Origin of the sequence: Mesorhizobium sp. M0028 (genome assembly GCF_040323855.1) — a bacterium.
Taxonomy (GTDB): Bacteria; Pseudomonadota; Alphaproteobacteria; order Rhizobiales; family Rhizobiaceae; genus Mesorhizobium.
Genome location: NZ_JAMYVG010000001.1, coordinates 1 through 885,094, shown reverse-complemented (window position 1 = coordinate 885,094; position 885,094 = coordinate 1). Strand labels below are relative to the sequence as shown.

Sequence of the window (885,094 nt, the reverse complement as noted above, 5' to 3'; positions counted from 1 at the left end):
TTTACCCTGGAAGCACCGCGCGAGCTTGCCAAATTCATCGCCCCCAAGGGTTCCGTCGCGCTCGACGGCACTTCGCTCACCGTCAACAAGGTCGAAGGCACCCGCTTCGACGTGCTATTGATCCACCACTCGCTGACGGTCACCACCTGGGGCGAACGCCAGGTCGGCGACCGCGTCAACCTCGAGATCGACACCATGGCCCGCTACGCGGCGCGACTGGTGGAGGCGGCCAAAGAGGGACTTTGAGGCGATCGCCCATAAAGTCCATTCCCTGATGCGGCCGCCACCGGGTTGGCCTTGAACGTTCCTTCAGCAATCTTCCGCTTGCGATCAAACCGGCTTCGGCCTAAGTCACCGGCGATCCCCGGAGACATCTATGGCTGGCACATCCCAACACGGCAAAGCGTTCATCCGTCCGAAGAAGAAGGCCCACCTTCTTGTCATCGAGGCGCGCTTTCACGACGACCTTGCGGACGCGTTGCTCGAAGGCGCGACCAGCGCGCTCGACGAAGCGGGCGCGACATACGATGTCGTCACCGTTCCGGGCTCGCTCGAAATCCCGGCGGTGATTTCCTTCGCGCTCGACGGTGCTTCCGAAGGCGGGACGAGCTATGACGGTTTCGTCGCCCTCGGCACGGTGGTCCGCGGCGACACCTATCATTTCGATATCGTCGCCAATGAATCCAGCCGTGCCCTGATGGACCTGTCCGTGCAGGATTCAGTCTGCATCGGCAATGGCATCCTGACCACCGAAAACGACGAACAGGCCTGGACACGGGCCAGGCGCTCCGAAGGCGACAAGGGCGGCTTTGCGGCGCGTGCGGCGCTGACTATGATCGCCCTAAAGGAACAACTGGGAGAGCGAACGTGAGCGAACCCGCTTCGCCCGGCCAGCCTGCGGTTCGCCATGCCAACAAGCGCGGTGCTGCCCGCCTGGCGGCTGTGCAGGCGCTCTACCAGATGGATGTCGCCGGCAGCGGCGTGTTTGAGATCACCGCCGAATACGAGGCGTTCAGGCTCGGCAAGGAAGTCGACGGCGCGCTCTATCGCGAGGCCGATGCGCAATGGTTTCGCGCCATTCTTGCCGGCGTTGTCGAGCACCAGAAGACCATCGATCCGATTATCCGCCAGGCGCTGACCGAGGACTGGCCGCTGTCGAGGCTCGATTCGACGTTGCGCGCCATATTGCGTGCCGGCGTCTACGAATTGATGAAACGCGAGGACGTGCCGGTGGCGGTCATCGTCTCCGAATATGTCGACATCGCCAAGGCATTTTACGAAGAAGACGAGCCGAAACTGGTCAATGCGGTGCTTGATCGCGTGTCGCGCCGCGTGCGTGGCGAGGGCCGCGGCAAGGACGCCTCATGACTGCTATCGTCGTCGTTGGGGCCGGCAAGGAAGCGCGTCGCACCGCTTTCATCCTCGCAGCCTCGCAGGCGATCATCGGTTCGGCGGCACCCATCGCCATTTCCATGGGCGGACTGGCCGGGCAGTACCTCCTCGAAGCCGACAAGTCGCTGGCAACCGCGCCGATCACCGGCTTCAATGTCGGCGTGGCGCTCGGTTCCCTGCCGGCCGCGGCGATCATCCGCCGGCTCGGCCAGCGCGACGGCTTCATGACCGGCACTGCGGTCACAGCGCTTGGCGGGCTGGTCGCTACGTTGGCGCTGTTTCATGCCAGCTTCTGGCTGTTCGCTTTCGGCCTTGCCGTGATCGGGATCGGCGGTGCCTTTGTCCAGCAATTCCGCTTTGCCGCCGCCGACAATGCTCCGCCTGAATTCAAGGCGCGCGCCATCTCCTTCGTGCTGGCCGGCGGCATCGTCACCGCCATACTTGGGCCGCAGATCGTCATTTTCACCGGCGACCTGTTCTCGCCGGTGAAGTTTGCCGGCTCGTTTGCGTCCATCCTGGTGCTGGCGGCGGTTGGCGCCGCCATCCTCTCTTTATTGCGCATCCCAGCCAAGGCAACCGAGAAGGTGGAAATCGCCGACAGCGACGCCCGGCCGCTCTTAGAAATCGTCACCAGGCCGCGCTTCGTCGCGGCGCTGTTTTGCGCCATCGGCAGCTACGCGCTGATGAGCTTCGTCATGACCGGCGCGCCACTGGCCATGGTCGGCTGCGGCCTTTCGACCGACGACGCCACGCTCGGCATTTCCTGGCATGTGATGGCGATGTTCGCGCCGAGCTTCTTCACGGGGTCGCTGATTTATCGTTTTGGCGCGGAGCGGATCGTGGCCATCGGCCTGGTGCTGCTCATTGGCTGCGGTATAGTCGCGCTGTCGGGGTTGGCACTGTGGCAGTTCTGGACAACGCTGATCCTGCTCGGCCTCGGCTGGAACTTCAGCTTCATCGGCGCCACCGCCATGGTGGCTGACAGCTACCAGCCATCCGAAAAAGGCAAGGTCCAGGGGTTCCACGATTTCGTCCTGTTCGGCTCCGTCGCCTTCGCCTCGCTGATGTCGGGCGCAGTCTACAATGCCTGGGGCTGGGAGATGCTGAACTGGATGATTTTTCCGGTCGTCGCGCTGTGCTTCGTGGCACTGGGCGTGTTGAAGATGACGGGCTTGCGTGCGGCCAGCTGACGCCACGCTGTCGGGACGAGACAACAGCGGATTCACCCAAATCCGAACAAAATTATTCCGTCCATCACCCTTCTTATGAAACCGTGTACCCCGACGGGGCATCGAAGCCATGCTCATATGCGGCAGCCATATTCCGGTTCACAGCAAGGGATTTGTGAGATGTTTTCAATCAAGGTTCTGGCCGGCACCGTGCTGGCGCTCGGCATCACGGTGGCCTCGGCGAGTGCCCAGGTGGTGGTGTCGTCGAAGATCGACACCGAGGGCGGCGTGCTCGGCAACATCATCCAGCTGGTGCTGAACGCCAATAATATCCAGACCACCGACCGCATCCAACTCGGCGGCACGCCTGTGGTACGCAAGGCAATTACGGCCGGCGAGATCGACATCTATCCGGAATACACCGGCAACGCCGCATTCTTCTTCGAGAAGGCCGACGATCCGGTGTGGAAGGATGCCGCTAAGGCCTACGAGACTGCCAAGAAGCTCGATTACGACGCCAACAAGATCGTCTGGCTGTCCCCGTCACCGGCTAACAACACCTGGGCGATCGCCCTGCGTAAGGAGGTCGCCGATACCAACAAGCTCGTCACCCTTTCCGACTTCGGCAAATATGTCTCGGGCGGCGGCAAGGTGGTGCTGGCGGCGTCCGCCGAGTTCGTCAATTCGGCGGCCGCGCTGCCCGCTTTCCAGAAGACCTATGGCTTTACGCTGAAGCCGGACCAGTTGATCACGCTGTCGGGCGGCGATACGGCGGCGACGATTGCCGCTGCGGCCAACCAGACCAACGGCGCCAACGCGGCCATGGTCTACGGCACCGACGGCGGCATCGCGCCCTCCGGCCTCGTCGTGCTTGAGGACGACAAGGGTGTGCAGCCGGTCTACCAGCCGGCGCCGATCATCCGCGAGGCGGTGCTGAAGGAGCACCCGGAAATCGAGACGCTGCTGAAGCCGGTCTTCGCCAAGCTCGATCTCGTCACGCTGCAGGAGTTGAATGGCCGCGTCCAGGTTGGCGGCGAACCGGTCAAGGGCGTCGCCGAAGGCTTTTTGAAAAAGAACGGCTTCCTCAAGTAAGGCGATTCCGGCGCGCCGCTTTCGAGGTGCGCGGATCGGCCGATGGGGGAGGGCGTGCGCATCCGGTTTGACAAGCTCGGCGTGGTTATTGCGGCGATATCAGCCTATGCGGCTTTTGCGGCACCATTCGCCACGTTCCGCGCCAATCGCATCGTACCCGGCGAGGCGCGCTCGATCCTCGAATCTTTGCCTGCGGCGGTCGGTCCGCTATTGATGGCGATTGTTGTCGCAGCGGCGCTCATTGCATTGCTGAAAACGCCGCTTGCTCTGCGCCTCGCCGCCAGTGTGGTTCCACTTGCAGCGCTGGCGCTGCTGATCGGCGTTGCCGGCAGCTTCCTGACGCCCGCCGGCAACACCTTCGCCCGTATCTCGCCGGCTTCGGGCTTCTGGCTGTTTATCTTCGCCTTCACGCTTCTGCTCGCCGACGTGCTTACAAGGCTGAACCTGTCGCCGCAGGCACGGGTCGGCGTGCTTGTTGTCGCCGCAGCGGCGATCGGCCTGCTGCTGGTCTCGGGGAGCTGGAACAGCCTGTCGATCCTCAAGGAATATTTCAATCGCGCCGATAGTTTTTGGGCGGAAGGCTCCAAGCACGTGACGCTGGCGCTGGGTTCGCTGGCGGCAGCAGTGATTATCGGCCTGCCGCTCGGCATCCTCTGCCACCGCGTCGAGAAATTGCGGGCCGGCGTGCTCAACGTGCTGAACATCATTCAGACCATTCCTTCGATCGCGCTGTTCGGCCTCTTGATAGCACCGCTCGGCTGGGTCGCTTCGCATGTGCCGGGTGCTGCCGCGCTCGGCATTCGCGGCATCGGCACGGCGCCGGCTTTCGTCGCCCTGTTCCTCTATTCACTGCTGCCGGTGGTGGCCAACACCGTGGTCGGCCTTGCCGGTGTGCCGCGTGCCGCCAACGACGCAGCGCGCGGCATGGGCATGACCGACCGCCAGCGGCTGTTCGGCGTCGAGTTTCCGCTGGCTTTCCCGGTGATCCTCACCGGCATTCGCATCGTGCTGGTGCAGAATATCGGCCTCGCCACCATTGCCGCGCTGATCGGCGGCGGCGGCTTTGGCGTATTCGTATTCCAGGGAGTCGGCCAGACGGCGATGGACCTGGTGCTGCTCGGTGCCGTGCCGACGGTGGCGCTGGCCTTCGCCGCCGCCATCATCCTCGATGGAGTGATCGAAATGAGCGCCAGCAAGCGCAGGGTTTAAACGGCATGATCGAGATCGAAGGCATCACCAAGCGCTACGGCGAGACGACAGTGGTCGACGACGTGTCGATAGTAATCGAGCCGCGCAGCATCGCCGTCATCGTCGGCACCTCCGGCTCCGGCAAGACGACGCTGCTTCGCATGATCAACCGGCTGGTCGAGCCGACATCGGGCGTGATCAAGCTCGACGGCGTCGACAACCGCTCGGTGCCTGATTATGAGCTGCGTCGCAGCATCGGCTATGCCATCCAGGGCCACGGTCTGTTTCCGCATCGCACGGTGGCACAGAACATCGCCACTGTGCCGGTATTGCTCGGCTGGGACGCCAACCGCATCAAAGCCCGCGTCGACGAGCTGATGACGCTATATCAGCTCGACCCGCAAGCCTACGGGCCACGCTATCCGCATGAGCTTTCCGGCGGCCAGCAGCAGCGCGTCGGCGTCGCCCGAGCGCTTGCCGCGGAACCCAACGTGCTGTTGATGGATGAGCCGTTCGGCGCGCTCGATCCAATCATCCGCAACAAGGCGCAGGAGGATCTGCTGGCGATCCAGAAGCGCTTCGGCACCACCATCATCCTAGTCACCCATGACATGGAAGAGGCCGTTCACATGGGCGACAAGATCGCGGTGATGGACGGCGGCAAAGTAGTGCAATATGCCGCGCCGGCCGAGATACTGGCGAAACCGGCCAGCGCGTTTGTCGAGACCCTGGTTGGCGCCAGCGAAAAACCGTTCCGGCTGTTATCGCTTGGCCGGGTGCGCGACGCGGTGGAAAAAGGCACGGCCGAAGGCGAGGCGATCCCCGGTGATGCCAGCCAACGCGACGCGTTGGCCGAACTCCTGTGGTCGGGCCGCCCGGCACTGCCGGTGAAAGATACTGATGGCAAATCGCTTGGCCGCGTCACTGTGGATGGACTGGTTAAACGCGCGGCGAGGCCGGCATGAAAGCCTGGCTTCCATCACTGCTCAGGCTTGCCCTGGTGGTGCTGCTTATTGCCTTCGTCACCAATCCCGGCTGGTTCGAACCGCTGCTGAAGCCGCTGACAGAGAACAACGCGCCGGTAATCTACAATCAGGGCAGCCTTTTGACGTTGACGCTGCTGCATCTGCAGACCGTCCTGATCGCAACGGTTGCCGCGACGATCGTTGCGGTCGCGCTCGCCATTCTGGTCACCAGGCCAGCCGGCGCCGAATTCCTGCCGCTGTCGCGCAGCCTGGTCAATATCGGCCAGACCTTTCCGCCGGTGGCGGTGCTGGCGCTTGCCGTGCCGGCCGTCGGCTTCGGCGAAAAGCCGACGCTGATTGCGTTGTTTCTCTATGGCCTGCTGCCGATCTTCGAGAACGCGCTGACCGGCCTGACGACGCTGCCGGCCAATGTCGTCGAGGCGGCGCGTGGCGCCGGCATGACCGGCTGGCAAAGGCTGGTCAAGGTCGAACTGCCGCTCAGCGCGCCGATCATCCTCGGCGGTATCCGGCTGTCGGTGGTGATCAGCCTCGCCACCGCGACCATCGGCTCGACAGTGGCGGCGAGGACATTGGGCGAGGTGATCATCGCCGGCCTGCTGTCGAACAACCTCGCCTTCATCCTGCAGGGCGGCCTGATCGTCGCCGCCCTTGCCGTGCTGATCTATGACGGGCTGTCGGCGATCGAGCGCTACACGGGCCGGCGCATGGGGCGCGAGGTGGAGTAGCCCCTCGGGGCAAAGTTCGCTTCTTTCAAAGGCCACTCGAACGCGCCGGATGATCGAGCGTCAGTTCGAGCGTGGTGCCCGTCTCGCTGGCGATCCAGCGGCGGCGGATGATGGCGAAATCGTGCTGTGTGCCGGCTCTAACCACAGAGACTAAGTCGCCCACCGCGCAATAGCTGTCGAGATCGAGGGTTTCGAGAATCGCGGCAATGTCTTGCTTCCCGGCATAATGTCTCGCGACAGTCGTGAGCACTATGATCACTGGTCCCCCCGTTGCGCGATCTTCGGGACTCGGCGATTGATGAGTGCGATGCCCCGATCTTTCAGCAGGAGTTCTTGCCATGACCGCGCGTTTCTCCAAGATCGTCATGTGTTTGTGTCTGGCGGCTTTCGCCTTCCTTGTCGCCTTCGGCAACATCACCGATTACGGCTCAAACTTCGCCTTTGTCCAGCATGTGCTGAGCATGGACACGACCTTTCCTGGCAACGCCCTGATGTACCGCTCGATCACCAACCCGTCGCTGTGGACGGCGGGCTACTGGCTGATCATCATTGGCGAGGCGCTGACCTGCTTGCTCTACCTAGTCGCCGCCTGGCGACTCTGGCAGGCGCGCAACGCCAGCGGACAGGCATTCAACGATGCCAAGAAGTTCGCCATCATAGCCGCCACCATGGGTTTCCTCGTTTGGTATTTCGGCTTCATGGTCGTTGGCGGCGAGTGGTTTGCCATGTGGCAGTCTTCGACATGGAATGGTCAGGAGGCGGCGTTCAAATTCTACATGACAATGCTGGTGGTGCTGATCTTCGTCGTCCAGCCGGACGGCGACCCGCGCAAAGTTTGACGGCCGTTCGCCGATTTCAATCGATCTAATCGGATGGCAGTGTCGACAGGCGCGCTGCCGTCCAGCCTTTTGGATGAAACCCGGGATCTTTTGAGCGAAAACCGGACAAAAACCGAACAATATCTTGACGTTCCGAGCCCTGTTTCGCATAAGCCGCTGCGAAGGGACGGATTCCGGTTGCGGAAAATTCGTCCCCTGTCTCAACGGCCCGGGGAGGGGTTCTTTTGGGCCACCAATCGAGGAAAATTCGGCAATGACCATACTTTCAGCTGTCATCGCCTGCGGTCTGCTTTCAGTCCTTTACGCCATCTGGGCGACACGTTCGGTCCTCGCGGCCGATCAGGGCAATGCACGCATGCAGGAAATTTCCGCGGCCATCCGCGAAGGCGCGCAAGCCTATCTGGCGCGCCAGTACACCACAATCGCCATCGTCGGCGTCGTGGTCCTGCTGCTCGCCTGGTGGCTGCTTTCGATCACCGCCGCCATCGGCTTCCTGATCGGCGCCGTTCTATCGGGCGCCGCTGGCTTCATCGGCATGCACGTCTCGGTGCGCGCCAATGTGCGCACCGCGCAGGCGGCTTCCAACAGCCTCGCTGCCGGCCTCGAGATCGCCTTCAAGTCTGGGGCTATCACTGGCATGCTGGTTGCTGGCCTGGCCCTGCTTGGCGTCTCGATCTATTACCTGATCCTGACCCAGTTCATGGGCCTTCAGCCCGATGACCGTGTCGTCATCGACTCGTTGGTTTCGCTTGGCTTCGGCGCCTCGCTGATTTCGATCTTCGCTCGTCTCGGCGGCGGCATCTTCACCAAGGGCGCCGACGTCGGCGGCGATCTCGTCGGCAAGGTTGAAGCCGGCATTCCCGAAGACGATCCACGCAATCCGGCCACCATCGCCGACAATGTCGGCGACAATGTCGGCGATTGCGCCGGCATGGCCGCCGATCTGTTCGAGACCTATGCGGTGACCGTGGTCGCCACCATGGTCCTTGCCGCCATCTTTTTCGGTGGCACCGCCGTTCTCGGCGCGACCATGCTCTATCCGCTGGCCATCTGCGGCGCCTGCATTCTCACCTCGATCGCCGGCACCTTCTTCGTCAAGCTCGGTTCCAGCGGCTCGATCATGGGCGCTCTCTACAAGGGCCTGATCGTCACCGGCCTGCTGTCAATTGTCGGCCTTGCCGTCGCCACTTCGGCATGCATCGGCTGGGGTGAGATCGGCACCGTCGCCGGCATGGCCATCACCGGCACGAACCTGTTCATCTGCGGCCTGGTCGGCCTTGTGGTGACAGGCCTCATCGTGGTGATCACCGAATATTATACCGGCACCAACAAGCGTCCGGTGAACTCCATCGCCCAGGCCTCGGTCACCGGTCACGGCACCAACGTCATCCAGGGCCTGGCGGTCTCGCTCGAAGCGACGGCGTTGCCGGCGATCGTCATCGTCGGCGGCATCATCTCGACATACCAGCTCGCCGGCCTCTACGGCACGGCGATCGCGGTGACGACGATGCTTGGCCTCGCCGGCATGATCGTCGCGCTCGATGCCTTCGGCCCAGTCACCGACAATGCCGGCGGCATTGCCGAAATGGCCGGCCTGCCCAAGGAAGTGCGCCAGTCCACCGACGCGCTCGACGCTGTCGGCAACACCACCAAAGCGGTAACCAAGGGCTACGCCATCGGGTCGGCCGGCCTCGGCGCGCTGGTGCTGTTTGCGGCCTACTCTAACGACCTGAAGTTCTTTGCCGCCAATAGCGACAAATACCCCTACTTCCAGGGCATGGGCGACGTCTCCTTCGACCTCTCCAATCCTTATGTCGTCGCCGGCCTGATCTTCGGCGGCCTGATCCCGTATCTGTTCGGCGGCATCGCCATGACCGCCGTCGGCCGCGCCGCCGGTGCTATCGTCGAGGAGGTGCGCAAGCAGTTCCGCGAGGATCCGGGCATCATGGCCGGCACCTCGAAGCCGAACTATGCGCGCGCCGTCGACCTTCTGACCAAGGCAGCGATCCGGGAGATGATCGTTCCATCACTGCTGCCGGTGCTGGCGCCGCTGGTGGTCTATTTCGGTGTCCTCCTGATCTCCGGTTCGAAGGCATCCGCCTTTGCCGCGCTCGGCGCCTCGCTGCTCGGCGTCATCGTCAACGGCCTTTTCGTTGCCATCTCGATGACCTCCGGCGGCGGTGCCTGGGACAACGCCAAGAAGTCGTTCGAAGATGGTTTCGTCGACAAGGACGGCCTCAAGCACCTCAAGGGCTCCGAAGCACACAAGGCCTCTGTGACCGGCGACACGGTCGGCGATCCCTATAAGGATACTGCTGGGCCGGCGGTCAACCCGGCGATCAAGATCACGAACATCGTCGCGCTGCTGCTATTGGCCGTGCTCGCGCACGGCTAAGCTCGGTCGCCACGGCTCAAGACAAAAACCCGCGGGATCGCTCCCGCGGGTTTTCATTGCCTGAGATGTGCCGCCGCTTACAGGGAAGCGAAAAGAAAAGAAGCCGACACCGTCGAGTGGATCAGGTGCCGCCGAGCGTACTGCCGCCGCTGGCGCCCGGAACACCAGGCGTCAGCTTGCTGGCGCCACTGATGATCTGGCTGAGGAAGTTCTGGTCCTTGCCGCCGGTCGGCGTGGTGCGCGAGATGAAGTCGAACACCTTGCCGTCCTTCAGGCCGTAATTGGCGATCTGGGTGACGCGCCCGTCATCGCCAAAATAGACCGCCAGCACATGCTGGTCGACTAGCCGCGGCTTGTCGAAGGCGACATAGCGCTTGCGCGTCTGCGAAATGTAATAAAAGGCCTCGTTGTCGAAGGTCGCCTTCGTCGAGGGAGTGCCGAGCGCCAGCAGCACCTGTTCGCGGCTCGAGCCGACCGGCACCAGGTCGATCGCCTGCTGGTCGATGACGTAGCCCTGCGTCAGCGTCTCGCTCGGATTGAGATCGCCGATCATCTTGGACGAATTGCAGGCGGAAAGCGCCGCAGCGATCACCAGCAGCGAAACCGCACCGGCGGGCCTAGGCAGGAAAGTCGACTTGAATTTCAGCGCGCGCAACTACAACTCCATAAGCTGGCCGCAACTTGCGCTGGGCCGCAAAACCGGTAAACCAGCTTGCTTGCCGATGCAACAAGGCCACTTCAACAAACGGTCCCGGGAGACCACCCTCAAATGTTCCAGCGCCTCTTTGGCCGCGAACGTCACGCCAACCGCGCCATCACCGAGGCGCTTTACGCACAAATCGTGGCGGCGGCGCGGCAACCGGTGTTTTATTCCGCCTGGAACGTGCCGGACACGCCGCTCGGCCGCTTCGAGATGCTGTCGTTGCACATGTTCCTGTTCCAGCACCGGTTGCGCGGCGAGGGCGGTGCTGCGGCAGAGGTTGCGCAGGTGCTGATCGACGAGTTCTTCATGGATGTCGAACATTCGTTGCGGGAATTGGGCATTGGCGACGTCGGCGTGCCGAAGCGAATGCGGAAACTGGCGAAGATGTTCTATGGCCGTACCGCCGCCTATGACGATGCGCTGAAACGAAATGACCATGATGCGCTTGCCGCCGCCCTTTCCCGCAATGTCAGGCCGGATGCCGGCGCCTGGCCGCAAGCGTCGCAACTGGCACTCTATGCCGCCGATGCATCAAGGCAACTCACGCAACAGCCGACCGAATCGATCGTTTCCGGCACGGTGGCATTTCCAGTGGCCAACTCTGAGCGAAGGCAGGCCGAATGAAGGCGGCGAAGTGGAGGCGAAGATGAAACATCCTGATACCCACAGCCCAGTGTCATTCCTGGCAAATGTCGCCCGGATGCCGCAAAAAGGGCTGCCGGTGGTGATCGATGCCGACGCCGGGCAGCGCGCCATACTGGCCGTCGAGCATGAGCTGCTTTCGGTCGAGAACTATCGCGCCGAACTTCTGATCGAGCCGTGGAAGCGCAATGGGGTGAAAGTCAGCGGCCATGTCGAGGCCGATATAACGCAGGCCTGCATCGTCACTCTCGACCCGGTCGAGGCGCATATTGACGAGCCGGTCGAGGCGCTGTTCCTGCCGGAACAATCCAAGCTCGGGCGGCAAGGTTTCGACGGTGGCGGTGAGATCCTGCTCGACGCCGAAGGGCCGGACAGCCCGGAAACCTTTTCCGGCGACGCGATCGACGTCGGGGCGCTTGCCGAACAGTTCTTTGGCTTGGCGATCGATCCCTATCCGCGCAAGCCGGGTGTGTCGCTGGAGGCCGCCGGCGATGCCGAGCCTGTGGAGAATGAATTCCAGCAAAAGCTCAGATCACTGCTGGGAAAATCCTGATGGCTGACCCAATTTGAGAAAAGTTGGTTGTGCGGCAGCCCAAAACCGTTATTTTCGCCGAACCTTCGCGAGCCCCGTACCTTGGCAAGCCCGCTGGCCAAGCAACCGTGAGATGAACACCGCGTGATCAGGATTTCCATCGATGCCATGGGCGGCGATCACGGGCCAAGCGTGGTCATCCCGGCGCTCATGACTGTCGCCACCCGCCGTCCGGACATACGCTTCGTCATCTATGGGCGCGAAGAAGCGGTAAGGCCTGAACTCGCCAAATTCCCCAAGCTAGCGGAGGTGAGCGAGTTCATCCACTGCGAGATCGCAGTCCGGATGGACGACAAGCCGAGCCAGGCACTGCGCCATGGCCGCTGGAAGTCATCGATGTGGAAAGCCGTCGAAGCGGTCAAGGCAGGCACGGCGGACGCCTGCATCTCGGCTGGCAATACCGGCGCACTGATGGCGATGTCCAGATTCTGCCTTCGCACCATGGCGACCATCGACCGCCCGGCGATTGCGGCGCTCTGGCCGACATTGCGCGGCGAAAGCGTGGTGCTGGACGTCGGCGCAACCATCGGTGCGGATGCGCATCAACTGGTTGATTTTGCCATTCTGGGTACCGGCATGGCGCGCTCGGTTTTCGGCATCGAACGGCCGAGCGTCGGCCTGCTCAATGTCGGCGTCGAGGAGATCAAGGGTCAGGAGGAGGTCAAGGAAGCAGGCCGTATGCTGCGCGAGGCCAACATGGCCTCGATGAACTACCATGGCTTTGTCGAGGGTGACGACATCGGCAAGGGCAGTGTCGACGTCGTCGTTACCGAAGGATTTGCCGGCAATATCGCGCTCAAGACGGCGGAAGGCACGGTCAGGCAGATCGCCGGCTACCTGCGCGCCGCGATGAACCGGACACTGATGGCCAGGATCGGCTATATCTTCGCCAAGACCGCCTTCGATCGCCTGCGCGAGAAGATGGATGTCGGCCGCTCCAATGGCGGCGTCTTCCTGGGATTGAACGGCATCGTGGTGAAAAGCCATGGCGGGGCTGATTCGGATGGCTTCGCTGCGGCGATCGAGCTCGGCTACGACATGGTGCGCAACAATCTGCTTGACCGCATCGAGGCCGATCTCGACCTGTTCCATGCCCGCAATCCGAATGCCCAGACAATCCGGAAATCCGACGTCGTCATCGACGCAAAGGAATAGGAAAGAGCATTGATCAGATCAGTCGTGCGCGGCACGGGCGCCGCGCTGCCCCGCCGCATTATGAAGAATGCCGATTTTGAAGGCATGGTCGAGACCTCGGACGAATGGATCGTCCAGCGTACCGGTATTCGCCAGCGCCACATTGCGGCCGACGACGAGACGACGGCCTCTCTGGGTGAGGCGGCAGCGCGCGCAGCCCTCGACAGCGCCGGCCTGACGGCTGACGACATCGACCTGATCGTGCTGGCGACCTCGACGCCCAACAACACCTTTCCCGCGACCGCAGTCGAGATCCAGAACCGGCTCGGCATGCACCACGGTTTTGCCTTCGACCTGCAGGCGGTCTGCTCGGGTTTTGTCTATGCGGTGACGACCGCCGACCTCTATATCCGCGGCGGCTTGGCCAGACGGGTGCTGGTGATCGGCTCGGAAACGTTTTCGCGCATTCTCGACTGGAACGACCGCTCGACCTGCGTTTTGTTCGGCGACGGCGCCGGCGCGATAGTGCTGGAAGCAGGCACGGGGGCAGGCGGCATCGCCGACCGAGGCGTTCTGGCGGCCAGCCTGCGCTCCGACGGCATCCACAAGGACAAGCTTTTTGTCGACGGTGGGCCGTCGACTACCGGAACGGTCGGGCACCTCAGGATGGAAGGCCGCGAAGTGTTCAAGCATGCGGTCGGCATGATCACCGACGTCATCGAGGCGACGTTCGCACAGGCCGGCATCAGCGCCGCTGATCTCGACTGGTTCGTGCCGCATCAAGCCAATAAACGAATTATTGATGCTTCGGCCAAAAAGCTCGGGATAGAGGAGCGGAAGGTGGTGGTGACCGTCGATTTGCACGGTAACACATCGGCTGCTTCCGTGCCGCTGGCACTATCCGCGGCCGTCGCCGACGGCCGCATCAAAAAGGGTGACCTGGTGCTGCTTGAGGCGATGGGCGGCGGCTTCACCTGGGGCGCCGTCCTGCTGCGTTGGTAAGTGCCGAACTAACGGGTTCGGGTCCTTGACCTTGACGGATCAATTACTTAGGTTCTGCCGTTGCTTGTATCGATTTTATTTTTTGAGCTGATGGGACGGTTCGTATGGGGGGAAAGACACTTACGCGCGCCGACCTCGCCGAAGCCGTTTACCGCAAGGTTGGGCTGTCGCGTACTGAATCGGCCGAGCTTGTCGAGGCGGTGCTGAATGAGATCTGCGAGGCGATCGTTCGCGGTGAGACGGTGAAACTGTCGTCCTTCGCGACCTTCCATGTCCGTTCCAAGAACGAACGCATCGGGCGCAATCCCAAGACCGGTGAGGAAGTGCCGATCCTGCCGCGCCGGGTGATGACCTTCAAGTCATCGAACGTGCTGAAGAACCGCATCCTGCGCTCCCATCAAAACAGCAAGGCCAAGGGCAGCAAGTAGATTCCCGATCTCCCTTGCCGAGAATCCATGCTTCAGGCTTCGGTTGAAAAACGAAGCCTGCTTTTACGCCGGGCTTGAATATTGTTTCATAAACCGCTGAAATAAGATGCGATTCGGCAGGCCGGATCGGTATTTGGGTGTGATCCGCCCCGGTGGACGGAAAAGCTGCTCTCTTTGTTTTACCGTGATGTTGCCCAAAAACCGGTCCCCGCCTTTCGCGATCATGCTCTAGCGTGAGGATTCGCCCATGGACAAGAGCCCCGATGCTTTCCGCACCATCAGCGAGGTCGCGGAGGATCTGGATTTGCCGCAGCACGTGCTGCGCTTCTGGGAGACGCGTTTCAACCAGATCAAGCCGATGAAGCGCGGCGGCGGCCGCCGCTACTACCGGCCGCAGGACGTCGATCTGATCAAGGGCATTCGCCACATGCTCTACGATCAGGGCTATACGATCAAGGGCGTACAGAAGCTGTTGCGCGAGAACGGCAACCAGTTTTTGATCGCCGTCGGCAATGGCGACATGGCGGCGGTCGAGGCGATCTCGCAGCGCCGGCAGGCTGACGCGGTACCGCTGACGCAAGCGGCGCAGCCGCGCGGCCCGGACGACGAGATGCTGGTCGGCCAACCGAGGGTGAAACCCAGCCGTCGTTTTTTCGGCATCGGCAAGAGCGACGAGGAAGGCCCGGTTCCGCCGGACACGTCAAAACTTTCCCGTGATAATCGCGCATTGCTGCAGGAGGCGCTGTTCGACCTGCTCGAATGCAAGCGCCTGCTCGATCAGGTTCGCTAAAGCCCGCCGGGGCTGACCGGAACGGTCTTCGGGGTCATGCGTTAGGCTTCCTTCTGCAGATGAAGGAACCACGTCATGGCATCGCTTTCGAGCATCTCCGACACCGATCTGAACAAGCAGGTCGCGGCCCTGACCAGGGAACTGGCCACTTTGAAGAAAGCCGTGTTGAAGCGGGGCGGCGCCTATTACGAAGACGGTCGCGATACCGCGTCGGACTATTATTCGGATATCGCCGAGCGTCTCGGCGACACCTTGCCGGCAATCAGAAGGCAAGGCCGGGCGATCGAGAAGACTGCCCGTGATCACCCGGCGACGGCGGCCGCTGTCGGGCTGGTTCTGGTCGGGCTGGTCGCCAGTCTGTTTCTCGGTGGCCGGCAGCAAAAAGCGCCGCGAGCGCGTTCAAGGTAGGGGAAATGCGGTGGTCAGCGGGACCGCCGCCATTTCGTCGACGCGGCAAACCCCGGCAAGCTGGCCGCTCTTGATCAGAGGCCAAGAACGCCTGCTTGCCGGTTGTCTGTCCCAGGGTGTTTTCAGTACGTCTTCGCCACAACCTTCTTGTGATGATGGCGATGGTGGTGGACGCGGTGATGGTAGTGATGACGGTGATGCTTCTTGACGGTGGTGTGCATCGTCGCTGCATTCGCGCTGCTCGCGCCGATGATCGGCATCGAGAGGGCAAGTGCGATTGCAAGTCCAAGGGCGGAGAGAAGAGACTTCTTCATGACATCGTTTCCTTTTTGCGCAGGGCGAATTTGAGCGTCACCGATTCAGGTCGGTGACTCGAGCACTGCGGTCGGGACTATCGCCTTGGAGTTTTTCGGCAGTTTTTCCGGCCTGTAGAATTTTGTTTCCGAACTGTGTCCGCCGACGATCCGGCCAGATGTGAGCGCCCCGGCATCCACATTCATTCCGGCGTCGGTTCACGATGCCGTGACGCTATCTTTGATGCTTGGCAAATCACCGGGGAGCGGGCATTCTCCCGATCGTCTCAGGCAACAACATGATTTGATCTAACTCTTTCATCCCACGGAGTTGCCAATGCCCCAAATAGCAAAACGCGAACCTTACTCCGAACTGGCGGCGAGCGCGGTTACGCCTGAACGCAGTGCCGTCCGAACCGCCCGGGAAGCCCGTGGATACAGTATCGAAGAGCTGTCCCTGGCGTGCGGGCTGGCAGCCTATGAGATTGCCGACATCGAAAGCGGCAACGATGCCGATCCTTCGAAACGTCGGCGTATTGCCTCCGCGCTTCAACTTCCGGAAAGCGCTCTGTTCGACGAAGCCGTGTTGCCTGCGAAAAGGCGGTCCGTGTCGTAGCGGCGTGCCATGCGTTTATTCGACGAGCTCGCCATGGGTTGCCCTGGCGGGCTTCGTTTTTCCGGCCACGTAGCGGACTTGCCGGCCGCCACGGCGACGCGAGACGGAAATCGCCGGAGATGAGCCTCGAATCCGTTCGCGCTTTCTTCGTCGCCCACGCGCCCGAAATCGACGTCATCGTTACGCAAGCCAGCTCGGCGACGGTGCCTCTGGCTGCCGAAGCGCATGGCGTAGCGCCGGCGCAGATTGCCAAGACGATCTGCCTGCGCGCCGGCGACCAGACGATGCTGATCGTGGCCAGCGGCATCTCCAGGCTGGACAATCGCAAATTCAAGGACCGGTTCGGCGGCAAGGCGCGAATGCTGGATGCCGAGCAGGTGCTCGCCGCGACCGGTCATCCCGTCGGTGGGGTGTGCCCGTTCGGCCTACCGGCACCGCTCCCGGTGTACTGCGACGTCTCGCTGCGCGCCTTTGACGAGGTCGTCCCCGCCGCAGGCGCGACGAACGCCGCCGTCCGGCTCAGCCCGCAACGCATGGCCGAACTCGTCGACGCCGAGTGGGTGGATGTCTGCCAGTAGCCCTTTATCCGGGTCGTGGGATCCGGTGAGCGTTACCGCTATTCGGTCTTCTGTGGCTCTTCTTTCTTGATCGTCTGAGCGTCCGCGGCTGTCGACATATCGGCCTTCTCGACGCTCGCTGTCCTCGTCTGCGTGTCGACCGACGCCTGGACCTTTGAATGCGCGGGGCAATCCGCAGAGGCAGCGGATATGGACAGGGTCAGTGCGGCGGCTGTTGCGAGGAATGTCTTCATGATCATTCTCCTCTTTCATTGGATATTCGTTGGGAAGATTAGCCCGTCTGGCACCGACCGCAAAATCACATTTGTTCACGCGCGCCCTTGCGTGCACGGAAGCCTACGCTGGACCAATAATTCAAATGGTTGCGCGGATAGCCGCTTGCCGTATCAAAACCCACTGCCTCCGGCCGGAGGATTTTTGGCGTAAAAAATCTCGCCGCTCAGAGCCAGTCTCAAATCTTCGGCGCTGAGCTGACCACTTTCGAACAAATCCATCACCCTGCGGCCGAGCACTTCTCTGCCTGGATCGCCGTCAGCGAGGCCTAGTTCACGGCATCGGGCATCAAGTGCTTTGGCCAACATGGTCAGCTCGGCAGGACAGGTAGCTCCTTGAAGCGACATTGCATCTCTCCCGAAAAGGCCGAAAGGGCGTGTCATCTTCGAAGCGTCCGCTCGCCCTTACAACTGCGGACGACGGCAATTCAACTAGAGCCAACCTTTTTCGAACTCAACATTCGAACGTATTAAAAACGCCGCCCGCGCTCCAATGGGAGGATCCTGCTACAATACGGTATGGCCGTCCGTATAGCGGTTGTCCTAATGCTTCTTTTCGCCTTCGCCTACGGTTTCGCAAAACTCGTGGAACATTATGGCAGCGTTGGCGACAGGCCCTCTCCGTGTGAAGAATTGCCCTATCCTGATTGTCCTGACCCAAAAGCTCCTCCCCGGGAAGAAACTAAGCCTTGAGCAGGTGCTTGTTTGTAGGCGGCCTCATGGCCATGGCACCGGAGTTCGCCCACCGCCAGCGGAACAACAAGTCTTTCGGCTCGTTTAGGTAAGTAGCCCCGCACGGAAGCATCAAGCACCGTAGCGGAAGGTTGCCTCGCTGGAGGATTGCTATATGGGAAAGCAACTTTTATCTGCTGCGACAGGAATCTTTCTTTTCGTAGGTATCGGAACCGCCGCTGCTCAGGACGTCATCATTCAGCCTGAGCAAGACACGGTGATCCGGGAGTATGTAAAGAAGAAGCCGGTAGCATCCCTGAGCCTTCCCGGTGTTGAGCTCAACATTGGCACCGCTCTGCCCGACACAGTCGAGCTTTACGAAGTGCCGGACGTTCAGTACCGCTATGTAGTCGTCGAGGGACGAACCGTCCTGGTTGATCCAGGTACCCGCAAAATTGTTAAGATCTACGATTGATTTTCTGCCTGAAGCCCGCCGTGCCGAAAAAGCGGCGGGCTTGTTTGCGTTCAGCCGCCAATCGCGGTAGCGGACGATGCGCTCGCGTCCTCACGGAAACCGGCGGGGTGAGCTGCCACGTTTCGTTCCCAGGCCGCCAGCATCCAGGTTGGGTTCTTCATGCTTGCTGCCATTGATCCTTCCGGCATTCCCGCAAGCAACGAGGGCCGGGCACGTTGCGCTTGCTCGACTTTCCTGACCCCGTCGCTGCCGCCCTGAAAAAGTTTCAGGCCAAGCCGGCCGCCGGCGTTGAACCAGTTCGTTCCAACCGCCGGTTGGTGGACGCGCTACCGCTCATGCGCCTAATGTCGACTTGATCCGCGCGCACCTGGCAAGCCCGCCCACCCGAGTCCCCCGCCTGGTGCAACAGCGCTTGATCGGCCCCGCCGTACTTCATGTGCGGCGGGTTTTTATTTACTCGATGGAACAACCCGGCCGGCGCGACGGTTCGTCTCAACGCAGCAAGTCCCTCCTCATAAGAATTGCTGCCAGATCGGGTTGCACCGATCTGCCCGCGTCCTTCTCCCGGAAGGCGCGAGCTTTTTGCATGCTGGTTTGGGCTATTCCACATTGACCTGGCGAGCGAAGCCCTTGGTCGAAATCGTGTTGCGCTGGCTGCAATGCGGCTATTCTGTATGGCCAGTTGGGGGAACTGGCTAAGCCTTTGGATTTAATGGTCGGAGTGGCCGGATTCGAACCGACGACCCCTTGACCCCCAGTCAAGTGCGCTACCGGGCTGCGCTACACTCCGGACCGGTCGCGATGTATCGTGATAGACTGGGTCCGGTCAACCGAATTCGGCTGCTGTCCGGCCTGAAGCAACAGCAACGGAGGTTGCGGGCGCCGCGCCGCCCGCAACTGCCACTGATGGCGGTATTCCAGCGCGATGGCGCCCCAGATCAGGCCGAGCAGCAGGTAGACATGCCGCCAGTGGTCGATGTCGATGAAGGTGCCGAGCCCGATATTGCCGATGAAGGCGACATAGGCGCATAGTAGATAAGGCTGCCAGGGCCGGTCGCGCAGCAGAATGCGGAAGCCGGCGGCGATCGTCCAGCACGTCAGCGTCAGGAACGACACGAAGCCGAGCCACCCGTAATCCATCAGCATCTTCAGCCAGATGTCGTGCGTGTCCTCGCCGAACATCTTGCCGAATACGAGCGGGCCGATGCCGAACGGATGCTCCAGCGCCATCTGAAAGCCGATCGTGTAGCGGGCGAAGCGGCCGAGGCGGGCGGTGTCGTAGCTTTGTTCGAGTTGCGCGCGATTCGAGAACATCTCCGCCACGCCAGGCAGTTGCAGGATGACGATCATCGCAATGACCAGCAGTCCGACGGCGGCGATGGTCATGACGACGACGCGCAGCCGGAATTTGCCGCTGGCGCTCTGCAGGAACAAGGCCCCGGTCAGCAGGATCGCCGAAACGGCGAACATGCCCCAGGCGCCGCGCGAAAAAGAAAAGAAGATGCCGGCGGTGATGATCAGCAGCGGCACCGCCAATAGAGGCATGCGCGCGATCGAGCCGGTAAGCAGCAGATAGAGCAGGTAGATGCCCGGCAGCACCAGGAACGGCCCGAACACGTTCGGGTCCTGGAAGGCGCCGGCGGCACGGTCGTATTTGGTGAAGATCTCCGCTCCTGGAAAGGCATGGAAATAGCCGGCTATGCCGACCAGCGAAGTCAGCACTGCCGACACGACATAAGCGACGAAGATCACGCGGTAGAGACTGGGCTGGACGGCCGTTACGGAAGCGAAGAAAACCGCAGTGAGGGTCAGGAACAGCGAGACGGCGAGATAGAGCGGCGTGGCGGCGAGGTCCGGCATCTGCGTCATCGAGATCATTCCGCCGATGTTCATGATCATCAGCAGCACCAGAAGTGGCACCGCCGCGCGCTGTATGCGCATGCCGAACAAGGGCCACACCACGATCAGCCCGATCATATAGAGGTCGTATGGCGCCGGCTCGGCAATAACGAAACCGGACAGGAAGACGCCGAGGAAAACTGCCCCTGACGCAATCAGCGCAATGAGCTTGGCGTTGACCGCCGCCGCCGGCAATTCGTAGGCCGTCGCGCTCAATACGCATTTTCCGTGTTGAGCAGGCGGATCGGCGTCAGGAACAGGATTCTCAGGTCGAACAACAGCGACCAGTTCTCGATGTAATAGAGGTCGTATTCCGTGCGCATGCGGATCTTCTCGTTGGTGTCCATCTCGCCGCGCCAGCCATTGATCTGAGCCCAGCCGGTCACGCCGGGCTTGACCTTGTGTCGGGCGAAATAGCCGTCGACCACCTCATTGTAGAGAAGGTTGTGCGACTGCGCGGCAATGGCGTGCGGGCGCGGCCCGACCAGCGACAGCGAACCGAACAGCGAATTGAAGAACTGCGGCAATTCGTCGATCGAGGTCTTGCGGATGAAGCGGCCGACGCGGGTGACGCGCGGATCGTTCTTGGTCACGGTCTGCTTCGCCGTCGGGTCCGCCTTGTCGGTGTACATCGAACGGAACTTATAGACGTCGATGATTTCGTTGTTGAAGCCGTGCCGCTTCTGGTGGAACAGCACCGGGCCCTTGCTGTCGAGTTTGATCGCGATCGCGGTCGCCAGCATCACCGGCGAGAACACGATGATGCCGATGATCGAAAAGACGATGTCAAAGGCGCGTTTCGCGACCGAATCCCAGTCGTTGATAGGCTTGTCGAAGATATCGAGCATCGGCACCGAGCCGATGTAGGAATAGGCGCGCGGCCTGAACTGCAGCGCATTCGAATGCGCCGACAGCCGGATGTCGACCGGCAGCACCCACAGCTTCTTCAACAGTTGCAGCACGCGCGATTCGGCGGTCAGCGGCAGCGAAACGATCAGCATGTCGATGCGTGCGATGCGGGCAAATTCAATGAGCTCGGAAATCGTGCCGAGCTTGGGATAGCCGGCGACAACCGGCGGCGAACGCTTGTCACCACGATCGTCGAAGATGCCGCAGATGCGGATGTCGTTGTAGGGCTGCTTTTCGACCGAGCGGATCAGCACCTCCGCCGCCTTGCCGCCGCCGACGATGACGGCGCGGCGCTCCATCCGCCCGTCGCGCGCCCAGCGCCGGATCAGCTTCGACATCACCAGCCGGAGACCCAGGATCAGCACGAAGCCAATAACGAACCACGTGCCGAAGAGCAGGCGCGAATAGTCTTCCGACATTTTCATGGTGAAGGCGGTGAGCGCCATCAAGGCGAAGGTTCCAGCCCAGACCAGTAGGAGGCGGCCGAAATTGGCGATCGGCCGCATCAGCGCGACGATCTGGTAGCAGTCGGTGACGTCGAGCAAAACGACCGCGAGGAACGAGGTGGCGGCGATCGTCAGCGAGTATTGCCAGGCAAGATAGCTGAAAAAGCCGACATAGTAGAAATAGACGGCAAGACCCGACACCAACAGCAGCGCGAATTCCGCCATGCGCAGGACGCCGCTGACCATGATCGGCGACATCGTATCGCGCCGGTATTGCGAGGCGACCTGGCGGGCAACGTCGTTCATGCCGCCGGCCGTGTTGTTCTCGGCAGGGGCGTCGAATTTGCGCACCGCGTCTAGCGAAAAACGGCGCGCGGGGTCGATTTCGTTCATGGGGCGTCCGTAGGTTTCCCTCAGGTGAATAGCAAAAGAGAGCTAAGAAACCCTTGAAACAACAGATGGCTTTGGAGACGCTTTCACCGGGGGCCTTTTGCAGCCGAGTGGATATCAGTTGCTCTACTGTTTGAGCGCGGCGAAATAGGCCTTTTCGATTTCGGCGGCCATTACATCCGCGCCGAACCGTGCCTTGAGGTCGGCGGCACCGGGCATCAGGCCTTTGTAGGCGTCGAGATCGGCCAGAGCGGCGCTTATCTTGTCGCCAAGTTCGCGCGGGTCGGGCCGGATCAGGGCAGGGGAGCCGGTGTCGAAGATTTCCGGTATGCCCCCGACCGACGTCGCGATTAGCGGCTTGCCGGCGGCAAGCGTTTCCAGAACGATATAAGGCATGGCTTCCGCGCGCGAGGGAACGACGACCAGCTTGGCCAGCGTGAAGGCGAGCCTGGCTGGCATCGGCGGCAGGAAGCTGACCTCGAGGCCGAGCTGATCTACCTGGGCGCGATAGCGCGGCAGGTCGTCGCCGTCGCCGACCATCAGCGCTTTCAATGGGCGACCGAGCCGTGTTGCGGCTCGCCCCAGTGCATCGATGAAGATGTCCGGGCCCTTGAGGTCGCGCATCATGCCGATATAGAGGAGGTCGACGGCATTGTGCTCGGTCTGCACCGGCTCGAACTCGGCGGCGCGCAGGCCGTTGTGGACGAGAGCGTTCGGAATGGGCGGCTCGCCGACCTTCCTGCGATAAGTCCGCCGCTCATAATCGGAAACAAACAGCAGGCAATCGGTGAAGCGAGCCATGAAGCGCTCGAGCGCGAAGAACAGCTTCCCCATCGCGGTGGTTTCGTCATAGTGGAGCGAGCCGCCATGCGGCGAATAAAGGCGGGCTACGCGAGACCTGGATACCCGCAACAACGAGCCGAACAGACGGGCATAGGCGCCACCTTTGGCGCCATGCCCGTGCAGCACGTCCGGCCGCAATTCTTTTATGATCCTATAGGTGCGTCGGGCCGAAGCGAGATCGCCTGGCCCGACATGCCGCTGCATCGGTGTGCGATGAATGCCGAGCGCCAGGCTGCCTTTCATCTGTTCGAACAGCCGTTCCTCGAAATCGCCGCCAGTCGTCGAATCGCAGACGATGCCGACGGCATGGCCGGCGGCGACCTGAGCCTCGGTCAGGTCGCGCACATGCCGGAAGATGCCTCCGACGGGTGAGCGAAAGCAGTGGACGATCCTGAGTGTGTCCGCCACTTGGTCAGCACATCAAAACAGGCGTTCGCGAACATAGACTGTGTCGCCGGGCAACAGCGGGTCGGAGGTCACCACGCGTCCGGTTATAACCTTGCCGTTGATGTCGCGGGTAATGTCGACGCTTTCCTGGTTGGCGCGTGGCGTGAAGCCGCCGGCGATGGCGATGGCTTTCTGCACGGTCAGGCCCGGAACGTAGGAATATTGGCCCGCCGCGCCCACTTCACCCATGACGAAGATCGGCCGGTAGCGATCGATTTCGACCGAAACGTCAGGATCGCGCAAATAGCCCTGGCGCAGTTTCTCGGCGATCTCGCCCTCGAGTTGCTGGGCGGTGTGGCCGCGCGCCGGCACGTTGCCGACGAGCGGCAGCGAGAGATAGCCGGATTGGTCGACGCTGTAGGTGTTGGTCAATCCTTCCTGCTCGAACACGGTGACGCGGACGCGGTCGCCGGCACCGAGGCGATAGGGCTGGTCGAGCACTTCATGGAAGGCGGCCGGCGTCGGCCGGTAGCTTGAGCAGCCCGAAAGCATCGATACGGCAAGCAGCGCGCGGAAAAGGGGAGCAGTGCTTTTCATGAGCGGACACGTACCTTTGAATAGCCGGCGACTCTGCGGCAAACCTTAACGATCGAGCTCGGTTATCATCCTGTTAGGGTTAATGGCCGGTAAAGGCGCGCGGCCGATGCGGGCCCGATCGACAAATGCAGATGGTTTTCAGCCTCTTGTTTGCGGCTTGTTAGCAGAGCCTAACAGGTGCTTACCGCGTTATTAACGGCTGAGTTACCATAGTTGTTTACGGTGCATGCTGACTCAGTACCGGAGCAGGGATGCATGTCCGTTCAATCCGCGGCCGCAGATGTCGACGTCGATCTCAGGCAGCTTTTCGCCAGCCTGGCGCGAAACTGGCTGCGCATCCTTGTCGTCGCGCTGGCTGTAACCGGCCTGGCCTTTGCGCTCGCCTGGCTTGCAACGCCCGAATACAAGGCGGCAGCCAAGCTGGAGATCGGGCCTCGAGAATCGGAGTTCACGCGGCCAGCCGGTGCCAACGGCAACGAGCGGTCGATTCCCGACGAAGAGGCTGTGGCCACCGAGGTCCAGATCATTTCGTCCCCTGACATCCTCAAACAGGTGGCGGCGAAGCTCAACCTCGCGAAATTGCCCGAATTCGACGAGGCGCTGAAGATGTCGGCGCTGAGCCGCACCCTTGTCCTCGTTGGCTTGAAAAGCGATCCCTTCGAGATTCCGCTGGAAGAGCGCGTGCTGGACGCAATGCATGACAAGCTCAACGTCTATGGCGTTGAAAAAACCCGCGCGATCGCTATCGAGTTCTCGTCAGAGGATCCACAGCTTGCCGCCGCAATCCCGAACGCCATCGCAAACGCCTATATCGCCTCCAAGGGCAACGCCAAGCTCGAATCGAATTCCGCCGCCACCGACTTTCTGGCGCCGGAAATCGCGGACCTGCAGAACCGGGTGAAGGAGGCGGAGGCCAAGGTTGCCGCATTCCGTGCGCAGTCCGATCTTTTGATGGGCGGCAACAATTCGGTGCTTGCCACCCAGCAGCTGTCCGAATTGTCGAGCGAACTGTCACGGGTACGCGCCAACCGCGCTTCGGCGGAAGCGACCGCCGACAGTGTGCGCAGGGCGTTGCGCAATGGCGGCTCGCTGGATGCCGTTCCAGAGGTGTTGTCTTCCGACCTGATCCAGCGCCTGCGCGAGCGGCAAGTCGAACTCAAGAACAACATCGCCGACCTTTCCACCACCTTGCTCGACAATCATCCGCGCATCCGTGCGCTGAAGTCGCAGCTCGCCGATCTCGACCGCCAGATCCGCAACGAAGCGGAAAAGATCATGAAGGGTCTGATGGCGCAGGCCGAGACGGCGAAGGCACGAGAGGCTCAACTCGTGGCCGACGTCAACACCCTGAAGGCGGCGTCCGCCCGCGCCGGCGAAGAGCAGGTGGAACTCGATGCCCTGCAGCGCGATGCCGCGACCAAGCGCCAGCAACTCGATCTCTACTCGTCCAGCTATCTCCAGGCGGCCGCACGCAAGGATCGTAACTACCTGCCTGTCGACGCTCGCCTATTTTCGGAGGCCCGGGCGCCGACCGAACCCTATTTCCCCAAGATTGGTCCGATTGTCGGTGCGGCCTTTGTCGGCTCGTTGCTCCTCATGGCGATCGTCACGTTGCTGCAGGAACTGTTTTCCGGCCGCGCCATGCGTCCGGCCGCCGGTGCCCATTTCGAACGCATCGAGCAGGTTGCGATGCCGGCTGTCCAGGCCGAACGCGTAGTGGCCGAGCCCGGCCCGCCGGTTGCCCGGCCCGAACCGGCAGTCGCCGTGATCGACCAGCTCGGTGAGTCCGACAACAGTGTCACTGAAACCAAACTGGAGCCGGAACCCGTCGCGGTGGCGGAAGCGGCTGCCGAGAAAATCGAACCGGAGTACTCTGAGATGGCTGCTGCAGACATTGAACCGGCACGTTCCACCCTCGGTGAGGTCGACATCGACAAGGCCGCGGAAAAACTGATCGCCACCGGTGCCGCCCGCGCCATATTCGTGTCGCCGGAAGGCGACGAGGCGGCTGCCTCGGCGGTGCTGGTGGCGCGCGCAGTCTCTGACGCCGGGCTACGCGTGCTGCTGCTTGATCTCACCGCTTCGGGTGCTGCCTCGCGGCCGATGCTGGACAGCGGGCTGTTTCCGGGCATCACCGATCTGCTCGCCTCGCAAGCGCAGTTCAGCGATGTGATCCACCCCGATCTCTATTCGGACTGCCACGTGATTCCCGTCGGCACAGCCGATCCGGTCCGTGCCATGCGCGCCGCCGACCGGCTGCCGATCATCATGCAGTCGCTGACCACCGCCTATGACCTGGTCGTTGTCGAATGCGGGCCAGCGGACGCGCAAGGCATCAGCCGCCTAGTGGGCGAGGGCACCGAGGTGCTGCTCTCCATGCTGGAGCCGGACGACGAGGTGACGCAAGCCGCAGTCGCGCTCATCGAGAGCGGCTATCCCGACCTGACGCTGGTCACGCCAATCGGCCATGTGGCGCCGGGGCCAATGCCGGGGCGGCGCTCGGCCGCCTGAGGCAGTTTTCTCAAATCGAAATCAGCTGTCGTCTTCGCCTGCGGCCGGTGCTGTCTGTCCCACAGCCTTGCGGCGCAGCAGCTTGGTCAGCTTCCAGACCATTGGGCTGTGCTTGATGAATGCTTTCAGGCTTGCGCCGTGCCTGAGCGCAAGCGCCAGCGCGCGGCCCTTCAGCGTCAGCGGAACCAGCACCTCGAAATGCTGCGTTTCGACATCGCACCACAATCGCTTATAGGGTTCGTCGCCGACTGAGAAATCATAGATTTCAAAACCCGTCTCGCAGGCTTCCTGGATGTTCTCGAAGAACAGGAAGTCGCCGGGGCTGGTGTGTGCGAGGTCGTCCTCGGCGATCGCCCCGAATTCGCAGATCAGCCGCTTGCCCGAGCGGCTCGACCCGGTGACCGCACGAAGCTTGCCGGCGACTTCCAGCCCATGCAGCACGAAGCACGGGTTTTCCTCTTGAAGCGCTTCGGCAAACAGCGAGCGGAAAAAAGCGCGCACCTCCGCTTCACCGAAAACATTGACGATGCCCATCTTGCGGAAGCGGAATTCCTTCATCTCGAAAAAGGCGTCGAGCAGCCTGTTCACCTCGTCCGCAGTCCTCGCCTCGATGCGACGATAGCTGCCGACGGCCTCGAACTTGCGCGCCTGCGAGCGATGCTTCTTGCGCCTGCGCTTGCCGCTCACGCGGGTGAGCAGTGCATCAAACCCTCCGACAAGACCGGCGGCCAGCGACAGATTGGGGCTCGAAAAATGCGGCAAGGCGGAGAGCGGGTTGGCAACGCCGTCGAGATCAGGCAGCAGCCGCTCTAGCGCGACAAGATCGATGTCGCGCCGCGCCTTGGCAATCGCGGCCAGCATCGAACGGATCGCCGCGATATCGGCATTCGCCAGCCATTGCAGGTCGGCAGCGGCAAAATTGCCGTTGGCATGGCGCCCGCCCATGAAGCGCGCAACGCGGAATGCTCCGCTGCGGGTGACCTCCAGCGCCAGCGAGAAAACCGGCCTGTCGTCGGCGCGCAGCGTCGCAACGACAACGTCGGCGCCGGTATGTGCGGCCCAGTTCAGGATCCAGCCTGCGCTCTGCGCCGGGGCAAAAAGCGCCGAACGGCAGAATTCGGCGTACGCCGCCAGCGCCGCACTATCGGCAACCGAGGTCGACAGGCCGGCTTTGCCGGCCGGCAAGGCACACGGCGACGCCTCGCTGCTTGCCAGCCGATTGCCGTCAAATGACGCGGTGGCGTCAACCATACCTCAATCCTTAGGGCGTATTCGTCGCGATTGGGGGTCCGCGCAGGCGCATTCCATGCTTGATGAGCTTAGGCGCAAAAGGTGAATGAATGATCGACGGGGGCGAGGCAATCCGCAAACTGGCGCTCAATCTCGCCCGCTATTCCGGTCTTGCGCCGCTGGCCAAGCCGTTCATCGGCGGCCTTGGCGCCATCCTGATGCTGCATCGGGTCACCGCGACGCCGGAAAAGCCGAACGGCGTCAACCGCCACTTGAACATCGCGCCTGGGTTCCTCGACATCGTGATCGCCGACATGAAGGCGAACGGCTACACGTTCGTTACTCTGGACGAGGCAATCGAGCGCATCAAGGCTGGCGACAAGGACGGCCAGTTCGCGACGATCACCGCCGACGACGCCTATCGAGACAACATGACCGAGGCGCTGCCCGTGCTGGAGAAGCACGGCGCGCCGATCACCATCTACGTCGCGCCGGGACTGATTGATGGCGCTGCCGATTTGTGGTGGGACGTGGTCGAGGACATCGTCAATGCGCGCGATCGCCTGACGCTGACGACGCCGGACGGCCCGGTGACGATCGATTGCTCGAACCCAGGAAAAAAGGTCCAGGCCAATGCGCGCCTGCACGCTCATCTGACGCTGAAGGTGCGCGAGCAGGACCAGCGTGCGGTATTGCGCGATCTGGCGCGTTCGAACGGCATCGAGTTGGGCGGTTCGCGCCCGAACACGCTGATGAACTGGGACGAGCTCCGCACCATGGCCGCGCACCCGCTGGTGACGATCGGAGCGCATAGCGTCAATCATTGCAATCTGAAGCGGCTTTCCGAGAGCGACGCGCGGCATGAGATCGGCGACGTCAAGCGCATATTGCAGGCCAAACTCGGCGAGGAGCCGCGCCATTTCGCCTATCCCTACGGTTATGCCAGCGCCGTCGGCCGTCGCGAAGTGGGCCTTGTCCGCGATGCCGGCTATGCCTCGGCCGTGACGACCCGCCACGGCATACTCCGCGCCGAGCATGCCGGGTTCCTGCATGCCCTGCCGCGCATTTCGGTCAATGGCCGCTATCAGAGCGTCGCCCACATCCGAACAATGTTGTCGGGCGTGACGACGCCGCTGGCCAATGCCGGCAAGACGGTGGTGACGATCTAACTGTTGCCTCGGCCCTTCGGCCGCGGCTCCAGGATCAGCCATTTGATGATGCCCATCGCCGGCAGCACCCACAAAAGCCCGCTCAGCAGGAAGAAGATGAAGTGCGCCAGCGGCCCGGACTGTGACAATTGGGCGACTGCCACGATCGAGGCGACCATCGCATAGACGACGACCAGCAGTACCAGCAGGAAGCTTCCGATCAGCTTTTTCAGGCGAATGGGCATAACGCGATCTCGTTGATCGCTATCGCTTAAGCCGAACAGCCAATACGCGCAACCCGCCAGAAACGGCGCGACGGCGTGCCGCGCTGTCCGGTCTTGCAAGCCGGGTTGCGATGGTTCACCAATCCGCGACTTCAACTGCCGGGACAAAGCCATGGCTGCTGCCATATCCGATGCTGTGCCTTTCGCAGCCCGCGATCGCGACCTTCGCAACCGCGCGCTGGTACGTGGTTGGCTCTATGTCGTGCTCCTCGTGCTGTTTGCGCTGGTGGTGGTCGGCGGCGCTACGAGGCTCACCGATTCGGGCCTGTCGATCACCGAATGGCAGCCGATTCACGGCGTCATCCCGCCACTCAATGATGCCGAGTGGCAGGAGGAGTTCCTGCGCTACCAGCAGATCCCGCAATATGCCGAACTCAACAAGGGCATGAGCATCGAGGCGTTCAAGTCGATCTTCTGGTGGGAGTGGGTGCACCGCATCCTGGCGCGTAGTGTCGGCGTGGTCTTCGCCCTGCCGTTGCTGTTCTTCTGGGCGACGCGCCGCATCGAGCGCGGCCTCGGCACGAAATTGTCGGGCATCCTCCTTCTCGGCGCCCTGCAGGGCGCGATAGGCTGGTGGATGGTGGCGTCCGGGTTGGCCGACCGGGTTTCGGTCAGCCAATACCGGCTGGCGACGCATCTGACGCTGGCGGCGCTGATCTTCACGGCGACCATGGTGGTCGCGCGCGGACTGGCCCCACACTCCGAACCGGCCGCCGACCGATCGACGCAACGTCTGGCCGGCTTTCTGGTGCTGCTGGCGCTGGTCCAGATCTATCTCGGCGGGCTGGTCGCAGGGCTCGATGCCGGCTTGAGCTACAACACCTGGCCGCTGATGGACGGCAAACTGGTCCCCGGCGACCTGCTGCTGCTCGAGCCGGCATGGCGCAATTTCTTCGAAAACCCGAAGACGGTGCAGTTCATCCACCGGGTCGGCGCCTACACGATCTTCGCGGTCGCGCTCTGGCACATGATTGCGACACGCCGGCGTCTGCCGGGCACGACGCATGCCCGACGCGCGACGCTGCTGTTCCTGATTGTCGTGGTGCAGGCGTCGATCGGCATCGGCACCCTATTGATGCATGTGCCGCTGCACATGGCCCTGACGCATCAGGCATTCGCGCTGTTCCTGCTGGGTTTTGCCGCCGCGCACTGGCGCGGCACCAAGGGCGCTTATCCGCTGCCCCACGAGATTGCTCTCAGAGGCTGAGCCGCACCGTCCGGATCGCCATGGCGATCGCCAGCTCGCGGTCCTCGTCGACCGCATTGCGATCTTCATGATGCCATGCAGCCGACAGGCAGCCATAGGCGATGGCGTGGTCCAGTATCGCGGGCGGCGACTGGCCGAGCGTTGCGGCAAAGACTTGCGCCATATGGCCGATCCGCCGCGTATCGAGGCAAAGATCGTCTCGGTCGAGTGGGTTGTAGAACATGTTGGCCGCGTCGAAGCCGGGGTCGCCGAGAACGCCCTTCGGGTCGATCGCCAGCCAGCCGCGCGGACCGTGCATGACGTTGTCGTGGTGCAGGTCGCCATGCAGCGGCCGCACGTCATGCGGATTGGACAGCAGCCGTTCCGCGATTTCGGCTGCTTCGACATACAGGCTCTTTTCGCCGGCGGCGCGATCGGCCTTGGCCTTTTTGAACAGGCTGGAGAACCGGGTCCGCAACGGCTGGAGATCCGGCGGGGCAGGGTGCTTCGACGGCGAGACCAGTCTTGCCATTACCTCGGCCGCGATCGCGGTGGCGGCATTGTCGCCTTGTTCGGCAAGATGGTGTGACAGCATCCTGTCGCCGGCGTATTCGAGCAGCATGCGGTGGCCGTCGCGGCCGAGCAGCCGCACCGCGCCTTCGCCGCGTCGCCAGGCGAGGAAATGCTCGCCACGCAACTCGTCCTCGACATCGTCGAAAGGCTTTAGATCCTTGACGATTGCCGGTGAGTCGTCCTCGCGAGCAACCTTCCAGATGCGGCTGCTGAACGTTTCGGCGATGAGTTCGGGCGCGCCGACCTTCCAGCGCTTCGGAAATGCCGGCGCATCCATTCAGAGGCCGAGCATCAGATCCATGTTCTGCACGGCTGCACCCGAGGCACCCTTGCCGAGATTGTCGTAGACGGCAAGCAGCAGCGCCTGCGCCCTGTCGTCATTGGCAAAGACATAGAGCTTCATCCGGTTGGTGCCGTTGTAGATCTCCGGATCGATGTCAGGCATGCGTTCCTGATGCAGATACGGCGCCACCTCGACCACGCCACGATCAATGGAAGCAAAATGGTCGGCGATCGCCGCGTGAAGCTCAGCGCCGGTCGGTACATGGTCGAGACCGCCGAGTTGCAGCGGCACTACCGTGATCATGCCTTGCGCGAAATTGCCGACTGCCGGCTGCATGATCGGATCGTGCGAAAGCCTGGCATAGGTCCTGAGCTCCGGCACGTGCTTGTGCTGCAGCGTCAGCCCGTAGGGCAGGAATTCCGACGCATCCTCGCCCTTGGCGACATAATCCTCGATCATCGGCCGGCCGCCGCCGGAATAGCCAGAAATGCCGTTGACGGTGACCGGAAAATCGGCTGGCAACAGCCCCGCCGCAACCAGCGGCCGCAGCGTCGCGATCGGTCCTTGCGGCCAGCAGCCCGGATTGGCGACGCGCTTCGCCGAAGCGATCTTCTTCGCCTGGTCCTTGTCCATTTCGGCGAAACCATATTCCCAGCCCTCGGCGACGCGATGTGCCGTCGAGGCGTCGATCACCTTGGTGGTGTCATTGGCGATCAGCGAAACGCTTTCCTTAGCTGCCGCGTCCGGTAGGCAGAGGATCGCGACATCGGCGGCATTGAGGAACTCGGCGCGCGCTGCCGTTTCCTTGCGGCGCTCAGTCGGGATGGAGATGATTTCCAGGTCGCCGCGCTCGGCAAGCAGCGCCCTGATCTGCAGACCGGTGGTGCCGTGCTCGCCGTCGATGAAGATTTTCGGTTTCATTGCCTGCCAAAATTCCTGTTAGCTATATGCCGCTTGCCTGATTCAATCCGGCAACGCTGTGATTGCCCTGGTTCATTTCCTCGAGCCGGGCCTTTCGTTCCGCCAGCAGCCCGAGATAGTGCATGGCCACCATCGAGCCGGCAATTGCCGTTATATCGGCGTGATCATAGGCTGGCGCAACCTCGACGACGTCGGCGCCGACGATATCGACCTGGTTGATCTGGCGCAGCACCGACAGGATCTTTGCCGAAGACGGGCCTCCCGCTACCGGCGTTCCGGTGCCGGGCGCAAAAGCCGGATCCAGGCAATCGATGTCGAAAGTGACGTAGGTCTTCTTGCCGCCCGTACGGTCGACGATGGCATAGGCGATGTCGGACGCCCGCATTTCCTCCACTTCATGGCCATACAGGATCTTGATGCCGAACGTATCGGGCGCGTGGGTGCGGATGCCGATCTGGATCGACCGGTCGGGGTCGATGATGCCCTCCTTGACCGCACGGCCGACGAAGGAGCCGTGATCGATGCGCTTGCCGTCGTCGGGCCAGGTGTCCTGATGAGCGTCGAACTGCACCAGGGCCAGCGGGCCGTAGATGGCGGCATGCGCCTTGAGCAGCGGCCAGGTGACGAAATGGTCACCGCCGAGCGATAGCAGAAAGGCGCCGGATTTCAGGATCCTCGCCGCTTCGCGTTCGATCGTGGCAGGGGTCTTCTGGTGATTGCCGCTGTCGAGCAGGCAATCGCCAAAATCGACCACGGCAAGCTGTTCGAACAGGTCGCGCGAAAACGGATATTGCGGATCGTTGTCGAGGATGGCCGACGCGCGGCGAATCGCCTGCGGTCCGAAACGCGCGCCCGGCCGATTGGTGACCGCCGCGTCGAAGGGAATGCCCCACACCACCGCATCGGCGCCCTTCACGTCCTTCGAATATTTGCGCCGCATGAACGACAGCGCGCCGGCATAGGTCGGCTCGAACGACGCGCCCGTCCTGGAGCGGGTGGTGAAGGCGTGATCGATGGTCCTTGGCGGCATGAAGCGATCTCCTGTGCGTCGACGCGCAACCTTATTGGCCATAATTCTCAGAATTGCGACCCCTTCGGAAGAACATGGCTATTCGGCCCGGTCACAAATCCTTGCTTGCCAGGAGAGCCCGCATGGCTGGCCCGGAGATTGCCTAGTTAGCAACCGAAAGTAGCCGCTACGGCCGTTTCGGCCGGCATTAACCTGATTTTCCAGCGTTTGCGAAGCCGGCTTCGTTCACTAGGCTGTCACGAGCGTCGCTTAACCGGGTGTCGATCCGGTACGGAGCGATTCTCATGCGAACGACCTGTCTCATGCGAACGACTTGGCTGAGCCTTCTGCTTTCCGCGGCGCTGGCGGCCTCCCTTGGCCATGCATCGGCAGGCGAAACGCGCGCCAGGCAGATTCTCGACCGGTTCGAGCACGCCAACCAATGGCGCGACCATGTGATGGTGGCCGCGCACCGCGCCGGCGGCATGCAGGCCGGCAAGACGCTCTATCCCGAAAATTCGATCGCCGCCGTCGAGGCGTCGATTGCAATGGGCGCCGAAATCGTCGAGGTCGATATCAGGCGCTCGAAGGACGGACAGTTCGTCGTCATGCATGACAGCTGGCTCGACCGCACCACGAACTGCAAGGGCGAGGTGGTCAAGCGCACGCTGGCCGAACTCAAGACGTGCCGGTTGGTGATCGAAGGCACCGGCGCCTTTACGGGCGAGACAGTCTCGACGTTGCGCGAAATGTTGATGGCGACCAGGGACAGGATCCTCATCAATCTCGACAATAAGCTCGATACCGAAAGCCTCGCCGGCATGGTCGCGGTCGCGCGCGACCTCGGCATGGCCGAACAGGTGATTGTCAAGGAGAACCTGTGGGATGCGGAGAGGATCGCCACGGTTGCGGCCGCCATGGACGCGATCGACGGCGGCTTCCAGTTCATGCCGATCATTGCCGACGATGCGGTTCACGACGCCATGTTTGCCGAAAAAGTCAGCCGGGCGTTCCCGGTGCGGGCGATCGAACTGATCAATTGGCGGGCTGGCGCCGAGACACTGACCGAGACCGGCGGCCCGCTGTTCAGCCCGCGCATGCGCGCGCTGGCGGTGAGGGGTGACTGGCACATCTGGGCCGACACCTATGCCATCGTCAACAAGCCGGGTGGCTTCCTCGCCGGTGGCCGCGGCGACGAGCTGGCGGTCGCGGCCAGCCTGCCGCGCGAGACTTATGGCTTCTGGGTCGAGCGCGGCGCCACCATCATCCAGACCGACGAACCGAAGGCCGCCATCGATTGGCTGGCGGCGAACGGTTTTCGCGTGCCCTATGCCGGCCCGGCCGAGCCGGCGAATACGGCCAGCATTAACTAGGAGCGGCGGTCGCGCTGCCAATCTCCCCCCTTGTGGGGGAGATGCCCGGCAGGGCAGAGGGGGGCGCTGTCCGTCCAGCCTATCGGGTCGATTGAGATTGCAATTGGCGTCAATTGTCACGCAGGGTTCAACAAGAGGCAGGCGATCCTTCGCGCCCCCCTCTGTCCTGCCGGACATCTCCCCCACGAGGGGGGAGATTGGCTCATCACCGCCTTCGCTAGTCTCCAACACCGGCTGGCGGCACCTCGCGCCTCGTGCGCAGGTCAAGCGGCCATCGCCACGCCCTCTAGCGCCTCGAGCGCATCCTCCGGCAGCGCGAGATCACCTGCGGCGAGGTTCTCCCTGAGATGCGCAACTGAAGACGTGCCGGGGATCAGAAGAATGTTGGGCGCGCGGCGAAGCAGCCAGGCGAGCGCGACCTGCATGCGCGTGGCGCCGAGGCGTGCGGTGACCTTGGACAAGGTCGACGACTGCAGCGGGTTGAAGCCGCCAAGCGGGAAGAACGGCACATAGGCGATGCCGCCGTGGGCCAGATCGTCGATCAACGCATCGTCGCCCCGATGCGCCAGATTGTACTGGTTCTGCACGCAGACGATCTTGCAAATCCTGCGGCCTTCGGCGATTTGTGCAGCGGTGACGTTGCTCAGCCCGATGTGACGCACAAGGCCCTGTCGCTGAAGCTCGGTAAGCGTTGCAAGCGGGGCCTCGATCGACCCTTCGGCGGGGCCATGCGCGTCGAACATGACTCGAAGGTTGACCACCTCCAGCACGTCGAGCCCGAGATTGCGCAGATTGTCGTGCACCGCCTTGGTCAGCTCGTCGGCCGAGAAGGCCGGCAGCCATGCTCCGTCCCGGCCGCGCCGGGCGCCGATCTTGGTGACGATAACGAGGTCGTCGCGATAGGGTGCGAGCGCTTCGCGGATCAACAAATTGGTGACGTGTGGGCCATAGAAGTCGCTGGTGTCGATGTGATTGACGCCCTGCGCAACGGCTTCGCGCAGCACGGCCAATGCCGCATTGTGGTCCTTTGGTGGGCCGAAGACGCCGGACCCTGCGAGCTGCATGGCGCCGTAGCCGAGCCGTCTGACTTTGCGGTCGCCGAGGATGAATGTGCCGGACTGGTCGACGCTGGACATAGTCTTTCTCCTTCAGGGAATGGTGCACAGATAGACGGTGTCCGATCTCGCGATAATTGGGTACAATTCGCACGGGCTGTGCGGAATGACGAACAATGCAGATTGATCTCGGGGATCTGAACGCCTTCGTGGCCGTGGCGCGCGCCAAAGGTTTTCGGGATGCGGCACGCGCCAGCGGCGGCAGTGCGTCCGGCTTGAGCGAGGCGGTGCGCCGCCTGGAGACGCAGCTCGGTGTCAGGCTGCTCAACCGGACGACGCGCAGCGTCGTCCTGACGGAGGCCGGCCAAGGCTTGCTGGCGCGGCTCGGTCCAGCCTTGACCGAGGTGGAGTCGGCGCTGGACGTGGTGAACGGCTTTCGCGACAGGCCGGCCGGCTCGCTGCGCCTCAATGTGCCGGTCAGCGCGGCGCGACTGGTCCTGCCCAGCATCGTGCCGCGGTTCCTTGCCGCCTATCCCGGTATCCGGCTGGAGGTGATCGCCGAGGAGAGCTTTGTCGACGTGCTGGCGGCCGGCTGCGATGCCGGCATCCGTTACGACGAGCGGCTGGAACAGGACATGATCGCCGTGCCGATCGGGCCGCGCGTGCAGCGCTTCGCCACCGCCGCCAGCCCGGCCTACCTGGATCGTCATGGCCGGCCGCAACACCCGCGCGACCTGCTCGGCCACGCCTGCCTGCGCGGCCGCTTTCCCAGCGGTGCGATAACGCCATGGGAGTTCGAGCGCGACGACGAGGTGGTGCGGGTCGATCCGACGGGGCCACTGATTGTGGGGATCGGCGGAGCAGCCGATTTAGCCGTTGATGCAGCGATCGCCGGCACCGGAATCGTGAAGCTGTTCGAGGACTGGCTTCGCCCGCATTTCGAGAGCGGCGCACTCGAACCCGTCCTCGAACCCTGGTGGCAGAGCTTCTCCGGGCCGTTCCTCTACTATCCCGGCCGGCGCCTCGTACCGGCGCCGCTGCGGGCGTTCGTCGACTTCATCAAGGCATTGCCGATGAACTCTGACATCACGGGCACGGCACAAAGAAAAAGGCCACCCGAAGGCGGCCTTTGAACTCTGTGTAGCTTCGCAGCGCTTAGCGCTTGGAGAACTGGAAGCTCCGGCGGGCCTTCGCCTTGCCGTACTTCTTGCGCTCGACCACGCGGCTGTCACGGGTCAGGAAGCCGCCCTTCTTGAGCACGGCGCGCAGCGCCGGCTCGTAATAGGTCAGCGCCTTGGAGATGCCGTGGCGCACGGCACCGGCCTGGCCGGAGAGGCCGCCGCCGATGACGGTGGCAACGATGTCGTACTGGCCGGCGCGGTTGGCAGCGATGATCGGCTGGTTGAGGATCATCTGCAGAACCGGGCGCGCGAAATATTCGGCGAACACCTTGTCGTTGACGACGATCTTGCCGGAGCCGGGCTTCACCCAGACGCGCGCGATGGCGTTCTTGCGCTTGCCGGTGGCATAGGCGCGGCCCGATTTGTCGAGCTTCTGGACATGGACGGGTGCTGCCGGCTGGGTGTTGGTGTTGCCGGTGGCAGTTCCGAGTTCTGCGAGCGAGGAAAGCTCAGCCATCTTACGAAACCTTCTTGTTCTTGGCGTTCAGCTTGGCCACGTCGAGGACGACGGGCTGCTGGGCGACATGCGGATGTTCCGTGCCTGCATAGACGCGGAGATTCTTCATCTGGCGACGGCCGAGCGGGCCGCGCGGGATCATGCGTTCGACGGCCTTCTCAACGACACGCTCGGGAAAGCGGCCCTCGAGCAGCTGCCGCGCGGTGCGTTCCTTGACGCCGCCGGGGTGACCGGTGTGCCAGTAATAGACCTTGTCGGTGAACTTCTTGCCGGTGAACACCACCTTGTCGGCATTGATGACGATGACATTGTCGCCGTCGTCAACATGCGGGGTGAAAGTGGGCTTGTGCTTGCCGCGAAGATGATTGGCGATGACAGTGGCGAGACGGCCGACGACGAGACCCTCGGCGTCGATCAGCACCCACTTCTTCACCACATCCGCAGGCTTCTGCGAAAAGGTTGCCATGGATTGTTGCTTTCGGTTCGGACCTTCAAAAGAAGGCGTTTCTTGTTGCTTGGATTGGCGAAAGGCACTTGCCCCCCGCCAATAACAAAACGGCGGCCTTTGCGGGCCGCTGTTCCGTGAGGGCTTATAGGAGAGAGCGGCGACTACGTCAAGGCGCGTGAAAAGCCATCTCTGGGGTAAAATCAAGCAAAAACAATGATTTGAGCACAAGGTATTATTTTACCACATCTCCAATCCGCTTTGGCGGGATCGAATAGGTGCCCGTTGCGTGCGCTACCGTGTGTCCCTCCGGGCCGGCGACGATGTCGATATCGAACACCATCAGGCTCTTGCCGAGCTTGAGGATGCGGCAATGGCCGTCGATCGGCCCGGCCTCGGCCTTGCGGACAAAATTGATGTTGAGACTGGTGGTGACCGAAAGTGCATCCGGTCCGGCATGCGAGAGCACGCAGACATAACCGCCTATGTCGGCCAGCGTGAACAGCGCCGAACCCGAGACGGTGCCGCCGGGACGCAAATGGCGCTCGTCGGCGTTGAGCCGCACGATGCAGCCGCCTGGAAACACCTCCAACGCCTCATAGAAGGTGAACTGGTCGTTGAGTTGCGGGAAAACGGTCGCCACAAGCGCGTTGACGTCAGCAGCCGTCAGCACCGGCTTGAGATTGCTTTGAGCAGGCATGGCGGTCTCTCGTTGTGCCTGCCTGTTTGAGCGCAGCGTGCCGTTTCTGGCAACAGCCATTCATTATGGCAGAAGCGGGGTGTTGGACGAAGCGAGACCCGCATACTAGATTAGTCCATCACCGATCCGGAATCGCGGAGGAATGACCATGGCCGAAATCGTCGCCATCAAGCCTGCCGTTGCCGAAGGGCCGGTCGCCGCCCGGCTGGATAAGGGCGTGCTGCGCCTGACGCTCGCCAATCCGCCGGCCAATGCTCTTTCGCTTTCAGTGATGGCGGCGCTGATGGCGGAACTCGACCGCGCCAAGGCCGACAAGTCCGTCCGCGTCATCGTCCTTGGGGCGGCCGGCAAAGTGTTCTGCGCCGGGCACGACCTCAAGGAGTTAAGCACGCACCGCGCCGATGCCGATCACGGCAGGGCCTTCTTCGAAAAGACGTTTTCCGCCTGCGCTTCACTGATGCAGGCGATCGTTCGCCATCCCAAGCCGGTGATCGCCGAAGTCGACGGCCTGGCGACGGCGGCCGGATTGCAGCTGGTCGCCAGCTGCGATCTCGCCATCGCTTCGCACGAGGCGACCTTCTGCACGCCGGGCGTCAATATTGGACTGTTCTGCTCGACGCCGATGGTGGCGCTGTCGCGCAATGTCTCGCGCAAGCACGCCATGGAGATGCTTTTGACCGGCGAAACGATCGAAGCGGCAACCGCCAAGGAATTCGGCTTGGTCAACCGCGTCGTGCCGCGCGAATATCTGAATCAGATTGTTACCAAATACGCGCAAACCATTGCTGCCAAATCCTCCCTGGTCGTCAAGATCGGCAAGGAAGCCTTTTATGAGCAGGCGGAAATGGGGCTGGCCGAGGCCTATGATTACACCGGGCGCGTCATGGTCGAGAACATGCTGGCGCGCGATGCGGAAGAGGGCATTGGCGCCTTCATTGGCAAACGCAAGCCGGAATGGCCGGAGGAATAGGAGGCGGATATGGAACCGCGCATCTCCATCATCACCATCGCCACCGACGATCTCGACCGCGCCACGCGCTTTTATGAGGCGATGGGCCTGACCCGCCATGCCGGGATCACCGAGGGCGTTGCTTTCTTCCAGATGGGTGGCGCCATCCTTGCCCTGTTTCCGCGCCCAAGCGCCGAGGAGGATTCAGGCGTGACCTTCGGCAACGCGCCGTCGGCCGTCTACCTCGCCTACAACACCCGCTCCGAAGCCGAGGTCGATGCAGTGTTGGCGCTGGCCAAGAAGGCCGGCGGCCGTATCGTCAAGCCGGCGCAACGGGCCTTCTGGGGTGGCTGGTACGGCTATTTCGCCGATGCGGACGGGCATGTCTGGGAAGTGGCGCACAATCCGGCTTTTCCGATCGCGGAAGACGGATCGATTTCGCTGCCGGCCTGACGAGGTTCCCCTCTGGCTCATCGCAAGCAACTGACGCGGCTGAAGGCGCCCTATCTGAAGCGTATCCTGATCGAGCCCAGCCGGGTCGTCGATTGGGAAAAATATCCCTGGAACCTGCCGATCTTTCACCGCCATGAATTCGAGCTCGAATTCACCACGCCGATCACCATCATCGTCGGCGAGAACGGCACCGGTAAATCGACGCTGCTCGAAGCGATCGGCGCGCTGGCAGGCTACGATGAAGCCGGCGGCGGCAAGGGCTACATGCCGGTCGATCACTCCCGCGCCGTCGACAAGAGCGGCGCAGCGCTGGCGGCGACGTTGCGCGGCCACTGGCTGCCGAAGGTCACCGCCGGCTGGTTCTTTCGCGCCGAATCCTTCTATTCGGTTGCCCGCTATCTAGATCAGGCTGCCATCGACGCCCATGAGGCGCCGCCCGACTTCCTTTCCTGGTCGCATGGCGAGGGTTTCATCAGATTCTTCGAGGAGCGCTGCCGCCGGCAAGGCATTTACATCCTCGACGAGCCCGAAAGCGCCTTGTCGCCGACGCGCCAGATCGAACTTCTCAAGATGCTGCGGCGGATGGACCAGTCCGGCACGGCGCAAGTGATCATGGCGACACATTCGCCGCTGCTGATGGCCTGTCCCGGCGCGCGGCTGTTCCGCATCAGCCGGTCCGGGCTCGACCCGACCGATTTTCACGACACCCATCATTTCCGCATGATGCGCAATTTTTGCAACGATCCAGATGGTTTTCTCGCCGAAGCGCTGTATGAGGACGAGGCATGAACCACGACGCTTACGACAACGCCTATATCGCCGGCATCCTCAATTCGGTGAAGACCATCGCCATGGTCGGCGCGTCGGCTAATGACGTGCGGCCGAGCTATTTCGTGCTGAAATATCTGCTCGGCAAGGGCTTTTCGGTGTTCCCGATCAATCCCGGCCAGGCCGGCAAGGAGATCCTAGGCCAGATGACCTTTGCCAGGCTCGCCGACGTTCCGGGACCTGTCGACATGGTCGACGTGTTTCGCGCGTCCGCTGCCGTGCCGGGCATTGTCGACGAGGTGCTGCGGCTCGATCCGCTGCCGAAGGTCATCTGGATGCAGCTTGGCATACGCCATGACGAGGCGGCCACACGCGCCGAAGCCGCCGGCATCAAGGTGGTGATGAACCGTTGCCCCAAGATCGAATATGGCAAGCTGTCGGGCGAGATCGGCTGGACCGGCGTCAATTCCGGCGTGCTGTCGTCGAAGAAGCCGCTTATGCGGCCGGGATTCCAGAGTTTCGGCGTTCGCCAGAAGTAGGTTCCCGCATCCCCATCTGGGAGAGCGGGAACCTCATCGTGCCGCCCGCCGATCGCTAGTACCGGGTCCACTGTCCGCCTTCGTACCAGAAGGCGGCCGAGATCCGTCCGCCGCCGTCGACCCACCACAGCTCCATGCTACTCGGGATACGGGAGACCGCGGCAATACCGCCATTGGTCGCGGCGCTGCCGTCCGGCGCGAGCTGATAACGGGTCCACTGTCCGCCCTCGTACCAGAACGCGGCCTCCATCGACCCATTCGGCCCCGTCCACCACACTTCCATACTGCCAGGGATGCGGGAAACTGCGGCAATGCCGCCATTGATCGCGGCGCTGCCGTTCGGCGCGAGCTGATAGCGGGTGGGCTGGCCGCCTTCATACCAGAAGTTGGCTTCGACCGATCCGTGCGGCCCGATCCACCAGAGCTCGAGGCTGTTCGGGATGCGCGACAGCGTGGCGATGGTGCCGCCGACGGCGGCGCTGCCGTCCGGTGAAAGCTGATACCGCGTCCATTGGCCGCCCTCATACCAGAAGGCGACTTCGATCGAGCCGTTGGGCCCGATCCACCAGACCTCCATGCTGTTCGGGATGCGCGAGACGGCTGCGATACTGCCGCCGCGCGCCGCGCTGCCGTCCGGTGCCAGCTGATAACGTGTCCACTGGCCCCCTTCGTACCAGAAGGCCGCCTCGATCGAGCCGTTGGGACCGATCCACCAGACCTCCATGCTGTTCGGGATGCGCGATACCGCTACGATGCCGCCATCGGGAGCGGCGCTGCCGTTCGGCGCCAGCTGATAGCGGGTCGGCTGGCCCCCCTCGTACCAGAAGTTGGCTTCGACCGATCCAGCTGGGCCGATCCACCATTCCTCCATGCTTTGCGGGATACGTGAGACGGCGGCGATGGCGGTGCCAGGCGCGGCACTTCCGTCCGGTGCCAGGCGATAGCGGTTCCAACGGCCACCGTCGTACCAGAAGCCGACCTCGATCGACCCGCTGGGGCTGGCCCACCAGATTTCCATGCTTCCCGGAATGCGGGCCAGCGATGCGATGCCCTTGACGCCGGGCACGTCGCGCAACGTCCCGACGAAGGTGATCCGGAAGATCAGCTCGTAGGTTCCGCCGTCGCCTTCGATGATCATGCGCCGGTCCCTGACGCCGAAATCTATCAGGTCTGCCCCCTCCAGCCTGAGCTCCTGCGTGCCGAGATGGTCGTCGTCGAGCGCGAAGGGGATCGGCAGGTCGATGCCGTTCAACACGCTGCCGATGTCGCTGGTTAGCCGCGCCGCGCGATTGCGCGGGTCGGGGTCACCGAGCGACGCCGTAAGCGAGGCCGCCCCCCTGATGCTCACCAGGTTCCGGTATTGATTTGGCGAGCCGTTGTCCTGCTCCATCAGCGAGACGACAATTGCCACGTCGGCCGGATTCTGGATGGGCTGAGGGGTTCCGTTCGTGCCCCAGAACGGTTGCCCGTTCACGGTGACGGGATGCTCGTCATCGTCGTCCATGTCCTCGAAGATGCCGAAGCTGAAGACCTGGAGGTCCGGCACGGCGGGCAGTCCCGGCGCGGTGGGGCGCATGTTCGCCACGCTCACCAGGACGTAGACTTCGTCGGAAGCCGAAAGCTCGTTGGTCTCGTTGAGGCACTTGATGCTTTGCAGATTGATCAGCAGCGTCATTGAGATACTCCTTGAATAATCGCGTTTGTCCATCAGCGGATGCTTGGGAGTCCCATGGTTGTTGCCATGGTCGGAGGCAGTAAATTGCTGCCGACGCGCAGGCTGACAGAGCCGGACTTACGGATGGCTTATGGAAGAAGGCGGCGGCTTCGCGGGGTGGCGAGCCGGCGAAGCAGGCTTGTGGCGGGGAGCCACGCCGGCCCAATCTTTTGCGAGGCGCAAATCCATTCTCCTCAGCCCGCGATGCCCGAGCCGGTTGCACCGAAGGAACAAGTCGGCTGGAATTTTTCTCCTTTGCATTCGCGCCAATGATCGGCCAACAATGCCGGCCGTATCAGTGGGCAGGAGAGGAATATCGACATGGTTCAGCGCACGCCCGGGTTCAACACGCTCGCCGTCCATGCCGGCGCCAAGCCGGATCCGGCGACTGGGGCGCGAGCGACGCCGATCTACCAGACGACCTCCTTCGTCTTCGACGATGCCGACCATGCCGCCTCGCTGTTCGGGCTGAAGGCGTTCGGCAACATCTACACCCGCATCATGAACCCGACCCAGGCAGTGCTGGAAGAGCGCATCGCGGCACTCGAAGGCGGCACGGCAGGCCTTGCGGTCGCCTCCGGCCATGCCGCGCAGGTGCTGGTCTTCCACAATCTGATGCAGCCCGGCGACAATTTCGTTTCGGCGACAAAGCTTTACGGCGGCTCGATCAACCAGTTCGGCCATGCCTTCAAGAATTTCGGTTGGCAGGTGCGCTGGGCCGACACCAACGACATCTCGACCTTCGAGAGCCAGATCGACGACAGGACCAAGGCGATCTTCATCGAAAGCCTGGCCAATCCGGGCGGCGTCTTCGTCGACATCGAGAAGATCGGCGACATTGCCCGCAAGCACGGCCTGCCGTTGATCGTCGACAACACACTGGCCTCGCCCTATCTGCTGCGGCCGATCGAACATGGCGCCGACATCGTCGTGCATTCGCTGACCAAGTTCATCGGCGGTCACGGCAATTCCATCGGCGGCGCCATCGTCGATGGCGGCACCTTCGATTGGTCGAAGTCGGGCAAGTATCCGATGCTGTCGGAGCCGCGCCCCGAATATGGCGGCCTCGTCCTCCACGAAACCTTCGGCAATTTCGCCTTTGCCATCGCCGCGCGCGTGCTCGGCCTGCGCGACATCGGCGCGGCGATTTCGCCGTTCAATGCATTCCTTATCCTGACCGGTCTGGAAACCTTGCCGCTCAGGATGCAGCGCCACTGCGACAATGCGGTGGCGGTCGCCGGGTGGCTCTCCAACCACCCCAAGGTTGCTTGGGTGTCCTATCCCGGCCTGCCCGACGACAAGAACAATGCGTTGCAGAAGAAGTACTCGCCGCTCGGCGCCGGCGCGGTGTTCACCTTCGGGTTGAAGGGCGGCTACGCGGCGGGCATCAAGTTCGTCGAAGCGCTCGAACTGTTCTCGCACCTGGCCAATGTCGGCGACACCAAGTCGCTGGTCATCCACCCAGCGTCGACCACGCATCGCCAGCTTTCCGACGAGCAGAAGATCAACGCGGGAGCAGGGCCGGACACGGTCAGGCTTTCGGTCGGCATCGAGGACGTCAACGACATCGTCGCCGATCTGGAACAGGCTCTCGCCAAGGTCTGATCGCCATGACCACGCCGAGATTTCTTTCCGTCGGCGTCGACACCGTCGCACCGGAACTTGGCGCACCGGCGCCGGATCGCCTGATTTCGGGCGATCCGAAATTCCGCACCTGGAATGTCGAGGAACAGGACGGCGGCCTCTATGCCGGCATTTGGGAAGCGACGCCAGGCAAATGGCGCATCGAATATGATGAATGGGAGTTCTGCCACATCCTGTCAGGGGTCTCGGTGATCGCCGAAGACGGCGGCGATGCGCGCACTGTCGGGGCCGGCGATAGTTTCGTGCTGAGGCCGGGCTTTAAGGGCAGCTGGGAAGTGCTTGAAACGACTCGCAAGGAGTATGTGATCAAGCTTTGATCACCCTTGCGGCTGAGCCTGCCGGACCGAATGCTCAAAAGCGCACGGCGAGCGTTTCCAGCCCATGGAAATGATAGCTGTCTTGGAAGCGCGGCTGTTCGGCAAGATGCAACCGCGGCAAGCGCTCGAACAAGGTTTTCAGCGACACCTGCAATTCGAGCCGGGCGAGCGGCGCGCCGATGCAGAAATGGATGCCGGCGCCGAACGATACGTTCTTCTGGTCGGCGCGGTCCGGCCTGAAGGCGAAGGGCTCGGCAAAGGCCACCGGGTCGTGATTGGCCATGCCGAGCAGCAGACCGATTGTCTCGCCCGGCTGAACGATGATCCCAGGCCCGGCCTCGACCTCCTGATAGGCGTAGCGCGTGAACATGTGCAGTGGCGCGTCGTACCGCAGGCACTCTTCGACTGTCGCGGCTGTTGCTTCCGGCGAGGCGAAGAAGCGGCGTGGGTCGCCGCCTTGCGCAAGGATCGAGTGCACCGCATTGCCGGTTTGGTGGACAGTTGCCTCATGGCCGGCATTGAGCAAAAGGATTGCTGAGGACACCAGTTCGTCCTCCGACAGTTTCTGGCCATCCTCCTGTGCCGCAATCAGCAGCGACAGAAGATCCTCGCCCGGCCTCTTTCGCCGCTCGGCGACGTAGCCGCGCAAAAAATTCGAAAAGTCGCGCGCGGCGCGATTGGCCGTGTCCTCCGTCTCGCGGGTGCGGCCATGCATGTACATGGCGACCATCCGATGCGACCAGTCGAGCAGCTGCGGACCCATGTCGACCCGTACGCCGAGCATCTCGGCAATGATGGTGATCGGCAAGGGAGCTGCGAACGCCGGCAGCAGGTCGACTTCCCCTGGTTCGAAACGGTCGATCAGTTCGTTGGCCAGCGCCTCGACGCGCGGCCTGAGCCGCTCGACCTGGCGCGAGACGAAGGCCCGGTTGACCAGCGTTCTGAGCCGTGTGTGGACGGGCGGTTCCAGCTCCAGCATCGAATTGGCCTCGATGCCGTCGAAGGCGCTGAGATGCGTGCGATCCTGGCCGATGCCCCGGCTGTCCGGAATGCCGGCCGGGTTCTGCCGGCCGAAGCGGCGATCGCGCAGCAGACGGTTGACGTCGTCGAAGCCGCCAAAGCACCAGAAACCAAATTCTTCCCAGAAGATGGCGCTCGATGCACCGTGCAGGTAAGCGTAGGCTTCGTAAGGGTCCTGAAAAAAAGCCGGCTCGTGCGGATCGAGCCGCAGTCGGCGGGTGGCTGGATCAAAGGCAAGGTAGGGCGGCTTCAATTCGGTCATGCCAGACCATTAGCGCATGACCCCGAAAACCGGAATCGGTTTTCGGAAAGGATCATGCGCAGATTCAAAGTGTTGGAGCGTCCTTTGCGCGTCGAAGGACGCGCGGCGCTCCAAGGCTTGCCAGTCTGGTGCCAGACCGTATGTTGGCCCTCCCGTGAGGTGAGCCACCAAAGCGGTTGTGGAAGGACGGTTTTCATGAATGTGATCGTGGTCGGTGCAGGCATTGCCGGGCTTTCCACGGCGTGGTCGCTGGTCAAGGCCGGTCACCTCGTCTCGATCGTCGAGCAGGGACCGATCCCCAATCCGCTCGCCGCCTCCGGCGACCACCATCGCATCATTCGCCGCGCCTATCGGGCCAGGACGGGCTACGGCCGGCTGATCACCAACGCCTATGAAGCCTGGGACGAAATGTGGGCCGATCTCGGCGAAAGCCATCTCGATCCGCGCGGCTTCATCTGTATTTCGCGCGAGCCGGGAGATGAGGCCGAGGAATACCGCGAAGGCATGGAAGCCGGGAACTACCCGTTCGAATTGTTCGAACCGGACGCCGCGGTCGACCGCTGGCCGTTCCTAGAACCCGGTTCATTCCGCTATGCATATTTTTCACCGGACGGTGGCGCCTTGCACTGCCGCAAGATCGCCTCGGGCCTCACCAGATGGCTGCGCGCGAACGGCGCCAATGTCTACGAAAACAGCAAGGTGGTCGAGATCGACGCCGACGCCGGACATGTCGTGCTTGCGAGGGGCGAAACGATGCAGGCCGACCGGATCGTCGTCGCTGCCGGCGCCTGGGTGCTAAAACTGTTCCCGGAGCTGGATGGCGAGCTGAAAACCTGGCGCACCGCGCTCGCCTATGTCGAGCCGCCGGTGGACCTGAAGGCAGCCTGGCAGGCAGCACCGGTTGTGCTCGACGTCGGTGGCTCCGTCGACGGCTACGTGATCCCGCCCTCCGGCGGCGCCGGCATGAAGTTCGGCTCAGGCCTGCACCGAGTACCGACCAGCGATGCCGACTGGAACCGTCAACCGGTACCGGGCGAGGGTGAGGCGATCCGCAACCTGTTTTCGCCGCCGATTGCCCGTATCGCGGAGTACAAGGTCACCGAGGTGGTCACCTGCGCCTACACCTTCACCGCCGACCAGAAATTTCTGGCCCACCAAAAGGGCAGATGCCTGGTCGTCTCGGCCTGCTCCGGCCACGGCTACAAGTTCGGCGCGGCAGTTGGCAGAAGGGTTGCGGCCTGCGTCGGCAATGGCGATGTCGACGGCCTGAAGAAATGGCTCAGGGCCGAGGCGGCCTGAGCGCCTAGTATCGGCAATGCCTCGGAATATGCACGCGCCGCCAGCTGGATGAGCCCTCCCTGACCACCACGCGGCGCGCCACTGTCTGATAAGACGCTGGAATGTCGATGATGCGCCGTTGCTCCGGCCGCACCTGCACCTCTTCGGCGACGCTCTCGTATTCGGCGGGGAGGACAACGCGCCGCCGGCGTTCCGGCTCAACCACGACGATCTCGGCCACACGTTCATAGCGCGCCTTGTGCCTGACCTTGCACAGGACCTTGCGACCATTGATGATGCGCCATTCCCAGGAATAGCCGCCGTCGTCGACCCTCACGGACCGGTAGATGGTGCGGGTGATGGCCGGCGCGATCTCGTAGCTGACGCGCGCCGGCGCGATCTGTACTACGCGCTCGCGCGTCCCGTAGATTGGCGCCTCGTATTCCACCTGCTGGCCGGCCGGACTGACGAGCACGTCCTCATAGACCGTGTCGTAGACGGCCGGCCGGTTGACCTTCTCGTAGCATTCAACCGCGCGTCCGCTGGCAGCCGTTTCGGATGCCATGCCGAGTACGGCGATGCCGGTAAGAGCCAAGGAAGCAGTTTTCCTGATCATCGCACTCCCCCTGTTTGAACTGCGTGAAGCGGGTTCAACGTTGGATTGTAGGGCAAGCCGCGGCTGGAAAAAGCGGTTTCACCGCTTTTCGTTAAGCGATGCGGTTAAGAAACTGCTAAACAACGGCCAAGCATGAGCGTCCCTTCCGGCGGCAGGAGAGGGCTGCCGGCACGGCGACGGGCGAAACTTGGTTTGGAAACCTTGATTCGACTTAACCGGATGGCTAGGAGAGGCGGCCTTGCGCTAGGGTGAGCCGGCATCCTATTTACACAATAACGATCCAGAACCGATTCTGCCCGATTGCAAATCTCCGGCGCCGGAATCCCATCCTCAAAAAGGGATAGTCCATGAAGAACCCCGTCGAAACCTACATGAACCTCGTTCCGATGGTGGTCGAACAGACCAATCGCGGCGAGCGGGCCTATGACATTTTCTCGCGGCTCCTCAAGGAGCGCATCATTTTCATCACCGGCCCGGTCGAGGACGGCATGGCGACGCTGGTCTGCGCGCAGCTGCTGTTCCTCGAGGCGGAGAATCCGAAGAAGGAAATCAACCTTTATATCAACTCGCCCGGCGGCGTCGTCACCTCCGGCATGGCGATCTACGACACCATGCAGTTCATCAAGCCCGCCGTGTCGACGCTCTGCATCGGCCAGGCCGCATCGATGGGATCGCTGCTCTTGACGGCGGGCCACAAGGACATGCGCTTTGCCACGCCGAACGCCCGCATCATGGTCCACCAGCCGTCCGGCGGCTTCCAGGGCCAGGCCTCCGACATCGAGCGCCATGCCCAGGACATCATCAAGCTGAAGCGCCGCCTCAACGAGGTTTACGTCAAGCACACCGGCAAGAGCTACGATGAGATTGAAAAAACGCTCGACCGTGACCATTTCATGACTGCCGACGAGGCCAGGGATTTCGGCCTTATCGACAAGGTCATTTCGTCACGTGAGCCGGTCGAAGGTATTGCCTTATAGGCACGCGGTGGCCCCGCGGTGGCAGTGAGTGGCGGGATCACACGCTTTTGGCGCAGCTTGCGGCATTTCGGCCACAATTGGCTGTTCCCTCGACGGGTGCAATTGCCTACGTTAAGGCTATGTTGATTTTCGACGGCTTAGCTTTGCGTGGGGTTGTTCGAATCATTGCCCCGTTTTCCGATTTGTGTTTCGTACGGAATGCGTTGCGGGAGCCGGGGCACTGGCGGCGGCGGATTCCCGCGATAGATTGAATATGCGCCCTTTCAACCAGACCATCGGCGGGCGGCCATGAAAGGACATGAAAATGAGCAAGGTCGGCAACAACAGCGGTGATTCCAAGAACACGCTTTATTGCTCGTTTTGCGGCAAAAGCCAGCACGAAGTGCGCAAGCTGATCGCCGGGCCGACGGTGTTCATCTGCGACGAATGCGTCGAGCTGTGCATGGACATCATCCGCGAGGAGAACAAGACCTCGATGGTGAAGTCGCGCGAGGGCGTGCCGACCCCGCAGGAAATCCTCAAGGTTCTCGACGACTACGTCATCGGCCAGCCCTACGCCAAGCGCGTGCTGTCGGTGGCCGTCCACAACCACTACAAGCGCCTCGCCCATGCCGGCAAGAACAACGACGTCGAGCTGGCGAAGTCGAACATCCTGCTGATCGGCCCGACCGGTTGCGGCAAGACGTTGCTGGCGCAGACGCTGGCCCGCATCATCGACGTTCCCTTCACCATGGCCGACGCGACGACGCTGACCGAGGCCGGCTATGTCGGCGAGGACGTCGAGAACATCATCCTGAAGCTGTTGCAGTCGGCCGACTACAATGTCGAGCGCGCCCAGCGCGGCATTGTCTATATCGACGAGATCGACAAGATCTCGCGCAAGTCGGACAACCCGTCGATCACCCGCGACGTCTCGGGCGAGGGCGTGCAGCAGGCACTTTTGAAGATCATGGAAGGCACCGTTGCCTCCGTGCCGCCGCAGGGCGGCAGGAAGCATCCGCAGCAGGAATTCCTGCAGGTCGACACCGCCAACATCCTGTTCATCTGCGGCGGCGCTTTTGCCGGCCTGGACAAGATCATCTCGGATCGCGGCAGGAAGACCTCGATCGGTTTCGGCGCCATCGTCGCTTCGCCCGAGGATCGCCGCACCGGCGATGTTTTCCGCCTGGTCGAGCCTGAGGATCTGTTGAAGTTCGGCCTCATTCCCGAGTTCGTAGGCCGTCTGCCTGTCTTGGCGACGCTGGAGGATCTCGACGAGCCGGCACTGATCCAGATCCTGACCGAACCGAAGAACGCGCTGGTCAAGCAGTATCAGCGACTGTTCGAGATGGAGAATGTTGACCTGACCTTCCACGAGAACGCGCTGTCGGCGATCGCCAAGCGCGCCATCGAGCGCAAGACCGGCGCGCGCGGCCTGCGTTCGATCATGGAAGCGATTCTGCTCGACACCATGTTCGAGCTGCCGGCGCTCGAAGGCGTGCGCGAAGTGGTTATTTCGGAAGAGGTGGTGTCAGGCAACGCCAGGCCGCTCTACATCTATTCCGAGCAGAAGGAAAAGAAGGGCAACGTCAGCGCCTGACGTGAGCCGGCAATGGATTTTTCTGAAACGGCGCCGCGGGGCGCCGTTTTGCTGTCGCACACCGCGTACGGCGCCGCGTAATGGCTGCGGATTGGAGGGACGGACCGTGTTGACCCTTGATCTTTACCCGCCGTGCCTCCAACTAAAGGCAGAAGGCCGTGGTGCCGAATTCTGTGCTGTAAAACTCCCGTCACAAACGGTGGTAGGCGGAACGATCCCCGGTCGTTAATATGAGATTCGCGGTTGGCCGATTGGCGGCCGCGACATGAAAGGTTGGACAATGGCCAAATTATCCAAGGCTCCCAGCGACGGCGTCTTCGCAGTCCTCCCACTGCGCGACATCGTGGTGTTCCCGCACATGATCGTTCCGCTCTTCGTCGGGCGTGAAAAGTCGATCAAGGCGCTGGAAGAAGTGATGGGTCAGGAAAAGCAGATCCTGCTTGCGACCCAGATGAATGCCGCCGACGACGATCCGGAGCCCGATGCCATCTTTGACATCGGCACGCTCGCCAATGTGCTGCAATTGCTGAAACTGCCAGACGGCACCGTGAAGGTGCTGGTCGAAGGCGCCTCGCGCGCGAAAATCGTTGCGTTCACCGACCGTCCCGACTTCCATGAAGCCCGTGCTGCGGCGCTGGTCGAACCGGAGGAGGAAGAGGTCGAGGTCGAGGCGCTGGCCCGTTCCGTCGTCACCGACTTCGAGAACTACGTCAAGCTGAACAAGAAGATCTCGCCCGAAGTGGTGGGTGCCGCCAGCCAGATCGACGACTATTCCAAGCTCGCCGACACGGTCGCTTCGCATCTTGCCATCAAGATCCCCGAGAAGCAGGAGATGCTCGCCACGCTTTCCGTCAAGGAACGGCTGGAGAAGGCGATGGGCTTCATGGAAGCCGAAATCTCGGTGCTCCAGGTCGAGAAGCGCATCCGCTCGCGCGTCAAGCGCCAGATGGAGAAGACGCAGCGCGAATACTACCTCAACGAGCAGATGAAGGCGATCCAGAAGGAGCTCGGCGAAGGCGAGGACGGCCGCGACGAGGCCGCCGAGATCGAGGCGCGCATCAAGAAGACCAAGCTCTCCAAGGAGGCCCGCGAAAAGGCGGAAGCCGAACTGAAGAAGCTGCGGACGATGTCGCCGATGTCGGCTGAATCGACCGTCGTGCGCAACTATCTCGACTGGCTGCTGTCGATCCCGTGGGGCAGGAACTCCAAGGTCAAGCAGGATCTGGCCTTTGCCCAGAACGTGCTCGATACGGATCATTTCGGCCTCGACAAGGTCAAGGACCGCATCGTCGAATACCTCGCCGTGCAGAGCCGCCAGAAGAAGCTGAAGGGGCCGATCCTGTGCCTCGTCGGACCTCCCGGCGTCGGCAAGACCTCGCTCGGCAAGTCGATCGCCAAGGCGACCGGTCGTGAGTTCATCCGCATGGCGCTGGGCGGCGTGCGCGACGAGGCCGAGATCCGTGGTCACCGCCGCACCTATATCGGCTCGATGCCCGGCAAGGTCATCCAGTCGATGAAGAAGGCGAAGAAATCCAACCCGCTCTTCCTGCTCGACGAGATCGACAAGATGGGCCAGGATTTCCGCGGCGATCCGTCATCGGCTTTGCTCGAGGTGCTCGATCCCGAGCAGAACTCGACGTTCATGGACCATTACCTCGAGGTCGAATACGACCTGTCGAGCGTGATGTTCGTGACGACGGCGAACACGCTGAACATCCCTGCGCCCTTGATGGACCGCATGGAGATCATCCGTATCGCCGGTTACACCGAGGACGAGAAGATCGAAATCGCCAAGCGTCACCTGATGCCCAAGGTGATCCGCGATCACGCGTTGCAGCCGAAGGAGTTCTCCGTCGGCGAGGACGCGATCCGCGGCATCATCCAGACCTACACCCGTGAAGCGGGCGTCAGGAGCCTGGAGCGCGAGCTGATGAAGCTCGGGCGCAAGGCGGTGACCGAGATCCTGAAGACGAAGAAGAAGACGATCAACATCACGGCGGACAATCTTGCCGATTACCTTGGTGTTCCGCGCTTTCGCTTCGGCCAGGTCGAGAGCGACGATCAGGTCGGCGTGGTCACCGGGCTCGCCTGGACGGAAGTCGGCGGCGAGCTGTTGACGGTGGAAGGCGTCATGATGCCCGGCAAGGGCCGCATGACGGTGACCGGCAATCTGCGCGACGTGATGAAGGAATCGATCTCGGCGGCGGCCTCTTACGTCCGCTCGCGGGCCATCGATTTCGGCGTCGAGCCGCCGCTGTTCGACAAGCGCGATATCCACGTGCACGTGCCAGAAGGCGCAACGCCTAAGGACGGACCGTCGGCTGGCGTGGCGATGGCGACGGCGATCGTCTCGGTGTTGACCGGTATCCCGGTCAAGGCCGATGTGGCGATGACCGGCGAGATCACGCTGCGCGGCAGGGTGCTGCCGATCGGCGGCCTTAAGGAAAAGCTGCTTGCCGCACTGCGCGGCGGCATCAAGAAGGTGCTGATCCCGGAAGAGAACGCCAAGGATCTGGCGGAGATTCCGGAGAACGTGAAGAGCGGCATGGAGATCATTCCGGTCTCACGCGTTGGCGAAGTGTTGCGCCATGCGCTGGTGCGCATGCCGGAACCGATCCAGTGGGTCGAACCCGTCAATGCGCCGGCCGTGGTCGATGTCGGAGACGAGGCTGGTAAATCGCTGGCGCATTAGTTCTTGCTAAAGTTGCAATGCACAAAGAGAGAGCCGGGCCTTGAGCCCGGCTTTTTCATGTGAAGAACCCCGGATTTCCGGGCTTTTTTCGACTTTCTTGGCGCTTTTCGACTTGGTTGGCGGAGCGCTTCTTTCTAAAGTCCGTTTCCTGCCGGATGAGTCGAGTGTTCCGGTTTTCTCATGGAAGGGAATTTTTATGAACAAGAACGAACTGGTGTCCGCTGTCGCCGATGCCGCGAGTATTTCGAAGGGTGACGCGCAGTCGGCGGTTGATGCGGTGTTTTCCGTCATCACCGGCGAACTGAAAAAGGGCGGCGATGTCCGGCTTGTCGGCTTCGGAAATTTCACCGTGTCAAAACGCGCCGCGTCGACCGGCCGCAATCCGCAGACCGGTGCGGAAGTGAAGATCCCGGCGCGCACCGTGCCGAAGTTCTCGGCCGGCAAGGGCCTCAAGGACGCGGTCAACTAAGCGCCCTCCTAAAGTCTTTCAGAGAAAAGAAAAGCCGGCATATCCGGTTTTTCTTTTCTGTGCCCGCAGGTCGTTGGAAAGGCGGCGCTATGCCGTCGGCGCATCCGTGCGCATCAAGCCTTCTTTCTTGAGATCGGCCCACAGCGCCGATGGCAGTTTTGTGTCGAGCAGCGAGCGATTGCTTTCGACTTCGCCCGGCCGCTGGCCGCCCGGGACTACCGACACGACCGAAGGATGCAGCAGCGGGAACTGCAGTGCCGCCTCGATCAGGCGCACGCCGTGGCGCTTGCAGACGGCCTCGATGCGGGTGACGCGGTCGATGATATCCTGCGGCGCCTCCGAATAATTGTAGTAGGCGCCGGGCTTCGGCCCGGTTGCCAGGATGCCGGAATTGTACGGCCCGCCGAGAACGATGCCGATGCCGCGTTGCTGGCATAGAGGCAGGAAAGACTGCAGCGCCTCCTGCTCCAGCAGCGTATAGCGCCCGGCAAGCAGGAACAGGTCGAAATCGCCGCGCTCGGCCAGCGTCTGGGCAACCGGCCACTCATTGATGCCGCCGCCGAACGCCTTGATCACGCCCTGGTCGCGCAGTGCCAGCAATCCATAGTAGCCCGAGCTCATGAATTCCTGGATGCGCTGGTCCGAGGCTTCCTTGCTGCCATGGGTGAAGATGTCGACATCGTGCACGAAGAGGATGTCGATGCGGTCGACGCCGAGCCGTTCCAGCGAGGCTTCGAACGAGCGCATGACGCCGTCATAGCTGTAGTCGTAGACCTCGCGGCGCGACGGCGTGTCGAAGAACTTGCCGATGCCGGTGCGCTGTTCCGGCGGGCAGGCGCGCATGATGCGCCCGACCTTGCTCGACAGCACGTAGTCGTCGCGCCTCTTCGAACGCAGGAACGGATTAAGCCGCGTTTCTGCGAGGCCGAGCCCATAGAGCGGTGCTGTGTCGTAGTAGCGGCAGCCGACCCGCCATGCCGCCTCCAGCGTGGCATTGGCATCCTCGTCGGACACGGCGCGATAGAGATTGCCGAGCGGCGCGGTGCCGAAGCCGAGCTCGGTGAAGTTGATGCCGCCATTGCCGATGCGGTCGAAATGCCGTGTCTTCATATGCTGTCGTTTCCTCATTTACGATTTGCCGTGACACTATCACGGCTGTAGCGCATCAAAAGCACTGCGTGTCGTTGGACACCAATTTTCGCGGTGATAGCATGAATGAAAACAAGCTGTTCGGGGCAAATGTGACTGAGATGTTCATGTGGTTCTCCGGTACCTGCAAGCTGGTGCAAATGTCATGACGGACGACGGCGAAAACCTGTTTGGGATTGCGCTGAGCGAACTTGGCACCGTGCTGGAGCGTATCAACGAAAGCCGCATTGACGCGGCTTGCGCCATCTTGGCCGGCGCGAAAAAGATCGTCACCTATGGCTGCGGCCGCGAGGCGCTGCAGGTCCAGGGTTTTGCCATGCGGCTCTACCATCTCGGTCTGCCGGTGTCGGTCGTCGGCGACATGACCACGCCGCCGCTGGGCGCGGGCGATGTCTTCCTCGCCAGCTCCGGCCCGGGCGAGACATCGACGGTGCTGACCTTGATGCGGGTCGCGCGCGAGGCCGGTGCCGTCGTCCTGCTGCTCACCGCGCAAGCCGACAGCACTGCCGCGAAGCTGGCCGACTTCACGCTGCTTATCCCGGCTCAGACCATGGCCGACGACCAGGGTCCGGAAAAGACATCCGTCCTGCCGATGGGCTCGGTGTTCGAAGGCGCGCTGTTCGTCCTCTTCGAAGTGATGGTGCTGAAGCTCAGGGATCTGACCGGCGTCTCGCCGGAAGCGATGCGCGCCCGCCACACCAATATGGAGTAGGTGTCATGCGCTACGAACTGATGCTGCCGCACCAGATCCGCAAGGCGATCGCCGAGAACCGGCCGGTCGTGTTGCCGCTCGGTGTGCTCGAATATCACGGCGAGCACATGGCCGTCGGCATGGACACGCTGGCCGTGGTCAAGAGCCTGGAACTGTTCGAAACGGAGGCCGAAATCGTCATTCTGCCGCCCTTCTATTACGGCGCGGCAAGCTATGCCGTTGCGGCGCCGGAAGGCAGCGGCTCGGTGCAGGTCGGCGGCAATGTGCTGGCGCCATTTGCGGAAGAATTGTTCTACAGCTTGCTGCGCATTGGCTTCCGCAACATCCACGCCATCATTCACCACCAAACCGAGAATTTTGCTGCCGGCATGCCAACCGATCTCGCCTTCAAGGCCGCCGGCCGACAAGCGATCTTCCGCTTCCTGGAGAAAGAACGCGGCGAAGGCTGGTGGGGCTCTGCGGCGATGGCTGACTATTATGCCGAGCACGCCGAGGGCAGCAATTTCTTCAACTGGGTACAGGTGCATCCGCTGATGCCGGCTTCAATGCACAGCCAGTACCCGTTCGACCATGCCGGCACCGGCGAGACGTCACTGATGCTGGCGCTGTGCCCGGAAGCGGTGGATGCCGGCCGCTTCGCCGACAACACCGGCTGGTACACGGCAAGTGCGCCCGAAGCCTCGGCGGAACTGGGGCAAAAAGGGGTTGCCATGATCCTCGATCATTTGCGGGCAACACTTTTGGGTTAGGTGCTGTCTAGATCCCGGACGACCGGGCTCTTAGCCTTCCGCCTGATAGTCGGCCATGGTCTTTTCGGGATCGACCTTGGTCGCCGCAGCCCAGATGAACGTGCCGGCGCCGCAGATAGCCAGCAGGACGTAAATCACGATGCCGAGTGCCATCAGGTTCGCGTAGAGGCCGAGAAGCAGCATGATCAAGCCGCCGGCAATCATCGCCATCACAAAACCGGCGACTACGGCCCGGCCTTCCCAACTGATCGGCATCACGCCTTTGGCGTAGCCGCTGCCGCGCCTGTTGCGTGCGAACCAGTATTTGTTGGCCATCGCCTATTTCACCGCGCCCGCCGTCATGCCCATGATCAGGTAACGCTCGAGCGCAATGCCGATGACGGCGAGCGGTGTGATGGCCGCGGTGGCAAGCGCTGCCATCGACCACCAGTTGATGCCTTGTGAGCCGGTCTGGCTCGCCACCATGACAGGAATGGTCTTGGCATCGGTCGAGGTCAAAAGCGCGGCGAAGAAATACTCGTTCCAGCACAGCACCATCGCCAGGATGAAGGCCGCGACCATGCCCGGCAGCGCGATCGGCATGACGATGCGCAAGAAGGCACCCCAGATCGACAGGCCATCGACGAGTGCTGCCTCCTCCAGCTCGACAGGGATCGAATTGAACTGGTCGCGCATGATCCAGATGACGATCGGCAGTACCATCAGCGTGTAGAGCAGGATCAGCCCGACGCGCGTGTCGAGCAGGCCGACTTCCCGGTAGAGCACGAGGAAGGGCAGGGCCAATACCACCGGCGGCAGGATCAACTGCGACAGGAAGAAGAAGGAAATGTCCTCGTTCCTGAACCAGGCGAACTTGTAACGATAGCGGGTCAGCCCATAGGCGGCGAGGCTGCCGATGACGATGGCGAGGGTCGACGCGCCGACCGAAGTGATGACCGAATTCATGAAGCGCTTGATGAATTCGTCGCGCACCGTCGACGTCCGAAAGATCGAGTCCGGCGACAGGCCAAGCGAACGCCAGCCCTTCCAGTCGGGTTTGAAATCGACGAACGGGATCAGATGGCCCTGGGTGACGTCGACCGCGGTCTTGAACGAGGTGGTTATCGTCCAATAGATTGGGAACAGGCAGATGAAGGCCCAGAAGATGAGGGCACCGTAGATGAAGACGCGGTTGGCGAAGAACGCCGCCGGCGAGCGGATTTCGGAGGCGGCAAAGTCGGTGGTTTGAACGCTCATCTTGCCGGCCCGATCAGTTGACGTTGCGCACGAAGCGGCTGGCGAATTTCAGTAGCCAGGTCACAAACACGATGATGATGATCAAATAGGCCATCGCCAGCATCGTGCCGTAGCCGACATTCGAACGGTCGCGATATTCGCGGTAGATGAAGCTCGACACCGAATCAGTCGCGCCGCCCGGGCCGCCGGAGGTAACGGTGATGATGATATCGGCGAGCTTCAGCTTGAAGATGATGCGCAGGATGACCGCCGTCACCGAGACCGGCAGCATCAGCGGGAAGGTGACCTGCCAGAAGGTCTGCCAGGCGGTGGCGCCATCGACACGCGCTGCCTCGAGCACCTCGCGCGACATCGCCTGCAGGCCGGCAAGCAGCATGATCATCATGAACGGGATGAACGTCCAGGCATCGAGCACCATGATCGAGATGCGGGCGGTGATCGGATTGGAGAAGAAGGCCGGGTTTTCCCAGCCGAGATGCCGCGCCAGCGTTGCGGCCGGCCCGAAGCGGTATTCCATCAGCGACTTGCCGATCATCCACGACACAGCCACCGGCGACAGCATCAGGGGCATGAGAAAGACGACGCGGAAGAATTTTCGCGCCCGGATCTGCGCGTTGAGCAGCAGCGCCAGGCCAAAGGCGATGACATATTCGACGAACACGGCCAGCACGTAGAGCACCATGTTGAACAGGGCGTTGCGATAATAGGCGTCGTTCAGCATCTGCCAGAAATTGTCGAGCCCGTTGAACTGCCGGCCGCTGAAGGAACTGAGGTTCCAGTCGGTCAGCGCGATGTAGAAGCCGAACAATGTCGGGAAGATCACCATGGCAATGGTGAACAGCAGCGCCGGCAGCAGGAACAACGCGCGCTGGCCATCCTCGCCGCGCGTCAGCACCTGGCCGATGCCGAGCGCGACACCCCACAGCACATAGGCGTAGACCACCGGCCGCCACGTCTCGAAGCCGATAGTGTCGACATCGCTCTTGTAAAGGATCTGCAGCGCAATCACCGCCAGAAGGCCTAGCGTTGCAGCAGCCATCAGCGCCCAGCCAAGCCGTTTGCGGCTCCGCGGTATCAGGTCGGATGGCACGGCGCCTGCCGGCCATTCACTTGTCGACAGAGTCTGGTCAGCCAGGGTCCGGTCAGCCACGCGTCTTGCCCGTTCACAGGAGGCTCGATGACCGGCCGAGCCGGTCGAGGCCAAGTCGGTCAAGGGGAGGTCCGGCGGCTGTACGCCGCCGGACCAAGTTTCACTATCTCAACCTACATGCCGAGTGAGGCCTTGTAGAGCTTGATCTGGTTGTCGCGGCCGATCTGGTCGGTCAGCTTCTCCCAGGCGGCTGCGATGGCGTCGGCGCCTTCCTGCGCCTTCATCTTGCCGGCAAAGGTGTTGGCCAAAATGTCCTCGGCGGCGCTGTAATACTGGAAGATGCCGGGGATACGCGGCTCGATCGCCGCGTTCGGATGGTTGTAGCTGTCGGCTTCCGACTTCAGATACGAGGTGATGAACGCCTCGTCGTAGCCCGCCGCCACCCATTCCGGAATGTTGAAATGCGAGTTGCGATAGGGCTGGAAACCCGACGGATAGGCCGCGCACCAGAGCGACAGGTCCTTGCCGCCGAGATGGGCGGCGGCAGACCAGGCCGCCTTCTTCTTCTTTTCGTCGCCGTCGACGCGGGCCATGACATAGACGCCCCAGCCGAGATAGGCGCAGTTCGGCGCATGGTTCGGCCCGCTGGCGAGCTTGTCCCACTGGCCGGTCTTGGAGTTGTAGACATCGTCCGAGCCCGGCAGGATCGAGAAGCCGGTGATGTCGCCGACGACCGAGGAATCGTTGGTCTTGACGTTCGAACCGACGTCGCCCCACCAGGTGACCATCGAACCGGTGCCTGCCAGGAATTGCTGGAAGGCGGTGGTATTCGGGTCGGCGTTGATCTGGTCGGCAGGTTCGGAGGGCAGGGCATCGATGACGTCCTGGATCGCCCGCACCCATGCCGGATTGTTGACGCGCGGCTTCATCGTGTCGGCATCGAACAGCCATGCCTTGTCATCGGGATGCTTGGCGTAGGCGCTGGCGCGGCTGCCGAGGAAATAGAAGCCGAAACCGCCCCAGGGCTTGGGCGCATCGAGGTAGCCAAAGACATCCTGGCCGTTTACCTGCTTGCCCTTGAGGAATTTCGTCACCGCCTGCACCTGCTGCCAGGTCTTCGGCACGCCCCATTCGCCTTCTCCGCCGCCGTCCTTCCAGGCCTTGGCGAGGTCGGCATCGGCGAACACGTCGGTGCGGTAGTTGAAGTTATGCGCGTCGCCGTCAACGGTGACGCGATATTGCTTGCCGTCCCAGGTGCCGACCGGCGGCTGCAGATAGGCCACGACGTCCTTCATGTCGATCTGGTCCTTGACCCAGTCCGGCATCTCGGAGGTGAGACCCTTGCCGCAGACGTCGCCTTCGAACGGTGCTCCCATTTCGATGATGTCGAAATCGACGGTGCCGGTCGCAATCGACTGCTGCAGGCGGGCGTTGTAGTCAGCCTGCGCCAGGTCGATCCAGTTGATCTTGGCGCCGGTATAGGTCTCCCACGGCTTCAGGAAGCCGCGAAACAGCACATTGTGCAGGTTCTGATTGTTGAGGCCCATGAAGGTGAGTTCGACACCGGCGAATTCGCCTTCCTTGACATTGGCCTTGGTGGCGCCCAGGCAAAGCTCGCCGACCTGCTGGAAATCGGCATCGGTCGGCTGACCCTTGCCGACGCCCGGGATCTGCAGGATCTGCGCGCGCAGGTCATCGGCGGCCGCAGCCGGGCGCGTCAGGGCACCAAGTCCGGCGCTTGAGGCCGCGGCGAGGGCGGCCATGCTGGCCGCTCCCTTCAGCACGTCGCGGCGGGTGGCCCCGGCGCGGACAAGTTGGTTATAAAGGCTGACTTTCATCTCGTTCCTCCCAGAAGATCAATCGTGAATTGGTTCAGATGGTGGAGCGCCGATTATGTTCCCCAACGACAGCGACTCCCGTAAATAGCGGCCCGAATTCTCCCTCCCGCGACGCCTCGCATTGAGTGCCGGACAAGCGTACCGGTGCGCCCGGAACAGGGTCATAAGCCGGGCACTGTCACTATTCGCACAACGAAGTGCGGTGTCAACGTGAATGGGTTTTTTATCTATAAGAGACCGACTTGCTCTCGCCGTTTGCGTTGTTTAGCTTCACGGCAACTGAAGGGGGAATGATGGCTCAAGTCGCGATCCGCAATGTGGCCAAGGCGTTCGGAACCGTCAAGGTTCTGCACGATGTCAGCGTCGACATCGCCGACGGACAGTTCGTGGTGCTGGTCGGGCCTTCCGGCTGCGGCAAGTCCACGCTGCTGAGGATGGTGGCCGGGCTGGAAACGGTTTCCGGCGGCACCATCGCCATCGGCGAGCGCGTCGTCAACCATTTGCCGCCGGCCAAGCGCGACATCGCCATGGTGTTCCAGAACTACGCGCTCTATCCGCACAAGACGGTCGAGCAGAACATGGCCTTTGCTCTCAAGCTGCGCAAAACTGATCCGGCGGTGGTCACTGAGCGGGTCAAGCGCGCCGCCGACATCCTCGACCTCAACCCCTACCTCAAGCGCTATCCGCGCCAGCTCTCGGGCGGCCAGCGCCAGCGCGTCGCCATGGGTCGCGCCATCGTGCGCAACCCGCAGGTGTTCCTGTTCGACGAGCCGCTCTCCAATCTCGATGCCAAGCTGCGTGTCCAGATGCGCACCGAGATCAAGGAACTGCACCAACGACTGAAGACCACCACCATCTACGTCACCCACGACCAGATCGAGGCCATGACCATGGCCGACAAGATCGTGGTGATGCGCGACGGTCGCATCGAACAGGTCGGCGCGCCGCTGGAATTGTTCGACCGGCCGGCCAATCTGTTTGTCGCCGGCTTCATCGGCTCGCCCTCGATGAACCTGCTCAAGGGCGTCGTGCGCAAGGGCGACAAGCCCGTCGTCGAGATCGCCGGGACGCCGTTCCCGATCGCATCGAGCAATACCGTGGAAGATGGCCGCAATGTCGTCTACGGCGTGCGGCCCGAGCATCTCGAAATCCATCCAGATGGTGTCCCAGCGAAGATTTCGGTGGTCGAGCCGACCGGTTCCGAGACTTTGGTGTTCCTGCGCTTCGGCGAGGGCGAGATGGTGGCGCTGTTCCGTGAGCGCCACGACTTCAAGCCGGGCGACACACTGCACCTGAAACCGCGGCTCGACCAGGTGCATCTCTTCGACGCAGAGACCGGCAAGCGTCTCTGATTTCGCCCCAGCAAACTTCGCGAGGAATACCATGCTCAAAGGAATCAATCCGCTGCTCAATGCCGATGTGCTGCAGGCGCTGCGGGCGATGGGCCACGGTGACGATCTGATTATCGCCGACACCAATTTCCCGTCCGATTCGGTGGCGCGCCAGACCGTGCTTGGCCGGCTGCTGCGCATCGATGCGTCGGCGGCCGACGTGGTCAAAGCGGTACTGTCGCTCTATCCGCTGGACACCTTCGTCGACGACGCGGCCGCGCGCATGGAGATCGTCGGCAAGCCGGACGACATTCCCGCCGTGCAGCAGGAAGTGCAAAAAGAGATCGATGCCGCCGAGAGCAAGGCCTGGCCGATGATCTCGGTCGAGCGCTACGCCTTCTACGAACGCGCCAAGAAGGCCTATTGCGTCATCCAGACCGGCGAGCGCCGCTTCTATGGCTGTTTTGCGTTCCGCAAGGGCGTCGTGCCGCCGGATGCGGAGTAGCGGCATGCCGGCGAAACCGATCGTCATGAAGCCGGTTGTCATATTGGGCGTCTTCGTCGCCGATACGGCCTACCGCGCCGCCCGCCAGCCGCGCATGGGCGAGACGATCCTGGGCACGTCCTTCACGCTCGGCCCAGGCGGCAAGGGCTCGAACCAGGCGGTGGCAGCCGGCCGGCTCGGCGCCGATGTCACCTTCCTTACCCGCCTCGGCGTCGATCCCTTTGCCGATATGGCGAGACAGACCTGGTCGCACGCCGGCGTGAAGAGCGCCGTCATCGACACGCCGGAAAGCTACACCGGTGCCGCCTATATCTTCATCGAGGAGACGAGCGGCAACAACGCGATCATCGTCAGCCCTGGTGCGGCGATGCTGATCTCGCCCGCCGATATCGAGGCAAATGCCGGCCTGATCCGCGCGGCCGGCGTTTTCGTCACCCAGCTCGAACAGCCGATCGAGGCGGCGCTGGGGGCGCTGGAGATCGCGCGCGGGGCAGGGGTGACCACCATCCTCAACCCGGCGCCGGCGGCCAGGCTTCCGGACCGTATCTACACGCTTTGCGACTATGTCACGCCGAACGAGACTGAGGCCGAGGAACTGACCGGCATCAAGGTATCCTCCATCGACGATGCCCGCCGTGCCGCCGACAGCCTGCTCGAGAAGGGCGTGGGCGCTGTCATCGTGACGCTCGGCGAAAAGGGCGCGCTGCTGCACACGGCCGACCGTTCCGAGCATGTCGCAGCGGTCGCCGCCGGCCCGGTCATCGAGACCACGGGTGCGGGCGACGCCTTCAATGGCGGCCTGGCTGCGGCGCTGTCGAGGGCGATGGAACCCCTGCAGGCGGTGCGCTTCGCCTGCGCCGTCGCCGGCATCTCGGTGACGCGCCGGGGCACCGCGCCGTCCATGCCAACGCTGCAGGAGGTCGAGGCGCTGCTGGCGAGAGGTTGAAGTTCGATTCGTCAGTGCCGAAGCTCATACGGCTAGAACCTGCGATCTCCCGCGTGACAGGCTATGCAAAGCCGGGTTGGAATTTCCTCCTACTTCAAACAGATGCGGACAAGCCGAAAGAACTTTGAACTGGTCAGTAAGCACTTGACCCTGTTCACAAGTGATCGCCCGTCGTGATATTGCGGAATGATGGGTGGGTTTTGGAAGGACGGGACTTGGGCAGTCGCCGTGGCGATTGCGATGTTTGCCGCAATCCTACTGGCGATGTGGTTCACGTACCACTGGGATTTCGCAGATCTCTGCGGCGCCGACGAAACGGCTGGCGAGTGTTTCCGCGAATGGTATGGATCTTCGGCGGGGTATTTGGCTGTTCTGGTAGGCGCGCTCACAATTTATCCGCTTTACCGGCAGATTGAAGAGCAAAGGAAACAGACTGAGTTTCAGCTCGGCGACGCATCCCCTACCATGGATATCACGCTGGATCTTGAGGACCATGAGCAGATTGTAGTTCGCATCGTGAATTGGAATAGACGCGGACTGGTAATCTGGGACCTCGAAATTCAGGGGATCGACGGTTCGACAACAGGAGTAATGGAATACAAAATCGATGGGAACGTGATCGAGAACCCTAGTGAATACTACCTGCGAGGATGGGAAGACAGAAGTCGAGGACCTAGAGTCGCACAATTCAAGCTTGCCGCTTCGGCTGGAGACGAAATCGTAAGCTCTTTTCCTATGACCACCCAGGTAGCTGTGCTCGTTCAGCTTTTTGGCGAAAGCCACAAACAGGTGTTGTTGCGTGCGAAACTCTTCCCGCAGGAAGAAGGGTTTGAAATCATAGGTGGATAGGAACCGACGCGTCGACAGAAGCCTAGCGACAATTAAGAGCGGCGACGACAGAGGCCTAGCGAGAATTAAGGGCGACGACGTCTCGGAAAGATTCACTGGTTCGATTTCGCAGCTGCCCCTGACGACAGAATTGGGATATGGATCCCGTAGAACAGAACGTTGCAAACGCTTGGGGGAGCTTGCGTGTTTTCTGATGTCGCAGCCTTGCAGGCTGCCTTACTTAATAAAGAGCCGAAGTCGTTCGTCTCGCACCACATTTTCGAACCAATCCCTTTTGCTTTCAAAGATGACCTCGCCCTGTGGATTGAATGGAAACGCAAACTTGCGGACGCACTTGACGTCGATCCGCAAGATATCGTGATGACGGGAAGCGCGGCAGTTGGTTACAGCCTGAACCCGCACAACGATTTCAAGGCATTTGATAACGGTTCAGATTTTGATTGCGGTGTAGTTAGCAGCTACTACTTTGATATAGCCTGGCGGTATTTGAGGCAGTTGAGAGTCTCATGGCTTTCGCTCCCGCAGCCGACTAGAAATGCAATTACAAGCCATCGTAAGACTTACGTGTTTGCAGGGACCATTGCTGCCGATAAGATGCTTGGAATACTTCCGTTTGGCCAGACGTGGCAGGCGGCGCTTGATACAATGAGTCAGATCGATCCGACAAAAGGGCGAGACGTCAAGCTGCGTCTCTATAAGGACTTTGATTCTTTGCGATACTACCAAGCTAGCAATGTTGAGCGTTTGCGAGATTCGCTCGGCGGGCAGGCTGAGTCCGAACCAATCGGAAATAACGACAGCGACGACATATTGATTGAGGACGGCGAATGACCCAGCCTGATAACTTTCTCCATACGACACATCGAACAATTACGTGGTTTAAAAAGGCGTTCGCGAACAATGAGCTTGTTCTTGCCGCCCCTTTCCAACGGAATCCGGTTTGGACGAACCTTCAGAAATCATATTTGCTTGACACTGTTCTGAACGGGTTGCCGATACCTGAGCTTTATATGCAGGATCTTGTAAATGAGACCGGCGAAGAGAAGCATATCGTCGTCGATGGGCAGCAGCGTATACGAGCGGTCCTTGAGTATGTTCTAGCCACATTCTCGCTCGAGGGGAACGATGTTGCCAAAAATTGGCGCGGCTTAAAATTTGACGACCTGTCTGTCGACGACAAAAAAACTATCTTTAACTATAAGTTTGTCGTTCGTATTTTGCCACCGGAACTAAAAGAGGAGGACATCCGCCGGATTTTCGCAAGGTTGAATAAGAATGTTGTTGCACTGACGGACCAAGAGCTTCGGAACGCGACCTATTGGGGGCCGTTCATCAAGGCAATACAACATATGGCTGATGAGGATTCGTTCTGGGCCGACTGTGGAATTTTCTCCGCAAACGATCACCGACGTATGAACGATCACGAGTATATTAGCGAATTGGCTATTGCATATTTACATGGTCCTCAAAACAAAAAAGATCGGCTCGACCATTATTATCAGCTCTATGAAGAGCAGTTTGAAGATCGAGATAACCTTGTAAAATCTTTTAGCGCGGTCACGTCTGAAGTGGGGAGAATAATACCCAAATTAGCAGGGACTCGATGGAAGAAAAAATCGGACTTTTACACGATGTTTTTGGAATTGGCCGGACGAAAAGATAGGATTCCGTTCAATGAGGACAAGTTGCTGGAAATCTCAAACAACCTCATCACCTTCGGTCATAGAGTTGATAGTCTGCTCCGATTGGAAGAAAAGGATTGGGGTTCTCAGGACGCCAATGTGATTTCTTATGCGAGGAATGTCGCCCGAGCAGCCTCTGATCGCGCAAATCGCATCGCTCGCTCGGCGGCGTTCTCGCACTTCGTGTTTAAGGAAGAGCCAGTTCACACTCTGCCGGAGGCAAGCGAGGCGTCTGACGCAGTAGAGATTTTCATAGGCCTTAGCCCGCCAGAGGATCAAGATGGAGACTATGAGGTAGAGGGCACCACATCTTCTGAAGCCTCTGGATCGTCAGAAGCCTCTGGCCGATAGGAATGGGATCGCAGACTCTTTGACGTTTTCTCAAGTCAGGAAGGCGGTTCGCTGGACCGAATCCGTGAAAAGTCTGAATTGCCGGTTTGGCATTCAGACTACTGGCCACTTCTCAATCAGCAATTGACTGAGAAATGGCGCGAGTGACGGGGCTCGAACCCGCGACCTCCGGCGTGACAGGCCGGCACTCTAACCAACTGAGCTACACCCGCGCATGGACGAGCACGTGTCAGCCGTGTTCGTCGTTGGGGCGGTGGATAAGGGGTAACCCACCGGGTGTCAAGCGGACCCGGACAGCATAACAGCAAACAGGAGAAGGTTTTTTGACAAGCCGAACTTTGTTGCCGAAAGGCTCCCGGCCAAGCCACTCGCCGCTCATTTGGCCTTGCGAAGCCGGCCCTAACTGCTTAAAGGTCCGGCCCGGGGCGGGCGATTAGCTCAGTTGGTAGAGCGCTTCGTTTACACCGAAGATGTCGGCGGTTCGAGCCCGTCATCGCCCACCATTTTCCTCGATGTGTTCAGTTTGGGCTACACCGCTCAAGCTGATCGCCCAGGTGAGACGCGTCCGACCACTGTGCTACTCGGACTTTGGTCTGATTCAAACTGTCTTTCCGCAGGGACTTAAGTCTGATCTGCTTGCCTCTCATGAGGGAAACGATTGCCGAAAGCTACAACTTGCAGTATCTCAATTGCGTATGGGCATGGGCGGGAGCGAAAATATTCCTGGATGGCTTGCGAGTCATCTTCCGGACGATCCCGTGATCGCAGGAGATCTCGCGGATAAGATATCGAAGGAAGCTGAAAAAAACCGGCTTCCAGGCGAACGGGTTGTGAAGACAACCCGTAACGAAGAAGACACCTTCAAGAAAGAACAAGTCGAAGCTTATCCCGACGCCGCGGTTGCAGGAGTCTTTGCCAGCGGTTCATTCCTCGCCCTGTTGGTATTAGCCATTTATCTGCTTTATGTGCTCTCGATTGTGGCCGGGGGAACGGTCGTGGATGTTCCCTTGCCGCCCATACTGAACTAGTAGACGCTCCGCCAACACTCGGATTAGCCCCGCACCGTGTTGATGCTGGTGACTTTCGTGTCTGCGGTGGAGCACGCGACGAAGGTTTCGTTCCCGCGGCAAAGGTGTTCACGCGGGCAACTGGCTGCTGCAGAACGGCAGCATTGTACTTCCATAGGCCTCCCGGTTCTTTGCAACTTGGGCGATTGGCTTGTCGCAGATCAGCCTGCAATCGCCGGAGCGTGAGCAATCCGTTTCGCCACATAAACACAACGCTTTGATGAATCAGCGTCCTGCACCACCTCAAATCCAATCGCCTTGTAGAACCTTAGCGCGCCATCGTTCTCCGGCATGACTTCGAGGTGGATGCCGGTCGAGCCGCTCGCGGCAAGCCCCTGCTCGAGGAAGGCCATCGCGCGCCGGCCGATGCCTTTCCCGCGCGCCTGCGGCAACAGGTCGATATGGCCATGCGACGGATAGGCGGTCAGCGCAGGCGGAACAGCGAAATCGGGATGATGGACCCGATGCCGCGCCCAGTCGCTGCCGCGCCAGCGCGAGCTGTCGGGTCCGGGGTCTGCCACGCGCCGCTGAAGGTCGGGATACCAGTCTGATGCCAGGCTGGCATTGAAAGCGCCCGTATCGGCCGCGCCAAGCAGGTAGCCGGCCGCACCTGCGGGACTATCGATAATGAAGGCCAGCTCGGGTTCGAGCACCTGGTAGGGAATGGTGTAGAGGAGGCCGAGCAGGTCCGGGTCGTCCTCGCGGCCGCTGGCGTCCTTGCCGGCATCGCCGGTCTTGAGACAGATCATCGCAAGCGCTGCATGATCGGCGGTGGTCGCCCGGCGCAGGAAGAAACCGCCGCCGAAATCGACGATCATGGCGGCAGCAGCCGGAAATCCTTGCCCTCGGGCAAAAGCTGCCCGCCGTCGACGATAATGGTCGTGCCGGTGATGTAGCTGGCGTCGTCGGAGGCCAGGAACAGGAAGGCATTGGCCACGTCGCGCGGGCTGCCGAGGCGGCCGAGCGGGATGGCGTCTTCCATGTTCTTGATGAAGGCCGCACCGCGATGCTGCTCTATGCCTTCGGTGAGGATGTTGCCGGGCTCGACGCCGTTGACGGTGATGCCGTAGCCGGAGAATTCGAGCGCAGCCGAACGGATCAGCCCGTTGATGCCGGCCTTGGTCGCCGAATAATGGCCGTGGCCGGGACTGGTGACATGCGGGCCGGTGATCGAGGAGGTGAACAGCATGCGGCCAAAACGCTGTGCCTTCATCGGCACCAGCGCCGCGCGTGCGGCGACAAAGCTGCCGCGCAAATTCACCGCCATGACCCGGTCCCAATCGTCGGGACTGGTGTTTTCCAGCAATTGCCAGGGATAGATGCCGGCATTCTGGACCATGATGTCGAGCCGGCCGTGATGCGCTAGCGCCAGCGCCACGGCGGCTTGCGCATCGGCCATCTGTGAAATGTCGGTGTGTATGAAGGCGGCGCCGAGCTCGTCCGCAGTCGCTTGCCCGGCCTCAACCTCGGTATCGGCCAGGACAAGCGTCGCGCCCTCTTCGGCAAAGCGTTGTGCGATGCCCTTGCCGATGCCGCGCGCACTTCCGACGATCAGCGCGACCTTACCTTCCAGACGGCCGGTCATGCGAGCCTCTGGCGGATGGTTTGCTTGAAGGCGTCGAGCAGCACGGCGGCGAGGACGAGCAGGCCGTGGATCACCTGGGTGAAGTTGGCCGGCAGGCCCATCAAATTAATCGCCGTATTGATGGCGGAGAGCAGCAGCACGCCGGCATAGACACCGGGCAAGGTGCCGACGCCGCCCTTCAGGCTGACGCCACCGATGACGACCGCGGCGAAGGCGTTGAACAACAGGCCGACGCCCAGATTGGCGGTGGCGCCGGAGGTACGGATTGCCAGCAGCCAGCCGGCAAGGCCGGCGATGGCACCGGCGAGAACAAAGGCTATGACCAGGTTGCGATTGACGCGGATGCCGGCGCGGAACGTCGCCGTCTCGTTGCCGCCGATCATGACCAGGTGCCTGCCAAAGGGCGTCTTGGCCATGATCAGCGAGAACACCACGAAGCACGCAATGGCGATCCAGGCCGTCAACGGCAGGCCGCCCAGGCGCTGGATGCCGAACCAGCGGATTGCCGGCGCAAGGTCTTGTGCCGAGCGGCCACCGGAGATGACCAGCACCAGGCCGCGTACCCAGATGTAGGAGGCCAGCGTGATGATGAAGGCGCTCATCTTCACCCTGACCACCAGATAGCCGTTGAAAGCGCCGATGAGGGCGCCGACGGCAAGCGCGATGAGCAGCGAAACCGGAACCATCAGCCATTGCGGCTGCAACTGGATGCCAAGGCCGATGCCCGACGAGCAGAACAGGATGCCGACCGCCATGGCGCTGAGCGCCGCCACCGATTCGACCGACAGGTCCATATGGCCGGCGATGATGACCAGCGCCAAGCCGATCGACATGACGCCGAGCACGCTCGAGGCCTCGATGATGTTGGCGAAGATGCCGAGCTGAAAATAGTTCGGGATGAGGATGGAAAAGACCACCAGCACGAAGACCAGCATGAACCAGACAAGATTGTCGAGGATGAACTCGAGGGTTTGGCGCGTGCGAGGGTTCATCTGCGGATCCGGTTGGCGCATGACCCGAAGAACCACTCGGTCGTCGGAAAGATCAGGCGCGGTTGAAAATTGCTGCAGCATTCCCGTGCGCGTCCGTTTGAACGCACCGGGCTGCAGGGCTGGGCTCCGGGCCTGCGTGGCCCGGAGCTTCTGGCGAGTTCGCTATTCGACCGGCTTTATGGTTTCGGCCGGCGGCTTCATGTTGCCCCAGAAGGCTGGGTTATCGACATTTTCCTTGGTGATCGCAGCGCCGGGGATCTTGATGTTCGGCCCCCACGCTTCCTTGGTCAGGGTCGATTTCAGGCCAAGCACATCATATTCGCCGGGCTTGATCTCCTGCTTGTTGACCACCTTGTCCATGAACATGGCGACCGCCGCGGCCTGGGCGTAGAGCGGCTGCTCGACTTCGACATTGAGCCAGCCCTTGCGGATCAGGTCGAGGCCGACCGGAGCGCCGTTCGAACTCATCAGCATGACGTCGCCCGGTTTCTTGCCGGCGGCCTCGAGCGAGGCGACGGCAGCGACCGAAAGATGCGCGGCGTGGCTGAAGATCAGGTCGATGTCGGGGTTGGCGAGCAGCTGGTCGTTGACGATGGTCCCGGCTGCATCCGCCGCCCATTGCATGGCCGGCAGCGAGATGATCTTGACGTCCGGGAACGCCTTCATCTTCTCCTCGAAACCCTTCTGGATATCGAGCGTATAGGGATCGCCCGGATCGCCGAGCACCTGCAGGATCTTGCCTTTCACCGAGCCGTTCTTCGCGGTCAGGAGTTTTTGCGCCTGGTCGGCGGCGACGTAGCCGATCTCGACGGTTCCGGCCACCGAGGTGAAGTCGGACGGCGTCGAGGTGATCTGGCGGTCGAACTCGACGACCGGGATGCCGGCGGCACGGGCGGCCTCGATCGACGGTTTCAGCGCATTGAAATCGACGGCGGCAAGGATGATCGCCGCCGGCTTGAGCGCGATGACGTCGTTCATCTGCGATTGCTGAGCGTCGGTCTTATTGTCGGCGTTCAGCGTCTTCATCTCGTAGCCGACCTGCTTCAGGAACAATTCCAGCGCGCTCACCGAGCCGGTCTGGAACTCATCGAGCAGTGTCGGCACCATGTAGTAGACGGTGCCCTTGGACTGAGCGAATGCCGGCGTGAGCGTGGCAAAGGCCAGTGCCAGGATACCGAAGACGGAAAGAAGTATTTTCTTCATGTCGTTCGCTCCTCTTGCGCCGGACCCCTCATTTGTCCCTCAGCTCGCCGGTCCGGCACCGGCAAGCGTCTCTCCGGTGATCATGTTGATCACCGCGTCGGGACTTGTTTTGTTGCGTGCGACATCGCCAGCCACGACGCCTTGCCGGATCACCACGATCCGGTCGGCGACCTGGAAGGCCTGTTGCATGATATGGGTGATGATGACGACGCCGATACCCTGGCTCGCCACCTGGCGGATCATGTCGAGGCCGCGCCGCGTCTGCTCGACGCCGAGCGCTGCGAACGGCTCGTCGAGAAGCACCAACTTGCCGCCAAAATGCACGAACCGGTTGAGCTCGATGGCCTGCCGCTGACCGCCGGAGAGGTGCTCGACATTGGTGCGAAGCGAGGGAATGCGGGTGCCGGCGCTGGCCAACGCCTTTTGCACCACCTGCTCCATGGCGCGCTCGTCGAGCACCGGAATGCCGAGAACCTTCCTGGTGATCTCGCGGCCCATGAAGAAATTGGCGACCACGTCGACATTGGTGCAAAGCGACAGGTCCTGGTAGACGGTCTCGATCCCCGCGGCCTTGGCCTCGGCGGGGGATTTGGCGAGGAATTCCTTGCCTTCGAACAGCATGCGGCCGGAGGTCGGCTCGAGCCCGCCGGCAATGATCTTGACCAGCGTCGATTTGCCGGCGCCGTTGTCGCCGAGCAGCGCCACCACTTCGCCCTTGCCGATAGAAAAGCTGATGCCTTTCAGTGCTTCGATGGCACCGTAATTCTTGGCAACGTTATCGAGCACCAGCAGCGGTTCGCTCATGCCGCGATCCCCTTGTTATGCAAGAGATCCCGCCCGCGTTCGCGTTCGGCGGTGAAGATCTGGCCGAAGCGTGGCGAAAGCACCCCTGAGACGGCAAGCGCTGCGGCGCCGCGCAACACCGCATGCTGGCCGCCGCGCGCGACGCTGACGCGGGGCGTCGTGCGGTCGCTTCGCGCCGAGACCGAGTTGGGCAGGTGCGCAGCTGCGCCGGCCAGTCTTTCGAGCAGGTCGGTGGACGCCAGCCCGCCAAGGATGATGGTTTCGGGGTCGAACAGGTTTTCGATGATGGTGATGGCGTTGCGGAAGATCGGCGCGATCTCGCTCACCCAGTCGGCGTCGGCGACGTTGCGGCGCCGCAGCGCCTCGAGCGAAAGATACCGTTCGAGGCAGCCGCGATTGCCGCACGGGCAGGGCTCGCCGCCCGGCACCACGGGAATGTGGCCGATTTCGCCGGCATTGCCCCAGGCGCCGCGCAATGCGGCTCCGTCATGCACCATGACGCCGCCGAGGCCGACACCGAAATAGAGATAGTAATATTCGGAATAGGCCGTGCCGAGGCCATAGAGGCGCTCGCCGATGGCAGCCGCCGCCATGTCGGTTTCGAAAAAGGCCGGCAGCCCGGTCGAGGCGGCCAGCCGCTCGCGCAGCGCCACATCCTTCCAGCCGGTCATGGTGGTCGGACCGACAAAGCTCATGGACTCCACGCCAAACGGCCCGGGCAACGCCATGCCGATGCCGAGGACGCGGCCACCGGGCCGCAGTGCTGTCAATTCGAGTACCATGGCGCCGATCAGCTCGAAGGCGTGGTCGGGCGTTGCATTTGGGGCCTCGCGGTAGCTGCTCTCGATGACATCGCCGCTGAGGTTGATCAGCGCGGCATTGATGCCCAGCGGGGTGACGTGAATGCCGACGGCATAGCCGCCTTCCGGATTGATCCGCAGCGTTGCCGGGGGCAGGCCGCGCCCCTTGGGCTCTTCGCGCAACGACAGCACGTAACCGTGCTCTTCCAGCTCGCGAACGATGGTCGACACCGTCTGCACGGTGAGCCCGACCCGCCTGGCAATGTCGCCGCGGGCGATCGGCCCGTGAAGGCGGATGGATTCGAGCACGATGCGCCGATTATACGGCCGCCCGAACTCCTGATTGGTTCCCCGCAGTGCCATGCCTTGTGCCCTCGAGAGAGGCCAGACTGGCACTGAAGATTTATTCAGTCAAATGGAATTCAAAAATAAATTTACAGCCCGCGCCTGGCGGATGGCCGCTCGACGGAATGGTCAATAGCGGATGGCACGGCGCTCCAGCAGAACCACGATTGCGAACATCGCGATCGACAAGGACGACGACAGCACGATCGCCGCATAGAGCCGGTCCGACTGATAGTTGAAGGTCGCCTGGATGATGAGCGCGCCGAGGCCCTTATCCGACCCGATCCACTCGCCGACAATGGCGCCGATCACGGCCGTGGCCGAAGCGATTCTCAGCGAGGAGAACAGCATCGGCAATGCTCTTGGCAGGCGCAGGCTCCAGAAGATCTCCCAGCGCGTAGCCGATAGCACCCGGAACAGTTCGTGCTCGTTGTCGCTGGCCGAGTCCAGCCCGCGAATCATGTTGACCAGCGTCGGGAAGAAGCAGATCACCGCCGCGATCACGATCTTCGGCGTCATGCCGAGCCCGAAGATCAGGATGATGATCGGCGACAGCGCCAGGATGGGAATGGTGTTGAAGAACAGCACGATCGGAAAATAGGCGGCCTGCAGGATGCGGCTGTGCACGAACAGCACCGCCAGCAGCACACCGGCAAAATTGCCGATGACAAATCCCGCCAGCGCCTCGATCAGCGTCGGCCAGAGATTGCTGAGTAGCAAAGCAAGACTCTTCCGGAACACGCCTGATATGGCCGTCGGCGTCGGTACGATATAGGCCGGCACGCCGAGCCATGGCAACAGGAACTGCCAGGCGAGCAGGATCGAGGCCGCGCCAAAAACGGGCAGGGCGACGGCCAGCGCCGATGGCAAGGGCGCCTGCCTCATGAGGCCTGTTCCAGCGCGCCGCGCAGTTCGGCCATCGCGGCAACGATCGCCGGATCCTCGCGCGAACAGCGGTTGCCTGCCTGCTTGAACGGCCGCATGTCGAGGTCTCTGGCCAGGCGGCCCGGATTGGCGGCGAGAACGATGACCCGTTCTCCGAGATAGGCGGCTTCGGCGATCGAATGAGTAACGAAAAGGATGGTCGCGCCGGTGCGCCGCCACAACGACAAAAGCTCGTCGTTGAGGCGGTCGCGGGTGATCTCGTCCAGCGCACCGAAGGGCTCGTCCATCAAAAGCAGCCTGGGTTGCCCGAGCAGTGACCGGGCGATCGCCACGCGCTGGCGCTGGCCGCCGGACAATTGGTGCGGCAGACGCTCACCGAACCCGGCAAGCCCCATCAGATCAAGCAGCTCGTCGGTTCGATCGTCTATTGTCCGGGTAAGCCGGCCTTGTCCGACATCGAGCGGCAGGCGGACGTTGTCGCGCACGGTGCGCCAGGGCAGCAGGGTCGAGTCCTGGAAGACGAAACCGACATCGCGCCGCGAACGGACAGCATGCGGTGTGTCGCCAAGCACGCTGATCGAGCCGCCGAGCGGATCGAGCAAGTCGGCCACCACCCTGAGGAACGTCGACTTGCCGCATCCCGAAGGTCCAAGGATCGACAGGAAGGAGCCGGCCTCGACCGACAGGTCGAGACCGGAGAGCACTTTCACCACCGGCTGCCGGCCGCTATAGCCGACATCCAGCCTGCGGGCCTCGATCGCGTTCGCCATCAAGCCGCGGGCGCGTCGAGCTTGGGTCGGTCGGCGGCCGACAATTCGAGTATCTTGGTGGTGTAGACATCGGCTGCCGCGGGCCGGCCGTTCGGGTATTGGCCGACCTTGTCCAGCAGCGCCAGCTGCTCCTCGATCGAGGCGGGATCGAAGGTTCCCCATCCGTCCTTGGCGGTTGCACCGTCAAAGGAGAGTTTCAGCACCAGATTGATCGTCTTCTGCTCCCAGCCAAGGTCCATTTCCGGATAGGCTTCGACCATCTTCTTGACTGCTTCCTGCGGATTGGCGTGCACCCAGCCCCAGCCCTTGGCGACGGCGCCGATGAATTTCGCCAGCATTTCCGCATCCTGTTCGATCGCTGTGTCGGTAGCGAAATAGACGTCGGCATAGGAGTTCAGCCCGAGATCGCGCACCAGAAGATCGATCCGGTCGTCGCCGACGACGCTCAGCGCCTGGGTGTTGGTGATCCATCCGCCAATCGCGTCGACGTCGCCGCGCACCAGCGGCGCCTTGTCGAAGCCGACATTGACGACGGTGACCTCGGACGGATCAATACCGTTCTTGGCCAGGATCTCATCGATGACGAAGCGCGCCGTCGGCTGGATGCCGATCTTCTTTCCCTTGAGATCGGCCACGCCGCGGATCGGCTTGGCAGGCTTCGAAGTGAAGGCATAGGGACCGGTGCGGAAGCCGCAGGCGATGATCTTCACGGGCACGCCGCTGGCACGCGCCGCGTAGAGCTGCGGCGTTTCGGAAAACTGGCCGAGTTGTGCGGCGCCCGAAATCACCGGCGGCACCGTCGCCGCATTGGGACCGCCCGGGCTGAATTCCACCTCGAGGCCCACCTCCTTGAAATAGCCGTTGGCGACGGCTGCGATGTCGCCGATCTGTCCGTTGGACATCAGCCAATCATACTGGATGACGACCTTTCCGGCAGCCTTGGCGCCCGGCGTCAGCACGAGCTGCATACCGGCCGAAGCTGCCGCGACGGCGGCGAAGCCGGCTTTCACGAAGCTGCGGCGGTTCATGTCGTAGTCTCTGTTCCCACTCATTTTTCGCTCCTGTTGCAAGACGTTCTCGTCTCTTCATTGCGCGCCGTTCCCGTGGCGCGGCGTCGTCTACGGCTGTTCGTCGTGATAGTCGCCGGGGCCGCCGTCGAGCCAGGCGTATAGTTCCCAAAGCGTGTCGTCGGGATCGGTGAAATATGCGCAGCGCGCGTTCCAGACATAATCCTCCGGCGGGCCGTAGAAGGGCACGCCCTTGGCTGCCAGTTCGCCATGGAGCCGGTCGATCTCGCCGGGCGCGTCTAGCCTGACCGCCACGCAGACCTTGTGCGCCTGGCGCGGCGACCTCAACTTCGAGACGCCGGTGTGCCGGTTGATGTGATCGATCTCCCACGCCGCCAGCGTGACGCCCTCGCCATGAAAGTCGGCAAAGCCCTCGGCGCGACGCCGCAGGCGGAAGCCGAGTTTTTCGACATAGAATTCAACCGTCCGCTCGATATTTTCGACGAGCAGGCAGACGTCCGAAATCGCATATGCGCTTCCGACCGGCATGGCTACCTCCCTGTGCTGTGCGCGGCGCGCGATGCTGGCAGTTTGACGCCGACGCGGTCGGCGGCGCCGACGATGTGGGCGCGCATCGCCGCCTCGGCGGCCGTGGGATCGCCCGCGACCAGCGCCTCGTAGATGCGCACATGCTCCCCGACATTGACTTCGACCAGGTCGTGCAGCGGATTGGTGAGGCGCGCGTAGTGGATCGAGCGGCGGATCTGCTCGCAAACGAAGGAGATAAAGGTGTGGATGTAATTGTTGCCGGTCGCCCGTGCGATCTCGCGATGGAACAAAAGGTCGGCGTCGATGCTGCCTTCTTCCCAGCGCTCCTCGCCGCTCATCCGGTCTAGCGCCGCCTTGATTGCGTCGAGGTGCTCCTGCCCGCGCCGTTCGGCGGCGAGCGCAGCTGACTCGGCTTCCAGTATGCAACGCAGCTCGAACAGCCGCTCCATATTCCCGGTCGCTTTCAGCGCCTCGCCATCGATCCGGATCGAGGCGCGCTGCTCCGGCGCCAGCACGAAGGCGCCGACGCCTTGCCGGGCTTCGATCATGCCATCGGCCCTGAGTTGAGCGATCGCCTCGCGCACCACATTGCGACTGACGCCGAATTTTTCCGAGAGCTGCTGCTCGGTCGGCAGCCGCGTGCCCGGATTGAGGTCGCCGGATTCGATCTCGCGGCTGAGGAATGCGGCGACGCGATGCGGCAGCGCCTCCACCGTGCCGATAGCGGCCAGTCTTTGCTTCATGGAAAGGTCTCCGTCGATGGCAGAAGGCAGCCGGGATTCATCAATCCCTGAGGGTCGATCGTTGTTTTGAGGGCCGTGACGAGCCGGCGATGGGCAGGCGCCAGGCCGGCCCAGAAAGTGCGATGACGGGTGCGGCCGATACCGTGCTCGGCGCTGATCGAGCCGCCAAGCGCGCCGACGATCTGGTAGAGTCCGGCGGTGATCTCCGCGCCCTGGGCACGAGCTTCACCCTCGGCGAGCCCAAGCGGTGGCAGCACGTTGAAATGGATGTTGCCGTCGCCGGCATGACCATAGGCCTGCGGCAGCCAACCAGGATGTTCCAGCGCCACCAATTGGCGGGCCTGATCGATGAGGGCAGGGATGTCCGATATCCTGACCGCAAGGTCGGTGCGCACATGGTAGCCGCGTCTTGCCTGGCCCTCGACCAGCCCTTCGCGGATCGCCCAGAAGGCCCTGGCCTGTGCGACGCTTTCAGCAAGGACGGCCTCGGCAACCAGACCGCTCTCAATGGCTCCGGCCAGGAAATCGACCAGCATGGAGCGCAGATCGACCGTAGCACTTGCGGAGAGTTCGATCAGCACGTGGACGGGAGCTTCGACCGGCGAAACGATGTTGGCATCGATCAAGCGCGCGAGCGCGATGCACTCCGATCCAATGATCTCGAAGGCCGAAATCAGATCGGATGAGGCCCGGCGAGCCTGCCGGAACAGGGTGATGGCCGCTTCGAACGAAACGAGACCGACATAAGCGGTCTCGACCCGGGCCGGTTTCGGAAACAGCTTGAGCTCGACGCCGGTGATGATGCCGAGCGTTCCTTCGCTGCCGATGAAGAGCTGCTTCAGGTCGTAGCCTCGATTGTCCTTGCGCAGGCCGGAAAAGCCGCTCCACAACTCGCCATCGGGCAGGACGACTTCGAGGCCGAGGATGATATCGCGCGCCATGCCATAGCGCAGCACGTTGGTGCCGCCGGCATTGCTGGCCGCATTGCCGCCGATCTGGCAGCTTCCCTGCGCGCCGAGCGCCAGCGGAAACAGGCAATCCTCTGCTTCTGCCGCATCCTTGATGTGCTGCAGGATGCAGCCGGCATCGACCTGCAGGACGAAATTGTCGGCGTCGACGAGACGGATGCCGTTCAACCGCTCCAGACTGACGACCACCGCGCCCCGGGAGTCGATGTCGATTGCACCCGCCACCAGCCCCGTGTTCCCGCCCTGTGGGATGATTCCGAGCCCGAGCGTGCCGCAGAGCCGCGCCACAGCCTGGACTTCGCTGACGGAAGCAGGCTTCAGCACCGCAAGGGCTCCGCCGCGATGATCCCCGGACCAGTCCAAAAGGTATTTCGCCATGCCGGCAGCGTCGGCGGTCACGCCGCTTTGTCCGACAGCGCCCTCCAGAGCATTCAGAATTTCAGGCGGGATACCATGAACGGTCATTACAAGCCTGCTGGACTGAGGCATAGGCTTATACATATCATCCTACAACTGCGTCGGAGTCAACGCTGTGGGGCAGAGGCCCTCAAGGGCTGGAGCCGAATGTTTGCTGGGGAGAATAGAGCGAAGGGCGATCGCCCGAGGATACTTAGGTGAGGCCGCCTTGGCCTGGCTGCGCCGGCCCGATGCCGCTCAATTGCTGGGTTGTCTGAGGAGCAGCCCGGCTCCTAGAGATACCGCTCGACCTTCTTGCCGACGGCCAAAAACCGCAGCGGGTCGATCGCCTCGCCATTGTGGCGAACCTCGTAGTGCAGATGCGGGCCGGTCGAGCGGCCGCTGTTGCCGGTCTTGCCGATGATGTCCCCGGCATCGAGCTTCTGGCCGACGGCGACGTCGATTTTGCTGAGATGTCCGTAACGCGTCACAAAACCGTTGCCGTGGTCGACCTCGACCATGCGGCCGTAGCCGCCGTTCCAGCCGGCCTTGACGACGACGCCGGCTGCCGTGACCTTGGCCGGCATGCCGACCGGCGCCCTGAAATCCATGCCGGAATGCAAGGCGGCCGTGCCGAGGATGGGGTCGGTGCGCACGCCGAACGGGCTGGTGACGCTATGGCCGGGGGCGGGGTTGGCGAGCGGCAGCCGGCGCGCCTCCTTTTTCAGATGATCCAGCGCGTCAAGCGCCTCGTCCAACTCCTTGACCTTGCTGTCAAAGACCAACGAACTGTCGAGCGGTATCAGCGGGCCGCCGACATCGCTCTTTTCGAATTCGCTGTCGACCGGCAGGCCGGCGGCCTCGAGCGCCTGCGAGATCGCGTCGGCGCTCTTGTAGGCATTGTCGGCAAGTGCCGCGATGCGGGTGAGCTGCTGGCTCTCGATGGTCTTCAGCGAGTTGTTGATCGAAACGAAGAGCTTGTCTGCCCGGTCGGCCGCGCTTTCACTCGGCAGCGGATTGGCGCGGGTCGACCACAGCGAGAACGGCCTCGTGTCGTCGCTGGCAAGGGGGGCAGCAATGCTGGCGACGGAGTAGGCCATCGGCTGGGCGATGCTGCCGGTCGCGTCGGCGTGTTCGTCCGGCTTTGCCGTCGGCACGGGCGGCGTTGCGACCTCATTTTCGGCTCGTTCGAGGATCGGGCCGAGGCGGCCGTGACGCAGGCTGAGCTGGCTCTGCCGTTCCAGCAACTCGCTGACCTTGGTTTCCATCAGCTGCTGATCAAGAAGCTGGCGGCTGGTGATGCGGTCGACCTGGCCGCGCAATGCCGAGATGCGGTCTTCATAGGCCTGCTGCATGCGCGCCTGCCGCGCCGTCGTGGCGCCGATCAGGCCGTCGCGCAGCACCAGATAAGAGGTCGCCAGCAGGTAGCCAATGACGATCGCCGCCAGCGCCGAGCCGCAAAATGCGGCCAGCCACGGACGTATGGTGAAATGCCTTATCTGGTCACCCCGGGCGATGATGACGGTGTGGGGCTCTCTGCGTCTGCCGAAGACCGCTGACTGACTGGCTACGTTCACGGGACCAAGCTTTCGTTACGACACCAACGACGAGCCTGATTACACATTATTAGGGTTAACAAAGTTTTGCCGGACCGAACGACGGGCAAAGGTATTCGCGCAAAACGGGCATCGAATTGTAGCGGCGTGCCGCAGCTCTCAAAGGGCGCGAACCGCCTCCAGCACCGCTTCGGCGTGGCCTTTGACGCGGACGTTACGCCAGATCCTGGCGATGCGTCCGTCCCGGCCGACCAGGAACGTCGCCCGCTCGACGCCCATATAAATGCGGCCGTAGAGCTTCTTTTCGACCCACAAATGGTAGGCCTCGATCACCTTGCGCTCTTCGTCGGCGACCAGGTCGATGCTCAGATCGTATTTCGCCTTGAACTTGTCGTGCTTCTTGACGCTGTCCGGCGACAGCCCGATGACGACAGCGCCGGCCTTTTCGAATTCCGGCTTCAACTGCGAAAAGCCGATCGCCTCGCTGGTGCAGCTTGTGGTGTCGTCCTGTGGGTAGAAATAGAGTACGATGGGTTTTCCCAGCAATGCGGCGAGGCTGAGTGAACCGCCGCCGTCGCGCGGAAGATCGAATTGCGGCGCAACATCGCCCACGTCGAGGTCAGCCATACCGATGCCCTTGTTTGAGGTTACGCGCCAGGCTGCATCGATATAATGTCGAGCGGGGATTCGTCCACGATCGAATTCGTTTCAACGGAAGATTGCGTGGATCAGGAGCTACCGCAGCACGAGAAGATCAGGTTCAGGCGTGACGAGATCACCGACCTGGGAACCTTTCCGTCCGCGTGCCGCGTCCCGCCGCTCGGCCAGGCGTCGATCGGTCGCGGCGTTCGTTTGATGGCGCGGCTGTTTGCCGGCCTCGTCGCCCTTGTGCTGCTGGCTGCGGCCGGTGTCTATGCGATCGGCGTGTCCGGTTTCGGCTCGGAGCGGCTTCGCGCGGAAGCCGAGACGGCAATCGAGAAATTGGCCGGCTTCGATGTCGATGTTGCCGTCGGGCCGGCCCGGCTGACGCTTGACGGGTCGAGCTTCATTGCGCTGCAGGTCAGCGACGTCAGCCTCAAGACCGCCGACGGCAAACCGATGGCCGATGCCGGCCGGGTCCGCTTCGGCATCCGGTTCATCCCGCTGCTTTCGGGCGAGGTGCGGCTCACCAGCGCCCGGATTTCCGACGCGCACATCGTCATGGCGGCAATGCCGTCCGGCGGCGACTGGACGGCCGGGCTGCGCAACCAGGACGGTCTCATCGATCCGGAAAAACTTTCCGTCGCCGTCTTCGCCAACGTCAACCGCGCGCTCGATGCGGTGCGCGAGGATTCGGTGCGCCAGATCGATCTGCGCAACGTCGAGCTGGCACTGCCCGAGACCGGATCGGTCAAGTCGGTCACCATCGCCGACGCCTCCGTGTCGCAGTCGGGACCGGGAAGCATGGAGTTTTCATCCGACGCGGATGTCGACGGCAGGGCGCTCACCATCGCCGCTTCCGCCACCCGCGATCCGGCGACGCGACGCATCACCACGCTGGACGCCAGCATCCAGGCGGCCGACGCCGACACTGCGGCTGCAGGTGGCAAATTGGGCGCAATCGCCTTGAAGCTGGCGGGGTCGGAAGCGGCCGGCGACAACGGCTCGCGGCTGACCGCTGCCCTGTCGCTGACCGGATCGGTGCTCGATCTCGGTTCGCGCGGCCTGCTTCCGGCCGACGTCGATCTCGATGCAACGCTCGTCGCCGGTTCGAACAAGATCCAGGTCGACGGATTGCTGGTGAAGACCGGCCGCTCGACCTTCGATTTTGCCGGTTCGATCGGGCCGAAGCCGGCGACCGGCACAGCGGGCGAGGAGCCATCCTATCGCTACGACCTGACCAGCGACGGTTCGACCTTGGCGCCGTCGGATTCGCCGGAACCGGCGCTCAGCTTCATTGCCCGTATTGCCGGCATCTACCAGCCGACGAGCCAAAAGCTGGTCGCCGAGCAGATCGGCGTCCGGTCCGGACCGGGCAGCGAAGTGCTGGGCACGGCTTCGGTTTCATTCGTCGCCAACCAGGCGCCGGGCATTTCGGTGGCGCTCAATGTCCACGACATGCCGGTCTCGCACGTCAAGCAATTATGGCCGTGGTTTTCGGCGCGCAATGCCAGGCTGTGGGTGCTTAAGAACCTGTTCGGCGGCCGCGTCGTCGATGGCAGCCTGCAATTCCAGGTCGTACCCGGACGGCTCGGCAACGGCGTGCCGCTTTCCGCCGATGAAGTCTTCGGCCGATTCCAGGTTGAAGGATCGCGCTTCGACACGGCCGGCCGTATTCCGCCGATCCGCGATGCCGTCGGCGTCGTCGGCTTCCACGGCAACGACGTCGACGTCGCGCTGTCCTCGGGCAGCGTCTATATGCCGAGCGGCCGTACCGTGGCGGCAAGCAACGGCACGCTCACCGTCAAGGCGGCGAACCATCCGCCGGTGATCGGCGCGCTCGACATCGATGTCGCCGGCGAGGCGCCGGCGATCGCCGAACTGGCATCTTATGACCCGATCAACGCCATGCGCCATGTCGGCCTGCTGCCGGACGACCTGTCCGGCACGGTGACCGGCCACGTCAAGGCCGATATTCCGCTGCAGTCCGGCGTCGACTCCTCCAAACTCGATTGGCTGGTGGCGCTCGACTACAAGGACCTGTCGCTGGCCAAGCCGTTCGAGGGCCAGACGGTCAGCCATGCCGACGGCTCGATCACCGTCGCACCCGACCGGGCGGTGATCTCGGCCAAGGCGCTGCTCAACGGCATTCCGGCCGAGCTCGACCTGATCGAGCCGCTCAGGGATGGCGGCCCGCCGCGCAGTCGTAAAGTAGCGCTGGTGCTCGACGACAAGACCCGCGCCACCGCCATGCCTGGCCTGTCGACGCTGCTTTCCGGAACCATCAAGGTGGCGATCGACAAGAGCGGCACCGGCAACCAGAACGTGTCGGCCGACCTGACCAATGCCAGGCTGGACATTCCCTGGGCCGGCTGGAGCAAGGGCCCCGGCATCCCCGCCAAGGTCACCTTCGCCATGGCGAAGACCGGCGACACCACGACGCTGTCCAATTTCGAACTCGACGGCAAGACCTTCTCCATCGACGGCAGCGCGGTGCTGGTCAACGGCGCCTTGTCCTCGGCCCGGTTCAGCAAGGTCACGTTGAACAGGGGCGACGACGTCGCCGTCTCGGTGAAGCGGTCGGGCAAGGCCTATGCGGTCGAGGTTAGCGGCAGCGCGCTGGACGCACGCTCGCTGATCAAGCAATTCACGTCCGACGTCGACACCGCCACCAAGACCACCGGCGTCGATACGATCTCGGTCAGCGCCGACGTCAGTTCCCTGACCGGCTTCCATGACGAGGTGCTATCGAATCTGAAGCTCGACTACAGCGCCGCCGGCTCCAGGGTGAACGGGCTCAAGGTGAGCGCCACGGCAGATTCGGGAGCCGCTATCACCATCAGCAATACGACCGGCGGCGGCCTGCGCGCGCTCAACATGAAGTCGGCCGATGCCGGTGCCATACTGCGCTTCCTCAACATCTACGAGCACATGGAAGGCGGCTCGATCACGCTGGCACTCACCGGGGCCGGCGACGGGCCGATGAAAGGCCAGGTCGACGCCAAGAACTTCTTTATCGTCAACGAGCCGAAGCTCGCCTCGATCGTGTCGACGACGCCGGCTGGCGACAGCCGTAGCCTCAACGAGGCGGTCAAAGGCAATCTCGACACGTCGAGGGTGAAGTTCGAGCGCGGTTTCAGCGAAATCGAGAAGGGCAGCGGCTATCTGAAGCTGCGCAACGGCGTGCTGCGCGGCTCGCGCATCGGCACCACCTTCCAGGGCACGCTCTACGACCAGAACAACAATATGGACATCACCGGCACGTTCATGCCGGCCTACGGCGTAAACCGCATCTTCGGCGAACTGCCGCTGATCGGCGCGCTGCTCGGCAACGGCCGCGACCGCGGCCTGATCGGCGTCACCTACAGGCTCAAGGGCAACGCCAACAAGCCCAACCTGGAGGTCAATCCGCTATCGGTGATCGCGCCCGGGATATTCCGGTCGATCTTCGAGTATCGGTGAGGCGGCCAGGGTAGGCGGGCAGGGTAGGCGGGTGGACACCGACGCTCTGTAGTGATCCTTCGCGCCCCCTCTGTCCTGCCGGACATCTCCCAACAAGTGGGGAGATTGGCAGCTTCCACGCTGCGCTCTTCCTGCAACGTTGTAGATTGGCGAAAGCCGGCGCGAAAGCCGATCTCCCCCCTTGTGGGGGAGATGTCCGGCAGGACAGAGGGGGGCGCTGTCCCGCCGGCACCAACGGTTGCGCGTCAAACCGGCCGCACCAGAACGTGCTTCTTCTTGCCGAGCGACAGCTTTGCGACATTTTCCAGGCCCATATCCTGCAGCGTCACCATCCTGCGATCGTCGGCAACGAGCTGGTCGTTGAGGCGCACGGCGCCGCCCTGGATATGCCGCCGCGCCTCGCCGTTTGACCCAGCCAGCCCGGCGGTGACGAACAGCGACAATATTCCGACGCCGGCTTCGAGCTCGGCCCTGCCCACCTCGACGGTCGGCAGTGTTTCGGCGAGCGCGCCTTCCTCAAATGTCTTGCGCGCCGTTTCGCTGGCCTCCTCCGCCGCCTCGCGGCCATGCAGCATGGCGGTGATTTCGGTGGCGAGGATCTTCTTGGCCTCGTTGATCTCCGAGCCGCCGAGCCGTTCGAGGCGCGCGACCTCGGCGAGCGGCAAGGTCGTGTAGAGCTTCAGGAAACGGCCGACATCGGCATCCTCGGTATTGCGCCAATATTGCCAGAACTCGTACGGGCTCAACATCTCCGCATCGAGCCAGACCGCGCCCGAGGCCGACTTGCCCATCTTGGCGCCGGACGAAGTGGTGAGCAGCGGCGTCGTCAGCGCATAAAGCTGCGCGCCTTCCATGCGGTGGCCGAGATCGATGCCGTTGACGATGTTGCCCCACTGGTCGGAGCCGCCCATCTGCAGCCGGCAGCCGAGGCGCTTGTAGAGCTCCACGAAGTCGTAGGCCTGCAAGATCATGTAGTTGAATTCGAGGAACGACAGCGACTGCTCGCGGTCCAGCCGGAGCTTGACCGAATCGAAGGCCAGCATGCGGTTGACCGAAAAATGCCTGCCGACATCGCGCAGGAAATTGACGTAGTTGATATCCATCAGCCAGTCGGCATTGTTGATCATGACGGCGTCGTTGGGGCCGCTGCCGAATTTGAGGTAGGGAATGAAGTTGCGGCGGATGCCGGCCAGATTGTTCTCGATGTCCTGCGGCGTCAAAAGCTTGCGCGCCTCGTCCTTGAACGACGGATCGCCGATCATCGAGGTGCCGCCGCCCATCAGCGCGATCGGCCGGTGGCCGGTCTGCTGCAACCAGTAAAGCATCATGATCTGGATCAGCGACCCGGCATGCAGGCTCCTGGCGGTCGCGTCGAAGCCGATATAGGCGCTCACCGTTTCCGTGGCGAAAAGCTGGTCGAGGGCGGCATCGTCCGAGGTCTGGTGGATGAAACCGCGCTCGCTCATCGTGCGCAGGAAATCGGATTTGAAGGCGGACATTTTTCTTTCCTGAAAGGCTTCCGGCCGAACGTGGCTCGGCTATGCATGAAGGCGGGCGTTTAGCACTCAAGCGCGATCAGCAAAAGTGGAATCCGGTTTTAGCGCGCCCTCTTCCCTTCTCCCCTGTGGGAGAAGGTGGACTGGCGCGCAGCGCCAAGACGGTTGAGGGGTGCTGGACAGAGCGCGGTTGGTGCCAAGCTGGAGCACCCCTCATCCGTCGCCTTCGGCGACACCTTCTCCCACAAGGGAGAAGGGAGAGCCGCGCGTCGCGAGACAAGCGGCTCTCCCCGGAACGGGTAACGTGAGAGGCCATCCAAACCTGAAGCGATCATCCTTCACTTCCGGCGCGCCTGCTTGCGTCCTCGTTTCGGCTGGCGTAATGAGGCGCCGCACCAGCGGGCCTCATCCGCTGGACCGCGCGGCATCGATCGAATGCCATATCCTGTGACAGAGTCGAGATGCCGGAGATATCCATCGTCATTCCTTGCCGGAACGAGGCGGCGAACCTGCCGCTTCTGCTCGACGAGATCGGCGCTGCCATGGCTGGGCGCGACTTCGAGGTCATCGTCGTCGACGATGGCTCGACCGACGACACGCCTTCGGTCCTTGCCGCTCAGGCGGCGCTTCGCGCGTTTCCGCTGCGCCACCTCAGGCATGCGAAATCCGCCGGCCAGTCGCTCTCGGTACGCTCGGGCGCCTGGGCAGCGCGCGGCGATATCATCGCCACCATCGACGGCGACGGCCAGAACGATCCCGGCTATATCCCAGTGTTGATCGACGCGCTCCGGCAGGCTGGTCCCGACGTCGGGGCTGCGCAGGGACAGCGTCTGAAGCGCCGCGACAGCAAGATCAAGCAGCTGGCGTCGCGTTTCGCCAACGGGCTGAGAAAGGCCATCTTGCATGACGAGACGCGGGATACCGGCTGCGGCCTCAAGGCGATCCATACCGATATTTTGAGGAAATTGCCGTTCTTCGACGGCACCCACCGCTTTGTTCCGGCGCTGGTCATCCAGGAGGGCTACCGCGTCGTCCATTGCGACGTCGTCGACCGCTCCCGCCGCCACGGCAAATCGAATTACGGCATCTTCGATCGCGGCCTGCAGGGCGTGCTCGATCTTGCCGGCGTCTGGTGGCTGCGCCGCAGGCGCCGCAGAATGCCCAAAGTAGAGGAAATCAGGCATGGGTAACGTGCTTCAGGAATTGGCGACCTGGCTTCACGATGTTTTCGTCAAGCAATTCGATGCCTGGGTCCTGCTCGGCTTCGTCGCCCAGTTCTTCTTCACCATGCGCTTTCTGGTGCAGTGGGTGGCGTCGGAAAAGGCCAAGCGCAGTGTCGTGCCGATCGCCTTCTGGTTTTTTTCGCTGTTCGGCGGCGGCCTGCTGCTGATCTACGCCATCCAGCGTCAGGATCCGGTGTTCATCGCCGGCCAGGCCATGGGCCTGTTGATCTATATCCGCAATCTCTGGCTGATCGCCAACGAGCGCAAGGCGGCGATGACCAAGGTCGATTGAGCCCGCAACCGGCCTAAGCCGATCGAGATTACTTGCCGTCCAGCCCGCCGTAGGACCTTACCAGTTCGATCATATCGGCCGAGTTGACGGTCTCGCTCTCGAGCCCCTCGGCGACGCCGACGCGGTCGGCGGCCGGCCGGTTCTGGCTGACTTTCCATTTGCCGCTGATTTCGGTGATCGCGATCTCCAGGCCGACAATGCCCTTGATCTGGGACTGGATGAAGGGGGCCGGCGCATCGGTCACCGCCCACGGCGCCGCGCGATTGCCCTCCTGCGACATCGTCAGATCGGAAATCTGCTCGGCCAACCAATCCTGGTCTTCGATCACCTTGACGATGCCGCGCACCTGGACGATGGCGTAGTTCCAGGTCGGTACCACCTTGCCGGTTTCACGCTTGGTCTCATACCAGGACGGCGTCACATAGGCATCGGCGCCCTGGAAGACGACCAGCACCGGCGCCAGGGGATTGTCGGCCAAAAGCCGCCATTGCGGATTGGCCTTGGCCAAATGGGCGCGCAGCCTGCCGTTCGGCGGCACATCGGCGTCTAGAAGAAAGGGAATTGCGTTGGCGACCGGCCCCTCGGTGCCGTTCGACACCAGCAGGCCAAGCGGATGCGCCCGGATCAGCCCGTGCAGGACGTCCGGCCGTGTTTCCTGGAAGTGAGGCGGTTGGTACATCGCCGACTATCTCAGCCGCTTCGGCCGTGGGTCGGACAGCTCCCCGGCCAGCCGGCGATCGAGATAGTCCGCGCATTCCTCGATCAAAAGCTCCGCATGGTTGGCAAAGAAATGGTTGGCGCCGGGCAAGGTCTTCTGGGTGATGGTGATGCCCTTTTGCGTGTGCAGTTTGTCGACCAGGCCCTGCACGTCCTTTGGCGGCGCGACCTTGTCGGCGTCGCCATGGATGATCAGGCCGGACGACGGGCATGGCGCCAGGAACGAGAAATCATAGGTATTGGGCTGCGGCGCGATCGAGATGAAGCCTTCGATCTCGGGCCGGCGCATCAAGAGCTGCATGCCGATCCACGAGCCGAACGAATAGCCGGCGACCCAGCAGCTCTTGGAATCTGGATGCAGCGACTGCACCCAGTCGAGCGCCGCGGCGGCGTCAGACAACTCGCCGGTGCCGTGGTCGAATTCGCCCTGACTGCGGCCGATACCGCGAAAATTGAAGCGCAGCGTGGTGAAATTGCGCTTCTGGAACATGTAGAAGAGGTCGTAGACGATCTTGTTGTTCATCGTGCCGCCGAACTGGGGGTGCGGGTGCAGGACGATGGCAATCGGCGCGCTCTTTTCCTTCGAGGGCTGATAACGACCCTCCAGGCGGCCGGCCGGACCGGTGAAAATGACCTCAGGCATGAAATACTCCACTTGGCATAAATTGCGCGGCGCCCGGAACAACTTTTCCTCTGGCCTTGACGCAGGGCGAGCGTCTTTCTAGAAGCTAGTTTAGAATTGTTCAAAACTGGGCGGCCAAAAACTGTGGCTCGGCCACCCGCGCCGCAAGCCGCGTAAATAGGACGTCTTGCCTTGCAATTTCAAGGAAATAACGCGCTATCTTCGCGAAACGGCTTTTGAAGGGACCAGTTGGACGGAAATGGCCGGAGCACGCGCATATCTCGACTACAACGCCAGCGCGCCGCTGCTTGCCTCGGCGCGCGCGGCCGTGGTCGCTGCGCTCGACGTCGCCGCCAACCCGTCCTCGGTCCATGCCGAGGGCCGCGCTGCACGGCGGCTGATCGAGGATGCCAGGCGCGAGGTGGCGCGACTGGTCAGCGCCAAAGCCGAGCATGTCGTGTTCACCTCTGGCGCTACGGAAGCGGCCTCGACGCTGCTGACGCCGGACTGGCAGATGGGGCGCGGCGCCATCCGCATGAGCCGGCTTTACGTGTCCGAGGCCGATCATCCTTGCCTGCTGAATGGCGGGCGCTTCCCGGCCGCGCAGCTGACGCGGATCGGCGTCGACGCCGATGGCATCGTCAGGTTCGACGCCTTGGCGGCAGCGCTCGGTGCGCATGACAAGGCCGACGGCTTGCCGCTGGTAGCCATCCACGCCGCCAACAACGAGACCGGCGTGATCCAGCCGGTTGGCCGCATTGCTGAAATCGTCAAGGCGGCGGGTGGCATCCTGGTGGTCGATGCCGTGCAGGCGGCCGGCCGCATTCCGCTCGATATGTCAACGGGTTACGCCGATTATCTGATTCTCTCCTTGCACAAGATCGGCGGCCCCAAGGGCGTCGGCGCCATTGTCGCGGCGTCGGACTTGATGATGCCGAAGCCGCTGGTCAGCGGCGGCGGCCAGGAAAAGGGCCATCGCGGCGGCACCGAAAACCTGGCGGCGATTGCCGGGTTTGGCGCGGCGGCGCGTGAGGCGCTTGCCGGCTTGCAAACGATCGATGCGGTGCGGCAACGTCGCGACGAAATCGAGGCGATCGTGAAAACGCTGGTTCCGGATGCCGAATTCTTCGGGACCGGCGCGCCAAGGCTTGCCAACACCACATTCTTCGCTATTGCCGGCATCAAGGCCGAGACGGCGCAGATCGCCTTCGACCTGGCCGGTGTGGCGCTGTCGGCCGGATCGGCCTGTTCATCGGGCAAGGTCGGGCCTAGTCACGTGCTGAAGGCCATGGGTTATGGCGACAGCCTTGGCGCGTTGCGTGTGTCGATCGGTCACGCGACCGGCGCTGAAGACATCGAGCTGTTCCGTTCGGCGCTGGCGACGATCGTCGCGCGGCGGGCAAACAGGGAAAAGGCCGCCTGAGCGCGGCAACGTGACATTTGGGCCTTACGGCCTGGTAGAGCCGTGCGTTCGCATTTGGCCGGGTGAATTTCCGGCATGAACGCACTATATGAAACTTACGCCACTTCGGGTGCCCAGGGGTGCTCGCTTGCGGTGCCATAGTTTGAAAACTGCCGGGCCTTGACCCCGGCGTGGATGGAGAACGCTGATGCCTGCTGTGCAGGAGACGATCGATCGAGTTCGAAAGATCGATGTCGACCAGTATAAATACGGATTCCAGACCGAAATCGCGATGGACAAGGCCCCCAAGGGCCTGAGCGAAGACATTATCCGCTTCATTTCGGCGAAGAAGGACGAGCCGTCCTGGATGCTGGAATGGCGCCTGGAAGCCTATCGCCGCTGGCTGACGCTGGACGAGCCGAAATGGGCGCGCGTCCACTATCCCAAGATCGATTTTCAGGACCTCTACTATTACGCGGCGCCCAAGAGCACGCCCGGACCGACCTCGCTCAGCGACGTCGATCCCGAACTGCTGAAGGTCTACGAGAAGCTCGGCATTCCGCTCAGGGAACAGGAGATCCTCGCCGGCGTGCAGAAGACCGATGCCTCGGAGCTCGAAGAAGCCAGCGACAATGTCTACAAGTCGGGCCGTGTCGCTGTCGACGCGGTGTTCGATTCGGTCTCCGTCGTCACCACCTTCAAGAAGGAGCTGGCGCAGGCCGGCGTCATCTTCTGCTCGATCTCGGAAGCGATCCGCGAGCATCCGGAGCTGGTGAAGAAATATCTCGGCTCGGTCGTGCCGACCTCCGACAATTTCTACGCAACGTTGAATTCGGCGGTGTTCACCGACGGCTCCTTCGTCTTCGTCCCCAAGGGCGTGCGCTGCCCGATGGAACTGTCGACCTATTTCCGCATGAACGAGAAGAACACCGGCCAGTTCGAGCGCACGCTGATCATCGCCGAGGAGGGGGCTTACGTCTCCTATCTCGAAGGCTGCACAGCGCCGCAGCGCGACGAGAACCAGCTTCACGCCGCGGTGGTCGAGCTGATCGCACTCGACGATGCCGAGATCAAATATTCGACGGTGCAGAACTGGTATCCCGGCGACGCCGAGGGCAAGGGCGGCATCTACAATTTCGTCACCAAGCGCGGCGACTGCCGCGGCCATCGCTCGAAGATTTCGTGGACGCAGGTCGAGACCGGCTCCGCCATCACCTGGAAATATCCGAGTTGCATCCTGCGCGGCGACGATTCCAGCGGCGAGTTCTATTCGATCGCCGTGTCGAACGGCTACCAGCAGGTCGACAGCGGCACCAAGATGATCCATCTCGGCAAGAACACGTCCAGCCGCATCATCTCCAAGGGCATTGCCGCCGGCTTTTCGCAGAACACCTATCGCGGCCAGGTCTCGGCCCACCGCAAGGCGACCAACGCCCGCAACTTCACCAACTGCGATTCACTGCTGATCGGCGACCAGTGCGGCGCGCACACCGTGCCCTACATGGAAGCCAAGAATTCGACGGCGCAGTTCGAGCATGAGGCGACCACCTCGAAGATTTCCGACGACCAGAAGTTCTACGTCATGCAGCGCGGCATCCCGGAAGAAGAGGCGATCGCGCTGATCGTCAACGGCTTCGTCAAGGACGTCATCCAGCAGCTGCCGATGGAATTCGCGGTCGAGGCGCAGAAGCTGATCGGCATCAGCCTCGAGGGCTCGGTCGGCTGACCGGATAAGAATTTTCAGGAAAAAGAAAAAATGCTTGAGATAAAAAACCTGCACGCCCGCATCGTCGATGACGGCACCGAGATCATCCGCGGCCTGAACCTGACGGTCAGGGCCGGCGAGGTTGCCGCTATCATGGGTCCCAACGGCTCGGGAAAGTCGACGCTGTCCTACATCCTCGCCGGCCGCGAGGACTATGAGGTCACCGAAGGCGACATCCTCTACAACGGCCAGTCGATCCTCGAAATGGATCCGGCCGAGCGCGCTACTGCCGGCATCTTCCTCGCCTTCCAGTATCCAATGGAGATACCGGGCGTGGCGACCATGGAATTCCTGAAAGTGGCGATGAACGAGCAGCGCAAGGCGCGCGGCGAGGAACCGCTGAAGATCCCGGAATTCCTCAAGCGCGTGAAGGAAGCGGCCGCCTCGCTCAACATGGATATGGCGATGCTGAAGCGGCCGCTCAATGTCGGTTTTTCCGGCGGCGAGAAGAAGCGCGCCGAGATCCTGCAGATGAAGCTGCTCGAGCCGAAACTGTGCGTCCTCGACGAGACCGATTCCGGCCTCGACATCGATGCGCTGAAGATCGTCGCGGACGGCGTCAACACGCTGCGCTCGCCGGACCGGGCCATCGTCGTCATCACCCACTACCAGCGCCTGCTCCAATACATCGTGCCGGATACGGTGCACGTGCTCTACAGAGGCCAGGTGATCAAGTCGGGCGACAAGTCGCTGGCGCTCGACCTCGAGGCCAATGGCTATGCCGGCGTGATCGGGCAAGCCGCGTGAGATGCCAGCAGGCCCGGAAGGCAAGCCAAACAAGGCGATACTGATGAACATGCACACGACACCCCAGCGAACATTGGCCGAAACGGCGCTGATCGACGCCTTTGGCGAGCGGCTGTCGCTGCTGCCCGGCGACGGCGCGGTGATGCTGAAGCGCGACGACGCCATCGAGGCGATCAAGGGCGGCCTGCCGACGCGGCGCATCGAATCCTGGCATTATACGGACCTGCGCCGGCTGCTGACCTCGGTGCCGGACTTCGATCCGGCAGCGGTCGCGAAAGCCATTGCGCCGATCGTCGAAGACTCCTCGGTTTTGCCGGTCCTGAACGGGGTTTCGAGCGCGAAACTGCCCGATATCGAAGGCGTCGCCGTACAGCGCCTGTCGGAGAAGCTGACCGACGGCAGCATCGCGCCGGGGTTGGATCCCTATGGCACCGATGACGCGATCGGCGCGCTGAACACCGCCTTTGTCGCCGACGGCTATTTCGTCGACATCGCCGACGGTGCCGAACTGGAAAAGCCGCTTGAGCTGCAGAATTTGCAGGCCGGTGGACAGACGCATGTACGCCTGGCCGTCCGCGTCGGTGCCGGCGCCAAGGCTGTCATCGTCGAGCGCCAGGCGGGCGAGGGGGCGGCGCTGGTCAGCTCGGTCAGCCAGCTTGTGCTTGGCGAGGGCGCCGAAGTGACATGGCTCATCGTGCAGGAGCAGCCGGATACGGCAACACATCTCGCCCAGTTCAAGGCGCATCTCGGCAAGAATTCGAAACTGACGCTGTTCGTCATGAATGCCGGCGGCAAGCTGGTGCGCCAGGAGGTCGTCGTGAGGACGACCGGCGAGGGCGCCGACTTCACGCTGCGCGGCATCAATCTTTTGGCCGGCGACACCCATACCGACGTCACCATGGTGCTCGACCATGCCGTGCCGCACACCGCCTCGACCGAAGTCATCCGCAACGTGGTGACCGGCAAGGCGCGCGGCGTCTTCCAGGGTCGTATCAACGTCCACCAATATGCGCAGAAGACCAACGCCAAGATGGCCTGCAACACGCTGCTGTTGTCGGACGACGGTGAGTTTTCGACCAAGCCGGAGCTTGAAATCTTCGCCGACGACGTCGTTTGCGGCCATGGCGCGACCGTCACCGAGATCGACCACAGCCATCTGTTCTACCTGATGGCGCGCGGCATCGACGAGAAGACCGCGCGCGGCCTGCTGGTCAAGGCCTTCGTCGCCGAAGTGATCGAGGAACTGGACGACGAGGCCATCGTCGAGGCGCTGGAACGACGGCTCGACGATTGGTTTTTGACGCACGGGTAGAATTGGCCGAGGGGTGCTGGACGGAATGAGGCGATGCCTCGAGAGAGCTTGTGATGGACCAGAAAGTCGAAAACATTCCCTACGACGTCGAGGCGATCCGCCGCGACTTCCCGATCCTGTCGCGGCAAGTCTACGGCAAACCGCTGGTCTATCTCGACAATGGCGCCTCGGCGCAGAAGCCGCAGGCTGTGCTCGACGCCATCCAGCACGCCTATTCCCAGGAATACGCCAACGTCCATCGCGGCCTGCATTTCCTGTCGAACGCCGCGACCGACGCCTATGAGAACGCGCGCAAGATAGTACAGAGATTTCTCAACGCGCCGAGCACCGACAACATCGTCTTCACCTCGAACACCACGGCGGCGATCAACACCGTCGCCTATGGCTTCGGCATGCCCAATATCGGCGAAGGCGACGAGATCGTGCTGTCGATCATGGAGCACCACTCCAACATCGTGCCGTGGCATTTCATCCGCGAGCGGCAGGGCGCAAAACTGGTTTGGGTGCCGGTCGACGATCTCGGCGTCTTCCACATCGAGGAATTCGAAAAACGGCTGACCGACCGCACCAAGCTGGTTGCCATTACCCATATGTCAAATGCGCTGGGCACGGTCACGCCGATCAAGGAGATCGTGCGCATTGCGCACGCCCGCGGCATTCCGGTGCTGGTCGACGGCAGCCAGAGCGCCGTGCATATGCCGATCGACGTGCAGGATCTCGACTGCGATTTCTTCGTCTTCACCGGCCACAAGGTCTATGGCCCGTCGGGCATCGGCGTGCTCTACGGCAAGAAGGATATTCTGGAGCGGATGCGCCCGTTCATGGGCGGCGGCGAAATGATCGAGGAGGTGACGCAAGACATCGTCACCTACAACGACCCGCCGCACCGTTTCGAGGCCGGCACGCCGCCGATCGTCCAGGCGATCGGGCTGGGTGCGGCGCTGGAATACATGGAAAAGATCGGACGCGAGCGCATCGCCGCCCATGAGGCCGATCTGAAGGACTATGCGCATGAAAAACTGCGCGCCATCAACTCGCTGCGCATCTTCGGCGATGCGCCTGGCAAGGGCGCCATCATCTCGTTCGAGCTGCAGGGCATCCACGCGCATGATGTGTCGATGGTCATCGACCGGCAAGGCGTGGCCGTCCGCGCCGGCACGCATTGCGCCCAGCCGCTGTTGAAACGCTTCGGCGTAACATCCACATGCAGGGCATCGTTCGGCATGTACAATACCAGGGCCGAAGTCGATGCTTTGGCCGATGCGCTGGAAAAGGCGCGAAAGTTCTTCGGTGACGACCATGGATGATGCCAGCCACACCGCCGAGACCAATTCGGAAACGACGACCAATGCGGCGGTTTCCGGATCGACAATCCCCGCCGACGAATTGGCGCGGCTGACAGACGACATCGTCTCGGCGCTGAAGACGGTCTATGACCCCGAAATCCCGGCCGACATCTACGAGCTTGGCCTCGTCTACAAGATCGACATCGAGGACGACCGCTCGGTCAAGATCGACATGACGCTGACCGCGCCGGGCTGCCCGGTGGCCGGTGAAATGCCGGGCTGGGTCGAAAACGCCGTCGGCGCCGTCGAAGGCGTTTCCGGCGTCGAGGTCAACATGACCTTCGACCCGCCTTGGTCGCCCGACCGCATGTCGGAAGAGGCACAGGTAGCGGTGGGGTGGTACTAGCATCCGACCAGCCAAAGGCTGGCGCACTTGCGCCGGGTACAAAACTTCACCATTTTAGGTGAGGAATCATTCGGCAGACCTTGAACCTGCGCGCAATGGAGAAGGAAAGAATGGGACGCTTTGCCGTCATCACGATGACCGAAAAGGCTGCCGACCGGGTGCGCGAGATCGTCGCGACCCGTGAGAATGCGCATGGCATTCGCCTCGGCATCAAGAAGGGCGGCTGCGCCGGCATGGAATATACGGTCGACCTGGTGACCGAGCCCAACACTAAGGACGATCATATCGAGCGCGACGGCGCCCACGTCTATGTCGTGCCTGAGGCAGCGCTTTTCCTGTTCGGCACCGAGATGGATTTCGAGCAGACGACGCTGCGCACCGGCTTCACCTTCCGCAACCCGAACCAGAGCTCGGCCTGCGGCTGCGGCGAATCGGTCGAATTGAAGCCCGCCGATCTGAAGGCACTGGCCGAGGCGCGCGCTTCGGCCTAAGGCTTTTCCTTCGCCGTTCCCGGCGGCAATCGCATACGGGGAGGCCCCCTCATCCGGCCCTTCGGGCCACCTTCTCCCCGATGGGGAGAAGAGGCTGGCGCCAGCGCTGGCGACTTCTTCTCCCCTCGGGGAGAGGTCGGATTGCCCCGGATTGCCCTTCGCAATTCGGTTGGCAATCCGGGTGAGGGGGCGCTTGCCCATACGCGATAGCGAACGGGGAGAAGAAACGCTAATCCACCCACATCCCGGTTCGTTTGTGCCAGTCGGCGATCGACTCTTCCGGGTAGACATCGAAGACCTTGTCGCCCTTGCCGATATCGGGCTCGACCCAGTTCGCCTTGTATTTCAGCATCAGATGCACCTTCTCCGGCGGCTTCGGCAGGTTTGTGTCGATTGCCGAGGCAAACGGATGCACCAGCTCCGGCCAGGTTGGATCGTAGAGCCAGAGTGCCGTCCCGCATTTCGTGCAGAAGTTCCGTTCGCCCGTCGAGATCTCGCGTTGCGGGTGCTCGTCGTCCTCGATCTCGGCCCGGTAGACGCCGAGATGGCGCTTGCCCTCGATTTTCAGCGTCTCGTAATCGGCGCCGAGATTGATGGCGAAACCGCCGCCGCCCTGCTGCTTGCGGCAGATCGAGCAGTAGCACAGCATGAACGGCACCGGCGTGTGGCTTTCCACCTCGAAACGCACGGCATTGCACCGGCAGGACCCTTGGAGCAGAAGCGGCATGAAAAACTCCGATGAAACTGATTCTGAACTTGTCAGGATGGTGCCGGTAGCGGCGATGACAAGGGGAAATCCCGGTGACATGATCGCGCCATGGACAACGAGCGCATAGAAGAGCTTTTCGAAGGCCTCGGCCCGGTCAGCATCCGCAAGCTGTTCGGCGGCAAGGGCATCTATTTCGATGGCGTCATCGTCGCCATTGTCATCCGTGGCGAATTGATGCTGAAGGCCGACGCCGAAAGCGCCCCGGATTTCGAAGCGGCCGGCTGCCGGCAATGGACCTATACCGGCTCGCGCCACGGAAAGCTGGTGTCGATGCCCTATTGGAGCGTTCCCGACAGCGCGTTCGACGATCCCGACGAGATGGCGATCTGGGCGCGCCGCGCCTACGAGGCAGGACGGCGCGCCGGCAAATAGGCTGCACCATGCTTCGGCAATTCTGGGCCGCATTTCACGCCAGGTTCCGCGCCTCGGGCACGAGCGCCAGCGCTTCGGCAAAGCCGGCGCTGGTGAAAGCGGCGCTCTCGACGGTGAGCATAGCTGCGGCAACGCCTTCGCACAGTGCCGCGCGCAGCGTCAGGCCGCGCAGCCGGGCGGCGATCGTGGCACCTGCCAGCGCGTCGCCGGCGCCGCTCATATCCGCCCGCTTGTGTATCGGCGGTGGCAGGATCGAAAATGCGCCGGTTTCGTCGAAACCGAGCACTGGATCATCGCCGGCGGTCACCACGCCGCTTTTCAGACCGGCGCGTCTCAGGCCGTCGACGATGCCTTGATCATCAGCATCGATGTCGACGCCGGCGAGCACGCCGGCCTCGTGCCGGTTCATGAAGGCGAGTGCCAGAAGGTTAAGCACCGGCGTCAGCCGCGCCGCTTTGCTGGGCGAGACGGCAAGCGCAAACACCGGCTTGCCGGCGGCGAGAGCAGCCAGCCGCGCCACTGCGGAAGACGGCAGGTTGGCGTCGCACAACACCGCGTCGGCTGAATCGATCGCTTCGCGCACCTTGGCGCGGCGGATCTGCTTGGGAAGCGCCAGCTCGTAGAGCACCATGTCGGCAAGGCCGGCGATCAGCCCGCCGTCGCTATCGACCAGCATCGTATGGCTTGGCGTCGCGCGGTCGAGGAACACCGCCGACAAATCGGCAATGCCGGCGTCGGTGACGGCGCGTAAAACCGTGTCGCCCAGGGCATCGCCGCCGCGCACCGAAAGCAGCGAGGCCGAGACGCCGCGCCGCACCGCACAGCGCAAGGCGTTGAAGGCGGCGCCGCCGACATGCTCGCGCATCGTGCCGGGGTTGGAAGCGGCCGGCACGAAGGCGCCGGCAACCCGGCCGCGCCGCTCGATATAGGCGCCACCCACGGCCAGGATCGTCGGGGATTTCATCATGCCGGCAAAATGCCCTTTGCTGTTGCCCGGGAGGAGACTAGGTCGCCGGGCGGAACCCTGCAATCGCGGGTGCGATTCGGATGGTGACGGCAACGGCGCCGCATGCGAGGCGGGATACGTCCGGAAGCAAAATTGTGAAACAAAAATAGAACAAATATGGATATCCGTTATTTTTCAAACCCTTGGGGCTCATTGACAAATGAGAACAAACGAGGTACATTCTTTTAAGGATTGCGGGATTGTCCGGCCTCCATTGACGACCACGGGGTGATGTATCATGGCTCAGAATTCTTTGCGGCTTGTAGAGGACAAAGCGGTGGACAAATCAAAGGCTCTGGATGCGGCGCTGTCGCAAATCGAGCGTGCCTTCGGCAAGGGTTCGATCATGCGGCTCGGCGCGAACGAGCAGGTCGTCGAGATCGAAACGGTGCCGACCGGCTCGCTTGGGTTGGACATCGCGCTTGGCGTCGGCGGCCTGCCGCGCGGCCGCATCGTCGAGATCTACGGACCGGAAAGCTCGGGCAAGACGACGCTGGCGCTGCACACGGTGGCCGAAGCCCAGAAGAAGGGCGGCATCTGCGCCTTTGTCGATGCCGAGCATGCGCTCGATCCGGTCTATGCCCGCAAGCTCGGCGTCGATCTCGAAAACCTGCTGATCTCGCAGCCCGATACCGGCGAACAGGCGCTGGAGATCTGCGACACGCTGGTGCGCTCCGGCGCCATCGACGTGCTGGTGGTCGATTCGGTGGCGGCGCTGACGCCGCGGGCCGAAATCGAAGGCGAGATGGGCGATTCGCTGCCCGGCCTGCAGGCCCGCCTGATGAGCCAGGCACTGCGCAAGCTCACCGCCTCGATCTCGCGCTCCAACACCATGGTCATCTTCATCAACCAGATCCGCATGAAGATCGGCGTGATGTTTGGTTCGCCCGAGACGACGACCGGCGGCAACGCGCTGAAATTCTATGCCTCGGTCCGCCTCGACATCCGCCGCATCGGCTCGGTCAAGGATCGCGACGAGGTCGTCGGCAACCAGACCCGCGTCAAGGTCGTCAAGAACAAGCTGGCGCCGCCCTTCAAGGTGGTCGAGTTCGACATCATGTATGGCGAGGGCGTCTCCAAGACCGGCGAGCTGGTCGATCTCGGCGTCAAGGCTGGCGTGGTCGAAAAGTCGGGCGCCTGGTTCTCCTATAATTCGCAGCGTCTCGGCCAGGGCCGCGAAAACGCAAAACTGTTCCTGCGCGACAATCCCGACACGGCGCGCGAGATCGAATTGGCGCTGAGGCAGAATGCCGGATTGATCGCCGAGAAATTCCTTGAGAACGGCGGCTCCGAAAGCAGCGACGACGGTTTCGAGGACGACGCCGGGGCGATGTAGGAAAAGCGACGCCTCCCGGAGCGTCAGCCAGGTTCGGATTTGATGTTTTGATTTTGAGTTTGCGTAATCGGTACATTTGAACCGCCGGCCCCGTGCCGGCGGTTGGCGTTTGACGGCGAGTCAGACGCATTTCAAAGCGCCGGTGAAAGCCGGGATTTGAGCCCATTTGGTGTTTCTGGACAGGCTGCGGTGCGACCGCTAAAAGGCCATGTCTATTTTCCGCCGGCAGCCGGCGGTTCTCTCGAAAAGGCAGTATTCATGAGTGGCGTCAACGAGATCCGGTCGGCATTTCTCGACTATTTTCGCAAGGAAGGTCACGAGGTCGTCGCGTCGAGCCCGCTGGTGCCGCGCAACGACCCGACGCTGATGTTCACCAATGCCGGCATGGTGCAGTTCAAGAACGTTTTCACCGGTCTGGAGAAGCGGCCCTATTCGCGTGCGACGACTGCCCAGAAGAGTGTTCGTGCCGGCGGCAAGCACAACGACCTCGACAATGTCGGCTACACCGCGCGACACCTGACCTTCTTCGAGATGCTCGGCAATTTCTCCTTCGGCGATTATTTCAAGGAGCGCGCCATAGAGCTTGCCTGGAACCTGATCACCAGGGAGTTCGGGCTGAAGAAGGACAAGCTGCTGGTCACCGTCTATCACAACGACGACGAGGCCGCCTCCTACTGGAAGAAGATCGCCGGTCTTTCCGACGATCGCATCATCCGCATCGCGACCTCGGACAATTTCTGGGCAATGGGCGACACCGGACCTTGCGGGCCGTGTTCGGAGATATTCATCGACCGTGGCGAGCACATCTGGGGTGGCCCTCCCGGCAGTCCCGAGGAGGATGGCGACCGTTTCCTCGAATTCTGGAACCTGGTGTTCATGCAGTATGAACAGGTGACGAAGGACGAGCGCGTCGACCTGCCGCGTCCGTCGATCGACACGGGCATGGGCCTCGAGCGCATGGCCTCCATCCTGCAAGGGGTTGAAAGCGTCTTCGAGACCGACCTGTTCCGCCACCTGATCGACGCTGCGTCGTCGGCGCTTGGCCGCGGTCCGGATGCGGACACCGTCGCATCGTTCCGCGTCATCGCCGACCACTTGCGTTCGTCCTGCTTCCTGGTCGCCGACGGTGTGCTGCCGTCCAACGAAGGGCGGGGCTACGTGCTTCGTCGCATCATGCGCCGCGCCATGCGCCACGCGCAGTTGCTCGGCTCGAATGAGCCGCTGATGTGGAAGCTGGTGCCGGCGCTGGTCCGCGAGATGAGCCAAGCCTACCCGGAACTGGTGCGCGGCGAGCAGATGATCACCGAGACGCTGAAGCTTGAGGAAACTCGTTTCCGCAAGACGCTGGTGCGAGGCTTGGGCTTGCTTTCGGAGGCGACGGAAAAGTTGGTCTCCGGCGACATGCTGGATGGCGAGACAGCGTTCAAGCTCTACGACACCTATGGCTTTCCGCTCGATCTGACGCAGGACGCGCTGCGCCAGCGCAACATCTCGGTCAACCTTGCCGGCTTCACCGAGGCGATGGAGCGGCAGAAGGCGGAGGCGCGCAAAAGCTGGGCTGGTTCCGGTGAGGCCGCAACCGAAACGGTATGGTTCGCGGTGCGTGAGGAGAACGGCGCCACCGAATTCCTGGGCTATGAGACCGAGCAGGCGGAAGGCCTCGTCCAGGCGCTGGTCAGGGACGGCAAGACCGTCGACAGTGCCGGCAAAGGCGACGCCGTTGCCGTGGTTGTCAACCAGACGCCGTTCTATGGCGAGTCCGGTGGCCAGATGGGCGATACCGGCGTCATTTCAGGCGACGGGTTCTCGATCGAGATATCCGATACGCAGAAGAAGGCCGATGGGCTTTTCGTCCATGTCGGCAAGGTGGCCAACGGCACGGTCAAGACGGGCGCGACCGTCGAGCTGAGGGTGGACCACGCGCGCCGCTCCAGGCTGCGCGCGAACCATTCCGCCACGCATCTGATCCATGAGGCGCTGCGCGAGGTGCTGGGTACCCATGTGGCGCAGAAGGGCTCACTGGTCGCGCCCGAGCGTCTGCGCTTCGACATCTCCCACAACAAGCCGATCTCGCCGGACGAGCTCGAAGAGGTCGAGCGCATGGCAAACGAAATCGTCGTTCAGAATAGCGCTGTAACCACGCGCCTGATGTCGGTCGACGACGCCATTGCCGAAGGCGCCATGGCGCTGTTTGGCGAGAAATATGGCGATGAGGTGCGCGTCGTTTCGATGGGCACAGGCCTGCATGGCGCCAAGGCCAACCGGCCCTATTCGGTCGAGCTGTGCGGCGGCACCCATGTTAGGGCGACCGGCGATATCGGCCTGGTGCGCATCGTGTCCGACAGCGCGGTCGCTGCCGGCGTGCGCCGCATCGAGGCGTTGACCGGCGAGGCGGCCAGAAAGCATCTCGACGAGCAGGACAAGCGGCTGAAGGCGGCCGCCGCCGCGCTGAAGATTTCGCCGGCCGATGTGCCGGCCCGCGTCGAGGCACTGCTCGACGAGCGCAAGAAGCTCGAAAAGGAGCTGACCGAGGCGCGCAAGAAACTGGCGCTCGGCGATCGCTCGCCAGCCGGTGTGCCTGCGGAAAACGAAACGATTGCCGGTGTCGGTTTTCTCGGCAAGGCGGTATCGGGCGTCTCGCCAAAGGATTTGAAGCCGCTGGCCGATGCCGGCAAGAAGTCGCTCGGCTCCGGCGTCGTCGTCTTTGTCGGCGCCGGCGAGGACAACAAGGCGAGCGTCGTCGTCGCGGTCACCGATGATCTGACCGGCCGCTTCAGCGCAATCGATCTGGTGCGCGTCGCGTCCGCGGCCTTGGGCGGGCAGGGCGGCGGCGGTCGACCCGATATGGCCCAGGCCGGCGGCCCGGACGGCTCGAAGGCCGAAGACGCGATCGCTGCGGTGAAAGCGGCTCTCGAGGCGGCGTGAACCTGCACCGGGGGCGGGCACGGCCGAAATGGCGCGCCGCCCAGCGGACATCCTTGAGGGCCTGATATGCCGACGCTGACGATGTATCAGGTCGACGCCTTTGCCGAACAGGCCTTCCAGGGCAACCCTGCCGCCGTTCTCCTTTTGGAGGAGTGGCTGCCGGAGCAGGTAATGCAGGCCATCGCCAACGAAAACAATCTTGCCGAAACGGCGTTTGTGCGGGCGAATGGCAAAGGTTGGGATTTGCGCTGGTTCACGCCGGTCCATGAAGTCGACTTCTGCGGCCATGCCACTCTTGCGGCCGCCCATGTGCTGACCACGGAATACAGTGGTCAGGGCGAAATGGCCTTCGCCACCCGGGTGGGCGAGTTGCGGGTTTCCCAGCGGGAAGGGGCCTATCAGCTCGATCTGCCGTGTTTTCCGCCGCAGCCCGTCGAGGAAGAGCTGAAGTCGGCGCTGCAAGCGATATTGTCTCAGCGGACGGTTGCGGGCTTCCGCAATTTCGAGAACCTGTTTGTCGAGCTTGCCGACGAGACAAGCGTGCGATCTTTCGTTCCCGATCTGCTCAGGATCGGACGTTTTCATCCTCTCGGCTTGGTCATTACCGCGCCTGGGCAGGCCCATGATTTCGTCTCGCGTTATTTCGTGCCCGGAGCAGGCATTCCCGAGGATCCGGTAACCGGCTCCATTCATGCGACGCTGGTGCCTTACTGGGCTGAAAAACTCGGCAAGACGCATCTGTCGGCATTCCAATGCTCGCAACGCGGCGGGCACTTGCTATGCGAGCTGGCCGGAGATCGCGTGCTGATCACAGGCCGTGCGAAGACCTTTATGAAGGCGGAGATCTACCTTCCCGATTGAGCGGTATTTCGCAGTGGGTCGCCTTCGGCGAAGCTGCCGATCTCCCCCCTTGCGGGGGAGATGCCCGGCAGGGCAGAGGGGGTGCTGTCCCTCCGACTGCCAGCCCAATCGGAGCCACGTTCTCAGGCCGTTCCCAATTGGAAAGGATCAGTCGAAGGTTAGCGATCCTTCACACCCCCCTCTGTCCTGCCGGACATCTCCCCCTTGAGGTCCCCACAAGGGGGGAGATTGGGCTTTCGCGCCGGCTTTCGCTAATCACCAGAAGGCCTATTGCCGAATGCTTGTCTCCTCACTCTGCCTTTTCGGTCTTCGCAAAACCCGCACGCGCCGCGATGCGCACATACCAATCCTGGATGTCGGCAAACTCCGCCAGCAGTTTTCGCCCCTCGGCGACCTTGACGAAATAGCCGATGATCGGTGCGGCGTGCAGGTCGGCCAGCGTCAGTTCCGTCCCCAACAGCCAAGGCCCTTCGGCTTTCAGCGAAGACAGCGCCTGCAATGCCGTTCTCGCCTGCCTCAACCCGTTGGCGATCACGGCTTCGTCGGGCGGCGTTTTTTCCAGCCGCTCGACGGCGACATCCCAGACCATGGCCCTGTAGGCGTAGGCGTCGAGCAGGCCGGTGATCTGGTTCATGCGTGATCGAGGCCGGGCTTCGACCGGTTGCAGCGCCGGGCCGTCAAAGGCTTCGTCGACATAACGGGCAATCGCGCCGGTCTCGTAAAGGCGAAAGCCGTCATGCTCGAAGGCTGGGATGCGGCCGAACGGCTGGTGCTCGAAGTACCAGCCGGGAATGCCGTCCGCCGCAAAGATGTCGACGGGCACCAGCTCGTAGCCGACGCCCTTTTCCTCGAGCACCAGCCGCACGATGCGCACATAGACGCTGTAGTCCGCGCCGTAGACGACGGGCTTGTCCATGTCGGAGGAGCTCAGGCCATCGCCTTCTGCAAATTCTCGTCGATCTTGTCGAGGAAGCCGGTGGTCGAAAGCCATGGCTGGTCGGGACCGATCAGCAGCGACAGGTCCTTGGTCATGAAGCCGGACTCGACCGTCTGGATGCAGACCCGTTCCAGAGTCTCGGCAAAACGCTTCAGTTCGGCATTGTCGTCGAGCTTGGCGCGGTGGGCGAGGCCGCGCGTCCAGGCAAAGATCGAGGCGATCGAATTGGTCGAGGTCTCCTCGCCCTTCTGGTGCTGGCGATAGTGGCGGGTGACGGTGCCGTGCGCGGCCTCCGCCTCGACGGTCTTGCCGTCCGGCGTCATCAGCACCGAGGTCATCAGGCCGAGCGAGCCGAAGCCTTGCGCCACCGTGTCCGACTGCACGTCGCCATCATAATTCTTGCAAGCCCAGACATAGCCGCCCGACCATTTCAGGCTGGAGGCCACCATGTCGTCGATCAGCCGGTGCTCGTACCAGAGTTTCTTGGCCTTGAACTCGGCTTCGAACTCCGCCTCGTAGACCTCCTGGAAGATATCCTTGAAGCGGCCGTCATAGGCCTTGAGGATGGTGTTCTTGGTCGACAGGTAGACGGGGTAATTGCGCAGCAGGCCGTAATTCAGCGAGGCGCGGGCGAATTCGCGGATCGACTCGTCGAGATTGTACATGGCCATGGCGACACCGGCGCCGGGTGCGTCGAAGACGTCGTGCTCGATCACCTGGCCGTCCTCGCCGACGAACTTGATCGTCAGCTTGCCCTTACCGGGAAAGCGGAAGTCGGTGGCGCGGTACTGGTCGCCGAAGGCGTGGCGGCCGACGATGATCGGCTTGGTCCAGCCGGGCACCAGCCGCGGCACGTTCTTCATAATGATCGGCTCGCGAAAGATGGTGCCGCCGAGGATGTTGCGGATGGTGCCGTTCGGCGACTTCCACATCTTCTTCAGCTTGAATTCCTCGACGCGCTGCTCGTCGGGCGTGATCGTCGCGCATTTCACGCCGACGCCGTATTTCTTGATGGCATTGGCCGAATCGATGGTCACCTGGTCGTTGGTGGCGTCGCGGTGCTCGATACCGAGATCGTAATATTCGAGCTTGAGGTCGAGATAAGGGTGGATCAGCTTGTCCTTGATGAACTGCCAGATGATGCGGGTCATCTCGTCGCCGTCGAGTTCGACGACCGGGTTCGCCACCTTGATCTTCGCCATGGAAAGAATGCCTCGCTTTTGGGGAACGGAACGGCCTTGCCCGCACGGCTGCCGGCCCTGGGATGCGGCCCGTATATCAAAGGCTTTTTGGCCGCGCAAACGGCGAACCGCGCCGTAGTGCCGGCATTCTTTGCGAAAGCTTCATTTTCGCCGCCAAATGTGGCAGGGGACTGCGAAATGCCGCAAACAGCAGTTCATTGACAACCATGACCGCCACCCAGGATCCCGACAACCCTCTTGCCTCCGGAACGCCTGCGTCCGGACCGGCGATCATCCTGGTCGAGCCACAGCTCGGCGAGAACATCGGCATGGTTGCACGCGCCATGGCCAATTTCGGCCTTGCCGAACTGCGCCTCGTCAATCCGCGTGACGGCTGGCCGAGCGAGAAGGCGCGTGCCGCGGCAAGCCGCGCCGACCATGTCATCGATGCCGTCGAGGTGTTCGACGACCTGGCCTCGGCAGTCGCCGACTTGAACTTCGTCTTCGCCACCACGGCGCGCGCGCGCGACAATTTCAAACCGGTGCGCGGCCCGGTCGAGGCGGGCAGGGCGCTGCGCGCGCGGCAGCGGGCCGGCCAGCGCACCGGCATCCTGTTCGGCCGCGAGCGCTTCGGCCTCTATAATGACGAGGTCGGCCTTGCCGACGAGATCGTCACCTTCCCCGTCGATCCAGCCTTCTCCTCGCTCAACATCGCCCAGGCGGCCCTGCTGATGTCCTATGAATGGATGAAGTCCGGCCTGGAAGACGAGACCAGGACCAACTTCTCCGGTCCCGAAATGCCGCCAGCTGCCAAGGAAGAATTGCACGCCCTGTTTGCGTATCTGGAAGGTGCACTGGAGGCGCGCGGCTATTTCCGCCCGGCACCGAAGAAGCCGAAGATGGTCGACAATTTGCGCGCAGTGCTGACCCGCCCCGGTTTTGCCGAGCCGGAGCTCAAGGTGCTACGCGGTATTATATCATCGCTGGACAGGTTCTCGCCGGCCATGCCACGCGGCGACGGATCGCCCGGCGACGATCCAAGGCGGCTCCCGGCGGCCGCGGCACGCGCCGGAAAGGCGAAGGACAAAGACTAGCCTTCGAGTTACCCATATCTCACCAGTAACCGAATGTTATTTGATGTGATCCATTGTCTGGAAAACGATGGATCCTCGGATGTTTAGCTCGGATATCGGTCGTCCTCGCTTTTTCTTCTATTCGGCGGCCTTGCTGGTTGCGGAAATCGTGACCTTTGTGCTGTGCGTCGTGCTGACCATCGGCATCGAGGGTTTGGCCAATTCGAAGCCCGGACCTTCCAGGGAAGGGCTGGCCGCGGCCGTTCTCGTCGCCTCGCTGGTGATTGTTCTGTTCCGCGCGAATTTCGCCTGGCGTCGAAGCCGCGATGCGCAAGGGTCCGGTTGGATCCTTTGGTCGTATATCGTGTTCTCGACCCTGTTTGCGATTCTGCAGGCCGGCACTGTTCTTGTCGTAAAGTTCGACGGCGACGAGTCGCATTCCGGCCTTAACCTGCTGGGATTAGCTCTCGTCGGGCTGTGGGCGGTCATCTTGGCGGCCAAGCCGGCGGGCGGTAGCTCTTCGGATATGGCGTCATCCCTGAGTTTCGACGATTTCGACCCGCCCGGGCCGCTGCGCGGCGCCGCGGCGCCCCATTCAGAGTCGGCCGCCGGCGTGGCGGCCCTGGCTCCGGCCTATGCCATGCGGGCCGCACCGGTGCCGTCGAACCACCCTGCATCTCACCCTGCATCTCCGGCGAACGGCCGGCCGCGGGCCGGCGGCTTCGGCAAGCGGGGCCTTGTGTGACCGTCTCGCCGCATCAAGGCCATGATGGTTCCAGATAGAAGCGGCCGGGATAAAGCATCATTGGCCGGAGCAAAAAGCATGGGCCGAACCTTCTCTCGTGATCTCGTTTGTGATTCCCAGCCCTTAGTGACTCAATGATAATGACCAGTCCATCGAGCGCCCGTCCGATCCTGATGTTCGATTCCGGCATTGGCGGCCTCACTGTGCTGCGTGAGGCGCGCGTCCTGATCCCTGACCGCCGCTTCATCTATGTCGCCGACGACGCGGCGTTCCCCTTCGGCGCCTGGGAGGAGCCGGCGCTGAGAACACACATCCTGGAGTTGTTCGCCAGGCTGCTCGAACGGTTTTCGCCGGCTATTTCGGTCATCGCCTGCAACACCGCCTCGACGCTGGTCATCGATGCGTTGCGCGAGAGGTTTCCCGGCCACCCTTTCGTCGGCACCGTGCCGGCCATCAAGCCAGCGGCGGAACGCACGCGCTCAGGCCTGGTTTCGGTGCTGGCTACGCCCGGCACCGTCAAGCGCCAGTACACGCGCGACCTGATCAGCAAATGGGCGCAGAAATGCCATGTCCGCCTGGTCGGCAGCGACAAGCTGGCGGGATTGGCCGAAGCCTATATGCGCGATGGTTTTGTCGACGAGGACGCCGTGCGCGCCGAGATCGCGCCGTGCTTCGTCGAGCATGACGGGTTACGCACCGACATCGTCGTGCTTGCCTGCACCCATTATCCGTTTTTGGCCAACCGCATGCGCAAGACAGCACCTTGGCCGGTCGACTGGCTCGACCCGGCCGAGGCGATCGCACGCCGCGCGCTGTCGCTGCTCGCCGATACCGAGGCCCGTTATCGCAGAGAGGTACTGCCGGAAGGCGCCGATTTTGCCGTCTTCACCTCGAACGAGGCCGATTTTCCGACGCGCCGGCTGATGCAGGGATTTGGCCTGGCGGTATCCTGACCCCAGGCACTTTGGTGCTCCGGGAACATCAGCCCAGGGCGATGCGTTCTTTTCTCATTGAGGAACAGGAGAAACGATCATGCCAGCCACCTCGAAAGCCCAGCAGAAAGCCGCCGGTGCTGCACTGTCCGCCAAGCGTGGCGAGACCAAGAAGAGCGAGCTCAAAGGCGCGTCGAAGGGAATGTATAAATCCATGAGCGAAAAACAGCTCGAGGAATTCGCCGAGACCAAGCGCAAGGGCCTGCCGGAAAAGAAATCGAAACACTGATCGACTGACCATTCTGGCGGCGGATGCCGGTCGATAAAAAGCCCGCGGCTGAGCCGCGGGCCCTGAAGTCTCAACGGGCGAGGGCGAAAATTACCAGTTCCATCCCCAACCGCAGCGCCGCACTTTGTAGCGGATGACCTTGCGATGACCGTGCCGCCACACCACCTTCTTCTTGACCACGATGCGGCAGACCTGGTGATGCCTGTGGCCGTGCCAATGCCGGGCCTGCGCCGGCTCGGGCGCGACCGCCATCGTGCCGGCCATCACCGCGGCTCCTACCAACGTAAGGAAGAACTTCTTCATGCGAATTCCAGCTCCTCTGACTTCAGTCCCTTCCTGATGCCACTGGCGCAACCTCCCGCCACATCCGGCACGTTCTACAACCGCAACACTATCCGGTTCGGCGATTCGCGCCAGCTGGAAGCTTGACAGCGGTTAAATCTCCGTTTAACCAGCCCACCAACACCGGGCCGCAATGCCCGGTGGTTTTCTTTATGTGTGCAAGACGTTTGGAAGCCGGTTTTAATTTCCTGATGTCCTGTTTGAAATGACGTGTCCCGTGGGTTTTCCGTCGCGTTGCGTGGAAAACCCTGTCAGGTCTCGAAAACGGGGGCCAGAGGAGGGCGCGTTTCCTTCACCCGGACCATGAGGTTCCGGGTGTGTTGTTTTGAAAGGGAATGCGATGAGCAAGCGCGAATCCGCGAAGTACAAGATCGACCGCCGTCTTGGCGAAAACATCTGGGGCCGCCCGAAGTCCCCGGTCAACAAGCGTGAATACGGCCCCGGCCAGCATGGCCAGCGCCGCAAGGGCAAGCTTTCCGATTTCGGCCTGCAGCTGCGCGCCAAGCAGAAGCTGAAGGGCCACTATGGCGACGTTTCGGAAAAGCAGTTCCGCAAGGTCTATGAAGAGGCGGACCGCCGCAAGGGCGACACCTCGGAGAACCTGATCGGCCTGCTCGAATCGCGCCTCGACGCAGTCGTCTACCGCGCCAAGTTCGTACCGACCATCTTTGCGGCGCGCCAGTTCGTCAATCACGGCCACGTCAACGTCAACGGCAAGCGCGTCAACATCGGCTCGTACCGCTGCAAGCCGGGCGACGTCATCGAAGTGCGCGAGAAGTCGAAGCAGCTGGTCATCGTGCTGGAATCGGTGGGCCTGGCCGAGCGCGACGTGCCCGATTACATCGAGGCCGACCACAACAAGATGACCGCCGCCTTCACGCGCATCCCCGGCCTGGCCGACGTTCCGTTTGCCGTGCAGATGGAACCGAATCTGGTCGTCGAATTCTATTCGCGCTGATCGGCGCGTTCGTACGCGATACAAGCGAAGGCCGCCCTATCGGGGCGGCCTTTTCTTTTTCGTTCCTTTTTCGCGGCGTGATTCCGAAATCGATTTCGATTTTCGGTTCGATGCGCTACTGCGGGCGGCAACAGGACTTTAGGGCCGACGCGCCGTGAACATGCAGCCAGACGCCGAAACGCTCGAACCGGTCGCCGACGCCGAAGGCGGCTTTCATCCGCTGTTTGCCGATGTGCCGTCCTCCGTCGAGTTCAACAAGCTGCGCAAGCGGCTGCTGCGGCTTGCCCGCCAGGCGATCGACGATTTCTCAATGGTGAGGCCCGGCGACCGCTGGCTGGTCGCTCTGTCGGGCGGCAAGGATTCCTACGGCCTGCTTGCCGTGCTGCTCGATCTCAAATGGCGCGGGCTGCTGCCGATCGAGCTGTTGGCCTGCAATCTCGACCAGGGCCAGCCGAACTTTCCCAAGCACATATTGCCCGACTATCTCGACAGCCATGCCATTCCGCATCGCATCGAATATCAGGACACCTATTCTGTGGTCATCGACAAGCTGGCCGAGGGCAGCACCTATTGCTCGCTGTGTTCGCGGCTGCGGCGCGGCCATCTCTATCGCATTGCCCGCGAGGAGGGCTGCTCGGCGCTGGTGCTCGGCCATCACCGCGAAGACATTCTGGAAACCTTCTTCATGAACCTGTTCCATGGCGGACGCCTCGCCGCCATGCCGCCGAAGCTGCTCAACGAGGAAGGCGACGTCATGGTGCTGCGGCCGCTCGCCTATTGTGCGGAAGCCGATCTCGAGAAATTCGCCGGCGCCATGAAATTCCCGATAATTCCGTGCGATCTGTGCGGTAGCCAGGAAGGCCTGCAGCGCAACGCCATGAAAGCGATGCTCGACGACATCGAGAAGCGCATGCCCGGCCGCAAGGACACCATGATCCGTGCCATGGCCAATGTGCGGCGCTCGCATCTGCTCGACAGGACGCTGTTCGATTTCGCCGCCCTCAACGATGCTCTTAACGCAAAGCAAGACGGTCCCCATGACATTTGACGACAGCGCGATCGACTGGCTTGCCGACCTTCTGTCGGACGCTGCCGTCGCCGAGATCATGCCGCGCTTTCGCCGGTTGAGTGAGGGCGACGTGCGTCGCAAGACCTCGGCCGCCGATCTTGTGACCGAGGCCGACGTGAATGCCGAGCGGCTCATCACCGCCAGGCTGCTTCAGCGTTATCCCAAGGCGATGATCGTCGGCGAGGAGGCCTGCTCCGACGACCCGACGCTGCTCGACGGTCTCGGCGATGCCGAACTCGCCTTCGTCGTCGATCCGGTCGACGGCACCTTCAACTTCGCCTCCGGCGTGCCGCTGTTCGGCGTCATGCTTGGCGTCGTGGTCAAGGGCGAGACGGTCGCCGGCATCATCCACGATCCCGTCGGCAAGGACTGGTTGGTCGGCGTCAGCGGCGCCGGCAGTCATATTCGGCACGCGCATGGCAATTTCGAAAAAGTCCATGTCGCCAAACCGGCGCCGATATCGGAAATGACTGGAGCGGTCTCGTGGCACTATCTACCCGAGCCGGACCGCTCACGCCTGGCGCGCAATCAGACCAAGTCGCTGTCGCAGTTCAACTATCGCTGCGCAGCCCACGAATACCGCCTGCTGGCCAGCGGCCACGGCCATTTCGTCGTCTATAACAAGCTGATGCCGTGGGACCATCTGGCCGGCGTACTGATCCATGCCGAGGCCGGTGGTTATGCCGCGCGCTTCGACGGCAGCGCCTATCTGCCGTCACATGTCGGAGGTGGCCTGCTGGTCGCGCCGGACAGGGAAAGCTGGCGGGAGCTGCGCCGCGAGCTTTGGGCGGAATAGTTTTATCCGCCAGCGCGTAAAACTAGACCGGCGGGTTTTGCGGCTGGAACAGCCTGCCGCGCTCGGCGATGAGAATCATCAGCAGCGCCGCCACCGACACGCTGCAGAACCCGGCGGCCAGCGGCGTTACCGTACCGTTGAAGGCCTGGCCGATCAGCGTGCCGAGGATGCCGCCAAGAAATGTCTGCATGAACCCGAGAATCGACGAGGCGGTGCCGGCCAGGTGACCGAGCGGCTCCATGGCGAGCGCGTTGAAGTTCGCGCCGAGCGCGCCGAACGGTACCATGGCGCAGGCAAAGAAAGTAATGAAGAGCCAGAGCGGCATCTTCATTTCGATGGAAACGACCAGCCAGGCAAGGCTGATGGCCAGAAACAGCAGCAGCGCGCTTTGCGACAGACGGCGCATGCCGATGCGGCCGACGAGGCGCGAGTTGAGGTAGTTCGAAAAAGCAAGCACGCCGGCAACCCCCGCGAAGATGACCGGGAACATCTCGCCGACATCGAACACGCTGACATAGATCTGCTGGGCCGAGGCGATGAAGCCGAACATGGCGCCGAAGATGAAGGTGCTGGCGAAGGCGTAGCAGAGCGCGATGCGGTTGGTGAGAACGATGCGGAAGCCGCCGATGATGGAGGACAGCGTCAGCGGCCGGCGATATTCTGGATGTAGTGTCTCGGGCAGGCGCAACAGCGACCAGGCGGACACGATCAGCGCGCCGGCCGCCATGGTGACGAAGATCACGTGCCAGGTCGCAAACAGCATGATGAATTGGCCGATACCGGGTGCCACCACCGGAATTGCCATGAACACCATGAAGATCAAGGACATGACTTCGGCCATGCGCCTTCCGTCGAACGTATCGCGCACGATCGAGACGGCAATGACGCGCGTCGCCGCCGCGCCGATGCCTTGCACGGCCCGGCATAGCAGAAGCGTGGCGAATGACGGGGCGACTGCAGCAGCGCCCGCCGCCGCAACATAGATCACCAGCCCGGCAACCAGCGGAGCGCGGCGCCCGAAGCGGTCCGAGACGGGCCCGAAGAACAGTTGCCCACCGCCGAAGCCCAGTATGTAGGCGGTGATCACATATTGCCGGTGGTTTTCATTTTCGACGCCGAGCGAGGCGCCGATCTGCTGCAGCGCCGGCAACATGATGTCGATGGCCAGCGAATTGAGCGCCATCAGCGCCGCGCATAGCGCGATGAATTCCCAGCGCGGAATAGGCAAGGTGCTTGCCTTTTGCTGCGCTTGTGCTTGCTGATCCACGGCCAGTCCGATCCTCAAACGAAAATGCGCCGGCGTGCCGACGCATCCATTCGTTCATTGCCCCGATAGCGGGCACAACTTTTTGCCAAGGTGCCCCGGCGCTAAGCGCATGACCCCGACAATCGCAGTCGATCTTCGGAGAGCCATACGCAAAACAGAAGTCAGGCGGCGCCTTTGACGCTGACGCCCTTTTCGACGAGGAAGGTCTGCAATTCGCCCGCCTGGAACATCTCGCGGATGATGTCGCAGCCGCCGACGAATTCGCCCTTGACGTAGAGCTGCGGGATGGTCGGCCAGTTGGAATAGTCCTTGATGCCTTGCCGTAGCTCGGCCGACGTCAGCACGTCGACACCCTTATAGTCGGCTCCGATATAGTCGAGGATCTGCACGACCTGACCGGAAAATCCGCATTGCGGGAAGCCGGGCGTGCCTTTCATGAAGAGAACAACGTCGTTGCCCTTCACTTCATTATCGATGTAGTCGTTGATGCCGCTCATGGAATACCCTTTCATGCCTGTGGGAGTCAGGCTCGAACATTACCCTTCAAATAAACCCATGGGTTGCGCGAAACAAGATGTTTGCCGCCTTGCCATGCAAATGGCGCAAAGGAACGTCTGATCTTGTGCCAAGCCGTTGGCCACCATCTTTCCCGAGGCGCGATGAAAAGACGATATCTCGCCGGGTTCCTCCTCGCCGTTCTGCTCGCCGCACTGGCCTTGATTTGGTGGGCCAGGTCGCCGAGACAGCCACCCCTCGTCGTCGGCGGTGAATTGCCGGCGCCGTGCCGCGACGCGAGCTTCGAGGCGGCCGCCTACGTCGTCTGCGAAATCGATCTGCGCCGCTATGACATCGGTGTGTTCCACGTAGGCCTCGACGGCAAGGCCTTCGGTTCCCTGGACAAATTCGACAAGGCGATGGCGGATCAGGGCCGGCCGGTGCTGCTCGCCATGAACGCCGGCATGTATCACCAAGATCTGACCCCAGTCGGCCTTCTCGTCGAAGACGGCCGGGAGAAGGCGCCGCTCAACGTCGCCGACAGCGAAGGCAATTTCTTCCTGAAACCGAATGGCGTATTCGTGGTCCGCAAGGACGGCAAGGCGGCGGTCATGGAGACAAGTGCCTATGCCGCGGCCGGGCCGGACGTGATGGTCGCCACGCAATCCGGCCCGATGCTGGTGATCGACGGCCGGCTTCATCCCCGTTTCGAGCAGGACGGCACATCGCGCTATATCCGCAACGGCGTCGGCGTGCTTGACGAAAACACCGTCGTGCTGGCGATCTCGCGCTCTCAAGTCAGCCTCGGCAGCTTCGCACGGCTGTTTCGAGATGCGCTCAATTGCCCCAATGCGCTTTTCTTCGACGGGGTCGTGTCGGCGCTGTCGAATGGCGAGCGGATGATTGTTGGTGGAAACTATCCGGCCGGGCCGATCATTGCCGTGACCGGCAAGGCGCTTGCGAGCCGGTAACTGGACGGGAGTTTAGTCCGGCACGCTGGTCTGCAGGGCAAGCGCGTGCAGCACGCCGCCCATGTTGCCCTTCAGCGCGTCATAGACCATCTGGTGCTGCTGGACGCGGCTTTTGCCGCGAAAGCTTTCGGCCACCACCTCCGCCGCATAATGGTCGCCATCGCCGGCCAGGTCGCGAATCGTCACCTTGGCGTCCGGAATGCCTTCCTTGATCAGCCGTTCGATGTCGTGGGCGTCCATTGCCATGCGAGGATTCCTTGTTCAGGTCGTGAACTCATAGATATGGTCGAAACGGCGGATGAACCACAGTGAAACGGCTCCACTCGATCACATCACGGGTCCACGACCTCATTTGCCATGAAGCGAGGGAACCAGGATTCGTGGGCAGCGGTCAATTCACTGACCGGTATCGCACGTGCCTCGCCCAGCTTCAGTTCGCTGCCGCCGGTCGAGCCGATCCACGGTGCAAAAATGCCGAGCTTGCTTTGCTGTTCGCGAATGGCATCCCACGCCTCGCTCTGCGGGTCGATCGACAGCGTCAGCAGATAGCGGCCCTGATCCTCGCCGAACCAGACCGGGATCGGATCGGTGCCGATCAGGCCGGGGATGGTCGCGCCGATGCCGGAGGCCATCGCCATCTCGGCCAACGCCACCGCGATGCCGCCATCGGAAACGTCATGCGCCGCGGTAACGACGCCCGACGCAATCAGCGCCCGCACATGGTCACCGACGCGCTTTTCGTGATCGAGATCGACGGGCGGCGGCGGGCCGTCGGCACGGCCATGGATGTCGCGCATATAGACCGATTGGCCAAGATGCGTGCCCCACATGGTCGGTGCGCCGACCAGCACGATCATCTGGCCTTCGGCGGCAAAGCCGATCCGCACCATTTTCGACCAATCGGCAATCAGCCCGACGCCGCCGATGGTTGGTGTCGGCAGTATGCCTTGGCCGTTGGTCTCATTGTAGAGCGAGACGTTGCCGGAGACGATCGGGAAGCCCAGCGCCCTGCAGGCATCGCCAATACCTTTCACCGCGCCGACCAACTGACCCATGATCTCCGGCCGTTCCGGATTGCCGAAATTAAGGTTGTCGGTGGCCGCGAGCGGCAAGGCACCGGTGGCGGTAAGATTGCGCCAGCATTCGGCCACCGCCTGCTTGCCTCCCTCGTAGGGGTCGGCCTCGCAATAGCGCGGCGTCACGTCGGAGGAGAAGGCGAGCGCCTTGGTCGGATGACCGTCGATCCGCACGACGCCGGCATCGCCGCCGGGAAGCTGCAACGAATTGCCTTGGATCAGCGTGTCGTACTGCTCCCACACCCAGCGGCGCGAGGACAGGTCCGGCCCGCCAAGCAGCTTCAGCAAAGCCTCGGCCACATCGGTTTGCGGTGCATCGCCGGCGCCCAATGGCGCCGGCTTCTTCGGCTCGACCCAGGGACGGTCATATTCCGGCGCCTGGTCGCCGAGATCCTTGATCGGCAGGTTGGCGACCTCGTCGCCCTGGTGCAGCACGCGGAAGCGCAGATCGTCGGTGGTCTTGCCGACGATGGCAAAGTCGAGGCCCCATTTGTGGAAGATCGCCTCGGCCTGTTTTTCCTTTTCGGGGCGCAGCACCATCAGCATGCGCTCCTGGCTCTCCGAAAGCATCATCTCATAAGCGCTCATGCGCTCTTCACGCACCGGCACCTTGTCGAGATCGAGCTCAATGCCGAGGTCGCCCTTGGCGCCCATTTCGACCGCCGAGCAGGTGAGACCAGCGGCACCCATGTCCTGGATGGCAATAACGGCGCCGGACGCCATCAGTTCGAGGCAGGCTTCGAGCAGGCATTTTTCGGTGAAGGGATCGCCAACCTGGACCGTGGGCCGCTTCTCGTCGATCTTGTCGTCGAATTCGGCCGAGGCCATGGTGGCGCCGCCGACGCCGTCGCGACCGGTCTTGGCGCCGAGATAGACGACCGGCAGGCCGACGCCCTTGGCCTCGGACAAAAAGATTGCGTCCGTCTTCGCGAGGCCCGCGGCAAACGCATTGACCAGGATATTGCCATTGTAGCGGGCGTCGAAATTGACCTCGCCGCCGACCGTCGGCACGCCGAAGGAATTGCCATAGCCACCGACGCCGGAAACGACGCCGGCAACGAGGTGCCTGGTTTTGGGATGATCCGGCGCACCGAAGCGCAGCGCGTTCATCGCCGCGATCGGCCGCGCGCCCATGGTGAAGACATCGCGCAGGATGCCGCCGACGCCGGTCGCCGCTCCCTGATAAGGCTCGATATAGGAGGGATGGTTATGGCTCTCCATCTTGAAGACGACGCAGTCGCCGTCGCCGATGTCGACCACGCCGGCATTCTCGCCCGGGCCCTGGATGACTTGCGGCCCGGTGGTCGGCAGCGTACGAAGCCATTTTTTCGAGGATTTGTAGGAACAATGCTCGTTCCACATCGCGGAAAAAATACCGAGTTCGGTAAAGCTCGGCTCGCGCCCGACCAGGTCGAGGATGCGTTGGTACTCGTCGGGCTTCAGCCCGTGCGCGGCAATGAGTTCCGGAGTGATCGGCACGGAATTGGAAATGGTCATGATCGGCAATTTGTGTCCTTGGGATCGAGTCCCGTCTTATCGCAAGCTTTGCAGCCGATACACCCCGTCGGATGACTAAAACGACGGAAAGCAACAGCTTGCCGCAAGTAGCGGAAGATCGCCACTCGACCCGCCGGTTTCAAGCCGGTTCAGGAAAAGCTGTCGTAGCCGGCGCGGCCTTCGTCCAGAAGCCGCCGGATCACAGCGACGCCGTGCGCAATATCGTCCCGCTGTCGCGGCTGCGAGATGCCAAACCGCACGCCGTGAAAGGCCTGTTCGGAACGCCCCGCCTTGAACTCGTCCTCGTCGTCGATGAGCACGCCATGTTCGAGGCAAGCCTGTTTGAAAGTGCCGGAAAGCCATGGGTCCGGCAAAGTGAGCCAGACGAACGGCACATTATCCAGCGCCTTGAAGTCGAAGCCGTCGAGTGTCTCGCGCACGATCGCGATGCGCGCACCGATCTCGGCAATGCTGCGCTTGCGCATCTCGGCGGCCTGACCGGACAACACCAGCCGGCTGCCCACCTCCGCCAGCAGAAAGGGCAGGCCGCCCGTCATCATCTTATGGGCAACCCGGATGCGGTGACGATAGGCCGGCGGGCAAGCGAGCCAACCGCCGCGAACACCCGCCGCGACCGATTTCGACAGGCCGCCGGCAACGATGGTCCGTTCGGGAGCATATTCGGCCAGTAAAGGCGTCGGGTCGTCGGTCAGTCCGCCATAGAGATCGTCCTCGATCAAGACGACGTTATATTGACGGGCGACATGCGCGATTGCCTCGCGGCGCGATGCCGACAGCGTTGTCAGCGTCGGGTTCTTGGCCGTCGGCATCAAAAACATCATCTTCGGGTGCTTTTGTGCGCAGACGCGCTCGAAATCCTGGGGATCGATGCCCTCGTCGTCAGCCGCCACCAGTGCGGTCCGGCGACCGATCAGGCCGGCGCTGCGGGAGATCTGCGAATAGGTGAGGTGCTCGAAGACGACATAGTCGCCGGGGGCGGTGAGCCCCGCAATTGTTGCCATCACCGCGGCGTGGGTGCCGAGCGTGGGGACAATGGCATCCGCCGCCGGGCGATAGGAATTGCGCGACAGCCAGCGCCTGCCGGCCTCGAACCAGCGGTCCGGGAAATCACGCGTGTAGCTTGAAATCTCATGCGGATGGTCTTGCGCCGTGCGTGTCAACACATCGGCGACGATGGCACCCTGGCCGACATCCGGTGCGGCGGTGCTATCGAAGCGCATCTTGTCGCCGGGCGCATCCATATAGCGCGTGCCTTGTTCGACCGGCTCCAGGAAATCCGGCTTTGCGCTTTCCGACTGCTGAGCGAGAACATAGGTTCCGCGGCCCACCTCGCCGCTGACCAATCCCCGCTCGCGCAGCAATTGATAGGCCCTGCCGACCGTGCCGACGGTCGTGCCGATGTCGTATGCCAGATCGCGCTGCGGCGGCAGCTTTGCCCCTGCACCGATCAGGCCGCGGTCGATGTCCGTCTCGATGGAATCGGCAAGCCGCTGATAGAGCGGGCCGGTACCCGCGGTAAGATCTGGCAGCCAAGTTGTCATGGTGACAATTTTTTACATTGCACCAGGATGTGAGTCAATACATATCAGATCGGCGGCGAGAAGGGTACAATCCGAAGTTTTGGCAGAAAAAAAATGGCTACAATAGAGACAATCCGCTCCGTTAGGGCTGAATTGCAGATGCAGGTGGCGCCTCCGTTAGGCCGGCCAACCTATGTTAGTCGGCTGGTGCGTACGCTCGGATCCTTCGCGAGATGGATTGGCAGGCTAATGGATCGTCGGCGCAGCCGGCTGGTCCTGCTCGAGATGACCGACGACCAGCTCAAGGACATAGGCATTACGCGTTGTGATGCCCATCGTGAGGGCCTCAGGCCGTTCTGGGACTGAGGGTTGAGGCACCGCACTTTAGCGGACGCCCGCCGCCCTGAGCCTCGATACGCCGTGGTCCACAAGCACGGCCACGATACACAGAACCAGAAAATGCCCGGTGATGGCCAGAGCCGAGACGGCGACGCTGGCCGCCCCGTGTTTGGAGACGTCGAGGAATGGATAGGGTACTTCGCCGACGATCGGCGCCCGCAGCAGCGCGTAGGCCAGATAGGCGATCGGATAGATCATCCACCACGAGATGTCACGCCATCGCGTCGAGCCGTCGGCGCCCGCCACAAGCCACCACAGCACGAACACCACCGGCGTCACATAGTGCAGGAGCACGTCGCAGAGCAGGAACAGCCCTTGCGGCTGCCAAAGCTGCGCCAGGACCGTGGCATAGATAATGAGGACCAGGCTTATGGCGACGGCTACGCCCGCCCGTATCCGTGGCCCGGCAAAGGCCGGAAACCAGGCATAACCCGTCGACGACAGCAACGAGGCATGGACGAGCACCGCGCCGATGTTGGTCAGGATGGTGAAGAAGCTGAAATAGAAGACCAGCGAGCCGACAAAGCCGCGGCCGGCTTCCATTGATGCCGGGACGGTGATGCAGAGCTGCAGGACGAGCCCGGCCAGGCCGACGACCAGACCGGTGATCTGCAGCAAGCGACCCATTGCGCTAGGCAGCAGCGCCACAGGCCGGATTGCCCGCCTGCCAGCGGGCAATGTCCGAGCCGATGCGGCCGCCGAGCGGTTCCGCCATCAATGGGCCGAACACGTCGACGCGGCTCGAATTGCCTTGCGCCTGCACGACCAGCAACGGCTTTCCGCCATAATGTTTGGCCGGCACCAGCAGGAAGCGCGGCGTGCCGCTGAACGAATTCAGCTCGTTGGCCATCTGATAGGACTTGAAGGCAGGGTCCTTGCTGGCGATCCAGCATTTGTGGGCAGCTATTGCCACCTGCTCCATGGCAAGCAGTGACGCGCTCTTGCCCGCCGGCGCCGGCGTGCTCTTCGGGCTTGACTGGCATGAGGCGAGTACAAGCCCGGCGGCAGTAGCGACGGCGAGGCGGGCGAGTGTCAATCGCATGGTCAAGCGGCGCCCATCTCGAGTTCGGACAGAAAGATCTTCAGACCGTCTGTCATCTCACCCCAGACGCGCGACAGCGCCGGATGCTGCAAGGCGATTTGCTCATAGGCATCGAATTTCGGATGGGCGTCAAGCAGGTCGGGGCGGCCGATCGTCGCCCTGAAATTGTTGAAGACGAAGCGGGTCGGCGTCAGCCACGCATCGGCGAAGGAGATGTCGTCGCCGAGCGCGAACGGGCCATGCGCCATGCGGGCCTCGATTGCCGCAAGCCCGTGATGCAATCGGGCGAACTGTGCCTTGATGTCCGCCTCGTTGCGCTGCGGCACGAAATAGAGCTCGAACAGCTTCATCGTTGGGGCGAGCACGTCAAGGTCGGTGATGCGGGCGAACATGCGCACCAACGCCCGGTCTTTCGAATCCTTGGGCAGCAGCGCTGGCTCGGGAAAGCGCTCCTCCAGATATTCGGCAATGACCACGGATTCGACGATCGTTTCGCCCGAGCCGGTGATCAGCACTGGAATCCGGTTGAGCGGGGAGATGGCACGGAATGCCTCGGGAATGGGAAACCCAGGCGGCGGTGCAATGACCTTGAGCGGCACGTTCTTGATGTAGGCCAGCGCCCGCACGATCGACGAATAGGGCGACAGCGGTCGCGAATAGAGTTTCATGACCGTCGCTCCAGGAGGAAAATTGAATGCATCAAGCGGCGATGCCCAGCGCGCTTTCGAACAGCGCCCGGCCGTCGCTGCCGCCATGCGCCGCTTCAATCAGGTTCTCGGGATGCGGCATCAGGCCGAGCACATTGCCACGGCCGTTGACAATGCCGGCAATGTCGTTGATCGAGCCGTTGGGATTGGTGCCTTCGGCATATCGGAACACCACCTGGCCTTCGCCTTCGAGGCGGGCCAGCGTTTCGGCATCAGCAAAATAATTGCCGTCATGATGCGCCACCGGCGCGCGGATGACCTGGCCCGGCTGATAGCGGCGGGTGAACATCGTGTTGGCATTGGCGATCTGCAGCTTGACTTGCCGGCAGACGAATTTCAGCGAGGTGTTGCGCATCAATGCACCCGGCAACAGGCCGGCCTCGACCAGGATCTGGAAGCCGTTGCAGACGCCGATGACCGTGACGCCCTTGGCCGCCTTTTCGGCCACAGCCCGCATCACCGGCATGCGCGCGGCAATAGCGCCGCAGCGCAGATAATCGCCAAAGGAAAAGCCGCCGGGAATGGCGATCAGGTCGACATCGGGAATTTCAGTGTCGGTCTGCCAGACGGTGACCGGCGGCGTGCCGGAAATCTTGGTCAGCGCCGCGATCATGTCACGGTCGCGATTAAGGCCGGGGAGCAGGACGACGGCTGATTTCATGAGAATTCATGCTCGTTGAGTTGGAACAGATATCGCGGCAAAACATGGCTGGTCAGCCAGACGCCATTTTCGGAAAGAAAAAATAAGGCGCCGTTTTTGGCCATGTTTTCCGAGTCGATCCGCAGGATAACACTTCTCCCCTTGCGGCGCTGTGCGACGATCACAGCTGTTTCAATGTCTTTTGACAAATGAACGTGCTGCCGAGACTGGCTGATTAAGCCTTCTCGTAAGATGCTGGGGAGAAACTCTTCCTTGGTGCCGTGATATAAAACTGTTGGAGGAATTGATGGCGACAGGCCGAGATCAATCTCGACACTGTGGCCTTGAACCGCACGGACACGATCACCGTCGATTGCAAAGCGCTTTTTCGGGTTCTCGTCGATGATCCGAACAACCTCGGCGGCGGATGTGCCGAACTTCGCCTGAATCGCCGCGCAAAGTTTGTTGAAATCAGTCCAACCGTTCTCATCCAAAGTCAGCCCCGCTTCATGGGGAGCATGGCGTAAAACAAGACTCATGAACTTCGATATCTGGATGTCTTTCGACAAGCTCAGCCGATCTCCACCGCGTAATTCTCAATCACCGTATTCGCCAGAAGCTTGTCGCACATAGCTTTCAGATCGGCCTCGGCCTTGGCCTTGTCGCCCTCGGCAAGCTCGATATCGAAAACCTTGCCTTGCCGCACCTGGCCGACGCCGCCGAAACCCATTCCGGAAAGCGCATGCTCGATTGCCTTGCCTTGTGGGTCGAGCACGCCGTTCTTGAGGGTTACGGTAATGCGGGCCTTGATCACGCTGGACATGCTCCTGTTCACCTGTTGAGCGGGCAAGCCGTCAGTGCGGCTTGCCTTTGACACCGTCGGTCGATGCGACGAGCACCGGTCCGGCAGGGCGCGGCGGTTCGTTCTCGTTCATGATGCCGAGGCGGCGGGCAACTTCCTGATAGGCTTCGACGAGCCCGCCCATGTCGCGGCGGAAGCGGTCCTTGTCGAGCTTGTCCTGGGTCGCCACGTCCCACAGCCGGCAGGAATCCGGCGAGATCTCGTCGGCGACGACGATGCGCATCATATCGCCTTCGAACAGGCGGCCGCATTCGATTTTGAAATCGACGAGCTGGATCCCGACGCCCATGAACAGGCCGGAAAGGAAGTCGTTGACGCGAATGGCCAGCGCCATGACGTCGTCGATCTCCTGCGGGCTCGCCCAGCCGAAGGCGGTGATGTGCTCTTCCGATACCATCGGATCGTCGAGCGCATCGGCCTTGTAATAGAATTCGATGATCGAGCGCGGCAGCACGGTGCCTTCCTCGATGCCCAAGCGCTTGGCCAGCGAGCCGGCGGCGACGTTGCGCACCACCACTTCGAGCGGGATGATCTCGACTTCCTTGATCAGCTGCTCGCGCATGTTGAGCCGGCGGATGAAGTGGGTCGGAATGCCCATCCGGTTGAGATGATTGAAGATGTGCTCGGAAATGCGGTTGTTGAGCACGCCTTTGCCATCGACGATTTCATGCTTCTTCTTGTTGAAAGCGGTGGCGTCGTCCTTGAAGAACTGGATCAGCGTGCCAGGCTCCGGTCCCTCATAAAGGATCTTGGCCTTGCCTTCATAAATGCGGCGGCGATTTTTCATCTGATTTTTCTCTGGATTTGCGGGCAGGCGGCAAGCGACCAGTTCCTGTCCGTCTGCCTGAAATAAGATGGCGACGGTGGGGTTCAATGCCGGTGTCTATCCCAATCGCACTGTTTGCTCAATCGGCAAATCCTTTCAATCAACCGCTTTCGGGGACCGAAATGCCGCAGCGCAGCAGGCAATGTAGCATATTGACCGGCCGGCGCCCTTTTGGTTTGTGCTCCGGCAACACATATTGGCACAACGAATCGGATTTCACGGAGGGATGCCATGAGCAGCATGAAAGACCGCGAAGAGGGCTTTGAGCGCAAATTCGCATTCGACGAGGAACTTCGATTCAAGGCTGCGGCACGCCGCAACAGAGCGCTCGGCCTGTGGGCTGCCGAAAAGCTCGGCAAGTCAGGCGCCGAGGCCGACGCCTATGCCAGGGAAGTGGTCGTCAGCGACATCGAGGAAGCCGGCGATCACGACGTTTTCCGCAAGATACGCAAGGATTTCGATGCAGCCGGCATCGACCAGTCGGACCATCAGATCCGCCGCACCATGGATGAATTGATGGCGCAGGCGATCGAGCAGATCAAGAACACCTGATCCTTCCGCCGGTATCGATCGAATGCTGGACCAATCGACCGCCCGGCCTAACCGGGCGGTTTTTCTTTGCCTTTACGGTCATTTCCGGCTGAATTGCTGCAGCCAAAGAGGAAATCACCAATGTCCCTGAAGTCACGCCTTGCGGCCGACGAGACGCTGTTCACTGCATGGTCCGGCGTGCCGGATGCCTTGACGGTCGAGATACTGGCCAGACAAGGGTTCGACGCGGTTACGCTCGACATGCAGCATGGTGGCCATCACGAGGACAGCGTGCTGCGCGGGCTTGTGCCGGTGCTGGCCGTCAACAAGCCGGCTTTGGTGCGCATCCCGGTCGGCCGCTTCGACATGGCCAGCCGCGCGCTCGACTTCGGCGCCGAGGCTGTGATCGCCCCGATGGTGAATTCGGTGGCGGACGCAAAGCTGTTTGCCGTCGCCATGAAATACCCGCCACTCGGCGAGCGCTCCTGGGGCCCGACCTATGCTTTTCCGCGCCATGGGAAGGGCGACTATGCCGACTGGCTGCGCGACAGCAACCAGCGCACCATGGCGTTCGCCATGGTCGAAACGCGGGCCGCGCTTGATGCACTCGACGGCATCCTCGACACGCCGGGCATCGACGGTATATTCCTTGGCCCGTCGGATTTCTCGATCGCCTGGTCGAAGGGCACCACCGTCAGTTCGACGCTGGAGAGCATGATGGAGACCGTCGCCTCGATCGCCGAGCGCACCCGCAAAGCCGGCAAGCATGCGGCGATCTATGTGATGGAACCGGCCATCGCCGGTCGCGTGGTGTCGATGGGTTACCGGCTGCTGGCGATGGGTTCCGAGCATTCGCTGATTTCGCTTGGGGCAAAGACCCTGCTGAGCAGCGTCAGGGGTTCAATCGCTTCCTAGAGATCCGTCAGGAATTTCGCGAACGTCATCGACCCTTCGGGCCAGGGGCCAAAGCCGGAATCCGCGTTGAGATGGCCGGCATCGCCGGCGTCGATGAACAGCGAGCCCCAAGCCGCGGCAATGTCCTCGGCGACGCCGAAGGCGCAGAACGGGTCGTTGCGGCTGGCGATCACCACCGACGGAAACGGCAGCGGGTCACGCGGATAGGGACCGAAGGTCATCAGGTGCCTCGGCTTTATCTTTGGATTGGCGACATCGGGCGGCGCCACGAAAAAAGCGCCGGCGACCGGCCGCTCGAACCGGGACAAGGCCTGGATGACCGCGGCGACGCCAAGCGAATGGGCGACGATGACGACCGGCCGCTCGGCCTCGTTAACCGCCTTGGCGACACCCGCCGTCCAATCCTCGCGCACCGGCTTCGACCATTCCGCCTGTTCGACGCGGCGCGCCGTCGATAGTTTCGACTGCCAGCGGCTCTGCCAATGATCGGGGCCGGAATTGGTGTAGCCCGGCACGATGAGAATATCTGCTTCCCTGACTTTCATGGCGCGCATGTAGCGAGAGGCGCTGTCGGGTGCAACCAGGTATGAACTCAACAGCCACACGCAAACGGCCTCTCACGAGCCCGGTTCTGCTCGCTATTGTGAACACCATGTTCGCTTCTTGCGCTCTTGTGTGAACGACCGCGATGGACGATCTGTCGCCAGGAAAGAATGGCTGTTCCGAGATTTTGGCACGGACACGGCTTAGAATGATTGATGGCGCCGGGTTCCTCTGACGGAAGCTTGTCGAGCGCCGCCTGAACGGAGCACTTTGATGAGCGAACTGCCTTTTGCCGCGACGACCCCGGTCAGCGTTGCCCGCGTCGGCTTGCGGGCGCGGGATGCAGAAAATCTCGCTGCTTACTATCGCAAGGTCGTCGGCCTGCAGGAACTGAGCCGCGCCGGCGGCACGATCACGCTCGGCGCAGTCAATCGTCCTTTGCTAGACATCGAAGCGGATCCGGCTGCGAAACCCGATGACCCGCGCAGCGCCGGTCTTTTCCACACCGCCTTCCTGCTGCCCAGCCGGGCCGATCTCGGCCGCTGGATCAATCACGCCATCGCCGGCAAGATTGGCATCGAGGGCGCGTCCGATCATCTGGTCAGCGAGGCGCTTTATCTGACCGACCCGGAAGGCAACGGCATCGAGATCTATGCCGACCGCCGTCCGCAGGACTGGAAATGGAACGGCGACAAGATCGCGATGGCGACGGAGCGGCTGAACATCCCTTCGGTGGTTGCCGAAGTGCCGGCCGGCGACACCGGCTGGCAGGGCGCGCCGGAAAACAGCATTATCGGCCACGTCCATTTGCGGGTCGGCAGGCCGGAAGAAGCCGAAGCATGGTGGCACCAGGAGTTCGGTTTCGACACGGTGGCAAAATATGGTGGCGCGGCGGTGTTCCTGTCGTCCGGCGGCTATCATCACCACATTGGCGCAAATGCGTGGCAGAGCCCGGGTGCCGGTCGCCGAGATCCCTCCCGCTCCGGCCTGGCCTGGGTCGAGATGCGTTCGGACAATGCCGCGAGCGACACTACCCGCGAGGATCCGTGGGGCACAGTGATAAGGACGGTTCCCGGTAAGGCGTAGGCTAGAGGTTAGCCTTCTCGAGTAAGCGTCCTAGCATCAGCAGGCCCGCTGGCCATACGCCCAGGCGGGCCTCGTTTCCCATATGGCCGAGATCGCCGGCATCGGCGATATCCGCGCCCCAGGCTGCGGCAAAAGCGGTCGCCTTGTCGAAGGTGACGCGCGGGTCGCTGCGGCTCGCCACCACCAATGCCGGGAAGGGTAGGCGCTTCAGCGGCATCGGCGCGAACGGGCGCACCGCGTCGAATGAGGGATCGGTATCCTCGACATTGGTCGCGGCGACCAGGAACGCCGCCGCGACCTTGTCGAGCTGGCTTTGACTGGCCCCGGAAGCCCACTTCACCGCCGTCGCCACTGCCAGCGAATGTGCAAGCAGCACGATGCGGCGCGGTGCGGCGGCCATCGCAGCATCCACCTGGCCGATCCAGTCTTCAGGCTTCGGCCGGTCCCACTCTGCCTGCAGCACGCGGCTCGAATTGGGGAGCACCCTGCACCAATGCGACATCCAATGATCCGGTCCGGAATTGCCGCGGCCGGGCAGGGCAAGAAAATCGAAATCTCCGGCCGCCGAAATCATCAGGCTTCTCCGAACACTCGGCTGAAGATCGTGTCGACATGCTTGGTATGATAGCCCAAGTCGAATTTCTCGCGGATCTCGGCCTCAGGCAGGGCTGCAACAACGTCCTTGTCGGCCAAAAGTTCCTCAAGGAAATCAGCGCCTTGCTCCCACACCTTCATGGCATTGCGCTGCACCAGCCGGTAGGCTTCCTCACGCGAAATGCCGGCTTGCGTCAGCGCCAGCAGCACGCGCTGCGAATGCACGAGGCCGCGGAACTTGTTCATGTTCTTCAGCATGTTGTCGGGGTAGACCAGCAGTTTGTCGATGACGCTGGTCAGCCGTGACAGCGCGAAATCGAGCGTCACCGTCGCGTCGGGCCCGATCATGCGCTCGACCGACGAGTGCGAGATGTCGCGCTCGTGCCACAGCGCCACATTCTCCATTGCCGGCAGCGCGAAGGAGCGCACCATGCGAGCAAGGCCGGTGAGGTTCTCGGTCAGCACCGGGTTGCGCTTGTGCGGCATCGCCGACGAGCCCTTTTGTCCGGGCGAAAAATACTCCTCCGCCTCCAGTACCTCGGTGCGCTGCAGATGGCGCATCTCGATCGCCAGCCGCTCGATCGACGAGGCGATGACGCCGAGCGTGGCGAAGAACATCGCATGGCGGTCGCGCGGGATCACCTGCGTCGACACCGGCTCGGGCTTCAGCCCAAGTTTCTTGGCCACGTATTCTTCGACATAGGGGTCGATATTGGCGAAGGTGCCGACCGCACCCGAGATGGCGCAGGTGGCGATGTCCTCGCGTGCGTGCACCAGCCTCTCGCGGCAGCGCGAGAATTCGGCATAGGCCTGCGCCAGCTTGACGCCGAAAGTGGTCGGCTCGGCATGGATGCCGTGGCTGCGGCCGATGGTAATCGTATCCTTGTGCTCGAAGGCGCGGCGCTTGAGCGCCGCAAGCAGCCCGTCAATGTCGGCCAGGAGGATGTCGCTGGCCCGGGTGAGCTGCACGGCAAAACAGGTGTCGAGAACGTCGGAGGATGTCATGCCCTGATGGATGAAGCGGGCATCCGGCCCGACGAATTCGGCAAGATGGGTGAGAAAGGCGATGACGTCGTGCTTGGTGACGCGTTCGATCTCGTCGATGGCTTCGACATCGAATTTCGCCGCCCCGCCTTTCTCCCAAATGGTCTTGGCGGCCTCCTTCGGGATGACGCCGAGCTCGCCCAATGCGTCGCAGGCGTAGGCCTCGATCTCGAACCAGATGCGGAACCGGGTTTCGGGCGACCAGATGGCCACCATTTCCGGCCGGGAGTAGCGAGGGATCATCAGTCGGTCCTGACTTGCAAGAGCATTTGCCCGCGTCCTAACAGAGGCAAGCAAAATGCTCAACGTTGCTGGCGCGCAAACCAGACACTGGCGACAGCCAGCGCAATGAAACCGAGCGGAAAATACAGCCGGATGCCGAGGACGACGAACTGGTAGAGCGCCGTCAACATCGTGAACACGAACTGGAAAACCCAGGTGATGGTGAGCGCGGGCGCATGCCATTGGACATAGTAGGAGCGGTATTGCAGCCCAAAGAGGCCGCCGGTGAAGGCGATAGTCACGGTGAGAAGGCAGACGAAGGCGGCAGCGAGGGCGATCTCCCAGTTGCGTCCGAGGGAGACGAGTCGCGCCAGAAACAGCCCAACCGGGAAGGCCAGCGCGCCGCCGGCAGCATAAAGCAGCGAGACGAAGCGGACCTTCGCCGGGGTCTCCCAATCGTACAGCTGCAGATTGAGCAGCGCGCTGGCGCCCATCGCCATGGCCCACAACAAGGCACCGACAAAAGCGGTGCGCAGCGGCGGCAAGGAGCGGCGGAGACGGCGCAGAGCGCGATAGCGCATGGCGGGGAACGTCACAGGCGACCGGTTACCGCGATCCAGCGATAGTCCGGCCCTTCGAAGCCGTATTGGCGCACCGCGATCAGCACGGCATAGGCGCTGAGGCTATCCAGCGAAAATGTCTGGACCGCGCCGATCTGGTACCCATTCGGACAGCCTCTGCTTTGCGGGATCGATTTGTCCTCGTGAATAATCCTCGTCAGGCTGCCGTCTCTCGCTTCGATGCGCAGCAGGCGAAAGCCATTGATCTCGCCCTGGCTCTGGCAGCGTTCGGTGTCGTTCATGCCGATCTGGTCGAGCCGGAACTCGAGCGGTTCGTCGACCGGCGAAAAGATCGGGCGCGGATTGACCACCATGCGGAAGGGGTCGGCAGAAAGCTCGGTCACCGGGTTGAAGCCGGCGGTGATGCCGCGATTTGCCGTGAGTTCCGCCTGACTGACGATCGCTTCGCCCTTTTGCCGGGCCTGCAGCCGCGCTGCGTCCACGGTGGCATTCTCGTGGTCGAGCCGGATACGGATCGGCGAGCCCTTGAGAAAATTGTCGTCGGCCGTGTTGATGTAATAGCGGTTGGCATACGGGAATCCCGATCCGTCCTGGACGCCATATTCTTCGAAGGCGAAGATGCCGCCGTCACTGCTGAAGCCGAGGATCTCAAGCTCGGCGACATCGCCTGCGTAGGCGGCGACCAAAGTTGCAAGCTGGGCGAACAGGCAGACGGCAAACAGGGCAAGATTTCGCATGGGGCTTTCCGTTCAGGCAGTCGACGTCGTTAAATTCCCTATCACGATGCTGTCAAAAGATCGTGCTAACTGAAACACGAAGTCGATGCATCCAATCCGGCTGTCTTTTGTTATTGTCGGCATCTTCATCCCATCGTGCCTTCCCAAAATCAGAATCTATTTCCGGAAGGCACGATGCATTGATTCAAAATGTTTAGAGCATCCTTTGCGCGTCCAAAGGACGCGCGGCGCCCTAAGGGAGACCCCCATGACCGATGCAGCCAAGATCCGCGAACGTATGGAAGTGATCGGCGCCGACGGCGTCCATGTCGGCACCGTCGACAAGGTCGACGGGGATCGCATCAAGCTGACCAAGCGCGACAGCGGCGAGGGCGCTCACAGGGGCCATCACCACTTCATTCCTCTCAGCCTCGTCGCCGAGGTCGAGGGCCAGAAGGTGCGCCTGTCGGCAAACTCGGATGTTGCGGTCACGTTCGAGGAAGAAAAATCCGACCCCACCTGATCGGTCGCCCGACCACAGCGTTGGCGCGTTCAGCGCGACGACCAGACCGGGAAGAGATCGCCCTCGGCCGGCGTCGCGGCAAAGACGCCGCGGCTGATGGCGCGCGCCATCGTCGCGCCGGCAGCTGCGTAGAGATCGATTGCATCGTTGGGCCCGAGCTCGATGCCGCTCTTGCCCGTTGCCAGCGCGAAGACCAGATCGCCGTCGGCGGGCGTGTGCGTCGGCCAAATGGCACGGACAAAGCCGTCATGCGCTGATATCGCCAGGCGTTTGGCGGCGGCCTTGGTGAGGACCGCATCAGTGGCGATCACGGCGATGGTCGTGTTGGCGCCGGTTTCCGCCTGCTCTGCGGCATGCTTGTCACGGAACTTCAGCAGGATCTTTCTGGCACCGTCAGGCATCGGGTGGGGATAGCCTAAGCCGCCGAACTCGTCGCCGATCTCGAACGGTGCCGCCCAGAAATGGCGGGTCCCGGCGACCGTCACCGAGCCGGTCGGGTTGACGGCGGCGAGCGCGCCGATGGTGACGCCGCTGTCCAGCATTGTCGAGGCCGAGCCGAGCCCGCCCTTCAGACCGGAGCTCAGCGCGCCGGCACCCGCGCCGGCGGTGCCGAGCGCAAAGTCTATCGCGGCGGCTTGCGCGGCTTCGTAGCCGAGGTCGCGGTAAGGCGGATACCGGCCCCAATCCTTGTCGCCGCCATTGCGCAGGTCGAACAGGATCGCCGCCGGCACGATCGGCACGCGAAAGCCGCCGACCTCGACGCCGATGCCTCTTTCGCGCAATGCCGCCTGTACCCCCGACGCGGCGTCGAGGCCAAAGGCCGAACCGCCCGAAAGCACCACGGCGTGGATGGCATGGATTGAATTGTGCGGCTCGAGCAGGTCGGTTTCGCGGGTGCCCGGCGCACCGCCCAGGATTTGCACGCCGGCCACGGCCGGTTCGTCGCAGATGACAGTGGTCACACCGGATTTCAGCTTGGCATTCGCCGCATTGCCAACCCGCAAGCCGGCAACGTCGGTGATGAGATTGCGCGGACCGGTATGGAACATTATTGGCTCTCCGCCCGCACGAAACGGCCGCCGTCGAAACGGTAGGCGCGATAAGGATTTTGCGTCAGGTCGCCTTTCTCGTCAAAGCGGATCGGCCCGATCGCCGTAGTGAAGTCATGTCCAGTAAGCAGGTCAGCCAGGCTTTTGCCGGAGGTTTCGGAAGCCGCAAAGGCCTCGCGGGCGATCTCGACCGCGGCATAGGCGGGAAGCGTATAACCATCCGGCACGATGTTTTGTGCGACAAAGCTTTGCAGCACCTTGGGGTCGGCGACGTCAACCCATTCGGGCGGCGCGATCATTAGCGTGCCGACGGCGTAAGGCACGTCGCCGAGCGGCGCGCGCAGCGCTTCACCGCCGGCAAACACCATGCCGGTATCGAGCTGGCCGGCGTCGCGGCCCATAATGGCGACATCATCGCCGTCACCACCGGCAAAGACATGCGTTGCGCCGGCTTTCTTCAGTCGGCCGATCAGGCCGATCTGGTTGTCGAGCTGCGGCCGGAACGTGTCGACGAACACTGGCTTCAATGCCGCCTGCTCGGCGGCAGACCGAAACGTCTCGGCCATTTCGCGGCCATAGATCGTGCCATCGTCGACGATAGCGAACAGCTCGTTCTGCCATAGGCGGGTGAGGGTGGCGGCGACGGCATTGCGCTCGTCGTCGCCGCGCGGCCCGAGACGATAGATCGGCCATCCCGTCTTGGCGCGCCGGTCGGTCAGGCTTTCCGTGCGCACGCCGACGGTGATCACCGGGATGTCGGCATCCTTGAGGATCGGCAGAGCCGCCTCGATTGCGTCGGTGCACAGAAAACCGATGACGACCTTGACCTTGGCCGCGGCGAATTCCCGCGCGGCGGCAACGCCGCCAGCGGCCGTGCAGGCGTCATCGATCGTCCTGATCTCGGTATCACTCGCTTCAGCCGCCATTGTCGCGCCTGCCTCGATCTGTTTGCCGAGGATCGCCGACGGCCCCGACAAAGGCGCCGCGACGCCGATCAGCAGCGTCTCGGCACTCGCACTACCGGCGAGCGAGAGCCAGGCCAGCACCGCTATCGTGGTTGTCCAAGGTCGCATGCGAGCGAAGAATTCCTCCGCGCCGATCGCGTGTTTTGCCGGCGCCAATGCCGTCAAGACCTAAAGGCTGGCCAGCTTTGGCGCAACACGCGAATTCGGGATATAGCTCAAGCACTTCGCTTGTGGCATGCAATATGCGGTCATATATAACGGCTGGTTCTGACTAACGGAAAATCATCGGTGCTGAAGAAGAATGAAATCGGGCCGCAGGCCTACCGCGACGCTATGGCCCATTTTGCCGGCCATGTGCATGTGGTCACCACTGATGGCCCGGCCGGCAAGCGTGGCGCGACGGTGATCGCGGCCTGCTCGGTGTCGGACACACCGCCGACCATCCTGGTCTGCCTCAATCGTGAAAATCCCAAGAACGAGCCGTTTGTGAAAAACGGCAAATTTGCCCTGAACACGCTGGCTTCGGATCAGGAGCCGCTGTCGATCGGCTTTTCCGGCATCACCGGCCTGCCGGTCGAGGAGCGTTTCGCATTGGCCGAATGGGACGTCATCTCGACCGGTGCGCCGACGTTGAAGGGCGCGCTCGCCGTCTTCGACTGCGAGCTGATCGACACCAAGGATCTGGCCACACATCGTGTGCTTTTTGGCAAGGTGACAGGCCTGCGCATCGGCGATAATTTGCGGCCGCTGATCTATCACGACCGCAGCTACCACGCTCTGTAGAGGCTTTGATGGCCGCGTCCACGGAGATCAAATGACCGAGCTGAAATCGCGCCCCGTGCCGCGGACCATCGACGAGACGCTCGATCTGTTGACCGGTGCGGATTATGTGGCGGACCGGTCGCTGGCGACTGTGCTGTTTTTGTCGCTGCGCATGAAGCGTCCGCTTTTCCTTGAGGGCGAGGCCGGCGTCGGCAAGACCGAGATCGCCAAGGTGCTGGCCGAGGCGCTCGGCCGTAGGCTGATCCGCCTGCAATGCTATGAAGGGCTCGATGTTTCGTCTGCCGTCTACGAGTGGAACTACGCCGCGCAGATGATCGAAATCCGCATGGAGGAGGCGGCCGGCAAGGTCGACCGCTCCGACATGGAACGCAACGTCTTTTCCGAAAAGTATCTGATCCGCTGCCCGGTGCTCGATGCGCTGACTGGCAAGGCGGGCGCCGCGCCGGTGTTCCTGATCGACGAACTCGACCGCACCGACGAGGCCTTCGAGGCATTCCTGCTCGAAATCCTCTCCGATTTCCAGGTGACGGTGCCCGAACTCGGCACCATCAAGGCGGAGGAGCCGCCGATCGTCATCATCACCACCAACCGCACGCGCGAGATCCACGACGCGCTGAAGCGGCGCTGCCTTTATCACTGGGTCGATTATCCCAATGCCGAGCGCGAGCTTGAGATCGTGCGCCGAAAGGTGCCGCAGGCCAACAGCCGGCTTTCGGCCGAGGTCGTTTCATTCATCCAGAAGCTGCGTCAGATCGAGCTGTTCAAGGTGCCCGGCGTCGCCGAGACCATTGACTGGGCCGGCGCGCTGACCGAACTCGACAAGGTGGCGTTGGACCCTGAGACGGTTTCCGACACGATTGGCGTGCTGCTGAAATACCAGGACGATATTGCCCGCATCGGTGAGGGCGAAGGCCGGCGCATCCTCAACGAGGTCAAGGCCGAGCTGTCGGCGGCGGAGTAGGGCGATGCCGCGTGCGGAACCCAAAGAGGCAACGGCGGACGGGCGGATCGCCGACAACGTCGTCTATTTCTCCCGCACCTTGCGCAAGGCCGGTATGCGTGTCGGACCGGCCTCGGTCAAAGACGCCATCGAGGCAGTGCTCGCTGCCGGCATCGGCTCGCGTGACGATTTCTACTGGACGCTGCACGCCGTGCTGGTCTCGAGGCACGAAGATCACGCCACCTTCGACGAGACCTTCCGGCTGTTCTGGAAGTCGCACGAGCTGATCGAAAAGATGCTGGCGATCTTTTCGCCGATCGCTCCCGACAACAAAGGGAAGCAAAAACCCCGCGCGGCCGAGAACCGCGTCAGCCAGGCGATGTTCGAGGGTCACCAGAAGAACCAGCCGGCGCAGGAAGTTCCCGAGATCGAGGTCGACGCGCGCTTCACCTTCTCCGGCAACGAGGTGCTGAGAGGCAAGGATTTTGCCCAGATGAACGCCGCCGAGATGGCCGACGCCAAGATAGCGATCGCCCAGTTGCGGCTGCCCTTCGACATGGTTCGGACGCGGCGTTTCAAAGCCGATGCGCATGGCCGCCGTATCGATCCGCGCGCCATGATGCGCTCGGCTGCGCGCACCGGCGGCGAGTTGATCCTGCCTAAATTCCGCTCGCCCCGCGAAGTCCATCCGCCGCTGGTGGTGCTTGCCGACATTTCCGGTTCTATGAGCCAGTACACGCGGATCTTCCTGCATTTCCTGCATGCGCTGACGGAAAAGCGCCGGCGCGTGCACGCCTTCGTCTTCGGCACCAGGCTTACCAATCTGACCCGTCAGATGCGGCATCGCGATCCCGATGCCGCACTCGCCGACTGTTCTGCCGCGGTAAAGGACTGGTCGGGCGGCACGCGCATCGGCGATACGCTGGCAGAATTCAACCGTTTTTGGTCGCGCCGCGTGCTGGGGCAAGGCGCGGTGGTACTGCTGATCACCGATGGGCTGGAGCGCGACGAGGTCGCCGGCCTGTCGGAGGAAATGGAACGGCTGCATAAATCCTGCCGGCGGCTGATCTGGCTGAACCCGCTGCTGCGCTTCGACGGCTTCGAGGCGCGCGCCCGCGGCGTCAGGGCGATGCTGCCGCATGTCGACGAATTCCGTTCGGTGCACAATCTCGACGCGCTCGCCGATCTCTGTGCGTCGCTGGACAAGAATTCGGTGCGTTCGGTCGACCCGCGCCGGTGGATCCAGGCTGGCGCGAAGCGCGTCGCATAACCACATGTCTCCCAGGGAGAAAATCATGGAACACAGTGTCTATCTCGATGAAGCCCGCGACCCGCTGATCATCGCGGAGGGCTGGATGAAGGACGGCAAGGACGTCGCCATTGCCACCGTGGTCGAAACCTGGGGTTCGGCACCGCGGCCGGTCGGTAGCCATCTGGTCATCGACACCGAAGGCAATTTCCATGGCTCCGTTTCGGGCGGCTGCGTCGAAGGCGCAGTGGTGACCGAAGCAATCGACGTCATCGATAGCGGCAAGGCGAAGATGCTGGAGTTCGGGGTCGCCGATGAGACTGCGTGGCAGGTCGGCCTGTCCTGTGGCGGCCGCATCAAGGTCTATGTCGAAAGATTGGGCTGATTGTCGATGGATCCTTACGCGCTGAAGACACTCAACGCCGAACGTCGTGCCCGCCGCGCGGCGATTTTGGTAACCGATCTTGGTGACGGCCGGGACCGTATCGTGCGCGAGGGCGACCAGGTTGCCGGCGAACTCGGGGCAGCCATCGCCAAGGCATTCCGCACCGGCAATTCCGGGTCGGTCGAAGCTGAGGGACGGGCCTTCTTCCTCAACGCACATCTGCCGCAGCCACGCCTGGTGGTGATCGGCGCCGTCCACATCAGCCAGGCGCTTGCACCGATGGCCAGGATCGCCGGCTATCCCGTCGAGATCATCGATCCCCGCACGGCGTTTGCCACGTCCGACCGCTTTCCCGACATCGCGCTGCATGCCGAATGGCCGGAGGATGTCCTGAAGCGTCAGCCGCTCGACGGCTATACCGCGCTGGCTGCCCTCACTCATGATCCGAAGATCGACGATTTCGCGCTGAAGGCGGCGCTCGACGCCAACTGCTTCTATGTCGGGGCGCTTGGCAGTCGCAAGACCCATGCGAAACGCGTCGAACGCTTGCTGGCTTTGGGCGCGACCGCCGACCAGATCGCCCGCATTCATGCACCGATCGGCCTCGACATTGGGGCTGCCAGCCCGGCCGAGATCGCCGTCGCGGTGTTGGCGCAAGCGATCCACGCCTTTCGCTCTCGCGGCCTCGAATCCAAAGGCGCGGTCGCGTGAAATTTGGTCCCGTTCCGATCGATGCGGCCGAAGGGGCAGTGCTGGCGCACGCCACCACAGCCGGAGAGCGCCGCTTCCGCAAGGCGCACAGGCTAAGCGCCGAGGATGTGTCCCTGTTGAAGGCCTCCGGGATTTCCGAGGTCGTCGCGGCGGTGTTGGCGCCCGATGATCTCAGCGAGGATGCCGCGGCCGAAAAGCTCGCCGCATATATGATCCATCGCAACATCGAGGCGAAGCGCGCTGCGACCGGCAGGGTCAACCTCCACGCGCAGGCTGCCGGCATATTCACCGTCGACGCGGCGATGATCGACGCCATCAATGCCGTCGATCCGACGATTACCATCGCCACGCTGGCGCAGCATGCGCCGGTCGAAAAAGGTCAGATGGTTGCGACGGTGAAAATCATTCCGTTTGCGGTCGCCTTCGCTTTGGTCGATGCGGTGGCAAGGATCTGCGCCGAGGGCGAGATTTTTGCGGTCAACGCCTATCAGCCGGTGCGCGTCGGCCTCATCCAGACGGTGCTGCCCGGCATCAAGCCGAGCGTGCTCGACAAGACGCTGCGCGTCACCGAAGCGCGCCTGGCGCGTTCGGGCAGCCGGCTGACGACGGAGCGTCGAACCCCGCATGAGGTCAGCCCCGTCGCCGAGGCTGCCGCCTCGCTGATCCGCGACAACGATATGGTGGTGATCTTCGGCGCCTCGGCGATGGCCGATTTCGGCGACGTCGTGCCCGCCGCCATCGAAAGGGCAAGCGGCACCGTCATTCGCGCCGGCATGCCGGTCGATCCTGGCAATCTGCTGGTGCTCGGCAATCTAGGCGGCAAGCGCATCATCGGTGCGCCCGGTTGCGCCCGTAGCCCCAAGGAGAACGGCTTCGACTGGGTGCTCGACCGGCTGATTGCTGGTCTCGACGTGACCGCCAGGGATATTGCCGGCATGGGCGTTGGCGGGCTGCTGATGGAAATTCCGACGCGGCCGCAGCCGCGCGAGCCGCTGCCGGCCAAAGCAGAACCAAGGGTCGAGACGGTGCTTCTGGCGGCCGGCCGCTCCAGCCGCATGAGCGGGCCGAACAAGCTTTTGGCGCTGTTCGACGGCAAGCCCCTGGTCCGCCGCACCGCCGAACGCGCGGTCGGTTCGAAAGCCGCGGCCACCATCGTCGTCACCGGCCACGAGCGCGAGCGCGTGCGCAGCGCACTGTCGGGCATGGATGTGACCTTCGCCGACAATCCGGATTTCGCCGAGGGTCTGTCTTCGTCGCTGAAGGCAGGCATCGCCAAGGTTTCTGGCGACGCCGCCGGCGCCCTGATCGTCCTCGGCGATATGCCGGGCGTCGCCTCGGCCGACCTCGACAGGCTGATCGAGGCGTTCCGCAAGTCCGAAGGGCGATCGGTGGTGCGCGCCTCTCATAATGGCCGGCGCGGCAACCCGGTGCTGCTGCCGCGCTCGCTGTTCGCCGCCATCGCTCACCTCGAAGGCGATACCGGTGCCCGTCATCTGGTCGAGGCCGAAGGGCTCGACGTCATCGATGTCGAGATCGGCGAAGGGGCGGCCGTCGATGTCGACACGCGCGAGGCGCTGGAAAGCGCCGGCGGCGTGCTGCAGGATTGACAAACCGAAGCCGAAAAACGCATGGCTGCGGGATGGCCTTTCGTTCTTGCTTCCGGTTCCGCTTGCCCCCCTCTGGCCTCCCGGCCCTGCTGATCGCGATTTTTTTGTCGCTCTCTTGTGCCGCCTACGCCAACGCTCTCGAACTCAAACCCTTCAAGGATGATCTGTTCGCCTATCCGGCGACGCTCTCATCCGAAAACAACGGCGCCTATACGGTCATCGACTATCGTGAGTTGCGCGACATCAACGCCCGTGACGAAGTGCCTGAGCGTCGTGTGCACGCGCAATACACCGATACCGGCGTGCGCAAGGTGCAGCAGGATCTGTTGCTGAAGACCGACGCTGGAGATGTCCGCCACATTGCCGTCGGCAAAGTCGGGGGCGCCAGCATCATCGTGCTTTACCTGCACGGGCAGGGCGGCAGCCGTAAGCAGGGCACCGACGACATCACCTTTGGCGGCAATTTCAACCGCATCAAGAACCTGATGGCCGGCAATGGCGGCCTCTATCTGTCGCCGGATTTTTCCGACTTCGGCGACACCGGTGCCGCCCAGATCGCTGCGTTGATCGGCCACTATGCCGAGCAGTCGCCGGGCGCAAAAATCTTCGTCGCCTGTGGCTCGATGGGCGGTTCGTTATGCTGGAAGCTGGCCGATCGCAAGGACACCGGCGGGCGCATCGACGGGCTGCTGCTGCTCGGCTCGCTGTGGGATGAGAGTTTCTTCTCAAGCCCCGCATTCAAGCGTCGTGTGCCGGTCTTCTTCGGCCAGGGTAGCAAGGACCCGGTGTTTCCAATCGAGAAACAGGAAGGCTTCTTCCGATCGATCCTAGCCAAATCGAGAACCTATCCGACCCGCTTCGTCCGTTTTGAAACTGGCACGCATGGCACGCCAATCCGCATGACCGACTGGCGGGGTACACTCAACTGGATGTTATCGAAGGCCCCCTAGGGCGCGGTGTTGTAGTCGACGACCGTCTGCGGATTTTCCTCGCCGTCGTAAGACGCGTCGACGTCGTACTGGACCAGGGAAAAATCGCCGTTGCGAAACAGATATGTCCCCGATGAAGAGGCATCGCCGATGCCACGCCATTTGTTGAACGTAGCGATCGTCTTGGTCTCTTCGTCGTAATCGGAATTGGTTGCCCAGCCGGAGGTCTGGAAGCCAACTATGGTCATGCCCAGCAATTTGCCTTCGCTGTCGTTGTTTTCGTAGCGAATGTCCATTTCGGGTTCGGCGAACTGCAATTGCCTGACGCCGAGCACGTCGTCGCTCATGTAATAAATAGAGCTTTCGTTATAGGCCGCGGCCGAGCAGGAGAAGTGGAAAAGCCGCGTTTCCCTTTCGGGATCACTGGCAGCCGCATCCTTGTCCTTATAGTGGATCGAGAAAATGTCCGGCTCCTGCGCCAAAAGATCCTTGTCGCACTGGTCGCCATAAGTCGTGGCAAACGCTCTGTTGGCCTGCTCAAGCGCTGCGTCCTTCTTCGGCGGCGGCGGTCCTTCGCCGCAGCTTGCCGGCACGGCATCCTCGAAATCGGCCTTTGACGGTTTCAGCGCACCCTTGTCGATGAAGATCGAGCGAAATGGCGGTTCCTGGATCGAGGCGTTGATCTGGCGCAGCGTATAGCAGCCGGCAAAGACATTTTCGCTGCCGTCCTTGGCTGTCGCCCGGATGGCGACCGGAACGCTGTAGTAGATACTGCCGGCAGCACCGTCTTCGGACACACCACCGGTTTTTACGTCGACCGTGTCGGTGCCGTCATAGCCTTTGACGAAGGAGTTGAAATCCTTGGCCGGCTTGGTGTCGCCGAAATAGTCCCAGGCGCGCGCGAATTCGTGCCGGCTGATGGCACTATAAAGCGACCGGATGACCGCTTCGGCATTCGACCTGTCGTCGATATAAGGCGCGTCTGCGGCGAGCGCCGATTGGCCGGCAAGAGAGATAAAAGCAGCCGTTGCGAAAAGGGCGCGTCTCATCGGGAACCTCCACTCGATGAAAAATCCTATCATATCGATTGCGGCGACGTGGTGACGCTTGAACAATCGCGTGCGAAAGCGCTACCTCTCGCCGTCGGCAGTCGGGCCGCGTGGAGATTTCTTGTGACCATATCAATGTATGAAGCATCCGTGCCGGTATTTTCGGCGAGGCTGAAGGCACTGGCCAACGTCCTGAGCATTGCCGAGCAAAATGCGGCTGACCGGAAGATCGATCCGCAGGTGTATCTCACGGCGAGGCTGGCGCCGGACATGTTCGCCCTGACCAGGCAGGTACAGATTGCCACCGATCACGCCAAGGGCGCGCCGTCGCGGCTGGCCGGGCGTGAGGTGCCAAAATACGAGGACAATGAGGCGAGCTTCGCCGATCTGCAGGCCCGCCTTAGCAAGACATTGGCTCATCTCGCGACATTTTCGGCGGCCGAATTCGATGGTTCAGATGACAGGATGGTCGAACTGAGGCTTGCGGGACGCGAGGTTTCGATGCCAGGAATGCAGTATCTGTTGCATGCCGCCATGCCCAATTTCTATTTCCACCTGACCACTGCCTATGACATCCTGCGCCACAACGGCGTGCCATTGGGCAAGTCGATCTTCCTCGGATTGCGTTGAGATTCGCTCAGGAGATATCCCGGCCGCGCCGGGATATCTCGCGGTGCACTGTTTAGCGCAAGGACATTTCCCGGGCGATGCGTGGGAAATCGGCCGGCTTGACCCCGATATCGGCGCGATCGGCATTGCTCATCGAATGGAGTAGCGCCAGTGCCGCGCGATAGCGCAGCTGTTCCCGCGGACGCGGACGGGCGAACATTTCAGTGAAGAATCCCATGATTCAAGCCCCTCTATTGAAACCTCCGCGGCCTTCAATATAGGCGGATCATGACGATTGTGCAGTGCAGCATTCGCATGGCAGCCATGCTGCCCCGATCTTTTTTGACATAATTCGGCTGGTCCGGCGAAACTTCTGCGGCACTTCGACCGTATGCGTCAGTGCCGGCATTTGGCCGGTTTTTCCTCGCCATTCCTGGCGAACTTCCGGACTGCATGCACATGCAGTCCGGCTTTTTATTGGCCGTGGGGATAAACCCCGTTCGCCGGCATCCTGGGAAAGTCGCCTGGCCTGCCGGCGGCGGGCTTGGAAGCGGCCGGCGCTTTCCTGTATGCTATTGCTTCCTCCTCGCGCAGCCGCGCAAAATTCCCGCCGGAGAACCTCCATGCACAAACGCCGCCTCGGCCAGACCGATCTTTTCGTGTCGCAGATCTGCCTCGGCTCGATGACCTGGGGCCAGCAGAACACCGAGGCGGACGGTCACGCTCAGATGGATTTGGCGTTTGCGCGCGGCGTCAATTTCATCGACACCGCCGAACTCTATCCGATCCCGCCCAAGGCCGAGACGCAGGGCCGCACCGAGACAATCATCGGCAACTGGATGAAGGAGAAGCGCAATCGCGGCCAGGTGATCATCGCCTCGAAAGTGGTTGGCCGCACCGCCAACACCTGGTTTCGCGGCGACCGCCCGTCGAAGCTGGTGCGCGCCGACATCTTCGACGCTATTGATAAGTCACTCGCCAGGCTCAACACCGATTACATCGATCTCTACCAGATCCATTGGCCGGAACGCGACGTACCGTGGGGCGCCAATCCGAACCGCATCGGCGCCGTGCCGCGACGCTCCGATGCCGCCGGCGTGCCGGAGGGCGAGACGCCGATCGCCGAGACGCTTGGTGTGTTCGACGAGCTGGTGAAGGCCGGCAAGATCCGCCACTTCGGCCTGTCGAACGAGAATTCCTGGGGCGTCATGCGTTTCATTGCCGAAGCCGACAAGGGCCTCGGCCCGCGCGTCGTCTCGTTGCAGAACGCCTATAATTTCGTCAACCGCACCTTCGAGGTGAACCTTGCCGAAGTCTGCGAGCGCGAGCAGGTGTCGCTGCTTGCCTATTCGCCGCTGGCGCAAGGCTATTTGACCGGCAAATACGATCATGGCGCGCGGCCGCAGGGCTCGCGCTCGCAGTTGTTCAACCGCGGCCAGCGCTACGAGACGCCGAATGCTGCCGAAGTGCAGCTCGAATACAACCGGTTGGCGCGCACCTTCGGCATGGAGCCGGCCCTGTTTGCCAATGCCTATGTCTCGAACCGGCCCTTGGTCACTTCGAACATCATCGGTGCCACCACCATTTCGCAACTCGAAATGGCGCTCTCTTCCGCCAACGTGGTCTGGACCGAGGACATGCAGAAAGCCGTCGATGCGATCCACCAGCGCGTCGGCAATCCGTGCCCGTGAGGCGTCGAGACGTGATCGTCCGATGATCATAAGGGGAGGGGAACAGCCATGGACTTCCGGATCGACGCGGTGCGCGCAAAATTTCCGGCCTTGTCGCTGACCGACAAGGGCCGCAGGCGCATCTATCTCGACAATCCTGCCGGCACGCAGGTGCCGCAGGCGGTGGCGGACGCGGTGTCACGCTGCCTGCTGACCACCAATGCCAATCTCGGCGGCTTCTTCGAGACCACCATCGCGGCACAAGACATCGTCGACGAGGCCCATCTGGCGATGGCGGATTTCCTTGGCGCGGCAAGTCCGCGGGAAATCATCATCGGCGCCAACATGACGACGTTGACCTACCACATGTCGCGAACGCTTGGCCGTACGATGAAACCCGGCGACGAGATCATCCTCACCCGCATGGACCATGAGGGCAACATCTCACCCTGGCTGCAACTGGCTGAAGACCTTGGCCTTGTCGTGCGCTGGCTACCTTTCGACCAGCAGAGCTGGCAGATCGAGGAGGCGGCGCTCGCCGCGCTGCTTTCCGAGAGGACGCGGCTCATCGCGCTCAACTACGCCAGCAATCTCACCGGGGTCGATCAACCGGGTGAAGGCGTTGACCCGCACTGCCAGGCAGGCCGGTGCGTTGGTCTACGTTGATGCCGTGCAGTTCGCCCCGCATGGCCTGATCGACGTCCAAAATCTCGGCTGTGATTTCCTGATCTGCTCGGCCTACAAGTTCTTCGGCCCACATATGGGAATTTTGTGGGGCAGGCTGGACGTCGTCGATGCGCTGAAGCCGTACAAATGCCGTTGCTCGTCCAATGCCTTGCCGGAGCGCTTCGAGCTCGGCACGCCGCAAATTGAATTGATGGCCGGCCTGTCGGCGGCGGTCGATTATCTTGCCGAGCTGGGCGCGGCGGCCGGCGATCAAGCATCGCGCCGCCAGAAAATAACCAAGGCCTTCGAATTGTCGATCGCTTACGAGAACCCGCTGGCGCAACGGCTGATCGACGGTCTGTCGGATATTGCCGGCCTGACCATCCACGGCATCACCGATCCGAAGCGGATCAATGAGCGCGTGCCGACGGTGTCCTTCACCGTCCAAGGCATCGTGCCGGAGGCGATCGTGCGGCAGATGAATGCGGAAAACATCTTCCTATGGTCCGGCCACAACTACGCCTGGGAGATTGTGCACCAGCTCGGCATTCCGGCCGACCAGGGCGTCGTGCGCATAGGCATCGCTCATTACAACACTTCAGCCGAGATCGACGAGACGCTGGAGAGTGTGCACCGCGTTGTCGCCATGCTGAGGCAGGAACGATCCTGAGCGCGCCTCGCGGGCCGATCATCGCTTGTGGGCGCCGCCAAAACCGGTGAGGAAGGCGGTGAGATTGTCGCCGAGCTCGTCGCAGAGATAGCCGCCTTCCTGGACGATGACTGTCGATAGGCCGAGACCGGCGATGGCCTCGCCAATGCGCGAGAAACCGGGCGTGCTCACCGACAGCCCACCGAACGGATCGCCCTCGAAGGCGTCGAGGCCGAGCGCCACCACCAGCGCTTCTGGCGCAAAGGCGCGGATACGCTGGAAAGCCACGTCCAGTGCTTCGAGGAATGCGGCGTCGCCGGATTTGCGCGGCAGCGGCAGGTTGAGATTGTAGCCGAGGCCGGCGCCTTCGCCGCGCTCGTCGGCATGGCCCCAGAAAAACGGATAGAAGCGCACCGGGTCGGCATGCAGCGACACGGTGAGCACGTCCGGCCGGGCATAGAAGATGCCCTGCGTGCCATTGCCGTGATGCAGGTCGACGTCGAGGATCGCCACCCGCGCCGCTTGCTTGCGCAGAACCCGTGCGGCGACCGCCGAATTGTTGATGAAGCAGAAGCCGCCGGCGACCTCGGCAAAGGCGTGATGGCCGGGCGGACGGCAGAGCGCATAGGCTGAAGGCACGCCCGACATCACCGCCTCGGCTGCTTCAACCGCGCTCCAGGCGCTCCACAGTGCGCTCTGCCACGTCTCGCCGGCGGTGTCGGCCATGTGGTAGCCGGCCTGGCCGACTGCCGAGGCAGGATAGGAGCCGTGCCGCGCGATCGGATGGATGTTGGGAATGACCTCGGCAGAGGCACCCTCGATGCGCTGCCAGCGCGCGAAGATATGCTGGAGGAAATCGAGATATTCGGGCGTATGCACCGCCGCAATCGGGCCGAGCCCGTGATCCCGCGGCCGTTCGATCGTGCAGCCGGCAGCCTTTGCGCCGGCTAGCAATCGCTCGACCCGTTCCGGCTTTTCCGGATTGGGCTGCGGCGCGCCGCTTGAGAGGAACGCCTTCGGGTCGTGGCGCTTCTGTTCTTCGGCATAGAAGGCTTTCATGTTGGCTCCTCCGGTGCATCGGCGAAGGCGAAAAAGGCGTCGCCGACGATCTTCTGCACCTGCTCGTAGCTCGACCAGGCAATGCCCAACCGTTCGTAAAAAGCCTTGGCGGTCTCGTTGTCGGTATCGACGGACAGCCTGAGATAGACGCCGCCTGCCTTCCGGCACTGCGCCGCCACCCGGCGCAGCAGGCGCTCGCCGATCCTGCGGCCGCGAAACCGGTCCTCGACGTAGAGGTCCTGCACATAGACGCCGGGTCGTCCCATCCATGTCGAGAAGATCGGAAAATGCAGGCAAAGCCCGGCAAATTCGCCGCCGACTTCGGCGATCAAGGTCGAGAAGGCAGGCTTTTCGCCAAATCCATAGGTGCGGAGATCCGCAGCTGTCGAGGTGATCTCCTGATGTGCGCCGACATGCGCGCCGAGCCGTAGGAGTGCGGCGTGGATGGTTTCGACGTCCTCCACCCGGCCGGGGCGGATAAGCACGTTTGTGGATGGCGTACTCACGGCAGGCAGGGCGCCCAGGCACCCCCCTCTGTCCTGCCGGACATCTCCCCCTCAAGGGGGGAGATTGGATGTCGCGCCGGGTTTCGCCATTCACCAACGTTGCAGGGTGGGCAGCGAGATCGAAGCTGCCGATCTCTCCCCTTGAGGGAGAGATGGCCGGCAGGCCAGAGGGGGGTGTGCCGGAGCGCAACCATCAGAACGCCACACGGTCGCCGCCCTTGAGCGCCAGCATCTGCCGCGCCTCGGCCGGCGTCGCGACGTCCAGCGACAGCCCGTCGAGCACGCTGCGGATACGGCGGACCTGGTCGGCATTGGACTTGGCCAGTTGGCGCCCGTCGTAGAGGCTGTCCTCCAGCCCGACGCGGACATTGCCGCCCATCGCCGCCGCAATCGAGATCATCGGCATCTGATGGCGTCCGGCGGCCAGCACCGAAAACTGGTAGCTGTCGCCGAACAGTTTGTCGGCGATGCGCTTCATGTGGATCAGGTTTTCGGGATCGGCGCCGATGCCACCGAGGATGCCGAACACGAACTGGATGAACAGCGGTCCCGACACCAGCCCGCGGTCGCGGAAATGCGCCAGCGAGTAGAGGTGGCCGACATCGTAGCACTCGAATTCAAAGCGCGTGCCGCAACCACGCCCAAGCTTCTCAAGCACCGTCTCCATGTCGGCAAAGGTGTTCTTGAAGATCGTGTCGCGGGTCGCCTCGAGCAGCTTCGGCTCCCATTCGTGCTGCCACTCCCGCGGCCGCTCGAGCATGGGGAACAGCGCGAAATTCATCGAGCCCATGTTGAGCGAGCACATTTCCGGCTCCGCCCTGAGCGGGGCGGCCAACCGCTGGTCGAGCGTCATCAGCGAGGAGCCACCGGTGGTGATGTTGATCACTGCGTCGGTCGCCTGCTTGATGCGCGGCAGGAACTGCATGAACACCTCGGGGTCGGCGGTCGGCCTTCCATCCTTGGGGTCGCGGGCGTGAAGATGCAGGATCGAGGCACCGGCTTCGGCGGCGGCGATCGCGTCGGCGGCGATCTGGTCCGGCGTCACCGGCAGATGCGGCGACATCGATGGTGTGTGCACCGACCCGGTGACGGCGCAGGTGATAATGATTTTTCGCGGCGCCATGGTTCGCCCCTCAGCCTTCGACCGGCAGGTCGAGTTCACCGGCCAGCACTTCGAGCGAGTCGCCGATGATGGCTACGATCTCGCCGATCTGCGCGGCGGTGACGATCATCGGCGGCGCGACCATGAAATTGTCGCCGTCGACGCCGCCCTTGACCTTGCGTCCGTAGATGATCAGTCCGCGCTCATAGGCGAGGTCGAGCAGCCGCTGGGTGGCCTTCTTTACCGGCTCGATCGGCCTCAGCGTATCTGGGTCGGCGACCATTTCGGCACCTGTGAGCAGGCCCTTGCCGCGGACGTCGGCGATGAACGGAAACCGCTTCGCCAATCCCTTCAGCTCGTCCATCAAAAGCTTGCCCATATCGGCCGCATTGGCGATCAGGCCGAGACGGTCCATCTCGCCGAGCACGGCGAGCCCGGCGGCGCAGGCGAGCGGGTTGCCGGCATAGGTATGGCCATGCTGGAAGCCGCCCGATGCGAGCAATGGCTGCACCAGCCGCATCGGTGCCGCCAGCGCGCCGAGCGGCGCGTAGCCCGAGCCCAGCCCCTTCGACAGCGCAACGATGTCGGGCTTGCAGTTCCAGTGGTCGCCGCCGAGGAATTTTCCGGTGCGACCGGCGCCGCTCATCACCTCGTCATGGATGAGCAGGATGCCGTAGCGATCGCAGATCTCGCGGATGCGCGGATAGTAGCTGTCCGGCGCCACCAGTGCTGCCGTGGCAGCGCCGCCGACCGGCTCCATGATGAAGGCGAGCACGCTGTCCGGCCCCTCGGCGAGAATCTTCTCCTCCAGCATGTCGGCATAGCGGATGCCGCGCTGTTCCATCGAAAGATTGTCGCGGTCGCGCCAGGCGATGGGCGCCGGCACGGTCGGCATCACTTGCATCATCGGCGCAAATGTTTCGGCCAGCGTATCGTCGCCGGTGACGGCGAGCGCACCCAGCGTGCCGCCATGATAGGACGGAAAACGCGTGATCACCTTCCAGCGGCTGGGCTGGCCGGTGGCGACCGCCCATTGCCGCGCCAGCTTGACGCAGGATTCCGTTGCCTCCGAGCCGCCGGAGACGAAAAAGATGCGGTCCAGGCCCTCGGGGAGTTTGGCCGCCAGTTGCCGCGCGAGCTCCTCGGCCGGTTCGTTCTCGAAATGCAGGCGGTAGGCGAAGGTGGCGCGGTCCATCTGCCGTTTCATCGCGTCGAGCACGTTGCGGTTGGAGTGGCCGATATTGGCGACCATCGGCCCGCTCGATCCGTCGATGAAGCGGCGGCCATCCTGCGTCCACATGTAGATGCCTTCGGCGCGGTCGATCAGCGGCCGACGCAGGCTGGACAGATAAAACAGATGCGAGGCTTCGCGGGCTTCCGGGACAGGGGGCTTCAGCATGTCATGGCTTTCCAAGATAGCGGTCGAGGACATTTCTGGTGACGCGCTCGACCATCGCGTCCTGCCTTAGCAGGCCGGCGACCCATTCGCAGCTTCCTGCGTGAAACACCTCGCCCTTGCCGCGCGGGAAATTGACGATCATGCCGTTGCCGCGTTTGACCTTGTCGAGATTGGCGTCGCTTGCCTCGCCGAACAGCGTTTCGGCGGTGAAGCGACCGTCCTCGTCGCCGAGGAACTGGTCCTCGAACGGAATGTCGGCGCTTTCCTCGACCTGGGCAGCCATGCCGACCGCGAGCACCTGCAGGCCGTCCGGTGCGCCGCTGTCGGGCGTGGGGTAGGGCAGGCCGCCGCGGATCTCGAAATCGAGCCCGTCGACCTCGTAGCCATAGACATGGCTGTCGGCGCCGAGCAGGTCGCCATAGTAGATGCCGGTGCCGGCAAACGCCCAATGCTCAGGCCGGTAGACCGGAAAGCCGCGTACGCCGCGCGGCGCGCAGCCGCCCCAGCCCGCATAGACGCCTCTTGTCGCATTGAGGCCGAAGGTCGCCGCACCCGGCCGGCCGATTTCCGGCGCTTCCCAGGAATTGGTGGCGCGCCTTATATCGCCGCCGCGATAGGCCGGGTCCTCTGCGCGAGCGCGGTATTTGTAGCAGACCTGCCGGCGGCCTTCGTCCTCCAGCCTGGTCTGCCACATGAAATTGCCGGCGAAGCGCGCCGCATGGCCGCCGCGCTCGACATAGGTGTCGACCGCATCGCGCATCTCCCAGGTCCAGTATTCGTCGTGGCCGACGAAGACGACGCAGTCGTAGCCGTCGAGAATGTCGGGCGAAAAATGCAGATCGTGCTGGCTGGCAAGATCGACGGCGTAGCCGGCACGCTCGGCGAAGCGGAAGAAATGGCTGTCATAGCTTGCCCAGCCGGACGAGGCGTATTTCTTCGAATGGCCGGTGGCAAACGCCCATTCCATATGCGGATAGCGCGGCACGGTTTTCGGCGGCACGGCGACTTCGAGCGGCACGCGCGGCGCGTCCCTGGGCAGCACGACGAAGCCGCGGCACCAAGGCCGCTGCGTCGACACTATTCGTGCATACTGGTCGCGGCCTGGCCCGGTGATGCCTTCGTAATGGTTGGAACCGCCCCATGTGTTGTAGGCGAGCCAGGTGCCGGTGGCCGCGACCTGCAGCACGCGACCAAGCTTCTTGCCGGGCTGCGGCGCGACGATGAAAAGATGGTGGTAGCGGATCGGCTTGCCGTCGCGAGCGTCGGCTTCAAGCGTGACGCGATAGGCGCCGGACGGCCAGTCGTCGCCGATGCAAAATTCGAACGATGCTTCCCAGCCGCAGCCCTCGACCGAACACTGATCAGGCGTATCCTGCCAGCGCGCCGCGATCCCGGTCCTTTCGAATATCGTCGTTTCCGTACCGCCGTCGCGGACGATCGCGATGCCGAAACTGGCGGCCGTCGAGCTGACATGCAGCGCCACCATCTCGCCGGGGCGGTAGGAAAAACGGTCGCTGTAGCACCAGATTTCGCCGCGCCCGCCATCCATACCCGGCCATTCCCAGTAATGGCTGCGCACCGCCTGGCGTCGCTGCTCCGGCGTCAGTCCGAAATCGGGAAACTCGGTCGGCAGATGGTTCATGGACACCGCTAAGGTCGAAGGCCGCCATTTCGGCCATCCGCCGGCCAAGCGTCAATTGGAAACGATCGGGCCAGTCATCGCCGGGCTGCTCCCTTGGCCTTGCCGGACAAACAGACTATCTCACAAAACGCGGCCTTGTCCGCCACGGGAGCCGATATGCTGAGAGTGCAAAAGGTTAGGGTCAACGACATTTACGTGCCGACCGCGCGCAAGAAGACGCTGCATCCCGAGACCGTCCGCCATCTTGCCGAGGACATTCTGGAAAACGGCATGAATACGCCGATCCAGGTGCGCCATGACGGCAAGCGCCATATCCTGGTCGAAGGCCTGCATCGGCTCGAAGCGGCCAAGTGGCTCGGCGAGACTGAGATCGACGCCTATCTGGTGCAAGCCAAGCGCCACTGAAGCCACTCGGTTCCGTCGTTCGAATCTCCGGTTCCGCGGATTTTTTCTCGTGGACCGTGTCGGCTTGCGTCTTGTCGGTTCGTCCTAGACACGAAAGCCAAACCCGACATGTGAGGAAACACCATGACCACCAAGCTCGACATCGCCCCCAACTCCGACCGCGAGCTGGTTCTCGCCCGCATCATCGATGCACCGCGCGAGAACGTCTATCGCTGCTGGACCGAGCCGAAGCTGTTGACGCAATGGTTTGCGCCGAAGCCGTGGACGACGCCGCGCGCTGAGATGGACGTTCGCGCCGGCGGCACCAGCCTGGTCGTCATGGCCGGTCCCGACGGCAACGAGTTTGCGAACCCCGGCGTCTTCCTCGAAGTCGTGCCGGGCAGGAAGCTCGTCTTCACCGATGCCTATACCAAGGCGTGGGAGCCTTCCGCCAAACCGTTCATGACCGGCATTGTGACACTCGAGGACGAGGGCACGGGCAAGACCCGCTACGTCGCCCGGGTTGCGCATTGGTCGGTCGCCGACCGCGAACAGCACGAGAAAATGGGTTTTCACGAGGGCTGGGGCCAGTGCGCCGAACAGCTCGAGGAAGTCGCAAGGCGACTTTGATGCAAACGGGAGAGGGAGACTGGCATGTCCAGATCGATATTTTTCGCCATTTTCGCTTCGGCCGCCGCGCTGTTTGCCGCGCCGGGCACCATCAACGCTGAGGAGGCCAAGCCCGCCATGACGACCGCAACCGCAACATTGCCGAAGCCGGAAAAATCCGGCCTGCTGCCGATCAACGGTTTGAACTATTATTACGCCGTCTATGGTAAGGGCGAGCCGCTGCTTCTGCTGCATGGCGGGCTCGGCACGACGGATATGTTCGCGCCGATCCTGCCGAAGCTTACCGAAAACCGCACCGTCATCGGCGTCGACCTGCAGGGCCATGGCCGCACCGCACTCGGCGACCGGCCGCTCAGCCTGGAGGCGATGGGCGACGACATGGCGGCGATCGTCAAGGCGCTCGGCTACGACAAGGTCGACGTCATGGGTTATTCGCTGGGTGGCGGCGTCGCCTTCCGAATGGCCGTGCAGCATCCCGAGGCGGTGCGCCGGCTGGTGCTGGTCTCGACCCCCTACGCCGCGGACGGCTTCTATGCCGAGATGCGTGGCCAGCAGGCACAGGTCGGCGCGGCGATGGCTGACATGATGAAGGACACGCCGATGTACAAATCCTACGTCGCCGTTGCGCCGCATCCGGAGGATTTTCCGAAACTCCTCGATCAACTTGGCGCCTATATGCGCAAGGACTACGATTATTCCGCCGACGTGCCGAAGCTGAAAATGCCGGTGATGCTGGTGTTCGGCGACAGCGACATGTACCGGCCCGAGCACGAGATCAAATTCTACCAGATGCTCGGCGGCGGATTGAAGGACGCCGGCTGGATGCGCGAGAACCTGTCGCAGAACCGCCTGGCGATCGTGCCGAACCGCACCCACTACGATGTGTTCTTCGCGCCGGAGCTCACAGCTGCCGCGCTGCCGTTCCTCAATGGCGAGACCAAGGTCAAGACCTGGGACGAAGTCGTCAACGAAACGAACTGACACGCAGTCAATTGTCTGCCGGCCGTCTCCCGCGAGACGGCCGGCATTTCGTCAATGAGGCCTTGGCGCGGCGCATCGGCCAGTCGTGTATCGGTCGCATCACAGCTATAGATGGCCCCATCAAAGCTTTTCAATTGACGCTACCGCGCCTATCGATAGGTATGCCGCCTATCCTCACAGGCAGGGACACGGGCGATGGCTGGGTATCAGGGCGGGTGTTTGTGCGGCGCGGTGCGCTACCGCGCCGAGGCAGCACCGATCAATGAGCGCGTCTGCCATTGCCGGTTGTGCCAGAAGGCGCTGGGTGCCGCCTTCAACGCGCGCATGCTGTTTCGTATCGACGATGTGACGGTCGACGGACCGCTGGCGATGGTGAATTCCTCGCCCGATCTCAAGCGCGGCTTTTGCCCGCGCTGCGGCACGACGATGTTTTCCCGGCGCGATTCCGCCGGCATCATCGGCGTCACCACCGGCTCGCTCGATGACCCCTCAGTGTTCAGGCCCGAGATGCATATCTGGACCGCCTCGAAGCAGCCCTGGGTGCAGATCGACGACGGCCTGCCGCAATATGAAGGCGCGCCACCTCCGGTTTGAGGTGAAATCTGGACAAAATTTAATCCAAAGCGACACGAGATAGCCGGCAAAGCGTCATTGGCGGGCCATCATTGCTGCCTATCTATTGCGTGCGGGCGGCAGTCGAGGAGGCGACGGAATGAACGACAGCATCAACACCCTGGACGAACTCTTGAGCGATCCGATGATCAAGCTGGTGATGGAGCGCGACCGCGTGCAACCGGCAGAACTTCGCACGCTGCTCGAAGAAAAGGTCCGCCGGGCGGACGATGATGTGGCGGTCAACGATCGTTTTGTACCGCCGGCCCACCTGATGGCCACGACCTGCCACAAGCTGTGGCTGTGCGGCTAGGGTCTTGAAGCGGTTAGCCGGAATTTGCCGGCAAATAGCTGTAATGGCTGCGGAAATAAGCGAGTTTGAAGCCGAGACGTGCATAGTTGCGATAGGCCGGCCCGTCGCGTTCGGCTTGCGGCGCCTCGATATCGGCCACGAACAGTTTTGCACCGGCCGCAAGTCCGTCGCGCACCATCGCTTCGCCGAGCATTGCATCGAGATCGAAGCTCGGCGCCGTGATGCCGGGCACCGGCGCGTCGATGCCGCTCCAGGCCATGCCGTCGGCGCCGATGAACATCGAGCGCACCGCCGCCACCGCGCCGTCCCGCCGCAGCATGTAATGGCGCCAGCCGCGCCGGCCGGCCAGCGCCAGTAACCACGGTGAGGTCGGCAACCGGTATTGGCTGTCGATGAACCCAGCCCATTCCCTTGCCGTTGCCGGCGTCACCCGCTCGACCGAGACATCCTCCGTCGGGAAAAGCGGCTCCGGTGGCAATGGCGCGGCGTCGCGAAAGATGCGTTCCCAGCCGCCCTGACGCTGCAAGCCGCGCGCCTCGAGCCAGCAGCTGAGCGTCGCCGGCTCGGTATGTGGATTGGTGTAGAACCCGGGCCTCAGAATACCGGCCTCGCGATAATGCGCCAGAAGCGCGTCAAGCCGGCTCTCGGTGGCTGCGCTATCGACACCGAAATTCTTGACGCAGTTGAAATGGATGAACGGGATCGTCGTGCAGGTGGTCCAGACGAGATCGCCATCTTCGGCGATGGCAAGGCCTTGCCTTGCGGCAAAGTCTGCCGGGGCGGCGCGATAGAGGTCGAGCCAGGCATCGACCTCGGCGCGTTCGATAACGCGGCTGAGATCGTCAGATATCCTGTCGATCCCGATGGCGGGCGAGCATGGCTCGGGCGGGGCTACGGGCTGCAATTCTGACAGGGCGGCGGGCTGCATGACTTTCTCCCAAGTATGGCCTTACACTGTAAGATTAGTGGAGACTAATCTCATGCCGTGAGTTGTCAAGCGGGATTGCGAGGCAGCCACGTGGCCGAACGCTGGGGGATAGCGCACCTCCGTCCGGGCGAACGTCCCGATGCGAAGCCCTAACAATTCGATTCAAACTTTGTTGGTAGTTTCTTGTTAGGAATCCATCTTGGTTTGTCCGGCGGCGTTGTCCTGCCTTCGGTCTGTTTGTGTTTTGCGTACAGGTCCAGATGCAGTTATCAGGCGTCGTCATCTTCTCGATCGCAGCGCTGTGCCTTGCCGGCTGCACGTCAACCTCCGGCGTCGATGCGCTGCAAGTGCCGTCCAGTGAGACCACCAGCTCGGTTGTGCGGCCACCAGCGCCGGTGGCATCCGTGGCGAAAACTGATGCTGCGCCAGCCTTCGCGGAACAGGAGCAGGACGAACAACAGGTCGCGATGGACGTACCCGACCAGGGCGTCGAACCGGCGGCCGAGGTCATCGCGCTGGTGTCGCCGCCGAAGCGGCTGACACGCGCAGCACCGGCGATGCTTGCCGAGCCGGTCACGCGCTATGGTTTTCGCGACGCCAAGCCGATCAATTTCGGTAAGTCCTCCTCGCCGAGGCGCCTTGCCGTCCATGGCGTCGACGTTTCGCGCTGGCAGGGCAATGTGAACTGGCAAAAGCTGCGCGCCCAGGGCGCCAACTTCGCCTACATCAAGGCGACCGACGGCGGCGATCATATCGACCCGATGTTTACCAGGAACTGGCGCAATGCCGACGCCGCCGGCCTCAGGCGCGGCGCGTACCACTTCTTCTACTGGTGCCGCACCGCCGGCGAGCAGGCCGACTGGTTCATCCGCAATGTGCCGAGGGTCGAGGGCGCGCTGCCGCCGGTGATCGACGTCGAGTGGAACGGCGAATCCAGCTGCAAGCGCCGCCCGTCGCGGCAAAAGGTGCTGGAGAAGATGCAGGTGTTCATGGACAAGCTCGAGCGCTACTACGGCCAGCGCCCAATCATCTACACCGCGCCTGACTTCTACCGTGACAATCTCAGGGGCGCCTTCCCAGATTATCCATTCTGGCTGCGCGCCGTGGCGGCGCACCCATCAAAGGTTTATCCCGGCCGCAAATGGCTGTTCTGGCAATATTCCGGGTCCGGCCTGTCGCACGGCGTAAGAGGCCGCATCGACCTCAACGTGTTCCATGGTGATGAGAGGGCGTGGCGCGACTGGGTTGGCGGCCGGCAGATGGTGGCGGAGGCCGAGTAGCGGCAGCTCTTGCCTTCTCCCACAAGGGGAGAAGGGATAGCGCTCGGTTTTCCACACTTGGTCTCAAATTCCTTGGACGTCATGCCCAGATTGGATACCCTCGTCCCATGCCGCACCAGCCCGTCGCGCCGACCAAGCGTCGTTTCGCCCGCTCTATGCGACGCGAGCCGACCGAGGCGGAAGACCGCCTGTGGCATGAGCTGCGCGGACGCAAGCTCGACAGCATCAAATTCCGGCGTCAGGTCCCGGTCGGCCGGTTCATCGCCGATTTTGTTTGCGCCGAGGGCAGGCTGATTGTCGAGATCGACGGCAGCCAGCACGCGGATTCGGGCTATGATCGGGAGCGGAATGCCGAATTGAAGGCGAGGGGCTTTCGCGTGCTGCGCTTCTGGAACGATGACGTGCTGCGGGATCTGAACGCCGTCTGCGATACCATCATCGCCTACGTACGGGACGAGAGTTTGCAGCCTTGGGAGAAGGTGGCTCGGCGCGGAGCGCCGAGACGGTTGAGGGGTGTTGGACGTAGCGCCGCCGGTGCCAAGCTGGAGCACCCCTCATCCGACCTCGCTTCGCGAGGCCACCTTCTCCCACAAGGGGAGAAGGGGAGATCGCACCTTCTACGCCTCTACATATTCCGCCAGGTTGACAGCTTTGGGCACATCCAGCCCATCGGCCCGCAGGCCTTCGATATGAAAGCGTATTGCGTCACGAATTTCGGCTTCAACCTCGGGCACCGTCGCACCGGTGGCGATGCAGCCGGGCAGGTCCGGCACGTAAGCGGAGAAATTGTTTCCGGCTTTTTCGATCACCACCGCGTATCGCATTGTCATCACTCCTTCAAGCCGGATTGCTTGAGGATGCTGTTTCGGGCGCATCTGTCAAAGGTCTAACCCCGGCCGCAAATGGCTGTTCTGGCAATATTTCGGCTCCGGCCTGCCGCACGGGTGATGTGCCGCATCGACCTCAACGGCTTGCACGGTGACGAAGACAAAGGCCCGGCTGGGCTGGTGGCCACAGATGGTGCGGGGCGGAGTAGAGGCGGTGGATCCTAGCTCCGTCACCTCTGAAAGCCGATTAGCAACTAGCGCAGCGAGCTTTGGGATATTTTCTGATTCAAGTCGGCTATCGCATCTGACATAGCGCCGAACTTCGCGCAGCTGTCATTTTTTCGTCTTCCGTTCACCTGATAGACTACTTCAAAGGAATTCTTCCCTGGTGCAATGGTTAAACGATGCATATTATTGCCGTTTTGCGCAATCCAGTCATTTGGTTGGACTTGTATCCATTCTAGTTTAACCGAAAGCCCTTCGAGTGCCTGCCTCATCTCGTGCGCGCTCTTGAAGCGTTTCGTTGGGTCAAAATTACAAGCCTTATTGCAGATCCTTTTCAATCTGTCTGGGATGTATTCGGGATAACCAATGCGCTTTATCACTTGGCCCATTTTGATCGTTGCCATAGTAATTGGAAAAGTATTCCAGTCACGAATATTGCACGCCAACTGGTAAATCGACATACCTGTCGAATATACCTCCGTCGCAATGGAAGTTTCTTTTGCAGAAAATAATTCCGGTGCAGAATATACCGGAGTTCCAGCGGCGCTTCCATGCGGAACTCCTCCGGTGGATTTTGCTAAGCCAAAATCCGATAATTTTGCATCCTTTCCATCTAGCATGAAATTTGCAGGTTTTATGTCACGATGCAGCACGGAGTTGCTGTGAGCATTTTCTAACGCAAACAGTATATCGATAGCCCACCTAATTGCCATTCTAATCGAAACGTGTTGCTTCTCCAAAAAGGATTCCGCTGAGCCATCCGGAAGGTATTCCATCTCGATGGCGGCGTATTTCTTGCCTCCGTGAGAAATCGGTTGAACATCAAATATCTTAACTACGCGATCGTGTTGGCAAAGATGCAAAACTTGGGCTTCGATGTGAGCCTTGAATGCAGCTGGGTCTTTATTCTCGACGTATTTGACCGCACATTCGCGATTCATCACGAGATCGACGGCGTGATAGACCTCGCCAAAGGCGCCCGCGCCGACATATTTTTTTATTCGAACGTTACTTATGTTGTCATTGACCGAGAATAGCATGACCCTACCCCAAAGCGGCTCTCCAAGCGACTAGAACACTTTTTCGCTGCATGTCGTCCCACAGGGGTGGATGCGTGCCAAATTTTGCATCGACGGCATCAATTGGCTTAGCGCCTGCTGGGAGGCCAAACGGGCCCCCTTTGATAAAGGCTTGAGGCGAAAAAGCCCTTAGCGGTGCGTTATGGGTTTTGCAGGATTGAGAGAGTATACCGAGAGGTAGAATCTGATATCTTGAGGAATTTCTGCTGTTACTTTCCCATATCTCGATTGAAGAAACCAAGTCTGGCTTGTTGGCTCTTAAAATTTCTATAAAGTCCAATCTCCATCGTTCGACCAGATCGACCAGGCCGAGTTCTGGATCATATTTTACTGATCCGTGCGCCAAGTATGTCAAATTTGGCTTATCTTGCGAGAGGGTAGAATATCTTATTCTACCCTTTTGATAGCTGAAACCCATTATCTTGACAGATGTCACTTCGGAGCCCCCTCCCATAATATTTCGACATCTCTACACACTCTATCCTTTTTTAATAGCCCAGGAAGCAAAAGAGGCGGCATTGGACGTGCCGCCTCTTTCGTCAAAGATTAGAAAAGACGCCCAATTCTCAGCTACACCCGCTCGTGGCCCCGCACGTATCGCACTTCTCGCAAGTGCCGTTCCGCACCATCGTGAAGTTATGGCATTCCGAGCATTCGTTGCCGGTGTAGCCCTGCATCAGTGATTGCTGGCGCCGGTTGGCGGCGAGCGCTTTGGCTTCGGCTGCTTCTTTCGCGGCCTCGTCGGTGAACAGCTCCGTCGGGTCGGAGGCTTCCGCGTAGACGATGTCCTCGACCAGTTCCCTGGCGCGCTCCTCGTAGTCGCGCTTGTAGGCGATGGCTTCGTCGCTGGCCGGCTTCAACGTCAGCACGTTGGAGCCGGAGAAGGCGGTTGGGGCGGTACGGGACGGAGTTCCGGAGCCCGCGCCGGCAAAGCCCTTGGGCTCGGCACTCATGCCCGACACCAGCTTGACCGGCGAGGCGCCGCGGGTCAGCCCCTTGGAGAAGGGCGTCGCCTTGCCTTCGTTGATGCCGCGCCCGAGCGCAGTCTTGTCGAAGTCCGACTGGTCGACATGGGCGAGGTCGTGGCGGCCGAGATAGGAGACGGCGAGTTCGCGGAAGACATAGTCAAGGATCGACGTGGCGTTCTTGATGGCGTCATTGCCCTGCACCATGCCGGCCGGCTCGAACTTGGTGAAGGTGAAGGCCTCGACATATTCGTCGAGCGGCACGCCATATTGCAGGCCGAGCGAGATGGCGATGGCGAAGTTGTTCATCATCGCCCGGAAGGCCGCACCTTCCTTGTGCATGTCGATGAAGATCTCGCCGATACGGCCGTCGTCGAACTCGCCGGTCCTGAGATAGACCTTGTGGCCGCCGACGACCGCCTTCTGGGTATAGCCCTTGCGGCGGTTCGGCAGTTTCTCGCGGTCGCGGTAGAGACGCTCGACGACGCGCTCGACGATCTTCTCGGTCACCTGAACGGCGCGCTGCGCGGCCGGTGCCGCGATCAGCTGCTCGACGGCTTCGTCCTCGTCCTCCTCGCCATCGGCGAGCAGCGAGGCATTGAGCGGCTGCGACAGCTTCGAGCCGTCGCGATAGAGCGCGTTGGCCTTGAGCGCCAGCTTCCACGACAGCATGTAGGCGCCCTTGGCGTCTTCCACCGTTGCGTCGTTCGGCATGTTGATGGTCTTGGAGATGGCGCCGGAGATGAAGGGCTGCGCCGCCGCCATCATCATGATGTGGCTGTTGATCGACAGCGAACGCTTGCCGATCTTGCCGCACGGGCTGGCGCAGTCGAACACCGGCAGGTGTTCGGCCTTCAGGAACGGCGCGCCTTCCAGCGTCATCGCCCCGCAGACATGGATGTTGGCGGCCTCGATATCTTTCTTCGAAAAACCAAGCGCCGGCAGCATCTCGAACGAGAAATCGTTGAGCTGCTCGTCGGTGAAGCCGAACGTCTCCTTCACCCAGTCGGCGCCCAGCGTCCACTGGTTGAAGACGAATTTGATGTCGAAGGCCGACTTCAATGCGGCGTTGAGCGCTGCGATCTTTTCGTCGGTAAAGCCTTTTGCCTTGAGCGAGCCGGGATTGATGCCCGGCGCCTGGTTGAGATTGCCGTGGCCGACGGCATAGGCCTCGATCTCGGCGATCTGGCTCTCGGAATAGCCGAGCGTGCGCAGCGCTTCGGGCACCGCGCGGTTGATGATCTTGAAATAACCGCCGCCGGCCAGCTTCTTGAATTTTACCAGCGCGAAGTCGGGCTCGATGCCGGTGGTGTCGCAATCCATCACCAGGCCGATCGTGCCGGTCGGTGCGATCACCGTTGCCTGTGCGTTGCGGTAGCCATGCTCCTCGCCAAGCTCGATGGCGCGGTCCCAGGCGGCCTTGGCATGGTCGGCAAGCTCCTGCTGCCTGAGATCCGAGGCGACCAGCGGCACCGGGTTGACGGCTAGCCTCTCGTAGCCGTCCCTTTCGCCATAGGCCGCGCGGCGGTGGTTGCGCATGACGCGCAGCATGTTCTGCGCGTTGCGGTCGTAGTCGGGGAAGGCGCCGAGCTCGGCGGCCATTTCGGCCGAAGTGGCATAGGCGGTGCCGGTCATGATCGCGGTGAGGGCGGCACAGATGGCGCGGCCCTCGCCGGAATCATAGGGAATGCCCGAGGTCATCAGCAGGCCGCCGATATTGGCGTAGCCGAGGCCGAGCGTGCGGTACTCGTAGGAAAGCTTGGCGATCTCCTTCGACGGGAACTGCGCCATCATGACGGAGATTTCCAGCACCATGGTCCACAGCCGCACCGTGTGCTCGTAGGCAGCGATGTCGATGGTGCCGTCGGCATTGCGGTAGGGCAGAAGGTTGATCGAGGCCAGGTTGCAGGCGGTGTCGTCGAGGAACATGTATTCCGAGCACGGGTTGGACGCCCGGATCGCACCGGCCGAGGCGCAAGTGTGCCAGTCGTTCATCGTCGTGTTGAAATGCAGGCCCGGATCGGCCGATGCCCAGGCGGCATAGCCGATCTTTTCCCAGAGATCGCGCGCCTTCAGCGTCTTCAGCACCTTGCCGTCCTTGCGGGCGGTAAGATGCCAGTCGCCGTCCTGCTCGACGGCGCGCAGGAAATCGTCCTTCAGCGACACCGAATTGTTGGAATTCTGGCCGGAAACCGTGAGATAGGCGTCCGAATCCCAGTCGGTGTCGTAGGTCTTGAACGACATCGAGGTGTAGCCCTGCTTTGCAAACTGGATGACGCGGTAGATGTAGTTCTCCGGCACCGCGTCCTTCTTGGCCGCCTTGATCTCGCGCTTCAGTGCGGTGTTGACCGCCGGGTCGAAGCAATCGTCGCCATTGCCTTCGCAGTTGATGCAGACCTTCATGATCGCTTCGAGATGCTTCTTGACGATCTTCGAGCCGGTGACCAGCGAGGCGACCTTCTGCTCCTCATTGACCTTCCAGTCGATGAATTCCTCGATATCTGGGTGATCGGCGTCGACGATGACCATTTTCGCGGCGCGACGCGTCGTGCCGCCCGACTTGATGGCGCCCGCCGCGCGGTCGCCGATCTTGAGGAAGCTCATCAGCCCCGACGAGCGGCCGCCGCCCGACAGCTTTTCGCCTTCGCCGCGCAGGAACGAGAAGTTGGAGCCGGTGCCGGAGCCATATTTGAACAGGCGCGCCTCACGCACCCACAAATCCATGATGCCGCCCTCGTTGACGAGGTCGTCCTGCACGCCCTGGATGAAGCAGGCATGCGGCTGCGGATGCTCGTAGGAAGACTTCGACTTGGTCAGCTTGCCGGTGAACGGGTCGACATAGAAGTGGCCCTGGCTCGGGCCGTCGATGCCATAGGCCCAGTGCAGGCCGGTGTTGAACCATTGCGGCGAGTTCGGCGCGACGCGCTGGGTGGCCAGCATATAGGCGAGCTCGTCGCGGAAGGCGCGCGCGTCTTCCTCCGACTTGAAGTAGCCGCCCTTCCAGCCCCAATAGGTCCAGGTACCGGCAAGCCGGTCGAAGACCTGGCGGGCGTCGGTCTCGGAACCGTAGCGCTCGGCTTCCGGCAGCTTGGCCAGTTCAGCCTCGTCGGCGACGGAGCGCCACAGGAAGGAGGGGACTTGCGTCTCTTCGACCTTCTTCAGCCGTGCCGGGACGCCCGCCTTGCGGAAATATTTCTGCGCCAGGATATCGGCGGCAACCTGGGAGAACTGCGCCGGCACGTCGATGTTGTCCAAGCGGAACACCACCGACCCATCCGGATTCTTGATCTCGGAAAGCGCCTTGCGGAATTCGATCTCCGCGTAAGCTGATTGCCCTGGCTTGGTGAAACGACGCTCGATGCGCATTGGTCCGGTCCCTTTTGTCTACATATAGCGCTTTTCCCAGAGGATTTCTGCCCTCGTGACGAAACGCGCATGGCCGCCGTCTGCCGGCGTTCGAAACCGCCGGCTCTCATAGTCACAGTCTCCGCGGCCCTGCCGGTCGAGCCTCTTGCGAGGCCGCTGTCCAACGCGCTCACGGACCCTGTGGGTCCCTCAAAACTGAAAACTTTTTGTAACGCCCTCGGTCGAGGGAAATTCACATTATCTAGCGTCGAACCTACCTGCAAACACTAAATATAGTGTTAACAGACAATTTATTCAAGTCCGACAATCCTCCCCTTTCGCCCCCCAAGGCTTCAAAATCCCACGCCTTCGCCGGCCTCGTAAACAGGCGGGAATGCGGATCAAAACGCACATATTCCGGGAAAAAGACCGGCCTCGAAACTTTTCCGGTCGCACTCTCAACAGGAGCGCATGGCCTATAAAAGGCGACTCGTTTTGCGCCGTCAAGGATTCGTTTGCGTAGCTTTTATGACCCCAACATCTTGTGTGTCACATATGTGGATAACGGGGACAGAAGCGCGCTGATTTCCGTTTTTGTAGCCACAAGCCTGGTGCCGACGCTCGAAGGCCTTCGCCGCAGCGAAGACCATGCCGACTCGGAAGCCATGTGCCGACTCAGTTGAAGCGATGCGGGTCAGCACCGAAATGGGCGATGATCTGACAAAGGTCGGGCTCGTTGACCATGCGTACCGCCTCGGCGGCCCTGACCCATTTGCGGATGCGCGCCCGCTTTTCCTTCCACCGGTCGGCGACCTTGTCGACGTGCAGCGGAAACACCAGCACCTCGCAGGGCACTTCCTCGCCGGACGCCAGCACCTTGGCATAGAAATAGCGGCCGGCCTCATGATGCGAGATCGTGCCGCGCAGCCCGGCCTCTTCGCCGGCCTCGCGCGCCGCTGCTTCGCAAAGCGGCTCCTTTGCTTCCGGCCAGCCCTTGGGAAGCACCCAGCGGCCGGTATCGCGGCTGGTGATCAACATGACCTCCACGCCGTCCTCGCTATCGCGCCAAGGCAGCGCTGCAACCTGCAGGCGGGACGGCACCGTGCCGAAGAGTCGCCGGACTCTTTCGGCCAGATGGTTGTGCGTCGTTGGCCTTGTCAACATCGGAGAAGCTTGCCCCAGCTTCCAGAATCGTTTGCCGTCTCGTGAATCTTACGGCTAATCATAAGCAATAAAAGTAAAAAACTTCGTGTGGACTGGTTAACCACTCCAATGGGCGTCGATTAAGGAAATATCGTGTGCCGGGGCCACTCCTTCAAGGAGTGCTCGACGCTGTCTTCCGACGGAAGCGGCGTTACCGCGAATCAGCCGGCGTGGTCGTCGGCGATCGGCTTTTGGTAGGTGAAGCCCATGTCCCAGGGAAAATAGATCCAGGTGTCCTGGCTGACCTCGGTAACGAAAGTGTCGACCATCGGCCTGCCTTTCGGCTTGGCATAGACGGTGGCGAAATGCGCCCTAGGCATCATCGCGCGCACGATGCCCGCCGTCTTGCCGGTGTCGGTGAGGTCGTCGATGATCAGCACGCCAGCGCCGTCATCGGCGAGCAGCGCCGGGGTGACCTCCTTCAGCACCTGCAACTGCCCCTGGCTGGTATAATCGTGATAGGAGGCAACGCAGACCGTCTCGATGATGCGGATGCCGAGCTCGCGCGAAATGATGGCGGCCGGAACCAGGCCGCCGCGCGTGATGCAGACGATTGCCTTCCATTGCCCCTTGTTGGCGCCGGCAAGCCGCCAGGCGAGCGCGCGTGCATCGCGGTGGAACTGGTCCCAGGAGACCGGGAAGGCTTTTTCGGGCAGGGACATCTTTCGCGCACTCCGCAAAGCGCGCATCGCGCGCAGACACTATGGAATGCGGGCGGAATTAACTGGAAAGGCTTGGCCTTGGCAAGGGCGCGGCAAAGCGATTGTCCAACCCGTGATCTCTATGAACTTACCGCGACAGGAAAGCCGCCACCGGCGCGGTGCGCAGCACCGTTCGCGTCACCCCGCCGAACAGCAGCTGGCGCAGCCAGGAATGGCTGTAGGCGCCGAGCACGAGCAGGTCCGCGCCCGATTCGGCGACCCTGGTCTGGATGATGTCGTCGACCGAGGCGCCGCCGGACCTCAGCACCGAGACGCTGACGGTCGCGCCGTGCCTGGACAGCGAGGCGGCGATCTCGGCGCCGGCCGTTTCCGGCGCCTCTTCGAGCGTATCCGGCGGGTCGATGACGACGATGTCCGTCTTCTCGGCCTCGATGATGAAGGGCAGGGCATCGAAGGCCGCGCGTGCGGCCTCCTTGCTGCCGTTCCAGGCGAGCAGCACGTGCTTGAAGCTGGTGACCAGCGGACCCGAATGCGGCACCACCAGCACCGGCCGGCCGGCATCGTAGACCAGCGTGTCGACGTCGGCGCTCGGATCGCCGCTCGATTCGCGCTGCGCGGCGATGATCAGATCCGCGGTGCGAACGGTCGAGATACCGGTCAGCGCACTGTCGCCGGAAAAACTCTCGAGGCTGCGCCACTCGAACGACAGGCCGGAATTCTCGACGCGTTTGTGAAAGGCGGCCTGCAACTTCTCGGCGCGCTCCCGGTTCATGTCGGCCGAAACCTGCAGGAACTCGGTGTCCGGAAAGCCGGTGGCCGAGGTGTAGGGCACGGGCAGCGCCTCGGCATGAATGCCGATCAGATGGCTCTGGAACCGGCTGGCCAGCGGGATCGCGCAGTCGAGAACGCGCTCGGCGTCCTGTTCATTCTGCAATATGGCAACAATGGTCTTGAAGCGCATGGGCAATCCCTCAGTTTTTCGGCGATCCCACTCGTGACAAACGTCACGGCGCGATGCTTGGTTCCGTCACGCCTGCCGATCAGCCCACCTTGCTTGCCTTGGTCAGGCCCGCCACCATAACCTCTACGTCGGCGCGCGCGGAGTCCAGCGCCTGCTGGCTGCGGGCGCGCACCACCAGTTCCGTCCAGAATTTGCCGTCGCCATATTTCGGGTAGGAGCCGATGATCGTATCCGGATGCGCCTTCTGGATATCGCCCAGCGGGCCGCCGATCAGGCCTTCACCGAACGGACATTCCACGGTTGCCGACAGCATTTTGGTGCCGGCCCGTAATGTCGGCACGACATTGTCGAGCATCGCCTGGAAAATCGCAGGCACGCCGGCCATGACATGGACGTTGCCGATGCGAAAGCCCGGCGCAACCGACACCGGGTTGTCGATGTGGTCTGCCCCGCGCGGCATCCGCGCCATGCGCTTGCGCGCTTCGGTGTATTCGATGCCGCGGGCAGCATAGCTTGCCTCCAGCAGGGCGTAGGCCCTGGCGTCGTATTCGCACGGCACGCCGAAGGCCTTGGCGATGGAATCGGCGGTGATGTCGTCATGCGTCGGGCCGATGCCGCCGGTGGTGAAGACATAGCTGTAGCGGGTGCGCAGCGCATTCACCGCAGCGACGATCTCGTCTTCCTCGTCCGCAACGATGCGCACTTCCTTCAGGTCGATGCCGATCGCCGTCATGATGTCGGCGAGGTGGCCGATGTTCTTGTCCTTGGTGCGGCCGGACAGAATCTCGTCGCCGATGACGAGCATGGCGGCGGTGACGATTTCGGTCATGGCAGGCTCCGGCAACGGGTCGCCTGAGATAGCGCGGCGAACGGCCGGCGGCAATGCCGCCAAACGACGGATCCACCTGTGCCACCTCCCTTGCAGTGGAACCTTCGGCGGGTGATGCTGCACCGGTTTGGGCCATGAGCAAGAACATGCCGGTATCGATTCTTCTATGGCTGCTCGGCGCGCTGTTTCTGCTGGCGCTCGTCGTGGCAGCTTATCCTGTGCTGGCGACGCTGCGGATTGCGGCGAAAGCCGAAAGGCTGGTGCCGGCCAGCGGTAAATTCATCGAGATCGACGGCAATCGCATCCATTATTTCGAGATGGGCGAGGGGCGGCCGATCGTCTTCCTGCACGGCCTCGGCGCGCAGCTTCATCAATTCCGCCACACGCTGTTCGGACGGTTCGGCCCGAACTATCGGCTGATCGCGCTCGACCGTCCGGGTTCCGGCTATTCAGTGCGGGCCTGGCGCGCCAGCGGGCGGCTGCCCGAGCAGGCCGAGATCGTGCGGCGTTTTATCGAGGCGCTTGTGCTGGAAAAGCCGCTGATCGTCGGCCATTCGCTGGGTGGCGCCATCGCGCTGACGCTGGCTGTCGAGCATCCCACCGCGATTTCCGGTATCGCCTTGCTGGCGCCGCTGACCCATCTGGAACCGGACGCGCGCGAGAAGTTCGGCCCGCTATACATTCAGTCGCCGCTGCGGCGCCGGATCATGGCTCACACGGTGGCGATCCCGGCGGCTCTCAGATACGCAGAACGCACGCTGGCCTTCATTTTTGCGCCGCAGGCGAGGCCGGCCGACTATATGATCGAGGGCGGCGGCTGGTGCGGGCTCAGGCCAAGCCATTTCTATGCAACGTCGACAGATGTCGTGGCCATCGAGCACGACCTTGGCCGTATCGAGCAACGCTATGGTGAGATCACCATGCCGGCCGGCATTCTGTTCGGTGCTTCCGATATCGTCCTGGGCATCGATATCCATGGCTGGCCGCTGATGGAAAAGATCAGCGGGCTCGATTTCGAGCCGGTCGAGGGGCTTGGCCATATGCCACAATTCGTCGGGCCGGAACGGGTCGTCGCTTTCATCGAACGCATTGCCGACCGCGCATTTGCGCCGAAGTCCGACACCAGCAGCTGACACCCTCCCGGAACCTCACGCAAAGGTGTGCAACCCGCCGCAGCCTCGGCCGGCAGGGTGCCTCGGGACATCCCGGCCGCCGGGAATACCTCCGAACTTATTCCTTCACGGCTCCGGTCATCGAGGAAACATAGTGCTCGACAAAGAACGAATAGAGCACCACCACCGGCAGCGAGCCGATCAGCGCTCCCGCCATCAGCGCCCCCCATTCATAGACGTCCGAGCGCACCAGTTCGGTGAGCACGCCGACCGGCACAGTCTTGTTTTCGGACGACTGGATGAAGGTCAAGGCGTAGATGAACTCGTTCCATGACAGCGTGAATGCGAAGATGCCCGCGGAAATCAGGCCCGGCACCGACAGCGGCAGCACGATCTTGGTGAGGATCTGCCAGCGGCTCGCCCCGTCGATCAGCGCGCATTCCTCCAGCTCGAACGGGATCGAGCGGAAGTAACCCATCAGCAGCCATGTGCAGAACGGGATCAGGAAGGTCGGATAGGTGAGGATGAGCGCGAAGGGCGTGTCGTAAAGCCCAAGGTTGAACACCATCACCGACAGCGGAATGAACAGGATCGACGGCGGCACGAGATAGGCCAGGAACACCGCGAGGCCGACCTGCCGCGCCCCGGAGAACCGCAAGCGTTCGATCGCATAGGCAGCGAACACTGCAGCCAGCAGCGACAGGAAAGTGGCGGCGGTCGAGATGATGATCGTGTTGAGCAGCCAGCCCGGATAGGACGTCTCGAAGAGAAGATAGCGGATATGCTCGAGCGTCGGATGCACCACCCAGAACGGATTGAAATTGGCGTAGTCGGTCATCTCGAGGTTGGGCTTAACCGCCGTGATCGTCATCCAGTAGAACGGAAACAACAGCACGATGACGAAAATCAGCAACGGCAGATAGACCGTCACCACGCGGCGCGGCACACTCTGCAGGTAGCCCATGCCGCCTTCGTCGAGTTCGGGGCGTTTGCTCGTTTCGATCGCGGTCATGTCAATCTCCGCCGCCCTGCTGCCATTTGCGGCGTTGCAGGCCAAAGTAGCTGAACAGGATCGCCGCCAGCAGGAACGGGATCATGGCGACTGCGATCGCGGCGCCTTCGCCAAGCTGGCCTCCGGAAATGCCGCGCTGGAACGACAGCGTCGCCATCAGATGGGTGGCGTTCACCGGCCCGCCGCGCGTCAGCACATAGATCAGCTGGAAATCGGTGAAGGTGAACAGCACCGAAAACGTCATGGTTATGGCGATGATCGGCGTCAGCAGCGGCAGCGTCACATAGCGGAACAATTGCCAGCGGCTGGCGCCGTCGAGCGTGGCGGCCTCGTAGAGCGACTGCGGAATCGTCTGCAGGCCGGCAAGCAGCGTGATCGCCACGAAAGGAATGCCGCGCCAGACATTGGCGGCGATGACCGAAGCGCGCGCATTCTCCGGATCGCCGAGGAAGTTGATGCGATGGTCGATCAGGCCCATTTCCATAAGCGCCCAGGACAGGATCGAGAACTGCGAATCGTAGATCCACCAGAAGGCGATGGCCGACAGCACCGTCGGCACCACCCAGGGCAGCAGGACGATCGCGCGGAAGAACGACTTGAACGGCAGGTTCTGGTTGAGGATAAGCGCCAGCCAGAGGCCTAGCGCAAACTTCAGGATCGAGGCGCTGATCGTGTAGAGCAAGGTGTTGAAGACGGAGAGCCAGAAGACGGCGTCATCCCACAGATATTCGTAGTTCTCGATGCCGATGAAGATGCCGGGGCGGCCGATGCGGGCATCGGTGAAGCCGAGCCAGACGCCGAGCCCGAGCGGATAGGTTAGGAAGACCAGCAGCAGCGCCGCCGCCGGCAGCATGAAGCCGAAGCCAAGCGCGTTATGACTTTCAGACACGAACGTCAAAATGCGCGACAGCGTCGACCGGGGTGGCTGAGCGGCAGCGGAGGTCACGGCCATGGGTCGGCTCCTCTAAGTCTCATTGATCGGCCAGGCGGCCATGCGCGATTCGAAGCCGGGCAGCATGGCTGCCCGGCTGAATCCGCTCAAACGCGATAGTAGCGGTTTGCGCGCTTCTCGGCTTCTGCCATCGCTTCTTGCGGCGTCGCCTGGCCTGTCACCGCCTTGGCGAACATGTCGACCAGCACATAGTCGGCCATGGTCGCCGCCGAAGCATAGCCGAGCGGGCCGGCATAGCCGTTGGGCCGCAGCGTCGCCGAGGCCTTGGCGTAGGCGGCATTGTTCGGATCGGCCGTCCACACCGGGTTGTTGTCGAAGGCTTTGAGCGTCTGGCAGCAATAGCCCGCCGAGGACGTGATCCACTGCGACATTTGCTGTTCCTCGAACATGAACTGCAGATAGGCTTTGGCCGCATTGGGGTAGGGCGTGTAGTCGAAGATCACGGCCGTGGTCACCTGGAACAGCTCGACGGATTTCCCGACAGGACCGATCGGCAGGTTGGTCGTGCGCGTGTCCTTGGCGATTTCGGTCAGTTTCGGATCCTTGTCCTTGTTGATCTTGGCGGTGTTGTAGGCGGAAATGCCATTGGCGATCACGCTCAATTCGCCGGCCAGGTAGGCGCGGTTGTTGTTGACGTCGAGCCAGCTTTCGGTACCGGGAATGAAGGTCTTGTAGAGCTGTTGCGCGTATTCGATCGCCTTCAGCGTCTCGGGGCTGTTGATCGTCACCTTGCCGCTCTCGTCGACCATCTGGCCGCCATGGCTCCATAGCAGCCAGTGGGCGTAGTTGTTGCCGTCGCCGACGCCGTGGCCATGCGTGAAGCCGGCCGGGTGTCCCTTCGCCTGCAATGCCTTGCAAAGCTCGAGCAAGCCTGCCGTGTCCTTCGGAAATTCGGAGAAGCCGGCCTCCTTCACCCAGCTTTCACGATAGACGATGGCATTGCCGATGGTGGCCAGCGGCAGGCCGAGGAATTTGCCTTGCCGTGTCGCATATTGCTTCGGTCCATCGTGCCAGCCGCCATATTTCGAGCCGAGATATTCGCCCAGTTCCGTCACGTCATGCAGCTTGTCGGGATATTGATGCGGGTCGTCGAACCAGACCAACATCAAGTCCGGGCCGGAGCCGACATTGGCGGCGACCGCTGCCTTGGGACGGATGTCCTCCCAGCTTTCCTTGTCGACGCGGACCTCGACACCGGTCGCTTCGGTGAAGCGCTTGGTGTTGGCCAGCCATTGATCCTCGTCGCCCTGCACGAAGGGCGACCAGCGCAGCAGCCTGAGCTTGGCGCCGTCCTCGGGCTTGTACTTGAATCCCTCCTGGGCAAAGGCGGGAGAGCCGATGAGCCGGCTTCCCAAGGCTCCCGCCGCAGCGCCGGCGGTGGTGCGGATCACGTCGCGTCTGGTGAATTTCATGCTCGCTTCCTCCTGCTTATTGTCCGTGCCGTCCTACTGCTTGATGGGTGTTTCGAACCGCTGTCCGGTTTTGCCGTGAAAGAGATGGATGAGGCCAGGCTCGGCCGTAAGCCGGATGGTTTCGCCCGGCGTGAAGGAATGCCGTTCCCGGAAATTGGCGACGATCTCCTCGCCGCCGGCGGTTCGGCCGATGAGCTGCACTTCGGACCCTGTCGGCTCGACCACCACGACAGTGACCGGAATGCCCTGATTGTCGGATAGCCGCAAATGCTCGGGCCGTATCCCCAGCACGACCGGCTCACCATTGCCGATGGAAAGTGCCGAGGCCAACGGGACCGAAATCCCTCCGGCGCCGCGAAACGACGGCGAGCCGTCGCTTACGATCTCGCCCCTCAGCATGTTCATGGCGGGCGAGCCGATGAAGCTGGCGACAAAAAGATTGTTCGGCCGGTCGTAGAGTTCGAGCGGCGGCCCGATCTGCTCGACGATGCCGTCGTGCATGACGACGATCTTGTCGGCCATGGTCATCGCCTCGATCTGGTCGTGGGTGACGTAGACCGTCGTCGTCTTCAGGCGCTGATGCAGTTCCTTGATCTCGGCGCGCATCTGCACCCTGAGCTTGGCGTCGAGATTGGACAGCGGCTCGTCGAACAGGAAAACCTGCGGGTCACGTACGATCGCCCGGCCCATGGCGACGCGCTGGCGCTGGCCGCCGGAAAGCTGGCGCGGATAGCGGTCGAGCAGCGGCACCAGTCCCAGGATTTCTGCCGCGCGCCGCACGCCGGCATCGCTCTCCGTCTTGGGAACGCCCTTGAGCATCAGCGAGAACGCCATGTTCTCGGCGACCGTCATATGCGGGTAGAGCGCATAGTTCTGGAAAACCATGGCGACGTCGCGCTCTTTTGGCGCAACGTTGTTGACGATACGTTTGCCGATCGCGATCTGGCCGCGCGAGATCTTTTCCAGGCCGGCGATCATCCTGAGCAGGGTCGACTTTCCGCAACCCGAAGGACCGACCAACGTGACGAACTCGCCGTCGTTTATATCGACGCTGACCCCGTGCAGGACCTCGACGGTCCCAAATGACTTGTAGACATCGCCGATTGCGACAGACGCCATCGATCTCCTCCCGACTGATTCCTGCAACGACTTCGAAGGAAACCGCTTTCTTGCCTGGCCCGCGACAGCGCCCAGGCTCCTCCCCGGTCACGCGCGATGTGAGACGGTAGCGCTACCAAACCGACCTGTAAAGCACGCCGGCATCACCTGGATATCGACACACCCTAATCCGAAACCTCGGTCTGCGGCCGGTCGCGGCCGTCGGCGAGCTCGTCGTGCCATTTGCCGTCGGCGTCCTCGTACTGGATGCCGTCGGTGTTGCCGGCGACCTGCTGTTCGGCGGAAGCGATCTCGGCGGCGCGCAACGCGTCCTGATGGGTGGGGAACGTTTCGGAGAATGTCGAGCCGACCTTGTAGGCCCAGCCTCCATCATGCTCGACGATCTTGTAGGTCAGTTTCGCCATGAAACCCTCCGGTTGAAAGCCCGTTGCCTCAATGCAGCCTGTCATCGGCCAGTCTGTCGTCTGGCGGCTTGTCGTCCGTAACCAGCACGTCCGATTCCCTGGCGGCTTCGATCAGTGCCCGGCGTGCATCGGCCGTCGAACGATAACCTTCCAGCACTTTTAGGCAAGTGTCGAGGGCATCACGATGACGCGGCCCGCGATTGAGTGGCCAGACCGTCATCAGGCACTCCGCCGCCTCCTGGGCGCTGCGGATATGCCGATATTTGCCGACATGGCCGAGTTCGACCACGACCGGCTTTTCAAATGGCTTGCTGTCCATCATCGCCGCCAACGCGGAGCGGCCGATTTGGTTGCAACAGCTATTTTAGCTCGGGCGAAAATACCTCAATAGCCGCAGTCGTTGCGCAGCCAGCGCGCATTCGCCCAGCCGGCGCGGCCGCCGAAATCGACCTGGTACCAGTTTCCGCGACGGTCAAAGATCTCGGTTTGGTCGCCGTTGAACAATTGCCCGATCATGCGCGACGACGAGTTCGGCCGGGCCCGAACGGCGAGAAAGCCGCTTCCCGTTGCCAGATTGTAGTGCCTGGAAAGACCGTGCACCGTGCCTTCGCAATATTGCGCCCCGGCCGGCGTCGATGTGGCAAACGACAGCCCGGCCAAAACCGCGGCAGCAGCCGCAATGGAAATCCCCCTGAACGACATGTCTCTGCTCCCCCAACCTGCCGCGCCCAGCCGCGGCCCTCGCCACTCTACACCGGCAGAGGATCAAAGCGAAGCTATGGTTCCCTGTCCAGCGAGGTGAGAACCCGCCCCGTCAGTTCGCCGCCTTCATCCAATGCTGCATCGTCGTCACCGAGCGGGCAAGCTGCGGCGCCGGGTGGATTTTTTCGCCGAAGGTGGCCGCGGCGCGCCAGCCCCAGCGCGGATCGGCAAGGAAGGCGCGCGCCAGCGCCACCATGTCGGCGCGCCCATCGGCGACGATCGCCTCGGCCTGTTTCGGATCGTCGATCAGGCCCACGGCCCGCGTCGCGATGCCGGCGCCCTTGCGCACCGCTTCCGCCAGATGCACCTGGTAGCCGGGTCCGGACGGCAGCTTCTGCAACGGCGAATTGCCGCCGCTCGAGCAGCAGAGATAGGCGACGCCGACTTCCTTCAGCGCTTTTGCCGCTTCGATCGCATCCTCGACGTCGAAGCCGCCATCGACCCATTCCTTGATCGACAGCCGCGCGCCCAGCATCAGCCTGGGCACCGCCTTCTTCACCGCCTTGGCGATCTCGACGGCGAAACGCATGCGGTTTTCCAGCGAGCCGCCCCAGCGGTCGGTGCGCCGGTTGGAAAGCGGCGACAGGAACTGGAAGATCAGATAGCCATGCGCGGCATGCAGCTCGATGAAGTCGAAGCCGGCCCGCTCGGCCCGCCGTGCCGCTTCGGCGAAGCGTTCGATGATTTGCAGGATCTCGTCATCCTCCAGCGCCCGCGGCACCTGCCAGCCGGTGTCGTAGGCGATTGCCGAGGCCGACACGATCGGCCACGGATCCTGATCGGCATTCAGCGGTCCGCCGCCCTCCCAGGGTTTCCGGTTGGAGGCCTTGCGGCCGGCATGGGCAAGCTGAGTGCCGAATTTCGTGCCCGGCGCGGCGACGCGCTTGGCTGCATTCAGCGTGCGCCGCGCCGCCGCCTCATTGTCCTCGGAGTAAAGGCCGAGGCAGCCATGCGAGATGCGGCCGCGCCGTTCGACCTCGGTCATCTCGACGGTGACCATGCCGGCACCCGACATCGCCAGGTTCATCCAGTGATAGAGGTGCCAATCGCTGGCCGAGCCGTCCTCGGCCGAATACTGGCACATCGGCGCGACCGCGATGCGGTTGGGGAAGGTGAGGCCGTCGAGGGTGATCGGCTGGAAAAGAGATGAGGTCATAAAAAACTCCGGAAAGGGTTGCCGCTATTTAGGCAGGCACTTGCAGATGCGCCAGACACGAGAGGGTGAACCGGCGCACTGGACCAATTGGTAGCCGGATTGCAAGAACCGCCGTTCGCGGCTACGCCTTGCCGCGGCAGCAGGGAGTCCACCATGGAAGATCGCATTCGCATCCGCTCGGAGGAAGTCCTGTCCGACGAATGGGCGGTTTTGAAAAAGACCGTCTTCGACTACCGCCGGCGCGACGGCAAATGGGAAACGCATACCCGCCAGACCTACGATCGCGGCGACGGCGCGGTGATCCTGCCTTTCGATCCCGAGCGCTCGACTGTGCTTCTGGTGCGGCAGTTCCGCTACCCCGCCTACGTCACCGGCCACAAGGAGCCGCTGATCGAGGCCTGCGCCGGCCTGCTCGACGAAGACGATCCCGAAACCTGTATCCGCAAGGAGGCCGAGGAGGAACTCGGCTATCGGCTGAAGGACGTGCAGCGGCTGTTTTCGCCCTATATGAGCCCCGGCAGCGTCACCGAGCGGCTCTGGTTCTTCGTCGCTCGCTACTCGCCCGCCGACCGCATTTCCGACGGCGGTGGCGCCCATGACGAAGGCGAGGACATCGAGGTTCTCGAAATGCCGCTCGACGAGGCGCTGGCCGGCATCCACGACGGTCGGATCATCGACGCCAAGACCATTATGCTGATCCAGCATTTGAAGCTGAACCCGATTGGGGTGTGAGGGGCCCAGAACTGGGTCGAGCGCCCGGTCTCCAGTTACGGAGACTATCAAACGAGACCAAATCTGGTGCGGACGACGGGAATCGAACCCGTACGATCAGAGATCGAGGGATTTTAAGTCCCTTGCGTCTACCAATTCCGCCACGTCCGCAGGCCAGCCCTTTTCAGCCGCCAGCCAAAGGCCGTCAAGCCGTCTTCTGCCGTAGAGAAATCCGGCACTGGAAGCTAGGCGAGGGCCAATCACCCACAGAGATACAAACAAAATCGTTTCACCTGGAGATGTTTTTTAGCGGCAGCTTCCGAGGCTACCGCGAATGCGTGTCCCCCGTTCGCAGGATGCGTTCGGGCGCTCTGGCCTGATAGACTCCAATCGGCAAGTGGATCGGCGCGCCGATACTCGACGCCGTCGTCTACAGACACTGGGAGATTGTCATGCTCAAGCTTGCCTCTGCCCTGGCACTGCTGCTTGTTGGGACGGCGCCTCTGTTTGCCGATGAGATGCCGATGAACCCCAAAGACATCAAATGGGATCCTGCTCCTGCTGTCATTCCCGCTGGGGCGGAAATGGCTGTTGTCGCGGGAGATCCCTCAAAGGACGGCGCCTTTGTGCTGCGGTTGAAGACACCCGCCGGCTACAAAATTGCCGCACATAATCATCCCACCACGGAATACGTAACGGTGCTTTCCGGCAACTTCCATGTTGGAATGGGCGATAAGTTCGACGAGGCGAAAGGCGTCGAACTGACTGCTGGCGGCTTCGGCGTCGCGCCGGCCGGAATGAATCACTTCGCCTGGACGACAAGCGAAACGATCATCCAGGTTCATGGCGAGGGGCCATTCAAGATCACCTACGTCAACCCGGCAGACGATCCGAGCAAGAAGTGACAGTTCGCGATCGAATTGATTGAACCGGCCGAAGGCTCGAACGATGGAGTGCGTCAAACTCCGCGAGCGTCGATTCAGAAGGATCCTCTAACGAGACGAAGGCTGATTGGCCGCAACGGAATCGTATTCCGCCTGGGCCATTTGCCATGAATGGCGCAATAACAAAAAAACCCGCCTCGGGAGGACGGGTCGTTGGAGCCAATTGGCACCATACCCAAATTAGTAGCATAGCTGCCGGCACAAAGCAAGAACAAAGTTGCTGCGGCCGGCACAAAATGCCCTTGGCGATTGGCGAAAGCCATGGCGCATCGATCTCCCTCCTTGAGGGGGAGATGGCAAGTTGTGGCAAGAGGGCAGGCCAGGGGGGTCGTCGCGCGTCGAGCGCCAGCCCGTTTTGTTCGCGGCAACGGTTCGCGTCAGGACGTCCCGACCCCCTCTGTCGCCTTCGGCGACATCTCCCCCTCGAGGGGGGAGATCTGCAACTTCGCCGTCGGCGCTTACTTCCTCGCTGGTCAAAATCCTCGCAGCTTGGCACAGTCGGGCAAAGAGGAGCCTGTTGATGCCGAAGACCGCCAATGCGACGAAACCAAAACCCTGGGCCGAGATGGCGACGCATCTGGTCGATGTGGCCATGGGCCGCAAGCCCGCCGATCTCGTCATCCGCAACGGGCGCTGGGTCAACGTTCATTCGGGCGAGATCATCGCCGGCACCGATGTCGCCATCGCTGGCGGCCGCTTCGCCTATTGCGGGCCGAATGCCGGCCATGCCATCGGCCAGGGCACCAAGGTGGTCGATGCCGGCGGCCGCTATCTGGTGCCGGGGCTTTGCGACGCGCATATGCATGTCGAGAGCGGCATGGTGACGGTGACGGAATTTTGCCGCGCGGTGATCCCGCATGGCACCACCTCGATGTTCATCGATCCGCATGAGATCGCCAATGTGCTCGGCCTTCAGGGCGTGCGGCTGATGCATGACGAGGCGGTCGCCATGCCGGTCAACGTGCATGTGCAGATGCCGTCCTGCGTGCCGTCGGCGCCGGGGCTGGAGCATGCCGGCGCCGAGCTGACCGTCGCCGACGTTGCCGAGGCGATGACCTGGGAGAACATCATCGGGCTCGGCGAGGTGATGAATTTTCCGGGCGTCGCCGCCAACGATCCGGTGATGTCGGGCGAGATCGCGGCGACGGTGAGGGCCGGCAAGACGGTCGGCGGGCATTATGCCTCGCGCGATCTCGGCCTGCCGTTCCATGGCTATGTCGCCGGCGGCCCGGAGGACGACCACGAAGGCACGCGCGCCGAGGACGCCATCGCCCGCGTCCGCCAGGGCATGAAGGCGATGCTGCGGCTGGGCTCGGCCTGGTACGACGTGGCATCGCAGATCAAGGCGGTGACGGAGAGCGGGCTCGACCCGCGCAACTTCATCCTGTGCACCGACGACAGCCATTCCGGCACGCTGGTGCATGAAGGCCACATGGACCGGGTCGTGCGCCACGCCATCAGCCAGGGCTTGAAGCCGGTGACGGCGATCCAGATGGCGACGCTCAACACCGCCCAGCATTTCAAGCTGGAACGCGAGATCGGCTCGATCGCGCCTGGGCGGCTCGCCGATCTGCTGATCGTCTCCGACCTGGCCGAAATGACCATCGACGAGGTCTATGGCCGCGGCGTCAGGCTGGCCAAGGGCGGCAAGCTCGAAATCGACATTCCGGCCTACGACTATCCGCGGACGGCGAAGAACACCGTTAAGCTCGGCAAGAAGCTCAAATCCGGCGATTTCAACATCGCCGCACCCATGGGCGCCAACGAGGTGCGGGTACGCGTCATCGGCGTCATCGAGAACCAGGCGCCGACGCGGGCGCTGGAGGCCGATCTTGCCGTCGAGGACGGGCTGGTCGCCATGGACCGCCGCAACGACGTTTGTCAGATCGCATTGGTCGAGCGTCACAAGGGCACCGGCGGCGTCACCAACGCCTTCGTCTCCGGCTTCGGCTATATCGGCGACTGCGCCATGGCCTCCAGCGTGGCGCACGATGCCCACCACATCATCGTCGTCGGCACCAACAAGCAGGATATGGCCCTGGCCGTGAACCGGCTGGGCGAGGTCGGCGGCGGCGTCGTGCTGTTCTCCAAGGGCAAGGAACTGGCGCTGGTCGAAATGCCGATCGCCGGGCTGATGTCGAACGAGCGGGCGGAAATCGTCGCCGCCAAGGCGGACAAACTCAGCGACGCCATGCGCCAGATGGGCTGCTCACTCAACAACGCCTACATGCAGCACTCGCTGCTGGCGCTGGTCGTCATCCCCGAGCTCAGGATTTCCGACGTCGGCCTGATCGACGTGACGACGTTCCAGAAGGTTGATCTGTTCGTCTGAATGCCGCCCGCGCGCCGCTTCACCCGCCGGTGGCGATGGTCAGCACCTTGAACGGCGTGGTGATGACGATCTCGGCCACCGAGCCGACGGCCTTGCCGAGGCCCTGGCCGAGATTGTCGAGCTGGGCCGGCGCGGTCTCTTCGGAGGCGAGGCCGGCCGGGGCGCGCAGGCGGTCGCCGAGCAACTGCACCAGGAACGGGTTGTCGGCGAATTTGGCGTGGTTCAGCCGGTCGCCGCCCTTGGTCTTGGTCAGGTCGACCACCGAGACGCCATAGCTGGCGAGGTCGGCTGCATCGCCATAGTCGCCGACGCGCGGCTTGTCGCCGGAGATCAGGGTCGACAGCCTGAGCGCCCGGTCGTCGCCCGAAAGCAGCACGGCGAACGGCTTGTCTGGCTTGCCGTAGCGGATCATCTGCTTCTTGAACACGTCGACGTCGATGTCGGGGGAAGCCAGGATGACGTAGCCGAGCTTGCCGCCAAGGTCGCGGTCGCCGGTGATGGCAAGCTGGCGCAATGCTTCCATGGTCACCCAGGTCCCCATCGAATGGGCAATGATGTCGATGCTCTTGGCGCGGCTCTTGGCGAGCATGCGCAGCGTCCCTTCGAGATCGTCGCGCGCCGCATTGGCGCTTTCCTTGTCGTAGATGTAGCCGGTCGTCTTGCCGCTCGAGGCCCATGAAAACAGCACCGGCGTGCCGGGGTATTTGGTGTCGTGCGCGATCTGCGTCAGCCGGTAGATGCCGTCGTCGAAGCCGTTGTTGAAGCCGTGCACGAAAACCAGCGCGCGGTCGCCGCGCATTGCGATGTCGGCGCCGACCGCCTTGGCGAATTGCGGCGCGCCTTCGTAGAAGGTGACGCCGGTCGCGGTGAAATCCTTCGCCGGATTGCTGTTGGCCGAGCCCTTGACCCGTTCGATGGCGCCGACCTGGTGGACCTTGGGAACGGTCACCTCGACGCTGGCAAAGCTGGTGGTCGGCGAGCGGTCTCCGTCGAACACCTGCCGGGGCTCTTTCGTCGCCTTTTGCCGGGTTGTGGCGACGAAGATCTTATGCGTCGCCGCGATATCGGCAGCAGGCACCGTGATCGTCGTCTTGTTGAGCAGATCGTGCGTGTTCTGGCCGGCGCAGCCTGCCAGCGCGAGCGCGAACGCAACGACGAGAAATATCTTCGAAGGCACGGTCACGCGGGCTCCCGCAACGGGCGACGTCGAGCCGGAGACGTCTTGGCCTATTCGATAGAGGCAGAGGCCGGCACGGTCCAGTTCAAACTGTTCCGATGGTGCGGCAATGGTCAACAATCACTGCTGCGCAATGCAGCTATTGTCCGACCGAGGCGATGCGGTCGGTCACCTCGCGGTCGCTGGCAAACCCGTCATCCTCGCGCAGCTTCTGGCCGATCAACTGCACCAATTCCGGGTTGTCGGCGAATTTGGTGTGATTGAAGCGGTCGACGCCCTTGACGCTGGAGAGATCGACGACCGACACGCCATAGCTGGCGAGGTCGGCGGCGTCCTTGTAGTCGCCGACCCGGGGCCGTGCGCCGGCGATCAGGCCGGACAGCCTGAGCGCCCGGTCATCGTCGGAGAGCAGCAGGATGAACGGCTTGTCCGGCTTGCCGTAGCGGCGCATTTGGCTCTTGAACACGTCGACGTCGATGTCGGGCGAGGCCAGCACGACGTCGCCGAGCTTGCCGCCGAGATCGCGGTCGCCGGTGATGGCGAGCTGGCGCAGCGCCTCCATGGTGACCCAGGTCCCCAGCGAATGGGCGACGATGTCGATGCGCCGCGCGCCGGTCTGCGCCAGCATTCTCAGCGTCACTTCCAGCTGGTCGCGGGCAACGCTGGCGCTTTCCTTGTCGTAGACATAGTCGGTGGTCTTGGCGCCCGACGCCCAGGAAAACAGCACCGGCGTGCCGGGATAGCCGGAATCATGGGTGATCTGGGTGACGCGATAGACCGCGGCGTCGAAGCCGGTGTTGTAGCCGTGGACGAAGACCATGACGCGGCCGCCGCGCGCCGCGATGTCGGCGCTGAGCGCACTGGAGAATTTCGGCTGGGTGTCGTAGCCGACGACCTCGGAAGCCATGAAGTATTTGGCCGGATCGTCCGACTTGCCGCGCGAGCGCCGCTCGATCTGGCCTGTCTTGTGGATGCCGGGGACGGTGACGTTGACGCGGGCATAGTTCAGCGTCGCCGAGCGCTCGCCGTCGAAGACCTTGTTGGGATCGTCGGAGCGCTTGCGCGTGGTGGCGATGAAGATCGAGTGGTTGCCGGCGATTTCCGTCACCGGCACCGCCATCATGGCGCTGCCGAGCAGTTCCTCGGTTTGGCGGCCGCCGCAGCCGGCGAGCAGCGCGGCAAGGACAATGATGCAAATCGTCTTCAAGGGCACTTAAGCAATTCCACTCCGGCCTAACCAAAGGCCCATCCACCTCCGCCGCATCTCCCGGACAGCCGAAGTGCGGCGGAAGTAAGTCGCAGGCGCCGAAATGCGCTCAGCGCCGCTCGACTGCCATCGCACTGTTGCGCGAAAGCCAGAACGGCGGCAGGAAGGCCGGAATGTTGGAAAAGGGCAGCACTTCCGGCTTGCTTATGCCGAGCACGTCGGTCATGAAGGCGCGGCGCGCCTCGATGCGGTGCCAGGCTTCGGGATAGCGCGCGGCGATCTCTTCGCGCAGCGCCTCGTCAGCCAGCGCGATGCCGTCCTCGATGTTGGTGGTGAAATAATCGGTGCCGGTCGCCGGGATGATGTCGACCTGCAAGGCCATGCCCGACTTCAATCTGATGTCGGAGCCGGAAAATACCGGCGAATGCATCCATTCGTCGATATGGATGAGATGGCCGGGATTGAGGGACACGCCAAAGAACGGAGCGCCGATGCGGTCGTGCACCGCTTGCCACAACGCGCCGCCGGGAACGCCGATGCCGACCGTCTCGTACCAGTCGACGACGGCACAGAAATAGGGCGCGACCAGCTTCTCGACATAGTCCTGGATGCCCCTTGGAAGCTCGGCCGCGTCCTCGACCAGAAAACCGGCGCGGGCATTTAGCGAGCCCTGGATGCCGTAGGCCACGGTGATGGGGTCGCCGCGCTCGATGACGTCAAGACGCGGGCTCGGCAGGCCATAGGCCGCACGCCTGCCGGCCGACAGCATCGGATGACAGCATTGCGGCAGGCCGTTGATGCCCATCAGCCGCGCCGCCTGCAATTCGGTCATGCCGGGTTCGATGCCTTGCAGGACATTGCGCAGGCCTTGCGAGGAATAGGTCGCGGCGAATTCGAATGCGGCCAGCTGGTCGGCCTCGTTGATGGCGCGCAGGCCGTCGGCAGGGTTCATCAAAAGGTTCGCCGCGTTGACGATCACGCCCCCCGTTACGGCATTCTTGTCGCCGGCAAGGCTGCGCAAGGTGTCGGCGATGAAGGACGGCAGGTCGAGCGTCGTTTCGCCAAAACCGGCATCGTCGGGGCCGAACGGCTTCCAGCCGATGGCGCCGATGCGCTGGCCGGCCTTCAGGCCGCAATCGACGAGGATGTCGGCCAGCGCTTGCGAGCGGTCGCGCGGCTGCGCCGGCAGCGAAAACGTCTGGTAGAGCACGCGCTCGTACGGCCCGTCGCAGATTTCGGCATAGCCCCAGCCCTCATTGCCGACCAGCAGTTTCGGCGACTTGCCGGGAACGATGACCAGCAGCGTCTCCTCGAAGCGCGGATCGTAGCCGCAGAGATAGGCGACATTGGCCGCATGTTCGCGGTCGCCATAGACGACCAATGCATCGAACCCGCCGCGCGCGACCAGTGCCGCGATGCGGGCCTCATAGGTGGCGCGCGTAACCAGCGGCATCACCGTCGGCTCGCCGAACTCCGGCAGCGACACGGTTTTCCGGGCCACCGATGCGACAGGCATGAACAGACGCTCCTAACGGCCAACGAGGTTTTGGGAACACCCTTTCGGGTGACCGGACAATGGCTTCGCGAGCCCGGATATGCAATAGCGGGACCGAATTCGGCTAGCCTGTGGGGTGCTCTTGCCATGACCAGTTTCTCCTCTCGCGTCGCTGCCGCCGCTGCCGCGATCCGCGAGATCTTTCCGGAAACGCCGCTGCAGGAAAACGACTACCTGTCGAAGAAGACCGGCGCGCGGGTGCTGCTGAAGCGCGAGGACCTGACGCCGGTGCGCTCCTACAAGATCCGCGGCGCCTTCAACTTCTTCCGCAAGTCGCTCGCCGCCGGCAACAATGCCGAGCTGTTTGTCTGCGCTTCGGCCGGCAATCATGCGCAGGGCTTTGCCTTCGTCTGCCGTCATTTCGGCAAAAAGGGCGTCGTCTTCATGCCGGTGACGACGCCGCAGCAGAAGATCGACAAGACGCGGCTGTTCGGCGGCGAATTCGTCGAGATCAGGCTGGTCGGCGATTTCTTCGACGACTGCTATCGCGCCGCACTCGAATTCACCGAAACTGCCGGCGCACACATGGTGCCCCCGTTCGACCATAAGGACATCATCGAAGGACAAGCGACCGTCGCCTACGAGATATCAGGCCAGATGCCCGGGGCGCGCATGGCTGATATCGTCATGCTGCCCGTCGGCGGCGGTGGCCTGGCCGCCGGCGTCACCCATTATTTCGCCGACCAGCAGCGTGAAACACGCTTCGTCTTTTGCGAGCCGGCTGGCGCCCCGAGCCTGAGCGAGAGCCTCGCCGCCGGAAAGCGGGTAAAGCTCGCCAAGGTCGACAATTTCGTCGACGGCGCGGCGGTGGCCGAGATCGGCCGCGAGCCGCTGCGCCACCTCAGGGAGTTTGCCGCCGACGCAGTGCGGCTGATTCCGGAAAATCGGCTCTGCGCGACCATGATCGAAATGCTCAATGTCGAAGGCGTCGTGCTGGAGCCGGCCGGCGCGCTGGCGATCGACGCGCTGAAAGATTTTCCCAAAAAGGAAATCAGGGGCAAGACCATCGTTGCCGTGGTGTCCGGCGGCAATTTCGATTTCGAGCGGCTGCCGGATGTGAAGGAACGGGCGCTGCGCTTCGAGGGCTTGAAGAAATACTTCATCATCCGTTTTCCGCAGCGGCCCGGCGCGTTGCGCGATTTCCTCGAATTGCTTGGCCCCGACGACGACATCGCCCGCTTCGAATATCTGAAGAAATCGGCGCGCAATTTCGGTTCGGTTCTGATCGGCATCGAAACCAAGGACCGCCGCAATTTCGACCTGCTAAAGGCGAATTTCGACGCCGAGAGCGTCCACTATCAGGACATTACCGACAACGAGACGCTCGCCGGGTTCATCATATGAGCAGCAACGATCTTCCGAGCGCTCAGGGAAAGGTTTTTGTCGCGCTGTTTTCCGGCATCAACGTCGGCGGCAATCGCATCGTCAAAATGGCAGAACTCAGGTCATTCTTCGAGGAACTCGGTTTCTCAGATATCGCCACCTATGTGCAGAGCGGCAACGCCGTCTTCCGGTCGCCAGATGGCGATGCGGCGATGCTGACCAGGCGGTTGGAAGCGGAATTCGAAAAGAAATGGAGATTCCACTCGCGCATCATGGTGCGCGATCTCGGCTGGCTCGAGCGGCTGGCGGCGGAAAATCCCTATCCGGAAGTCGCGGGCGAGCCGACCAAGCTGCACGCCTATGCGCTGGAGCGCCAGCCGACCGCCGACGAGTTCGCCCGGCTGGCGGAAAAATGCACTGGGCCCGAACGCTTCGAGATCAAGGGCGACGTGCTTTACCTGCATGCGCCCGACGGGCTCGGCAAATCGGTCTTTGCCAATCTCATCCCGCGCGTTCTGAAGGTGCCCGGCACGGCGCGCAATTGGCGCACCGTGCTGATGCTGCTGGAGATGGCCAAGGCCGGCGGTTGATAGGTCGTCTACGCGGCCGGAGCGCGTTTCCAGTCGAATGCCAGCTCTTCGCGGAAGGCGAAGCGCTTGATGTGGTCGGCGACGACCGTTTCCAGGCGCTCGAGCGAGGCGGCCTCGTCGGTCGTCACCGCAATATGCAGCGCCGTCGGGTCGGCATCGAGAATAGTGCGGCCGAGCGTCAGATCGATGGTGCCGTGGTTCGGGTCGAATTCGACCGGGAATTTGTGCGCCCAATGTTTGCACAGCTGCGGCAGATAGCGGCTGGCATGTTCGGTGGCGACGTCGACATGGCTGGTCGGCATGAATGAATTCTCCTTGGGAATGCGGACGCGAAACCGAACCAGGGCCAGGCGACGTCCGCTCAAGATGGCGTGATCGGTTACCAGCTTCCGGTGTTCGGCATCGACGCCCAGGGCTCGGCCTTCGGCTTTGCCGGGCCTTTCTGCAACAGCTCGATCGAGATGCCGTCCGGCGATTTGACGAACGCCATGTTGCCGTCGCGCGGCGGCCGGTTGATGGTGACGCCATTGTCCATCAGCCGCTGGCAGGTGGCGTAGATGTCGTCGACCTCATAGGCGAGATGGCCGAAATTGCGGCCGCCCTTGTAGTCTTCCGGATCCCAATTGTAGGTCAGCTCGACCAGCGGCGCTTTCTCGCTGATGCCGCTTTGCTCGTCTTGGGGCGCGGCGAGGAAGATCAGCGTGTAGCGGCCCTGCTCGCTTTCGTGGCGGCGCACTTCCTTCAGGCCAAGCTTGTTGCAGTAGAAATCGAGCGAAGCATCGATGTCGGCGACGCGGACCATGGTATGCAGATAGCGCATGGATTTCCTCCGTATGTTGCGTTGCGGCGCAACATAGGGGCGGCCCGGCCAAAGGGCAATTGGCCACGCTTGCCGGCGCCGGCAAACGACAAATCCGCTATTCCTGTATGGAACCGTGAAAAAAGGCACGTCAGGTCTTGCACACACCGGAAGCCGCGGTGTTAATCTGGTGTCAAGAATCAGTTGCGGTGTTTCTTGAAAAAAGGGGGCGTTCTTATGGGGGAAAAGGCCTCTTTCATGGGGCGGGACGGGGCCGGTAACGATGCGTTGAAGCGGGATGAGAGCGCCGATACGGCCGATCTCGTCGAAATCGCCGGCGCCATCAAATGGTTCGACGTGGCCAAGGGCTACGGTTTCATCCTTCCCGATGATGGTTCTTCGGGCGACATCCTCCTCCATGTGACGTGCCTTCGAAAGGACGGTTTTCAGACCGCCCTGGAAGGCGCCCGTGTCGTCTGCCTGGTCAAGCAGGGCGAGCGCGGGCTGCAGGCTTTCCGCGTGCTCTCGATGGATGTCACCACAGCGGTGCATCCGGCAGAGCTGCAGGAGCAGCGCACCCATGTCGCGGTGACGCCGGAAAGCGGCCTCGAACGGGCGCTGGTGAAATGGTTCAACCGCACCAAGGGGTTCGGCTTTCTGACCCGGGGCGAGGGCACCGAGGACATTTTCGTCCACATGGAGACGCTGCGCCGCTACGGCATCACCGAACTCCGTCCGGGCCAGGTGGTGCTGGTCCGCTTCGGACGCGGCGACAAAGGCCTTATGGCTGCCGAAATTCACCCCGATATGGGTACCTTGCCGGTCTCGCATTAGTTCCGGCCGAGGATTTCATATGGCTCACAGGAACCGGCTGACGGCGGGCGCGCTCTGCGCCGGGATTTTCCTCATCGTCGCCACAAGCGCCTTCTTCTATTTTCAGCAACCGAGTTCGGCCGACGGCAAGGCGATGATCCTTCCCGTCGACCCGGCGCCGCTGGTCGCGGTGACGAAGGCCGGCGAGCGTTCTTTTTCCGTCGAAATCGCCGACACGCCCGCCGAGCGCGAGGCCGGCCTGATGTTCCGCCGGCACATGGCCGACAATCACGGCATGCTGTTCGTCTTCGGTGCGCCGCAGGATGTGAGTTTCTGGATGAAGAACACGCCGCTGCGGCTCGACCTGATCTTCGTCGGCCAGGACGGCCGGATCCGGGCGATCAAGCAAGGCGAGCCGCAGTCGGAGGCGATCATCTCGCCGGACGAACCGGTGCGCTTCGTGCTCGAGCTCAAGGCAGGAACCGCCGCCAAAAAGGGCATCAAGGACGGCGACCTGCTGCGCCATCCGGCCATCGGCACGGCGCCGGGGCCGGCCATGCCGCCGCCCGACAAGGGCGATGCGCCGAATGTCGATTCCGACTGAACGGGCAGGATCTTCGGCCGATGCAGTTCTTTTCCCATGACGGTTTCGACCTTGCTTTCCTTGACCGCCAGCCGGCATCGGGGCAGGGCGATCCGGTGCTGATGATCCACGGCTTTGCCTCGAGCCATTACGTCAACTGGGTGTCGCCCGGCTGGTTCAAGACGCTGAACGATGCCGGCTACCGTGCCATCGCCTTCGACAATCGCGGCCATGGCTCGTCGTCGAAGAGCTATGATGAAGCGGACTATACGCCGGCAAAAATGGCGTCCGACGCGGCAGCGCTTTTGAACCATCTCGGCATCGAACGCGCCCATGTCATGGGTTATTCGATGGGCGCGCGCATATCGGCCTTCCTGGCGCTCTCCAACCCGGACAAGGTGGCGACGCTGGTCTTCGGCGGTCTCGGCATCGGCATGATCGACGGCGTCGGCGATTGGGATCCGATAGCCGACGCCCTCCTGGCCGAGGATCCGGCAGGCACCAGCGACCCGCGCGGCCGCTCGTTCCGCGCCTTCGCCGACCAGACCTGCAGCGATCGCCGGGCGCTCGCCGCCTGCATCGCCACCTCGCGCGAATTGCTGAGCGAGGCCGACATTGCCCGCATTGCCCAGCCGACCTTGATTGCGGTGGGAACCAAGGACGACATCGGCGGCTCGCCGGACGAACTCGCCGCCTTGATGCCGAATGCCAGGGCTTTTCATATCGAAGGTCGCGACCACATGCTGGCGGTCGGCGACAAGACCTTCAAGCAGCGTGTGCTGGAGTTTTATGCAGAGCATCCGCTTTGATGGACGGCTCCCAAAGCGGCCATAGGGCCTGAAGCTGGGTTCTTAGCGGTTTTGCAACGATACAGCAGTAAATAAGCGCGACTTGTGGATCGGTTCAAACCCGCCACGCGCTGAACGAGGGCAGGGGGGTACGATGGCACAATGGGGAAGAAGCGACGCCGCTTTGCCGGGCGTCGTTGCGAAAAGCAGGTTCGGCGAATGGTCCGTTGTTCTAGCGGTGGCCGCATTGGCGACAGGGGCGATTGCGATCACCGCGTTGATAGCAATGCCGAGCGACGCCTCCCCACTGCTCCAGAACAGTGCGACGGGCTTCTTCGCTGCGGTATTTTTTATGGCCGGCCCTTTGGCACATCTTATCGGCGTGGTCTTCGGCTTGATGGCCGTGGGGCGCCCAGACGACAATCGTGTGCTCGGCCTGGCTGGCATCGTGGTCAATGGCGCGTCGCTTGCGGCCGGGGGGTTCATGCTGTGGGCAATGGCATCGACTTTTGGCGCATTCACCTGATCTCGACAAGCCTCCGGCAGGCAAGCGACCGACGCGACCCCTCAGCTTCAAATCTGCGCGAGTTGCCATGGTCGATCTTGTCGTCACCTATCTGGAGATGACCGAGCCGCCGTCCGGCGGCGGCTTTGCCGCACCGGCACCGGGCGCGGCGGTGATGCGCGAAACGCTTGGCGTCGCTGATTACATCAGCCTCTACCGCGCCGTTGGCGAGCCTGTGCAATGGGATCAGCGGCTGCGCATGCCCTTGGGCGACCTTGAGCGCCTTCTCGCCAGCCCGTCGACGCATATCCATGTCCTGCGCGTCGACGGCGAAGCAGCCGGCCTATGCGAATTCACGGGCGTCGGCGAGCCGGTTGTCGAATTGGCCCATTTCGGGGTCGTTCCGGCTCTTCAGGGCCGCAAGCTTGGGCCGTACCTGCTCGACCGGGCGCTGCGCGCCGTCTGGTCGCATGAACCCGAAAGGGTTTGGCTCAACACCGATACCCACGATCATCCGGGCGCGCGATCTGTCTACGGGCGAGCCGGTTTCAAGGCCTATGCGCAGCGCATGGAGACGTTTCCGGATTAGGATTTGTCTGAGCTGAGGTTATCGCCAAGCGCCCTGACCGAGCGCGCCATGTTTTGCCGGGCCTGCGTTTCGAAGCGCCGGCGGAATTCCTCGCTATGGAAGATATGCGGACGCGCGAGGAAGCCCTTTAGGACAGCGGCACGGCCGGCCCGCCACATCGGCTCATCGACCCACTGATATTCGCGGCGAACCGCCTGTTCGTAAGCGTCGAACACGTCAGGCGCGGCACCCAGGATCGCCAGGTCCATGTCGAGGAACAGCGCCGCGTCACGAACGGAATGCTGGTCGCCAAGGGGCGGCAATTCGTGGCTGGCGGTGGCAGTGATCATCGCTGCGATGCGACTGATGCGTTGTGCATCGGCGCGGCCGGCGAGCTTTGTCTCGGCAAGTACCGCACTCCTCGGCTCATTGTCCTTGGCGCGGCTGTCGTAGATCGCGTCGTGGAACCAGATCGCCGCTTCGACTGCTTCAGGATCATGCAGCAATGCCTTGTAATCGTTGGCTAGCGCCAGCATCGCCTCGATGTGGCCAAGGTCGTGGTAGTGGCGATCCGCGGCGTCATACAGCGCGGAAAGCTCGCGCTTCAGGGTCTCGTCCATCAAGGTTGCGTTTTCCATGGCTGCTTGAAATTCCGCCAACCAAATCCATTTGACGAAGCACTAAGGAAAATTGAGTTCACCCGTGCTATGATCTGGCTTATAGGTGCGGCCGGAGAATAGGCAAGCCGCCAAGCCGAGACATTGGATGGCCTGAGACATTGGATGGCCGGAGACATCAGATGAACAGCGTTACGATTTCCCGTCCCACCAGGGTGCAGCCGGTAGATCCGATCTGGCGTTCGATCCGCGATGAAGCAATGGAAGCGGTCAACCGCGATCCGCTGCTGGCGGCGTTCCTCTATTCGACCATCCTCAATCAGGAAAACCTGGAAGAAGCGGTTATCCACCGGTTGGCCGAGCGCCTCGCCCACCAGGACATCGGCTCCGACCTCATCCGCCAGACATTCAAGGCGATGGCGGCCGACGACAAGGACTGGTCGACGACGGTGCGCGTCGACATCCAGGCCTATTACGACCGCGATCCGGCCTGCGACCGCTTCATCATGCCGGTGCTCTACTTCAAGGGTTTTCATGCCATCCAGACGCACCGGCTGGCGCATTGGCTGTGGAACCAGGGCCGCCAGGATTTCGCGCTGTATTTGCAGAGCCGATCGTCCTCGGTGTTCCAGACCGACATCAATCCGGCCGCCCGCATCGGCAAGGGCATCTTCCTCGACCACGCCACCGGCCTCGTCGTCGGCCAGACGGCGGTGATCGAGGACGACGTGTCGATCCTGCACGGCGTCACGCTGGGCGGCACCGGCAAGGCCGGCGGCGACCGTCATCCCAAGATCCGCTATGGCGTGCTGATTGGCGCCGGCGCCAAGATCCTCGGCAACATCGAGATCGGCCATTGCTCCAAGATCGCGGCCGGCTCGGTGGTGCTGTCGCCGGTGCCGCACAACAAGACGGTTGCCGGCGTGCCGGCCCGCGTCGTCGGCGAGACCGGCTGCGACCAGCCTTCGCGGCAGATGGACCAGCTGTTGCCGTCGCAGGCGATGGACCACGTCGTCAGCTTCGACATCTGAGCGCTCGAGCAGGGGGCTGAATTCCTGCCCTCTATGCCGGCTTGCCTTTACATGGCCATTGTCGACGTGCCAGAAGCGCGCTCACCAATGCATGTCGCCCAATAGTGCCCAGCTGTTTTGGGATAGCGACATGCATGAAGCAAGATTTAAAGCGCGTCGCATCGATCTCTTCAGACGCGACGCACTTGAGCAAGCGACGATCGGAGAAGACTGTTGAAGCCGGACGAAATCAGAAAGCTGGACGCCTATTTCAAACGCACCTTCCAGAACCCCAAACTCGAAGTGAAGGCGCGGCCGCGCAAGGAAGATTCGGCCGAGGTCTATGTCGGCGACGAGTTCCTCGGCATCGTCTTCAAGGACGAGGACGACGGCGACTATAATTTCTCGATGGCGATCCTCGATATCGATCTGGCCTGAGCCGGGAATTTGGTGCTGGCCGGACCTGCTTGTTGCAGGCGGGACCGCCTGATGGCGGAGCGCAAACCTCGGAGACTGGCTGGAGCATCCCTCCCTTCGTCATCCCAGGGCGGAGCAAGGAGCGAAGCGACGCGGCGCAGACCCTGGGAGCCATGCCGTTACCTCGCGGCAGTGCTCCGCTCTGACCAGAATCGAATGCTTCTTGGCACCGGCTGGGCGTCCTCTACCAACCAGTCCCGCGAAAAAGTTCGAACCACTCTGGATTGGTCTTCTCGATCAGCTCGATCTTCCACCGGCGTGGCCAGCGCTTCAGCGACTTCTCGCGCTGGATGGCGTCGCGAATGTCGAAATGGTCCTCGTACCAGACCAGACGCTGTACGCCGTAGCGGCTGGTGAAGCGCGAGCCTTCGCCAGATTTGTGCTCCGGCATGCGGCGGCCGAGGTCGTTGGTGACACCGATGTAGATCGTGCCGCGCTTCTGGCTTGCAGTCATGTAGGCATAGCCCGTCATGGCTGAAGGGTAGTAGGCATTGTTGCGGATGCAAGCACCGTTCTGAGCCGCTGCATTCTTCGACTGGCGTAACGGCATGGATCCTAGGGTCTCCGCGACGTCGCTTCGCTCCTGCTCCGCCCTAGGATGACGAAGGCGTGGTGGGCCCACAGCTAATCGCAAACCCTGGAGATTGGTAGCCCGATTGGCCGGGGCTCCAGCCCTCAGCCCTTCAGGGTCGGTCAAAGGATCAAGCCCTATCGCCCTGCCTTCAGCACACGCGTTGCCTCGCCAGAAATCGCTGCGTCGAGCGCCTGCCAGTCGCCCAGGAATTCCCGGGGGAAGCGGTAGGTAAGGCTGAGATTGTCGCCGACCAGGATGTCGCGTTCGCAGGGCGCCAGCGATTCGTCCGCGCTCGGCCCGCTCAGGCAGCGGGCAACGAACGGATCCTTGCCGGGGCGGTTGGCGACCGCCAGCACTTCGTTGAGATAGCCTGATTTTTCACTGAAGGCGTAAAGCAGCGTCCCGCCAGGGCCGGGCGTGCCGGGCTGGGGGATCAGCGCGCGGTAGATCGGCGCGAAGCGGCCGCTCATGTCGCGCGACATCATCTGCGGCTCGAACGACAGGAAAACGATGTCCTTGCTGGGTGCGGTGTGGTTGAAGTCGTTGCGGGCAGCCTCGCTGTAGCCGTCCATCTCGGGATAGCGCAGATAGAGGTCGAGCCGCGAGGCGATGCCGTCGCGCCGGGCCTGGGCAAAGCGGATGACATTGGCCGGCACGGCGATGATGTTGTTGCCGATGACGACCTCGTGGACCGTGGTGTCGTCGGTGTACCCGGCCATGGCGATCGAGCGGCCGAACCATTTGCCGCCAAGGCTGATCGCCACCGAAAGCAGCGCCAGCGTCGCGAATGCATAAAACACCCGCTTCATCAGCGTCGAATCGACGACGCTGAGTTGCGGGCCCTCTGTGGCGGCTGCCTGCTTCATCGCGATCCTCGTTTGCCGTCCCATCGGTGTGCCTGAACGGCACATCTCGGCGCGGCACGGCTCTTGCTACGCAGCTTTTGCAGGCGACTGTGCGATTTCATGGTAAACGGAGGGTAAAGATGAGCCCGGTCGAACAAATCATATTCAGTTTTATGGCTGGGCTGACGGCTTGCGGCCTGGCCGGATCGGCGATGGAAGTGGTCGCCGGCCGCAAGCTTGCCTTCGTCCAGCCCTATGTATCGTCGAAGCACATGCTGCGCTCGCTCGCCGCGACGGCTTGCGCCGGGCCGCTGATGTTCGTCAACGAGGCGCTGGACGCCTGGCGGGAGCGTCGCATCTCGGTGCTGGGGCTGATCTCCTGCGGCTGTACGGCGACCATCTGGGCGCTGGCGCTGGGCATGGTGGTGATCGCCATTGCGTCGTGGGCGGCTTCGCTTCTAGGGTCTGGCACCTTGTCGGTGTGAGACAATCTGGAGACAGCGATGCCGATCTACGCGATTGACGGAAAAGCGCCCACCTTCGAGGACGCCGACAGCAATTGGATCGCGCCCGACGCCACGCTGATCGGCAATATCAGGATCGGCCGCAACCCCGGCTTCTGGTTCGGGGTCGGCGCCCGCGGCGACGACGAGCCGATCGTCATCGGCGCCGACACCAACGTGCAGGAGCATACAATCATGCACACCGACGCCGGCTTTCCGCTAACCGTCGGCCAAGGCTGCACGATCGGCCACCGTGCCTTGCTGCATGGCTGCACGATCGGCGACAACAGCCTGATCGGCATGGGCGCCATCGTGCTGAACGGCGCGAAGATCGGTAACAACTCGCTGGTCGGGGCTGGTGCACTGGTCACCGAAGGCAAGCAATTCCCCGACAATTCACTGATCGTCGGCTCGCCCGCGCGCGTCGTCAGGACGCTCGACGAAGCCGCAATCGCCAGGCTGCGCGCGTCCGCCGCGCATTATGTCGCCAATGGGAGGCGGTTCAGGGCGGGGCTGAAGAAGGTCTAGCGCCAGGCAGTGAAGGCCGCCTATCGCAAGCCCAGAAATGGTGGAGCCGGCCCGGGGACGGGGCCGGCTCCTAAACCCGGTCGTTGGGGACGGGGAGGGTGGGGACTCGACCGGGTTTTCCGTCGCGTCCTCAGCGGACGCTGGCGACCGCGTCGGAGCGGCCGTCGTTGATCGTTACCCAGGCGCCGGAATTGCGGTCGGACTGGCGCTTCAGGTAGGTGTAACTGGTCTTGGTCCAGGACAGCACCTTGGGCTGGAGATTGTCGAGGATGAACTCTCCAAGGCTGGTGCGCACGGTCAGCACCGCATGGCCGTCGCCGTTGCGCTGGCGCACCACCGTCATCAGCAGATCGCCGGCCGGCACGCCCATGCTCATCAGTTCGCGGCGCTTTTCCAGCGCATAGTCCTCGCAGTCGCCGAAGCCTTTGGGAAACGACCAGACTTCTTCCTTGCCCCACATTTCCATGTCGGTGCGCGGCGCCACTTTGCTGTTGACCGAATTGTTGATCTTGACGATCGTTGCCCACAGCTTGCGGGTGAGCTCGACCGGTGCCCGGTTCGGCGTCCTCTGATTGCATTCCTGCGGAAGCTGCTGGCACAATTCGTAGTGACCGACCGGCTGCGTGGTGCGACCGCCGGTGTGCATGAAGGCCGGCTCCGCCGCGTTTGCAGTCCCCCAGCCGAAAAGCTGCATCGCTATTGCCGCCAGCAACAGCTTGCCCCTCGTCTTTTTCATTATTCAGTCTCCCCGTTTGAGGAGACAATGACACGGCTGGATTTATTTGACGCAAAAGCGCGAAGTAGACATTAAGTAAAACGCCAGTAGAATAAACATAAAATTGGATGCAATTGAGTATAGAATTATTTAAGGATTCTAGCCGGGTGCATTCCCATGCTTCGTCGCACCGTTCGAACAGCTAGGATAGCGATCCTTCGCGATGGTGCTAAAACTTTCGCGTCAGCCGCGCGGCGAGCTGAATTCGGTGTCGAGCGTTTCCGGCCGCTGGATGACGGCGAACTCGATGGCGACGCCATCTTCGAAATGGCGCACCACCTGGCCGCGCATGGTGCCCAGCGTTACCTGGACGCCGATGGCCGGCTTGACGTCGATCTCGATCGCGGCGCCCGACAGCGACAGATCGATGATGCGGCACTGGTACTGCCGTCCGTCAGCAAGTTGCAGCACGCTCGTCGGGTTGCGCGGTGCCACGCGTTCATGGCGGCGGTCTTCCGGCAGGTCGAGCTCGTGCTTGTTGGCAAGCCAGGTCAGTTGCGCGGCGAGCTTGTCCCTCTTGCGGTCCGACGCGATGACGGTCATCGCAAAGCCATCCTGCAAAGTGCGGGTGATGACGCCCTCGATTCGGCCGATGTGATCGATATAGGCAATGACCTTTTCACCCGGCAGGCCGGCACGCTCGGTGCGCAGTGAAACGTTGCCGGGCGACATGTCGACCACCTGGCAGGGATGTTCGGTGCGGTCTTCCAGCATGAAGCGTCCGTAAATCTTCACGCGGACGCGCTGAAAGTTACGCCTTTCAGCTTGGGACGGCGCATGGTCGACCGCCGCTGACCTCATGACTGCCATACCCCTTCGGCATTCCGCGCATGGATGCGGGGAATTTCAGCGGAAAACTACAACAAAGCAGGTTAACAAAGGGGAAAGCCCGGCGCTGTTGCTTTAAGCTTTGGGCATCATTCCTCGCGTCCGCCGTCGAAGACGACCAGGTGACGGATGCGGCGGGCCTGGCCGAGCGCCGAAATCGTCTCGGGCGGGTCGAATTCCGATGGGGCGAGCGAGGGAACCTCTATCGCCGGCCGGTTCTTCAGGAACATCGGCTCCTTGTCGGGATCGACGACACGGATCGAATCGATCAACGCGTCGAGAACCGGGTCGGCACCCAGCCAGAAGGGCTTTTCAACGGCGCTTATCACACCGAGGCAACGCGGACTCTCGACACCGCCGTCGAGCGGCAGTGCGAGCAGCTCGAACCTGTTGGAACGGCCGTTGCGGCTGAAACCCTCATAGGTGATGAGCACCACCGATTTCAGGTCGAAGACGCCATCGGTCAGCTTCGAAATCAGCCGCTGGTCCTTCTCGCGCCACAGCGAAGGGAATGAAAACCCCTTGAGTTCGCGGCCATAGGCCGCGCAGAGCCTGGTGCCGGCGAGCCGGAACACTGCTTCGCCGCGCGTGTCCTTTTCCAGGATGAACGTGTCGGCCAGCAGCGACTTGATGTCGGCCGGTTCGACTTCCGAGCGTTTCGGGGCAGGGCGTCCGTCACGCAATCGGTTCCAATAATGGAACAGCGTGATCGATCCGGTCTGGTTCATGCTAATGCTGCTCCGCGCATTCTGTCTTCTGATGTCCCATCGGTGAACAGAAGGGCGCCCTCCGAAGACCTACATGCGTTGCGGAGCAGGATGCGTGCCAGCATCGTTAATACTTGTTCACGGGTCGGGGCGGTTAAGGTTAACAACTGGTTTACGTTGCGCGCTGGCCAGGCCTGTGGCACACCAAAACCACTCCAGAAGCGGTCGTTTTGCGACGATCGGCAGCACTTCAGTCAAGAGTTCAGGGGGAGCAAGGGGGCTCGACCAGCCGTTCAAGGGAAACCTTGGACGGCTTCCTTTTTTGATTCGGAGCTGCTGATTCGCCGTTTGTGATTCGGTTGGCCGTGATCTACATGCTCGCGAAGTCCAATCCAGCGACTGAGTGCAAGCCATATGAGCGACCCAGAAAGCCCACCGGAGATCGAGCAGGGCGAAAGTGGGCCTGCCGCCCGCGAACCGGAGCAACGCCGTGAACCGGTGTTCAACCTGCCGCCCGTGGTGCTGGCGGTGATCGGCATCTGCGTCGCCGTCCATCTGATCCGGGTCTATTGGCTGACCGACGACCAGGACTTCGAACTGCTTGTCCGGGCAGCCTTTGTGCCGATCCGCTATTCCGGCCGCTTCGACCTGGATTTCTTCGCGTTTTCAAGCCCTTTTACCTATGCCTTTCTGCATGGCGGTTTTGCCCATCTTGCCATCAACATGGTGTGGCTCGCGGCCTTCGGCTCACCGCTGGCCAACCGCTTCGGCGCGTTGCGCTTCAGCCTGTTCTTCGCCGCGACCGGACTGGCGGCGGTGGCGCTGTTCTGGGCCATGCATCCGCTTGGCGAAGCGCCGCTGGTCGGCGCCTCCGGCGCGATTTCCGGCATGATGGGTGCGGCGGCGCGCTATGGCTTCCGCATCGACCGCTCGTCGGGCAAGGCCGCCTTCGCCGGCCAGCCTTTGCCGATGGCGGCGGTGCTGCGCTCGCGCGGCGTCGTCACCTTTCTCGCCATGTGGATGGTGATCAACCTGGCGACCGGCCTCTTCGGCCTGGCGCCCGGCATTGACGGCCAGATCGCCTGGGAAGCCCATATTGGCGGCTTTCTTGCCGGCTTCTTCGGCCTGCGGTTCTTTGATCGGCGAGAGCAGGCGCTGCAACAGGCGGACGAGCCGGACACCTGAGACCTCCGCACTTGAAATGAAACCGATCGCGGCGCACCATGTTCATACTAGGGAAAGCCGGCCAAGGCAGGAGCCGGCAGGAAATGCAGAGGAGGACGCCATGACTGTTAAGGCAATTCTCGAGGCAAAAGGCCACGACGTGGTGACGCTCGGGCCGAACGAAAAGCTCAGCGAAGCCATCCGCATGCTTTCCGAACACAGGATCGGCGCGCTGGTCATCACCAACGGCGATCACAAGATCGTCGGCATTCTTTCCGAGCGCGATGTGGTGCGGGTTCTCGCCAAGGAGGGGGCGGCGGCGCTCGACCTTGCCATCCGCTCGGCGATGACGCCCAAGGTGAAGATCTGCAATGAGAACCACACCGTCAACGAGGTCATGGAGATCATGACCAAGGGCCGCTTCCGCCATCTGCCGGTGGAAAAGAACGGGCTGCTCGACGGCATCGTGTCGATCGGCGACGTGGTCAAGCGGCGCATCGAGGATGTCGAGCGCGAGGCCGAGGAAATCAGGGCCTATATCGCCACGGCATAGGTGAGGGCGGCCGGGTTGCCGGCCATTGAATTTTTTCAAGCTGCTATAGCAGTCCATCGCGGCAGGTGCGGGCCTGTGCCGCGTCGGCGCCCGCGGCTTTGCGCTTGTCTCTCTTGGCGGTTTGCACTAGCGAAGTTGCACATCAAAATATGCGTTCTCGCATATCCGCAATTCCACTATGCAGGCCACTATGACCCTCATCGATACCCGCACGCCCGACGCCAAGCGCCTGGTTCCCGGCGCCACCGGCGACTGGGAGATCATCATCGGCCTCGAGGTCCATGCGCAGGTGACCTCGCAGGCAAAGCTGTTTTCCGGCGCGTCGACCATTTTCGGCGCCGCGCCCAATGCCAATGTCAGCCTGGTCGACGCGGCGATGCCCGGCATGCTGCCGGTCATCAACGAGGAATGCGTCAAGCAGGCGATCCGTACCGGGTTGGGCCTGAAGGCTGAGATCAACCACAAATCGGTCTTCGACAGGAAAAACTATTTCTATCCCGATCTGCCGCAGGGCTACCAGATCTCGCAGTTCAAGCAGCCGATCGTCGGCGAGGGCAAGGTGATCGTCTCGGTCGGCCCGGACCGGCAGGGCGAATTCGAGGACATCGAGATCGGCATCGAGCGCCTGCACCTGGAGCAGGATGCCGGCAAGTCGATGCACGACCAGCATGCGACAATGTCCTATGTCGATCTCAACCGCTCCGGCGTGGCGCTGATGGAGATCGTCTCCAAGCCGGATATGCGCTCCGCCGATGAAGCCAAGGCGTATGTCACCAAGCTGCGCACCATCGTGCGCTATCTCGGCACGTGCGACGGCAATATGGACGAAGGCTCGTTGCGGGCCGACGTCAACGTCTCGGTGCGCCGGCCCGGCGGCGAATTCGGCACGCGCTGCGAGATCAAGAACGTCAACTCGATCCGCTTCATCGGCCAGGCCATCGACTATGAGGCGCGCCGCCAGATTGCCATCCTCGAGGACGGCGGCAGGATCGAGCAGGAAACGCGGCTGTTCGACCCCAACAAGGGTGAGACGCGCTCGATGCGCTCCAAGGAAGAAGCGCATGACTACCGCTATTTCCCGGATCCCGATCTTCTGCCGCTGGAATTCGACCAGGCCTATGTCGACGAGTTGGCAAAGGACCTGCCGGAACTTCCCGACGCCAAGAAGGCTCGGCTGATCGCTTCGCTTGGCCTGTCGACCTACGATGCCTCGATCCTGGTATCGGAAAAGGCGGTCGCCGATTATTTCGAGAAGGTGGCGGCCGGGCGCGACGGCAAGCTCGCCGCCAACTGGGTCATCAACGACCTCCTGGGGGCCTTGAACAAGGCCGGCAAGGATATTGAAAACGCTCCTGTTTCGCCCGACCAGCTTGGTGCCGTCATCGACCTGATCAAGGAAGGCACCATCTCCGGCAAGATCGCCAAGGATCTGTTCGAAATCGTCTGGAACGAGGGCGGCGATCCGCGTCAGCTGGTCGAAAGCCGTGGCATGAAGCAGGTCACCGACACCGGCGCCATCGAAAGGGCGGTGGACGAGGTGATCGCGGCCAACCCGGACAAGGTCGAGCAGGCGCGTGCCAAGCCGACCATGGCCGGCTGGTTCGTCGGCCAGGTGATGAAGGCGACCGGCGGCAAGGCCAATCCGCAGGCGGTCAACGAGCTGGTCAAGGCCAAGCTCGGGATCGAGTAGGATGTTCGTCCGCACCGCCGGCGAGCGCGATCTGGCGGCGGTGCGCGCATTGCTGATCGAGACATGGCATGCCACCTATGACGCCATCTACGGCGCGGCGCGGGTTACCGAAATCACCGATGAATGGCATTCGATCGCCGCGCTCAAAGCACGGCTGACGCGGCCGAACTCGGAGTTCCTAGTCGCCGACGACGGCAAAAGCATCGGCGGCATGGCTTTCGCCGCCGCCACCACGGATGCCAGGATCGTCATGCTGAACCAGCTTTACGTGCATCCGGCCTGGCAGAGGCAAGGCATCGGCCAGGCGCTGCTGGACGAGATTGAGGCCAGCTTTCCGGAGGCCCGAACGCTACGCGTCGAGGTCGAGGAAGCAAATGCCCCGGCCATCGCCTTCTACCGCTCGAGAGGGTTCTTGCCCGCCGGCGACACGGCCGATTGCGGCGGCGCCACAGGGTTGCCGGCGCTGGTTTTGGAGAAGGCGATCGGCTAGCTCGTTCGCCTGACGCTCAGTTGCGTTTCACAGGCAGGTTGGAGCAGCCGGCGGCGAGAAACTCGCACGGCAGGCTGCCGCCGCCGCCCGACGTGTGCGGCGGCGTAGCGGCTTCGATTTTTTCGACCTCGTAATATTTCGAGGTGACGCCCCATTTTTTGACGCCCTGGCACGTCGAGCGCACGCCAACCTCCGTCGCCTTCGCCGCCGTCTTGTAGTAGGTGGTGATCCGGCAGGATTGGCTGACCGGCAGCGCGTTCGCCGGGCTCGTGACCGGCGGCAGGAAGTTCGGGAAAGCAAGCAGTGAGATTGCCGCAATGATCCGGGCGGCGGGCATGGTGTGGGGAAGGTGCAGCATCGTTTGTCTCCATCGATGGCGCCGCTCGCTCGTGGCGAAGCGGCGCGTTTGTTCCCGCAGGATCAGGCCATGAAGCCGGCGCTGCCGCATCTGCCGCGCGGGGGATGGGGGCAGCGGTCCGAACCGCAGCCGTCATCCGCGAGCGACCGCGTCAGGGCATTTTCGGCTTGATGAGCGTCTTTATCGGAACGGCGACTTTTGGTGGCCGGACCGCACTGGCTCCACCGTCGACGGCCAGCCCGCCGCTGTTGAGATAGCGCACCGTATAGTGCAGCTCGTAGCCCGGAACTCTGATCCATGTAGGCTTGTGATTGAACTGGTCCGGAGGCCTCGAATACCACTTCGGGATCTGCATGATCTTGGAACCGGCACCGAATCCCGCACTCTTGGCCGCTACCGCGAAGGCGCTGTCTCTGGGATCGTTCGGCGGCTGGTCGACATTGCCGATGACGACCAGCGAATCGTATTTTCGCGCGTCGAGCCTGAGTGCGGGAAGGTTCAGCGCAGCCACGTCGCCTTCGCGCATCGTCAGCGCCTTCTGAAGGCCGTCCTCATTGGCGTAGACATTGAGGTTAATGGCCTCGGATTCCGCATAGACCACATTGTTATGGAAGTCGCGGGCCGCCAGACGCGTGAGGCTGTCGAAGGTCACTTCAACCGTCGGCTTGGCTATGGCGTCCGTCACAATCAGGTTGCGTCGCGGCACCGTCCAGAAGATGAGATCGTCGCCGGTGGCTTGCGTGCCGGCATCGGACCCGTCGATTGCCGAGCATTTCGAATTCGGAACCGGCGTCGTCACCGGCAGGGGTGCCGAAAACGAGCTGCGTACCTGGGCATCGATGTAGTTGCCGATGTTGAAAACATCTTCGAGGATGTTGCCGCCTTCGAAGCTCGCCGGGCCGGGTTGCGAGCGGATGATGACCTGGCTGGAATCGGTCTGCCAGCGGCTGCAGAAGACGTTGACGTCTATGGGAATGCCGATGTGACGGTCGGACGTCAGCGGGATCGAGACCTTGATGGTGAGGATATAGGGAACTTTGACAAACCAGCTGTTCGGCTGGTTCAGCATCTGCGTCGCAAAGCGCGACGGCCGCCATTGCTTCAGCGATTCGATCGATGCGCGCGATGATCGTCCCTGGGCGGCTAGCTGTGCGTTGGTGGCGTCGACCTTGGCCTGCGCCAGGTTGCGGACGGTGTTGGTGATCAGGAACACGCCGAGTTCGGCTTTGCAGGGCCTGTTCGATTGTGTGGGGTTGCATGGGGCAAGTGCCGCACTGGCAACCGGCGGCCCCGAAGGCGGCGGCTGGGCGGCCGCGGTGGCCGCCATCAGACCGAAGAACAGCATCGTGCAGGTTTTCAACATGGTATCCTCGCTCTGTCGTTGGAAACCACCCTCCGGCTAGACAGCAGCATTTGTCCGCTGGCGGTTCATCGCCCGCACGGGGGATGAACCGCGAAAACATCGGGCGGGCCTAGCGACGTCGGGCCGCCGTCCTTTCGGCTTGGATGGCTACTGCTTCACGACGCCTTTGGTCGTCGCCTTCGGCGCGACGACCTTGGGCTTGGGGGTTTTCGGACCTGGGTCGACTACCAACGCGGCCGTGCACGAGCATTTGCCCGAACCGCAATTCAGGTCGCCCTTGCACATTTTCGAATGCCGCATGTCGGTGCAGTCGGCGGTCCCGGAGCAGGAGCAACTGCCTTGCCCGATCGTACCGGACTGACATTTGAAGCTCCATGCCGGATCGGCAGCAACGCCGGCCACAGCGAGCGATAAGACAAAAAGCGTCGTCGAGATGAGCTTGCGCATGAATACCTCCCGGTTCAATCGAGCGATGGAACCACGGAGCAGCAACGCCTTCATCTCCCGTGCGGGAGATGAATTGGCAAACCGGTAACGATCGTCAATGCTGTCCCTTCAGCACGACGAGATAGCCGCGTTCGACGCGAAGCCGGAACGCGATTTGCCCTGCGGTGCCGGGATCCTTGGAAACCTTGTCGATGACATAGCCGCTGGGATGCGAGCCAAGCCATTCTTCCGGTTTGTCGGTGGTTTCGAATGGCTTTTGCAACCGGGCCAGGAAGCCGACTTCGCCTTGATAGTCGAAAGCCACGGCCCAGTCCGCATCCTTTCGCTCGTCGACGAAGTTGGCGAGCGGCGTCAGGTCATAGCGTTTGAACGCGGTTGCCGATGCCACCGCATGGCCGATGCCGAAAATGACAAGCATGACGACGGCCGAGCTTTTCAGCCTGGCGAGCGGGATCTCCGCCATGAAATACCCGAACAGGATGGTCACGAACGGCAACATCGGCACGACATAGTGGGGCTGCTTGCCGGATATCGCGCTGAACGCCAGCAACACGGCAACGAACGAGAACGACAGTAAGCGCAAGGCGCGCAGATCGGGCGACTTCGTCTCGATCAGGCTGCGTATCCGCGTGCGCAGCTTCAATCGCCATACCTCGGGTATAAAAATCCACGGCATGAACATGACCGGCAGCAGCAGCAGATAGAAGTAGAACGGCCGGCCGTGCGAATTGCGCAAATTGCCGGTGACGCGCCCCGCCGATTGGTTCCAGACCAGATCATAGACGAAACTGCCCTTTGTCAGGATGGTCGCCGGCACCAGCCAGATCGCCACCGGAATTAGCGCGGCGAGCACTGCCAGGCCCACTCCAACGAGGAAGTTCGGTGTCGCCAGTCCCGCCCGCCGGTCGCGCCAGAACGGGTAGAACAGGATGGGCGCGCCGATATGGATGAGCACCACCGGGCCTTTCGTCAGCACGCCCATGCCGATGAACAACCCGGCCAGAACGGCCTGCCAGCGGTCGCCGCTCCGGGCAAAGGCAATCAACGACAACAGCGCGGCGAGCACGAAGACCGTCAGCAACAGGTCGAACAGGATCAGCGTCGAATAGATGACGAACACGCTGCTTCCGACGACCAGCCAGGGGACGCGCCGTGCGATGTCGTCGCGGCCGGGAAACAGGGTCCTTGCCAAAGCCGTCGTCAGCCAGATGACGAGTGAGGAGGCGGCGAAGATGACCAGCATCGCCGCCGGCCGGCTGGCGCCGAAAACGGTCCAGACAAGGTCGATAAGCCAAAACAGCAGCGGCGGCTTCTGCAGATAGGGCGCGAAATTCATCGTCGGGACGAAGATCTGTCCGCTCAGATACATTTCCCAGGTGACGCTGAGATATCGCGTTTCGTCGACGGGCAGCAGTGGCCGGAAAGCGACCGCGATGACGATCAGCCCAAGCAGGAAAAGGTAGGGGAGCAGCCGCTCGGTAGATGTCGGTATCAAAGATCGAGATCCGCGCCAGAAACCATTTTCTTTCCAGCCGAGCATAGTGCCGCGTTTCTGGACCGCGAACGACCGCACCATGATTTTGGCCGAATTGCAACGATGCCGGTTTCGTTTTGCAGATTTTGCGGATGATGTTCTTAAAGGCTTGGAAAACTTACCGGCCGAGCCTTTTGGACCACGGCCGGTCCGGGGGATCTGCGCAAATCAACTGGAGCGCAACGGCGGCGACAATTCGCGCATCAAGAGTTCGAGCTCGCGCTGATCGCCGGTACCGGTCTTGTCGAAGATCGTCGCCAGCTGCGACTTGACGGTGCCGTCCGAGACGCCGCCGGCCGCGGCGATTTCCTTTCGCGTCAGGCCGGCGGCAACATGACCGGCGACGCGCCTTTCTGCCGCGGTCAGTCCGAACAGCGCCGCAATGGCGTCCAGCGCCGGGATTGGTGCCGAACCGGCCGCGGCGATGAAGATAGCCGCGGCGGCGCGCTGCGAGATACGCGCCGAGATTTCACGCCGCGCCAGCGGCATCACATGGGCCACCGCCGGAACGGCCGTCTTGGCCAGCGGAATGTTGATGCCGCAAGGTCCGAGCGCGAATTCGTCGCGCGTGCCGAGCTGGACGGCACGGCCGATCGCGGCATTGGCGTTGGCATAGGTGAAGGAAAGCTGTCCGCGCACGCAAGCGACCGAGATGTTTTCGGCGAGCAGCGCTTCGGCTGTCGGGTTGGCGAAGATGATGGTCATGTCTTCGGCGACGATCAGCACGGGATGGTCAAGGCTTTCGATGATGGAACGGAAGATTTCGGCCTTGCGCCGCTCCGCCTCGAACAGGTCGCCGATGGTCACCGCGCGCCGCACATGCGGCGCCAGCAGGCAGACAAGCTCGAGGTCCTCGCTGGAAATCTGGCGCCTGTCCTTGTCGGTAACCACCATCAGCGTGCCGATCCGGATCGGCCGCTTCATCAACGCCACCCAGAAGAAATCGTCCAGCCGGTTGGGTTGCACCCATTCGCGCACGATGCGGCTTTCGAGCCATCTCTGTCGCGTATCCGGACCTTGCAGGGCGTAGATCGAATCGACAGTGAACGGCACGTCGATCTCCATCTTGGGAACCGCCGCATAGAACGGCACTTGCGAGCCGTAGTCATGCTTCAACGGCTCAAGAACTGCGGGATCGCCGCAAGACACCGAAAACCGCGCGGAACTGCTGATCGTGTCGATGACGGCGAGCATGGCAAGCTGGCCTTCCGCCAGGCTGCAGATGGCCTCGAGTGTCGCTTGCCAGCGGCCGACGTCGGCAATCGAATCGTAGATCGCCTCAACGACCTGCGGCAATGCGCGACCGGCCGTGCCCGCCAGCGATGACATGAGCCCCTCTCATTTGCCGCCCTTGAGGCGACGAAGCATCATTCCTAGAATAACGCTGCGTAAGGTTGCCAACAACCCATTTCATCTGCTTCGCGCGGACGCGAGGATCGCATGAACGTATAGTTTGCCCGCCAGCCATTTGCTCGTCGGTTGCGGCAAGACCCTTGCCTTCGCAATGCCGTGACGCCATAAGCAGGAACAGGCGCCGCGAGGACTTGCTACAAGGACTTGCCACGAGGATTTGGATGAAAACTTTCCTTCTGCAGTTTTTCACCTGGTGGAACAGCCAGACGCTGGGAACGCGCTTCCACACCTGGCGGCACGGCAAGATGGTCGGGCAGGACGAGGTCGGCAACGTCTACTACGAGGGCGGCGTCGATTCGGAAGGCCGCACCCGCCGCTGGGTCATCTACCGCGACTATTCGGAAGCCTCGGCGATTCCGCCCGGCTGGCATGGCTGGATCCATCACCGTGTCGACGTTGCGCCGCCAACGGAAGACTACAAGCCCCGCGACTGGCAAAAGCCGCATGTGCCGAACCTCACCGGCAGCCCCGCAGCCTATCGCCCGAAGGGCTCGGTGCTGACCAACCAGCATCGTCCGCAGGTGACGGGCGACTACGACGCCTGGACGCCCGGTTCGTGATCGATCGCCGCGACACGCGCGCGGTTCCCACAGGCACCGTGTCCCCACGGGCGCGGTCCTTTGTCGCCACAATTGCTGTTTAGCTGTTTGCTGATCCGACAGCAGCAACTAGCCTTGGCGTTAAGAGAATCACCCGGGCGCAAACCACCGGACCTTGCATGAGCATGTTCAGCCGAATTTTGACGGGCGGATTAACCGCGGTCGTTCTCGCTTCTATGGTGGCGCTTGCTGCTGCGCAGGAGTTGGCGCCGCCTGCGCCGGACGCGTCGGTGGCGCCTGCAGCACCGGCAGTATCCGAGCGCATCACCAATCCCGTCGCTGAATTCGCCGGTATCGACAAGATCACCGGTCGCATCATCACTTTCGACGTCTATATCGACGAGACGGTGCAATTCGGCGCTTTGCAGGTGACGCCGCGCATCTGCTATTCGCGGCCCGAAAACGAAGAGCCGAAGACGGATTCGTTCGTCGAGGTCGACGAGATCACGCTCGACCGGAAAATCCGCCGTATCTTCACCGGCTGGATGTTTGCCGAAAGCCCCGGGATCAACGCCGTCGAGCACGCCGTCTATGATATCTGGCTGAAGGGCTGCAAGCAGAAGTCCGACGTGCCGGCGCCCGCTGCCCCCAAAACCAACTAGAACCTGTCAGCGCGGCGGATAGATACGCCGCGTCTTGCGGAACCGCCTTGTTGCCTGAGCGTTGGGGCCTCTCTAGGGAGGAGGTTGCCATGATGATGGCCAACAAAAGCGAGCTTCTCGACATCGAAAAGGGATTCTGGACCGGCGACGCCGACTATTTCAAGGCCAACGCCGACACCGAATGCCTGGTGGCCTTCCCGCAGATGGCGCGGGTGATGAGCAACGCCGATCTGGCCAAAACCGCGACGGAGCCGAAGCGCTGGCGCGAGCTCGACATCGACCTCAAGGGCATCATCGAGCCCGGCAGCGACATCGTCATGCTGACCTACGAGGCGCGTGCGACCCGGCAAAATGGCGAAGCCTATGCAGCACTGGTCAGTACCGGCTATGTCCACCGCGTCAATGGCTGGAAGATGATGTTCCATGCACAGACACCGCTGGTGACGGCGACCAAGGGCTGACCGGCCGGTAGAGCAATTCCAGGAAAAGTGTGAACGGTTTTCCGTGCGGAATTGCGTCAAAACACAAAATAGACCGGTTCGGCGTTTCCGTGAAACGATGAACCGTTCTAGATCACGGAAAAAACACAGCCTCGCCCTTTAGCGCCTCGGCCAGCATCTTCTCGTACTTGCCACGTGGCACGTCGATTGCGCCGAAACGTTTGAGATGCTCGGTCGTGAACTGCGTATCGAGCAGCGCAAAGCCGCGCGCCTTCAGGCGCTCGACCAGATGAACCAGACAGGCCTTCGAGGCGTCGGTCTCCCTGGCAAACATGCTCTCGCCGAAGAACACCCGGCCGAGCGACACCCCGTAGAGCCCGCCGACCAGCCGGTCGTCGTGCCAGGCCTCGACCGAATGGCAATGGCCCATCCGATGCAGCTCGACATAGGCTTCGCGGATTGGTGCGTTGATCCAGGTCGACCGCCGTTCCTCGCGTCTTTCGGCGCAGGCGTCGATCGTCGCCTCGAAATCGAAATCGATGCGGAATTCGAACAGATCCTTGCGGATCGTCTTCCTCAGGCTCTTCGGGATGTGGAAACCGTCGAGCGGAATGATGCCGCGCGTCTCCGGCCGCACCCAGAACACCTCGGGGTCATTGGCATTTTCGGCCATCGGGAAGACGCCGGAGGCATAGGCTTTGAGCAACAGGTCGGTCGGGATGCGATAGCCGGGTGCGTAGGGGCGGGTCATCGCGTCGCCCCTGTGTCACTCGCCTTTGGCCAGATATTTTTCCAGCCAGTGGATGTCGTAGTCGCCATTGGCGATGTCGGCGTTGCCGACGAGGTCGCGAAACAGCGGCAGCGTGGTCTTGATGCCGTCGACCACGAATTCATCGAGCGCGCGTCGCAGCCGCATCATGCACTCGACGCGGTTGCGGCCGTGCACGATCAGCTTGCCGATCAGGCTGTCGTAGTAGGGCGGGATCTTGTAGCCGGAATAGACGCCGGAATCGACGCGGATGCCGAGGCCGCCTGGCGTGTGGAAGTGGGTGATGGTGCCCGGCGAGGGGGTGAAGGTGCGCGGATCCTCGGCATTGATGCGGCATTCGATAGCATGGCCGTGGAAGCGGATATCTTCCTGGCGCACCGAAAGCCCGCCGCCCGAGGCGACGCGGATCTGCTCGTGCACGAGGTCGATGCCGGTAATCGCCTCGGTCACCGGATGTTCGACCTGCAGGCGCGTGTTCATCTCGATGAAATAGAACTCGCCGTTCTCATAAAGGAATTCGATGGTGCCGGCGCCGGAATAGCCGAGATCGGCGATCGCCTTGGCGCAGACGCCGCCAATATGTGCGCGCTCCTCGGCATTGAGCGCCGGCGAGGGCGCTTCTTCCCAGACCTTCTGGTGGCGGCGCTGCAGCGAGCAGTCGCGCTCGCCGAAATGCACGCCGCGCCCGGCGCCGTCGCCGAACACCTGCACTTCGATATGGCGCGGCTTCTGCAGATACTTCTCGATATAGACGGCGTCGTCGCCGAAGGCGGCGCCCGCCTCCGAGCGTGCCGTCTGCAGCGCCACCTCGAGGTCGGCCTCGCTATGCGCCACTTTCATGCCGCGCCCGCCGCCGCCGGCCGACGCCTTGATGATCACGGGGTAGCCGATCTCGGCGGCAATGCGCTTGGCCTCCTTTTCCTCGGTGACCGCGCCGTCGGAGCCGGGTACCACGGGAATGCCGAGGCGCTTTGCGGTGCGCTTGGCCTCGATCTTGTCGCCCATGATGCGGATATGGTCGCCGGTCGGGCCGATGAAGGTGATGTTGTGCGCGGCGAGGATGTCGGCGAACTTGGCATTCTCCGACAAAAAACCGTAGCCGGGATGCACCGCGTCGGCACCGGTGATCTCGCAGGCGGCGACGATCTGGTGGATGTTGAGATAGGAGTCGCGCGACGGCGGCGGGCCGATGCAGACGCTCTCGTCGGCGAGACGCACATGCATGGCGTCGGCGTCGGCGGTCGAATGCACCACCACCGTCTGGATGCCAAGCTCCTTGCAGGCGCGCAGCACCCTGAGGGCAATTTCGCCGCGATTGGCGATGAGGATTTTCTGGAACATCTTTCGCCTGTTCCCGGCTCTACTCGATCACGACGAGCGGCATGCCGTATTCGACCGGCTGCGCATCTTCGAACAGGATCGCCGTCACCATGCCGGCGCGCGGCGAGGGGATCTGGTTCATCGTCTTCATCGCCTCGATGATCAGCAGCGTCTGGCCTTCCTTGACCTTCTGGCCGATTTCGATGAACGGCTTGGCGTCGGGCGACGGTGCCAGATAGGCGGTGCCGACCATTGGCGAGGCGACGGCGTTCTTCGACACGTCGGGCGTCGCCGGCGCGGCCGCTGCCGCAGGCTGCGCTGCTGCCGGGGCATAGGCTGGCGGCGCTGCGGCGATCGCATGGACGGCCGGCGCCTGCCGCGAGACGCGCACCTTCAGATCGCCCAGCTCGACCTCGATCTCAGTGAGGTTGGTGTCGTTCAGTATGCCCGCCAGGTCGCGGATCAGCTGCTGGTCAACACCGTTCTTCTTTATCGACATTTTCGAGCCTTCTGTTTGTTGGCCGGTCATAGGCGTGCAGCCAGCGCCTGCAGCGCCAGCGTGTAGCCGAGCGGCCCGAACCCGCAGATCATGCCGACAGCGACCGGCGCGACCATGGAGACGTGGCGGAATGGTTCCCGCGCGTGGATGTTGGAGAGATGCACCTCAGCGACCGGCAGCGGCGCGACGGCGCGGATGGCATCGTGAATGGCGATCGAGGTGTGGCCGTAGGCGCCTGGATTGATGACGATTGCGGCGGCCTTCTCGGCGGCCTCGTGGATCCAGTCGACGAGGTCGCCCTCATGGTTCGACTGGCGGAAATCGATCTCCAGCCCAAGTGCGGCACCCGCCTGCTTGCAGTCGTCGGCGATCGCCGCAAGCGTCTTGCCGCCATAGATGCCCGGCTCGCGCTTGCCGAGCGCGTTGAGATTGGGGCCGTTCAGGACGAAAACCGTTTTCAAAAAATGCCGACCTTTCCCGGCGCGGCTAAGCCGGCGCGCCGGACCCTCTATAATGGGCATAGACGCTGGCGAAAAGAGCGCAAGTGCGTTCTTTCGCCGTCCACAACAGCCGGAAAACGGCCCGCGCCGGAAACCCGCAGCCTGATCGAAACCCGAACGCTAATCAGAGTGCGGCCTTCGCCGCCTCGATCTTTTCGGCCAGCACTTCCTGGCCGAGCGCGCCGAACACAACCTCGTTGCCGACGACATAGGACGGCGTTCCGGTGATGGCGAGCTTGGTGGCAAGATCATAGGTCTTGGAGAAGGCCTCAGTGATGCTCGGGTCCTTCATCTTTTCGCGCAGCGCCGCCTCGTCGGCGCCGAGCGACAGCGCCACCTTGATTGCCGCCGCCTCGGTGGCGCGCCCCTGGCCGCCGAGCAGCGCGTTGTGGAATTCGCCGTATTTCTCCGGCTTCATCAAGTGGAAGGCCATCGAGACGACGCTCGCCTTCTGCGAATCAGGGCCGAGGATCGGGAATTCCTTGAGCACGAAACGCAGGTCCGGATCGGCCTTGGTCAGCGCGCGCATGTCATCGATGGCGCGTTTGCAGTAACCGCAATTGTAATCGTAGAACTCGACGATGGTGACCTTGCCGTTCGGATTGCCGACAACGCCGTCGAAGGCGGAGTTGAAAATCTGGTCCTTAGCGTCTTTGATGACGCCGAGACTGGCGACGCGCTGTTCTTCCTTCTGCTTGGCCTCGAGCGCCTGCTGGGCTTCCAGAAGCACTTCCGGGTTCTTCAGCAGATAGTCGCGGACGATGCCTTCGACTTCAGTGCGGTCGAGCTTGGTTTCCGAGGACGCCGTCTGGACAAGCTGCGCCGTGCCGGCCTTCGCCGTCTGCGGACTTCCGGCGACGAAGCCGAACGCCAGCATGGCGAGGGCGGCTGCCACTCCGGTAGTGCCCAGCAGAATTGCCTTGGTCATGATCCTCGATCCTCTAGCCTGTGTTCGGGTCCGCTCGGTTCGGCTGTGTCGCAGCGTGCGTCCGAAAGGTTCACTTCTTCTTACCTGATGGTGCGTAGTTTATAATGTCCTGCGCGCGAAGCCAGCCCGGCTCGCCCCGCTTCATGCTCTGCTGCGCCCGCATGGCGAAGATCTTCGCATTCTTGTAGTCGCCGGAATAGAAATGCCCTTCGGCGGTCGCAAGCTCGGCCGCCGGGATGTTGCCGAGTTCGCCATAGGCCTGTGCCAGATAGCGGTATCCGGCGGCGTTTTCGCGATCCCGCCCGAGGCCCGTGTTGATCTGCGCCACCGCCTTCTTCAGCGAATCCGGCGTGCCGATAGCCATCAGCGCCTGGCCGTACGAGACCGGCAGCAGCCCGGATCGCGCCGGATCGAGGCTGACCGACCTGGCATAGGCGTCCGCCGCATCCTTCGGCCTGTTCGCCTTCATCAGGATGTCGCCGCGCAATTCCTGGAAATAGGGATTTTTCGGCTGTTCCTTGATCAGTGCGTTGGTCTTGGTGAGCGCCGAGGCCAGATTGCCGAAGAGATAGGTCATCTGCGCGTCGCCATAGCGCGAGGCGAGACTGCCGGGGTTCTTGCGTATCAATCGCGACGCCGCGGCCTGTCCTTGCATATAGGCGGCGATCTTGATGCGCATCATGTCGTGGCGCTGCTGCAGTGTCGGTGGGTCGACCTTGTCGAGGTAAGGGCTCTGCTTCACCAGCACTTCGAGATTGGCGATACGCTCCTGCGGCATCGGATGGCTGATCTTGTAGGGATCGACTTGGGCGCCCGAGAGCGACAATGCATTCTGGAAACGGCTGAACGTCTTCAGCATGCCCATGCCGGACTGGCCGGTAGCATTGAGATAAGCGATTGCCGAGCGGTCGGCGGTCATCTCTTCGGTGCGCTGATAGGCGAGGATACTGCGTTGCGCCATCTCGCCGCCGCCGGCCATCACGCCCATGCCGGCCCCAGCGAGGCCGCGGCTATTGCTGGTGGCGCCGGCCACCATGGCGCCGGCGCCAAGCAGCGTCGCCAGGATTGCCATCGTCTTGGCGCGCTCGAGCTGTTCGCGCAACTTTTGCTGGTGTCCGCCGGCGATATGGCCGGCCTCGTGGGCGATGACCCCGATGATCTCGTTGGGCGTTTCGGCTGTCATCAGCGCGCCGGTGTTGATGAACATGCGGCGGCCAGCAACAAAGGCGTTGAAGCTCTGGTCGTTGACCAGCACGATGTTGATGGCGTCGCCCGATAAGCCGGCCGCTTTGAAGATCGGCCGTGCGTAATCCCGCACCAGCGCCTCGATCTCGGCATCGCGCACCACCGGCACATTCTGCGCAAACGCGTTGACCGAGCCAGCCATGGCTAGCACCGCGGCAAGCGAAAGCGTCGCGAAGGCGCGCGCTGTCCTGGCGATCGTCGATCTGGGTCGGCTTAACATGGCAGGTCCACTGGTAGACGAGCGGGCGAAGGATGAAAAGTCGGCACCTTAAAACTTACCGAACTTGTGATCCCCACATCAATCGGGCATTTGTGCGGCGCGGCCTGCATGGCCGGCACGTGCGGACAAGTGTGGTGGATTGAAAAATGGTTGTTTCGCTTTCGCGCCGCGGCGCCGTCGAGCCGTTCCACGCCATGGACATCCTGGCCGAGGCGAATCGGCTGAAGGCCAAGGGCGTGCCGGTCGTTTCCATGGCAGTCGGCCAGCCGTCCGACCCGGCACCGGCCGGGGTTCGCGAAGCGGCGGCGAGCGCCTTGAAAGCAGGCCGCATCGGCTATACCGACGCGCTGGGCCTCGCCGGCCTGCGCAAGGCAATCGCGGCCCATTATGGCGAGCATTACGGGCTTGACGTGCCGCCCGAGCGGGTAGCCGTTACCACCGGATCGTCGGCTGCCTTCAACCTTGCCTTCCTGGCGATGTTCGATCCGGGCGACCGCGTCGCCATCGCCGCGCCGGGCTATCCGGCCTATCGCAACATCATGGCTGCGCTCGGCATCGACATCGCCGAGATCGAGCTCGGCGGCGCCGCCTATCTTCATGCCGAGCACCTGAAAGCCGCGCACCGCGAAAAACCGCTGAAAGGCGTGCTGTTCGCCAGCCCGGCCAATCCGACCGGCGCGGTCATTCCCGCCGGCGATCTCGAGGCGCTGGTCGAGACGGCGCGCGAGCTTGGCATCGCCGTGATCTCAGACGAGATCTACCACCGGCTGGCCTATGCGGCGCCCGACACGACTGCGCTGTCTTTCGGCGCGGACGTGACGGTGATCAATTCCTTCTCGAAATATTATTGCATGACCGGCTGGCGCATCGGCTGGATGGTGCTGCCGCAGGATTTGGTGCGGCCGATCGAGCGCATCGCCCAGAGCCTCTACATCTCGCCGCCCGAACTGTCCCAGATTGCCGCGATCGAAGCGTTCAAGGCGACAGAAGAGCTGGAGGCGGTGAAGGCGCGTTACGCCTGGAACCGCGAGCTCTTGATGCAACGCCTGCCGGACCTCGGCTTTGCGCTTGCTGCGCCCATGGACGGCGCCTTCTACGCCTTCTGCGACGTCACCCGGCACACCAACGACAGCATGGCGTTTGCGCGCAGGATGCTTGCCGAGGCGCATGTGGCGGCGACGCCCGGCCGCGATTTCGATCCGCTGCAGGGCCATCGCACGATGCGCTTTTCCTACGCCGGCAGCCACGACGACATGGTCGAGGCGATGGCGCGTATCGAACGCTGGCTGAAGTAGCGGGGACGACGATGCCGGAGCTTGAACAGGCGCCGCAACGCGGACAGGCGCCCCAACTTGGACAGGCGCCCCAGCTTGAACAGGCACTGCGCGAGGTTGCCGCCGAAATGGCGGAGCGTGCCGATCGCGGCGACGTTGCCAGCTATATTCCGCAGCTGAGCAAGATCGACCCGAAAAAATTCGGCATTGCCGCGGTGACCAATGACGGCCGCGTGCTGACCGCGGGCGACGCCGACGAGGCATTTTCGATCCAGAGCATCTCAAAGGTATTCACGCTGACGCTGGCGCTCGGCAATGTCGGCGACGCGCTATGGCAACGGGTCGGACGCGAACCGTCGGGCAATCCGTTCAACTCGATCGTCCAGCTCGAGCACGAGAACGGCATTCCGCGCAATCCGTTCATCAATGCCGGCGCCATCGTCGTTTCAGACATCCTGCTTGCCGGCCATCAGCCGCGCGAGGCGATCGGCGAGATCCTGCGCTTCATCCAGTTCCTGGCCGATGACGACACGATCATCATCGATCGCGAGGTCGCGGCGTCCGAACGTGCCACCGGCTTTCGCAATTTTGCGCTTGCCAATTACATGAAATCGTTCGGTAATCTCAATCACGCGCCGGAACTGGCGCTGGGCGTTTATTTCCACCATTGCGCGATCGCCATGAGCTGCCGGCAACTCGCCCTGGCCGGGCGCTTTCTCGCCAATGGCGGCAACAATCCGGCGACCGGGCATTCCGTCGTCTCGGCCGAGCGCGCCCGCCGCATCGGCGCGATGATGCTGACCTGCGGCCATTATGACGGCTCCGGCGACTTCGCTTTCCGTGTCGGCATTCCCGGCAAGAGCGGCGTTGGCGGCGGCATATTGGGGATCGTGCCGGGCGTCGCCTCGCTTGCGGTGTGGTCGCCTGGCCTCAATGCCAATGGCAATTCCAGGCTGGGCTCGATCGCGCTGGAGAAACTGGCGAAGATGATGAACTGGTCGATCTTCGCGCCATAGTGCCTGTCGCCTGGAATTGGCACGAAGAAATCCCGCGCAGCCAGTCGGCAGCGCGGGATTCTTTTAATCAGAAAGTCTGGCTAATACACGGAAAAGCTTAGAAAAAGCCCTTCCGCTGCCACCAGCCGGCACGCTTCGGCTTGTCCTCGGCCTTTGCTTCCTCGGTCTTTGCCTCGTCGGGGACGATCGAGGAGACGACCGGCACGACCGGAGCATCCACCGGTGCGGGTTTGCGCCGCGACGGCCGGGCTTTCGGCGTTTCCTTGCCAGCCGCCACTTCGGTCTCCTGCCGAACCGGCGCAGCGGTCTCGCCGGAAGCCACCGCCGCGGCTTCGGCGGCCGATGTCTCGGCGCCCGCAATCTCGGCAACTGCTTCCGCCGCGGCCTTCTTCGGCTTGGCGGCACGGCGCGGCTTCTTCGGCTTTTCGGCGCTCGGCGTGTCGTCGTTCGCCGGAGCACGCACCGCAAGCTCTTCGGCAGGCGGCGCACCTTCCGGCTCGCCAGTCACCGGCTCTGCTTCCGATACGGCACCTTCTGTCATGCCGGCCGGCTCGCCGGCGCTGGCTTCGACGCCGTCCTCACCGTCTTCACGGCGATTGCGCTTGCCGCCGCGCTTGCCGCGCCGGCGCTTCTTGCCGTGACCGTCGTCCGCCGCTTCCGCAGTTTCGGCAACCCCGGCCGGCGCTTCACGTTCCGCTTCGGCGCCTTGCTCGGCGGCGGCTACGAGGGCGTCGTCCGTCGGCGCCGAAACGGAAGCACCTTCCCCGGCAGCGGCCTGTTCACGATCCCCGTGTTCACGATCCCCGTGTTCGCGATCCCCGTGTTCGCGATCCCCGTGTTCGCGATCCTTGCCGCCGCGCCGTCTGCGGCGCTTGCGGCGCTTGCGATCGCGGCCTTCGCCGTCCTCGCCGGACCTTGGCTGCTGCGGCTGCTGGGCAGGGCGTGGCTGCTCAGCCTGCACCGGTGCCTCCTCTTCCTCCTCGATGACGATCTCGTCCTCGAGTTCTTCCGGCTCGACATAGGCCGGGAACGTGCGGGCCTCGACAAAGCCTTCCGGCTTTTCGGCCAGCGCGCCGCGGAAGATGGCATAGTGTTGTGCACCGACCGTGTCATCGGCTTCGATGGTGATGGTCACGCCGAAGCGGTGCTCGAATTCCACCAGCGTGCCGCGCTTGTGATTGAGCACATAGAGCGCGGTCGCTGCCGGCGTCCGCACCGTGATGTGGCTGCGCGAATCCTTGAGCAGGAATTCCTCGATTGCCCGCACCACCATCAGCGCAACCGACGAATCGGAGCGCACATGGCCGGTGCCGCCGCAATGCGGGCAAGGCTTCATCGTCGATTCCAGCACGCTGGCACGGATGCGCTGACGCGACATTTCCATCAGCCCGAAATGCGAGATGCGGCCGACCTGGATGCGGGCGCGGTCGTTCTTGAGGTGATCCTTCAGCCGCTTCTCGACGGAGCGGTTGTTGCGGTTCTCCTCCATGTCGATGAAGTCGATGACGATCAGGCCGGCGAGATCGCGTAGCCTCAATTGCCGGGCGACTTCCTCGGCGGCTTCCAGATTGGTGTGAAGCGCGGTGTCCTCGATCGAGTGCTCCTTGGTGGAACGGCCCGAATTGACGTCGATGGCGACCAGCGCTTCCGTCTGGTTGATGATGATGTAGCCGCCGCTCTTCAGCGTCACCTGCGGCTGCAGCATGCGGTCGAGCTGTGCTTCGATGCCGTTGCGCACAAAGATCGGCGTCGTGTCGCGGAACGGCTGTACCACCTTGGCGTGGCTCGGCATCAGCATGCGCATGAAATCCTTGGCCTCGCGGTAGCCTTCTTCGCCGGAAACCAGGATCTCGTCGATATCCTTGTTGTAGAGGTCGCGCACCGACCGCTTGATCAGGCTGCCTTCCTCATAAACCAGGGCAGGGGCCGTGGATTGAAGCGTCAGATTGCGGACATTTTCCCAAAGCCGCATCAAATATTCGTAGTCGCGCTTGATCTCTGCCTTGGTGCGGCTTTCGCCGGCCGTACGCAGGATGACGCCCATGCCTTGCGGCACTTCGAGATCGGCGACCACTTCCTTCAGCCGCTTGCGGTCCTGCGCATTGGTGATCTTGCGCGAAATGCCGCCGCCGCGCGCCGTGTTCGGCATCAGCACCGAATAGCGGCCGGCCAGCGACAGGTAGGTGGTCAGCGCTGCACCCTTGTTGCCGCGCTCTTCCTTGACGACCTGCACCAGCAGGATCTGCCGGCGCTTGATCACTTCCTGGATCTTGTACTGGCGGCGCACCGGCTTGCGGCGGTTGCGCACTTCTTCTAGCGCGTCTTCGGCGCCGACCGATTCGACCTCGTGATCGTCCGAATGCGAGGATTGCACCTCCTCCAGCATGCCGCGATCATTGTCTTCGGACGTCGCTTCGCCGCTCGTCTCGGCCCCGCCTGTCTCGACCTCCCTTGTCTCTACTTGCGGGACGGCTTCCGAGATTACGTCGGCGTCGACGCTGGCAGCGATGGAACTGGATCCGCCTTCGGACGGCTCGGTCTCGCCGCTATCGGCGACTTCATCACTCTGTCCGGCGGCATCCTCGCTCTGTCCGACAGTATCGGACATGGTGTCGCCGCCGTCGGCAGCGGCATCCAGGTTCTCTGCGACGGCATCTTCGCCGCTCTCGCCATTCTCACCGTCGGACGCGCCTGCCTCGCGCCTGTGCTCGCCGCGGTCGCGGCTCTTGCCGCCACGCCGGCGTCCGCGCTTGCCGCGGTCGCGGCTCTGGCGGTCGTCGCCCTCGGCGGCTTCCTCGTCCTCTTCGTCCTGGGCTTCCTGTGCTTCCGCACGCAGCAGCGCCTGACGGTCGGCGACCGGAATCTGGTAATAGTCGGGGTGTATTTCACTGAAGGCGAGGAAACCGTGACGGTTGCCGCCATATTCGACGAAGGCTGCCTGGAGGGAAGGTTCGACGCGCGTTACGCGGGCGAGATAGATGTTTCCTTTGAGCTGCTTCTTGTCCTGGGATTCAAAGTCGAATTCTTCAATACGGTTACCGCGAACGACGACAACGCGTGTTTCCTCCGGGTGGGAGGCGTCTATCAGCATTTTGTTGGGCATTATTTCGTTTCCCCCCGGCAGCCGTCGGCCGCAGCTTGCGGGGCAATGCCCGCTGCCGTGGACCTGGAACATGGGTGCCGGACAATTGAACGTCCGCCGGCCGCTGCCTGAGCGCCATGGCGGTGCCGCCCGCAGCCGTAGTGGCGCGGTTTGTTGCGGACCTTTCCATGATTGCGCTTGAAGCCATCGTAACCAGCAGAACCTTTTGAACCAAAGCCCGGGAAAAACCGGACCAGCTTGTTTGCTCATACAGAGCCGGCACGGGACAATCCCGGCCGTTTTGCTCACGCAGGCGATTCCCCCGCCACGGGAGCACGCCTGCGAAAATCGTCGCGATCACCGATGCCTTCTTCGCCTGAAGCGAAAGGAGCCGTCTTGCGTCTGACCTGTAGCAGGAAGCTGCGGAGGAGGACGGTTCCAGGATTGCAGTGATCCACCATCGCTTTTATGATTTGGCGGGTTGGAAGGCAACCCCGATTCCCGACGCCGGCAAAAAGCCGTTCCGCAACGGAAGCCCAGGTTCCAAGCCTTCCATGAAAAGGCTTGGTTAACCTTCTCTGGATACCAATCGTTAATCGAGTTCGCGGCCTGCCGGCACTTTGACAAGCAATAGGGCACTTTGACGAACGATCGGGCATGACGCCAAACAGGAGCGACTGGTAGAAAGATGGGACTGGCAGGCTTCGCAGACAAGGGCCGTCATCATGGAGGCTGGTTGTTCCGCACCGCCTGCCTGCTGCCGCTGATCCTGGCTTGCCTAGTCTTTCCGCCACTTTCGCGTGCTGCCGACGTACCGATCGGCGCCACAAGCTACAAGATGGCCGGCGATGCCACCAAGATGCGCATCGTCATCAATTTCGACCGCGATCCCGACATCAAATGGTTCCTGCTGCGCGGCCCCAATCGTCTGGTCATCGATCTGCCGGCCACGAGATTCGCCCTAAATGCCAAGGATGTGAAGCCGCGCGGCCTTGTCCGCGCCGTGCGTTACGGCGGACTCGGCGAGGGAAAATCGCGGCTGATTCTCACCGGCAAGGGACCGTTCGCCGTCGACAATCTCGACGTGCTGAAGAACGATGACGGCAGTGGCTACCGCATCGCCATCGACATGTCGGCGGCGTCGCAGCGGGAATTCGATGCAGCGCTCGCCAATCAGGCGCTGACCACCGGCTCGACAGTCTCTGCCGACAAGGCTGGCAGGGTCGGTACCGGGCCGGTCTCCAATCCGGGCCATCGTTTCACCGTCGTCGTCGATCCCGGCCACGGCGGCATCGACGGTGGTGCCGAGGGCCTGAACGGCACTGTCGAGAAGAACGTGACGCTCGCCTTTGCCATGGAACTGCGCGACAAGCTCACCGCCAGCGGCAAATATGACGTGTTCCTGACGCGCGAAACGGACGAGTTCCTGCGGCTCGACGATCGCGTGCGCATTGCTCGCCAGCATGAGGCCGACCTGCTCATCTCGATCCATGCCGACACGATCAGCCTCAAGGGCATTCGCGGCGCAACCGTCTACACCGTGTCCGACAAGGCTTCCGATCCCGAGGCACAGGCGCTTGCCGACCGTGAAAATCTTTCCGACCAGTTCGCCGGCATGGAGATCAAGGACGACAGCAAGGAAGTGACCGATATCCTGATCGACCTGATCCGCCGCGAGACGCATAATTTTTCGATGAGCTTCGCGCACACTCTTGTCGGCCAGCTTTCCACCAGCGTCGGCCTGATCAACAACCCGCAGCGTTCTGCCGGCTTCAAGGTGCTGAAGGCGCCGGACGTTCCGTCCGTGCTGGTCGAACTCGGCTATCTGTCGAACGCCAAGGACGAAGCGCAGTTGCTCAGCGCCGATTGGCGCAACAAGGCGACCCAAAGCATAACCAACGCCGTTGCACTGTTTGCTTCGGCCAAGAGCGGAACGGGGGCCGGAGGCTGAAATGCCCGCCGGCGCCCACAACCTGAGGCAGCGTTGCACGGCGACAACACCCTGTGCTTTTATTTCCGGCATTCGAAACCGAAATTCCACGCTGCCGTATTTTGCCCACATGGTCGCGACATGGCTTTTGCGATTACGGGTTGGGATCGTCCCGAAAGCTTGCGCGAAGGGCGGCTTCGTTTAGGAAATTCCCGAACCAAGGACTGGAGCGGGTATGATTCGTCTCATTGGCTATTTCTTCGGCATCGGCACGACGCTGGCCCTTTTGGTCGCGGCGGGCGTGGCGATCTATATCGGCCATTTGTCGAAGGACCTGCCCGATTACGAGGTGCTGGCCAAATACGAGCCGCCGGTGACGACCCGCATCCACGCGTCGGATGGCGCGCTGATGGCCGAATATGCGCGTGAGCGGCGGCTTTATCTGCCGATTCAGGCGATCCCGGATCGAGTCAAGGCGGCCTTCCTGTCGGCCGAGGACAAGAACTTTTACAATCATCCCGGCATCGACGTGACCGGCCTTGGCCGCGCCATTGTCGTCAACCTGCAGAATCTTGGCTCGGGAAAGCGCCAGGTCGGCGCCTCGACCATCACCCAGCAGGTGGCGAAGAACTTCCTGTTGTCTTCAGACCAGACCTACGAGCGCAAGATCAAGGAGATGATCCTCGCCTTCCGCATCGAGCAGGCCTATTCGAAGGATCGCATTCTCGAGCTCTATCTCAACGAGATTTTCTTCGGTTTCGGTGCCTATGGCGTCGCCGGTGCTGCGCTCACCTATTTCGACAAATCAGTGAACGAGCTCACCGTGGCCGAGGCTGCCTATCTTGCCTCTCTGCCGAAGGGGCCGAACAACTATCATCCCTTCAAGCATGCCGATCGCGCCTTGGAGCGCCGCAACTGGGTCATCGACCAGATGGTCGAGAACGGTTACGTCACCCATGAAGAAGGCGAGAAGGCCAAGGCCGAGCCGCTCGGCGTCACGCCGCGCCGCACCGGCAACTATCTCTTCGCCGGGGAATATTTCACCGAGGAAGTGCGTCGCCAGATCATCGCGCGCTACGGCGAGAATGCGCTCTACGAGGGCGGCCTTTCCGTCCGTACCACGCTCGATCCGAAGATGCAGTTGATTGCCCGCAAGGCCATGCAGAACGGTCTCATGAAGTTCGATACGCTGCGCGGCTACCGCGGGCCGGTCACGAGCATCGATGTTTCCGGCGACTGGGGCGTGCCGCTGGGCAACGTCAAGCGACTGGAGGACGTGCCGGAATGGTCGCTTGCCGTCGTGCTCGATAGCTCGGCCACCGGCCTGTCCATCGGCCTGCAGCCGACGCGCCAGATCTCCGGCGAAATCGTCAAGGACCGCCTCGAAGGCACCGTCAGCAAGGAAGACATGAGCTTCGCCATGCGCCACGTGGTCGACGGCAAAACCGTCAAGGCGAAGTCGCCGGCCGACGTGCTGAAGCCGGGCGACGTGATTTTCGTGCAGAGGAACGACGGCTCGGACAACAGCTACAGCTTGCGCCAGGTTCCCGAAGTGGAAGGCGGCCTGATCGCCATGGATCCGCATACCGGACGCGTCCTGGCCATGGTCGGCGGTTTCTCCTATGCGCAGTCGGAGTTCAACCGGGCGACGCAGGCCATGCGCCAGCCGGGGTCGTCGTTCAAGCCGATTGTCTATTCGGCCGCCCTCGACAATGGCTATACGCCCGCCTCTGTGATCATGGACGGGCCGATCACCATCCAGAGCGGCAACACGACCTGGACGCCCAAGAATTACGACGGAACGGTGGCCGGTCCGGCGACCTTGCGCTCCGGCATCGAGAAATCGCGCAATCTGATGACGGTGCGGCTTGCCAACGACATGGGCATGAAACTGGTCGTGGAGTATGCCGAGCGTTTCGGCGTCTACGACCATCTCGCGCCGTATCTGCCGATGGCGCTGGGTTCCGGCGAGACGACGGTGATGCGCATGGTATCGGCCTATTCGATCATGGCCAATGGCGGCAAGTCGATCAAGCCGTCGCTGATCGACCGCATCCAGGACCGCTACGGCAAGACCGTCTTTAGGCAGGACGAACGCGGCTGCTCAAACTGCAACGCCGCAGAATGGCAGAACCAGCCAGAGCCGGAGTTGGTCGACAATTCCGAGCAGGTGCTCGATCCGATGACCGCCTACCAGATCACATCGATGATGGAGGGCGTCGTTCAACGCGGTACCGGCGCCACCATCAACGAACTCGGCCGTCACATCGCCGGCAAGACCGGAACGACCAATGACGAAAAGGACGCCTGGTTCATCGGCTATACGCCGAACCTCGTTGTCGGCCTTTATATGGGCTACGATCAGCCGAAAGGTCTTGGCAAGGGCGCGACCGGCGGCGGCCTTGCTGCGCCGATCTTCAAGGATTTCATGCGCGTAGCGCTGGACGGCACGCCCAATGTCGACTTCAAGGTTCCCGAAGGCATGAAGCTGATTGCGATCAATCGCAAGACCGGCATGCGGGCCAACGAGGGTGACGCCGGAACCATCATCGAAGCCTTCAAGCCGGGTACCGGTCCCGCCGACAGCTATTGGGTGATCGGCATGGGTGCGGACGGCTCCAACGCCACCGGCGGGGCGCTGTCGCCGCAGGCCAACCAGGCTATCCAGTCGGGCGGCGGCGGGCTCTACTGACAATCGTTACATCCGGTCGGGCCGGCTTGACGATCATGGTCGAGCCGGCCCATCCCGATTTACAGGGGCCGGTGCTTTACAGGGGACATTGCCGTCCCTATGTATCGCGCCACCAAACCGCCATTCAGCAACAGGACAGAACAGCCAGCCATGCGCGCGGAAACGCAAAATATTGTCGACGAGATCAGGCAGGCGATCACCCTGCTGAGGAGGCATCTTTGACTGGGACCAGGCCATAAAGCGGCTTGAGTACCTGAATGTCCGCGCCGAGGATCCGAGCCTCTGGAACGAGCCGTTGGAAGCGCAAAAGCTGATGCGCGAGCGTCAGGGCCTCGAGGAAGGCATTGCCGCGGTCAAAGGCCTCACCCAGGCTCTGGAAGACAATATCGGCCTGATCGAGCTTGGCGAGGAAGAGGGCGACGAGGGCGTCGTCGCGGAGGCCGAGGCGGCGATCCGCTCGATGCGCGGCGAGGCCAAGGCGCGCCAGATCGAAACGCTGCTGTCGGGCGAGGCGGACGCCAACGATAGCTATCTGGAAGTCCATGCCGGCGCCGGCGGCACCGAAAGCCAGGACTGGGCCTCGATGCTTCTGCGCATGTATACGCGCTGGGCCGAGCGCCGCCGCTTCAAGGTCGAGGTGCTGGAAGTGCATGACGGCGAAGAGGCCGGCATCAAGTCAGCCACGCTGCTGATCAAGGGCCACAACGCCTATGGCTGGCTGAAGACGGAATCCGGCGTGCATCGTCTCGTGCGTATTTCGCCCTATGACAGCAATGCGCGCCGCCACACCTCCTTCGCCAGCGTCTGGGTCTATCCCGTCATCGACGATACGATCGACATCGACGTTTCCGAATCTGACGTCCGTATCGACACGTATCGTTCTTCGGGATCGGGCGGCCAGCATGTCAACACCACCGATTCGGCGGTCCGCATCACCCATCTCGCCACCGGCATCGCGGTTGCCTGCCAGGCGGAGCGCTCCCAGCACAAGAACAAGGCCAAGGCCTGGGAAATGCTGCGCTCGCGGCTTTACGAGGAAGAGCTGAAGAAACGCGAAGCGGTGGCGAACGCCACCGAAGCGTCGAAGAGCGATATTGGCTGGGGCCACCAGATACGGTCCTACGTGCTGCAGCCCTATCAGCTGGTGAAAGATCTGCGCACCGGCGTCGAGAGCACCAGCCCGTCGAGCGTGCTCGACGGCGACCTCGACGATTTCATGGAGGCCTCGCTGTCGCAGCGCATCGAGGGTGGCGCCGGAGAAACGGTGGCCGACATCGACTGAAGGCGGGCACCAACCCGGCAATTTCAATCCATCACGCGAGAGTTACGGCCACGGCGCGAGAGTGACGAGTTCTCAGCTTGAACTTACCTGTCGTTCTACAACTTTGTTTTTCATCAGAATTTCCAAAATCGATTTCCGCTTTTGACGCGAATGCTTCGAGCCTGCCGGTGCCGAGCCCGGAACCACTGCGAGCCGAATTCCGTTATTGGCAACCCTCGCTGCCGGGGGTGATCGTACCAGTCTCGTCAACCCGGCCGGCAGGCTGGTTCCGGCCGCAGAGGTCGGCGTTCGGTTTGCGACAGCAATTCCTTGCGCCGACCAAGGAATCAGCCCAGCATCCAAGCGCTGGGGAGGAAAAAAGCATTTATGGCCGGGCGCGGCGTATCTGCGACCTGACGATCCGGCCACTGGGAAGACACGTTCCGGGAACGGGCAAGCGAGATGCTTGACAACCGTTGATAGGAACTGCGCCCATGCCTGCTCTTACAACCAGACCGGCCCATGCCGTTCACACGGCGCGCCGATTTCTGAATTCCCTTGTCGCGGCAGTGGTTTTGATAGCTGCCGCGATGCCATTCGCGGCGCCTGCTCTGGCGCATGATGCCAAGCCGACCGCGGCGATGCCGCAAGGCTGGAGCTATCCGTTCTCCTGCTGCTCGGGCTATGACTGCCGCGAGGTTGCGCCGATATCTATCGGCGAGCGCCCCGAAGGCTATGTCATCAAGGGGACAGGCGAAGTCGTGGCCTATAGCGACAAGCGCATCAAGAATTCGCCCGACGGCGCATATCACTGGTGCTCGGTCGCCGGCGCCAATGACGGAAAGACCATCTGTCTGTTCGTGCCGCCATCGTCCTATTGATGCATGTCGCCCCCAAAGGCTTGCCCTTGGGCTTGACCCGAGGGTGTGCAGGGTTTTTGGGATCGACACGCCCTCGATTGGGTTACAACACTTTTGAAACTGCGCATTGCAGACGACAGATCTGCTGACGGAGAGTTGTCAGGAGCGTTTCTTTATGGTGCCTTGCCGTAGGGGCGGCGGGCATTGTGAGGGACTAATCCATGACCATCAAGGCAAGCTGCCACTGCAAGGCGACCACGTTCGAGGTTTCGCAAGCGCCGCAGACGGTGACGCGATGCACCTGTTCCTTCTGTTCGAAACGCGGGTCGTTGTGGGCCTATTACACGCCATCGCAATTCAGACTTACCAGCCCGCCGGAGAATGTTTCGTTCTACCGATGGGGATCGAAAACCATAAAACACGGTTTTTGCGCCACCTGCGGCTGCGGCACCTTCACCGAAACGCCGGACTGGTCGACGGGCGAGCCGAATTTCGACAATCCGAAGATCAGCGTGAATTCGCGGCTGTTCGACCATTTCGATCTCGACAAGGTCGAAGTGGTGGTCATCGACGGCAAGAACCTCTGGTAGACGGTCGAATTGCGGTGGTCGCGCGAGCCGCTGGCAGCCGGGTGGAATGAGCCGGGGAAAGCCGCCGCAGCGGCTTTTGCTGGTCCGCTTTTCGCCGCATTTCATGTTACAAGTCGCTGGAAGGGCTGATGCGGTGCGCCATTGCGCGGCCGTGGTATGGAGAGGGACCACCATATGAAAAAGATTGTGCTCGCCGTCGTGGCGACGGCTGTGCTCGTGAGCGCATGCACCACCGATCCCTACACCGGGGAGCAGAAGGTTTCCAACACCGCTGCCGGCGCCGGTCTGGGAGCGTTGGCTGGTGCCGGGCTCGGCATGCTTGCCGGCGGCAACGACCGCCGCAACGCGCTGATCGGCGCGGGCATCGGTGCGCTTGCCGGCGGCGCCATCGGCGCCACCATGGACCAGAACGAGGCCGAACTGCGCCGGCAGCTTGAGGGCACCGGCGTCAGCGTCACCCGCACCGGCGACCAGATCATCCTCAACATGCCGTCCGACATCACTTTCAACGTCGACCAGGATGCGGTGAAGGCTGGGTTCTATCCGGTGCTGAATTCGGTTGCCCTTGTGCTGAAAAAGTTCCGGCAGACCACCGTCGACGTGTTCGGCCACACCGACTCGACCGGCGGCGACGAGCACAATTTCGACCTGTCGCAGCGCCGCGCTTTGGCGGTCGCCAACTATCTGTCCGGGCAGGGCGTCGATTCCCGCCGCTTCGCCGTCACCGGCTTCGGCAAGACGCGTCCGATCGCCTCCAACGCGACCGCTGCCGGCCGGGCTCAGAACCGCCGCGTCGAGATCCAGCTGTCGCCGCTCACCTGAGGCAAGCGCATGAACCGAGAGCGGCCCCGTACGGGGCCGCTCTAATGGTTATGCCGGACCGCCGGCCGCCGGCGCGCTGCGTTTGTGATATCAGGACCGGGCCGGCTGATCGACAATCGCGGCAACGATCCGGCGCACGATCGGAAGCACAATCAGCAGGCTGGGAAACGCAACAAGCCATGAAGCGCCCCATGCATAGCTCCAGGCCGCAATAAACCCGTCCGTCCAGCCTGCGCCGATTGCCGTCGAAACCGCCGAGACAATCGAGGACATCAGAATCGAAAGAACCAACGGCATCACCACCGCGCCGTAGGAGGGCGGCAGCTTTCTCAATTTGAAGGCTCGGTCCGGTGATGCTTGCATCGAAATCTCCTAATCAGAAAGTGTGCGTAAGCGTTATTGTGAGGACGATCAGGCGGCACGTGCCACCGGCAGCGCCAATTCCCGAATGAAGCTTCGCAGCGAACGCGGCTCGCGGCCAAGCGCGGCGCGCAACGCCAGGCTGTTCCCGCCGAGGCCGTATTTGGCGTAGTGGCTGTGTACTTTGGCCAGCATCTGCAACTGCCGGTCGGTATAGGGAAGGCGGGCTTTCGCCGCCCAGTCCTGAAATGTCGGCTCGCCGGCTGAAACCGGCCGGCCAAGCGCTTCGCTCATCATGGCAACGACCTCTTCGCGGCTGTGCATACCGTCGGCGCACAGCTCGAGGGTCGCATAGGACAAACGCGTTTCGGTCAGTGCGATCGCTGCCACTTCAGCCACGTCGCGATAGTCGACGCGGGCCAGCTTCGCCGTCTTTGGAAACGGCTCGGCGAAAACGCCATGCTCGACGACGGACGGCCAGGCCGCCGCGATATTTTGCATGAAATTGGCCGGGTGCAGAATGGTGTATTCCATGTTCGTCGAATAGAGGGCAGCTTCGACCGGTACCTTGCTTGCATGGTTTTCCAGCCTCGTATTGGTGGGCTGGATCACAGATGAGAAGACGAATTTCCGAACGCCTGCTCGCGCCGCTGCCTCAACCATGGCAACCCCCATGGCAGCTTCGTCGGGAGCAAAGGCCGGTCCGATGTGGAAGACACCGTCGACACCTTCGACGGCCTGTTCAACGCTTTGATGGTTGCGCAGATCCCCGATCGCGATCTCGGTTGCGCCGGCTTTCCGGGCTTTTTCGGCAGCCGCGGCGTCACGAACAAGCGCTCTAACCCTGGCATTGCGGCGGGCGAGTTCAGGCACCACCAAACCGGCAACGCGGCCTGCGGCGCCTACGACCAGGACGGTTGGACTGGGTGTTCGCATGACGATCTCCTTCCCTCGAGTCTGCCTTTCGGCCTGTGCAGGGAAGATAAAATCTAGCGAACTGCGTTACAATTGATCGATGTGGCGATAGTTTATCCCGATTTTCGGGAGAAATACGCGATGAGCCGGATAGATGATTTCGAAGCCTTCATTGCCATTGTCGAGCATGGCAGCCTAACGGCTGCCGCACGCCGGCTGAACCGCTCACTGCAGTCGGTCAGTCGGTCTTTGACGACATTGGAGGAATCCATCGGGGTCGAGCTTCTGCACAGGACGACGCGCCGCTCGACGCCGAGCGAAGCCGGTGCGGCCTTTTTCCAACGCATCAAGCCCGCCATCGAGGAAATAAACGAAGCCAGGCTTCAGGCGGCCAACCGACGATCCGAGCCGTCCGGCATCCTGCGTGTGAGTGCCCCGGTTCTGTTCGGCCCGGATTTCCTGATGCCGGTCATCGCCGACTATATGCGGACATATCCCCAGGTTGAGGTTGACCTCCAGCTTTCCGATGAATTTGTCGATCTGGATGCCGTGGGTCTCGATCTGGCGGTCCGGATCGGCGATTTGCCGGATTCCAGTCTCCGGGCGAAGCGGCTGGGGGCGCTGCGGCGCGTCGTGTTCGGCGCACCTGCCTACTTTCGACAACACGGCCGACCGGCCCATCCGCTCGAATTGCGTGAGCATGAATGCATGGTACGAACCGTTGACGGCCGCCCGGGCGAATGGATGTTTCAGATTGAAGGCAAGCCCCGGCCGGTGAAGGTCGCGGGCACCTTCCGGTCGAATTTGATGATATCGATCTATGCAGCCGCGGTTCACGGATTGGGTTTGGGCTACTCCCCGCTTTGGCAGGTAAAACACCTGGTGGACGATGGCCGCCTGGAGCTGGTTCTGACCGAATTCGAGCCGGTGCCGGTGCCGATACATGCCGTGTGGCCGGAAGGCAGGTCGTCCTCGGCCAAAGTACGCGCTTTTCTGGACCTGTTGGCATCTCGCCTGGAACTCAGGAACCTTTAGGGCCAAACCAAACTGAGCGCCGATCTTACCTCATCGATATCAAGTTCGTGATCAGAACTGCCTTGACGGCGTCGGGTGCTGGTTGATGGACCTCCAAATGACCGATGTCGTTCAGCTGATCGATCGTCAAATCTGCCAGTGCCCTGCGTCTTGCGGCGGTCCGCCGCCATCCCGTGAAGGCAGCGATCATCATTGCTGCGCTTTTCAGGCTAGACCCAAGCAAGCGTTTGGACATGCTGCGGGCGGCGCGAGTTTCCGTGTGAGCCATTGTTTTGGTCTCCCATTTCGAGTTTGCGGATGGGAGCGTGCCACGCAGGTGTTTTCGGGCTGTTCGGCTGTGTGTGAACAATTGGGAGGAGTCCGACGATCCGCCGTTAAATCGGTGTTAAATCGATCCACCGAGATGCTATTCTGTCGCCGCGGTCAAAGTCTGGAGACGATTTGTGCGCATCCGGTTGCTTGGTGGCCTGGAGGTTACTTCCCCGGAGCGCCGGCCCGTCCGGTTCGCCACACGCAAGACTTCGCTTCTTTTTGCTGCTCTGGTTCTCGCAGGCCGCCGCGGCCATCGTCGCGAGCAGCTTTCCGAAGCCTTTTGGCCGGGGCGAAGCAATGGGCAGGCCCGCAATAGTTTGCGTCAGGCGCTGGTCGACATCAGGCGCACGTTCCCCGCCAACTCGGATGCCACCGTCTACATCGATGGGGATCAGGAAACCGTCGCGCTTATTGCCGGTCCGGATGAGGCGGACATCTCGATCTTCGACCGGAAGCTGGAGGAGGGCCGGACCACTGATCTCGACTTCGCCGCCGATCTGTACCGCGGTGAGCTGCTTGCCGGGCAAGCCATTCCTGACGAACTGGACGAGTGGTTTAGACCTTATCTGAGCAAGTATCAGCGCAAAGCGCTGCAGTTGGTCGATCGGCTGAGCCTGGCGCTGCCCGCACCCGGCTCAGCGGAAGAGACGGCCTGCGAAGGGCTCGCGGAGAGATTGCTCGCCCCGGATCCGACGGCGGAGGCGGCCCATCGGGCGCTGATCCGCATCCACGCTCATCGAGGTCACGAAAACGCCGCCTTACGCCAGTTCGAGCTGTGTCGGGCAGCTTTGAAAAAACATCTGGATGCAGAGCCTGAGGAGCAGACAAGCTCGCTGGCGGCTTCTCTGCAGTCCCGTGAACGACCTGAACGTCCGCGGCCGGAGCCAAGCTCCGGCGTCGCATCACTGGCGCAGGTTCTGGCGGCCCCGACGAGGCGCGACGACCACCCATCGATAGCGGTGCTGCCGTTTCAGAATCTAAGCGGTGATATGGAGCAGGAATATTTTGCCGACGGTATGGTGGAAGACATTGTCACGGCCTTGGCTCACTTTCGTCATCTGTTCGTAGTCGCACGGAATTCGAGCTTCACCTACAGGGGACGGTCCGTAGACATAGAGCAGGTCGGGCGTGAGCTGGGCGTGCGCTATGTGGTCGAGGGAAGTGTTCGCCGGGCTGGCGACCGCCTGCGCATCGCCGGGCAGCTCATCGACACCTCGACAGGGGCCTATCTCTGGGCCGACCGTTTTGACGGAGCGCTCGCCGAAGTCTTCGATCTGCAGGACCAGGTCGCCTCGAGCATTGTCGGCGCAATCACACCGAAAATGGAGGAGGCTGAGATCGAGCGTGCCAAACGCAAACCGACTGAAAGCCTCGACGCCTATGACTACTATCTCCGCGGGCTGGCGGCCTTTGACCGGACGATCACTAGTAGGTCGGCCATTGACGATGCCTTGCGCCTCTTCATGAAGGCGATCGACGGTGACCCGGAGTTTGCCGCAGCCTATGCGCGGGCGGCGCGGTGCTATGCTACCCGAAAAAGCAACGGCTGGATGGTCGACCGCGCGAAAGAGAATGCCGAGGCTACTCGACTGGCCAGGAGAGCGGTCGAACTCGGAAGGGACGATGCGATTGCGCTTTCCTTCGGTGGATACGTGCTCGGCTACGTAGGTGGCGACCTTGACGACAGTGCGGCTTGCATCGATCGCGCGCTCGTTCTCAACCCGAATCTAGCGGCCGCGTGGGGCCTAAGCAGCTGGGTCAGGGCTTGCTTTGGCGAGCCAGGCAAGGCCGTCGAGCACGCCGCGCTTGCCATGCGCCTAAGCCCATTGGATCCACGCCTGTTCGCTTGGCAATTCAACACCGGGCTCGCTCATTTTTGTGCCGGCCACTACGATGACGCCGCCACTTGGGCGGGAAAGTCGCTGCGGTACCAACCGAACTACGTGAGCGCGATGCGTGTAGTGGCGGCGAGTCATGCCCTTGCGGGGCGCCTGTCGCAAGCGCAGCAGATGATGGCCCGGGTCTGCGAGCTCGATCCCTCGCTGCGGCTTTCGAATCTTGCCGAGGTGCTGCCGCCGTTTTATCGACCGGACGATCGCAGCAGGTACATCGAAGGCCTTCGCAAGGCGGGCCTGCCGGACTAACGCCATCTCAGCGTGAGGCGAGGCCGTCTTATGCCGGCTTCGTGCTTCGCGCGTCGGCGGGACGCGCGAGCGCTGTGGTATCAGACCTTGGCGACGATCCGCATGAAGGCCGGCATGTCGTCGCCGAAGCCCACGGTCGCGTCATTGTCTTCCTGGCGCTGACGGGCAGGGCGCTCGCGCTGTGGCCTGGTATCGCCGCGTTCCGGCGCGCGCCGCTCGCTGCGATCGGGCGAAGCCTTCCGTTCAGGTGAAGCTTGGCGCTCGCTGTTTTCCGAGCGGATCGCCTCTTTGCGGGTACGCCGCTCGCCGATGTCGGCGACCGCGGCTTCGGCCACGACCGGCTGTTCCTCGCTCACCGCTTCCGGCGCCGTTTCCTCGCCACGTTTGGCGTGGCGTTCACGCGGCTTGCGCTCGCCCCTGTCCTTGGCGTCGTCCTTGCGCCCGGCGCGGCGTGGCGCACCACGGCCACGGCGGGGGGCCTCATCCTCGCCGCCTTCGCTGACGACGACCGTCGACAGGTCGCCGTCATGCCACTCGATCTTGGTGCCGATCAGCCGTTCGATGGCGTCGATGTATTTGGTGTCCGATTTGGTCGCGATGGTGAAGGATTTGCCGGAGCGTCCGGCGCGGCCGGTACGGCCGATGCGGTGGACATAATCCTCGGCGTGGATCGGCACGTCGTAGTTGAAGACATGGCTGACGTCGGGAATGTCGAGGCCGCGCGCCGCGACGTCCGAAGCAACGAGATAGCGCAGCTTGCCGTCACGGAAATTGGCCAGCATCTGCATGCGCGCGCGCTGGTCCATGTCGCCGTGCAGGGCGCCGGCGTCGAAATCATATTTCAGCAGCGAGCGGAACAGCTCCGACACCTCGACCTTGCGGTTGCAGAAGATGATGGCGTTCTTCAGCTCGGCATCCTCGGCCTTCATCAGATTGCGCAGCGTCTCGCGCTTGTCCCAAGGCTTTGGCCCGGATTTCACCAGCCGCTGGATGATGTTGGTGGCGGCCGATGCAGCCTTCGACACTTCGACGCGCACCGGCGCGTGCAGGAACTTCTCGGTGAGCTTGGTGATCTCCGGCGGCATCGTCGCTGAGAAGAACAGCGTCTGCCTGGTGAACGGGATCATCTCGCAGATGCGCTCGATGTCGGGGATGAAGCCCATGTCGAGCATGCGGTCGGCCTCGTCGATGACGAGGATCTCGACGCCATTGAGCAGGAGCTTGCCGCGCTCGCGATGGTCGAGCAGGCGGCCGGGAGTCGCGATCAGCACGTCGGCGCCGCGCTCGAGCTTCTTGTCCTGCTCGTCGAAGGACACGCCGCCGATCAGCAGCGCGATGTTGAGCTTGTGGTTCTTGCCGTATTTGACGAAGTTTTCCTCGACCTGCGCGGCTAGCTCGCGCGTCGGCTCGAGGATCAGCGTACGCGGCATGCGGGCGCGGGCGCGGCCCTTTTCCAGCCGGGTGAGCATCGGCAGGACGAAGGACGCCGTCTTGCCGGTGCCGGTCTGGGCAATGCCCAGCACGTCCTTGCCGAGCAAGGCGTGCGGGATAGCACCAGCCTGGATCGGCGTCGGCTCGGTGTAGCCGGCATCGGTAACTGCGGAAAGGACCTTCGGCGACAGGCCGAGGTCTGCGAAGGTCAACGCTTCTTGAGCGATCTGGGTGTCTGAGGACAAGTTTGGCTGTCTTTGGCTGGTTCGGGGGCGCAACATAGGCAGTCGCGGCAAGCGCCGCGCGCCTGCAAGATTGGTATTGCAGGTAGGCGCAAGCCTACGATTTGTCAACACAAACGGGCGGCATTGGCGCGATTGTGAAGTCGTAACCTTAATCGCGATGCTTAATTTGCGCAGTGGCTGCTGCGCCGGCTCAGTAGCGGAACTGTTCGGCGAGAATGCGCTCGTTCCACGAATGGTTGGGATCGAACAGCAGCGTCGCCGTCGCCGTCGGCGATTCCCTCACCGTGACCGTCGTCACCGCCTTGACCTCGGTGTGGTCGGCGGCGGCATTCACCGGCCGCTTTTCCGGCTCCAGAATGTCGAAACGCACGATCGCCTTGTTGGACAGCAGCGCGCCGCGCCAGCGGCGCGGACGAAACGGGCTGACCGGGGTCAGTGCCAGCAGCGGAGCGTCGAGCGGCAGGATCGGCCCGTGCGCCGACAGATTATACGCGGTCGAGCCGGCCGGCGTCGCAATCATCACGCCGTCGCAGTGCAATTCCTCCAGCCGCTCTTGCCCATCCACGGTGATGCGGATCTTGGCCGTCTGGTAGGATTGGCGCCAGAGCGCGACCTCGTTGATCGCCAGCGCCGAAATCGTCTCACCCTCCGCCGTCACCGCCTGCATCTCCAGCGGACGGATCGTTTCGGCGACCGCAGCCGCGATGCGCCCGGTCAAGCCGCTGGCGCGGTATTCGTTCATCAGGAAACCGATGGTGCCACGGTTCATGCCGTAGACCCTCTTTCCCGTGCTCATCGTCTCGCGCAGGGTCTGTAGCAGAAAGCCGTCGCCACCGAGCGCCACGACGATTCCGGCATCCTCGACGGATGCCTGGCCGTAGCGTGCCGAAAGGCTTTCCAGCGCTGCATTGGCGTCGGCTGTACCGGATGAGACGAAGGCGAAACGGCTGGCGGTTTTGCTCATGGCTCTCAACGACAACCGATTGGCAACGACCGATTGGTGGCGACCGGTTGCGGGGTCGCGCCAGCGCCGGGTTAGCATGGGCGGGCATTTCTGCAAAGGGAGGGAGGTGTCTTGAGATGGCGGCCAAACAGGCGCGCTCGCGCATCATGTCGGGGGACAAAATGATGTGATGGTTAAGACCTGCCTTAAACTCTCGTAAAGCCGTATCGATCATGTTAGCCGGCAGTGGATGGGCGGCGTGGGGCTAACCAGTCGAGGCCGATCTATTGCCGCTGGCACGCTTGATTATCGTCTTCCTGATGCTGGCAAGTTTTGCCCTGGCTTTCGCGGAACTGGTGCGTCAGTCGGAGGAAAAGAGTTTTAGACCCGAGCCCACGGCCTCACGCTGCGGCGACGCGGCGGGCACACCCTGCCCGCAAAGGGCGCTTTGACGCTACAACGCTAGTCCCTATCGGGCGAGCAGATGGCAGCCGGCCTGGCGCTTCTGCGCGAGATACTCGTCGACAAGCTGGCGATAGCGGATTTTGCCGAAGCTCGGGAAATGGCCGCCATGCACGACCGAGACATCGAGATCGCGCATGCGCAGCAGCGTTTCGACATAGTCGTCGATATCGGAGTGATAGACATCGTCGATCAGCGGGCCGTCATAGATGATGTCGCCGGAAAACAGGATGCCCGTCCTGTTTTCGTAGAGCGCAATGCCGCCGGGTGAATGGCCGGGCGTATGGATGACCTCGAAGGTACGGTCGCCAAGATCGACGATGTCGCCTTGTTCGAGCAACCGGCCGGCTGGTGCGGGTAGGATCCGGTAGCGATTCGTGTCCCAGCCTTGCGGCATGCCGTCGAACATCTCCTCGGTGGCATAGCGGTCGGCAACCGTCCATTCGTTGCGCGGGTCGGCGAGGATCTCGGCCTCGGCCGGGTGCACGCAGCGGTCGGGAAATTCGTGATGGCAGCCGATATGGTCGAAATGCGTGTGGCTGGCCACGCAGGTGAGCTTGCGTTCCGTGACCAGCGGTACGTGGCGGCGCAGGCTGAAATGGCCGAGGCCCGTGTCGAACAGCAGGTCGCGGTCGCGGCCCCGCACATGCCAGATGTTGCAGCGGAAGAACGGCTTGATCCACGGCTCGTGGATCAGCGTCACGCCATCGCCCATGCGGATGCTTTCGTACCAGTGGCCGGCGTCGATGATTGGAAGCGTGCTCATGTTCAGTCCGCAAGCAGGATGACGTCGCCAGCATCGCACGATACGGCGACAACGTCGCCCGGCTGGACGGCCGATGCGGAGGGGACCTTGGCGATGAAGTGCAACGCCGGGTCGGTCGTGGAGGTTCCCAGCACGCGCTTGAAGCTACCCTGGAAGACGACGTCGCTGACCTTGGCCATGCCAAGCGCTACAGGGCCGCTGGCAGCGCCGAGGACAAGATGCTCAGGCCGGACGGCCAGCGCAACCGTCGAGCCGGCCGGCAATGTGCCAGCCAGCGAGAGCGACCCAAGCTTCGTGGTGACGGTGATTTTGCCGCTCTTCGCCTCGGTCACTGTTCCGGAAATCAGCGTGCTTTCGCCCATGAAGGTCGCGGAAAAGCGCGTCGCCGGCCGTGCATAGACGCGCTCTGGTGGCCCTTCATCCTCGATGCGCCCGTCATTCATCACCACGCAATGGTCGGCCAGCGCCATCGCCTCTTCCTGGTCGTGGGTGACGTGGATGAAGGCGGTGCCGACACGCTTCTGGATCGCCTTCAACTCGTCCTGCATCTGCCGGCGCAATTTGAGGTCGAGCGCACCGAGCGGCTCGTCGAGCAGGAGCACCGCCGGCTCGACCACCAGGGCGCGCGCCAGTGCCACGCGCTGCCGCTGCCCGCCGGAAAGCTGGTGCGGCTTCTTGTCGAAGGCGGTGGCGAGGCCAACCAGCGCCAGCGCCTCGCGCGCCCTTGCTGCCCGGGTTGCGCCATTGACACCCTGCATGCGCAGGCCGAAGCCGACATTGCTGCCGACGCTCATATGTGGGAACAGCGCATAGTCCTGGAACACGGTCGTCGTCGGCCGCTTCGCCGGTGGTACTGCGGTGCAGTCCTCGCCGCGGATCAGCACCTTGCCTTCGCTCGGCATGACGAAGCCGCCGAGAATGGACAAAAGCGTCGTCTTGCCGGAGCCGGACGGCCCAAGCAGGATCGTGTAGCTGCCCGGCTCGATCGTCAGCGAGACGTTCTTCAGCACCGTGTGCTGGCCGAAGCGATGCGAGACAGAGCTTATATCGACCAGTGGCGCCGTCATGCCGGCTTCCTCCGCAACAGCATCAGCTCGAACAATACCACCAGCACGATGGAGACGGCGAAGACCAGCGAGCCGACGGCGTTGGTCTTGGGATTGAGACCGGAGCGCAGCAGGTTCCAGATCTCGACCGGCAGCGTCGTGTCGAAGCGCGTCAACAGGAACGAGATGACGAATTCGTCCCAGGAGAAGGTCATCGACAGGAAGAAACCGGCGAAGATCGCCGGTGCCATCACTGGCACGGTGATCAGCAGCAGCACCTTCCATTCGGGCGCGCCGAGGTCGCGCGCCGCGCGCTCGATATTGATCTGGTGGTCGCCCATCTGGCTGTAGACGATGGCGAAGCAGAGCGGCAGGTTGATCACGACATGGCCGATGCCGGCGGCAGTGAGCGACTTCGGCATGCCGGCCCAATTGAACAGTACCAGCAGCCCCATGCCGATGATGAGATAGCTGACGGTCAGTGGCAGCGTGATCAGCCCACGCATCAGGCCCGAGCCCGGCAAGGCGAAGCGTGCAAAACCCCAGGCTGAGAGAAAGCCGAGCGTGACGGCGACAGCCGAAGAGAGGACGGCCACCAGCAGCGAGTTGACCAGCGCCGAGGTGAGCCGCGTATCGGCGAGCACGGCCTCGTACCAGCGCAGCGACGGCCCGGTGAAGGGCGGGATCGGAAACGACGTCGCCTGCAGCGAAAACAGCACCAGAACGACGACCGGCAAGAAGATGAAGCCATAGATGGCGATGGCGTAAAGGCCGGAGACGAGGCGGATGAGAGCGCGCATGGTCAGGCCCGCTCGATCTTCAACCAACGGGCGCAGGCGAGATAGGCGATGGTGACGACCGCCATCAAGATGATCGACAGCGCCGAGGCGAGCGGAAAATCGCCGCGCCGGCCGATCTGCATCATGACGAGCTGCGGCATCAACAGCTCATTGTTGCCGCCGAGGATCTGCGGTGTGATGTAGTCGCCGATGCACAGCACAAAGGTGAGGAAGGCGCCGACCATGATGCCAGGCAGCGTCAGCGGCAGAACGACATGCAGGAATGTCCGGATCGGCCCGGCGCCGAGGTCGGCTGCGGCCTTGCGGTAGCTGGGGCTGAGCTGCTTCAGATTGGCGAAGATCGTCAGCGTCAACAGCATGACGAAGAAATGCACGAAGCCGGTGACGGTCGCTAGCCGCGTATTGGCAAGCTGCAGCGGATCGCTGAACAGCCCGGAGCCGGTCAGCGCGCGGTTGACGACGCCGTTCTGCGCCAGCACCAGCAGCCACGAATAGGAACGCACGACATAGGAGGTCCAGAACGGCAGCACCGCCAGCATCAGCGCCAGCCGCTGCCAGCGCTCCGGCACCTGCTCGGCCAGGATCCAGGCGAAGGGATAGGCAAGCAGCACCGAGATCACGGTGACGATGGCCGTGACCTGCAGCGAGTTCACCATCGCCTGCCAGTAAGATGGATTGGCAAAGAACTGGCTGTAGTTGGACAGCGTGAAGCCGCCGCCTTCATGCGCCGTCAGGCTGGATACCGCCATGGCGACGAAGGGCAGCACGAAGAACAGCAACGTCCAGCCGAGCGCCGGCGTGACCAGCGCCCAGGGCAGGGCACGCCCGCCCTTGCTGGAAAAGTTCACGACCGGCAGCCGGTCATTGCGCCTGCAGCATTTCGGTCCAGACGTCCTGCATCTTCTTGTCGAGATCGGCGTTCGGCGCCGGATAGGACTGGGCGCGGGCAAGGAACTCCGGCTGCTCGTCGAAGCGCAGGATCTTCTTCTGCTCGTCGCTCAGCGCCGCTTTGGTGTTGGCCGGCATGCCCCAATAGCAGGACGAGGTGGCGAGCCGCGCCTGGCCTTCGGGGCTCATAATGTACTGGATGAATTTAAGTGCCAGGTTCTTGTTCTTGGAATCCTTGAACATTGCCAGCGACTGCGACCACAGCACGGCGCCTTCCTTCGGGATCGAGAAGTCGAGCGCCGGGTTTTCCTTGGCCAGCCCCGCCGTCACCCATTCGCCACCTCCGACCAGTATGTCGACCTCGCCGGTCGCCAGCGCTGTCTGGCTGGCGGTCACTTCGCCGACCAGCTTGGCATTGGCCTTCATTTTGAGCAGCTGTTCCTTGATGGCGGGAAGGTCGGCTTCGGTCAGTTCCGCCGTCTTCTTGCCGATCGCCAGTGCGGCCATGCCGATGACCGGCAGGTAATAATCGTAGATGGCGATCTTGCCCTTGTATTTGTCGCCGGTCAGCGCGGCAAGCGACTGCATGTCGGCCGGGTCGACTTTAGTCTTGTTGTAGCCGATCGTGTTGTAGCCGAACTTTTCGGTGATGCCGTAACGCTTGCCGTCGACGACGGTGGAGCTATCCATCTTCACCTGCGGAAACAGGTCGACCAGCGGCAGCTTGTCTTCCGGTAGCGGCTCGAACAGGCCTTTTTCGACGCCGCGCGGTACGTCGATGCTGTCGATCACCATCACGTCCCAGTCGCCGGGCTGTGATTGATCGACGATGGCCAGGCCGGCGCCGGTGCCTTCGAACTCCTTGACATTGACCTTGACGCCGTTGGCCTCCTCGAACGGCTGCAACAGCGCCGGATCGGCGTGATCGCACCAGATCAGCGCGTTCAGGTCCTGCGCCTGAGCGAGGCTGCCAGCCGCCAGCAGCAGTGCTGCCGCGGCGCACGCGCCTTGGAGATGGCTCTTCAGAACGGAAAGCGGGTTCCTGGTAATTGGATTGGGGGTCTTTGGATTGATGGACATCGAGTGTTCTCCCTTGCCTTTTTGGCTTGTGGCAAAAAATTGAACCAATTCTAAAATTGAGTCAATTCTGTTTTTGTGGCAAACAGCCGCTATGAGCGGATTGCGGGCAAGGCAGAAGGCGGATCGGCACCGCCGCATCATCGAGGCGGCAGCGGACCTATTCCGCGATGCCGGTTATGAAGGCGCCAAGATCGAGACCATCGCGGCGCAGGCCGAAGTCTCGGTCGGCACGATCTACAATTACTACCAGAACAAGGGCGACATCCTCGGCGCCATCGTCTCGCTGGAGGTCAACGAGGTGCTCAATGCCGGGCGCGGCGTCGTCGCCAACCCGCCGGCCAATGTCGGCGACGCGCTGGATACGCTGCTCGGCATCTATATCGAACATTCGCTGCATTATCTCAGCAAGGAGATGTGGCGGCAGGCGATGGCGATCTCGACGCAACTGCCGGACAGCCCGTTCGGCCAGGCCTATACCGCGCTCGACCGGGCACTGACCGAGCAGATCCGTGCGCTGATCGCCCGCCTGCAGGCGCTCGGCCTGGTGCGCCGCGACATCGACGGGCCGGCGCTCGGCGAACTCATCTTCAACAACATGAACATGATGTTCATCGAATTCGTGAAGCGCGAGGAGGCGAGAATTGCCGAACTGCGCACGGCGATACGCAGGCAGAACAGGATATTGGTGGCGGCGATTGGGGTTTGACTGCTGTCACCCAGCCGAAAGACCTGCCCGAGCGAGGGCTTCGGGCGCCGGCGTGACGTGCCCGTGCGGCTTGCAGTAGACGGGGTCGATCGCGTGATAGCCAAGCAGATGGCCGAGTGGCGCCAGGATCCCCAGCGCCACTCGCTGAATCGCAGGTGGCGGGTGCGTGAAGACGATCACGTCGGCAAATTCCCTGGCGATGACTGCTGCCTGAAGCGGCGAAGGCCTGCCTTTTTTGTCCACCTTGCCGGCATTGGCCAGGCCGAAGAGCATGCCAATCAGCAGCTCGAAACGGTTCGGGTCGATATCATCCGCACCTGGTGCCCGGTCGACTTCGACCAGGACATGCGCTTCTTCGGTTTTGCTGCTGTTCCACCAATCATGTGCGACGCCTGCTTCGATCGCGGCGGATTGGCCAGGCCCCAGAGACAAAGTCTTTCCGGCGATGCAAGCGTCGAGCCGGCCGCCGAGGACGGTAAACCGTTCCGTCAGGTTCGGGTGGAAGTGCTCGCCCACCACTGCGGCTCCCGGCCGAGCGGTCAGATGGGCGATGCCTGGCCCATCTCCGCGGTCTTCCGTGCCACGCAGGATGACAGCATATTCGCCGGTCACCTTGTTCTCGTAGACATCTCCACAGCGTGACATGGATCAGCTCGTGGGTTCATAGCATCAGCGCCGCCAACTATACGGTTGAAGGCATGGTGCTTCAACGACTACAGGCGCCGACGTTCTGTTAACACAGGCGCGACGCCCTACCGAATATGCTTTGGAGGCCGCGCTCGCGGAAACGGCACGACCGTCAGCGGCGCCTTGCGGAATTCTGCGATGGCTATTTCTTCAATCAGCGCGTCGAGGGCCTCGTTGACGCGCCGGCTCGTTTCATCCGCGCCGCAGAGGCGGTTTTGTGCGCACTCCAAAAGCTCGCGCGCCGCGGCGAAATCACTTCGCATGACAACACCCTTTGGTTTTTGGCCCGCCGCACCGACATTGTCGGCGCGCTTAATTGAGCGAGTGCTAATATACACAGGAGCAATTTAATCGAATGGTACGAGATGGCCGAGGCCGGGAGAGCGGGCCGAAATGACGGCTCTGCAACGGCGAAGACACGCCCGGGCTCAGCGTTTCCAGATATGAGATGCTAGCTCGTTGTCTGGCGACAGATTTTGCCAGCAATTTCACGGAAGTTTCTGGTGACCCGACGAGGACGGTCCCGACACGTACGCCCCTAGTACGATCTTGGGCGGCTTAGATATTCTCTGGCGGCGGCAATCTGGCGTCGATGCTCGCGGAGGAAAGCCGCGCCGAAACAAATCGCAAAGGCCAGTACGGAAAGGCTTGTCGTTGCTCTTGATGCTGGATCGGGATCGGGACTTATCAGGAAACGGAAACCAAGCGCGAAGGCGAAGACGATAAGGCCGCCAAACATACCGTTGATGAAGGGGGCGGTCGTGCGTTTCTGCTCCAACGAAGACTCCTAGGTTTTCCGCTAGGGAACTATGGTTTCCGCTAGGGAATATATGCGTTGAAGCTGATGTGCTACCGATCTGACGGCCCCGGCCTGTGGATATCGGGGACGAGCAGATATCAAGCGCCCCCGAGGTCTCAAGAAGCCCGCACTGGTGCCCCCGGACGGAATCGAACCGCCGACCTTCGGTTTACAAAACCGCTGCTCTACCAGCTGAGCTACAAGGGCACGGCGCTCGGGTTAGCATATTTGCTGCGCCAGTAAAGACAAAACTCCGTTTTCGGCTGCCGCGACCGCGCCGGTTCTGCCGCCAGGGCGTCCTGAAAACGGCCAATTCGCTTCCTATATTGACCGAAGGTGCAATCGCATCAGCGAGGCTGTCGCATGATCAGGTTTGTCATCATTCTCCCGCTCGTCGTCGTGGCCTGGGTTCTCCTGGTGAAGCTCGTCAGGGATCTGAAGCGCGCCAATATCGACTGGACCGGCGTCACCACCATCATCGGCTTCATCGCGCTCGCCTTCTGGCTTCGCCATATCACCGGCATGGGCTGAGGTCTGCCGATTGTTCCGGTGAACTGTCGACCGACGACTGTTCGTGGTCGCGGCCGACGCATCAGGCCGGGCGATTTCTCCCTTCGAGAAAAAATCCAAAAAGATCTTCGAACCTTTTTCCTTGTTGCGACGACTGACGGTCAAGAGGCGGTGGGTCGCCTCTCACAACAAGGAGATCGTCATGTTCAAACGCACCATCGTTTCCGGCCTCGTCGCCCCCACCGTCGCCGCCGCCATGCTGGTTGGTACGGTTCAGCCTTCGGCCGCCCATCACAAGCACTACAACAAGCACCTCGGCATCGGCATTGCTGCAGGTGTCGGCGGCTTCCTGCTCGGCAGCGCGCTCGCCCAGCCGCGCACCGTCTATATCGAGGAAGACGGCGGCTCCTGGCATGTCCGGCGCTGCCTCAATCGCTACCAGAGCTACGACCCGTACTCGGACACCTATGTCGGGTACGACGGTTATCGCCATCGCTGCCACCTTTGAGAGCCACTACCGCCCGTTTTGAGAGGAGGTGACCGTTTCAGGCAACCGGAAGAAGGGGCATCCCACCGCCCCTTTTTCTGTATGTCTGAGTTCCTATTCGACTGCCAATGTCGGCATAGCTCATCATTTTTGAATTGGGCGCCGTCGACGAAACTGCCAATCTCCCCCCTTGCGGGGGAGATGCCCGGCAGGGCAGAGGGGGGTGCTGCCCCGCACTACTTGTCAATAGATGACAGTCAAGCCTACGCCAATTCCCAGTTGGAGTGGCTGAACATCGACGTCGGCGATCCTTCGCACCCCCGTCTGTCCTGCCGGACATCTCCCCCGCAAGGGGGGAGATTGGATTGCCGCACGGCTTTCGCTAATCGCCAACACTGAAAACTGCCTTATCCCGCCGTTCGGCTCTTGCCGATGTACAGGGGTTTCCCAGCAGCCTAATCTACAAGCCGAACAGCAATCTACTGCCGAGCCGAAACAGGGAGAGGGCGCTTGGGCGAGCACGATCCGAACGAAGAGCCGATCGAGACGATTTTCCGCAACGGCACAATCACCACCGTCGGCATCCTGCTGGCGTTCTCGCTGGGCTTCATCACGCATTGGGCCGCCAACCCGATACCATGGGAAATCTATCACCTGGCCGCCGTCGTGCCGATTTTGATCGGCATTGCCCTGCAGATACGAGCGCTGCGGTTGCTGCTCGACATAACGTGTCTACAACGGCGCGTTTATGAACGCGCCAATCGCATCTTCATTGCCGGCCTCATCTTCACCGCCTGCGGAGTTGGGCTGGCGATGCTGCTTGATTTCTACGACCTATCGACCAAGAGCGCGGTGCCCGGGGCCTAGCTCTGGCCATCCTGGCAGATGTCGCACCATTCGGCGCTGGTCAGCGCTGCCATGCGCTCGGTTCGCTGCCAAGGCCGGGAGGGGTCGGCAGGCCGCCGATCATCCTCGTCACCTCCGCAGCTGCATCGCGCACCAACGGGCCGATCTCGGCCAGCCGTTCCGGCGTGACCCGCACCGTCGGCCCGGAGACTGAAACGCCGCCAATCGGCTCGCCGAACTCGTTGAAGATGGCGGCGGCAACGCAGCGCATGCCCGGATGCCGCTCCTCGTCGTCTACTGACCAGCCGCGCAGCTTGATCGTCACCAGGTCGCGGGCGAGAGCCGAGATGTCGGACAGCGTGTTTTCAGTGAAGCGCTCCAGCCCGGCCCGGCGCAGGATAGTGGCGACGCGCTCCGGCTCGAGATGCGCCAGCACCGCCTTGCCGATGCCCGAGGCGTGGAAAGAACTGCGCGTGCCCGGCCGGAAGAAGGCGCGGATCGCCTGGTGCGTCTCGACCTGGCTGACGAAGACGACGCAATCGTCCTCGGCGACACCGAGATTGGCGGTCTCGCCGGTCTTCTCCATCAATTCCTGCATGACGATGCGGGCGCGATCGACCAGCTTGCGGCGGCGCAGGAACGCCGCGCCCATGCGATAGGTCTCGACGCCGATCGACCACAGCTGGTCGGTGCCGTCGAACTCGACCATGCCATGGTTCTCCAGCGTCGTCAGCATGCGGTAGGCGGTGGATGCCGGCAGACTGGAGCTGGCGGCGATCTCGCTCAGCGACAGGCCACTGCCGTCGGCCACGATTGCCAGGATGCGAAGCGCCCGGTCCAGCGACTGCACCGAAGCGGCCTCGGACGGTCCGTTGAAGGCGCGCGGCCGGCCGCGCTGGCGTTTTTCGATGGTTTCCATGGATCCATTCTTCCCCTGTTCGCCCAAGCAAGCAATGAAAAAGTTTTTCATCGATTTGCGAAGCGAATTCATGGAAAACAGAAAGGCCAATCAATTCAATTCACAAGAGCCGCTCTCTAGAAATGAAAAAATATTCTGAAAAAATTGAAAAGTAGTCGGCGCACTGGCATCATCGGCCATCAACAATTCCGTGGAGGCTGACATGGCCAAGATGCGCGCAGTCGACGCAGCGGTTCTCGTCCTCGAAAAGGAAGGCATTTCCTGTGCCTTCGGCGTGCCGGGTGCTGCGATCAACCCGCTTTATTCGGCGCTGAAGGCGAGGGGCAGTATCCGCCACATCCTTGCGCGGCACGTCGAGGCGGCTTCGCATATGGCCGAAGGATTTACCCGCGCCAGATCGGGCAATATCGGTCTGTGCATCGGCACTTCGGGTCCCGCCGGCACCGACATGATCACCGGCCTCTATTCGGCCGCTGCCGATTCCATCCCGATCCTCTGCATCACCGGGCAGGCGCCGCGGGCTCGCCTCAACAAAGAGGATTTCCAGGCTGTCGACATCGCCGCCATCGCCGCGCCCGTCGCCAAATGGGCTGTTACCGTCATGGAACCCTATCTGGTGCCGATGGCGTTGCAGAAGGCGTTCCATCTGATGCGCTCGTCGCGGCCGGGGCCGGTTCTCGTTGATCTGCCGGTCGATGTGCAACTGGCTGAGATCGAGTTCGACATCGATGCTTATGAGCCGCTGGTGCCGTTCAAGCCGGCAATGTCGCGCGCTCAGGCGGAGAAGGCCCTGAAAATGCTCAATGCGGCCGACAAGCCGCTGATCGTCGCCGGTGGCGGCATCATCAACGCCGATGCGTCGGACCTGTTGATCGAATTCGCCGAAGTCACCGGCGTGCCTGTCATTCCGACGCTGATGGGCTGGGGCGCGATCCCCGACGACCACCGCCTGATGGCTGGCATGTGCGGGCTGCAGACCTCGCACCGCTACGGCAATGCGACGATGCTCGAAGCCGATTTCGTATTAGGCATCGGCAACCGCTGGGCCAACCGCCACACCGGTTCGGTCGACGTCTACACCAAGGGCAAGAAATTCATCCACGTCGATATCGAACCGACGCAGATCGGCCGCGTCTTCGCGCCGGACCTTGGCGTCGTCTCGGACGCCGGTGCGGCGCTTAAAATGCTGCTCGACGTCGCCACCGAATGGAGGACGGCCGGGAAATTGCGCGACTGGTCGGGCTGGGCCGGCGAATGCCGGCAGCGCAAGAAGACGATGAAGCGCAAGACGCATTTCGACCAGGTGCCGCTGAAGCCGCAGCGCATCTACGAGGAGATGAACAAGGCGTTCGGCCGCGACACCACCTACGTCACCACGATCGGCCTGTCGCAGATCGCCGGGGCGCAGTTCCTGCATGTCTACAAGCCGCGCAACTGGATCAATTGCGGCCAGGCCGGGCCGCTCGGCTGGACATTGCCGGCGGCGCTCGGCGTTCGCGCCGCCGATCCGGACCGTACCATTGTCGCACTTTCCGGCGATTATGATTTCCAGTTCATGATCGAGGAACTGGCAGCCGGCGCGCAGCACAGACTGCCCTACATCCATGTCGTCGTGAACAATGCCTATCTCGGCCTGATCCGCCAGGCGCAGCGCGGGTTTTCGATGGATTTCGAAGTCAGCCTGGCCTTCGAGAACGTCAATCGACAGGGCGATGCCGAAGCTGGCTACGGCGTCGACCATGTCGCTGTCGCCGAGGCGATGGGCTGCAAGGCCGTCAGGGTGCGCAAGCCGGAGGAATTCGCCGGTGCCTTCGAGGAGGCGCAGCGCCTGATGAACGAGCACCAGGTTCCGGTTGTGCTCGAATTCATCCTCGAGCGCGTCACCAACGTTTCGATGGGCACCGAAATCGACAAGATCACCGAGTTCGAGGAGCTTGCCGAGCATCACGAAGACGCGCCGACGGCGATCGTCATGCTCGACTAGCTGTTTTATGAGGAATTACTGCCATGCCACGGTTTTCAGCCAATCTTTCGATGCTCTTTGGCGAGCACGACTTCCTCGACCGCTTCGATGCCGCCGCCCGAGCGGGCTTTAGGGGTGTCGAGTATATCGGTCCCTATGACCATGCGCCGGATGTCGTTGCGGCAAGGTTGAAGCAGAACGGGTTGACGCAGGTCCTGTTCAACCTGCCTGCCGGTGACTGGGCCAAGGGCGAGCGCGGCATCGCGATCCTGCCGGACCGCATCCCGGAGTTCCGGCAAGGCATTGCCAAGGTCGTCACCTACGCGCACGCGCTGGGTTGCGAGCAGGTCAATTGCCTCGCCGGCATCGCGCCGCAGGGCGTCGATCGCTCCGTGCTGGAAGACGTCTTCGCCGAAAATCTGGCTTTCGCGGCGGAAAAGCTGGAGCAGGCCGGCATCCGGCTGCTGATCGAGCCGATCAACACCCGCGATATCCCGGGCTTCTTCCTGAATTACTCGGACCAGGCGCTGGCGCTGATCGACCGCGTCGGCTCGAAGAACCTGTTCCTGCAATACGACATCTATCACATGCAGATCATGGAGGGGGATCTCGCCCGTACCATCGAGGCAAACCTCAACCGCATCGCGCATATCCAGCTTGCGGACAATCCTGGCCGTCATGAGCCGGGGACGGGCGAGATCAATTTTCCTTTTTTATACAAGCACATCGACAGGATCGGGTACCCCGGCTGGGTCGGGGCGGAGTACAAGCCGAAGGGCGGAACGGAAGCCGGGCTCGGGTGGTTTCGGGACGGGGCCGGGCAGGGGAGTGCGGCGGCATAGACGCTACGTATCGCACGTCGCGTTCCTGCGCGCCCCCCTCTGGCCTGCCGGCCATCTCCCCCACAAGGAGGGAGATTGGATGTCACCGCCGCTTTCGCCAATTTTCGAGGTCGGGAAAGTTTAAGGGCCGGAGCGCGAACTGCCGATCTCCCCGCTCGTGGGGGAGATGGCCAGCAGGCCAGAGGGGGCGCGCAGGAACGCCGCCTTAACAAGAAACGGAGAAAGACATGGAAACCATCGGCTTCATCGGACTCGGCATTATGGGCGCGCCGATGGCGGGGCATCTGCTCGGTGCCGGCTATCAAGTCTTCGCCAGCGACCACCGCTCGAAACCGCCGGCCGATCTCGTCGCCAAGGGTCTGAAGCCCGTCTCCGGCCACAACGCCGTTGCGAAAACGGCCGACATCGTCATCACCATGGTTCCGGATACGCCGCAGGTGGCCGATGTTCTGTTCGGCGACAATGGCGTCGCGTCCGGCTTGACCAAAGGCAAGCTGGTCATCGACATGAGCTCGATCTCGCCGATCGAGACCAAGGCATTTGCAAAAAAGATCAATGATCTCGGCTGCGACTATCTCGATGCGCCGGTGTCGGGCGGCGAGGTCGGCGCCAAGGCGGCTTCGCTGACGATCATGGTTGGCGGTGAGGAAAAAGCCTTCGAACGCGCCAGGCCCATCTTCGAGAAGCTTGGCAAGAACATCACTCTGGTCGGACCCAACGGCGTCGGCCAGACCACCAAGGTCGCCAACCAGATCGTCGTTGCGCTGACCATCGAGGCCGTCGCCGAAGCGCTTGTTTTTGCATCGAAAGCAGGCGCCGACCCGGCCAAGGTCAGGCAGGCGCTGATGGGCGGGCTCGCAAACTCGCGCATCCTGGAAGTGCATGGCGAGCGCATGATCAAGCGCACTTTCGCGCCCGGCTTCCGCATCGAACTCCACCAGAAGGACCTGAATCTCGCCCTTGAAGGCGCGAAAGCGCTCGGCGTCGCCCTGCCCAACACTTCAACGACGCAGCAATTGTTCAACTCGTGCGCGGCGAATGGCGGGTCAAAGGAGGATCATTCGGCGCTGGTCAGGGCTTTGGAAAGAATGGCGAACTTCCAGATTGGCTAGAGAGTTTGCTGGCTGCTGCCAGTCAATTTGAACTTACCGACATTGGCAGCTATCCGCTCAAGGGCTGGGACAAGCGTGCCGTTCTCGAACGCTTCGCTAAGAGCTCCGTCAACCCACCTTTCATCGGCCAAGTTGCTGGCGACCCGATAATGGATCTCTGTGACGTCCATGGAGGCCAGGGCTTCGGCGTTCTCCGGCAACCAACTCTCCCGGCCGGCGTTGACGTCGAGAAATTTTCCAAAATCGGCTGGATTCTCAAGGCCGTGGACAAGCTGGAATATGTCATCCATCACGGCGTGGTAGCGGTCGTTCGCCTCGTCATAAAACTCCGGCGGAGTGAGTGTTCTTAATGTGCCGATCGTACTCGCGAGAAGCGCGAGCCATTCTCCCTGGTTTGAAAACGCCTTTAACATACCAATCGCTCGATCAATCCGCCGAAAGAAACTTCCTCGCCGCATAAAGCGCCACCGCCGCCGCATTCGACACGTTGAGCGAGCGGATGGCGCCGGGCATGTCGAGCCGGGCCAGCGTCGTCACCGTCTCGCGCGTCTTCTGGCGCAGGCCCTTGCCTTCGGCGCCGAGCACCAGCGCTATTCTGTCGCCGGAAAAACTCTTTTCAAGCTCCGCCGGTCCATCCGAATCGAGACCGATGGTCTGGAATCCGGCATCGTGCAGCTGGCCGAGCGCATCGGCGAGGTTCTTTACCTCGATTTGGTCGATATGCTCGAGCGCGCCGGAGGCCGACTTCGCCAGCACGCCGGATTCCTGCGGGCTGTGGCGCGCCGTGGTGATCAGTGCGCCGGCACCGAAGGCCACCGCCGAGCGCAGGATCGCGCCGACATTGTGCGGATCGGTGATCTGGTCGAGCACCAGCACCAACCTGGTGTCGCCGAGCGCATCGAGGCGTTTCGGTTTCAGCGGCTCGGCCTCGATCAGCACGCCCTGGTGCACGGCATCCGAGCCGGTGACCTTGTCGATGTCCCTGGGTTCGACCAACTCCGCCTTGAAGGGCAAAGCGCCGAGATCGGCGATTGCCAGCCGCTCGGCAGCGTTGCGCGTCACCAGCATTTTCTTGATCTTGCGGCGCGGATTGTCGAGTGCGGCCCGCACCGTGTGCAGCCCGTAAAGCCGCACCAGCCCGTCCGCCGCGTTCTCCCCGGGCGGCACCGGCTGGCGTGGCCTGAACGCCGGCGCGCCGCCGCTCTTCTCGTCGCGATGCGCGCGGCGCAGCTTGGCGTAGTGGGTATCTTTCGGGGTCTTCGATTTGTTATCGTTGCTCATGGCGGCCTCTATAGCCGTGTCGTCCGGCGATGGATACAGCTGCACAAGGTGCTTGTCAGGCGAGGTGCGAAATTCAGCGCTTTTTGCCGGGCTGTTGTGGTTGACAGTTTTGGGCGCTGCCGCCATAAGGCGCTTCGCGGAAGGGCTGCTTTGGCGGCCGCGACGCGTCGATGCCTCGTTGCATGGCTCCGGCGGCAGACTGGAGAGGTGCCCGAGTGGTTAAAGGGGACGGACTGTAAATCCGTTGGCTATGCCTACGTTGGTTCAAATCCAACCCTCTCCACCACTGCCGGCCCGGAAGCCCTGAAACGCAGAGCGAGCGTCGGAGCGTATCCGATGCTTGACTGAAAGGCGCGGGTATAGCTCAGTGGTAGAGCAGCAGCCTTCCAAGCTGAATATGCGGGTTCGATTCCCGCTACCCGCTCCAGATTTCCCGCAGCCGCGGCGTCCCTCGCGCACGATCCCGAAGCAGGCACCGCCAAGTGAAGCGCTTTGCCGATAATTCAAAGTGTTGGTTGCGCGTCCAGACGGACGCGCAACGACCTCAATCCGTTGTTTTATGCATGTCGTTGTACCAAACCGCAGGGGGTGTTGGGCGACATGCCTTAACTCGCGAATTTGCTGAATATGGACGCGAGCTGGTTCTGCTGCGGCACTTGCCCGTTCGGCGTCAGCTGGTCGACAAGCCCTGGCAAGGCTGCGGACAGTTGCTTGAGCAGGTCCTGCTGGTTCAGCCCCGTCCTTTGCGCGATCTCCTGAATGATTTGTGGCCCGAGAGCGCTGCCCAGATCGCTGGGGTTGATCGGCTGGTTCTGACCGGTACCGACCCACGAATTGGCGACGTTGCCGTGGCCGGCGTCCTTCAGTTTGTCGAGCAGGCCGCCCAGACCGCCGAGCAGGCCGCCATCGGCAGATGCTGTTGTATCAGGCGGGACGGGGGCAGGGCTTTGCGTTGCCTCCGGCTGGGCGGAACTTCCACCGCTCAGCATTTTTCCCACCAAAAGTGCGCCGAGCGCGATCATCAGCGGCTTGGCGACGTTGCCGCCGGGAACGGCATTGTCAAACAGTCCCATTGTGGATCTCCATGTCAAATTGCCCGTCCGTCTCCGACAATGACGCATCCATGGCGAATTTCAAGCCGGTTTGAGCTTTCCGTAATCATGATTTTCAAGTTGGCTTGAGCTTTGCTTAATAATGTGGAAGTAATCGAGCGCGGGGAACGGAGAGGAAAAATGTCAATATTAAGCTGGATTATTCTCGGCGTCATCGCCGGCTTCATAGGCAGCAAGATCGTCAATAAAAGCGGGCAAGGCCTTGTGCTCGACATCGTGCTCGGGATTGTCGGGGCCATCGTCGGAGGGCTCATCTTCAGCGCGTTTGGCGCGTCGGGCGTTACCGGGCTCAACATCTATAGCCTGATCGTAGCCGTGGTCGGTGCCGTGGTTGTCCTCTGGGCCTATCATCAGTTCAGCGGCAAGAGGGCTCTATAGAAGCCGTCCGGCAGTTGCGTCGGCATTCGGGTGAATGCCGACCGCCTATCTGATCCTTCTGAGGATTTCGCGGATCAGCGTGTTGAGGCCGGCTTCCAGCCCTCTCACCATGATCGGCCATAGTTCCTCCAGCAATCGCTGCCATACGGCATCCCGCCCAATCCTCACCGGCAGATTTGGCATCGAGCTCATTGCCGCCGTCACGTCGCGGCGCAGCCGCTCGCCGCAGCCGCTTGCGCCGCTGATCGTCGGATCGAAAGGCAGCCGGGTGAAATCCCATTTTCCGCGTTGCTCGATGCCGAGATTGCTTTCGACCTCGGCGTGCGAGAGCACCGTTTTGGGCGTGACCTTGATGCGGTAATATTTGCAGAGTTCGGCGACAACCGCGGTCATCGCGTCCCACTGCGCCCTGGTCATCGGATAGCGGCCGGCATCGAACGGCCTTTCCTCCGCCCCGGCCATGCAACAGAGCGAAACCCCGATCGAGCCGCCGTTGCAGTTGAGCGTGTGCGCGGCATATCCCGGTTTTACCCGGCCGGAATTGAGCGCGATCGAAGGCCGGCCCCTGACCAGACGGCCATTCCCCTCGACCAGTATGTGATATGCATCCTTCTCGGTATCGCCGGCCGAATGCGAGCCCGCCGTCCAATGGCAAATGACGCGCCTCATCGCAACATTGGGCAACCACTCGGGCGGTAATGCCACAGAAATCCCCGCGACATAGGTTCGGTGACGGAGCACAGTATAGTTTCTTTGGCGACGGACGCGAAAACGAAACGATAATTTGGTTGAGCGTTTTCTAACGGTCAGCTATTCGTCGGCATCTCCAGCGACCACGTGTTCTTCATATTGCGGCAGGTCGTCGGTGATCGTGAACCACTTCGCCTTGGAGCCGACAAAGATGTGCTGCGTCGGGCGGATGGTCGGCTCGTCGACCAGGGTTCCCATGGCGACATGCACGAAGGCACCGCCGCGGACCACCGAATAGAGCAACGAGCCGCAAGTCTTGCAGTGCGCGTTATGGCCGGTTTCGTCGCCGAAGATCATGAGATTGTCCTCGCCCCTGGTCAGGCTCAGCCTGTCGCGTTCGATGCCGGCGAATGGCTTGAACGCCGAACCGGTGGTGCGCCGGCAGTTCGAGCAGTGGCAGTTCGCGGCATAGATGAACGCGTCCGCCACCGCATACTGAACGGCGCCGCACAGGCACTTTCCGGTGAGCGTGCGGTTGCTTGCATTCTGGTTGCTTTCCGGGCTTGCCATGCGCTTCTCCACTTCCGCTCTAGGCGACGACAGTCAACCGGCGCTTGCGCTCGTCGAGCGAGACGATTGTCAACCCGCTGGCCACCACCAGCAGGATACCGCAGATGGCCAGCGCATTCGGGAGTTGCCGGAATACCACCAGGCCCGAAATCACCGCCCAGACGGTGAAGCAATAGTAGAACGGCGCCACCACGCTGGTCGGCCCGACCCGATAGGCCATGAAGATGAAGAAGTGGCCGAAGATCAGGAACAGTCCGGCCCCCGCCATCAGCAGCAGGTGATGGGTTTCAGGCACGACCCACTGCTCGGAAAGCAGATGCGCGACGCCGGCGCCGGCGAGCACCACGACCACCGCGGAAATGGCAACAACCATCCCCGGCACCTCGGCGGCGACCTTGCGTCCCGCCAGATCGCGTGCCGCGGACAGAGCGGCATTGCCCAGCGCCAGCAGGGCGTAGACCGAAATCCCCTGCATCGTCGGTTGTGCCACCATCACCGCGCCGATAAAGCCAAGGCCGATCAGCGCCAGCCGCACCCCGCCGATCCGTTCGCCAAACAGGATCGAGGAGCCGACCAGCATCAGCAAGGGTGTGATCTGCCCAAGCGCGGTCGAATCGGCGATCTGCATGTTGGCGAGCGCCACCACGTAGCAAAGGATAGCACCCAGTTCGAGCAGGTTCCTGCGCAACACCTTCGCGTCGAGGATCAGCGGGATCTGCTTGCCATAGCCCAGCATGAACAGCAGCGGAATGCCCCACAATGTTGCCGCAGCGCCGCGCAGGAACAGCACCTCATAGGGCGGCAGTCCCGCGGTTGCGAGCTTCATCATCGTGTCGTTCACGATGTAGGACCCGGTCGAAACGACCATGAACAGCGGGCCTCGGATGGCAGTCGGGATGAAATGCATGGGCCGACGAAATCAGACCGGCGCAGCAGCGGCAATGGGCCAGCGGCAAGCGAACGGATTTCCAGCGGCAAGCGAACGGATTATGGCTTCAATTCACGTTGAGCGCTCCAGCCCGCGAAGCCAAGCGTGTCGGAAAAGCCTGCCATGCGCGGCCGACCACCAGGCCTGACACAAGCAGCGCCGAGAGAAAGGCGGTGGCCAGGTGGTCCGAGGGGCCCGAGACGAGCAGAATTCCGGCAGCGATCACGACAGCGCTTTCTTTCGCCGAAAATCCTGATTTTCCTAGAAACGCCAGCGGGATGGCAAGAGCCACGAAATCATAGATGAACGCGTAAGGCGAAGCGAGAATCGTCACGGTTGCGAGCGCTGCTGCCTTGACGTCGAACGCCACTTTTTGACGCCATATCCAGACAATGCCGGCGCTCAGAACTGCGATGAGCAGGCCCTGCGCGGTCCATGCGAGCGTCCAATTCCACCCAAGCGCGCGGACAAAACCGTAGAGGCTTTGAAGCTTGGAGAAGTCAGCCCTACCATCGACGAGAATGGTGCCGTTGACCTTGGCGGCGGCATCGAAGAAATCGGACCAAATCTCGGCGCCGAAGAGGCCGATGGAAAGCATGATCATGACGGTGGTGGAAACAGCGGCCCAACCGATCACTCGCCAAAAGCCTCCGGCGATGAGCGCAAGCGGGATCATCAGACCGAATTGCGGCTTATAGGTGAGCAGGCCGAAGCAGAGGCCGGCCAGCGCGGGGCGTTTTTCGATCGAGGCGATGGCTGCGCCAAGCAACGCAGCGGTAATGAAGCCGTTTTGGCCGACCACGGTATTCCAAAGCACGGGGGGCCAGGCCATGGCTGCCAGAATCGCAACGCGTGTGTTCCCGATCAGCCGTATGGCGGCGGCGTAGAGCGTTATCCCGGTCGCCATCCATGCAACCAATGCAGCCGGATAGGATAGCAACGCCAGTGCGGCGGTCACGATCAGGAAAGTCGGAGGATACTGCCATGAAAAATAGCCGTCGAAGGTAGCACCGCTTTCAGCGGTCGAGATGCTCTTGTGCAGGTCCCAATTATAGGCATCGGCGGCATGGCCTTGCAGGACAAGCTTGCCAGCCCCCCAGAATGCGATGAAGTCGGTCGCCAGCGGCCGCCCGTTTTCGTCGAACAGCCAGCTGCCGATCAATATCGAAATGCCAAGCACGCCGATGTAAGTGCAGATCAAGCCGCATATGGCCAGATAGATCAGACGTTGCAGGTTCTGCCCTGTCGCGATGGTGGCAATCCGCATGATGCTCATTTACCCGCAAGTGCCCAGGCGCCATTCTGCTCCAGTGTCATTAAGCCAGTCTCATTAAGGGAGTGTCATTAAGGGTTTGTGGCGCCTCCGGCCTTGGGTCGTGCCCATCTTACATTTCCGTCTTGCCATTCCCATATCGGCCACATCCCCTAAATCGGATCATGGGTTCGAACCGAGTGAGCCGCGCTCAGCCACAAGGCACTTGTGTTTTTCGGCCTTAGTCGCTAATCGCCCCGCATTCGACTGAACTGAAGGTCCAGGCCGTCCTTAGGCCGTCCAAGGAAAGAGACTATGGCAAAAGGTAAATTCGAGCGCACTAAGCCTCATGTGAACATTGGCACGATTGGTCACGTCGACCACGGCAAGACGTCGCTGACGGCGGCGATCACCAAGTATTTTGGCGAATACAAGCGCTACGACCAGATCGATGCGGCGCCGGAAGAAAAGGCACGCGGCATCACCATTTCGACGGCACACGTCGAATACGAGACGGCTGCCCGCCACTATGCCCATGTCGACTGCCCCGGCCACGCCGACTATGTGAAGAACATGATCACCGGTGCCGCGCAGATGGACGGCGCGATCCTGGTCGTGTCGGCCGCCGACGGCCCGATGCCGCAGACCCGCGAGCACATCCTTTTGGCCCGCCAGGTCGGCGTGCCGTCGATCGTGGTGTTCTTGAACAAGGTCGACCAGGTCGACGACGCCGAGCTGCTCGAGCTGGTCGAGCTCGAGGTGCGTGAGCTTTTGACCAAGAACGAGTTCCCCGGCGACGACATTCCGATCGTCAAGGGTTCGGCGCTTGCCGCACTTGAAGATTCTGACAAGAAGATCGGCGAGGACGCGATCCGCGAATTGATGGCGGCGGTCGATGCCTACATCCCGACGCCGGTTCGTCCGCTCGACAAGCCGTTCCTGATGCCGATCGAGGACGTGTTCTCGATCTCGGGCCGCGGCACGGTGGTGACCGGCCGCGTCGAGCGCGGCGTCGTCAAGGTCGGCGAGGAGCTGGAGATCATCGGCATCCGTCCGACCACCAAGACGACCTGCACGGGCGTCGAGATGTTCCGCAAGCTGCTCGACCAGGGCCAGGCCGGCGACAACATCGGCGCGCTGTTGCGCGGTGTCGACCGTGAAGGCGTCGAGCGCGGCCAGGTTCTGGCCAAGCCCGGCACCGTCAAGCCGCACAAGAAGTTCGTCGCCGAAGCCTACATCTTGACCAAGGACGAGGGCGGCCGTCACACGCCGTTCTTCACCAACTACCGTCCGCAGTTCTATTTCCGCACGACGGACGTAACCGGCATCGTGTCGCTGCCGGAAGGCACCGAGATGGTGATGCCGGGCGATAACATCACCGTCGATGTCGAGCTGATCGTGCCGATCGCCATGGAAGAGAAGCTGCGCTTCGCCATCCGTGAAGGCGGCCGCACCGTCGGTGCCGGCATCGTCGTCACCATCAAAGAGTAATCAACGCCGGCGTTGCCGGTCGAGATCGAATGCGAAAGGGCGGTCTTCGGGCCGCCTTTTTGATTCGAATAGATTAACCGCCTTGCTTCAAATCCTGTTGCAAGCGCCTCTGCCGTAACTAGTATAGGTTGCATCGAGGGGGCTGCCCGAATGGTTCCATGGCGCCGTTTGCATAGTCAGGCATTGTGGTCGTTAGGACTGATCTGCCTGGTGTCGTTGCTCGCCATGGGCCACGCCGCCTTCGCAGCCGATGCCAAGAAATCCACGCCGGAAAAATCCACGCCGGATCTCGGCCCGACGATGCGGTTCGTCGTCGTCCGCAGCAGCGCGCCGGGCTGCGAGCCGACCTGTCCGGAATGGATATCGGCGGAAGGCTCGATAGAAGCCGGCACGCCGGCTCTGTTCAAACGCACGCTGAAGGCGCTTGGCGGCCGAAAGCTGCCGATCGTCGTCGATTCCCCCGGCGGCAATGTCGAAGCGGCGCTGACACTTGGTCGCCTGATCCGCAAGAACAAGCTCGATATCGCCGTCGGCAAAACCCGGTTCGTCGGCTGTCTGCCAAATGTGAAAAACTGCAAGGAAAACGACGGCAAGGGCGCCCGTTATTTTGGCAATGCCTATGCCGACGGCGCCATCTGCAATTCCGCCTGTCCGTTGATGTTTTCCGGTGGCATCCGGCGCGTGGTCGGGGAATGGGCCTTTCTCGGCGTCCATCAGATCACCACGACCTATATCCGGACGAAATTGCTGTACCGCACCACCTACCGCGTGGTGAAGGGTAAGAAGAAGATCCTCAACACCAAGGTCGTCAGCCGGAAGAACGCCGGCAGCTACAAGACCTACGAGATGAACAAGCCGCTGGAGCGGAAGCTGGCGGCCTATCTGAAGGAGATGGGCGTCGGCCTGGGCGTGCTCGAGACCATGAAAGGCACGCCGGCCAGCAGCATCCAGCAACTGGTTCCCTACGACATGCTGCAAATGAATCTCGTCACCAGCTTGGATGCCGTCGACCTGCTGACCGCGCCAACCCTATGCAAATCCGATCCGTTGCCGGCGAGTTGCAGGGAGCTGCCGGCGCCGGCGAATATCGCGAAGCCGGCCGGCGAAGTGGTGGCGAACGCCGGGCCTGCACCCGCAGGGCACGAAACCACGCGGCCGAAGGAGGCCGCAGACATGCGCTTCGTCCTGGTCCGCGGCAGCAATCCGCTTTGCAATCCCAACTGCCCGGAATGGATCTCGGCCGAAGGCACAATTACCGCCGACACGCCCGAAAAACTGCGCCAACTGCTGGACGGCGTCGGCGACCGGCGTCTGCCCATCGTCATCAACTCGCCGGGTGGTGATGTGCTCGGTGCTTTGGCGGCCGGAAGGCTGATCCGCGAACGCAAGCTCGACGTCACCGTGGCGCGGACGGATTTCATTGGCTGCGAACCGCGGCAGGCCGACTGCACGGCCGAAGACGGCGTCTATAACGGACTGACGGTCGATGCCGGCGGCGCGTGCGGCTCGGCCTGTCCGATCATGCTCGCCGGCGGTGTCAAACGCCTCGTCGGCCCGCGCGCACAGCTGAGCGTGCATTCGGTAGGGCAGGAGCAAAAGGTCAAGGCCTATCTCGAGGACATGGCCATCGGCCCCGGTCTGTTTGCCGCAATTCAGCTGAATTCAGTCGAACGGCAGCTCGAACTCGACAGGATGCTGAAATACGGGCTGACAACCGGGCATCAATCGGCAGACGAATTGACAGGCCCCGGCATCTGCAGATCGGAGCCACAGCCCGAGAACTGCCGCGAAGCCTCGGGCGCCAAGGCTCAGGCCAGCACGCCGGTCAAATCGTAAGGCGGGCTTGATAGCTGCGAGCTGATCGTGCCGATCGCCATGGACGAGAAGCTGCGCTTCGCCATCCGTGAAGGCGGCCGCACCATCGGTGCTGGCGTCGTCGTCACCATTATAGAGTGATCGGCGCCGGCATTGCCGGTCGAGATCGGATGCGAAAGGGCGGTCTTCGGGCCGCCTTTTTCGCTTACTGACTCGAGGCAGAACAATCTTGCGCGGGTGTTTCAAAGCTATTGCAACCACCATTGCCGCAACTATTATAGGTTGCATCAAGGGGGCTTTTGCCAAGCGTGGTTTCGGGACGCCGTTTAGATAGCGTGGCAAGGTGGTGGCGCGGGCTGCTGGTTATTGCCATGGCGATGGCTGCCTTCGCCGCAAAGGCCGAGGATGTCTTCCCGAAATGGTCCGATCCGACGACTTGGACCGATCCGAAGCTATTATCCGATGATCTCTCGCCGATGCGATTCGTCGTCGTGCGCAGCAACGCGACCGGCTGCGAGTCTAACTGTCCGGAATGGATTTCGGCAGAAGGCGCCATCGAAGCGGGCACGCCAGCGCAGCTCAAGCGCATATTGAAGACGCTCGGCCGCCGCAAACTGCCCATCATCGTCAATTCCCCGGGCGGCAATGTCGATGCTGCGCTCCAGCTTGGTCGAATAATCCGCAAAAACAAGCTCGATATCGCCGTGGGTACGACCAAGTTTTCCGATTGTTGGCCCGGGATGAAAGATTGCCGGGCCAATGACGGCAAGGGCGCAGCATATTTCGGCATTGCGTCTGACGGGGGTGCCATGTGCAACTCCGCATGTCCGCTGATGTTTGCCGGAGGCGTCGGACGCGTGGTCGGCGGTTGGGCCTATCTAGGCGTCCATCAGATCACTACGACCTATTTCCGCACAACACGGCACTATCGAACCACCTATCGAGTTGTGCGGGGCAAAAAATATAGGATCACCACAGAAACCATCACTCAAGACAATGCCGGCTACAAGACCTATGAGATGAGCAAGGCGCTTGAGAGGAAACTTTCGGCCTATCTCAGGGACATGGGTGTCGGACGGGGCCGCGAGGCGGCGACTTGTTCAGCGCTCTGGCGATGGGGCGACTTATCCGTGAAAAGAAGCTCGACGTCGCCGTTGCCCGTACCGATTTCGTTGGCTGCGACCCGGAAGAGTGGAATTGCTTGGCCAAAGATGGCGCCTATGCCGGAGTGGCCAGCGATGCGAAAGGCGACTGCGATTCGGCCTGCGCGCTGATGCTGGCTGGGGGCGTCAGGCGGCTTGTCGGTCCACGGGCGCTACTCAGCCTTTACCTGATGGGACAAGCCCAGCTGATCAAGGCTTACCTTGACGAGATGGCAATCAACCGTGATCTGTTCATGACGCTTCAGCGCATTTCGGTCGAGCGTCAGCTCGAACCTGACGTGATGCTGAGGGCCGGACTGACGACTGGGCCGCAATCAGTGGACGAGCTGACCGGTGCCACCCTGTGCAGATCGGTGCCGAAGCCTGACAATTGCCGCGTGGTGCTCTCGCCCAATGCGCAGGCCGAGGCGCCCGCCAAATTGTAGGGGCGCGTCGGTTTCGGAAGCTGGCCATCGAGACAGGTTGAGCGATGCTGGATGTTTCCGCTATCGTCCGGCGTGGTAGAAGACCAGCCAGGCGAGGGATCGCAAATGAGCCAGGACGTCCCGACATTGTTCGAATGGGCCGGCGGCACCGAAGCGCTGAACCGCCTGACCCAGACCTTCTACGACAACGTCTCTCGGGATCCCATTGTCGGGCCGGTGTTCAAGCATATGTCGGCGGACCATCCGGCCCACGTCGCGGCCTTCATCGGCGAAGTTTTCGGTGGACCGAAAACCTACAGCGAAAAGCATGGCGGCCATCGCGAAATGGTGATGCATCACCTCGGCAAGCATCTGACGGAGGAGCAGCGCCGGCGCTGGATCAATCTCCTCGCCGACGCCGCCGACGAGATCGGGCTGCCTGACGATCCCGAATTCCGCTCGGCCTTCATGGCCTATATCGAATGGGGATCGCGGCTGGCCAAGATGAACTCCAACAAAGGTCCGACCTGCGATCCCGAGACGGAACCAATGCCGGTCTGGGGTTGGGGCGTGCCGGGCGGCCCCTACAAGCCGCCTTCGGGAAACTGACCGGGCGCGAATCGGTCGAAAACCCTGCCGGCCAGGAAAACGGGTGGCTATGGAGGTCTCGGTCCTCCAGGCTAACGGTTTAAAGTCGCCGTCGACTGGCGGGGCCTCACTAAAAACCGGAGACTTTGCGATGAGATCGGAAGGCAAGAAAAATTCAGGCAGCACCTTTGACGGCAACCGCGGAACCCGAAACCCGTTCGGTGTCATGGATGTCCCCACTCCCGACGACGAGGAGGTGTCGGCGTTCGCCGCCGGCGTAAAACTGGAGGGAGCTGCAAGCGATGAAAACGCCGAAGCCTGGGGCACCGAAAGCGACCGCGACCGCAACGACACCATCGAAGGCAGGTGGTCCAGCCGATGGAACGGCGGTGCCGACCCCACGATTCCAGGCGATAGCAAGGGTAAATGGAAGTCTGGCCGGGGCGAGCTGAAGACCGCGGGAGAGAGAGTTTACCTACTGTTCGATTGGCATGATGGCGTGCGCAAGGGGCTCATCGACGCGCGGCGCGTCAGTGCGAAAGGGCTGGTTGGAAAATATATCAATCTGACCGACCCAAAAATCGTGCGTCCCTGGGTCGGTTTGGTCGTCAGCAATCAACGGATCGACGGGAAATGGCCGGGAGGACGCCTGGACTTTCGAAGATGAAGGCTGGGCAGCGCACGTCGCTCTTTACAGAGCGCGCGGAAGCTTTTAGGAAGCGCCTGCTGCGCCGACATGCGCATACGGGCATAGCTCAGTTGGTAGAGCGGCGGTCTCCAAAACCGCAGGTCGTAGGTTCGAGCCCTGCTGCCCGTGCCATTCCTTCGAATGGATACCTAAAAAACGATTCTTTTGCAGCGCAGCCTTTGAAAACCGGCTTGTGACTTGCCATATAGCATAAGTTGCGGCATAAGGGCCGCATAGCCGGGACGGGACGACTGGATGGTTCCGAGGCGGCGTTTGGTCATAAAGCGGACACTTGCCACTTGCGTGGATCAAGAATCGGTTTTATGTAGACGAAACAGACACGCGACGCGTGGAGCTGGGAAGCCGGCTTTACGCGTCTGATTTGCATGGGCGAAATGATTGCGCTGATTCGGCGCGAACGCACGCTCAAGCGGCACGTCCCGGCCATCGGGATCATCCAGGAGACCCGGCCAACGGGTCTTGCAGACAGAGCGGCATATGGCTTCGAAAACCACAAATCCTTTCACCTTTCTCCAGCAGGTTCGCGCGGAGACTGCCAAGGTCACTTGGCCGTCGCGGCGCGAAACGGTGATCTCGACGGTGATGGTCCTTGTGTTCGCGGTCATCGCGATGATCTTTTTCTTTACCGCAGACGTGGCCATGGGCTTTGCGGTCGAAAAAATCCTCGGCCTCGGACAGTAAGTCCGGCGATTACGGAGAAGTCTTAAAATGACCGCGCGGTGGTACATCGTCCACGCCTACTCGAACTTTGAAAAGAAGGTCGCCGAGGACATCGAGAACAAGGCCAAGCAGAAGGGCCTGTCCGCCGACATCGAGCAGATCGTGGTGCCGACCGAGAAGGTCGTCGAGATCCGCCGCGGCCGCAAGGTCGATGCCGAGCGCAAGTTCTTTCCGGGCTATGTGCTGTTGAAGGCCAATCTGACCGATGCCGTGTTCTCGCTCGTCAAGAACACGCCGAAGGTCACCGGGTTCCTGGGCGACTCCAAGCCGGTGCCGATCACCGAAGCCGAAGCCCAGCGTATCCTGAACCAGGTTCAGGAAGGCGTCGAGCGGCCGAAGCCGTCGGTGACGTTCGAGATCGGCGAAGCGATCCGCGTTTCGGATGGACCATTCGCGTCGTTCAACGGTTTCGTCCAGGAAGTGGACGAGGAGCGGGCGCGGCTCAAGGTGGAAGTATCGATCTTCGGGCGCGCCGTGCCGGTCGATCTGGAATTCGGACAGGTCGAGAAGGGCTGATCCGAAATCCCTGCACCGGTTTCGGCGGCAGGGAAGGCGGCGCGGAGATCGCGCGGCCAAAACGGGTGGGAGGCGAATGCGGCTTTAGCCGGCCGCGCGGACCGCACCACCAGACTGCAACCGCCGGCAAGACCGGCATGAGAAAAGGCAGGAAGAGAGATGGCTAAGAAAATTGCAGGCCAGCTCAAGCTCCAGGTTTCCGCGGGATCGGCGACGCCGTCGCCCCCGATCGGCCCGGCGCTTGGTCAGCGTGGCATCAACATCATGGAGTTCTGCAAGGCGTTCAACGCGCAGACCCAGGAAATGGAAAAGGGCTCGCCGGTTCCGGTCGTCATCACCTACTACCAGGACAAGTCGTTCACCTTCGTCATGAAGACGCCGCCGGTGAGCTACTTCCTGAAGAAGGCCGCGAACCTGAAGTCGGGCTCGAAGGAGCCGGGCAAGGTCAAGGCCGGCACGATCGGCCGCGACAAGGTGCGCGCCATCGCCGAGCAGAAGATGAAGGATCTGAACGCAAACGACGTCGAGGCGGCCATGCGCATGGTCGAGGGCTCCGCCCGCTCGATGGGTCTGGAAGTGGTGGGCTGAGATCATGGCAAAGATTGCAAAGCGTGTATCGCAGACCCGCGAAGGCATCGATCCCAACAAGGCTTACGCTTTGGGTGAGGCGCTGAAGCTGCTCAAGGATCGCTCCTCGGTGAAGTTCGACGAGACCATCGAAGTCGCGATGAACCTCGGCGTCGACCCCCGCCATGCCGACCAGATGGTCCGCGGCGTGGTCAACCTGCCGAACGGCACCGGCCGCAGCGTTCGCGTCGCCGTGTTCGCGCGCGGTGACAAGGCCGAGGAGGCCAAGGCCGCCGGCGCCGACATCGTCGGAGCCGAGGATCTGGTCGACATCGTCCAGAAGGGCACGATCGACTTCGACCGCTGCATCGCCACGCCGGACATGATGCCGCTGGTCGGCCGTCTCGGCAAGGTGCTCGGCCCGCGCGGCATGATGCCGAACCCGAAGGTCGGCACCGTCACCACCGACGTGGCCGCCGCCGTGAAGGCATCGAAGGGCGGCGCCGTCGAGTTCCGCGTCGAGAAGGCCGGCATCGTTCATGCCGGCGTCGGCAAGGTCTCGTTCGACGTCAAGGCGCTGGAAGAGAACGTCCGCGCCTTCGCCGATGCGGTGACCAGGGCAAAGCCGGCTGGTGCCAAGGGCAATTACGTCAAGAAGGTGTCGGTCACCTCGACGATGGGCCCGGGCCTCAAGCTCGACGTCTCGACGCTCGCAGCGTCCTGATACGAACAATTGGATCGGCCGCTAAGACGCTGATCCGTGAAAGAATTCCGGGCCTCCGACCTGTCGGCGGCCCGGTACCGGAAGTCGAAAGGCTTCCGGACATCCTGTCCGAGATTGCAGGCGGCCCCCAAGCCTTAGGTGATGTGGGCCTTAATTCATGTGGGCCTGCATGAGACGGGTGAAGACCGGACAAAGGAGCGAACGCTCCAATGAAAGGTTCGAACCGTGTTTGCCTTTTGTCTGCGCACCGTCCGGCTTGCCGGCAGGTGTGGCGAAAGGGGGCAGGATCCTCGAGCGTCGTTCGGGAGATCCGTTACTGGATGGCCCGGCCGGCAAAAGGCAACCCGACGCCTGTCCTTCGTAGAGGGCAGGGGTCAACTGGAGATAGGCAGTGGACAGAGCGGAAAAACGCGAACTCGTCACGGGCCTGAATGATGCGTTCTCAAGCGCTGGTTCAGTCGTCGTGGCCCACTACGCCGGTATCACCGTCGCGCAAATGAACGACCTTCGGTCGAAAATGCGCGCCGCCGGTGGCACCGTCAAAGTCGCGAAGAACCGTCTCGCCAAAATCGCTCTTCAGGGCACGGACTCCGCATCGATCATCGAGCTGTTCAAGGGACAGACGCTGATCGCCTATTCGGAGGATCCGATTGCGGCGCCGAAGGTCGCGTCCGATTTCGCCAAGGGAAATGACAAGCTCGTCATTCTCGGCGGCGCAATGGGCACCACCTCGCTCAACGCCGACGGTGTGAAGGCACTCGCCACACTTCCGTCGCTCGATGAGCTGCGCGCCAGGCTGGTTGGCATGATCGCCACGCCGGCAACCCGGATCGCCCAGATCGTCAATGCGCCTGCGGCTTCGGTCGCGCGCGTCATCGGCGCTTACGCCCGGAAGGACGAGGCGGCATGAGGCCGTTCCTCGCTATCACAAACACACGTTCGAACCTTATGAAGGAACATTGCAATGGCTGATCTGGCAAAGATCGTAGACGACCTTTCGAAGCTGACCGTCCTCGAGGCGGCCGAGCTGTCGAAGCTTCTTGAAGAAAAGTGGGGCGTTTCCGCCGCTGCTCCGGTGGCGGTTGCCGCTGCTGGCGGCGCCGCGGCCGCTGCTGCTCCGGTCGAGGAAAAGACGGAATTCGACGTCGTCCTCACCGAAGCAGGCGCTCAGAAGATCAACGTCATCAAGGAAGTTCGCGCCATCACCGGTCTTGGCCTCAAGGAAGCCAAGGACCTGGTCGAGGCGGCTCCGAAGCCGGTCAAGGAAGCCGTTTCCAAGGCCGACGCGGACAAGTTCAAGGCCCAGCTGGAAGCAGCCGGCGCCAAGGTCGAACTGAAGTAAGCGTTGAGTACCGGCGGACGGCGTCGCGCCGTCCGCCACTCCCTTCACGTCGAGGGGAGGCTCATGGCGCGAAGAGTGCGAAAACCTCTTTCCTGAGGGCCGCAAACCGGCCTTCAGGAAACGGGTTTTCTCCCGTTTCTGGCCCACCGCCAATTGGTGGTGGGTGAAAAGACAAGAAGCCGCCGACAGGCGGCGGGCAACAAGACAGGGCCGCCGAGGTGGCCCGAGATGCAAGGCGAGCCGCGGCGAGGCTCGTCCCGAGAATTGAGCTAAGGAGCGACGATGGCCCAGACCCAGACTTTCAATGGCCGCAGACGCGTACGCAAATTTTTCGGAAAGATCCCGGAAGTTGCGGAGATGCCGAACCTGATCGAGGTTCAGAAGGCATCCTATGACCAGTTCCTGATGGTGGAGGAGCCCAAGGGTGGGCGTCCTGACGAGGGGCTGCAGGCAGTTTTCAAGTCGGTCTTCCCGATTTCCGATTTTTCCGGCTCCTCGATGCTGGAATTCGTGAAATACGAGTTCGAAGGACCGAAATTCGACGTTGACGAATGCCGTCAGCGCGACCTGACCTATGCGGCGCCGCTCAAGGTGACGCTGCGCCTCATCGTGTTCGATATCGACGAGGATACCGGCGCGAAGTCGATCAAGGACATCAAGGAGCAGGACGTCTACATGGGCGACATGCCGCTCATGACCTTGAACGGCACCTTCATCGTCAACGGCACCGAGCGCGTCATCGTCTCGCAGATGCACCGTTCGCCGGGCGTCTTTTTCGACCATGACAAGGGCAAGTCGCACTCGTCCGGCAAGCTTCTGTTTGCCGCGCGGGTCATTCCCTACCGCGGCTCGTGGCTCGACATCGAGTTCGATAGCAAGGACGTCGTGCACGCCCGTATCGACCGCCGCCGCAAGATTCCGGTGACGTCGCTGCTGATGGCGCTCGGCATGGACGGCGAAGAGATCCTGTCGACCTTCTACAACAAAATCACCTACAAGCGCGCCGGCGACCATTGGCGCATTCCCTTCAACGTCGAGCGTTTCCGCGGCCTCAAGGCCGTTGGTGACCTGGTTGACGCCGACACCGGCGAGGTCGTCGTCGAGGCCGGCAAGAAGATCACTGCCCGCCAGGCCAGGGCGCTTGGCGAAAAAGGTCTCAAGGCGATCAAGGCGACCGACGAGGATCTGCTCGGCAACTACCTTGCCGAGGACATCGTCAACTATGGCACCGGCGAGATTTTCCTCGAAGCCGGCGACGAGATCGATGAAAAGACGCTGAAAGTGCTTCTCGGCACCGGCGATGACGAGATCAAGGTTCTCGACATCGATCACGTCAATGTCGGCGCTTATATCCGCAACACGCTCAACGTCGACAAAAACGAGAGCCGCCAGGACGCGCTGTTCGACATCTACCGCGTCATGCGCCCCGGTGAGCCGCCGACGCTCGAGACCGCCGAAGCCATGTTCAACTCGCTGTTCTTCGACAGCGAGCGCTATGATCTTTCGGCCGTCGGCCGCGTCAAGATGAACATGCGCCTCGAGCTCAAGGCCGAGGATACCGTGCGCGTGCTGCGCAAGGACGACATCCTGGCCGTGGTCAAGACGCTGGTCGAACTGCGCGACGGCAAGGGCGAGATCGACGACATCGACAATCTCGGCAACCGCCGCGTGCGCTCGGTCGGCGAGCTGATGGAGAACCAGTACCGCGTCGGCCTGCTGCGCATGGAGCGCGCGATCAAGGAACGTATGTCCTCGATCGAGATCGACACGGTGATGCCGCAGGACCTGATCAACGCCAAGCCGGCGGCTGCCGCCGTGCGCGAGTTCTTCGGTTCCTCGCAGCTGTCGCAGTTCATGGATCAGACCAACCCGCTGTCGGAGATCACCCACAAGCGCCGCCTGTCGGCGCTTGGACCTGGCGGCCTGACCCGCGAGCGTGCCGGGTTCGAGGTGCGCGACGTGCACCCGACGCATTACGGCCGCATCTGCCCGATCGAGACGCCGGAAGGCCCGAATATCGGCCTGATCAACTCGCTTGCGACCTTCGCGCGTGTCAACAAATACGGCTTCATCGAGAGCCCGTACCGCAAGATCGTCAACGGCAAGCTGACCAATGAGGTCGTCTACCTGTCGGCTATGGAAGAGGCCAAGCACCACGTCGCGCAGGCCAATGCCGAGCTCGACAAGAATGGTCATTTCGTCGACGAATTCGTCATTTGCCGTAACGCCGGCGAAGTGATGATGGCGCCGCGCGAAAACGTCGATCTGATGGACGTGTCGCCGAAGCAGATGGTGTCGGTGGCCGCGGCCCTGATTCCGTTCCTTGAGAACGACGACGCCAACCGCGCGCTGATGGGCTCGAACATGCAGCGTCAGGCCGTGCCGCTGGTGCGCGCCGAAGCGCCGTTCGTCGGCACCGGCATGGAGCCGATCGTCGCCCGTGACTCGGGCGCCGCCATCGGCGCCCGCCGCGGCGGCATCGTCGACCAGGTGGACGCGACGCGTATCGTCATCCGCGCCACGGAAGATCTCGATCCCGGCAAGTCCGGCGTCGATATCTACCGGCTGATGAAGTTCCAGCGTTCGAACCAGAACACCTGCATCAACCAGCGTCCGCTGGTGCGCATGGGCGACCGGGTCAACAAGGGCGACATCATCGCCGACGGCCCGTCGACCGAGCTCGGTGATCTGGCCCTCGGCCGCAACGTGCTGGTCGCGTTCATGCCGTGGAATGGCTACAACTACGAGGATTCCATCCTCTTGTCCGAGCGCATCGTCGCCGACGACGTCTTCACCTCGATCCACATCGAGGAGTTCGAAGTCATGGCCCGCGACACCAAGCTCGGGCCGGAGGAGATCACGCGCGATATCCCGAACGTCTCGGAAGAAGCGCTGAAGAACCTCGATGAGGCCGGCATCGTCTACATTGGTGCGGAAGTGCAGCCGGGCGACATCCTGGTCGGCAAGATCACGCCGAAGGGCGAAAGCCCGATGACGCCGGAAGAAAAGCTGCTGCGCGCCATCTTCGGTGAAAAGGCCTCGGACGTGCGCGATACCTCCATGCGCATGCCTCCGGGAACCTTCGGCACCGTCGTCGAAGTGCGCGTCTTCAACCGCCACGGTGTCGAGAAGGACGAGCGCGCCATGGCGATCGAGCGCGAGGAGATCGAACGCCTCGCCAAGGACCGCGACGACGAGCAGGCGATCCTCGACCGTAACGTCTATTCGCGCCTTTCCGACGTTCTCGTCGGCAAGGAGGCGATTGCCGGGCCGAAGGGCTTCAAGAAGGGCTCGAAGCTGTCGAAGGACACGCTCGACGAGTATCCGCGTTCGCAGTGGTGGCAGTTTGCCGTGGAGAACGAAAAGCTCCAGAGCGAACTGGAAGCCCTGCGTGGCCAGTACGACGATTCCAAGAAGGCGCTCGAGCAGCGCTTCATGGACAAGGTCGAGAAGGTGCAGCGCGGCGACGAGATGCCTCCGGGCGTCATGAAGATGGTCAAGGTCTTCGTGGCCGTGAAGCGCAAGATGCAGCCCGGCGACAAGATGGCCGGCCGGCACGGCAACAAGGGTGTCGTGTCGCGGATCGTTCCGGTCGAGGACATGCCTTTCCTCGAGGACGGCACGCATGCCGACATCGTGCTCAACCCGCTGGGTGTGCCGAGCCGCATGAATGTCGGCCAGATCCTGGAAACGCATCTGGGCTGGGCTTGCGCCGGAATGGGCAAGAAGATCGGCGATCTGATCGATGCGTACAAGACGGCGGGCGACATCAAGCCGCTGCGCAAGACGCTTGAGAGCTTCATGCCGGCCAATGACCGCAACGAGCCGGTCCGCGAATATGACGACGAGAGCATCGTTCGCCTCAGCGAGCAGATGCGCCGCGGCGTCTCCATCGCGACACCGGTGTTCGACGGCGCGCACGAGGCCGACATCAACATCATGCTGGAGCAGGCGGGCCTGCACACCAGCGGTCAGTCGCAGCTCTATGACGGACGCACCGGCGAACCGTTCGATCGCAAAGTGACGATGGGCTACATATATATGCTCAAGCTTCACCACCTTGTGGACGACAAGATCCACGCGCGTTCGATCGGGCCGTACTCGCTCGTTACCCAGCAGCCGCTGGGCGGCAAGGCGCAGTTCGGTGGCCAGCGCTTTGGCGAGATGGAGGTCTGGGCGCTTGAAGCGTACGGCGCCGCCTACACGCTGCAGGAGATGCTGACGGTGAAGTCGGATGACGTCGCCGGCCGCACCAAGGTCTACGAGGCGATCGTCAGAGGCGACGACACATTCGAGGCCGGCATCCCCGAGAGCTTCAACGTTCTCGTTAAGGAAATGCGGTCTCTCGGCCTCAATGTCGAGTTGGAGAACACCAAGCTCGACGACAACCCGATCCGGCTGCCCGACGCGGCCGAGTAAGCAAGACGTCCGGCCGCGGCCTTCCCGCGACCGGACGCACCAAATTCTCGGCCGATGGCCGATCAAGTCGGCGGGCGTTTGGCCCGCGCTAGATGCAAGGGGTTTTCGAGGACCCCGAAAAGGAGAACGGCATGAACCAAGAGGTCATGAATCTCTTCAACCCCCAGGCGCCTGCGCAGGTGTTCGATTCCATCCGGATCTCGCTTGCCAGCCCTGAGAAGATTCTGTCCTGGTCATTCGGCGAGATCAAGAAGCCGGAGACCATCAACTACCGCACCTTCAAGCCGGAGCGTGACGGCCTGTTCTGCGCGCGCATTTTTGGTCCGATCAAGGACTATGAGTGCCTGTGCGGCAAGTACAAGCGCATGAAGTACAAGGGCGTCATCTGCGAGAAGTGCGGCGTCGAAGTCACGCTGTCGCGCGTCCGCCGCGAGCGCATGGGCCATATCGAGCTGGCGGCACCGGTCGCCCACATCTGGTTCCTGAAGTCGCTGCCGTCGCGCATCGGCACGCTGCTCGACATGACCCTGAAGGACATCGAGCGGGTCCTTTACTTCGAGAACTACATCGTCACCGAACCCGGCCTCACCGCGCTGAAGGAGCACCAGCTGCTCAGCGAGGAAGAGTACATGATGGCCGTCGACGAATATGGCGAGGATAGTTTCACCGCCATGATCGGCGCCGAGGCGATCCACGACCTGCTGGCCGGCATGGACCTCGAGAAGATCGCCGGCGATCTGCGTTCGGAACTGGCTTCGACCACCTCCGAGCTCAAGCAGAAGAAGTATCTGAAGCGTCTCAAGGTCGTCGAGAACTTCATGGAATCCGGCAACCGTCCGGAATGGATGATCATGAAGGTGGTTCCGGTGATCCCGCCGGATCTGCGTCCGCTTGTCCCGCTGGACGGCGGCCGTTTCGCTACGTCGGATCTGAACGACCTCTACCGCCGCGTCATCAACCGCAACAACCGCTTGAAGCGGCTGATCGAGCTGCGCGCGCCCGGCATCATCGTGCGCAATGAAAAGCGCATGCTGCAGGAAGCCGTCGATGCGCTGTTCGACAATGGCCGCCGCGGCCGCGTCATCACCGGCGCCAACAAGCGTCCGCTGAAGTCGCTGTCCGACATGTTGAAGGGCAAGCAGGGCCGGTTCCGCCAGAACCTGCTCGGCAAGCGCGTCGACTATTCCGGCCGCTCGGTCATCGTCACCGGTCCCGAGCTCAAGCTGCACCAGTGCGGCCTGCCGAAGAAGATGGCGCTCGAGCTGTTTAAGCCCTTCATCTACGCCCGTCTCGACGCCAAGGGTTACTCCTCGACCGTCAAGCAGGCGAAGAAGCTGGTCGAAAAGGAGCGTCCGGAGGTCTGGGATATCCTCGACGAGGTCATCCGCGAGCATCCGGTGCTGTTGAACCGCGCGCCGACGCTGCACCGCCTCGGCATCCAGGCGTTCGAGCCGATCCTGATCGAAGGCAAGGCGATCCAGCTTCACCCGCTGGTCTGCACGGCCTTCAACGCCGACTTCGACGGCGACCAGATGGCGGTCCACGTGCCGCTGTCACTGGAAGCGCAGCTCGAGGCTCGCGTGCTGATGATGTCGACCAACAACATCCTGCACCCGGCTTCCGGCGCGCCGATCATCGTCCCGTCGCAGGACATGGTTCTCGGTCTCTACTATCTGTCGATCGTCAACCAGAACGAGCCGGGCGAGGGCATGGTGTTTGCCGATATGGGCGAGCTCCAGCATGCGCTCGAGACCAAGGCGGTAACGCTGCATTCCAAGATCAAGGGGCGCTTCCGCACGGTCGACGCCGACGGTAAGGTCGTATCGAAGATCCACGACACCACGCCTGGCCGCATGATCATCGGCGAGCTGCTGCCGAAGAACGTCAACGTGCCCTACGAGACCGCCAACCAGGAGATGACCAAGAAGAACATCTCCAAGATGATCGACACCGTCTACCGCCATTGCGGTCAGAAGGAGACGGTCATTTTCTGCGATCGCATCATGGCTCTCGGCTTCAGCCACGCCTGCCGTGCCGGCATTTCGTTCGGCAAGGACGACATGCTGATCCCGGATGCCAAGATCAAGCTGGTGTCCGACACCGAGGCTTTGGCCAAGGAATACGAGCAGCAGTACAATGACGGCCTGATCACCCAGGGCGAGAAGTACAACAAGGTCGTCGACGCCTGGGCCAAGTGCTCGGAAAAGGTCGCCGACGAAATGATGGCCCGCATCAAGGCGGTCGAGTTCGAGGACAACGGCCGTCAGAAGCCGATGAACTCGATCTACATGATGTCGCACTCCGGTGCGCGCGGCTCGCCCACCCAGATGCGCCAGCTCGCCGGCATGCGCGGCCTGATGGCCAAGCCTAGCGGTGAAATCATTGAGACGCCGATCATCTCGAACTTCAAGGAAGGCCTGACCGTGCTCGAGTACTTCAACTCGACCCACGGCGCCCGCAAGGGTCTGGCCGACACCGCCTTGAAGACGGCGAACTCGGGTTACCTGACGCGTCGTCTTGTCGACGTGGCGCAGGACTGCATCGTCAACTCGCTCGACTGCGGCACCGACAAGGGCCTCACCATGCAGCCGATCGTCGATGCCGGTCAGGTCGTCGCTTCGGTTGGTCAGCGCGTTCTCGGCCGCACCTCGCTCGACGATATCACTCACCCGGTCACCGGCGAGGTTCTGGTCAAGGCCGGAACGCTGATGGACGAGCGTGACGTGGAACTGATCGAAAAGGCCGGTGTGCAGTCTGTCCGCATCCGTTCGGCGCTAACCTGCGAGGTCAGGGTCGGCGTTTGCGCGGTCTGTTACGGACGCGATCTGGCCCGCGGCACGCCTGTCAACCAGGGCGAGGCTGTCGGCGTCATCGCGGCGCAGTCGATTGGCGAGCCGGGCACCCAGCTCACCATGCGTACCTTCCACATGGGCGGCACGGCGCAGGTGGTGGATTCCTCGTTCCTTGAAGCCTCGTACGAGGGCAAGGTCGAGATCCGCAACCGCAACGTGGTGCGCAACTCCGACGGCCAGCTGATGGTCATGGGTCGCAACATGGCGGTGCTGATCCTCGACGAGGCCGGCAAGGAACGCGCCACGCACCGCGTCACCTACGGTTCGCGCATCTTCGTCGACGATGGCGACAAGGTGAAGCGCGGCCAGCGTATTGCCGAGTGGGATCCCTATACCCGCCCGGTCCTCACCGAAATCGAGGGCAGGGTGGCGTTCGAAGATCTGGTCGATGGCATTTCCGTTCAGGAAACCGCCGACGAATCGACCGGCATCACCAAGCGCGAGGTCATCGACTGGCGTTCGACGCCACGCGGCAACGACCTCAAGCCGGCGATCGTCGTCCAGGATGCCAAGGGCAAGGTCGGCAAGCTGTCGAAGGGTGGCGACGCCCGCTTCCTGCTCTCGGTCGAGGCCATTCTTTCGGTCGAACCCGGCGCACAGGTTCGCCCCGGCGACGTGCTGGCGCGTATTCCGATGGAAAGCGCCAAGACCAAGGACATCACCGGCGGTCTGCCGCGTGTGGCCGAACTGTTCGAGGCACGCCGTCCGAAGGATCACGCCATCATCGCCGAGATCGATGGCACGATCCGCTTCGGTCGCGACTACAAGAACAAGCGCCGCATCATCATCGAGCCGCATGACTCGACGCTTGAGCCGGTCGAATACCTGATCCCGAAGGGCAAGCCGTTCCATCTCCAGGACGGCGACGTCATCGAGAAGGGCGACTATATCCTCGACGGCAATCCGGCGCCGCACGACATCCTGGCGATCAAGGGCGTGGAGGCGCTTGCCTCCTACCTCGTCAACGAGATCCAGGAGGTCTACCGCCTGCAGGGCGTGTCGATCAACGACAAGCACATCGAGGTGATCGTTCGCCAGATGCTGCAGAAGGTCGAGATCACCACGCAGGGCGATTCGACCTACATTCCGGGCGACCACGTCGACGTGATCGAACTGGAAGAGGTCAACGAGCGCCTGGTCGAGGAGGGCAAGAAGCCGGCCGAAGGCCAGCCGGTGCTGCTGGGCATCACCAAGGCCTCGCTGCAGACGCCGTCCTTCATCTCCGCCGCCTCCTTCCAGGAGACGACGAGGGTGCTGACCGAAGCTGCGGTTGCCGGCAAGACCGACATGCTGCAGGGGCTGAAGGAAAACGTCATCGTCGGCCGGCTCATCCCGGCCGGCACCGGCGGCACGATGAGCCAGATCCGGCGCATCGCCACCTCGCGCGACGAGTTGATCATCGACGAGCGCCGCAAGGCGTCCGGCGTCGAGGTCGCCGAGCCGATGCTGACCGACATGGTTACCGCCGCGCAGTAAGCGCGCAAGTAAGAGAAGATAGAAAAGGGGCCCAAGTGGCCCCTTTTCGCATTGTGGTTCCCCAATCGGATCGGAGGACAACGGATGAGCAGGAGGATCTGGGCTTCTGTCGACGGCTACATTGTCGAGGCTCTTTTCGAGGCGGATCCCGCCCTCGATGCCGTTCTGGCGGCCAACCATGACCACGGCCTACCGCCGATCGATGTTTCCCCGGCACAAGGCAAGCTGCTGTCACTTCTTGCGCGAATGCAGGGAGCGAAGAAGGTACTCGAAATCGGCACGTTGGGCGGCTACTCGACAATCTGGATGGCGCGAGCGTTGCCCGTGGACGGCAAGGTCGTGACGCTCGAGCTTGATCCGCACCACGCCAGTGTCGCGCGGTCGAACTTTGAACGGGCAGGGGTATCTGACCGCGTGGAACTGCGGGTCGGACCGGCGCTTCAATCGCTTGCCGCGTTAGGCGCCGAGAATGCCGGGCCGTTCGACTTCATCTTCATCGACGCCGACAAGCCGAACAACCAGCACTATCTGTCCTGGGCGATGCGTCTTTCGAGGCCGGGGACTGTCATCGTCTGCGACAATGTCATCCGTGACGGCGCGGTGGTGAACGAAGATGGCCGCGACGCCAATGTCGAAGGGGCACGCGCGGCGTTCTCGTTCATTGGCAGCGACAAGCGTCTGCAAGGTACCGCGATCCAGACTGTTGGCGCCAAGGGCTATGACGGCTTTGCAATAGCGATCGTCAGTTGAAGCTGCCACCGGCGGCTGGCTTTTTAAGGAATCGGCAATTGAACGAGGCGACCATCTGGGAATTGATCAACACTGGCCGAGATCGTATGAGCTTTGGGCAGCGAAGGCTTTGGGACCTGATCAAGATCGATCCGGAAGAATGGCTGCATCACTCTCCTGCTGGGAGTGATCATCGCATCTGGATCGTAGCGTTCATCGGCCGGAGCGTGATTTCTTACAATGACATTGAAGGTGGTTTCGGCCGCTCAAATTTCATTCGATATGGAGAAATCACCGAGCTTGGCTGGGGGCAGGCCGATCTCGAGGTGGCGGTTCAACATGTCATGAGCGAACTTGAACAAGGACACCGGACGGCTCCCGTTGCTTCTGCGCCTCGTCCGGGAGAATTCCTGGACCGCAAGCCAAGATGATCCGGAACATTCAAGGTCGCTCTACCGGGGTCAGTGTCAGTCAAAAAAAGCTTCGACCACATTGCGCTTGCCGAGCATGAAGGCGTCGGCGACGTGCTGGAGCGGCGCGAGGTCGACGTCGGAAACGCCGGCGCGCACGATCTCGGCGAAGCGCTTGTAGAGCATCGGATATTCGGCTTCCGGCTCCTCGTGAACGACGCGGCCATCGATGGCGAGCTTTGAGCCGCCGCCAGAAAGCACCATCGATCCGGCCTCGGTATCGGCCAGGATGTCCCAGCTTTGCGGCCCGGTCTGGCGCCAGTCGAGTTCCATCGTCACCGGCAGACCGTTCGAAGTACGGAAGACGATATGGGCGGCGATCGGGGCCGCGCGGTTTTCGGGGAAATCGAGCTCTGCCGAACTGATGAACATCGGTGGCAGGATGTGGGTGGCGATCGACAGCGCGTTGATGCCGGGATCGAAGACGCCAAAGCCGCCGGGAGCCCAGATCCATTCCTGATTCGGATGCCAGCGGCGCACGTCTTCCTTCCAGTTGATGGCGGCCGACCTGATCGTAGTCGAGCTGAGGAATGTACGCGCTGCTTCGACGGCCGGCGCATAGCGCGAGTGCCAGCTGGCGAACAGGCAGACGCCGTTCGCCACCGCCAGCGCTTTCAAATCCTCGACCTCGCTGACCGTGGCGCCGGGCGGTTTTTCCAGGAAGACATGCTTTTTCGCCGCCAGCGCCGTGCGCGCGGCGTCGTAGCGAAACTGCGGCGGCATGCATAGCGACACCGCCTCGAGTTCGGGCGTTGCGTCGAGCATCGCCTCGATCGTCGGGAAGTTCGGGATGTCCTCCACTTTGCCATGGCGGCTGGCTGCGGCAACCAGGCGATAACCCTGGTCCTTCGCCAGCGCCGGCAGATGCTGGTCGCGGACGATCTTTCCCACGCCGACGATGCCGAGCTTGATGGGATTAGAGGACATGGGAGCTCCGCAGGTTGAGTGTGCTTGGTTTTGCCAGAGGTCGTTTCTTAGCAGAGAAGTTGTGGCGGGCAAGTCGCCGGGCTTTTGTCGCCGGCTCGTGAGATCGACCGCGATTCAGATCTCTTCAGATCGGCACATCGAACGTCACGATCGACACTTCGCCTTCGAGCGCGCCCTGATAGGCGGACAGATGCGGTTCCTCGTCGGGCACGCCGTCCATGTCGCCGATCTGGTCGAGCTCGGCCTCGGCATAGCCTTCGGCGGCAAGCGATTCGAGAGCGCGGCGCACCGCCGAATCGTCGTCCGGCGCGACCAGCATCACATGCACGCCTTCCGGCTTGCCGCCTTTGCGCTTCCACACCCGGCCGGTAATAATGGTGACCGGGCGCTCCTCATTGTCATTCACGGGTTTGTACCTCCGGGCGAGGGGGTTTGGGCTGTTCATGCCGCCTTTTCGCACGAAGCACGGCCTGGAAACAGGCGCAAGCCGGTCACTTTCTGCCTTCCTCTTGAAAAACGGCGCAAGAAAATTACATGCATTTTTCGCATGGCTGCCACGCCTCGGTTTCAGCGCAATATTTGCCGCTCCGGGGTTGACGGACAGTGGCCATACGAGTAGAAGCCGCCCAGTCAGAACCGATGTGAGGCTCTTGCTTCCGAAGCGACACGCTTTGGAGTTTGCCTCAAACAGGGTTCGTTTTACGAGCGAAAAGACATTTCCGGCGTGCATGAAGCGGCTTCCGCTTCCTCTGCCATTTGTTCGGGCAAGACCGCGAGGCGCGGTTTGTGGCCCGAATTTGCGTATGGAAATGACGCTTTGAGCGGCCCTGACCGGGCGAGACACGGAATTGAGAGACAAGAGGGTTTAATGCCTACCGTCAACCAGCTGATCCGCAAGCCGCGCATTGCGCCGGTGAAGCGCAACAAGGTCCCGGCCATGCAGCAGAACCCGCAGAAGCGGGGCGTCTGCACGCGCGTCTACACCACGACGCCGAAGAAGCCGAACTCGGCGCTGCGCAAGGTGGCCAAGATCCGCCTGACCAATGGTTTTGAAGTGATCGGTTACATCCCCGGCGAAGGCCATAACCTTCAGGAGCACTCGGTGGTGATGATCCGCGGCGGTCGCGTCAAGGATCTTCCGGGCGTCCGTTACCACATCATCCGCGGCGTGCTCGACACGCAAGGCGTGAAGAACCGCAAGCAGCGCCGTTCGAAATACGGCGCCAAGCGTCCGAAGTGACCGAAGCGTAGCCAAGGTCGTTCCGGGCGGCGTCAAGCGACGATCCGGGATCCAGGCCACCGCGTAGAATTGAGGCAGAGAAAAAATGTCCCGTCGTCACAGTGCAGAAAAGCGTGAGATCAATCCGGACCCGAAGTTCGGCGATCTGATCGTCACCAAGTTCATGAACGCCGTCATGTATGACGGCAAGAAGTCGGTTGCCGAGACCATCGTCTACGGCGCGCTCGACCAGGTCCAGTCCAAGACCAAGCAGGAACCGGTCACCGTCTTCCATCAGGCGCTCGACAATGTCGCGCCGCATGTGGAAGTGCGTTCGCGCCGCGTCGGCGGCGCCACCTACCAGGTTCCGGTCGACGTGCGCCCCGAGCGCCGTCAGGCATTGGCCATCCGTTGGCTGATCGCCGCCGCCCGCAACCGCAACGAGACCACTATGGTCGACCGCCTCTCCGGCGAGCTGATGGACGCGGCCAACAACCGCGGCACCGCCGTCAAGAAGCGTGAAGATACCCACAAGATGGCAGAAGCCAACCGCGCTTTCGCGCACTACCGCTGGTAAAGCGCGAACGAGACTGAAGAGGCACCTCCCATGGCCCGCGAATATAAAATCGAAGACTACCGCAATTTCGGTATCATGGCGCATATCGACGCCGGCAAGACGACGACCACCGAGCGCGTCCTCTATTACACGGGCAAGTCGCACAAGATCGGCGAAGTCCATGACGGCGCTGCGACCATGGATTGGATGGAGCAGGAGCAGGAGCGCGGCATCACCATCACGTCGGCCGCCACCACGACCTTCTGGAAGGGTCGCGACGGCAAGATGCATCGCTTCAACATCATCGACACCCCCGGCCACGTCGACTTCACCATCGAGGTCGAACGTTCGCTGCGCGTGCTCGACGGCGCCATCGCGCTGCTCGATGCCAATGCCGGTGTCGAGCCGCAGACGGAGACCGTCTGGCGCCAGGCTGACAAGTACCGCGTGCCGCGCATGATCTTCTGCAACAAGATGGACAAGATCGGCGCCGACTTCTACCGCTCGGTCGAGATGATCGGTTCGCGCCTCGGTGCGCATGCCGTCGTCATGCAGCTGCCGATCGGCGCCGAGACCGAGTTCAAGGGTGTCGTCGACCTCGTTGAGATGAACGCGCTGGTCTGGCGCGACGAGACGCTGGGCGCTGCCTGGGACATCGTGGAGATCCCTGCCGACCTCAAGGCTCGTGCCGAAGAGTACCGCGAGAAGATGATCGAGGCCGCCGTCGAAATGGACGAAACGGCGCTCGAGAATTACCTCGAAGGCAAGATGCCGAGCAATGACGAGATCCGTGCGCTCATCCGCAAGGGCACGATCGCGGTGAAGTTCTATCCGATGTTCTGTGGCTCGGCCTTCAAGAACAAGGGCGTGCAGCCGCTGCTCGACGCCGTCGTCGAATATCTGCCGTCGCCGGCCGATGTCCCGGCCATCAAGGGCGTCGACGCCAAGACCGACGCCGAGATCGAGCGTCATGCCGACGACAACGAGCCGCTGTCGATGCTCGCCTTCAAGATCATGAACGACCCGTTCGTCGGTTCGCTCACCTTTGCCCGCATCTATTCGGGCAAGCTCACCAAGGGCATCTCGGTCGACAACACCGTGAAGGGCAAGAAAGAGCGCATCGGCCGCATGCTGCAGATGCATGCGAATTCGCGCGCCGACGTCGAAGAGGCTTTTGCCGGCGACATCGTCGCCCTCGCTGGTCTCAAGGACACCACCACCGGCGACACGCTCAGTGATCCGCTGCATCCGGTCATCCTCGAGCGCATGGAATTCCCCGATCCGGTCATCCAGATCGCCATCGAGCCGAAGACCAAGAACGACCAAGAAAAGATGGGCCTCGCCCTTCACCGCCTGGCCGCCGAGGATCCGTCCTTCCGCGTCAAGACCGACGAGGAAAGCGGCCAGACGATCATCTCCGGCATGGGCGAGCTTCACCTCGACATCATCGTCGACCGCATGCGTCGCGAGTTCAAGGTCGAGGCCAATGTCGGCGCGCCGCAGGTGGCCTATCGCGAGACGATCACTCGCAAGCACGAGCAGGACTACACGCACAAGAAGCAGACCGGCGGTACCGGCCAGTTCGCCCGCGTCAAGATCCTGTTCGAGCCGAATCCGGAAAGCAGCGAATTCGAGTTCGAAACCAAGATCGTCGGCGGCGCTGTGCCGAAGGAATACATCCCCGGTGTCGAAAAGGGCATCAACAGCGTCATGACCTCGGGCCCGTTCGCCGGTTTCCCGATGATCGGCGTCAAGGCGACGCTGATCGATGGCGCCTACCACGACGTGGACTCTTCGGTTCTGGCCTTCGAAATCGCCGGCCGCGCCTGCTTCCGTGAAGCAGCGCCCAAGCTTGGCGTGCAGTTGCTCGAGCCGATCATGAAGGTCGAGGTGGTGACGCCGGAAGATTACGTCGGCAGCGTTATTGGTGACCTGAACGGCCGTCGCGGCCAGATCCAGGGCCAGGAAGCCCGTGGCGTCGCGGTGGTCATCAACGCGATGGTGCCGCTCGCCAACATGTTCAAATACGTGGACAACCTTCGCTCGATGAGCCAGGGCCGCGCGGCCTACACGATGCAGTTCGACCATTACGAACCGGTCCCAACCGCGGTCGCCCAGGAAGTCCAGAAGAAATACGCGTAACTCGAAACGAGTTGCACCAGTAACTTAATTCAAGGCCCGCACGGGCTGGCAGGAATGGAGAGATCACATGGCAAAAGGTAAATTCGAGCGCACTAAGCCTCATGTGAACATTGGCACGATTGGTCACGTCGACCACGGCAAGACGTCGCTGACGGCGGCGATCACCAAGTATTTTGGCGAATACAAGCGCTACGACCAGATCGATGCGGCGCCGGAAGAAAAGGCACGCGGCATCACCATTTCGACGGCACACGTCGAATACGAGACGGCTGCCCGCCACTATGCCCATGTCGACTGCCCCGGCCACGCCGATTATGTGAAGAACATGATCACCGGTGCCGCGCAGATGGACGGCGCGATCCTGGTCGTGTCGGCCGCCGACGGCCCGATGCCGCAGACCCGCGAGCACATCCTTTTGGCCCGCCAGGTCGGCGTGCCGTCGATCGTGGTGTTCTTGAACAAGGTCGACCAGGTCGACGACGCCGAGCTGCTCGAGCTGGTCGAGCTCGAGGTGCGTGAGCTTTTGACCAAGAACGAGTTCCCCGGCGACGACATTCCGATCGTCAAGGGTTCGGCGCTTGCCGCACTTGAAGATTCTGACAAGAAGATCGGCGAGGACGCGATCCGCGAATTGATGGCGGCGGTCGATGCCTACATCCCGACGCCGGTTCGTCCGCTCGACAAGCCGTTCCTGATGCCGATCGAGGACGTGTTCTCGATTTCGGGCCGCGGCACGGTGGTGACCGGCCGCGTCGAGCGCGGCGTCGTCAAGGTCGGCGAGGAGCTGGAGATCATCGGCATCCGTCCGACCACCAAGACGACCTGCACGGGCGTCGAGATGTTCCGCAAGCTGCTCGACCAGGGCCAGGCCGGCGACAACATCGGCGCGCTGTTGCGCGGTGTCGACCGTGAAGGCGTCGAGCGCGGCCAGGTTCTGGCCAAGCCCGGCACCGTCAAGCCGCACAAGAAGTTCGTCGCCGAAGCCTACATCCTGACCAAGGACGAGGGCGGCCGTCACACGCCGTTCTTCACCAACTACCGTCCGCAGTTCTATTTCCGCACGACGGACGTGACCGGCATCGTGTCGCTGCCGGAAGGCACCGAGATGGTGATGCCGGGCGACAACATCACCGTCGATGTCGAGCTGATCGTGCCGATCGCCATGGAAGAGAAGCTGCGCTTCGCCATCCGTGAAGGCGGCCGCACCGTCGGTGCCGGCATCGTCGTCACCATCAAAGAGTAATTTGGACTTAAACCGATCTGTCGCGGGCGCTGCCCGCGCCGCGCCAGAACAAGGAAGTGACGCATGAACGGACAGAATATCCGCATCCGCCTGAAGGCGTTTGATCACCGGGTGCTCGACGCCTCGACACGGGAAATCGTGTCGACCGCCAAGCGCACCGGCGCCAACGTCCGCGGCCCCATTCCGCTGCCGACGCGGATCGAAAAGTTCACGGTCAACCGGTCGCCTCACGTCGACAAGAAGAGCCGCGAGCAGTTCGAGATGCGCACGCACAAGCGTCTGCTCGACATCGTCGACCCGACCCCGCAGACGGTCGATGCTTTGATGAAGCTCGATCTGGCCGCCGGTGTCGACGTCGAGATCAAGCTCTAAGGAACCAGAGGTCAGCGGGGCGACCCGGAACTCTGAAGGAACAAGAGGCGTGGAGGGGCGACAGCCCCGACAGGGAACTCTAAAGGAATTGAACCGATGCGTTCAGGTGTGATTGCAAAGAAGGTGGGAATGACCCGCATCTACAACGATGCCGGGGAACATGTTCCCGTCACTGTTCTCCAGATGGAGAACTGCCAGGTCGTGGCGCAGCGCACGCAGGAGAAGAACGGCTATACCGCCGTCCAGCTCGGCGTTGGCCTTGCCAAGGTGAAGAACACGTCGAAGGCGATGCGCGGCCATTTCGCGACCGCTTCCGTCGAGCCCAAGGCCAAGGTTGCCGAGTTCCGCGTCTCCGCCGACAACATGATCGATGTCGGCGCCGAGATCACCGTCGAGCATTTCGTCGTCGGCCAGAAGGTCGATGTGACGGGAACCACGATCGGCAAGGGTTTCCAGGGCGTCATCAAGCGGCACCACATGGGTGGCGGCCGCGCGACGCACGGCAACTCGGTGTCGCACCGTACGCACGGCTCGACCGGCCAGCGCCAGGATCCGGGCAAGGTGTTCAAGGGCAAGCATATGGCTGGCCACATGGGTGACACCCGCGTCACCACGCAGAATGTCGAGGTCGTCTCGACCGACGCCGATCGCGGCCTGATCCTGATCCGCGGTGCGGTCCCGGGTTCGAAGGGTGCATGGATCCTGGTCCGCGACGCGGCCAAGGTGGCGCTTCCGGCCAATGCGCCGAAGCCCGCCGCGATCCGCGCCGTTGCGACCGATGGTGCCGCCAAGAACGAGGCCCCGGCCACAGAGGGAGCGGAATAATGGACCTCAAGATTACAACGCTTGGCGGCAAGGACGCCGGCAAGCTGAAGCTCTCCGAAGAGATTTTCGGCCTTGATCCGCGCGAGGACATCCTGCAGCGCGTCGTGCGCTGGCAGCTTGCCAAGAAACAGCAGGGCACTCACAAGGCCAAGGGCCGCGCTGAAATCGCCCGCACAGGCGCCAAGATGTACAAGCAGAAGGGTACCGGCCGCGCCCGTCACCATTCGGCTCGCGCTCCGCAGTTCCGCGGCGGTGGCAAGGCCCACGGCCCGGTCGTGCGCAGCCACGAGCACGATCTGCCGAAGAAGGTGCGTGCGCTCGGTCTCAAGCATGCGCTTTCGGCCAAGGCCAAGAGTGCGTCGATCATCATCATCGACGAGCTGAAGCTGACCGAGGCCAAGACCAAGGCACTGATTGCGAATTTCGCGACGCTGGGCCTGAGCAACGCCCTGGTGATCGGCGGCGCCGAGCTTGACAAGAACTTCAAGCTGGCGGCGACCAACATCCCGAACATCGACGTGCTGCCCATCCAGGGCATCAACGTCTACGACATTCTGCGCCGCGGCACGCTGGTCCTTTCCAAGGCCGCCGTCGAGGCTCTCGAGGAGCGCTTCAAATGACCGACCTTCGTCATTACGATGTGATCGTCTCGCCGGCGATCACCGAAAAGTCGACCATGGCTTCCGAGCAGAACCAGGTCGTCTTCAACGTCGCCAAGAAGGCGTCGAAGCCGGAAATCAAGGCCGCCGTCGAAGCGCTGTTCGGCGTCAAGGTGATGGCCGTGAACACGCTTGTCCGCAAGGGCAAGATCAAGCGCTTCCGCGGCACGATCGGCCGCCAGAGCGACGTCAAGAAGGCGGTTGTGACGCTGGCCGACGGCCAGTCGATCGACGTCGCGACGGGTCTCTGAGCAAGGTCGCGAGGACAGAACAATGGCACTTAAAAAATTCAACCCGGTAACGCCGAGCACCCGTCAGCTGGTCATCGTCGACCGCTCGGGCCTCTACAAGGGCAAGCCCGTCAAGGGTCTCACCGAAGGCCTGACCAAGTCGGGCGGCCGCAACAATTACGGCCGCATCACGGCCCGCTTCATCGGCGGCGGTCACAAGCGTACCTATCGCATCATCGACTTCAAGCGCCGCAAGTTCGACGTCGTCGGCACGGTCGAGCGTATCGAATACGATCCGAACCGCACCGCCTTCATCGCGCTGATCAAGTATGACGATGGCGAGCTGTCCTACATCATCGCCCCGCAGCGTCTGGCTCCCGGCGACAAGATCGTGGCCGGTGAATCGGTCGACGTGAAGCCGGGCAACGCGATGCCGCTGGCCTCGATGCCGGTCGGCACGATCGTCCACAATATCGAGCTGAAGCCCGGCAAGGGCGCTCAGGTCGCCCGTTCGGCCGGCGGTTATGGCCAGCTCGTCGGCCGCGACCAGGGCATGGCGATCCTGCGCCTCAACTCGGGCGAGCAGCGTGTCGTCCACGGCTCCTGCATGGCCACTGTCGGTGCCGTGTCCAACCCGGACCATGGCAACATCAATGACGGCAAGGCAGGCCGCACCGTGTGGCGCGGCAAGCGTCCGCACAATCGCGGCGTGACCATGAACCCGGTCGACCATCCACATGGCGGCGGCGAAGGCCGCACCTCGGGTGGCCGCCATCCGGTTTCGCCCTGGGGCAAGCCGACCAAGGGCAAGAAGACGCGGTCCAACAAGGCGACCGACAAGTTCATCCTGCGCTCGCGCCATCAGCGCAAGAGCTAAGAAGAGGTAACGCCAAGTGACTCGTTCGATTTGGAAAGGCCCCTTCATCGACGGCTACCTTCTGAAGAAGGTGGACAAGGTTCGTGAAGGTGGTCGCAATGAGGTGATCAAGATGTGGAGCCGCCGCTCCACCATCCTGCCGCAGTTCGTCGGCTTCACCTTCGGTGTCTACAACGGCCAAAAGCACGTTCCCGTCTCAGTGAACGAGGATATGGTCGGTCACAAGTTCGGTGAATTCGCTCCGACCCGGACCTATTACGGTCACGGCGCGGATAAGAAGGCGAAGAGGAAATAATCATGGGCAAGGCCAAAGCTCCGCGCAGGCTTGCTGACAACGAAGCGCGCGCCGTGTTGCGCACGATCCGTATCAGCCCGCAGAAGCTGAACCTGGTTGCCGCGCTGATCCGCGGCAAGAAGGTCGCGACAGCGCTTTCCGACCTCGAATTCTCGGCCAAGCGGATTTCCGGCACGGTCAAGAAGACGCTGGAATCGGCGATCGCCAACGCGGAAAACAACCACGACCTCGACGTCGATGCGCTGATCGTGGCGGAAGCCTATGTCGGCAAGTCGATCGTCATGAAGCGGTTCCATGCCCGTGGCCGTGGTCGCGCCAGCCGTATCGAGAAGCCGTTCTCGCACCTCACGATCGTCGTTCGTGAAGTCGAAGAAAAAGGGGAGGCCGCATAATGGGCCAGAAAGTCAATCCGATCGGTCTGCGTCTCGGCATCAACCGCACCTGGGATTCGCGCTGGTTCGCGAATACAGGCGAGTACGGTAAGCTGCTGCACGAGGACATCAAGATCCGCAAATATCTTGAGAAGGAACTCAAGCAGGCTGCGATCTCGAAGGTCGTGATCGAGCGTCCGCACAAGAAGTGCCGCGTCACCATCCATGCGGCGCGTCCGGGCCTGATCATCGGCAAGAAGGGCGCCGACATCGAGAAGCTTCGCAAGAAGCTGATGGAGATGACCAAGTCCGAGACGCATCTGAACATCGTCGAAGTGCGCAAGCCGGAGATCGACGCGACCCTGGTCGCCCAGTCGATCGCCCAGCAGCTCGAGCGCCGCATCGCGTTCCGCCGCGCCATGAAGCGCGCCGTGCAGTCGGCGATGCGCCTCGGTGCCGAAGGCATCCGCATCAACTGCGCCGGCCGTCTCGGCGGCGCCGAGATCGCGCGCATGGAATGGTATCGTGAAGGCCGCGTGCCACTGCATACGCTGCGTGCCGACGTCGACTACGGCACGGCCGAAGCGAATACGGCCTACGGCATTTGCGGCGTCAAGGTCTGGGTGTTCAAGGGCGAGATCCTCGAGCACGACCCGATGGCTTCGGAGCGCCGCGCCACCGAGGGCGATCATGCGCATGGCGGTGGTGGTGAGCGCGAACGCGGTCGCCGTCGCGAAAACGCGTAAGACAGTTAGGAATTTGGAGTTAGAACGATGCTGCAGCCAAAGCGCACAAAGTTCCGTAAGCAGTTCAAGGGCCGCATCCACGGTACCGCCAAGGGCGGCACCAACCTGGATTTCGGTGGTTTCGGGCTGAAGGCGCTTGAGCCGAACCGCGTCACCGCGCGTGAGATCGAGGCGGCCCGCCGCGCGATCACCCGCGAGATGAAGCGTGCCGGCCGCGTGTGGATCCGTATCTTCCCGGACGTGCCGGTGACGTCGAAGCCGACCGAAGTCCGCATGGGCAAGGGCAAGGGCGCGGTCGACTACTGGGCGGCACGCGTCAAGCCAGGCCGCATCATGTTCGAGATCGACGGCGTCAACGAGGAAACCGCCCGTGAGGCGCTGCGTCTCGGCGCGGCCAAGCTCTCGGTCAGGACGCGCTTCGTACAGCGCATCGCAGAATAAGGACGGGCTGATCATGAAAGCCGAAGACATCCGGACCAAGACCCAGGACCAGCTGACCGACGACCTGGCCAGCCTGAAGAAGGAGCAGTTCAACCTGCGCTTCCAGAAGGCCACCGGCCAGCTTGAGAAGACCGCGCGCGTGAGGCAGGTCCGCAAGGACATTGCGCGTATCAAGACCATCGCTGCGGAAAAGTCCGCGGCCAAGAAGGCTTAAGGACGAAAACCATGCCAAAGCGCATTCTGCAGGGCACCGTCGTCAGCGACAAGAACGAGAAGACGGTTGTCGTCAAGGTCGAACGGCGCTTCACGCATCCCGTGATGAAGAAGACCGTGCGCATGACCAAGAAGTACAAGGCGCACGACGAGAACAACGCCCACAAGGTCGGCGATCAGGTGTTCATCCAGGAATCGAAGCCGATTTCCAAGGACAAGCGCTGGGTCGTGGTGTCTTCGGACCAGGCCTGATCAGGGCTAACGAAACGAATTTTGGACAGACCGGGGAGGGGTGAGAAACCCGTCCCGTTAGAAAAGAAGAAGGCGGCCAGTCATGATTCAGATGCAAACAAACCTCGACGTCGCGGATAATTCCGGCGCCCGTCGTGTCATGTGCATCAAGGTGCTGGGCGGCTCGAAGCGGAAATATGCTTCCGTGGGCGACATCATCGTGGTGTCGATCAAGGAAGCCATCCCGCGCGGCCGCGTCAAGAAGGGCGATGTGATGAAGGCGGTCGTGGTTCGCACGGCTAAGGACATCCGCCGCCCGGATGGCAGCGTGATCCGTTTCGACAAGAACGCAGCCGTTCTCGTCGACAACAAGAAAGAGCCGATCGGCACGCGTATCTTCGGACCGGTTCCGCGCGAACTCCGCGCCAAGAACCACATGAAGATCATCTCGCTCGCGCCTGAAGTGCTGTAAGGAGCCGGACCAATGCAAAAGATTAGAAAAGGCGACAAGGTCGTCGTGCTGGCCGGCAAGGACAAGGGCCGTTCGGGCGAAGTCCTCTCGGTGCAGCCGAAGGACGACACCGCGCTGGTGCGCGGCGTCAACCTGATCCGTCGTCACCAGAAGCAGTCCCAGTCCCAGGAGGGCGGGATCATCACCAAGGAAGCGCCGATCCAGCTGTCGAACATCGCGCTGGCCGACCCCAAGGATGGCAAGCCGACCCGCGTCGGCTTCACCTTCCAGAAGGACGGCAAGAAGGTGCGCGTCGCCAAGCGCTCGGGAGAAGTCATCAATGGCTAAGGCTCAAACCAAGCAGGCAACTGCCCAGAACACGCCCCGCCTCAAGCAGGTCTATAACGAGACCATCCGCAAGGCGCTGCAGGAGCAGTTCGGCTACGACAACGAGATGCAGGTTCCGCGCATCGACAAGATCGTGCTGAACATGGGCGTCGGCGAGGCGACCGGCGATTCGAAGAAGCCTTCGATCGCGGCGGAAGACCTTGCGATGATCGCCGGCCAGAAGGCCGTCGTCACCCGCGCCCGCAACTCGATCGCCGGCTTCAAGGTTCGCGAGAAGATGCCGATCGGCGCCAAGGTCACGCTGCGCAAGGAACGCATGTACGAGTTCCTCGACCGTCTCGTGAACATCGCGCTGCCGCGCGTCCGCGACTTCCGCGGACTCAACCCGAAGAGCTTCGATGGCCGTGGCAACTATGCCATGGGCATCAAGGAACACATCGTGTTTCCGGAGATCAACTACGACAAGGTTGATCAGATCTGGGGCATGGACGTCATCGTTTGTACGACTGCGAAGACGGACGACGAAGCCAGGGCATTGCTCAAGGCCTTCAACTTCCCCTTCCGCCAGTAACGGCAGCGAGAAAAGGAAAAATCTGAAATGGCAAAGACCAGCTCAGTCGAGAAGAACAACAGGCGCCGCAAGCTTGCGGACCAGTTCGCTGCCAAGCGCAAGGTGCTCAAGGCGATCATCATGGATCAGTCCAAGCCGATGGAAGAGCGCTTCCGCGCTCAGCTGAAGCTTTCGGCGCTGCCACGCAACTCGGCCAAGACCCGCATCCGCAACCGCTGCGAAGTCACCGGACGCCCGCGTGCCTATTATCGCAAGCTCAAAGTATCGCGTATCGCGCTTCGTGATCTCGGCAATAACGGCCAGATCCCGGGCCTGGTCAAGTCGAGCTGGTAAGGAGGACATAACATGTCATTGAGCGATCCTCTCGGCGATATGCTGACCCGCATCCGCAACGCGTATGGCCGTAAGAAGTCGAGCGTTTCGACGCCGGCCTCGCGCCTGCGTACCCGCGTCCTCGACGTGCTGAAGGCCGAAGGCTATATCCGCGACTACAGCCAGACCGACTTCGACAACGGCAAGTCCGAAATCGAGATCGAGCTGAAGTATTTCGACGGTGCGCCGGTGGTGCGCGAAATCGCCCGGGTCTCGAAGCCCGGCCGCCGCGTCTACGTTTCGGCCAAGTCGATACCGCACGTCGCCAACGGCCTCGGCATCGCCATCCTTTCGACGCCGAAGGGCGTGATGGCCGACCACGAAGCGCGCGAACAGAATGTCGGCGGGGAAATCCTCTGCCAGATCTTCTGATCTGGTATGTCACCCCAATTGGAAACCGGTTTTCGGGATCAAGTCCCGAAGGCCGAGACCTGAAACAAGAGAAGTGACGAGGACAACAAAATGTCTCGTATTGGAAAGAAACCCGTTTCGCTGCCGCAGGGCGTGACCGCGACCGTCAACGGCCAGACCGTGACGGCGAAGGGTCCGAAGGGCGAGCTGAAGTTCGTGGTGAACGACGAAGTGCTGGTCAAGATGGAAGGCAGCGAGATCGCTGTCCAGCCGCGCGACCAGACCAAGACCGCCCGCTCCAAATGGGGCATGTCGCGCACGCAGATCGTCAATATCCTGCAGGGCGTCAAGGACGGCTTCGAAAAGAAGCTCGAGATCACAGGCGTCGGCTATCGTGCCGCCATGCAGGGCAAGAACCTGCAGCTGGCGCTCGGCTTCAGCCACGACGTTGTCTACGAGACGCCGCAGGGCGTGACGATTTCGGTGCCGAAGCCGACGGAAATCACCGTGACCGGAATCGACAAGCAGCAGGTCGGCCAGGTTGCCGCCGAGATCCGCGAGTACCGCAGCCCCGAGCCCTACAAGGGCAAGGGCGTTCGCTATGCTGGCGAGAAGATCGTCCGCAAGGAAGGCAAGAAGAAGTAATTTTAACGCCGCGGGGAGCGGTCGCGGGAGGCTTGTCCTACCGCATATGGTTGCCCCCGTCTTTTGAAGGCAAGGAACTGATATCATGGGCTCGAAAGAATCCACCCAGCGCCGCGCTCAGCGCGTCCGCCGCCAGATCAAGAAGGTCGCTGGCGATCGTCCGCGCCTGTCGGTCCATCGCACGTCGAAGAACATCTACGTCCAGGTCATCGACGACGCCAAGGGCCACACCATCGCCGCTGCTTCGACGCTCGAGAAGGAGCTCAAGGGTTCGCTCAAGACCGGCGCCGACACCGCGGCCGCAGCTGCCATCGGCAAGCTGATCGCCGAGCGTGCCTCGAAGGCCGGCGTCAAGGAAGTCGTCTTCGACCGCGGCGCCTACATCTACCACGGCCGTGTCAAGGCGCTTGCCGAGGCTGCCCGTGAAGGTGGTCTGAGCTTCTAAAGCGTGATCCCGAACCGGAGGTCAGCGCAGCAAAAAGTTGCAGACTTTTCGGATAGGATCATGCGAAGGAAAAAAGAGTTTTCGCCCCCGGCGACCCACAGAGGCGCCGGATATCATCATCAACCGTGCTTCCGGAAAAAAACAAGGAACAGGATATGGCACAGGAACGTAGGGATGGCGGCCGCGGCCGTGATCGCGAAGAGCGCGACGACGGCATGGTCGACAAGCTCGTCCACATCAACCGGGTCGCCAAGGTCGTCAAGGGCGGCCGGCGCTTCGGCTTTGCAGCGCTCGTCGTCGTCGGCGACCAGAAGGGCCGCGTCGGCTTCGGCCACGGCAAGGCGCGCGAAGTGCCGGAGGCGATCCGCAAGGCGACCGAATCGGCCAAGCGCGACATGATCTTCGTGCCGCTGCGCTCGGGCCGCACGCTGCACCATGACGTCGAGGGACGCTGGGGCGCGGGACGTGTTCTGCTGCGCGCTGCCAAGCAAGGTACCGGCATCATCGCCGGCGGCCCGATGCGCGCCGTCTTCGAGACGCTCGGCATGCATGACGTGGTCGCCAAGTCGATGGGTTCTTCGAACCCCTACAACATGGTTCGCGCCACATTCGACGCGTTGAAGAGCCAGATGCATCCGAAGGATGTGGCTGCTGCGCGCGGCATCAAGTATTCGACCCTTCAGGCCCGCCGCGGCACCGCCGTTGCGGCTGAAGAATAGTCGAAGCTGACCAGGGATCTGACCATGGCCAAGAAAGCAACCAAGACCATCACCGTCGAGCAGATCGGCTCGCCGATCCGCCGGCCGAAGGAGCAGCGCGCAACGCTGGTCGGCCTCGGCCTCAACAAGATGCACAAGCAGCGCACGCTGGAGGATACGCCCTCGGTGCGCGGCATGATCGCTGCCGTCCAGCATCTCGTCCGCGTCGTGGACGAGGGCTGAGCCAGAGCGCAGGAGAACCCAGATGAAACTCAACGATCTGCGTGACAAGGACGGCGCGACGCATTCCAAGAAGCGTCTTGGCCGTGGCATCGGCTCCGGTTCGGGCAAGACCGCCGGTCGCGGCGTCAAGGGCCAGAAGGCGCGCTCCGGCGTCGCCGTCAACGGCTTCGAGGGTGGCCAGATGCCGCTCTACCGTCGTCTGCCGAAGCGCGGCTTCAACAATATCTTCGCCAAGAGCTTCACCGTTGTGTCGCTGGCCCGCATCCAGGCCGCGCTCGATGCCAAGAAGCTTGACGCTAAGACAGTTGTGACAGCCGAGGCGCTGGTTGCGGCCGGCGTCATCCGTCGCGTCAAGGACGGCGTGCGCATCCTTTCGGACGGCGACATCAAGGCCAAGCTTGCCTTCGACGTGGCCGGAGCCTCCAAGGCCGCGGTCGAGAAGATCGAAAAGGCCGGCGGTTCGGTGAAGTTGCCTGAGAAAGCAGCCGCCGAGTAACGGCAATTTGAAGCACGGTCGGCAAAGGTGGAATTCGGTTTTGCCTGCGGTCGTGCTTTGATCCGACAGATGTGGCGGCCGCATCAACGCGGCCGCTTGCATGTTTGCAGTCCGGAGCTTATCTCGTGAGCTTCGGTGACACGCGCCGCCTGAGCTGCGGGCATCGAGCGTGACCAAGCGGAGAATCAGGCATGGCTTCGGCTGCTGAACAACTAGCCTCGAATCTGAATTTTTCGGCCTTCGCCAAAGCCGAGGATCTGAAGAAGCGCATCTGGTTCACCATCGGCGCGCTGCTCGTTTACCGCCTTGGCACCTATATCCCGCTGCCCGGCATCAATCCCGACGCTTTCGCCCAGGCCTTCTCGTCGCAGAGCAAGGGCGTACTCGGCATGTTCAACATGTTCGCCGGTGGCGCCGTGCAGCGCATGGCGATCTTTGCCCTCGGCATCATGCCCTATATCTCCGCCTCCATCATCATGCAGCTGATGACCTCGGTCATTCCTTCGCTGGAAGCGCTGAAGAAGGAGGGCGAGCAGGGTCGCAAGATCATCAACCAGTACACGCGCTACGGCACCGTGCTTCTGGCGCTGGTCCAGGCCTATGGCATTTCGGTCGGGCTTGAGGGCGGCAATGGCATCGTCAACGATCCCGGCATGTTCTTCCGCATCTCCACCGTCGTCACGCTGGTCGGCGGTACCATGTTCCTGATGTGGCTTGGCGAGCAGATCACCGCCCGCGGCATCGGCAACGGCATTTCGCTGATCATCTTCTCCGGCATCGTCGCCGGCCTGCCGCGCGCCATCTCCGGCACGCTGGAGCTTGGCCGCACCGGCGCACTGTCGACCGGCCTGATCCTGGCGATCATCGTGCTCGCCATCGTCGTCATCGCGCTGATCGTCTTCTTCGAGCGCGCCCAGCGCCGCCTGCTGATCCAGTATCCCAAGCGCCAGGTCGGCAATCGCATGTTCCAGGGCGATACCTCGCATCTGCCGCTGAAGCTCAACACGTCCGGCGTCATTCCGCCGATCTTCGCCTCGTCGCTGCTGCTGCTTCCGGCAACGGTTGCCGGCTTCTCGCAGACGACCAACATGCCTGCCTGGGCGAGCACCATCCTGGCGGCGCTCGGCCACGGCCAGCCGCTCTATATGGCCTTCTACGCTGCCATGATCGTGTTCTTCGCCTTCTTCTATACGGCGATCGTCTTCAATCCGAAGGACACCGCCGACCAGCTCAAGAAGCATTCGGGCTTCATCCCGGGCTATCGTCCGGGCGAGCGCACTGCGGACTATATCGACTATGTGCTCACCCGCATCACCGTCGTCGGCGCCATCTATCTGGTGCTGGTGTGTCTGCTGCCCGAGTTCCTGATTTCAGCGACTGGCGTACCGTTCTACCTTGGTGGCACTTCGCTCCTGATCGTGGTCAGTGTAACGCTCGATACGGTGGCGCAGATTCAGGGTCACCTGATCGCGCACCAGTATGAGGGCCTGATCAAGAAGTCGAAGCTGCGCGGGGGGAAGAAGGCCAGATGAGGTTGATATTGCTTGGACCGCCGGGGGCGGGCAAGGGGACACAAGCACTGAGACTGGTAGAAAGACACGGCATCCCACAGCTTTCCACGGGGGACATGCTGCGTGCTGCTGTTCAGGCCGGCACCGAAGTCGGCAGGCGAGCCAAGGCGGTGATGGATGCTGGTGAACTGGTGTCCGACGCTATCGTCAACGCCATCGTGGCCGAGCGCATCGATCAAGCCGATTGCGCAAACGGCTTCATCCTTGACGGATACCCGCGAACCCTGGTGCAAGCGGACGCCGTTGAGGAAATGCTTTCGGATCGCGGGCTGGAGCTAGACGCGGTCATCGAATTTGTCGTCGACGACAAGGCGCTGGTTGGCCGAATCGTCAAACGCGCCGAGGACGCCAAGGCCGCAGGCCTGCCGGTGCGCAAGGACGACAGCCCAGCGGTGTTCGAAGAACGCTTGAGGGAATATTACAAGAAAACCTCGCCGCTGATCGGCTACTACTACGCCAAGGGCAAGCTCAGGGGCGTCGATGGCATGGCCGACATCGATGCGGTGACGCAGCAGATCGAGGCGGTGCTCAGGGCGACGACCCGGCAGGTTGGCCAGGCGGCCGGCTAGAGAAACGAACGATTGCGCTTGACTGGAGCGGTCCGCTGGGGTATGGCGGCCCGTCTTCCTATCAGGCATGAGGCTTGCTTGTCCGCAAGGGCAAGGCAGGCCGCTTTGAACTGGAAACTCCCGCAAGGGCCGGCCTCCACCGGACGCGGGGCAACTTGAAGCGCCGGCTCGTCCGGCCTATATGGAGAAGAGAAGAACATGGCTCGTATAGCCGGCGTCAACATTCCTACCAACAAGCGCGTCGTCATTGCGCTTCAATACATTCACGGCATTGGCAAGAAGTTCGCCCAGGAGATCGTCGACAAGGTCGGCATCCCGGCCGAGCGCCGCGTCAACCAGCTGACCGACGCGGAAGTGCTGCAGATCCGGGAGACCATCGACCGCGACTACCAGGTCGAGGGCGACCTGCGCCGCGAAGTGTCGATGAACATCAAGCGGCTCATGGACCTCGGCTGCTACCGCGGCCTGCGTCACCGCCGCTCGCTGCCGGTTCGTGGCCAGCGCACGCACACCAATGCGCGCACCCGCAAAGGCCCAGCCAAGTCGATTGCCGGAAAGAAGAAGTAATTTAGGGCAGTAAGAGAGTAGGGCAGTAAGGCAATAGGAACGGCAGACATACTGCCCTACTGCCATATTCCCCTACTGCCTTCTCCCTGGTGGAGCCGCTGGCATTACGGCGGTGTAGAGATCAACTGAAAGGACTATCATGGCCAAGGAAGCCGCTCGTGTTCGCCGTCGCGAACGCAAGAACATCTCGTCGGGCGTTGCCCACGTCAATTCGACCTTCAACAACACGATGATCACCATCACCGACGCGCAGGGCAATTCCATTGCCTGGTCGTCGGCCGGAGCCCAGGGCTTCAAGGGATCGCGCAAGTCGACCCCTTTCGCTGCCCAGATGGCCGCCGAAGATGTTGCCAAGAAGGCTCAGGAACACGGCATGCGCATGCTCGAGGTCGAGGTCTGTGGACCCGGCTCCGGTCGTGAATCGGCGCTGCGGGCGCTGCAGGCAGCAGGCTTCACCATCACCTCGATCCGTGATGTGACGCCGATCCCGCACAATGGCTGCCGCCCGCGCAAGAAGCGCCGCGTCTAAAGAGAATTTACCGAACGCCGCGCGAGCGCCTCAAGGGCGCTCCTCCACGGCATTCCAGGTCGCCCGCCACGATTGGATGGTGGCGGGACAACGGAAGGAAAGCACTATGATCCAGAAAAATTGGCAGGAACTGATCAAGCCGAACAAGATCGAGTTCTCGTCGAAGAAGAAGACGCTGACCACGCTGGTCGCCGAGCCGCTCGAGCGCGGCTTCGGCCTCACCCTCGGCAACGCGCTGCGCCGCGTGCTTTTGTCTTCGCTGCGTGGCGCGGCTGTGACCGCCGTGCAGATCGACGGCGTTCTGCATGAATTCTCGTCCATCGCCGGCGTGCGCGAGGACGTGACCGACATCGTGTTGAACATCAAGGAAATCGCCATCCGCATGGAAGGCGATGGCCCCAAGCGCATGGTCGTGCGCAAGCAGGGACCGGGCGCGGTTCTCGCCGGCGACATCCAGACGGTCGGCGACGTCGAGATCCTCAATCCCGACCACGTCATCTGCACGCTGGACGAAGGCGCTGAGATCCGCATGGAATTCACCGTCGACACCGGCAAGGGCTATGTGCCGGCCGACCGCAACCGCGCCGAAGACGCGCCGATAGGGCTGATCCCGGTCGACAGCCTGTATTCGCCGGTCAAGAAGGTCTCCTACAAGGTCGAGAACACCCGTGAGGGGCAGGTTCTCGATTATGACAAGCTGACCATGACCATCGAGACCGATGGTTCGATCTCGGGCGAGGACGCGGTGGCCTTCGCCGCTCGCATCCTGCAGGACCAGCTCGGCCTGTTCGTCAATTTCGACGAGCCGCAGAAGGAAGTCGCTGCCGAACAGGTTACCGAGCTTGCCTTCAACCCGGCGCTGCTCAAGAAGGTCGACGAACTCGAGCTTTCGGTGCGTTCGGCCAACTGCCTGAAGAACGACAACATCGTCTATATCGGCGATCTAATCCAGAAGACCGAAGCCGAGATGCTGCGCACCCCGAACTTCGGCCGCAAGTCGCTGAACGAGATCAAGGAAGTCCTGGCGGCGATGGGCCTGCATCTCGGCATGGAAGTGCCGGACTGGCCGCCGGAAAACATCGAAGACCTCGCCAAGCGTTACGAAGATCAATACTGAGGCTCAGGCCTCTTGAACCCGCAATGAAGGAGAAGAGCCATGCGCCACGGATTTAAAGGCCGCCGGTTCGCCCGCAGCATAAGCCATCGCAAGTCGATGTTTGCCAACCTTGCCGTGTCGCTTATCGAGCACGAGCAGATCCTCACCACGCTGCCGAAGGCGAAGGATCTGCGTCCGATCGTCGAGAAGCTGGTGACGCTCGGCAAGCGCGGCGACCTGCACGCCCGCCGCCAAGTGATTGCCCAGATCGGCAATGAGGGCGTCGTCAAGCGTCTGTTCGACACAATCGCGCCACGTTACGCCACTCGCAATGGCGGCTATCTGCGCATCATGAAGGCCGGCTTCCGTCACGGTGACAATGCCGCAATGGCCGTCATCGAATTCGTCGACCGCGACACCTCGGCCAAAGGCGCCGGCGACCGCGCCCGCATCGAGGCCGAAGGCACCGAAGAGGAAGCCGCAGCCGCATAAGCTTCGGTTTTTCTGAGAAGTTCAAAGGGGCCTGCGGGCCCCTTTTTCTGTTTCCGAAGCTGCAGGGCAGGGCTTGCAGGGGTTTTGTCACCGGTTTTTGCGGCGACTATCCAAAATAATCGGATTTCAGCGGCTTAGCCTTTCATTTTGCACAATCGTCAGGACAATGGCGCCCGACTTGGAGGATTCGGAATGCGCGTTAAACGGCTGTCCCTTGTTCTGATCTGCGCCTTGATGGCGCTGGCCGTCGTGCCGGCGGCGAGGCACGCGATAGCGGAGGAGACCAAGCCAGATCCCGGTCTGTCCGACGTACTGACCGATCTGCTGCATGGCGTCGAAGGCGAAAACGCCACCTCCGGCCCCGACAAGCGCGTGCCGTTCGGCCGCGAGGAGGTGCAGCTGTCCTTCGCGCCGCTGGTCAAGCAGACGGCCCCGGCCGTGGTCAATGTCTACGCCTCGCAGACCGCCAAGGTGACGTCGCCCTTCGACGGCGATCCGTTCTTCGAGGAATTCTTCGGCCGCTCGCAGCCGCGCGCGCAGTCTTCGCTCGGTTCGGGGGTGCTGGTCGATCCGACCGGCGTCGTGGTCACCAATTTCCACGTCGTCAAGGACGCCGACCAGGTCAAGGTCGCGACCGCCGACGGGCGCGAATTCGACAGCAAGGTGCTGCTCAAGGATGAGACGCTCGACCTCGCCGTGCTCAAGATTTCTTCCGACAAGCCGTTCCCGGTGATCGCCATTGGCGATTCCGACGCGCTCGAGGTCGGCGACCTGGTGCTGGCGATCGGCAATCCGTTCGGTGTCGGCCAGACCACCACCAGCGGCATCATTTCGGCTGTGGCGCGCAGCCATATCGGCGTCTCCGATTCCAGCTTCTTCATCCAGACCGACGCCGCCATCAACCCGGGCAATTCCGGTGGCGCGCTGGTCAACATGGGTGGTCAACTGATCGGCATCAACACTGCGATCTATAGCCGTAGCGGCGGCTCGATCGGTATCGGCTTTGCCATCCCTTCGAACATGGTTCGCGCCTTCGCCGATGCGGCCAAGGCCGGGCTCGACTTCTTCGAGCGGCCGTATGTCGGTGCCGAGTTCGAGGCGGTGACGCCGCAGATTGCCGAATCGCTCGGCATGGACAAACCGGCCGGCTCGCTGGTTTCTTCGGTCGAAGAGGCAGGACCCGCTGCCAAGGCAGGACTCAAGCCTGGTGACGTGGTGCTGTCGCTCAACGGCAAGCCGGTCGAGAGCGTCGGGGCGCTGGACTACCGGATGGCGACGCTGTCGATCGGTACGAATGCCAGCTTCGGCGTTCTAAGCAAGGGTCAGCAGGCGACGATGGACATCGCGCTGGAACGGCCGCCTGAGGGCGCCAAAGCTGCGGAGCTCACATTGCGCGGCCGTAGCCCGTTTTCCGGTGCCAGGGTTGCCGAACTATCGCCACGGCTTGCCCAGCGGCTTGGTCTGCGCACCGATGTCAAAGGCGTCACCGTCGTCGATATCAACCGCGATTCGCCCGCTGCCGATTTTGGTTTCCAGCCGGGCGACATCGTGCGTGAGGTCAATGGCCTGACGATCGACAAGGCGGCGACCCTGGAACAGATAGCCCAGCAGGATACACGCTGGTGGCGCTTTACCGTCGAGCGCGGCGGGCAGATACTGCGCCAGGTGTTGCGTTACTAAGCCCGACGTCAGCATGGTCGGGCTCCAGGCAGAAGAAGTTGCATGGCCGATCTGTTCAGTGTCGATGAACCGGAAAAGACGCCGCCCGGCAGGCCGCTGGCCGACCGTCTGCGCCCGAAGAACCTCGGCGAGGTCGTCGGCCAGGAGCATCTGACCGGTCCCGACGGCGCGCTGACGCGGCTGATCGGCTCCGGCTCGCTCGGCTCGATGATCTTCTGGGGCCCGCCCGGCACCGGCAAGACCACGGTCGCACGGCTGCTTGCCGGCGAGACAAGCCTCGCTTTCGAACAGATCTCGGCCGTGTTTTCCGGCGTTGCCGACCTGAAGAAAGTGTTCGAGGCAGCGAAGCTGCGCCGCTCCAACGGCCGCCAGACACTGCTGTTCGTCGACGAGATCCATCGCTTCAACCGCGCCCAGCAGGACAGTTTTCTGCCCGTGATGGAAGACGGCACCGTCGTGCTGGTCGGCGCCACCACGGAGAACCCGTCCTTCGAGCTTAACGCCGCGCTGTTGTCGCGCGCACGCGTCCTGGTCTTTCACTCGCTCGGCGAGGACAGCATCGCCAAGCTCCTGGCGCGGGCCGAGGAGGCAGAGGGCAGGGCGCTGCCGCTCGATGACGAGGCGCGGGCGATGCTCATCCGCATGAGCGACGGCGACGGCCGCGCGGCGCTGACACTGGCCGAAGAGGTCTGGCGTGCCGCCAAATCAGGTGAAGTGTTTGGCGCCGAGGCCTTACAGCGCATCGTCCAGCGCCGCGCGCCGATCTACGACAAGGGCCAGGACGGCCATTACAATTTGATCTCCGCCTTGCACAAATCGGTGCGCGGCTCCGACCCCGACGCGGCACTCTACTATCTGGCCCGCATGTTCGACGCCGGCGAGGATCCGCTCTATCTCGGGCGCCGGTTGGTGCGCATGGCGATGGAGGATATCGGGCTGGCCGACCCGCAGGCACTCGTCGTCGCCAACGCCGCCAAGGACGCCTACGACTATCTGGGCTCGCCCGAGGGCGAACTGGCCTTCGCCGAGGCTACCGTCTATCTCGCTACCGCGCCGAAATCCAATGCAGTCTATACCGCATTCAAGGCCGCCACACAGGCGGCCAAGGAATTCGGTTCGCTGCTGCCGCCCAAGCACATTCTCAATGCGCCGACCAAGCTGATGAAACAGGAAGATTACGGCGCCGGCTATCGCTACGACCACGACGAGCCCGACGCTTTTTCCGGCCAGGACTATTTTCCTGAGAAGATGGGAAGGCAGACATTCTACGATCCGCCCGAGCGCGGCTTCGAGCGCGATATCAGGAAGCGGCTGGACTATTGGGCGAAGCTGCGCAGCGAGCGGGAAAAGTAGCTGCCAGTCGCACACTGGTGTGATCGCCGTTGTCTGATGGGATAAAAAACCCTATCAAGATGCGCCTTCGGCCGGCGGCAGGCCAGAAACGTACCGACGATATTCAGAACGGAATCGCGCCTGGCGCGTGGAAAAATGACAAAAAAATCCCGCAAAACCCTTCGGAAGTTCGCCATAGCCATTCCGCTGCTGGCGCTCGGCTTCTATGTCATTCCCATTCTGACGACGATTTTCATCGTCCTCGGCCTGATCGACGTGTTGCGCAACGACAACAAGAATTGGGCGCTGTTCAGTGGTTATTTCCTGGGCAACGGCATCTTCACCTGGCTGCTTTCGCCCTTCAATCTGCTGGTGGATCTGCTGTGCTATAGAAACCGCGGTGTCTGGAAATTGGACCAGTTTCCTCCGGACTACCAGCGCGAGGTCAACGAGGTCCTGGATGTCTTCAAGGCACGCAAGGACGAGATCATCGCCGACATCGACGCCAATTTCGGCAGCGGCCGGCGCGGCATGTATGTCTATCAGTGGTATGGCAAGCACAAAATAGACAACGTCGCCGAATTCAACAAGGATTTCAAATACATCAAGACGATTGCCGTCTCTGTGTTCAGCGGCAGGGAATCGACTTCCTGGCACTTTGGCCCGCTCCGGCTCAGCCTGCGCATTCTCTACAACCTCATCCCGGTGAAATCGGAAGTGTTCGTCCAGTGTGGCAACGCCAAGAATTACTGGCACGAGAACCCGCTGTTCATCTTCGACGACACGCTGCTTCATCGCTCGGTCAACGAGTATGACGGGCGCCGCTACTGCGTGTTCATGGACATCATTCGCCCATCGCCGTTTCCCGGTCTGATCTCGACGCTCCTCGCCATTGTTTCGGTCAGCGTCGAGCGCATCAATGCCATGTTCTACAAGAACTGGAAGATGATCGCCTCCAGCAAGCCGAAGAAGGTCGGAGCTGCCTGACACCGTAGCGTAACTGGCGCGAGGGAGCACGATGTATCATCTGTTGCTTGTCTGTCTTGGTGGCGCGATCGGTGCAATGGCCCGCTTCTTCCTGTCCGGCTTCGTCGCCCGCCGGGTCGGCGAGACCTTTCCTTGGGGCACGATGGTCGTCAATGTGTCGGGGGCGTTTGCAATCGGCGTCGTTGCGCATGCCGTGGCGCGCGACGGCATGCCTGCCCTTTGGGCCTTTGTCGTCACCGGCGGCCTCGGCTGCTACACCACGGTCTCTTCATTCAGCCTGCAGACGCTGGCGCTGGCGCGTGAGGGCGAATGGCTGCGCGCCGGCGGAAATGTGCTGCTTTCGGTTTTCCTGAGCCTCGGCGGCGTGACGCTGGGCTTTGCCGCGGGAAGTCTTCTGATTGGCAGCGGGGCGCCATGAGCGGCCCGCAGAAGCTCCGCTCCGACGGGATGGCGGGGCGTGCGGCGCGCCTCATTGGCTCGCGCCGAACGAGCCAAACGGTTCGTATCTATGCGACCGTGACCGCTGGCAGCATGATCGGCGGCGTGCTGCGGGCGCTCGCCTCATTGGCGAGCACCGCCTGGTGGGGCACTGGATTTCCCTTCGGCACGCTCCTCGTCAACATTGTCGGCTCATTCCTCATCGGCTTCTATGCGACATTGACGGGACCGGATGGTCGCGTCTTCGCCAGTCCGCTGCAGCGCCAGTTCTTCATGGCCGGCTTCTGCGGTGGCCTGACGACCTTCTCCGCTTTCAGCCTTGAAACACTCACCCTCGCGCAAAGCGGGAAGCTTGTGGCGGCGGCACTCAATATCGCGATCTCCGTGGTGGCCTGGCTTGCCGCCGTCTGGCTTGGCCACATCTTTGCAGTGCGCCTCAACCAGCTGAGAGGATCCAGGCAATGAAGATACCACCACAGGCACAATTGCTGCGCATATTTATCGGCGAAAACGACAGGGCAGATGGCCGTCCGCTGTATGAGGTCATCGTGCTGAAGGCCCGCGAAATGCAGATTGCCGGCGCGACCGTCCTGCGCGGGGCGATGGGATTTGGCCATTCCAGCCGACTTCACACCACGAAGATCCTCCGTCTCTCGGAGGACCTTCCCCTTGTCATCGAGATCGTCGACGACGAGGAAAAATTGGCCGCTTTTCTGCCCGTGCTTGAAACAATCATGACAAGTGGCTTGATCACGCTGGAGAAAGTTCAGGTTCTGCAATATGGAACCGACAACGAATAACCGAGTGAGATTGCGGGTGCCGGCGAATGCCGTTGCATGTTCGCAAAACGGCGATTGGAATCATGGCAGGCGTTGAACAGATCACAGTGGATACCGGTGAGGCGGGCATGCGGCTCGACCGCTGGTTCAAGACCCATTTCCCCGGTCTCGGTTTCGGTCATCTGCAGAAGCTGCTGCGTTCCGGCCAGATCCGCGTCGACGGCGGCAGGGTGAAGGCCGATACACGCGTCGAAGCCGGCCAGACGGTGCGTGTGCCGCCGCTCGAAGTGGACAAGAAAGGCGAAAGCCCGCTCACCGGCCATTCGATACGCAACCAGGGCGATGCCGATGTCTTGGCCAAGATGCTGATCCATGAGGACCCGAAGGTCTTCGTCTTCAACAAGCCGGCCGGCCTGGCGGTGCAAGGCGGCTCCGGGGTCACCCGCAATGTCGACGACATGCTGGAAGCCTGGCGCAACCAGAAGGGCGAGAAGCCGCGTCTGGTGCACCGGCTCGACCGCGACACGTCGGGTGTTCTGGTTGTCGCCCGTACAAGGCTCGCCGCCATGAAGCTCGCCGAAGCGTTCCGGGCGCGTGAGACGAAGAAAACCTACTGGGCGCTGGTCAAGGGTGTGCCGCCGAAGCGCGAGGACAAGATCTCGACCTGGTTGATCAAGGAACCGACGCCCGACGGCGATCGCGTGCGCATCGCCAAGCATGGCGAAAAGGGTGCCGACCACGCCGTGTCCTACTACCGTGTCATCGAGCAGGCTGCACAGACGATGACCTGGCTGGAGATGGAGCCGTATACCGGCCGCACCCACCAGCTTCGTGTCCATGCCGCGCATATCGGCTGCCCGATCATCGGCGACCCCAAATATTTCGAGGCCGACACCAATTGGGATTTTCCCGGCGGCATGCAGAACCGCCTGCATCTGCACGCCCGCCGCATCGTCATCCCGCATCCCGATAAGGGGTTTGTCGACGTCACCGCGCCGATGCCGCCGCACATGCGCCAGAGCTGGAACCTGATCGGCTTCGACGACGCAAGCGCGGAGGACTAGGGCCGGTGGGCGTCGCCACAGATACGCTCGACCGCCGTGACGCGGTCGATCTGGCGGCCGCCGCCATCATGGTCGGGCTGACCTTTTCCTGGGGCCTGAACTACGTCGCCGCCAAGATCTCCTATGCCGGCTACGATCCCGTTTTCCTATCGATCGCCCGCTCGGTGATCGGCGGCCTGTGTGCTTTCGGCTGGTGCCGCTGGCGCGGCATCGCGCTGTTCACGCCCGACAAGACTCTCGTCGCCGGCATTCTGGCAGGCGCGCTTTTCGGTCTCGAGTTCCTGTTTCTGTATGTCGGGCTCGAGCACACCACCGTCGTGCGCAACACCTTGCTGGTCAACACCATGCCGTTCTGGATGCTGGTCGGCGGCCATTTCCTGCTGGACGAAAGCATCACGGCACGCAAGCTCGTTGGGCTTCTGCTCGCTTTCGCCGGGCTGGTCGCGGTGTTTTCCGACAAACTGAGCGCTAATGGTGGCGAGACGTTGAGCGGCGACCTGCTCAGTCTCGGCGCCGGCATTCTGTGGGCCGTGACCAACATTGTCATCAAGCGGTCGAAACTGGTGGAGGCCAGCGCCGAAAAGCTGCTGCTCTATCAGCTGGCCGGTGCCGCCGCCGTCGGCATTTTGGTGATGCCCTTTGCCGGGCCGCCCGTCCGCAGCTTTACCCTTCTGCCGACCTTGGCGCTGTTGTTCCAGGCCGTCTACGTTGTCGCCTTCACCTATGTGCTGTGGTTCTGGCTGCTGCGGCGCTACCCTGCATCTGGCCTGTCGAGCTTCACCTTCCTGTCGCCGGTCTTCGGCGTGCTTTGCGGCGCCGTGTTCTTGAACGAGCCGTTGACCGTTCGTATCTTTCTGGCACTCGGCCTGATCGCCGCCGGTCTTATCATCGTCAACCGGCCGGCCCGAAAACAAAGCCCCGGATGAGCATGCGCGATATTTTGAACGACCTCGAAGCTGGAAAGCAGCTCTCCGATCCGGATCCGGTGCGTCGCGCCCAGATCCAGATGAAGACGCCGCTGCCAAAACGCTTCTACAAGACCGTCGCGGTGGCACCGGTCGAGGATGGTTTTGCCGTCCATCTCGATGGCAAGCCCGTCCGCACGCCCGCCAAGGCGCTGCTGGCGCTGCCGACCGAAAAGGCGGCTGCTCTTATTGCGGACGAATTCGCCGCACAGGAGGAGACCATCGACCCGGTAACGATGCCGTTGATGCGTCTGGTCAATACGGCAATCGATGGGGTCGCCAGTGATCCCCAGGCGGTGCTGGAGGACATCCTGCGTTTCGCCTCATCAGATATGCTCTGCTACCGCGCCGATGCACCACAGGGGTTGGTCGACCGGCAGAACGAGCATTGGGATCCGGTCATCGACTGGGCGCGCAGCGCGCTCGGCGCCCGGTTCCAGCTCGCCGAAGGCGTGATCCACGTCGAGCAGCCGCGCGAGAGTATCGCGCTGCTTGGCCAGCATCTAGCCCAACGTGCCGATCCGCTGCGCCTTGCTGCCATCCACGTCATGACCTCGCTGACCGGATCGGCGCTGCTGGCGCTGGCCGTCGATTTCGGCGAGCTCGACGGCGAGGTGGCCTGGGCTGCCGGCCATGTCGACGAGGACTGGCAGGCCGAGCAATGGGGCCATGATGCCGAGGCCGTCGCCCGCCGCGCCGCCCGCAAGCGCGACATGATGGCGGCAGTCAGCCTGCTCGAAGCGCTCAAAGGCTGACGGCACCGCCCGCTATTTCGCACTGCACATTAGACCAAAGTCATAATCCCAAAGGCGGTCTGCCTCTGGGCACTGCTTTCTGTCATTTTTTGCACCGGTGGCTGCACTGAGTCTGCGTTCCGAGGAAACGCGGACGATGACGCGCAGCATCGAGGACCGACGGAATCACACGGGAGGATACACTCATGGCAATGGCATCGACCGCCGGCAAAACAAGCCGCGGCATGACGCGCGAGGAGAAGAAGGTCATCTTCGCCTCCTCGCTCGGCACCGTTTTCGAATGGTATGATTTTTATCTCTACGGCTCGTTGGCAGTGTTCATTGGTTCGACTTTTTTCAGCCCAACCATCCCGGAAGCTACGCGCAATATCTTCGCGCTGCTGGCTTTCGCCGCTGGCTTCCTCGTGCGTCCGTTCGGCGCATTGCTGTTCGGCCGCATCGGCGATCTTGTCGGCCGTAAATACACTTTCCTTGTCACGATGACGATCATGGGCCTGTCGACCTTCCTGGTCGGCTTGCTGCCTGGCTATGCGACTTTGGGCATTGCCGCTCCCGTGATCCTGATCATCTTGCGCATGTTGCAAGGCCTGGCGCTCGGTGGCGAGTATGGCGGTGCTGCGACCTATGTCGCCGAGCACGCACCCGACGATCGCCGCGGCTACTACACGTCGTGGATACAGACGACGGCAACGCTCGGCCTGTTCCTGTCGCTGGTCGTCATCCTGATCGTCCAGGGGTCGATGGCCAAGGAAACCTACGCCGCGTGGGGTTGGCGCATTCCTTTCATCGTTTCCTTTCTGCTCCTCGGGATTTCGATATGGATCCGGCTGTCGCTTTCTGAATCGCCGACCTTCCAGCGCATGAAGGACGAAGGCAAAGGCTCCAAGGCGCCATTGACGGAAGCCTTCGGCCAATGGAAGAACGCAAAGATTGCGCTGCTGGCACTGCTCGGCCTCACAGCCGGCCAGGCCGTGGTCTGGTACAATGGCCAGTTCTACGCGCTGTTCTTCCTAACCAACGTGCTCAAGGTCGACGCCCAGTCGGTCAACATCATGATCGCAATCGCGCTGGCGGTCGGCTCCATCTTTTTCGTCGTGTTCGGCTGGCTCTCCGACAAGATCGGTCGCAAGCCGATCATCATGGCCGGCCTTGCACTGGCGATCGTCTGCACTTTCCCGTTGTTCAAGGCGCTGACCTGGGCAGCCAACCCGGCGCTCGCCACCGCGCAGCAAAACACGCGCGCGACGGTCACCGCGGCACCGGGCGACTGCAAGTTCCAGTTCAATCCGGTGGGCACGGCGAAGTTCACGACGTCCTGCGATATCGCCACCTCGTTCTTGACCAAGAACTCAGTGCCTTATGACGTGGTAACGACGGCAGCCCCCGGCACTGCAGCGTCGGTCAAAATCGGCAACGAGACAGTTGAGTCGTACGACGCGACTGCGGCCGGCGATCAAGCCAAGGCTAAGGACGCCGTTTTCGCCAAAGCGGTAAACACAGCGCTTCGGGACGGCGGCTATCCGCTGAAGCGGGCAGCGGCCAAGGTGCCGGACCAGAAGCTTGAGGCCTTCATTGCGGCCAATCCCGAGCTGAAGCTCGATACGGCCGCGATCCGCTCCGGCGACAAGGCGACGGTCCCGACCGACCAGGCGATCAAGGACAAGCTGCTGACTGCCGATGAGGCTGCGGGAGCCCCCGAGGTCACTGTCTACACCATACCGGGCGGCGGTCCCTTTGCCATGTTTGCCGACCCGGCCGCGGTCAACTGGCCGATGACGATCGCCATCCTGTTCGTCCTCGTGATCTTCGTCACGATGGTGTACGGGCCGATCGCCGCGATCCTGGTCGAGATGTTTCCGACCCGCATCCGCTACACCGGAATGTCGCTGCCCTACCATATCGGCAATGGCTGGTTCGGCGGGCTGCTGCCGGCGACGGTGTTCGCGCTCAGCGCCTACAAGGGCGACATCTACTACGGTCTCTGGTACCCGGTGGTGATCGCGGCGATGTCGCTGGTCATCGGCATGATCTTCATCAGGGATACCCTCGGAACAGACCTGCATACCAAGCAATAGCCGACCTGTCCCGATTCAAAGCAAAGCCCGGCGCGAGCGATCGCGCCGGGCTTTGCGATTCATCGGAGGGAGACGAGAGATGGGGAGGCTCAGCTCTTCCGATCGTTTTTCGCTTCTTCGATCGCTGCCTCATGATACCAGGCACTTCCGAAATCCGTTCGGTTGCGCAAAGAAGCAAGTTCTGCTGCGAACTTAGCCTTTCCGCTTAAATTTGAGGCAGAAGCGCGCGCTGCCACCGGGAACATCAGGATTTTGGCCGACTGAGGAGTGGAAGTGATTTCCATTGTCGGTTTCCTTTCTTCGGCACAACCTTGCCGATTCAACCTTTCCCCAAGATAGGTTTCGCAATCGAATTAGGCAACATGATTATAAAAAGATCAGTAGCTGCACAATATTTATGCAAACTATGCTTGTGAGCGATCCGATCGCACAATTACGACGGCTCAGCAATTTTGCGCCGACACTACATCGCTTTTGCCGCACCCGTCGCCAGCCAAATGGCACACGAATTGCATTTTAACAGTCGGCAGGTCGGCTGCTGGATAGGCCGGCTCGCCCCGGCGCCATCCAGGGTTCGGTGATCAAGCAACGAGAGGCTAGAATGACGAAATACAAGCTCGAGTACATTTGGCTCGATGGATACACCCCGGTTCCCAATCTTCGCGGAAAGACGCAGGTCAAGGACTATGCCGAGTTTCCGACGCTCGACCAGCTTCCGCTGTGGGGCTTCGACGGTTCTTCGACCATGCAGGCCGAGGGCCACAGCTCTGACTGCGTTTTGAAGCCGGTCGCCGTCTATCCGGACCCCGCCCGCACCAATGGCGCGCTCGTCATGTGCGAGGTCATGATGCCGGACGGCGTGACGCCGCATGCATCCAACAAGCGCGCCACCATCCTCGACGACGAGGGTGCCTGGTTCGGCTTCGAGCAGGAGTATTTCTTCTACAAGGACGGCCGCCCGCTCGGCTTCCCCGAGAGTGGCTATCCGGCGCCGCAAGGGCCGTACTACACCGGCGTCGGCTACAGCAATGTCGGTTCTGTCGCCAGGCAGATCGTCGAGGAGCATCTCGACCTTTGCCTCGCCGCCGGCATCAACCATGAAGGCATCAACGCCGAAGTCGCGAAGGGCCAGTGGGAATTCCAGATCTTCGGCAAAGGCTCCAAGAAGGCCGCCGACCAGATGTGGATGGCACGCTATCTGATGCAGCGCCTGACCGAGAAATACGGCATCGACATCGAATACCACTGCAAGCCGCTCGGCGACACCGACTGGAACGGCTCCGGCATGCATGCCAACTTCTCGACCGCCTATATGCGCGAAGTCGGCGGCAAGGGTTATTTCGAGGCGCTGATGGCGGCCTTCGACAAAAACCTGATGGATCACATCGCCGTCTACGGTCCGGACAACGACAAGCGTTTGACCGGCAAGCACGAGACCGCGCCGTGGAACAGGTTCAGCTATGGCATCGCCGACCGCGGCGCCTCGATCCGCGTGCCGCACTCCTTCATCAACAACGGCTACAAGGGCTATCTCGAGGATCGCCGTCCGAACTCGCAGGGCGACCCCTACCAGATCGCCTCGCAGATATTGAAGACGATCGCCTCCGTCCCGACCAGCGCCGAGGTTTCGGCCGCGGCTTGAGCATTCGTCCCGGCGTAGACCTCAGGCCTGCGCCGAGACTTTCTCTCCGATCGCATCGCAATAAAAAAACCCCGGCGTCTCCGCCGGGGTTTTTTGTTGGCTGCAACGATCCGGATCAGACCGAATAGTACATATCGTATTCGACCGGATGCGGGGTCATTTCGAAGCGCATCACCTCGGCCATCTTGAGCTCGATATAGCTGTCGATCTGGTCGTCGTCGAAGACGCCGCCAGCCTTCAGGAAGCCGCGGTCCTTGTCGAGGCTCTGCAGGGCTTCGCGCAGCGAGCCGCAGACGGTCGGGATCTTCTTCAATTCCTTCGGCGGAAGGTCGTAGAGATCCTTGTCCATCGGCTGTCCCGGATGGATCTTGTTCTTGATGCCGTCGAGGCCGGCCATCAGCATGGCGGCAAAGGCAAGATAGGGGTTCGCGCCCGGATCGGGGAAGCGGACCTCGACGCGCTTGGCCTTCGGCGACGAGCCGAACGGAATGCGGCACGAGGCCGAGCGGTTGCGAGCCGAATAGGCGAGCAGCACCGGCGCTTCATAGCCGGGCACCAGGCGCTTGTAGGAGTTGGTCAGCGGGTTGGTGAAGGCGTTGATCGCCTTGGCATGCTTGATGATACCACCGATGTAGAACAGGCAGCTCTCGGACAGGCCGGCATATTCGTTGCCGGCGAAGGTCGGCTTGCCTTCCTTCCAGATCGACTGGTGGACGTGCATGCCAGAGCCATTGTCGCCGAATACCGGCTTCGGCATGAAAGTGGCCGTCTTGCCATACGCATTGGCGACCTGGTGCACGACGTATTTGTAGATCAGCATCTTGTCGGCGTTGCGGACCAGCGTGTCGAACTTGATCCCGAGCTCGTGCTGGGCGGCGGCCACTTCATGGTGGTGCTTTTCGACGCGCACGCCCATCTCGGCGAGCACGGTGAGCATTTCCGAGCGCATGTCCTGTGCCGAATCGATCGGCGGCACCGGGAAATAGCCGCCCTTGATGCGCGGCCGGTGGCCGAGGTTACCCGTCTCGTAATCGGTGTCGTCATTGGACGGCAATTCGGTCGAATCCAGCCGGAAGCCGGTATTATAGGGATCGGCCTTGTACTTGACGTCGTCGAACACGAAGAACTCGGCTTCAGGACCGACGAAGATCTGGTCGCCGATGCCTTCCGCCTTCATGTAGGCCTCGGCCTTTTTGGCGGTGCCGCGCGGGTCGCGGTTGTAGGATTCTCCCGAGATCGGGTCGAGGATGTCGCACAGGATGACCATGGTCGACTGAGCGAAGAACGGGTCCATATGCACCGTATCGGGATCGGGCATCAGCACCATGTCGGACTCGTTGATCGCCTTCCAGCCGGCGATCGAGGAACCGTCGAACATGACACCATCGGCAAACATGTCTTCCTCGACCTCGACGACATCCATCGTAACGTGCTGCAGTTTGCCCTTCGGATCGGTGAAGCGCAGATCGACGAACTTCACGTCGTTGTCCTTGATCTGCTTCATGATGTCTTTGGCTGTCGTCATGTCCCTGCTTCCCTATGTGATGACGTTTTGAACATGGCCTTTTAACGGGAAAATTCAGACCGCGTCCATGCCGGTTTCGCCGGTGCGGATGCGCACGACTTCCTCAATGTTGGAGACGAAGATCTTGCCGTCGCCAATGCGACCGGTCTGGGCCGCCTTGCGGATGGCTTCGATCGCGGCTTCGACCGCATCGTCGCCGAGCACGACCTCGATTTTCACCTTCGGCAGGAAGTCGACGACATATTCGGCACCGCGATAAAGCTCGGTATGGCCCTTCTGGCGGCCAAACCCTTTGGCCTCGGTAACGGTGATACCTTGCAGCCCGGCCTCCTGAAGCGCTTCTTTCACTTCGTCTAGCTTGAACGGCTTGATGATCGCTTCGATCTTTTTCATGTAAAAAGTGGCCTCCACTGCCAAAAAAGACGGGTTGTGAGCCCCGCTTGCGCTTCAATCAAGCACGAACTGTGCCAATTGATGGGGCGCCGAGCAGCCTCACATGATTTGGATACCATGCCGCGCAGGAATGTACATTCGCATCATTCGCTGCGTCGGATGCGCCATGAACACCGCGAGCCTACACACCGCCGGTCCTGCCGTCCGCACAAAAATTGGGCAGATCGGATATTTCATGAGCAGCTGCGCGCCGTCGTCCCGAACGAGGTACGCCGCCAACTTTGCTTAGGGACCTTCGTTGTTTGCGTCGGATCAAAAACTGGACAATGCTTGGGGAAATGATGTGCATGTCGCCTGATATTCCATGAGCAACGAACTTTTGTCTCCGTCTGAAATGGCCGAGGCCGATCGGCTGGCGATTGCGGCCGGGCCACTCGATGGCTTCGGCCTCATGCGGCGCGCCGGCGAAGCGGTCGCTGCCGTCGTCCTGGCGCGCTATCCCCAGGCGAGACGCGTCCATGTCCTGTGCGGCCCCGGCAACAATGGCGGCAACGGCTATGTCGTGGCGCGGTTGTTGGCAGAGGCCGGCATGAGCGTTGCCGTATGGGCCGAAGGCAAGCAGAAACCCGGAAGCGATGCCGCGTTGGCCTCTGATGCCTGCAACTTGCCCGTGGAACACATTGGCCATTGCTACCCGGAAGCGGGTGAAGTGGTCGTGGACGCACTCTACGGCGCGGGACTGTCCAAGGACATTTCGATGCATGCGTTGGCCGTCTCAGGCTTGAGCAGCGCTGAGCGCGTCCCGGTGGTCTCGATCGATTTGCCTTCGGGTGTGTCAGGCGAGACCGGCTTGACTAACGCTCACTTCCAGGCCGAGGTCACGGTGACTTTCGTGCGGAAAAAGCCAGGCCATCTGCTGATGCCGGGGCGCGAGCTGTGCGGCGAGATCATCGTCGCCGATATCGGCATTCCGGATGGGATCATCGATCAGCTCAAGGTCACGGCGTTCGAGAACACACCGGAACTTTGGCTGCGATGGTACTACCCGAGAACGGCTGTCGATTCGCATAAATACAAGCGTGGCCATGTTGCTGTCTTTTCCGGCGGACCGAGTGCGACGGGCGCAGCGAGGTTGTCGGCCATGGCCGCGGCTCGCAGTGGGGCAGGGGCAGTAACTGTGCTTTCACCTGGAAACGCCATGCAGGTGAACGCCGCGCATCTGACCTCGATCATGCTGCGCGAGGCCGGCTCGCTCGAAGAGGTGCAGGAATTCCTCGTGGCGCGGCATCCCGAGGCGCTGGTGTTCGGACCGGGGCTCGGGCCGAAACCCAAGGTCGGCGATTTCGCATTGCAGTTGATTGCGGCGATCGCGGATCTGACCCGCGCATCAGCGGCTACGCCTGAAATTCACGCCAGTGCCATCGTTCTGGATGCCGACGCCATCACCTCGTTGGCGCTTCAGCCTCAGGCACTGTTCGACGCAGCGCGTCAGACATGGTCGCCGGCACTGGTGCTGACGCCACATGAGGGTGAATTCGCCAGGCTTTTTCCAGATATCGCTGGGAACAAAAAACAGTCCAAAGTGACCAAGGCGCGCGAAGCAGCAAAGCGCGCCAATGCCATTGTCGTCTACAAGGGTGCCGACACGGTGATCGCGGCGCCCGACGGCAGGGCCGCGATCAATGCCAACGGTGCGCCGTGGCTGGCCACGGCTGGCTCTGGTGACGTTCTGTCGGGGATCGCGGCCGGATTGCTGGCGCAAGGCATGGCGGCCTTCCAGGCTGCCTGCGCGGCGGTCTGGATCCACGCCGAGGCCGGCCGTCGTTTCGGGCCCGGCTTGATCGCCGAGGATCTACCGTCGGCTCTGGTGCCAGTGCTGCGGGAATTGATCGAAAGCCAGCCGGACCTTCGATGAGACGCATTGCACTCCTTTTCACCACGCTCGTCATGGCCGCTTTGGCGACACTGTCGGCGAATGCCGCTGAGCAGCCGGTGACCATCGTCGATGATCCAGCGGTACTTGCTGCTCTCGATGCCAAGGGCTTTGGCTTCGCCGGCATTTTCGGCGTCGACGGCAAGGGCGATTTGAAGACGCTTTACGACAAGGCGCCGGCCTATCACGCGATCGTCGAAACGATTGCAAGCGACGTCGCGGCATTGCGGGCCGAGATGAAGGCCGGCGGCCGGCCGCTTTACGAGGTGACCGACGGCAATGTCGGCCGCGTCATGGACATGCGCTGGCTGAGGACCGAGGCCGCACGCTTCCGCCTTGTCGGCGTGGTCAACCGGCTCGACCGGCGCGACTTCGCCGCCTTGCAAGGCGACACGAGTTGCGGCGAAGTGCGCTTCATCTATCGCCTCGCCTACGGCTTCAAGAAGAACGGCAAGGTTTTGGCCTCGCGCCTGCCGTTCAATTTCAGTGCCGTCTACAATGCCGCGCCGGATGCCGACGGCGGTTGTGTCGGCGTCGCCGGACGCTGGGCACCACAACTCGACGAGAGCGTCGATGCCGGCTGGCTGACCGGTGGGCCGCTGGAAAGGACGGCGCTCACGTTCAAGCAGCTCGAGCTCAATGCGCAAGTGGTGCGCTTCCCCTCCGGCCAGGAGACCGAATTCGGCGGGCAGGCTGCCTATCTCATGCGAATTTTCGGCATCGACGGAGCGGCTGTCAGCGAAAAGCCGCTGGAAAACACGCCCGACACGGCACGTCTCGCCGAAGACGCTGCGCTGAAAGCAAGACTTGCCGACTATGTCCGCACCAATGTCGCGGCGGTCGATCTCGGCATCTACAAAATCCCCGATGAATTCTTGGCAAGGAAGGTCATCTCCTGGTCGACCTTCGGCAGCGCAAGGCAGGCCAACCACCCGTTTACGCCATTATTCCAGCCTGCGGATTTTGTCGGGCTCGATTATTCCGCCTTGAGGCTGGTGCGCACGCCGGAGGCACTGGTCGAGCGGCTGGACAACGGCGCCTGCCAGGGCTGCCATCAGGCGGGCTCGACCGCCGGCTTCCATTTCATCGGCCTGGACGACAAGACGACCTCGCCGCTCAACCGCATCGAGGTTGGCATCTCGCCGCATCTCCACGCCGACATCCCGCGCCGCGTCGCCTGGCTGCGCGCGACTGCCGACGGCAAGGAACCGAACCGCTTTCGCCCGCTGTCCTTCGCGCCGCCGGCGACATGGAACGATGCCGGCGAAATCGCCTATTCGCCGGCCGAAATGGCGATGCCGTGCTTCATGCCGGAAGATGCGGCCCGCTTCGGTGCGACATGGCAATGCGGCGGCGGCACCGTCTGCACGCCACTGGCGACTGTGTCCGGCGTGCGCACCAAGCTGGCGCAATGCCTGCTGCCCAAGGATAGCGAAAACATGTTTTCCGGCCACCCCTGTTTAACAGGATCCATCGCCAGCAACCCGGCACAGCCTTTCAATGACCGGTATACCATCACCGGTCAGTTCGCGGCGTTCGCGCCAAGCATTTCGCGCGCCGCCTACACCTGCCGACCGCCGAAGATCGGTGTGCCGGCGGGTATCGCCTATCGCGGCTGCGACGACCGGGATCGCAGCTTTGCCGCCTTCAAGACGGGCAAGCCGATGCCCAACGAGATCTGCGGGCTCGTCGGCGGCAAGAAATTCGACACCTGCGTGGCGACCAATAATTTCGACCAGTGCCTCGGCGGCGCTGTCAATCGCGGCAATCGTCCTGCCTGCTCGGCCGACCATTTCTGCCGCGAAGATTACATGTGCCAGTCGCTGCCGCCCGATACGCCCGGCCTCGGCAAGGTGAAAGGCATCGGCTTCTGCTCGCCGACCTATTTTATCTTCCAGATGCGCATCGACAATCACGCCACGCCATGGTCGGGCGCCGTCCGCGCGACGATGGGAGCCGGGTTCGGCGCGGCGGAAGCGGAATAGCCTGCGCCGACTGGGCATTAGCCGCTATAGTTTCAGGTGGATAGCTATCGATCGAGATAGTCGGCGATCTTCGATGTCCATTCGCCGTCGAAATGCCGGACATGTTCGGCGACGATCTCATCGCTCAGCAGGCTCGACAAGGCGGAAACCAGAACTGGTTCTATCTCTGGAGCCGAGCTAAATCCAAGAGCAGTCAAACGTTCGGACCAGGGCGGATGATCCGCGCTTTCGTTATCTGGCGCGTCCCAGGCCTTTTGCGCATATTCTTGCAGGATGGGAAGCCTCGACAGGTGACTGGCGGCCGCCAGAACTCTTTCAAGTGGTGGACGAGGCGGTACCATGGTGCCAAGCAGTTCACGTTTAAGCGGAATATACACTTGGTCATCGAAGAACGTACTGGCAGCACCGATCAGCAGCAGGGCGCGCGCCGTTTCATGTGCATCGCCGGACATCGCTGCATGACGATCTGCGTCAATTTCCGCCCGCCGCGACAACCGTATTTCTTCGCGCTCCAGCGTGCGCGACAGCGGGCCAAGCATCCAGTAGAACAGGCTGCCTGAAACGGTTTTTCCCGGTGGGGCGAAGTCGAAGATTAGATCGAAGCTCTTTTCGAGTTCGGCCAGGTTGAGCCCGCCATTTGTATCTTTATTTTTCAGATGGGCGTCCTCATGGGCCAAGATCGCCGCAAACCCCTTTTGGTCGGTCGCTGCGAGCAGCGGCAGGCCCACGGTGAGAATTGCCCTGCGACCAAGCAGGCCCAGAAACGGCCGCTCTTCACCGATGCTAGCGTTGAGATTGTCGCTCAGGATGATGCTCGTGCGGCTGGCGCGGTGTTTGCCGGCAATACTCTCCCAGACAGCCCACAATTTCGGGGCTGATTCCCGAGTAATCCCGTCCACCTTGCTGGGTCGAAAACCGGCGAACAATGTCCCGATCAACAGAACGATGGCCAGCATCGCGGCCGGGATTGCAACAACGCCAGTCGCGATGACAGCGAGCGGATAGCAATCGAGGAACCAGAACCACAGGAGTATTGGGCAAAACAGCGGCAGGGCGAAGAGCAGGATGGCAAACCTGCCGAAACGCGCTCCTACATAGAGGACCAGGCGCGACATCAACGCCTCACAGCGGAATGTTGTCGTGCTTCTTCCAGGGGTTTTGCATATCCTTGTTGCGCAGCATCCTGAGCGCGCGGGCGATGCGGCGGCGGGTCGAATGCGGCATGATCACCTCGTCGACATAGCCACGCTCGGCGGCAACGAAGGGGGACAGGAAGCGATCCTCGTAAGCTTTTGTGTGCGCTGCAATTTTCTCCGCGTCGCCGATATCCTTGCGATAGATGATCTCGACTGCGCCCCTGGCGCCCATCACCGCAATCTGCGCCGTTGGCCACGCATAGTTCATGTCACCGCGCAAATGCTTTGACGCCATGACGTCATAGGCACCGCCATAGGCCTTTCTGGTGATGACGGTGATCTTTGGCACGGTCGCTTCGGCATAGGCGAACAGAAGCTTGGCGCCGTGCTTGATCAACCCGCCATATTCCTGCGCGGTGCCGGGCAGTAAGCCCGGCACGTCGACGAAGGTGACGATCGGGATCGAGAAGCAGTCGCAGAAGCGCACGAAACGAGCCGCCTTGCGGCTGGCATCCGAATCGAGCACGCCGGCCAGCACCATCGGCTGGTTGGCGACGAAGCCGACGGTGCGGCCCTCGATACGGCCGAAGCCGGTGACGATGTTTTTCGCAAAATTCTGCTGGATCTCGAAGAAGTCACCCTCGTCGGAAACTTTAAGGATCAACTCTTTGATGTCGTAAGGTTTGTTGGCATTGTCGGGAATCAGCCGGTCGAGCGACAGATCGTGATCGGTGACCGATTGGTAGCATTCGATCTCGGGAATTTCCGCCGTGTTGGAGGCGGGCAGCAGATCGACCAGCCGGCGCATCTGCAGCAGCGCCTCGACGTCATTGTCGTAGGCTCCGTCGGCGATCGAGGACTTCGTCGTGTGGACGGAAGCGCCGCCGAGGCTTTCGGCGGTGACCGTCTCATTGGTGACGGTCTTCACCACATCCGGGCCGGTGACGAACATATAGGAGGTGTCGCGGACCATGAAGATGAAGTCGGTCATCGCCGGCGAATAGACGTCGCCGCCGGCGCAAGGGCCCATGATCAGTGAAATCTGCGGAATGACGCCGGAGGCCAGTACATTGCGCTGGAAGATCTCGGCATAGCCGCCGAGGGCCGCCACGCCTTCCTGGATGCGGGCGCCGCCGGCGTCGTAGAGGCCGATGATCGGCGCGCGGTTGCGCAGTGCCATCTCCTGCACCTTGACCACCTTTTCGGCATGCGCCTCGGACAGCGAGCCGCCGAACACGGTGAAATCCTTGGCGAAAAGATAGACCGGGCGACCGTTGACGGTGCCCCAGCCGGTAACGACGCCGTCGCCGGCGATCTTGGTTTTCTCCATGCCGAAATCGGTCGAGCGGTGCTCGACATACATGTCGAACTCCTCGAACGAGCCCTCGTCGAGAAAGACGTCTATGCGTTCGCGGGCGGTCAGCTTGCCCTTCTTGTGCTGGGCGTCGATGCGGGCCTGGCCGCCGCCCATGCGAGCGACCTCGCGGCGGCGCTCGAGTTCCTTCAGCACGTCCTTCATGACCGGTCCCCGAAACGGAAAGCTTGATTGTGGTAATCATGCCTGGGGGAGAGCGCAAGCGCCGCTTCCTAATGGCTTTTGCTGCGCTGCAGCATCAGGCCCCTTGCATTTCGATGCGAACTGGGCCATATGCGGCGGCATAGGCGCTTGGGCCGGGATAATCCGGCCTTCTCGATGAATGAGACTGGTTGCGTCTGTTTTCCCTCTTCCCGACATATCGGCAAGGTGGCGAAAAAGCCCCGTGGCATGATGCCTGCGGGCACGACAGCGCTGCCGTGCGGACGACAACGTCCGCCCGCCTTGTCGTTTCATGACAATTTTCGACGGCAGGTTGCGCCCTGCCGCCATTGATGTTTGCGGCCAGGAGCCGCATGAAAGAAGAATATTTTGACCAATGAAAACACTTTGACCGGTAAGGACGCTGGGGAACTGAACGGTTTCGCCGCACTTGGAATTACCGGCGCACTGCTCAAGGCCACGAATGCCGCCGGCTTTACCGATCCGAAGCCGATCCAGGCCCAGGCGATCCCGCCGCAGCTCGAAGGCCGCGACATTTTCGGCATCGCCCAGACCGGCTCGGGCAAGACGGCGGCGTTCGCGCTGCCGATCCTGTCGAAGATCATCGCACTTGGCACCAAGCGCCGGCCGAAGACAGCCCGCGCACTGATCCTGGCGCCGACGCGCGAACTCGCCGTGCAGATCGAGGAGATGATCAAGCTGCTTGCCAAGGGCGCGCATGTCTCGACAGCGCTGGTGCTTGGCGGCGTCTCGCGCTTCAGCCAGGTGAAGAAGGTTGCGCCCGGCGTCGACATCCTGATCGCAACGCCAGGTCGGCTGACCGACCTGGTGCGTGAAGGCGACCTCGTGCTTGCCGACACCAAATGGCTGGTGCTGGATGAAGGCGACCGCATGCTCGACATGGGCTTCATCAACGACGTCAAGCGCATCGCCAGGGCGACGGCGCCGGACCGTCAGACGGTGCTGTTCTCGGCAACCATGCCGGCCGAAATCGCCGAACTGGCGAAAGGCCTGCTGAAGAACCCGATTCGCGTCGAAGTCGCTCCTCACAGCACCGCGGCCGCCGAGATCGTGCAGGGCGTCGTCTTTGCCCGCACCAAGCAGAAGCGTCAGGTGCTGGCCAACATGCTTGCCGACGAGGCGATGAAGTCCGTCATCATCTTTTCGCGCACCAAGCATGGCGCCGACAGGGTGACAAAGGATCTCGAGCGTGACGGCTTCAAGGCCGCCGTCATCCACGGCAACAAGTCGCAGAACGCTCGCCAGAAGGCACTCAACGATTTCCGCGAGGGTTCGGTGCGCATTCTCGTGGCGACCGACATTGCGGCGCGCGGCATCGACGTGCCGGGCATAAGCCATGTGGTGAATTTCGACCTGCCGGACGAGGCGGAGAGCTATGTCCACCGCATCGGCCGCACCGGCCGTAACGGCATGGACGGCATCGCCATCACGCTCTGCGACCCGTCCGAAAACAGCAAGCTGCGCCAGGTCGAGCGCATCATCCGCACCAAGCTGCCGATCGTTGCCGACCATCTCGGCAGCCCCGATCCACAGCGCAATCCCGCCGAGAAGAACGAGCGTAGTTTCGAACCGGCCAATGATCGCAACGACCACAATGGCCGTCGCGACGGCAGGCGGCCCGGCGGCGCAAACAACGGCTTCGGCAAGAAGCGGTTCGGCGACAAGCCAGCCTTTGCGGGCGAGCGCAAGCCGGAAGGCGCCAAGCCCTTCAAGGGCAACAACAAGCGCCGCTTCGGCGGTAAGCGGCCGGCAGCGCGGGCCGCATAGCCTGACCGTGTTGCGGTCGGCCAAGCTTGGCTTGGTCACTCACGATTGAAAAGGGCGACCGGAGTTATGCTCCGGTCGCCCTTTTGCTTTGAGGCCTTTGGTTACTTCACCACCGCCTCGACCCACACGACAATCCGCTGCGCCAGGAAAGCCGTGGTCGATGGCGACAGCGCGTCACCCGCAATGACGTGGTTGTCGGGGTCGCCGGTATCGTCGACCGGCACCAATTCATGTGCGGCGCCCCAGCGAGCCGCGATTTCGCGGGTGCGATCTGGTCGTACCACCTTGTCCGAATCCGAAAAGATGAACAGGGCAGGGATGGACGTCTTCTCCACCGGCGCGCCGTAGGCAAGCTCTGTCAGCGCCGCCATCGGCAATGTCGCGGCGATCGGGTAGCGTTAGGTCCAGAACCTTTCATGCAGCGCGTTGCGTGGCACGAAGCTACGCTCCTTGCCGGCGACGAGCTCGACGATCTGTCTGCCCCACGGTAGGGTCAGCAATTCGGCGCCGGAAGCCTTGACGCCGAAATTCGGCGAGATGAATGCGATCGCCGCGACGCTGTTCGATGCGCTTGGCTGCGTCGCGGCCCACGCCGCCAGCGAGCCGCCGGTCGAGGTGGCTATGACGATCACCTTGTCGCCGATCGCTCGGCCGATAGCGAGCGCTTCCTCGTAGTCGTTGATCCAGGCACCGACGCTGCCTTGCGTCATCGCGGCGCCATCCTGTCCATGTCCCCTCAGGCGCGTGTAGAAAAGATTGGCGTCAAGCTGGTCGGCCACCTCGTCGGGCAATGGACGAATCTCGCCCTTCGACGCAGAAAAACCGTGGATGTAAACGATCGCGAATGGCGTCTTGGCATGGACCATCGGGTCGGCCCAGATGATTTCCTTGTCCAGCCCGTCGCGGATGCCGGGCACGGCCGCCTCCTGGCGCGCCAGATAGGCCTGCGGATCGTCGCCGATCACTGAGGGATCGAAACGGATCGTGGTTTCGACGAGGACGCGCGGACCAAGCGCCAAGGCCAGGACAAGGATGAGGACAAGACCCAGCACCGCAAACATGATCCGTCGCCCCATCACGGATCCTATTCGACCGGTGGCTTGCGGTCGAAATTCAGCGGCCGCGCATTCCAGCGGGTGACCGTGCTGATCACCCATCGGCAGAACGGCCTCGGCAGTATCCTGAGCAGCTTCAGTGTCCAGCTCAGGCGGCGTGGGAAAGTGACTTCGAAGCCACCGCATTCGATGCCTCGCGCGATGCGGCGCGAGGCCAGATTGACCGGCATCAAGCCCGGCATCGGCAGGAAGTTCTTCTCGGTCAGCCGCGTGTCGACAAAGCCCGGATTTATCACCTGGATGCGGACGTTCATCTTGTCGAAATCGTATTTCAGCGACTCGGCCAGGATATTGACTGCCGCCTTGGTGCCGCCATAAGCGGCGGTCGTGGGCCAGCCGAAATAGGCGGTGACCGAACCGATCAGCACGACATGGCCGCGCGAGCGCACGCGCATGCGTTCGATGACCGGCAGCAGGCCATTGATGATGCCGAAATAATTGACTTCGAAAGACCGACGGAAATTGCGCGCGACAAGATCCTCGCCCGGCGTTGCGATATAGCTTCCCGCGTTGAACACTGCCAACACGATTGGACCGAGATCTTTCTCGATCGCTGCAACCGTCTTTGCCATGCGTTTTTCGTCGGTCACGTCGCAGGGAAAGGCTACGACACGGCCCGCCATCTGCGCCGTCTCGACGATGAGCGTATCGATCGGATGGTCATCGGGCGCTGTCACCGCGACGACATAGCCCTGAGCGGCAAGATCCTTGGCCAGCGAACGGCCGATACCGCTGCTGCCGCCCGTAATCCAGGCGACGCCATGCTTCGGATTGGCCCGATAGAGTGTCATGCTGCGCCCCGCCGGCTCTTCTTAGCCTGTGCTCTAGCGGTGAAGAAATCGAATGAAAAGAGTGCTTTTCGGTACATGGTTGAAATGAATGCCGGCCGGGCGCTCCTGGCTGCAGCAATTGCAGTGTGCGAAATGCGACTGGACCAGGCAAATTCTTGCCTTGAAACCGAAGCGTCGGGTTTCTAGGGTTTCGCCGCACCCACAAAGGAATCTCCATGCCCCGTTCTGTGATCGACGTGATCGGCAACACGCCCCTGATCCGCCTCAACAAGGCCTCGGAAGCAACCGGCTGCGAGATCCTGGGCAAGGCCGAATTCATGAATCCCGGGCAGTCGGTCAAGGACCGCGCCGGCCTGTTCATAATCCGCGATGCGGAACAGCGCGGGCTGCTGCGGCCCGGCGGCGTCATCGTCGAAGGGACGGCTGGAAATACCGGCATCGGATTGACACTGGTTGCCAAGGCGCTCGGCTACCGCACGGTGATCGTCATTCCCGATACCCAGAGCCAGGAGAAGAAGGATACGATCAAACTGCTCGGCGCCGAGCTGATCGAAGTGCCAGCCGTGCCCTACAAGAACCCGAACAACTACGTGAAGCTGTCGGGCCGGCTGGCCGAGCAGATGGCGAAGACCGAGCCGAACGGCGCGATCTGGGCCAACCAGTTCGACAATGTCGCCAACCGCGACGGCCATATCCGCACCACAGCCGAAGAAATCTGGAACCAGACCGGCGGCAAGGTGGATGGTTTCGTGTCGGCGGTCGGTTCCGGCGGCACGCTGGCAGGCGTTGGCTTCGGGCTGAAGGCCAAGAACAGCCAGGTCAAGATCGCACTGGCCGATCCGCTGGGGGCTGCGCTCTATTCCTTCTACACCAGCGGCGAGTTGAAATCCGAGGGCAGTTCGATCACCGAAGGCATCGGGCAGGGGCGGATCACCGCCAACCTCCAAGGCTTTACACCCGATTTTGCCTTCCAGATCCCCGATGAGGACGCACTGCCGATCGTATTCGACTTGATCCAGGAGGAGGGACTTTGCGTTGGCGGCTCGACCGGCATTAACATTGCCGGCGCCATTCGCCTGGCGCGCGAGCTAGGCCCCGGCCAAACCATCGTGACCATGCTTTGCGACTACGGCACGCGCTATCAGTCGAAGCTGTTCAATCCTGAATTCCTGCGCGAAAAGAAGCTGCCGGTGCCGGGCTGGATGGAGCAACGGAGCACGATTTCGGTGCCGTTCGAAAGGGTCGCGTGATGGCGCACAAGACCGAAGCGCTGTTTCGTGACGACGCCTATCTGGGGACGGCCGACGCCACCGTCGTCGCAGTCAACGATCGCGGCGGCATCATTCTGGACCGGACCGTGTTTTACGCCACATCGGGCGGGCAGCCGGGCGACACTGGCAGCCTCGAACGCGCCGACGGCACCGGCATTGCGATTGCCGCTACGATCACCGGCGAAACCAAGGACGAGATCATCCATGTGCCGGCGCCGGAGCAGGCGGTTCCACGGTTGGGCGAGCGGATGAGGCTCGCCATCGACTGGCCGCGGCGGCAGCTGCTGATGCGTATGCACTCGGCCTGCCATCTGCTTACCGTCGTCTGTCCGTTCCCGATCACCGGTGCCGCGGTTTCCGAGGACGACAGCCGTATCGATTTCGACATCCCGGATGCCGGCTTCACCAAGGAAGACGTGACGGCCAGGCTGATGGAACTGGTGCGGGCCGACCACCCGATCTTCACCCGGCTGATCTCCGACGAGGAGCTGGCATCCAATCCAAGCCTGGTGAAATCCAAGAATGTGCGGCCGCCGGCCGGCACGGGAAAGATCAGGCTGGTCTGCATCGGCGAGAATGCTTCGGTCGACAGCCAGCCTTGCGGCGGTACCCATGTGAGGAGCACCGGCGAAATCGGCGAGATCCATATCGGCAAGATCGAGAAGAAGGGCCGCGAGAACCGGCGCTTCCGCATTCGCTTTGGCCCGATGCCGCCAGCCTGATATAGGACTGGGACAGGCGGGACAGGAGAGAAAAGATGGCCGACGACAGTCCTTTCACCATCGATGCCGATTGGTTGCAGAAGCGGCTCGGCGAGCCTGGGCTGACGATCGTCGACGCGTCCTGGTATCTGCCGGCGCAAAAGCGCGACGCGCGCGCCGAGTATGACGCAGCGCATATTCCAGGCGCCCGCTTCCTAGACCAGGATGCGGTTTCGGACCCCGACGCGGCTCTGCCTCACACGCTGCCGTCGCCGCAGCATTTTGCCCAATATGTCGGCGCGATGGGCATTTCGGCCGACGACACGATTGTTGTCTATGACGGGCCAGGGTTCTTTTCTGCACCGCGCGCCTGGTGGTTGTTTCGCGTTATGGGCGTGTTCCAGGTCTATATACTCGACGGCGGTTTCGATCGTTGGAAAGCCGCCGGACGGCCGGTGACGGCGGAGCCGACGAAGATCGCGCCTTGCGTGTTTTATGCCAACTTCGATGCCGCCCGCGTCGCCAGCCTTGCCGACATGCGCCGGATCGTCGAGACGGGGGAGAGCCAGATCGCCGACGCACGCTCGCCTGGCCGTTTTGCCGGCACCGAGCCGGAGCCGCGCCCCGGCATCCGCTCCGGCCACATGCCGGGCGCGCACAACGTGCCGTTTTCGGCGCTTTCGGAAAACGGCGAATTGCTGCCCAAGGACAGGCTGCGCAAAGTGATCGAGGAGGCCGGCATCGATCTGTCGAAGCCGGTCGTCACCTCCTGCGGTTCGGGGGTCACCGCGGCAGCCATCACGCTGGCCCTGGAGACGCTTGGCCATGCCGAAAACAGGCTTTACGACGGGTCATGGACGGAATGGGGTGGGCTTTCCGACACGCCCGTCGTGACGGGCAAGGACCGACGGTGATGAAAAACGGAGCGCTGGAAGACATCGACGTCACCGTGACATTTCTCGAAATGCATGTGCCGCCTGCCTATTCGCCGCCGCTGCCGTACAACCGCCAGATCGCGCTGCTCAAGACCAAAGACATTCCGCTGCATTTCTACCGCTATTTGATGGATCGGGTCGGCCGCAAATGGCACTGGGTCAACGTGCTGAGACTGAATGACGAGGAGCTTGCGGCGGGCATCCATCGCGAGGACCGCGACATCAGGGTGCTTTATCTCGACGGCGCGCCGGCCGGCTTCTTCGACCTCAAGCCGCATCTGCCGGAGGAAGTGGAACTCGCTTATTTCGGCATGATGGAGCACGCGACCGGGCAAGGCATTGGCCGCTGGTTCCTCGGTGCCGCAATCGCCGCAGCCTGGGCGCACGGACCCAAGCGGGTGACGGTGCAGACCTGCACCCTTGATCACCCAGCAGCCTTGCCGCTTTATCAAAAACTCGGCTTCACGCCGGTGGCGCAAAAAAAGGAGGTCGTACATCCGATGCCTTTTGCCGAGCGCGCGGCCAGCGTCATGCGGCCCTGATTTTCAGGCTCGTTCATCCAAGCTTCAGCTAGTCTTTGCCATCTTGTCGGCATCACAATGCGGCCGAGGGCCGAAGGAGAAAAGACATGCTGACCCGACGCACATTTGCCGCCGTGCTGGTTGCGGCACTCGCCATGCCGACCCTTGCCGTTGCCCAGGCGACCACGCCTTCGGCCGCCACGATCGAGCGCCAGCTTGAAGCCGCGCCCCGGGTGAAGCTGCGCCCGAATCAGCGCGTCACCATCCGCGAATTCAAGAAGCGGCCGGACTTGCGGCGCATGGCCCGCTCTATCCATATCCAGTCGATCAATTTCGCCTTCGGCTCGGCTGCCATTTCCGAATCGCAATACGCCAAGATCGAAAACATCGCCGATGCGCTTCAGCGCATTCTGCGGCGCGATCCGGGTGCCCGCGTGCTGATCGAAGGCCATACCGATGCTGTGGGCTCCTTCCAGTCGAATCAGATTTTGTCCGAACAACGTGCCGCCTCGCTGAAGCGCACCTTGCTGCGTGAATTCGGTGTGCCGGGCTATGCGCTCGAAACCGTCGGCTACGGCGAGGAGTTCCTGCTCGTGCAGACGCAGAATGAGAACTGGCGAAATCGCCGGGTGACGCTGCGCCGCTTCGACGACTTCATCCGTTAAAATGATCTAGCCGTTCAGGGTCTGGATCAATATTCAAAGGCGAGCCCGACTTGAATGAGCCGGGCTCTTTCCATATCGCTGTCGTCTAAAAACCGATGGTGATGGAGGATCGCACGATGGCAATTCGCGTGGTAATAGCCGGCGCGACCGGTTGGGTCGGCAAGGCGCTGGTTCCGGCGATCGGGGCGCAAGGTGACATGGCGCTGGCCGGGGCTGTGTCACGTAGCGGCGCGGGGCAGGATTCCGGCCTGCTGGTTGGCATGCCGGCTAATGGTATCTCCGTTTCGGCCTCGCTCGCCGAGGCGCTGGAGGCGCCGTCGGACGTACTGGTCGACTTCACCAAGCCACATGTCGTGAAGGACCATGTGCTGCTCGCCATCGACAAGGGACGGCACGCTGTGATCGGCACATCGGGACTGGGTGCTGCCGACTATGCCGACATCGACGCCGCGGCGCGCGCCCACGGCGTCGGCGTCGTTGCCGCCGGCAACTTTTCCATCACCGCTACGCTGATGAAGCGGTTTGCACTTATGGCGGCAAAATACGTGCCGGATGTCGAGGTCATCGATTATGCCAGTGCAAAGAAGCCCGACGCGCCCTCCGGTACCGCGCGGGAACTTGCTGAAGCGCTGGCCGACATCCGCAAGGCTTCGACGGCAAAGCCGGTCTCCGAGGTCTCCGGCGTGCCGGCTACACGCGGTGCTGCGGTCGGCGCGGGCGAGGGTGTGCAAGTGCACGCGCTTCGCCTGCCGTCCTACATCCTGTCCTGCGAGGCGTTGTTCGGCCTGCCAGACGAGCGGCTGACCATCCGCCACGATGCCGGCTCGTCCGCGGCGCCTTACGTGGCCGGCACGCTGCTCGCCATCAGGCGGGTACAGCAGATCAAAGGCCTGGTGCGTGGTCTCGACGCGTTGATGGACTGATCCGGCAGGAATCGGGTGGGAAGCTTTGCATGGAAAGCATAATTTCCGGTCGACGCCACCGGAGATTCGTCATGACCGTAAAATTCAAAGCCTTGCCAACCGATGCGGTTCGCGCGCTTCAGCGCGGCGGGCCTGATGCTTATGACTTGAAGCCAGAGCGGCAGATTTCGGATGGCGACGGCGTGCCCTGCCGTCATTGCCTGAAGAATGTTGCTGCGGGAGAAGCCTATCTTGTTCTGGCCTATCGGCCTTTTCCGGAACTGCAGCCTTATGCCGAAACCGGGCCGATCTTTCTGCATGCGGAGGAATGCGAACGCGCCGCCGAGGGGAAAACGCCTCCCGATATGCTCGAAAGCGGCGAATACATCGTGCGCGGCTACGGCAAGGACGACCGCATCGTCTATGGCAGCGGCGGCGTCATTCCGACCGATGCCATCGCGGCCCGGGCGGAGACGTTGTTCGAAAGCGACGACATTGCTTACGTCCACATCCGCTCGGCCCGCAACAATTGCTATCAGTGTCGGATAGACCGGGTGTAACCGGATAGGCTGCACCGGCTTGGGCTGTCGTACTCCCGTCGTATTCTTGCGATAGAGAGGGATGGTCGATCGATTTGCCGACCGCGGATGAACCGGCGGAAATCTCGACAACCGAGGAAGCGGGGCTTTGGCTCCGCTTTTTTGTTGTCGGGTTATTCCGCGCGCCCGACACTTTTCAGTTTTTCGACATAAGAAAAACCCGTCGGACGAAACCGACGGGCACTGGAGAGGCAGATTCGGACAGCTCAGGCCGCGAGAACGGCCTTCGGCTCGACCAGCTCATAGCCGAGTGCTTCGGCCACTGCGCGATTCGTGATCTTGCCCTTGTGGACGTTCAGCCCGTTGCGCAGATGGTGGTCGTCTACCAGCGCCTTGAGGCCCTTGTCGGCGAGCTGCAGGCCATAGTGCAGCGTCGCATTGTTGAGCGCGTGGGCCGATGTGACCGGCACCGCACCCGGCATGTTGGCGACGCAATAGTGGATGACGCCGTCGACCGCATAGGTCGGCTCGGCATGGGTGGTGGCGTGCGAGGTCTCGAAGCAGCCGCCCTGGTCGATGGCGACGTCGACCAGCACGGCGCCTTTCCTCATGCCCGAGAGCATTTCGCGCGTCACCAGCTTGGGCGCGGCTGCCCCGGGGATCAGCACGGCGCCGACGACGATGTCAGCCGAAAAACATTCTTCCTCCAGCGCCTCGACGGTCGAGTAGCGGGTGTGGACGCGGCCTCCAAAGATATCGTCGAGCTGACGCAGGCGCGGGATCGAGCGGTCGATGATGGTGACGTCGGCGCCAAGCCCGGCAGCCATCCGTGCAGCATGCAGGCCGACGACGCCGCCACCGAGCACAGTGACCTTGCCGGGCAGCACGCCGGGCACGCCGCCAAGCAGCACACCGCGGCCGCCATTGGCCTTTTGCAGCGCCGTGGCCCCCGCCTGGATCGACAGGCGGCCGGCAACTTCCGACATCGGTGCCAAGAGCGGCAGGCCGCCGCGCTCGTCGGTGACGGTCTCGTAAGCTATTGCGGTGACGCCGGAGGCCAGCAGGCCCTTGGTCTGCTCCGGATCCGGGGCGAGATGCAGATAGGTGTAGAGGATCTGGCCGTCGCGGAGCTGAACCCATTCGTTGGGCTGCGGCTCCTTGACCTTCACGATCATGTCCGACTTGGCAAACACGTCGGCCGCCGTCTTGGCGATCGTGGCGCCGGCGGCGCGGTACGCGTTGTCGTCGGCTCCGATGCCGGCGCCGGCGCCGGTCTCGATCAGCACTTCATGGCCATGCGCGACATATTCGCGGACCGAGCCCGGTGTCAGGCCGACGCGGTATTCATGGTTCTTGATTTCCCGGGGGCAACCGACGCGCATCTTTTCTCTCCTGATCCGGCCCTTTTAGGGCCTGTTCCCTGTCTAGAGATAGTGAACCACGAATCGTTCGGGAAGTGTTTGCGAATGCGCTTGCCGAAGAGACTACCGTTCGATAATCGTTGCGCGAAACAGTAGAATTATCGCAGGAACCCGCAAAAATGCCGCTCGACAGGATTGATATCGCCATTCTCGAGACATTGCAGAAGGATGGGCGGATACCCAATGCAGCGCTCGCCGAAAAGGTCGGCCTGTCGCAGTCGGCCTGTTCGCGGCGGCTGGACAATCTGGAGAAATCCGGAACCATCCGCGGCTATCACGCCCGGCTGTCCAACGCCGCACTTGGGCACCAGATGACGGCGATCGTGCATATATCGCTGTCCGGGCAGTTCGAGAAAACGTTGTCGGATTTCGAAGCGGCGATAAAGCGCTGCCCGAACGTCCTGTCCTGCCATCTGATGTCGGGCGAGTATGATTACATCTTGCGCATCGCGGCGAAGGATCTCGTCGACTACGAACGCATCCACAAGGAGTGGCTTTCGGCAATGCCGCATGTGACGAAGATCAATTCGTCCTTTGCCTTGCGCGAAATCGTCGATCGCACGGCCGTTGGAATGAAGCCTGAGCTAGCCTAGGCCCCAAACTCGCCTAAACGTTGAATGACTCGGTCACCACACGGTCCATCGGAATATCGTGCGGCTGCGGGTAGATGGTCACGATGCGCTGCAACTCGTAGCCGACGCCGACGACCAGCGGCTTGAACGGCATCGCGGCAAGCGTGCGATCGAAGAAGCCGCCGCCATAGCCCAGGCGAAAATGTCCGGGATCGATGCCGACGATCGGCGAAATGACGATGTCGGGCAGTACCGGATCGCCCTCGGCCGGTATCGGGATATTCCAGACGCCCTTCTCCAGCCGGTCTCCGTGGGTATAGGCGCGAAAGATAAGCGGCCGGTCTTTCTCCACGACAACGGGCAGCGCCGTGCGGCCACCTCGCGCGTTAACGGTTTCCATCCACGGGCGCAGGTCCGGCTCGCCGCGAAACGGCCAGTAGAGGCTGACCATGCGCCCGGCGATGTCGCCGATCACCGCATCGAGACCATCGGCAATGCGCTGCGACATGGCTGTGCGCATGTCGGCGGAAACGGCAAGGCGGGATGCGATCAACCGCTCGCGCTCGGCCCTGCGCCAGCGCCTGACATCGGTCCATTCGGACAGCGGCGCTTGGAACTCCGGATCGAGCTCGTGCATAAAACAAGGCGGCGAGGCGTACTGCCCCGAGCCTTCATCTTCATCCTTAGCCATGATTCACCTGCAATATACTGTTCCGACCAAGTCCTATCCGGGACGTAGGCTATATCCGGGAATGAGTCTGCAGCATGCGTATTCACGACATCAAGCGACGAGTCCCAGGCAGGTGCAGCGCAGGCATTGCTGCACTGCACAAGGATACTTACATCAGCCTTGGCGAGAGGGATGAGTGAGATGAACACAGCCAACCATCACGTCGTCGTCGTAGGCGCCGGATTCGGCGGCCTCGAATTCACCCGCGCACTTACCGGCGCGCCGGTGCGCATCACCATGATCGATAGGCGCAATCATCACCTCTTTCAGCCGCTACTCTACCAAGTGGCGACGACGGCGCTGGCAACCTCCGAAGTCGCCTGGCCGATCCGCCATCTCCTGCGCAAACGCAAGGACGTGACGACGCTGCTTGCGACCGTGACTGGCATCGACCGCACCGGCAAGCGCGTGCTGCTGCATGATGGCGGAGCGGTCGCCTACGACACGTTGCTGTTGGCCACCGGTGCGCGGCACGCCTATTTCGGCCATGACGAATGGGAGCCGTTCGCGCCGGGCCTGAAGACGCTGGAGGACGCCACCACCATCCGACGGCGTATTCTTTTGGCTTTCGAGCAGGCCGAGCGGGAAACCGATCCCGCCAAGCGCCAGGCACTGCTGACGCTGGCGATCGTCGGCGGCGGGCCGACCGGCGTGGAATTGGCCGGCACGATTGCCGAACTGGCGCATGACACGCTGCGCGGCGAGTTCCGCAACATCGACACGCGCGAGACGCGTGTGGTGTTGATTGAGGCCGGCGACCGCGTTCTTGCCAATTTCGCGCCGGACCTCTCCGATTATGCAATGAAGGCGCTCGAACGGCTCGGCGTGACCGTCGAACTCGGCCGGGCGGTTACGCGCTGCGATGCCGAGGGTGTCGTCTTCGGCGACAGGCATTTGCCGGCCAGGACAATTCTTTGGGCGGCGGGCGTCGCCGCTTCGCCGGCCGCCGAATGGCTCGGCGCGGCAGCCGACCGCGCGGGCAGGGTGCTTGTCGAGCCCGACCTCACTGTGCCGGGAAATCCGGAGATTTTCGTCATCGGTGACGCAGCGCACGTCCTGCGGCCGGATGGCCGCCTGGTGCCGGGCGTCGCGCCCGCAGCCAAGCAGCAGGGACGGCACGTCGCCGCGACAATCAAGGCCAGGCTCGCCGGCGACACAACGGTACGTCCGTTCCACTACAGGCATGACGGCGATTTGGCGACGATCGGCAAGCGCGCCGCGGCCATCGATTTCGGCTGGATCAAGCTCACCGGCCGGCTTGCCTGGTGGCTATGGGGCTTGGCGCATATCTACTTCCTGATCGGCTTTCGTAACCGGCTTGCGGTTTCCCTGAGCTGGCTATGGATCTACTTCACCGGTCAGCGCAGCGCGCGATTGATCACCCAGGGCGACGACGACAAGGGCTGATTGTTCGCTGCCGGACATTCATCAGCGCGTCACCTCCTCTTGATGGAATCGACTTCTGGACTCGGCTGGATTTCGGCGCGAAGCTTTGCTTCGGGCAGGACTTGTCACGTCGTGGAAGAAAGAGAAACGAATGTCCCAATTGCGCCACCTCGTCTCACGCCGCGATTTCCTCGCCGGCGTCGCCACCGGTGGAGCGCTGATCATGCTGCACCCGTTCTCCGCCCGGGCTCAAGCCAATCAGTCGCATCTGAGGATTATGGAGACGACCGACATCCACGTGAACGTGCTGCCTTACGATTACTACGCCGACAAAGCTAACGACACGATGGGGCTGTCGCGAACGGCATCATTGATTGAAGCCGTGCGCAAGGAAGCAACCAACGCGATGCTGATCGACAATGGCGACCTTTTGCAAGGCAACCCGATGGGCGACTACATCGCCTACGAGAGGGGCATGAAGGACGGCGATCTGCATCCGGTGATGAAGGGCATGAACCTGCTCGGCTACGAATGCTCGACGCTCGGCAACCACGAGTTCAACTACGGCCTGTCGTTCATGGACAAGGTGCTGGCCGGTGCCAATTTCCCGTTTGTCTGCGCAAATTTGATCCGCGGCACGGAGCTTGCCGCGAACCCGCGCGACGACAAGCTTTATCTCAAACCTTTCGTCATCCTCGACAGGAAGATCAAAGACGGGTCGGGCGCCGAGCAGCCGATCAGGATCGGCATCATCGGCTTCGTGCCGCCGCAGATCATGGTCTGGGATCTGAAAAATCTCGAGGGCAGCGTCAAGACGCGCGACATCGTCGAGGCGGCCAAGGCGTGGGTGCCGCAGATGAAGGAAGAAGGCGCCGACATCATCATTGCGCTCTCCCATTCTGGCATCGACGTGAAGCAAGGCGACATGATGGAGAATGCCTCCTTCTTCGTTGCCGGCGTCGAAGGTATCGATGCTGTGTTCACCGGCCACCAGCATCTGGTCTTCCCTGGCAAGAAGGACTTTCAGTCGCTGGAAGCCGTCGATACGGCGAAAGGCACGTTGCAAGGTAAGCCCGCCGTCATGGCCGGCTTCTGGGGCTCGCATATGGGGCTGATCGATCTGTTGCTGGAGCGCGACGGATCGACATGGAAAATCGTCTCGGCGACCTCTGAGGCCAGGCCTATCTTTGAGCGGGCCGACAAGACGAACAAGCCGACCGTCGCTGACGACCAGCGCATCGTCGTCGCGCTCAAACAGGACCACGAGGCGACGCTTGCCTATGTGCGTCGGCCGGTCGGCAAAACCTCGGCGCCGCTCTATTCCTATTTTGCGCTGGTCGCCGACGATCCATCGGTGCAGATCGTCAGCCAGGCGCAGACCTGGTACTTGAAGGACATCCTGAAGAACACCGAGTGGAAGGATATGCCGCTGCTGTCAGCGGCGGCACCGTTCAAGGCGGGCGGGCGCAACGGCGCAGATTATTACACCGACGTGCCGGTGGGCGATATCGCCATAAAGAACGTCGCCGACCTCTATCTCTATCCAAACACGGTGCGCGCCGTCGAAATCACGGGGGCAGAGGTGAAGGAATGGCTGGAAATGTCGGCCGGCATCTTCAACCGGATCGAGCCGGGCAAAGCTGACCAGGCGCTCATCAACACCGACTTCCCGTCTTATAATTTCGACGTGATCGACGGCGTCACCTACCGGATCGACCTGTCGCAGCCACCGAAATATGATTCGAAGGGCGGGCTGGGGAACGCCGGCTCGAACCGCATCATTGACTTGATGTTCGACGGCAAACCAATTGATCCCATGCGGAAATTCGTCGTCGCAACCAACAACTACCGGGCCGGCGGCGGCGGCAATTTCCCGGAGATCAATGCCTCGAAGATCATCTACGAAGCGCCCGACACCAACCGCGACGTGATCGTGCGCTATATCGTCAGCAAAGGCACCATCAACCCGTCGGCGGATGCCAACTGGTCGTTTGCGCCGCTGCCGGAAACCAGCGTCGTGTTCGAGACCGGCGCCAAGGCGAGAGAATTTATTGCGCAAGTGAAGTCGCTGAAGATCGAGCCGGCGGGCGAGGGCGAAGCGGGGTTTTCCAAATACCGCATCACTCTTTGAGGCGAGGATTTGAGCGTCGGCTCGAAACTGTCTCAGCGTTAAGATACTGTCCCGATACGGCCGATCCGTTTGAGGCAGGCAGCCTCTTCAGGCAGGTGGTGCGAAACGCCGCTTGACGGCAGGCATGACCAGATCCAGCGCATCCGTCGAAATCCCACCGGAATAATCGTCCGGCAGTTGGTCGATCGAGGCGGGGTCGTCGAGGCCTTGTGAAAAGCCGCCGCCGGAATAGGGACCGAGCAGGTAGACGCGGCTGCCGACGCTGTCCATACGGTCGAGAAAACGGGCGGGCCAGCCCCACATCCACTTTGCGACATTGACGGGGATGAGCAAGGTGCCCTGGCGGCAGGCATCCGGAACGTAGCCACTCCAGCCGAGCGCAGCATAGCGAAGAATGCAGCGCGTCAGGGATGCGCGGCTCAGCGTATGCATGTCCGGCAACGCTGCCTTCACTGCTTCTATAGGCCTGTCGCCGCCATAGACCGTCAGATTGGCGCGCTCGGCCGGCGTCAATGTGGCGAGCCAGGCGGCCAGCATCTCGCCTTCCTTGGGATCGTTGCTTTTGATGTTGATATTAAAACGCCGGTTCGGGAAGCGCTGCAAGACTTCATCCAGCGACGGCATCATGCCGACACCCTTGCCGCGAAACGGAAAGGTCTTGCCGCCATCGGCAGTGTAGCCATAACCGATATCGAGCGTCTTCAATTCGGACATCGCATGGCGGCGCGTTTCTCCCTTGCCGTTGGTGCGACAATCCAGCGTCCAATCGTGGAAGACGGCGAACTTGCCGTCCGTAGTGGGATGGACATCGAGTTCGAGCGCGTCCGCACCGAGCGCGAAGGCGGCTTCCATCGAGGGTATCGTGTTTTCGAGGAAGGAATGGCGCGGCGTCAGCATGCGATCGGCCGTGCATGTTTCCGATCCGAGGTTCGTACGGTCGAAATCCTGAGCCAGGCCGCGATGGGCAAGCACCGAAGGGGTGACGGCCGGCCGGCTCGACAGCAGCGAAGTGTTGTTGAGCCAGATGCCGCCTGCAGCGACAAGAACTGCAATGAGGGAGATCGTCCGTTTTCGCATGGTATGATTCCTGAAGCGGTCGTCGAAGCCGAGCGGGGTTATCTTTCCAAGCCGCCTGCAGCGGTAGCGCCAGTTTGGCCAGCAAGCATCGCAGCAGACAGACCAAAGACCGTTAAAATTCGGGGAGGGTCCCAGCAGGGCCGGAATCACTATGGTTGCAACCACCCATATGCGCTAGTTTTAGCCATGCGTTATGTCATCATCATCACGACCGTCACCTTCTTCCTGATCTGGGACGGCATTTACAACCAAGGCCGCTACCTCGACAGGACCATCAGGGAGGTGACCCGCGTCGTGCACTATGTAACCAGTATGGTGTAGTTTCTCTTCTTCGCCACGGTTCGCCGACGCGACATCCTGCCGATTGACGGCACGCTCCCGCTGACACAAAAGAACGCCGGTCCAACGGTCGAGGAGGCTGGGTTGATCCGGCATATCGTTTTCTTCAGCGCGCGTCGTAAAGTGGACGTCGAGGCGGTGCGTACGGGTCTGCTGGCGCTCGGCAAGATACCCCACTCGCGCCGTTTCGAGGTGACGCTCAACACCAAGGTCGACCCGCTCTCGGATGAAATCGATGTGGTCGTCTACGCCGAGTTCGAAGACGAGGCAGCGCTCGCCGCCTACAAGGCGCATCCGCTCTATGCAGAGACCACCAGCCGGGTAAAACCGCTGCGCGAATTGCGTTATTCGGCCGATATAGTGGCAAGTTGACCGCCCTAAGGCAGATTTCACGTCGCGGAGCGGGGCCGCGCCGCAGCCCGATTCATTCCGTCTGAGCCGCGGAGGTCTCGGTCGGATCGACGCCCGGCCGCTTTGGCGCGTTCCAGATCAGCACGGCGATAACTGCTATCGCAATAACGGCCAGGGCAATGAAAAGGTCTCTTCCCCTGGCAATGAGCTAGGATGATTTTTGACGGCGGCAAGTCGGCTCCTCGCGGCCGGGCACTGCGATCGCCGCCGAGGTGCCGGCTAAGCCCTTGAACCATTTTCAGGAATGAGGCACACCGCGCGGGACATGACCGAGAACACCCCCGCAAGCCCTCATCCGCTCGATCACCTGGTGTTGCCAACCGCGAGCCTCGATGTTGCGCGGGCGCGCTTGACCTTGCTCGGCTTTACCGTTGCGCCGACGGGTATCCATCCCTTCGGAACGGAAAACTGTTGTGTCTTCCTCACCGACGGTACCTATCTCGAGCCGCTCGCGGTCGCCGACCGACAGGCCGTGGCAACGGCGATCGCGAACCGCAATGTCTTTGTCGCGCGGGATCACACCTATCGCGAAAGAAACGGTGATGAAGGATTTTCTGCCGTGGTGCTGGGCACCGAAAGCGCTGCCGCGGACCACGCGCGCTTCATCGAAGCCGGACTGTCGGCGGGAGACATGCTCAGCTTTTCGCGCGCCTTCGCTGATGCGACAGGAAAGAGCGACACCGCATCATTCAAGCTTGCCTTCGCGGCTCTAGGCAAGGCAACGGACGCTTTTCTCTTCGCCTGCGAACGGATCAATGCGCCGAAGGTCGACCGCACCGCTTTGCAGGCCCACGCTAATGGCGCAACCGGCATTGTCGAAGTCGTGGCAGTCAGCCGCGAACCTTCCGAACAAGGCCATGTGATTTCGATCGCAGCCGGGATGGAGGCGCAGAGCGGCACTGTCTATAAGCTGCCGAATGCCGCTGTGACCGTTCTGGATCCTGCAGCCTTTGCGGCACGCTTCGGCATTCCCGCCGGCGCGCCGTCTGAACTCCGCTTTGCTGGGATCGTCTTTTCGATTAGGCACTGCGACACCGTCGCAAAGCTGCTTGCAGCCAATTCCGTCGAACACGACATACGCGGCGGTGATATCATCGTGTCGCCGGCGCCAGGGCAGGGCGCGGCCTTCATTTTCCGGGAGATCGCATGAACAAGCTCAATCCTCTGATGCCAAATTCTTCCGTTGCGATCGGAAAGGTCATTTTCGGCAACAGCGCGCCCCTATCGCTGATCGCCGGTCCATGCCAGCTGGAATCGCGGCAGCACGCTTTCGACATGGCCGGTGCGCTGAAGGAATTGACCGAACGGCTCGGCATCGGGCTCGTCTACAAGACCAGCTACGACAAGGCCAATCGCACCTCGCTTGGCGGCACGCGCGGTGCGGGACTTGAAGCGGCAATGCCGATCTTCGACGATTTGCGCAAGAATTTTTCGCTGCCGATCCTGACCGACGTCCACACTGAGGAACAATGCGCGATCGTCGCGCCGAATGTCGACATTCTGCAGATTCCTGCCTTCCTCAGCCGGCAGACCGATTTGCTGATTGCTGCGGCAAGAACCGGCAAGGTGGTCAATGTAAAGAAGGGCCAATTCCTCGCGCCATGGGACATGAAGAACGTCGTCGCCAAGATCACCGGCTCCGGCAACGCCAATGTCTTGGTGACCGAGCGCGGCGCATCCTTTGGTTACAACACCTTGGTGTCCGACATGAGGGCGCTGCCGATCATGGCCGAGATCGGCGCGCCGGTCATTTTCGATGCCACTCATTCGGTGCAGCAGCCGGGCGGGCAGGGCGGTTCGTCTGGGGGCGACCGGCGCTTTGTCGAGACGCTGGCGCGCGCGGCTGTCGCGGTTGGCGTCGCCGGCGTCTTCATCGAGACGCACCAGGACCCCGACAACGCGCCTTCCGACGGCCCCAACATGGTGCCGCTAAAGGATCTTCCCGCATTGCTTGAACGGCTGATGGCGTTCGATCGCATCGCCAAGAGCGTGGGTTGAACCAGCAGTTGCGCCACAGCAGCGTCGCCAAGAAAACTTTGAAGAATTTCGAACCTGTCTGGAACCTTAGCCCGCGGCCCTCATTGTCAAAATCTAATGTCAACGACGACGAGGAGCACACCATGACGACCCAGACGGGACACACCGAAGCCATTGCCGCTTCGCGGGTTATCGGCACATCGGTCTACAACACGGAAGGCACTCATATCGGCGACATTGAGGACGTCATGCTCGACAAATTGTCGAACGGAATCATGTTCGCCGTGATCGGTTTTGGCGGATTTCTCGGCATTGGCGAGAAATACCACGCCATTCCGTGGGCGAGCCTTGATTATGATGAGAACAGGGGTGGCTATGTCGTGCCGTTCACCAAAGACCAGCTGATGGCCGCTCCTTCCTACTCGATCAACGAGCTGACCGGCGCCGACGGCGAGGCAGCACGTGACGCCTCATACAACTACTACAAGGTCGAGCCTTACTGGCACTGACTAAGTCTCCTGGAATCAAAAAGGCCCCCGGGAAATCGGGGGCCTTTCGATGTGGCGGGATGCTACTGCGCAATTTGCAGGGCCGGCAAAGGCGACGATCCCTGCGGGGGTTGCTGATTGTCGCACGACGTCAGGAACGCAGCCGCAATCAGGAACAAACTCACAATACCGCTCAACTGGGACATGGCGAAACTCCTCCTGTTTCGCCCCGCGCGACAACAGCCATAAACCAGAAACCGGCATGCCGCGCATGACAAATGATGACAGCGCTTTGTGCTTCGTGAATCCCAAGAGCGGCAATGGGCGCACGGGCAATATTTGCAAGTGCCCCGATTGCGTTTTGCAGCGCTTTGGCTAAGAGGTGCGCGACGCTTCAATCGATCAATCGGGGACATCGCAATGACGGCCATCATCGACATTGTCGGGCGTGAAATCCTGGACAGCCGCGGAAATCCGACCGTCGAGGTCGACGTCGTGCTCGAAGACGGCTCAATGGGCCGCGCCGCGGTGCCGTCCGGCGCATCGACCGGCGCGCATGAGGCGGTCGAACTGCGCGACGGCGGCCCCCGCTATCTCGGCAAGGGCGTGCTCAGGGCGGTTGAGGCAGTGAACGGCGAGCTGTTCGAGGCGATCGGCGGCATGGAGGCCGAGAATCAGATCCACATCGACCAAACCATGATCGAGCTCGATGGTACGCCCAACAAGAGCCGGCTCGGCGCCAATGCCATTCTCGGTGTGTCGCTGGCCGTGGCCAAGGCCGCGGCCGAAGCGGCCGGCCTGCCGCTCTACCGTTATGTCGGCGGCACCAAGGCGCATGTGCTGCCGGTGCCGATGATGAACATCATCAACGGCGGTGCGCATGCCGACAACCCGATCGATTTCCAGGAATTCATGATTCTGCCGATCGGCGCGCCGACGCTGCGCGATGGCGTGCGCTGGGGCTCGGAGATATTCCACACGCTGCGGAAGAGGCTGAAGGATGCCGGCCATAACACCAATGTCGGCGACGAGGGCGGCTTTGCCCCCAACCTGAAAAGCGCGCCGGCCGCGCTCGACTTCATCATGGAATCGATCGAGAAGGCCGGCTTCAGGCCAGGCGAGGAGGTCGCACTCGGACTCGACTGCGCGGCGACCGAGTTCTTCAAGGACGGCAACTACGTCTATGAAGGCGAGAAGAAGACCCGCGACCCGAAGGCGCAAGCCAAATATCTGGCCAAGCTCGCTGCCGACTACCCGATCATCACCATCGAGGACGGCCTGGCCGAGGACGACTGGGACGGCTGGAAAATGCTGACCGACCTCATCGGCAAGCAAACGCAGCTGGTTGGCGACGATCTGTTCGTCACCAACACGGCGCGGTTGCGCGACGGCATCCGCATGGGTGTCGCCAATTCGATCCTGGTCAAGGTCAACCAGATCGGCTCGCTTACCGAAACGCTCGACGCCGTCGAGACCGCGCACAAGGCCGGCTATACCGCGGTGATGTCGCACCGCTCGGGCGAGACCGAGGATTCGACCATCGCCGACCTCGCCGTTGCCACCAATTGCGGGCAGATCAAGACTGGCTCGCTGTCACGCTCGGACCGCATGGCCAAGTACAACCAGCTCATCCGCATCGAAGAGGAGCTCGGCAAGCAGGCGCGGTATGCCGGCAAGTCGATCGTTAAAAGCTGATTTTCGACAGAAAATCCGAGCGAGCGAGGGCGGGGACATTCCCGCCCTTTTGCTTTCAGGGCTCCGAATCCAGCAATCCGTAACCGTCCATTAAGCACAATCGGGCGACAAAGGCGGCGCAGAGGATTCGGACCATGTGGACACGCCAGCACAAGCAAAGAAACACCGGCCGGCTGATCATCCCCTCGCTCTGCGTGGTGTTCCTGACCTATTTCGGCTTCCATGCCTATCATGGCGAGTTCGGCATCTATTCCAAGTATCGGCTCGAAGCCGAGACTGTCGCATTGCAGGGCAGGCTTGATGCCGTCAAGGCACGCCGGATCGACCTGGAGCGCCGCGTCCAGCTGATGCATGAGGGCACGCTCGAGAAGGACATGCTGGACGAGCAGGCGCGCAAGGCGCTCAATCTGTCCCATGCCGACGAGATCACCATCATGCTGCCGGTCGCAAGATAACGCAATTTCAGTTAATCGGCGATATTTGCAATGATTTTAGGCGCTTAGATGCATGACAGCCATGCGTTTTCGGCATGGCGAAAGCCTTCCCTGCATGTTAGCCTGCCTCAAATCGGTGGGAGAACTGATCTCCCTCGCTGTCCGCCAAGAGACGCCAACAGGGAGTGATGCATGGCCACCGCCGCCAGAAAAGCGCCTGCCAAATCCAAATCCGACGGCAAAACGATGGGCCTTTCCACCCCAAAGCCTGTTGAATTCACCAAAGACCAGGAGCTTGCCGCCTACCGGCACATGCTGCTCATCCGCCGCTTCGAGGAAAAGGCCGGCCAGCTTTACGGCATGGGCTTCATCGGCGGTTTCTGCCATCTCTACATCGGCCAGGAGGCGGTCGTTACCGGCATGAAGATGGCGCTGATCGATGGCGACCAGATGATCACCGCCTATCGCGACCATGGCCATATGTTGGCCATGGAGTTGTCGCCGCGCGGCGTCATGGCCGAACTGACCGGGCGCCGTAGCGGCCTGTCGAGAGGCAAGGGCGGCTCCATGCACATGTTCTCCAAGGAGAAGCATTTTTACGGCGGCCACGGCATCGTCGGCGCGCAAGTGTCGCTCGGCACCGGCATTGCCTTCGCCAACCGCTATCGCGGCAACAACAATATGACGCTGACCTATTTCGGCGATGGCGCCGCGAATCAGGGCCAGGTCTACGAAAGCTTCAATATGGCCTCGCTATGGAAGCTTCCGGTGGTCTACATCATCGAGAACAACCGCTACGCCATGGGCACCTCGGTCTCGCGCTCGTCGGCCGAGACGGATTTTTCGCATCGCGGCGCCTCCTTCAAGATTCCAGGCATCCAGGTCGACGGCATGGATGTGCGCGCCGTCAAGGCCGCCGGCGACCTCGCCGCCGAATGGTGCCGCGCCGGCAACGGGCCGCTCATTCTCGAAATGCAGACCTACCGCTACCGCGGCCATTCGATGTCGGATCCAGCAAAATACCGCTCCAAGGAAGAAGTGCAGAAAATGCGCTCCGAACGTGACCCGATCGAACAGGTCAAGGCACGGTTGCTCGACAAGAAATGGGCAAGCGAGGACGAGCTCAAGGCCATCGACAAGGAAGTCCGCGACGTTGTCGCCGACGCTGCAGAATTTGCCCAGAACGACGCGGAGCCGGATCCGTCCGAGCTCTGGACCGATATCGTACTTTAACGAGAGGGCAAGGACATGCCGATCGAAATTCTCATGCCCGCCCTCTCGCCGACCATGGAAGAGGGTAATGTTTCCAAGTGGTTGAAGAAAGAAGGCGACAAAGTCGCAGCCGGTGACGCCATTGCCGAGATCGAAACCGACAAGGCAACGATGGAAGTCGAAGCCGTCGATGAAGGCACACTTGCCAAGATCGTGGTTCCTGCCGGCACCGAAGGCGTCAAGGTCAACACGCTGATCGCTGTGCTGGCCCTCGATGGCGAAGACATCGACGAGGCGGGCGAAGGCATTGGCGAGGAGGCTGTCGAGTCGCAAGCGGCAGCGCCCGCGGCTGCTCCGGCCCCCGCGGCTGCTCCGGCCCCCGCTGCTGCTCCGGCCAAGAGCGAAGCGGCAACACCTGTTGCCGCCGCGCCCAAGCTGGAAATTGCCGCCGATCCGGACATCCCGGCCGGCACCGAAATGGTCTCGACCACGGTGCGTGAAGCGTTGCGCGACGCAATGGCGGAGGAAATGCGCCGCGACGGCGACGTCTTCGTCATGGGCGAGGAAGTCGCCGAGTACCAGGGCGCCTACAAGATCACACAAGGCCTGTTGCAGGAATTCGGTCCGAGACGCGTGGTCGACACGCCGATCACCGAGCACGGCTTTGCCGGCGTTGGTGTTGGCGCGGCGATGGCCGGCCTGAAGCCGATCGTCGAATTCATGACCTTCAACTTCGCCATGCAGGCGATCGACCAGATCATCAATTCAGCCGCCAAGACGCTCTACATGTCCGGCGGCCAGATGGGCGCCCCGATCGTCTTTCGCGGCCCGAACGGCGCTGCTGCCCGCGTCGCCGCGCAGCATTCGCAGTGCTATGCCGCCTGGTACAGCCATATTCCTGGATTGAAGGTGGTGATGCCTTATACCGCCGCCGACGCCAAGGGTCTGCTCAAGGCGGCGATCCGCGATCCGAACCCGGTCATCTTCCTCGAAAACGAAATCCTTTACGGCCACTCCTTCGACGTGCCGAAGATGGACGATTTCGTGTTGCCGATCGGCAAGGCGCGCATTCACAAATCCGGCAAGGACGTGACCATCGTCTCGTTCGGCATCGGCATGACCTACGCGATCAAGGCGGAGGCGGAGTTGCGCGGCATGGGCATCGATGCCGAGATCATCGACTTGCGCACTATCCGCCCGCTCGACTTCGACACGATCATCGCCTCGGTCAAAAAGACCAATCGCCTGGTGGTGGTCGAGGAAGGCTTTCCGCAGAACTCGGTCGGCGACCATATCGCCAATCAGGTCTCACAGCGCGCCTTCGATTTCCTCGACGCACCGGTCATTACCATTGCCGGCAAGGACGTGCCGATGCCCTATGCGGCGAACCTCGAAAAGCTGGCGCTGCCCAATGTCGGCGAGGTCGTCGAGGCGGTCAAAGCCGTCACGTATCGCTGAGCAGGGCGGGAGGACAAAATGCCGATCAACATCACCATGCCGGCGCTGTCGCCCACGATGGAAGAGGGCAATCTTTCCAAGTGGTTGGTCAAGGAAGGCGACAAGGTTTCGCCGGGCGACGTGATTGCCGAAATCGAGACCGACAAGGCAACGATGGAAGTCGAAGCCGTCGACGAAGGCACGGTTGCCAAGCTGGTGGTTCCGGCCGGCACTGAAGGCGTCAAGGTCAATGCGCTGATCGCGGTGCTGGCGGCGGAGGGCGAGGATGCTGCTTCTGCCGCCAAAAGCGGTGATGGCGCTGCGCCGGCAAAGGCTGAGGCGAAGCAGGAAAAAGCGCCAATCTCCCCACCCGTGGGGGAGATGTCGACGAAGTCGACAGAGGGGGGCGCTGTCCCTCCTGCCGCAGGGAGCGAGGCGCCCCCCTCTGGCCTGCCGGCCATCTCCCCCACACGGGGGGAGATCAGCCAATCCGCGAACGGCCGCATCTTCGCCTCGCCGCTGGCCCGCCGCATCGCCAAGGAAGCCGGTGTCGATGTGTCGGCGGTGACGGGCTCCGGCCCGCATGGTCGCGTGGTCAGGGCCGATGTCGAGGCCGCAATTTCCAGTGGCGGCGCCAAGGCGGCACCAGCAGCAAAAGCAGCGGCCGCCGGTGCTCCGGCACCTGCGGCAGCAGCACCCAAGCCAATGTCCGACGAGCAGGTGCTCAAACTGTTTGCCGAAGGCTCCTACGAGCTGGTCCCCCACGACAATATGCGCAAGACAATTGCGCGGCGGCTGGTCGAGGCCAAGACCACCATCCCGCATTTCTATCTGACGCTCGACTGCGAGCTCGACGCACTTCTGGCCCTGCGCACGCAGATCAATGCGGCCGCCCCGGTGAAGAAGACCGAGAAGGGGGAAACGCCGGCCTATAAGCTTTCCGTCAATGACATGGTCATCAAGGCTCTGGCCATGGCGCTGATGGCGGTGCCGGATGCCAATGCGTCGTGGACAGAAAACGCCATGGTCAAGCACAAGCATGCCGATGTCGGTGTTGCAGTGTCGATCCCCGGCGGCTTGATCACGCCAATCATCCGGCGTGCCGACGAAAAGACGCTGTCCGTTATCTCCAACGAGATGAAGGATCTTGCCGGCCGCGCCCGCAGCCGCAAGCTGAAGCCGGAAGAATATCAGGGCGGCACCACGGCAGTGTCCAATCTCGGCATGTTCGGCATCAAGGATTTTTCTGCCGTCATCAACCCACCGCATGCGACGATCCTGGCGGTCGGCGCCGGAGAGCAACGCGCGGTGGTCAAGAACGGCGAGATCAAGATCGCCACGATCATGTCGGTGACGTTGTCGACCGATCACCGCGCCGTCGACGGTGCGCTCGGCGCCGAGCTGCTCGTCGCCTTCAAACGCATGGTCGAAAACCCGATGGGCATGCTGGTCTAAGAGAAGGGAACAGGGCGGTGCGGAAATTCTTCACCAGCCTTTTTGCCTTCTTTCTTTCCGGTTTGGCCGGCGGATTGGTGGCGCAGTGGCTCGCCGTCGCAACCAATGCCGACGTAGAGTACATCCTTGTGTTTATGATCTCGGCTCTCGTCACCGTCCTCGTGACGGTCGCGTTCTTCATCGCACAATTCATGTCGGACCCACGACGGGCAACAAAGCTGACGGCGACCATAGGGGTAGCGTTTTTTGTGCTCGTTGGAGTTTCCCTGATCGGCTGGACTTTCTCCCAGCCCCCAGGCAAGAGCCAATGGTCGGGCGATCTTCCCATAGTCGCGGGTCTCGTCCTGCCGGGCATCGCTACGGTGCTGGTCCAGTGGCTTTTCGTGCGCTGGCGATTGGCGCGCTCGCAACCAGGTTTCGGCGGGGCAGGCACATGAAGACGGTCCTCTGCTACGGCGATTCGCTTACTTGGGGCTATGACGCGGCAAACCTCGGCCGACATCCGCTGGAAGATCGCTGGCCGAGCGTGCTGCAGGCGGCATTGGGCAGCGGCGTCGAGGTCATCGCCGAAGGCCTGAATGGCCGAACCACCGCCTTCGACGATCACTTGGCCGGAGCGGACCGCAATGGCGCAAGGCTGTTGCCAACGATCCTGACGACTCATGCGCCGATCGATTTGATCGTCATCATGCTCGGCGCCAACGATATGAAGCCGTGGATTCACGGCAATCCGGTCGCGGCCAAACAAGGCGTGCAACGCCTGATCGATATTGTGCGCGGTCATGATTACCCGTTCGATTGGCCGGCGCCGCAGATCCTGATCGTCGCGCCGCCCGTAGTCAGCCGCACGGAAAACGCCGAGTTCAAAGAAATGTTCGCCGGCGGAGATGACGCGTCAAAGCGGCTGGCGCCGCAATATTCCGCCCTTGCCGACGAGGCCGGCTGCGGCTTCTTCAATGCGGGCACGGTGGCCGAAACGACGCCGCTGGACGGCGTCCACCTTGACGCGGAAAACACGCGGAGCATCGGGCAAGCGCTGACGCCGCTCGTGCGCGTCATGCTGGAATTGTGAAGGAGAAAAGCCGTGGCTGAGAACTACGACGTTATCATCATCGGCTCCGGCCCCGGCGGCTATGTCACTGCAGTGCGTTCGGCGCAGCTTGGCTTCAAGACGGCGATTGTCGAGCGCGAGCACTTGGGCGGCATCTGCCTCAACTGGGGCTGCATTCCGACCAAAGCGCTGCTGCGCTCGGCCGAGATCATGCACTATTCGGATCATCTGAAGGATTACGGCCTGAAGATCGACGGCAAGGTCAGCGTCGACACCGCCGCCGTCGTCGATCGCTCGCGAAAGGTCTCGCTGCGGCTCAACGGCGGCGTCGGCTTCCTGATGAAGAAGAACAAGGTCGACGTCATCTGGGGCGAAGCCAAACTGACGAAACCCGGCGAGATCGTCGTGTCGAAATCGTCGAAGAAGCCGATGGAGCCGCAGCCGCCGGCGCCCAAGGGCGTCAAAGGCGAGGGCACCTACACCGCCAAGCACATCATCCTGGCGACCGGAGCCAGGCCGCGCGCATTGCCTGGCATCGAGCCGGACGGCAAGTTGATCTGGACCTATTTCGAGGCGATGGTGCCGAAAGAGATGCCGAAGTCGCTGCTGGTGATGGGCTCGGGCGCCATCGGCATCGAGTTCGCCTCGTTTTACCGCACTATGGGCGCAGAGGTGACGGTGGTTGAACTGCTGCCGGCTGTGATGCCGGTCGAGGACGCCGAAGTGTCGAAGTTTGCGCAAAAGCAGTTCGAGAAGCAGGGCATGAAGATCATCCTCGATGCCAAGGTGACCAAGGTCGAGAAGGGCGCCAATTCGGTCACCGCGCATGTCGAGATGAAGGACGGCAAGGTCGAGAAGATCACCGCCGACCGCATGATTTCAGCCGTCGGGGTACAGGGCAATATCGAAAATCTCGGCCTCGAGGCGCTCGGCGTGAAGACCGAACGCGGTTGCATCGTCGTCGACGGCTACGGCAAGACCAACGTGCCCGGCATCTATGCCATCGGCGATGTCGCCGGACCGCCGATGCTCGCCCACAAGGCCGAGCATGAGGGCGTGGTGTGTGTGGAAAAGATTGCCAATTTCGCCGGCGTGCATGCCATCGACAAGCTGAAGATCCCGGGCTGCACCTATTGCAATCCGCAAGTCGCCTCGGTCGGACTGACGGAAGCCAAAGCGAAAGCCGATGGCAAGGACATCCGCGTCGGCCGCTTCCAGTTCGCCGCAAACGGCAAGGCGATTGCGCTGGGCGAAGACCAAGGCTTCGTCAAGACCATTTTCGACAAGAAGACCGGCCAGTTGCTGGGTGCCCACATGGTTGGCGCAGAAGTAACCGAACTGATCCAGGGCTTCGTCGTGGCTATGAACCTGGAAACCACCGAGGAAGAGCTGATGCACACAATCTTCCCGCACCCGACGCTGTCGGAGATGATGAAGGAGAGTGTTCTCGACGCCTATGGCCGTGCGCTGAACGCATGATAAATTGGCTGCGCGAGACTCACACATGTATGTCAAGGAACTCGACGGCAAGGTAATTCGTTTCCGGATGCATTCATCACCACAGGAGAGGGCATATGGACGTGAACGGCGTGGGCTGGGTAGCAGCCATCATCATCGGCGGTTTGGCAGGCTGGTTTGCCGAGATGTTCATGAAGAGCAACACCGGCATCTTGATGAACATCATTCTTGGCATCGTCGGCGCGATCGTACTGAATGCCATCCTGCAGGCGCTCAACATCGGCGCCTTCGGCGCCGGCTGGATCGCCTATCTGATCACCGGTTTCATTGGTGCCTGCCTGCTGATCTGGGTAGGACGCATGGTGCGCCGTTAATTGCTGAACTCATGCCATGCGAAAACGGCTGTGGCGGCATGCGCCGCCGCGGCCTTTTTCTTTGCAGCGAAAAGTCCTAGATGACTTGGGAAAGCGAACGTCGGACAGGCGATCGCGAATGAACCGGATTTCATATGGTCACCGTCCTCGACACGATCGCCAATGCGCCGCGCCTGCGGCATCCCGAAAAGGCGCACAAGCCCGACCAGGATGTGCTGCGCAAGCCCGACTGGATCCGCGTCAAGGCGCCGATGTCGAAAGGCTATGCCGAGACGCGCGAGATCGTGAAGTCGCATAAGCTGGTGACGGTGTGCGAAGAGGCCGGTTGCCCCAACATCGGCGAGTGCTGGGAAAAGAAGCACGCCACCTTCATGATCATGGGCGAGATCTGCACGCGCGCCTGCGCGTTCTGCAACGTGGCTACCGGTATACCGACCGCACTCGATCCCGACGAGCCGGCGCGCGTCGCACACGCCGTCAAGCAAATGGGCCTAAGCCATGTCGTCATCACCTCAGTCGACCGCGACGATCTCGCCGATGGCGGAGCTCAGCACTTTGCCGAGGTCATCCGCGCCATCCGGGCGGCAACGCCTCTGACGACGATCGAAATCCTGACGCCCGACTTCCTGCGCAAGGACGGCGCACTGGAGATCGTCGTGGCGGCCAAGCCCGACGTTTTCAACCATAATCTCGAGACCGTGCCGTCGAACTATCTGACGGTTCGGCCGGGTGCGCGCTATTTCCACTCGATCAGGCTCTTGCAGCGAGTCAAGGAACTCGACCCCTCGATCTTCACCAAGTCCGGCATCATGGTTGGCCTTGGCGAGGAGCGGAACGAAATCCTGCAACTGATGGACGATCTGCGTTCGGCCAATGTCGACTTCATGACCATCGGCCAATATCTTCAGCCGTCGAAGAAGCACCATCCGGTGATCCGCTTTGTCACACCGGAGGAGTTCAAGTCTTTCGAGACGATCGGCCGGACCAAGGGCTTCCTGCTGGTGGCGTCGAGCCCGCTGACGCGCTCGTCGCACCATGCCGGCGACGATTTCGCCAGGTTGCGCGCGGCGCGCGAAGCGTTTCTCAGGAAGTCCGCCTAACAAACTGGTTTCATGCCACAATTCGAAGCCCATCGCCGCGTCGCGCATACGCCTGAACAGATGTTCGCTCTGGTCGCGGATATCGAATCCTATCCGCAATTCCTGCCGCTTTGCGAGGCACTTACGGTTCGTTCGCGCAAGGAACGCGACGGACGCACGCTGCTCATCGCCGACATGAGCATTGGCTACAAGGCGATCCGCGAGACTTTCACCACGCAGGTGCTGCTGAAGCCTGACGAGAACGCCATCGACGTCAAATATATCGACGGCCCGTTCAAATATCTGAGCAATGTCTGGCGCTTCGACCCGGCGGACGGCGGTGGTTGCAACGTCTGCTTCTTTATCGACTATGAGTTCAAGAGCCGCATTTTGGGTGCGCTCATGGGAACCATGTTCGACCGCGCCTTCCGCATGTTCTCCGAGGCGTTCGAGAAACGCGCCGAAATCATCTACGGCACGCCATCGGCGGCCTGATCCGCAGCGAGCGCGCGCAGACCCAGTTCAAGCGCATGCCGGACCGTTTCCCGGCGGATGAAATCACGGCCCTTGTCGGCGAACAGCTGGCATTCGCTGACCACCGGCCGGCCAGCCACGGCAACGCCGAACCAGACCAGGCCGACAGGTTTTTCCGCTGAGCCACCGCCCGGACCGGCGATGCCGGTCACCGCGAGCGCAAGCCCGGCGGGCGAATGGGCCAAGGCGCCGGCCGCCATCTCCACCGCAGTCTCGCGCGAGACCGCCCCGTTCGCCTCGAGTGTAGCGGCCGAGACGCCGAGCATCTCGGTCTTGGCCTGGTTGGAATAGGTGATGAAGCCGCGATCGACCACAGTGGAAGAGCCGGCAATGTCGGTCAGCGTGGCGATGATCATGCCGCCGGTGCAGCTCTCCGCCGTCGCCAGCATGATGCCGCGCTGCTGGCAGGCCTGAAGCAGGGCATCTGCGAGATCGCTATTGCTCATTCGGGGACATCCCCTGGAAACACAACGCTGGCGGTCGCGATGGCCGCTATGCCTTCCTCACGGCCGACGAAGCCGAGCTTCTCATTGGTTGTCGCCTTGATCGAGATGCGGTCGCGCGAAATTCGCAACATTGCGGAAAGCGTTTCGGTCATGGCCTCGCGATGCGGGCCGACGCGCGGCGCCTCGCAAACCAATGTGATGTCGGCGTTGGCGATGCGCCCGCCGCGCTCGCGCACCAGCTTCGCTGCGTGTTCGACGAAGATGCGTGAAGCGGCCCCTTTCCACTGCGGGTCGGAGGGCGGGAAATGCGTGCCGATGTCACCGGCGCCGCAGGTGGCGAGCAGCGCGTCGGTCAACGCATGCAGGCCGACATCGGCATCCGAATGGCCGGACAATTTCCTGTCGTGCGGAATAGCGACACCGCACAGGGTGACATGGTCGCCGGGCTCGAAGGCATGGACGTCGTAGCCGTTGCCGGTTCGGATGTCCGGAAAACGTGAGGCGCTGGAAAGCCGCTGATCCGCCATCGCAATATCCCGTGCCCAGGTCAGTTTGACATTGTCCGGCGAGCCGGGAACGATCTTCACCGGAATATGCGCCCATTCGGCGATTGCCGCATCGTCGGTGAAATCCGCCTTGCCCAATTGATGAGCCTTTTCGTGCGCGGCCAGGATCGGCCAGAACGGAAAGCCTTGTGGTGTCTGTGCGGCATGGAGCCCGGCCCTGGACACTGTTTCGCCGCTCATGCCTTCGGCCGTTTCGCGCTTCAGCGTATCGGCAACGGGCAAAGCAGGCAGCGCTCCCTGGCGCTCTTCAATGGCGGCGATCGTGCGATCTATCAGTTCCGCATCGACAAACGGCCGAGCCGCATCATGGATCAGGACCCGGCCCGGCGCATGGCTTCTCAACGCCAGCAGTCCAAGCCGGACGGACTCCTGCCGTGACGTACCGCCGATCACAGCGACGACACGGTCGGCGTTCGCGCCGGCGGCGCGGCGGAAAAGCGCGCCGTCTTCGGCATGGATAGCAACGACGACAGGTCCAATTTTCGGATGCGTCAGAAAGGCGTCGAGCGTGCGTGCGATAACGGCGCCGCCGCCAATCTGCTGGTACTGCTTCGGCCCATTGGCCTGCCCCGCGCGCGCGCCGCGCCCGGCAGCAACGATGACCACGGCGACCTTGTCGTCGGCAGCTGGCTTTTCGCTGACATGTCTCATGCCGAGACGCTTAGCGCATGATCCTGAAAAGTGGTATCGCTTTCACAAGACCTAGGATTGATGCCGTCCGGCGATCCATATTTTTCCCAAATGCGCCTTAATGTCACGACATTGCGCGTTGCACATTGCCGTCGTTCTGGCTAGAGAATGTGCAGCAATCGAAGGTGCTTGGTTTTTGTGCATGCCTGATGTGACCAAATTGGCTTCGCCGCTGGAGGTGGGTGGCGTGAGAATCCGCAACCGCGTGTTTCTCGCGCCGATGTCGGGCATTACCGACGAACCGTTCCGGCAGCGCGCCCATGCGCATGGCGCCGGGCTGGTTGTATCCGAAATGGTGGCGAGCGGTGAGCTTGCAAAGGGCAGGGCTGGCTCGGGCCTGCGCATCCGTCATTCCGGGCTGCCTGTCCACATGGTCCAGCTTGCCGGCCGCGAGGCGGTGCACATGGCCGAGGGCGCACGAATCGCAGCCGGCGAAGGCGCCGACATCATCGACATCAACATGGGCTGTCCGGCCAAGAAGGTGACGGGCGGCTATGCCGGTTCGGCACTGATGCGAGACCTCGACCACGCGCTGTCGCTGATCGAAGCGGTAGTCGGCGCGGTCGACGTGCCGGTCACGGTTAAGATGCGGCTTGGCTGGGACGAGAGCGCGCTCAACGCGCCGATGCTGGCGCGACGCGCCGAGCAGGCCGGCGTCAGGATGGTGACGGTGCACGGCCGCACACGTTGCCAGTTCTATCAGGGCACGGCCGACTGGCGTGCCATCGCACGCGTCAAGCAGGCCGTCTCCATCCCTGTGGTTGCCAATGGCGATGTCGGCTCGCCGGCAGAGGCAGCCTTGATCCTCGACCAGTCCGGCGCCGACGCGGTGATGATCGGCCGTGCGCACTATGGCGCGCCGTGGACTGCCGGCAGCATTGTAGCGGCCGCGCTGGCCGAGCCAGTATCCGGCATGCCGGACAGCCCGCAAGCGCTGACCGACTACGTCATTGCCCATTACGAAGACATGCTGACGCTCTATGGCGCCGAAAGCGGATTGCGCCAGGCGCGCAAGCATCTCGGCTGGTATCTCGACCGCCATGCCGTCACAAGCGATGACTGGCGCAAGGCCATCCTCACGTCTTTCGAGCCTGGGCGGGTCATTGCCTTGCTGCGCGACATGTTTTCAAGCGCTCCCGAAGCGCCGAATCTGCGGAGTGTGGCATGAACGCCACCGTCACACAGAGCACGGACATGGCGGACGCCGCGCATATTGTGCTCAACACAATTCGTCGGCCGGTGATCATGGTCGATCCGCAAGGCTTCATCACCTTCGCCAATGCCGATGCCGAGGATTTTTTCCGCTCGAGCGCCACGATGCTCGCCCGCAACACGCTGCACAAGCTCATTCCTTTCGGCAGTCCGCTGCTGACGCTTGTCGACCAGGTGCGCGAGCGCCGTGCGCCGGTGAACGAATACCGGGTGGACGTGTCGTCGCCGCGTCTCGGCATCGAGAAGGTGGTCGATCTCTACGTCGCGCCGGTGACGGAATTTCCAGGCTCCGTCGTGGTGATGTTCCAGGAACGCTCAATGGCCGACAAGATCGACCGGCAGATGACGCATCGCGGTGCGGCGCGCTCGGTCACCGGCCTTGCCGCGATGCTTGCCCATGAGATCAAGAACCCGCTGTCCGGCATTCGTGGCGCCGCGCAGCTGCTAGAACTGTCGGCGTCCGATGAGGATCGCGCGCTGACGCGTTTGATCACCGACGAGACCGACCGCATTGTCTCGCTGGTCGACCGCATGGAGGTGTTTTCGGACGAGCGGCCGATCGACCGCTACCCCGTCAACATCCATGTCGTGCTCGACCATGTCAAAGCAATCGCCAAGAATGGTTTTGCCAAGCGGATCAAGATATTAGAGGACTATGATCCATCATTGCCTCCGGTTTTTGCCAATCGCGACCAGCTCATCCAGGTGTTCCTCAATCTGGTAAAAAATGCCGCCGAGGCGATCGGCAGCGATCCGCAGGGCGAGATCACGCTGTCGACTGCCTTCCGCCCGGGCATCCGTGTTTCCGTGCCTGGAACGCAGGACCGGGTGTCGCTGCCATTGGAATTCTGCGTGCGCGACAACGGTTCGGGTGTCTCCGAGGATATCCTGCCGATCCTGTTCGATCCCTTCATCACCACCAAGCCGAACGGCTCCGGTCTCGGTCTGGCGCTGGTCGCAAAGATCGTCGGCGAGCATGGCGGCATCATTGAATGCGAATCGACGCCGCGCGGGACCACCTTCCGCATCCTGATGCCGGCGTGGAAAGAAACCCAGTTTGCCGACGACGACGGTGAAGGAGACCGCAAATGACCATTCGCGGCAATATTCTCGTCGCCGACGACGATGCGGCCATCCGCACTGTCCTCAACCAGGCGCTTTCGCGCGTCGGTCACGACGTGCGCGTCACCTCCAATGCCTCGACGCTGTGGCGCTGGGTGGCCGCGGGCGAGGGGGATCTGGTCATCACCGACGTTGTCATGCCTGACGAGAACGCCTTCGACATGCTGCCGCGCATCAAGAAGGCGCGACCGGAACTGCCGGTCATCGTCATGAGTGCGCAGAACACGTTCATGACGGCGATCCGGGCCTCCGAAACCGGAGCCTATGAATATCTGCCAAAACCGTTCGACCTGACGGAGCTGCTCAACATCGTCAATCGGGCGCTTTCCGAGCCGCGGCGGCCCAAGATCGATACGCGTGCCGACGAGCCGCCTGAAACGATGCCGCTGGTCGGCCGCTCGGCGGCCATGCAGGACATCTACCGCATGCTGGCGCGGATGATGCAGACCGACCTGACGGTGATGATCTCAGGCGAATCGGGTACCGGCAAGGAACTGGTGGCGCGCGCGCTGCATGAATATGGCCGCCGCCGAGGCGGTCCTTTCGTCGCCATCAACATGGCGGCGATCCCGCGCGACCTGATCGAATCGGAACTATTCGGGCACGAGAAGGGCGCCTTTACCGGCGCACAGAGCCGCTCCACTGGCCGTTTCGAGCAGGCCGAAGGCGGCACGCTGTTCCTCGACGAGATCGGCGATATGCCGATGGAAGCGCAGACGCGGCTTCTGCGTGTGTTGCAGCAGGGCGAATACACCACGGTCGGCGGCCGCACGCCGATCAAGACCGACGTGCGCATCGTCGCTGCCACCAACAAGGACCTGCGCACGCTGATCAATCAGGGGCTTTTCCGCGAGGACCTGTTCTACCGCTTGAACGTTGTGCCGCTCAGGCTGCCGGCGCTGCGCGAGCGATCGGAGGACATTCCGGACCTCGTCCGGCACTTCTTCAAGCTCGGCGCCAGTGAAGGCCTGCAGACCAAGCGCATTTCCACCGGCGGCATCGAGCTGATGAAGCGCTACCCATGGCCTGGCAACGTGCGCGAACTCGAAAACCTCATCCGCAGGCTGGCTGCACTGTATTCGCAGGACGAGATATCCGCCGAGATCATCGAGGCGGAGTTGAAGACTGGCGAAAGGCCTGTCGTTCCAGGTGGCGGCAACCTCATTCCCGACGACCTTTCCATCGGCCAGGCGGTGGAGCATTTCCTGCAGCGCTATTTTGCCTCGTTTGCCGGCGACTTGCCGCCGGCCGGCCTCTATCAGCGAATCCTCTCCGAGGTCGAGTATCCACTGGTCCTCGCCTCGATGACCGCAACGCGCGGTAACCAGATCAAGGCCGCCGAATTGCTAGGACTCAACCGCAACACGCTGCGCAAGAAGATTCGCGAACTCGGCGTCAACGTCTACAAGTCCTCCAGGCAGGTCTAGACGAACCCCTTACGAGCGCTTTCCAGGGGATCGATCGCCGAAAGATTTCCGTCTCGGCCACACTTGTTGCATAATCGCCACAATGCGTTGCATACATCCGACGCAATCACTGGCTCTAGACGGCGACATGGCTCTGCACGCACCGACACTGAGCAAACCGCATTTCAGCACTACCGGCGCGCGAGACGGTCGCCGGCTGCTTGCGCTGCCCGGCGTGGTCGCCATTGCCGGTGCGCTGGTGACGGCGGCGATCTCCTTCGCCATTCTGGTTGGCGCCACGCCGATCACGCCCGACGCGCGGACGACGCTGGCGCTGATCGCGCTTAACGCCGCGTTCGTCCTGTTTCTGATCTTGCTGGTCGGCCGCGAAGTGCATCGCATCCTGATGGCACGCCGGCACGGCAAGGCTGCGTCGCGCCTGCATGTGCGCATCGTGGCGATGTTTGCGCTGGTCGCCGCCATCCCCGCGATCATGGTGGCGATCATCGCGTCGATCACGCTCGACATCGGCCTCGACCGCTGGTTCGAGATCCGCACCAAGACGATCGTCAATTCGTCGTTGTCGATCGCCGACGCCTATGTGCAGGAAAACGCACGAAATCTTCAGGGCACGACGTTGTCGATGGCTTACGACCTCGACGCTTCGCGCACGCTTTACGGCCTCGATCGGACCGGCTTCCTTGACCTCATGAACAAGGAGGCGGTTGGACGCTCCCTGGCACACGCAGCACTCATCAAGCCCGATGGTTCCTTCGTCATGAGCGCCAAGACCGACGCGGACTTTGCCATGCCGGAGCCGCCGGAGGGCGCTGTGGCAAGCGCTGCCAACGGCAAGCCGGTGCTGATCGAGCCGCGCACCCGTAACATCATGGGGGCCATCGTCAAGCTGCGCGAGATCGACGGGCTCTATCTCTACACCATTCGCCTCGTCGATCCCGAGGTGATCAAGGCACGACAGATCGTCAAATCCAACACCGCAGAATATCGCGGTCTCGAAGACAATCGCCGCACCTCGCAAGTGGCTTTCGCGCTTCCCTATCTGTCGCTGACGCTGATCATCATCCTGTCCGCCATCTGGACCGGCATTGCGGTGGCCGACCGCCTGGTGCGGCCGATTCGTCAGCTCATCGGCGCGGCCGACGAGGTCGCTACCGGCAATCTCGATGTGGCCGTGCCAGTCCGCCCCTCCGATGGCGACGTCGCCTCGCTCGGCGACACCTTCAACAAGATGCTGATGGAGCTGAAATCGCAGCGCAACGAGATCCTGTCGGCCAAGGATCTGATCGACGAGCGGCGGCGCTTTTCGGAGGCTGTGCTTGCTGGCGTCACCGCCGGGGTCATCGGCGTCGATCCATATGGCATCGTCACCATCGTCAATCGTTCCGCCGAAACGATGCTGGCCATATCCGCCACCGCGGCGCTTGGGCAGAACCTTTCCGCCGTGCTACCGCATGTCGGCCGCGTCTTCGAGATCGGCCGCAAGTCGGGCAAGCCGGTCTATCGCGAACAGGTCACCTTCTATCGTGCCGGCACCGAACGGACCTTCAACGTGCAGATCACGATTGAAGCCGGCGACGACGGTTCGGAGGATAAATCCTACGTCGTGACAGTCGACGACATTACCGATCTGGTCCAGGCACAGCGTTCCTCTGCATGGGCCGACGTGGCGCGGCGCATCGCCCACGAGATCAAGAACCCGCTGACGCCGATCCAGCTTTCGGCCGAGCGTATCAAGCGCCGTTACGGCAAGGTCATCACCGAGGACCGTGAGGTTTTCGATCAATGCACCGACACCATCATCCGGCAAGTGGAGGACATCGGCCGCATGGTCGACGAGTTCTCAGCGTTCGCCCGCATGCCGAAACCAGAAATGAAGGCCATCGATCTGCGCGATTCGTTGCGGGAGGCCTCGTTCCTGGTCGAAGTGAGCCGCGCCGACATCATCTTCGAGCGCGTCTTCGGCAATGAGCCGCTCAAAGGCACGTTCGACAGCCGCCTGATGGCGCAGGCTTTCGGCAACGTCATCAAGAATGCTGCCGAAGCTATCGACGGACTTGATGCAGAGGATCGTCCGCACGGCATAATCCGGATTCAAGCCGGGCGTCAGAATGGCGCGATTCGAATTGACGTCATCGACAACGGCAGGGGCTTGCCGCGCGAAAACCGGCAGCGCTTGCTCGAGCCTTACATGACGACACGCGAGAAAGGCACCGGGCTTGGCCTCGCTATCGTCAAGAAGATCGTGGAGGACCATGGCGGGCGACTCGAATTGCACGATGCACCAGCGGAATTCCACGATGGGCGGGGTGCGATGATCAGCATCATCCTGCCGGTTGCCGCCACCGTTCCGATACGCGGCGAAAGCAAGACGGAACACGAAAAAGAAACTGAAAAGGTCGGTAATGGCGTCTGATATTCTCATCGTCGACGACGAGGAAGACATCCGCGAACTCGTCGCCGGTATCCTGAGCGACGAAGGTCACGAAACCCGCACGGCGTTTGACGCCGACAGCGCGCTGGCGGTGGTTGCCGACCGGGCACCCAGGCTGATCTTCCTCGACATCTGGCTGCAGGGTTCGCGGCTCGATGGCCTCGCTTTGCTGGACGAGATCAAGACGATGCACCCGAACCTGCCGGTGGTGATGATCTCGGGCCACGGCAATATCGAAACGGCAGTCTCGGCCATCCGCCGCGGCGCCTATGATTTTATCGAAAAGCCGTTCAAGGCCGACAGGCTGATCCTTATTGCCGAACGGGCGCTTGAAACGTCCAAATTGAGACGCGAGGTTTCGGATCTCAAGCTGCGCAGCGGCGAGACTTTTGACCTCATCGGCATGTCGTCGGCAATGAGCCAATTGCGCCAGACCATCGAGCGCGTCGCGCCGACCAACAGCCGCGTCATGATTATCGGCCCCTCCGGCTCGGGCAAGGAACTGGCGGCGCGCGCCATCCACGCACTGTCGGCGCGCAAGAGTGCACCGTTTGTGACGCTGAGTGCCGCCAACATCACGCCTGAGCGTATGGAGATCGAGTTGTTCGGCACCGAATCGAACGGCGTCGAACGCAAGGTCGGTGCGCTGGAGGAGGCCCATCGCGGCATTCTCTACATCGATGAAGTGGCCGACATGCCGCGTGAGACGCAAAACAAGATCCTGCGCGTGCTGGTCGAACAGCAGTTCGAGCGGGTAGGGGGCACCAAGCGGGTCAAGGTCGACGTACGCATCATCTCGTCGACCTCGCAGAACCTGGAAGCCATGATCGCCGACGGCCGTTTCCGTGAGGACCTTTATCATCGCCTGGCCGTGGTTCCGGTCATGGTGCCGGGACTGGCCGAGCGTCGCGAGGACATTCCTTATCTGGTCGACAATTTCATGAAGCAGATCGCTCGCCAGGCCGGCATCAAGCCGCGCCGCATCGGCGACGACGCGCTGGCGGTGCTGCAGGCGCACAACTGGCCGGGCAACGTTCGGCAGTTGCGCAACAATGTCGAGCGCCTGATGATCCTGGCGCGCGGCGACGATGTCGATGCGCCGATCACCGCCGACCTCCTGCCAGCCGAGATCGGCGACGTCATGCCGCGCACTCCAACCAAGTCCGATCAGCACATAATGGCACTGCCGCTGCGTGAAGCACGCGAACAATTCGAGAAGGACTATCTGATCGCCCAGATCAACCGTTTTGGCGGCAACATCTCGAAGACGGCAGAGTTTATCGGCATGGAACGCTCTGCACTGCACCGCAAGCTGAAGTCGCTGGGCGTCTGAGAGCCAAACCAGCCGTGGCCCACGCAATTACCGGTTACGGCGGTCGTGGAATCGCATAAGAGCACTGCAGCGCCGCGCGTCTTTGGGACGCACAAAGGAGGCTGTAGCATTTTGATTTTTGCGCATGATCCTTTCCGAAATCGATTCCGATTTTCGGGCTCATGCGCTGACTTCTCCAAGGGTTATCCATGCCGCGCATTGCCTATGTGAACGGACGCTATGTCGCTCACGCCGAAGCTTCCGTGCACATCGAGGACCGTGGCTATCAATTCGCCGACGGCGTCTACGAGGTCTGCGAGGTGGCGCGGGGCTTCATCGTCGACATGCCGCGCCATCTCGCCCGATTGAACCGCTCGCTCACCGAACTCTCGATCGACTGGCCGATCACGCGCGGCGTGCTGCCGCTCGTCATGGGTGAGGTGGTGCGCCGCAACCATGTCGTCGACGGCCTGGTCTATGTCCAGGTGACACGCGGTGTCGCCAGCCGTGAGTTTTTCTTCCCGCCGGCGGGCACGAAGCCGTCGCTGGTGGTGACCGCCAAAAAAGCCGATCCTGCAGCTGCCGCGAAGCGGGCCGAGAGCGGGATCCGGGTTATCACGGTGCCGGAGAACCGGTGGGATCGGGTCGATATCAAGTCGGTCGGCCTGTTGCCGAACGTGCTGGCCAAACAGAAAGCCAAGGAAGCAGGCGCCCAGGAGGCGTGGTTCGTCGATGTTGACGGCACCGTCAAGGAAGGTGGATCGTCGAACGCCTGGATCATCACCAGGGACGGCGTGCTGGTGACGCGGCCGGCCGAGCATGGCATCCTGCGCGGTATCACCCGCACGACACTGTTCGATGTCGCCGCCAAGCTCGGCCTGAAGATCGAGGAGCGCGGCTTTTCGGTTGCCGAGGCCAAGGCCGCGCGCGAGGTTTTCATCAGCTCCGCGACCACGATCGCCATGCCGGTGGTGGCAATCGATGGCGCTCCCGTCGCCAACGGCCACCCGGGCTCGATAACAGTTTCACTACGGCGGGCCTTTTTTGACGTTGCGGAAAAAAGTCCAGCCTGATAACCGCACAGATGGAATGAACATCAATATATCTCGTTCTGCTTGTCGTTACTGACGGCAAGATGGTGTTTGCGTGCTTGACATGTGCCAGCTAATTTGGCGCATTGGCTTGCAAACCGAAGGGGATCGGCGAAAGACAAGAACAATGGCGGAACGATCGCAAAATCTTCAGGACCTGTTCCTGAATTCAGTTCGCAAGAGCAAAAACCCACTCACCATCTTTCTCATCAACGGCGTGAAGCTGACCGGCGTGGTCACTTCGTTCGACAATTTCTGCGTTCTGCTGCGTCGCGACGGCCATTCCCAGCTCGTCTACAAGCACGCCATTTCCACGATCATGCCGAGCCAGCCGGTTCAGATGTTCGATGGTGAGGAAAGCCAGGGCGCCTGATTGGCACGTGAGAAAGACGCGGACCGCAGCGTTCGCGGAAAACCAGCACATCAGACCGGGACAGAGGCCAACGGTCCGACCCGGGCGGTGGTCATCGTGCCGGTGCTTACCCGGCAGCCGCGTGGCAACGACGACACCAATCGCCCGCGCCTGACCCGTTCCGCCGAGGCCCGTCGCGACGAGGCGGTCGGCCTCGCCAGCGCCATCGACCTTGACCTGGTCCACACGGCAGTGGTGACCGTCAACGATCCACGCCCGGCGACCTTGCTCGGCAGCGGCAAGGTCGCGGAGTTCGCCGAGATCGTCAAAGAGGGGCACGCGGAAGTGGTCATTGTCGATCATCCGCTGACACCGGTACAGCAGCGCAATCTCGAAAAAGAGTTGAACGCCAAGGTGCTCGACCGCACCGGGCTGATCCTGGAGATTTTCGGCGAGCGCGCCCGCACCAAGGAAGGCACGCTGCAGGTCGACCTTGCCCATCTCAACTACCAGAAGGGCCGCCTTGTGCGGAGCTGGACCCACCTTGAGCGCCAGCGCGGCGGCGCCGGCTTTCTCGGCGGCCCTGGCGAGACGCAGATCGAGTCGGATCGGCGTGTGTTGCAGGACAAGATCACCAAGCTGAAGCATGAGCTCGAAACGGTGCGCCGCACCCGCGACCTGCACCGCGCCAAGCGCAAGAAGGTGCCGTTTCCGGTGGTGGCGATCGTCGGCTACACCAATGCCGGCAAGTCGACGCTGTTCAACCGGCTGACCGGAGCAGGGGTGCTGGCGGAAGACATGCTGTTTGCCACGCTCGACCCGACGCTGCGCCGCGTGCGCCTGCGGCACGGAACGCCGGTCATCCTTTCCGATACGGTCGGCTTCATTTCCGACCTGCCAACGCATCTGGTCGCGGCCTTCAGGGCGACACTGGAGGAAGTGGTCGAGGCAGACCTCGTCATTCATCTGCGCGATATCTCCGACCCCGATACGGCCGCACAGGCCGAAGATGTCGAGCGCATCCTTGCCGATCTCGGCGTTGATGCCCGCGATAGCAAGCGCGTCATCGAAGTGTGGAACAAGATCGACCGGCTCGACGAGGGCAACCGCGCGCGGCTGCTTGCCGATGGTGCTGACGGCAGGAAGGCGCCGCCTATCGCCATATCGGCGGTTACCGGCGAAGGCATCGATGCGCTGAAGGCGATCATCGAGACGATGATGTCGGGCGAACTGGAGACGTTCACGGTCACGCTCAAGGCCGACCAACTCGGCGTCGTCGACTGGCTTTACCGCAACGGCGACATCGTCTCGCGTGATGACAATGAGGATGGCAGCGTGACTATCGCGCTCAAGGCCACACACAGTGCTCGACAAGAGATAGAAAGCCGATTGCGACGTCAAAACAATGGGTAGGGCGTTTATTTCGCGCTTTTTGCCTGCTGCCAGAGCGCTTCCATCTCGTCCAGCGTCGCCTCTTCGAGGTTGTTTCCCGACGCTTGCAGCGCCTGCTCGACATGGTGGAAGCGCGACCGGAATTTTTCGTTGGTGCCGCTGAGTGCCGCTTCGGAATCGATTTTGAGGTGCCGGCCGAGATTGACGATCGCAAACAGCATGTCGCCGAACTCGTCCTTGATCGGTGCGCTGTCGCCTTTGGCCAGCGCTTCGCGTAATTCGCCGATCTCCTCCTCGATCTTTTCGAGGATCGGTGCCGCCTCGCTCCAGTCGAAGCCGACGCGGGCGGCCTTTTCCTGCAGTTTGAGGGCCCGGGTCAGCGCGGGCAGGGCGACCGGCACGCTGTCGAGAAAGCCCTTGCCATGGTCCTCGGGGTCGAGCCCTCGGACGAGGCGGGCGCTGCGCTTCTCCGCTTTTTCCTCCGCTTTGATCTTTTCCCACATGCCCTTCGCCATGCCGGCGCTGCGCGCCTTTTCGTCGCCGAAAACATGCGGGTGGCGGCGGATCATTTTTGTGGTGATGGCCTCGACCACATCGCCGAATGAGAATTCGCCGGCCTCCTCGGCCATTTGCGCGTGGTAGACCACTTGCAACAGGAGATCGCCGAGTTCATCGCGCAGATCGTCCAGGTCGCCCCGCGCGATGGCGTCCGCCACTTCGTAGGCTTCCTCTACCGTGTATGGCGCGATTGTCGAAAAGTCCTGCTCGATATCCCACGGGCAGCCGGTTTCCGGCGCCCGCAGCGCTGCCATGATCTCGATCAGCCGGGAAATGTCTTTCGAGGGTTTCATCTGGGAAACGCTATCCTGTACACGGCTGTGCGGCCAACGGCTTCAGCCGGTGAGGGCGCCTTGTCCACAGATCGGCGGCCAGACCATGATCGTGGAAGCCGGTTTTCGGAAAAGATCATGGTCAAGCAAAAAGTATCAGTCGAGCACGGAGACAATCGCCTTGGCGAGCGCGTCCATGCCGTCCTCGGGCAGGCCGGCAACGTTGATGCGGCTGTCGCCGACCATGTAGATGCCATGCTCGGCGCGCAGCCGCTCGACTTGCGCTTCCGACAGGCCAAGCCGGGAAAACATGCCGCGATGGCTGGCGACGAAATCGAAACGGTCGGAGTTGGACTGCCGCCGCAGCGCTTCGGCGAACTGGACGCGCAGCCGCAGCATGCGCAGGCGCATCTCTTCAAGCTCTGCTTCCCAGTCGGCCCGCAGCGTAGCGTCCTCGAGCACCATGCGCACCGCAGCCGCGCCATGGTCCGGCGGCATCGAATACATGGCGCGCGCCGCCGACAGCATCTGGCCCATCGCCATATCCGCCTGCGCACCGTCTTTCGCCATGATCAGCGCTGCACCAACGCGGTCGCGATAGACGGCAAAGTTCTTCGAGCAGCTCGAGGCAACGACCATTTCCGGAACTTTCGCCGCCAGCAGGCGCAAGCCGGCGGCATCCGCATCAAGCCCCTCGCCAAAGCCTTGATAGGCGATGTCGACAAAGGGCAGCAGACCACGCTCAACGACGAGATCGGCAACGGCAGCCCATTGCGAGATGTCTAGATTGGCGCCCGTCGGGTTATGGCAACAGCCATGCAACAGCACGACGTCGCCGGGATTCGCGGTTCTCAACGCATCCAGCATGTCGTCGAAGCGAACCGCACCAGAAGCAACGTCGAAATAGGGGTACTCGCGTATCTGCAGGCCAGCGGCGCGCATCACCGGCATGTGGTTCGGCCATGTCGGATCCGATAGCCAGACCGTCGCGTCGGCGCGGGTCCTTTTCAGCAGCTCTGCCACCAGCCGCAGCGCGCCGGAGCCGCCGGGCGCCTGTGCCGCACGAATGCGCGTCATGTCGGCGGTTGGGCCGAACACCAACCTAGCCATTGCCGCGTTGAAGGCGGTATCGCCGGCAAGGCCGAGATAGGTCTTGGTGTCCTGGCCTCGCAGCAGCCGCTTTTCGGCTTCGCGCACCGCGCGCATCACCGGCGTCTTGCCGTCGCGATCCTTATAGACGCCGACCCCAAGATCGACCTTGTCGGGACGCGGGTCGGCGCGATAGAGCCCGATCAAGGCAAGGATCTTGTCGGCGGGCGCGGGCTGGAGATTTTCGAACATCGATAAGGTTCCGTTGGCGGCGGAGTGATACGCAAACCGGCCGTGCTTTGCCAGCGGTTTCATATGCGCCAACTCGGCGCCGGTTTGCCTCGAGGGCGGCCGATACTATCTGCCGGGCGAGGGCAGGCCCGAGATCTCCCAGGACGAGAGCGCGGCGAGCCGAAAAAATTCGGGGAGAGCGGGATTAAAACCCCGACCTGCTCCGTAAACAGGACATGAAACGGCCGATGCCACGCTTCGATATTCTGGGACAGCTCGGTTCGCTGCGCCGCTACGCACGCTCGCTGACGCGCGACAGCGCCGATGCAGAGGATCTGGTGCATGATGCGCTGGTGCGTGCCTATGAGCGACGCGGCAGCTTCCGCTCAGGCGGAAATCTTCGCGTATGGCTGCTGTCAATCGTCCACAATGCGTTCATCGACGGCTTGCGATCCCGCAAATCCGAAGCGGTGCGCATCGAACAGGCCGGCCATCTCACCGAGGCCAGCGTCCAGGCTCCGCAGGAACATTCCGTCCGGCTGGCACAGGTGCGCGACGCTTTTTTCACATTGCCGGAAGAGCAACGTTGCGCGCTGCATCTCGTCGCCATCGAGGGGCTTAGCTACAGCGAGGCGGCCGAGGTTAGCGGCGTGCCGCTTGGCACGCTGATGTCGCGCATCGGCAGGGCGCGTGCGGCACTCCGCGAGATGGAGGACGCGGCACCGGCACGCACGAAAAGCCATCTGAAGATCGTCGGAGGTGGATCATGAACCAACTGCGCGATCCCGTCACCGACACCGATCTCGACGCCTATGTCGACGATCAGCTGGACGTTGCTCGTCGCATCGAGGTCGAGGCGTTCCTTTCGGCTCGCCCGGAAGCGGCCGCGCGGGTGATGACTGATCTGAGGACGCGTGACGAGCTGCGCGTGGCGCTTGCCGGATCGAAAGGCATGGCGCGGCCGGCGACGGCTGATGCGGCACGGCGGCTGGAGCGGGGGTTAGCGCGCGGCCGTGTCCTTGGTGCTTTGCAGCGCGCGGCGGCTGTCGCTGTTTTCGTCGCCGCCGGCTGGCTTGCGAACGGGCTCATCGGACCGATATCGGTGACGGAAGTCGTCGCTTCGACCCATCCGCCCGCCTATGTGGAGGACGCAGTCCGGGCGCATCGGACGACGCTCGTGCGCGAGGCGATGTCGTCACAACTCGAGGCGCCCGGCTACAATGCCGACGAAATCCGCGCCGCCACGGCGATCGTCATGCCATCGCTGCCAACGGACTGGACGGTCCGTGACGTGCAGATCTACCCATCGCAGTTCGGCCCGAGCGTCGAGATGGCTGTCGAGACAAAAGAGATGGGGCTGCTCTCGCTGTTCGCCATCCGGCCCGGAACATTCGACGTCGTCAAGCCGACTGTCGTTCCGTCGGGCGAGGTTTCCTCGGCCTATTTCCAGATCGGCGAGGTCGCCTACGCAGTCGTCGCACGTAGCGATGTCCGCGGCCTCGATCGCACGGCCGAAGCGCTCGCCAAAACACTCTACTGATCGACTACCTCTAAGAAGGAGAACCAAATGAACAATCTGGGATACATTGGGACCAGAGCCCGAGCCGGAGCCGTCTACGACGAAGGCCTGCGCCGGCACATGCTGCGCGTCTATAACTACATGGGCCTTGGCCTCGTCGTTACGGGCGTGATCGCCCTCGTGGTGGCCTCCACGCCCGCCCTTTACGTGCCGATCTTCTCCACCCCGCTGAAATGGGTGGTGATGCTGGCGCCGCTGGCCTTTGTGCTGCTGTTCTCGTTCCGTATGCAGACGATGTCGGCGGCCGGGGCCCAGGCAATGTTCTGGGCGTTCTGCGCGGTCATGGGTCTGTCGCTGGCTTCCGTGTTCCTGGTCTTTACCGGCACCAGCATCGCCCGCACCTTCTTCATCGCCGCCACCATGTTCGGCGCCACCAGCCTTTATGGCTATACAACCAGTCGCGACCTGACGCAGTTCTCGTCCTTCCTGATCATGGGCCTGATCGGCGTGGTGATCGCCAGCATCGTCAATATCTTCCTGGGTTCGACAGCGCTGCAGTTTGCGATCTCGGTGATCGGAATCGCCGTCTTCGTCGGGCTCACGGCCTGGGACACGCAGACGATCAAGGAGCAGTACGCCGAAAACTTCGGCGCCGAAACACAGCAAAAGCTCGCCGTTTTTGGTGCATTCTCGCTCTATCTGAACTTCGTCAACATCTTCCAGCTGTTGCTGAACTTCACCGGCGAGCGCGAATAGCCGCGTCGGACCGAGACCGGAATAGTACATCATGGACAGAAACGACCAGCAGGCGATCGGACAGCTCTTCGAGAAGCTCGCAAATGTCGAGCGCCAGGCGCCGCCGCGCGATGCCGAAGCGGAACGCTTGATCCAGGACCAGATCACCCAGCAGCCTGGGGCGCCATACTACATGGCACAGACGATCGTGGTGCAGGAGCGGGCCCTGAACGCAGCGCAGGCGCGCATCGAAGAGCTGGAGGAGCAGGCGCGGCAGCCTGCCGGCGGTGGACCGCTCAGTGGCTTCTTCGGCCGCAGCGGCGGCAGGCGCTCAGGCTCGGTTCCGCGGATAGCGCGCACCGCCTCTGCTGCCGCGGAGGAGCCACAAGACCAGTCACAGCGGGCCGGCGGCGGGTTCCTTGCCGGCGCCGCGCAGACCGCGATGGGGGTGGCAGGCGGCGTGCTGCTCGGCAATGCGATCGCCGGCATGTTTGGCGGCAGCGAAGCGCAGGCAGCCGAACGGCCGGCACCGCAGCCGGACGAAGCCGACCAGGCAGACGATGCCAGCTCCGATAATGGCGGTGACTTCGGGGATATGGAATTCTGACGAGCGACCCAGCCTGTGCCGGCGCTCGTGACGATTGCCGGTCACCGGGTAGGCGGAGGCAGCATCCGGCAAGCGAGCCCTCGCCGGCGGCTAATCGCCCAAGCGCTTCAATTCAGCCTTGACCGCCCTGATCGTCTTGAAACGGAAACGCTTCGTCGTGCCGTCGCGCCATCCGCAGTCGCAGGTGGCGTCGAACTTTTGGCTCACTTTCAATTGCGTCAGCGCCTTCTGGCCCGGTTTGGGGGCGTCGAAGATGCGAACTTCGTAGAGCGTCCCCGAAACGTCGTAGTGCGAAACAGGCCAGGCAAGTATGACAGTCAGTTCCTTTGCCGGATCGTGATCGGCGTTGACGAGGCCGAGCGCTGTAATCTCTGGCGTGCCGCCTTCGTGTTCGCCAAGCGTGACCTGGATTGTACGGTACCCGTCGGGTTGCTGCTGTAGTGCGACGAGTGGGCGTTCCGGATATTCCTCAGTGGTCTGGTAATCGACGAACAGTGTCTGGAGGCCGTTCCAGGTCACGGCTGTGGTGTGCGGATCAGCGTTGTCCGCGAACCCAACCACACGTTTCGCGAAAGCCAGGTCATTCTCGCCTGGCGCACGATCAAAGTCCTGCGCTCGCGCGTCAGTGAATGCGCAGGCGAGGGTGAGGGCAAGACTTGCAAGCAGTGTGTTCATGATTCGCAACCTAGCACGCCGTTGCCCCACAAATGCTGTCTCGCTGCCAACTGACGCTACAGGCTTCAGTGGACGCTACAGGCTTCAGTCGCATAAGATAGATTATGGAACTGACATGGCCGATAGGACGTGGCGAAGATAGCATAAGCGAGCCGCTGGGCGGTTTGGAGCGAACTCTGTAACCCAGCTATGAAAACCTTGGTCCTTTACGCTGATTTGTAAGGGATTTCGATCGTCATGCCGTCATAGGCAGGCTCGACGTTGGCCGGCGTCTCGGCCATTACCGTGGCGTAGTCGAGCGGCACATGCATATGCGTCAGCACCGCGTTCTTCGGCGCCAGTCTTTCGATCCAGCCGAGCGCCTGGCCAAGCGACAGATGGCTCGGATGGAAGGTGTATTGCAGCGCGTCGATGACCAGCATGTCCAGCCCGCGCATACGCTCGGCTGTCGCTCCCGGAAAGTCGCTGATGTCAGGGCAATAAGCGAGATTGCCGATACGAAAACCCAGCGAGATGATGTCGCCGTGGATTTGCGGCAGCGGTTCGATGGTGAGGGCGCCGCCCTCGCCTTCGATCACCACCGGCCTGTTGTGGTCGATGATATGGGCGTTGACGATCGGCGGATACGAACTGCCTTTCGGTGTTTCGAAACAGTAGCGGAACGCTTCCCTCAGCCGCAGCATGGTAACCTGATCGGCATGGATGTCGATCCGGTGGCGCTGCTCGAGCACGAAGCCGCGCAAATCGTCGATGCCGTGGATGTGGTCGGCATGCGGATGCGTATAGACGACCGCATCGATGCGCCTGACCGATGCCAGCAGCATCTGCTCGCGAAAATCCGGGCCGGTGTCGATGACGACCGTGGTCCTGGCGCCATTCGCCGCGATCCGCTCGACGAGCGCTGCGGTGCGCATGCGCCGGTTCTTTGGGTTGGTCGGATCACAATTACCCCAGTCGCCGGTGATGCGTGGCGTGCCCGGCGATGAGCCGCAGCCGAGGACGGTAAGACGCAACCGATCGCTCATGCGTCAGGCGCCCGGCGCGCTCGGGCGCGGCATTTTCCTGAACAACCGGAAGAAATTGTCGGTGGTGATAGCAGCGATCTCGGCCTCGCTGACGCCGATCGTGTTGGCCAGCACCTTGGCTGTATGCGCGACATAGGCAGGCTCGTTGCGCTTGCCGCGAAACGGGATCGGCGCAAGGTATGGCGCGTCGGTTTCGACCAGCAGACGGTCGCGCGGCACATCGGCGGCGACGGCGCGCAGCTCGGCGGAGTTCTTGAAAGTCAGGATGCCGGAAAACGAAACGTAGCCGCCGAGCGCCACGCCGATCTCGGCCAGCCGGCGCCCCGATGAAAAACAGTGCAAGATGAAGGGGAAGGCGCCCTTCCCTGTTTCTTCTTCGAGGATATCAGCCATGTTGTCGTCGGCGTCGCGTGAATGGATGACCAGCGGCAGACCGGTCTCACGAGCCGCGGCGATGTGGGTGCGAAAGCCCTGCGCCTGTGCATCGCGCGGCGCATGATCGTAGAAATAATCGAGCCCGGCCTCGCCGATCGCCACCACCTTGTGATGATCGGACAGCCGCACCAGATCCTCGACAGTCACATCAAGCTCTTCGGCCGCATTGTGCGGATGGGTACCGACCGAGCAATAGACCTCATCGAAAGTCTCCGCAATCTCAAGCACTTGTTGAAACCGCTTCACCCGCGTCGAGATCGTCACCATGCGGCCGACACCGGCCGCAAGGGCGCGGGCGACGATGGCCGCCCGCTCCTCGGCGAAATCCGGAAAGTCGAGATGGCAGTGACTGTCGACCAGCATCAGGCGCTTGTATCCGTTTGCTCGACATAGCGTGGAAATACCGGTTCCGGCGCCGGCAGTGCCGTGCCGGATACCAGCGCGTGAGCCTCGGCGACATTCGCGAAATCGCGGCTGTCCGCCGGCACCGCCAAAAGGTCGAGCAGCTTTGCCGCCGACTCCGGAATGAAGGGCTGGCACAGCAGCCCGACACGCCGGATCACTTCAGCCGTCGTCCACAGCACCGTTTCCATGCGTGCCGGATCGGTCTTCTTCAGCGCCCATGGCTCCTGGCCGGCGAAATAGCGGTTGGCTTCCGCCACCACGCCAAAGATCGCCGCCAGCGCCAGATGGATGCCCTGGTCGGCCATCGTCCTGCGCGCCGTGACAAGGGCGGCATTGGCCTGATCGAGGATCGCCTTGTCGGCATTGCTCAATTCGCCGCGCTTAGGCACCACGCCGCCGCAGTTCTTGGCGATCATCGACAGCGAGCGCTGCGCCAGATTGCCGAGATCGTTGGCAAGATCGGCATTGGTGCGGTTGACGATGGCATCGTGACTGTAGCTGCCGTCCTGGCCAAACGGCACTTCGCGCATGAAGAAATAGCGCACCTGGTCAAGGCCGTAGTGCTCGATCATCGCGAACGGATCGACGACATTGCCGACCGACTTCGACATTTTCTCGCCACGGTTGAACAGAAAACCATGCGCGAACACGCGCTTCGGCAATTCGATGCCAGCCGACATCAGGAATGCCGGCCAGTAGACCGCGTGGAAGCGGATGATGTCCTTGCCGATGACGTGGGCGTTTGCCGGCCAGAAAGACCATCTCTCATTGGCCGGATCCGGATAGCCGGCGGCGGTGATGTAGTTGGTTAGTGCATCGACCCAGACATACATCACATGCTTCTCATCGCCGGGCACCGGCACGCCCCATTTGAATGTGGTGCGCGAGATCGACAGATCCTTCAGGCCGGATTTGACAAAGCTGATGATTTCGTTGCGCCGCTCCGCCGGTCCGACGAATTCGGGGCTGTTCTCGTAGAGCGCGAGCAGTCTGTCCTGATAGGCGGAAAGGCGGAAGAAATAGCTCTCTTCCTCGGTCCATTCGACGGGCGAGCCGAGTGGTTCGCGGCGCACGCCGTCGTCACCGACCTTGGTTTCGGCCTCGTCGAAATAGGCTTCCTGCCGCACCGAATACCAGCCGCGGTAGCGGTCGAGGTAGATGTCGCCATTCTCAGCCATGCGCGTCCAGATCGCCTGGCAGGCCTTGTAATGACGCTCCTCGGTGGTGCGGATGAAAACGTCGTTCGAGCAACCGGTCGCTTCGAGCATCGAGCGGAAGATCGCCGAGTTGCGATCGGCAAGCGCTTTCGGCGCTAAGCCTTCGGCGTCCGCCGTCTGCTGCATCTTCAAACCGTGCTCGTCGGTTCCCGAGACGAAGAAGACGTCCTTGCCGTCGAGCCGCTGGAAGCGGGCCAGCGTGTCGCTGGCGATGACATTGTAGGCATGGCCGATATGCGGCTTGCCGTTCGGATAGAAAATCGGCGTCGTGACGTAGTATTTTTCGCGTGCCATGGATGAGCCGTCATGAATGTCTGAATGAAAGATGTCGCGGTGAGATATCGCATCGAAACGGCAATTGCCATCCGACGCCAATGTGGTGGCTTCGAAGTTCCTGCGATTGATTGGGATCAAAACTCAGGGGCTTCAAAGCCACGCCAGCGGCCGTCACATTCGCATTGCAGAATTCAGGCGGTCGATCATGGTCAGGGCGTGCTGCTTCTTGTCGAGATTGTAGGTCTCGGTTTCAGATATAGCGTTCAAAGCCTCGTGCCAAGTATCCGACAGCGTTTTGGCCCGCGCCAAATCGCCGGCCAGCGCGGCCTGGCTGGCGCCGGCCGACAGAAGATCAAGTGCGCGGCGATTGAATATCTCGAACGGGATCGCCTGGTCGCGGCCGGCGACCGCCTCGGCAAGACGGTAGGCGCCGGCGACATCTGTCTTTTTGGCCATCACCAGGGCGTCGAGGGTGGCGGCGATTTCCAGCCCGCCATATTGCGTCAGCAGGATCGCATTGCGGGCGCTGCCCCCTGCCCGTTCCGCCAGCGCCGCGCGCGCCGCAGGATCCTCCGGTGGCGGTGGCTCGATGCCCTCCAGAACCGTCATCAAGCTCTCGGCATCGAGCGGCGCCAACCGCACCATCTGGCAGCGCGAGCGGATCGTCGGCAGCAGGCTGCCCGGCGCATGGACGATGAGGATGAACAAGGTGCGCGCCGGTGGTTCTTCAAGATTCTTCAGCAAGGCATTGGCAGCATTGGTGTTCATGTCGTCGGCGGGATCGACGATAACCACCCGGTAGCTGCCGTCATGCGAGGTCAGCGACAGAAAGCGGCTGACCTTGCGGATCTCGTCGACGGTGACCACGGTCTTGAAGCTCTTGGTCTTGTCGTTTGCGGGGCGCGTAAGATGCAGCACCGAAGGATGCGCGCCGGTGGCGATCTGACGAAACAGCGACGATGCCGGATCGGGAACGGCAAGGCTTTCCGGCGCCTGCCCGAAGGCCGGGTGCTTCAACAGGTGATGCGCCAGGTGAAAGGCCAGCGTCGCCTTGCCGATGCCGACCGGCCCGGCAAAGATCAGCGCGTGCGGCAGCTTTCCCGAGCGATAGGCGGCGGCAAGCATATCGGCGGCCTGAAGATGTCCGACGAGACGCGGCGTCTCGGATGGCTCCGGCACCCCGTCCAGCGTATCGTGCTGTTCGGGTGCGATGCGTTCGAAAATCATGCCGGCGCCGCCTGTCTGCTTTGCGCCGGCATCATCTTCTCGAGAGCCGCGAAGACGGTGGCGGTAACGACATCCTCCACCGTGTCCGGGTCTGCTGATGCATCGACGACGACGCAGCGTTCGGGTTCAGCCGCGGCGATGGTCAGAAACGCCTCGCGGCGGCGCTGGTGGATGGCCAATGTTTCCTTCTCGAAGCGGTCCGGGCCGTCACTGCTGCCCCGTCGGGCGGTAGCGCGCCTCAGTCCCTCGGCGGGGTCGATGTCGAAGATCAGCGTCATGTCCGGCACCATGCCGTTGATGGCGACCTTCTCCAACGCGTCCATGAATGCCGGGTCGAGGCCTCCGGTGACGCCCTGGTAGACGCGAGAGGAATCCATGAAGCGGTCGCAAAGCACGACCGAGCCGCGCTCGACTGCCGGCCGGATGACCTGTTCGACATGGTCGGAACGCGCGGCGGCGAAAAGCAGCGCTTCCATCTTGGGGCCGAACGGCTCGGCTGCGCCTGAAAGCAGGACATGCCTGACCGCCTCCGCGCCCGGCGAGCCACCCGGCTCACGCGTCACCAGTACATCGTATTTCTTGGCGCGCATCTTCTTTGCCAGCCGCCCGATCTGCGTCGACTTGCCTGCTCCTTCGCCGCCTTCAAAAGTGATGAAAAATCCGCGCGCCAAAGCCTTTGTCCATACTTCGGGGACCGTATAGTCCCGGCGGGAAAAAAGGTCCACCGCGACGGTGCTAACGCAGCCAGCCGACGGCCAGTTCCTTGGCGGCATCGAGCGCGCGTTGCGGCAACGAACCGACACCGATCGACTCGGCGGCAAAAAGCGGCGTCTCCTGGCTCAGCGTATCGCCGATCCAGACGCGCAGCGTACCCACCGGCTGCCCCTCCTCCACCGGCGCTGCCACCGGTCCGTCATAGACAATCCTGGCGGTGAGCTTGTCGCGGTTGGCGATCGGTAGGAAGATCTCCACGGGTCCATTAGCCTTTAACGCGACGCCGGATTTGGAGCCGCCAAAGACCTGGGCTTCGCCAACCACTTCGTCCTCGGCGAATATCTCCGTCTTCTCGAACGAGCGAACGCCCCAGTCGAGCAGCTTTCGCGCTTCCTCGGCGCGCTCGCGGTCGTTTGCCAGTCCGCTCATTGCCGCAATCATCCTTGTTCCATTGTGGCTGACCGAGCCGACTATGCCGAATCCGGATTGCTCGCTGGCGCCGACTGCAAGGCCGTCGGCGCCTATATCCATGGCCAGCAACGGGTTGCGATTCCTCTGGGAAATCTTGTTCCAGCTAAAATCCTTCTGGCCATAATAGCGGTAGAGATCCGGGTAGTTGCGCCAGATATGCAGGGCCAGAAGCGCAAGCTCGCGAACGCTCGTTTGCTGCCCGTCGGCCGGCAGACCGGTGGAATTGACGAAGGTCGATTTCTGCAAGCCGATCTGGCGGGCGCGCTCGGTCATCTGCGCCGCGAAATTCGCTTCGGACCCGGCCATTCCTTCAGCGATGACGATACAGCCGTCATTGGCCGCCTGCACGGTCACGCCCTGGATCAGGTCCTCCAGCCGGATCGTCGACTTGAGTTTCGCGAACATGGTCGATGTCCCCGAAGGAGCGCCGCCCTTGCGCCAGGCGTTCTCGCTGACCACGAAAGTGTCGTCGAGCGTCATGCGCCCTGATTTGATGGCGTCGAAGACCACTTCCATCGTCATCAGCTTGGCCAGCGAGGCCGGCGGGATCAACCTGTCCGCATCCTTGGAAAACAGCACGGTGCCGGTTTCGGCGTCGATCATGAAGGCCTGCGCGGCCTTGGTCTCGAAAAGCTGTGCTGAGACCGGCACAAGCGAGAGCAGCAGCAGGCCGAGCGTCATGAGCCCGGTGGAAGGACGGAAAAATTTCATCGGGTTCGACCAGTCAGCCGGCGCTCTTTTGCAAGTTGGCCGAAGCTAGCAGGCTTTTCCACGGCGGATCAATCGCGCACGAGAAAGCCAGGCGACCCGCCATCAGTTGCGTACGGCAAGCGCATCCGGCGCACCATGCGACCACGCGGCCTGCAGCATCTCGTCCAGGCTGCCATGGCCGTCGGCATAGAGGTTGACCGAGTACCAGCCTTTGCCGTCGAGTTCGGAGCGCTGGATCTCGGTCTTGCCGAAGCTGGAAAGTTTGGCCGCCACCCGCTCGGCTTCGGCGGCATCCTCGAACGAACCCGCCGCGACATAGTCCGTGGGCGACCCGGCTGGAGGAGCTTGCCGTTTCCAGGATTGAAGAATCTCGGCGGGCGACATGCCGACGCCATCCAGCGCGGCGAAGGCGTTGGAGGCGCGCTGCACGCGCTCATTGGCATAGGACAGCGACGCCACAGTGAATGGCGATTGCGCCGGCAGGTTGATTTCCGGACGCTCCGGCACGATCGGTCCAAATTCGGGCAGCGTCACATCGCCGGAGGCCGGTGCCTGCGTCGCAACGACAGCTTCCGATGCCTGCCCGGAATTCGTCAGCTGACCGGGGAACGGCACCACCGCGGCGCTTACCGGCAGGCTCGGCGACGGCCCATTCATGGCGACCATGACACCGCTGGGCAGACCGTCCGATGGATCCGGTGCCTTGTTGCCGGGATGGTACGAGGCCATCAGATATTGACCGTCATTGCCTTCGAGCGGCGCACGGCCGACATATTCGACCTTCACCTCGGCCGTACCGATATTGGCATAATCGAGCATTTCAGCAGCGCGCTTAGACACATCGATGATGCGTCCATCATGATAGGGTCCGCGATCGTTGACGCGCACGATCACCGAGCTGCCGGTCTTCATGTTGGTGACACGCGCATAGCTCGGCAGCGGCATGGTCGGATGCGCCGCCGTCAGATCTGCCATGTCGTAGACTTCGCCGTTGGCGGTCAACCGGCCGTGGAAGGCCTCACCATACCAGGATGCGAGGCCAACCTTGGCGTAACGCTTGTCTTCCTTTGGATAGTACCACTTGCCGCGCACCTGATAGGGTCTGCCGAGCTGATCGCGTCCGCGAGACGTCTTGAACATCACGCGCGGGCTGGCTTTCACACCGTATTCGGCTTCGGAAAAATATTCCTTGGAGCGTGGTTTCTTGTTGACCATCGCCTTTTGCTGCGGCCCGGCACATGCCGCAAGAAAGGCTGCCGACAAGGCAAACAGCGCGAAAGCGGAAGCGCGACGAAGACGCGGGCGCGCCGTAGTCTGCATTTTCGATTGTCCCCTACAGTCTCGACGAAGGCACCGCAGCTTTAACGTTGGCGGTGCCAAAGCACCCACTCCAGAAACGCCGGCGACTCCCAACCCCAATCCTTTTGTGCGCAGGAATTGTTTATCACCGTATTAACCGATTGTGGTCGGAACCGGGCGAGATTGTGGCACGACCGTCTCGCCGATCGGCATGAAAATCATCGCGTATCGATCACCAGCGCCATTCGTGCCCGCACGCTTTGCTGCCCGGCGTTGGCATGTCTCCGAGCGCAGATTCAGGGACCGAATATCACAAGCTCGGTGAACGTCAGATCTCCAAGTGCGGGTGGTCTGGGGCCCTTGAAGTATTTCAGCCCCTTGTTGGCGCGGTACCACCCCAACAAACCTGGAATCGGCTCCTTGGCGTCGACAAAGCAAACCAGGATTCCCCTTCGCAAGAGAAAGCGCCCCACGGCACCGGCGCACCGGCTTAAATCCGCGAGCGAGCGGCAATAGATGATCTGATGGCATCGGATAAGACCGTGCAACATTCGGCGCGGCATCAACACCAAGGGAAACGCTGCTCCGTCGCAAATGCAGATCAACGACAGGCAGCCCAGCGTGGAGTGTTCAGAGAGTATGTATCTCTCACTCTCGGACAGCATCGCCAATTCCGGAAGATCGGGACGCGCTTCGAGCACGCGACATGACCGCTGCGCCGAACTTAAAGCCGGCACGAAGGTAAATTGTCCGCTGGAGAAGAGCCGAAAGCCGAGCGCCCGGTTGGCTTTCAATGTCGCTTGTGCCGGCGAAATGTTCGTGTAGGTCACATCCCTTCGCTTGAGAACCGCCGCAACCAACATGGCGCCGTAGGGACGGAATTCTGCGTCGACTGACCAGCTTGAAAGATTGCAGCGGATTTCGTCGCCCTCCGACCCCTGGTAGCGAGCATAAAGGGTGAGCACAACGCCGACGATCCGACCGGCATGCTCCAAAACAAAGCCATATTGTGGGAACTCGGCAACTGCGGGCCGCTGCGACAAACGGGTCAGAGCCTGTATCCAGTAACTCCGGTTACGCGCCGGAAAGCCCCTGCACAGACAGTCGACCACTCCCTCCCAGTCGGTTTCTCGAATTGGTCTACAGCGAAGACCGGGCGGGAGAGCGCCAAGTACGGCCAAAATCAACTCCGGAATACGATTTACTTACATGTATTTAATGCGCCCAACATATCGGCGCACAACGATTAATAGTCTGTGCGGGTTTTAAAAACGATTTTCCACACTCAGCACAAAACACAGGTCGCCATGCCGGGCTGCTCACCGTCCTGAATCGCGCCCAAAGGTGCGGTCGCCATGGTTGACTTGGTGTTGAATGCGGAGTTACAGGAATGAAGCGCGAACCGGTCGGGGAACGTCCTGGTGCCAATCCGGTACCGACTGCTCGAACCCGCCCTCTCGCGATATCCTAAGTGATTGAAAAATCACCTTGGAGGGATGGCCGAGCGGTTTAAGGCACCGGTCTTGAAAACCGGCGTGGGTGCAAGCCCACCGTGGGTTCGAATCCCACTCCCTCCGCCATTTGAAGCCTTGTCCCGAAAGCAATCTCCTGGGCTTGCGTCGAGATGACCGGGAAGTGACCCCCGATCGGGTTGATTTCTCCGTCCGAATATGATGCTTCTCCCGCCTATGAATAAAGTATTTTCTGCGGTTTTCGCATGGACGATAGTGGCTTGGCCGGCCAACGCGATGGACAGCGCATTGCACGCCGGCCTGCTGAAACTCGATCCGCAAACCCGGCTGGAGCAGAGATGCGACGCCGAAATTCTCGACCGGATTACCCGCGACGACCACAAATACAGAGCCGATCGCGTCGTCGCTTACGCCTTTGCGACGCCCGAAATGGGCGCCGATGCGATCAGGAGCCCGGGCGCTGCGTTTCGCAGCAAGGGACAATGGTACCGGCTGAAATTCAAATGCGAGACAGCGCCGGACCATATGGAGGTCCTGCAGCTCCGCTACCGGATCGGCGACGAAATTCCCGAAAGCGACTGGCCCAAATACAATCTCTACAACTAGGCATTCGCGACCTCTGGCCGCATTTTCGCCGGTGTTTCGGGCCGATCGTCGCAAACTCTGTATGTTGCCGCCGTGACGGGCGGTTTGCCGACCTTGTTCCAACCAGTCCCTTGACGCGCGGGAACCATACACGTTAGGGCCTCCAGGCATTCGACGCGAACGGCCGGCCAACCAGCAAGGGAACTCCCAGTCGATGGAAATTTTCACCGCCGCGGGCTTCTCTGCCCTGCTCCAGGTCATCGCCATCGATCTCGTGCTTGCAGGCGATAACGCCATTGTCATCGGCCTTGCCGCTGCCGGCCTGCCGGTCGAGCAGCGCAAGAGAGCGATCCTTATCGGCGTGGTGGCGGCGACGGTGCTGCGCATCGGTTTTGCAGCTATCACTGTCACTCTGCTCCAGATTGTCGGCCTGCTGCTGGCCGGCGGCATCCTGCTGCTGTGGGTGTGCTGGAAGATGTATCGCGAACTGCGCACCTCCCATGCCGACGAAGTGGAGGCGACCGAGGCGTTGTCCAATTCCGATATCAACAGCGATAATATGGTGGCCGGGAAGGCGCGTAAGAAGACGCTGGGTCAGGCTGCATTGCAGATCGTCATCGCCGACGTCTCTATGTCGCTCGACAACGTGCTGGCAGTCGCCGGCGCAGCGCGCGATCACTTCCAGGTGCTGGTGATCGGCCTGGTCCTGTCGATCGCGCTGATGGGCCTTGCCGCGAGCTTCATCGCCAAGCTGCTGCACCGCCATCGCTGGATCGCCTATATCGGCCTTTTGATCATCTTCTATGTCGCACTCGATATGATCTATCGAGGCGCGGTGGAAGTCTTGCCGCATGTCAGCAGTGCGGTGAGCTGACGCATCGACTCGAATTCGCATCGGCCGGCACTTCGACTTCGGCCAGCCTTCGGGGGCGCTTGCGTTTCGCTGCAGCCGCTGCCCATACCAATGCGGCAACAACTGTGGTACTGCGCCGCCAATCCTGAAAATCCGGAAAAGCTTTGATGTCCGTCCCTCGTGTCAGCTTCGTCAGTCTTGGATGCCCGAAAGCCCTTGTGGATTCGGAACGCATCATCACGCGCCTGCGCGCCGAAGGCTACGAGATCGCCCGCAAGCACGACGGCGCCGACCTGGTCGTCGTCAACACCTGTGGCTTCCTCGATTCGGCCCGCGACGAATCGCTCAACGCCATCGGCTCGGCACTTTCGGAGAATGGCAAGGTCATCGTCACCGGCTGCCTCGGCGCCGAACCGGACGTCATCCGTGAAAGACATCCCAACGTCCTCGCCATCACCGGCCCGCAAGCTTATGAAAGCGTGATGGCGGCAGTGCATGAGGCCGCTCCCCCGAGCCACGATCCCTATATCGACCTTTTGCCGCCGCAGGGCGTCAAGCTCACGCCGCGCCACTATGCCTATCTCAAGATTTCGGAAGGCTGCAACAACCGCTGCACCTTCTGCATCATCCCGGCGCTGCGCGGCGATCTCGTATCGCGGCCGGCCGCCGACGTGTTGCGCGAAGCCGAGAAGCTGGCCAAGGCCGGGGTCAAGGAGATCCTCGTCATCTCGCAGGACACCAGCGCCTACGGCATCGACATCAAATACCAGACCAGCATGTTCGGCGATCGCGAAGTGCGGGCGAAATTCCTCGATCTGTCGGAAGAGCTGGGTAAGCTCGGTGTCTGGGTGCGCATGCACTATGTCTATCCCTATCCGCATGTCGCCGACGTCATCCCGCTGATGGCCGAAGGCACTATCCTTCCCTATCTCGACATCCCGTTCCAGCACGCCTCGCCGCAGGTGCTGAAGAACATGCGCCGGCCCGCCCATGGCGAAAAGACGCTCGAGCGCATTCGCGGCTGGCGCGAGGTTTGTCCGGATCTCGCCATCCGCTCCACCTTCATCGTCGGTTTCCCCGGCGAGACGGACGACGATTTCGAGATGCTGCTCGACTGGCTGGACGAGGCCAGGATCGATCGTGCCGGCTGCTTCAAATACGAGCCGGTCAGAGGCGCCCGTGCCAACGAGCTCGGCCTCGAGCAAGTGCCTCAGGAGGTCAAGGAAGCCCGCTGGCACCGCTTCATGCAGCGCCAGCAGAAGATCTCGGCAACGCAACTCACCAAGAAAATCGGCAAGCGCCTGCCGGTCCTGATCGACGAAGCACATGGCAATTCGGCCAAGGGCCGGACCAAATACGATGCGCCCGAAATCGACGGTTCGGTCCATATCCAGTCGCGGCGGCCGTTGCGCGCCGGCGACATCGTCACGGTCAAGATCGATCGTGCCGACGCTTACGACCTCTACGGCTCGGCGGTCTGATATCGTTCAATCCAAAACAAAAAGGGCGCCGCGTGGCGCCCTTTCGTTCGATGTGTTTCCGGTTGCTTACTGTGGCAGCTTGTCGTCGACGCCCTTCACGTAGAAATTCATCCCAAGCAGCGTGCCGTCGTCAGCGACCTCGCCGTCCTTCAGCCATGGTGTGCCGTCCTGCTTGACGATCGGCCCGGTGAAGGGATTCCAGCCGTCGGCTATCTTCTTGGTGGTGGCCTCGGCCATCACCTTGACGTCGTCGGGCATATTGGTGAACGGCGCCAGCTTGACGGCGCCGTCCTTGATGCCGAGCCAGACATTGTCGGGCTTCCAGGTGCCGTCGAGCGCCGCCTGGACCCGGCTGATGTAGTACGGGCCCCACTCGTCGGTCAGCGAGGTCAGCTGCGCGTGCGGCGCGAACTTGATCATGTCGGAGGACTGGCCGAAGCCGTGCAGCTTGCGCTCCTCCGCCACCTGCAAAGCAGCGGTCGAGTCGGTGTGCTGGACGATGATGTCGGCGCCTTGGTCGAACAATGCCTTGGCTGCGTCGGCTTCCTTGCCCGGATCGAACCAGGAGTTCACCCAGACGATCTTCGCCTTGAAGTTCGGGTTGATCGACTGCGCGCCGAGCATGAAGGAATTTATGCCCATCACCACTTCCGGGATCGGGAAGGAAACGATGTAGCCGGCGACGCCCGACTTCGATTGCTTGGCGGCGATCTGGCCAAGCACGTAGCGGCCTTCATAGAAACGCGCATTGTAGATGCCGAGATTTTCGGCCGTCTTGTAGCCGGTGGCGTGCTCGAACATCACCTTGGGGAACTTCTTGGCGATCTTCACTTCCGGGTCCATGAAACCGAAGGACGTGCCGAAAATGATCTTGCAACCTTCGCGTGCCAGGCGTTCGAAGGCGCGATCGGCGTCGGGGCCTTCGGAGACGTTCTCGAGATAGGCGGTCTCGACCTTGTCGCCGAGTGCCTTTTCCACCTCGAGGCGGCCTTGGTCGTGCTGGTAGGAGTAGCCGAAATCGCCGATCGGGCCGGTATAGACCCAGCAGGCCTTCAGCTTGTCCGCCGCCTCGGCTGAGGCCGCCAGCGACAATGCGGCCGTCGTCGCCATCAGGGCAATAAGCAGTTTTTTCATTGTGTTACCTCTCTGAGTTAAGCCTTGGAGCTTCCGTCTTTTTGTTGTCAACGATCCGGAACGAATGGCTGCCCCAGGGAAGCCGGCGTGTTCATCATCGTCAGACGCTTGTTGCGGGAGATTAGAACGAGAACCACGACGGTTGCCAGATAGGGCAGCGAAGAAAGCAGTTGCGAGGGGACCGGAATGCCAAATGCCTGTGCATGAAGCTGGCCGATCCAGACCGCGCCGAAGATATAGGCGCCGGCCAACACCCGCCATGGCCGCCAGGAGGCGAAGACGACCAGAGCCAGCGCGATCCAGCCGCGGCCGGCGGTCATGTTCTCCACCCATTGCGGTGTGTAGACCAGCGATAGATGACCGCCGGCGAGGCCGGCACAAGCGCCGCCGAAAATCACTGAGAGATAGCGGTAACGGATGACGTGGATGCCAAGCGCATGGGCGGATGCATGGCTGTCGCCGATCGAACGCAGAGTGAGCCCGGTGCGGGTCTTGAACAGGAACCACATGACGGCGGCGGTCAGCGCGATCGAGATGTAGAAGATCGGATCCTGACCGAACAGCAGCCTGCCGACGATGGGGATTGCGGTCAGGCCGGGAATATCGAGGTTGGGCAATCTCTCACCGGGCTGGCCGACAAAATTCGTCCCCATCATGCCGGAAAGGCCGAGGCCAAGCAGCGTCAGCGACAGGCCGGTGGCCACCTGATTGGTGGCCAGCGACAGGGTCATGAGGGCGAACAGAAGCGAGAACACTGCCCCCATGGCAATTGCCGCCAACAGCCCTATCCACGGCGAGCCGGTCAGATAGCCGGCGCCGAAGCCGCCGACCGCACCCATGATCATCATTCCTTCGACGCCGAGATTGAGCACGCCGGAACGTTCGACCACCAGTTCGCCGATCGCCGCTATCAGCAGCGGCGTCGCCGCCGTCGCGATGGTCAAGAGGATGTTGACGGTGATGTCCATCAGCGGGCTTCCTCCAGCTTCGGTGCTGCCTCGAGTTTCGGCGCGGAAAGGCCGGTCAGGCGGATGCGATAGTGAATGAGCGTGTCGCAGCCGAGCACGAAGAACAAAAGCATCCCCTGGAACACGCGCGCCACCTTGTCGGAGATGCCGAGCGCGCTTTGCACCGCCTCGCCGCCGAGATAGGTCAGCGCCAGCACAAGGCCGGCGGCAACGATGCCCAGCGGATTGAGCCGGCCGAGGAATGCCACGATGATGGCGGTAAATCCGTAGCCGGGCGAGATCACCGGCTGCAGCTGGCCGATGGCGCCAGAGACCTCCGAAATGCCGGCAAGTCCGGCCAGCGCGCCCGACAGCAGAAAGGCAAAGAAAACCATGCGGCTCAGGCCGAAACCGGCGAAGCGCCCTGCCCTCGGGCTCGAGCCGAGCACGCGGACCTCAAAGCCTTTCAGCATCCGGCTCATCAGGATCCAGATCAGTGCTGCCGCGATCAGCGCGAAGACAAATCCCCAGTTCGCCCTGCCGGATTCCGGGAGGAGTTCCGGCAGTATGGCCGAGTCGTTGAACTGGATGGTCTGCGGGAAACCGTGGCCTTGCGGATCGCGCCACGGCCCGCGCACCAGCCAATCGAGGAAGAGCTGGGCGACATAGACCAGCATCAGGCTGGTCAGGATCTCGTTGGTGTTGAAGCGCGTCTTCAGCAGTGCCGGAATTGCGGCATAGGCGGCCCCGCCGACCATGCCGAGCAGAAGCATCAGCGGCAGCACCAATGGACCTTCGAACTGCGGAAACAGCACGGGAATGATCGAGCCGACAATGCCGCCCAGGATGAACTGGCCTTCGGCGCCGATGTTCCAGATGTTTGCCTTGTAGCAGACCGACAGCCCGACCGCGATCAGGATCAGGGGGGCGGCCTTGATCGCCAGCTCATGCAACTGCCAGACTTGGCTGATCGGTTCAATGAAGTAGATGCGGAACGCCGTCAACGGGTTGACGCCGAGCAGCGCGAACATGATAGCACCAGCAATGATCGTCAAAACGAAAGCGATGAACGGCGAGAGTGCCGAAAACAGCATCGAGCGCTGCGGGCGTTTTACAAGTTCGAGGCGCATCAAGCCGTCTCCAACGTATGTTCGGCATGCCCGGGTTCTGAGCCGCCCATCAGCAGCCCGATCTTCTCGAATGTCGCTTCAGTTATCGGCAGCGGCCTCGACAGTTCGCCATTGTGCATGACCGTGATCGCATCGGAAATCTCGAACAGCTCGTCGAGGTCCTGGCTGATCACCAGCACCGCCGAGCCGCTGCGCGCTAGCTCGATCAGCGCCTGCCGGATGTGGGCCGCCGCACCCGCGTCGACCCCCCAGGTCGGCTGATTGACCACCAGGACGCTTGGCCGGCGGTCGAGTTCGCGGCCGACGATGAATTTCTGCAGATTGCCGCCCGAAAGAGCCGCAGCCTCCGGATCCGGCGCGCTCTTGCGCACGTCCATCGCCTTTATGATGCGCTGGGCAGCGGAATAGATTGCATCGCTCTTGACCATTCCACCGGCGCCGACAAACATCTTGCCATCGGTGGCGTGGCGCGACAGAAGCAGGTTCTCCGAAAGCTTCATGCGCGGTGCTGCGCCGTGGCCGAGCCGCTCTTCCGGGACGAAGGCAGCGCCCATCAGGCGCCTGCCGGTGATCGTGAGGCCGCCGGCATCTTTGCCGCGGATGCGGACCGAGCCGGCATCCTGCTGCAGCACCTCGCCGGAAACGGATTCGAAGAATTCGCCCTGGCCGTTGCCGGCGACACCGGCAATGCCGATCACCTCGCCGGCGCGGACTTCAAGATTGATGTTCCTGAGCGGGATCGAGAACGGAGTCGCCGGCTTGCGGGTGAGTTCGCGGACTTGAAGCAGCACCGGCGCGGTCTCGATACCTTCGGCCGGCGCCCGCACCACAGCCTGAACCTCGTTGCCCACCATCATCCGCGCCAACGAAGACGCGGTTTCCTGGCGCGGATTGCAATGGCCGACCACCTTGCCGTGACGCAGCACGGTGGCGCGGTCGCAAATGCGTTTGACCTCTTCCAGCCGGTGCGAAATGTAGAGGATGGATTTTCCTTCCGAACGCAGCCGCTCGAGCGTCTCGAACAGCTTATCGGCTTCCTGCGGCGTCAGCACCGAAGTCGGCTCGTCCAGGATGATGAGTTGCGGCGTCTGCAGCAGGCAGCGGATGATTTCGATACGCTGACGCTCGCCGACCGACAGATCACCGACCAGCGATAGCGGATCGAGAGGCAGGCCATAACTGTAGGAGAGCGCCCTCGCCTTGGCCGCGATCGTGCTGATCGGCGAGCCGTCATCCAGCGACAGCGCGATGTTCTCCGCTGCCGTCAGCGCTTCAAACAGCGAAAAATGCTGGAAAACCATGCCGATGCCGAGCTTTTTTGCGGCGCCGGGGCTGGTGATCCTGACCGCCTGGCCATTCCAGAAAATCTCACCTGAATTCGGTTCCAGCGATCCGAACAGCATTTTCACCAGCGTCGACTTGCCGGCGCCGTTCTCGCCAAGCAACGCGTGGATCTCGCCCTTGGCGATGTTGAGATCGACATGGTCGCACGCCGTCAGCGTGCCGAATATCTTGGTGAGGCCGCGAACCTCCAGCAGGTTTGCGCCGTCTTGATCTGCACTCACAGTGCCTCCATCTGGTTTGCCAGATATGTTCTGTGTTCCCGCAAACATCGTATGCGCGCCCTGCTCTCGACGGTAAGCGCCTCACGACTTGAAAGAGCTTCAAGAATTTCAGCGGAAACTCAAGCGGTAAAGCGCAGTTCGCAAGAACCGCGGCGTCGGCGGGCCGAAACTGCGGGCGCTCAGGGGATAAGTATCGTTGTCCCGGTCGTCCTGCGCCCTTCGAGATCGGAATGCGCCTTGCCGGCATCGCTGAGCGCGTAACGCTGATTGATCTTGATCTTGACGGCACCGCTGAGCACGACATCGAACAAGGCGGCGGCGGAAGCCTCGAGGTCCTCGCGCTTGGCATTATAGACGAACAGCGTCGGCCGCGTTGCGAACAACGAGCCCTTCTGCGCCAGCAATGAGATGCTGAAGGGCGGGATCGGCCCAGACGATTGACCGAAGCTGACGAACGTGCCGAGCGGCCGCAGGCAATCGAGCGAGGCCGGGAACGTATCGTTGCCGACCGAATCGTAGACAACGTCGCATTTCTTGCCACCGGTGATGGCGGCAACACCGGCGACGAAATCCTGCTCGCGATAGTTGATCACGTGGTCGAAGCCGTGCGCCTTGGCGAGCTCGATCTTGTCGGTCGAACTTGCGGTGCCGATCACCGTCGCGCCGAGATGCTTGGCCCATTGGCCGAGGATCAGCCCGACACCGCCGGCCGCCGCGTGAAACAGGATCGTATCGCCCGCCTTCACTTTGAACGTACGGCGCAACAGGTACTCGGCGGTCATGCCCTTCAGCATCATAGCCGCAGCCTGTTCGTCGCTGATGCCGTCAGGCACCTTCACCACGCGGTCGGCGGCGATCACGCGCTGCCCGGCATAGGCGCCGGTGGTCACCGCATAGGCGACGCGATCCCCGGGCGTCAGCCAGTCGACATCTGTGCCGACCTCCAAAACCACGCCGGCCGCCTCACCGCCGGGGATCAGCGGAAATCCGCCCTGCGGCGGATAAAGGCCCGAGCGGTAATAGACGTCGATGAAATTGAGACCGATCGCGGTGTGCCTGACCAGAATCTGCCCCGAGCCCGGCCGCCCGGGATCGGTATCCTCATAGGTCAGGACCTCCGGACCGCCATTGGCGTGGATGCGGATCGCTTTGGACATTTTCCGGCTCTCTTGGGATCAGGCTTTCTTGTCCGGCTTGGCGCCGAGATTTGGAAAGAACTGCATGATAGCGCCGATGCAAGCGAGGTAAAGCCCGGTGACCGTAATTCCGATCTTGATGAAATCGCTGACCTGCTCGCCCAGCACGCCGATCTGGTCATAGAAGGAGGCAAGCGCGGCCTGCGCCAGCGCCAGCGCGCCGAAAGCACACCAAAGCAGCGTCATGCCGAGATTGACTGGCCGCAGCCGCTTCACCCGCACCGGATGGATGAAATGGATCGGCACGAAGGTGAGAATGCCGGCCACCACGACCACGGCGAAGGAAACCCATTGTCCGGGTTCGATGACGAACAGCGTGAACACCACCATGTTCCAGACGACTGGAAAGCCCTTGAAGAAATTCTCCTTCGTCTTCATGCCGGTATCGGCATAGTAGATTGCGCTCGACACCACGATGATCGCCGCCGACAGGAACGACAGGCGCTCGCCCATGAAGCCGCGCTGATAGAGCGCGAAGGCCGGAATCAGCACGTAGGTCACGTAGTCGATGATGTTGTCGAGGAGTTCGCCCGACCATGTCGGTAGGATTTCCTTGACGTCGAGCTTCCTGGCGATCGGCCCGTCGATGCCGTCGACGAACAGCGCCAGCCCTAGCCACCAGAACATCGCCGTCCAGCGCTGCTCGCTTGCTGCGACCAGCGACAGAAACGCCAGGAATGAGCCCGACGCGGTCAAGAGATGGACCGAGAACGCCCGCGCCTGCGGCCATGTGACTTTCTTCTTCGGCCGCGGAATCCGGTCGGCGATTTTCCTGGCCGTCGTCTTCTTGCTCACGGTCCCCGCCAGTCCAGCTTGCAGATTTCGGCCGAGCGGCCGGCAAAGTTCCAGTTGCGGCCAAAGGCCCGCATTTTGCTCCTGTCGGATTTGGCGACGATGATCTCCGGCGCGATCCAGTATTCCGAATTGGTGATGACCGTATCCTTGTCGCGATCCTTGCCGGTGATCGGCGTCACCGCGCCATCGATGATCTTCGGTATCTGAAAGATGCGCGTTTTCTCACGCGTCTCGTAGGTGATCGGCACCTGCTCGGCGCCGAGGAACTGTCCGACCAGGATCGAGAGCAGCGATGTGGTTCCGCCGGCCTTGCCGGTGAATATCTTCGTCAGTGCCTTCACAGCGTAGACCGAGGCGCGCTTGTCGATGAACAGGCCGGCAGTCCAGTTGCCGCGGCTCATATAGCCGGGGATTTCCATGATCAGCCCAAGATTGAGACCAGACAGGTCGACCTCGCCGAAATGGCCGGCATCGATGCGGAATCCGGCCCAGGTCTGGCAATAGCCTTCCGTCGGCGGATGATTGCCGAGCGACAGCACGCAAGGGCAAAAAACCGTGCAATTGCAGGAGAGGACGAGCTCTCCCTTCATTGCCCAGTTTTGGTCTGTCATCGAATTCTCCCCCTCATGTCGAGACTACTAGCAGCGTGGCTGCCCAGACAAGCAGTATCGCGCCGGCCAGCCGCGTCGGCAGATTGCCTGCCGCCTGTTTTTCGACCAGGCTAAACAGGCCGATGAGCGCCATCCAGAACACGTTCATCACGCCGACGGCAAACATTACCAGCATCAGCGCCCAGCAGCATCCAAGGCACCACAGGCCCTGCTCCATGCCGAGCCGGAAAATGCGAATGGGCCTGGCGCTCCAGTTGGCGAACAGGACCGAGAACGGATTTCTGCACTTCTCCAGACAGGCTTCCTTCAGCCAGCTGAACTGATAGAGACCAGCGATCGACAGCGCGGCTGCTCCGGCAATTCCAACCGCCGGATCGAGCATCTGCCCGGGTGACGCGAATGCATCGACTGCTAGCGTCAGGGCTGCGAACATTGCCGAGGCGGCAAGCCAGACGCTTAAATATCCAGCGACGAGGACCAACGGATGGGCGACCGGCTCCCTCTTGATCCTGGCGGTATCTGCGATCTCGCAATAGGTCCGGATCATCGGCGCCGCGGAGGGCAGCATGGTCGCGATGGCCATCAACAGCCACATCGCGGTGAGTGCCCCGCCTTGCGCGCCTAGGCTTGCGTGAAGCGGCGCCGGCGCAAGGCAGAGGGCGAAGAAACGCGCAAGGAAATCCGGCAGCGGCAGTTGCGGCAGATATCTCAGCATAGTGTCACCGGGTGCATCGGTGCCCGGGAGCCGGCTTACGGCACCACGAACTGCAATTGCGCCGAGAAGGAGCCATGCAAGGGCGATGCCCATGCCAGCAACAACGCTCACCGTCAGTCGAGGGCTGCGCGCAACGCTCGCCATCGCACGGCCGATACCGTCCAGGTGGCTGAAATCGTCTTGTTGGCCGGTCATGGCAACCGAATGGGCCGAATCGCCGCGTTGATCAAGCGACATCACCTGACCTATATGGACCGGCAGGTCGGATAGGCCTCACCTCGCAATCGGGAAGCCGAATTTGGATCATCGGGAAACAGCACGGATACTCGTTGCCGGCAGCGGCCCCGCAGGGCTGATCGCGGCGCTTGGCTTTGCCGAGACCGGCTTTCCCGTGACGCTCGTCGGACCCGAGGCAGCCGGCCCCGATGCCCGGACGACAGCCTTGATGAACCCTGCCCTGAAGATGTTAGAACGGCTCGGGATCCTGGATAGAATCAGGCCGCACGCAGCGCCGCTCAAGGTGATGCGCATCGTCGATGCAACAAGCCGGCTGATCCGCGGCCCGACAGTGACCTTTCGCGCCAGCGAGATCGACGAAGAGCAATTCGGACTGAACGTGCCCAACAGCGTTCTCAACCGCGCGCTAGCAGAGGCTGTCGGCGCGCATGCGGGCATCGAGTGGCGAAAGTCGATGGTGGAGGCATGGCGCCTCGATGCCGACCATGCCCATGCCGTTCTCGCCGACGGCAGCGAGATTGAGGCGTCGTTGGCGGTTGCCGCCGATGGCCGTCAGTCGCCGGCCCGCGAGGCAGCCGGCATCCGGACATCGGTCCGATCCTATCCGCAGGCGGCGCTGGTGCTCAATTTCGGTCACCGCAGCGACCATGCCTTTACTTCGACCGAATTCCACACCGAGACCGGTCCGTTCACACAGGTTCCCCTGCCCGGCAACCGGTCCAGCCTTGTCTGGGTGCTCGAGCCCGATACCGCCAGGGACCTTGCAGCACTTGACGACGCCGAGCTTTCGACGCGGGTCGAACAGCGGATGCAATCGATGCTGGGCCGCGTGTCGGTTGAGCCCGGCCGACAGGTCTACCCCCTTTCAGCGGTGAGCCCGTGGCGGTTTGCGCAGCACCGCGTGGCGCTTGTCGGCGAAGCCGCCCATGTGTTTCCCCCAATCGGCGCGCAAGGCCTTAATCTCGGCATCAGGGACATCGACGACCTGATTGGTACCGCAAGCAGAAATCGCTCGGACCCGGGCGCCGCCAAGGCGCTTGCGACCTATGATTTCAAGCGGCGGCCGGACATCCTGGCGCGCAGCAGCGCGGTCAACCTGCTCAACATGTCGTTGCTTTCCGACATGCTGCCGGCCCAGTTGGCGCGCAGCGCTGGTCTTGGCGTGCTTGAAGGGTTTGCGCCGTTGCGGGCGTTTTTTATGCGCGAGGGTCTGCGACCCGGCAGCGGTTTTGCGGCATTTTTTGGTGGATTGCGAAAACCGGCTGAGAGCTAGCGATCTTGGGTACGGCCCTTGCTCCGCATCTTGCGAACTCAACCCGGCGTCACGCGCTTCGGGATTGAATTGACGCAGAGTCTGCGCCAAATAACGAACATGTCGACGGCGAGGTCTGGACCAATCTTTGCCGGACCGATGCGTTAGAGTCTGAAGTCTTGGAGCGTTCCTTGCGTGTTCCAGGATGCGTGGCGTCCAAGAAGTTCAAGTGGTGAGTGCGATGAAGACAGCCAAATTCTCTATCGGACAGGTGGTTCGCCACCGGCTGTTTCCGTTCCGCGGCGTCATTTTCGATGTCGACCCGCAATTCGCCAACACCGACGAATGGTACGAGGCGATCCCCGCTGACGTGCGGCCGCGCAAGGACCAGCCCTTTTATCATCTGCTCGCCGAGAATTCGGAAACGGAATACATCGCCTACGTGTCCGAGCAGAATTTGCTCGAGGACCGGTCGGGCGAACCGGTCCGGCATCCACAGATAGGTGAGATGTTCGAGAAGAGGCCGGACGGGCGCTACGAACCGAAGCACCAATCGAGACATTGATGACTTAGCTAGGACTTGGCCGGCTTGAGACATGGCTGGACCCGACAATCAGCCGGTTCAGCAAAAAAAGCGGGGCATGAACCCCGCTTTTTGTTTGTTCGAAAACCCGTCGATCAGTTGGCGGCAGTCGATCAGTTGGCGGCCTTCGCCTTTTCCTGCTCTTCCTTGAGCTTCTTGGCAAAATCCTGGTTGTTCTTGGCGACGAACTCCTGGAGCTTCTTCTGCCGGTCCTCGATGTCCGACTGCTGCAGCGGCGGGCCGTCGAAGGCGCCGCTGAAGCCGGTCAGCGCAATCTTGATCGGATTCGGCTGGTTCTGGAAATTGATCGAGGTCAGTGTCAGCGCCGATCCCTTCTTGAAGGATGCGACGAGCTGATCGGTCAGCGGCACTTCCGCCACGCAGCGGTCCGGGAAGCAGATCACATAGTCGAGCTTCTGCGCCTTGCCGCCGTCGATCTGGAGGCCGATGCCGGGAGGAACCAGCCGGCCGGTCGGAACCGTCACCTGGAACACCTTGCGGTTCACCTTGCCCTTCAATTCGATCAGGCTGACGCCGGTGATGAGCTGGCCGTTGCCGGCGGTGGTGATGTTCTGGACATTGCAGATGTCGACGTCTTCCTGCTTGGTGCAGGCCTTGAACCAGCCTTGCGGAATCTGCTGTTGCTGCTGCGCGGAAGCAGCGGGAATCCCGGCGCCGAGAATGCCGACCACGCCAGCGGCCATGACCGACAGGCGGTACGCGTTGCTGTTCAGGCTGGTCATGTCGTGCATTCCTCTCAAATGATCCCGGAACCGGCTTTTTCGCGCCGTGTGGTCCAGCTACCTGTTGCCGAAATGAGGCAACAGAATGACTTCGGACGGCGTGTTACACTGCAAGCGATGCCGAATCCAGCCCGAGCCTCGCGAATCTTGGCCGAAGGATTGGCTCAGGGGGTTGGCCGGTGCACGACCGGCTCATGTATGCTGCGCATCGAATCGGGAAGGAGACGGTCATGGGCCGCGTTGTCATTTGGCTGATCGCCACAATGTTGTTTGTCGGCCTTTCCCTGCAACCGACCCTGTCGGAACCGAAGCACGCGCTTGCCATGCAGGGCGAGCCGGCGCTGCCGGCCGACTACAAGCATTTCAACTACGTCAACCCCGACGCGCCGAAGGGCGGCAGCATTACCTATTGCTTCGTCGGCAGCTTCGACAATCTGAATCCATTCATCCTGAAAAGCCTGCGCACGACGGCGCGCGGCATGATGGATCAAGCCTTTGGCAATCTCGTCTTCGAGCCGTTGATGCAGCGCAACTACGACGAGGCCTTCAGTCTCTACGGCCTGCTAGCCGATACCGCCGACATGGATCCCGAGCGCAAGGGCATCGAATTCCACCTCGATCCCAGGGCCAAATGGTCGGACGGCGAACCGGTGACGCCGGAAGACGTGTTGTTCACCTATGACGTCTTCACCGAGAAGGGCCGGCCACCTTACAGCCAGCGGATGAAAGCGATTGCCAAGCTCGAAAAGACCGGCGACCGCAGCGTGCGCTTCACCTTCAACGACAAGGCCGACCGCGAATTTCCGCTGATCATTGCGCTGACGCCGATCATCCCGAAACACGCTTTCAACAAGGACACATTCGACAGGACCACGCTGAAGCCGGTGGTCGGCAGCGGCCCTTACACGGTGGCGCAAGTCGTGCCTGGCCAGCGCATCGTGTTCAAGCGCAATCCGGACTATTGGGGCAAGGACGTTTCGTCCAAGCGCGGCTTCGACAATTACGACCAGATCACCATCGAATATTTCCTCAACGCCAACGCCAAGCAGGAAGCGTTCAAGAAAGGCATCTGCGCCATCGACGACGACAGCGACCCGGTCAAACGCGAGCGCGATCTCGACTTTCCGGCCTTCCACCGGGGCGAGGTCATCGCCGAAACTTTCGACACCGGCATTCCGCCGGTGGTCAACGGTTTTCTGTTCAACACGCGGCTGCCGAAATTTTCCAATCCGGTCGTGCGGCGTGCGCTCGGCATGCTCTACGATTTCGAATGGGCCAACAAGAATCTATTCGGCGGCAAATACACGCGAACGATGAGCTTTTGGCAGAATTCCGAACTCTCCGCGCTCGGCCACCCGGCCAGCGAAAAGGAAAAGGCCCTGCTGGCCCCCTACCCCGGCCGCGTGCCTGCAGATGTCATGGACGGCACCTACAGGCCGTCTGTCACCGACGGCTCTGGCCAGGACCGCAAGGTGCTGAAGGCCGCATTCAAGCTGCTGAAGAGCGCAGGCTATACGGTGCAGGACGGCGCGATGCTCGATCCCGAGGGAAAGCCGTTCGGTTTCGAGATCCTGACCGCCTCGCAGGACGAAGAGCGACTTGCCGCTATCTATCAGCGCACGCTTGAGAAGCTCGGCATCGATGTCGGTATCCGCAGCCTCGACGGTGATCAGATCCAGTCGCGCAAGCAGCGTTTCGATTTCGAGGTGCTGGTCGGCTCGACCGGTTTCAACAACTCGCTGTCGCCCGGTATCGAGCAAACCGGGCGCTGGGGATCCGCTGCCGCCAAGGCCGAAGGCTCGTTCAACCTCGCCGGCGTCGCCGATCCGGCGGTGGACGCGGCGATCGAGGCGATGTTGAGAGCTCGCTCGAAGGAGGACTATGTCGCCGCCGTCCGCGTCCTCGACCGGCTGTTGATCTCCGGTAACTACATGGTGCCGACGCAGCACAACAACCGGCAATGGCTCGCTTATTGGAACTATCTGGAACATCCGCAAAAGACGCCCATATACGGTTATCAGTTGCCGACCTGGTGGCGCAAACCGAAGTGACCTCTTCAGAACAGGAGATCAAGATGAACGACGAGAGTTCGATTACCGTCGATGTGGTCTCCGACGTCGTCTGCCCCTGGTGCTTTATCGGCCAGAAGCGGCTCGACAAGGCGATTGCCGCCGTCGATATCGACGTTCACATACGCTGGCGGCCCTTCCAGCTCGACCCGACGATTCCGCCCGAAGGCAAGAACCGCCGCGACTACATGGTGGCGAAATTCGGCAGCGAGCAACGCATCCGCGAAATCCATGCCCGGATCGAGCCGTTGGGCGAGGCTGAAGGGATTTCCTTTGCCTTCGACGCCATCAAGGTCGCGCCCAATACGCTGGATGCGCACCGGCTCATTCGCTGGGCGGGGACGGCCGGCGAGGCCGTTCAGAACCGGCTGGTGCGCCGGCTGTTCCAGCTGAATTTCGAGGAAGGCGCCAATCTCGGCGATCATGCCGTGCTGATCGAAGCCGCCCGCGAGGCCGGCATGGATGCCTCCGTGGTCGAAACGCTGCTGCCGACCGACGCTGATGTCGAGGCGGTGGGCACCGAAATCGCCACCGCTTCGCGCATGGGCATATCGGGCGTGCCGTGCTTTCTGCTTGAGGGCAAATATGCCGTAATGGGCGCCCAGGACGCCGATACGCTTGCCGATGCGATCCGCCAGGTTGCAGCGGCCAAGGCGCGCGGCGAGCTGGAAACGGCGAACTGAGCCGGACTATTTCACCGTCACCTTGGCCTTGCTGACGAAAAAGCCATGGCCATGCTTGCCGGTGCAGGTCAATCCCTTGGTGGATGACTGGCAGGAAAACGGTCCCTTGCCCCAGCTATTGCCGTAGGCCAGCTTGGTGACGTCGCCGCAGCAGCCTTGCTCGCCCGGATTCTTGATCAGCGTCGCCGGGCCTTTCGGCCCGAGGATGATGGTGTCGTAGCTGGGCTCGACACGCGAACAGCTCAGCTCCGGTCCGCCATCCTGCGGCTCGTAGGTGCTGGTGCCGCCCTTCGGCGTATAGATGCAGCCGATATTGCCGGACGGAGTGTTGAACTCGACCTGCCCCTCGGCGTGTGCAGGAACGGTCTGGCTGCCGGCATATGTTTGCGGCAGCCAGGCAAATGTTGCGAGCATCGCGGCAAAAAAAGTCCGTGCAAGCATGAAGAACTCCCCCCGGTTCAAACGTGGATGCGCCCCGGCAGGTTCGATCCGTAGCGCATCATTGTCAAACGCAGTTTTGTTCGCGCTCTAAAAAAGCATGGTCTAATGGATGTTGGTCCGCATCCTAGACTGTGCCGGAGAAGTCATTGCTTGGCTGATTACGGGTTCGTGACAAGGCGGCTTCAACCACGAATCATACGGTCACGTTCTGGCCACCGACGAGGTCGGACCTGACCGTAAAGGCGGGCTGAAGATCGGTTCAGCTTGTGAAAATCGACTGCTGGACGGCGCTTCTATGTTCACAAAGCTGTGTGAAGACCTTCCCTAGGGGAAGGTGTCTACCTGCTCTGGGGCGGGCAAGTAACTGTTTGAAATTGCGTTGATATTCCGCCCCTCGAAACGTGACAGCTTAGCGCCGTGAGCATTCATTCTGTTGCTCCACTGCAACGGCCGGCCAGCCAATCCACCTGCGGTGGGAGAAAAGCTAATGGAAAATGATCAATTGGTGTTACTGTCCGTAACAAAAGAAAAACCGTTTGGGCGGGATTAGTGATTCGGGTCGATAGACCAACGCGACATTCAATATCGGAAAAATGGCTCCGCGGTGCCGCAAGGCAGTCGCCCCTGACGCCCGTATCGTCGATGCGCAGCTTCTGGGGACTGATGCGGGCCTACTGGTTCTCAGACCGTTGGGTGGAAGCCTGGACGCTGACACTGGTGATCGCCCTGCTCACCGCGCTCTCCAGCAAGGCAGGCGTATGGTTTGCCGTAGCATCCGGAGAGCTGGTCAACTCGATCGCCTTTTTCCACGATGCCGCAAACACCACGCCGCTTCAGACATTGCTGACCAATGCCGGGATACTTGTCCTCCTGGTCGTGCTCAAAGATGCGGGTTTTACCGGTATCCGCAGCCTGGTATCCGCAACGTTGCATCGCAAATGGCGAGGCTGGCTCGACAGCCAGTTCAACGAAGCCCTGCTTGATTCCAATCACACGCATTTCCACGCTCAGCATGGTTCGTCAGGCGCCGCCGCTCCCGACAATATCGACCAGCGCATCCAGGAATCGATCAAGGATATGACGGGCGGAGCCATCGGCCTCGCCATGGGGGTCCTGGCCGTTGCTACTTCATTGTATTTCGTCGGCCAGCAACTGCTTGCACACTCGGCGGAGGTCAAAGGGTTGGAGTTCCTCGGCAGCTATGGCAGCGCCGTCCTCGCGTTTCTGGCAGTCGCCACCTACGTGCCGTTGAACACCTGGATCGCGGTCAAGCTGGGCAGGCTGCTGGAACGGCTCAATGTCAGAATGCAGCAGGCCGAAGGCAGCTATCGCGGCGAGCTGATCACGTTCCTACGCCGCAGTTTTCATGTCGCCGCATCGCAAGGCGAGAACGTGCAGAAGACGGTGCACAGCCAGCGCTATGTCGACATCGACCGCACCTGGGCGCGGCTGAACATCGTCAACACAGGCTACAATTCGTTCGAGCTGATCTACAATTTCATCGGCGCCCGCATTGTGGCCTACGGGCCTGGGCTAGTGCCGTTCATCCACAACGGGTTCGATCTCAAGGGTTACATAACTGGCTCTGAAATGGTCAATTCACTGATCAGCCAGTGTTCATGGTTCATCCACGTCATGCCTGCCATCGCCGCGGTGCGGGCCAACAGCCAGCGAGTCACCGAACTCGCAAATGCGATCGAAAACGTCCAGCACCCGCAGGAATTCTACGGGCTGACCGGCCGCTCCGATTTTCGTTATGACCGCCAGAACCCGGTGTTCGGCCTGACCATCCAGAAGCTCGAATTGGCGCATCAGGGCGAGGACGCCACCCCGTTCCTGAGCGCTGCAAACTTGCGCTTCCGGCGTGGCGAGTGGACGTTCCTGAAGGGCGAATCCGGATGCGGCAAAACCTCGCTGATCAAGGCGATCAACGGCCTGTGGCCTTATGGCCGCGGCACCATTGTCTTCCCTGAAGGGGTCAGGAGTTTCTACGCCGCCCAGGAGGTGAAGCTGCAGCAGGTCTCGCTGAAGCAGCTTGTCGGCCTGCCCGGTTCCGAGCATGATTACGCCGACCGGCAAGTCGCATCCGCCCTGCACAAGGCCGGCCTCGGCGACTTCATCGAGCATCTGGCCGATGAGAGCCGTGAAGGAAAGATCTGGGATCAGGTTCTTTCGGGTGGGCAGAAACAGAAGCTGGTCGTCGCCCGCATCGTGCTGCAGCAGCCCGGACTGCTGTTCCTCGATGAAGCCACCGGCGCGCTCGATCCTGAAGGACGAATTGCCTTCCATCAGGCGATCAAGGACAATTGCCCCGACGCAACGGTGATCTCGATCATGCATGAGGCGACGCCGCCGAGATCGGTCGCGGGAACCGAATTCTACCACAGCGTGGTTGCGATCGCCGACGGCGTCGCGACCAAGAAGCCGCTGGTTCCGAGCTTGCCGGTCGAGCTCACCACCATCCTCACGCAGCCGACGCGGCCGGCCGAGGACAAATGGCTGCGCTTTCCCCGCCGGCTGAAGCAGAGATAGCCGCGGCACCACTGCCGGCATCCAGCCAGCCTGCCACGCAGCCCGATCACAGTCTCGCGATCCAGTCGGTTTGCCGCCGTTTTGACCCGCTCTCGCGATTGACTCGGCAAGGCGCGCTCCTATGTTGCGCCGGCTCGCAGAGATCCCAACCCGAACCCGCGAGCAGAAAGGGTCACCGCGCCATGCCTGGCGACAGTCACAGTCGAACGCAACCGCCGTCCGCTTGACGTGACCTGACCGGCTCACGTCCTGCCGGACGGCAAGGAGTGAGCCATGAACGAGTTTTCCCCTGTCGCGGGCGGCGATGCTATCGCCATCGCCCGCGTGCTTGCCAACGAACACATCGCCGATATCGTCGAGGCCTTGAATCAGGAGCCCCGCGAGACAGCATCGGATCTGCTCTGCGAAGTGCCGTTCGAGCGGCTGGTCGAGATCTTCGACCAGCCTGAACTCGACGGCGCGTCCGAACTGGTCGAGGCGCTGCCCCGCAGCAGGGCAGGCAGGCTGCTTGCGGCCATGTCGGTCGACCGCGCCGCCGACATACTGCGCGATCTGAACGAACCGGCTCGTTCCGAACTGCTCGGCGGCCTGGCGCCGCCGCTGCGCGCGACGCTGCTTGCCATTCTAGGCTACCCCGAGGGCAGCGCCGCCTCGCTCATGACGACCGAATATGTCAGCGTGCCGCCGGACTGGAGCGTGGCCCGCACGCTGGATTACGTCCGCAAGGTGGAGCGGACACGCGAAACCGTCTACGCGATCTACATCGTCGATCCGAAAACGCATGTCCTGTTGCGCTCGACCAGCTTGCGCCGGCTGATTGCCGGTGAGCCGGATGAGCTGATCATGGCGGTTGCGCCGGATCGCGCGCCTATTACCGTGTCACCGCTGACCGATAGCGAGAAGGTCGCACAGCTGATCTCGAAATACGATCTGCTCGCCGTCCCGGTCGTGGACAACGGCAAACTCCTCGGCATTGTCACCATCGACGACATCATCGACACGATGATCGAGGAAACGACCGAGGACGTGCATCGCTTCGGCGGCATGGAAGCTCTGGATGAGCCCTACATGAAGATGAGCTTTCTGGCGATGATCCAGAAGCGCGCCGGTTGGCTATGCGCGCTGTTCGTCAGTGAGATGCTGACAGCCAACGCGATGCAGAGCTACGAGGGCGAGCTGGAAAAGGCGATCGTGCTGACGCTATTCATTCCATTGATCATGAGCTCCGGCGGCAATTCCGGCTCGCAGGCGACCTCGCTCGTCATCCGGGCGCTGGCGCTGCGCGAAATCGGCCTTGGCGACTGGTGGCGGGTGGCCCTGCGCGAGCTGCCGACTGGTCTGGTGCTTGGCTCGATCCTTGGCGTAGTCGGCGTTTGCCGCATCGCGCTCTGGCAGTATCTCGGCTTCTACGACTACGGCCCCCACTGGCCGCTGATCGCAATGACGATCGGCGCCACGCTGGTTGGCATCGTCACCTTCGGCTCGCTGTCTGGATCGATGCTGCCGTTCGCCCTGAAGCGCATCGGCTTCGATCCGGCCAGCGCATCGGCTCCGTTCGTCGCCACGCTGGTCGACGTCACCGGGTTGGTGATTTATTTTTCTGTGGCGCTGGTGATCCTGCGCGGAACGCTGCTGTAAAAAAACTCACGCACTTCCACCGCGGCAATCCCGTTGCCGCGATGGGTTCTTGTCGCGTCAGACGCGCTCACCATCTCTCACCCGGTAAGTCGGCTTGTACATGGTGACGAGTTCTTCCGCCGCGGTCGGATGCACCGCCATGGTACGATCGAAATCATCCTTGGTCAGCCCGGCCTTCAGCGGTATGCCGAGAAGCTGCGCCATTTCGCCGGCATCCGGCCCGAGGATGTGGGCGCCGAGGACTCTTTTCGAGGCGCCGTCGACGACCAGCTTCATCAGCATCTTTTCATCGCGGCCGGAAAGCGTGTGCCGCATTGGCCGGAAGGTGGCGCGGTAGATTTCGAGATCCGAAAAGCGTTTTGCCGCCTCATCCTCCGACAGGCCGACCGTGCCGATCTCGGGCTGGGAAAAGACCGCGGTCGCGATCGTGTCGTGGTCGGGCGCCGTCGGCTTGTCCTTGAAGGCGGTCTCGACGAAGCACATCGCCTCGTGGATTGCCACCGGCGTCAATTGCACGCGGTGGGTGACGTCGCCGATCGCCCAGATGTTGTCGATATTGGTGCGGGAGTATCCGTCGACCTGGATTGCCCCGGTCTTGGTCATCTCGATGCCGACGCCTTCCAGGCCCATGTTCTCGGTATTGGGAACGCGGCCGATGGCGAGCATGACCTGATCGACCGTTAGCACCGTGCCGCCGGTGACAAGCGCGTCGAGCCGGCCGTCAGGCCGCTTCCTGACCCACTCTGACACGGCGTGGCAGAGGATTCTTATCCCCTTCTTTTCCATCGTCTCGTGCAGCGTGCGTCTGAGGTCCATGTCGAAACGGCTGAGGATTTCCTTGCCGCGGTAGACAAGCGTCGTGTCGACGCCAAGCCCGTGAAAGATGTTGGCGAATTCGACGGCGATATAGCCGCCGCCCTCGATCATGATTGCCTTCGGCAGCTCCTTGAGGTCGAAGGCCTCGTTGGAGAAGATGCAGTGCTCATGGCCGGGCAATGCCGGGTGCGGTGCCGGACGCCCGCCGGTAGCGATCAGGATCTGGTCGGCGGTAACGGTGCGATCCTCACCGAGAAGATGCACCACATGCGGATCGACCAGCACGGCGCGTGAGTGAAAGACTTCGCCGCCGGCGCCCTGCACGTTGTTCTGGTAGATGGCCTCCAGCCGGCTGATTTCGCGATCCTTGTTGGCGACCAGCGTCTGCCAGTCGAAACGCGCCTCAGGCACCGTCCAGCCATAGCCGGCGGCGTCGGCGAAATGCTCGGGGAATTGCGAGGCATAGACATAGAGCTTTTTCGGCACACAGCCGCGGATCACACAGGTGCCGCCATAGCGGTATTCCTCGGCGATGCCGACGCGCTTGCCGAGTGCTGCCGCGACGCGCGCCGCCCTCACCCCGCCGGAGCCGCCGCCGATGACGAAAAGATCGTAGTCGTAACCGGCCATGGCTGAACTCCTTGCCCCTCAAACACCGAGACAGGTAGGCTGCCGACCATCAAAAGAAAAGCCCGGACTTGCCGGGCTTTCTGGTCCAGTGGCGGTCAGGCCGCTCGGAAGTTCGCGATCAATTCGGTGTCGCGTCCGCAGGAGCAGCGCCATCGGCCGGGGCGGCACCGTCGGCAGGTGCGGCCGGCGCCTTGGCATTCGCCGCTGCACCCAGGGTCTCGCCTACCTGTTGGGCGAGATCGCGAGCCAGGCCGTTCTGCCAGATGTCGGCAGCCTTCACCAGCTCGCGCGTCACGATCGAGCCGTTGTCGAGCAGCTTCTTGCCGGTATCGGAGTTGTAGAAGGCGGCGATTTCAGTGAGCTCCTTTTCCGAGAACACTTTTGCATAGGCAAGCGCTGCTTCCTTTTCCAGGTCGGCGCGGCGCGATGCCAGGGCCATCGCCTTCTCGTTGATCGTCTTGGCGATCAGTTCCTGCATGTCCGGGTTCTTCTGGATCAGCTGCTGCTCGAGCGCCGCGGCAGCTTGCGGCAGGATGTTGTCGAACGTATCCGTCGCATGGATCGCCGCGACCGCGGCGCGCGCCGCCTTCAAATGCGCATCAGTGACATCCTGCGAAAACGCCGGCGACGAAAACGCGAAAACGGCCGAGGCCGCCAGAATGGCAAAAAAGCGGCCAACCCGGTTATGCAACATCATGATCGGTAAAACTCCCTGGTTTTCGGGCGGCATGGACGGTTTGGATGCCGTCGCCACCGGCTATGATGGCCGTTGATGCCAGCCCGATGAAAAGACCATGCTCGACCACGCCCGGAATGGCGTGGAGAGCATTCGAAAGCGCTCTTGTATCCGGAATGCGGCCAAAAGATGCATCGAGGATAAAATGGCCGCCGTCTGTAACAAATGGCTGGCTCCCCGTCATCCTCAGTGTAACAGGGCCGGAAAGGCCAAGGTTTGCAGCCACTGCGCCAACTGCAATTTCGGTGGCGCGCAGGCCAAATCGGTTGACTTCGATGGGCAGCGGAAAACGGCCGATCATCTCGACCATCTTGGAGCTGTCGGCGATGACGATCATGCGGGCGGAGGCCGCCGCGACGATCTTTTCGCGCAGCAGCGCGCCGCCGCCGCCCTTGACCAGTGTCAGCGCCGGATCGATCTCGTCGGCGCCGTCGATGGTGAGGTCGAGCTCGGGCGTTTCCTCGAGGGTCGACAGCGGCACACCAAGCTCGGTGCAAAGGACGGCGGTGCGCTCCGAGGTCGGCACGCCGATGACAGTCAGGCCGGTGGCGACCTTGTCGGCGAGCAGCCGCACGAACTCATCCGCTGTCGTGCCGGTGCCGATGCCGAGCCGCATGCCGTCCGTGACATGGGCAAGCGCTGCCCGCGCAGCCTCAACCTTCAATTGCCTCGCATCCATGCCGGGTCCCGAGATTCGTTTCGGCGCTCGTAGCATTTTTGCCGGGCTGGTCAAAGGACCTTGCCCGCGATGCATAAGCCGGCTTGCCTGAACGGGCCGCAGCGGTTATCGCCTGCCGGCAATCAAATCGTCACAGGACAGGCCATGACCCGACCGATCATCGTGTTCGACCTCGACGGGACGCTGATCGACACGGCGCCGGATCTGCTCGACAGCCTCAACCACAGCCTTGCCGCCAGCCAGCTCACGGCCGTCGACGAAGCCGGCTTCAAGCGCTTCGTCGGCCATGGCGGCCGGGTGATGATAGAGCGCGCCCATGCAGCGCAGCACAGGTCGCTGGCAGTGGAGGAGCACGACCGCCTGCTAAAGCTGTTTCTGGACCATTACACCGTTAACATTCCCGGCAAATCGCGCCCCTACCCGGGCGTACCGGAGGCGATCGCGCGGTTCGAGGCGGCCGGGTACCTGCTGGCCATCTGCACCAACAAATACGAGGCCAATTCGGTGGCACTGATCGAGGCGCTCGGCATGACCAGGCATTTCGCGGCGATCTGCGGCCAGGACAGTTTTCCGTTCCGCAAGCCAGACCCGCGCCATCTCACGCAGACCATCGCGCGTGCCGGCGGCGACCCGCACCGTGCACTGATGGTCGGTGATTCGCAGACCGACATCGACACGGCAAAGGCGGCCGGCATTCCGGTGGTGGCAGTCGATTTCGGCTACACCGACCGTCATGTGCGGGAGTTTGAACCGTCGGCGGTGATCTCGCATTTCGATTCGCTGACGCTCGATATGGTACAAGGGCTGATGGCCGCGGCAGAGGGCTGAAGCCGGCCATAGTCCGGACCGCCAGATGCCGACCGACAAGTGGTTGACTTCGCGGGCCGGCCTCCCTTATATCGCGGCGCGCTTGGCCTTCGGGCAACGAGCGGGCGATTAGCTCAGCGGGAGAGCACACCCTTCACACGGGTGGGGTCGCAGGTTCAATCCCTGCATCGCCCACCAGTTTCCAAGGCTTTCCGCCGGGCTTTCCCAAACCTTCCATGCACAGTCATGCAGGCTTGCGCGCCACACTGTGACGCAAAATTGGCACAGCCTGTTCTATTTTGGTTCTGAATGAGGAACGCCGAATGATCTACTTCTTAGAGGCCGGGCCATACGTGAAGATCGGATACACGAATGGCATCCGCACGCGCCTCAACGACCTACAGGTAGGCTGCCCGTACAAGCAGCGGCTTCTGGCAACCCTTGATGGCGACGAGCGGCTAGAATTCCAGATCCACGATTTGGCGGAAGACTTCCACCACCGGGCAGAATGGTTCCATCACCGGGGAAATCTCAAGCGTTGGATCGGCGGTGCCAACATCACCAGAACTGTCACCTATGCGGACGGAGCTGTTGAATACTGCTTCAAGGACCAGCTTGGCCACTATGACGAATTCGACGCCTATCTGGTGTCGATAGGCCGCGAGCCCTGCCGCAGGATCATCGGCCCTGGTCTAAAACCGAACGGGGCGGGTGAACGCAAAAAGCCCGCCGCACCTTTCGGCGCGACGGGCCATGTTAATTTTTGCGACTGGATTGGAGGTCGCTACGCGGCTACTGCCGCCGCAACCACCTTTGGCTCATCGCGCGGCGGCCAAAAGCACTCGCGCATCTTGTCGCCGATCGAGGTTGACGTGACCCAAAACAGATCGTTGCCGTCGAGCAACAACTGGCCGTTGAACGCCGCCGTGTCCGAATCGCCCCAAACGCGGGTGATGATCAACGGATAAACGTCGCCTTCCTTGACGTCGTTGCCAACGTGGACCTGGGCGCCGGAGCGGAGGGCGTGATGCCAGGGCAGTTTTTCCCTCGCATCCTTCCGTCTCTGGTTTATCGCGATGGCGTCCTGCCCAGAGACACGATAGTGGACGATTCTTCCGATTGTAGGCTTCATTGGATTTTCCTTTCCATTGAAACGACGGCACAGCGCCGCCTATCCGCGATGCGGATTCCGTGCCGGTAGAGCCGGCGAATGCGATGAAAAATCAGCCGCCGCGCAAAACGCGCCAGATGTCAGCCCAATAGGCGGTGATCAGCGACGCCACCGCAGCGGCAGCCATGCCGGTGACGCCAAGCGCACCAAGCCCCATAAGCTTCCACCTGGTCACCTCCGCAGTGACCGCCTTGACCTCGACCATGTCCTCGGAAAGCGCCTCGACGGCACTCTCCGTCTTAGCGAACCTGCCGGCCAGCTCGTCGGTCTTGGCGTACATCTTCGACCGGCTGGCGGCGGCGCGCTGTTCGGATTGCTCATAGGACAGCGCCGCTCTTGCATCCGAGTCTTTGATGTCGCGGCGGATTTCGGTGATGTCGCGCTGCATATCCTGCGTCGCCTGCAAGAGGCCGCCGATCATCATTTCGATGGTCTGCCCTGGCACGGTCAAATCTCCTTCATAAAGGAAAAGGGAACCGTTCCCGCGGTATTGCTTGTTTCAGCCATCTAATTGATCCCCCGAGATCAGTTTGTGGTTAGGGTCGGCAGACTGCTTCCAACAGCCTGTCGGCCCGCTTAGGCGCGCCAACCGCACCACTTTGTGCCTTGCGAATTGTGGGTGTTCATGTCGTCGAGCTCGGGCCGCGTCATGGCCTCGAAAACCGCCTGCGATGGCCGCTGCGGCTTGTTGTGGTCGCACCAAACATTGCGAGGGTTATCGACCGGCGGCGCGGTGACGCATCCTGCCAGCGCCAGACAGAGGATCAGTGCCTTACCCACGGTTCTGCCTCCTTGCGGGACTGCTCATCCGTCATGCCGGCCGCTGCCCGTTCGGCTGCCGTGGCTTCCCGGTCCATCTCGAGGCGATCTTGCGCGGCGGCAAGTTGTTCAGCCGCCCGCTTTGCCGCGTCCTTCTTCGCCCGATTGATGCCGCCGGCGACATAGAGCCCAAGCCCGCCGACCACCGCAGCGAAAATCGCCATGATGGTCTTGTTGCCGATGATGGCGGCTAGGAACGCAGCGAACATCACAGATCCTCCGCGCGGCGCCGGCGCAGGAACTCGGTCAAAACGCCGTTGATGACGAGGAACCAGGGGAACCACTCGCTCGGGATGATCGGCGAGAGCACCTGCGGATCGACGTAGGTGACGACTGCGGCAACGACGCCGAGCGCGGCCTGAAACCGTGCCCAAAAGATCGTTTCGCTGCCGGAGAAAAACTTCTTGATGCGGGTCCACATGTCATTTGCCTTTCTGTGAGAATATAGCTTTCAGGATTGCAAACAGCGCCGCCCAGAACGGATTGCGCTCGACGTGCACGGCGGCTGGCGTAGGAGCGGCAGGAACAGGCTTTGGCGCCGGGACGGTCTGCGGAGCCGGGATAGGTGCCGGCGCTGGCTGTACGGGCACGGGCGCGGCAGGGATCGGCTTTGCCGGCCACGGCGTATCCTTGATGCGGCTCCACTTGCGGTAAGCATCGGCAAGCCTGGTATCGTAGGAGTTCTTGCGATAGCCGGCGCCGTTGTAGCCCTTGGCAAATCCGGCCCAATCGTGAGCACGCAGATTGTCATCGAGCTTGTTGGCCTTGATGAAGTTCACCGCGGCGAGGAGTTGGTTTTCCTCATCGTCCTTCATGGCTTCGACCATGGCCTGCACGGTGAGAAACCCGGCCGCCTCGAAGTTCTCGCCGAGAACCTGGCCGAGCCCCCACGATGCGGATTTCAGCGCTGCGGTCTCGTCGATCGCACAGGCGGCTTTCAGGCGCGGATAGCTGTCTCGAGGATAGGGTTTTCCGCCCCACTTCGGATAGGCAAGGCCGGCGGCTACCGCCTTCGATCGAGCGGCGCCCGACAGGTTGCGGTAGAAGACGTGCGGTTCAAAGAGGATCGTCGGTCGGCCCTGATTATCAAAACCAGAACCGCACGTCTCAACATCCAAGAAAGCATGAATCTCGTCCTCTCCTACTCCAATGCGGGCGCCGAGTTTTGGCAAGTCGAGATCGTCGAGGCGCTTGGCGGCGCCCTTGAAAGACAGGTCCATGGGGTTTTTCCTCTTGTGGGCGGCAAACCTGCTGCCGCAATTCGGTTGATCTGCTGGTGGTTTTGGCGTCAGAGTGCCGGCCCATGATCGGAACGATATTTCCTGACTCGGATTTGAGCCTGTGGGTAAAGGCGGCCGGCGCCTTCTTTGCCGTAGCTGGCGGCCTCATTGCCGGCTACAGGGTGCAGCGCTGGCTTGCCGCCTATGTGCCGGGCTTCGCGAAACTGCCGCACGAGATCGGCCCTGCGGTTGGGCTGCTCGCCGGCGTGGTCTGGCTTTTTTGATAGGGAGGAAGAAATGCGGAAATTGCTACTTGCCGTACTGCTACTCGCAGCGTCGCCGGCCTTGGCCGACGAGTTCTGCGACGGCTTCGAGGAAGGCTACAAGACGATCAAGGGCGACATGGTGATCGTGCCGATCTGCCCGATTCCACCGATCACCCCGATCGGCTCGAACGATTATCGCGAAGGCATCAAGGCCGGCATCGCCGCCGCACAGCGCGACGGCTAGTCCTCGCCGCCATCGGTCTCATCATCCCCGCCGCCAGCTACCCGCCCGAGCTCGGCGCGCTTTTCGGCGAGCGCGTCCATCTTGGTCATGATCGATGACATCGACCGTTCGAACTCCGCCTGCGAGATCAGGTTGCGTTCGCGCTGGCGGCCAAGGGCGCGCGCCTGTGCCCGCAACTCCTGCTCGACCTTCTTCATGTCGAAGCCGTGCCAGAACAGCCCTTCCTCGACGTCCTGCGCCTTGACCTTGACGCCGACCGATGAGGCAATGGCAGACGGCAGGTCATAGGTGCGGCCCTTGGAGTCGGTCGCGCCCTTGAGCGAGTTCTCGATCTTGGTCCAGTACCATGAACCAGGCACCCATGCCGCCGACGGCATCCACGCCTTCCAGAGATAATCGCCGTTCTTGCCGGCCTTGTCCCACCAATTGTCAGTCAGGTCGTTGGTGATCGGCTCTCCGGTAAACCCCTGCTTGTTGAGGGCGAGTTCGGCCGCCATCATGAAGGGGCCACCGAATTGCAGTGGCGCCGGAATGGGAATGGCCGACGAACCCTGATTGGTGTCGAAGACGTCGCCGGCCGGGATCCAGCGGCGGATATCGAGGAACATAGGCAGGCCGTTGCCGTCACGGAACGGCATCCGCATCATGCGCGGCACGCCAAGCCATGTGAAGCCCTGCTCTTCGTCGCGCAGACTGGCGCGCTCGCGCTCCTCGTCGTCGCCATCATCGTCCCAGCCATAGGCAAGGGCGTTGAGCGCGTAGGCGATCAGGAAGTACTTTGGCAGCTTCCAAGGCCGCGTCGCCATCGCGCGGGCGATCAGCGGGACCGCGCGATAGGTGTAGGAGATGAACGGCAGCACCGAATTGCGCGCCGCGTTCACCCAAGGGGCCCGGATGTCATAGTCGAGGAACTGTTGTCGGGCGAAATCGGCGGCCTGGGCAGGTTCGTCACCGGCCTGCCGGCGGCGCATGTAGGTCGCCATGCGAAACAGTTCGTCCTCGATGCGGTAGGCCTCGATGGTGAACCTGTCGGCGGTCTTGGCCCAACCCCACAGCCGGTCGGCAACTCGCGACAGCGTGCGAACGTTGCTGGCGACCCCGGGGATGTCCGATTCGGCTTTGGCAATCTCGTCGAGGATCGGCCGCAGCACCTTGTCGCGAACCTCCTGGGTCATCATGTCGCCGCCGAATGCGCCGTTCTCTATCGCCTCGCGGTAGTGCTGATCCTTGGCATAGAAGGACTTCACGCCCGCGGCTAGATCCTGCATGCGGATGTCGGCGAAGTCCATGAACATCAGGTTCGACATCACATTGTTCATGTGCACGACCGGCGAGCGGGCGGTCTTGTTCAGCTTCCACTGCGTCAGGGCTTTGCGCCAGAACGTCGGCCTGTTCATGATGGTGAATTCGTTGATGTCGCGCCATATTTCGGCGCGGACATACTTGCCCGCCAGCGCGCCCCAACGCTTGGTGCCACCGGTCTCGCCGATCGCCGTGTCAGGCACCTTGACCCAGCCGACTTCCGGGTCGATGGCGCGACGGCTGAAATCTTCCGAGTTCAGCCATTTGGTTGCCGGTGGCGCGGTCGAGACCCATTCCTCGTTTTCGGCGATGTCCTTGAAGAACCGGCCGGTCGCAAGGTCGTGCGCCATCATCAGGTAGGTCTTGCCAATGGTGTAGCGGGCGTCGAGGATTTCGCCCATGGACGCGCGCTCGGTCTTCGAATAGTCGCGCCAGAGCGTGAACTTGCCGCCGTTATCGGCGCGGATTTCCCAAATGCCGTTGTCGCGCCAGCCGGCATATTTCTCCGGCACCGGTTTATCGGCTGGGAGATAGACGCGCTGCACCGCCTGCGGCTTGGCGTCCGGCTCGAGCAAATCGCCCTGCTGCTGCATCATGTCGAGGATGCGGAACTTCTCGCCCTTGACAGGCTTGCCGCGGCCGGCACTTGCCCATGCCGGATCGTCGCGCACCAGGCGCGGCGCTTCGACATCGAGAAAGATGCCCCTGCCCTTGAACTGGTCACCGACGATTCGCTGGCGGCGGCTGGTCATCAGCTTCGACACGTAGCCGATCATGCCGCCGTCCATCTCATGCTTTGCATAGACGCGGTGGAGATAGGCGCCTCGGTTGCGCTCGAAACTCTCAGGTGAGAGCAGTCCGAGCGATACCGCCTCCTGCCCCAATTCGTCGATGGCGACGCGGATCGGTTCGGCGAGTTTGGTCATGTCGCCGTCGTTGACCTTTTCACCGGTCAGTATCGCCTGCAGAACCTTGGCTTCCTCCATGCCGACGTTCTGGTCCTTCAAGGATTTGAGAACCTCGACACCGTCCATCATGATGCTGCGCTCGTCCAGCGCGCGCTTGCGCTCGCGGTCGATATAGGCTGGGTCGAGGCCGTAGCGGTCGACCAGGCCGGCGCGCGCCGTCGCCATCGGCCCGTTCAGCCATGAGAAGCGGCCTTCCGGGTTGAACGTCGCCGAGGTGAGCAGCTTCGCCGTCTTGTCGCTGAGATAGAGACCTGGCTTCCACTGGCCCTGCTTGTCGATGCCGCCGAAGATCTGGAACGGCAGGCGCAGCGCGCGGTCGATCGGCTGGCCGCGGGCGATGAAACCTTGGGCGACGCGCTGGCGATCGGCGGCGGTTTCCGGCTCCTTGCGGAGCTTGAACATCTGGTCGATCTCGACGCGTGCATCGTCATAGATGACATAGTTGTAGGTACCGTCCCCCGCAGAGCGAGAACTGCCGTCGAGGAACTTGTGACCGGGAATGCCGGCAGAGCGGAACGCTTCGGATGCAGCCCTATCGGAACCAAGCCGGCCTTTAAGCCAGCCATACAGATCAGCGCCTGTCGTCTTGTCCCATTCCTTCCCGCCAAGGATATCGCGCACGGAACTGCGGAAAGTGCGTTCTGGCTCCCGCGTGAATAGACCTGGCTTTTTGACAGCATCCACCATCGAGCGGATGGCCGTCTTCACCGCTTCTGGCTGTTCACTCAAGGGCGCATCCCACGCCAAGAGTTCGCTATCGTCCGGGATTTCGACTTGGAATAGACGGCCGAGTTTGCGACCGAGAACGCGCTCGATCTTTGATTTATCCGGTATTGTTGAATGCCAGCGCGGGCGCGATCTTTGACCTACATTCCCGTCTTTATCGGTACTAACGACCTGCACAGAAAAGCCGCCATGATGGCGGCGGAAATCAAGAACCTTATCATACCCAACGTACCCTTCAACAACGCGGCCCGCTGAGAAATACTCCTCAAGCGCGTTGATGTCTGGGCTGGATAGTTTCTCTCGGTAGAATTCCGCGACCTCTTTCTTGCCAGCGAAATACAGGCCCCAACCGAACGATTGCGCGCCCTCGCCTGTTCCGATCGCTCCAAGCGAGAACTTGTCAAACAGGTGCGGCGAGCCATGCCATGCCGCCTGGAACATCGACATCTGATCTTTCTCGTCGCCGAACAGCGGCAACCCGGAGGCGTCGCGCTGCGGCTTGCCCGATCGCTGCCGGCCCTGCATCAGACGTTCGGCGCGCTCCTTGTCGCTGATCTTGTCGGCGCCGGGGATGATAAATTGCTCCCGTGGCCCGTCCATCGTCTCGACAACTTCCTTGGCGAACAGATCACCGTCGTTCGACGGGATTGCATAAGCGGCGTCCTCGCCGGCCGCAGCGCGTGGACGACGGCCGATCTCGCCGGAGCCGATCTTGCCGAACACGTCTTCCGAGGTCTTGAAGCCAAGGCCATTGAGCGCATTGCGCAGCGCCTCGATGAACGCCTTGATCTTGCGGAAGGCCCGCGCGATCAACCCGCCTGAATTGAGCTTTCCCGTCGCCCAATCGGCATAGGCATGGGCGATTCCCTCTTCGGTCTGAGCCCATTCTGGAAAGCCGGCATAACGTTCCGGGATGGTGTAGCGCTTCATCCAGTCGCGGACAGATGTGTTTGAAAGCGCTTGCCATTCCTCATCGGTGAACAGCCCGGCGCGGCGCATGGCATGCAACGCCTCATGCTGAAGAACATTGTCCGGGTCCTTGGCGTCGAGCGCCACGTCGATCAAGCCTTTGAAGTAGCGACCGTCGGCTGGATAAGCCTCGCCATTGACGATGAAGCGGATGGTCTGCGCCAGGCGCGCGCCGACATCGGTCAGACCGAGCCGGTCGAGTTCCTTTCGCATTGCCGCTTCGATCTGATCGGTTTCGGCGGCGAAACGGTCGGCGAGCAGGATCTCGGTGCGAAGGTTGCTGCCGTCGCCGATCTTGAAGTTTTCGGTGATGAGGCGTGGGTTACCCTCGCGCAGGGCGTAGTTGACCCTTGCATCTGCCGGATCGAACGAACCGCTATTGTCGGTGGATTTGATTTGCGTCGGTTCGAACACGGCCCATGCATCACTACCATCATCCTCGCGCAACCTGACGCCGTCAAAGCCTTCGGATTTGAGGCCATTGATCACATCGGGGTCATCGAGGGCACGCTGCACGTCGGCCCACGTCTCTGGCCGGTATCCGGCTATCTGGTCGATGATTTCGGTCGCGTATGGGTCTGGCTCGTCAGCACGCACAAAATACTCGCCACGGCTCTCGATCTCAGCAAGTTGCCCATCCGAAATTACCAAATCCAACGGATTCTGGACCGACAGGTAAAAGGCCCTGACTTGGGCGCGCCCACCTTTTTTGCCACGCAGCCGTTGGTCTATCTTGACGCGGTCCTTGGCGAACATCTGCGCTGTCGCCTTTTCCGGCGTAAAGAAGTAGGCCGGAGAGACCACAGGTTCATGGCCATACGGACTTTGCCGCATGCTTGGCGACGGCTTGAACGCCTGAAACTGCCTGTTGCTGCCGTGATAGACGACGAGCGGCTTGCCGTCATTGTCCACAACAAGACTGTCGCCGAACCACTTCTTGAATGCAGGCGTGGCGGTAGGACCGTCGTCCCGCAGCGCGAACCTCTGCTCTTCCGCCTTGCCATCGTCAAAGCGTGGCGTGCGAATCGGTGGTGCTTCGCCGATGGGTTTTGGCTTGCCGAGACCGGCAGATGTCGGTTTGGCTGACGGCTCAGTGGTTCGGTTGATCTGCCGCAACCGTTTCGCCTCGTCGGCGCTGACCTCAAAGTTGAACGTGAACCCCTGCTTTACGCCCTGGTCAGCATAGTCTGGGTTGTTCACGCGCGGATCGTCGGCAGGCAGGTCGAGATAGTGCAGTGGTAGATCGGAGCGGTAGTTGGCAGCATAGGTGCGATTGGTGCTTACCCAGCGGCCTGTTTCGCCATCGCCCAACGCTTGGCCGCTGTGATAGACGCGCACCATGCCATTGGGAACCGGAGGTTCCGCCGTGGCACGCTCGTCTGGCTTTGGAGTGGCAACTGGCTTCGCAGTTTCTGCCTTTGTCGCGTCCGCTTTCTCACGCGCGGTAGCCACCATCGAATCGATGATGCCTTGGCTTTGCCCATCGGTGAACGCGATACGCTTGCCGTCTGGGCCGGACAGCGTTGTTTCGATGCCTGCGCGATGGAATCTATACCCCGCAGGCAGGTCATATTTGACCTGCTCAACATAATCCGCGTTCGATTCCTCGGTCGCCGATGGCGCAGGGCGCGGTGCCTCGCCTCCCGCGCGGCGCCTTGCTTCATCGACGGCGGCATCCCAATCGAAGCCCTCATCGAGTATCTTGATCGCGCGCTTGGCGATGTCCGGCGTGATTGGCGCGCGCCGTGGTCGCGGCGCAGCCGGGGTCAGCCTGCTACCGACGCCCATGGCAGCGAGGATTTCGGCTAGCTTACCCTCAAGATGCACGGCGCGAGCGCCGTCGCCGCTGGCCTTCATCTGGTCAATTTTTGTGCCGAGCAGCGTGGCAACGTCTTTGTTCGCCTGAACAGCCGCATCAAATCTCAATCGCTCGTCGGGCGCGAGATCGGCGTAGAAAGATGGGGCTTGCGGAGAGATAGGCGCAGGCGGTTTAACCGGCTCGGGTGCCGCGATGGGCTGCGCTACTGCTGGCTGGGCTGGCTCTGCTGCGACTTCCGGTTCTGGATTTTGACCTCCAACCGGTTCAGTGCTTCCGCGTTCGACGCTTGCCGGCGCAGGTTTTTGCGCTCGGTGGCGGACAAGCCCGGTTGTGTCAAGGCGCGCTGGCGCAGCGTCTTGGCGAGCGCTGTCCGTTCGTCCGGCGACATCTTCGGCGAAAAATGGTGCGTCATCGGTCTGGTCCTTGGCCGGCGCAATATGCGCTGTTTCGGCGTCTGCGGCAAGCATATGGCGTTCCATCACCTCGGCGGCGGCCTCGTCGGGCCACCAGCCGTCGGCGATCAGCGCATGAACTTCTTCCAGTTCGGTCGGATGCAGGTTGGCGCCGACTGAGGCCAGCGCTTGTTTGAGCTCGCGCTTGACCTCGTCTTCGCGCGATTTGGCCGTGTTCTGCTCGGCGACGATACCGGCGCCCTTTGCCTGGTCGGCACGGGCAAAGATGCGCTGGCCGCGCCGCGTCGCCTCGATGGCATTGAGCATATCGGCAATGCTGCTGACCTGATACTGCCCGGCTTGACCGAGATAGCCCGCCTCTTCGGCCATTTCGCGCGCCCGATCGAGCGTCAGCCCGCCAGAGCGCATCAGGCGGCCGGCGCCGGGCACGAAGACGTTGTGCAGGTCGAGCGACCGCAACTCGCCGCGATAGTCCTGCAGGCCGCCGGCTGCGGCGAGGAACTGCACGATGTCGGGCGTGGCGCCCACGCCACCGCCGCCGCGCGCCGCTGCTGGCTTGCTGTAGGCAACCGGCTTCTTCGGTTCGCCGTTCTTCAGCCATTGCTTGAACTGCGCCACGGTCATGCCGGTGACGGCACCTGCACGCCTTGGCCCGCTGCCGTCGGAGAACGCAGCGTCGTAGGTGTCCATGGCCGACTGCAATTCGTTGTAGCCGAGCATCACCTTGTTCTCGTCGAACTTCCCCGTCGCCGGATCGATCTGGTCGACGACGAAGACATGGCCGGTGTTCTCATGGCCGAGATAGACGTCGACCGCATCGCCGTCGGCACCCTTGGTGCGCTTGAGATAGCCGTAGGGCGCCGGCATCTGCACCGACCACGGCTTGCCGCTACCGTCGATGCCGGTGCGCTCCTGCCCCGCCTCGGTCTCGATGGCGATCGGCATGCCCTGCCATTCGACATGGCGCTTGCGATAGTTGCCAGCCTCGGCCTGCCCCGGTGTCGGCGCGACGGTCTGTTCGGCGTTGACGTGAATATCTTCCGGCCGCTCGATCACCAGCGGCGATTCGCGCGTGCCGGCAGGCGGCTGGAAGCGCGCCATGGTGACGCCGTCCTGGGTCCTGGTCTCAAGACCGTCGGTTGGCGCTCCGTTGGGCACGGTCTGCCATTTCGCGGTCGGCACGAAATCTGCGATGGCTTTGCGTTCGGCGACGATCTCGGACAGTTTGCGCTTGTCGGAAAGCAGCGCATCGAGATTGGGCCGGGTGTCGTTCGCGCCTAGGATGATCTCGGAAATAGGCGTGCTGCCTGGGCGATGCGGCGCCTGCGCAATCTGGCCGCCCATGTGGCGACCGATGACGTCGGCGGCCCAGCTTGGCAGGCTTTCGGCGCTGTGGCTCGGACCCCAATAACGCCGTGCGCCAAGGTCGATGTGAATAGCGTTATTGTAGACGCCGATGCCGGTGAAGCCGGCGGCCGACGCGGTTTCGATCAGGCGCACGCGATCTGCGATCGGCATGTTGCGCACGTCGATGTCGAGCGCATTGCCGTCCATATGCTGCGAATGCTTGGCGCCGCCGGCCGCTGCGTTGCGCTCTGGATCGCGAAAACCGGAATTGATCGGCAGTTGCGCGCCGAACGTGTCCTGCAATTGCTGGAAACGGTCGAGGACTTCCGGGCGCACATGCGAGACGTCGGCCGAGCCGGAAGCGATGGTGAAGCTCTTCTCCTCCGGCACGAGAGCGGCCATGCCCTTCGGCTGATCCGTGACAGGGATAAGGCTCGGATCGGCGACAGGCGGCGCCTGTTCCGTGTTGGTTTCACGGGAAACGTCGGGAGACTGTACGTTTTGTACAACCGGCGTCAGGCCGCCGGCATCGAGCGGTGCCGGCGTCACCGGCTGTCCGACCGCTGGCGGTGGCGGCGCAAATGCCTGATCGACACGGGACGTCGGATCAAACCCGGCCATTTCCTGACCGAAGGCATCGTCGATGCGGCTGTTGATGGCAGCATCCGATTCCGGATCGGCGCCGATCATCTGCTCGGCCGGAAATGCGCCTTCCGGAACCCCGTTGACCGAATGGAGGCGACCTTGCCTGGCCTCGCGCGCCATGCCGACGCCGATTTCGGGAACGCCGGAGACGACCTCGGCGATGCCCTCCATGAGCACATCGCCGGGCTTGCTGATCTCGCCATCGTCGACATATTGCGCGCTGGCCTCGCCGGCTGCACCCGTGCCGGCCTGCATGGCGAGTTCGGCGACCGGCTTGCCGATCTTGCCGGCAACGCCGAACGAAATCGCGTCGAACGCCGCAACCGGAATGCCGCGCTTGAGCGCGTGCGACCGCGCATCCGCCATGATGGCTGGATCCTTGAACGCGGCTGCGACTGCGGCATCGTCGTTGAAATCGACGCCATGGTCGCGCATCGTGTCGATGATGGTCGCGGAATATTCTCCTGCGAACGAACCAAGGAACGTGCCGCCGATGGTGCCGACCGTGGCGCCTGCGGCATTGCCGACGATAGGAACGACCGATCCGGCAGCACCGCCTGCAGCACCGCCAGCAATGCCGCCTGACAGAGGCGCCAAGGATTGTGGCAGGCTTTCGCCGATCGTCGACAGGACCGCCTGCGGATTGCTCAGGATGGCATAGGCGGCGCCGCCCCAGCCCTTGGCCTCCGAAATCTCCTTCATGCCCTCCTGCACCGCAGGCGGTGCCGGATAGCGGGCGATGTCGGCTTCGTCGCGCACCAGCGCCTTGGCCGCGTCCTCATCGGACATCAGCCCGGTTTCGTGCTGCACGATGGTGCCGGCCTGCTGCAGGCGGTTGAAGCCGCGCGCCAGCGAGCCGAACGGCACGGAGCGGTCCTCGGACATGGGATCGGCCCGACCGATCGCCGGCATTGCCGTCAGCCCGGTGGTGTCGAGCTTCTTCAAGCCTTCGACGTTGAGACCGGACGGCGCACCCGCCGGGCGCAAGCCCGTGGTGTCGAGTTTCTTCAGGCCGGCGGTGTTGAGCGTCATTTGGTGTATGTGCCGCCGTCAATGACGATTTGAGCGCCGGCTGGCGCATACTGCTTGAACCACTCGACCTGATCCTGCGTCGTGGCCTTGTACGGGTCCGCCTGAGAACCGGCGCCAGTCAGGCCCGGCGGCGGGCTCGTTGGGGTAGCGGTGGCGCCTGGCTGCGCTGGTGCTGCGGTCTGCGCCGGCTGCGACGGATCGGCGCCTGCCTGTGGGTGTTGCTGGCCAGACTTCAAGTCGGCAAGGATCGCCTGATAGCGCTGGCGGCGATCTTCCGGCGATGTGCGGAAATCGCTCGACGGCATTTCCATTGAGGTCAACTGACGCGCCAGATTCATCAGGTCGACGTCGGTCGGCGGCTTGCGGCCCGATGCAATGGCGAAGGCGTCCTCGTCGGAATAGCCAAGCGCCTTCGCGGCATCCTGCACGACCTGGAACTGCAGCGGCCTGCCGGCGCGGCCGGTCGCTGCATCCATGTCCGGTTCCGGCGCATTGTCGACCTTGAACGGATAGGCCGGGTCGGCACGGTTCTGGCCGCCCGCGGCACCTTCGGCTGTCAGGCCCTTGACCGCCTCGGTCATGAACTGCTGCTGGCGTTTCGGCGAGTTCGGATATTGCGTCTTGGCCTGCTCGGAGAGCGTCTTCAACTGCTTGATCACCAGCCGGTTGTTGACGATCTGGTCGGGAAGGTCGACGCCGAGTTGCTTGGCCACGGCACGCGCCGTCACCACGTCGCCCTGGTCGAGCAGGTCGATCACCTTGTAGGTGCCGTCGAGCGCGGCATTGTCGACCTTGACCTCGCCAAGCCTTGTGTTCTGCTTGGTCTGCGCAATGCGATCGGCGGACGTGGCCTGATTTTCAGAGGCGGAAAGCGCGGCATCGCTGGTCTTGATCGGCGCTTGTGCAGCCTGCTCGCGCGCCACGGCGACGTCATAAGGTGCGGTCTGCGCAGCCACATCGGCGCGCGTCTGGTCGTAGCCGGCGTTGGCGTCGAGTGCCCTGAGCCGCGATGGCATGCCGGCGGCCTGCTCGGCGTTCTGCTGCATCCGGCCATCATTGGCGATATCGGTCGTGAGCAGATCCTGATAGGCGCGCTGGCCGCGCTGGAACGCTTCCGTCGCCGGATTGTCGCGGATGAACTGGATGTCTGCCATGGTCGCCCCTCTCAGGAGTTATATTTCGCCATGCGGTCGGCATAGGTGCTCGATCGCGCGCCCGAAGCGATGGCCGAGCCGATGTCGCCGATCGCCGAACCCATCAGATTGCCGTTCGCCGTCATCGCATTGGCGGTCGTGTTGCCCATGCTCTCCATGCCCGAAGCCTGCGTCTTGCCGATCGAGGTGTAGGCGCCGCCGAGCCTGCCATAGTAGTTGTCGTACATACTGCCGGCGCGGCCTGACGCGGTGTCGGCAGCCGCAGCCTTTTGCGTGCCTTCGGTCGACTGCAGGCCAGCAATGCCGCGCCCGGAGGTGTCGTAGCTGTCGGCCAAGGCACCGGCAGCACTCATCGCCGCGGCGCGGTTCTTTTCCAGCATCGCGTTGGTGGTGTCGTTCTCGACCTTGCCCATCATCGCAGCCGCGGTGCGGCCGGAACCGGCAAAGCCAGACGAGCGGATATTCTGGGCATTGATGCGGCGCGATTCGTCGAGCTGGTACTTCTGGTCCGACGTCAGCTTCATCGGATTGGCGACGACGTTGCGCAGGAACCGCATACCGGGCTCGGCCTCGTCGCGCATCTGGCCGAGCGTGGCCTGGGCGGCGTGGCTGCCTTCCTCGATCGAGCCGACAACGGCCGAATAGCCGGACTGGATTGCCGCCGATTGCATGTCGAGACCGGAATAGAGCGCGTCAATGTATTTGTTGATCGCGTCGGTCGAAATCTTCATGCCTTCATAGGTCATCTGGTTCGCAGCGTTCGCCGCGTCGGCGTTCGCGTCAGCGCCGACCGCTGCGCCGATCCCAGATGTTACCGCACCGATGATTTCGGCCAACATTTTCTTGGTCCCCCTTAGACGCCAGCGAGGCGCGTGCGTGCCATGCCGCCGCCCATGCCCTGCGGTTGCTGCGGCGCGTATGGCTGCTCGCCCTGCTCTTCGCCGCCGTCGTCCATGCCGCCCTGATCGTCGCCGCCATGCTCGCCGCCTGCGGCCTGCTGCATCATATAGTCGATGACGAAGCCGACCTCGGGCAGGAGCTTTTTCAGTGCCTGCGCCGCACCCTCGTCGACGCCGCCGAGTAGTGCTGCCTGCTCTTCGTCCGACAAGGCGTCGAGCCGCTTGAGCAACAGCGCCTGAACCGGGTTCTTCGGGTCGATGTTGCGCTGCAATTCCGGCGGCAGGCCATTGGTGGCGGACGGAGCAGCACCTGGCTGCGGTGCCTGCGGCTGCTGTGGTGCTGTCGGCTGCGGAGCCGCCGCCGGTTGCGGCATCCCGCCGCCGGGCTGGCCGGGCTGATAGGGCATGTTCATGGGACTTTTCTCCTATTTGAGCATGTCGGGGTCGATGCCGTCGCCGACCAGGCGAAAGGCGGTGTGGACTTGGCCGCCATCGGCAAAGCCGAGATCGAGCGCGATATTGTGCAGACTGCGATAGTGGGTCGGCATCTCGATGAAGCCGCGCCCGCCGAGAAAGCCCTCGGCGATGGCGATCACCCCCTCAATGGCACGCCGCGCCGCCTCGATGCGGACGCGGCCCGGCAGATCCGGATTGACGCAGGTGAAGGCGATGTAGGCGATTGCCGCGTTGGGCAGGTAGACGAAACTGGCGCCGGCGGGAGTGCCGTCACAAAGGACGACAACACCGCTCGGCGGCAGGCACTCAGGCGGCAGGAACCGGTTTCCATCCCTCGCCTGCAACCAGGCTTTGATAATCGGATAGTGAACCTCTTGCCGGTAGGGGACGGTCGCCAAAGATCGAACCTTCGTCGACGATCCAGGCGAGGCATTCGAGGCGATATGCGTCTGCATTGATTTCCTCGAGGCGCTGCTCCGGAAGCTGGTCGCCGGAAGCGTCGGTTTCGGCGAAGTCGGCGGCGATGTGGGTGCGCAGCACCATCAGATGATTGGCCGTTACCAACGGATATACGGTGATTTGACCGTCTCGCCCAAGGTCGAACGGCTCGGCATCGGCGGTTTCTTCGACACGGCGGAACCGGGCGCCGTCCAGCACGGCATGGCTGCCGGTGACGATCTGACCCTTGTAGCGGAAGGCATTATCGGAAAGGGCTTCGCCGCGGCCGATAACTGTGCCGCCGAGCATGACCTGCTCGAACAGTTGGATGGTCTCGACCGGCTTCCAAGAGCCGTCGGCCATGCGGACCTCCGTCCCCTTGGCATAACAGACCTTTGGCGGCTTGTTCGGCATGATGGCGTGTTCCGGCGCCGCCGGCATGCCCGGCATCTGGAAGACGCTTGCCAGCCTTGTAGTCGGGGTTGCCGGCCCCGGCAGAGTGGTGACAGGCGGCGTGACGGGCGGCGTCGCCGGTGCAGGCGTCGTGGCCGGTGTTGCCGGCCGTGGCGCGAGCAGGCCGAGATCGACACTATGTGCCGGCTGCATGCCGCCCGGACCGATATAGCCGGTGCCGCGCTGGTTCGCCTGCGGTGTGCCACGATGATAGCCGGGATTCGGTGTCGCCACCGCCGGCAAGGTCGTTGCTGCCGGCGTGACGGTCGTCGTCACCGGCGTCGCTGGTGCCGGCGTCACTGCGGGAGCAGCCACCGGTACGGGCGCGGCCGGAGCCGAGCCGATGAAGCCGGTGCCGCGTTGGTTCATTTGTGCCATGTTGATCTCCGTTAGCGGAAGGACGCGACGATATTGGCGTGGTTTCGACTGCCGCCAGATGTCGGGGTCAGGGTCGAATTGAATGCGCGAGGCGTTTCGTCGACCAGCGGCAGATAGAAGCCGCCGGATGCCATGCGATTGACGCCCCGCACGGCCTGCTCGAAGTCTTGCGATGTGCCGGTGAGATCGCAGGTGAGCGGGTTCCAGGCCGCTGTCATGGCAAAAAACACGACGCCAGATGCCACAACATCGCAATCGGCATCGATGGACTCCGACACCGACGTGCCGCCATTGACCTGGCTGTCGAGTGCCACTTCCGACACAAGATTGATCACCCGGTAGGTGAAGATATCCGGCCTATCGACATTGCCGGAATAGGTCGTGGCAATGTCCACCGTGGCACCGGTCGGCACCAAGGCTGAAATCAGCGCAAAGCCAAATTCCGGGCGCGGCGCGGCGGCAGCGGTGAACGATGTCTGCGAATGGATGGTGGCGGCCACACCGCCAATGGTCGCTGACGAAAGCGTCTCGGGAGACGCCGAAATCCAGTTGATCCAGGCAAAGACACGTCTGCCGGCATAGTCAGCGCCGGCCGGGCAAGCCGGCGTGAGGTGCGATGTGGCAGTCACAACGGCAGTCGTCGTGAACCCCTCATAGTCGCACTCGACCGCAACGCTGCCTGCCCCATCGATCATGATGAACTGCATCAGGCCGGCACGCGGCTGTATTTGATGGTGAAGCTCATGCCGGAGCACACCGCATTGGCCGAGATCGTCACCGAGATATCCGTGCCGGCCGCCGCGACATTGGCCGTGGCTTGAGCCTGTGTATCTTCGACCGAGGAAACCGCGTTGGCCGTGCCGCCAAGGGCAACGCCGTCGATCTTGAATGCTGCGGTGCAGGTGCCGGATATACTCTTCGTCACCGTTTCGACGATGGTGAGGCCGAACGGGACCTTGACCACCAGCAGATAGGTGCCATCGAGCGGTGTCTGGATGATGCCGCTGATCGCGTCGATGCCGGCCATGGCGTCGGCATAGGCTTTGACGCTCTGTTGCGTCGGCACCATCGTATCGCTGTTCGATACCATGTTGTCTTCGTCGACAACGGCGGTCGCCAGCAGTGCACCGGCTGCCGTGATTTGCGCCGTGGTCGGCGGGACGTTGGTATTGTCGACATTGACCACGTTTTGCGACATGGCGAACGCCGTCAGCCAGTCGATGATGGCGATGATGTCCTTGCCGTTGTCGCCGGTCAGGCGCGGCGGCTGCGGGACCTTGTCGGCCATCAGTGCCCGATCGCCTCGGTCTTGACGCCAGCGCCGATCAGCTGGACGTCGCAGTCGGACGAGCAGGTTATTTCGAACTGGAAGGTCGAGCCGATGCCGAAGGCGCCAAACTCGACCATCTGCAAACGATGTCCGGCCTTGCCCAGGCCGCGGCGGATGCGGGTGCCGAACGGCTTGCCGTCGCGGCTGCAGCGCACGCTGATCTGCGGATCGAAGGTATTGGAGCCGATGCCGCGCTTGAGTTGCAGGCGCAGCCCCTTGACCTGCACCTGGTTGCCGGAGGCCATGTGCGAGGTCCGGACCAGCCAGCGCTGCGTCGCGCCGTCATGGCTGAAGGTGCCGGTCTGCAGTTCGTAGATCTTGCCCTCGCCGCCGATGAAAATGCGGTCCCACAGCCGCCAATGCGACCAGCCAGGCCAGCGGATCGGCGTTCCGGTCAGATCGTCCCAGCCGTAGAGCATCGACCAGCGTCGGTTCTTGTAGTCGAACAGGAACGTCAAGCCCTTGGTTCCATAAGGATTTGTCGCCATCGGCGCTTGCAGCAGCAGGAACTTTTGACCCAGCACATGCATTGGCTTGTCGGGAAACCCGCCGATCCAGGCATCGGTCCAGTCGTCGATCTGCTCGAAGAACAGGCCGATTGCCGACGACACGACTTCCGAAATCTGTCCCGAAAAGCGCACCAGTTCGGTTTGGCTGTTCATGGTCCATACCGCATTGTCGGCAAAGATCATGGCATAGGGCAGAGAAACGCCCTCGCCGATCGACCAGCGGCGGAAGAACGGCACGTCGGCGCCGGGGTTGCGCTCGAACTGCTCGATCGAGGCCAAGCCAGAGAGCATGATTTCGCGGAAAGGCGTGACGATCATGGCGTTGATGTTGTCGGCGCTGCCGTCGGCGGCAAAGGTGTCGAGCGGATCCCACTGGTCCGGTGTTCCGGCACCCGAGTGATAGAAGCGCCCGGAGTTGACCTCGGCTGCGATGGTAAAGCCGTCGAGCCAGCCGACATGCGAGGCGAGCGGCGCGTCGACGCTCAAAAGCTCGGTCTTGTCGGTGCGCAGCCGGATGATCGGCCCGCCGGCCGCCATGTCCAGTTCGCGGTCGGTCTTGGAGAATATGGTGCGCCGTCCGCCAGAGACCGGCACGCCGGGGATGCGAAACACCCCGCCTGCCCGATTGACGCGATAGACCGCGCCCTTGCTGGTCGATGCGATCAGATCGCCGTTGAGGTCGTTGAGGTAGACCCGGCCATTGTCGGCGAGCTCGGCGAACTCGACAAAGCCCGGAAACCTGATCTGCACGCCCTGATCGTTGAGAAAGCCGTTCTCCATCGCCGTCTGGTAACCGATGACCGAGTCCGGGTCGGCATTGGCATAGACCGGCTTGTCGATTGGTAGTGGGGTCCAGTCTTCCATCAGGACGACACGACCTCGACCTCGACGGTCCATTCGACGGTCTGCGCCGTATTGCCGGTGACGCGCAACTCGATCTCAAAGCCGTTGGGGACAAATTCGACGTTCCACGCGCTGTCGCTCTGATGCGGCGGACGAAGATGCTTGATCACTGATGCCGTATGGCTTCCGGACTGTGCGCCGCTGGTATTGACCGCCGCGCCGCCCTTGGTCGCGGAGAACTGAAACGTGCCGGCAGCAATCGATGTGGCAATCACATAGTAGGTGACGCCAGCGGTTATACCTGTCGGAAGCGCGCCACTGGTGTTGAATACGACCGGATCGCCAGCGACGAGGCCGTGGTTGGCCCAACTGACGACGCCAGGCGAAGCGATTGTGACCGTGATCGGACTGCCGGCGAGGACCGCATTGGCGGCAACAAGCGCGCCATTGGCAAGCGCTGAACCGCCCGAACCATCGGCGATCAGTTCGTTGTCGACGAAGACGCCGTCAATGTCCTGCAGGGTCAGCGTGCCAGTGGCACCGCCGTCGGCGTCGGCTGTGATGCGCCCGGTGGCGCCTGATGTGGCGCCGGTCAGCACGTTACCGACGGTGAAGTTGCCGGTCTGCGTGTCGTAGGCCAGCGCCGAGCCGGCGCGCTTGGCAGAGACCGCGACGAAATAGAAGCCGTCATTGATGCCGTTTTGCTGGCGGCCGACGACCTTGGCGGTGAGAAACACGCGCTGACCGGGATCGAGCGCGATCGCCCATGCCTTGGTGGCGCCGTTCGATGTGGTGAGGCCATAGCTCTGGCCCTTGTCGGTGGTGCGCTCGCGCAGCCATGACGTCGCGGTGCCGGCGAAGGTGACGTCGTTGATCTCGCGGCAGTCGAGCGCCAGCACGTTGTTGCCGGGGCTGGTCAAGGTGATGTCGACATCGTCGATCTCGACGCCTTCGAAGACGACGTTTTCCAGCGTATCGGCAAGGTTGATTTCGCCGCCGGAAATCCGACCGCGCAGGAAATGGATGTTGGCGACGCTGTTGTCTTCGTCGAGCGGCGTGGCGTCGGCAATGTCGATGTCGACCGTATTGCCGGTGAACACCGGGTCGATGATGGTGATGCCGCGGGCGCCGACGATCTTCAGACCGGTGCCGGTGTTGGTGTCGAACTCGACGCCTTCCAGCGTGATCTGGCCGCACGGCGCGTCGATGTACTGGACGTCGAGGCCGGTGATCGAGCAGAGATCGATGCGACCGCCGATCCAGCGGACGTTACCCAGCCGCTTGCCAAGGCCGGAATCGCCGGCATCGGTATCGCCGTGCAGTTTCGAGCCATCGGCGCAGTCGGACACGAAGAGCTTGTTCCAGACGATGTTTTCGCCGCCGCGAATGTGCTTTGAGGCGGCAAAGCGCTTGATCTCGACATCGTCGAGCACGATCTGGTCGCGGGCGACGGAATAGACGCCGACCGATCCGGCCACGACTGAGATGCCGTCAAGCGTCAGCCGCGAGAGGCCGGCGCGATCACCGGCAATGGTGCAGACGCGACTGGCCTGGTTGCATTGCAGCGTGGTGGCGCCCCTGCCCTGCCCGCGCAGCACGACGTTTTCGGCCAGCGAGAACGGATTGACCGGGTAGAAGCCTTCCGGCGTTTCGACGAAGCCGCCGCCGGCAGCACCAGCGACGCCCAAGGCGGTCTGCAAGGTCGCCGTATTGGTCGCGGCCGAGGCGCCGACAGCACCGACGGGGAGGAACTCACCAGAGTCGCGCACGTCGATACGCCTGCCGAGATATTCGGCCAGCGTGTGCTCGGCGCCGCCAGACCGCACGGTGACCAGAAGCTCGCTGCCGTCCTCGTCCTCGAGCGTGTCGAGCGGCGGCCGGATCACGCCGGTCTGGTCGACGCTGTCGATCTGCAATTCCACCGCCTGCCCGACATAGAGTGGTGCGGCCCACTTGCCGTAGGAGATGTCGTTTTCGACGTGCTCGATCAAGGTCTGCGGATTGGCGGCGACATTGAGCAGGTTCTCGTCGGAATAGACCGTGGCAAGGTTGTCCGTCCCGGCGCGCACGATGGTGACCGTCGCCAGGCCATAGCCAGGGCGCCACGTATCGAACTCGGAAAGACGGATGGATGCCATGGGTTTTTGCCTATTCGTAGAGGATGTTGACCTTGCCGGCGTCGAAGGTGTCGGTGCCGCCGACGGTGGTCAGGCGCAGCCGATCGAGTGTCGCGCTAAGCGATTTCGAGCCGCCGCCGAAGGTCACGATCGTGGTGTCGGACCGGCTGCCTGTTGTCGATGCGACCCAAGTGTTGGTTGAAGCGTCGAGCAGGGTGAGCGTCATGCTGCCGTGCATCACATTCGCTGCGGCGTGGTTTCCAACGATGCCAAAGCCGGTGGTGTAGGCTGCGGAGTCGGTGGTGTCAGAACCCGTGATCCGCCCCGCGGTGCCGAGATAGCCGCTCGCCTCAATGCCGCCGCTGTCGCCGATCTGGACGATCGGCGCCGAGGTGCCGGAGGTGGAAAGACCAGACCATGACAGGGTGATCTTCCTGGTGCCGTCGGGAATGGCGGTGTAATCGATCGAGGTTCCGGATGTCGTCGCCGCCGGCGTGCCGATGCCACCGCCCCATTCGGGCGCCGTGGCGCCGGGGTTCATGCGCAGCCTTTGGCCTGCAGCACCTTTCGGAATGCGGGTGTAGGCCTTGGCGCCAGAGAGATAGAGCAGATCGCCGGCCGCAGTCGAAGCGGGCAGCGCGACAAAGAGCTTCTGCGCCGCGCCGTCGCCGATCACCAGGACGTTGTCGTCGGTGTCCCATTGCGCATCGCCTTCGGCGGTCGGCGTCGGCGTAGCGCTCTGTTTCAGGACCAGCGTCGGTTGGTTGAGGCTGTTGAACGTCAGTTCGCCACTGGCGCGCTGATAGCGGGTGCAGACCCAATTGCCGGCGCCGAGCGAGCGCAGCCGGATGATATCGCCGGCAGCACCAACGATGTTGACTGAGCCCGGCAGGATCAGGCTGGTCGCATTGTGGGTGAAGGTCGGCGTGCCGGTGAGCGTGAGCTCGCGCTCGATGCCTGCTGCCATTGTGCCGAACGAGGTGATCGTTGCGCCGCCGGTGAGGTTGCCGGTGCGCCCGGTCATGGTCGAGAGATCGGTGGTGGTGCCCGACGACAGGTTGGCCGCGACCACAGCCGCATCGTCGTTCATCTCGAGCGGCGTGCGGTTTTCGTACTGCGTGTTGCCGGCGTTGCGCCGGACATAGTCGAGCGCCACGGGAACCGTCGGCATTTCGGCATTGGAGGCGGTCGCAGCACTTGCTGCCGCGGCTGCGGCACTGGCTGCTGCCGCCACTGCGGCGGCGCTGGCAACCGCGGAGATCGGCGAAATCTCGACCATGATGACGAGATTGCCGGCCAGAATGTCGGCGGCGAGCGAGACGGCGAGGTAATCGTTGGTGACGACATAGACGTCGCCGGTCAGGCTGTCGCGCACCAGGTCGGACGAGGAATAGATCGTGGCGGCAAGGTAATTGCCCTTGTAGGTGCCGCGAACCTGGATGACGCCGGTATCGTGCGATGCGACAGAGGCGCCGCTGATTTCGGCAATCACCGGATCCGAGATATAGACCGGCGCCTCGAACTTGCCGTCACCGTCGAGCGTCTGCGGGTTTCTCGCCGTGGTCGAGCCGGTCGGGCCAGCATAGAGCGTGGCCAGCGTCGTCAGCTTGGCGCCGTTGATGTCGACATTGAAGAACGTCGCGGTCGCGCCGACATAGATCGGGTTGGCCAGTTGGAAATCGGGGATCGCGCTGCGCAGGCTGGCCATCAGCAATCCTCCATTCCAAAGGGTTCGACGGTGGGCGGTTCGGTGTCGTGCTCGCGGTTCTCGAAGGCTTCGAGCGCGCCGCGCGCCTTGAGTTCTTCGCGCTCGAAGCGGGCAAGGCTCGCCTCCGGCAGTTTGACGACGGCGCCGCCGCCGATGTCGACGCACAATTTGTAGGTCAGCCAGCGCTGCCATGCCTGGCGAAACAGCGTCTCGACCGAGTCCTGCGGCCTGGTGCCGCTGACGCCGGCTGGCGCGACATTGGGCGCATAGCTCTGGAAGTCCAGCACGATGGTCCAGACGTCGGTGTCTGTCGCCTCGATGCTCGGATAGGTGTAGAGCGTCGGATCGGGCAGCCGGTCGATATAGACCTCGCAAGGCGTGCCGGTGGTCGAGAGCAACGACTTTTCCAGCCATGTGTCGCGCGCCACGATGGTCAGCGGCGTGCGGTTGCCGTCGGCGTCTTCCAGCCATGCCGCGACCGGGAACTGGAACCCATCGTCGGGAAACGCCGTGATCTCGTCGGAAAGGAGATAGGTCTGCTGGCCAGCAACCAGCGTCAGCCGGATGCTGGCCGGGATCAGGAAGAACAGCCGGGTCGTGCCGGCGACTTCCGCCATGACCATGTCGAGCCAAAACAGCGCCTCGCGCAGATCCTCGCCGTCGGGCGCGCTCTCCGTGGTCGGGAACTTCCCGATCATGCGAAGCGCGCGCTCGCAGATTTCCTTGGCTTTGAGGACGCGCGACATTTTTCGCGCTTACGCCGCGTCTTCGTCGTCGGCCGGCGGCGTCCATTCGTCCGGATTGGCCTCATTGACGCTGTTGACCTTCTTGCGCTCGGCGATCGCCGCCACGATGAAGGCGATCATGGCCTCGCGGTCACCACTCTCGGCGATCTTCTCGCCGCCGGGAAACTCGACGGCGCGCAGCCAAAGCGCCTGATCGTGCAGATCATGGAAATTGGCGATGGTCTCGTCGGGCGCGAGTTTCAGTTTCTCGCCGGCCTGCAACTCGTCGGGCTGCTTGGGCACGCCGCGCCATGGCAGCACGGTGCCGTTGGCGTCGGTCAGCTTGAACGCGGTGCTGATCTTGAGGAACTTGACGGCGATCTCGCGCGGCATCTTGTTGGGCTTGCCGGGCACGAACTTGATCGTGCGCACGACGCCATCGACCAGCATGTCGTGCTCGCGCGGCCCGCCGCTCGGCGTCGCGGTCATGTCGAGGACGAACATCATGCCGTCGTCTGTCTTCTTCACGGTTTCCGTGGTCATTGGTCTGGTTCCTGTTGCGGGGAGCATGGGGAATTGGAGCGGAGGGGCAGCCGGGCATCCATGGGTAGATGCCCGGCCCCCCGCATCCGGTCGCGTAGGAGGAAAACTACGCGGCCAGAAGGTAAGGCAGGTGGATGAAGCCCTTGCCGGTGTCGGCACCGGCCGAGGTGGTGACAGTGATGGACTTGCCTGCCATCGACACATTGCCTTCCGGCGCATCGTCGCCGGCATTGGCCGAGTCCAGTACTTTAAACAGCGCCCCCATGGTGTCGGCGGTCGCGATGACCGACGCCTTGACAAGCGCGGCTGCCGCGACCGAAAGGCCGTCGATATAGCCATCGGCGTCACCGGTGTCGGTCGAGAGCGTGCCGACGTCTATGGTTGCGGCGGCATCGAGGGCCGTGACGTTGACGAACGGCGTCGGCAGCATCAGGCCCGAAGGCACGGTGAAGCCGGTCGCTGTCTCGGTCGCGGCGGTAATGTCTGCCGCGGCCCACGGGATCACCATGCACTGGTTACGGCCCGTCCCGACGAGGATTTCATTCGGACCGGACGGCTTGACGTTCTTCACCACGATGAACTGGCCGCCGGGCGCCTGGATATAGAGGTCGACCAGGAGCACGGTTTCCGCGGTGAAGAAGTTGATGAAGCCGCGCGTCAGCGAGATCGGGTTGGCAAGCGCCGCCCCATCCACATCCTTCAGCGTGGCTTTCAGCGCATCGCCGTTGACGGCAACAAAGGCTTTGCCGCCTGCGGTGATGATCGCCTCGAGGGTGTTCGCATCCTTCAACTGGATGCGGTATTCGAGTTGACGAAGCATTTTCGTAGTCTCCGAAAATGGGATTGAAGGGGACCGGGCAGACCATCCGCCCGGTCGCGATCACGGGTGGCGGATTAAGCCGCGGCGGCGGTCTTGACGGCGATCGTGCCGAAGTCCTCGCGGTTGTTCGAATCGTAGATCGACTTGAACTGAGGCTTCAGCATGCCGATCTTGCGGCCAGAACCGATGCCCGGCCGGTTGCCGTAGTCGGTCTTGTCGCTTTCACGCCAGAAGGTGTTGCCGATCGTGGCAATGCCGCCGGCCTGGGCGCCGAGATAGAGCGCCTGCGCACCATCGATCAGACCGCCGGCGCCCCACTTCGAGGCCGAAGCGAGGCCAGACGTGTTGAACACCTTGTTGTGCTGATAGATGATGGTGCCGTCGATCGTCGCCATGGCGCCGGTGAACAGCTTGTTGTCGGAGCCGGTCTTTTCGGCGGTCCGCATGATGGTCTGGTAGGTCGGGTCGAGCACCAGGTCGCGGCGCTGACGCGGATGGATGACCATCACATAGTAGCTGCGGCCGCCCGAGCGGATCGGGCGAAGACGCTTTTCAGCGGCCTGCGTGTTGGCGCGCACGATGACCGACCACGACATCTTGTCCGACGAGGTGATCGAGCCTTCGCTCGTCGCAGCGCCAGCATAGAGGATGCGGTTGGTCGAGGGAGCGGCAACGTCGGCACCGAAGCGCAGCGAGGGAAGCTGCGAGCCGGTGCGGGTCGCACCATTCGTCTTCAAAGTATAGGCGCGGCCAGACAAAGTAAGAAACATGAGTTCGTCCATCTTGTCAGACAGCCAGAACGCCAGCTTTTCCTTGGACTGCGCGCGGAACCGGATGACGGTGGCTTGTTCTGCCATCTCCGTGATGTTCAACCGAGGCTCGCTATTTCCTCGGCCCGTCGGCGCTCATCCTTGGTGCGCCGACCGCTGCATGTCGCCATGCAGACCAGACTATATCATCACCCTTCGTGCCAAGGGTGCTCTGCACTTTGGGCCGCTTGGCCCTACTCCCTTTACGGGATAGTCGTTGAACCTTCTCTCAATTTGTGGGCGCAGATACCGCCGTTCCGGTGCTTGCTCAGATTGCAGTTGTAGCAAAGCACCTGAAGGTCAGGAGGGAAGCCGTTGCGGATGATCCAGGCATAGAAATTATAGGACCATCGTTCGCCGCGGTTCTTCCTGCGAAACTCAGCACCGTCCTCAAGTTTGTGGTCGATGGTGAGCATGCTCGGTTCTGTCTCGCCGCAACAGGTGCAGATGAAGCCGCCATAGGCAGCGAACACTTGCACTTTGTGCTTGTCGTAACGCGTCTTCTTGACCGCCTTGCGTTCGTCCAATGTACGATCGCGCCAGCGTTTGAGGGCGTCACGATAGCGTTGCGGGTCATTTGCCCGTAACCGGCGCTCCTTGGCCGCAGCCTTGATCCGATGGCAGATGAGGCAGGTGTGCTGCCTGTAGTTCTGGCCACGCGAATTCTTGGCATAGACGGGAGCGAATTCGTCGAGCGGTTTTACGTCGCCGCACGACTTGCACTTTCGTTCAGATTGAGAGCTTGGCTGCTGATTGTCTGCCATGTGAACATAATAGGAACATATGGCAGAGTTTCCAGCAATTCACAGAGTTTTCATCGGCCGGTTACCCGACCGAGGGGCTTAATAGTGCAAACCCTTGGACTTAGTTCCGTGACGCAATTGGTCGATGCGGATGACCTGCGCGTCGTTGATCATGGACTCTTCGTTGCCGTCGAGTTCATTGTCGCCGACGACGCCGTCGCCCTGAAGGTCCTGCACGAGCTGCATGACGCATTCGAGGCCGCGCTCGGTCTCGGTGAGCTTCGTCACCCGCTGGATGACGGAGTTCATGTCGGAATCGGACTTGCCGATATAGCCGTTGGCAAACCAGAACGACTCGTCGCGGCCGGCTTGCCATGTTTCTGCGGCCCACACTCGTTTCTGAGCGATGGTGAGGGCGCCGAAGTCAGTAGCGGACATTGAAGTCCTCCTATTTCTAGGTGGTGATGCCGAGGAAGCGTTGTCGCGTCGCGATCGGCAAAGCTGCCAGATCGTCGTCGCTCATGTTTTCGATGGAGGATTCCGAGATCACTTCGCCTGCGGAACCTGTCATCGACGCCACGTTCGGGGGCATATCCCCTTGCATGGCGATTTTGGCTGCCCGTGCCGCAGCTTCTGGGCTGAGGCCGGGGGCGGCAGGTGTGGCCGGTGCTGGCGCCGGGGTAGCTCCTGGGATCGCCAGCGTCTTGCCCGTCAGCAGCGGGCCGTACTTATCGGACAGTTCGGCGACACGTTCGCGCAGCCGCAGGTTGCCAATGGGCCCCTTCGGCAGTTCGACACGTTCGGCGGCGAAGGATTCCTTGGCTTTTGTAACCAAGTAGTCAAAATCCGTGTCGCTTTCGATCGCCGCCAGATACGGGTGCTTCGCCTCGAGGTCAGCGGTGAGCTGGTCGAGATAAAGGTCCGCCGTCGCCGGCTGCTGTTGCGTCTGCTTCGGGACCTTGGCGAGAAGGATTTCCTCGCGGATCGACTGCTCCTGGTTGTCAAGAGCCCGCCTCTGCGTCGTCAAATCGGCGTAGGAGAGTTCTCCAGCGTCGTATTTCCTTGCAAGGGCATCGATCTGCGTGCCGACCGCGATGAGGCGGTCTGCGGCGGCTGGCTGGGCCGGTGCGGCAGGTGTTGCCACTGGTCCAGGTGCCGCCGGTCCTCTCACTTTCAGCGCTTCGACCTGTCCGGAAAGATAGGCGTTCTGGCGAGCCAGTTCGTCGTTCTTGCCAAGCACTTCGTCGAAGCGAGCCTTCGGGATCACGGCGGGAGCGGGTTGCTCCTGCTGTGCCGCAGGCTTTGCTGGTGCGCCCGGCTCGGCTGCTGCTGCCGGTGTTTCTTTCCCTGGCTCCAGTGTCGCGGCTGGCTTGGCCTCCTCGGCTTGAGCGGCTGCCTTGGCGTTTTGGAGTTCGAGATCGTCGAGATCGTCGGATACAATCACCGCCGGCTGTGGTGCCGGGGCTGGTGCTGCAGCCGGGTCTACGACTGTTTCGGGCGCAATAAGGTCCTGTCCGAGTAGATCGGCCATAGTCTTCATCTCCTGTCGCGTGATGGTGCGGAAACGCCCGTGAAGTCGGCGGCACTTCGATCCTGTATCGCCGGATCATGCGGAAGACGCCCGTTAAAGCCGGCGGCGCTCTTGCCTCGATACCGTCGAGGCGCGGTCGTCAGTGCGCGGTAGGCTGCTGCCCCTGCGCACGCTTGAAGGTTTGGCCTTCGGCCGGGTCGATCACGTCGACCATCAGCTTTTTCAAGGTCTGCCACGCGCTTTCGCAGCGCTGGCCCCACGATTCGCGGCCGGACAGCATGACGTCGGCGAAATCGAACTCCTCGCCCTCGCCAAACTGCCATTCGATGGTGAACTGCGGATCCCCGTCGGCGTCGACGAAGATGATGCACATGCGATGGTATTCCGCATGGATCAGAAGCACTGAGTTGCCCGGCACCGGATGCGTGAACACCATCACCCATGCGCCGTCATGGTGCAGTTCGCGATTGAGCAGGGAGAGCAGGTCACGGGCAAACATCATCTGGTCGGGCGCGAGCTCCGGCGAGCCGGGGTTGTGGTCGATGAAGTCGCCATTGTCGCGCTGGATGATGGCGTAGTGCCAGCCCTGCCCGCCTTCGAGCACGGCTTCGCGCTCGAAGCGCCGCAGCATGAACGGCGTGATCAGACGCTCGTCGGTAAGGCGGTGCATCACTTCTTGGCCTTGGCCTTCGGGTCGGTGTCGGCGATGGAAATGTCCACATCGACCGGCTTGTCATCATCCGGAAGACCGGTGACGGCTTCCTTCCACTCCGTGTCAATGTCGCCGCCGAGCGGATCGGCTGGCGCGGTTGGGGTCACGGGCTCTTCGACCTGATTTTCCGGGCCGGGTTCTACCGGCTCCTGAAATTCACCGTCTTCGACCGGGTGAACCTCTTCGAACACTGGCGGCAGGTCGTTCAGCCCTGTGATGTCAGCGACGTCCTTCTTGGCGTCATCCAGCGTCGCAGACAGGTTTTCGAGTTCCGGGCTGACGGGGGGCAGTTCGATCCGGTCAACCAGACTGCGGTGGGAAACGCCGATGACGTCACCTGTCTCGATATTGAGCGTGCGGCCGGGGCGGATGGTGTGCGTCCGGCCGTCATGCGTCGTGACGATGACGTCGCGCTCGGATTCGGGCTTCTCAAGATTGACGATCTGCACTTTGCGGGACATTGCGGTTTCCTCTCAGGGTTTAGCCGGCCGGCGGGGCGGCAGGCGGTGGCAGTGGTGGAGCACCGGGCGCCCCTGGGGGCGGCGCGCCTGGTGCACCGGGTGGTTGCATGCCTTGCAGGGCCTTGAACCGTTCGATCCATTCGGACTTGCGCGGCAGCGACGACATGTCGACGATCAGGTCGGCAAAGGCCGGAAGCGCCGGGCCGATCGCTGGGCCCATCTTTTCCAGCAGGGTCATCATCTCTTCGAACTGCGCATTGGCGAATGTCGCCGAAAGCGGCTGCTCGTCGACGATGGCGGAATATTTTCCCACCGTGATGTCGTTGAGGATGCGCTTGACGCCGCTGGCCGGGTCGGTCTGCATCTGGTTGATCAGCACCTGCGTGAACTTGCCGTCCTCGCCGAGCACCCTGTACATGCGCTTTTCGGTGTAGTGGTTCTGGAAGCATTCGAGATGCTTACCGCCCAGGATCGTCTTGGAGCGCGAGAAATTGTCCATGTAGAGCTGGATGGCGATGACCGCCTGGCGCTGCCTCGCCTCGATCGCCCTGCCCGACTGCACCCGGTCGAGCTCGCCAAGTGCGCTCTCGTTGATGCCGGAGATGGTGCGGATGTCGTCCTGCGCCTTCTGTTCCAGGCGCTCATGCGCCATGGCAGGCGCGGCCGGCGACATCTGCTTGGGCTCGTGCTCGCCCTTCCACTTCATCATGTAGCCTGGCGAGGCGCCGAAGTTCTTGAGCTTGCGCTCCTGCACCGGGTCGAGGCTCGACTCGTGATAGGACCAGCCGCCGTTCGAAAGCTTCGACGTCACCTCGACCTCGACCGAGCGGCGCTTGTTCTTCTCCTTCTGCGGGTCGATCAGATCCTCGACCGCGCCGCGCGTCATGCCGCGGCGGAAATACGGGAAGTAGCCGGCGATCGAATAGGTGTCGTAGGGCGACGGCTTGTCGTGCAGCAGCATGTCGCCGACCATCGTCGTGCACTGCAGCCTGGTGACCTGGCGGCGCTCGACGATCAGCGGATTGCCGACCGACTGGCCGTAATAGATGATCTTCTCGATCCGGTCCCGGCCCCAATCGAGCGGCAGCACCTTCTTGTCGCCGGTCTCGAGGTCGATGCAGACATTGCGCTGCTCGGTGACGCGGTGCTCTGACTGGATGATCTTGATCGTCTTGCGGTAGGTGTCGACGAAATCGCCCATGGTGCCGTAGAAACTATCCCACCATTCGTTGGCGTTCTCGTCGCGCTGGCCGAAGGTGCGAACCGGCGTCACCTCGTCGCCGACCATCATCGATGTGACCGGGGCTACCGGCGTGGCGCCCTGCGTGAAGGGACGCACCAGCCCTGCCACCGCCTTGCCGAACGTGCCTTCGATCTCGTCGATCGAGACCATCTTGGCGGTCTGTATGAAGGCGGCCGAATCGTTGAGGTCGTAGGTGTCGCAATCCGGGTCGATGTAGGTCGCGAACGGATCCTGCGCCGTGGTGCTGATCTCGCCGAGATCGTTCTTCTCGAAGTCCAGCACGGTCTTGTAGAAGCCGCGGCCGGCGACGATACCGTCGAGGAACACCTCGCCATCGACGAATTTTAGGCCGCAGCCGATGGCGACGCTCTTTTCCAGGCGGCTCAACACCTCGGCAATCTCGTCGCTCGAGCGCGAATCCGAGCCTGGCTTGTACTCGATGTCGGTCTTGTTGTTGGCTTGGTAGCCGAGAATGAGGCGGACCAGCGGCGCAATGACGTTGAAGGTCAGCGCCGGCCGCTTCTGCGCCGCCATGTCGGCCAGCGCCTTGGCTGTCCACTGGCGCCCCTCGAAGAAATCGACCGCCACCTTGGCGCCTTCGGCCCATTTGTTGTGAGCCCACGACGCGCGCTGATGCCGTTCGGCAAGGAGCATGACTTTCGTCTGGTCCTGCTCCGGCAGTTTGTTGGTCGGGGTTGGGCCGTATTTCATGCGAGCTATGCGGCTCCTACGCCTTGGAGATAAGCCAGATTTGCCGCGCGCAGCGCCGCCCATTCCACTGCTGTCAGACCGCTTGCGGCGAAAGCCACCGCGATCTGGCGGGCCGAGAAGCTGGCGCCACCGGTGCCCACGACAAACGTGCCATTGGAGAACCCGCCTGACGCGCGAACTTTGTTCGTCACGGTGGCGTTCTTGATGATGTCGAAATCGGTGCTGGCGCGCCGCGTCCAGCCGTACATGCCGAGCGAGTCCGCAACCGCTGTGCTGTCCGTTCCGGCCGCATTTGAGGAAACCACAAGCGAGCCGCCTGCATTCCTGCCGATCGCATAGGCGCTCACACTGGTGAGCGTTCCGATGTCGATGTACGCGCTATTCGAAGCGTCGGTGAGCGACCACACGCCCAAGGCACAACTATCCTGAGCCAACCCGGTGATCGCGTTCAGCGCCGTGCCTGACGTCAAATAGCTCGACGTGCCGTTGCCCTGGTAGCCGCGATCCGCAGTGAATGTCGGGGCGCTGACTTCCGAGAGATTGTAAGCGTCTTGCTTCCAATTGCGCTGCGCTGCCTGAGCATTGGCTGCGGCAAGGACATAATCGGCCTTGAGCTTGGTCCAGACCCCAGCCGCGATCAGTGCCTTGATTCGGTTGTTGATCAGCACCTTGCGAGCTTCGGTCGGCGGCGTGGTAAACCGGGCAAAGAGCGCCTGTGCCTCAGCGGTATAGTTCCGCCGCCTCACCAAGGGGCTGGCTATGAGGAGCCTCCGGAACGGGCGACGGGCAAAGATCATAGAGAGCGCGAGATGACCGTGAGCGTCCGGTCGGCGCCCTGGTTGACCGCAGAGCCGCCGGTCCCCGACCTGAACTTGATCGAGTTGAAGCCGGCAAAAACGCCCATGTCGAGATAGACATGGTGAGCCGCAACCACGGTCAGCGCATACTCTGTGCCGTCCGGCGCGTAGAGGTCGGCGAAGTTCTCGCCATCAACGCTGACGGAGAAGGTCATTGAGGCTGCGGTCCATGCCGCCGGCATAACGATGCCGACCAGATGCAGGCCGCCGAGGTCGACAGCCGCCGACAGCGACCCGCCGTTGGCGATCAGGGCTGTGGTCTTGGCGACCTCGAACGGCCGCCCTTCTGGGCGTATCATTGCGATCTCTCCTTACGAGAGGCGATAGACGACGAAGGTGTCGGCCGCCGAACGCCGTGCCCGGAAGGTGCCGGAACCGGAGATGATCGTGGCGTCGGTCAGCGCGCCGACAGTCGGGTTGCCAACGATCGTCACGCCGGTATTGACGGTGATCGTGGCATCGTCCGAGGCGCCGGTGCCGGTGTTGATCAGCGTGAAATCGAAGCTGTCGCCCGTGGCAATGCCGGGCAGTGCCGCCTCGATCAGCGCACCGGTGGGAAGCTGATGCACGGATGGGGCAGTCACGCCGGTCGTGGTGATGAGGCCGGCAATCAGTTCGGCAGCGGTGATCGCCGCAGTGACGGTCTTGGCGGCAGGGACGGCCTGGGCTTTGAGGAAGAAGGGGCTGGTGGTCACCAGCGTCCAATCGGTATTGGTCAGCCCGGTCGACATGTAGAAGTCCTGGCCGGCCGTATCGAAGTGCCACTTGCCGATGAAAGTCGGTGTCACCACGCCGACCGGCGACGCAGCGCTGGTCGAGTAGCTCATATTGTCCTTGATGTCCTTGCCATCGACGTGCCAGGCCGAGCCGAAGACGGCGTCGTAAGCAGATTCCGACATGGGCATTTGCGTATCTCCATGGGTTTTCGCGCCCTCGCGGGCAGGTTGCAGGTGTAAACTTTCTGTGATTTAACGGACCAAGACATCCACAAACATCTTGTGATTGGGGCTTTCATGGTTCGCTCATCTGGCGACGTCATCGATTTGGACGAAACACGCTTGGCCACATGGCTGGGCGATAAGATCGACAACTATCTGGCGTCACCGCCGGACATGGATTTCACCTTTGGCTATCTCGCGGGATTGGCGGATTGCTACGCCCACATTCGAGGTGATGACGCTCGTGTCCAAAGCGCGCTGGCCCTTGTCAGAGGTGGCAAATGAGGCGCGACGACGTTTTCGTTTATGCCGACCAGCCAAACAAGCGGCTCGTCTATGTTGGGCGCCCCGCCGACGAAGGCTATTGGGATGATCACTGGTCCGGCGACGAGGCCGCAAAAGCAGTTCGGCGCAAGGATCGTTTCGTCGTCAAAGAGACGGCGGCGAGATTGCCCAAGGGGTCGAAGGTTGTCGACGGCGGCTGCGGTCTGGCGCAGACTGTGTTCGGCCTTCACCACTCAGGTTTTGACGCCTATGGCATCGATTACGCCCCGAAAACCGTGGATCTCGTGCGGCGCGTGGCTCCTGAACTGAAAATATCACTCGGCGACGTTCGCGATCTGCGGCAATTCGCCGATGAATATTTTGACGGCTTTTGGTCGCTTGGCGTCATTGAGCACTTTTACGACGGCTATGACCAAATTGTATCCGAGATGTACCGCCTCATCTGCCCCGGCGGCTACGCCTTCGTCACCGTCCCGTCGATGTCGCCGCTGCGCCGCTTGAAGGCGAAGCTTGGTTTCTATCCATCTATCGTCGGCCGCGATACCGCCGGTTTCTACCAGTTCATCCTGTCGCCGAGGTCCATCGTCCAGGAGTTCGAAGAGCACGGCTTCCGATTTGTCTCATCCAAGCCGCGCGGCGGCTTCAAGGGCCTGAAGGATGAGGCCGGGTTCCTCCGCGCGCCCTTGCAGACGTTTTACGAGATGAAGCACCCTGTCGCCCGCATTATCAGGACGGGGTTGGACATACTGATCAGCCCATTCAGCTTCCACACCCGGCTTTATGTGTTCCAGAAGCCTAGAATTCGATGAAATCGACGGTGAAACCAAGGCCGGAGATCGCCACGCCGGTCCCGCCCACATTCGATGTCAGTTGCAGTATGTCGCCGGGTTCCATGTAGGCGCCGGCAGGACTGGCGGTCACGCCGCCGTCGCGATAGACCGAAGCGGTGAAGCCGGTTGTCGTGGTGTCGATCGTAGACACTGTAGTCGGGACGCCCGCCCGATAGCGCCGCAGCAGAAGGCTCCGATAGTTTGTCGGGTCCGCCACGACGGCCGCGGTTGTCTGGTAGCTCACACGAGTGATCAGGGTCCGGCGCCGGGCGACGAAGACGCTCTTGTTCACCACGCCAGTCGCAGCCAGGTCGCCTACTTCTGGCGCGATGCTCTCACCATAGATATATTTCTGAACATCGCCGTTGAAGGCCACTGTACCGCGAACCCGGTTGTTCTTGCCCCAGCGCACAGAGTAGGGCGTGAGCATGTACTCCCAGCGAACAGCGCCGTTGATCGGGCGCCAGACTGCCGTCCCGTCCGCAATGCGCAAATCGGTGCCGGTTGGCCCGACCGTTGCCGCCGACGTGCCGGCCGTCATGCAGATGAAATAGGCCGCGCCATTCTTCACGACATTATCGACGACGTAGGCAGTGCTACCGGCCCATGTCGCAGCCAGAGCGGACCCGTCATCAAGTTCGTTGAGTCCCGTCGTGGTCGGGCCGGTCGCAGCGGCCGAATATCCCTCTGCGACCGCCTTATAGAAGTTGCCGCCGTTGGTTCGAATGGCGTTCTTCTTGTAGAACGTATTGGCAGCCCACGCCGCGATAGTCGTGCTGTCACCGGTGAGCGTGACGGTGCCTTCGATATCGCAATCATCCACGACGGCTCGGCAGGCGCGCGTTTCCATGCCGGTGATCGTGAGGTCGCTGTCGGTGCCGCCGAGCGTGTTGTTGCCCTTGGTCATCAGGCCCTTGACGACAGCGCGCGAAGCCGCCGAGATTTTGACGCCACCGCGTTGCGCGCCCTCGACCCGCATTCCATCGATCTGGGCATCAAGATCAGAATATGCGATCTGGTCTGCCGTAGCCGCCGATGACCGCATATCCACAGCGGCATAGGTAGCCGACGACAGCCCACCGCGAAGCGTGACGTTCTTAAGTACAAGGCCCGTCGCTTCTAGAACCTGAATAAATCCAGCGTCGTCGAGGTAAATGTTATCAAGCGTTATGTCTTGGACTGGAGCGGCGCCGGCATGATTGCCAGCTGCCCAATCCCAACCGATGAAGAACGACGGGCTGTTGACCGCATCGCCGATCTGATAGCCGGTGATGTTGCTCAGGATGATGCGCTTGCCGACCTGGAAATTCCTGACCGGCGCGTTCACGACGTATTCCGCGTAGGTCTCGGGCGTCGTCGTCTTGTAGTTTACGAGGGCAATCGTTCCGGTAAAATAGCAGCAGAAGTCACCGATCGAAGCATCGATCTGATCGTTGATGTCGATGCACTGCTTGGTTCTGTCTGTGCCCTCGAAGATGCCGCTGCGGATGACAACCCGCTTCGACGGGCCGTCGAGATCGATCGCTTCGGAAAAGTCCTTGAAGATGAAGTTGGTCATAACGAAATTTTCGCAAAAGCGAACGTTGTAACCGCCCGTCATCTTGTCGTGGCGATGGCCGGTGACCTGAATATTTTTGCTGTTGTCCAGATGCGCGAAGTATCCGCGACGGGTCCCCGTCGAGTGTCCTATCGTATAGGTAAAGCGCAGGCCATCGACGCCGACAATATAAAATCCGCGCTGGTTGGAGTTAACCGCATCGGTGTTGTTGTTGCTGTCGAACGATATGCCGACGAAATTGATGTCCTTGATTGTGCCGACCGTCATGTTCTTGTCGGTGGCAAACATCGGCTGCACATCGCCAGATACCAAGCCTACCGTATGGCTGACTTGGCGCAGTACTGCACCCATGCCGGAGAACGTGACGTTGCTGTGCTGAACCGCGATCGAGCGGAACACCAGGTTCCCGGTCAGGTTCCGCATATAGTATGGCGACACGTTTCCGGCCGTCAGCTTGTAGTTGCCGGCGGGGAACTTGACATCTGCCGGGCCGCCAAGCGCTTCCGCTTGCTGAACAAACGACGTGTTGTTGGTGCCGGTAGGCGCCACGTCGTCATGCACAGCGCCAAGGCTGGTCACCAGACGCCCGAGGTCCGTGAGTTCCTGCAGGTTGGTGCGAACGGTGCCGCCGATTGAGCGCCAGTCGACCGCACCGCCGTCCGTCGCCCAATCGGCTGTCGTCAGTCCCTTTGACGTGTAGAAAATCTTCGCGACCGTATCGAATGCAACCTGCCCGACGAACTCAGGAACGACGAGATTGATTGGCGAGGCGGCCAGTTCGACATAGGCAAAACGCTTCCTGATCTCGGTGCCACCGACGTGCCAACCGTTGCCGAAAATCTCGTCATAGCTCTTTGGTGAAATCGCCATTTAGGCTTGGTCTTCTCCTGGTTTCTAGGCTGTTTCCCAGCCGCCGCCGGCCATCTCGCCCTCGATGTCCTGCATCCACTTGGGCAGTTCGGTCTCTTCGTCTGGCATCGGGAAGGCGATAGGCATGTCTTCGTCGAGGATCCGCGCCATGCAGTCGAGCATGTCGTCATGGGCGCTGACCGGGAATGCGGTGTATTCTTCCTGGACGAAGGCGCGGACCAGATTGACCGCCTTGCCCTCATAGTCGGTCTTGACCAGGCTTTCGGGCAGATAGACCTGACCGCTCTCGAACTTCGGCACCAAGCGCTTGATGCGGTCTTCCTTGGCCATCGAGCCGCCGAGCGCGATGATCTCGAAGCGGTAGTTCTCGTCGTCCATCTTGGTCTTGTGGTGCTCGATGTCGGCCTGCAGGCCGTATTCTTCGTAGCCGACGACCCGCGGCTTCCACTGGCGATGCAGGCGGAAGAGCGTCTTTTGCCGCTCCGTCAGGTTGAGCCGGTCGCGGACCATGTCGAGGACGTAGTAGTTGCCGTCGCCGCCGACGCCGATCACCATCATCGTGGTGTAGTCGCTGGACTTCTTCTTCTTCGAAGCCGGGTCGACCAGGAGGTAGACGTTGAGGTTGTGCGCCCGCGTCGCCGGCCAGTATTTGAGCCATTCCTCCTTGAACCCCTGCTGCCGATCGGCGACGGGATTGAGGAGCATCTGCGCGCCGAAGGTGTATGGACCTTGCAGGCGGCGCTTGTCGGCCAGCGCAGTCGACGACAGCAGCACAGCCTTGGAAAAATCCTCGGAGCCGTCCGACGTGCACGGATGGGTGCGGGCTGGTATGCCGCGCTCGACCATCACCGAGTAGGTGTCGAACAGATGGTAGCGGGTGCCGATGGTGCGGACCCAGCCGCCATCGGTGCCAAGGTTATCCGAGAGTTCCCACGCCGCGGTCGTCTTCAGGATCATCTCGGGCGTGCCGACCGATTCCCTCGTCACCACGTCGTCGTACACCCGGATGAAATAGTGCTTGCCGGTGGGCTGGCCGTCGACCAGGCCGTGTGCCTCGACGGTTGCTTCCTTCGGGTTGGTCTTGCGCCGGAAGATCAGGCCATCGTCTTCCGACCACTTTGGCGCGTCGTATTGCGGGTTGGGCCACAGCACGTCGGGGAACAGTGCCTTGAGCTCTTCGTTCTGCTCGACCTCGAACTTGATCTGGCGCAGGAAGGCTTTCGCCGTCGGCCGGTTGAACGACAGGATGCCGACCGTCACCTCGCGCCCGCCGTAGCGCGCCTCCGGATCGTCGCCATGGCTGGCAAGGATATCCTGCAGCGACAGGCCGAAGGTGATCAGCGTCGACTTGTAGTGCTCGCGTGCCCACAGATCGAGGTTGCCGTTCGGGCTGCGCTCGACGTCGCGGCAGCGATCGAACAACCAGTCGCGGTTGATGTCCTTGCGCTTGCAGCCGACGGTCAGCAGATAGAACAGGTCGTTCCGGCACAGCCAGCGCTTGGCCTGCGTCAGGTGAAACTCGGACTTGCGTGCTGCGGCCTCGAGAAAGCGGCCGTAGAACTCAATTGACCCGAGGCGTGTCGTCGGTAGCCGCTCGCGGGAGAGCATCTCCGAAGATCTCCGTCAATTCGGTGCGAACCTGTGTGATCTGCACATCGATATGATTGATCGTGACATTGACGGCGGGAGGAACCTTGCCGTCGCCGTCGAACAGCCCGAGGTGCTTGCCCATATCGACCAGCGCCGCGCGCTTATCGTGAAGCTTGATCTTGAGCCCGCCCTTTTCGGTCTGGCTGATCTCCGAAATGCAACTGGCCGCCTCGTCCGACAGATCGTCACTGTTGATCAACGCAACCTCATTCGTGATGGCGAGCCGCTGCTCGCCTGTCTCTTCATCCTCGACCATCGCCGTGACCTGCGAGCGCCAGTGCACCACGTTGCGGATGTCGGAAAAGCCGATCTTCGCCAGTTCTGTCAGCACGCGCTCGGCCGTAACGCCGGTGACCGCCGACCGTTTCTGCTGCGCTTCTGCGAGCGCGGCACCTACGTCAACATTGGTCAACAGACGCTGGCCCTGCGATTTTGCCGTCTTCGCGCTGTAGCCTGCCCGCATCGCGGCCTGCGTCGCATTGAGATCGATCAGGTATTCTTCGACGAATCGTGCCTGCTTTGGTGTGAGGTCAGGCATGGAGACCATCGAACAAAGCGGGATATTTCGAGATGATGAACCTGATGGTGTGAAGCGTGTCGTCACTCGGATCATCGATGAGCGCTTGCCGGCATTTGGCCACAAGGCGAGCGTCCAGCGTGTCTTGCAGATCACGGTCGAAGGCGCGAGCGAATTCGGGGCCGCGCAGTTTTTCCTGTTCCATACGAGCGCGAATCGCGTCGCCTGCTGCTGTGTTGCCGATGCGGTCGCAACTGTAGAGGACACGGCGATACGTGCGGAGCAGGCCGGTTGGCGTTTCTGACCGCTTTACGCGAGTGGTTCCGCCCGGCTCGATGTTGAGAAGATCAGCGCCGGCCGCCCGATAAAATGCGATCCAGTGCCGCTCCCGCTTTTCCCAGTCATCGGTCCACTCGATAATGTCCATGACAGGGCGGTGTCCGGCCGAGCGCAATTCCATCACCCAACGGCTGACCGGATAGATTGCACGCTTGCCGGGGAACGTATGGCCTTCGAGCCGCTTGGCAGGGCTGATAGTCTTGCCGACGTAGCGAACTGCGCCGTCTTGATCCTTGAGCACATAGATCGCGGTCAGGCCCGCCTTGTGACCCTTGGTGAACCTGCCCTTGTTGTCGTGGTTGGACACGGGAGCGTCAGGCCACTATGGAGGCTGGGCCGGCGACGGCGCCAAGCATGTGGCTGGCGGTCTGGCGATCCGTATCCTCGAGCACGCCGCAATCGCAATCGGACCGAACGGGAGCGACCGCCTTGAGGTACGTGCAATCTGGATGGTGGTGCAGCGGGGCGGACCGCACACCGCGCGGCGGCTCCGGTGGCAGATCGAACCGCGACACGGTGCGGCCCGCTTCGTTCATGACGTAGACGGTGCCGCCCCATAGGCCAGCGATGAACGTGTCGCCGACGCGAATTTCGAGGGCGCCGAGATTGCCAGCGACCGGGTGATGCGTGATGCGCTCGCCCTGGTACAGGTGCTCGATCGGCGGGATGACGGAATGGTCGATGTGCTTGACGGTGAACATTGGTGCGGTCTCCTGCGTGCTGCTGCGAAAATACCGCCGGCTTGTTGAAGGCCGGCGGCTGGGGTCAAAACTCTCTACGGGTCAGCCTGCCGCGATGTGCGGATCGATATGGCTGAACGTGTCGGCGGCGGTGCGGAACGGTGCCAGCGGACGATTGGCGCGGATAAAGCCGGCCTTGTGGGCGTCGATCGGTTGTCGGAGATCGGCGCGTTTGGCGGTGGGCGCAACCTCATCGAAGACGAAGACGGGCATACTGGCCAAGTCGGGCGCCTGCCATGATGCGACGGTGACGCCGGCGCCATAGTCGAGGCTCGGCGACGGTGCGGCGAAGAACATCAGCGCGGCGGCAACGGCCAGACACGCGAACGGCATGAGCATGCGGGATATTCGCATAGCGGTCTCCATGGGGTTTGAGGCTTTCCGCATGTACGGCCCGCATGCGGTCGGTGCCGGGACCGGACGTTAGAAGCCTTGGCTTCCATTGTCCGCCCGGCTCCCTTTCGGGAGATGGTTGCGGGGGCAGGATTCGAACCTGCGGCCTTTAGGTTATGAGCCTAACGAGCTACCGGGCTGCTCCACCCCGACTTATGGAATTGCTACGCTGCCACCGGGAGAGCGTGCTCAATCCCGATGGGGACAAATGCTAGTCGCTCGGCCCCGAAGGGCTGCGGTCTGGTCAGCAAGTCATCCCGATCGGAGAGTTAAACTGATTTGCATTGTGCTGCAAGGGGTTGGCTATTCGATGAGAGTGTAGCCATCCTCGAACTCTTTCGACGGGGACCACGACGCATAGCCGCCGTCGTAGAGGACGAAGTATCCCTTATCGTCGTCGGTGCCGGCGTAGCGCTTGTGCCAATGCTTGGGGACCGACAATGGCCGACAATTGTCACCGACAGGAATGATCTTGGTGACGACGCCGGCCTCCGAGATGATCACACTGGCGATCTTGAAGGCGCTCACCTGCTTGTGGCACTGGTAGCGAGGCATTTCGGCTGAGGTTGGCATTTCTGCCGGAAGGCCATCAACCATGTGCCGCACCATCGCCGTGGCCTGCGTCGCATCGAACAGATTGGTCCCGACTGGCTCATGCTTCCTCGGGAACGCGGTGTGCTCGTTGAAGGTCTTCTCGAAACTGATGCCCCCATCTGGGTTGAATTCTTCCGGCAAGCGCCATGTGAGGAAGCGGGAAACCATGTGCTTGATTTGGTCTTCGGTCATCTAGCTAGTCCTTCTGGTGTTGCCATTCGTTTTGGCTGCTACGCATTCCCAGGCTTGGTGATCTGCCATTCGCCGTTCGGCAGGAGCGTGTGCCGCTCACACCAGATGCAGCCGGCCTTTGCTGCCTCTTCCGCCGCGTCGCCTTCCTTGTCGCAGCGCGGCGGACCTTGGCAGACTATGACTTGCGGCAGGTCGTCCTGATCGTCGTTCATGCCGCATCGAGGGGTTGCACAGATGGCTCAAAATCGCCGCACCAGTCGTTTGGCTGCGTCGTCGGCCATTGGGCGCGTCCCTCTGTGCTCACCCCCGGCGCATGCCTGAGACAGTCGCTTGGCCATGCACCAGTTTTCCAGAAGCGGCAGGACTTGCAGGTAGGTTCCGGCTCGACCTTTGACGGCTCGGGCATGGGTACTTCGCATTTGACCCACAAGGCTTTGCCGCCAGCGTCGATCTCTCCTTCAAGGCTAAGCCGGTCCTGCGAGACGCTGAACCATGGGCTGTCGCTCGGCGTGTAGAAGTAGCGCGGGGTCTGGTCGATGCCCTTCCATTCGGTGTCGAGTTTGGTGATCGTCTTGCCCGTGAAGACGACACCGTACTCGTTGGTGAAGGTAACCTTGTCCCCGGTCTTGAACTTTGGGGCGGTCATGATGCGCATCACGCCGCCTCGATGAACGCTTCCTCGATCCGCGTCACCGTATCGGACCCAAACATGCGGGCGATGATGACGCGGACAGAGCCGGGACGGGTCTTGCCGTCCTTGAACGTAGCGATGGCGCCGGCAAGCGGACCGTCGATGATCAGGATCCGGTCGCCGGCGATATAGCCGTCACCGCCGCGGCGCTTGCCCTGGTCGAATGCTCCCGCCTCGCATTTCTCGCGCAGCTGCTTGATCGCCATGTCGTCGACAAAGACCGGGCGCGGCGCGTTGAGCGGCTTGACGATCGCATCGAAGTGGCGGCAGCGCCTTCTGTCGTGCAATTTGGTGAAGTCGTCGCCGGCCAGCCGGCCGAACAGATAGCCAGGCAGCAGCGGCAGCACGATCTCCCGGCGCCGGCCCTTGGTGTGGCGCACCAGCGTCCAGCGCGCATAGGTCGGGAGGAAGTGCTCGATGCCCAGCGCCTTCATCTCCTCGGCGCAGTTGAACTCGCCACGGAACGTCGGCTTGATCACGTACCAGTGTGGAATCTTCATGAATTTTTCCTCGTTGTTCATGCTGCTGCCTGTGTCTTTGGGTCGGGCCAGCGGGTCTTGGTGCGATAGAGCGGCTTTTCCTTGCGCACGATCGACTGGACGCCGCTCTCACCGAACCTGGACCGGATCGATCCGAGCCATGACGACCATTCCGGCCGGTCCGGGGTGATGAGGAAATCGCCGTCGGTGTCGAACTGCGGGCCGCCGTCGAGTTCGGCAAAGATGCGCTCGCTCAGATATGTGACCAGGCGCGGCGGCTTCTTGCGGCACGCCATGAGCTTGCGGTAGGTCCCGGCCTGGGCGATCGCCGCGGCTCGCGCTTCTTCCGAAAGGTTGCGGAAGATGCCGGCGCAGTGGTGACGGTTGTCTGGACGAAGCAGGATAGGCCATTCATCCCAAAATATAGAAAAATCCCCCTCCCATTTCGTGACCGGCGCGGCCTCTGTGATTGGAGGAGGAGGTTCTTCTGATGGTTCTTTCTGATGGTTAATAGGGGCGCCACCAGTGGCACCCTCCCCCGCGCCATCAGTGACACCCTCGAGGGCGCCATCCGAAGCGTTTTCATCGTCACGGGAAGGGATGTCAGAATGACACCCTACCCCCAACATCTTGTGGTTGGCCGTCAGCGCCCCGCGCTCGACAGGATCAGAGATGATCCGGTACACGTTGGCGCCCTGGCGTCCGCTTTCGGCGAAGTCGGCGCGCGCCTCAATGAAGCCAGCATCGATCAAGAGGGCGATGTTCCGCTGCACGGTCCGGCGGGTCATTGAAGCCTCGCGCTCAACCGTAGCGATGCTCGGCCAGCACTCGCCTGTTTTGTGGTTCGCGTGGTTGCAGAGTGAGATGAGCACGAGTTTCATGCCCGCGCTCGGGATGTCCTGCTCCAATGCCCATGCGACGGCCTGGATGCTCATGCCACCTTCCCTGCCGCTTCTGCTTCGACCTTGACCGCAACGCGATAATCTTCCTCGATCGTGCGGAGGATGATGACCTCAGTGCGCTTGGCCGCGATCTCGTGATCTGGACGCGCGTTGCGGCCGGTCGAGAACTTCTCGAGCCAGTCGTTTTTCGCGACAATCATCTGGCGGACGCAGTGAAGCTTGGTCGCGTAGGTGATGGGCTCGCTCATGCGGCTTCCGCCCCGCAGTGAAGGCCGCACTCGACGTCATATTCTTCATCGTCCCCGGTCATCCCGGGCATGAATGGCTGTGTGAGCACTTCCTGCTCGATATCGGCGAATGTACGGTCACGATTAAACTGGCCGCCCCTACCCTGTGCCGAGACGGACGCGAGGTCTTCTTGGCGCTTCCACCAGTCGACCATTCCGGGATTAGCTCGAATGAGCTCCTTGAGTTTGCTCCTGCTCTTCAGGAAACACAGATCGCAATTTCCTTCGTGGGATTGAAGCTGGAGATCGAACTCCTGAGCATCCCAGAACGCCTTGATGTCACGGACGGCAACCTTCGCCTTCGAAAGAGGCATGACCGCCGTGTAGCGCTCCTTACCGGCATCGTTCCGAGCGAGCTGCTTAAGAACGCGATGGCCCTCATCGTACCGAAGACCGACAGCATTCACCCACCGATCATAGCCGAGGGACCGCATAAACTTGGTCATGGTGTGAACCTTGAGCTTAGCGGTGCAAAAGCGGCTCACGCCATTGGGTACGATTCCGTATTTCCTGATGACGCCGGCGAACGGTTCTCCCGATCGGCTTGCAGAATTAAAGCCCACCCGCTGAAAACCGATGTTGGTATCCGTCCACTCCAACCAGTGCACGGGGACATTCCACCTGCTCTCGCACTCGTGGACGAACCGAAGCGTCTCCTCGCGCTCCTTGCCCGTGTTGGCGAAGGCGACAATCACATCGTCGGGCAGCTTGCCGTCATAGGCCCGCAGGATCTCATGCAACATGAAGGCGCTGGTGCGCCCGCCAGAGAACGAAATCAGCGCCGGGCCGGTGATCAGGTAAGGATTCACCTGTCTCATGCCGCCTCCGCTTGTCGGGCTTGCCGCGCCTTGTGCGCCCGGCAGTAGCTCTCAAGGGCGTCGACGAGCGCGCCGCAGCAAAGCGATTCCTTAGTCGCAGGCGCGTCCAGGCTCATGTCGATCGGCCAGCGGCAGCGATCAAACAGGCAGTCGATGAAGCGCATTCCTACCGACGGCGCGGCCACGCTGGACACGTGGCGCCGCGGCGATGGTATCCGGTGGCGGAATGCCTCGCCCTCGCGGTCCTGGTCGCCTATGGAGCGCAGGAAGAGGTTTGCCGGCAGTGTGTAGGGTGCCGGGGCGCGTGGAAGGCGTGGAGCGGAGCCTGCCTTTCTCGGCCGGCCGCCGTTCCTGCCACCTTTCGGACCGGCAAAGCCGATCTTGTTCAGCGTCTTGTTGCGGCTGACGATGCCGATGATGGCGTTACGCGTGACATCCCTGCCGCTTGAGGCGCTGAACTCTGCGGCGATCTTCAAAGCCGACAGACCTTCCTTCAACCATTGCTCGATGGTGACGATCTCAGCGTCGGTGTAGCCTCTCTTGCCGGTGCTCATGCTGCATCTCCCCCGAAGAGTTCTGATTGTCGGGCGTCCTTGCGGTCGAGCATCCGCAACACGGTCTCGCCATGCCACGCCTTGTCCCAGACGAACCAAGCATTGAGCATCGGCGGGGCGCCCATTCCGGTGAAGTCGATTCGCCAACGCATGAGATAGACCCGAGCAGGGGGCGTTCTTGCCCACAGGGAAGCCCGCCCAGCGGCTCCAGGCCAGTTGTAGGGAAGCAGGAGAGCCATGTATTCAATGCCAAGCACGTCGAGCGCGTGAGACGGCCAAGCACCATTGCCATTGCACTCGGCGAATGGCGGGTTGGTGATGATAGCTTTTGACGGCGCTTCCCGGAAATCGTAGTATGACCGGATCGTTGCGCCACTGCCTCTATCAACCAGATCCGATGCGACGACCGAGAAACCGAAGTCCTTTAGTTCGCGGACCATCGCCCCATCGCCTGCTGCCGGCTCCCAGATTTCTTGGAAGTCGCGCAGCCTGCTCATCTCAGCCGACAGAAGCGCGCGGGTTGGCTCTGGAGGCGTCGGGTAGAAATCGTCCACTTCACGCTCCAAGCCGTCGACGCGCTCATAGCTGCCGTCCAGATTCCGCTGAACGACCGGCTTCGACTTCTTGCCGGTGGCGCGAAACAGGCCGCGCGCTGAGGGTGCAACTTGGCTCATGCGCGCACCGTCCGCCGCCGAGCCGGCGCGCCGAGCACGACGCGCAGCCGAGCCAGCGCACCTTGTTCGATCTGGCGCACTCGCTCCTTGGAGATGCCAAGCAAGGCGCCGAGTGTGTCCAGCGTCGACGCTTCTTCGGCCAGCCAGCGGGCTTCGATGATCGTCTTCTCGCGCTGACTGAGGATCTTTAGCGCGCTGCCGAGTATGGCCGACAGGCGCGGTCCGTCGATGGAAGCTTCGGCGATCGCGTCGGGCAGTGGATCGGGCGACGGCATGATTTCGGCAAGGGTCTGGCCGCCTTCGGTGCGCGTCGCGTCGACTGATGTCTCATTGACGAAGCGATGGCCTCGGAAGAACTGCGCCTTGGTCTTGTTGGTGATAGGCGGCTTGACCACCGTCGCGCCGATTATCACGGCTTCGGTGATCTCGTGCCGGACCCACCATTGCGCATAGGTGGAAAAGCGCAGGCCGCGTTCTGGCTGGAACTTCTTGGCCGCGATCATCAGGCCGATGTTGCCTTCCTGGATCAGGTCCTCGGCTGGAACGGGAGAGCGGGAGAATTTGCGGGCGGCGGCAACGACAAGCGGCCGGTGCGCCTCGACGATCTCGTGCAGCGCCGCCTCGTCGCGATGATCGCGCCAGCGGATGGCGAGCGACTGTTCCTGCTCACGGGTGAGGAAGGGCTTCTTGGCCATCAAAAACCCCGATCCGGCGTATACAGACAGATCGACTTCGGCGCCTTCGGATCGCCGCCCTTCGTGCACTGATGGTAGAACTCGTCCTTGGACTGTTTCAGGCGCTTGTCGCCGTAGGGGATGACCTCGCCAGTCAGTTTGATCACGTAGCCTTGCGGCGTTTCGCTGACGGCGCCTTCGCTGATCTGGCGGCAATCAGTGAAGGAGCAACATTCCCAGCCGTATTGCCAGCCGAGCGGCATGGCTGCCGTTGGCGTGGCCTCATGCGGCGCTGCCGGGAACGTCCCGAAAGCGAGCATGGCCGCCAACCCGCACAGCCACAGAACGAGACCGAGTGTCGCCGCTGTGACGGCGCGATTCGAAATCATGCGCATCTTCGTCCCCGTATCCCTCGACGAAGCGCCGTGCTTCGTCGTCGATTTCCTCGCCCGTCATGGTCAGGCGGGCGAGGATGTCTGCGACCGACCGGATCACGCCCTCGCTAGCCTGCCAAGCGCGAAGACCCGGTCTAAGGACAGACCACGGGTGTAGCGATTGTGCAGGGTTCGGTAGTTGATCCGCAGTCGGTCAGCCCACTCAGCGAGCGTGTGCGTTTTACCCTCGTAGGTGACGACGATGTTGCGGCAGGTATTGTTGGCTTGCCGCTTCTTGACCGCCCACACGCAGTTGCCGGGCTCGTAGTCACCATCGTTTTCGAGGCGCTCAATAGTGTGCCCGATGGATGGGCGTGGCCCCATGTCAGTGTAGAAATTCACGAAGCTATTGGCCCAGCGTGAGCATACGGAGATACCCCTCCCGCCGTAGCGGTCGTAGTTGGGGGTTTTCGGATTAGAGCAGCGCTGACGCATACCGGCCCAAGTGAAATACTCTGGCGATCCGGTCTTGCCATGTTTGAAGTTACGCACCGTTGCTTTCCTTCATCTTTGTAGCGCGGCCCGCTCTTTGGTCAGGCGGTCCATCTCGCTCTCGATCTCGACCATGCGTTCGGTCTCGACGGATCGCTCGATCCAATCAGATGGTCGTCGCACCGCCGCCTTGAACAGCGATGGCCCGAAGACACACAGCAGCAGAGAGAAATGCTCGGCCGACGGTCTGGATCTGCGTTCCAGCCAGTTTTGTACGGTTGCCGAGCTGATCCCGGTGGCGGCCTCGACGTGGTAGCCGGTCGAGGTCGGAAACTTGTACCGCAACCAGCCGATAAGGCCGGCCAGGTCGAACATCTCTGCGGATTGATTCCGGCAAAGTTGCGGATCGGAATTGGTAGATTTGAACACGTTGGCGCTCCACGATTGATCTCGTGGATCCTGGGCGTTCGATATCACCCGAAGCGAAAACAGCGGCGGGTTCTGGTTGGCAGCAACGCGGGAAACACGAGACTGCCATGCACGTTCGGCATGCATGGGAATGGCCTCCAAGGACGGGAACAACAGTTGGATGGCGATGGAGAGGTTTGGTGATATCGCGGCGCGCATCGTGGGAAGGTGCGCACCGCAGGGCGACAACAGAGACTTCAACCGGGCGTCGTCCCCGAAACCGGTTGAAGGAAGATGCGGGAACGCCGGCGTGACAGGGGTATGTCAGTGTCGCGGCGTTCCCGCGGACTCCTGCCGTCGCGGGCGTGTGGGCGGGGGTGTTCGACGACAGGAATAGGGTCACGACTGAGCCTCATGGGCGGTCGTGCATCTGTGGCAATGCACCTTGCCGTAGCCGGCACACTCTGAAGGGTTGAGGCAATGCGGACGGAGCGCTGCGATCGACTTCGCCAATCCAGTCTTCAAGAAGGCCGGAACCTCCGCATCGGAATTGGTGACGGCTTGCCCCGAATTGGCGTCTGTCATTACCGCTTGCGCGGCCCGATCTGGCGAGGCGGAAACCTCGTCCATTTTTGCACCGCCGGCTTCGGGGCTTGGTATGCTTGGGTCGCCGTCAGAACCCACTGGGAGTCGCGGATCGGGAGCAATTTCGGAATTGGTGGGGAGGTCGACCGAAGCCGCCTCCCCTTCGCTGCGGCCCTCACGATCCGCAAGCGTCCCGGTATCGGTCCCGACAAGGGAGGCTTCGGCTTGCGGACCTGCCTCCGGGGATGCCTCATCGTTGATCGAGGGCCTCTCTTGGATTTCGGAATTGGTTGCGTGTCTCTCCACGCTGTCACCGCCTGCGTCTTCCATTCCGTGCGGTTCGGAGGAGGTTGCTACGCTCAACCTTCCGGACGCCATCGCTGGCGAATTGGGTGCCTGTCTCTCCAGGCTGTCACCGCTGGTCTCGCTCTCGGTTCCCGTCCGGTTCTCTCCGCATTTGATTCCGCTGCAGGCACCGGCAACCCCGCCCAGAAGTTCGTTTGCCGCTTCCGGCGAATTGATTGCGTCGGTACCGGCGCCGACGCTCGCCCTACTCGCCTCTCCCGTCATGGGGGCGCCCTCAATGGCGCTGGTCCCACCGTTGTCATCGGAGGCTTTCGCTTCGGGAATGGTAACCGTTGCCGGCTCGTCGAGGATTTCGCCGGTCGTTGGATCGTGCGGAACCTCGGCCTGGATGTTGGTGTGCGTCATCGTGATGTTGGCGCCGCCATCGGCGGGCTTGGCCTTCACGGCGCGGGGAAATTCGTGAATGTTTTCTCGTGCGCTATGCGCGGGTCGCGCGGGAGGCGGTTCGAGGGCAGTCCAGTACAGGTCGTAGATGGCTTCGGTTTCCATCAACTCGGCCTGGTCCTTCATCTTGTCGCGGAACACGGCGCGCATCGCCTTGGTGTCGAAGCCGGTGCCCTTGGCCTCGGCGAACATTTCCTTGAGGTCTTCGGAGATCGTCGACTTCTCTTCCTCGAGACGCTGCCAGCGCTCGAAGAATGCGCGCAACTGCCCGGCCGCGGCGGTCTGCGACGTGACGATCGTCTCTTCCTGGTCAACCGGCTCGGATTTGGATTTGCGGATCATGGCGCCATCCCCATCAGCGCGGCAGCAGTGAGCAGCCCGCTGCCCATCCCTGCGACCACGTTGAACACGACTGCCGGACCCTTCCGGGCAAGCCGCCAAGCGGCAAGGGCAACAGGCCGGCGATGAAGAGGGCGGCGGTCATGGCGTCTGGTCCTGCATTGAAGACGGGGTGAAAATGTCGGGGCGCAGGACGCGGCGAGGAATACCGGTGACCGCCTCAACTGTGCTGAGAAGTTCGACCGCGACCTTCGACGCGTCGTTCTCCCATCGCCACCACGTGAGCCGGTCGACACCGCAGGCCTTCGCCGCTGCCTTCTGTTTGAAGCCACTCACGGCTCGCCATCGCTTGAAAATATTGCTGCTCTCAGACAACTTCGTCGATGCAGGCACCGGGATGACGTTAGCCGCGATGAAAGCCAAAAGTGGCTCCGTAACCATGAACCATTCGCCACGTGTCCGGCATTCATGGAACTTGGCATGAACGTCCAACTCGTCAGCGACGGTGCCCGGCCAGTAGCCGAGAAGAATGCACGGGAACGGTGTATCGGAAGCGATCTTGTTCAGCCGCACATTTGGCTTTTTGGAATAGCCGAGCTTGATCCGGCCGCCGCTTTCGATGGCGTAGATGAAGCCGGTCATGCTGCCGACTCCTGCTCGGGATACAGATCAGGCCGAAGCACTGAACGGGAGACGCCAGACGCCTTCTCGATCGGAATAGCCATGTCCGGCGGGATCATTCCGCGTTGTTTCCACGTCGAGATGTGGGCACGGGTTTTGCCGATCTTTTCAGCAAGCTTGGTCACGCCGCCGACCATGTCGCAGGCCGCCGAGAGAGCCGCCCGCCTTTCGGCCTTGATCGCGTCGATTGAATTTTCGCTCATGCCCCATCATACAAATGTACACATCGCTGTCAATACCATTGTATGCAGATAATTCGATACATTCGTAGACATGGCAAATTTCGGTGATCGAGTAAGGGAAGAACGGGTTGCGCGGGGCTGGTCCCTCCAGGACCTGGCGGACCGCGTGAGCAAAGCTGCCGGGATCAATTGCCCGCGCGTCACGATTGACAAGATCGAAACCCGCAGCAGCAAAAAATCCGAATGGTCTTCAGCTATCGCTGCCGCCTTCAACGTCGATCACGACTGGCTTCTTACCGGCAAAGGTCAGAAGGAAATCGCCAAGACCAGCATCGACAAGCGGCTTCGCGGCTTCAGATCGGAAGTCGGCGAGCGCTTGCGGGACCAAATCAACGCACTCATCGATCTTGAGGAAAAGCGGTAACGGATTGTTACCTATATGCAACAATAGCGGAGGATAGTTTACACGATCTCAACTTGTGATTTGCATTTCAGATCGCCGCTCCCCGACTGTCGGAACCGTACAAGAACAAAAAATCCGGCGGAAACAACATGGGAATGTCTTCAGGCAAAGACTCAATTGATCCAGTTAAAAACAACCACTTAGAGCAAGACGAACTACCAGAACTGCACGAACTCCTTGGCATCAGGGCGATAGTTCACCCGGATGGCGACGAAGCGACGATTAGACTTCGAACTTCGCAAGGCCGCATCGATCTTTCCGTCTCCCTAGCCCAGGTCGGCGCCGCCGATGCGGAGATCAGAAGCGCGGCAAACCTTATGCACTACCGGCAATCCATGAAGAAGGATGCTGGGCTCCGGGTCTTTGATGACCTTATCAAGACAGCCGTCTGCCCGACCGACACCAGCGTGCTGATCGATGGCGAGACCGGCGACAGGGTGTTCATTCTGCATTTTGCCGATGATCGGCTACCGTTGGTGGTCAGACAAACCCCGGAGCAGATGGCGTCAATCCTCGAAGAGGTGAGCGATATCTGCAAACGCGCAGCGAACTGATTCCCCTCCATGTCCCGGCCTAACCAGCCGGGATTTTTTTGTGCCAGCTGTCTACATTTGTATAAATATTCGTTTGACGTGAGTACAATTGTATGCGACTTTCTCCCGATCGAAACCGGGAGAGCCCGATGCCTACCGACATCAAGAAATGCCCATTCGAACATCCGATCGCCGCCGGCTGCAAGGTCGAGGACATCAACAGCGGTGCCGCCGTTCGCTGCGAGGATTGCGGCGCTATCGGACCTGAAAAGCCGACCTACGCGGAAGCTGTCGCCTCATGGAATGCGCGGCGCAAGCCGAGCCGGGGGCACTGACGATGAACGCCACCACCGAAACCCGCCGCACCGACTGGATCCGCAACAAGTTCTCGCCCGAGCTGATCTATCGCATCTGGCAGCAGTTCGATGGCCGTCGTTGGTCTCAGCGCCACGAGTGGCTGAACATGGATGGCACGACGCGCATGGACGATTGGATCGATGGTGCTGCCGGCTGGTGCCTTGGCTCCATGCCTGCCTCCCAAGCCATCTGAACCCCTTCCAGACACTAGAGGAGCATCGGACATGAGTATCCAATACATTCGCGAAACCTACGGAGTTCCAGCCGTTCGCGGAGGCCGCGTTGAATACACTGGCGGCAAAGAGCCGAAGCTTGGGACCATCGTCGGCGCGGATGGCGCGCGTCTGTCGATAAGGCTCGACGGTGCCAAGCATGCCCTGCCGTACCATCCGACTTGGGAGCTTCGATACCTCGAAGGCCAAGGAGAAAAGGCGGATGTTGGCCGCTTAGTTCCAAAGCATGGGAGCGGCCCGTGACCGACCCCGCCAGCCCCCCCCCAATTCAAGCAGGAGACGGGCAGTGAGCGCCTATCAAAAAATCGTCAGCGACTACCTGACCGAAACGCCGATCACGGTTCGCCGCCGGCTGCTCGACGCCATCGACGTCTACAACAACGGCTATGACGATAACCGGGAAAGCGCCATTGAGGCGATGGCCGCCTGTCGCGCCGCTTACTGGACGACGTCGACATACAGCGCCGCGCGCACCGTCGACCTGCCGCTCACGCTCAATCGTGGCGTCAACATCCGCGACGCGCTCGAGCACACCTTTCCGGTTTGGTGCGCGGATCGTCGCCCGGCCGCGCTCGACACCATCGTTCCACTCAACCGCAAGGCGGCTGTGGCGCTGTCCGGTGCCTATGCATCGTACGGCATCTGGCGCGACGAGGAATTGCTCGAGATGCGCGCCCTGCGCGATTGCCGGAAGGCGGTGGTGCTATGAAGGCGCCGCGCACCTGCCGCTGCAAGGACTGGCCGTCTGGCGGCTTCCTCTCCGGCGATCTCGCCATGGCGGCCATCGTGCTGTGGTCGAGCGGGCAGTTCTGCACCGCCGACATAGCCAACCTTCTCACCGTCGGCGAGGACCAGGTCGACCGCACCGTTCGTGCGGCGCGCGATACCGCCCGCCAGACAGACATGAAGTGGCGCGCATGATGACGATCATCGAAGCCCTCGCCGAGCATTCCGAGTGGCACGGCGACGCCAGCCCGACGACCGGCGCCACCGGTAACTACAGCATCGACCTGCAGATCGCCGATGCCTTCCGCATGATGATCTACCTGGGCGACCACACGCGGCGCCTGCGCTGGATCGAGCGTGAGGTCAGCGACCCATGCGACCAGCATATCGGCTGCCCTTGCCGGGGCGCTCTGATCCTTTGGTGGATCGCGATTTTCGAAGACAGAACCATGAGGAAAGCAGCATGACCACGTCCTATGACTGGTGGCGCGAAGCGCTCGCCAACCCGCACGAAATCGGCCGCAAGCTCAAAATCCATGACGGCGAGCCGCAGCCGGGGTTCTATCGCAAGCGGGCGCACAAGGATGGCCCGTGGGTTCCGGTAGCGATCTGGCCTGCCAACGGAGGCTTGGTCGCTGTCGTCAGCAACCGCCGCGTCGAGGCCGATGGCGTCTGGACGTTCTGCTGTGGGCACCCGGTTTCGGAAGAAGTCTATCGCGCTGTCGCGGCCGGCGGCGCATGGCCAGACGATCCTCCGGCGATCGGCCACAACTCGATCAAGTCGGATGACCCGCACGAGGCGCTTTCGTTCGAGTTCCAGGCCGAGACCGAGCTCGCCACCACATTCCTGCGCAAGCCGATCCAGACAAAGGACGACGCCGACCGCGCCGCTGTCTGGTCTAAGCGGCTGGCCGGGATCGCCAAGCGCGCCACCGATCTGCACAAGGTCGAAAAGCAACCGCATCTCGATGCCGGCCGCATCGTCGACGACAAGTGGCGCGGCCTGAAAGAGGATGCCGACGCGCTGTCGAAGAAGCTCAAGCGTCACCTCGACGACTTTCTGCGCGAGCAGGATCGCATCGAGCAGGATCGCCAGCGCAAGGCGCGCGAGGAAGCCGACAAGGTTCGGCGCGAGGCCGAAGCCGCCGCGCACAAGGCGGCCGAAGCGGCAACCACGCCGGGCATCGCCGCGAATTTTGCCGAGGAGGCGGCGCGCGAAGCCGACCGGCTCGCCGAAAAGGCCGCCGATGCCCAGCGCGACACCGAGGCGCGCAATTCAGGAGCCGGGCGCACCGGTGCCAAGGTTTCGCTGCGCACCTTCGTCACGGCTGAGATCACCGACTACGACGCGCTGGTGATGGCGCTCAAGGATCGTCCAGAGGTCCGCGAGGTCATCCAGACGCTCGCCAACCGCGCGGCGAAGTCCGGCGTCCAGGTTCCCGGCATGAAGGCAGTCGAAGAGCGGCGGGCCGCGTGATGAACCTGCCCGGCTACGACGCTTGGAAGACGACGCCACCGGATTGGAACATGCCCTATTGGCTTGAGCCGGAGGCCGACGAGCTCGCCCGCATGTACCGGAACTACGAGTTAACGCCGTTCTTCGACGGCGACGAGAGCCGGTACGAGTGGCTTTGCGAGGAGCGCGACGCCCTTGCTTGCATCGACGCCCACGTGCGCGAACCCGATGAGGAAGATTTTGAGGAGGCCGCGTGATGGACGCTCAACAATTCCACGAGATGTTCTCGATCCTTCACAACATAGACCTCTTTGCGCTGGAACAGGCCGGCGTCATCACTCCCGGCGCCAAGGGCGGCTCCGATTGGAGGCGGTTCAACAACGACCTGACCACCTTCGTGTTGAAACTGCCGGACGACAGGCGCCGCAAGCTTTGGGCGCTGGTCGAGCAGCGTCAGGGGAAAGCAGCGTGATGGGTGTGATCTACGCCATCACCTTTGCGGGCTGCCAGTCTGGCCGTCGCTACATCGGCTCGGCAGCCAATTTTCGGACGCGCATGGCCACGCATAAGCATCTGTTGCGCGAGGATCGCCATCATTCGATCGGATTGCTCCGGGCGGCGCGGAAGTACGGTGTCGACGCTATCCAGTGCGCGATCCTCGAAGAGGTCGCCGACAACAGCCACCTCGTCGAGCGGGAGCAACACTGGATCGATGCCTATGCCGGCAAACTCTACAACCGATCGCCAAAAGCAGGATCCCGCCTTGGCCTGAAAATGCCAAAGAGCGCGTGCGCGCAAATCAGCGCCAGCCTGGCCGGCAATAGCTACCGGAAGGGCATTCCGCACGATGAGGCAACAAAGGCGAAGATCGGCGCCGGCATGCGGAATGCTTATGCGGAAGGCCGGCGCAAAGCGGTAAGCAACCCTGAAAACCTCGCGGCCTACAACGCCGCGATCACTCGCGGCGACATCGTCCACCATCGACGCAACATCGAGCGCGACCAAGCGATTGTCGCCTCATACGAGAGAACCCGCTCGCTGAAGAAGACTGGCGAAGAGTTCGGGCTGACCGGCGAGGCCGTCGGCTACGCCATCAAGCGAACCACTCCATCACTGACCGCAAGAAGGAGACGAAATGCGCTACGCAATATTTGACACCGAGACGTCTGGCCTCCCAAAATTCAAGGACGCCGTCGGCAACCCGGTGCCGGCCGATCATCCGAGCCAGCCGCGCCTGGCGCAACTCGGCATCGTGCTGCTTGACGACAACCTCGTCGAGGAACGCGCGGTCGACCTGTTCGTCAAGCCGGACGGCTGGGAGATGACGCCGGAAGCAACCGCCGCCAATGGCCTGACCACCGAGTTCCTGCATGAGCACGGCGCCTCGGTGCTCGACGTGCTCGACCAGTATGCCCGCGTCGTCGACGCCGGCTATGTCATGGTCGCCTACCATGCGCAGTTCGACTGCAAGCAGATGCGCGGCGAGCTTCGCCGGGCTGGTCTCGACGATCGCTTCGAGAAGACGCTGAACATCTGCCTGATGCGATCCAGCATGAAGCTTGGCGTCAAGAAGGCCAGCGGCAAGGGCGGCTACCCGAAACTGTCCGACATCTGCGCGCATTTCGGCATCACCAACCAGCGCGCCCACGATGCCGGCTGCGATGCTCGAGCAACGGCCGACGTCTTCCGCAAGATGCTGGCGCTCGGGATCCTGCCAGAACCGGCGATCCACTACGCCAAGAACCATCCCGACCAGCAAGCCGCCTGAAACCCACCACGCGAGAGGAACCGCAACAATGAACGCCGTCACTGTCCTCCAGCCTTCCCGCTTGCCGATCGCCGCGTCGCTCGCCAAGGAATTTGACATCGGGGCCGCTGAGTGGCGGGTTCTCGTCGATCAGATATTCCCGGCAGCGCAGACCGTTGAGGCTATCTCCATGGCGCTGTCCTACTGCCGCGCCCGCAAGCTCGATATCTACAAAAAGCCGGTCCACATCGTGCCGATGTACTCGTCCGCGCTCAAGCGGATGGTCGAATCGGTTTGGCCTGGCATATCTGAAATCCGCACCACGGCGGCGCGCACCGGCGACTATGGCGGCATCGACGAGGTGATCTTCGGGCCGATGATCGAGCGCGAGTTCACCGGCGAAAAGGACGTGTGGGAGAACAAGCGCAAGGTCGGGACCGAGACCGTCATCAAGAAGGTCCGCTATCCCGAGTGGGCCAGCGTCGTCGTCTATCGCTGGGTCCATGGCGAAAAGGCTGCTTTCCACACCAAGATTTATTGGGAGGAAACCTACGCCTCGCTCGGCAAGATGGAAGTGCCGAACGACATGTGGGGCAAGCGCCCGCGCGGCCAGCTGGACAAGTGCGTCGAGGCCGCGGCGCTGCGCAAGGCGTTCCCCGAGGAAGTCGGCTCAATGTACGCGGCCGAAGAGATGGAAGGCCGCACGTTGATCGAGCATGAGGCAACCATGCCGCCAGCGCCGCCGCCGGCGCCAACTGCGAAGATTGCCGCGCCCACGGATAAGCCCGTCGAGATCGATGGCGAGGTTTTCGACGGCGAGACTGGCGAACTGGTCGAGGAAGAGATCGTCGCGCCGCCGCCGCCAGCCGCATCGAAGGCCGCACCGGCGCCGGCAAAGGCCGAGTTCACCAATCCCGACGACATGCTGAAAGATGCCGAAGTGCGGTTCAGCAAGGCCGCTGACGAAGGCGACTGGAACGAAATCCACACCGAGTTCGCTCACATGCAGGAGACGCTGTTTCCGCCAGACTGGCAGGCGCTCGTGAACATCATGTCGCGCCACTACGACCGCGTGACGATGACGGAAGACGAGCGCGAAGCCATCCGCCAGCATCCGTTCAATGGTGGATGAGATGAGCGGTTCAGCGCAATGCCCGCATGTCGACTTCCAGTTCGACGTCAAGGTCGCCCGATTCGAGGACGACACCATCAAGCAGGCCGACATCACCGGCAAATGCATGAACTGCGACAAGCCGTTGGTGTTCTTCTGCGATCTGCCCATGGGCGTCAGTTGGACACACCCGACGCTGTCGATCGACGCGCAGGAGCTTCGCCTTCCGGTGCTCGTGCTCGGCGACGAGGTAGACGAGAAAAAGAAACGACCCAGCTTCAGCGTGAGGGAAATTCGATGAAAGCGTTGACCGTCTGGCAGCCCTGGGCGACGCTGATAGCGACCGGCGCCAAGCCATATGAATTTCGAGGATGGCAACCGCCTAAGTGGCTGATCGGCCAGCGCCTCGCAATCCATGCCGGTGCCCGCCCGATCAAGGCAAGCGAGATCCGGGCGCTCGTTCGAGCCCTACATGGCGACGAGAACATGACCAATCCGTGCCTGCGCAAGGACGTGGCGTTGCCGGTGCTCGACCGTGTTCTCGACGCCCTCAAAAAATCGCCTGACACGCTGTTCGGCACAAAGGAGGGGCTGACGTTGCCCCACTCCTGCGTCGTCTGCACGGTGGTAGTCGGCGAACCGAAGCGGGGCGATGCCTGTGCGGTTGAATTTGGCGACAACGCTGGCAACGACAGCGACCGTGAAGGCACCTTCAATTGGGGCTGGCCAATGCTGGATATTCAGCCGGTGGCCTCAGTTCCAGCGCGCGGCGCACAAGGTTTATGGGACTGGCGCGAATGACCTCAAAAGCCGCCTTCCGCCACGACGTCATCGCCGGCATGCATTGCCTGGTGCCGTGCGATGCCGACGGGCTCGAAATGCTGCTCGCCATGAAGCGCGGCAAGGAGGTTCTGACCGAGATCCACACGCCAAGGAACGTCCGGCACCACCGGATGCTGTTCCTGCTCATGCGCCATGTCATCGACGGAGGGGCATGGGAAGGCGACGAGGAAACCCTGCTCGACTGGATCAAATACGCAGTCGGCCACGTCAAGACCTCGATCGACCATCTCGGCAAGGTGCACTACGTGCCGAAGTCGATCGCCTTCGTCAGTATGGACCAGGCCGCGTTCCTGCGGTTTTTCGAACGCGCCGTGTTCGCCATCTGCCACCGCCTGCTCGACGACGCCGAAGGCTGGGAAAAGCTCCGCGACGAGATCATTGAGATTGTCGACGGACGCTATGCCAGTCAGGCCAATCACATGGGACGAGCAGCATGAGCCGCCGAGAGTTCCCCCGCAAGGTGAAGCAGGCCGCGCTCGCTCGCGCCGCCGGCAAGTGCGAGAAGTGCTCGGCAGTCCTGAAATCGCGCGAAGGCGAGGTCGATCACATCCTGCCTGATATTCTCGGCGGCGAGCCGGTGCTGGCGAATGCGCAAGTCCTTTGCTCCGTCTGCCACGCCGAAAAGACCGCCGACGACATCCGCCGCACCAGGAAAGGCGATCGCCAGCGCGACAAGGCGTCAGGCGCAATCAAGCCAGCCGGCAAGCTCTCCGGCCCGCAGTTTCGCAAATCCCAAAAGCCAGTACGCGAGGCCAAAGCCATGCCGCCTAGGCGTTCTCTGTTCAAAGGAATTTCGCCATGACCACGCCAACGCAAGACATACTTGACGGCATCACCACTGACATCGAATTGCTGCGGATGGCCGTCGAAGCTGACGATCCAAAGGCCGAACTGAGGATCAGGCTTGACGATATCCGCTCTGCGATAGGGCGGTGCCGCGCCACTCTCACCAAATCCAGCCCGGTTGAAGCTGTGGCGGTGAAGGGGTGGACACACGTAAAGCATCCGCCGAAGGTTGGTGGAGCCTACGTGGTCGGCGGCTACTATATGTCCGGCTCGTTGCGCACGTTTGGTCGGACGTTCGCTACCGTCATTCTGACCATCGACGGCCCCGAGTGGTCCCACCATGATGAGAAGCGATCGTTCATCCCGATCGAGTATTGGTATGCCCTGCCGCCGCATCCAGAGTTCGCCGCCCCTGCCCCTCTCAGCAATCCCGAAGCGCCAGCCGCACCGGTGGTGGACTTGCAGCAGAAACTGCGGGACGCCCTGCTGAATGCGGCCGAACACGGTCATATAAGTAGGAACGCCGCTCACGATCTTTACCCGTATACCGATGCCGTAGTGCGCGTAGCCACCCCGCCCGCCCCAACATCGGCGGTGGATGGGGAAGAAGCAGAACGGATTGCAAGCCTCGAAGCTTTCCATAGGGAGGTGTGGGGTTGGCTCATTAAGCGCGGACTCGTCGACAACGGTGACGATGAGTGGGACGGCTTTACCACCGTTATCGAGGAACACGAGGCAGAGATAGAGGCCGGCGCCATTCGCTCTACACTCTCCAAAACCAAAGCCGTCCCTGCCCCCATGGGTGGGGCGGGGGAGATGGTGGAGGTGGCGTATCGATGGCGAGTTAAGGGCGCCGAGACATGGGTTTATGACCCTACCCCGGATTGGGTGGCCGCTCAAATGGCCCGCGCCGATCTTGATATAGAACCGCTCTACGCCGCCCTCGCAGGAAACCCTTCTCTTCAAATCGTCGTGAGCGTCGCTTCAACATCGGCCGAAATCGCGCTGGCCGAAGCCTATAGTGCTGGATACAAGGCCGGCCGCAACGCCGCTCCCCCTGTAGGGGATGCTGCCGAGGCGGTGGCGTGGCTGGCGGAGGGCGCGGGATGGAAGCGCGTGTTCCTCTCCAAAGAGGCGGCCGAAAAACTGGCTAACGAAGGCGGGAGACTAGTCCCCCTTTTCGCCAATCCTCTCCCCAAGGCACCGATAGAGCCGGGAGTGCAGGATGCTTTGCGGCAGAAGATCGAAGAGCTTGGCTCATACGCAGCGCTGGCACGGCTGGTCGGGATATCGGACGAGTACGTCAGGCAGGTGGCTTTGGGCATTAGGCCGATCAGAGGCAAATTGCTCGCCTATCTCGGCTTCGAACTCGTCAAAGCCTATCGCCGAATGCCAGCCCTCGCCGCTTCTCATGCTGAGGGAGAGCGGGGATGAAACTGACAGACGCACAACGGCGCGTCTTGCGGAACCTTGCCGCTGGCCAGTCGGCGATTTCCGGTTTTGCGGGCGGACGGTCAACGGCAGGCGGTCTCACCGGAACGTTCGCGTCGTTGCGGCGGCGTGGTCTGATTACTCTGTGGTATCCGGCCGCAATCACCGCCGCCGGCCGTGCTGCACTTCAACAGGAGCCGCAGCCATGAGCGACACACTGATCGAACGGCTGGAAAAAGCTCAAACTGATGTTTGGGCGCATACCCGCATTGACTGCTTACGGGATGCCGTAGTTGCCGTTAAGGAGCGGGATAATCTAGAGGCTGTCTTGTATGCCAAGCCAACAGGAACCGCAGCGCAACGTGAGCGGCAATGGGCGAAGAGGGTCGCCGCCCTCGAAGCTGAGAACGCTAGGCTGGTGAAAGAGCGAGACTGTGTGCTTGATGAGCGCAACCAAGCCTTGGGTCTGGCTCTCGCAGCCGAAGCCGAACGGGAAGCACTGAGAGAGGCGCTGGCGCGCCAGGATAGCCTCTCTGGAAGGGGAGGTGAGTGATGAAGATGCGCGAGGGAACGGTTTATCAATCGGTCGGCTGGGGCGGCTACATAGGTTGGCCCGCTAACGCCAAACCAGACATCCGGCCGAATATAGACGGGCCGCTGCTCATCATGCGCAACGGCGAGCTTCATTGGCTGACATGGCGCGAACGTTGGTTGTTCTGGCTCGGGAAGACCGACGCCGAACGGTTGGAGCGGAAGTATCGCCCGGCCCTCGCCGTCATGGCCGCTGCTGTCCTGCCGAGGGAGGCGGTATAATGCTACCCCTCCCGCAGCACCTTCGCCTCGCGCGCCGCCTCAACAAAAGCCTGTCGCGCTTCTGCAATGGCTTCTGGCGTCGGGTTGTCGATCGCCCGAGCACAGACCACGTAGGCGGCAGCGAGCTTGTCTGGGACGGGCCAGTCCACCCACTGACGCATTTGCTCAAGAGCGGTCTCGACGGACTTGACCTCAAGCATCCGGCCGGGGGCGGATTTTATACGGACGGGCGCAAACCAGAGCATCCCGCATATCTGGGCCGGACAGCGGGAGCGGCAAGGTGACGCGAACCCTTCCCGCATGGACCGAAGGCTTGGTGCCCATCGATATGGACGGCGCCGCGATCCTGCTTGGCGTTTCCAGGCGGTTCCTTGTGGACGAAATCAAAGACAATCCGCATTTTGAGCGACGTGGCGTCAAGAAGGTGTTCTATCCGGAACACATCGCCCTGCTTCGGGAGAAGATATCATGCCGGGCCTCAAACCAGACGAACGCGAAGGTATCTGGTACGCCGTTGGAACCTTCAACGGAAAGCGCATACGAAAAAGCCTTGGCACTCGCGACGAAGCCCAAGCCAGGGAACTCTGCGCGCTCTACGAAGCAAAGCTCTGGAAACGTCATACCTATGGCGAAGCCGCCGTCCGGACCTTCGAAGAAGCAGCCGTGAGCTATCTCGAACAGGGCGGCGAAGGCCGGTACGTCCCCAAGGTCCTGAAGTTCTTCAAGGGCCGGGCAATCGGTTCGATCATGCCGGCAGAGATCCGTGGTGCTGCCTTGGCGCTTTACCCGAAGGCCACAGCCGCCACGCGCAACCGGCAAGTGGTGACCCCTGCCCGGTCGATCATCAACCACGCTCACGACCTCGGATGGTGCGGCCCGGTCAAGGTAAAGCAATTCGACGTCCAGCGATCGAAGAAGAACAAGCCGGTCGACCGCGACTGGATGGATAAGTTCCTCGCCGAATCCGACAAGAGCGGGCTTCCCCACCTTTCCGCTTGCGTCCTGTTCATGCAGCAGACCGGCGCCCGCGTCTCCGAAGCCATCAATCTCGTAGGCCAATACGTCGACCTCGGTGCGCGCGTGGCAATGCTGGAGAAGACCAAGACCGACGAATGGTCGCCGCGCTACCTCACCGCCGAGCTGACAGCCAGGATGGCGGCGCTGGGGCTTGGGAAGGATCAGAGGGTGTTTGGCTATACCGATCGGCAAGCGGTCAACAGACGCATCAAGGCTGTCTGCAAGCGCGCCAAGATCGAGCCGAGATCAAGCCACGCCGCCGGCCGACACTCTTTCGCAACGAACGCAATCAACGGCGGCGCGCGGATCAAAGAGGCAATGGACGCGGGCGGTTGGAAGTCGGCCAGCCTGTTCATGCAGACCTATGTCCACAGCGAGGAAGCCGGGCGGAATGTCGCCGGGATTTTCGACCGCGAAGCTGGCTTGTTTGACGCAAAAATGGTACAGTCCATAAAGAAGAAGCACGTAAGGTTCGGAAAACAAAAGGGAAAGTCGTGACCGGCATTCTGCCTTCACACGGGTGGGGTCGCAGGTTCAATCCCTGCATCGCCCACCATCTGCTTTCCTGAATCAATTCCAAGTCAGAGCGGCTAGTTGTCAAAATCTGACGCTTGGTGCCGAAGCAGTAGGCCCGCTCTGGGTAAACCTGCCTTTCGCTCCGGCTGCTGAAGCGGCTTTACCGCGCCCACTGCAAGCATATCGCCCATTCGGCAAACTCGCGCGTCGAGGCCTTTTTCAGCGGCGCGAAGCAATCCCCGCCGCCTGGGAGCGGCTGGAGCGCCCGTCGCGGTCATCAAGCGGGTCGCTCGCTACGCTCCCGCTACGGACTCGATGTCACCCATTGTGAGGCCGCAGCCCGATCACGGTCCGCGCTAAACCCAACCCGAACCAAAGTGTCCACAGGGACATCACCAGTGATGCCACGACCCAGACGAAGCTGCCCAGGGTGACTCCGAGCCACATGCCCAGGGGCCAACCGAGGAAGGCTCCAATTCCGGCCACGACTGCGATGTACGATGCCCAGACCGGCGTGGCTCGGTGAGTGGTCTGCGCCTCGTTGCCAGCGATCACGGCAACGGCCAACGCCAAAAACATGAAGCCGTTGGCCTTTCCTTCGGAAAATGCCCACCAGGCCTCGAAAGTTGCCGTGTCCCCGGCGGCAGCAGCGGCGGAGACCACGGTGGCCTCGGCCACCGCGGTCGTCATGGTCCAGAGGGCGCCGACAGTCAGCACACCCCAGGCAGACAACGTCCACCACGCCTCGGTGAGGCGCGATCTGGCCGCCAGCACGATCAGACCTGTCAGGACGAACAGTGATAGCGCTACCGCGGAAACCCAATGGATGATCGCCCATCGGACAGGGTCGTCGGTGATGACTCCCATCTGGCGACCCATATCGGGATCGATCGGCCCATGGCCGACCAGCGCGCCTGCCAGCAGGATAGAGGCGATCGCAAGCCAAACTCCTGCTACGCGCGTTCCTTCTTCTGTGTTTGCCATAGAGACCTCGCGCAGTAATGGTCCCATGTCCCATCTAGCGCCAGATTTCAAAGGGTTGCAAGATGGCCAATGATCGGAACGGGTCGACTGACGCCGTAACATTGCCACATCTGTACGACCGGAAAGGGTCGGAACAGATAATCCGCATTGGGCACCAAGCGTCAGATTTTTACCACTAGCAGCTGCAGGTCGCCCCCTCGCCCCCAAAATTCTTTTGGGCGAAATTCAAGGCGCTGCTGTAGCTCGTGTAGCTCTGGAACTGGCAAACGTTGGAGCCGGCCCGCACCTTCATCTGCTCGATATCCCAGAACGAAACTTCGATACGGTCGTCGGCGCAATAGACCGTATAGCGTTCAGGTTCCAGCGCCTCGGCTTTCTGCACAGGCATCGAAACGGACGGGATGGAAAGTATGGAAAGTACAAATATGATGGCATGACGCATTTGCATGTAGACCCCCGAGTGACCGTCGGCACTGTTATGGCCGCGATGTTGAGGCGACGCATCATGATTTTAAGCAGTCGCCTTGTTCTTTCGGCGGCCATAGATCAGGTACGGACGGCGCCTCGTTGTAGCGCAACGCTCCGCGATCCCGGAACAAACCTGTATGGAAACGAGTTTCTGCTGATCGAGATGTGAGGGAAAGCCATGTCCAGACTTGTTTTGGCGGCCGCCGTGCTGCTTGTCGGCGGATCGGCCTTTGCGGCTGACGAAAATCCGGTGCCGGCGCAGAATGCCAAGAAGCTGTCGGAAATCATTGCCAAGGTCGAGCAGCGCGACGACTTCCACTACATCAAGGAAATCGATTGGGACAGCGGCGCCTACACCGTCATTTATTACACGAACGACAAGGCCAAAGTCGAAATCACCTATGATCCGGTGACAGCCGCGCCGAAATAAAGCTGTCCCGCAAACGGTCCAGATTCTAAAAAATGGCGCGCCTCGAAGGCCCCCGGCCTTCGACACACCCTTGCGCAGATATGACTTTGATGGCTGACTGAGTGCTATCATTGCGCGCGGGGGTGGGCATGGCGACGGTAAAGCACGTATTGAAACGCTTTCTGATGATGCTCGCGGGTTATTTCATAGCGGTACTGGTTGGGCTGATCGCGGTGGCGGCGATCTATGGCGGGCTGAGCTCGCTGCCAAATGCGCCGAATTATTTCGACGTCATGGGTGTCACCCCCGTTGCGGTGCTGCTGTTGCCGCCGCTCGGCATGTTCATCTATTTTCTGACGATCGTGCTGACTGCCTTGCAGACGCTGATCTTCGCACTGATTGCCGAGTTTTTCTCGCTGCGCAGTTTTTGGCTGCATATGATCTTCGGCGCCGCGGCTGCGGTTGGCGGCTTCGCCCTGATCTGGCCCAGTGTACCAGACGACACGAACCCGGAGCGCTGGGCCGATATCGGTATCATTGCCGCAGCAGGCGTTGTCGCTGGCCTGGTGTATTGGCTGATCGCCGGGCGCGACGCCGGCTTCCGGCGTCCGCTCTTTCAGCGCTAGACCCGCATTCCTCAGCTTGCCGGCGAACGCACCGCTTCCGTGCTGTCGAGCGCCTGCTGCAGCCTTGTGTCGCGGCCGTATACGTCGTTGAAATATTCGACATTGCCGGACAGGTCCGGCCATGCGGTGAAATAGGCGACATAGACCGGGATCTTGCGTGTCACGTCTTCGGTCGAATGTCCGAGCTTCAGTCTGTCCTCGATGTAGTCGACCGAGGTGCCGAGCACGGCAGCCGCCATACCGCGCGGATCCTGCAAGCGCACGCAGCCATGGCTGAGCGCGCGCATGTCGCGCTGGAAAAACGACTTCTGCGGCGTGTCATGCATGTAGATGGCGTGCTTGTTGGGGAACAATATCTTCAACTCGCCCAGCGCATTGGCCTCGCTCGGCAGCTGGCGCACGCCGTAGGGTATCTTCGCGCCATAGGCGCCCCAATTGACCGAGGAGGAGGGAATGCGCTTACCGCGCGCATTGACCACCTCATAGCCCGCGCGGTCGAGATAGCCCGGATCCCGGCGCAGCCGCGGCAGCATCTCATTGACCAGGATCGACTGCGGCACGCCCCAATAGGGGTGGAAGTCGACCTGCTCGATCTGGTCATAGAAGAAAGCAGTCTGGTTGGTGGGCCTGCCGACGACGGCGCGGGTCTTCAGCTTCTCCTCGCCATCGTCGATATAGCTCGCGGTGAAAGCCGGCTGGTTGATGAAGACACGCGGGCTGCCGAGGTCGGAAGGCAGCCAGCGCAACTCTTCGAGCGCGACCCGAACCTTCTGAACCTTGTCGGCCTTGGACGTTCCGGCCAACGATGCAACGGTACGTGGGCCGATGACGCCGTCGCCTTTCATGCCGGCCCGTTTCTGCACCGCCTTGATCACCGGCACCAGCTCCGGATCGTAGACCTCGCTGGTGGCGAGCCTCGCCAGGACCTCGCCATAGGCGCCGCCCATCTCGTCATCGAGATTGCGCGCGATCTTTGTCAAAAGCTTCGGCAGTTCAGGGCTGGTCTGCCCCGGCTTCAGCAGCAGATTGGGATCGATGGTGATTTCGTCTTCGGCGCTGGCCTGGAGCGCTTCCAGTTCGACGCGCAGCGCCTGATACTCGGCGTTCTGTGGGTGCCGCGATTCGAGGTAGGTGCGAGCTTGCTGGGTATGGGCCAGCGTCTTCAGCACCCCTTCCATGTCGAGCGGCTTCGGCGGAAAATCGTAGTAGCCGGTCATGCGGTTGGGATCGACGCGGCCGCTTTGTGCGTCACGGGCGTAGCGCAGGACGCGTGCCGACAGCGCCATCTCGAAGCGGACCAGCTCTTTCAGGCGTTCATCGGCATCGCCCGCCGATGTGCCTGCTGCCGGAATTTCGACGGTGTAGTCGGCGGGCGTCAGGCCGTAGCTCGCGGCTTCGCCAAGCACCCGCACCGCATCCTGCGCACGGCTGCTGGGACTGGTTCCCGTCACCCAGATGAAATCCGGATTGGCTGAGTAGTAGGCGATCAGCGCCTTGGCGATGTCCTTCTCGGCATAGAGGTCATAGCCGTCGAGCCCGGCAATGGCTTCGCGGAATGCAGCCCCGGTGGCCGCCGGCTCGAACGCAGCATCCTGCGGCGTTGCCGGTTCAGGCGCTGCCGACAGTGCCGAAAAATCGACGCGCACCAGCGGATCGCTCTTGTAGGTGTAATAGGACGGGCTGCTGATTTGCGCACCACCACCGCCACCACCGGAAGCGGCCAGCGCCTTGGGCCTCGGCTTGTATTTTGACGGTGGCGGGGGAAAGTTACCTTTCGGCGGTGCGTGTTTGACGCCGCCGCCGAAAAGCATGTCGAAGAACCCTTGTGCTTCAGCCTGCGGCGCGCCGAAGGCCAGCATTGCCACGGCCACCGCAAACGGCAGCACGGTGGCTTTGTTTCCAAGGAGTTTCATGGATCACCCGCTCCGGTTGAACCCGGATCCCGTTCCGCACCGCTTTCACGGTCTCGCCCACCGCATGGCGGATGTAAGGCGTGACTATACTGATTCATACTGATTTCGTTAAGCTTCCATAAATTTCGGAACGTCTGTTGCAGAACGGTTTCACAACATCGTGACGGGTGGAGCGAATCCGCCGTCGCTCCCGACCAAATGGTTGCGCCCGTGAGCCAAGCCTCAGGCGTTGGCGCCGCCGTCGATGGTCAATGCTGCGCCTGTCACGAAGCGCCCTTCGGGGCCGGCAAGCCAGGCGACCATGCCGGCGATCTCGTCGGCCGTGCCGAAGCGAGGCGTCGCCATCTTCTGGCGCTGATGCTCGGCGTGCGGGCCGCCTGCTGGATTCATGTCGGTATCCGTCGACCCCGGATGGACGACATTGGCGGTGATGCCGCGCAGACCGAGATCGCGTGCAAAGGCCTTGGTCAGGCCAACCAAGGCAGCCTTGCTGGCCGAATAGGCGCTCAGGCCGGCATCGGTGGCACGCTCGGCCAGGTTGCTGCCGATCGAGATGATCCGGCCACCCTCGCCCATATGCGCCGCTGCTGCCTTGGCCGCGACGAACGGGGCTCTGAGGTTGACCTCCATCGTCTCATCGAAGTCGGCAAGCGACAGGGCATCGATCGGCGCAGCGCGCCAGATGCCGGCGCTGTTGACGAGGATGTCGAGCCGTCCGAAGGCTCTTACCGCCTCATTGACTGCCGCCTCGATCGCGGCAGCATCGCGATTGTCGGCCTTGATGGCGAAGGCCCGACCGCCGGCCGCCTCGATTTCCCCGACCACCGTACGCGCCCGTTCCTCGCCATTCACATAGGTGATCGCCACGCCCGCGCCGTCGGCCGCGAGCCTTCGTGCGATCGCCGCACCAATGCCGCGGCTGCCGCCGGTGACGAAGGCGGCCTTGCCGTTCAAGCTCCTGGATGACATTTGCTTCTCCATTTTGTAGTGATTGATACATAAATACCTGCCAGCCTTGCTGAACCACGTCAACTGAATTATGTATCGATCAACACAGAAAGCACACCATGCCGGAACGAGGCCGCCCCCGCACCTTCGATCGAACCGCCGCCTTGCGGCGGGCAATGGAAGTGTTTTGGGCCAAGGGTTATGAGGGCGCGTCGATAAGCGACCTGACCGCTGCAATGGGCATCAACTCACCCAGCCTCTACGCAGCCTTTGGCAGCAAGGAAGCGCTGTTCCTCGAGGCGACCGAGCTTTACACGCAGGTGGAAGGCACCGATATCTGGTCTGCGCTGGAAAAGGCGCCGACCGCACGCCAGGCGGTCGAGCGGTTCCTGCGCCAGACGGCCAGGGCCTATTCGCAGACCGGCCGTCCGCAAGGCTGCCTTATCGCGCTCGGCGCATTGCACCAGGACTCGAGCCGCGGCGCCATCTGCGATGATCTGCGCCGTCGCCGTGCCGAAAACCGCGAAGCCTTGCTGAGACGCCTCGAGCGTGGCGTGGCCGAGGGGGAGTTGCCGGCCGATTTCGACTGCGGTACGGCCGCGACCTTCTATGCGACCGTACAGCACGGCATGTCGATCCAGGCGCGCGACGGCGCGTCGCGCTCGGCTCTTCTGGAGACGGTGGCCGGGGCAATGGCGGCTTGGATAGCGATGGCCAGCACCGGGGCGGCGTGACGGTCGAACCCGGCAGACAAGAACAGACATTCAGGTCACTGCAGAGACGGCTCCAGCCTGCCGGCAACGAAGCCAACGGCGCGCTCCACCACACCCTTGTCCGCGAGAATGCGGCGGTGGCCGAGCCCGTCGGCCCAGTACAGCCGCACATGGTCGCCGGCACGCGCGTAGAGCCTTGCATGATCGGCGGACACTTCGCGGTCGTCCGGCGCGTGGATCACCAGCGTCGGCAGCGGCGCGCTTGCCAGTTGGCGGTCACCGGTGAATTCGTGCAGCGGCCGGCCGGCGATGCGCTCGACCCGGTCGGCCATGGCGACCTGCGAGCGCGAGCCGACATTCAGCATGCGGCTGAAATCGGCAAAGATCGCAGGAAGCGAGCTCGGCGCAGCGATTAGCACCAGCCGCCCGGCCGTCAACGGCGGGATATTTCTGATTGAACCGGCGACGGCATTGGCGGCGACGGCACCACCAAAGGAATGGCCGGCGATGGCGGCAAATGGGCCGAACCATTCGCCGGCAACCCGTGCTGCATCGACCGCACTGACAAGGGTCAGCCGGCGGCCCTGCGACTGGCCGTGGCCCGGCAAATCGAGCGAGACCACCTTGTAGCCGGCATCGCGATAGGCTTCGATCAATGTGCGCATGTATTCGGTACGCGAACGCCAGCCATGGATGACGAGCACGGTGCCTGCAGCCGCCCTGCCCGGCTCGGGCCGGAATTCATGCACCATGACGCAGCCGGTTCTGGTCTTTAGCCGGTGATGGCGCGCTTCGGTCATGAAATCGGCGGCGCGATCGATTGCGCGGCGCTCACCATGGCTCAAGCTCTTTTCGTGCGGCGTGCGGCAGAACAGCTCGAATGCAGCGCGCCCGGTGAGTCGCGGCGCCACATGCTCGGCCACGCCGAACGTGCCGCGGATGACCTTCAGTCCAAATGATGCCATAGTGGCGATCCATCCATTGGTTCAAGCATGAACATAATAGTTCAAACATGAACATTAAGCAAGACCTGCCCTGGGACAACCCGCGTTTTCGCAACTGGGTTGCGGTGGCGCGCGCCTGCCACGTGGTGGAACGCACCTTGGCGGTGAAGCTGGCGCCGCTCGACCTGAAGCCGGCGCAGCTGGACGTGCTGATGAACCTCTACCGCCATCCCGGCATGTCGCAGCACGACCTCGCTCGCCGCCTGCTGGTCGGCCGCTCCAACATCACCATGCTTTTGCCGCAGTTGGAGACCCGCGGCCTACTGCGCCGCGAGAGCGACGAGAAGGACAAGCGCGTGCTGCGGCTGACGTTGACTGAGGCAGGCGAAGCACTGCTGATGCAGGCCCTGAAGGTCCACATGACGCTGATCGAAAAGGCGATGAGCCAGTCGACGCCGGAACAATGCGACATGATCGGCGAACAGATGCGCAAGATTGCCGAGGTGTTGAAGACCGCCTGACGGCCCAGTGCTTCACCACCAAATTCCCTCACCACCAAATTTCTTCACCACATCGATTTTTTCGCGCGCTCCGGCCATTCCCTGTCGTAGACCTCGCCGTCGATGTTCTTGCGGCTGGTGATTTCCAGGATTTGGCCGGCGGTCGGCAGCGATCTTGGGTCGACATGCCTTGCCGGATTCCACAGTTCCGATCGGTGAATGGCGCGGGCGCACTGGAAATAGACCGCATCGGCCTCGACGACCGTCACCGAGCGCGCCGGCTTGCCCTCGACTGCGAACGAGGCGCAGAGCGCGGGATCGGTGGTGATGCGGGCGCGGCCATTGACGCGCAGCGTCGTGCCGGAGCCCGGCACCAGAAACAGAAGCGCGACGCGCGGATCGCGAAGGATGTTCCTCAGCGAATCGGCACGGTTGTTGCCGCGCCGGTCCGGCATCATCAGCGTTTTCGGATCGTGGATGCGGACGAAGCCGGCGAGATCGCCGCGCGGCGAGCAATCCAGCCCTTCAGGCCCGCAGGTTGCGAGCGCAGCAAACGGCGAAGCTTCGATGAAGGCTTCGTATTCGGGAATCAGCTGGTCGAGCTCCTTGACCACCGACGCCTCGCGAGGCAGGCCATAGAGCGCTTCGAGTTGTTCGATGCTGGTGATCACGGACATGTTTTCGTCTCCAAACCTTTGCCGGCGCTACTCCAGACGCATGACATTTTCACGACACGATGCCCGTTTGTCGGTCATCAGGAAACGGGTGTCGAGGGACCGCGAACAAGCGCAAACCGCTTTCGTGCTGACAGAAACGGAGGTCAAAAATGGAGAAACCGCTCGGCCGGCGACGCACCGCCATGGAACTTATTGAAAACATGTTCAATGTTGAAATGCGTTTCCTGCAATCAGGGTCGGAGAGCCTCGATATGCTTGCAAGCGCATTTCATGTCGAGATTGTCGTGCATGAGCCTCGCTCCCTGCCCTATGCCGGTGACTGAAACGGCCTCGACGGCGTTGGCGCCCTTTTCCGCAAGATGCGGGAAATCTGGAGCGACGTGGCGGTGGAGGACCTCCAGGTCGCCCAAAACGATGACATGGTGTTCATGAGCTGCACGCTTTCGCTGACATCGCGGGCCAATGGTGCAACCATCAAGCAGCCGTTTGCCGAAGTCTTGCGCTTCAAGGATGACCGGCTGATCGAAGGCACGCCGTTTTATCACGACACCAGCGAGATACTGGCGATGCTGCGTTGACCGGAGCGTCCCGCGAAATCAGTCAGCGGTCGCGGCTCAGCCCCTTCTCTTCCAGCTCGGCGAGATAGGCGGCCCAGCGTGCATCCTTCTCATGACCCAGCGTATGCAGGTAATTCCAGGTGAAGATGCCGGTGTCGTGGAAATCGTCGAAGGTGATGCGCACGGCATAGTTGCCGACCGGCTCGATCTTAAGGATCGCTACATTGCGCTTGCCGGGAACGGTGACGCGCTGTTCGGGCGAATGGCCCTGCACCTCGGCCGACGGCGAGGCAACACGCAGCAGCTCGGCTGGCAATTCGAACGGCTGATGGCCCGGAAAGGTGACGGAAAGCAGCTTGCGGTCCTTCGAGACCCTGAGTTCCTTTGGCGCTGTCATGCTGGTGGATCCTGCGGAAGACAGCCTTCCCTACGCCGCTTCGCGTTGAGGGAAAAGGCCGCATGGAAAGTTCCGACATGATCTGTCGGCGTCGGGGTGTTACCGCAGATCGCGAGCTTCTATCTTGAATGGCAAGTTGGCTCGCATCACATAGCCATATATAACGAAGCCGTTCACGGCCACGGGAAGCGCATAAGCATGGATATGATCGATCCTTTCGGTCGCACGATCACCTACCTGCGCGTGTCGGTCACCGACCGCTGCGATTTCCGCTGCACCTATTGCATGGCCGAGGACATGACGTTCCTGCCCAAGAAGGACCTGCTGTCGCTGGAAGAGCTCGACCGGCTTTGCACGGTCTTCATCGAAAAGGGCGTGCGCAAGCTCCGCCTCACCGGCGGTGAGCCGCTGGTGCGCAAGAACATCATGCATCTGGTGCGCCAGCTTTCGCGGCATCTCGAGAGCGGTGCGCTGGAAGAGCTGACGCTGACCACCAACGGATCGCAGCTTTCACGCTTTGCCGCCGAGCTCGCCGACTGCGGCGTCAAACGCATCAACGTCTCGCTCGACACCCTCGATGCCGACAAATTCCGCCAGATCACCCGCTGGGGCAATCTGGATAAGGTCATGGACGGCATCGACGCGGCGCAGGCGGCGGGGCTGAAGGTAAAACTCAATGCGGTGGCCTTGAAGGACTTCAATGACGCCGAATTGCCGGAAATGCTGCGCTGGGCGCATGGCCGCGGCATGGATCTGACGGTCATCGAAACAATGCCGATGGGCGAGATCGACGCCGACCGCACCGACCAGTATTTGCCGCTGTCGCTGCTGCGCGCAGCACTCGAGCGCCAGTTCTCGCTGAGCGATATTCCCTATAAGACCGGTGGCCCGGCCCGCTATGTCCACGTCGCCGAGACCGGCGGGCGGCTCGGCTTCATCACGCCGATGACGCATAATTTCTGCGAAAGCTGCAACCGGGTCCGGCTGACCTGCACCGGCACGCTTTACATGTGCCTCGGCCAGGAAGATGCAGCCGACCTGCGCGTACCACTGCGTGCGTCCGAAGGCAACGAGCTGGTCGCCGACGCCATCGACGAAGCAATCGGCCGCAAGCCGAAAGGCCACGACTTCATCATTGATCGCCGCACCAACCGCCCATCGGTGTCGCGGCATATGAGCGTCACCGGCGGCTGATTTGTCACCGATTTCGTGCAAGAATAATCGCCTTGGCATCGGCTTCGAGGCAAGGCTCATGCAGCGGCTTTTTGCAATCCCGACGTTTTTCGGAGTGATGGCGGGGACCATGGCAGTTGCCGCGCCACTCACCTATACGAACGAGCGCTTCGGTACCGTCTGCACCTTTCCGGATGAGATCTTCACTCTTCGCCAGCCTGAGCCGGACAATGGCGATGGACAACAATGGCTCACGGCTGATGGCGCCAGCCTGATCTGTTCAGGCATCCTCAATATCGATGATGAAACTCCGACAGCCTTCGTCTCCGCCCAGAGGGGCAGCAAGGAACCTGGCTACAAGATTACCTACAGCAAGACCGGCAAGGACTGGGCGGTGCTGTCGGGCATCAAAGGCGAGAACATCTTCTACGAACGCCGCCTGTTCGGAAAAGACGGTGTCATCCGTACGGTCTGGATCGACTATCCGCCAGCCTTGAAATCGAAATACGACCCGCTTATCGGAGCGATCGCCGGCAGCCTCAGGGGACCGTGAGCATCCGGCGACCTCGGAACATATTCGCAACCCGTTGTTTTTGCTAACGAGTCACGGTTGACGCGTGTAGTCGTATCGTACGGCAGCCGCTGCCATTGGCCTGAAGGAAATGCTGCTCGGCCACTTCGTGATTGTCGCCGTCCCTGGAAATGACGAAATCGGAGGCAGTGAACCGCCCTTCGACCTCGGGCCCGAAGCCGACGAAACCAAGCGGCTCGAAAAGCAGCGAAATCTTGCCGTCCTCCTCGCCACCAAAACTCCAGGCGGGCATGATCCCTGCCGGGAAACGGGTATCCATCGAGACATACTTCCAGCGGCCCTCCACGCGGTCATAGCTCAAATAGGCTATCCGCTGGAAGTCTGGGATTTTCGACCCGGGCGCCGGTCGCATCACCTCCTGCATGAAGGGGCCGATCATCGTACGCTCGGCCACCAGCCCGGTCATCACAATCGGCTGGGCGCCGGGCGTTGGCCAGATCGTGTTGACGACGGACCATTTCCCGACGCGGCGAGCGAGTTCATCCGCTTCGTGACCCGGCGTGGACATCCGTTCGACTGCCGACGCCGAAGCGCCGTTCTCGGCGAAGGCAGGCGCCATCGCCATGAGGATAACCGCCAGTGCAGAAGAGAACCGGGAAGCCGACGAAACGTGCCGCCTGCTGCCTGTGCCAAGCATGTCCGCATTGCCTCGTGCATTCATCATGGACCACCTCCCCAGACAAGATCAGAAGCCTACAATGACCAATTTGGTGAATCTTGCCGAGCAAATTTGATCTCGTCGAAAAATTTTCCTCGAGCCGCAGTGTGATCGATTTGCCCTCCGAACCCATCCTTTGGAACGGCACATTTCGGGATCACACCCAGAAAAGGTCTTGTCCGCAAACGGTTACCGGATTTACCGCAAGCCCGTTCGGGCCTAGCCTCTGCTCTGGAGCGGTTCTTCGCCCAGTGGGGGAATACGATATGCACAAACTCATTCTTTCTGTTGCATTGCTCAGCTTCGCGGCCCTGCCCGCGGCGGCCCAGTCGATCGGCGGCACCTATGCCGTGGCCGGCACCAACTTCGATGGATCGTCCTATGGTGGCGACGCGACGATCACGCTGACCAGCGAGACTACCTGCACGATCCATTGGGAGACAGGCGGCTCGTCCTCGGACGGCATCTGCATGCGCAACGACGATGCCTTCTCCGCCGGCTATGTCATGGGCAAGGCGGTTGGCCTTGTCGTCTACAAGGTGCAGGAAGACGGCTCGCTGCATGGCCTGTGGACGATTGCCGGCAAGGAAGGCAACGGCACCGAGGTGCTGACGCGCAAATAAGCCTGCCGCTCTTGCGAGGTAGATGTCACGGGCCACAGAAAGGCTGTGGCCCAGCCCTTTGACGTTGCTGTTTTGCGGGTGCCTGCTAGACGCTTGCTGCAGGACTCACCCGGTAATCGCCTTGCCTCTTTCGCCAAATCTGCGCGGCGCGTTGTTCATGATGGTGGCCATGATTGGCTTCACCCTCAACGATGCAATCACCAAATTCTCGTCGGAATCGATGAACATGGCGCAGGTCATGCTGATCCGCGGCGCCTTCGCTTCGCTTTTCGTTGCCCTGCTTGCGTGGCAACGCGGCGCGCTTGCCCGGCCTGGCTCGATGCTGCAGCCGACGGTTGCGCTGCGCGTCGCCAGCGAGGCCGGCGCCACGGTGTCGTTCCTGGTTGCTCTGGCACATCTTCCGATCGCCAATGTGTCCGCCGTGCTGCAGGCGCTGCCGCTGGCTGTGACGATGGGCGCCGCGCTTGTGTTCAACGAGGGCGTCGGCTGGCGGCGCTGGCTGGCCATTGCCGTCGGTTTTGCCGGCGTGCTGATCATTGTGCGGCCGGGCTTCGAAGGGTTCAGCATGTTTTCTCTGCTGGCACTGGCTAGCGTGGCATGCTGCGCGGTGCGCGACCTCGCCACCAAGCGGATTCCGCAGGCAATTCCGACATTGCTGGTGTCGACCGCCACCGCTCTTGCCATGACCGTTCTGGGCGCAGCATTGCTTTCGCCGATGGGCGGTTGGACGCCGATGACGGGAAAAAGCACGGCATTCCTGGCGCTGGCGGCGGTGCTCGTGCTCATTGGCTACCAGTTCATCATCATGGCGATGCGGGTGGGCGATATCTCCTTCATCGCGCCGTTCCGCTACACCGCCCTGCTCTGGTCGATCCTGCTTGGCTTCACGATCTTCGGCGATGTCCCCGATCTGCCGATGATCGTCGGTGCCACGATCATCATCGCCTCAGGCCTCTATGCGCTCTACCGCGAACGGATCGTCGGCCGGCGAAAGACAGCTGCCGAAAGCGCTGGACCGGACATGGCGCCGGACGGCATATAGGCGCGACCGTTGACGACCGTCTGATTTGAAAACTTGATTTTGGTCATAGGGTCTAGCAGCAAACGATGGGCCGAGATATCGCAGGGATCATTCTGGCCGGCGGCCGGTCGAGCCGGATGGGCGGCGGCGACAAGACGCTGCTTGCGCTTGGCGATGGGACCCTGCTCGACCGTGTCGTTTCGCGCCTTGGCCCGCAGGTCGGCCCGCTGGCGCTCAACGCCAATGGCGATCCGGCACGGTTTGCCGCGACGGGGCTTCCCGTGCTTGCCGACACCGTCAAGGGTTATGCCGGGCCGCTTGCCGGGATCCTGACCGGCCTCGAATGGGCTTCCGACACCACTTGCCAGGCGCTGGTCACGGCTGCAGGCGATACGCCTTTCCTGCCCAAGGATATGGTCGAGCGGCTGCTCGCGGCAGCCTATGCACGCCCGGGCTCGATCGCCGTTGCCTGTTCCGGCGGCAAACGGCATCCGACGTTTGCGCTCTGGCCGCTGGGGCTCGACCAGGCCTTGCGCCAATTTCTCGTCGAGGAAGACAACCGGCGCGTTTCGGCGTTCATCGACCGGCACGGTTTTGTCGAAGTGGATTTTCCCATCCTGAAATCCAGAGGGGCCGAGATCGATCCCTTCTTCAACATCAACACTCCCGACGACCTTGCCCGGGCCGCGCATCTGTTGCAGAGCATCGAGCCATGAACAGACGTATCTTCGGCATCACTGGCTGGAAGAACTCCGGCAAGACGACATTGACCGAAAAGCTGGTAGCCGAACTCGTCCGGCGCAGCTGGAAAGTGTCGACTGTAAAACACGCCCATCATGATTTCGACATCGACAAACCTGGAGCGGATAGCTTTCGCCACCGCCAGGCGGGAGCGATGGAGGTGGCGATCGTGTCGGGCAGGCGCTGGGCGCTGATGCACGAATTGCGTGGCGAGGACGAGCCGACGCTGGAGGCGATCCTGTCACGGCTGGCACCCTCCGACATCGTGCTGGTCGAGGGCTACAAGCGCGAGGCGCACAAGAAAATCGAGACGCGACGGCTCGAGGCCAAGGACCGGACACCGCTCTCGGCAGGCGATCCACACATTATCGCCGTCGCCTCCGACTTTCCCATTGTCGGCGAAGACTTGCCGGTCTTCGATCTCGACGACACGAATTCGATAGCCGACTTCATCGAACGCGCCACCGGCCTGACGCGCTGAGACTGCGGCCGCGGGGAGCTTCCCGCCACTTTCTCTCCATTTAGGCGTTTGACCCAGCGTCACCGTTTTCTGAACATGACCTTCCCTCAAGCGGCGGTTTTGCAGTTGCTTTTTCTTGGGAAAGAATGGGAGTATCGCGCCAGCGGGCGGTCAAAAGCACCGCCCACAGAGCCGTTCGGGAACGACGGCCGGGACCAACAGAGAGGACCATTATGCGTATTGCACTGCGTATCGCGCTCGCCGCATCGGCTGCGCTGCTGACGCTTGGCGTTGCCCAGGCCCAGGAAAAAACCTTGAGGATCGGCACCGAAGGAGCGTATCCGCCATTCAACAACCTCACCGCCGACGGCCAGCTCGTGGGCTTCGATATCGATATCGCCAAGGCACTGTGCGACGAGATGAAGGTGAAGTGCACTTTTGTCGCGCAGGACTGGGACGGCATCATTCCAGCCCTTCAGGCAGGCAAGTTCGACGCCATTGTCGCGTCTATGTCGATCACCCCGGAACGCGCCGAGAAGGTCGACTTCACCCACAAATATTACAATACGCCGCCGGCAATCGCCGCGCCTAAGGACACTGATATCAAGGGTGTCACCAAGGAAGATTTGGCCGGCAAGACGATCGGCGTGCAGGCATCCACCACGCATTTCAACTATTCGACCAAGACTTACACCGACAGCACCGTCAAGCCGTATCCGACCGCGCAGGAATACCAGCTCGATCTGGCCAATGGCCGGCTCGATGCCGCCAATGACGACATCGTCGTGCTGCAGCAATGGCTGGATTCGCCGGACGGCGCCTGCTGCAAGCTGGTCGGCACAATCAAGCCCGTCATCGAAATCCACGGTCCGGGCGCCGGCATTGCCGTGCGCAAAGGCGAGACCGACCTGGTCAACCAGTTCAATGCGGCGATCGACGCGATCCGCGCAAACGGAAAGTACAAGGAAATCAACGACAAATACTTCAAATATGACGTTTACGGCGGCGAGTCCTGATCGACCGACATAGGACAACGTGAACGGCGGGAGATTCCCGCCGTTCTTATAAGGATGCCGCGCACGAGGGGTGACGCGGTTCGGGCCGCAAAGAGCCTTAAGGAGAACAGGCAGGCGGATGCAGAGCGCACTGACGCTTCTCAGTTGGGGACCCGAAGGCTGGCTCGACGACATCGCCGCGGGTGTGTTTGTCACAGTATGTCTTGCGCTGGCCACGCTGCCCTTCGGGCTGACGCTCGGCTTTTTCGTGGCGCTGGCCAAACAGTCGGAAGAGCCGTCGCTGAGACTGGCCGGGAACATCTACACCACGATCTTTCGCGGAATACCCGAACTGCTCACGCTGTTTCTGATCTTCTTCGGCATCCCATTAATCCTGCAATACATTGTCCGGCTGGTGAGCCCCGGGACATCGGCCGACGTCAACAGCTTCGTCGCCGGGATGATCGCGCTGTGCTTCATCTTCTCCTCTTATTCCAGCGAGGTGTTTTTATCCGCCTTCCGCGCGATTCCAAAAGGGCAATATGAGGGAGGCTATTCGGTTGGCCTGTCCATCGGCCAGACGATGCGGCTGATCGTGCTGCCGCAGTTGATCCGCATCGCATTGCCGGGACTTGCCAATCTCTGGCTGATCCTGCTCAAGGACACCGCGCTCGTCTCGGCCGTCGGCCTCAACGAGATCCTCCGGCAGAGCGGGGTTGCCGCTCGCGTCACCAAGCATGCCTTCCTGTTTTACGGTTTTGCCGGCCTGATCTATCTCCTGCTGGCGATCGTCTCCTCCTTCGGCATCAATGCGATCGAACGAGCGGTTGGCGGCAGCGAGGTCAAGAGATGAGCCTGGCCACCGACACGCTGAAGGTTGACCGGCCGCCGCCGCCCGCACGCGGCTGGTCGCGCCAACGCATCCTCGGCCATGTCCTGGTCGGCCTGTGGATCGCTCTCGGCATTGGCATGGTCGTCTACCTGGTCGCTGCCTGGAACCCGGAGTTCTTCCAGAAATATGCACCCGGCTACATATCCGGCCTCGGCATCACCCTGTTGCTGGTTGCCATCTCGATTGTGCTTGGCGCGATCCTGTCGGTGCCGATCGCCTATGCACGTATGTCGAACAATCCGATCCTTTCGGGGTTCGCCTATGCCTATGTCTATTTCTTTCGCGGCACGCCGCTGTTGGCGCAGACCTTCCTGGTCTACTACGGATTGGGCTCCTTCCGGCCCCAACTTCAGGAAGTCGCGTTGTATCTCCCGGTTGTTAGTAGTTGGCTTTCGGTCCCGCTTGGAGATTGGATTTCAGTCAGTATCCCTCTGGGGCTGACGCTCGAGCGGCTTACTCTTTGGGACTTTTTTCGGGATGCGTTCAACTGTGCGATCTTTGCCTTTTCGCTGAATACGGCCGCGTACCAGGCCGAGATTTTGCGTGGCGCGATCGAGAGCGTGCCGAGGGGCCAGTGGGAAGGTGCCGCCTCGCTCGGCCTGCACAAACTGCAGACGATGTGGAAGATCATCCTGCCGCAGGCGCTGATCGTCGCGTTGCGCCCGTATGGCAACGAGATCATCCTGATGATCAAGGGCTCGGCAATCGTCGCCATCATCACGGTCTACGATTTGATGGGCATCACCCGGCTCACCTATGCGCGCACCTTCGACTTTCAGTCGTATATCTGGGCGGCGATCATCTATCTGGTCATCGTCGAAACATTGCGCCACGGCGTCGAGTGGATCGAACGGCGTATCACCATCCATCTGCACCGCTGACTCCCATCGCCTTGCCTGATCCGATAAGAAGGCCGCAAAGCAGGTTTCTAAGGGATTCGAAAACATGGCTTCGGTGGCATTTCTCGGTCTTGGCGTCATGGGTTATCCGATGGCCGGGCATCTCAAGAACAAGGGCGGTCACGACGTCACTGTCTACAACCGCACCAGGGCCAAGGCCGAGCAGTGGGTTGCCCAGCATGGCGGCAGCTTCGCAGTGACGCCGGCAGAGGCGGCCGAGGGCAAGGACTTCGTTTTTTCCTGCGTCGGCAATGACGACGATCTGCGCTCGGTGACGACCGGCGCCGGAGGCGCCTTCAATTCCATGAAGAAAGGCGCCATCTTCGTCGACAACACCACGGCATCGGCCAAGGTCGCGCGCGAACTGGCGCAGCAGGCGCAAGCGCTCGGGTTTTCGTCCCTCGACGCTCCGGTCTCCGGCGGTCAGGCAGGCGCTGAGAACGGCGTGCTGACCGTGATGGTCGGCGGCGAGCCCGACGCCTTCGACAGGGCCAAGCCGGTCATAGATGCTTATGCCCGCATGGTCGGGTTGATGGGACCGGCAGGGGCTGGCCAGCTCACCAAGATGATCAACCAGATCTGCATCGCCGGCCTCGTTCAGGGACTGGCCGAAGGTATCCATTTCGGCAAGCAGGCCGGGCTCGACATCGAAAAGGTGATCGAGGTGATTTCCAAGGGCGCGGCCGGTTCCTGGCAGATGGAGAACCGCCACAAGACGATGAATGCCGGCAAATATGATTTCGGCTTCGCCGTCGACTGGATGCGCAAGGATCTTGGCATCTGCCTCGCCGAGGCCGACCGCAACGGCGCCAAACTGCCGGTGACGGCACTTGTCGACCAGTTTTACAAGGACGTGCAGGCGATGGGCGGCAAGCGCTGGGACACGTCCTCGCTGCTGGCGCGGCTGGAGAAATAGGATTTCACCGTGGCCGAGCTTTCGCCTCAATCCAGCGCCGACGAAATCGTCGCTCATCTGCGCTCGATCGCCTCGGAGGAAAATCGCCTTGGCATGCTGCGCTACGGCATCAAGATCGAACGTGCGCTCGGTATCTCGCATGGCGTGCAGCGGCAGATTGCCAAGAAGATCAAGCGCAACCATGACCGTGCCTTCGAGCTTTGGCAGACAGGCATCATGGAGGCGCAGTTCATCGCCTCCGTGACCGCCGATCCAGAGCGGTTCTCCGCCGCGGATGCAAGACGATGGGCGGCGACTTTCGACTCGTGGGATATCGTCGACGGGGTCTCCGATCTCTTTGTCGATACGGATTGCTGGAAGGAACTGATCGCCGAATTCGCGGTCGACGAACGGGAATTCGTTCGGCGCACGGCGTTTGCGATGATGGCTTGGTCGGTGGTCCACCGGAAGAAGGAACCCGAGGCGACCTTCCTCGAATTCCTGTCGATCATCGAAGCGCATGCGACCGACGGCCGCAATTTTGTGAAGAAGGCGGTGAACTGGGCGCTTCGTTCGATCGGCAAACGATCGATGAATTTGCACGGCCCTGCCCTTGCCCTGGCGCAAAAACTAGCGGCCTCGACAGACAGGACTGCGCGCTGGATCGGCAAGGACGCCGTGAAGGAACTTTCCGATGCCAAGACGCTCGAACGGCTCGCCGCCAGAAAAGCTTGACCTGAGCAAAGTGCGCTTCACGGAGGTGACGCAATCGACGCGCGCTGATTTCGAAAACCTGTTCGAGCAACCCGGCGGGCCGAAATATTGCTGGTGCATGGCCTGGCGCAACCTCGACCGCCGCGAGCATGTCGAGAACGACGAGAAGAAACGCGCGATGATGGCGCTGATCGACGCTGGCACGCCGGTCGGCATTGTCGCCCAGATCAATGGCCGGACCGTCGGCTGGTGCTCGGTCGCGCCGCGCGAGACCTACCGTAGGCTGTCGCGGCAGCAGGACGATAGCGAGATGGGCATCTGGTCGATCGTCTGCTTCTATGTACCGAAAGCGCTGCGCGGCGGCGGGCTGGCAAGCGCATTACTCGACGCGGCCATCGATCACGCCTTTGCCAAAGGCGCCAGGACGATCGAAGCCTATCCGGTCGACCAGGCGTCGCCGAGCTACAGCTTTATGGGTTTTCGGGACACGTTCGCCGCCCGCGGCTTTCGCGAGATCGGCATGACCGGCTCGCGCCGGCATGTGATGCGGCTTGAGCGTTGACCTGTGAGGCAGCGGCAGCTTTACTTGATGTCCGCAGATCAAGGCTCAACGGCGGAGCAGCGATGAGCAACCGTTTTAAATCAGGCACGATCATGGCAACTGCCTTGTTGGCGTCCGCGATCGCGGCAAGCGCTTCCGCCGGAACCATGCATATTTTCTGGAAGGATCTGCGCCCGGCGACCCAGGCAGCCGCCGAAAGCGTCGGACTGCCAATGATCGCGGCCAAAATGCCGGATCATGGCGAAACGCTCTCTCACGATTTGCAGGACCAGACCGTGCAGCTCGCGGGCTACGCACTGCCGGTCGATCGCGACGGTGATCTCGTCTATCAATTCCTGCTGGTGCCCTGGACAGGGGCCTGCAGCCATATGCCGACGCCGCCGCCCAACCAGATCGTCCTCGTTACGCCTGCGCAACCCTACCGGATGTCCGAGGCCTACCAGCCGGTTTCGATAACTGGCGCACTAGAGCCAGGCATGGAGAAGAGCCAGCTTTTCATCCTTGATGGCGTCAGTGTCATCCAGTCGGGCTACACTGTGCGCAAGGCCGAGGTGGTCAACGTCGACACCGTGCCGGACACGATCACGCTGCCGGTCAACTCGCCCTGGACTTTCCTCAACAAAAAGAAGAACTAAGCAGAAGAATCTCAAGCGGCGTTGGCGCCGGACTCCTTGTCGAGCACCATGTAATCCAGCGGCATCTCGGTGGTGTATTTGATCTGCTCCATGGCGAAGGAAGACGACACGTCGCGGATCTCGATCTTGGCGATCAGCCGCTTGTAGAAGGCGTCGTAGGCGGCGATGTCGGGCACCACGACGCGCAAGAGATAGTCGACATCGCCGCTCATGCGGTAGAATTCGACCACTTCGGGAAATTCCTGGATGACCTCCGAAAAGCGCCGCAGCCATTCATGGCTGTGCGAGTTGGTGCGGATCGACACGAATACGGTGACACGCACATTGACCTTTTCATGGTCGAGGATGGCGACGCGCCGCTTGATGACGCCCTCTTCCTCGAGCTTCTGGATGCGCCGCCAGCACGGCGTCGTCGACAGGCCGACCTTCTTGGCGACGTCGGCGACCGCAAGCGTCGCATCCTCCTGCAGGAGGCGGAGGATTTTTCTATCGAGGCGGTCCATTGGGTGCTCCCCCTGATGCAAGTCGTCCAAAGTGCGCAGCGGCTTTGGCACAACGATATGCATAAAAACAAGAATTTAAAGCGCGTCCCCTCATGCGCTACGCGCTTCGAGGAATAGATTACCATATTCCCTCTTGTCATGGCCTTTTACAAGAAAGAAATTCTGTCGGATAGCGCGAAAGCGAGTGATTTCTTGCTGAATGCCTAGCCGATGCGATAGCGGATTTCCGATCTTAGAAATGGCAGCAAATCCATTTCAAACCATGGATTGCGCTTCAGCCAGCCGGTGTTGCGCCAGGACGGGTGCGGCAGCGGCAGGACTTTCGGGTCAGTCGGTGCCGCCCAGATGGCGCGCCAGTCCAAGACTGTTTCTGTCAGCGAGGGACGGCGCGCCGCGCCCATATGCCAGCTTTGCGCGTAGATGCCGATCGTCAGCACCAGATCGACTTGCGGCATCAGCGCCATCAGCGATACGCGCCAGGCCGGCGCACATTCGCGGCGCGGCGGCAGGTCGGCGCCCTTGGCGTCCTGACCCGGAAAGCAAAAGCCCATCGGCACAATGGCAAACTTGTCCGTGTCATAGAATTCCTCGCTGCCGACGCCGAGCCAGCTTCGCAGCCGGTCGCCGGAGGCGTCGGTGAACGGCATGCCTGACACGTGGACCTTGGTACCCGGCGCCTGGCTGGCGATCAGGATGCGGGCGCTCGAAGATGGCCTGAGCACCGGACGCGGCTGGTGCGGCAATGGCCTGCCGGCCGGCTTATCGACGCAGATGCGGCAGGCGCGTACCCTCGCTGCCAAGGCTTCCAACTCTTCGCTCATTCGGAACTCATTGTCAGGCGGCGGCACTCGGCCGGCTTGAGATTGCCCGATACCAGCGCATCACGTTGGTGCACTCTTCGGGTACCTTGATGCGAGCCGGCTTCATGAAGTCGATGGCGACCAGCCCGGTGATGTCGGCGATCGAATAGGTATCGCCGGCGACGAATTCCCTGCCGGCGAGCTCAGTGTCCAGAAATCTCAGGAATTCGATCGCCTTCGGCTTGTTGGCCTCGCCCCATTCGGGGATTTGCGGGATCTCCCATTCCCTCATTGCGGGATGGATATGCCGGAACGCCGCGGAGACGCAGCCGAACAGATTGAACTCCACGCGCCTTTGCCACATCTCGACGATTGCCTTGCCCAGCGCACCACGCCCGAACAAAGCCGGCTCGGGGTGCAGTTCCTCGAAGTAACGGCAGATTGCGACGGACTCGGTGATGATGGTGCCATCGTCGAGTTCGAGCACCGGCAGACGCTTCAGCGGATTGCGCGAGCTGACCGGCTGCTCTTTGTGCTCCAGCGCACCCATGTCGACCGGCACCAGCGGAACTTCAACTCCCTTTTCAGCCAGGAAAATCCGAACCCGACGTGGATTGGGCGCGCGCCCGCCGTCGAACAGCTTCATCTCTATCCTCCTCGTCCGTACGACGAATTATAGGCGCAGCTCACCAGAAGCGAAAAATCTCCCGCAGGGCGTCGCCGATCGACGCCAAGGTGCCGTGTTTTCTTTCGACCAGCTCGTGCCCGTGGCTCTCGCGCCAGTTCTTCGGCTCGTCGAAAGTTCCGGCCCAGATGCCGACCTTGCCTGCGCGCGCAGCGGCTTCCTCGGTCTCGAAGTCGCCAAAGGCGACCGCCCAGCCGGCCTCGACCTGAGCGCGGTTGAGATCCTTGCCGCCGACCTTGCAATCGCCGAGCAGCCTGCCGTAGCGGTCGCGCTGCCAGCCGCTGCAGGAAACCGCTTTGCCGGCAATCAACCGCACCAGGGACTGCCGCGCGAGCTTGCCGCAGGGATAGTCGGCACCGTCCTTGCGACAGATCTGCGAATATTCCGGCGCATCGATGCCACGCATGCGGACACGCTCGCTGCCGAGGGTGATGCTATCGCCGTCATTGACAATCGCCGCGCCCTCCGTCTTGCGCGTCTCCACCCGGTCGAGGCGCGCCGCCAGGAGCATCAGCAGCCCAAGCACGATGAGCGTCAGCCCATAGTCCATCAGCCTGCGCCACGGGCTTCGCGGACGCGGCGCATAGTATCGCTGGCGCGGCCATCGCGACCACGAACGGCTCATATGGCAAACCGTTGGTTAATCATTCGAACGTAGCTTAACGATTTGAAATTGCTGCCCGCGTAAATTGAAGACTTCATGCCCCTGCAACGCTCGACCACGGCGGACAAGTTTATTGTGGACCGCAGGAAACGCCATCGCAACAGCGATGTCGCGCGCGCGGTGCGCAAGACGCGCGACCGTCTTTCGCAGCAAGCCGGAAATCCCGACTTCGACCGCGAGCTGTTGAAGCTCCACGCGCTGTCGATGACCGGCGGCGTGATCGTCATCCCGCTGCTCGTTCTGGCAACGGCCGCCGCAGGCTTGCTCGCGGGCATCGGCAAGGAGATCGGCGTCTGGGCGCTGTTCACATTCATCTGCTATACCATCGTTGCATTCATGGCGAAACGCGTCACGCAAGCGTCCGAGCTCAACCCGCTGGAAACGCATAGGGATTTCCTGATCGGCCATTTTCTTTGCGGGCTTGGCTGGGCCTGGTTCGCATGGCTCGGCTGCGAAACTTGCCAAATCGATCAGTTCCAGGTCGCCAAGGCGGTGGTGCTGCTGCTCGCCATGTCGGCAACCGCGATCCTGGCATCGTCCCTGCGCGGTGCGCTGTTGGCGACCTTCGCCCTCCCGGTCGCCATCTATGCCTATGCCAGTGCGAAACTATGGCTGCCCGTCGAAGTGATCATGGCAGGTTTGCTGATCGCTTCGCTGCCTTTCTTCGCCTATGTGGCGCGCCAGCTCAACCGTTCCTCGCTGATGCTGCTGTCGTTCCGCTCCGAAAAGGATGCGCTGATCGCCGAACTGGAGACGGCGAAATCGATGTCGGACGAGGCACGGCGGCGGGCGGAAGACGCAAATCTGGCGAAATCACGTTTCCTGGCCTCGATGAGTCACGAACTGCGCACGCCGCTCAACGCCATTCTCGGCTTTTCCGAAGTGATGGCCAACGAGGTGCTCGGCCCGATGAGCAACCCGACCTATCGCGACTATGCCCGCGACGTGCATGACTCCGGACAGCATCTGCTCGACCTGATCAACGAAATCCTCGACTTGTCGCGCATCGAAGCGGGTCGCTACCAGCTCAATGAGGAGCCGATGATGCTGCTCTCCGTCGTCGAGGATTGCTGCCACATGATGGAGCTGAAGGCGCGCAACAAGGACATCCGCATCGTCCAGGATTTCGAAAACGCCTTGCCGCGCCTGTTCGCCGACGAACGCGCGGTGCGGCAGATTGCGCTCAACCTCTTGTCCAATGCCATCAAGTTCACCGCCACCGGCGGCGAAATCCGCGTGCGCGTCGGCTGGACGGCGGGCGGCGGGCAATATCTCTCCGTCAAGGACAATGGGCCGGGCATACCGGAAGACGAGATCCCGATCGTACTCTCGGCCTTCGGCCAGGGCTCGATCGCCATCAAGAGCGCCGAACAGGGCACCGGGCTTGGCCTGCCGATCGTGCAGGGCCTGCTGGCCATGCATGGCGGCGAATTCCAGCTCCATTCCAGGCTACGCGAAGGCACCGAGGCGATCGCCATCTTCCCGCTGAGCCGGGTGATGGAGGAACTGCCGGCGCTGCCGACCAAGGCGGTTGCTTCGCGCCGGCGCTGAATGCTTAACCGCGGACCGCGGCTGCCATGCCGGAGCTGGTCAGCGCGGCCGCCTTGACCAGTCCAGCGGCAAGAGCCGCCCCTACCCCCTCGCCCTGGCTGACGCCCAGATCGAGCAGCGCGCGAAGGCCGAGGCGCTCGGCGGCCTTGGCATGGCCCGGCTCCGGCGATAGGCTTGCGAGGAGACAATGATCGAGCGCGGCGGGGTTGGCGGCATATAGGGCGGCAGCGGCCGCGGTCACCGCAAACCCATCGAGCAGCACCGGGATCTTCTGCATCCGCGCCGCCAGAATGGCGCCGCAGATCGCTGCGAATTCCCGTCCACCGACCCGGCGAAGCGCTTCCAGCGGATCCTTGAGGCTCGCGCCGTGAAACGCCATCGCGGCATCGACCACCTCCGCCTTGCGCCTCTGCATCGCTGCGTTGGCCCCCGATCCAGGGCCGACCCAGTCGGCGCCGGTGCCGCCGAACAGGGCCGCGCAAAGAGCCGCGGCGACAGTCGAATTGCCGACGCCGAGGTCGCCAAGGCAAAGCAGGTCGGTGCCGCCGGCAATCGCTTCCATGCCGAAGGCCATGGTGGCGGCGCAACCGCGCTCGTCCAGTGCCGCGTCCTCGGTGATGTCGGCTGTTGGAATGTGCAGAGCCAGATCGAACACCTTCAAGCCGAGATCGTTGGCGATGCAGATCTGGTTGATCGCTGCACCGCCGGCGGCGCAGAGCTCGACCGCATTTGCCGTGGCGGCGGCGGGGCGCGGCGAAATGCCGTGGCGGGTGACGCCATGATTGCCGGCAAAGATCGCCACCAATGGCCGCGTCACCGCCGGTGGCGCGCGGCCGCTCCAGCCGGCGAGCCAGGCGGCGACGTCCTCGATGCGGCCGAGCGAGCCTTTGGGCTTGTCTGCCTTGGCAAACAACTGGCGCACGCGGGCGTTGGCCGCCATATCTGCCGGCGGCAGGCTCACCAGAAGGTCGCGAAAATCGTCGAAAGGCAGCGCGCTGGTCATGTCGATGGCGATCGTCCCTGTGAATTGGTGAGCGGCATAGCCGCCTTGGCCAGCCGGCACAACCTCGGCGTAACTTGGCGGTATTGACGCGAAAGCACTTGTTGGCGGCGCACCCCGGAGGGCTTGCATTGACTTTGTCGTTGCACCATGTGGAGGCTAGCCAAGGAAATCCTCATGACGGCCATTGAATCCCCGTGCATCCTGGTCTGCTCGATCGACATGAAAACCGGTTTCTGTTTCGGTTGCGGGCGCACGCGCGAGGAAATCGCCGCCTGGATCGACATGACCCCGCAAACCCGCCGCAGCGTCATGGCCGAGCTGCCGGCAAGGCTGGAAACGGTCGAGCGACGCCCCCGCCGGGAAACCCGTCGCAGCCGCATGGCACGCGAACGCGACGCCCTCTCGTGAACCGGCCGCAGAGATGAACCGACTGTTGTGGATTCTGATCGTCGCGATCGGGGCGGGTGTGCTCCTGCTCATGCTCAACGATTCCGCCGGCAGCACGTTCGGCATTGAGAATTACGATTTCAGCCAGCTGATCTGGCTTGGCGCTTTAGCGGCGCTCGTCGGCGCCGGCCTGCTCAGATCGGGCAGGCCGTTAGGCACCATGGCCCGCAGCCTCGGCGCCTGGGGTGCCATCGTGCTGGCGCTGATCGCCGGCTATCAGTACCGCTATGAGTTGCAGGATTTCGCCAGCCGCGTCACCGCCGGCTTTGTTCCCGGCAGTCCGCTGGCACTGGGCGTGGACGAAGGCCATGCCACCGTCACCCTGGACAAGGCCGGCAACGGCCATTTCGAAGCGCGTGTCACGATCAACGGGACGCCGATCCTGACGGTTGTCGATACCGGCGCGACCAGCACCGTGCTGACCGCCGAGGACGCACTGGCGGTCGGGTTCAATTCGGCGGCTCTCCGCTTCACCATACCGATCTCTACCGCCAACGGCATGACACGCGCCGCCGCCGTAAAAACCGATGAGCTGTCGATCGGCGGCATCGTGCGCAAGGACATGCCCATCATGATCGCCGCACCCGGCACGCTCGGCCAGAGCCTGCTCGGCATGAATTTCATCGGCTCGCTATCGGGCTTCGACGTCCGTGGCGATCGCATGATTTTGCGGGATTAACTTCTTTCCTCAGGCCGCCTCTGCGGTCCTGCCGAAATCGACTTCTGCGAAAGCCGCCTTGAGCACCTGCGGTCCGGCACCCGGCTTTGTCGCCTCGGTGGAAAGGATCTGCCGATAGCGGCGTGCACCGGGCAGGCCGTGAAACAGCCCGACCATGTGCCGGGTGACATGCCCGAGGCGTCCACCCTGCTCGATATGGCGTGCCGCGTAATCCGCCATGGCATCGATCAGCGCGGCAAAATCGAACGGCTCAGCCGTGCCGCCGTAAAACGCGGCATCGATGCCGGTCAGTATCCCGGGCGTGTGATAGGCGGCGCGGCCGAGCATAGCGCCATCGACATGGTCGAGATGCCTCAGCGCCTCTGCAAGAGATTGAATGCCGCCATTGATGCCGATGAATTTGTTTTGTTTTCTGGCTTTCAGCCGATAGACGCGGCCATAGTCGAGCGGTGGGACGTCGCGATTTTCTTTTGGGCTCAGACCTTCCAGCCAGGCCTTGCGGGCGTGCACCCACAGCGCGTCGGCGCCGGCCGCGAAAACACCGTCGGCCAAGGCATCGAGTGCCGGTTCCGGATCCTGCCCGTCGACGCCGATGCGGCACTTGACGGTAACCGGTATTTTCACCGCCGCCTTCATCGCAGCGACGCAATCCGCGACGAGCACCGGCGTCTTCATCAGGCAGGCGCCGAACGTGCCCGACTGGACGCGGTCGGACGGACAGCCGACATTGAGGTTGATTTCATCATAGCCGAAGGCTTCGCCGATGCGCGCCGCCTCGGCCAGCTTTCCCGGATCGGCGCCGCCGAGCTGCAGCGCCACCGGATGTTCGCTGTCGTCGAAGCCGAGCAGCCGCTCGCGTGCGCCGTGGATGACCGCATCTGCCACCACCATCTCGGTGTAGAGCAGCGCCTCGCGCGTCAATTGGCGATGGAAGAACCGGCAGTGCCGGTCCGTCCAGTCCATCATCGGTGCAGCGGCAACTTTGTGTCCTAACATACTAATTTTATTCTCTTTTTTATGCGTCAGTCCGTCCAATACCCTGTTGGAACGACTGAGCAATTTGGAAAGAAGCGCGTAGCCAAACGTAACCGAATTTACGACTATGCTGGCGCAAACTGAAGGCCATTTAGCACATCACGCCGCTCACTGCACACGTGGTGCACACGAAATCTTCCGTCATCCCACCGGCCCGACCATCGATCAGATGACCATCAATAGCTTCGCTTGGCTGAACAAGGCCTTGACACGCAACTGGCATGCACACTGCCTCAACCACTTTAGTGACAGCATCGGGCTGTATCGACTTCAAAGGCGTTGCCTGCGGCTTATCGGCGAACTGAATTTGCTCTCCGCTAGTCTGAGCAATGTTATGCGTCAGCCCGAGGCCAGCCTGACCGGTTGGCTGTTCGGCTGCCGCGCGGAAAGCAGGGCCGCGAACTGGTCCACAGCCTGTCCGGCCCGCGCCAGGACTAGCGGATCCACGAGCTTGCCATCGGCAAAGTCGCTGTCGCTGCCGTAGACGGCGCTCGGCACGGTCAGTGCGGAGTAAAAGCCGAACAACGGGCGAAGCTGATGCTCGACCACCAGAGCGTGGCGCTGGCCGCCGCCTGTCGCGCCGATCAGCACCGGCCGGTCGACAAGCGCCAGCGGATCGATGAGGTCGAACAGATGCTTGAAGAGGCCGGCATAGGAGCCGTTGTAGACCGGCGTCGTCACGATCAGCGCGTCGGCCTGTTCGACAGCCTCCACCACATTCAGCGCCTCCGGCGTCAATTCCTTTCGCGTGAACGCAGCACCCAGACCACGGCCGGCATCGACAAGATCGAGGAAATTCACCGTGGCGGATAATCTTTCGCGCAGTGCCTCACCCAGATGATGCGCCAGCGTCCGTGATTTCGATGGCCTATGGGTGTTGCCTGACAAAACGACGATGCTCTGGCGCAGCCGTTCGACATGGAAATTCATGGGCTCTCTCATCTGTCCGAAACGATTGGAGACTCTGGCGGGGCCGCCGGCCCCGCCAGTCCACAGCTGACCGTCAGGCGGCGCGCAGAGGCCGCGTCAGCGGGATCGGTGCGGCCGGCTCGGAACGCGGCACGCGGCCTTCGACCGGATGGCTCGGATCGTTGAATCGGTGCGTCGAGGCATGGCCGGCTGTGACGAGGCGGTCGACAAAGGCCTCGTCCTCGGCGTTCAGCCTGAACTCCAGCGCCTTGGCGTAGCTGTCCCACTGTTCCTCGGTTCGCGGGCCGGCGATCGCCGCCGTGATGAGCCGGTTGTTGAGCACCCAGGCCAGCGCGAAGTCGGCAGCCGAGACGCCACGCGACTTTGCGTGCGCCGCGATCTGCCTGGCGATCTCGATCGATTCCGGGCGCCATTCGGTCTCGGCGATGCGCTTGTCGCCACGGCCCGCCCGCGTGTCGGCGGCGGGCGCCTGATTCGGCTCGTATTTGCCGGTCAGAACGCCGCGCGCCAGCGGGCTGTAGGAGACAACGCCAAGACCATAATAGGCGGCCGCCGGAAGCTGCTCGGCCTCGGCGGTGCGGTTGACGATGTTGTAGAGCGGCTGGCTCGCCACCGGCCGGTCGATGCCGAGCTCGTCGGCCAGATGCGCGACTTCCGCGATGCGCCAGCCACGGAAATTCGAGACGCCGAAATAGCGCAGTTTGCCCTGGCGGATCAGGTCGGCGATCGCCCGCACCGGCTCTTCCAGCGGTGCATCGAAGACCGCGCGGTGGAAGTAGAACAGGTCGATGTAATCCGTCCCGAGACGCCGCAGGCTGTTCTCGACGGTCTGGATCACCCATTTGCGCGAATGGCCACCGAGATTGGGCCCCTTGTCATGCGAGTTGACGAACTTGGTCGCCACGACCCAATGATCGCGCGCCGCCTTGATGCCGCGACCGACGACTTCCTCGGACTTGCCATTGTGGTAGACGTCGGCGGTGTCGATGAAATTGATGCCTTGCTCGCGCGCCTTGTCGATGATGCGATGCGCTACCGTTTCCTCGGTCGGCCCGCCGAACATCATGGTGCCGAGGCTGAGTGGCGAAACCTTCAGGGCGCTGCGGCCGAGATAGCGGTAATCGGACATTTTCTACTCCGTTGAACTTTCAGTTGAGGGTTGGTTCGGCGTAGTGGCAGGCGACGTGGTGTCCCGGCGCGATCGCCCGGAATGCCGGTTCCTGCGAACGGCAAAGATCCGTTGCCAGCGGACAGCGCGTGTGAAAGCGGCAACCGCTGGGGATATTCTGCGGGCTCGGCAGATCGCCATGGATGGGTGCTGCCTGACGACGGCGCGCCGGGTCCGGCACGGCATCCATCAGCGCGCGCGTGTAGGGATGCTTGGGCGAGGTCCACAGCGTCGCATTGTCGGCGCTTTCGACAATGCGCCCGAGATACATGACCAGCACCCGGTCGGCGAAATAGCGGACCACCGACAGGTCGTGCGAGATGAACAGGTAGGACAGCCCGAACTGCCGCTTCATGTCGACCAGCAGGTTGAGGATCTGCGCCTGGATCGAGAGGTCGAGCGCCGACACCGGCTCATCGCAGACGACCAGTTCCGGACTGAGGATCAGCGCGCGGGCAATGCCGATGCGCTGGCGCTGACCGCCCGAAAATTCATGCGGGTAGCGGCCAAGCGCATCCTTCGGCAGACCGACACGCTCGATGATGTCTTCCACAATCTTGCGCCGCTCGGCCTTGTTGCCGATGTCATGAACTTTCAGCGGCGCCGTCAAAATATCGCCGATCGTGTGGCGCGGATTGAGCGACGCGAACGGATCCTGGAAAATCATCTGGATGTTGCGTCGCGCCGCCTTCAGCCGGCGCGCGTCGAGCACGGTGATGTCGGTGCCGTTGAACTCGATCCTGCCGCCGGTCGGATCGACCAGCCGCATGATGGTCTTGGCGAGTGTCGATTTTCCGCAACCGCTTTCGCCGACGAGACCAACCGTCTCGCCGCGCCCGACATCGAGGGAAACGCCGTCGACAGCGCGCAGCGCACCACCCTGGGCGTGAAAATGGGTGGAGAGGTCAAAGACCGAGAGCAGCGCCATGCGCAACCTCCGGAATGAAGCTGTAGGGGCAGGCGACGAGGCGATCCTCGCCCACCTCGACGAGGGCGGGTACGAAATGGGCACAGCTGTCGCGCGCCACCGCGCAGCGCGGCCGGAACGGGCAGCCCTTCTCGCCCGCGGCCGAGACGATGCTGCCGGGAATCTCCGTCAGCCTGGCGTCGCGGTAGTGCAGATTGGTCTTCAGCCGCGGCGAAGCAGCCAGCAGGCCGCGCGTGTAGGGATGAAGCGGCGTTCTGAACAGCGCGCCGGGCAGCGCCTGTTCAACCTTGCGGCCGGCATACATGACGACGACCTTGTCGGCCCATTGCGCGACGACGCCGAGATCGTGGGTGATGAGCACGACAGCCATCGACAGTTCGCGGCGCAGCGTATCGAGCAGATCGAGCACCTGCGCCTGGATGGTCACGTCCAGCGCCGTCGTCGGTTCGTCGGCAATCAGCAGGCGCGGGCGGCAGGCAACGGCAATGGCAATCATGACGCGCTGGCGCATGCCGCCGGAAAGCTGGTGCGGATAATCGTCGATGCGCCGCTGCGGATCGGGAATGCGGACCAGCGAGAGCAGTTCGATCGCCCGCGCTCGCGCGGCCTGGCCGCGTATGCCTTCGTGCAGCGTCAGCACCTCGGTGATCTGCCGGCCGATGGTCAGAACGGGGTTGAGCGAGGTCATCGGCTCCTGGAAGATCATGGCGATCTCGCGCCCGCGCAAATTGCGCATCGCCTTCTGGTCGAGGCCGAGCAAATCCCTGCCGGCGAATTCGATCCTGCCATTGGGGATTTTCGCCGAGCGCGGCAGAAGCTGCATCAGGGCAAGTGCCGTCAGCGACTTGCCGGAGCCCGATTCACCGACGATCGCCAGCGTCTCGCCTTCGCCGACCTCGAAGCTCAGCTGGCTGACCGGCTCGGTGGTTGGAAAGCAAACCGTCAGATTGTCGACCCTTAGTAAGGCAGCCATCTCTAGCGCTCCTGCGAGAAGCGCGGATTGAGCGCGTCGTTGAGGCCGTCGCCGATCAGGTTCAGCGCCAGCACGGTGAAGACGATTGCCAATCCCGGCAGAGCGGTCAAATACCAGGCGGTGCGGATCAGCTCCCTGCCCGCTCCAATCATCGAGCCCCAACTGACGACATTGGGATCGCCGAGGCCCATGAAGGACAGCGCCGATTCCATCAGGATTGCGGTCGCCACCATCACCGACGAGGTGACGATCAAGGGTGGCAGCGCGTTGGGCAGGATTTCGCGGAAGATGATGCGGGCATGGCCATAGCCCAGGCTGCGGGCGGCCATGACAAAATCTTTCTCGCGGATGGCCCGGAATTCGGCACGGGTCAGCCGCGCCACCGTCGGCCAGGTAATGACGGCGATCGCCACCGTCACGACAGGTGCGGTCGGCTGCGCGATCGCCACCATGACTACCAGCAGCACGAAGCTCGGTATGGTCTGAAAGATCTCGATCAGGCGCACCAGCAGGTCGTCGATCCAGCCACCGAAATAACCCGCGGTGGCGCCGACAAGGATGCCGAAGCCGAGGCCGAGCGCGGTCGCCACAAGGCCGACGAACAGCGAAATCCGCGCGCCGTGCAGAATGCCCGAAAGCACGTCGCGGCCCATGGAATCCGTGCCCAGCGGAAAGGCTGGATTCTGCCCCGGCCAAAGGAAGGGTCGCGCCACCATCGACAGCGGATCCGCCGGATAGAGGACGGGTGCCAGCAGTGCGGCCAGCACGACCAGCGACAGGAACACCACGCCGAACATGGCGTTGGGGTTGCGCAGGAAAATCTTCAGAGCGCGCCCGCCGGCGACAACCGGCACCGACGCCGCCGAGGCGGAGCGCGCGTCAGGCGCGTGAAGATTGCTCCAGCTTTTTGTCTCGGGTTCAGCCGGTGCCGCAGGCTCGCGGGCGTCCGCATAGAGACGGCGAGAGCGCGCGTCGCCGGCGGCAAAATCGGTGGAAGCCATCAGCGTACTCCGATGCGGGGGTCGAGCCATGCGTGCAGAAGGTCGACGGTGGCGTTGGCAAGGATGACCAGCAGCGACGACAAAAGCAGGATGCCGAGCAGCACGGTGAAATCACGGCCCATCACCGCCTCGAAGGCGAGACGCCCAAGGCCGGGCCAGGAATAGACGGTCTCGACAACCACGGCGCCGCCAAGCATGCCGCCGACATGCATCCCGGCCATGGTGGTGATGGGGATCAGCGCGTTGCGCAGGACATGGCGGATGGTGATAACGGTCGGCGACAGGCCCTTGGCGGCGGCGGCGCGCACATAGTCCTGCGACTGGACTTCGAGCATCGCCGCCCGCGTCAGCCGGGCATAGATCGCCACATAGAACAGAGCCAGCGACAGCGCCGGCAAGATCATGTAGCGCGCCTTGTCCCAGAAGCCGGCAAAGCCGGTCAGGTTGCTGCCGATGGTTCCCGAACCGCCGCTCGGCAGCCAACCCAGCTTGACCGAGAACAGCACGATCAGCATCAAGCCGATCCAGAAGCCCGGGATCGAATAAAACAGCAGCGAAAGGACCGATAGCAGGCGATCCGGCAGCCGACCGGAAAACACCGCCATCAACGATCCAAGGGCGAGGCCGAGCGCAATGGCGATACTCAGCGCCACCGCCATCAACAGCAGCGTGCCCGGCAGCCGCTGGCCGATCAGGTCGGCGACCGGCATGCCGTAGCGCGGCGAAAAGCCGAGGCTGAAATGCGCCAGATTGTAGAGATAGTTGAACAGCTGGACGAGCAGCGGATTGTCGAGCCCAAAGCGCTCGCGCAACGCGGCCATCGTTTCCACGGTGGCCGAACCGGCCTCACCGGCCATGACGTCGGCGGCATCGCCGGGCGCAAGCTGCAGCAGAAAGAAGTTCAGGATCACGATGCCCAGAATGGTCGGCACCGCCTGGATCGCGGTGCGTCGAAACGTTCGGCCAATGCGCGTCAGGGTCGACATCATTTTTGCTTTCCCGGCTGTGGCTGACGATGCGGGTTTGCTGTTTCCCGGAAAGTTCCGTGCTTTTTAGTTGACAAGATTTATAGACATTGTCAAACCTGATTTAAGAAATTTTGTTCTGCAAATGCCGATATTGCAGAATAGAATTTTATTTCATACTACAAAAATCGCGGTTTGAAGTATGAAATCTTAAGCGTGAGGGCGGGCCGGCCAAATCTTTTCACAAACGGGTCCGCTTTTGGAACGAGGGATTTTTCATCCAGCGGCCGACGACCGGCCGATCGATGGCTGCAGCAAAAAAAGGACTACGGCTCCATGTCTGATTTCCTCATTGCGAACCGCCGCAGGTTCCTCGGCATCTCGGCCGCGGCGCTCGGAGCGACGCTGTTGCCGGCGTCGCGCCGCGCCTACGCCGCAGAGCCGAAACAGGGTGGGACAGCGAGGCTGCTGCTGTCGGCCGAGCCGCCGGTGCTGACGACCATCGCCCACACGGCGTTCAATTCCGTCTACGTCTCAGCCAAGACCACCGAGGGCCTGCTGACCTATGATTTCGATCTCACGCCGCGCCCGTCACTCGCCAGGCAATGGTCGGTCAGTGACGATGGGCTGCAATACACCTTCAAGCTGCGCGAAGGCGTGACGTGGCATGACGGTCAGCCGTTCACCGCCGCCGACGTCGCCTACTCGATCGCCACGATCAGAGAGGTTCATCCGCGCGGCCGCAACACCTTCCTCAACCTTGTCGATTTCCAGACGCCGGATCCGCTGACCGTTACGCTGGTTCTGTCGAAGCCGGCGCCTTACCTGATCACGGCGCTGGCCGCGGCCGAAACACCGATCGTGCCGAAGCACCTCTATGACGGCACAAGGGCAGCCGAAAATCCGGTCAATGTCGCTCCGGTCGGCACCGGCCCGTTCGTCTTCAAGGAATGGGTGCGCGGCAGCCACATCGTCTATGAACGCAATCCCGATTATTGGGACGCGCCGCGCCCCTATCTCGACCGGCTGATCGTCCGTTTCATCCCGGACGCTTCGGCGCGCGCCCTGGCGCTGGAGACGGGCGAGGTCGACCTGGCGCCGGCAACGCCGATCCCGTACAGCGATTTGCAGCGTTTCGAAACACTGCCGCATATCGGCTTCGAGAAGCAGGGCTATCAGTATTCCAACGGCATCAGCCGGGTCGAGTTCAACCTGGAGAAACCCTATTTCCAGGATGTTCGCGTCCGCCGCGCCTTCGCCCATGTCATCGACCGCAACGTCATCCGCGACACCATCAACTATGGCTATGGCGAGACCATTCCCGGTCCGATCAATCCCAATCTGAAGAAGTGGTTCGTCGCCGATTTGAAGACCTATCCGGTCGACATTGCCACTGCCGAGAAACTGCTCGACGAAGCGGGCTTGCCACGCGGTACCGACGGCATCCGGCTCAAGCTGGTCCACGACTATGTCCCGAGCGGCGAGACCTACAAACGCGGCGCAGACTACATCAAGCAGGCATTGGCCACAGTCGGGGTCGAGGTCACCGTGCGCAGCCAGGATTTCGCCACCTACACCAAGCGCATCTACACCGACCGCGATTTCGACTTCACCTTCAACGGCATGAGCAATCTGTTCGACCCGACGGTCGGCGTGCAGCGCCTCTACTGGTCGAAGAATTTCAAGCCGGGCGTGCCCTTCTCCAACGGTTCGAAATACAGCAATGCCAAGGTCGATGAACTTCTTGAAGCTGCCGCCGTCGAGGTCGATCACGAAAAGCGCTTCGAGCAATGGGCCGCGATCCAGCAGATCCTTGTCGAGGACCTGCCCGACATCGGCATCGTCAGCCAGCCGGAAATCACCCTCTACAACAAGCGCATCGCCGATCACACAGTGGGCGCCGAGGGCAATGCCGGCAGCCTCGCATCAACCCATATCGTCGCCTGATCCGCCGCCCCATGCGCGGTCTTTCGCGCATGGCATCTCTTTCTCCTTCCCCGAGAGATTCCCCCATGACGCTCGCCCACAAGCCTGGTTCCATCGTCGGCACGCCCTTCTTCAAGGCGCCGACCGACTATCCGGACAGCCCGCTATCGAAAGCGCTTCAGCAGCCGGTGCTGCTCGGACTGTTCCTGCCGATCCAGGCCGGCGGCTGGACCAACTCGACCCTGCCGCGCTCGACCGACTGGCGCTTCGATTACAATCGCGACCTGACGCTCAAGGCCGAGGAGCTTGGCTTCGACCTCGTCTTTGCGCTCAGCCAGTGGCTGCCCAAGGGCGGCTATGGCGGGGTCTTCAACGGCCAGGCGCTGGACAGTTTCGTCTCCATTGCAGCCATGGCCGCGATCACCAAGAAGATCATGCTGATCTCGACCATGCATGTTCTCTACGGCCCGTGGCATCCGCTGCATCTGGCCAAATTCGGCGCCACGCTCGATCACATTTCTGGCGGCCGCTGGGGCATCAACGTGGTCACCGGTCATCGCGCCGTCGAACACGAGATGTTCGGCTGGAACCGCATCGAGCACGACCGTCGCTACGAACTCGCGGCCGAGTTCGTCGAAGTGCTGCAGCGGCTGTGGCAGGACGACGAGAATTTCTCCTTCTCTGGAGAATCGAGCTGGAAGCTTAATGGCGGCTTCGTCACGCCGAAGCCGAATTACGGTCGGCCGATCCTGGTCAATGCCACCGGCTCCGATGCCGGCATTTCCTTTGCCGGCCGTTATTCCGACATCGTCTTCGTCACCAGCCCGGCCGGCTCCGACATCGCCAGCGCGCTGGAGGCGCTGCCGGCGCATACGAAGAAGGTGAAGGACGCCGCCCTCGGTGTCGGCCGCACCGTGCGCACGCTGCTCAATCCGCTGGTCATCAGCCGTCCCACTGAGAAGGAAGCCTGGGCCGTCGCCGACCAGATCGTCGCCCGTGCCGACAGCCGTACGCCGAAAGGGTTCCAGACCTTCAACAGCGACGCCCAGGCCTGGAAGGGCCGCGAAGGCCGCGACGATCCCTACGCCAAGGTCGGCGGCAACATTTATCTCATCGGCACGCCCGAGCAGATCGTCGACCAGTTCGTCAAGCTCAAGGACGCCGGCATCGATGGCCTGCAATTGTCCTTCTTCGACTTCAAGCCGGACCTCGAATTCTTCGGCGAGAACATCCTGCCGCTGATGAAGCAGGCCGGCCTGCGCAACGCCTGAGGAGCACTCATGACCACGACTGCGATCTCCGAAATCTGGTACACACGCTGCCCGGTGCCGACGCCTGTCGGGCTTGCGGCGCAGCTCGGACTTCTCGACGAAACCTTTCGCAAGGAGGGGATCGAATTGAAGTCGATCATCGATTCACCCAACCGCGACATCCGCCAGAGCCATTTCAACCACACACTCGACTGGTCGTTCCGCCACGGCGGCAACGTGCCGCCGATCCGTGCGCGGTCCGAAGGGCGCAAGACGCGTCTCGTCGGCATCACCTGGACCGACGAATTCCAGGCGATCATCACCTTGCCCGGCACCGGCATCAGAACAACCCAGGACCTGAAAGGCCGCCGCTTCGGCATCGCCCGGCGTCCGGAAGGCATCGTCGACTTCATGCGGGCGACGGCGCTGAAAGGGCTGGTCTCGGCGCTCTCGCTTGAAGGCCTCAGCCATGCCGACGTCGAGATCGTCGACATCGCGCTGACCGACAGCGTGCTCGACAGCCAGGAAGGGCCGTCGCTGTTCGGCCTCAAGCGCAAACAGGCCTATGGCGAGGAGGCAGCCGCGCTGATCCGTGGCGAGGTCGACGCCATCTATGTCAAAGGCACGGCCGGCATCAATGTCGCCAATCTGATCGGCGCCATCCAGGTCGCCGAATTCGGCTTTCATCCCGACCCGAACATCCGCATCAACTCCGGTTCGCCGCGTGTGCTGACCGTCGACGATTTGCTGGCCGAAGAGCGCCCTGATCTGGTCACGCGCCTGATCGAGACGATCCTGCGCGCCAGCGCCTGGGCTAAGGCGCATCCGGAAGAGACGCGGCGCTTCGTCGCCCGCGAATCCGGCGCCACCGAAGAACAGGTGCTGGCCGCCAACGGTCCGGATGTCCACAACCATCTCGGCCTCGGACTGCAGCCTGAGCTCGTCGCGGCGATTTCCCACTACAAGGATTTCCTGCGCGACTGGGGTTTCCTTGCCAGCGATTTCGACGTCGAGGCCTGGGTCGATCGCCGGCCGCTCGATCAGGTGACCATCCGCGCCGCCGCCTGAGAGGAAGCCAGCATATGACCTCGACGATCCCCGAGTTCCCACAACTCCTCGACACGGTAGCGAGCCTGGCCGACGACTTCGCGCCGACCGCCGCACATCACGACGCGACCGGAGAATTTCCGTTTGCCAATTTCGGCCGGCTTCACCAGGCCGGTCTGCTTGGCCTGGTCACAGCGCGCGAGCATGGCGGCCTCGGCGGCGGGCTGACGGAAGCCCAGGCGGTGATCGCCGAGATCGGCCGCGGCGAGCCGTCGACGGCGCTTGTGCTGGCCATGCATTACAACAGCCAGTATGCGCTGCGGAAATCCGGAAAATGGCCGCGCCATCTGGTGCAGCGGATTGTCGAGGCCGGCCGTCTTGGCCCTGCCTTGATCAATGCCGCCCAGGCCGAGCCGGGGATCGGCTCGCCCGCCCATGGCAAGCCGCCCGAAACCATTGCCCGGCGCGACGGCAATGTCTGGCGGATATCCGGCCACAAGAACTACGTCACCGGCATTCCCATCCTGAAATGGGTGAACTTGCTGGCATTGACCGACGAGCCGCAACCGCGCCTCGCCTCGTTCCTGGTGCCGACCAATGCGCCGGGATTGCGCGTCGAAAAGACATGGAACGCCGCCGGCATGCGGGCCACCGCCAGCGACGACGTCATTCTGGATAATGTCGCCGTGCCTGCCGAGGACATCACCGAGGCGCAGCCGGCGTCCGAGCCGCTGCGGCGGGAGGAAGGTGCGACGGCGTTCTTCTTTTCGCTGATCGGCGCTGTCTACCACGGTGCCGCCCGCGCTGCCCGTGACCGGCTGGTCTCCTTCGTCACCACGCATGCGCCGGCGAGCCTCGGCGCGCCGCTGTCGACCGTGCCGCACATCCAGGCAGGGCTGGGCGAGATCGAGGTCAGGCTCGCAACCAGCACGCGGCTGCTGCGCTCGCTCGCTGATGACGTCGACGCCGGCCGACCGGTCGGCACCGACGGCATGACCGTCAGGCATGTCGTCATCGACAATGCCGTGGCAGTTACCTCGCTGGCGCTGGAGCTTGCCGGCAATCCCGGTCTTAACAGAGACTTCCAGCTCGAGCGTCACCACCGCGATACGCTGACTGCCCGCTCGCACGCACCGCAGAACCATATGATCCGCACGATCGCCGCCAAGGCGGCGCTCAGCCGCCACGCTGCCAGCCAAGTGGCCGAGCCGCCGGCTGTTGCCGCTGTCAAACCCAGGCTCAAGGCGGTCGGGTGAGCGACGCCATGATCTCCGAACATGTCGAAGTCGCTATCATCGGCGGAGGCCCCGGTGGCCTGACATTGGCGCAAGGCCTGAAGAAGAACGGCATCAGCGTCGCGGTCTTCGAGAAGGATCGCGCCCGCAATGACTACGTCCAGGGTTTTCGGCTGCGCATCCGCCAGCGTGGCATCGATTCGCTGATCGCCAACTTGCCGCCGGAACTCTACGAGGCCTTTGTCGCCACGCTCGGCCGAGCGCCGGACCGCAACATCCTGCTCGACGAAAATTTCGAGACCTTGGGCGAGGACGCCTGGGGTGGCGGCAACGCACTCGGCGAGGCCGACGACACGCATATCGAAAAGTCGGTGAGCCGCATCACGTTGCGCCAGGTGCTGCTTTCCGGCCTCGACGGCGTCGTGCGCTACGGCAAGGTCTATTCCCGCTACGAAGAGCAGCCGGACGGTTCGGTGATCGCGCATTTCGAGGACGGCTCGACAATCCATGCCGATGTGTTGGTCGGTGCCGACGGCGCCCGCTCGCGCGTGCGCCAGCAACTGGTGCCGCATGCGCGAAGCTTCGACACCGGCGTCAGGCGCCTGGCCGGCAAGATGACGCTGCATGCCGCAGCCCTACACCAGATCTCGCCGCTGCTGCTTGACTACAATGCCGGCGTCAGACCGACGGAAGGTCACGGGCTGATGGTCACCAGTCATCGGGTCAATGTCGAGGCCTATCGCAAATATGGGCTGATCGGGCTGGACGACGACACCCACAAGGACATTGCCGGTTTCCATTTCAACAACACCACCAGCTATGTCTGGTGGAACACCGCATACGAGAAGGACGAGCTTGCCACGGATGACGCGCTGGCAAAGCTCTCCGGCGCCGAACTGATCGAGTTGCTGATTTCGAAGATCAGCCATTGGCACAAGGAAATCCTCGACCTCATTCGCTACACCGACCCGTCTACGGTGGCGCTGCTGCATGTCCACACCTCAGAGCCTGTCGATCCGTGGCCGACGAAACAGGTGACACTGCTCGGCGATGCCATCCATGCCATGACCTATTTCCGCGCACTCGGCGGCAACACCGCGATCTACGGCGCCGGGCTGCTGGTGCCTGAACTGGTGGCCGCCAGACGCGGCGACAAGCCGCTGCTTGAAGCCCTGTCAGACTATGAGGCGAAAATGCTGAAGCACGGCGCCAATGCGGTGCGGTCTTCGCTGACGGCGATGCAGAAGAATGTCCTTTCAGGCCGCCGTCAAAAGGAAGCCGCCGAATAGCGGCCTCCAAAATCGCCCGACAGCTCCTGCCCTACGCCGCTTTCACCAGGCTGGCCGACTGGAAGTCATGCAAGAGGATGGCGATCTCGTAGCCACGGCGCTGCAGCCAGTGCGCCGTCGTCGCCGCGCGGACACCGAGCAGATCGTCGATCAGCACGACACGGGCGCCACGCACGGCAATGGTTCGATAGGCGACGCCGAGCAACTGCCCGCCCTCCGACGCGATCGAGCCCGGAATGTGGCTTGCCGCGAATTCCTCCGGCGTGCGCACATCGAGCTGGTAGGTCGTGCGCCTCTCGTCCTTCGCCCAGGCTGCGGCCGTCGCCGCATCGATGCGCGGGAAGCTGTCGCCTTCGGCAAGTTTTGCGATGCGCTCCTCGGCGAATCGCTTCGCGTCCTCGCTCGCCGAACCATAGGCAGCAGTCCTGCCGGTTTCGAGCGCAAGGCCGGCCTCGCGCCACGCCTTGGTGCCATCGTGCAGATAAGCAACTTTGTTGGGCACGCCGGCATCGATCAGCGTCTGCGCGCCGATGTGGCGCGCGGCAGGCCGGCGCAGGAGACGATCACCTGCGTGTCCGGCGACGGCACCAGGTCGGCGAAGCGCAGCACCAGCTCAGCACCCGGAACGCTGATGGCGCCCGGTACATGGTCCTTGTCGAATTCCGCCACCGTCCGGCTGTCGAGCACGACCACGTCGGCTTTCTTGGCCTTGAGCGCCGCAAGCTTTGCAACGGTAATGACCGGCGTCCCCTTCTCGTCGCGGATCGCCAGCGAAAAATCGACGCCCGGCGTGTCGAAGGTCGGCAAGCCTTCCACATCGTCCTTCGTCCATTCCGGAATTCCGCCGGCCAGTGCGAACACCTGGCTGCGGCCGCGCTCGGCAAATCGCTCAGCAAGCCGCTCGGCGACGCCGCTGCCGTCATCCGCCAGCACGGTGCGCACCGCCTTGCGCGGGATGAAGCGGTCGATCTCCGCCTCGACCTGTGCTGCGGGCAGATTGGTGGCGAACAGCGGCGAGGCATATCCGACAATCGCGCTGTCTCGGATATCCAGCACCGCAAGTTCCTCGCCATCGGCCAGCCATTGGCGAAACGTCTCCGAATCGATCGTGCTCGCGCTCATGATGCTTTCCTTTCCTGGTGTTCGGTGGCGCCGCGGACCGGACGCGCAAGGCCGAGATTCTCGCGCAACGTCCCGCCCTCGTAAGCGGTCCGGAACAGGCCGCGCCGCTGCAGTTCCGGAATGACGAGATCGACGAAATCGGTGAGGCCCGTCGGCAGGATCGGCGGCATGACGTTGAATCCGTCCGCCGCGCCGCCGACGAACCATTCCTCCATCATGTCGGCCACGTCTTTTGGCGTGCCGACGATCTGGAAATGGCCGCGCGCGCCGGCAACGGCGAGATACAATTGCCGGATGGTCAGGTTCCGGCTCGAGGCCAATTCGGAGACGACTTTCAGGCGGCTCTTCACCGCATCGGAACTGCCCAGTTCCGGCAACGGTCCGTCGAGCGGATGGCCGGAAAGATCGACGCCGCCGAGCAATCCGGAAACCAGGGCGACGCCGACCACGGGATCGACCAGGCGTTGGATGGCGTCGAACCTGTCCTCGGCTTGCGCGCGCGTCGGCGCGACGACCGGGAAGACACCGGGCATGATTTTCAGGGAATCGGCAGAGCGGCCAAACGACCCCAGCCGGCCTTTCAGCTCGGCATAAAAACCGCGCGCCGATTGGATGGTCGGATGGGCTGTGAAGACCACTTCCGCCGTCCGCGCCGCCAGATGCTGGCCGGCATCGGAAGAACCGGCCTGGACGATGACGGGATGGCCTTGCGGCGGGCGGGCGACGTTGAGCGGCCCTTTGACCCGGAAATGCCGGCCGGCATGGTCAGGGGCATGGATGCCATGCCGGTCGATGGCGATGCCCGAAGCCTTGTCGGCGACGAAAGCATCGTCGTCCCAGCTGTCCCACAGCTTCTGCGCCACGGCGACGAACTCCTCGGCGCGGTCATAGCGGTCGGCATGAACGGGATGCTGGTCGCGGCTGAAATTCGCCGCCGCCGGCGCATCGGCCGAGGTGACGACATTCCAGCCTGTCCTGCCGCCGCTCAGGTGGTCGATCGAGGCAAACAGCCGCGCCAGTGGAAAGGTTCCCAATAGGTGGTCGAAGCGGTGGCCACCAGCCCGATCCGTTGCGTGATGGTCGAGAGCGCCGACAGCAGCGTCAGCGGCTCGAAATGCACGACATGGCCGGTGCGCTCGAAAGTCTCGATCGGCTGCTCGCCATTGCGCGCACTGAGGCTGTCGGCAAGGAAGACCATGTCGAAGAGACCGCGCTCGGCGGTGCGCGCGGCCTCTGCGTAGTGCTGAAAGCTCAGGCCCGGATTGGCGGGGACATCAGGATGGCGCCAGGCAGCGACATGATGTCCAGGGCCGCGGATGAAGGCTCCAAGCTTTATCTTTCGATCTTCAGTCATTGGGGCTCTTCGGGGGCGTTTCTCGGGCTGGTCGCAAAGGCCTTTCATCTCTAACGCCTGCCAGACCCGCTGAGCGAAAGAATGCCTTTCGCCAGCTGGCAATTATTGTTTTTTGACATCGGGTTATGGGACAGCACGATGGTCGCTGCCGGGGTGATGGGCTAGAGCCACGGACCGCCGGCGTCGTAAGGGTCCTTGATGCTTCATACTTCTTCCTCCCCGCGTTCGATCCCTCGTTCAATCATCATTGTAGGCGGCGGCTTTGCCGGCGCGGTTACCGCGATCAAGCTGCTTGACCGTTCGACCGAACCACTGGCGATCACCATCATCGAGCGCCGGGCGGAGCTCGGTCGCGGCGTTGCCTACAGCACCGTCGATCCACAACATCTGGTCAACGGCGCGGCGCGCATCTTCTCGCTGCATCCGGACGATTCCGATCACCTCGTTCGCTGGCTCGTGGCGAATGGGCCTGAGCATGGCTGGACGCCGCCCGAAGATGTCCCGGACTCCAGCCCGCCGCGTTGGCTATTCGGCAGCTATGTCCAGTCCGAACTGACGAGAGCCGTCAGAGAAGCGGACGGGCGTTCCTCGCTGCGCCACGTCAAGGCGTCCGCCATCGACATGCTGACCGGTCCATCGGGTGTCTGCGTCGGCACCAGCGATGGCCAGCAATTGCCGGCCGACGAGGCGGTGCTGGCAACCGGAGTGTTCCAGAGCGAGCCATCCGCCACGGAAGCAGCCATCGTCAGCGATCCCCGCTATGTCGCCAATCCCTGGGATCCGGCGGCACTCGACCGGCTAGCCGGCAGCAAGGAACTGCTGCTGATCGGGTCCAGCCTGAGCATGGTCGACGTCGTCGCCAGCATGGAAGCGCGCGGCTTCGAGGGCAGCTACCGTGTCGTGTCGCGGCGGGGACAGATTGTCGAGCCACGGCGCAACACCGAGGCATGGCGCGACTTTCTCGCCGAGCGTCCGTTGCCGAAAACCACCAGGGCGCTTCTCGCACTGGTCAAGGCCGAACGCCGGGCAATCGAGGCCACCGGCCTGGACTGGCAAGGACTGCCGCTGACGATCCGGCCATGGATCCTGGCTCTGTGGCAAGGCGCTACCGACAGGGAGCGTCTAAAGTTCACACGCCATCTGCGCGCCTTCTGGGACGTCACCGCGCACCGGGCGGCGCCGCCGAGCTTTGAGCGCGTTGCGCTGGCGCGAAGCCAAGGCCGATGGGTGGGTGGAGCTGGACGGGTGCTGGCACTCCATCCGCAGGCCGACGGCATTGCCGCTGAGATCCGCTGGCGCGATAGCGGCGCGGTCGAACGGCTGCGTTTCGATGGTGTCGTCAACTGCCGCGGCCATCAGGAGCATGACTGGCGGCGGGTCGCCGATCCATTCGTCCAAAGCCTGCTCGATAACGGCATCGTCAGGCCGCATGCGACCGGCTTCGGCATCGACGCGACGCATGGCGGCCAAGTGATTGCCGGTAACGGCAAGACCCACGGCAATCTGTTTGCCGTCGGCCATCCGCTGCGCGGCGTTGCCTGGGAATCGAGTTCCATCAGTGAACAGCTGGCGCAGGCCATCGCCCTGGCTGGCCTTCTGGTCGGCGCCAGCCCAAGGCTGCGTGCTCTGGCCTGAGATTGCAGCCCCACAAATGACAGAAACGAAAAAGGGCCGCATCGACATGCGGCCCTTTTCTTTTCGGTCATCCGCTGGTTCAGGCGTTCGGATCGATATAGGCGTCGGCGAAACTGGCCGACAGGCCTTCCGCACCCGGCGCGTAGTTCTTGACGGTTTTGCGGGCGATGATGATGGTCGGCGGTGCGATCAAATTGATGATCGGCAACTCGTCGGCGATGATCTCCTGGAACCTGAAGAACAGCTGCTTGCGTTTGGCTTCGTCGAGCTCGACGGAAGCGGCTTCCAGCAGTCGGTCGACCTCAGGGTTCTCGTAGTGCGCGCCGTTCGAGAACGGCAGCCCGATCTTGATGTTCTTCGACCAGTAGAGCCGCTGTGCGCCGGCGCTCGGGTCAAAGATGTTGCCGCAGGATTCCGTCGACAGGTCCCAGGTCCGGTCGGTGTAGATGGTTTTGACATAGGTGCCGAAGTCGAATTTCTGGATCTCGGCGTCGATGCCGATCTTCGCCAACGCCTGTTTGAGGAAGTCGGCATAGCCCCACGGGTTATACGGGTTGTTGGTGAGCCTGAGCTTGAAGCGGATGCCGTCCGCTCCCCGCTTGAAGCCCGCCTCGTCGAGCAGTTTTTCCGACAGCGCCGTATCGACGGTCGCGGCCTTCACATCGGGATCGAAATACTTCTTGTTGACGACACTGATCGGCGTCGGCGACACCTGCCCATAGCCGTAGAACACGATGGCATTCACCGCGTCGAGGTCGATCGCGTGCGCGATTGCCTGACGGACTTTCTTCTCCTTCAGGATCGGGTTTTCGAGGTTGATGATCAGCTGGTGCAGCGGGCCGCTATAGGCGAAGACCGTGCTGTCGACGACGAATTGCGGCAGCGCCTTGAAACGCTCCAGATCGGCGAACGCCACCGGGTTCGGCCCGATGTCGACCTCGCCCGTCTCCAGCGCTGCGGCACGCGCGCCGGGATCGGTGATGAAGCGGAAGATGATCCGGTCGAGATAGGGTTTGGGCGCATCCCAATAGGTCGGATTCTTTTCGACGATGATGTGGCTGCCCTTCACCCATTCCTTCAGCACGAACGGTCCGCTGCCGATGATCTGCTCGAAAGACGGATCGTCGGCCGGCTTCAGCTTCTCGTAGATGTGCTTGGGCACGACAGGCGATTCCGTCGCGGCCAGGCCAGAGATCAGCGCGGCGGACGGTTTCGACAATTTGATCTTCACGACATGCGGGTCCGACGTGTCGATGTCGGTGACATTCTGGAAGGTGATGCGCCCGCGCGGATGGGCTTCGCGCAGCCGCGAGATCGAAAAGGCCACGTCCTGCGATGTCAGGTCGTGGCCATCGCTGAATTTCACCCCCTCGCGCAGCTTGAAGACATATTCGAGCCCGTCGTCGCTGATCGACCATTCGGTGGCCAGTTGCGGCCTTGGATTGAGGTCGTAGTCGTAAGCGAGTAGGCCGTCGAAAATCTTCGGGCCGATGGTGGCCGGCCCGCCGGCGCTGGTGTTGATGGAAACGATCTGGTTGGGCTCGGGATAGTAGACGAAGTTGAGCGTGCCGCCGGCCACCGGCTTTGCGTCTTGCGCGAAGGCCCCGGCGGGAAGCGCGGTACTCGCGCCGGCCAGCAGCAGGAACTGATTGAATAGGCGTCGGTTGATGGTCATGGTCGGTACTCCGCGTTTGCGCGATTTGTCTTTCATGGAGAAAAGTCGGATCGGCGGCTTCACGCGCCAATCCCAGAAAAAGGAGATCCAAATGCTTATGCGTTTGGCGCGAGCCAGATCTGCGCGAAGCTGTTGTTGATGCCCTGGGCGCCGGGCGCGAAATCCCGGACCTTCTTGTTGGCGACGATCTGGGCGCCGGCGGCGACGAGATCGACCGACACCACGTCGTCATGGATGATGTGCTGGAATTTGTACCAGAGCTCGCGCCGCTTGGTCTCGTCAGGCTCGATCGCGGCGGCTTCAAGGATCTGGTCGACCTCGGGGTTTGCATAGTGGCTGGCGTTGGAGAAAACGAGGCCGATCTTGAAGTTCTTCGACCAGTAGGCGCGCTGCACGCCGAGCGTCGGATCGAAGGTGTTCGACAGCGATTCGATGACCAAATCCCAGGCGCGGTCGGTGTAAACCGTCTTCAGGAACGTCGACAGATCGAGCTTCAGTATCTCGGCATCGATACCGACCGCTGCCAGCGACTGCTTGATGAAGTCGGCATAGGACGCCGGCAGGAACGCGTTGTAGGCGAGCCGGAGCTTGAAGCGCTTGCCGTCTGCGCCGCGCTTATAGCCGGCATCGTCGAGCAGTTTCTCCGCTAGTTTGGGGTCGGGCTCACGCGCCTTGATGCTCGGGTCGTACCATTTGGGCAGTGCGGTGCTGATTGGGCTTGGCGATACCTGGGCGTAGCCGTAGAGCGCGATGTCGACCAGCTTCTGCAGGTCGATCGCATGGGCAATGGCCAGGCGCACCTCGCGCTTGGTCAGGATTTCATTTTCATAGTTGAAGAACAATTGCTGCTGCGGGCCAGAATAGGCGTAGGTGTTGGTGTCGACGACCAGAGCGGGGTTTGCCTTCAGCCGCTCGATATCGGCCAGCGGCACGGGATTGGCGCCGATGTCGATCTCACCGGTTTCAAGAGCCGCCGAGCGCGCAGCCGGATCGAGGATGACATGCAGGACGACACGGTCGAGATAGGGCCTCGGCGCGTCCCAATAGTCTGGGTTGCGATCGAAGATCAGATGGCTGCCGGGCACCCATTCCTTGAGCACGAAGGGACCGGTGCCGATCGTCTGCTCCAGCTTGGGCTGTTCCGCCGGCTTGAACGTTTCGTAGACATGCTTCGGCACGATCGGCGATTCCGAACTGCTCAGCGCCGTGATCAGATAGGGCGCCGGTTTCGACAGCACGATGATGGCGGTGTGCGGATCGGGCGTCTCAACCGCCGTGACATTCTGGTAGGTGATGCGGCCGCGCGGATGCGCCTCCTTCAGCCGCAAGATGGTGAAGGCAACATCTTGTGAGGTGAAGTCCTTGCCGTCATGCCATCTGACGCCCTGGCGCAGCTTGAAGGTGTAGCGCAGGCCGTCATCGCTGATCGACCACTCGGTCGCCAGCAGCGGTTTCGGGCTGAGGTCATAGGCGAAATCAAGCAGACCTTCATTGACCTTGGGACCGATGGCCTGGCCGGTGCCTGAAGAGGTGTTGATGGCAATCAGCGACGTGGGGTCGGGATAGTAGGCCCAGTTGAGCGTGCCGCCCTGGACCGGCGTGCCTTCGGCGGCAAAGGAAAGACCGGGCAATGCGAAGCTCGCACCGCCAAGCAGCAACAGCTGGTTGAAATGACGACGATTGACAGACATGGTCTTGGGCTCCGGAAAACGGATTGCATCCGGCGGCCGAACGCATTTCGGCGCCTCGACGCAATGATCCCCGTGGCGCCGCAAAACCGGAAGAATGATTTTCTATCGTCTGCCGAAAGCGCCGCTTCGCACGACGGTTTCATTCCAGGACCCGGCTTTGGATCCGGCGAGGCTCGTCGCCGCCCAAATCAGCATCCCGACCTTATTCTACAAGAATAGTAGACATTGCGATTTCTTAGATTTCCGTTCCTGCTGGCGCGACGCTGCGGCAAACGAAATTTTCCCCTGCGTGCTTTGGCGCAAAGCCCGCCCTCGTCGCGCCGGGCCTGAACGTGTTGAATGCGCCTCATGGTTGATTTCATTCGTGCGAAAACAAGGAAGCTGCGACCGACGCTGGCGAGACTTCCGCCGCTGACCTCGCTTCGCGCTTTTGTCGCAACCGCCCGCCATTTGAGCTTTACGCGGGCGGCGGAAGAGCTCCACGTCACGCCCGCCGCTATCGGCCAGCAGATCCGCCTGCTCGAGGATCACCTCGGGCAACCACTGTTCCAGCGCAACCGCGGCGAGCTTCTGCTGACTTCGGCCGGCCAGGCGCTGATGCCTGGTCTCACCGAGGCTTTCGACGTCGTTGTCGAATCGGTCGCACGCATTTCCGGCGACGAGGAAGATGCACCGATCAAGGTGTCGGTCGCGCCCTCTTTTGCCAGCAAATGGCTGATCCCGCGCCTCGACGCGCTGCGCGATGCGGTGCCCGGCCTCGAAGTGCTGGTCGATGCATCGACCAGGCTTGCCGATTTTGCCAGCGAAGACGTCGACTGTGTCATCCGCTACGGCTCGGGCGCCTATAGCGGCCTCGTCACCGAACGGCTGTTTTCGGAAGCGGTGCTGCCTGTCTGCAGCCCGGAATTTGCCCGTACGCACGGCCTCTACCGCGGGCCGGAGGGGCTGCGTAACGCGCCGATCCTGCATGAGGAAGGACCAGAACGCGATCCTAGCTGCCCGGACTGGAAGGGCTGGCTGCGATCCAATGGCCTGTCTGGCCGGCTTGTCGAAGGTGGCATACGGCTTAGCCAGTCGTCGCTGGTGCTCGATGCCGCTGTGGCCGGCAAGGGCATCGGTCTCGGCAAATTCCGACTGGCCGAGCCTGACCTTGCCGCAGGGCGGCTGGTCAGTCCGTTCGGCTCGCCGCAGCCGGTCGAGTTTTCCTATTATTTCGCGACCACGCCGCACAAGGCGAAGCTGGCGACGGTCGAGCGCTTCCATGGTTGGCTGAAGGCCGAGGCGCGGCGGCTTGGGGCTCTCGACTTCACGCCGCCAGTGCCGCTGCCGGCCCGCATCGCCATCGTCGCTGCGGAATAGTCTCACCTCGGTCTCGCGAGCAGGCGCGCGCGCCTATTTTAGCTTGAAGCCCAGCGCTTTGAGCACTTCGCCCAGGCGATCACGGCCTTTCAGCGCCGCCGTGCTGCCGATGCGGTTCGACATCAGCTCGGTCCAGTCGACCTCAGGCATCGACTGCTCCTGCTGGAAGGTGCGAAGCGTCTGGTTGTAGGCTGCGAGATCGTCCGGATGCGGAGCTGACTGGTAGCGCTCACGGTGCAGAACCACTGTCTGTGGCAGTCTGGGCTTGATGTCAGTCGCGGCCAGGAGATCGGGACAGCCGACGGTCAAGCCGAACATCGCGACGGTTTCCGGCGGCAGGCCGAGTTCGCGCGCCACCTCCTGCGGATGATTGCGCATGGCGCCGATGTAGCAGGAGCCGAGCCCGAGCGCATCGATCGCCACCACGGCATTTTGTGCTGCAAGTGCGGCGTCTATCACGGCCAGCAGAAAACTCTCCTGATAGTCGAGCCCCTCGCCCGCCTGGCCATTTGCCTTGGCAATGGTACGCAGCCGCGACAGATCGGCCAGCCAGACCAGCAGCAGCGGCGCCTGCTCGATATGGCGATTGATCGCCGCCAGTCCGGCAAGCCGCGCCTTGCGCGCCGGATCCTCGACGGCGACGACACTCCACGCCTGGAGATTGGAAGAAGTTGGCGCCGACTGGGCGGCAGCGACGATCAGTTCCAGCGTGCCTTCAGGCAGCGGCCTGGCCAGATAGTTGCGGACCGAGCGATGCGAAAGGATCGCCTCGAGGGCTTCGTTCCAGTTTCCGGTATGCGCGCTTTGCGGCGCTCGATAACGCCGCCGTAGCGCCGCTTCACCGCGTAGGTCAGCGTCGGAAGGGCGGATGCTGAAGGCGGCCGGCTGTGACATCGTGTTTCCTATTCAGAAGCGCGGCTTGGGCCCCATTGCGCAAAAGCGGAAGCAACTGATCGCCCTGCCGCTTGATCTCGGAAAGATACGGTGTGTCCGAGAGCACGAAGTGCGTGATGCCCAGATCCCGGTACCTGCCGAGCGCGCGGGCGACGTCGGCGGCCGAGCCGACCAGCCAGGTGGTGCCGGCGCCGCCGCCGCCGTATTTGCCCGGCGCAGTGTAGAGGTTGTCGTCCAGGACCTCGCCGCGCGCGTGCAGATCGAGCAGACGCCGCTGGCCCACCGCTACCGCCCGACCGTGATCGTTCCAGCCGGCGCCCTTGCCCTTGGCCATCTCGTCAACCTTCGCCTCGGCGTCCGCCCAGGCCTGCTCAGTGGTGTCGCGGACCAGCGTGGTAACCCGCAACCCGAATTCCAGAGGCGGGAGGTCTCGGTCGAGTTCCCTGCTCAAGGCTTTGAGCCGCTCGATCCGCTCCCGGACGCCGTCGAGCGGCTCTCCCCAGAAGAGCTGCACATCCGCCTCCCTGGCCGACACCCGCTCGGCCGCCTCCGACGCACCGCCGAAGTAGAGCTTGGGATGGCGACGATCGCAACGGACAGGGATGCGGGGCATGACGGTAGACCCTGTGACCTGGAAGTGCTCGCCGGCAAAGGTCACGTTCTCTCCGGACCAAAGTTTGCGAACCAGCCACATGAACTCTCTGGTGCGGGCATAGCGATGTATCTGGTCGCCTTCGCTGTCGCCATACGCAGCGAGGTTGTCCTTGCCCGACACTATGTTGATACGCACGCGACCGGCAGTCAGCTGATCGAGCGTGGCTACGGCTGATGCGAAGTGCGCCGGCCGCCAGTAACCCGGGCGGATCGCGATGAGCGGCTCGAAGGAGGTGGTTCGGGCGGCGAGTGCGGCCGCGACGGTAAACGTGTCGGGCCGACCCCAGCCGGTACCGATCAGCGCGCCCTTCCAGCCGTGGTCCTCAAGCGCCTTCGCGTGGCTGGTCAGTGTGTCCAGGCTGTTGTGGTCCACGGCGGCCGGCTCGCCACGGTGACCGGGATCGACCTGGTTCGGTATGTACCAGAGAAATTCGGGATCAGCGCTCATTGTCAGGCCTGTATTTTTGTCGGGCATGGAGGTCGATGACAGGACTTTCAGCTCCGTTGTCGTTTGATGATCGTTCAATGGGTGGCCCCGAGCAACCCTGGCGCCTTGTGCGGCTGCGGCGCAAAACGACTTTCGGGCCGGACAAGGCCGAGATGGTCTCGCAGCGTGCGCCCTTCATAGTCCGTGCGGAACAGGCCTCGCCGGCGCAGGATCGGCACCACCGTATCGACAAAGACCTCCAGTCCGGTCGGCAGCACGTCCGGCATCAGGTTGAAGCCGTCGACGGCGCCGGCGACAAACCATCTTTCGATATCGTCGGCGATCTGCTCCGGCGTGCCGACGATGGTGCGGTGGCCGGTGCTGCCGTTCAGCGCCCGGATCAGCTGGCGAACCGTGAAATCGTTGCTGCGCGCGAGCGCGAGTGTGGCCTTGAAGAAGGTGTGGCCGCCATTGGGGGGCAGTTGAATCCCTTCTGGCAGCTTCTCGTCGAGCTTCAGCCGCTCGCGATCGATGCCGAGCACGCCGGACAGCCGCCCAAGGCTGTAGTCGAGCGGGATGCGATCCCACAGCTCTTCTTGCCGCCGCTCCGCTTCCCCCTCGGTGCTGCCGATGATGGTGGCCAGGCCGGCAAGGTTGAGCGGCACGCCGCCGGTGCGGCCGTAAATCTGGGCGCGTGTCTTCAGCTCTTGTGCATAGGAAAGCGCTTCTTCGAGGGATTGAGAGGCCGAGAAGACGGCTTCGGCGTGGCGTGCGGCGAGCTCCTTGCCGTCATCGGAACCGCCGGCCTGGATGACCACCGGATGCCCTTGCGGCGAACGCGGCACATTGTGCGGCCCATGCACCGAAAAATGCGCGCCCTTGTGCTCGATGGCATGAACCTTGGCGGCATCGACGAAGCGCCCGCCGGCCACGTCGCCGATGAAGGTATCGTCCTCCCAGCTGTCCCACAATGCCTTGACGATCTCGGCGCATTCGGCCGCCCGCTCGTAGCGCCGGCCGTGATCGATCGCACCGGTGAGGCCGAAATTGCGACCCGAGGCGGGATCGGCCGTGGTCACGATGTTCCAGCCGATGCGCCCGCCGCTGACATGGTCGAGCGTCGCGAAGCGTCTGGCGATGTTGTACGGCTCGTTGAAACTGGTTGAAGCGGTGGCGATCAGGCCGATGCGCTCTGTTGCGGCGGCCATCGTCGCCAGCACGATGGTCGGCTCCAGCGACGTGATCGGACGATAGTCGATGCGATCCGAGATCGCCGCCTGGTCGGCAAGGAATACGGCGTCGAGCTTGGCGCGTTCGGCGATCTTCGCCACCTGCACATAGTGGTCGACGGTGAAGGCGGCATAGGGGTCGACGCCGTCCATCCGCCATGCCGCCGGCGAAAAGCCGGCGTGCAGGATGTTGACGTTGAGATGGAGCTGCCGGCTGCTCATCGAAACACGCCGGGCTCGGGGTAAGCGCCGGTCAGATACCAGGTGCCGACGGTGCGGGTCTTGTATTCGGCGGGGTTGTGCAAGGTGTGGATGCGCGCGTTGCGCCAAAAACGGTCGAAGCCGTATTTGCGCACCGCCGAGCGCGCGCCCATCACCTCGAAAATCTCGGTCGTGACCTCCAGCGCGACATCCCCCGCCAGCACATTGGCCGCAGCGACGGCAACGGCCGCTTCGCCGCGCTCTTCCTCGGTCAGCGCCTTGCCGCGGGCGATCGCATGATCGATCGCCGCAGCCGCGCGATCGGCCAGCACCGTCGCCGCCTGCGTCTTGACCCAGAGTTCGCCATACTGGCCCTTGATCCAAGGATCGTCGATATGGCGCTCGACTCCGGAATACATCCATGGGCGCGAACTGTTGATCGTGTAGTCGCGTGCCGCCAGCAGAGCGCCCTGGGCTGTGCCGATGAAAACATTTAGCAAAACGCTTTGCTGCTGCAGCGGCCCGATGGTGCGGATCGGCAACGACGCGTCGACCCAGCCGCGCACCAGCTCGCTGTCGTGGATCCTGACGTCCTTATAGGCGACCTTGCCGCTGCCGGTCTGCGTCTGGCCGATGCCATCCCAGTCGTCGAGAATGGTGATGCCGTCACGGTCCGCGGGGATTGCCGCGAATTTCCTCTCGCCGCTGATCTCGTCTTCCCACGAGGTCGAAAGATAATCGGCCACATGCGAGCCGGAGGCGAAGGGTTTGAAACCATTGACGATCGTCCACTCGCCATCCTTGCGACCGAACAGCGTTTTGGAAAAGCTGTTGCCGGTGTTGCCCCAGAACCAGTCGCCGGCAGCCGAACGCCGCAGCAGATCGGCCGAACGCGGCTCGTCCGAATTGAGCCTGGCGGCGATCAATGCGCTGAAATGGTAGCCGTAGATGTGGCCGATCGAGCCGTCGACCTTGGCGAACTCGCGGCCGATCTTCAGCGCCGTCGAATAGGGTTCGCCGGCGCCGCCGAATTCCTTGGGGATGACGATTGTGAGCAGGCCGCTTTCCTTGAGCAGGCGTATCTGTTCGCTCGGCCTGCCACCAAGCTGGTCGCGCTCGACCGCGTCGCGGGCAAAGATGTCGCGCAGCTCGACCGCCTTGGCGATCCATGGATTGGAGGTATCGGGATCGAAGGTCATGCTGTCACTCATGCAGATGCGGGAAGCCGTGGCGCTCGGCCAGAAGCGCAAGAATGCATTTGGTGTCGTCGGCGAAGGCCTGGCCCTTGGCCGTCGGCAGGTCGGTGGGCGGATCGCCGCCGATGACGAGCACCGGCAGGGACTGATGCCGCTCGCCGAGCGCGTCGATCACCTTGTCCCTCGGCCTCGCGAACGGCACGCGCTCGACGTCCAGTCTGGCGGCGAGATCGGGAAAGGCGGCGAGCATCCCTTCGACCTGGTTGCAATAGGGACAGACGAATGTCCGGCCTGGATGTTTCGGGTCGGAGAAACCCGGCTGAATGAGAAAGAGCTTGTCGCGCGCCATGGTCTGCCTATTCCGCGGCTGCCGCGGCGGACCGCGAAAACCGATTTGCCGGCCGCTTCAGGCCGAGATTGTCGCGCAAGGTCCTGCCCTCATACTCCTGACGGAACAGGCCGCGGCGGCGCAGTTCCGGCACCACCAGTTCGATGAAATCCTTCAAGCCGCCAGGCATGATCGGCGCCATGATGTTGAAGCCGTCGGCGCCGTAATTCTCGAACCGCTCTTCCATGGTGTCGGCGATCTGTTGCGGCGTGCCGACCACCTGCCAGTGGCCACGGGCGCCGGCGATGCGCAGATAGAGCTGCCGAATGGTCAGATTCTCGCGCCGTGCCAGGTCGATCACCAGAGCCTGCCGGCTCTTGCCGGCGTTGGTCTCGGGCAAATCCGGCACGGGCCCGTCGAGCGGGTATGAGCTGAGATCGAAGCCGCCAGCCAGCGCCGACACCAGGCCGAGGCCGACTTCCGGCTGGATCAGGTCCTGCAGCTGTTCGAACTTCTCCTGCGCCTCGGCTTCGGTCCGGCCGACGACCGGGAAGATGCCAGGCAGCACCTTCAGGTCATCTTCCGAGCGGCCATAGTTGCCGAGCCTGCCCTTGACGTCGGCATAGAATGCGGTGGCTTCGTCGAGCGTGATCTGCGCGGCGAAAATCGCTTCCGCGGTACGAGCCGCCAGCTCCTTGCCCGGACCGGACGCCCCGGCCTGGACCACAACCGGATGACCTTGCGGCGTTCGCGGCGTGTTCAGCGGACCGCGCACCTTGAAGTGCTGGCCCTTGTGGTTCAGCACGTGCAGCTTGTCCTTGTCGAAATAGCGCCCACTCGCTTTGTCGCGCGAGAAGGCATCGTCTTCCCAGCTGTCCCAGAGGCCGAGCACCACATCGACGAATTCTTCAGCCCGGTCGTAGCGGTCGCCGTGCTGGATATGCGCCTCGTGGCCGAAATTGAACGCCGCTTCCGGATCGGAAGAGGTGACCAGGTTCCAGCCGGCACGGCCGCCGCTCAAATGATCGAGCGAAGCGAACTGGCGGGCCAGATTGTAGGGATCGGAATAGCTGGTCGAAGCCGTGGCGATCAGGCCGATGTTCCTGGTCGCCGCCGAAAGCGCCGACAGCAGCGTGATCGGCTCGAACGGATAGACGCCGCTATGCGCCTTGCGGCTGGCGACCTCCAGATCCTTCAGCCGCGCCGCGACGCCGTCGGCGAAGAAGATCGTGTCGAACTTGGCCGCTTCCGCCAACCTGGCAAGTTCAATGTAGTCGCTGAGGCTGGTTCCCTCGCCCGCCGCCGGATGACGCCAAGCGGCGACATGGTGGCCGGTGAAGAGCAGAAACGCTCCAAGCTTGAGCTTGTCCTTGCGCCTGGCCATGTCTCCCGCCTCCTCAGCGATACAATCCGCCGACCGGGAATTCCCCGGTCAGCAACCAGGTGCCAATGGTGCGCTTCTTGTACTCGGCCGGATTGTGCAGCGTGTGCGTTCGCACGTTGCGCCAGAACCTGTCGAAGCCGTTGGCCTTGGTGGCCGAGCGGGCGCCCATCACCTCGAAAACCTCGCTCGAGGCATCGAGGCCGATTTGCCCGGCATAGACATTGGCGGTGGCGAGATCGATCGCCGTCTGCCCGCGCTGCTCCAGGGTCAAGGCCTCGCCTTGGCTATAGGCGGCATCGAGGCTTTTCGCCGCCACATCGGCGAGTTCGGCCGCGGCGAGCGTTCGGATATAGAGATCGCCATATTTGCGCTGCACGAACGGGTCGTCCGTGTGCTTCTCGTAGCCGGAATAGATCCAGGGGCGCGATTGCGAGACCGTATAGTCGCGCCCTTCGCTCAGTGCTCCCTGCGCACTGCCGACGAACAGGTTGAGCAGGACCGCCTGCTGGAAAAGTGACGTCAGCGTCTGGAACGGCGTTAGCGGCGCCGCGGGTGAGCCGATCAGTTCGTCGTCGCAGACATGCACATCCTTGAAGGTCACCTTGCCGGAACCCGTCTGGCGCTGGCCGACACCATCCCAGTCGTCCTCGATGACGATGCCTTCGCGATCGGCCGGGATCGCCGCTGCCAGCCGGTCCTGACCGTCCTCCCAGGCGACCTGGATATAGTCGGCGATATGCGAACCGGAAGAAAAAGGCCGAAAGCCGCTGAGGATCCAGCCCTTGCCGTTGCGCTTGGCCGTCGAGGTCTTTGACATGGCGTTGCCGGAATTGCCCCAGACCCAGTTTTCCCGGGCTGAGCGCGTTAGCAGCTGATCCTTTTGCGCCTGCGTGCCGCGAAACAACACGCCGTTAAGCGGCAGATGATGGTAGCCGTAGAGATGGGCGAGCGAACCATCGGTGCGGGCGAATTCGCGCACCACGCGAAGCACCGACAGCCAGGATGCGCCCTTGCCGCCATAGCGCTTGGGAATCTGCGCCGACGGCAAGCCGCTCTCCTTCAGCAGCCGGATCTGTTCGATCGGCCGTCCGCCGGCCTTGTCACGCGCCACCGCATCCCGATCGAAGATCTCGCGCAACTCAACCGCCGTGGCGACGAACGGGTCGGAAAGGTCAGGGCTGAAGGTCATCGGCACTTGTCCATTGAAATGCGTCTATTCCGCCGCGATGGTCTGCGCCGGCCGCCAAACGGCAGAGGCATAGGCCTCTTCGCCGAATTCGGCCGGATGGCTGCCGGTTATGCGGCTCTCATGGCTGTCGAGATCGGCGAGGAAGAGATCGCGGCTGATGCGGGCAACCACGGCGGGCACATCGCGCCTGATCGACGGGATATCGCCGATCGGCAGGCCGAAGCTGACGAAGCCGCCGGGATTGAAGACATGGACATCCTTCAGGAACGGCGCCTCGCCCGGCGCCTTCTCAAGGAATTCATGACCGAGACCGAGATAGGGATGGGCGCCGAAGAATTTATCGCGTTCTGCTTTGGGCGGCGCGTACTGGTCGCGCCACAGGCGGATAGAGGCGGCGAAATCGGCGAATTCGGGCTTGCGTGTCGGGTCGGCGAAATAGCCGGTACCGGCGATGACGAAGTCGAAGGCAAACGTCTCACCGGCGATCTCTGTGACGACCTTACCGCTGTCGACACCGGCCTTCGTCCATGGGGCGCCGAGGTGCAGGTGGAAATTCTGGTGCCGCACCACCCGCTCCACCGCATCGGGTGGCGGCGTCGAACCGGCATCGCGAAACCGCAGCGCCTGGCGCCAGCGCACCGCATCCGGCAGCAGCGGATAGTTGTCATAGGCACCGGGATAGCCGCGGACGCGATTGATCGGCACGCTGGCAATGCTGTTGCGGCGGGCAAAGAGACGCACCGATTTTGCCCCGGCCTCAAGGGCCGTCCCGGCTGCATCGAATGCCGAAGCCGCGGAACCGACGACAGCGATCGCCTTGCCCTTGAGCGAGGCAAAATCGATTGCCGCCGAACTGTGCGCGACGATACCCGGGGGAAGAGCTGCGAACACATCCGGTATCACCGCACCGCCGCTGCCGCCAAAGCCATTGGCCAGGATGATCTTGCGCGCTGTTTCGACCGATCGTTTGCCTTCCGCTTCGAGATCGAGGCGGAAATGCCCGGCAGCCGGCTCGATGCGCAGGAGACGCGTGCCGTAGCGGATGCCGATACCGAGGAACTCTCGATACCATTTCAGGTAACTCGCCCAATCCGTCCGCGCGATGCGGTCGAAACCGGCATACGCTTCCGCACCGTGGCGGGCTTCATACCATGACTGAAAGCTCAAGCCTGGCAGACCGAGTTCTGGTCCCGGCAGGCCTTTCGGCGTCCGCAGCCGGTTCATCCGCGCATGGGTAAGCCAGATGCCGGCCTTGCCTTCGTCCGATGCGGCGTCGATGACCGTGACCTTGCCGATGCCGGCGCGCCTCAGCGCGAAGGCGAAGGTCGCGCCCGTCTGCCCGCCACCGACGATGAAGACATTGTGGTCGATGCCCTCCCGATCCGGCACCCAGTTCTGCGGATCGGGACCGATCAGTCGAAGTGTTTCGCGGGCGTCGTGATCTGGATCGGACGGTAAGGCCATTTCGGTCCCGGCTGAAGTTCAAGCGTTGCGCCAAACTCCGCCTCGCTCGACAAACAGTCCAGAAATGTCTGCTTTGATTGCCCGGTAGTTTTTTTCACTTGCATTGCAACGACGCGCTTTCACCGCCGACCGAATGGGCGGTGGGTGTGGCCTCCCTGAAGCCGGAGCATCTTTTGATATTGCAGCGAGCGCAGGCACTGTTACGGCTCCCGCACAATACGCATGCGTAGCCGGGCATTGGTGTCGAGGACATCAGCAGCGCCGCGTGGGATCAGCTTTGTGTGACGTCCGCCATCTGGCAGACGGCAGATCGCGGATACACTGGCGACGGCCCTCGCGAGATAAGTCAGCGCAGCTATTCAAAAGGCGTCCTAAGAGTGCGGTCGGATACTCCGTCGCAAGAACGGATATGGACGAGAAGGAGAACTTTCGTGTGCAGTTGTTGCACACAAACCCTCATAAACATTTGATTTTATTTATCTATCTTCCCCATCCATCATTGGCGCCACCGCAAGTCTGTGGCGTAACATATTCATTTCATTATCTTCTTAATGTCTCTGTCAGACCAATTTGGCGAGGATGCCCGCCCAAACGTAACCGAATTTACGATTTTGCCGCCGCAACTGAAAGCCCCTCAGCTACATCAATCTTTCGCTGCACACGTAGGGCGCACGAAACCGGTGAGCAACGTCCGCTCCGCCACTGCGCATCGCGCTGCCACGCTGGTCGTGTCTGACGATCGAACGCGCCGTGCCTCAGGTGGATTGGCGGATCACCAGTTCCGGATCGATCAGCGTCACGATCGGCGTCGGTAACGGCTTGCCGATCATCGACAGGATCCGCTCAACCGCATGGCTGCTGACCTCGGCGGCGGCATAGTTGATCGATGTGATCGGCACCGAGCTGAAGTCCGCCGCTTCGGTGTTGTCATAGCCGACGATCGCCAGTTCGCCGGGCACGGAGACGCCCTGCTCGCGACACCAGCGCAACGCTCCAATGGCGAGCGAATCGGTCGTGGCAAACAGCGCCGTCGGCCGCTGCTTCGGCTTCATTGCCTCGCCGATCGCCTGAAAACCGTCGGTCGCCGAATGGCCGCCGGGCTTGACCACGACGAGCGCATCGGCGGGAAGCCCTGCCTCGGTCACGGCGCGAAACGCGCCGTCATGCTTTTCGCTGTTGCCGAGCAGCTGCGCCGCGTCGAGCATGGCGATGCGACGATGGCCGCGCTCGATCAGGTGCCGGACCGCCTTGTAGCCGCCGCTGCGGTCGTCGATCGCCACCACGTCGAGGCCGGCAACCGGAATATCGGCAAGCACCAGTGCGGGATATCCGACCTGACGCACCGCGCGGATGTGGTCGAGCCGGTCGTGGTTGGTCGGATAGATGAGGATGCCGTCGACCTGCCGCGAGCGGAACACGTTCAGCGCACTCCACTCCTTGGCGGAATCGTGGTCGCTGGCGGCCAGCATCAGGGAATAACCACGCTGGGCGAGCTCCCTCTCGAGGAAACGCGACACCAGCGTCAGCGTCGGGTTCATGATGTCGGTGAGCACCAGCCCGATCGTCCGCGTCTCGCGGCTGACCAGCGCCTGCGCGATGGTGTTCGGAAAATAGTTCAGGCTCTGCGCGGCCGACTGGATACGGTCGCGCGTTTCCTCCGGAATTCGCAGACTGCCGCGCAGCGCCAGCGAAACGGTGTTCGCCGAGTAGCCGGTGGCCACCGCGATGTCCTTCAGTCGGGTACGGGTTCTCTGCAAGATCTCGTCACATTGGCCATGTTGCCTGAGAGGACTTAAGCCGGCAGCAATCCCTCTTCGCGCAACCGTTTCAGACCCTTGTACTGAAGGCAATCGGCGTGCATCTCCATCAGCTCGATGCGATTGCCGTCAGGATCCTCGATCCAGGCCTGGCGGTTGCCGTCGAGCCCGTCCTTGATCTGTGCGGTCAGCTTGATGCCGTTGGCCTCGATCGCCGGGCAGAAGCTGTCAAGATTATCGATCGTCAGGCACATGTGATTGACGCCGTTGGCGTTCCAGCCGGGAGCGCGATCGTTTTCCGCGCCGGGAAATATCTCCAAGAACACCTCTTCCGTGATCCTGAGATACACCAGCCAAGTGCTGCCGTCCTTATTGTGAAGGCGCAGCATCTCGGGAAAGCCGAGCTTGTCCCTATAGAAGGCGAGGCTGGCGTCCAGGTCCTTCACCTTGATGGCGGCGTGGCCGAAGCCGGTGATCCCTTTCATGACGTTTTCCTCCCGATAGGTCGAATTTCGTATGAGCGTTAATATCGCCTTTGCTCCCCGCCGCGCGCTTTGTCAATATGAATTCTCACCCGCCAAAGCGCGGGTTTGCTGCGCTGCAGCGTCGTTTTCTCGAATGCCCGGTGCCATTTGATCCCGATTTGCTTGTCACTGTTGACAGAGCGATATCGTCATGATTGGTTTAACGCTAATATGAAAATTGCCAGAGCCGCGATCGGCTAAGGCAGGCCTTCGAGGGAGGAACCCGAATGGCGCTCAGGTGGAGCAAGGTCTCGCCGCAGCTTGCGCTGATTCCTGCGCTCACTGTCACCCTGGTGGCCTTCGCCGGCGCCATCGGATGGACGATCTGGATGTCGTTCACGCGTTCGCGTCGTTTCCCTGACTACGCGATCGACCCCGCAGTTTGGGCGCGCCAGTATGACCGGCTTTTCAGCGACGGCGTCTGGATGACCTCGCTCCGGAACGTCGTCGTCCTGGCGATCGGCAGCGCGCTCGCCATCGTGCTGGGTTTCATCCTGGCCGCGATGATCGAGAAGGAAAAGCGCGGCGAAGGCTTCTTCCGGACGATTTTTCTCTATCCGCTCGCGGTGTCGCTGATCGTCACCGGCATCGTCTGGCGCTGGATGTTCAACCCGGCCCTCGGTGTCCAGAACTTCCTGCACCAGCTGGGCTGGGAAAGCGCCAATTTCAACTGGCTGGCCGATCCTGCCACGGCAATCTACGGCATCATTCTCGCCTCGATCTGGCACGGGCTCGGCTTCTACATGGCGCTGATGCTGGCCGGCCTGAAGTCGATCAACACGGAAATCTGGAGCGCCGCCAAGCTCGACGGCGTGAGCTTCTGGCGGCTCTACGTCGAGATCATCATTCCGATGCTGAAGTTCACGTTCCTGACCTGCGCGATCCTGCTGTCGCTCGGCGTGGTCAAGACCTACGACATCGTGCTCGCCATGACCAATGGCGGACCCGGTACGTCAACCTGGACGCCGGCCTATTTCGTCATCAACGCCTATTCGACCCGTTCCAACATCGGTTACGCGTCCGCCTCAGCAGTCATCATGCTGTTGATCACGGCTGCCGTCTTCCTGCCGCTGATGCTGGTCACCGCCTGGCAAGTCCGCCGTCGCCAGGCCGCCGCCGTATGAATGCCGTGTCCGCTTACGAGACATCAGCGGCCGCGCGCATCGGCGGGCGCGTCTACCCCCGTAGGCGCCGCCGCATCAAGGGAGCGTCGATCGCCGTCCTCGTGTTCCTCGCCATGTGCGCGGCCTTCATTTCGATCCCGCTCTACGTGGTGATCGTCACCTCTTTCAAGACAATGGACCAGATCGCGCTCGGCGAGGTCTTTTCGCTGCCGACCACCTGGACATTCGAAGGCTGGTGGAAGGCCTGGGCAGAAGTCTGCTCGGGCATGACGTGCGAGGGTGTCAGGCACGGATTCTTCATCTCGCTCGCCATTCTGTTCCCGAGCCTGTTCCTGTCGATCGCCCTGGCGTCGGTCACCGGCTACGCGCTGGCTCTGTGGAACGTCCGCTGGGCTGGCCCCTTTCTGTTCGTATTGTTCATGTGCGCCTTTGTGCCGTTCCAGATCATCATGATCCCGTTGGTCGCCCTGACCGCCTCGCTCGGCATCTACGGCACCATTTGGGCGATCGCCGTCATCCACGCCGTGCTGGCGATGCCGCTGCTGACGTTGATCTTCCGCAATTTCTACAAGGACGTGCCGCCCGAGATCATCAACGCGGCGATCATGGATTCCGGTAGCTTCTGGCGCATCTTCGCCGAGATCATCCTGCCGATGTCCGGCAACATCATGATCGTCGTGCTGATCCTGATGATCACCAGCGTCTGGAACGACTTCCTGATCGGGCTCACCTTTGGCGGCATGGGCGCCCAACCGATGACCGTCATCCTGGCCAACACCGTCATCACGGAGCGCGGCGAGGTCCACTACAATGTCGACATGGCCGCAGCTTTGCTGACGGCCATCCCGCCGCTGGTGGTCTATTTCGGGCTCGGCAAATTCTTCGTCCAGGGCATCACCGCCGGAGCCATCAAGGGATAGCCGTGCCGAAGGTCGAATTCAAAAATATCGTCAAGCAGTTCGGGCGCGTCACCGTGCTCGAGGATCTCGACCTCACCGTCAATGACGGCGAGTTCCTGGTGCTGCTCGGCCCGTCCGGCTGCGGCAAGACCACATTGCTTAACCTGCTTGCCGGCCTGCAGGAGGTGACCGCAGGCTCGATCACCATCGGCGGCCGCGATGTCACCGATCTCGATCCCAAGGACCGCGGCCTGGCCATGGTGTTCCAGTCCTATGCGCTCTATCCGACAAAAACGGTGCGCGGCAACCTGAAGTTCGGCCTCTCGGCGCAACGGCTCGACCGCGGCGAGATAGAGCGGCGTGTCGCCTGGGCCGCACAGCTGTTGCGTATCGAACCGCTGCTCGACCGCCGTCCGGCGCAACTGTCCGGCGGCCAGCGCCAGCGCGTCGCCATCGGCCGCGCGCTGGTGAAGAATGTCGACGTGTTCCTGTTCGACGAGCCGTTGTCCAACCTCGACGCCAAGCTGCGCACCGAGATGCGTCTGGAGATCAAGAAGCTCCACCACGACCTCAAGAAGACGGTTGTCTACGTTACCCATGACCAGGTCGAAGCGATGACTATGGCGACGCGGATCGCTGTAATGGACGGCGGCGTCATCCAGCAGATCGGCACGCCGGACGAGATCTACGAGCGGCCGGCCAACCTCTTCGTCGCTCGTTTTGTCGGCTCGCAGCCGATGAACGTCTTCGAGACGACGATCGATCTCACCGGCAACCGCGTCGTCGCGACCCACCGGTCGACCGGCGTCGAGATGGACCTGTCCGACTATTCCTTCATCAGGCAGCCGGCCACGGGCATGAAGGTGCTGGTCGGCTTGCGGCCGGAGCATTTCTCGATCGGCAGGCCGAATGGCGGCAAACCGGCCGCCATCTTCGACCTGCCGCTGCGCTACAGCGAAAAGACCGGTAGCGACGGTACCGCCTTCTTGGCGGCCGCCGACGAGCTGCTGGCTGTGCATGTAGACCATTCGCAGATCGGCGCGCTGCGGGACGGCGCCAGCGTCAGAGCGATCTTTCCGGCCGACCGGTTCAATCTTTTCGACGCCGAAACTCGGAGTCGGATTTAACATCAATAGGGAGGAAACGATGTCCAGAAGACTGACGTCCAAGAGACTGCTGGGCGCATTTGGACTGGCGCTGGCGATCGGCGCCGCGCCGTTCGCCAGCGCCGCCGCCACCGAGCTCAAACTGTTCCATACATGGTCGAATGAGAGCGAGATCGGCGCGCTCAACGCGATCGTCAAGGCGTTCGAAGCGAAAGGTAATAAGATTACCGAGATGGCCGTGCCGCACGAGCAGGCCGGCTCCAGCCCGCTGGTCAGCCTGATCGTCGCCGGCACACCACCCAATTTGTTCATCAACTCCGAGCCTGGCCTTTATCGCGATCTGACCAAACGCGGACTGGGCGAGCCGCTCGACGCCTATTTCGACAAGATCGGGGCGACGCCGAATTTTCCCGAAACGGTTTTGAAGTCAATCAAGGTCGACGGCGAGATCCGCAAAATCCCGACCGGCGTCCATATCGACGGGATGATCTACTACAACAAGAAGGTCGCCGCCGAGGCCGGCGTCGACCCGACCAAATGGGCCTCGCTCGACGATATGTTCGCCGACATGAAAAAGGTCCAGCAGGCCGGCTTCACCTTCATCGGAGTGGGCGGCAACACGTTTCAGGCCGGCTATCTCTTTCATGCCCTGGTCGCTGCCGTCGCCGGCCCGGACATATACAACCGCTTCTATGGTGAAACGCCTGACAAGACTGTGTTCGACGAGAAAGGCCTGCGCGACGCGATCGACATGTTCCGCAAGATCACCAGCCAGGCCGACGCGGGCTGGGTGAACCGGCAATGGAACGAGACGACCAGCACGGTCATTTCGGGCAAGACGCTCATGCAGATCCATGGCGACTGGATGAAGGGTCAGTGGAAGGCCAACAAGAAGGTGCTCGGCGAGGATTTCGGCTGCATCAACATTCCCGGCACCAAGGCGCTATCGGTGACGGTGGATGCGTTCGGCATCCTCGGCGGCCAGCCCGATGACGTGCTCAAGGCAGAGCTCGACTTCGCCGGTACCGTCGTCGACCCCAAGATCAACGCCGAGTTCGCTTCCATCAAGGGATCGAGCCCGGTGCGCCTGGACGTTCCGACCGACAAGCTCGACGCCTGCAACCAGCTCGTCCTCGACTCGCTGAAAAAGCCCGGCTTCAGCGTCCAGAATCCTTTCAACATATCCGACACCGACTGGCTGAACTCGGTGTGGAATACGATGTACACATTCCAGGGCGACCCCGACATGACGGTCGACGACGTCATCGGGGATTTCCGCAGCGAATACGCGGCGGTCTTCCCGTAATATTGGTTGAGTCCGCGCCGCCCACCTGCCTCGCGAGTTCGTCGAAGGACGATACCCTCTCCCGTGAACGGGGAGAGGTTGATCGATCATTTGGCCAACTCAACGCGCTGCCACTAAGCCACGGGAAACATTTTGCGCAACAGATGACGGGGGCAACTCCTGCATCCATTGACAGTCGTCATGCTCGGCTGGAGAATGAAGAAGGTCAACGGCGATAGCCATGCGGGAAGGCAATGGTCCAACCGCCAGATACCGGACACCGTCCTGGCAGCGTCGTCGCGGTCATCGTCATTTGTTTGATCATCGTCGCTTTGTTCTTCATAGGCTTCAGATACTCAAGGCCAGGCCAAGGTACCCTCGTTATTCCTGGCGGTACGCTGCAGCAACCGTGAATCCGACCCCTTGGCGCTGATGCGGAGCCGTTCTCGGGCTACCAAAAGTGCCCCGGCGGGACTGGGGACGACAGCAAGAACCGTCCGGCGCTTCGCGGCCGGTCTTTTGCATCCCGCCGCGGCCTTCCTTTCCCACCTAAACAACCAAGCCTGGCCGGTGTGAGGTCGACATACTGGGAGACGACGAGCCCCATCCACCAGGCACTAGACGGCCCTGATCAGCCGGAGCAGAGAAAGCGCCTCGAAAAAGGTCCCCTTGCGAAAGGCGAGATAGGTCGGCTCTTCGACACCGTGGAACCGGCGCTTGAAGGCCGCCTGCCCCTGCAGGTTGAAGCGGGTGCGATTGACCCACGGCGATTCATAGGCGCGCTGGAAAGCGCACCGCCAGAAATCGCTTTCGACAAACCCGCTGGGTCCGATTTCGACCAGCGGCGACAGGCCGAGGGTAACGACGGAAACACCTTCGTTGCGAAAGCGGTCGACCGCAAATTTGGTCAGGCCGATCTCGGCATGCGCCGAGGCATCGATGTGCTTGCGCTTGAACGAGGTGGTGTAGCCGATGACCTTGCCGTCACTGAACAGCGGATCGAAATCCAGCAAGGCAACGAGCTCTCCATCCGGACCGTGCAGGACGAAGCGGCGCATGTCGATGCCAAGGTGATCGGCAAAGGGCCTGTTGAGAAACCTCATCTCCCAGCGCTTGACGATGCGGTCTGCCCGCCAGTTCTGGGAGAGCCTGGCAATCTCGTCGAGGAAGACGGTCCCGTTGTCCTCCGCAAAGGAAAACCCCTTCCTCAAGAGCCAACGTTCGGAATAGCGCACTGTCTCATTGCGCCTTCCGGAAAAGTCGTGGCCGGGCAGGACAAGCCTGGTGTCGACGCCAAGGCGGTTGACCTGATAGCCAAGCCCGGCAAGCACGCGCGCCGTCTGTTCGCCGATCTGCACGAACCACGGGCTGCCTGCAACCTCGACGAAACGTTTGATATAGTCGCGCCGATCGGCCGGGGCAGCCATTGGATCACCGAGCGCGAAATGATGTCGCGTTTTGCTGCCGTAAGCGATGTAGCCCTGGGCATCGCCGAAGTAATGAAGCCCCTTCTGCACGGCGGCCGAATAGGCAAGGGAAAAATCACCATGGCGACGGACCAGCGCCAGGCGCTCGACATGGTTCAGCTGCAGCCGCGGTATTTTAGGCCCGCGGTTTTCCAAGAAACGATCGAGGCGTCTTCGCAGTGACGGCATGGTCGACTTTCGCGTGCCGGCTAGGCCGATGAAAGAGCTGACGGACCCCAGACCGATCATATTGCCGCGAGCTGATCCTTACCTGGGTGCGGCATCTTATCCGGCCTGAGCTGACAGATTTAGGCACAATCCGTCCCCGGTCCCGCCCCAAGGCGGCACCACGCATTGTTGTCGACGCCTAGCGTCTGACGGCTGGTTGCTGCGCTCTTCGCGACACGAAATCGATGCCACTTCGGAAGCGCTCACCTGCCAAACACGATGCCGCTTATCGAACTGCGCTCTGAGAAGATTGTGCTTGATCTGAAGCCAGGAATTCGTCGCGTTCTGCTATCCACAAATCGGCATAGTCGACATTCTGCCACTCGGCAAACCACGGGCCGCCGCTCGTATAGTGGACCGCCTTAGGTGTGCCGACAGCAGGCTTTTCGTTCCAGCCTTCGAGCCAATTCCACTCTACCGGCAATGAGCCCAGATCTTCGTCGGCAACCCACTGCATTCGGTGAAGATAGGCGCCACTTTCCTGGTTCACGACCTCTGGCGTGAGCGATTTGACCGAGGGATGCGCGCAATTGAACAGCATCAACGACGACCAGTTTTTCCGAGGATAGGATGTCTGGACCACGCCATCCATCTTGGTCGTGGCCTTCGGCGTATAGTCATGCTGGACGCAATAGACCGCCTTGTCCGAGTCCGTATATTTCAGCAGGCCGGCGACGTCACCGAGCCACAGGAAATCGCAATCGCAAAACAGGGCCCAACCCGTGTAGCCGGCGAGGAAGGGCGTCAGGAAGCGCGTGTAGGTGAACTCTGTTGAGGCGAGCGGATCTTTTTCCCGCCAATACAGCTCGCGGGCACGCATCTCGTCCTGCTTGATCGGAATGACGGAGACAGGCGCCGACGCATGTTTGAGCAGCGAGTGGCGCGCGACGTCGTACGCGATCGGCTCACGGCTGTCCCATCCGATAAATACCCTAAACGCATCAGTCATATTCACTACCCTGGCTTTCGATTTAAACGGTCGTACACTAACTAGTTGGCGATGGCTCGGCAACAATGGCAGTCGCCCAAGCCGGTTTCTCACAGATTTGTCCTGGCCTCGGTCTTGCTGGTTCGGGTGGAATTGGCCTCGCTCCCCAATGCCACACGCGCCCATTTCTGATAGGTGTAGCTGGCGGAATAAGCGGCAACCATCGCCCCAGTGGAACCGTCCAGAAATCCCAGCCGGAAAACATAGCTTCGCATATAGGCCCAGACGGAGCGCAAAACCGCCTTGCCTATCGAGCTTTTTTTGCCCTCGGCAAGCAGCCGCGCGGCGGACGCTTCCGCATACCGGCCAATCTTGTCGTGGGCATCCGCCAGGTCGGCGATGGAGTCGTGCTCGATCGGCTGGGACAATCGCCCGACCTTCCCGTTCACCACTACTTTCTCGTGCACGGTGTCGTCGCTGAAGCGCCCGGAGCGGCGACGAAATAGCCTGAGCACCAGATCGGGTGACCAGCCGCCATGGCGGACAATATGCCCGCAAAAGCGCGATCTTCTCGGTATTTCGAAGCCGTCATAGCCTTTTGGGTCGGCGATTGCGGCTCTGATTTCCGCACCGAGCGGCGCCTCCACCCACTCATCGGCATCCAGCGAAAGGATCCAATCCCCCGTTGCCGCGGCAAGCGCACGGTTTTTTTGCGCGCCGAAACCGGGCCAATCAAGGGTCATCAAAACCTTGGCTCCGAGATCACCGGCAATGTCCCTGGTTCTGTCGCTGCTGTCATTGTCTAGAACGACGATTTCGTCGGCAAAATCCACCGAACGAAGGCAGCACGCGATGGACGCCTCCTCATTGCGGGTGATGATAACGACCGAGAGCACCGGCACGGTCAGAAGGTTCCGGCATCAAAGCTGCCGCTGTCATTCGAATGTATCTGCAGCATCGGCTCCCGGCCTGTTAGCGCACTGAGGGTACTAACCTAATCCAACAAAGTCGAAAATCATTTCAGATCAAGGCTTTCATACAGCGCCATCATTCGCTTTATCATGAGGTTGAAATCATAATGCTCGGCCGCCGCTCTCACCCGGGTCGCGGTCTCAAATCGTGACGACAACTGCAGCGCGTGCGCGAGCCCTGCAGCGAGGTCGCTTTCGCTGGCCGCGTCGCAAACAAGCGTCGGCTCGAACCGCTCGACAAGCTCGCGCGCTCCGCAGCCGGTGCTTACCACAGCGGGCAAGCCGCTGGCCATGGCCTCGATCACCACTGTGCCGAAAGGATCATAGATGGAAGGCAGCACGGCAATATCGGCCGCGCCGTACCACGGCAACATGTCCTTTTGCGGCCCCAGCATCTTGAGCCTTGCGCCGAGACCCAGCCTGTCACCAGTCTGCCTGAAGGCGTTGGCGCGCGAATCGTGGCCGACGACCCACAATTCCGGCTCGCCATCGAGCCTGGCGACAGCCCTCATCAGTGCAAGAAGCCCCTTTCGCGCAAAGCCCGAGCCGACAAACAGGACGACCGACCTGTTATCGTCGACGTCGAGCCGCGCGCGGACCGCGGTCCGATGCTGTTGGCGCAGTTGCGGATTGAAGCGGTCGAGGTCCACGCCGTTGGGGATATGGTGCACATTTTCCGCCGGATAATCGTAGTGACGGACAATGTCGTCTGCGACCATTTTCGAAATCGCAATGACAGCTTTGAGCCGTGGGCTGGCATAGGTTGCGCGCTCGAGGCGCAGCGTCTGGCGGTGAAAAGGGCTCAGCGCCATTGCCGCCCTGCCAAGCCGCGTCTGGAAACGCCGCCGCTCGGCAAGATAGGCGGCATGAACGCCCTCCCCGGCCCGGAAGACATCGCAGCACGGGAGGCGATCGTTGCTCTGCACCAGCGCCCGTGGCATCTCGGCGATCTTGCGGCAGGCGGCTTGAGCAAAGGACGTCGCCCGCAGCGAACGCGGAAAGCGGCGGCCGGCGCAATGGATGAACTCTATCCCTTCATTACGCGGCCAGTCGCCGGAGAGCACGGCCACCGGCCGCTGACGCGCCGCGAACGCGGCCATGATGTTTTCCAGCATGATCTCGCCTCCACCGAAAGGCGCATAACGCTGGCGCACGAACAGGATCGGCACTGTCGGTTCGGCTTGGACCTGCCGATCATGCTGAGACAGAGCCATTTGACCTCGCTACGCCGTGAAGATTTGCACATGATCGACTGGAGTGTCGTTTTCCTGAGGTAGACTGTGCGCCGCCGAGCAGAAGCCGCGCATTGCCGTCAGTAGCCGAAAGCCTCAAAATCCTCGGCATAGAGGCTAGAGACGATCCCGCGCGATCTCTTATCATAGTAATCGTCGGCCTTGCTCGTCGCATCCGTTCGGCTTTGGCTGCGGTGGATGGTGTTGCTGATTTGCCTGCCGCCACTGATCCGATCCCACACCTTTTGGAAGTCCTCGGCGAAATTTTCGACACGACCGATAAAATCAAACTCGGACGTGGGCATGACAAGCGACGATGTCTGCGGAGCCCAATGGAGGTCCGCATACAGCCAGCCATCTTCCAGGAGATCACAAAATTCACAGAAAGTCGGGATATTGCCGCGCTTACCGATGTTTTTCTTTCCCGTCGCGACCTTATCCAAATAGGCCGACAGCACGCGGCTGTAGGGATTCCGCACAAACGTGAACGCGAACACGTTCGAAATCGAATCAACCTGATCGACGGTCAATTGCGACGGACGCAACAGGGTGTCGCTCTGCAGCAATTGTTTCTTCGCGCCGGCGAGCTGGAACTTTTCGCGAAATTTAAGCTGGGCCAAGTTTATTGTGACCGTAGAGTTGGCCGACTTCGCAATGCGATTGTAGAAAAATCCGTGATCGGGATCAAACAATCCTTGCCGATCGGCGGTCAGTATCGTCAATTTGCCGCCATACGGGTATCGCTTGTAAAACGGAGAAGCCGGTATGGTCCTTTTGGCGACCGTTCGGCCAACCTTTGTTTTGATTTTCCGAAATCGTTTCAGCACATTCGAGCTCGATCCGTGAGTGGTTTCGTCCCCCGTTTACCGTGCCCACCGCGGCGTATAGCGTAAGTCTGTCGACGCTGCCAAGTTAGAGATTGAATGTAAAAAATTTGGCGGAACATTTGCGTTGTCTAACGCCTTCCCACCCCCGGAAAAACATCGCAGCACAAAAGGCGATCATTGTCCTGCACCAGGGCCGGAAGCGTTGGTCGTGCTGTGACAAGCCCGTGCGACGCGCGATGCCTCTATCCACCTCAATTGAGCTTTCGAACTTGGCGGGAGTTTCTTCGCAGTCTATTAAGCGCCGTAAGCCAGCCTTGGATAGGGCAATGCGGTAAAGACAGTCTGCCTGCTTACAGGCCTATGCCACGACAGGTAGACTGATTTCAAGGCGAGGGTTTTTGCCGATGACGACCAGCCATGTTTCGCCCGATAATGTCGTGCCGGGCAAACCCCAGTTCGGCGCATTCCGTCGCCTCGAGCGCTCGTTGCGGCCACGGCTGCAAAGCCTTCGCGACGTAGTCAGGGAGCCGTTTCTTGCCTGGGCGCATCCGGAAGCCCTCGCCTTCTACCGCAGGGCCGTGGCAACCGCATACCTGCCGGACGACCTGATCGACGTGGTTCCGCAACTCAAGATCCTGTACCTGGCAACGCCGAAGGCGGCCAGCAGCCGCATTCGAAGCAACCTTGCAGCCATGATCGGCAACGACACCGTGTCGGGGTGGCGCAGCGACCAGAACTGGAAGGTCCACAACCGAAAGGCGTCACGGTTGCAGGCGCCTCGCCATGGCATCGTGCAGTTCCACCACATGGCGACAAGTGCTGAAGCCTTGCGATTTACCTTCGTTCGCAATCCCTACACCAGGCTGTTGTCGTGCTGGGCCGACCAATATCGCGACCGTCCCCTTGTGCCTGGCTATGGCAGGGTCGAGGTCTATCTGGCCCACCGCGAACGGGCCGATCCGGCGCTGCCTGTCGGCGCTGACAAGAGCCTGTCCTTTGCAGATTTCGTCGCCTTTGCCTGCAAGACGTCCACATGGCGCATCGACAAACATTGGCAGAGGCAAAGCGACATTGTCGAAGTTCCAGGAGTTGCGTTCGACCTCATCGGCAAGACCGAGACTTTCGCAAAGGATTTCGAACGGGTTCTCGATCATGTCGGTGCAGGCGACGATATGCGGCGCGCGGCGATGCCGCCCCTGCACACCTCCTCGCGTCGCAGGCTTGCCGACTACTTCACGCCAGAACTGGCGGATTCCATCTATCGCGCATATGAGCGCGACTTCGATCAGTTTGGCTATCCGCGCGCGCTTCCAGAGTGAAAATATCGGGCGTATCGCTCAAAGGTACCCGAAAGCCTGCATCAGGGGCTTCCCACGGCCCTCGGTAAGCTCCGCCAATTCCTGCTGACCAAGGTCGGTCTTCCATCGTCCGCGCCCGTCATAGATCGGCTGATTGACCTGCTGGTTGCGGAGTGCAGTATGTTGCGTCTCAAGTTCGACTTCGGCCGGCTTGAACCATTGCTGCGGCTTCCTGTGATAGTCGAGCAGGTCCGGGCTGAAGGGCAGGTTGAGAAAGCCGCAGATGCGCTCGACGATCTTGGCCGGATCCTCGACCAGATCCTCGTAGCGATAGATCAGTACATCCGGCTGTCCTTGTTCGGCGAGAACGAGCGCATTGTCGCCGATCCAGCGGTCGAGCGCCTCCCTTGGATCGCCAAGACGCTTGGCCAATGACGCCACGACGTCGCGCCCGTCCCGCACCGGCATCACGAAACGCGCCCCGGGCACGAGGCGGCGAATACGGCCGACGCGACGGATATGCCGCGGCGTTTTTTCAAGCAGCAAGGTCTTTCCGGCACCGCGCGCCGCGCGCTTCAGCTTCCAATAGCGAAACATCGCCAGCGGGGTCCATTTGAAGAAGACATTGGTTTCCTGGAACGGCAGGTAGACGTCGGGATGGGCTGCGAGGATCGTCGCGATCAACGTCGTGCCGCTATGACCGCAGCCGCATATGAATCCGGTCCGCATCACCATGTCGGCAGTGCTCCCATGGCCCGACCCCGCTCCGTCACGGCGAAATGCTGGCAGCCTTGAGGGTGGCTATGCGGAGGCATTCGAAAACTTGGCGCCTTTCAGGAAACCGGACAATACCGCCTCCTGATAGCTTTCCTCGGATTGCGAAGCCACGGCCGTTCGCTTCCAGCTTTGTGGAAGACCAAATCCCTGCTTCTTACGTTTGAGCGTGCTTGCCGGCAAAACATTGCGATATGCGTATTTAAGCCCGCCCTTAAGCTGGCCATCCTTGTAAAGAAACGACTCCGGCAGGCTGAACGCATATTCGATCATCGTTCGCGACAGGAACGGGATACGCGCTTCGAGCGAAACCGACATGCTCAACCGATCGACCTTGGTCAGGATATTGTTGGGCAGACTGGTATGAAAATCGAGATATTGCAGGCTGCGCAACGGTCCGAGTTCCGGCTTCCACCACGCCCTGAGATGGGCGAGTTCATCATAGTCAGCAGCGATGGCAAGGCGTTCGCGATAGACGTCGCGCTGCCATCTCGTTCTGCCGGAGCCAATGGCGATGGAGAGCTCGACCGGGTCACGCGTGGTGATCAGGCGCAAATTGCGGTCCTTCAGGCGCCACCCGCTCTGTGAACCGAACGGGACGAAACGTTGCTTCCTGCGAATGCCGCTAAACCGCTTGTATGAGCGATAGCCGCCGAAAAGCTCGTCCCCGCCATCGCCCGTCAGCACGACGGTCCTGTCGCGGCTGGCAAATTCGCAGACACGAAACGCCGGGATGGCGGCCTTGTCGGAAAGCGGCTCGTCATACCATTCCCGCGTGCGGTCGAAGACGTCATCGAGCTCTGTCGGCTGCAGGATCCGGATCGCGTGTTCGGCGCCGAACAGCGCCGCGACCTTGGCCGCCTGCGCGCTCTCGTCAAATCTCGGATCTTCGAAGCCGATCGAAAACGCCTTTGCCGTGGGGTTCACCGCAACGGCATGCGACAGGACAACCGCCGAGTCTATGCCGCCACTGAGAAAATAGCCGACCGGCACATCGCTCACCATGTGAGCGGCAACGCTCGCCTGCATGCGGTCCCGCAGCCCGTCGGCCAGGCGGTCGTCATTGTCCGAGCGGAGTTCGGTAGGCATGGTCCAGTAACGCCCGACATCGACGCGGCCGGTTTCCAGATCGAATGTCAGCCGACTTGCGGCCGGAAGTTTGAAGATATTGCGGTAGAGGCTTTTGGGCGCTGGAATATAGCGGCATGCGAGATAGTCCAGGACAGCCGTCTCGTCGATCGGCGGCAGATCGTCGCCGAGCCAGGCCTGCAGCGCTTTGAGTTCCGACGCCCAGGCAAATCGGCGTCCCGAATGGAAGTAGAAGAACGGCTTCATGCCCGGCCGGTCGCGGATCGCATGCAGCTTGCGGCGTTCCCCGTCATGGATCACCGCCGCATACATGCCGTCCAGCTTCTCGCAGAGCCCTTCGAGCCCCCACACCCGATAGCCATGCAGCACAACTTCGGAATCGGACTGCGAGGTGAATACGCAGCCTTTGGCAATCAGATCGGCGCGGAGCTCGCGATAGTTGTAGATCTCACCATTGACCGTGATCGCGAACTTCCCGTCGGCGCTGACCATGGGCTGATTGCCTGCCGCCGAGAGGTCGATAATGCTGAGGCGCCGAAACCCGTGATAGAGATCGCTGGTGACACGTGCGCCGCCATAATTCGGGCCGCGGTGCACAAGCGTGTCGCGGGCCTGGTCGGCACGATGGATATCGTCGGGCGAAAAGCCCTCGGCACGATAGACGCCGAACAATCCGCACATCATTGGCTCCGCAGGAAGATCTTCGGTTCGAAAGCTTTTTGCCGGCTCCGCCAGCCGGGCCAGACCAGTATAGGAAACTGCCTGGATGCTCAACCGCCCTGCTGATTTGTACGGTCAGGCTCGAGCGGCCTCGAGCAGGCGCCTCATGTTCTTCTCCGCCTCGTCCATCACCTCGGCCCAGGGCCGTAGGCGGCCGTGATCTGGGGATCGGCCCGGGCCGAGCGCGCGGGCCGATAGAACTCGCATGATGGATCGCTGTGGCCAGCCAGACCTGCTTCTCGCCCTTCTCGAACCGGAGAGCAGAACCTAGATGGCAAAAAAGGCATCGGCATATGAGGCAAAATCGTAGCTATCGGCGTCGTGCCGCTATGTCCGCATCCGCAGACAAACCGATGCATCGGATCAATTCACACCTGCCCCTGTCGCCGATATAAGATATGCCATGCCGCAGGAAGGCCTCATCGAGCCGCTTCCAGTAATCGAGCCGCGCAAGTACATTGTCGCAGAAGGCTACATCATCTACGCTGAGGTAGTCCAAATAACCACCGACCTTACCTTTTCGAACCTTGAAACTTTCCGGGTCGTCAGGATTGCGTGGTCGCAATTTTCCGCCATAGCGCGCACCCAGTTCTCCTGAGATTTCAGATTGCTGCATTCGTTTGAACGACCTACTGACGACCACATCAGCAAGGTTGGACTCGTCGAAGGACTTTCCCACAAAGTTTCCGACACTGCGCAAAGCGTCGTTTGTATCCCGCTGCATATCTTCATAGCGCAGAAGCGCAATTTTTCGCATGTAACTTGCGGCTGCGAACCACTGCAGATTGAAAAGGGCAATCTTCTCGACGCCGTGTTTGGGGCTCCTTACACATTCGCCTATCGGACCTGCTCCCAGCTGATGGCGTTTGCAAACCTGAAAATATCCAGACACCACAGTGTCGCGGGGGTCTCGCGTCAGAAATAGGATCCGCTGCCGTTTGTAGCGTGATTTGTCGGTGCTGATCTGTGCAATGTCACGCAGCTCCTTGTGGTCGGAACCATCATGCGTGTAAGCCGCATTGACGCCCAGATCGTCAAGCATTACGCGCAGCCACGTCCGCCCGGACTTGGGAAACGAGACGACAAGGAGTGGCGGCCTTTTTGCAAAGAAGTTGGACAACAATCTCAACTTAGGCCTCCGATTGCGAGCACTTTGATTGCGCAAAATCAGCGGTTGTAAATATCGATCAAAGCATTGGCGATCCGTTGCGAAGCTGGCATCTTTGGATCAATCGACAGATTGGCATTGAGGAAGTCCCGGCTTTGCTCAAAATAGGTCGGTCTTGACCTGACCGCAGCAAGGATATCGTCGACGAGTTGATGCTCCGACCATGTTGGTTTGAAAGCGCCCATAGGACTGTCGAACTCGACCATCGGCGAAACCAGCGGAAAGAGCACCACCGGAATGCCGCAGGCGATCGCTTCGTAAACCGTGGTGCTTGGGCGAGTTACTAGCGCCAGGGCGTCCGGGAGCAGTTGTGCGAAGTCTACGGGCGATTTGTTCGGCATGTCGACTTTTGCGAACATCGTGGGATGGACACTAACGACATGGGCAAGGCCGAGTTTCGCACATGCGGCTGCCACCGCTTCAATCGATTGGCGGTCTGCGAGGTCTTCGATATCCCCCTTGAAGTTCACCAGCACGAAAAGCCCTTCATCGTGCCTGGCGCCCGCGTTTTCGACAGCACGCTCAATTACCGGGGAGCCGACAATGTAGGTCGGTTGTCGTCGTTGCTGCAGCGCTGCCGGTCCCATCGACAGGATGTAGTCAGCTCTCACAAATCGATGCGGCTGCAGCAGTCTCGCACCTCCGATGAGGCCGACCACACGGACCATTCCGAAGTTGATAGAATCTATGAACCGCCTAAAAAATTGCGGTGCATAGTCATTTCCAGTCACCAGCATGTCGCAGGGTCTGATCGTCCGCTTGAGCTCAGCAAAGCTGATATGCGACATTCCCCGGGCGTTTAGTTCAGGGCGTGCGACGCCGCCGCGTTTCAATCCGTCAATATGCGCGAATACGCATTGAATGCCGCCGTCGACCAGAAGTTGAGCCGCATCAGCCAGCAGACGAACATTGTTGCGATTGTGTGGGACGAAGTAGACCGTCCTCGTCTCTGCCCTGCCGCGAGCGTAGATACGCCCCCGCCTGAACAGGTTTCCTGGATGCACAAGCCTGTACACCGCGAGGAGCCGCTGCACAAAGTCTTCGCTGATAAGAGAAGCCGACTTGTTCCCCGACCTACCCAAAGATATGCATCGCCCTCCAAGTCTTGAACCAGCCGCCAGCCGGCAGTTTACAGCGTTCTCGCCGTAAAAAAAGGCCCTTGACCACTTGGCTGCTGTGGCCTTCCTAGTGCGTTCGCGATGCCAGGCGTGGCGGAGTCAACTAGAGGCGATGAGTGAGCACATGTGGTGTCGCGCCTCGTCCATCACGTCGGCCCAGGGCCGTTCGCGCTTTGAGACCAGCACGGCCGAAGGATAGTAGGGCGTGCGGTCGCCCTCCACTGGCCACGAACGTTTGAAGCCGTCACCAAGGATGAAGACCGACGGGACGCCGAGGGCGCCCGCCAGGTGGGCCCCGGTGTTGCTGATGGTTACGACGGCATCCATCGCTGCAACCTGCGCCGCGAACATGTCCATGTCGACAAGCTGATCCACGGTAGGGTCGTGCAACACACGTGTCGGGTCGCCATCGGTCAAGATTTTCAGGTCTGACTCGGTCCGGCCATATTGCAGCGAAACGAACCGAAGGTCCTGTCGGCCAAGCAGGGGACGCCACGCCGCCAGCGGCGGCAGGTCCTTGCCGGGATTGGAGCTGCCCCATGCGATGCCGACCAGCGGCCGGCCGTCCTCGCTGTAGCGGGCGCGAAGTTCAGCGACCCGCGCCGGATCCGGTTTAAGCGGGACGAAATGCTCCCGGATCGTCGCCTCATTGGTTTCGAACACAGCAGTCAGATGCTGGACGCCGGCAAAGGCCTGCGCCTCGGCGTAGGCGGCCTTGTTCCCGGGACCGACAGCCCGCACATCGGCAATGGGAAATGTCCGCTGAAACAACGGCACCAACCGATGCTCGACGAGCACGATCAATCGTGCGGCGCGGGCGAGCGCGCGGCCGACGGAACTCACATGATGGATCGCGGTGGCCAGCCCCTGCTTCTCGGTCTCCATCAGGTCGACGAGCAGTACCTGGCCCGAGACATCCTGGCCGAGCCACTCACGCTCGACACGGCCTTCAACGATATGGCGCCGGGCGATCTTGAGTTCGGCCGCCGGGCCGTAAGCGCCCATCCGCATCAGCGCCTTGCCGAGCTCGTCGAGCAGATGTACCTCGCCCCTCGACTTCGCGATCGATGCTAGCGCCAAGGCTTTCGGCAGCGCGGCCGACCAATCGCGCGCCTCGATGCTTCGCCGATAATCCGCCATCTGATCGGCAATATCGCCGTCACGCCAGCGAAGGAAAAGCTGCCGCCGATGACTGCGGAACCAAACCTTGTATTTGTAGCCGGCAAGCGCGATAGCGCGGCGCAACCGGAGAAGAAATCGGCTATCGGCCATCAGCAACTCCACTGATGATTTGCCTGATCCGTCCACCTGCTTCCTGCATTGCGGACGCCCATGCCTGGCCGCCTTTTCTGACCAGTCGAACGCTTGGATATGTGGCCACGGTCTCGCCGAAGGCGGGCCACGACAGCCGAAACCCGTCGTCGAGCATGACGACCGTTGGGACGCCAAGCGCCCCCGCCAGATTGGCGCCGGTATTGCTGATCGTCACCACGGCATCGAGCGCAGCGATTTGCGCGGCAAAGCGGTCCATATCCGACAACTGGTCGACGGAAGCGTCATGGATGATGCGTCCCGGCGCCCAGTGCTCGAACTCGGAAAGCGCCGGCCCGACATCGCCATATTGCAGGCTGACGAAACGTCCCGGCAGGCTGCCGAGCAACGCCCGCCAATCGTCCAGGGCCGGCAGGTCCTTGGCCTTGTTCAGGCTTCCCCAGGCAAAGCCGATCAGAGGACCGGGGCCGCGATCGAGGTAGGTGCTGCGCAACTCGGCGACCAATCGGCGGTCCGGCTCCAACGGGACGAAGGGCGCGCGTGCTGCCGGTTCATCCGGCCAGAAGTGCTTCGCCAGTGTCTCGAAGCAGGCGAAGACATCGGCGTCCACCGCCGCCACCTCCCCCTGTTCCTCCAGCCTGAGATCGAGCGCAGGATATGTTCGGCGATAGAGTGGCACCAGTCGCGGCTCGACCGAGACGATGCATCGCTCGGCAGCCGCGATCACCGGGCCAAGCAACGACGCGAACTGAAGGAAAATCGCAAGATCGCCTTCGCGGCGCTCGACGGCAAGCCTGCGACCCGCAAGATCACTGCCATCCCATTCGGGCCTGCCTGGCATTTGCTTGCTCGACGCAATCAACTGCCAGGCACGGTTCCCGCCGCCGAGACGTCTGAGGCCACGCCCGGCTTTCTTGACAAGCCCGCGATCGCCAAGCTGCTCACCCAGCAGGCCGAGTGCCAGCGCATGGTCCCGGGCCGCCTTCCAGTCGCTTCGCTCGACGCTCTCCGCCATCAGCCTCATATGCCGTTCGACGCTTTCGTCGGCATGACGCGAGGGCCGTTTAAGAAGTTCCTTTGCTCGATCAAAAAGTGTCTGTAGCCGCTTGCCCGCGCCTGCTTGCGGGCGCAGGTCCGCAGCTTTTGCTTTTTGAAGGACGGATCGTCTGTTCGGCACGGCGATCCTCAACAGGCAGCGTCGGAATGCGTCGTCAAGATCGACGAGAGTCTTTGACCAACCTCGTCGAGCACCACCGACCACGCGCGCCCTTCCTTACGAATGACGACGCCCTTCGGATACCAAGGCGTTCGATCGCCGATGACTGGCCACGCCGTCTGAAAATTGTCGTCGATCAGGAAAATAGTCGGAATACCAAGTGCTCCGGACAGATGAGCCGCCGTGTTGCTGATCGTCACGACGGCATCGAGCGCTGCGACCTGTGCAGCGAACCGGTCCATATCGACCATCTGGTCAACGCTGTCGTCATAGATAAGACGCGCGTCATTGCCATTGCGCAGGCGCCGCAGCGCCGGCTTGATCTGTCCGTACTGAAGCGAAACGAATGTCGCTTGTGTCTGGGCGATGAACCGTGCCCATTCGGGGAAGTCAGGCACGTCCTTGGTGTGGGATTTGCTACCCCAGGAGAGGCCGACCAGCGGCAGATCCGTGATCGAGCGATAATGCTTGCGGAATGTCTCGACGAGCCCAGGATCTGCTCGCAGCGGCACGAAGTCGGCGGCAAGTTTCTCGGCATCGCGTCCGAACACCCAGGCGAGATCTTCGAAGGTCGCATGTTTGTCGCCGATCACATCCTGCTGCGCCGGGACCACGGTCGCCTTCGGGAACGTTCGCTGCAGAATTGATATGAGCCGCGGCTCTGCCCGAATTGTTGCACTTTGCGCATAGGCAGCGGCGGCGCCGGCCAGTCGCGCGTGGCGGATAACCCGGCCAAGGCTGCGCGGGTCATCCTCCACAAGATCGATCAGCAGTGTATCCGAACCGAGGTTCTCCCCGGTCCACTCGTTGGCATTTTTCCCCTTCCGCAGCCGGCGAGCGGTAAGCCGAAGCTCGGCCGCCCGGGCGAAGTTGCCCAGCCGTTCGAAGGCCTGTCCTGCCTTCTGCATCAGCTCGGGGTTGCGGGAACGGTCAGCCATGATGGCCATTTCATTGATACTTGCTTCAAGGCCTGTCCAGTCCCTGCGCGCGATCAGCGCGTCGGCCTTGGCCTGCAGCTCAAGAACGGAATGAGGCTTGGAGCCGGCAAACAATGTCCGCGCGGCCTTTGTGTATCGGCGCAATCGCAGGCCTATCCCAGCAATCACATACCTGACATAGGAACCGTGATAAAAACTGGTCATCGCCGTCAGCGCAAAACGCTTTGCCGCAGCTGCTTGCTGCCCTCGACGATCGGGCCGGACGCCTCCAGGTGAAAGATCGAGCGATAAATTTCGCTGCGCCTGGCAAGCTCGTCATGAGTCCCGGCGTCCGCCAGAATGCCAGCGTCAAACACCAGGATGCGATCGGCTGCCTTGATGGTTGAAAGCCTGTGCGCAATGCAGATCACCGTGCGCTCGAATGCATCGTCGAAAGCAGCCTCCATGACCGCCCGTTCGTTTTCGCCGTCAAGCGCGGACGTTGCTTCATCATAGACGATTACCGGAGCATTCTTGAGCAGCGCGCGCGCGATGGCGACGCGTTGTTTCTGCCCGCCCGACAGGTTGGTGCCACTCGGCCCGACAAGAGTGTCGAGCCTGTTTTCAAGGCTGGAGGAAAAGCTGGTGACCCGGGCGAGGTCCGCCGCGGACTCGATTTCCTGATCGGTGGCGCTCGGGCGTCCGTCGCGGATGTTGTCGCGGATCGAGCCTTCGAACAGGAAGACATCCTGTGACACCAGTGCGATATTGTCGCGAACGTCGGCGAGGCCGATCGTGGAAATGTCCTTTCCGTCGATGAGGATCCGGCCCTTGTCCGGCTCAATGAGGCGCAGGATCAGATTGACGATGGTGGTCTTGCCGGCGCCGGAGCGGCCGACGATCGCCAGCTTCTCACGGGGCCGTACCTCGAAGGAAACGCCGTGCAGCGCCGGGCTGTTGCCTTCGTAGGAGAAGGCCACATCTTCAAAACGGATACCGCCCTCGACATCGGTGAGGCGCTCGCCGGCGGTTGCGAGTTGTCGCTGCTCGGGCGTATCGATCAAATCATACATCTGCTCAACCGCCACCATCTGCTTCTGGATATCGACATTGACGCGGGCCAGCCGCTTGGCGGGCTCATAGGCAAGCAGAAAGGCCGTTATGAAGGCCATGAACTCGCCCGGGGTCTTGCCGTTGCCGAGGGTCTGCCAACTGGCATAAATGACGAACAGCCCGATGATCACGCCGCCGCCGGTCTCCATCAACGGACTCATCAACGCTGACGTCCGGTTTATCTGGATGCCGCGCCTTTCCATCTTGCCGACGGCCTTTGCGAAGCTGGCGACCGCCTTGTCTTCGAGCTGAAAGGACTTGATGGTCCGGATACCTTCGACGGCTTCCGTGCCGATCGACTGGACCAGTGCAGCCAACTCCGTCTCGCCCCTTGCCAGCGCCTTGAGCTTCCTGGTTATGGCGCCCACCGACAGGAACAGCAGCGGCAGAACCGCCACGGATATCAGCGACATCATCGGATCCTGCTTGACCATGACGCTTGCCAGGCCAATCAGCGTCAGCACATCGGAGACGGTGCTGCTCGTGAGCGTCAGAATAACGGATGACCCGGCGCGCGCGTTGAACATGATCTTGGAGACGAATTTCGCCGGATGCTGATTGGCGAAACGACCGATGTCGAAACGCACCATTCGAGAAAACTGGCGGTTTTGCAGGTCCGAGACGATAGCCCGGCGAATCTTTCCCGTCGTGATGGTCTGGCAATAGGCGGCTATGCCCTTAACCAGGAAAATGCCGATGATTACGGCGCTGATACCCCATGCGGCGGCAGCGTTGCGTTCCACATAGATGCTATTGACCATGGTGCTCATGATCCAAGCCGACGCGGCGGTCGTCGCCGCAACGGCGATCGAACACAGCAAACCGGCGAGATACAGCGTTTTGTGCGGCGGCAGGTTCTCGATGATCAGACGCTTAACCAGCGGGTATGCCAGCACCGCCGAAATTCGTCTCTTTGCGCTCATTCCATTTCCCGATGCGATGTGCGTTGGTACCGGAGGGCCTCTGCTCTCTGCCGACCCGCACGATTTCGGGACGCCGCTTGAGCATCCGCGATAGTTCATATCCTATTCCATGTCTGTGGCTTCGTTCGGAGCCGCAGTCAATGCCGAACCCGACTCATTGAATGGCGACCGTCAAGGCTGCCGCACGGGCTCAATCGGCTCGGTGATACGCCGCGTCCTTGACAAGCTTTGTTCCTTCGGCTCAATCGTTTGCCAATAGCTTGGGTGCATTCTCGTGGTGGGCGAAAATAGTGTCTGACATTCACAACGTGCCCTCCAAGAGGGCTGCGACCAGTGGTTGGTTTTCCGACTTGGTGTGTGCATCGACGTTCTTTGGGGTGGTATTTCCCGTCGGATTTGCACGCCGGTTGGTCAGAGTGATCTGCCGACGGCTCCAAAGAACGCATTCCAATGATACATTTTGGATTGAACGAAGAACCAAGAACGATTTGAACTCGATGACCAATCAGTTTTGAAGACAATATTATGACCAATATATTGGGCATATCGGCTTTCTACCACGACAGCGCGGCCTCCCTCGTCGTCGACGGCGCCATCATTTCGGCGGCCCAGGAGGAGCGGTTCACCCGTCGAAAAGCCGACGAACGCTTCCCCTCAAACGCCATTCGGTCCGTTTTGCAGACCGGCGGTGTCTTGCTGAAGGATGTGGACTACGTCGTATTCTATGAAAAGCCGCTGCTAAAATTTTCGCGTCTGCTTGAAACCTATCTCGACGCCGCTCCTAGCGGATTCGATTCATTCCGAAAGGCGATGCCCGCTTGGCTGACGGGAAAATTATTTCAGAAGAGGATCATTTTCGACGAACTCCGCAGAATCGACCGCGGCTTCAAGGATCCATCCCGGATCCTTTTTTCCGAACACCACGTGAGCCACGCGGCCAGCGCGTTTTTCCCGTCGCCCTTTAACGAAGCTGTGGTTTTGACTCTCGACGGCGTTGGCGAGAAAGCAACCACGACAGTTGCGATCGGCAGGGGCGCAACTCTCGATGTCGTGCGGGAATTGCGGTTTCCGCATTCGCTCGGGCTTCTATACGCAGCGTTCTGTTATTATCTCGGCTTCAAGATAAACAGTGGCGAATACAAGGTGATGGGGCTGGCCCCCTATGGTGTGCCTCGGTTCAAATCGCTGATCCTGGAAAAGCTGGTCGACCTGAAGGAGGACGGAACCTTCCGTCTCGACCAAAGCTATTTCGCGTATGCCACTGGACTGAAAATGACGAACGCACGGTTCGCCAGCCTCTTCGGACAGCCGGTAAGGCGCCCTGATACCGATCCGTTAACTGATTTTCACATGGACGTTGCCGCGTCCATCCAAGGCGTCGCCGATGAGATCGTTCTTCGGCTGACCCGCAGCTTGGCACGAGATTTTGCAATTCCCAATCTGTGCATGGCCGGCGGTGTGGCGCTTAACTGCGTGGCGAACGGCAAAGTGCTCAGAGATGGTGCCTTCAAGAGAATCTGGGTTCAGCCCGCAGCCGGCGATGCCGGAGGCTCGCTTGGGGCCGCACTCGCCGCCTGGCATCTTAAACTCGGCGGTGAGCGGGTTATAGCCAAGCAAGATTCCATGAAAGGGAGTTATCTCGGTCCGGAATTCGGTCAGAGCGAGATCGAAGCGCAACTCAGCCGAGCCAAAGCCGTTTTCGAAGTCATGCCACCCGACCAACTGATCGATGCCACGGCTGCGGCGCTGGCCGACGGCAAGGCGGTGGGGTGGTTCCAGGGCAGGATGGAATTCGGACCACGGGCGCTTGGCAACAGATCCATCCTTGCAGATCCGCGGTCGGACCATATGCAGAAGACGCTCAATCTCAAGGTCAAGTTTCGCGAGAGTTTTCGTCCGTTCGCCCCCTCAGTCCTGTCGGCACATGTGTCGGACTGGTTCGATCTGGAGGGTGAATCGCCTTATATGCTCCTCGTTGCTCCGGTTAAGCAGAGCCGTCACCGCGCGATGACTGTGTCCGAGGCCGCTATGTTCGGAATAGACAAGCTGAACGTCCGTCGGTCCGAGATTCCTGCCGTCACGCATGTCGACTATTCGGCCAGGATTCAGACGGTGCACGTCGAGACCAACCCGCTATACCACGCGTTGATCACCCGGTTTGAAGCGCTTACCGGCTGTCCTGTCTTGGTGAACACCAGTTTCAATGTGCGCAGCGAGCCGATCGTATGTTCCCCGACGGATGCTTTTCGCTGCTTCATGGGAACGGATCTGGACGTGCTGGTGGCTGGTAACTGCGTTCTCCATAAGCCGAAGCAGGATTCCGCCCTCGCAATGGACTACCGCGGTGAGTTTGAGCCCGATTGAGCACGCGCACGAAAGGCGTTGCTACATGGTGTCGAGATGAACGTGGTTAAAAAGCAACTTTGGAGAGCGCGGCGCACTTTGCGCAAAGGCCTCATTATGCTTCTAGGCGATAGGGCGCTGCTCCAGATCGGTTTCCCAGGCTTGATTGCCAAATGGGCTGGTTGCCCGACACCTTTGGTTCGGCCAAACCCCTATACCTTATATGAGCTGAATCCTGTGTGGCACTCGGGCAACGGCAGATCGAGACACAATAGCCTGGGCTTCCGGGGCCCGGAAACCGCCATGCCGAAGCCGGAGCAATGTCTAAGAGTTGTCTGTATGGGAGAATCGTCTACTTATTGTACCGGAATAGAAGACGATAGCCGTACTTATCCGCACCGGCTGGGCGAATACCTGAGGGATCTGAAACCGGGAGTCGAAATTGACATCGTCAACGCAGGAGTTGGCGGATATACCTCGGTCGAGAACGTTTTGAGACTTCTTTTCCACGTAGCACCATTGTCACCTAATCTTATCGTATACTACTATACGCACAATGATGTTCATCCTCGCCGACTGGAAGGACTGTCTCGAGACTACAACCAGTATTCCTGCTCCTGGTTCGAGCCACCGTCAGGTGGCGGGCTTTCGGGTTGGTTCAAAAGACGGCAAAATCTGGCGACCGCGTATGTCGGGAACATTGTTCGACGTCGAGGCGATGGACGTCGAAATTCGAAGCACATTGCGCACAATCCACCAGACGCGTTTCGTGCGAACTTTAGTGCACTGGTCGTCCTCGCAAAGGCAGCCGGAGCCTCGGTTCTCTTCGTAAACCCCAATTATCGGCAGGAAGACCCAAACGATCCCGCTGCAAACGCGGTTTGGGAACACAGACGCATTGTGGAAGACATAGCCAAGCGAACCGGCGCCTCGGTCGTTGATCTCCATGGATCGTTGCCTTACCTTTGCCAACGCAGCGAGACTTTGGATAGAAATTATTACGACGAGGTGCATTTCACCGAGAAGGGAGCGGATTCTGCTGCCAGGATTGTTGCCAACGCGATTATGGAACAGGGTCTTCTGAACTTTTCCAAAGAGAAACCTCTAATATACTGACGTATACGAGAGAAAAACTATGAATGTTTTCCATGAATAGTATATTTTTTTGGACATCCGCTGCTTTGCTGGTTGTAGCCGCAATAGCATTGGTGCGGATGGTCATAAAAAAACGAGGAAAAGCTGACGAGGAAGCTGAGCCGGAGGACAATTACCCTCTCTGGTAGGCCCTAATCCCTCGGTCTGCCTTGGGTTACGCCAGACGTGCGTGAGAGAGATCCCCCGGTCCCAAGGGCGCGGCTCATGTTGCGTTGCCGATCCACCAAAGGCGATTTCTGCACAACTGTCGGGGTCAGCGGACAGCCCGACAGACGCCTCAATGAAGCGTGAAGCGGGACCAGACTGCGCCGCGACAACATGCGCCAAAAGAACCGCATCTGAGGTCTGACGTCGTTCGAATAGTCAATCTTGAATCCTTCTGATTGCAGCTAGCCGCGAAGCAGACTACATGTCCGGCATTGCGGTTGGGGCCAGCTGGGACCACTATGGAGCGACTGTGCCATTTCTGGAGCGAGTTAAACGAAGGTACCTTCGGATACGCAATCGACTCGGATACGCCAAACCCGTCCGTCTGATGGCGTCGGATAAATTGAACGCGAAGTATGGCGACTTTGTAAGCTCTGGCGCCATTACTATACGCAAAACCCCCGTATTAACTTCTGACGATATATTCTTCACGATGGGGAGTTGCTTTGCGCAGGAAATTCGACGCGCGTTGACAAACAGACGCATCGCATGCGTCCCGTCCTACGGAAATATCAGCTTCGACCCCGCGGAGGCCATTGTAGATGAGCTGCCTCGGCAGGAACATATGAACTTCTACAACACTTTCACTGTTCGCCTCCAGCTCGAGCAAATGCTTGGCGTGTGGGATCAGGCAGACGACGACTGGTGGCAGGTCAAGAAACGCGTCCCTTGGGGCTCGGCCAGCTTTCAGGACCCGTATCGGCGCGGTATTTTCGCCAAATCTCCGGAAGTTCTCAAAGAGGTGATCGGGAGCGTAAACCGGGAGATGCGGGCTGGCTTCGATGCCGCCACGGCATTCATATTCACCTTTGGAATGACCGAGGTCTTCATCAACAAGGCCAGTGGCAAAGCAGCAGCGCAGAAGCCGCTCTATCTCGGCGGCGGCGGAATGCAGGAAACAACGCTTCACGTCAGCAGCTTTCAGGAAAACTACGCCAACGTGATGGCTGCCGTGGACATGGTCCGTGAACGCAAACCCGATGCGCCGATAATTCTCACGGTCTCACCGGTTGCATTGGCGCGCACATTTCAGGACGCGGATGTCGTCACCGCGAGCACTGAAGGCAAGTCCGTTCTTCGCGCCGTGCTTGGTCAAGTCTGCCGGGAACGGGACAATGTCCATTATCTTCCCTCGTTCGAGCTTGTCACCTATGGGGGCCTTGCTCGTAGCTACAGAGAGGACTTGCGGCACGTAAAGAACTCAGTCGTCGACGAGATCGTTGAGCAGTTCTTCAATGCCTATTTTGCTCCGTCTCAGGTGCCATCAAGCGAGAATTGATACCCGTGCCCTGCCGATTTCCATCATGGCTTTCGGCGACGTCCTCGCTTCATCCGATGGAGAGCCGCCGCAACCATTCAGGACTAGCTTGCCTTTACGACAATCGCCTGCCCCGTTGGAAGTTCGATAATGCCTTCCGGGCGGTTTTCGAAGAATTGGTCAAAGGCCTTTCGGGCTCCAGGACAGAGCGCGGAGCCGTAGTCATCGCATATGATGATGCCATGTGCGCACACCCGATCGTAGAAGAAGGCAAGCGCGTCACGCGTCGGCTCGTATAGATCGACGTCAATATGGACCAGGGCGAAACGCCGGTCGGCTACGCTGGGAAAAGTTTCCGGTATCCATCCCACATGAAAAGTTGTGTTGCCGAAGTCCGAAATATTCTCTCTGGCTACCCTCTCGTCAGTGCTGAGATCGCCGGACTTCCACGGCGTTTGGCCGTTTCGCTTGCGATCCTCTGCGGTCGGTTCCGAGAGGCCGGCGAACGAGTCGAAAAGGTGATAGTGCCGTGGCCGAAGATCGCTCATCAGCATGAATATCGTCGACCGGCCTTGCCTTACGCCGCATTCGGCCACATCGCCGTCGATCCGCTCGATCGATCGTAGGCAGCTTTGCAGGACAAAAGCTCGCGGATCTGGAATCCCGCGGATGTTTTTGACCCGCTGCAGTGCCTTGCGGAAAAATGGCTGGTCCTTCCAGACCATATGGCTGGAATAGACATAGAAGCCGTATCTGTCCGCCTTCTTCTGTGCGATCTTATACCAAGCCACGCCTCGGCGTTTGTTTGAAAAAACAGCAAGTGCCGCGTCTCTCAATTTCACCTGTATCCTCCAGCATTCGGTATGTGTTCTGATGACGGCAGAGAGAAACTCTGCCGTCATCAGACGCGAAATGACGTCGAGTTCCGACTGAAGGACATGGCCTTATCCCGCAACGAAGCGCTTCGGGTGCACGTAATAAGCCAAGATCGGGAATGGAACTCCCATGCACTGCGACTCAAGATCACGGTCACGTACCAGGCCGGTCCGGAAATTGGTCGATTGCCAGCGGAAGTTAGCACACTGCCCGGCTTAATCTGCGCGCCGCAACGATGGCGCGGCACCTCCTCATCACATATTTGCGCACAGCAGGGCAATGCCCGCAGCAGATATGCGTCGAAAGTGTCAGGCGCCCTCGTCGCGCCTGGAGCGTCAGAGAGCCCAACTCGGCGACCAGGGAGATCAGGCCGTCGCGATCGCGGATCAGTCTCGCCGCGCTCGCCTTGGTCAGTCCCCTGCCCTCGAGATCCTGGAACGCTACGGTAGCCCTGGGCCGACAAACGGGAGCATAAATAGTTCCCCTGTCGGCAAGGCAAGCCATGTTTGTTCTTGCTTTGTGCCGGCAGCTATGCTACTAATTTGCTTATGGTGCTGATTTGCGCCAACGACCGCCTTGCCCGCGACATGCGGTTTTTCAGCCAGGCTCGACAAAGCTCGCCCGCATTGCGGGCCTTTGGCCAATCACGGTCGAGTGCCAGCCTTTTCGGCAGCTTCCGAGAAGGGAAATCGGAATAGCAGCTTCCGGTTCTCGTCGCAGATTTCGAAGGAAAGACCTGTCAGGACCGGGCTGCCGCTGAGCAGGCCCTCGGCCAGGATTTCCTTGGCCGAAGCCATGGCGTTATCCTGAGCCGCGGACAAACCGTCCAACTCCTGACCCTCGAAATCTTCCGTCAAGCGGCCGTCATTGTTTCGGAAGTGAAAAAAATATCTCGGCATGCCGGTTCCGGTTGGTCGGTTTATCTAATTTTAGCCTTCATGCGTCAGGTCGATCGAACAGCACCCCCAGCCCATGTTCGAACGCACATGCCGCAATCATGTCGTCCAAGGCTTTTCCGGAGACCGGGCAATTCGGCATGACAGCCCTGATGGCGATCTCAGCCGCTGCGGTAGAAACCTCATCGTGGCGCCTCTTCCTGGTCTCGATATATTGCTCGATCAGAATTTTCAGGCGCCGCGCTGCAATCTCGTCAACGACCATGGTTCTCCCTCGATTCGGCACAATGTCCGTCTTCCGGGGTCCGTCTTGCGGGTGAACGGTCCGCCGCCATTGGGTAGCAGCGGACCACTCGGCTGGGTGAGCCAACGGCCCGAGGCGGGGGTGTCTCGGACCGCCACCACAATAGCTTCGAGAGGCCACACGTTCCACAGGACGCTGCCGTTGGTAATTTTCGTACACTGAACATTGCCGCGGGCAGTCCGGGACTGTGGGATTTTTTGGGCTAAGCCGCCGTCGCCGGATGCCGGATCAGCTCCGGCTTTGATAGCTGTAGATGCCGGCGCCGATCGCGACCGCTCCTACGGTTATCAGGATCGATGGCAGCCCCATCGACGTGGCGATGATCCCCCAGACGATGGCGACGGCAATTGCGCCGGCCGTTCCCAACACCAGTCTAAGCCGTTTCGACATTATCTGTTTCCCCCGAAAAGCGCATCTTGGTCTTTTTCTGATCGAAATACCGCAATGCGGCACCATTGTCTGCGCTTTGTCCAACGTTTTTACGCCGCCCCTGAGCCCGACCGCTGAGGCGTAAGCGATCCGTATGCGGCCTTGTTGCAAACACCCGCTCGACAATGAGGAAGCTTGGGCGAAAGCCCGAGAAGCGAGGCGTCAGAAAGCGAGGTATCTATGCAAAATTTTCGGAATTTACTCCGGTTCACAATCATGGGCATGGCGGCCACGACAACCGCAATAGTCATCACAGGCCTTACCCCCGAGACAACCGAAGCGACTTTGATTTGCCATAGGGTGGTCTGCCAGAAGGCGAGCAATGAACGCAGTGCTTTCGGCACCAAATATCAGCGCAAGTGCACCTGCGAAAATGTAAGCGAGGGCGCTAACAACTATCCCTCCCCGCGCAACGCCAACAAGGGGCCCATCGGCGGTTCGAGCGGCACCAGCAGTTCAGGCGGCAGTAGTGGTTCGAGCGGCACCAGCAGCTCAAGCGGCAGCAGTGGTTCGAGCGGCACCAGCAGCTCAAGCGGCAGCAGTGGTTCGAGTGGCAGCAGTGGTTCGAGTGGCAGCAGTGGTTCGAGTGGCAGCAGCGGCTCGAGCGGCACCAGCGGCTCGAGCGGCACCAGTGGTTCAAGCGGCAGCAGCGGTTCGAGTGGCAGCAGTGGTTCAAGCGGCGGCAATGACGGAACAAGCAGCGGCGGATCCAACGGCAGCGGTGGAGTGTAGCAGCTGCTCAAGTGGCTCCAGCGGCGGCGGGTGGGCACACCACGTGACCCGTGCCGGCCGCCCACGACGATCAAACCCTCACGACAACGGGAGTAGTAGCTTGACGCTCCAACCGAAATCCGCGACCGCGCCCCTCACCGGCCTTGCAGGACTGCTTGGTCTTGCGCTGGCCGTCGGGGTGCTCGTCGACAGAAGCTGGCCTGTGCATTTGCAGGCCATGACTGTCATTGCAGCTACCGCGGCAGCGATGATCGCGGTCGACACGGCCTATTTCCAGACGTTTCGAAGGCGTTCAACGGGATTGCAGGCAAAGCCGATGCGAGCGCTTGAAGTCGAGCGCGTCATGCGCAAACTCATCGGCTTCATCGTCACGCTCACGACGATTGCCGCAGTCTACTGGATATTGCCGGAATACCGGCGTGAGTTTTACGCCCCCTACTGGGCAGCTCTCTACGACACCTTGCCGGCGCTGCTCGTCACCGCGCCGTTTTATGTTGCTTATGTCGATCGCCGGCAAACCGATCCGGAAGATTCATATGCCGAAATCGGTGCATTCGTCCTCGGCGGCGCCGTGCCGCAAAGGACTGAGCAGATACGCCAGCATGTGCGGGGCTGGATCGTCAAAGGCTTCTTCCTGCCGCTGATGTTCGTCTATCTGTGCTCCGCGCTAGGTTCGATCCTGGCCGGACTGGAACAACCGTATCAATTCGACATCATGCGCTGGCACGCTTTTGCAATCGATCTCCTGTTCATGGTGGATGTCCTTGTCGCGGTCGTCGGCTACATTTTCACGCTGCGCGTCCTCGACAACCATATCCGCACCGTCGAGCCCACTGTGTTCGGCTGGCTGGTTTGTCTTGCCTGTTATGAACCCATGAATGCCGCCACCCGTGCCTACCTGAATTACGAAACGGGCGCCAACTGGACGGCGGTGATGCCCACACCGGCGCTCCAGGTTTTCTGGGGATCGGCGATCGTCTTCTGCGTCTTGATTTTTGTCTGGTCCACCGTGAGCTTTGGCCTGAGATTTTCCAATCTCACCAACCGCGGAATCATCACCTGCGGACCGTATCGCTGGATCAAGCACCCCGCCTATGTTTCGAAAAACCTCTCCTGGTGGCTGGTCTCCGTCCCTTTCCTCACCGCTACGGGACCCGCTGAAGCGCTGCGGCACTCCGCCATCCTGCTCGGGCTCAACGCCGTCTATGCACTTCGCGCCATCACCGAGGAACGCCATCTGTCACGCGACCCCGATTACGCCGCCTATTGCGATTACATCGCCGAGAACGGTGCTGTAGCCCAGTTCAAACGACTGTTCGCGAAAGCGAGTCGGTCGCCGATCGGGCGTTCCGGCTGAATGATATCTTGTTTTGAGGGTTAGCGGCAGCTGGCGCTATCGTCGCAGCGCATCCGCGCGATGCCGATCCTCGCCGCTCACCGGCAACGGCCGATCGCCCTCGAGCAGGCGGGTGATCCGGGCGAAGCCGGCAAAAGCCTTTCTCGCTTCCTCGGCCGACATCCGGCCGGCCATGGCCGCAGCACAGCAATTCACCGCACATTGGTAAACCGGCCCGCGCCGCCCGGCCGGCCATTTTCGCAGGAATGCCATCGCTTCGGCAACGCTGTCGATCTCCTCCACAGGCTGTCCCTGTCCGCGCAAAATCCGCACGGGCGAAAAGAATTGCAAGCGGTCCATCGTTTCCTCCCCGTCGACCGGATGCGTACGATCGAACCCCACTAAACTCGCGAACTGGCCCTTTGGTTCCCGGCAAAAGAGGCTTGCCATGAAAAATGTTGGCTGGACGGCAAGCTCCGGCAGTCCCAATTGCGCGACATCTTGCCGTTGTACGGGAACGTTAGCGCGACTGATGCATTTCGATCCCACGAGCAGTCTTTTTGAGGGAAATGCCAAAACATGAGAATAGCCCATGTGGCGCCGCTCCATGAATCCGTGCCACCCCGGTTCTATGGAGGGACGGAGCGCATCGTCTCCTATCTGACCGAAGGATTGGTCGAGCTTGGCCATGACGTGACCCTGTTCGCCAGCGGCGATACCAAAACGTCGGCGAAATTGGTGGCGTGTCGCGAGCGTGCGCTGCGTCTCGATCCGCGCCCCCACAAATCCGAAACCGCGGCACATCTCTCTATGCTTGCCGAGGTGAGGAACCGTGCGCAGCAGTTCGACGTCATCCACTTCCATCTCAGCCACTTCCTGCATTTTCCTTTCTTCGAACACATGCCCGACCGGACGGTGACAACACCGCATGGCAGGCTCGACTATGTCGATCTGGCGCCGGCCTACGAACGTTTTCCGCGCTTTCCGATGATCTCGATTTCCCGCAGCCAGAGAGCCGGGCTCGCCAAGGCCAATTGGCTGGCGACCATCCATCACGGGCTGCCGATCGATATCTACGAGCCGACTTTCGAGACGGATGCGGACGAGCCGTATCTGGCGTTCCTGGGCCGGCTGTCGCGCGACAAGCGCCCCGATCGTGCCATCGAGATCGCCTTGCGCTCCGGGCTGAAACTGAAGCTTGCCGCAAAGATCGGCGATGACGACCGCGCGTTTTTCCACGACACTGTCGAGCCGCTGATCGACGGCGACCGTGTCGACTATATCGGTGAGATCGAAGAGGACAGAAAGGCGGAATTCCTCGGCAAGGCGGCCGGCCTGCTGTTTCCGATCGATTGGCCGGAGCCGTTCGGCCTTGCCGCGATAGAGGCGATGGCCTGCGGCACGCCGGTAATCGCCTGGAATTGCGGTGCCCTGCCGGAGATCATCGACCACGACGTGACCGGTTTCCTTGTCGATACAGTCGACGCTGCGGTCGCCTCGATACCGGAATTGCTACGCCTCGACAGGCGTCAGGTGAGAGCCGTATTCGAGAACCGTTTTTCTGCCACGAGAATGGCCCACGACTATGTGGCAGCCTATGCGCACCTGATCGGTGCTCCCGGTGAAGCGAGAGCGTCCTGATCGGCGTCATTGTGGAAGTTGAGAACGAAACGACAGAGTTTGTGACGAATGAATCAACTCGACGAGCGTAAGCTTGATCCCGCCGTAGCCCTTGCCTCTCTCGACGAGGTCGCGCCTCGGGAGCCGCACCGGCTGTTCGCCCTCAAGCAAGGCGACTGCTTCGCGGTGGCCGACGCCTATGGCGACATCCGCGGCGCCGGCGACGGCTTTTTCCGAGACGACACGCGTGTGCTTTCGGAATTTCGGTTGACGGTCGGTGGCCGGCAAATGTCGCTGCTCGGCGCATCGCTCAGCCAGGACAATGTGCTTTTCACCTCGAACCTGACCAATCTGCCGATTCAGAGTGTCGGTGGCCGGGATATTCCGCAGGGCGCGATCCACATAGAACGCGTCAGGCTGCTTTGGCAGGACCGGCTGTTCGAGCGCATCACCCTTTCCAACTACAGCCAGGAATCGTCGGCCATTCGGGTTTCCTTGCATTTCGCAGCAGATTTCCGTGACATGTTCGAGGTGCGCGGCTCGACCCGGCCCAAGCGCGGGATAGCCCATGCCGCCGAGACCAGTCCGACGTCCGTGGTGCTTCGATATGACGGGCTGGACCAGCTTGTGCGCCTGTCGGCGATCTCGTTCTCGCAAGCCCCGGACAATTTGACCACCAACCGTGCGGATTTCCTGATTGCGGTGACTAAGCGCAGCAGCGAGGTCCTCTATATCGAAGTCGGCCCGGAAGTGGCGGAGACACCCGACCGCGACCGTTTTCGGGCTGCCGCCGCCCGCGCTCGCTTCGGCATGCGCGCCAAACGCCGCCACGGCGCGACGGTGCACAGCTCTGGCCGCGTCTTCAACGACTGGATCGAGCGCGCGCGCGCGGACGTGGCGTTGCTGACCACCGAGCTTGCAACCGGACCTTACCCCTATGCCGGCATACCCTGGTTCTCGACGGCGTTTGGCCGCGACGGGGTGATCTCCGCACTGCAGATGCTGTGGTTGAATCCCGGGCTGGCGCGCGGCGTGCTCGCCTTTCTCGCCCAGCATCAGGCAACCGAAACGTCGCCGTTCAGCGATTCGCAGCCGGGCAAGATCATGCACGAGACCCGCAAGGGCGAGATGGCGGCACTGCGGGAGCTCCCGTTTGGCCGCTATTACGGCGGTGTCGACACCACGCCGCTCTACATTCATCTCGCTTGTGCCTATGCGGATCGTACCGGCGACATGGCGTTCATCGACAGCCTGTGGCCATCGCTCTGTGCTGCGGCCGAATGGACCGAAGAGATAAGCCGCGCGACCGGGTTCGTTACCTATCAGCGCGGCGCCGAGTCCGGCCTCGCCAACCAGGGCTGGAAAGACAGCTTCGATTCGGTCTTCCATGCCGATGGCCGCATGCCCAAGGGGCCGATCGCCCTGGTGGAGGTGCAAGGCTATGTCTTTGCCGCGTTCCGTGGGCTGGCAGCGCTCGCCCGCCGCCGTGGCGAGGACGACAAGGCCGATCATTGGGACGAACGCGCCGAAACCACGCGCACCGCGGTCGAACGCCATTTCTGGATGGACGATCTCAATTTCTACGCCATGGCGATCGACGGTGCCGGCGAGGTCTGCAAGGTACGGACGTCGAATGCCGGCCATCTCCTCTATGTCGGGCTGCCCGAGCCGGAACGGGCGCAGTTGGTCGCCGATCAGCTGCTCTCGGCGTCGTTCCACTCGGGTTGGGGCGTCAGGACGCTGGCCGACGATGCGATATTCTTCAATCCCATGTCTTACCACAACGGTTCGATCTGGCCGCACGACACTGCCATGTGCGGTGCCGGCCTGGCACGTTATGGCGTACGCGACAGCGTGGTGCGGCTGATGAGCGGCACGTTCGAGTCGGCTGTCCATTTCAACATGCGGCTGCCGGAACTGTTCTGCGGTTTTACCAGGTCGCCGGGCGAAGCGCCGATCGCCTATCCCGTCGCGTGCCTGCCGCAGGCCTGGTCGGCGGGATCGGCCTTCATGTTGATGCAGGCCTGCCTTGGCCTGGAAATCGATGGCTGGGACGGTGAAATCCGGGTCACCCGCCCGAGGCTGCCGATCGGCATCGACACGCTGACACTGCGGCATCTGGGTGTCGGCTCAGCGGTGGTCGACCTCACATTCCAGCGTGTCGGCGATCGGGTCGTCGCCTTTCTCGCCGATCGGTATGAGGGGATGGTACCGCTCATCGTGCGCACCTGACGCCGCCTCGCAGCGGCGCATCGAAAACGACGCGCGGCACCGCAATCGTCCGGAACCGATAGCCTCTTTGTGCGTTGCAAAAATGGGCGGCGTGGGAACTGTTGTTGTCGCACGGCAGCGAACCAGAAAAACCAATAAAAACGGCTATCGGCGGCCGGAGGCGAGATCACATTCCATGTCAGATTATACTGTAGACCTGCTCTGGGTTTTGCTGATTGCAAGTTTTGGCTTTTCCGCTTTTGCCATTCTCCTATCGATATCCCGCCAGCGCCGCGGCCGCGCAACGGCGGCCGCATACACGCCGAGCGAGGATGTCGCATCGGAAGCGGCACGCAAGGTGCTGCGCGAGTTCGAAAAGAACGGCCAGTCGGCCGACGCGGCGCTGGTCACATGGTCGCCCGACACATTGCGTAAGATCCTGGCCGACGACCTGCCGGACGCACAGGTCATCGTCGTGTCCAACCGCGAACCTTACATCCACAACATCAAGGATGACGGGGTCCAACTTCTGGTGCCGGCCAGCGGGCTGGTTTCGGCACTCGAGCCCATCACTCGCGCCTGTGCCGGAACCTGGATCGCCTATGGCGGCGGAACGGCAGACCGTCTCACGGTCGACAAGGACGACCGGGTGCAAGTGCCGCCAGGCAATCCGTCCTACACGCTGCGCAGGGTCTGGCTGACGGAGGAGGAATATCAGGGCTATTATCTGGGCTTCGCCAATGAGGGCCTATGGCCGCTTTGCCATATCGCCTTCACCCGCCCGATCTTTCGCGCCTCGGACTGGGACGCCTACGAGGCCGTCAACCGCAAGTTCGCCGATACGGTGGTTGCCGAAGCACGCAACGAGCGGCCGATCGTGCTGGTGCAGGACTACCACTTCGCGCTGCTGCCGCGCATGATCCGCCAGCGCCTGCCGGACGCCATCATCATCACCTTCTGGCACATCCCGTGGCCCAATTCGGAAGTGTTCAGCATCTGTCCGTGGCGTGAGCGGATCCTGGAGGGATTGCTCGGCAGTTCGATCATCGGCTTTCATACCCAGTTCCATGCCAACAACTTCACCGAAAGTGTCGACCGCTTTCTGGAGAGCCGCATAGAACGGGCCGACGCGGCGATCTCCTATGGCGGACAGACCACGTTGGTCCACGCCTATCCCATTTCCATAGAATGGCCGGCCCAATTGCTGGCAAGTTTGCCGTCTGTCGAGGAGTGCCGCGCCCGTGTCCGCGATAGATTCGGCCTGTCTGCGGAGACCAAACTATGCGTTGGCGTCGAGCGCCTCGACTACACGAAAGGCATTCTCGATCGCTTCCATGCCTTGGACGAATTGTTCACCAGATATCCCGAATGGATAGGCAAGGTGGTTTTCCTGCAGATCGCGGCGCCGAGCCGGGGGACATTGCCGGCCTACCAGCAACTCCATGACGAATGCCGCCGCTGTGCCGAGGAGCTCAACCGGCGCTATGGCAGCGAGACATACAGCCCTATCCTGATGGTCGCCGAACATCATCGGCAGGAGCAGGTCTACGAGGTCTATCGCGCCGCCGACATCTGCATGGTCACCAGCCTGCATGACGGCATGAACCTTGTCGCCAAGGAATTCGTCGCGGCGCGCGACGACGAACAGGGCGTGCTTTTGCTCAGCACCTTCGCCGGCGCCTCGCGCGAATTGCTGGAGGCACTGATCGTCAACCCCTACGACGCAGCCATGATGAGCGAGGCGCTGTTGCAGGCGCTGACGATGACGCCGGAAGAGCAGCGCGAGCGTTTGCGGCCGATGCGCGAGATGGTCCGCGACAATAATGTCTACCGCTGGGCCGGCAGCATGTTGCTGGATGCCGCGCGCCTGCGCAAACGCGGCGATCTCGACAGGGTGACCGGAACTGGCGAGCGCCCGCCGTCGAACACCAACAACGTCATCTCGATGTTCGAGCGGGCACGGAAGGCAGCGTCGTGAAAAGCTTTGAACAACCGCCGGCGCCGGACCTGCCGGAAGGGCAATGGGCGCTCTTCCTCGACATCGACGGAACCCTGCTGGAACACGCTGCCCATCCCGACGCGGTGTCGGTCGGCGAGGAATTGCGCAATCTGCTTGGGCACATCGAGCAGCGGCTGGATGGTGCGGTCGCCTTCATCACCGGCCGCTCGATCCCCGCTGTGGACAAGCTGTTCCACCCGCTGAAGCTGAGGATCGCCGGCCTCTATGGGCTGGAGCACCGGCTGACGCCGACGGGTCCGATCGATGCCGCCGACGCGCCTGCCGACATCGCCGCCCTTGCCGACGAGATCGAGGCCGAACTGGGCAGCGGCAAGGTCTATGTCGAGCGCAAGGGTCCGGTCCTTGCCGTCCATACAAGAGCAGCGCCGCAACTGCTTGCGCCGGCAATCCAGTTGATCGAACAGGCATTGGCCCGGCTTCCGAAGGGTTATCGGGTGCTTCCCGGAAACGCCGGCGTCGAGCTCATGCCTCTGGAAGCCGTCAAAGGTGCTGCCATCCGGCGTTTCATGGACATTCCGCCCTTTGTCGGCCGGCGGCCGATATTCCTCGGAGACGACACATCGGACGAACACGGTTTCGAGGCCATCAACGAAATTGGCGGCATCTCGATCCGCGTGAAGCCGAACGGACCGACGGCCGCAACCTATGTCCTCGATGGCGTGACCGGCGCAATAGCCTGGCTCGGGGCCAATTTCGAAGTCTCGCCGGTCTCCGGTGCTCGACCGGCCGACAACAAGGCAGAGACCGAATCAAGGGCGAAGCTCAATATCGCAGCCACGGCAGCGTCCGGTCGATAAGCGCGTTTCTCATTGAATATCTTTAAGCCCAAAGCCGGCAGATCGTCTGCTTGCCGGTTCCCCTGCGTCAGGCTTAACCTGCGTGCCACGCGTGGAGGCGCGTGCGGTAACAAGGGGAGGACATCTCTATGACCATACAAGGCGCATCACCGGACCTGTACAATGAGGATCTCGCTCCGGCGAAGGTTCGAAACTGGGGACCGTTCTCGATCTTCAACGTCTGGACGTCGGACGTCCACAGCCTGTGGGGCTACTATCTCGCTGCCAGCCTGTTCCTGTTCTGCGGCGGCTTCGTCAACTTCATCATCGCCATCGGTATCGGTTCGCTGATCATCTATGCGTTGATGAACATAGTCGGCTATGCCGGCGTGAAGACCGGGGTGCCCTACCCGGTCCTGGCGCGCGCCTCCTTCGGCATCTGGGGCGCCAACATACCGGCGCTGGTGCGTGCCATCGTCGCCTGCTTCTGGTACGGCGCGCAGACGGCGGCGGCCTCCGGCGCGATCGTAGCCCTGCTGATCCGCTCGCAATGGTTCGCCGACTTCAACCAGAGCACACATTTCCTCGGCCACTCCGGGCTCGAGGTGATCTGCTTCGCCGTCATCTGGGCGCTGCAGCTCCTGATCATCCAGAGGGGCATGGAAACGGTGCGCCGCTTCCAGGATTGGGCCGGACCGGCGGTGTGGGTGATGATGCTGATCCTGGCGATCTATCTTTGCATCAAGGCAGGCACCTTCGCCTTCACCAGCGACATCCCGATGGATGTGCTGCTGGAAAAGACCAAGGACGCGGGCGTGCCGGGCACGCCGGGCTCCTGGACCTCGCTGTTTGCTGTAGCGGCGATCTGGGTGACCTATTTCTCAGCGCTCTACCTCAACTTCTGCGATTTCGCCCGTTATGCGCCGGACAAGGCATCGCTGCGCAAGGGCAACATCTGGGGCCTGCCGGTCAATCTCATCCTGTTCTCGCTGGTCGCCGGCGTCACCACGATCGCCGCCTTCGACGTCTATGGCGAGGTGCTGCTGCATCCTGACCAGATCTCGGCGAAATTCGACAGCTGGTTCCTGGCGGCGCTCGCGGCCCTGACCTTTGCCGTAGCGACGCTTGGCATCAATGTGGTGGCAAACTTCGTGTCGCCGGCCTTCGACTTCTCCAACGTCTTTCCACGTCAGATCGACTTCAAGAAGGGCGGCTACATCGCGGCGCTGATCGCGCTGGTGCTCTATCCCTTCGCGCCCTGGGAAGGCAGTGCCGCCTCCTTCGTCAACATCATTGGCGCGACGATGGGGCCGATCTTCGGCGTGATGATGGTCGACTACTACCTGATCCGGAAGGGCGAGGTCGATGTCGAGGCGCTCTACAGGGAGAATGGCGAATTCCGCTTCCAGGGCGGCTGGCATGTCAATGCCTTCATCGCCGCCGGTATTGGCGCGGTCTTCTCGTCGATCCTGCCCAACTTCACCAGCCTGCTGCCGTCCTGGTGGGGCGTCTATGGCTGGTTTTTCGGCGTGGCAATTGCCGGCGTCATCTATTACGTGCTGCGTACGATGGCACTCGGCGCCTGGGCCAAGATGGCCAAGGCCTAAACGGATTCGGGGCGGCGCAAGCCGCCCCGTTCATTCTGCGACCATCTCGGCCAGGCGGCGCACGGTGTTCCAGTTGCGCGACGTGCCGATGCCGAGGCGTTTGTGGCTCACCGCCGCAAGCAGCCGCGAACTCGGCGTCTCGCGCGAAAAGACGATCCAGATGTCGCCGCCGACCGCCTGCAGCTTTTCATTCCTGCCGATATAGGCCTGCAGCGCAGAGACCGCATCGGGGGAAACAGGCGCCCGCATCACGCGCACCGCCACCTGGTCCGCGGCTTTAGCCGATTCGGCTGGGAACGGATTGCCGGCCGCCAGCCTCAGCCAGCCGTCGGCGCGGCGCACGATGATGTCGACATGGCGGCCAAAAGTCTTTGCGAACGCCGCCTCCAGCCGCTGCTCCAACGCCGCGAGTTCTGTCTCCTGCGCCTCGAAGACCAGATTGCCGGTCGCCACCAGTGTGCGCGGGTTGTTCAGGCCCAGGCCTTCGGCCATCGCCTTGAGATCGGACATGACGACCCGCCGCCCCTCGCCCAGGATGATGCTGTAGAGCAGCGCGACGTAAGTTCGCATCGGCGGCTAATCTAGACCAGCCGCGACTGCTCTACCGCCGCCTCGATGAAGCTGGCAAACAGCGGGTGCGGATCGAGCGGCCGGCTTTTCAACTCGGGATGATACTGCACGCCGATGAACCAGGGATGGTCGGGATATTCGACCGTTTCCGGCAGCACGCCATCCGGCGACATGCCGGCAAACACCAGGCCGCAATCCTCGAGCCGCTCCTTGTAGTCGACATTGACCTCATAGCGGTGGCGATGGCGTTCGGAAATCTGCGTATCGCCATAGATCTCGGCGATCTTCGATCCCTTGGCGAGGTCGGCCTGGTAGGCACCGAGCCGCATGGTGCCGCCGAGGTCGCCGGTTTCCCTGCGCTTTTCCAGCATGTTGCCCTTCAGCCATTCGGTCATCAAGCCGACGACCGGCTCCTCGGTTGGACCGAACTCGGTCGATGATGCGTGCTCGACGCCGGCCAGCGAACGAGCCGCCTCGATGCAGGCCATCTGCATGCCGAAGCAGATGCCGAAATATGGCACCTTGCGCTCGCGCGCGAACTTCGCCGCCAGGATCTTGCCCTCCGAGCCGCGCTCGCCAAAACCGCCGGGGACGAGAATGCCATGGACCTTTTCCAGCCACGGCGCCGGGTCTTCCTTCTCGAATATCTCGCTTTCGATCCAGTCGAGCTTGACCTTGACCCGGTTGGCGAGGCCGCCATGCGACAGCGCCTCGATCAGCGATTTGTAGGCATCCTTGAGGCCGGTATATTTGCCGACGACGGCGATAGTCACCTCGCCTTCCGGATTGTGGATGCGGTTGGACACCGCTTGCCATCGTTCCATGCGCGGCTTCGGCGCCGGATCGATGCCGAAGGCGGCCAGCACTTCCGAATCCAGCCCTTCATTGTGATAGGCCATCGGCACGTCGTAGATATGCGGCACGTCGAGCGCCTGGATGACGGCGCTTTCTCGCACGTTGCAGAACAGCGACAGTTTTCTGCGCTCTTCCTTGGGGATCGGCCGGTCGGCGCGGACCAGCAGGATATCAGGCGCAATGCCGATGCCGCGCAACTCCTTGACCGAATGCTGTGTCGGCTTGGTCTTCAGTTCGCCCGCCGTCGGAATGTAAGGCATCAAGGTCAGGTGGACGTAGACGGCGTTGTTGCGCGGCAGGTCGTTACCGAGCTGGCGGATCGCCTCCAGGAACGGCATCGCCTCGATGTCGCCGACGGTGCCACCGATCTCGCACAGCACGAAATCGTAGTCGTCATTGCCGTTGAGGACGAAGTTCTTGATCTCGTCGGTGACGTGCGGAATGACCTGCACGGTGGCGCCAAGATAGTCGCCGCGCCGCTCGCGCTCGATGATGTTCTTGTAGATGCGGCCGGTGGTGATGTTGTCCTGCTGGTTGGCCGAGCGGCCTGTGAAGCGCTCATAATGGCCAAGATCGAGATCGGTCTCGGCGCCGTCGTCGGTCACGAAGACTTCGCCGTGCTGGTAGGGCGACATCGTGCCGGGATCGACATTGAGATAGGGATCGAGCTTTTTGATGCGTGCGCGATAGCCCCGCGCCTGCAAGAGAGCCCCAAGGGCCGCTGCAGCAATGCCTTTTCCAAGTGAGGAAACCACGCCGCCTGTGATGAATACATATCGCGCCATGGGAGTCATCGCTTAACGCGGCCGAATTGATTCCGCCAGAGAAAAAACCGCCGCGAAGGCTTTTTCCCAAGAAGGCGCTCTGGTCATTGGCGTATCAAAACAAAAGGGCCGGCGAGGCCGGCCCTTTTGGCACGATCTGTCGAGGCGTCAGATGATGACGACCTTGGTGCCTACTTTCACCCGGCGATAGAGATCCATGACGTGCTCGTTGATCATGCGGAAGCAGCCATTGGAGGCGCTGGTTCCGATCGACTGCGGTGCAATGGTACCGTGGATGCGCAGATGGGTATCCTTCTTGCCATCGTAGAGATAGATGGCGCGCGCACCGAGCGGATTGTCGCCGCCGCCGGGCATACCGTCCTTGTACTGCCCATAATGCTTGGGTTCGCGCTTTTGCATATCCAGCGTCGGAATCCAGCGCGGCCATTCCTGCTTGTCGCCGACGGCAACCGTCCCCTTGAACTGCAGGCCTTCGCGGCCGACCGCAATGGCATAACGGCGGGCGGTTGACGATGATTCGACGAGGTAGAGACGGCGGGCGCTGGTATCGATGACGATGGTGCCGGGGTTGTAGCCGGTGAATTCGACCTCCTGCGGCACGAATTCCGGCTTGACCTTGAACTGGCGCTTGGCCTGCTTCCTTTCGAGCGCGGCGTCGAGCGCGCGCGTCTCAGGAAGCAGCGACATCGATGAAGAGGATGTGCCGCCGAACAGTCCCGCGAACAGCCCGACGCTCTGCGGCTTCTGCCCGACCGGTTCGCTGCGCAATTCGCCATTGTTGCCGGTCAGCGCAACGTTCATGGCCTCGGCCGGGATCGGCTCGGCCGACTGGATCGGCGCGATGGGTGCGATCGGTTCGATGATGTTGACGGTCTTCTTCTTGGCCGGCTTGGCATCAGCCACCTTGACCGCCGCGACCGGCTGGCTCTCCTTGGCAAGGAATGCCTGCCGTTCCGCATCGGCCTTGGCTTTCGCCGCCTCGCGCATCGCCAGCTTCCTGGCTTCGAGTGCCTTGGCGCGAGCGGCTTCCTTGTCGGCTGCGATCTTGGCTTCGATCTTGCGGATCTGCGCAAGGTCGTCCGGCGTCGGATCTTTCTTCTTCTTGAGAAGCTTCAATTGCGCCGCATCGCTTTTGGCAGCGACGTTGACGACGTCAGTTGTTGTCGCGGCTTTATGAGCCGAATTTGCCGTCGGCATAGCCGCATAAGCGGGCGCACCTAGGCTGAGCACGGCACAAAGGCCGGCAAAAATGAAGCTGCGAAGCTGCATGGGGAAGATCCGATCGTTCAATGCTTGTTGCCCACGGCGTCGCCCGGCGCCCCCCAAGGACGCCGAAAATGCCGCGTGCAATGTATAATCGATTAGCCGGAAGCGCCTCAAGCGTAGGGCGCGGTCGAATCTTCGTGATCGTGCGGCATTTGCCGCGACTGTGTTCAAACGACAACAGATCGCGGCATCAGATGCCCGATTACTGGTTGGGGACTTGCGGCGTGGCCGGCGCGGTGGCGCCGTTTGTCGCTGGCGGCGTCGCCGGAGCTGTTGCCGGAGGCGTCGTTGCCGCGCCATTGCCGGACGGCGGGGTCGGCGCCGTGTTGCCTGAAGGCGGCGTCGTGGTGCCGGGCAATTGGTTGAGTACGCCCTTGCCTGCCCCGTCCGAGGTCGCCGGGACGCGATCGAGAATGTCGATCGGCTTCTCGCCATAGCGCGCGACGATCGACAGTGTCAGCGAAGTGACGAAGAAAGCCGCGGCCAGGATCGCTGTCGCCCGCGTCAGCGCATTGGCGGCGCCACGCGCGGTCATGAAGCCCGATCCGCCGCCGATGCCGAGACCGCCGCCTTCGGAGCGCTGCAGCAGCACCACGCCGACAAGCGCGAGCACGACCATGAGGTGGACGACGATCAGTACGGTTTCCATAATTTATCCTGGCAAGGCCTTGTGCGGCCGCTGATTTGGAGGCGGCTCAATACAATGCTTTGACGGCATTTCCAAGCCCGTGGCCGGAATATGGGAAGCAATGCGTCCTTTGCAACGATTCCGGCGCCGGCCGTCCGCTCAAATCCAGCAAGCAGTCCCGGTATCAAGCGATGTTTCGATAGGCTTCCGCGATGCCGAGGAAGTCCGCTGCCTTCAGGCTGGCGCCGCCGACCAGCGCGCCGTCGACATTCCTGACGCCGAGCAACTCGACGGCGTTGGACGGCTTGACCGAGCCGCCGTAGAGAATGCGCATCTTGGCCGCCGTATTGCCAAGCTTCCGCGCCAGTTCTTCACGGATATGCGCATGCGCCTCGGCGACGTCGGCGGCGGTCGGGGTCAAGCCGGTGCCGATCGCCCATACCGGCTCATAGGCAATGACGCTGTTGGACGCCGTGGCGTTTGGCGGTACCGAGCCCGCAACCTGGCGCGACAGCACGTCAAGCGTGGCTCCTGCTTCGCGTTCGGCTCTTGTCTCACCAATGCAGATGATAGCCACCAGCCCGGCGCGCCATGCGGCGGAGGCCTTGGCCTGCACTATGGCATCGTTCTCCTTGCGATCAGCACGGCATTCGGAATGGCCGACGATGACATGGCTGGCGCCTGCATCCTTCAGCATCTCCGCCGAAATACAGCCGGTATAGGCGCCGCTTTCCTCGGTGTGGCAATCCTCACCACCGGCCCGGACCGGCGTGCGCGACAGAATCTCGGCGGCGTGCGCAAGCAAGGTCGCCGGCACGCAGACCACGGCTTCGGTCTCGGCGTCGAGCCCGCTCATGAAGCCGTTGCCGATCATCCTGAGCTCGTTGAGCGAGGCGCTGGTCCCGTTCATTTTCCAGTTGCCGGCGACGAGCGGGCGGATTCCAGGCGTCATGGGATTTGTTTCTCCGGGCAATTTCCAGCTGGCTCTCACTATCAAAATCAGGCCACAAAGCAATCGACAGTGAGCAGGAAGGGCGCTATTGCGCTTGTTTCAGACTCGGCGCATGCGAAATGCGCAAAAATCGGAAGTACTCATGCTTGGTATGTTGAGAAGCGCGGCGGGGACCTGGGTCGCGAAACTGCTGCTGTCATTGTTGGTGTTGAGCTTCGCCGTCTGGGGCATCTCGGGGCGGCTGATGGGCGGTCTTGCCGGCCATGACGCCGTGATTACGGCCGGAGGCACCAAGGTCTCGATCAACGAATACCGCCTCGCCTACGATCGCCAGCTCAGCGTAATGTCGCAGCAATTCGGCCAGCGCATCAGCCGTGAGCAGGCGACGGCGCTCGGCATCGACAACCAGGTGCTGGCGCAACTCGTCTCGGGCGCCGTCCTCGACGAGCAGGCCCGCAAGCTCGGCCTTGGCCTGTCCAAGGACCGGCTGGCCGAACTGACCCGCGAAGACCCGGCGTTCAAAGGGCCTGGCGGAACCTTCGACAGGCGAACCTTCGAGTACCTGCTCCGGCAGATCGGCATGCGGCCGGAGGACTATCTGAAAAACCGCGCCCAGGTGGCGGTCCGCCAGCAGATCGTCGAGGCGGTTTCGGATGGCCTCAAAGCCCCGGATACATTCTTCAAGGCGGTCGCGCTCTATCGCGGCGAAGATCGCACAATCGACTACCTGACCTTGCCGAAATCGCTGGTCGAACCGATAGAAGCGCCGTCCGACAGCGTGCTTTCGGCCTATTTCGGGGAGAACAAGAAAACCTACGCCGCGCCCGAATACCGTAAGTTCTCCTATGTCAGGCTCGAACCGGAAGACATCATGGATTTGAGCGCAGTGACCGATCAACAGGTCAGCGACGACTACAACAAGAACAAGGCGCGCTACACCACGCCCGAGATGCGCACCATCGAGCAGCTTGTGTTCAAGACGCCTGATGCTGCCAAGGCGGCGCTCGATTCGCTCAGGACCGGCGCGACCTTCGACAAGATCGTCGCCGCCGAAGGCAAGACGCCGGCCGACACCCTGCTCGGCACGCTGGCCAAGGACAAGATCGCCGACAAGGCGGTTGCCGATGCTGCCTTCAAGCTCAACGCCAATGAAGTCAGCCCGGTCGTACAGGGCGCCTTTGGCCCCGTTCTGCTGCGCGTCACCGAGATCAAGCCCGAAGTGGTGAAGCCGCTGGCCGAAGTGTCCGAGCAGATCCGCAAGGATCTGGCACTGGGCGAGGCAAGCCGCATCTTGCTGGACGTGCACGACAATTACGAGGATACGCGCGCCTCCGGCAGTTCGCTCGCTGAGGCAGCTGCCAAATTGAAGCTGAAGGTCGTTACCATCGACGCCATCGACCGCACCGGCCGAAGGCCGGATGAAAGCATCGTCAAAGACCTGCCGGAATCGCCGGCGCTCATCAAGGCGGTGTTCGAATCCGAACCCGGAACCGACAATGAAGGCCTCACCACCGCCGATAACGGCTTCGTCTTCTACGACGTGAGCGCGATCACGCCGGCCCGCGACCGCACGCTGGACGAAGTCCGCCAGAAGGTCGTGGCCGACTGGACCGCGGCGGAGACTACCAAACGGCTTACCGCAAAGGCACAAGAGCTCGAGAAGCGTCTCAAGGCCGGCGCCACGCTCGAGGTGATCGCCGGTGAGCTCAAGCTCGAAAAGCAGACCAAGCGCGGCGTCAAGCGCGATGCTGACGACGTCGATTTCGGCAAGGAAGGGGCCGCCGCGATGTTCGGCGTCGGCGAAGGCGGCACCGGGCTAATCCCCTCGCCCACAGGCGACGGACAGATCCTGTTCAAGGTTGCCGAGGTATTCGAGCCCGCCGGGGCCGACGCCAACTCAGTACCCCAGGACGCGCAGAAATCCTTCACCTCCGGTATGTCCGACGACCTGCTCGACCAGTTGGTGGCGCAGTTGCAGACGCAATATGACGTCCGCATCGATCAGACGGCCGTAACCCAAGCCCTGGCCAGATGAGCGCGCTGAAGATCCACATCGCCAAGGTCGCCGCCGGTAGCGCTCTTTCCTTCGAGGAGGCGCGCGAGGCCTTCGACATCATCATGTCCGGTGACGCCACCCCCGGCCAGATCGGCGGCTTCCTGATGGCATTGCGGGTGCGCGGTGAGACCGTCAGCGAGATCGCCGGCGCCGTCGCCACCATGCGCGCCAAGATGCTGCGCGTCGAAGCCCCCGAGGGCGCCATCGACATTGTCGGCACCGGCGGCGACAATTCGCACAGCGTCAACATTTCGACCGCATCCGCCTTCGTCACCGCCGGCAGCGGCGTGCCCGTCGCCAAGCACGGCAATCGCGGACTGTCCTCGCTGACCGGCGCCGCCGATGTTCTGATCGCGTTGGGCGTCAAGATCGACATCCCTCCGGAGACGATCGGCCGCTGCATCCACGAGGCCGGAGTTGGCTTCATGTTCGCGCCGGCGCACCACCCGGCGATGAAGCATGTCGGCCCGACCCGGGTCGAGCTCGGCACCCGCACCATCTTCAACCTGCTGGGTCCGCTTTCCAATCCGGCCAGTGTCAGACGGCAGATGGTCGGCGTGTTCCTGCCCGAATGGATCATGCCGGTGGCAGAAACGTTGAAGGAGCTTGGTGCCGACCATGCCTGGGTCGTCCATGGCGACGGTTATGACGAGATCACCACCACCGGCGAGACGCAGGTCGCCGAATTGGCCGGCGGCGAGATCCGCAGCTTTGTGCTGACCCCGGAAGCGGTCGGGCTGAAGCGTCACACCAAGGACGAGTTGCGCGGCGGCGACGCCGCCCACAATGCCCAGGCACTGCGCGACATGCTGGGCGGCGCCGCCGGCGCCTTTCGCGACACGGTGCTGATGAATGCCGGCGCCGGGCTGGTGGTGGCCGGCAAGGCGACGACACTTGCCGACGGCATGGTGACGGCGGCGCAGGCCATCGACAGCGGCCGCGCGCTGAAAGTGCTCGACAGGCTGGTCGAGATTTCGAACGGTTAGAACTATGTCCGACATCCTGCGCAAGATCGAGGCTTACAAGCGCGACGAGATCGCGGCGGCCAAGGCGCAAGTGCCGTTTGCCGAGATCAAGGCACGGGCAACGGACGCCGAAGCGCCGCGCGGCTTTCTTTCCGTCCTTGAAGCAAAGCGCCAATCCGGCAGGTTCGCGCTGATTGCCGAAATCAAGAAGGCTAGCCCATCCAAAGGCCTGATCCGCGCCGATTTCGATCCGCCGGCGCTGGCCAGGGCCTATGCGGAAGGCGGTGCCGCCTGTCTTTCGGTGCTGACCGACGCACCCTCTTTCCAGGGGGCGCCCGCGTTCCTCAGCGATGCGCGCGCTGCCGTCGAGTTGCCTGCCTTGCGCAAGGATTTCCTGTTCGATCCCTATCAGGTCTACGAGGCCAGGGCATGGGGCGCCGATGCCATACTGATCATCATGGCCAGCGTCGACGACGCGTTGGCAAGAGAACTCGAAGCGACAGCTTTCGGGCTCGGCATGGACGCGCTGGTCGAAGTGCATGACGAGGCTGAGATGGAACGCGCGCTGCAGCTGTCGTCGCGGCTGATCGGTATCAACAACCGCAATCTCCGGACCTTCGAAACCAGCCTCGAGACCTCGGAACGGCTGGTCGCGATGGTGCCCGCCGACCGCCTTCTGGTCAGCGAGAGCGGTATCTTTTCGCATGACGATTGCCGCCGGCTGGAGCGGAGCGGCATCGCCACTTTTCTGGTCGGTGAGAGCCTGATGCGTCAACAGGACGTGGCCGCTGCAACGCGCCTGCTTTTGACGGGCAAGGCGCCGGCAGAGGCGATCTGAGGATGGCGGCCGCCCTCACCCATCTTGGCGCGCGCGGCGAAGCCAACATGGTCGATGTCGGCGACAAGGCTGAGACGGTGCGCACGGCAGTCGCGGAGGGCTTCGTGTCGATGCGGCCCGAGACGCTGGACATGATCCTCGCCGGCGATGCCAAGAAGGGCGACGTGCTCGGTACCGCGCGTATCGCCGGCATCATGGCGGCCAAGAAGACGCATGAACTGATCCCGCTCTGCCATCCACTGCTGCTGACCAGGATATCTGTCGATATCGAGCCGGACGCAGCTTTGCCCGGCCTGAAGGTCACAGCATTGACCCGCGTCACCGGCAAAACCGGCGTTGAGATGGAGGCCCTGAGCGCCGTCTCGGTCGCTTGCCTGACCATCTACGACATGGCCAAGGCGGTCGACCGCGCCATGGTCATCTCCGGCATCAGGCTGGTTGAAAAGACCGGCGGCAAATCCGGCGACTACAAGATCACCGAAGATGGGGTCACCGAGGCAGGCCGCTGATGGCGCTGGTCCCAGTTGCTGAGGCGCTCGAGCGCCTGTTGGACGGCGCAGCTGCACTGCAGGGCGAACGCGTCGCGCTGCTGGATGCCGCCGACCGCGTGCTGGCGGAGCCGGTTGTGGCGCTCCGCACCCAGCCGCCGTTCAACGCCTCCGCCATGGACGGCTATGCCGTGCGGGCGGCTGATATCGCGTCCTTACCAGCAAAGCTTTCGGTGGTCGGCATGGCGCCGGCCGGAAGCGGCTTTGCCGGGACGGTGCAGCAGGGGCAGGCCGTCCGTATCTTCACCGGCGCGCCGCTTCCCGAAGGCGCCGACACCATCGTCATCCAGGAGAACGTCCGCGATCTCGGCCGCGGTGTCGTCGAAGTGACGGAGCCGACGGTGCAGGGGCGAAACATCCGCCGCCTCGGGCTCGATTTCGCCAAAGGCGACGTCCTGCTGCACAAAGGCCGCCTGCTCGACCCGGCGGCCTTGTCGCTGGCGGCATCGGCCAACCACCCCGAGGTCGGCGTGGTCAAAAGGCCGTTGGTCGCCATCATCGCCACCGGCGACGAATTGCTGCCGCCGGGCAGCGAGCTTGGCCCCGACCAGATCATCTCCTCCAACGCCTATGGTGTCGCCGCCGCCGCACAGTCGGTCGGTGCGCGAGTGCTCGACCTTGGCATCGCGCCGGACCGCAGGGAGGCGATCGCTGCGCTGGTGGAAAAGGCCGTGAAGGCTGGCGCGAACGTCATCGTCACGCTGGGCGGTGCCTCGGTCGGTGACCACGATTTCGTCCATGACGTGCTGACCGGGCAAGGCATGACTCTCGATTTCTGGAAGATCGCCATGCGGCCGGGCAAGCCGCTGATGTTCGGGCGGCTGGGCGACATTCGCTGCATCGGCTTGCCCGGCAATCCGGTGGCGAGCCTGGTCTGCACCCAGCTCTTCCTGAAGCCGCTGCTGGCGCGGCTCGGCGGCCGCGCCTTTCAGCAGGATATGCGTGAGGCACGGCTCGGCGCTGCCATGCCGGCCAACGATCTCAGGCAAGATTATGTGCGGGCTGTTGTCACAGACGACGCCGGTACGCTCGTGGCGACGCCGTTCGGCATCCAGGACTCCTCGATGCTGAAAATGCTGGCCGATGCCAACGGGCTGATCGTCCGTGCGCCGTTCACGCCCGCCGCGGCGGCGGGCGCCGCCTGCGACGTGCTGATGCTACGCTGAACCTGCCTCACTCCGAGATCAAGGTCCGGGTCAGCGGATGGTCTGGATCGGCCAAACTGTCGATGATGTTGAAATGATGCCGGTCAGGCTCGACCACCGAACTGGTCGCGGCACCCAGGCCGATCCAGATATTGGCCAGCAACGCGCTCTGGCGCAGGAATTCGGCGCGCTCGCCGCCGCCGGCCCAGCAGGTCAGGCGGGCCTTGTCCATCGGGCGCAGCAGCACCGGGCTTTCGGCCTGCGCCTCGGCCTCATCGATCGCCAGCGTCTCGTTCATGCCGGTGCGCATGATCGGGCGCAAATCGTGCACACCCGAGATCGATACGACATGGCGAATGCGCCGGACAATTTCGGGCGCCAGCGGCGTCGTCGTCGTAACCATCCGGCTAACAAGATGGCCACCGGCCGAGTGTCCGGTCAGCATCAGCGGCCCTGCGACCATCCCCGCCGCCTTGCCGATCGCCGCGCCGACTTCCTTGACGATGCCGCCAATGCGCATCTGCGGACAGAGCGTGTAGGACGGCATCGCCACGGCATAGCCGCGATCAACAGCGCCAGCGGCAAGATGCGACCAGAAACTCTTGTCGAATGCCATCCAGTAGCCGCCATGGACGAACACCACGAGCCCCTTGGGCTTGGTGGCCGGCAGGAAAAGATCGAGCCGGTTGCGTGGGCCATCGCCATAGGCCATGTCGAGCCGCGCCCGGCCCTCGGTCGAAAGCACGTCGCGAAAAACCCGCGCGGGCTCGACCCAGGCCGCCGGCCAGCGATCGCTGCCGGCTATGTTGGCGCCGTTGGCATAGGCGTTGTCCCAATCGGCAATGTGACGTTCGAACACCCTGCGCCCTCCCCTGGCAATATGGCCTTGCAACGAGCGTGAGCATCGCGCGGCGCGTCGTCGCCAGCCTCACGATTCCAGCTCTCGCATCAATCTCAAGTGACAGCCGCCTTGATGGCGAAGCGCGCATCCTTCCACGCACCGGTGCGCAGGATGTCCTCAAGCACTTCGACGGCTTGCCAGACATCGGCATAGCCGACATAGAGCGGGGTGAAGCCGAAGCGCATGGTCGATGGCGCGCGAAAATCGCCGATCACGCCACGTTCGATCAGCGCGCGCATGATCTGGTAGCCATGCTCGTGCATGAATGAAATCTGGCTGCCGCGTTTTTCCCCGTCGCGCGTGCTTTCGAGCGTTAGCCCGTAAGTGCCGCACTTTGCCTCGACAAGCTCGATGAACAGATCGGCCAGCGCGATGCTCTTCTTGCGCACCGCCGTCATGTCGACATCGTTCCAGATGTCGAGCGCGCCCTTCAGCGTGCGCATAGACAGGACCGGCTGGGTGCCGCACAGAAACCGGCGGATGCCGGTGCCGGCCGCATAGCCTGGCTCGAAGGCGAAGGGCCGTGCATGGCCCCACCAGCCGGTGAGCGGCTGCTGGATGTCGGCAAGATGCCGCTCAGCCGCATAGATGAAGGCAGGCGCGCCCGGTCCGCCATTCAGATATTTGTAGGTGCAGCCAACGGCAAAATCGGCGTTCGCCGTGTCGAGCTCGACTGGCATCGCACCGGCGGTGTGGCAGAGATCCCAGACGATCATCGCCCCGGCTTCCTGGGCCCTGCGCGTCAGCGCCGGCATGTCGCGCAGTTCGCCCGACTTGTAGTTGACGTGGTTGACCAGCACCACGGCGGTGCGTTCGTCGATCAGCTCTTCGATGCTCGGCGCGTCGACCCCCGAGAGGCGCAGCAGCGTATCTTTTCGCGTCGAAACCACACCCTCAGCCATGTAGAGGTCTGTCGGAAAACTGTCGCCCTCGGCGACGATGACCTGCCGCTCCGGCCGCATGGCCATGGCGGCGTGCAGCAGCTTGTAGATGTTGACCGATGTCGTGTCGCAGACCACCGTCTGGCCGGCCGCGGCACCGATCAGGCGCCCGAGCTGGTCGCCAAGTTCGAGCGGCATGTTGAACCAGCCGGCCGTGTTCCAGGCGCGGATGAGATCATGCGCCCATTCTTCGGTCACTGCCTTGCTCAATTCATCGAAAGCGGCACGCGAAGCGGCCCCTAGCGAATTGCCGTCGAGATAGATCACTCCTTGCGGCAGCACAAAGCGGTCGCGCATCGCGCGCAGCGGATCTGCAGCATCCATCGCCCTTATGGCCACGAGATCGGGAATTCCTGTCATGATTTGTCTGCTCCCCAAGATTCACCGCAACGCCGGACACGCATCGACGGCATCCATCGGTCACGAGCGGTTCTCCATTACCTGGTATCGCGCAGCAAGGCTCCACCGGCGACAAGTTGCCTGACCATGCGGTGGAAACCAGGAGCCAAGCCAACCCAAGGTTGGCGTTTTGAGTTCGTTTCGTTCACGGTGCATTGACCAAACCGCACAGTCGATACGGCTTCAATTCCGTGCCCCTTTGCCGGCTGACGGCCGATACCAGTGCCGCCTTCTGGAAACCCAGAGGCCGCAAACGAAAGCAGAATCAAGGCGATGAGGCCCGCGGCGGTGAAAATGCAGCGTCCCGGTTTGGCGAGTGGTATCGTTACCCGAGCCCTAACACATTCATTAAACTTTAAACAGTTGCGGAACACAACTGGAACAGATAGTGTTTGTTCTGGGTTTGTTTTTCTGATTCTGTTGGGGGTCGCTATGCTGACACGCAAACAACACGAACTGCTTATGTTCATCCACGAAAGGCTGAAGGAAAGCGGTATCCCGCCCTCCTTCGACGAGATGAAGGAAGCGCTCGACCTGGCTTCCAAATCGGGAATCCACCGGCTGATTACGGCGCTGGAGGAGCGCGGCTTCATTCGCCGTTTGCCCAACAGGGCCCGTGCGCTGGAGGTGCTGCGCCTGCCCGATTCGATCGCCCCCGGCCTCAATGCGGCACGCAAGTTCTCGCCGAGTGTCATCCAGGGCAGTCTTGGGCAAGGTCCTCGGCAAGGCAAGCCGACATCGTCGCGCGTCCCTGCAGCCGGCAATGACGACGATGTCGTCGCCGCCGTGTCTATCCCGGTGATGGGCCGCATCGCCGCCGGTGTGCCGATCGATGCCATCCAGCACCAGACGCATTCGATCTCGGTGCCGCCGGACATGATCATGGGCGGCGAGCATTATGCGCTCGAGGTCAAAGGCGATTCGATGATCGAGGCTGGCATTTTCGACGGCGACACGGTGATCATCCGCAATGCCGATACGGCGAGCCCCGGTGAGATCGTGGTGGCACTGGTCGACGAGGAAGAAGCGACGCTGAAGCGGTTCCGCCGCAAGGGCGCCTCGATCGCCCTGGAAGCCGCCAATCCGGCCTACGAGACGCGCATCTTCGGACCAGACAGGGTCAAGGTGCAGGGCAAGCTCGTTGGGCTGATCCGCCGCTACTGAGCTGCGCCCTTGGCGCCGGCTTTTGGCTTGTCGGCTCTGCGGTATGGCGGCATGCCCCGCGCCGCGCGGGAAAATTTCCGCTGCACGTGCCAGGGCCGGTATGATTTTTCGACGGCGAAGCGGATTTCGGCGCGTGTTGCCGCTTGTGGATCGAAATAGACGGCCGCACTTCCCGCGCGCGCCAGTTGCCGTTTGGTGACGACGAGGACCAGCCGGTCGTAGTAGCAGGGATTATGGGCGGTGGCGTCGTCGATGACGATCAAGCTGGCAAAGGCGCAGGCTGGCCGTGCAGTATCGCGGTCATTGGCTAGCGCGATGATCGCGCCGGATGGATGCCTGGCAAGGCAGAGACCGTCCGTGCAAATGAACGGCATGCCCGGCGGTAAGTCGGCCGGATCGGCAATGTCGAATTGCGGATCGTTCTTTCCAGGTGTTTCCGGCGCGACGATAGCCTCTGATGTGAGCGCGCGTTTCCAGTTGTCGATGGTGAACTCATTCGGGCGTGCCCGGTTGACCGCGAGTTCACCGCTGCCGATCGGCAGCGCGACGAGCCGTGCGTCCTCCGAGATCAATACATCGGGTACGCGCGTCTGCGTTGTCGTTAGCAAGCCGGCGAGCGCAAAAGGAAGGGCCACGAGCCGCAACCAGGTCGTCGCCATGCTGGCAATGACGAGGGCGATCGTCACCAAAAGGACAGATCTCAGCGAAATCAGCCCGACCGCATCGATCGGCGAGCGCTCGGAGATCCACCCGGACAGGGCGATCATCGCCGTCAGCCCCTTGCCCATCACGTAGAGGAAAGGCCCATCCGCGCCGAACGGCATCGCCAGCGCACTGAGGACGGCGAAGGGCATGACGACCAGTGAGATGATAGGCATGATGGCCAGATTGGCGAACAGGCTGAGCGGCGCCACGCGCTGGAAATGCCATATGGCGAAAAGCGCCGTGGCGCTCCCTGCAATGATCGAGGTCATCGCCAGGCCGCCCATGCCCAGCAGTACCTTTCTAGTGGCAAAGCGTAGCGGCGACCGCCGGGGCGGCGGCGTGGTGGCCCCGCCGGCGCGGTAATCGGACCAGCCTGCATAGGCGCCGACAAGGGCCGCCGTCGCGGCGAAGGACATCTGGAAGCTCGGACCGACCACCTCGTGCGGCGACACCAGAATGACCGCGATGGCCGAGATCGCCAGGTTGCGCATGGTGAGCGCGGCCCGGTCGAACAGCACGGCGATAAGCATCACCGCCAGCATGATGAAGCTGCGTTCGGCCGCCACCACAATGCCGGAAAAGACGAGGTAGGCCGCAATCGAAAAAAGCGCGGCGGCCGCGGCATATTTCTTGACCGGCCGTCGCGATGAGAAATCGGGAAACAACGCAAAGGTGCCGCGTAGCAGCGCCATGATGGTGCCGGCGACCAACGCCATATGCAGCCCCGAGATGGAGATGATGTGGTAGATGCCGGTACGCCGCATCGCTTCGTTGATCTCCTCGGGAATGCCGGCGCGCACGCCGACGATCAGCGCAGCAGCAATCTCGCCCTCGGCGCCGCCGATGCGGCTGCGGATATGGTCGGCGATGGATTCGCGCGCGTCTTCGATCGCGGAAGAAAGCCGCGCGGCAAACGGCATGCTGCCCGACGACACGACTTTCGGATTGCCGAGAAAAAAGCCGCTGCCGCCGATACCGGCAAAATAGCTGTCGAAGGAGAAATCATAGCTGTCGGGCCGCACCGGCCCGGTCGGCGGCAGCAGCCGCACATAGCCGGCGATCTCGGAACCGGCGGTCAGCTCAGCCGGTATTTTCATCGCCGAAACGCGGACCCGTTCCGGCATGTAGCGCAGTGTCGGCCTGGCGGTTGAGATCACATCGATCGTCAGCCTGATGCGGCCGCTCGCCATGGGCTCGAACGATACGACGCGACCCGTAAGGCGCGTCGAGATTTCGGAACCGAGCATATGCGTTCCGACACGCCAGGTCTCGACCTTGGCGGCAAGCACGCCAAGCGCGCAGAGCAACGCCGCCATGAAGCACAGGCGGGTTCTGGGCCACGACCGCGAGGCGACGGCACAGAGGGCTGCCAAGGCGACGATTGCGATCGGCTGTGGAAAGGCCGGCTCCACCGCCAGCGCAAAATATACGATCACCCCGCATGCGAGGAACACCGGCACCAGCAGGAAGGCGACCCCACGGTCGAGCTCCAGGCCGACCGCCGAGGTTACGCCGTTGCGGATACGGGACGGTGACGGGAGGCGGAAACGCCGGCGTAGGCGCACGATGGGCTCGGCCGCGGGCACGAGAACCGTTGCTGGGTCGCTCGCCGGCAGCGACGGGGCATCAAAGCGTGGAACCGGCAGCAATGCCGGTGCCGGCAGGACAGGCACGGGCGCGGCAAACAGCAAGCGTTCGCTGACGCCGCTGCCAACGTCCTCGCCCTCGCCCGCACCACGGCCTCGCACAGCCATCGGGTCTGCCCCTTGCGCCCTCGACCTCCTATGCTACATGAACGCGCAACGCGCGAAAGTCCGCAAACCCACTTCCTTCGCCTGCCTGAGAGTTCCATGCCCGACAAGGTCGTCACCCGTTTTGCCCCCTCGCCCACCGGCTATCTGCATATTGGCGGGGCGCGCACGGCGCTGTTCAACTGGCTGTATGCCAAGCACACAGCCGGCACGATGCTGCTGCGCATCGAGGACACCGACCGCGAGCGTTCCACCGATGCGGCAACCGCGGCCATCCTCGACGGGCTTTCCTGGCTTGGCCTGACATGGGACGGTGAGCCGGTGTCGCAGTTCGAGCGTGCGCCGCGCCATCGCGAGGTGGCCGAGGAACTCGTTCGCATGGGCAAGGCCTATTATTGTTACGCGACGCCTGCCGAGTTGGAGGCAATGCGCGAGAGCGCACGAGCCAAGGGGCTGCCTCCCCGCTATGACGGCCGCTGGCGCGACCGCGACCCCTCCGAGGCGCCGGCCGGCGCCAAGGGGGCGATCCGCATCAAGGCGCCGACAGACGGCGAGACGGTTGTGCATGACCGCGTCCAGGGCGACGTGCGCTTTCCCAACAAGGATCTCGACGATTTCATTATTCTGCGCTCGGACGGCAACCCGACCTACATGCATGCCGTCGTCGTCGACGATCACGACATGGGCGTCACCCACATCATCCGCGGCGACGACCATTTGACCAACGCCGCCCGCCAGACGGTGATCTACCATGCCATGGGGTGGGAGGTGCCGTCGATGTCGCATATCCCGCTGATCCACGGTGCCGACGGCGCCAAGCTGTCGAAACGGCACGGTGCGCTCGGCGTCGAGGCCTATCGCGCCATGGGCTACCTGCCGGAGGCGCTGCTCAATTATCTGGCGAGGCTTGGCTGGAGCCACGGCGACGATGAGATCATGTCGATCGCCAACATGATCGCATGGTTCGACATTGGCGACGTCAACAAGGGCGCCGCCCGTTTCGACTTCGCCAAGCTCGAGGCGCTGAACGGCGTGCACATGCGCCGCATGAACGACGCGGCGCTGCTCGACATCTTCATCGCCACTCTGCCCTATCTCGACGGCGGTCCGGCGATCGCAGCTAGCCTCGACGACAGACGCAAGGCGCAATTGCTTGCCGCTTTGCCAGGCCTGAAGGAGCGCGCCAAGACGCTGGTCGAACTTGTTGAAGGGGCTGCATTCCTGTTCGTCGAGCGGCCGATGCCGGTCGACGAGAAGGCGGCGGCGCTGCTCAGCGGTGAGGCGCGCGCGATCCTGCGGGGCGCTCATGCGGCACTGGCCACGATTTCGGACTGGTCTGCCGCCTCGGCGGAAGCCGCGATCCGCGACTATGCGCAGGCCGGCGGCCACAAACTCGGCGCCGTGGCCCAACCTCTGCGCGCCGCGCTCACCGGCAAAAGCACCTCGCCCGGCGTCTTCGATGTGCTGGCCGTGCTTGGCCGCGAGGAAGGCCTGGCGCGGATTGCCGATCAAATCGATTAGGAAACTGGCCCAAGAAGATTGGCATTGAAAGGTGTGTTTCGCAGTGCAACATTGGGTCTTGGCCTAATCTGGCGCGCAGATTCAATTGCGGGCGCAAATGTGCGTATTCCGATGCTTTTGACGTGTTGGGTTCAATGTTTTGCCGTTGCCGGCCTGAGGAAACAAAAAGGAGTTTGCTATGACCGAACCTGCGACAAAGATGGAATTTGGCGGCAAAACCCAGGCGTCGACGGCAAAACTGGAACTCGACGGCAAAACCCATGAATTCAAGATACGAAGTGGTTCGGTAGGACCTGATGTCATCGACATCGGTTCGCTCTACAGCACCACCGGCGTATTTACCTACGATCCCGGTTTTACGTCGACGGCGAGCTGCGAATCGGAAATCACCTTCATCGATGGCGATGCCGGTATTCTCTTGCACCGCGGCTACCCGATCGACCAGCTGGCCGAGCACGGCGACTTCCTCGAAGTCTGCTATCTCTTGCTCTACGGAGAACTACCGACCAAGGCGCAGAAGGACGATTTCGACTACCGGGTGACGCGCCACACCATGGTGCATGAGCAGATGTCGCGCTTCTTCACCGGCTTCCGCCGCGATGCGCATCCGATGGCGGTGATGTGCGGCGTGGTCGGCGCGCTGTCGGCCTTCTATCACGATTCCACCGATATCTCGGACCCTTATCAGCGCATGGTCGCCTCGATGCGGCTGATCGCCAAGATGCCGACGATCGCGGCGATGGCGTATAAATACCACATCGGCCAGCCGTTCATTTATCCGAAGAACGAACTGAATTTCGCAGCCAACTTCCTGCATATGTGCTTCGCCGTGCCTTGCGAGGAATACAAGATCAATCCGGTGCTGGCGCGCGCGATGGAGCGCATCTTCATCCTGCACGCCGACCACGAGCAGAACGCCTCGACCTCGACCGTCCGCCTCGCCGGCTCGTCGGGCGCCAATCCCTTTGCCTGTATCGCTGCCGGCATCGCCTGCCTGTGGGGTCCTGCACATGGCGGAGCCAACGAGGCAGCCCTGAACATGTTGGGCGAGATCGGCCATGTCGATCACATCCCGGAATTCATTGCGCGCGCCAAGGATAAGAACGATCCGTTCCGATTGATGGGCTTTGGCCACCGCGTTTATAAGAACTACGATCCGCGCGCCAAGATCATGCAGAAGACCGCGCACGAAGTCCTGGGCGAGCTCGGCATCAAGGACGATCCGCTGCTCGACATCGCCATGGAGCTGGAAAAGATCGCGCTGACCGATTCCTATTTCATCGAGAAGAAGCTCTACCCCAACGTCGATTTCTATTCCGGCATCACGCTGAAGGCGCTGGGCTTCCCCACTACCATGTTCACCGTGCTGTTCGCGGTTGCCCGCACCGTCGGCTGGATCGCGCAGTGGAAAGAGATGATCGAGGACCCGCACCAGAAGATCGGCCGTCCGCGCCAGCTTTATACCGGTGCGCCGGAACGGGATTACGTGCCGATCGCGAAGCGGTGAAGGTAGCGAGTAGCGAGTAGCGAGTAGCGAGTAGCGAGTAGCGAGTAGCGAGTAGCGAGTAGTAGCTGAAGCAGCTTGGCTGTTACGGCCAGCACCATTTCCTATTCGCTACTCACTACTCGCTCACTTCCTCACCATGCCCATCACCACCCCCGCCGCCATCTCGCCTGACGGCTTGTCGGTTGCCATACGCCCGGCGATGTCGGCAAAACCGTCCTTCTGCCAGGCGCGGTAGGCGGTATCGGAGAATAGCGCCTCCAGCTGGCGCGCCAGATAATGCGGACGCACATATTGGTTGTAGTGTTCCGGCACGACCGGCCGGTCGGCGATGAGATTGGGCAAGGCTGCGCTCCAAACTTTGATCAGTCCCTGCGCCATGCGCATGACCGGATCGAGCCGGTAGCAGGAGATCATCGGCACGCCCGCCAGTGCCAGTTCCAGCGATACCGTCCCCGACGCGATCAGCGCCGCATCGGCCTTGCCGAAGGTCTGCCATTTGCGTTCGGCATCAAGGATGATCTCCGGCTTCTCGTTCCAGCTCGCGACCGAGGTCCTGACCAGGTCGGCGACGTGCGGCACCGTCGGCAACAGCAAGCGCAAGCGGTGCCCGCGCGCCCGCAGGATCGATACCGTTTCGCCGAACGGCCCGACCAGGCGCCGCACCTCGCCGCGACGCGAACCGGGCAATACAAGCAACGTTTTCACACGGTCGGCGGAGAGGTCACGCGGCTGCGCCTGCGCCCTGGCGGCACTGACTATGCCCGGATCGTGTGCAAGGCGATGCCCGACATAGGTGCCGGGCGGCCCGCCCAGGCGAGCGAGTTCCTTCACCTCGAACGGCAGGATACAAAGAATGTGATCGACATATGGCTTCATCGCCGCCGCCCTGCCCGGCCGCCAAGCCCATACGCTCGGGCAGACATAGTGGACGATCGGGATCGTCGGATCGGCGGCGCGCACCTTCTTGGCGACGCGCAGCGAGAAATCCGGACTGTCGATGGTGATAAGGCAGTCGGGCTTTTCATCGACAATCGCGTTTGCCGTCTGGCCGATCCGCCGCATCAGGCGCGGCAGGTCGCGCAGGATAGCGCTAAGCCCCATCAGCGCGATCTCGCTGCCGTCGAACAATGGCGCCAAACCGAGCGCCTGCAAATGGCGGCCGCCGATGCCTACGAGCCGAACTTCGCGCCCGGTCATGCGCTTTAACGCCTGCACGAGGTCGGCGCCAAGCAGGTCGCCGGACTCCTCGCCGGCGACGACGGCTATCTTCAACGGCTGCTCATTCGCCATGCGCCGGCTCCGCAGCAGGCAGGCCGATCACGAACAGGCCGAGTGCATTGGCACGCCCGATGGTGGCAGGACCTTCGAGCACCAGCGAGCGGCCGGCTTCGACGGCAATGCCGGCCAGTCCGGCGGCATGCGCCGCCTCGACGGTCAGCGGGCCAATGGAGGGCAGATCGGCACGCAGTTCCTGACCGGGCTTGGCGCATTTGACCAAAACACCACGGCTCCTGCCAGCCAGCCTGCCGTGCCCGCGCAATTGTTTTGTCCGCTCGAGCAGCCCGTCTGTGCCCTCGACGCCTTCCAGCGCGATGGCGCGGCCACCAACCGCAACAGCCGCCTGGCCAATATCCAGCGCGCCGATAGCTTTTGCTGCAGCGTGCGCCGCCTCGATGTCGCGCCAGTCGGATTTGCGTGGCGCCATCTTGGTCAGCGGGCCTTCAGCGGCGACCAGTTCCGGCACGATCTCGTGAGCGCCGACAACCTTGATGCCGCTGCGCTCGATCCTGCGCACGAACAGTTTCAGCACCGTATCGTCCCCCCGGGTTACACCGACGAGAAGGCTGGGTAGCCAGGCGAGCAGGCCCAAATTGAGGCGCATGGCGCTCAGCCTGGGGCGGCGCGTAATATGTCCCGCGGTCACCAGATGCGTAACGTGATGCCGCTTGAGCATCGGCAGCAGCGAGCCGACGTCCTCCAGCCTCAAGCTTGCCTGCTCATAGGGCTCGAAATCGACTATGCGGTCGACCTCGCCCGCCGCCATGACGACGAAGGGAGGTTTGCCTTGCCGGGCGAGCGCTCGGGCAATTTCGACCGGGAGACTGCCGCCGCCGGCGATGATGCCGACCTTGGCATCTGGCGCGAGATCAAGGCCCTTTCCGGCAGCCTCAATCTTCGTCATCTGCCCTCAGTCTTCATCATCGGTATCGTCGCCGTCGCCACCTTTGAGCGACGGCACGGCATAGTGCCGCTTGCCGCGGCCAGCGATGAAATCGACGATCTTCATGGCCGTCGGCGACGAGGCGAATTCCGCCTTGGCGAACTCGATGTTTTCGCCGACGGTCCGAGAGCGATCGAAGATCGTGTTGTAGGCTTTGCGCAGCAAGTGGATCTCGGAACGCGGCAGGCCGGCGCGCTTCAGGCCAATGATGTTGAGGCCGCGAAGGCTGGCACGGTTGCCAACGGCGATGGCGTAGGGAATGACGTCGCCGACGATCGCCGAGCAACCGCCGAGAAAGGCGTTATCGCCGATGCGGACAAACTGATGAACCGCGGTAAGGCCGCCGATGTAGACATTGTCACCGACTTCGCAATGCCCGCCTAACGTCGCTTGATTGGCGAAGGTGGCGTTCCTGCCGACCACGCAGTCATGTGCAATGTGGGCATAGGCGAGGAAATTGCCGTTGTCGCCGATCGTCGTTTCGCCGCGGCTGGAATCGGTGCCGAGATGCATGGTGACGCCTTCGCGGATCGCGCAGTTCTCGCCGATCACCAGCGTGGTACGGCCGCCCTTGTGCTTGGTGTTCTGCGGCGGCCCGCCCAGTATCGCCATCGGATAGACCTTGGTCGATGCACCGATGGTGGTCGCGCCCATCACCGACACATGGCTGACCAGTTCGACACGGTCGCCGATCACGGCGTCGGGGCCGACGTAGCAGAAGGGTCCGATGCGGGCGCCTTCGCCGATTTGGGCGCCTGCCTCGATGACCGACGATGGATGGATGACTGTCTGGATTTTCATTAGCATTCGTTTGTCAGCCGCTTGCGACCATCATTGCCGAGATCTCGGCTTCCGCCGCCTTGGTGCCATCGACGAGGGCCTCGCAGGCGAATTTGAGAAGATTGCCGCGTTTCTTGATTTTCTTCACATGAATTTTCAATTGGTCGCCTGGAACGACCGGCTTGCGGAACTTGGCGTTGTCGATGGTCAGGAAATAAACCAGCGACGGCTTTTCCGTACCGAGGCTGCGGATGCAGATGGCGCCGGCCGTCTGCGCCATCGCCTCGATGATGAGCACGCCGGGCATGACCGGCTGGTCGGGGAAATGACCTTGGAAATGCGGCTCGTTTATGGTGACGTTCTTGATGCCGATGGCGGATTCGTCGCCATCTATGTCGACAATGCGGTCGATCATCAAGAACGGATAGCGGTGCGGCAGGAGCTTCATCAGCCGCATTATGTCAACCGCTTCGAGCGTCGCCGCTGCGATCTCAGCCATTTCCCCCCTCACCCTGTTTGCGCGTCCGTGCAAGTCTGCGCAAGGCCGCTATCTCGCGCATGGCTTCCGCCATCGGCTGCGCCGGATATCCTCCCCAAATCTCACCTGCAGGCACATTGCTCATAAACCCGCTTCTTGCGGCAAGCTTGGCCCCGGACCCGATGGTCAAATGATCCGCAAGGCCGACGCCGCCACCCATGGTGACGTTGTCGCCTACCGTCACGGAACCGGAAATACCCGAAAGCCCGGCTATAATGCAATTGCGGCCGATGCGAACGTTGTGGGCGATCTGCACCAGATTGTCGATCTTGGTGCCCTGGCCGATGATCGTGTCGGACATGGCGCCGCGATCGACGGTCGTATTCGAGCCGATCTCGACGTCGTCCTGAATGATGACGCGGCCGATCTGCGGAACCCGCTCCGGACCCTTGGCGCCGGCAACGAAACCGAAGCCATCCTGGCCGATCCTGGCACCGCCATGGATGATGACGCGATTGCCGATCAACGCATATTGCACGCTTGCACCTGGACCGACATAGCCGTCGCGGCCGATCTGAGAGGAAGGACCGATAACCGCATGCGGGGCAATGACGGTTCCGCTGCCGATGGCAGCGCGCGGCCCGATGACCGCGCCTGCTTCGATGATCGCACCGGCCTCGACATGGGCGGTCGGATCGACATGGGCGTGCGGCGAGATACCGGTTTCGCCGGTCATCGGTCCAGGCGTTGCAGCCGCCGGGAAAAGCAGGCGCCCGACCATTGCGAAAGCCTGCTGCGGGCGCGGATGCACCAGCACCGCAATGCCCGCCGGCGCCTTGCCGGCAAATTCGGCGGGGCAGAGAACCGCTGCCGCCCGCAGTGACTGCATCAGCGCGAAATTGCGCCTCCCATCGACGAAGACAAGCGCGTTCTCGCCGCCTTCGTTGGCGGGCGCCAGAGCCTCGATCGATACATCGGAGAGACCGGAATCGACAAGCGTCGAGCCGGTCAGATTCGCGACTTCGCCGGCCGTATACCGGCGTGAGGGCGCGAAGAACACCGGATCGGTCATTCCAGAAGCAATATCCAGCTAGCGCATGACCCCGGAAATCGGAAGTCGATCCTCGGAAAGGATCATGCGCAAAAACAAAGTGCTACAACATCCTTTGCGTGTCCAATAGGACGCGCTGCGCTGTAGTGTCGGATCACCGCCCATCCGGATCCAAACGAGCCGGAAGCATCGTTACCCGCACATCAGAAGCGGGTCGATATACCGAAGTTGAATTCCTGCACGTCGTCGGTCTTTTCCTTCTTGACCGGGATCGCATAGTCGATGCGGATCGGACCGAAGGGCGATGCCCACATCAGGCCGACACCGACAGAAGCGCGCCATTCCATTCCGGTTGTCGACTGATCGACGAGGCCACTTGCAATCTTGCTGCCGTAGAGCGTTGCCGCATCGGCAAACACTGCCCCGCGGAGGCCGAAGCTTTCCGGGATAACCGGCAGCGGGAACTGGGCTTCGGCCGAGGCGTTGAAATAAGTGGTTCCGCCGAGATGGTCGTTGCGGTTGTCCAAGGCAACCGGACCGATGCCACCATATTCGAAGCCGCGGATCATACGGTCGCTGCTCTGGAAATGGTCGAAGACACGTAGATCGCCGCCGCCATATCCCTGGACATGGCCGGCGCCGCCTGAAATGAGGCCTACCAGATCCAATTGTTCGGACAACGTCTGATAGATGCTGCCGCGCGCCGTGACCTTGATGAACTTGGCGTCGCCGCCGACGCCGGCCACTTCGGTGTTGACATTGGCATAAAGCCCGTCATGCGGGTTCTTCATGTCGTCGATGGTGTTGTAGATCAGGCCGAGGCTGACCGACGACTTGAGCCATGGGCTCTCGTTAACTCCGTTTTGGATCGCCTGGGAGACGTTGCAACCGGCCATTGGGTCGCAGTCTTCGTCGAACTCGTACTTCTCTTGCGCGATATTGTACGCGAGCTGCGTCGTGATGTTGTCGGTGATCGGCAGACCGAAACGCACTGTCGCGCCCGTCGTATCGCTGTCGTAATGGTCGTAGTTTCGGCTCTGCTTGTAGATGTCGAAGCCGGCCGCGATGCGCCGCCCAAGGAAATAAGGTTCGGTGAAAGAGAAGCTGTAGTCGCGCGAGTTCTTGCCGCCGCCCGCCGCCACCTTGATGAATTGGCCGCGACCGAGGAAATTGCGCTCACTGATAGAACCTTCGACGGACGGACCTGACGTTTCGCCACCAGTCGAATAGCCGGCACCGATCGAAAATTCACCGGTCGACTTCTCGACCACGTCGACCACCAACACGACCTGGTCCGGCTCAGAGCCCGGAACAGTGGAAATCTCGACTTTCTCAAAATAATCGAGCGCTTCCAGCCGCCTCTTCGCGCGCTGGATGAGAACCTGGTTGAACGCATCGCCTTCGCTGACATCGAATTCGCGGCGAATGACGTAGTCGCGCGTTCGATCGTTTCCGCGGATCTCGATGCGCTCGATATAGGCCTTGGTGCCCTGGTCGATTGTATACACAACCGAGATCGTGTGGTTTTCGAAGTTGCGATCGCCGCGCGGCGTCACCTGGGCGAAGGCATAGCCCGAACCGGCGACTTTCTCGGTCAGTGCGATGATCGTGTCCTCGACGTCCTTGGCGTTATAGACATCGCCCTTGTGGGTCTGGACTACCGATTCAAGCGACTTGCTGTCGACCTCGGGGATTGTGCTTTCGACACTGACATCGCCGAACGTATAACGCTCGCCCTCCTGCACCGTGATGGTGACGGTGTATTTGTTGGTGGTGTCGTCGAGTTCGCCGACAGCCGAGACGACCTGGAAGTCGGCATAGCCGTGATTGTAATAGAAGCGGCGCAACAGCTCTTGGTCGGCCCGCAGCTTGTCCTCGTCATAGACGTCGTCGCGCAGCACGAAGGAAAGGAAGGACGAGCGCTTGGTGGAGATGATGTCCGACAGACGGCGGCTCGAATAGGCGCTGTTGCCGACGAAATTGATCGCTGCGATCTGGGTGCGGCCGCCTTCGTTGATGTTGAAGACCACGTTCACGCGGTTATCGCCGAGATCCATGATCTGGGTGGTCACGGCGGCGTCGTCGCGGCCGATACGCCTGTAAGCGGCCTTGACCGCCTCAACGTCGGTGTCGAGTTGCTGTTGCGAGAAGGTGCTGCGCGGCTTCAATTGCACCGCAGCTTCAAGCGCGTTGTCCTTGAGCTTCTTGTTGCCCTGGAACAGCACCTGGTTGACGACCTGGTATTCGGAAACCTTGATGACCAGCGTCGATCCGACTTGGTTGATCTGCACGTCCGAAAACAGCCCGGTGCCGAACAGCGCCTTGACCGCATCGTCGATGTCGGAGCTGGAAAACGCCTTGCCCGGCTTGATCGTCACGTAATTGCGGATGGTGTCCGCGTCGACACGCTGATTGCCGGTGACTTCGACTCTGGAGACGACAGCCGCCTCGGCGGCCGATGTGGCAACGAACTGCACTGCGAGCGCGCCTGGTACAACCAGAGCGGCGGACATAGCCACCGCGGACGCGGCGCTCAGAAACTTGGATGCTGCCTTCATCGGGCTTTTGTACCTTTTCTCGAAGTCCCCACGGCGAGAAAACCGGACGTGCGGTAATTTCCCCTACCGTATTAACCGGATTTTCCCTACACGCAAGGCTTCTGGTTAATTTGTATTTACTTAACCCTGTGGCGTGGCTTTCGCGTCACGCATATCCCCACGCATGGTAAACGGCGTCTCAACATTGCTCGTGCCGAAGCCAAATTCCTTCATGATTTCAGCACCCAAACAGATCGTTCCAGAAAACAAAGCCCATGAAGCCGAGCACCAATATGAGGCCGCTTCGGTAAGCCATTTCCATCATCCGTTCGGACACCGGCCGCCGGATGACAGCCTCCACGCCGTAGAACAGAAGATGCCCTCCGTCGAGGGGGGGAATCGGCAAAAGGTTGAGAATCCCGATCCCGACTGACAGGAATGCAACAAGCTGTACGAGCCATTCAAAGCCGAGCTTTGCCGCCTGACCCGACATCTTGGCGATCTTGATAGGGCCGCCCAGCTGGCACTTGTCCTCGCGACCGACAACGAAACGTTGCAGGAACTGGCCGGTGCGCTGAATGACGTGTCCGGTTTCCTGGACCGCTGCCCCGACCGCCCCGGCCGGACTGTAGGTGATCAGCCGTGGCTGGCCGAGTTCCTTGTTGTTGACGACGCCGATCACGGCCACCTGGACCTTGTTGCCCAGTGCGTCCTGTTGTTCCATCAAGCGCGGCGTCGCCGTGACGGTGATTTCCTTGCCGCCGCGTAGCATGACGAAGGTGATGCTGTCGCCGGCACGGCCGGAGACCAGACGCTGGACGTCGGCAAAGGTCTCGACCTTGCTGCCGTCGACGCTGACGAATCGGTCGCCGGGCATGATGCCGGCCGCCGCCGCCGGACTGCCGACGGTAACCTCAGCCACCATCGGCTCCAGCACGGGACGGCCATGGACAGAAAAAAGCACGGAAAAGACAGCGATCGTCAGCAGGAAGTTGAACAGCGGCCCCGCCACCACTGTCGCCGCGCGCTTCCAGATCGGCTGCGTGTGGAAGGCGACCTTGCGTTCTTCGTCGCTCAGCGCCTCGATCTCCTCCGAGCTGGGCTGGCTCGACGTCGCGTTCATGTCGCCGACGAACTTGACGTAGCCGCCGAGCGGTATGGCGCAAAGCTTCCAGCGCGTGCCGCGGCTGTCGTTGAAGCCGATGATTTCAGGACCAAAACCGATCGAAAAGGCCTTTGCGCCGATACCGCACCAGCGGCCGACGAGGTAGTGGCCCATTTCGTGGACGAAAACGACCACGGTCAGCACGAACAGGAAAGGCACCAGCGTGCCGAGGACAAAGCCCTCTGTGCTGAAAACCGCGTGAAGAATCTCGTTCAATTCATGCCCTCAAATTCATCCACGGCGCAGGTCACGCCGCGACTGTGACATCAATCCAGGCGAATCCATGGCGCAACCCGCACCAGCCCGCCGTCGGATGCCGCTCAAACCGGGAACAGTCCCTGTGCCGGATGGTCGGCGGTCGCGGAAATCCAGCCGATGACGTATAGGGCGAAAGCCGCCGCGACAAGCCCGTCGACCCGGTCCATGATGCCGCCATGGCCGGGTATCAGCGCGCCGGAGTCCTTACGGCCGTGGTGTCGCTTGACCCATGATTCGAACAGGTCGCCGGCTTGCGCGACAATCGAAAGCACCAGTGCGATCACGCCAAGCACGACAAGGTTGCCCGTTCCGGCTACAGCGGCCAGAAGCAGCCCGGCCACCACGCCGCCGATCGCCCCGCCGAGCGCCCCGCTCCGCGTCTTGCCCGGCGAGATCGACGGCGCCAGCCTTGGACCACCGACGGAGCGGCCGACGAAATATGCAAAAATATCGGTCGCCCAAACCACGGCGAACAGAAAGAGGATGGCCAGCAGCCCGGAACGGTCGCCGTCGCGCAAGAAGGCCAGCGACAGGCCGGAAACCGCCGCATAGGCAAGGCCGGATGCTTCCCACGGTCCTGCCTTGCGCATCGACGCCGCGATGGCAGCGACAGCAACCAGAGCCGCGACGAGCGGCAGCAGCAAAGACGCTGACAGGCCGGCGATGAGGGCACCGATAAAGACCACGATCAGCGCTTCGGGCAGAAAGCCAAGACCTGTCGCAGCATTAACACCTGTCGGGGCAGCTGGACGGCTCATCCGCGTCCACTCGTAGAAGATCACCGCCGCCATGGCAGCGCAAAGCAACCGGAAGGGCAGTCCGCCAAGCCAGGTCAGGCCGAGCGTGACGATGGCAAGCACGACGGCCGAAATGACGCGGAGCTGAAGGTTGCTCATCCCTCAGCCCGAGGCGACGTCTTGGGCGGCAAGTCCGCCGAAGCGGCGCTCGCGGCCGGCGAAATCGCGCAGTGCATCGGACAGGTGCTCGCGACTGAAGTCGGGCCAGTAGCAAGGCAGGAAAACAAGTTCGCTGTAGGCGGCCTGCCATAACAGGAAATTCGACAGCCGAAGCTCGCCGCTGGTGCGGATGACCAGTTCCGGATCCGGGATGCCCTCTGTGTCGAGCGAGTTGGCGAAGGACTCTGCCGTGATCGCTTCGCTGTCGATCTCGCCACGCGCCACCGCCGCGGCGAGCTTGCGCGCTGTGCGGACGATCTCGTCGCGCCCGCCATAATTGAAGGCGATGACCAGCGTCAGCGCCTCGTTGCGGAGAGTGAGCGTTTCGGCTTCCTCGAGCAGGCCTCTTATGTCGGGCTGCAGCCCTGCCCTGTCACCGATGACCCTGATTCGGACGCCGCTCTGGTGCAACTCGGCGAGATCGCGTCGGATGAAAAGCTTCAGCAGGCCCATGAGGTCGCTGACTTCGGATTTCGGCCGTGACCAGTTTTCCGACGAGAAAGCGTAGACGGTCAGGAAGGAGATGCCCAGGTTAGGGGCGGCGCGCACCGTCTTGCGCAGCGCTTCGACGCCGGCGCGGTGACCGGCGAGCCGCGGCAAGCCGCGCGCCTTGGCCCAGCGTCCGTTTCCGTCCATGATGATCGCGACATGCGCGGGCGTTGCCATGTTCTCGCTTCCGGGCCAGCCGTGGCCAGACCCTAGACCTGCATGATTTCCGCTTCCTTGTCGGAAAGCAGGTGGTCGATGGTGCTGATTGTCTCGTCGGTTAGTTTCTGAACCTGGTCGGCCCGTTTGCGGTGGTCGTCCTCGCTGATGTCGCCGTCCTTTTCCGCCTTTTTCAGAAAGTCCATGCCGTCCCGGCGAACGTGACGCACAGCGACGCGGGCATTCTCGGCATAGCCGTGCGAGATCTTGACAAGCTCCTTGCGGCGCTGCTCGTTGAGTTCAGGCAACGGGATCCTGAGATTGGTGCCGTCTACGATAGGATTGAAGCCGAGATTGGATTCACGGATGGCGCGGTCGACGGCACTGACCATCGACTTGTCCCAGACCGAAACCGAGATCATGCGCGGCTCCGGCACCGACACGGTTGCCACCTGGTTGATCGGCATGGCGGTGCCGTAGGCCTGCACCTGGATGGCGTCGAGCAGGCTGCTCGACGCGCGGCCGGTGCGCAGCGAAGCCAGATCATGCTTGAACGCGGCGATCGCCCCGTCCATGCGCCGTTTGAGATCGTCGTATTCGCCACTCATCATCGTCTCCTCGACCCGTTTAGCCCGGGTTCACTGCCTTGAGGGTAAAACCCTGTTCGAGCCTCAATCCGCGAACTGGTCCCTTTTTCGGGTTCACGGTCCGGATTAATCGTCGGCGACAACCGTGCAACGGCCGCCGCCACGCAGGATATCACCGAAACCACCCTTCTCGTGGATCGAATAGACGATTATCGGAATGTTGTTTTCGCGCGCAAGTGCAATCGCCGCGGTATCCATGATCGAAAGCCCGCGTTTTATGACGTCGCTATGGCTGATGCGCTCGAAGCGTGTCGCGTTCGGGTCCTTCTTGGGATCAGCCGAATAGACGCCATCGACCTGAGTGCCCTTGAACAAAGCATCGGCGCCGATCTCGGCGGCGCGAAGGGCTGCAGCCGAATCGGTAGTGAAAAACGGATTGCCGGTGCCACCGGCGAAGATGACGACCTTGCCCTGGTTCATGTAGGCGGTTGCCTGACGCTGCGAAAAACTTTCGCACAGCTCGGGCATGGCGATCGCCGACAACACCACGGCGTCGACGCCGATCTTGTTGAGCGAGGTGCGTAGCGCCAGCGAATTGATGACCGTGGCAAGCATGCCCATATGGTCGCCGGTGACGCGGTCTCCGCCTTTTGATGCAACCGCGACGCCGCGAAAGATGTTGCCGCCGCCGATGACGACACCGACCTCGATGCCCAGTGCGCGGGCCTCGGCAATGTCGGCGGCGATGCGGTCGACCACCGATACGTCGATGCCGAAATGCTGTTCGCCCATCAACGCTTCGCCCGACGCTTTCAGCAAGACACGTCGGTAGAGGGGCTTCACCGTCATCTGGTCCTCGTCATCATGCGTGTGACGCGCTTCGGTGGCGCCCCGAAACACTGGGCGTTCCGATACACGAAGGGCGCCGCGATGTCACGCGGCGCCCGAGCCGGAAAGTTGAGATCGTGGACTGGGATAGCCGTCAGCTCACGCCGGCAAAAGTGCCTTGCATGAGCAGATCCGGCAGATAGCTTGCCGGCTTGTCGCCAACCGCCTGCCCACCGGTCAAGCCGCCTTGTATTTCAGGGCCGAAGAACGAATACGGAAAGGGCGTGACCGGCCGGCTCACCGCATCGAGCCGTGCCCGAAGGTCTTCGGGAATGTCGAAATCAAGCGCGCCGAGATTGTCCTTGAGCTGGTCAAGCCTGGTGGAGCTGACGATGACGGACGCAATGCCTGGCCTGTTTGCCGCCCAGTTCAGGGCGACCTGGGCCATGCTGCGGCCGAGCTGGCCGGCAACCCTCTCCAGTTCGGCGACGATTTGCCAGTTGCGGTCGGTGAATTTCTGGAAACCGGGATTGGTCGAACCACGCATTGTCTCCAGCCGGCCACCATCCTTGACGATTGTATCGAAACGGTATTTTCCGCTGAGCAGGCCGCTGGCCAACGGACTCCAGACCATGATTCCAGCGCCATAGCGCGTGCCGAACGGCACGAACTCGTGCTCGATGTTGCGCTCGGCCAGCGAATATTCGAGCTGAAGCGCCGAAACAGGTTCATAGCCGCGATGCTCGGCGATCGCCTGCGCCCGGCTTGCGTACCAGGCCGGCACGTCGGACAGACCGACATACCGGATCTTTCCGGCGCGCACCAGATCGTCCAGCGTCCGCATCACCTCCTCCGGTGGCGTCAGCCTGTCCCAGGTATGGAGGATGTAGAGGTCGATGTAATCGGTGCCGAGCCGCTTCAGCGAACCGTCTACCGCCCGCAGGATGTTCTTACGGCCGTTGCCGCCGGCATTTGGATTACCCGGTTCGGCGTTGTAGGTGAATTTGGTACTGATCACCGCCTTGTCGCGCAGCCCACGCTCGGCGATGAATTCGCCGAGCCAGGTTTCGGCCGTGCCACCGGTATAGAGATCGGCGGTATCGAAGAAATTGCCACCGGCTTCGACATAGGCATCAACCAAGGCGCGCGCCGTTTCCTTCTCCGCGCCCCAGCCCCATTCCGTGCCGAACGTCATGGTGCCGAGCGCCAGACGAGTGACACGCAGCCCGCTGTTGCCGAGCGTGTAGTAGGACATGGTCATGGATTTTCTCCTGAAATTTGAAAACGGGATTGAGGTCCTTGCCTGGGATATGCAGTCAGGCCTTGGCCAGCGCATCGACCACCACCTGGAACCGACGCGGATCGAAATAGTCGTGGTAGGCGCTGGTCAGACCGCTCTCGAAGCGGAAGATCGCGATATTGCTGTTGGTGTATTCAGAGGCGCCAATCAGCATCGCGCGGTTCTTGTACTCAACGACGATCGCGTCCGAATCCGCTGCCGGATAGACGGCTGTCAGCTGGGAGCGAAGGATTCGAAATTGCCGAAGAGGCCTCGGAAGGCCGCCAGGATCGCGGCCTTACCATCGATGCTGCTTCCAAATCCTGCCGGCGGGTGGAAGACAAGGATTCGGCCATCTTCAGCCCAAAGGTTGCCCCATGCCTCAATGTCCTTGCGGTGCATCAGGTCAAAGAATTTACGCACTGTCTCGAGATTACGGGTTCGTTCGGACTTGAGGTCGGTCATTGGACGTCTCCTTGGCTGCTCGGCGATTGCCGTGTGATGCAGCCAAAGATGCGTTCTTCTTCCCTATCCGATAAGATTGCATTATCCGAATGGACTATGCGATAGCATGCATGAATGGATCGCGATCTGCTTAGCCACCTACCTATAATCGTTGCCGTCGCGCGGCGTGGCGGCTTCGCCTCGGCGGCCGCCGAGCTCGGCATGAGCCCGTCAGCGGTCAGCCATGCGGTGCGGCTGGTGGAGGAGCGAATCGGCCAGCCGTTGTTTGCCCGCACCACACGCAGCGTCTCGCTGACCGAGGCTGGCACCGCCCTCGTCGCTGCGGCGGAGCCGGCGCTGGAAGACATTGCCGACCGGATCGAACGCATCCGCTCTGTCAAAGGCCGGGCAAGCGGACTGCTCAGGATCAACGCGCCGCGTTTGGCGCTGCCTCTGGCGCTGATGCCCATCCTGACGGCGATGGCGGAACGTTACCCTGACGTGACGGTGGAGATCGTCACCGACGAACGTCTGAGCGATATCGTCGGCGAGGGTTTCGACGCCGGCATCCGGCTGGGCGAGATGATCGCCGAGGATATGGTGACGGTGCGGCTGACTCAGCCGTTCCGGACGACCATTGTCGCCTCTCCGGCCTATATCGGCCGCCACGGAAAGCCGCGAACAATTGCTGATCTCTCCACCCGCAACTGCATCGGCTATCGGCTGTTGCGATCACGTGCGCTCTACCGTTGGGATCTGTCAGACCAGGGCAAGGATATCGGCGTCGAGACGCGCGGCAGCGTCGTCGTCAGCGAACCGCTGTCGGCAAAAGACATGGCCCTTGCCGGCATCGGCCTCGCATATCTGTTCGAGCCGCTTGTCAAGCCCGACATCGAGGCAGGCCGGCTGGTCGAAGTCCTTGGCGAGGCATCGATCGAGGAACCGGGACTGTTCCTCTATTTCCCGCGCCGCGCCGCGATGGCCCCGAAGCTCCGCGCCTTTATCGACACCGCGCAAGAAATCGGCCGGGCATCCTCGCGGACACCCGGCCGAAAAAGCCTTTCAAACGAATAGTTTACTTCTTGACCGCTGCCGCGACTTCCGCCGCGAAATCGGTCTCTTCCTTCTCGATGCCCTCACCGAGCGCGAAGCGCAGATAGGCGGCGATTTTGGCTGGCGCGCCGATCTCGCTTTCGGCATCCTTCAGCGCCTTCTCGACGGTGATGTCGGGATTGAGCACGAAAGCCTGCTTGAGCAGCACGACCTCTTCGTAGAACTTGCGCAAACGGCCCTCGACCATCTTCTCGATGATCGCTTCCGGCTTGCCGGACTGGCGCGCCTGGTCGGCGAAGATCGCCTTCTCGCGCTCGACCGCGGCCGGATCGAGCTCTTCGGTGGTCAAGGCCATCGGGTTGGTGGCGGCGACATGCATGGCGACTTGGCGGGCAAAGGCGTTGGCGGCCTGCGCGTTGCCTGTCGTCTCGATGGCGACCAGCACGCCGAGCTTGCCAAGGCCGTCGGCAACCGCATTGTGGACGTAGGTTGCGACAGCGCCGTGCTCGACGGTGAGCTTGGCCGAGCGGCGGAAGCCCAGATTCTCGCCGATGGTGCCGACTGCGTCCTTGATGGTCTCGGTGACCGACTTGCCCGAGCCCGGATAGGGAGCAGCGGCAACGGCCTCGGTCTTGCCGCCATAGGCAAGCGCGACCTTCGCGACATTGGCGACGATCTCCTGGAACGCAGCATTGCGCGCAACGAAATCCGTCTCGGAATTGACCTCGACGATCGCTGCCTCGCGGACGCCGGAATCGACGCCGATCAGGCCTTCGGCAGCAGTACGGCCAGCCTTCTTGTCGGCCTTGGAAATGCCCTTCTTGCGCAGCCAGTCGATGGCTTCTTCCATGTTGCCGTTGGTCTCGTTCAACGCCGCCTTGCAGTCCATCATGCCCGCGCCGGTCAAGTCGCGGAGTTCTTTGACCTGTGCAGCCGAAATGCTCATTGTCGCCTCTTTGTCTAAATACACCGACGCACCATCGAGTTTCGATGATGCGCCTGGTGCCGGTAGCGCTTACCGCGCCAACATATTGGAAAGATGAAGGCCGCAGCCGGCCTTCGCTATTATGCTTCCGGGGTCTGGGTTGCCGGGCTCTCGGCGGCCGGGGTCGGTTCGAGCGCCGGCTCGACCGGAGCCTCGACCGATGCGCCGATGTCGACGCCGAGTGCGCCCTGCTGGCGGGCGATGCCGTCGATCGCAGCCTTGGCAATCAGATCGCAATAGAGCTGGATGGCGCGGGCCGCATCGTCATTGCCGGGGATCGGGAAGTCGATCTTGTCCGGGTCGCAGTTGGAATCGATGATGGCAACGACCGGGATGCCGAGACGCTTGGCCTCGAGGATGGCGATCGCTTCCTTGTTGGTATCGATCACGAACATCAAATCGGGCGTCGAACCCATATCCTTGATGCCGCCCAGCGCCTTGTCGAGCTTCTCACGCTCGCGGTCGAGGTTGAGGCGCTCCTTCTTGGTCAGGCCCTGAGCCTCGCCGGCCAGCATCTCGTCGAGCTTGCGCAGGCGCTGGATGGAATTCGAGATCGTCTTCCAGTTGGTCAGCATGCCGCCGAGCCAGCGCGAGTTAACATAGTACTGAGCCGAGCGCTGCGCGGCATCGGCGACGATGTCGGAGGCCTGGCGCTTGGTGCCGACGAACAGCACGCGGCCGCCCTTGGCAACAGTGTCGGAAACCTGCTTCAGCGCCTGGTGCAGCAAAGGCACCGTCTGCGAGAGGTCGATGATGTGGATGTTGTTGCGGGCGCCGTAGATATAGGGCGCCATTTTCGGGTTCCAGCGGTGGGTCTGGTGGCCGAAGTGAATGCCAGCTTCCAATAGCTGGCGCATGCTGAAATCAGGCAGAGCCATTCTTATTTCCTTTCCGGTTAGCCTCCACGGACACAGGCATTTTTTGGACTTGGTCCTCGAACGCCACCGGAGGTTTCCGCCGGATTTCTCCCGGGCAGACACCAAAGTCCGTGTGTGGAATGTGCGCGCATATAGAGGGGATGCGCGACAAACGCAAGCGCTGTGGCGTCTTGCGGCTCAGCGTGCGGCGATCAGCGCACCGGTGCCTATCATGGCGCCGCCGGCAAACCTGTTCATCAGCCGCATGCGCCTTGGCGTCTTGAACCAGCTCGAAGCCCGCCCGGAGAGCGCTGCGTAGAAGCCCATGGTGACGATGTTGACGCAGATCACGACCGCAACCACGAGCAGCCCATCGGCGAAGGTCATCGTATTGAGGTCAAGAATCAGCGGCATGATAGAGGCGTGGAACAGGATCGCCTTGGGATTGCCCAATGCGATGGAGATACCGAGGAAAAACGATCGAGACAGTCTTGCCTGGGTTGCGTGCTGTCCATGCGATCGCGCGGAGGCCGATCGCCACATCCGGATGCCGAGAAACACCAGATAGGCAGCACCCGCATACTTCAGGATTAAAAAAACCCATTCGAAGGCCTGTACCAGCGCCACGAGACCGAGCAGTGCCAAGGTGACCAGCACCGCGTCGCCTGCGGCGATGCCGAGTCCAGCCAGGAAAGCGCGAACGAAGCCAAGCGAGACGCCATTGGCGATAACCGTGAACATCGCCGGACCAGGCGTGGCGGCGGCAAATGTGATCGCGGCGCAGTAAGCCAAAAATGCCGTCAATGTCATCGTCGCATCTTCCCCCTCGGCACGCGCACACGCCGGAAAACAGCGACGATCTCCTCGCGGCTGCACTCGATGGCGCCGAGCCGCACCGCGCGGTCGCGCTCGAACCCGGTTATGTCATAATGCGGCGCCGATGTCTTCGGCGGCCCTTGGTAGGACGAGCGCTTGATGCCGAGCTGCGCGGCGAAGCGATGCAGCTCGTCGGTGTCGTCTGCCAGCAGATGACACCAGCGGTGGCCGACCCATTTCCAGATCGCCGCATCGACATAGACCGCCATGGGGCTTGCCGCACTCCTTCATCTTGCGCCGACCAACACGCCGCTAACGATGATAGAAGGGATTAGCATAGAAAATGAAGCCGCCGCCGGCCTGGAGTTGCGCTATGGTGCTGGTGATGGTCTCCTGCATGCGGTCGTGCAGTTCGACGAGTGCCGCCTCGACGGAGCCTTTATAGGCGTGCAAGCCTAAAGGGTCCGGCACCCGGATATGGGCGCGGCGTGGGCCTGCCGGCTGCGGCACGAAACGGTCGATCGTATCGCGCAGTGTACCCTTGCAATAATCGTTGCGGATCCGCTTCAAGTGTTCGGCGATCTCCTCCTGCGTGATGCGCGGATTGGCTGAAGCCCAGGGCCCGACACGCCGCAAGCGCTGGATCGTATCCGCCAGCGTTCGGACCTGCTTCCGGCTTCCGGTATCATCCGTGTTTTCTCGCAGCCAGCGGCGCGACCGGCGCAAAAGCTCGCCACTGTCGAGCGTGCCGGCGCCGCCCGAGACAAGTTCAGCAAGGCGACGGCCGAGTTCCACGAGCAGGTCCTTCTGACGTGCGTCATACGAAACCCGCTCATCGGACCGCAGGCCATATGCAGCCTCATCGCGCGACAGCAATGTCGCATAGATACGATGGACGCGCTCCGGCAGCGAATCGGCGGCATGGCGTTCGATCTTCAGGCTGCGCTCGACGTAGGCGCACTCCTTTGCCAGCGCTGCCTCGACATTCCCCGTGAAAGCGAGCTTCCAGATCACGGGCGCGATCCAAACTTTGAAATCCGGATCCGTCAGGCGGCCGCGCTTCAGCGCTTCGAGCCCCATCTCGACCGCGCCCGGCAGCAGCGGGGCAACGATGTTGGCATGCCAGCCGACGCCGCCTTCGGGATGCAGGAGAACGCCGTGCCCTTTCAGCGCCCAGGCCACCGAATGTTCCTTGGCGGCCCCGCTATTGCCCGGGATTTGGGCGATTAGATTGTTGGCCAGCCAGAATTTCTGCATCAGCCGGCCAAGCCCGTTGACGACGCCGTGCGTGGCCCAGGATGCCGCCAGCGGGCTTACCCGCGAGACGACCTCCTTGTCGATCATCCAGTCGGTAAAGAACTCCGGATGGTTGGGCGTGATGAACGTCGCCTTGCCCGCGCCGCAACAAGCCTTCAACCTTTGCCGGTCGTCCTCCGGAAAATCGATGTGGCGGACATTGGCGACGCCGCGCAGACCGGCCAGACGGTTGAACGGCAACAGGTCGCGAAGCCCCGGAATGCCGTGCAGCATGACAATGCGGTTGACGAATGTCATGGCCTTGATCAGCGTCGCATTGGGCCGCGGCGCCACAAAAACGTCGATCCTGCTCAACCTGCTCCCCCCGCGGCGCTTACCGTCGTAAGACGTTGATATGCAATTGCGGCATGCTCAAGTCGGTGCAACATGCCCGCAAGATCAAGCGCCACTATCGCGGAGAGCAGCCGGCAGCAGCTTGCCGTCGGTTCGAGCCTATTTCGACGGGCAGGTCTTTGGCTGATCGAACAGCGACAGATTGACCAGCTTGCCGGTCATCGAGAACTCGCCATAGTCCATTACGAGACCGCGCGTGATGCCGTTCTCGTGCAGCTTGAAGCTGATCCGGTATTCCGGCACTTCCTCGCCGCCTTTGTCGGTATCGTCGAAATAGGCGATGTCAACCGGCCAGTATTTGTCGCTGGCGAGCTTGGCCAGCGCCGGCACTTCCGGATCAGTCTTGTCGGCATTGGCTTGCTTGCCGACGACGACGGTGGTGGTCATCACCTTGTTGGCATCCTCCGAGCCGTCGAACAGGTTGGTTTCGTAAAAACGCTCGCCCTTTTCCGCCTTGCCGATCATTTCAACCATTTGCTGGGTCGGGAACTGGGTCGCGGCGAGTTCCAGGCTGTTCTTCTCGGGCTTGTCGATTTCGACCTTGAGACCATTGGCCTCCTTCGTTGCCGTCCCCTTGACCTCCTTGTCGAGGTTCTGGTCGACAAAGGACTTGTTGACGAAGGAGAAGGTCTTGCCTTCGGCATCCTCGAAGGTGGTCATCTGCTGGTCGGTCAGCCTAGTATTGTCGTTGGTGACGATCTGGGTGACCAGGCGGAACTTTACCGTGTAGCCCTCGCAAGGCGAGCCATTGAACTCGTAGACCATACGGCCCGATATGCCGGTGATCCCCGAGCGATCCGACGCCTTGTCCAGGGTGATGTCATAGACGGCACGGTGCGCCTGCAGCGCCGGCACCGCAAAAGCGGGAGCCGCCCAGGAAGCCGCTGTCAGAAGAACGGCGTTGAATGCGAGGCGCGTTGCGCGCATGGGGTGCTCCGATCATCGCGGCTAATGGCAGGCCGCATGGAAAGATGGTCCAGCTTAAAAAAAGTCGTGGCGGAAGCGAGGCAAAAATAGCAATTTCGGCCCGGCCTGCGCGGCACCTTCAAGCAATAGGGAAATAGCATGAGCGAAACAATCGAAAAGCGGCTAAGCGATCTCGGCGTGACGCTGCCGGCTGCCGCTGCGCCCGCCGCCAACTACATTCCCTATTGCAGGACCGGCAATCTGCTGTTCACCGCCGGGCAGTTGCCGCTCAAGGAGGGCAAGCTCCAGGCGAGCGGGCTGCTTGGCCGCGATGTCGACACGGCGACCGGAAAGGAAGCCGCAAAATACTGTGCGATCAACATATTGGCGCAGGCCCAGGCGGCACTTGGCGATCTCGACAAGATCCGCCGCCTGGTGAAGATCACCGTCTTCGTCGCCTCGGCATCGGATTTTGTCGAACAGCATCTGGTCGCCAACGGCGCCTCGGATTTTCTCGTCGCCGTGCTCGGCGACCGCGGCAAGCACGCCCGCTCCACCGTCGGCACCCCCTCCCTGCCGCTTAATGCCGCAGTGGAAATCGAAGCGATCTTCGAAGTCGAATGACCGGGACTGCGACCATGACCGACCTTTCCTGGCTGACTGCCCGGCCCGTCGCCCATCGCGGCCTCCACGACATGAACAAGGCGCGCTGGGAGAACACTCTTTCCGCCTTCGCCGCGGCAGCCGAGCGCGGCTATGCGATCGAGTGCGACGTGCACCTGTCATCCGACGGCGTCCCCGTCATCATCCACGATGGCGATCTGCGGCGGCTGACCGGCGAGGACGGCTTCGTCTGGCAGCGTACGGCTGCTGAGATCACGGCGCTGAAGGTCGGCGGCACCGCCGACCATTTGCCGACGCTGCAGCAGGCGCTTAATCTGGTCGACGAGCGTGTGCCGATGGTTGTCGAGCTGAAAGGCGCTGCCGGACACGACGAAGGCCTGGTCGAAGGCGTCGGCAAGATGCTCAAGCGCTATAAGGGCAAGACCGCGATCATGTCGTTCGACCATTGGCTGATCCGCGAGTTCCCGAAACATGCACCCGGCATACCCGGCGGGTTGACCGCCTACGGCAACGACAACCATCTGATCGAGGCGCATTTCGCCATGCTGGCGCATGACATCGCCTTTATCTCCTACGCCGCCGGCGACCTGCCGAACCGGTTCGTGTCGTTCGTACGTGAAAGGCTCGGCATGCCGGTGATCACCTGGACAGTGCATGACCAACCTGCCGTCGACCTGACCTTCAAATATGCCGACCAGATGACGTTCGAAGGATTCGAGCCCGATCTTGTGCGGCTTGCTTGAACGGGCTTGTACGGGTTCGCAGCGAGCTTAAGTAAGCCACATGGATCAAGGGGACGACTGCGACAGACAAACGGCGAATGCGGAGCTGTCGATCCGCATCGCCGCGGGCATCGGCGCCTTCACCAGCGCGGAATGGGACAGCCTTGGTGGCACTACGCGGGGCGAGGCAGAAAACGCCTACAACCCGCTTGTTTCATTCGCTTTTTTGAGCGCGCTAGAAGATTCCGGCTGCGCCGTTCGACGCACCGGCTGGCAGGGTCATCATCTCAGGCTGGAAACCGCGCAAGGCAAGCTGCTCGGTGCGGTCCCCTGCTATCTGAAGTCGCACAGCCAGGGCGAATATGTCTTCGACCATGGCTGGTCGGACGCATTCGAACGCGCCGGCGGGCGCTACTATCCGAAGCTGCAATGCGCGGTGCCGTTCACACCCGTCACCGGCCCTCGCCTGCTGGTCGGCAAGCGCGAGGACAGCCCCACCGTCAAGGCCGGCCTTGCGGCCGGCCTAAAGGCGGTGACGGATAAGCTCGGCGTGTCTTCCGCGCATGTCACCTTCGCGCCGGAGGATGATGTCCAGATCTTGGCGGCAGCCGGCTTCCTGCATCGCACCGACCAGCAGTTTCACTTCTTCAACGAAGGCTTTTCGAGCTACGACGATTTTCTCTCGACGTTGGCCTCGCGCAAGCGCAAGGCGATGAAAAAGGAGCGGCGTGAGGCGCTCGCCGACGGCATCTCGATCGACTGGCTGACCGGCAAGGATCTGACCGAAAAAGCCTGGGACGACTTTTACGCGTTCTACATGGATACCGGCAGCAGGAAATGGGGCCGGCCCTACCTCAACCGCGATTTCTTCTCCTTGATCGGCGAGCGCATGGCCGACGACATCCTGCTGGTGATGGCCAAACGCAACGGGCGCTACATAGCCGGCGCCATCAACTTCATCGGTTCAGACGCGCTCTACGGCCGCAATTGGGGCTGCATCGAGGACCACCCGTTCCTGCATTTCGAGGTCTGCTACCATCAGGCGATCGATTTCGCCATCTCGCGAAAGCTGAAGGTGGTTGAAGCCGGTGCGCAGGGCGAGCACAAGCTGGCGCGCGGCTACCGGCCGGTGACGATGCATTCGGCGCACTACATCGCCCATCCAGGTCTGCGCAATGCAGTGGCCGACTACCTCCAGCGCGAGCGGCGCGAAGTCGAGCGGATGAGCGAATATCTGGAAGAGCACACCCCGTTCCGCAAGGACATGGCGGAGTAGCAAAACCCGCCCGATCGCTCAACCACGTTCGAGCCTGCATGGCCGATGTCGACCGATCGTCTTGCCCGCCCGCAACAGCTTCGCTACACGAGACCGCGAGCCAAGAACCGGAGCGTGCGCCATGGCCGAAGCAACCTACGACAGCAGCAACATTTTCGCAAAAATCCTGCGCGGAGAAATCCCTTCGCACCGCGTCTACGAGGATGATGCGGTCATCGTCTTCATGGATGTGATGCCGCAAGGACCGGGTCACACGCTGGTCGTGCCGAAAGCGCCGTCGCGCAACCTGCTCGACGCGGATCCGGCGGTGCTTGGCCCCCTCTTCGCTCACGTGCAGAAAGTTGCGCGGGCAGTAAAGAAGGCCTTCGATGCCGATGGCGTCACGGTCATGCAGTTCAACGAACCAGCTTCGGGCCAGACCGTCTACCACCTCCATGTCCATGTCATTCCGCGCTTCGCAGGCATCCCCTTGAAGCCGCACAGCGGACAGATGGAACAGCCTGAAGTCCTGGCTGAGAACGCCGGCAAGATACGGACGGCGCTGGCAAACTGAATCGGGGCGAAGCCGCTCGGCCGACACTCGACCACAAGCTTCATGAAAAAAGCCCCGTTGCCGGGGCTTTTTTACTTGCAGGATTGTCAGTTCTTACGCGGCAGTTGCGGCACCAGGCTGCGCTTGCCGCCATCCTTGCCCTTCGGCTCCGACTTCTGCGCCACCGCCTTTTTCCCGGCGGGCTTTTTCGCCACCGCCTTCTTGGCTTTCGGCACGTCGTCCGGCTCTTCCTTCTTCGGCTTCACCGGCGCCTCGTCGGCGAGCGATTCGAGCTTCAGGCCGGTCTCGCCGGTTTCCTTCTTCTCGACGGTGACACGCACCGTGCCGCCCTTCTTGAGCTTGCCGAACAGCACCTCGTCGGCCAGCGGCTTCTTGATGTGCTCCTGAATGACACGGCCAAGTGGCCGCGCACCCATGCGCTCGTCATAGCCCTTGTCGGCCAGCCAGGCGATTGCATCCTGCGACAGGTCGAAGGTCACGCCGCGTTCGGAAAGCTGCGCTTCCAGCTGCATGACGAACTTCTGCACCACCTGATGGATGACCGGCACCGGCAGCGAGCCGAACGGAATGATCGCATCGAGACGGTTGCGGAACTCCGGCGTGAACAGCCGGTTGATCGCTTCGACATCGTCGCCTTCGCGTTTGGTCGAACCGAAACCGATCGCCGCGCGCTGCGCGTCGGATGCGCCCGCATTGGTGGTCATGATCAGGATGACATTGCGGAAGTCGATCTGCTTACCGTTATGGTCGGTCAGCTTGCCGTGATCCATGACCTGCAACAGGATGTTGAACAGGTCCGGATGCGCCTTTTCGACTTCGTCCAGCAACAGCACGCAATGCGGATGCTGGTCGACGCCGTCGGTCAGAAGGCCGCCCTGGTCGAAGCCGACATAGCCGGGAGGCGCGCCGATCAGCCGCGAAACGGTGTGGCGTTCCATATATTCCGACATGTCGAAGCGGATCAGCTCCACGCCGAGCGAGGCGGCGAGCTGCTTGGCCACTTCCGTCTTGCCGACACCGGTCGGACCGGAGAACAGGTACGAGCCGATCGGCTTTTCCGGTTCCCGCAGGCCGGCCCGCGCCAGCTTGATGGCCGAAGTCAGCGCGGTGATCGCGGTGTCCTGGCCATAGACGACGCGCTTCAACTCGATGTCGAGACCTTGCAGCACCTTCTCGTCGTCGGCGGAAACCGTCTTCGGCGGGATGCGCGCCATCGTGGCGATCGTCGCTTCGATCTCCTTGATGCCGATGGTCTTCTTGCGCTTGGCTTCGGGCACCAGCATCTGCGAGGCGCCGGTCTCGTCGATCACGTCGATCGCCTTGTCCGGCAGCTTGCGGTCGTTGATGTAACGCGCCGAGAGCTCGACCGAAGCCTTGATCGCTTCACTCGTGTAGCGAACCTTGTGGAACTCCTCGAAATAGGGCTTCAGTCCCTTCATGATCTCGATGGCGTCCTCGACGGTCGGCTCGTTGACGTCGATCTTCTGGAATCGCCGCACCAGCGCGCGGTCCTTCTCGAAGAACTGCCGGAACTCCTTGTAGGTGGTCGAGCCGATGCAGCGGATCGCGCCGGACGACAGCGCCGGCTTCAACAGGTTCGACGCATCCATGGCGCCGCCAGAGGTGGCTCCTGCCCCGATCACGGTGTGGATCTCATCGATGAACAGCACGGCGCCGGGATAGTCCTCGAGCTCCTTGACTACCTGCTTCAGCCGCTCCTCGAAATCGCCGCGATAACGGGTGCCGGCCAGCAGCGTGCCCATGTCGAGCGCGAAGATGGTGGCATTGTGCAGCACTTCGGGAACGTCGCCCTCGACGATGCGCTTGGCGAGGCCTTCGGCGATCGCCGTCTTGCCGACGCCGGGATCGCCGACATAGAGCGGGTTGTTCTTGGACCGGCGGCACAGCACCTGGATAGTCCGGTTGATCTCGCTCTCGCGACCGATCAGCGGATCGATCTTGCCAGCCTTGGCCTTGTTGTTCAGGTTGACGCAATAGGCAGTCAGCGCGTCCTGCTGCTGCTTCTTCTTGCCGCCTTCTTCTTGCGGCTCAGCTCCGCCCTGGCTGCCTTGCTCGTCGTCGGCGCCGCGCGGCGTCCGCGTCTCGGAAGCGCCTGGGCGCTTGGCAATGCCATGCGAGATGTAGTTGACCGCGTCGTAGCGGGTCATCTGCTGTTCCTGCAGGAAATAAGCGGCGTGGCTCTCGCGCTCGGCGAAGATGGCGACGAGCACGTTGGCGCCGGACACCTCCTCGCGGCCTGACGACTGCACATGGATCACCGCGCGCTGGATGACGCGCTGAAAACCGGCCGTCGGCTTGGAATCTTCATCGTAGCCGGTGACGAGATTGTCGAGCTCGGTGTCGATATAGGTGAGAACCGTATGCTTCAACTCGTCGAGATCGACGTTGCAGGCACGCATGACTGCGGCCGCCTCGGTGTCGTCGATCAGGGCGAGCAGCAAATGTTCAAGGGTTGCATATTCATGGTGCCGCTCATTGGCGAGCGTCAGCGCTTGGTGAAGCGCCTTTTCCAGGCCTTGGGAGAAAGCCGGCATGTTACCTCACTTCTTCTCCATCACGCATTGCAGCGGATGCTGATTCTGTCGGGCGAAATCCATGACCTGAGACACTTTGGTCTCGGCCACCTCGAATGTATAGACCCCGCACTCGCCCACCCCATGATTGTGAACATGAAGCATTATGCGTGTGGCGGCTTCGCGATCCTTCTGGAAAAAACGCTCCAGCACGTGAACCACGAACTCCATGGGTGTGTAGTCGTCGTTAAGGATGAGGACCCGATACAGACTGGGCTTCTTGGTCTTGGTTTTTGTGCGCGTGATGACGGCCGTGCCGCGACCGGCCTCATTGCCGTTGCTGCCGTTCTGCATTCGCACCACGTAGCTCGTGGCAGTCAAACCTGTAGTCACGTAGTCCTGCCTCTTTCGAATCCTCATGCATGCTCGACATGTAGGTGCTCGATGGACGATTTTAAGCCCTTCTGTTTAGCTGACAATATGGCTAGGTGGCCAAACTTGACCGATTTTTCAAATCGTGAAGACCGCAAGGACCCCGATTTCGAGCTGGCATGAAAAAACCCGGCCGCGCGTTCGCGACCGGGTCTGTCTTTTGAGGCCCAAGGGCCGGCTTGGAACGTTCGTCGAATTTACTTCGCCTTGGCGACAATCGATTCGAACGGCTTGTAGGCTTCCTTGGCGAGTTCGGCATAGAGATCGCCAAGCTTGGTGGCCTCGGTGACGAAGCTCTCATAGGACTGCTTGGCGTAGTCGGACTGGATTTCGATCGCCTTATCCAGCGACTTGGCGGAGAAGAGCTTCTCGACAACGGCGCTGCCGGCCTCAAAACTTTTCTTGGTGTACTCGCCCGCCTCGGTGGCGATGGCCTGTGCACCCTTGGACAGCGATGCAAAGCTCTTCAATCCGGTGTCGGCAAATTCCTTGCCGTATTTGCTGAAATCTTCATAGGTCTGGGTCATTTCACGCATTCCCTTGAACGGTGGCCTTTGGACGATGGACGCGCCTTGTCCGGGCCGCGTTGTGCAATGCGTGTAAATATATTGTGCAGTGCACAAAAAGTCAAGATTTCCGCGGCAATGCGCATCGTGAGCCGCCGGCAATCGCTAAGATTCGAATAAAGAGAGGCTCAATCCCGCAGAAAATGGTGAACGCGGCGGTTACCATAAACGGATTGGTAACGCTGCCCGCGTTAGCGTGGCCCGAGGTGAGGCAGGACCCTTTGCCGCCTCCAAGGCAACGGAAATTCAAAGGAACTATCAGTGCGTAAGGCGTTGTCGGGCTTCGTTTCCAAATCCGCGTCCCCCCTCAAAACGATCATGATTCTCGCTATGGCGATGAGCTTCGTCGTCGCGGACGCGGCTTCATCCATGGCGGCCAAGTCGGCGGCCATCGTCATCGATGCCAAGTCCGGCAAGGTGCTTTATTCGTCGGATGCCGATGGCCGGCGCTATCCGGCCTCGCTTACCAAGATGATGACGCTCTATCTGACGTTCGAGGCATTGGCGAAGGGCAGGATCAGCAGGAATTCTCCGGTCGTGTTCTCGGCCAATGCCGCTGCCGAACCGCCAACAAAGCTCGGCGTCAAGCGGGGCGGCTCGGTCACGGTCGAGACCGCCATCCTGTCGATGGTGACCAAATCGGCAAACGATTCCGCAACTGCGCTTGGCGAGATGCTCGGCGGCAATGAGGCCAATTTCGCCCGCATGATGACCGCCAAGGCGCGGGCGCTGGGCATGCGGGGAACCGTTTTCCGCAACGCCAACGGCTTGCCTGATCCCGGGCAGTTCACGACGGCGCGCGACATGGCGCTGCTCGGTATCGCCCTGAGAGAGCATTTTCCACAATATTACGGCTATTTCTCGCAGCGCTCCTTTCTTTACGGGCGACAGCGCATCAACGGCCATAACCGTCTGCTCGGACGCATCAAGGGCGTCGACGGCATCAAGACCGGTTATACCCGCGCCTCCGGCTATAACCTGGTCTCCTCGGTATCGGATGGCGACCGGCGCATCGTAGCGGTGGTCATGGGCGGCAGGTCCGGCGGCAGCCGCGACAGCCAGATGGCCGGGTTGATCAATGCCTACATGCCGAAGGCGTCGTCGCGCGGCGGCGGCATGCTGATTGCCAAAGCCGGTGGCGGCAATCCGATTTCAGCCGTGGCCAAGGTGCTTCTGCCGAAGCATGACGCGCCGACGCCGGATAGTAAGCCGGACGACGATGCCGTTGCCTCCCTCGTCGAGGAAAATGCTCCCGTCGTTGAAGAAACCACTCCGGTCGTTCAGACCAGAAAGGTCAAGACGGCGGCCGTGGCGACAGCGGACGATGTGGCGACGGCCCGAGTCGCCGCAGCCTATGCCGAACCGGCTGCAGAGGTCGATCCGGTCAGCACGGCGTCGGTGCCATCCGGCTGGGCAATACAGGTCGCCTCTTCGCCAAAGCAATCCGAAGCAAAGGCTTTCCTCGACAAGGCGACGAAGCAGGTGCCCTCCATTCTGGCCGATGCCTCCGGTTTCACCGTCGCCTTCGACAAAGACGGCGTCACCTATTACCGCGCCCGGTTCGGTGGTTTTGGTTCGAAGACCGCCGCCTGGAAGGCTTGTAACGCTTTGAAAAAGAAGAAGATCGAGTGCTACGCCGTCCAGCAGTAAGGGCGCGAAACGATATCTTTCCCGAAAGTTCTGCGTCGAAGGAGACTAGTTGTGATTGGAGAGCAAGACGTCCTTGGCTTCGTTGATCCGCGCCGCCAGGAAAGACGTGCCACCGATATCGGGGTGCAGGCGCTGCATCAGGCGGCGGTGCGCCTTGCGGACATCCGCCGCGGCAGCCCCCGCTTCAAGACCAAGGATCTTGTAGGCCTCCTCCTTAGTCATGGCGCCCGAACCTGGCGCAACACCCAGCCCTTCGCCACCATTCGCATCAGCGTCTTTGCGCCAGATGGGAAATCTGCCGTCAAGATACGTCTCTAGCAATTGGCGGCTCTCCGGATCGCCGGAGAGTTCGCGATAAAGTTGCTGCAATTCGGCAAGCCCCATCGAGCCAAGCATCTTGCCTTCATGGCGCCCAGCCAGCACGAGGCCTTCGAGGCCGCCGGTGTCGTGATCGAGTTCCATCTCAAGCGCCGCGGTACGCACCGTCGAACGCTTGCCCGGTGCCAGTTTCGCGGCCGGCTGATTCATGCGCATGGAGCCATACCAGGCGAGCGCGGCCGACAGGATCAAGCCGCCGAGGCCCTCGCGCCCGACCAGCAGCACGGCAACGCCGACCAGCCCGAGCAGCACGGGTCCAAGGGTCCTCATGCCGCCTGCAAGCTTCCCCGGATCGGCGCGCAGGAAGATGGTGAGCATGCCGAGAAGCACCAGAAGCAATGCTACAAAAGCGATAATCGCGCCCATCAGTTTCCGCCGCCCCGTAGATGCTCGATCATCAGCCGGTCCTCCGGCCTGCCCCGGTCCTCCAGTGCTTTCAGACCGCCGGTCGCAAACACGGCGACGGACGAAAGCAGGCCGGCCAAGGTCGCGGCAGCCCGCCGATCAAACCGGAACCAGGCCCCTTTGGACAGCCGTGCAATTTCCTTGAACGCCTTTTCTGCACCGGCATCATGGCCTTCCTGAAAAACGAAGACAGGAACGCCGTGCAGACCTAGGCTACCGGCCTTTTCGGCCAGATCATCTATGTTTTCTTCCATCGCATCGCCGATATAGACCAGCGCGTTGACCTTGGCCGCCGCCGTCTGTTTCAGCGCATGGGCGAGCACCTTGCCGATCTGGGTGTGGCCGCTACGGCAGTCGATGCGCGTCATCAGCTGCTTCAGAGCTTCGGTATCGGTGACGAATGCGGAGGAACGGCACTCGCCAAGCCCGCGGAAATAGACCAGTTGAACCTTGAGCACCCCAGCCTTGCCGACGGCGTCGAACATCTCGGCCTGCAGCGCACAGGCGAGATCCCAGGTCGGCTGGCGGCTCATCGTAGCGTCGAGGGACAGGATCAGCCTGCCTGAACCGGTGGCGGATGCAGCGAGCGTCCTTGCCTGACGGAGAAAGGCGTCGATCTCGCCGGTGCTCGATTGGGACTCGACCGGCGCAGGATTGGCCTTTGCAGGCACGGGCTGCTTCTTGTCGCTCATGACATTCAAGATGTGGCGTTGTTCCCCAGCTTGCAAGCCCAGATCAGGCGACCTGCAGGACCGGTGATGATGGCAACTGCGGACAAGCGTTCGGCCGGTGCCCTTGGCGTTACGGTTCTTGGCGTCAGAGTAGGCCGAGATCGGCAAGCTCACGCCTGAGCTTCGGCGGCATTTCGATCAGCCCGGCTTTGCCCTTGCCGAGATCGGCCGGCGCGTCCGCCGGCTTCAGGTAGCGCCACCCTTGGAATGCACGGCGCGGCTGCCAGTCGGTGCGCACGACCTCGGGATCGAGGATCAGATGGCAGCGGCCGATGCCATCGTCATCGGTGAAGGGCCGGATTTCGGTGATCAGCTGACGGCATTGGACATTGCCCTTGACCACCCAGTAGAGCGAGCCGCCGTCGGTGATCTCGGCGCCGCGCGTCGGCACCATGCGGGTGGTGTGGTAGTGTTCGGCCGGTTCGCCGGCGCGGCGCCGCTCGTCGAGGCGGAAGGCAATCCACTCTTCCAGATCCTCGACGCTGTCACAGCCGACGCAAAGCTTTATGAGATTGAGAGACATCGTTTAAGGTTTAGCCCAGCACGCGAACGCGTCAACGGCCTGATCGACTTCTCCACAGTGGTGGTCCAGGCCGCCAGACTGGCGCTCAGCACTCCACGACATTGACGGCCAATCCGCCAAGGCTGGTTTCCTTGTACTTTTCGTTCATGTCGAGGCCGGTCTGGCGCATCGTCTCGATCGCCGCATCGAGCGGCACGAAATGAACGCCATCGCCCTTGATGGCCAGCGAAGCGGCGGTCACCGCCTTGACAGCGCCAAGCGCGTTGCGCTCGATGCACGGCACCTGCACCAGGCCGCCGACCGGATCGCAGGTCATGCCGAGATGATGTTCCAGCGCGATTTCGGCAGCGTTCTCGACCTGCTCGGGCGTGCCGCCCATGACGGCGCACAATCCCGCCGCAGCCATCGCCGAAGCCGAACCGACCTCGCCCTGGCAGCCTACCTCGGCCCCCGAGATCGAAGCATTGGTCTTGATGATGCCGCCAACGGCCGCCGCCGTCAGCAGGAAATCGCGGATACTCGGCTGGTCGGCTTCGGGATGGAAATGCAGCCAATAGCGCAACACCGCGGGCAGAGTGCCGGCCGCCCCATTGGTTGGCGCGGTGACGACACGGCCGCCGGCGGCGTTCTCCTCGTTGACCGCCATTGCATAGATCGACAGCCAGTCATTGGCGAGCAGCGGGTTGGGCCGGTTCTGCTGCCATTGCTCCTGCAACTTGTCGTGCAGCATCCGGGCACGGCGGCGCACCTTCAGTCCGCCGGGCATGATGCCGTCTTGCGACAGGCCGCGCTCGATGCATCCCTTCATGGCGCTCCAGATGCCGTCGAGGCCGGCGTCGAGCTCCTCGCGCGACATCTGCGTCTCCTCGTTGACGCGCTTCATCTCGGCGATGGAAAGGCCACTTTTCGCTGCCATTGAGAGCATTTCGACGGCGTTCTTGAACGGATATGGAACCTTCTTGCCTTCGGTTGTCGCCGAGCCCCTCGCCTTCATCCGCTGCAATTCTTCCTCGGAAACGACAAAGCCGCCGCCGATCGAATAGTAGACGCGCCTCAGCAGCAACCGGTCTCCGGCATCATAGGCAGAAAACGCCATGCCATTGGCGTGACCCGGCAGCGGCGTCTTGCGATCCAGCACCAGATCCGTTGCCGGGTCGAAACGATAGGACGGATGGCCGGAGGGCGAAATCCGCTTCTCGGCGGCGATGCGAGCGGCGATGCCGTCGGCGTGGTCAGGATCCACCGTCTGCGGCGTCTGGCCGGCGAGGCCGAGCACCACGGCGCGATCGGAGCCATGGCCGATACCGGTATAGGCGAGCGAGCCATGCAGGCTGGCCGCGATTCGGTCGACCCTGGCGTCGGCCGGACGCGGCCAGTCGTCTCCCGCAATCTCGTCGAGAAACCGCCGCGCAGCCGTCATCGGCCCCATCGTGTGCGAACTCGATGGGCCGATGCCGATCTTGAACAGGTCGAAAACCGAAAGGAACACGTGGGCGTTTTCTCCTGGGACCCTGTTGAGATCTACATATAGGAATTCCCATGATGTTTTCCGCTGTTTTGAAGATCGCGGCGCTGCGCCTGCCGACCTTGTTTGCTCCGGCAGCGACATTCCGGCTTCGGCCATCGAAGCGTCCCCTCCGCCTGTGGTAAAAGCACCGCATGAGCGATTCCTTTCATTTATCGACGGCCGACCTTGCTGCGCTGGGGTTCTTCCTTGCCGCGTGGGTGCTGCATACGCTCGCCGCCGACGGAATGCTGGTCAGCCGCATGTCGCTGACGAGGGCGATGAACGCGCAGCGCGAGGCCTGGATGAGGACCATGGCCGAACGCGAGATCCGCATCGTCGACACCGCCATCATGAGCGGCCTGCAACAGGGGACCGCCTTCTTTGCCTCCAGTTCGCTAATTGCGATCGGCGGCTGTTTTGCCTTGCTCGGCACTTCCGATCAGGTTCTCACTGTGCTGAGCGACCTGCCGTTTGGCGCCACATCCTCACGCGCCGCCTTCCAGACGAAGGTGTTCGGGCTGGTGCTGATCCTGGCCTTTTCCTTCTTCAAGTTCGGCTGGGCTTACCGGCTGTTCAACTATTGCTCGATCCTGATCGGCGCGGTGCCGATTCCGCATGGCGAGGCGTCGCGCAATCCGGTCACCGAAACGGCGGTGTGGCGCGCGGCCCGCATGAACATGCTGGCCGGGAAGCATTTCAATTCCGGGCTGCGCGGCGTGTTCTTCTCGATCGGTTATCTTGGCTGGTTCGTCGATCCCGCCGTTTTCGTGCTATCGACGCTGCTGCTTCTGGCGGTGCTGGTGCGCCGCCAATTTTTCTCGGCGGCGCGGCAGGCGGTGCTCGGTCAGCCGCCTGGCCCGGGAAAAGGCTGATCAATGCGGCCCGACAGCCAATAGGCGACGAGCCCGATCCATTCGCGAATCGCGATGGTCGTGGTCTGCAGCGCTTCGTTGGTAGATTTGCGGAACAGGCTGATACCTTCCTTACCGGAGGTGCGGTAGTCGACCGGCCATGGAACCGTCGGGAAGCCGGCTCTGTCGAACAGCGCCTTGGCGCGCGGCATGTGGAAGGCTGAGGTCACCAGCAGCCAGATCTCGCCGGGTTTCGGCGTAATCAGCCGCTTGGTGAAGACGGCATTCTCGTAGGTGTTGCGTGACTTGTCTTCCAGGATCAGACGATCGGCCGCCACGCCGAGCGCAGTGAGTACGCGTGGCGCCGTGGTTGAGTCGCCTTCGTCCTCACCGATTATTGCAACGGGGCCGCCTGAAATGACGACTCTCGCTGTCGGAAAACGCCGCGCCAGCACGGCTGCCTCGACGATTCGATCGCCACTGGCGTTGAGTTCATAACCGCCGCGAACGAAATTGATGGCGCCGTCCATACCGCCGCCGAGCACAACGATTCCGTCAACCCTTTCCGGCAGGGGTGGCTTAGGGAAACGCTCCTCGAGCGGATTGAGCATCACTGCGCCGAGCGAGGTCCATGCTGACAGTGCCAGGACAAGGAAGGCCAGCACGCTGCCGGTGGCAAATAGCCTTTTGCGCCCGACCAATGCCGCAAGCAATCCAGCCAGCAGCAGGATGATCGCGAGATTAAGCGGCTGGACGAAGAGCCACAGGACCTTGGAGACATAGAAGAACATCCCTCACCCCCTCAGATGAGAAACGATCCTACCACCATTTTTCCGGCTGAAATGTGCCGGCCGCCTGTTCGATGACATGGGCGGTCTGGAACAGCGTTTCCTCGTCGAAAGGCCGGCCGATCAGCTGCAGGCCGAGTGGCAGCCCCTTGGCGTCGAGCCCGGCCGGAACCGCGATGCCGGGCAAGCCGGCCATGTTCACCGTCACCGTAAAGATGTCGTTGAGATACATCTTGACCGGGTCGGCGGCCATGTCTTCGTCTGCGATGCCGAAGGCGGCGGACGGCGTTGCCGGCGTCAGGATGACGTCGACACCTGCGACAAACACATTTTCGAAATCGCGCTTGATCAGGTTACGAACCTTCTGCGCCTGCAGATAGTAGGCATCGTAGTAGCCAGCGGAAAGCACATAGGTGCCGATCATGATGCGGCGCTTGACCTCACGCCCGAAGCCGGCGGCGCGGGTCTTTTCATACATGTCGACAATGTCCTTGCCGGGCACGCGCAATCCATAGCGGACGCCGTCGTAACGGGCGAGGTTGGACGAGGCTTCGGCGGGCGCAACAATGTAATAGGCCGGCAGCGCGTATTTCGTGTGCGGCAGCGAGATGTCGACAATCTCGGCGCCGGCATCCCTCAGCCAGGCAATGCCCTTCTGCCACAACGCCTCGATCTCCTCGGGCATGCCGTCGACACGGTATTCCTTGGGGATGCCGACCTTCATCCCCTTGATCGAGCGGCCGATCGCCGCCTCGTAATCCGGCACCGGCAGGTCGACGGAGGTCGTGTCCTTCGGGTCGACCGAAGCCATCGAGTTCAACAGGATCGCGGCATCGCGCACGTCGCGCGCGATCGGCCCGGCCTGGTCGAGCGACGAGGCGAAGGCGACGACGCCCCAACGCGAGCAGCGGCCATAGGTCGGCTTAATGCCGACCGTGCCGGTGAAGGCGGCGGGCTGGCGGATCGAGCCGCCGGTGTCGGTGGCGGTAGCGCCGGCGCACAGGAAGGCCGAGACGGCTGATGCCGAGCCACCGGACGAACCGCCCGGCACCAGCTGGGCATTGTCCAACGTGCGCGCGGTCCTGGTGCCGCCCGCCGAAACGAAGCCGCCCTCGCCCTGATGTGTCGTCGGCATTACCACCGTGTCGAGCCGCGAACGCCGCCACGGGTTGATGACAGGCCCGTAATACGAGGTCTCGTTGGACGAGCCCATGGCGAACTCGTCCATGTTGAGCTTGCCGAGCATGACGGCGCCATCCGCCCACAGATTGGCGGTGATAGTCGATTCGTAGCGCGGCTTGAACCCGTCAAGCACGTGGCTGCAGGCCTGGGTGTGGACGCCTTCGGTGCCGAACAGATCCTTGATGCCGAGCGGGATACCCTCGAGCGACCCGCCCTCGCCCTTGGCCAGTTTCGCGTCGGAGGCCTTGGCCATGTCGCGCGCTTTGTCGCCAGTGACCACCACATAGGCATTGAGCGCCGGATTGGCTCGCTCGATAGCCGAAAGATAAGCCTCGGTGACTTCGGTGGCGGTGATCTCCCTGGAGCGCAATTTGGCGCGGGCCTGCGAAATCGTCAGCTGGGTCAGGTCGCTCATCAGGCAAGACTCTTTTCGTAAAACACCGACCACTCGGAATTGGGATAATTCAGCACCGGCCCACAGCGCGAAAAACCGGCGCGTTCGTAGACGGTCCAGGCGGCGGGATGACGGTCGCCCGTCTCCAGCACCAGACGCTTCAGCCCTTCTTGGCGCGCCAAGCCCTCAATCCGCTCGACGATCATCGCACCGATTTTGCGGCCGCGATGCGAAGGCCGCGTATACATACGCTTGACCTCGCCGACGACAGCATCGTGGCGCTTCAGCGCGCCGCAACCGATGGCAAGGCCGTTATCGCGGGCGATGAAGACGGTCGTGTCGCGGTCCGCCATCTGCTCGACCGTCAAATGGTAGCAATGCTCCGGCGGCGTCAACTCCAGCAATGTGGCGTTGAGCTCCTCGACCAGCCCACGCACATCGTCCTGCAGCGGCGTCTCCGCGGCGATCTCGATTACCATCGGCCAGCTACTCCACGACCTTTGGCACGAGAAAGAAGTTCTCTTCGGTTGCCGGCGCGTTGGCGACGATGTCGGCTGCCTTGCTGCCGTCGGTGACGACGTCCTGGCGCTTCTTCATTGCCATCGGCGTGACCGAGGTCATCGGCTCGACGCCGGAAACATCGACCTCGTTCAACTGCTCGACAAAGCCCAAAATGGCGTTCAATTCGCCGGTCATGCGCTCTGCATCCTCCTCGCTCACCGCAATGCGGGCAAGGTGCGCGACGCGCTTCACGGTTTTAATATCAACGGACATGTTGTGCCTCGGGGAAAACCAGCGCTATAGCGGCGCAGCGCGTGCCGCGCAACATGCATCGTGCCGACAACTGCCCTACGGCATCGCCACGCCGTCGCAGAGGAAATAGCTGCCACCGTTGCCGCTCTGCTCGCTTTCGTCCGCGGCAGGCCGAACCGAAACCAGGTCGATCTGCTTCGGGTTCATCTGAGTCAGTGAGAGAACATCCGGAAAGACGTAGCCCGGCTCCTGGCAGATGGCGGTCACCGCCCAGCTTGGCGACCGTGTCGCCTTGGTGATCTGCAGGAACTCGCAGTTATATTCGATGCTTTCCAGTCCGTTTGCCGACAGTACGATATTGCCGCCCTCGATCACCGTCTGCAGCGTATCCTTTTTGGCCTGCGCGCAGAGATCCTCCGATTGCAGATAGATGCCCTCGATGAAATCCTCGGCGGCCAGCGCCGGCGATGCGGCAACCAGCATAGAAATGCAAAGAGAGTTTCTCAGACCCATGTCGTCATTCCGGTTCAGCGTTCCTACAGCGTAATCGTCTCGCCGATCTTCGGCAACGCCACTTTCACACCCGATCCGTCCAGCCCGGCCACAAACTTGTCGGCGGTCTGATCTATCATCGGAAATGTGCCGAAGTGAGCGGGAACGACCGTCTCGAACTTGAAGAAACGCTGGCAGGCAAGAGCTGCCACCGCGCCACCCATGGTGAAGCGGTCGCCGATCGGCACGATGCCGATCTTCGGCTCATGCAACTCGTTGATCAGCGCCATATCGGAAAAGATGTCTGTGTCGCCCATATGGTAGAGCGTCTTATCCTCGGGGAAGTGCAGGACGAGCCCGCCCGGATTGCCGAGATAGGTGTTCTGGCCGCTCTCGCCTAGAAAGGACGATGAATGCAGAGCCTGAACGAAAGTGGTGGTGAAGCCGCCGCAATCGACGGTACCGCCGATATTGCCGGGATTGATTTGCTTGTCACTGACGCCTTTGCCGACCAGGTACATGCAAATCTCGAAATTGGCGACAAGCATCGCGCCGCTTTTCTTGAGCACTTCGACGGCGCCGCTGATGTGGTCGCTGTGGCCATGGGTAAGCAACACGTGCGTGACCCCTTCGGCCGGCTCTTCCCAGCCGCCTGTCCATGACGGATTGCCGACCAGATACGGGTCGATGAGGATTTTCGCGCCTTCGATTTCGACGCGGAATGCCGAGTGTCCGTACCAGGTAAGTTTCATCAATGCCTTCCTCGATTTTTGCTTCGGTAGAGGCTAGAACGCCGACGGCGAAATTAAAGTGCCGCGGCATATGTTGCGCGTATAGGAAGTGCGGCGTCGCGGTCAAAGGAAAAGCCGTTGGGCATCATCACGATCGAGGAGTTGCCGGGCCGGCTCGGCGGCGGCAAGACCCTGGCTGGGCTTGACCTCGGCGACAAGACGATCGGCGTGGCGGTTTCGGACCGCGGCTTGTCCTTCGCGCACCCGCGCCCTGTCATCATGCGCAAGAAATTCTCGCTCGATGCCGCGGTGCTGCTCGCTCTGCTGCAGAAGGAAAATGCCGGCGCAGTGGTGATCGGCCTCCCCATCAACATGGACGGCTCGGAAGGCCCACGCGCCCAAAAATCCCGCGCTTTCGTCCGCAACATGGCTGGATTGACCGATCTGCCGTTCGTCTTTTGGGACGAAAGGCTGTCGACGGTGGCGGCCGAGCGGACACTGATCGAGATGGATTTTTCCCGCAAGAAACGCGCCGGCAAGATCGATTCAGCGGCGGCGGCCTTCATCCTGCAGGGTGTTCTCGACCGGCTTCAGGCGCTCGGAGTCGATGCCTGGTCGAAATAGCGATTGCGCGTTGCCTTGATCCAGCTGCCGATCGCCTTGCGGCGGCGAAATGCCCAGAACGCCATCAGCAGTAGGCCGTCGAAGACGCAAGCCTTCGCCACCATGCCCGGGATGAGCGCCGGATCGACGCCGAGCATCTGCCCATAAAGCTGGAAAACGAGATCGTGCAATTGGCGGCTCAGCATGACATAGCCGAAATTGATGTCGTTGAGCGACAGAAAGAACCAGCCCCAGAACAGGAGGAGCGGAGCCGCCCACAGCGCGAACAAGGTGCGCATCAGCGATCGTCCCTCGAATCCGGCCGGCCCGAAATGCGCGCAAGCGAGGAATTGTACGCCGCTGCCTTGGCCATGATATGCGCGGCCGCGCGGATTTCGCCGGTCACTGGAACTGCCGCGGCAGCGGCTGAGCGCCGCTCGGCGAGCATCGCGACATATGACGCCAGAAGTGCCGCCAATTGCACGGCGACAACCATGAACAGCCCATTGATGCCTTGCGCAGCGCCGCCGATGACGATCAACGACAGCACGCCCGAGGCCGAGATGAAGGCGATCCGCACAACACTGTCGGCTGGGTCCGGGTTGGTGGCGTCGCTGGTCAATGCTTCAACAAAGGCCCAGCAGAACAGCACCGCGACGACAAGCAATGCCACGGCGAGCGGCGCCACGACGACGGCGTTTTCAAGATCGGCAAAGCGAGTGTTCTGGACGGGAACGCCGAGCACGCCAAGGGCCGCCGCGACGCCACGATTCCCATCGATGCAGATGAACGCCAGCAGGGCGAAAACGGCCGCCCAATGCAATGCCAGAAAAGAGCTCAAAATATGCCGCATGACGCTCCTGCTTCGCAGGACAAAGACCGCTCAGCCGAACAGTCCTTGCCTTAACCATAACACTGGGCTTTGCCACCGGCCGCCGCAATGGAAACCATTTGTTAAGGTTAACGATCATCCACAGGGCGCGCGAAAAAAAGCGGCTACGACCCGGGCGACGGCACTAGTTGATCGGCGGGTAGAGCGTGTCGATGATCATCCGCGCATCGTGGCGCGAATCGAGCATTCCATAGGTGTTGCGCCACTGGCCGGCGAGGCGCGTCTCGACGAAGGCGTCGGCGATCCGCCCTGCCCCCAGCCTGCGAAGCTCTGCCGCCGCCGCCGACAATGCTAATTGCTCGGTCAACAGCCGCGCTGAGCCCTCGTCGGTTGCAGCGACCTGCATTGCTGCCTTGAGCACGCCGACGGTGCCGCGTCCGCCAGCGCCGAGATCGCGGTCGATGCCGGCCAGCACGTCATCGAACAGGCCTGGCGCGCGGCCGAGCACTCGCAACACGTCGAGCGCCATGACGTTGCCTGAACCCTCCCAGATCGCGTTGACCGGAGCTTCGCGATAGTAGCGGGCGAGCGGCCCCTCCTCGACATAGCCATTGCCGCCGAGGCATTCCATCGCCTCATAGAGCAGCGGCGGCGCAATCTTGCAGACCCAGTATTTGACGACCGGCGTCATGGCGCGGGCGAAGGCCGCCTCGCCGCGGTCGCCGGCCGCCTCGTCGAAGGAGCGCGCCAGCCGGAACGACAGCGCGGTAGCGGCGGCAACGTCGAGCGCCATGTCGGCCAGAACACGCTGCATCAGCGGCTGCTCGATCAGATTGGTTCCGAACACCTGGCGGTGGCGCGTATGGTGGACGGCCTCGGCCAGTCCGGCCCGCATGATCGCCGAGGAGGCGACGGCACAGTCGAGCCGCGTCAGGGTCACCATGTCCATGATCGTCTTCACGCCGGCGCCGGGCTCGCCAACCATCTCGCCGATGGCATTGACGAATTCCACCTCGGAGGACGCATTGGAGCGGTTGCCGAGCTTGTCCTTCAGCCGCTGAAAGCGGAAGCCGTTGCCGGATCCGTCGCCAAGCAAGCGGGGAACGAGAAAGCACGACAGTCCCTCCGGCGCCTGTCCGAGCACCAGGAAGGCATCCGACATCGGCGCCGACATGAACCATTTGTGGCCGGTCAGGCGATAAAAACCGCTGCCGGCGCGCTCGGCCTTGGTGACGTTGGCACGAACATCGGTACCGCCTTGCTTCTCGGTCATGCCCATGCCGAGCGTCAGCCCGGCTTTTTCGACCGGCGGCTTTTGGCCCTGATCGTATTTGCGCGTCGTCACCCGAGGCGCCCATTCGCGAAACAGTTTCGGGCTGGCCATCAGCGCTGCCAGCGAAGCGCTGGTCATGGTGATCGGGCAAAGATGCCCGGTTTCGAGCTCAGCCGTGAGGTAAAAGCGCGCGGCGCGCACCTGGTGGCGGCGGCCGATCTCGGCGTCGCCATTCTCCCAGACCGACGAATGCAGCCCGTTGGCGACCGAGCGGCGCATCAGCGCGTGATAGGCGGGGTGGAACTCGACCTGGTCGATGCGCCGGCCCTGGCGATCATGGGTCCTGAGCTTCGGCGTCTCGACATTGGCAAGACGGGCCAGCTCCTGCGCCTCATGCGTCAAAACGAAACGGCCAAGCCCGTCGAGGTCCTTGCGCACCGGATCGGAAAAGCGCTCGGCAAGCTGGATCAGCAACGGATCGCCCCGCCAGGCGTTGCCGCCGGCCAGCGGCGGCGGCTGGTTGGTCACGTCGTCGGTCACGCTTCGTCCTTATCACCTGAAGTCTGCGAATCCAAAGTCATCGCGGTTTATAGCCTATGGCCGGCGGCGCGCGACGAAAATACCGGGGAGAACCGATCCAATCCCAAGCCGGTGCTTGCAGCCGCGGAGCCTCCCCCCTATAGCAGCGACTTGAGATGACTGACGCATCGTCCCTTCCACTTTATCCCCACCGCCATCTTCTAGGCATCCGCGATCTTTCCCCCGCCGACATCGAGCTTCTGCTCGACCGGGCGGACCGGGCCGTTGCCATCTCGCGGCAATCGGACAAGAAGACATCGACGCTGCGCGGCCGCACCCAGATCAATCTCTTCTACGAAGCCTCGACCCGTACGCAATCGTCGTTCGAGCTGGCCGGCAAACGGCTCGGCGCCGACGTCATGAACATGTCGGTGGCAAGCTCGTCGGTGAAGAAGGGCGAGACGCTGATCGATACCGCGATGACGCTGAACGCCATGCGCCCCGACATATTGATCATCCGCCACCAATCGGCGGGCGCGGCGGCACTTCTTGCTCAAAAGGTCGGCTGCACGGTGGTCAATGCCGGCGACGGCGCTCATGAACATCCAACGCAGGCGCTGCTCGACGCGCTGACCATCCGCCGCGCCAAGGGTCCGTTATCGAAGCTGATCGTGGCGATCTGCGGTGACATCCTGCATTCGCGCGTGGCCCGCTCCAATATCATTCTGCTCAACGCACTCGGTGCCCAAGTACGGGTCGTCGCCCCTTCGACGCTTTTGCCCGCCGGCATCGAGAAGATGGGCGTCATCGTCACCCGCTCGATGGGCGAGGGTCTGAAGGACGCCGACGTGGTGATGATGTTGCGCCTGCAGCGCGAACGCATGGAAGGCGCTTTCGTACCCTCGGTGCGCGAATATTTCCGCTATTTCGGGCTCGACGCCGAGAAGCTGAAAGCGGCCAAGGACGGTGCGCTGGTCATGCATCCCGGCCCGATGAACCGCGGAGTCGAGATCGCCTCCGAGATCGCCGACGGCCCGCAAAGCGTTATCCAGGAACAGGTTGAGATGGGCGTCGCCGTGCGCATGGCGGTGATGGAAGCGCTGCTCGACCCCCGTCGAAACCACGAGGGCCGCGGCGCATGAGCATAACGGTCTTCAGCCGCGCCCGCATCGTCGACCCATCGCGCGGCATCGACGAGATAGGCACCGTCATCGTCGAAGGGCGCAAAATCGTTGCCGCCGGCAAGGCGGCCTTGAACCAGGGCGCGCCCGAAGACGCCACGATCATCGAGTGCGCTGGTAAGGCGATCATCCCCGGCCTGATCGATGCACGTGTCTTCATCGGCGAACCGGGCGGCGAACACCGCGAAACCATCGCATCGGCGAGCATTGCTGCGGCGGCGGGCGGCGTCACCTCAATCGTCATGATGCCCGATACCGACCCGGTGATCGACAATGTCGCACTGGTCGAGTTTGTGCTGCGCACCGCCAAGGACACGGCAATCGTCAACATCTTTCCGGCGGCAGCGATCACCAAGGGGCTGGAAGGCCGCGAGATGACCGAATTCGGCCTATTGCGCGAGGCTGGAGCGGTCGCCTTCACCGACGGGCGGCATTCTATCGCCAGCGCGCTGGTGATGCGTCGCGCGCTGACCTACGCGCGCGATTTCGACGGCGTCATCGCGCATGAAACCCAGGACGCCGATCTCGCCTCGGCCGGCGTGATGAACGAAGGCCTTTACGCAAGCTGGCTTGGCCTTGCCGGCATTCCTCGCGAGGCCGAATCAATCCCCCTGGAGCGCGATCTCGCGCTGGCTCGCCTGACCGGCGGCTCCTATCACGCTGCCAAGATCTCGACGGCTATGGCGGCAGACGCGGTAGCGCGCGCAAAAGCCGACGGCGCCAACGTCACAGCAGGCGTGTCGATCCACAATCTGTCGCTCAACGAGAATGATGTCGGCGAGTACCGCACCTTCTTCCGGCTGACGCCGCCGCTGCGCGCCGAGGAAGACCGGCTGGCGATGATCGAGGCGGTCAAGGACGGCACCATCGACCTCATCGTCTCCTCGCACGACCCACAGGACGTCGACACCAAGCGCCTGCCCTTCGCCGATGCTGCGGCCGGCGCCATCGGGCTGGAAACGCTGCTGGGCGCGGGGCTGCGGCTCTATCACAATGGCGACGTGACGCTGCTCCGGCTGGTCGAGACCTTATCCACCGCGCCGGCAAGATTGTTCAGCCTGCCCGGCGGCACGCTGAAACCGGGGGCTTTGGCCGACCTTGCACTCGTCGATCTGGACGAGCCATGGATCGTCAGCGAGAGCGGCATCCGCTCGCGCTCGAAAAACACCTGTTTCGAAGGCGCGCGGCTGCAAGGCAAAGTCTTGCAAACGATAGTGGCGGGCCGCACAGTGTTTTCGGCCTAGGACGGAACAGGCGTCACGCCTTCAAATCCGTTCAGCCAAGGAAACTTCGGGGGAACAATGGCTTACAGTCCCGTCTTGGCATTGGTGTTCGGCTATCTTCTCGGCTCGATCCCCTTCGGGCTGCTGATCACCCGTGCCGCCGGCCTCGGCGACGTGCGCAACATCGGCTCCGGCAACATCGGCGCCACCAATGTGCTGCGCACCGGCAACAAGGGTCTGGCGGCGGCCACCCTGCTGCTCGACGCCCTTAAAGGCACCGCGGCTGTGCTGATCGCCGGCCGCTTTGCACCTGAGCTCGGACTCTGGGCCGGTTTCGGTGCGTTTCTAGGCCACCTCTTTCCGGTCTGGCTCGGCTTCAAGGGCGGCAAGGGTGTCGCCACCTACCTCGGCGTGCTGATCGGCCTTGCCTGGCAGGTGGCGGTGATCTTCGCCGTTGTCTGGCTCGCGGTGGCTTTCCTGTTCCGCTACTCCTCGCTGGCGGCATTGACGGCAGCGGTCGTCGTGCCAGTGGCCTTGTACTTCCTGAGCACGCCGCAGATTGCCGGGCTTTTCGCGGCGATGAGCCTGATCGTCATCCTGAAACATCGCGCCAACATTGCGCGGCTGCTTGCCGGCACCGAGGGTAAGATCGGGGCAAAGGAGTGAGCGAGCCCGCCGCCGGGCCGCGCCTCAGCGACCGGCAGCGGCTGAGCTGGCTTCGCCTGATCCGCACGCCGAATGTCGGCCCGGCTTCCTTTCGCGACCTGATCAACCGGTTCGGTTCGGCCGAAGCAGCGCTTGCGATGCTGCCGGAGCTGATGATTTCGGGTGGCGCCAAAAAAATCGTCCGCATTCCGTCCATTGCCGAGGCCGAGGCCGAGCTGGAGGCAGCCAGGCGGGCGGGCGCCCGCTTCGTCGGCATCGGCGAGGCGGATTATCCGCCGCTGATGAAGAGCATGGACCATCCGCCGCCGTTGCTCGCGGTCAGGGGCAGTAGTGCGGTTTTCCGCTTGCCCGCGGTCGCCATCGTCGGCGCTCGCAACGCCTCGCTGGCCGGCATCAAAATGGCCCGGATGCTGGCGGCGGATCTCGGCCGCGACGGCTATGGCATCGTCTCCGGCTTGGCGCGCGGCATCGATACGGCCGCGCACCAGGGCAGCCTTTCGACCGGCACGATCGGTGTGCTCGCCGGCGGCCTCGATTTGCCCTACCCGCCCGAAAATGCCGGGCTGTGCGACGAGATTGCCGAGCGCGGTGGCGCCATCGTCTCGGAAATGCCGTTTGGCTGGCAGCCGCGCGCGCAGGATTTTCCGCGCCGCAACCGGCTTGTTGCTGGCGCCGCATTGGGATTGGTGGTGGTCGAGGCCGCACAGCGCTCCGGCTCGCTGATCAGCGCCCGGCTTGCCGGCGAGATGGGCCGACTGGTCTTCGCCGTTCCCGGTTCGCCGCTCGATCCGCGCGCCGCCGGCACCAATGGCCTGCTCAAGGACGGCGCCACCCTTGTCACCGAGGCCGCCGATGTCACCAGTGCGATCGCGCCGCTGGTCGGCGCCTGGGCGCCAAGGACATCGCCGCTTGAAGAGCCGCCCGACTTTTCGGCAACGCCGCCGCCGCGCGAGGACGACCGCGACCGCGTCGTCGAGGCACTCGGCCCGACGCCGGTAGCAGTCGACGAGATCATCCGCCACACCGGCCTGCATCCCGCCCAAGTGTTCATGGTGCTGCTGGAGCTCGACCTCGCCGGCCGGCTCGAACGCCATGCCGGCGGTGGTGTCTCGCTGATTTGACCGGGAGCTTGCGCATGTCCCGGCGCGCATTCAGACGTGATTTCATGACCGATCTAAGCAACAAACCAAAGCGGACGCTGTTCACTCGTAAGACGGCCTTCGTTTGGGCGGCATTGAGCGTCGTGCTGGCGCTGCAATGGTCGATGGATCTCGGCACGCTGGGTTTTCCCGACAGCTATACAACGCCCTTCGCAAGAGGGACGAGTACGCTTGTGGGCATTCTGACGGCAGCCTGCATGGCCCAGGGTCTCTACTTTTTCCTGGCCGGCGTGTTCGGCAGAAGGTAAGCGCCGTCGGTCTTTGCCCGCAAATCCTTGCCGCAGCGGTTCTCACGGTGGTGCCGGCGCTTATCGTGAAGGATTGTCCGCATTCGCAGCTGTGCAGCAGAGCCTATGAGGCGCTCACCGGCACGATGATGGACGATGGGGCGGGTGGTTAGCGGAAGACTCCGCGCCGGCAACGCCGCGGGCCCAGAGAGAAACCTCGCGTTGACGGCATGTTCCACATGTCGTCGATCTCCTGCAGTCCCACCATATGCGCTTGCCGGACGGCACTGAACATAGTGTGCCGGGCTCTTGCTAAGCAAGCACAGAGAATGCAGAGGGTCAGGAAACTATCGATGGTGCGGCGATAGCTCCAGCAAGGTATTCCTTCGCGGTCGCTCGCAAGCGATCGGCGTGATCGTAGATTTCGTCCAACGAGTCGATCTTGACTTTGTCTTCCTTCTCGCCATCGAAAAGCCCGAGATATTTTACGGTCCTGTTGAACCATAGTCGGGCCAATGGCTTGCGATTGTTGTTGTCGACAAGGATACCGCAATAGCTCTTCTGGTCGCGCATGATTACCCTTGCCGGTTTCAGAAGGTCGCGAACGATTGCGCGGACGACCATAAACCCCTCGCGTTCGTCCTCAGTAGTGACGACTTCTTCTTCGGCGCCAATTCCGTCCGTGCCAATCTCCGAAACCTCAGTTTCAGCCAACGCAGTGGATAGACGCGACTGGACGGATTCCCGAACAATCTCGCGAAAAGCTGCTTTGACCATAGGTGTGAATTGCTCCTTAACTTGGCCCGTGAATCGACCCTGGTAAAGTCCAACTGTCACCATCCGAACAAAATCCTCAGGCGGATTCTCCATCACACTCCCAATCTCTTTCTTGATTGCAGAAGTGTATTTTAATCGATGAGCGGACTGGAGGATTCCATCTACGTTGAAATCAGCTTTCGCGAATTTCTTCAGTTCTGATGTCAATTGACCTTGTAGGTCTGAGAGGTCGAATGTGAGGAACGGACGATCATCGAGCTTGTTCGGTGCAACCAGGTCGGTGTGGAAGTGAAAGGCGCGGCCATTTGTCAGGATAGCAAATTTGGCGTTGGTGACGGAAAAGTATCGGTACAGCTGCGCGAGATGCACTCGATCGAGTACTGTGGTGATCGGTTTGCATTCGACAAGAATCCTGATCTCCCCGTCGATTTTGATGGCGTAGTCTACTTTCTCCCCTTTCTTTCCAACTGCGTCGGCGCAGAACTCGGGGATGACCTCATCAGGATTGAAAACGTCGTAATCTAAAGCTGCCAAAAACGGCAGTACTATTGCCGTCTTTAAGGCCTCCTCGGTAAGCATTGCGCTGGAATGCGTTTTAATACGGTCGGCCAGAACACGGAGTTTTTCTTCAACACTCATAATCCCCTCCCTCGAATGTTGACGGAGGATCGTGCAAAAGAGCCGTTTGCGCAAGTCGATCTGAGCTTTAGGGGCTTGCAGCGTGCTAGATAGGTGAAACGTCCGTTGCCGCACGCCCATCGCCGGTCAACCGTTTCGCCGCCTGGCAAGCATTCGACAATATGCTCCCCGCCAACCATTGAGTCCGTTCAAAGAACTTTTTGAAGCCTGCGCTGGTCGCATCTTTGGTCGCCGGCGCTCGGGTTCGCCGCCTAGATTCTGGTGAGACGCACCCCTATAGTTTCGACGAGTCGCAAGGGAGGACTGGCTATTGGACAGCAATTTTCAAATTTTCATTAGCTATGCCAAGCCGGATCGCGAGGCCGCTGGTGAGTTGTACGACTGGCTTAAGCAAAACGGTTTTGACAGCTGGATCGACTTCAAGAAAATCAAGGGCGGGCAAAATTGGGATTTTGAAATTAAACGCGCCCTGGATAGATCAGGCATTATAGTAATTCTTTGGTCGAAAAATTCTCGCGACCGCAGAGGTTATATCCAACGGGAGCTAAGAATTTCCTTGGACAAATACCAAGAGAAGTTGATTGATGACATTTTTATTATCCCCGTAATTCTTGACGAAAGTCCTATTCCTGACCAACTGAAGGGTATTCAAGCTTTGTTCGCCAGCCAATCTGGGTTCAAAGAGGCGTTATCCGACGCGATAGCGCACCAGATCGAGCGATTGGGTGGTGAGCGGGAGCGCGTGCAGTTGGATCAGGAAATCACCTGGCACCCCACTTTGATAAAGGAAGAGTGGGAGGGAATGCCCGGTTATTCCGTTGAACTTCAAATATTAGAATTCTCCTCCACGACAATTCCAAACATCATACAAATCGGCCAGCATGTTAAAGGTGTATTGCTCGAACACTTATTTTCCAATCGCCGAACTAAATTCGAGCAGGACTCAGCTTCTTACAATTATGCCCAGGATAAATGGTCTCGGACGAACACTTTCGATGCCCGCTGCGGTGACCCCGTGTTTTGCCACAAAGTCCTGACCCTTCTATATCGCATTAATTGGTATGGTGCCGGAGCAGCGCACCCTACGCACGGCCATAGAACTTTGGCGTTTCTGCTCGAACCACTTATCAGAATCGACTCGCTCGAAAGCATTTTCGTTACGCCAGACCTGGCGTTTCCAATTTTACAGAAGGAAATCCGTAAGCGGCTGGTAAATTACAATCCGGGGGGAAACGAGGAGCCAGAGCCCGGCGAAACGGTCGGTCTTGAGGAGGAGTGGGTAAACGGGGGAACTGAGAAGTGGTCCGACTTCGGATCATTCGCTTTCAGCGAGAACAGCCTTGATATTCACTTCTCCTCCTATCAAGTCGCGTCCTACGCAGATGGCACGCCTCACGTCTCAATTCCTTACCCCCTAATCGTAAAAATGATGCGCCAAGAGTATATCATCGCCCTCAACCTGACGAGATACACCTACGACTAGCGCCGCTCTGCCGTGAGCCATCTCGGCAGCTCGCCTGAAGTTGTTACCTATTCGCCATTGAGATCCGCAAATTCAGCAAGACCGGCAGAAAGCTAAGCTATTGATTTTATTGATGGTGAGCGCGATGGGATTCGAACCCATGACCTACTGATTAAAAGTCAGTTGCTCTACCGGCTGAGCTACGCGCTCCCGCGGGCTCAGAAAGGCCGCCCTCGAAATTGCGCGGAACATAGGGAGAGTGCCTCTGCCGGTCAACCGGAAAAAGACGGCTCGCAAACCAGACTGTCCTGCAGTGTCATCATGCCTTGCGGAGCGCTTCGGCGTCGACGGAACGGCCTCGTTCTCGCGCAAGACCGAAGCTCGCCCTCTATGCCGACAAAGGCAAGCAGCAAATCGGAAGAACCTTTGCGGATCAGCAACTTGGGATTTTTGGCGGAACAATTTGCGCAGCCTGCCCGTTTCCCGCGATAAGGGACATGCGTTTCAAGGAGAAGACCATGAATAGGATCATGTCGGGCCTGCTGGCGACCACTCTTTCGATCTCATTCGCTGCCGCGGAGATCGTGCCAGTCAACGCTCAGCCCAGCTATGCGCCCCCGGCCCAGGGGATCACCTCGAATGTCCAGACCGTCCAGTACGAGCCGTGGCGGAGGCACCGGAGTTTCAACCGCGATTTCTCGCGTCGCGATTTCTCCCGGCGCAGTTTTGCGCGTGACGATGGCATGTATTGGCGTGGCCATCGCGGCTATCGCGAATATCGTCGCGGCTATCGCCGTCACGGTGACTACTGGTTCCCGCTGGCCGCCTTCGCCACCGGAGCGCTGATTACGGGCGCCATCGTCAACAGCCAGAATCGTGTCTATCGTGGCGATGCCCACGTGCAGTGGTGCTACGACCGTTATCGGAGCTATCGCGCTTCTGACAACACTTACCAGCCCAACTACGGTCCGCGCCGGCAGTGCCGGTCGCCTTACTGAGTCCTAAAGCGCGTCGCGTTCGATCGGCCTCATGCGACGCGCTATCGCAAAACCGCTGTTTGCGCGACATGCATTAGATTAGAGGCTGCAGGCCCGCGCCCGAAACGGCGCGGGTGTTTCATTAGTGCGTATCCGGTGGCATCCCTGCCTATTGCGTACTTAGCGTCCTGCGCACAGCGTGGCGCCAACCGGCCAGCTTGGCCGCACGTGTCGAAGCATCCATGTCCGGCTTGAACCGGCGCTCGAGCGCCCAACTCCTGGCGAATTCCCGCGCCTTCGGCCAGACACCGGCCTTCGAGCCGGCCAGCCATGCCGCACCAAGCGCGGTCGTCTCGAGAATTGTCGGCCGGTCTACCGGCGCATCGAGAATGTCGGCCAGCCGCTGCATGGTCCAGTCCGACGCCACCATGCCGCCATCGACCCTGAGCACGGTCTTGGCCGAGGCGGCCTTCCAGTCCTTGCGCATGGCGTCAAGCAGGTCGCGTGTTTGGAACGCAACGGATTCCAGTGCCGCGCGGGCAAATTCCGCCGGCCCCGAATTGCGGGTCAGCCCGAAGATGGCGCCGCGCGCTTCGGCATCCCAATGGGGCGCGCCGAGCCCGACGAAAGCAGGCACCAGATAGACGTTCTGCGTCGGATCGGCTTCCGCTGCCAATTTGCCGCTCTGCTCGGCCTTGCCGATCACCTTGATGCCGTCGCGCAGCCATTGCACGGCGGCGCCGGCGATAAAGATCGAGCCTTCCAGCGCGTAGGTGGTCTTGCCGTTCAGCCTGTAGGCGATGGTGGTCAAAAGCCGGTTCTTCGAACGCACCAGATCGCTGCCGGTGTTGAGCAGCGCAAAGCAACCGGTGCCGTAGGTCGACTTCATCATGCCTGGCTCGAAACAGGCCTGGCCGATGGCCGCCGCATGCTGGTCGCCGGCCACACCGAGGATTCTGATCTCCGCGCCAAACAGGCTTTTGTCCGTGATTCCAAAATCATCGGCACAATCTTTCACCTGTGGCAGCATTCTTGCCGGTATGCCGAGAATGGCCAGCAGCTCGTCATCCCAGGCGTTTTGTTCGATGTTGTAGACCAGCGTGCGCGAGGCATTGGTGGCGTCAGTGGCGTGGATCTTGCCGCCGGTCAGCCGCCAGATCAAGAAACTGTCGATGGTGCCGGCCAGCAGTTCGCCCTTCTCGGCGCGCTTTCTGGCACCCTTCACCTTGTCCAGCATCCAGGCGATCTTGGTGCCGGAGAAATAGGGATCGAGTAGCAGGCCGGTCTTTTTTGTGAATTTCTTCTCCAGCCCCAGCTTCTTCAGTTTCTGGCATAGCGGCGCGGTGCGGCGGTCCTGCCAGACAATCGCATTGTGGATCGGCTTGCCGGTCTCTTTGTCCCAGATGACGACGGTTTCGCGCTGGTTGGTAATGCCGATCGCGGCGACTTCGGCTGCGTTGCGGCCAGCTGTCTTCAGCGCGGCCTTCACCGTTTCCACGACGCTTGCCCATATCTCCTCGGGATCGTGCTCGACCCAGCCGGAGGCCGGATAATATTGAGTGAATTCCTTTTGCCCGCTGCCGACGACCTTCATCTTGTCGGCGAACAGGATCGCCCGGCTCGATGTCGTCCCCTGGTCGATTGCAAGGATGTATCCGGTCATTCTCTCTCCCGTCGAAGCGAATTCAAAGGTGCTACGGTGTCTCGACGCCAGACGGCGCGGAGCCGTTCACGCAAACAGGGGAGACGGCAACATGCCGCCTCCCCTGAGCATGGCGATGCGGGCGCGGACGCCCGCATCAAACGGTCCTATTGCTGCCAGCTCTTCACCAGCTCGTCGTAGTTGATGGTGACCGGCTTTTCCTTCTCGTTCTCGATCTTGAGCTGAGGAGCGAGATTGCCCTTCTTGACCGCGTCGGCGTTCCAGTAGGCGAGGTCATGCTCTTCGGCCATCTTCGGGCCAATATCGCCCTGGACGCCCGACTTCTCGATGCGGCTCATCACCTTTTCCTGCTCGGCGCAGAGCGAGTCCATCGCTTCCTGCGGGCTCTTGGCGCCCGACGAAGCATCGCCGATCGCCTGCCACCAGAGCTGTGCCAGCTTCGGATAGTCCGGCACGTTGGTGCCGGTCGGCGACCACTGGACGCGCGCCGGCGAGCGGTAGAACTCGATCAAGCCGCCGAGCTTTGGCGCACGTTCGGTGAAGCTCTTGTCGTGGATCGTGCTCTCGCGGATGAAGGTCAGGCCGACATGGCTCTTCTTCACGTCGACCGTCTTCGAGGTGACGAACTGCGCGTAGAGCCAGGCGGCCTTGGCGCGGTCGGTCGGCGTCGACTTCATCAGCGTCCAGGAACCGACGTCCTGATAGCCGAGCTTCATGCCGTCCTTCCAGTAGACGCCATGCGGCGACGGCGCCATGCGCCACTTCGGCGTGCCGTCGTCGTTCAGCACGGCCTTGGCGCTGGCGTCGACCATGCTGGCGGTGAAGGCGGTGTACCAGAAGATCTGCTGGGCAACCGCGCCCTGCGCCGGAACTGGCCCCGATTCGGAGAAGGTCATGCCTTGGGCTTCCGCCGGTGCATAGGCCTTCAGCCAATCGAGATACTTCTGGATGGAGTAGACGGAAGCCGGACCATTGGTGTCGCCGCCGCGCGCCGTGCAGGAACCGACCGGACGCGAATTCTCGTCGACCTTGATGCCCCATTCGTCGACGGGCAGACCGTTCGGAATGCCCTTGTCGCCATTGCCGGCCATCGACAGCCAGGCGTCGGTGAACCGCCAGCCGAGCGACGGGTCCTTCTTGCCATAGTCCATATGGCCGTAGACCTTCTTGCCGTCGATCTCACGCCCGGTGAAGAACGCTGCAATGTCCTCATAGGCCGACCAATTCACCGGCACGCCGAGGTCGTAGCCGTATTTGGCCTTGAAGTCCGCCTTGTTCTTCTCGTCGTTGAACCAGTCGTAACGGAACCAGTAGAGGTTCGCGAACTGCTGGTCAGGAAGCTGGTAGAGTTTCTTGTCGGGCGCGGTGGTGAACGAGGTGCCGATGAAATCCTTCAGGTCGAGATTCGGATTGGTGACATCCTTGCCGTCGCCTGCCATCCAGTCGGTCAGGTTGCGCACCTGCTGGTAGCGCCAGTGCGTGCCGATCAGATCGGAATCGTTGACCCAGCCGTCATAGAGGTTCTGGCCGGTCTGCATCTGGGTCTGGATCTTCTCGACAACGTCGCCTTCCTGGGTGACGTCGTGCGTAACCTTGATGCCGGTGATGGCTGTAAAGGCCGGCGCCAGCACCTGCGATTCATACTGATGCGTGGCGATGGTTTCGGAAACCACCTTGATATCCATGCCGGCGAAAGGTTTCGCGGCATCGATGAACCATTGCATTTCGGCTTCCTGGCCGGCGCGGTCGAGCGTCGACAGGTCGCCGATTTCCTTGTCCAGGAAGGCCTTGGCCTCGTCCATTCCGGCATAGGCGTTGCTTGCCCCGAGCAACAGGACAAGCGCAGTTGTTGATGTCAAGAATTGCCGTCGCATGTATTTCCTCCACTGTTAAGTTCAAAGTGCGATCTGGATCGGCGGCCGGCACGCCGCCGTTCCAACAGTTTCCCCCTCTATACGTAGCGGAACACGCCGACGGCGTAGACCACGGAGAGAGCGAGAGCCCACCACAGATTGGGTCCGACTAGACCCAGCCAAGCGAGATGGATAAAGGCACTGCCAAGCAGCGACAGGAACAAGCGGTCGCCGCGCGTCGTTTCGAAGCGCAGCACGCCGACGCGCGGATTGCCGCCCGGCGAGACGTATTCCCACACCGCCATGCCGCAAAGCAGCAGAAAGATGGTTCCAAAGAAGGCCGCGGTCGGCCACGTCCACGCCATCCACGAAAAATCGAGGTTGGACGAGAGGTTAAATCCCCACAGGCGGATATTGGCCGGATCGCTGAAGCCTACCGTTATTGCCACGAAATCGATTTGAAGGGCCACCCAGGCCACGACGACCAGGGCGAGAAACAGCACGGCCCACCACCATGGGCTTCTGTCGACCTGCTCCATCATACCCTCCCCAGGGCAAAGCCCTTGGCGATGTAGTTGCGCACAAACCAGATGACGAGCGCGCCGGGAATCAGCGTCAGCACGCCGGCTGCGGCGAGCAGCCCCCAATCCATGCCGGCGGCCGAAACGGTGCGGGTCATGGTCGCGGCGATCGGCTTGGCGTCCGTGGTCGTCAGCGTGCGGGCGATCAGCAGCTCGACCCACGAGAACATGAAGCAGAAGAAGCACGCCACGCCGATGCCGCTCGCAATCAGCGGCATGAAGATCTTGATGAAGAAGCGCGGGAACGAATAGCCGTCGATATAGGCGGTCTCATCGATCTCCTTCGGCACCCCCGACATGAAGCCTTCGAGGATCCACACCGCCAGCGGCACGTTGAACAGGCAATGCGCCAGAGCCACGGCGATATGGGTGTCGATAAGGCCGAAGGCCGAATAAAGCTGGAAGAATGGCAGCGCGAACACCGCCGGCGGCGCCATGCGGTTGGTCAGCAGCCAGAAGAACAGATGCTTGTCGCCGAGGAAGCGATAGCGCGAAAAAGCATAGGCAGCAGGCAGTGCTGCGGCCACCGAAATCACCATGTTCATAACCACATAGGTGATCGAGTTGATGTAGCCCGAATACCAGGACGCGTCGGTGAAGATGGTGCGGTAATTCGCCAATGTCGGTGCGTGCGGGTAGAGCGTCAGCGACGAGACGATCTCGCCATTGGTCTTGAAGCTCATATTGATGAGCCAGTAGATCGGCAAAAGCAGAACGATGATGTAGAGCGTCGGCACGATCCACCACCAACGCGACTCCTCGCCGCGACGGCGCATCAGCCGTGCGATCTCGTCCTGCCGCAGCGTGCTGGCTAATCCTTGCGAAGCTGTCGTCTCGCTCACTCTGTCGGCTCTTTCGTCAGCGCGGCTCATCTCAGCGCTCCGCGTCGTAATTGGTCATCACGGTGTAGAACACCCATGACAACAACAGGACGATAAGGAAGTAGACCAGCGACATCGCCGCCGCCGGGCCGAGGTCGAACTGGCCGAGCGCCGTCTTGACGAGATCGATCGAAAGAAAGGTCGTCGAGTTGCCGGGTCCGCCGCCGGTCACCACGAACGGTTCGGTGTAGATCATGAAGCTATCCATAAAGCGCAGCAGCACGGCGATCAGCAGCACGCGGTTCATCTTCGGCAGCTGGATGTAACGGAACACCGCCCAGCGCGAGGCACCGTCGATCTTGGCCGCCTGATAAAAGGCATCCGGGATCGAGACCAGGCCGGCATAGCAGAGCAGAACGACGAGGCTGGTCCAATGCCAGACGTCCATGATGATGACCGTGACCCAGGCGTCATAAGGATCTTGCACATAATTATAGTCGATGCCGAGCGCGTTGACGTAATAGCCGAGCAGGCCAATGTCGTTGCGCCCGAACACCTGCCAGATGGTGCCGACGACGTTCCACGGGATCAGCAGCGGCAACGCCATCAAAACAAGGCAAACAGGCACGCCCCAACCCTTCTTCGGCATATTGAGCGCAATGAAGATGCCGAGCGGCACTTCGATCGCCAGGATGATGAAGGAGAAGACAAGGTTGCGGATCATCGCCTGCCAGAAGCGGCTGGAGGAAAGCAGTTCCTCGAACCACTCGGTGCCGGCCCAGAAGAAGACGTTGTTGCCGAAAGTGTCCTGCACCGAATAATTGACAACCGTCATCAGCGGTATGACCGCCGAGAACGCCACCAGCAGCAGCACCGGCAGCACCAGGAACCAGGCTCTGTTGTTCCAGGTCTTTTCCACTTCAGGCTCCCATCTCGACGCGCCAGGAATCGGCATAGATGTTGATGCCGGCCGGGTCGAACCGCACCTTCGGATCAGCCGGAACTGTCTCGTCCTCGCCGATGATGGCGGCGATCTCGCGCCCTTCGAGATTGGCACGGACCACCTTGTGGCGGCCGACGTCCTCGACCTTGCTGACCCGGACGGCCATGCCCTGGCTGCCCAGGCGCACATATTCGGGACGGATGCCGAGCTCGATGGCGCCGCCGCCCGCCTTGGGCACGCCCGGCAGTTCGATCTGCTGCGAGCCCAGCTTCGCGGTCTTGCCGTCGATCGCCACCGGCATGACATTCATGCCGGGCGAGCCGATGAAATAGCCGACAAAGGTGTGCCGCGGGCGCTCGAACAGCTCCGCCGGTGTGCCGATCTGCACGATTTCGCCGTCATACATGACGACCACCCTGTCGGCGAAGGTCAACGCCTCAGTCTGGTCGTGCGTGACATAGACCATGGTGTAGCCGAAGCGGCGGTGAAGCTGCTTCAACTGCGAGCGCAGCACCCATTTCATATGCGGGTCGATGACGGTCAAAGGCTCGTCGAACAGGATGGCATTGACGTCGGAGCGCACCAGCCCGCGTCCGAGCGAGATTTTCTGCTTCTGATCGGCGGTCAGTCCGCGCGCCTTTCGTTTGGCCATATCGGCCAGCCCGGTCATCTCCAGCGTCTCGCGCACCTTGCGGTCGACGTCGGCCTCCGGCACGCCGCGATTGCGCAGCGGGAACGCCAGATTGTCGTAGACGGTCATCGTGTCGTAGATCACCGGGAACTGGAAGACCTGGGCAATGTTGCGCTCTTGGGTCGACAGATTGGTCACGTCCCTGCCGTTGAACAGCAACTGGCCGTGCGAGGGATGCAGCAATCCCGAAATGATGTTGAGCAGCGTAGTCTTGCCGCAGCCGGACGGGCCTAGCAGCGCATAGGCGCCGCCATCCTCGAACGTGTGGTGCACTTCCTTCAGCGCGAAATCGGCATCCGTGCGGGGGTTCTGCAGATAAGAGTGGCGGATATGATTGACATCGATGCGCGCCATCGCTTCCTCCTAAGCCGCCAGCTTCGGCGCGGCCACGGCGCGGCCGTGCTCGTCGAAGACCATGATGTGCCGCGGGTCGATGAACACCTCGACCTCCTCGTCCGGCTCGAAGTCGCGAATGCCGTGGGTCAGCATGACCCAGCGCGCATCGGCAAAATCGAGATGGATGAAGCTTTCCGATCCCGTGATCTCGGTGATCGTCACCTTTGCGCGCACCGGCACCGCGGCGGCGTCGGGCCGATCGAGGGAAAGATGATGAGGCTGGAAGCCGATCGTATAGATCGCATCGGCAATGCCGAAGAGTTCGGCCGGCACCGGCAATTTCACGCCGCCCTCGAGCAGGAAATCCAGGCCCTTCTTGGCAAGCACGATGGTGTTGAGCGGCGGATCGGCGAAGGTTCTCGCCGTCACCAGATCGACCGGCTTGCGGAACACTTCGATGGTCGGCCCGAACTGGGTGATGCTGCCTTCGGAAAGCGTCGCCGTGTTGCCGCCGAGCAGCAAGGCCTCGTGCGGCTCGGTCGTGGCATAAACGAAGATTGTGCCGGCGGCCGCGAATATCTTCGGCAGTTCCGCGCGTAATTCTTCGCGCAGCTTGTAGTCTAGGTTGGCGAGCGGCTCGTCGAGCAGCACGAGGCTGGCATTCTTGACGATGGCGCGGGCCAGCGCGGTGCGCTGCTGCTGGCCGCCCGACAGACTGAGAGGCGTGCGATCGAGATAGGGCGTGAGTTTGAGAAGGGCGGCGGCATTGCGCACCTCCCTGTCGATCGTTGCCTGATCCGTGCCGGCCACCCGCAGCGGTGAGGCGATGTTTTCGTAGACCGTCATCGCCGGATAGTTGATGAATTGCTGGTAGACCATGGCGACGTTGCGCTTTTGCACAGGCATGCCGGTGACATCCTTGCCATCGAACCAGACCGAGCCGGAGGTCGGCACGTCGAGGCCCGCCATCAGCCGCATCAGGCTGGTCTTGCCGGAGAGCGTCGGCCCGAGCAGGACGTTGAGCGAGCCGTGCTGAAGCGTCAGCGAGACGTCGCGGATATGTTCCGCTGCACCCACCGTCTTCGTCACGTTTCTCAGTTCAAGCATGATGCCTCCTCCCAGGCTTTCTGCATCAGTCGGCCGTCCCTATTCGGCAGCCGCTACGTGCTGCCGGCTTATTCCGCGCATGAACTCGTCGAGCACTGCCGCCTGCTCACGGCTGAGACGCAGGCCGCGCTTGGTCCGGCGCCACAATACATCCTCGGCGGTCATCGCCCATTCGTTTTCGACGAGGTAGCGCACCTCGGCTTCGTAGAGATCGGCGCCGAAGTTGCGGCCAAGATCGACGTTCGACTTGGCGAGGCCCAGCAGCTTCCTTGCGCGGGTGCCGTAGAGCCGAGTCAACCGGCGGGCCAGCCGCGCGTCGAGGAACGGGTACGCCGTTTTCAGTTTCGCCACCTCGGCATCGAAGCCGGTGACGGGAAAGTCACCGCCGGGCAGCGGCGCGTTTGCCGTCCATGGTTTGCCGCGCTTGCCGAGAAAACCCTCGATCTTCTCGAGCATCGATTCCGACAATCGGCGGTAGGTCGTGATCTTGCCGCCAAAGGCGTTGACGATCGGGGCGGCACCCTCGCCTCCATCGGCCTTCAGCACATAGTCGCGGGTGGCTTCCTGCGCCTTTGAGGCGCCATCGTCGTAGAGCGGGCGCACCGCGGAATAGGTCCAGACGATATCCGACGGCTTGACCGGCTGCGCGAAATATTCGCTTGCCGCAGCGCAGAGATAATCGATCTCGGCATCACTGATCCTGACGTCGTGCGGATCGCCGGGATAGTCCCGGTCGGTGGTGCCGATGAGCGTGAACTCGTCTTCGTATGGGATGGCGAAAATGATGCGCCCGTCCTTGTTCTGAAAGAAATAGGCGCGTGGGTCGTCGAATTTCTTGCCAACGACGATGTGGCTGCCTTGCACGAGGCGGACATTGTGCACGTCGTTCAAGCCGACGGTGGCTGAAAGCACCTGATCGACCCACGGGCCGGCGGCATTGACCAGCAGCCGCGCCTTGACCTCCTCGGTATCGCCGGTCCGCACGTTTTCAAGCCTGACCGTCCAGAGATTGCCTTCGCGGCGTGCGCTGACGACCCTTGTTCGGGTTCGAACGGTTGCACCGCGCTCGGCAGCGTCACGGGCGTTCAACACAACCAGCCGGGCATCGTTGACCCAACCGTCGGAATATTCGAACGCCTTTCGAAAAAGCGGCTTCAGCGGCTTGCCGGCCGGATCCTTGGCCATGTCCAGCGTTTTCGTCGGCGGCAGCAATTTGCGCCCGCCAATATGGTCGTAGAGAAAAAGCCCGAGCCGGATCAGCCAGGCCGGACGCAGCCCCTTGGCGTATGGCAGCACGAAGCGCATCGGCCAGATGATATGCGGCGCGTTCCTCCACAGGATCTCGCGTTCCATCAGCGCTTCGCGCACCAGGCGGAATTCGTAGAATTCGAGATAGCGCAAGCCGCCATGGATCAGTTTGGTCGAGCCGGAAGAGGTTCCGCTGGCCAGATCGTTCATCTCGGCAAGGAAGACCGAAAAGCCACGCCCAACGGCATCGCGGGCAATGCCGCAGCCATTGATGCCGCCACCGATGACGAAAATGTCATGGATCGGTGATGCGCCCAAAGAAGTCCTCCCTCGATTTCGCATTGCAGCATTTTTGAGTTTTGCGAAACCGTGGCGGGATTATTTCGAAATGATAACGAATGTCAAACGAAATATGATCGGCGGCAGATGCCGCTGCGGCATCTCTAGGAGAGCGACGTTTCGATCAGCTGAACCTCTGCCTCCTGGCAGATCTTGCGCACCGACGGGATGTCGCAACGATCGGTGATGAAGGTGTTGACCTGCGACAGATGGCCGATGCGGACGGGCGCGGTGCGCTCGAATTTGGTCTGGTCCGACACCAGGATCACATGCCGCGCGTTGGCGATGATCGCCTGAGCCACCTTCACCTCGCGAAAATCGAAGTCGAGCAGTGCGCCGTCATGGTCGATGGCCGAGGCGCCGATCACCGCAAAATCGACTTTGAACTGCCTGATGAAATCGACCGCTGCCTCGCCGACCACGCCGCCGTCGGAACCGCGCACGACACCGCCGGCGATCACCACCTCGATCGAAGGATATATGCGCATTCTGTTGGCAACATTGATGTTATTGGTGATGACCATCAGGCCAATATGATCGAGCAGCGACTTGCTGACCGCTTCCGTCGTGGTCCCGATATTGATGAACAGAGAGGCGTTGTCAGGGATCAGCCGGGCTGCCGCGCGGCCGATCGCCTCCTTCTCCTCGGCGGCGATCTTGCGCCGGGCCTCATATTCCATGTTCTCGATGCCGGACGGGAACAATGCCCCGCCATGAATGCGGGACAAAAGCCGCTGGTCGCAGAGATCGTTGAGATCCTTGCGGATCGTCTGCGGCGTCACGTTGAAATGCGTCGCCAACTCCTCGACCAGTACGCGGCCATGATCTTTGGCCATCTGGATGATTTCGGAATGACGCGGCGACAGATACATCTAGCAACCTCTCATTTTCGTTTTTCTCGTCTATAGCTGAAAACGAAAGCCATGAACAGGTATGAGCCGGCTAATGAAAATCGGGCGACTGCAGAGAGAAAAGCTCCGGCGCAATCTCGACGAGGCTATCAACTCAGGCCCCGCGCGATCTCAGTGATGACCTCGAAAGCAGTATCGACGTCCGCCGCAGTCGTTTCGAACTGCCCGACCTGAAAGCGGATCGCCACCTGCCCGTCCACCCGAGTCTGCGTCAGGTAGATGCGGCCGTCATCGTTGATCGCGCTGACCAACCGCAAATTGTGCTTGTCAGAGTCGATGCCCGCAGCCGTAAGATGCCGGAACGAGAGCAGCGACAGCATCGGCTCCGTTACGATCTCGAAATCCGGTTCCCGAGCCAGCCGCGCGGCAAGGCTCTCGCTCCAGGCGACATGATTGCGGATCATGGTTCGCAGATTTTCCAAGCCATGTGCACGCAGCAGGAACCAAAGTTTCAGCGCGCGGAACCTCCGTCCGAGCGGCACCGACCATTCGGAATAATTGATGACCCCGTCGCGGCCATGTGTTCTCAAGAATTCGGGCTTGATCGCCAGCGTACGCACGAGGTCTTCCGGCTGGCGAACGAACTGCATCGAGCAATCGAACTGTGCGCCCAGCCATTTGTGCGGATTGAAGACGATCGAATCCGCATGTTCGGCGCCGGCCCAGAAATGCCGGAACTCGGGGCAGATCATGGCGGAGCCGGCCCATGCGGCATCGACATGCAGGTAGAGCCCGTGCCGCTTCGCCACCGCGCCAACAGCCGCGACATCGTCGGTGCCGCCGGTACTGGTGCCGCCGACGCTGGCGATGATGCCGGCCGGCAGCATGCCGTTTTCGCGGTCGGTGACGATCGCCGCTTCCAGAGCCGCCGTCTGCATGGCGCGAAAGCGTCCGGCGACCGGAATGCGCACGAGGTTCGCCTCGCCGATGCCCGACACCCAGATCGCCCGGTCTATGGAAGTATGGACTTGGTCGGAAGAATAGACCCGCACGATCGGCTGGCCTTGCAGGCCGCTCTTGTTGCCTTGCCAGTCGAGCGCGCGCTCGCGCATGGTCAGCACGGCGGCAAGCGTCGCCGATGAAGCCGAATCCTGCATGACGCCGGAAAATCCCTCCGGCAGACCAAGCGCCTGCCGCATCCAGTCGACGACCCGCATCTCGAGCTCGGTTGCGGCCGGCGAGGTCTGCCAGAGCATGCATTGCGCAGCCATCGCGGAAACCAGATACTCGGCCACGACGGAGGCCGGGGCCGCATTGGCCGGAAAATAGGCGAAGAAACGCGGATGCTGCCAGTGCGTCATGCCCGGCAGGATCTTTTGCTCGAAATCGGCGAAGATTGCCTGCATCGTTTCGCCGTCTTCCGGCGGCGCGACATCGATGCTTTTGAAGATTTCGCCCGGCTCGACAAGCGGCCGCACCGGTCTTTCGCGAAGGCTGTTTCTGTAGTCGGCGCCCCATTCAGCCGCTCGCAGCGACCATTCGCGGAATTCGTTGCTATTCATCTTCGCCTCCGTAGCGCCTCAGCGAGCCGCGATCAAAGAGCACGAAAAACGAAGGTTTTCATTCGGGAAAATCAGGCAAGCTCGCAAAGGCGGTCTTCAGCGCGTTCGACCAGCTATCCGAGATCGTGCGATAATATTGATCGTCATGGTTTATTCGCTTTTTGAGGCCGACCTTGAAAGTGTCCTTTTCATAGAACAGCAGGTCGAGCGGCAGGCCGACCGACAGGTTCGACTTCAGCGTCGAATCGAACGACACCAGCAACAGCTTTACCGTCTCGGCGAAACTCATCGTCTTTTCGTAGGCCCGGATGATGATCGGCTTGCCGTATTTGGTCTCACCGATCTGGAAGAACGGCGTATCGTCGGTGGATTCGATGAAATTGCCTTCCGGATAGATCATGAACAGGCGCGGCGCGCTGCCCTTGATCTGACCGCCGAGGATGAAGGAGGCGTTGAAATAGGAATCCGCCTTTTCGCCGGCCGGCGACGAACTGGCGATGACCTCCTTGACGGTGTCTCCGACCAACCGGACTGTCTGGTACATGGAGGGCGTTTCGAGCAGCGTGGCATGGCGCTCCGCCACTGCCTTGGTGCGTTCGTCGAGCAGGCTGACTACGGCCTGGGTCGTCGCCAGATTGCCGGCCGACATCAAAACGATGACGCGCTCGCCCGGCTCCTCCCAGACATGCATCTTCCTGAAGGTCGAGATCGAATCCATGCCGGCATTGGTGCGCGTGTCCGACATGAACACGAGCCCGCGATCGATCTTCAGGCCGACGCAATAGGTCATCGAATCTCTTTGGCAACAATCTTGCCGGGATTACTGCTCCACGGTGACGGTGACCGCAAGCTGTTCTTCCGCCTGTCCCAGCCGAATTCCCGATACCGGCGTGGCGTCGCGATAATCGCGGCCGATCGCCACCTTTACATAGCGCTCGTCGGGAGAAATGCCGTTGGCGACATCGAAGGAGACCCAGCCCAGGCCCGAGACATGCGCCTCGGCCCAAGCGTGGCTTGCCGCCTGCTCGATCGCTGCATCCATCATCAGATAGCCGCTGACGTAGCGCGCCGGGAAATCCATGGCGCGAGCCGCGGCAACGAAGATATGGCTGTGGTCTTGGCAAACGCCGGTCTTGAGCGCAAGGGCCTCTTCGGCCGGCGTCGTCGCGTTGGTGGTGCCGGGTGTATAAGCGACACGCTCGCCGATCACGGCCATTAGCCGGTGCAGCCTTTCGATGTCGGTGCCCTTGCCCACCGAGGCAGCAAGCTCACGAATGCCGCTGCCGATCGTCGTCAGCGGCGTTTCATGGCCGAACAGCCAGAGCGGCGCGAAACCCTGATGCGGTCCGCAGACACCGGCGGTATCGCGCGTCACCACTTCGCCAGCTGCTTCGACTGTGATGAAGTCGCGCTCGCCCTCGACGCTCAACAGCCGGGTATCATTGCCGAAATGGTCGGTGAAGCGCACTTCCTCGCGCGCGCCTTCGATCTTCAGCGCCCAGGACAGCACCGTCTGGGTGCGCCCGTTCACCGGGAGCAGCCGCAAACGCTGCAACAGATAATGCACCGGCGCATCGTAGCGGTATTCGGTCCGGTGGGTGATCTTCAGCCGCATTGCTGTCGTCCCTGGAGCATGAGCTTTACCGAAAACCGGTCTTCGTTTTTTGGGATCATGCTCAATAGAACCTGTAATCCTGCGCGATCTCATCGCCGAGCCTGGTGTTGTCGCGGATGAAATTGGCCAGGAATTCGTGCAGGCCGGCGTCGAAAATATCCTTGATCGAGCCGGCCGTCAGCATGGAATGGGTCTTGGCGGCCGTCGCATGACAGGCGTGGCGCTCACCATAGTCGTCACCCAGGAATTTGAGATGCTCCGTCAGGAAGCGGTAGCAAAAGGTCAGCGAGCGCGGCATGCGGACATTGAGGATCAGATAGTCGGCGATGTTGCTCGGCTTGTAGTCGGCGTCATAGACCCAGCGGTAGGAGCGGTGCGCCGACACCGAGCGCAGGATCGATTCCCACTGGTAGTTGTCGAGCGTCGAGCCGACCCAGGAGATCGACGGCAACAGAACATAGTACTTCACGTCCAGGATGCGCGCGGTGTTGTCGGCGCGTTCGACATAGGTGCCGAGCTGCGAGAAATCGAAGATCTCGTTGCGCAGCATGGTGCCGTAGAACGAGCCGCGGATCAGCGCCGTCTCGCGCTTGATTGCGTCGAGCGCGCTGGGCAGGTCGCGCTCGTCGATCGGCTTGGCCAACATCCGTTTCAGCGACATCCAGGCTTCGTTGATGCTTTCCCAGGTTTCACGCGTCAATGCTGTGCGCACCATGCGGGCATTGTTACGGGCCGTTTCGATAGACGACATCGTGCTCGACGGGTTCGACGTATCGCGCAGCAGGTAGTCGGCGACATTGGCGGCGGTGTAGTCCGAATATTTCTGCGTGAAGCTGGCGTCCGAGCCGGCGCTGAGCAGCACCGAATTCCACTCCTCCGAAGCATTCTGCGTGCGAGTGAGCGCCATGCGCAGGCCGGCATCCACCAACCGCGCCATGTTCTCCGCCCGCTCGATATAGCGGTTCATCCAATAGAGCCCGTTGGCGGTGCGGCCGAGAAGCATGTCAACGTGCCTCGATGCTGAGTGAGTAGCGAATAGCGAATAGCGAATAGGGGAAAATCGGCTTCATGATTTCTGTTGCAGACTCCTGATCATCGAACGCAGCATTCTCCCGATCTCATCGGCCTGGCCAAGCAAACGCAATACGTCCTGCTCAACCATCAGCGCTACCCTTCCAGACAAGATTAGGTGCGTTTCCAACTCTTTGAGAGAACCTTGCGCTATGCGAAGATATTGAACGAACGATCCCGTGTTTTCTCGCCCGTGCCCTTCGGCGACATTTGCCGCAATCGATACAGATGATCGCCGTATCTGAGACGTCATCCCGTAAACTTCGCTGCTCGGAAAGGCTTTCGTTGCCGAATAGCAATCTACAGCCAATTCAACGGCCGCCTTCCAAACAATCAAGTCCCTGTAAGAGTTAATAGTCGTGTTGGTGCCCTCTTCCCTATTCGCTACTCACTATTCGCTATTCGCTCTAATCATCCAACACCCAAGTATCCTTCGTGCCGCCGCCTTGCGAGGAATTGACGACCAGCGAGCCTTCCTTGAGCGCTACTCGCGTCAGTCCACCGGGCACGATCTGGATACGGTCGGACACCAGCACATAGGGGCGCAGATCGACATGGCGCGGCGCCAGCCCCTTGTCCGTCAGGATCGGACAGGTCGACAGCGCCAGCGTCGGCTGGGCAATGTAGTTCGACGGTTTTGCCGCGAGCTTTTTGGAAAAATCCTCGCATTCCTTCTTGGTCGCCGCAGGTCCTACCAGCATGCCGTAACCGCCGGACCCGTGGACCTCCTTGATCACCAGTTCGTCGATGTGCTCCAGCACATATTTCAGGCTGTCCGGTTCCGAGCAGCGCCAGGTCGGGATGTTGCCGAGCATCGCCTTGCGGCCGGTGTAGAATTCGACGATTTCGGGCATGTAGGAATAGATCGCCTTGTCGTCGGCAATGCCGGTTCCGGGCGCATTGGCGATCGTGATATTGCCGGCGCGGTAGACGTCCATAATGCCCGGCACGCCAAGGGCTGAGTCCGGGCGGAAGGTCAGCGGATCGAGGAACGAGTCGTCGACGCGCCGGTAGAGCACGTCGATCTGCTTGTAGCCCTCGGTCGTGCGCATCGCGACATGGCCATCGACGACGCGCAGATCCTGCCCTTCGACGAGTTGCACCCCCATCTGGTCGGCAAGGAAAGCATGTTCGAAATAGGCCGAGTTGAAGCTGCCCGGCGTCAGCACGGCAATGGTCGGCGCGCCCTTGGTGCTTTGCGGCCGCACTGCGGCCAGCGACTGGCGCAAGAGCTGCGGATAATTCTCCACCGGCCGCACCTTGATCTGCTGGAACAACTCGGGAAAGAGCTGCATCATCGTCTCGCGGTTCTCCAGCATGTAGGAGACGCCGGACGGCGTGCGCGCATTGTCCTCCAGCACGTAGAACTCGTTCTCGCTGATGCGTACGATGTCGACGCCGATGATATGGGTATAGACGCCGGCCGGCGGCCGCACCCCGATCATTTCGGGCAGGAACGCCTCGTTCTTGGCGATCAACTCCTTCGGCACACGGCCGGCACGCAAGATTTCCTGACGATGGTAGATGTCGTCGAGAAAGGCGTTCAGCGCCTGGACGCGCTGCTCGATGCCTTGCGTCAGCCGTCGCCATTCGTTGCCGGAAATGATGCGCGGAACGATGTCGAAGGGTATCAGCCGCTCCGATGCTTCCTGCTCGCCGTAAACGGCGAATGTGATGCCGGTCTTGCGAAAGACGCGTTCGGCGTCCTGCATCTTCTCGTTAAGCCTGGCCGGGTCCTGTTCCTTCAGCCAGCGATCGTAAGCCGAATACGGTTTTCTCAGCCCGGAAACTTCCGGAAGCATTTCATCGAACGCTGCCAATCGTATACTCCCCTGTGGCGCCATTTCACTGGCCTCGCTGGAGAAAATCAAGCGCAATCGGTGATTTGGTGGGCGCCGGCGATCAGTATATCGCTCTTGCCTAAAATTAAGGCAGTGCCGATAGGGCCGTAGTCAGGCTTTGCTTCGTGTCCGGGCAGATGCCGGATGCGGATCAAAACGCGCGAAAGGTGACGACCGTGAACGTGTCTTTGATGCCGGGAAGAATCTGCACTTTCTCGTTGACGAAGTGGCCGATGTCTTCCTCGTCGTCGACATAGAATTTGGCGAGCAGGTCGTAGTTTCCGGCTGTCGAGTAGATTTCGGAAGCGATCTCGGCATCGGCCAGGGCGCTGGCAACGTCATAGGCCTTGCCCAGATCGCACTTTATCTGCACGAAAAATGCTTTCATTGCCTGGTCCTGCCCAACATCGCACGCTCTAGGTAAAATCGAGCGGCCCTTGTGGCAGACTGCCGCCCGGCTTTCAAGCATCGGCCATCGCTCAGGCTGTTCTAGCCTCGACAATGCTTTCTCGGTCTGGACACAGCTCGCGGCGCCGAATGTTTGCGCTCGGCTGAAACCCTCGAGCACTGCAAAGCGTATAGTATCATGTACCTCGGACAGCGATTTCTCAGGGACAACGGAGACAGGCCATGCGCCGCGCGTTTTTCGCATTCGCAGTCGTTCCATTCATTTTCGCATCCCAGGCCTTTGCTGGCGACGCCGAAGTCAAGGCGGCGCAAACGGTCATCGATGGTCAATTGAAGGCCTTCATCGCCAACGACGGAGCGACGGCCTACAGCTTTGCCGCACCAAATGTGAAACGCATCTTTCCAACTGTCGATACCTTCATGAACATGGTGACCAACGGCTACCCGCCGGTGCGCCAACCGCAGACCTACTCCTTCGGCAAGGTTCGCGAGACGAGCCCGACCTCGATCATCCAGCAGGTGCTGATCGTCGGCCCGGATGGCAAGGACTATGAGGCGGTCTACACGCTCGAACTACAGCCTGACGGCAGCTTTCGGATCACCGGCTGCAGCCTGCGCGCGTCCACGTCGCTCAGCACCTGAGGGTGCTTGAGGAGGGCAAAGTTGTCTCAATCCTGTCGCCGGTAGAGCGTCCAGCTCAGGCCTGAAAACCCCCAGTGTCTCGACGCGTCGGCCCGTTCATACGCCAAAGCGCATGCGGCCGTCGGTTCAACATGTTCGGCTTGCTTGTCCACATCCCCCTCGAGGATCAGCCAAGCCGGCCGGTCGGCGCACATCCTGTTTTCCGGAACCAGCCAAGCCCGACGATCCGTCCGCGCCGCAAAATAATCGACGACCATGGCGGTGCGGAAATCACTGTTGCTCGCATAGGCGGCAGCGCCGTTCCTGGTCATTTCATCGACCATAGCAGCGTACGAGCCGCGTCCGTACTGATAGAATTGGAGCAGCGACGAAATGCTTCCACTCACCACGATCGCCAGTGCTCCCACCGCAAATAGCCTGGCAGTCCCGCGAGCAGCCAAGCCGCGACCGATCATCTCGCCGGCCCAGAGCAGCAGCAATGTTCCGCTGATGATGAAATAGCGCGGAAACTCGAGATTGGGCAGATGTGTCGCCGCCATGAGCAAAGGCAGTCCGATAATCCCGATGACATAGAGGCTGGCCCGGCGATCGCACCAGACACCAGCGGAGAGGCCAACAAGACCGCAGGCGGCAACGATATACGGCCAGTCGCCGAACCAGGGGGGCAGCCCGAACAGAGAGCGGATCATTCCGCCATAGCCCTGCGCGAAGGCGGCAATCGAGAACGGCGAAACACCACCGACACTGAAGCCGAACAGCCTGCCGCCGATAAACACGCAGGCAGCCAGCGGCAGCACGGCAAGCAAGGCCGGCAGGAAGATCGACGCCAGATCCGCAACGACACGGCTGACCCTCGCCGTACGCTGCCAGGCGAGCCACGCGGTCCAGATTGCGAGGACTGCCACCATTCCGATCATGGTGAGATGGCATAGGAACCCGAAAAGGATCGCCGCTGCCAAGGCCGTGCCAGACAACCGTTTGTTGTCGAGCCGGCGCTCCAGAAAAACCACCGAAAGCAGCGTGAAGAGCACAAGGCCGGCATAGCCACGCGCCTCCGAGCCGTAGTGCACCATCGGATAGCTCACGGCAAACAACAGGCTTGTGGCAATCATCGCCCGTCGTCCGTGCGGTGCGGCGGTCGCTGCCGCCGCAACTGTCGTGGCAACACCTAGTGCTATCGACAGGCCTCGCTGGATCAAAGGCGAAGCGTCGGGGCCGATGAGATAGAGATAGACCGAGTTGAGGAAATGATTGTTGTCGTGATTGACGCGCCAGAATATCTGGTCGATCGAGGTCAGCGGCTCAATCAGCGCAAAGCTCCAGATCTCGTCCAGCCAAAGGTCGCCGCGCGCGCCAAGCAAGCGCAAAACCAAGCCGGTCACGGCGATGACCAGAACGGCAAGCAACGACCCCGCCGTCCATTGCTGGACCGCCACGGAGGGCGAAGGCGAAGGCTCGGCGCTGCCATTCGTCCGCACCGTCGTGCCAGGAACTGAAACTTGCCCCGAAACGAACAGGTTCTTGATCCTCGCCCGATGTCGTCCGGCAATGCTTATTAGGCAGACGTTTCAAAACAGTTCATGGCAGGTGCGACTCCTTCCTGGAGCCGGATTCCTGGCGAGCACGCCTACCGGACGGGGAGGTCACCGTTTGCCCATTGCTGCGTGATGATCTCAGCTTGTCCGGCGAACCTGCCAGCCCCGATCGCTTCGCGAACGTCGCGCATCAGCTGCTGGTAGTAGGACAGATTGTTCCAGGTCAGGAGCATCGCCCCGAGCGCCTCTTGCGAGCGCACCAGGTGGTGCAGATAGGCGCGCGAATAGTCGCGTGCGGCCGGGCAGTCGCTTTCCTCATCGAGCGGGCGCGGATCGTCGGCATGGCGGGCGTTGCGCAGATTGACCTTGCCGCGCCGTGTATAGGCAAGGCCATGCCGCCCTGCCCGCGTCGGCATCACGCAGTCGAACATGTCGATGCCGCGCGCCACCGACTTCAAGATGTCGTCCGGCGTACCGACACCCATCAGGTACCGCGGCCGATCAGCCGGCAACTCCGGGCAAGTGATGTCGAGCATCTCCAGCATCACCGCTTGCGGCTCGCCGACGGCCAACCCGCCGACCGCGTAGCCCTTCAGCTCCATCGCCTTCAGCGCCTGCGCCGAGCGCAGCCGCAGGTCCGGTATATCGCCGCCTTGCACAATGCCGAACATCGCCTTGCCGGGCTGCTCGCCGAACGCCGTCTTGCAGCGCTCGGCCCAGCGCAACGACAACTCCATGGCACGCTCGATCTCTTTTTCCTTGGCCGGCAGCGCCGTGCACTCGTCGAGTTGCATCTGGATGTCTGAATCGAGCAGCCCCTGGATCTCGATGGAACGCTCCGGCGACATCTCGTAGGCGCCGCCGTCGATATGCGAACGAAAGGTCACGCCGTTCTCGGTCAGTTTCCTCAGCTTCGACAGCGACATCACCTGGAAGCCGCCGCTGTCGGTGAGGATCGGATAGGGCCAGCGGGCGAATTCATGCAGGCCGCCGAGCCGAGCCACGCGCTCGGCGCCGGGTCTCAGCATCAGGTGGTAGGTATTGCCAAGGATGATGTCCGAGCCGACACCGCGCACCTGATCCATATACATGGCTTTCACCGTGCCGCCGGTGCCGACCGGCATGAAAGCGGGCGTGCGGATTTCCCCGCGCGGCATGGTGATTGAGCCGCGCCGGGCTCTGCCTTCGGTCGCCAGCACCTTGAAGGCGAATGCGTTAGTCATTGAATTCGCTAGCCATCGAACTCCTTGTCGAACACCGGCGCGTCCGGAGCCTGTCGGTCGAGCGACTGCCGGTAGCGGATGCAGCCGCGCATGAATTTCGGCCAGGGCGGCACGGCAATCGCCGGCTCGGTCTTTTCGGGTAAAAGCGACCAGAGGTCGGGGTGATGCCAGCACAGATCATGGCCGGTGGCGTCGCGGTGTTGGCGGATGCCGGCGCGCAGTTTCCTGACCTCGGCGAGCAAGGCTTCGCGGCCGAAAGTTTCCAGGTCATCGTCCATCGTTATCCTCCCTGAACAGAAGACTTGCGTCTCCATAGGAATAGAACCTGTAGCGGTTCTCAATGGCATGCGCATAGGCCGCGTGCATCGTCTGCAAACCGCAGAAGGCCGAAACCAGCATGAACAGCGTCGAACGCGGCAGATGGAAATTGGTCATCAGCATGTCGGCGGTCTTGAAGCGATAGCCGGGCGTGATGAAGATGTCGGTCGGGCCTGACCATGCGGCCAGCCTGCCGTCCTTGCCAGCCGCGCTCTCCAACAAACGCAGCGATGTCGTGCCGACAGCGATAATGCGCCCTCCTTTTGCTCTCGCCGCATTCAGCGCCTCGGCGGTTTCCGGGCTGACCGAACCGGTTTCGGCGTGCATCTTGTGGTCGGCGGTGTCGTCCGCCTTCACCGGCAAAAACGTGCCGGCGCCGACATGCAGCGTGACGAAACGGCGCTCTATGCCCTTGGCGTCGAGCGTCGCAAACAGCTCCGGCGTGAAATGCAGCCCTGCCGTCGGCGCGGCCACGGCGCCCTCCTCCCTGGCATAGATGGTCTGGTAATCGCTGCGGTCGCGCTCGTCGTCGTCACGCTTGGAGGCGATGTAGGGCGGCAGCGGGATGTGGCCGACGGCGTGCAGAGCCTCATCGAGGAACGGACCCGACAGGTCGAAGCCGAGCAGCACCTCGCCACCTTCACCCTTCTCGATCACGGTCGCGTCGAGCTGGCCGAGAAAGCAGGAATTGGCATCATGACCAAAATGGATGCGATCGCCGGCGGCGACGCGCTTGCCCGGCCGCATGAAGGCGAGCCACCGGTCGGGCGCCGTCCGCATGTGCAGCGTGGCTTCAACCTGCGCCGCTGCCTCGCCGCGCCGCCTGATGCCTTTCAGCTGCGCAGGAATGACCTTGGTGTCGTTGAAAACCAGCACATCACCAGCCTTGAGCAGGGACGGCAGGTCGCGCACGGTCATGTCCTCGAGCCCCGCGCCCGGGCTGACCACCAGCATTCTGGCACTGTCGCGCGGCTCGGCTGGGCGAAGCGCGATGCGCTCCTCCGGCAGATCGAAGTCAAAAAGGTCGACGCGCAAGAAATCCCCGCCTCAAGGTTCCGGGCAGGTCACCGCCCAGGCGCCGACACCGTCTATGCTCAATGTGCCGCCCATCGCGAAACTGGACTGCTCGCTGGCCTTGACCAGCCGCAATCTGGCGACGATCGAGCTGAGGCCCTCATCAGTGAGATCGATCAGCATACGCTCGTCGTCCTCGAATGCCTGTCCGACGATGACTTTCGTTGAACCCGGCTGGCCGTCCGTGGTCCATGTCTTGCCGCCGGCATCCAGCCACACGCGCGCCACTGCAATGACGGCTGTGTGTCCCATCAACACGTCGATCGATGCCGCGCCGCCGTCGGCGCCGCAAACGATCGATTCCGTCGCCACCGCCGGAGTGGCCGCCGCGACGAGCACAAATGCGATGGCCGCGACAGCCCGGCTGGTCATTTCACGTCGGCCGCGACCTTGAGCGACACGATCTTGTCGGGATCCTGCACCGGTTCGCCGCGCTTGATCTTGTCGACATTGTCCATGCCTTCGATGACCTGGCCCCACACCGTGTACTGGCGGTTGAGGAAGGCGGCATCGTCGAAGCAGATGAAGAACTGCGAATTGGCCGAGTTCGGGTTCTGCGAGCGCGCCATCGAGCAGGTGCCGCGGCCGTGGTTGGCGTTGGAGAACTCGGCCTTCAAGTCGGGCTTATCGGAACCGCCCGTACCGGCGCGGGTCGGCGCGAAAGACGGCTTATTGGAATTGCCGAATTTCACGTCGCCGGTCTGCGCCATGAAGCCGTCGATGACGCGGTGGAAGACTACGCCGTCATAGGCGCCTTCGCGCGCCAGCTCCTTGATGCGGCCGACATGGCCGGGCGCCAGGTCTGGGAACAATTCAATGACGACCTTGCCCTTGGTCGTGTCCATGATAAGCGCGTTCTCGCGGTCCTTGATCTCGGCCATGTCAGAATATCCTTTTGAAACTTGGGTTTACTTGCCGTCAGCGGCGATACGCACCTTGATCATGCGATCGGGGTCGGTCACCGTCCCGTTCTGCGCCGCTTCGCCTTTCTTGATGTGGTCCACCAGCTCCATGCCGCTGACGACATTGCCGACGATGGTGTACTGGCCGTCGAGCGGCGGTGCCGGCGCGAACATGATGAAGAATTGCGAATTGGCGGAATTCGGATCGTCGGAGCGGGCCATGCCGACCACGCCGCGCTGGTAGTGCTCGGTGCTGGAGAATTCGGCCGGCAGGTCGGGAAGATCGGAACCGCCGGTGCCGACGGCGTCGGCATTGAAGCCGCTCTTCATATTGCCGAACTTGACGTCGCCGGTCTGCGCCATGAAGCCGTCGATGACGCGGTGGAAGGCGACGTTGTCGTAGGCGCCCTGGCGCACCAGCTTTTTGATCTGCGCGACGTGCTTCGGCGCAAGGTCGGGCCTCAGCGCGATGGTCACGTCGCCGTCCTTCAGCGTTACGATCATGGTGTTTTCGGGATCGGCGGCAAACGCCGACACCGATGCGGTCACAAGACCGGCAAGCATGACAAGCAAGAAGGCAAGCTTTTTCAGCTGCATGGGATCTTTCTCCGAATATCTTCGTTCATGCATGTCGTTACCCAAAACCGGGCTCCACTTTTGGGCGACATGCATTTATTTCGCGAATTTGGCGGTGAGCGCGCCGGCCACGGCCGCCGGCACGAAGTGGCGGATGTCGCCTCCCATCGAAGCTATCTGGCGCACAAGTGTGGCGGTAATGGTGCGCACCGAGGGGCTGGCGGGCAGGAAGACCGTCTGCAGCTCCGGCGCCATGGTCTCGTTCATGCCGGCCATCTGCATCTCGTAGTCGAGATCGGTGCCGTCGCGCAGGCCGCGGATCATGATCGAGGCGCCATGCTTCCTGGCCGCGTCGATGACCAGACCGTCGAAGGCGACCACTTTGATGCGCGCACCGTCGCTGCCGAATTCCGCCTTCGTTGCCGTTTCGATCAGATCGACCCGTTCCTCGAAGGAAAACAATGGCTTCTTGCCGGGATGGATGCCGATCGCCGCATAGATGGTGTCCGCCACGGCCAGCGACGCCTTCAGCACGTCGAGATGGCCGTTGGTCAGCGGGTCGAAAGAGCCGGCATAAAGGGCGATGCGTTCGGTCATGGCAGGTGCTTCTAGCGAGCCTCTCCCCTAAAGGCAAATCCGATCGGCAGGCCCGCCCCATGAACCTTTTGGCCGACGTGAACGACAGATGAATGTGCCGCTCACAACGGCTTCACGCAGTGTTCACTAAGTTGCAGCTTCGAAAGATGAAACCAAACACCCATCTAACCGTTGTTAGGCGCAGGAGAACACGCACATGCTGATCTACATGCTCGCTACCGCAATGACCGTCGCCATGCTGATCGCTACCGTATTCGGGTTGCATCAGGAAGCACAGCGAGTCCGCGCCAAGGCCAATACCAAACGGTTCGAAGGCTTCGGCATCCGCAAGCCTTATCGCCACTTCTAGATTGCTGGGGTTTCTTGAGAACGCCGGCCCATAGGGCTGGCGCCGTCGCGGCAAACTCACTCGACGGTACTGTCAGGCTCCCCACCTTCGGCATCGGTAGCAGCGCCACCTTCAGCATCGACACTCTCTTCGATCTCTTCGTCGGCTTGCGGCTCTGAAATCCGCTCCACCGAAACGACCTTCTCGCCCTCTGCGGTATTAAAGATCGTAACGCCCTTGGTGGCGCGGCTGGCAAAACGAATGCCGTTGACCGGGACGCGGATGACGGTGCCGCCATCCGAAACCAGCATGATCTGATCGTCATTGCCGACCGGGAAAGTCGCCACCAGGCGGCCGATTTCGGCCGTTTTCGACACGTCGGTGGCGCGGATACCCTTGCCGCCACGGCCGGTCAGACGGAAATCGTAGGACGACGAACGCTTGCCGTAGCCATATTCCGTAACCGTCAGCACGAACTGCTCATGTGCCTTGAGGAATTCGTAGCGCTCGTCGGAAAGCTCCGCCTCTTCGCCGACCTCCTCATTGGTAAGCTGGATTTCTTCCTCCTCACCGGCGGCAATGTCGACGACAAGCCGACGTTCAGCCACCACCCGCTTGAGGTAGGCGGCCCGCTCGGCCGGCGGCGCATCGACATGCTCGATCACCGCCATCGAGATCACCCGGTCGCCATCGGCCATGGCTATGCCGCGTACACCGACCGAATTGCGGCTCTGGAAGACGCGTACGTCGCTGACCGAAAAGCGAATGCACTGGCCGGAACTTGCCGTCAAAAGCACGTCGTCATTGTCGGTGCAGGTTTCGACGCCGAGGATCTCGTCGCCTTCCTCGTCCAGCTTCATGGCGATCTTGCCGTTGCGGTTGACCTGGACGAAGTCCGAAAGCTTGTTGCGACGCACCGTGCCGCGCGTGGTGGCGAACATCACGTCGAGCTCGCCCCAGCTCGTCTCATCCTCCGGCAGCGGCATGATGGTGGTGATGCGCTCGCCCTGTTCGAGCGGCAGCATGTTGATCAGCGCCTTACCGCGCGATTGCGGGTTGCCGATCGGGAGGCGCCAGACCTTTTCCTTGTAGACGATACCGCGTGAGGAGAAGAACAGCACCGGCGTGTGCGTGTTGGCGACGAACAGCCGGGTGACGAAATCCTCGTCCTTGGTCGACATGCCGGAGCGGCCCTTGCCGCCGCGGCGCTGCGCCCGGTAGAGCGACAGCGGCACGCGCTTGATGTAGCCGGAATGGCTGACGGTGACGACCATGTCCTCGCGCTGGATGAGGTCCTCGTCTTCCATGTCGGCCCCGCCCTCGGCGAGCTCGGTGCGGCGCGGTGTGCCGAACTCGTCGCGCACGGCGATGAGTTCGTCCTTGACGATCTGCTGGATGCGGGCGCGGGACGACAGGATGTCCAGGTAATCCTTGATCTCGTCGCCGATCGTATTCAGCTCGTCCGCGATCTCGTCGCGGCCGAGCGCGGTCAGGCGCTGCAGGCGCAGTTCGAGGATGGCGCGGGCCTGCTCCTCGGAGAGATTGTAGGTTCCGTCCTCGTTGATGCGATGGCGCGGATCGTCGATCAACAGAATCAGCGATTCCACGTCGCCCGAAGGCCAGCGCCGCTCCATCAACTGCTCGCGCGCCGTCTGCGGGTCCGGCGCCGTGCGGATCAGCTTGATGACTTCATCGATGTTGGCAACAGCAATGGCAAGGCCGACCAGCACATGGGCGCGGTCGCGCGCCTTGCGCAGCAGGAATTTCGTGCGCCGGCTGATCACCTCCTCACGGAAGGCGACGAACGCCTTCAGCATGTCGGTCAGCGTCAGCAATTCCGGCTTGCCGCCGTTCAGCGCCACCATATTGGCGCCGAAGGACGTCTGCAGCGGGGTGAAGCGGTAAAGCTGGTTGAGGATGACATCGGCGACGGCGTCGCGCTTCAGTTCGATAACGACGCGGTAACCCTGGCGGTCGCTCTCGTCGCGAATGTCGGAAATGCCCTCGATGCGCTTATCGCGCACCAGCTCGGCCATCTTCTCGATCATCGACGCCTTGTTCACCTGGTAGGGAACCTCGGTGATGACAATCGATTCACGGTCGTTGCCGCGTGGCTCGACGTTGACGCGGCCGCGCATGACGATGGAACCGCGGCCTGTCGAATAGGCGCTGTAGATGCCGGAGCGGCCAAGCACGATGCCGCCGGTCGGGAAATCCGGTCCAGGAATGATCTCCATCAGCGCCGGCAGGTCGATCGCCGGATTGTCGATGAGGGCAATGGCGCCGTTGCAGACCTCGCCCAGATTGTGCGGCGGGATGTTGGTGGCCATGCCGACGGCGATACCGCCGGAGCCGTTGACCAACAGGTTCGGGAAGCGCGCCGGCAGGACTTTCGGTTCGCTGCCCGACGCATCGTAAGTGTCCTGGAAATCGACGGTGTCCTTGTCGATGTCTTCCAGCAACTCATGCGCGACCTTGGTCAGCCGCGATTCCGTGTAGCGCATCGCCGCCGGCGGATCGCCGTCGATCGAGCCGAAATTGCCCTGCCCGTCGATCAGCGGAACGCGCAGCGACCAATCCTGCGCCATGCGCACCAAAGCGTCATAGATCGAGGCGTCGCCATGCGGATGGTATTTACCCATCACGTCGGCGACCGGGCGTGCCGATTTCACATATTTGCGGTTCCAGTGATAGCCGCTCTCATAGGCGGCGTAGAGGATGCGGCGATGCACCGGCTTGAGGCCGTCGCGCACGTCCGGCAGCGCACGGCTGACGATTACGCTCATGGCGTAATCGAGATAGGAGCGCTGCATCTCCTCGATGATGGATATCGGCTCGATGCCGGTGGGGCCGCCGTCGGCGCCGCGCGGTGTCTTTTGGTCGGTCAAATCGGATCACAATCTAATCAGGAATCACTTGGTGCTTATATAGGAAGCCGGCCCGAAACTCCAATAATCGCGGCAGTTTTCCAGTGTCGTTTTTAGCGGCAAATTCAAAAGGATACACCAATTGCGACGATATGGCCGTGGCACCCTTTCACGAGCGTCGCCGGCGGGCGCGATAAGTTCCCGGCGTCTCGCCCATCAGCCGCCGGAAACGGCGGTTGAAGGTTGATAGATCGTTGAATCCCGCCGCAAAGGCGATCGCCGAGATCGCCTGATCTGACGTCCGCAGCCGCACGGCTGCCCTGTGCAGCCGCGCTCTCAGCAGGAACTGATAGGGCGTCATGCCGGCAACGTGCCGGAAGGTGCGCAGGAAATGGTAAGGGCTGGTGGCGGTCTCGTCGGCGAGTTCGGCAAGCGAGATCGGCCGGTCGGCATCGATTTCGATGCGGCGCACCGCTTCGGCGACACGCTTCTGGTCACGGCGACTTGGCGCCCGTCCCCGATCCGTATCGCCGCAAGCCGCTGTCACGGCTGCGCCGGCAATGCGCAGGGCGAGTTCCTCGAACGCGCCGGTGTCGGCCATCTCGCGCGCCGCCTCCGCTTCGGCGAGCAGCGGCACCAGCGCCGACAAAGGCGGCAGGCGCGGCATGCTGAAATCAAGCTGCTTTGCGCCCGCGTCGGCGACGATCCGCTCCATATAGGCCAGTCCGAAATGGAAGGAGAGGCAGCGGTCGCCGGTGCCATGCTCATGCCCGCATTCGTAGCAGGTGCCGGGATTGCCGAGCAGGAGCGCGCCCGGCGCCAGCATCGCCGTGCCCTGGCGCGCACGATAGCGGAACGTGCCGCTGGTCACGGCGGCGACGCAGAAATCCCGATGCTCCTCCTCGAATGGCCTGTCGGCGGCACTAGCGATGCAGACGACATCCAACACCTGCCAGCCTCGGCCCGACGCCAGCCTATGCGCGCTCGTCGTCATCGCCGAAACATAGCAATTTTTCCCAAGCGCAGAACCCCGGTCGGCCTCTATGCTTACCGGTCTCCTGACAAGATGAGAGCGAAGCCATGTCCAATTCCTTTGCCAAGGCCCTGCACAGCGATAGGCCCGTACCGGCCCTTGCCGAGAAACTGAACCTTTATGGCCGCTTCGTCGGCGCCTGGACGTTCGACGCCACGCGCCATCTCGAGGACGGCCAGGTGCTGACCGGGCGCGGCGAAGTGCATTTCGGCTGGGTGCTCGAGGGCCGCGCGATCCAGGACGTATGGATCCTGCCCGCTCGCGACGCCGGCCCCTCGCCGTCGCTCGGCAAATGGACCTTCTATGGCACGACGTTGCGCGTCTATGACTCAGGCGTCGACGCCTGGCACATCTTCTGGAGCGACCCGCGCAACCAGTATTACAGCCGCCAGCTGGGCCGCGTCGAAGGCGACACGATCGTCCAATTGGGCGCAGACGGCACCGGCGCTTCGGTACGCTGGAGCTTTTCCCGGATGACCGGAGATTCCTTCCGCTGGCTGGGCGAGCGCTCGTATGACGACGGCGCCACCTGGCGTGTCGAAGTCGAGTTTCTGGCGCGGCGCGCCGCCAGCCCCTGATCCGCACGGTTTCCACTGGCACCGCTTTGCTCTACCAATCCCGTTATCCGGCATTGCCGGCGGGGAGGGTCAGCATGCCGAGCTTCGACAGCCTGTTCAACGCCTTCGTCACCATACTGGTGACGATCGATCCGCCCGGCCTGGCGCCGCTCTTCCTCGCCGTGACCCGCGGCATGAACCGCGAGGAGCGCAACCAGGTCTCCGTGCGCGCCTCGGTCATCGCCTTCCTGGTGATGGCGTTGTTCGCAGTCGCCGGCGCGTCGATCCTGTCAGTCTTCGGCATCACCCTGCCGGCCTTCCGCGTCGCCGGCGGCTTTCTGCTGTTCTTCATCGCCTTCGAAATGGTGTTCGAGCGCCGGCAGGACCGCAAGGAGAAGATCGGCGATGTCGCCATCACCAGGGACATGATCCACAACATCGCCGCCTTTCCGCTGGCGATCCCGCTTATTGCGGGTCCCGGCGCGATTTCGGCGACCGTCCTGCTCTCAAGCTCGTTTCAGGGTTTTAGCGCGCAGACAGCACTTGTCGGCATCATCGCGATCTGCCTTGTCATCACCTACCTGGTGTTCGTGCTGTCAGAGCGCATCGACCGTATCCTCGGCCAGACCGGCCGTTCGATCCTCACGCGGCTGCTTGGCGTCATACTGGCGGCGCTCGCCGTGCAGTTCGTCGCCGACGGCATCAAGGCACTGATGGCGACGTAGGAACCGCCCTACTTCGCCGTCTCGATCACTTCGAAGTCATGGGTGATCACGGCGGTCTTGGCCATCATTGCCGAGGCCGAGCAGTATTTCTCGATCGAAAGCTCGATCGCGCGCTTTACCTTGTCGTGCGACAGCGCCCGGCCCTTGACGACGAAATGCATGTGGATGCGGGTGAACACCTTGGGATCGGCTTCTGCACGGTCGGCATCGAGTTCGACGACGCAATCTTCGACCGCCTCGCGCCCCTTTTCCAGGATATGGACCACGTCATAAGCCGAACAGCCGCCGGTGCCGATCAGCACCAGCTCCATTGGGCTCGGCCCCGGCGTCTTGCCCTCCGGCCCGAACGCAGTGCCTAGCACCAGCTTGTGCCCACTGGCGGACTCGCCGACGAAAGTGCGCTCCTCGACCCATGTGACCCTTGCTTTCACTGATCCGTCCTTTCACCGCTCAAACGCACAACGTCCCGAAAATCCAAGACAGATTTTCGGGACGCCATTTCGTGGCCAAGGTGCTGGCGCTTTTCGCCGCAAGGGCAGTCCGCCCCGAGAAATCAGAACGGGATTTCGTCGTCCAGTTCGCGCGACGAACCACCGCCGGTGCCCTTGTTGGCGCCACCGCGATTGAAACTTTCGCCCGGGCCGGACTGGCCGAAATCGGACCCGCGGCTGGCACCACCACCGGCATAGTTGCCGACCTGGCCGCCGCCCTCGCCCCGTGCATCGAGCATCTGCAGCTCGCCGCGGAATTTCTGCAGCACGATTTCGGTCGTATAGCGGTCATTGCCGGTTTGGTCCTGCCACTTGCGCGTCTGCAACTGGCCCTCGACGTAGACTTTCATGCCCTTCTTCAGATACTGCTCGGCCACCTTGGCGATCTGATCGTTGAAGATCACGACATTGTGCCACTCGGTCTTTTCCTTGCGCTCTCCGGACGTCTTGTCGCGCCAGCTTTCCGACGTCGCGATGCGGATGTTGACAACCGGGTCACCCGAATTCAGGCGGCGGATTTCAGGGTCCGCCCCGAGGTTGCCCACCAGAATGACCTTGTTGACGCTACCCGCCATGATACTTCTCCGCGCTCATCCGAAACCAGATTTCTGTCGCTGCACCTTACAGGCAATGGATAAGCCCTGCCTGCCGTCGCTGCCTTTTCCCACAACGTTTTTGTTCTCTTTTCGTTCTATAGTACAGGCCCTGCACTGTCAATAGTTGTCAGTAAGAAGTAGTGTCTTGGCGTCGAATTTCCACAGACCATGGGATCGAGGCGAACGCATGAAGACGGTCGCGCATGACGATCAGCCGCAAGAAGAATGGCGGGCGGGGGTAAAGACCCGAATGCATGTCTCGGCCCGCAACGGCGCAACTCAACTTTGCATATTCGAACAATGGGTCGAACCAGCGGTTGGCGCCCCGACACATTGGCACCCGGTCGAGGAAGTGCTTACCGTCATCGCTGGCAAGGCCGAGATGTGGATCGACGAAGAGCATGTCGTCTTGACTGCCGGACAGTCGCTTGTTGTTGCCGCGCGCAGGCGACATGGCTTCCGAAACGTCGGCTCCGAAATGCTTCATATCCATGCCGTGCTCGCGTCACCAGTTTTCGAGGCGACGTTCAACGGATCCCCTGACATGGTGAGACGCTGGCTTCCAGCGAGTTTGTAAAACCTCGCCCGTCTTAAAAAACACCGCCTGTCTTAAAAACACGGCTTGCCAAACCGATAAGTATCGACTTATGCTTTTGACATGATCGAAGCAGAGATTTTTCGGGCACTGGCCGATCCGACGCGTCGCGCCGTCTATGAGCGGCTCGCCGGCGGCGAGATGACGGTGTCGGAACTGCGCACTGGCATGCCGGTATCGCAGCCGGCGGTATCGCAACACCTCGCCGTGCTGCGCGGCGCCGGCCTCGTGGTCGAGCGCCGGGCCGGTCGCAACGCCTATTACCGCGCCGATCCGAAGGGGCTTGCGCCACTGCTCGGCTGGATCGAACGCTACCGCGCGTTCTGGCCAGAGCGCATCGAAAGGCTCAAGACGGTTTTGAAGGACATGGACCAATGACCAGCCGAGGCAAAGAACGCGCGGAAATGGCGGCAGACAAGATCGAGTTCGAGTGCGAGCTGCCGGAGCCGCCGGAAAAGGTGTGGCGGGCGCTGACGGTGCCGGACCTGCTCGCGGCCTGGATGATGCCGAACGACATTGAACCAAAGATCGGTAGCCGCTTTGCCTTTAAAGCGCCGGAGGCGCCGATCGAATGCGAAATCCTCGACGCCGATCCCGGACGGCTGCTGCGCTATTCCTGGCGGGAACGGCCGGCGCCCGGCGATACGCAGGCGCCGCCCGGCAGCCCGGTGGACAGCCCAATGGACGACAGCCCGGTGGACAGCATCGTCACCTTTACGCTCGATCGCACCGTTTCCGGCGGCACGCATCTGCGCATCGTCCATGATGGTTTTGCTCGGGCAGCGATGCCGGAGATCGCGATGGCAGGCGCCGGCTGTCGGCTTTCGTTTGAAGCGCGCAATCCCAGGCACAAGCAGATCGCCGCCAACATCCCGCGCCTCTTCCTGCGCGCGGCCTGAACGACAATAGTCAACGGAGAGAAACGATGAGCGGCCTTGCCAATCTGGTGCCGATGGTGATCGAGCAGTCGAGCCGCGGCGAACGCGCCTTCGACATATTTTCGCGGCTGCTGCGCGAGCGCATCGTCTTCATCAACGGCCCGATCGACGACGGCACCTCGGCGCTGGTCTGCGCCCAGCTTCTGTCGCTGGAATCCGACAATCCCGACAAGGAGGTCTCGCTCTACATCAACTCGCCGGGCGGCGTGGTGACCAGCGGTTTCGCCATCTACGACACGATGCAGTACATCAGCTGCCCGGTCTCCACCGTTTGTATGGGCTTCGCCGCCTCGATGGCCTCGTTCCTCTTGATGGCGGGCACGCCGGGGCGGCGCATCGCATTGCCCAACGCCAGCATCGTGCTGCATCAGCCTCTCGGCGGTTTCCAGGGCCAGGCCTCCGACATCCAGCGCCATGCCGAGGGCATCCTTCGCACCAAGCGGCGCATGACCGATCTTTACGCCCAGCATTGCGGCCGCACCTACGAAGAAGTGGAACGCACGCTCGACCGCGACTTTTTCATGACCGCGCAGGAGGCCAAGGATTGGGGCCTCGTCGACCATGTTTTCGACACTCGCAAACAGGCCGCGTGAAGCACCTTCGAAGCGATATAAGGGCCGGCAACTTTCAGCGCCGCCGGTCTGGCTTCGGCGCTATCGCCGCACTATAGTCAGGTGATGACCGCCAGCCGTTCACCCAGCCTATACCTTGCCATTGCCGCCATTGCGGGCACGAACATGCTGGTGGGCACGGCATTTGCCCAAGATAATTCGACGTCGGCGCAAAGGGGCGCCCTGCCCGGTGTGACCAGCGACTATCGCATCGCCGAGCCAGCGCTGCAGCCCGAGCCCGACGGGGCGGTTCCCAGCAGCGGCTACGGCACATTCAAGATCGGCGATACCGAAGTTCGGATTTCCGGTAGCATCACCATCGATGTCGCCACCGGCGGGATCAGGCCTCCCAGCCGCTAAGTTCGCCTGGTATGCACCACAAATGTGCGCTTCAAACGAACAGCCCCGCCATTGCTTGTGCAACTGACGGGGCTTCTTGGATCTAAAATCCAAATTGCCGGGAGTGTACTGCCGGCTTTTTATTTCGGATGCTTCGCGGCATTCAGCCGACGATCCGACTAGCAGTCTCTGATTGTTGTGGGGATCGGCAGGTCAACGTTGGCAGGTAGCGCTAAACGCCTGACCTGGCTACTTATACCTGCCGCGGCTCCAGCGACACGTGGAGCCTCAAGGAACTATCCGGTGGAGTCATGCCTCTGCTCTCCTTCTGTTCGTTGCGACTGTCGTCGTCGAAGCGCTCATCGCATAACCCGCGGCGTCTCGCTGGCTAGCCCCAGGCCGCGAGGCCATCGAAAGACGGCCGGCTTCGTTGACGTTTGGAGTCTGCCCCCGTGACCCATGGACGTCAACCTTGAATAGCCGATTACCGAAAAATGTGATCGCGAGACGCATTGTGAAGCCGGCTGTAGGGGCAGCTTTTGTCAGGAGCGTGTTCGGCCTTTGTTCTTTCCGCTTGCCCGTTCGCGCGAAAGGCGGTTAAACGCATTGGTCGAGAGTTGTGGCGTCTCTCGAAAAGGCGGCGAAATTACCTACATAGGGGGTGGTCGGGAAAACCCGCCCATCCCACGAATTCCAGATTCTGAGGCGGCGACCGGCGATGGCCGACCATAAATATCTCTCCATTCGCGGGGCACGCGAACACAATCTGAAGAATGTCGATCTCGACCTGCCGCGTGACAGCCTGATTGTCATGACCGGCCTGTCGGGGTCCGGCAAGTCGTCGCTTGCCTTCGACACCATCTATGCCGAAGGCCAGCGCCGCTATGTCGAGAGCCTTTCGGCCTACGCACGGCAATTCCTCGAGATGATGCAGAAGCCGGACGTCGACCAGATCGACGGCCTGTCGCCGGCCATCTCCATCGAGCAGAAGACCACCTCGAAGAACCCGCGCTCGACGGTCGGCACCGTCACCGAGATCTACGATTATATGCGGCTTTTGTTCGCCCGCGTCGGCATCCCCTATTCGCCGGCCACCGGCCTGCCGATCGAGAGCCAGACGGTTTCGCAGATGGTCGACCGGGTGCTTGCGGTCGAAGAGGGCACCCGGCTGTTCATCCTGGCACCGATGGTGCGCGGCCGCAAAGGCGAGTACCGCAAGGAACTGCTCGAGCTGCAGAAAAAGGGTTTTCAGCGCGTCAAGGTCGACGGCGTCTTCTACGAGATCGCCGACGTGCCGGCGCTGGACAAGAAGTACAAGCACGACATCGACGTCGTCGTCGACCGCATCGTCGTGCGCGGCGATCTGGCGACGCGGCTCGCCGATTCCATCGAGACTGCGCTGAAGCTGGCCGACGGGCTGGCGGTGGCGGAATTTGCCGACAAGCCGCTCGACGCCAGCCAGACCGGCGAGGATTCGGTCAACAAGTCGAAGAACGAGACGCATGAGCGCATGCTGTTCTCGGAAAAATTCGCCTGCCCGGTGTCCGGCTTCACCATTCCCGAGATCGAGCCCAGGCTGTTCTCGTTCAACAATCCGTTCGGCGCCTGCCCGACCTGTGACGGGCTCGGCAGCCAGCGCGCCATTGACGCCAGCCTGGTCGTGCCCGACGAGAATGTCTCGCTGCGTGCCGGCGCCGTCAGCCCGTGGGCGAAGTCGACCTCACCCTATTATGCGCAGACGCTGGAAGCGCTGGGCGTTGCCTATGGCTTCAAGCTCGGCGACAAGTTCAAGGATTTGAGCGAAGAGGCAAAGCAAGCCATCCTGCACGGCACTGGCGAGCGCGAAATCGCCTTCCAGTATGATGACGGGCTGCGCTCCTACAAGACGACCAAGACCTTCGAGGGCGTCATCCCCAATCTCGAGCGCCGCTGGAAGGAAACCGAATCCGCCTGGATGCGCGAGGAGATCGAGCGCTTCATGTCGGCCACGCCCTGCCCGGCCTGCCGCGGCTACCGGCTGAAGCCCGAGGCGCTCGCAGTCAAGATCGCCGGCAAGCACATTGGCGAGGTCACCGAGCTGTCGATCCGCAAGGCTGACCAGTGGTTCACCGATTTGCCTGCTTCGCTTAACGACAAGCAGAACGAGATCGCAGTGCGCGTGCTCAAGGAAATCCGCGAGCGGCTGCGCTTCCTCAACGATGTCGGTCTCGACTATCTGACGCTGTCGCGCAACTCCGGCACGCTGTCGGGCGGCGAGAGCCAGCGCATCCGCCTCGCTTCGCAGATCGGCTCCGGCCTGACCGGCGTGCTCTACGTGCTCGACGAGCCGTCGATCGGCCTGCATCAGCGCGACAATGCCCGCCTGCTCGACACGCTGAAGCATCTGCGCGACATCGGCAACACGGTCATCGTCGTCGAGCACGACGAGGATGCCATCCTGCATGCCGACTACGTCGTCGATATCGGCCCGGCCGCCGGCATCCATGGCGGTCACATCATCGCCCAGGGCACACCGCAGCAGATCATGGCGACTCCCGCCTCGATCACCGGCAAATATCTGTCGGGCGAGCTCGAAGTGGCGACGCCTGCGGTTCGGCGCGACGCGAAAAAGAACCGCCGGCTGAAGGTCGTCGGCGCGCGCGGCAACAATCTGAAGAACGTCACCGCTGAAATCCCGCTCGGCACGTTTACCGCCGTCACCGGCGTGTCCGGCGGCGGCAAGTCGACCTTCCTGATCGAGACCTTGTTCAAGGCGGCGTCACGCCGCATCATGGGCTCGCGTGAGCATCCTGCCGATCACGACCGCATCGAAGGGCTGGAATTCCTCGACAAGGTCATCGATATCGACCAGTCGCCGATCGGGCGCACCCCGCGCTCCAACCCTGCAACCTATACCGGCGCCTTCACGCCGATCCGCGACTGGTTCGCCGGCCTGCCGGAGGCCAAGGCGCGCGGCTACCAGCCGGGCCGTTTCTCGTTCAACGTCAAGGGCGGCCGCTGCGAGGCCTGCCAGGGCGACGGCGTCATCAAGATCGAGATGCATTTTCTGCCCGACGTCTATGTCACCTGTGATGTCTGCCACGGCAAGCGCTACAACCGCGAGACGCTCGACGTGCTGTTCAAGGGCAAGTCCATCGCCGACGTGCTCGACATGACGGTCGAGGAAGGCGTCGATTTCTTCGCCGCCGTGCCCGGCGTGCGCGACAAGCTGGAGACGCTGAAACGGGTCGGCCTCGGCTACATCCATGTTGGCCAGCAGGCGACGACTTTATCGGGCGGCGAAGCGCAGCGCGTCAAGCTCGCCAAGGAACTGTCGCGCAAGGCAACCGGCAAAACGCTCTACATCCTCGACGAACCGACCACCGGCCTGCATTTCCACGATGTCGCCAAGCTGCTTGAAGTGCTGCACGAGCTGGTCGACCAGGGCAACACGGTCGTCGTCATCGAGCACAATCTAGAGGTGATCAAGACCGCTGACTGGGTTCTCGATCTTGGCCCCGAAGGTGGTGACGGCGGCGGCGAGCTGGTGGCGTCCGGCACGCCGGAGGACATCGTTCGCGAAAAGCGCAGCTATACCGGGCAGTTCCTGAGGGAATTGCTGGAGCGGCGCCCCGGAGGCAAGCGCGAAGCGGCGGAGTGATGGCAAAGAACGGTCTCATCACGGTCCAAAGCAGCTTCGGCGTGGCCGAAACCATCGATCGCCTCGTCGAGACTGTGGCACGTGCAGGATTGCTGGTCTTCGCCCGCATTGACCACGCCGCCGGTGCGCGCAATGTCGAAACATCACTGCGTCCAACCCAGCTCCTGATTTTCGGCAATCCCCAAGGCGGTACGCCACTGATGCAGGACCGGCAGCTTGCCGGCATCGATCTGCCGGTCAAGGCGCTGGCTTGGGAGGACGAGCAAGGCAAGGTCTGGCTCTCCTACAATGACGCACACTGGCTGGCGGAACGCCACGGCTTGGGCGACGCTAGTCGCAATGCCGTCGCTGCGATCGCCGCCGGCATGGACAAGGTGATTGCGGCCGCTGCCGGCGCGGGCCAGTTTTGATCATGAGAGCCGCTCGGGCCGATGATCTCCCTACGGTGATCTCGCTCACCACCGACGCCTACGCGCCCTACACTGCCCTGTTCGGAGCGCCGCCGATCCCCGTCACCGAGGACTATGCGCCGCGCATAGAACGCGGCGAGGTCTGGCTTTCGGAGCAGGACGGACAGCCGGCCGGCCTGATCGTTCTCGAACGGCACGATGACCACACAATGATCTTCAGCGTCGCCGTTGCGCCCGCCTTTCAAGGCAAGGGTTTCGGCATCGGGCTGCTCGACTGGGCCGAGCAACAGACGCGCCTGTGGAGCTTGCCTGAAATCCGACTCTACACCAATTCCAGAATAGAACGGAACGTTTCGTTGTATAAGGCCTACGGCTTTCGCGAAACGGGTCGCCGGCCCAATCCATATCGGCCAGGATGGACGGTCGTCGACATGGCGAAAGCCGTCGAGACGACCGCCATCGCGTGATCCTTTTCTGCAAACCGGGAGGACTACCATGACTCAATCAGGAACAATCCGCGCTGGCATGGGCGGCTGGACCTTCGAGCCCTGGGACACGTCCTTCTACCCGGACAAATTGTCGAAGGCCAAGCAGCTGAATTATGCCAGCCGGCAGGTGCCGACCATCGAGGTCAACGGCACCTATTATTCGAGCTTCAAGGAACCGACCTTCGTCAAATGGGCCAACGAGGCGCCGGATGGTTTCGTCTATTCGCTGAAGGGCAACCGCTTCGTCACCAACCGCCGCGTGCTCGGCGAAGCCGGCGAATCGATTATGCGCTTCCTCGGGTCGGGCGTCGCGGCACTTGGCGACAAGCTTGGGCCGATCCTGTGGCAGTTCGCGCCGACCAAGAAATTCGACCCGGACGACTTCGAGGCGTTCCTCAAGCTATTGCCGGAGAAGCAGGACGGCGTTGCGCTGCGCCACGCGGCCGAGGTGCGCAACGACAGCTTCGTCGTGCCCGAGTTCGCCGCCTTGGCACGCAAGCACAAGGTCGCGATCGTTTTTGCTGATCATGCTAAATATCCAGCGATTGCCGACGTCACCGGCGATTTCATCTATGCGCGCCTGCAGACCGGCAGCGACGACAATCCCGATTGCTATACGCCCAAGGCGCTCGATGAATGGGCGGCCCGCGCCAAGACTTGGGCGCAAGGCAAGGTACCGGCCGAGCTGCCGCGCGCCGATCCTTCGACCGACGCGCCGGTCAAGCCACGCGACGTGTTGGTCTACTTCATCACCGAGGGCAAGGTCCGCGCTCCATTCGGCGCCATCGCGCTGATGAAGCGGGTCGCAGGCTGACGCCCCGCTGTCGGCGGTCCGGCTGGCCGGCTCCTAGATTACCGGCTATGCGGCGCGCTCGTCCGGACGCCGATCAACCCTGACGATCTCGTTGAAAGCATCGAGATCGACATAGAAGACCTTGGTGATCTCCGCGATAAGTTCGTCGTGTTCATATCCCTGCGATTTCAGAATGTTGATGGCGGTTATGATGTCGACACGCTCCGTGAGCCGTCGTTTCTGGTAGTCCTCGACATAGCGCTCCATCGTCTGCCCCTGGCTCCCAAGCACACGAAATGTTGGACGACAACAGATCGCTGGAGGGAGCGGCTTGCGCGCAAGCGGCCCGCGCCTTCCCCTGATCTGCCAATTTGGAACTGGTACGGAAAGCGGCCGACTCACCAAGGCCAAGCAAAATCTAGCACGCAATCTTCGGCGCGCCAGAGTTGCAAAGTAATAGAAGCAATAAGAATTCAGACGGTCAGGAACTTCCGCACGTCCGCCCGGTCGAGATCCTCGGCGGGGCCGGTATGGACGATCTGGCCGCGGTCCATGATATTGACCTCGTCGGCCAATTCCCGGCAGAAATCGAGATACTGTTCGACCAAAAGCACGGCAATGCCGGCTTGGTCGCGCAGATAGCGGATGGCGCGGCCGATATCCTTGATGATCGACGGCTGGATGCCTTCGGTCGGCTCGTCGAGCACCAGCAGTTTCGGCCGCATCACCAGTGCCCTGCCGATGGCAAGCTGCTGCTGCTGGCCGCCGGACAGATCGCCGCCGCGGCGCGCGAGCATCTGCTTCAGCACCGGAAACAGCTCGAAGACGTGACCGGGAATGTTGCGGTCGGCGCGCTTCAGCGGCGCGAATCCCGATTCGAGGTTTTCCCGCACCGTAAGCAGTGGAAAGATCTCCCTGCCCTGCGGCACGAATGCGATGCCCGACCGGGCGCGATCATACGCCGCGCTCCGGTCGAGCGCCTTCCCCTCGAAGGCAACACTTCCGCTCGTCAGCCGGTGATGGCCGACGATCGATCTCATCAAACTGGTTTTGCCGACGCCGTTGCGGCCGAGCACACAGGTGATCTTGCCGGCGCCGGCCTTTAGCGAGACGCCGCGCAGCGCCTGGGCGGCGCCGTAATGCAGCGTGGCATTGGAGACTTCGAGCATGGTCAGCGCTTTCTCCAACGCCTGAAAAACGAAAGGTCGAAATGATGGAACGGAACGCGCCAGACCATGCTCATCTCCCCAGGTAGACTTCGACGACGCGCTCGTCGGCCGAAACGAAGTCGAGCGAGCCCTCGGAAAGTACCGAGCCTTCGTGCAGGCAGGTAACCTTGACGCCGAGCTCGCGCACGAAATGCATGTCGTGCTCGACGACGATGACCGAATGGTCGCGCGCGATGTCTCTAAGCAGCCGCGCGGTTTCCTCAGTCTCGGCGTCTGTCATGCCGGCAACCGGTTCGTCGACCAGCAGCAGCTTCGGATCCTGCGCCAAAAGCATGCCGATCTCGAGCCATTGTTTTTGGCCATGGCTCAAATTGGCGGCGAGTTCGTCGCGCTTGTCGCCAAGCCGGATGATGCCGAGAATGTCGTCGATCTGCCGCGCTTCCGCGGCCGAGCGACGATGGAACAGTGCCGGGAAGATCGAGCGCGGGCCTTTCAGCGCCAGCATCAGATTGTCCTCGATCGTGTGGCTTTCGAAGACGGTCGGCTTCTGGAATTTACGGCCGATGCCCATCATGGCGATTTCGGCCTCGTCGTGTTTAGTCAGGTCGACCTCGCCGTCGAAGAAGACCTCGCCCGCGTCGGGCCGCGTCTTGCCGGTGACGATGTCCATCATCGTCGTCTTGCCGGCGCCGTTGGGGCCGATGATCGCCCGCATCTCGCCCTTGTCGAGCACCAGCGACAGGTTGTTGATGGCGCGAAAACCATCGAAGGAAACCGACACGCCGTCGAGATAGAGGATGGTGTTGCTCTTCGACATCAGGCCATCACTCCGCCGGCTGCGGTTCGGCACCGGAGGCCGACCAGTCGCCCGGCCTTCTCGCCGCCGAGCGATCGGTTTTCGGCGGCACCGGCGTGTCAGGATCGGTGCCGGCTTCCTCGGCAATCGAGGCTGCCCGCAGCGCCTTGGCATTGCCGCGCCAGGAATCCCACATGCCGATGATGCCCTTGGGCAGGAACAGCGTGACGGCGACAAACAGGCCGCCCAGCGCAAACAGCCAGAACTCCGGCAGCACGCCGGTGAACCAGGATTTACCGGCATTGACCAGAAGCGCGCCAATGATCGGTCCGACGATGGTGCCGCGCCCGCCGACGGCCGCCCACACCACCACCTCGATCGAATTGGACGGCTCGAACTCGCCAGGGTTGATGATGCCGACCTGCGGCACGTAAAGCGCACCGGCGATGCCGGCCATCACCGCCGACACGGTGAAGGCGAACAGTTTGACGTTCTCCGCCCGCCAGCCGAGAAAGCGCGTGCGGCTTTCGGCGTCGCGCACCGCCATCAAAAGCTTGCCGTATTTGGAACCGACGATTGCCCAGGTGACGAAGACGGCAAACGCGAGCATGACGGCGCTGGCCGCGAACAGCGCCGAGCGTGTCATGTCGGCCTGCACGTTGAAGCCTAGAATGTCCTTGAAATCGGTCAGGCCGTTATTGCCGCCGAAACCCATGTCGTTGCGGAAAAAGGCAAGCAGCAGCGCATAGGTCATCGCCTGGGTGATGATCGACAGATAGACGCCGGTGACGCGGCTGCGGAAGGCAAACCAGCCGAAGACGAAGGCGAGCAGGCCGGGCACCGCAAGCACCATGACCGCCGCGAACCAGAAATGGTCGAAGCCATACCAGAACCACGGCAATTCCTTGTAGTTCAGGAACACCATGAAGTCGGGCAGCAGCGGATTGCCATAGACGCCTCGCGAGCCGATCTGGCGCATCAGGTACATGCCCATCGCATAGCCGCCGAGCGCGAAGAAGGCGCCGTGGCCGAGCGAGAGGATGCCGCAATAGCCCCAGACGAGATCGAGCGCCAAGGCGAGCAGTGCGTAGCAGAGATATTTGCCGGTGAGCGCCACGATATAAGACGGCACGTAGAAGGAACTTGTCGGCGAGACCGCAAGGTTGAGCAGCGGCACGACGATGGCGGCCGCCAGCAGGAAGAAGATGGTGATGGCGACGCGACGATCGGCGCCGGCGGCAAAGAAACGTCCCGTGATCATGCTTCCACCGACCTGCCCTTGAGCGCAAACAAGCCGCGCGGGCGTTTCTGGATGAACAGGATGATCAGCACCAGGACGACGATCTTGCCGAGCACCGCTCCGGCATAAGGTTCGAGGAACTTGTTGACGATACCGAGCGAGAAGGCGCCGACCAGCGTGCCCCAAAGATTGCCGACACCGCCGAAGACGACGACCATGAAGCTGTCGATGATGTAGCCGCGGCCGAGATTGGGCGAGACGTTGTCGATCTGGCTGAGCGCGACACCGGCTATGCCGGCAATGCCGGAGCCGAGTGCAAACGTCAGGGCGTCGACCCACGGCGTCCTGATGCCCATCGAGGCGGCCATGCGGCGGTTGGCGGTGACGGCACGCATCTGCAGCCCCCAAGGCGTGCGCTTCATCACGTAGAGCAGCACCGCGAACACGCCAAGCGCGAATACCAGGATCCAGAGCCGGTTCCATGTCACGGCAAGCTGGCCGATATTGAACGAGCCGGACATCCATGACGGGTTGCCTACCTCCTGGTTGGTCGGCCCGAAGATGGTGCGTACGGCCTGCTGCAGGATCAGCGACACACCCCATGTCGCCAGCAGCGTCTCCAGCGGCCGGCCGTAGAGGAAGCGGATCAGCCCGCGCTCAATGACAAGGCCGACGAGCGCCGCCACTAGGAAGGCCAGCGGCAAGGCGATGACCAGCGACCAGTCGAACAGACCGGGAAAGGAATTCCGGATCACCTCCTGCACGACGAAGGTCGTGTAGGCACCGAGCATGACCATCTCGCCATGCGCCATGTTGATGACGCCCATGACGCCGAAGGTGATGGCCAGGCCAATCGCCGCCAGCAGCAGCACCGATCCGAGCGATATGCCGTACCAGATATTCTGGCCGGCATCCCACAGCGCCAGCGTCGAATTGATATTGGCGATCGCAGCCGTCGCCGCGTCCTTCACCGCACCTTCGGAATTGGCCTCTACAGACGTGAGCAGCGACACCGCATCGCGGTCGCCGCGCGCGCCGATGAGAGCGATAGCCGCCAGTTTGTCGGCCTCCGGCCTGTCGGAAACGAGAACCGACGCGGCGCGGGCATGTTCGAGCAGCGCCTTGACGCTTGCCACGCTCTCATTGGCGATGGCGGTGTCGAGCGGCTCGATGTTTGCCGCGTCCGGCGTCTTGAACATGGTGTCGGCGGCGGCAATGCGCACGGCCGGGTCCTTGGAGCCAAGCGTCAGTGTGCCCAGCGCGTCGCGGATGACGCGGCGCAGCGTGTTGTTGACTTTGATCTTGGTGATGTCGGCCTTGGCAGCTTCGCCCGATTTTTCGCCGGTGAGCGCATCGAGCAGCTCAATACCGTCGCCGCTCTCCTTGCCGACAAAGACCAGTGAATCGGCCTTGCGGACGTAAAGGCTGCCCTCCGCAAGCGCGGCAAGCGGCCGTTCGACGGCCGGATCGCCGGAAGCCGCAAGCTCGCGCACGACGGCTTCGATCGCCGGAAAATTGGCGGCAGTGGCGAATTTGGCGATGACGGCGCGCAGATCTGCTTCGCTGGCGTTCGACGGCAGCTGCGCCCCCAGGAGGAGCAGCAGCATCAGGCCAATCGCGCGGATCAGGATCATCGGTTTCTGGTGGCTCTTGGAGGTTGAATGTCGCCTCCGGGCAGGCTGGAGAAGGAGCCCGCCCGGAGGCTTTGCGGTCTGGGAGGACAGACCGGGAGGATTAGTTGGTTCCCTTGCCGCCGCATTTGCCGGTGGCAACGTTGAAGTTGCCGCAGGATAGAGGCGCGCGCCAATCGGAGATCAGGTCCTTGGAGTCGGGCAGGTAGTCGGACCATTCGTCGCCCATCACCAGGCCCGGCGTCTGCGAGACGGTTTCGAACTGGCCGTCGGCCTGGATTTCGCCGATCAGCACCGGCTTGGTGATATGATGGTTCGGCATCATGGTCGAATAACCGCCGGTCAGGTTCGGCACCGAGACGCCGACCATGGCGTCGATGACCTTGTCCGGATCGGTGGTACCGGCCTTCTCTACCGCCTTCACCCACATGTTGAAGCCGATATAGTGGGCTTCCATTGGGTCGTTGGTGGTGCGCTTGTCGTTCTTGATGAATTTGTGCCAATCGGCGATGAACTTCGCGTTCTCGGGCGTGTCGACGCTCTCGAAATAATTCCAGGCGGCGAGATGGCCGACGAGCGGCGCGGTGTCGAGACCGGCAAGCTCTTCCTCACCAACCGAGAAGGCCATGACCGGAATATCCTCGGCCTTGATGCCCTGATTGCCGAGTTCCTTGTAGAACGGCACGTTGGCGTCGCCGTTGACGGTCGAGACGACAGCGGTCTTCTTGCCGGCCGAGCCGAACTTCTTGATTGCCGAGACTTCGGTCTGCCAGTCGGAGAAGCCGAACGGCGTATAGTTGACCATGATGTCTTCGGCAGCAACGCCCTTCGCCTTCAGATAGGCTTCAAGAATTTTGTTGGTGGTGCGCGGATAGACATAGTCGGTGCCTTCGAGCACCCAGCGCTTCACCGAACCGCCATCCTCGCTCATCAGATAGTCGACCGCGGGAATGGCTTGCTGGTTCGGCGCCGCACCGGTGTAGAACACGTTGCGCTCGCTCTCCTCGCCCTCATATTGAACCGGGTAGAACAGGATGTTGTCGAGTTCGCTGAACACCGGCAGCACCGATTTGCGCGACACCGAGGTCCAGCAGCCGAACACCGCCGCGACCTTGTCCTTCGAGATCAGCTCGCGCGCTTTTTCTGCGAACAGCGGCCAGTTGGAAGCCGGATCGACGACCACCGCCTCGAGCTTCTTGCCGAGCAGGCCACCCTTGGCATTCTGCTCTTCGATGAGCATCAGCATGGCGTCCTTTAGCGTCGTCTCCGAGATCGCCATGGTTCCCGACAGCGAATGGAGGATGCCGACCTTGATGGTGTCGTCGGCCGCCTTGGCGGGAATGCTCATCAGCAGGCCGGCGGTGACCACGCCGGCCGAAAACATTTTTGTTATTGTCGAGAAACTGCCCCTCATACTTTTAAACTCCCAAGCTGGTTAACTGCATCGGAACAGACCATGCAACGGCTGTGCCAATTACCGGAGCAAGATCGGAAGATCTGAGATTTCCCAGCTCTGTCAGTCGGTTAATGTATTAGGCGCAGGAGATGAACCTCGCCTGCCAGGTTCGAACTGAGAAAAGATCACCCGTATCAGCCTAAGTTTTACTCATGTACGGGCCAATGCCCGAATTTTGAGCAGCATCACAAGAGCACTGGCGAGGATTGCAGCGCCGCAGCGAAATGGGGCAAGTTCGAACCCTTAAACGAGCGACGCCATGGCCTTCCGAACGTCTTGCATTTTCATCACCATGCTTCTGCTGGCGACGACGACTGTAGCGCGCGCCGGCTTCAGCGACGGCAAGCTGCCGGACGGCCCCTATCATTGCGAAGTCTATCTGCTTGGCATGTTCCTCAGCCTCGGCGACATCACCATCAAGGGAAACGTCTATAGCGGTCCGGTGAGCTTCGGCACCGCGCGGCAGAGTTATAACTACCAGATGGATGCAGACGGGGTGATCACTTGGCTGGGTCCGCTGGGCGGCTACACCAGCGGCGGCAACTCGATCTCGCTTACGCAAGCGACGCTGGAAAGCGGAACCACCCCCTCCTTCGACATCATCATGAAGCAGCCGGACGGTGCCTTTACCGCCTCGACCTGCACCAAACGTTGAAAAAAATATGCGCAACCTCGTGAGAATTAGCACCGGAAGGCAGAGAGCCGCCTAGCTCTCCGCCGCCACGTCGAGCGCCAGCCGGGTCATATTGGTGAAAAGCCCCTGGCGTTCTGCATAGTCGGTCTGCTCGCCGGTTGCCACATTGTCGACGACGGTCAGGATCGACAGTGCCCGGGCACCAAAATCGGCCGCGATGCGGTAGAGCGCGCTGGTTTCCATGTCCACGGCGAGCGCGCCCTGTGCCTGCGCTTCGGCAAAGCGCTCACGCCCCTGCGGATGATAAAAAATATCGCTGCAGATGGTCAGGCCGGCCCGCTGGTCGATGCCGAGTTCGGCGGCCCGGGTCAACGCCTGGGCCAACAATGCCGGATCGGGGCTGGCGTTGGCACGATAGAGCCCGAAACTCTGAACGCTTTCTGAGCTTTCACCGCGCACCGATTGCGCGATCACCAGACTGCGCAGCGCCAGCTCGGCGGTCAGCCCGCCGCAGGTGCCGGTGCGGATCAGTGTTTTCGCACCATAGAAATCCAGCAGCTCGTGCACGTAGACCAGGAATGACGGGACGCCGATGCCGGTGGACTGGATGCTGATAGGCTTGCCGCGAAACAGGCCGGTAAAACCAAGCGCGCCGCGGCGGCGGTTGACGCAGCGCGGCGCCTCCAGAAAAGTCTGCGCCATCCATTCTGCGCGCTGCGGATCGCCCGGCAGCAGCACCGTGCTTGCGTAGTCGCCCTTGCTGGCCTCGTTGTGTGGCGTCACGGCATGCTTTCCAAAACCCGTCGCCCGTTTCGCCTGCAATCATGGCAGTCTCACGGCATTGCGCAAGCGGAGCATTGGAAGGGTCAGGATTCCAGCATGTCCTTGACGATCGTGGCCAATTGCTTGAGCGAAAACGGCTTGGGCAAAAAGCCGAAATGTGCGTCGGCCGGCAAGTTCTTGGCGAATGCGTCTTCCGCATATCCGGACACGAAGATGAACTTGATGTCGGGCTGCCGCTTGCGCAATTCGCCAAGCAGCGTCGGGCCGTCCATTTCCGGCATCACCACGTCTGAGACCACGATGTCGACCTTGCCGCCGAGCGCTTCGTAGACTTCAAGCGCCTCGACGCCCGACGACGCCTCGTGGACGGTGTAGCCGCGCGACTTTAGTGCACGCATGCCGCCCATGCGTACGGCGTCCTCGTCCTCGACCAGCAGCACCGTGGCCGAGCCCGACAAATCCTTGGCTGAGTCGGCGATCTTGGCAGGTGCGGCCGGCACTTCTCCAGCCTCGCCCGCCTTCCTTGCCTCCGCAATGTGCCGCGGCAGGAAGATGCGGAACAGGGATCCCTTGCCGACTTCGGAATCGCAGAAGATGAAGCCGCCTGTCTGCTTGATGATGCCATAGACCATGGACAGGCCGAGGCCCGTTCCCTTGCCAACCTCCTTTGTCGTGAAGAAGGGCTCAAAGATCTTTTTCAGCACATCAGGCGCGATACCGCTGCCGCTGTCCTCGACCTCGACCAGCACATAGTCGGCCGGAGTAAGTTCGCGATAGGAAAAGGTCTTGCATTCCCCGGCGCTGACGTTGCGGGTGCGAACGGTGAGGTCGCCGCCGGCCGGCATCGCATCGCGCGCATTGACCGCCAGATTGACCACCACTTGCTCGAACTGCCCGATATCGACCCTGACCGGCCACAGGTCGCGGCCATGGTCGATCTTGAGCTTGATATCGTTGCCGACCAGACGGGCAAGCAGCATCCTTAGGTCGGCGAGCACGTCGGTCAGGTTGAGCACCTCCGGTCGCAGCGTCTGCTTGCGCGAGAAGGCCAGCAACTGCCGCACCAGCGAGGCCGCCCGGTTGGCATTCTGCTTGATGTTCATGATGTCCGGGAACGACGGATCGGACGGCCGGTGGTTGGTCAAAAGCAGGTCTGAGGCCATGATGATGGCGGTCAGCACATTGTTGAAATCATGCGCGATGCCGCCGGCGAGCTGGCCGACCGCCTGCATCTTCTGGCTCTGCGCCATCTGGCCCTCGAGGGCCTTTTGCTCGGTGGTCTCGACGGCATAGACGATGGCCGATTCCTCGGCGCCCTCGCCGCCGGTGCCGTCTGCGACCGCATTGACGTAGAAGCGTATGTGTCGTTCCTCATTGCCGGGCAGCACCGTATCGATCGGCTCGATATCAGCCTGTTGCTGGCGTGCCTTTTCGAACGCCGCGGCGAAGGCCGGCCGGTCGCGCTCGTGGATCACCGTATCCAGCCGCACACGCCGATCGACCGCGTCGCGGTCGACGACCGAGGAAAATAGCGACAGGAACGGCGCATTGGTGCGCAGGATGCGACCGGCATGGTCGACGCCGGCAATCGCCATCGGCGTCGAGTTGAAGAATCGCGTGAAGCGTATTTCCGAGGCGCGAAGGTCGGCCGAAGCGTCCTCGCCTTGCGTCCGGTTGAGCACGATGGTGCGAGTCGGGCCGTTGAGCCCCTCTCGGCTGGCCGAAACACGATGCATGAAGCGCACCGGCAACGCCTCCCCGGTCATCGTCGTCAGATCGAGATCGATAACGGCATTGCGCGTGGTACCCGCGTCGGCCTTGACCGAACGGACCAGCGCCATGCCGTCGCCGGCGACGATCTCCGGCAGCGTGATGGCGCCGGGGGTGAAGCTGGCCAGGTCGATGCCCAGCCACTCCGCAAGGGTCGCGTTGATATAGGTGACGCGGCCTTCCTGGTCGGCCGAAAAGAAACCGGCCGGCGCGTGGTCGAGGTGATCGATGGCCTTTTGCAGGTCGAGAAAGAACCGCTCCTGCTCGGCCCGTTCCCGCGAGATATCAGCAAGCTGCCAAGCAAGCATGGGCAGCCGCTGGCCTGGAACGCTGAACGCGCGGGCCCGGACGCGGTACCAGCGCGCGCCCGATTCGGCGCCTGGCCGAATGGACTGCGCGAGCCGAAACTCGCCGTCGCCCGCCTGGCCGTCGCGCAGGCCTGACGCCAGCCGGTATATGGTCACTGAGGCCTCGGGAACGTCTGAAAGCAAACCTTCGACCGTCTTGAGGTCGGCGGCCGACTCGGCGCCAGTCATGTCGGCATAGGTCCGGTTGGCGTAGATGATCCGGCCTTTGGTATCGGTGACCAGGAGGCCTTGCGACATCGAATCGACGAAAGCTTTCGACAGTTCGTCGCTTGTCGAGCGCGGCGTGACGTGCACGAAGCCGATCGCAGTGGCGAACAGAAAGCCGACGCCGATCATCGCCAACACGCCAAGCATGCCGAGCAGGAATGGGTCGCCAAGTCGCTCGCGGAAAAGGCCGAAGACGATCGCTGCCCCCGTCAGGACGACGATGAAGACGATGAGCCGGGTGACCGCGCCCGGTCGCGTGTTCTGGTCGACGATAGGTACCGGATAGAAATCGCCGCGCGCTTCCTTGGCCATGTTCCCCCTGCTCGTGAATTCCGGTGTCGGTTGAATCATATTCTCAGGGTCGGGAAAAGGCCCGGCGGCAAATGTCCGCTAAAAAGACGCCGTTCCGCTCCCGGTGTTTCAAGCTGTTCACGAAGCGTGAAAGGCAACTTGCGGTGGCCTGCCGCAACAGTCTAGTGTCGCGTCTCTTCGAAAGCTGATTTTGGGGGAACCAATGCTGCAATGGCTGGATGGCGTGGCGGGTCCTGGTTATGCCGCGGCAATCCTGTGGACGTTTGCAGTACTTGTCCTTCTGCTCATCATTCTTCTTATCATCAGGCTGGTCCGCAGCCTGACCTTCGGAACATTCGTCGCCGGCGGCAGGAACCGCAAGACGCGGCTGGCGGTCATGGATGCCACAGCGGTCGACAGTCACCGGCGGCTGGTGCTGGTGCGCCGCGACGATATCGAGCACCTGCTCTTGATCGGTGGTCCGACCGACGTCGTCGTCGAGCGCGACATCAGGCTCTCGGCGCTGCGCCGCCCGGCATTGACCGGAGATAACAGCCACCAGCCGGCAGCAAGATCGGCTCAGACCACAGCCGCGCCGGTGAGGCAAGCGCCGCCGCAGGCGGCAAGCGTAGCCGCAAGCCCTGTCCGAGCCCGCCAGACGGCGACAATGCCGGCAACAATGCCGGCACCGGCGCCGAAACCGCCATCGAACGTCACACCGTTGCCAAATTATGGATCCGTCAACGCCAATGCTTCACGGCATGCGCCGCCGCCGACAAGACAGGACTCCCCGGCAAGATACGAGCCGCCGGCACAGCACGAGTCGATCGACGATGCGCTGATGAAGGAGCTGGAGGTTTCCCTCGACGAGCCACGCTTCAGCCAAACGCCGAGCAAGCCGGTGGCGAAGGCATCGCCCTCTCTCGACGACGAGATGACGAAGCTCCTCGGCGAGTTGTCCAATCAGAAAAGATAGGCTGATAGCGAACGGCCAATGAAAATGGCCGGAAAACCGGCCATTTTGAACGCTTTACCGATGCCGCTCTGTTTTTCCCGCCGACTCAGTCGTCGCGGTACACCTTCTCGCGCCGCTCATGGCGCTCCTGTGCCTCGATCGACAAGGTCGCGATCGGGCGCGCGTCGAGCCGCTTCAGCGCGATCGGCTCGCCTGTTTCCTCGCAATAGCCGTAGGTGCCTTCGTCAAGGCGCTGGAGGGCGGAATCGATCTTCGAGATGAGTTTTCGCTGGCGATCGCGGGCGCGAAGTTCGATGGCGCGGTCGGTTTCTGAGGAAGCCCGATCGGCGAGATCGGGATGGTTGGCGTTTTCCTGCTGCAGGATTTCGAGAGTTTCGCGCGCTTCGCGCAAGATGTCGTTCTTCCAGGTGACGAGCTTCAGGCGAAAGTAGGATTTCTGCCGCTCGTTCATGAACGGCTCGTCTTCGGAGGGTACGTAATCGGCGGTAACGATGTCGTTCATTCGACTCACCCAACAAACCCCAAATTTGGCGCCTATATATTCGCGGACCGAAAACTGCACAAGGTCAATCGACGACTGTTTCACGCAATTGTTAGTCCCGGACAAACGGCATCCGCGAGCCCTTTTTGCGAAGAATACGACCGAATTCATACATGATTCGCTATGCTTGAAGGACGCTTGCCATTGCGCACGGAGCTCTTCTGATGGCAAATCCTGCGGCGTATTGACGGGTTCGGTGCCCGGCACAACGGGGATCCGGTGACCAGACTTTACCTGCTGAGGCATGCGAAGGCCGGCTGGGCGCTGCCCGGCGTCGCCGACTTCGACCGCCCGCTCTATACATCTGGCTTCGCCGATGCCGAAGCGATGGGCGTGCTGATGCGTTCTCGCAAATACGTACCGGGCCTCACCCTGTGCTCAAGCGCCAGGCGTGCCCGCCAGACGCTGGAAAGCTTAGCTGGCCATACGGACACGGGCCGGGTGCTGTTCTTTGACGCGCTCTACAACGACGATGCCGCCGCGTACCTCGCTGCCGTCCGGCAGAATGGCGGGCTGGACGCCCTGCTCGTCATTGGCCACAATCCGATGATTGAGGATCTCGCCATGGCGCTCTCAGGCGACGGCAACGAGACCGCGCGGGCCATGCTGAACCACGGCTTCCCGACCTCCGCACTTGCGGTGGTCCGGTTCAACGGCAGTCTTGCGGAGGCTGCGCCTGGCGCCGGCTATCTCGAAGCCTTCCTGACGCCTGCCGATATCTGAGGCCATTTCAAAGCCGCGCCTCAAAGCCTATATCGGTGGCTGACCGGCCCCGCGAGAACAGATTTTGGCATCATCGCTGACGACTTTCACCGACGAGGCGAAGATCGCCTTGGATACGTTGTCAGGCCGCGCTGCCGGGCTTTTCGCTCCGTCGCTGCGTCTTGGCGTGACCGGGCTGTCCCGCGCCGGCAAGACGGTGTTCATCTCGGCCCTTGTGCACAATCTGGTCCATGGCGGACGCTTGCCGCTGTTTGAGGCACAAAAATCGGGGCGCATCGCCAGGGCCTTTCTCGAAGAGCAGCCGGACGACGCCGTACCACGCTTCCAGTACGAGGATCACATCGCGGCTCTTGTCGACGACCGTGTCTGGCCGGACTCGACGCGTGCGATTTCCGAACTGAGGCTCACCATCGAATACGAATCGGCCTCCGGTTGGAGCCGCATGTTTTCCGCCGGCAAATTGTCCGTCGACGTCGTCGATTATCCCGGCGAATGGCTGCTCGACCTGCCGCTGCTCGGCAAGTCCTACGCCGATTTTTCGCGTGAGGCCTTCGAGATGGCCGTGTTGCCGGTGCGTGTCGATCTTTCGCGGGAATGGCAGGCGCTCTCTGCCTCCGTCGACCCCAACGACGACGCCGACGAGATGACGGCGCGCCGTCTCGCCGAGAGCTTCGCCGCCTACCTCAAGGCCTGCAAGCTTGACGAGCGGGCGCTTTCGACCCTACCGCCCGGCCGCTTCCTGATGCCCGGCGATCTTGAAGGATCGCCGGCGCTGACCTTTGCGCCGCTGCCGAAACTCGGCCTCGGGCGCGCCCGCTCCGGATCGCTGCAGGCGATGATGGAGCGGCGCTACGAGGCTTACAAGACGTATGTCGTCAAACCGTTCTTTCGCGAACACATCACGCGCCTCGACCGGCAGATCGTGCTCATCGACGCCTTACAGGCATTGAACGCCGGCCCCGGTGCTATGGCCGATCTGGAACGCGCGGTCACCGAAATCCTGTCCTGTTTCCGGCCCGGCCGGGGCAACTTCCTGACCGACCTGTTTTCAAGACGCATCGACCGCATATTGGTGGCCGCGACCAAGGCCGACCATCTGCACCACGAAAGCCACGACCGGCTGCAGGCGATCGTGCGGCGGCTTGCCGACCGCGCCGTGGCGCGGGCGAATTTCACTGGTGCCGACGTCGACGTCGTCGCCATGGCGGCCATGCGCGCGACTCGGGAAGGCACGGTCAAGCAGGGCCGTGAGACTTTGCCGGTCATTATCGGCACGCCATTGCGTGGCGAAAAAATCAATGGCGAAACCTTTGACGGAAAGACCGAAACAGCCATATTTCCCGGTGATTTGCCGGAGAAAGTTGATGCGGTGTTCGATGGTTTCGAATCGAAGCACCAGCAGAACGATGACGACCCGGCGATCCGCTTCGTGCGCTTTCGCCCGCCGAAACTCGAGCGCACGGCCGAGGGCGTGACGCTGTCGCTGCCGCATATCAGGCTCGACCGCGCGGTGCAGTTCCTGATCGGAGATCATCTCGCATGAGCGCGCCCCGCAGACCGGCGGCCTTTCGCATCGAGCCGGAGCCCCAGCCGAAGGTAGATCCGACGGCTCGCCATTCCGGGGCCGAGGCCGCGCCGGCGCGAAAGCCGCGTAACGTGAAGGCGGATCTTGCCGTGGTCACACCGGCGGAGATCGACGTCTTCGACGAGCCTGATGTCGTCGCTGCCGAACCGCCGCCGGCGATTGCGCCGCGAAAACGTTCGCTGCTTGGCTGCCTGTTCTTCGGCGCGCTGGGCGTTCTGGTTTCGCTCGCCCTTGGCCTCTGGACCGACCAGCTGATTCGCGACCTGTTCGAGCGCGCCGAGTGGCTGGGCTGGCTGGCGGCCGGAATGGCATTGATCGCCATCCTGGCGCTTGTAGTCATCCTTATCCGCGAATTCGTGGCGATTGCTCGCCTCGCCGAGGTCGAAAAGTTGCAGAAGCGGGCGCTCGATGCGATTGCCCGCGATGATCCGAAGGCCGCCCGCGCCGTGGTCGACGAGTTGTCGGCATTTGTCGCGGCCAAGCCCGAAACCGCGGCCGGCAGGCGCTCGCTGGCCGAATTGCGCGGCGAGATCATCGATGGCGGCAATCTGGTGCGGCTGGCCGAGACCGAGATCCTCGGCCCGCTCGATGCCCGCGCCAAGATGATGATCCTCGAAGCGGCGAAGCGCGTGTCCCTGGTGACCGCGGTCAGTCCGCGCGCGCTGGTCGACGTCGCTTATGTCGTGTTCGAAGCCGGCCGGCTGATTCGCCGTCTGTCGGAGCTCTATGGCGGCCGCCCCGGCACGCTAGGCTTTTTTCGCCTGGCGCGCAGCGTTCTCGCCCATCTCGCGGTCACTGGGTCGATCGCCGTCGGCGACAGTTTCGTCCAGCAGATCGTCGGCCATGGCCTTGCGGCTCGGCTCTCGGCCAAGCTCGGCGAAGGCGTCGTCAACGGCATGATGACGGCGCGCATCGGCATTGCAGCGATGGAAACGGCAAGGCCCCTGCCCTTTAACGCCGTCAGGCGTCCAGGATTGGGCGATTTCCTTTCCGCGCTGACCTCCTTTGCGGCAAAGAAAGAAAAAGAAACATCCGCTTCCGAGACGTGACTACCGCCTTGGGGTGACAAAGCATTAACCAATCTTGTTCATGGTCGGAAGCGTCCAAACCAGTCTCTTTGTTGCCGGGTGTCGTCGATGAAAAGCGTTATTTTGTCCAACGTGCTGCACGTGGCGCTCGCCCTTGTCGCAACCATCGGCATTGCCGGAAAGGCTTCGGCGGCGGAACCGGACAAGCAGTTCTTTCGATCGGTCGAGGGCAAATGGGTCGGCCCCGGAGAAATCGTTGCCGGCAAATACAAGGGCACGAAATTCACCTGCAGCTTCATTGGCTCGACGCCTGACGGCAAGGTCGGCATGTCGCTCGACGGCGGCTGCCGGGTCGGTATGTTCACCCAGCAGATGTCGGCAACGATCGAACACATGGGCCGGCAGGGCTACAAGGGCAGCTTCATGGGCGGGGCCGCCGGCTCCGGCCTCGACATTATCGGCGGCAATGTCGTCGATGCGCACAAGGTGGTTTTCACCATTAATCGTAATCAGTTGCGCGGCGTGATGCAGGCGCTTGTCCCCGACGACAATTCGATGACGGTGACCGTTGCCGTGCGGGTCGACCAGCAGCTGGTCCCGGTCATCGGTATGAAGTTGAAGCGGATCGATGCAGTCGAGGTCGGCTCCATAACTCCGAACTGAGCTTTCGGCGTGAAAAGGCGGCAACCAAACGCCGCCGCCGTCCTTGACATGCAGATGGGTGCTCAGCCCTTGATCGCTGCAATCAACTCGTCATAGGCCTTGCAGGCCTCGGCTGCTGTCGTGCCGCCCTGATACTTGGTTGTGACCGCCTGGACCTTGGCTGTGAGGTCGGCTGCCTTGGCCGGATCCTTGGTGATAGCAGCCTGAAGTGCCGCAGTCATGTCCTGAGCCTTCTTGGTCAGCATCTCGGTCGTGCACTCCGGCGCCTTCGAACAGGCAGAGCCGGCAAGTGCCGCGATGCCAACGGCAACCAGCAAAAACTTCTTCATGTCAGTCATCTCCTCAAAAAGGGCCGTGACTTGATCGTCGCTCACCCTCCACTGGCCGAAGCCGGGCGTCCTTAGCGCCGGATAGCGAAAACAAGCAACGCCTGGAAGGCCATTATCCTGTGCAGTGCGCCTGCAATATCGCCTGCACAATGCGCCGGATTCACACTGTTCGATCCGCTCCGAAGCCCCTATCTTGGCCGCTTGACTCCCAGGAGAGCGGAAGGGCAGGCATGGCGGCAGAGGCATCGAACAGCGATCTGATCCAGGTGGTGGCGCTGCTTGCCGCCGGCGTCGTTGCGGTGCCGATCTTCAGGCGCATGGGACTTGGCTCCATCCTCGGCTATTTGGCGGCCGGCGTCGTGATCGGCCCATTCGGGCTGCGCGTCTTTTCCGAATCGGAAGCCATTCTTCATGTCGCCGAACTCGGCGTCGTCATGTTCCTGTTCATCATCGGGCTGGAGATGCAGCCGTCACGCCTATGGGGCCTGCGCCGCGAGATTTTCGGGCTTGGTGCGCTGCAGGTCGGCGTCTGCGCGGTTCTGCTGACCGGCGTCGGCCTGGCGGGAGGTTTCCCGATCGCGCAATCCTTCGTCGCTGGCGCCGGTTTCGTACTCACCTCGACGGCAATCGTCATGCAATTGCTGGAAGAACGCGGCGACCTGGCAACGCCCAAGGGCCAGCGCATCGTCTCGGTCCTGCTTTTGGAAGATCTGGCCATCGTGCCGCTGCTGGCGCTGATCGCCTTCCTCGCGCCGGGCGGCGCCGATATGAGCCTGTCGGATAGGTTGACGGAGGTCGGCATCGGCCTTGCCGCGATCGTCGGGCTGGTGGTTGCCGGGCGCTATCTGCTCAATCCGTTCTTCCGTATCCTGGCGGATGCGCGCGCCCGTGAGGTGATGACCGCAGCTGCCCTTCTGGTCGTTCTCGGGTCAGCGCTCGCCATGCAGCTTTCCGGCCTGTCGATGGCCATGGGCGCCTTCCTGGCCGGCGTGCTTTTGTCGGAATCGACCTTCCGCCACCAGCTGGAGGCCGACATCGAACCGTTCCGCGGCATTCTGCTCGGGCTGTTCTTCCTCGCCGTCGGCATGTCGCTCGACCTGCATGTCGTCGTCGTCAACTGGCAGCTCATTGCCATCTATGTCGTCGCCTACATGGTGATGAAGGCGATCGGCATCTATATCGTTGCCCGCGTCCTCAAAACCGACCATCGGGAAGCGCTCGAGCGCGCCGTCTTCATGGCGCAAGGCGGCGAATTCGCCTTCGTCCTCTATTCCGCGGCGGCTGCGGTGGGCATTATCGACGGCCAAGCCAATGCGATGCTGACCGCCATTGTCATCATTTCCATGGTGCTGACGCCGTTGGCGATCATTGCACTGCGGTATCTGACGCCGCGCGACGAGCAGTCGCTTGAAGGCGTCGATGTCGCCAACGGCCTGACCGGCAGCGTGCTGATCATAGGCTTTGGCCGGTTCGGCCAGATCGCCAGCCAGCCGCTTTTGTTGCGCGGCATCGACGTGTCGATCATCGACAACGAGGTCGAAATGATCCAAGCAGCGGCCGATTTCGGCTTCAAGGTCTATTACGGCGACGGCACGCGGCTGGACATCCTGCGAGCCGCGGGAGCCGGGCGGGCACGCGCCGTGCTGATCTGCGTTGACAAGCCCGATGCCGCCGTGCGCATCGCGGAACTGATCAAGGCGGAGTTTCCCTTGCTGACAGTGCTGGCACGGGCGTTCGACCGCGGCACCGCGTTGCAGCTCATCCGTGCCGGCGTTGACTATCAGCTCCGCGAGACGTTCGAATCGGCGCTTGTCTTCGGCGGCTCGACGCTGGAAGCCCTCGGCGTCGACCCGGAAGAGGTCGCCGAGGTAGTCGAGGACGTCCGCCGCCGCGACGCTGCCCGTTTCGAGCTTCAACAGGCCGAAGGCATCCGCGCCGGACGGCGCTTCCTCAAAGGCAATATTGGCACCCCCATCCCGACGCCGCTCAGCACACCACGCCGCGCGGGTCAGGCGCTCAATGAGGAAACCGCCGGCGTGCTGCAGAAATCCGAGCCGGCCGATTAATCCTTGGGAAGATGCGAATGATGGATGAACTGGACGAACGCGCGCTCTCCGTAACCAGATTCTGGCGCCACGCCGGGGAGGACGCATGGTTCGAGAAGAACGACGCTTTTGATGCCGACTTCCGCACCCGGTTTCTCGATCTGCACTTCGCCGCCGCCCGCCGCGAATGCGACGGCTGGTCCGAACACGCCGAAGGGTCGCTGGCACTGATGATCCTGCTCGACCAGTTTCCGCGAAACTGCTTTCGCGGCACTGGCCACATGTACGCCACGGACCCGCTGGCGCGGCATTTTGCCGGGAAGGCGATCGCTGCCGGCCATGACTTGGCGCTCGACGAAGAGCTCCGCGTCTTTCTTTATCTGCCCTATGAGCATTCGGAGGATCTCGCCGATCAGCTCAAATCGATGGAGCTTACCGCCGCCAAAGCCCCGTCCTATCTGAAATATGCGGTAGAACACCGCGACATCATCCAGCGCTTCGGCCGCTTTCCACACCGAAACAGGATGCTTGGCCGGGAGACGACACCGGACGAACAAATGTTCCTCGACGGTGGTGGGTTTTCCGGCTGATTTTCGGCCACCAATGGCGGCAGCGTCAGGTCTTCCACCATTTCCGGCCTGACGGCAGCCGTTCAATACCCGACGTGTCGACGGCGGCCAGTCGCTCCGACACGCTCTTGCCGTCGACCACAAGCTTCGGTGCAATTTCTGCCAGCGGTGCCAGCACGAAGGCGCGCTCCAGCATGCGCGGATGCGGCACCTCCAGTCCGGTCTCGTGGATGATGCGGTCACCGAACACCAGAATGTCGATGTCGATCAGGCGCGGACCCCAGCGCTCCTCCCGCACCCGCTTCAGTTTTCGCTCGGCGTCGAGGCAAAGGTCGAGCAAAGCCCGCGGCGCAAGCGCGGTCGAGATCTCGGCCGCCGCATTGAGGAAATCCGGCTGATCGAGCTTGCCCCAGGGCGGCGTTCGGTAGAGCGACGAAACGGCAACGACGCGCGTGCTCTCGTCGGCATCCAGAATGCCCAGTGCCGCAGCCATCGACTTCGCCGGATCACCGAGATTGCCGCCAAGGCTGAGATAGACGGTGTTGTTGTTACTATTCTGGCCAGACAACGGTCACCTCGACATGATCGAGCACACCCGGCACCGGGGCGTTCGGCTTGCGCACGGTGATCTCGGCCTTTTTGATCTGCGGAAACCGCGCCGTCAGCGCCCTCGCCACTTCGAGCGCCAGCGCTTCGATCAGAAAGCGCCGCTCGCCGGTAATGATCTTTTCGATGACCGCAAAGGCGATGCCGTAATTGACGGTGTCCTCGATAGAATCGTCGACCAGCGCCCGCCCGGGGTCTACCGTGAGCGCCGCATCGACATAAAAGCGCTGGCCGAGCGTCTCCTCTTCGTCCAGCACACCGTGCCGGGCGAAGAAGGCGCAGTTCTTCATGCGGATGACATACATGGCTCAGCTTTCCCCGATCTCACGTGCGAGCATAGCATCGGCAATAGCCAACGCATCCACGTTGATTGCGACATCGTGGACGCGAAAAAGATGCGCGCCTTTGAGCCTCAGGATGACGCTTGTGGCGGCGGTTCCGGCGCCCCTTGCCGCTGCGTCGCGGCCGGTGACGGTGCCGATAAAGCGCTTTCGCGATGTGCCGGCCATCAGCGGAAAGCCCAGCGCACGAAGCTCGGAAAACCGTGCCATCAGGTCAAGGTTTTCCGCGGCTGTCTCCTTGGCGAAGCCGAAGCCCGGATCGAGCACGATGTGGTCGTCGGCAACACCGCTCCGTTGCGCGATTTCCAGCGACTTCCTGAGGAAGAAGAGCTGATCGGCAATCACGTCGGGCAGTTTCTGCCGGTCCCGTCCCGTGTGCATGATGACAAGGCCGGCGCCGGTTTCGGCAGCGACGCTGGCAATGCCCGGCTCGCGCTGCAGGCCCCAGACGTCGTTGACGATATGTGCACCGGCTTGGACGGCAAGCCGCGCCGTATCCTGGCGATAGGTATCGACCGAGATCAGCGTTCCGCCAGACGTCGCGAGCGCCTCGATGATGGGCACTATGCGGGCCTGCTCTTCCTTTGCAGACACCGGAGAGGCACCGGGACGCGTCGATTCTCCGCCGATGTCGATGACGGAGGCTCCCTCCTCCACCATACGGCGCGCCTGGTCCACCGCTTTTTCCGGGGCATCGAACAGCCCGCCGTCGGAAAAACTGTCCGGCGTGACGTTGAGGATGCCGACGACGATGGCCTTGCCGCCAAGGTCAAGATGGCGCCCATGCGCCAGCTGCCATCGCCCTGTCATCATTGCCCATCAACCATGTTCGATCCCACGTCATGACCGGGGATCAATTCCGTTGCGCCGGAGACGGCGGTAAAGCAAGGTGGGCAAAGAGGCAACACGATGAAACGATCCCTCCTCTGCGCCCTGATGCTCGCTCTGACCGCATTCCCGGCCGGCGCTACGACTCTCGTCAAGACATATAGTTATTTCCCGATCGGCGGCAGGACGCTCGACGACATCGGGACCCAGCTGTCGAAACTCGGGCCTCAGGTGAAAAGCACCGGGTCGCGGCATCCCGGCGCCACCCAGATGGCGTTCACCACCCGCGTCAGTTATGCGCAAAAGCCGGGCTCGTGCTGGATTGCCGACGCTGCCGTTACCGTCAAGGTCAAGGTTATCCTTCCCGAGTGGCGCCGCCCGCGCAAAGCCGATGCAGGCGTCAAGCTGTTCTGGGAGACTTTGTCCGCCGACATCAAGCGCCATGAGGAACGCCACGTCGAGATTGCCAAGAACCATGGCCGCGAACTAGAAGACGCCTTGAAGGCGAGCTACCCTGAAAAGACCTGCGAATTGGCCAAGGCCAAGGCCGCGAAAATTACAGCGGCCATGCTTGCCAAGCACGACCAGGACCAGATGCGCTTCGATCGTGTGGAAAGCGTCAATTTCCAAAGCCGCATCCTGCGGCTTTTGCACTATCGCATCGAGCGCATTGAGAATGGACGGCTCGCTCCCGGCTGAACTCCGCGTCGGACAAAGCCAAATTTGGAACAAAGCCAATTTGGCGAAGCATAGTGCCAGCTTCGAAAAACTTTCGAGCCGCTGTCGAAATCGGCCTATAGCGAACGACATATGCCAGGTTCGCAGGGATCAGCCTCCGGCAAACGCCAATCGGCGTACTAGATGCTTCCCAGCCCGTCGCGGAAGTGCACGCAGGCATAATGGATGAACGGATATGGACCAGGCTATCGACAAGCAAGCGATGGTGGAAACCAGCACGCCGCTGACCGAAACCGAGAAAAACGCCATCATCGGCGGCGTGCTTTTGTCAATGCTGCTGGCGGCGCTCGACCAGACCATCGTCGCGCCGGCGATGCCGACGATGGCACGTCTGCTCGGGCATGCCGAATATCTGCCGTGGATCGTAACCGGCTATCTTCTGACCGCGACCGCAGTGGCGCCGCTCTACGGCAAGATCTCCGATATCTATGGCCGCCGGCCGACCGTCTATGCGGCAATCCTGATCTTTCTCGCCGGGTCGCTGGTCAGCGCCACGGCCCCCAACATGCTGGTCCTGGTTGTCGGCCGGGCGATCCAGGGCGCCGGCGGCGGCGGGCTCTTCGCCCTGACGCAGACCGTGATCGGCGACCTCGTGCCGCCGCGCGAGCGGGCTCGCTACGCCGCCTGGATTTCGGGCACCTGGGCCGTCGCCAGCATCGCCGGGCCGCTGCTCGGCGGCACCTTCGCCGAACATCTGCATTGGTCGCTGATCTTCTGGATCAACATTCCGCTCGGCCTGCTGGCGATGGCGATCATTAACAATCCGCTCAAGAAGCTGCCGATCGCTGCAAAACATCACCGCATCGACGGCCTCGGCGCGCTGCTTCTGGTCGCGGCCACCTCGCTGCTGCTGCTTGCCTTGAACTGGGGCGGCAGCGAGTATCCGTGGCTGTCGCGTGAAATCCTTGGACTGCTCGCCTGCTCAGCGGTGTTCTGGAGCGCGTTCGCGCTGCGGCTGATGCGCGCGGCCGAACCGCTGATCTCGCTGGAAGTGCTCGGCAATCCGATCGTTCTCGCCGGCACGTTGTCGATGTTCCTGCTGCAGGCCGCCAATGTCGGCTTGTCGGTCTATCTGCCGGTCTACCTGCAATCGGTCGTCGGCCTGTCAGTCAGCGAATCTGGCACCGCGTTGCTTGGGCTGATGCTCGGCACGGTGGCCGGTGCGACATTCAGCGCGCGAATGATCCCACGCTTTTTCCACTACAAGCGCATTGCCATGGTCGGAACTGTTTTCTCGATCCTGTGCCTCGGCGTGCTCAGCCTGGTCGCCGGGCATGCCTCGCTATTGCTTGTCGAGGTGTTGACGACCTGCATAGGCCTGGGCACAGGCACGACCTTTCCGGTTGCCACTGTCTCGGTCCAGAACGCCGTCGATCGCATGCACCTTGGCGTGGCGACCGGCGTTCTCACCTTCCTCCGCTCGCTGGGTAGTGCGCTTGGCGTCGCCATGCTTGGTGCCGTCGCCCTTGGTTACGGGCTGCCGCTGGCCAGCGAAGGCACGCAGACGGCCGGCCATATCGCCTCAGCCACGCCGTTCGTGATGATCTTTCTTGCCGCCGCCGCGACCTTGCTGCTGTCGTTCATCACGCTCTGGCTGATGCCGGAGAAAACGCTTCGCGGCCATGCCGAGGCTTCGGCCCCAGCCCTGGCGGAGTAGACCGGCCTGGTGAAATCCGGCGAGCTTCAGTCGACCACGCCGAGCTTCTTCTGCAGGCTGGTCGACGAAGTCGTATACTGGAACACGATGCGCTCGCCGGGGCTGATGATGCGCTTGGCTGCCTGTGCCATTAGAGCGACCTCATGGAAGCCCGACAGGATCAGCTTCAGCTTGCCGGGGTACCAGTTGATGTCGCCGACGGCGAAGATGCCGGGCACCGACGTCTGGAATTTTTCGGTGTCGACCGGGATCAGGTTTTCGTGGAGATTGAGGCCCCATTCGGCGATTGGGCCGAGCTTCATCGTCAGGCCGAAAAATGGCAGCATCCGCGTGCACGGCACTTCGACATCGCCCTCCGGCCCCTTGATCGTGGCGGAGGCTAGCTGGCCGTCGCTGCCGGTCAGGCCCGTCACCTGTCCGACTTGGAATTCCAGCTGCTTCATCTCTTGCATGGCATACATCTTGTTGACGCTGTCGGGCGCTGCCCGGAATTCGGGCCGCCGATGCACCAGCGTCACGCTCTTGGCCACCGGCTGCAGGTTCAGCGTCCAGTCGAGCGCCGAATCGCCGCCGCCGACGATGACGAGGTCATGGCCGCGAAAGTCCTCCATCCGGCGCACCGAGTAGAACACGCTCTTGCCTTCATAGGGTTCGATGCCTGGAATCGGCGGCCGCTTCGGCTGGAAAGAGCCGCCGCCGGCGGCAATCACCACAATTTTGGCTTCGAACACCTCGTTTTCGTCGGTAGTGACGCGGAAGCTGCCGTCCTCCAGCCTTTCCAGGCTCGAAACCATGCGGTTATAGGTGAATTCGGGCTTGAACGGCGCGATCTGCTCAAGCAGCTTGTCGACCAGACCTTGCGCCGAGATCGAGGGCCAACCCGGAATGTCGTAGATCGGCTTTTCCGGGTAGAGTTCGGCGCACTGCCCGCCGGGCCGGTCGAGTATGTCGATCAGATGGCACTTCATGTCGAAGAGGCCGAGCTCGAATACGGCAAACAGGCCGACAGGCCCTGCCCCGACAATGAGTACGTCCGTCTTGGTGATAGCGGTCATGAAGCATGCGCCTTTATGGGAAAACGGCGCGACACTGCATGACCATTGGTCCGCTGCCAAGCGGCAGCGGCAAAAATCGGCTTCAGCCTTGGCGGGCCGGCACGCGCACGACCAGCCCATCGAGGGCGTCGCGCACCTTGATCTGGCATGACAGCCGCGAATTCGGCTGGACGTCGTAGGCGAAGTCCAGCATGTCTTCTTCCATGGCTTCCGGCTCGCCGACCTCCGCCGTCCAGGCTTCGTCGACATAGACATGGCAGGTCGCGCAGGCGCAGGCGCCGCCGCATTCCGCTTCTATTCCCGGCACCGCATTGCGGATCGCATTTTCCATGACGGTCGAGCCGTTTTCGGCATCCACGTCAAAATGCGTGCCGTCATGGGCGATGAAGGTCAGCTTGGTCATTTGTCACCTGAAGGGAGTCTGAGCCGACATAATCACTCTGCCAGACAAGTCAACTGCGGCGCGAAAGCGCCGCTGCGTGGCGTTTTGGGAATAAGTTCTATCGGCTGATGGCGGCGACGAAGTCGCGCACTTCTTCGATCAGTGAGCCAAGGCGCTTCAGCGTGCTGGCGTCGTCGGGCCGGCATTCGATCGCACTGGCGCAATCGGCAATGGCGAAGGCGCCGACCCCGCGCGCCGAGCCTTTGAGCCCGTGCGCCAGTAGCAGCCGCTGCCTGACATCCGCATCGACGATCTTGTCGCGCACCGATAGCGCCTGCTGCACGAACAGTGCCAGCACCTCTTGCTCGAGGCTCCGATCGCCCATCGTCTGGCGCGCAAGATGCGCCAGATCGATCGGCCGCGCCCCAGCTGTCCCTGACACGTCACCGCCGGGCATCGAGAAGGCAATGCCGTTTTCGCCACGTATCACTTTGAGACTCCGTTCTTCGACCGCCGCAAAAAATAGGCGTATCCGGTGGACAACGGGTTAATGATTGACCCGGAAAAATGTCGCGATAACGGCGCCGGAATCACGGCTGTGTTAACCTTATATTTAAAGTTTTACGTATCGGACGGAATGCATGTTTTCTTTACCCCGCTGTGTCATTACGATACGACAGGTCCATTTTCAGCCTCCTGCGCGGGACACGTTAGGCAGAATCAATAAGCACAACCATAAGTCCCACGGCAGCTTGTACAGGGTAGCGAAGGCATGGCGAAGAAACCAACGACGACAAAAACGCTCGACAGCGACGTAGCCAGGGAACTCGAAAAGGCACTTGATATCGATCTGAGCGGCGATGCCGGCGGCGACTTCGACATCGCGGCATCCATGGAAGATCTGGAAGCGCAGATATCGCAAGCCGCCGACGAACTGGCGCGCGAAGGCCGCAGCCAGAACGAGGCGCCTGCCCCCGACCAGGCCCAGAATGCAGCACCCGCCGCCAATCAAAGCCAGAACCTAAATCCCGCGCCAAAAGCCAAGCCGGCTGAGTTGCGTCCCGTCGCAACGCGCAATGGCTCGCAGCCGCCAGCTTTCTCGCCGGCCAACGACGATCGTCAAAAAGACTATAAGACGCTCCTGCACACCCTCAACCGGCGCGCCTCGAACACGATCTATTGGGTCGTGGCTTTTGTTTCGCTGGCCTGGATCGCCGGCGCCGGTGGCCTCGCGAACCTGTTGTTCGGACCTGGCATCTGGAACATCCGCACCTTCGATCAGTTTTTCGCCCGTCCCGAGCTGATCGGCCTGGCGGTCGCGGCAATCGTGCCCGTAATCCTGTTCTGGGCATTCGCAGTGATGATTCGCCGCGCTCAGGAGATGCGCCTTGCCGCGCAGTCGATGACCGAGGTGGCCTTCCGTCTGGCCGAGCCGGAAAATCTTGCCCAGGATCGCGTCATGATGATCGGCCAAGCGGTTCGCCGCGAGGTGGCGGCCATGGGCGAAGGCATCGAACGCACGCTTGCGCGCGCCGTCGAGCTCGAAACGCTGGTTCACAGCGAGGTGAACCAGATCGAGCGCTCCTATTCGGAGAACGAGTCCCGCATCCGCTCGCTGGTCGACGGGCTGGGCAGCGAGCGCGAAGCGGTCGTCACCCATGCCGAGCGTGTGCGCGCCTCGATCACCGGTGCCCACGAGACGCTGAAGGACGAGATCAACGCCGCCAGCGATATCATTCGCGACAGCATTCTCAACGCCTCGACCAAGCTGTCGATGACGATCAACGAATCCGGCGACACGCTGATCGACAGGATCAACGGGAGCTCGATGTCGATCTTCGATTCGGTGGAAGGCCGGCTCGAATCGATCACCGACCGGCTGTCGACGTCGGGCGAGGCCTTCGCCAGCCTGCTCGACACCCGCATCGCCAAGCTGACGGACACCACCGATGGCCTGACGCGGTCGCTGACCGACCTGCTCGACGACCGCACGACCGGCATGGTGTCGCTGCTCGGCGGTGCCGCGCGCACACTCAATTCCGAATTCGAAGCCAGCCTCAACGGCATCGAGCGGACGCTTGCCGAACGTGGCCAGGCGCTGATCAGCGAGTTCCAGACCCGCGCCGAGGCGCTCGACACCGGTACGCAGAAGCTCAACGCCGCGCTGGAGGCTCGCGCACGCCAGATCAACGAGACGCTGGTCGAGCGTGCGCGCGAAATCGCCCACACCTTCCAGGATAGCAAGGAGACGCTGTCGGCGATGATCGATCAGGGCAAGACCCAGATCGGCGCCGACATGGCCGACATCATCTCATCGACCTCGACCATGCTCGAAGCCCGCGCCGGCGATTTCGCCGGGCGCATGGAAGCGGCGCGCCATGTCGTATCGCGATCGTTCGATACGGACATCCAGCGGCTTGCGGATGCTCGCGCCGGCATCGAGGAAGCCGTCGAAAACCACAGCCGCAAACTTTCCGAAAGCCGCGACCGGATGGCGGCGGCAATGCAGGCCGATCTGGCGAAGTTCGCCGAGGGCCGCGCCGAAATCGATGCGGCGGTGACCAACCAGGTGCAAAAGCTTGCCGAAGGCCGCGGCCTGATCTCGCGCGCCCTTGAAGAGGATCTGCGCAAGGTCAACGAATCGCGTGCAGCGATCGACGCTTCGCTGGGCAGCCATCTAGAAAGCCTTGAAGAGGGCCGCAACCGGCTCGCCCAGGCCTTGAACGAAGACTCTGGAAAACTCGTACAAGCCCGCACGATCATTGATGAAATGGTTGCCGGGCACGTCGGAAAGCTCGCCGAAGGCCGCAGCATTCTTTCGCGCGCGCTCGAGGCCGACCTCGGCAAGCTGGCAGACAGTCGCGCCAGCATCGATGGCCTTGTCGCCGGTCAAGTCGAAAAGATCGCCGAGGGTCGCGCCATACTCGCCAGTGCGCTGGAATCCGACATCGCCGGCATCAATGGCCTCATCGAGGCCCATTCGGCGAAATTGGCGCAAGACCGCAGCGGTCTTTCCCAGTCGCTCGAGAACGACCTGTCCGACATCAGAGGTCTGATCGCCGATCATTCGGGCAGGCTCGCCGATGATCGCAGCCTGCTTTCGAAGACGCTTGAAGACGATCTTGCCAAGCTGGCCGAAAGCCGGTCGAGCATCGACGGGCTGGTTGCCGGCCAGGTCGAGAAGCTTGCCGAAGGCCGCGATATCCTCAAGCGCGCGCTGGAATCGGACCTGAACGCGATCAAGGGCGTCATCGCTGGCCAGTCCGAAAAGCTGGCGGAAGACCGTGGCCAGCTGTCACGGGCACTGGAGAGCGACTTGGAGGCTGTGCGCGGCGTTGTCTCCGATCACATGAACAAGCTCGCGGAAGACCGTTCGACGCTGTCGAAGGCGCTCGAAGACGATCTCGCCAAGTTGGCCGAAAGCCGCTCGAGCATCGATGTGATGGTTGCCGGCCAGGTCGAAAAACTGGCAGAGGGCCGCGACATCCTCAAACGCGCTCTGGAAGCCGATCTGAGCACCGTCAAGGGCGTCATTGCCAGTCAATCCGAGAAGCTGGCGGAGGATCGCGGTCAGCTGTCGCGCGCACTGGAGACCGATCTCGAGACCGTGCGGGGCGTCGTCTCCGAACATATGAACAAGCTCGCCGAGGACCGTTCGGCCCTGTCGAAGGCGCTCGAGGACGATCTCGCCAGGCTGGCAGAAAGCCGGTCGAGCATCGACGGGCTGGTTTCCGGTCAGGTCGAGAAGCTGGCCGAGGGCCGCGACATCCTCAAGCGCGCGCTGGAAGACGATCTCGCCAAGCTGGCCGAAAGCCGCTCGAGCATCGACGGGCTGGTTTCCGGCCAGGTCGAGAAACTGGCCGAAGGCCGCGACATCCTCAAACGCGCTTTGGAGGCCGATCTCAACACGATCAGGGGCGCCATCGCCGACCAGTCGCAGCTATTAACCGACAATCGCGCACAGTTTTCGCGCGCCCTAGAGGCCGATCTCGGCAACGTCAACAGCCTTGTCGCTACCCACGCGGAGAAGCTCGTCCAGGACCGCTCGACCCTGTCGAAGGCGCTCGAGGACGATCTCGCCAAGCTGGCCGAAAGCCGCTCGAGCATCGATGGGCTGGTTGCCGGCCAGGTCGAGAAGCTTGCCGAAGGCCGCGACATCCTCAGGCGCGCTCTGGAAGCCGATCTGGAGAGGCTTGCATTGAGCCGCAGCGAGGTCGACGAGATTGTCGCCGGTCATGTCGGCAAGCTGACCGAGGGCCGCGACATGCTGACCCGCGCATTGCAGGACGATCTCTCCAGGCTCGCCGACACGCGCAAGGATGTCGACCGTTCGCTGTCCGGCCATATCGACCAGATCGCCGCCAGGAGCACCGACATCTCCGATGCCATCGCTGCCGACGTGGAAAAGATCGAGCAGGCGTTCAGCCGGCAGACAGGCATCATCGAGGAGCGCGCCAGCACCATGGAGCGGGCGCTGTCGACGGGTGTCGACAACGTTCGCAGTGTGCTCGAAAGAAGCGCGGTCTTCGTCGCCGGGGCGCTGCGCGAGAAGGTCATGGAAGTCACCAGCGCTCTGCATGAGCAGGCGGGCGCTGCATTCAGCGATGCCGACCGCAAGATCGCCGAGCGCGCCGAGCAGACCTCGGCCGCTCTGCTCGCCAGGGCGGAGGACATCGCCCGCACCTTCGAGGAGGCGGATCGTCGCCTCGCCGCCCGCGCCGAGGATACGTCGAGCGCACTGATTGCCCGCGCCGACGACACGTCGAACACCTTGCTCGCGCGCGCCCAGGAGACGGCCGATCAGCTGGCAACCCGAGCAAGTGAGATTGCCGGTACCTTCGACGCGGCGGACCACAGGCTGGTCTCTCGCGCCATCGAAACGGCCCAGTCGCTGGCTGCACGTGCCGGCGACATCTTGCGCAATTTCGAAACAGCTGACGAGCGGCTGGGCGTGCGCATCGGCGAATCCGCCGAAGCTCTCGCGGCACGTGCGTCGGATCTCGGCCGCATTTTCGATGCCGCCGACCAGCAACTTATTTCGCGCATTGCCGAAGGCTCCGAAGCACTTTCGGCACGTGCGTCCGAGATCGGCCGCATCTTCGAGGAGGCCGATCATCGCCTGGTGTCCCGTATCGCCGACAGCAGCACCGCAATCGGCGAACATGCCGACAACATTGTCGGTGCCTTCACCAGCACCGAGCAGCGGGTTGCCGAACGCGCCAGGCAGACTGGCCAGGAACTCGCCGTCCATGCCCGTGAAATCGAGCAGCTGCTTGCCGGTGCCGACGAACGCCTGGCCTCGAGTGCTGCCGCCACAGCGGCCCGCGTCGAGGAGCAGGTCGCCAGCGTCGAGAACCGCCTCGCCTACACTGCCGAGACAATGGGCCAAAAGCTCAACGAACAGGTCTCGAACGCCGAGGCGCAGTTAGTCTCGCGTGCCAACACGATCGCCGAAACCTTCACCGCGGTCGGCCAGCATATCGGCCAGAGCACCAACGACGCTGCAAAGACCATCGGTGCCAATACTCGCGAGCTCAGTACGATGCTTGCGGCACGTTCGGCCGAAATATCGAAAATCCTGGACGAGACGGCACGGCCTCTGGTCGAGCGCTTCGCCCAGGGCGGCTCCGAGCTGCAAAAGAGCATGGAAGAGGTCACCGAACGTGCGACAGAGAAGCTGCGCACTCAAAACGCCGCCCTCGTCGACGCCCTCGCCAGCCGCACGGCCGAAACTCTGTCGGCCGTCGAAGGCGCGCGCTCGACGCTTGCCGACAGCGTTGCCGACCTCATCGGCCGCATGACCGCCTCCAGCTCGCAGCTCGGTCAATTGATCGAGCAGGCGGCGACCAATCTCGGCCAGGTCGACGAACGCCTGACTGGGAGCACGCAAAGCTTCGCGGCGACCACGGAAAAGACCGCCCAGACTTTCGCCAGCTCGGCGCGCCTTGTCGATTCGAACACGACGCGGCTCACCGAGCTGTCGTCCTCGACCTTGCGCGAGGTTGCCTCTATCGCCACCAAGTTCGACGAGCACAGCCGGTTGCTATCCAGCGCCTCGGATCTGCTGAGCTCGGCCCAGAGCAACCTCGAGCACACGCTCGAAAGGCAATCGTCGCTGGAGGACCTCGCCGTCGGCCTTGTTAAGAAGTCGGAAGATCTCGAACGGGTCATGCGCTCGTTCGAGAATCTGGTCGGCCAGACGCTGCAGAACGCCGAAGGCAAGACGCTGGAATCCGCCGACAAGATCCGTGCCGCGATTTCCGAAGTGGTCGATTCGGCTACCAAGCGCTTTGCCGATGCGACCGAGGAAATGCGGCGCACCGCCGGCTCGATCAAGAGCGAGCTCGACCTCACCCGAGCCGAGCTCAAGAAAGGCGTCATCGAGATGCCGGAAGAGGCAAAGGAATCAACCACGGCTATCCGCCGTGCCGTTTCCGAGCAGATCAACGCGCTGAAGGAACTTTCTGAAATCGTTGCCAAATCTGGCCGCAGCGCCGACAGTTCGGAACAGCGCAACCTGCGTCCGGCGCCGCAAGCGCCTGCCGCACGCGCCGCCGAGCCGCCACGCCGCCCGGCTCCGGCTCCGGCTCCGGAACAGCGCCATGCACCGCAGGCGCCTTCGGGCGAGACGGCGCTGCGCGGCACGCTCGACCTCGAACGTCCCGCAGACACAGCGCTGCGCCAGCGCGACCCCAACGGCCGCACGCCGCAAGGCGGCTGGGTGCGCGACCTCCTGACCGGTGCATCGCGCGAAGACGACGCCAAGCCGGCGGCGCCTGCCGAAGCGCCGCGCCCGGCTCCCGCTCCGCGTTCGCCGCTTCATGTCGTGGAATCGCTGAACTCGCTCTCCGTCGATATCGCCCGAGCCATCGATCACGATGCCTCGATCGAGCTGTGGAACCGATACCGGCGCGGCGAGCGCGACGTCTTCACGCGCCGTCTTTACACGCTGAAGGGCCAGCAGACGTTCGACGAGATCCGCCGCAAATATCAGTCGGAGGCGGAGTTCCGCGCTGCTGTCGATCGTTACTGCGACGATTTCGAAAAGCTGCTCAAAGACGTGTCGCGCAACGACCGCGACAACATCATGGCGCAGACCTACCTGACGTCGGATACCGGCAAGGTCTACACCATGCTGGCCCACGCCAGCGGCCGCTTGCATTGATCAGACGACAATGGAACATGAAAAAGGCGGGAAATTCCCGCCTTTTTCGCGCCGTGCTGATCTTGATCCTATCAACGCATGAAGCGACACCCCAGGATGCGTTCAAATGACGAGGCATCCTGCTCTATCTGTTGTTTAGCCGCATTTCTGCGGTGCCAACTAACACCATTGGGCAGAATGCTCTAGGGTCAAAAACCAAACACTCTGAACGACCGAATTCGACCCATTTTTGCCGTTCCGATATCGGGCCTCACCATCTCCAAGGCGGTACATTCACCCACTATTCGGCGAGAAAAATCTCGTTCCGATCAAAGCCGCCCTACTTCGTTGCAGCGGCTGCGGCTTCCCCCGGCGGCATAATCCGCATCATGAAAGCCGACACCGTTTCCCCGGGTTTGAACGGGCCGGGAACCTGATGGCTGACCGGCTTCACACTTTGGAGGAATGCCGCGATAGCCATGGCGTCATCCGCGGTGAGATGCGCAAAATCGCGCCAAGGCATGATCGGCGCCAGCATACGGCCGTCCGGCCGTTCGCCGGTCTGGACCGCGGTGACGATCTGCTCCGGGGTCCAGCTTCCGATACCGGTCTCCTTGTCAGGCGTGATATTGCGGGCGACAAAGACACCAAGACCAGGAATCTCGAAGCCCACATCTGAACCGCCAAGAAAGCGCGACATGTCGGGCTTCCCGAAGAAGTAACCGGGTGTGTGGCAGTCGCTGCAGCCGGCAATCGTAGCCAGATATTCGCCGCGCGCAATCTGTGTGTCGTCGGCCATGGCCGCGTAAGATGGCAGGGCAACAATTGACGCTGTCAAGAATGCAAGATGAATTAGTGTCCGAAACATTGCTTCCTCCCTGTGGTCTGTTCGTGGTTTGTCCGTCGACCTCCCGCGTCGTCAACTGGTCGCAATTCCCCGATTTGGCGACGTCGGGGACGTTAAATTTTAGCATGGCCAGGACGGATTACTATCAGCGATCAATTGGACCGTCGGCACTTGTCGTGTCCGGTTGAGCAACTGTTACGAAGCTCGCTAGCCGACGCACAACGCCTTCGCCTTCTTTGGCGCAACGTGCTCGTCCTGGCAGATGAGCCGAACGGCAACCTACCACCCATCTCGGCCATTGGGGCAGTCAGATGATTGAGTTTGATCCTAGCTGCGCCCGGCAGTTCCGGCCGCGTCAGATGACAGTGTCCGTCCAGCGGACGATTTGCCCGGCCGCATCACCGAACGCCGCGTCGAGCGCGCCGACATAGGCCTGGTTGCCGCTGCCCGAAACGGGCGCGATGGCGCTAAACGTCTTCGAAGCGCGCACTTCGCCGTTGCGGTCGTTCAACAGGCGCACGAACAGCTCGACCTCGGCATGTTGGCCGCCATCGACACGCACCTCGAACGAGCGGATCTCGACGATCACCTGATAGTCGATTGCCAGCCCCTCGCCCGGCTTACCGACGCCGGTGAAGCTGCCCGAGCGCTGGAACGTCTCTGCCAGCCGCGCTTGTACGATCATCGGCAGCCGGTCGGCCCATTGCGCGCCCTTGAGATACTGGATCGATCGCGGCGATGGCTTGATGACGATGTTCTGGCTGTCCAGCGCCTTGAGCGCCGACGGCTGGGCGATGAGGATCTGGCGACGGCTGTGGGCACGCGCTTCCAGCGACGGCGCCGAAAGCTCGAACGTGTCCAGCGGTGCCGGTCCGCCGCCAGGCAAGGCCGCGCAGCTTGCAAGCGCAAGCGCCAGCAACACCGCCCCGCTCTTCAACCCACTCGATCTGATGCTGCCTGAACTGATCGACTTCAAACGCGATCCCCCCCGGATCGTGGAAACAACGCGTATCTGCAAGCTATGTTCTTGCTGTGGGCGGAGGCCGAAGTCAACGGCGCACCCTGCCGTCGAACTGCCGGACCTCGCCCTCGCCGCCGGACAGGATCCGCTGCGGGTTGCGGCTCAGATCGGTTACCGCCTCCTCGATGCGGGTGATCGAACGACGGCTGTCCTGGACCAGCGCTTCGACGTTTTGCAGCCCCTGTCCCGAGAATCGCGCCAGATTGTCGGTGATGGTACCGAGACGGGCGTTCAGCGTGTCGGCGACCTGCTTGAACGATTTCAGCGTCGCTCTCGCGTCGGCCATGACGCCGTCGGCCTGGCCGGAGCCGAGCAGTTTGTCGACCTTGGCAAGAATACCGTCGACTCGCACCGAGGCATCGTTGAGGCGGCCTGCGAGCTGGTGCGCGTCTTTGATGGTTTCATCGATGTCGTCGGCTCGGTTGGCGAACTTGTTGGTCACCTTGGCGATATCGGCGGCAGCCTCGTTGGCGTTTTTGCTGGCCTTCTGGATGTTGGCCAGCGCGGTGCGAACCTCAGCCGGATCGATGCCGTCGAGAACGCCGTCGACCTTGGCCAGCGTGCCTTGCGTCTTCTGGGCGAAGTCGTTGATCGAGCCGACCGCAGTGTCGACGTTCTTGATGACCGTGTCGAACTGCTTGCTGGTTTCCTTGAGGTTGGAAGTGACCGTGTCGACATTGGCGACGATGCTCTTGATCTGGTCCTTGTCGACGGCGTTGAGTAGCCCTTCCGCCGCCTTCAGAGTGCCGTCGAGCTTGCCCGAAACACCCTTCAATTCGTCCGCCAGCGAGCTGACGCTGGCCAGGAACTTGTCGACCCCGTCCGAATTCCTGGCCAGTGCATCGGAGAAGGTCTGGACATTGTTGACCGTCTGCGTCAGCGGCCCGCGAACGTCCTTGGTGAAGCCTTCGAGCTCCGAAAGGACCTTGTCGGCGCGGGTGAAGATGTTCTGCGCCGTCTGCAGCAGATTGGTGACCGCCGACGGGTTGGCAACGATCTCAGCGACACGGCCTTCCTTTTCCGCCTCGTCGAGGAGTTTTGGCTCCTTGGGGTCGGCGCCCTTGAGCTCGATATTGGCCTGCCCGGTGAGGCCGGCAAGCCCGATATCGGCCTGCGTCGACTTGGTGATCGGCGTATTGCGGTCTATTTCGGTGTCGGCGATGGCAGCGGTCGGATTGTCGACGTCGATATAGACACGGCGCACGTCGCCGACCTTGACGCCGTTGAACAGTACGAAGCTGCCACGGCCGAGTCCCGAAGCCGACCCTGGAATGCGCACGCGCAATATGGTCGTCTCACCCTTGTCGCCGATCGCCGCCGTCCAATAGACGAAAGCGAAAGCCGCGAGGATGGCGGCCAGCGTGAAAATGCCGACAATGACGTAGTTGGCCCTGGTTTCCATTGCTCACTTATGGCTATGCGCGCGCCGCAAGATCAAGTTGCCGGGCGCGTTTTCCGCGGAAATAGGATTTTACCCAGGGTTCCTCGCTCCTGAGCATGTCGTCGATCGTGCCCTCGACCAGCACCTTCTTTTTGCCAAGCACCGCCACGCGGTCGCACGCGGTAAACAGCGTGTCGAGATCGTGCGTGACCATATACACGGTCAAATCCATCGTATCGCGCAGCTTGACGACCAATTCGTCGAACTCAGCCGCGCTGATCGGGTCAAGGCCGGAAGTCGGTTCGTCGAGGAAGACGATATCCGGGTCGAGCGCCAGAGCGCGCGCCAGCGCAGCACGCTTGATCATGCCGCCGGAAAGCTCGGAAGGGAATTTCTGCGCCGCGTCCGGCGGCAGTCCGACCAGCTCGACCTTGAGCATGGCCAGTTCGTCCATCAGCTTCTTCGGCAAATCGAGATATTCGCGCATCGGCACCTGGACGTTTTCGAGGACGGTCAGCGCCGAAAAAAGCGCGCCGTGCTGGAACAGCACGCCAAGCCGCATGTCGATGCGAAGGCGCTCCCTTTCGCTTGCCTTCTCGACGTCGACGCCGAACAGTTTGATTGTTCCCGATTGCTTGCGCGTCAGGCCAAGGATGGTGCGCAAGAGAACAGATTTGCCGGCACCGGAGGCACCGACGAAGCCGAGAATCTCCCCGCGCCAGATGTCGAGCGACAATTTGTCGAGAACGATTTGGTCGGCGAACGACACCGTGACGTCGTGCGCCGACAGCACGATCTCGTCCTCTTTGGCTTTCTCCGCCACCTTGGTCGTGTTTGTGCCCGGCAGCGCCATGTCAGAACTCGATCGCTGCATAGAACATGGCGAAAAGCCCATCGAGGATAATGACCACGAAGATCGACTTCACCACTGAGGCGGTCACATGCTGGCCAAGCGATTCGGCGCTGCCGCCAACCTTCATGCCCTCGACCGAGGCAATTATGCCGATGATCATGGCCATGAAAGGCGCCTTGATCAGGCCGGCAAAGATGGTGCTGAGGTCGATTGCGACACGCAGCCGGTCAATGAACGCTGCCGGTGCAATATCGGAGTAGAGCCATGCAGCCAAAATGCCGCCGCCCAGCGCGGCAAAGTTGGCGATGATCGTCAGGCAAGGTAGCGCGACGACCAGCGCGACCAGCCGCGGAAACACCAGCACGCCGATTGGATTGAGGCCGATCACTTTCAGCGCATCGACCTCCTCGCGCATCTTCATCGAGCCGATCTCGGCGGTGATCGCGCTACCGGAGCGGCCGGCGATCATGATCGCCGTCATCAGCACGCCGAGCTCGCGCAGGATCAGCACGCCGACCAGGTCGACGACGAAGATATCGGCGCCGAAATAGCTGAGCTGATAGGCGCCTTGCTGGGCGACGATCGCACCGACAATGGCCGACATCAGCACAACCACCGGTATGGCGCCAACGCCCATGCGATCGATCTGGTTGAAGATCGCCGCCATGTTGACGGCATGGCCGCGGCCAAGCTTCATCTGCGAGCCGCGTATCGTGGCGCCGAGGATGTTCATTGCGGCCAGGAAATCGTCGCGCATCTCATAAACGCGCCGGCCAACCGCCTCGAGCCCGCGAATGATGAAGTTGGGCGGCTTTGCCGGACCTGATTCGGGCTCGCGTCGAACGGCGTCCCCGACGGCGCCAAGCAGGATCGAGGCGATCTCGCTCTGCCCCTGCATCGTGATCTCGACGCCCTTCTTTTCGAAGCTGCTGACCAGGCGGTCGATCAGCCATGCTCCGGCAGTGTCCATCTTCTCGATTTGTGAGAGGTCGAGCGCCAGCGTCTTGAAACCGCCGCGCTTCTCGATCTTGCGCATCTCGGCGTCGACCAGCGCCACGGTACGTGTCGTCCAGCTTCCCGAGAAAGCGCAGCCGAGAACGCCGCCCTCCTCGCCGATCGCGATGCGCGGCTGGTGGTCGGGCTCCTTGGCAGGGCCGCTTGCGTCGCGTTTGCGGATGGTCAACATGGCGTCCTGTTTAGCCTGACGGGGCCGACCTGTCGATTTGCCGATATCATCGTTGTTGCACAGCCGGAGCAGAAAAATATGGCGCGTGTCATTTCGGTCGAGGCCGAGCGCTTTCCTATCGCCGGGACCTTCACCATTTCGCGCGGCTCGAAGACCGAGGCTGAGGTGATTTCCTGCGCCATCAGCGAAGACGGCCATACCGGGCGCGGCGAATGCGTCCCTTACAAGCGCTATGGCGAGACCGTGGAGGGTGTGCGCGACACGATCGAGGCGATGCGCGGTGAGATCGCGGGCGGCATCAGCCGCACCGCCCTGCTCGGTGCCATGCCTGCGGGTGCGGCACGCAATGCCATCGATTGCGCGCTCTGGGACCTGGAATCGAAGATCAGCGGAACACCGGTGGCGCATATGATACGAACCGTTCCGTTACGGGCGGTTGAGACGGCGTACACACTGTCGCTCGCCGAGCCCGAGGCGATGGCGGCGCAAGCCAGCGCCAACGCCCAGCGCCCGCTGCTCAAGGTCAAGATCGGCGGCGACAACGACATCGCCCGCATCCGTGCAGTGACGGCGGCGGCACCCGACAGCCGAATCATTCTCGACGCCAATGAGGGCTGGAATGACGACAATATCGTCGCAAACCTCGCCTTTGCCGCCGATCACGGTATCGCCTTGATCGAACAGCCGCTGCGGGCGGGACATGACGGTATTCTTCGCCACATCGCGCATCCGGTGCCGATCTGCGCCGACGAAAGCGTGCACGAGGCGAAGGACCTCGACGCGCTTGTCGGCTTCTACGACGCCATCAACATCAAGCTCGACAAATCGGGTGGCCTGACCGCAGCACTCGTGCTTCGCGACCGCGCCCGCGAACTGGGTCTTGGCGTCATGGTCGGCTGCATGGTCGGCACATCGCTTGCGATGGCGCCGGCCGTGCTGTTGGCGCAGGATGCCGATTTCGTCGATCTCGACGGTCCGTTGCTGCTAGCCCGCGACCGCGTTCCAGGTCTCGTCTACCAAGGTTCGCTGGTGTCACCGCCCGAGCCAGCGCTGTGGGGCTGAACGCGCGGCAAGCCCGATCAGCGCCAGGCCCGTCAGGGCGATGGGGATCATCGCAAAGAAGCCATTCGCGCCGAAGCGATCGTAAAGAGGACCTGAAATCAGCGTTGCCACCGCCATGAAGAAGCCGTTGGAGAAATAGGCGATGCCTTGCGCCGCCCCGGTGCGTTCTTCCGCGATTGTCTCACCGATCATCTTTTGCAGGCCGATCAGCACCAGCGCCACCGAGACGGCGTGCAGTGTCTGGATCGCGAAGAACCCGCCAACGCCAAGCCCGAGCGGCCAGATCAGGGGGAAAGCAATCCAGCGCACGATCGCGCCTATCCCGGCAATCAGCATGATCGAGACGACCGAGCAGGAGGCGAAAGCCCGGGTGAAGACGACGAACATGCATATCTCGGCGACGACGCCCCACCCCCACAGCAGCCCGACAACCGAATCGCTGATGCCGATCGACTTCCAGTATATCGACACGAAGCCGTAGAGAAACGCGTGGCTGGCGGTGATGACGCCGACGCCGGTCGAAAAGTAGAGGAAGTACCGGTTGAGGAGTTTCGGTGCCGATTGCTGGATATCGGCGGCCGAAAGCGGCGAGGCGCGGCGCGGACGGCCGAGGCGCGGCGCAATCAGTCCGGCGGCTAGCGCGGCACACAGTGCCGCGAAGATGATCACCGGAACAGCCTGCGCACCGCTTGCCGACAGGATGAAACCGCCGGCGAGATTGGCACAGAGATAGGAGATCGAGCCCCATTTGCGCATGCCGGCGTAGTTCGAGCCGAAGCGGCGAACACCTGAAAGGGCAAGCGAATCGGCAATCGGCGAATGCGGCGTCCAGACGACGGTCAGCGCCAGGGACACGGCAAGTACCGTGGCGTAGGTCGGCGGCAGGAGGTAGCCGGCGGACAGGATCAGCGATGCGGCGACCAGCGCGACATAGACATTGGCGCGGTCGCTCGCTTTGTCTGCCAGAGCGGTAAGAAAAGGCGTCGTCGCCACGCGCAGGAACATCGGCGCAGCGAGGATCACGGCTATCTGCTCGGCATGGAACCCCTTCGCCTGCAGCCAGAGCGGGAAATAGGGCACATGCGTTCCGAGCGGAACGAAGAGCGTGAAGAAGATCAAGCTCATGCGCAGTTCGAAATGGGGTGGCTTGACGAGCTGTTCGGGCGAAAGCGGCGGCAGCGAGGACATTAACAGGCGATCCGTCGGCACGGCATTCAGCCGGGTCGGCCCACCACACCAGCCGCTGCATAACACGGCGAAAAAGTGGATGAAACCGCTGGACTAACCGATTAAAGCGAGGTGAGGCCGGGTTTGGTCAAGCCGCCTGGACTGCCCTGCCCTTGATGTCGATCGGCACGAGCACCTCGCTGCCGACCGGAGTCTCCGGCAGGACATGCGCCCAATGCAGTATCTCCATCCGGCCGTCAAAATGCTCGACCACCGCCGTGCAGCTCTCCACCCAGTCGCCGGTGTTGATGTACTGCACGTCCTCGTAGCTTTCGATCGCGGCATGGTGGATGTGCCCGCAGATCACGCCGTCGACATGCAAGCGGCGCGCCTCCTCGGTCAGCACGGTCTGGAACGAGCCGATGAAATTCACCGCCTTCTTGACCTTGACCTTGGCCCAGGACGAGAACGACCAGTAAGGCAGGCCGAGCACTTGGCGCAGGCGCGTGATGACGCGATTGACCAGCATCGCCGCGTCATAGGCATAGTCGCCTAGATAGGCCAGCCAGCGCGCATTGTGGACGACGGTGTCGAACTGGTCGCCATGGATGACAAGAAGGCGTTTGCCATCGGCGGTCTCGTGGATGGCGCGATCGGCGACGACAATGCCGCCGAAATGCACACCTTGGAACTGCCGCGCGAACTCGTCATGGTTGCCGGCGATGTAGGTGATGCTGGCGCCCTTGCGCGCCTTGCGCAGCAATTTCTGGACCACGTCATTGTGGCTCTGCGGCCAGTGCCAGCTCCGTCTCAAGCGCCAGCCGTCAACGATATCGCCGACGAGATAGATGATATCGGCATCGTGATGGCGCAGGAAATCGATCAGGAACTCGGCCTTGGCCGCCTTCGATCCGAGATGGACGTCGGAGATGAACATGCTGCGGAAAGTGCGGGGCTCTGCGCCGGACATCATTTGTCACCGTTGCTTTCGCGTGAGGCTATGCCCCGATTCATGCAACAACCGTATGACGGTTGCGATTGGTCCAGCCATACGGGTAGGTTGCCGCGGCAATCAGAGGAGAAAATCACCATGGACCTCGGTATTCGCGGCAAGAAGGCCATAGTCTGCGCCTCGAGCAAGGGGCTGGGACGCGGTTGCGCCATGGCGCTGGCCGAGGCAGGCTGCGATCTGGTCGTCAACGGCCGCAACGCCGACGTGCTGGCCAAAGCCGCCGCTGAACTGCGCAAGAAATTCGGCGTCAGCGTGACCGAGATCGTCGGCGACGTATCCAAACCCGACGTCCAGAAGGCGCTGCTTGCCGCCTGCCCCGATCCCGACATCCTCGTCAACAACAATGGCGGTCCGCCGCTTCGCGATTTCCGTGCGCTCGATCGCGAAAACATCCTCGAGGGCGTCACCCAGAACATGGTGACGCCGGTCGAGCTGGTTCAGGCCGTGATCGACGGCATGGCGGCGCGCGGCTTCGGCCGCATCGTCAACATCACCTCGCTGTCGGTCTATGTTCCTATCCCCGGCCTCGACCTGTCGTCCGGCGCGCGCGCCGGCCTCACTTCGTTCCTGGCCGGCGTCGCGCGGACGGTGATCGACCGCAATGTGACGATCAACAACATGCTGCCGGGCAAGCTCGACACCGACCGGCTGCGCGGCCCGCACGAGGCCGGCACGCCCGAAGATCCGGCCGCCGCCGCCGCGCGCAAGGCGCGCATCAGCGCCGACGTTCCGGCCAAACGGCTCGGCACGCCGGAGGAATTCGGCCAGATCTGCGCCTTCCTATGCTCGGTTCATGCCGGCTACCTGACCGGGCAGAACATACCGGTGGACGGAGGTCTCTACGTCAGCGCGTTCTAATGGCGGAATCCAAGGCTTGGCACCCGCTGGTAACGGCGGGAAGCGACCCATTGGGTAGTGGGTCGGTTTGAAATCTAAGCTTTGAATATCTCAGCTAGGAGTTCGATAACCCGCTCCGGAGGCAACTCCGGAGCCCAAGGATCAGATTCAGAGATTGCCTCATACTGGCGTCCGTCAATCTTGGATCCCAAAACCTGATAATATGCATCATGAACAATTGGGAAGAATTTGGCCCGGAATTGATCGAGTTCGGCCTTGCTCCGCTCTTGATGGAGAAAACTAACGGCGTGAGCCAATAGGAACTCTAATTTGGCGAACTCGATAGGATCAAAATCATAGGTCTTCATACCGGAGACATAGCACATGGCAATTCAGGCTGTCCCTTTTGACTTCAAACTGACCCACTACCACCCATTGCGGACGTTGGAGCCGTAAGCATAAGGTCCGCAATGCAACACTCGTCCCTCATATCCTTCCTCAACGGCGAGAAACCACCCGACGAGCTTTGGCGGGAGATTGAAGCCGAAGTGAACGAATGCGTAGCCGCCGCATCCAAGCCCGGCTGCGTGGGGCATGTCATCATCACTGACGGGCCAAATACGATCATTAATCGTCGACATGTAGACGTGCTGGTTGGTCAGCTGGCAGACGGCATCCTACCGATCCAAGCAGCCGCCTACATTGCCGATGCGCTGATCATGAGCGACGACTTCAACTTTGCGGACGATGGCATCTCGGAGGTTCTGTTCTTCCTGTCAGACGAGAGCGCGCCCCTTTCGCGGGAAGAGGTGCAGTCGCTGCGGAGCCGTCTTTGGACGGGAGCGTAGCGTCGGTCTTACACCCTTTGCGTAACCCTATGCGACTATTCTAAAGCTGTGAGATTGGCGACGCGGCAAGTACGGGCATCGCATCCTGTCGGAAGAGCATGGATCATAGCTGTGGACACGGAATACGCCTCTGAAGAGATTTGGCGCACATCGCTTGCGGCAGCGCGTAGCTACTTTCGCCACCTGCAAACTCCTGAAAACCTGCCATATGCGGCCAAATCAATTAGTCATGCCATCCGCCGTATCGAGCGGATAAGAGCGGCCGGACTTCCTGAATGGCAGGAGCGAGACAGAAATACGGGTTTCCCCTGACCGCTTTCGACCCGTTACGGGCGCCCTCAGGCCAGCCCGAGACACGGCGACATTATGCTCAAAACGGCACTCAGTTCACAAGGACTAGGGTTAGTCCGCATGCTATGTCCTGCCTCGCAATCGAAAATGAGACCGGCGGATGGCGTCTTCTATCTATCGCTTTGTTAAGCAAAAACTGCTGTCACACGGGGTTCGAACCACGGCCGACGGCAGCCTTGCAATTGCCGACAGGAGATTGTTCCTTGACTTCGTTCGTCTAGAACGAGCGGTTAGGCTAGAGGATTTCGCGACAGTCCAGTCTGCCGTGGTGGCGATTGAAAATCGTTGCTTGTCAATGGGAAAACGTCACATCGCCGTGTTTGCATATATGTATCTCAGGTTTTCGGATGCGACCCCAAAGCTTACCCACCTGGACATTGATCTTGAGGAAGGAGGTGTCCGCCGAACAGTCGACTACCGGCGTAGGGTGTCGTCGACAGAGCGACTTGTCGGTGAGTGGGCTGCCGCGTGGTACGACCGCTATTCTAAGAGTTTCTTTCGTGTACTTTATGAGAGCAACAGCGCCACAGCGGACTAGCGAAAGAATACCTAATCATCCGCAAACCACCCGAGCAGACATTCGGCGGCGCAGCTCGCCGCAGCACCCGCCTGTCGTCCCGACATCTCAATGGCAGACCAGACGGCCCGACGGCGGCGTGAAGCCATAAGCGTCGCACTTGCGACATATCACCTCTCGAAAAGCCGCGGCTGCATGCTAAGAGACTCGAACACCAAACGGACTGAACCGAGGAGGCGGCCGTCATGACAGGCGAAAGCAAGAAGGCGGCGCGATCCGACCTCGACGAAGCAGCGCTCTACTTCCACAAGCACCCCCGGCCCGGAAAGCTTGAAATCCAGGCGACGAAGCCGCTCGGCAACCAGCGCGACCTGGCGCTTGCCTATTCGCCGGGCGTCGCGGCGCCCTGTCTTGAAATCCGCGACGATCCGGCAACCGCCGCCGACTATACCGCCCGCGCTAATCTTGTTGGCGTCGTCACCAACGGTTCGGCGGTGCTGGGCCTCGGCAATATCGGACCGCTCGCCTCCAAGCCCGTGATGGAAGGCAAGGCCGTACTGTTCAAGAAGTTCGCCGGCATCGATGTCTTCGACATCGAGATCGACGCACCGGGCATCGAGCGCATGGTCGAGACGATCTCCGCGCTGGAACCAACCTTCGGCGGCATCAACCTTGAGGACATCAAGGCGCCGGAATGCTTCGAAGTCGAGGAGCAGTTGAAAGCCCGCATGGGCATACCGGTCTTCCACGACGACCAGCACGGCACCGCCATCATCGTCGCCGCCGCTGTGCTCAATGGGCTGGAATTCGCCGGCAAGTCCATTTCCGACATCAAGATCGTCACGTCGGGCGCCGGCGCTGCCGCTCTTGCCTGCCTCAACCTTCTGGTCTCGCTCGGCGCGCGGGTCGAAAACATCTGGGTCACCGACCGGTTCGGGGTCGCCCATAAGGGCCGCGTCGAGGAGATGGACCGCTGGAAAGACCCCTATGTGAAGGACACCGAGGCGCGTACGCTGGCCGACGTTCTGCCCGGCGCCGACGTGTTTCTCGGCCTGTCAGCCGCCGGCGTACTGAAACCGGAACTGCTCCATCACATGGCGCCCAAGCCGCTGATCCTGGCGCTGGCCAACCCCAATCCCGAGATCATGCCGGAAGCGGCACGGGCAGCACGGCCCGACGCGATGATCTGCACGGGCCGCTCCGATTTCCCCAATCAAGTCAATAACGTACTCTGTTTTCCTTACATCTTCCGTGGCGCGCTGGATTGCGGCGCAAGCGCCATCAACGAAGAGATGAAGATGGCCGCCGTGCGAGCGATTGCAGCGCTCGCCCGCGAAGAGCCATCCGACGTTGCCGCGCGTGCCTATTCCGGCGAGACGCCGATCTTCGGTCCGGAGTTCCTGATCCCCTCGCCTTTCGACCCGCGACTGATCCTGCGCATCGCCCCTGCCGTCGCCAAGGCAGCCTGCGAGAGCGGCGTCGCGACCCGTCCGATCACCGATTTCGCCGCCTATATCGACAAGCTGAACCGCTTCGTCTTCCGCTCCGGCCTAGTCATGAAGCCGGTATTCTCGATGGCCAAGACGTCGAGCGCCAAGCGCGTCATTTATGCCGACGGCGAGGACGAGCGCGTGCTTCGCGCCGCGCAGGTCGTGCTCGAGGAAGGCATTGCCGAACCGATCCTGATCGGCCGCCCGCACGTCATCGAGGTGCGGTTGAAACGCTATGGGCTGCGCATCAAGCCCGGCGTCGATTTCGGCTTGATCAACCCGGAAGACGATCCGCGTTACCGCCATTATGTCGATCTCTTGATCGAGCTTGCCGGCCGCCGTGGCGTGACGACGGAAGCGGCGCGCACCATGGTGCGCACCGACAATACGGTGATCGCCGCCCTTGCCCTGAAGCGCGGCGACGCCGACGCCATGGTCTGCGGCCTCGAAGGCCGTTTCGAGCGCCATTTGCGCAACGTGACGCTGATCATCGGGCCGCGCGCCGGCATCAAGGATCGCGACCTGTCGACGCTTTCCATGCTGATTTCGCAGCGCGGCATCATTTTCCTCACCGACACCCATGTCTCCGTCGATCCGACCGCCGAGGAGATTGCTGAGATGACCGTTTTGGCGGCCGAGGAGATTCAGCGTTTCGGCATCGAGCCCAAGGCAGCGCTGCTGTCGCATTCGGATTTTGGCTCCCGCGATTCGCCAAGCGCCATGAAGATGCGGCAGGCGGCGGCGATCTTGGCGCGCATCGCGCCCGACCTGCAATGCGACGGCGAGATGCATGCCGACTCGGCGCTATCGGAGCAGCTGCGCCAGCGCGTCTATCCGCATTCGCGGCTGAAGGGCGAAGTCAATCTGCTGGTGTTCCCCAATCTCGATTCGGCGAACATCACGCTGACCGCGCTGCGCACGATGATGGACGCGCTGCATGTCGGCCCGATCCTGCTCGGCACCGACAGCCCGGCGCACATATTGACGCCGTCGGTCACCTCGCGCGGCGTCGTCAATATGACGGCACTGGCCGTGGTCGAAGCCGCGCATAAGGCGCAAGCCATCGTCGATCTGGGCTAGCCGTGGGCTTTCTCAGATTGGCCCGAACCGGAAATGCCCTGTCTGCCTGAAGGCAAACAAAGTGTCCTCTTCCCTGGCGCCGCCACCGATATTGTGAATGACCAGCCCTCTTGTCGGCACCACAGTGGAGCGATTGGACGACACGATGGCAATATGCGACAGATTGCCGGGCAGCATCTGGGCGACGAGATCCCCAGGCCGATAGTCGGCGGGGTCTTGGCTGACGGGCAAGGCAGCACCGCGCCGCTCAAAATAGACCGCAAGATTGGGCACACGGCGGTGGTCGATGTTGCGGTCGGGCGCTTTCAGGCCCCAAGCCTTCGGATAGGCGGCAAAATTGGCCCGCATATCCTCATGCACCAATTCTTGCAGATCGAGATCGAAGGCGCGGCGATAGGCACGGATCACGACATCCGTGCACACACCCCGCTCGGGCTCAACGTCCCCGCCCGGATAGGCCAGGCGTGTATAGGTCGGATCGTAGAGCGTGGTGACGCCGATCTGCTCACGGGCGGCTTCGACCAATTTGGTGCCCCAATCCGGCGTGATGGGCTTTTCCTGCGCCATGGCAACCGGCATCGCCAGGCACAAAAGACCAAATTGCACTGCGGCTCGACGGGTAATCGCGGTCATGCCAAGCCTCCGGGCATTGCTGGATCCAGGCATTCTTCTGGGCGAATACGCCTTTTTCGTGCAACGCCAGGGTGTCGCGGTCCTGACAATGTCCGAGTATGCCGTGCGGCGTGGTCGATATGACGCGCTGGTTGTGGTCGAAGCCGCGCACAAGGCGCAAGCCATCGCCGATTTGGGCTGAAGCCGGAATCAGCGATATGCTAAACAAACGCTTAACCGCAAGCGCGGTAGCTTTCAGAACGGCAGACAGGCGGAGTTCCGGAGCGATGACGGGCGCACGTTGGAAGCTGACGCGGGCCGCCGCGCTGCTCGGTGCCCTGCTACTGTGCGACATCGCCGTCACTCAGGCGCAGGCCGCCTCCCGCCTCTGCCGCCAGCTTGAAACCGATCTTGCTGCCGCTTCTCGTGGTGGCGGCGGCAAACCGGCCTTGCTCAGGAAATATGACGACGCGATCGCCCGGCAGCGCCAGCAGATTTCAAAGGCCGTCAGCCAATCCAGCAGCGCCGGCTGCGGCTTTTCGCTGTCTCGCCGCAACGCCAACGTATGCGCGGCACTCGACGCCACCATCGATCGCATGGCTGCCAATCTCGACGACTTGCAGGCCAAGCGCGCTGAGCTTGACAGCGGTGGTTCGCGACGCGATCGCGCGCGCATATTGACCTCGCTTGACGCCAATGGCTGCCGCGACGAAGCGGCGCCATCAAAGCCCGCACCGGTTCGCGAAGCCAGCGATGAAAACGGCAACGGAAACCTGCTCGAGCAGCTTTTGGGCAGTGAATCCGATGCGCCCGACCAGCGTGAAGAGCCCAGCCAGGCTGAAGAGCTAAGTCAGCCGGGCAACATCCGCACCCTGCTCAACAACGCCGACATGGGCCAGCCGCGAGGAGAATTCCGCACCATGTGTGTGCGGACCTGCGACGGTTATTTCTTCCCGATGTCGAATGCTGCCTCGCTCGGCGATTTCGAGCGCGACCAGAAGAATTGCGAATCGAGCTGCCCCGGCACCGAGATGCAGGTTTTCTACACGCGCGGCATGAACAGCGATTCGGCGTCCATGACGTCTTCGGTGACCGGCAGGCCTTATATCGAACTGCCGACGGCCTACCTCTACAAGCAGTCCGACATGCCACGGCCGCCGGCATGCGGCTGCAATGCCGCGCAGAATTTCGAAATCATCGCCGGCAACCCGCCCAGCCCGGAACGATCCGAAGCGAACGTGGAGACCACTCCGTTCATTCCGGTGCCGGTTGCCAGGCCTGATCCGGGCGCCGACCCGGAGACCTTGGCCAACGCGGAAGGCGGCCTCGACCGTGAGGCGATCAGACGCCTTGCCGTCAAACCCGTGCCTTCGCTGACGTCCCTGCCGCCGCCCGAACAGCGCAAGGTCAGGGTCGTCGGGCCAACGTTCCTTCCCGACCCAGCAGCGGCAACAGATCTGCAAGCTCCGGACCCGAAGGCTGTCCCGTAAGCGCCAGCCTCAGCGGCATGAACAGCGCCTTGCCCTTACGGCCGCTCGCCGCTCGGATTTTGCCGGTCCAGTCTTTCCAGACGGTGCCGTTCCAAGGCTCCTCCGGCAGCAGTTCGAACGCCTGGCGAAGAAAGTCGCGGTCATCGTCGGAAAACTCCGCCGGCTCCTCTGGACCGTCGCGAAGTGTGCGCCACCAGATCGCCGCATCGGCCAGCCTGTCGAGATTGCCGCGCACCGCCAGCCAGAAAGGCTCGGCCTGTTCGCCAGAGATGCCGAGCACGATCAGCCGGTCGCGCGCCTCGGAAAAGGGCATGTGGTGCAGCAGCGTGCGGTTGAGCACGAAGAGCTCGTCCGGATCGAATTTGGCGGCGGATTTCGATGTTGCCGCCGGATCGAAGCGCTCGGCAAGTTCAGCCATCGTCGGCACCGCCACGACGTTTTCCGAGGTACCGACGAGTACCGCCAGCGAAGCGACCGCCATTGGCTCTATGCCGCTCTCACGCAGGCTCTGTATGGACAGCGCGCCGGTGCGCTTGGAAAGCCCCTCGCCTGATGCTGTTGTCAGAAGATTGTGGTGGCCGAACACCGGCGGCTCGGCGCTGAGCGCCCGGAACAGGGCTATCTGGACGCCGGTATTGGTGACGTGGTCGTCGCCACGAATGACATGGCTGACGCCCATGTCGATGTCGTCGATCACCGAAGGCAGTGTGTAGAGATAGGTGCCGTCCTCGCGCCGCAGAACGGGATCTGAAAGCGAGGCGAGGTCGACGGTCTCCTCGCCGCGCACCAGGTCGTTCCAGTGGATTTCGGTGCGCTCCGGCTGCAGCGGATCGCTGCTGAAGTTGGGCAGCAGAAAGCGCCAGTGCGGCCGCCGGCCATCGGCCTCATATTCCGCGACCTGCTCGGGTGCCAGCGTCAGCGCCTCGCGGCCATAGACTGGCGGCAGGCCACGCGTGCGGCGCACCTTGCGCCTCAGGTCGAGCTCTTCAGGCGTCTCATAGCAGGCATAGACGAGGCGGGCCTCCTTCAGCCTTTCCAGTGCGGCATCATAGATTTCGACCCGCCGCGACTGATACTCCGTGGCATCGGGGAAGATGCCCAGCCAATGCAGGTCATAAAGGATGGCGTCGGAAAATTCCTGCGTCGAACGGGCAACGTCGGTATCGTCGAAGCGCTGGATGAAGCGGCCCTTGTTCTTGATGGCGAACAGCCAGTTGAACAAAGCGGTGCGCGCATTGCCGATATGGATGCGGCCGGTCGGTGACGGGGCGAAACGGACGGTAACTGTCATGAGCGGGGCGTACCGGATGGTTTTGCTGTTGACAAGACGCGCCCCCGCGCTCTGCGGCAGACATAGAACATGACGAAGACGAAGAAAAGACGGCAGCGCCGCGCGTCCATTAAGACGCGCCGCGCCGTAACCGTCAGATCACCAGGCCCTTGGTCAGTTCGAGCGCCTGGCGTTCGAACAGCCGGCGGTAGATGCCGCCTTGCAGCCGGATCAGTTGGTCATGCGATCCCTCCTCGACAATGCGGCCGCGATCGAACACCAGAAGCCTGTCCAGCGCGCGCACGGTCGACAGCCGGTGGGCGATGACCAGCGTCGTGCGGCCGACCATCAAGCGCTCCATCGCCTGCTGGATCAGCACCTCCGATTCCGAATCGAGGCTCGACGTTGCCTCGTCCAGGATGAGGATGCGCGCATCGGCGAGGAAGGCGCGTGCGATTGCAACACGCTGACGCTCGCCGCCCGACAGCTTTACGCCACGCTCGCCGACCAGCGTGCCATAGCCTTTCGGCAAATCGGCGATGAAGTCATGCGCGCTGGCCAAGCGCGCCGCGTGTTCGATCTCGGCCTGCGTGGCGCTCGGCCGGGCATAGGCGATGTTTTCAGCCAGCGACCGGTGGAACAGGATCGGCTCCTGCTGGACGATCGCGATCTGTGCGCGCAGCGACGCCTGCGCGACATTGGCAATATCCTGGCCGTCGATCAGGATATTGCCCGCAGTCACGTCATAGAGGCGCTGGATCAGCTTGACGAATGTCGTCTTGCCGGAGCCCGAATGGCCAACCAGCCCGACCCGCTCGCCCGGCGCGATATCCACCGAAAAGTCGCGATAAAGCGGCAAGCGATGGTTGCCGTAGTGGAACGTGACATTGTCGAAGGTGATACGGCCATCGGTGATCCGGATCGGTTTGGCGCGGGGCCGATCCTCGATGCCGAGTGGTTCGGACTGGAAGTCGACCAGTTCCTCCATATCGTTGATCGAGCGCTGCAGATTGCGGATATGCGTGCCGATGTCGCGCAGATAGCCTTGCAGCACGAAGAATGAGGTCAGCACGAAGGCGACGTCGCCGGCGCTCGCCTGCCCCCACGACCACAAAAGCAGTGAGAACCCAATGACCGCTGCCCTCAAAAGCAGCAGCATCGTGCCTTGCGTGGTGCCGTTGACGGTGCCGCGCACCCAGGTGCGCCGCGTGCGTGCGCGCCATTTGGCGACGACGTCGGCAAGCCGTGTCTCCTCGCGCTCCTCGGCGCCAAAACCCTTGACCACGGCATTACAGCTCACCGCATCGGCCAGCGAGCCGCCAAGCCGCGTATCCCACGCATTGGCAAGCCTTGCCGCGGGGGCGACATAGCCGAGCGACAGCATCGTCGTCACGGCGATGAACAGCACCGAGCCCGTCGCGACGACCGCGCCCATCAGCGGCCAGAACCAGCCGAGCAACAGCGTCGAGCCGACAAGCATGACGACCGACGGCAGCAGCGCGATCAGGATCGTGTCGTTGAGCAGGTCGAGCGCCCACATGCCGCGCGTTATCTTGCGCACCGTCGATCCGGCGAAGCTGTTTGCGTGCCAGTCGGTGGAGAAGCGCTGGACGCGGTGGAAGGCATCGGCGGCGATGTCGGCCATCATCTTCAGGGTCAGTTCGACGATGGCCATGAAGGCGAGATTGCGCAGCACGACACCGGTGAGCGCCAGGGCCACCAGCATCGAAAAGGCAGCCGTCGCGGCATTCCATGCGACATCGTCGGCAGTGGCACTGCTGGCAACGGCGTCGACCAGCCGGCCGGAATAGAGCGGCGTCAGCACGTCGGCCAGGGTCGACAGCAGGAATGTGGCCATGATCAGCGAAAGCCGCCACGGCTGGCGCCGCCAATGACTGAGCGTAAAACCAAGAACGCTGCGAAAGGCGCCCGCGCGCAAATCTATTCGAAAACGAGCCATGATGTCATTCGGGCGCAAACGAGCCCGATCCCGGAAAGGTCGAAATTGAAAAAACCGCGTCGGGCGAATTAGCACCCAAGGAAAGCGGAGGTTCGGCACATTTGGCGGCTCGCCCGAATACGGGCGGCGACCGGCATCGACGAACGCCTGTTCTCAGCTCGGCTTCGCCGCAAAGGTAAGAACCTTCGGGCTCACCGATTGGGACCTAGGCTTCGCGGCCTCGCATAACGATGTCAAATCCTGGCATTTCGGTCCTCCCCAAGGGGATCGCGGAAAGGCGTTTATAGAGACGCCTCAACGCCGCCCCAAGTCAGTAGATGGTCGAAAGCGCATCTGGTCCAACCAGTGAGACGATTTTGCAACAACGGTCGGTTGTGCGCTGCCTCTGTTCAGGCTGCCGGGACGCGGTCGAGGCGCATATAGCGGCCGTCGGTGGAAGGCCTGAAGCCGAGCTTCTCGTAGACCGCGTGGGCATCGTTGGTAGACAGGCTCCAGTGGGTGACAGTCTTGCAATCCGGGTGGTCGATAAGCGCCTGGACAAGCCGGGTCCCGATGCCTTGCCCGCGATACCCGGGCCAGACAATGATGTCGGCGAGATAGGCAAATACCGTACGGTCGGTGATCGCCCGGCCAAAGCCGACTTGATTGCCGCCGACATAGGCGCCGACGCACAGTGAGTTGGCAAAGGCGCGGCGGTGCAGTTCATCGCTGCGGCCGCTGCCCCAATAGCTCTCCTTCAAAATGTCGGACGTCGCCCGGAAGTCGATCTGCGACAGGTCGAAGCTGATTTCAAAGTTGGCCATGGCTAAACCGTTATGCAGCCAATCGCCTACCCGCCATCCCTGAACCGGTTGGTAATAGGATAGCGGCGGTCGCGGCCAAAATTCTTCCTGGTGATCTTCACGCCGGGCGCTGCCTGCCGGCGCTTGTATTCGGCGACGTAAAGCAGGTGCTCGACGCGCGTCACCGTCGCCCGGTCATGGCCGCGCGCAACGATCTCGTCGACACCCATCTCGTTCTCGACCAGACACTCCAATATGTCGTCGAGCACTGGATAGGGCGGCAGCGAATCCTGGTCGGTCTGGTTCTCGCGCAGTTCCGCCGAGGGCGCCTTGTCGATGATATTGTTCGGGATCACCTCGCCGGACGGGCCTAGCGCGCCCGGCGGCACATGCGCGTTGCGCCAGCGCGACAACGCATAGACCTGCATCTTGTAGAGGTCCTTTATCGGGTTGAAGCCGCCATTCATGTCGCCATAGAGCGTGGCGTAGCCTACCGACATCTCGCTCTTGTTGCCGGTAGTGACCACCATCGAGCCGAACTTGTTGGAAATCGCCATCAGGATGGTGCCACGGGCCCGGCTCTGCAGGTTTTCCTCGGTGATGCCTTCCTTGGTGCCCTCGAAAAGCTGCGTCAGTGTGTGCAGGAAGCCCTCGACCGGCTCGAAGATCGGCACGATATCGTAGCGGCAGCCGAGCGCGCGGGCGCAGTCCTCGGCGTCCTTGAGCGAGTCCGTCGAAGTGTAGCGGTAAGGCATCATCACGGCGCGCAGCCGTTCCTCGCCGAGCGCATCGACGGCAAGTGCCGCGCAGATCGCCGAATCGATGCCGCCGGAAAGGCCGAGCACGACATTCTTGAAGCCGTTCTTGTTGACGTAGTCGCGCAGGCCCAACATGCAGGCGCGATAGTCGGCCTCCTCCTTCTCCGGGATTTTCGACATCGGTCCGTCAGAGCAGACCCAGACGTCATTCTTTCGCTTCCAGGTGGTGACGTTGACCGTCTCCTCGAACTGGCTCATCTGGAAGGCCAGCGTCTTGTCAGAGCCTATGGCAAACGACGCGCCGTCGAAGATCAGCTCGTCCTGGCCGCCAAGCTGGTTGGCATAGATAATCGGCAGTCCGCATTCGATGACCTGGCGGATGACGATCTGGTGGCGGACGTCGACCTTGCCGCGGTAATAGGGCGAGCCGTTCGGGACCAGCAGGATTTCCGCGCCGCTTTCGGCCAGCGTCTCGCAGACGGCAATCTCGCCCCAGATATCTTCACAGATCGGCACTCCCACCCGCACGCCGCGGAAATTGACCGGCCCTTGGATCTCGGGTCCGGCCTGGAAGACGCGCTTCTCGTCGAACTCACCGTAATTCGGCAGATCGAGCTTGTAGCGTTCGGCAAGGATCTTGCCGCCATCGGCAAAGATGATCGAATTGTGCGTGCCGGTCTTGCGCTTCAGCGGCGTGCCGATGATGACGCCCGGGCCGCCATCGGCGGTATCGCCGGCGAAGTCCTCGGCAGCCCGCTCGCAGGCCTTCAGGAAGGCGGGCTTCAGCACCAGATCCTCAGGCGGATAGCCGGCCAGGAAAAGCTCGGTGAACAGCACGAGATCGGCGCCCTGGCGGGCGGCATCCGCCCTCGCCTCGCGCGCCTTGGCAAGATTGCCGGCGACGTCGCCGACCGTCGGATTGAGCTGGGCGACGGCGATGCGCAATATGTCTGGAGCGGTCTTGTCGATCATGCCTGTGGGTTTAGCGCGGCAAAATTCGTCGGGCAATGGCGTTCGTTTGGACCAAACAATCGGTCCTATTCGCCCATATATTCGCGTAGCGTCTCCGGCGGATGGTTCTCGCCGATCGACATTGCCAGAATGCGCGAAATGTGTCGGCGCGGCAGCTCGGTCTCCGCCGCCCAGGCGTTGATCTGCACCTGGATCTTGTCTAGGTCCTTCTTCGATGTCGGGCTCTGCGCGATGTCGAGCCCGGTGTCGCGCAGCGCTGCCGCCATGTCGGCCGAGACGATGAAGGCGTCCCACTCCAGCCAGCGCAGAAAATACTGGCCGGTATTGCCGCCGAGCCGGCTCCCGTGCTTGCCGAGATAAGCCATCAGCCCGACCTGATCGCCGGCCGGCCAGTCGGCGAGGAACTTGCCGAAGCTGCCATGCTCCTTCGACACGCGCTCGACGAAGGCTGCGTTGTCGCGTACCGACTTGATCTTCTGCGGATTGCGCACGAGGCGCTTGTCGGCGGTGAGATCGTGCCAGAAATCGTCAGGCTGGAACAGCAGCCGCTTCGGCTCGAAGCCAAGAAATGCTTCCTCGAAACCTGGCCATTTCTGCTCGATGACGCGCCAGACGAAGCCGGCGGCAAAGACCCGTTCGGCCATGGTCGACAGGATCCGGTCATCCGCAATCTTTGCCAGCGCGGCATTGTCGGGCGTAGGGCCCAGCAGCGACGTCAGCGCTGCCTCACCGCCTTTGCGTTTCGCCGCACGGGCGCGAATCTTCTGAAAATCCACCATTGTTTCCTGACCCCATCGCGTCAATCTACCACTTCCCGTATGAACCGGCAGCTTCTACCTCTATCGCTGACGACGGAGGCGACGATGAACAAAACGATCGAGGACCTGGCAAACCGCTGGCTGAAGCGAAAGCCGGACGGCCTCAGCGCGCTCGAAAGCCGGGTGCTGCAATCAACGCTCGAGCGCACCACGATCTCCAAGGACACCAACAAGGCCGTCGCCTTTCACCAGACGTTTGGCGACCGCCTGGCTGACACCATCGCCCGGATCGGCGGTTCGTGGTCCTTCATCCTGACATTCATTGGCTTCCTGATCCTGTGGACGGCAGGCAATGTCTGGCTCTTGTCGCGCGCCGCCTTCGATCCCTATCCTTTCATCTTCCTCAATCTCGTGCTTTCCATGGTTGCTGCCCTGCAGGCGCCAGTGATCATGATGGCGCAGAACCGCCAGACCGAGCGCGATCGTATCGACGCCGCCCACGACTATGAGGTTAATCTCAAGGCCGAGATCGAGATCATGGCGTTGCATGAAAAGCTCGACGAACTGCGCCACAGCCAGATCATCGGCATGCGAGACGAGATCGCCCGGCTGGCCGAGCAGGTGAAGCGCATCGACGAGATTCTGTCGAAGCAGCGGACGTCTTCATGACGGAAGCCATTCATCGTCTCATTGAGCAATATGGGCTGGTCGCGGTTTTTCTGGGCTGCGTCGCCGAGGGCGAAAGCGCCGCCATCCTTGGCGGTTTCTTTGCGCATCAGCATGTCTTCGTCCCGTGGCAGGCCTTCCTCGCGGCGGCGCTCGGCGCCTTCGGTGGCGACACGTTCTTTTTCATCCTGGGACGGAGCTTCGCCGACCATAAATTCGTGATCGGACTCCGAGCCCGGCCGGGTTTCAGCCACGCCTACCGCCTTGTCACCTCTCATCCCAACATTTTCGTGCTGTCGAACCGCTACATCTATGGCCTGCGCCTGGTCGGTGGTATCGCAGCCGGGCTGTCGGGCATCGCCGCAGCGCGCTTCGTCATCCTCAACGCCATCTCGTCGGTAGTCTGGGCGGCACTGTTCTGCACTGTCGGTTATGTCTTCGGGCTGGGCGCGGAGCGCATCGTCGGCCAGGCGCTGGCCCGCCACGAGCGGTTGCTGATCGCCCTGGTCATCGGTCTCGTTGTGGCCATCCTCGGCTGGCTGGCGTCGCACGTCCTCGCCAAGAAGGAGCTTCGCAAGGGAAGCTGATCGTCAATCAATGCCGAGCGCGCGGTCGCCCTTCTCGAGGATCAGCGGAATGATCAGGTCTTCCTCGTCGGCAAGATGCCGGGTCAACATGGCGATCAGCCGGCTGTTCTCGTCGGCATAGGCATCGGCGGCGAAGCGCTGTTTGTCCTCGCTCTCCTGAAGCGTGCCGATGAAGGCATTTGCCGCCTCGGCATTGCGCTCCAGTCCCTCATGGATTGTGTGGTGATCGGCATCCAGGATTTCGAAGCCGCGCTTCAGACGAGTCTCGGCCCTGGCGAAGACCGGGAAATAGTGATGGTCCTCGACATTGTGGTGGCCATCGAGATTGCCGAGGAAATGATTCAGGCGCGGCGCGAACCAGCGTGCGAATTCCGGCGCGTTCAGCCTGCCCTCACGATAATCGCCAATGCCGTTAGTGAGCATGCCGCCAAGGTCGCGGAACATGTCGTGCCGCTGCAGCCACATATTGGCCATGCCGTGGATGTTGGCATGCGCCTGCCAGTCCTCGCGCGGATATTTTTCCACCAGCCAGCGCAGATCGTCCGGCAGGCCCTCACGTTCAAGCAGCAGAAATCCGGCGGTATCGGCCATATCGGTCTCCTCGATTAACCGGCATGTGGTGCCTGAAACCTCAGATCGGTACCCCAACGATGCGCTCGATGACTGCGACGCCCCAGACGCCAGCGACGATCACCACCGAAATCAGCACTGCCAGCGAACCGCAATCCTTGGCCAGCTGGATGTCGATGTTGAATTCCCGGCTGAACGCGTCGCATGCCGCCTCAATGCCGGTGTTCAGCACTTCGATCATGATCATGAGCAGCACCGCGCCGATCAGCAGGGCATAGCCGCGCCACGATTCTGAAAGGAACCAGCCGAGCGGCAGCGCAAGCACAAGCAGGACCAGTTCCAGCTGGAAGGCCTCCTCGCCGGCGGCCAGTTTGCGAAACGCCCGCACCGAATTGTAAAAAGCGTCGATCAGCCGCTGCATGCCAAAACCCTTCGGAATCACCGGCAGGGGATAGCGCAATGGCTGGATCAAGGGAATAAGGCGGCCTCTTCAAAAATCAGCCGTCTGCTACCTTGATCGACGGCGTCGACTTCTCGAACTGCGGCAGCCCATCGTCGATCGCGTAGTAATCGCCCTTGTCGCCGACGAAGATATGACATTCCCCTTGAAGTCCGGTTGGCGCGTCGAACAGGCCGGCCATGACCGAAACGTAGCCACCCTCCATCGGTTTCCAGAACAGCAGCGATCCGCATGTCTTGCAGAAACCGCGCCTGGCAAACGAAGATGCCTCGTACCAGGTGACGTTCTCTGCGCCGGCGATTGTGATGTCGCGATCGGCGACATTGGTCGCGGCATAAAAATGCCCGCTCTGCTTTCGGCACTGCGAGCAATGGCAGTAGATAACGCCGCGTAGCGGTCCTCGCGTCTGCAACCGCACTGCCCCGCACAAGCATGATCCGCTGTGACTGTCAGCCATCTCGGCCTCCCAATGCAATTGCCATCGCTTGGCAGGATTCCAGTTTTGCGCGCGTTACGCACCAGCAAATGCGACGCCCGCCGGATTGAATACAAAAAGCGCCGGATTTCTCCGGCGCTTTTTCAATATATCAAAGTTCAGATCGCATCAGCCGTTGACGGCCTGCTTGTGCTGGACCGGATGGCTCTTCTTGAGCAGATCGGACACCAGGAAGGCCAGCTCGATCGCCTGGTCGGCATTGAGGCGCGGGTCGCAATGGGTGTGGTAGCGATCCTGCAGCTCTTCGGCGGTGATGGCGCGGGCACCACCGGTGCACTCGGTGACGTTCTTGCCGGTCATCTCGATGTGGATGCCGCCGGGATGCGTGCCTTCGACGCGATGCACCTCGAAGAAGGTCTGCACCTCCTTCAGGATGCGGTCGAACGGCCGTGTCTTGTAGCCGGCGGCCTCGATGGTATTGCCATGCATCGGATCCGACGACCACACCACGCTGCGGCCTTCCTTCTGCACCGCGCGCACCAGTTTGGGCAGATGTTCGGCGACCTTATCGGAACCGAAGCGGGCAATCAGCGTCAGCCGGCCAGGCTCGTTCTCCGGATTGAGCAGGTCGATGAGCTGCAACAGGCCGTCCGGCGTCAGCGACGGGCCACATTTCAGGCCGAGCGGGTTCTTGATGCCACGGCAGTATTCGACATGCGCGTGGTCGGGTTGGCGCGTGCGATCGCCGATCCAGATCATGTGGCCGGAGGTGGCGTACCAGTCGCCCGAAGTCGAATCGACGCGGGTCAGCGCCTCTTCATAACCGAGCAGCAGCGCTTCGTGGCTGGTGTAGAAATCGGTCTCGCGCAGTGCGTAATTGGTCTCCGAGGTGATGCCGACGGCCTTCATGAAGTCCATCGTCTCGGTGATGCGGTTGGCGAGCGACTCGTATTTCTCGCCCTGCGGGCTGTCGGACACGAAGCCGAGCATCCATTGATGCACGTTCTCCAGGCTGGCGTAGCCGCCCTGGGCGAAGGCGCGCAACAGGTTGAGCGTCGCCGCCGACTGGCGGTACGCCATCTCCTGCCGCGCAGGATCGGGAATGCGCGACTTGGCATCGAACTCGATGCCATTGATGATGTCGCCGCGATAGCTGGGCAGCGTCACACCGCCCTTGGTCTCATTGTCGGACGAGCGCGGCTTGGCGAACTGGCCGGCGACACGGCCGACCTTCACCACCGGCTGCGCGCCGGCGAAGGTCAGTACCACCGACATCTGCAAAAAGACGCGGAAGAAGTCGCGGATATTGTCGGCGCCATGCTCGGCGAAGCTCTCGGCGCAATCGCCACCCTGCAGAAGGAATGCGTCCCCGGCAGCGACGGCTGCAAGCTGCTTCTTCAGCTTGCGCGCCTCACCTGCAAAAACCAACGGCGGAAAGGTGGCGAGCTGGGCTTCCGTGTTCCTCAGCGCGACAAGGTCCGGATAGGCAGGAACCTGCTGGATCGGCTTAGCTCTCCACGAATTCGGCGACCATTTCGTCATCGAAGCACCCAACGCTCTTTCGCACGGACGCCATCGCCCGCCAATCCGCCCAATATGGGGTCGCGGCTCCATACACGAAGCCGATTTCCTATTCTAGACCGGAATTGGCCGCGTGGCGAATGGGCACGGCACGGTGAAAGTGCCGGTGCGGCTGTGCCCAGAGCACCAGCGACACCCTGCTACGCCGCCGCCTTCTCCACCAGCCGTGCCAACTGCGTCATGACAACCGCCGAGCCTGCCAGCCGCTTTTCGGGGGTCGGCCAGTCGCGGCTGAAGACGACGCTCTGGTCGGGCCGGATCTTGGCCAGCGAGCCCTGTTCGCCGATGAGCTTGACCAGCCCGACCGGATTGGGGAATTCCCGCTTGCGGAAATGGATGACGACGCCTTTCGGCCCGGCGTCGAGCTTCTCGACGTTGGCCTTGCGGCAAAGCGCCTTGATGAAGACGATCTTCAACAGATGTTTTACCTCTTCTGGCAGCGTCCCGAACCGGTCGATCAGCTCGGCGCCGAAAGCATCGATCTCTTCCGTATTTTCGAGATCGCCAAGACGGCGATAGAGCGCCAGCCTGAGCTGCAGGTCCGGGACATAGCTTTCCGGGATCATCACCGCTGTGCCGACGGCGATCTGCGGCGACCAGCCGCCGTCCTGCACCTCGCCGGAATCCTTCACTTCGGCCACCGCCTCCTCCAGCATCTGTTGGTAGAGCTCGAAACCAACCTCCTTGATGTGGCCCGACTGCTCTTCGCCGAGCAGATTGCCGGCGCCGCGGATATCGAGGTCGTGGCTAGCCAGTTGGAAACCGGCGCCGAGCGTATCGAGCGACTGCAGCACTTTCAGCCGACGCTCGGCTGTATCGGTGAGCTTGCGGTTGGCGGGCAGTGTGAACAGCGCGTAGGCGCGCACCTTCGAACGGCCGACACGGCCGCGCAGCTGATAGAGCTGCGACAGTCCGAACATATCGGCGCGGTGCACTATCAGCGTGTTGGCGGTCGGGATATCGAGGCCGGATTCGACGATGGTGGTCGACAAAAGCACATCGTACTGGCCGTCATAGAAGGCGTTCATGATGTCGTCGAGTTCGCCCGGCGGCATCTGGCCATGCGCCACCGCCACTTTCAGCTCAGGCACGGATTCGCGCAGAAAATCATGGATTTCCGCGAGATCGCTGATGCGCGGCACGACATAGAAGGAATGGCCGCCACGGTAGCGCTCGCGCAGCAACGTTTCGCGGATGACCAGCGGATCGAAGGGCGAGATGAAGGTGCGCACTGCCATGCGGTCGACCGGCGGCGTAGCGATCAGCGACAGCTCGCGCACGCCGGTCAAGGCAAGCTGCAACGTTCGCGGGATCGGCGTCGCCGACAAAGTCAGGACGTGGACGTCGGTCTTCAGGTCTTTCAGCCGTTCCTTGTGCTTGACGCCGAAATGCTGCTCCTCGTCGATGATCAGCAGGCCGAGATTCTTGAACGAGATCGAGGAGCCGAGCAGCGCGTGCGTGCCGACGACAATGTCAACCTGACCTTCGGCGATGCCCTTCTTGGCCTCGGCCAGTTCCTTGGCGCCGACCAGCCGCGAGGCCTGGGCGACACGGATCGGCAGGCCCGAGAAGCGCTGCGAGAAGGTCTTGAAATGCTGGCGCGACAACAATGTCGTCGGCACCACCACCGCCACCTGAACGCCTTCCATCGCCGCGATGAAGGCGGCGCGAAGTGCAACTTCGGTCTTGCCGAAGCCGACATCGCCGCAGATCAGCCGGTCCATCGGCTTTCCGGCGCCTAGATCATCCATGACCGAATCGATCGCCGTCTGCTGGTCATCGGTCTCCTCATAGGGAAAACGCGCTGCAAACTCGCCATAGAGGCCTTCCGCCGGCACCAGCGCCGGTGCGGCCCGCATCTGCCGCTCGGCGGCGATGCGGATCAGCTGCCCGGCCATGTCGAGCAGGCGCTTCTTCAGCCGCGCCTTGCGCGATTGCCAGGCGCCGCCGCCAAGCTTGTCGAGCGTCGCCTCGGCCGAATCCGAGCCATAGCGCGACAGCAGCTCGATGTTTTCCACAGGCAGGAACAGCCGATCATCGCCGGCATAGTGGATTTCGAGGCAATCGTGAGGCGCACCAACCGCCTCGATGGTACGCAACCCGATGAAACGGCCAATGCCATGATCGGAATGGACGACAATATCGCCCGAGGACAACGCCGAAGCCTCGGCGATGAAGTCGGACGCGCGCTTCTTGCGCTTCGAGCGTCGGATCAGCCGGTCGCCGAGAATGTCCTGCTCGGCGACAACGACCAGTTTCTCCGTCTCGAAGCCGGATTCGAGCGGCAGCACGGCCAGTCCCGCCTGCCCCGGCTCAAGCCTTTCGGCTTCGGCAAGCGTCGCCACCGGCTTCAGATTGCCAAGATGATGCTCGGCCAGGATCTGACCAAGCCGGTCGAGCGAACCCTCGGTCCAGCCGGCGACGATGACGCGGCGGCGTGCAGCGCGCTCGTCGGAAATGTGTTTTACGACGACGTCGAAAACGTTGGCGCTAGGGTCGGCGCGTTCCTCGACGAAGCTGCGGCCGTGGCGCGAGCCGGCATGGAACACCTTTTTCGCACCGGCATCGGGCGCATCGAACGACGTGAAGTCTATTGCTTCGCGCGGGCCAAGCGAGGCAATCAGGTTCTCTGGCGACAGATAGAGCAGATCCGGCGGCACCGGCTTGTAGGGCACCGCGTCCTTCAAGGCGCCGTCGGCCTGCTTCTTGCGCGCTTCGTAGTGGTCGAGGATCAGAGTGTGGCGCTCGGCCAGTGCCTCATGCGCCAGATGGTCGAAAACCACAGGCGCGTCGGGTAGATAGTCGAAGACGGTTTCCAGCCGCTCATAGAAGAACGGCAGCCAGTGCTCCATGCCGGCAAACCGCCTGCCCTCGCTGACCGCCGCATAGAGCCCATCGTCGCGCGAGGGTGCGCCAAAGGCTTCGATATAGGCACGGCGGAAGCGGCTGATGGTTTCCGGCGTCAGCGCCACCTCGCTCATCGCCTGCAACGCCATCGACTTGCGCTGGCCGGTGGTTCTCTGTGTTGCGGTGTCGAAGACGCGGATCGATTCCAGCGTATCGCCGAAGAAATCGAGGCGCAGCGCCTCCGCCCATCCGGGCGCGAAGAGATCGAGGATGCCGCCCCGCACTGCAAATTCGCCGATGCCGCGCACCGTCGGTACCCGCTCGAAGCCGGAAGTCTCCAGCCGCGACACCAGTACGTTCATGTCGATCTGGTTACCGGGCTTGGCGTGAAAGGTCTGCGCCTCGACGAGTTCCGCCGGCGGAATGCGCTGAAGCAACGCATTCGCGGTGGTGAGAATGACGGCGCGGTGCGGCCTCTTCGCCAGCGCAATCATTGCTGCCAGCGCATCGAGCCGCCTTGCGGCGGCATCGGCGCCGGGCGAGACGCGGTCGTAAGGCAGGCAATCCCAGGCCGGCAGTTCCAGCACCGGCAGGCCCGGCGCGGCAAAGGCAAGCGCCTCGACGATCGCCGGCAGACGCTGGCCGTCGCGTGCCACGAAAAGCACCGGCTTGTCAGGGGCGATCTCGTGCGCAGCCTGCACCAGCGCAAAGGCTTCGTAGCCGTCGGCGACGCCATCGACAATGAACTGGCCGGCGCGGCCTTTCGGCAGACCGATCGTAGGGATAAGGCTCATGGCTACACGTTGTTCAGAAGGTCATGTCCCGGCGCGAAGCCAGGATTTTTTGCAGGACGGCACAATCTATATCCGTCGGAACCGGGCGCTCGCCGGTGACGATAGGCAGGAATTCGGTGTCGGGAATGTCGAGAAGCCTCTCATATTGGTCGATTTCGTCGCCGGTCAAGGCGCCGATCTCGGCATCGGCGAAGCTGCCGAGTATCAGGTCCATCTCGCGCATGCCGCGGTGCCACGAACGAAACAGAAGCTTGCGGCGGCGGGTATCGAGCCCCTCGCTTGATCGAGTCGTTCCGGTCATCGTGCAACATCCTTGCCCAGGCGGCGCATATAGCGTGGATAGAAGGCGGTGTCAGCCTTGCGCTCCGGCCGGCGCAACATAAGCTGACATCATGCGTCCCTCCCTCCTCGATCCGCTGTTTGTCCCGATCACCTCGCTTGCTGGCGTCGGGTCGAAGGTTGGCGTATTGATCGAGAAAGTCGTGGCGGCGGATCTCGGCGACCGGGCAGCGCGCGCCGGCGACCTCTTGTTCGTGCTGCCGCATACTGTCATCGATCGCCGCAACCGGCCGGGCATCGCCGGTTCGGCCGAGGGCGCAATCGTCACGCTCGATGTGCGCATCGACCGCCACCAGCCGCCGCCGCGTGGCAACAGGTCGGTACCCTACCGGGTCTACGCCCATGACGACACTGGCGAGATCGCGCTGACCTTCTTCCATGCCCATGCCGCCTATCTCGAAAAAGCGATGCCCGTAGGCGAGCATGTCGTCGTCTCGGGCCGCATGGAATGGTTCAACGGCCGCCCGACCATGGTTCATCCCGACCATATCGCACTTGCCGGCGACGCAGAAAACCTCCCATTGGTCGAGCCGGTCTATCCGCTGACCGCCGGGCTCTCGGGCAAGGTGCTGCGCCGGGCGATTGGCCAAGCGCTGGCCCGCCTGCCGGTGCTGCCCGAATGGCAGGACGGCGAGTTCCGGCGCCGCCACGCCTTTCCTGCTTTCGGCGATGCGCTCACCCGGGTCCACAATCCTGCCGACCCGATCGACGTCTCCGTCGACGGCGCGGCGTGGCGGCGCCTTGCCTATGACGAGTTCTTGGCCGGCCAGGTATCGCTGGCGCTGGTCCGGGCCAAGGTCCGCCGATTATCGGGCCGGCCACTCGTTGGCGACGGCCGCATAGTCGAACAATTGCGCGCGGCACTCCCTTATTCGCTGACCATGTCGCAGGAAATGGCGCTTGCCGAAATCAACGCCGATCTTGGCGACCCCGAACGCATGCTGCGCCTTTTGCAGGGCGACGTCGGCTCCGGCAAGACGGTGATCGCGCTGCTTGCCATGGCGCGTGCCGTCGAGGCAGGCGGCCAGGCGGCATTGATGGCGCCGACCGAAATCCTGGCGCGCCAGCATCTCGCAACGATTGCGCCGTTGGCGGAACGGTCCGGCTTGCGCGTCGCCATCCTCACCGGCCGCGAAAACGGCCGCGAGCGCGCCGACACGCTGACCGGGCTGGCCAATGGCGACATCGACATCGTCGTCGGCACCCATGCGCTGTTCCAGCAAAGGGTGACGTTCCATGACCTCGTGTTCGCCGTCGTCGACGAGCAGCACCGTTTCGGCGTCCACCAGCGCCTTGCCATCACCGCCAAGGGCGATGCGCCCGACATGCTGGTGATGACGGCAACGCCGATACCGCGGACGCTGGTGCTGACTGCCTTCGGCGACATGGACGTGTCGAAGCTGACGGAAAAGCCGGCCGGCCGCCAGCCGATCCGCACCGTCACCTTGCCGCTTGAACGGCTCGACGAGCTGATCGGCCGCATGCTCGACGCTGTCGCCGATGGCCAGAAAATCTACTGGATCTGTCCGCTGGTTGAGGAATCCGAGGAGATCAAGCTGATGTCGGCCGAGGACCGTTTTGCCTCGCTGAAGCCGCTGTTCGGTGATCGGATTGGCCTGGTGCATGGCCGCATGAAGGGCGCCGACAAGGACGAGGCGATGCGCGCCTTCAAGCAGGGTGAAACGCGCATCCTGATCGCCACCACGGTGATCGAGGTCGGCGTCGATGTGCCTGACGCAACAATCATGGTCATCGAGCATGCCGAGCGTTTTGGCCTTGCCCAGTTGCACCAATTGCGCGGCCGGGTCGGGCGCGGCGACAAGCCGTCGTCCTGCGTGCTGCTCTACAAGGACCCGATTGGCGAGACGGCCAAACGCCGGCTGTCGGTGATGCGCGAGACCGAGGACGGCTTCCGCATCGCCGAAGAGGATCTGAAGCTGCGCGGCGAAGGCGAGTTGCTCGGCACCCGCCAATCCGGCACGCCGGGCTTCCAGGTGGCGCGCATCGAGGCGCATGCCGACCTGCTCGAGGCCGCCCGCGACGATGCGCGGCTGATTCTGTCGCGTGATCCGGAACTGCAGTCCGAACGCGGCACGGCGCTGCGCCTGCTGCTCTATCTATTCGGCCGCGACGAGGCCGTGCGGCTCCTGCGCGCCGGCTGAGGCATCGCGTCGAGCGGCGGATTGGCGAGCGCGCCGTGGATCTGCTCGCCGTTCACCGTCACCATTTTGACCGCCGGCGCCACCAGGCCGGCCGAAACGATCAGCTTGGCTCCGTCCTCGATCGTCATGTCGAGCAGCACGATGTCGGATTTCGGTACATACATCAGAAAGCCCGTAGTCGGGTTAGGCGTACACGGCATGAACACCGCAATCAGCGGATCGCCTTGCTGGTCGAGCTTCTGGTTGATCTCGGTTTCCTTCTCGCTGGCGACGAAGACCAGCGACCAGACCCCCTTGCGCGGATATTCGACCAACCCGACCTGGCGGAACATGTCGCCCTTGTTCGACAGCACGGTCTCGAAAATCTGCTTCAGCGAGCCGTAGATGCCGCGCACCAGCGGCATGCGGCCAAGCAGGCGCTCGCCGAAGTTGACGATGGCGCGACCGACGATATTGGCTGTCAGGAAACCGATAAAGGTGATGAGGATCAGGGCAACGATCAGCCCAAAACCCGGCACTGGAAACGGCAGGTAGGTGTCCGGATTGTAGCGTACCGGGATGTAGGGTTTCACCCAGGAATCGACCCAGCCGATAAGCGACCAGGCAATGTAGGCGGTGATCGCCAATGGCGCGCAAACGACGAAGCCGGTCAGGAAATAGTTTCTCAGCCGGGTCATGCCTGAGGTCTTGAGAGCATCCGACATGGTTCACCGCAGCGTGTGTTTGCAACGCGACACTACTGAACCCGAAGGCGCTTTGGAATTGCGAAGTTTTTAAACGAGACCTATTCCACCGTTACCGATTTCGCCAGGTTGCGAGGCTGGTCGACGTCCGTGCCCATGAACACGGCGGTGAAATAGGCGAGCATCTGGATCGGCAGCGCGTAGATGATCGGCGAGATGATTTCCGGCACGTCCGGCAAAACGATCGTCTCCATCGTCTTCACCGTAGCGTGTGCAGCGCCCTTGCTGTCGGTGATCAGGATGATCTTGCCGCCGCGCGCCGCCACCTCTTGCATGTTCGACACCGTCTTTTCGAAGATGCGGTCGTGCGGGGCGATGACGATGACAGGCATGTTCTCATCGATCAGTGCGATCGGCCCGTGCTTCAGCTCGCCGGCGGCATAGCCTTCGGCGTGGATATAGGAAATTTCCTTGAGCTTCAGCGCGCCTTCCATGGCCAGCGGAAAATTGGTGTCGCGGCCGAGGTAAAGTACATTCTTGTAGTGCGAGAGGTCGCGAGCGATCTTTTCGATCTGCCCATCGAGCTTCAGCACCTGGTTGGCGTAACGCGGCGCTTCGGATAGCGCGCGCACCAGTGTCTTCTCCTGCTCGGGCGAAATGGTTCCACGCGCCATACCAGCTCGCACCGCCAGCGAAGCCAGCACGGAGAGCTGGCAGGTGAACGCCTTGGTCGAGGCGACGCCGATCTCCGGGCCGGCCAGTGTCGGCAGGATGACGTCGGATTCGCGCGCCATGGTCGATTCGCGCACATTGACCACAACACCGATCTTCATGCCGGCCTTGCGGCAGTAGCGCAGCGACGCCAGTGTGTCCGCCGTCTCGCCCGATTGCGAGATAAAGAAGGCGGCATCGGTCTTCGACAGCGGCATCTCGCGGTAGCGGAACTCCGAGGCGACATCGATGTCGACCGGCAGTCGCGCATAGCGCTCGAACCAGTATTTGCTGATCAACCCGGCGAGATAAGCGGTGCCACAGGCCGAAATCGCCAGCCGGTCGATCTTGGCGAAATCGAATGGCAGGTCGAGCGGCTTCGAGACGCCACCGACGAAATCCACATAATGTGCCAGCGTGTGCGAGATCACTTCCGGCTGTTCGTGGATTTCCTTTTCCATGAAATGGCGCCGGTTGCCCTTGTCGACCATGAAGCTCGTGCTGAGCGACTGCTGGCGTTTGCGGTCGACCTTGTTGCCGTCCATGTCGAAGATGGCAACGTCGTTGCGGCGCACTACCGCCCAGTCGCCGTCTTCCAGATAGGTGATCGAGTTGGTGAACGGGGCAAGCGCGATGGCGTCGGAGCCCAGGAACATCTCGCCATCGCCATGTCCGACGGCCAGCGGCGGGCCATTGCGGGCGCCGACGATCAGATCCTCGTCGCCCTTAAACATGATGGCCAGCGCAAAGGCGCCTTCCAGCCGCTTCAGCGCCTGATGCGCGGCCTCGACCGGCTTCAGGCCCCTGGCCAGTTCGCGCGCCACCAGATGGGCGACGACCTCGGTGTCGGTCTGCGAGGAAAACGTATAGCCGTCGCGGATCAACTCATCGCGCAATTCGGCGAAATTCTCGATAATGCCGTTATGGACGATGGCGAGCCCGTCGGAAAAATGCGGATGCGCATTGGTCTCGTTCGGCACGCCATGCGTTGCCCAGCGCGTGTGGCCGATGCCGATCGTGCCACCGAGCGGTTCGTCCTTCAGCCGGCGCTCGAGATTGATCAGCTTGCCTTCGGCACGGCGACGGGCGAGATGGCCATGATCGATGGTCGCGACGCCGGCCGAATCATAGCCGCGATATTCGAGCCTTTTCAGCGCATCGACGATAAGCGGCGCGACCGGCGAGTTACCGACTATTCCAACGATACCGCACATGGCGCTTCCCCCGACTCTGACTTCAAACCCGGCACTATTTAGAGACTGCCTGGCTACCGCGAAAAATCACATTCCATTTCGTCCGGTATCAGCCGGACTATCCTGCACAGATGCACCATCACAGAGCGCTCTTGCAATCCGGTTACTGCAATTGCTCAGTTTCTCCGCTCATATATCCTATCTCGCCTCAAGGCTCCTGAAATCAGTCAAAGACATGATGCGGCCATGAACGAACGAATTGACACGGTGACACTTTGGCGTCCGGTTGGGCCACGCGAACTGGAGTTGATCCAGAGTTCAGGGATGCGCGCCTTTCCTCCTCGACTTGCCGATCAGCCGATCTTCTATCCGGTAACGAGCGAGGCCTATGCCACCCAGATCGCCCGAGACTGGAATGTGCCCGCGAGCGGATCAGGTTTCGTGACCCGTTTCGAGGTGCGCCGCAGCTTTCTGGACCGTTACAGCGTCCAGCATGCCGGCAGCCGGGCGCATCTGGAATACTGGATCCCGGCCGAAGACCTGTCCGCCTTCAACGATGCAATCGTTGGGGAAATCCAGCTTGTCGCTGAGTTCCGTTAGGCTATCCTTTTTTGTGGGCAGCCGCGGCCGAAGCGAACCGTTCGCGCAACTCCTTGCCCTTGCCGGGCAGAGTCCGCTGGCGGGCACGGCCGAAGGCCAGTGCATCGTCGGGCACGCTTTCGGTGATGACGCTGCCCGAGGCGATGTAGCCGCCCTTGCCGATCGACACCGGCGCCACCAGCGAGGAATTCGAGCCGATGAAGGCGCCCTCGCCGATATCGGTGAAGAATTTCGAATAACCGTCATAATTGCAGGTGATGGTGCCGGCGCCGATATTGGCGCCTGCGCCGATGCGGGCATCGCCGATATAGGTCAGGTGGTTGACCTTGGCGCCCTCCTCGACGATCGCTTGCTTTACCTCGCAGAAATTGCCGACCTTGGCTTTGTTTCTCAGATCGGCCCCGGGCCGCAGCCGCGCGAACGGCCCGACATCGCAATTCGACGCGATGGTTGCGCCTTCGATATGGCTGAAGGCATGGATCTTGGCGCCCGTGGCGATTTTCACGCCCGGCCCGAACCAGACATTGGGCTCGATGATCGTATCGGCCCCGATATCGGTGTCGTGCGAGAAGAACACGGTTTCTGGCGCAATCAGCGTCACGCCGGAAAGCATCGCTTCATGCCGCCGGCGCGCCTGCCAGATGCCTTCCGCCTGGGCAAGCTCGGCGCGGTTGTTGATGCCGAGCGCATTTTCGAAACTGGCTTCGATGGCGACGACATCAAGTCCTTGCGCAGCGGCGATCTCGACGATGTCGGTGAGATAATACTCGCCCTTGGCGTTCTTGCTGCCGACTTGATCGAGCAGCTTCAGCGCATGCCTGCCGGCGACCGCCATCAGCCCGCCATTGCAGAAGGTGATTTTCTTCTCCTCGTCCGAACAGTCCTTCTCCTCGCGGATGGCGACGAGCTTGCCGGCCTTTTCGATAAGCCGGCCGTAGCCCGAAGGATTTTCCGTACGGAAGCCGACCACGACGACAGCCGCACCTTCGGCCAGCTTCAGCCGCGCCGCCGCCAGTGCTTCCGGATCGATTAACGGCGTGTCGCCAAACATCACCAGGATGTCTTCATAACCCCTTGATATCGCTGCCCGCGCGGCAAGCACGGCGTGCGCGGTGCCGAGGCGCTTTTCCTGAACAAAAGTCTCGACCTTCGGCGCGAACTTGAGTGCCGCCTTGCGCATCTCGTCGGCGCCATGGCCGATCACCAGCGCCAGATCACCGCTGCCGGCGGCTTCAGCCGCCTTGACGACGTGGGCAACCATCGGCAGGCCGGCGATTGTGTGCAGCACTTTCGGCACCGCACTCTTCATGCGCGTGCCTTCACCGGCAGCGAGGATGATGGACAGGCAGGATCTCTGGCTCATGGGGACAGCAACCGTTGAAAGGAGTCTGGAATCGAAGCGTTAGTAGCACCGGCGCCATGCTGCACCAATGCGGTTAAATTCCGGTGAGACGGTGGAACCTCCAACCCGCGAGACGCTCAAGCCGATCGGCTCAGGCGGCTTCCGCCTCGTTGCGTGATGCGAAGCCGGGGGCTCGGCCACGACCGTATTGCCGTGGCGAACAGTTCATGACCCGCTTGAAGGCTGTGCTGAAGGCGCTTTCGGATTCGTAACCGAGCGACAGCGCGATGACGGCGACGGGATCGCTGGAATTCGTCAGCCGGTCGCCGGCCAGCAGCATTCGCCAGCGCGTCAAATAGTCCATGGGCGATGCGCCGACCGTCTCCTTGAATCTAAGCGCAAAGGTCGATCGCGACATGCCGGCCCGTTCCGCCAGCTCCTGTAACGTCCAGCCATGCGCCGGATCGTCGTGCATGGCGCTGATCGCCGCGCCCATCTGTTTGTCCGCCAGGGCAAAGAGCCAGCCGATGCCACCTTTCAATCCTTCCGAAAGATGCAGCCGCAGCGCCTGAACCAGCATCATGTGGGCGAGGTGCCGGATCACCAGAAAGCCGCCCGGTTGTGGCTCGCGCAGCTCCTGCATCATCCGCTCCACCGACCAGCGCAGCGCAGACTGGTCCGACTCTTTGCGGATATGCACAATGGCTGGCAGCATCCGCAACAGGATGCCGGCATGATTGCCGCCAAGCGCGAAGCGGCTGCTGACCAGAAAGAAATCACCGCCGCCATTGTGGGTCACGACACCGCCGGCTCGCGCTGGCGGAAAAATCTTGACGGCTTCAACAGGCGCCAGGCCCATGTCGCTTGCAAGGCGGAAAGGCCGTCCGCTCGGCAGCAGGAAACAGTCCCCCGTCTCAAGGTGCACTGCGTCGGCAACGCCCTCCACCGACAGCCAGCACCGGCCCGAGACCACCGCTCCCGTCTTGATGCTTTGCTGCTGGTCGGGGAACTGGATCGACCAGTCACCACCTGCATCGAAGCCGGCCGACATATAGTTTCGCGGCTTCAGCAGCGAGAGCACATCTGAAAGGGGATCCATGGGTCATTCCGGACGATTGCGAAGATAATACGGACTTTACCGCATAGATCGTATTTTCTCAAGCGCCTATCACGACGTCACCGGGCCGCGAACATGGTCGTGGTCAGAAATGAACAAGGAGAAGTCGTGATGCGTGTTTTCCTTACCGGAGCGACCGGATTCGTCGGTTCTGCCGTCGTTCAAGAACTCATCGGTGCCGGCCATCAGGTGCTCGGCCTCGCCCGCTCGGAGGCGTCGGCCAAGTCGCTTGCCGCGACTGGAGCCGAGGTGCATCGAGGCGACCTCGAAGACCTGGAGAACCTGCGCAGGGGTGCGGCAGCCGCCGATGCGGTGATCCACACCGGGTTCAACCACGACTTTTCGAAGTTCGCGCAAAACTGCGAAATGGACCGGCGCGCCATCGAGGCGATGGGCGGTGCACTCAAAGGCTCCGAGCGCCCCCTGCTCGTCACCTCCGGAACCGCGCTACAGGCGCGGGGCCGTATCGCGACGGAGGAAGATGCGCCTGTCCCCGCTTCCGCTTCGTATCCCCGCGCCTCCGAAGCGACAGCCGCCGCGCTGGCGGCACGCGGGGTGTGCGCGTCGGTTGTCCGCCTTCCGCCGTCGGTCCATGGCCAGGGCGACCACGCCTTTGTTCCGATCCTCATCGACCTTGCTCGCAAGAAGGGCGTGTCGGCCTATGTCGGCGAAGGGCTCAATCGCTGGCCCGCCGTGCATCGGTTCGATGCCGCCCGCATCTACCGGCTTGCGCTCGAGCATGGCGCCGGTGGCGGGCGCTATCACGCGATCGCCGAAGAAGGCGTGCCGTTCAAGGACATCGCCGGCGTGATCGGCCGGCGCCTGAACGTGCCGATCGTCGCCAAGTCCGCCGAAGAGGCCGGCGATCATTTTGGCTGGTTCACGATGTTCGCGGCGATGGATGTCCCGACTTCAAGCGAGCGAACCCGCGCGCTGCTGGGCTGGGCGCCGAGCGGACCCGGGCTCATCGTCGATATCGACCAGCCAAGCTATTTCGGAGGCTGAACGGACCACGTAGCTGTGGTACCTTGTGCCGCAGTTACGGCCTCGCGCCTCGGCCGGGCGGCAAACCTATCCCAATTGCCCCAGCACCGGAAAATTCTCGAGCAACCAATAGGACGCCGCCTGCACGCCGCCGGTCAGGAAAAACACGCCGGCCACGACCAGCAGCGCGCCGATGGCTTTTTCGACGCGGCCGAGATGGACGCGGAATTTCCCGAGAAAGCGCATGAAGGCGCCGGAAAACAGCGCCGCGACCAGGAACGGTATGCCGAGGCCGAGCGAGTAGGCGGCAAGCAGCAGCGCGCCCTCGCCCACCGTCTCGCGGCCGCCGGCAAGCGTCAGGATCGGCCCCAGCACCGGGCCGATGCAGGGCGTCCAGCCAAAGGCAAAGGCCAAGCCCATGACGTAAGCGGCGATCAGGCTGGCCGGCTTGCCTTGTGACTGGAAGCGCGCCTCGCGTGAAAGCAAAGGGATGCGCAATACGCCGAGGAAATTCAGCCCCATCAGGATGATCAGCACTCCGGCCGCCATTGCCAGCGGCTCCTGCCAGACCCGTAGCAGATGGCCGATAGTGGAGGCGCCGGCGCCCAGCGCGACGAAGACGGTCGAGAAGCCGAGCACGAAGGCGATGGAGGAATTAACCAGCGCGCCTCGCGCGCCAGCCTTTGCCGCAATGCCGGCTTCGCCGCGGAAATCGTCGACCGACACGCCGGCCATGTAGCACAGATAGGGCGGTACCAACGGCAGCACGCAAGGTGACAGGAACGAAATCGCTCCCGCCCCGATCGCGCTGACATAGCCGACGTCCAATGCCATTTCCGTCTCCCGATGACTGCGCAGCCATATAGCCGCGACAACGGCCATCCGCCAATCACCATCGCGTGGCCCCAGCAAGTCGTCGCCCTCGCCTGGATCTATGGAAAACAGCCCGGGAAGAAAGGGCCGCCAGGCAGCGTTGATCAAACGAAGCGCGTTGTTCCGCGCGCTTTTTCGAATCATCCAAGGAGAGGTCCATGAAAACGATCGCAATCGGCATGGCCGCGCTTTTGCTCGGCACCGTCGTGTCCTACGCCGCCGAGGCGTGGAAGGAAGCAGAAGTCGGCGGCACCAAGATCTACACCGACGCCAGCGGCATGACGCTCTACACCTATGACAAGGACGAGGCCGGCAAGTCGAATTGCTACGACAAATGCGCCGCCAATTGGCCGCCACTGAAAGCTGACGCCAACGCCAAGGCCGAGGGCGAATGGACGATCGTCGACCGCACCGACGGCACCAGGATGTGGGCCTATGAAGGCAAGCCGCTCTACACGTTCATCAAGGACAAGAAGGCCGGCGATGTCACCGGCGAGGGCGTCGGCGGCGTCTGGCATATCGCCAAAGCCGACTGAGCCTTGAGCCTCTGATCCGCTGTAACAGGCGGTAATACGGCTGGTCGCCGGGACGTTGACCCAACCACCCCGGCGGCCAGCTTTTCAGCACAGCAATTCCGTGCGACTGTCCGAGCAAATGCCGGGCTGCACATTGCGCAGTTCACAGCGTCTGTTCAAGCAGGGCTGGCGCGTGCTCGATGTTTCTCTTATATCCGCGGGAGAGTTTGTCCCGTTCTCCAGGATCAATTGCCGGGTTTGTCCAGCGATAGGCTGCCCATTTCCCTTGTCCAGGATTGCGGAAATCGCAAGGCGCGCCGTTGGGTTGCGCATTCGGTGCAGGGCCGCATTTTGACTGCTTGGCCTTGACCGGATGCAAAAGCGCGGCCATGTGAGCGACACATTGAACGAGATTTCGTCGCGCGCAGCGGAATTCTTCTGCCGCATCACAACTGATATGAGACCGTATGGACGTCGTCGTCGTCGAATCGCCGGCCAAGGCGAAGACAATTAACAAGTACCTGGGCAAGAACTACAAGGTTCTGGCCTCGTTCGGCCATGTCCGCGATCTACCGGCCAAGGATGGCTCGGTGCGCCCGGATGAGGACTTTGCCATGTCCTGGGCCGTCGACACCGCGTCTGGAAAGCGTCTCGCCGATATCGCCAAGGCAGTCAAGGACGCCGACGGGCTGATCCTCGCCACCGATCCGGACCGTGAGGGCGAAGCGATCTCCTGGCATGTCCTGGAAGTGCTGAAACAGAAGCGCGCGTTGAAGGACAAGCCGGTCAGCCGCGTCGTCTTCAATGCCATCACCAAGGCGTCGGTGCTGGAGGCGATGGCCAATCCGCGCCAGATCGATGCGCCGCTGGTCGATGCCTATCTCGCCCGCCGCGCGCTCGACTATCTGGTCGGCTTCACGCTGTCGCCGGTGCTGTGGCGCAAGCTGCCCGGCGCCCGCTCGGCCGGCCGCGTCCAGTCGGTGGCACTGCGTCTGGTCTGCGACCGCGAATCCGAGATCGAGCGCTTCATTCGCGAGGAATACTGGCAGGTCGCCGCCATCCTCGGCACGCCGCGCAAGGAAAATTTCGAGGTGCGGCTGACCGCCTTCGAGCGTAAGAAGCTGCAAAAGCTCGACATTTCCAACAAGGCGCAGGCCGACGACATCAAAGCGATGCTCGAAGGCGCCAGCTTCAAGGCAGTGTCGGTCGAAGCCAAGCCGACCAGGCGCAATCCCGGCCCGCCCTTCACCACCTCGACGCTGCAGCAGGCAGCCTCATCGGGTCTCGGCTTTTCGGCCAACCGCACCATGCAGGTGGCGCAGCGGCTTTATGAGGGCATGGAGATCGGCGGCGAGACCACCGGCCTGATCACCTATATGCGAACCGACGGCGTGCAGATGGCGCCGGAGGCGATCTCTGCCGCACGCGATGCGATTGCCAAGGAATTCGGCCCTAAATACCTGCCTGAAAAGCCGCGCGTCTATTCCGCCAAGGCCAAGAATGCCCAGGAGGCGCACGAAGCGATCCGTCCGACCGATTTCATGCGCACGCCGGCTTCCGTCAGGCAGTATCTCGACGCCGACCAGGCGCGGCTTTACGAGATGATCTGGAAACGCGCCATCGCCAGCCAGATGCAGCCGGCCGAGATCGAGCGCACCACGGTCGAGATTGAGGCGATCAACGGTTCGCGTACCGCCGAGCTTCGTGCTGTCGGCTCGGTCATTCGCTTCGACGGCTTCCTAGCCGCTTACATCGAGCAGAAGGAAGAAGATTCGGAAGACGAGGAAAGCCGCCGCCTGCCCGAGATCCGTGCCGGCGAGCAGCTCACCCGCGAGGCGATCAACGCCACCCAGCACACCACTGAGCCTCCGCCGCGCTATTCCGAGGCGTCGCTGATCAAGAAGCTGGAAGAACTGGGCATTGGCCGGCCGTCGACCTATACGGCGATCCTGAAGACGCTCGAGGATCGCGATTACGTCACCATCGACAAGCGCAAGCTGGTGCCGCAGGCCAAGGGCCGGCTATTGTCGGCTTTCCTCGAAAGCTTCTTCGAGCGTTATGTCGAGTACGACTTCACCGCTTCGCTCGAGGAGAAACTCGACGAAATCTCCGACGGCAAGCTAGCCTGGAAGGATGTGCTGCGCGATTTCTGGAAGGATTTTTCCGGCGCCGTCGCCGACATCAAGGAGTTGCGCGTCACCGACGTCCTCGATGCGTTGAACGAGGAACTGGCGCCGCTGGTGTTTCCCACGCGCGAGGATGGCTCCAACCCCCGCATATGTCCGAAATGCGGCACCGGCAACCTGTCGCTCAAGCTCGGCAAATTCGGCGCCTTCGTCGGCTGCTCGAACTATCCCGAATGCTCCTTCACCCGCCAGCTCGGCGACGCAGCCAATCCCAATGGCGAGAACGGCAGCGGCGAAGACGGCACCAAGGTGCTCGGCAAGGATCCCTATACCGCCGAGGAGATCACGCTGCGCAATGGCCGGTTCGGCCCCTATATCCAGCGCGGCGACGGCAAGGATGCCAAGCGCTCCAGCCTGCCCAAGGGCTGGACTGTCGATTCGATCGATCACGAAAAGGCGCTCGCCCTGCTGTCGCTGCCGCGCGACGTCGGCAAGCATCCGGAATCCGGCAAGATGATTTCGGCCGGGCTGGGGCGCTACGGGCCGTTCGTGCTGCATGACGGCACCTACGCCAATCTCGACAGCATCGAGGACGTGTTCTCGATCGGCCTCAATCGCGCCGTCTCGGTGATCGCCGAGAAGCAATTGAAAGGCAAGGGCGGCCGCAATGGGGGCACGCCCGCTGCTCTGAAGGAGCTTGGCGAGCATCCTGCCGGCGGCGGCAAGATCGTCGTGCGTGACGGCAAATACGGGCCTTATGTGAATTTCGGCAAGGTCAACGCGACGCTGCCGAAGGGCAAGGATCCGCAATCGGTGACGGTCGAGGATGCGGTGGCGCTGATTGCGGAAAAGGAAGCCAAGGGCGGCAATGGCGGCAGAAAGCCGTTCCGCAAAGCGGCCGCGCCTGTGAAGAAAGCGGCAGCGGCCAAAAAACCGGCGGCCAGGAAAAAGGGATAGGACGGGTTGGCGCGCAAAGTCTCCGGAAGAAGCCACGGCGATCTGCGCACCGCCGATACCCGTGCCAAGGTCAGGGACAATTACCGGCCTTCGCGTGACGAGATACTGCGTTACATCGCAGAAAATCCGGACCGCGCCGGAAAACGCGACATCGCCAAGGCGTTCGCGCTGCGCGGCGAAGACCGTATCTGGCTGAAGGACATGTTGCGCGATTTGCAGGACGAAGGCCTGCTGACCAAGGAGCGCAAGCGGCTTGCCCGCGTCGGGGCCCTGCCCCACGTCGCGGTGCTCGACATCTTTAGCCGCGACGCCGACGGCGTGCTGCTGGCGCACCCGACCGAAGCGATCGGCAATGGCGAACCTCCGGTCATAGCGATCCGCGTGTCGCGCGGCGGCAATGGCCCGACGCCTGGCATCGGCGACCGGGTTTTGGCCAAGACCTTTCCAACCGACGATCCGGCAGGCCCGGCCTATACGGGCCGGGTGATGAAGATCTTCGAGAAGCGCACCGATGCGGTTCTCGGCGTTTTCCGTGTGCTGAAGGACGGCACGTTCCGCATCGAGCCGGTGGAAAGGCGCCAGCCGGAGCTGGTCGTCGACAAGGAATTCCAGAACGGCGCCAAGAATGGCGACCTGGTCGAGGTCGAGCCGGCGCGGGCCTCCCGTTACGGGCTGCCGAGAGCCAAGGTGCTGGCGGTATTGGGCTCCTTGACCAGCGAAAAGGCGGTCTCGATGATCGCCATCCACGCGCACGACATTCCGCATATTTTGCCCGCCGACGTCATCGCCGAGGCAGAGGCGGTCAAGCCGGCGACGCTTGCCGGCCGCGAGGATTGGCGCGAGCTGCCGCTGCTCACCATCGATCCGGCCGACGCCAAGGATCATGACGACGCGGTGTTCGCCATGCCCGACACCGACGAGACGAACGCCGGCGGCGTGATCGTCACCGTCGCCATTGCCGATGTCGCCGCCTATGTGCGCTATGGCACGGCGCTCGACCGCGAAGCGCTGAAGCGCGGCAATTCGGTCTATTTCCCCGATCGTGTCGTGCCGATGCTGCCGGAGCGCATCTCGAACGACCTCTGTTCGCTGCGCGAGGCCCAGGATCGTCCGGCGATAGCGGTGCGCATGACTTTCTCGGCTGATGGCCACAAACTCAGGCACTCCTTCCATCGCATCATGATGAAGTCGGCGGCGAAACTCGCGTATCAGCAGGCGCAAGCGGCGATCGACGGCGCACCGGACGACACGACTGGCCCGATCCTCGATGCGGTGCTGAGGCCGCTATGGGACGCTTACGCGATCCTGAAGCGCGGCCGCGACACGCGCCAGCCGCTCGAGCTCGATCTGCCGGAGCGCAAGATCCTGCTCAAGCAGGACGGCACCGTCGACAAGGTCGTCGTGCCGGAGCGGCTCGACGCGCACAAGCTGATCGAAGAGTTCATGATCCAGGCCAATGTCGCCGCCGCCGAGACGCTGGAGGCGAAGCGGCAGGCGCTGGTCTACCGCATCCACGATGCGCCCTCGCTCGCCAAGCAGGAATCGCTGCGCGAATTCCTGCAGACGCTCGGCCTGTCGCTGGCGCGCGGTGCGCAGATGCGGCCGAACCAGTTCAACGGCATCCTCGCTCGCGTGCGCGGCGCCGACAATGAGGGACTGGTCAACGAAGTGGTGCTGCGCTCGCAGAGCCAGGCCGAATATTCGCCTGCCAATATCGGCCATTTCGGCCTCAACCTGAAGCGCTACGCGCATTTCACCTCGCCGATCCGCCGGTATGCCGACCTGATCGTGCATCGTGGGCTGATTGCCGCACTCGGCCTTGGTCCGGGCGGCCTGACGCAGGACGAGGCGGAACGGCTGGAAGAGGTCTCAGCACTGATCTCGGCGACCGAGCGCCGCGCGATGGCCGCCGAGAGAGACACGGTCGACCGGCTGATCGCCGCCTATCTCGCCGAGCGCATCGACGACCGTTTCGACGCCCGCATCTCGGGCGTCACCAAATCGGGACTGTTTGTCCAATTGCCGCAGTACGGCGCGGATGGCTTCATTCCGGTTTCAACGCTGGGCGGCGACTACTATATATACGACGAAACTGCCCGATCGCTTTTCGGAGAACGCACCGGCAAGGGCTATCAGCTTGCCGACCGCGTCGAGGTTCGCCTGATCGAGGTGGCGCCGATGGCCGGCGCGATGCGTTTCGAGATGCTGACCGAACCAAAGCCGCTGCCCGGCTCCAAACGGTCGTTCCACAAGGCCAAAGGCCGCGCCCGGGCGTCGCAATCGCGCCCAGGCACGCGCGGCAGGAGACGGTAATGCCAACAGAACTGCAGGTGGAAGAACGGGCCTTCGGCGGCGAACATCACTCGGGCCGGACCGCCCGGCCACTATTGACGGCAATGAAGCGCGGCATGCTCGGCCGCTGCCCGCATTGCGGCGAGGGAAAGCTGTTTCGCGCCTTCGTCAAGACCGTCGACAAATGCGATCACTGCGGCGAGGAACTTCACCACCATCGCGCCGACGACCTGCCGGCCTATCTTGTGGTGGTCATTGTCGGCCATATCGTGCTCGGCGCCTTCATGGGTGTCGAGGCGACCTCGACGCTGTCGACCTGGCAGCACATTGCCATTTGGGTGCCATTGACCATCATTCTCGCCGTCGTCCTGCTGCAACCGGTCAAGGGCGCTGTCATCGGACTGCAATGGGCGTTTTATATGCACGGCTTTGGCGGTGAAAAAGATCTGATCGAGTCGCATCCCGAGGCTTGAAACCGAGGCTGGCGCAAATCCGCATGGCTGGACGCCACTTTCGCATCGGAGAAGATTCCGCTAGGTCGAGCGCATGGACGTTATGACCAAGGCGGAGGCCGACAAGGTTGAGCGGATCGCGCTCGACGCCAAACCTATACGCCCGCGCGACGCCGCGACGCTGATCCTGCTCGACCGCAAGGGCGACGAGTTCCTGGTGCTGATGGGCCGGCGCCACGCCCGTCATGCCTTCATGCCGGGCAAATTCGTGTTTCCCGGCGGCCGCACCGATCCGGCCGACAGCCGCACCCCGATAGCCACCGCACTTCATCCCGAGGAAGAAGCGAGATTGACCGCTGGCATCGGTCGCACCAGCCCGGCCCGCGCCCGCGCCATCGCCTTGTCGGCAATCCGCGAAACCTATGAGGAGGCCGGCCTGCTGATCGGCCAAAAAGGCACCTTCGCGACCGCCAAGCGCGACTGGCAGGGCTTTGTCGAACACAGTGTTATTCCATCACTGCAAGCGCTGCGCTTCGTCGCACGCGCCATCACGCCGCCCAACCGGGTGCGCCGCTTCGATACGCGCTTTCTCGCCGCATGGCGCGACGACGTCGCCGTGGAACTGCCGGGTGGCGGTCCGACCAACGAGTTGGAAGACGTCGTTTGGCTGCCGCTGGCCAAGGCCAGTCAAGCTGACGTTCCAGACATCACGCGCACGGTCCTGGAGGAGCTGGAAACGCGGCTCGCCCAGGATCCGCTGCTGAGGCCCGGCGGTCCCGTGCCGTTCTATCGGCTTGTCCGCAATCGCTTCGTCCGCGAAATTCTCTAGAGCAGCCAGGCATTCCATGACAGTCGATACCCAGCCGCAGAGCGAGGAACGCGTACACTGGCTGCCGATGGTCGCGGCGATCTCTTCGATCAGCGTCGTCGGCATCGCCATCGGCCTCGGCATGCCGCTGCTCAGCGTCATCCTGGAAACGCGTGGTCATTCGGCGTCGATGATCGGTCTCAATACCGCGGTCGCCGGCCTCGCCTCGATCGCCGGCGCGCCGCTCGCCACCCCGCTTGCCATGCGGTTCGGGGTCGCCTGGACGATGCTTGCCATGATCGTCGCCGGGGCGCTGGCCTTTGTCGGTTTCCATTTCGCGCCAGCTTTCTGGATGTGGTTTCCGCTGCGCGTCCTGCTGCACGTCGCGCTGACGGTGCTGTTCATCCTCTCAGAATTCTGGATCAGCACCTCGGCGCCGCCACACCGGCGCGGACTGGTCCTCGGCATCTATGCCACCGTGCTGTCTCTCGGCTTTGCCGCCGGGCCATGGCTGTTCGCTCATCTCGGCAGCAGCGGCTTCCTGCCCTTCGGCGTCACCATCGCTTTGGTGACGCTCGCTGCCATACCGGTTCTGGCAGCACGCAACGAGAGCCCGACGATCGTCGCCGACGGCGAAATCAGCAATTTCCTGCGTTATATCTGGCTGGTGCCGACGGCGACCGCGGCCGTGCTGGTGTTCGGTGCGGTCGAGACCGGCGGCTTTGCGCTGTTCCCGGTCTACGGCAACCGCATCGGCTACTCCGAGGCCGACGCAGCTCTTTTGCTCACTATGATCGGGCTCGGCAACGTGCTGTTGCAGATCCCGATCGGCATGATCAGCGACCGCGTCAGCGACCGCCGCTATCTGCTGATGGCCTGTGCCACGGTCGGGCTTGTCGGCACCGTCTTTATGCCGTTCTTCGCGCAGAATTGGCACTTGATGGCAGCGCTTCTGTTCGTCTGGGGCGGCGTGGTCGCCGCCATGTACACGATCGGTCTGGCGCATCTCGGTTCCCAGCTTTCCGGCCACGAACTGGCCTCCGCCAACGCCGCCTTCGTGCTTTGCTACGGTGTCGGCATGGTGCTTGGCCCGCAGGCAATCGGCATCGGCATGGATGCTTTCGGGCCGTCGGGCTTCGGTTGGGCGCTCGGCCTGTTCTTCGCCTGCTATATCGTGCTGGTTGGCACCAGGCTGCTCCGCAAAATCCTCTGAGTGGGCCCGCTGCCGACATTGCTCCCACTGCTGACTAACTACTGACACTACCATGTCAGGAGCGCTCGCGTATATGCTCCCTCAAAGTGCATAAGCAGGGAGACCTCGGATGATCGACAGTGGCTTTGAGACGAAATCGCTGCGGATGGAATTGCTGCTGCTGGTGACCTTTCAGGCACCGGCCGCCGATGTCGACCGCATCATGGAGGCGGTGGTCGCGATCGCGCCGCTCAGAATGGGCAAATATGACAGCAATGCCTTTCAGTCAGCGGACGGCATCGAACGCTACCGGCCGCTTGAAGGTGCCGCCGCCGGCGCCGAGACGGAATTGCGCAGGCGGCCGGGCACTGTCGAGGTGTCGTTCGAACTGCCCGACGACCAGAAGCTCGCCGCTCGCGTCGTCGAAGCGATTTACCAGGTTCACAGTTATCAGGAGCCGGTGATCCGCATTCAGCCGCTGCTTGCCAGCCGCTCCAAGGGTCTCGACGACCGCGCCAACCCGAACCGCTGGTGGAACACGACTGGAGACTGGAAGAAGGCGCTGCCAGTCACGGAAGACGCTTGAACCTGGACAAGGGTTGACTTTCCGGGCGCGTTCTTTATGTGTCGCGGCAAGTTTCCCGCGTCCGGGTGTTTCCCCGTGCTCCAGCGGCCAAAACTTCACGAACATTAACGGACGAACATCATGGCCAAAGCCGCAAACATCAAGATCAAGCTTCTGTCGACCGCCGACACCGGTTTCTTCTACGTGACCAGCAAGAACAGCCGCACCAAGACGGACAAGCTGTCGTTCCGCAAATACGACCCGGTCGCCAAGAAGCACGTCGAGTTCAAGGAAACCAAGATCAAGTAATCCGGTTTTCTCTCGCAGTACCGAAACGCCGCCTTCCGGGCGGCGTTTTTCGTTTCGGGGATGCAGGACTAGCCGATGCGATCACCGCTTGCCGGATCGAACAGATGCAGCGACGCCGGGTCGGCCGACAGGCGCACGGCCTCACCCGGTTTCACACTGGCCCGACCCATGGCGAAGACGCACACCTGCTGGCCGGCAAGCTTGGTGTAGAATTGAGTCGACAGGCCGAGCGGCTCCACTACGCCCACCTCGCCTTTCAGCGCGCCATTGTCGGCAAGCCGGATATGCTCCGGCCGTAAGCCGACGGTGATCGCATCGCCATCCCTGAGCGGCAACCCGTCCGGCAGCCGCAGCTTCTGGCCGTCGGCCAGTACGGCATCCGACTTGGCGGTCTTTTCAACCACGGCAGGCAGGAAATTCATGCCGGGCGAGCCGATGAACCCGGCGACGAACATGTTGACCGGTCGGTCATACAGATCGAGCGGCGCACCGACTTGCTGGACGAGGCCGTCATGCATGACGACGATACGGTCGGCCATTGTCATTGCTTCGATCTGGTCATGGGTGACATAGACCGAAGTGGTCTTCAATTGCTGGTGCAGCGCCTTGATCTCGGCACGCATATGGACGCGCAGCTTGGCATCGAGGTTCGAAAGCGGCTCGTCGAAGAGAAAGACTTTCGGGTCGCGCACGATGGCCCGGCCCATGGCGACGCGCTGACGCTGGCCGCCGGACAATTGCCGCGGCAAGCGTTGCAGAAGCGCATCGAGCCCGAGCCGCTTGGCGGCACCGTCCACCCTTGCATCGATCGCCGGCTTGCCGGCCTTCCTCAGCATCAGGCTGAAACCCATGTTCTTCGACACGTCCATATGCGGATAGAGCGCGTAGGACTGGAATACCATGGCAATGTCGCGGTCCTTTGGCGCGATGTCGTTGACCAGGCGCTCGCCAATATGGATTTCGCCGTCGGAGACCTCCTCCAGCCCGGCGATCATGCGCAGCAGGGTCGATTTCCCGCAGCCGGATGGCCCAACCAGGACGACGAACTCGCCGTCGGCGATTTCGAGATCGACCGCGTGCAGGACGCGCACGGCTCCATAGTCTTTGCGGACTTTGTCGAGAGTGACGGAGGCCATCGATCTATCCCTTGACGGCACCAGCGGTAAGGCCGGTGACGAGGTAGCGTTGCAGGAAGGCAAAGAACATGCAGACCGGGATCAGCGCCAGGATGGAAGCGGCCATCATCTGCCCCCAGTCGACCGCGAATTTGCCGATATAGGTGAGCAGGCCGACCGCGAAGGTCTTCTGGTCGTCGCTGGAAATCAGCATCAGCGCAAACAGCAACTCACTCCAGGCGGCGGTAAAGACGAAGCCGAGCGTCGCGCCCATGCCGGGCAGCGTCAGCGGCACGATCACCTTGCGCATCGCCTGCAGACGCGTGCAGCCGTCGATCATCGCCGCCTCTTCCAGGTCCCGCGGGATGCCGTCGAAGAAGGATTGCATCAGGAAGGTCGCAAAGGCCGTATTGAAGGCGGTGTAGATGATGACGAGCCCGGTCAGGCTGTTGATGAGACCGATCTGCCCCATGATGCGGTAGATCGGCGGAATGACCATCACCAGAGGGAAGGTCTGGGTGAGCAGAAGCAGGATGGCCAGGGTCGCCTTGCCACGGAAGGAAAATCGCGACATGGCGTAGCCGGCCAGCGTGGCAATGACCGTTACGAAGGCTGCCGTCGACACCGAAACGATAACGCTGTTCAGGAAATAGCGCGGGAAATCGGTTGCTTCCAGCACGGTGACGAAGTTCTGCAGCGTCGTTTGCGACGGCCAGAAAGTGATGCCTTCGGAATAGAGCAGCCGCTCCGGCGTGACCGAGATCTTCAACGTCCAGAAGATCGGGAACAGCGCAAAGGCCATATAGGCGGCGATGGCGCCGTAAAGGCCGATGCCGCCGAGAACGCGCGAGGAGACGGAGCGTCCGGCAATCATCAGACGTGCCTCACCAGCGAGCGGCGGATGCCGATCAGTGCAATCGCATAGACGATGAGCAGCGCAAGCAGCAGCACCGCCACCGCGGAGGCATAGCCCTTGTCCAGCGACTTGAACGCGCTGACATAGATATAGACCGGCACTGTGGCGGTCGAACCGGCAGGCCCGCCTTCGGTCATGACGAAGATCAGGTCGGCGAAGGTGGCGATCCATATCGTGCGCAGCATGACGGTGATGACGATGGTCGGCGCCAGGAACGGCAGCGTCACCTTGGTGAAGCGCTGCCACGGCGAGGCGCCGTCGATCGCCGCCGCCTCATGCAATTCCGAGGGTATCGACTTCAACGCCGCCAAAAGCGTGATGGCAAAAAAGGGAACGCCGAACCAGACATTGGCGACGATCGGCCCCCACATGGCTGTCGAGGGATCGGAGAGCACGTTGGTCGGCTCGGCTTTCAGCCCCAATGCATAGAGCCAGTGGGGCAGCGGCCCGATGATCGGATTGAACAGCCAGGCCCAGGTCAGGCCCGAGAGGAAGGACGGCACCGCCCAGGGCAGGAAGACCACCGCCTGCACGATCTTTCTGCCCCGGAACGGCGTGTCGAGCAGCAGCGCCAGGCCAAGGCCGAGGAAGAATTGGAAGAACAGGCTGGCTGCCGTCCACCACAGCGTATTGACAAGCGCCTGCCCGAGCACGGGATCCGACAGCATCGCCTGATACTGCCCAAGCCCGACATATTCGGATTTGAATGCCGAGAACTTGCGGAACGAGTAGCCGATACCGATGACCAGCGGCACCAGGAGCACGACGACCAGCAGCACGATCGCCGGGCTGAGATAGAGCCAGGGTTCGATTGCGGCGTGAGACAGCCGCTTGCGTCGTGGCTTGCCGGCAGGTCGTATTTCGGACACGGCATAGGTCATTGGTGCTGGATTGTCTCCTGAGCAGCGTCGAGGACAGCGCCCTTCTCCCCGTTACGGTGAAAAGATGCCGGTCTACCCTCCGCAGCTGCAGCGCAGCTGCTGCGGAGGACGGGCAGGCAGATGAGAGGCAGCACGAGCCACGACGGGTTGGCGCCGCCCCTCATCCGTCACTTCGTGACACCTTCTCCCCGTGAACGGGGAGAAGGAAGAAAAGCTATTTCTTGTTCTTGGCCAGCCAGTCCTGCTGTTCCTTGGTCAGGAACTTGGCCCATTCGTCGGCCACGTCCTTGGCCGCCTTCTGGCCAAGCAGCACTTCCTGAAAATTCTTGATCGCCACCTGGTCGACGAAATTGCCGAGGTTTTCCAGATGCGTCGGCGGCGTCACCATCTCGTATTTGTCGCCGTTGTTCAGTTCTTCGAACCAGCCCTTGAACTGCTCGGTCCTGAAGTGAGCGTCCTGGTCGGCGCCGTTGTGGATCGGAATGACGCCGACTTCCCTTGCCCATTCCAGATTGTCCTTGGGCGACAACAGCGTCGCCATCAGCTTCCAGGCATCGTCCTTGTGCTGGGAATTGGCGAACATCGCCCAGCCGGCATAACCGAGCGTCGGATAGGATTTGCCGCTCGGCCCGACCGGCATCGGCGCCACGGCGAAGTCGTCGGCGCTCATCTTGTCGGCGATGCCGAGCAGCGCGTCGGGATCCTGGTTCAGCATGGCGCAGGTGCCACTATAGAAGCCGGTGACGGTCTCGTTAAAACCCCAGCTCACCGCATCTTTCGGCGCCAGGCCATTCTTGTACATGTCGGCGAGCATCTGCAGGCCCTTGACCGAGCCTTCCTCGTTGATGGTCGAGGTGCCGTCCTCGTTGAAATAGCCGCCCTTACCAGCGGCAATGTTCATGAACATGTGCATGCCGTTGAAGGCGCCCGGGCCACCGCGCAGGCAGTAGCCGTATTTGCCCGGTATCGCCGAGATCTTCTTGGAGTCCTCGACGAATTCGTCGAGCGTCGACGGCGGACCGTCCAGGCCGGCCTCCTTGAACAGCTTCTTGTTCCAGAACAGCGCGTTCAGGTAATAGCCGTAAGGGATCATGTACTGCTTGTTGTCGACCGTCGAGCCGAACTGCTTGGCGCGCTCGCCCAGCGTTTTGGCATCGTCCCATTTGGCCATGTATGGCCCGAGGTCCTCGAGCTGGCCGTTGGTCGCGTAGAGGCCCATCCAGCGTTCCGGCATCTCGACGATGTCGGGCGTGTCGCCGGCCTGCACCATGGTGAGGAACTTCTCGAACGCCTGGCCCCAAGGCAGCGATACGAGCTCGACCTTGACGCCCGGATTGGCCGTCTCGAACTCGGCGATTTGCTTCTTGAGGAATTCGGTACGCGGCGGGCTGGTAATGACCTCGACCATCTTGATGGTGGAATCGGCCAGCACGCTGCCGGCGGAAATCGCGAGACCCGCGACGGCACCAAGAAGGATGCTCAGTTTTTTCATGTTCAGCACTCCCATTTTGAACGGCTCCTTTTATCTTTTTGCTCGGTCGAAGGCCTGGGCAACGTCGGCCCACAGGTCTTCGACACTTTCCAATCCGACACTGAAGCGGATGGTTCGCGGGCTGACGCCGAAGCGCGCCATCGAATTCAGGCCCGGCGTCTGCTCGAGCGAGGCCTTTGCCGGAACGACCAGGCTCTCATGGCCGCCCCAGCTGACGCCGATGCGAAAGAGTTTCAGCGCATCGACGAAAGCCGGGATGTCGACGTCTTCCGTCACTTCGAATGAGAACAGCCCGGCATAGCCGGCAAGCGTCGCCTTGCCTGGATGGTTGGAATAGGCCGGGTGGTTGACCCGCTCGACATGGCCATGCGCCTTCAGCCGCTCGGCGATGGTCAGCCCGCTCTTCATGTGGTGCGGCAACCGCAGCGGCAATGTGCGCAGCCCGCGCAGCAACAGCCAGGCCTCGAAAGGCGAAAGCTTGCCGCCGAGATAGGAATAGGTCTGCTCGTTGATGTGTCGGATATGGGCGGCCGAACCGGCCACCACGCCGGCGACTGTGTCGCTGTGGCCGCCGAGATATTTCGAGGCAGAATGCAGCACCAGGTCGACACCGTGTGAAATCGGCTTCTGGAACACCGGCGTCGCCCAGGAATTGTCGATCGAGGTGATGATGCCCTGCTCTTTGGCCAGCCGCGCCAGATGCGTTACGTCCTGGAGCTCGAACATCATCGACGTCGGGCTTTCCAGGTAGAGCAGCTTGGCGCCGGGAAGTGCTGCGGCGACCGCGTCCGGATCGGAACCGTCGACGTAGTCGACCTTGATGTTGAGCCGAGGCAACAGCCGTTCGAACAGCCGGTAGGCATCGCCGTAGCAGTTGCGCACGACGACCATTCGCTCGCCGGCACTGACGAAAGCAAGCACCGTGGCGCTGATCGCTGCCATGCCGCTGGAAAAGCCGCGCGCGGCTTGCGCGCCTTCGAGGGCGGCGACACGCGCCTCGAACTCCATCACCGTCGGGTTGTCACCGCGCGAATAGATCGGCTGGCGTCGCCTGCCGGCGAATGTGTCGGCCATCTCGGCATAATTGGCGAAGGTGAAGAGCGAAGTCTGGTAGATCGGCGGCACCACCGCACCGCCGGGAAAAGGCTCGTCATGGGCGAGAAGCGTCGCAGCCTCGGCGAGATAGTCGTTTTCGAAACCGGCGGGATGGTCGTTCATTTCTGGCCTGAGAGTTTGAGTTTGGCCGCACCGCGTTTCAGATCGTCCTCGACGGTGGCGATCAGCTTCAGCGCCTCGGCCCGGGCTCCCTCCGGATCGTGCGCGGCGATGCGTTCGTAGATGGTGCGGTGGTAAGGAAAGCTGGCGTGGCCGAAGTCGCGCACGCCGAGCGGATGTTCCCAGAAACGGTGGAACAGCTCGTGCATGGCGGCGATGATCTGCTCGAACAGCGGATTGCCGGAAGCGCGGTAGATCGACTGGTGGAATTCCCAGTCCTCCTCCGCCGACATGCCGGCGCGCGTGTGGAAGGCCTGCTCCATAATGTCGAGCTTGCGCCCGATCTCGACGAGATCTGCCTGGCCGGCGCGAACGGCGCAAAGGGCGGCTGCTTGCGCCTCCAGCGCGCGGCGGATTTCCAGCGTCTGCATCAGGCTGGTGAAATCATTGCCGCCGGCCAGCGTCAGCGGCATGTGCAGCATGTCCAGCGACACCACTCCCTTGAGATAAGTGCCGCTGCCTTGCCGCCGCTCGACCAGGCCGAGCCCTTCCCAGCGCGTCAGCGCCTCGCGCACGGTGTTGCGGCTCACCTTGAGGCGCTCGGCAAGGATGCGTTCGGTCGGCAGTCTCTGGCCGGGCCCGAGGGCTTCCCGCATCACAAAGCCGGCCAGGGCCTTGAGCACCGCGTCGTCGCGAGCAGTTGCCTGTATGGGCGAAAGGCCGAATTCGGTCATGCCAACGGGTCACCAAAAAATGGCTCAATGGTCCAACCAAAATTTCTGCATAGAAGACAGGACTCTGTCAATCGGCTGCAGGCACATGCGTACCCCCAGCGTGCTGATCAAAAGGCGGCCTACCTGCCACGACAAAAAGCCAGCATTTTCTGGATGCTGACGCAGAGTCCTGATGTGTTTTGAAATTGGGGGCCGGCCGGCGTTTGGCAGCGGTACGAGGAGGCCACTATGTGCCAGCGCCGGCCGGCCGACCCCACGGACCCAGGAGATGCGGCGGACCTGAGCATCATGGGGTATTCTTCGGGTCGAACCGGCGATCTAGCCTCGTGCCGGTTACGTCTAAGGGCTGCACATTTGCGCACCAACTTATGAAAATCAACAGTTTCTTAACCAAGCCTCGCAAATCGCTTGGATTAAGGTAAATTCGTAACCTTGTCGCGTTGACTGGCTAATTGGTGTCCGGGCTATGCCGCCTTGGCGACGACGCGATTGCGGCCGCCGCTCTTGGCCTCGTAGAGCGCGAGGTCGGCGCGTTTCATTAGCGCCGCGACCGTGTCCACCCCTTTCAGCACCGACGACACGCCGACACTGACGGTGACTTCGATGGCCTTTCCTTCTGCGCCGACGGCAAACGGCAGTTGGGCGATTTCGGCGCGAATGCGCTCGGCGACCTTTTCGGCTACCGCACCGTCCGTGTCGGGCATCACCACGACGAACTCCTCGCCACCGAAGCGGCAGGCAAGGTCGATGCCGCGCACATTCTTGCGCAACCGCCGGGCGAATTCGCGCAGCACGTCATCGCCGCCGTCATGGCCATGCGCATCGTTGATGGTCTTGAAGCGGTCCAGATCGGTGATCATCACCGACAGCGGCCGGCGCCGTGCCACGGCGCGGTCGAACAGCGTCTGCAGATGGCTGTCGAGATAGCGGCGGTTGTGCAGGCCGGTCAGGGCATCGGTCACCGCCATCTCGATGGTCTGGGTGACGCTGGCGCGAAGCTGGTCGTTGTAGCGCTTGCGGCGCACCTGCGTGCGCAGCCGCGCGGTCAGCTCCTGCTGGTCGATCGGCCGCATCAGATAGTCGTTGATGCCGAGTTCGAGGCCGCGGATGATGCGCCCCTCCTCGCCCTCGTCCGCCAGAAGGATGATTGGCAGGAAACGGGTGCGATCGAGCGAGCGCAATTGCGAGCAGAGCCTCAGCGGGTCGAAATCGGCAAAGGCCGTCGAAATCATCACGCATTCGTAGGGCAACTCGGCAGCCTGAAAGAAACCGGCATGCGGATCGGTGGCGACGTCGAGATCGGCACTGCCGCGCAGCATCTTCTGGATGCGCTCGAAGGAGGATTTGCGCTCATCGACCAGCAGCACCTTCGGCACCGCGTCGTCGGCCGCGAAGTTGCGGCTCAAAAGCTCCTCGATGCCGATATTGCGCGTCGTCGAGGCGCGCAGCCGCAGCTCGTCTGTCAGCGACTTCAGCCTGACCAGGCTCTTGACGCGCGTCATCAGCTGCAGATCGTTGACCGGCTTGGTCAAAAAATCGTCGGCGCCGGCCTCGAGGCCGCGCACCCGGTCCGAAACCTGGTCGAGCGCGGTGATCATCACGACCGGGATGTGCGATGTCGCCGGATCACCCTTCAGCCGCCGGCAGACCTCGAACCCGTCCATATCGGGCATCATCACGTCGAGCAGCACGACGTCGACCTTGCCGTTCTCGCAGATCTCGATCGCATCCGGCCCGTTGGTGGCGGTCAGAACCTCGAAATATTCGGCGAGCAGCCGAACCTCCAGCAGCCTGACATTGGCTGGGATATCGTCGACGACCAGGATCCGCGCGGTCATGTCACAAAGCTCCGGCTCGGCTGGAAAGATACATCAGGCATCGCCCAGGTAGGATTTGATGGTTTCGATGAAACGCGGCACCGAGATCGGCTTGGAAATATACGCCTCGCAGCCGCCCTGGCGGATGCGCTCCTCGTCGCCCTTCATCGCGAAGGCGGTGACGGCAATGACCGGGATGACGTGGAGATCATCGTCCTCCTTCAACCATTTGGTCACCTCGAGGCCGGACACTTCGGGCAACTGGATGTCCATCAGGATGAGGTCCGGCCTGTGCTGCCGCGCCAGATCCAGCGCTTCCAGGCCGTTGCGTGTACGCACAGTCTCGTAGCCGCTCGCTTCGATCAGGTCGCGAAAGAGCTTCATGTTGAGCTCGTTGTCCTCGACGATCATAACCTTTTTAGGCATCGATTTCCCGTCCCGGCTGGCCTTCCACTCGAAGGGTGCCGTCATGCGCCCCTTGTCGGCACGCACCAAACCTGTTCCCACTATACGGCAATATGATTGACGAAACGGAAACCGGCCGCCGGAAAAGCGTTCGGATTCCAGGTCGGCGAGCTTGCTGCCGGCAACACTTGCCACTACTGCGAAAACAGAACGATTCCCCCACGAAGGAAAAGTAGCGATGGCAAACGCAGCGTCAATGCGCGAGGAAGCCGAAACCATTGCCGTAAAGGCGTTGGGCTTCGTCGCCGCCGATCCGGAACTTCTGCCCCGCTTCCTGGCGATCACCGGCATCGAGGCCCATTCCATCCGCCGGGCGGCCGGCGAGCCGGGTTTCCTGGCCGGCGTGCTGCAGTTCATCCTCGCCCACGAGCCGACGCTGATGCGTTTTTCGGAGGAAACCGGCACGCCGCCGGCCGCAGTGGGCAAGGCGTTGCGGGCACTGCCGCTCGGCGACGACAATCATGAGCATTCGACATAAGCCACGATGCCGAGACTGCGGGCAGATCGAAGAGCCTTCCGCAGACGATGGGCCACTGCTGGTGCTTTATGGCGTTGCCTCTTCCCCACTGTTGTCCGTCCCAACGGGGTCGGCCGGCTCCAGCATGGCGCCGTTGACCGTCACCGAACCGTCGGCTTTGGTGTTGATCACCCATTCAAGCCGGCCGTCCGGCAGCGTCTTGCCAAACCCTTTGATCGCCAGCGCGCCGGTAAAATACTGCGCGGCCTGCGGGTCCGTCTTCGCCGCCGTCTGCAAGGTCTCCACGATCTTGTCGTAGCCGGTGATGTCGATTGTCACGTCCGCACGCGGCTTCTTGCCGGGGAAGGTCATCTCGCCTTCCATCGCAATCTCGATGTTGCCGTTCTTGATCGTGCTGTGTCCGAGAATGGCCTTTGGCGTCATGGCCAGGAAATCGGCGGAGATCTGGTTGCCGAAATCTGCCGGCAGCGGTGGATCCTTGCTGAAATCAAGGGTTTCGATGGTTTTCTTCGCCATGCTGTCCAGATCGATGTTGGCGCCGCCGAAGTTGAGGTCGATATCCGTCGGCAGCAACGCAACGCTCCAGCTGGGCAGCACCTGCTGCGGTATTGTCAGGCCGGAAACCTTGAACGCGTAGTTGATCTTGCCTTCCTTGGCGATGCCGTCCATGCCGACAGCGGTATTCAGTTGCGTCGCACCGAACTTGCCGACCGGACTCTCCACCACAAGGTCCTTGAAGCCGTAGGTGCCGTCGATCCGCTCCCACAACGGCAGTGCTGCCGTCAGAAGCGATTTGAACTCCGCCCCATCCGCCTTGAATTTGGCTGCATCATCAGTCGCCACGATGAAAGCAAGCAGGTCGAGCAGCGGCTTTGTCCGCAAACCCTTGCCGGCCGCATCCACAGAAAGTTCAGGCGCTTTTACAGCAGCCGGAAAACTCAACCCACTTTTGGGATCGTTGACTTTGATCGTTTCGGCGAAGTTCGTTATTTTTTCCGTCACCGTGAAATCGACGCCGCCGTTTGCGGATTTGGTCGAAACTATTACGGCAGTGCCAGGACCGACCGTGACATCCGCCTGCTGCTTGGGCTCTCGGGTGGTCATCGTCATGCCAGCCATCGAACCGGTTGCGCTCGCGAAAGCGGCCAGGTCGGGGTCATAAACTCCGGTGAACTTGTTGTCCGACACGGAGAAGTCGATGTGCTGCGCCCCCTCAGGGCCAACGAAATCGATAGACCCCTTCGGGGACACGTCCGCCGAAACGTCCCAGTGTCCATCTTTGCGCGGCTTGACCAAGATGAAGTAAGGCGTGATGTCGAACTTGAAGGCTTGCGGCTTTGCCATCAAATCCGTGACTGGCTTGAAGTCGAATGCGAGCTTGTAGGCATCGCCGTCGACTGAAATTTTCACGAACCCGATATCGAACAGCTTCTTTCCGATATAGCGCGCCAGATCGTCGGAAAGCTGCTTCGCCCCTTGCCTGTCGACCGCTTGGCCGAAGGCCGGTCCGCTGCAGGCAAGCAGTAAAACAAGTGGCAAAACGCGCTTCATGTCGATCCTCACTTATTCGCGGCCGTCAAACCGTTTCTATCACTGGTAGGGAATTACCATCACAACCGCAAGGCGAGCCGGACGGATCGATGTCGCCCGCGGCATTGCCTAAAGCACCAGCCGCACCAGCGGCCGGCCCGGCTTGCGCTCGACCAATCGCTGGAACCCGGCCTTTTCGAAGACCCGCGACGAGCCGACGAACAGCCCGATCGAGCGCGAATCCTTCGATAGATCGATCGGGCAGGCCTCGACCAGCCGGGCACCATTTTCCCGTGCGAAGTCGATGCCGCCTGTGACCAGGCGGTGCGACAGGCCCCTGCCGCGTGCCTTGGCGCGGATGAAAAAGCAGGAGATCGCCCAGACGCCGGGATCGGTGGCATCGGCGGGGTCGAGCGGCGCCGACCCCCTGCCCTGGTTGTTCCATTCGGGCACGTCGGCGCGCGGGCCGATCTGCATCCAGCCGACTGCCCGGCCGTCCTCGAAGGCCAGCAGGCCGGGCGGCGGCCCGGCCTCGATCCGCGCCTTGATATGATCCTTGTTGCGCTCCCGGTCGCTCGCGCGGCGCGCTGCCGGCGACAGCCGGAAATGTGTGCACCAGCAGCCGTAGCAGGCGCCTTGCTTACCGAAAAGATCTTCGAAATCCGCCCAAAGCTCGGGCACTAGCGGCGCTATGGTCGTATTCATGAGCTCTCTCCCGGCCCACCGCCTTGTCGTGGCGTCCGTCCTGACGTACCATTGCATTTGTTCTCTTTATGTTCGCAGCGATGGCGGCCCCTGTCAACAATCCCGAACACGGTTTTTGCCGCGACTGCCTGAATTTTCAGCGCAGCGAGGCACGCCGTTGCGAGCGCTGCGGCAGTCCGCGGCTTGCGCGCCATCCCGAGCTTTACCGGCTGCGCCTTGCCCATATCGATTGCGACGCGTTCTACGCGGCGGTCGAAAAGCGCGACAACCCGGCATTGAAGGACCGGCCGTTGATCATCGGCGGCGGCAAGCGCGGCGTCGTCTCCACCGCCTGCTATATCGCCCGCATCCATGGCGTGCGCTCGGCAATGCCGATGTTCAAGGCGCTCGAAGCCTGCCCGGACGCGGTGGTCCTCCCGCCGGACATGGAAAAATACGTCCGCGTCGGCCGCGAGGTGCGCGCCATGATGCAGGCGCTGACGCCGCTGGTCGAGCCGCTCTCGATCGATGAGGCCTTCCTCGACCTCGCCGGCACCGAGCGCCTGCATGGCCTGCCGCCTGCGGTGGTGCTGGCGCGCTTCGCTCTCAGCGTCGAAAAGGAGATCGGCATCACCGTTTCGGCAGGCCTGTCCTATTGCAAGTTCCTGGCCAAGGTGGCCTCGGACTTCCGCAAGCCGCGCGGCTTTTCGGTGATCGGCGAGGCCGAGGCTATCGGCTTCCTGGCCGAGCAGCCGGTGACGCTGATCTGGGGCGTCGGCAAGGCCTTTGCCGCCACGCTCGAGCGCGACGGCATCCGCACCATCGGCCAGCTGCAGCGCATGGAACGCGGCGACCTGATGCGCCGCTATGGCGTCATGGGCGACCGGCTCTACCGGCTTTCGCGCGGCGAGGACGACCGCCGCGTCGTTCCCGACCAGGACGCGAAAAGCGTCTCGGCGGAAACCACTTTCGACACCGACATCGCCTCCGTCGAGGAACTGGTTTCGGTGCTGAGGGCGCTGGCGGAGAAAGTCTCGGCCCGGCTGAAAAAATCCGGCATTGCCGGACGCACCGTCGTCCTCAAGCTGAAGACCCAGGATTTCAAGATCCGCACGCGCAATCGCCAGCTCGGCGATCCGACCCGGCTGGCCGACCGCATCTTTCAGACCGGGCTCGAGCTGCTACGCAAGGAAGCGGATGGCACGAAATACCGGCTGCTCGGCATTGGCGTCAGCGATCTCTCCGACGATGACCGGGCGGACCCGCCCGACCTGGTCGACGTCAAGTCACGCAAGCGCGCCATGGCCGAAGGCGCCATCGACACGCTGCGCGGCAAGTTCGGCCGCAGGGCGGTGGAAACCGGCTATACCTTCGGCAAGGGCCGTGATGCGCACCCGCCCGAACCGATCGAGGAGTGATAGTGCTAAGTGCGCCGCAGATCGATCCGGCTGGTAATCACGCGCTCGCCGGTTTTCGGGTCGACGTCGATAACGGTCAGCCGCATGCCGTCCTCGCCATTCTTCTCGACCGTCATTTGCGCCTTGCGATCGCCATTGACCTCCTTGGCCCAGCGGATGCCGAGATTGATTGCGTTGCCTTTTCGGCTGCCGCTCAATTGCGCCGGCCCGGTGCGCGATCCGACATAGGTGCCGCTGTATTTCGTCCCGCTGGACCTGAGGTCCGCGCTGATGTCGCGCGTCACCAAGATAAGACCGCGGCAGCTGCCGTCGAGCGACAATGAGTTCGACGTCGCGTCGGAATTGAAGTGACAGGAGACATTCACCGTCGGCGCATCGGTGGTGACCTTGACGATGCCCTTGCCGGCGAAATTCCCCTGGAATGAGCGAAGAAAATCCGGATCGTCGGCATGCGCTGCGCCGGCCCCGGCCGTCAGGCAGCCGGCAAGTACAAATCGTGCGAGTGATTTCATCGGACCGCTCCTCGTTGGTATCCAAAACACGGCACGCAAACACTGAGGGACCAACGCTTCCCTCAGCGGCGGGTTCCGGCTTCAACATCACTGTTTGCAACGCTTCACGGCTGGCCCAGTCGAATGCGTCGGCTAGCGGTTGCGATGAAAGCCCCGGCTTGCGACATAGCGCGCATGGCACCCGCACCCTCGATCCCCAAGGCCGCGTTCTGGATGGCGCTGTCGATCGCCTCGTTCCTGGCGATGTCGGTCGCCGGCCGGGCCACGACGGCAGAGCTCAACGTCTTCCAGGTGCTCGAGCTGCGCTCGGTGATCGGCTTTTTCATCCTGCTGCCGCTGGTCATGATGTCAGGCGGTTTTGCGGCGATGCGCACCGGGCGTCCGCTGGCCCATATCGCCCGCAACGTCGTCCACTATACCGGCCAGGCTGCCTGGCTTTACGCCCTGACGCTGATCCCGCTTGCGGTGCTGATCTCGATCGAATTCACCACGCCGATCTGGACCGCCCTGCTGGCGGTCGCTTTCCTCGGCGAAAGGCTCTCCCGGCCACGGCTTGCGGCAATCGTGCTGGGGCTGATCGGCGTGATGATCATCGTGCGCCCGGGCGTCGGTGCGGTCAATCCGGGGCATGTTATCGTGCTGGGAGCCGCAGTCTGCTTCGGCGTCTCGGTGGTTCTCGTCAAGTCGCTGACGCGGACGGACAGCGTCGTGCGCATCATCTTCTGGATGCTGATCATCCAGTCGGTGCTTGGCCTCGTCCCGGCGCTATACGAATGGCGCAACCCGCCGCTCGAGCTCTGGCCGTGGATCCTGCTGATCGCGTTTACCGGCATGTCGTCGCATTTCTGCATGGCCCGCGCACTTGTCTATGCCGATGCGACGGTCATCTCGCCAATGGACTTTTTGCGCGTACCGCTGTCGGCGGTGATCGGATGGCTGCTTTATCACGAGCAGATCGACGCCTTCACCGCTGGCGGTGGCGCGCTGATCCTGCTCGGCAATCTGCTCAATCTGCAGAAAAAAGCCGCCAAACCGGCTGAGGTCGCAGCATCGTAGCCCTGCAATTCAATCGCCATCGTCGGGTATGTTCAGAACGTGCCCACAGGCCTTGCAATGGACGGCGTCGGGCTCGTGCCGCTGCAGCCCGCATTGCGGGCAAGGAAAGAACACCTTGGTGGGACGGAAGAGCGCCTGCGCAAGCCTGACGAACAGCGATATGCCGATGATCATGGTGGCGATCGCGGTGAGCTTGCCGGCCACGCCGGGCAGGACGATGTCACCGAAGCCGGTCGTGGTAACTGTGGCGACGGTGAAATACAGCGCATCGACATAGCCCTCGAGACCGCCCACGGTGCGGAAGAAGAAGGTGTAGACGAAGCCGGTGATGACAAAGAGGAACGTCAGGAAATTGATGACCGCGCGGCTCGCCTCGCGCCATCGCCTGAAGCCGCGCATCTCGAGAAATCGCCACAGCGCGCCGCTACGCGACAGCGACCACAGCCGCAGGATGCGCAAAAAACCGAGATTGGCCAGCGCCGTAGGCATCAGCAGAGTCAGCAGGATGAAGGCATCGATCCACGACGCCGGCTGTCTCATCAGGCGCAGCATGTCGTTGGAGGCAAGCAGCCGGGCAATCATGTCGGCGGCGACGAGTGCTGCCACGGAGTAGTCCAGCCAGAGGAACGAGGACGACTTCTGTATCACCGGCGTGGCAATAAAAAAGGCAATGATGGCGAGGTCGATGACAACAGCCGCAAGCTGAAACCGGAACGCCGCCGCTGTGCGCCCGTGATATAGCTTGCGCAGCATGTCGCGGAGCCGCGCCAAGGCTGAAGAATCCTGCGCTCCACTCTTGTCTATTGCATTCATGGCGACTGCGATAACGTTTGGGCCACCAGCCGTCCAGTGTTGCCAGCCGGGCAGCCGGCTACACCAGCTCCACTTCCACCACGCCTGGCACAGCGCGCATCGCCGACGCGATCTGCGGCGAGACGCGGTAGCGGTTGGGCAACTCAATCTCGACCTCGCCCTCGCCGCCTTCCTTGATGACGATGATGCTCACCTGACTGTCGCCACGCTGCCCAAGTTGCGATTGGATTGTCGATGCCGGTGCGTCATTTCTGACGAAGATGCGCAGCGCTTTCTGGATGCGGCTTGCCTCGTCCTCCAGCGACTGCACGGTCTGGATGCGCAGATTGACGCCTTCCGGCCTGTCCTCGGCCGAAACGGTGATCACCACCGAGCGGCCGGGTTCGAGCAGGTCGCGGTATTGTGCCAGCCCCTCCGAAAACAGCACCGCTTCATACTGGCCCGACGTGTCGGAAAACTGCACGACGCCCATCTTGTTGCCGGTGCGCGTCTTGCGTTCCTGCTTGGTGGTGACGGTACCGGCGAGCCGGCCGGCGGCAGCACCGCGTTTGACGGCGGCCGAAAACTCGCCCCAGGTCTGCACCCGCATTTTCTGCAGCGCCGCCTTGTATTCGTCGAGCGGATGCGCCGAGAGATAGAATCCAACCACCTGGAATTCGCGATGCAGGCGATCGGCGGCGAGCCAGGGGTCGGTCGCCGGCAGGTTGAGTGCCCGCGACTGTGCGCCAAGCGAAGCGCCAAAAATGTCATGCTGGCCGGTGACGGCATTCTGCTGCGCCAGCGATGCCAGCCCCATCATCCGCTCGACGCCGGCCATCATCGCCGCGCGGTCGTGGCCGAAGCAGTCGAGCGCGCCAGCCATGATCAGGCTTTCGAAGACGCGCTTGCCGACGATCTTCGGATCTACCCTTTCGCAGAAATCGGCGAGGCTCTTGAACGGCTTTTCGCCGCGCGTGGCGACGATGTGCTCGACCGCCGCGTCGCCGACGCCCTTGAGCGCGGCCAGCGAATAGAAGATGCGGTTCTCGCCGACCTCGAAATCCCGGAACGACGTCATCACCGATGGCGCCACCACTTCGATGCCGAGACGCAGCGCATCCTGGCGGAAATCGGCGAGCTTGTCCGTATTGCCCATGTCGAGCGTCATCGATGCGGCCAGGAATTCGACCGGGTAATGCGCCTTCAGATAGGCGGTCTGGTACGACACGACGGCATAGGCGGCAGCATGCGATTTGTTGAAACCATAGTCGGCGAACTTTGCCAGCAGGTCGAAAATGAAGTCGGCTTGCGGCTTGCCGACGCCACGCTCGACCGCACCGGAAACAAAGCGCTCGCGCTGCTTGTCCATCTCGGCGCGGATCTTCTTGCCCATGGCGCGGCGCAGCAGATCGGCTTCGCCCAGCGAATAGCCGGAAAGCTCCTGCGCGATCTGCATCACCTGTTCCTGGTAGACGATGACGCCTTGCGTCTCCTTGACGAGATGGTCGATCTTCGGGTGGATCGACGCCATCTCCTCCTCGCCATGCTTTCTGGCGTTGTAGGTCGGGATGTTCTCCATCGGCCCCGGCCGGTAGAGCGCGACCAGCGCGATGATGTCCTCGATACAGTCGGGCCGCATGCCGATCAGCGCCTTGCGCATGCCGGCACTTTCCACTTGGAACACGCCGACCACCTCGCCGCGCGACAGCATGGCGTAGGTTTCCGGGTCGTCGAGCGGAATGTGGGCGAGATCGATCTCGATGCCGCGGCGGCGGATCAGCTTGACCGCCCTGTCCAGCACGGTCAGCGTCTTCAGCCCAAGGAAGTCGAATTTCACCAGCCCGGCCTGCTCGACATACTTCATGTTGAACTGTGTGACCGGCATGTCCGAGCGCGGATCGCGGTACATCGGCACCAGTTCCCACAGCGGCCGGTCGCCGATAACGATACCGGCGGCGTGCGTCGAGGCGTGGCGGTAGAGACCTTCCAGCTTCTGCGCCGTGTCGAGCAGCGTTTGCACGATCGGCTCCCGCTCGGCCTCTTCGGCAAAGCGCGGCTCGTTGGCGATGGCGTCGGCGAGCTTGACCGGATTGGCCGGGTTCGACGGCACCATCTTGCTCAGCTTGTCGACCTGGCCGTAAGGCATCTGCAGCACGCGGCCGACGTCGCGCAGCACCGCGCGCGCCTGTAGTGTGCCGAAGGTGATGATCTGGCCGACCTGGTCGCGGCCGTATTTCTGCTGGACGTAACGGATGACCTCCTCGCGCCGGTCCTGGCAGAAGTCGATGTCGAAGTCGGGCATCGACACGCGATCGGGATTGAGGAAGCGCTCGAACAGCAGCGAAAAGCGCAGCGGATCGATGTCGGTGATGGTCGTCGAATACGCAACCAGCGAGCCGGCGCCCGAACCGCGGCCCGGGCCGACCGGAATGCCTTGTGCCTTGGCCCATTTGATGAAGTCGGCAACGATCAGGAAATAGCCCGGATATTTCATCTTCTCGATGACCCCGAGCTCGAAATCCAGTCTTTCGCGATACTGGTCGGCCGTGTAGCCGGGTGTGAGCCCATGCGCCGCCAGCCGCGCGTCCAGCCCTTCATGCGCCTGCCGGGCAAGCTCCTGCGCCTCCGCTTTAACCGCCGCTTCGGCGTCGGCGACATCGCGGCCGGCAAAGCGCGGCAGGATCGGGTTGCGGGTCTTCGGATAGTAGGAGCAGCGCAGCGCGATCTCGACGGTGTTGTCGATTGCTTCCGGCAGGTCGGCGAACAGCCTCGCCATATCGGCCTGGCTTCTCAGGAAGTGGTCGGGCGAAAGGCGGCGGCGATTGTCGGCCGCAACCACGGAGCCTTCGGCGATGGCGATCAGCGCGTCATGCGCCTCATAGTCTTCACGAGAAAAGAAAAACGCCTCGTTGGTGGCAACCAGCGGCAGATCGTGGCGGTAGGCGAGGTCGACCGACGACTGCTCGATCGTGCGGTCGTAGCCGGACACGCGCTCCAGCTCGACATAGAGCCGGTCGCCGAACAGGCCCTTGAGCGCCAGGAGCCGGGTCTCGGCGAGTTCGCGGCGGTCCTCTTTCAAGGCATTGCCGATCGGGCCTCGCGGCCCGCCCGTAAGGCAGATCAGACCGTCGGAGTGGCCCTGCAGCATCTCGGTCGTCAGATGCACCGCTTCGCCGGGCGGTGTCTCGAGGTAGACGCGGCTGACCAGCCTGACCAGATTGCTGTAACCGGCCTCGGTTGCGGCGATCAGTACGACGGGCCGCATCTCCGGTCCTTGCCGCCTGCGGTCGCGCTGGCTGTCGCTCGCCTCGCCGGAAAAGGCGAGGTCGATCTGGCAGCCGATGATCGGCTGGATGCCGTCCTTCCCGGCTTTCTGGGCGAATTCCAGCGCGCCGAACAGATTGTTGGTATCGGTGACGGCTATTGCCGGGCATTCATCCTGCACCGCATGGCCGACGATCTTGCCGAGTTGCAAGGCACCTTCGAGCAGCGAATAGGCCGAATGCACGCGCAGATGAATGAACCGACGCGCCGCCTGCTCCGCCCGCGACGCCTTTGCATAGGCCTCGCGCAGCAAGGGATCGCGTGGAAGTCTCTCATTCGCCATGGTTTTTTCGCGCCGCCTCACAAGGACTCAGTCGATGAAGATGTATTGTCCGGCACCGGGTAACACGAGTCCAGCGGAAGCGATTGGAGCTTTGGAAGTTTAGAGCAACCGCTGAAGCTGCCAATCTCCCCCCTCGTGGGGGAGATGTCCGGCAGGACAGAGAGGGGCGCTGTCCCGCCGACCTCAGGCCGGAAACAAAAAACCCGCCACAGCGGGCGGGTCGTTGGAGCCAATTAGCACCATACCGAGATTAGTAGCATAGCTGCCGGCACAAAGCAAGAACAAAATACGCCACGACGGCAAAAAGCGAATTCCTCACGGCCTCGCCTGTCCCTCCTCCACTGAGCGTGCCAACCCATTGCAAGGTCGCGTTTCTTCGCGCCCCTCTCTGTCCTGCCGGACATCTCCCCCACGAGGGGGAGATTGGCCGTCACCTCGGCTTTCGCTAATCTCCAACGTCCCAGGCCGGCGCCGAGGCGGATTTCAGCCTCACGCGAATTGCATGATCACCGCATCGACCGCAAGGCTGTCGCCGGGCTTGGCGTTGAGCTTCGATACGATGAGATCGCGCTCGGCGCGCAGCACGTTTTCCATCTTCATCGCCTCGACCACAGCCAGCGTCTCGCCGGCCTTGACCTCCTGCCCCTCGGCAACCGCGATCGACACGACGAGGCCAGGCATCGGGCAGAGCAGCATCTTCGACGTGTCCGGCGCCACTTTTTCCGGCATCAGCCTTTCGAGTTCGGCGGTGCGCGGCAGCATGGCGCGGGCTGTCACAGACATGCCTTTCCAGGCAAGGCGGAACCCGTTCAGCACCGGCCTGACCTGCGCCGCGACTTTGCGGCCGCCGACCTTGCCGCGCCAGATGAGATCGCCCGGCCGCCAGTCGGAGGTCACCCTCAGTGCCTTGTCGCCGTCGATTGTGAGGTCGAGCTCCATCGGAATGGAAATCATGCCTTCGACGATGGCGACCGAAAGATAATCCCGGCCGATCTTCACCGCCCAATCGCGTTTCAAGGCGCCGGAATGCGGCGCCAGCCGCCCGCCCAGCCGGTCGAGCCGGTCGCGGCGCAGCAGTTCGACCGCGGTGGCGATCGCGGCCAGCACCGCTTTCTCCTCGGCGTCTGGCACGATCGGCGCGAAGCCGTCTGGGTATTCCTCGGCGATGAAAGCGGTCGATATCAGCCCTTCCCGCCAGCGCGGATGCTGCATCAGCGCCGCCAGGAACGGTATGTTGTGCTCGATGCCGTCGACAACGAACCTGTCCAGCGCTTCCGACATCGCATCTATTGCCGCAAGCCGTGTCGGCGCCCAGGTGCACAGCTTGGCGACCATCGGATCATAGAACATCGAGATTTCCGAGCCTTCGGTGACGCCAGTATCGTTGCGGATGACTATTTCGCCAAATTGCCCCTCTTCCGGCGGCCGGTATCTCGTCAACCGGCCAATCGACGGCAGAAAGTTGCGATACGGGTCTTCGGCATAGAGGCGGCTTTCCACCGCCCAGCCGTTCAGCTTGATGTCGCCCTGTTTGATGGCGAGCTTTTCGCCGGCCGCCACGCGGATCATCTGCTCGACCAGGTCGATGCCGGTGACCAGTTCCGTCACCGGATGCTCGACCTGCAAGCGCGTATTCATTTCCAGGAAATAGAAGTTCTTGTCGCTATCGACGATGAATTCGACCGTGCCGGCGCTCTGGTAGTCGACCGCCTTGGCCAGCGCCACAGACTGCTCGCCCATGGCTTTGCGGGTCTTGGGATCGAGGAACGGCGACGGCGCCTCCTCTACGACCTTCTGGTTGCGGCGCTGGATCGAGCATTCGCGCTCGCCGAGATAGAGCGTGTTGCCATGCGCGTCGGCAAGCACCTGGATTTCGATATGGCGCGGATCGACGATGAACTTCTCGATGAAGACGCGGTCATCGCCGAACGAGCTTTTGGCTTCCGAGCGCGCCCGGTCGAAGCCGTCGCGCACCTCGGCCTTGCTCCAGGCGATGCGCATGCCCTTGCCGCCGCCGCCGGCCGAGGCCTTGATCATCACGGGATAGCCGATTTCGCCGGCGATCTTTTCGGCATGGGCGACGTTTTCGATGACGCCAAGCCAGCCGGGCACCGTCGAAACCTTGGCCGCGTTGGCGAACTTCTTCGATTCGATCTTGTCGCCCATTGCCTTGATGGCCTTGGGCTTCGGGCCGATGAAGACGATGCCTTCCTGCTCCAGCGCCTCGCAGAAGGATGCCCGCTCGGACAGGAAACCGTAGCCGGGATGCACGGCCTCGGCCCCTGTCGCCTTGCAGGCGGCGATGATCTTTTCCGGGGCCAGATAGCTTTGCGCGGCGGGAGAAGGGCCGATATGCACCGCCTCGTCAGCCATTTCGGCATGCACGGCATCGCGGTCGGCGTCGGAATAGACCGCGACGGTGGCGATGCCCATCTTGCGCGCCGTCTTGATCACACGGCAGGCGATCTCGCCACGGTTGGCGATCAGGATCTTTGTGAACATGCAGGCCTCGTCCCTCGGCTGCCCTTCTTTTCCGGGCTTCCCGTTTTATGGGCTTCAGGGGGCCGGTCAAGGCAAAGTCGGAGCCTATCCCGGACGCAAATCGGCGAGCTCTGACGAAAATCCGGGATCAGAACGTCGCTTCGTGCATAGCGCAGAGCTGAGTGGTAAGTTAAATCTAACCTGGATTGCAGACTGCCATGGGAGGATTGCCTGATGAAAACGCGCGCCGCTGTCGCCGTCGCCGCCGGAAAGCCGCTGGAGATCATGGAGGTCGACCTCGAAGGTCCCCGTGATGGCGAGGTGCTGGTCGAGATCAAGGCAACCGGCATCTGCCACACCGACGAGTTCACACTGTCGGGCGCCGACCCGGAAGGCCTGTTTCCGGCGATCCTCGGCCATGAGGGCGCCGGCATCGTCGTCGACGTCGGCAAGGGCGTCACCTCGGTCAAGAAGGGCGACCATGTCATCCCGCTTTATACGCCGGAATGCCGGCAGTGCCCGTCCTGCCTGTCGCGCAAGACCAACCTCTGCACCGCCATCCGTGCCACGCAGGGTCAAGGCTTGATGCCTGACGGCACGTCGCGCTTCTCGATCGGCAAGGACAAGCTGTTCCACTACATGGGCTGCTCGACCTTCTCCAACTTCACCGTGCTGCCCGAGATCGCGGTGGCCAAGGTCAATGCCGACGCCCCCTTCGACAAGATCTGCTACATCGGCTGCGGCGTCACCACCGGCATCGGCGCGGTGATCAACACGGCCAAGGTCGAGCAAGGCGCGACCGCTGTCGTCTTCGGCCTTGGCGGCATCGGCCTCAACGTCATCCAGGGCCTGCGCCTTGCCGGCGCCGACCTGATCATCGGCGTCGACCTGAACAACGACAAGAAGGCCTGGGGCGAGAAATTCGGCATGACGCATTTCGTCAATCCGAAGGAGATCGACGGCGACATCGTCCCGCATCTCGTCAACATGACCAAGCGCGGTGCCGACCAGATCGGCGGCGCCGACTACACATTCGACTGCACCGGCAACACCAAGGTGATGCGCCAGGCGCTGGAAGCCTCGCATCGCGGCTGGGGCAAGTCGGTCATCATCGGCGTCGCCGGCGCCGGCCAGGAGATTTCGACCAGACCCTTCCAATTGGTCACCGGCCGCACCTGGATGGGCACCGCCTTCGGCGGCGCGCGCGGCCGCACCGATGTGCCAAAAATCGTCGACTGGTACATGGACGGCAAGATCCAGATCGATCCGATGATCACCCATACGCTGAAGCTCGAGGACATCAACAAGGGGTTCGACCTCATGCACGAAGGCAAGTCGATCAGGAGCGTGGTAGTTTACTGAGGAGGAGGAGAAAGCCGCCGGCCAATCAGCCAGCGGCCGAAAATGCACATGTTCAACAAGGGAGGAGACAAAAATGCCGGAAAAACTGCATCCGAAAATCGACAATGGACTGCCCAGGGAAAAGGCCGACTTTGCCGGCGGGACGCTGGTCTGCGCCTGCACCAGCAATCCGGTCAAGGTGAAGGTCAAGGGCCAGATCGCCCACAACCATGCCTGCGGCTGCACCAAATGCTGGAAGCCGGAAGGCGCACTGTTCTCGGTGGTGGCGGTGGCCGGTACAACCGACGTGACGGTCACCGAAAACGGCGACAAGCTGAGGATCGTCGATCCGGGCGCGCTGATCCTGCGCCATGCCTGCACCGGCTGCGGCGTCCACATGCACGGCCCGGTCGAGCGCGACCACGCTTTCAAGGGGCTGTCCTTCATCCATCCGGAGCGCTTCCAGGAGGACGGCTGGTCGCCTCCGGGCTTCACCGCCTTCGTCTCGTCGATCATCGAATCCGGTGTCGATCCGAGCCGTATGGACGGCATAAGGTCACAGCTGAAGTCGATCGGGCTCGAGCCTTATGACTGCCTCAATCCTGGCTTGATGGACTATATCGCCACCTGGACGGCAAAGAGATCCGGCGCGTTGCCGGCCTAGTAGCCGCTCGACTATCATCGATCGAGCCGGGCGACGTCGCCCGGCTCTTTCACATTTGGAACAACGATGCCCGCACCCGCTATTCTCGTCGATGCCGATGCCTGCCCAGTGAAGGCCGAGGTCGAAAAGGTCGCCGAGCGGCACGGCATCGTCGTCACCTTCGTCTCCAATGGCGGCTTGCGTCCATCGCGCGATCCGATGATCCGCAATGTCGTCGTCTCCAAGGGTGCGGACGCCGCCGACGACTGGATTGTCGAAAATGCCCGGCCCAACGACATCGTGGTGACCGCCGACATCCCGCTTGCTGCCCGCGCGGTGGCGCTTGGCGCCCATGTACTCGGCCCGACGGGACGCCCGTTTACGCCTGAGACGATCGGCATGGCGGTGGCGATGCGCGACCTCAAGCAGCACCTGCGCGAGACCGGCGAAAGCAAGGGCTACAATTCGAGCTTCGCGCCGCAGGATCGCTCGCGGTTTCTCGGCGAGCTTGACCGCATCTTGCGGCGGGCGCTGAAATCCGCCTCAGCGGACTGAAACCATGACGACCGGTACCCCCACCAGGATGCCCATGCAACGCCACACGCCGTTCGCGCTGTCGGCCTGCATCGGCGTGGCAGCCTTCGCCGCAGCGCTGATCTGGCGTGCGCCGCTTGCCTATTCGATCGGCGCCAATGTGTTCTTTGCCGCCTATCTCTGTCTTGTCGTCGCTCACATGCCGCGGCTTACTGGCAGCTATCTGCGCAAGAATGCAGGCGACACGGACCTGCCGGTGCTGGCCATCTTCGCGGTCACGCTGGTTGTGGTCGCAATTGCCATCATCTCGTTGTTTCAATTGATCAACAGGGAGAAGAGCGCGGATCCCGTCGAGCTTACGGTGGCGTTGTTGTCTATCCCGCTTGGCTGGTTGACCATCCATGCGATGGCGGCACTTCACTACGCACATCTCTATTGGTTGGACGGCGACGCGATGGATGGCGACACCAAAAAGAAAATTCCGGTCGGCGGCCTCGACTTCCCGGGCGGCAAACGGCCGGAAGGCTCGGATTTCCTCTATTTTGCGACAGTGATCGGCATGACGGCGCAAACTGCCGACACCAACATCACAACCTCGCAAATGCGCCGTGTCGTGCTTGTGCATTCGATCCTGTCGTTCTTCTTCAACACGGTGATCGTGGCAGCCGCGGTCAACCTCGCAGTCAGCCTCGGCAGTCCGTAATAAATCCGGGATCGGGTGAAACATCGCTTAAGCTGGCGACGTATTGGGAGGAGAAGAGATCTGACAGGCCGCGGCGAACGTGCGGCCGGAGGGAACAACAGATGGAATCGCTTGCCAGAAACCAAGCCGCCGAAGCAGATACCGCCGCGCCGAGCGATGCGACGCTGATCTATCGGCAGTCGCGCTGGACGCGGCTGACGCATTGGCTGTGGGCGATCGCGCTGTTCTTCATGCTGCTTTCCGGTCTGCAAATATTTAACGCCCGCCCACAGCTCTACATCGGCAAGGAGTCGGGCTTTGGCTACAACAACACCATCTTCGCCATTGGCGCCGAAAACACGGTGACTGGCCCGCGCGGCTACACCGACATCTTCGGCAAGCGCTTCGATACCACCGGCGTGCTCGGCTGGTCGGGTCCGGCCGGCCAGGAGACCTCCCGCGCCTTCCCGTCCTGGGCGACGATCCCTTCCTACTACGATCTCGGCACCGCGCGCGTCGTTCATTTCTTTTTCGCCTGGGTGCTGACCACCACGCTGCTGGTCTGGCTGGTCGCCAGTCTGATCAACGGCCATTTGCGGCGCGATCTTGCCCCGCGCCTCGATGATATCAGGCGGCTGCCGCGAGACATTGTCGACCACGCCAGGTTCCGGTTCCACCACAGGCGCGAATACAACACGCTGCAGAAGATGGCTTATGGCGGCGTGCTGTTCGTGCTGCTGCCGCTGATGATCGTCACCGGCCTGGCCATGTCGCCGAGCATGAACTCGGTACTGCCATTCCTGAACGACCTGCTCGGCGGCCGGCAGACGGCGCGCACCATTCATTTCACGGTGATGCTGCTGCTCGTCGCCTTCTTCATCATCCACATCCTGATGATCCTCGCCGCCGGCCCGATCAACGAGCTGCGTTCGATCATCACCGGCTGGTACCGAACCGACCCGCCGGCGCATGGCGACAAAGCACCCGAGAGGAGCGCCTGACATGGCGAAATTCGAGATCAGCCCCAAGCTACAGATAAGCCGAAGAAAGTTCCTGACCTCGGCCAGCTTGGGCCTTTCCGGCATCATGCTTTCGGGCTGCGATGCCTTCGACAGCCAGCTTGGCGTCGGCGACGGCCTGCGCAGTTTCCTCGAAAGCGCCAATGGCCTGACCTGGCGGGCGCAGCGGCTGCTTGCCGGCCGTGACGCGCTGGCGCCGGAGTTCACCGAGGCCGACATTCGCCAGCCGCAGCGGCCGAACGGCGTCACAGCGCCCGACGACGATTTCTACAACGGCCTGCTCGCCAACGATTTCGCCGACTGGCGGCTGGAGGTTTCCGGCCTCGTCGAAAAACCGCTGTCGCTGAGCCGCGACCAACTGATGAACATGCCGAGCCGCACCCAGATCACCCGCCACGACTGCGTCGAGGGCTGGAGCTGCATTGCCAAATGGACCGGCACGCCGCTGTCGCTGGTGCTCGACCAGGCGGTGGTCAAGCCGCAGGCGCGCTACGTCATCTTCCACTGCCTCGATACGATCGACCGCAGCCTTGCCGGCGATATCAAATATTACGGCTCGATCGACCTGATCGATGCCCGTCATCCGCAGACGATCCTTGCCTATGGCCTCAACGGCAAGCCGTTGCCGGTCGAAAACGGCGCGCCGCTGCGCGTCCGCGTCGAGCGCCAGCTCGGCTACAAAATGCCGAAATACCTCACCAAGATCGAGCTGGTCGACGGCTTCGCCAATGTCGGCGGCGGCAGAGGCGGCTATTGGGAGGACAATGGCTACGACTGGTACGGCGGCATCTGACCGAAACCTGACTTAAGCCTCATCTAACTGTCGTCGTCGCTGTCGTCGCCGTCGCTGCGCAGGGCCGGATTCAGATCAGGATTGTCGTCAGGGGTAACAAGCTTCCCCAGCCCGTGCGGTCCTTGGTAGTTGCCGTGGGTATCGAAGTTGGGATTGCCCTGATTGTCGAATTGCGGCGTCGGATCGATCGATTGGTCGTAACGGCGCGGGCGCGGCTTCGGATAGTAATTGTCGGAATGATGGCGGTGCGAATTGCCGTTGTCGAGAATGGCGCCTACCACGCCGCCGACGATAATGGCTGCAGCGACGTCGCCAGCAGAGGGATTGCGGTTGGGGCCGGCGACTGCGAATTCGGCCGAGCAACCATTGTCGACCCAGATGCCGCCGCCGTCATAGCCCCAGCTTCTACCATATACGCAACGCGCCTTCGAAAGCCTGGAGGTCAACTGCACGCCACGTCGCGTATCGATCCCGCAATAGGAATAGCGGTAATCGGCGCTGGAGCAGACCATGCGTTTTGCCCCCGCAGCCTGCGCTGCCGCCGGCAGCAACGAAAGCTTCGCCGGGTTGCCCAGGATGCAAACCAGGAACATCATCGAACTGCTAACCGCCATCCGTGCCGACATCGCAACTCTCCATCAGGGTCCGCTATCGACAGAATGGCACCTCTGTGTAAATCTGACAACCGGACGGGCTCAGCGAGGTTATATTAATGCGCGCTAAGATGATCGCCACAACTATACTTGCCCTTTCTGCCTGGTTGGCTTTGTCGCTGCTGCCAGCCCGGGCGGATGACAGCCTCAAGCGCATCATCGACCAGAAGACACTGACGGTCGGCGTGGCGCTCAACCCGCCATGGATCCTCAAGAAGGCCGACGGGAAGTTCGCCGGCTATGATGTCGACCTGACCAATGCGCTGGCGTCTGATCTCGGCGTCGACCTGAAGCTGGTCGAGGTGCATTGGAACGACCTCAAGACACGACTGCTCAAGGGTGATTTCGACATGATCGCGGCGGGCTACGCCAGCACGCCGGAACGCGCACGCGAGGTGGTGTTCTCCAACCAGACCGGTACCGCCGATATCCGCATGGTTGCGACGATCGCCAGCCTTGGGAAAAGGCCGGGAAAGGCAGTAGCGGCGCCGGGATACAAGATCGCCGTGTTGTCCAATTCCACCGATGAAGCCGCCGCGAAGGAAGCTTTTCCTAAGGCGACCATCCTGTCTTTCGACAATACCTCAGATGTTTTCGCCGCGATCATCGGCGGCGACGCACAGGCGATGGTCGCCACATCGCCAACGCCGCAAATGGCCGCCAGGCTCTATGACGCGAAATTGAAAATGGTGGGCGGTCCGCTGTTGCGGACGCCGGAGGCGTTTGCCATGCGGCCGGACGATGTCCGCCTCATCCAATACGTCAACAACTGGATCGGCGCGCGTACCGCTGACGGCACCATAGGCGGCGTGCGCCGCTACTGGTTCGGCAGCTTCAAATGGATGTCGCGGTTCGACACCGGCGCCAAGCCGGAACCTGCCAAGCAATAGGTTGGCGACCTGTTATGCGACCTTGTCGATCAGCGGCTTGAGCGCCGGGTGGATTTCCGGCGAGGCGTGCTTGATCAGCGTCAGCAACGCACGCTCGTTCTCCTGCAGCGGCCGGTCGCCGATGTGTTCAGCTAGCCATTTCGCCTCGCCGGCATCGACCGTCTCGGCGCGGCGGGCCAGAGCCTCGGCTGCGTTGTTCCTCGATTCCCATTCGGCCTCGACGTCGCCCGGTGAACGATAGGCCTCCATAATGCCGGACAGGCCACCCGACACCATGCGGCTGAAGAAACCGCCGATCTCCGGATCGGCCTGCTCGAAAAAAGCATCCCGGCGCAGCGCCACATCGCGCACCGGCGCTTCGTAGCCGGCCGAACACATGACGAAATTGGCGATCGCCTTGACGAACAGATCGTTCCACGACGGATCATTGTCGCCCGCCACTGTCCGCTCGTTGATCTTGAACAGCACCTCGGCCTCGGCGCGGCTGATGGCGATGTTGCCATCGCCGCCATAGGCGTAAAGGATGCGGCGCAACAGCTCGACCTCAGCCTTGGCTATCGACCCAGGGATAAGCCTGCCGCCGGTCGTCAGCGGCCCCTTGCCATCCACGACCGCATGAGCGACCTGCTCCAGCGCATAGCCGGAAAGCGTGCTCGGCGATGATTTGGCAACTTCCAGCACGTGCACTAGCAGCTCGAGTTCGGTTCGGCTGTCATCCATGCCGTCGCGCGAAATCGCCCGGATCAGCCAGTCGGCATTGTCCTGGGAAACATAGCCGGCCGGCTGTTCCTGGTGGACGATGAAGTCGGTGACGGCCTCGACGAAAAACTCGAGCCATTCCGCGCATTTGTCCCTCGCCGTCGCGTCGAGCGCAAACAGCGCCTCGGCCTCGCCGCGCGTTACCACGCCGTCGCCGAACACTTCGCCGCGCAGCATGACCACGTCTTCCGCCGTGATCCGATTTTTCGAGGTCAGCCCGGCCACTGGCGCGCTCATGATCAATTCGCCCATTTTGTTCCCCGCCCGCCGCCGGCAATTGCCGGCCCTTATCCGGCATATCAGCAAGGTCTTGAGAAACCGGCAAGCGGCGTGGTTAGCGAAGGCTTGCCTGTAAAGAAGGCCCGCAGAAGACTGCCAGTAAAAATGTCGCTGGCAGGTGACAAGGTGTCGTCCACGGGCTATGGATGACGAGTCGAGGGCTCTTAACCGAGTCCTACCTGTTTGCGGGAGAGAGCAGCGAGAGCTGCCGCCGAAGGGGAAATCGCCCGAAATCTCTCAGGCAAAAGAACCGTAGACGGGAAAGACACTCTGGAAAGTCGGGGCTTGCCCCCGCGCCGAAGGTGTAAGCGCTGCCGACAGAGTTACGGGGCGCGAGTCTCTCAGGCTTCAGACAGAGGGGCACGGACTGGTCGCCATTCGCGACCGCTTGCGTGCGACTCTGGAGATGACATGACGGGCGACGACACCAAACACCTTCCCCTCGAAGATCTGCACATGGCAGCCGGTGCGCGCTTCGGCGCCTTCGCCGGCTGGTCGATGCCGCTGACCTATCCGGCCGGCGTGATGAAGGAGCATCTTCACAGCCGCGAGCATGCCGGCCTGTTCGACATCTCGCACATGAAGCTGTTCGAAATCAGCGGCCCGGGCGCAGCAGCGCTTCTGAACCGCGCCTGCCCGTTCGATGCCGGCGCGCTTCAGGTTTCCCAGTCCAAATACACGTTCTTCCTCAATGAGGCCGCCGGAATACTCGACGATCTGATCGTCACCAGGCTCGGCGTCGAGCGCTTCATGATGGTCGCCAATGCCGGCAACGCCGCCGCCGACGAAAAGCATCTGCGTGAACTTGCCGAGGATTTCGACGTGAAGGTGGACGCGCTCGACCGCGTCTTCCTGGCCATCCAGGGCCCCGAGGCATGGGCTGCCCTTTCCCGCGCCGGCATCGAGACCGGTTCGCTGGTGTTCATGCACGGCATCGAGCCGCGCGAAAACTGGTTCATGAGCCGGTCGGGCTATACCGGCGAAGACGGTTTCGAGATCGGCCTGCCGGAAGCGGACGCGCGAACCCTCGTCACCAGGTTGCTCGAGGACGAGCGAGTGATGTGGATCGGCCTTGCCGCCCGCGACAGCCTGCGGCTCGAAGCAGGACTGTGCCTGCACGGGCTGGACATCACGCCGGAGATCGATCCGGCCAGCGCCGGGCTGATGTGGGCCATCCCCAAGGAGGTTCGCGCCTCTGGCGCGTTCATCGGCGCCGATGCATTGCGCGCCATCCTGGAGCGCGGCCCGGCGCAAAAACGCGTCGGCCTGAAGCCGGACGGCCGCCAGCCGGTGCGCGCCGGTGCTGCCCTTTTCGACGCCGACGGCAACCCTGCCGGCCATGTCACCTCAGGCGGCTTCGGCCCCTCGGCCGGTCATCCGGTGGCAATGGGCTACGTCCGGACGCCGCTTGCCAAGCCCGGCACAAGACTGTTCGCCGATGTCCGCGGGACGAAAATCCCGGTCGACATCCACCCCTTGCCCTTCACGCCCCATCGCTACCGCAAAGGATGATTTCAATGGCAAAGACCTATTTCACCGAAGATCACGAATGGCTTCGCGTCGAGGGCGGCATCGCCACCGTCGGCATCACCGATTACGCGCAGCAGCAGCTCGGTGACCTCGTCTTCGTCGAACTGCCTGAGCCAGGGAAAAAGCTGGCCAAGGGCGATACGGCCGTGGTGGTCGAATCGGTCAAGGCGGCATCGGACGTCTACGCACCAGTCGACGGCGAGATCACCGAAGCCAACACCGCGCTGTCGGCCGATCCTTCGCTCGTCAATTCGGCGGCAACCGGCGACGGCTGGCTGTGGAAGATGAAGCTGGCCAATGAGAGCCAGCTCGACGGCCTCCTCGATGAAGCCGCTTACAAAGCCCATATTGGTTGATAGCAGGACCAGCAAGATGACCGCAGCACCCTACCCCTTCTCGGCTCGCCATATCGGCCCGGGCCTCCAAGACGTCAGAGCCATGCTGGCCACGATCGGCGTTCCCTCGGTCGAGACGCTGATCAGCCAGGCAGTGCCGAAGTCGATCCGGCTCGACCGTCCATTGGCCTTGCCCGCCGCTGCAAGCGAAGCGGAAGCGCTGACCGAGCTCGCGGCGACGATGGCAAAGAACACGGTGCTGAAGAGCTTCATCGGTAGCGGCTATCATGGCGTCCACGTGCCGCCGGTGATCCAGCGCAACCTGTTCGAGAACCCGGCCTGGTATACGGCTTACACGCCTTACCAAGCCGAGATCAGCCAGGGCCGGCTGGAAATGCTGTTCAACTTCCAGACGCTGGTCACCGAGCTGACCGGCTTGCCGGTGGCGTCGGCCTCGCTGCTCGACGAGGCGACGGCGGTGGCCGAAGCGGTCGGCATTGCGCTGCGCCATCATCGCGACAAGCGCACCAAGGTGGCACTGGCCGGCACGCCGCACCCGCAGACGCTGGACGTCGTTCGCACCCGCGCCGAACCGCTCGGCATCGAGGTCGACGGCGAGGTGATCGACGACAACACCGCCGCCCTGCTGGTCTCCTGGCCCGATACATTCGGCGTCTATGGCAATCACAAGGCAGCGATCGACAAGGCCCGCGCTGCCGGCGCGCTGGTCGTCTTCATTGCCGATCCGTTGGGCCTGACGCTGACCGACGCGCCAGCCAGGCTTGGCGCCGACATCGCCGTCGGCCCGATGCAGCGTTTTGGCGTGCCGATGGGCTTTGGCGGGCCGCACGCCGCCTATTGCGCCGTGTCCGACAGGCTGACGCGGCTGATGCCCGGCCGGCTCGTTGGCCAGTCGACGGACAGCAAGGGCCGTCCCGGATATCGCCTGGCCTTGCAGACACGCGAGCAGCATATCCGCCGCGACAAGGCGACCTCCAACATCTGCACCGCACAGGCGCTGCTCGCCAACATAGCGACGGCCTATGCGATCTGGCATGGCCCTGCCGGGCTGCAGGCGATTGCCGGCCGCGTCCACACGCTGGCCAACCGCCTGGCTGCCGGCCTCAAGGCAGCAGGCGTTTCGGTGCTCGGCGGAAGCCGCTTCGACACGGTGACCGTGGAAGTGAAGGGCAGAGCCGCCGCACTTGCCGCCGCCGCCGAGAAGACCGGCCGGCTGCTGCGTGTCATCGACGCCGACCATGTCGGCATCAGCTTTGACGAGACCTCCACCGAGGCCGATCTGGAGGCGATCGCAGCACTTTTCGGCGCCAAGGCCGGCGTTGCCGCCGGCAGTTCCATGCCAGGAAAACCGCGCGGCAAGGAGTTCCTCACCCAGCCCGTCTTCCGCGAAAACCACTCGGAAACCGACATGATGCGCTTCTTGCGCCGGCTGTCCGACAAGGACCTGGCGCTCGACCGCGCCATGATCCCGCTCGGCTCCTGCACCATGAAGCTCAACGCCGCCGCCGAAATGATGCCGGTAAGCTGGCCCGATGTCGCCAACCTGCATCCCTTTGCCCCGGCGAGCCATTCGGTAGGCTATCGCGCCATGATCGACGAGCTGGAAGGCTGGCTGGCGGAGATCACCGGCTTCGACGCGGTGACCCTGCAGCCCAATGCCGGCAGCCAGGGCGAATATGCAGGGCTGCTCGCCATTCGCGGCTATCATTTGTCGCGTGGCGAAGGCCATCGCACCGTCTGCCTGATCCCGTCCTCGGCGCATGGCACCAATCCGGCAAGTGCGGCCATGGCCGGCATGAGTGTCGTCGTCGTGCGCTGCACCGAGGACGGCAATATCGACATGGAAGACTTGCAGGCCAAGGCGGCCGAGCATGCAAAAGACCTCGCGGCGCTGATGTTCACCTATCCTTCAACGCATGGTGTTTTCGAGGAAGGCGCGCGCGACCTCTGTGCGCTCGTCCACAGCCATGGCGGCCAGGTCTATTTCGACGGCGCCAATCTCAACGCTCTGGTCGGCCTCGCCCGTCCCGGCGATATCGGTGCCGATGTCTGCCACATGAACCTGCACAAGACCTTCTGCATTCCACATGGCGGCGGCGGCCCCGGCGTCGGCCCGATCGGCGTCAAGGCGCATCTGAAGCCATATCTGCCCGGCCACGTCACCGAAGGCTCGGCCCATGCCGTGGCGGCGGCACCGTTCGGCAGCGCCTCGATCCTGCCGATCACCTGGATGTATATCCGCATGATGGGCGCTTCCGGCCTGAAGCAGGCGACCGAGACGGCGATCATCTCCGCCAACTACGTGGCGACGCGGCTTGGCGAGCATTTCCCCCTGCTTTACAAGGGGCGCAACGGACGCGTTGCGCATGAATGCATCCTCGACACCCGCGTGCTCAAGGACAGCGCCGGCATCAGCGTCGACGATATCGCCAAGCGGCTGATCGACTATGGCTTCCACGCGCCGACCATGTCGTTCCCGGTGGCCGGCACGCTGATGGTCGAGCCGACCGAATCCGAGCCCAAGCGCGAGCTGGATCGTTTCTGCGAAGCCATGATCGCCATAGCCGGCGAGGCAGCCAAGGTGGCGAAGGGCGAATGGCCCTTGGCCGACAATCCTCTGGTCAATGCGCCACATACCGCCGCCGAGGCGTTGGCCGGCCAGTGGACCCATCCCTATTCGCGCCTGGAAGCGGCCTACCCCGCCGGCGATGCCGATACGGCGGCAAAATACTGGCCACCGGTGTCACGCATCGACAACGTCGCTGGCGACCGCAACCTGGTCTGCTCCTGCCCGCCGCTGTCGGAATATCTGGGTGCGGCGGAGTAGACCATGATCCCGAAGAGTGGAATCCGGTTTTCGGACAAGATCATGGTCTAACAAGAAGATAGAAGCCTCAATCAGGCAGAACGCAAGGCCGGCCCGTCGGCCTTGCTCGCCCTGTCCCGGGCGATGACGCGATTTCGCCCGGCGCGCTTTGCCGCATAGAGCGCGGCGTCGGCTTCGGCCAGCACATCATCGAGACCGGTGCCGCTCGTCCCACCAAAGCCGATGCCGCCGCTGACTGTGCTTCGCAACGGACCAAGCTGGGTGGCCACGACTTCCGTACCGAAGGCGACGCTGATCTTGCTCGCAATGTCATAGGCTTTTTCTTCCGTCATCCGCGACATGACGAGCACGAATTCCTCGCCGCCCAGCCGGAAGGCGTCGACGCCGGTTCTGGCGTATTTCCTGATGACGGCGGCAAAGCGGCGCAGGACCTGGTCGCCGACCGGATGACCGAATACGTCGTTCGTCCTTTTGAAATGGTCGAGGTCGAACATGGCGACGGACATAAACGGACCGAAGACCCGCTCGCCGTAGAGTGCCGTTAACGCCCGCCGATTCATCAGCCCGGTCAATGGATCGGTCATCGTCTCGGCCTTCAATTCGATCTGCGCCTGCAAATGGTGCAGGGAGAGCGTTAATGCGCCAAGCCCGGTCATGCAGGCGACGGCTACGACGGAATTCACCCGCTCGGCCCAATTGTCCGGTGCTACGCCGAGCACCCACTGGCCCTTGACCAGCAGGACCGCGCCGCAAAGTCCGAACGACAGCGCACAGACGCCGCTCAGGAACGATACGACCAGCAATATCCGGCGATCATGACCACCCTCAATCCAGAACATCGCCCCGATAAGCGAGAGTAGCGCCGTTACCGTCGCATAGGTGACAATGAAGCCGACACCATCAAACCCGAGATACGTCGCGCCCGCGCAAACAGCCATCGCAGCCAAGGTCGGCAAGATGGCGCGCCTATAGTCGCGCATGCTGAGATATTGCATGGCCGACAGGCAGATAATCAGGAAGCCGAGGCTGAGAAGAGCAAGCACGATCTGGCAAAGCCAGGGGCTTGGATCTCTTGTGTAATGCCAAAACAAGACCACATGTGCGACGAGCACGAGAATGCCGCACGCCACCGTCAGCACAAAGCGTGCCTGTGGCGCGGTGAACCAGATCGCAAACATGGTGATGCTGAGGCACGTGCCCGACAGCGCCGCTGCGAGCAGGAGCGAACTGTAATCCAACATGCTTAAGCGACAGCCTCTTGAGGGTTTCGCTGCATTCTAGGTCAGCGACAGTCCGCGGATATCGTTTTTCAGCCAACCTTGCGGCGTAACCTTCGGACAAGGTTTACAAAGCGTCGATGCTCCAAGCTTCGACCCCATTTCCGCCGCTTGGTTGTCGAATGGTTTTGCAGTAAGAGGCTCTATCCTCGAACGTAACAGGAACCTCCGTCGCCTGCCCGCAAAAAGCGTGGCAGTATCGGGTGGTGATTCGCAGCATCGGAATCCAGGACCGGCATGGACGACAATAACGATCTTTTCGGCAATTTGGGCAAGCAGCCGCAACCGGCTCGCGCCGCGCGCCCGGCCGACCCGCTGGTGCAGGCGGCGAAGCGGCCGGCGCCCCGCGATGCCAGCGAGAGCTATAGTGCCGCCGATATCGAGGTGCTGGAGGGGCTGGAGCCGGTGCGCCGCCGCCCGGGCATGTACATTGGCGGCACCGACGACAAGGCGATGCACCATCTGTTCGCCGAGGTCATCGACAATTCGATGGACGAGGCGGTCGCCGGCCATGCTACCTTCATCGATGTCGAGCTTTCCGCCGACGGATACCTGTCTGTAACCGACAACGGCCGCGGCATTCCGGTCGATCCGCACCCGAAATTCAAGAAGCCGGCGCTCGAACTCATCATGACCACGCTGCATTCAGGCGGCAAGTTCGACAGCAAGGTCTACGAGACCTCGGGAGGCCTGCACGGTGTCGGCGTTTCCGTGGTCAACGCGCTGTCCGACCATCTCGAGGTCGAGGTTGCGATTGGGCGCAAGCTCTATCGCCAGCGCTTCTCGCGAGGCGTTCCGGTGACCGGCCTGGAGCAGCTCGGCGAGGTGCACAACCGGCGCGGCACGAAGATCCGCTTCCATCCAGACGAGCAGATTTTCGGCAAGGGTGCTGCGTTCGAGCCGGCGCGGCTCTACCGCATGGCGCGGTCAAAAGCCTATCTGTTCGGCGGTGTCGAAATCCGCTGGACCTGCGATCCCTCGCTGATCAAGGAAAAGGACACGACGCCGGCCAAGGCAGAATTCCATTTTCCGGGCGGCCTCAAGGACTATCTGAAAGCCTCGCTCGGCGACGAATTCCAGGTGACCCGTGAAATGTTCGCCGGCAAGAGCGAGAAGCAGGGCGGTCACGGCTCGCTCGAATGGGCGGTGACCTGGTTCGGCGGCGACGGTTTTATAAATTCCTATTGCAACACCATTCCGACAGCTGAAGGCGGCACGCACGAGGCCGGCTTCCGCAACGTTCTGACGCGCGGCTTGCGCGCTTATGCCGATCTGGTCGGCAACAAGCGCGCTTCGATCGTCACATCCGAGGATGTGATGATCTCGGCGGCGGGCATGCTGTCGGTGTTCATCCGCGAACCGGAATTCGTCGGCCAGACCAAGGACAGGCTGGCGACGATCGAGGCGATCCGCATCGTCGAAAGCGCCATCCGCGACCCGTTCGACCATTGGCTGGCCGACAATCCGCAGGAAGCTTCGAAACTGCTCGAATGGGTGATCGCGCGTGCCGACGAGCGGGTGCGCCGCCGCCAGGAAAAGGAAGTGTCGCGCAAGAGCGCCGTGCGCAGGCTGCGCCTGCCCGGCAAGCTCGCCGATTGCACGCAGAATGCAGCGGCCGGCGCCGAGCTGTTCATCGTCGAGGGCGATTCGGCTGGCGGTTCGGCAAAGCAGGCGCGCGACCGCGCCAGCCAGGCGGTGCTGCCGCTCCGCGGCAAGATCCTCAACGTCGCCAGCGCCGGTAACGACAAGCTGGCCGGCAACCAGCAGATATCCGACCTGATCCAGGCCTTGGGCTGCGGCACGCGCTCGAGATACCGCGACGAGGACCTGCGTTACGACCGGGTCATCATCATGACCGACGCCGACGTCGATGGCGCCCATATCGCTTCGCTGCTGATCACCTTCTTCTACCAGGAGATGCCGAGCCTGGTCCGCGGCGGCCATCTCTATCTGGCGGTGCCGCCGCTCTACTCGATCCGGCAAGGCGGCAAGGTCGCCTATGCCCGCGACGATGCGCACAAGGACGAACTTCTGCGCACCGAATTCACCGGGCGCGGCAAAGTCGAAATCGGCCGCTTCAAGGGGCTGGGCGAAATGATGGCCGCCCAGCTCAAAGAAACCACCATGGACCCGAGAAAGCGCACGCTGCTCAGGGTGGACGTCATCGACGCCGAGGCGGCGACCAAGGATGCGGTCGACGCATTGATGGGCACCAAGCCCGAGGCCCGCTTCCGCTTCATCCAGGAACGCGCGGAATTCGCCGCGACGGAAGTGCTGGATATCTGAGCGTCTTCTGCTAGGCGAGCCGCGGACGGCGGCTGTCACTGTGCGCAAGACTTTTCCGGATTTTTCGCGAAGGATGAGGCCTGGAACGGTTCAGCGTTTCACGGAAACGCCGAACCGCTCAGTTTTTTATTTTTTGACGCAAGTCGGAAAACCGTTTCACGCTTTTCCTGGAATTGCTTTAAGCAGCCGCGATCGCCAGCGCGTGCCCGCGTGCGTTCTCGCGCAGCGCATCGAGATGGATCGATTTGACCAGCCTGGCGAGATCGCCTTCGGCGGACTGTCCGCCCAATTCCTTCAGCATCAGCCAGCTGACTTCCTGGACGCCGGCGAGGCGTTTGCCATTGGCGACCTCACGCCAGACCTTCAGCGCGCGCAGGATGATGGCGTGGGTGGCGGCGGCAAGCCCGGCGCTGCGGAACAGTGCCTGCAACGCTATGTCATGCCCGCTGGCCAGCAGCGCCCTCACCCGTTGCTCGGGCTGCTGGCTGAGCGCGACCAGCGCCGAACCAAAGAAGTCGACCTTGCCGTGCGCGATGGTGCGGATGACGAAGCTTGCGGTCAGGTCGCCGCGCAGGCGCAGATGTTCGACAAGTGCGGTATGTTCCTCCGCCCGCGTGCCTTCGATCAGTGTCACCGAAGCCTTGACGCAAGCATCGCGCGTGATGCGCTCGGCCCTGGCGGCGCCCATCAGCGCCAGCACCAATGGCGACCCCTTGAGCATCTCCCCTAGCTTGACCAGCAGCATATGCCGGCAGTCGGCGGGCAGCCGGATGTCGGCGATCAGCGCCTCGCGCACCAGAGGCAGATGGCCGTGACGCTCGGCCATGCGGCGAAAGCTGACGGATGCGATGTCGGCGCCGCTATTGGCGAGCAGCGTGGTGCAGGCTTCCGGCTCACCGACCTCGGCGATCGCCGCCGCAACCGACATCGAGACGCGCGGCCGGTCGGCGATCACCTTCTGCGTCGCTTTCTGGCCGCCGGCAACCCGATCAATCAGGTCGGAATCGGTAAGCAGCGGCGAGCGCGCCAGTACCAAAGCGGCCACCTCGGGCTGGTCCGAAGCCAGCGCGCTGACGATCTGCGGCGGCGCATGATGGCTCATGGAAAGCGCGTCGGCGATCGCCAGCCGCACCTTCGACGATGCGTCATCGAGCAGCAACGTCAGCGCCGCGTCGGCAGCGCAGCGGTCCTCGAAAGGCAGGTCCGAGTCGACATAGGCGCGAGCCAGCGCGCTTGCCGCCGCAGCACGCTCCGACACCTTTGCCGTGTGGATCCATTTCAGGAAATGCGAAACGACCATGTCGCCTGCTTACGCCCTTTGCCAGAACGCTTCTGGCGCCTGTCGAGACCGTAGGCACAAATGGTTTACGAACGGTTCACCATGTTCGTTAACTGGCTTGCGAGCCCGGTATGCAACGCCTATCAACCCTTAAGCAGTGGAGGAGACAGACCATGGCCGGCCTTTACCTTGAGGAGTTCGTTGTCGGCCATGTGTTCAAGCACACGCTGCGCAAGACCGTGACCGAAAGCGACAACATGCTGTTTTCGGTGATGACGCTGAACCCGCAACCGCTGCACATCGATTTCGACTTCGCCGCCAAGAGCGAATGGGGCAAGCCCCTGGTCAATTCGCTGTTCACGCTTGGCCTGATGATCGGCATCTCGGTCAACGACATCACCGTCGGCACCACCATCGCCAATCTCGGCATGAAGGAGACGGTGTTTCCGCACCCCGTCTTCCATGGCGACACGATTCGCGTCGAGACCACGGTGGTTTCGGTGCGCGATTCCAGGTCGAAACAGGACCGCGGTATCGTCGAGTTCGAGCACCGCGCCTATAACCAGAACGACGTGCTGGTTGCCAGATGCACGAGGCAAGCCATGATGATGAAAAAGGCATAGCCGATGCGTTCCCTGCTCTTCGTTCCCGGCGATTCGGAAAAGAAGCTGGAGAAGGGCTTTGGCGCGGGCGCCGACATGGTCATCGTCGATCTCGAGGACTCGATTGCCTCGCAAAACAAGGGGCTGGCGCGCGACACAGCGGCGCGTTTCCTCGCCGGGCACAGGCACCGAACCAACTCCGCGATCTATGTGCGCGTCAATGACCTTTCGACCGGACTGACCGACGACGATCTGGCGGCGCTCGTGCCAGTGAAGCCCGACGGCATCATGCTGCCTAAGTCGAACAGCGGACTGGATGTCCAGCATCTCTCGGCCAAGCTCAGGGTGCACGAAGCTGAAAGCGGCCTGCCGGATGGCGCGATAAAGATCCTGCCGATCATCACAGAAACGGCCGCCGGCGTTCTGGCCGCCGTGACCTACGCCAAGGCAAGCGCGCGGCTTGTCGGCGTCACCTGGGGCGCGGAAGATCTGTCGGCGGCAATCGGCGCGCGCTCGACGCGCGACGCGAATGGCCGCTACACGGATGTATTCCGCTTCGCCCGCACCATGACCCTGCTTGCGGCGAATGCCGCGGAAGTCGCGGCGATCGACACCGTCTTTCCGGATTTTCGCGACATGGCCGGCTTCGAGGCCGAATGCGCCGAGGCCGAGCGCGACGGCTTCACCGGCAAGATGGCGATCCATCCGGCGCAGGTGCCGGTCATCAACGCCGCCTTCACGCCTTCGGCGCAAGCGGTGAAAAATTCGCTGGCGATCGTCGAGGCATTCAAGGCGGCGGGAAACCCCGGCGTCGTCGGCATCGACGGCAAGATGTACGACCGGCCGCATCTCAAGCTCGCCGAGCGGCTCCTGGCGCGAGCCAGGGCAGCGGGGCTTGACGCTTAGGGTCTGGTTCCGGGTCGAAAATTATCCCACCCACGGCCCCGAATAGTCGGCGTAGAGCTTTGCCGGATCGGGCCGTGGCCGCTCCGGCGCTGGCCCCTGATAGGAGCCGATATGGACAAAACCGACGACCCGCTCATGCGGCGCCAGACCGAGGATCGCCCTGCCCTCTGGCACGTCGGAATACCAGTTGCTGATCATGTTGGTACCGTAGCCCAGCGCATTGGCGGCAAGCAGCAGGTTCATCGCAGCCATGCCGCCGGACAAGAACATCTCCCATTGCGGGATCTTTGGATTTTCCCTGGGGATCGAGATCACGCCGATGACCAGCGGCGCCCGCGAAAAGCGTGCCAATTCCTGGTTGCGGCGGCCTTCCGGCAACGGCCCTTCGCGCTGTTCGGCAAGTGCTGCCAACTCCTTGCCGATCTCGACGCGAGCCTCGCCGCGATAGAGGATGAAACGCCAGGGCTCCAGCCGGCCATGATCCGGCACCCGCGAGGCGGCGGCGATCATGGTCGCGATCTCCGCATCGCCCGGTGCCGGCTCTTTCAAATCCGGGATCGGCGCGGAATTTCGGGTCAGCAGAAAATCGATGATCGGCGACGCCATGGGCGCAAGTCTCCTGGAATTTGAGCTGAAGCGCGCCATCGGGATATCGGGCGGCTCGGGCATTGGCGCGACGCGCCGGACAAAGAGCCCTCTAGCAGAAGCCGACCGGACTCTTAAGCCTTGAAATTGCCACCGCATTGGGCTTCAACGCAAGGCATGTTTGAGGGGACATTGCGTCTTTTCCTGATATGGCTCGCTGCCGCACTGTTGATGGTGCCGGTTTCGCTTGCCGCCGCCCAGAATGTAGACGGCCTCAGTGATCTGAAACTTCCCGGAATTTCGGGCTATGCGCCTCCGAAAAGCGAGACATCGCTGGCATTGGGCAGCAGCGGGGCGATCACGCTGTCGGCGCAATTGACCGACAAGGGTGCCGACATCACGCGCGGCATCGTCTGGCGCGTCTTCAAGCCCGAATCGGCCAGCGACGGCAAGCTGCCGATGGTCGCCTCCGCTCATGGCGGCACCGCCGTATTCCAGCTCGAGCCGGGTTCCTATCTGGTCCATGCCTCCTACGGGCGGGCCGGCGCCACCAAGCGCATCACCGTCGGCAAGGAAGCCAAGCGTGAGAGCCTCGTGCTCGATGCCGGCGGCCTCAAGCTTGATGCCGTGCTGTCGGGAGGGGTGCGCATACCGCCGAAGAAGCTGCGCTTCTCGATTTATGAGAGCCACGCCGCGGCCGATGGCGATCGCGCGCTGATCATACCCGATGTCGAGCCGAACAGCGTCGTGCGGCTCAATGCCGGCACCTACCACGTTGTTTCGACCTATGGCGCTGTGAACGCGGTCATCCGCTCCGACATCCGCGTCGAGGCCGGCAAGCTGACCGAAGCGACGGTCGAGCATCGTGCCGCCGAGATGACCATGAAGCTGGTGCGCGAGCCGGGCGGCGAGGCGATCGCCGACACCTCCTGGTCGCTGCTGAACGAGTCCGGCGACCCGATCAAGGAGACCGTCGGCGCCTTTGCCTCGATGGTGCTGGCCGAGGGCGACTACACCATCATCGCCAAAAACCGCGACCGCATCTACCAGAAGGATTTTACGGTGGTGGCCGGACACAATCAGGACATCGAAGTCCTGGCAACCGAAGCTTCGGCCATCGATTCCGAGGAAGGCGCCGACTAAGCCGCGCCCCCTCTAGGCTGCTTTGCGCATGCGTCGCGCCAGCAACGGCACGCGGCCAGTCGTCTCGGCCGGCGCCAGATCGAAGACGCCGCGCTGAAGGCGGTCGAGCAAGGCCTTGCGGTCTCGCAGCGGCTCCAGTTCGTCCCACCCCAGCACGTCGCCGACGCGCACGTCGATCGATTTGCCGGAGAGCCGCGCAAATTCACGGATGAGCAGCGATGTGCGCAGTGTCAGCGAGGCCTTGCCGACGAATTTCGCCACACGCCCGTCGCGCTCGGCCATGTTCATCGGTCCGCTGACCAGATGGAACAGCCGGCCGTTCTGGCCCGAAAAATGCAATGGGATGACCGACGCCTTTGCGTCCTGAACGAGACGGGCCGGAAACACCTTCCACGGCAGATCGCGTGCCCGGCCAAACCCCTTCGGCGCGGTGGCGACACCTCCCGCCGGAAAGACGACGATGGTGACGCCCTCCTTGAGCAGCCGCACCGCTTCATGGCGGACCGCCATGTTGTTCTTCAGCGCGTCCTTGGTCTCGGAAAAGTCGATCGGCAGCGAATAGGGCTCCATCTCGCGGATCTTGAGCAGATCCCTGTGGATCATGACGCGGAACGGTCGGCCGAGCTGCTCCGCCAGCGACAGCACGGCAATACCGTCGCCGATGCCGAACGGATGGTTGGCAACAATCACCAGCGGCGTGTCGGGCAGGTTTGCCGGCGGCCATTGACCGGCGGTCCGCACCCGGACGTCGATCAGCTCCAGCATGCGGCTGAACACGCGCTCTCCGTTCGGCACCACTTGCCGGCGCCAGAAATCATAGAGTGCGGCGAAGCGATCACGTCCCGACAGGCCTTCGACCGAGTGGATGAACCAGCGCGTCAGCGCCGGCTGATGCGGACCGGCATAGGAGAGCTCGGGAAACGGTCTTTCGCGCATCTTCAGCTTGAGCATGGGGCTCGCTACACAATTGGCGTGACAAGCATATGAAAATGGCGGTGGAGCGATCCACCGCCATTTCGTTGCTGATTGGCCGGCTCAGGCCGCGCGGCGCTTGCGGTCGGGTGTCACCGCCTCGTCGGAAAGCAGTTTCACGGCGGCCGCGAGGCCAAGCGATTCCTGGTCGCGCGACCCGAGACGGCGGACATTGACCGTTTCTTCCTCAGCCTCGCGCTTGCCGCAAACGACGATGACCGGCACCTTGGCAAGGCTGTGCTCGCGGACCTTGTAGTTGATCTTCTCGTTGCGCAGGTCGGTTTCGGCGATCAGCCCGGCCGCCTTCAGCTGCGCAACGACTTTTCGCGCGTAATCGTCGGCATCGGAAGTGATCGTCGCCACCACCACCTGCAGCGGCGCGAACCAGAGCGGGAAATGGCCGGAATAATTCTCGATCAGGATGCCGAGAAAACGCTCCATCGAACCGCAGATGGCGCGATGCACCATCACCGGCTGCTTCTTTTCCGAATCGGAGCCGATGTAGAAGGCGCCGAACCGTTCCGGCAGGTTGAAGTCGACCTGCGTGGTGCCGCATTGCCAGTCGCGGCCGATGGCGTCCTTCAGCACATATTCGAACTTCGGCCCGTAGAACGTGCCCTCGCCCGGATTTACGCCCGTCTTGATCCGGTTGCCCGACCGCGCCGCGATCTTGTCGAGCACGTCCTGCAGCACGCCCTCGGCGTGATCCCACATCGCGTCGGTGCCGACCCGTTTTTCGGGGCGGGTCGCCAGCTTGACCGTGATTTCGTCGAAGCCGAAATCGGCATAGGTCGACAGGATCAGGTCGTTGATCTTGATGCACTCGTCGGCGAGCTGTTCCTCGGTGCAGAAGATGTGGGCATCGTCCTGGGTAAAGCCGCGCACCCGCATCAGCCCGTGCAGTGCGCCGGACGGCTCATAGCGATGCACATTGCCGAATTCCGCAAGTTTTACCGGCAGATCGCGGTAGGACTTCAGCCCGTGTTTGAAGATTTGGACGTGGCCGGGGCAGTTCATCGGCTTCAGCGCAAACACCCGGTCGTCGTCGGTGTCGTCGCCGGCGACCGTCACCTTGAACATGTTGTCCCGGTACCAGCCCCAGTGGCCTGAGGTCTCCCACAGGCTCTTGTCGAGCACCTGCGGCGCGTTGACCTCCTGGTAGCCCTGCTCGTCCAGGCGGCGGCGCATGTAATTGACCAGGTTCTGGAACATCCTCCAGCCCTTGGCGTGCCAGAACACGACCCCGGGGCCCTCCTCCTGGAAATGGAACAGGTCCATCTCACGGCCGAGCTTCCTGTGGTCGCGCTTCTCGGCTTCCTCCAGCATCGTCTGATAGGCTTCGAGCTGCGCCTGGTCGGCCCAGGCCGTGCCGTAGATGCGCGTCAGCATCGGGTTGTTGCTATCGCCGCGCCAATAGGCGCCGGCGACCTTCATCAGCTTGAAGGCGTTGCCGATCTGGCCGGTCGAGGCCATGTGCGGACCGCGGCAAAGGTCGAACCAGTCGCCCTGCGCATAGATCTTGAGATCCTGATCCTCGGCGATGGCGTCGATCAGCTCGAGCTTGTAGCGCTCGCCCTTGTCGGCAAAGATCCTTTTCGCCTTTTCACGCGACCACACCTCTTTGGTGAACGGCTTGTTGCGCGCAATGATCTCGCGCATCTTCTTCTCGATCACCGGGAAATCGTCGGGCGTGAACGGCTCGTTGCGGGCGAAGTCGTAGTAGAATCCGTTCTCGATCACCGGCCCGATGGTCACCTGCGTTCCCGGCCAAAGTTCCTGCACGGCTTCGGCCAGCACGTGCGCGGCATCATGGCGGATGAGCTCCAGCGCACGCGGATCCTCGCGGGTGATGATTTCGAGCTTGCCTGATTTGCCGATCGGGTCGGAAAGGTCGCGCAACGTGCCGTCGATGCTGTAGGCAACGGCCTTCTTGGCCAGCGACTTCGAGATCGATTCCGCCAGGCCGGCGCCGGTCATCGCCGCGTCGTAGTCGCGGACGGAGCCATCGGGAAATGTCAGGGAAACGGAATTCAGCATTAAATTCTCCTATCCAGTCCCGCAAACGAGCGCGGGTGGTAAAATGCACGTCGCCCAAAACTGCGTAGCGATTTTGGGGTTGCGACTTACATCAAGTAAGAGCCGGATGCGTCCGGCGGCGAGCGGTCTTTTATGGGCAGTTTTCGGCGCCGTAAAGCCGGATTTAGGTCACCCGAGGAGATTCGGCAGCTCTTTCAGGAACATCGCCCGCGTCTTGAGCCCCTTCGGCGTGTCGGAACGTTTCGTATCGACTACGAGGCGGGCAAAGACGATCTTGCGAGCATCCTTCTGCGCCCAGCCAACAAACCAGCCAAGCGAGCGCTTGTCGGCATCGTCGCCAAGCCTGGTCGTCCCGGTCTTGCCCTGCACCGTCCAGCCGCCCGCCCGGAAGGTCGGGACAATCGCATTGGTCATCGCATGGGCCTTGTCCGAGACCGGCAGATTCCGCGCCAGCAGCTTGCGCAGGAAATCGACCTGCTCGACCGGCGATATCTCGAGCGAAGAATTCACCCAGGAATGGGTGAGGCCGTCATTCTTGCCGGAATTGCCGGAGACGTCGGTGTTGCCATAGTCCAATCTGGACACATAGCCGGCAAACTGTTTGCTGCCGAGCCGGCGCGTGATCTCGCGTGAGAACCAAAGGGCCGAATCCCTTTCCCAGATCGTCGGGTCGACGGTCTTGCGGTCCCGTTTCGGCGCGTTGAACTCCGCTTTGTACTCCCAATTCGGTGTATGCTCGTCGCTCAGGATTCCGGTGTCATAGCCGATCAGCGCCAGCGGAACCTTGAATGTCGAGGCGGGACTGACGCGCTGGTCGCAAACCCCTTGCCGGTACAGCGTCTCGCCGCTCGCGGCGTCGACGATCAGCGTGCATTCGACGTCCCCGAGCGGGGCCGATTGCGCACGGATCGGAAAACCCAACAGCCACGCCAGGACATAGAGAATCACGGCGAAAACGAAGGGAAGACGATCTATCCGGCGCATTTGGTAATCTCTCCTGAAGGGTGTCAGGAGCGGCTTAGCGAGGCGTCTTGTCTCGATTTTGTCTTAAATGCGCTATGTCCGCGCAAGCTGCGGTTAACCCTACCAGATCGTAAACAGCGGTGCGGTTGTGTAACGAACAGTTGCGGTCAACTGTCTAGGTCGCCACGTTTTTTCCCGATCCGCCAGTACCGCCACGGCGCAAACCAGACATAGCGCTCAGCCAGGGTTTCGGGCACGCGGTCGATGCCATGCGTCCCTAACGGCCCGCAGCGCAGCACGCGAAAGAACCCCATCCAGCCGCCGGCCCAAAGTCCATGCCGGGCGATCGCTTCGTGCGCGTATTCGGAACAGGTCGGCAGATGCCGGCAGGAATTGCCCACAAAGCCGGACAGCGTCAGCTGGTAGAGCCGGACGAGCGACGTGCCGAAGACGCGGCCCGGCGTCTTGCGCCACGGGCCGGGCCAGTTGCGTCCTTGTCGAATCGGCCTGGCGCCGTGCGCATGCCGATGTTGGCCGACCACCACAGTCTCCGCGTCGCGTTTCCCTTCAGGATAGATGTGCGCATCGGGCCGGGAACGCAATGCCGTTCCGGCAATCCCGTCACTGCCTCGAACGGCGAACCGGGTACCGGTCGGGCGTCGGCTTCCGACATGCGGCGACGCTGGTCGGCGGCCTCCCCTCGCACCAGTCGCCATGCGGTTTCTCGTCATGCCATTGAAATGTCGCGATCCGCACGACATCGCCCAGGATGTTGAGAAACTGGATCATGGCAGCACTCCTTTGAGCACCGATTAGAGCGCCGCTGGCCTTGCTCTTCAAACGAGTATAACGTCGACGTCAGATAACTCTGAGTTATGCGAATGAAGCGCGGACGCCTCCCCCTGACGGCTCTTAGAAGCTTCGAAGCCGCCGGTCGTCACCTGAGCTTCAGCCGTGCGGCCGAGGAGCTTTATGTTTCGCAGGCAGCGATCAGCCGCCAGATCCGCGAGCTCGAAACGTTCCTGCGCCAACCTTTGTTCTTCCGCCATCATCGCCGCGTCGAGTTGACCGACACCGGCCGGCGGCTGCTCGACCAGTTGGTCAGAAGTTTCGGGGGCATCGACAGGCTGCTTTCGGAATTGACGGCGGCCCCGACGCAGTCCGTGGTCCGTGTCAGCGTCGAGCCGTCGCTTGCATCCGTATGGCTGGTGCCGCGGCTCAACCGATTTCGCCAGTTGCGACCCGATATCGACGTTTCCCTTGAGGTCGACCCGAGGTTGATAGAGTTCCGCAGCGATCAGCCTGAACTTGCTCTACGCTTCAGTGCGCACGCCACTTCATGGCCACGCAGCGAAGCCGAACAGCTTGCCTCGGTCGTCGATTCACCGGTTCTGTCGCCGGCGCTTCTTGCGTCCGGGCCAGCTCTGGAAAAACCGATCGACCTTGGTCGCTATACATTGCTGCACGAAGAAAACCGTCAGGCTTGGACGCGCTGGTTCGAAGCGGCCGGCGTGACCCCTGAAGCCGTGCCTGCGCGTGGACCGATGCTGGCGGATGCCTCGCTCTCGAAGCAGGCAGCCTTGCTTGGACATGGTGTCGCACTGGGCGATCTTTTGCAGATCGGCGAAGAACTTGCGTCCGGCGCGCTGGTCAAGCCTTTCGACATCGACGTTGCGTCCGGCGCCTATTGGCTGGTGGCCAGAAGACTAAACGACCTTTCCGAGCCGGCCAGGGCTTTTGCCGACTGGGTCCGGGCGGAATTCGCCGAAAGCCGGCGTTTTCTTGCCGAGGTTTAGGCCGCCTGTTCCGCCCGCTTCTTCTCGATTTGGCCGATCGCGTCGACCACTGCGTCGAAGGTCAGCATGGTCGAGGCGTGGCGCGCCTTGTAATCGCGCACCGGTTCCAGGTATTTCAGGTCGGCGAAGCGGCCTTCGGGCGGCGGGCCATTTTCCTTCAGCATTTTTAGCATCGTCTCGCGCACGCTGCGCAGTTCTTCCGCGCTGGCGCCGACGACATGCTGCGCCATGATCGAAGACGACGCCTGGCCAAGCGCACAGGCCTTCACGTCATGCGCGAAATCGCTGACGACGCCGTCATCCATCTTCAGATCGACGGTCACTGTCGAGCCGCACAGCTTGGAATGTGCTCGTGCGGTTGCGTCGGGCCGGTCGAGCCGACCGATCCGTGCGATATTTCCGGCAAAACCCAGAATTTTCGCATTGTAGACATCGTCGATCATATTTTTCCAATCCGTCGCCGCCCAGCGAACAGCGATTGCCGCTCTGGCGTCTTCCTTTCGCTCGGCACGAACATATATAATGGTCGTAGTCGGGTATCGACAAGGCGACCGCAAGTCTCGTCCTGCCCAAATCTGTTCACGCCACTTACGGGCTGGAAACCGGGCGAGTTTCTAACACCCGAAAGGTCGTGGTCCGTTCAACTCGTTCCTCCTGAGAGAGGAACTACGGGAGACGCCTTTATGGACGCCGTTATCAAGAAACTCATGCCGCAGTCGGCCTATATGGAAAAGCCGGTCACCGACCGGCCGAGTGAGGCCGAAGTCGAAGCCGCGGTGCGCACCTTGTTGCGCTGGACCGGCGACAATCCTGAGCGCGAGGGCCTGATCGACACGCCGAAGCGCGTCACCAAGGCGTTCCGCGAAATGTTCAACGGCTACGATATGTGCCCGGCCGAGGAGCTTGGCCGCACCTTCGAGGAAGTCGCCGGCTATGACGACCTCGTCATAGTCAAGGACATCACGTTCCACTCGCATTGCGAGCATCACATGGTGCCGATCATCGGCAAGGCGCATGTCGGCTATCTGCCTGACGGCAAGGTTGTCGGCCTGTCCAAGATCGCGCGCGTCGTCGACATCTTTGCCCACCGCCTGCAGACCCAGGAAGCGATGACTGCGCAGATTGCCGGCGTCATCCAGGACGTGCTCAATCCGCGCGGCGTCGCCGTCATGCTCGAGGCCGAGCATATGTGCATGGCCATGCGCGGCATCCGCAAACAGGGCTCCACCACGCTGACCTCGACCTTCACCGGCGTCTTCAAGGATACACCTGAAGAGCAGGTCCGCTTCGTCACCATGGTGCGCGGCGGCGGAACTGATCAGACCCACGCCGCCTTCGCTAAATAGGGACCGGCGAATGTCGGCATTGGAATTTCCGAAAGCTCCATCTGACAAGAAGGTACTCGAGGAAGGGATCGTCCTTTCACCGCGCTTCGATGCCGGCGGCCTCGTCACTGTCGTCGTCACCGATGCCGAAGACGGCATGCTGCTGATGGTCGCGCACATGAATGCCGAGGCGCTGGCGCTGACACTCGAGACCGGCATCGCGCACTACTGGTCGCGTTCGCGCGACACGCTGTGGAAGAAGGGCGAAACCTCGGGCAATGTCCAGCAGGTCGTCGAGATGCTCACGGATTGTGACCAGGACGCGATATGGTTGCGCGTCAAAGTGCTGGGTCACGAAGCAACTTGTCACACCGGCCGACGTTCATGCTTTTATCGGACGGTGGGGCTGAGCGATGGCAAAGGGACGCTTGCCAGCGACGACAGCAAGCCGCTGTTCGATGCGGAAAAAACGTATCGAAAGCCCAAAACACCATCAGTATGAACCATTCGCAGCACTTCAGCCACGTATATTCATGATTTCGATACGGCCCGCCTGTAGGATGACCGTGGGACAAGGGAGATTGTGATGCTCGACTGGGCGTCATTGCGCAACAGACCTGACGTTCGGGAGGCCAATGGCCTCTCCTCGGCCGCAGGCGCATCCGAAACCAAATCTCCAGGTAAAACAGGGATCTCGCTGGCATTGGGCGGCGGCTGCGCGCGCGGCTGGGCGCATATCGGCGTGCTGCGCGCGCTTGACGAAGCCGGCATCGAAGTGTCGATGATCGCCGGCACCTCGATCGGCGCGCTGGTCGGCGGCTGCTATGTTGCCGGCAAACTTGACGAGCTGGAAGAATTCGCGCGCAGCCTGACCAGGCGGCGCATTTTTGGCCTTCTCGACCTCAATCTACGCGGCAGCGGCCTGTTCGGTGGCATGAAGCTCGACGCACGGCTGCGCAAGCACATAGCCGGCATCCGCTTCGAGGACCTGCCAAAACCGTTCGTCTGCGTCGCTGCCGAAATCCGCACCGGCCATGAAATCTGGCTGTCGAGCGGCTCGTTGAGTACCGCCATGCGCGCCTCCTACGCGCTGCCCGGCGTGTTCGAGCCGGTCGCCTGCAATGGGCGCGTGCTGGTCGACGGCGCACTGGTCAATCCGGTGCCGGTCTCGGTCTGCCGTGCCTACGAGCAGCCGCTCGTGGTTGCGGTGAACCTTCACTACGATCTGTTCGGCCGCGCCGCGGTGATCAAGCACAGCGCAGGCGAGCTGATCGTCGAGAGAGACGCGCCAAGGGGTGGCCACGCCGATCCCGAACGTCAGTCGCGCGAGACGCGGCTCGGCATCACCGGCGTCATGGTCGAGGCCTTCAACATCATCCAGGACCGCATTTCGCGCGCCAGGCTGGCCGGCGACCCGCCGGACATGTCGCTGCAGCCGAAGCTCAGCCATATCGGCCTGACCGAATTCCACCGCGCCGACGAAGCGATCCGTATCGGCTACCAGGCAACGATGGCACAAATCGGCGAACTGACGCGGCTGCAGACCGTCCTCGCTTAGGCCGAGCGGTCAGCGAGCTCTCAGGCAAGCGCCGCGTCGACGATACGAAATTGCACCGTGCGGTTGCCGTTCCAGTGATTGCCCGACAATGAGCCGGCGACGTGCACCGGTTTGCCCCTGTTCTTGAACAGGAATTCGCCAAGCGCAGTATCGACGGCGCGAAAGGCGATCGCCTGGATGCGGCCGCCGCTTTCCGACTGCAGGTCGGCGCGGATATGGTTGGTGCCGACCGCCCGCGCATCAACCAGCCGGTGGCGCGGCAGCGCGAACACCGGCGCGACATGCCCGGCGCCGAACGGCCCTGCCCCCTCAAGCGCATCGAGCAGCGCAAGCGTCGCGCCCTCGGCGGCAAGCGCGCCGTCGATCGCCAGGCTCTCCTCGCCTTGCAGCCGGAACACATCCACCGCAGCGCGCTCTTCGAAAAAAGCCCGGAGCGCGCCGAGCTTCGCCCGCTCGACGGTGATGCCTGCCGCCATTCCGTGGCCGCCGCCCTTGACGATCAGCCCGGCATCGGCAGCCTCGCGCACCAGCCGGCCGAGGTCGAAGCCCGACACCGAACGGCCTGACCCCGTACCGACGCCATTGGCGTTGAAGGCGATGGCAAAAGCCGGCCGTCTTGTATGGTCCTTGAGCCGCGAGGCAAGCAGGCCGACAATGCCCGGATGCCAGTTGCTGCTGGCTGTGACCACGATGGCCGGACCATTGCCGCCGGCAAGCTCGGCGTCGGCCTCTGAGCGCGCCGCGGCCAGCATCTCCTGCTCCATCGATTGCCGCTCCTGGTTGAGCCGGTCCAGCGTCTCGGCGATGGTGCGGGCCTCGACCGGGTCGTCGGTTGCAAGCAGGCGGCTGCCAAGTGCTGCGTCGCCGATGCGCCCGCCGGCGTTGATGCGCGGACCGATCACAAAGGCCAGATGGAACGTGCTGATCGGCTCGCCGATACGCGAGACCCGCGCCAGTGCCGCCAGCCCCTCGTTTCTCTGTTTCCGCGCCACCTGTAGCCCCTTGACCACGAAGGCCCGGTTGATGCCGGTGAGCGGCACCACGTCGCAGACGGTGCCCAGCGCCACCAGATCGAGCAGGCCAAGCAGGTCCGGCGCTGCGGCATCCGGCAGCCGGCTGCGCAGGATCTTCGCCGTCTGTACCAGGCACAGGAAGACGACGCCGGCGGCGCAAAGATGGCCTTGTCCGGAAAGATCGTCCTCGCGATTAGGATTGACGACCGCAGCCGCCGCCGGCAACGGCCCGCCGACCTGATGGTGATCGAGCACCACGACGTCGGCGCCGGCGGCCTTCGCCGCGTCGATGGAAGCAGCACTGTTGGTGCCGCAATCGACGGTGACGATCAGCGTCGCGCCGCGCGAGACGAGTTCGCGCATCGCTTCCGGATTGGGGCCGTAACCCTCGAAGATGCGGTCCGGTATGTAGATCTCCGACGGCACCGAGAAATGTGCGAGAAAGCGCTTGAGCAGCGCCGATGAGGCGGCGCCGTCGACATCGTAGTCGCCAAAGATCGCCACCTTTTCCCTGGCCATCACCGCCTGGGCGATGCGAGAGGCCGCCTTGTCCATGTCGGTCAGAGATGCCGGGTCGGGCAGCAGGTTGCGGATGGTCGGATCCAGGAACCGCTCGGTCTGCTCGGCGGTGACGCCGCGCCCGGCCAGCACGCGTGCCACGATGTCGGGCACGCCATAGCCTTGCGCGATGGCGAGCGCAGCCATGTCCTGACGCTCGGTCAGCCGGTGTTCCCAGGAAACGCCGGTGGCCGACTGCCTGACATCTAGGAAAAAGCGTCTTTCCCCCGTCACGTGACGCGCCGTCTGCAATTTGTCATTGCGCACAATATGCAACGGCTAACTGAGTCGAAATCAAAACTTTTCCAGATCCTGGTGCCTGGCCTTGATTTCGCGCACGGTTCGCGACGACGAGCGCAGCACGATCGTGTGCGTGGTAATGAAATTGCGGCCGAACTTGACGCCGGCCAGCATATTGCCGTCGGTGACGCCGGTCGCGGCAAACAGCACGTCCCCGCGTGCCATGTCTTGCGTGTGGTAGATCCGTTTCGGGTTGGAGATCCCCATGTTCGCCGCGCGCGCCAGCTTTTCCGGCGTGTCAAGGATCAGCCTGCCCTGCATCTGGCCGCCGGTGCAGCGCAAGGCCGCCGCCGCCAGCACGCCCTCCGGCGCACCGCCGGTGCCGAGATAGATGTCGATGCCGGTTTCGTCCGGGTCGGTGGTGTGGATGACGCCGGCGACATCACCGTCGCCGATCAGCCGGATCGCGGCGCCTGTCGCCCGCACGGCTTCGATCAACGCGCCATGGCGCGGCCGGTCGAGGATGCAGGCGGTGATCTCCGCCACCGGCACGCCCTTGGCCCTGGCCAGGCTGGCGATGTTTTCGGCCGGCGAGGCATCGATGTCGATGATGCCGTCGGCATAGCCCGGGCCGATCGCGATCTTGTCCATATAGACGTCCGGCGCGAACAGAAGGCTGCCTTTTTCGGCAATGGCGATGACGGCCAACGCATTGGGCAGGTTCTTGGCGCAGATCGTCGTGCCTTCGAGCGGATCGAGCGCGATGTCGACAGCCGGGCCTTTGCCTGTACCGACCTCCTCGCCGATATAGAGCATCGGCGCCTCGTCGCGCTCGCCCTCGCCGATCACCACCGTGCCGTTGATGGCGAGACGATTAAGCTCCTGGCGCATGGCGTCGACCGCGACCTGATCGGCGGCTTTCTCGTCGCCGCGTCCGCGCAATCTGGCGGCCGCGACCGCGGCGCGTTCGGTGACGCGCACCAATTCCATGGTCAGTATCCGGTCGAGGCCGGCGACAATGTTCTGGGCCACATTCATCGATGGATAATCCTCGTTGGCACTTTGTTTCTATGCATGTCGTTGTCCCAAAACCGCCGCACACTTTTGGGCGACATGCATTAGCCTCCCGCCAGAGACGCGCTTCTTGTGTCAAAGCCTCGTGACAACAGCAAGACCTGCGCTGGACCTTTTTGAAAGCGCAGCAATATCAATCGATTAAAGGCAAAACTTGAGACTGCTATCCGGCCCGCTCGATGCGGATGACTTGCGGCTTGTCGGTCAGAAGGCTGTCCCTGGTGATGCCGTCGACGGCCTTGCGCACCGCCGCCTCGGTCGTCTCGTGGGTGACCAGGATGACTGTCTTCTGTGCCTCGGTTTCCGGCCCTGCGGCATGTTGCACGATCGATTCCAGCGAAATGTCGTTGTCGGCCATGCGTTTGGCGATCGCGGCGAAAACGCCGAGGCGGTCGTGCACGGTCAGCCGGATGAAATAACCGCCGGCATGGCTGCGCATCTGCGCCTTTTTGTAGGGCTTCAATTCCTTCGCCGGCCGGCCGAAGACCGGGCCATGCTGGAAGCCAGGCCGGCTCTTGGCAATGTCGGCAATGTCGCCGATCACCGCCGAAGCGGTGGCGTTGCCGCCGGCACCGGGGCCGGAAAGCAGCAATTCGCCGAGGATGTCGGTTTCGATCGCGACCGCATTGGTGACACCGTGCACCTGCGCGATGACCGAGGCCGTCGGCACCATGGTCGGGTGAACGCGCTGCTCGATACCGCTTTCGGTGCGTTGGGCGACGCCAAGCAGCTTGATCCGGTAGCCGAGATCGCCGGCCGCGCGGATATCGGCCTGGCTGATGTTGGAGATGCCCTCCATGTAGATGTCATTGGCCGCAATCCTCGTGCCGAAGGCAAGGCTGGTCAGGATCGACAGCTTGTGCGCGGTGTCGTGGCCCTCGATGTCGAAGGTCGGGTCGGCTTCGGCATAGCCCAGCCGCTGGGCGTCCTTCAGGCAGGCATCAAAGGACAGGCCCTCGGCTTCCATGCGCGTCAAAATATAATTGCAGGTGCCGTTGAGGATGCCGAAGACGCGGGTCACCGAATTGCCGGCCATCGCCTCGCGCATCGTCTTGATGACCGGAATGCCGCCGGCCACCGCAGCTTCGTAGTTGAGCAGCACACCCCTCTTTTCCGCGATCTCGGCCAACGACACGCCGTGCTTGGCAAGCAGTGCCTTGTTGGCGGTGACGACATGGCGGCCGGCCTCGAGCGCCGCCTTCACCGAGGACCGTGCCGCGCCCTCGTCGCCGCCGATCAGCTCGACGAATACATCGATCTCGGCGGTCTGCGCCATCTTGACGGCGTCGTCGAACCACTGTGCTGTGCCAAGATCAACGCCGCGGTCGCGTTTGGGATCGCGGGCCGAAACCGCCGACACGACGATGTCGCGTCCGCACTGCCGCGTCAGTTCCGCCGCTTTGTCGCGCAGCACGCGAGCCACCGACGCACCGACGGTGCCGAGGCCGGCAATTCCAACACGCAACGCTTCAGCCATGTCCGGCGACGCCCCATTCGGTCGATTGATGTGTAGAAAACTCAGCGATGCGCGGCGAGCGGTACGACGTTATTCGGCTGCTTGGCGCTGGATGCGAGGAAGCGTTTGATGTTGCGCGCTGCCTGACGGATCCGGTGCTCGTTTTCGACCAGCGCGATGCGCACGTGATCGTCGCCATGCTCGCCGAAGCCGACGCCCGGCGCCACCGCGACGTCGGCGTGCTCGATCAGGAGCTTGGAGAATTCGAGCGAGCCGAGGTGCTTGAACGGCTCCGGGATCGGCGCCCAGGCGAACATCGACGCCGCCGGTGCGGGAATGGTCCAGCCGGCACGGCTGAAGGCGTCGACCATGACATCGCGGCGTTTGCGGTAGACGTCGCGCACTTCGGCGATATCGGCTCCGTCGCCGTTGAGTGCATGCGCGGCCGCCACCTGGATCGGCGTGAAGGCGCCGTAGTCGAGATAGGATTTCACCCGCGTCAGCGCCGAGATCAGCCTTTCATTGCCGACGGCAAAACCCATGCGCCAGCCCGGCATCGAAAAGGTCTTCGACATCGAGGTGAACTCGACTGCGACGTCGATGGCGCCCGGCACCTGCAGCACCGAAGGCGGCGGATTGCCGTCGAAATAGATCTCGGAATAGGCAAGGTCCGACAGGATGATGATGTCGTTCTTCCGGGCGAAAGCCACCACCTCCTTGTAGAAATCGAGCGAGGCGACCAGTGCCGTCGGGTTGGACGGATAATTGAGAATCAGCGCCAGCGGCTTCGGGATCGAATGGCGGATGCCGCGCTCCAGTGCCGGGATGAAACCGTCGTCCGGTTCGGCCTGCAGCGAGCGGATGACGCCGCCCGACATGATGAAGCCGAAGGCGTGGATCGGATAGGTCGGATTGGGGCACAGGATCACATCGCCGGGGGCGGTGATCGCCTGCGCCATATTGGCAAAACCCTCCTTCGAGCCGAGCGTCGCCACCACCTGGCTGTCCGGGTCGAGCTTCACGCCGAAACGGCGGGCATAATAATTGGCTTGGGCACGGCGCAGGCCCGGAATGCCGCGCGACGACGAATAGCGGTGCGTGCGCGGATCACGCACTACCTCGCAGAGTTTGTCGACGATGGCCTTGGGCGTCGGCAGGTCCGGATTGCCCATGCCAAGGTCGATGATGTCGGCGCCACGCGAGCGGGCACTGGCCTTCAGCCGGTTGACCTGTTCGAAGACATAGGGCGGAAGCCGGCGGACCTTGTGAAATTCTTCCATGGCAGTTCCAGACAGTGAGGTTGCGGTCGCGCGTATAAGCTTATTTGCAATTAGGGTCGAGAGCGGGGTCGCATTTGCCTTCGATCTGCTTCAGCGCCTCGGCGCCGTGTTTTTTTGCCAGCTGGTCCAGCGCAGCCTGGTCCGCGACCTTGACGCCGCCGCCCTTCGCGGCCTGGCCCTGCTCCTCGGCCTTCAGCTGGGCGAGCTTGGCGTTCTTTTCCTCGTCGGTGAATTGCTCGGCCGCCACCTGCGGCGGGATGTTCAGGTTCGGGTAGGAACCGGTGTCCTTCGCCCCGACAAGGCCGGTGGCGGGCGCTGCACCTTCTATGTTGCTGCTCGTGCAACCGGCCATCGCCAGCAGGACGAGCGCCATGCGGCAAAAACGACCAGTGCCGGAAAAAACGTTCGTGCCAATATTAATCGTCATATTGTTTTCCTGGCGGCCGGGTTAGAGCACGTTGGACCCTGTCCGATATCCCATGGTAATATGTCAACAAAACGCTTCGGGAGGAACCCCGCGAACCATGTCCAAAACACCCGATTCGGGCAAAGCGGAAGATGACCAACCTTCGACCGTCGAGCAATATCTGGTTAAGGACCCGGAACGCTTCGCTCTGAACATGGCCCGCATGATCGAGCAGGCCGGCAAGGCCGCCTCGGCATGGGCCGAGCCGCGGGAAAAGGGCGAGGTGCGCGATCATGTCGCCGAGCCGGTCGTCGACATGGTGAAGACGTTCTCCAAACTCACCGAATACTGGCTCTCCGACCCGCAGCGCGCGCTGGAGGCACAGACACGATTGTTTTCCGGCTATATGGCCGTCTGGGCCAATGCCGTTCAGCGCATCGGCGCCGGTGCCGAGGAGACCGAGGATGCGGTCAAGCCCGAGCGCGGCGACAAGCGTTTCCAGGACCCGGAATGGGGCCGCAACGCCTTTTTCGATTTCCTCAAACAGGCGTATCTCGTCACCTCGCGCTGGGCGGCCGAACTGGTCGAGCACGCCGACGGTCTGGACGAGCACACCCGCCACAAGGCCAGCTTTTATGTCAGGCAGGTGTCCAACGCCATCTCGCCGTCGAATTTCATCCTGACCAATCCGGAATTGTTTCGCGAGACCGTCGCCTCGAACGGCGAAAACCTGGTGCGCGGCATGAAAATGCTGGCCGAGGACATTGCCGCAGGCAAGGGTGACCTGAAGCTGCGGCAGGCGGATTATTCACCCTTCGAGATCGGCAAGAATCTCGCCACCACGCCCGGCAAGGTGGTCGGCCGCAGCGACGTCGCCGAAATCCTGCAATACGAGCCGGCGACCGAGACCGTGCTCAAGCGGCCGCTGCTGATCTGCCCGCCATGGATCAATAAATACTACATCCTCGACCTCAACCCGCAAAAATCCTTCATCCGCTGGGCGGTCGAGCAAGGCCACACGGTCTTCGTCATCTCCTGGATCAATCCGGACGAGCGGCACGGCGCCAAGAGCTGGGAGGCCTATATCAGGGAGGGCCTGCAATACGGCCTCGACACGATTGAAAAGGCCACCGGCGAAAGGCAAGTCAACGCCATCGGATATTGCGTCGGCGGCACGCTGTTGGCGGCAGCGCTGGCCTTGATGGCGCAGGAAGGCGACCACCGCATCAAATCGGCGACCTTCTTCACCACGCAGGTCGATTTCACCTATGCCGGCGACTTGAAAGTGTTCGTCGACGAGGAGCAAGTCGCGGCCGTTGAAAAGGCAATGAGCGAAAAAGGCTATCTCGACGGCACCAAGATGGCGACTGCTTTCAACATGCTGCGCTCGGGCGACCTGATCTGGCCCTATGTCGTCAACAATTACATGCGCGGCAAGGATCCCCTGCCCTTCGACCTGCTCTACTGGAACGCCGATTCGACCCGCATGGGCGCTGCCAACCATTCCTTCTACCTGCGCAATTGCTATCTCGAGAACAGGCTTTCGCAAGGCATGATGGAGTTGGCGGGCCGCACGGTTTCGCTGAAGGATGTCACCATCCCTGTCTACAACCTCGCCTCGAAGGAGGATCACATCGCGCCGGCGCTGTCGGTGTTCCTCGGCTCGAAATATTTCGGCGGCGAGGTCGACTACGTCGTGGCCGGCTCCGGCCACATCGCCGGCGTCGTCAATCCGCCGGCGGCGCAGAAATACCACTACTGGACCGGCGGCAAGCCGGCTGGGGACTTCGACCAGTGGTTCGCCGGGGCCACTGACCATCCCGGCTCCTGGTGGCCGCACTGGCAGCGCTGGATCGAAGCCAGGGACAATACCCGCGTACCGGCCCGCAAACCGGGCGAGCATATGCAAGTTCTAGGCGAAGCCCCCGGCACCTATGTCAAGGTGCGTGTGTAACCATCTGTAATGTGTGGTGAGTTGACGCGCCGCCAAAAGCGGGCGAAATGGTGTCGTCAACCCTGAGCAGCCTTGATTCATCCTCTAGCCGCCAAATTACTTTGAGGCTTGCAGATTTGACACAGGTCTCGTTTCCGGTTCGGGGAACAAGGGTCATTTCGACGAGACGTTTCGACGCCGCGCCAATGACGAACCGGTCGGATATCGAGGGGGAATTTTGTTTTGAGATCAGCAGGATCGCGCCTCGCGAAGGGAGAAAGCCGCGCCATTGTGGCGGCGCTTTTCTCGGTGCTTCTGGCGTCCTGCACCTCTGCCGGCGACCCGACCATGTCGGTCGGCATGCCAGGCTATAATGCCTCGGCCACCGAAATCAGCACGGCCGCCGGTGCGCCCCAGGCCAGCACGGCCGCCTCATCGTCGCAGATGACAACCGCACAAATGACGACGAATGCAGAGGGCGACGCCAACCTTCCCGAGCAGGTCGCCTATGTGCCAATGGCTAAGCCAGGGGCCAAGTCCGATGCCGGCTTCCCGATCGCCGTTCCCACGTCGGCCGAGACGATCGCGGGACATTCGCCGCAAGCGCTGCAACCAAACGCCGAGGCGGCTGAACAGGCCAACGCTGTTGCGCAGAACAGTGCCGCCGCCGATGCCGGCGCATCGAAGCCCGATGCCAAGGCCGCCGCGCCGGCGATGAACAACCCGGTCTATGTGACCGCCGGCGAGATGCCGCAGCCACAGGCCTATGCACCGAAGAAAAACTTCCTGGCCTCGCTGTTCAGCGCTACGCCTGCTTCGGCGGCATCGCCGGCCAACAGCAGATCGGGCGGGCAGCCAGCGGTCTTGCAGGCCAAGGCGACGCCCGCGGCAAAGCCCACCGTCACCCTGGCCTCGGCCAACCCGGCTGAAAAGCCGGTGCAGTTGGCATCGGCCGGCGATACTAGCCACTTCACGGCCGATGCGCTGCCCGGCGTGCGCCAGACGGCACTGTTCGAGATCAAGCGCAAATCCGGCCTCGACGATGAGAGCGACGTCGACCTCAACGAGGACGAAGGTTCGGGTGGCGCCTACCAGGTCGCCTCCGCCGCCGGCCTCGCCCGGCTGGCACCCAACGGTCTCCTGAAACAGAACGAAAGCGTCGATGTCGCCTGCTTGAAGCCGTCGCTGGTTCGCGTGCTGAAGACGATCGAAGGCCACTACGGCCGCAAGATGACGGTTACCTCCGGCTATCGCGATCCGGCCCGCAACCGTCGCGCCAACGGTGCCAAGAACTCGCTGCACATGTACTGCGCCGCCGCCGACATCCAGGTTCCCGGCGTCTCAAAATGGGAACTGGCGAGCTATATCCGCACCATGCCGGGCCGCGGCGGCGTCGGCACCTACTGCCACACCGAATCCGTCCACGTCGATGTCGGACCGGAGCGCGACTGGAACTGGCGCTGCCGCAGGCGCGGCTAGGGCGAGGTTCTTCCGCCACTGAAGGCCCTTCGGCGGCGTTGCATCATGCCGCAAAAACCAGCTTGGCTGTCGGAAAGACGCGGTTTGGAGCCAAAGGAAAAAAGTTGTCGCAGCCGGCAGCAGACGGGTTGCCGGTTTGTCGCGACGCAACTATAAGCGCTCACATCTGAGCGCGCCCATCGTCTAGCGGTCAGGACACCGCCCTTTCACGGCGGTAACAGGGGTTCGATTCCCCTTGGGCGTACCAGAGACCTCAAGTACTTAGCACATGCCATCGCTAACGCGCTGCGTAACCTTGCCGGACCACCACTCTGATGAGGATGTCGGCAAAGGCTGCCAGACAAATTGAAGATTATGTCGACGGCTCCCTACGCCCGCAGTCCCCTCGCCTCGCCGCCGCGCTTGCGCGGAACCATCATGTCCCTGGCCAGCAGGCCGCTCACCCGGCAAAAGGCCATGAAGGCCCGCCATGCGTCTTCGGTCTCGACGATGTCCACCGTGGCGCCGAAACAGGCGTTGAACGCGGCCTGGTAGGTTGGCCCCTTCCGGCGGACCGGCCACGTTTGCAGGAAATCGAGCGCCTGCTCGACACTGTAGATTTCCTCGACCGGCTGGCCGGGCACAGGCGCGATCCGCACCGGCACCTCGAATTGCAGTCTGTCCATTCGATCTCTCCCGAACCGACGCCCCCGCCGCAACGCCGTTCGTCGCAAAAAGTTGCCGTGACGGCTAATGCTTGGGCCGACTTCTCGCCTGGAAATGTGTCGTCACTGCGGTAGCCAAATGAACCCGGCGGAAGCACGGGCCGCTGCAGGCAAGGAGAATGCCCCTGGGCGTGAATATCGCCGGTCTTCGGCCTCCGTAGGCAGTTCGTCCTTGAACCTTGCGCTTTCCAGTGCCAAATCTGGGGGAATTTCTCTCGCGGGGCTCAGCCAGGCCTCGCATCCCTGCAAGACGGATAAAAATGGTCACCTATCTCGACGCCGCCACGGCACCGCTCAGAAACACCGGCCAGATCCGTCTTTACGACGAGGAAGGCTTTATCGGCATGCGCAAGGCTTGCGATCTCACCGCGCGTTGCCTCGACGAACTGGTGCCGATGGTGGCGCCCGGCGTCACCACTGAGGCGATCGATCGTTTCGTTTTCGAATTTGGCATGGACCATGGCGCGCTTCCGGCGACGCTCAACTACCGCGGCTACACGAAATCATCCTGCACCTCGATCAACCACGTCGTCTGTCACGGCATACCCGATAACAAGCCGTTGAAGGACGGCGACATCGTCAACATCGACGTCACCTATATCCTCGACGGCTGGCATGGCGACTCCTCGCGCATGTATCCAGTGGGCACGATCAAGCGTGCCGCGGAGCGGCTGCTCGAAGTCACGTATGAGTGCCTGATGCGCGGCATCGCGGCAATCAAGCCGGGCGCCCGCACCGGCGCCATCGGCGCCGCCATCCAGACCTACGCCGAAGCCGAGCGTTGCTCGGTGGTGCGCGATTTCTGCGGCCATGGGGTCGGCCGGCTGTTTCACGACGCGCCGAATATCCTGCATTACGGCAGCGCCAGCGAAGGCGTCGAGATGCGGCCGGGCATGATCTTCACCGTCGAGCCGATGATCAATCTCGGCCGGCCGCATGTGAAAGTGCTGTCGGACGGCTGGACCGCGGTGACGCGCGATCGTTCGCTGTCGGCGCAGTACGAGCACACGATCGGCGTCACCGAAACCGGCTGCGAGATCTTCACGCTATCGCCAAAAAACCTCGACCGCCCCGGCCTGCGGGCCTAGTGTCTGGCAGATCGGGCGTTACCTTGCCCGGCAAATGCTGGGTGGGGCAGCCATGAACGGTGACGACGACGAGCGGGCCTTCTTTCCCGAAAGGCCGGTGCGATCGCCCGCGAAGGCGGTGGCCGCCGACAAGCCGCATTATCTCGGCCATCGCGACCGCCTGCGCGAACGCTTTGCTGCCGGCCCCAACACCCTCCCCGACTACGAACTGCTCGAGCTTCTATTGTTTCGGCTGATCCCGCGCGCCGACACCAAGCCGGTCGCCAAGGCATTGCTGGCACGCTTCGGTACATTGGCCGAGGTCCTCGGCGCGCCCGTCGAGCGCCTGCAGGAGGTGAAGGGCATCGGCCCGGCGGTGGCGCTCGACCTGAAGGTGGTTGCCGCAACGGCGCAGCGCATGGCGCGCGGCGAGATCGCCGGCCGCGAGCTTTTGTCGACCTGGACGCAGGTTCTCGAATACTGCCGGTCGGTCATGGCCTTCGAGGAGCGGGAGCAGTTCCGCATCCTGTTCCTCGACAAGAAGAACGCACTGATCGCCGACGAAGTGCAGCAGGTCGGCACCGTTGACCACACGCCGGTCTATCCGCGCGAGGTGGTCAGGCGCGCCTTGGAGCTCTCGGCGACGGCGATTATTCTGGCTCACAACCATCCATCGGGCGATCCGACGCCGTCGCGCGCCGACATCGAGATGACCAAGCTGATCATCGAGACGGCCAAACCGCTTGGCATTGCCGTTCACGATCACATCATCATCGGCAGGAAAGGCCACTCCAGCATGAAGGGCCTGCTGCTTATTTGAGAAGGGCCTGCTGCTTATTTGAGGCTTATTGTTACCGGCCTGGCCTGCCACGCGCATATTGATGCGACGCTCAACGCCGATCGCGCCGGTAAATGCGGGGACTGGCGCTCAGCTGGCTGTGCGCAGCCGCCGGGATCGAACAAAGGCCTTTAGTCCGTCGGAATCGAGCGCGTAGCCGAAGGCATAACCCTGCAACATGTCGCAGCCCAGGCCTTTGAGTATCCGTGCGTGCTGCATCGTCTCGACACCTTCCGCCACGACCTCGATACCCAAGGACTTGCCGATGTCAATGATTGACGAGACAACCTGCCTTCTTTGCGGCGATTTGGCGATTGGGGTGACCAGCTGCCGATCTATCTTTAGCCGGCGAGGCTGCAACTTGAGCAAACTGACTATCGAAGCGTAACCAGTACCAAAATCGTCTATTTCGATGTCAATCCCGAGTTCTTTTATCTGCTCGATATTCCAGGTGACAAGGTCGTCGTTCTCGTCCAGGAAAATTGACTCAACAAGCTCGAATGAAACTGTCCCTTTTTCGATATTTTGTTCTCGCAAGCTCTTGATGAGCTCCTCATCTTGAAGGCGTCGCGCCGAAACATTGACCGATACCCGCGGAATGTGGAGTCCCGCAGCGGACCATTCTTTGAAGTCCAAAAGCGACTGCTTCAATATGGCTTGGTCGATGATCGAGACCACATTCAGTTCTTCCGCAATTCTCAGGAAGACATCGGGCGCCAAAATACCCTTTTCTGGATGTCTCCACCTCGCCAGCGCCTCAACCCCCACGATTTCGAGCGTCTTTGCGTCAAATTGGGGCTGGTAGAAGGGGATGAACTCGTTGCGCTCAAGGCCGCCGAGAATTTCGTCGGCAATCCGCTTTGTATCGACGATTTCGCTTTGCATCGCGTCGGTGAAGAATTCGTATCGATTGCGCCCACGCCTCTTTGCTCGGTAAAGCGCGATATCGGCGTTTACCAGCAGGTGTTTGGCTTCGATATTTTTTCCGTTGTCGACTGCGATTCCCACGCTGACACCAAAACGGCATCGATGGCCCTGGTAGTAGACCGGTTCGCGCATCTGGCTGATGACGCGGTCAGCGAGCAGCGCCAGTTGCTTGGTATCGTCGCGCACCACGCACAGAACGATGAATTCGTCTCCCCCGATGCGGGCGACGAATCCCTCGTCGCCGACCTTCGATCTGAGGACTGTTGACGCGTGAACCAACATTGCGTCACCGGCGGCGTGGCCCAGCGTATCATTGATGTGCTTGAACCGATCCAGATCGATGTGAAGCAGTGCCGCATGCCCGCCTGAGCGCCTGGCGTTTGCCGCGTAATCTTCCAGTACCTGGTCGAGGTAACGCCGGTTGGGCAAGCCGGTCAACGAGTCATGAAGCGCGATGTGCTCTATGCGCGCTTTGGCCGACTCGAGTTCTGCATTTTTCGACTCGGACAGCTGTTTTGCTCGAACCAGATCCTGGTTCAGCAGGACATCGGCTGTAACGTCCCATTCCGCGCCTATCATTTTTGGAGTGTTGTTTGCGACCCGGTAAACGATCGCCTTGGACCGGACATGACGGACCTCGCCATCCGGACGCACAATCCGGTACTCCGACAAATAGGGTCGTCCGCTGGCCACCGCGCTGTCGAAATCTGCGTTGGCGGTAGCCAAATCATCTGGGTGGATTGCACCCGCCCAGTCTATGTAGCCCCGGTGCTCCCCGGTTGATTTGCCATATATTTCATTTACGCGATCATCCCACGTAAGCTCGTTGGTCGCGAGATCGTGTTCCCAAACCCCAATAGCCGAGGCTTCCAGAGCGAGTTCCAGGCGTCGTGACAATCGACGCAATTCCGCATAATTGCGCTGTCTTTCGCCGATCAGGCGACCTGTGACCAGGAAGGGGAACACAACCAAGGCCCCGGCCGTCGCCATGATCGCGCGCAACAACCATGCGTTACTTGGCGTCGAAGGCCAGCCATTTTTGGGAATGGCCGCGATCTGCCACGAACCGGACGGGAGCAAAACGTCGGCCGTCACCGGATCGCTTTTGCCGATCCGCTCATTGCCGTAGAATTGGTCTCCATTTTGGCCGAGAGCGTCCCTGCCGATCAGCGCTATGTCAATCCCGAGATCGTCGTCAAGCAGCCCGCTCGCCCGATAGAGACGCTGCACGTCGACAACGGCGGAAATGATGCCCCAGAACCTTTCCGTATTGCCCGCGCTCCGCACGAAAACCGGAAAGCGACCGATAAAGCCTTGTCCTCCCTGCTTCAGATCGACGGGACCGGCAAGCACCAGCTTGCGTTCGTCTCGCGCCCTTAGCGCAGCCGCACGCTGCCGCTCGTTCTTGCGGTAATCGAGGCCCATCGCCTGCTCGTTACCCTCCATCGGGTACATCAGGGAAACGACCAGATCGGGCGCGCCGGCAATATTGTTCAATTGCGAGTTCGCGCCAAACAGATTACTCGCCAGCGAAGCGAAGCGTTGCTGTCCCATATAGGGCTCGGTTACGACCGCAGCGACCAGTCCATGCACGAGTTGAAGGTTTCCGTTGATATTGCCTTCGAGCTTGGCGCGGATGAGGTTGACCTTGGTCAGCACGTCCGCACGGACGGCCTGGTCCGAGACGATCTTGTTCTGGTGCTCCGCGAACGCTGCGCTGATAAGGATGACGACAAACGCGATCGCCGCCGGAATATTTGCCGACGAAAAGACGGCCTCCTTAATGCCGCCGAACCTAGCGCGGAAAAAAGCCAATAGGCGATTCCTCAATTGCCATTTCAGGTTCTCGGGTCGACCCGATGAGGAATATTAGCGTTCAATGTTTAATTTGACCTTCACACTCCTGAAAAATTTCGCATTTTCCGATGGCTGACGCCGGCTGTTATGTCGACATCGACACCACCGCCCGCGCGATGTTGAAGGCAGGCTGCATGAAGCGGACCAACATGAAACGAGATCAGCCTTGCTCGGAAGACCGCAGACACGAGCGCCATTGCACACCTCGATGCTCCGACCCGAGTACGTCAAGAGCGTTGACCTTGGGCTAGTGGCCCTCAATCGACTTGTGAGACACAAGATATGGTATCTTGCCGACGCTCCGCTTCGTCGCGCCAATGGAATAGGCCATCGGTATCTTGGGAGAGTTCTCTGGCAGGCCGTACATATCCTTGCCGGCCCGCACTGCAAATGAAAAGTGCTGCCACGAAACCGTGTCATGCTCATTGAGAAAATCGAGCGTCAGACCAGCTGAAATCAGCGCGTTCACCACGTCACTGATCGGATGGATCCACTCATAATAGCGAGGATGCTTCAAGATGCGGTCATCGCCGGTGTAGGTCAGTTCCTCGTTCCAGGCGAGCGGCCGAGCTATCGGCGTTCGCCAGTCGTGCTTCAACTCCAGAGCCGCGGCCTTTCGATTGCACTGAACCATCAATGGATGGCCCTCTGCCATGTAGAGCCGGCCGCCGGGTCGCAGGAGATCGGCAACCACCCGCGCCCAACGGAACACGTCGTCCAGCCAGTTTACCGAACCCCAGGTAACGTAAGCGATGTCAAAGGTCCGGCCCAGGGCTTCGACCGCCTCGAACAGTGGCGCTTCCACGAAACGCACGTCGGTGCCTGCCTTCGCAGCGAAATCCCGCGCCGCCGCGATCGCCGCGGGTGAAAAGTCGAGGCCGGTCACGCTGCCCGCACCAAGATTCTTCAAGCTGATTGTGTCAAGGCCGATGTGACACTGCAGGTGGACGATATCCTTGCCGGCAATATCGCCGACCTCGCGCGTTTCCAGCTCATAGAGATTGGATCCGCCTGCCAGCACATTCTCGATGTGGTAGCTGCCCGTTGTGTCGGTCGAGTGCAGTTCGGCCCGATCATCCCAATTAAGGCGGTTCGCACCCAGAAACGGTTCCAAATTCCCCCCAACCCTGACTGACGCATGGTAAACAAGTCGTTAAGATACCTTTGCAGCGAAAGTATCGCGCGTCAATCCGGACCGGTCGCCTCTCAAACAAGCTTCGGCGGCAATCAAGACGAGCAAGAGCGTCTCGTCTTCAAGAACTGCGATCCACGACCAATGTTTTCACCGGATCGAGAAAAGAATGAGCCTGTCCGCGCCGCTGGCACGTCGCCGCTGACCATGTCCACTGCGGCTTTGGATCGCTCGATCACCATCAAGTGATCCAGGCGTGCCGGTGCCGAATGGAACATAAAGCCCGGAATTCAGTTAGATAGCCGGATTTGGCTGGAGTACCGCCAGATGCGGAACTCCGGCCGGGCAAGGGCACTGCCGTAACACGGAGTGAGCGGCTTCGGGCGCATCTCGCCGGACTCAGGCACCACCTTGCCGAACTCGGGAGCCATAAACGCTCCCTATGGAGGATGCCATGAACCAGTGGACAAACGCCAGGCTCTGTGACGTAGCCAACCTGATCCTTGGGGCAATTCTGTTCTTCTCTCCCTGGATCTTCGCCTTTGCGGCAGGCCCGCAGACGCAGAACGCCCTCGGCAGCGGAATCTTGATTGTCGTGCTTTCGATTGCCGCTCTCGCGGCATTTGCCGTCTGGGAAGAGTGGGTGAACCTGGTCGTCGGACTGTGGGTTCTCGTATCGCCCTGGGTGCTTGGATTCCAGGCGACCACGGCGATGACCGTGCATGTCGTGATCGGCATTCTGGTTGCCGTCCTGGCCGCGATCGAGCTCTGGATGATGTACCAGAACCCGCCGACCCAGTCCGCCGCCTAACAGGCGCAGCCAGCCAGCGCCCTTTTGGGCCTGACGGATCGATGGTTCGTCTGCCGGCCTCTCGGCAACAGCCGCCCAGAGGCCGGATGCCAGTTTGTTTGGACGAGATCTGAGAAGGATTGCGCATTATGGTCGGTGACAATCCGCGTTCGACGGCCAGGATTGCGGGACATCCCATTCATCCGATGCTCGTGCCGTTTCCGATCGCCTGCTTCGTCGGCACCTTGCTGACGGATCTGGCCTATTGGCGAACAGCGGAAATGATGTGGGCGGACTTCTCTGCTTGGCTGGTTACCGTCGGCGTGATCATGGGCTGCCTTGCAGCGATCGTGGGGTTGATCGATTTTCTGGCTAATCCGCTGATAAGGGCACAGCCCCCTGCCTGGCCGCACGTGCTCGGTAATCTGCTGGCGCTGGTGTTGTCCGTGATCAACATGCTCGTGCACACCCGCGATGCATGGACCTCCATCGTTCCCACCGGCTTGATCCTCTCGGCGGTTGTCGTGCTCATCCTCATCTTCACTGGTTGGCTGGGCTGGTCCATGGTGTACCGGCATCACGTCGGAGTGGCGGATTGATGCGCGTAGCAAGCTCCATCAGACAGGCCGGGCGCATCGCGGCGTCCATCCTTACTTGCACTGCGGCGATCACTCTTGCAGCGTGCAGCGGCAACGACCCGGATCCCAGCAGTCAGATAGGGCCGAATCCAAACCTGCCGGAGCCGATCCAATATTTCTTCCCGCCCATGCATCTCGCTTCCGTGGTAGGATGGAAGAACGACGAAAAGCCGACAGTCGCGCAGGGGCTGCAGATCCAGGCTTTTGCCAACGGCTTGCAGCATCCGCGCTCACTTTATGTGCTGCCCAATGGCGACGTCCTGGTGGTCGAGTCCAAGGCGCCGGGCGGCGAACCGATCAAACGGCCCAAGGATTTGGTGATGGGCTGGATCGAATCGTGGGTCACTTCGGGCGGCGACAGCGGCCCAAGCAACCGCATCACCTTGCTGCGCGACGCCGATGGCGATGGCAAGCCCGAGCTGACCAGCGTCTTCCTCGACCACCTGAGCTCGCCCTTCGGCGTGGCGCTGGTGGGAAGCGATCTCTACGTTGCCAACACTGATTCCATTGTTCGCTATCCCTACACCACCGGCGACACCAAGATCACCGCGCCCGGAACGCCGCTCACCGCCCTGCCCGGCGGCCCGATCGACCACCATTGGACGAAGAGCCTGGTGGCAAGCCCGGACGGCTCGCTGCTCTATGTCGGCATCGGCTCGAACAGCAACGTGGCCGAGAACGGCATCGAGGCGGAGAAGGACCGCGCCGCGATCTGGCAGGTGGACAGGGCTACCGGCAGGTCGCGCATTTTCGCCAGCGGTTTGCGCAATCCGAATGGCCTGAGCTGGGAGCCGCAGACCGGGGCGCTCTGGGCCGTGATCAATGAGCGCGACGAGCTCGGCCCCAATCTCGTGCCGGATTATCTGACGTCGGTAAAGGACGGCGGCTTCTACGGGTGGCCATACAGCTATTACGGCCAGCATCTCGATCCCCGAGTCATGCCCCAGCGTCCGGACCTGGTCGCGAAAGCGATCGTTCCGGATTATGCGCTGAGCTCCCACGTCGCCCCTCTGGGATTGACCTTCTACACGGCAACCAGCCTCCCCCAGGCGTATCGCGCCGGCGCCTTCGTTGGCGAGCACGGGAGCTGGAACCGCACGCGCTTCAATGGCTACAAGGTGGTGTTCGTACCATTCAGCCGCGGCCATCCGAGTGGCGCCGCACAGGACGTGGTGACTGACTTCTTGGACAAGGACAACAAGGCGCGCGGCCGGCCTGTCGGCCTGGCCGTCGACAAAACCGGGGCCCTGCTCATCGCCGACGACGTCGGCAACACAGTTTGGCGGGTGACATCTGCCGGCCAATAAAGGGGCTCCACTCCCTTCGTCGAGCTGTCGGTCGAGCAGGGGATCGAACCCTGCGCGCGACGATCCCCGACGATCGCCGTTCCGGGCACATTCGGCATGCTCGCCATTGCCGTTTATTCGACGCTGACGATGTTTGCCGCGCGCTACCGCTGATCACCGCCGAACCGAAGGACCGCCAGCACCGAGAAATGGTATTTTTGCCCTTCCCACCGCCGGCTCTAGAATTTTCATCGCAAATCAAGTTATGATGCACTTGGTATTTCCCGAGACGGCTTTGCGCCGCTTGGAATACCGGGAGGAAACGGGACATGGCCGTTGCGCTTGTACTCGTTCTGATCGTCGTGGGCTCGGTGTTGTTCCACTTCCTGAGCCCGTGGTGGTGGACGCCGATTGCCTCGAACTGGGACTATATCGACAACACCATCATCATAACTTTCTGGATCACCGGCGTCGTCTTCGCCGCCGTGGTTCTTTTCATGGCCTATTGCGTCTTCCGCTTCCGTCATCGGGAAGGCAATCAGGCGGCATATGAACCTGAGAACAGGCGGCTCGAATCCTGGCTGACGGTCGTCACTGCCGTCGGTGTCACGGCTTTGCTGGTTCCCGGCCTGTTCGTCTGGAGCCGCTTCGTCAACGTTCCGAGCGATGCAACCGAGGTCGAAGTCGTCGGCCAGCAATGGCAATGGAGTTTCCGTCTGCCCGGCAAGGACGGCAAGCTCGGCACATCCGACACTCGCGACGTCAACGCTGAAAATCCGCTCGGTGTCATCGCCGCTGATGCCAACGGCCAGGACGACGTCGTGGTCGAAGCGGCCGACCTGCATCTGCCGGTTGGCAAACCGGTCAAGATGCTGCTCCGCTCGATCGATGTGCTGCACGATTTCTACGTGCCGGAATTCCGCGCCAAGATGGACATGATCCCGGGCTCAGTCACCTATTTCTGGTTCACTCCGACCAAGACCGGAACCTTCCAGGTCCTGTGTGCCGAACTCTGCGGCCAAGGGCATCCGATGATGCATGGCGTGGTCATGGTCGATACGCAGGAAGATTATCTGGCGTGGCTTGGCCAGCAGCAGACTTTTGCGCAGCTGTCCGCGCCCCAACAGATGGGCTCGGCAGAGTAGACGCCGGAACGACGGCGCGCCGTCGGCATTGAAAAGATTGCGGCAGGCCCGAACTGTCGGGCATGGCCGAAAAGGGCACGGAGGTGTTCCTATGGTCGATATCACACCTGCAGATGCGGTACCGCCGGCCGAAGTCGCGGAAATGGAACTTTACCATCCGCACAGCTGGTGGACGAAATACGTTTTCTCGCAGGATGCCAAGGTCATCGCCATCCAGTATTCGGCGACCGCGACGGCGATCGGCATGGTGGCGCTGGTGTTGTCCTGGCTGATGCGGCTGCAGCTCGGCTTCCCCGGCACGTTCGACTTCATCACCCCGGAAGCCTACTACCAGTTCATCACCATGCACGGCATGATCATGGTGATCTACCTGCTCACCGCACTCTTCCTGGGCGGCTTCGGCAACTATCTGATCCCGCTGATGGTTGGCGCTCGCGACATGGTCTTTCCCTATGTCAACATGCTGAGCTACTGGATCTATCTCCTGGCCGTGCTGGTCCTCGTGTCGAGCTTCTTTGCCCCCGGCGGACCGACAGGTGCCGGCTGGACGCTCTATCCGCCGCAGGCGATCATGACCGGTACGCCAGGCGGCCAGGACTGGGGCATCATCCTGATGCTCGTCTCGCTGATCCTGTTCATCATCGGCTTCACCATGGGCGGCTTGAACTATGTCGTGACGGTGCTACAGGGCCGCACGCGCGGCATGACACTGATGCGCCTTCCGCTCACCGTCTGGGGTATTTTCACCGCCACCGTCATGGCGCTGCTCGCCTTCCCGGCACTGTTCGTCGCCTGCGTGATGATGCTGCTCGACCGGGCGCTCGGCACCAGCTTCTTCATGCCGGCGATCGTCGAGATGGGCGAACAATTGCAGCATGGCGGCGGCAGCCCGATCCTGTTCCAGCATCTGTTCTGGTTCTTCGGCCACCCTGAGGTCTACATCGTGGCGCTTCCGGCCTTCGGCATCGTCTCCGACCTGATCAGCACCCATGCGCGCAAGAACATCTTCGGCTACCGCATGATGGTCTGGGCCATCGTCGGCATTGGCGCACTGAGCTTCGTGGTCTGGGCGCACCACATGTATGTCAGCGGCATGCATCCCTATTTCGGCTTTTTCTTCGCCACCACGACATTGATCATCGCGGTTCCGACAGCCATCAAGGTCTACAACTGGGTGCTGACGCTGTGGCGTGGCGACATCCACCTCACCATACCGATGCTTTTTGCCCTGGCCTTCATCGTCACCTTCGTCAATGGCGGGTTGACTGGGCTATTCCTCGGCAATGTCGTCGTCGACGTTCCGCTGTCGGACACGATGTTCGTCGTCGCCCATTTCCATATGGTCATGGGGGTCGCCCCGATCATCGTAATCTTCGGCGCGATCTATCACTGGTATCCGAAGGTCACCGGTCGGATGCTGAACGAGACGCTGGGCCGGTTCCATTTCTGGGTCACCTTCCTTGGCGCCTATCTGATCTTCTTTCCCATGCACTATCTCGGCTTGATGGGCGTGCCGCGGCGCTACAACGAATTGACCGATATGACGGTGATGACGGAATCGGCCCACCACCTCAACTCGTTTATCAGCATCATGGCTTTTATCGTCGGTTTTGCCCAGATCGTGTTTCTGTTCAATCTCATCTGGAGCATCCGCCATGGCCGTGAGGCTGGTGGCAATCCGTGGCGGGCAACGACGCTCGAGTGGCAGACGGCCGAAACACCGCCGGGCCATGGCAATTTCGGCAAGGATCTGCCGATCGTCTATCGCTGGGCCTATGACTACAGCGTACCGGGCGCCAAGGAGGACTTCATACCGCAAAACGTTCCGGGCTCCTTCGGACCTTCCAGGGAGCCGGCATGAGCGTCATTCTGGTTTTCCTGCTCGTGATCGCCGGCATTGCTGGGTGGTGGCTCTCGCATCAGCGGCTAATGACGAGGCCGTGGCTCGAGCAAGGTTTGGTCGGGGATTTTGTCGCCCTGGACCGATCGGCGCTTCCGACCGCAAAGATCGGTCTCGGCGTCTTCCTTGCCGTCGTCGGCTGTCTGTTCGCGCTGTTCACCAGTGCTTACTTCATGCGCATGGCGCTGTCGGATTGGCAGCCGCTGCCCATCCCGCCTCTGCTCTGGCTTAATACCGGCGTACTGGTCTTGAGCAGCATTGCCATGCAGTGCGCTTCGCTCGCGGCGCGCAAGGGTCAAGTGGACATGGTCAGGCTCGGCCTCGCCACCGCTGGACTCACGGCGCTCGCCTTCCTGGTTGGACAGCTTATGGCATGGCGGGAACTGAGCGCGGATGGCTATTTTCTGGCGTCCAATCCGGCCAACAGCTTCTTCTACCTGCTAACGGGAATGCATGGGCTGCATATACTGGGAGGGCTGGTCGGCCTGGGCAGAACGACCGTCGGTGCCTGGAACGGTGCGCGGCCGCAGCGGCTTCGGCTGAGCGTCGAGCTGTGCGCCATGTACTGGCATTTCCTGCTTTTCGTCTGGCTCGCCATCTTCGCTCTTCTGGCCGGCTGGGCTTCGACTTTAATCGACATTTGCCGAGGGTTGCTGACCTAGGAGGAACGGGCGGATGGCTGAGACGACACTGACCCACATCGGCCGAACGGGGCCGCGGCCCGCAGGCTGGCAAGGCATCGCCGCCGACTGGTCCTCGGATCAGCGGGCGTTCAAAAACGTGTCTTGGGGCAAGGCCATGATGTGGATCTTCCTGCTCAGCGACACGTTCATCTTCGGCTGCTTCCTGCTCTCCTACATGACCGACCGTATCTCCACACGCGTGCCGTGGCCCAATCCGAGCGAGGTCTTTGCCCTGCGCATCGGCGGCTCCGACATTCCATTGATCCTTATCGCCATCATGACCTTCGTCCTGATCTCGAGCAGCGGAACGATGGCCATGGCGGTGAATTTCGGCTACCGCCGCGACCGCCGCAAGACGGCAGTCCTGATGCTTTTGACCGCGGCACTCGGCGCGACCTTCGTCGGCATGCAAGCCTTCGAATGGACCAAGCTGATCACCGAGGGCGTGCGGCCTTGGGGCAATCCGTGGGGCGCTGCACAGTTCGGCGCATCCTTTTTCATGATCACCGGCTTCCACGGCACACATGTGTCGATCGGGGTGATTTTCCTGATCATCGTGGCGCGAAAGGTCTGGCGCGGGGACTACGACGTCGGACGGCCCGGCTTCTTCACCAGCCGGAGGGGCCGCTACGAAAACGTCGAAATCATGGGGCTCTACTGGCATTTCGTCGACCTGGTCTGGGTGTTCATTTTCGCATTTTTCTATCTTTGGTGAGAGGCAGGACATGGCTGAAGCAACCGCAAATGGCCTTGGACAACACACGCTCGACAGCGCCCGTACGCATGATGCGACGGCGACCAGCGTTACCCCTACGGAGGTTCATCAGGAGCACCCGATCAAGCTCTACCTGGTGGTCTGGGCGTGGCTGTTCATCCTCAGCACCTGCTCCTATCTGGTCGACTATTTCGGGCTCCACGGCTATCTCAGATGGTCGCTGATCCTGATCTTCATGATCCTCAAGGCAGGGCTGATCGTCGCCATCTTCATGCACATGGCCTGGGAACGGCTGGCGCTGACATATGCAATCATCCTGCCGCCGGTGCTGGTGCTGGTATTCGTGACGCTGATGGTCTTCGAAGCGGACTACACCCTTCTCACCCGAATGGCGTTTTTCGGGGCCGGGCCCTGACATGCAATCCGGATCCAGGCCGTCCTGTTCTGGAGCCTTCGCCTTGAAACAATCTACGGCTGGACCATTTCTGTTGGTATCGGAAACGACAGGCGATGCCGGCGTTTCCACATGCGTCGCGAACACCAGCAAGGGGCGCCCAAGATGACCATCGCAAACAGACTGAAGGACTTCATCGATAAGAAAGGCATTTCCTACGACACCGTCGAGCATCACCGCACGGCGACAAGCAGACAATCCGCCATTGCGGCACATGTGCCTGGCAGCATAATGGCCAAATCGGTGGTCGTTCACCACGACCGTGGCTACGCGCTGGCCGTGGTTCCAAGCACGCACAGGATAGAACTCGCGACATTGCAGGATGTTATGGACAAGCCTCTTGGACTTGCCTCCGAAGACGAGGTGGTCTCGTTGTTCGGCGATTGCGATGTCGGCGCTGTGCCGCCGATCGGCGCTGCCTATGATGTGCCGGTGGTCCTCGATGAAAGCCTCGGCGACGCTCCCGAAATCTATTTCGAGGGCGGTGACCATAGGACGCTGGTGCATGTGAGCGGCAAGGATTTCCGCGACCTGACAAAAGACGCGCGCCAGGCCCGTTTCAGCCACCCCGCCTATTGAAAGCTCTGCCCCACCCTCCCCGCACCGGCGCTCGGTGCGGAGGACAGGTTTTTCAGCTCACGGTCTGGTAGCCGGCGGCGATTCGACAACTTTCCGATAGACATGCCAGGTGGCATGACCAAGGATCGGCAGCACGACCGCCAACCCGGCGAACACTGGCAGCGAGCCGATGATCAAGGCGACGGCGACAATAAGGCCCCACACTGCCATCACGATCGGGTTGGCCAGGACAACGCGCACCGAGGTGTGGATGGCTTCGTAGGCGCCGACATCGCGGTCGAGCAACAACGGGAATGCGACGACCGTGGTGCACAACACAACCGCGGCGAACACAAAGCCGATGGCGTGACCCAGGATGATGAGTGTCCAGCCGCGTCCCGTGGCGAATATATCACTGATGAAGCTGGACAGCGATTGCGGCGGCGCCGGGCCGAACACGGTCTGGTAAAATATCTGGGCCGTCAAAAGCCAGGCGATGAATATCGCAAGCAGCATGATGCCGACCGCCGCAATAGCCGGCAGCGCCGGAGAACTTCTGACCTCAAAGGCGTGCCTCCACGAGGCATCGAGCCCGGCTTCCCGTCGCCGGCTGATCTCATAGAGGCCGATCGCCGCGAACGGACCAATTAGCGCAAAGCCGGACACAAGCGGAAACAACAATGGCAGCGTGTTGTTGCCTGATGTCCAGACGGCAAGCACGACCCCCGCAAGCGGGTAGATCAGGCAGAGAAAAACGATGTGCGACGGCTTGACCATGAAATCATCGACGCCACGCCTGAGCGCATCAAAAAGATCGGAGACACCGATTTTTCGAATTCTGGTGTGTTCCAGCGTCTCGTTGGCGCCTGCTATCACGTGAAAACTTGCCATGACCATTCCTCCAGACCGGGTCCGGTAAGGTCGCGTTTTACGGTGCTGCCGTTCTGCGTGATTGGCCACGCAAACCGCGACCTGCACCATGATCAATATACTCTCATGCGGGGGACTTGTCGCGCTTTGTACGAAGGCCCCCGGGGGTAAGAGGTCCCGGGTAGCCCGACTAGCTCTGGACACCTTTCTTCGATATGCTCTTCTAGACGAAGGTGAAGGTCATGGATGGAAGGACAGTTCTCATACTCGGCCTTGGCATCGTTATTCTGCTGTTGCTGGGATTTTGTGCTCTGCCAACGTGATGTTTTTAGCCGGGCTCAATAGCCGGCTGACGCGACCACTCGCATTACAATGGTGTCGGCAAGCAGCGCCGCGAAGATCGCGAAAAGATAGACAATCGAATACGCAAACAACGCCTTTGCCGGCTTCATCTCCTTGTCGGCGACGAGGACCTTCCAGGCGTGCCAAATGAACCCTGCGCCCAACGCTGCTGAAGCAGTGCCGTAGTATCCGCTGGCGAAGCCGAAGGCCCAAGGAAGCACGCCGATTGGCGCCAAGACCAGCGAATAGGCGAAGATTTGTTTTCTGGTCGAGTGCTGGCCGGCCACATTCGGCATCATCGGGATGCCCGCCGCGGCATAGTCGCCGACCTTGAAAAGGGCCAGCGCCCAGAAATGAGGCGGCGTCCAGAGGAAAATGATCAGAAACAGAATGACACTTTCGATGCCGATTGCGCCGGTTGCAGCCGCCCACCCGATCACCGGAGGAAGGGCGCCTGCCGCGCCGCCTATGACGATATTCTGTGGCGTCGAGCGTTTCAGCCACATCGTGTAGATAACGACATAGAAGAAGATGGTGAACGCCAACAGCGATGCGGCAAGCCATCCCACCAGCACGCCGAGCGTCATGACCGACAGTGCGGAAAGCACCAAGCCGAAGCCGAGAGCTTCGCCAGGCGTGACGCGGCCTGACGGAATTGGTCGCTTGGACGTGCGAGACATCAAGGCGTCTATGTCTGCGTCGTACCACATATTGAGCGCGCCGGCCGCCCCTGCTCCAACCGCAATTGCGCCGATGGCGATTACGGCGATAACTGGATTCATTACGCCGGGCGCCATCATCAGGCCGACGAACGCAGTAAACACGGCAAGCGCCATGACCCGTGGTTTCAAAAGCGCAAGGAAATCACCCGCCGTCGCCTCCGAGAGGCGGATGCCGGTATCCTTGAGACGGCTTTCTTCAGTCGACATTCAGACGACCACCGATGGGAACGGCAGCCTAGCCGGCCAATGTCTTTTTTGCAACAAGCCGCCCTCCCCACCGACACTGCCGGCAGATTGCGGCCGAGGCTATGCCTCGACCTGTTTGCGATACCAAGATCCGGCGGAAGAGCCGCGTTATTTGGAGAATTGCTTCAGATAGGCAATGACATTGACGATGTCCTCGTCTTTCTTGAGGCCGGGAAACGCCATCTTCGTTCCTTTGACCATCGCCTTGGGATCGCGAAGGTAGCTCGTCAGCGTGGCCTCATCCCATTTGACGCCGGACTTGCCGGCCTCGGTCATCGCCTTGGAATAGCTGAACCCCGGATGCGTGCCGGCCGTTCGGCCGATGACGCCGTTCAACGACGGACCGACCTTGTTCTGATCCTTGTCCGCGACGTGGCAGACCTTGCATTTGGCGAAGACCTTCTCACCCGCCGCGGCATCCTGAGCCCACGAGGGGCCGGCGATGACGGTCGCGACCGACATGATGATAAAAAACACAATGGCACGCATGGCATTTCCTCCCTGATCGCCAATTTGCCCTGGCTGACCTGCACAGGCCGACATCTAGTCCGCTGGCATGCGCTCTTGAATGGCAGAACGGATATCCACTGCCTGGAGTTGCGGCACCTACATACCACGGAACCCGGCCGGCAGGTAGAGTTCGGCCATGCAAAGGTTTCATGCGGACAATCTGCTCAAGGCAATTTGGTGTTGCAGGTGGTGGCGATCCGGCCGACCGCCTCTTCAACTCCGGCGAGGTCAAACTCGGCTTTGCCGCGCCCCGACAGCAGCCCGAACCGCCAGGACAGCAGCAGCCGGTCCGCGGAAATCAGTCGCCTGATGCCGTCGGCACCGTCGCGCACCAGCATCCTGCTGCGCGGGCCGACCGACCAGCTTTCGTTGAGCTTGCCGGATTGGTCGACAGTCACCGACATGGCGATGGTTCGGCTGGCGGAAACAGTATCGCTCAGCTGCAGCCATTCGCTCCAACGCGGTTCGCCGGCGGTCCGGCAGGCAATCGTCAATACCGGGCTGTAGCTCAATGCGCCGCCGCCGGTGATGAGCTTGTTGGTAGCGTAAAGCGAGGCGGTGACAAGACCGTCGCTGGTCTTGTCGAACCGCCAGTTGTCGAGAACCGTGTCAGCCTGGGCGATGCCGTAGACCGACGCAAGCAGGAACGCCGCCGCGACCACGCTTCCGATACCGAAGAACTGTCTCAACGATGCCTCCAACAACCGCTGCGATCCGCAACCCAGCGCAGATAATCATCAAAGCTTCGTATCGCCACCTCGACCGCCAGATGCGTGAAATCCGTTGCGCCCGCGCCACAACGAAAAAGGCCGCCTCGAGAAGGCGGCCTTTTGGAATTCAGCAGGGACGTTATTCAGCCTCCTTGGCGGCCTTCTTCTTCGGCGCAGCCTTCTTCTTGGGCTCTTCAGCGTCGTCGTCGGCCTTCTTGGTGTCGGCTTTTTTCGCAGCCGCCTTCTTCGCCGGCTTGGCCTTGGTCGTCTCCGTATCCTCGTCGTCGGCCAGCAGCTCTTCCTTGCTGACCTTGACGTCGGTGACCGAGATCTGGCCAAGCAGATGGTCGACCACCTTCTCTTCGAACATCGGCGCGCGCAACGTATTCAGCGCCTCGGGATTGTTGCGATAGAATTCGAAGGCTTCCTGCTGCTGGTTGGCCGGATAGCGACGCACCTGCTCGAACAGGCCGCGCTGCAATTCCTCGTCCGTCACCGTGACGCCGGCCTTCTCGCCGATTTCGGCGAGAACCAGGCCGAGACGCACGCGGCGCTCGGCAAGCCGCTTATATTCGGCACGCGCTTCCTCTTCCGTCGTCTCTTCGTCCGCAAAGGTGCGCCCGGCGGCTTCGAGATCGCGGTTGACCTGGTTCCAGATGTTGTTGAATTCGGCCTCGACGAGCTTGGACGGCGCCTCGAACGAGTAGGCGGCGTCGAGTTGGTCGAGCAACTGGCGCTTGACCTTCTGGCGCGTCATCGAGCCGAACTGATTTTCGATCTGACCGCGCACCACCTCGCGCAGGCGCTCCAGCGACTCCAGGCCGAGGTTTTTGGCCATCTCGTCGTTGATCTCAAGTTCGCCGGGCTTCGACACTTCCTTGACGGTCACGTCGAAAGTGGCTTCCTTGCCGGCCAGATGCGCCGCCTGGTAGTTTTCCGGGAAGGTAACCGTGACCTGCTTCTCGTCGCCGGCCTTGCTGCCGACCAGCTGGTCCTCGAAGCCAGGGATGAATTCCTTCGAGCCGAGCACCAGCGGCTGATCGGTGCCGGCGCCGCCGCCGAAGGCTTCGCCGTCGATCTTGCCGACATAATCGAGGGTCACGCGGTCGCCCTCGGCGGCCTTGCCGGTCTTCGGCTCATAAGTGCGCGCCGACTCGGCGACACGCTTGACCTGTTCATCGATCTCCTCATCAGGCACTTCGAATACATGACGCGTCACCTTGATGTCGGAGAAATCCTTGATCTCGATCGGCGGAATGACCTCATAGTTCAGGCGGAACTCGAAATCTGCGCCGCCGGCCAGGATCTTCTCGGCTTCCTTCTCGTCCTCGGTCATGATCACTTCGGGCTGCATGGCAGCCTTTTCGCCGCGCCCGGTGATGATCGAACGGGTCGAGTCGTTGAGGATCTCGTTGACCACTTCGGCCATGAACGATTTGCCATAGACTTTGCGCAGATGCTGCACCGGCACCTTGCCGGGGCGGAAGCCGTTGATGCGGACCTTGTTCCTGGCGTCGGAAAGCCGCGCCATCAGCTTGGCTTCCATGTCACGGGCCGGCACGGTGATCTTGATCTCGCGCTTGAGACCGGAGTTGAGCGTTTCGGTGACCTGCATCATAAAACCTTTGTTTCCACCAATGAGGCCGTCAAACGGCCCCTGCCGTTCACAGCCTGCCGGTATGATCTTGCCGGGAATGGCTTTTGGTGCGGGACTTGGCGATTTGTCCGCCCAACGCGGCACAAATCCTCCAGAAATACGCTCCAAAATGTGAATAAGTCTTTGTTTTTCCTACTTCTTATCACATTCTGCAGAAGCGGATCGTCGCGTCCCGTCACATTCGACACGCCTTTTGTCACAGGCGACGCTGATTTTCAACCATCTTTGCATTCCGGCCAATGATGCCGATGTGGGCTCTGACATTGACAGAATGATGGCTACATGGGATTGGCCGGGCAATGCGGATGTGGCGGAATTGGTAGACGCCCTGGATTTAGGTTCCAGTGCCGAAAGGCGTGGGGGTTCGAGTCCCTTCATCCGCACCACCCTTCGCTCTTCTTCGGGTGGCAGGCCACTCGGAGTTCCTCCGAAGGAGGATCATTGCCAAGGCTGTAGCGCGATCTAGTAAAGCGGCTCCTCGAACAGTGTCTTGTCGCCATCCACCAGCGCCTTGATCTGCGCCGTGCCGTTGGCCGCGATCGCGACGCGGATGCCGAACGGCCGCACCCGCATGTCGTTCTGGATCGCCATCCCCTCGCCTTCCGGCAGATAGAAGCGCTCGATGCCGTAATCCGGCGCGATCGTCGTGGCTGCGCTGAGATCCGAGCCCTCGGAGACGTGTCCGACGATATCGGCTTCACCGGATGCTGCCGGCGCCGGCGCTTGCCCGAACCAAGCCGCGGTCGGACCCCAATAGCCGTCGGCGCCCGGCTTCAGCCTGACCACGATCGGCGTGTCGTCACTCGCCAGCTTGCCGGCTGGAATGTTGCCGATCAGCTTCACCGGTATGCGCGAAATCTCGTAGCCAAGCGAAATATAGTCACCGCGCAAGAGATCGCGCGGATCGATCGGCTCGACCCTGAGCAGGACCTGCTTGCCGTCGCGCAGGATCGCCGCGCGTCCGGCGATGATCCAGCTCAGGAAGCCGATCTGGACAAGCGCCAGGGCCAGCGCCGAGATGATCAGTCTTTTGCCGGTCATCATGCTGCTGCTCCTGTCATATCCGGAGCGTTCATGCGCTTTTCTATGCGGATGATAATGAAAGCAAGAACGGCGAGAAGCACCGCCGCCGCAAGGAAGAAGCCTGCCGTGTCGAGCATTGATTGCAGCATCACCACATAGATGATGGCGAGTTCGAAGGCGAAGCCCGCATAGGCAACCCAGCGCAGTCCTCGGCTCTCGCGGCCGCCCAGCACGATCGCCGCGACGATGCCGGCCAGCGCAACAGCCGAGGCAATGGCGAAGCCGCTGCTGTAGCTGCTTTCATCCGCCAGTTCGAACTGGATCATCGCCAGGCCGGTGAGAAAGCCGATCAGCGCGTGCAGGGGCAGCCTGCCACCCAGTTGCAAGATCCTGTCGACCGGCCCGGCAGCAAAGATCGCAGCGATAAAAAGCAGCACCGACGCGACAACGAGCGGAATGGCGACTTGCAGCGTGTCGTACCGCGTCACCAGGAGCACGAGATAGAACAGCACCGACAGGATGATCAGGTGGCGCGCCGCCTGGCTGCGCGTCCAGAACGAAACGGCAAACAGCACTAGCGCCATGACGACGAAGAGATGCGGGAATTCTGCGCGATACTCGAAGCCTTTCAGGAACAGCCAGGCATCGGCGATGCCGAGGGCAGCGACGGTCAGCGGGTTCGAGCGCAGCGCCACCGCCGCCAGCGCCGTGCCGGCGCCCCAGGTGACCACGGCGGAGGCCTCGTCGCCCGACAAATGGTACATCTGGCCGATCAGCGCGATCGATCCGCCGAACGCTGCTGCCGCCACGATCCACAGCGCTTCGCCGATCGCCGCATGGTCACGCATCTTCAGCACCGCGCCGCCGACATAGCCGGCAAGGATAACGGCAAAGAGTGCTGCGACCCGTACCAGCCGCGGGATGACTTCCCAGTTGGCGGCGATGAAGATCAGGATGGCCGCGCCGAACAACAGTGCCGCCATCATCGCCAGGATCGAGCCGAAGCTCAGCGATTTGCGTTCGTTGGCCTCGACGTCGCGCGTCAGCACGTCGGCTGTCGGCGCGTCGATCAGGCCGGCCTGCTGCCATCGTGCGATATCCAACCTGACCCGTGACGAATAGCTCGCCATGCCCCTCCCCCTTTGTTTGGCCCTTTTAGCTCGTCCGCCCAAGCGTTTGACCTGACGGCATTTTCCGATCTGGGCGGAAAACCGGACGCGCGTTAATGCTGCAATGCACAATTTGCATTGCTGCCATGCACCAATAGCGCTTTTAAATCGATATGACCCCTCTTATCTTCACGGTGCACACAAAGACGGAATGATCCGAAAGAAAGACGAAACGAGAATACCATGAACCTGATCCGCAACTATCGCAACTGGCGCCGCTACCGGGACACCGTTTCTGAGCTGAGCCGCCTGAGCACCCGTGAACTGACCGACCTCGGCATCAGCCGCGGCGACATCCACTACGTCGCCCGCAAGGCGGTCTAATCCTTTCGGACCGCAAATGGTCCGAACCAGTTTTGAAAGAGAACGACAATGAACCTGATCCGCAACTATCGTAACTGGCGCGTCTACCGCGAGACGGTTACCGAGCTGGGTCGCCTGTCAAACCGCCAGCTCAACGATCTCGGCATAGTCCGCGACGAGATCAAGATGGTCGCTCGCAGGGCGATCTAACCAGCAGAATTTCGCCAGGGTCGACCTCCTCCCCGACCCTGACGGATACGGTCAGCCTTCACCTCCTCCCGAGGGTTGACCACAAAAACGGCGCCCGCCGGACCTCCTCCCCCGGCGGGCGTTGTTTCTAAGTTGTTTCTAAAAAGGGTTTCGCGCCCTTTCAAATGGCGAAAGGAATTTCGTCAAAGCCGACCTCCTCCCCGGCGATGACGAATACGGTCGATCTTCACCTCCTCCCGAGGATCGGCCAACAAAACGACACCCGCCGGACCTCCTCCCCCGGCGGGTGTTGTTGTTTTCAGGCTCGAAACGCCCTGGGAGCCGTTTTGGCGGGACGTCCCCGTCGTCAGTCCAGCGCGCCGCTCTTCAGCACGCCTCGCTTCTTCCACTGGCTCAGCGGAAAAATATCCGGCGCGCCGCCCATCGGCGCATACCAGGAATCCACCACCCATTCTGTACCGCCGCGGTCGCTGATCACCGCCGTCCAATGCGGATAGCGCCCGTCGACAAACAGGCCTCGCGAGGCCTTGTCCTCGACCTTATGAAACCTGAGCAGTTTTCGCTCGGCAAGATAGACCAGCAACGCATGCGTATTGGTCGATTCGTCGACACAATCCATCTGGCCCCTGACGCGCGATGCACCGAATTTCGACTGCGGCTGGTCGCGGACGCCGATGGCCTGGAAAATGCGCTGTTCGAAATAGCGGACGGCCTTCGAAATAGCGGAGCGCTCGGCCTGGGGCGAACCCGCGCCCGCACGCAGGATAGAGCGGAAACGCGCACCGTCACTGGGGCCAAGCGCCAGCGTCGTGCGATAGTTGCAACCGTAACCATGGCATATGGGGATCCGCTTGGAAGCCGTCGCGGCCGGTTCGCCGGCCGCTGCTGATCCGCCCACGGCGATCACGACTGTCAGAAATGTCGCTCTGGCAAAGACCCCGAGACTCCCACCCATTCGCAATAGTAGACGATTGCAGCGCGTGGCGGCAACAGCGCGGCTGATTCGTGTAATTGCAATCGCCGCGCCAAGGGATTATTTCGGCGCTCATGAACACAAATCCCATTCACGTCATCGGTGGCGGTCTCGCCGGCTCCGAAGCTGCTTGGCAGGCGGCCGAAGCCGGCATTCCGGTTATCCTGCATGAAATGCGTCCCGTCCGCGGCACCGATGCGCACAAGACCGACGGGCTGGCCGAGCTCGTCTGTTCCAATTCCTTCCGCTCCGACGATGCGCAAGCCAATGCCGTCGGCCTGCTGCATGCCGAAATGCGGCTCGCCGGTTCGCTGATCATGAGCGCCGGCGACGCGCACCAGGTGCCGGCCGGCGGTGCGCTGGCCGTCGACCGCGACGGATTTTCCGAAGCGGTCACCAGAAAGCTCGAAGCGCACCCACTCATCACCATCCGGCGCGAGGAAGTGCCTGGCCTGCCGCCGGCGGACTGGGACCAGGCGATCGTCGCCACCGGCCCGCTGACCGCCCCTTCGCTCGCCCAGTCGATCGCGGAAGCAACCGGCGCCGACGCGCTCGCCTTCTTCGACGCCATCGCGCCGATCGTCCATTTCGACACGATCGACATGGATATCTGCTGGTTCCAGTCGCGCTACGACAAGGTCGGCCCCGGCGGCACCGGCAAGGATTACATCAACTGCCCGATGGACAAGGAGCAGTACCTTGCCTTCGTGCAGGCGCTGGTCGACGGCCAGAAAACCGAATTCAAGCAATGGGAAGGCACGCCCTATTTCGACGGCTGCCTGCCGATCGAGGTGATGGCCGAGCGTGGCATCGAGACATTGCGTTACGGGCCGATGAAGCCGATGGGGCTGACCAATGCACACAATCCGTCTGTAAAGGCCAATGCCGTCGTCCAGCTTCGCCAGGACAACGCACTGGGCACGCTCTACAACATGGTCGGCTTCCAGACCAAGCTGAAGCACGCCGAGCAGGTGCGCATTTTCCGCACCATTCCCGGGCTGGAAAACGCCGAGTTCGCCCGCCTCGGCGGCCTGCACCGCAACACCTACATCAATTCGCCGACGCTGCTCGACGCTTCGCTGCAGTTGAAGTCGCGGCCCGGCTTGCGTTTTGCCGGCCAGATCACCGGCTGTGAGGGCTATGTCGAGAGTGCCGCCATCGGCCTGCTCGCCGGGCGTTTCGCCGCCGCCGAAAGGCTTGGCCATGCGCCGTCGCTGCCGCCGTTGACCACCGCTTTCGGCGCGCTGCTCAACCACATCACCGGCGGCCATATTGTCTCCGACGACGAGCCGGGAAAGCGCTCTTTCCAGCCGATGAACGTCAATTTCGGCCTGTTCCCGCCCGTGGACGCGCCAAAGATCGAAGGCAAGCGGCTGCGCGGCAAGGACAAGACGGTCGCCAAGCGGCACGCGGTGACATCGCGCGCGCTGGCCGATTGCCGCGAATGGCTCGGGCTGCCGGCGCAGGCGGAAGCTGCGGAATAACTGTCGGGTTGGCTACGCGGCAGCCTTTATGCGACCGGCCAGCCCCGCGTTGCGCGCCGGAACAAGAGCCAATGCCGGCGCAAGGCCGAAAGCCGCACCGCGCCATCAAGCGGTGAATGGCGGGAGCCGTCCATCTTGCCGAGATAGGCGCCCGTCAGCGCCAGCGGCAGAAACGCCGGACGCAGTGAAATCGGCAGGGCGGACGCCCCCTGCTCGAAAGCTGAGAGATGCTCGCGTGCCAGCGCGATCATCGCGGCAACGGCGCGTTCCGCGCCCGGCCCGCCGTCACCTGTAGCGAACTCTTGCGGCGACGATCCCGCCGCAGCCAGAATGTCGGCCGGAACGAAGCACTGTCCCCGCTTACGATGCAGCGGCAGCAGAAGCAGGAGACCGGTCATCGCCTGCGCACAACCTGCCCTGCCGGCAAGTTCGGCAAAGCGCGGTGCTTCGACCGGATCGAGCACCATCGCCGCAAGCTGGATGAGCGCGGCGGCAGTCTCGCCGCAATAGCCTTCGAGATCGGTGCGCGACGGCATCGGGTCGTCATAGAGATCGAAGACGCGCGCTTCGAGCATATTGTCGAAAGCGGCCTTGGGCAGGCGGTGAGCGGAAATAGTCGCCCTCAGCGCGTCCGCCACGGGATGGCCGACCTTAGCGCGATCCTCTTCGGCGGCGATGACGTCTCGCCACCATTGCAGCCGGACTTCACCCGGCAGCGCTTCGCGGATGCGATCGCGTATGCCGGCAATTTCGGCGTTGAAGGCATAGAGCGAAAACACCGCGTCCCGCTTGTCTTCGGGCGCGTAGAGCGCGGCGAGATAGCGGTCATGATCGGCGGCGCGCACCGTCTCCATGACGGCTTTGGTGTTTTCGGCCACGTCAGTCGACGGCGATGAGTGCTGCGGCCACGGCGCGGTCTTCAGCCAGCAGCACATTATAGGTCCGCACTGCCGCCCCGGTCGACATCGGATCGGCGGAAATGCCGGCATCCTTCAGCGCAGCACGCAACGCCGCCGGCAATGGCCTCAGATCCTTGCCGCTGCCGACCAGCAGGATCTCGACCTTGTCGGCCTCGTTGAACAGCTTGGTGAAATCCGCTGCCGTCAGCGCCAGCGGATCGGCCGGCTCCCAGCCATAGATGCCAGAAGGCAGGCACAGCAGCGAGCCGCGGTGCGACATGTCGGCAAAGCGGAAACCGCCATTGCCGTAAGCCTCGATCGGTGCGCGGCCGGGGAAATGCGCCTCGCGGATGACGATGCCCTTGGCCACTTTTGCGGCAAGCCGTCAGGTGGCTATGGCTTTGCCGCCGCCCACCGGCTTTTCCTCATCGGATGCTGTGGCCTGCGGCCGCAGCTTGAACAGGATAAGCAGTGGCGCGGCGATAAAGATCGACGAATAGGTGCCGAACACGACGCCGAACAGCATGGCCATGGTGAACGAGCGGATCACCTCGCCGCCGAACAGCACCAGCGCCAGCAGCGCCAGGATCGTCGTCACCGAGGTCAGCGTCGTCCTCGACAGCGTCTCGTTGATGGCGTTGTTCAGCAATTGCGGCAGCGGCATTCGCTTGTATTTTCGCAGATCCTCGCGAACACGGTCATAGACGACGATCGTATCGTTGAGCGAATAACCGATGATGGTGAGGATCGCCGCCAGCGACGACTGGTTGAATTCCAGGCCGGTAATGACGAAGAAGCCGATCGTCATGACCACGTCATGCACGGTCGCAACGATGGCGCCGACCGCGAACTGCCATTCGAAGCGGAACCAGACATAGATCAGGATGCCGAGCAGCGCGACAAGCATGGCGATGGTGCCTTGCTTGGCAAGCTCGCCCGAGACCGTCGGCCCCACCACTTCGACGCGGCGGAAATCGTACTGGTCTTGCAGTTCGCCGCGCACCTTGTCGATGACGGTCTGCTCGGCATTCTCGCCGCCCTCCTGCGTACCGACGCGGATCAGCACGTCGTTCGGCTCGCCGAACTGCTGAACCTGCACCTCACCGATATTGAGTTCCGTCAGCCTGCCGCGGATGTCGGCCAGATCGGCATTGCCGGTCTTGGACTGCACCTCGATCAGCGAGCCGCCCTTGAAATCGATGCCGTAATTGATGTCGATGGTCATGAACCCGACGACCGACAGGACTGAAAGCACGCTGGACAGCGTGAACGTCCAGCGGCGGATGCCCATAAACGGAATTTTCGTTCCGGGCGGAACGAAAGTCACAGGCGCCCGCGGCAACTCCTTCGGACGGGCCCGGCGAAGCCAGATCGACACCAGCAGGCGGGTGAAGGTGAAGGCGGTGAAGACCGTGGTCAGGATGCCGATGGCATAGGTGACGGCAAAGCCCTTCACCGGCCCGGTGCCGAGATAGAACAGCACCACGGTCGCGATCAGCGAGGTGACGTTGGAATCGACGATTGTGGCCAGCGCCTTGCTGAAACCGGTATCGATCGCCTGGATGACCGAGCGGCCGGCACGTCGCTCCTCGCGGATGCGTTCATAGATCAGCACGTTGGAATCGACCGCCATGCCGATGGTCAGCACGATACCGGCGATACCGGGCAAGGTCAGCGTCGCTCCAAGCAGCGACAGCAGCCCGACGATCATCGCCACATGCACCGCCAGCGCGATGTTGGCGAGAAAGCCGAAGAAGCCGTAGGCGACAAACATGAACGCCACAACCAGGATCGAACCGATGATGCCGGCGACTTTGCCGGCATGAATGGAATCCTGTCCGAGGCCAGGGCCCACAGTGCGCTCCTCGATCACCGTCAGCGTCGCCGGCAAGGCGCCGGCGCGCAGCAGCACGGCGAGGTCGTTGGCGCTCTCAGCGGTGAAATTCCCCGATATCTGGCCGGTGCCGCCGGGGATCGGTTCGCGGATCTGCGGTGCCGAAATCACCTGATTGTCGAGGATGATGGCAAACAGCTTGCCGACGTTCTGTGATGTCGCCTGGCCGAACCGCTGCGCCCCTTTCGAATCGAAGCGAAACGAAACAACCGGCTCGTTGTTCTGGGAGTTGAACGTCGCCTGGGCATCGACGAGGTTTTCACCCGAAACGATGACGCGGTTCTCGATCAGATACGGAACCGGCGGGTCGTCCTGCGAATACAGCACCGAGGATCCCGGCGGCGGACGGCCGTTCAGCGCGTCCTGCACCGGCATCGATTGGTCGACCATCTGGAAGGTCAGCTTGGCGGTCTGGCCAAGAATTTCCTTCAGCCGTTGCGGGTCTTGGAGACCCGGCACCTGCACCAGGATGCGGTCGTCACCTTGCCGCTGCACGATCGGCTCGGTCGTGCCGAGTTCATTGACGCGGCGGCCGACGACCTCGATCGACTGCGTCAGCGCTGCCGAAGTACGATATTTGATGCCCGCATCGGTGACGGTGAACTTGAGCAGGCCGGGCTCGGAATCATCCAGCGTCATCTCCTGGATCGAGCCGCCGCTGAACAAGCCGGCCGCCACCGGATCGGTCAACGTCTTCAACGCCTTCTTGGCAGCCTCGATCTGTGCGGGATCGGTGATGCGGACCTGCACCGTGCGGCCCGTTCCGGCAAGGCCGGTATAGCCGATCTTGGCATCGCGCAGCAGCGTCCTGATTTCGTCGCGCGTCGTCTCCAGCCGATCTTTGATCAGATCGTTCGGATCCATCCTGAGCAGGATATGCGAGCCGCCCTGCAGGTCGAGGCCAAGCGTCATCTGCCGCTTCGGCACCCAGTCGGGCAGCTTGGCCAGCGTGCTGGCGGAAAAAAGGTTGGGCGCAGCGAGGACCACTGTGGCGGCCACGGCCAGCCAGATCAGGATCATCTTGAAGCGCGAAAAATAAAGCATATGGCGTCGTCCGTCAGGGCGTACTGGCGGATCGTTCCGCCGACAATTCGGTTATTTCTTGGCGTTCTGGTTCGCCACCGGCTCGCCCTTGACGCGCACGTCGGCAAGCGTCGAGCGCAGCGCCGTCACCTTGGTGCCGCCGCCAAGGTCGATCTCGAGCTCGTTGTCGTCTATCACCTTGGTAACCTTGCCGACCAAGCCGCCGCCGGTGACAACGGTGTCGCCGCGGCGAACCGCCGCCAGCATCTCGCCGCGCTTCTTCAGCTGCGTGCGCTGCGGCCGGATGATCAGAAAATACATGATCACGAAAATCAGAGCAAACGGCACGATCTGGATAAACATTGCGGACGAGTCCCCGCCGATGCCTTGGGCGTATGCCGGTGTCACGAACATCGAGGTACTCCTGAACTTTGAAAAACAGCCGCAAGGCGGCCCCGCCAAATTTGGCCGGAATATAGTCGGTAACGTTGCCAATGCAACTGCGCTGCCGGGCAAATCGGCTGCTTTTCCGGCCTGGTGAGCCGTGTTAGAGGGTGATCACGAAAAGCGATGCTCGGTTTTCGCAAAAGATCATGCCCGAACAAATGCTTGGGACGAGTTTCGAAACCGCTGAAATCAGGTAGGTTGCCCTACCGCACCCGTCCTGAACGCGAAACAAACCGCGAAACAAAAAGACAAGAGATGACCGACAGCCCTATCGATATCCTGCACCAGAAGCTCGACCGCCTGATCGAGGCGGTCGCCCGCCTAGCCCCGCCGCCGGTGCCGCAAACCGATCTCGGCGAGGCCGATTGCTTCGTCTGGCAGGCCGATCCCGGCTATCTGGAACCGGTGCGCAAGGTCAACCGCGTCGATATCGGCCTGATCCGCGGCGTCGACCGCGTCCGCGACATATTGGTCGACAACACCGAGCGCTTCGCCTCCGGCTACGCTGCCAACAACGTGCTGTTATGGGGCGCGCGCGGCATGGGCAAATCGTCGCTGGTCAAGGCGGTACACGCCTCGGTCAACGCTTCGGCGAAGCCCGACGTGCCGCTCAAGCTTATCGAGATCCACCGCGAAGACATCGACACGCTGCCGAAGCTGATGGGCCTGCTGAAGGCAGCGCCGTTTCGCTTCATCTTGTTTTGCGACGACCTGTCATTCGACCATGACGACACATCCTACAAATCGCTGAAGGCAGCACTTGAAGGCGGCGTCGAAGGCCGCCCGGCCAATGTCATTTTCTATGCCACCTCGAACCGGCGGCATCTGTTGCCGCGCGACATGATCGACAATGAGCGCTCGACCGCGATCAACCCGTCGGAAGCGGTCGAGGAGAAGGTTTCGCTGTCGGACCGCTTCGGCCTGTGGCTTGGCTTCCACAAATGTTCGCAGGACGAATATCTCGACATGATCGATGGCTATGTCCGCCATCATGATCTCGCCATCGATCCCGAGACGCTGCGCGCCGAGGCGCTGGAATGGGCGACGACGCGCGGCAGCCGTTCGGGCCGCGTCGCCTGGCAGTTCACCCAGGATCTGGCAGGCCGGCTCGGAAAATCGCTCAAGGACTAGACCATGATCCCGAACCGAAGGTCAGCGTAGCAAAAAAGGAGCCCGGTTTCGGACTCGATCATGGTCCAGAAAAGCAACAGAAGAAGCCCGCACCTTGCGGAGCGGACTTCTTCGGCGGGCTGAAGGTCAGGCGGCCCGCAAGTCGCTTTTTCCCTATTCGAGATAGCCTGACGGATCGACCGGCGCCGAGTTCTTGCGCACTTCGAAATGCAGTTTCGGCGAGTCGGTGGTGCCGCTCATGCCGGACAGGGCGATTTCCTGGCCGCGCTTGACCTTTTGGCCGCGCTGCACCTCGATCGAGCTGGCATGGCCGTAGACGGTGACCAGACCGTTTTCGTGACGCACCAGCACTGTATTGCCGAATTCCTTGAGGCCATCGCCGGCATAGATGACGACGCCATTTTCGGCTGCCTTGACCGGCGTCCCCTCAGGCACGGCGATGTCGACGCCGTCCTTGCCGCCGCCGAAGCTTGAAATCACGCGGCCGCGCACCGGCCAGCGCATCTTGCCGATGCCGGTTGCATCCGGCGCCACCGCATCGTCGTCCTCGGCCTGCTGGATGACTTTCGCATCCTTCTTTGGCGGCGTGTAGGAGGCGAGCGTCTGCGTCGGCGTTGTCTTGGCCGGTGGCTGAGTGGTGGCCGTCGTCACCGGATCGACCTTTGCCGGCTTCGCGCCGGCGACAACAGCGGTTCCGCCGGCCGGCACTTTCAGGGTCTGGCCGATCTTGAGCAGCCCGTCCTGCATGCCGTTCGCCTGTTTCAGCGCAACGACGCCGACGCCGGTCTTTCTGGCGATGGCGGACAGCGTATCACCTTGCTGTACCGTGTAAGTGCCGCCGGCACCGGCCGGCTTGGCCATCGCCGAGGCTGTTTTGAGCGCAGTCTTTCCATCCTTCGGCTGGCTTGCGGCGGCCGAGGCATCCACCTGCGCGGCAGACTTGCCTTCCCTGAGCTTCGGCTGCTGCGGCAGCACGGCCACCTTCTCCGGCGCGTCGGCCGGCTGGTCGTGCCTGGTGCCGTTCGTGGGCTTGGCGTCGGCGACTTTCGGCGCGGCGCCGTTGCTCGAGTAAGCATAGGCCGGGATGACGAGCTTCTGGCCGGTCTTCAGCCCTTTGGTCGCGCTCAGCCCGTTGACTTTCATGATGGCATCGGCCGGCACGCCGTAGCGCCGCGACAGGCCGGAAATGGTCTCGCCATCCTTGACGACGATCTCGGTTGCATGCGGTGCGCCGGCGGCCGTCGCCATGCGCGGCGCGTCGGGCTCGGCGTTCTTGAACGGCCTTGCCGCCGGAGCAACGGTGCCGGTTGCCGTCCTGTCGACACGAGGAGCGGCAGGCGCCAGGGCCGGCGCGGCAGCGGTACGCACCGGGCGGGCGGCAGGGGCCAGGGCGGGAGCCGGCGGCGGCAGTTGCTGTGCCGTAACCGGTTCGAGGCTTGAGCGGCTGACCGACTGGGTGTGGCTGCCGTCGATCGGGGCGGCCGCAACATCGCCCGGATAGGGCTGGGCAGCATCCTGCTTGTCGATGATGGCGCGCTGGTTGTTGGTCGAGGCGGTGAACACGTCGTCGACGCTGTTGAACCGCGCCACCTGGGAACTACACCCCGTCGCAGCCCCTGCGATCATGAGGACGGCGCAGCCACGCGCCAGATTGCGTCCGTTTGCCTTCAAAACACTGAATTGCATCGCACTAACCCGCACAGACCCGGTACAACTGAGCCTGATTAAAGCGCGTTAATGTTACCGGTCGGTTAAACCTGTAGAATCAGACGCAAATTTTCTTAAAAATGTTTCGAGGATCGAGCGCCGGGTGTGTTGAGATTCAGGTCAGGCCGAGCCGAAAATGGTGGATTCCGAGAACCGGAGCGGAGCGTACATTTGGGTACGTGAGCACCGGAAGCGGAGGAAGCCGCAATTTGCAGGCCGGCCTCACCTGAATATCGACACACCCTAGATGACCGCCGCGACACTGCGCAGGATCGGCTGCAGACGCACCAGGCCGATATCCTCGCGTTCGAAGCGGCTGCCGACCTTGGTCAGCTTGGCCAGCACCTGCTCGCCCTCGTCGGGTCCGATGGGCGCAATGACGATGCCGCCGCTCGACAATTGGTCGAGCAGGAAACGCGGCAGGCTGTCGAAGGCCGCCCAGGCGACGATGCGGTCGAACGGCGCTTCGTTGGCCAGCCCGTTGGAACCGTCCGCCTGGCGCACGATGACGTTGCCGATGGCGAGTGCCTCGAGACGCTGCCGGGCCTGTTCGGCCAGCGTCTTGTAACGGTCGATGGTGACGATCCGCGCGGCAAGCCGCGACATCACCGCCGCCGTGTAGCCGGACCCGGTGCCGATCTCGAGCACGCGGTTGCCCGGTTCGATGGCAAGTGCCGCGATCACCGCCGCCTGCAGGTCGGCGCCTTCGATGGCCTCGCCGCATTCGATCGGCAGCATACGGTCCGACCAGGCAATCGAGTGGAAATGCGGAGACAGGAAGCCGCGCCGCGGCGTCGCCTCGAAGGCGGCGATCAGCGCCTTCGGCACCGTGCCCCTGCCGCGCAGGCGAAGCAGGAAGGCAGCGAAACCTTCGCGGTCGTCGACCGTTGCAGCGTGATTCAAGTTCATGCGAGCGCCTTGGCCAGTTGATCGCGGATTTCATGCGCGGTGAGATCGAGCTGCAGCGGCGTCACCGACACCAGCCGATTGCGCAAGGCATGGAGGTCGCTGCCTTGCTTGCCCTCGACCGGCTCGCGGCCGAAGCGCAGCCAGTAGTAAGGCAGGCCGCGCCCGTCGCGCCGCTCGTCGACCCACAGGCTGTGGACCAGCTTGCCCTGCGAAGTGACCACAGTTCCGGCGATCTCTTCCGGCGCACAATTCGGAAAATTGACGTTGAGCAGCACGCCGTCCGGCAACGGCATGGCGACGAGCTTTTGAAGCAGCGCTGGCGCCAGCGCCTCGGTTGTCTCATAGGGAACGACGCGGTCCTCGCCGACATAGGAATAGGCTTGGCTGATGGCGATCGAGCGCACGCCGAGCAGCGCGCCTTCCATGGCGCCGGCGACGGTGCCCGAATAGGTGACGTCGTCGGCGATGTTGGCGCCGGAATTGACGCCGGACAGGATCAGGTCGGGCGCTTCGGGCAGGATCTTCTTCACGCCCATGATGACGCAGTCGGTCGGCGTGCCGCGCACGGCAAAGTGTTTTTCGCCGATTTTCCTCAGGCGCAGCGGCTCCGAGATCGACAGCGAATGCGCATAGCCGGACTGGTCCTGTTCCGGTGCCACCACCCAGACGTCGTCCGACAGCGTGCGGGCGATGCGTTCGAGTGATGCAAGGCCCTCGGCATGGATGCCGTCGTCGTTGGTCAGAAGGATGCGCATTATTTCGATTCGATCTTTTCCAGACCGCCCATGTAAGGCCGAAGCGCTTCAGGAATGGTTACGCTGCCGTCCTCGTTCTGGTAATTTTCGATGACGGCGATCAGAGCGCGGCCGACGGCGGTGCCCGAACCGTTCAGCGTGTGGACGAAGCGGTTGCCCTTGCCATCCTTGTCCTTGTAGCGGGCGTCCATGCGCCGGGCCTGGAAATCGCCGCATACCGAGCACGACGAGATTTCGCGATAGGTATTCTGGCCGGGCAGCCAGACCTCGATATCGTAGGTCTTGCGCGCGCCAAAGCCCATGTCGCCGGTGCACAGCGTCATGGTGCGGAACGGCAGGCCCAGCCGCTTCAGCACCTCCTCGGCGCATTCGGTCATGCGCTCGTGCTCGGCAATCGACGAGTCCTGATCGGTGATCGACACCAGCTCGACCTTATTGAACTGGTGCTGACGCAGCATGCCGCGCGTGTCGCGGCCGGCCGAACCCGCCTCGGAGCGGAAGCACGGCGTCAGCGCGGTATAGCGCAGCGGCAGTTTTTCGTGCGGCGTGATCTCCTCGCGCACGAGATTGGTGAGTGGGACTTCGGCGGTGGGGATTAGGCCAAGCCTGCCATCCCCATGCCGGGCGAAGAACAAATCTTCCTCAAACTTTGGCAGCTGCCCAGTCCCGAAAAGCGCCTCGTCGCGCACCATCAGCGGCGGGACGATCTCCTCGTAGCCGTGCTCGGTGGTATGCAGGTCGAGCATGAACTGGCCGAGTGCGCGCTCCATGCGCGCCAGCTGGTTCTTGAGCACCGTGAAGCGCGAGCCGGAAAGCCTTGCCGCGTGCTCGAAATCCATCATGCCGAGCGCTTCGCCGATCTCGAAATGCTCTTTCACCCAATTCGGCCGCGTCGGCAGCTTGCCGACGACGCGCTTGACGACGTTGTCGTGCTCGTCCTTGCCGACCGGCACATCGTCGAACGGCACGTTGGGCAGCACCGCCAGTGCGTCGTTCAGCGCCTTGTCGAGTTCGCGTTCGCGCGCCTCGCCGTTCTGGATGAAGGCCTTGATCTCGCCGACCTCAGCCTTCAGCCGTTCGGCAAGCGCGGCATCGCCCGAGCGCATGGCATTGCCGATCTCCTTCGATGCGGCGTTGCGGCGCTCCTGCCTGGTCTGCAGCTCGGTCAGATGCTCGCGCCGCGCCTCATCCGCAGCGATCAGATCGTCGACGGTGGACTGCGCCGCCTCGGCCGACCACGAGCGCTTCTGGAGCGCGTCGACAAGGGCCTTCGGGTTGTCGCGAATCCATTTGATGTCAAGCATGGTCTGTTCGTCCTCGAGGGCATGTCGCCCAAAAAATGCGCAGCGGTTGTGGGGCAACGACATGCCCAAAACAAAGACCAGAGGGCGTAAACCGCATCTTTCATTGATGCAAGACGGGAACGCCGGCGTTTCTTCACGCCGCCATCTGTCCCGCCGACTTCACAGACGGCAGCACTCGCAACATTTGGTCGAAAGGGAACCTGAAACAAAAAAACCCGCCTCAGAGGGCGGGTCGTCGGCGCCGAATCAGCACCATACCCAGATTAGTAGCATAGCTGCCGGCACAAAGCAAGAACAAAGTTGCTGCGGCCGGAAGAAAGATGCCAGCCGGTAACCCCACCTACGTCGACGACGCGTCCGCCGGCTTTTCGGCCACCTCTTCCGTGGCGTCCTGCTTTTCGCGGGCGACACGGTCGCGCTCCTTGCTGCGCTCGATCAAGCGAGCCGACCAGATCGAGACCTCGTAGAGCAGGATCGTCGGAATTGCGAGGCCGATCTGGCTCATCGGGTCGGGCGGCGTCAGCACCGCCGCCACGACGAAGGCGATGACGATCGCCCATTTGCGCTTCTCGGCCAACCCTTGCGACGACAGCATGCCGACTCGCGTCATCAGGCTTGTCACCACCGGCAACTGGAACACCAGGCCGAAGGAGAAGATCAGCGTCATGATCAGGCTGAGATATTCGGACACTTTCGGCAGCAGCGAAATCTGCACCTGGTCGTTGGTGCCGGTCTGCTGCATGGCGAGGAAGAACCACATCACCATCGGCGTAAAGAAGAAATAGACCAGCGACGCGCCCATCAGAAACAGGATCGGCGAGGCGATCAGGAACGGCAGGAAGGCATTGCGCTCGTTCTTGTAGAGGCCGGGCGCGATGAATTTGTAGATCTGCGTGGCGATCAACGGAAAAGCGATGACCATGCCGCCGAACATGGCGAGCTTGACCTGGGTAAAGAAGAACTCCTGCGGCGCCGTATAGATCAGCTCGACCTTGTGCGGATCGAGCCCGGCCCATTGGGTCGCCCATCTGAACGGGATCACCAACAGGTTGAACAGCTTCTTGGCGAAGAAGAAGCACACAAGAAAAGCAACGAAAAAACCGCCGATCGACCACATCAGCCGCCGGCGCAACTCGATCAGGTGCTCCATCAGCGGAGCCGACGATTTTTCGATCTCGTCCTTTTCCGTGTCCGAAGTGCTCACTTGGCGGCTCCCGCCGTTTTCGTGGCGGCCGGCTTCTTCGTTGCTGCCGCAGGCTTCTTCGCTGCTGTCGCCGGCTTCTTCGCTGCTGATGACTGCGCTTTCGGCTCAGCTTTTGTGGCGACCTTTGGCGCAGCGGCCTTTTCCGGCTTGGCCGGCACGGCAGCCGCGGCTTTCGCGGGCGCCGGCTTCTTCTTTGCCGCCGGCGCTTTTTGCGGCACGGCCGCTGCAGTCGTTTGCGCCTCTACTGCCGGCGCCACGACGGACTCGTCCGTCATCGCCGGAAAGATCGGCGTGGCCGGCGTCGGCTCCGGCGGGCTGACGCCCGGCATCGTCGTCGCGCCGTTCTTCAGCGGCTCGGCTGCCTGCTCTGTCGAGGCGGCCTCGACCGCCGGCTTGGGTTTCATCACGGCATCGACGCCGGAACGGACGTCGGCGGCGGCCTGCTCGAATGGATTGAGCTGCTTCCTGATCTCGGCTGCCGGATTGAGGCTTCTCAGCGAATCGACCGACTTCTTGACGTCGTCGAGTTCGGCTTCCTTCAGTGCGTCGTTGAACTGCCGCTGGAAATCCGACGCCATGGCGCGCAGCTTCGCCGTTGTGCGGCCGAAGGTGCGCAGCATGTTGGGCAAATCCTTGGGTCCGACGACCACGATCATGACGATCGCGATCACCAGCATCTCGGTCCAGCCGACTTCGAACATGGCTATACGTTCCGACTCAAGTTTCAGGCCGACTCAAGTTTTGGCCAACCAAAGTTTTGGGCTCAGCTTTTGCTGGCCTTTTCCTTCGGTACCGACACGGTCTCGTCGGAACGGTGTTCGACGGTGCGCTTGTCCTCGGCAGTCTCGTCGTCGGCCATGCCCTTCTTGAAGCTCTTGATGCCCTTGGCCATGTCGCCCATCAGCTCGGGGATCTTGCCGCGGCCGAAGACCAGCAGCACGATCACCAGAACGATCATCCAGTGCCAAATCGAAAATGAACCCATAGCAAATCTCTCTCGAACGGTTTCCCAGACGCTGATCTATGCGCTTTCGGGTTCGGATTCAAACAGAACTGCGACAGAGTTCATGAATGAGTGGCCGAAGTCACGCACTTTCGACACGGCGGCCCGCTACCAATCGGCGCAGTTCCATCCTGGCTGTGGCTTAAAGATGGCGCTCGGCTCAATCGTCCGTGACGCGCGGCGTCAAAAGGCCGAGTTCCTCGAGGTCGATGTCGGTCAGCGGATCCTCGTCGTCGGTGAGCGCATCGGGGTCGGCCGGCGGCAGCGGCACCGAGAAATTCGACGGCATGCGGCCGGACAGCAATCCTGCACCCTTCAATTCCTCCATGCCGGGGAGATCGCGGATCTCCTCCAGTGCGAAATGGTCGAGAAAAATGTCCGTCGTGCCGTAGGTGACGGGACGGCCGGGCGTGCGGCGGCGGCCGCGCATTCTCACCCATTCCGTCTCCATCAGCGTGTCGAGCGTCCCCTTTGACGTCTCGACGCCGCGGATGTCCTCGATCTCCGCGCGCGTCACCGGCTGGTGGTAGGCGATGATCGCCAGCACTTCGAGGGCAGCGCGGGACAGCTTGCGCTGCTGCACCGTGTCGCGGCTCATCAGGAAGGCGAGGTCGCCGGCGGTGCGGAAGGCCCAGGCATCGCCGACGCGCACCAGATTGACGCCGCGCCGCGCATAGATCTGCTGCAGTTCGGCCATCGCCGCGGCAATGTTGATGCCGTCGGGCAGCCGCGAAGTGAGCTGTTTTTCGCTGACCGGCTCGGCGCTGGCGAATACGATCGCCTCGGCCATCCGTACGGCCTCCGCCATATGCAGCCGCTCGCCGGGATTCTGCGACAAATTCTGCCCCTGGTTTTGTGCCGGGTTCTCGGCAACCGCGCCTTGCTCGGCGTCGTCCTCGACCTTGAACGGAATGACCGAAGCGTTGGCGCGTTCGCTCATGGTGTCACCTCGACTATCTTGATGGCTTGAGCGCGGCCGCGCAGATAAAGCGGCGCGAACACCTGGTCCTGCCGCATCTCCATCTTGCCTTCGCGCACCAGTTCCAGCGTTGCGGCAAACGAGCTGGCGACAGCGGTGCGCCGCTCTTCCGGGCCAGCCAGATATTCGACCAGGAAACTGTCGAGCGCCGTCCAGTCGCGCAGCGACCCGATCAGCCTGATCAGCACGTCACGCGCATCCTTGAGTGACCACACGCCGCGCCTGGCGATCGTCACATTGGTGATCGCCTGCTTTTGGCGCTGCTGGGCATAGGCGGTCAACAAATCGTAGAGCGAGGCCGAATAGGCATTTCGCTTCTCGACGATGACCATTTCCGGCATGCCGCGCGCAAACACGTCGCGTCCGAGCCGGTTGCGGTTGACCAGCCGTGCCGCCGCGTCGCGCATCGCCTCCAGCCGCTTCAGCCGGAACTGCAGCACTGCCGCCAGTTCCTCGCCGCTTTCGCCTTCGTCGCCGGGCTGCTTGGGGATCAGGAGCTTCGACTTGAGGAAGGCCAGCCATGCCGCCATCACCAGATAGTCGGCGGCAAGCTCCAGCCGCAGCGCCCTCACCTTCTCGACGAAGGCCAGATATTGCTCGGCCAGCGCCAGGATCGAGATGCGCGACAGGTCGACCTTCTGGTTGCGGGCAAGATGCAGCAGAAGATCGAGCGGACCCTCGAAACCGGCCACGTCGACGACCAAAGCGGGATCGCCGGTCAGCCGGGAATCATCGTTCTCGGCCCACAGACGGTCCATCGGTGCGGCCTTGCCGGCCTTCAGGTCCAATGTTTCCGCCACTTCGCTTCCTTTGATGCTAGGCCACCGCGTCGAAATAACTGGCAAATTCGGCCCGAATCTCGGTCTCGTCCGCTACGTCACAGTTCCTGATATAGGTCAGCGCCCGCTCCGCGCGCTCAAACGACTTGCCTTCAAGTCCGGTCGTTCGCGATGCAATGCCGGCCATCTCCTCAAACACGCCGTTGCAGTGAAGGACCAGATCGCAGCCCGCCGCAAGGATAGCGGCCGCCTTTGACGGGAAATCCCCAGAAAGTGCCTTCATCGAGGTGTCGTCGCTCATCAACAGGCCGTCGAAGCCGATTTCGCCGCGGATGATCTTTTCGATGACCTTGCCGGATGTCGTGGCCGGGTTCTTCGGGTCGATCGCGCTATAGACGACATGCGCCGTCATCGCCATCGGCAAATGGTTGAGCTCCCTGAACGGGGCAAAATCATGCCGCTGCAGGTCGCCGATCGAGGCGTCGACGGTCGGCAGTTCGAAATGCGTGTCGGCGAAGGCCCTTCCATGGCCGGGAATATGCTTCATCACCGGCAGCACGCCGCCCGCCATCAGGCCTTCCGCCGCGGCGCGACCCAATTCGATGACGGCGCGCGGCTCCTTGCCATAGGCGCGTGCGCCGATGACGTCGCTGGCGCCCTCGATCGGCACGTCGAGCACCGGCAGGCAATCCGCCGTGATGCCGTAGCGCAGCAGATCGAAGGCATGCAGCCGCGCCATCAGCCAGGCGGCACGGGTGCCGGCGTCATGGTCGTCGCGCCACAAGGCGCCGAGTGCGCCGGCAGCCGGATAGTTCGGCGCCAGCGGCGGCCGCAGGCGCTGCACCCGGCCGCCCTCCTGGTCAATGAATACCGGCGCATCCGCGCGCCCGACGCAGTCGCGCATGGCGGCGACCAGATCGCGGATCTGCTCGGTCTCGCCGATATTGCGCGCAAACAGGATGAAACCCCACGGGCATTCGTTGCGGTAGAAACGGATCTCGTCGCGGGTCAGTGATTTCCCGGCGCAGCCGAGGATCATGGATTTTGATTCGGTCATGCGGAACAGTTTAGAGCTTCGCGCCGACAAAGGGAATCGCCCGCAATTGCCTCCAGGGATTTCCGTTCACGCAAAAAAGCCGGCGCGAGCGCCGGCTTTTCGAGAGGTTTTTGGTGCCGCTAGTGGGACACGAAGCAATTGCCGCCGGCAGCCTTGTAGCTGGTGCACAGTTTGATCGCCTCGTTGCGCGACTGCGCTGGAACGCGGACGCGGTAGAAGGTGCCCTTGCCGGCAATTTCGGCCTTGACGATGTTGGCGGTGCGGCCGGAAAGCACGCTGCCGTAGCGGCGCTGCAGATCCTGATAAGTCGACTGGGCGCTTTCGACTGTCGGCTGCGAAGCGATCTGTATCGACCACGAACCAGCGCCGGCCGCGGCCGCAACCTGATCGGGCTTGACTTCGCCGACTACGTCGACCGGCTGGTCGGACGGACGCTGCGGCGCCACTGGGACCGTGGCCGGGGTGTTGGCGGACTGCTTGCTGGCTGAGGGCTGGGCCTTGGCTTCGGCCTTGGTGTCGGGCTTGGGCGCCGGCTGCAGCTTGGTGGTTTCGGCCTGATCGCCACTCGCCTGATCGCCACTCGGCTGGTCACCAATCTTCTGATCGCCAATCTTCGGATCACTTGTCATCTGCTCGATCAGGGGCACGGTGCCAGTCTGCGCGGCGGCGTCGGCCTGGGCCGACGGAGCCACGTGCTGCGGCGCCGGATCTGCCGGCTCGGCAGCAGCCATCTGCGGGGCGGCAGGCGCCGGATCCTCGCGCGCCACCAGCGAGCCGTCAGGTTTCACGACCATGGTCCGTACCTTGCGCGGCGCAACGGCGACGATCTCGGGGTTGGCACCCTTCTCGGCCTCCTGCAGAACCTGCGCGATGCGATCCTCGGACTTGGGCGCCGGTGCGGCGGCAGTTTCGGTACCGCCAGCGGCATTGGCGCCAAGCGCATCGGTGTCAGGCGCGTTGGTATCAGGCGCGTTGATACCAGAGGCGTTGGTGTCGGACGCCACTGTGCCGGGCGCGTCGAGATCGTCCGCGGCGTCGGGGTCATTGGGCGAAAGATCGACGACGCGGCTCTCCGGTTCGTTGGCTTTCAGGTCCACAGGCTCTTCGGTGTTGGTGACCAGCTTCTGCTGAACGGGCTCGGCGGGCTTGGCGCCCTTGACCACAGCGTCATAGACCTTGTTGTCCTGGTTCGGCACGACGGTGCCGCCTGGATTTTCCGGCTTGATCTTGATCGGCCTGTTGTCGGCCTTGACGATAACCGGCGCATCGCTGCCGCTCTTGCCGCCGAGGGTCAACGCAAAGGCGCCAAGGCCTCCGGCGATCGCCACCGCGCCAACCACCGCTCCTATCAGCAGCCCGCGCCTGCGCGGCTGCCTTTCGGCCCCGCGTTCGGCAAGACCCGGAACCGACATCTCCTCGTCCAATTCGGGATCGTAATCGAGCTCATCGAAGGTGAAATCGTCGGCTTGCGAAACCGGCTGGCCACTGGGCAATGGGCCCAGATCGAAACCGTCCGCTGCATCGGCATAGGAAGCGGCCGCCGCGCTGACGGGGGCTTCCGCAGGCTTGGCGCCATAGGCGCGCGTCTCGCCACGATCTTGCTTATAACCAGACGCAAAGCCCGCATCGTATTCATCGTCGTAGCCAGCACTGCGCACCGGGGCAGGCGCTATATCCGTGGCATTCATTTCGGTGAGAAGGCTGGCAAAATCGGCATCAAGATCGTCGTAGGCGGGCGCCACCGGCTCGTCATCGTCGAAGTTGAGCTCCGGAATGTCGAGATCGTCCGCCAGCGCCACGACGCGCTCGGGCACGTCGACCGTCTCGACATCGGGCATCTCGTCATACGCGGAAGGCTGTTGATGCGAGGTTGGTGCAGCTTCCGTGTAGGCGGGCCGATCTTCATAGGACGGCCTCTCTTCACGGGATGCCTGGCCTTCATAGGACGGCGCCTCTTCGACCGGTGCGGCCCGATAGGACGGCGCCGCAGCCGGCTGCGGCGGTGGTGCCGGACGCGCCGATGCCACCGGCTGGCTTGCAAAAGCGGGCTGAGGCTGTGCGACCGGCGTCACGCGGCTCCACGAGCGGGCCGGCTCGGGCGGCGTGGCGCGTGTCGTCAGCCAGTTCAGCGCATCGAGCGGATCTTCTTCGGAAGCAGCTGCGGCACTCTTGTCGGCCGAGTCATGATCCAGGCCGATATTCCTGGCGAAATCGGCATCGAGCGCATCGTTGTCCAAATCATCCGCAGGTCCGGCAGCGGCTTCAACACCGAAATCCTCGCCTTCAAGCTCATCGAGGAGGACACTGCCAAGATCGGCGTCATCGGCGGCACTGGACTGCTGCGGCTCAGCGGGCTCGTGTTCGTCGAGTTCCCAATCCAGTTCGTCGACAGGATGCACCGGTCCGTTGGTGACGTCTTCAGCCGCCGCCATGGGCTGTTCAGCGGCCACTGCTGGCTCCTGAATTGCGGGCGCCACGGGCTGCTGAGCAGCAGCCATCACAGGCTTCTGGGCAGGCTGCTGGCTTGTCTGAGGTTCGTTGGCCGCTTGTGCCGGCCGTGTGCTCATCGCCCCCAGCAGCGCGTTCAGCTCGTCTTCCAGGCTGCGTTCCTCAGCCACTGGGGCTGTCGGGACGACAGCGGCCGGCGCCACTGGTTCGGCCGCAACCTGCGCCACGGGCTCTTCGACGTCCTCCGCAAGCGCATCGTCGAGGCCCAGATCGAAATGGTCGTCGAACGCCGCTTCAGCAGCCGTGCCGGAAAGCTCGACGGCCTCTGGTTCTTCGATTTCGGCAGGCTCGTTCGGGCGAACGTCTAAGTCCATGTCGACGTCGGCCATGGCATCATCGAAATGGCCGGCAAAATTCTCATCGGCCGCCTCAACCGGGGATGCCGGGGCGGCGACCGCCGGCTCCTGCTCGTCGAACATCAGCTCGTCTTCGAGCGAGCTCGCAACGGCATCGTCGAACTCGTCATCGAACGCAGGCGCGGCGGCTTGCGCGGCGGTTTCAACGGCGACGGCCTGCTCCATCGGCTCATGCTCTTCGAGCATCAGCTCGTCTTCGAGCGAGTTGGCCACGGCGTTGTCGAACTCATTGTCGAAGGCAGGCTCGTCGTCGAAGGCGGGCTCGTCGACCGGCGCGTATGCATCGGCTGCGGCCCTAGGTCCGTCCTCGCCCGTCGCCCCGATCTTGCCCGTCACATCGTCGTCGAGCCGAAAATCCTGGTCGACAGGGCCGGCAAGTTCGTCGTCACTCGACAAGTCGTCCTCGAACGGCGACACGTCTTCGAGCGAGCCGGCGACGGCGTTATCGAACTCGTCGTCGAACTCCGACTCGACAGCGGGAGCGAACGACCTTTCGGGGCCGGAGGCAATTTCGTCGGCGGCAACAGGAGCGGCCGCAACAGGAGCAGCATCATCCACCGCACTGTCGTCGAACGCGAAATCCTGTTCGAACGAGGCGGCAAGCGCGTCCTCCATCCCATCCGTGGTAGCCGGTTCGGATGCCGGCTCGCGAAGCTCGACAGGGGAAGCATTGTCATTGGCGTCGGCGCCGAACTCGCCCATCAACTCCTTCTCGAGATCGATGTCGAAATCGGCCTCGCCCTCCGGCGGCCCGGCGGCAGCGGCTTTCGGCTGGGCCGGCGTTTGCGGTTTGACCGGTTGGCGCGGGTCGAACCCCATGATCCTGGTCAGTTCCGCGAACGGATCATCGTTGGCGATGTCGTTGTGGTCGGCTGCTCTCAGCTGGGTTCTGTCTGCCATTATTGTTCCCGAACTCGCACTCATTCGGACGCCATGGACGTCGCGTAGGGTTGGCCCTTACCAGCGCAATGTGGGCAAAAGGTGACAGGTTTTTTACTCAAACCTAACGCATTTCGGTGGGCGCATTGGCTCCGATCAGCGTCAGGCCGGACGTCAAAACGTCCGAAACAGCCTGCACCAGCCCTAGTCTGGCATGCGTCAATTGTCGGTCGTTAACCTTAACAAAACGTAAGTCAGGATTATCGGTGCCGCGGTTCCAGTGTCCGTGGAAGCTGGAAGCGAGTTCGTAGAGGTAGAATGCCAGCCGGTGGGGCTCAAGCGCGAGCGCCGCGGCTTCGATCAGCCGCGGATATTCGGCAAGCTTTCTGATCAGGCCGATCTCACCCTCGTCGGTCAGCAAAGCCACTTCGGCGGCCAGCTGGTTGCGGTCGAACATGGCCTCGCCCAATTGCTCGCTTGCCTGCCGGAACACCGAATGGCAGCGCGCCGAGGCATACTGCACGTAGAACACGGGATTGTCCTTCGACTGCTCGGTCACCTTGGCGAAGTCGAAATCGAGCGGCGCGTCGTTCTTGCGGTAGAGCATCATGAAGCGGATCGGGTCGCGGCCGACCTCCTCGACCACTTCACGCAAGGTCACGAACTCGCCCGACCGCTTCGACATGCGCACCGGCTCACCGGCGCGAAACAGCCTCACCAGCTGGCAAAGCAGCACGGTAAGCTTGACCTCGTCGCCGGCAATCGCCCGGGCAAGCGCTTCCAGCCGTTTCACATAGCCGCCATGATCGGCGCCAAGCACATAGATCAGGTCAACGAAGCCGCGATCGACCTTGTCCTTGAGGTAAGCGACATCGGCAGCGAAATAGGTGAAGGTACCGTCCGACTTGACCAGCGCCCGGTCCATGTCGTCGCCGACCGCGGTCGAGCGGAACAGCGTCTGCTCGCGGTCCTCCCACTCGTCCGGCTTCTCGCCCTTGGGCGGCGGCAGCTTGCCCTTGTAGATGTGGCCCTTCAGCGTCAGGTCGCTGATCGCCGAGCGGATCTTCTTCGCATTGTTGGCATGCAGCGTCCGCTCGGAAAAGAAGACGTCGTGATGCACGTTGAGCAGCGCCAGATCCTCGCGGATCATCGCCATCATCGCGTCGATCGTCCTGTCCTTGACGATGGCAAGTGCCTCCTCGTCCGGCATCTGCAGTAGGGAGCGGCCGAATTCGCTGGCCAACGCCTGACCAACGGGGATCAGATAGTCGCCTGGATAAAGCCCGGCCGGAATCTCGCCGATCTCATCGCCAAGCGCCTCGCGGTAGCGCAGGATGACCGAGCGTCCGAGCACGTCGATCTGCGAACCGGCATCGTTGATGACATATTCCTTGGTCACGTCGTAACCGGCGAAGGCCATCAGGTTGGCGAGCGCGTCGCCGACCACGGCACCCCGGCAATGGCCGACATGCATCGGCCCGGTCGGGTTGGCCGAGACATACTCGACATTGGTTTTCTTGCCGCCGCCGACTGTCGAGCGGCCGTAATTGCGGCCCTCGCCGAGCAGCGCCGTCAGATGTGCCTGCCAGAAGTCGTCCTTGAGCTTGAGATTGACGAAGCCCGGGCCGGCGATCTCGGCGGCCGCGATATCCTCGTCGGCGCGCAGCGCCTCGGCCAGCCTTTCGGCCAGCGCGCGCGGGTTCTGGCCGGTCGGCTTGGCCAACACCATGGCAGCGTTGGTGGCGAGATCGCCATGGCTGGCATCGCGCGGCGGCTCGACGGCGATGCGCGACAGATCCGGCGGCACGCCATCCTTGTCTTTCAAATCAAGCGCTTCGACGGCCTTTATGATTCGCGCGTTGAAATCGGCGAAGATGTTCATTGCTATGGCTCTGACGGTTTTGCAGGGATCCGGCTCGTTGGCCGGCAAAATCGCGCCCGCCCTAGCTCAAATCCGGCGTATGGTCAAACAAACGCCTGTGTTCCTTGAGTGCATAAGTGTCCGTCATGCCAGCCAGGAAATCGGCAACACTGCGCGCCTTGACGCGATCCTCCGCCCGATCGAGCCCTTCGCGCCAGCCATCCGGCATGGCGCGCGGATCGGCGAAATAGACGTCGAACAGGTCCCTGACGATCTGGTCGGCGTCGGCGCGCACCCGCATGACCTCCGCGTGCCGATAGAGATGCTTGTAGAGAAAGGCCTTCAGCTCCTTTTCCGATACGGCCGTCTCGGCGGAGAAGCTCACCATCGTCTCGCCGGCCGCCCTTACCGCCTCGGCGCTGTCGGGCTTGATGCGCGCCAGATTGGCCGTCGTCGAGACGATCACGTCCTCGACCATGATAGTGATCTGCCGGCGCATCAGCTCGTGGCCGGTGCGTACGTCATCGAGCGCCGGATAGCGCTCACGCACCCCCTTGAGGATCGACCCCGGCAGCGAGAGGTCCTCCAGCATGTCCAGCGTCAGCAGCCCTGCCCTCAGCCCGTCGTCGATGTCATGGGTGTTGTAGGCGATGTCGTCGGCAATCGCCGCGCACTGCGCCTCGATACCGGCGAAGCGGTCGAGCTCGAGGTCGTGCAGTTCGGAATAGTCGCGGATCGCCTGCGGCACCGGCCCCTTCAGCCCTTTGCCCTTGGCATCGGTCAGTGGGCCATTGTGCTTGACCAGCCCCTCCAGCGTTTCCCAGGTGAGGTTCAGCCCATCGAACTCGGCATAGCGCCGCTCCAGCCGCGTCACCACGCGCAGCGATTGCGCATTGTGGTCGAAGCCGCCCCAGGCGGCCATCTTCTCGTTCAGCGCGTCCTCGCCGGTATGGCCGAAGGGTGTGTGGCCGAAGTCGTGCACCAGGGCCACCGCCTCGGCCAGGTCCTCGTCGCCGCGCAGTGCCCGCGCCAGAGCGCGTGCAATTTGCGCCACCTCGATCGAATGCGTCAGCCTTGTGCGGTAATGGTCGCCTTCGTGTGCGACGAACACTTGCGTCTTGTGCTTCAGCCGGCGGAACGCCGTCGAATGGATGATGCGGTCGCGGTCGCGCTGGAACGGCGTGCGCGTCGGGCTTTCCACCTCGTCGAACAGCCGGCCGCGCGACTTCGCCGGGTCGCTGGCATAGGCCGCGCGCGGCCGATAGCCGAATCCGATGTCGCCCAACTCGTTGGTCATAGCGTATGCCGCAGTTGACTTGCCCCGTCGCGCTTCATACCTATCATACGAAACCGAAAGCAAGGTGACGCCCATGGGCGCTGATGCCAAGACCGCCATGAAAGTCGAGATGACCGACGCCGCCGCCAAGCGGATCGCCAAGATCGTGGCGAGCGAAGCCGGCAAGACGGCCCTGCGCGTCTCGGTCGAGGGCGGCGGCTGTTCCGGCTTCTCCTACAAGTTCGATCTGGTCGATAGGCGCAATGATGACGACGTCGCCATCGAGAAGGACGGCGCAACCGTGCTGATCGACGACCTGTCGCTGGTCTATATGGGCGGCTCGGTGATCGATTTTGTCGACGATCTGATGGGCCAGTCGTTCCAGATCAGGAACCCCAATGCGGTCGCCTCCTGCGGCTGCGGCACCAGCTTCTCGATCTAGAAATGCCCGACATCGGCGCGGTCCGTCAGATCGCGCTTTCCGCCGGACGCGATCTCGACGCAACGCTGGCCTTCTGGCGCGAGGTGCTCGGCATGAGTCTGCATGCGCGTTTCGATCCTCCAGGCATCGCCTTCATCATGGCAGGTGACGTGCGCCTGCTTTTCACCGACGGCCTGCCGGCCGGCACCGTCTATCTCGACATATCGGACCTCGAAGAGTTCCACGCTTCGGCAAGGGCCGCCGGTGTTCCCTTCACCGCGCCGCCGGCGCTCGTCCATCGCGACACCGAAGGCCTGTTCGGCCAGGCGGGGGAAAGCGAGTGGATGGCCTTCCTAAAGGACCCGGCAGGCAATACGATCGGCCTTGTCGAACGTCACCCGCCGGATCGCTAGTCTCCGGACCACCAGCCTATCGAGGACGTCATGAAAATCGTCACCTGGAACATCAACGGCGTCCGCGCCCGCATCGGCAATTTGACCCATTGGCTGACGGAAAGCGCGCCCGACATCGCCTGCCTGCAGGAGATCAAGACGGTCGACGAGCAATTTCCTCGCGCCGAGATCGAGGCGCTCGGCTACAATGTCGAGACCTACGGCCAAAAAGGCTTCAACGGCGTCGCCATCCTGTCGAAGCTGCGTTTCGACGAGGTCAATCGCGGCTTGCCGGGCGACGATGCCGACGAGCAGGCGCGTTTCATCGAAGGCGTGTTCTCGACCGACAAGGGCGCCTTGCGGGTTGCCTCTATCTATCTGCCGAACGGCAACCCAATCGACGACGAGAAGAAGTTCTCCTACAAGCTTTCCTGGATGACGCGGCTGGAGCGCTGGGCCGAGGAGCGGCTTGCACTGGAAGAGCCGCTGGTCCTGGCCGGCGACTACAATGTCATTCCTGAGCCGGCCGATGCGAAATATCCGGAAAACTGGCTAAGCGACGCGCTGTTCCAGCCCGCAACGCGGCAGGCGTTCCGGCGGCTGAAGAATCTCGGCTTCACCGAAGCCGTGCGTGCCGTCACCGACGCCCCCGACGTCTTTACGTTCTGGGACTATCAGGCCGGCGCCTGGCAGAAGAACAACGGCATCCGCATCGACCACCTGCTTCTGTCGCCCGAAGCCGCCAATTGGTTTTCCTCGGCTTCGATCGAAAAACAGGTGCGCGCCTGGGAAAAACCCTCCGACCATGTGCCGGTGGCGATCGATCTGGCGCTGCGGCCGGCCTGATCGGAGCTGCTGTCCGGCGGCACATTGAGAAGTTGACCTCTTATCGCCACAAATCGCGCGCTTGATGAGAAATCATCATGGTGGCTGGGGTTCCCATGACTATCCGACTTGCACTTTGCACGTGTGCCGCGGCGCTCGCTTTTGGCGCGATGCCGGCCGTTGCCGCTCCGCTATGCCTTGCCAATGGCAAATCGTTCCAGATCGGTCAAATGGCCTGCCTGACACTTGCCGGACAAAGCCACCTCGCCCGCTGCGAGATGGTGCTCAACAACACGTCCTGGACAAAGCAGCGGGACGGCTGCCCGGAGAACACACTGGCCCCGCATCTGCAAGGCACGCCGATATCAACACCGGCGCCCGGCGGCGTGCCGGCGAAACCGACCGAGAACTGATTTAAATCGACCAATCCCGCCGGCCTACTGGTCGCCGCCACCCTTGGTCAGGATGTCGTCGGCCAGCGAAATCGCGGTGCGACGGTCGGCTTCGCCGGCGGCGGCAAACGCTTCTTCCTGCATGCCGCGGATCCATGGCTGGTCGGCGGGTGAGGCTCGTTCGAGTGCCGCGGTCATCATCGCCAGCCCGCGGACGATCTTGCCGCTTTGGAAAAGCAGGTTGCCGAGCGTCGCCTGCGCGCCCGCATGGCCCTTTTCGGCCGCCAGCTGGAACCAGCGTCCGGCCTGCTTGACGCTGGCCTTGACGCCGCCCTCGCCCTTGAGGAACATCTGGCCCATCTCGAACTGGGCGTTCGGATTGCGGTAGTTGGCGGCGGCACGCATGTAATATTCCTGGGCCGCCACCTCGTTCTCCTCGACGGGGCTGCCGGGAATGCCTTTCCTCAGATAGTCGCCAAGCGCCACCAGCGCGTCCGAAACATAGCTTTCCTCGGGCGAACCGGGCTCGACGTCCTGGTCGACGATCTCGCTGAAGAACTTGAATGCCGCGTAGTCGTCTCGCGCCACGCCATCGCCTTCGGCATACATGCGCGCAAGCTTCCAGGTGGCGCCGATCTGGCCGTTCTCGGCGGCATATTTGTAGGCTTCCGCGGCCTGCTCCTTATGGCCGTTCTTGTAAGCGGAAAAGCCGAACTGGAACACCGCCCACGGGCTCGACTGCGGCTTCACGCCGGTCTTGTCGTCGAACACCTTGTCGTCGAAGGCCATGGCCTGGCCGACGGCGCCTAAGGTCGCGCCAAACGTGGCGAGCGCAACCAGTGCCGAAAGGACAGACGACCTCAACAACTCAGATGTCCGCATAGCAGTGTGTTTCTTTGGCACCGCCCGGATGGGTGACCGCGCCGTCGCGGGCAGATCCGACCGTCTGTGCGTATTTCCAGATCGCGCCCGACTGATAGTCGGTCGTGCGCGCCTTCCATGCTTTTGCCCTCGCCGCCAGTTCGGCTTTGGACAATGCAACCTCGATCGTGCCGTTCACCGCATCGATCGAGATCAAGTCGCCGTCTTTCAGAAGCCCGATCGGGCCACCGACGGCCGCTTCCGGCCCGACATGGCCGATGCAGAAACCGCGCGTCGCGCCAGAAAAACGCCCGTCGGTGATGAGCGCCACCTTGCCGCCCATGCCCTGGCCGTAGAGAGCCGCCGTCGTCGACAGCATTTCGCGCATGCCCGGGCCGCCGCGCGGACCCTCGTAACGGATGACGAGAACCTCGCCTTCGCTATAGTTACGGCGCGTAACCGCCTCGAAACATTCCTCTTCCGAATCGAAGCAGCGCGCCGGACCCGAGAATTTGAGTTCCGCCATGCCTGCGACCTTCACGATCGCGCCTTCGGGGGCAAGGTTACCCTTCAAGCCCACGACCCCGCCGGTCTGGGTAATCGGCTTGTTGGCGGGACGGACCACATCCTGGCTGTCATTCCAGGAAACATGTTCCATATTTTCGGCCAAAGTGCGGCCGGTCACCGTCAGGCAATCGCCATGAAGATAGCCATGGTCGAGCAGCGTCTTCATCAAGAGCGGAATGCCGCCGGCCTCGAACATGTCCTTGGCGACGTATTTGCCGCCCGGCTTGAGGTCGGCGATGTAGGGTGTCTTTTCGAATATCCTGGCCACGTCGAAAAGGTCGAACTTTATCCCGGCTTCGTGCGCGATCGCCGGCAGATGCAGCGCCGCGTTGGTCGAGCCGCCGGTGGCCGAGACCACGGTCGCGGCATTTTCCAACGCTTTCATAGTAACGATGCCGCGAGGGCGGATGTTCCTTGCGATCAACTCCATGATCTTTTCGCCGGAAGCGAAATTGAAGCGGTCGCGCATCTCGTAGGGTGCCGGCGCGCCGCAGGAATAGGGCAGCGCCAGGCCGATCGCCTCAGCGACGGTGGCCATGGTGTTGGCGGTGAACTGGGCGCCGCAGGAGCCGGCCGACGGACACGCGGCTTGCTCGATTTCTAGCAGTTCGGCGTCGCCGATGGTGCCGACCGAATGCTGGCCGACCGCCTCGAATACGTCCTGCACGGTGATCTGCCGGCCACGGTAGCTGCCGGGCAGGATCGAGCCGCCATAGATGAAGATCGACGGCACGTTGAGGCGCACCATAGCCATCATCATGCCGGGCAGCGACTTGTCGCAACCGGCCAGGCCGACCAGCGCATCGTAGCAATGGCCGCGCATGGTAAGCTCGACTGAATCGGCGATGACCTCGCGTGACACCAGCGACGACTTCATGCCCTGGTGGCCCATGGCGATGCCGTCGGTGACGGTGATGGTGCAGAATTCGCGCGGCGTGCCTTTGGCGGCCGCCACGCCCTTCTTGACCACTTGCGCCTGGCGCATCAGTGAGATGTTGCAAGGTGCGGCCTCGTTCCAGCAGCTGGCGACACCAACCAGCGGCTGCGCGATCTCGGCCGCCGACAGCCCCATCGCATAGAGGTAGGAGCGATGCGGCGCCCGCTCGGGACCAACGGTCACGTGACGGCTTGGCAGCTTGGCCTTGGAGATCGCTCTGGCGTCCATACTCGTCCTTGCCGCGGGCGGTGCGGCCTGTCTCTTCGCCTAGCCTTTTGGCGCGTGTCCCGAGACAAGTTCGAGGTGCGCCGGGTTTATGGCGGGAAATGGGCAATGTTCCCAGGCGGCCGGGTGGCGCGAGGGTTGTTCAGAAACTGTTGCCGAAACGTCACAATTATCGGAGCGAACATCATGGGGGCAATTGTTGCGCTGGCCGAATGACGGATGACGCACCGAACGAAACGACCGGGCAGTGCCCGGCCGTTTTGTCGTTTAAAAATTTGTAGTTAGAACTTGATCTTGACGGAAGCCGAACCGGCGAGAAGCAGGTCGTTGCCGTAGGTATAGGTGACGGCATTTGCCACGTCGCCGACACCGCTGAAAGTCGATGACCCGCTCGTCAGCACACCGATCGAGCCGCCGAGCCTGACCTCGACCTGGTCGTTCGGCGAATAGGAGACGCCGCTGGCCACGGCCCAGGTATCCGACTGATAGCCGGAGGTCGTCGAGGTGCCGCGATCCCAGGTCAGCGAAACCACGCCCGACAATTGGTCGGTGAACTTGTGACCGATACCGCCCGTGATCGTCCAGCCGTCGCGATAAAGCAGGTCGAATGAAACGGGCGAGGGAGCACCGGTTACCGGACTGCGCACGCCATTGATGGCAATGACGCCAAGCTTGCTCCACTCCTGCCAGCGGATGGAACCAAAGGCCAGCCAGCCAGGAGCTATACCGCTCTGCAGCTTGAATTCCAGAGCCTGAGGTATCTCGGCCGACGCCGAGACTGGGTACACGCCGGTAGAGCCAGGAACCAGATCCGCTGGAAAGGCGCCCCTGAAGCCGGTCGTGTCGACCGTTCCCGACAGCCCGTCATATCTATAGCTGGAAGAGTACATCAGGCTGGCGCGCAGAGCGATCTCGGGGATCTCATAGGCTGCGCCCGCACGCCAACCCCATGCCTCGTCGGACAGCTTGAAGACGCCGAGGCCGGTATTGCCGAAGGCGAGCAGTGTCTGGCGGGACAGAAACGCGTCGACCTGCTGGTAGGAGACACCGCCAATGAATCGTATGGCGCCCTTGCCGACGTTCACCTTGTAAGAGCAGGTGAGACCGAAATCGTCTGTGTCGACGGAGTATTTGACCGCTGTCGGCGAATAGGCGTTGTTCATGCCGAAATTTGCGTCCGCACCATACGGTCTGGTATAGGTGGCAAGACAGTCTACGGGCTCAAAGATGTTGGCCTTGATGCCGACATGCGGCACCGCATAGTCGCCACCAACATCCACCGCCGACGTCGACAGCCCCGAGCCGTCCAGACGCTGCACATTTTTGAGCGTGCGTTGGGGCGAAACATAGGTGACGCCTGCATCGAACGAATATGGCGCCGCGTCGAACAGCTGGTCGATGTTGACGCCGCCCCGGTCAAAGCCTCCGGAGTGCGCCGTCCCGACCAAAGCCAGCGAAAAGGCCGCTGCGCCCAGCAGCGCTTTCAGACGCGAATAACACATGAATCTCCTCCCCGAATGTCATTCCATCAAGCTAGAACCAATTCAGGTTAATGGCGCAACAACGAATTCGCCGTGCGTACATGTACACCCTGGCCGAACGCATTTCCGACAAGGTGTCGGCCTTCTCGACAAGGCGGGAAAATGGCTGGCTCGGTACAAATCAATGAGAAAAATCGGGAAAATCGCCTAAATCACGACAAAACTGGGCATTTCGCGTGCGCAGCCACCCATTGTTACATTATGGCAACAATGGGGCAAAAACATTCAGTTTGCCTCAAGATTTACGCTGCGGAATGCCTGTTTTCGTGGCAGGAAGCCCATCTGGAAAGCAGATTCGTGACCCGGCGAATCTGCTCGATCAGCCGGCCCAATTTGCTCTATCAGCCGGCCCAATTTGTTCGATCAGCCGGCATCGCGCACCCGCGTCAATGCCACCGAAAGCTTCTCTTGCGCCTCGCGATATTCGGCGAGTTTTTCGCGCTCGGCCTCCACCACCTCGTCCGGTGCGTTGGCGACGAATTTCTCGTTGGACAGCTTCTTGTAAAGCCGCGCAATTTCCTCGGTCACCTTGGCAAGTTCCTTCTGCAGGCGCGCTGCCTCGGCTGTAACGTCGATCAGGCTGCCGAGCGGCAGGCAGATGGTCGCCTCGTTGACGACGATCTGGGCGGAGCCCTTGGGCGCCGCATCGACCAGCGAGATGTCGCCGACCCGCGCCAGCCGCTTGATGGCCGATGCCTGGCGCTCAAGCCTTTGGTGGGTCGTTTCATTGGCACCGATCACCATCAGGGGCGCGATCGCTGCCGGCGGCACGTTCATTTCCGAACGCACCGAGCGGATGCCGGAGACGAGATCGACCAGCCAGTTGATATCGGCGGCGGCCTCCTCGTCCTCGAAGTCGGGCGACGGCCAAGCCGCATGACAAAGCAGCGACGGCCGTTGCCTGCCTTCGCCGGCGGTTTCGGCCCACAGTTCCTCGGTCATGAACGGCATCATCGGATGCAGCAGCTTGTAGATCTCGTCCAGCACGAAGGCGACGCATGCCCTGCTCTCGGCCTTGGCGGCCTCGTCGGTGCCCATGAACACCGGCTTCAGCAGTTCCAGGTACCAGTCGCAGAACTGGTTCCAGACGAACCGGTAGGCAGCACCCGCCGCCTCGTTGAAGCGGTACGAGGTGATGCCGTCGGTTATGTCGCGCGCGGCTCGCGTCAGCTCCGTCAGGATCCAGCGGTTGACCGCCAGCTTGGCGTCCTGCAGCCAGAAATCGTCGTCGCGCGCCACTTCGTTCATCTCGGCGAAGCGCGTCGCGTTCCACAGCTTGGTGCCGAAATTGCGATAGCCGGCAATGCGGGCCGGATCGAGCTTAACGTCGCGCCCTTGCGCTGCCATCACCGTCAAGGTGAAGCGCAGCGCATCGGCGCCATATTCGTCGATGAGGTCGAGCGGATCGATGACGTTGCCTTTCGACTTCGACATCTTCTGTCCATTCTTGTCGCGAACCAGCGCATGCACATAAACGGTATGAAACGGCTCCTGGTCCATGAAATGCAGGCCCATCATCATCATGCGGGCGACCCAGAAGAAGATGATGTCGAAACCGGTGACCAGCACGTCGGTCGGGTAATAGGTCTCCAGCTCCGGCGTCTGGTCCGGCCAGCCGAGCGTCGAGAACGGCCACAGCGCCGACGAGAACCATGTGTCGAGCACGTCCTCGTCGCGGGTCAGGATCTCGCCAGGCTGGAAATTCTCGAGTTTGTCCTCGACCCAGGCCTTCCACGGCCCTTCCAGCGCCAGATAATATTCGACGGCGGCACCGAGCGCTTCTTCCTCGGTCTTTTCGACAAAGACATGCCCGTCCGGCCCGTACCAGGCAGGGATCTGGTGGCCCCACCAGAGCTGGCGCGAAATGCACCAGGGCTGGATGTTCTCCATCCAGTCGAAATAGGTCTTTTCCCAGTTTTTGGGCACGAAATTGGTACGGCTCTCGCGCACCGAGGCGATCGCCGGCTTGGCCAGTTCCGCCGCATTGACATACCACTGGTCGGTCAGAAACGGCTCGATCGGCACGCCGCCGCGGTCGCCGTGCGGCACCGCATGGCGATGCGGCTCGACCTTTTCGAGAAAGCCGCCCGCCTCCATCAGCTCGACGATCTTCTTGCGCGCATCGAAACGGTCCAGGCCATCGAGGCCGTCCCAGACGGCCTGGCGCTCCGGCGTCACTTCCAGTCCGGCCAGAAAGTCCTCATTGTCCTTGAGGCTCACCGCCGCATTGACGGTGAGGATGTTGACCGCCGGCAGCCGGTGGCGCTTGCCGACCTCGAAATCGTTGAAGTCATGCGCCGGTGTGATCTTGACCGCACCGCTGCCTTTTTCGGGATCGGAATACTCGTCCGCCACCACCGGGATCTTGCGGCCGACGATCGGCAGGATCAGGTTCTTGCCGACGAGATGCCGGAAACGCTCGTCGTCGGGGTGGACTGCGACAGCCGTATCGCCCAGCATCGTCTCGGGGCGGGTCGTCGCAACGGTGATGAAGGTCTTCGGATTTTCCGGATCGAAGGTCATGCCTTCGATCGGATAGCGGAAGTGCCAGAGGTTGCCGTTGACCTCCTGCTGCTCGACCTCGAGATCCGAGATGGCGGTCAACAGCTTCGGGTCCCAGTTCACAAGGCGCTTGTCCTTGTAGATCAGCCCTTCCTTGTAGAGCGTCACGAACACTTCGAGCACTGCCTTCGACAGGCCCTCGTCCATGGTGAAGCGCTCGCGGCTCCAGTCGGCCGAGGCCCCGAGCCGCTTCAGCTGGTTGAGGATGGCGCCACCGGACTCGGCCTTCCACTCCCACACCTTGTCGATGAACTCATCGCGCGTCAGGTCGCGGCGATGGATCTGCTTTTCCATCAGCTGGCGCTCGACCACCATCTGCGTGGCGATGCCGGCATGATCCATGCCCGGCTGCCACAAGACGTTCTTGCCGCGCATGCGCTCGAAGCGCACCAGAATGTCCTGTAGCGTGTTGTTGAGCGCATGGCCCATATGCAGCGAGCCGGTGACGTTCGGCGGCGGGATGACGATGGTGAAGGCTTCAGCCCCCTCCTCGGCGCCGGCACCGGCCCGAAACGCGTCGGCCTCTTCCCATATCCTGGCAATCTTCGGCTCGACGGCTTTGGCGTCGTAGGTCTTTTCGAGCATGGGAAAACGGTCCGCGCTGTCCGGAATTTGTGGTCCGGTGTAAATCGGAAGGTTGTTGCCAAGTCAACCGCAAGGGCGGCATGGCCAAATAGATAGCGCTGGGATGGTTAGGTGCAACTCGCGGAAGTGATCGTTGCAAGGCAATCGCTTCAGGTTGCACTGCCCCTCATTGCCCTGCCTTGCAGCATTGGTGGTTGGCGAAAGCCAAAGCGTCATCCGATCTCCCTTCTTGCGGGGGAGATGTCCGGCAGGACAGAGGGGGGTGGGAAGGATCGCCACCTTCGACGTCTGTCTTCCCCAATCTCGGAAATTCAATTGCCTGCAGGCGTAGCTGCGATCGTTGAGAGGCCGGAGGGACAGCACCCCCCTCTGCCCTGCCGGGCATCTCCCCCGCAACGGGGAAGATTGGATGCTTCGCCGATGGCGCCTGTCGGCAGGGCGGATGAGGGGCAGCGGCGATTTCGACACCGGAGGGGTGGCGTCCAAACTCAATAAAGACGCCGCCTGGAGACAGCCTTTGGTCCTGGTTTCTGAACTTACTGCGCGCCGCGCGCGACGCGCTCGATTTCCTCGCGCACCAGCCGCTCGACCAGCGTCGGCAGGTTGTTGTCCAGCCAGTCCTGCAGCATCGGCCGCAGCATCTCCTCGGCCATCTCGTCGAAGGTCTTCTTGCTGCGGCTGGCAAATGCGTCTGAAAGCTCGCCGAAGGCGGCGGCAACCTGCCGCCCCGTATGTTCCGAAAGGATCGCCGGCCGAGAGTACGGCGCCTCGCTGGCCGCCGAACTCGCCAATCCCATTTTCGAAGGTCCCGGGCCGATTTTCGAAGGTTCCAGGCCGCTTTCCGAAGACTGCGGCCCATTTTCAGAAGGCTCCGGCGCAGGTCCAGCAGTCGCCTCGTCTTCGAAAACCTCGGCTTTTGGCCCGGCGTCCGGCGTCCGGGGTGGCTCGGCCCGGTCCGGCTTGGCCATCGCGTCGCCGACCGCTGCGATCTCGCGCCGCCAATCGGCAATGATGGTGTCCGTCGTCTCGGCAGCCTTGGCCGTCGCAGGCCGATCCGGCTTTGCGGGCGGTTCGGGAGCGGTGTTCACCTCAGCCAGAGTGACCGGCGCTTTTGCCGGGCCGGGACGCACTTCCGTATACGCATTGACGGGCGCGGATGATGGCTGCACCTCGGCCCGCGTGGCCGGCTTGGCGATCTCCAGTCCGCCGCGCAGTTCGGAACGGAACGCATCGCCCTCCGCTGCCCGTCCGGCTGCCGGCGCCGGTTGCAGATCCTGGCGCAGCTCGTCCGCGTCGCCCGGCTGCTTGCGGCCGGTATCGCTGTCCTCGATGATCCTTCTGATGGAAGCCAGTATCTCTTCCATGGAAGGTTCGCGCTGTACGCTGCTTGCCGTCGCCATCGTCACATCCGCCGCCCTTGTGACTCGTTCTCAGATTTCCTGTCCGGCAATGCCGGATTCGAATCATGGCGACAGCGTAACCGACGGAACGCCCTGCGAGAATCCCCAATCTGGCGACATCTCGGATTTCAACAGATTAGGGTCGGGAGTGGAAGCCCGCGCGTCGTTCGAGCGCGGGCTGAAACCACGGCCTGGCGATCAGCGGCCGTCCGGCGTGCGCAGGCCGATCCACTTGTCTTTGACGGCGTTGTAATGCTCTTCCGGCCTGTACTTCGTCACATTGAGCGCAAGGCGGTCTGCCGACAAATGGCCAACCGCCGAGAGGATGGCATAGCTTGCCACCACCACGTCGCGTTCGGCACTGGCAAGATTGATCTTGGCGGTGATGACGGTCGCCTGCGCATTGAGAACGTCGAGCGTGGTACGCTGGCCGACATTGCGCTCCTCGATGACGCCGTTCAAGGCAAGCTGCGCGGCGGCGACCACCTGCCGGTTGGCCGTGACGCTTTGCTGCGCGGCGGTATATTGCGTCCATGCCGATGTCACGGCCTGGCGCACGGTGTCGCGGCTGACATCGACCTCGATACGGGCCTGGCTAAGTGATTCCTTTGATTGGCGAACCAATGCCGAGGTGCGGCCGCCGGAATAGATCGGTATCGTCAATGTCGCGCCGATGTTCGCCGAATTGGTTACGCCATCCTGTGTCGAGGCGAGCGAGCCGGGCGCGGTGCCGCGATAGGCGCTCGAAACACCCGCCGACGCCGAGAGCTGAGGCAGCAGCGCGCCTTCTGCCGACTTCACCGAAAACCCCGCCGCGTCGACCAGGTGCTCGGTGGCGAGGATGGCCGGATGTTCGGCCGATGCGATGGCAATCGCTGCATCGAGACTCGACGGCAACAGCTTCGACAGCGGCGAAGCCGGCCTGAGCCTGCCCGGCTCGTCGCCGACGATCTGGCGATAGGTCGCAGCACTTGCCAGCGCTGTCGCGCGGGCGGCGCTCAACTGCGCCACCGCGGAGGCGCGCGAAGCATCGGCTTGCGCGACGTCGGTGCGCGTGCCTTCGCCGACCTCGAAGCGCGAACGCGCCGCACGCGCCTGCTCGGTCAGGAATTGCAGATTCTGTTCGGTCAGCACCGCGATCTGGCGGTCGCGGATGACGTCCATATAGGCACTTGCCGCGTTGAAAAGGATGTTCTCTTCGGTGTTGCGCAGGCTCTCGACCGAGGCGCTGACCCGCGATTCCGCGGCCGCCACATTGTTCCTGGTCTGAAAACCGTCAAACAGCGTCTGATTGATCTCGACGCCGAAGTTGCCGGTGGTCAACGAGATGTTTTGGTGCAACCGGTTGCTGTGGCTGGCGGTATAATCGATGCTTGCGGAGCCGGTGATGGTCGGGCGCCAGCCCGACTTGGCGATGGCGACGCCCTCGTCGGTGACACGAACGCCGGCGCGTGAAGAATTGAGCGAGGAATTGTTTTGGTAGGCCTTTGAAAGGGCCCCGATGATCGTTTCGGCCGAGGCGGCCATTGGAGAAAGCGCGGTCGCCGAAACGAGGACAGCGGTAAAAAGCAACTTGCGTACAGACGGCACGTTATATTCCCTCATTCGTTTTGCACGGGAACTGCGCCACGCTGGCTTCTCCTCTGATCAGCCGGCGCCGCGTTTTTTATCGTTCCCCCGCTGAAAGCCCCCAAGAAACACCCGGTTATGCAGATCAGCAACGATTGTTCAAACGCAAGCGATCATGACAGCGCCTTCGCTGCAAGGCAAAATCACTCAGAATTCGAAGGCGGGAATGCGTTCAAATCCAGGTAGTGGCTTAATTGCCGCATTAAATGCGCGTCTTCCCGTTACAACCCCTCCAGTCTTAAAAAAAAGCCGGGCTACGCCCGAATTGCCCTGCCCCTCCACGGCGACGAGTCGGCCGCCTTCGGCAAGTTGGTCGAACATCCCCGCCGGCACCTCCCCGACGCAGCCGCCGAACAGGATCACGTCGTAAGGCGCCTTGGCAGCATGGCCTTGCCGCAGCGGCCCCTGGACCACCGTGACATTGCCGCAACCCAGCGCGGCAAGCGTCGAAGTGGCGGTTTCCGCCAGCGCCGGATCGCTTTCCAGCGCGACCACGGACCTTGCCAGCCGCGACAGGATCGCCGCCGCATAGCCGGTGCCGCAGCCGACATCGAGTGCCGAAGCGCTTGGGCCGATATCGGCCAGCTGCATCAGCTTGGCCAATGGCGACGGTTCCATCAGATAGCGCGGGCCATCGGCCGTATCGGCAATACGGATGTCCTCATCGATATAGGCGAGATCGCGCTGGCCGGCGCCGACAAAGGCCTCGCGCGGCACGATAAGCATCGCCTCGAGCAACGGCGCGCTGGTCACGTCGGTGGTGCGGATCTGGCCGTCGACCATCTTCACCCGGCGTTCGGCAAAATCAGCGCTCATGTTCCAACCATCCGCTTGCCGCGCGAAGGCCGCGGCTGTTTCGACCGGAACTGAAGCCCCCTGGCGCTGACGCGCGGGGGCTCGGGCATTGGAGGCCTCGCCCGGAATCGAACCGGGGTGCAAGGATTTGCAGTCCTCTGCGTAACCACTCCGCCACGAGGCCTCATTGCTCCCGGCGTTCCACCCGGCTCCAATAGGTTGCGGCGAAAATGCCGTCAAGCGGCCACCATGCATTCCCAACGGTTCTTCCGACATCGAGGCGCTGCTTATCAACGCAATACCATACTAGCAACAACATATTAGCTTATCGTTAAGCACGATTCTCGGCGAGAGGAACCCGATACCGGCGGCCACGTTGGGCAGATAGGAGGGTCCGCCATGCGTCGAGCAGCTACGGAAGATGGCACTCCGCGCGGATTGTCGCAGTCTGCAGAGCTTGTGCGCTATGCCATCGACCGCCTCAGCATAGAAGGCGCAAACAGCCTGCCGCCGCGCGACCGTGCGCGGCTCGCATCGGCTACCGCCGTCCTCAAGGAGCTTTGCGAACGCCTGGAAAGCTGCTTCGACCAACCTCGGTAATGCAGAAGCTAATGCATAGGCGGAGCACGCCGTCCTCCGGCATTTTCCGGCTAGCGGCCCGTCAGCAGGGCAATCTCAGTCCGGCCGCCGCCGCCGCTCCCACCAGACGACGAAACGGCGCCGGTGACGGCGCACCAATGCGAATTCGTAGGAGAGCACCAGCAATCCGATCGGCACCATCCAGAACCCAAGGATCGGCAGGAAGCCGAGAATGCCGCCGATGATCAGCACGACGCCGATCGCAATCCTGAGGCCGCGCGAGCGCGGCATGGTGAACTGGCGGCCGAAGACCGAGATTTTCCGGGCCGGTGGGTGTTCGTCGCTCATTGCCGTCATGTGAAATGTCGATCCGTTTGCATCAGTAGCACCATCAGCCGGAGAAAGCCGCAACGGCCTTTTCCGTTCCCTGACAGGCGAGAGACAGCTCATATGAGGGCGCTCGCCGGCCATTGCCAGAAAGCCCTACGCCAAAAAGCACCGAAAAAATGCGAAATGCTTCTTTGCAAAGCCGAAACGGGTTTGCTATAGGCTGCCCCACTCACATGAGAGCCTCTGTTCCCCGGTAGCTCAGTGGTAGAGCAACCGGCTGTTAACCGGTTGGTCGCTGGTTCGAATCCGGCCCGGGGAGCCATCGCCTTTTCTACGCCAAGTCGCGATTTTGCACGCCGGCGTGCGATTTTTCCCTACGCTTCGATCTCGTGTCAGAGCATCGAGGACAGATGAAATCAAGCGCAGAATAGCGGCCTGGCCCGCCCCCGCCTATTCTTCGCAAGCCGATCGCAGGACTGGCGACGCAGATGCTTTTTCGTGTTATGATGGGCTTGCAACGCGCGTAATCTCGACCTCGGCAATATGGCAGAGGTCGAAAGCTATTGCCTTGGCACAGGAAGCTTTCGCCCCCAGCACTTGATCGCCTCCGCTGGGTGTGCTGCTTTCCCTGACTGATCGCGGCGAGGAGGTTGTCCATGTCTACGAGTAGTGTTGACCGCCCGCTGCAGCCGGGCGACAGCGCACCGAATGTTGTGCTCAATGCGATCTCACGCGAAGGCAAGATCGCGCTCGATGATTTTCGAGGCCGTAGCCCGTTGTTGATCGGTTTGTTCCGAGGCCTGCACTGTCCGTTCTGCCGGCGCCATGTCGCGGCGATGGCGCAACTTAAGCCGGCCCTGCGGGAGAAAGGCGTCGAATGCCTGGCTGTGGTCAATACGCCGGTCGAGCGGGCGCGGCTCTATTTCCGTTACCACCCGGCACCCGATCTTCTCGCCGCATCCGACCCGGAGCGAGCCTCGCACCGTGCTTTCGGCTTGCGCGAGGTCGGGATGGACACGGTCATGGCGATACCGTTCCATCTTCCGGGCGAGTTGCCCGAGCCTATGGACGTCATGGCAATGAATGAATTTCTTAACAAGAAGGAAGGTTATGAGATTACGGAAGTCGATCAGCAGGCGATGGCTTCCAGCCAGGCGCAGCTTGTCGGTCAGTTCCTAATCGACCGGGCGGGCATCGTACGCTGGAACTTCACTGAAGTTCTGGAGGATGGCCTCAACACCTTCAGAGCGCCGAATCCCGAGGAATTGATGTCGGCAGCTTCCCAAGTTGCACATTAAGAGGCTGCGGAAATGGGCTGCTAAAAACTCGCTCGACGGCCACCGTCCTGTGGTGATTCTTTGGATTTAACAATCGTCGAAATGCTCAGCGCCGGAGGCTAAGGTCTGCCCGTGGGCTTCGTAGCGATTTTTCGATTCAACGGTCTGCGGACCGCCCCGACGCTAGAGTGAGCAAGCCGCATAGGCGGGGCAACGTCCGCTCCTTGCCGCAATCACGTTGTTCCGACAGGCGCGCATAAGGTAATTATGCCGCCTCCCCGTCTGCTGCTCACTAGACTCCATAGCGAACCTTGATTAGCGGCCCCTCCCTCGCACATCCGGGTTAGATAACAGGGGGAACGCCGATGTCTGTGAGATCGTGTGTGCGCACAACGCCCTCCTTCGCGAGTGCGACTGCCCGTTGCCTCAAAGATGGTTTTGGCCCACCGGTTGATCGGAGGCGCTCGGCGCGCTCCCGGTCACGCTCGCGAGTCTTGATGGCGGGCTGCGGCGCAGTTTTGAGAGGAATCGGCAGCTCATAGTTCGCGGTTTCGTCCGGCCCGGGGAGCCAGTATTTTCAAGGCTCCGGCGTTTTCATTGTTTTGGCTGACACCACGGTTTTGACAACGCCAAGACCATGGTCACTGCGTCTGGGATTCCCTATCGTGGAAGAATGTGATTGCTGAGCGACGATTCCGCTCGCCACTCCACGAACTGTGTCAGTCGTCACCACTGCTGAGGGCCGGCTATGTAATGGGTAAGCGCCGCCGACTGCATTCCCTTCCCTCCTCGTTGACGAAAAGTGTTCGTTCGAATGATGCTTTTCCGTTGCCCTAAGCGCAAGGTTTTGACCAGCCAGCACAGGGCCTCCTCTTAAGCTCGCTGGTCGTCAAGGCCCAGCGGCCTCTAGCTGCCGTCCCCCCCGCAACCAAGCCGCTGGGCCGCCTCGCCAACGGCGAAGCTTGCAGGCCGATGTATATTAGCAACATCTTGACTAGGCGCCGTCCGCTCCAGACTCAAGCGTCTGGCGCGGGGCACTGGTTGCGATCACGGCCACGATACGTAGGCGGGTCACTGAGGACCGGGCAAGCGTCTCGATTCCGAGCTACGGCTTCCCGCATTCCATCGTGGACAGCACGTCCAAGATCAAGAGAGGTCAGCAGATCGAGCTTGCCAGCGAGATCACACGCATAGAGGAGGAAGGCGGCACTCACAATCGACATGGGACCGCTGTCAAGCCTGACGCCGAGGGGTATTAACCGACGTTCCTTTTAAATTTGAAATGCCTTACCCGAGGCCCGCCCTGGAACGGTAGGTCAGGGCGCTGATCTTCCTCGTCCGGCTCAGCCTGCATCGCGGGCCTTCATGAAAAGCTCCAGCAAGTCGGCGCCAATGCCGAGGGTTGCCATGAGGCTGAACTTAGAGCGGCTAGGGAGTTTCGTCGTCTCTGGCCTTACCAATCGCCTCAAGTAATGAAGCTAGGGTTGGGGTCAGCTCTGTTTCGACTGGCCCAAACAGCTTGTGTACATGACGACGATTGTCTTCGGTTCCGATCAACTCCCGAACGGCGTCTGCAAGGGACTTATGCCCAGCTTTGTCGCGCTTTGTCATGTCGACCGAGCTTCCCCGCCTGTCGCGCAACTCGGAGATCAGGGAATGGTTGCATTAGGGATCAGGAATGTTTGGGTACTGGGCTCGGGTAACTGGCACATTCGGCCCTAATCAGACGAGCGCAGCACCCCTCCTCCTCGGCAGCAGCCAAGAATGCCTTTCGTGCCTCCTCAGGTTCCATCTCGTCGGAAATGCAGGCGATGCAGACGCGCACCGCTTGGTTCCATTTGGGGCCACGCTTGGTCCACTTCATCAGCTCCTGTCCGGCTGCCTCGACGTTGTTCACGTTCCGGGTCATACCGGCACGGTCAGTCGTCACAGGAACCGGAGGGGAGAACCAATGGGTTGCCATAAGGGGAACTTAGAGCGGCACAAGCCTGCCGACCAACCCAGGTTGTAGGGAACGATGTAGGCCCTCGCGGGGTTAGAACTTGCAGCGGTCGAGTCTTCGTGGATGCAGCCGCTGAGGGGGGTCCGTCGCCTGTCCCTCACCGGCGGCGGGCTCCTTTCTGGAAGGCGGTGTTGGTCAGAGACACATAGAACCTTATACCGCAAAACAATTTAGCTATTTGTCGTTGGGGGAATTAACGTCCCCTCCTCCATCGCGGCAGCCAGGAATGCTTTGCGGGCCTCCTCGGGTTCCATCTCGTCGAATATCACGGCCATGCAAACGCGCACCGCGAGGTCCCAGCAAGGGCCACGCTTGGTCCACTTCATCAGCTCCTCGCCGGCTGTCTCGGCGTTGTTGACGTTGCGAATGATCCCGGTACGCTGTGTCTTGACGGGGACCGGAGGGTTGAACCAGTGGGGGGCCATACGTCACTCTTTGTCGGCCCTATCAAGTTCCTCCAGCAAATACCTTTGCTCAGCCGGCAGTTCCCCTTTCTACAGGCAGATTTAGCAGGTTGCGAAGGTAATTGCGGATTACCTCTGAAGTGATCCACCGCCGCACAACTTCGGCAATAACCTTCTGTTTGGCTTTATCGATTTCAGCCATGTTCGGGCCTGCATGCTTAAAAGGACCGAACTGCACCGCGAGCGGATTTGTTCCTGCTAGTTACGAAGATCAAGCAGGACGGCGCGCCCCCTCTCGCGGGGCCACAATGAGCAAAATTCCTGGAATGCTGGGGGGGAACGTTAGGCGGATTAGTGAGGCGCGTGGCTGAGAGCTACTCCCGGCCGTCGAAACACACGAACAGGCCAGTGGCGGAAGCTACCTCAAGGATAGCCTCAGTTAGCTCTTCGTCAGATGCCCGCAGATTAGGCGCAGTCACGCGGACTCGTTCTATTGCAGCCTTGATCGAGACAATGTCTCCGCGAGCCGCCCCGTTCAGGAGTGCAGCAATAGCCTGACGTATTGGACTGACAATTTGAACGACACTCATCCGACCATCCCCGAGGGGCACGCCGAAGAGACGACAGTACTCTCTCCCTGACCGACATCAACAGGATGTAAGAACCGTACAATGCTCGGGCCGTAACCGTCAGGAATGTTTGGTAGAAATTTCTGAGCGGGGGATCGGATAACCCGCTCGCGCGAAAGACCCCCATGCCCCCTTCCGCAGCGTCGACCTTCCGTTCCCGCAACGAACACCCTACTTTCGACTTTGGCGGGATGGACCAGGCCCATGCGAGGCTCGTCGCTACTCGGCTCGCCGTCAGACCAAACAGTGCCCCTCCATTCAATCTTGCGGTTCTTGTCAAGCACAACGAACGTTGACGTTAGACAATGCTTCGGCCACCACCTTGTCAGGCACAACGCTTGAACTGGACAAAGCCGTGAAGCAGTACGTCATCTACACCCGCGTTTTGACGGACTGGCTTTGCGTTTCGTCCGTGCTTATGAAGCAGCTCGCTCACCAGCTGGTTGCAATTGCCGTTGGCGCAACTGATGTGAATGACCCGACCACTAGCTATGAAGGCGATTTCCGCGCCTTCGCGCGCACCGGTCGCCTGGAAGAAGGTGACCTTGCTTCCTGCTCAAGCGTCACGATCTCGCGCAGATCAGTACCGGCGATCATAGCTTCGCGCACGAAGTGGGTCGCGCTCTCCTCCACGACGTCGCAACGGGTGCAGAGGCCTGCCGGCAGGAACAGGCGGGCGTCGCGCGCCTTGAGTTCCAGGCCCTGCCATATCTGCGCGGGTCAGCCTGGTCTCGCCTCCGGGATTCACCGGAACGGTAGCGGTCGAGTAAATCATGATGTGTCTCCCCGACAAAGGTCATCGGTAATGGGGCTCAGCCGGCAATTGCGGCCGCATAGTCGCGATAGGAGCGCAACGGCCGGCCCAGCAGCGCGGTCAGCCGATCGACATCGCCGGCATCGGGGACCATGCCGTCCGTGAGGAAGCGCTCCGCCATCAGGCGCATGTCGAGGGCCATCCAGCTCGGCATGAACTGCCGCAGGTTCTGCTCGAACCCGGCGGTGTCGTCGCCCGGATACGTGATCTGGCGTCCGAGGACGTCCGTCCAGATGGCCGCGACATCCGCGCCGGTCAGCGTGTCGGGGCCGACCAGGTTGATGCGGTCGAACGGGAGCGGCGCGGCGGCCTGCTCGCGGCGGATGAGTTCGATCGCGGCGATCTCGCCGATGTCCCGCGCGTCGATCATGGCGACGCCCTTGGCTCCTATCGGCATAGGATAGATGCCGTAGCCGGTCACCACGTCCTTGATTGTGATGTCGTTGTTCATGAAGTAGGCGGGCCGCAGGATGGTGGCGTTGAGCCCCATCTGCTCGATCATCCGCTCGACGCCGAACTTGCCCGCAAAATGCGGCACGTTGACGTAGAGGTCGCTGTGGATCACCGACAGGTAGACGATCCGCTCGATGCCGGCCTCGCGGGCAACGGCCAGCGCTACCAGCGCCTGGGTGTATTCGTCGGCCACCACCGCGTTCAGCAGGAAAAGGGTGGAGACGCCGGAGAAGGCCTTGCGTAGGGAATCGACATCGAGCAGGTCGCCCTGCACGACATCTACGCCAGCGGCGAAATTGGCCTTGGAGGGATCGCGAACCAAAGCGCGCACATGGGCGCCACGCTTCACGAGCTGTTCGACTACGTTGCGGCCGACATTGCCGGTCGCGCCGGTAACGAGAATGGTCATGGGGTTACTCCTGAGTTGAGCCGGATGGCTGCTCAGAAATTAGTGATCCACATTTGTGTCGGTAGGCGTTATATTTGGACACGCCGTCTCATTGGTGGAACATATGGATCTACTTGCCCTTGCCGATTTCAATCTGGTCGCCCGCCACGGGGGCTTCGGTAAGGCCGCCCGCGCTGCCGGGCGCCCGAAGGCAACCTTGTCCCGACGCGTGGCGGAGCTGGAGGCCAGTCTGGATCTACGGCTGTTCGAGCGTGGCGCCCGCGCGTTGAAGCTGACGGAAGAAGGACGTGCGCTTTTCGAGCGCACGGGCCGGTTGCTTTCCGAGCTCGAAGAGACAGCGGCCGCGATCGCCTCAGGCGGCGAAAGGCCGCGAGGCAGGTTGCGGATCAGCGCCCCAGTGCTGTTCTCACAGACCGCGATGGGGAAGATCGCTGCCGGCTTCGCCCTGAAATACCCGGAGGTAAGGCTCGAGGTCACGACCGAAGACCGCGCCGTCGACATGATCGAAGAGGGATTTGACCTGGTGATCCGGGTCAATCCGGATCCGGATGAGAGCCTCGTTGGGCGAGCCTTTCTGCGTGATCGACTGGTGGTCGTGGCAAGTCCTCACCTCGCCCGGCCGGCGGACGGTCTGGCGACCCCGGCCGTCATGCGTTCGACAGCCGATCGAGGGGCTTGGGACGTGAAGACGCCCACTGGCCGGTCAACAATCGCGATCGAGCCGGTCCTTGCGCTGTCGTCACTCATCATGGTCCGGGATGCGGTACGAGCGGGCGTCGGCGCGGCGCGCCTACCTGTGTCGCTGGTGAGCCATGATCTGGCGGACGGAACACTGGTACATTGGGGGGATCTCGATCGACCCGACATCGCCCTGTGGACGCTCTATCCCTCTCGGCGGCTGCTGAGCGCCCGCGTCTCCGCATTCCTCGACCATCTGAAACAGGCCTTTCCCATGGGGACGCCTGACGAGCTGGCCGCCTATATCGGCAAATGACGCGCAGGGAGCTGGTTAACCCAGCTGAGGCCTTATGCGAGGCACAAGGAAAGCAGTTGCCGTGCTTTCTAGGTGGGTGCGTTATCCGAAATATCTTCCGCGAACGCGACATTTTTTAACGGCAACCGGCTCCGCGAACTGTGCCATCGTCACCACTGCTGACGGCCGGCTATGTGTAGGTATTGAGAGCGCCACCGACCGCATTCCCTTCCCTCCTCGTAGACGAAAAGTGTTCGTTCGAATGATGCTTACGATATTGATAAGGTCAGGCTGGTCGAGAAGTACAGGCCGCCGAAGCGCAAGAAGCCGCTGCTTTGACATGCTGAATTAGCGGACAACAAACAGGGGAATTCAGAGATTCCCGGTGTCGATCTAGACTCCAGGAATGGAAACGACGTTTGACGATCTTGCCAGCGCGATAAGGCCCCCGTGCAGACGTTTGGGGAGCCATCCGCGTCTTGGCCATCGATCTGGCCGGGAAGCTTCTAATGGGCCTCTGCCATCGGCGTTGGCACTGGAATGGCGCTGGCCGGTTAGATCGCTAACCCGCAAGATTCCACCCGGGCGCGGATTGCGCCCACGATCGCCAACTTGGCTTTATTCAGCCTTGAGGTTAATCACCCGCATCACGGCGACCACTGTCCCGTTGTTCGTAGCAGCCTCCTTCGTGCTACCCTTACCGCAGCTCCATACATCGCCTTCCTTGGCTGTGAACTGCATATCCCCGGCCGTAACCTGCAGCTCGCCTTCAGTGACCGTGCAGACCATGTCGTCGGCCATGACATCCCCCAGCGGGCTAGATCCCTTTGGCTGATACACGACGTCTTCCATCGCGATTTTCTTGTACCCCTTGATATGGGAGTCTCGTGTTCCCAGTTCGACGAGCCGAACGCCGGGAAAAATCTCTTTGCCATCAGTCGGACCGTAGGTCTTGGCCGCTGCCGGAGTCGGCAATGCAACCAATAGCGGGGTCGACAACGAGGTGGCACCAAGGGCGAGAGCATTACGTCGATTCATCTTCATAACATTATCCTCCCTGAGTTAGTCCGCCCACAACTGGGCGAACCGGATATTTTACGCGCCCGTGCAGCCAAATAGTCAAAACACAATTGAGCAGGCCCATGCTCCGCCCAGGAAGCTGGTTAATCCAGCTGAGGCCCGCAGCGGGCCAACATAGCGAAAGTGCACTGTCACCGTAATTCTGCGTTCGAAGGGAAACCATCGCTCGATTTCACTCAAATGAAGGAAGACGCTTTACCTGAAAGAGGCTGATAACGCGCCAGAGCCAATCGGCTCGGCGATAATGCGCTTCGGCCAAGATGCCGACCTGAGCTTCGGCCCCAGTGTCGGTAGATCTACCGCGGCTTAGGCCGGCGCTTGGGGAGGAAATTCGATGAGATTGGCCATCGTGTGCGCGGCAATTGTGATTGCCGGATCCACCGCCGCCGTTGCGCACGAGAAAAAGGTGGTAGCCAGAAAAGGAATAACGCCACCTTGTGCCGATTTGTCAGGCACGATCAAGAAAAAGAGGGAGACAGAAGTGGATTACCGTTCAACCGGAACTGTCTCCGGCGCAATCCCCAAAAACAAGTCTGAGCCGCGCCTAGGCTACGAAACGGTTAACCCTGGCATCATATCTATCTTTTAGCTCGTTGATTGCGTGTTTCGCTAACTTGAATGCAGCACAGGTGGCCAGCAGGATACACAGGCGGCCACGAAGGCGAGCGCCGGTATTGAACTACGGTGACGGTGCACTTTTTGCGGCGTGGCATTCTCAGCCCATCCCGTGCGGGGTCCCAAACGTTTTTCGCCTTCCGTGACCGGCAGTGCCTTTCCCCCGAAATCGACCGCCCTATTTCGCCTCGACAGGTGGGCGGCTGATTGCTGGACGAGTCCCTGCGACTAGGACGGCATGTGCTTCGAGGTACCCCCAATGGACTTCCACGATCGGCACCTACTGCGGTTGCGGGTGAACGGCGAGGACCACAGCCTTTCCGATCTCGATCCCCGCGTCACGCTGCTCGACCTGTTGCGCGAGCGGCTTCATCTGACCGGAACGAAAAAGGGATGCAATTTCGGCGAGTGCGGCGCCTGCACCGTGCATCTCGACGGACGGCGTGTGAATGCCTGCATGATACTGGCCGTGTCCGCCGAGGGACGCGAGGTCACGACGATCGAGGGCCTGGCGGACGGCGATGCGCTTCATCCCGTGCAGCAGGCGTTCATCGATCATGATGGTTTCCAGTGCGGATTCTGCACGCCCGGGCAGGTGATGTCGGCGGCGGCGCTGATCGAGGAGGGACATACCGGCTCCGACGCCGAGATCCGCGAATGGATGAGCGGCAATCTGTGCCGCTGCTCGGCCTATCCGCAAATCGTCGAGGCGGTGCGCGCAGCGGCTGGGAGGGCGAGCCAATGACCCCATTCGTCTATGCGCGCGCCGATAGCCTGGGCGAAACGATCGCGGCCGGAGCGGCGCCGGACAGCGCTTTTCTCGCCGGCGGCACCGAATTGCTCAACTGGCTGCGCCTTGGCATTGCCGGGCCGGCGCGGATCATCGATATCTCCCGCCTCGACTGGCTGGATCAGATCGAGGCACTGCCCGGCGGCGGCTTGAGGATCGGCGCGCTGACGCATCTCAACGACGTCGCGCAGCACGAGTTGGTCATGCGCGACTATCCGGTGTTGAGCCAGGCGATCCTCAACGCGGCGTCGCCGCAACTGAGAAACCTCGCAACGATAGGCGGCAATCTGCTGCAGAAGACGCGCTGTGCCTATTTCCGTGCCGAAGAGCAGTTGCCGTGCAACAAACGTCGGCTCGGCTCCGGTTGCTCGGCATTGCATGGCATCAACGACAATCACGCGATATTCGGCTGGACCGAGGATTGCATCGCCACCCAGCCATCCGACCCGGCGGTGGCACTGGCAGCACTTGATGCAGTCATCGTCACCGCGCACCGCAGCGGCGGCCGGCGCATTCCGGCAGCCGAATTCCACCTGCTTCCCGACACGCGGCCCGAGGCAGACAATGTGTTGCAGCAAGGCGATCTGATCACGGCAATCGAGCTGCCGGCACCGGCGCCGCGATCGGCTTACCTCAAGGTGCGCGAGCGCGAATCCTACGAATATGCCATCGTCTCCGCCGCCGTAGTGCTGGAGATGGACGGCCAAACCATCCGTCGGGCTGCCGTGGCGCTGGGGTCCGTCGCGCTGCGGCCCTGGCGGCTGAGCGCCGCCGAGGACCAGCTCGCCGGTGCCGAAATCGGCGATCGCGAGGCATTGAGCACCGCTATCGAGCAATCCTTCGCCGAAGCGCGTCCCTTGTCGCAGAACGCCTACAAGATCGAACTGGCCAAGACCGCCGCTTTGCGGGCGATCGAAAGAGCAGCGAGGGTGCCGTCATGATGATCAGCCAGCCTGTTGCCCGCCCTGACGGCGGCGTCAAGGTTACCGGCCGCGCCCGCTATGCGGCCGACTATTTTGCCCCCGACCTGCTCTATGCAGTGCTGGTGACCGCGCCCGTTCCCGCCGGCCGCGTGACGTCGATCATGGTCGACGACGCGCTCGCCGAGGAAGGCGTCGTGCGCGTGCTCACGCATGAGGACATGCCCAAATTCGGCCGGTTCGCATCGCCAAGGGCCGAGCCGGATACGCAGACGCAGCACGCCGAAGGTCCGCCGGCGGCGCAGAGCTTCATGCCCATGCAGAACGACGAGATACGTCACGAGGGCCAGCCGCTTGCAATTGTGCTGGGCGAGACACTGGAGGCGGCGGAAGCCGGCGCCCGCCGCGTCTCGTTGCGCTACGAGTTCGCCGAGCCGGAATTGCCGGCACCACCCGAATGGACCGCAATCGACAAGGCTGCGGTCGTGCCGAGGGAGAGCGGCTTTCTGTTCCTGGAGCCGACGTTTACGAAGGGCGAGGTCGACCGCGGGCTTAGCAACGCAGCCGCCATGGTCGAAGCCGTCTACCTGCAGCCGTCGCGCCATCACAACGCCATGGAGCCCTCGGCGACGCTCGCCGAGTGGAACGACGGAGAGCTGACGCTGCACGACGCCACGCAGCACGTCTACGGTGTCCGCCAGGTGGTTGCGGCCCGCATGAATGTCCCGGCCGAGAAGGTCCGCGTGATTTCCCGCCATACCGGCGGCGGCTTCGGCGGCAAGGGCTGGATCTGGCCGCATCAGGTGCTGGCCGCCGCCGCGGCGCGCATCATGCAGCGCCCGGTCAGGCTGGCGCTCAGCCGCGCCAATGCCTATTCCTGTCTCGGCTATCAGCCGCGCATGGCACAGAAGATCGTGCTGGCGGCGGACAAGTCGGGCAAGCTGACCGCCGTGCAACAGGACGTGGTCAACCTGACCACCGTCACCGACGATTTCGTCGAGTTCGCCACCGAAGCCTCGAAGGGTCTCTACGCCACGCCGGCCATGCGTCTCAGCCAGCGCGTCGAGCGCGCGAACGTCGCCATGCCGACGGCGCTGCGCGCGCCGGTCGAGGGTCCCGGCACCTGGGCCCTCGAAAGCGCGATGGACGAGCTCGCCCACCGTCTCGGCATCGATCCGCTCGACCTGCGTCTGATCAACCATGCGGACACGGATCCGGCCACCGGCCAGCCCTGGTCGTCGAAGCAGCTGCGCGAGGCCTATGAGGAAGGCGCCCGCCTGTTCGGCTGGCGCGAGCGCCCGCGCAAGCCGCAACGCGATGGCGATTGGCTGATCGGCTACGGCATGGCGACCTGCAGCATGGGCTGTTTCCGCAACCCGACGCCTGCAGCCGAGGTCAGGTTGCACAGGGACGGCACGGTGCTCATCCGCACCGGCACCCAGGATATAGGGACCGGAACACTCACCATCTTTCCGCAGATCGCAGCCGATGTCCTGGGCCTGCCGATGGAGAGGATCGAGTTGGAAATGGGCGATACACAGCTGCCGGAGGCGGGTCCGACCTATGGCTCATCGTCGACCATGGGGGTGGGCGCGGCGGTGCTTGCAGCCGCCGAAGATGCACGTTCGCAGCTTGCCCGTCTTGCCAATCTGCCGCCCGACGAGGTCGAGATGCAAGACGGCCATATTCGCCGCAAAGGCGCTGCCGGCGGTCAGACGATCGCCGACGTGATGAGTCATACCGACATCGGCGAGATCATCGGCTCCGGCTCGTTCGATCCGGCGCAGCATGGCAAAGGCCTCGCCATGCGCACTTTCGGCGCGATTTTCATGGAGGTCGGCGTCGATCCGGGGCTCGGCCTGCTCAGGCTTCGTCGCGCCGTCGGCAGCTACAGCGCCGGCCGCATCGTCAATCCCCGCACCGCACGCAGCCAGATGACGGGCGGCATCATCTGGGGCTGGGGCATGGCGGCGATGGAGCAGAGCAGGCACGAACCGGTGCTCGGGCGGTTCCTGTCGAAGAACCTTTCAGGGGTTGCCATTCCGGTCAACGCCGACATTCCCGGCGACATCATTATCCACTTCGTCGACGAGGTGGACGAGCATGCCAGCCCGATTGGCGGCAAGGGCATCGGCGAGCTCGGCGCCACCGGCGTTGCCGCAGCGGTTGCCAATGCCGTCTTCGACGCTACAGGCAAGCGGATCCGGGAGCTGCCGATCACGCCGGAAAAACTGCTGTAGAAGGACTAGGCCCGCTATTGCCCTGCGATAGCGGGTCTCTGACGTAGTCGATTATCTCCTCTGCAAAGCTTGCCGAGACTTGGGAAATACCTGCGGCCCCCAGACCGACGTCTTCATTTCAGCTCAGATACTTTGCCGGCAAGCGTCTGCTCGACGAGGTTGACGTAGTAGCGCATCACCGTCGGCACGATCTCGTCGTTGAAGACGTAGCGGTCGCCGTGCAGGCCTTCGCCCGGGCCGACCTCGCCGGCACCGATCCACGCATAGCAGCCGCTCGCCTCACGGATCATGAAAGCGAAATCCTCGCAGCCGAGACTGAGACTGAACTCGGTCATGACATTCTCCCGGCCGACGACGGATGCCGCCGCCTCGACGGCGCGGGCCGTCGCGTCCGCGGTGTTGATCAGTGGCGGATAGCCCTTCCGGTAGTCGAACCTTGCCTTGAGCGAATGCGCGGCGGCGATGCCTTGTGCGATCTCGCCAATCAGCGTCTCGCAGTGGTTGGAAAGGCCGGGCTCGAAGAAGCGGCAGGTGCCTTGCAGCCAGACCTTGCCCGGCACGATGTTGCCGACATTGCCGCCATGGATCTGCGTGATGCTGACGACAAGCGCGCTCTGCGGGTCGACCGTGCGGCTGACGATGCGCTGGACGGCTTGCACGAAGGCGCCCGCTGCCAGGATCGGGTCATCGCCGAGCTGCGGCATCGCGGCATGCGCGCCAAGACCCTCGAAAGTCAGCTCGAAATTGTCGACGGCCGCCATCTGCGCACCAGCACGGGCCGCGATCGTCCCCAGCCTGACGCCCGGCCAGTTGTGGACCGCATAGACCGCCTCGACCGGAAAGCGCCTGAACAGGCCGTCCTCGATCATGCGCATGCTGCCGCCTTCGTTTTCCTCGGCCGGCTGGAAGATGAAAGTGACGGTGCCGTCGAAGGTGCGCGACTCGCTGAGCAATTTGGCAGCGCCGAGCAGCATGGCGGTGTGGCCGTCATGGCCGCAGGCATGCATCACGCCCTCTCTCCTCGAAGCATAGAGCAAGCCGGTTTTCTCCAGCACCGGAAGCGCGTCGAGCTCGGCGCGAAGGCCGATGGCGCGTGTGCCGCCACCGCTGCGCAGGACACCGACGACCCCGGTGCCGCCGATCCCTTCATGCACCTCGTCGAGGCCGAAGGAGCGCAGTTTCTCTGCAACGAAACGCGCCGTTTCGTATTCATTGAATCCGAGCTCCGGATTGGCATGGATATGGCGCCGCCAGCCTATGACCTCTGGTGTCAGCGCGGCGATGGGGTCATTATGCAACATGATACCTCCTCTCACACCGGCAATGGGCGGCGTGGCTTGATCCTGCTGCCATAGAAGGCCCGACGAAAAGCGTCTTGAACCGGATTGACTATGGCAAAGACAAACCAAGCGGCGGAGACCGGGAAATACTGGCGCCATCCGTGCTTCCCCGACCTTGGCCTGTTCGAAGCGCGCTTCACCCGGCACCGCTACGACTTGCACACACACCCGACCTATGTGATCGCCCTGATCACCTCCGGCTGCGAGCGGATTCGCATCGGCCGTCAAAGCGTTCTCGCCCCGGCAGGCGCCATTGCCGTCGTCAATCCAGAGGAGTGGCATGACGGCGAACGCGGGGCGGACGAAGGCTGGGCCTACCGGACGTTTTATCCCTCGGTGCCGCTGATGACCGCACTTGCCCGCGAACTCGGCTGGCACGGCGCTCCGGTGTTTTCGCGCGCGACTATCGAAGACAACAATCTCGCCGCAGCGTTGACGGCAGCACACCAGGGCTCGACATCCCCAGACACAATGACGGCCGAGACGTCCCTGCTCGTGGCGCTGCGACGGCTGATCGTTCGGCATGGCGACTCGAGCGGACAGGCCGAGGAGGTCGAAAGCTCCGGATCGCAGCGGAGGTTTTCGCTCTATCGCGACCTTGTCGAAAGCGAGCTCGGCTCGCAGCTCGACCTCAAGCGGCTTGCCGGTGCGGGTGGCGTGACCCGGTTCCAGGTCATCCGCGACTTCAACAAGGCGATCGGCCTGACGCCGGTGGCCTATATCCGCGACCGGCGATTGCGCCGGGCGAGCGCGCTGATCGAACAGGGATTTGGCCTCGCCGACGCCGCTATCGCGGCAGGTTTCGCCGACCAGAGCCATCTCTCCCGTACGTTCCGGGCCATGCATGGCATGACGCCGGGCATGTTTAGAAGAGCTGGATAAGGCGCTCCTCAACAGACAAGCTTGCGCGCCAATGCGTGCTGCGCAATGCTGACGCAGCTCGGGGGGAATCATGCGAATAATCTTGGCGCCGACGCTGCTGCTCGCGGCTGCACTGTTTGCAAACAACGCCCAGGCGCTGGACGCCAGCGGGACGCCGGTTGTCGTGACCCCGCTTGCCTCTCGCACCGAGACTGCGTCCGGCCAGCCGATCACGCTGCCGCAGAAGAACGTGCAGGTCCTGGTCTCGGCCTATCAGATCGCGCCGGGCGCCACTTTGCCGGTCCACAAGCATCCGTTTCCGCGCTATGCCTATGTCGAGGCCGGCACGCTTCAGGTCACCAACGTCGAAACCGGCAAGAGCAACACCTACAAATCAGGTGATTTCATCATCGAGATGATCGGGCAGTGGCATCAGGCCACCAATGTCGGCGCCGATCCGGTCAAGCTGCTGGTCATCGACCAGGTCGAAGAAGGCACCAAGAACACCGTGTTGCGCCAGTAGCTGCCACGTCTGAAAACAGCGTCCGTGGCGGATCCAGCACAGCGCGTAACAGACGTCAGAACGTGAACCCCTCCGGCAAATTGTGATTCCAATAGCCTTCCTCGACAAGTTCACTTATGCGCCAGCCCTCGGACGTGCGTATGACGCGGTCGCGATACCAGAGCCCTTGGAAGAAGACCTGCCTTTTGCCTTCGCCGAGGTCGACCACCATCGGGCATGAACAATGCACGCGCGCGCTGGCCTCATCCCCTCGGAGATCAAGAAGGATTGTTGAAATGGCGTGCTGCGAGATCAATATCTTCGATAGGGCGCCTTTCATATAAGCAACATGCTCATCCACACCGCTCCTGATTCCACCTGTTACAGTGTCGTCAAGCACGGCGTCGGGCGTGAATATTTTCCGATAGGCTTCCCAGTCGCGATCGTCCACAGCGTAGCAATAGCGAGCAAGCAGCTGTTCGATCTCAAGCCGATCGGAAACCTCCTGCAGTGAAAGGGTCATGTCCTGTCTCCGCGGTTGGCGGCACTAATGCCGCATGCGCCAAGCCTGCCCCGACATTCGATCAATATTCACGTTGCCGTTGCTCCGAGCAACCTCGCCGCGCGACTGGGCATGCGCAAATCCGAACACTCATTTGGCCTCCGCCTTCACCCGGTCGGCAGCGGCGGTCAAAAGGGCGCGATCTCCCTCTTCGTACAAGCGGCGGATGGAGATTGCCTTGACGCGCCAACCTTCCGACGTCCGCACCAGCCGGTGTAGATAGCTGCCGCCGACCGTCCAGAACCGGGAACCGATCCAGTGGGTCGCGCGGACATGGCTGCGTGCAACCGCATGCTTTTCCGCGCCTTCGACAATGACGTTGGTGATGAGGTGCTGGGTGGCGTCGAAGCCCGGCAGCAGCGCTTGCCATTGGGCGATCAGGGAGTCGCGGCCGCTGGTCGTGACCTCGCCGCCGAAGAGGCTGGTATAGTCGGTCGTGACACGGGCCGCGAAATAGGATTTGACCCGGTTCCATTCACGCAGATCGGCATAGAGGCCGATCCCGGCAACTGCCTCGGCGATCACGATCCTGTCTTCGACCGTCAGCGCATCTCCCGGAGCGCTCGAGGCGGGCGCCGAGACGGCGGAAATCATCGCGGCTGAAACCGCCGAGGCCAAGACATACCGGCGGGTGACGAGGCTCATTGTCCCGCCTCCCCTGCACCGCCCAGCGTTGCGCGGAAGTGCGCGGCGACGGCATCGCTCGCCGCCTTCACCGGCGCGGCACGATCGTAGAAATCGAACTGGGTGACATTGTCTAGCCACATCTCCTGCCTGGAACTGGTCAGCCGCGCGTAGAACTTGTGCGCGCCCTGCGGAATGGCAGCCGCCTCGCTATGCACCATCAGAAAAGGCTGGTGCAGGCGCGGAGCAGCCTGGATTGCATCGAACCTCAACCAGCCGCGCCAGAAGGCGGGATCGGCCTCGTTGCGCCAGGCCGGGAGCATGCCGCGATCGGGTTCGGTGTAGTAAGGCACCTTGAACATGACCGCGCGCTCGTCGGTCAAGCTAGCAGCGGGCAGGAATGCCTGTTTGCCGGTGCGGCGATATTCCGCCTCGGCCGCATCGCTCGCGGCCTCGAGCCTGGCGACACCGTCCCCGCCGCCATAGGTCTGCTCGACCCCTTCGGCATCCTGCAACCAGGGCGCAACGAGGGCGACCGACTTGATCGCGACGTTTTCGGCCGCAGCGGTGACCATGTAGCCGGAGCTGGCGCAAATGCCGAGCCCGCCGATGCGGTCCTGATCGGTCTCGGGCCGGGTCGCGAGATAGGCGACCGCCGCTTCGATGTCGGCGATCTTGGCGTTAGGATCCTCGTACTGGCGGCGCACGCCGCCGCTTTCGCCCCAGCCGCGAAAATCGAAGGTCAAGGCGATGAAACCGCGGTCGGCCATCTCGCGGGCATAGCGGGCCGGCATCTGTTCCTTTACCGTCATCCAGGCGCCGGTCACGACCAGCGCGGGCCGAAGTTTCGCCGCGTCCAGGTCCTCCGGCAGATAGAGCTCGCCGACGATCTGCTCACCGTTCGAGGCGAAAGCGACGCGCTCGATGCGCGGTGCGGCGAAGGCATTGGAGGCGGCGAGCGCCACGGCGGTTGCTGCAGCAAGTGTCAGGGTTTTAAGCATCGCAAGTCTCCTTTGGCTTGGAATGAGAAGCGCGGCGCGTTGCGAGAAAGACCGCCGTCTCAGCGCTCGCCAGCCAGTCGGCCGGGCAGTGGCTTCAGCGGGTAATGCGCCCAGTAGAAAGCGTCCGACTGGTACATGTCGGTCAAAAAATTCTGTGCCTCGGCGATCTTGCCGTCCTTGATGCGGAACATCAGCGCGTAGAACTGGTCGATCTCGGGACCTGAGCCGACATTCGACCAGCCGCGATGGACGTCGACAACGACGTCGCCTTGCGCCTGGAAGAAGATCGGCTCGGCCCTGAACTTGCCATCGGCCAGGCCGCGGAAGAAGGCGACCACCTCGTCCGGCCCGCGCTTGTCGCCGGCGAGCGGATGATGACCGGGAATGCGCCACACGATGTCGGGCGCGAGGAAGGGCCGCACGGCCTCGGGATTGCCGGTCGCGTAAGCTGCGTAATAGTCTTTGATGAGCTGGATATTGCGGTCTTCCAGTGGCCCGCTGTGCGCCGGGGCGGCAGACACCGCCAGAAGAGTGCCGGCGGCGAGTAAAGCGAGCCTTGTCATCGGTCCTGTCTCCTTGCCCATTCGAGCCGTTCTCAACACCGAGGCCCGTTCGTCGGACCCAACATGACGCCTTTTGTTCGCCGAAAAAACCAGTAGAGTTCGACAGGGCTATTTGGAAAATCCTTACAATGCGCCTCGACCAATTCAGCGGCATCGTCGCCTTCGTCAAGGTTGCCGAGGCCAAAAGCTTCACCCGCGCCGCCGCCAAGCTCGGCGTCGCTCCGGCCTCATTGAGCGAGGCGGTCAAGGGGCTCGAGGAGCGCCTGGGGGTGCGGCTGCTCAACCGGACGACCCGCAGCGTTGGCTTGACCGAAGCTGGCGCCCAATACCTCGACCATGTGCGTCCGGCAGCCGAAGATATCCGGGCGGCTGGTGCGGCGCTGCGCGAGACCCGCGATCGTCCTGCCGGCACGCTGCGCCTCAGCCTGCCCTGGATCGCCGCCCCGCTGCTGATCGAGCCACTGATGCGGCCGTTCATGGATGCTTATCCAGAAGTGCGGCTCAATCTGATCTTCGACGACAGCTTCGTCGACATCGCCGCCGAGGGGTTCGATGCCGGCCTGCGCATCGGCGAGCTTCTCGAGAAAGATATGATCGGCGCGCGCCTGGGCGGGCCCCTGCAGATGGTCGTGGTGGGCAGCCCGGACTATCTGGCGCGCAACGGCACGCCGAAGCGGCCGGCCGACCTCGCCGCCCATCGCTGCATCGCATTCGCCCTCACCCGCACCCGCGCGATCTCGCCCTGGGAGTTCACCGTGGATGAACGCGAAGTCGCTTTCACACCGGACGCATGTCTGGTCGTGAACACGCTTCCGCTGTGCATTACTGCTGCCGCGCAAGGGCTTGGCCTCGCCTTCGCGGTCGAGGGGCTCGCCGCGCCGCTTCTTGCCTCAGGCGCGCTGGTCAAGGTGCTGGAGCCTTTCTGTCCCGCTTACGAGCCGCTCCACCTCTATTATCCCAGCCGCCGCCTGGTACCGCCGAAGCTGCGGGCCTTCATCGACTTCGTGCGCGCGAATTCTCACAAGCTGCGGATCTGATGTGGCTTTGCGAGAACCCGGCCCCGTTCAGCCCCAGGCGCCGACCATCTGTCTGGTGGTTGCGTTGAGACGGTTGAACGCATTGATCAGGGCAATCTGGACGACCAGTGCGGCAAGCGCCTTTTCGTCATAGTGCCGGGCGGCTTCATCCCAGACCGCATCCGGCACCGGGTCTGGCCGGTCGGCTAACCGGGTCGCCGCCTCGGTCAGCGCCAGCGCGGCGCGCTCGGCGTCGGTGAAGTAAGGTGTTTCCCGCCAGGCCGACACGGTGAAGACGCGCTCATCCTTTTCACCGGCCTTCTTCAATTCGCGTGCATGCATATCGATACAGACACTGCATCCGTTGATCTGGCTGGCGCGCAAATGGACGAGCTTGCGCGTCACATAGGACAGATCGGCCGTTTCCGTCGACTTGTCCAGCGCGAGCAGCGCCTGCAGAGCGCCAGGAATGAGCATCACCGGGTTTTTCAATCGTGCTTGCATAGTGGTCTCCTTCGGGCGTGTTTTCTCAAGCCCGGACGACGAACATCCGGGGTCTCGATATTTCTTGGTTCTGTCAGTTCGCCGGCCGCCGCGTTGCGGCAAGGCGAGCGCCGGGATATTCAGCTTTGCCAGGCAGTCACCCGCTCAAGCCGCTCGAGAATGCGCGGCCAACCGCTTCCCATGCCGATGTAGCCGCGCTCGTCCTCGGACCGGAACCCGGAATGCTCCATGCGCACCCGCGTCGCTTTACCTTCGGGCGTCAACGACCATGTCACCACGGTCTTCAGACCGCTGTCGGATTCGGTGCCGTCGCCCCAGCTGTAGGCGAGCAGGCGTGGCGGCTCGATCTTCAGCACCTCGCAGTTCGTCACGCCGGACCAGCCAGGCACCGGCGTCGCGCGAAAGGTAAAGCGATGGCCTTGCTCAGGCGCAAAGTCGTTCTCCATCAGCCATTCGGCAACCAGATGCGGCACGGTCAGTGCGCGCCATATCTTTTCAGCCGCATGCGGGATCAGACGCTCGACGACAATGGATTTGGTTTCGATTGTGGTTGCTTCAGTCATGACTTGGGACCCGTTGTTTGCGGTTTGGCTGGGCTATTCAACAACGCGCTCTCCATGAGAACCAATAACCCATCAGCTATGAGTTACGTATAACGCTTAAGTTATGAATGTGTCAAGCGGCGGAATGGCAGGCGCGCCCGCAAGCACATTGAGCCCACACTTCCGGCTTTCAAGGCACCGTGCCCGATGCTACCGCTGGCCAGCTGAAATCATCAACGGATCGCCCATGACCGAGACCGAACGCCCTCGCCTGCCGCTGATCGAGATCTGCGTCGAAGGCATAGACGGCCTGCTGGCCGCGCAAGCCGCCGGTGCCGACCGTGTCGAGCTCTGTGCCAGCCTGGTCGAGGGCGGCATCACGCCGAGCTTCGGCACCGTGCGCACGGCGCTTGAATTAGCGACGATCCCGTTCCACGTCATCGTGCGGCCGCGTGGCGGCGATTTTCTCTATAGCGAGGCCGAATATCGTTCGATGCTCGCCGATGTCCGAGCGCTTGCCGAGCTTGGCGTCGCCGGTGTCGTTATCGGCTGCCTCGCTGCCGACGGCACGATCGATGAGCAGCGCATGAGCGAACTGGCGCAGGCAGCGGGGAGCTTGAACGTCACCTGCCACCGCGCCTTCGACATGACCCGCGACCCGACCGAGGCACTGGAATCGCTGATCCGCTGCAAGGTCGGCCGTGTGCTGACCAGCGGCCAGCGCGACACGGCGCTGGAGGGCGCGGACCTGCTCGCCGATCTGGTCAGGCAGGCTGGCGACCGCATCATCATCCTCGGCTGCGGCGGGCTTGACCCGCAGAACATTGCCGAGGTGCGGAGGAAAACCGGGGTGAGCGAAATGCACTTCGCCGCGCTCAAGGACGTGCCGAGCGCCATGCGCTATCGCAACCCGAAAGTCGGTATGGGCGGCACCGACCTCGACCGCGAATACCGCAACACCGTGACCGACGAGGTACTGGTGGCGGCGACCATCGCCGCTGCCCGGGCATGATCCTGGAAGACAGAAGAAAGAAAATGATTGAAACGCGATTGCCGATCGAGCTGGTTTTGCCGCGGGATGAGCCCGCAATCCTCGCGCTCAACAACGAGCACGCTGCGGAATTATCATGGCTCGAACCTGAGCGCCTTTCCTTCCTGCTTGGCGAAGCGTTTTACGCGCGCCGTATCGGTGCACTCGAAGCCTTCATCATGACCTTCGACCAGGACGCAAGCTACGACAGCCCGAATTTCCTGTGGTTTCGCGAGCGCTATCCGCGCTTCGTCTATGTCGATCGCGTCGTGGTCGGCGCCAATGCGCGCGGCCGGGGTCATGCCCGCCGGCTGTACGAGGATCTGTTCGAGCAGGCGTCACGCGCCGGCCAGGCGATCGTCACTTGCGAGGTCAATGCCGAGCCACCCAATCCGGCTTCGGACGCCTTCCACGCGGCACTCGGCTTCATGGAAGTGGGCGACGCGGTAATCCACGGCGGCAAGAAAGCCGTGCGGTATTATCTAAGACGGATCGCCGGCTGAACGGCAGCCGCCTCGCCCTACCAATTGCGGTTCAGCCAGGAGCGGGTCGGCTTTTCGACGATGTAGTAGCTGCACAGAGCGCAAGCGAACGCCGCCGCCAACATCAGCCACGGCGAACTGCCTTGTATGTCGACGAATTGATAAAAGGGCTGCTGCCAAAGATAGAGCGAATACGACCACAGCCCCAGCATCGTCATCGGCCGGGAGGATAGAAACCCGGTCAGGTACCAACTGCTGAAGTCGAGCGAGTTGACGGCGAGGGCCAACAGCGGCACCGCGACCAGATAGTGGATCGGGGTTGGCACGGCAGCCATGAACACTAGAACCGCCACGACAGCGGCCGCCAGGGCGACATGTGGGCCCTTGAGCAGCGCCGGCAGCCTGTCGTCGGCCTTGAGCAGGCATATCACCGCTGACAGCAGGATCGAGGCGATGTGCACGTCGGTGCGCCAATAGGTGGACTCGTAGCCTATTCCGAGCACCCAGTAGGAGATGGCGCCGTTTGCCATGGCCAGCACCGACAATGCGCCGAGCAGCACGATGACCCGGGACTGCCCCGAGACGACGACGCCGATCAGCGCCAGGATGACATAGGCGTGCTCTTCGACGCAGAGCGACCAGATATGGTCGAGCGCGCCGGCGCGGGTGACGAGAATTCCGGCGTAGTTGTAAGTGAACGTCAGCGCCGTCAGCGCCGCCTTCCACTTGAAGGCGATGAATGTGCCGGACAAGGCAACCACCGCGGCGACGACGAAAACCATCAGTGCCGGGTAGATGCGGGAGAACCGGCGCTTGAAGAATTTCTTCAGCGGATAGTGTTCGACGAACAGGATCTCGGCCATCAGCCGGCCGCTGAGCACGAAGAAGAATTCGACGCCCAGGACGCCGAGATTGATGCCGGGAACGGGGAAGAAATGGCCGATCAGCACCAGCGCGATCGACAGGCCACGCCAGCCGTCGAGATAGGCAAGCCTGGTTCTTGCCGAGCTATCGGCGACAGGCCTGGACACGACAAGACGCGCCGCGGAGATGTCCGTCATGCCGGTCCCTTCTGCGAAAGGCGGGCTGGAGGCCGCATTCCTCCAGCTATATTGCAGCGCACCAGAACTTTGTGCAAGTGCGAGATAACGACACGCCCGAAGTACGGGACGGACAGAAAAGGGCCGTTAAGGCCCCGTTCCCAAAACCGAGGTCGGTGGTCTCAGGCGTTGGCGGCAGCCACGAGACTGGCGCGGTAGTCGGCCGACCATTCATGTCGCTCATCAAATTATCCGCCGCGACTTTAACGCCGGCCAGTGCCGAGGCCACGAAGCTTCCGGCGAGCGCCGCCTCGATCTCCTTCGAACGGAAGAGGCCATTGTCGCCGGCGCCGGTGGAAGGCCTTGTGTTTCTCCTTCGATAAAGAGAGGGTCTGTCACCAAACTGGTGGACGGACATGCCGAACGGAAGTGTCACATATGCGGTGTAACCAGCAAGTTGAGCTCAAAGTCGGTTCTGGATCGCGGAAGGGAATGTGGCATGGTGGATTCTGATCGGATCGACAACCTGATCGCAGCGGTGCCCCCCGCCTTGGCGCTTCGCGCCGGGCTGGACCTCGGCATCTTCACCCGGCTCGGCGGCAGCGCGGTGACTGCCGACAGCCTTGGGGCCGCGCTCAAAGTCGAGCCCGATCGTCTGTCGCGGCTCCTCTACGCGCTCGCCAGCATCGGTCTCCTCGAAGTCAA

At 62.2% G+C, this 885,094-nt stretch carries 892 protein-coding genes, 15 tRNA genes, 12 pseudogenes and 1 riboswitch (1 of these 920 cut by a window edge); of the genes and pseudogenes, 441 read left to right on the top strand and 478 right to left on the bottom strand.

From position 1 onward, the window contains the following. From NKJ93_RS04595 to NKJ93_RS04560, 8 genes are all read left to right on the top strand, one after another. On the top strand, positions 1 to 246 hold the end of the coding sequence (locus tag NKJ93_RS04595) for a riboflavin synthase (protein ID WP_352587791.1). 372 nt of this gene lie to the left of the window's left edge; the window shows 246 of its 618 coding nt (coding positions 373-618); its start codon lies beyond the left edge, outside the window; the stop codon is at positions 244 to 246. A 130-nt stretch (positions 247 to 376) separates the two neighbouring features. Continuing rightward, positions 377 to 871 (top strand): 6,7-dimethyl-8-ribityllumazine synthase, encoded by a 495-nt coding sequence (gene ribH, locus NKJ93_RS04590; protein WP_023717278.1) that lies wholly within the window; start codon positions 377 to 379, stop codon positions 869 to 871. Continuing rightward, on the top strand, positions 868 to 1,368 hold the full coding sequence (gene nusB, locus NKJ93_RS04585) for a transcription antitermination factor NusB (protein ID WP_023717279.1): 501 nt from the start codon (positions 868 to 870) through the stop codon (positions 1,366 to 1,368). Before ribH ends, nusB begins: the two co-directional genes overlap by 4 nt. After that, the gene (locus tag NKJ93_RS04580) at positions 1,365 to 2,582 is read left to right on the top strand and encodes an MFS transporter (RefSeq protein WP_352587788.1); all 1,218 of its coding nucleotides are present in this window, start codon (positions 1,365 to 1,367) and stop codon (positions 2,580 to 2,582) included. Before nusB ends, NKJ93_RS04580 begins: the two co-directional genes overlap by 4 nt. Positions 2,583 to 2,741: 159 nt before the next feature. Then, a complete protein-coding gene (gene osmF, locus NKJ93_RS04575) occupies positions 2,742 to 3,653 on the top strand; it encodes a glycine betaine ABC transporter substrate-binding protein OsmF (RefSeq protein WP_023717281.1) in 912 nt (303 codons plus the stop codon). Positions 3,654 to 3,695: 42 nt separating this feature from the next. Further along, positions 3,696 to 4,862 (top strand): ABC transporter permease, encoded by a 1,167-nt coding sequence (locus NKJ93_RS04570; protein ID WP_352587785.1) that lies wholly within the window; start codon positions 3,696 to 3,698, stop codon positions 4,860 to 4,862. A 5-nt stretch (positions 4,863 to 4,867) separates the two neighbouring features. Beyond that, positions 4,868 to 5,806 carry an ABC transporter ATP-binding protein gene (locus NKJ93_RS04565; RefSeq protein ID WP_352481228.1) on the top strand — a complete coding sequence of 313 codons (939 nt, stop codon included), beginning with the start codon at positions 4,868 to 4,870 and terminating at the stop codon, positions 5,804 to 5,806. Beyond that, positions 5,803 to 6,552, top strand: coding sequence for an ABC transporter permease (locus tag NKJ93_RS04560; protein WP_352481227.1), 750 nt, complete (start codon positions 5,803 to 5,805; stop codon positions 6,550 to 6,552). Before NKJ93_RS04565 ends, NKJ93_RS04560 begins: the two co-directional genes overlap by 4 nt. A gap of 25 nt (positions 6,553 to 6,577) precedes the next feature. Here NKJ93_RS04560 and NKJ93_RS04555 read toward each other — a convergent pair whose 3' ends face one another. Next, positions 6,578 to 6,811, bottom strand: coding sequence for a hypothetical protein (locus tag NKJ93_RS04555; protein WP_352481226.1), 234 nt, complete (start codon positions 6,809 to 6,811; stop codon positions 6,578 to 6,580). Between the two features lie 79 nt (positions 6,812 to 6,890). Here NKJ93_RS04555 and NKJ93_RS04550 point away from each other — a divergent pair, with 79 nt between their 5' ends. Together NKJ93_RS04550 and NKJ93_RS04545 are read left to right on the top strand one after the other, a co-directional pair. Beyond that, positions 6,891 to 7,391: a DUF2165 family protein gene (locus tag NKJ93_RS04550; RefSeq protein ID WP_352587782.1), complete on the top strand. Its 501-nt coding sequence runs from the start codon at positions 6,891 to 6,893 to the stop codon at positions 7,389 to 7,391. Positions 7,392 to 7,644: 253 nt separating this feature from the next. Next, positions 7,645 to 9,786: a sodium-translocating pyrophosphatase gene (locus NKJ93_RS04545; protein WP_023717286.1), complete on the top strand. Its 2,142-nt coding sequence runs from the start codon at positions 7,645 to 7,647 to the stop codon at positions 9,784 to 9,786. Positions 9,787 to 9,907: 121 nt separating this feature from the next. Here the strand turns inward: NKJ93_RS04545 and NKJ93_RS04540 are convergent, their stop codons facing one another. Beyond that, positions 9,908 to 10,441 carry an outer membrane protein assembly factor BamE gene (locus NKJ93_RS04540; RefSeq protein WP_023717287.1) on the bottom strand — a complete coding sequence of 178 codons (534 nt, stop codon included), beginning with the start codon at positions 10,439 to 10,441 and terminating at the stop codon, positions 9,908 to 9,910. A gap of 114 nt (positions 10,442 to 10,555) precedes the next feature. On the opposite strand from NKJ93_RS04540, the gene NKJ93_RS04535 reads away from it, so the two are divergent. From NKJ93_RS04535 to NKJ93_RS04505, 7 genes are all read left to right on the top strand, one after another. After that, positions 10,556 to 11,113 (top strand): ubiquinol-cytochrome C chaperone family protein, encoded by a 558-nt coding sequence (locus NKJ93_RS04535; protein WP_023717288.1) that lies wholly within the window; start codon positions 10,556 to 10,558, stop codon positions 11,111 to 11,113. A 22-nt stretch (positions 11,114 to 11,135) separates the two neighbouring features. Beyond that, on the top strand, positions 11,136 to 11,684 hold the full coding sequence (locus NKJ93_RS04530; protein WP_023717289.1) for a YceD family protein: 549 nt from the start codon (positions 11,136 to 11,138) through the stop codon (positions 11,682 to 11,684). A 123-nt stretch (positions 11,685 to 11,807) separates the two neighbouring features. Next, complete coding sequence (plsX, locus tag NKJ93_RS04525) at positions 11,808 to 12,878, top strand: phosphate acyltransferase PlsX (RefSeq protein WP_352481224.1); 1,071 nt, start codon at positions 11,808 to 11,810, stop codon at positions 12,876 to 12,878. A gap of 9 nt (positions 12,879 to 12,887) precedes the next feature. Continuing rightward, complete coding sequence (locus NKJ93_RS04520; RefSeq protein ID WP_023717291.1) at positions 12,888 to 13,859, top strand: beta-ketoacyl-ACP synthase III; 972 nt, start codon at positions 12,888 to 12,890, stop codon at positions 13,857 to 13,859. Positions 13,860 to 13,963: 104 nt separating this feature from the next. Continuing rightward, positions 13,964 to 14,287 carry an integration host factor subunit alpha gene (locus NKJ93_RS04515; RefSeq protein WP_023717292.1) on the top strand — a complete coding sequence of 108 codons (324 nt, stop codon included), beginning with the start codon at positions 13,964 to 13,966 and terminating at the stop codon, positions 14,285 to 14,287. A gap of 247 nt (positions 14,288 to 14,534) precedes the next feature. Next, positions 14,535 to 15,077 (top strand): MerR family transcriptional regulator, encoded by a 543-nt coding sequence (locus NKJ93_RS04510; protein ID WP_352587779.1) that lies wholly within the window; start codon positions 14,535 to 14,537, stop codon positions 15,075 to 15,077. 75 nt (positions 15,078 to 15,152) lie between these two features. Beyond that, complete coding sequence (locus tag NKJ93_RS04505) at positions 15,153 to 15,485, top strand: hypothetical protein (RefSeq protein ID WP_023717294.1); 333 nt, start codon at positions 15,153 to 15,155, stop codon at positions 15,483 to 15,485. A 122-nt stretch (positions 15,486 to 15,607) separates the two neighbouring features. Here NKJ93_RS04505 and NKJ93_RS04500 read toward each other — a convergent pair whose 3' ends face one another. Further along, positions 15,608 to 15,799: a hypothetical protein gene (locus NKJ93_RS04500; protein WP_352481222.1), complete on the bottom strand. Its 192-nt coding sequence runs from the start codon at positions 15,797 to 15,799 to the stop codon at positions 15,608 to 15,610. A 316-nt stretch (positions 15,800 to 16,115) separates the two neighbouring features. Here NKJ93_RS04500 and NKJ93_RS04495 point away from each other — a divergent pair, with 316 nt between their 5' ends. Together NKJ93_RS04495 and NKJ93_RS04490 are read left to right on the top strand one after the other, a co-directional pair. Beyond that, the gene (locus NKJ93_RS04495) at positions 16,116 to 16,394 is read left to right on the top strand and encodes a helix-turn-helix domain-containing protein (RefSeq protein ID WP_352481221.1); all 279 of its coding nucleotides are present in this window, start codon (positions 16,116 to 16,118) and stop codon (positions 16,392 to 16,394) included. Positions 16,395 to 16,513: 119 nt separating this feature from the next. Then, positions 16,514 to 16,972, top strand: a complete 459-nt coding sequence (locus NKJ93_RS04490; RefSeq protein WP_023717299.1) for a YbaK/EbsC family protein — start codon at positions 16,514 to 16,516, stop codon at positions 16,970 to 16,972. A gap of 38 nt (positions 16,973 to 17,010) precedes the next feature. Here NKJ93_RS04490 and NKJ93_RS04485 read toward each other — a convergent pair whose 3' ends face one another. After that, positions 17,011 to 17,205, bottom strand: a complete 195-nt coding sequence (locus NKJ93_RS04485) for a hypothetical protein (protein ID WP_023717300.1) — start codon at positions 17,203 to 17,205, stop codon at positions 17,011 to 17,013. Between the two features lie 153 nt (positions 17,206 to 17,358). After that, complete coding sequence (locus NKJ93_RS04480; RefSeq protein WP_031193496.1) at positions 17,359 to 17,592, bottom strand: hypothetical protein; 234 nt, start codon at positions 17,590 to 17,592, stop codon at positions 17,359 to 17,361. Between the two features lie 499 nt (positions 17,593 to 18,091). Between NKJ93_RS04480 and NKJ93_RS04475 the strand changes: the two genes are divergently transcribed. After that, positions 18,092 to 18,391: a DUF1236 domain-containing protein gene (locus tag NKJ93_RS04475; protein ID WP_023717301.1), complete on the top strand. Its 300-nt coding sequence runs from the start codon at positions 18,092 to 18,094 to the stop codon at positions 18,389 to 18,391. 713 nt (positions 18,392 to 19,104) lie between these two features. On the opposite strand, the gene NKJ93_RS04470 is transcribed toward NKJ93_RS04475, so the two are convergent. From NKJ93_RS04470 to NKJ93_RS04450, 5 genes are all read right to left on the bottom strand, one after another. Further along, a tRNA-Pro gene (locus NKJ93_RS04470) sits at positions 19,105 to 19,181 on the bottom strand. After that, a complete protein-coding gene (locus NKJ93_RS04465; protein ID WP_352481220.1) occupies positions 19,172 to 20,506 on the bottom strand; it encodes an O-antigen ligase family protein in 1,335 nt (444 codons plus the stop codon). Before NKJ93_RS04465 ends, NKJ93_RS04470 begins: the two co-directional genes overlap by 10 nt. Further along, positions 20,503 to 22,038: an undecaprenyl-phosphate glucose phosphotransferase gene (locus NKJ93_RS04460; protein ID WP_352481219.1), complete on the bottom strand. Its 1,536-nt coding sequence runs from the start codon at positions 22,036 to 22,038 to the stop codon at positions 20,503 to 20,505. Before NKJ93_RS04460 ends, NKJ93_RS04465 begins: the two co-directional genes overlap by 4 nt. A 123-nt stretch (positions 22,039 to 22,161) precedes the next feature. Continuing rightward, entirely contained in the window at positions 22,162 to 23,286 is a 1,125-nt protein-coding gene (locus tag NKJ93_RS04455) for a glycosyltransferase family 4 protein (RefSeq protein ID WP_023717304.1), read from the bottom strand. A gap of 12 nt (positions 23,287 to 23,298) precedes the next feature. Beyond that, a complete protein-coding gene (locus tag NKJ93_RS04450) occupies positions 23,299 to 23,862 on the bottom strand; it encodes a polysaccharide biosynthesis/export family protein (RefSeq protein ID WP_023717305.1) in 564 nt (187 codons plus the stop codon). 255 nt (positions 23,863 to 24,117) lie between these two features. Between NKJ93_RS04450 and NKJ93_RS04445 the strand changes: the two genes are divergently transcribed. Beyond that, on the top strand, positions 24,118 to 26,373 hold the full coding sequence (locus tag NKJ93_RS04445) for a GumC family protein (RefSeq protein WP_352481217.1): 2,256 nt from the start codon (positions 24,118 to 24,120) through the stop codon (positions 26,371 to 26,373). Positions 26,374 to 26,394: 21 nt separating this feature from the next. On the opposite strand, the gene NKJ93_RS04440 is transcribed toward NKJ93_RS04445, so the two are convergent. Next, positions 26,395 to 27,624, bottom strand: coding sequence for a GNAT family N-acetyltransferase (locus NKJ93_RS04440; RefSeq protein WP_352481216.1), 1,230 nt, complete (start codon positions 27,622 to 27,624; stop codon positions 26,395 to 26,397). 89 nt (positions 27,625 to 27,713) lie between these two features. Between NKJ93_RS04440 and NKJ93_RS04435 the strand changes: the two genes are divergently transcribed. Further along, positions 27,714 to 28,772, top strand: a complete 1,059-nt coding sequence (locus tag NKJ93_RS04435) for a polysaccharide deacetylase family protein (RefSeq protein ID WP_352495316.1) — start codon at positions 27,714 to 27,716, stop codon at positions 28,770 to 28,772. Here NKJ93_RS04435 and NKJ93_RS04430 read toward each other — a convergent pair. Beyond that, positions 28,769 to 28,996, bottom strand: a complete 228-nt coding sequence (locus NKJ93_RS04430; RefSeq protein WP_023717309.1) for a DUF2842 domain-containing protein — start codon at positions 28,994 to 28,996, stop codon at positions 28,769 to 28,771. The genes NKJ93_RS04435 and NKJ93_RS04430 overlap by 4 nt on opposite strands. A gap of 151 nt (positions 28,997 to 29,147) precedes the next feature. Between NKJ93_RS04430 and NKJ93_RS04425 the strand changes: the two genes are divergently transcribed. Then, positions 29,148 to 30,242, top strand: a complete 1,095-nt coding sequence (locus NKJ93_RS04425) for a COX15/CtaA family protein (RefSeq protein WP_352495317.1) — start codon at positions 29,148 to 29,150, stop codon at positions 30,240 to 30,242. Here the strand turns inward: NKJ93_RS04425 and NKJ93_RS04420 are convergent. From NKJ93_RS04420 to speB, 3 genes are read right to left on the bottom strand one after another with little or no spacing between them, the layout of a single operon-like run. After that, complete coding sequence (locus NKJ93_RS04420; protein WP_023717310.1) at positions 30,232 to 31,071, bottom strand: aminoglycoside phosphotransferase family protein; 840 nt, start codon at positions 31,069 to 31,071, stop codon at positions 30,232 to 30,234. The genes NKJ93_RS04425 and NKJ93_RS04420 overlap by 11 nt on opposite strands. Next, a complete protein-coding gene (gene argC / locus NKJ93_RS04415) occupies positions 31,072 to 31,998 on the bottom strand; it encodes an N-acetyl-gamma-glutamyl-phosphate reductase (RefSeq protein WP_352587776.1) in 927 nt (308 codons plus the stop codon). 22 nt (positions 31,999 to 32,020) lie between these two features. Then, the gene (gene speB / locus NKJ93_RS04410; RefSeq protein ID WP_352481211.1) at positions 32,021 to 33,028 is read right to left on the bottom strand and encodes an agmatinase; all 1,008 of its coding nucleotides are present in this window, start codon (positions 33,026 to 33,028) and stop codon (positions 32,021 to 32,023) included. Positions 33,029 to 33,330: 302 nt separating this feature from the next. Between speB and NKJ93_RS04405 the strand changes: the two genes are divergently transcribed. Further along, positions 33,331 to 34,380: a glycerophosphodiester phosphodiesterase family protein gene (locus tag NKJ93_RS04405; RefSeq protein ID WP_023717313.1), complete on the top strand. Its 1,050-nt coding sequence runs from the start codon at positions 33,331 to 33,333 to the stop codon at positions 34,378 to 34,380. Positions 34,381 to 34,643: 263 nt separating this feature from the next. On the opposite strand, the gene NKJ93_RS04400 is transcribed toward NKJ93_RS04405, so the two are convergent. Further along, positions 34,644 to 35,516, bottom strand: coding sequence for an aldo/keto reductase family oxidoreductase (locus NKJ93_RS04400; RefSeq protein ID WP_352587773.1), 873 nt, complete (start codon positions 35,514 to 35,516; stop codon positions 34,644 to 34,646). A 95-nt stretch (positions 35,517 to 35,611) separates the two neighbouring features. Here NKJ93_RS04400 and NKJ93_RS04395 point away from each other — a divergent pair, with 95 nt between their 5' ends. Then, positions 35,612 to 36,568: a LysR family transcriptional regulator gene (locus NKJ93_RS04395; RefSeq protein WP_023717315.1), complete on the top strand. Its 957-nt coding sequence runs from the start codon at positions 35,612 to 35,614 to the stop codon at positions 36,566 to 36,568. Between the two features lie 22 nt (positions 36,569 to 36,590). Here the strand turns inward: NKJ93_RS04395 and rpsI are convergent, their stop codons facing one another. The 3 genes from rpsI to NKJ93_RS04380 all read right to left on the bottom strand — a co-directional run bounded on the left by rpsI (position 36,591) and on the right by NKJ93_RS04380 (position 38,218). After that, positions 36,591 to 37,073, bottom strand: a complete 483-nt coding sequence (rpsI, locus tag NKJ93_RS04390; protein WP_023717316.1) for a 30S ribosomal protein S9 — start codon at positions 37,071 to 37,073, stop codon at positions 36,591 to 36,593. Between the two features lies 1 nt (position 37,074). Then, positions 37,075 to 37,539 carry a 50S ribosomal protein L13 gene (rplM, locus tag NKJ93_RS04385; RefSeq protein WP_023674645.1) on the bottom strand — a complete coding sequence of 155 codons (465 nt, stop codon included), beginning with the start codon at positions 37,537 to 37,539 and terminating at the stop codon, positions 37,075 to 37,077. 214 nt (positions 37,540 to 37,753) lie between these two features. After that, complete coding sequence (locus tag NKJ93_RS04380) at positions 37,754 to 38,218, bottom strand: PaaI family thioesterase (protein ID WP_352587769.1); 465 nt, start codon at positions 38,216 to 38,218, stop codon at positions 37,754 to 37,756. Between the two features lie 148 nt (positions 38,219 to 38,366). Between NKJ93_RS04380 and NKJ93_RS04375 the strand changes: the two genes are divergently transcribed. From NKJ93_RS04375 to NKJ93_RS04360, 4 genes are read left to right on the top strand one after another with little or no spacing between them, the layout of a single operon-like run. Beyond that, complete coding sequence (locus NKJ93_RS04375) at positions 38,367 to 39,188, top strand: enoyl-CoA hydratase (RefSeq protein WP_352587766.1); 822 nt, start codon at positions 38,367 to 38,369, stop codon at positions 39,186 to 39,188. Between the two features lie 9 nt (positions 39,189 to 39,197). Then, entirely contained in the window at positions 39,198 to 39,620 is a 423-nt protein-coding gene (locus NKJ93_RS04370) for a VOC family protein (protein ID WP_352587763.1), read from the top strand. A 12-nt stretch (positions 39,621 to 39,632) separates the two neighbouring features. Next, entirely contained in the window at positions 39,633 to 40,409 is a 777-nt protein-coding gene (locus NKJ93_RS04365) for an AAA family ATPase (RefSeq protein ID WP_352587938.1), read from the top strand. Next, positions 40,406 to 40,927 (top strand): CoA-binding protein, encoded by a 522-nt coding sequence (locus NKJ93_RS04360; protein WP_023717322.1) that lies wholly within the window; start codon positions 40,406 to 40,408, stop codon positions 40,925 to 40,927. The genes NKJ93_RS04365 and NKJ93_RS04360 overlap by 4 nt, the downstream gene beginning before the upstream one ends. A 55-nt stretch (positions 40,928 to 40,982) precedes the next feature. Here the strand turns inward: NKJ93_RS04360 and NKJ93_RS04355 are convergent, their stop codons facing one another. Next, on the bottom strand, positions 40,983 to 42,602 hold the full coding sequence (locus NKJ93_RS04355; RefSeq protein ID WP_352587760.1) for a PLL family lectin: 1,620 nt from the start codon (positions 42,600 to 42,602) through the stop codon (positions 40,983 to 40,985). A gap of 360 nt (positions 42,603 to 42,962) precedes the next feature. Here NKJ93_RS04355 and NKJ93_RS04350 point away from each other — a divergent pair, with 360 nt between their 5' ends. Together NKJ93_RS04350 and NKJ93_RS04345 are read left to right on the top strand one after the other, a co-directional pair. Continuing rightward, positions 42,963 to 44,246: an O-acetylhomoserine aminocarboxypropyltransferase gene (locus NKJ93_RS04350; protein WP_352481206.1), complete on the top strand. Its 1,284-nt coding sequence runs from the start codon at positions 42,963 to 42,965 to the stop codon at positions 44,244 to 44,246. Positions 44,247 to 44,251: 5 nt separating this feature from the next. Continuing rightward, the gene (locus tag NKJ93_RS04345) at positions 44,252 to 44,602 is read left to right on the top strand and encodes a cupin domain-containing protein (RefSeq protein ID WP_352495322.1); all 351 of its coding nucleotides are present in this window, start codon (positions 44,252 to 44,254) and stop codon (positions 44,600 to 44,602) included. 34 nt (positions 44,603 to 44,636) lie between these two features. Here the strand turns inward: NKJ93_RS04345 and NKJ93_RS04340 are convergent, their stop codons facing one another. Then, on the bottom strand, positions 44,637 to 45,884 hold the full coding sequence (locus tag NKJ93_RS04340; RefSeq protein ID WP_352495323.1) for a cytochrome P450: 1,248 nt from the start codon (positions 45,882 to 45,884) through the stop codon (positions 44,637 to 44,639). Positions 45,885 to 46,079: 195 nt separating this feature from the next. On the opposite strand from NKJ93_RS04340, the gene NKJ93_RS04335 reads away from it, so the two are divergent. After that, positions 46,080 to 47,183: an NAD(P)/FAD-dependent oxidoreductase gene (locus tag NKJ93_RS04335; RefSeq protein WP_352481203.1), complete on the top strand. Its 1,104-nt coding sequence runs from the start codon at positions 46,080 to 46,082 to the stop codon at positions 47,181 to 47,183. A gap of 4 nt (positions 47,184 to 47,187) precedes the next feature. Here the strand turns inward: NKJ93_RS04335 and NKJ93_RS04330 are convergent, their stop codons facing one another. Further along, entirely contained in the window at positions 47,188 to 47,778 is a 591-nt protein-coding gene (locus NKJ93_RS04330; RefSeq protein WP_352481202.1) for a hypothetical protein, read from the bottom strand. 347 nt (positions 47,779 to 48,125) lie between these two features. Here NKJ93_RS04330 and NKJ93_RS04325 point away from each other — a divergent pair, with 347 nt between their 5' ends. From NKJ93_RS04325 to NKJ93_RS04310, 4 genes are all read left to right on the top strand, one after another. Further along, positions 48,126 to 48,755 carry an ATP-dependent Clp protease proteolytic subunit gene (locus NKJ93_RS04325; protein ID WP_023674655.1) on the top strand — a complete coding sequence of 210 codons (630 nt, stop codon included), beginning with the start codon at positions 48,126 to 48,128 and terminating at the stop codon, positions 48,753 to 48,755. Between the two features lie 304 nt (positions 48,756 to 49,059). Then, positions 49,060 to 50,334 (top strand): ATP-dependent Clp protease ATP-binding subunit ClpX, encoded by a 1,275-nt coding sequence (gene clpX / locus NKJ93_RS04320; RefSeq protein WP_006332719.1) that lies wholly within the window; start codon positions 49,060 to 49,062, stop codon positions 50,332 to 50,334. A gap of 280 nt (positions 50,335 to 50,614) precedes the next feature. Then, positions 50,615 to 53,026: an endopeptidase La gene (lon, locus tag NKJ93_RS04315; protein WP_023674656.1), complete on the top strand. Its 2,412-nt coding sequence runs from the start codon at positions 50,615 to 50,617 to the stop codon at positions 53,024 to 53,026. A 196-nt stretch (positions 53,027 to 53,222) separates the two neighbouring features. Continuing rightward, on the top strand, positions 53,223 to 53,495 hold the full coding sequence (locus NKJ93_RS04310) for an HU family DNA-binding protein (RefSeq protein WP_006201846.1): 273 nt from the start codon (positions 53,223 to 53,225) through the stop codon (positions 53,493 to 53,495). A gap of 87 nt (positions 53,496 to 53,582) precedes the next feature. Here the strand turns inward: NKJ93_RS04310 and NKJ93_RS04305 are convergent, their stop codons facing one another. After that, a complete protein-coding gene (locus NKJ93_RS04305; protein ID WP_352587757.1) occupies positions 53,583 to 54,605 on the bottom strand; it encodes an aldo/keto reductase in 1,023 nt (340 codons plus the stop codon). Positions 54,606 to 54,789: 184 nt separating this feature from the next. On the opposite strand from NKJ93_RS04305, the gene NKJ93_RS04300 reads away from it, so the two are divergent. Continuing rightward, positions 54,790 to 55,356: an SIS domain-containing protein gene (locus tag NKJ93_RS04300; RefSeq protein WP_023717330.1), complete on the top strand. Its 567-nt coding sequence runs from the start codon at positions 54,790 to 54,792 to the stop codon at positions 55,354 to 55,356. Between the two features lie 5 nt (positions 55,357 to 55,361). Further along, positions 55,362 to 56,105, top strand: a complete 744-nt coding sequence (locus NKJ93_RS04295; protein WP_023717331.1) for a creatininase family protein — start codon at positions 55,362 to 55,364, stop codon at positions 56,103 to 56,105. Between the two features lie 30 nt (positions 56,106 to 56,135). Here the strand turns inward: NKJ93_RS04295 and NKJ93_RS04290 are convergent, their stop codons facing one another. The 4 genes from NKJ93_RS04290 to NKJ93_RS04275 form a co-directional block, all read right to left on the bottom strand. Further along, a complete protein-coding gene (locus tag NKJ93_RS04290; RefSeq protein WP_352587754.1) occupies positions 56,136 to 56,420 on the bottom strand; it encodes a hypothetical protein in 285 nt (94 codons plus the stop codon). 3 nt (positions 56,421 to 56,423) lie between these two features. Beyond that, positions 56,424 to 57,341: a carbohydrate ABC transporter permease gene (locus NKJ93_RS04285; protein ID WP_352456619.1), complete on the bottom strand. Its 918-nt coding sequence runs from the start codon at positions 57,339 to 57,341 to the stop codon at positions 56,424 to 56,426. Between the two features lie 13 nt (positions 57,342 to 57,354). Continuing rightward, on the bottom strand, positions 57,355 to 58,476 hold the full coding sequence (locus NKJ93_RS04280; RefSeq protein ID WP_031193505.1) for a carbohydrate ABC transporter permease: 1,122 nt from the start codon (positions 58,474 to 58,476) through the stop codon (positions 57,355 to 57,357). A 128-nt stretch (positions 58,477 to 58,604) separates the two neighbouring features. Next, positions 58,605 to 60,269 (bottom strand): ABC transporter substrate-binding protein, encoded by a 1,665-nt coding sequence (locus NKJ93_RS04275; protein WP_023717335.1) that lies wholly within the window; start codon positions 60,267 to 60,269, stop codon positions 58,605 to 58,607. Positions 60,270 to 60,562: 293 nt separating this feature from the next. Between NKJ93_RS04275 and NKJ93_RS04270 the strand changes: the two genes are divergently transcribed. From NKJ93_RS04270 to NKJ93_RS04245, 6 genes are all read left to right on the top strand, one after another. Continuing rightward, positions 60,563 to 61,621, top strand: a complete 1,059-nt coding sequence (locus NKJ93_RS04270; protein ID WP_352495328.1) for an ABC transporter ATP-binding protein — start codon at positions 60,563 to 60,565, stop codon at positions 61,619 to 61,621. A 31-nt stretch (positions 61,622 to 61,652) separates the two neighbouring features. Beyond that, positions 61,653 to 62,105 (top strand): RbsD/FucU family protein, encoded by a 453-nt coding sequence (locus NKJ93_RS04265; protein WP_352495329.1) that lies wholly within the window; start codon positions 61,653 to 61,655, stop codon positions 62,103 to 62,105. Between the two features lie 4 nt (positions 62,106 to 62,109). Next, positions 62,110 to 63,051: a ribokinase gene (rbsK, locus tag NKJ93_RS04260; RefSeq protein ID WP_352495330.1), complete on the top strand. Its 942-nt coding sequence runs from the start codon at positions 62,110 to 62,112 to the stop codon at positions 63,049 to 63,051. A 228-nt stretch (positions 63,052 to 63,279) separates the two neighbouring features. Beyond that, entirely contained in the window at positions 63,280 to 63,900 is a 621-nt protein-coding gene (locus NKJ93_RS04255; protein ID WP_352495331.1) for a hypothetical protein, read from the top strand. A gap of 183 nt (positions 63,901 to 64,083) precedes the next feature. Continuing rightward, positions 64,084 to 64,731: a hypothetical protein gene (locus NKJ93_RS04250; RefSeq protein WP_352495332.1), complete on the top strand. Its 648-nt coding sequence runs from the start codon at positions 64,084 to 64,086 to the stop codon at positions 64,729 to 64,731. Beyond that, positions 64,728 to 65,933: a GmrSD restriction endonuclease domain-containing protein gene (locus tag NKJ93_RS04245; protein ID WP_352495333.1), complete on the top strand. Its 1,206-nt coding sequence runs from the start codon at positions 64,728 to 64,730 to the stop codon at positions 65,931 to 65,933. The genes NKJ93_RS04250 and NKJ93_RS04245 overlap by 4 nt, the downstream gene beginning before the upstream one ends. Before the next feature lie 135 nt (positions 65,934 to 66,068). On the opposite strand, the gene NKJ93_RS04240 is transcribed toward NKJ93_RS04245, so the two are convergent. Beyond that, positions 66,069 to 66,145, bottom strand: a tRNA-Asp gene (locus NKJ93_RS04240). Positions 66,146 to 66,360: 215 nt separating this feature from the next. Between NKJ93_RS04240 and NKJ93_RS04235 the strand changes: the two genes are divergently transcribed. After that, positions 66,361 to 66,436, top strand: a tRNA-Val gene (locus tag NKJ93_RS04235). A 198-nt stretch (positions 66,437 to 66,634) separates the two neighbouring features. Next, on the top strand, positions 66,635 to 66,961 hold the full coding sequence (locus tag NKJ93_RS04230; protein ID WP_352515772.1) for a hypothetical protein: 327 nt from the start codon (positions 66,635 to 66,637) through the stop codon (positions 66,959 to 66,961). 200 nt (positions 66,962 to 67,161) lie between these two features. Here the strand turns inward: NKJ93_RS04230 and NKJ93_RS04225 are convergent, their stop codons facing one another. The 14 genes from NKJ93_RS04225 to NKJ93_RS04160 all read right to left on the bottom strand — a co-directional run bounded on the left by NKJ93_RS04225 (position 67,162) and on the right by NKJ93_RS04160 (position 80,230). After that, positions 67,162 to 67,818, bottom strand: a complete 657-nt coding sequence (locus NKJ93_RS04225; protein WP_352495335.1) for a GNAT family N-acetyltransferase — start codon at positions 67,816 to 67,818, stop codon at positions 67,162 to 67,164. Beyond that, entirely contained in the window at positions 67,815 to 68,585 is a 771-nt protein-coding gene (locus NKJ93_RS04220; RefSeq protein ID WP_352495336.1) for an SDR family oxidoreductase, read from the bottom strand. The genes NKJ93_RS04225 and NKJ93_RS04220 overlap by 4 nt, the downstream gene beginning before the upstream one ends. Beyond that, positions 68,582 to 69,577 carry an ABC transporter permease gene (locus NKJ93_RS04215; protein WP_352495337.1) on the bottom strand — a complete coding sequence of 332 codons (996 nt, stop codon included), beginning with the start codon at positions 69,575 to 69,577 and terminating at the stop codon, positions 68,582 to 68,584. The genes NKJ93_RS04220 and NKJ93_RS04215 overlap by 4 nt, the downstream gene beginning before the upstream one ends. Before the next feature lie 162 nt (positions 69,578 to 69,739). Further along, positions 69,740 to 70,780, bottom strand: coding sequence for a sugar ABC transporter substrate-binding protein (locus NKJ93_RS04210; protein WP_352481191.1), 1,041 nt, complete (start codon positions 70,778 to 70,780; stop codon positions 69,740 to 69,742). Between the two features lie 39 nt (positions 70,781 to 70,819). Beyond that, positions 70,820 to 71,584: an ATP-binding cassette domain-containing protein gene (locus NKJ93_RS04205; RefSeq protein ID WP_023717343.1), complete on the bottom strand. Its 765-nt coding sequence runs from the start codon at positions 71,582 to 71,584 to the stop codon at positions 70,820 to 70,822. Next, positions 71,581 to 72,747 carry an ROK family transcriptional regulator gene (locus NKJ93_RS04200; protein ID WP_352495338.1) on the bottom strand — a complete coding sequence of 389 codons (1,167 nt, stop codon included), beginning with the start codon at positions 72,745 to 72,747 and terminating at the stop codon, positions 71,581 to 71,583. The genes NKJ93_RS04205 and NKJ93_RS04200 overlap by 4 nt, the downstream gene beginning before the upstream one ends. 111 nt (positions 72,748 to 72,858) lie before the next feature. Continuing rightward, complete coding sequence (locus NKJ93_RS04195) at positions 72,859 to 73,614, bottom strand: ABC transporter permease (protein WP_023717344.1); 756 nt, start codon at positions 73,612 to 73,614, stop codon at positions 72,859 to 72,861. Continuing rightward, entirely contained in the window at positions 73,611 to 74,384 is a 774-nt protein-coding gene (locus NKJ93_RS04190; protein WP_023717345.1) for an ABC transporter ATP-binding protein, read from the bottom strand. The genes NKJ93_RS04195 and NKJ93_RS04190 overlap by 4 nt, the downstream gene beginning before the upstream one ends. Further along, complete coding sequence (locus NKJ93_RS04185; RefSeq protein WP_352481311.1) at positions 74,384 to 75,412, bottom strand: ABC transporter substrate-binding protein; 1,029 nt, start codon at positions 75,410 to 75,412, stop codon at positions 74,384 to 74,386. The genes NKJ93_RS04190 and NKJ93_RS04185 overlap by 1 nt, the downstream gene beginning before the upstream one ends. Before the next feature lie 90 nt (positions 75,413 to 75,502). Continuing rightward, positions 75,503 to 75,940, bottom strand: coding sequence for a VOC family protein (locus NKJ93_RS04180; RefSeq protein ID WP_352587751.1), 438 nt, complete (start codon positions 75,938 to 75,940; stop codon positions 75,503 to 75,505). Positions 75,941 to 75,942: 2 nt separating this feature from the next. Continuing rightward, the gene (locus NKJ93_RS04175; RefSeq protein WP_352481187.1) at positions 75,943 to 76,683 is read right to left on the bottom strand and encodes a FadR/GntR family transcriptional regulator; all 741 of its coding nucleotides are present in this window, start codon (positions 76,681 to 76,683) and stop codon (positions 75,943 to 75,945) included. Further along, entirely contained in the window at positions 76,680 to 78,116 is a 1,437-nt protein-coding gene (locus tag NKJ93_RS04170) for an FAD-binding oxidoreductase (protein WP_352587748.1), read from the bottom strand. The genes NKJ93_RS04175 and NKJ93_RS04170 overlap by 4 nt, the downstream gene beginning before the upstream one ends. Positions 78,117 to 78,340: 224 nt before the next feature. Then, positions 78,341 to 79,624 carry a M23 family metallopeptidase gene (locus NKJ93_RS04165; RefSeq protein ID WP_352587744.1) on the bottom strand — a complete coding sequence of 428 codons (1,284 nt, stop codon included), beginning with the start codon at positions 79,622 to 79,624 and terminating at the stop codon, positions 78,341 to 78,343. Between the two features lie 138 nt (positions 79,625 to 79,762). Beyond that, on the bottom strand, positions 79,763 to 80,230 hold the full coding sequence (locus tag NKJ93_RS04160) for a peroxiredoxin (RefSeq protein ID WP_023717351.1): 468 nt from the start codon (positions 80,228 to 80,230) through the stop codon (positions 79,763 to 79,765). 96 nt (positions 80,231 to 80,326) lie between these two features. Between NKJ93_RS04160 and NKJ93_RS04155 the strand changes: the two genes are divergently transcribed. Continuing rightward, complete coding sequence (locus NKJ93_RS04155; RefSeq protein ID WP_352587741.1) at positions 80,327 to 83,704, top strand: hypothetical protein; 3,378 nt, start codon at positions 80,327 to 80,329, stop codon at positions 83,702 to 83,704. 245 nt (positions 83,705 to 83,949) lie between these two features. Here NKJ93_RS04155 and tyrS read toward each other — a convergent pair whose 3' ends face one another. Beyond that, complete coding sequence (gene tyrS, locus NKJ93_RS04150) at positions 83,950 to 85,203, bottom strand: tyrosine--tRNA ligase (RefSeq protein ID WP_352495789.1); 1,254 nt, start codon at positions 85,201 to 85,203, stop codon at positions 83,950 to 83,952. Positions 85,204 to 85,661: 458 nt separating this feature from the next. Between tyrS and NKJ93_RS04145 the strand changes: the two genes are divergently transcribed. Further along, positions 85,662 to 86,390: a glycosyltransferase family 2 protein gene (locus tag NKJ93_RS04145; RefSeq protein ID WP_352495790.1), complete on the top strand. Its 729-nt coding sequence runs from the start codon at positions 85,662 to 85,664 to the stop codon at positions 86,388 to 86,390. Beyond that, positions 86,383 to 86,715: a lipid-A-disaccharide synthase N-terminal domain-containing protein gene (locus tag NKJ93_RS04140; RefSeq protein WP_023674681.1), complete on the top strand. Its 333-nt coding sequence runs from the start codon at positions 86,383 to 86,385 to the stop codon at positions 86,713 to 86,715. Before NKJ93_RS04145 ends, NKJ93_RS04140 begins: the two co-directional genes overlap by 8 nt. Positions 86,716 to 86,743: 28 nt before the next feature. Here NKJ93_RS04140 and NKJ93_RS04135 read toward each other — a convergent pair whose 3' ends face one another. Both NKJ93_RS04135 and NKJ93_RS04130 read right to left on the bottom strand, forming a co-directional pair. Further along, on the bottom strand, positions 86,744 to 87,394 hold the full coding sequence (locus tag NKJ93_RS04135) for an FMN-binding negative transcriptional regulator (RefSeq protein WP_352495791.1): 651 nt from the start codon (positions 87,392 to 87,394) through the stop codon (positions 86,744 to 86,746). 6 nt (positions 87,395 to 87,400) lie between these two features. Continuing rightward, positions 87,401 to 88,075 carry an alpha/beta hydrolase gene (locus NKJ93_RS04130; RefSeq protein WP_023717356.1) on the bottom strand — a complete coding sequence of 225 codons (675 nt, stop codon included), beginning with the start codon at positions 88,073 to 88,075 and terminating at the stop codon, positions 87,401 to 87,403. A gap of 238 nt (positions 88,076 to 88,313) precedes the next feature. Between NKJ93_RS04130 and NKJ93_RS04125 the strand changes: the two genes are divergently transcribed. From NKJ93_RS04125 to sufA, 7 genes are all read left to right on the top strand, one after another. Beyond that, complete coding sequence (locus NKJ93_RS04125) at positions 88,314 to 89,477, top strand: cysteine desulfurase family protein (protein WP_352587738.1); 1,164 nt, start codon at positions 88,314 to 88,316, stop codon at positions 89,475 to 89,477. Between the two features lie 187 nt (positions 89,478 to 89,664). Beyond that, on the top strand, positions 89,665 to 91,182 hold the full coding sequence (gene sufB, locus NKJ93_RS04120; protein WP_023717358.1) for a Fe-S cluster assembly protein SufB: 1,518 nt from the start codon (positions 89,665 to 89,667) through the stop codon (positions 91,180 to 91,182). A 30-nt stretch (positions 91,183 to 91,212) separates the two neighbouring features. Further along, on the top strand, positions 91,213 to 91,968 hold the full coding sequence (sufC, locus tag NKJ93_RS04115) for a Fe-S cluster assembly ATPase SufC (protein ID WP_352481179.1): 756 nt from the start codon (positions 91,213 to 91,215) through the stop codon (positions 91,966 to 91,968). A gap of 43 nt (positions 91,969 to 92,011) precedes the next feature. After that, positions 92,012 to 93,280 carry a Fe-S cluster assembly protein SufD gene (sufD, locus tag NKJ93_RS04110; protein WP_352481178.1) on the top strand — a complete coding sequence of 423 codons (1,269 nt, stop codon included), beginning with the start codon at positions 92,012 to 92,014 and terminating at the stop codon, positions 93,278 to 93,280. Positions 93,281 to 93,333: 53 nt separating this feature from the next. Continuing rightward, positions 93,334 to 94,587, top strand: coding sequence for a cysteine desulfurase (locus tag NKJ93_RS04105; protein WP_352587735.1), 1,254 nt, complete (start codon positions 93,334 to 93,336; stop codon positions 94,585 to 94,587). Then, positions 94,580 to 94,972, top strand: a complete 393-nt coding sequence (locus NKJ93_RS04100; RefSeq protein WP_023717362.1) for an SUF system Fe-S cluster assembly protein — start codon at positions 94,580 to 94,582, stop codon at positions 94,970 to 94,972. The genes NKJ93_RS04105 and NKJ93_RS04100 overlap by 8 nt, the downstream gene beginning before the upstream one ends. 110 nt (positions 94,973 to 95,082) lie before the next feature. Next, a complete protein-coding gene (sufA, locus tag NKJ93_RS04095; protein WP_352587732.1) occupies positions 95,083 to 95,463 on the top strand; it encodes a Fe-S cluster assembly scaffold SufA in 381 nt (126 codons plus the stop codon). A gap of 229 nt (positions 95,464 to 95,692) precedes the next feature. Here the strand turns inward: sufA and NKJ93_RS04090 are convergent, their stop codons facing one another. After that, positions 95,693 to 96,190 (bottom strand): GFA family protein, encoded by a 498-nt coding sequence (locus NKJ93_RS04090; RefSeq protein WP_352587729.1) that lies wholly within the window; start codon positions 96,188 to 96,190, stop codon positions 95,693 to 95,695. Positions 96,191 to 96,280: 90 nt separating this feature from the next. Between NKJ93_RS04090 and NKJ93_RS04085 the strand changes: the two genes are divergently transcribed. Then, positions 96,281 to 96,604, top strand: coding sequence for a TfoX/Sxy family protein (locus tag NKJ93_RS04085; RefSeq protein ID WP_023717364.1), 324 nt, complete (start codon positions 96,281 to 96,283; stop codon positions 96,602 to 96,604). Positions 96,605 to 96,638: 34 nt separating this feature from the next. On the opposite strand, the gene NKJ93_RS04080 is transcribed toward NKJ93_RS04085, so the two are convergent. Next, the gene (locus NKJ93_RS04080; RefSeq protein ID WP_352587726.1) at positions 96,639 to 97,571 is read right to left on the bottom strand and encodes a carbohydrate kinase family protein; all 933 of its coding nucleotides are present in this window, start codon (positions 97,569 to 97,571) and stop codon (positions 96,639 to 96,641) included. A 277-nt stretch (positions 97,572 to 97,848) separates the two neighbouring features. On the opposite strand from NKJ93_RS04080, the gene recA reads away from it, so the two are divergent. From recA to NKJ93_RS04065, 3 genes are all read left to right on the top strand, one after another. Then, positions 97,849 to 98,946, top strand: a complete 1,098-nt coding sequence (gene recA / locus NKJ93_RS04075) for a recombinase RecA (RefSeq protein ID WP_023717366.1) — start codon at positions 97,849 to 97,851, stop codon at positions 98,944 to 98,946. Between the two features lie 258 nt (positions 98,947 to 99,204). Beyond that, the gene (alaS, locus tag NKJ93_RS04070) at positions 99,205 to 101,871 is read left to right on the top strand and encodes an alanine--tRNA ligase (protein ID WP_352587935.1); all 2,667 of its coding nucleotides are present in this window, start codon (positions 99,205 to 99,207) and stop codon (positions 101,869 to 101,871) included. Positions 101,872 to 101,937: 66 nt separating this feature from the next. After that, positions 101,938 to 102,732: a PhzF family phenazine biosynthesis protein gene (locus NKJ93_RS04065; RefSeq protein ID WP_352481174.1), complete on the top strand. Its 795-nt coding sequence runs from the start codon at positions 101,938 to 101,940 to the stop codon at positions 102,730 to 102,732. 289 nt (positions 102,733 to 103,021) lie between these two features. Here the strand turns inward: NKJ93_RS04065 and NKJ93_RS04060 are convergent, their stop codons facing one another. Beyond that, complete coding sequence (locus NKJ93_RS04060; protein ID WP_023717369.1) at positions 103,022 to 103,648, bottom strand: glutathione S-transferase family protein; 627 nt, start codon at positions 103,646 to 103,648, stop codon at positions 103,022 to 103,024. An 11-nt stretch (positions 103,649 to 103,659) separates the two neighbouring features. Beyond that, positions 103,660 to 104,871, bottom strand: a complete 1,212-nt coding sequence (locus tag NKJ93_RS04055) for an NADP-dependent isocitrate dehydrogenase (RefSeq protein WP_023717370.1) — start codon at positions 104,869 to 104,871, stop codon at positions 103,660 to 103,662. Positions 104,872 to 105,077: 206 nt separating this feature from the next. Here NKJ93_RS04055 and NKJ93_RS04050 point away from each other — a divergent pair, with 206 nt between their 5' ends. The 4 genes from NKJ93_RS04050 (at position 105,078) to NKJ93_RS04035 (ending at position 107,889) form a co-directional block, all read left to right on the top strand. Next, a complete protein-coding gene (locus NKJ93_RS04050; RefSeq protein WP_352587723.1) occupies positions 105,078 to 105,944 on the top strand; it encodes an RNA methyltransferase in 867 nt (288 codons plus the stop codon). Positions 105,945 to 106,023: 79 nt separating this feature from the next. Next, entirely contained in the window at positions 106,024 to 106,668 is a 645-nt protein-coding gene (locus NKJ93_RS04045; protein ID WP_023717372.1) for a DUF805 domain-containing protein, read from the top strand. 140 nt (positions 106,669 to 106,808) lie between these two features. Further along, on the top strand, positions 106,809 to 107,621 hold the full coding sequence (gene murI / locus NKJ93_RS04040) for a glutamate racemase (protein ID WP_352587719.1): 813 nt from the start codon (positions 106,809 to 106,811) through the stop codon (positions 107,619 to 107,621). 79 nt (positions 107,622 to 107,700) lie between these two features. Continuing rightward, complete coding sequence (locus NKJ93_RS04035) at positions 107,701 to 107,889, top strand: DUF3008 family protein (RefSeq protein ID WP_023717374.1); 189 nt, start codon at positions 107,701 to 107,703, stop codon at positions 107,887 to 107,889. Between the two features lie 90 nt (positions 107,890 to 107,979). Here NKJ93_RS04035 and NKJ93_RS04030 read toward each other — a convergent pair whose 3' ends face one another. Next, positions 107,980 to 108,192 (bottom strand): hypothetical protein, encoded by a 213-nt coding sequence (locus NKJ93_RS04030; RefSeq protein WP_023674706.1) that lies wholly within the window; start codon positions 108,190 to 108,192, stop codon positions 107,980 to 107,982. A gap of 379 nt (positions 108,193 to 108,571) precedes the next feature. Between NKJ93_RS04030 and rpsD the strand changes: the two genes are divergently transcribed. The 3 genes from rpsD (at position 108,572) to NKJ93_RS04015 (ending at position 111,054) form a co-directional block, all read left to right on the top strand. After that, positions 108,572 to 109,189, top strand: a complete 618-nt coding sequence (rpsD, locus tag NKJ93_RS04025; RefSeq protein ID WP_023717376.1) for a 30S ribosomal protein S4 — start codon at positions 108,572 to 108,574, stop codon at positions 109,187 to 109,189. Between the two features lie 154 nt (positions 109,190 to 109,343). Further along, positions 109,344 to 110,237, top strand: coding sequence for a tRNA 2-thiocytidine(32) synthetase TtcA (gene ttcA, locus NKJ93_RS04020; RefSeq protein ID WP_352587716.1), 894 nt, complete (start codon positions 109,344 to 109,346; stop codon positions 110,235 to 110,237). Further along, the gene (locus NKJ93_RS04015; RefSeq protein ID WP_023717378.1) at positions 110,227 to 111,054 is read left to right on the top strand and encodes an inositol monophosphatase family protein; all 828 of its coding nucleotides are present in this window, start codon (positions 110,227 to 110,229) and stop codon (positions 111,052 to 111,054) included. The genes ttcA and NKJ93_RS04015 overlap by 11 nt, the downstream gene beginning before the upstream one ends. Before the next feature lie 22 nt (positions 111,055 to 111,076). Here the strand turns inward: NKJ93_RS04015 and NKJ93_RS04010 are convergent, their stop codons facing one another. Further along, entirely contained in the window at positions 111,077 to 112,276 is a 1,200-nt protein-coding gene (locus tag NKJ93_RS04010) for a multidrug effflux MFS transporter (protein WP_031193515.1), read from the bottom strand. A gap of 206 nt (positions 112,277 to 112,482) precedes the next feature. Further along, the gene (grxD, locus tag NKJ93_RS04005) at positions 112,483 to 112,818 is read right to left on the bottom strand and encodes a Grx4 family monothiol glutaredoxin (RefSeq protein WP_023674712.1); all 336 of its coding nucleotides are present in this window, start codon (positions 112,816 to 112,818) and stop codon (positions 112,483 to 112,485) included. Between the two features lie 162 nt (positions 112,819 to 112,980). Between grxD and NKJ93_RS04000 the strand changes: the two genes are divergently transcribed. After that, positions 112,981 to 113,787: a phosphodiester glycosidase family protein gene (locus tag NKJ93_RS04000; RefSeq protein ID WP_352495801.1), complete on the top strand. Its 807-nt coding sequence runs from the start codon at positions 112,981 to 112,983 to the stop codon at positions 113,785 to 113,787. 12 nt (positions 113,788 to 113,799) lie between these two features. Here the strand turns inward: NKJ93_RS04000 and NKJ93_RS03995 are convergent, their stop codons facing one another. The 3 genes from NKJ93_RS03995 to NKJ93_RS03985 form a co-directional block, all read right to left on the bottom strand. Next, positions 113,800 to 114,033, bottom strand: coding sequence for a BolA/IbaG family iron-sulfur metabolism protein (locus tag NKJ93_RS03995; protein WP_023674714.1), 234 nt, complete (start codon positions 114,031 to 114,033; stop codon positions 113,800 to 113,802). A gap of 86 nt (positions 114,034 to 114,119) precedes the next feature. After that, positions 114,120 to 116,360 carry a phosphoribosylformylglycinamidine synthase subunit PurL gene (gene purL, locus NKJ93_RS03990; RefSeq protein ID WP_023717381.1) on the bottom strand — a complete coding sequence of 747 codons (2,241 nt, stop codon included), beginning with the start codon at positions 116,358 to 116,360 and terminating at the stop codon, positions 114,120 to 114,122. 149 nt (positions 116,361 to 116,509) lie between these two features. Next, positions 116,510 to 117,922, bottom strand: a complete 1,413-nt coding sequence (locus tag NKJ93_RS03985; protein ID WP_023717382.1) for an aminotransferase-like domain-containing protein — start codon at positions 117,920 to 117,922, stop codon at positions 116,510 to 116,512. Between the two features lie 93 nt (positions 117,923 to 118,015). On the opposite strand from NKJ93_RS03985, the gene NKJ93_RS03980 reads away from it, so the two are divergent. Further along, on the top strand, positions 118,016 to 118,267 hold the full coding sequence (locus tag NKJ93_RS03980; protein WP_352587713.1) for a DUF1127 domain-containing protein: 252 nt from the start codon (positions 118,016 to 118,018) through the stop codon (positions 118,265 to 118,267). An 18-nt stretch (positions 118,268 to 118,285) separates the two neighbouring features. Here the strand turns inward: NKJ93_RS03980 and NKJ93_RS03975 are convergent, their stop codons facing one another. From NKJ93_RS03975 to purC, 7 genes are read right to left on the bottom strand one after another with little or no spacing between them, the layout of a single operon-like run. Continuing rightward, positions 118,286 to 118,927 carry a Pr6Pr family membrane protein gene (locus tag NKJ93_RS03975; protein WP_352587710.1) on the bottom strand — a complete coding sequence of 214 codons (642 nt, stop codon included), beginning with the start codon at positions 118,925 to 118,927 and terminating at the stop codon, positions 118,286 to 118,288. A 4-nt stretch (positions 118,928 to 118,931) separates the two neighbouring features. Beyond that, positions 118,932 to 119,342: a hypothetical protein gene (locus NKJ93_RS03970; RefSeq protein ID WP_023717385.1), complete on the bottom strand. Its 411-nt coding sequence runs from the start codon at positions 119,340 to 119,342 to the stop codon at positions 118,932 to 118,934. A 2-nt stretch (positions 119,343 to 119,344) separates the two neighbouring features. After that, positions 119,345 to 120,010, bottom strand: a complete 666-nt coding sequence (locus NKJ93_RS03965) for a glutathione S-transferase family protein (RefSeq protein WP_352587707.1) — start codon at positions 120,008 to 120,010, stop codon at positions 119,345 to 119,347. A 31-nt stretch (positions 120,011 to 120,041) separates the two neighbouring features. Further along, entirely contained in the window at positions 120,042 to 120,710 is a 669-nt protein-coding gene (purQ, locus tag NKJ93_RS03960) for a phosphoribosylformylglycinamidine synthase subunit PurQ (RefSeq protein ID WP_352481169.1), read from the bottom strand. After that, positions 120,707 to 121,264 (bottom strand): RNA 2'-phosphotransferase, encoded by a 558-nt coding sequence (locus NKJ93_RS03955; protein ID WP_352481308.1) that lies wholly within the window; start codon positions 121,262 to 121,264, stop codon positions 120,707 to 120,709. The genes purQ and NKJ93_RS03955 overlap by 4 nt, the downstream gene beginning before the upstream one ends. After that, positions 121,261 to 121,503, bottom strand: coding sequence for a phosphoribosylformylglycinamidine synthase subunit PurS (gene purS / locus NKJ93_RS03950; RefSeq protein WP_023717389.1), 243 nt, complete (start codon positions 121,501 to 121,503; stop codon positions 121,261 to 121,263). The genes NKJ93_RS03955 and purS overlap by 4 nt, the downstream gene beginning before the upstream one ends. A 40-nt stretch (positions 121,504 to 121,543) precedes the next feature. After that, positions 121,544 to 122,338 carry a phosphoribosylaminoimidazolesuccinocarboxamide synthase gene (purC, locus tag NKJ93_RS03945; RefSeq protein WP_023674725.1) on the bottom strand — a complete coding sequence of 265 codons (795 nt, stop codon included), beginning with the start codon at positions 122,336 to 122,338 and terminating at the stop codon, positions 121,544 to 121,546. 270 nt (positions 122,339 to 122,608) lie between these two features. On the opposite strand from purC, the gene NKJ93_RS03940 reads away from it, so the two are divergent. After that, entirely contained in the window at positions 122,609 to 122,929 is a 321-nt protein-coding gene (locus NKJ93_RS03940) for a DUF1476 domain-containing protein (protein ID WP_023717390.1), read from the top strand. Positions 122,930 to 123,049: 120 nt separating this feature from the next. Continuing rightward, on the top strand, positions 123,050 to 123,823 hold the full coding sequence (locus NKJ93_RS03935) for an HpcH/HpaI aldolase family protein (protein WP_352587704.1): 774 nt from the start codon (positions 123,050 to 123,052) through the stop codon (positions 123,821 to 123,823). Here NKJ93_RS03935 and NKJ93_RS03930 read toward each other — a convergent pair. After that, the gene (locus NKJ93_RS03930) at positions 123,820 to 124,368 is read right to left on the bottom strand and encodes an RBBP9/YdeN family alpha/beta hydrolase (RefSeq protein WP_023717392.1); all 549 of its coding nucleotides are present in this window, start codon (positions 124,366 to 124,368) and stop codon (positions 123,820 to 123,822) included. The genes NKJ93_RS03935 and NKJ93_RS03930 overlap by 4 nt on opposite strands. Before the next feature lie 271 nt (positions 124,369 to 124,639). On the opposite strand from NKJ93_RS03930, the gene NKJ93_RS03925 reads away from it, so the two are divergent. Then, positions 124,640 to 125,452, top strand: a complete 813-nt coding sequence (locus tag NKJ93_RS03925) for a VOC family protein (protein ID WP_352587701.1) — start codon at positions 124,640 to 124,642, stop codon at positions 125,450 to 125,452. A 1-nt stretch (position 125,453) separates the two neighbouring features. Here the strand turns inward: NKJ93_RS03925 and NKJ93_RS03920 are convergent, their stop codons facing one another. The 4 genes from NKJ93_RS03920 to NKJ93_RS03905 are packed head-to-tail and all read right to left on the bottom strand — an operon-like array spanning position 125,454 to position 128,630. Then, positions 125,454 to 126,026 carry an RBBP9/YdeN family alpha/beta hydrolase gene (locus NKJ93_RS03920; protein WP_352587698.1) on the bottom strand — a complete coding sequence of 191 codons (573 nt, stop codon included), beginning with the start codon at positions 126,024 to 126,026 and terminating at the stop codon, positions 125,454 to 125,456. After that, on the bottom strand, positions 126,026 to 127,333 hold the full coding sequence (purB, locus tag NKJ93_RS03915; protein ID WP_352587695.1) for an adenylosuccinate lyase: 1,308 nt from the start codon (positions 127,331 to 127,333) through the stop codon (positions 126,026 to 126,028). The genes NKJ93_RS03920 and purB overlap by 1 nt, the downstream gene beginning before the upstream one ends. 59 nt (positions 127,334 to 127,392) lie before the next feature. Continuing rightward, positions 127,393 to 127,893, bottom strand: coding sequence for a hypothetical protein (locus tag NKJ93_RS03910; RefSeq protein WP_031193518.1), 501 nt, complete (start codon positions 127,891 to 127,893; stop codon positions 127,393 to 127,395). Positions 127,894 to 127,904: 11 nt separating this feature from the next. Then, on the bottom strand, positions 127,905 to 128,630 hold the full coding sequence (locus NKJ93_RS03905; RefSeq protein WP_352587692.1) for a DUF2259 domain-containing protein: 726 nt from the start codon (positions 128,628 to 128,630) through the stop codon (positions 127,905 to 127,907). 247 nt (positions 128,631 to 128,877) lie between these two features. Here NKJ93_RS03905 and NKJ93_RS03900 point away from each other — a divergent pair, with 247 nt between their 5' ends. Further along, complete coding sequence (locus NKJ93_RS03900; RefSeq protein WP_254817658.1) at positions 128,878 to 129,132, top strand: DUF2171 domain-containing protein; 255 nt, start codon at positions 128,878 to 128,880, stop codon at positions 129,130 to 129,132. A 29-nt stretch (positions 129,133 to 129,161) separates the two neighbouring features. Here NKJ93_RS03900 and NKJ93_RS03895 read toward each other — a convergent pair whose 3' ends face one another. Further along, positions 129,162 to 130,181, bottom strand: coding sequence for a P1 family peptidase (locus tag NKJ93_RS03895; protein WP_352481167.1), 1,020 nt, complete (start codon positions 130,179 to 130,181; stop codon positions 129,162 to 129,164). Beyond that, positions 130,181 to 131,254 (bottom strand): branched-chain amino acid ABC transporter substrate-binding protein, encoded by a 1,074-nt coding sequence (locus NKJ93_RS03890; protein ID WP_023717401.1) that lies wholly within the window; start codon positions 131,252 to 131,254, stop codon positions 130,181 to 130,183. The genes NKJ93_RS03895 and NKJ93_RS03890 overlap by 1 nt, the downstream gene beginning before the upstream one ends. 180 nt (positions 131,255 to 131,434) lie before the next feature. On the opposite strand from NKJ93_RS03890, the gene NKJ93_RS03885 reads away from it, so the two are divergent. The 7 genes from NKJ93_RS03885 to NKJ93_RS03855 are packed head-to-tail and all read left to right on the top strand — an operon-like array spanning position 131,435 to position 137,771. Next, positions 131,435 to 131,929 carry a flavin reductase gene (locus NKJ93_RS03885; RefSeq protein ID WP_352587690.1) on the top strand — a complete coding sequence of 165 codons (495 nt, stop codon included), beginning with the start codon at positions 131,435 to 131,437 and terminating at the stop codon, positions 131,927 to 131,929. Positions 131,930 to 131,960: 31 nt separating this feature from the next. Then, entirely contained in the window at positions 131,961 to 132,890 is a 930-nt protein-coding gene (locus tag NKJ93_RS03880; protein ID WP_352587687.1) for an AAA family ATPase, read from the top strand. A gap of 4 nt (positions 132,891 to 132,894) precedes the next feature. After that, complete coding sequence (locus tag NKJ93_RS03875) at positions 132,895 to 134,139, top strand: vWA domain-containing protein (protein WP_352481164.1); 1,245 nt, start codon at positions 132,895 to 132,897, stop codon at positions 134,137 to 134,139. A 25-nt stretch (positions 134,140 to 134,164) separates the two neighbouring features. Then, the gene (locus NKJ93_RS03870) at positions 134,165 to 134,503 is read left to right on the top strand and encodes an XdhC family protein (protein WP_023717405.1); all 339 of its coding nucleotides are present in this window, start codon (positions 134,165 to 134,167) and stop codon (positions 134,501 to 134,503) included. A 6-nt stretch (positions 134,504 to 134,509) separates the two neighbouring features. After that, a complete protein-coding gene (locus NKJ93_RS03865; protein ID WP_352481162.1) occupies positions 134,510 to 135,214 on the top strand; it encodes an XdhC family protein in 705 nt (234 codons plus the stop codon). Beyond that, positions 135,211 to 136,821, top strand: coding sequence for an NTP transferase domain-containing protein (locus NKJ93_RS03860; RefSeq protein WP_352495811.1), 1,611 nt, complete (start codon positions 135,211 to 135,213; stop codon positions 136,819 to 136,821). Before NKJ93_RS03865 ends, NKJ93_RS03860 begins: the two co-directional genes overlap by 4 nt. A gap of 32 nt (positions 136,822 to 136,853) precedes the next feature. Then, positions 136,854 to 137,771, top strand: a complete 918-nt coding sequence (locus tag NKJ93_RS03855; protein WP_084642439.1) for an alpha/beta hydrolase — start codon at positions 136,854 to 136,856, stop codon at positions 137,769 to 137,771. Here the strand turns inward: NKJ93_RS03855 and NKJ93_RS03850 are convergent. Continuing rightward, positions 137,768 to 138,799: a DUF1176 domain-containing protein gene (locus NKJ93_RS03850; RefSeq protein WP_023717409.1), complete on the bottom strand. Its 1,032-nt coding sequence runs from the start codon at positions 138,797 to 138,799 to the stop codon at positions 137,768 to 137,770. The two genes, NKJ93_RS03855 and NKJ93_RS03850, sit on opposite strands and share 4 nt — an antisense overlap. A gap of 123 nt (positions 138,800 to 138,922) precedes the next feature. Between NKJ93_RS03850 and NKJ93_RS03845 the strand changes: the two genes are divergently transcribed. Continuing rightward, positions 138,923 to 139,429: a DUF1993 domain-containing protein gene (locus NKJ93_RS03845; RefSeq protein WP_023717410.1), complete on the top strand. Its 507-nt coding sequence runs from the start codon at positions 138,923 to 138,925 to the stop codon at positions 139,427 to 139,429. Between the two features lie 52 nt (positions 139,430 to 139,481). On the opposite strand, the gene NKJ93_RS03840 is transcribed toward NKJ93_RS03845, so the two are convergent. Then, positions 139,482 to 139,646 (bottom strand): hypothetical protein, encoded by a 165-nt coding sequence (locus NKJ93_RS03840; RefSeq protein WP_023674744.1) that lies wholly within the window; start codon positions 139,644 to 139,646, stop codon positions 139,482 to 139,484. Positions 139,647 to 140,031: 385 nt separating this feature from the next. On the opposite strand from NKJ93_RS03840, the gene NKJ93_RS03835 reads away from it, so the two are divergent. Together NKJ93_RS03835 and NKJ93_RS03830 are read left to right on the top strand one after the other, a co-directional pair. After that, positions 140,032 to 141,099, top strand: coding sequence for an aldo/keto reductase (locus NKJ93_RS03835; protein WP_023717412.1), 1,068 nt, complete (start codon positions 140,032 to 140,034; stop codon positions 141,097 to 141,099). A 48-nt stretch (positions 141,100 to 141,147) separates the two neighbouring features. Beyond that, positions 141,148 to 142,414 (top strand): annotated as a pseudogene (locus NKJ93_RS03830) (cysteine desulfurase-like protein). An 18-nt stretch (positions 142,415 to 142,432) separates the two neighbouring features. On the opposite strand, the gene NKJ93_RS03825 reads toward NKJ93_RS03830, so the two are convergent. The 5 genes from NKJ93_RS03825 to NKJ93_RS03805 all read right to left on the bottom strand — a co-directional run bounded on the left by NKJ93_RS03825 (position 142,433) and on the right by NKJ93_RS03805 (position 148,101). After that, complete coding sequence (locus NKJ93_RS03825) at positions 142,433 to 143,452, bottom strand: histone deacetylase family protein (protein WP_352587684.1); 1,020 nt, start codon at positions 143,450 to 143,452, stop codon at positions 142,433 to 142,435. Next, positions 143,449 to 143,958, bottom strand: a complete 510-nt coding sequence (locus NKJ93_RS03820) for a GNAT family N-acetyltransferase (protein WP_352495812.1) — start codon at positions 143,956 to 143,958, stop codon at positions 143,449 to 143,451. Before NKJ93_RS03820 ends, NKJ93_RS03825 begins: the two co-directional genes overlap by 4 nt. A 193-nt stretch (positions 143,959 to 144,151) precedes the next feature. Beyond that, positions 144,152 to 145,081 (bottom strand): 3,5-dioxohexanoate:acetyl-CoA acetone transferase, encoded by a 930-nt coding sequence (gene kce / locus NKJ93_RS03815; RefSeq protein ID WP_023717415.1) that lies wholly within the window; start codon positions 145,079 to 145,081, stop codon positions 144,152 to 144,154. A gap of 10 nt (positions 145,082 to 145,091) precedes the next feature. Next, positions 145,092 to 146,459: an aminotransferase family protein gene (locus NKJ93_RS03810; protein WP_352587682.1), complete on the bottom strand. Its 1,368-nt coding sequence runs from the start codon at positions 146,457 to 146,459 to the stop codon at positions 145,092 to 145,094. Between the two features lies 1 nt (position 146,460). Then, the gene (locus NKJ93_RS03805; protein WP_352587679.1) at positions 146,461 to 148,101 is read right to left on the bottom strand and encodes a N,N-dimethylformamidase beta subunit family domain-containing protein; all 1,641 of its coding nucleotides are present in this window, start codon (positions 148,099 to 148,101) and stop codon (positions 146,461 to 146,463) included. A gap of 156 nt (positions 148,102 to 148,257) precedes the next feature. Here NKJ93_RS03805 and NKJ93_RS03800 point away from each other — a divergent pair, with 156 nt between their 5' ends. The 5 genes from NKJ93_RS03800 to NKJ93_RS03780 all read left to right on the top strand — a co-directional run bounded on the left by NKJ93_RS03800 (position 148,258) and on the right by NKJ93_RS03780 (position 151,021). After that, the gene (locus NKJ93_RS03800; RefSeq protein ID WP_023717418.1) at positions 148,258 to 148,506 is read left to right on the top strand and encodes a ParB N-terminal domain-containing protein; all 249 of its coding nucleotides are present in this window, start codon (positions 148,258 to 148,260) and stop codon (positions 148,504 to 148,506) included. 123 nt (positions 148,507 to 148,629) lie between these two features. Continuing rightward, positions 148,630 to 149,115 (top strand): SRPBCC family protein, encoded by a 486-nt coding sequence (locus NKJ93_RS03795; RefSeq protein ID WP_352587676.1) that lies wholly within the window; start codon positions 148,630 to 148,632, stop codon positions 149,113 to 149,115. A gap of 24 nt (positions 149,116 to 149,139) precedes the next feature. Then, a complete protein-coding gene (locus NKJ93_RS03790; protein ID WP_023717420.1) occupies positions 149,140 to 150,096 on the top strand; it encodes an alpha/beta fold hydrolase in 957 nt (318 codons plus the stop codon). 195 nt (positions 150,097 to 150,291) lie between these two features. Next, positions 150,292 to 150,690 (top strand): GFA family protein, encoded by a 399-nt coding sequence (locus NKJ93_RS03785; RefSeq protein ID WP_023717421.1) that lies wholly within the window; start codon positions 150,292 to 150,294, stop codon positions 150,688 to 150,690. Between the two features lie 118 nt (positions 150,691 to 150,808). Continuing rightward, positions 150,809 to 151,021, top strand: coding sequence for a hypothetical protein (locus NKJ93_RS03780; protein WP_023717422.1), 213 nt, complete (start codon positions 150,809 to 150,811; stop codon positions 151,019 to 151,021). Between the two features lie 13 nt (positions 151,022 to 151,034). Here NKJ93_RS03780 and NKJ93_RS03775 read toward each other — a convergent pair whose 3' ends face one another. Next, the gene (locus tag NKJ93_RS03775) at positions 151,035 to 151,949 is read right to left on the bottom strand and encodes a hypothetical protein (RefSeq protein ID WP_352587673.1); all 915 of its coding nucleotides are present in this window, start codon (positions 151,947 to 151,949) and stop codon (positions 151,035 to 151,037) included. Positions 151,950 to 152,209: 260 nt separating this feature from the next. On the opposite strand from NKJ93_RS03775, the pseudogene NKJ93_RS33560 reads away from it, so the two are divergent. The 3 pseudogenes from NKJ93_RS33560 to NKJ93_RS03765 all read left to right on the top strand — a co-directional run. Next, positions 152,210 to 152,353: pseudogene (locus NKJ93_RS33560) on the top strand (glycoside hydrolase family 25 protein); the annotation flags it as partial. Positions 152,354 to 152,434: 81 nt separating this feature from the next. Beyond that, positions 152,435 to 153,229: pseudogene (locus NKJ93_RS03770) on the top strand (glycoside hydrolase family 25 protein); the annotation flags it as partial. A gap of 107 nt (positions 153,230 to 153,336) precedes the next feature. Further along, positions 153,337 to 153,615 (top strand): annotated as a pseudogene (locus tag NKJ93_RS03765) (endonuclease domain-containing protein); the annotation flags it as partial. A gap of 231 nt (positions 153,616 to 153,846) precedes the next feature. Here NKJ93_RS03765 and NKJ93_RS03760 read toward each other — a convergent pair. From NKJ93_RS03760 to NKJ93_RS03730, 7 genes are all read right to left on the bottom strand, one after another. Next, positions 153,847 to 154,053 carry a type II toxin-antitoxin system HicB family antitoxin gene (locus NKJ93_RS03760; RefSeq protein ID WP_352587932.1) on the bottom strand — a complete coding sequence of 69 codons (207 nt, stop codon included), beginning with the start codon at positions 154,051 to 154,053 and terminating at the stop codon, positions 153,847 to 153,849. Between the two features lie 257 nt (positions 154,054 to 154,310). Continuing rightward, on the bottom strand, positions 154,311 to 155,321 hold the full coding sequence (locus NKJ93_RS03755) for a serine/threonine-protein kinase (protein ID WP_352587667.1): 1,011 nt from the start codon (positions 155,319 to 155,321) through the stop codon (positions 154,311 to 154,313). 605 nt (positions 155,322 to 155,926) lie between these two features. Further along, entirely contained in the window at positions 155,927 to 159,691 is a 3,765-nt protein-coding gene (locus NKJ93_RS03750; RefSeq protein WP_352587664.1) for a vitamin B12-dependent ribonucleotide reductase, read from the bottom strand. Between the two features lie 654 nt (positions 159,692 to 160,345). Further along, positions 160,346 to 160,834 (bottom strand): NUDIX hydrolase, encoded by a 489-nt coding sequence (locus tag NKJ93_RS03745; RefSeq protein WP_352587661.1) that lies wholly within the window; start codon positions 160,832 to 160,834, stop codon positions 160,346 to 160,348. A 200-nt stretch (positions 160,835 to 161,034) separates the two neighbouring features. Next, positions 161,035 to 161,535, bottom strand: coding sequence for a xanthine phosphoribosyltransferase (gpt, locus tag NKJ93_RS03740; RefSeq protein WP_352481145.1), 501 nt, complete (start codon positions 161,533 to 161,535; stop codon positions 161,035 to 161,037). A gap of 127 nt (positions 161,536 to 161,662) precedes the next feature. Continuing rightward, positions 161,663 to 162,496: a universal stress protein gene (locus NKJ93_RS03735; protein ID WP_023717430.1), complete on the bottom strand. Its 834-nt coding sequence runs from the start codon at positions 162,494 to 162,496 to the stop codon at positions 161,663 to 161,665. Positions 162,497 to 162,575: 79 nt separating this feature from the next. Beyond that, a complete protein-coding gene (locus NKJ93_RS03730; protein WP_352481143.1) occupies positions 162,576 to 163,325 on the bottom strand; it encodes a competence/damage-inducible protein A in 750 nt (249 codons plus the stop codon). 146 nt (positions 163,326 to 163,471) lie between these two features. On the opposite strand from NKJ93_RS03730, the gene NKJ93_RS03725 reads away from it, so the two are divergent. Continuing rightward, positions 163,472 to 164,458: an alpha/beta fold hydrolase gene (locus tag NKJ93_RS03725; RefSeq protein ID WP_352495825.1), complete on the top strand. Its 987-nt coding sequence runs from the start codon at positions 163,472 to 163,474 to the stop codon at positions 164,456 to 164,458. 97 nt (positions 164,459 to 164,555) lie between these two features. Here the strand turns inward: NKJ93_RS03725 and NKJ93_RS03720 are convergent, their stop codons facing one another. The 8 genes from NKJ93_RS03720 to NKJ93_RS03685 form a co-directional block, all read right to left on the bottom strand. Further along, positions 164,556 to 165,449 (bottom strand): carbohydrate ABC transporter permease, encoded by an 894-nt coding sequence (locus NKJ93_RS03720; RefSeq protein WP_023717433.1) that lies wholly within the window; start codon positions 165,447 to 165,449, stop codon positions 164,556 to 164,558. A 1-nt stretch (position 165,450) separates the two neighbouring features. Beyond that, a complete protein-coding gene (locus NKJ93_RS03715) occupies positions 165,451 to 166,302 on the bottom strand; it encodes a carbohydrate ABC transporter permease (protein ID WP_376705884.1) in 852 nt (283 codons plus the stop codon). 185 nt (positions 166,303 to 166,487) lie between these two features. Continuing rightward, the gene (locus tag NKJ93_RS03710) at positions 166,488 to 167,813 is read right to left on the bottom strand and encodes an ABC transporter substrate-binding protein (RefSeq protein ID WP_023717435.1); all 1,326 of its coding nucleotides are present in this window, start codon (positions 167,811 to 167,813) and stop codon (positions 166,488 to 166,490) included. Positions 167,814 to 167,846: 33 nt separating this feature from the next. Beyond that, positions 167,847 to 168,932 carry an ABC transporter ATP-binding protein gene (locus tag NKJ93_RS03705; protein ID WP_023717436.1) on the bottom strand — a complete coding sequence of 362 codons (1,086 nt, stop codon included), beginning with the start codon at positions 168,930 to 168,932 and terminating at the stop codon, positions 167,847 to 167,849. Positions 168,933 to 169,096: 164 nt separating this feature from the next. Beyond that, on the bottom strand, positions 169,097 to 169,336 hold the full coding sequence (locus NKJ93_RS03700; protein ID WP_023674770.1) for a DUF2188 domain-containing protein: 240 nt from the start codon (positions 169,334 to 169,336) through the stop codon (positions 169,097 to 169,099). Positions 169,337 to 169,364: 28 nt separating this feature from the next. Then, the gene (locus NKJ93_RS03695; RefSeq protein WP_031193527.1) at positions 169,365 to 169,658 is read right to left on the bottom strand and encodes a DUF982 domain-containing protein; all 294 of its coding nucleotides are present in this window, start codon (positions 169,656 to 169,658) and stop codon (positions 169,365 to 169,367) included. A 62-nt stretch (positions 169,659 to 169,720) separates the two neighbouring features. Beyond that, positions 169,721 to 170,038 (bottom strand): SH3 domain-containing protein, encoded by a 318-nt coding sequence (locus NKJ93_RS03690; protein ID WP_023717438.1) that lies wholly within the window; start codon positions 170,036 to 170,038, stop codon positions 169,721 to 169,723. Positions 170,039 to 170,150: 112 nt separating this feature from the next. Further along, complete coding sequence (locus NKJ93_RS03685; protein WP_352481138.1) at positions 170,151 to 171,254, bottom strand: NADH:flavin oxidoreductase/NADH oxidase; 1,104 nt, start codon at positions 171,252 to 171,254, stop codon at positions 170,151 to 170,153. Between the two features lie 153 nt (positions 171,255 to 171,407). Between NKJ93_RS03685 and NKJ93_RS03680 the strand changes: the two genes are divergently transcribed. Further along, a complete protein-coding gene (locus tag NKJ93_RS03680) occupies positions 171,408 to 171,986 on the top strand; it encodes an NUDIX domain-containing protein (RefSeq protein ID WP_023717440.1) in 579 nt (192 codons plus the stop codon). A 64-nt stretch (positions 171,987 to 172,050) separates the two neighbouring features. On the opposite strand, the gene NKJ93_RS03675 is transcribed toward NKJ93_RS03680, so the two are convergent. Then, positions 172,051 to 172,136: transfer RNA gene (locus tag NKJ93_RS03675), tRNA-Leu, on the bottom strand. A gap of 281 nt (positions 172,137 to 172,417) precedes the next feature. Between NKJ93_RS03675 and NKJ93_RS03670 the strand changes: the two genes are divergently transcribed. Together NKJ93_RS03670 and ade are read left to right on the top strand one after the other, a co-directional pair. Next, positions 172,418 to 172,870 (top strand): cupin domain-containing protein, encoded by a 453-nt coding sequence (locus NKJ93_RS03670; protein ID WP_352587657.1) that lies wholly within the window; start codon positions 172,418 to 172,420, stop codon positions 172,868 to 172,870. Between the two features lie 559 nt (positions 172,871 to 173,429). Beyond that, entirely contained in the window at positions 173,430 to 175,241 is a 1,812-nt protein-coding gene (gene ade / locus NKJ93_RS03665; protein ID WP_352587654.1) for an adenine deaminase, read from the top strand. A 19-nt stretch (positions 175,242 to 175,260) separates the two neighbouring features. Here ade and NKJ93_RS03660 read toward each other — a convergent pair whose 3' ends face one another. From NKJ93_RS03660 to NKJ93_RS03650, 3 genes are all read right to left on the bottom strand, one after another. Then, on the bottom strand, positions 175,261 to 176,424 hold the full coding sequence (locus NKJ93_RS03660; RefSeq protein WP_352587651.1) for an alpha/beta hydrolase: 1,164 nt from the start codon (positions 176,422 to 176,424) through the stop codon (positions 175,261 to 175,263). 133 nt (positions 176,425 to 176,557) lie between these two features. Next, positions 176,558 to 177,631, bottom strand: a complete 1,074-nt coding sequence (locus tag NKJ93_RS03655) for an alpha/beta hydrolase (RefSeq protein WP_352481136.1) — start codon at positions 177,629 to 177,631, stop codon at positions 176,558 to 176,560. A gap of 103 nt (positions 177,632 to 177,734) precedes the next feature. Further along, the gene (locus tag NKJ93_RS03650) at positions 177,735 to 179,141 is read right to left on the bottom strand and encodes a hypothetical protein (protein ID WP_352587648.1); all 1,407 of its coding nucleotides are present in this window, start codon (positions 179,139 to 179,141) and stop codon (positions 177,735 to 177,737) included. 126 nt (positions 179,142 to 179,267) lie between these two features. On the opposite strand from NKJ93_RS03650, the gene ilvA reads away from it, so the two are divergent. Both ilvA and NKJ93_RS03640 read left to right on the top strand, forming a co-directional pair. After that, positions 179,268 to 180,524, top strand: a complete 1,257-nt coding sequence (gene ilvA / locus NKJ93_RS03645) for a threonine ammonia-lyase IlvA (RefSeq protein WP_352481133.1) — start codon at positions 179,268 to 179,270, stop codon at positions 180,522 to 180,524. After that, the gene (locus tag NKJ93_RS03640) at positions 180,521 to 181,093 is read left to right on the top strand and encodes a DUF1697 domain-containing protein (RefSeq protein ID WP_023717447.1); all 573 of its coding nucleotides are present in this window, start codon (positions 180,521 to 180,523) and stop codon (positions 181,091 to 181,093) included. The genes ilvA and NKJ93_RS03640 overlap by 4 nt, the downstream gene beginning before the upstream one ends. A gap of 8 nt (positions 181,094 to 181,101) precedes the next feature. Here the strand turns inward: NKJ93_RS03640 and NKJ93_RS03635 are convergent, their stop codons facing one another. Both NKJ93_RS03635 and gloA read right to left on the bottom strand, forming a co-directional pair. After that, complete coding sequence (locus NKJ93_RS03635) at positions 181,102 to 181,395, bottom strand: DUF2218 domain-containing protein (protein ID WP_352587645.1); 294 nt, start codon at positions 181,393 to 181,395, stop codon at positions 181,102 to 181,104. Positions 181,396 to 181,472: 77 nt separating this feature from the next. Then, a complete protein-coding gene (gene gloA, locus NKJ93_RS03630; RefSeq protein ID WP_352481131.1) occupies positions 181,473 to 181,913 on the bottom strand; it encodes a lactoylglutathione lyase in 441 nt (146 codons plus the stop codon). 216 nt (positions 181,914 to 182,129) lie between these two features. Between gloA and NKJ93_RS03625 the strand changes: the two genes are divergently transcribed. From NKJ93_RS03625 to NKJ93_RS03605, 5 genes are all read left to right on the top strand, one after another. Continuing rightward, complete coding sequence (locus NKJ93_RS03625) at positions 182,130 to 182,726, top strand: cold-shock protein (protein WP_036244259.1); 597 nt, start codon at positions 182,130 to 182,132, stop codon at positions 182,724 to 182,726. Between the two features lie 19 nt (positions 182,727 to 182,745). Then, positions 182,746 to 183,309, top strand: a complete 564-nt coding sequence (locus NKJ93_RS03620) for a DUF192 domain-containing protein (RefSeq protein ID WP_352587643.1) — start codon at positions 182,746 to 182,748, stop codon at positions 183,307 to 183,309. 20 nt (positions 183,310 to 183,329) lie between these two features. Then, positions 183,330 to 184,097, top strand: a complete 768-nt coding sequence (locus NKJ93_RS03615) for an alpha/beta fold hydrolase (RefSeq protein WP_352587640.1) — start codon at positions 183,330 to 183,332, stop codon at positions 184,095 to 184,097. 133 nt (positions 184,098 to 184,230) lie between these two features. Continuing rightward, positions 184,231 to 184,602, top strand: coding sequence for a hypothetical protein (locus NKJ93_RS03610; RefSeq protein ID WP_352495843.1), 372 nt, complete (start codon positions 184,231 to 184,233; stop codon positions 184,600 to 184,602). Positions 184,603 to 184,669: 67 nt separating this feature from the next. Next, positions 184,670 to 185,170 (top strand): GNAT family N-acetyltransferase, encoded by a 501-nt coding sequence (locus tag NKJ93_RS03605; RefSeq protein ID WP_352587637.1) that lies wholly within the window; start codon positions 184,670 to 184,672, stop codon positions 185,168 to 185,170. Here the strand turns inward: NKJ93_RS03605 and NKJ93_RS03600 are convergent. Beyond that, complete coding sequence (locus NKJ93_RS03600) at positions 185,167 to 185,787, bottom strand: HD domain-containing protein (protein ID WP_352587634.1); 621 nt, start codon at positions 185,785 to 185,787, stop codon at positions 185,167 to 185,169. The genes NKJ93_RS03605 and NKJ93_RS03600 overlap by 4 nt on opposite strands. A gap of 161 nt (positions 185,788 to 185,948) precedes the next feature. Here NKJ93_RS03600 and cysE point away from each other — a divergent pair, with 161 nt between their 5' ends. Beyond that, positions 185,949 to 186,797: a serine O-acetyltransferase gene (cysE, locus tag NKJ93_RS03595; RefSeq protein ID WP_352587632.1), complete on the top strand. Its 849-nt coding sequence runs from the start codon at positions 185,949 to 185,951 to the stop codon at positions 186,795 to 186,797. Between the two features lie 213 nt (positions 186,798 to 187,010). Continuing rightward, complete coding sequence (locus NKJ93_RS03590) at positions 187,011 to 187,214, top strand: DUF3126 family protein (RefSeq protein WP_023674799.1); 204 nt, start codon at positions 187,011 to 187,013, stop codon at positions 187,212 to 187,214. A gap of 223 nt (positions 187,215 to 187,437) precedes the next feature. On the opposite strand, the gene NKJ93_RS03585 is transcribed toward NKJ93_RS03590, so the two are convergent. Together NKJ93_RS03585 and NKJ93_RS03580 are read right to left on the bottom strand one after the other, a co-directional pair. Next, a complete protein-coding gene (locus NKJ93_RS03585) occupies positions 187,438 to 187,725 on the bottom strand; it encodes a GIY-YIG nuclease family protein (RefSeq protein WP_023717456.1) in 288 nt (95 codons plus the stop codon). Between the two features lie 236 nt (positions 187,726 to 187,961). Next, on the bottom strand, positions 187,962 to 188,693 hold the full coding sequence (locus NKJ93_RS03580; protein WP_352587629.1) for a hypothetical protein: 732 nt from the start codon (positions 188,691 to 188,693) through the stop codon (positions 187,962 to 187,964). 119 nt (positions 188,694 to 188,812) lie between these two features. On the opposite strand from NKJ93_RS03580, the gene NKJ93_RS03575 reads away from it, so the two are divergent. Together NKJ93_RS03575 and NKJ93_RS03570 are read left to right on the top strand one after the other, a co-directional pair. Next, positions 188,813 to 189,157: a DUF6949 family protein gene (locus NKJ93_RS03575; protein ID WP_352587626.1), complete on the top strand. Its 345-nt coding sequence runs from the start codon at positions 188,813 to 188,815 to the stop codon at positions 189,155 to 189,157. Positions 189,158 to 189,175: 18 nt separating this feature from the next. Beyond that, on the top strand, positions 189,176 to 189,703 hold the full coding sequence (locus tag NKJ93_RS03570) for a gamma carbonic anhydrase family protein (RefSeq protein ID WP_352587623.1): 528 nt from the start codon (positions 189,176 to 189,178) through the stop codon (positions 189,701 to 189,703). A gap of 130 nt (positions 189,704 to 189,833) precedes the next feature. Here the strand turns inward: NKJ93_RS03570 and NKJ93_RS03565 are convergent, their stop codons facing one another. The 3 genes from NKJ93_RS03565 to NKJ93_RS03555 all read right to left on the bottom strand — a co-directional run bounded on the left by NKJ93_RS03565 (position 189,834) and on the right by NKJ93_RS03555 (position 192,034). Then, positions 189,834 to 190,439: a transglutaminase-like cysteine peptidase gene (locus NKJ93_RS03565; protein ID WP_352484541.1), complete on the bottom strand. Its 606-nt coding sequence runs from the start codon at positions 190,437 to 190,439 to the stop codon at positions 189,834 to 189,836. A gap of 222 nt (positions 190,440 to 190,661) precedes the next feature. Then, positions 190,662 to 191,279 (bottom strand): PilZ domain-containing protein, encoded by a 618-nt coding sequence (locus NKJ93_RS03560; protein WP_352484542.1) that lies wholly within the window; start codon positions 191,277 to 191,279, stop codon positions 190,662 to 190,664. 116 nt (positions 191,280 to 191,395) lie between these two features. Beyond that, the gene (locus tag NKJ93_RS03555) at positions 191,396 to 192,034 is read right to left on the bottom strand and encodes a PAS domain-containing protein (protein ID WP_352496722.1); all 639 of its coding nucleotides are present in this window, start codon (positions 192,032 to 192,034) and stop codon (positions 191,396 to 191,398) included. A 393-nt stretch (positions 192,035 to 192,427) separates the two neighbouring features. Here NKJ93_RS03555 and NKJ93_RS03550 point away from each other — a divergent pair, with 393 nt between their 5' ends. The 4 genes from NKJ93_RS03550 (at position 192,428) to NKJ93_RS03535 (ending at position 195,910) form a co-directional block, all read left to right on the top strand. Beyond that, the gene (locus NKJ93_RS03550; protein ID WP_023717463.1) at positions 192,428 to 193,198 is read left to right on the top strand and encodes a rhomboid family intramembrane serine protease; all 771 of its coding nucleotides are present in this window, start codon (positions 192,428 to 192,430) and stop codon (positions 193,196 to 193,198) included. Positions 193,199 to 193,298: 100 nt separating this feature from the next. After that, a complete protein-coding gene (locus NKJ93_RS03545) occupies positions 193,299 to 193,730 on the top strand; it encodes a CBS domain-containing protein (protein WP_023717464.1) in 432 nt (143 codons plus the stop codon). A 190-nt stretch (positions 193,731 to 193,920) separates the two neighbouring features. Then, positions 193,921 to 195,420 carry an Asp-tRNA(Asn)/Glu-tRNA(Gln) amidotransferase subunit GatB gene (gene gatB, locus NKJ93_RS03540; RefSeq protein ID WP_352496721.1) on the top strand — a complete coding sequence of 500 codons (1,500 nt, stop codon included), beginning with the start codon at positions 193,921 to 193,923 and terminating at the stop codon, positions 195,418 to 195,420. A 1-nt stretch (position 195,421) separates the two neighbouring features. Beyond that, positions 195,422 to 195,910 (top strand): GNAT family N-acetyltransferase, encoded by a 489-nt coding sequence (locus NKJ93_RS03535; RefSeq protein WP_352496720.1) that lies wholly within the window; start codon positions 195,422 to 195,424, stop codon positions 195,908 to 195,910. Positions 195,911 to 195,926: 16 nt separating this feature from the next. On the opposite strand, the gene NKJ93_RS03530 is transcribed toward NKJ93_RS03535, so the two are convergent. The 5 genes from NKJ93_RS03530 to NKJ93_RS03510 form a co-directional block, all read right to left on the bottom strand. Next, positions 195,927 to 196,268, bottom strand: a complete 342-nt coding sequence (locus NKJ93_RS03530) for a hypothetical protein (protein ID WP_352496719.1) — start codon at positions 196,266 to 196,268, stop codon at positions 195,927 to 195,929. Positions 196,269 to 196,419: 151 nt separating this feature from the next. Then, positions 196,420 to 197,631 carry a hypothetical protein gene (locus NKJ93_RS03525; protein WP_352515791.1) on the bottom strand — a complete coding sequence of 404 codons (1,212 nt, stop codon included), beginning with the start codon at positions 197,629 to 197,631 and terminating at the stop codon, positions 196,420 to 196,422. Positions 197,632 to 197,778: 147 nt separating this feature from the next. Then, positions 197,779 to 198,132 (bottom strand): hypothetical protein, encoded by a 354-nt coding sequence (locus NKJ93_RS03520; protein ID WP_352515792.1) that lies wholly within the window; start codon positions 198,130 to 198,132, stop codon positions 197,779 to 197,781. 40 nt (positions 198,133 to 198,172) lie between these two features. After that, positions 198,173 to 199,573: an ArnT family glycosyltransferase gene (locus tag NKJ93_RS03515; RefSeq protein ID WP_352496716.1), complete on the bottom strand. Its 1,401-nt coding sequence runs from the start codon at positions 199,571 to 199,573 to the stop codon at positions 198,173 to 198,175. A gap of 207 nt (positions 199,574 to 199,780) precedes the next feature. Beyond that, complete coding sequence (locus tag NKJ93_RS03510; protein ID WP_352515793.1) at positions 199,781 to 200,941, bottom strand: helix-turn-helix transcriptional regulator; 1,161 nt, start codon at positions 200,939 to 200,941, stop codon at positions 199,781 to 199,783. 245 nt (positions 200,942 to 201,186) lie between these two features. On the opposite strand from NKJ93_RS03510, the gene NKJ93_RS03505 reads away from it, so the two are divergent. The 3 genes from NKJ93_RS03505 to NKJ93_RS03495 all read left to right on the top strand — a co-directional run bounded on the left by NKJ93_RS03505 (position 201,187) and on the right by NKJ93_RS03495 (position 202,687). Then, the gene (locus tag NKJ93_RS03505) at positions 201,187 to 201,585 is read left to right on the top strand and encodes an NADH:ubiquinone oxidoreductase subunit NDUFA12 (RefSeq protein WP_352484551.1); all 399 of its coding nucleotides are present in this window, start codon (positions 201,187 to 201,189) and stop codon (positions 201,583 to 201,585) included. Positions 201,586 to 201,743: 158 nt separating this feature from the next. After that, entirely contained in the window at positions 201,744 to 202,226 is a 483-nt protein-coding gene (locus NKJ93_RS03500) for a DUF2155 domain-containing protein (RefSeq protein ID WP_352451095.1), read from the top strand. Between the two features lie 92 nt (positions 202,227 to 202,318). After that, complete coding sequence (locus NKJ93_RS03495; protein ID WP_023717474.1) at positions 202,319 to 202,687, top strand: hypothetical protein; 369 nt, start codon at positions 202,319 to 202,321, stop codon at positions 202,685 to 202,687. 112 nt (positions 202,688 to 202,799) lie between these two features. Here the strand turns inward: NKJ93_RS03495 and aat are convergent, their stop codons facing one another. From aat to NKJ93_RS03465, 6 genes are all read right to left on the bottom strand, one after another. Further along, positions 202,800 to 203,417 (bottom strand): leucyl/phenylalanyl-tRNA--protein transferase, encoded by a 618-nt coding sequence (aat, locus tag NKJ93_RS03490; RefSeq protein ID WP_023717475.1) that lies wholly within the window; start codon positions 203,415 to 203,417, stop codon positions 202,800 to 202,802. A 15-nt stretch (positions 203,418 to 203,432) separates the two neighbouring features. After that, positions 203,433 to 204,776 (bottom strand): acetyl-CoA carboxylase biotin carboxylase subunit, encoded by a 1,344-nt coding sequence (gene accC / locus NKJ93_RS03485; RefSeq protein ID WP_352484553.1) that lies wholly within the window; start codon positions 204,774 to 204,776, stop codon positions 203,433 to 203,435. Positions 204,777 to 204,795: 19 nt separating this feature from the next. Next, on the bottom strand, positions 204,796 to 205,254 hold the full coding sequence (accB, locus tag NKJ93_RS03480; RefSeq protein WP_023717477.1) for an acetyl-CoA carboxylase biotin carboxyl carrier protein: 459 nt from the start codon (positions 205,252 to 205,254) through the stop codon (positions 204,796 to 204,798). A 26-nt stretch (positions 205,255 to 205,280) separates the two neighbouring features. Then, positions 205,281 to 205,715 carry a type II 3-dehydroquinate dehydratase gene (gene aroQ, locus NKJ93_RS03475; protein WP_352484554.1) on the bottom strand — a complete coding sequence of 145 codons (435 nt, stop codon included), beginning with the start codon at positions 205,713 to 205,715 and terminating at the stop codon, positions 205,281 to 205,283. Between the two features lie 163 nt (positions 205,716 to 205,878). Then, on the bottom strand, positions 205,879 to 206,682 hold the full coding sequence (locus NKJ93_RS03470; protein ID WP_023717479.1) for a DsbA family protein: 804 nt from the start codon (positions 206,680 to 206,682) through the stop codon (positions 205,879 to 205,881). 70 nt (positions 206,683 to 206,752) lie between these two features. Then, on the bottom strand, positions 206,753 to 208,147 hold the full coding sequence (locus tag NKJ93_RS03465) for a M48 family metalloprotease (protein ID WP_352496196.1): 1,395 nt from the start codon (positions 208,145 to 208,147) through the stop codon (positions 206,753 to 206,755). A gap of 146 nt (positions 208,148 to 208,293) precedes the next feature. Between NKJ93_RS03465 and NKJ93_RS03460 the strand changes: the two genes are divergently transcribed. Both NKJ93_RS03460 and NKJ93_RS03455 read left to right on the top strand, forming a co-directional pair. Beyond that, the gene (locus NKJ93_RS03460; protein WP_352587620.1) at positions 208,294 to 209,442 is read left to right on the top strand and encodes a pyridoxal phosphate-dependent aminotransferase; all 1,149 of its coding nucleotides are present in this window, start codon (positions 208,294 to 208,296) and stop codon (positions 209,440 to 209,442) included. Positions 209,443 to 209,453: 11 nt separating this feature from the next. After that, a complete protein-coding gene (locus NKJ93_RS03455) occupies positions 209,454 to 210,437 on the top strand; it encodes a glutaminase (RefSeq protein ID WP_352484558.1) in 984 nt (327 codons plus the stop codon). A 97-nt stretch (positions 210,438 to 210,534) separates the two neighbouring features. On the opposite strand, the gene NKJ93_RS03450 is transcribed toward NKJ93_RS03455, so the two are convergent. Continuing rightward, a complete protein-coding gene (locus NKJ93_RS03450; RefSeq protein WP_352587617.1) occupies positions 210,535 to 213,540 on the bottom strand; it encodes an Rne/Rng family ribonuclease in 3,006 nt (1,001 codons plus the stop codon). Between the two features lie 667 nt (positions 213,541 to 214,207). Here NKJ93_RS03450 and NKJ93_RS03445 point away from each other — a divergent pair. The 6 genes from NKJ93_RS03445 to NKJ93_RS03420 all read left to right on the top strand — a co-directional run bounded on the left by NKJ93_RS03445 (position 214,208) and on the right by NKJ93_RS03420 (position 221,674). Beyond that, positions 214,208 to 215,470, top strand: coding sequence for an N-acetylmuramoyl-L-alanine amidase (locus tag NKJ93_RS03445; protein WP_023717484.1), 1,263 nt, complete (start codon positions 214,208 to 214,210; stop codon positions 215,468 to 215,470). 214 nt (positions 215,471 to 215,684) lie between these two features. Then, on the top strand, positions 215,685 to 218,141 hold the full coding sequence (locus tag NKJ93_RS03440; protein WP_023717485.1) for a penicillin-binding protein 1A: 2,457 nt from the start codon (positions 215,685 to 215,687) through the stop codon (positions 218,139 to 218,141). Between the two features lie 150 nt (positions 218,142 to 218,291). Next, positions 218,292 to 219,423 (top strand): peptide chain release factor 2 gene (gene prfB, locus NKJ93_RS03435; RefSeq protein WP_352496193.1). Its coding sequence is split into 2 segments (ribosomal slippage): positions 218,292 to 218,357 and positions 218,359 to 219,423, totalling 1,131 coding nucleotides; the frame shifts between segments, so codons are not numbered across the junction. A gap of 473 nt (positions 219,424 to 219,896) precedes the next feature. Continuing rightward, positions 219,897 to 220,283, top strand: coding sequence for a hypothetical protein (locus NKJ93_RS03430; protein WP_023717488.1), 387 nt, complete (start codon positions 219,897 to 219,899; stop codon positions 220,281 to 220,283). Between the two features lie 200 nt (positions 220,284 to 220,483). Next, the gene (locus NKJ93_RS03425) at positions 220,484 to 220,852 is read left to right on the top strand and encodes a GFA family protein (RefSeq protein ID WP_352496192.1); all 369 of its coding nucleotides are present in this window, start codon (positions 220,484 to 220,486) and stop codon (positions 220,850 to 220,852) included. 174 nt (positions 220,853 to 221,026) lie between these two features. Then, positions 221,027 to 221,674: a YiaD family glycine zipper/OmpA-like lipoprotein gene (locus NKJ93_RS03420; protein WP_023717490.1), complete on the top strand. Its 648-nt coding sequence runs from the start codon at positions 221,027 to 221,029 to the stop codon at positions 221,672 to 221,674. Positions 221,675 to 221,764: 90 nt separating this feature from the next. Here NKJ93_RS03420 and NKJ93_RS03415 read toward each other — a convergent pair whose 3' ends face one another. Both NKJ93_RS03415 and NKJ93_RS03410 read right to left on the bottom strand, forming a co-directional pair. Next, the gene (locus NKJ93_RS03415) at positions 221,765 to 222,037 is read right to left on the bottom strand and encodes a DUF2798 domain-containing protein (protein ID WP_023717491.1); all 273 of its coding nucleotides are present in this window, start codon (positions 222,035 to 222,037) and stop codon (positions 221,765 to 221,767) included. A gap of 48 nt (positions 222,038 to 222,085) precedes the next feature. Beyond that, positions 222,086 to 222,970: an NmrA family NAD(P)-binding protein gene (locus NKJ93_RS03410; protein ID WP_352496191.1), complete on the bottom strand. Its 885-nt coding sequence runs from the start codon at positions 222,968 to 222,970 to the stop codon at positions 222,086 to 222,088. Positions 222,971 to 223,051: 81 nt separating this feature from the next. On the opposite strand from NKJ93_RS03410, the gene NKJ93_RS03405 reads away from it, so the two are divergent. Further along, on the top strand, positions 223,052 to 223,984 hold the full coding sequence (locus tag NKJ93_RS03405) for a LysR family transcriptional regulator (protein WP_352587929.1): 933 nt from the start codon (positions 223,052 to 223,054) through the stop codon (positions 223,982 to 223,984). 25 nt (positions 223,985 to 224,009) lie between these two features. On the opposite strand, the gene NKJ93_RS03400 is transcribed toward NKJ93_RS03405, so the two are convergent. Then, complete coding sequence (locus tag NKJ93_RS03400) at positions 224,010 to 224,252, bottom strand: hypothetical protein (protein WP_352496190.1); 243 nt, start codon at positions 224,250 to 224,252, stop codon at positions 224,010 to 224,012. Between the two features lie 175 nt (positions 224,253 to 224,427). Between NKJ93_RS03400 and NKJ93_RS03395 the strand changes: the two genes are divergently transcribed. After that, the gene (locus tag NKJ93_RS03395; protein ID WP_352496189.1) at positions 224,428 to 226,440 is read left to right on the top strand and encodes a BTAD domain-containing putative transcriptional regulator; all 2,013 of its coding nucleotides are present in this window, start codon (positions 224,428 to 224,430) and stop codon (positions 226,438 to 226,440) included. 80 nt (positions 226,441 to 226,520) lie between these two features. On the opposite strand, the gene NKJ93_RS03390 is transcribed toward NKJ93_RS03395, so the two are convergent. The 7 genes from NKJ93_RS03390 to NKJ93_RS03360 all read right to left on the bottom strand — a co-directional run bounded on the left by NKJ93_RS03390 (position 226,521) and on the right by NKJ93_RS03360 (position 234,101). Next, entirely contained in the window at positions 226,521 to 228,116 is a 1,596-nt protein-coding gene (locus tag NKJ93_RS03390; protein ID WP_031193535.1) for a DEAD/DEAH box helicase, read from the bottom strand. 190 nt (positions 228,117 to 228,306) lie between these two features. Next, complete coding sequence (locus NKJ93_RS03385) at positions 228,307 to 229,080, bottom strand: NAD kinase (RefSeq protein WP_352496188.1); 774 nt, start codon at positions 229,078 to 229,080, stop codon at positions 228,307 to 228,309. 448 nt (positions 229,081 to 229,528) lie between these two features. After that, on the bottom strand, positions 229,529 to 230,287 hold the full coding sequence (locus NKJ93_RS03380; protein WP_023717497.1) for an MBL fold metallo-hydrolase: 759 nt from the start codon (positions 230,285 to 230,287) through the stop codon (positions 229,529 to 229,531). A gap of 2 nt (positions 230,288 to 230,289) precedes the next feature. Continuing rightward, positions 230,290 to 231,354 carry an ABC transporter ATP-binding protein gene (locus NKJ93_RS03375; protein WP_023717498.1) on the bottom strand — a complete coding sequence of 355 codons (1,065 nt, stop codon included), beginning with the start codon at positions 231,352 to 231,354 and terminating at the stop codon, positions 230,290 to 230,292. Further along, positions 231,351 to 232,133, bottom strand: a complete 783-nt coding sequence (locus NKJ93_RS03370; protein ID WP_352496185.1) for an ABC transporter permease — start codon at positions 232,131 to 232,133, stop codon at positions 231,351 to 231,353. Before NKJ93_RS03370 ends, NKJ93_RS03375 begins: the two co-directional genes overlap by 4 nt. Positions 232,134 to 232,135: 2 nt before the next feature. Continuing rightward, the gene (locus NKJ93_RS03365) at positions 232,136 to 232,981 is read right to left on the bottom strand and encodes an ABC transporter permease (protein ID WP_352496184.1); all 846 of its coding nucleotides are present in this window, start codon (positions 232,979 to 232,981) and stop codon (positions 232,136 to 232,138) included. Between the two features lie 13 nt (positions 232,982 to 232,994). Then, positions 232,995 to 234,101 (bottom strand): polyamine ABC transporter substrate-binding protein, encoded by a 1,107-nt coding sequence (locus NKJ93_RS03360; RefSeq protein WP_352496183.1) that lies wholly within the window; start codon positions 234,099 to 234,101, stop codon positions 232,995 to 232,997. A 91-nt stretch (positions 234,102 to 234,192) separates the two neighbouring features. Between NKJ93_RS03360 and NKJ93_RS03355 the strand changes: the two genes are divergently transcribed. Further along, positions 234,193 to 234,807, top strand: a complete 615-nt coding sequence (locus NKJ93_RS03355) for a TetR/AcrR family transcriptional regulator (RefSeq protein ID WP_352587612.1) — start codon at positions 234,193 to 234,195, stop codon at positions 234,805 to 234,807. A 6-nt stretch (positions 234,808 to 234,813) separates the two neighbouring features. Here NKJ93_RS03355 and NKJ93_RS03350 read toward each other — a convergent pair whose 3' ends face one another. The 4 genes from NKJ93_RS03350 to NKJ93_RS03335 all read right to left on the bottom strand — a co-directional run bounded on the left by NKJ93_RS03350 (position 234,814) and on the right by NKJ93_RS03335 (position 236,500). After that, the gene (locus tag NKJ93_RS03350; RefSeq protein ID WP_352496181.1) at positions 234,814 to 235,452 is read right to left on the bottom strand and encodes a cupin domain-containing protein; all 639 of its coding nucleotides are present in this window, start codon (positions 235,450 to 235,452) and stop codon (positions 234,814 to 234,816) included. Between the two features lie 107 nt (positions 235,453 to 235,559). Further along, positions 235,560 to 235,757, bottom strand: a complete 198-nt coding sequence (locus NKJ93_RS03345; RefSeq protein WP_352496180.1) for a hypothetical protein — start codon at positions 235,755 to 235,757, stop codon at positions 235,560 to 235,562. A 275-nt stretch (positions 235,758 to 236,032) separates the two neighbouring features. Next, the gene (locus NKJ93_RS03340) at positions 236,033 to 236,272 is read right to left on the bottom strand and encodes a hypothetical protein (protein ID WP_031193539.1); all 240 of its coding nucleotides are present in this window, start codon (positions 236,270 to 236,272) and stop codon (positions 236,033 to 236,035) included. A gap of 152 nt (positions 236,273 to 236,424) precedes the next feature. Continuing rightward, positions 236,425 to 236,500, bottom strand: a tRNA-Thr gene (locus tag NKJ93_RS03335). Positions 236,501 to 236,656: 156 nt separating this feature from the next. Between NKJ93_RS03335 and NKJ93_RS03330 the strand changes: the two genes are divergently transcribed. The 3 genes from NKJ93_RS03330 to NKJ93_RS03320 all read left to right on the top strand — a co-directional run bounded on the left by NKJ93_RS03330 (position 236,657) and on the right by NKJ93_RS03320 (position 238,157). Beyond that, complete coding sequence (locus NKJ93_RS03330) at positions 236,657 to 236,824, top strand: hypothetical protein (RefSeq protein ID WP_023717505.1); 168 nt, start codon at positions 236,657 to 236,659, stop codon at positions 236,822 to 236,824. Between the two features lie 43 nt (positions 236,825 to 236,867). Then, entirely contained in the window at positions 236,868 to 237,311 is a 444-nt protein-coding gene (locus NKJ93_RS03325) for a BA14K family protein (protein WP_352587609.1), read from the top strand. 489 nt (positions 237,312 to 237,800) lie between these two features. Continuing rightward, entirely contained in the window at positions 237,801 to 238,157 is a 357-nt protein-coding gene (locus NKJ93_RS03320; protein ID WP_023717507.1) for a hypothetical protein, read from the top strand. A gap of 40 nt (positions 238,158 to 238,197) precedes the next feature. Here NKJ93_RS03320 and bhcR read toward each other — a convergent pair whose 3' ends face one another. Then, complete coding sequence (gene bhcR / locus NKJ93_RS03315; protein ID WP_352587606.1) at positions 238,198 to 239,055, bottom strand: HTH-type transcriptional regulator BhcR; 858 nt, start codon at positions 239,053 to 239,055, stop codon at positions 238,198 to 238,200. A 202-nt stretch (positions 239,056 to 239,257) separates the two neighbouring features. On the opposite strand from bhcR, the gene gcl reads away from it, so the two are divergent. The 3 genes from gcl (at position 239,258) to NKJ93_RS03300 (ending at position 242,972) form a co-directional block, all read left to right on the top strand. Next, positions 239,258 to 241,039 (top strand): glyoxylate carboligase, encoded by a 1,782-nt coding sequence (gene gcl, locus NKJ93_RS03310; protein ID WP_352496178.1) that lies wholly within the window; start codon positions 239,258 to 239,260, stop codon positions 241,037 to 241,039. Positions 241,040 to 241,062: 23 nt separating this feature from the next. Further along, positions 241,063 to 241,860 carry a hydroxypyruvate isomerase gene (gene hyi, locus NKJ93_RS03305; protein WP_352484572.1) on the top strand — a complete coding sequence of 266 codons (798 nt, stop codon included), beginning with the start codon at positions 241,063 to 241,065 and terminating at the stop codon, positions 241,858 to 241,860. A gap of 227 nt (positions 241,861 to 242,087) precedes the next feature. Continuing rightward, entirely contained in the window at positions 242,088 to 242,972 is an 885-nt protein-coding gene (locus NKJ93_RS03300) for a 2-hydroxy-3-oxopropionate reductase (protein WP_352587603.1), read from the top strand. Here the strand turns inward: NKJ93_RS03300 and NKJ93_RS03295 are convergent. Next, complete coding sequence (locus NKJ93_RS03295; RefSeq protein WP_352587600.1) at positions 242,969 to 243,385, bottom strand: DUF6508 domain-containing protein; 417 nt, start codon at positions 243,383 to 243,385, stop codon at positions 242,969 to 242,971. The two genes, NKJ93_RS03300 and NKJ93_RS03295, sit on opposite strands and share 4 nt — an antisense overlap. Positions 243,386 to 243,398: 13 nt before the next feature. After that, the gene (locus tag NKJ93_RS03290; protein WP_352587597.1) at positions 243,399 to 244,253 is read right to left on the bottom strand and encodes a TrmH family RNA methyltransferase; all 855 of its coding nucleotides are present in this window, start codon (positions 244,251 to 244,253) and stop codon (positions 243,399 to 243,401) included. A gap of 201 nt (positions 244,254 to 244,454) precedes the next feature. Here NKJ93_RS03290 and NKJ93_RS03285 point away from each other — a divergent pair. Further along, positions 244,455 to 244,539, top strand: a tRNA-Tyr gene (locus tag NKJ93_RS03285). Positions 244,540 to 244,606: 67 nt separating this feature from the next. Then, positions 244,607 to 244,680 (top strand) — tRNA-Gly (locus NKJ93_RS03280). A 178-nt stretch (positions 244,681 to 244,858) separates the two neighbouring features. Here the strand turns inward: NKJ93_RS03280 and NKJ93_RS03275 are convergent. Beyond that, the gene (locus NKJ93_RS03275; protein WP_023717512.1) at positions 244,859 to 245,326 is read right to left on the bottom strand and encodes a YidB family protein; all 468 of its coding nucleotides are present in this window, start codon (positions 245,324 to 245,326) and stop codon (positions 244,859 to 244,861) included. A 159-nt stretch (positions 245,327 to 245,485) separates the two neighbouring features. On the opposite strand from NKJ93_RS03275, the gene NKJ93_RS03270 reads away from it, so the two are divergent. Next, a complete protein-coding gene (locus tag NKJ93_RS03270) occupies positions 245,486 to 245,743 on the top strand; it encodes a GlsB/YeaQ/YmgE family stress response membrane protein (RefSeq protein WP_023717513.1) in 258 nt (85 codons plus the stop codon). A 45-nt stretch (positions 245,744 to 245,788) separates the two neighbouring features. On the opposite strand, the gene NKJ93_RS03265 is transcribed toward NKJ93_RS03270, so the two are convergent. From NKJ93_RS03265 to NKJ93_RS03250, 4 genes are all read right to left on the bottom strand, one after another. Beyond that, a complete protein-coding gene (locus tag NKJ93_RS03265) occupies positions 245,789 to 246,412 on the bottom strand; it encodes a peptidoglycan recognition protein family protein (RefSeq protein ID WP_023717514.1) in 624 nt (207 codons plus the stop codon). 141 nt (positions 246,413 to 246,553) lie between these two features. Next, the gene (locus NKJ93_RS03260; protein ID WP_023717515.1) at positions 246,554 to 247,003 is read right to left on the bottom strand and encodes a GFA family protein; all 450 of its coding nucleotides are present in this window, start codon (positions 247,001 to 247,003) and stop codon (positions 246,554 to 246,556) included. Between the two features lie 19 nt (positions 247,004 to 247,022). Continuing rightward, a complete protein-coding gene (locus NKJ93_RS03255; RefSeq protein WP_023717516.1) occupies positions 247,023 to 247,910 on the bottom strand; it encodes a DMT family transporter in 888 nt (295 codons plus the stop codon). A gap of 88 nt (positions 247,911 to 247,998) precedes the next feature. Then, complete coding sequence (locus NKJ93_RS03250) at positions 247,999 to 249,207, bottom strand: glycosyltransferase family 87 protein (RefSeq protein ID WP_352587594.1); 1,209 nt, start codon at positions 249,205 to 249,207, stop codon at positions 247,999 to 248,001. A gap of 291 nt (positions 249,208 to 249,498) precedes the next feature. On the opposite strand from NKJ93_RS03250, the gene tuf (NKJ93_RS03245) reads away from it, so the two are divergent. The 18 genes and pseudogenes from tuf (NKJ93_RS03245) to NKJ93_RS03160 all read left to right on the top strand — a co-directional run bounded on the left by tuf (NKJ93_RS03245) (position 249,499) and on the right by NKJ93_RS03160 (position 269,129). After that, positions 249,499 to 250,674 carry an elongation factor Tu gene (tuf, locus tag NKJ93_RS03245; protein ID WP_127294065.1) on the top strand — a complete coding sequence of 392 codons (1,176 nt, stop codon included), beginning with the start codon at positions 249,499 to 249,501 and terminating at the stop codon, positions 250,672 to 250,674. Between the two features lie 150 nt (positions 250,675 to 250,824). Further along, complete coding sequence (locus NKJ93_RS03240; protein ID WP_352496504.1) at positions 250,825 to 252,510, top strand: COG3904 family protein; 1,686 nt, start codon at positions 250,825 to 250,827, stop codon at positions 252,508 to 252,510. A 21-nt stretch (positions 252,511 to 252,531) separates the two neighbouring features. Then, positions 252,532 to 252,630 (top strand): annotated as a pseudogene (locus NKJ93_RS03235) (EF-Tu C-terminal domain-related protein); the annotation flags it as partial. Positions 252,631 to 252,860: 230 nt separating this feature from the next. Further along, positions 252,861 to 253,763: a COG3904 family protein gene (locus NKJ93_RS03230; RefSeq protein ID WP_352587591.1), complete on the top strand. Its 903-nt coding sequence runs from the start codon at positions 252,861 to 252,863 to the stop codon at positions 253,761 to 253,763. Continuing rightward, positions 253,763 to 254,077 (top strand): hypothetical protein, encoded by a 315-nt coding sequence (locus NKJ93_RS03225; protein ID WP_352587589.1) that lies wholly within the window; start codon positions 253,763 to 253,765, stop codon positions 254,075 to 254,077. Before NKJ93_RS03230 ends, NKJ93_RS03225 begins: the two co-directional genes overlap by 1 nt. A 105-nt stretch (positions 254,078 to 254,182) precedes the next feature. Continuing rightward, positions 254,183 to 254,665, top strand: a complete 483-nt coding sequence (locus NKJ93_RS03220) for a group II truncated hemoglobin (RefSeq protein WP_352485036.1) — start codon at positions 254,183 to 254,185, stop codon at positions 254,663 to 254,665. 130 nt (positions 254,666 to 254,795) lie between these two features. Continuing rightward, positions 254,796 to 255,311: a hypothetical protein gene (locus NKJ93_RS03215; protein ID WP_352485035.1), complete on the top strand. Its 516-nt coding sequence runs from the start codon at positions 254,796 to 254,798 to the stop codon at positions 255,309 to 255,311. A 77-nt stretch (positions 255,312 to 255,388) separates the two neighbouring features. Further along, a tRNA-Trp gene (locus NKJ93_RS03210) sits at positions 255,389 to 255,464 on the top strand. 366 nt (positions 255,465 to 255,830) lie between these two features. After that, the gene (gene secE, locus NKJ93_RS03205; RefSeq protein WP_023721668.1) at positions 255,831 to 256,034 is read left to right on the top strand and encodes a preprotein translocase subunit SecE; all 204 of its coding nucleotides are present in this window, start codon (positions 255,831 to 255,833) and stop codon (positions 256,032 to 256,034) included. Positions 256,035 to 256,061: 27 nt separating this feature from the next. Next, entirely contained in the window at positions 256,062 to 256,589 is a 528-nt protein-coding gene (nusG, locus tag NKJ93_RS03200) for a transcription termination/antitermination protein NusG (RefSeq protein WP_006333333.1), read from the top strand. Between the two features lie 159 nt (positions 256,590 to 256,748). Beyond that, complete coding sequence (gene rplK / locus NKJ93_RS03195) at positions 256,749 to 257,177, top strand: 50S ribosomal protein L11 (RefSeq protein ID WP_023680440.1); 429 nt, start codon at positions 256,749 to 256,751, stop codon at positions 257,175 to 257,177. Between the two features lie 4 nt (positions 257,178 to 257,181). Continuing rightward, positions 257,182 to 257,880: a 50S ribosomal protein L1 gene (gene rplA, locus NKJ93_RS03190; RefSeq protein WP_352485033.1), complete on the top strand. Its 699-nt coding sequence runs from the start codon at positions 257,182 to 257,184 to the stop codon at positions 257,878 to 257,880. Positions 257,881 to 258,271: 391 nt separating this feature from the next. Beyond that, positions 258,272 to 258,790 (top strand): 50S ribosomal protein L10, encoded by a 519-nt coding sequence (gene rplJ / locus NKJ93_RS03185; protein ID WP_008875657.1) that lies wholly within the window; start codon positions 258,272 to 258,274, stop codon positions 258,788 to 258,790. A gap of 54 nt (positions 258,791 to 258,844) precedes the next feature. Next, on the top strand, positions 258,845 to 259,222 hold the full coding sequence (gene rplL / locus NKJ93_RS03180) for a 50S ribosomal protein L7/L12 (protein WP_023680442.1): 378 nt from the start codon (positions 258,845 to 258,847) through the stop codon (positions 259,220 to 259,222). A 282-nt stretch (positions 259,223 to 259,504) separates the two neighbouring features. Then, positions 259,505 to 263,641, top strand: a complete 4,137-nt coding sequence (rpoB, locus tag NKJ93_RS03175; RefSeq protein WP_352496503.1) for a DNA-directed RNA polymerase subunit beta — start codon at positions 259,505 to 259,507, stop codon at positions 263,639 to 263,641. A gap of 131 nt (positions 263,642 to 263,772) precedes the next feature. Next, complete coding sequence (gene rpoC, locus NKJ93_RS03170; RefSeq protein ID WP_023721671.1) at positions 263,773 to 267,969, top strand: DNA-directed RNA polymerase subunit beta'; 4,197 nt, start codon at positions 263,773 to 263,775, stop codon at positions 267,967 to 267,969. Between the two features lie 84 nt (positions 267,970 to 268,053). Further along, the gene (locus tag NKJ93_RS03165; protein ID WP_023721672.1) at positions 268,054 to 268,719 is read left to right on the top strand and encodes an O-methyltransferase; all 666 of its coding nucleotides are present in this window, start codon (positions 268,054 to 268,056) and stop codon (positions 268,717 to 268,719) included. 38 nt (positions 268,720 to 268,757) lie between these two features. Further along, positions 268,758 to 269,129 (top strand): hypothetical protein, encoded by a 372-nt coding sequence (locus tag NKJ93_RS03160; protein ID WP_352587586.1) that lies wholly within the window; start codon positions 268,758 to 268,760, stop codon positions 269,127 to 269,129. Between the two features lie 36 nt (positions 269,130 to 269,165). Here NKJ93_RS03160 and NKJ93_RS03155 read toward each other — a convergent pair whose 3' ends face one another. Both NKJ93_RS03155 and NKJ93_RS03150 read right to left on the bottom strand, forming a co-directional pair. Then, positions 269,166 to 270,095, bottom strand: coding sequence for a Gfo/Idh/MocA family protein (locus NKJ93_RS03155; RefSeq protein WP_352587583.1), 930 nt, complete (start codon positions 270,093 to 270,095; stop codon positions 269,166 to 269,168). Between the two features lie 124 nt (positions 270,096 to 270,219). Then, positions 270,220 to 270,501, bottom strand: a complete 282-nt coding sequence (locus NKJ93_RS03150) for a transcriptional regulator (protein ID WP_023680447.1) — start codon at positions 270,499 to 270,501, stop codon at positions 270,220 to 270,222. Positions 270,502 to 270,963: 462 nt separating this feature from the next. Between NKJ93_RS03150 and rpsL the strand changes: the two genes are divergently transcribed. From rpsL to NKJ93_RS02945, 41 genes are all read left to right on the top strand, one after another. Continuing rightward, the gene (rpsL, locus tag NKJ93_RS03145; RefSeq protein ID WP_006333356.1) at positions 270,964 to 271,335 is read left to right on the top strand and encodes a 30S ribosomal protein S12; all 372 of its coding nucleotides are present in this window, start codon (positions 270,964 to 270,966) and stop codon (positions 271,333 to 271,335) included. 85 nt (positions 271,336 to 271,420) lie between these two features. Beyond that, positions 271,421 to 271,891, top strand: a complete 471-nt coding sequence (gene rpsG, locus NKJ93_RS03140) for a 30S ribosomal protein S7 (RefSeq protein WP_008875664.1) — start codon at positions 271,421 to 271,423, stop codon at positions 271,889 to 271,891. Between the two features lie 30 nt (positions 271,892 to 271,921). Further along, the gene (fusA, locus tag NKJ93_RS03135) at positions 271,922 to 274,012 is read left to right on the top strand and encodes an elongation factor G (RefSeq protein ID WP_023680448.1); all 2,091 of its coding nucleotides are present in this window, start codon (positions 271,922 to 271,924) and stop codon (positions 274,010 to 274,012) included. A 67-nt stretch (positions 274,013 to 274,079) separates the two neighbouring features. Beyond that, positions 274,080 to 275,255, top strand: coding sequence for an elongation factor Tu (tuf, locus tag NKJ93_RS03130; protein WP_127294065.1), 1,176 nt, complete (start codon positions 274,080 to 274,082; stop codon positions 275,253 to 275,255). Positions 275,256 to 275,318: 63 nt separating this feature from the next. Continuing rightward, positions 275,319 to 275,627 (top strand): 30S ribosomal protein S10, encoded by a 309-nt coding sequence (gene rpsJ / locus NKJ93_RS03125; protein WP_006205468.1) that lies wholly within the window; start codon positions 275,319 to 275,321, stop codon positions 275,625 to 275,627. A 96-nt stretch (positions 275,628 to 275,723) separates the two neighbouring features. Continuing rightward, the gene (gene rplC, locus NKJ93_RS03120; protein WP_023717519.1) at positions 275,724 to 276,452 is read left to right on the top strand and encodes a 50S ribosomal protein L3; all 729 of its coding nucleotides are present in this window, start codon (positions 275,724 to 275,726) and stop codon (positions 276,450 to 276,452) included. Then, positions 276,452 to 277,072, top strand: a complete 621-nt coding sequence (rplD, locus tag NKJ93_RS03115) for a 50S ribosomal protein L4 (RefSeq protein WP_023675140.1) — start codon at positions 276,452 to 276,454, stop codon at positions 277,070 to 277,072. Before rplC ends, rplD begins: the two co-directional genes overlap by 1 nt. Further along, on the top strand, positions 277,069 to 277,362 hold the full coding sequence (locus NKJ93_RS03110; protein ID WP_006205465.1) for a 50S ribosomal protein L23: 294 nt from the start codon (positions 277,069 to 277,071) through the stop codon (positions 277,360 to 277,362). Before rplD ends, NKJ93_RS03110 begins: the two co-directional genes overlap by 4 nt. Before the next feature lie 22 nt (positions 277,363 to 277,384). Continuing rightward, on the top strand, positions 277,385 to 278,218 hold the full coding sequence (gene rplB, locus NKJ93_RS03105) for a 50S ribosomal protein L2 (protein WP_023675138.1): 834 nt from the start codon (positions 277,385 to 277,387) through the stop codon (positions 278,216 to 278,218). Between the two features lie 16 nt (positions 278,219 to 278,234). Beyond that, entirely contained in the window at positions 278,235 to 278,513 is a 279-nt protein-coding gene (rpsS, locus tag NKJ93_RS03100; RefSeq protein WP_006205463.1) for a 30S ribosomal protein S19, read from the top strand. A gap of 2 nt (positions 278,514 to 278,515) precedes the next feature. Then, positions 278,516 to 278,905 (top strand): 50S ribosomal protein L22, encoded by a 390-nt coding sequence (rplV, locus tag NKJ93_RS03095; protein ID WP_006205462.1) that lies wholly within the window; start codon positions 278,516 to 278,518, stop codon positions 278,903 to 278,905. Then, positions 278,905 to 279,630: a 30S ribosomal protein S3 gene (gene rpsC, locus NKJ93_RS03090; protein WP_023675137.1), complete on the top strand. Its 726-nt coding sequence runs from the start codon at positions 278,905 to 278,907 to the stop codon at positions 279,628 to 279,630. Before rplV ends, rpsC begins: the two co-directional genes overlap by 1 nt. A 27-nt stretch (positions 279,631 to 279,657) precedes the next feature. After that, positions 279,658 to 280,071 carry a 50S ribosomal protein L16 gene (gene rplP / locus NKJ93_RS03085; protein ID WP_006205460.1) on the top strand — a complete coding sequence of 138 codons (414 nt, stop codon included), beginning with the start codon at positions 279,658 to 279,660 and terminating at the stop codon, positions 280,069 to 280,071. A gap of 13 nt (positions 280,072 to 280,084) precedes the next feature. Beyond that, entirely contained in the window at positions 280,085 to 280,285 is a 201-nt protein-coding gene (gene rpmC / locus NKJ93_RS03080) for a 50S ribosomal protein L29 (protein WP_006205459.1), read from the top strand. Positions 280,286 to 280,296: 11 nt separating this feature from the next. Next, a complete protein-coding gene (rpsQ, locus tag NKJ93_RS03075; RefSeq protein WP_023675136.1) occupies positions 280,297 to 280,536 on the top strand; it encodes a 30S ribosomal protein S17 in 240 nt (79 codons plus the stop codon). 82 nt (positions 280,537 to 280,618) lie between these two features. Then, positions 280,619 to 280,987: a 50S ribosomal protein L14 gene (gene rplN, locus NKJ93_RS03070; protein ID WP_006205457.1), complete on the top strand. Its 369-nt coding sequence runs from the start codon at positions 280,619 to 280,621 to the stop codon at positions 280,985 to 280,987. Positions 280,988 to 280,999: 12 nt separating this feature from the next. Next, a complete protein-coding gene (gene rplX, locus NKJ93_RS03065; protein ID WP_023717520.1) occupies positions 281,000 to 281,314 on the top strand; it encodes a 50S ribosomal protein L24 in 315 nt (104 codons plus the stop codon). Next, positions 281,307 to 281,885: a 50S ribosomal protein L5 gene (gene rplE / locus NKJ93_RS03060; protein WP_023717521.1), complete on the top strand. Its 579-nt coding sequence runs from the start codon at positions 281,307 to 281,309 to the stop codon at positions 281,883 to 281,885. The genes rplX and rplE overlap by 8 nt, the downstream gene beginning before the upstream one ends. Before the next feature lie 27 nt (positions 281,886 to 281,912). Beyond that, a complete protein-coding gene (gene rpsN / locus NKJ93_RS03055) occupies positions 281,913 to 282,218 on the top strand; it encodes a 30S ribosomal protein S14 (RefSeq protein WP_023675134.1) in 306 nt (101 codons plus the stop codon). A 12-nt stretch (positions 282,219 to 282,230) separates the two neighbouring features. Next, complete coding sequence (gene rpsH, locus NKJ93_RS03050) at positions 282,231 to 282,629, top strand: 30S ribosomal protein S8 (RefSeq protein ID WP_006205453.1); 399 nt, start codon at positions 282,231 to 282,233, stop codon at positions 282,627 to 282,629. 90 nt (positions 282,630 to 282,719) lie between these two features. Continuing rightward, positions 282,720 to 283,253, top strand: coding sequence for a 50S ribosomal protein L6 (gene rplF, locus NKJ93_RS03045; protein ID WP_023675133.1), 534 nt, complete (start codon positions 282,720 to 282,722; stop codon positions 283,251 to 283,253). Positions 283,254 to 283,338: 85 nt separating this feature from the next. Continuing rightward, positions 283,339 to 283,698, top strand: coding sequence for a 50S ribosomal protein L18 (gene rplR, locus NKJ93_RS03040; protein WP_023675132.1), 360 nt, complete (start codon positions 283,339 to 283,341; stop codon positions 283,696 to 283,698). 155 nt (positions 283,699 to 283,853) lie between these two features. Further along, complete coding sequence (rpsE, locus tag NKJ93_RS03035) at positions 283,854 to 284,417, top strand: 30S ribosomal protein S5 (RefSeq protein WP_006333394.1); 564 nt, start codon at positions 283,854 to 283,856, stop codon at positions 284,415 to 284,417. Between the two features lie 24 nt (positions 284,418 to 284,441). Then, positions 284,442 to 284,639, top strand: a complete 198-nt coding sequence (rpmD, locus tag NKJ93_RS03030; RefSeq protein ID WP_006205449.1) for a 50S ribosomal protein L30 — start codon at positions 284,442 to 284,444, stop codon at positions 284,637 to 284,639. A 22-nt stretch (positions 284,640 to 284,661) separates the two neighbouring features. After that, the gene (gene rplO, locus NKJ93_RS03025; protein WP_023717522.1) at positions 284,662 to 285,135 is read left to right on the top strand and encodes a 50S ribosomal protein L15; all 474 of its coding nucleotides are present in this window, start codon (positions 284,662 to 284,664) and stop codon (positions 285,133 to 285,135) included. A gap of 191 nt (positions 285,136 to 285,326) precedes the next feature. After that, on the top strand, positions 285,327 to 286,667 hold the full coding sequence (secY, locus tag NKJ93_RS03020; RefSeq protein WP_023717523.1) for a preprotein translocase subunit SecY: 1,341 nt from the start codon (positions 285,327 to 285,329) through the stop codon (positions 286,665 to 286,667). Next, entirely contained in the window at positions 286,664 to 287,275 is a 612-nt protein-coding gene (locus tag NKJ93_RS03015; RefSeq protein WP_023717524.1) for an adenylate kinase, read from the top strand. The genes secY and NKJ93_RS03015 overlap by 4 nt, the downstream gene beginning before the upstream one ends. Before the next feature lie 198 nt (positions 287,276 to 287,473). Further along, complete coding sequence (gene rpsM, locus NKJ93_RS03010; RefSeq protein WP_006205445.1) at positions 287,474 to 287,842, top strand: 30S ribosomal protein S13; 369 nt, start codon at positions 287,474 to 287,476, stop codon at positions 287,840 to 287,842. Positions 287,843 to 287,981: 139 nt separating this feature from the next. After that, complete coding sequence (gene rpsK, locus NKJ93_RS03005; protein WP_006205444.1) at positions 287,982 to 288,371, top strand: 30S ribosomal protein S11; 390 nt, start codon at positions 287,982 to 287,984, stop codon at positions 288,369 to 288,371. A gap of 106 nt (positions 288,372 to 288,477) precedes the next feature. After that, complete coding sequence (locus tag NKJ93_RS03000; protein ID WP_023675128.1) at positions 288,478 to 289,488, top strand: DNA-directed RNA polymerase subunit alpha; 1,011 nt, start codon at positions 288,478 to 288,480, stop codon at positions 289,486 to 289,488. A gap of 39 nt (positions 289,489 to 289,527) precedes the next feature. Then, a complete protein-coding gene (gene rplQ / locus NKJ93_RS02995) occupies positions 289,528 to 289,959 on the top strand; it encodes a 50S ribosomal protein L17 (RefSeq protein ID WP_023675127.1) in 432 nt (143 codons plus the stop codon). A 192-nt stretch (positions 289,960 to 290,151) separates the two neighbouring features. Continuing rightward, positions 290,152 to 291,639 carry a DegQ family serine endoprotease gene (locus NKJ93_RS02990; protein WP_352587578.1) on the top strand — a complete coding sequence of 496 codons (1,488 nt, stop codon included), beginning with the start codon at positions 290,152 to 290,154 and terminating at the stop codon, positions 291,637 to 291,639. 42 nt (positions 291,640 to 291,681) lie between these two features. After that, a complete protein-coding gene (locus NKJ93_RS02985) occupies positions 291,682 to 292,992 on the top strand; it encodes a replication-associated recombination protein A (RefSeq protein WP_023717526.1) in 1,311 nt (436 codons plus the stop codon). A 135-nt stretch (positions 292,993 to 293,127) separates the two neighbouring features. Beyond that, positions 293,128 to 293,958, top strand: a complete 831-nt coding sequence (locus tag NKJ93_RS02980; protein WP_023717527.1) for an aspartyl/asparaginyl beta-hydroxylase domain-containing protein — start codon at positions 293,128 to 293,130, stop codon at positions 293,956 to 293,958. Positions 293,959 to 293,989: 31 nt separating this feature from the next. Then, positions 293,990 to 294,376, top strand: coding sequence for a fluoride efflux transporter CrcB (crcB, locus tag NKJ93_RS02975; RefSeq protein ID WP_031193553.1), 387 nt, complete (start codon positions 293,990 to 293,992; stop codon positions 294,374 to 294,376). 29 nt (positions 294,377 to 294,405) lie between these two features. After that, positions 294,406 to 294,861, top strand: a complete 456-nt coding sequence (gene crcB / locus NKJ93_RS02970) for a fluoride efflux transporter CrcB (RefSeq protein ID WP_051409627.1) — start codon at positions 294,406 to 294,408, stop codon at positions 294,859 to 294,861. After that, positions 294,858 to 295,196: a DUF190 domain-containing protein gene (locus NKJ93_RS02965; RefSeq protein ID WP_023717530.1), complete on the top strand. Its 339-nt coding sequence runs from the start codon at positions 294,858 to 294,860 to the stop codon at positions 295,194 to 295,196. The genes crcB (NKJ93_RS02970) and NKJ93_RS02965 overlap by 4 nt, the downstream gene beginning before the upstream one ends. A gap of 62 nt (positions 295,197 to 295,258) precedes the next feature. Next, entirely contained in the window at positions 295,259 to 296,239 is a 981-nt protein-coding gene (locus NKJ93_RS02960) for an RluA family pseudouridine synthase (RefSeq protein WP_023717531.1), read from the top strand. A 68-nt stretch (positions 296,240 to 296,307) separates the two neighbouring features. After that, entirely contained in the window at positions 296,308 to 297,165 is an 858-nt protein-coding gene (locus NKJ93_RS02955; protein WP_502904376.1) for a DMT family transporter, read from the top strand. Positions 297,166 to 297,167: 2 nt separating this feature from the next. Continuing rightward, positions 297,168 to 297,959, top strand: a complete 792-nt coding sequence (locus tag NKJ93_RS02950; RefSeq protein WP_023717533.1) for an ATP12 family chaperone protein — start codon at positions 297,168 to 297,170, stop codon at positions 297,957 to 297,959. A gap of 185 nt (positions 297,960 to 298,144) precedes the next feature. Continuing rightward, positions 298,145 to 300,034: an MFS transporter gene (locus tag NKJ93_RS02945; protein WP_023717534.1), complete on the top strand. Its 1,890-nt coding sequence runs from the start codon at positions 298,145 to 298,147 to the stop codon at positions 300,032 to 300,034. An 89-nt stretch (positions 300,035 to 300,123) separates the two neighbouring features. Here the strand turns inward: NKJ93_RS02945 and NKJ93_RS02940 are convergent, their stop codons facing one another. Further along, the gene (locus NKJ93_RS02940) at positions 300,124 to 300,318 is read right to left on the bottom strand and encodes a DUF2735 domain-containing protein (protein ID WP_031193555.1); all 195 of its coding nucleotides are present in this window, start codon (positions 300,316 to 300,318) and stop codon (positions 300,124 to 300,126) included. A gap of 317 nt (positions 300,319 to 300,635) precedes the next feature. On the opposite strand from NKJ93_RS02940, the gene NKJ93_RS02935 reads away from it, so the two are divergent. Beyond that, positions 300,636 to 301,676 (top strand): glutamine synthetase beta-grasp domain-containing protein, encoded by a 1,041-nt coding sequence (locus tag NKJ93_RS02935; RefSeq protein ID WP_352451031.1) that lies wholly within the window; start codon positions 300,636 to 300,638, stop codon positions 301,674 to 301,676. Between the two features lie 115 nt (positions 301,677 to 301,791). On the opposite strand, the gene glnA is transcribed toward NKJ93_RS02935, so the two are convergent. Further along, complete coding sequence (gene glnA / locus NKJ93_RS02930; RefSeq protein ID WP_023717536.1) at positions 301,792 to 303,201, bottom strand: type I glutamate--ammonia ligase; 1,410 nt, start codon at positions 303,199 to 303,201, stop codon at positions 301,792 to 301,794. A 54-nt stretch (positions 303,202 to 303,255) separates the two neighbouring features. Further along, positions 303,256 to 303,594 (bottom strand): P-II family nitrogen regulator, encoded by a 339-nt coding sequence (locus tag NKJ93_RS02925; protein ID WP_019857988.1) that lies wholly within the window; start codon positions 303,592 to 303,594, stop codon positions 303,256 to 303,258. Positions 303,595 to 303,958: 364 nt separating this feature from the next. Between NKJ93_RS02925 and NKJ93_RS02920 the strand changes: the two genes are divergently transcribed. Then, positions 303,959 to 305,509, top strand: coding sequence for an NAD(P)H-hydrate dehydratase (locus NKJ93_RS02920; RefSeq protein WP_352587572.1), 1,551 nt, complete (start codon positions 303,959 to 303,961; stop codon positions 305,507 to 305,509). Beyond that, complete coding sequence (locus NKJ93_RS02915) at positions 305,506 to 307,512, top strand: hypothetical protein (protein ID WP_352587569.1); 2,007 nt, start codon at positions 305,506 to 305,508, stop codon at positions 307,510 to 307,512. Before NKJ93_RS02920 ends, NKJ93_RS02915 begins: the two co-directional genes overlap by 4 nt. 44 nt (positions 307,513 to 307,556) lie before the next feature. Here the strand turns inward: NKJ93_RS02915 and NKJ93_RS02910 are convergent, their stop codons facing one another. Both NKJ93_RS02910 and NKJ93_RS02905 read right to left on the bottom strand, forming a co-directional pair. Next, on the bottom strand, positions 307,557 to 308,627 hold the full coding sequence (locus NKJ93_RS02910) for a M48 family metallopeptidase (protein WP_352587566.1): 1,071 nt from the start codon (positions 308,625 to 308,627) through the stop codon (positions 307,557 to 307,559). A 7-nt stretch (positions 308,628 to 308,634) separates the two neighbouring features. Continuing rightward, positions 308,635 to 310,167: an acyl-CoA carboxylase subunit beta gene (locus NKJ93_RS02905; RefSeq protein ID WP_352587564.1), complete on the bottom strand. Its 1,533-nt coding sequence runs from the start codon at positions 310,165 to 310,167 to the stop codon at positions 308,635 to 308,637. Positions 310,168 to 310,554: 387 nt separating this feature from the next. Here NKJ93_RS02905 and NKJ93_RS02900 point away from each other — a divergent pair, with 387 nt between their 5' ends. Beyond that, entirely contained in the window at positions 310,555 to 311,973 is a 1,419-nt protein-coding gene (locus NKJ93_RS02900) for a DEAD/DEAH box helicase (RefSeq protein ID WP_023717542.1), read from the top strand. Positions 311,974 to 312,074: 101 nt separating this feature from the next. Here NKJ93_RS02900 and NKJ93_RS02895 read toward each other — a convergent pair. Beyond that, positions 312,075 to 313,049, bottom strand: a pseudogene (locus NKJ93_RS02895) (alpha/beta hydrolase). An 8-nt stretch (positions 313,050 to 313,057) separates the two neighbouring features. Then, the gene (locus tag NKJ93_RS02890) at positions 313,058 to 313,879 is read right to left on the bottom strand and encodes an SDR family oxidoreductase (RefSeq protein WP_023717543.1); all 822 of its coding nucleotides are present in this window, start codon (positions 313,877 to 313,879) and stop codon (positions 313,058 to 313,060) included. Between the two features lie 215 nt (positions 313,880 to 314,094). On the opposite strand from NKJ93_RS02890, the gene NKJ93_RS02885 reads away from it, so the two are divergent. From NKJ93_RS02885 to NKJ93_RS02855, 7 genes are all read left to right on the top strand, one after another. Beyond that, the gene (locus NKJ93_RS02885) at positions 314,095 to 315,129 is read left to right on the top strand and encodes a cysteine synthase A (RefSeq protein ID WP_023717544.1); all 1,035 of its coding nucleotides are present in this window, start codon (positions 314,095 to 314,097) and stop codon (positions 315,127 to 315,129) included. Next, on the top strand, positions 315,129 to 315,872 hold the full coding sequence (locus NKJ93_RS02880) for an alanyl-tRNA editing protein (protein WP_023717545.1): 744 nt from the start codon (positions 315,129 to 315,131) through the stop codon (positions 315,870 to 315,872). The genes NKJ93_RS02885 and NKJ93_RS02880 overlap by 1 nt, the downstream gene beginning before the upstream one ends. A gap of 35 nt (positions 315,873 to 315,907) precedes the next feature. After that, on the top strand, positions 315,908 to 316,765 hold the full coding sequence (gene sseA / locus NKJ93_RS02875; protein WP_023717546.1) for a 3-mercaptopyruvate sulfurtransferase: 858 nt from the start codon (positions 315,908 to 315,910) through the stop codon (positions 316,763 to 316,765). Beyond that, complete coding sequence (locus tag NKJ93_RS02870) at positions 316,765 to 317,328, top strand: GNAT family N-acetyltransferase (RefSeq protein ID WP_023717547.1); 564 nt, start codon at positions 316,765 to 316,767, stop codon at positions 317,326 to 317,328. The genes sseA and NKJ93_RS02870 overlap by 1 nt, the downstream gene beginning before the upstream one ends. 86 nt (positions 317,329 to 317,414) lie before the next feature. Beyond that, positions 317,415 to 317,972, top strand: coding sequence for an OmpA family protein (locus NKJ93_RS02865; protein ID WP_352587561.1), 558 nt, complete (start codon positions 317,415 to 317,417; stop codon positions 317,970 to 317,972). 116 nt (positions 317,973 to 318,088) lie between these two features. Beyond that, positions 318,089 to 318,895, top strand: a complete 807-nt coding sequence (gene dapB, locus NKJ93_RS02860; protein WP_352587558.1) for a 4-hydroxy-tetrahydrodipicolinate reductase — start codon at positions 318,089 to 318,091, stop codon at positions 318,893 to 318,895. 71 nt (positions 318,896 to 318,966) lie between these two features. Next, positions 318,967 to 319,434: a DUF1203 domain-containing protein gene (locus NKJ93_RS02855; RefSeq protein ID WP_352587555.1), complete on the top strand. Its 468-nt coding sequence runs from the start codon at positions 318,967 to 318,969 to the stop codon at positions 319,432 to 319,434. A 245-nt stretch (positions 319,435 to 319,679) separates the two neighbouring features. Here NKJ93_RS02855 and ald read toward each other — a convergent pair whose 3' ends face one another. Then, positions 319,680 to 320,795 carry an alanine dehydrogenase gene (gene ald, locus NKJ93_RS02850; RefSeq protein ID WP_352496510.1) on the bottom strand — a complete coding sequence of 372 codons (1,116 nt, stop codon included), beginning with the start codon at positions 320,793 to 320,795 and terminating at the stop codon, positions 319,680 to 319,682. 158 nt (positions 320,796 to 320,953) lie between these two features. Between ald and NKJ93_RS02845 the strand changes: the two genes are divergently transcribed. Continuing rightward, on the top strand, positions 320,954 to 321,427 hold the full coding sequence (locus tag NKJ93_RS02845; RefSeq protein ID WP_023675099.1) for an Lrp/AsnC family transcriptional regulator: 474 nt from the start codon (positions 320,954 to 320,956) through the stop codon (positions 321,425 to 321,427). A 13-nt stretch (positions 321,428 to 321,440) separates the two neighbouring features. On the opposite strand, the gene NKJ93_RS02840 is transcribed toward NKJ93_RS02845, so the two are convergent. Continuing rightward, positions 321,441 to 322,097, bottom strand: a complete 657-nt coding sequence (locus tag NKJ93_RS02840; protein ID WP_023717552.1) for a 5-formyltetrahydrofolate cyclo-ligase — start codon at positions 322,095 to 322,097, stop codon at positions 321,441 to 321,443. A gap of 180 nt (positions 322,098 to 322,277) precedes the next feature. Between NKJ93_RS02840 and NKJ93_RS02835 the strand changes: the two genes are divergently transcribed. Then, positions 322,278 to 323,543, top strand: coding sequence for an NAD(P)/FAD-dependent oxidoreductase (locus tag NKJ93_RS02835; protein ID WP_352587552.1), 1,266 nt, complete (start codon positions 322,278 to 322,280; stop codon positions 323,541 to 323,543). A gap of 130 nt (positions 323,544 to 323,673) precedes the next feature. Then, positions 323,674 to 325,653 carry a bifunctional 2',3'-cyclic-nucleotide 2'-phosphodiesterase/3'-nucleotidase gene (locus NKJ93_RS02830; protein ID WP_352587549.1) on the top strand — a complete coding sequence of 660 codons (1,980 nt, stop codon included), beginning with the start codon at positions 323,674 to 323,676 and terminating at the stop codon, positions 325,651 to 325,653. Between the two features lie 87 nt (positions 325,654 to 325,740). On the opposite strand, the gene NKJ93_RS02825 is transcribed toward NKJ93_RS02830, so the two are convergent. Continuing rightward, positions 325,741 to 326,730: a glycerophosphodiester phosphodiesterase family protein gene (locus NKJ93_RS02825; RefSeq protein ID WP_352587546.1), complete on the bottom strand. Its 990-nt coding sequence runs from the start codon at positions 326,728 to 326,730 to the stop codon at positions 325,741 to 325,743. A 186-nt stretch (positions 326,731 to 326,916) separates the two neighbouring features. On the opposite strand from NKJ93_RS02825, the gene NKJ93_RS02820 reads away from it, so the two are divergent. The 16 genes from NKJ93_RS02820 (at position 326,917) to NKJ93_RS02745 (ending at position 340,635) form a co-directional block, all read left to right on the top strand. Further along, positions 326,917 to 327,051: a hypothetical protein gene (locus tag NKJ93_RS02820; protein ID WP_023675095.1), complete on the top strand. Its 135-nt coding sequence runs from the start codon at positions 326,917 to 326,919 to the stop codon at positions 327,049 to 327,051. Between the two features lie 102 nt (positions 327,052 to 327,153). Next, positions 327,154 to 327,441, top strand: coding sequence for a Dabb family protein (locus NKJ93_RS02815; protein WP_023717556.1), 288 nt, complete (start codon positions 327,154 to 327,156; stop codon positions 327,439 to 327,441). A 304-nt stretch (positions 327,442 to 327,745) separates the two neighbouring features. Next, positions 327,746 to 328,630 carry a VOC family protein gene (locus tag NKJ93_RS02810; protein WP_023717557.1) on the top strand — a complete coding sequence of 295 codons (885 nt, stop codon included), beginning with the start codon at positions 327,746 to 327,748 and terminating at the stop codon, positions 328,628 to 328,630. Then, positions 328,627 to 329,478, top strand: a complete 852-nt coding sequence (gene kdsA, locus NKJ93_RS02805) for a 3-deoxy-8-phosphooctulonate synthase (RefSeq protein ID WP_352587543.1) — start codon at positions 328,627 to 328,629, stop codon at positions 329,476 to 329,478. Before NKJ93_RS02810 ends, kdsA begins: the two co-directional genes overlap by 4 nt. A gap of 122 nt (positions 329,479 to 329,600) precedes the next feature. After that, positions 329,601 to 329,966, top strand: a complete 366-nt coding sequence (locus NKJ93_RS02800; protein WP_023717559.1) for a PRC-barrel domain-containing protein — start codon at positions 329,601 to 329,603, stop codon at positions 329,964 to 329,966. Positions 329,967 to 330,365: 399 nt separating this feature from the next. After that, positions 330,366 to 331,640: a phosphopyruvate hydratase gene (gene eno / locus NKJ93_RS02795; protein WP_023717560.1), complete on the top strand. Its 1,275-nt coding sequence runs from the start codon at positions 330,366 to 330,368 to the stop codon at positions 331,638 to 331,640. Between the two features lie 134 nt (positions 331,641 to 331,774). After that, on the top strand, positions 331,775 to 332,095 hold the full coding sequence (locus NKJ93_RS02790; protein ID WP_352482536.1) for an FtsB family cell division protein: 321 nt from the start codon (positions 331,775 to 331,777) through the stop codon (positions 332,093 to 332,095). A 171-nt stretch (positions 332,096 to 332,266) separates the two neighbouring features. Beyond that, on the top strand, positions 332,267 to 333,307 hold the full coding sequence (gene pdhA / locus NKJ93_RS02785; RefSeq protein ID WP_502895946.1) for a pyruvate dehydrogenase (acetyl-transferring) E1 component subunit alpha: 1,041 nt from the start codon (positions 332,267 to 332,269) through the stop codon (positions 333,305 to 333,307). Between the two features lie 15 nt (positions 333,308 to 333,322). Continuing rightward, positions 333,323 to 334,744: a pyruvate dehydrogenase complex E1 component subunit beta gene (locus NKJ93_RS02780; RefSeq protein ID WP_352482537.1), complete on the top strand. Its 1,422-nt coding sequence runs from the start codon at positions 333,323 to 333,325 to the stop codon at positions 334,742 to 334,744. An 18-nt stretch (positions 334,745 to 334,762) separates the two neighbouring features. After that, positions 334,763 to 336,178, top strand: coding sequence for a pyruvate dehydrogenase complex dihydrolipoamide acetyltransferase (locus NKJ93_RS02775; RefSeq protein WP_023717564.1), 1,416 nt, complete (start codon positions 334,763 to 334,765; stop codon positions 336,176 to 336,178). 17 nt (positions 336,179 to 336,195) lie between these two features. Further along, positions 336,196 to 336,615, top strand: a complete 420-nt coding sequence (locus NKJ93_RS02770) for a hypothetical protein (protein WP_023717565.1) — start codon at positions 336,196 to 336,198, stop codon at positions 336,613 to 336,615. After that, a complete protein-coding gene (locus NKJ93_RS02765; protein ID WP_023717566.1) occupies positions 336,612 to 337,250 on the top strand; it encodes an SGNH/GDSL hydrolase family protein in 639 nt (212 codons plus the stop codon). The genes NKJ93_RS02770 and NKJ93_RS02765 overlap by 4 nt, the downstream gene beginning before the upstream one ends. A gap of 12 nt (positions 337,251 to 337,262) precedes the next feature. Next, on the top strand, positions 337,263 to 338,708 hold the full coding sequence (lpdA, locus tag NKJ93_RS02760) for a dihydrolipoyl dehydrogenase (RefSeq protein WP_352496542.1): 1,446 nt from the start codon (positions 337,263 to 337,265) through the stop codon (positions 338,706 to 338,708). Between the two features lie 95 nt (positions 338,709 to 338,803). Next, on the top strand, positions 338,804 to 339,061 hold the full coding sequence (locus NKJ93_RS02755; RefSeq protein ID WP_023717568.1) for a GlsB/YeaQ/YmgE family stress response membrane protein: 258 nt from the start codon (positions 338,804 to 338,806) through the stop codon (positions 339,059 to 339,061). A gap of 134 nt (positions 339,062 to 339,195) precedes the next feature. Further along, positions 339,196 to 340,161: a lipoyl synthase gene (gene lipA / locus NKJ93_RS02750; protein ID WP_023717570.1), complete on the top strand. Its 966-nt coding sequence runs from the start codon at positions 339,196 to 339,198 to the stop codon at positions 340,159 to 340,161. 12 nt (positions 340,162 to 340,173) lie between these two features. Continuing rightward, positions 340,174 to 340,635 carry a type II toxin-antitoxin system RatA family toxin gene (locus tag NKJ93_RS02745; protein WP_023717571.1) on the top strand — a complete coding sequence of 154 codons (462 nt, stop codon included), beginning with the start codon at positions 340,174 to 340,176 and terminating at the stop codon, positions 340,633 to 340,635. Here NKJ93_RS02745 and NKJ93_RS02740 read toward each other — a convergent pair. Both NKJ93_RS02740 and NKJ93_RS02735 read right to left on the bottom strand, forming a co-directional pair. Further along, positions 340,611 to 341,120 carry a CinA family protein gene (locus tag NKJ93_RS02740; RefSeq protein ID WP_352587541.1) on the bottom strand — a complete coding sequence of 170 codons (510 nt, stop codon included), beginning with the start codon at positions 341,118 to 341,120 and terminating at the stop codon, positions 340,611 to 340,613. The two genes, NKJ93_RS02745 and NKJ93_RS02740, sit on opposite strands and share 25 nt — an antisense overlap. Continuing rightward, on the bottom strand, positions 341,117 to 342,337 hold the full coding sequence (locus NKJ93_RS02735) for a bifunctional 2-C-methyl-D-erythritol 4-phosphate cytidylyltransferase/2-C-methyl-D-erythritol 2,4-cyclodiphosphate synthase (RefSeq protein ID WP_023717573.1): 1,221 nt from the start codon (positions 342,335 to 342,337) through the stop codon (positions 341,117 to 341,119). Before NKJ93_RS02735 ends, NKJ93_RS02740 begins: the two co-directional genes overlap by 4 nt. A 181-nt stretch (positions 342,338 to 342,518) precedes the next feature. Between NKJ93_RS02735 and dusB the strand changes: the two genes are divergently transcribed. From dusB to hflX, 8 genes are all read left to right on the top strand, one after another. Next, on the top strand, positions 342,519 to 343,544 hold the full coding sequence (gene dusB / locus NKJ93_RS02730; protein ID WP_352587539.1) for a tRNA dihydrouridine synthase DusB: 1,026 nt from the start codon (positions 342,519 to 342,521) through the stop codon (positions 343,542 to 343,544). Then, on the top strand, positions 343,541 to 344,680 hold the full coding sequence (locus NKJ93_RS02725; RefSeq protein ID WP_352587536.1) for a two-component system sensor histidine kinase NtrB: 1,140 nt from the start codon (positions 343,541 to 343,543) through the stop codon (positions 344,678 to 344,680). Before dusB ends, NKJ93_RS02725 begins: the two co-directional genes overlap by 4 nt. After that, positions 344,677 to 346,137 (top strand): nitrogen regulation protein NR(I), encoded by a 1,461-nt coding sequence (gene ntrC, locus NKJ93_RS02720; RefSeq protein ID WP_023717576.1) that lies wholly within the window; start codon positions 344,677 to 344,679, stop codon positions 346,135 to 346,137. The genes NKJ93_RS02725 and ntrC overlap by 4 nt, the downstream gene beginning before the upstream one ends. 127 nt (positions 346,138 to 346,264) lie before the next feature. Next, positions 346,265 to 348,550, top strand: a complete 2,286-nt coding sequence (locus tag NKJ93_RS02715; protein ID WP_352587533.1) for a sensor histidine kinase NtrY-like — start codon at positions 346,265 to 346,267, stop codon at positions 348,548 to 348,550. Next, positions 348,540 to 349,901, top strand: a complete 1,362-nt coding sequence (gene ntrX, locus NKJ93_RS02710) for a nitrogen assimilation response regulator NtrX (RefSeq protein WP_352482545.1) — start codon at positions 348,540 to 348,542, stop codon at positions 349,899 to 349,901. Before NKJ93_RS02715 ends, ntrX begins: the two co-directional genes overlap by 11 nt. 188 nt (positions 349,902 to 350,089) lie before the next feature. Then, a complete protein-coding gene (locus NKJ93_RS02705) occupies positions 350,090 to 350,953 on the top strand; it encodes a D-amino-acid transaminase (protein WP_023717579.1) in 864 nt (287 codons plus the stop codon). Positions 350,954 to 351,098: 145 nt separating this feature from the next. Beyond that, positions 351,099 to 351,344, top strand: a complete 246-nt coding sequence (gene hfq / locus NKJ93_RS02700; RefSeq protein WP_006202172.1) for an RNA chaperone Hfq — start codon at positions 351,099 to 351,101, stop codon at positions 351,342 to 351,344. Next, the gene (gene hflX, locus NKJ93_RS02695; RefSeq protein ID WP_023717580.1) at positions 351,345 to 352,736 is read left to right on the top strand and encodes a GTPase HflX; all 1,392 of its coding nucleotides are present in this window, start codon (positions 351,345 to 351,347) and stop codon (positions 352,734 to 352,736) included. It abuts the gene before it with no gap. Positions 352,737 to 352,741: 5 nt separating this feature from the next. Here the strand turns inward: hflX and mazG are convergent, their stop codons facing one another. Together mazG and NKJ93_RS02685 are read right to left on the bottom strand one after the other, a co-directional pair. Further along, positions 352,742 to 353,566: a nucleoside triphosphate pyrophosphohydrolase gene (gene mazG, locus NKJ93_RS02690; RefSeq protein ID WP_023717581.1), complete on the bottom strand. Its 825-nt coding sequence runs from the start codon at positions 353,564 to 353,566 to the stop codon at positions 352,742 to 352,744. A gap of 135 nt (positions 353,567 to 353,701) precedes the next feature. Continuing rightward, positions 353,702 to 354,886 carry an amino acid aminotransferase gene (locus NKJ93_RS02685; RefSeq protein WP_352587530.1) on the bottom strand — a complete coding sequence of 395 codons (1,185 nt, stop codon included), beginning with the start codon at positions 354,884 to 354,886 and terminating at the stop codon, positions 353,702 to 353,704. A 215-nt stretch (positions 354,887 to 355,101) separates the two neighbouring features. Here NKJ93_RS02685 and NKJ93_RS02680 point away from each other — a divergent pair, with 215 nt between their 5' ends. Genes NKJ93_RS02680 through NKJ93_RS02665 form a run of 4 tightly spaced genes read left to right on the top strand, consistent with a single transcriptional unit; the run spans position 355,102 to position 357,726 of the window. Continuing rightward, positions 355,102 to 355,635 (top strand): sigma-70 family RNA polymerase sigma factor, encoded by a 534-nt coding sequence (locus NKJ93_RS02680; RefSeq protein ID WP_023717583.1) that lies wholly within the window; start codon positions 355,102 to 355,104, stop codon positions 355,633 to 355,635. Further along, positions 355,632 to 356,405, top strand: coding sequence for an anti-sigma factor family protein (locus tag NKJ93_RS02675; RefSeq protein WP_023717584.1), 774 nt, complete (start codon positions 355,632 to 355,634; stop codon positions 356,403 to 356,405). Before NKJ93_RS02680 ends, NKJ93_RS02675 begins: the two co-directional genes overlap by 4 nt. A 27-nt stretch (positions 356,406 to 356,432) precedes the next feature. Continuing rightward, positions 356,433 to 357,140: a Bax inhibitor-1/YccA family protein gene (locus tag NKJ93_RS02670; protein ID WP_023717585.1), complete on the top strand. Its 708-nt coding sequence runs from the start codon at positions 356,433 to 356,435 to the stop codon at positions 357,138 to 357,140. 31 nt (positions 357,141 to 357,171) lie between these two features. Further along, the gene (locus NKJ93_RS02665) at positions 357,172 to 357,726 is read left to right on the top strand and encodes a DUF2076 domain-containing protein (protein WP_352587527.1); all 555 of its coding nucleotides are present in this window, start codon (positions 357,172 to 357,174) and stop codon (positions 357,724 to 357,726) included. 90 nt (positions 357,727 to 357,816) lie between these two features. Here NKJ93_RS02665 and NKJ93_RS02660 read toward each other — a convergent pair whose 3' ends face one another. The 9 genes from NKJ93_RS02660 to NKJ93_RS02620 form a co-directional block, all read right to left on the bottom strand. Continuing rightward, positions 357,817 to 358,401 (bottom strand): hypothetical protein, encoded by a 585-nt coding sequence (locus tag NKJ93_RS02660; RefSeq protein WP_352587524.1) that lies wholly within the window; start codon positions 358,399 to 358,401, stop codon positions 357,817 to 357,819. A 206-nt stretch (positions 358,402 to 358,607) separates the two neighbouring features. Continuing rightward, complete coding sequence (locus NKJ93_RS02655; protein ID WP_023717587.1) at positions 358,608 to 359,426, bottom strand: MBL fold metallo-hydrolase; 819 nt, start codon at positions 359,424 to 359,426, stop codon at positions 358,608 to 358,610. A gap of 3 nt (positions 359,427 to 359,429) precedes the next feature. Further along, on the bottom strand, positions 359,430 to 360,224 hold the full coding sequence (locus tag NKJ93_RS02650) for a TatD family hydrolase (protein ID WP_352587521.1): 795 nt from the start codon (positions 360,222 to 360,224) through the stop codon (positions 359,430 to 359,432). Next, a complete protein-coding gene (gene metG / locus NKJ93_RS02645; protein ID WP_352587926.1) occupies positions 360,224 to 361,810 on the bottom strand; it encodes a methionine--tRNA ligase in 1,587 nt (528 codons plus the stop codon). Before metG ends, NKJ93_RS02650 begins: the two co-directional genes overlap by 1 nt. A gap of 120 nt (positions 361,811 to 361,930) precedes the next feature. Continuing rightward, complete coding sequence (locus tag NKJ93_RS02640) at positions 361,931 to 362,986, bottom strand: DNA polymerase III subunit delta' (RefSeq protein WP_352494665.1); 1,056 nt, start codon at positions 362,984 to 362,986, stop codon at positions 361,931 to 361,933. Next, positions 362,983 to 363,657 carry a dTMP kinase gene (tmk, locus tag NKJ93_RS02635; protein WP_352482558.1) on the bottom strand — a complete coding sequence of 225 codons (675 nt, stop codon included), beginning with the start codon at positions 363,655 to 363,657 and terminating at the stop codon, positions 362,983 to 362,985. The genes NKJ93_RS02640 and tmk overlap by 4 nt, the downstream gene beginning before the upstream one ends. Positions 363,658 to 363,721: 64 nt before the next feature. Then, the gene (locus NKJ93_RS02630; protein ID WP_352587923.1) at positions 363,722 to 364,852 is read right to left on the bottom strand and encodes a D-alanyl-D-alanine carboxypeptidase family protein; all 1,131 of its coding nucleotides are present in this window, start codon (positions 364,850 to 364,852) and stop codon (positions 363,722 to 363,724) included. Between the two features lie 132 nt (positions 364,853 to 364,984). Next, complete coding sequence (locus NKJ93_RS02625) at positions 364,985 to 366,202, bottom strand: septal ring lytic transglycosylase RlpA family protein (RefSeq protein ID WP_352587519.1); 1,218 nt, start codon at positions 366,200 to 366,202, stop codon at positions 364,985 to 364,987. Between the two features lie 275 nt (positions 366,203 to 366,477). Continuing rightward, a complete protein-coding gene (locus NKJ93_RS02620; protein WP_245278523.1) occupies positions 366,478 to 367,224 on the bottom strand; it encodes a hypothetical protein in 747 nt (248 codons plus the stop codon). A 447-nt stretch (positions 367,225 to 367,671) separates the two neighbouring features. On the opposite strand from NKJ93_RS02620, the gene NKJ93_RS02615 reads away from it, so the two are divergent. The 4 genes from NKJ93_RS02615 to rimO all read left to right on the top strand — a co-directional run bounded on the left by NKJ93_RS02615 (position 367,672) and on the right by rimO (position 370,572). Then, a tRNA-Ser gene (locus NKJ93_RS02615) sits at positions 367,672 to 367,761 on the top strand. 90 nt (positions 367,762 to 367,851) lie between these two features. Further along, complete coding sequence (locus NKJ93_RS02610; RefSeq protein ID WP_352587516.1) at positions 367,852 to 368,259, top strand: DUF930 domain-containing protein; 408 nt, start codon at positions 367,852 to 367,854, stop codon at positions 368,257 to 368,259. Positions 368,260 to 368,452: 193 nt separating this feature from the next. Further along, complete coding sequence (locus NKJ93_RS02605) at positions 368,453 to 369,112, top strand: TerC family protein (RefSeq protein WP_023717595.1); 660 nt, start codon at positions 368,453 to 368,455, stop codon at positions 369,110 to 369,112. Between the two features lie 146 nt (positions 369,113 to 369,258). Then, positions 369,259 to 370,572, top strand: coding sequence for a 30S ribosomal protein S12 methylthiotransferase RimO (gene rimO, locus NKJ93_RS02600; RefSeq protein WP_352587513.1), 1,314 nt, complete (start codon positions 369,259 to 369,261; stop codon positions 370,570 to 370,572). A gap of 66 nt (positions 370,573 to 370,638) precedes the next feature. On the opposite strand, the gene NKJ93_RS02595 is transcribed toward rimO, so the two are convergent. The 8 genes from NKJ93_RS02595 to NKJ93_RS02560 form a co-directional block, all read right to left on the bottom strand. Then, entirely contained in the window at positions 370,639 to 371,706 is a 1,068-nt protein-coding gene (locus NKJ93_RS02595) for a BMP family ABC transporter substrate-binding protein (RefSeq protein ID WP_023717597.1), read from the bottom strand. A 47-nt stretch (positions 371,707 to 371,753) separates the two neighbouring features. Next, entirely contained in the window at positions 371,754 to 372,674 is a 921-nt protein-coding gene (locus NKJ93_RS02590; protein WP_352482567.1) for an ABC transporter permease, read from the bottom strand. After that, on the bottom strand, positions 372,674 to 373,786 hold the full coding sequence (locus NKJ93_RS02585) for an ABC transporter permease (protein WP_352587510.1): 1,113 nt from the start codon (positions 373,784 to 373,786) through the stop codon (positions 372,674 to 372,676). The genes NKJ93_RS02590 and NKJ93_RS02585 overlap by 1 nt, the downstream gene beginning before the upstream one ends. After that, entirely contained in the window at positions 373,783 to 375,348 is a 1,566-nt protein-coding gene (locus NKJ93_RS02580; protein ID WP_352587507.1) for an ABC transporter ATP-binding protein, read from the bottom strand. The genes NKJ93_RS02585 and NKJ93_RS02580 overlap by 4 nt, the downstream gene beginning before the upstream one ends. 179 nt (positions 375,349 to 375,527) lie before the next feature. After that, complete coding sequence (locus tag NKJ93_RS02575; protein ID WP_023717601.1) at positions 375,528 to 376,505, bottom strand: quinone oxidoreductase family protein; 978 nt, start codon at positions 376,503 to 376,505, stop codon at positions 375,528 to 375,530. A gap of 18 nt (positions 376,506 to 376,523) precedes the next feature. Beyond that, positions 376,524 to 377,339 carry a phosphatidylcholine synthase gene (gene pcsA, locus NKJ93_RS02570; RefSeq protein WP_023717602.1) on the bottom strand — a complete coding sequence of 272 codons (816 nt, stop codon included), beginning with the start codon at positions 377,337 to 377,339 and terminating at the stop codon, positions 376,524 to 376,526. Beyond that, the gene (locus NKJ93_RS02565) at positions 377,336 to 377,950 is read right to left on the bottom strand and encodes a DUF1326 domain-containing protein (RefSeq protein ID WP_023717603.1); all 615 of its coding nucleotides are present in this window, start codon (positions 377,948 to 377,950) and stop codon (positions 377,336 to 377,338) included. Before NKJ93_RS02565 ends, pcsA begins: the two co-directional genes overlap by 4 nt. 13 nt (positions 377,951 to 377,963) lie before the next feature. Then, complete coding sequence (locus NKJ93_RS02560; protein WP_352587504.1) at positions 377,964 to 378,902, bottom strand: DUF2182 domain-containing protein; 939 nt, start codon at positions 378,900 to 378,902, stop codon at positions 377,964 to 377,966. A gap of 61 nt (positions 378,903 to 378,963) precedes the next feature. Between NKJ93_RS02560 and NKJ93_RS02555 the strand changes: the two genes are divergently transcribed. Then, positions 378,964 to 380,175 carry a UbiH/UbiF family hydroxylase gene (locus tag NKJ93_RS02555; protein WP_352587501.1) on the top strand — a complete coding sequence of 404 codons (1,212 nt, stop codon included), beginning with the start codon at positions 378,964 to 378,966 and terminating at the stop codon, positions 380,173 to 380,175. 220 nt (positions 380,176 to 380,395) lie between these two features. Beyond that, positions 380,396 to 380,719, top strand: a complete 324-nt coding sequence (gene hspQ, locus NKJ93_RS02550; protein ID WP_352482577.1) for a heat shock protein HspQ — start codon at positions 380,396 to 380,398, stop codon at positions 380,717 to 380,719. 131 nt (positions 380,720 to 380,850) lie between these two features. On the opposite strand, the gene NKJ93_RS02545 is transcribed toward hspQ, so the two are convergent. Continuing rightward, positions 380,851 to 381,480, bottom strand: coding sequence for an invasion associated locus B family protein (locus NKJ93_RS02545; RefSeq protein ID WP_023717607.1), 630 nt, complete (start codon positions 381,478 to 381,480; stop codon positions 380,851 to 380,853). A 230-nt stretch (positions 381,481 to 381,710) separates the two neighbouring features. Here NKJ93_RS02545 and NKJ93_RS02540 point away from each other — a divergent pair, with 230 nt between their 5' ends. Next, positions 381,711 to 383,531 carry an extracellular solute-binding protein gene (locus NKJ93_RS02540; RefSeq protein ID WP_352587498.1) on the top strand — a complete coding sequence of 607 codons (1,821 nt, stop codon included), beginning with the start codon at positions 381,711 to 381,713 and terminating at the stop codon, positions 383,529 to 383,531. A 23-nt stretch (positions 383,532 to 383,554) separates the two neighbouring features. Next, complete coding sequence (locus tag NKJ93_RS02535) at positions 383,555 to 384,232, top strand: DsbA family oxidoreductase (protein WP_352494654.1); 678 nt, start codon at positions 383,555 to 383,557, stop codon at positions 384,230 to 384,232. Between the two features lie 6 nt (positions 384,233 to 384,238). On the opposite strand, the gene NKJ93_RS02530 is transcribed toward NKJ93_RS02535, so the two are convergent. Beyond that, a complete protein-coding gene (locus NKJ93_RS02530) occupies positions 384,239 to 384,673 on the bottom strand; it encodes a hypothetical protein (RefSeq protein ID WP_352494653.1) in 435 nt (144 codons plus the stop codon). Between the two features lie 642 nt (positions 384,674 to 385,315). Between NKJ93_RS02530 and NKJ93_RS02525 the strand changes: the two genes are divergently transcribed. Both NKJ93_RS02525 and mgtE read left to right on the top strand, forming a co-directional pair. After that, a complete protein-coding gene (locus NKJ93_RS02525) occupies positions 385,316 to 387,205 on the top strand; it encodes an ABC transporter ATP-binding protein/permease (protein ID WP_352587495.1) in 1,890 nt (629 codons plus the stop codon). A 273-nt stretch (positions 387,206 to 387,478) separates the two neighbouring features. Then, entirely contained in the window at positions 387,479 to 388,843 is a 1,365-nt protein-coding gene (mgtE, locus tag NKJ93_RS02520) for a magnesium transporter (RefSeq protein WP_352494652.1), read from the top strand. Between the two features lie 57 nt (positions 388,844 to 388,900). Here mgtE and gor read toward each other — a convergent pair whose 3' ends face one another. From gor to rpiA, 3 genes are all read right to left on the bottom strand, one after another. Next, complete coding sequence (gene gor, locus NKJ93_RS02515; protein WP_352587492.1) at positions 388,901 to 390,289, bottom strand: glutathione-disulfide reductase; 1,389 nt, start codon at positions 390,287 to 390,289, stop codon at positions 388,901 to 388,903. A 118-nt stretch (positions 390,290 to 390,407) separates the two neighbouring features. After that, a complete protein-coding gene (locus NKJ93_RS02510) occupies positions 390,408 to 390,986 on the bottom strand; it encodes a DUF2059 domain-containing protein (protein WP_352494650.1) in 579 nt (192 codons plus the stop codon). Then, positions 390,973 to 391,704: a ribose-5-phosphate isomerase RpiA gene (rpiA, locus tag NKJ93_RS02505; protein ID WP_023717615.1), complete on the bottom strand. Its 732-nt coding sequence runs from the start codon at positions 391,702 to 391,704 to the stop codon at positions 390,973 to 390,975. The genes NKJ93_RS02510 and rpiA overlap by 14 nt, the downstream gene beginning before the upstream one ends. A 144-nt stretch (positions 391,705 to 391,848) precedes the next feature. Here rpiA and NKJ93_RS02500 point away from each other — a divergent pair, with 144 nt between their 5' ends. The 3 genes from NKJ93_RS02500 to NKJ93_RS02490 all read left to right on the top strand — a co-directional run bounded on the left by NKJ93_RS02500 (position 391,849) and on the right by NKJ93_RS02490 (position 393,479). Further along, positions 391,849 to 392,532: a phosphoglycolate phosphatase gene (locus NKJ93_RS02500; RefSeq protein ID WP_352482587.1), complete on the top strand. Its 684-nt coding sequence runs from the start codon at positions 391,849 to 391,851 to the stop codon at positions 392,530 to 392,532. A gap of 102 nt (positions 392,533 to 392,634) precedes the next feature. Beyond that, positions 392,635 to 392,709, top strand: a tRNA-Val gene (locus tag NKJ93_RS02495). Positions 392,710 to 392,834: 125 nt separating this feature from the next. Continuing rightward, the gene (locus tag NKJ93_RS02490) at positions 392,835 to 393,479 is read left to right on the top strand and encodes a GIY-YIG nuclease family protein (RefSeq protein ID WP_352587489.1); all 645 of its coding nucleotides are present in this window, start codon (positions 392,835 to 392,837) and stop codon (positions 393,477 to 393,479) included. A gap of 255 nt (positions 393,480 to 393,734) precedes the next feature. Here the strand turns inward: NKJ93_RS02490 and NKJ93_RS02485 are convergent, their stop codons facing one another. From NKJ93_RS02485 to NKJ93_RS02465, 5 genes are all read right to left on the bottom strand, one after another. After that, the gene (locus tag NKJ93_RS02485; protein ID WP_352587486.1) at positions 393,735 to 394,127 is read right to left on the bottom strand and encodes a DUF1515 family protein; all 393 of its coding nucleotides are present in this window, start codon (positions 394,125 to 394,127) and stop codon (positions 393,735 to 393,737) included. A 131-nt stretch (positions 394,128 to 394,258) separates the two neighbouring features. Then, the gene (locus NKJ93_RS02480; RefSeq protein ID WP_352587483.1) at positions 394,259 to 394,462 is read right to left on the bottom strand and encodes a hypothetical protein; all 204 of its coding nucleotides are present in this window, start codon (positions 394,460 to 394,462) and stop codon (positions 394,259 to 394,261) included. Further along, a complete protein-coding gene (locus NKJ93_RS02475) occupies positions 394,447 to 394,710 on the bottom strand; it encodes a hypothetical protein (RefSeq protein WP_352587480.1) in 264 nt (87 codons plus the stop codon). Before NKJ93_RS02475 ends, NKJ93_RS02480 begins: the two co-directional genes overlap by 16 nt. Beyond that, the gene (locus NKJ93_RS02470) at positions 394,710 to 394,922 is read right to left on the bottom strand and encodes a hypothetical protein (RefSeq protein ID WP_352587477.1); all 213 of its coding nucleotides are present in this window, start codon (positions 394,920 to 394,922) and stop codon (positions 394,710 to 394,712) included. Before NKJ93_RS02470 ends, NKJ93_RS02475 begins: the two co-directional genes overlap by 1 nt. Position 394,923: 1 nt before the next feature. Continuing rightward, on the bottom strand, positions 394,924 to 395,721 hold the full coding sequence (locus NKJ93_RS02465; protein ID WP_352587474.1) for an N-acetylmuramidase family protein: 798 nt from the start codon (positions 395,719 to 395,721) through the stop codon (positions 394,924 to 394,926). Positions 395,722 to 395,804: 83 nt separating this feature from the next. Here NKJ93_RS02465 and NKJ93_RS02460 point away from each other — a divergent pair, with 83 nt between their 5' ends. Further along, positions 395,805 to 396,005 (top strand): hypothetical protein, encoded by a 201-nt coding sequence (locus NKJ93_RS02460; protein WP_352587471.1) that lies wholly within the window; start codon positions 395,805 to 395,807, stop codon positions 396,003 to 396,005. Between the two features lie 13 nt (positions 396,006 to 396,018). Further along, complete coding sequence (locus NKJ93_RS02455; RefSeq protein ID WP_352587468.1) at positions 396,019 to 396,231, top strand: hypothetical protein; 213 nt, start codon at positions 396,019 to 396,021, stop codon at positions 396,229 to 396,231. Here NKJ93_RS02455 and NKJ93_RS02450 read toward each other — a convergent pair. The 24 genes from NKJ93_RS02450 to NKJ93_RS02335 all read right to left on the bottom strand — a co-directional run bounded on the left by NKJ93_RS02450 (position 396,228) and on the right by NKJ93_RS02335 (position 425,791). Continuing rightward, positions 396,228 to 405,452 (bottom strand): pyrophosphatase-like OB fold-containing protein, encoded by a 9,225-nt coding sequence (locus tag NKJ93_RS02450; RefSeq protein WP_352587465.1) that lies wholly within the window; start codon positions 405,450 to 405,452, stop codon positions 396,228 to 396,230. The genes NKJ93_RS02455 and NKJ93_RS02450 overlap by 4 nt on opposite strands. After that, positions 405,449 to 406,606, bottom strand: coding sequence for a hypothetical protein (locus tag NKJ93_RS02445; RefSeq protein ID WP_352587462.1), 1,158 nt, complete (start codon positions 406,604 to 406,606; stop codon positions 405,449 to 405,451). Before NKJ93_RS02445 ends, NKJ93_RS02450 begins: the two co-directional genes overlap by 4 nt. An 11-nt stretch (positions 406,607 to 406,617) precedes the next feature. Further along, a complete protein-coding gene (locus NKJ93_RS02440; RefSeq protein ID WP_352587459.1) occupies positions 406,618 to 407,445 on the bottom strand; it encodes a hypothetical protein in 828 nt (275 codons plus the stop codon). Positions 407,446 to 407,459: 14 nt separating this feature from the next. Then, entirely contained in the window at positions 407,460 to 407,918 is a 459-nt protein-coding gene (locus NKJ93_RS02435; protein ID WP_352587456.1) for a hypothetical protein, read from the bottom strand. Between the two features lie 12 nt (positions 407,919 to 407,930). Beyond that, positions 407,931 to 408,305 (bottom strand): hypothetical protein, encoded by a 375-nt coding sequence (locus NKJ93_RS02430; RefSeq protein WP_352587453.1) that lies wholly within the window; start codon positions 408,303 to 408,305, stop codon positions 407,931 to 407,933. After that, positions 408,268 to 409,230 carry a hypothetical protein gene (locus tag NKJ93_RS02425; protein WP_352587450.1) on the bottom strand — a complete coding sequence of 321 codons (963 nt, stop codon included), beginning with the start codon at positions 409,228 to 409,230 and terminating at the stop codon, positions 408,268 to 408,270. The genes NKJ93_RS02430 and NKJ93_RS02425 overlap by 38 nt, the downstream gene beginning before the upstream one ends. 11 nt (positions 409,231 to 409,241) lie before the next feature. Next, entirely contained in the window at positions 409,242 to 409,925 is a 684-nt protein-coding gene (locus NKJ93_RS02420; RefSeq protein WP_352587447.1) for a hypothetical protein, read from the bottom strand. Positions 409,926 to 409,936: 11 nt separating this feature from the next. Next, the gene (locus NKJ93_RS02415; protein ID WP_352587444.1) at positions 409,937 to 410,518 is read right to left on the bottom strand and encodes a hypothetical protein; all 582 of its coding nucleotides are present in this window, start codon (positions 410,516 to 410,518) and stop codon (positions 409,937 to 409,939) included. After that, positions 410,518 to 411,933 (bottom strand): hypothetical protein, encoded by a 1,416-nt coding sequence (locus NKJ93_RS02410; RefSeq protein ID WP_352587441.1) that lies wholly within the window; start codon positions 411,931 to 411,933, stop codon positions 410,518 to 410,520. Before NKJ93_RS02410 ends, NKJ93_RS02415 begins: the two co-directional genes overlap by 1 nt. Further along, complete coding sequence (locus NKJ93_RS02405; RefSeq protein WP_352587439.1) at positions 411,933 to 414,050, bottom strand: hypothetical protein; 2,118 nt, start codon at positions 414,048 to 414,050, stop codon at positions 411,933 to 411,935. Before NKJ93_RS02405 ends, NKJ93_RS02410 begins: the two co-directional genes overlap by 1 nt. A gap of 10 nt (positions 414,051 to 414,060) precedes the next feature. Beyond that, positions 414,061 to 415,737, bottom strand: coding sequence for a hypothetical protein (locus NKJ93_RS02400; protein WP_352587436.1), 1,677 nt, complete (start codon positions 415,735 to 415,737; stop codon positions 414,061 to 414,063). Next, positions 415,737 to 416,483 (bottom strand): hypothetical protein, encoded by a 747-nt coding sequence (locus tag NKJ93_RS02395; protein WP_352587434.1) that lies wholly within the window; start codon positions 416,481 to 416,483, stop codon positions 415,737 to 415,739. The genes NKJ93_RS02400 and NKJ93_RS02395 overlap by 1 nt, the downstream gene beginning before the upstream one ends. A 9-nt stretch (positions 416,484 to 416,492) precedes the next feature. Next, positions 416,493 to 417,005, bottom strand: coding sequence for a hypothetical protein (locus NKJ93_RS02390; protein ID WP_352587431.1), 513 nt, complete (start codon positions 417,003 to 417,005; stop codon positions 416,493 to 416,495). Between the two features lie 106 nt (positions 417,006 to 417,111). Beyond that, positions 417,112 to 417,825: a hypothetical protein gene (locus NKJ93_RS02385; protein ID WP_352587428.1), complete on the bottom strand. Its 714-nt coding sequence runs from the start codon at positions 417,823 to 417,825 to the stop codon at positions 417,112 to 417,114. Between the two features lie 74 nt (positions 417,826 to 417,899). Beyond that, positions 417,900 to 418,682 (bottom strand): N4-gp56 family major capsid protein, encoded by a 783-nt coding sequence (locus NKJ93_RS02380; RefSeq protein ID WP_352587425.1) that lies wholly within the window; start codon positions 418,680 to 418,682, stop codon positions 417,900 to 417,902. Positions 418,683 to 418,837: 155 nt separating this feature from the next. Then, on the bottom strand, positions 418,838 to 419,398 hold the full coding sequence (locus tag NKJ93_RS02375) for a hypothetical protein (RefSeq protein ID WP_352587422.1): 561 nt from the start codon (positions 419,396 to 419,398) through the stop codon (positions 418,838 to 418,840). A 78-nt stretch (positions 419,399 to 419,476) separates the two neighbouring features. Then, positions 419,477 to 419,815: a phage capsid family protein gene (locus NKJ93_RS02370; protein ID WP_352587419.1), complete on the bottom strand. Its 339-nt coding sequence runs from the start codon at positions 419,813 to 419,815 to the stop codon at positions 419,477 to 419,479. 16 nt (positions 419,816 to 419,831) lie between these two features. Further along, positions 419,832 to 420,908: a hypothetical protein gene (locus NKJ93_RS02365; protein WP_352587416.1), complete on the bottom strand. Its 1,077-nt coding sequence runs from the start codon at positions 420,906 to 420,908 to the stop codon at positions 419,832 to 419,834. A 139-nt stretch (positions 420,909 to 421,047) separates the two neighbouring features. Beyond that, complete coding sequence (locus NKJ93_RS02360) at positions 421,048 to 421,539, bottom strand: hypothetical protein (RefSeq protein ID WP_352587414.1); 492 nt, start codon at positions 421,537 to 421,539, stop codon at positions 421,048 to 421,050. A gap of 38 nt (positions 421,540 to 421,577) precedes the next feature. Then, positions 421,578 to 422,081, bottom strand: coding sequence for a hypothetical protein (locus tag NKJ93_RS02355; protein ID WP_352587412.1), 504 nt, complete (start codon positions 422,079 to 422,081; stop codon positions 421,578 to 421,580). A gap of 19 nt (positions 422,082 to 422,100) precedes the next feature. Beyond that, positions 422,101 to 424,035, bottom strand: a complete 1,935-nt coding sequence (locus NKJ93_RS02350) for a portal protein (protein ID WP_352587410.1) — start codon at positions 424,033 to 424,035, stop codon at positions 422,101 to 422,103. Positions 424,036 to 424,040: 5 nt separating this feature from the next. Next, positions 424,041 to 424,703, bottom strand: coding sequence for a hypothetical protein (locus NKJ93_RS02345; protein ID WP_352587407.1), 663 nt, complete (start codon positions 424,701 to 424,703; stop codon positions 424,041 to 424,043). Positions 424,704 to 424,828: 125 nt separating this feature from the next. Then, a complete protein-coding gene (locus tag NKJ93_RS02340; RefSeq protein ID WP_352587404.1) occupies positions 424,829 to 425,191 on the bottom strand; it encodes a hypothetical protein in 363 nt (120 codons plus the stop codon). A gap of 12 nt (positions 425,192 to 425,203) precedes the next feature. After that, a complete protein-coding gene (locus NKJ93_RS02335; protein WP_352587401.1) occupies positions 425,204 to 425,791 on the bottom strand; it encodes a hypothetical protein in 588 nt (195 codons plus the stop codon). Positions 425,792 to 425,950: 159 nt separating this feature from the next. Between NKJ93_RS02335 and NKJ93_RS02330 the strand changes: the two genes are divergently transcribed. Together NKJ93_RS02330 and NKJ93_RS02325 are read left to right on the top strand one after the other, a co-directional pair. After that, the gene (locus NKJ93_RS02330; RefSeq protein ID WP_352587398.1) at positions 425,951 to 426,115 is read left to right on the top strand and encodes a hypothetical protein; all 165 of its coding nucleotides are present in this window, start codon (positions 425,951 to 425,953) and stop codon (positions 426,113 to 426,115) included. Next, entirely contained in the window at positions 426,112 to 426,924 is an 813-nt protein-coding gene (locus NKJ93_RS02325; RefSeq protein WP_352587395.1) for a class I SAM-dependent methyltransferase, read from the top strand. Before NKJ93_RS02330 ends, NKJ93_RS02325 begins: the two co-directional genes overlap by 4 nt. Here NKJ93_RS02325 and NKJ93_RS02320 read toward each other — a convergent pair. The 22 genes from NKJ93_RS02320 to NKJ93_RS02215 all read right to left on the bottom strand — a co-directional run bounded on the left by NKJ93_RS02320 (position 426,911) and on the right by NKJ93_RS02215 (position 442,709). Beyond that, entirely contained in the window at positions 426,911 to 428,926 is a 2,016-nt protein-coding gene (locus NKJ93_RS02320; protein ID WP_352587393.1) for a hypothetical protein, read from the bottom strand. The two genes, NKJ93_RS02325 and NKJ93_RS02320, sit on opposite strands and share 14 nt — an antisense overlap. A gap of 471 nt (positions 428,927 to 429,397) precedes the next feature. Continuing rightward, positions 429,398 to 430,981: a phage terminase large subunit gene (terL, locus tag NKJ93_RS02315; RefSeq protein WP_352587390.1), complete on the bottom strand. Its 1,584-nt coding sequence runs from the start codon at positions 430,979 to 430,981 to the stop codon at positions 429,398 to 429,400. Then, a complete protein-coding gene (locus NKJ93_RS02310) occupies positions 430,935 to 431,627 on the bottom strand; it encodes a terminase small subunit (RefSeq protein ID WP_352587387.1) in 693 nt (230 codons plus the stop codon). Before NKJ93_RS02310 ends, terL begins: the two co-directional genes overlap by 47 nt. Next, on the bottom strand, positions 431,554 to 432,186 hold the full coding sequence (locus NKJ93_RS02305; RefSeq protein WP_352587384.1) for a GIY-YIG nuclease family protein: 633 nt from the start codon (positions 432,184 to 432,186) through the stop codon (positions 431,554 to 431,556). Before NKJ93_RS02305 ends, NKJ93_RS02310 begins: the two co-directional genes overlap by 74 nt. A gap of 7 nt (positions 432,187 to 432,193) precedes the next feature. Continuing rightward, positions 432,194 to 432,580 carry a hypothetical protein gene (locus tag NKJ93_RS02300; RefSeq protein WP_352587381.1) on the bottom strand — a complete coding sequence of 129 codons (387 nt, stop codon included), beginning with the start codon at positions 432,578 to 432,580 and terminating at the stop codon, positions 432,194 to 432,196. A gap of 81 nt (positions 432,581 to 432,661) precedes the next feature. After that, the gene (locus NKJ93_RS02295; RefSeq protein ID WP_352587378.1) at positions 432,662 to 432,973 is read right to left on the bottom strand and encodes a hypothetical protein; all 312 of its coding nucleotides are present in this window, start codon (positions 432,971 to 432,973) and stop codon (positions 432,662 to 432,664) included. 342 nt (positions 432,974 to 433,315) lie between these two features. Then, complete coding sequence (locus NKJ93_RS02290; RefSeq protein WP_352587375.1) at positions 433,316 to 433,798, bottom strand: hypothetical protein; 483 nt, start codon at positions 433,796 to 433,798, stop codon at positions 433,316 to 433,318. Positions 433,799 to 433,836: 38 nt separating this feature from the next. Next, positions 433,837 to 434,010 (bottom strand): hypothetical protein, encoded by a 174-nt coding sequence (locus tag NKJ93_RS02285; RefSeq protein ID WP_352587372.1) that lies wholly within the window; start codon positions 434,008 to 434,010, stop codon positions 433,837 to 433,839. Beyond that, positions 434,007 to 434,453: a hypothetical protein gene (locus NKJ93_RS02280; protein ID WP_352587369.1), complete on the bottom strand. Its 447-nt coding sequence runs from the start codon at positions 434,451 to 434,453 to the stop codon at positions 434,007 to 434,009. Before NKJ93_RS02280 ends, NKJ93_RS02285 begins: the two co-directional genes overlap by 4 nt. Continuing rightward, positions 434,453 to 434,989, bottom strand: coding sequence for a transcription termination/antitermination protein NusG (gene nusG / locus NKJ93_RS02275; RefSeq protein ID WP_352587366.1), 537 nt, complete (start codon positions 434,987 to 434,989; stop codon positions 434,453 to 434,455). The genes NKJ93_RS02280 and nusG (NKJ93_RS02275) overlap by 1 nt, the downstream gene beginning before the upstream one ends. 17 nt (positions 434,990 to 435,006) lie before the next feature. Beyond that, positions 435,007 to 435,903 carry a helix-turn-helix domain-containing protein gene (locus NKJ93_RS02270; protein WP_352587363.1) on the bottom strand — a complete coding sequence of 299 codons (897 nt, stop codon included), beginning with the start codon at positions 435,901 to 435,903 and terminating at the stop codon, positions 435,007 to 435,009. After that, positions 435,900 to 436,118 (bottom strand): hypothetical protein, encoded by a 219-nt coding sequence (locus NKJ93_RS02265; RefSeq protein ID WP_352587360.1) that lies wholly within the window; start codon positions 436,116 to 436,118, stop codon positions 435,900 to 435,902. The genes NKJ93_RS02270 and NKJ93_RS02265 overlap by 4 nt, the downstream gene beginning before the upstream one ends. Continuing rightward, a complete protein-coding gene (locus tag NKJ93_RS02260) occupies positions 436,115 to 436,975 on the bottom strand; it encodes a phosphoadenosine phosphosulfate reductase domain-containing protein (RefSeq protein WP_352587358.1) in 861 nt (286 codons plus the stop codon). The genes NKJ93_RS02265 and NKJ93_RS02260 overlap by 4 nt, the downstream gene beginning before the upstream one ends. Further along, the gene (locus NKJ93_RS02255) at positions 436,972 to 437,529 is read right to left on the bottom strand and encodes a GcrA family cell cycle regulator (protein ID WP_352587355.1); all 558 of its coding nucleotides are present in this window, start codon (positions 437,527 to 437,529) and stop codon (positions 436,972 to 436,974) included. Before NKJ93_RS02255 ends, NKJ93_RS02260 begins: the two co-directional genes overlap by 4 nt. Beyond that, positions 437,526 to 438,203 (bottom strand): hypothetical protein, encoded by a 678-nt coding sequence (locus tag NKJ93_RS02250; protein WP_352587352.1) that lies wholly within the window; start codon positions 438,201 to 438,203, stop codon positions 437,526 to 437,528. The genes NKJ93_RS02255 and NKJ93_RS02250 overlap by 4 nt, the downstream gene beginning before the upstream one ends. Beyond that, a complete protein-coding gene (locus NKJ93_RS02245; RefSeq protein ID WP_352587349.1) occupies positions 438,200 to 438,898 on the bottom strand; it encodes a sigma-70 family RNA polymerase sigma factor in 699 nt (232 codons plus the stop codon). The genes NKJ93_RS02250 and NKJ93_RS02245 overlap by 4 nt, the downstream gene beginning before the upstream one ends. Further along, the gene (locus tag NKJ93_RS02240) at positions 438,898 to 439,266 is read right to left on the bottom strand and encodes a hypothetical protein (RefSeq protein WP_352587346.1); all 369 of its coding nucleotides are present in this window, start codon (positions 439,264 to 439,266) and stop codon (positions 438,898 to 438,900) included. The genes NKJ93_RS02245 and NKJ93_RS02240 overlap by 1 nt, the downstream gene beginning before the upstream one ends. 102 nt (positions 439,267 to 439,368) lie before the next feature. Beyond that, positions 439,369 to 439,803 (bottom strand): hypothetical protein, encoded by a 435-nt coding sequence (locus NKJ93_RS02235; RefSeq protein WP_352587343.1) that lies wholly within the window; start codon positions 439,801 to 439,803, stop codon positions 439,369 to 439,371. Between the two features lie 12 nt (positions 439,804 to 439,815). After that, the gene (locus NKJ93_RS02230; RefSeq protein ID WP_352587340.1) at positions 439,816 to 440,298 is read right to left on the bottom strand and encodes a hypothetical protein; all 483 of its coding nucleotides are present in this window, start codon (positions 440,296 to 440,298) and stop codon (positions 439,816 to 439,818) included. Between the two features lie 252 nt (positions 440,299 to 440,550). Beyond that, entirely contained in the window at positions 440,551 to 441,828 is a 1,278-nt protein-coding gene (locus tag NKJ93_RS33555; protein WP_502904374.1) for a DUF2312 domain-containing protein, read from the bottom strand. A 138-nt stretch (positions 441,829 to 441,966) separates the two neighbouring features. Continuing rightward, positions 441,967 to 442,467 (bottom strand): GIY-YIG nuclease family protein, encoded by a 501-nt coding sequence (locus NKJ93_RS02220; protein ID WP_352587337.1) that lies wholly within the window; start codon positions 442,465 to 442,467, stop codon positions 441,967 to 441,969. Continuing rightward, complete coding sequence (locus NKJ93_RS02215; protein WP_352587334.1) at positions 442,464 to 442,709, bottom strand: YdaS family helix-turn-helix protein; 246 nt, start codon at positions 442,707 to 442,709, stop codon at positions 442,464 to 442,466. The genes NKJ93_RS02220 and NKJ93_RS02215 overlap by 4 nt, the downstream gene beginning before the upstream one ends. A gap of 70 nt (positions 442,710 to 442,779) precedes the next feature. On the opposite strand from NKJ93_RS02215, the gene NKJ93_RS02210 reads away from it, so the two are divergent. From NKJ93_RS02210 to NKJ93_RS02115, 20 genes are all read left to right on the top strand, one after another. Next, positions 442,780 to 443,112, top strand: coding sequence for a helix-turn-helix domain-containing protein (locus NKJ93_RS02210; RefSeq protein WP_352587332.1), 333 nt, complete (start codon positions 442,780 to 442,782; stop codon positions 443,110 to 443,112). 128 nt (positions 443,113 to 443,240) lie between these two features. After that, positions 443,241 to 443,705 carry a hypothetical protein gene (locus NKJ93_RS02205; protein WP_352587329.1) on the top strand — a complete coding sequence of 155 codons (465 nt, stop codon included), beginning with the start codon at positions 443,241 to 443,243 and terminating at the stop codon, positions 443,703 to 443,705. A 128-nt stretch (positions 443,706 to 443,833) separates the two neighbouring features. Then, positions 443,834 to 444,019, top strand: coding sequence for a hypothetical protein (locus tag NKJ93_RS02200; protein WP_352587326.1), 186 nt, complete (start codon positions 443,834 to 443,836; stop codon positions 444,017 to 444,019). Between the two features lie 2 nt (positions 444,020 to 444,021). Beyond that, a complete protein-coding gene (locus tag NKJ93_RS02195; protein WP_352587323.1) occupies positions 444,022 to 444,234 on the top strand; it encodes a hypothetical protein in 213 nt (70 codons plus the stop codon). A 326-nt stretch (positions 444,235 to 444,560) separates the two neighbouring features. Further along, positions 444,561 to 444,983 carry a hypothetical protein gene (locus tag NKJ93_RS02190; RefSeq protein ID WP_352587321.1) on the top strand — a complete coding sequence of 141 codons (423 nt, stop codon included), beginning with the start codon at positions 444,561 to 444,563 and terminating at the stop codon, positions 444,981 to 444,983. Beyond that, the gene (locus NKJ93_RS02185; protein WP_352587318.1) at positions 444,980 to 445,195 is read left to right on the top strand and encodes a hypothetical protein; all 216 of its coding nucleotides are present in this window, start codon (positions 444,980 to 444,982) and stop codon (positions 445,193 to 445,195) included. The genes NKJ93_RS02190 and NKJ93_RS02185 overlap by 4 nt, the downstream gene beginning before the upstream one ends. After that, the gene (locus NKJ93_RS02180) at positions 445,192 to 445,467 is read left to right on the top strand and encodes a hypothetical protein (protein WP_352587315.1); all 276 of its coding nucleotides are present in this window, start codon (positions 445,192 to 445,194) and stop codon (positions 445,465 to 445,467) included. The genes NKJ93_RS02185 and NKJ93_RS02180 overlap by 4 nt, the downstream gene beginning before the upstream one ends. After that, positions 445,464 to 446,477, top strand: a complete 1,014-nt coding sequence (locus tag NKJ93_RS02175) for a hypothetical protein (protein WP_352587312.1) — start codon at positions 445,464 to 445,466, stop codon at positions 446,475 to 446,477. The genes NKJ93_RS02180 and NKJ93_RS02175 overlap by 4 nt, the downstream gene beginning before the upstream one ends. Further along, a complete protein-coding gene (locus tag NKJ93_RS02170; protein ID WP_352587309.1) occupies positions 446,477 to 446,713 on the top strand; it encodes a hypothetical protein in 237 nt (78 codons plus the stop codon). The genes NKJ93_RS02175 and NKJ93_RS02170 overlap by 1 nt, the downstream gene beginning before the upstream one ends. Then, positions 446,713 to 446,928 carry a hypothetical protein gene (locus tag NKJ93_RS02165; protein WP_352587306.1) on the top strand — a complete coding sequence of 72 codons (216 nt, stop codon included), beginning with the start codon at positions 446,713 to 446,715 and terminating at the stop codon, positions 446,926 to 446,928. The genes NKJ93_RS02170 and NKJ93_RS02165 overlap by 1 nt, the downstream gene beginning before the upstream one ends. After that, positions 446,928 to 447,611, top strand: a complete 684-nt coding sequence (locus tag NKJ93_RS02160) for a GIY-YIG nuclease family protein (protein WP_352587303.1) — start codon at positions 446,928 to 446,930, stop codon at positions 447,609 to 447,611. Before NKJ93_RS02165 ends, NKJ93_RS02160 begins: the two co-directional genes overlap by 1 nt. Further along, positions 447,592 to 448,224 carry a 3'-5' exonuclease gene (locus NKJ93_RS02155; protein WP_352587300.1) on the top strand — a complete coding sequence of 211 codons (633 nt, stop codon included), beginning with the start codon at positions 447,592 to 447,594 and terminating at the stop codon, positions 448,222 to 448,224. Before NKJ93_RS02160 ends, NKJ93_RS02155 begins: the two co-directional genes overlap by 20 nt. 28 nt (positions 448,225 to 448,252) lie before the next feature. Continuing rightward, positions 448,253 to 449,335 (top strand): phage recombination protein Bet, encoded by a 1,083-nt coding sequence (gene bet, locus NKJ93_RS02150; protein ID WP_352587297.1) that lies wholly within the window; start codon positions 448,253 to 448,255, stop codon positions 449,333 to 449,335. 1 nt (position 449,336) lies between these two features. Next, the gene (locus tag NKJ93_RS02145) at positions 449,337 to 449,615 is read left to right on the top strand and encodes a hypothetical protein (protein ID WP_352587295.1); all 279 of its coding nucleotides are present in this window, start codon (positions 449,337 to 449,339) and stop codon (positions 449,613 to 449,615) included. Further along, the gene (locus tag NKJ93_RS02140; RefSeq protein ID WP_352587292.1) at positions 449,612 to 450,115 is read left to right on the top strand and encodes an ASCH domain-containing protein; all 504 of its coding nucleotides are present in this window, start codon (positions 449,612 to 449,614) and stop codon (positions 450,113 to 450,115) included. Before NKJ93_RS02145 ends, NKJ93_RS02140 begins: the two co-directional genes overlap by 4 nt. Then, positions 450,112 to 450,594, top strand: a complete 483-nt coding sequence (locus tag NKJ93_RS02135; protein WP_352587290.1) for a hypothetical protein — start codon at positions 450,112 to 450,114, stop codon at positions 450,592 to 450,594. The genes NKJ93_RS02140 and NKJ93_RS02135 overlap by 4 nt, the downstream gene beginning before the upstream one ends. Further along, a complete protein-coding gene (locus NKJ93_RS02130; RefSeq protein ID WP_352587287.1) occupies positions 450,591 to 450,959 on the top strand; it encodes an HNH endonuclease in 369 nt (122 codons plus the stop codon). The genes NKJ93_RS02135 and NKJ93_RS02130 overlap by 4 nt, the downstream gene beginning before the upstream one ends. Further along, positions 450,956 to 452,377: a hypothetical protein gene (locus NKJ93_RS02125; protein WP_352587284.1), complete on the top strand. Its 1,422-nt coding sequence runs from the start codon at positions 450,956 to 450,958 to the stop codon at positions 452,375 to 452,377. The genes NKJ93_RS02130 and NKJ93_RS02125 overlap by 4 nt, the downstream gene beginning before the upstream one ends. Before the next feature lie 202 nt (positions 452,378 to 452,579). After that, positions 452,580 to 452,927, top strand: coding sequence for a hypothetical protein (locus tag NKJ93_RS02120; RefSeq protein ID WP_352587281.1), 348 nt, complete (start codon positions 452,580 to 452,582; stop codon positions 452,925 to 452,927). Next, positions 452,927 to 453,187 (top strand): hypothetical protein, encoded by a 261-nt coding sequence (locus NKJ93_RS02115; RefSeq protein WP_352587278.1) that lies wholly within the window; start codon positions 452,927 to 452,929, stop codon positions 453,185 to 453,187. The genes NKJ93_RS02120 and NKJ93_RS02115 overlap by 1 nt, the downstream gene beginning before the upstream one ends. 2 nt (positions 453,188 to 453,189) lie before the next feature. On the opposite strand, the gene NKJ93_RS02110 is transcribed toward NKJ93_RS02115, so the two are convergent. After that, positions 453,190 to 453,432, bottom strand: coding sequence for a DUF982 domain-containing protein (locus tag NKJ93_RS02110; protein ID WP_352587276.1), 243 nt, complete (start codon positions 453,430 to 453,432; stop codon positions 453,190 to 453,192). Positions 453,433 to 453,655: 223 nt separating this feature from the next. On the opposite strand from NKJ93_RS02110, the gene NKJ93_RS02105 reads away from it, so the two are divergent. Beyond that, the gene (locus tag NKJ93_RS02105) at positions 453,656 to 454,702 is read left to right on the top strand and encodes a tyrosine-type recombinase/integrase (protein WP_352587273.1); all 1,047 of its coding nucleotides are present in this window, start codon (positions 453,656 to 453,658) and stop codon (positions 454,700 to 454,702) included. A gap of 336 nt (positions 454,703 to 455,038) precedes the next feature. Here NKJ93_RS02105 and NKJ93_RS02100 read toward each other — a convergent pair whose 3' ends face one another. Beyond that, complete coding sequence (locus NKJ93_RS02100) at positions 455,039 to 455,704, bottom strand: hypothetical protein (RefSeq protein ID WP_156948025.1); 666 nt, start codon at positions 455,702 to 455,704, stop codon at positions 455,039 to 455,041. A gap of 175 nt (positions 455,705 to 455,879) precedes the next feature. After that, positions 455,880 to 456,152: a hypothetical protein gene (locus NKJ93_RS02095; protein WP_051409612.1), complete on the bottom strand. Its 273-nt coding sequence runs from the start codon at positions 456,150 to 456,152 to the stop codon at positions 455,880 to 455,882. Positions 456,153 to 456,350: 198 nt separating this feature from the next. On the opposite strand from NKJ93_RS02095, the gene NKJ93_RS02090 reads away from it, so the two are divergent. Together NKJ93_RS02090 and NKJ93_RS02085 are read left to right on the top strand one after the other, a co-directional pair. Beyond that, positions 456,351 to 456,602 carry a PepSY domain-containing protein gene (locus NKJ93_RS02090; protein ID WP_352587270.1) on the top strand — a complete coding sequence of 84 codons (252 nt, stop codon included), beginning with the start codon at positions 456,351 to 456,353 and terminating at the stop codon, positions 456,600 to 456,602. A gap of 128 nt (positions 456,603 to 456,730) precedes the next feature. Beyond that, on the top strand, positions 456,731 to 457,207 hold the full coding sequence (locus tag NKJ93_RS02085; RefSeq protein WP_352482589.1) for a hypothetical protein: 477 nt from the start codon (positions 456,731 to 456,733) through the stop codon (positions 457,205 to 457,207). A gap of 11 nt (positions 457,208 to 457,218) precedes the next feature. On the opposite strand, the gene NKJ93_RS02080 is transcribed toward NKJ93_RS02085, so the two are convergent. Together NKJ93_RS02080 and NKJ93_RS02075 are read right to left on the bottom strand one after the other, a co-directional pair. Further along, positions 457,219 to 459,120: a L,D-transpeptidase family protein gene (locus tag NKJ93_RS02080; RefSeq protein WP_352587267.1), complete on the bottom strand. Its 1,902-nt coding sequence runs from the start codon at positions 459,118 to 459,120 to the stop codon at positions 457,219 to 457,221. A 222-nt stretch (positions 459,121 to 459,342) separates the two neighbouring features. Further along, positions 459,343 to 460,089: an SDR family oxidoreductase gene (locus NKJ93_RS02075; protein ID WP_352587264.1), complete on the bottom strand. Its 747-nt coding sequence runs from the start codon at positions 460,087 to 460,089 to the stop codon at positions 459,343 to 459,345. 98 nt (positions 460,090 to 460,187) lie between these two features. Here NKJ93_RS02075 and NKJ93_RS02070 point away from each other — a divergent pair, with 98 nt between their 5' ends. Next, a complete protein-coding gene (locus NKJ93_RS02070; protein WP_023717623.1) occupies positions 460,188 to 460,802 on the top strand; it encodes a TetR/AcrR family transcriptional regulator in 615 nt (204 codons plus the stop codon). A gap of 35 nt (positions 460,803 to 460,837) precedes the next feature. Here NKJ93_RS02070 and NKJ93_RS02065 read toward each other — a convergent pair whose 3' ends face one another. Continuing rightward, a complete protein-coding gene (locus NKJ93_RS02065; protein WP_352482593.1) occupies positions 460,838 to 461,746 on the bottom strand; it encodes an alpha/beta hydrolase in 909 nt (302 codons plus the stop codon). A 47-nt stretch (positions 461,747 to 461,793) separates the two neighbouring features. On the opposite strand from NKJ93_RS02065, the gene NKJ93_RS02060 reads away from it, so the two are divergent. Then, on the top strand, positions 461,794 to 462,246 hold the full coding sequence (locus tag NKJ93_RS02060; RefSeq protein ID WP_352494642.1) for a MarR family winged helix-turn-helix transcriptional regulator: 453 nt from the start codon (positions 461,794 to 461,796) through the stop codon (positions 462,244 to 462,246). A gap of 44 nt (positions 462,247 to 462,290) precedes the next feature. On the opposite strand, the gene NKJ93_RS02055 is transcribed toward NKJ93_RS02060, so the two are convergent. Further along, positions 462,291 to 462,902 carry a pyridoxamine 5'-phosphate oxidase family protein gene (locus tag NKJ93_RS02055; protein WP_352587261.1) on the bottom strand — a complete coding sequence of 204 codons (612 nt, stop codon included), beginning with the start codon at positions 462,900 to 462,902 and terminating at the stop codon, positions 462,291 to 462,293. A gap of 149 nt (positions 462,903 to 463,051) precedes the next feature. On the opposite strand from NKJ93_RS02055, the gene NKJ93_RS02050 reads away from it, so the two are divergent. Together NKJ93_RS02050 and NKJ93_RS02045 are read left to right on the top strand one after the other, a co-directional pair. After that, positions 463,052 to 463,225 carry a hypothetical protein gene (locus tag NKJ93_RS02050; protein WP_352587258.1) on the top strand — a complete coding sequence of 58 codons (174 nt, stop codon included), beginning with the start codon at positions 463,052 to 463,054 and terminating at the stop codon, positions 463,223 to 463,225. Between the two features lie 15 nt (positions 463,226 to 463,240). Then, positions 463,241 to 463,480, top strand: a pseudogene (locus tag NKJ93_RS02045) (nuclear transport factor 2 family protein); the annotation flags it as partial. Between the two features lie 22 nt (positions 463,481 to 463,502). Here the strand turns inward: NKJ93_RS02045 and NKJ93_RS02040 are convergent. Beyond that, positions 463,503 to 463,856 carry a gamma-butyrobetaine hydroxylase family protein gene (locus NKJ93_RS02040; RefSeq protein WP_023717628.1) on the bottom strand — a complete coding sequence of 118 codons (354 nt, stop codon included), beginning with the start codon at positions 463,854 to 463,856 and terminating at the stop codon, positions 463,503 to 463,505. Positions 463,857 to 464,054: 198 nt separating this feature from the next. On the opposite strand from NKJ93_RS02040, the gene moaA reads away from it, so the two are divergent. Both moaA and NKJ93_RS02030 read left to right on the top strand, forming a co-directional pair. Beyond that, the gene (gene moaA / locus NKJ93_RS02035; RefSeq protein ID WP_352494639.1) at positions 464,055 to 465,050 is read left to right on the top strand and encodes a GTP 3',8-cyclase MoaA; all 996 of its coding nucleotides are present in this window, start codon (positions 464,055 to 464,057) and stop codon (positions 465,048 to 465,050) included. A gap of 109 nt (positions 465,051 to 465,159) precedes the next feature. Further along, the gene (locus tag NKJ93_RS02030; protein WP_352547224.1) at positions 465,160 to 465,582 is read left to right on the top strand and encodes a hypothetical protein; all 423 of its coding nucleotides are present in this window, start codon (positions 465,160 to 465,162) and stop codon (positions 465,580 to 465,582) included. Positions 465,583 to 465,625: 43 nt separating this feature from the next. On the opposite strand, the gene NKJ93_RS02025 is transcribed toward NKJ93_RS02030, so the two are convergent. Then, positions 465,626 to 466,285 (bottom strand): hypothetical protein, encoded by a 660-nt coding sequence (locus NKJ93_RS02025; RefSeq protein WP_352587256.1) that lies wholly within the window; start codon positions 466,283 to 466,285, stop codon positions 465,626 to 465,628. 260 nt (positions 466,286 to 466,545) lie between these two features. On the opposite strand from NKJ93_RS02025, the gene NKJ93_RS02020 reads away from it, so the two are divergent. The 11 genes from NKJ93_RS02020 to NKJ93_RS01970 all read left to right on the top strand — a co-directional run bounded on the left by NKJ93_RS02020 (position 466,546) and on the right by NKJ93_RS01970 (position 474,716). Beyond that, positions 466,546 to 466,902 (top strand): hypothetical protein, encoded by a 357-nt coding sequence (locus NKJ93_RS02020; RefSeq protein ID WP_023717633.1) that lies wholly within the window; start codon positions 466,546 to 466,548, stop codon positions 466,900 to 466,902. 121 nt (positions 466,903 to 467,023) lie between these two features. Next, positions 467,024 to 467,944 carry a DMT family transporter gene (locus NKJ93_RS02015; RefSeq protein ID WP_023717634.1) on the top strand — a complete coding sequence of 307 codons (921 nt, stop codon included), beginning with the start codon at positions 467,024 to 467,026 and terminating at the stop codon, positions 467,942 to 467,944. 65 nt (positions 467,945 to 468,009) lie between these two features. Beyond that, complete coding sequence (gene mobA, locus NKJ93_RS02010; protein WP_352482600.1) at positions 468,010 to 468,639, top strand: molybdenum cofactor guanylyltransferase MobA; 630 nt, start codon at positions 468,010 to 468,012, stop codon at positions 468,637 to 468,639. Continuing rightward, positions 468,636 to 469,145, top strand: a complete 510-nt coding sequence (gene mobB / locus NKJ93_RS02005) for a molybdopterin-guanine dinucleotide biosynthesis protein B (RefSeq protein WP_023717636.1) — start codon at positions 468,636 to 468,638, stop codon at positions 469,143 to 469,145. Before mobA ends, mobB begins: the two co-directional genes overlap by 4 nt. 212 nt (positions 469,146 to 469,357) lie before the next feature. After that, positions 469,358 to 470,140 (top strand): ABC transporter substrate-binding protein, encoded by a 783-nt coding sequence (locus NKJ93_RS02000; RefSeq protein ID WP_023717637.1) that lies wholly within the window; start codon positions 469,358 to 469,360, stop codon positions 470,138 to 470,140. 118 nt (positions 470,141 to 470,258) lie between these two features. Further along, a complete protein-coding gene (locus NKJ93_RS01995) occupies positions 470,259 to 470,972 on the top strand; it encodes an ABC transporter permease (protein ID WP_352587253.1) in 714 nt (237 codons plus the stop codon). After that, positions 470,969 to 471,892 carry an ABC transporter permease gene (locus tag NKJ93_RS01990; protein WP_352587250.1) on the top strand — a complete coding sequence of 308 codons (924 nt, stop codon included), beginning with the start codon at positions 470,969 to 470,971 and terminating at the stop codon, positions 471,890 to 471,892. Before NKJ93_RS01995 ends, NKJ93_RS01990 begins: the two co-directional genes overlap by 4 nt. Positions 471,893 to 471,956: 64 nt before the next feature. Then, positions 471,957 to 472,826, top strand: a complete 870-nt coding sequence (locus NKJ93_RS01985) for an NAD(P)-dependent oxidoreductase (protein ID WP_352587247.1) — start codon at positions 471,957 to 471,959, stop codon at positions 472,824 to 472,826. Positions 472,827 to 472,835: 9 nt separating this feature from the next. Next, on the top strand, positions 472,836 to 473,540 hold the full coding sequence (locus NKJ93_RS01980) for a DNA alkylation repair protein (protein ID WP_352587245.1): 705 nt from the start codon (positions 472,836 to 472,838) through the stop codon (positions 473,538 to 473,540). After that, positions 473,500 to 474,081, top strand: coding sequence for a GNAT family N-acetyltransferase (locus NKJ93_RS01975; protein WP_352587242.1), 582 nt, complete (start codon positions 473,500 to 473,502; stop codon positions 474,079 to 474,081). Before NKJ93_RS01980 ends, NKJ93_RS01975 begins: the two co-directional genes overlap by 41 nt. Positions 474,082 to 474,143: 62 nt before the next feature. After that, positions 474,144 to 474,716 (top strand): DUF3299 domain-containing protein, encoded by a 573-nt coding sequence (locus NKJ93_RS01970; RefSeq protein ID WP_352587239.1) that lies wholly within the window; start codon positions 474,144 to 474,146, stop codon positions 474,714 to 474,716. A gap of 11 nt (positions 474,717 to 474,727) precedes the next feature. On the opposite strand, the gene NKJ93_RS01965 is transcribed toward NKJ93_RS01970, so the two are convergent. From NKJ93_RS01965 to NKJ93_RS01950, 4 genes and pseudogenes are all read right to left on the bottom strand, one after another. Then, positions 474,728 to 475,219, bottom strand: coding sequence for an Lrp/AsnC family transcriptional regulator (locus NKJ93_RS01965; RefSeq protein WP_006333679.1), 492 nt, complete (start codon positions 475,217 to 475,219; stop codon positions 474,728 to 474,730). A 203-nt stretch (positions 475,220 to 475,422) separates the two neighbouring features. Continuing rightward, positions 475,423 to 476,114, bottom strand: a pseudogene (locus NKJ93_RS01960) (uracil-DNA glycosylase family protein). Continuing rightward, complete coding sequence (locus NKJ93_RS01955; RefSeq protein ID WP_352587236.1) at positions 476,054 to 476,665, bottom strand: glutathione S-transferase; 612 nt, start codon at positions 476,663 to 476,665, stop codon at positions 476,054 to 476,056. The pseudogene NKJ93_RS01960 and the gene NKJ93_RS01955 overlap by 61 nt, the downstream one beginning before the upstream one ends. A 40-nt stretch (positions 476,666 to 476,705) precedes the next feature. Next, positions 476,706 to 477,329 carry a thermonuclease family protein gene (locus tag NKJ93_RS01950; protein ID WP_352587234.1) on the bottom strand — a complete coding sequence of 208 codons (624 nt, stop codon included), beginning with the start codon at positions 477,327 to 477,329 and terminating at the stop codon, positions 476,706 to 476,708. A gap of 75 nt (positions 477,330 to 477,404) precedes the next feature. Between NKJ93_RS01950 and NKJ93_RS01945 the strand changes: the two genes are divergently transcribed. Beyond that, positions 477,405 to 478,919: a sensor histidine kinase gene (locus NKJ93_RS01945; protein ID WP_352587231.1), complete on the top strand. Its 1,515-nt coding sequence runs from the start codon at positions 477,405 to 477,407 to the stop codon at positions 478,917 to 478,919. A gap of 4 nt (positions 478,920 to 478,923) precedes the next feature. Here NKJ93_RS01945 and NKJ93_RS01940 read toward each other — a convergent pair whose 3' ends face one another. Then, positions 478,924 to 479,922, bottom strand: a complete 999-nt coding sequence (locus NKJ93_RS01940) for a nicotinate-nucleotide--dimethylbenzimidazole phosphoribosyltransferase (RefSeq protein WP_352494671.1) — start codon at positions 479,920 to 479,922, stop codon at positions 478,924 to 478,926. A 174-nt stretch (positions 479,923 to 480,096) separates the two neighbouring features. Here NKJ93_RS01940 and NKJ93_RS01935 point away from each other — a divergent pair, with 174 nt between their 5' ends. Further along, complete coding sequence (locus NKJ93_RS01935) at positions 480,097 to 480,330, top strand: DUF1289 domain-containing protein (RefSeq protein ID WP_031193575.1); 234 nt, start codon at positions 480,097 to 480,099, stop codon at positions 480,328 to 480,330. A 13-nt stretch (positions 480,331 to 480,343) separates the two neighbouring features. Then, entirely contained in the window at positions 480,344 to 481,048 is a 705-nt protein-coding gene (locus NKJ93_RS01930) for a TIGR02281 family clan AA aspartic protease (RefSeq protein ID WP_352482604.1), read from the top strand. Between the two features lie 9 nt (positions 481,049 to 481,057). Here NKJ93_RS01930 and dusA read toward each other — a convergent pair whose 3' ends face one another. The 7 genes from dusA to NKJ93_RS01895 form a co-directional block, all read right to left on the bottom strand. Further along, complete coding sequence (dusA, locus tag NKJ93_RS01925; RefSeq protein WP_352587920.1) at positions 481,058 to 482,050, bottom strand: tRNA dihydrouridine(20/20a) synthase DusA; 993 nt, start codon at positions 482,048 to 482,050, stop codon at positions 481,058 to 481,060. A gap of 372 nt (positions 482,051 to 482,422) precedes the next feature. Then, complete coding sequence (msuE, locus tag NKJ93_RS01920; protein WP_031193577.1) at positions 482,423 to 483,013, bottom strand: FMN reductase; 591 nt, start codon at positions 483,011 to 483,013, stop codon at positions 482,423 to 482,425. Between the two features lie 73 nt (positions 483,014 to 483,086). Next, positions 483,087 to 484,142, bottom strand: coding sequence for an aldo/keto reductase (locus NKJ93_RS01915; protein ID WP_352587229.1), 1,056 nt, complete (start codon positions 484,140 to 484,142; stop codon positions 483,087 to 483,089). 19 nt (positions 484,143 to 484,161) lie between these two features. Continuing rightward, complete coding sequence (locus NKJ93_RS01910; protein WP_352587226.1) at positions 484,162 to 485,109, bottom strand: ABC transporter ATP-binding protein; 948 nt, start codon at positions 485,107 to 485,109, stop codon at positions 484,162 to 484,164. Then, positions 485,087 to 486,082: an ABC transporter ATP-binding protein gene (locus tag NKJ93_RS01905; protein WP_352587223.1), complete on the bottom strand. Its 996-nt coding sequence runs from the start codon at positions 486,080 to 486,082 to the stop codon at positions 485,087 to 485,089. Before NKJ93_RS01905 ends, NKJ93_RS01910 begins: the two co-directional genes overlap by 23 nt. Before the next feature lie 2 nt (positions 486,083 to 486,084). Next, positions 486,085 to 487,083: an ABC transporter permease gene (locus NKJ93_RS01900; RefSeq protein ID WP_352587220.1), complete on the bottom strand. Its 999-nt coding sequence runs from the start codon at positions 487,081 to 487,083 to the stop codon at positions 486,085 to 486,087. Further along, positions 487,083 to 488,069, bottom strand: a complete 987-nt coding sequence (locus NKJ93_RS01895) for an ABC transporter permease (protein ID WP_352587917.1) — start codon at positions 488,067 to 488,069, stop codon at positions 487,083 to 487,085. Before NKJ93_RS01895 ends, NKJ93_RS01900 begins: the two co-directional genes overlap by 1 nt. Before the next feature lie 315 nt (positions 488,070 to 488,384). Between NKJ93_RS01895 and NKJ93_RS01890 the strand changes: the two genes are divergently transcribed. The 5 genes from NKJ93_RS01890 to NKJ93_RS01870 all read left to right on the top strand — a co-directional run bounded on the left by NKJ93_RS01890 (position 488,385) and on the right by NKJ93_RS01870 (position 494,795). Next, entirely contained in the window at positions 488,385 to 489,995 is a 1,611-nt protein-coding gene (locus tag NKJ93_RS01890; protein WP_352587217.1) for an ABC transporter substrate-binding protein, read from the top strand. Positions 489,996 to 490,060: 65 nt separating this feature from the next. Then, positions 490,061 to 491,245 (top strand): LLM class flavin-dependent oxidoreductase, encoded by a 1,185-nt coding sequence (locus NKJ93_RS01885; RefSeq protein WP_023717658.1) that lies wholly within the window; start codon positions 490,061 to 490,063, stop codon positions 491,243 to 491,245. A gap of 9 nt (positions 491,246 to 491,254) precedes the next feature. Continuing rightward, complete coding sequence (locus NKJ93_RS01880) at positions 491,255 to 492,292, top strand: ABC transporter substrate-binding protein (protein ID WP_352482609.1); 1,038 nt, start codon at positions 491,255 to 491,257, stop codon at positions 492,290 to 492,292. 14 nt (positions 492,293 to 492,306) lie between these two features. Continuing rightward, positions 492,307 to 493,527 carry an acyl-CoA dehydrogenase family protein gene (locus NKJ93_RS01875; protein WP_352587214.1) on the top strand — a complete coding sequence of 407 codons (1,221 nt, stop codon included), beginning with the start codon at positions 492,307 to 492,309 and terminating at the stop codon, positions 493,525 to 493,527. Positions 493,528 to 493,535: 8 nt separating this feature from the next. After that, entirely contained in the window at positions 493,536 to 494,795 is a 1,260-nt protein-coding gene (locus NKJ93_RS01870; protein ID WP_352587914.1) for an FAD-dependent oxidoreductase, read from the top strand. A 31-nt stretch (positions 494,796 to 494,826) separates the two neighbouring features. On the opposite strand, the pseudogene NKJ93_RS01865 reads toward NKJ93_RS01870, so the two are convergent. Both NKJ93_RS01865 and NKJ93_RS01860 read right to left on the bottom strand, forming a co-directional pair. Next, a pseudogene (locus tag NKJ93_RS01865) lies at positions 494,827 to 495,917 on the bottom strand (rhodanese-like domain-containing protein). Then, positions 495,914 to 497,271, bottom strand: a pseudogene (locus NKJ93_RS01860) (LLM class flavin-dependent oxidoreductase). The pseudogenes NKJ93_RS01865 and NKJ93_RS01860 overlap by 4 nt, the downstream one beginning before the upstream one ends. A 198-nt stretch (positions 497,272 to 497,469) precedes the next feature. On the opposite strand from NKJ93_RS01860, the gene NKJ93_RS01855 reads away from it, so the two are divergent. Continuing rightward, a complete protein-coding gene (locus tag NKJ93_RS01855; RefSeq protein ID WP_352587211.1) occupies positions 497,470 to 498,906 on the top strand; it encodes an FAD/NAD(P)-binding protein in 1,437 nt (478 codons plus the stop codon). Between the two features lie 79 nt (positions 498,907 to 498,985). Here the strand turns inward: NKJ93_RS01855 and NKJ93_RS01850 are convergent, their stop codons facing one another. Continuing rightward, complete coding sequence (locus NKJ93_RS01850) at positions 498,986 to 500,581, bottom strand: ABC transporter substrate-binding protein (RefSeq protein WP_352494628.1); 1,596 nt, start codon at positions 500,579 to 500,581, stop codon at positions 498,986 to 498,988. Between the two features lie 95 nt (positions 500,582 to 500,676). Then, complete coding sequence (locus tag NKJ93_RS01845) at positions 500,677 to 502,272, bottom strand: ABC transporter substrate-binding protein (protein WP_023717665.1); 1,596 nt, start codon at positions 502,270 to 502,272, stop codon at positions 500,677 to 500,679. Positions 502,273 to 502,620: 348 nt separating this feature from the next. Here NKJ93_RS01845 and gcvA point away from each other — a divergent pair, with 348 nt between their 5' ends. Beyond that, positions 502,621 to 503,631, top strand: coding sequence for a transcriptional regulator GcvA (gcvA, locus tag NKJ93_RS01840; RefSeq protein ID WP_352482616.1), 1,011 nt, complete (start codon positions 502,621 to 502,623; stop codon positions 503,629 to 503,631). A 33-nt stretch (positions 503,632 to 503,664) separates the two neighbouring features. On the opposite strand, the gene NKJ93_RS01835 is transcribed toward gcvA, so the two are convergent. From NKJ93_RS01835 to NKJ93_RS01790, 10 genes and pseudogenes are all read right to left on the bottom strand, one after another. After that, positions 503,665 to 504,525, bottom strand: coding sequence for an NADPH-dependent oxidoreductase (locus NKJ93_RS01835; RefSeq protein WP_352494625.1), 861 nt, complete (start codon positions 504,523 to 504,525; stop codon positions 503,665 to 503,667). 37 nt (positions 504,526 to 504,562) lie between these two features. Then, a pseudogene (locus NKJ93_RS01830) lies at positions 504,563 to 505,627 on the bottom strand (LLM class flavin-dependent oxidoreductase); the annotation flags it as partial. 74 nt (positions 505,628 to 505,701) lie between these two features. Continuing rightward, positions 505,702 to 507,057, bottom strand: coding sequence for an LLM class flavin-dependent oxidoreductase (locus NKJ93_RS01825; protein WP_023717669.1), 1,356 nt, complete (start codon positions 507,055 to 507,057; stop codon positions 505,702 to 505,704). Beyond that, positions 507,054 to 508,235, bottom strand: a complete 1,182-nt coding sequence (locus tag NKJ93_RS01820; RefSeq protein ID WP_352494624.1) for an acyl-CoA dehydrogenase family protein — start codon at positions 508,233 to 508,235, stop codon at positions 507,054 to 507,056. Before NKJ93_RS01820 ends, NKJ93_RS01825 begins: the two co-directional genes overlap by 4 nt. A gap of 4 nt (positions 508,236 to 508,239) precedes the next feature. Continuing rightward, positions 508,240 to 508,581 carry a DUF3088 domain-containing protein gene (locus NKJ93_RS01815; RefSeq protein WP_023717671.1) on the bottom strand — a complete coding sequence of 114 codons (342 nt, stop codon included), beginning with the start codon at positions 508,579 to 508,581 and terminating at the stop codon, positions 508,240 to 508,242. A gap of 7 nt (positions 508,582 to 508,588) precedes the next feature. After that, entirely contained in the window at positions 508,589 to 509,944 is a 1,356-nt protein-coding gene (locus NKJ93_RS01810) for an LLM class flavin-dependent oxidoreductase (RefSeq protein ID WP_352494623.1), read from the bottom strand. Between the two features lie 13 nt (positions 509,945 to 509,957). Continuing rightward, positions 509,958 to 511,133 (bottom strand): acyl-CoA dehydrogenase family protein, encoded by a 1,176-nt coding sequence (locus NKJ93_RS01805; protein WP_352587208.1) that lies wholly within the window; start codon positions 511,131 to 511,133, stop codon positions 509,958 to 509,960. A 24-nt stretch (positions 511,134 to 511,157) separates the two neighbouring features. Next, positions 511,158 to 512,597 carry an NAD(P)-binding domain-containing protein gene (locus NKJ93_RS01800; RefSeq protein WP_023717673.1) on the bottom strand — a complete coding sequence of 480 codons (1,440 nt, stop codon included), beginning with the start codon at positions 512,595 to 512,597 and terminating at the stop codon, positions 511,158 to 511,160. A 755-nt stretch (positions 512,598 to 513,352) separates the two neighbouring features. Further along, entirely contained in the window at positions 513,353 to 514,354 is a 1,002-nt protein-coding gene (locus NKJ93_RS01795) for a LacI family DNA-binding transcriptional regulator (protein WP_031193584.1), read from the bottom strand. Between the two features lie 35 nt (positions 514,355 to 514,389). Beyond that, complete coding sequence (locus NKJ93_RS01790; RefSeq protein WP_023717674.1) at positions 514,390 to 514,839, bottom strand: VOC family protein; 450 nt, start codon at positions 514,837 to 514,839, stop codon at positions 514,390 to 514,392. Between the two features lie 266 nt (positions 514,840 to 515,105). Here NKJ93_RS01790 and NKJ93_RS01785 point away from each other — a divergent pair, with 266 nt between their 5' ends. Genes NKJ93_RS01785 through NKJ93_RS01770 form a run of 4 tightly spaced genes read left to right on the top strand, consistent with a single transcriptional unit; the run spans position 515,106 to position 519,313 of the window. Next, on the top strand, positions 515,106 to 516,002 hold the full coding sequence (locus tag NKJ93_RS01785; RefSeq protein ID WP_352482625.1) for a carbohydrate ABC transporter permease: 897 nt from the start codon (positions 515,106 to 515,108) through the stop codon (positions 516,000 to 516,002). After that, a complete protein-coding gene (locus NKJ93_RS01780) occupies positions 515,999 to 516,922 on the top strand; it encodes a carbohydrate ABC transporter permease (RefSeq protein WP_023717676.1) in 924 nt (307 codons plus the stop codon). Before NKJ93_RS01785 ends, NKJ93_RS01780 begins: the two co-directional genes overlap by 4 nt. A gap of 2 nt (positions 516,923 to 516,924) precedes the next feature. Next, complete coding sequence (locus NKJ93_RS01775) at positions 516,925 to 518,028, top strand: ABC transporter ATP-binding protein (protein WP_352482627.1); 1,104 nt, start codon at positions 516,925 to 516,927, stop codon at positions 518,026 to 518,028. Between the two features lie 19 nt (positions 518,029 to 518,047). Continuing rightward, a complete protein-coding gene (locus NKJ93_RS01770; RefSeq protein WP_023717677.1) occupies positions 518,048 to 519,313 on the top strand; it encodes an ABC transporter substrate-binding protein in 1,266 nt (421 codons plus the stop codon). Positions 519,314 to 519,909: 596 nt separating this feature from the next. Here NKJ93_RS01770 and NKJ93_RS01765 read toward each other — a convergent pair. The 5 genes from NKJ93_RS01765 to NKJ93_RS01745 all read right to left on the bottom strand — a co-directional run bounded on the left by NKJ93_RS01765 (position 519,910) and on the right by NKJ93_RS01745 (position 524,839). Next, entirely contained in the window at positions 519,910 to 520,947 is a 1,038-nt protein-coding gene (locus tag NKJ93_RS01765; RefSeq protein ID WP_023717678.1) for a phosphatidylglycerol lysyltransferase domain-containing protein, read from the bottom strand. A 265-nt stretch (positions 520,948 to 521,212) separates the two neighbouring features. Further along, entirely contained in the window at positions 521,213 to 521,935 is a 723-nt protein-coding gene (locus NKJ93_RS01760; protein WP_352587205.1) for a glycosyltransferase, read from the bottom strand. Positions 521,936 to 522,024: 89 nt separating this feature from the next. Next, positions 522,025 to 522,810, bottom strand: a complete 786-nt coding sequence (locus NKJ93_RS01755) for a glycosyltransferase family 2 protein (RefSeq protein WP_352587911.1) — start codon at positions 522,808 to 522,810, stop codon at positions 522,025 to 522,027. Positions 522,811 to 522,929: 119 nt separating this feature from the next. Continuing rightward, positions 522,930 to 524,099: a glycosyltransferase family 4 protein gene (locus NKJ93_RS01750; protein WP_352587202.1), complete on the bottom strand. Its 1,170-nt coding sequence runs from the start codon at positions 524,097 to 524,099 to the stop codon at positions 522,930 to 522,932. A 98-nt stretch (positions 524,100 to 524,197) separates the two neighbouring features. Then, positions 524,198 to 524,839 (bottom strand): sulfotransferase family protein, encoded by a 642-nt coding sequence (locus tag NKJ93_RS01745; protein ID WP_023717682.1) that lies wholly within the window; start codon positions 524,837 to 524,839, stop codon positions 524,198 to 524,200. 509 nt (positions 524,840 to 525,348) lie between these two features. On the opposite strand from NKJ93_RS01745, the gene NKJ93_RS01740 reads away from it, so the two are divergent. Beyond that, positions 525,349 to 526,263, top strand: a complete 915-nt coding sequence (locus NKJ93_RS01740; RefSeq protein WP_352587199.1) for a sulfotransferase family protein — start codon at positions 525,349 to 525,351, stop codon at positions 526,261 to 526,263. 18 nt (positions 526,264 to 526,281) lie between these two features. Here the strand turns inward: NKJ93_RS01740 and NKJ93_RS01735 are convergent, their stop codons facing one another. The 8 genes from NKJ93_RS01735 to NKJ93_RS01700 form a co-directional block, all read right to left on the bottom strand. Then, positions 526,282 to 526,977 carry a sulfotransferase family protein gene (locus tag NKJ93_RS01735; RefSeq protein ID WP_352587197.1) on the bottom strand — a complete coding sequence of 232 codons (696 nt, stop codon included), beginning with the start codon at positions 526,975 to 526,977 and terminating at the stop codon, positions 526,282 to 526,284. A 66-nt stretch (positions 526,978 to 527,043) separates the two neighbouring features. Then, positions 527,044 to 528,786 carry an asparagine synthase (glutamine-hydrolyzing) gene (gene asnB, locus NKJ93_RS01730; RefSeq protein ID WP_352587194.1) on the bottom strand — a complete coding sequence of 581 codons (1,743 nt, stop codon included), beginning with the start codon at positions 528,784 to 528,786 and terminating at the stop codon, positions 527,044 to 527,046. A 349-nt stretch (positions 528,787 to 529,135) separates the two neighbouring features. Next, positions 529,136 to 529,945 (bottom strand): sulfotransferase domain-containing protein, encoded by an 810-nt coding sequence (locus NKJ93_RS01725; RefSeq protein WP_352858406.1) that lies wholly within the window; start codon positions 529,943 to 529,945, stop codon positions 529,136 to 529,138. Between the two features lie 47 nt (positions 529,946 to 529,992). Beyond that, on the bottom strand, positions 529,993 to 531,009 hold the full coding sequence (locus tag NKJ93_RS01720; protein WP_156948027.1) for a glycosyltransferase family 28 protein: 1,017 nt from the start codon (positions 531,007 to 531,009) through the stop codon (positions 529,993 to 529,995). A 201-nt stretch (positions 531,010 to 531,210) separates the two neighbouring features. Next, on the bottom strand, positions 531,211 to 532,383 hold the full coding sequence (locus NKJ93_RS01715; protein ID WP_352587191.1) for a glycosyltransferase family 9 protein: 1,173 nt from the start codon (positions 532,381 to 532,383) through the stop codon (positions 531,211 to 531,213). Continuing rightward, positions 532,373 to 533,407, bottom strand: a complete 1,035-nt coding sequence (locus tag NKJ93_RS01710; RefSeq protein ID WP_352482639.1) for a glycosyltransferase family 9 protein — start codon at positions 533,405 to 533,407, stop codon at positions 532,373 to 532,375. Before NKJ93_RS01710 ends, NKJ93_RS01715 begins: the two co-directional genes overlap by 11 nt. Positions 533,408 to 533,568: 161 nt before the next feature. Beyond that, complete coding sequence (locus NKJ93_RS01705) at positions 533,569 to 534,681, bottom strand: glycosyltransferase family 9 protein (protein ID WP_352587188.1); 1,113 nt, start codon at positions 534,679 to 534,681, stop codon at positions 533,569 to 533,571. Between the two features lie 65 nt (positions 534,682 to 534,746). After that, positions 534,747 to 536,552, bottom strand: a complete 1,806-nt coding sequence (locus NKJ93_RS01700; RefSeq protein WP_352587185.1) for an ABC transporter ATP-binding protein — start codon at positions 536,550 to 536,552, stop codon at positions 534,747 to 534,749. A gap of 525 nt (positions 536,553 to 537,077) precedes the next feature. Here NKJ93_RS01700 and NKJ93_RS01695 point away from each other — a divergent pair. The 3 genes from NKJ93_RS01695 (at position 537,078) to NKJ93_RS01685 (ending at position 541,536) form a co-directional block, all read left to right on the top strand. Next, the gene (locus tag NKJ93_RS01695) at positions 537,078 to 538,916 is read left to right on the top strand and encodes a carbamoyltransferase family protein (RefSeq protein WP_352587182.1); all 1,839 of its coding nucleotides are present in this window, start codon (positions 537,078 to 537,080) and stop codon (positions 538,914 to 538,916) included. 282 nt (positions 538,917 to 539,198) lie between these two features. Next, on the top strand, positions 539,199 to 540,011 hold the full coding sequence (locus NKJ93_RS01690; protein ID WP_352587179.1) for an SGNH/GDSL hydrolase family protein: 813 nt from the start codon (positions 539,199 to 539,201) through the stop codon (positions 540,009 to 540,011). Between the two features lie 448 nt (positions 540,012 to 540,459). Next, entirely contained in the window at positions 540,460 to 541,536 is a 1,077-nt protein-coding gene (locus NKJ93_RS01685; protein ID WP_352587176.1) for a GSCFA domain-containing protein, read from the top strand. A gap of 83 nt (positions 541,537 to 541,619) precedes the next feature. On the opposite strand, the gene NKJ93_RS01680 is transcribed toward NKJ93_RS01685, so the two are convergent. The 5 genes from NKJ93_RS01680 to NKJ93_RS01660 form a co-directional block, all read right to left on the bottom strand. Further along, positions 541,620 to 542,357, bottom strand: coding sequence for a TylF/MycF/NovP-related O-methyltransferase (locus NKJ93_RS01680; protein WP_051409619.1), 738 nt, complete (start codon positions 542,355 to 542,357; stop codon positions 541,620 to 541,622). 678 nt (positions 542,358 to 543,035) lie between these two features. Next, a complete protein-coding gene (locus NKJ93_RS33550) occupies positions 543,036 to 543,290 on the bottom strand; it encodes a DUF6894 family protein (protein WP_023717696.1) in 255 nt (84 codons plus the stop codon). A gap of 37 nt (positions 543,291 to 543,327) precedes the next feature. Continuing rightward, positions 543,328 to 543,552, bottom strand: coding sequence for a hypothetical protein (locus NKJ93_RS01670; protein WP_023717697.1), 225 nt, complete (start codon positions 543,550 to 543,552; stop codon positions 543,328 to 543,330). A 267-nt stretch (positions 543,553 to 543,819) separates the two neighbouring features. Then, complete coding sequence (locus NKJ93_RS01665) at positions 543,820 to 543,981, bottom strand: hypothetical protein (RefSeq protein ID WP_023717698.1); 162 nt, start codon at positions 543,979 to 543,981, stop codon at positions 543,820 to 543,822. Positions 543,982 to 544,415: 434 nt separating this feature from the next. Next, positions 544,416 to 544,706: a hypothetical protein gene (locus NKJ93_RS01660; RefSeq protein WP_352587173.1), complete on the bottom strand. Its 291-nt coding sequence runs from the start codon at positions 544,704 to 544,706 to the stop codon at positions 544,416 to 544,418. Here NKJ93_RS01660 and NKJ93_RS01655 point away from each other — a divergent pair. Beyond that, positions 544,706 to 546,109, top strand: a complete 1,404-nt coding sequence (locus NKJ93_RS01655) for a methyltransferase family protein (protein WP_156948030.1) — start codon at positions 544,706 to 544,708, stop codon at positions 546,107 to 546,109. The genes NKJ93_RS01660 and NKJ93_RS01655 overlap by 1 nt on opposite strands. Positions 546,110 to 546,145: 36 nt before the next feature. On the opposite strand, the gene NKJ93_RS33545 is transcribed toward NKJ93_RS01655, so the two are convergent. Beyond that, positions 546,146 to 546,682 (bottom strand): DUF982 domain-containing protein, encoded by a 537-nt coding sequence (locus NKJ93_RS33545; RefSeq protein WP_502896333.1) that lies wholly within the window; start codon positions 546,680 to 546,682, stop codon positions 546,146 to 546,148. Here NKJ93_RS33545 and NKJ93_RS01645 point away from each other — a divergent pair. The 5 genes from NKJ93_RS01645 to NKJ93_RS01625 all read left to right on the top strand — a co-directional run bounded on the left by NKJ93_RS01645 (position 546,668) and on the right by NKJ93_RS01625 (position 554,322). Next, complete coding sequence (locus NKJ93_RS01645; RefSeq protein WP_352587170.1) at positions 546,668 to 547,729, top strand: glycosyltransferase family 4 protein; 1,062 nt, start codon at positions 546,668 to 546,670, stop codon at positions 547,727 to 547,729. The genes NKJ93_RS33545 and NKJ93_RS01645 overlap by 15 nt on opposite strands. Positions 547,730 to 547,777: 48 nt before the next feature. Continuing rightward, positions 547,778 to 549,940 (top strand): amylo-alpha-1,6-glucosidase, encoded by a 2,163-nt coding sequence (locus NKJ93_RS01640; protein WP_352494610.1) that lies wholly within the window; start codon positions 547,778 to 547,780, stop codon positions 549,938 to 549,940. Between the two features lie 175 nt (positions 549,941 to 550,115). Then, complete coding sequence (locus tag NKJ93_RS01635; RefSeq protein ID WP_352482652.1) at positions 550,116 to 551,897, top strand: alpha,alpha-trehalose-phosphate synthase (UDP-forming); 1,782 nt, start codon at positions 550,116 to 550,118, stop codon at positions 551,895 to 551,897. Next, complete coding sequence (gene otsB / locus NKJ93_RS01630; RefSeq protein ID WP_023717704.1) at positions 551,894 to 552,736, top strand: trehalose-phosphatase; 843 nt, start codon at positions 551,894 to 551,896, stop codon at positions 552,734 to 552,736. Before NKJ93_RS01635 ends, otsB begins: the two co-directional genes overlap by 4 nt. A 128-nt stretch (positions 552,737 to 552,864) precedes the next feature. Further along, a complete protein-coding gene (locus NKJ93_RS01625; RefSeq protein ID WP_352587167.1) occupies positions 552,865 to 554,322 on the top strand; it encodes an NCS1 family nucleobase:cation symporter-1 in 1,458 nt (485 codons plus the stop codon). A 30-nt stretch (positions 554,323 to 554,352) separates the two neighbouring features. Here NKJ93_RS01625 and NKJ93_RS01620 read toward each other — a convergent pair whose 3' ends face one another. The 5 genes from NKJ93_RS01620 to tpiA all read right to left on the bottom strand — a co-directional run bounded on the left by NKJ93_RS01620 (position 554,353) and on the right by tpiA (position 559,378). Further along, entirely contained in the window at positions 554,353 to 554,892 is a 540-nt protein-coding gene (locus NKJ93_RS01620) for a DUF1697 domain-containing protein (RefSeq protein ID WP_023717705.1), read from the bottom strand. 11 nt (positions 554,893 to 554,903) lie between these two features. After that, positions 554,904 to 556,532, bottom strand: a complete 1,629-nt coding sequence (pyrG, locus tag NKJ93_RS01615) for a CTP synthase (RefSeq protein WP_352448839.1) — start codon at positions 556,530 to 556,532, stop codon at positions 554,904 to 554,906. Positions 556,533 to 556,679: 147 nt separating this feature from the next. After that, positions 556,680 to 557,801 (bottom strand): L,D-transpeptidase, encoded by a 1,122-nt coding sequence (locus tag NKJ93_RS01610; RefSeq protein WP_023717706.1) that lies wholly within the window; start codon positions 557,799 to 557,801, stop codon positions 556,680 to 556,682. Between the two features lie 199 nt (positions 557,802 to 558,000). After that, positions 558,001 to 558,447 (bottom strand): preprotein translocase subunit SecG, encoded by a 447-nt coding sequence (secG, locus tag NKJ93_RS01605; protein ID WP_352494606.1) that lies wholly within the window; start codon positions 558,445 to 558,447, stop codon positions 558,001 to 558,003. A 163-nt stretch (positions 558,448 to 558,610) separates the two neighbouring features. After that, positions 558,611 to 559,378: a triose-phosphate isomerase gene (tpiA, locus tag NKJ93_RS01600; RefSeq protein ID WP_023717708.1), complete on the bottom strand. Its 768-nt coding sequence runs from the start codon at positions 559,376 to 559,378 to the stop codon at positions 558,611 to 558,613. Positions 559,379 to 559,520: 142 nt separating this feature from the next. Here tpiA and NKJ93_RS01595 point away from each other — a divergent pair, with 142 nt between their 5' ends. The 5 genes from NKJ93_RS01595 to NKJ93_RS01575 are packed head-to-tail and all read left to right on the top strand — an operon-like array spanning position 559,521 to position 564,951. Continuing rightward, the gene (locus tag NKJ93_RS01595; RefSeq protein WP_023717709.1) at positions 559,521 to 561,413 is read left to right on the top strand and encodes a SurA N-terminal domain-containing protein; all 1,893 of its coding nucleotides are present in this window, start codon (positions 559,521 to 559,523) and stop codon (positions 561,411 to 561,413) included. Continuing rightward, positions 561,410 to 562,420: an anthranilate phosphoribosyltransferase gene (trpD, locus tag NKJ93_RS01590; RefSeq protein WP_023717710.1), complete on the top strand. Its 1,011-nt coding sequence runs from the start codon at positions 561,410 to 561,412 to the stop codon at positions 562,418 to 562,420. The genes NKJ93_RS01595 and trpD overlap by 4 nt, the downstream gene beginning before the upstream one ends. 4 nt (positions 562,421 to 562,424) lie before the next feature. Then, entirely contained in the window at positions 562,425 to 563,237 is an 813-nt protein-coding gene (trpC, locus tag NKJ93_RS01585; RefSeq protein WP_023717711.1) for an indole-3-glycerol phosphate synthase TrpC, read from the top strand. Between the two features lie 2 nt (positions 563,238 to 563,239). Further along, positions 563,240 to 563,746, top strand: coding sequence for a cyclic pyranopterin monophosphate synthase MoaC (moaC, locus tag NKJ93_RS01580; protein WP_023717712.1), 507 nt, complete (start codon positions 563,240 to 563,242; stop codon positions 563,744 to 563,746). After that, the gene (locus tag NKJ93_RS01575; RefSeq protein ID WP_352587164.1) at positions 563,746 to 564,951 is read left to right on the top strand and encodes a molybdopterin molybdotransferase MoeA; all 1,206 of its coding nucleotides are present in this window, start codon (positions 563,746 to 563,748) and stop codon (positions 564,949 to 564,951) included. The genes moaC and NKJ93_RS01575 overlap by 1 nt, the downstream gene beginning before the upstream one ends. Before the next feature lie 7 nt (positions 564,952 to 564,958). On the opposite strand, the gene NKJ93_RS01570 is transcribed toward NKJ93_RS01575, so the two are convergent. Further along, positions 564,959 to 565,789 (bottom strand): hormone-sensitive lipase, encoded by an 831-nt coding sequence (locus tag NKJ93_RS01570; protein ID WP_352587161.1) that lies wholly within the window; start codon positions 565,787 to 565,789, stop codon positions 564,959 to 564,961. 95 nt (positions 565,790 to 565,884) lie between these two features. Then, positions 565,885 to 567,132 carry a kynureninase gene (gene kynU, locus NKJ93_RS01565; RefSeq protein ID WP_023717715.1) on the bottom strand — a complete coding sequence of 416 codons (1,248 nt, stop codon included), beginning with the start codon at positions 567,130 to 567,132 and terminating at the stop codon, positions 565,885 to 565,887. A 471-nt stretch (positions 567,133 to 567,603) separates the two neighbouring features. On the opposite strand from kynU, the gene lexA reads away from it, so the two are divergent. Further along, the gene (gene lexA, locus NKJ93_RS01560; RefSeq protein ID WP_084642503.1) at positions 567,604 to 568,335 is read left to right on the top strand and encodes a transcriptional repressor LexA; all 732 of its coding nucleotides are present in this window, start codon (positions 567,604 to 567,606) and stop codon (positions 568,333 to 568,335) included. Here the strand turns inward: lexA and NKJ93_RS01555 are convergent. Further along, a complete protein-coding gene (locus NKJ93_RS01555) occupies positions 568,329 to 570,794 on the bottom strand; it encodes a ComEC/Rec2 family competence protein (protein WP_352587158.1) in 2,466 nt (821 codons plus the stop codon). The two genes, lexA and NKJ93_RS01555, sit on opposite strands and share 7 nt — an antisense overlap. A 96-nt stretch (positions 570,795 to 570,890) precedes the next feature. Between NKJ93_RS01555 and gltX (NKJ93_RS01550) the strand changes: the two genes are divergently transcribed. Both gltX (NKJ93_RS01550) and gltA read left to right on the top strand, forming a co-directional pair. Next, positions 570,891 to 572,312 (top strand): glutamate--tRNA ligase, encoded by a 1,422-nt coding sequence (gene gltX / locus NKJ93_RS01550; RefSeq protein WP_023717717.1) that lies wholly within the window; start codon positions 570,891 to 570,893, stop codon positions 572,310 to 572,312. A gap of 178 nt (positions 572,313 to 572,490) precedes the next feature. After that, a complete protein-coding gene (gene gltA, locus NKJ93_RS01545) occupies positions 572,491 to 573,819 on the top strand; it encodes a citrate synthase (protein WP_023717718.1) in 1,329 nt (442 codons plus the stop codon). A gap of 123 nt (positions 573,820 to 573,942) precedes the next feature. Here gltA and lpxB read toward each other — a convergent pair whose 3' ends face one another. The 14 genes from lpxB to NKJ93_RS01475 form a co-directional block, all read right to left on the bottom strand. Continuing rightward, on the bottom strand, positions 573,943 to 575,109 hold the full coding sequence (gene lpxB, locus NKJ93_RS01540) for a lipid-A-disaccharide synthase (protein WP_023717719.1): 1,167 nt from the start codon (positions 575,107 to 575,109) through the stop codon (positions 573,943 to 573,945). Then, complete coding sequence (locus tag NKJ93_RS01535; RefSeq protein WP_023717720.1) at positions 575,099 to 576,001, bottom strand: LpxI family protein; 903 nt, start codon at positions 575,999 to 576,001, stop codon at positions 575,099 to 575,101. The genes lpxB and NKJ93_RS01535 overlap by 11 nt, the downstream gene beginning before the upstream one ends. A 6-nt stretch (positions 576,002 to 576,007) precedes the next feature. Further along, entirely contained in the window at positions 576,008 to 576,841 is an 834-nt protein-coding gene (lpxA, locus tag NKJ93_RS01530) for an acyl-ACP--UDP-N-acetylglucosamine O-acyltransferase (protein ID WP_023717721.1), read from the bottom strand. A 13-nt stretch (positions 576,842 to 576,854) separates the two neighbouring features. Beyond that, positions 576,855 to 577,319 carry a 3-hydroxyacyl-ACP dehydratase FabZ gene (gene fabZ, locus NKJ93_RS01525; RefSeq protein WP_023717722.1) on the bottom strand — a complete coding sequence of 155 codons (465 nt, stop codon included), beginning with the start codon at positions 577,317 to 577,319 and terminating at the stop codon, positions 576,855 to 576,857. Beyond that, the gene (gene lpxD, locus NKJ93_RS01520; RefSeq protein ID WP_352482670.1) at positions 577,312 to 578,370 is read right to left on the bottom strand and encodes a UDP-3-O-(3-hydroxymyristoyl)glucosamine N-acyltransferase; all 1,059 of its coding nucleotides are present in this window, start codon (positions 578,368 to 578,370) and stop codon (positions 577,312 to 577,314) included. Before lpxD ends, fabZ begins: the two co-directional genes overlap by 8 nt. A 182-nt stretch (positions 578,371 to 578,552) precedes the next feature. Then, a complete protein-coding gene (bamA, locus tag NKJ93_RS01515; RefSeq protein WP_352482671.1) occupies positions 578,553 to 580,907 on the bottom strand; it encodes an outer membrane protein assembly factor BamA in 2,355 nt (784 codons plus the stop codon). Between the two features lie 217 nt (positions 580,908 to 581,124). Then, positions 581,125 to 582,267, bottom strand: coding sequence for an RIP metalloprotease RseP (gene rseP, locus NKJ93_RS01510; RefSeq protein ID WP_352482672.1), 1,143 nt, complete (start codon positions 582,265 to 582,267; stop codon positions 581,125 to 581,127). A gap of 104 nt (positions 582,268 to 582,371) precedes the next feature. Then, on the bottom strand, positions 582,372 to 583,205 hold the full coding sequence (locus NKJ93_RS01505) for a phosphatidate cytidylyltransferase (RefSeq protein WP_352494601.1): 834 nt from the start codon (positions 583,203 to 583,205) through the stop codon (positions 582,372 to 582,374). Positions 583,206 to 583,208: 3 nt separating this feature from the next. Then, the gene (locus NKJ93_RS01500; protein WP_023717727.1) at positions 583,209 to 583,931 is read right to left on the bottom strand and encodes an isoprenyl transferase; all 723 of its coding nucleotides are present in this window, start codon (positions 583,929 to 583,931) and stop codon (positions 583,209 to 583,211) included. A 32-nt stretch (positions 583,932 to 583,963) separates the two neighbouring features. Further along, positions 583,964 to 584,518, bottom strand: a complete 555-nt coding sequence (frr, locus tag NKJ93_RS01495; protein WP_084642476.1) for a ribosome recycling factor — start codon at positions 584,516 to 584,518, stop codon at positions 583,964 to 583,966. 105 nt (positions 584,519 to 584,623) lie between these two features. After that, positions 584,624 to 585,346, bottom strand: a complete 723-nt coding sequence (gene pyrH, locus NKJ93_RS01490) for a UMP kinase (RefSeq protein ID WP_023717729.1) — start codon at positions 585,344 to 585,346, stop codon at positions 584,624 to 584,626. Positions 585,347 to 585,479: 133 nt separating this feature from the next. Further along, the gene (locus NKJ93_RS01485; RefSeq protein WP_352587155.1) at positions 585,480 to 586,586 is read right to left on the bottom strand and encodes an aldo/keto reductase; all 1,107 of its coding nucleotides are present in this window, start codon (positions 586,584 to 586,586) and stop codon (positions 585,480 to 585,482) included. Between the two features lie 55 nt (positions 586,587 to 586,641). Beyond that, entirely contained in the window at positions 586,642 to 586,779 is a 138-nt protein-coding gene (locus tag NKJ93_RS01480) for a hypothetical protein (protein ID WP_352587152.1), read from the bottom strand. Between the two features lie 59 nt (positions 586,780 to 586,838). After that, positions 586,839 to 587,069, bottom strand: a complete 231-nt coding sequence (locus tag NKJ93_RS01475) for a nuclear transport factor 2 family protein (protein WP_352587149.1) — start codon at positions 587,067 to 587,069, stop codon at positions 586,839 to 586,841. A 114-nt stretch (positions 587,070 to 587,183) separates the two neighbouring features. Here NKJ93_RS01475 and NKJ93_RS01470 point away from each other — a divergent pair, with 114 nt between their 5' ends. After that, positions 587,184 to 588,122, top strand: a complete 939-nt coding sequence (locus tag NKJ93_RS01470; protein ID WP_023717732.1) for a LysR family transcriptional regulator — start codon at positions 587,184 to 587,186, stop codon at positions 588,120 to 588,122. A gap of 1 nt (position 588,123) precedes the next feature. Here NKJ93_RS01470 and tsf read toward each other — a convergent pair whose 3' ends face one another. The 6 genes from tsf to NKJ93_RS01440 all read right to left on the bottom strand — a co-directional run bounded on the left by tsf (position 588,124) and on the right by NKJ93_RS01440 (position 593,336). Further along, positions 588,124 to 589,047, bottom strand: coding sequence for a translation elongation factor Ts (gene tsf, locus NKJ93_RS01465; RefSeq protein WP_023717733.1), 924 nt, complete (start codon positions 589,045 to 589,047; stop codon positions 588,124 to 588,126). A 119-nt stretch (positions 589,048 to 589,166) separates the two neighbouring features. Next, positions 589,167 to 589,964, bottom strand: a complete 798-nt coding sequence (gene rpsB, locus NKJ93_RS01460; protein WP_023717734.1) for a 30S ribosomal protein S2 — start codon at positions 589,962 to 589,964, stop codon at positions 589,167 to 589,169. 177 nt (positions 589,965 to 590,141) lie between these two features. Then, on the bottom strand, positions 590,142 to 590,753 hold the full coding sequence (locus NKJ93_RS01455) for a LysE family translocator (RefSeq protein ID WP_352587146.1): 612 nt from the start codon (positions 590,751 to 590,753) through the stop codon (positions 590,142 to 590,144). After that, positions 590,750 to 591,028, bottom strand: coding sequence for a DUF4031 domain-containing protein (locus NKJ93_RS01450; protein ID WP_023717736.1), 279 nt, complete (start codon positions 591,026 to 591,028; stop codon positions 590,750 to 590,752). The genes NKJ93_RS01455 and NKJ93_RS01450 overlap by 4 nt, the downstream gene beginning before the upstream one ends. Positions 591,029 to 591,071: 43 nt before the next feature. Beyond that, on the bottom strand, positions 591,072 to 592,370 hold the full coding sequence (locus NKJ93_RS01445; protein WP_352587143.1) for a lysophospholipid acyltransferase family protein: 1,299 nt from the start codon (positions 592,368 to 592,370) through the stop codon (positions 591,072 to 591,074). Positions 592,371 to 592,508: 138 nt separating this feature from the next. Next, positions 592,509 to 593,336: a cell envelope integrity EipB family protein gene (locus NKJ93_RS01440; protein ID WP_023717738.1), complete on the bottom strand. Its 828-nt coding sequence runs from the start codon at positions 593,334 to 593,336 to the stop codon at positions 592,509 to 592,511. Between the two features lie 138 nt (positions 593,337 to 593,474). Between NKJ93_RS01440 and NKJ93_RS01435 the strand changes: the two genes are divergently transcribed. The 4 genes from NKJ93_RS01435 (at position 593,475) to NKJ93_RS01420 (ending at position 596,490) form a co-directional block, all read left to right on the top strand. Beyond that, positions 593,475 to 593,939, top strand: coding sequence for a RidA family protein (locus NKJ93_RS01435; RefSeq protein ID WP_352587140.1), 465 nt, complete (start codon positions 593,475 to 593,477; stop codon positions 593,937 to 593,939). A 14-nt stretch (positions 593,940 to 593,953) separates the two neighbouring features. Beyond that, positions 593,954 to 594,682, top strand: a complete 729-nt coding sequence (locus NKJ93_RS01430; protein ID WP_352587137.1) for a glycerophosphodiester phosphodiesterase — start codon at positions 593,954 to 593,956, stop codon at positions 594,680 to 594,682. A gap of 40 nt (positions 594,683 to 594,722) precedes the next feature. After that, positions 594,723 to 595,937: a GNAT family N-acetyltransferase gene (locus NKJ93_RS01425; RefSeq protein ID WP_352587134.1), complete on the top strand. Its 1,215-nt coding sequence runs from the start codon at positions 594,723 to 594,725 to the stop codon at positions 595,935 to 595,937. Positions 595,938 to 596,058: 121 nt separating this feature from the next. Beyond that, positions 596,059 to 596,490, top strand: coding sequence for an HIT family protein (locus tag NKJ93_RS01420; protein ID WP_352587131.1), 432 nt, complete (start codon positions 596,059 to 596,061; stop codon positions 596,488 to 596,490). A gap of 86 nt (positions 596,491 to 596,576) precedes the next feature. Here NKJ93_RS01420 and clpA read toward each other — a convergent pair whose 3' ends face one another. The 3 genes from clpA to NKJ93_RS01405 all read right to left on the bottom strand — a co-directional run bounded on the left by clpA (position 596,577) and on the right by NKJ93_RS01405 (position 599,983). Next, positions 596,577 to 599,045, bottom strand: coding sequence for an ATP-dependent Clp protease ATP-binding subunit ClpA (gene clpA / locus NKJ93_RS01415; RefSeq protein ID WP_023717743.1), 2,469 nt, complete (start codon positions 599,043 to 599,045; stop codon positions 596,577 to 596,579). A 6-nt stretch (positions 599,046 to 599,051) separates the two neighbouring features. Then, positions 599,052 to 599,378, bottom strand: a complete 327-nt coding sequence (gene clpS, locus NKJ93_RS01410) for an ATP-dependent Clp protease adapter ClpS (protein WP_023717744.1) — start codon at positions 599,376 to 599,378, stop codon at positions 599,052 to 599,054. A 275-nt stretch (positions 599,379 to 599,653) separates the two neighbouring features. Continuing rightward, positions 599,654 to 599,983 carry a phasin family protein gene (locus NKJ93_RS01405; protein ID WP_023717745.1) on the bottom strand — a complete coding sequence of 110 codons (330 nt, stop codon included), beginning with the start codon at positions 599,981 to 599,983 and terminating at the stop codon, positions 599,654 to 599,656. Between the two features lie 300 nt (positions 599,984 to 600,283). Here NKJ93_RS01405 and NKJ93_RS01400 point away from each other — a divergent pair, with 300 nt between their 5' ends. After that, positions 600,284 to 601,672: an SPOR domain-containing protein gene (locus NKJ93_RS01400; protein ID WP_352587128.1), complete on the top strand. Its 1,389-nt coding sequence runs from the start codon at positions 600,284 to 600,286 to the stop codon at positions 601,670 to 601,672. Positions 601,673 to 601,717: 45 nt separating this feature from the next. On the opposite strand, the gene NKJ93_RS01395 is transcribed toward NKJ93_RS01400, so the two are convergent. From NKJ93_RS01395 to NKJ93_RS01380, 4 genes are all read right to left on the bottom strand, one after another. After that, positions 601,718 to 602,416: a DnaJ domain-containing protein gene (locus NKJ93_RS01395; protein WP_023717747.1), complete on the bottom strand. Its 699-nt coding sequence runs from the start codon at positions 602,414 to 602,416 to the stop codon at positions 601,718 to 601,720. Further along, positions 602,416 to 603,147, bottom strand: a complete 732-nt coding sequence (locus tag NKJ93_RS01390) for a vWA domain-containing protein (RefSeq protein WP_352482282.1) — start codon at positions 603,145 to 603,147, stop codon at positions 602,416 to 602,418. Before NKJ93_RS01390 ends, NKJ93_RS01395 begins: the two co-directional genes overlap by 1 nt. 124 nt (positions 603,148 to 603,271) lie before the next feature. Further along, on the bottom strand, positions 603,272 to 603,709 hold the full coding sequence (locus tag NKJ93_RS01385) for a DUF1489 family protein (RefSeq protein WP_023717749.1): 438 nt from the start codon (positions 603,707 to 603,709) through the stop codon (positions 603,272 to 603,274). An 85-nt stretch (positions 603,710 to 603,794) separates the two neighbouring features. Beyond that, positions 603,795 to 605,198: an L-serine ammonia-lyase gene (locus tag NKJ93_RS01380; protein WP_352587125.1), complete on the bottom strand. Its 1,404-nt coding sequence runs from the start codon at positions 605,196 to 605,198 to the stop codon at positions 603,795 to 603,797. A 170-nt stretch (positions 605,199 to 605,368) separates the two neighbouring features. On the opposite strand from NKJ93_RS01380, the gene NKJ93_RS01375 reads away from it, so the two are divergent. Continuing rightward, complete coding sequence (locus tag NKJ93_RS01375; RefSeq protein WP_023717752.1) at positions 605,369 to 606,088, top strand: DUF599 domain-containing protein; 720 nt, start codon at positions 605,369 to 605,371, stop codon at positions 606,086 to 606,088. Here the strand turns inward: NKJ93_RS01375 and NKJ93_RS01370 are convergent. From NKJ93_RS01370 to NKJ93_RS01345, 6 genes are all read right to left on the bottom strand, one after another. After that, positions 606,061 to 606,858 (bottom strand): YdcF family protein, encoded by a 798-nt coding sequence (locus NKJ93_RS01370; protein ID WP_023717753.1) that lies wholly within the window; start codon positions 606,856 to 606,858, stop codon positions 606,061 to 606,063. The genes NKJ93_RS01375 and NKJ93_RS01370 overlap by 28 nt on opposite strands. Positions 606,859 to 606,886: 28 nt before the next feature. After that, complete coding sequence (locus tag NKJ93_RS01365) at positions 606,887 to 608,452, bottom strand: amidase (RefSeq protein ID WP_352587122.1); 1,566 nt, start codon at positions 608,450 to 608,452, stop codon at positions 606,887 to 606,889. Continuing rightward, entirely contained in the window at positions 608,452 to 608,910 is a 459-nt protein-coding gene (locus NKJ93_RS01360) for a GNAT family N-acetyltransferase (protein ID WP_352482278.1), read from the bottom strand. Before NKJ93_RS01360 ends, NKJ93_RS01365 begins: the two co-directional genes overlap by 1 nt. A gap of 7 nt (positions 608,911 to 608,917) precedes the next feature. After that, positions 608,918 to 609,205: an Asp-tRNA(Asn)/Glu-tRNA(Gln) amidotransferase subunit GatC gene (gene gatC, locus NKJ93_RS01355; protein ID WP_023717756.1), complete on the bottom strand. Its 288-nt coding sequence runs from the start codon at positions 609,203 to 609,205 to the stop codon at positions 608,918 to 608,920. Between the two features lie 75 nt (positions 609,206 to 609,280). After that, positions 609,281 to 609,697: a hypothetical protein gene (locus NKJ93_RS01350; RefSeq protein WP_023717757.1), complete on the bottom strand. Its 417-nt coding sequence runs from the start codon at positions 609,695 to 609,697 to the stop codon at positions 609,281 to 609,283. Positions 609,698 to 609,720: 23 nt separating this feature from the next. After that, positions 609,721 to 610,428: a metal-dependent hydrolase gene (locus tag NKJ93_RS01345; protein WP_023717758.1), complete on the bottom strand. Its 708-nt coding sequence runs from the start codon at positions 610,426 to 610,428 to the stop codon at positions 609,721 to 609,723. Between the two features lie 117 nt (positions 610,429 to 610,545). Here NKJ93_RS01345 and ruvX point away from each other — a divergent pair, with 117 nt between their 5' ends. Then, positions 610,546 to 611,031, top strand: a complete 486-nt coding sequence (gene ruvX, locus NKJ93_RS01340) for a Holliday junction resolvase RuvX (protein ID WP_023717759.1) — start codon at positions 610,546 to 610,548, stop codon at positions 611,029 to 611,031. Here the strand turns inward: ruvX and NKJ93_RS01335 are convergent. The 3 genes from NKJ93_RS01335 to NKJ93_RS01325 form a co-directional block, all read right to left on the bottom strand. After that, on the bottom strand, positions 610,998 to 611,309 hold the full coding sequence (locus NKJ93_RS01335) for a DUF6105 family protein (protein ID WP_023717760.1): 312 nt from the start codon (positions 611,307 to 611,309) through the stop codon (positions 610,998 to 611,000). The two genes, ruvX and NKJ93_RS01335, sit on opposite strands and share 34 nt — an antisense overlap. Beyond that, positions 611,309 to 611,863 carry a hypothetical protein gene (locus NKJ93_RS01330; RefSeq protein WP_023717761.1) on the bottom strand — a complete coding sequence of 185 codons (555 nt, stop codon included), beginning with the start codon at positions 611,861 to 611,863 and terminating at the stop codon, positions 611,309 to 611,311. The genes NKJ93_RS01335 and NKJ93_RS01330 overlap by 1 nt, the downstream gene beginning before the upstream one ends. A 163-nt stretch (positions 611,864 to 612,026) precedes the next feature. Continuing rightward, entirely contained in the window at positions 612,027 to 613,655 is a 1,629-nt protein-coding gene (locus tag NKJ93_RS01325; protein ID WP_023717762.1) for a DNA alkylation response protein, read from the bottom strand. Positions 613,656 to 613,810: 155 nt separating this feature from the next. Between NKJ93_RS01325 and NKJ93_RS01320 the strand changes: the two genes are divergently transcribed. From NKJ93_RS01320 to NKJ93_RS01300, 5 genes are read left to right on the top strand one after another with little or no spacing between them, the layout of a single operon-like run. Further along, positions 613,811 to 614,776: an aspartate carbamoyltransferase catalytic subunit gene (locus NKJ93_RS01320; protein WP_352587119.1), complete on the top strand. Its 966-nt coding sequence runs from the start codon at positions 613,811 to 613,813 to the stop codon at positions 614,774 to 614,776. Continuing rightward, positions 614,773 to 616,059, top strand: a complete 1,287-nt coding sequence (locus NKJ93_RS01315; protein ID WP_352587116.1) for a dihydroorotase — start codon at positions 614,773 to 614,775, stop codon at positions 616,057 to 616,059. Before NKJ93_RS01320 ends, NKJ93_RS01315 begins: the two co-directional genes overlap by 4 nt. A gap of 57 nt (positions 616,060 to 616,116) precedes the next feature. Next, a complete protein-coding gene (gene plsY / locus NKJ93_RS01310) occupies positions 616,117 to 616,704 on the top strand; it encodes a glycerol-3-phosphate 1-O-acyltransferase PlsY (RefSeq protein WP_352587113.1) in 588 nt (195 codons plus the stop codon). Next, complete coding sequence (gene dprA / locus NKJ93_RS01305; RefSeq protein ID WP_352587110.1) at positions 616,701 to 617,825, top strand: DNA-processing protein DprA; 1,125 nt, start codon at positions 616,701 to 616,703, stop codon at positions 617,823 to 617,825. Before plsY ends, dprA begins: the two co-directional genes overlap by 4 nt. Before the next feature lie 44 nt (positions 617,826 to 617,869). Next, entirely contained in the window at positions 617,870 to 618,112 is a 243-nt protein-coding gene (locus tag NKJ93_RS01300; RefSeq protein ID WP_352587107.1) for a hypothetical protein, read from the top strand. Positions 618,113 to 618,430: 318 nt separating this feature from the next. On the opposite strand, the gene NKJ93_RS01295 is transcribed toward NKJ93_RS01300, so the two are convergent. Next, on the bottom strand, positions 618,431 to 619,507 hold the full coding sequence (locus NKJ93_RS01295; protein WP_352502365.1) for a type I restriction enzyme HsdR N-terminal domain-containing protein: 1,077 nt from the start codon (positions 619,505 to 619,507) through the stop codon (positions 618,431 to 618,433). A 310-nt stretch (positions 619,508 to 619,817) separates the two neighbouring features. On the opposite strand from NKJ93_RS01295, the gene NKJ93_RS01290 reads away from it, so the two are divergent. Then, positions 619,818 to 620,990: a TIR domain-containing protein gene (locus NKJ93_RS01290; RefSeq protein ID WP_352587104.1), complete on the top strand. Its 1,173-nt coding sequence runs from the start codon at positions 619,818 to 619,820 to the stop codon at positions 620,988 to 620,990. A gap of 113 nt (positions 620,991 to 621,103) precedes the next feature. On the opposite strand, the gene NKJ93_RS01285 is transcribed toward NKJ93_RS01290, so the two are convergent. Then, positions 621,104 to 621,179 (bottom strand) — tRNA-Lys (locus NKJ93_RS01285). Between the two features lie 308 nt (positions 621,180 to 621,487). Here NKJ93_RS01285 and NKJ93_RS01280 point away from each other — a divergent pair. Continuing rightward, positions 621,488 to 621,967: a BA14K family protein gene (locus NKJ93_RS01280; protein ID WP_023717768.1), complete on the top strand. Its 480-nt coding sequence runs from the start codon at positions 621,488 to 621,490 to the stop codon at positions 621,965 to 621,967. Between the two features lie 148 nt (positions 621,968 to 622,115). On the opposite strand, the gene glpK is transcribed toward NKJ93_RS01280, so the two are convergent. From glpK to NKJ93_RS01200, 16 genes are all read right to left on the bottom strand, one after another. Beyond that, positions 622,116 to 623,609, bottom strand: a complete 1,494-nt coding sequence (gene glpK / locus NKJ93_RS01275) for a glycerol kinase GlpK (protein WP_352587102.1) — start codon at positions 623,607 to 623,609, stop codon at positions 622,116 to 622,118. Between the two features lie 146 nt (positions 623,610 to 623,755). Next, positions 623,756 to 625,483, bottom strand: a complete 1,728-nt coding sequence (locus tag NKJ93_RS01270; protein ID WP_023717770.1) for an ABC transporter substrate-binding protein — start codon at positions 625,481 to 625,483, stop codon at positions 623,756 to 623,758. Between the two features lie 77 nt (positions 625,484 to 625,560). Beyond that, on the bottom strand, positions 625,561 to 625,827 hold the full coding sequence (locus NKJ93_RS01265; RefSeq protein ID WP_031193610.1) for a DUF2160 domain-containing protein: 267 nt from the start codon (positions 625,825 to 625,827) through the stop codon (positions 625,561 to 625,563). 173 nt (positions 625,828 to 626,000) lie between these two features. Beyond that, a complete protein-coding gene (locus NKJ93_RS01260) occupies positions 626,001 to 626,915 on the bottom strand; it encodes a carbohydrate ABC transporter permease (protein WP_023717772.1) in 915 nt (304 codons plus the stop codon). A gap of 1 nt (position 626,916) precedes the next feature. Next, the gene (locus NKJ93_RS01255) at positions 626,917 to 627,783 is read right to left on the bottom strand and encodes a carbohydrate ABC transporter permease (RefSeq protein WP_023674893.1); all 867 of its coding nucleotides are present in this window, start codon (positions 627,781 to 627,783) and stop codon (positions 626,917 to 626,919) included. Position 627,784: 1 nt separating this feature from the next. Continuing rightward, positions 627,785 to 628,852 carry an ABC transporter ATP-binding protein gene (locus NKJ93_RS01250; RefSeq protein WP_023717773.1) on the bottom strand — a complete coding sequence of 356 codons (1,068 nt, stop codon included), beginning with the start codon at positions 628,850 to 628,852 and terminating at the stop codon, positions 627,785 to 627,787. A gap of 9 nt (positions 628,853 to 628,861) precedes the next feature. Beyond that, on the bottom strand, positions 628,862 to 629,941 hold the full coding sequence (locus NKJ93_RS01245; protein ID WP_352482266.1) for an ABC transporter ATP-binding protein: 1,080 nt from the start codon (positions 629,939 to 629,941) through the stop codon (positions 628,862 to 628,864). Positions 629,942 to 629,980: 39 nt separating this feature from the next. Beyond that, complete coding sequence (gene glpD / locus NKJ93_RS01240; RefSeq protein ID WP_352482265.1) at positions 629,981 to 631,507, bottom strand: glycerol-3-phosphate dehydrogenase; 1,527 nt, start codon at positions 631,505 to 631,507, stop codon at positions 629,981 to 629,983. Positions 631,508 to 631,632: 125 nt separating this feature from the next. After that, complete coding sequence (locus NKJ93_RS01235) at positions 631,633 to 632,400, bottom strand: DeoR/GlpR family DNA-binding transcription regulator (protein ID WP_023717776.1); 768 nt, start codon at positions 632,398 to 632,400, stop codon at positions 631,633 to 631,635. A 128-nt stretch (positions 632,401 to 632,528) separates the two neighbouring features. Further along, the gene (locus NKJ93_RS01230; protein WP_352494585.1) at positions 632,529 to 633,941 is read right to left on the bottom strand and encodes a pyridoxal phosphate-dependent decarboxylase family protein; all 1,413 of its coding nucleotides are present in this window, start codon (positions 633,939 to 633,941) and stop codon (positions 632,529 to 632,531) included. Positions 633,942 to 633,999: 58 nt separating this feature from the next. After that, complete coding sequence (locus tag NKJ93_RS01225) at positions 634,000 to 634,731, bottom strand: proteasome-type protease (protein ID WP_352482263.1); 732 nt, start codon at positions 634,729 to 634,731, stop codon at positions 634,000 to 634,002. A gap of 30 nt (positions 634,732 to 634,761) precedes the next feature. Beyond that, entirely contained in the window at positions 634,762 to 635,556 is a 795-nt protein-coding gene (locus tag NKJ93_RS01220) for a transglutaminase family protein (RefSeq protein WP_023717778.1), read from the bottom strand. Between the two features lie 61 nt (positions 635,557 to 635,617). Next, positions 635,618 to 636,559, bottom strand: a complete 942-nt coding sequence (locus NKJ93_RS01215) for an alpha-E domain-containing protein (protein ID WP_023717779.1) — start codon at positions 636,557 to 636,559, stop codon at positions 635,618 to 635,620. A 63-nt stretch (positions 636,560 to 636,622) separates the two neighbouring features. Continuing rightward, on the bottom strand, positions 636,623 to 636,982 hold the full coding sequence (locus tag NKJ93_RS01210) for a four helix bundle protein (RefSeq protein ID WP_352482308.1): 360 nt from the start codon (positions 636,980 to 636,982) through the stop codon (positions 636,623 to 636,625). 52 nt (positions 636,983 to 637,034) lie between these two features. Then, on the bottom strand, positions 637,035 to 638,447 hold the full coding sequence (locus NKJ93_RS01205; protein WP_023717781.1) for a circularly permuted type 2 ATP-grasp protein: 1,413 nt from the start codon (positions 638,445 to 638,447) through the stop codon (positions 637,035 to 637,037). Between the two features lie 172 nt (positions 638,448 to 638,619). After that, positions 638,620 to 638,856 carry an Lrp/AsnC ligand binding domain-containing protein gene (locus tag NKJ93_RS01200; RefSeq protein WP_023674883.1) on the bottom strand — a complete coding sequence of 79 codons (237 nt, stop codon included), beginning with the start codon at positions 638,854 to 638,856 and terminating at the stop codon, positions 638,620 to 638,622. Between the two features lie 242 nt (positions 638,857 to 639,098). Here NKJ93_RS01200 and NKJ93_RS01195 point away from each other — a divergent pair, with 242 nt between their 5' ends. Then, complete coding sequence (locus NKJ93_RS01195) at positions 639,099 to 639,518, top strand: DUF4864 domain-containing protein (protein WP_023717782.1); 420 nt, start codon at positions 639,099 to 639,101, stop codon at positions 639,516 to 639,518. Positions 639,519 to 639,544: 26 nt separating this feature from the next. On the opposite strand, the gene NKJ93_RS01190 is transcribed toward NKJ93_RS01195, so the two are convergent. The 8 genes from NKJ93_RS01190 to coaD form a co-directional block, all read right to left on the bottom strand. After that, a complete protein-coding gene (locus NKJ93_RS01190; RefSeq protein WP_352494583.1) occupies positions 639,545 to 640,924 on the bottom strand; it encodes a glycosyltransferase family protein in 1,380 nt (459 codons plus the stop codon). A gap of 221 nt (positions 640,925 to 641,145) precedes the next feature. Continuing rightward, a complete protein-coding gene (tgt, locus tag NKJ93_RS01185; protein WP_352482259.1) occupies positions 641,146 to 642,276 on the bottom strand; it encodes a tRNA guanosine(34) transglycosylase Tgt in 1,131 nt (376 codons plus the stop codon). An 8-nt stretch (positions 642,277 to 642,284) separates the two neighbouring features. Continuing rightward, entirely contained in the window at positions 642,285 to 642,554 is a 270-nt protein-coding gene (locus tag NKJ93_RS01180; protein WP_023717785.1) for a hypothetical protein, read from the bottom strand. Beyond that, entirely contained in the window at positions 642,544 to 643,629 is a 1,086-nt protein-coding gene (gene queA, locus NKJ93_RS01175; protein ID WP_352587098.1) for a tRNA preQ1(34) S-adenosylmethionine ribosyltransferase-isomerase QueA, read from the bottom strand. The genes NKJ93_RS01180 and queA overlap by 11 nt, the downstream gene beginning before the upstream one ends. A 12-nt stretch (positions 643,630 to 643,641) precedes the next feature. Next, positions 643,642 to 644,040: a hypothetical protein gene (locus NKJ93_RS01170; RefSeq protein WP_352587095.1), complete on the bottom strand. Its 399-nt coding sequence runs from the start codon at positions 644,038 to 644,040 to the stop codon at positions 643,642 to 643,644. Next, positions 644,037 to 644,549, bottom strand: coding sequence for a peptidylprolyl isomerase (locus NKJ93_RS01165; RefSeq protein ID WP_023717788.1), 513 nt, complete (start codon positions 644,547 to 644,549; stop codon positions 644,037 to 644,039). Before NKJ93_RS01165 ends, NKJ93_RS01170 begins: the two co-directional genes overlap by 4 nt. Positions 644,550 to 644,576: 27 nt before the next feature. After that, entirely contained in the window at positions 644,577 to 645,167 is a 591-nt protein-coding gene (locus NKJ93_RS01160) for a peptidylprolyl isomerase (RefSeq protein WP_502895845.1), read from the bottom strand. A 75-nt stretch (positions 645,168 to 645,242) separates the two neighbouring features. Next, positions 645,243 to 645,743: a pantetheine-phosphate adenylyltransferase gene (gene coaD, locus NKJ93_RS01155; protein ID WP_023717790.1), complete on the bottom strand. Its 501-nt coding sequence runs from the start codon at positions 645,741 to 645,743 to the stop codon at positions 645,243 to 645,245. A 196-nt stretch (positions 645,744 to 645,939) separates the two neighbouring features. Between coaD and NKJ93_RS01150 the strand changes: the two genes are divergently transcribed. Further along, positions 645,940 to 646,092 (top strand): hypothetical protein, encoded by a 153-nt coding sequence (locus NKJ93_RS01150; RefSeq protein ID WP_023717791.1) that lies wholly within the window; start codon positions 645,940 to 645,942, stop codon positions 646,090 to 646,092. Positions 646,093 to 646,148: 56 nt separating this feature from the next. Here NKJ93_RS01150 and gyrA read toward each other — a convergent pair whose 3' ends face one another. Next, a complete protein-coding gene (gene gyrA / locus NKJ93_RS01145) occupies positions 646,149 to 648,959 on the bottom strand; it encodes a DNA gyrase subunit A (protein WP_352482256.1) in 2,811 nt (936 codons plus the stop codon). Between the two features lie 148 nt (positions 648,960 to 649,107). Next, the gene (locus tag NKJ93_RS01140; protein WP_352587092.1) at positions 649,108 to 649,932 is read right to left on the bottom strand and encodes a helix-turn-helix transcriptional regulator; all 825 of its coding nucleotides are present in this window, start codon (positions 649,930 to 649,932) and stop codon (positions 649,108 to 649,110) included. A gap of 86 nt (positions 649,933 to 650,018) precedes the next feature. Here NKJ93_RS01140 and NKJ93_RS01135 point away from each other — a divergent pair, with 86 nt between their 5' ends. Next, on the top strand, positions 650,019 to 650,549 hold the full coding sequence (locus tag NKJ93_RS01135; RefSeq protein ID WP_352587089.1) for a hypothetical protein: 531 nt from the start codon (positions 650,019 to 650,021) through the stop codon (positions 650,547 to 650,549). Positions 650,550 to 650,623: 74 nt separating this feature from the next. Then, positions 650,624 to 651,253 (top strand): MarC family protein, encoded by a 630-nt coding sequence (locus tag NKJ93_RS01130; RefSeq protein WP_023717795.1) that lies wholly within the window; start codon positions 650,624 to 650,626, stop codon positions 651,251 to 651,253. Positions 651,254 to 651,261: 8 nt separating this feature from the next. Here the strand turns inward: NKJ93_RS01130 and NKJ93_RS01125 are convergent, their stop codons facing one another. Continuing rightward, positions 651,262 to 651,684 carry an OsmC family protein gene (locus NKJ93_RS01125; RefSeq protein ID WP_023717796.1) on the bottom strand — a complete coding sequence of 141 codons (423 nt, stop codon included), beginning with the start codon at positions 651,682 to 651,684 and terminating at the stop codon, positions 651,262 to 651,264. A gap of 122 nt (positions 651,685 to 651,806) precedes the next feature. Next, the gene (locus NKJ93_RS01120; protein WP_023717797.1) at positions 651,807 to 652,319 is read right to left on the bottom strand and encodes a single-stranded DNA-binding protein; all 513 of its coding nucleotides are present in this window, start codon (positions 652,317 to 652,319) and stop codon (positions 651,807 to 651,809) included. 208 nt (positions 652,320 to 652,527) lie between these two features. Here NKJ93_RS01120 and NKJ93_RS01115 point away from each other — a divergent pair, with 208 nt between their 5' ends. The 9 genes from NKJ93_RS01115 (at position 652,528) to NKJ93_RS01075 (ending at position 660,175) form a co-directional block, all read left to right on the top strand. Next, on the top strand, positions 652,528 to 652,917 hold the full coding sequence (locus NKJ93_RS01115) for a cupin domain-containing protein (protein WP_352587086.1): 390 nt from the start codon (positions 652,528 to 652,530) through the stop codon (positions 652,915 to 652,917). A gap of 81 nt (positions 652,918 to 652,998) precedes the next feature. Then, positions 652,999 to 653,313, top strand: a complete 315-nt coding sequence (locus NKJ93_RS01110; RefSeq protein ID WP_023717799.1) for an ArsR/SmtB family transcription factor — start codon at positions 652,999 to 653,001, stop codon at positions 653,311 to 653,313. After that, a complete protein-coding gene (locus NKJ93_RS01105) occupies positions 653,310 to 653,834 on the top strand; it encodes an SRPBCC family protein (protein ID WP_023717800.1) in 525 nt (174 codons plus the stop codon). Before NKJ93_RS01110 ends, NKJ93_RS01105 begins: the two co-directional genes overlap by 4 nt. Positions 653,835 to 653,860: 26 nt before the next feature. Further along, a complete protein-coding gene (locus tag NKJ93_RS01100; protein WP_352482251.1) occupies positions 653,861 to 654,466 on the top strand; it encodes an ATP-dependent Clp protease proteolytic subunit in 606 nt (201 codons plus the stop codon). An 84-nt stretch (positions 654,467 to 654,550) separates the two neighbouring features. Then, the gene (locus NKJ93_RS01095; protein ID WP_352587084.1) at positions 654,551 to 654,844 is read left to right on the top strand and encodes a hypothetical protein; all 294 of its coding nucleotides are present in this window, start codon (positions 654,551 to 654,553) and stop codon (positions 654,842 to 654,844) included. 697 nt (positions 654,845 to 655,541) lie between these two features. Further along, positions 655,542 to 658,463, top strand: coding sequence for an excinuclease ABC subunit UvrA (gene uvrA, locus NKJ93_RS01090; protein ID WP_352587081.1), 2,922 nt, complete (start codon positions 655,542 to 655,544; stop codon positions 658,461 to 658,463). Next, complete coding sequence (locus NKJ93_RS01085) at positions 658,463 to 658,873, top strand: DUF302 domain-containing protein (protein WP_352587078.1); 411 nt, start codon at positions 658,463 to 658,465, stop codon at positions 658,871 to 658,873. Before uvrA ends, NKJ93_RS01085 begins: the two co-directional genes overlap by 1 nt. After that, positions 658,870 to 659,340, top strand: coding sequence for a GNAT family N-acetyltransferase (locus tag NKJ93_RS01080; protein ID WP_352587075.1), 471 nt, complete (start codon positions 658,870 to 658,872; stop codon positions 659,338 to 659,340). The genes NKJ93_RS01085 and NKJ93_RS01080 overlap by 4 nt, the downstream gene beginning before the upstream one ends. 28 nt (positions 659,341 to 659,368) lie before the next feature. Beyond that, entirely contained in the window at positions 659,369 to 660,175 is an 807-nt protein-coding gene (locus tag NKJ93_RS01075) for a DUF72 domain-containing protein (protein ID WP_352587072.1), read from the top strand. Positions 660,176 to 660,220: 45 nt separating this feature from the next. On the opposite strand, the gene NKJ93_RS01070 is transcribed toward NKJ93_RS01075, so the two are convergent. The 6 genes from NKJ93_RS01070 to urtA all read right to left on the bottom strand — a co-directional run bounded on the left by NKJ93_RS01070 (position 660,221) and on the right by urtA (position 666,404). Continuing rightward, on the bottom strand, positions 660,221 to 660,421 hold the full coding sequence (locus tag NKJ93_RS01070) for a hypothetical protein (RefSeq protein WP_023717807.1): 201 nt from the start codon (positions 660,419 to 660,421) through the stop codon (positions 660,221 to 660,223). A gap of 206 nt (positions 660,422 to 660,627) precedes the next feature. Continuing rightward, the gene (gene urtE, locus NKJ93_RS01065) at positions 660,628 to 661,323 is read right to left on the bottom strand and encodes an urea ABC transporter ATP-binding subunit UrtE (RefSeq protein WP_126041867.1); all 696 of its coding nucleotides are present in this window, start codon (positions 661,321 to 661,323) and stop codon (positions 660,628 to 660,630) included. Positions 661,324 to 661,393: 70 nt separating this feature from the next. Further along, positions 661,394 to 662,140 carry an urea ABC transporter ATP-binding protein UrtD gene (gene urtD / locus NKJ93_RS01060; RefSeq protein ID WP_023717809.1) on the bottom strand — a complete coding sequence of 249 codons (747 nt, stop codon included), beginning with the start codon at positions 662,138 to 662,140 and terminating at the stop codon, positions 661,394 to 661,396. A 7-nt stretch (positions 662,141 to 662,147) separates the two neighbouring features. Next, positions 662,148 to 663,380 carry an urea ABC transporter permease subunit UrtC gene (gene urtC, locus NKJ93_RS01055; protein ID WP_352587069.1) on the bottom strand — a complete coding sequence of 411 codons (1,233 nt, stop codon included), beginning with the start codon at positions 663,378 to 663,380 and terminating at the stop codon, positions 662,148 to 662,150. Continuing rightward, positions 663,377 to 664,993, bottom strand: coding sequence for an urea ABC transporter permease subunit UrtB (urtB, locus tag NKJ93_RS01050; protein ID WP_352587066.1), 1,617 nt, complete (start codon positions 664,991 to 664,993; stop codon positions 663,377 to 663,379). The genes urtC and urtB overlap by 4 nt, the downstream gene beginning before the upstream one ends. Positions 664,994 to 665,093: 100 nt before the next feature. Further along, entirely contained in the window at positions 665,094 to 666,404 is a 1,311-nt protein-coding gene (gene urtA, locus NKJ93_RS01045; protein WP_352448748.1) for an urea ABC transporter substrate-binding protein, read from the bottom strand. Between the two features lie 301 nt (positions 666,405 to 666,705). Between urtA and NKJ93_RS01040 the strand changes: the two genes are divergently transcribed. Next, positions 666,706 to 667,101: a hypothetical protein gene (locus tag NKJ93_RS01040; RefSeq protein ID WP_352482241.1), complete on the top strand. Its 396-nt coding sequence runs from the start codon at positions 666,706 to 666,708 to the stop codon at positions 667,099 to 667,101. A 51-nt stretch (positions 667,102 to 667,152) separates the two neighbouring features. Here the strand turns inward: NKJ93_RS01040 and NKJ93_RS01035 are convergent, their stop codons facing one another. Beyond that, positions 667,153 to 667,863, bottom strand: a complete 711-nt coding sequence (locus tag NKJ93_RS01035; protein ID WP_023717814.1) for a purine-nucleoside phosphorylase — start codon at positions 667,861 to 667,863, stop codon at positions 667,153 to 667,155. Positions 667,864 to 667,946: 83 nt separating this feature from the next. Then, the gene (cckA, locus tag NKJ93_RS01030; protein ID WP_352494572.1) at positions 667,947 to 670,520 is read right to left on the bottom strand and encodes a cell cycle histidine kinase CckA; all 2,574 of its coding nucleotides are present in this window, start codon (positions 670,518 to 670,520) and stop codon (positions 667,947 to 667,949) included. Between the two features lie 202 nt (positions 670,521 to 670,722). Between cckA and NKJ93_RS01025 the strand changes: the two genes are divergently transcribed. Further along, a complete protein-coding gene (locus NKJ93_RS01025; RefSeq protein WP_352494571.1) occupies positions 670,723 to 671,475 on the top strand; it encodes a hypothetical protein in 753 nt (250 codons plus the stop codon). Between the two features lie 85 nt (positions 671,476 to 671,560). Here NKJ93_RS01025 and dksA read toward each other — a convergent pair whose 3' ends face one another. Then, positions 671,561 to 671,977, bottom strand: coding sequence for an RNA polymerase-binding protein DksA (gene dksA, locus NKJ93_RS01020; RefSeq protein WP_023717816.1), 417 nt, complete (start codon positions 671,975 to 671,977; stop codon positions 671,561 to 671,563). Positions 671,978 to 672,235: 258 nt separating this feature from the next. Between dksA and NKJ93_RS01015 the strand changes: the two genes are divergently transcribed. The 4 genes from NKJ93_RS01015 to NKJ93_RS01000 all read left to right on the top strand — a co-directional run bounded on the left by NKJ93_RS01015 (position 672,236) and on the right by NKJ93_RS01000 (position 676,015). Continuing rightward, positions 672,236 to 672,739 carry a SixA phosphatase family protein gene (locus NKJ93_RS01015; RefSeq protein ID WP_023717817.1) on the top strand — a complete coding sequence of 168 codons (504 nt, stop codon included), beginning with the start codon at positions 672,236 to 672,238 and terminating at the stop codon, positions 672,737 to 672,739. A 64-nt stretch (positions 672,740 to 672,803) separates the two neighbouring features. After that, complete coding sequence (locus NKJ93_RS01010) at positions 672,804 to 674,282, top strand: YcjX family GTP-binding protein (protein WP_023717818.1); 1,479 nt, start codon at positions 672,804 to 672,806, stop codon at positions 674,280 to 674,282. Beyond that, positions 674,279 to 675,373: a YcjF family protein gene (locus tag NKJ93_RS01005; RefSeq protein ID WP_023717819.1), complete on the top strand. Its 1,095-nt coding sequence runs from the start codon at positions 674,279 to 674,281 to the stop codon at positions 675,371 to 675,373. Before NKJ93_RS01010 ends, NKJ93_RS01005 begins: the two co-directional genes overlap by 4 nt. Before the next feature lie 87 nt (positions 675,374 to 675,460). After that, positions 675,461 to 676,015 carry a hypothetical protein gene (locus NKJ93_RS01000; protein WP_023717820.1) on the top strand — a complete coding sequence of 185 codons (555 nt, stop codon included), beginning with the start codon at positions 675,461 to 675,463 and terminating at the stop codon, positions 676,013 to 676,015. Positions 676,016 to 676,077: 62 nt separating this feature from the next. On the opposite strand, the gene NKJ93_RS00995 is transcribed toward NKJ93_RS01000, so the two are convergent. After that, complete coding sequence (locus NKJ93_RS00995) at positions 676,078 to 676,344, bottom strand: hypothetical protein (protein WP_023717821.1); 267 nt, start codon at positions 676,342 to 676,344, stop codon at positions 676,078 to 676,080. A 230-nt stretch (positions 676,345 to 676,574) separates the two neighbouring features. On the opposite strand from NKJ93_RS00995, the gene NKJ93_RS00990 reads away from it, so the two are divergent. Then, positions 676,575 to 678,410 carry a monovalent cation:proton antiporter-2 (CPA2) family protein gene (locus tag NKJ93_RS00990; RefSeq protein ID WP_023717822.1) on the top strand — a complete coding sequence of 612 codons (1,836 nt, stop codon included), beginning with the start codon at positions 676,575 to 676,577 and terminating at the stop codon, positions 678,408 to 678,410. A gap of 20 nt (positions 678,411 to 678,430) precedes the next feature. Further along, positions 678,431 to 678,979: a DUF924 family protein gene (locus NKJ93_RS00985; protein ID WP_031193615.1), complete on the top strand. Its 549-nt coding sequence runs from the start codon at positions 678,431 to 678,433 to the stop codon at positions 678,977 to 678,979. 25 nt (positions 678,980 to 679,004) lie between these two features. Here NKJ93_RS00985 and folK read toward each other — a convergent pair whose 3' ends face one another. Genes folK through folP form a run of 3 tightly spaced genes read right to left on the bottom strand, consistent with a single transcriptional unit; the run spans position 679,005 to position 680,718 of the window. Further along, a complete protein-coding gene (gene folK, locus NKJ93_RS00980; RefSeq protein ID WP_023717824.1) occupies positions 679,005 to 679,526 on the bottom strand; it encodes a 2-amino-4-hydroxy-6-hydroxymethyldihydropteridine diphosphokinase in 522 nt (173 codons plus the stop codon). Next, the gene (folB, locus tag NKJ93_RS00975; protein WP_023717825.1) at positions 679,510 to 679,869 is read right to left on the bottom strand and encodes a dihydroneopterin aldolase; all 360 of its coding nucleotides are present in this window, start codon (positions 679,867 to 679,869) and stop codon (positions 679,510 to 679,512) included. Before folB ends, folK begins: the two co-directional genes overlap by 17 nt. Before the next feature lie 3 nt (positions 679,870 to 679,872). Next, the gene (gene folP / locus NKJ93_RS00970) at positions 679,873 to 680,718 is read right to left on the bottom strand and encodes a dihydropteroate synthase (protein WP_023717826.1); all 846 of its coding nucleotides are present in this window, start codon (positions 680,716 to 680,718) and stop codon (positions 679,873 to 679,875) included. Positions 680,719 to 680,814: 96 nt separating this feature from the next. Here folP and NKJ93_RS00965 point away from each other — a divergent pair, with 96 nt between their 5' ends. Both NKJ93_RS00965 and NKJ93_RS00960 read left to right on the top strand, forming a co-directional pair. Next, complete coding sequence (locus NKJ93_RS00965) at positions 680,815 to 681,432, top strand: DUF922 domain-containing Zn-dependent protease (RefSeq protein ID WP_023717827.1); 618 nt, start codon at positions 680,815 to 680,817, stop codon at positions 681,430 to 681,432. A gap of 214 nt (positions 681,433 to 681,646) precedes the next feature. Beyond that, positions 681,647 to 683,128 (top strand): MDR family MFS transporter, encoded by a 1,482-nt coding sequence (locus NKJ93_RS00960; RefSeq protein ID WP_023717828.1) that lies wholly within the window; start codon positions 681,647 to 681,649, stop codon positions 683,126 to 683,128. 26 nt (positions 683,129 to 683,154) lie between these two features. Here the strand turns inward: NKJ93_RS00960 and NKJ93_RS00955 are convergent, their stop codons facing one another. The 3 genes from NKJ93_RS00955 to NKJ93_RS00945 form a co-directional block, all read right to left on the bottom strand. After that, entirely contained in the window at positions 683,155 to 684,183 is a 1,029-nt protein-coding gene (locus NKJ93_RS00955; RefSeq protein ID WP_023717829.1) for an NAD(P)/FAD-dependent oxidoreductase, read from the bottom strand. Positions 684,184 to 684,265: 82 nt separating this feature from the next. Then, the gene (locus NKJ93_RS00950) at positions 684,266 to 684,586 is read right to left on the bottom strand and encodes a 2Fe-2S iron-sulfur cluster-binding protein (protein WP_006334837.1); all 321 of its coding nucleotides are present in this window, start codon (positions 684,584 to 684,586) and stop codon (positions 684,266 to 684,268) included. A 97-nt stretch (positions 684,587 to 684,683) separates the two neighbouring features. Then, the gene (locus NKJ93_RS00945; RefSeq protein WP_023717831.1) at positions 684,684 to 685,052 is read right to left on the bottom strand and encodes an Hpt domain-containing protein; all 369 of its coding nucleotides are present in this window, start codon (positions 685,050 to 685,052) and stop codon (positions 684,684 to 684,686) included. Positions 685,053 to 685,337: 285 nt separating this feature from the next. Between NKJ93_RS00945 and NKJ93_RS00940 the strand changes: the two genes are divergently transcribed. Continuing rightward, positions 685,338 to 691,730 carry an apolipoprotein A-IV repeat region-like domain-containing protein gene (locus NKJ93_RS00940; protein ID WP_352587062.1) on the top strand — a complete coding sequence of 2,131 codons (6,393 nt, stop codon included), beginning with the start codon at positions 685,338 to 685,340 and terminating at the stop codon, positions 691,728 to 691,730. Positions 691,731 to 692,049: 319 nt separating this feature from the next. Here NKJ93_RS00940 and NKJ93_RS00935 read toward each other — a convergent pair whose 3' ends face one another. From NKJ93_RS00935 to NKJ93_RS00915, 5 genes are all read right to left on the bottom strand, one after another. Further along, complete coding sequence (locus NKJ93_RS00935) at positions 692,050 to 692,577, bottom strand: c-type cytochrome (protein WP_502904372.1); 528 nt, start codon at positions 692,575 to 692,577, stop codon at positions 692,050 to 692,052. A gap of 334 nt (positions 692,578 to 692,911) precedes the next feature. Then, complete coding sequence (locus tag NKJ93_RS00930) at positions 692,912 to 693,478, bottom strand: ABC-type transport auxiliary lipoprotein family protein (protein WP_502895843.1); 567 nt, start codon at positions 693,476 to 693,478, stop codon at positions 692,912 to 692,914. A gap of 127 nt (positions 693,479 to 693,605) precedes the next feature. Then, on the bottom strand, positions 693,606 to 694,979 hold the full coding sequence (locus tag NKJ93_RS00925; RefSeq protein WP_352587056.1) for an MlaD family protein: 1,374 nt from the start codon (positions 694,977 to 694,979) through the stop codon (positions 693,606 to 693,608). 13 nt (positions 694,980 to 694,992) lie between these two features. Beyond that, a complete protein-coding gene (locus NKJ93_RS00920) occupies positions 694,993 to 695,811 on the bottom strand; it encodes an ABC transporter ATP-binding protein (protein WP_352587053.1) in 819 nt (272 codons plus the stop codon). Between the two features lies 1 nt (position 695,812). Then, a complete protein-coding gene (locus NKJ93_RS00915) occupies positions 695,813 to 696,997 on the bottom strand; it encodes an ABC transporter permease (RefSeq protein ID WP_352587050.1) in 1,185 nt (394 codons plus the stop codon). 78 nt (positions 696,998 to 697,075) lie between these two features. On the opposite strand from NKJ93_RS00915, the gene dgcA reads away from it, so the two are divergent. Further along, positions 697,076 to 698,059 (top strand): N-acetyl-D-Glu racemase DgcA, encoded by a 984-nt coding sequence (gene dgcA / locus NKJ93_RS00910; protein ID WP_352587047.1) that lies wholly within the window; start codon positions 697,076 to 697,078, stop codon positions 698,057 to 698,059. On the opposite strand, the gene NKJ93_RS00905 is transcribed toward dgcA, so the two are convergent. Together NKJ93_RS00905 and NKJ93_RS00900 are read right to left on the bottom strand one after the other, a co-directional pair. Further along, positions 698,030 to 699,247: an MFS transporter gene (locus NKJ93_RS00905; protein ID WP_352587044.1), complete on the bottom strand. Its 1,218-nt coding sequence runs from the start codon at positions 699,245 to 699,247 to the stop codon at positions 698,030 to 698,032. The genes dgcA and NKJ93_RS00905 overlap by 30 nt on opposite strands. 127 nt (positions 699,248 to 699,374) lie before the next feature. Beyond that, the gene (locus NKJ93_RS00900) at positions 699,375 to 700,196 is read right to left on the bottom strand and encodes a UDP-2,3-diacylglucosamine diphosphatase (protein ID WP_352587041.1); all 822 of its coding nucleotides are present in this window, start codon (positions 700,194 to 700,196) and stop codon (positions 699,375 to 699,377) included. A 120-nt stretch (positions 700,197 to 700,316) separates the two neighbouring features. Between NKJ93_RS00900 and NKJ93_RS00895 the strand changes: the two genes are divergently transcribed. Beyond that, complete coding sequence (locus NKJ93_RS00895; RefSeq protein WP_352587038.1) at positions 700,317 to 701,096, top strand: SDR family oxidoreductase; 780 nt, start codon at positions 700,317 to 700,319, stop codon at positions 701,094 to 701,096. Between the two features lie 74 nt (positions 701,097 to 701,170). Here the strand turns inward: NKJ93_RS00895 and NKJ93_RS00890 are convergent, their stop codons facing one another. Continuing rightward, positions 701,171 to 701,443: a hypothetical protein gene (locus NKJ93_RS00890; protein ID WP_023720074.1), complete on the bottom strand. Its 273-nt coding sequence runs from the start codon at positions 701,441 to 701,443 to the stop codon at positions 701,171 to 701,173. Between the two features lie 102 nt (positions 701,444 to 701,545). On the opposite strand from NKJ93_RS00890, the gene NKJ93_RS00885 reads away from it, so the two are divergent. The 3 genes from NKJ93_RS00885 to NKJ93_RS00875 all read left to right on the top strand — a co-directional run bounded on the left by NKJ93_RS00885 (position 701,546) and on the right by NKJ93_RS00875 (position 705,361). After that, the gene (locus NKJ93_RS00885; RefSeq protein ID WP_023720075.1) at positions 701,546 to 701,923 is read left to right on the top strand and encodes a hypothetical protein; all 378 of its coding nucleotides are present in this window, start codon (positions 701,546 to 701,548) and stop codon (positions 701,921 to 701,923) included. Between the two features lie 111 nt (positions 701,924 to 702,034). Then, positions 702,035 to 702,235 (top strand): hypothetical protein, encoded by a 201-nt coding sequence (locus NKJ93_RS00880; protein WP_156948105.1) that lies wholly within the window; start codon positions 702,035 to 702,037, stop codon positions 702,233 to 702,235. Between the two features lie 801 nt (positions 702,236 to 703,036). Beyond that, positions 703,037 to 705,361 (top strand): NADP-dependent malic enzyme, encoded by a 2,325-nt coding sequence (locus NKJ93_RS00875; protein WP_352587035.1) that lies wholly within the window; start codon positions 703,037 to 703,039, stop codon positions 705,359 to 705,361. Positions 705,362 to 705,373: 12 nt separating this feature from the next. Here NKJ93_RS00875 and NKJ93_RS00870 read toward each other — a convergent pair whose 3' ends face one another. After that, positions 705,374 to 705,994 (bottom strand): DUF1287 domain-containing protein, encoded by a 621-nt coding sequence (locus tag NKJ93_RS00870; RefSeq protein ID WP_051409694.1) that lies wholly within the window; start codon positions 705,992 to 705,994, stop codon positions 705,374 to 705,376. Between NKJ93_RS00870 and NKJ93_RS00865 the strand changes: the two genes are divergently transcribed. Then, positions 705,993 to 706,175, top strand: coding sequence for a hypothetical protein (locus NKJ93_RS00865; RefSeq protein WP_023720079.1), 183 nt, complete (start codon positions 705,993 to 705,995; stop codon positions 706,173 to 706,175). The genes NKJ93_RS00870 and NKJ93_RS00865 overlap by 2 nt on opposite strands. A gap of 85 nt (positions 706,176 to 706,260) precedes the next feature. Then, positions 706,261 to 707,463 carry a DUF2865 domain-containing protein gene (locus tag NKJ93_RS00860; RefSeq protein WP_352587032.1) on the top strand — a complete coding sequence of 401 codons (1,203 nt, stop codon included), beginning with the start codon at positions 706,261 to 706,263 and terminating at the stop codon, positions 707,461 to 707,463. Here NKJ93_RS00860 and gltX (NKJ93_RS00855) read toward each other — a convergent pair. The 5 genes from gltX (NKJ93_RS00855) to NKJ93_RS00835 all read right to left on the bottom strand — a co-directional run bounded on the left by gltX (NKJ93_RS00855) (position 707,381) and on the right by NKJ93_RS00835 (position 713,984). Further along, positions 707,381 to 708,754: a glutamate--tRNA ligase gene (gene gltX, locus NKJ93_RS00855; RefSeq protein WP_352482218.1), complete on the bottom strand. Its 1,374-nt coding sequence runs from the start codon at positions 708,752 to 708,754 to the stop codon at positions 707,381 to 707,383. The two genes, NKJ93_RS00860 and gltX (NKJ93_RS00855), sit on opposite strands and share 83 nt — an antisense overlap. A 133-nt stretch (positions 708,755 to 708,887) precedes the next feature. Further along, positions 708,888 to 710,693, bottom strand: a complete 1,806-nt coding sequence (locus NKJ93_RS00850) for an ABC transporter ATP-binding protein (RefSeq protein WP_352494565.1) — start codon at positions 710,691 to 710,693, stop codon at positions 708,888 to 708,890. A gap of 389 nt (positions 710,694 to 711,082) precedes the next feature. After that, positions 711,083 to 711,496 (bottom strand): GNAT family N-acetyltransferase, encoded by a 414-nt coding sequence (locus NKJ93_RS00845; RefSeq protein ID WP_352482216.1) that lies wholly within the window; start codon positions 711,494 to 711,496, stop codon positions 711,083 to 711,085. A 26-nt stretch (positions 711,497 to 711,522) separates the two neighbouring features. Next, positions 711,523 to 713,205 carry an NAD+ synthase gene (locus tag NKJ93_RS00840; RefSeq protein WP_352494564.1) on the bottom strand — a complete coding sequence of 561 codons (1,683 nt, stop codon included), beginning with the start codon at positions 713,203 to 713,205 and terminating at the stop codon, positions 711,523 to 711,525. A gap of 65 nt (positions 713,206 to 713,270) precedes the next feature. Continuing rightward, a complete protein-coding gene (locus NKJ93_RS00835; protein ID WP_352587030.1) occupies positions 713,271 to 713,984 on the bottom strand; it encodes a DNA-3-methyladenine glycosylase I in 714 nt (237 codons plus the stop codon). A gap of 84 nt (positions 713,985 to 714,068) precedes the next feature. Here NKJ93_RS00835 and NKJ93_RS00830 point away from each other — a divergent pair, with 84 nt between their 5' ends. Both NKJ93_RS00830 and NKJ93_RS00825 read left to right on the top strand, forming a co-directional pair. After that, the gene (locus NKJ93_RS00830) at positions 714,069 to 714,632 is read left to right on the top strand and encodes a DUF1003 domain-containing protein (protein ID WP_023720086.1); all 564 of its coding nucleotides are present in this window, start codon (positions 714,069 to 714,071) and stop codon (positions 714,630 to 714,632) included. Then, on the top strand, positions 714,629 to 715,216 hold the full coding sequence (locus NKJ93_RS00825) for a DedA family protein (protein WP_023720087.1): 588 nt from the start codon (positions 714,629 to 714,631) through the stop codon (positions 715,214 to 715,216). The genes NKJ93_RS00830 and NKJ93_RS00825 overlap by 4 nt, the downstream gene beginning before the upstream one ends. A 3-nt stretch (positions 715,217 to 715,219) precedes the next feature. Here the strand turns inward: NKJ93_RS00825 and NKJ93_RS00820 are convergent, their stop codons facing one another. The 6 genes from NKJ93_RS00820 to NKJ93_RS00795 all read right to left on the bottom strand — a co-directional run bounded on the left by NKJ93_RS00820 (position 715,220) and on the right by NKJ93_RS00795 (position 722,205). Beyond that, positions 715,220 to 715,807: a hemerythrin domain-containing protein gene (locus tag NKJ93_RS00820; protein ID WP_023720088.1), complete on the bottom strand. Its 588-nt coding sequence runs from the start codon at positions 715,805 to 715,807 to the stop codon at positions 715,220 to 715,222. 40 nt (positions 715,808 to 715,847) lie between these two features. Then, positions 715,848 to 716,207, bottom strand: coding sequence for a diacylglycerol kinase (locus tag NKJ93_RS00815; protein WP_023720089.1), 360 nt, complete (start codon positions 716,205 to 716,207; stop codon positions 715,848 to 715,850). Between the two features lie 76 nt (positions 716,208 to 716,283). After that, positions 716,284 to 716,703 (bottom strand): GFA family protein, encoded by a 420-nt coding sequence (locus tag NKJ93_RS00810; RefSeq protein ID WP_352482212.1) that lies wholly within the window; start codon positions 716,701 to 716,703, stop codon positions 716,284 to 716,286. A gap of 147 nt (positions 716,704 to 716,850) precedes the next feature. After that, entirely contained in the window at positions 716,851 to 718,224 is a 1,374-nt protein-coding gene (locus tag NKJ93_RS00805) for a class II 3-deoxy-7-phosphoheptulonate synthase (RefSeq protein ID WP_352482211.1), read from the bottom strand. A 179-nt stretch (positions 718,225 to 718,403) separates the two neighbouring features. After that, entirely contained in the window at positions 718,404 to 721,904 is a 3,501-nt protein-coding gene (gene mfd / locus NKJ93_RS00800; protein ID WP_352495352.1) for a transcription-repair coupling factor, read from the bottom strand. Between the two features lie 13 nt (positions 721,905 to 721,917). Beyond that, positions 721,918 to 722,205, bottom strand: coding sequence for a succinate dehydrogenase assembly factor 2 (locus NKJ93_RS00795; protein ID WP_023720093.1), 288 nt, complete (start codon positions 722,203 to 722,205; stop codon positions 721,918 to 721,920). Between the two features lie 91 nt (positions 722,206 to 722,296). Between NKJ93_RS00795 and recG the strand changes: the two genes are divergently transcribed. Beyond that, positions 722,297 to 724,405 (top strand): ATP-dependent DNA helicase RecG, encoded by a 2,109-nt coding sequence (recG, locus tag NKJ93_RS00790; RefSeq protein WP_352587027.1) that lies wholly within the window; start codon positions 722,297 to 722,299, stop codon positions 724,403 to 724,405. Here recG and NKJ93_RS00785 read toward each other — a convergent pair. Continuing rightward, positions 724,357 to 725,109 (bottom strand): DUF502 domain-containing protein, encoded by a 753-nt coding sequence (locus tag NKJ93_RS00785; protein ID WP_031194320.1) that lies wholly within the window; start codon positions 725,107 to 725,109, stop codon positions 724,357 to 724,359. The genes recG and NKJ93_RS00785 overlap by 49 nt on opposite strands. 80 nt (positions 725,110 to 725,189) lie before the next feature. Further along, positions 725,190 to 727,013, bottom strand: coding sequence for a glutamine--fructose-6-phosphate transaminase (isomerizing) (gene glmS / locus NKJ93_RS00780; protein ID WP_023720095.1), 1,824 nt, complete (start codon positions 727,011 to 727,013; stop codon positions 725,190 to 725,192). Between the two features lie 225 nt (positions 727,014 to 727,238). Here glmS and NKJ93_RS00775 point away from each other — a divergent pair, with 225 nt between their 5' ends. Further along, positions 727,239 to 727,592 (top strand): hypothetical protein, encoded by a 354-nt coding sequence (locus tag NKJ93_RS00775; protein ID WP_031194321.1) that lies wholly within the window; start codon positions 727,239 to 727,241, stop codon positions 727,590 to 727,592. Position 727,593: 1 nt separating this feature from the next. Here the strand turns inward: NKJ93_RS00775 and glmU are convergent, their stop codons facing one another. Both glmU and NKJ93_RS00765 read right to left on the bottom strand, forming a co-directional pair. Further along, positions 727,594 to 728,955 (bottom strand): bifunctional UDP-N-acetylglucosamine diphosphorylase/glucosamine-1-phosphate N-acetyltransferase GlmU, encoded by a 1,362-nt coding sequence (gene glmU / locus NKJ93_RS00770; protein WP_352587025.1) that lies wholly within the window; start codon positions 728,953 to 728,955, stop codon positions 727,594 to 727,596. Between the two features lie 130 nt (positions 728,956 to 729,085). Next, a complete protein-coding gene (locus tag NKJ93_RS00765; RefSeq protein ID WP_352587022.1) occupies positions 729,086 to 730,033 on the bottom strand; it encodes an AraC family transcriptional regulator in 948 nt (315 codons plus the stop codon). A gap of 129 nt (positions 730,034 to 730,162) precedes the next feature. On the opposite strand from NKJ93_RS00765, the gene NKJ93_RS00760 reads away from it, so the two are divergent. Continuing rightward, entirely contained in the window at positions 730,163 to 731,056 is an 894-nt protein-coding gene (locus NKJ93_RS00760; RefSeq protein WP_352587020.1) for an SDR family oxidoreductase, read from the top strand. A gap of 66 nt (positions 731,057 to 731,122) precedes the next feature. Here the strand turns inward: NKJ93_RS00760 and NKJ93_RS00755 are convergent, their stop codons facing one another. Then, positions 731,123 to 731,869: a cytochrome c biogenesis CcdA family protein gene (locus NKJ93_RS00755; protein WP_023720100.1), complete on the bottom strand. Its 747-nt coding sequence runs from the start codon at positions 731,867 to 731,869 to the stop codon at positions 731,123 to 731,125. Positions 731,870 to 732,066: 197 nt separating this feature from the next. On the opposite strand from NKJ93_RS00755, the gene NKJ93_RS00750 reads away from it, so the two are divergent. After that, positions 732,067 to 732,444 carry a COG4315 family predicted lipoprotein gene (locus tag NKJ93_RS00750; protein ID WP_352587018.1) on the top strand — a complete coding sequence of 126 codons (378 nt, stop codon included), beginning with the start codon at positions 732,067 to 732,069 and terminating at the stop codon, positions 732,442 to 732,444. Between the two features lie 142 nt (positions 732,445 to 732,586). Here NKJ93_RS00750 and NKJ93_RS00745 read toward each other — a convergent pair whose 3' ends face one another. Next, complete coding sequence (locus NKJ93_RS00745; protein ID WP_023720101.1) at positions 732,587 to 732,814, bottom strand: hypothetical protein; 228 nt, start codon at positions 732,812 to 732,814, stop codon at positions 732,587 to 732,589. 76 nt (positions 732,815 to 732,890) lie between these two features. Between NKJ93_RS00745 and topA the strand changes: the two genes are divergently transcribed. From topA to rpmG, 7 genes are all read left to right on the top strand, one after another. Then, positions 732,891 to 735,506, top strand: a complete 2,616-nt coding sequence (gene topA / locus NKJ93_RS00740; protein WP_352587016.1) for a type I DNA topoisomerase — start codon at positions 732,891 to 732,893, stop codon at positions 735,504 to 735,506. 6 nt (positions 735,507 to 735,512) lie between these two features. Continuing rightward, entirely contained in the window at positions 735,513 to 737,819 is a 2,307-nt protein-coding gene (rnr, locus tag NKJ93_RS00735; RefSeq protein WP_502899416.1) for a ribonuclease R, read from the top strand. Further along, positions 737,819 to 738,271: a DUF983 domain-containing protein gene (locus NKJ93_RS00730; protein WP_352587013.1), complete on the top strand. Its 453-nt coding sequence runs from the start codon at positions 737,819 to 737,821 to the stop codon at positions 738,269 to 738,271. The genes rnr and NKJ93_RS00730 overlap by 1 nt, the downstream gene beginning before the upstream one ends. Before the next feature lie 73 nt (positions 738,272 to 738,344). Then, positions 738,345 to 739,079: an NUDIX hydrolase gene (locus tag NKJ93_RS00725; RefSeq protein WP_352587010.1), complete on the top strand. Its 735-nt coding sequence runs from the start codon at positions 738,345 to 738,347 to the stop codon at positions 739,077 to 739,079. A gap of 16 nt (positions 739,080 to 739,095) precedes the next feature. Then, positions 739,096 to 740,271 (top strand): MFS transporter, encoded by a 1,176-nt coding sequence (locus NKJ93_RS00720; RefSeq protein ID WP_352587007.1) that lies wholly within the window; start codon positions 739,096 to 739,098, stop codon positions 740,269 to 740,271. A 109-nt stretch (positions 740,272 to 740,380) separates the two neighbouring features. Further along, on the top strand, positions 740,381 to 740,836 hold the full coding sequence (locus NKJ93_RS00715; protein WP_023720107.1) for a YqfO family protein: 456 nt from the start codon (positions 740,381 to 740,383) through the stop codon (positions 740,834 to 740,836). A 120-nt stretch (positions 740,837 to 740,956) separates the two neighbouring features. Next, a complete protein-coding gene (gene rpmG, locus NKJ93_RS00710; RefSeq protein WP_006201775.1) occupies positions 740,957 to 741,124 on the top strand; it encodes a 50S ribosomal protein L33 in 168 nt (55 codons plus the stop codon). A gap of 68 nt (positions 741,125 to 741,192) precedes the next feature. On the opposite strand, the gene NKJ93_RS00705 is transcribed toward rpmG, so the two are convergent. The 8 genes from NKJ93_RS00705 to NKJ93_RS00670 all read right to left on the bottom strand — a co-directional run bounded on the left by NKJ93_RS00705 (position 741,193) and on the right by NKJ93_RS00670 (position 749,765). Further along, entirely contained in the window at positions 741,193 to 742,260 is a 1,068-nt protein-coding gene (locus tag NKJ93_RS00705; RefSeq protein ID WP_352587004.1) for an ABC transporter ATP-binding protein, read from the bottom strand. Between the two features lie 4 nt (positions 742,261 to 742,264). Next, positions 742,265 to 743,113 carry a carbohydrate ABC transporter permease gene (locus NKJ93_RS00700; RefSeq protein ID WP_352587001.1) on the bottom strand — a complete coding sequence of 283 codons (849 nt, stop codon included), beginning with the start codon at positions 743,111 to 743,113 and terminating at the stop codon, positions 742,265 to 742,267. Then, positions 743,113 to 744,036: a carbohydrate ABC transporter permease gene (locus NKJ93_RS00695; protein WP_352586998.1), complete on the bottom strand. Its 924-nt coding sequence runs from the start codon at positions 744,034 to 744,036 to the stop codon at positions 743,113 to 743,115. Before NKJ93_RS00695 ends, NKJ93_RS00700 begins: the two co-directional genes overlap by 1 nt. 214 nt (positions 744,037 to 744,250) lie before the next feature. Then, positions 744,251 to 745,528 carry an ABC transporter substrate-binding protein gene (locus NKJ93_RS00690; RefSeq protein ID WP_352586995.1) on the bottom strand — a complete coding sequence of 426 codons (1,278 nt, stop codon included), beginning with the start codon at positions 745,526 to 745,528 and terminating at the stop codon, positions 744,251 to 744,253. Between the two features lie 30 nt (positions 745,529 to 745,558). Continuing rightward, a complete protein-coding gene (locus tag NKJ93_RS00685; protein WP_352586992.1) occupies positions 745,559 to 746,746 on the bottom strand; it encodes a PLP-dependent transferase in 1,188 nt (395 codons plus the stop codon). Beyond that, positions 746,743 to 747,477: a FadR/GntR family transcriptional regulator gene (locus tag NKJ93_RS00680; RefSeq protein ID WP_352586990.1), complete on the bottom strand. Its 735-nt coding sequence runs from the start codon at positions 747,475 to 747,477 to the stop codon at positions 746,743 to 746,745. The genes NKJ93_RS00685 and NKJ93_RS00680 overlap by 4 nt, the downstream gene beginning before the upstream one ends. Before the next feature lie 464 nt (positions 747,478 to 747,941). After that, the gene (locus tag NKJ93_RS00675) at positions 747,942 to 749,315 is read right to left on the bottom strand and encodes a PleD family two-component system response regulator (protein ID WP_352586987.1); all 1,374 of its coding nucleotides are present in this window, start codon (positions 749,313 to 749,315) and stop codon (positions 747,942 to 747,944) included. 33 nt (positions 749,316 to 749,348) lie between these two features. Beyond that, the gene (locus tag NKJ93_RS00670) at positions 749,349 to 749,765 is read right to left on the bottom strand and encodes a response regulator (protein ID WP_348625950.1); all 417 of its coding nucleotides are present in this window, start codon (positions 749,763 to 749,765) and stop codon (positions 749,349 to 749,351) included. A 172-nt stretch (positions 749,766 to 749,937) separates the two neighbouring features. On the opposite strand from NKJ93_RS00670, the gene NKJ93_RS00665 reads away from it, so the two are divergent. Further along, positions 749,938 to 750,237: a DUF3572 domain-containing protein gene (locus NKJ93_RS00665; RefSeq protein ID WP_023720115.1), complete on the top strand. Its 300-nt coding sequence runs from the start codon at positions 749,938 to 749,940 to the stop codon at positions 750,235 to 750,237. A 66-nt stretch (positions 750,238 to 750,303) separates the two neighbouring features. Here the strand turns inward: NKJ93_RS00665 and NKJ93_RS00660 are convergent, their stop codons facing one another. Next, complete coding sequence (locus tag NKJ93_RS00660; RefSeq protein ID WP_352586984.1) at positions 750,304 to 751,533, bottom strand: hypothetical protein; 1,230 nt, start codon at positions 751,531 to 751,533, stop codon at positions 750,304 to 750,306. Positions 751,534 to 751,896: 363 nt separating this feature from the next. Beyond that, on the bottom strand, positions 751,897 to 752,472 hold the full coding sequence (locus NKJ93_RS00655) for a GNAT family N-acetyltransferase (protein WP_352586982.1): 576 nt from the start codon (positions 752,470 to 752,472) through the stop codon (positions 751,897 to 751,899). Positions 752,473 to 752,540: 68 nt separating this feature from the next. Between NKJ93_RS00655 and NKJ93_RS00650 the strand changes: the two genes are divergently transcribed. Next, complete coding sequence (locus NKJ93_RS00650; RefSeq protein ID WP_023720118.1) at positions 752,541 to 753,869, top strand: DNA polymerase IV; 1,329 nt, start codon at positions 752,541 to 752,543, stop codon at positions 753,867 to 753,869. 5 nt (positions 753,870 to 753,874) lie between these two features. Here NKJ93_RS00650 and NKJ93_RS00645 read toward each other — a convergent pair whose 3' ends face one another. After that, positions 753,875 to 754,381 (bottom strand): hypothetical protein, encoded by a 507-nt coding sequence (locus tag NKJ93_RS00645; protein ID WP_352495357.1) that lies wholly within the window; start codon positions 754,379 to 754,381, stop codon positions 753,875 to 753,877. A 174-nt stretch (positions 754,382 to 754,555) separates the two neighbouring features. On the opposite strand from NKJ93_RS00645, the gene NKJ93_RS00640 reads away from it, so the two are divergent. Continuing rightward, on the top strand, positions 754,556 to 755,437 hold the full coding sequence (locus tag NKJ93_RS00640) for a DMT family transporter (RefSeq protein ID WP_352495358.1): 882 nt from the start codon (positions 754,556 to 754,558) through the stop codon (positions 755,435 to 755,437). Between the two features lie 9 nt (positions 755,438 to 755,446). Here NKJ93_RS00640 and NKJ93_RS00635 read toward each other — a convergent pair whose 3' ends face one another. The 3 genes from NKJ93_RS00635 to NKJ93_RS00625 all read right to left on the bottom strand — a co-directional run bounded on the left by NKJ93_RS00635 (position 755,447) and on the right by NKJ93_RS00625 (position 762,338). Next, positions 755,447 to 756,250 (bottom strand): ion channel, encoded by an 804-nt coding sequence (locus tag NKJ93_RS00635; protein ID WP_352482189.1) that lies wholly within the window; start codon positions 756,248 to 756,250, stop codon positions 755,447 to 755,449. A 58-nt stretch (positions 756,251 to 756,308) separates the two neighbouring features. Next, the gene (dnaE, locus tag NKJ93_RS00630) at positions 756,309 to 759,836 is read right to left on the bottom strand and encodes a DNA polymerase III subunit alpha (RefSeq protein ID WP_352495359.1); all 3,528 of its coding nucleotides are present in this window, start codon (positions 759,834 to 759,836) and stop codon (positions 756,309 to 756,311) included. 489 nt (positions 759,837 to 760,325) lie between these two features. Continuing rightward, the gene (locus tag NKJ93_RS00625) at positions 760,326 to 762,338 is read right to left on the bottom strand and encodes an acetyl-CoA carboxylase biotin carboxylase subunit (RefSeq protein WP_352495360.1); all 2,013 of its coding nucleotides are present in this window, start codon (positions 762,336 to 762,338) and stop codon (positions 760,326 to 760,328) included. Positions 762,339 to 762,551: 213 nt separating this feature from the next. Here NKJ93_RS00625 and NKJ93_RS00620 point away from each other — a divergent pair, with 213 nt between their 5' ends. The 6 genes from NKJ93_RS00620 (at position 762,552) to NKJ93_RS00595 (ending at position 767,329) form a co-directional block, all read left to right on the top strand. Beyond that, a complete protein-coding gene (locus tag NKJ93_RS00620; protein WP_352495361.1) occupies positions 762,552 to 763,679 on the top strand; it encodes an S-(hydroxymethyl)glutathione dehydrogenase/class III alcohol dehydrogenase in 1,128 nt (375 codons plus the stop codon). Positions 763,680 to 763,752: 73 nt separating this feature from the next. Beyond that, positions 763,753 to 764,322 (top strand): S-(hydroxymethyl)glutathione synthase, encoded by a 570-nt coding sequence (gene gfa / locus NKJ93_RS00615; RefSeq protein ID WP_352482184.1) that lies wholly within the window; start codon positions 763,753 to 763,755, stop codon positions 764,320 to 764,322. A 66-nt stretch (positions 764,323 to 764,388) separates the two neighbouring features. Further along, a complete protein-coding gene (locus NKJ93_RS00610; protein WP_352482183.1) occupies positions 764,389 to 764,856 on the top strand; it encodes a YaiI/YqxD family protein in 468 nt (155 codons plus the stop codon). A gap of 4 nt (positions 764,857 to 764,860) precedes the next feature. Continuing rightward, entirely contained in the window at positions 764,861 to 765,538 is a 678-nt protein-coding gene (locus tag NKJ93_RS00605; protein WP_352482182.1) for a DUF1345 domain-containing protein, read from the top strand. 101 nt (positions 765,539 to 765,639) lie between these two features. Further along, positions 765,640 to 766,518 (top strand): cytochrome b/b6 domain-containing protein, encoded by an 879-nt coding sequence (locus NKJ93_RS00600; RefSeq protein WP_352495362.1) that lies wholly within the window; start codon positions 765,640 to 765,642, stop codon positions 766,516 to 766,518. Between the two features lies 1 nt (position 766,519). Then, positions 766,520 to 767,329 carry a molybdopterin-binding protein gene (locus NKJ93_RS00595; RefSeq protein ID WP_352495363.1) on the top strand — a complete coding sequence of 270 codons (810 nt, stop codon included), beginning with the start codon at positions 766,520 to 766,522 and terminating at the stop codon, positions 767,327 to 767,329. Between the two features lie 23 nt (positions 767,330 to 767,352). On the opposite strand, the gene NKJ93_RS00590 is transcribed toward NKJ93_RS00595, so the two are convergent. Continuing rightward, the gene (locus NKJ93_RS00590; protein ID WP_352495364.1) at positions 767,353 to 767,955 is read right to left on the bottom strand and encodes a DUF3011 domain-containing protein; all 603 of its coding nucleotides are present in this window, start codon (positions 767,953 to 767,955) and stop codon (positions 767,353 to 767,355) included. Between the two features lie 98 nt (positions 767,956 to 768,053). On the opposite strand from NKJ93_RS00590, the gene NKJ93_RS00585 reads away from it, so the two are divergent. Next, positions 768,054 to 768,872, top strand: a complete 819-nt coding sequence (locus NKJ93_RS00585; protein ID WP_352586979.1) for a transporter substrate-binding domain-containing protein — start codon at positions 768,054 to 768,056, stop codon at positions 768,870 to 768,872. 12 nt (positions 768,873 to 768,884) lie between these two features. On the opposite strand, the gene NKJ93_RS00580 is transcribed toward NKJ93_RS00585, so the two are convergent. Further along, a complete protein-coding gene (locus tag NKJ93_RS00580; RefSeq protein WP_352495366.1) occupies positions 768,885 to 769,883 on the bottom strand; it encodes a hypothetical protein in 999 nt (332 codons plus the stop codon). Between the two features lie 203 nt (positions 769,884 to 770,086). Beyond that, positions 770,087 to 770,173, top strand: a riboswitch (glycine riboswitch). Between the two features lie 148 nt (positions 770,174 to 770,321). Here NKJ93_RS00580 and gcvT point away from each other — a divergent pair. Genes gcvT through gcvP form a run of 3 tightly spaced genes read left to right on the top strand, consistent with a single transcriptional unit; the run spans position 770,322 to position 774,623 of the window. Then, positions 770,322 to 771,422 (top strand): glycine cleavage system aminomethyltransferase GcvT, encoded by a 1,101-nt coding sequence (gcvT, locus tag NKJ93_RS00575; protein WP_352495367.1) that lies wholly within the window; start codon positions 770,322 to 770,324, stop codon positions 771,420 to 771,422. A 5-nt stretch (positions 771,423 to 771,427) separates the two neighbouring features. Next, positions 771,428 to 771,796: a glycine cleavage system protein GcvH gene (gene gcvH, locus NKJ93_RS00570; protein WP_352482176.1), complete on the top strand. Its 369-nt coding sequence runs from the start codon at positions 771,428 to 771,430 to the stop codon at positions 771,794 to 771,796. A gap of 16 nt (positions 771,797 to 771,812) precedes the next feature. Further along, a complete protein-coding gene (gene gcvP, locus NKJ93_RS00565; RefSeq protein WP_352586977.1) occupies positions 771,813 to 774,623 on the top strand; it encodes an aminomethyl-transferring glycine dehydrogenase in 2,811 nt (936 codons plus the stop codon). A 71-nt stretch (positions 774,624 to 774,694) separates the two neighbouring features. On the opposite strand, the gene NKJ93_RS00560 is transcribed toward gcvP, so the two are convergent. After that, positions 774,695 to 775,864 (bottom strand): GGDEF domain-containing protein, encoded by a 1,170-nt coding sequence (locus NKJ93_RS00560; protein ID WP_023720133.1) that lies wholly within the window; start codon positions 775,862 to 775,864, stop codon positions 774,695 to 774,697. Between the two features lie 273 nt (positions 775,865 to 776,137). Here NKJ93_RS00560 and parE point away from each other — a divergent pair, with 273 nt between their 5' ends. After that, positions 776,138 to 778,186: a DNA topoisomerase IV subunit B gene (gene parE, locus NKJ93_RS00555; protein WP_352586974.1), complete on the top strand. Its 2,049-nt coding sequence runs from the start codon at positions 776,138 to 776,140 to the stop codon at positions 778,184 to 778,186. A gap of 178 nt (positions 778,187 to 778,364) precedes the next feature. On the opposite strand, the gene NKJ93_RS00550 is transcribed toward parE, so the two are convergent. Continuing rightward, positions 778,365 to 779,486 (bottom strand): DUF2336 domain-containing protein, encoded by a 1,122-nt coding sequence (locus NKJ93_RS00550; RefSeq protein ID WP_352586970.1) that lies wholly within the window; start codon positions 779,484 to 779,486, stop codon positions 778,365 to 778,367. Positions 779,487 to 779,638: 152 nt separating this feature from the next. Between NKJ93_RS00550 and NKJ93_RS00545 the strand changes: the two genes are divergently transcribed. Together NKJ93_RS00545 and NKJ93_RS00540 are read left to right on the top strand one after the other, a co-directional pair. Next, a complete protein-coding gene (locus tag NKJ93_RS00545; RefSeq protein WP_352482171.1) occupies positions 779,639 to 780,088 on the top strand; it encodes a MaoC family dehydratase in 450 nt (149 codons plus the stop codon). A gap of 3 nt (positions 780,089 to 780,091) precedes the next feature. Then, the gene (locus NKJ93_RS00540; protein WP_352482170.1) at positions 780,092 to 780,973 is read left to right on the top strand and encodes an HpcH/HpaI aldolase/citrate lyase family protein; all 882 of its coding nucleotides are present in this window, start codon (positions 780,092 to 780,094) and stop codon (positions 780,971 to 780,973) included. A 21-nt stretch (positions 780,974 to 780,994) separates the two neighbouring features. Here the strand turns inward: NKJ93_RS00540 and NKJ93_RS00535 are convergent, their stop codons facing one another. Next, positions 780,995 to 781,579, bottom strand: a complete 585-nt coding sequence (locus NKJ93_RS00535; protein ID WP_352495372.1) for a nitroreductase family protein — start codon at positions 781,577 to 781,579, stop codon at positions 780,995 to 780,997. A 156-nt stretch (positions 781,580 to 781,735) separates the two neighbouring features. Between NKJ93_RS00535 and NKJ93_RS00530 the strand changes: the two genes are divergently transcribed. Next, the gene (locus NKJ93_RS00530) at positions 781,736 to 782,701 is read left to right on the top strand and encodes an RgsD C-terminal domain-containing protein (protein WP_023720140.1); all 966 of its coding nucleotides are present in this window, start codon (positions 781,736 to 781,738) and stop codon (positions 782,699 to 782,701) included. A 12-nt stretch (positions 782,702 to 782,713) separates the two neighbouring features. Here the strand turns inward: NKJ93_RS00530 and NKJ93_RS00525 are convergent, their stop codons facing one another. From NKJ93_RS00525 to NKJ93_RS00505, 5 genes are all read right to left on the bottom strand, one after another. After that, positions 782,714 to 783,652, bottom strand: coding sequence for a lysophospholipid acyltransferase family protein (locus NKJ93_RS00525; protein WP_352482168.1), 939 nt, complete (start codon positions 783,650 to 783,652; stop codon positions 782,714 to 782,716). Between the two features lie 84 nt (positions 783,653 to 783,736). Continuing rightward, a complete protein-coding gene (gene thrS, locus NKJ93_RS00520) occupies positions 783,737 to 785,710 on the bottom strand; it encodes a threonine--tRNA ligase (RefSeq protein ID WP_023720142.1) in 1,974 nt (657 codons plus the stop codon). Between the two features lie 168 nt (positions 785,711 to 785,878). After that, positions 785,879 to 786,694, bottom strand: coding sequence for a class D beta-lactamase (gene blaOXA / locus NKJ93_RS00515; RefSeq protein WP_352586967.1), 816 nt, complete (start codon positions 786,692 to 786,694; stop codon positions 785,879 to 785,881). A gap of 146 nt (positions 786,695 to 786,840) precedes the next feature. Further along, complete coding sequence (gene yidD, locus NKJ93_RS00510) at positions 786,841 to 787,215, bottom strand: membrane protein insertion efficiency factor YidD (protein ID WP_031194332.1); 375 nt, start codon at positions 787,213 to 787,215, stop codon at positions 786,841 to 786,843. A 79-nt stretch (positions 787,216 to 787,294) separates the two neighbouring features. Further along, positions 787,295 to 787,462 carry a hypothetical protein gene (locus NKJ93_RS00505; RefSeq protein ID WP_198030511.1) on the bottom strand — a complete coding sequence of 56 codons (168 nt, stop codon included), beginning with the start codon at positions 787,460 to 787,462 and terminating at the stop codon, positions 787,295 to 787,297. A 92-nt stretch (positions 787,463 to 787,554) separates the two neighbouring features. Between NKJ93_RS00505 and NKJ93_RS00500 the strand changes: the two genes are divergently transcribed. After that, positions 787,555 to 788,469, top strand: coding sequence for a LysR substrate-binding domain-containing protein (locus NKJ93_RS00500; protein WP_023720145.1), 915 nt, complete (start codon positions 787,555 to 787,557; stop codon positions 788,467 to 788,469). On the opposite strand, the gene NKJ93_RS00495 is transcribed toward NKJ93_RS00500, so the two are convergent. Continuing rightward, positions 788,466 to 788,912, bottom strand: a complete 447-nt coding sequence (locus NKJ93_RS00495) for an iron-sulfur cluster assembly scaffold protein (RefSeq protein WP_023720146.1) — start codon at positions 788,910 to 788,912, stop codon at positions 788,466 to 788,468. The genes NKJ93_RS00500 and NKJ93_RS00495 overlap by 4 nt on opposite strands. A 240-nt stretch (positions 788,913 to 789,152) precedes the next feature. Here NKJ93_RS00495 and folE point away from each other — a divergent pair, with 240 nt between their 5' ends. The 3 genes from folE to NKJ93_RS00480 all read left to right on the top strand — a co-directional run bounded on the left by folE (position 789,153) and on the right by NKJ93_RS00480 (position 791,352). After that, positions 789,153 to 789,815 (top strand): GTP cyclohydrolase I FolE, encoded by a 663-nt coding sequence (gene folE / locus NKJ93_RS00490; RefSeq protein WP_352586965.1) that lies wholly within the window; start codon positions 789,153 to 789,155, stop codon positions 789,813 to 789,815. 10 nt (positions 789,816 to 789,825) lie between these two features. Next, a complete protein-coding gene (gene hisI, locus NKJ93_RS00485) occupies positions 789,826 to 790,296 on the top strand; it encodes a phosphoribosyl-AMP cyclohydrolase (protein ID WP_352586963.1) in 471 nt (156 codons plus the stop codon). Between the two features lie 84 nt (positions 790,297 to 790,380). After that, the gene (locus tag NKJ93_RS00480; RefSeq protein ID WP_352586960.1) at positions 790,381 to 791,352 is read left to right on the top strand and encodes a patatin family protein; all 972 of its coding nucleotides are present in this window, start codon (positions 790,381 to 790,383) and stop codon (positions 791,350 to 791,352) included. Between the two features lie 20 nt (positions 791,353 to 791,372). Here NKJ93_RS00480 and recJ read toward each other — a convergent pair whose 3' ends face one another. The 5 genes from recJ to NKJ93_RS00455 form a co-directional block, all read right to left on the bottom strand. After that, on the bottom strand, positions 791,373 to 793,157 hold the full coding sequence (recJ, locus tag NKJ93_RS00475; RefSeq protein ID WP_352586958.1) for a single-stranded-DNA-specific exonuclease RecJ: 1,785 nt from the start codon (positions 793,155 to 793,157) through the stop codon (positions 791,373 to 791,375). 60 nt (positions 793,158 to 793,217) lie between these two features. Next, positions 793,218 to 794,201 carry a class II fructose-bisphosphatase gene (gene glpX / locus NKJ93_RS00470; protein ID WP_352586956.1) on the bottom strand — a complete coding sequence of 328 codons (984 nt, stop codon included), beginning with the start codon at positions 794,199 to 794,201 and terminating at the stop codon, positions 793,218 to 793,220. Positions 794,202 to 794,400: 199 nt separating this feature from the next. Next, the gene (locus NKJ93_RS00465; RefSeq protein ID WP_352586954.1) at positions 794,401 to 795,714 is read right to left on the bottom strand and encodes a homoserine dehydrogenase; all 1,314 of its coding nucleotides are present in this window, start codon (positions 795,712 to 795,714) and stop codon (positions 794,401 to 794,403) included. A gap of 41 nt (positions 795,715 to 795,755) precedes the next feature. Beyond that, a complete protein-coding gene (locus tag NKJ93_RS00460; protein WP_352466981.1) occupies positions 795,756 to 796,973 on the bottom strand; it encodes an LL-diaminopimelate aminotransferase in 1,218 nt (405 codons plus the stop codon). 40 nt (positions 796,974 to 797,013) lie between these two features. Then, positions 797,014 to 797,346 carry a hypothetical protein gene (locus NKJ93_RS00455; protein ID WP_352482154.1) on the bottom strand — a complete coding sequence of 111 codons (333 nt, stop codon included), beginning with the start codon at positions 797,344 to 797,346 and terminating at the stop codon, positions 797,014 to 797,016. Between the two features lie 151 nt (positions 797,347 to 797,497). Between NKJ93_RS00455 and NKJ93_RS00450 the strand changes: the two genes are divergently transcribed. The 3 genes from NKJ93_RS00450 to NKJ93_RS00440 all read left to right on the top strand — a co-directional run bounded on the left by NKJ93_RS00450 (position 797,498) and on the right by NKJ93_RS00440 (position 801,038). Then, the gene (locus NKJ93_RS00450; protein WP_352586952.1) at positions 797,498 to 799,333 is read left to right on the top strand and encodes a PHA/PHB synthase family protein; all 1,836 of its coding nucleotides are present in this window, start codon (positions 797,498 to 797,500) and stop codon (positions 799,331 to 799,333) included. A gap of 327 nt (positions 799,334 to 799,660) precedes the next feature. Further along, positions 799,661 to 800,791, top strand: coding sequence for a YcbK family protein (locus NKJ93_RS00445; RefSeq protein ID WP_352587902.1), 1,131 nt, complete (start codon positions 799,661 to 799,663; stop codon positions 800,789 to 800,791). Between the two features lie 172 nt (positions 800,792 to 800,963). Continuing rightward, positions 800,964 to 801,038, top strand: a tRNA-Glu gene (locus tag NKJ93_RS00440). Positions 801,039 to 801,159: 121 nt separating this feature from the next. Here NKJ93_RS00440 and NKJ93_RS00435 read toward each other — a convergent pair. Continuing rightward, on the bottom strand, positions 801,160 to 801,456 hold the full coding sequence (locus NKJ93_RS00435) for a DUF982 domain-containing protein (RefSeq protein WP_023678889.1): 297 nt from the start codon (positions 801,454 to 801,456) through the stop codon (positions 801,160 to 801,162). 299 nt (positions 801,457 to 801,755) lie between these two features. Between NKJ93_RS00435 and map the strand changes: the two genes are divergently transcribed. Then, positions 801,756 to 802,583, top strand: coding sequence for a type I methionyl aminopeptidase (map, locus tag NKJ93_RS00430; RefSeq protein WP_352495376.1), 828 nt, complete (start codon positions 801,756 to 801,758; stop codon positions 802,581 to 802,583). Between the two features lie 52 nt (positions 802,584 to 802,635). Continuing rightward, positions 802,636 to 803,382: a RadC family protein gene (gene radC, locus NKJ93_RS00425; protein ID WP_023720155.1), complete on the top strand. Its 747-nt coding sequence runs from the start codon at positions 802,636 to 802,638 to the stop codon at positions 803,380 to 803,382. 108 nt (positions 803,383 to 803,490) lie between these two features. Here the strand turns inward: radC and NKJ93_RS00420 are convergent, their stop codons facing one another. Then, positions 803,491 to 806,070 carry a bifunctional diguanylate cyclase/phosphodiesterase gene (locus NKJ93_RS00420; protein WP_036245080.1) on the bottom strand — a complete coding sequence of 860 codons (2,580 nt, stop codon included), beginning with the start codon at positions 806,068 to 806,070 and terminating at the stop codon, positions 803,491 to 803,493. A gap of 361 nt (positions 806,071 to 806,431) precedes the next feature. Then, positions 806,432 to 807,298, bottom strand: coding sequence for a class I SAM-dependent methyltransferase (locus NKJ93_RS00415; protein WP_352586950.1), 867 nt, complete (start codon positions 807,296 to 807,298; stop codon positions 806,432 to 806,434). A gap of 24 nt (positions 807,299 to 807,322) precedes the next feature. Between NKJ93_RS00415 and NKJ93_RS00410 the strand changes: the two genes are divergently transcribed. The 10 genes from NKJ93_RS00410 to NKJ93_RS00365 all read left to right on the top strand — a co-directional run bounded on the left by NKJ93_RS00410 (position 807,323) and on the right by NKJ93_RS00365 (position 815,506). After that, positions 807,323 to 807,565: a hypothetical protein gene (locus NKJ93_RS00410; RefSeq protein WP_156948109.1), complete on the top strand. Its 243-nt coding sequence runs from the start codon at positions 807,323 to 807,325 to the stop codon at positions 807,563 to 807,565. A 205-nt stretch (positions 807,566 to 807,770) separates the two neighbouring features. Further along, positions 807,771 to 808,127 (top strand): SPW repeat protein, encoded by a 357-nt coding sequence (locus NKJ93_RS00405; protein ID WP_051409696.1) that lies wholly within the window; start codon positions 807,771 to 807,773, stop codon positions 808,125 to 808,127. A gap of 128 nt (positions 808,128 to 808,255) precedes the next feature. Continuing rightward, complete coding sequence (locus NKJ93_RS00400; protein WP_023720160.1) at positions 808,256 to 808,705, top strand: DUF2231 domain-containing protein; 450 nt, start codon at positions 808,256 to 808,258, stop codon at positions 808,703 to 808,705. Then, entirely contained in the window at positions 808,705 to 810,051 is a 1,347-nt protein-coding gene (locus tag NKJ93_RS00395) for a PQQ-dependent sugar dehydrogenase (RefSeq protein WP_352587899.1), read from the top strand. Before NKJ93_RS00400 ends, NKJ93_RS00395 begins: the two co-directional genes overlap by 1 nt. 308 nt (positions 810,052 to 810,359) lie before the next feature. Next, positions 810,360 to 811,175, top strand: coding sequence for a cytochrome c oxidase subunit II (coxB, locus tag NKJ93_RS00390; RefSeq protein WP_023720162.1), 816 nt, complete (start codon positions 810,360 to 810,362; stop codon positions 811,173 to 811,175). A gap of 91 nt (positions 811,176 to 811,266) precedes the next feature. Continuing rightward, complete coding sequence (gene ctaD, locus NKJ93_RS00385; protein ID WP_023720163.1) at positions 811,267 to 813,036, top strand: cytochrome c oxidase subunit I; 1,770 nt, start codon at positions 811,267 to 811,269, stop codon at positions 813,034 to 813,036. Further along, positions 813,033 to 813,737, top strand: a complete 705-nt coding sequence (locus NKJ93_RS00380; RefSeq protein WP_352482148.1) for a cytochrome c oxidase subunit 3 — start codon at positions 813,033 to 813,035, stop codon at positions 813,735 to 813,737. The genes ctaD and NKJ93_RS00380 overlap by 4 nt, the downstream gene beginning before the upstream one ends. Positions 813,738 to 813,750: 13 nt before the next feature. Continuing rightward, positions 813,751 to 814,473: a heme-copper oxidase subunit III family protein gene (locus tag NKJ93_RS00375; RefSeq protein ID WP_352482147.1), complete on the top strand. Its 723-nt coding sequence runs from the start codon at positions 813,751 to 813,753 to the stop codon at positions 814,471 to 814,473. Positions 814,474 to 814,483: 10 nt separating this feature from the next. Further along, complete coding sequence (locus tag NKJ93_RS00370) at positions 814,484 to 814,888, top strand: cytochrome C oxidase subunit IV family protein (protein WP_023720165.1); 405 nt, start codon at positions 814,484 to 814,486, stop codon at positions 814,886 to 814,888. A gap of 144 nt (positions 814,889 to 815,032) precedes the next feature. After that, positions 815,033 to 815,506: an aminoacyl-tRNA deacylase gene (locus NKJ93_RS00365; protein ID WP_023720166.1), complete on the top strand. Its 474-nt coding sequence runs from the start codon at positions 815,033 to 815,035 to the stop codon at positions 815,504 to 815,506. 57 nt (positions 815,507 to 815,563) lie between these two features. Here NKJ93_RS00365 and NKJ93_RS00360 read toward each other — a convergent pair whose 3' ends face one another. The 5 genes from NKJ93_RS00360 to tig form a co-directional block, all read right to left on the bottom strand. Then, on the bottom strand, positions 815,564 to 816,376 hold the full coding sequence (locus NKJ93_RS00360; RefSeq protein ID WP_352482145.1) for a DUF2189 domain-containing protein: 813 nt from the start codon (positions 816,374 to 816,376) through the stop codon (positions 815,564 to 815,566). A gap of 317 nt (positions 816,377 to 816,693) precedes the next feature. Then, the gene (locus NKJ93_RS00355) at positions 816,694 to 817,626 is read right to left on the bottom strand and encodes a heme o synthase (protein WP_352495382.1); all 933 of its coding nucleotides are present in this window, start codon (positions 817,624 to 817,626) and stop codon (positions 816,694 to 816,696) included. 147 nt (positions 817,627 to 817,773) lie between these two features. Next, positions 817,774 to 818,127 carry a c-type cytochrome gene (locus tag NKJ93_RS00350; RefSeq protein ID WP_502896297.1) on the bottom strand — a complete coding sequence of 118 codons (354 nt, stop codon included), beginning with the start codon at positions 818,125 to 818,127 and terminating at the stop codon, positions 817,774 to 817,776. Positions 818,128 to 818,339: 212 nt separating this feature from the next. Beyond that, complete coding sequence (locus NKJ93_RS00345; protein ID WP_352482143.1) at positions 818,340 to 818,864, bottom strand: hypothetical protein; 525 nt, start codon at positions 818,862 to 818,864, stop codon at positions 818,340 to 818,342. 160 nt (positions 818,865 to 819,024) lie between these two features. Further along, positions 819,025 to 820,500 (bottom strand): trigger factor, encoded by a 1,476-nt coding sequence (tig, locus tag NKJ93_RS00340; protein WP_352587896.1) that lies wholly within the window; start codon positions 820,498 to 820,500, stop codon positions 819,025 to 819,027. 343 nt (positions 820,501 to 820,843) lie between these two features. On the opposite strand from tig, the gene NKJ93_RS00335 reads away from it, so the two are divergent. Then, a tRNA-Leu gene (locus NKJ93_RS00335) sits at positions 820,844 to 820,928 on the top strand. A gap of 76 nt (positions 820,929 to 821,004) precedes the next feature. Here the strand turns inward: NKJ93_RS00335 and NKJ93_RS00330 are convergent. Together NKJ93_RS00330 and NKJ93_RS00325 are read right to left on the bottom strand one after the other, a co-directional pair. Then, the gene (locus NKJ93_RS00330) at positions 821,005 to 821,586 is read right to left on the bottom strand and encodes a GDYXXLXY domain-containing protein (protein WP_031194340.1); all 582 of its coding nucleotides are present in this window, start codon (positions 821,584 to 821,586) and stop codon (positions 821,005 to 821,007) included. Beyond that, on the bottom strand, positions 821,583 to 822,695 hold the full coding sequence (locus NKJ93_RS00325) for a DUF2157 domain-containing protein (protein WP_352547331.1): 1,113 nt from the start codon (positions 822,693 to 822,695) through the stop codon (positions 821,583 to 821,585). Before NKJ93_RS00325 ends, NKJ93_RS00330 begins: the two co-directional genes overlap by 4 nt. Positions 822,696 to 822,917: 222 nt before the next feature. On the opposite strand from NKJ93_RS00325, the gene NKJ93_RS00320 reads away from it, so the two are divergent. Beyond that, complete coding sequence (locus NKJ93_RS00320; RefSeq protein ID WP_023720174.1) at positions 822,918 to 823,058, top strand: DUF1127 domain-containing protein; 141 nt, start codon at positions 822,918 to 822,920, stop codon at positions 823,056 to 823,058. A gap of 48 nt (positions 823,059 to 823,106) precedes the next feature. After that, positions 823,107 to 823,247 (top strand): DUF1127 domain-containing protein, encoded by a 141-nt coding sequence (locus NKJ93_RS00315; RefSeq protein ID WP_023678914.1) that lies wholly within the window; start codon positions 823,107 to 823,109, stop codon positions 823,245 to 823,247. Between the two features lie 346 nt (positions 823,248 to 823,593). Here the strand turns inward: NKJ93_RS00315 and NKJ93_RS00310 are convergent, their stop codons facing one another. Beyond that, positions 823,594 to 824,145 carry a hypothetical protein gene (locus tag NKJ93_RS00310; RefSeq protein WP_245278626.1) on the bottom strand — a complete coding sequence of 184 codons (552 nt, stop codon included), beginning with the start codon at positions 824,143 to 824,145 and terminating at the stop codon, positions 823,594 to 823,596. Positions 824,146 to 824,294: 149 nt separating this feature from the next. Between NKJ93_RS00310 and trmFO the strand changes: the two genes are divergently transcribed. Then, on the top strand, positions 824,295 to 825,704 hold the full coding sequence (trmFO, locus tag NKJ93_RS00305) for a methylenetetrahydrofolate--tRNA-(uracil(54)-C(5))-methyltransferase (FADH(2)-oxidizing) TrmFO (protein WP_352586946.1): 1,410 nt from the start codon (positions 824,295 to 824,297) through the stop codon (positions 825,702 to 825,704). Positions 825,705 to 825,730: 26 nt separating this feature from the next. On the opposite strand, the gene NKJ93_RS00300 is transcribed toward trmFO, so the two are convergent. From NKJ93_RS00300 to yajC, 4 genes are read right to left on the bottom strand one after another with little or no spacing between them, the layout of a single operon-like run. Next, positions 825,731 to 826,558, bottom strand: coding sequence for a phytoene/squalene synthase family protein (locus tag NKJ93_RS00300; RefSeq protein WP_502896860.1), 828 nt, complete (start codon positions 826,556 to 826,558; stop codon positions 825,731 to 825,733). A gap of 25 nt (positions 826,559 to 826,583) precedes the next feature. After that, positions 826,584 to 826,973, bottom strand: a complete 390-nt coding sequence (locus tag NKJ93_RS00295) for an Mth938-like domain-containing protein (protein WP_023720178.1) — start codon at positions 826,971 to 826,973, stop codon at positions 826,584 to 826,586. A 15-nt stretch (positions 826,974 to 826,988) separates the two neighbouring features. Continuing rightward, positions 826,989 to 829,541, bottom strand: coding sequence for a protein translocase subunit SecDF (gene secDF / locus NKJ93_RS00290; RefSeq protein ID WP_352586940.1), 2,553 nt, complete (start codon positions 829,539 to 829,541; stop codon positions 826,989 to 826,991). A gap of 51 nt (positions 829,542 to 829,592) precedes the next feature. After that, positions 829,593 to 829,934: a preprotein translocase subunit YajC gene (gene yajC / locus NKJ93_RS00285; RefSeq protein WP_023678921.1), complete on the bottom strand. Its 342-nt coding sequence runs from the start codon at positions 829,932 to 829,934 to the stop codon at positions 829,593 to 829,595. On the opposite strand from yajC, the gene NKJ93_RS00280 reads away from it, so the two are divergent. Together NKJ93_RS00280 and NKJ93_RS00275 are read left to right on the top strand one after the other, a co-directional pair. Continuing rightward, positions 829,840 to 830,061 (top strand): hypothetical protein, encoded by a 222-nt coding sequence (locus NKJ93_RS00280; RefSeq protein WP_210164500.1) that lies wholly within the window; start codon positions 829,840 to 829,842, stop codon positions 830,059 to 830,061. The genes yajC and NKJ93_RS00280 overlap by 95 nt on opposite strands. Before the next feature lie 161 nt (positions 830,062 to 830,222). After that, positions 830,223 to 831,098 (top strand): ATP-binding protein, encoded by an 876-nt coding sequence (locus NKJ93_RS00275; RefSeq protein WP_352586937.1) that lies wholly within the window; start codon positions 830,223 to 830,225, stop codon positions 831,096 to 831,098. A 153-nt stretch (positions 831,099 to 831,251) separates the two neighbouring features. Here NKJ93_RS00275 and NKJ93_RS00270 read toward each other — a convergent pair whose 3' ends face one another. The 13 genes from NKJ93_RS00270 to NKJ93_RS00210 all read right to left on the bottom strand — a co-directional run bounded on the left by NKJ93_RS00270 (position 831,252) and on the right by NKJ93_RS00210 (position 847,696). Next, positions 831,252 to 832,784 (bottom strand): peptidoglycan DD-metalloendopeptidase family protein, encoded by a 1,533-nt coding sequence (locus NKJ93_RS00270; protein ID WP_352586934.1) that lies wholly within the window; start codon positions 832,782 to 832,784, stop codon positions 831,252 to 831,254. 264 nt (positions 832,785 to 833,048) lie between these two features. After that, positions 833,049 to 833,714: a protein-L-isoaspartate(D-aspartate) O-methyltransferase gene (locus tag NKJ93_RS00265; RefSeq protein WP_352482133.1), complete on the bottom strand. Its 666-nt coding sequence runs from the start codon at positions 833,712 to 833,714 to the stop codon at positions 833,049 to 833,051. Then, positions 833,711 to 834,469, bottom strand: a complete 759-nt coding sequence (gene surE, locus NKJ93_RS00260; protein WP_352482131.1) for a 5'/3'-nucleotidase SurE — start codon at positions 834,467 to 834,469, stop codon at positions 833,711 to 833,713. Before surE ends, NKJ93_RS00265 begins: the two co-directional genes overlap by 4 nt. Continuing rightward, positions 834,469 to 835,773 carry a serine--tRNA ligase gene (gene serS, locus NKJ93_RS00255; RefSeq protein ID WP_352482130.1) on the bottom strand — a complete coding sequence of 435 codons (1,305 nt, stop codon included), beginning with the start codon at positions 835,771 to 835,773 and terminating at the stop codon, positions 834,469 to 834,471. The genes surE and serS overlap by 1 nt, the downstream gene beginning before the upstream one ends. 340 nt (positions 835,774 to 836,113) lie before the next feature. Next, the gene (tatC, locus tag NKJ93_RS00250; RefSeq protein ID WP_023720061.1) at positions 836,114 to 836,977 is read right to left on the bottom strand and encodes a twin-arginine translocase subunit TatC; all 864 of its coding nucleotides are present in this window, start codon (positions 836,975 to 836,977) and stop codon (positions 836,114 to 836,116) included. Next, complete coding sequence (gene tatB, locus NKJ93_RS00245; RefSeq protein ID WP_352586931.1) at positions 836,974 to 837,678, bottom strand: Sec-independent protein translocase protein TatB; 705 nt, start codon at positions 837,676 to 837,678, stop codon at positions 836,974 to 836,976. Before tatB ends, tatC begins: the two co-directional genes overlap by 4 nt. Positions 837,679 to 837,740: 62 nt before the next feature. Beyond that, positions 837,741 to 837,962 carry a twin-arginine translocase TatA/TatE family subunit gene (locus NKJ93_RS00240; protein WP_023678929.1) on the bottom strand — a complete coding sequence of 74 codons (222 nt, stop codon included), beginning with the start codon at positions 837,960 to 837,962 and terminating at the stop codon, positions 837,741 to 837,743. Positions 837,963 to 838,140: 178 nt separating this feature from the next. Beyond that, positions 838,141 to 838,920, bottom strand: coding sequence for an SMC-Scp complex subunit ScpB (gene scpB, locus NKJ93_RS00235; RefSeq protein ID WP_023720059.1), 780 nt, complete (start codon positions 838,918 to 838,920; stop codon positions 838,141 to 838,143). Then, positions 838,917 to 839,717 (bottom strand): segregation and condensation protein A, encoded by an 801-nt coding sequence (locus tag NKJ93_RS00230; RefSeq protein WP_352482297.1) that lies wholly within the window; start codon positions 839,715 to 839,717, stop codon positions 838,917 to 838,919. Before NKJ93_RS00230 ends, scpB begins: the two co-directional genes overlap by 4 nt. A 58-nt stretch (positions 839,718 to 839,775) precedes the next feature. Further along, the gene (nagZ, locus tag NKJ93_RS00225; RefSeq protein WP_352482125.1) at positions 839,776 to 840,795 is read right to left on the bottom strand and encodes a beta-N-acetylhexosaminidase; all 1,020 of its coding nucleotides are present in this window, start codon (positions 840,793 to 840,795) and stop codon (positions 839,776 to 839,778) included. 119 nt (positions 840,796 to 840,914) lie between these two features. Next, positions 840,915 to 844,559 carry an SPOR domain-containing protein gene (locus NKJ93_RS00220; RefSeq protein WP_352586928.1) on the bottom strand — a complete coding sequence of 1,215 codons (3,645 nt, stop codon included), beginning with the start codon at positions 844,557 to 844,559 and terminating at the stop codon, positions 840,915 to 840,917. 103 nt (positions 844,560 to 844,662) lie between these two features. Continuing rightward, positions 844,663 to 846,420, bottom strand: a complete 1,758-nt coding sequence (gene argS / locus NKJ93_RS00215) for an arginine--tRNA ligase (RefSeq protein WP_352495389.1) — start codon at positions 846,418 to 846,420, stop codon at positions 844,663 to 844,665. Positions 846,421 to 846,481: 61 nt separating this feature from the next. Beyond that, positions 846,482 to 847,696: a deoxyguanosinetriphosphate triphosphohydrolase gene (locus NKJ93_RS00210; protein ID WP_352495390.1), complete on the bottom strand. Its 1,215-nt coding sequence runs from the start codon at positions 847,694 to 847,696 to the stop codon at positions 846,482 to 846,484. 73 nt (positions 847,697 to 847,769) lie between these two features. Between NKJ93_RS00210 and erpA the strand changes: the two genes are divergently transcribed. From erpA to NKJ93_RS00190, 4 genes are all read left to right on the top strand, one after another. Further along, positions 847,770 to 848,117 carry an iron-sulfur cluster insertion protein ErpA gene (gene erpA, locus NKJ93_RS00205; RefSeq protein ID WP_352467016.1) on the top strand — a complete coding sequence of 116 codons (348 nt, stop codon included), beginning with the start codon at positions 847,770 to 847,772 and terminating at the stop codon, positions 848,115 to 848,117. A gap of 2 nt (positions 848,118 to 848,119) precedes the next feature. Then, positions 848,120 to 848,509 carry a VOC family protein gene (locus tag NKJ93_RS00200; RefSeq protein ID WP_352495391.1) on the top strand — a complete coding sequence of 130 codons (390 nt, stop codon included), beginning with the start codon at positions 848,120 to 848,122 and terminating at the stop codon, positions 848,507 to 848,509. A gap of 30 nt (positions 848,510 to 848,539) precedes the next feature. Then, positions 848,540 to 849,334 (top strand): exodeoxyribonuclease III, encoded by a 795-nt coding sequence (gene xth / locus NKJ93_RS00195; protein ID WP_023720052.1) that lies wholly within the window; start codon positions 848,540 to 848,542, stop codon positions 849,332 to 849,334. Positions 849,335 to 849,411: 77 nt separating this feature from the next. Then, positions 849,412 to 849,726 (top strand): hypothetical protein, encoded by a 315-nt coding sequence (locus tag NKJ93_RS00190; protein WP_023720051.1) that lies wholly within the window; start codon positions 849,412 to 849,414, stop codon positions 849,724 to 849,726. A gap of 24 nt (positions 849,727 to 849,750) precedes the next feature. On the opposite strand, the gene NKJ93_RS00185 is transcribed toward NKJ93_RS00190, so the two are convergent. The 9 genes from NKJ93_RS00185 to NKJ93_RS00145 all read right to left on the bottom strand — a co-directional run bounded on the left by NKJ93_RS00185 (position 849,751) and on the right by NKJ93_RS00145 (position 861,743). Then, on the bottom strand, positions 849,751 to 850,587 hold the full coding sequence (locus NKJ93_RS00185; RefSeq protein WP_023678939.1) for a tetratricopeptide repeat protein: 837 nt from the start codon (positions 850,585 to 850,587) through the stop codon (positions 849,751 to 849,753). After that, positions 850,574 to 852,298 carry a dihydroxy-acid dehydratase gene (ilvD, locus tag NKJ93_RS00180; protein WP_352495392.1) on the bottom strand — a complete coding sequence of 575 codons (1,725 nt, stop codon included), beginning with the start codon at positions 852,296 to 852,298 and terminating at the stop codon, positions 850,574 to 850,576. The genes NKJ93_RS00185 and ilvD overlap by 14 nt, the downstream gene beginning before the upstream one ends. Positions 852,299 to 852,576: 278 nt before the next feature. Beyond that, entirely contained in the window at positions 852,577 to 853,797 is a 1,221-nt protein-coding gene (locus tag NKJ93_RS00175; RefSeq protein ID WP_352586925.1) for an OmpP1/FadL family transporter, read from the bottom strand. A gap of 402 nt (positions 853,798 to 854,199) precedes the next feature. Then, positions 854,200 to 856,983, bottom strand: coding sequence for a valine--tRNA ligase (locus NKJ93_RS00170; RefSeq protein WP_352586922.1), 2,784 nt, complete (start codon positions 856,981 to 856,983; stop codon positions 854,200 to 854,202). A 536-nt stretch (positions 856,984 to 857,519) separates the two neighbouring features. After that, entirely contained in the window at positions 857,520 to 858,383 is an 864-nt protein-coding gene (locus NKJ93_RS00165; RefSeq protein ID WP_352495394.1) for a DUF2497 domain-containing protein, read from the bottom strand. A gap of 198 nt (positions 858,384 to 858,581) precedes the next feature. Further along, complete coding sequence (locus tag NKJ93_RS00160; protein ID WP_352495395.1) at positions 858,582 to 859,973, bottom strand: TolC family outer membrane protein; 1,392 nt, start codon at positions 859,971 to 859,973, stop codon at positions 858,582 to 858,584. Between the two features lie 186 nt (positions 859,974 to 860,159). Next, positions 860,160 to 860,828, bottom strand: a complete 669-nt coding sequence (locus NKJ93_RS00155; RefSeq protein ID WP_352586919.1) for a protein-L-isoaspartate O-methyltransferase family protein — start codon at positions 860,826 to 860,828, stop codon at positions 860,160 to 860,162. An 89-nt stretch (positions 860,829 to 860,917) separates the two neighbouring features. Beyond that, positions 860,918 to 860,991 (bottom strand) — tRNA-Cys (locus tag NKJ93_RS00150). A gap of 491 nt (positions 860,992 to 861,482) precedes the next feature. Continuing rightward, a complete protein-coding gene (locus NKJ93_RS00145; RefSeq protein ID WP_352495397.1) occupies positions 861,483 to 861,743 on the bottom strand; it encodes a hypothetical protein in 261 nt (86 codons plus the stop codon). Positions 861,744 to 861,963: 220 nt separating this feature from the next. Between NKJ93_RS00145 and NKJ93_RS00140 the strand changes: the two genes are divergently transcribed. Both NKJ93_RS00140 and NKJ93_RS00135 read left to right on the top strand, forming a co-directional pair. Then, positions 861,964 to 862,038 (top strand) — tRNA-Asn (locus NKJ93_RS00140). Positions 862,039 to 862,372: 334 nt separating this feature from the next. Then, positions 862,373 to 863,014, top strand: coding sequence for a peroxiredoxin-like family protein (locus tag NKJ93_RS00135; protein WP_023720043.1), 642 nt, complete (start codon positions 862,373 to 862,375; stop codon positions 863,012 to 863,014). Between the two features lie 1,651 nt (positions 863,015 to 864,665). On the opposite strand, the gene NKJ93_RS00130 is transcribed toward NKJ93_RS00135, so the two are convergent. The 5 genes and pseudogenes from NKJ93_RS00130 to NKJ93_RS00110 form a co-directional block, all read right to left on the bottom strand. Continuing rightward, positions 864,666 to 864,956: a DUF982 domain-containing protein gene (locus NKJ93_RS00130; protein WP_023720041.1), complete on the bottom strand. Its 291-nt coding sequence runs from the start codon at positions 864,954 to 864,956 to the stop codon at positions 864,666 to 864,668. A gap of 209 nt (positions 864,957 to 865,165) precedes the next feature. Further along, entirely contained in the window at positions 865,166 to 865,420 is a 255-nt protein-coding gene (locus tag NKJ93_RS00125; protein WP_023720040.1) for a DUF982 domain-containing protein, read from the bottom strand. A 49-nt stretch (positions 865,421 to 865,469) separates the two neighbouring features. Continuing rightward, on the bottom strand, positions 865,470 to 865,601 hold the full coding sequence (locus NKJ93_RS00120; RefSeq protein ID WP_280940424.1) for a hypothetical protein: 132 nt from the start codon (positions 865,599 to 865,601) through the stop codon (positions 865,470 to 865,472). A 926-nt stretch (positions 865,602 to 866,527) separates the two neighbouring features. Then, positions 866,528 to 866,803 (bottom strand): annotated as a pseudogene (locus tag NKJ93_RS00115) (AtaL-like protein); the annotation flags it as partial. A gap of 37 nt (positions 866,804 to 866,840) precedes the next feature. Further along, on the bottom strand, positions 866,841 to 867,704 hold the full coding sequence (locus NKJ93_RS00110; RefSeq protein WP_352495398.1) for an SDR family oxidoreductase: 864 nt from the start codon (positions 867,702 to 867,704) through the stop codon (positions 866,841 to 866,843). 103 nt (positions 867,705 to 867,807) lie between these two features. Here NKJ93_RS00110 and NKJ93_RS00105 point away from each other — a divergent pair, with 103 nt between their 5' ends. Then, entirely contained in the window at positions 867,808 to 868,698 is an 891-nt protein-coding gene (locus tag NKJ93_RS00105) for a LysR family transcriptional regulator (protein ID WP_023720038.1), read from the top strand. Positions 868,699 to 869,295: 597 nt separating this feature from the next. Here NKJ93_RS00105 and NKJ93_RS00100 read toward each other — a convergent pair. Further along, positions 869,296 to 869,721: a hypothetical protein gene (locus NKJ93_RS00100; protein ID WP_023720037.1), complete on the bottom strand. Its 426-nt coding sequence runs from the start codon at positions 869,719 to 869,721 to the stop codon at positions 869,296 to 869,298. 370 nt (positions 869,722 to 870,091) lie between these two features. Between NKJ93_RS00100 and NKJ93_RS00095 the strand changes: the two genes are divergently transcribed. From NKJ93_RS00095 to NKJ93_RS00080, 4 genes are all read left to right on the top strand, one after another. After that, complete coding sequence (locus NKJ93_RS00095) at positions 870,092 to 870,346, top strand: hypothetical protein (RefSeq protein WP_352495399.1); 255 nt, start codon at positions 870,092 to 870,094, stop codon at positions 870,344 to 870,346. 285 nt (positions 870,347 to 870,631) lie between these two features. Next, the gene (locus tag NKJ93_RS00090) at positions 870,632 to 871,117 is read left to right on the top strand and encodes a (2Fe-2S)-binding protein (RefSeq protein WP_031194306.1); all 486 of its coding nucleotides are present in this window, start codon (positions 870,632 to 870,634) and stop codon (positions 871,115 to 871,117) included. Beyond that, positions 871,114 to 872,103: an FAD binding domain-containing protein gene (locus NKJ93_RS00085; protein ID WP_352495400.1), complete on the top strand. Its 990-nt coding sequence runs from the start codon at positions 871,114 to 871,116 to the stop codon at positions 872,101 to 872,103. Before NKJ93_RS00090 ends, NKJ93_RS00085 begins: the two co-directional genes overlap by 4 nt. Continuing rightward, positions 872,100 to 874,322: a xanthine dehydrogenase family protein molybdopterin-binding subunit gene (locus NKJ93_RS00080; RefSeq protein WP_352586916.1), complete on the top strand. Its 2,223-nt coding sequence runs from the start codon at positions 872,100 to 872,102 to the stop codon at positions 874,320 to 874,322. Before NKJ93_RS00085 ends, NKJ93_RS00080 begins: the two co-directional genes overlap by 4 nt. A gap of 113 nt (positions 874,323 to 874,435) precedes the next feature. Here NKJ93_RS00080 and NKJ93_RS00075 read toward each other — a convergent pair whose 3' ends face one another. Continuing rightward, positions 874,436 to 875,623 (bottom strand): amidohydrolase, encoded by a 1,188-nt coding sequence (locus NKJ93_RS00075; protein WP_352586913.1) that lies wholly within the window; start codon positions 875,621 to 875,623, stop codon positions 874,436 to 874,438. A gap of 90 nt (positions 875,624 to 875,713) precedes the next feature. Here NKJ93_RS00075 and NKJ93_RS00070 point away from each other — a divergent pair, with 90 nt between their 5' ends. Continuing rightward, complete coding sequence (locus NKJ93_RS00070; protein WP_352484227.1) at positions 875,714 to 876,544, top strand: AraC family transcriptional regulator; 831 nt, start codon at positions 875,714 to 875,716, stop codon at positions 876,542 to 876,544. A 70-nt stretch (positions 876,545 to 876,614) separates the two neighbouring features. Continuing rightward, entirely contained in the window at positions 876,615 to 877,046 is a 432-nt protein-coding gene (locus NKJ93_RS00065; RefSeq protein WP_023720030.1) for a cupin domain-containing protein, read from the top strand. A 55-nt stretch (positions 877,047 to 877,101) separates the two neighbouring features. On the opposite strand, the gene NKJ93_RS00060 is transcribed toward NKJ93_RS00065, so the two are convergent. The 4 genes from NKJ93_RS00060 to NKJ93_RS00045 form a co-directional block, all read right to left on the bottom strand. After that, positions 877,102 to 877,548, bottom strand: a complete 447-nt coding sequence (locus tag NKJ93_RS00060; RefSeq protein ID WP_023720029.1) for a nuclear transport factor 2 family protein — start codon at positions 877,546 to 877,548, stop codon at positions 877,102 to 877,104. A 129-nt stretch (positions 877,549 to 877,677) separates the two neighbouring features. Further along, on the bottom strand, positions 877,678 to 878,232 hold the full coding sequence (locus NKJ93_RS00055) for a nuclear transport factor 2 family protein (protein ID WP_352586910.1): 555 nt from the start codon (positions 878,230 to 878,232) through the stop codon (positions 877,678 to 877,680). After that, positions 878,229 to 879,212: an alpha/beta hydrolase gene (locus NKJ93_RS00050; RefSeq protein ID WP_023720027.1), complete on the bottom strand. Its 984-nt coding sequence runs from the start codon at positions 879,210 to 879,212 to the stop codon at positions 878,229 to 878,231. Before NKJ93_RS00050 ends, NKJ93_RS00055 begins: the two co-directional genes overlap by 4 nt. 59 nt (positions 879,213 to 879,271) lie before the next feature. Further along, positions 879,272 to 879,775, bottom strand: a complete 504-nt coding sequence (locus tag NKJ93_RS00045) for a nuclear transport factor 2 family protein (RefSeq protein ID WP_352495404.1) — start codon at positions 879,773 to 879,775, stop codon at positions 879,272 to 879,274. 128 nt (positions 879,776 to 879,903) lie between these two features. On the opposite strand from NKJ93_RS00045, the gene NKJ93_RS00040 reads away from it, so the two are divergent. Beyond that, positions 879,904 to 880,812 (top strand): LysR family transcriptional regulator, encoded by a 909-nt coding sequence (locus NKJ93_RS00040; protein ID WP_352586907.1) that lies wholly within the window; start codon positions 879,904 to 879,906, stop codon positions 880,810 to 880,812. A 27-nt stretch (positions 880,813 to 880,839) separates the two neighbouring features. Here NKJ93_RS00040 and NKJ93_RS00035 read toward each other — a convergent pair whose 3' ends face one another. Together NKJ93_RS00035 and NKJ93_RS00030 are read right to left on the bottom strand one after the other, a co-directional pair. Beyond that, positions 880,840 to 881,295 carry a carboxymuconolactone decarboxylase family protein gene (locus NKJ93_RS00035; RefSeq protein WP_023720025.1) on the bottom strand — a complete coding sequence of 152 codons (456 nt, stop codon included), beginning with the start codon at positions 881,293 to 881,295 and terminating at the stop codon, positions 880,840 to 880,842. 119 nt (positions 881,296 to 881,414) lie between these two features. Then, positions 881,415 to 881,858, bottom strand: coding sequence for an SRPBCC family protein (locus tag NKJ93_RS00030; protein WP_023720024.1), 444 nt, complete (start codon positions 881,856 to 881,858; stop codon positions 881,415 to 881,417). Positions 881,859 to 882,084: 226 nt separating this feature from the next. On the opposite strand from NKJ93_RS00030, the gene NKJ93_RS00025 reads away from it, so the two are divergent. After that, positions 882,085 to 882,849, top strand: a complete 765-nt coding sequence (locus NKJ93_RS00025) for a copper homeostasis protein CutC (RefSeq protein ID WP_023720023.1) — start codon at positions 882,085 to 882,087, stop codon at positions 882,847 to 882,849. 23 nt (positions 882,850 to 882,872) lie between these two features. Continuing rightward, the gene (locus NKJ93_RS00020) at positions 882,873 to 883,370 is read left to right on the top strand and encodes a GNAT family N-acetyltransferase (RefSeq protein ID WP_023720022.1); all 498 of its coding nucleotides are present in this window, start codon (positions 882,873 to 882,875) and stop codon (positions 883,368 to 883,370) included. A gap of 17 nt (positions 883,371 to 883,387) precedes the next feature. Here NKJ93_RS00020 and NKJ93_RS00015 read toward each other — a convergent pair whose 3' ends face one another. Next, positions 883,388 to 884,410 (bottom strand): acyltransferase family protein, encoded by a 1,023-nt coding sequence (locus tag NKJ93_RS00015; protein WP_023720021.1) that lies wholly within the window; start codon positions 884,408 to 884,410, stop codon positions 883,388 to 883,390. A gap of 478 nt (positions 884,411 to 884,888) precedes the next feature. Between NKJ93_RS00015 and NKJ93_RS00005 the strand changes: the two genes are divergently transcribed. Continuing rightward, a partial coding sequence (locus NKJ93_RS00005; protein WP_502904369.1) for a methyltransferase family protein occupies positions 884,889 to 885,094 on the top strand: 206 nt, incomplete at its 3' end.

What these genes read in the sequence shown, in the direction of transcription:
- NKJ93_RS00535 (WP_352495372.1), bottom strand. Translation starts at nt 781,579, where the DNA reads ATGGCGTCGCCGATCATCGATTTTCTGCTGACCCGAAATTCCGCGCCG.
- NKJ93_RS04340 (WP_352495323.1), bottom strand. Translation starts at nt 45,884, where the DNA reads ATGACCGAATTGAAGCCGCCCTACCTTGCCTTTGATCCAGCCACCCGC.
- NKJ93_RS03460 (WP_352587620.1), top strand. Translation starts at nt 208,294, where the DNA reads ATGGTTGTTTCGCTTTCGCGCCGCGGCGCCGTCGAGCCGTTCCACGCC.
- NKJ93_RS02340 (WP_352587404.1), bottom strand. Translation starts at nt 425,191, where the DNA reads ATGATACGCCCAGAAGGGCGGCCGTTCGAGGTCGCCAAGACCACAGCC.
- NKJ93_RS02610 (WP_352587516.1), top strand. Translation starts at nt 367,852, where the DNA reads ATGATGCTTCTCCCGCCTATGAATAAAGTATTTTCTGCGGTTTTCGCA.
- gpt (WP_352481145.1), bottom strand. Translation starts at nt 161,535, where the DNA reads ATGTCCCTGCCCGAAAAAGCCTTCCCGGTCTCCTGGGACCAGTTCCAC.
- NKJ93_RS04285 (WP_352456619.1), bottom strand. Translation starts at nt 57,341, where the DNA reads ATGAGCGTTCAAACCACCGACTTTGCCGCCTCCGAAATCCGCTCGCCG.
- NKJ93_RS04490 (WP_023717299.1), top strand. Translation starts at nt 16,514, where the DNA reads ATGAGCCTCGAATCCGTTCGCGCTTTCTTCGTCGCCCACGCGCCCGAA.
- NKJ93_RS01735 (WP_352587197.1), bottom strand. Translation starts at nt 526,977, where the DNA reads ATGGTGATGCGGACCGGATTCATATGCGGCTGCGGTCATAGCGGCACG.
- NKJ93_RS00500 (WP_023720145.1), top strand. Translation starts at nt 787,555, where the DNA reads ATGAAGCGCGGACGCCTCCCCCTGACGGCTCTTAGAAGCTTCGAAGCC.
- NKJ93_RS02745 (WP_023717571.1), top strand. Translation starts at nt 340,174, where the DNA reads ATGCCACAATTCGAAGCCCATCGCCGCGTCGCGCATACGCCTGAACAG.
- NKJ93_RS01500 (WP_023717727.1), bottom strand. Translation starts at nt 583,931, where the DNA reads ATGGCAACGCCCGCGCATGTCGCGATCATCATGGACGGAAACGGACGC.
- NKJ93_RS04460 (WP_352481219.1), bottom strand. Translation starts at nt 22,038, where the DNA reads ATGAACGAAATCGACCCCGCGCGCCGTTTTTCGCTAGACGCGGTGCGC.
- NKJ93_RS04450 (WP_023717305.1), bottom strand. Translation starts at nt 23,862, where the DNA reads ATGAAAAGCACTGCTCCCCTTTTCCGCGCGCTGCTTGCCGTATCGATG.
- NKJ93_RS04475 (WP_023717301.1), top strand. Translation starts at nt 18,092, where the DNA reads ATGGGAAAGCAACTTTTATCTGCTGCGACAGGAATCTTTCTTTTCGTA.
- NKJ93_RS00635 (WP_352482189.1), bottom strand. Translation starts at nt 756,250, where the DNA reads ATGAATGCAATAGACAAGAGTGGAGCGCAGGATTCTTCAGCCTTGGCG.
- NKJ93_RS01870 (WP_352587914.1), top strand. Translation starts at nt 493,536, where the DNA reads ATGATCTCCGAACATGTCGAAGTCGCTATCATCGGCGGAGGCCCCGGT.
- NKJ93_RS00680 (WP_352586990.1), bottom strand. Translation starts at nt 747,477, where the DNA reads ATGACCGAATTCGGCCTTTCGCCCATACAGGCAACTGCTCGCGACGAC.
- NKJ93_RS02110 (WP_352587276.1), bottom strand. Translation starts at nt 453,432, where the DNA reads ATGCTCTGGTTTGCGCCCGTCCGTATAAAATCCGCCCCCGGCCGGATG.
- rplA (WP_352485033.1), top strand. Translation starts at nt 257,182, where the DNA reads ATGGCAAAGATTGCAAAGCGTGTATCGCAGACCCGCGAAGGCATCGAT.
- blaOXA (WP_352586967.1), bottom strand. Translation starts at nt 786,694, where the DNA reads ATGCGCCGGATAGATCGTCTTCCCTTCGTTTTCGCCGTGATTCTCTAT.
- NKJ93_RS01820 (WP_352494624.1), bottom strand. Translation starts at nt 508,235, where the DNA reads ATGACCTTCGATCCCGATACCTCCAATCCATGGATCGCCAAGGCGGTC.
- NKJ93_RS00360 (WP_352482145.1), bottom strand. Translation starts at nt 816,376, where the DNA reads ATGGCAAGTTTTCACGTGATAGCAGGCGCCAACGAGACGCTGGAACAC.
- NKJ93_RS03550 (WP_023717463.1), top strand. Translation starts at nt 192,428, where the DNA reads ATGAGCGACCCAGAAAGCCCACCGGAGATCGAGCAGGGCGAAAGTGGG.
- surE (WP_352482131.1), bottom strand. Translation starts at nt 834,469, where the DNA reads ATGCGCATCCTTCTGACCAACGACGACGGCATCCATGCCGAGGGCCTT.
- NKJ93_RS03855 (WP_084642439.1), top strand. Translation starts at nt 136,854, where the DNA reads ATGGCCTTTCGTTCTTGCTTCCGGTTCCGCTTGCCCCCCTCTGGCCTC.
- rpmG (WP_006201775.1), top strand. Translation starts at nt 740,957, where the DNA reads ATGGCCAAAGCCGCAAACATCAAGATCAAGCTTCTGTCGACCGCCGAC.
- NKJ93_RS02985 (WP_023717526.1), top strand. Translation starts at nt 291,682, where the DNA reads ATGGCCGATCTGTTCAGTGTCGATGAACCGGAAAAGACGCCGCCCGGC.
- NKJ93_RS03360 (WP_352496183.1), bottom strand. Translation starts at nt 234,101, where the DNA reads ATGTCCATCAATCCAAAGACCCCCAATCCAATTACCAGGAACCCGCTT.
- NKJ93_RS00995 (WP_023717821.1), bottom strand. Translation starts at nt 676,344, where the DNA reads ATGAAGAAGTTTTTGCTGGTTGCCGTTGGCATCGCGGCACTTGCCGGC.
- NKJ93_RS03970 (WP_023717385.1), bottom strand. Translation starts at nt 119,342, where the DNA reads ATGCGATTGACACTCGCCCGCCTCGCCGTCGCTACTGCCGCCGGGCTT.
- NKJ93_RS00540 (WP_352482170.1), top strand. Translation starts at nt 780,092, where the DNA reads ATGCGTTCCCTGCTCTTCGTTCCCGGCGATTCGGAAAAGAAGCTGGAG.
- NKJ93_RS01480 (WP_352587152.1), bottom strand. Translation starts at nt 586,779, where the DNA reads ATGCTGATTGGCGCCTCTGAATACACCAACAGCAATATCGCGATCTTC.
- NKJ93_RS03565 (WP_352484541.1), bottom strand. Translation starts at nt 190,439, where the DNA reads ATGAAAAAGACGAGGGGCAAGCTGTTGCTGGCGGCAATAGCGATGCAG.
- NKJ93_RS02820 (WP_023675095.1), top strand. Translation starts at nt 326,917, where the DNA reads ATGCGTTATGTCATCATCATCACGACCGTCACCTTCTTCCTGATCTGG.
- NKJ93_RS00445 (WP_352587902.1), top strand. Translation starts at nt 799,661, where the DNA reads ATGTCGGTCGGCATGCCAGGCTATAATGCCTCGGCCACCGAAATCAGC.
- NKJ93_RS01670 (WP_023717697.1), bottom strand. Translation starts at nt 543,552, where the DNA reads ATGGTCGTTGACGAGATTGCAGCGCGGCGCCTGAAAATTCTGATCGAG.
- NKJ93_RS01455 (WP_352587146.1), bottom strand. Translation starts at nt 590,753, where the DNA reads ATGACATTGACGGCATTTTTGGCTTACTGCGCCGCGATCACATTTGCC.
- NKJ93_RS03785 (WP_023717421.1), top strand. Translation starts at nt 150,292, where the DNA reads ATGGCTGGGTATCAGGGCGGGTGTTTGTGCGGCGCGGTGCGCTACCGC.
- argS (WP_352495389.1), bottom strand. Translation starts at nt 846,420, where the DNA reads ATGAACATCTTCGCCGATTTCAACGCGCGAATCATAAAGGCCGTCGAA.
- NKJ93_RS02080 (WP_352587267.1), bottom strand. Translation starts at nt 459,120, where the DNA reads ATGAAACTCCTTGGAAACAAAGCCACCGTGCTGCCGTTTGCGGTGGCC.
- recA (WP_023717366.1), top strand. Translation starts at nt 97,849, where the DNA reads ATGGCTCAGAATTCTTTGCGGCTTGTAGAGGACAAAGCGGTGGACAAA.
- NKJ93_RS00850 (WP_352494565.1), bottom strand. Translation starts at nt 710,693, where the DNA reads ATGGCTCGTTTTCGAATAGATTTGCGCGCGGGCGCCTTTCGCAGCGTT.
- crcB (WP_031193553.1), top strand. Translation starts at nt 293,990, where the DNA reads ATGTATCATCTGTTGCTTGTCTGTCTTGGTGGCGCGATCGGTGCAATG.
- ilvD (WP_352495392.1), bottom strand. Translation starts at nt 852,298, where the DNA reads ATGGACGCCAGAGCGATCTCCAAGGCCAAGCTGCCAAGCCGTCACGTG.
- NKJ93_RS01405 (WP_023717745.1), bottom strand. Translation starts at nt 599,983, where the DNA reads ATGACCCAGACCTATGAAGATTTCAGCAAATACGGCAAGGAATTTGCC.
- tgt (WP_352482259.1), bottom strand. Translation starts at nt 642,276, where the DNA reads ATGACTAACGCATTCGCCTTCAAGGTGCTGGCGACCGAAGGCAGAGCC.
- NKJ93_RS02095 (WP_051409612.1), bottom strand. Translation starts at nt 456,152, where the DNA reads ATGCAAATGCGTCATGCCATCATATTTGTACTTTCCATACTTTCCATC.
- NKJ93_RS00650 (WP_023720118.1), top strand. Translation starts at nt 752,541, where the DNA reads ATGTTCGCAGCGATGGCGGCCCCTGTCAACAATCCCGAACACGGTTTT.
- NKJ93_RS03745 (WP_352587661.1), bottom strand. Translation starts at nt 160,834, where the DNA reads ATGTTGACAAGGCCAACGACGCACAACCATCTGGCCGAAAGAGTCCGG.
- NKJ93_RS02205 (WP_352587329.1), top strand. Translation starts at nt 443,241, where the DNA reads ATGGGAATGTCTTCAGGCAAAGACTCAATTGATCCAGTTAAAAACAAC.
- NKJ93_RS00090 (WP_031194306.1), top strand. Translation starts at nt 870,632, where the DNA reads ATGGACTTCCACGATCGGCACCTACTGCGGTTGCGGGTGAACGGCGAG.
- NKJ93_RS00675 (WP_352586987.1), bottom strand. Translation starts at nt 749,315, where the DNA reads ATGACCGCGCGGATCCTGGTCGTCGACGATATCCCAGCCAATGTCAGG.
- NKJ93_RS00825 (WP_023720087.1), top strand. Translation starts at nt 714,629, where the DNA reads ATGACGGAAGCCATTCATCGTCTCATTGAGCAATATGGGCTGGTCGCG.
- NKJ93_RS04215 (WP_352495337.1), bottom strand. Translation starts at nt 69,577, where the DNA reads ATGAACCCTCGCACGCGCCAAACCCTCGAGTTCATCCTCGACAATCTT.
- crcB (WP_051409627.1), top strand. Translation starts at nt 294,406, where the DNA reads ATGGCGGGGCGTGCGGCGCGCCTCATTGGCTCGCGCCGAACGAGCCAA.
- lon (WP_023674656.1), top strand. Translation starts at nt 50,615, where the DNA reads ATGGCCAAATTATCCAAGGCTCCCAGCGACGGCGTCTTCGCAGTCCTC.
- NKJ93_RS02065 (WP_352482593.1), bottom strand. Translation starts at nt 461,746, where the DNA reads ATGGCATCATTTGGACTGAAGGTCATCCGCGGCACGTTCGGCGTGGCC.
- NKJ93_RS01260 (WP_023717772.1), bottom strand. Translation starts at nt 626,915, where the DNA reads ATGAGCCGCGCTGACGAAAGAGCCGACAGAGTGAGCGAGACGACAGCT.
- NKJ93_RS02640 (WP_352494665.1), bottom strand. Translation starts at nt 362,986, where the DNA reads ATGATTTTCGAACGCATCGCACCCGAACAGCACGATACGCTGGACGGG.
- NKJ93_RS00875 (WP_352587035.1), top strand. Translation starts at nt 703,037, where the DNA reads ATGACAGGCGAAAGCAAGAAGGCGGCGCGATCCGACCTCGACGAAGCA.
- gor (WP_352587492.1), bottom strand. Translation starts at nt 390,289, where the DNA reads ATGGCCGGTTACGACTACGATCTTTTCGTCATCGGCGGCGGCTCCGGC.
- bet (WP_352587297.1), top strand. Translation starts at nt 448,253, where the DNA reads ATGAACGCCGTCACTGTCCTCCAGCCTTCCCGCTTGCCGATCGCCGCG.
- NKJ93_RS01180 (WP_023717785.1), bottom strand. Translation starts at nt 642,554, where the DNA reads ATGGACGATGACCTGGAAACTTTCGGCCGCGAAGCCTTGCTCGCCGAG.
- NKJ93_RS02160 (WP_352587303.1), top strand. Translation starts at nt 446,928, where the DNA reads ATGGGTGTGATCTACGCCATCACCTTTGCGGGCTGCCAGTCTGGCCGT.
- NKJ93_RS01100 (WP_352482251.1), top strand. Translation starts at nt 653,861, where the DNA reads ATGAGCGGCCTTGCCAATCTGGTGCCGATGGTGATCGAGCAGTCGAGC.
- NKJ93_RS02135 (WP_352587290.1), top strand. Translation starts at nt 450,112, where the DNA reads ATGACCTCAAAAGCCGCCTTCCGCCACGACGTCATCGCCGGCATGCAT.
- NKJ93_RS00720 (WP_352587007.1), top strand. Translation starts at nt 739,096, where the DNA reads ATGACAGTCGATACCCAGCCGCAGAGCGAGGAACGCGTACACTGGCTG.
- NKJ93_RS01760 (WP_352587205.1), bottom strand. Translation starts at nt 521,935, where the DNA reads ATGACTGATGCGTTTAGGGTATTTATCGGATGGGACAGCCGTGAGCCG.
- NKJ93_RS02855 (WP_352587555.1), top strand. Translation starts at nt 318,967, where the DNA reads ATGACCGTAAAATTCAAAGCCTTGCCAACCGATGCGGTTCGCGCGCTT.
- NKJ93_RS01370 (WP_023717753.1), bottom strand. Translation starts at nt 606,858, where the DNA reads ATGTTCTTCTATGTCTCCAAGGTCCTGTGGCTCTTCGTCCAGCCGCTT.
- NKJ93_RS01085 (WP_352587078.1), top strand. Translation starts at nt 658,463, where the DNA reads ATGGCAAAGAACGGTCTCATCACGGTCCAAAGCAGCTTCGGCGTGGCC.
- NKJ93_RS03805 (WP_352587679.1), bottom strand. Translation starts at nt 148,101, where the DNA reads ATGAACCATCTGCCGACCGAGTTTCCCGATTTCGGACTGACGCCGGAG.
- NKJ93_RS03530 (WP_352496719.1), bottom strand. Translation starts at nt 196,268, where the DNA reads ATGCTGCACCTTCCCCACACCATGCCCGCCGCCCGGATCATTGCGGCA.
- rpsE (WP_006333394.1), top strand. Translation starts at nt 283,854, where the DNA reads ATGGCACAGGAACGTAGGGATGGCGGCCGCGGCCGTGATCGCGAAGAG.
- NKJ93_RS03300 (WP_352587603.1), top strand. Translation starts at nt 242,088, where the DNA reads ATGGAAACCATCGGCTTCATCGGACTCGGCATTATGGGCGCGCCGATG.
- NKJ93_RS00900 (WP_352587041.1), bottom strand. Translation starts at nt 700,196, where the DNA reads ATGTCCGGCGCAGAGCCCCGCACTTTCCGCAGCATGTTCATCTCCGAC.
- NKJ93_RS02255 (WP_352587355.1), bottom strand. Translation starts at nt 437,529, where the DNA reads ATGAGCACCGGCAAGAGAGGCTACACCGACGCTGAGATCGTCACCATC.
- NKJ93_RS01955 (WP_352587236.1), bottom strand. Translation starts at nt 476,665, where the DNA reads ATGAAGCTGTTCGACGGCGGGCGCGCGCCCAATCCACGTCGGGTTCGG.
- NKJ93_RS00890 (WP_023720074.1), bottom strand. Translation starts at nt 701,443, where the DNA reads ATGAAGACCTATGATTTTGATCCTATCGAGTTCGCCAAATTAGAGTTC.
- rpsI (WP_023717316.1), bottom strand. Translation starts at nt 37,073, where the DNA reads ATGGCTGAGCTTTCCTCGCTCGCAGAACTCGGAACTGCCACCGGCAAC.
- uvrA (WP_352587081.1), top strand. Translation starts at nt 655,542, where the DNA reads ATGGCCGACCATAAATATCTCTCCATTCGCGGGGCACGCGAACACAAT.
- NKJ93_RS03710 (WP_023717435.1), bottom strand. Translation starts at nt 167,813, where the DNA reads ATGAAATTCACCAGACGCGACGTGATCCGCACCACCGCCGGCGCTGCG.
- rplB (WP_023675138.1), top strand. Translation starts at nt 277,385, where the DNA reads ATGGCACTTAAAAAATTCAACCCGGTAACGCCGAGCACCCGTCAGCTG.
- NKJ93_RS01110 (WP_023717799.1), top strand. Translation starts at nt 652,999, where the DNA reads ATGATCGAAGCAGAGATTTTTCGGGCACTGGCCGATCCGACGCGTCGC.
- NKJ93_RS04245 (WP_352495333.1), top strand. Translation starts at nt 64,728, where the DNA reads ATGACCCAGCCTGATAACTTTCTCCATACGACACATCGAACAATTACG.
- NKJ93_RS00620 (WP_352495361.1), top strand. Translation starts at nt 762,552, where the DNA reads ATGAAAACGCGCGCCGCTGTCGCCGTCGCCGCCGGAAAGCCGCTGGAG.
- NKJ93_RS03840 (WP_023674744.1), bottom strand. Translation starts at nt 139,646, where the DNA reads ATGGGATTCTTCACTGAAATGTTCGCCCGTCCGCGTCCGCGGGAACAG.
- NKJ93_RS01360 (WP_352482278.1), bottom strand. Translation starts at nt 608,910, where the DNA reads ATGGTAATCGAGATCGCCGCGGAGACGCCGCTGCAGGACGATGTGCGT.
- NKJ93_RS03525 (WP_352515791.1), bottom strand. Translation starts at nt 197,631, where the DNA reads ATGTTGAAAACCTGCACGATGCTGTTCTTCGGTCTGATGGCGGCCACC.
- NKJ93_RS02960 (WP_023717531.1), top strand. Translation starts at nt 295,259, where the DNA reads ATGGCAGGCGTTGAACAGATCACAGTGGATACCGGTGAGGCGGGCATG.
- NKJ93_RS04220 (WP_352495336.1), bottom strand. Translation starts at nt 68,585, where the DNA reads ATGACCGGCCGTCTGGAAGGTAAGGTCGCGCTGATCGTCGGAAGTGCG.
- NKJ93_RS02140 (WP_352587292.1), top strand. Translation starts at nt 449,612, where the DNA reads ATGAAAGCGTTGACCGTCTGGCAGCCCTGGGCGACGCTGATAGCGACC.
- NKJ93_RS00940 (WP_352587062.1), top strand. Translation starts at nt 685,338, where the DNA reads ATGGCGAAGAAACCAACGACGACAAAAACGCTCGACAGCGACGTAGCC.
- NKJ93_RS04485 (WP_023717300.1), bottom strand. Translation starts at nt 17,205, where the DNA reads ATGAAGACATTCCTCGCAACAGCCGCCGCACTGACCCTGTCCATATCC.
- coxB (WP_023720162.1), top strand. Translation starts at nt 810,360, where the DNA reads ATGGCCGTTGCGCTTGTACTCGTTCTGATCGTCGTGGGCTCGGTGTTG.
- NKJ93_RS01940 (WP_352494671.1), bottom strand. Translation starts at nt 479,922, where the DNA reads ATGACCAGCGCGCTGCCTTTCGACGATTTTCGCGACCTTCTGGTGAGC.
- NKJ93_RS01900 (WP_352587220.1), bottom strand. Translation starts at nt 487,083, where the DNA reads ATGGCTTCCACCGATTTTGCCGCCGGCGACGCGCGCTCTCGCCGTCTC.
- NKJ93_RS00210 (WP_352495390.1), bottom strand. Translation starts at nt 847,696, where the DNA reads ATGACCAACGAGTTGGGCGACATCGGATTCGGCTATCGGCCGCGCGCG.
- NKJ93_RS03450 (WP_352587617.1), bottom strand. Translation starts at nt 213,540, where the DNA reads ATGCCCAACAAAATGCTGATAGACGCCTCCCACCCGGAGGAAACACGC.
- NKJ93_RS03760 (WP_352587932.1), bottom strand. Translation starts at nt 154,053, where the DNA reads ATGCGATACGCGGTGGTGATCGAAAAAGCCGGAAACAATTTCTCCGCT.
- NKJ93_RS04265 (WP_352495329.1), top strand. Translation starts at nt 61,653, where the DNA reads ATGCTCAAAGGAATCAATCCGCTGCTCAATGCCGATGTGCTGCAGGCG.
- NKJ93_RS01845 (WP_023717665.1), bottom strand. Translation starts at nt 502,272, where the DNA reads ATGTCTGTCAATCGTCGTCATTTCAACCAGCTGTTGCTGCTTGGCGGT.
- gcvH (WP_352482176.1), top strand. Translation starts at nt 771,428, where the DNA reads ATGGCAAAGACCTATTTCACCGAAGATCACGAATGGCTTCGCGTCGAG.
- NKJ93_RS03635 (WP_352587645.1), bottom strand. Translation starts at nt 181,395, where the DNA reads ATGCCGACCAGCCATGTCGACGTCGCCACCGAACATGCCAGCCGCTAT.
- NKJ93_RS03165 (WP_023721672.1), top strand. Translation starts at nt 268,054, where the DNA reads ATGAGCAGGAGGATCTGGGCTTCTGTCGACGGCTACATTGTCGAGGCT.
- NKJ93_RS04125 (WP_352587738.1), top strand. Translation starts at nt 88,314, where the DNA reads ATGGCCGGAGCACGCGCATATCTCGACTACAACGCCAGCGCGCCGCTG.
- erpA (WP_352467016.1), top strand. Translation starts at nt 847,770, where the DNA reads ATGGGCGCTGATGCCAAGACCGCCATGAAAGTCGAGATGACCGACGCC.
- NKJ93_RS01790 (WP_023717674.1), bottom strand. Translation starts at nt 514,839, where the DNA reads ATGAAAGGGATCACCGGCTTCGGCCACGCCGCCATCAAGGTGAAGGAC.
- NKJ93_RS01620 (WP_023717705.1), bottom strand. Translation starts at nt 554,892, where the DNA reads ATGCGAACTTACGTCGCGCTGCTCTACAGCATCATCCTGGGCGAGGGG.
- NKJ93_RS03705 (WP_023717436.1), bottom strand. Translation starts at nt 168,932, where the DNA reads ATGGCGTCTGTCGCAATCGGCGATGTCTACAAGTCATTTGGGACCGTC.
- NKJ93_RS02845 (WP_023675099.1), top strand. Translation starts at nt 320,954, where the DNA reads ATGCCGCTCGACAGGATTGATATCGCCATTCTCGAGACATTGCAGAAG.
- NKJ93_RS02925 (WP_019857988.1), bottom strand. Translation starts at nt 303,594, where the DNA reads ATGAAAAAGATCGAAGCGATCATCAAGCCGTTCAAGCTAGACGAAGTG.
- NKJ93_RS01770 (WP_023717677.1), top strand. Translation starts at nt 518,048, where the DNA reads ATGTCCAGAAGACTGACGTCCAAGAGACTGCTGGGCGCATTTGGACTG.
- NKJ93_RS01850 (WP_352494628.1), bottom strand. Translation starts at nt 500,581, where the DNA reads ATGACCATCAACCGACGCCTATTCAATCAGTTCCTGCTGCTGGCCGGC.
- NKJ93_RS02125 (WP_352587284.1), top strand. Translation starts at nt 450,956, where the DNA reads ATGACCACGCCAACGCAAGACATACTTGACGGCATCACCACTGACATC.
- NKJ93_RS00185 (WP_023678939.1), bottom strand. Translation starts at nt 850,587, where the DNA reads ATGCGGACATCTGAGTTGTTGAGGTCGTCTGTCCTTTCGGCACTGGTT.
- nusG (WP_352587366.1), bottom strand. Translation starts at nt 434,989, where the DNA reads ATGAAGATTCCACACTGGTACGTGATCAAGCCGACGTTCCGTGGCGAG.
- NKJ93_RS04035 (WP_023717374.1), top strand. Translation starts at nt 107,701, where the DNA reads ATGCCAGCCACCTCGAAAGCCCAGCAGAAAGCCGCCGGTGCTGCACTG.
- NKJ93_RS03935 (WP_352587704.1), top strand. Translation starts at nt 123,050, where the DNA reads ATGTCCCTGAAGTCACGCCTTGCGGCCGACGAGACGCTGTTCACTGCA.
- NKJ93_RS03875 (WP_352481164.1), top strand. Translation starts at nt 132,895, where the DNA reads ATGCCGCGTGCGGAACCCAAAGAGGCAACGGCGGACGGGCGGATCGCC.
- NKJ93_RS00590 (WP_352495364.1), bottom strand. Translation starts at nt 767,955, where the DNA reads ATGTCGGCACGGATGGCGGTTAGCAGTTCGATGATGTTCCTGGTTTGC.
- NKJ93_RS00495 (WP_023720146.1), bottom strand. Translation starts at nt 788,912, where the DNA reads ATGATCGACGATGTCTACAATGCGAAAATTCTGGGTTTTGCCGGAAAT.
- NKJ93_RS33545 (WP_502896333.1), bottom strand. Translation starts at nt 546,682, where the DNA reads ATGGGCTATTCTCATGTTTTGGCATTTCCCTCAAAAAGACTGCTCGTG.
- NKJ93_RS03680 (WP_023717440.1), top strand. Translation starts at nt 171,408, where the DNA reads ATGGAAGATCGCATTCGCATCCGCTCGGAGGAAGTCCTGTCCGACGAA.
- NKJ93_RS00035 (WP_023720025.1), bottom strand. Translation starts at nt 881,295, where the DNA reads ATGCAAGCACGATTGAAAAACCCGGTGATGCTCATTCCTGGCGCTCTG.
- glmU (WP_352587025.1), bottom strand. Translation starts at nt 728,955, where the DNA reads ATGAGCCAGAGATCCTGCCTGTCCATCATCCTCGCTGCCGGTGAAGGC.
- hspQ (WP_352482577.1), top strand. Translation starts at nt 380,396, where the DNA reads ATGAAGACAGCCAAATTCTCTATCGGACAGGTGGTTCGCCACCGGCTG.
- NKJ93_RS00045 (WP_352495404.1), bottom strand. Translation starts at nt 879,775, where the DNA reads ATGACAAGGCTCGCTTTACTCGCCGCCGGCACTCTTCTGGCGGTGTCT.
- NKJ93_RS00100 (WP_023720037.1), bottom strand. Translation starts at nt 869,721, where the DNA reads ATGAAGATGAATCGACGTAATGCTCTCGCCCTTGGTGCCACCTCGTTG.
- rplV (WP_006205462.1), top strand. Translation starts at nt 278,516, where the DNA reads ATGGGCAAGGCCAAAGCTCCGCGCAGGCTTGCTGACAACGAAGCGCGC.
- NKJ93_RS03355 (WP_352587612.1), top strand. Translation starts at nt 234,193, where the DNA reads ATGAGCGGATTGCGGGCAAGGCAGAAGGCGGATCGGCACCGCCGCATC.
- sufC (WP_352481179.1), top strand. Translation starts at nt 91,213, where the DNA reads ATGCTTGAGATAAAAAACCTGCACGCCCGCATCGTCGATGACGGCACC.
- rpsQ (WP_023675136.1), top strand. Translation starts at nt 280,297, where the DNA reads ATGCCAAAGCGCATTCTGCAGGGCACCGTCGTCAGCGACAAGAACGAG.
- NKJ93_RS01750 (WP_352587202.1), bottom strand. Translation starts at nt 524,099, where the DNA reads ATGGCTCTGTCTCAGCATGATCGGCAGGTCCAAGCCGAACCGACAGTG.
- NKJ93_RS01435 (WP_352587140.1), top strand. Translation starts at nt 593,475, where the DNA reads ATGAGCGAAACAATCGAAAAGCGGCTAAGCGATCTCGGCGTGACGCTG.
- NKJ93_RS02865 (WP_352587561.1), top strand. Translation starts at nt 317,415, where the DNA reads ATGCTGACCCGACGCACATTTGCCGCCGTGCTGGTTGCGGCACTCGCC.
- NKJ93_RS04230 (WP_352515772.1), top strand. Translation starts at nt 66,635, where the DNA reads ATGGGCGGGAGCGAAAATATTCCTGGATGGCTTGCGAGTCATCTTCCG.
- NKJ93_RS00700 (WP_352587001.1), bottom strand. Translation starts at nt 743,113, where the DNA reads ATGATTGCCGGACGCTCCGTCTCCTCGCGCGTTCTCGGCGGCATCGGC.
- NKJ93_RS02885 (WP_023717544.1), top strand. Translation starts at nt 314,095, where the DNA reads ATGCCCCGTTCTGTGATCGACGTGATCGGCAACACGCCCCTGATCCGC.
- accB (WP_023717477.1), bottom strand. Translation starts at nt 205,254, where the DNA reads ATGTCGATAAAGAAGAACGGTGTTGACCAGCAGCTGATCCGCGACCTG.
- glpK (WP_352587102.1), bottom strand. Translation starts at nt 623,609, where the DNA reads ATGACCGGATACATCCTTGCAATCGACCAGGGGACGACATCGAGCCGG.
- NKJ93_RS01365 (WP_352587122.1), bottom strand. Translation starts at nt 608,452, where the DNA reads ATGAGCGACCTGACCCAGCTGACGATTTCGCAGGCCCGCGCCAAATTG.
- NKJ93_RS00300 (WP_502896860.1), bottom strand. Translation starts at nt 826,558, where the DNA reads ATGGAGACGGTGCGCGCCGCCGATCATGACCGCTATCTCGCCGCGCTC.
- glpX (WP_352586956.1), bottom strand. Translation starts at nt 794,201, where the DNA reads ATGAATGTGGCCCAGAACATTGTCGCCGGCCTCGACCGGATACTGACC.
- NKJ93_RS04180 (WP_352587751.1), bottom strand. Translation starts at nt 75,940, where the DNA reads ATGCCGGTCGGAAGCGCATATGCGATTTCGGACGTCTGCCTGCTCGTC.
- NKJ93_RS00030 (WP_023720024.1), bottom strand. Translation starts at nt 881,858, where the DNA reads ATGACTGAAGCAACCACAATCGAAACCAAATCCATTGTCGTCGAGCGT.
- NKJ93_RS03430 (WP_023717488.1), top strand. Translation starts at nt 219,897, where the DNA reads ATGCCTGCTCTTACAACCAGACCGGCCCATGCCGTTCACACGGCGCGC.
- NKJ93_RS02990 (WP_352587578.1), top strand. Translation starts at nt 290,152, where the DNA reads ATGCGCGTTAAACGGCTGTCCCTTGTTCTGATCTGCGCCTTGATGGCG.
- NKJ93_RS02740 (WP_352587541.1), bottom strand. Translation starts at nt 341,120, where the DNA reads ATGAGCAATAGCGATCTCGCAGATGCCCTGCTTCAGGCCTGCCAGCAG.
- NKJ93_RS02435 (WP_352587456.1), bottom strand. Translation starts at nt 407,918, where the DNA reads ATGAACATGCCCTATCAGCCCGGCCAGCCCGGCGGCGGGATGCCGCAA.
- NKJ93_RS00955 (WP_023717829.1), bottom strand. Translation starts at nt 684,183, where the DNA reads ATGACCGCTATCACCAAGACGGACGTACTCATTGTCGGGGCAGGGCCT.
- NKJ93_RS04480 (WP_031193496.1), bottom strand. Translation starts at nt 17,592, where the DNA reads ATGTCGCTTCAAGGAGCTACCTGTCCTGCCGAGCTGACCATGTTGGCC.
- NKJ93_RS03275 (WP_023717512.1), bottom strand. Translation starts at nt 245,326, where the DNA reads ATGGGACTGTTTGACAATGCCGTTCCCGGCGGCAACGTCGCCAAGCCG.
- NKJ93_RS00170 (WP_352586922.1), bottom strand. Translation starts at nt 856,983, where the DNA reads ATGCTCGAAAAGACCTACGACGCCAAAGCCGTCGAGCCGAAGATTGCC.
- NKJ93_RS02420 (WP_352587447.1), bottom strand. Translation starts at nt 409,925, where the DNA reads ATGATCGATGGGGCAGGCAGCGTTGCGGTCGAGTGCGACTATGAGGGG.
- NKJ93_RS03345 (WP_352496180.1), bottom strand. Translation starts at nt 235,757, where the DNA reads ATGCGAAGTGATTTCGCCGCGGCGCGCGAGCTTTTGGAGTGCGCACAA.
- NKJ93_RS03420 (WP_023717490.1), top strand. Translation starts at nt 221,027, where the DNA reads ATGAAAAAGATTGTGCTCGCCGTCGTGGCGACGGCTGTGCTCGTGAGC.
- dgcA (WP_352587047.1), top strand. Translation starts at nt 697,076, where the DNA reads ATGGCGCGTGTCATTTCGGTCGAGGCCGAGCGCTTTCCTATCGCCGGG.
- NKJ93_RS01425 (WP_352587134.1), top strand. Translation starts at nt 594,723, where the DNA reads ATGGATCAAGGGGACGACTGCGACAGACAAACGGCGAATGCGGAGCTG.
- NKJ93_RS01985 (WP_352587247.1), top strand. Translation starts at nt 471,957, where the DNA reads ATGGCTTCGGTGGCATTTCTCGGTCTTGGCGTCATGGGTTATCCGATG.
- NKJ93_RS04135 (WP_352495791.1), bottom strand. Translation starts at nt 87,394, where the DNA reads ATGTACCAACCGCCTCACTTCCAGGAAACACGGCCGGACGTCCTGCAC.
- tuf (WP_127294065.1), top strand. Translation starts at nt 249,499, where the DNA reads ATGGCAAAAGGTAAATTCGAGCGCACTAAGCCTCATGTGAACATTGGC.
- NKJ93_RS04330 (WP_352481202.1), bottom strand. Translation starts at nt 47,778, where the DNA reads ATGATCAGGAAAACTGCTTCCTTGGCTCTTACCGGCATCGCCGTACTC.
- NKJ93_RS00330 (WP_031194340.1), bottom strand. Translation starts at nt 821,586, where the DNA reads ATGATGACCGGCAAAAGACTGATCATCTCGGCGCTGGCCCTGGCGCTT.
- ctaD (WP_023720163.1), top strand. Translation starts at nt 811,267, where the DNA reads ATGGTCGATATCACACCTGCAGATGCGGTACCGCCGGCCGAAGTCGCG.
- NKJ93_RS03605 (WP_352587637.1), top strand. Translation starts at nt 184,670, where the DNA reads ATGGTCGATCTTGTCGTCACCTATCTGGAGATGACCGAGCCGCCGTCC.
- NKJ93_RS00815 (WP_023720089.1), bottom strand. Translation starts at nt 716,207, where the DNA reads ATGCAGCGGCTGATCGACGCTTTTTACAATTCGGTGCGGGCGTTTCGC.
- NKJ93_RS01315 (WP_352587116.1), top strand. Translation starts at nt 614,773, where the DNA reads ATGAGCATAACGGTCTTCAGCCGCGCCCGCATCGTCGACCCATCGCGC.
- asnB (WP_352587194.1), bottom strand. Translation starts at nt 528,786, where the DNA reads ATGTGCGGATTGTTCGGCGTCTATCGTGCCGAGGGCTTTTCGCCCGAC.
- NKJ93_RS04210 (WP_352481191.1), bottom strand. Translation starts at nt 70,780, where the DNA reads ATGAAGAAAATACTTCTTTCCGTCTTCGGTATCCTGGCACTGGCCTTT.
- rplN (WP_006205457.1), top strand. Translation starts at nt 280,619, where the DNA reads ATGATTCAGATGCAAACAAACCTCGACGTCGCGGATAATTCCGGCGCC.
- NKJ93_RS01910 (WP_352587226.1), bottom strand. Translation starts at nt 485,109, where the DNA reads ATGGCGCTGCTCTCGGTCTTTGACCTCTCCACCCATTTTCACGCCCAG.
- NKJ93_RS02270 (WP_352587363.1), bottom strand. Translation starts at nt 435,903, where the DNA reads ATGAGCATCCAGGCCGTCGCATGGGCATTGGAGCAGGACATCCCGAGC.
- NKJ93_RS01140 (WP_352587092.1), bottom strand. Translation starts at nt 649,932, where the DNA reads ATGACGACGAGCGCGCATAGGCTGGCGTCGGGCCGAGGCTGGCAGGTG.
- gcvA (WP_352482616.1), top strand. Translation starts at nt 502,621, where the DNA reads ATGGTTGATTTCATTCGTGCGAAAACAAGGAAGCTGCGACCGACGCTG.
- NKJ93_RS03375 (WP_023717498.1), bottom strand. Translation starts at nt 231,354, where the DNA reads ATGACGGCGCCACTGGTCGATATAAGCTCTGTCTCGCATCGCTTCGGC.
- gloA (WP_352481131.1), bottom strand. Translation starts at nt 181,913, where the DNA reads ATGCGCTATCTGCATACCATGGTCCGCGTCGCCGACATCGATGCTTCG.
- NKJ93_RS01785 (WP_352482625.1), top strand. Translation starts at nt 515,106, where the DNA reads ATGGCGCTCAGGTGGAGCAAGGTCTCGCCGCAGCTTGCGCTGATTCCT.
- NKJ93_RS03555 (WP_352496722.1), bottom strand. Translation starts at nt 192,034, where the DNA reads ATGAACCAGACCGGATCGATCACGCTGTTCCATTATTGGAACCGATTG.
- NKJ93_RS01740 (WP_352587199.1), top strand. Translation starts at nt 525,349, where the DNA reads ATGACGACCAGCCATGTTTCGCCCGATAATGTCGTGCCGGGCAAACCC.
- NKJ93_RS03720 (WP_023717433.1), bottom strand. Translation starts at nt 165,449, where the DNA reads ATGACCGCGATCGAAACGAGCAAACGCCCCGAACTCGACGAAGGCGGC.
- NKJ93_RS02105 (WP_352587273.1), top strand. Translation starts at nt 453,656, where the DNA reads ATGCCGGGCCTCAAACCAGACGAACGCGAAGGTATCTGGTACGCCGTT.
- NKJ93_RS03465 (WP_352496196.1), bottom strand. Translation starts at nt 208,147, where the DNA reads ATGTTAAGCCGACCCAGATCGACGATCGCCAGGACAGCGCGCGCCTTC.
- NKJ93_RS04170 (WP_352587748.1), bottom strand. Translation starts at nt 78,116, where the DNA reads ATGACCGTTCATGGTATCCCGCCTGAAATTCTGAATGCTCTGGAGGGC.
- NKJ93_RS01835 (WP_352494625.1), bottom strand. Translation starts at nt 504,525, where the DNA reads ATGTCACAGCCGGCCGCCTTCAGCATCCGCCCTTCCGACGCTGACCTA.
- NKJ93_RS00550 (WP_352586970.1), bottom strand. Translation starts at nt 779,486, where the DNA reads ATGGTCGTTTCGCATTTCCTGAAATGGATCCACACGGCAAAGGTGTCG.
- NKJ93_RS01295 (WP_352502365.1), bottom strand. Translation starts at nt 619,507, where the DNA reads ATGAGTGTTGAAGAAAAACTCCGTGTTCTGGCCGACCGTATTAAAACG.
- NKJ93_RS03640 (WP_023717447.1), top strand. Translation starts at nt 180,521, where the DNA reads ATGAGCAGCAACGATCTTCCGAGCGCTCAGGGAAAGGTTTTTGTCGCG.
- thrS (WP_023720142.1), bottom strand. Translation starts at nt 785,710, where the DNA reads ATGCTGAATTCCGTTTCCCTGACATTTCCCGATGGCTCCGTCCGCGAC.
- NKJ93_RS04430 (WP_023717309.1), bottom strand. Translation starts at nt 28,996, where the DNA reads ATGCCCATTCGCCTGAAAAAGCTGATCGGAAGCTTCCTGCTGGTACTG.
- NKJ93_RS02000 (WP_023717637.1), top strand. Translation starts at nt 469,358, where the DNA reads ATGCGTATTGCACTGCGTATCGCGCTCGCCGCATCGGCTGCGCTGCTG.
- purC (WP_023674725.1), bottom strand. Translation starts at nt 122,338, where the DNA reads ATGAAAAATCGCCGCCGCATTTATGAAGGCAAGGCCAAGATCCTTTAT.
- NKJ93_RS02115 (WP_352587278.1), top strand. Translation starts at nt 452,927, where the DNA reads ATGAAGATGCGCGAGGGAACGGTTTATCAATCGGTCGGCTGGGGCGGC.
- pdhA (WP_502895946.1), top strand. Translation starts at nt 332,267, where the DNA reads ATGGCCACCGCCGCCAGAAAAGCGCCTGCCAAATCCAAATCCGACGGC.
- NKJ93_RS01385 (WP_023717749.1), bottom strand. Translation starts at nt 603,709, where the DNA reads ATGTCTCTCAATCTCATAAAGCTTTGCGTCGGCTGTGACAGCGTCGAG.
- NKJ93_RS02650 (WP_352587521.1), bottom strand. Translation starts at nt 360,224, where the DNA reads ATGCTGGTCGACAGTCACTGCCATCTCGACTTTCCGGATTTCGCCGAG.
- NKJ93_RS04355 (WP_352587760.1), bottom strand. Translation starts at nt 42,602, where the DNA reads ATGACGCTGCTGATCAATCTGCAAAGCATCAAGTGCCTCAACGAGACC.
- NKJ93_RS00070 (WP_352484227.1), top strand. Translation starts at nt 875,714, where the DNA reads ATGGCAAAGACAAACCAAGCGGCGGAGACCGGGAAATACTGGCGCCAT.
- NKJ93_RS04190 (WP_023717345.1), bottom strand. Translation starts at nt 74,384, where the DNA reads ATGGCGAACGCGATCGAGGCCCGCAGGCTGGATGTCGGCTATAGCGGC.
- NKJ93_RS00670 (WP_348625950.1), bottom strand. Translation starts at nt 749,765, where the DNA reads ATGACGGCACCCTTCGAGTGGAAGGCCAGCCGGGACGGGAAATCGATG.
- NKJ93_RS04065 (WP_352481174.1), top strand. Translation starts at nt 101,938, where the DNA reads ATGCCGACGCTGACGATGTATCAGGTCGACGCCTTTGCCGAACAGGCC.
- NKJ93_RS00230 (WP_352482297.1), bottom strand. Translation starts at nt 839,717, where the DNA reads ATGGACCGTCTGTGGGCCGAGAACGATGATTCCCGGCTGACCGGCGAT.
- NKJ93_RS03750 (WP_352587664.1), bottom strand. Translation starts at nt 159,691, where the DNA reads ATGCGCATCGAGCGTCGTTTCACCAAGCCAGGGCAATCAGCTTACGCG.
- tsf (WP_023717733.1), bottom strand. Translation starts at nt 589,047, where the DNA reads ATGAGCATTTCGGCTGCACAGGTCAAAGAACTCCGCGACTTGACCGGC.
- NKJ93_RS01665 (WP_023717698.1), bottom strand. Translation starts at nt 543,981, where the DNA reads ATGTCGAAACGGCTTAGACTGGTGTTGGGAACGGCCGGCGCAATTGCC.
- NKJ93_RS02285 (WP_352587372.1), bottom strand. Translation starts at nt 434,010, where the DNA reads ATGAACGACGATCAGGACGACCTGCCGCAAGTCATAGTCTGCCAAGGT.
- NKJ93_RS00165 (WP_352495394.1), bottom strand. Translation starts at nt 858,383, where the DNA reads ATGGCGACGGCAAGCAGCGTACAGCGCGAACCTTCCATGGAAGAGATA.
- NKJ93_RS00040 (WP_352586907.1), top strand. Translation starts at nt 879,904, where the DNA reads ATGCGCCTCGACCAATTCAGCGGCATCGTCGCCTTCGTCAAGGTTGCC.
- NKJ93_RS03155 (WP_352587583.1), bottom strand. Translation starts at nt 270,095, where the DNA reads ATGTCCTCTAATCCCATCAAGCTCGGCATCGTCGGCGTGGGAAAGATC.
- NKJ93_RS01645 (WP_352587170.1), top strand. Translation starts at nt 546,668, where the DNA reads ATGAGAATAGCCCATGTGGCGCCGCTCCATGAATCCGTGCCACCCCGG.
- NKJ93_RS00705 (WP_352587004.1), bottom strand. Translation starts at nt 742,260, where the DNA reads ATGGCCTCCGTCACTCTCGACAAAGTCCGCAAAGACTATGGAGCCGTG.
- NKJ93_RS02910 (WP_352587566.1), bottom strand. Translation starts at nt 308,627, where the DNA reads ATGTCGCGCCTGGTCCTCTATGTAGGAGCGCGTTTCGGCAGGTTTGCC.
- NKJ93_RS02800 (WP_023717559.1), top strand. Translation starts at nt 329,601, where the DNA reads ATGACGACCCAGACGGGACACACCGAAGCCATTGCCGCTTCGCGGGTT.
- NKJ93_RS03825 (WP_352587684.1), bottom strand. Translation starts at nt 143,452, where the DNA reads ATGAAAGCCTTCTATGCCGAAGAACAGAAGCGCCACGACCCGAAGGCG.
- NKJ93_RS01250 (WP_023717773.1), bottom strand. Translation starts at nt 628,852, where the DNA reads ATGGCGCGCATCGATGTCAATCATATCCGCCACTCTTATCTGCAGAAC.
- lipA (WP_023717570.1), top strand. Translation starts at nt 339,196, where the DNA reads ATGGTCACCGTCCTCGACACGATCGCCAATGCGCCGCGCCTGCGGCAT.
- NKJ93_RS00785 (WP_031194320.1), bottom strand. Translation starts at nt 725,109, where the DNA reads ATGTCGGATGCTCTCAAGACCTCAGGCATGACCCGGCTGAGAAACTAT.
- NKJ93_RS02980 (WP_023717527.1), top strand. Translation starts at nt 293,128, where the DNA reads ATGACAAAAAAATCCCGCAAAACCCTTCGGAAGTTCGCCATAGCCATT.
- secY (WP_023717523.1), top strand. Translation starts at nt 285,327, where the DNA reads ATGGCTTCGGCTGCTGAACAACTAGCCTCGAATCTGAATTTTTCGGCC.
- rpsH (WP_006205453.1), top strand. Translation starts at nt 282,231, where the DNA reads ATGTCATTGAGCGATCCTCTCGGCGATATGCTGACCCGCATCCGCAAC.
- NKJ93_RS03905 (WP_352587692.1), bottom strand. Translation starts at nt 128,630, where the DNA reads ATGCGAAATCTTGCCCTGTTTGCCGTCTGCCTGTTCGCCCAGCTTGCA.
- NKJ93_RS02595 (WP_023717597.1), bottom strand. Translation starts at nt 371,706, where the DNA reads ATGAAAAAACTGCTTATTGCCCTGATGGCGACGACGGCCGCATTGTCG.
- NKJ93_RS00525 (WP_352482168.1), bottom strand. Translation starts at nt 783,652, where the DNA reads ATGCTCAAGCTGAAGATGCGCGAAAGACCGTTTCCCGAGCTCTCCTAT.
- NKJ93_RS01105 (WP_023717800.1), top strand. Translation starts at nt 653,310, where the DNA reads ATGACCAGCCGAGGCAAAGAACGCGCGGAAATGGCGGCAGACAAGATC.
- NKJ93_RS03775 (WP_352587673.1), bottom strand. Translation starts at nt 151,949, where the DNA reads ATGCAGCCCGCCGCCCTGTCAGAATTGCAGCCCGTAGCCCCGCCCGAG.
- NKJ93_RS00080 (WP_352586916.1), top strand. Translation starts at nt 872,100, where the DNA reads ATGATGATCAGCCAGCCTGTTGCCCGCCCTGACGGCGGCGTCAAGGTT.
- NKJ93_RS03215 (WP_352485035.1), top strand. Translation starts at nt 254,796, where the DNA reads ATGAGATCGGAAGGCAAGAAAAATTCAGGCAGCACCTTTGACGGCAAC.
- NKJ93_RS02195 (WP_352587323.1), top strand. Translation starts at nt 444,022, where the DNA reads ATGAACGCCACCACCGAAACCCGCCGCACCGACTGGATCCGCAACAAG.
- NKJ93_RS02165 (WP_352587306.1), top strand. Translation starts at nt 446,713, where the DNA reads ATGGACGCTCAACAATTCCACGAGATGTTCTCGATCCTTCACAACATA.
- NKJ93_RS02675 (WP_023717584.1), top strand. Translation starts at nt 355,632, where the DNA reads ATGAACCAACTGCGCGATCCCGTCACCGACACCGATCTCGACGCCTAT.
- NKJ93_RS04090 (WP_352587729.1), bottom strand. Translation starts at nt 96,190, where the DNA reads ATGCCGCTTCTGCTCCAAGGGTCCTGCCGGTGCAATGCCGTGCGTTTC.
- moaC (WP_023717712.1), top strand. Translation starts at nt 563,240, where the DNA reads ATGGCGGCCGCCCTCACCCATCTTGGCGCGCGCGGCGAAGCCAACATG.
- NKJ93_RS04050 (WP_352587723.1), top strand. Translation starts at nt 105,078, where the DNA reads ATGACCGCCACCCAGGATCCCGACAACCCTCTTGCCTCCGGAACGCCT.
- trpD (WP_023717710.1), top strand. Translation starts at nt 561,410, where the DNA reads ATGAGCGCGCTGAAGATCCACATCGCCAAGGTCGCCGCCGGTAGCGCT.
- trpC (WP_023717711.1), top strand. Translation starts at nt 562,425, where the DNA reads ATGTCCGACATCCTGCGCAAGATCGAGGCTTACAAGCGCGACGAGATC.
- NKJ93_RS03625 (WP_036244259.1), top strand. Translation starts at nt 182,130, where the DNA reads ATGGGGGAAAAGGCCTCTTTCATGGGGCGGGACGGGGCCGGTAACGAT.
- NKJ93_RS01945 (WP_352587231.1), top strand. Translation starts at nt 477,405, where the DNA reads ATGCCCCTGCAACGCTCGACCACGGCGGACAAGTTTATTGTGGACCGC.
- sufA (WP_352587732.1), top strand. Translation starts at nt 95,083, where the DNA reads ATGGGACGCTTTGCCGTCATCACGATGACCGAAAAGGCTGCCGACCGG.
- NKJ93_RS02320 (WP_352587393.1), bottom strand. Translation starts at nt 428,926, where the DNA reads ATGCGGAACCTGACCGGGAACCTGGTGTTCCGCTCGATCGCGGTTCAG.
- NKJ93_RS01200 (WP_023674883.1), bottom strand. Translation starts at nt 638,856, where the DNA reads ATGAAAGCATTTTTCGTGCAGATAAAGTGCGATCTGGGCAAGGCCTAT.
- rplQ (WP_023675127.1), top strand. Translation starts at nt 289,528, where the DNA reads ATGCGCCACGGATTTAAAGGCCGCCGGTTCGCCCGCAGCATAAGCCAT.
- ade (WP_352587654.1), top strand. Translation starts at nt 173,430, where the DNA reads ATGCCGAAGACCGCCAATGCGACGAAACCAAAACCCTGGGCCGAGATG.
- rpsN (WP_023675134.1), top strand. Translation starts at nt 281,913, where the DNA reads ATGGCAAAGACCAGCTCAGTCGAGAAGAACAACAGGCGCCGCAAGCTT.
- NKJ93_RS03260 (WP_023717515.1), bottom strand. Translation starts at nt 247,003, where the DNA reads ATGGCAAGCCCGGAAAGCAACCAGAATGCAAGCAACCGCACGCTCACC.
- NKJ93_RS02220 (WP_352587337.1), bottom strand. Translation starts at nt 442,467, where the DNA reads ATGACCGGCTTCATCTACGCCATCGAAAGCGGCGGCCGGATCAAGCTC.
- NKJ93_RS01230 (WP_352494585.1), bottom strand. Translation starts at nt 633,941, where the DNA reads ATGAATAGCAACGAATTCCGCGAATGGTCGCTGCGAGCGGCTGAATGG.
- kynU (WP_023717715.1), bottom strand. Translation starts at nt 567,132, where the DNA reads ATGACAGGAATTCCCGATCTCGTGGCCATAAGGGCGATGGATGCTGCA.
- NKJ93_RS02830 (WP_352587549.1), top strand. Translation starts at nt 323,674, where the DNA reads ATGTCCCAATTGCGCCACCTCGTCTCACGCCGCGATTTCCTCGCCGGC.
- NKJ93_RS04580 (WP_352587788.1), top strand. Translation starts at nt 1,365, where the DNA reads ATGACTGCTATCGTCGTCGTTGGGGCCGGCAAGGAAGCGCGTCGCACC.
- xth (WP_023720052.1), top strand. Translation starts at nt 848,540, where the DNA reads ATGAAAATCGTCACCTGGAACATCAACGGCGTCCGCGCCCGCATCGGC.
- NKJ93_RS00460 (WP_352466981.1), bottom strand. Translation starts at nt 796,973, where the DNA reads ATGGAAGAATTTCACAAGGTCCGCCGGCTTCCGCCCTATGTCTTCGAA.
- NKJ93_RS03725 (WP_352495825.1), top strand. Translation starts at nt 163,472, where the DNA reads ATGCCGGTATCGATTCTTCTATGGCTGCTCGGCGCGCTGTTTCTGCTG.
- NKJ93_RS04495 (WP_352481221.1), top strand. Translation starts at nt 16,116, where the DNA reads ATGCCCCAAATAGCAAAACGCGAACCTTACTCCGAACTGGCGGCGAGC.
- NKJ93_RS03560 (WP_352484542.1), bottom strand. Translation starts at nt 191,279, where the DNA reads ATGAGGTCAGCGGCGGTCGACCATGCGCCGTCCCAAGCTGAAAGGCGT.
- NKJ93_RS03500 (WP_352451095.1), top strand. Translation starts at nt 201,744, where the DNA reads ATGAGCATGTTCAGCCGAATTTTGACGGGCGGATTAACCGCGGTCGTT.
- NKJ93_RS04160 (WP_023717351.1), bottom strand. Translation starts at nt 80,230, where the DNA reads ATGGCTGACCTCGACGTGGGCGATGTTGCGCCGCAATTCGATCTTCCG.
- NKJ93_RS01905 (WP_352587223.1), bottom strand. Translation starts at nt 486,082, where the DNA reads ATGGCTGCCTTACTAAGGGTCGACAATCTGACGGTTTGCTTTCCAACC.
- NKJ93_RS00805 (WP_352482211.1), bottom strand. Translation starts at nt 718,224, where the DNA reads ATGACGAAATGGTCGCCGAATTCGTGGAGAGCTAAGCCGATCCAGCAG.
- NKJ93_RS01800 (WP_023717673.1), bottom strand. Translation starts at nt 512,597, where the DNA reads ATGGCCTTACCGTCCGATCCAGATCACGACGCCCGCGAAACACTTCGA.
- NKJ93_RS02945 (WP_023717534.1), top strand. Translation starts at nt 298,145, where the DNA reads ATGGCAATGGCATCGACCGCCGGCAAAACAAGCCGCGGCATGACGCGC.
- rpsM (WP_006205445.1), top strand. Translation starts at nt 287,474, where the DNA reads ATGGCTCGTATAGCCGGCGTCAACATTCCTACCAACAAGCGCGTCGTC.
- NKJ93_RS00695 (WP_352586998.1), bottom strand. Translation starts at nt 744,036, where the DNA reads ATGACCTATGCCGTGTCCGAAATACGACCTGCCGGCAAGCCACGACGC.
- NKJ93_RS03835 (WP_023717412.1), top strand. Translation starts at nt 140,032, where the DNA reads ATGCACAAACGCCGCCTCGGCCAGACCGATCTTTTCGTGTCGCAGATC.
- cysE (WP_352587632.1), top strand. Translation starts at nt 185,949, where the DNA reads ATGAACAGCGTTACGATTTCCCGTCCCACCAGGGTGCAGCCGGTAGAT.
- NKJ93_RS04275 (WP_023717335.1), bottom strand. Translation starts at nt 60,269, where the DNA reads ATGAAAGTCAGCCTTTATAACCAACTTGTCCGCGCCGGGGCCACCCGC.
- NKJ93_RS03985 (WP_023717382.1), bottom strand. Translation starts at nt 117,922, where the DNA reads ATGACAACTTGGCTGCCAGATCTTACCGCGGGTACCGGCCCGCTCTAT.
- NKJ93_RS00465 (WP_352586954.1), bottom strand. Translation starts at nt 795,714, where the DNA reads ATGGCTGAAGCGTTGCGTGTTGGAATTGCCGGCCTCGGCACCGTCGGT.
- NKJ93_RS04295 (WP_023717331.1), top strand. Translation starts at nt 55,362, where the DNA reads ATGCGCTACGAACTGATGCTGCCGCACCAGATCCGCAAGGCGATCGCC.
- clpS (WP_023717744.1), bottom strand. Translation starts at nt 599,378, where the DNA reads ATGCAGAACGGCAGCAACGGCAATGAGGCCGGTCGCGGCACGGCCGTC.
- NKJ93_RS33555 (WP_502904374.1), bottom strand. Translation starts at nt 441,828, where the DNA reads ATGATCCGCAAATCCAAATCCGAGCCGGTTGACCAGGAAGAGACGATC.
- NKJ93_RS01950 (WP_352587234.1), bottom strand. Translation starts at nt 477,329, where the DNA reads ATGAGCCGTTCGTGGTCGCGATGGCCGCGCCAGCGATACTATGCGCCG.
- NKJ93_RS02055 (WP_352587261.1), bottom strand. Translation starts at nt 462,902, where the DNA reads ATGTCCGTGATCACCAGCATCGAACAACTCGAAGCGCTCTATGGCCTG.
- NKJ93_RS00990 (WP_023717822.1), top strand. Translation starts at nt 676,575, where the DNA reads ATGGCGGCAGAGGCATCGAACAGCGATCTGATCCAGGTGGTGGCGCTG.
- NKJ93_RS01895 (WP_352587917.1), bottom strand. Translation starts at nt 488,069, where the DNA reads ATGTCGACCCTGACGCGCATTGGCCGAACGTTTCGACGCACCGCGATC.
- NKJ93_RS02175 (WP_352587312.1), top strand. Translation starts at nt 445,464, where the DNA reads ATGACCACGTCCTATGACTGGTGGCGCGAAGCGCTCGCCAACCCGCAC.
- NKJ93_RS01575 (WP_352587164.1), top strand. Translation starts at nt 563,746, where the DNA reads ATGGCGCTGGTCCCAGTTGCTGAGGCGCTCGAGCGCCTGTTGGACGGC.
- NKJ93_RS03650 (WP_352587648.1), bottom strand. Translation starts at nt 179,141, where the DNA reads ATGCCTGTCGCATCGGTGGCCCGGAAAACCGTGTCGCTGCCGGAGTTC.
- NKJ93_RS01005 (WP_023717819.1), top strand. Translation starts at nt 674,279, where the DNA reads ATGAGCGCGCCCCGCAGACCGGCGGCCTTTCGCATCGAGCCGGAGCCC.
- NKJ93_RS00410 (WP_156948109.1), top strand. Translation starts at nt 807,323, where the DNA reads ATGGTAAACAAGTCGTTAAGATACCTTTGCAGCGAAAGTATCGCGCGT.
- NKJ93_RS03865 (WP_352481162.1), top strand. Translation starts at nt 134,510, where the DNA reads ATGGATCCTTACGCGCTGAAGACACTCAACGCCGAACGTCGTGCCCGC.
- NKJ93_RS04405 (WP_023717313.1), top strand. Translation starts at nt 33,331, where the DNA reads ATGCGAACGACTTGGCTGAGCCTTCTGCTTTCCGCGGCGCTGGCGGCC.
- alaS (WP_352587935.1), top strand. Translation starts at nt 99,205, where the DNA reads ATGAGTGGCGTCAACGAGATCCGGTCGGCATTTCTCGACTATTTTCGC.
- rpsB (WP_023717734.1), bottom strand. Translation starts at nt 589,964, where the DNA reads ATGGCTCTGCCTGATTTCAGCATGCGCCAGCTATTGGAAGCTGGCATT.
- NKJ93_RS00795 (WP_023720093.1), bottom strand. Translation starts at nt 722,205, where the DNA reads ATGACCGGAACGACTCGATCAAGCGAGGGGCTCGATACCCGCCGCCGC.
- urtC (WP_352587069.1), bottom strand. Translation starts at nt 663,380, where the DNA reads ATGATCACGGGACGTTTCTTTGCCGCCGGCGCCGATCGTCGCGTCGCC.
- NKJ93_RS02130 (WP_352587287.1), top strand. Translation starts at nt 450,591, where the DNA reads ATGAGCCGCCGAGAGTTCCCCCGCAAGGTGAAGCAGGCCGCGCTCGCT.
- NKJ93_RS04185 (WP_352481311.1), bottom strand. Translation starts at nt 75,412, where the DNA reads ATGAACCGCCGCAGCTTCGTGAAAGCCGGCTTCGCCGCCGTCGCGGCA.
- NKJ93_RS04175 (WP_352481187.1), bottom strand. Translation starts at nt 76,683, where the DNA reads ATGAAGCAAAGACTGGCCGCTATCGGCACGGTGGAGGCGCTGCCGCAT.
- NKJ93_RS02415 (WP_352587444.1), bottom strand. Translation starts at nt 410,518, where the DNA reads ATGGCCGACAAGGTCCCGCAGCCGCCGCGCCTGACCGGCGACAACGGC.
- rpsD (WP_023717376.1), top strand. Translation starts at nt 108,572, where the DNA reads ATGAGCAAGCGCGAATCCGCGAAGTACAAGATCGACCGCCGTCTTGGC.
- NKJ93_RS02870 (WP_023717547.1), top strand. Translation starts at nt 316,765, where the DNA reads ATGAAAAACGGAGCGCTGGAAGACATCGACGTCACCGTGACATTTCTC.
- NKJ93_RS04500 (WP_352481222.1), bottom strand. Translation starts at nt 15,799, where the DNA reads ATGAAGAAGTCTCTTCTCTCCGCCCTTGGACTTGCAATCGCACTTGCC.
- NKJ93_RS04060 (WP_023717369.1), bottom strand. Translation starts at nt 103,648, where the DNA reads ATGGACAAGCCCGTCGTCTACGGCGCGGACTACAGCGTCTATGTGCGC.
- NKJ93_RS02560 (WP_352587504.1), bottom strand. Translation starts at nt 378,902, where the DNA reads ATGTCGCTTGATCAACGCGGCGATTCGGCCCATTCGGTTGCCATGACC.
- NKJ93_RS04550 (WP_352587782.1), top strand. Translation starts at nt 6,891, where the DNA reads ATGACCGCGCGTTTCTCCAAGATCGTCATGTGTTTGTGTCTGGCGGCT.
- NKJ93_RS00925 (WP_352587056.1), bottom strand. Translation starts at nt 694,979, where the DNA reads ATGGAAACCAGGGCCAACTACGTCATTGTCGGCATTTTCACGCTGGCC.
- NKJ93_RS03685 (WP_352481138.1), bottom strand. Translation starts at nt 171,254, where the DNA reads ATGACCTCATCTCTTTTCCAGCCGATCACCCTCGACGGCCTCACCTTC.
- NKJ93_RS02775 (WP_023717564.1), top strand. Translation starts at nt 334,763, where the DNA reads ATGCCGATCAACATCACCATGCCGGCGCTGTCGCCCACGATGGAAGAG.
- NKJ93_RS02825 (WP_352587546.1), bottom strand. Translation starts at nt 326,730, where the DNA reads ATGCGAAAACGGACGATCTCCCTCATTGCAGTTCTTGTCGCTGCAGGC.
- NKJ93_RS03350 (WP_352496181.1), bottom strand. Translation starts at nt 235,452, where the DNA reads ATGTCACGCTGTGGAGATGTCTACGAGAACAAGGTGACCGGCGAATAT.
- urtD (WP_023717809.1), bottom strand. Translation starts at nt 662,140, where the DNA reads ATGTCGAAGAGCAACACCATCCTCTATCTCGACGGCGTGTCGGTTTCC.
- NKJ93_RS03670 (WP_352587657.1), top strand. Translation starts at nt 172,418, where the DNA reads ATGCTCAAGCTTGCCTCTGCCCTGGCACTGCTGCTTGTTGGGACGGCG.
- NKJ93_RS02025 (WP_352587256.1), bottom strand. Translation starts at nt 466,285, where the DNA reads ATGATGAATGCACGAGGCAATGCGGACATGCTTGGCACAGGCAGCAGG.
- NKJ93_RS04100 (WP_023717362.1), top strand. Translation starts at nt 94,580, where the DNA reads ATGGATGATGCCAGCCACACCGCCGAGACCAATTCGGAAACGACGACC.
- NKJ93_RS01280 (WP_023717768.1), top strand. Translation starts at nt 621,488, where the DNA reads ATGAATAGGATCATGTCGGGCCTGCTGGCGACCACTCTTTCGATCTCA.
- NKJ93_RS01335 (WP_023717760.1), bottom strand. Translation starts at nt 611,309, where the DNA reads ATGCGCACCTTGTTCGCGCTGTGGGCGGCTCCGCTCCTCCTGTTCTGG.
- NKJ93_RS01475 (WP_352587149.1), bottom strand. Translation starts at nt 587,069, where the DNA reads ATGACCGACCTCAAGTCCGAACGAACCCGTAATCTCGAGACAGTGCGT.
- NKJ93_RS00325 (WP_352547331.1), bottom strand. Translation starts at nt 822,695, where the DNA reads ATGGCGAGCTATTCGTCACGGGTCAGGTTGGATATCGCACGATGGCAG.
- NKJ93_RS00025 (WP_023720023.1), top strand. Translation starts at nt 882,085, where the DNA reads ATGACCGAGACCGAACGCCCTCGCCTGCCGCTGATCGAGATCTGCGTC.
- NKJ93_RS04515 (WP_023717292.1), top strand. Translation starts at nt 13,964, where the DNA reads ATGGGGGGAAAGACACTTACGCGCGCCGACCTCGCCGAAGCCGTTTAC.
- NKJ93_RS02940 (WP_031193555.1), bottom strand. Translation starts at nt 300,318, where the DNA reads ATGGAAATCACTTCCACTCCTCAGTCGGCCAAAATCCTGATGTTCCCG.
- urtB (WP_352587066.1), bottom strand. Translation starts at nt 664,993, where the DNA reads ATGATCCTGATCCGCGCGATTGGCCTGATGCTGCTGCTCCTCCTGGGG.
- topA (WP_352587016.1), top strand. Translation starts at nt 732,891, where the DNA reads ATGGACGTCGTCGTCGTCGAATCGCCGGCCAAGGCGAAGACAATTAAC.
- NKJ93_RS01330 (WP_023717761.1), bottom strand. Translation starts at nt 611,863, where the DNA reads ATGCGGCATATTTTGAGCTCTTTTCTGGCATTGCATTGGGCGGCCGTT.
- NKJ93_RS02400 (WP_352587436.1), bottom strand. Translation starts at nt 415,737, where the DNA reads ATGGCCAGCCTGCGCAGCGCGATCCCCGATTTCCAACTGGCCAACCCG.
- NKJ93_RS03910 (WP_031193518.1), bottom strand. Translation starts at nt 127,893, where the DNA reads ATGCGCTATCGCGCTCTGCGCCGTCTCCGCCGCTCCTTGCCGCCGCTG.
- hfq (WP_006202172.1), top strand. Translation starts at nt 351,099, where the DNA reads ATGGCGGAACGATCGCAAAATCTTCAGGACCTGTTCCTGAATTCAGTT.
- NKJ93_RS03220 (WP_352485036.1), top strand. Translation starts at nt 254,183, where the DNA reads ATGAGCCAGGACGTCCCGACATTGTTCGAATGGGCCGGCGGCACCGAA.
- NKJ93_RS00320 (WP_023720174.1), top strand. Translation starts at nt 822,918, where the DNA reads ATGAACCTGATCCGCAACTATCGCAACTGGCGCCGCTACCGGGACACC.
- NKJ93_RS01170 (WP_352587095.1), bottom strand. Translation starts at nt 644,040, where the DNA reads ATGACCAGCCGGGCTGTCGCGGCCATCGCATTTGTGCTCGTCGCGGCG.
- NKJ93_RS02250 (WP_352587352.1), bottom strand. Translation starts at nt 438,203, where the DNA reads ATGAGCCAAGTTGCACCCTCAGCGCGCGGCCTGTTTCGCGCCACCGGC.
- kdsA (WP_352587543.1), top strand. Translation starts at nt 328,627, where the DNA reads ATGAACAAGCTCAATCCTCTGATGCCAAATTCTTCCGTTGCGATCGGA.
- NKJ93_RS01300 (WP_352587107.1), top strand. Translation starts at nt 617,870, where the DNA reads ATGACCGATCTAAGCAACAAACCAAAGCGGACGCTGTTCACTCGTAAG.
- NKJ93_RS04505 (WP_023717294.1), top strand. Translation starts at nt 15,153, where the DNA reads ATGGCATCGCTTTCGAGCATCTCCGACACCGATCTGAACAAGCAGGTC.
- fusA (WP_023680448.1), top strand. Translation starts at nt 271,922, where the DNA reads ATGGCCCGCGAATATAAAATCGAAGACTACCGCAATTTCGGTATCATG.
- NKJ93_RS00020 (WP_023720022.1), top strand. Translation starts at nt 882,873, where the DNA reads ATGATTGAAACGCGATTGCCGATCGAGCTGGTTTTGCCGCGGGATGAG.
- NKJ93_RS00885 (WP_023720075.1), top strand. Translation starts at nt 701,546, where the DNA reads ATGCAACACTCGTCCCTCATATCCTTCCTCAACGGCGAGAAACCACCC.
- NKJ93_RS04030 (WP_023674706.1), bottom strand. Translation starts at nt 108,192, where the DNA reads ATGAAGAAGTTCTTCCTTACGTTGGTAGGAGCCGCGGTGATGGCCGGC.
- NKJ93_RS02390 (WP_352587431.1), bottom strand. Translation starts at nt 417,005, where the DNA reads ATGACCACGGAAACCGTGAAGAAGACAGACGACGGCATGATGTTCGTC.
- NKJ93_RS03695 (WP_031193527.1), bottom strand. Translation starts at nt 169,658, where the DNA reads ATGATGGACAGCAAGCCATTTGAAAAGCCGGTCGTGGTCGAACTCGGC.
- NKJ93_RS03510 (WP_352515793.1), bottom strand. Translation starts at nt 200,941, where the DNA reads ATGTCATCGCTGGCGGGCACGGCCGGTCGCGCATTGCCGCAGGTCGTT.
- NKJ93_RS00870 (WP_051409694.1), bottom strand. Translation starts at nt 705,994, where the DNA reads ATGACCGCGATTACCCGTCGAGCCGCAGTGCAATTTGGTCTTTTGTGC.
- NKJ93_RS01610 (WP_023717706.1), bottom strand. Translation starts at nt 557,801, where the DNA reads ATGCAGCTTCGCAGCTTCATTTTTGCCGGCCTTTGTGCCGTGCTCAGC.
- NKJ93_RS01695 (WP_352587182.1), top strand. Translation starts at nt 537,078, where the DNA reads ATGACCAATATATTGGGCATATCGGCTTTCTACCACGACAGCGCGGCC.
- NKJ93_RS00095 (WP_352495399.1), top strand. Translation starts at nt 870,092, where the DNA reads ATGAGATTGGCCATCGTGTGCGCGGCAATTGTGATTGCCGGATCCACC.
- NKJ93_RS01970 (WP_352587239.1), top strand. Translation starts at nt 474,144, where the DNA reads ATGAGCAACCGTTTTAAATCAGGCACGATCATGGCAACTGCCTTGTTG.
- NKJ93_RS03975 (WP_352587710.1), bottom strand. Translation starts at nt 118,927, where the DNA reads ATGGGTCGCTTGCTGCAGATCACCGGTCTGGTCGTCGGCCTGGCCGGG.
- NKJ93_RS00860 (WP_352587032.1), top strand. Translation starts at nt 706,261, where the DNA reads ATGACGGGCGCACGTTGGAAGCTGACGCGGGCCGCCGCGCTGCTCGGT.
- NKJ93_RS00845 (WP_352482216.1), bottom strand. Translation starts at nt 711,496, where the DNA reads ATGGCCAACTTTGAAATCAGCTTCGACCTGTCGCAGATCGACTTCCGG.
- ntrX (WP_352482545.1), top strand. Translation starts at nt 348,540, where the DNA reads ATGGCGTCTGATATTCTCATCGTCGACGACGAGGAAGACATCCGCGAA.
- glmS (WP_023720095.1), bottom strand. Translation starts at nt 727,013, where the DNA reads ATGTGCGGTATCGTTGGAATAGTCGGTAACTCGCCGGTCGCGCCGCTT.
- NKJ93_RS00895 (WP_352587038.1), top strand. Translation starts at nt 700,317, where the DNA reads ATGGACCTCGGTATTCGCGGCAAGAAGGCCATAGTCTGCGCCTCGAGC.
- NKJ93_RS00060 (WP_023720029.1), bottom strand. Translation starts at nt 877,548, where the DNA reads ATGACCCTTTCACTGCAGGAGGTTTCCGATCGGCTTGAGATCGAACAG.
- NKJ93_RS02465 (WP_352587474.1), bottom strand. Translation starts at nt 395,721, where the DNA reads ATGGACCTGTCTTTCAAGGGCGCCGCCAAGCGCCTCGACGATCTCGAC.
- rpsG (WP_008875664.1), top strand. Translation starts at nt 271,421, where the DNA reads ATGTCCCGTCGTCACAGTGCAGAAAAGCGTGAGATCAATCCGGACCCG.
- NKJ93_RS01810 (WP_352494623.1), bottom strand. Translation starts at nt 509,944, where the DNA reads ATGGCCAGGCGCAAGGACAAGCTCAAGCTTGGAGCGTTTCTGCTCTTC.
- NKJ93_RS00125 (WP_023720040.1), bottom strand. Translation starts at nt 865,420, where the DNA reads ATGGCCCCCCACTGGTTCAACCCTCCGGTCCCCGTCAAGACACAGCGT.
- NKJ93_RS01880 (WP_352482609.1), top strand. Translation starts at nt 491,255, where the DNA reads ATGACCACGACTGCGATCTCCGAAATCTGGTACACACGCTGCCCGGTG.
- NKJ93_RS00935 (WP_502904372.1), bottom strand. Translation starts at nt 692,577, where the DNA reads ATGTTTCGGACACTAATTCATCTTGCATTCTTGACAGCGTCAATTGTT.
- NKJ93_RS03580 (WP_352587629.1), bottom strand. Translation starts at nt 188,693, where the DNA reads ATGAAGCAGGCAGCCGCCACAGAGGGCCCGCAACTCAGCGTCGTCGAT.
- NKJ93_RS01130 (WP_023717795.1), top strand. Translation starts at nt 650,624, where the DNA reads ATGCCGAGCTTCGACAGCCTGTTCAACGCCTTCGTCACCATACTGGTG.
- NKJ93_RS02185 (WP_352587318.1), top strand. Translation starts at nt 444,980, where the DNA reads ATGAAGGCGCCGCGCACCTGCCGCTGCAAGGACTGGCCGTCTGGCGGC.
- NKJ93_RS02350 (WP_352587410.1), bottom strand. Translation starts at nt 424,035, where the DNA reads ATGAAATACGGCCCAACCCCGACCAACAAACTGCCGGAGCAGGACCAG.
- NKJ93_RS01265 (WP_031193610.1), bottom strand. Translation starts at nt 625,827, where the DNA reads ATGGCGTGGACGTGGCCGACCGCGGCCTTCTTTGGAACCATCTTTCTG.
- NKJ93_RS00920 (WP_352587053.1), bottom strand. Translation starts at nt 695,811, where the DNA reads ATGGCGCTGCCGGGCACAAACACGACCAAGGTGGCGGAGAAAGCCAAA.
- NKJ93_RS00745 (WP_023720101.1), bottom strand. Translation starts at nt 732,814, where the DNA reads ATGGCCGCGCTTTTGCATCCGGTCAAGGCCAAGCAGTCAAAATGCGGC.
- rplM (WP_023674645.1), bottom strand. Translation starts at nt 37,539, where the DNA reads ATGGCAACCTTTTCGCAGAAGCCTGCGGATGTGGTGAAGAAGTGGGTG.
- NKJ93_RS01930 (WP_352482604.1), top strand. Translation starts at nt 480,344, where the DNA reads ATGAACCGACTGTTGTGGATTCTGATCGTCGCGATCGGGGCGGGTGTG.
- NKJ93_RS00985 (WP_031193615.1), top strand. Translation starts at nt 678,431, where the DNA reads ATGGATGAACTGGACGAACGCGCGCTCTCCGTAACCAGATTCTGGCGC.
- speB (WP_352481211.1), bottom strand. Translation starts at nt 33,028, where the DNA reads ATGCCGCCAAGGACCATCGATCACGCCTTCACCACCCGCTCCAGGACG.
- gcvT (WP_352495367.1), top strand. Translation starts at nt 770,322, where the DNA reads ATGACGGGCGACGACACCAAACACCTTCCCCTCGAAGATCTGCACATG.
- NKJ93_RS01160 (WP_502895845.1), bottom strand. Translation starts at nt 645,167, where the DNA reads ATGCAGCTGAAAAAGCTTGCCTTCTTGCTTGTCATGCTTGCCGGTCTT.
- NKJ93_RS02475 (WP_352587480.1), bottom strand. Translation starts at nt 394,710, where the DNA reads ATGTTCGCTGCGTTCCTAGCCGCCATCATCGGCAACAAGACCATCATG.
- NKJ93_RS02260 (WP_352587358.1), bottom strand. Translation starts at nt 436,975, where the DNA reads ATGAGACAGGTGAATCCTTACCTGATCACCGGCCCGGCGCTGATTTCG.
- NKJ93_RS00625 (WP_352495360.1), bottom strand. Translation starts at nt 762,338, where the DNA reads ATGTTCACAAAGATCCTGATCGCCAACCGTGGCGAGATCGCCTGCCGT.
- NKJ93_RS00775 (WP_031194321.1), top strand. Translation starts at nt 727,239, where the DNA reads ATGAACGAACGAATTGACACGGTGACACTTTGGCGTCCGGTTGGGCCA.
- NKJ93_RS00605 (WP_352482182.1), top strand. Translation starts at nt 764,861, where the DNA reads ATGACGACCGGTACCCCCACCAGGATGCCCATGCAACGCCACACGCCG.
- NKJ93_RS00265 (WP_352482133.1), bottom strand. Translation starts at nt 833,714, where the DNA reads ATGAACTTGAATCACGCTGCAACGGTCGACGACCGCGAAGGTTTCGCT.
- NKJ93_RS04045 (WP_023717372.1), top strand. Translation starts at nt 106,024, where the DNA reads ATGTTTAGCTCGGATATCGGTCGTCCTCGCTTTTTCTTCTATTCGGCG.
- NKJ93_RS02535 (WP_352494654.1), top strand. Translation starts at nt 383,555, where the DNA reads ATGAACGACGAGAGTTCGATTACCGTCGATGTGGTCTCCGACGTCGTC.
- NKJ93_RS02295 (WP_352587378.1), bottom strand. Translation starts at nt 432,973, where the DNA reads ATGCGAATATCCCGCATGCTCATGCCGTTCGCGTGTCTGGCCGTTGCC.
- NKJ93_RS01390 (WP_352482282.1), bottom strand. Translation starts at nt 603,147, where the DNA reads ATGAGCGACAAGAAGCAGCCCGTGCCTGCAAAGGCCAATCCTGCGCCG.
- NKJ93_RS03265 (WP_023717514.1), bottom strand. Translation starts at nt 246,412, where the DNA reads ATGAGGCGCGTCATTTGCCATTGGACGGCGGGCTCGCATTCGGCCGGC.
- NKJ93_RS02510 (WP_352494650.1), bottom strand. Translation starts at nt 390,986, where the DNA reads ATGATGTTGCATAACCGGGTTGGCCGCTTTTTTGCCATTCTGGCGGCC.
- NKJ93_RS00375 (WP_352482147.1), top strand. Translation starts at nt 813,751, where the DNA reads ATGGCTGAGACGACACTGACCCACATCGGCCGAACGGGGCCGCGGCCC.
- urtE (WP_126041867.1), bottom strand. Translation starts at nt 661,323, where the DNA reads ATGCTCGAAGTCTCCAATGCCACGCTGCATTACGGCGCCGCCCAGGCG.
- folE (WP_352586965.1), top strand. Translation starts at nt 789,153, where the DNA reads ATGGACGCCGTTATCAAGAAACTCATGCCGCAGTCGGCCTATATGGAA.
- NKJ93_RS03980 (WP_352587713.1), top strand. Translation starts at nt 118,016, where the DNA reads ATGGCTACAATAGAGACAATCCGCTCCGTTAGGGCTGAATTGCAGATG.
- NKJ93_RS02490 (WP_352587489.1), top strand. Translation starts at nt 392,835, where the DNA reads ATGATCTACTTCTTAGAGGCCGGGCCATACGTGAAGATCGGATACACG.
- NKJ93_RS03570 (WP_352587623.1), top strand. Translation starts at nt 189,176, where the DNA reads ATGCCGATCTACGCGATTGACGGAAAAGCGCCCACCTTCGAGGACGCC.
- purQ (WP_352481169.1), bottom strand. Translation starts at nt 120,710, where the DNA reads ATGAAATCAGCCGTCGTCCTGCTCCCCGGCCTTAATCGCGACCGTGAC.
- NKJ93_RS04570 (WP_352587785.1), top strand. Translation starts at nt 3,696, where the DNA reads ATGGGGGAGGGCGTGCGCATCCGGTTTGACAAGCTCGGCGTGGTTATT.
- NKJ93_RS02670 (WP_023717585.1), top strand. Translation starts at nt 356,433, where the DNA reads ATGAACAATCTGGGATACATTGGGACCAGAGCCCGAGCCGGAGCCGTC.
- NKJ93_RS03440 (WP_023717485.1), top strand. Translation starts at nt 215,685, where the DNA reads ATGATTCGTCTCATTGGCTATTTCTTCGGCATCGGCACGACGCTGGCC.
- NKJ93_RS01450 (WP_023717736.1), bottom strand. Translation starts at nt 591,028, where the DNA reads ATGGCGGTCTATGTCGATGCGGCGATCTGGAAATGGGTCGGCCACCGC.
- NKJ93_RS02665 (WP_352587527.1), top strand. Translation starts at nt 357,172, where the DNA reads ATGGACAGAAACGACCAGCAGGCGATCGGACAGCTCTTCGAGAAGCTC.
- NKJ93_RS02950 (WP_023717533.1), top strand. Translation starts at nt 297,168, where the DNA reads ATGCGCGATATTTTGAACGACCTCGAAGCTGGAAAGCAGCTCTCCGAT.
- NKJ93_RS04140 (WP_023674681.1), top strand. Translation starts at nt 86,383, where the DNA reads ATGGGTAACGTGCTTCAGGAATTGGCGACCTGGCTTCACGATGTTTTC.
- rpsC (WP_023675137.1), top strand. Translation starts at nt 278,905, where the DNA reads ATGGGCCAGAAAGTCAATCCGATCGGTCTGCGTCTCGGCATCAACCGC.
- grxD (WP_023674712.1), bottom strand. Translation starts at nt 112,818, where the DNA reads ATGAGCGGCATCAACGACTACATCGATAATGAAGTGAAGGGCAACGAC.
- NKJ93_RS00580 (WP_352495366.1), bottom strand. Translation starts at nt 769,883, where the DNA reads ATGGGCGAATTGATCATGAGCGCGCCAGTGGCCGGGCTGACCTCGAAA.
- NKJ93_RS03225 (WP_352587589.1), top strand. Translation starts at nt 253,763, where the DNA reads ATGCTGGCTGGGGGCGTCAGGCGGCTTGTCGGTCCACGGGCGCTACTC.
- NKJ93_RS02605 (WP_023717595.1), top strand. Translation starts at nt 368,453, where the DNA reads ATGGAAATTTTCACCGCCGCGGGCTTCTCTGCCCTGCTCCAGGTCATC.
- NKJ93_RS01505 (WP_352494601.1), bottom strand. Translation starts at nt 583,205, where the DNA reads ATGAGCAACCTTCAGCTCCGCGTCATTTCGGCCGTCGTGCTTGCCATC.
- NKJ93_RS01095 (WP_352587084.1), top strand. Translation starts at nt 654,551, where the DNA reads ATGACCGCCAGCCGTTCACCCAGCCTATACCTTGCCATTGCCGCCATT.
- rplC (WP_023717519.1), top strand. Translation starts at nt 275,724, where the DNA reads ATGCGTTCAGGTGTGATTGCAAAGAAGGTGGGAATGACCCGCATCTAC.
- dnaE (WP_352495359.1), bottom strand. Translation starts at nt 759,836, where the DNA reads ATGGCGAATGAGAGACTTCCACGCGATCCCTTGCTGCGCGAGGCCTAT.
- NKJ93_RS03880 (WP_352587687.1), top strand. Translation starts at nt 131,961, where the DNA reads ATGACCGAGCTGAAATCGCGCCCCGTGCCGCGGACCATCGACGAGACG.
- NKJ93_RS02545 (WP_023717607.1), bottom strand. Translation starts at nt 381,480, where the DNA reads ATGACCAGCCTGAACAGCAACGCGTACCGCCTGTCGGTCATGGCCGCT.
- NKJ93_RS03735 (WP_023717430.1), bottom strand. Translation starts at nt 162,496, where the DNA reads ATGCGCTTCAAGACCATTGTTGCCATATTGCAGAATGAACAGGACGCC.
- NKJ93_RS04440 (WP_352481216.1), bottom strand. Translation starts at nt 27,624, where the DNA reads ATGGTTGACGCCACCGCGTCATTTGACGGCAATCGGCTGGCAAGCAGC.
- NKJ93_RS01215 (WP_023717779.1), bottom strand. Translation starts at nt 636,559, where the DNA reads ATGCTTCTCGGCCGCACCGCCAACGGGCTCTATTGGATGAACCGCTAT.
- NKJ93_RS02715 (WP_352587533.1), top strand. Translation starts at nt 346,265, where the DNA reads ATGGCTCTGCACGCACCGACACTGAGCAAACCGCATTTCAGCACTACC.
- NKJ93_RS04270 (WP_352495328.1), top strand. Translation starts at nt 60,563, where the DNA reads ATGGCTCAAGTCGCGATCCGCAATGTGGCCAAGGCGTTCGGAACCGTC.
- NKJ93_RS03255 (WP_023717516.1), bottom strand. Translation starts at nt 247,910, where the DNA reads ATGCATTTCATCCCGACTGCCATCCGAGGCCCGCTGTTCATGGTCGTT.
- NKJ93_RS03900 (WP_254817658.1), top strand. Translation starts at nt 128,878, where the DNA reads ATGACCGATGCAGCCAAGATCCGCGAACGTATGGAAGTGATCGGCGCC.
- NKJ93_RS03505 (WP_352484551.1), top strand. Translation starts at nt 201,187, where the DNA reads ATGAAAACTTTCCTTCTGCAGTTTTTCACCTGGTGGAACAGCCAGACG.
- rpoC (WP_023721671.1), top strand. Translation starts at nt 263,773, where the DNA reads ATGAACCAAGAGGTCATGAATCTCTTCAACCCCCAGGCGCCTGCGCAG.
- NKJ93_RS02660 (WP_352587524.1), bottom strand. Translation starts at nt 358,401, where the DNA reads ATGAACACACTGCTTGCAAGTCTTGCCCTCACCCTCGCCTGCGCATTC.
- NKJ93_RS03250 (WP_352587594.1), bottom strand. Translation starts at nt 249,207, where the DNA reads ATGAGCATCATGCGGATTGCCACCATCGCGACAGGGCAGAACCTGCAA.
- NKJ93_RS04290 (WP_352587754.1), bottom strand. Translation starts at nt 56,420, where the DNA reads ATGGCCAACAAATACTGGTTCGCACGCAACAGGCGCGGCAGCGGCTAC.
- NKJ93_RS04425 (WP_352495317.1), top strand. Translation starts at nt 29,148, where the DNA reads ATGGCTGCTGCCATATCCGATGCTGTGCCTTTCGCAGCCCGCGATCGC.
- rplP (WP_006205460.1), top strand. Translation starts at nt 279,658, where the DNA reads ATGCTGCAGCCAAAGCGCACAAAGTTCCGTAAGCAGTTCAAGGGCCGC.
- NKJ93_RS02450 (WP_352587465.1), bottom strand. Translation starts at nt 405,452, where the DNA reads ATGACGCTCAACACCGCCGGCCTGAAGAAACTCGACACCACGGGCTTG.
- trmFO (WP_352586946.1), top strand. Translation starts at nt 824,295, where the DNA reads ATGAACACAAATCCCATTCACGTCATCGGTGGCGGTCTCGCCGGCTCC.
- NKJ93_RS03920 (WP_352587698.1), bottom strand. Translation starts at nt 126,026, where the DNA reads ATGATTTCGGCGGCCGGAGATTTCGATTTTCTTGCCCTGCCCGGCCGC.
- pyrH (WP_023717729.1), bottom strand. Translation starts at nt 585,346, where the DNA reads ATGACGGTGAAGCCCCTCTACCGACGTGTCTTGCTGAAAGCGTCGGGC.
- recG (WP_352587027.1), top strand. Translation starts at nt 722,297, where the DNA reads ATGCGTCCCTCCCTCCTCGATCCGCTGTTTGTCCCGATCACCTCGCTT.
- NKJ93_RS03715 (WP_376705884.1), bottom strand. Translation starts at nt 166,302, where the DNA reads ATGCTGCCGGCGGCGGCGCTGCTGCTGGTCTTCCTAACCTATCCGCTC.
- mobB (WP_023717636.1), top strand. Translation starts at nt 468,636, where the DNA reads ATGAACAGACGTATCTTCGGCATCACTGGCTGGAAGAACTCCGGCAAG.
- NKJ93_RS02705 (WP_023717579.1), top strand. Translation starts at nt 350,090, where the DNA reads ATGCCGCGCATTGCCTATGTGAACGGACGCTATGTCGCTCACGCCGAA.
- gfa (WP_352482184.1), top strand. Translation starts at nt 763,753, where the DNA reads ATGCCGGAAAAACTGCATCCGAAAATCGACAATGGACTGCCCAGGGAA.
- NKJ93_RS03240 (WP_352496504.1), top strand. Translation starts at nt 250,825, where the DNA reads ATGGTTCCATGGCGCCGTTTGCATAGTCAGGCATTGTGGTCGTTAGGA.
- rplE (WP_023717521.1), top strand. Translation starts at nt 281,307, where the DNA reads ATGGCTAAGGCTCAAACCAAGCAGGCAACTGCCCAGAACACGCCCCGC.
- NKJ93_RS01765 (WP_023717678.1), bottom strand. Translation starts at nt 520,947, where the DNA reads ATGCCGTCACTGCGAAGACGCCTCGATCGTTTCTTGGAAAACCGCGGG.
- NKJ93_RS03545 (WP_023717464.1), top strand. Translation starts at nt 193,299, where the DNA reads ATGACTGTTAAGGCAATTCTCGAGGCAAAAGGCCACGACGTGGTGACG.
- NKJ93_RS01710 (WP_352482639.1), bottom strand. Translation starts at nt 533,407, where the DNA reads ATGAGGCTGATGGCGGAGAGCGTCGAGCGAAGCGACTGGAAGGCGGCC.
- NKJ93_RS01025 (WP_352494571.1), top strand. Translation starts at nt 670,723, where the DNA reads ATGCTGCAATGGCTGGATGGCGTGGCGGGTCCTGGTTATGCCGCGGCA.
- NKJ93_RS03290 (WP_352587597.1), bottom strand. Translation starts at nt 244,253, where the DNA reads ATGAGCAACGATAACAAATCGAAGACCCCGAAAGATACCCACTACGCC.
- NKJ93_RS01115 (WP_352587086.1), top strand. Translation starts at nt 652,528, where the DNA reads ATGAAGACGGTCGCGCATGACGATCAGCCGCAAGAAGAATGGCGGGCG.
- plsY (WP_352587113.1), top strand. Translation starts at nt 616,117, where the DNA reads ATGGCTTACAGTCCCGTCTTGGCATTGGTGTTCGGCTATCTTCTCGGC.
- NKJ93_RS02470 (WP_352587477.1), bottom strand. Translation starts at nt 394,922, where the DNA reads ATGTGGACCCGCATCAAGAAGTTTTTCTCCGGCAGCGAAACGATCTTT.
- sufD (WP_352481178.1), top strand. Translation starts at nt 92,012, where the DNA reads ATGAACATGCACACGACACCCCAGCGAACATTGGCCGAAACGGCGCTG.
- NKJ93_RS00355 (WP_352495382.1), bottom strand. Translation starts at nt 817,626, where the DNA reads ATGTCGACTGAAGAAAGCCGTCTCAAGGATACCGGCATCCGCCTCTCG.
- NKJ93_RS00610 (WP_352482183.1), top strand. Translation starts at nt 764,389, where the DNA reads ATGCCCGCACCCGCTATTCTCGTCGATGCCGATGCCTGCCCAGTGAAG.
- NKJ93_RS03620 (WP_352587643.1), top strand. Translation starts at nt 182,746, where the DNA reads ATGGCTCACAGGAACCGGCTGACGGCGGGCGCGCTCTGCGCCGGGATT.
- NKJ93_RS02920 (WP_352587572.1), top strand. Translation starts at nt 303,959, where the DNA reads ATGAGCAACGAACTTTTGTCTCCGTCTGAAATGGCCGAGGCCGATCGG.
- NKJ93_RS00690 (WP_352586995.1), bottom strand. Translation starts at nt 745,528, where the DNA reads ATGAAAAAACTGAGCATCCTTCTTGGTGCCGTCGCGGGTCTCGCGATT.
- NKJ93_RS01855 (WP_352587211.1), top strand. Translation starts at nt 497,470, where the DNA reads ATGCTTCATACTTCTTCCTCCCCGCGTTCGATCCCTCGTTCAATCATC.
- tatB (WP_352586931.1), bottom strand. Translation starts at nt 837,678, where the DNA reads ATGTTCGAAGTCGGCTGGACCGAGATGCTGGTGATCGCGATCGTCATG.
- NKJ93_RS00655 (WP_352586982.1), bottom strand. Translation starts at nt 752,472, where the DNA reads ATGAATACGACCATAGCGCCGCTAGTGCCCGAGCTTTGGGCGGATTTC.
- NKJ93_RS03940 (WP_023717390.1), top strand. Translation starts at nt 122,609, where the DNA reads ATGAGCAGCATGAAAGACCGCGAAGAGGGCTTTGAGCGCAAATTCGCA.
- NKJ93_RS01270 (WP_023717770.1), bottom strand. Translation starts at nt 625,483, where the DNA reads ATGCGACGGCAATTCTTGACATCAACAACTGCGCTTGTCCTGTTGCTC.
- tig (WP_352587896.1), bottom strand. Translation starts at nt 820,500, where the DNA reads ATGCAGGTCACCGAAACGCTCAACTCCGGTCTCAAGCGCGAGATCAAG.
- folP (WP_023717826.1), bottom strand. Translation starts at nt 680,718, where the DNA reads ATGATGACAGGGCGATGGCAGCTGGCGCATGGGCGCCATCTTGACCTT.
- NKJ93_RS01805 (WP_352587208.1), bottom strand. Translation starts at nt 511,133, where the DNA reads ATGACCTTCAGCCCTGACCTTTCCGACCCGTTCGTCGCCACGGCGGTT.
- NKJ93_RS33550 (WP_023717696.1), bottom strand. Translation starts at nt 543,290, where the DNA reads ATGCCGAGATATTTTTTTCACTTCCGAAACAATGACGGCCGCTTGACG.
- NKJ93_RS01635 (WP_352482652.1), top strand. Translation starts at nt 550,116, where the DNA reads ATGTCAGATTATACTGTAGACCTGCTCTGGGTTTTGCTGATTGCAAGT.
- NKJ93_RS02755 (WP_023717568.1), top strand. Translation starts at nt 338,804, where the DNA reads ATGGACGTGAACGGCGTGGGCTGGGTAGCAGCCATCATCATCGGCGGT.
- NKJ93_RS00665 (WP_023720115.1), top strand. Translation starts at nt 749,938, where the DNA reads ATGGCAAACGCAGCGTCAATGCGCGAGGAAGCCGAAACCATTGCCGTA.
- NKJ93_RS02590 (WP_352482567.1), bottom strand. Translation starts at nt 372,674, where the DNA reads ATGGACATCACCGTCAACATCCTCTTGACCATCGCGACGGCGGCGACG.
- NKJ93_RS00350 (WP_502896297.1), bottom strand. Translation starts at nt 818,127, where the DNA reads ATGTCGGTCGCGACCGTCATCGCCGGCCCCTCGTGGGCTCAGGATGCC.
- NKJ93_RS02440 (WP_352587459.1), bottom strand. Translation starts at nt 407,445, where the DNA reads ATGTTGGCCGAAATCATCGGTGCGGTAACATCTGGGATCGGCGCAGCG.
- NKJ93_RS04345 (WP_352495322.1), top strand. Translation starts at nt 44,252, where the DNA reads ATGACCACGCCGAGATTTCTTTCCGTCGGCGTCGACACCGTCGCACCG.
- NKJ93_RS03295 (WP_352587600.1), bottom strand. Translation starts at nt 243,385, where the DNA reads ATGTTAAAGGCGTTTTCAAACCAGGGAGAATGGCTCGCGCTTCTCGCG.
- rplO (WP_023717522.1), top strand. Translation starts at nt 284,662, where the DNA reads ATGAAACTCAACGATCTGCGTGACAAGGACGGCGCGACGCATTCCAAG.
- NKJ93_RS00275 (WP_352586937.1), top strand. Translation starts at nt 830,223, where the DNA reads ATGACCGACAGCCCTATCGATATCCTGCACCAGAAGCTCGACCGCCTG.
- NKJ93_RS02460 (WP_352587471.1), top strand. Translation starts at nt 395,805, where the DNA reads ATGATCGGAACGATATTTCCTGACTCGGATTTGAGCCTGTGGGTAAAG.
- NKJ93_RS01995 (WP_352587253.1), top strand. Translation starts at nt 470,259, where the DNA reads ATGCAGAGCGCACTGACGCTTCTCAGTTGGGGACCCGAAGGCTGGCTC.
- NKJ93_RS01440 (WP_023717738.1), bottom strand. Translation starts at nt 593,336, where the DNA reads ATGCGCGCAACGCGCCTCGCATTCAACGCCGTTCTTCTGACAGCGGCT.
- pyrG (WP_352448839.1), bottom strand. Translation starts at nt 556,532, where the DNA reads ATGGCGCGATATGTATTCATCACAGGCGGCGTGGTTTCCTCACTTGGA.
- NKJ93_RS00530 (WP_023720140.1), top strand. Translation starts at nt 781,736, where the DNA reads ATGTTTGAGGGGACATTGCGTCTTTTCCTGATATGGCTCGCTGCCGCA.
- NKJ93_RS01780 (WP_023717676.1), top strand. Translation starts at nt 515,999, where the DNA reads ATGAATGCCGTGTCCGCTTACGAGACATCAGCGGCCGCGCGCATCGGC.
- msuE (WP_031193577.1), bottom strand. Translation starts at nt 483,013, where the DNA reads ATGAATTTCCATGTCGAACGGCTGCGCCAGAGCATCGTCGTTTTGTCA.
- NKJ93_RS00085 (WP_352495400.1), top strand. Translation starts at nt 871,114, where the DNA reads ATGACCCCATTCGTCTATGCGCGCGCCGATAGCCTGGGCGAAACGATC.
- NKJ93_RS00730 (WP_352587013.1), top strand. Translation starts at nt 737,819, where the DNA reads ATGCCAACAGAACTGCAGGTGGAAGAACGGGCCTTCGGCGGCGAACAT.
- NKJ93_RS04085 (WP_023717364.1), top strand. Translation starts at nt 96,281, where the DNA reads ATGGACAACGAGCGCATAGAAGAGCTTTTCGAAGGCCTCGGCCCGGTC.
- NKJ93_RS00405 (WP_051409696.1), top strand. Translation starts at nt 807,771, where the DNA reads ATGAACCAGTGGACAAACGCCAGGCTCTGTGACGTAGCCAACCTGATC.
- NKJ93_RS00725 (WP_352587010.1), top strand. Translation starts at nt 738,345, where the DNA reads ATGGACGTTATGACCAAGGCGGAGGCCGACAAGGTTGAGCGGATCGCG.
- NKJ93_RS02355 (WP_352587412.1), bottom strand. Translation starts at nt 422,081, where the DNA reads ATGTCCCGCAAAGTGCAGATCGTCAATCTTGAGAAGCCCGAATCCGAG.
- glnA (WP_023717536.1), bottom strand. Translation starts at nt 303,201, where the DNA reads ATGACGACAGCCAAAGACATCATGAAGCAGATCAAGGACAACGACGTG.
- murI (WP_352587719.1), top strand. Translation starts at nt 106,809, where the DNA reads ATGACCAGTCCATCGAGCGCCCGTCCGATCCTGATGTTCGATTCCGGC.
- bhcR (WP_352587606.1), bottom strand. Translation starts at nt 239,055, where the DNA reads ATGGAAACCATCGAAAAACGCCAGCGCGGCCGGCCGCGCGCCTTCAAC.
- NKJ93_RS04400 (WP_352587773.1), bottom strand. Translation starts at nt 35,516, where the DNA reads ATGTCCAGCGTCGACCAGTCCGGCACATTCATCCTCGGCGACCGCAAA.
- dksA (WP_023717816.1), bottom strand. Translation starts at nt 671,977, where the DNA reads ATGAACGACATCGTTACCGCCGATTACGTACCCTCCGAAGACGAGCCG.
- NKJ93_RS03700 (WP_023674770.1), bottom strand. Translation starts at nt 169,336, where the DNA reads ATGGCGAAACTGACCTACAAGATCGTCGAGCATGATGGAGGCTGGGCC.
- NKJ93_RS01685 (WP_352587176.1), top strand. Translation starts at nt 540,460, where the DNA reads ATGTCCGGCATTGCGGTTGGGGCCAGCTGGGACCACTATGGAGCGACT.
- NKJ93_RS00905 (WP_352587044.1), bottom strand. Translation starts at nt 699,247, where the DNA reads ATGTCCTCGCTGCCGCCGCTTTCGCCCGAACAGCTCGTCAAGCCACCC.
- NKJ93_RS02955 (WP_502904376.1), top strand. Translation starts at nt 296,308, where the DNA reads ATGGTCGGGCTGACCTTTTCCTGGGGCCTGAACTACGTCGCCGCCAAG.
- NKJ93_RS00380 (WP_352482148.1), top strand. Translation starts at nt 813,033, where the DNA reads ATGAGCGTCATTCTGGTTTTCCTGCTCGTGATCGCCGGCATTGCTGGG.
- NKJ93_RS04510 (WP_352587779.1), top strand. Translation starts at nt 14,535, where the DNA reads ATGGACAAGAGCCCCGATGCTTTCCGCACCATCAGCGAGGTCGCGGAG.
- NKJ93_RS00155 (WP_352586919.1), bottom strand. Translation starts at nt 860,828, where the DNA reads ATGAGCGCTGATTTTGCCGAACGCCGGGTGAAGATGGTCGACGGCCAG.
- NKJ93_RS02935 (WP_352451031.1), top strand. Translation starts at nt 300,636, where the DNA reads ATGACGAAATACAAGCTCGAGTACATTTGGCTCGATGGATACACCCCG.
- NKJ93_RS02655 (WP_023717587.1), bottom strand. Translation starts at nt 359,426, where the DNA reads ATGAGCGATCGGTTGCGTCTTACCGTCCTCGGCTGCGGCTCATCGCCG.
- NKJ93_RS03270 (WP_023717513.1), top strand. Translation starts at nt 245,486, where the DNA reads ATGTCAATATTAAGCTGGATTATTCTCGGCGTCATCGCCGGCTTCATA.
- kce (WP_023717415.1), bottom strand. Translation starts at nt 145,081, where the DNA reads ATGGCGCCGCGAAAAATCATTATCACCTGCGCCGTCACCGGGTCGGTG.
- NKJ93_RS01965 (WP_006333679.1), bottom strand. Translation starts at nt 475,219, where the DNA reads ATGGACCGCCTCGATAGAAAAATCCTCCGCCTCCTGCAGGAGGATGCG.
- NKJ93_RS00545 (WP_352482171.1), top strand. Translation starts at nt 779,639, where the DNA reads ATGGCCGGCCTTTACCTTGAGGAGTTCGTTGTCGGCCATGTGTTCAAG.
- NKJ93_RS02810 (WP_023717557.1), top strand. Translation starts at nt 327,746, where the DNA reads ATGACCGAGAACACCCCCGCAAGCCCTCATCCGCTCGATCACCTGGTG.
- NKJ93_RS01150 (WP_023717791.1), top strand. Translation starts at nt 645,940, where the DNA reads ATGCTGATCTACATGCTCGCTACCGCAATGACCGTCGCCATGCTGATC.
- rplF (WP_023675133.1), top strand. Translation starts at nt 282,720, where the DNA reads ATGTCTCGTATTGGAAAGAAACCCGTTTCGCTGCCGCAGGGCGTGACC.
- NKJ93_RS01975 (WP_352587242.1), top strand. Translation starts at nt 473,500, where the DNA reads ATGCCAAGACGCTCGAACGGCTCGCCGCCAGAAAAGCTTGACCTGAGC.
- NKJ93_RS03870 (WP_023717405.1), top strand. Translation starts at nt 134,165, where the DNA reads ATGGAACACAGTGTCTATCTCGATGAAGCCCGCGACCCGCTGATCATC.
- NKJ93_RS04080 (WP_352587726.1), bottom strand. Translation starts at nt 97,571, where the DNA reads ATGATGAAATCCCCGACGATCCTGGCCGTGGGTGGCGCCTATATCGAG.
- NKJ93_RS02200 (WP_352587326.1), top strand. Translation starts at nt 443,834, where the DNA reads ATGCCTACCGACATCAAGAAATGCCCATTCGAACATCCGATCGCCGCC.
- NKJ93_RS01890 (WP_352587217.1), top strand. Translation starts at nt 488,385, where the DNA reads ATGTCTGATTTCCTCATTGCGAACCGCCGCAGGTTCCTCGGCATCTCG.
- secG (WP_352494606.1), bottom strand. Translation starts at nt 558,447, where the DNA reads ATGGAAACCGTACTGATCGTCGTCCACCTCATGGTCGTGCTCGCGCTT.
- NKJ93_RS00145 (WP_352495397.1), bottom strand. Translation starts at nt 861,743, where the DNA reads ATGACGGCAATGAGCGACGAACACCCACCGGCCCGGAAAATCTCGGTC.
- rplX (WP_023717520.1), top strand. Translation starts at nt 281,000, where the DNA reads ATGCAAAAGATTAGAAAAGGCGACAAGGTCGTCGTGCTGGCCGGCAAG.
- NKJ93_RS00480 (WP_352586960.1), top strand. Translation starts at nt 790,381, where the DNA reads ATGCTCGACTGGGCGTCATTGCGCAACAGACCTGACGTTCGGGAGGCC.
- gcl (WP_352496178.1), top strand. Translation starts at nt 239,258, where the DNA reads ATGGCCAAGATGCGCGCAGTCGACGCAGCGGTTCTCGTCCTCGAAAAG.
- NKJ93_RS00560 (WP_023720133.1), bottom strand. Translation starts at nt 775,864, where the DNA reads ATGTTGGATTACAGTTCGCTCCTGCTCGCAGCGGCGCTGTCGGGCACG.
- NKJ93_RS01935 (WP_031193575.1), top strand. Translation starts at nt 480,097, where the DNA reads ATGACGGCCATTGAATCCCCGTGCATCCTGGTCTGCTCGATCGACATG.
- NKJ93_RS00120 (WP_280940424.1), bottom strand. Translation starts at nt 865,601, where the DNA reads ATGGCTGAAATCGATAAAGCCAAACAGAAGGTTATTGCCGAAGTTGTG.
- NKJ93_RS01430 (WP_352587137.1), top strand. Translation starts at nt 593,954, where the DNA reads ATGACCGACCTTTCCTGGCTGACTGCCCGGCCCGTCGCCCATCGCGGC.
- NKJ93_RS00865 (WP_023720079.1), top strand. Translation starts at nt 705,993, where the DNA reads ATGCCAAGCCTCCGGGCATTGCTGGATCCAGGCATTCTTCTGGGCGAA.
- NKJ93_RS04205 (WP_023717343.1), bottom strand. Translation starts at nt 71,584, where the DNA reads ATGAGCGAACCGCTGCTGGTGCTCGATAACGTTGCCAAGAATTACGGT.
- NKJ93_RS03690 (WP_023717438.1), bottom strand. Translation starts at nt 170,038, where the DNA reads ATGTCGTTCAGGGGGATTTCCATTGCGGCTGCTGCCGCGGTTTTGGCC.
- NKJ93_RS01640 (WP_352494610.1), top strand. Translation starts at nt 547,778, where the DNA reads ATGAATCAACTCGACGAGCGTAAGCTTGATCCCGCCGTAGCCCTTGCC.
- NKJ93_RS02445 (WP_352587462.1), bottom strand. Translation starts at nt 406,606, where the DNA reads ATGGCAGACATCCAGTTCATCCGCGACAATCCGGCGACGGAAGCGTTC.
- NKJ93_RS02880 (WP_023717545.1), top strand. Translation starts at nt 315,129, where the DNA reads ATGGCGCACAAGACCGAAGCGCTGTTTCGTGACGACGCCTATCTGGGG.
- NKJ93_RS01700 (WP_352587185.1), bottom strand. Translation starts at nt 536,552, where the DNA reads ATGAGCGCAAAGAGACGAATTTCGGCGGTGCTGGCATACCCGCTGGTT.
- hisI (WP_352586963.1), top strand. Translation starts at nt 789,826, where the DNA reads ATGTCGGCATTGGAATTTCCGAAAGCTCCATCTGACAAGAAGGTACTC.
- clpA (WP_023717743.1), bottom strand. Translation starts at nt 599,045, where the DNA reads ATGCCGGCTTTCTCCCAAGGCCTGGAAAAGGCGCTTCACCAAGCGCTG.
- NKJ93_RS00065 (WP_023720030.1), top strand. Translation starts at nt 876,615, where the DNA reads ATGCGAATAATCTTGGCGCCGACGCTGCTGCTCGCGGCTGCACTGTTT.
- NKJ93_RS03800 (WP_023717418.1), top strand. Translation starts at nt 148,258, where the DNA reads ATGCTGAGAGTGCAAAAGGTTAGGGTCAACGACATTTACGTGCCGACC.
- NKJ93_RS02155 (WP_352587300.1), top strand. Translation starts at nt 447,592, where the DNA reads ATGCGCTACGCAATATTTGACACCGAGACGTCTGGCCTCCCAAAATTC.
- NKJ93_RS01395 (WP_023717747.1), bottom strand. Translation starts at nt 602,416, where the DNA reads ATGGGCGCGATTATCGCTTTTGTAGCATTGCTTCTGGTGCTTCTCGGC.
- NKJ93_RS00075 (WP_352586913.1), bottom strand. Translation starts at nt 875,623, where the DNA reads ATGTTGCATAATGACCCCATCGCCGCGCTGACACCAGAGGTCATAGGC.
- secDF (WP_352586940.1), bottom strand. Translation starts at nt 829,541, where the DNA reads ATGCTTTATTTTTCGCGCTTCAAGATGATCCTGATCTGGCTGGCCGTG.
- tyrS (WP_352495789.1), bottom strand. Translation starts at nt 85,203, where the DNA reads ATGTCCGCCTTCAAATCCGATTTCCTGCGCACGATGAGCGAGCGCGGT.
- NKJ93_RS01345 (WP_023717758.1), bottom strand. Translation starts at nt 610,428, where the DNA reads ATGAAACTTACCTGGTACGGACACTCGGCATTCCGCGTCGAAATCGAA.
- NKJ93_RS00190 (WP_023720051.1), top strand. Translation starts at nt 849,412, where the DNA reads ATGGTGGCTGGGGTTCCCATGACTATCCGACTTGCACTTTGCACGTGT.
- NKJ93_RS00015 (WP_023720021.1), bottom strand. Translation starts at nt 884,410, where the DNA reads ATGACGGACATCTCCGCGGCGCGTCTTGTCGTGTCCAGGCCTGTCGCC.
- mfd (WP_352495352.1), bottom strand. Translation starts at nt 721,904, where the DNA reads ATGAGCCTTATCCCTACGATCGGTCTGCCGAAAGGCCGCGCCGGCCAG.
- NKJ93_RS03755 (WP_352587667.1), bottom strand. Translation starts at nt 155,321, where the DNA reads ATGCTATTCTCGGTCAATGACAACATAAGTAACGTTCGAATAAAAAAA.
- NKJ93_RS03965 (WP_352587707.1), bottom strand. Translation starts at nt 120,010, where the DNA reads ATGAAACTCTATTCGCGACCGCTGTCGCCCTATTCGTCGATCGTGCGG.
- NKJ93_RS01235 (WP_023717776.1), bottom strand. Translation starts at nt 632,400, where the DNA reads ATGTATCTGTCGCCGCGTCATTCCGAAATCATCCAGATGGCCAAAGAT.
- gltA (WP_023717718.1), top strand. Translation starts at nt 572,491, where the DNA reads ATGACCGAACCTGCGACAAAGATGGAATTTGGCGGCAAAACCCAGGCG.
- NKJ93_RS00110 (WP_352495398.1), bottom strand. Translation starts at nt 867,704, where the DNA reads ATGACCATTCTCGTTACCGGCGCGACCGGCAATGTCGGCCGCAACGTA.
- NKJ93_RS03850 (WP_023717409.1), bottom strand. Translation starts at nt 138,799, where the DNA reads ATGAGACGCGCCCTTTTCGCAACGGCTGCTTTTATCTCTCTTGCCGGC.
- NKJ93_RS00685 (WP_352586992.1), bottom strand. Translation starts at nt 746,746, where the DNA reads ATGAACGACCATCCCGCCGGTTTCGAAAACGACTATCTCGCCGAGGCT.
- NKJ93_RS01075 (WP_352587072.1), top strand. Translation starts at nt 659,369, where the DNA reads ATGACTCAATCAGGAACAATCCGCGCTGGCATGGGCGGCTGGACCTTC.
- NKJ93_RS01120 (WP_023717797.1), bottom strand. Translation starts at nt 652,319, where the DNA reads ATGGCGGGTAGCGTCAACAAGGTCATTCTGGTGGGCAACCTCGGGGCG.
- gltX (WP_023717717.1), top strand. Translation starts at nt 570,891, where the DNA reads ATGCCCGACAAGGTCGTCACCCGTTTTGCCCCCTCGCCCACCGGCTAT.
- NKJ93_RS04350 (WP_352481206.1), top strand. Translation starts at nt 42,963, where the DNA reads ATGGTTCAGCGCACGCCCGGGTTCAACACGCTCGCCGTCCATGCCGGC.
- NKJ93_RS03330 (WP_023717505.1), top strand. Translation starts at nt 236,657, where the DNA reads ATGATCAGGTTTGTCATCATTCTCCCGCTCGTCGTCGTGGCCTGGGTT.
- purL (WP_023717381.1), bottom strand. Translation starts at nt 116,360, where the DNA reads ATGACCATTTCCAATTCCGTGCCGATCACTCCGGAACTCATTGCCGCG.
- NKJ93_RS02380 (WP_352587425.1), bottom strand. Translation starts at nt 418,682, where the DNA reads ATGGCAGAACAAGCCACCGTCATCCGGTTCCGCGCGCAGTCCAAGGAA.
- NKJ93_RS04105 (WP_352587735.1), top strand. Translation starts at nt 93,334, where the DNA reads ATGGACCAGAAAGTCGAAAACATTCCCTACGACGTCGAGGCGATCCGC.
- dusB (WP_352587539.1), top strand. Translation starts at nt 342,519, where the DNA reads ATGCCTGATGTGACCAAATTGGCTTCGCCGCTGGAGGTGGGTGGCGTG.
- NKJ93_RS04225 (WP_352495335.1), bottom strand. Translation starts at nt 67,818, where the DNA reads ATGATCGTCGATTTCGGCGGCGGTTTCTTCCTGCGCCGGGCGACCACC.
- NKJ93_RS04535 (WP_023717288.1), top strand. Translation starts at nt 10,556, where the DNA reads ATGTTCCAGCGCCTCTTTGGCCGCGAACGTCACGCCAACCGCGCCATC.
- NKJ93_RS02685 (WP_352587530.1), bottom strand. Translation starts at nt 354,886, where the DNA reads ATGTTCGAAAATCTCCAGCCCGCGCCCGCCGACAAGATCCTTGCCTTG.
- NKJ93_RS00830 (WP_023720086.1), top strand. Translation starts at nt 714,069, where the DNA reads ATGAACAAAACGATCGAGGACCTGGCAAACCGCTGGCTGAAGCGAAAG.
- NKJ93_RS04435 (WP_352495316.1), top strand. Translation starts at nt 27,714, where the DNA reads ATGATCGACGGGGGCGAGGCAATCCGCAAACTGGCGCTCAATCTCGCC.
- sufB (WP_023717358.1), top strand. Translation starts at nt 89,665, where the DNA reads ATGCCTGCTGTGCAGGAGACGATCGATCGAGTTCGAAAGATCGATGTC.
- NKJ93_RS02790 (WP_352482536.1), top strand. Translation starts at nt 331,775, where the DNA reads ATGTGGACACGCCAGCACAAGCAAAGAAACACCGGCCGGCTGATCATC.
- NKJ93_RS02180 (WP_352587315.1), top strand. Translation starts at nt 445,192, where the DNA reads ATGATGACGATCATCGAAGCCCTCGCCGAGCATTCCGAGTGGCACGGC.
- NKJ93_RS01825 (WP_023717669.1), bottom strand. Translation starts at nt 507,057, where the DNA reads ATGAGCAGCCGGCAGCTCCATCTCAACGTCAACATCCTGCACGCCGGC.
- NKJ93_RS02375 (WP_352587422.1), bottom strand. Translation starts at nt 419,398, where the DNA reads ATGGCAGACAATCAGCAGCCAAGCTCTCAATCTGAACGAAAGTGCAAG.
- NKJ93_RS03410 (WP_352496191.1), bottom strand. Translation starts at nt 222,970, where the DNA reads ATGCGAACACCCAGTCCAACCGTCCTGGTCGTAGGCGCCGCAGGCCGC.
- scpB (WP_023720059.1), bottom strand. Translation starts at nt 838,920, where the DNA reads ATGAGCGAACGCGCCAACGCTTCGGTCATTCCGTTCAAGGTCGAGGAC.
- NKJ93_RS03380 (WP_023717497.1), bottom strand. Translation starts at nt 230,287, where the DNA reads ATGAGCACGCTTCCAATCATCGACGCCGGCCACTGGTACGAAAGCATC.
- NKJ93_RS02090 (WP_352587270.1), top strand. Translation starts at nt 456,351, where the DNA reads ATGTCCAGACTTGTTTTGGCGGCCGCCGTGCTGCTTGTCGGCGGATCG.
- NKJ93_RS03925 (WP_352587701.1), top strand. Translation starts at nt 124,640, where the DNA reads ATGAGCGAACTGCCTTTTGCCGCGACGACCCCGGTCAGCGTTGCCCGC.
- NKJ93_RS04195 (WP_023717344.1), bottom strand. Translation starts at nt 73,614, where the DNA reads ATGAGGCAGGCGCCCTTGCCATCGGCGCTGGCCGTCGCCCTGCCCGTT.
- NKJ93_RS02020 (WP_023717633.1), top strand. Translation starts at nt 466,546, where the DNA reads ATGCACAAACTCATTCTTTCTGTTGCATTGCTCAGCTTCGCGGCCCTG.
- NKJ93_RS03535 (WP_352496720.1), top strand. Translation starts at nt 195,422, where the DNA reads ATGTTCGTCCGCACCGCCGGCGAGCGCGATCTGGCGGCGGTGCGCGCA.
- NKJ93_RS02280 (WP_352587369.1), bottom strand. Translation starts at nt 434,453, where the DNA reads ATGCGCATCATGACCGCCCCAAAGTTCAAGACCGGGGACAAGGTTACC.
- NKJ93_RS00220 (WP_352586928.1), bottom strand. Translation starts at nt 844,559, where the DNA reads ATGGCAGACAGAACCCAGCTGAGAGCAGCCGACCACAACGACATCGCC.
- NKJ93_RS04145 (WP_352495790.1), top strand. Translation starts at nt 85,662, where the DNA reads ATGCCGGAGATATCCATCGTCATTCCTTGCCGGAACGAGGCGGCGAAC.
- rpsK (WP_006205444.1), top strand. Translation starts at nt 287,982, where the DNA reads ATGGCCAAGGAAGCCGCTCGTGTTCGCCGTCGCGAACGCAAGAACATC.
- NKJ93_RS04530 (WP_023717289.1), top strand. Translation starts at nt 11,136, where the DNA reads ATGAAACATCCTGATACCCACAGCCCAGTGTCATTCCTGGCAAATGTC.
- map (WP_352495376.1), top strand. Translation starts at nt 801,756, where the DNA reads ATGGTCACCTATCTCGACGCCGCCACGGCACCGCTCAGAAACACCGGC.
- NKJ93_RS03015 (WP_023717524.1), top strand. Translation starts at nt 286,664, where the DNA reads ATGAGGTTGATATTGCTTGGACCGCCGGGGGCGGGCAAGGGGACACAA.
- terL (WP_352587390.1), bottom strand. Translation starts at nt 430,981, where the DNA reads ATGCTCTCCCGCGAGCGGCTACCGACGACACGCCTCGGGTCAATTGAG.
- NKJ93_RS00135 (WP_023720043.1), top strand. Translation starts at nt 862,373, where the DNA reads ATGTCTACGAGTAGTGTTGACCGCCCGCTGCAGCCGGGCGACAGCGCA.
- NKJ93_RS02075 (WP_352587264.1), bottom strand. Translation starts at nt 460,089, where the DNA reads ATGTCATCCAGGAGCTTGAACGGCAAGGCCGCCTTCGTCACCGGCGGC.
- rpsL (WP_006333356.1), top strand. Translation starts at nt 270,964, where the DNA reads ATGCCTACCGTCAACCAGCTGATCCGCAAGCCGCGCATTGCGCCGGTG.
- NKJ93_RS03895 (WP_352481167.1), bottom strand. Translation starts at nt 130,181, where the DNA reads ATGTTCCATACCGGTCCGCGCAATCTCATCACCGACGTTGCCGGCTTG.
- NKJ93_RS04000 (WP_352495801.1), top strand. Translation starts at nt 112,981, where the DNA reads ATGAAAAGACGATATCTCGCCGGGTTCCTCCTCGCCGTTCTGCTCGCC.
- NKJ93_RS02030 (WP_352547224.1), top strand. Translation starts at nt 465,160, where the DNA reads ATGGCAGTTGCCGCGCCACTCACCTATACGAACGAGCGCTTCGGTACC.
- accC (WP_352484553.1), bottom strand. Translation starts at nt 204,776, where the DNA reads ATGTTCCAGAAAATCCTCATCGCCAATCGCGGCGAAATTGCCCTCAGG.
- NKJ93_RS00810 (WP_352482212.1), bottom strand. Translation starts at nt 716,703, where the DNA reads ATGGCTGACAGTCACAGCGGATCATGCTTGTGCGGGGCAGTGCGGTTG.
- NKJ93_RS03495 (WP_023717474.1), top strand. Translation starts at nt 202,319, where the DNA reads ATGATGGCCAACAAAAGCGAGCTTCTCGACATCGAAAAGGGATTCTGG.
- NKJ93_RS03930 (WP_023717392.1), bottom strand. Translation starts at nt 124,368, where the DNA reads ATGAAAGTCAGGGAAGCAGATATTCTCATCGTGCCGGGCTACACCAAT.
- NKJ93_RS03615 (WP_352587640.1), top strand. Translation starts at nt 183,330, where the DNA reads ATGCAGTTCTTTTCCCATGACGGTTTCGACCTTGCTTTCCTTGACCGC.
- NKJ93_RS01165 (WP_023717788.1), bottom strand. Translation starts at nt 644,549, where the DNA reads ATGGCCGAGATCAAGGACCGCGAGAACGCGCTTATCATGGACACGACC.
- NKJ93_RS02265 (WP_352587360.1), bottom strand. Translation starts at nt 436,118, where the DNA reads ATGAGCGAGCCCATCACCTACGCGACCAAGCTTCACTGCGTCCGCCAG.
- NKJ93_RS01195 (WP_023717782.1), top strand. Translation starts at nt 639,099, where the DNA reads ATGCGCCGCGCGTTTTTCGCATTCGCAGTCGTTCCATTCATTTTCGCA.
- NKJ93_RS04370 (WP_352587763.1), top strand. Translation starts at nt 39,198, where the DNA reads ATGGAACCGCGCATCTCCATCATCACCATCGCCACCGACGATCTCGAC.
- NKJ93_RS04335 (WP_352481203.1), top strand. Translation starts at nt 46,080, where the DNA reads ATGAATGTGATCGTGGTCGGTGCAGGCATTGCCGGGCTTTCCACGGCG.
- NKJ93_RS01040 (WP_352482241.1), top strand. Translation starts at nt 666,706, where the DNA reads ATGGCCTTCCGAACGTCTTGCATTTTCATCACCATGCTTCTGCTGGCG.
- NKJ93_RS00240 (WP_023678929.1), bottom strand. Translation starts at nt 837,962, where the DNA reads ATGGGTTCATTTTCGATTTGGCACTGGATGATCGTTCTGGTGATCGTG.
- NKJ93_RS04300 (WP_023717330.1), top strand. Translation starts at nt 54,790, where the DNA reads ATGACGGACGACGGCGAAAACCTGTTTGGGATTGCGCTGAGCGAACTT.
- moaA (WP_352494639.1), top strand. Translation starts at nt 464,055, where the DNA reads ATGGATATGATCGATCCTTTCGGTCGCACGATCACCTACCTGCGCGTG.
- NKJ93_RS04565 (WP_352481228.1), top strand. Translation starts at nt 4,868, where the DNA reads ATGATCGAGATCGAAGGCATCACCAAGCGCTACGGCGAGACGACAGTG.
- NKJ93_RS02625 (WP_352587519.1), bottom strand. Translation starts at nt 366,202, where the DNA reads ATGCAGACTACGGCGCGCCCGCGTCTTCGTCGCGCTTCCGCTTTCGCG.
- NKJ93_RS02565 (WP_023717603.1), bottom strand. Translation starts at nt 377,950, where the DNA reads ATGACAGACCAAAACTGGGCAATGAAGGGAGAGCTCGTCCTCTCCTGC.
- rbsK (WP_352495330.1), top strand. Translation starts at nt 62,110, where the DNA reads ATGCCGGCGAAACCGATCGTCATGAAGCCGGTTGTCATATTGGGCGTC.
- NKJ93_RS00915 (WP_352587050.1), bottom strand. Translation starts at nt 696,997, where the DNA reads ATGTTGACCATCCGCAAACGCGACGCAAGCGGCCCTGCCAAGGAGCCC.
- NKJ93_RS01245 (WP_352482266.1), bottom strand. Translation starts at nt 629,941, where the DNA reads ATGCTTGAACTGAGAAACGTGACGAAGACGGTGGGTGCAGCGGAACAT.
- NKJ93_RS00835 (WP_352587030.1), bottom strand. Translation starts at nt 713,984, where the DNA reads ATGGTGGATTTTCAGAAGATTCGCGCCCGTGCGGCGAAACGCAAAGGC.
- NKJ93_RS02040 (WP_023717628.1), bottom strand. Translation starts at nt 463,856, where the DNA reads ATGACAGCGCCAAAGGAACTCAGGGTCTCGAAGGACCGCAAGCTGCTT.
- NKJ93_RS03520 (WP_352515792.1), bottom strand. Translation starts at nt 198,132, where the DNA reads ATGAAGGCGTTGCTGCTCCGTGGTTCCATCGCTCGATTGAACCGGGAG.
- lpxA (WP_023717721.1), bottom strand. Translation starts at nt 576,841, where the DNA reads ATGAAAATCCAGACAGTCATCCATCCATCGTCGGTCATCGAGGCAGGC.
- NKJ93_RS03610 (WP_352495843.1), top strand. Translation starts at nt 184,231, where the DNA reads ATGGCACAATGGGGAAGAAGCGACGCCGCTTTGCCGGGCGTCGTTGCG.
- NKJ93_RS00765 (WP_352587022.1), bottom strand. Translation starts at nt 730,033, where the DNA reads ATGGATCCCCTTTCAGATGTGCTCTCGCTGCTGAAGCCGCGAAACTAT.
- NKJ93_RS03445 (WP_023717484.1), top strand. Translation starts at nt 214,208, where the DNA reads ATGGGACTGGCAGGCTTCGCAGACAAGGGCCGTCATCATGGAGGCTGG.
- rpsJ (WP_006205468.1), top strand. Translation starts at nt 275,319, where the DNA reads ATGAACGGACAGAATATCCGCATCCGCCTGAAGGCGTTTGATCACCGG.
- NKJ93_RS02210 (WP_352587332.1), top strand. Translation starts at nt 442,780, where the DNA reads ATGGCAAATTTCGGTGATCGAGTAAGGGAAGAACGGGTTGCGCGGGGC.
- NKJ93_RS03810 (WP_352587682.1), bottom strand. Translation starts at nt 146,459, where the DNA reads ATGCTGAAGCCCCCTGTCCCGGAAGCCCGCGAAGCCTCGCATCTGTTT.
- cckA (WP_352494572.1), bottom strand. Translation starts at nt 670,520, where the DNA reads ATGGCCAAGGAAGCGCGCGGCGATTTCTATCCGGTACCTATCGTCGAC.
- NKJ93_RS00175 (WP_352586925.1), bottom strand. Translation starts at nt 853,797, where the DNA reads ATGTGTTATTCGCGTCTGAAAGCGCTGCTGGGCGCAGCGGCCTTTTCG.
- NKJ93_RS02890 (WP_023717543.1), bottom strand. Translation starts at nt 313,879, where the DNA reads ATGACACTCTATCGGGCCAATCCGAAGCATGGCGTCGCCTGGATTACG.
- NKJ93_RS01815 (WP_023717671.1), bottom strand. Translation starts at nt 508,581, where the DNA reads ATGGCGCGCGACAAGCTCTTTCTCATTCAGCCGGGTTTCTCCGACCCG.
- rpmC (WP_006205459.1), top strand. Translation starts at nt 280,085, where the DNA reads ATGAAAGCCGAAGACATCCGGACCAAGACCCAGGACCAGCTGACCGAC.
- ntrC (WP_023717576.1), top strand. Translation starts at nt 344,677, where the DNA reads ATGACCATTCGCGGCAATATTCTCGTCGCCGACGACGATGCGGCCATC.
- NKJ93_RS04560 (WP_352481227.1), top strand. Translation starts at nt 5,803, where the DNA reads ATGAAAGCCTGGCTTCCATCACTGCTCAGGCTTGCCCTGGTGGTGCTG.
- NKJ93_RS02525 (WP_352587495.1), top strand. Translation starts at nt 385,316, where the DNA reads ATGCGCAGCTTCTGGGGACTGATGCGGGCCTACTGGTTCTCAGACCGT.
- NKJ93_RS00130 (WP_023720041.1), bottom strand. Translation starts at nt 864,956, where the DNA reads ATGGCAACCCATTGGTTCTCCCCTCCGGTTCCTGTGACGACTGACCGT.
- NKJ93_RS02905 (WP_352587564.1), bottom strand. Translation starts at nt 310,167, where the DNA reads ATGAAGGACGTGCTGAAGGAACTCGAGCGCCGCCGCGAGGTCGCTCGC.
- NKJ93_RS03890 (WP_023717401.1), bottom strand. Translation starts at nt 131,254, where the DNA reads ATGCGACCTTGGACAACCACGATAGCGGTGCTGGCCTGGCTCTCGCTC.
- urtA (WP_352448748.1), bottom strand. Translation starts at nt 666,404, where the DNA reads ATGAGGGGCAGTTTCTCGACAATAACAAAAATGTTTTCGGCCGGCGTG.
- NKJ93_RS00640 (WP_352495358.1), top strand. Translation starts at nt 754,556, where the DNA reads ATGGCACCCGCACCCTCGATCCCCAAGGCCGCGTTCTGGATGGCGCTG.
- NKJ93_RS01070 (WP_023717807.1), bottom strand. Translation starts at nt 660,421, where the DNA reads ATGGAGCGCTATGTCGAGGACTACCAGAAACGACGGCTCACGGAGCGT.
- NKJ93_RS00595 (WP_352495363.1), top strand. Translation starts at nt 766,520, where the DNA reads ATGGCGAAATTCGAGATCAGCCCCAAGCTACAGATAAGCCGAAGAAAG.
- NKJ93_RS03575 (WP_352587626.1), top strand. Translation starts at nt 188,813, where the DNA reads ATGAGCCCGGTCGAACAAATCATATTCAGTTTTATGGCTGGGCTGACG.
- NKJ93_RS03790 (WP_023717420.1), top strand. Translation starts at nt 149,140, where the DNA reads ATGTCCAGATCGATATTTTTCGCCATTTTCGCTTCGGCCGCCGCGCTG.
- ald (WP_352496510.1), bottom strand. Translation starts at nt 320,795, where the DNA reads ATGCGCGTCGGTTGCCCCCGGGAAATCAAGAACCATGAATACCGCGTC.
- lpxB (WP_023717719.1), bottom strand. Translation starts at nt 575,109, where the DNA reads ATGGCGAATGAGCAGCCGTTGAAGATAGCCGTCGTCGCCGGCGAGGAG.
- NKJ93_RS02680 (WP_023717583.1), top strand. Translation starts at nt 355,102, where the DNA reads ATGAAACGGCCGATGCCACGCTTCGATATTCTGGGACAGCTCGGTTCG.
- NKJ93_RS03110 (WP_006205465.1), top strand. Translation starts at nt 277,069, where the DNA reads ATGACCGACCTTCGTCATTACGATGTGATCGTCTCGCCGGCGATCACC.
- NKJ93_RS01885 (WP_023717658.1), top strand. Translation starts at nt 490,061, where the DNA reads ATGACGCTCGCCCACAAGCCTGGTTCCATCGTCGGCACGCCCTTCTTC.
- NKJ93_RS03600 (WP_352587634.1), bottom strand. Translation starts at nt 185,787, where the DNA reads ATGGAAAACGCAACCTTGATGGACGAGACCCTGAAGCGCGAGCTTTCC.
- NKJ93_RS02370 (WP_352587419.1), bottom strand. Translation starts at nt 419,815, where the DNA reads ATGTCCGCTACTGACTTCGGCGCCCTCACCATCGCTCAGAAACGAGTG.
- NKJ93_RS04325 (WP_023674655.1), top strand. Translation starts at nt 48,126, where the DNA reads ATGAAGAACCCCGTCGAAACCTACATGAACCTCGTTCCGATGGTGGTC.
- NKJ93_RS02230 (WP_352587340.1), bottom strand. Translation starts at nt 440,298, where the DNA reads ATGCATGCCGAACGTGCATGGCAGTCTCGTGTTTCCCGCGTTGCTGCC.
- nusG (WP_006333333.1), top strand. Translation starts at nt 256,062, where the DNA reads ATGACCGCGCGGTGGTACATCGTCCACGCCTACTCGAACTTTGAAAAG.
- NKJ93_RS03780 (WP_023717422.1), top strand. Translation starts at nt 150,809, where the DNA reads ATGAACGACAGCATCAACACCCTGGACGAACTCTTGAGCGATCCGATG.
- NKJ93_RS03470 (WP_023717479.1), bottom strand. Translation starts at nt 206,682, where the DNA reads ATGACCAAGGCAATTCTGCTGGGCACTACCGGAGTGGCAGCCGCCCTC.
- NKJ93_RS00760 (WP_352587020.1), top strand. Translation starts at nt 730,163, where the DNA reads ATGCGTGTTTTCCTTACCGGAGCGACCGGATTCGTCGGTTCTGCCGTC.
- NKJ93_RS03400 (WP_352496190.1), bottom strand. Translation starts at nt 224,252, where the DNA reads ATGGCTCACACGGAAACTCGCGCCGCCCGCAGCATGTCCAAACGCTTG.
- NKJ93_RS01470 (WP_023717732.1), top strand. Translation starts at nt 587,184, where the DNA reads ATGGATCGCGATCTGCTTAGCCACCTACCTATAATCGTTGCCGTCGCG.
- tuf (WP_127294065.1), top strand. Translation starts at nt 274,080, where the DNA reads ATGGCAAAAGGTAAATTCGAGCGCACTAAGCCTCATGTGAACATTGGC.
- NKJ93_RS02360 (WP_352587414.1), bottom strand. Translation starts at nt 421,539, where the DNA reads ATGCTGCGGCGCTTCGAGCGCGAAGCCGTGCTCGAAGGCGGGCAGGGC.
- NKJ93_RS01715 (WP_352587191.1), bottom strand. Translation starts at nt 532,383, where the DNA reads ATGGCCGATAGCCGATTTCTTCTCCGGTTGCGCCGCGCTATCGCGCTT.
- rplR (WP_023675132.1), top strand. Translation starts at nt 283,339, where the DNA reads ATGGGCTCGAAAGAATCCACCCAGCGCCGCGCTCAGCGCGTCCGCCGC.
- NKJ93_RS02170 (WP_352587309.1), top strand. Translation starts at nt 446,477, where the DNA reads ATGAACCTGCCCGGCTACGACGCTTGGAAGACGACGCCACCGGATTGG.
- coaD (WP_023717790.1), bottom strand. Translation starts at nt 645,743, where the DNA reads ATGACCGAACGCATCGCCCTTTATGCCGGCTCTTTCGACCCGCTGACC.
- gatB (WP_352496721.1), top strand. Translation starts at nt 193,921, where the DNA reads ATGACCCTCATCGATACCCGCACGCCCGACGCCAAGCGCCTGGTTCCC.
- gatC (WP_023717756.1), bottom strand. Translation starts at nt 609,205, where the DNA reads ATGTCCGTTGATATTAAAACCGTGAAGCGCGTCGCGCACCTTGCCCGC.
- NKJ93_RS02145 (WP_352587295.1), top strand. Translation starts at nt 449,337, where the DNA reads ATGAGCGGTTCAGCGCAATGCCCGCATGTCGACTTCCAGTTCGACGTC.
- NKJ93_RS02385 (WP_352587428.1), bottom strand. Translation starts at nt 417,825, where the DNA reads ATGCTTCGTCAACTCGAATACCGCATCCAGTTGAAGGATGCGAACACC.
- NKJ93_RS03455 (WP_352484558.1), top strand. Translation starts at nt 209,454, where the DNA reads ATGCCGGAGCTTGAACAGGCGCCGCAACGCGGACAGGCGCCCCAACTT.
- folB (WP_023717825.1), bottom strand. Translation starts at nt 679,869, where the DNA reads ATGTATGTCATCCGCATGAAGAACTGCGCCTTCTTCGCCCGGCACGGT.
- secE (WP_023721668.1), top strand. Translation starts at nt 255,831, where the DNA reads ATGGCTTCGAAAACCACAAATCCTTTCACCTTTCTCCAGCAGGTTCGC.
- rimO (WP_352587513.1), top strand. Translation starts at nt 369,259, where the DNA reads ATGTCCGTCCCTCGTGTCAGCTTCGTCAGTCTTGGATGCCCGAAAGCC.
- NKJ93_RS02575 (WP_023717601.1), bottom strand. Translation starts at nt 376,505, where the DNA reads ATGTCCAAAGCGATCCGCATCCACGCCAATGGCGGTCCGGAGGTCCTG.
- NKJ93_RS01595 (WP_023717709.1), top strand. Translation starts at nt 559,521, where the DNA reads ATGCTTGGTATGTTGAGAAGCGCGGCGGGGACCTGGGTCGCGAAACTG.
- NKJ93_RS04310 (WP_006201846.1), top strand. Translation starts at nt 53,223, where the DNA reads ATGAACAAGAACGAACTGGTGTCCGCTGTCGCCGATGCCGCGAGTATT.
- rplK (WP_023680440.1), top strand. Translation starts at nt 256,749, where the DNA reads ATGGCTAAGAAAATTGCAGGCCAGCTCAAGCTCCAGGTTTCCGCGGGA.
- NKJ93_RS02725 (WP_352587536.1), top strand. Translation starts at nt 343,541, where the DNA reads ATGAACGCCACCGTCACACAGAGCACGGACATGGCGGACGCCGCGCAT.
- NKJ93_RS00965 (WP_023717827.1), top strand. Translation starts at nt 680,815, where the DNA reads ATGAAACGATCCCTCCTCTGCGCCCTGATGCTCGCTCTGACCGCATTC.
- NKJ93_RS00585 (WP_352586979.1), top strand. Translation starts at nt 768,054, where the DNA reads ATGATCGCCACAACTATACTTGCCCTTTCTGCCTGGTTGGCTTTGTCG.
- NKJ93_RS02335 (WP_352587401.1), bottom strand. Translation starts at nt 425,791, where the DNA reads ATGTCGGAATCTGCTTACGACGCCGTCTTCGGCTCGGCCTGGCACGTC.
- NKJ93_RS00600 (WP_352495362.1), top strand. Translation starts at nt 765,640, where the DNA reads ATGGAATCGCTTGCCAGAAACCAAGCCGCCGAAGCAGATACCGCCGCG.
- hyi (WP_352484572.1), top strand. Translation starts at nt 241,063, where the DNA reads ATGCCACGGTTTTCAGCCAATCTTTCGATGCTCTTTGGCGAGCACGAC.
- NKJ93_RS01990 (WP_352587250.1), top strand. Translation starts at nt 470,969, where the DNA reads ATGAGCCTGGCCACCGACACGCTGAAGGTTGACCGGCCGCCGCCGCCC.
- NKJ93_RS04445 (WP_352481217.1), top strand. Translation starts at nt 24,118, where the DNA reads ATGTCCGTTCAATCCGCGGCCGCAGATGTCGACGTCGATCTCAGGCAG.
- NKJ93_RS02325 (WP_352587395.1), top strand. Translation starts at nt 426,112, where the DNA reads ATGAGGCGCGACGACGTTTTCGTTTATGCCGACCAGCCAAACAAGCGG.
- NKJ93_RS00315 (WP_023678914.1), top strand. Translation starts at nt 823,107, where the DNA reads ATGAACCTGATCCGCAACTATCGTAACTGGCGCGTCTACCGCGAGACG.
- NKJ93_RS03415 (WP_023717491.1), bottom strand. Translation starts at nt 222,037, where the DNA reads ATGCAAGCATCACCGGACCGAGCCTTCAAATTGAGAAAGCTGCCGCCC.
- gltX (WP_352482218.1), bottom strand. Translation starts at nt 708,754, where the DNA reads ATGACAGTTACCGTCCGTTTCGCCCCGTCACCGACCGGCCGCATCCAT.
- eno (WP_023717560.1), top strand. Translation starts at nt 330,366, where the DNA reads ATGACGGCCATCATCGACATTGTCGGGCGTGAAATCCTGGACAGCCGC.
- NKJ93_RS01320 (WP_352587119.1), top strand. Translation starts at nt 613,811, where the DNA reads ATGACTGACGCATCGTCCCTTCCACTTTATCCCCACCGCCATCTTCTA.
- NKJ93_RS02290 (WP_352587375.1), bottom strand. Translation starts at nt 433,798, where the DNA reads ATGACCGAAGACCAAATCAAGCACATGGTTTCCCGCTTCCTCACATGG.
- NKJ93_RS02915 (WP_352587569.1), top strand. Translation starts at nt 305,506, where the DNA reads ATGAGACGCATTGCACTCCTTTTCACCACGCTCGTCATGGCCGCTTTG.
- parE (WP_352586974.1), top strand. Translation starts at nt 776,138, where the DNA reads ATGGACGACAATAACGATCTTTTCGGCAATTTGGGCAAGCAGCCGCAA.
- NKJ93_RS02410 (WP_352587441.1), bottom strand. Translation starts at nt 411,933, where the DNA reads ATGGAAGACTGGACCCCACTACCAATCGACAAGCCGGTCTATGCCAAT.
- NKJ93_RS01875 (WP_352587214.1), top strand. Translation starts at nt 492,307, where the DNA reads ATGACCTCGACGATCCCCGAGTTCCCACAACTCCTCGACACGGTAGCG.
- NKJ93_RS02500 (WP_352482587.1), top strand. Translation starts at nt 391,849, where the DNA reads ATGACCCGACCGATCATCGTGTTCGACCTCGACGGGACGCTGATCGAC.
- mobA (WP_352482600.1), top strand. Translation starts at nt 468,010, where the DNA reads ATGGGCCGAGATATCGCAGGGATCATTCTGGCCGGCGGCCGGTCGAGC.
- NKJ93_RS01000 (WP_023717820.1), top strand. Translation starts at nt 675,461, where the DNA reads ATGAAAAGCGTTATTTTGTCCAACGTGCTGCACGTGGCGCTCGCCCTT.
- NKJ93_RS03585 (WP_023717456.1), bottom strand. Translation starts at nt 187,725, where the DNA reads ATGACGGGCTATGCCTACATGACTGCAAGCCAGAAGCGCGGCACGATC.
- NKJ93_RS03795 (WP_352587676.1), top strand. Translation starts at nt 148,630, where the DNA reads ATGACCACCAAGCTCGACATCGCCCCCAACTCCGACCGCGAGCTGGTT.
- NKJ93_RS00505 (WP_198030511.1), bottom strand. Translation starts at nt 787,462, where the DNA reads ATGATCCAGTTTCTCAACATCCTGGGCGATGTCGTGCGGATCGCGACA.
- NKJ93_RS02300 (WP_352587381.1), bottom strand. Translation starts at nt 432,580, where the DNA reads ATGTTCACCGTCAAGCACATCGACCATTCCGTCATCCCGCCGATCGAG.
- rpmD (WP_006205449.1), top strand. Translation starts at nt 284,442, where the DNA reads ATGGCCAAGAAAGCAACCAAGACCATCACCGTCGAGCAGATCGGCTCG.
- NKJ93_RS02050 (WP_352587258.1), top strand. Translation starts at nt 463,052, where the DNA reads ATGGAGAAACCGCTCGGCCGGCGACGCACCGCCATGGAACTTATTGAA.
- aat (WP_023717475.1), bottom strand. Translation starts at nt 203,417, where the DNA reads ATGACCCGCCCCTACGCACCCGGCTATCGCATCCCGACCGACCTGTTG.
- NKJ93_RS01420 (WP_352587131.1), top strand. Translation starts at nt 596,059, where the DNA reads ATGGCCGAAGCAACCTACGACAGCAGCAACATTTTCGCAAAAATCCTG.
- NKJ93_RS04545 (WP_023717286.1), top strand. Translation starts at nt 7,645, where the DNA reads ATGACCATACTTTCAGCTGTCATCGCCTGCGGTCTGCTTTCAGTCCTT.
- NKJ93_RS01485 (WP_352587155.1), bottom strand. Translation starts at nt 586,586, where the DNA reads ATGACCATGTCCTACTACACGCTCGGCAACAGCGGGCTGCGTGTCACT.
- NKJ93_RS04305 (WP_352587757.1), bottom strand. Translation starts at nt 54,605, where the DNA reads ATGAAGACACGGCATTTCGACCGCATCGGCAATGGCGGCATCAACTTC.
- rpiA (WP_023717615.1), bottom strand. Translation starts at nt 391,704, where the DNA reads ATGGATGCGAGGCAATTGAAGGTTGAGGCTGCGCGGGCAGCGCTTGCC.
- NKJ93_RS01225 (WP_352482263.1), bottom strand. Translation starts at nt 634,731, where the DNA reads ATGACCTATTGCGTCGGCCTGAAGATCGATCGCGGGCTCGTGTTCATG.
- NKJ93_RS01350 (WP_023717757.1), bottom strand. Translation starts at nt 609,697, where the DNA reads ATGGGTCTGAGAAACTCTCTTTGCATTTCTATGCTGGTTGCCGCATCG.
- NKJ93_RS00050 (WP_023720027.1), bottom strand. Translation starts at nt 879,212, where the DNA reads ATGCTTAAAACCCTGACACTTGCTGCAGCAACCGCCGTGGCGCTCGCC.
- NKJ93_RS00750 (WP_352587018.1), top strand. Translation starts at nt 732,067, where the DNA reads ATGAAAACGATCGCAATCGGCATGGCCGCGCTTTTGCTCGGCACCGTC.
- NKJ93_RS00840 (WP_352494564.1), bottom strand. Translation starts at nt 713,205, where the DNA reads ATGATCGACAAGACCGCTCCAGACATATTGCGCATCGCCGTCGCCCAG.
- NKJ93_RS01625 (WP_352587167.1), top strand. Translation starts at nt 552,865, where the DNA reads ATGACCATACAAGGCGCATCACCGGACCTGTACAATGAGGATCTCGCT.
- NKJ93_RS02215 (WP_352587334.1), bottom strand. Translation starts at nt 442,709, where the DNA reads ATGAGCGAAAATTCAATCGACGCGATCAAGGCCGAAAGGCGGGCGGCT.
- NKJ93_RS01135 (WP_352587089.1), top strand. Translation starts at nt 650,019, where the DNA reads ATGTCCAATTCCTTTGCCAAGGCCCTGCACAGCGATAGGCCCGTACCG.
- NKJ93_RS02630 (WP_352587923.1), bottom strand. Translation starts at nt 364,852, where the DNA reads ATGACGCTCGGCCTGCTGCTGCTCTCGCTTGTGCCGGTCTCAGCACAG.
- NKJ93_RS02060 (WP_352494642.1), top strand. Translation starts at nt 461,794, where the DNA reads ATGAACATTAAGCAAGACCTGCCCTGGGACAACCCGCGTTTTCGCAAC.
- NKJ93_RS01655 (WP_156948030.1), top strand. Translation starts at nt 544,706, where the DNA reads ATGACGGAACAAGCAGCGGCGGATCCAACGGCAGCGGTGGAGTGTAGC.
- NKJ93_RS02840 (WP_023717552.1), bottom strand. Translation starts at nt 322,097, where the DNA reads ATGGCTAAGGATGAAGATGAAGGCTCGGGGCAGTACGCCTCGCCGCCT.
- purB (WP_352587695.1), bottom strand. Translation starts at nt 127,333, where the DNA reads ATGATCCCTCGCTACTCCCGGCCGGAAATGGTGGCCATCTGGTCGCCC.
- NKJ93_RS00960 (WP_023717828.1), top strand. Translation starts at nt 681,647, where the DNA reads ATGGACCAGGCTATCGACAAGCAAGCGATGGTGGAAACCAGCACGCCG.
- ribH (WP_023717278.1), top strand. Translation starts at nt 377, where the DNA reads ATGGCTGGCACATCCCAACACGGCAAAGCGTTCATCCGTCCGAAGAAG.
- NKJ93_RS03000 (WP_023675128.1), top strand. Translation starts at nt 288,478, where the DNA reads ATGATCCAGAAAAATTGGCAGGAACTGATCAAGCCGAACAAGATCGAG.
- NKJ93_RS02405 (WP_352587439.1), bottom strand. Translation starts at nt 414,050, where the DNA reads ATGGCATCCATCCGTCTTTCCGAGTTCGATACGTGGCGCCCTGGCTAT.
- radC (WP_023720155.1), top strand. Translation starts at nt 802,636, where the DNA reads ATGAACGGTGACGACGACGAGCGGGCCTTCTTTCCCGAAAGGCCGGTG.
- NKJ93_RS02120 (WP_352587281.1), top strand. Translation starts at nt 452,580, where the DNA reads ATGAGCGACACACTGATCGAACGGCTGGAAAAAGCTCAAACTGATGTT.
- NKJ93_RS03730 (WP_352481143.1), bottom strand. Translation starts at nt 163,325, where the DNA reads ATGACCGAAATCGTCACCGCCGCCATGCTCGTCATCGGCGACGAGATT.
- NKJ93_RS00715 (WP_023720107.1), top strand. Translation starts at nt 740,381, where the DNA reads ATGATCGACAGTGGCTTTGAGACGAAATCGCTGCGGATGGAATTGCTG.
- NKJ93_RS04360 (WP_023717322.1), top strand. Translation starts at nt 40,406, where the DNA reads ATGAACCACGACGCTTACGACAACGCCTATATCGCCGGCATCCTCAAT.
- NKJ93_RS01915 (WP_352587229.1), bottom strand. Translation starts at nt 484,142, where the DNA reads ATGTCCGATTACCGCTATCTCGGCCGCAGCGCCCTGAAGGTTTCGCCA.
- NKJ93_RS02395 (WP_352587434.1), bottom strand. Translation starts at nt 416,483, where the DNA reads ATGTCGCGCGTCCTCAAAGCCAAGGAAATCTGCGAGCGCGCGCTTCGC.
- NKJ93_RS00280 (WP_210164500.1), top strand. Translation starts at nt 829,840, where the DNA reads ATGATCACGAAAATCAGAGCAAACGGCACGATCTGGATAAACATTGCG.
- NKJ93_RS00400 (WP_023720160.1), top strand. Translation starts at nt 808,256, where the DNA reads ATGGTCGGTGACAATCCGCGTTCGACGGCCAGGATTGCGGGACATCCC.
- bamA (WP_352482671.1), bottom strand. Translation starts at nt 580,907, where the DNA reads ATGAAGGCAGCATCCAAGTTTCTGAGCGCCGCGTCCGCGGTGGCTATG.
- NKJ93_RS03370 (WP_352496185.1), bottom strand. Translation starts at nt 232,133, where the DNA reads ATGCGCGCTCTCATCCGCCTCGTCTCCGGCCTTTACGCCATCGCCATC.
- osmF (WP_023717281.1), top strand. Translation starts at nt 2,742, where the DNA reads ATGTTTTCAATCAAGGTTCTGGCCGGCACCGTGCTGGCGCTCGGCATC.
- NKJ93_RS01535 (WP_023717720.1), bottom strand. Translation starts at nt 576,001, where the DNA reads ATGACGAAGATTGAGGCTGCCGGAAAGGGCCTTGATCTCGCGCCAGAT.
- NKJ93_RS00370 (WP_023720165.1), top strand. Translation starts at nt 814,484, where the DNA reads ATGGCTGAAGCAACCGCAAATGGCCTTGGACAACACACGCTCGACAGC.
- gcvP (WP_352586977.1), top strand. Translation starts at nt 771,813, where the DNA reads ATGACCGCAGCACCCTACCCCTTCTCGGCTCGCCATATCGGCCCGGGC.
- NKJ93_RS00200 (WP_352495391.1), top strand. Translation starts at nt 848,120, where the DNA reads ATGCCCGACATCGGCGCGGTCCGTCAGATCGCGCTTTCCGCCGGACGC.
- NKJ93_RS02735 (WP_023717573.1), bottom strand. Translation starts at nt 342,337, where the DNA reads ATGAGACATGTCAGCGAAAAGCCAGCTGCCGACGACAAGGTCGCCGTG.
- NKJ93_RS02530 (WP_352494653.1), bottom strand. Translation starts at nt 384,673, where the DNA reads ATGCTTGCACGGACTTTTTTTGCCGCGATGCTCGCAACATTTGCCTGG.
- clpX (WP_006332719.1), top strand. Translation starts at nt 49,060, where the DNA reads ATGAGCAAGGTCGGCAACAACAGCGGTGATTCCAAGAACACGCTTTAT.
- frr (WP_084642476.1), bottom strand. Translation starts at nt 584,518, where the DNA reads ATGAGTGGCGAATACGACGATCTCAAACGGCGCATGGACGGGGCGATC.
- serS (WP_352482130.1), bottom strand. Translation starts at nt 835,773, where the DNA reads ATGCTTGACATCAAATGGATTCGCGACAACCCGAAGGCCCTTGTCGAC.
- NKJ93_RS04015 (WP_023717378.1), top strand. Translation starts at nt 110,227, where the DNA reads ATGACATTTGACGACAGCGCGATCGACTGGCTTGCCGACCTTCTGTCG.
- NKJ93_RS02240 (WP_352587346.1), bottom strand. Translation starts at nt 439,266, where the DNA reads ATGATTTCGAATCGCGCCGTCACAGCGGCGACACTCGGTCTCGTTCTG.
- NKJ93_RS02540 (WP_352587498.1), top strand. Translation starts at nt 381,711, where the DNA reads ATGGGCCGCGTTGTCATTTGGCTGATCGCCACAATGTTGTTTGTCGGC.
- NKJ93_RS02425 (WP_352587450.1), bottom strand. Translation starts at nt 409,230, where the DNA reads ATGGCACAAATGAACCAACGCGGCACCGGCTTCATCGGCTCGGCTCCG.
- argC (WP_352587776.1), bottom strand. Translation starts at nt 31,998, where the DNA reads ATGAAACCGAAAATCTTCATCGACGGCGAGCACGGCACCACCGGTCTG.
- tpiA (WP_023717708.1), bottom strand. Translation starts at nt 559,378, where the DNA reads ATGACGCCTGGAATCCGCCCGCTCGTCGCCGGCAACTGGAAAATGAAC.
- NKJ93_RS03425 (WP_352496192.1), top strand. Translation starts at nt 220,484, where the DNA reads ATGACCATCAAGGCAAGCTGCCACTGCAAGGCGACCACGTTCGAGGTT.
- NKJ93_RS01220 (WP_023717778.1), bottom strand. Translation starts at nt 635,556, where the DNA reads ATGCGGCTGAAGATCACCCACCGGACCGAATACCGCTACGATGCGCCG.
- lpxD (WP_352482670.1), bottom strand. Translation starts at nt 578,370, where the DNA reads ATGACCGATCCGGTGTTCTTCGCGCCCTCACGCCGGTATACGGCCGGC.
- NKJ93_RS00105 (WP_023720038.1), top strand. Translation starts at nt 867,808, where the DNA reads ATGGATCTACTTGCCCTTGCCGATTTCAATCTGGTCGCCCGCCACGGG.
- NKJ93_RS02835 (WP_352587552.1), top strand. Translation starts at nt 322,278, where the DNA reads ATGAACACAGCCAACCATCACGTCGTCGTCGTAGGCGCCGGATTCGGC.
- NKJ93_RS00055 (WP_352586910.1), bottom strand. Translation starts at nt 878,232, where the DNA reads ATGAGCCTCGTCACCCGCCGGTATGTCTTGGCCTCGGCGGTTTCAGCC.
- NKJ93_RS04055 (WP_023717370.1), bottom strand. Translation starts at nt 104,871, where the DNA reads ATGGCGAAGATCAAGGTGGCGAACCCGGTCGTCGAACTCGACGGCGAC.
- NKJ93_RS04375 (WP_352587766.1), top strand. Translation starts at nt 38,367, where the DNA reads ATGGCCGAAATCGTCGCCATCAAGCCTGCCGTTGCCGAAGGGCCGGTC.
- NKJ93_RS00395 (WP_352587899.1), top strand. Translation starts at nt 808,705, where the DNA reads ATGCGCGTAGCAAGCTCCATCAGACAGGCCGGGCGCATCGCGGCGTCC.
- mgtE (WP_352494652.1), top strand. Translation starts at nt 387,479, where the DNA reads ATGAACGAGTTTTCCCCTGTCGCGGGCGGCGATGCTATCGCCATCGCC.
- NKJ93_RS02070 (WP_023717623.1), top strand. Translation starts at nt 460,188, where the DNA reads ATGCCGGAACGAGGCCGCCCCCGCACCTTCGATCGAACCGCCGCCTTG.
- NKJ93_RS02780 (WP_352482537.1), top strand. Translation starts at nt 333,323, where the DNA reads ATGCCGATCGAAATTCTCATGCCCGCCCTCTCGCCGACCATGGAAGAG.
- NKJ93_RS04395 (WP_023717315.1), top strand. Translation starts at nt 35,612, where the DNA reads ATGCAGATTGATCTCGGGGATCTGAACGCCTTCGTGGCCGTGGCGCGC.
- NKJ93_RS00820 (WP_023720088.1), bottom strand. Translation starts at nt 715,807, where the DNA reads ATGGCCGATACCGCCGGATTTCTGCTGCTTGAACGTGAGGGCCTGCCG.
- NKJ93_RS00455 (WP_352482154.1), bottom strand. Translation starts at nt 797,346, where the DNA reads ATGGCGCTCGTCCTGCTGGCGATGGCCGGTTGCACGAGCAGCAACATA.
- NKJ93_RS02100 (WP_156948025.1), bottom strand. Translation starts at nt 455,704, where the DNA reads ATGGCAAACACAGAAGAAGGAACGCGCGTAGCAGGAGTTTGGCTTGCG.
- NKJ93_RS03995 (WP_023674714.1), bottom strand. Translation starts at nt 114,033, where the DNA reads ATGGCAATGGACGCCCACGACATCGAACGGCTGATCAAGGAAGGCATT.
- NKJ93_RS04420 (WP_023717310.1), bottom strand. Translation starts at nt 31,071, where the DNA reads ATGGATGCGCCGGCATTTCCGAAGCGCTGGAAGGTCGGCGCGCCCGAA.
- NKJ93_RS00755 (WP_023720100.1), bottom strand. Translation starts at nt 731,869, where the DNA reads ATGGCATTGGACGTCGGCTATGTCAGCGCGATCGGGGCGGGAGCGATT.
- NKJ93_RS02765 (WP_023717566.1), top strand. Translation starts at nt 336,612, where the DNA reads ATGAAGACGGTCCTCTGCTACGGCGATTCGCTTACTTGGGGCTATGAC.
- NKJ93_RS04380 (WP_352587769.1), bottom strand. Translation starts at nt 38,218, where the DNA reads ATGCCTGCTCAAAGCAATCTCAAGCCGGTGCTGACGGCTGCTGACGTC.
- NKJ93_RS03385 (WP_352496188.1), bottom strand. Translation starts at nt 229,080, where the DNA reads ATGAGCAAAACCGCCAGCCGTTTCGCCTTCGTCTCATCCGGTACAGCC.
- NKJ93_RS00950 (WP_006334837.1), bottom strand. Translation starts at nt 684,586, where the DNA reads ATGACCAAGCTGACCTTCATCGCCCATGACGGCACGCATTTTGACGTG.
- NKJ93_RS04200 (WP_352495338.1), bottom strand. Translation starts at nt 72,747, where the DNA reads ATGGCACTGCGGGGAACCAATCAGGAGTTCGGGCGGCCGTATAATCGG.
- lexA (WP_084642503.1), top strand. Translation starts at nt 567,604, where the DNA reads ATGCTGACACGCAAACAACACGAACTGCTTATGTTCATCCACGAAAGG.
- dapB (WP_352587558.1), top strand. Translation starts at nt 318,089, where the DNA reads ATGGCAATTCGCGTGGTAATAGCCGGCGCGACCGGTTGGGTCGGCAAG.
- rplL (WP_023680442.1), top strand. Translation starts at nt 258,845, where the DNA reads ATGGCTGATCTGGCAAAGATCGTAGACGACCTTTCGAAGCTGACCGTC.
- NKJ93_RS02245 (WP_352587349.1), bottom strand. Translation starts at nt 438,898, where the DNA reads ATGGCCAAGAAGCCCTTCCTCACCCGTGAGCAGGAACAGTCGCTCGCC.
- NKJ93_RS00450 (WP_352586952.1), top strand. Translation starts at nt 797,498, where the DNA reads ATGTCCAAAACACCCGATTCGGGCAAAGCGGAAGATGACCAACCTTCG.
- sseA (WP_023717546.1), top strand. Translation starts at nt 315,908, where the DNA reads ATGGCCGACGACAGTCCTTTCACCATCGATGCCGATTGGTTGCAGAAG.
- NKJ93_RS01555 (WP_352587158.1), bottom strand. Translation starts at nt 570,794, where the DNA reads ATGGCTGTGCGAGGCCGTGGTGCGGGCGAGGGCGAGGACGTTGGCAGC.
- NKJ93_RS04130 (WP_023717356.1), bottom strand. Translation starts at nt 88,075, where the DNA reads ATGCCTGAGGTCATTTTCACCGGTCCGGCCGGCCGCCTGGAGGGTCGT.
- yajC (WP_023678921.1), bottom strand. Translation starts at nt 829,934, where the DNA reads ATGTTCGTGACACCGGCATACGCCCAAGGCATCGGCGGGGACTCGTCC.
- NKJ93_RS02455 (WP_352587468.1), top strand. Translation starts at nt 396,019, where the DNA reads ATGCGGAAATTGCTACTTGCCGTACTGCTACTCGCAGCGTCGCCGGCC.
- NKJ93_RS02965 (WP_023717530.1), top strand. Translation starts at nt 294,858, where the DNA reads ATGAAGATACCACCACAGGCACAATTGCTGCGCATATTTATCGGCGAA.
- rpoB (WP_352496503.1), top strand. Translation starts at nt 259,505, where the DNA reads ATGGCCCAGACCCAGACTTTCAATGGCCGCAGACGCGTACGCAAATTT.
- rplD (WP_023675140.1), top strand. Translation starts at nt 276,452, where the DNA reads ATGGACCTCAAGATTACAACGCTTGGCGGCAAGGACGCCGGCAAGCTG.
- NKJ93_RS03230 (WP_352587591.1), top strand. Translation starts at nt 252,861, where the DNA reads ATGGCGATGGCTGCCTTCGCCGCAAAGGCCGAGGATGTCTTCCCGAAA.
- NKJ93_RS00270 (WP_352586934.1), bottom strand. Translation starts at nt 832,784, where the DNA reads ATGCAATTCAGTGTTTTGAAGGCAAACGGACGCAATCTGGCGCGTGGC.
- NKJ93_RS00365 (WP_023720166.1), top strand. Translation starts at nt 815,033, where the DNA reads ATGACCATCGCAAACAGACTGAAGGACTTCATCGATAAGAAAGGCATT.
- NKJ93_RS02365 (WP_352587416.1), bottom strand. Translation starts at nt 420,908, where the DNA reads ATGGCCGATCTACTCGGACAGGACCTTATTGCGCCCGAAACAGTCGTA.
- NKJ93_RS01375 (WP_023717752.1), top strand. Translation starts at nt 605,369, where the DNA reads ATGAGCGATTCCTTTCATTTATCGACGGCCGACCTTGCTGCGCTGGGG.
- ilvA (WP_352481133.1), top strand. Translation starts at nt 179,268, where the DNA reads ATGACCAGTTTCTCCTCTCGCGTCGCTGCCGCCGCTGCCGCGATCCGC.
- NKJ93_RS01690 (WP_352587179.1), top strand. Translation starts at nt 539,199, where the DNA reads ATGCCGAAGCCGGAGCAATGTCTAAGAGTTGTCTGTATGGGAGAATCG.
- NKJ93_RS00435 (WP_023678889.1), bottom strand. Translation starts at nt 801,456, where the DNA reads ATGGACAGACTGCAATTCGAGGTGCCGGTGCGGATCGCGCCTGTGCCC.
- fabZ (WP_023717722.1), bottom strand. Translation starts at nt 577,319, where the DNA reads ATGGCTGAGATCGCAGCGGCGACGCTCGAAGCGGTTGACATAATGCGG.
- NKJ93_RS02085 (WP_352482589.1), top strand. Translation starts at nt 456,731, where the DNA reads ATGGCGACGGTAAAGCACGTATTGAAACGCTTTCTGATGATGCTCGCG.
- mazG (WP_023717581.1), bottom strand. Translation starts at nt 353,566, where the DNA reads ATGAAACCCTCGAAAGACATTTCCCGGCTGATCGAGATCATGGCAGCG.
- nagZ (WP_352482125.1), bottom strand. Translation starts at nt 840,795, where the DNA reads ATGACCGAATCAAAATCCATGATCCTCGGCTGCGCCGGGAAATCACTG.
- NKJ93_RS00645 (WP_352495357.1), bottom strand. Translation starts at nt 754,381, where the DNA reads ATGAAATCACTCGCACGATTTGTACTTGCCGGCTGCCTGACGGCCGGG.